Here is a 918,447-nt window from a genome sequence, read left to right as displayed (position 1 = left end):
AAAAATTCGCGATGACATTAACATACTTTTACAATGTCTAATCGAAACAATTTCTACTCTTCTCAAGACTGCACAAGAAAACACTAAAACAATAATGCCACTTTACACTCATCTTCAACAAGCTCAAGTTGGAGTATTTTCACACTATTTGCTTTCATATGCAGATTCGTTGTTACGTGATCTAGATAGATTCATGTCATTGTATGGACGAGTAAATCAAAGTCCATTAGGAGCAGGTCCTGTAGGTGGTACGAGCCTTCCTATTGATAGAGATAGTACTGCAAAATTACTTGGATTTGCATCTCTTGTAGAAAATTCTATTGATGCAACAAGTACGCGTGATTTTGTTGCAGAATATGTTGCCAATTCTGCAATTATGATGACAAATCTAAGTCGTTTGTCTGAAGATTTTATTATTTGGTCTTCAGCTGAATTTTCATTCATAGAACTTTCTGATGATTTCACATCTCCATCAAGTGTAATGCCACAAAAGAAAAATCCAGATATCTTAGAACTTACACGAGGAAAAACATCTCAAGTTATTGGTTATCTAACATCCATCTTAACTACCACTAAGGGACTTCCATCTGGATATGGAAGGGATTTGCAACAAATAAAATCTTCAATCTGGTCAACATCAAAAACATCAATCACTGCATTAATTATAATAAAATCAATGTTATCTGATCTTACAGTAAACCAAGAAAGAATGCAAAAAGCAACAGAAGAAGGATTTCTTGTTGCATTAGATCTTGCTGAAAATCTAGTTCTTGAAAAAATACCATTTCGTGCAGCACATAACATTGTTGGAAATCTTGTTCAATTGGCACATAATTCAAAAAAATTACTTTCTGAACTTGAATTAAGTGAGATTGAATCTCTTAGAATTAAAGACATTAAATCCACTAAACTTTTTGAATTAATTCAAAAAACAACAGTCTCTTCATCTCTAAAACAAAGAAAGTCAAAAGGATCTGCTGGAACCTCTGAACAGACAAGAATGATTGGGCAGAGAACCAGAAAACTTGTCACTCTTAAAAAATCTGTAAAGACTCAAAATGATAATGTGAAAAAATCACTGACCTTTTTAGAAAAACGTGTTAAAACACTTACAAAATAGATGCGGGTCTAGTGGGATTCGAACCCACGACAGCCGCCTTAAAAGGGCGGTGCGCTACCTGGCTGCGCTATAGACCCATGCGAGTTTTTCCATTACTACACAATTTAGTCTTTTACCAGTCTGAAATTAAAAATGGAAACTTTAAAACCAGCAGTTCTTTTTCTTGTAAATACTGCCCTTGTAGTATAGCCCGGTCTAGAATTCGGCCCTGTCACGGCTGAGACGCGGGTTCAAATCCCGCCGAGGGCGCCATTTCTTTTTCAAATTAAAAATTCTGATCGCTTGTTGTTTCATCACGCTTGTCACAATAATCTTAAAATCCGGGCAATTTTAGTGAAAAATTGATGTCTGACGACAAAAAAGATTCTGAAGTAAAAGATGCTCCAAAAGCAGATAAAGAATCCCAAAAACAAGATGCTAAAAAATCTCTCAAGGCATCTAAAGATGCAGAAAAAGCAGCAAAAGCTGCTGCAGATGCTGAAGCAGCTGCAGATGCAGCAATTGCAAAAGCCAAAGAATTGAAAGAGGCTGCAGCAAAAGCATCAGAAGAAGAGTTCAAAGCAATTGCAGACGAAATTAAAGAAGAAGCTCCAAAAGCACCTGATGTAACTAACAAAAGAAAAAATGAAATTATATTTAGAAGAGAAATGGGTGAACCGGAATTTTTCTTGGATAAAGTTGACAGATTCCCAAAACCTATCTTGTCTGAAGATGAAAAAGATGACATTACAAGAAAAGCTCTTAGTTATGAAGATACTACTCCTGAATACAACCCTCAAAATATTTTAGATGAACGTTTTGGTGGAACATCAAATTATGAAACCGGAATAACTGTTCTTGGTGATGAATTGCAAGCAAAACTAGATCGTCTCAAAAGTGATCCTGAATCATTACCTGAACAAATTGAACAAATTGAACAAAATCTTTCATATTTAGATTCACTACATGAAAATTATTATCTGGGAATGAATGTTTTTAGAACCGCTAAAGGTGGAAGAAAAAATTAAAAAATTTTGGTGATATGATATGAGTGATGTAAAATTTGATGTCTTAAACGCAAGAGTCACATTCAAAAACGTTCCTTTACATTCTCTCGCACGGTTTGCATTCAAAGATGTAGCTGCTGCAACAGATGCTTTTAAAAAAATACCTGGTGTTGAAGAATGTATTATCATACAAACATCAAGTAGAGTTGAAATTTTCACCGTTAGTAATCTTGAAACAGATGATTCAACAGATGCTCGAAGACCTGAAGGAAAAGGTTTGATAATTAATCAGATGAAAGAAACATGGCAAGAAAATTCTAACATTGAACAAATTGATATTGATCATTTTGATCAAACTCTTGAAGTTTTTAAAGACGATGATGTCTATCTCCATCTTTTAAGATTAGCTTGTGGATTAGATTCTATAGTTGTTGGAAAAGAAGAAGTTTTTGACGAAATTAAAAAATCAATAGAAAATGCTAAAAAATCTGGCGCATCTGGTAAAATTCTTAATAAATTATTTGACAGTATAATTCGACTTGCTAATTCTATTAGAGGTTCAACTGAAATAAGTAAAGAAGTTCTATCATTAGGTGATGTTGCATTAAACTTGATAGAAGAAAAAGTTGGCTTGGATGCAAAAAAGAAGGTTTTACTCATTGGAACCGGCGAATCTGCCGCTATGGTTGCAAAAACATTGGGGCAAAAAGAAATCTCATTTTCAGTTACTAGTAAAGACATGGAACGTGCTGCCAATTTCTCACAACTATTGTGTGGCACTCCACTAGAATTTGCTGATGTACTTACCGGATTTGATAAATTTGATATCATTATAGTTGCAACTACTGCTGATTACTTCTTGATTGATCTTGAAACAATCAAACTTGTTATGAAAGAAAAGAAAAAAGGAACTTTAATTTTAGATATCTCTGAGCCAAGAGCTGTAGAAGAAACAATTATGGAATTGCCTCGAATAAAATTACTATTCAGAGATCAAGTTGCAGAAATTTATGAAGAAAATGCAAGATTAAGAGCAGGAATTGTACCCGCTGTTGAGAAAATCATTGACAAAGAATTACCTGTTTTATCTGCTTCAATGAAAAGAGCATAATTTTTTTAAAATTAACCTTGTTGTCTTAAAATTACTTGAGTTAGTGCTTCAGGTGAATATTCAATGCCATGTTCTTCAGTACTATGTTTTCTATATTCATCGATCACGTTTTCTACTTCGCCTTCTATTTCATAATGACATTCAAATCCGTAGTCTCTGCATGTAATTTTTGCCATCTTACTAATTTTGGCTGGATAATTTTCTAAATATAAGTAATACTGTCAACTTTTGAAGAGAAATACATTTATCCAAATCAAGAAACTTCCTTCACATGGCTGATACAAAAGCAAAGATCATCTATACTGAATTATTAAAAGAAGATCTAGTTGTTATTCGTCTAGTACCGGAAAACGGTATGCCAAAATACAAAACTGGACAATTTCTAACTATTGGATTGCCAGTACGTGCAGAAAATAAAATTGTGAAACGTGCATATTCAATTGCATCACATGCTGAAAATAGAGATTATTTTGAATTTGTAATTCGATGGGTAAGAAAACCACTACCTGGTCGTGTAACCACTGAATTATTCTATCTTAGTGTTGGTGATGAAGTATTACTTGGTGATCCAACAGGTGACGACTTGATAATTGAAGACAAATATCGTAACGGAGAACCAGACAACAGAAGAGTTGTTTGTGTAGGTGGTGGAACTGGTCTTGCACCATTCATTGCTTTTGCACATCATTTTCGTGATACAAATGATAAAAGACAACTTGTAGTTTTACATGGTGCAAGTTATGTTGACGAACTAAGTTACAAACGTCTTCTTACTGACTTTGAAAATGAAAGTAAAGAGAGAGGAGTAGATAAATGGAACTTTTTGTACAGAGCTGCAATCAGTAGACCAAAAGAACAATACAATAGATCATGGAATGGTCAAGTAGGAAGAGTTGAATCATTTTTCAAAGAAAATGCACAAGGCGTCTCTCCACTAGATGAACTAGTTGGAGAAAAAGTAACTCCAGAAAACACTAGAATTTACATTTGTGGTTATCAAGGAACTATTGATGGTGTAATGGAATATGTTGCTGATAGAGGATTTGTCAATAGAGATAATCCACATGAAGATGGAACATTTGAAGTCAAATACGAATCATACGGATAAAATTATTCTTTTCTTGGAAGTATCTCATCTAAAATTTCTTGATTAGCAGCTGCGATAAAAGATACTCTTGTATCATAACTCAAATCTGCATCAAGAGAATTAAATTTTGAATCAAGAAGTAAACCTCCTGCTTCTTTGACAATGATGTAACCTGCTGCAATATCTTGAATTCTAATCTTATCTCTTAAATCAATAAAAACATCCATCAAACCTTGTGCAAACATTGCCATTTCCAAAGCATTTGCTCCAAAATGTCTAGTATGACTGTGATGCTCAAAAACAGGTTGCAACTTTTTCATTATTTCTTGTGATGCTCCTGAAGTATTTACTCCCACAATTTTGTATAATGGTACATCTTTGTGAACTGAAATTTGCTTATCATCAAGAAATGCACCATTTCCCTTTGTAGAATGATACATCTGGCCTGTTGAAAGATTTGTAATCACCCCATCTGTTATGGAACTGAGTCTATTTTCTGTTGCAAATGCTAATGATGAACAAAAAAATGGTACGCCTCTGACCGCATTTGCAGAGCCGTCAATTGCATCCATGATTATGAATCCTTTTGGATTATCTGACAGTTCTACGCGACCGCACTCTTCTCCTAGTACTACACATTCAAAATTAATCTCTTTTAGATAATCTAAAACCGTGTTTTCTGCAGTAATGTCGATATTTCTAGAAATATCCCCTCCTGCACCTCTTCCGAAATCCCCTGCAGCCTTTTCTGTACCTGCCATATCTTTTACAGCCTCAAAAATTCTTCTTGATGCTTCTTTGAGAATCTCGTTTGTTTCCATTATCGTATACAAATTTGTGTATAATTTAATTGAATAATATTTGGAAAACCTCTTTATTCATGCTTAAAATTAAACAATTATGACAGCAATAGAACTACAAGGTTCAGGTGGTTGGGTTAATGCCGAACTTACTGATGAAGAAGTTTCAAAATCAAAACTTGTACCTAACATAGACAAACATTTCTTAGCATCACTTGAAAAATTGGATCCTACAAAAATGTTGAAGCACTTCTGTAAAGCATGTAATTCTGAGTTTGATGGACCAACTGGTTTTCAGATAGAAGAAAAACCAAATGAAGAAGTTGCTAATGGATTAATCTTAATTGAGAGGGGTCAATACATATGCCAAAAATGTAACTCCACGATAGGTGAATATCGTGTTTTCTCACAACCACAATAGAAACCTAACACATACATTATTACTTTCGAATCATAGTGATATAATATGGAAGAAAATTACTCTTGGATCTATTTACTCATATTTCTAATAATACCACTTGCTAGAATAGTTCCTAGATTACTGAGACGTGCTGGACTTAAAGAAAACATATCTGCTCGTCCTGAAAGTCCTCGTGGAAATTTTTTCCAAGAATCATCATCTCCTGACACTTTTCGAGAATCTTCATCATCTGATAATTTCCAAGAATCTCCACGTAGAGAAGAGTTTTCAACAAAAAACTGGCCTAAAGAAAAAATTGTTCTTGGTTTATTGTTGACAAATATAACAAAATTTGAAGAAATTCAGAAAAAAGGAAATCTATCAACAAATAATCTAGATACAATTCTTCAGGATCTTGAGAAAAAAGGTCTCATGCAACCTGTTGAAAAAACTGGTCCTTTTGGAAAATCTATACAACTAAGAATAACAGAAAAAGGCGCTGCAGAGTTTAGACGAATGTAATTAGATCTTTGAAGGCATAAATAGCAATTTGTTAGTAATATTTTGTGAGTGGAAAAGACGAATCAATTTTTAGTAAAAGTGCTTTGATGGGAACTAAACCTGGAAAACAAATTATCAAACAAGGTTTATTCAAATCAAAAGGTTTCAAACAATTTAACCAGTATAAAGAAGAAGCAGAAAACACATTTCCGGAATTTGCTAAAAGATTTGCAAAAAATCTATTTGATCAAATTAATTCTGATGAATCTCCTAATACAACACAACAAAAATTTGCTGAAGAGGTTGGTTCAACAGAAATTATTCTCAATGCTTCTGAAATTGATCCTATCAAAGCAAAACTAGGAGACTTTGATACTTTGCATGACCGAGTTCTTAGAATCTTAAACTCAAATTTTGTCAAAATGACTTTTCCTGTTTTTAATGGTCTTTTTGATGCATCAACTGATTATTTTAAAGATGATCCAAGTACCAACATGCGAGAAGACATTGTAGATGGTCACATAATTGCCATAGATCTTAGTGAACCTATGGATAGAATTGTTGACAAAGATGAAGATTTGGAATATCTAGATGATTACAAACTAATGAATCCGTATATACTAAAACTTGCAAGAGAAAAAATTTCAAAAGGCGGAGAAGATGTTTTAAAAGAATTTGAAGAAGGATTCAAACAAGCAAGAATTGGCCAATACCTTGATACAAAATTAAAAGATAAACCCGCATCTATTACAGAAGAAGAGTTAATTGAAAGTTACAAAAAATATCGTTCTGTCATGGGCACAGCTGGTAGAAACATGGCATTAAACCGTGCACCTTTAGCTGAGATATTTTACACTGGAATGGCAAAAGCTGCAGAATCTGTTGGGTGTGGAAATGAAATTGAAGATAGTATTAGAGACAAAGCAGCAAAAATTCCATCGTGGCCACTTTTCTATTCTCTAAAAATGAATGACGTAAAAGATGGATTTGAAGAAACTATGAATCATAGTAAATCATATCTAAATGATGCACAAGCTGCTCTTGAAAAACTCCCAGATAGTTTCTCACATCGAAAATTCTTAGAATTTTTATTCTTGACCGTTGAACATTATAACTTATTTTGGTACAAAAAACTTCAAGAGGCAAATATCTGGTCAGATTTGACTCAAAACCTTCCTACTAAGTGATACAAATGATGTGGTCAGAAAAATATCGACCTCAAAATATTTTTGATATGGTTGGAAATGAGGATGTCAGAAAACAATTTGTTGAATGGTTTGGAAAATGGAAAAAGGGTACTAAACCATTATTGTTAGTTGGCCCTCCTGGAATTGGAAAAACAACATTATGTTTTCTTGCAGGAAAACAGTTTGGTTATGATATGATTAGTCTTAATGCCAGTGATGTTAGAAATAAAAAAAATATTCAAGAAATACTAACTCCAGTTCTTGGAAACCAAACTGTACTTGGTGAACCAATGATATTCATTGATGAAGTAGATGGAATTCATGGTCGTTCTGATTATGGTGGCGTTGAAGCATTAATCAACATCTTAAAAGAACCAACTGTCCCAATTGTACTTGCAGGAAATTATGATTCAACTGATAAAATGAAAAAGATCAAAAAAGTTGTTAAAACTTTGCAGCTTAGTCCTCTTTCACCTCGATTTCTAAAATTGTATCTTAATATGATCTTAGAAAAAGAAAATGCAAAGATCAATCCTGGTAGATTGATAAAATTAATCACCGATTCAAAAGGTGATATTCGTTCAATGATAAATTCTGCACAAGCACTAGTTACTGGATTTGAACCTAACACTGAAAAATCATTTGAATCTCTAAACATAGAAGATGGATTAAATGCATTTTTCAAATCTCAATCACTTGAAGAAGCAAGAATAGTTTTATTTTCTTTACGAATTGATCCTAGAGAAAAAATTAATGCATTTTACTCAAGTATTATTACAAGTAATTTATCATCAGAAAAAATGTCTAAAGCATTAGAAATAATTTCTGAAGCAGATATGCTTTATGGAAAGATAATGAAAACACAAAACTGGAGATTACTTAGATATCTTGATTCCATCTTACTTTCTCTTTATGAAAAAGATTCTTCAGCTAGATACACTCAATACAATTTATCCTGGCCATTATTGAATCGATTACGATGGGATGGTGCAAAGATTAAAGCAATTGCAACTACTCTTTCTAAAAAACTTCACATATCAAACAGTACATTTGCTACATTCTTTTTCCCAGTCATTTTAACATTAAAAGAAAATAATTCCATCGAATTAGAATTTGAAGATACGTATGAGGAATTACTTGAAAAGGAGATTGAATTGTTAAAATGAGCTGGAGAAAAATTGCAATGAAGTTTGAGGGTACTTGCATTGTATGCAATGAAAAAATCAATGTCAATGAAATTGGCTTATGGTCTAAGGGTCTTGGCGTAAAACATGAAAAATGCGTTGAAACTGAGGATCTCAAATGCATTATTTGTGATGATTCAGCAGGTTGTTCTCAATGTGAATTCCAAGATGACTGTGATCGTTCAGTTGTTTCTCAATTATGTATATGTAAAAAATGTGAAGAACTGGGAAATACTTATGAAACTTATCAAAAATCCTTAAAAAAGAAATTTTCTTTATTAAATCTAAAAAATTAGTAATTTTTGTTTTCTTGACTTAAATTAATATATGATATCTGATGCGGAAAATTCGGGCATGCATTCTGATAAAATTAATGAATATCTGAATAACAAAAAAACTTCTGTTCAAGGAGGTGGCCAAGATAGAATCAAGGCTCAGCACGACAAAGGCAAATTAACTGCTAGAGAGAGAATTGATCTACTTTGTGATGATGGATCTTTTGTTGAAATTGACGCTATGGTTACTCATCATTATCACGAATATGACATGCAAAAAAAGAAATTTTTCACTGATGGTGTTGTAGGTGGTTATGGAAACGTTAATGGAAGACAGGTCTATGTATTTGCTTACGACTTTACAGTTCTTGGCGGCACATTAAGCCAGATGGGAGCTAAAAAAATTACCAAACTTATGGATCATGCAGTAAGAAATGGATGTCCAATCATTGGAATTGCAGATTCTGGTGGTGCAAGAATTCAAGAAGGAATTCTAAGTTTAGATGGTTTTGCTGATATCTTTTATCATAACGAACTCGCATCTGGTGTAGTTCCACAAATTACTGCAAGTATTGGACCTTCTGCAGGTGGCGCTGTTTACTCTCCAGCAATGACTGATTTTGTTATCATGGTAGAAAAAGCAGGAACAATGTATGTTACTGGACCTGAAGTTGTAAAAACTGTTCTCGGTGAAGAAATTTCATTTGAAGATTTAGGCGGAGCAATGACGCATGGAACAAAAAGTGGAGTAGCACATTTTGTTGCACAAAATGAATACCAATGCATGGATTACATCAAATCTCTTCTATCTTATATCCCACAAAATAATTCTGAAGCACCTCCTTCAATAAAAACATCTGATGATCCAAATCGATTAGATAATAATTTGATAAACATTGTTCCAGAAGATTCACTAAAACCTTATGACATGAAAGAAATTATTTATTCAATTTTAGATGACAACAAATTTTTTGAAATTCATGAACTGTTTGCACAAAACGTAGTAGTTGGATTTGGAAGAATGAATGGAAAAACAGTAGGCATTGTTGCTAATCAACCAATGTTTTTGGCAGGCGCATTAGATATTGATTCATCAAACAAAGCAGCAAGATTCATTCGCTTCTGTGATTGTTATGGAATTCCAATTATTACTCTTGTTGACACTCCTGGTTACATGCCGGGTTCAAACCAAGAACATAATGGAATAATTAGACATGGAAGTAAACTACTATACGCATATTGTGAAGCAACCGTTCCAAAAATTACTATTGTAATTGGTAAAGCATATGGTGGTGCATACATTGCAATGGGAAGTAAAAATCTAAGAACTGATGTTAACTATGCATGGCCAACTGCACAAATTGCTGTACTTGGTTCAGAAGGTGCTGTCAAAATCATGAATAGAAAAGACTTGGCCAATGCTGATAATCCTGAAGAATTACTAAAGAAACTAAAAGATGAATTTACTGAAAAATTTGCAAATCCTTACGTTGCTGCATCAAATGGTACAGTTGATACCGTTATTGATCCAGCAGAGACACGTCCAATGCTGATTAAGGCTCTTGAGATGTTGAGTAACAAACGTGATAAACAACTTCCTAGAAAACATGGAAATATCAACCTGTGATTAAATATGATTGAGAAAGTACTAATTGCAAACAGAGGAGAAATTGCCCTTCGTGTAATGAAAACATGTAAGACTTTGGGAATTAAGACTGTAGCAGTATATTCAGATGAGGATGTAAACTCCCTTCATGTAAAAACTGCTGACGAGTCATATTACATAGGTGAGGCTGCACCTGCAAAGAGCTATCTTAATCAAGAAAAAATTCTCGAAGTAATGTTATCTTCTGGTACAGATGCCATACATCCTGGTTATGGATTCCTTTCAGAAAATGATGACTTTGCACGATTATGTGAAAAGAACAACATCAACTTTATTGGACCTTCTGCAGATTCAATGAATCTTTGTGGAGATAAAATGCGTTGTAAAGCAGCAATGCTAAAAGCTGACGTCCCAACTGTACCTGGAAGCCCGGGAATAGTAGATGATGCACAACAAGCAGAAAAAATTGCAAATGAAATTGGTTATCCTGTACTTTTGAAATCCGTTTATGGTGGAGGAGGTCGTGGAATTAGATTAGTTACTAATGATAAAGAATTACAAGATGGCTTTGATACAGTTACCTCTGAATCTATAGCTGCCGTTGGAAAATCTGCAATAATTGTTGAAAAGTTCTTAGAAAAAACAAGACACATTGAATATCAGATGTGTAGAGATAAGCATGGTAATGCAGTACATCTCTTTGAAAGAGAATGTTCTATTCAACGAAGAAACCAAAAACTAATTGAACAAACTCCTTCTCCTATAGTTGATCAAGCAAAAAGAGAGGAAATTGGCGAATTAGTTGTAAAAGCCGCAGAAGCAGTTGATTATACTAATTTGGGTACAGCAGAATTTTTGAGAGCAGATAATGGAGAATTTTATTTTATAGAAATTAATGCAAGATTACAGGTAGAACATCCAATTTCTGAAATGGTATCTGGATTAGACTTTGTAAAACTTCAACTAGATATTGCAAATGGAGAAACATTACCATTCAAACAAAGTGATCTAAAGATGAATGGATATGCTATTGAATGTAGAATTAACGCAGAAGATACTTTCTTAGACTTTGCACCATCAACTGGTCCCGTTCCATATGTTACAATACCTTCAGGACCAAATGTTAGATGTGACACATACTTGTATCCTGGTTGTACTGTATCTCCATTTTATGATTCTTTGATGGCAAAACTCTGTACTTGGGGACCAACATTTGATGAATCAAGAGTAAAAATGCTAAATGCTCTAAATGACTTTGACATTCAAGGTGTAGAAACTTCAATTCCATTATACAAAACTATTCTAAACTCTGAAGAATACAAGAACGGTCAACTATCAACTGATTTCTTAAAGAGATATGATATGATTGAAAAATTAGAAAAAGACCTAATTCAAGATAGAAAAGAAAAACAAATTCCTGCTATTGCATCGGCAATCATGCACTCTGAATTCTATAAAAGTAAAGTAAAATCTCAGAACTCTGGTGACACAGATGGAATCTCTACATGGGTAGAGAGAGGTATAATGTAAAAATGAAGTACAAAGTTCAAGATAGTGATGAAGTTGTAGATGGTGAAATCTTAGAGAAATTATCCAAAGATGAATACAAAATTAAGATTAAAGATAATGAATATGTAGTAAAAATTCTTCACACAGATTCAAATGTTATGGAATTTGTTTTAAACAATGAATTTCATTCAGTGAGATATGTTGATAGTCAAACTTCTGAGATGAATTTCATTGTAGATGGTTCATCGATGTCTGTAAACATGAACTCACATCTTGATGATATTGTTTTCAAAAACTCTGGTGGCAGTGATTCTAGTGCTGGTCAATCTACTCTACGTAGTCAAATTCCAGGAAAAGTTGTATCAATTGATGTTGAAGATGGTGCTGAAGTAAAGAAAGGTGATACAGTTTGTACCTTAGAATCAATGAAGATGCAAGTTGCTGTTAAAGCACAAAAAGATGGTATAGTCAAAGGTATCAAAATCAAAGAAGGTAACTCTGTTAACAAAAATGATGTAATTGCAGATATAGAATAATTAGTTTTACTTTAACACATTCATAATTTCATTGTAGTCTGGTTCTTTTAATGGATCCTCAGAAACCCATTTCCAAATTACTTTGTGTTCTTCATCTAAGATGAAGACAGAACGTTTTGCTGCATTGTAATCTTTTACGTGCAACAAATCTTTCAATAAAATATCATAATCCTTGATTGTTTGGCTTGTATAGTCCCCTAATACTGGGAAATTGTAATTATTTTTCTCTGCAAATGCCTTGTTTGCAAATGGTCCATCATTACTAATTGCAATTACTTGTGCTCCTAACTCTGATATGTCATTCAGTGAATCTCTGAATTTACAAAGTTCAACTTCACAAACAGGGGAACTTGCTGCAACAAAAAATGATAAGACTACTTTTTTGCCTTTAAACTCATCTAAGGATCTAAATTTTAGATCTCCATCCACAAGTTCAAATTTTGGTGCTTGATCTCCAACATTAACTGCCATAGAAATCCTCATTTTTTGTTGTATATCAATTTACAGGACTTGGCAAAAATCAAATTTTGATCGAAAAATTTCTCTATAGCTTTATATTTTGACCGAAGGGAGTCGGTTTAACTTGGTTGGCGAGAGTGTAGCATCATATAGTAATGTATTACTAATGTTTGGTTTTGCCTGTGCCGCAATGGCACCTGCTCTATTGGTATCAAGGATGCTTTCACCTGAAAACAAAAAACAACCAAATCCCGTCAAAACGCTTCCTATGGAATGTGGCCAAGTCCCATCCGGCGCTGGTCGTACTCATTTCATGATGCAGTATTATGCATATGTTCTAATGTTTGTCATTTTTGATGTTATGGCAATTTTCTTGTATGCTTGGGGTAGCTCTCTATTAGACCTTCCACGAACTGCGACTTTACCAATTATTGCCTTCTTAGGAATTATGTTTGCTGCAATGGCATTCGCATTATATCAATCAAAGAGGAAAGACATATGGTAATTCTATATACTAGTTACAACAATCAAGGTGAGGGACTAAGTTGTTAAAAGAACTCATAACACCACAAAATGCAAATGTGTTTGTTGGAAAACTTGGCGACATTCTATACAAAGCAGTTGATCAACCATTAGGAATGGCAATCAATTGGGGTCGAATGTGGTCTTTGTGGCCAGTACACATTGAAACAGCATGTTGTAGTGTTGAGTTTGGAGCAGCGTCAAGTCCAAGATACGACGTAGAAAGATTCGGTATCATCGAAGCTTTTGGATCATTACGACAGTGTGATCTTGTCGTAGTACAAGGAACAATCACAAGAAAAATGGCACCACGACTAAGATTAGTCTATGATCAAATGCCAGAACCAAAATATGTAATTGCCATGGGTGCATGTGCAATTACTGGCGGTCTGTACTTTGATTCATACAATGTGTTGCCTGGTATCGACGGAATTCTTCCAGTTGATGTTTATGTTCCTGGTTGCCCTCCTAGACCTGAAACCTTGATTCAAGGATGCATGTTGTTGCAAGAAAAAATCAAAAGGATGAAGGCTAGATAGGTAAAAAATTATGAGTACAACTGAAAAAGAAGAACCTCCAAAAGATACTAAAAAAGAAACAGCTCCTGAAAAAGTCGAAGATACAGTTCCTGCTTTTGAAAAATCTTATGTTGATCAAATTGCAAATCAATTTTCTGATGATGTCGAAGTAGAATACATTCAAGAAAATAGAACTCGATTGAATGTTAAAAAAGAAAAAATCATTGATGTTGCAAAATTTATCAAAGATAACACTCCTTTTGATCACGCAGAATCTGTTTCTGGTGTTGATTATCCTCAAGACAAAGAGATTGGCGTAACTTATCACTTAGGTTCCTACACAGATCCTGAATATTCAAAACAAGTTTTAGCACTTGCAACTAGAGCTCCACGCGAAGAAACACCAAATCCAGGAAGTGATTCTACAAAATTACCAAGTTTACGAGATATGTTTTACAGTGTTGAATTTCATGAGCGTGAAGTGTTTGAAATGCTTGGCGTATACTTTGAAGGCCATCCTGATAATCGACGTTTACTACTGCCTGAAGATTGGGCTGATTTACCTCCACTAAGAAAGGACTTTATGAATAAAGGAAGATAAAATGACTGAAGTAATACCAACAAAACAAATGCCGCCGGGTCTACAAGTTGACAAAGTAGACGACCGAATAATGACTCTCAATGTTGGTCCACAGCATCCTGGTTCTGGACATATGAGAATAATTGTAAAAATTGATGGTGATTACATTGTTGATGCAGATCCTGATCCTGGTTACGTTCATCGTGGCGAAGAAAAAATGGCTGAAGCAAGAAATTACATCACAAACATACCTCACTTAGAAAGACCAGTAATTCATGATTCTTGTAATATTTTGTATCCATACGTCTTAGGAGTTGAAGAATTGGTAGGAATTGAAGTTTCAGAACGAGCAAAATATGTTCGTGTTATTGCAGCAGAGCTAAACAGATGTATCTATATTCAATACTGGCTTGCAATCTATGGAATATTTCTTGGACACTCTACGATGTTCATGTGGCCTGCAGGAGATAGAGAACTCTTAATTGATTTAATGGAAAAAATTACAGGTGCAAGAGTTACACATGCATACTTTATTCCAGGTGGTGTCAGAAACGATGTACCTGCAAACTTTGAAGATGTATGCCTTCGTCAAGTAAACTACTTTGAAAAACGTATCAAAGAATATGCTGACATCTTTTATGATAACCCAATTCTAAAAGCAAGAACAGAAGACACCGGTGTATTGTCTAGAGAAGATGCAATTCGTTTAGGAACAACTGGTTCTGTTCTACGTGCAAGTGGTGTTGATTATGATGTTCGAGTCAAAGAACCATATGATGTCTATGATGAGCTTGATGTTCATACCAATGTACTAAAAGCAGGTGATTCATATGCACGCTCAAAAGTTCCATGGCTTGACATGTTGGAGAGCTGTAACATCATTAGACAAGCATTAGAGAAAATGCCAAAGTCTGGTTCAATTAGAACAAAACTCAAACCAAATCCAAAAGGAAAGTTAGGTGAAGTTTATCGTAGAGTTGAAAGCGGAAGAGGTGCAGCAGGTTGTTATATTATTTCAAAAGAAAAACCTGAACCATATCGTCTAAAACTTAGCGTTGGTTCTTTTAGAAATTTAATTGCATTACCATACTTGCTAAAGGGCGAAAAACTTGGAAACATGCCAGCAGTTTACTGGAGTCTAAACTATTGGCCTGTGGAGGCTGACCGATAAATGTCTGTTATTGCACCAAAATTCCGTCTTGGATATTTCCTTAAAGGAATTTTTGATAATGCATTTTGGATTTTAACAATTGTAACACTTGCAGGAATTCCTGCAATCCAAATTGTACTGTTCTACATGGACTTACCAGTAATTGACGGTGAGCTCCTAACTGCTTTCTTGGCATTTACATGGCTGTTTAACCCGACAATGCAGATTCCACTGATTAAAGCTCTCATTTACTCTGATTTATTTAGAATTGTAGCATTTCCTGGATTTGGTTTTGCAGCACTCATAGCGGCTGGAACTATTTTTGTTGAAAGAAAAATGTTGGCAAAACTCCAACTTCGTGTAGGTCCATTTTATTGTGGTAAAGTCGAAGGTATCTTGCAACTAGCAGGAGATGGCTTGAAACTTATCTCAAAAGAAATTATCATCCCTGCAAAAGCTGACAAACCATTATTCTGGGCAGCACCGGTATTGTTTGTTGGCACAGCTGCAGCATTTGTTGCATTAATTCCTGTTGCACCTGGTGGTTGGGTTGTTGCAGATTTGGATGTTGGTCTACTTGCAGTTTTTGCTGTAATTGGATTTTTCCCAATCATTACAATTCTTTCTGCATGGTCTGCTAACAGCAAGTTCCCGTTCATTGGTGGAATTCGTGCATTACATCAAATGGTATCATTTGAAATTCCTCTAATCTTATCTCTTCTTGGTGTTGTAATCTTAACTGGTACGTTAAACCTCAGTGAAATTGTTGAATCACAAAGTAGCTTCCCGTGGATTATATTCATGCCAATTGGCGCAATTGTTTTCTTTACTACAATGTTAGCTGAACTAGAAAGAATTCCATTTGATCTTCCAGAAGCAGAAAGTGAAATTGTTGCTGGATGGTTAACAGAATTTTCTGGAATGATGTATGGATTAGTTCAATTGGGTTCATATCTCAAATTATATGCATTTGCAGCATTATTTGTAATAATTTTCTTAGGTGGATGGACCGGTCCAGTATTCTGGCCTCCATTAGACACTGAATTAATTACGAAAGGAACACCAATTCCAAACTATGCTGGTGATCCTGTACTAACAGTTTTTGCTCCTGGTTTGCCTATTTTTGATGCAGATCCTAATGAATGGGTGAAGCAGCAGCAGGGTGAACTGCAGTATACAAGCGGGCAGCTATTAATCAGTGGAGTGTTCTGGTTTGTACTAAAAACGGTTGGAGTAATTTTCTTTATCTTACTACCAAGGGGTGTTTTCCCAAGAATTAGACTTGATATGTTGTTACACATTGGTTGGTACAAACTAATTGGTTTATCCTTCGTTAACATCTTTATTGCACTCGGATTGGTGTACGCTGGAGTACTTGGACCTGGAGGAATATTGTAATGGGAACAGCAACTGGAATTATCAAAGCATTAAACTCTGGAGTTAAACACTTAGCCGTAAAACGTTTCACTTTAAGATATCCTGAACAAAAATTGAAATTTGTTGGAGATGGATATCAGTTTGATCCTTCATCTGGTGTTGCTATTGCAGGACTAAAAGGAAGACATATGCTATTTCATGATCATTGTACTGGATGCCAACTATGTTCTATTGCATGTGAAGGCGTCGCTGAAGCAATTGGAATGGTCAAAGTTCCAGACAAGTGGGGACAAAATGCAAAATCAATCATGCCACAAATTGACTACGGAAAATGTGTCTTTTGTGGATTGTGTGTTGACGCATGTCCATTTTATGCATTATACATGTCAAATGACTACGAACTATCATCATTTACTAAGGAAGGCTTGATCTACACACCTGCACAACTACAAGTGAAACCACAAGTTCAGCAGGATTCAGAGCTCATTATCGATAAACGGGGCGCCAGACATGGCTGATGCTCTGTTCTTAGCTATTTCTGTATTAACAATCGGCTCTGCAATCGCAGCACTTGAAATGCGTTCACTTGTTTACGGTTCAATTGCTTTAATGGGAACCCTCGGCGGTGTTGCAGGTTTCTATGTAATGTTAGATTCTCCATTTGTTGCCATGTTCCAATTGGCAGTTTACGTTGGCTCAATTGCCGTTCTTATCTTATTTACTGTAATGCTCGTGAAACGAGAACTAATATTCAAAAAAATTGAAGACCCGAAAAGAAAATTTGCTGGAATTGGTTTAATGTTGATTACAATTCTTGCACTAGGTGCAATCATTATGGACTCTGGAATTAAAACAATAACTACTGACTCTGACCCTGTTGACTTTAGAGAAATTGGTGGTGACTTTCTCACATATTACTGGCCTGCATTAATCTTGATGGCTTTAATTTTAGCAGGCTCTGTCATGGGCGCATTAGTCTTAGCAAGAAGAGAGGATACAATAGAAAATGAGCAATGAGTTAATTGAATTTGTATTGGTATCCATTGCCTTATTGGGTATCGGAATTTACGGTTTAGCGGTAAAACGAAACGCAATTCGAATGTTATTTGCAGTTGAAATTATTGTTAATGCAGCAAATCTTAATCTTGTTGCATTTGCTAGATTTATGCCACACAGTGGTGGACAAACACTTGCATTATTCTCAATTGCAATTGCTGCAGCAGAAGTTGCAGTAGGACTTGCATTAATCATTGTAGCATATCGTATGTACAAAAATGTCGATATTGCAGACTTTAGGAGCTTGAAAGGATAATGGAATTTGTTCTTCTACAGGCGGTATTTTTACCACTGTTACTGTCTCCAGTTGCTTACATAATTGGAAGAAACTACGGTCCTAATCTTGCAACCTGGTTTACCTTCGGTTTACTTCTTTACTGCACTGTAATACTGATTAATGCATCACTTGGAGGAACATACGAAGAACATTATCCATGGACTACAATGTTTGGAGAATTTGGTTTCTTACTTGATGGACTTGCAACACCATTTGCAATCATCATCTACGTATTGTGTACAGTTCTTGCTTTGTATTCAAAACCATACATGGTTCACAAATTTGAAGAATTATTCAAAGAACACTATCATCAAAACACAACTACTGATGGTCAAACAACTGCAGTAGTTGATTCTGCCGCATTAAAGACATATGTCAACCGACAATCTGGTCTCTACTTTGCAATGTTTTTGGTATTTGCAATGGGAATGCTTGGAACCGTCTTATCTACAAACCTAATTGAATTTTACATATTTTTCGAAGTCATGCTTATACCATCATTTTTCTTAGTTGCCTTTTACGGAGACGGAAATAGACGCAGAATTGCTTTACAGTTCTTGTTTTGGACCCATGTTGGAGCCGTTGTTCTATTACTTGGTTTCTTGGCAATCGGTCTAAGTGTTGGAAGCTTTGACTTTGTAGATATTGTAGAAGCTGAAATTGACCCAGACATACTTGTGGTTTCAGCTGTTGCTATTATCCTAGGATTAGGTGTAAAACTTGCAGCATTTGTCTTCCACGTTTGGCTGCCTTATGCGCACGGTGCGGCACCAACGCCAATCAGTGCGTTACTTTCTCCTGCAATGATCGGAATTGGTGCATATGGATTATTCAGATTAATTGTAGAGTTCCTGCCGCAGACATACGGCGACATTTCCATCATGCTAAACATCTGGGGTGTTGTTACAATGTTCTATGGTGGCGCCATGGCGCTCATGCAAGACGATTTCAAACGAATGCTTGCATATTCTAGTATAAGTCAGATGGGTTATCTTCTATTTGCCATTGGTTCATTTTCAACATACGGTCTTGCCGGTGCTGAAATGATGTACATCTCTCACGGTTTAGGTAAAGGACTCTTGTTCATGACCGCAGGTGTAATTATCGTTCAAGTAGGAACAAGAAGTTTCAAGAAACTCGGTGGACTTGCAAGCAAAATGCCAATCACCGCAGTCTGTGCAGTAATTGGCGGTTTAACAATAATGGGAATTCCACCAACAAGTGGATTCATGGGAGAATGGATGGTCTTCTATGGTGCATTAGAAACAGCAGTTTCAGAAGGAAACGATATACGAAGTCTCATGTTTGCATTAGGATTAATTGCTACTGCATTAACAATGTCGTACATTCTATGGATGCTCAAACGAGTATTCTTTGGAAAATTACCTGAGAATTTACAAAATGTCAAAGAAGGAAGTTGGTACATGTTGGCACCGATGATGGTTCTTGCCGGCTTTACTATTGTTGTCGGAATTTATCCTGACGTGTTCCTTGGAAAGATTATGCCTTACATGCAGGGAGTAATGGGGGTTTAGACTATGGCATACGATTTCTTTGGAATTCCTGTAAGTGAATTAAACGTCTGGTTAATCTGGATACTTCCATTTGCAGCAGCCATGATAATTCCAGCAGTTGGTAAATTTTCAAAATTAACTACTGGTAGAGTTGCTGTTGCATTTGCAGCAATGAGTGCAATCTCTGCTGCAACATTATTCCCAATGGCACTTGGTGCACATGAGATTCATCACCAAATTATGTGGATTGATGCTATCGGTCTCAAAGCAGGTGTTCTTGCAGATCCTCTCTCAGTTATCATGTCAAATGTCGTAGGATGGATTTCCTTCCTTATCATGTGTTACAGTACAGGTTACATGAAAGGAGACAAAGATATTACAAGATTCTGGTTCTGGATGATGTTCTTCATCGGTTCCATGCAACTCATCATACTATCTGATAATCTATTACAGGTCTTCTTTGGATGGGAAGGAGTAGGTTTGGCGTCATATGCTCTGATCAGCTTTTGGTATCGTGATAAAAAGAAGGATCATGTTGGACAAGAAGGTCGTTCTGTGTTAGGAGTAATGGAATACTTTTCACCAACACATGCCGGAATGAAGGCTTTCATCATGACCAAAGTTGGTGATGTAATGATGCTTTCAGGAATGTTACTTCTCTTCATGTTTGCAGGAACCTTTGGCTTTAGAGAGCTAGTTGGTGATACTGCTTGGGCAGTTGAAATGTCTGCTCAGGGTCTGTTAGTACCTGCATTTGTTTTACTATTTGGTGGTGCAATGGGTAAATCTGCACAATTCCCACTTAACGAATGGCTCTTAGAGGCTATGACCGGTCCTACTGCTGTATCTGCATTAATTCATGCAGCAACAATGGTAAAGGCTGGTGTCTTCTTGGTTGCAAGAATTGGACCAATTGTATTTGCATTAGCAGCAGCAGGAATCTTGGCTGACCAATTCTTTGAAATTGTTGCCTGGGTTGGTGCAATCACTGCATTATTACTTGCAACTCAAGGAATGGTCAACCCCGAAATTAAGAAAGTTTTGGCATACTCAACTGGTTCACAAATTGGTTACATGATGTTAGCCCTTGGTGTTGCAGGTTTATCACATCAATATGTTGATGGCTATACAGCTGGATTCTTCCACTTAATATCTCACGCAATGTTCAAAGCATCTCTCTTCATGGCAGCAGGTTCTCTACTGCATGTTGTAGGTTCTAGATTCATGACAGACATGGGTGGACTGAAGAAACAGATGAAAAAGACGTATGCGTTCATGTGGGCTGCAGGACTTGGATTAATGGGCGCACCATTCATTACAACAGGATTCTGGAGTAAGGATGCAATCTTTGCTACCGTTTATGAATCTGGAAATGAATGGGCATTACCGTTATTCATCATCGCAGTTTTGACTGCAATCATTACAGCATTCTATACAACAAGAATGATTGGAATGGTTTTCTTTGGAAAGAACAGCAAACACATTGAAAAGATGGAAAGTGAAGGTCATCACATCCACGAAGCACCAAAATCAATGTGGATTCCATACGGAATTCTTGCTGTATTAACAATTGGAATTGGATTAATCGGATTATCTGCAGAAGAGGAATTGCACCATCTATTTGAGGAATATCTTGTACACTCATTTGGAATCGAATCATCTCACTATTACGGAGAAGAATCTGTATTACCTGGATTCCTTTCAGGACTTAACCCAGTTGCACTTGGAGCATCACTAGTTGCATTTGCTACGGGATTTGGACTTGGATATATCTTCTATATCGGAAGATGGGTAGATCCTGTCAAATTCGTAAACTCTAACATCTTCTTTTACTCAATGCATAAACTCTTCTTGAACAGATGGTATCTCAACGCATTTGTTTATTGGGGATTTGTAGTTGCACCACTTTGGGCCGCACGCGGAATCTGGAGATACTTTGAACAAACAGCAATCGATACTGGAATGAATATCGGATTTGAGAAGGCTGTAGGTTGGAGTGCTAGAGTTGTTCAAGGAACACAAACCGGTGTATCACAATCTTATCTTTACATATTTGGAGCTGGACTGCTTTTCGTAGTCTTGATATTGTTACTATAGGTGTTTATGATGATCGAACTAACTTCTACTCCAATTATTCTAATGGTTATACTAGGCGTTGCTGGCATGATTATTCCTGTCATTAACGTTCTAAGAAGAGAACGTGGAAGTTCTACATTCTATGGATTAATTGCATTTGGTGCATTACTCATATCTCTTGGTTATGTAATTTACCGATTCTATACAGACTCTGTTGCAGATGCAGCTATCTTCTCCAGCGATGTTTTAGTTGATGATGGATTTGGCTCATTCTTTGCAATTGCAATGCTCATTGTATCAATAATGGCAGTTGCCGGTTCTTTCAATTACATGAGAAATAAATCTAATCCGGCAATTTACTTCTCATTAATTTTACTTTCAAGTATTGGTATGGTCTTGATTGCATTTTCAACAGACCTGGTTATGTTATTTGTAGCATGGGAGTTGATGAGTATTCCAACATACATCCTTGCAGGATATAACAAGAAAGATCCATCATCAAACGAAGCAGCCATCAAGTACTTTTTGTTCGGAGCACTATCTTCTGGAATTATCATATACGGTATCTCACTTGCATACGGAATTACCGGTTCTACAAACATCGGTGATGTCATTTACGGATTTTCAAATCTATCTCCAGACATGCTTCCGATTGGCTTACTTGCAATTGGTATGTTCATTGCTGGATTTGGGTTCAAAATGGGACTTGTTCCATTCCACATGTGGTTACCAGATACATACGAAGGTGCACCAACACCAATCACCGCATTACTTGCTGCAGGAACTAAAAAAGCAGGATTTGCTGCTGCATTAAGAGTTGTAATTATGGGTGCTGCGGCACTAAATCTTGACTGGACATTAGCGCTAGGAGTAATTGCCATAATGACTATGACAATTGGTAACATTGCAGCAATCATGCAAAAGAATCTCACAAGAATGCTTGCATACTCCAGTATTGGTCATGCAGGTTACATCTTAATTGGTATATCACTTGCGCCGTTCACCGGATTAGGATTACAGGCATCATTATTCCACATTCTAAATCATGCTGTAATGAAAGGTGCAGCATTTATTGCAATAGCAGGAATTGTTACAACACTTGGAATTGTACATTTAGATAAAATCAAGGGACTTGGTAGAAAAATGCCAATCACCGCGTTTGGTCTTGTCATATCATTACTTGCATTAGCTGGTGTTCCACCACTTAACGGATTCTGGAGTAAGCTTATGTTGTTTGGTTCTGCTATTGATGCAACAAGTGTTGTATGGTGGGCTCCATGGCTTGCAATAGCTGGAGTATTGAACAGTGCATTATCTCTAGCATACTATGGTTGGATTATACGAAAGATGTACTTTGAAGGTGAAACAGAAAAACGTGTCAAAGAACCTGCATCAATTATAGGTGTAATGATATTCTCTGTAATCTTTATGGTAACAATTGGTGTTTATCCAGAACCAATCATACAATTTGCAGAAATGGTTACGCCTTCAATGACTGCAGTTATGCCTTAAAATCTGTGAAACTTACTAGTTCTTCCAAGTTGTGTTTTGAATCAGAATCTCTAATCTTTCTTAGACTTTCTGATGCTTTTTCTGCATAAGATTTCAACAACTCTTCCATCTTGTTGAAAACTACTCTAGGGTCTGAACTTTTCTTAACTAGTAAATTGAATAATTTGTCCTCATTTTTCCAATCCATCAAATCATCTTTAATCTGATATGCAATTCCAATGTTTTTTCCATATTCGGCTAATCCTGAAATCTCTTCTTCACTTCCTCCGCCAATAACTGCGCCTAATTTTGCTGCCATCTCAAAGGCAGTTGCAGTTTTGTAATCCATTACCTTGATGTAATCTTCAAATGTTACGTCTTCACTTTCTTCTAGTTTTCCTTCTAAAACTTCTCCTTCACTCATTAGCATTGCAGCTGTTGCCAAATCTTTTGTAACTCTTGCTTTGTCTAATCTGGATGAAATGTTTAGAATTAATCCCAAAACAAAGTCTCCTGTTAGAACACTTGTGTTGTATCCATATTTGATATGAAATGGATCCTTGTGTCTTCTCTGAGTTTCATTATCTATGATATCGTCATGAATGACTGATTCAGTGTGGAGTAGTTCAATTGCACATGCACCTGCATAGACGTTTTCATCAATCTGACCAACAGATTCGGCTGCCAGAAGTGTAATGATTGGTCTAATTCGTTTACCTCCCTCTAATGCATATTTTAGAGGTTCACAAAACTCTGATTCAGAGTATAGTTCCAACTCTTTGTCTAATGCAGAATCTATCTTCTCAATGTACTTGCTGTAAACTTCTAAAAGCGGATTAATTTCTATATTTTTTCGGTCCAAAAATTATCTAATCAAAATTTTCTGAAATAACATATTAAACTTTAGAATTGTATGCTCCCGTCGGGATTCGAACCCGAGTCTCAGGCGTGAAAGGCCTAAATGCTTGACCGGACTACACTACAGGAGCTTAAAATTCCGGCTCTTCTAATCCATAAAACTTTTTGTAATCACAAGCTTTTTTATCCTAATTTCAAGAACATCAATCATGGGTTCTTTAATCAAACGAATCGATCAAATCATTGAAGACAAAAGTTTACTCAAACATCCATTTTACGAGATGTGGTCTGATGGAAAACTGGAACTAGATTCACTCAAAGGTTATTCAAAAGAATATTATCAATTAGTGAAACAGGTCCCACAATTCATGGAACCAATGGTAAATGATGCATCTTCTGATATGAAAGACGAATTAGTTCAGAATATGAAAGAAGAATCAGAGCATATTCCTCTATGGGAGAAATTTGCAGGTTCTATGGGAATTTCTGAATCCGAACTACAAGGCTATGAAGGTCTTGAGAAAACCAATAGGGCAGTATCCAATTTAGGTTCACTAATGGACTCCTTTGATAATGGTGCATGTGCAATGTATGCATTTGAAAAAGAAATTCCTAAAGTAAGTCAAACTAAATTAGAAGGATTGAAAGAATTCTACGGTATCGATACAAAAGATGCAACAGAATACTTTGAAGAACACATGACTGCTGACATTAGACATGCAGCATCCTGGCAAAAAATTATCAATAATACTTCAATTGATGATTCAGTGATGTTAACAACGGCCGAAAAATCTGTTGCAGCACAAAATCTCTTGTTAGACAGTTGTTACGAGTCTTACTGCTAATCTAACACTTTTTACTAAGTTGAAATTATTTTTTCCTAGGGCCCGTAACTCAGCCTAGTAGAGTACTCGGCTCATAACCGAGGAGCCATGGGATCGAAGCCCATCGGGCCCACTAAAATTTTAATTCCAGCTATGATGTAGCTGTATTGGCTGCAATGAAGAATCAGAGTTATACCTGATTAATGATGTAAAGGCATTTGACTGAGCTGCCTCAATTTACTCTATCTTGAACCTGTTTTAGTACATCTTCTGAGATTAATTTTTGCTCAAACAAACTTTCAGCAATATCTTTGATTGTTAAAAGACTGTGAAGTTTTACGCCTTCTGCTTGTAATGCTTCAGTTGCTCCTTCCATTCTGTCAACTACTGCATACGCATCAGTCACAACCATCTTTTCTTCTTTGATTGATTTTATTGCGTTGATTACTGAACCGCCGCTTGTAACAACATCTTCAATCATTAACAGTTTCATGTCGTGACAAATTACACCTTCAACTGCTTTTCCTGTTCCATGTTCCTTTGCTTGTTTTCTAACATAGATGAGAGGTTTTAGAATTTCAGTTGCAAGTGATGCTGCAACTACTAGTCCTCCTGTTGGAACTGATACAAGTGAGTGAAAGTTTTCAAATCCAATGTCTTCGGCAATCAAGTTTTGTAATCCTTTAATCATTTTTCTATAGTAAATTGGAAAGCTTGGAACTAGTCTCAAATCAATGTAATATGGACTCTTTTTCCCGCTTGCAAGTGTGAAATCTCCAAATCTAATGATCTTTTTCTCATAAAGAAATGCTGAAAATTCTTTAGCAAATTCCATACTGAAGGTTAGATAATTGTATTCAATATATGTTAGCCAAATAGTGCAAACAACCAGTCAAAGAATCCCTTTTTCTCTTCTTTGACAGGCTCTAACTCTGCTGGTTCAGGCTCAAACGTTTCTTCTACTAATGGTAATGACTTTTGATCATCAGGAACTAACACAAATCCTGTTTGTACCATCTTTGGTTTAGGTTCTGATTGAATCTCTAGAACTATTTGATCAAATCTCTCTTGTGTAATTCCAATTCCCTCCCAGAACTTGTACTCTGAATAGTTTACATCAAACCATTCCTTGTATTCAGTTTCTGTGATGTATCGTTTTACGTAATGTTTTGCTGGCATGTTCTCATCAACAAATTCTAGAACAGTTTTCTGATCAGTTGCTGTTAACATTACTTCAGGTTCAGGTTCTTTTACTGGTGGCTCAGGTTCTGGTATTTCTTCAGGAATTACTTTAGGTTGTGACTCAGGAACCTCTTCAGGTACAACATCAGGTACTTCTTCAACCTCTACAATCTCTTTCGGTAAAATTTCCAAGGCATTTTCAAAGTATACCAAATCATAGTTTGTTATGTGGTCTATAGTCTGTATTCCAATATGAGATGACTCCATTGGCTTTGCAAAGATTATGGTAAATGTAATGTCCAACAATTCTAAAGCTCCATTATCTCCGTATGGATCTTCTACTTTTTCAGACGATGCACCTGTTAGTAGAAAAATATCGTCATCATCTTGATACATTACTTGATTTTTCGCTATGTGATATTCAATAAATGCAGTAGAATCTCTCCAATCTGGTTTTTCATCGTGCATTGCAAGATATGCGATTGCCAAAGTAATCTTATCAGTTCCCATGTTTTCCCATGCTCTGACCTTGATTGTTACCGGTTCTCCAACAGTTCCTTGTATGGTTGGATTCTTGTTGAATAGTTCTTGATTTTCTTCAAAAACATTATTGTTTATGGAAAATCCATCAGGAGTTTCTGATTCTCCATGGTTTGTAATTCTTGGTGGAGTACAATCTCTGTCAAAACCACATGCTCCACTTCGATCTTTTGCTGTATCTGGATCATCACAATTTTTTGTTGTTGAATTTTCCTCACAATTTAATGTCAGATATGTACTAGGACTGTTTTGTGTAGCATAGGATGCTGCTGCCCAATCTGCTGAACGAATACCATCTGAAATTCTAAATTCATCCATATCGCCTACTAACTCATTGTTTACACGCGTTGTACTATCAATTTCTGCACCTAACACAAAGTTACCATTTGCTCTTGGTCCTCTATTTCCACTAGTTCCGGACACTTCTTCAGCTAATTCACCATCTTGGTAAATCTTACTTGAACCTCCAGGATTATAGACTATCATCAAATGTGTCCAATCTGATGTTGCAGCATCAACCGATGAATCATGTATTGAATCATTTCTTACAAATTGATTAAGACTTTCAACTTTGAATAATGTGAATTCGTTATGCAGTCCACCTGCACGGTAACCAAAAACGTCCATCATGTCTACATCGTCATGATCACTGTCTACATTTATCCAAAATTCAACTGTGACATCATTATCACTTGTACCGCCATTATTTCCAGGCCAATTATTTACTGAATCTGTCCAAATAAAATCTCCAGTTCCTTCAAGTTTGCTATTTCTTTGTACTGGACCATCAAAGCTTTGCCCATATCCAATCTTTCCTTCTGCTCGTGTTGGTCGTCTGTCTTCATCTTGTGTTTTATCACCTTCTCCTCCACCTGTTCCGTCATTTGCGTTATCTGATACATCATAAAACTCGTTTTCAGTTCCTGTTGATGTTTGATTTAGATGGTAAACTAATCTGTAATTATCATCCCAAACACTAGATGCATCAATTTCTACTACTCCTTTGTAGTAAATGTAAATGTCAGTTCCTGTTGATGCTGAAAGTGTTGGTATCTTTACCCATGCAATTACTTCCCCAGTAGAAGTATTGTATCTCTCTATTTCATGTGCAAGTCTTGTTGTCCCATCATTTGCGGTAAATATGATGTCTGTTCCATCACTCTCTGTTGCTTTGATAAAATCTGAATCAATTACTGATACTAGTACTGGAAAATTAGATAAATCTGAACTAATTTCACTATTCAATGAAATCTCTATCTTTTTTCTATATTCCCATGAGGTACTATACCAATCAGCTGCAAATGCATCACTCATTCCAATTGGAACTATTAGAGTCAACACTAGAATAGCTAAAAGAAAACCCTGCAAGAGATCTGAAATATTCGCAAAGCTGTATTTATTTTAGTTCATTTTATTCATTAATCATGCCTGAAATCTGGTTGAACTATGGAAAAAATGAAGTTGTTCTAGATATTATGGCAGAAAATCTAGATGAACGAATAGAGTTTGAAAAACCAATAATTGATGACTCTGTGATAAATGAAAATTTAGAAGCATTAGATTTGTCAAAACCAACTGAAATTGTTATTCAAAATTATAGTATATCTATACAAAAAACTCTTGATAAAATTTATGAAAAATGTGAAATCAAATCTTTTTCAAAACCAAAATTATCAGTCGATAAACTAAATCTCCCACAAGTAAAAGCAAACAATCCTGACACTGTAAGTATTAACGAATTTGAGGAACAGGAATTGTCAAACTCAAATCTAGTATTTCTTGGAGAGATACAGTTTGATGGTTTGTTTGGATATGAAACAGTTGCAACTAGATTACTTCGTAAATTTGGTGCAGATAAAATGCTAGAAGCATTTTCACACCGCTCGGGAAATTTACCAACACCTGGTACAGATTCTCCCTCACTCGGTGATGCAAAAAAATTCACAGACGGATTTGAGGTCTCATGCATAGAACTTACAGCAAATAAAAAGGGAGTTTCAGGCTTGCAGGTTGGACATCCATCAAAAACATCATCCATATCGCAAACACTTCTAAAATCCACAGCAACCTTTGAAGAAAAGTTCCGTACGATGATAATTAGTACAGGAAGAGATGCAAGCAATCAAACATTGTCTTCTTCATTAAATTCTGTATGGAATTTTCATACATCGATAAAAAATCAAGGATTAATCATACTCGTTGCCGAATGTATGGCTGGATTAGGTTCAGAAACATTTCAAAAACTAATTGATGGACGTATTACTCCTGAGAAAATCAAAAACGCATCAAAATATGAGGATGGAATGGAAAATCTTCTTTATTTAACAGAAATTCAAAAAAATGCTCAAATCGCAATTACTTCAATCTTACCTGAACTATACATCAAGAAACTTGGCATGCTTCATGTAGATGGAATCAAAAAATCAATGGATTACATTTTGAAAAATCAAGGTCCAAGACAAAAGGTACAGGTGATTGAAGATGGTGCACGTACTTTACTACGGAAAGATTGATTGCGGCAGTGGTGCACACAAAATCGCTAAAACAATAACTCCAATGTAAACAATTTTTCTATTTTTTGATAATGGTGATATGTCATCTAGTGGTCTGGCGTCTTTACTTCTTGAACTTAAAATTAAAATGAAGATTGCCATCATCCAATAGTTCAACAACACTAAAACTCCCAAACTTCCATAAGTTGCAAACTTGTGCCATTTTTGTCCCAAAATGACTCTTGACATGTGACCTCCATCCAATTGCCATGCCGGCAGTAAATTCAAAAACGTAATTAAAAATCCAAGCCATGCTGCAAACATTATTGGAGACATTATCACTTCAACTTCTGTACCATCCTTGTCAAACAGTGCAAGTGCACCTTTCATTATCAAATTCTCATTCATTGGGAATAATGTTGAACCCATCATCAGATCTTCTGCTACCTGACTGTCAATTACCGGTGACGTCCATGCGCCAAAAATTACAACAACTACTGCAACTACTAATCCTGCTATTGGACCGGCTACTGCAATATCAAATAAAATGTCTCTATTTACGGTAAGACTTCTTGATTGAATGAATGCACCAAATGTTGGTATTCCTACAATTGGGATACCTGGAATAAAGTATGGCCATGTTGTCTTTATCTTATGCCATTTTGCAGCAAACAAGTGTCCTGCTTCATGAACTCCTAAAATTCCTAACAATGCCCAAGCATATACAACTGCAACTCCAAGCGGGTCGCCAATTGGTTGGATTAGCGGAAATGTGTTAAGCATTGCAGTTCTGTAGAAACCATCAATTAACACCATTGCAACAGTTGCAGCAAACATTATCCTTGGTGTCCAAGATTTTGACAACCACCTTCTCTTTTTTTGTTTAGGCATCTTTGATACGACTACCATGTGTCTGTATCCTTCTTTTTCAAGCGTACAAAGTAAATTGTTAGTTTCTAACTCTTGTGTTAAGCGAACAAATTTTTCCTTGAAATCTTGGTCCTCAAAATAAAATTGCATCTTTACTAGACCGATTTCCCTATCTGAAACATCAAAATGATTTTCTACAACCTTTGTTATGAATTCCTGAGTAGGCTCTATCATAAAGATCGTATATAACAAGAACATAATTGCTTTTCCAACTTAAAATTAAATACGCAAGATTTCATGTACTAGTATGCAGGTAATTCTAAGAGAACATAATGGCGCTATATTCAGACGTTGTGAACCTAGTGATCTAATCGGTGTAATGGAAATTAATATGAAAACATTACCTGAACATTATTCTGATTATTTCTATGAAAGTCTCTTGGCCGAAGCTCCAGAGGCATTTCTAGTTGCTGAAAAAGATAGTCAATATGTAGGATATATTATGTGCAAAACAGAATTTGGATTTTCAAATTTTAAAAAACTTGGATTTGTCAAAAAAGGTCACGTTGTATCCGTAGCTGTACTTGAAGAACAGCGAGGAAACGGATTTGGAAAAATTCTTGTGAATGAAGCATTCAAAGGTGTTAAAGAAAAACAGTGTGATGAAATGTATCTTGAGGTACGTTGTAGTAATACTGAGGCTGTAAAATTATATCAAGATCTGGGTATGGATATCAAACAAAGACTAAAGTCGTATTATCGTGATGGGGAAGATGCCTACATGATGGCAATTGAATTCAGTTAAATTACTGTTTTAGTTCGAATCGACATGTCAAGACGAAAATCAATGGGTGTTTTCATCTTTGTATCTTGTATAGCGGCATTTTTTGTCTATGCATACCTCTTGATGCTCTCTGAATGGAGCCCAATTGTTCTACAATTGACTATACTCATGGTTGTAGGTGGTGTTTTAGGAATAGTGTCTTGGATTGGATATCAAATGGCTACAACCGCTGCAAAACCTTCTTCATTAATTGAAGATGATTAGCTCTTTGAAATTTTAACATCTACTACAGTTTGATAAAATCTTGGTCCTACAGGCCTTACATTTCGCGAAGTTATGATTTCTGCATTTGTTTTATTCACACTCATAAAATGTTCTTCAGACAATTTTGGTGCATCTTGTTTTTTATCAGCATGCATGTGAGAATAATAATGAATTACTCCATTATTTTTTAATCCGTTTAATGCTGAATCTAAAAACTCATCAGATCGTTCAGGTAACAACATCAATATTCTGTCTGCCTTGCCAGTCAATTGTTCATTAATCACTTTGGTTGCGTCTCCGTTCAAAGAAATGACCTCGCCTTTGAGTTTGTTAATCTGAGCATTTTCTTTACATAATTGTGCTGCAACAGGATTTAGGTCGATGTTGTAAACTGTACATGAAGTATTTTTTGCTGCAAGTAACGAAAACATTCCTACGCCTCCAAACATGTTGATCATCACCTCTCCATCTTTGACTAATCCTGCAATTCTTTCTCTTTCTGTTGATAATCGTGGAGAGAAAAATGCTTTTTCCACATCAACGATAAATCTACATCCATTTTCTTTGTATTCTGTTTGAGTTTTATCTTCTCCTGCAATTACTTCGAGTTTTCTTGTTCTATAATCGCCTTCTACTGGAGATGATTGATAAAAAATTGAATTTGCGGTACTGACCTGCTCTAGTAACGTTTTTCCAATAATTTGTTTTTTTGAAACCAATGAATCGGGAATTCTTACTATGATTATGTCTCCAATTTGATCAAATGCAGAGATTAGCTGTTCATTTTCTTCTTCAGAGAGAACGTCCTGTAGGACTCTCTTTAACATCTTGGTCATTTTCTAAAGTAGTAATTACCTGATGATTTTTGTTCTTTATCCAATCTACTTGCTTCTTTGTTAACACGATGTCTACTTGTTTTCTCATCTTTTCTAAATGAAATGTCAAGTGATTCTAAAAATCTATTCATGGCATCTGTTTTTGGCATTGGGGATGTTGCAATTCCTTCTACACTTGATGTTCCTTCAAAAATCACCATTGAATCTGAGACTAGGTCCATCAATTGAAGATCGTGGTCTATGATAATTGCAGATTTACCAAATGAGCGTACAAATTTCTGTAAGAATTTGGCAACTGCAATTCTATCTTCCACATCTAAAAATGCTGATGGTTCGTCTAGCGCATACAAATCCACTTTTTGTAGTAGACATGATGCTATTGCAACTTTTTGCAGTTCTCCTCCTGACAAATTTTTTACTGATTTATTATACAATTTTTTTAATTTCAATGGGTCCAAAATCTGTTCTTCTTCAGCACTTCCTTCGATTGTAGAGCCATTTGCTTTTTCTAAAACAGAAATTACCTCTACATCAATATCATTTGAAAGATATTGTGGTTTGTATGAAATCTTGATTTTTTTATCAACTGAACCGTCTGTTGGTTTTTCAACACCTGCAATCATTTTCATCATTGTAGTTTTTCCTAATGCATTGGCACCCATAATTCCAAGTAATTCTCCTTTTCTTACAGTTCCTGGTTCAATTGAAACTGAAAATGAATCATATTTCTTTTCCAACTTTGGATATGTTATCACGGCATCCCCCTCTAATCCCTCATCACCTGATGTTGATGCATCAAAAGTGAATTTCTTATCTCTAAATCTTACATTTTCAGTTGGAAGATAACCATCAAGAAATACGTTGATACCAACTTTGGTTGATAATACATTTGAAACAATTCCATATGCTGCAGGCACACCATATAGCACCTCGATATAATCACTAAGAAAGTCCAGTAATGTTAGATCATGTTCTACTACCATCACGCTTTTTCCTTCTTCTGCAAGACCGTGAATTACTCTTGCAACTCCTGTTCTTTGAAATACATCATTGTAAGATGACGGTTCATCAAAAAAGTAAAAGTCTGATTCTCTTGATGCAGCAGTTGCAACTGATAATCTTTGGAGTTCGCCTCCACTGAGTTCTTTGAGATTTTGTTCTAAAGAATTTTCTAATCCTAATTGTTTAACTAATTCTCTAGAGGTTCCTCTTTGATCAAATTTATCTAAAAGTTCTTTTCCTGTTCCGTCAAATGCATCTGCAATTGTATGTACCTGTTGTGGTTTAATCGATGCTTTAATCTCACCATTTTTTATTTTTTCAAAATGTGCTTTTAGTTCTGTACCTTTGTAATATTTTAAAATCTCATCCCATTCTGGTGGTTGTTCATAATTTCCTAAATTAGGTTTCAAAATACCTGAAAGAATATTGACCACAGTACTTTTCCCCATACCATTTCTTCCAAGTAATCCGACCACTTCGCCTTTTTTTGGAGTTGGTAATTTGTATAGTCTAAATGAATTCATTCCATACTGATGAATTTTGTCTGTTTTTAGTTCACTAGCCAAATTCACGATTGTAATTGCATCAAATGGACAAACTTTGACACAAATTCCACAACCATTACAAATATCCTCATCTATGGTTGCCTTTTTGGTTTCTTCGTTGAGTACAATACAATCTGCCCCGGATTTATTGACCGGGCAATATTTGATACATTCTAACCCACATTTTTTGGGTTGGCATAACTCCTTATCCAATACAGCAACACGATGTGTCATAACGTTATTCGCTGTCGGTTTAATTTATACTTCTATGAATAATCATCTTCAAAAAATCTGTTCATGATTTAGTTAGCTTATTATGAAAGATAATTTGTTGTATGTTTAAGCCGGCCATAGCGTTTGGGTGCGACCCAATCCCATTCCGAACTTGGAAGTCAAACCAAATGTCGCTGCTGTGTTACTGACATGCGAGAGCCGTTGGGAAGCAACAGTGCTGGCATCTTTTTTAATCTAATTAACTTTAAGTTACTGTCACATTGTATCAAAACATGGTAAATTGTTCTGTTTGTGGTGAAAAATTTGATAGTGATATACGATTCTTAAACCATATGATGGAAAAACATGGCTTTAGAAATCCCAATATTGACAAGCCAGATCGTAATAGTCGTGGGTATTGACAACAATAAATCTATAAGTCGCTAAAATTGAGTTGTTCGTACAAGCAACATGATAAAAAAACAACTTGAAAAGACACTCAAAGATGCAATCAAAGAAGATGCATACATTCTTGGTACAAAACAAGTCTTAGGTAATATTTCAAAATCTAAACTTGTACTTCTTTCAAAATCTGTACCTAGTCATATCAGCGAAAAAATAGAAGATGACGCAAAAAAATCAAACGTTTCAACAATTTCATACGATGACACCTCTGTTAACCTTGGAAAACTCTGTGGATTACAATTTAGAGTTTCTGCAATCTCACTAACCAACATCGCTGATGCTGATATCAAAACACTACAAAAAGAAACAGATTCCCAATGATGTTGTTAAAAACTTATCTAAATTCCAAAACCAATCAAGGTTTAAATGAGACAGAAAAATTTTTTGAATAATTAGAATGACTATGACACAAGAAATCAAATTAACAACTGATCAAATGAAATTGATGTCATTATTCCAAAATGTTACTAAAGCAACCGCTCGTGATTGCATAGAAGATGAAAAACGTGATAGAATCATCTTTGTTGTAAATGAAGGAAAAATGGGGTTGGCAATTGGTAAAGGCGGTGCTCATATCAAATCACTTCAAAATAAAATTGATAGAAATGTTGAACTTGTAGAATACAACGAAGATCCAATCAAACTTTTGAAAAATATACTAAATGAAAAATACATTACTGACATTAAAATCTCTGAAAGACTAGATGGTTCTTTCCAAGCAAACGTTGAAGTCGATGGTGCAAAGAAAGGAGTTGTAGTAGGACGTGAAGGTCGTAATGCAGAGAAGGCAAGAATACTTGCACGTAGATATTTCAACATAACATATGTAATGATTAATAGCAAGGAACAAGCTTTCGAGTGGTAATAATGGCAAAATCACCTCTAGGACTATTTGCAGGACGAGATCTTCGAAACAAGAAGAAACAACAACGTTGGGCTATCTCAACTTACAAAAGAAGAGAATTAGGATTAGATAGAAAATCAAACCCATTTGCTGGCGCTCCTCAAGCAAAAGGAATAGTTTTAGAAAAAGTTGGTGTTGAAGCAAAACAGCCAAACTCTGCTGTAAGAAAATGTGTTAGAGTACAATTAATCAAAAATGGTAAATCAGTCACTGCATTCCTACCACGTGACGGTGCAATGAACTTCATTGACGAACACGATGAAGTACATGTAGAAGGAATGGGTGCAACTCAAGGTGGTGCAATGGGAGATATTCCTGGTGTACGTTTCAAAGTTTTCAAAGTTAACAATACATCATTACGTCAACTAGTAGAAGGAAAGAAGGAAAAACCAAGAAGATAGAAACATGGCTGAAAATAATTTACTTCTTTTTAGAAAATGGGATACCTCTGAAATAGAGATTAAAGATTTAGGTCTACAGACCCATGTTGTTGGTGACAAAACTCTCTCTGCAATTTCATTAAAACCATTAATCTATCCAATTGACTATGGTCGTTCAGCATTAAAGAGATTCAACAAGGGTGATGTTCACATTGTAGAAAGATTAGCAAACAAACTAATGCATTTTGGTAAAAAATATGCTAAAAACACTGGAAGACAAGGTGGTAAAAAACAACATTCACTAAATATCATTAAACTTGCATTTGATATAATCAATCTCAAAACTGGTCAAAACCCTGTAGAGGTACTAGTTCGTGCAGTTGAGAATTCTGCACCAAATGAAGATACAACTAGAATTGTTTATGGTGGAACTGTTTACCATGTTTCAGTTGATGTTGCTCCAATTCGTCGCGTAGACTTGGCATTGAGATTCATAGCAGATGCAATCAAAGAAGCAACCTTCTCAAATCCAAAACCAATTGAAGAATATATTGCAGAACATTTGATATTGGCAGCAAACAATGATCCTGCTGCACCTTCTGTAAAAAAGAAGAATGAGTTAGAAAGAGTAGCACAAGCTTCTAGATAGTAAAACATCTCAAAAATATTTCATTAAGACATCTTTTCTCAATTCAATAATAAAATACAGTAGCCCGGCCCGGACTCGAACCGAGGTCAAAGGCTCCAGGGGCCCCTATGCTTGCCGCTACACTACCGGGCTATATGAAAAATTATAGAATGTTCGAATATATTCATTTTTGTAAACTTTATCTTATCTTAATTTCATGTAAAGCAGTTCCATAATCAACATCTGCTTTTAATCGCATGTACGCAATTAATCTGTAATGAATAAAGTATGATTGATTATCTTTGTAAAGCAACCCTCTCTGAAGTAATGATGCTAATCCTCTTGATAGTGCATTTACTGAAATTCCATATTTTGTACATGTTTCATCACGTTTTTTCTGATATTGCATTAATGTAAACTCGGCACTATTGTGTTCTATTACTAGTGGCCAGACAATTTCTTTCCAGACAAATCTTCTGTTCTCTGTTGCTGATGCGTATTTACCTTTTTCACTCAACATTATAATATCAAACTTTATGGATATAAGAAATAATGTCTCAAAAAGAAATTCAAGAATCATTAGAGTTGCTTGAAAAAGACTGGGATGTTGATCCAATCCTTCATGATTTTGTTCTAGGAAAATATACTGATGTTACAGATTTCTCATTAATTGTAAAAGATGTTGTATTTCATATTCCATATTTACCAAAAGAAAAAAAATACATTTTATGGAAATGCTATTGGCCTGATTGTCACAATTGTTGTGATAGACAAGGACGTTTGCCACTAACTTCTGATGATCTAATTCAAATAGGTCAGGGAATGAAATACCAAAAAACATCTGAATTTGTAAAACAAGAAACTTTAGTTGCAACTCATGATGAGCCTACTCCTTCAGGTGGTTTTTCTGTAATGACAAATGTTAGCCTCAAAAGAAAAACCGACGAAACCGAAGCAGATGATGGAACTCATATCTCGTGTAGATTTTTGAATGGTGAAGGTGGATGTGGAATACATCCTACACGTCCTGGTGTTTGCTACTTGTATCCATTTTCAACATGGGCACAAAATGAAAAAGGACGTGCGCGTGTTCATGCAACATTCCAATTCACTGGGGATTGTCCAGGATTCTATCTTTCTGAATCACTTGATTCAATGAAAGAAGTCTTAGATGATTATTCAAAAACTATCTATGATTATAATATGAAATCTAGCAGAACTCTGAAAGATGGATTTGGTTCTCTTAGTATGTCTTAGGCTTTTGCAACTTTAAGCAAGTCACCAATTTTAATATGCATTCCAAATCTATCTTCATTCTTTTTCATATATCTGAAAATTGCAATAAAGTCCGGTAATGCTTTTAGGAAATTAAAGTCATTGTGTATTTTTGCTCTTACAAAATTAAACACCTTAGCATAAACACTGTAGTGTTTCTCAATTGCTTTTTCATATGCTTTGAAATCATGCATGTTTTCCATGAAAATATTTACACATTGCATTGATGGAATAATTCCTTCTCCTAATAATGCATAAACGGTTCCAATTGATTCTCCAACGCCAACTACTTTTCCAGAATAGTATGGCTTACATCTATCTGGCGTTGCTAATCTAATTGGACGTCCTTTGGTTGCAACAACCTTTCCTCCATGCTTTTTTAGAAATTCATCAGTTGCTTTGATATGATTTTTGTTGTAATCACCTGCTCCAATATGTGCATAATTTTCTCCTAATGGGAAATACCAAAAGTATCCTGACATTCCTGGGAATGGTTCAATGTAAAAATCATCATAAGGAACACCATTCTCATATTCAACTTTATACTCGTATGTTGGTAAATAGAAGTCCTGTTCCATTTTTGGGAGATAACTTCTGTTAAATCCTGTACAATCTACAATCATGTCATATTCTTTTTCAAGCTCCTCTAATCGTGGTGCTTTTCCGTAAATTACATTACAATCTTTTATGAAATCTTTTATCAATCCAAGTTTGTTGTATGTACAAAGTCCCTTCAAACCAATATCAAATTTCACATTATCATTCATTTTGACATGCATCTCTTTCCCATCATGAATTAAGAAATCATCAAAATTTCTACCCGTTTTTTTACAAAAATTAGTTAATTCTTCTTTAATTGTGCCCCATGCGCAAATTGAGTCATGTCTTTCTGTAGGCATTCTTTCATATCCAACTACTTCGTGTTCAGAATTTTTTAATCTAGCCATGAGATAACTTCCTGCAACTCCCATTCCCATGACTGCAATTTTCATTTGATCTAATTAGTTCATTAACCTAATAAATACAATTCCAGTTTTATTCAATCAATATAGCTGGTTTGTACGGTCTTGCATGTCTTGCTTTTCCTTTAGGATCATAAACATCGCTATCTGATTCAGAATACACTTCAATTTCTACTCCAAATTCTTTTTGTCCAATACTAGATAATTCTGACATAAGGAATTCTTTTTCATTAAATGATTCCGATTCAAGTTTCATCTTTTTGATTGATTCTGATTCTGAATGCAAGTCTTTGATTACTTTTTGAACATAGTCTGGCATTTTTTTAGCATCAATGGTTTCAGGATCTGCAATCAATTCTTTCATTACAATTCCCATGTTGTTCTGACCTCCTACCATTATGTTCAAAATTTTACGATAGATTTTTGATTTCACACTATCTGAATTAACATAAATTACAATTTTCTTTGGAGAAATTTTTGTAACTTTGAGAATATTTGAAATGTCTTCTATAGTTGACTTTAACAATTCTTCAGCTTGAATTACACTCACGTCAACTTTATCTGAAGAATATTCGGGCCAGGATGATTTTGATACTAGTTCGGAATTTCCTAACTTTTCCCACATCTCTTCTGCAACATGTGGTGCAAATGGAGAAAGCATTGCAACTCTAGCTGAATTTATCTGATGAAGAATTCCAGAAACATCATCTCTTTTTTTAGCCTGAACTCTTTTTTGATACCAGCTCAAATCACTCTCAAATGTAAATAAAATATCATGTAGAGCTTCTCGCAACCTCATTTTTTCTACAGCTTCTGTAACTTCAGAAATTTTACTTTGTGTTTTTGATAATATCCATTTATCTTCTGTTTGCAAATCACCAATTTCTCCTTTTTTTAGTGTGGAACACTCGTCCAACAGTGATTCTAACTTATTTTTAATACCTGAAACTGATTCCATGTTAAAGTCAGCATCTTGGAGTAGCTCAGCTGATGAAATAATAGCTAATCTAATTGGATCTGCACCATGATCCTGAATTGCAGTACGCAGTGGAATGATATTTCCCATACTCTTAGACATTTTAGCACCGTCCATCATGACACTGCCATTGACAACAATTTCCTTTGGCCACAATTTTTCCTCAAATATTGCAGCATGATTCAAAACAAAAAATGACAAGTGATTTTGTACCAAATCTCGTCCAGAATGTCTTGCGTCTACTGGATAGAAATATTGAAACTCTTTTTTCATTGTATTAATTACATCTTCTGAAAGATTTGCTGAACTTGCAACTGTTCCTAAATCTCCTTTATCTAAGAAAAGATAGTCAAAGAACTCTTTTGTAAGATTCTCAGGTTTTACTGTTTCATCATTTACAAATCGTGATATGGTATAGTATGCCATGTAAATCACACTATCTGATAATGATTCAACAATCCAGTCTTTATCCCATGGAAGTTTTGTTCCAAGTCCCTGTTGTCTTGCACATGCTCTCTCATGTAGCCAATTAATCACATCGTGAAATTCTGTTTTAATTTTGTTTGGAAGAATATTCATGCCATCAAGACAGTTTCTTGCCAACTTTTTCCATTCTTCATCTCCATAATTGAGAAACCATTGGTTGTTCAAGACTTTGACAACACATTCACATCCGCAGCGACATCTAATTGGAGCATTTTGCAAAGTTGGAAACGACTCTAGTTGATTTTTGTCCTTTAACCAATCTCTAACTTTGTTTCGTCCAAATTCTACCTTCTCATTAACAAAATCTCCACATTTTTCATTTAATTTTCCATTAACAAATTCCTTAAGATACAATTCTTCTGTTGCTTCTTCTAACTTTGCATCTACTTGATCAGTAACTCCTAATCTTTCACATACATCTTTTGCAGGAATATTTCCATATCCTTCTGTTACTATGATTGGTATTGGTTCAATTTTAGATGCTAATTCATGATTTTTTGATTTTAAATCCATCAATGCTTGATAATCTTTAGGTGCATGTGCTGGCACTGACATTACTAAACCAGTTCCCATTCCTGATTCAACAAACTCTGCTTCAAAAATTGGAATTTCTTGTTCTGTATGTGGTGTTTTTGCAAATTTACCTATAATTTCTGTTCCTTTGATGTCTCCTTCAATTGTAATTTCTTTTCCAAAGAATTTCAATTTTTCCGCACATTCTTGTGAAACAATCCATTTTTCGTCATCTGCCTTAATTTTTTTGTATATGGTATTTGGATTTACCCAGAGATTTGTAATACCAAAGAGTGTTTCAGGTCTTAATGTTGTAATTGGAAATACATATTCATCTAGTTTGAATTTGACAAGATAATTTTCATCATTAATCTTTGGTTCTACATCGCCCATTGTATCGTGTTGTGATACTGGATTTTGATCAACTGGACACCATCCGACTGGATGGGAACCTTGAATTATTCTATCATTGTCTCGTAAAGTCGAAATTTGCCATTCAATAAATTTCTGATAGCCTGGAACTATTGTTGTAAATTCTCGTCTCCAGTCAATGGAATAACCCATTTCGATCATTCCAGACTTTATCTCTTCATGGAAATAGTCTGCAATCTTAATTGGTTCAACAAATGTTTTGATTACATCTTCTGGAACATGGTAAATGTTTCGTAGTCCATCAAGAATTTCTTTTTCTCCTGCTTCAATTCTTTTTGCCATTCCAAGAACTGGTGTACCAGTATAATGAAATCCCATTGGAAATAATACATTGTACCCTTTCATTCTGTAAAATCTTGCATGGACATCAGCTAGTGTGTATGTTCGTCCATGCCCTATGTGTTGAGGTGAGTTTGGATATGGGTATGCAACTGTAATGAATTTTTTCGGTTTTTCATTAGGATTGGTTTCAAAGTCTTTGGCTTCGTGCCATTTGGTTCTCCATTTTACGTCTAGTTGATTCCAGTTTATTTCCATCTTGTTTACCTATTCGATAATCATGGACTTCGCATTTTTAATTGCATCTTCTTTCTTTGATTTATCGGTTCCTCCACCTTGAGCAAATTTGGCACTTCCTCCTCCTGCTCCACCTAAAATCTGTGAAATACTCTTTACAATATCTCCTGCACTCTTTTCTTTTGATATCTCATCTCCGGCATAAACTATAGCTCTAATTTTCTCTCCTTGCTCAAATAATCCACAATAAACCATTTTAGGATCAGATTTGCATAACACTTCTCCTAATCCAATATGAAAAACATCATCGTAATTATTACTGTCCGAATAACAAAAATTAGCTTTTCCAGATTCCGCTAACTCAATTGTAATTTCATCAATTGTTGTTGTTCCTTGTTTACATTCTAATAGCGATTTAGCTATGATCGGAATTCTTTCTTTAGCAATTTGTCTTTGTTCTAGTCTTTTTTCTTTTTCTTGTTCTTTTAGCTTTTCTTCTTTCTCCTTATTTTCTGAATCTTGTTCCCTCTTTTTCACAAATTCTTTTGCGCCATCTCCTGACACAAACTCAATTCTTACAACTCCATCTTGAATTCTTTTTGTTCTTGTAATCTTAATTTGTTCTACATCTGATGTATTTGCTACGTGTGTTCCTCCACAAGCTTCTATGTCTAAATCGCCTATTGACACGATTCTAACTGATTTGACAGGCACAACTCCTCCTTGATAAATTCTAAATCCATATTTTTGTTCTGCAGTTCCACGGTCAAAATTTTCTATTTTCACTGGTATGGCTTTTTCAATAATGGAATTAGCTGCATCTTCAATTTTTGTTACATCCTCATCAGTTAATGCTGAATGATGTGTGATGTCAAGTCTTGCATGGTCTTCTTCTTTGAATGCAGAGTGTTGCCATACCCACGAACCTAGAACACTTCTTGCTGAAGTATTGATGATGTGTGTACTTGTATGATTTTTTGTAATTCCATCACGTCTTTTTGCATCTACTACGCAAGAAACTATATCTCCTTCTTTTGGAATTTCTCCTTTAATTTCATGAACAACAATGTTTCCATGTTTTGTAATGTCTACTATTTCCTGACCAGAAATTTTACCATGATCTGGTTCTTGACCTCCTCCTCTTGCATAAAATGCTGTTTTATCTAAAACAACAAAATTTTCAAATGATTTCAAAACCTTTGCATCAAATTCTCTAGGATCTTCATTATAGAATAATAGTTCTGTATCTGGGATTCCTTCCAATGGTAAGTTTACTTGTTCCTTTTGTTTTTTTGATTGGTGTAAATCAGAAAGTTTAGAATAAAATGAAGATGGAATCTCTGATATTACCTTCATTTCTTTAAGATATTCTGGTGTAACCCCATCTGATTCGTAAAGTGTAATCAAATCCTCAACTTTTGGCTCTTTGTTTAGTTTACTAACAATTTTTTGCATTCTTTGCTTTGAACTGTCATATCTTCCTGTTTCAATTGATATTATTTCTTTTACATCCTCTCTAGTTTTTTCTAATTCAGGATAGGTATTTTTCAAATAATCTATTTGTATGTCGATTATTTCATTCAAATCGAATTTCAGCTTCAACCTGTCCATAGTTGAAACAATTCTTCTCAACATTATTCGAAGATTGTATCCGCCTCCAACATTACTAGGAAGTGCTCCATCTGAAATTGCAAAGATTAGCGTTCTGATGTGGTCGATTATCAGGTAAATTCCTTCTAGCGGGGTAATAATACGATTAATCTGTTCATCTGTCAATCCAGTTGTTTTGATGGCATTTTTCCTTACTTGTGTCAAGTCTTCGTATAATTCCAAATTCTTTGCTATTTCGGTGAAATATGGGGTAAGTACTGAGGAGTTTGTGTCTATTCCTGCTTGCTCAATTAATTTTTTTGTGATTGGTCCAAAGCAGCAATCGTATGCTGTAGGTGTTCCCATTGTTATCCATGCAAATCTTTCTAGACCTGCACCCATATCGATAATTCTCTGATCAAGTGTTTTGTAATCTGAAAGGTCACCCTGAAATTCTGTAAACACTGCATTACCAAGTTCTAAACCTCTTACAAAATATTCTAATGACGAACCAAAAGAACCTCCTCCTTCCCAAACGTCTTCAACAAATGTAATTTCTTTTTTATCAATTCCAAATTGTTGTGTTAGTAAATTAAAATCTAAATTAACACATTCATCTTTCCAATAACCATTATCATTTGGAATACTGTGTTGACCAATCATACAAAATGATGAAAAGTGTCTACCAGTTACTCCGACATTTTCTAAATCTTTGAATCTTAAACATGTTTGTGGAACAACAAGTGGGTTTGCTGGAAACTCAAATACAACTTTACTTCCCATGACTCTTTGAAAATCAACAATTGATGCAATTGTAAAATAAAGATCATCTCTCCATCTACAAACAACTGGATAACGATTTATTGATGTATGATTATTCTTGACAAAAAAAGATTCAACTTCTTTCCATGATTGTGTATAATCAAATCTCTTTGATGTTGGCGGATCCCCGATGAATGAATACATATCATCAGAACATTCTGGGCAATTACTTCTTTCTGAATCTAAAGTCCAGAAATATCTATTACATACAGTACATGATTTTCGTTCAAATCCCTGGTCCTCGAAGAGATTTACGTTGTAATACCTCTGTGGGTCTGCTGAAAATTTCTCAAGAATCTCTTTTTTATTCACTAAATTTTTGACCTAGTGCCGATATTAAGGACTGTCGATTCAACCGTTAAATATAGAAAAATGTAGAAACATTTTATGTTCGGAAGAAAAAAAGGCGAAGTAAAAGAAGGTGATTACGTATTTACTTCTAGAAAAGACGATGGTGATTATCATAATATTGTATTTGGAACTGTTACTGGGGTTGATGGAAACAAAATCGGTGTAAACGGTTTCTTTGTTAATCCTGTTGGATTAAAAAACAAGGTTTCTCAAGGAAAAGCCGGTCCAAGATCGAAAGAAATTCTCCTTTCCCCTACTTCTGAAAACTGCATTTTTGCATTAATCTATAGAATTGAATATGAAAATTTCACCGAAGTCATTGACATTAGCTCTGAAAAAGTTGAATTTATCTCAAAAAAGGTTTTCACCGTCTTTGATGGCTGGGTAAGAGAATCATTATCTGAATTAATCAATAATGTATTATCTCTTCCAGAAGGAACCGACAAAGATCACGCAAAAAGAATCCTAAAACAGAAAATGGAGAATCTTTATGATAAAGAATTGAAGAAAAACCTCTATTCTGTATGTAGAAGCCTAAAGATCCTGATCTAGAGACAATTTTTGATAGCTTTTTATTATGCCTAACGGCTTTTTCGTACATGGAATATGTTTACGCTGCTTTAATGTTGCACAAACTAGAGAAAGAAGTTAACGAAGCAAACGTTACTAGCGTAGTTAAAGCAACTGGCGCTGAAGTTAATGAAGCCCAAGTTAAAGCACTTGTAGCATCACTCGCTGATGTTAACATTGAAGATGCAATCAAAGCAGCACCTGTAGCAGTTGCCGCAGCAGCAGCACCGGCAGCAGATGCAGCAGCAGGTGGAGATGAAAAGAAAGAAAAGAAAGCAGAACCACCAAGTGAAAAACAGGAAGAAGCAGCAATGGAAGGTTTATCCTCTCTATTCGGCTAAACTAAGTCCAAAATCTTCTCAACGTTATTAATGACTATTTTTTATTCTAATTGTCTTGGCAGATTCAACTTTGTCAATTGAGTTTTTCATTTATGTTTTAGATCTATTTGGAACAATGGCATTTGCCGTAACTGGTGCTTTCAAGGCAATTGAGCACAAGGCAGACATTGTCGGAATAATAATTCTTGCAACAATTACTGGTGTTGCAGGGGGAACAATACGTGATGTAATTCTTGGAAAGTCTCTACCTAATTCCCTAATTGATCCTTCATATGTGATAATTACTGTAGTATCTGCCATCGTAATCTTCCTATTACACTCAAAAATGAAAAAACATTGGAACGTATTTCTAAAATTTGACGCAATTGGATTGGGAGTTTTTACTGTAATTGGGGCTACTTTTGCCTATAACATGTTTGGAATGAACTTCCTTGTAATTGTATTATCTGGAATGCTTACTGCAATTGGTGGAGGAATCCTTCGTGATGTGTTTGTTAGTCAAACCCCTATAGTATTTGTAAAAGAGTTGTATGCCTCGGCCAGTTTCTTAGGCGCCTCGGTATTCTTTTTGGTGATATATGTAACAAATGACGTTTACGCTGGAACAATTTCTGGATTGTTATTGGCTACAGGACTAAGAATGGTTGCAATGAAGTATAATTGGAATCTACCTAAAGTAAAAAGTAGTTAATTTATGCTGGTGTGTAGTCTTTTGCTTTTGAGGCTACGCCCTGTGCTTGACCATGGGCTTTTTGTAACACTTGTTCTTTGGTATCCTCTGTTAGATATCCTGCTTCAGTTGAAACAGAACGTGCAGATTGTGCTGCCTTTGCCAAGATTTGTTCAATATTGTCTGCAGTGATATATGCTGCTTCAATTGAAAGTGAGATTGCTTCTTGATGAGCTTGAGCCAAATCGTTTCTGAATTTCTCAACATCAATAACCATCTCTTCTTCTTGATAGACTAATCCTTCTTCTAATGCAGCGTTCAAAGCAATGCCTGCTTCTATCGCCTTAATGTCTAGTTTACTTAAAAGTCCGGCAAGTTTTTCAGAAATTACTTCTCCTTGTTTTACTGGAACAGTTTCCTTCATAATCCAGATTGTACCTTGATCAATCTTAGTAGCAATTCCGTTTTCTTTAAAGTCAGTTAGCATTGGTCCTGGTGCAATTCCTGTATTCTTTGGTGGAATTACAACATCCATGCTTGCAGTATCCCCTCCTCTTGCAAATAGCATAACTTTGTTCTTTCCTAATAGAACGTTAAGTTTGAATGGAGACATGTTTGTAAACATGAAAACACATTGACCTGTAATTTTTTCAGATAATTTATCTATACCAGTAATTCCTGCTTGTGCAAAAGCTAGTTTTGCTACTTTATCTTTGATACTAACAATTTCAACTTCACCTTGAAGTGTTTTTCTTAACGGTAGTAATTGTGAACCTCTGACCTTTTCCATTCTTACAAGTGCTAGTACTTTGTACTTTTTTGGAAGCTCTTGTAGTTGTTGATACATCTGTGCTTTCTTTTTTGGGTATGTTGTTCTATTCTCATGCATTTTATTTTGTCACCTTATGTTCTAGTTTTGCTGCTTTTCCCATTGTTGTTTTTATCATATATTTTCTAATGTTTTTATCTCCATTTGGAAATTTACCTCTCAGATTGTTAATCACTGCCATTGCATTTGCAGCAACGTGATGTTCATCCATTTCAGTATCTCCAACTTTACATGAAATTGAAAGTGAATTTTTTACTCTAACTCTAATTGATGTTTTGAATCTACTTAGGAATGCATCTATAGGTGCATTAAATGGAACAGGTGTTGGCATTTTACCTCTAGGTCCTAAGAGTTGTCCTAATGATTTACCTACTACAGGCATTAGTTTTGTATCTGCTAAAAAGAAATCATATTTGTTGATTAATTTTCTAGTTGCTCTTTTATCTTCTGCTAATTTATTTACGCCATCATTATCTAAAACCTCATCTGCTTTTGCATCCTTTGCTTTTAGACCCATGTCTCCTGATGCCATTACACAAACTGCAGCTGGCTTTGACATTTGATTTGGAAGTTGAATTACCTCATTAAATGCAAATCCTTTTTTCACATCTATGTCTTTTAGAGTGATGTAAAGTTCTAGTGATTCTTTGAACTTGCGTTCTTTTTCACTTTTCTTTGCTTCTTGAATTAAAGTAACTATTTCAGACTCGTTTACCATGTCAAAAACCTTAATCTCTCACTTATTATCGTTTAGAGTAATTATTCCCGATTACATCATTTTTCTAAAATTGACGTATCTTTTTCTAAATTTTAGTAAAATTCTGCTTTATTCCGGCAAAACTTACATTTACTACTAAAATTTACTTATTTTAAGAAATGGCTAAGGTAGATGATTTAGATCTCAAATTATTATCTGAACTAAAAAAAGATGGAAGTATTTCTATTCCGCTTTTAGCAAAAAAACTAAACATCAATGCATCTGTTTTGTATAGTCGAATAAAGCGACTGATAAAAAAGAAGATGATAAAGAAGTTCACTATAGATATTGATGAATCTCAGTTAGGTTTTGGAGTTAAAGCATATGTTGGAATTAACAGAGATCCTAAATTTAAAACAGAAATTCATGAAAATTTACTAGAAATTCCAGAAATTGATAGAATTATTGAGGTTACTGGAAGGTTTGACCTTATGGTTGGTGCATTGGCCGAAGACTTGGAACAATTACACAGTATTGTGGTGGATAAAATTGGAAAAATTGATGGAATTCAGAATACTGAAACATTTGTTGAATTAGAAAGAACTGAAAAGTCTCCGACGTATCTATCTAGTTAGTTAATTTTTCGTCCCATTTGCCGTCATTTACTTCAACGGTAATTTCTTTTGGTGTTTTACCTTCTACTTTGATTCCTAGGCATTGACATGTGCCGATTATTTGTTTTGCAACTGATTTTATTTCAGATGCATATGATGTTTCAAGTTTAACGTTTGCAACTTTAACTACTGCATCCATTCCAATGTCTGCAACCCATTCTGTACCAGCTGTACCTGTTCCTTTTGTAATGTTTGCTTCTTTTAGTATGAGTGCTGAAGCTGATGGAATTCCAACTTCGATATCCCATTCTTTTGTATCTGTATCAACGCTAACTGTTACTGGAACTTTCATTCCTTTGAAGTCACCTGTTTTCTCATTAATCTTGTTGATAACTTCCATGATGTTTACTCCTAGTGGACCAAGTGCTGGACCTAGTGGAGGACCTGCAGAAGCTTCTCCTCCTGTTACCTGTGCTGAAATTGATTGTTTGTCGCCCATTTAAAATTCGTCTCTTTTTTAATGATTTATTCCTTCCTATGATGCAACCGGTTTTAGATAGTTTGCATCTACTGTTACTGGTAATTGATATGGCGCATCCAACAAAATTACTGTAGCTTCTTCTTTATCGTGATCAACTCTTGTAATTGTAGCCTTCATTCCTTTGAATGGACCACCAATAACTTCAACTGTTCCATCGACTGCTAACTCTGAAACTGTAGATTTCTTTATGAGATAATTTTCAATTTCACTAAATTCTAGTTCTCCTCTTAATTGTCCTTTTACATGTCGTAATCCTTGTGTTGCCATGAACATGACTTGAGGATCATTTGCTTCAATCACAACATATCCTTTTAGATTATCAACAATCAGAACGGATTGAACATCTAATTCACCGCTTCTCATTTTTGCTTCTAGTTGTCTCAAAACGACCTTTTCTTGACCTCCGGTAGTTCTGAGTGCAAATAAGTGGGATTCAGTAACTTCAGACATTTTCTCTCTCTATTTGAATACCATTCCTGGTGAAATTGTTGCAAAGATGAATTGAATTCCAAATCCTAGTAATCCTACTGTGGCAAAGCCAAATAGGACCAATCTGAGGTGCTGTTTGTAGACCTCCTTATCGGATTTTTTCGTTAATTTTATAGTATTAACTATATTTTTGAAGTAAAGTTTAGGGTTCAAATTATAAAGAAAAATAATAAAGTGTCAATATATCTTTTATTCATGGATTTACTAGTTGCATTCAAAAATGACGCTGCTGGTCACAATATGGCTAAGCATATCTCTCAAAATATGGAAAAAGATGGTGATATGTATCGTGGCAAAAACTTTGATTTAATTGAAATTGACACTCCTGCTATTTCTGCAGATTGGTTAGATGAACAATATGATTATGATGGGTTTGTTTTCTTATCAAAACATGCAGCTGAATCTGGAACTCTTGCTCTGACGTGTCACAGTACTGGAAATTTCAATGAAGCTAAATTTGGTGGTAATGCAAAAGAATTGGCCATACCATATCCTAATCTGCAAAAAAAATACCTGAAAACACTATGGGAGAATCGTGAATCTTTTTCAGATTTTGAAATAACTATAGAAGCCACACATCATGGACCTACTCATCTAAAAAAACCGTCAATTTTTGTAGAAATCGGTACTACTGATCTACAATGGAATGATGAACAACTCTGTTCATCTGTAGCGCAACTTGTCCTAGAAACGCTTGAAAAACCATCGGATTCACATCCTTTTGCAATTTGTTTTGGAGGTACCCATTATTCTGAAAAATTCACAAAAGAATTACTTTTTGGAAAATATGCTTTAGGAACTGTTATGCCAAAACACGCATTGGAATTTCTCAATCCTGATCTTTTCGAACATATTATTACTCAAAATAATGGGGCAGAAGCTGCTTTACTTGATTGGAAAAGTCTAGGCAAACAAAAACAAACTTTGATTGATCTTCTTTCAACTACAAAATTAGAGGTTATAAAAATTTGAAAATAGAAGAAAAAATTTATCGCAAATTGTTAGAAGTTCCTTCAGGTCATGTAACTACATATGGTGATCTTGCAAAAGCGGTTAATCTAAAAAATGGGCAAAGAGTTGTAGGACAAATAATGAAAAAAAATCCATTTCCTGTTATAGTTCCATGCCATCGTGTTGTAAAATCTGATGGAACAATTGGTGGATATGCATATGGCTCTGAAAGAAAAAAACACATGTTGTCAAAAGAAGGATTAAAAATTAATAATGATAAAATATCTGATTTTAAAAAAAATCTATTTCGTTTCTAAGATTTTTGTGCAGTAATTTCTTCTGCAATAACGGTTCTCAAATGTGCTTTGTTTCTTATTGTGTTACCACCAATTTTTTTATAAATTGATTTGAATGATTCGTTTGTAATCTCCTTTCTATCTTTTGATATTTTGAGAAGATATCTCAAGGCACGAACTTTGTTAACATATACAGTCTTTTTACCAACTCGTGCACCTTTTCTTCCTTTTTTAGAACCTTGTTTTGTACCTCTTTTTGCTTTTTGAATTCTCTTTGCTTGAGCTCTTCCATGAGATGTACCTGTAAAGGATTTGATTGTAATTGTATTTGCAGTGATTAAACTTCTAATGTCATCTCTTGTAATTGCATCTGCAACATCATCCAAGTGATCATTATCTAATCTTATACGATTGACACCGACACCTACAATTCTTGAGGCAAGTCTCTTTTTTGATTTAAGATTAACTGGCATTTTGACTCACTCTTGCGTTAAACACTTTGAATTTCTTTTCTAATGCAATTTTCATAATTTCTCTTCTCTTTTTTGCCCCTACACTATGACCAAATCTAATTCCGTCTTCTTTTGGATTAAGATTTTCTAAATCATTTGCATTATGTACTAAATTATCTGTATAACCTGATGGGTGCAATCCGAGTGCAATTTTTGGTGTACCATATCCCACTTTAACTAGTCCCGGACGACCACGGCTTTTCTGTTTTCTTTGATGGTTATCCATTCCTTTTGGTTTTCTCCAACCACTTTCCAATCTGACGTATCTCCAGCTCTCCGGACGAATAAATTCCGGTCTACTAACTCTAGCTTCTTCTCTTGCTTGGAGTTTTTCTTTATTGATTGGCATAGAGTTAAACCTTGAAATTTAACATAAATACGTATCTAAGTTTCAGATTATTGGATCTGAGAAAGAGATAATAATATTCAATTTTTCCCAAAAAACCTTGACTAAACATAGTATTGAGGAGAATTTCTGATATGTCTAACACAAGCTCAAAAGTACATGATCAATTGACAGCATTTGGAATTACACCACACTCAATTCATCGAAATTTACCTGTTGAAAAACTAGTTGAGCAGTCTATTGAAACAAATGAAGGTATGTTGACCTCTACTGGCTCATTATCTGTAAAAACTGGAAAATATACTGGTCGTTCTCCTCAAGACCGTTACATAATCTATGATGATGAAACTCATGAAACTATTGATTGGGGTGATGTAAATAGACAATTCCCAACTGAAAAATTCAATTCTGTATTTGAAAAAATGAAAAAACATGCTGAAGGTAAAGATCTTTACATTTTTGATGGATTTGTAGGTGCTGACAAAGAAAATCGATTGGCGATTCGTGTAGTCAATGATCACGCATGGCAAAATCTCTTTTGCAGACAATTGTTTGTAAGACCATCAAATGAAGAGCTAGAATCTCACGACCCGGACTTTACAATTGTATGTTTGAACGATTTTGAAACAATTCCTGAAATTGATGGAACAAGAACAAATATTTTCATTTTGATTAATCTATCGAAAAAAATTGTATTGATTGGAGGAACCAATTATGCAGGTGAAATGAAAAAATCCATGTTTGCTGTAATGAATTATTTGATGCCAAAGAAAGATGTTTTTCCAATGCATTGTTCTGCAAATATTGGAAAAGAAGGTGATACCGCATTATTCTTTGGTCTATCTGGTACTGGAAAAACAAGTTTGTCTGCAGATCCTGAACGTATGTTAATTGGAGATGACGAACATGGTTGGTCTCAAAATGGTGTTTTTAATTTTGAAGGTGGTTGTTATGCAAAATGTATTAATCTTAACGAGGATGCTGAACCACAAATTTGGAATGCCATAAAATCTGGAGCAGTTCTTGAAAATGTTGTTGTAAACAAAGATACTTTGAAGCCAGACTTTGATGATGGAAGTTTAACTGAAAACACTCGTGCAGCTTATCCTTTGGATTACATTCCAGGAGCTGTAATTCCAAGTATTGGTGGTCATCCTAAAGTTATAATATTTTTAACAGCAGATGCATTAGGTGTACTTCCACCTGTTTCAAAATTAACAAAAGAAAGTGCAATGTTTCATTTCATGTCAGGTTACACAAGTAAACTTGCTGGTACCGAACGTGGAATTAAAGAACCAAAAGCAACATTCTCTGCATGTTTTGGCTCACCATTTATGCCTCGTCCTGCATCTGTATATGCAAAAATGTTAGGTGAAAAAATACTTGAACACAATACCGTTGTTTATCTAATTAACACTGGATGGTCTGGTGGTCCATACGGCGTTGGAAAAAGAATCAGCATAAAATACAGTCGTGCAATGGTAACTGCTGCCTTGACCGGAAAATTTGACTTGATAAAATTCAGACATGATGACACCTTCAATCTTGATGTTCCTACTGAATGTCCAGGTGTGCCTTCTGATGTTTTAGACCCAAAAAATACATGGATTGACAAGGATTCCTACGATTTGTCTGCAAAGAAATTAGCACAAATGTTTGGTGAAAACTTTACAAAATTCAAAGATGCTTCTCCAGAAATTAAAAATGCCGGACCTCAAATTCAGTAATTCTTTCTAAGTTTTAATCCAACAAGTACAACTATACTAAAAATAATTCCTAAAATTATCAATGCTCTTTCTGGTAATTCTGAATTTTCTAGAATTGGTTTTTCTTCACTCAAGTCCTTTTTGATTTCATAAAACTCATACACATCAAACGTATCCTCAGAGCTTTTCACATTTGCTTCAATCCAATATGTTCCTGGATCATAAAGTTTCAAACTTTCAATTTTGTTTGGTGTTATGGAAATACTACGTTCTTCAAATGTCTCACTATTGGTAACTGTTATTTTTGCATAATCCCAATCTAATGGTCGTTTCACTTGAAAAGATAATTCATTTTCAGATTCCGAAATAACTATTGATGCTTCACTAACTCGAACAATTATTGGAATCTGATACATTATGTCATTGTTTGTAATGAATGCTCTAGTTTCGAAATCACCTAACTCATTTTCAATTAATTTTGAAGTTATGTATAATGCTGAATCTCTTATCTCGTAATCAAACTCAACATTTTCTATATCTGAAAATTCTACTTTTTGAATATTGATATTTCCATATAATGAACTAATCTTAATTTCATTTTCTTCTAATGTCTTGTGCTCAGATAGATTAAAAATCAACTTTGGTGGTTCAAATATCAATTCTGAATTAAATGCTTTTTTCAAATCAATTCTTCCTGCTCCGCCGGCATCAAATTCAAATTCTTTTTTGTATTCGTCTGTGATGATATCTGAAGTTGTAACTAGTATGGATTTAATTTCATGAGGTGTGAAATTTGGATTCTTTTCTAATAACAATGCAATTGCTCCTGAAACATGTGGAGCGGCATAACTTGTTCCGCTTGTAATATTATAGAAATTCTTTAATGAAGTTGTATTTACAAAAACTCCTGGTGCAACTAGATCTGGTTTTAGATAAAATGGAGAAACTGGTCCTCTTGAACTAAATGTTGCAAGAAAATCTGGATGATTAAACACGTTAAGTGTTCCTGATGTTTCACTCTCAAGAATTTTTTTTAATTCCAATCCTTCTTCTCTCGTCATTGAAACTGTAGGTATTGTTGGATAGTAATCTTCACTTACATATTCATGAATTAATTCTCCAAAAAATATTCCAGGTTGATTATTGTATACGATTAATCCTTTTGCGCCATTATTTGATGCAAAAATTTCTTTATCTGAGAAAAAAACAATTTCATCTGGTGCTTCTCCACCTCTTTCTGCCAAAACTATCTTACCTCTAACATCTATTCCATCAAAATCATTTTCTCTACTATATTTTCCAAATACAATTTCAGCTGATATTGGATCTGAAATTGTATCTGTTCCTAACATTGGTAAAACTTGGAATTGTGTATCTTCAACCTCTAGTGTTGAAACCATGCTTGAATCACGGTTATTGTAAGTAGCTCCTACAGTGATTGCATTGGGATTTTTTGCTGGACTTCCAATAGTACTCTTGTCAGGACCGCTATTTCCTGCAGCAGCAACAACCACAATTCCTTGTTTAATTGCATTATTTACCGCCTCATCGATTTTGTTATGAGTCATGTTAACTCCTAAGCTGATGTTAATGATGTCCACTCTATCTTCAACTGCTTGGTTGATGGCTTTAATTATCAAATTTGACGGAACTGATTCCCCATCTGATGAAACTCTATATGAAAAAATTTCTGCCATAGGTGCGATTCCTTTTAGTTGTCCATCAGCTGCAATTATCCCTGTTACTTGTGTCCCATGTCCGTTTGTGTCTTGTGGAACTGTATCGTTATCTACAAAATCATATCCTTTCAAAAATCTAGATGTTTCATCTTGATTAAAAAAATCTGGATGACTTAGGTTAATCCCTGTATCAATGACTCCAATCTTTATGCCCTTTCCTGTAAAACCCAACTCTTTTGGAAATTCTGCACCTATGTATGGTCCGCTATTATCTAAAAATAATTCAGAATTCTCATCCAAAGTGATAAAATTTACAATTACAAAAGAAAAGAGACCACCTAACAGTAATGTAAAAAATAAAAAATTTCTCATATATGTTATAATTTTTGATTAGTAATAATTCCTTTAGAAAAGCAATAAATTACTTCCATATTATCCACCATTATGGGAAAATATACACTTCCTGAGATGCCATATGCATATGATGCACTAGAGCCTCATATTGATGCACAAACAATGGAAATTCATCATTCAAAACATCACCAAAAATATACTGATGGTATGAATGGTGCATTGGAAAAACTAAGTCCTGAATTACAAGACAAGGACATAGAAGAAATTTTGTCAAACATCAATCAAGTCCCTGACGATGTTAAGGGTGCCATTAACTTTAATGGTGGAGGATACGATAACCATAAACTGTTTTGGAACAGTATGAAACAAAACGGTGGTGGTGAACCAACTGGTGCAATTGCTGATGCCATAAACGATTCCTTTGGATCTTTTGCAGAGTTTAAAGAATTATTCTCTAGTAAAACAGCTCCAATTCAAGGAAGCGGATGGGGTTGGCTTGTATACAATCCAAATTCTGGCAAAGTCGAATACAAGGCAATGCCAAACCAAACTAGTCCAAGAACTGAAGGTTTAGTTCCGTTATTAGGACTAGATGTTTGGGAACATGCATACTATCTCAAGTATCAAAACAAAAGACCTGATTACATAGCTGCTTGGTGGAATGTCATCAATTGGGATGAAGTAAACGATCGATTCTCAAAAGCAAAGTAATTCTCTTTTCTTTTTTCTTTTATTTCTAAAAACTCTAATTTTTATACAGTGTACGTATCTCAAAGTCATGAGCGAAGAGCAAGCCCAACAGATGTTACAACAGATGCAAATGCTTGAAAATATGTATACAGAATTATCACAAAAAGAAAATTCTATAAAAAACATAATTCGTGATGCGGATTCTGCAATAAAATCAATTCAAGAAATTAAAGCAAATCCTGATTCTGAAAGTCTAGTTCCGGTTGGAATGGGTACTTTTATCAAAACAAAACACATTCCAAATGAAAAAATTGTAGTTAATGTCGGTGCAGGTGTTGCAATAGAAAAAGATCATGATTCTGCCCTTAGTTATTTAGAATCAAAGATTAAAGAATTAGAAGTTGCATTACAAGAAACAAACTCACAAAGACAACAAATTGCAGCAAATCTAGAACAAGGAAAACAACAGATGCAACAAATCATGCAACAATCACAACCTCAATCGTAACAATATGTTTGATAATCTAAAAAAAGCATTTTCTAATGCATCTACTGGATTTAGCGAAAAAGATCTTAATGAAAAAGACATTGAAGATGTTTTATTTGAATTGGAGATTAATCTACTTGAATCTGATGTGGCAACAGAAGTAATAGATTCCATTAAAGACAGTCTCAAAGAAAAAATAATCGGTTCTAGAGTTGAAAAGAAAAATATTCAAAATTTTGTCAAACAAAGTCTAATTGAATTCATTAGTGAAACTTTTGATAATGCAGGTCAAATTGACTTGAAAGATAGAATTAACGAAAAAAAATCATCAAATCAGCCATTTATCATAGTATTTGTTGGCATTAATGGTACTGGAAAAACAACATCATTAGCTAAAGTTGCAAATATGTTAAAAAATGAGAAATTTTCTGTTGTTATTGCAGCTGCTGACACATATCGTGCTGGTGCCATTGAACAACTTCGTGAACACACAAACAGACTAAATCTAAAAATTATTGCACAAAATTATGGTTCAGATCCTGCAGCTGTTGCAAAAGATGCTGTTCTTTATGCCCAATCTCATAAAGTAGATTGTGTTTTGGTTGACACTGCAGGACGAATGCAGACAAGTTCTAATCTGATGGAACAAATTGCAAAGATTACTAAAGTTGTAAATCCTGACATGAAAATATTTGTTGGTGATTCACTTGCAGGAAATGATACTGTCAATCAAGCACGTGAATTTCATAAACAAGTAAAATTTGATTGTTCAATTTTAACTAAAAGTGATGCTGATGCTAGAGGTGGTGCAGCATTATCAATTGTAAAAGTTACATCATCTCCAATTATCTACGTTGGTGTAGGACAAGAATATGATGATATTGTAAAATTCAGTAAGAAAACTTTTCTTGAAAATGTTTTTGAATCTACTGATATTGATGTTCCATCATTATCTGAAATTAAAAAACCGGAACCTGAACCAGTTGTTGAAGAACCCGAACCAGAACCAGAACCGGAACCAGAACCAGAACCTGAACCAGTTGTTGAAGAACCAGAACCAAAACCCGAACCAGTTGTTGAAGAACCAGAACCAGAACCAGAACCGGAACCAGAACCAGAACCAGAACCATTTGTTCCAGAACCAGAACCAGAACCAAAACCCGAACCAGTTGTTGAAGAACCCGAACCGGAACCGGAACCAGAACCTGAACCAGTTGTTGAAGAACCAGAATCAGAACCCGAACCAGAAGACGATGCGGATCCATTTGAGGGAATTGAAACTGATGACATCAACAACTATGCTGATTTGTATGATGTTCCTCCACCAGAAACTGATAATGAAGCAAAGAAATTAGCTAATCAAATTAGAAAATGGATTCAAGATGGAAGACCAAAACCATAGTTTACAAAACTATAAGAAACATATTCTATTCTGTAATCTATGACTAAAAAACCGCATAATGTCGATATACTCACATTAGATGAATTAGAGTCCAAGGAAATTAATAATATAATTGATTTAGCAATAGACTTGAAAAAAGAACTAAAAAAAGGAAAAGAAAAACCGCTTTTACAAAATAAAACTTTAGCAATGATATTTGAAAAACCTTCTACTCGAACACGTGTAAGTTTTGAAACAGGAATGTTCCAACTTGGAGGTCATGCACTTACATTATCTCCAAATGATCTTCAATTATCTCGTGGTGAATCTATTGCTGATACCGCAAGGACACTTTCTCGTTATGTGAATGTAGTAATGGCTCGTGTTTATGATCATAAATCTCTAGAAACTTTTGCAAGGAATTCTTCTATACCTGTAATTAATGGATTATCTGATTCATATCATCCATGTCAAATACTTGCAGATCTTATGACAATTAAAGAACATAAAAAAAATCTAAAGAAAATAAAAATTGCTTGGATAGGAGATGGAAATAATGTTTGTAACTCTTTGATATTAGGATGTGCAAAACTAAAGATACAACTCTCTGTTGCAATTCCTGATGGCTATGAACCTGAATTTGATGTTATTAAAATTGGTAAAGATGCAGAAATTCTAGAAGTTTCTGACAATCCTGCAGCAGCAGTACAAGATGCAGATGTTGTCATGACTGATACATTTGTTTCAATTCATAACACTAATTCTGATCGCGTCAAAAAATTCCTTCCAAAATTCCAGGTCAACCAAGCTTTAATGAATAAGGCCAAAAAGGATGCCATCTTCATGCATTGTCTCCCTGCAAAACGTGATCAAGAAGTAACCTCTGATGTCATTGATGGTTCTCAATCTGTTGTTTGGGATGAAGCTGAAAATCGTTTACATGTCCAAAAAGCATTGTTAGTTCACCTTCTTGGCGTCTAAGGTTTATAATACCAATCTCAAGTTTTTCCTCTATAGATGGCATATTCGAAGATATTGCAAAGAATTCGTAGTGAGAAAACTAACTATCGGAAACGAAAAATTATGCTTATGGGAAAGCGTGATTTCATTACAGTCAATGTTACAAATGAAAATACTCAAGTCCAAATTGTCAAGCCTGAAATTAAAGGGGACAAAGTTCTAGCATCTGCCCATTCTCGATTTCTCCTTAAAGATGGATGGAAAGGTTCTCGAAAAAATATTCCTGCATCATATTTGACCGGTTACATGGCTGGAAAAAAAGCATTATCAAATGGCGTAACTGACGCAATTTTGTATAGTGGTACTAGAAGATACACTGACAGAATGGCTGCAGCATTAAAAGGAGTAATCGATGCAGGTGTGAAAGTTCCAGCTGATGAAGAATCATTTCCAGCTGATGAAAGAATTAACGGTGAACATCTTAAAGTTAAAAATGATATTTCAAGTGTTAAATCAAAAATTGATAGTGAGGTCAAAGCATAATGAGTATTGAAAAAACTGTTAAAAAAACTCCACAACAGCAACAACAACAATCTAGACCTGGAGGACCTGGCGGTAGACCTGGTCAACAAGGTAGACCTGGAGGACCTGGAGGTAGAGGTGGTCGTCAAGGTGACCGACCAAGAAGACCAAGACGTGAACCTGTTGTAGAAGTTTGGGAACCAAAAACAATTCTAGGAAGAAAAGTTGCATCTGGTGAAATTACATCAATGGAAGAGATTTATGAAAAAGGTTATCGCATACTCGAATCTGGAATTGTTAAAAAATTATTACCTGATTTAAAAACTGAAGTTATTGATGTTGGATTAATTCAAAAGATGACTCCTAACGGTCAATCAACTAGATTCAAAGCTCTTGTTGCAGCAGGAAATCAAAATGGTTGGCTTGGAATTGGTCTTGGTAAATCAAAACAAATGAGAATTGCAATTGAAAAAGCAAACAACGCAGCATTTCTAAACGTAGTTCCAGTCAACCTTGGTTGTGGAAGTTGGGAATGCAGATGTGATCGAAAACATTCTGTACCATTCACTGTTAAAGGAAAATCTGGAAGTGTAACAATTGAAATTCTACCTGGTCCAAAAGGATTGGGATTAGTTGCTGGCGGAAAAATTCGTAATCTACTAAAACTTGCAGGTGTAAAAGATGCATGGACACATACAAGTGGCTCTACTGCAACAATGGCCTCAACATCAAAAGCATTACTTGCATGTCTAAAACAGACATGGAGTCAAGGGTGATTGTTGAATGTCTAAAGCATATCTTGTTGTAAGAATTAGTGGAACCGCTGATGTACCTTATTGGGCTACAACTACAATGAATTTATTAAAACTAGAAAAGAAACATCGTGCTGTAATTATTCCTGAAATAGATAACACTATTGGAATGTTAAGAAAAGTTCAACATTATGTGGCTTGGCAAGAACTTGATGTAGAAACTGCAAAAGAACTTTTAGATAAAAAAGCCCGAAAATCTGGCTATAAGAAAATCACACCTGAAGATATTACCGCATTAGGATACAAATCTGTAGATGAATTGGCTTCTGCTTTAGCAGAGGGCAAAACTTCTCTCACAAAATTAAAACCTCTAAAACCTTGGTTTGCATTGAATCCTCCAAGACATGGCTTCAAAAGAAGTTGTAAAAAACTCTATGGCCAAAAAGGTGTTTTAGGACACAACAAAGAACTTTTAGTTATTGTAAAGAGGATGATGTAAAATGGCAACAAGATTAAGAAAAACTAGAAGACTTAGAGGCGGACGACACATGGGATGGGGTCAAGTAGCACAACACAGATCATTTGGTCATAAAGGCGGTCTTGGACGTTCTGGACATCTCAAACATTTAGCAAGTACTGTAATTAAAGAAGATCAAGATCATTTTGGCCATGAAGGAACTCATTCCCCACATCCAAGCATTACAAAAGTTTGGATAAATATTAGAGACTTGAATGATCTATTTGCAAAGTCTGGTAAATCCGAAAATTCTAAAAATGTTTTAGATTTGGAATCACTTGAGATTGAAAAATTACTTGGTGGAGGACAAACTAATACTGCATATACAATAAAAGTAAAAAACGCAACACCTTCTGCAATTGAAAAAATAAAACAAGCAGGTGGTGAAGTAATTCTTCCTGTTCAAAAGACTGAAGAAAAAACTGAAGAAAAAACTGAAGATGTAGAAAACAACGATGGCTGAAGGAACACTAACTGAAACTATACGAAAAATTGTAGCCAAGGCTGAACCTTACATACCTCAGGTTCCAAAACCAAAAAAGAAAATTCCTTTACAACAGAAAATCCTATGGACTTCAGGTTGTTTAGTAATTTACCTTGTAATGGGTCAAACTCCTTTGTTTGGTGCAACTGCACCTGAATTTGATTTCTTAGCATTCGCTAGAGTCATTTTTGCATCTGCACAAGGTTCACTTGTTGAATTAGGAATTGGTCCGATTGTAACAGGTGGTCTGTTAATGCAATTGCTTCGTGGTTCTGATATCTTAAAGTTTGATTTCAAGAATCCTGCAGAACGTGGTGTATTTCAGACTGCTACAAAACTTGTAACCTACATTGTAATTGTAGCCGAATCAATTGTATATGCTATTGCTGTTTATGGACCCGGAATTACAGAGCCCACGGTGCTGTACATACTGATAGGGCAGTTAATGGGTGCGTCTGTAATTGTAATGTTCCTAGATGAGACTATCCAAAAAGGATGGGGTCTAGGTAGTGGAATTAGTATATTTATCATGGCAGGAGTTGCTCAACAAATTCTTTGGAGTCTGTTTAGTCCAATGCCTGCAGGTGATGGTGGCGCGGTTGGTGTATTTCCGTTCATTGGTCAGATGGCTGCGTATGGTGATGTGGCGGATGCGATATTCAGGTCTAATCAACTGCCGAGCATATTTGGCTTGTTCTTAACTGCAGGAATTTTAGCAATACTAGTGTATACTCAAGGAATGAAGGTGGAAATTCCAATTGTTTCTACAAAGTATAGAGGCTTTGCAGCAACTTATCCAATTAAAATGATGTATGTTTCAAACATCCCTGTAATTTTGGCTTCTGCGTTAACTGCCAATGCTGTTTTCATTGGGCAAATGTTTTGGTCACAATTTAACCCGCGGAACAATAATGTATTCCTGAATATTTTAGCAGAATTTGACCCGACTGCACCGTCTTCACCTACTGGTGGAATTGTTTACTTCATTACACCTCCGAGAGGTTTAGACATTGCAGCACAAGATCCGCTTCGTGCAGTTGGTTATGTCATATTTATGGTCGCAATTGTAATTGTTTTTGGAAGATTATGGGTCGAATTAGGTGGACTTTCTCCAAAGAAAGCAGCACAAAATCTTTTGGATGCAGATGTTCAAGTACCTGGATTTAGACGTTCAAACAAACCAATTGAAACATTACTTAACAGATACATCCCATCAGTTACAATAATCGGTTCTGCAATTCTTGGATTAATTGCAGGCGTTTCAGATGTATTAGGAGTATTTGGTACCGGAATTGGAATTTTGCTCTCTGTAGATATTCTAATTAATTACTATAACCAATTAGTAAAAGAACAGGTGGAAGTTGTTATGCCACGGTTAGGTGCTTTACTTGGTAGAACGTAAAAAAATAGTAATAGTTGGAATTCCAGGAGTTGGAAAAACTTCTCTAGTTACGCGTATTGTAGAATTAATTAATGCTCAAAAACACTGCGCTAGCGTACATAGTTATGGTACTGTAATGATGGATGAAGCTGCTAACAATCAAGTCTCTGATAGAGATAATCTACGACATTTACCTGTCTCACAACAAAAAGAACTACAAAAACAGGCTGCAAAAAAAATTGCTGAATTAACAGATGATGTTGTCTTTGTTGATACTCATGCATTCATCTCTACTGATGAAGGATTCTATCCAGGTCTTCCTTATCATGTAATTCAAATTCTTGAACCAACACATCTCATAGCAATATCTGCACGCCCAGAAGAGATCTATAATCGTAGGATGAAGGATGATAGTAGAAATCGTGACAAAATTTCAATCGAAGCAATAAAAAAGGAACTAGCTGTACAAGATGCAATGCTTGCAAGTTGTTCGGTCTTATCTGGATCTCCATTGAAAGTTATATTGAATAATGAAGGAAAAATTGAAGAAGCAGCACAAAATGTAATAGATGCAATAGGTGTGGGTGTTTAAATGGAATTTAATTTCATACTAAACTTTATTGACGCAGTATTCCTTCAGATGGATTTCTTTGGAATGAGAGAAGGTCCTCTTGGCAGTGACGATCCTATGATAAAAGGTGCAATTCTATCAATGTTAGCAGTTGCTGGATTTGGAATTGCATTAAATGTAATCAACTCCGGAATAAGAAAAAAAATGGTTGATCAGGTTAAGCAAAGAAGAATCACAAAAGAAGTTAGAGCATGGCAAAAAGAGAGAATGGCTGCATTTAGATCAAAAGATCAAGCAAGAATTGCTAATGCAAATAAAAAATCGGCTTACATGAATAAAATGAACATGGAAATGATGCAGATGAATATTCGACCTATGATGATTACAATTATTCCTTTAATGTTAATTTTCTATTTTGTACTTCCACAATTGTTCTCATACACTGTTGCATTATCTCCAATTCCACTAAATGTTATTCCAGGTGATTGGTTTGAACTAACATGTACTGCTATCAAAGTAGAAGAAGGTGCATATTGTCAAGATGAAAATGCATTATACTTGTGGGCTTGGTACTTCCTATCATCAATTGCATTTAGTGGGCTCATCATGAAACTAACTAAAACACAAATGGATTTAGGATAATTGTCAAAATCCATCGTAGTGTCTGGTCCTCCTGCTATCGGAAAGACAACTGTAGCCAAGGGACTTGCAAAAGAATTTAATCTTAATTATCTAAGCGGTGGAGATATTTTAAAAGAACTTGCGAGTGAACAAGGATTTTCTTCTAGCGGTGATGATTGGTGGGATACTGAAGATGGAATGAAATTTCTTAATCAAAGAAAAGAAAATTCAGAATTTGATAAAAAAGTTGATGAGAAATTAATCCAATTATTTGAAAAAGGTAATGTTGTCATTACCAGTTATACACTTCCTTGGTTAATTGACAGTGGAATAAAATTATGGCTAGATGGAACTGTAGAAAATAGTGCAAAACGCATGCAGAATCGTGATAATCTGGATGAATCCTCTGCACTAGCAGTTGTTAACAAAAGATTTAATGAAAATAAATTAATCTACAAAAATCTCTATAACTTTGAATTTGGAGATGATCTTTCAGTTTTTGACAAAATTATTCAAACTGATGGAATAAATGCAGAACAAGTATTAGAAATTGCTAAAACAACAGTGAGAGAATTACTTTGACTCTAAAACAACTTGAGAATCTTGTAAAAATAGATGATGATATGACTAATCCCGAAAATGGAACATATTACAACAAAAGAACAATTGAACAGCTTCTTGAATACGGCCTAATTTTGATTGATAAACCTCCTGGACCTACAAGTCATGAAGTTGTCGCTTGGGCAAAAAGAATTTTAGAAATTCCTAAAGCTGGTCATAGTGGAACCCTTGATCCACAAGTTTCAGGCGTTTTACCTCTTGGTTTGGGAGAAGGCACAAAGGCTCTTGGTGTATTATTGATGGGACCAAAAGAATATCATGCATTAGGTAGATTACATTCGTTACCATCTAAAGAAAAACTAGAACAAATTCTTGAATTATTTCGTGGTGAAATTTTTCAAAAACCTCCACAACGTTCTGCTGTGGTCAGACAAACTAGAAGCAGAACCATCTATGAGTTAGAACTTTTAGAACAAAAAGAACGCCTAGTTTTGTTAAGAATATTATGTGAAGCAGGAACATACATTCGAAAATTATACTACGATATGGGTGAACTACTTGGCCCAGGTGGTTCTATGATAGAACTACGTCGTTCACGTGTTCATCAATTTAATGAAAATAATCTTGTCACTATGCATCAATTAGCTGATGCATATGCAACATGGAAAGAAAATAAAGATGATTCAAAACTCTTGAAAATTATTCGACCTGTTGAAGAAACTCTTAGTGAAATAAAATCAGTAGTCATTCGTGATTCTGCAATAGATTCTATGTGTCATGGAGCACAATTGGCAATACCTGGCGTCTTACAAATATCTCAGTATCTGGAAAAAGGTGATCTAGTTGGAATTTATTCTCAAAAAGGTGAGATTGTTGCATTGGCAGAATCTTTACTATCTGAAAATGAAATTAAAGAACAAACGAAGGGATATGCATTTCAAACAAAAAGAATAATCATGAAACCAAACACTTACCCAAAAAATTGGCGTACAAGTTCACCTCCAAAAGAGTAAAAATTGTTTCCTAAAGGCTTACTTTTTGCGATAATTCTTGGTGTTGTTTCTGGACCAATTTTCGGAATTATTTTGTATGAATATGGTGTCGAGGATCAATTAGTCTATGTCGATGGAACCTCATTATCAATAGTTACAGAAAAAACTAACTTTACGTTAGGCGAACCCATCTCTATTACAATTGTTAATTCAGGAACAGATGAACTAAAATTTCCTGATGCTTCCTATGGGCTAATCATAAAACAGCTAGATAGCATTCCTATCTTTTCACCTACTGCAGCTCAAGTAATCTCAAATCTAGATTCACATGAAGATGTAACTTTTGTCTGGGATCAAATAAAAAATAATGGTGATCAAATATTGGAAGGCACATACAAAATCACATCAAAAGCAATTACACTTGATGGGAGTATCATAGAAAAAATTGTCATAATTCATGTTTTCAAATAAAATATAATGCATTTTTATAATCACTATCAAATTATTATTTAGCGAAAGCTAATGCCGAGGTCGCCTAGCCTGGTAGGGCGCGTGCCTGGAAATCTTTAACCATAAAGCACGTTCTCGCAAGGGATCGAGAGTTCAAATCTCTCTCTCGGCGCCATCTTTAATTTAAAATTGTAGGTCGTGTGAAATGATATATTGAAAAAATTTGATATTGCAATTTTAGGTGGAGGAATTTTAGGTACGACAATTTCGTATTGGATCTCAAATCTTTATGACTCTAGTGTATGTGTTATTGAAAAAGAATCTAATGTTGCTCAACATACTAGTGGAAGAAATACAGGCGTTGTTCATACTCCGTTTTATCTAAACCCTGAAAAGAAAAAAATTTTTGCAAAATCTGCGCAAAGCTCACATGAATTATGGAAAACGCTTGCTGAAAATACAATGTCGCCTTGGAATGAAATAGGAACAATTGAGGTTGCTTTAAATGAAACACAGCATAAAACATTAGAAAAATACCAAAAATGGGGAATTGAAAATGGTGTTTTAGAAGAAAATCTTGTATTACTTGACTCAAATGAAATAAAACAAAAAGAAAAAAATGTTGAATGTTTTTCTGGGTTACTTTGCAAAAGTGATGTATCTACTGATTATTCTAAACTTACACAGGAAATAAAGAAAATATCTGTACAAAATTCAACTGAATTCCTTTTTCAGAAAAGTGTAAAATCATTTATCAAAAATGATGACGCAATTCAAGTAAATTTTACAGATAATTCTTCAATTGAATGTAGTTATCTAATTAATTGCTCTGGTGGAAACTCGTTAGATATTGCAAAACAATTTGACTTGTTTGAATCATATTCTGATCTTCATTTTAGAGGAGAATACTGGATAGCTCATAACAGTTATGCTGATATTGTAAAAACAAACATCTATTCAGTTGCTAGACATCCTGAATTTCCATTCCTTGATCCTCATTGGATAAAACGTGCTAATGGGACTACTGAAATTGGTCCAAATGCTGTGCCTGTACCAACACCTGAAACATATGATGGTTTTGTAACTGATATTCCCTCTACTATATCAAAACTAGGAGAAATTCTCACTGGTGGCGCAAAAAAACTATTTCTTAATCCTGATTTCATATCGTTAATCAGTCATGAATTTAGAAGTTCCATTTCAAAAGATGCAATGGTTCAACGTGTCATGAATTTTATTCCATCCTTAAAACCTGATTATTTTACAAAAAAAGGTACTGCAGGAATACGTACTCCCGTTATTTCCCCAGATGGAAATTTTATTTCTGATGTAATGGAACGTGAAGGTCATAATTCATTTCATATTGTTAATTACAATTCTCCTGGTGCAACTGGTGCGCCTGCTTATTCTGCTTTAATTATTAAAAAATTACAGGACAAAGGAATCTTAAAAAAACCAAATTCTCAAAAAAACACGCTATGGAATTTTGATTCTATAATAGAACAGATTTAATATTCCTTCAAAAATGGTAATTTTATGTTCCCAGATAGATGTTCTGTTAAACAGAATGGACGTGATTGTGTTAATCCACCAGAATATGTAGTGGAAATTGTACATAATGATGATTCTTACATGGTTGGAATTACATGTGAAAAACACAAAGATGTTGTAACTGTAAAAATTGGTGAATTACAAAAAATAGGGAAAATCCCTGAAGGTACACTTGAATTTCAAAAACTAAAAGCTGTTGGAACTGATTGTGTTAAAGGCAATCCTGATGATGTTTTAATTCAATTAGACTAAACTGAATAAAGTAATTTTTTTCCTTCTAGTGCTAAAATCAAATTTCTTGCAGTAATATCTGACATTTTTTGTCTTGTTTCATTAGTTGAGCTTCCAACATGTGGTGCCAAAACAACATTTTCTAATTTTAATAATGGACTGTTTCTTTTAACAGGTTCTGATTCATAAACATCCATTCCTGCACCCTGAATTTCTTTTTTCATCAATGCATTAACTAATTGTTTTTCATTAACAATTTTACCTCTAGATGTATTTATCAAAAAAGAAGTTTTTTTCATTTTTTTAAAAATTTTTGAATTCATTAAATGGTGTGTATCGTTATTGTATGGAACATGCAGTGAAATTATATCACTATTTTTGTAGAGCATATTCTCTGAAACATATTTTGCTTTTAACATATTTTCAATTCTCTTTGATATCGGTTTTCTATTATGATAAATTATATTCATACCTAAACCATTTGCCTTTCTTGCAACTTCTCTTCCAATTCTTCCCATTCCTATAATTCCGATAGTCTTGCCTGATACTTCCGTACCTGTATAATCATATGCACCGAAGATCTGATTCCATTTTTTATTTCGAATAATTCTATCTCCTTCAGAAATCCTTCTCAGCACGTCTAGAATTAATCCAATTGTTAACTCGGCTGTGGCATTAGTTAAAACCTCAGGCGTATAGCCAATTTTGATTCCTTGTGATTTTGCAAAATTAACATCAATATGATCAAAACCTACGCTAAATGTACTGATTACTTTGAGATTTTTTGAATTTTTAATGACTTCTTTGTCTATTGTGTCATATGGATGACAAACCAAGCCATCCATATTCTTGATTTTATCAATTAGATTTTTTTTTGGAATTGGAATTTTACCTATATGCAGCGACACATTACATTTTCTTTTTAATTCGTCTAGTGCAGATGTGTGTAGGCGTCTTGTAACTAACACATTGAAACGTTTTTTCATTAATGTATGGTCAAACCATTTATAATATTTAATCATACTATGATTATTGTCTTCTTCTGATGATTTTCTAAATTGTTCTGAATGTACAAAAACAATAGAACAATGTATCTGTGTTTGCCCTTATTGTGGTGAACGTGATAAATGTGAATGTGCATTATTTGATGCAGCGACGGGGGCATGAATTGGTATCTGATTTTACATGGATGATTGGTGGACCACAAGGTAGTGGTGTTGAGACTGCCGCTAATATTTTCTCTCAAGTTTTCTCAAAAATGGGATATCAAATATTTGGAAAACGTGAGTACTATTCTAACATAAAAGGTGAACATAGTTATTTTGCAGTTAGAGTTTCTGACAAACAAATTCGTTCTAGTATCAAAGGTACAAACATGTTAATTGCATTTGATGCTGAAACTATATTTCGTCATGCTAATGATGTTCTAGAAAATGGAATCATAATCTACGATTCAACTTTAGAAAATATCAAAGTCTCAGATGTTATTACATTTGATAATGATTTTAAAGAACGAATGGAAGGTTTCTTAAAATCTAACAACAAAGAGAATACTATTAAAGGAATCTTGGAATTGGCATCTGAAAGAGGTGCATCAATACATTCTGTTTCTTTCCGTAGTCTTTTGTTTGAACTTTCTGAAAAAATAGAAAATCCTCGAATTAAAACTATGATTCGTATGTTCAATGTTTTGGGAGTCTCTCTTTCATTAGGATTGTTAATGATTCCTACAGAAAAATTAACAGAATCTATAAACTCAATTTTTTCAAAGAAAAAAGCAATCGCTGACATGAATGTATCTGCTGCAAATTTTGCTTACAATTATGCTGCAGCAAAGTTTGGAAGTACAGATTTAAAATTCAATATTAATGAGATTAAAGAAAATACACTTCTAGTTCAAGGGTACTATGGTACATCCATTGGGAAAATAATTGCAGGATGTAGATTTCAATCATATTATCCAATTACGCCTGCAACAGATGAAAGCAATTTTCTTGAAACCAACGAAATACTTGAGATTAATGAAGATCGTCCTGGTTCAACACTTGTTATTCAAACTGAAGATGAAATCTCTGCAATAGGTATGGCAATAGGTTCATCATTAACAGGCGTACGTTCTGCAACATGTACATCTGGACCTGGTTTTGTACTAATGATAGAATGTTTGAGTTGGGCAGGCATTAATGAAGTTCCTGTTGTGATTACATTTTATCAAAGAAGTGGACCTTCTACTGGTTTACCTACCCGTCATGGCCAAGATGATTTACTATGTGCCATTAATTCAGGTGTAGGTGAATTTCCTAGAATTGTTTATGCATCTGGTAATGTATCAGATAGCTTTTATGATACAGCTAATGTGTTTAACTACGCTGATGTTTTTCAAGTTCCTATTATACATATGATGGATAAATTCATTGCTAGTTCTGTCACTACCTGTCAACGATTTGATGAAACTAAAGTCAATATTGATAGAGGAAAACTACTAGATGAACCTCCTTCAAATGCTTACAAAAGATTTGACCATACCGCCGATGGATTATCACCAAGATCAAAAATAGGTTTAGAAAATGGAATATTTTGGAATACTGGAGATGAAAGTGATGTTGAAGGTCATATTTCTGAGGATCCAGTTAATCGTGTAGAAATGATGGATAAAAGACAGTCTCGTCTTGATTACATTCTTGAAAAAATTCCTGAGTCTGAACAAATTGTCAAACATTCTGATGGTGAATTTTGTGTTGTTTCTTGGGGTTCAACTCAAGGTCCAATTCTTGATGCAATTGATATGTTGAAAAATGAAGGAATTAACATTGGATTTGTTGAAATAAAACTTTTACATCCATTCCCAAAAGAACTTTTGAAAAAATCATTCTCTAATTCTAAAACAATTATTGATGTTGAGGCCAATTACACTGGTCAGCTTGGGTCAATAATTAAACAAAATTTAGAAAAAGATCCTGATTATTATATTCTAAAATACACAGGAAGACCAATGACATGTACTGAATTATACGATACATTAAAGAAAATTGTAAATAATAATGCTGAAAAAAGAGAGGTTTTAACATATGGCGCTTAAGGTAGGAGATTACAAAACAGATGTACATAATGACTGGTGTCCTGGATGTGGTGATTTTGGAATTGTAAATTCCATTCAAATGGCACTGGCAGAAATGGAAATTCCTCGTCATGAAACTGCAATATTTTCTGGTATTGGGTGTTCTGGAAAAACATCTCATTTCATCAATGTATTTGGTGTTCATACTTTGCATGGACGTGTTTTACCTTTTGCACAAGGCGCAAAAATATCAAACCCAAATTTGAAAATCATAGCCGTTGGTGGTGATGGAGATGGGCTTGGAATCGGTGCAGGTCATTTTGTTGCAGCTGGTAGACGTAACGTGGACATGACATACATCATATTTGATAATGCTGTATATGGATTGACTAAGGGGCAAGCATCACCTACTCTAAAATTAGGTGAAAAAACCAAGTCCTTACCTACTCCGAATACAAATTATAATGTTAATCCAATTGGACTTGCAATTGCTAGTGGTTTTACTTTTACAGCAAGAGCCTACTCTTATGATATACGTCATCTAAAAGATATAATCATTGCCGCAATTAATCACAAAGGTTTAGCATTTGTAGATGTTTTACAACCTTGTCCAACATATAATGACATCAATACAAGAGATTGGTTTAATGGTGCAGATAGAGTTGATGAAACTACCAACAAGCCAATGCCACGTATTTACAAATTAGAAGATACCGATTATGATCCTGTTGTACATTATAGTGATGAAACTGAATTAAATCAGAAAAAAACACAGGCAATTGTAAAATCACTTGAATGGGATACAAAAATACCAACTGGAATATTTTATAAAAATGAACTAATCACTCCATATACTAGAAGATTAATTGATAAAATTCCGAATTATATAGAAAATCCTTCGGCGTTACAAAATATTTCAAAAAATAATGCTCCTATAACCAAAATTAATCATATACTTGATTCATACAAAGTCTAGTCATATTGACAAATGATTATTAGACAGTTTTTTCTATTTTACAACTATTGAATATAACTGAGGTAAATAGAATATTTAGAAAATCAATTATTAATGAATTTTTTATTCCCGAATTGACAAAACTTGATTTTAAGAAATCAAATGTAAAACATCCTGAAATATCTACTGATGGTCTGATGCAATCTAATCTACTTCATATCTTCTTTGATGTCGAAACTGGTAATGATTATCCTGATGGTGATGAATGGTTTATCACTGAATTTCTTTTTCCATATCCAATGAAATTACCTGATAATCTGAAGGGAACTGATTATTTTACAACTATTTCTGTAGAAGAAGGAAAAAATTTTTGGCATCATCGTGAATTAGTTCGTTACAAATATGGAAAATCCAAGAAACTAGATGAATCGCTAGATTTCATTGAATCAAAATATAAAGAACTACATGGATTAGTTGAACCGCTTGAAAAAGAAATTAAGTAGATAATTTCCAACCATTTTTAGAATTTACAAATTTCTTCTCACTTGTAAATACTGTATTTAATCTCCATCTGGCAGCTTCTTGATCAAAATTATAAATTACACTTTTCACATCCTTTGGAATATTTTTTTCATCTAAATGATATGGTAATAATTCAACAACAAAATCTATTTTTTCAACTTCCATCTTAAACCACTGACTCTCATCTGATTCAATAACAAAATTAATGTCTGGTTGTCCTGAAAAATTTAGGTTAATTCTAATTGCTTTTCCATCTCCTCTCCTTCGTTTCATTTCTTTAAAAACTCCTTTTAGTCTATCCCATTCTTTATAATCAAACCATTTGAAAAATTCATCATTAAATGAATATGGAAACGATATTTCTAAGTGACTAACAAATTTTTCTTCATATGTATTTTCAATTTCTTCATCTTCTGTTTGAAATCTTTTATCCAAAATGCTTGTAATCACATTAATTTCCCATGGAGAGATACCATAATGTTTCATGAATAATGGTTTTATTTGATCTGACACGAACTGTATTCTTCTGATTAATAATTAAAGCTTCAAAGTGTATGCAAATATTTCCACAAATACATTGCGCCTACAGTTCCAATCATAAACAGCATTGGTTTCCATGCAAAAACTGGAATATCTGGAGTAACTAATTTTATCTTGTATTCATCCAAAACTTTGTTAACATATTTACTAATTCTTTTATTCAAAATATCATATTTTATTCCGTTTTTCTTTAAAATTGATTCAATCTCATAAATTACTGCAGTGCGTTGACTGAACAAATGTTGTAAATAATCTCTTGATATCTCTACTTCACCTTGAATTGAAATACTATTTTCTGTATTAGAAAATAATCTAACATGCATTTCCCATGGTTTTTTTAATTTCAATGATAATCCATCTCCAATTTGGAGTGGTTGTTTATGTTCAAATTTTACTGTAGTAAATCCTTCATCAAATAGAATTTTTCGCATTTTTTCTGCACTCTCTTTAACAATCAAATGCAATTCTTCTACTCCAGTCATTTTATCAACATGAATTTTGTCATCTTTATCGTCTTGGCACAAAACTGTTTTTGGATATCGGGTTTCATATTCCATTAAACCATCTTCAAAAAATCTCATATTTAATGCTAATCTGGATGATAAATACTCATTAAATCAATTACTTATCTAACTATGTGAAATCACATTCTGTTACAATTTCTAAAATTTTAAAAAATTATAATCTTTGTGAGTATTGTACGGGACGTTTAATCTCAAAGCTAGTTGGAAAACCTTCATCTAAATCACTTGGAAAAAAATATCTCATAAAATACAAAAAAACATCTACCACAAAATGCTACATATGTAAAAACCTCTTTGAAAATCTTGATCTTATGTTATCAAATATTTATGAAAAATCTGATGATGTTGATTTTAAAACATTCAATCTTGGGATAATTTTAAAAAATTCATTTCTTGAAAGAGATGATTTGATAAAATCAAAATTTAAACTCAAAGGAATTGAAAATATTAAATTTGGAGTTTCTGCTGAAATTATAAAAAAATTATCTCGACGAACAAAATCTAAAAGAATTGTAGATAATCCTGATTTATTCATACAAGCGAATTTCAAGGATGAATCTTGTACTATTCGAACAAAACCTCTTTTTGTTTATGGTAGATATAATAAAAAAATCAGAAAATTACCTCAAAAACAAGTTTTATGCAAAAGTTGTAATGGAATTGGTTGTCATAATTGTAATTTTGATGGATTGGAAACTTTAGAGAGTGTGGAAAGTAACATCTCTAATTTCTTAATAAAAAAATTTGATGGAAATCAGGTTAAAATTAATTGGATTGGTGGTGAGGATCAATCTAGTTTAGTTCTTGGTGATGGCAGGCCATTTTTTGCAAAAATACTAAATCCAAAAAGACGAAATAGGATATTACGTAAATCTTTGAAATTAGAAGATATTTCATTATCAGAATTAAAAAAAATTCCAATACCACCTAAAGGATCAATTGCGTTTAAATCTAAAGTTTCAATAATTATCGATACAAAAAAATCAATCTCCATAACTCAATTACAAAAATTGGATATTTTGAAAAACTCTGAAATCCATGATGCTGGGAAAAATAAAAAAAATACCCAAAAACGAATCTACAAAATAAGTTATAAAAAATTAGGAAAAACCTCATTCCGCTTAGATTTATTGTTAGATGGCGGAATACCAATCAAATCATTCATTCAAAACTCTGAGATTACACCCAATGTGTCTGAATTATTAGATAATCAATGTAGGTGTAAAAGCCTTGATTTCAAAAACATAATTCTCTAAACAAATCAAGCTTTTTTATACTAATTTTTTTAATTTAACTATGAATCCTTTAGAAAAAGTCTCAAAATCTTTTCAAAATGATATCATACCAAAAACAATGTATGAATTAATTCAAAAAAGATTTTCTCTTGTATCTGATGGAATTCAAAGAATTGAAAAAGCATCATCAGTAAAATTTCCTATTGCATACGTAGAGCCCTCGATAATTGTTTCTGGAAATACAACCTCTCTCGATATAGGAATTTTGTATGCTAGAACTATCCCATTAGTTGTAAAAAATTCAATTCATGTAGTAATACAGATATCTGCTCCCCTAGTTGCTTTTGGCCTAAAAGGAACTATTCATGCAATTCTAGCTCATGAATTTCTTCACTATCTCGAATTAATGACACGACTGTCAAATAATGAATTGATTTCTGATGAAATTTCAAGTAATTTATTTGAAAATGTTTATTCTGATAATACTAGACTACTTGAGCCTAGAAGTGTTTTCAATGATAATACCTTGATCTCACATATAACAAAAAGATTTCCTTCTGGATTTCGTGATTATAAGTTAGAAGATAAAGTAATCAAATTTTGGATTGAAGAAAAATTACCTGTATCTAAAATTTCATTAGACACTAACACTGTAAAATTGAATGCTACACAATTATCTAACATAAAACTAGATGAATTGTTACTACAACAACTTGAAATTATTAAAACGAAAAATTCTAAATTACGAAGAAAAAAACTTTATTGAATAAATTCTGTATCGCCACATTTGCCACAGGTTCTTCTATTCTTATGTTCTGACATAAAGACACCCTTTCCACATCTAACACATGTTTTTCTTTCTCTTGATACTTTGTCATTATCTACTTTGTAATACTGACTTACTTTAGGACTGAATCCTTTGTGACCTTTTTTCTCTACAGGCATTATTCTTTCTTCTCCTCTTCAGCAGGTGCTTCAGCTTTTGCTTCTTCAGCAGGTGCTTCAGCTTTTGCTTCTTCAGCAGGTGCTTCAGCTTTTGCTTCTTCAGCAGGTGCTTCAGCTTTTGCTTCTTCAGCAGGTGCTGCTTCAGCATCTTTCTTTGCTTGTCTTTCCAATCTTTCAAATATTGTTGGATTAACTTGTTTCTTTGCTAATTCTTCATTATCATAAACATAGAACATACCTGTGACATTTGGTCTACCTGTTTGATTTTTCATATTGATTGCAATTACTGTCTTATCTGATAAGTTGAATTCCTTTGTAATCATATCTACTGCTTCTTTTCTCTTTAGTTTCCCACCGAGACCTTGAAAATTACAAGTAATTTCTCTTCTTGAGAGGAATGAATTTTCAATATCACTCACTGTTTCAATCATTGACATATAGCAAAACCTCTGAATAGTTCTTATAAATCTTCAATGGATTAACAAGAAATTTAAGAAATTCTAATTTCTACTAGTCATGGAACGCTATATGCTTCATCTAAAAAATTCGTCAGATCTAAATAGAAAAATGGCAAAAGACATTTTACGAAAATCCAGGATTATTACGTCTGGAATGAATCTAACTTTGCGTGATTGCAGAGTATCAAAAAAATATGTTGAATTAGATACGACAATAGCTAAATCTGATTTAGACGAATTAATTGATAAATTATCATCAATTGGTCCATTAGATCATGCAAAACATGTAGTTGAAGAAATTGTTGAAAAAGAAAAAGCAATTTCTGAGGGAATAGATTATTTCAATAATGAACGATTTTGGGAATGCCATGAAATTCTTGAGGGTGTTTGGAAAAACTGTGACGGTAATGAAAAATTCTTGGTTCAAGGTCTAATTTTAGTTGCAGCAGGATTAGTTCACTATCAAAAAGATGAAGACTTAGTTTGTATTAGTATATTTAATCGTGCATTAGAAAAATTAGAAAATTCAAATGGTCAATACTATGATATTGACATTGATAAAATTAAACAAACTATTACTGAAATGATAACTTCGAAATCTGTGTCTAGTTTCCTGATTTAATAATCTCTATTGCTTTACTAACTACTTGAGCGCCTTCCAATAATCCGATTTCACCTTTTTTAGCAAATTCTTCAGTAAATCTTTCTGAACCATCATTTGTAATTCCATCTCCTGAAATTAGTACTGGAACTGGATCATCACTATGACCTTTGTTAATACATGGAGTTGCATGATCTGCTGAAATCATAACTGCTACTTTATTGGTATCAATATTTTTCAAAAGTGTACCAAAAAATCTTTCATCAATTTCTTCAATATTTTTCATTTTTCCAATTGCATCTCCATCATGGCCAAATTCATCTGGTCCTTTCAAATGAACATAAATTGCATTTTCTGTCTCCATTGACTTTGCAGCAACAGTTGCTTTTTCTTCATAATCTGTTAAGCCACCTGCACTGTATGCCTTCATTTCAAGAACATTTGATATGCCGATTTCAACTGGCATATCGACAATACATGAAAAATTCATAGAATATTTTTTATTAATTGTCTCAACTTTTGGATATTTGTTTCCTGCATCTCTCAATAAAATACTATTAAGTAATTTTTTTCCTTTTGAATTCCTCTTTTTGTTTGTTTCACTATCTTTTAGAATTTGCAATGATTTTTCTGTAAACTCATTGACTAAATCTGCAGATAATTTTGCAGTATCAGTTTCATCTAAAGGTAAACATCTTTCAATTTTTAGGAAATCCCCTACAGCTTTTGCCACGCCCATTCCATCTACCCTGGAATAAGCTGGATCAGTGTTTGTGATATTTGGAGATAATGGATGTTCATCTCTTATTCTAACAATAACTCTATGTCCTATAGTTGGTGTAACTGCAACTTTTGCAAGTGGATTTGAAAATTTTAATTTTTCTTCAATTTCTCTAGATACTGCTAAAGCATCTTCTCTTTCAATATGTCGCCCTGCTCTTCTGTCTATAATGACATCTCTTTCGTCTAAAGTTGAAAAATTTCCTCGTAAAGCTAAATCACCATCTTTGAAATCCATCCCTGTCCCAATTGCCTCAATAACTCCTCTTCCTGCATAATCTGCGTGATGAAATTTGTATCCTAACATATTGAAAACTGCAATATCTGACTCTGGAGCAATTCCTTTTCCTACCGAAATGACCTCGCCCATTTTACCATTTTTTGCTAACTTGTCCATGTTTGGAGTTTTTGCTGCTTGTAAAGGAGTCTTATTTTCTATATCTGGATGTGGTAAATCGCCTACACCATCTAATAGTACATACACTATTTTGATCTGAGAATTTTCACTCAACATTTTTGGACAAAGCGCCTTCATTTTAAATCTTCAAAATCTAGTATTTTTTGAATAGATCATTTCAACACTTTTTAATGATTTTTTTTTCCAGTATTGAGTGGGTAATTTAAGAAAAGATCATGTAGCTGAAAGATTTGTTATTGTAAACGAATCTAAAACTAAGCCATCTAAATCAAAGAAAAATCCTTTCAAACTTGGAAACGAATCTATGACTAATCCTTCTGTCTTATCTTTGGTTTTGAAGGATGGAATGCTTCAACGATTGCAAGATGATGAAGGTGATTCTGTAAAAAATTGGACAGTTCGTGTTGTTCCTGCAATTAATCCTGCAGTGGATATAGAAACTGAAAATACATACTCTGAACATCCTTTGTATAGTGAACCTGCATATGGCTATCATTACAACATAATTGCTTCTCCTGACGAAACTAAAACTTTGGCAACAATAGATGTTGAACAATGGGGGTATGTTTTATCTGTAGTTCAAGATCGACTTAGATGGCTTTATACTCAAAAAGGTGTTGCATATGTCGCAATCTATGCTGACAGTGGCAAAAACTCTGGAACAAAAGTTCAACACCCACATTTACACATGATGTCATTTTCAACAATACCTCCAAAAATTGAAGAAGAAGCAAATTCTTCTCATAGAATTTTAAATGAAAAAGGTGTTTATCCAATGAGTCAACTTGTGACCTCTGAATCAGGTGGACCACGTCAAATACTCCAGACTGAAGGATTTATTGCATTATCTCCTTGGGCACCATCTCATCCGTATGAATTTTGGATATGTCCAAAAAAACATGCAACTAGTTTCTCAAAAATTTCCCAAAAAGAGATTAATGATTTAGCCTTAATCCTTAGAGCTACGTTAGGAGGTCTATCAAATTCCATAAAGGATGTCTCATTTAATATTGCATTTCATCTATCTCCTGAAAAGAAAAATAGTAAACAGATTCATTGGCATGTTGAAGTATATCCTCAAACCATTCCTTGGTCTGGTTTGGAACTTGGATTTGGAATATTTCTAAATGAATTAACTCCTGAAAAGGCTGCTGAAGAACTAGGCGCAGCATGCAGAAAAGAACTTTCTGCACTAGTGGGAATTTTATAAAATTAAGTTATAGTTTATTACATCAAAAAAAAATTTGTTATTATGGCATTAGAAAAATACATGGCAATTGCAGGTTTAGTATTATCTATTTTCTTTGTTGCAGAAGTTTTAACTTTATTTAATTTTATGATAGATCCTTCGGATAATGATTCATTTGGTTTTGAAGCAGGTCCAAAATTATACCAATTTATTTCACTTAGTATCGCACCTGCTACAATAATGATGGGTGTTTCATTTCATTTGTCAAAACGATATGGTTCTAGATTGAATGGAATGTTAATAATTCTTAGTGGTGCAATCATATTGCTTGGAATGGCTTATGCATCTACTATGATTGAAGATCTAAAACCTAGTTTGGTAGATTCTTCTGTTGAGATGGTACCTCTTATTTCCATGGGTCTATCAATTCCAATTATAATCGTAGGTGCCAGACTTTTAAAAATTAGACCTAGAAAACCAAAAAAGAACTATCTTGAAGACGGCGATAATTTCTAAACGCTCATCTTTTTCTTATCTGAATTTTGACCTGCCATTAGATTTTGTTGCTGTCTGATTCTCTCAGCAATTAATCTGTAAAGTGATCTAAACTTATCTTTAGTTTTATCTGAAAGAAAATCTGCCTCTTCGATGGCAATTTTTTCACAAATATAACGTGCCACTTCTTCGCTATCAAATTCTTCCCAACCGTCCTCTCTATGCTCTTCCCAGATTGAGTTGAGGCTCTCAATAATTCCGCTCTTATTTCTGGATTGTATGTCCTGTTCTGTTAAATTGACATACCCTTCTTTTCTTAATTTAATTGCATAAGTTTGGTTTACTGCATAAAGGTAATCCTCTGTAATCATATAGTCTTCAATTGATTGGAGAGCTTTTGTTTTTTCTTCAAAGAAAATTGTTTGAGTTTTTGAAAATTCATTAGCAATAAGTTGAGCTGAAATTTCTTTTGATTCTTCAGTATTGTCTAATAGTACAAATGTATTGTATCCATGGTTTCTATAGAAAATTGATAATGGTAAAACTGAATTTTTATTGTATGCTGCTACTATATTCAGAGGATTCATCGAGATGTTTGGGTCTTCTAAAAATTTATCAAATGCATTAAGATACATTGTGTCTGCAATAGTTTCTACAACAATAATAGGTCTAGAATTATATCCTATTTGTCTATCTAAAATTGATTCTACCAGACCTCTTGACAAACCGTAAAGAATTGGTGTTAATGTGAGATCATCTGCATTCCAATAATCATAATAAATTCTACTCAAATGCTTCTTTTTGTCTAACTCAACTACCAAGAGATTACCTGGTGCATAATCAAAAATCATGTAAGGTGAATGTGTTGCATAGAGCACTTGGTTTGAACCTGCTAAACTTTTTAATAAATCTGAAATTCCTCGTTGCTGTGTAGGGTGTAAGTTTCTTGCTGGTTCGTCTAAAAGCAAAATCGCTTCTTTTAATTCTGCTCTTTGTGTCTCTGCAGCAAAATTTACGATAAATGAGAATGTCCACTTAAATCCTTCAGCTCGTCTATTTAGGAGTCCTGTATTTGTAACTGTTCCATCTTTATGTACATCTGATATGACGACACTCATCACATTATTTGGATTAAGTCTTAATTCAACATGTATTGGATCTCCTTTCCAAGCAGGATTTAATTTCTCAGTTAGTCTTTTACTACACGTATTAAGCAATTTTATTAATTGTGAAGGACTATTCTTTGCCTCTTCTAATTCTTCAACATCCAACTCTGCTAAATAAAACAAATTATCAACTGTATCTGCTTTATCAAATTCATCTTCTGAAAATTCTATGCTAGGACTCGTTCTTTCTTTTCTATATTCATTCAAATTTACATTTCCAATGATTTTTTTGTAATCTGAAAAATACACAAATCTTGGATGCAAATTAGAATCTATGAAATTCTCTAATGCCATTTTTTCTGTAGTTCCTACAAGTAAACTTTGGAAATTAGAATCATTTTCATCAGAAATTTTATTCCATTCCTCAATAACCTGTGGTTCATCTGCAGCTAATACCTGTAAATTATTTCCAAATTCAGCCATTTCATTTCTAAACATCTCTTCAGTTTCAGGTGCTTGACCCTGAAAAAATCCTGTATCTAGTTTAATCTGTACATGATTTGGTATAGTATCCAAAAAAGAAAGAAATTTTTCTCTAAAATTTTCCCATGAGTTAAGTCCACTATTTTCAGCTTCGCTAATTTCAACATCTCCAAAATCATACTGCGGTATTGGATTTTTGTTAGTTCTAAAAATCTTAATTTTTTTTATTTCTGGAATTGATGGAAATGTTTCTTTAATCAATCTAATTTCATTATGATTCAAATCAAATTCTCCCTCAGCTAACCTAACCTCTTGTTTCAAGTCTTCTGTCATTTCATCACACAAGTCAAGGTCTGAGACTGGTTGGTCTTTGTTAAGTAAAGTTAATGCTTGTAAAATTGTAGTTTTTCCACTCTCATTTCGGCCAACAAAAGCTGCAAGGTCTCCTACTCTAATTTCACCTGAATCGTGGATACAACGATAGGCACGAGCTCTAAACTTCCTTAATCGCACAAAAAAATTATCGTTCGCTAGAATTTAACTCAAATGACCAAATTATCTTAGACGTTTTGACGAATCCTTTTTGTCCACTTTTTTCTCTGTGTCATCTTCTACGCTTAAGTCTGGAATGTCAACTCTACATTCTCCATCTTTACATTCCTTTTTTGTCATAATATCTAAAAATTCACTCCTAAAATAAACATAATCGGCCCCAAAAAATATGACAAATTTGATATACGTGGGAATTGAACTTGTAACATCTTGGTTAAACCTTCTGCCCTTGTAGTCTATGTTCTACCTATCGTACTTTCTGTATCGTTAGGAACTGCAGTAATGGCTGAAACATTAAGCAGTCCTGATCGAGAATTAAACTTTTTACAATTTGGCGGCGATGGACATACATCCAGTTCAAAAAGTGAAATTACTTTAACCGGATTCAGTAATGAAATTGTACAAAATTCTAACATTGAATTTAGTATAAAACTCTCAAATCCAGATTTTAATTGTGGCGATCTATATATCACAATTTATGATACATCTTCCTCTGAAAAACAAGTTTTAACCCAAAGTGGATTCTTAAAACAATGCTTTATTCAAAATAATAACACTCTTCCAGTGGATGAAAATTATTCAGAATTAATTACTAAATCTGGAACTTATGAAATTCATGTTGAAATCTTTAATGAAAAATATACTGATAGTATAAGTATGGATGAAACATTACGTGTAAAATAATCTAATTGGTGAAAAATAAAATGTCGAAAAAAGAAATTGATCCTGAAACTGCAAGTCAAATAAAAAAAGAGCTAGCTGAATTACGTGCACAATTAGAAAATCAGAAAAAATCAAAAAAGAAAGCTGCCAAACCTAAAGCAGAAAAGAAAGCTGCCAAACCTAAAGCAGAAAAGAAAGCTGCCAAACCTAAAGCAGAAAAGAAAGCTGCCAAACCTAAAGCAGAAAAGAAAGCTGCCAAACCTAAAGCAGAAAAGAAATCTGCCAAACCTAAAGCAGAAAAACCAAAAAAATTAACGAAAGCTCAGATAGCACAAGCAAAAAAAGATGCAAAAGCTGCTAAAGAAAAAGAAGAAGCTGAAGCAAAAGCTGCAAAGGAAGCTGCAGAGAGAACTCCTGAAGATGATCTGGAAGAACAATTTTCTGATGAACAAATACGAAACTTCCAAATCGAAAAAATGGATATGGATAAACTCACAAACAAAGTTTGTGAAATAATTGCTGAATTTGAGGATAAAGGAGTACTACAAAGTGAATTATGGAAAAAATTAAAGCTAAATAGTAGGGATGGTTCAAGACTTGCACTTAGATTAGAAAGACGTGGTTTAATTTCTCGTGAAAAAATATTACAAAAAGGAAGATGGACTTACAAATTAATTATTGAACAAGCACCGATTAAATTGGAATCATTAATTGATTCTCCGTGCTTAACTTGTCCTGTAGAACAAAAATGTGACTTTGAAAATGCATATCCTGAACCTAGTCCTCTTCATTGTCAACTAATTGAAAACTGGGTTGCAGTTGAATTCAAGAAAAAGAAATGAAACTAATCGATGCTAAAAAAGATCATTATCGAAAACTTGCTCATGAACAAGGTTATCGAAGTCGGGCTTCTTACAAATTAAAAGAAATTAACAAATCATATCGCATTATCGGTCCCGGTTCTTATGTTTTAGATTTGGGATGTGCTCCTGGTGGATGGCTACAAGTCGCTCGTCAAATTTCAGGTAATCAGGGTAAAGTTTTAGGAATTGATTTATCATTTGTTGAAGATCTTCCAGGTGTTGAAATAATCCGTGGCAATATTGAAGATCCGGATATACTTGAAGAAATAATGTCATTTTTCAATAGAAAGATTGATTCAGTAATTTGTGATTTATCCCCAAATGTATCTGGAAATTGGTCTGTTGATCATGCTGTACAGATATCTCTGAATTATACGGCAGAAAAATTGATGGAAAAAACTCTATCTAACAAGGGAAATGCTTTGTTCAAGGTGTTTGATGGCGAATATTCAGCTGAATTTTATGAGTTCGTCAAGAAAAAATTCATCAAAACTAAATTGCTAAAACCAAAAGCAAGTAGAAAATCCAGTAGTGAATTATATTGTATTTGTATGGGATATCTTAATTCTGAAAAATCTGAGTAATTTTATCTATTTCACAATCTGTTCTAAATCCCCCAGGATTCAATGATGTCATTGATGCTTTGTATCCCTGTGCTCTTAACCTTTCAATTGCTTCATTCAATTTCAATGGCGCAGACTTGATCATTGATGCAATCTCATCTAACGTATAATATGTTGCTGGAAGTTCAGCCTCTTCTTCTGCTCTTTCAATAATTCTGTCACATTTTTTATTTACTATTAGATCATTTTTCACATTTTTCATTTTTTGTATAAACTCTTTTTCAAATAATTTTCCTATCCATAGAGGACCTGCTATTTCGGTTTCATGACCGCACTTTCTACATTTATCCTGCCTAGTGATTTCTGTATAACGGTCTTTACAACTTCTGCAAAAAATTATGTATCCAATTTTCTCTTCTTTTTCAGGAGTATTCAAAATTTTCATGTATGTTCTATAGTAATGCATGTCATGATCCACAAAAAGAGGTTGAAATGAAATATCTAGTCTTCCAGCAACAAAACTTACACATCCTAAAATTAGTCTAATTGCAATCTCGTTGCTAAATTCTGTTTTAACTGGTGTTCCATAGTATCTCCTTTTTGCAGCTTTATTGAATAATCCATGTAACACCTGAAGATCAGTAGCAGTAAGTGCTAACATTCCGCTATGCATAGTTGCTCTAATCGCACAATCAATGTATTTTGACGGTGATCCAAATGGATCTATATCTACAATTGATGCACGTTCATTCATTCTTGAATGAGAACTAAGAAACCTACATGTCTCATTTTCAGAAATCTCAAAATTTTCTAAATTATTTATCTTTGCTGATCTTAAAGCAATATCCAATGCATTAGGATTGACATCATTTACAATAACTTTCTCAACTTCACTAATCTCATTTGCAATTCTTAACCCTCTTGCACCTAATCCTGATAATCCATCAAAGAAAATTTTTGGAAATTTATAATCTTTCCAAAATGCCGAACATGCAATTATTGATAAATCTCTACTCAAACTTGCTCGAGGATTGAAAAAAGCAGGTTCTTTTGGTGGAACCTTCTCGGTCATAGATCCTTTTGGAACAAATAACTTTGTGCTGCCTTCTGTGATTTCAATAATCTCTTCATTCATTCTTGTCGTCTATGAAATTAAATCCCCTATATTCTAATACGTGTATACAAGTCAAAATTTGTGAAAATATGTGGTGTAGATGATGCTGGTAGAGGATCCATGATTGGACCTATGGTTATTGCTGGAATTAGTATTGAGAAAAAAAATATACCTAAACTTCGTAAACTCGGCGTTCGTGACTCCAAAAAACTTAGTCCTAAAAAGCGTGAATTATTGTATAAAGAAATTGTAAAACTTGTTGACGATTACCATGTAATTCGAATTCCTCCACGAACCATTGACAAGTATGTTTTTGAACATAACTTGAATCATTTAGAAGCAAAAAAAATGGCCGAAGTGATATCTAATCTTAATCCTGATCTATCATACGTTGATTCTTGCGATGTAAATGCTGCTAGATTTGGTCGTGAGATTTCTGACTTGTCTAAAAAATCCAAGGTGAAATCATATCATTATGCTGATTCTAGATTTGTTGTTGTCTCTGCTGCATCAATAATTGCCAAAGTTTCAAGAGATCGTTCTATCATGCGTTTAAACAAGACTGCAAATCTTGGAAGTGGATATCCTTCAGATAAAAAAAGTGTAAATTATGTCAAGAAAGTTGTTTCATCAAAAAAATCTCTTCCTACTTCAATTCGTAAAAGTTGGAAACCTGTTCAAAAAATACTTGGTCTAATCTAATGATCTGGCAATAATCATTGCATGATCTTTATCAAAAGGTTTCAAATCAATTCTTTGTAATATTTCAAAATCACTTTGCAATTTTTTAATTTCTTCATTAATAATTTGATTTGGTTCTTTTGTTACATCTATACTTCTTGATTTAATTACAAGAAATAGCATTCCTTTCTTTTTAAGATACATTTTACAATTTGCAATTGCAATTTTTGTTTGGTCTGGTTGTGCAATATCCACATAAACTACATCCACTTTACTAAATACTGAAAAATATTGATCAGGTTTTTTTGCATCTTGAATAATTGGAACAATATTTTTTCTATAAATTGCAACTCTATCAAGAAAATCTCTTGCCACTCTGCTGGAATGTTCCACGCCAAAAATAATTCCTTTTGGACCTACAATATCTGAAATATGACTTATTGTTGTTCCAGTAGATACACCCAAGTATAGAACACTTGATTTTTCCTCAAATGGAAATTCTTCTAATCCATTCATTATGCAGGCTGCTAATTTGCTTCGAAATGGTTCCCAATTTCGATATTCCACGCCTTTTTTATCTAATAATTTTTCCTTGTAAACTTGTTTTCCGGGAGAAAAATTTTCTGTAAAGAGTTTTCTTTCTCCATCCAGATTAAACCAGAAATAGTTTCTATCTTCTTCCAAAATTCTTTCGTTTTCTATTCTTGAATCTATCTCCTCTTCTCTTTTGTTTAGATTCTTTGCTCTTATGGAAATTTCCTCTTTGTTGTTCTTGTGGTTGAGGTCTTTTCACTGGTTTGGAATATTTTTCTTCAATTTCCTTGACTCTAATATTTAATTTTTCTAGTAGTGTTTTATTCAAACCTGAACCATGAACATCCACTCTTGATGCTATTGCTGCCTTTGCTGCTATGGCTCTTGCAATCTTACCTCTTTGCCATCTAGGAGCTGCATGTACTACTGCATGTTGGAATAGTATGCCATGTTTTGGTGGATTTGAACCGGTTTTTAATGCACGGAATAATGCCTTTTCTGCACCAAGAACTTGAATTGTACTTGCAGGCATAGTTGCCATTTTTTGAAGACTTCCTGCTTTGGCTAAAATTCTTGCACCCACTGTTGTTCCTAAAACTGCGGACAAGTTAGGAGCAACTTCATTCATCTGTTCATCAACTTGTTTTTCTAATTCATTTCTCAAATCAAATAATTCTAAAATATTTTTAGCTAAGTTTTGTACTATCTCGAGATTTTTTTCTGTAATGTCTCCTCCTCGACTCTTTTCTTTTACTAATGAAAGCATTTGAACTTTAGAATCAGGAAATCCTGCATTTACAAATACATCGTCTGTGATATTTTCTCTTTTTCCTGCAACTACAATTTGCGCATAACCGTTTATACTATCAATGATGTTATCCAGTTCTGGAAAATGTAGTCCATACCATTCTCTTAATCTTGAACTCATTCCATTGATAATTTTGTCAGTATCATCTAATGTATTGATACTTTGAATAATATGTAGATCTGGACTAGATGAAACCTCTGTAACTTTTGATGATGATAAACTAATTGCAAATTCTCTTAATTTTTGAATTGCATCGTCATGGTTTTCTGCTAATCCTGCATCAACCAAAATTTGTGGTTTTGTTAATTGAATATCTTCTAATTTAACTTCATTCATTAATTGTGATTCAATTGATTTTTTCTTGAGTAGATCTTGTAATCCTACATCGTTTACCAAAACATCAATATCTTTTTCGTGTAAAAATCTGGTTAAATCACTTAATCTAGATTTTGCTTTCTTTACAAAAACATAATCCTCTGCAGGTTCTGAAAAAGGAAATGTTTTGATACATTTCTGTTCCTCAAAAACAGCAATTCCTAATTCAGTAAGTATAACTGACAGCATAATATCATACCAATCTAATCCTCATTAAAAAATCTACATATCCTAAACCAACTGTTATAAGCCATTTCCAATAATCTTCTTCAGATGGACTCTAGTCTGGAAACCACTCTTGGTTCACTAACACTAAAACGCCCCACCGTCTTAGCATCTGGAATTCTTGGTATTTCTTTGGATGTTTTCAATAGATTACATGATGCAGGCGCTGGTGCAGTTGTAACAAAATCATTGAGTAAAGAGCCTTGGGAAGGATATCCGAACCCAACTATTTTCAGTGTGAAAGGTGGAGGGTGGATAAATGCAGTTGGATTATCAAATCCTGGTGCAGAAACTTTTGCAAAAATGATTGAATCAAATGATAATGTCCCAATAGTTGTGAGTCTTGTTGGCTCTGTTGAGGATGATTTTGAATATATGATAAAAAAATTTGAAAATTGTAAAGTTGCAGCATATGAACTAAATCTTTCATGCCCCCATGTTGCCAAAGTTGGACTAGAAGTCGGTGATGATATTGAACTTGTTTCAAAAATTATTAAAAAAGTCAAATCTATTACAAATTCACCTATTGTCGCCAAAGTAGGTCTAGGAAAATCTGATTATCTTGCAACTGTTGATGCTGCTGTATCTGCAGGTGTTGATGCAATTACTGCAATTAATACAGTTAGAGCAATGGCAATAGATGTTGAAACACAGATGCCAATTCTCAGCAATAAGATTGGTGGACTATCTGGCACTCCAATCAAACCAATTGCTCTAAGATGTGTTTATGAAATTGCATCAAAGTTTGACATTCCGATAATGGGATGTGGTGGAATCTCAAATTGGGAGGATGCAGTTGAATTTATTTTGGCAGGTTCTTCTGTGGTACAATTTGGAAGTGTTATGGGTGATCACTGGGTTGAAACATTTAGTGAAATTAATTCTGGCATTCAAAAATATATGGAAAGAAAGGGTTATGCAACAATAGGTGAAATGATTGGAAAAGCAAAGAGACAATAATCATCCGCACATTTGTGTCATCGAAAAAATTATTGATGAAACTCCTACCGTACGAACTTTGTATTTCAAAGATTCTCTACTTGCAAATGTTTTGCCTGGCCAATTTGCAATGATTTGGATTCCTGGTGTAAACGAACTTCCAATGAGTGTAATGGTATCTGCTGAAAATGATCAAGCTGCATTGACAGTTAGAAAACGTGGTGAATCTTCCACTGCATTATACAATCTTTCTGTGGGTCAACAAATTGGGGTGCGTGGCCCATACGGAAATGCCTTTGAAATTAAAAATGGAAAAATTCTCCTAATTGGGGGTGGAACTGGTTTAGTTCCTTTGATGAGATTAATCAAATTCTCAAATCCCTCAAATCACATCACTGTCTTGATGGGGTCACAAACTAAAAACGAAGTATTTTTTGAAGAAACTGCAAAAAAATTACTAGAACATAATTCTCATGAAATAATCCCTGTTACCGAAGATGGAAGCTATGGTGAAAAAGGCTATGTTACCGATATCCTGGAAAACCTCCTGGAAAAAAATTCTTATGATGCTATCTACACGTGTGGTCCTGAATTAATGATGTACAAAACTGTCCAAATGGCTAATAAAAAAGGAATTTTTGTTCAAGCAAGTCTGGAACGAATGATGAAATGTGGTGTCGGCATATGCGGAAGTTGTTGTGTAAATGATGATCTTGCATGTAGAGATGGAACTGTATTCGATGGAGATCATTTATCCCAAAAATCTGAATTTGGTCACTCTCATAGAACAAAATCTGGAATTTTAGAAGAAATATAACGATAGAACTCAAGCAAGGTTTAAAATAAATGATTTTTCAAGCCGTATAGGTAAAAAATGGCGACTCCAAAAGTAGTTCTCACTGCAGACAGAACTTTGATGTCTCCATATCGAGGTATTTCTCTCGCAACATTCTTTGGGTGTGCTCCTGCAATTGATCCTAATCGTGATAAAAACAGTTTCTGGTATAAAATTCTAAAAAATCAAGTTACTCCAAAAGTATTGTTTGATTTCATTTGTAATTGGTCTCCTGATGTTAATGGTGTTGCCAAATTTGCTCCATATGGATTACGAAAAGTTGAAGCTGGATTACTACGTGATGGATATGCTCGAAAAGATGTAGTTGTGGCTCATCCAAATCATATTGAAAAATTCATTGGTCCTGAAACCGAAGTTGTTGGAACATACGAAATGGATCCTCTTGGAATGGGACCTGTAACAATGACCTTTACCTTTGGACGAAAACAAACATCATATGATGAATTTTACAATGCAGATTTACATAGAAGAATTAATGCAGCAAAGAAAAAGAATGGAAGTCATGCTAAAGTTATTGCTGGTGCTTCTGGTACTTGGCAATACAACTATGCGCCTGAAAAAATTGAAGAATATGGTTTGTATGCAGTTCTTGAAGGTGAGATGGGCGGAATTGCACCTGAAATAGATGGACATGCTGGTAGATTTTTCGATTATTTGATTGATGGACAATTTGAAAACATGGATCCATTTAGAAAACGAAAAGACTTCAAAGTTGACATTAAAGAATTCAAGCGTGGTGACAAAACACACCATGGAAGATTTGTTAATTTCTGGGATAGACCAGAACTAGATGAGATTCCAGAAATTACAGAACCAAGTATGCATGGCATGGTTGAAGTAATGCGTGGTTGTGGTCGTGGATGTAAATTCTGTGATGTAACACTTCGTTCTTTAAGATATTATTCTCCTGAAAAAGTAAAAAAAGAGATTGAAGTTAACATCAAAAAAGGTGGAATGGATAGGGCATGGATTCATAGTGATGATATCTTTGTTTATGGAATGGATATACGAACTGCAAAAAATATGGAACCAAACAGAGATGCATTAGAAGATTTGTTCAAAGCAATAATGTCTACAGGTGTAAAGCATACTAATCCTACACATGGAACCCTTTCAGGAGCAATTGCCGATGAACGTCTTGTTCCAAGTCTTTCCAAAATTACAAGAGCTGGTCCTGATAATCTTACTGGAATTCAATGTGGATTTGAAACAGGCAGTACAAGATTAATTGAAAAATATGCTGATAGAAAACTTGCACCATATAGTCCTGATGAATGGCATTGGGTTGTAAAAGAAGGTGTAAAAACTCTAAATGAAAATTATTGGATTCCGGCATTTACTTTGATTATGGGTTTAGATAACGATGAACAACCTGAAGATGGCTGGGAGACTATCAGATTAATCAGTGAATTAGAAAGAGAACAACCAGAAGCAATGTTTACTGCTACTCCTTTAACATTTGTTCCAATTGGATTATTAGAAAAATCTGAATTTTATGATATGGGACAGGATAATGACCCAACACAATTAGGTGTCATGTACAAGACTTGGCAACACAATTTCAAGTATGGAATTCAAAAATTCATGACTAGGACTGGAAAACATGGTGCAGCAGGAAAACTCAAGGCTACTGCATTTAATGGACTTGCACGTTCCTTAGGCGGTGTTCCATTAGGCGCAATGGAAAGATATGCACGAAGAAAAGGTAGAGAACATGAGCGTGTAATTGAGAAAATCAAGGCTGAATATTGGTAATTCCCAAATACATAAATTCCTAAATTTTAGCATAAATCTATGGCAACACACGGTTCGCTTACCAAAGCAGGTAAAGTAAGAGGTCAAACTCCTAAAGTAGAAGGAAGAAAGATCGTTGGAACAAACTCAAAATTACGAAATAAAAGTAATTTTAGAAAAAGATTCGTGCTAGCAGAAATTGGTCTTGGTGGAAAAATGCCAGGTCAAAATAAAGCAAGTGCACAAAGAAGAAGACGTCGTTAGACCTTAGTTTATTGATTCAAAATCTAAATCTTATAAAACAAAATGGTTATAAAGTACTGGTACCGTACCTTACAGTATGACTGAAGAAATAACTTTGGAAAGTCTGGCTGGAGTTGGTCCAGTAACAACCCGAAAACTAAATGACGCTGGAATTCATAATATTATGGATCTAGTGGTTCGTGGTCCTGTAGAAATAGCCGAACTAACAAGTATGGATATTGATACTGCAGGCAAGCTTGTTGAAAAGGCAAGAGAAGGTTTAGTTGAAGGTGGATTAATTCAGAAGGATTTTGTTAGCGCAAACGAGTTATACAAAAAGAGACAGACCATTGGTAAAATTACCACTGCAACTGAAGCTCTAGATACACTATTTGCTGGTGGTATCGAAACTCAGGCACTAACTGAAGTCTATGGTGAATTTGGATGTGGTAAAACACAGTTCTGTCACACAATGTGTGTACAAGTCCAAAAATCCAAACAAGAAGGCGGTCTTGAAGGTGGTGTATTATACATCGATAGTGAAAATACCTTTAGACCTGAAAGAATAGTTTCAATTGCACAAGCAAATGGAATGGATCCTGAGAAAGTTCTTGACAACATTATTGTTGCAAGAGCATACAACAGTTCTCATCAAATTCTTATTCTTGAGGAAGCCAGTACTTTAATCAAAGAACACAACATACAACTAATAGTAGCAGATTCTGCAGTTGGTCTATTTAGATCTGAATACCTTGGAAGAGGTACTCTTGCAACACGTCAACAAAAACTAAACAAATTCGTTCATTTGTTAGTTAGATTGGCTGAAACCTATAACGTTGCTGCAATTGCAACAAACCAAGTAATGTCTTCTCCTGACCAGATGTTTGGTGACCCAACAAAACCTGTTGGAGGTAATGTAGTTGCACACACAAGCACATACCGTGTCTACTTGAAAAAATCAGGTAAAAAGAGAATTGCAAGAATGGTCGATAGTCCACATCATCCTGAAATGGATGTTATCTTTGCACTAGGCGAAGCCGGTGTAATAGACCCAGAAGATACAACAAAGAAAAAGAAGACTACAAAGAAATCTGAGCCTAAAGAAGCTCCAGAAACTCCTGAAGTTAGCGCAGAACCAGTAGATTCTGAGCCTAAAGAAGCTCCAGAAACTCCTGAAGTTAGCGCAGAACCAGTAGATTCTGACTCAACTGATTTGAAATAGTCTCATTTCCCCTCCTCTTTTCATTTCTTTAATACAAATTTCTGCCAAATTTCATACTAGTCTTAAAATAAGGGCAAACAAGTGATTTTTTTAATATGGCAACTAAAAAGACATCTGGTCGTTCACACGGATTTAAGCATAAATCTAGATCAGTAATGACAAAAAAAGGTCCTCGTGGAGTATCTTTCTTACTAAGAGAGTACAACGTTGGTGATAGGGCACTAGTCCAAATTGACTCATCACAACACAAAGGACTGCCACACAGACGTTATCACGGAAAAGTGGGACTTGTCACTGAAGTAGGTAGACGACATGTAGTTTTAGATGTAAAATTAGGTGAAAAATCAAAAACTTTAATCACTAGATTAGACCATATCAAACCATTCGGTGTATAAAATGGAAGAAGTAAAAAAGAAACAAGCAGTTTCACTATCTGAAGTAAAAGAATTGTTGAAGAATCAAGATCCTGAAAATATGGACCAAATTCAAAGATGGACTTTTGATTATGTTTCCAAAGTCTCAACATTGGAGGCAAGTTCAGCAAAAAAAATGAAACAACAATTAGTTAAAGATTGCAATATTACTGAAGAAGAAGCTGTTGAACTGATTAACATTTGTCCACAAACAATGTCTGAATTACGTTCTTTTACATTTGGATGGAAAAAATTAATTCTGACTGAAACTTTAGAAAAAATTCTTAAAATTATCAAGGACAATAGTTAGATAATTAGGTGATTTTTTTGGAAAGGGGAACTACCCAATCACGAAAATATGAAGAATATGCATATGTGTTAGATTTTTCAACACGAGGTAGGTCAAAAACTGTTAGAGGCCGAGAAGGTGTAATTGTAACAGCTCTAGGTGAAGAACGTTTAACATTACTTGAAGTTCTTGGTTTAGATGAATCAGAATTTGAAATAGGTGAAAAAATTTACATTGGAAAAGAAGGACGAACAAAAGTTCAATCTGTATTGGGTAAGTTAGATTATGAGCAAATATCTGATTCTGCCCAAACCGAATTAACTAATGTTGTATCTACAATTGTCACAAACAATGAAATCAGATTTGTAAATTATATCAATAATGCACAACCATTAACCCCACGCAAACACTCGCTTGAATTGATTCCTGGAATTGGTAAAACATATCTCAAAGTCATAATTGATGAAATTAACAAAAAAAAGTTTGAAAATTATGAGGATTTAGAATCTCGTGCAGGAATTAAAGAACCTGTTAATCATTTATCAAAAAGAATTATTGAAGAAATTTCTGGTGAAACTCAGTTTAGATTATTTGTCAAAAAATGAGTATTCGAAAAAAATTAGGACAAAATTTTCTTAATTCAAAATTAATTGCAAAATTCATTGTTGATTCGGCAAAGATATCAAAAAATAACATAGTTTATGAAATTGGAATTGGAAAAGGAATTCTTACTCCATTTCTTTGTGAAAAATCAAAAAATGTAATTTCTGTTGAAAAAGATGTTAAACTTTATGAGGAATCAAAAGTAAAATTTTCTAAAATCAAAAATCTCAAAATTATTCATGGTGACGGCTTTAAACAACACGAAAAATTTGATATTTTTGTCTCTAATTTGCCATATTCTGAAAGTAAAAATGCCATACAATGGATGCTCATGGAAAAATTTCAGCATGGAATAGTCATGGTCCAATATGATTTTGCAAAAAAACTACTAGCTGAAGGTAATGAAAGAAAGGCAATTTCTGTCTTGGCTCAGTCTGGATTTGAAATGAAAATTCTCAAAAAAATTGGAAAAGAAAATTTTACTCCAAAGCCAAAAATTGATTCTGCTATAATGTCATTTTCAAGAAAAAATACATTTTCAAAAGAATTAATCCAGTCTGTTAATCTCATGTTCTCATTTAGAAGGAAAAAACTTCAAAATATAGGAAAGAAATTGGGATTAGAAATAAAATCTGATCAGAGATTAGAAGAGATGAACAATAATGAAATTATCAAATTTGCAAAAAAAATTAAAAAAATCTGAACAATACCTTCCTGCTGAAGATACATTCTTTCTTGCAGATAGGCTAAAGGATCTTCGCGGTAAATCTGCATTAGACATAGGATGCGGTTCTGGCTATCTGACTGACATTCTAAACTCAAATTTCCAGTTAGTTGTTGGAACTGATATTAGTTTCAACACCCTTTGTACACAAAATTATAAAACTCAAAATGCCATATGTTGTCATTCTGCTGATGCATTGAATTTACAATTTGATCTCATCATTTGCAATCTTCCTTATCTCGCAACTGATGAAATTATTGATGTTGCAACTGATGGTGGAAAAGATGGATTGGAAATCCCATTGGAAATTATCTCTTCAGCATTGCCTCATTTAGACAAGAATGGAAAATTCCTGTTTGTAACGTCATCATTATCTGATTATATGGGATTAGTTAATTTTGTAAACTCCAAAGGTTTTCAAGCAAAAATAATTGATAAAAAAAAATTATTTTTTGAAGAACTGATTATTGTAGAAGTAAAACACTTACTTTCTTAAATTTGCTTTTGCAAGTTCTGAAATTTTTTCTGACATTTGTGTTGTAGTGGCTTCTCCGCCAATATCAAATGTTACATATTTTCCTTCATTAATTATTTGATCAGTTGCTGAAAAAATTGCATCTCTAATGTCTCTTTCACCTAAATAATCTGCCATCCATGCACCTGCAAGTACTGTCGCAGTTGGATTAACTTTATTTTGTCCCTTGAATGATGGTGCACTTCCGTGTGCAGCCTCAAACATGGCATAATCTTTTCCCATATTTGATGAATAGATGAGACCGATGGAACCTACAATTCCAGATGCAAGTTCTGAAATTATATCCATGAATAGGTTTGTACTGACTAAAACTGAATTGTTAAACTGTTCTGGATTTATGACTAATTGCTGAGCCATATTGTCTATGTAAATTTCTTGAAGCTCCATATTTGGAAAACTCTTTACTGATTTCTCTACTTCTTCAAAAAATAATCCATCAGTTTTTTTCAAAATATTTCGTTTTGTGATTGCCACAACTTTGTTTAACTCGTATTTTTTTGCCCAATCAAGTGCAGAATCCATAAATCTTGAACATCCTTTTCTTGAAATTTTTCTAATTGCAATTGCTGTATCCTCATTAAGTTGTGTCTCTACTCCCGTGTACAAGCCCTCAGTTGCTTCTCTAAAACATACAAAATCTACATTTCTGTTTGGTGTTAATCTCTTGAAAGTTTTAACAGGTCTAATATTTGCAAATAACTCAAATTTTTGTCTTAATGTTACCGCGACACTCCTTGGTGCTCCTGGCTTTGGAATTGTAGTTGTTGGTCCTTTAAAGCATGCATCAACTTCTTCAAGTGTGGTCATAGTTGATTCTGGGATGTATGATGCATCTTTGCTACCATTTTTTTCCCATTGTTCTGAACCTGCATCACAAAATACCATTTCTGATTGTAAATTGCATTCTTTCAGTATGCCTGTCATTGCATCAACAATTTCAGGCCCGATTCCGTCGCCTTTCATTATTGCAACTTTTTTTGTCATATGAAAATCATATTTTTCAATTATTTAATCCATTATAGAACAATCACGTACAATAGTGTGTGAATGAAATAAAAATACACACAATTCATCCTAAATATGGATGTGGCAAACTCATTAAAACTTCTTGATTCTGAATTTGAAAAATTTCAGAAGATAATAGACTCTATGCCAAAAAACTCCGAAAAAATGATTCCTGACATAGTGAGTCTCTATTTTCAGGCAACAATGGTTGAAACCTTGTCCAAAAAACTCACACAGGATATCTCGGAATCTAAACAACAAACACATCTCGAAAAAATTAACAAAATTCAAAAATATGTGTATGAAAATTTCTCAAAATCACTCCATCCAGTAATACTTTCTCAGTTGGTAAATTCAATTCAAAAATCCACTAATGATCTTAAACTACTTGGCCAAAATTCTGAAGCAAAAACTAAAGAAATTATTGAAAATGAGGCACGATTATACAAAGAATTACGTGAGTTAATGAGTACAAAAGAATTTGTTAAACAATATGATTCTGGAATCAAAGATGATTGAAAATATCTCAAAGAATCTTATCAGTCTAAAACAAGAATTCAGACGTGTTTATTGTGGAACTAGTCATGTTCAAGAAATAATGCCACTGGATGAATCAGATGATTTTCCTATTCCTCAAAACGATCTTGATTCTCTACATATCTTTTTACAAAATAATTCCATTTACTATGATAAATTTGAAACAAAAATTAATGATGTTAACTGCATGGTGTACGAGGGTGACATAAACAAATATTGGTTAAACAGTATTGGCCATGAATCTAGCACACAGCCATTTTCTCCAACTTGGATGCTAACTGCTTACATAATAACTTCAATGGCTAAAATGTTAAACTATAAGGAAATTCTAGACATTGGCTCTGGTGACGGTAGAATTGCATATTGTGGAAAAGTTTTAGGATTGAATGTATATGGAATTGAAATTGACGACATGTTAGTTGACTTGCAAAATAATATTTCAAAAAAGATAATGGCAAATTTTAATCCAATTTGTTCCGATGCAGTAAAATTTGATTATAATTCTCTGGGTCTGACTCAACCTGCATTTTTTATTGGCGGATTGCCACAAATGGGGGGCGATGTGTTGGCAAGCAAAATTATTTCAAACTTAGATAACAGCCTAAAAGAAAAATCATGCATGGTTTTGACTGGAAGTTATTCTGAAAAATATTCATTTAATGATACAAGAGATGGTGGTTGGAAAAAACTGATTGATGAGAGTGGTCTTGAAATAATTAAATCAAATTCCTTACCTACTGCATGGAGCTTTAATCAAACAACTGAAACTCCCTACATATTCACAAAATTTTCTTAGTACAAAAATACTGTAATGCCGGGGGTGGGTTTCGAACCCACGACCTCCAGATTATGAGTATTGCCTTCTATGGAAGAACCGTTAGAGTTTACCATTCGAACTGGCACTCTAACCAGGCTGAGCTACCCCGGCACGAATTTTCATCCAAGTATATGGCACTTAAATGTTAAAATCAATAATGTTTTGAGACGTTTTGCCACGATTCATTCTCTGATTTTACCCAGAGGAATTTTTTCTGCAGAGCCGCGGTGTAGAGTTTTTCCCAATCTGCTGTTACCTCATCAGTCCATGATTTGAAAATCCGTGGGTCGATGTAGTTTCGTAGAGATGTACCGAGGTTATAATCCCTAGTTTTCTCTGTAAGGTCTAATTGTAATCTTAATTTCTCAACCCTTTCTTTTTGTTTTGCCTTTGATTTTTTTATCATTCCTTTAATTTTTGTAATTCTCTCTTTTTTTTTCTTCTCTTGTGCATCGGTCTTAGTCTTTGTTGATTCAGCCTTTTTCAATACTTCCTCATTTTTCTTCCATGGTGTTGCTTTTTCTGCTGTTTTGAGTGTATCACGCTTTTTTTGAAGAGATTGTTCAAATGTCTTTGGAATGGTTCTCTTATGGTTACACATGATTGCAGCTTCAAGATTAGCCAGTTTTGCATGATATAGCTTTTCCATTTGTGAACCTTTTTTCACATCTCCATTTTCATTAAGATATTTTGAAACAACTGTTGAAGCACTGAATGTTCTAAAAACTTTAGCAGTTAATCCTTTTACTACCGTCTTGTAGTATTCATTTACATCTCTAGATGTTAAGTTTCCAAATATTTCATCAGTTGCTTTAATTTTTGCAGTTAACTCTTTAAGATTCTCATGAAACTGCTTATCATTTCCAATAGCTGGAACTGTTTCTTGCCATCGTACACTATCTTTTCCAAGAAAATCAAATTTTATTGCATCTGATGTTAATGTTACATGTTCTTTTCTTAGTGTGGTTGCACCTACTGTATCTGCTTCATCAGGATCTTTTTCATCTCCAACTCTCATTGCTGTTCGATAAATTAACCAGCATACTGTAGATATTCGTCTTACCTTAGGATCCTTACTCTGCATATCTTTTACAATTTTATTTTTTATAGTTTCAATTTCTTTTGCTAGCATCTTTGCCTTATCGTATTTTGCCTTATCTCTATCTTGTTTAATTCCTGCAGTATCTGCTAACCATACATATTTTCTTTTTTGTGTTAGAAAATCTGTCCAACTAGCCATCCACATTGATTCTTGATCATGAACAATTTTGCCCCAATTTCCAACTGGCACCTTTGCTTCTTTGCCTAAATTTAATGTGACATCCTTCGATGTGACTTTTGGTTTCCATTTTCCTCGTAAGGGGTGTTCCCCTCTTCCAATGAAAATTCCTGGTGGTTCAGCCATATAGTTTGCAATTTCAACTTCATTCCCATCCATTTTTCCTGTACCAAATTTCACTTTCATCTCTTCTCTCAATTCTTTACGCTTTGCAGCAAGTGCCTTTTTCTCTTCTTTTGTAAGGAGTTCCTTTGCATCTTTTTCTTTATCAACTAAATTGAACGCATTTTTAAAATCAATATCATCTAATTCTAATTTTTTATATTTTTTACCAAATGTTTTTGCAAAATCTGCAACAAAATTTTTCTGAAAAACTTTGTCTAGTGCATACGGTGTGTCTTTCTTTTTAGCCCATTGATAGATCATCTCTTCTTGATTTATGTCTAAATCAACACTTTCTCCTTTGATCTTAATCTTTATTTTTTTGGTTTCAAAATCTGGCGGAAAAAGTATTCCATTATGTTCTAGTTTTTTCCATTTCATTATAATTCACAATCCTTCGGACTTTGACAAAAATCGGTATCTGGCGTATATATTCTAACCTTGAATTATTCCCCGTATAGTTCCTTTTTCAGATAATTCTCAAACTCAATATCTGTTTTCATTTTTTTTGCCTCCAAGAACATTGCCGCATCATTACCTACAACGTATCTTGGTAAAGGATTTTCTTCTTTTATTGAATTAATTATGGCATTTGCAACTTCTTTTGGCGGAGTTCCCATCTCTGCCATCATTTCTACACCTGAAATTACTTTTGATGTGATATCTTTGTAAGTATCATCATTATCTGCTTTTTTTGCAGTTCTCATTGAATCAAAAAAGTTTGTTTTGATGACTCCTGGCTCTATTATTATCACATTGATTCCAAACGGTTGAAGTTCATACCTTAAAGATTCTGAAAAACCTTCTAAAGCAAATTTTGAACTGATATATGCAGTTGATACTGGAAAACCAATTCTTCCTGCTACTGAACTAATATTCACAATATCTCCTGAACCCTGTTTTCTCATTGTAGGCGCAACTTTCTGAATCAATCTTACAATTGAAAAAAAGTTCGTCTCAAACTGTTCCCTAAATTCCTCAATTGAAACATCTTCACCCGTTCCCCATATGCCCCATCCTGCATTATTGACTAGTACATCGATTCTACCTTTTTCCTGAATGATTGTATCTATTGCATTTCCGGCAGATTCGTCATTATCAACATCTAATTCTATTACTTTCAATGGAAGATTTTCTTCATCTGTAATTCTCTGTATATCGTCGGCCTTTTTTACATCTCTCATGGTTGCGTATGTGACATATCCTTCTCTTGCTAATGCTAGAGATGTTTCAAATCCAATTCCACTAGAACTACCTGTGACAACTGCAACCTTTTCCATGACCCTTGTTTGAAATCACTATGTAATAGTATTATTCTTTGGCACTATTCCATGAAAACAAAAAAGGTTAACTATAATGCGGCTGGATCTGGAGTATGGCAGGTTATACATCCGATGTGGCTAAAAGCCATAAAAAATTCACAAATGCTTTGAATCGTGCAAAAACTAGACAAGCATGTCTCAATGCATACTGGAAGCATAAAAAAGAACATGAAAATCTTCTTAAAAAACATCTAAAAGAAGAACTTACAGCAGTAAACAAGAAAAAAGCAAAAATCCCTTATCGTTAATTGTAGTGGAAAACATTACAATTTTTCTTTTTATGAAATTTTAAGTAATCATGAATAGAAAAATAATTAATGAAAAAAATTGATTTCAATAAAATCTATAACAAAAACTGTCTTGATGGAATGAAGTTAATTGATAAAAATAAAATCGATCTAATAATTACAGATCCTCCATTTGCTATTGATTTTAAAGCCAAAAAAGCAAATTACAATAGAAAAAGTTCTCGAGTAATTGAAGGATATAATGAAATCTTACCTGAAAATTATTCCCAGTTTAGTTATGATTGGATTTCTGAAGCAAATCGTATACTAAAAGAATCTGGAAGTATGTACATATTTTCTGGCTGGAATAATCTTAAAGATATTTTGATTGCAATCGATGATGTTGGTTTAACTGTAATCAATCACATAATTTGGAAATATCAGTTTGGTGTTGTAACAAAAAATAAATTTGTAACTTCACATTACCATTGTCTTTTTGTTTGTAAAAATCCTAAAAAAAGAAAATTTTACCCTTTTTCAAGATATGGAAAAAATGAAAAAAGTGAGGATGGTCACAGCCTACATTATCATGACAAAGAAGATGTTTGGGAAATTAAACGTGAATATTGGACTGGAGAGGATAAAACTCCTACAAAATTGCCTGCTGAAATCATCAAAAAAATTCTAATGTATTCTAGTAAAAAAAATGATATCGTATTTGATCCATTCCTTGGTTCTGGACAAGTTGCAGTAGTTGGAAAAATGTTAGATAGACGTTTTTGCGGATTTGAAATTGTTAAGGAATATTATAAATTTGCACAAAAAAGATTACGGAAAAATGTGTACCGATTAAATGAAAAATCTAATTCGTAAATTTATTCTCTGAACTATTTTCTTTGGGTCCAAACCTTGCATCAATAGCATTTTTTAATTCTATATCTGATTTATTCTCCGTGTTAATTCTCAATGTTTGTGCCATTCTTTCTAATTTTTGTCTCTCTGTTTGAACTGGCCCCTCAATTGTAGGGTTTTCCGGTTCAGCTTTTGTCATATCATTAATTTGATTTTGCATTTCTGTTTTTGCTTTGTTATATTCGCCTACCATTTTTCCAATCTTTTTTCCGGCTTCAGGAAGTTTGTTCGTTCCAAATAATAGAATTAATGCAACGAAAATGATTATCATCCATTCACTTCCCATAATATTTAGGAAATATTCCATGTCTCTCAATATTTTGTTTTAAAATTAAAGATTTGTATTTTTGTTAGGCTCAAGCATTCTTCTTTTTGATATGGAAAGTATTGCAACACCAATTCCTATTACAAAGAATACTAGGTACGGTGTTTCATTTCCAAAGAATTGTGATATTACTCCTGCAATTACTGGACCACTAGCCCATCCTATTCCAAACACTGTTTCATATGCTCCAATCATAGTACCGGAAATCTCTTTCCTTGTTTTACTCAAAACAATTTCTAATGTTAGTGGGAAGAAAATACTGAATCCAAATCCCAATAATGTTATTGCAATTGCAAATTCAACAATGCTTTCTACGAAGAATGATAGTCCTAGTCCTGCAGCTATAGAAAAAGTCGCCAGAATCAATGTGAGACTTGTATTTTTCGCCAACTTGCTTGCCATAATGAGAGTTATTATTCGCGATAAACCAAAAATGAAAAATAAAATTTCAATATTGACTGGAGTCATGGCCCTGTCGTTCAAAAAAGCAGGATAAATGCTCAAAATTATGCCAAATGATGCAGTACAATAAATGAGCATCATGATGACATGTGGAAATTTTATTATCTCTTTGATTGAAGAAAATGAGAATTTTTCACTTTTTACAATTGGTCTATTTCTAGATAGACCGATGGCTGAAACAATTGATGCTACTAATATGTAAGTTGCAATTTCAAAAATGAATCTATAATTTTCATCATAGTTTTCTAATATCACTGAGCCGATTAGTGGTCCAATCATAAATCCTGTTGTAAAAAATCCAGTAAACGTTGCAATGTTTCTTACCCGTGTTTTTCCTTTACTTACATTTGAAATAATTGCTTCACATGGTGGCCAAAAAAATGCATGCGCTACTCCTGTAAGTACTCTATAGCCCATAATTTCTGGAACTGATTGTGAAATTGAAAGTAAGTATACTGATATTGAATTTATTCCAATTCCTAACGAAAGCAAATGTGCATTGTTGAAACGGTTTAATAAAATTCCGACAAATAATGGAAAGAACATGTATGGAATAAAATTTGCAAATCCTATTGCTCCTAAATCTGCATATGATGCACCAATTACATTTTTTGCAAAAACTGGTAACAAAGGACCTTGAAGCCCATATGAGATTCCAATTAAAATGCCGGTTATGTAAACTAGAATTAATCTATTATTCATTTGTATGCAGCAACCATAATAGCTCCGCCCATAAGGTCTTTTTCAAATTCCACTCTTGAAAATTTCTCAAGTAACATGGATTCCAATTTCTTATTTTGTGGCCAAAGCTTGTATGTTCCGTACAATGTACCAAACTTTAATCCAAGTCTTCCTCCTGCTATCAGTGCTATTACCGGTAAAATCATTCTGAGATAAAATGTTACACCAAATCTAAAAAACGGTTCGTCTGGTTTTCCCAAATCAACTATGACCCACTTGCCGTCTTCTTTTAGAACTCTATGCATTTCAGAAATTGCAGTTTTCAAGCTAATTGCATCGCGTAATGAATATCCTGACAGTACTGCGTCAAATTCTTTATCTTGAAATGGAACATGTTCAAAAACACCACAAGCAGAGTCTATTTTTCTATCAAACAGTCTGTCTGTATTTTTTAACATTGGTACAAGTGGATCATAAAGAATTATTTTCAAATCATTATCAACAATCTTTGCTGCAGTTTTTGACATGTTCCCAAATCCAGAACCTGCATCTAGAATTTTATCTCCTTTCTTTACTCTACCTTTGATTGCTCTGTTTCTATGTTCAACATCTTTTCCTAGGGAAATGAATGAATTTACTTTGTCATAAACTGGTATGATTTCTCGAAGTACGTCTATTACTTCTCCCCAATAACTGCCTAAACCCATATCTAAATCAAAATCATTGCTCTAATAATTCAATTCTTAAGAATTTCGTTCTATTTGACAAATTTGCCTTTTGCAGCCTCGTCAAACTTCTTTAGGTCTTCAGTAGAAATTTTCTCTATCATTTTTCCTTCTGATAGTATCTTTGACATCTTTATGTGCTCTATGCCGGATTTTTCCTCGCTCTTGAGATTGATTGCAGCAATTGCTAATGATGCAGCCTCATCAATTGTTAATCCTTCTTTGTAGTTCTTCTCTAGGAATTCATTTACCTCGTCTGAACCAGTTCCAATTGCTATTGCAGAATAAGAGTTGTAGGTTCCGCTAGGATCAATAACGTAAACATTAACTCCTTTTCTATCTATTCCTGCAATAATTAACGCAACACCAAATGGTCTAACACCTGAATATTGTGTAAATTGATGATTTTGATCTGCTAAATGTTTTGCAACTGTTTCAATGTCTACTGGTTCATCATAAGTCAATTTGTTACTTTGAGAAAAATATCTTGCATTGTCAACCTGAACTCTTGCATCAGGAATGTAACCTGCGGCTGCAACTCCAATATGATCATCAACTTGGAAAATCTTTTGCGTAATTCCTTCAACTTGTAATGCTCTTGTTTTTTCTTCAACAGCTAAAACAATGCCTTCTTTTGTCATTATTCCTATGGCAAGTGTTCCACGTTTGACAGTCTCAAGTGCATATTCAACTTGGTAAATTCTTCCATCAGGTGAATACATGGTTGGAGTCATGTCATAACCACGATTTGGCATCATAATGAAAAACTTAGTTACTGAGTCAATTTAAGGGTTAGTTCTTTTAGATGTAGATACTATCTATGAATCAAGAATTGAGTTGATCCCTTCTTCATAGGAAGGATAAACAAAATTGTAAACTTCTGAAATTTTCTTATTTGAAATTTTCATTGGAGTTGTAAGTAACTTTACTAAATCTCCTCCTAACACTCCTTTTGCTAGAAACATTGGAACTCCACCTGCGTGTTTTGCTCCAATTTTATCTGCCGTATAATCTACAAATTCTTTAAAAGTTACAGAAGTTGAATCTGCACAAACATATGCTTGATCTCTTAGATTATTTTTTGCAATTGATATCAAAATTCCTACAGCATCATCAACGTGTATGAAGCATTTATCGTAATCACCTTTTCCAGGAGTCTTCATCATTCCACTCTTTAATTTTTTAACTACCATCTCTGTAAACCAACTTCCATCGCCATAGACATCGCCAAAATAACATACTGAAAAACCGATATTGTTCTCCTTACAAGAATTTTCAAGAAATTTTTGTGCATCTAATCTTATTTTTACAAAATCTGTATCTGGTTTGATTGGGCTTTGTTCGTCCACTGTACCATTTGGATTCCCAAATACACCTAAACCTGATGCATAAATTATGAATTCTGTTTTATCTTTAATTTTATTAAATAAATTTACAGTTCCATCATAATTGATTCTCTTTTGTTTTTTCTTATCTTTAACCAATGGAGTTGCAGCTGCCAAATGAAAAACCACATCAAACCTCACATCTGGAATCTCAAATTCATCATTTGTTAAATCTGCATTAATAATTTGCATCCCTTCAACTTGAGATGGCGAATCGTGAATTGTACCATAAACTTCATGTCCTTCTAAAATCAGTTTCTTTGCTAGTCTGGAGCCTATGAATCCACCTGCCCCTGTAACTAAAACTTTCATACATTATCTATTTTATTAGATGATAAAAAATTTGATATTGTGAAAGATACTTTTAAGTATAATTTGAAATTACACAATATTCATCTTGGTAAAACATGACCCTTTTGCTAATGCAACAAAACAAGTAAACGATGCTTGTGATGTTTTAAAAATTAAAGATAAAGGTATTCGAGAATATCTTGCAATGCCAAACAAAGTTCTCCGTGTTAAAATTCCTGTAAAGATGGATAATGGAAAAATACGTGTCTTCACCGGATTTAGATCACAACACAACAACGATCGTGGTCCATACAAAGGTGGAATTAGATACTTTGATCCAGAAGGCGGAGTTCAATACATGGAACGCGAAGTTATGGCATTATCGTCTTGGATGACATGGAAGTGTGCTGTAGTTGACGTTCCACTTGGCGGTGGTAAAGGTGCAATTTTTGTAAATCCGAAAAAAGACAAACTAAGTGAAGGAGAATTAGAAAGATTAACTCGAGGATTTGCATATAAAATCGGCGAAATCATTGGACCTCAAAAAGATATTCCTGCACCTGATGTTTACACAACTGGAAAAGAAATGACACAGATTATGGATACTTGGAGTAAGATGAACGGTAACAAATACTCTCCAGGAGTAATTACTGGAAAACCAATTCCTATGGGAGGTTCACTTGCAAGAAATGTTGCAACCGGATTGGGCACTGCTTATTGCGTAAGAGGTGCCGCCAAAATATTAAAAATTAACCTTAAAGGCGCAAAAGTTGTATTACAAGGATTTGGAAATGCATCCACTTTTGCTGGTGAATATCTTGAAAAAATGGGTGCTAAATGTATCGGTGCAAGTGATTCTAAAGGATCAATTATTGTTCCAAATGGATTCAAAGTTAGTAAATTAATTGAACACAAACAAAAGAAAGGTAGTGTTGTTGGATTCCCTGGTAGTAAGAAAGTTTCAACTGAACAATTACTCACAACAAAATGTGAGATCTTAATTCCTGGTGCACTTGAAAATCAAATTGATGCTAAACTTGCAAAGAAATTACAATGTAGAATTATTGGAGAAGCTGCAAATGGTCCAACATTACCTGAAGCAGACCCAATCATTTACAACAAAAAAATTATGGTCATTCCTGACATACTTGCAAACTCTGGTGGTGTTTGTATCTCATATCTTGAATGGGTACAAAATAACATGGGATATTACTGGAGCTTTGATGAAGTTGCAGGAAAAATGGAAGCAAATATTGTTAGAGGTCTAAAAGACACTCACGATATTTCGAAAAAATACAAAATTGACATGAGACGTGCAGCAATGGTTCTTGCAGTTCAAAGAGTCATGGAAGCATTTGAACATAAAGGCATTTGGCCATAATCAAAAATTTTGATCAAAGATTAATATAGCGAAAAATTTTTTCATCGATCGAATAATGTCTTTTGTAAAAAATACCTTTGAAGAAATAATCAATACAGATCATAAAGTCATAACTGAAGAATCATCAAAAACAATTCTAAAAAAATATGGTGTTAAAGTACCAGGTTTTGCTCTAGCAAAATCTGCAGATGAAGCTGCAAAACAAGCAAAAAAGTTAGGATTTCCATTAGTAATGAAAGTTGTATCTCCACAAATTTTACACAAGACTGATGTTGGTGGAGTTAAGGTTGGCATCGACAATGTTGCTGATGTTAAAAAAACATTCAATGACATGTATGGAAGATTATCTAAAAAGAAAGGTGTTGATGTAAAAGGAATTCTTTTGGAAAAAATGGTTCCAAAAGGAGGTGTTGAATTAATCGTAGGTATACAAAATGATCCACAATTTGGACCAATGATTATGGCTGGATTGGGTGGAGTCATGACTGAAGTATTCAAAGATGTTGCATTTAGAATGCTTCCAATTACAACATCTGATGCAAAATCTATGTTGAATGAACTAAAAGGTTCAAAACTTCTCAAAGGTTTCCGTGGAAGTGCACCAATTGATACAAACATGGTTGCAAAAGCATTAGTACAAATTGGAAAAATTGGTGTTGAAAATGCAAATTATATCAACAGTATTGACTTTAACCCTGTAATCGTATATCCAAAATCTTACTTTGTAGTAGATGCAAAAATCATTCTAAATAAAGAACTCAAAAAGAACTCTATCTCAAAAGCAAAACCAGTCATTGCCTCAATGGAGAAGTTCTTCACACCAAAATCTGTTGCACTAGTCGGCGCATCTGCAACTCCTGGTAAAATTGGAAACTCTGTGTTAGATGCACTTGGAAAACAAGATTACAAAGGTAAAGTTTTCCCAATTAATCCTAAACAAAAGAAAATTCTTGGAATCAAATGTTATCCTTCATTAGACGCAATAAAAGAAAAAGTTGATCTTGTTGTTGTTTGTGTTGATCTCTCTGCATGTGGACCAATAATGAAGACATGTGCAAAGAAAGGAATTCATAATGTAGTAATTGTTTCTGGTGGTGGAAAAGAGCTTGGTGGCGATAGAGCTGCAATGGAAGCTGAAGTTAAAGAATTATCATTAAAGCATAAAATTCGTGTAATCGGTCCTAACTGCATTGGAATGTTTAATGCAGCAAATAGACTTGATTGCGCATTCCAAGGACAGGCAAGAATGGTTCGTTCAAAACTAGGTAACGTTGCATTCTTCTCACAAAGCGGAACAATGGGAATTAGTATGTTAGAAAGTGCAGATTTGTTTGGTTTATCAAAAATGATTAGCTTTGGTAATCGTTCTGACGTTGATGAAGCAGATATGATATGGTATGCAGCAAATGATCCTCAAACCAAAGTAATTGGATTATATGTTGAAGGATTTGGTGATGGAAGAAAATTCATCAATACTGCAAAACGCGTAATGAAAGAAAAGAAAAAACCAGTAATTATTTGGAAGAGTGGAAGAACCGCAGCTGGTGCAAAACAAGCAGCATCTCACACGGGCTCTCTTGGAGGTTCAAATGCAATGATTATGGGTGCATTCAAGCAAGCAGGAATTATCTCAGTTGACAGTTATCAAGAATTAGTTGGTGTCTTAAAGGCAATGGCATGGCAACCACCAGCAAACGGTAATCGTGTTGCAATGACAAGTAACGGTGCAGGTCCTATGATTGGTGGAATTGATCATTTAGACCGCTTGGGACTCACAATTGGAAAATTAGATTCAAAAACTCGTACAAAAATTCAAAAACATTTCCCACCGACTGTTCCAATTCATAATGGAAATCCCGCTGATGTCGGAGGTGGCGCAACTGCAAGTGATTATAATTTTGTTCTTGAACAATTTTTGGCAGACAAAAATATTGACATTGCAATGCCTTGGTTTGTATTCCAAGATGATCCTCTTGAAGAAACTATTGTTGATTATTTAGCTGCTCTTTCAAAGAAAAAGAAAAAGCCAATCTTATGTGGTGGAAATGGCGGCCCATATACTGAAAAAATGATTAAATTGATTGAGAAAAATAATGTCCCAGTTTTCCAAGACCTCAGAACTTGGGTCGCAGCAGCATCTGCATTAGCCCAATGGGGCAAAGTACGTGGAAAATAGACAACATTTAATTTTACATTCAATTCGTTTCCTATCATGTCAATGATTACAACAAGCAAAGACGAAGGCGTTTGTGTCGTAAAGATTAATCGCCCAACAAAGCTTAACGCTATGAACATTGATGTCGCTCGAGAAATTATTTCTACATTTGAGCAACTCGATAAAGATGATAGCGTCAAAGTAATTGTTTTGACTGGCGAAGGCGATAAAGCATTCTCAGCAGGAGCAGACATTGAATACATGTCAAAAATATCTGCTGATGAATCTGAAGTATATGCAAAACTTGGGCAAGAAGTAACTGCAACCGTTGAAAATGTTTCAAAACCAACAATTGCTGCAGTTAATGGATTTGCATTAGGTGGTGGATGTGAAGTTGCAATGTCTTGTGACATTCGTATAGCATCTGAAAATGCAAGAATGGGCCAACCTGAAGTTACAATCGGAATTCCTCCTGGATGGGGTGGAACACAAAGATTGATGCGCATAGTTGGAATTGCAAAAGCAAAAGAGCTTGTTTATACTGGTAAAATGATCAAAGCAGCTGAAGCAAAAGAAATTGGTCTTGTCAATAATGTTGTTCCATTAGAATCTCTAATGGAAGAGGTTATGAGCATGGCAAAAACAATTGCATCAAATGCCACACTCGCAGTTCGCATGTCAAAAACAGCTATTAACAAAGGAAGAAATGCAGATCTAGATACCGGTCTAGGTGTCGAACTATTGGCTTGGAGAAACTGTTTCTCTGATCCTGATAGAGAAAAGCGTATGGTAGACTTTGTTAATAAATCCAAAAAATAGAATTCACTCTATTTTTCTTATTTTCTTTATTAATACCCTACAAAGGGGGAAAAGCTTCTTATAATTTGAGGATTGAAAATCTGTATGGCAACTGAACAAACTCACGATGCAGCTCATGAATCACATGGTGATCATGGGTGTGGATGTGGTCCAAATCACGAGGCTCAAACTGAAACAGTCGGTGATTCTTGCAGTACTCATACTGAGACTCCAAAACCACAACAAGCATCTGCTGAATTGGAACAACCAAAAGCACAATCAGGTAAAGTGGTAACAATCACTGCCCCAGCCGCTGAAAAAATCAAAGAATTCATGGCTGAGGAAGATGGAAACCCGCAATACCTAAGAATTTACGTTCAAGGTGGTGGTTGTTCTGGTCTATCATACGGAATGGGCTTTGAAAAAGAAGCTGAGGAAGATGATAGAGTAATTGAAGAAAATGGTGTCAAAGTACTAGTCGATAGTATGAGCATTGATCATTTGAACGGTGCAAACGTCGATTATATTGAAAGCCTAATGGGTTCTGGTTTCAAAATCAATAATCCAAATGTAACAAAATCTTGTTCATGTGGCTCTTCATTCAGTACCGAATAGACATTTTTCTTTTCTCTCTTTTTCATTTAATTTATTCAAATCGTTTATAAATCTCAAATTATATCTCTGAATATTGAATATTAAGGAGATGATAAATAATTGCCATATACCGGTATTGTCAAGTATCACGTTAAACTATCATTCGAAGTTGACGGACTTGTCGAACGAGCAGATATAATCGGAGCTATATTCGGACAAACTGAAGGTCTTTTGGGACCTGAAATGAATCTGAATGAGTTACAACGAGTATCTAAAGTCGGTCGAATTGAAGTAAATACATTCAGTACTGAAAATACTACTAAAGGTGACGCATTGTTACCAATGAGCACTGATATTGATACATGTTCATTAATCTCTGCAGCTATTGAAAGCATCGATAAAGTTGGTCCATTTGATAGTTCATTCAGATTAGATGATATAGAAGATGTTAGAGCAAACAAAAAACAGGATATCTTGCAACGTGCTAAAGAAATCAAGCAAAAATGGTCAACAAATTCAGTAAGTGAAGGACAAGAAATGCTTGAAGAAGTTCATGAAAATAATTCTGAAAAAATTACAACATACGGTCCAAAAAAACTCCATTGTAGTACTGGAATACATGATTCTAAATGGGTAATTCTTGTAGAAGGTCGTGCTGATATCATTAATCTTTTGAGAGCTGGTTATGACAATGCATTGGCCTTTGAAGGTGGACGTATAGATGAATCAATCAAAGAATTATGTGAACAAAAAGAAAAGGTTGTAGCATTCACTGATGGTGATAGAGCTGGTGGATTTATCTTAAAAGAATTAAAATCAGTTGTACATGTTGATGTTGAATTACGTGCAGATACTGGAATTGAAGTTGAAGAATTAACTCCAAAAAGAGTTGATGAGATTTTAGCACCTGTGAAAAAACAGATGGAAGAAGAGTTGTCTGCACCTGAAATTAAAAATGTCGATGATGGTCCTCTTGCAGAATTGTGTAAAAATAAATTCTCAGAATTAAATGAATCCCTAGAAGCAATTGCACTTGATTCAAATGATACTGAAGTCTTTAGAGTTGCAATTCCTGAATTAGTTGGAAAAATAACTGGTCAATCTGGAATAAAATATCTAATTTTAGATGGTATAATTACTCAAAGATTAGTAGACGCTGCAAAAACTGCAGGTGTTGAAAGTATAATTGGTCATAGAACTGCAAAATTATCTAACTCTGATGGTGTTTCATTAAAAACATTTAGAGAACTTGGTATAGCATCTAATTAATGACTGATCTAAAAACACAGCACCTTCTAACTTTAGCACATATCTTATCAAAAGGTGGAAAACACAATTTTGTTAATGTTACTACTACATCTCTTGGAAAGGAAATAGGTAAATCACAACAATCGGCATCCTTACATTTGAAAGAATTAGAGTCAGGTGGATTCATTGAAAGAATTCAATCTGGACGAAAACAATCAATAAAAATTACCCATAAGGGATTCGTGGAATTATCGACACTTCATAATCTTTTATCAAAATTAATCTCAAAGTCTTCAAACTCTCTGACATTTACTGGTACTATTACTTCTGGAATGGGTGAAGGAGCATATTACATGTCAATGAAAGGCTATACTAAACAATTCAAATCAAAATTGGGGTACGTCCCATATCCTGGAACCTTGAATGTCCAAATTAAAGAAAAAAAATTCTCTGAAGCTATTTCACAATTATCAAATTATGAGGGAATAAAGATTAATCCATTTTCTGATGGCAAGAGAACATTTGGATGGGTAAAATGCTTCAAATCAAAAATAAATAACAAAGTCGATTGTGAATTAATTTTATTGGAACGAACTCATCATGATACAACAATAGTTGAATTTATCTCAAAACATAATATTCGTAAAGCACTAAAAATTTCTGAAAAATCAAATGTTAAAGTAAAAATCTCAATTTTAGATAATTTTTCTTAGAGACCGTGAATGTCTTTACCGTATTCTTTTTGTATTGATGAACTTGAGGTTTCAGGTCTTGGTGATTCTAATCTGGCCACTTCTACATCTAAGTTAATTTTCTTGCATCCTTCTGTGATGAATTTTTCCTGATGAGTTTGATCATAACCTAAAGCAATTATTTGCGGTTTAACCAAATCCACTGTCTTGAAAATATCTTCTTCATCCCCAATAATGCATACATCAACCATGTTTAGTGATGAAACTAACTCTTGTCTTAACTGAGCATTGTGTAAAGGTTCACGTTTCTTCATCTTAACTGCTGTTTTATCTGTGGCTACAACCACCACTAAAATATCTCCAAGTTTTTTTGCGGCATTTAACGTATTGATATGACCTGGATGAATTATATCAAAAACTCCTCCTGCTAGAACAATCTTTGAAGAAGAATTTTGTATTTCTGAGAGTGTTTTCATACCATTTTGATTCATGATATGTCCAATTTCAACTCATCGTTATCACATTTTTGGGTCAAAACCTTTTGCAATACGTAATGCATCAACCAGACCATCTGCATACCCTATACTTAGTACTGCATATTCTTTTTTTCCTTCTTTAAGAAAATTCTCAGCATCATCAATGTACAATTTTGCATTTATCAAGACATCTTCATATTCTTTAAGATTTTCATAATGTGGTTTGATTTCTGCCAATGCTTCTCTTACCATTGGAACGTATTTTTCAATCATTTGTTCAGAAATACTCTTCACATCTGCTGAATTGTCAGTCGGTTCATCCAAACACTCTGTGACAGTTTTTACTGCATCTGATTCTGTAAAATGTAGTCTTCCAGGTATGATTATGCTATGCGGTGCTTCTCCAAAATCACTTTTAATTAGGTTTGAAATGTTCCCTGAAATTATTTTTTGACTATCCTTCCCAATTCTTGATGCAACAATTGCAAAAGTTTCTTCTGAAATAACTTTTCTATTTTGTGTTTTTTCGGTATTTAGTAATAATGATAAAGCATCTTTTGGATCTAAGAAAAATGACTTATCTTCATTATATTCCAATAAAATCACTGAATGTGTTTTTCCCAACAAATTTTCAAAAATTGTATTGTATGGAGTAATCATTGATTTTGGATCATTCATGATGGTCAGTACCTTTCCAACTTTGTAGTAGTGTAATCCCACTTCTCCAATTAATGATGAAACAATTGAAGATGAATGAATTGTTCTTGTCTCTATATCATCTCTAATTGCTCGTGTTTTCAGTTCTAGATGTGTTGTGGCAATGTATGGGTCACCATATGAAATTAACACCGTTTTTCTATTCTTTGCATTTTCTAATATTTCATTTCCATCCTCAACCAACCATCTTTTTGCAGTCTTGAACTCTCCACCTGAAATATCTTCTAGCTGTTTTTTTTCTGTATCTGAAATCGGACTGGTAAAAGATTCCAAGTATACAATTTCTGCATTTTTTATGACTTCTAGCGTACTATTTGATAATTCTGAAATACCTGAAATACCTAATCCAATAAACCACAGCATTATTTCGTTCTATCATGCAGTCTTTTTAAATGGTGTAGTGATTTTTTCAGAATTTCTATTCCTTTAACAAACTCTTCAATCGAAACTTTTTCATCAATTGTATGAGCTTCGTGAGGATCTCCTGGACCATATGTAATTACTGGAATCTTTAGTTGATTTCCAATTACATTCATGTCTCCTGTACCTGTTTTTCTAATCAACATTGGTCTTTTCTTTTCTACATCCAAAATTGATAATGTCAATGCTCTAACTAATGGTGAATTATGTGCAGCTTCAAATGGTTCTGTTTCATCTATCACTGAATACAAAACTTCAATTTCTCTCTTTATTGACATTTCATTAATTATTTTAGTTATTTTTTCCTCAATATCATTACAATTCATATCTACTGGGATTCTGATATCTAAGGTTGCAACACATTCTTTTGGTGTTACATTGTGACTAGTACCACCACGGATCTCTGTAAGGGTTGCAGTAAGCATCATTCCTTTAGTCTTATTTTCCTGGCCGCTTTCTAACTCATTTTTTAATTCTATTGCAACTGATGATATTTCCTCTATTGCATTTTTTGCTAACCATGGAGCACTTGCATGTGCACTATCCTTCACATTCACTCTTAGATTAATTGCTAATCGACCTTTGTATGCAATTGTAACTTTTTGAATACTACTTGGTTCTCCAAAAACTGCATAATCAACATCAGGTGTATTCTTCACTAAATTTTTTATTCCTGTTGCATTACCTTCCTCATCTACTGCGCCAACAAATGTTATTGTTCCCTCATTTTCTCCTATACTTGCAGCTGCAAACAACATTGCAATTAGTGGGGCTTTTGCATCTGAAGCGCCTCTGCCATGCAACATGTCACCTTCTATTCTTACCTTAATTTTTCCAGGAACGACATCCATATGTCCACATAGCATTATCTTTGGTTCGCCTGAACCTTTTGTTGCAATCAGATTTCCAACTTCATCTTGATGAATATCTCTGAATCCTAAATCGTCACATCTATCTGCAAGAAAATCAGCTAATGCCTTTTCGCTTAATGATGGAGTATAGATTCTTAATGCTTTTTCCAAAGTTTTAATCGCATATCTGGAAGTTTCTAAATGATCATCCATTATGCAAACCCCTTGACATGTTCTAACATTAATTTTGGAATATCTACGCCTGTAACTCTAACAACATTTCTAAATTCTGTAGTATTGTTTATTTCGTGTACTACCAATCCTTTCTCATTACTTTCCATTAGATCAATACCTACAATATCACCAAACACTGCATCTTTTGCCTTAATGCATATGTCTTCTAGTTCCTTAGTAATTTCACAGGTTTCTGCTGAACCTCCTAGGTGTGTGTTTGTTTTCCAATTCCCATCTCCTGAATTTCTGTATATTCCAGCTGCAACATTGTCTCCTATCACAATCACACGAATATCTCGTGGTGGACGTTGGACAAACTCTTCAAGAAAATGTATGTGGTGAATCGGATACATTGCTTCTCTTCCTTCTATAATTCCTTCAGCTGCATCCATGTCATTTAATTTAGAAACCATTCTTCCCCAACTCCCTACTGTTGGTTTAATAATTTTTGGAAATCCATGTTTTTCTAATGCTTCCAATGCAGAATCCTTTGAAAATGCAACTGTTGCATCTGGTGTTGGAACTCCTGCCTTTTGTAATAACATATGTGTAAATAATTTATTTCCCGCAAAAATTCCTGTATTCAAACAATTCACTACTTTGGCACCCTGACCTTCAAGAGCTGCAGTCGAATGTAAATTCCTGTAATAGCTAACACATCTTTGTAATACTGGTCCGTCCAAGCAATTTTTTTCATTCAAATCCAAAAACAATTTTTTACAATCTACCATGTCTATTGCGATATCATTTTTCTTTGCAGATTCGATTAGTAATTTTTCTTCAAGACGGATTGTATCGTAAAGGATTGAAATCTTGCTGGTCACTGTCCCCAATCCTCTCCGACTGTTTGAGCTGGTTTTAACTCAAAACCTTCGGATGCTTTAGCAAGTTCAAAACTTGCGCCGCATTCTGGACAGGTGACAATTTCGCCTTCTACTGCATCGTCAGGGATCTTCATATTTGCATCACATTCAGGGCAATTTGTCATTTTTATCTATTTTTCTCCTTTTTTTTCATCCTTAATTATTTTACGTTCAAGGCGATCCTCTAATGGGATTTCTAAAACATCTCCCATTCTAAGATTTTTTAGCCCGGCTGCAACACTTTTTGCAGTTTCAGGATCCTTGCTTATTCCTAATAATGACATAAGATAACTAGCACCTGTTTTGCCTGCCAATTCCCCAAATACTATCTTTCTTCTATTGCCGACTACTCTTGGTGGTATTGGTTCATAGGCTGCTGGATTATTGAGTATTGCCGCCAAGTGTGTTCCTGCCTTGTGCTTATAGGCTGATGATCCTACAATTGGTTTTGAATCATATGGCTTAATTGTAGTATATTGTTCTATGAGTCTTGAAAGATCTGCTAACATATCTAGTCTAAAATCATTTGGAGATTTGAAAAGATATGTCAAGGCTACTGCTACTTCAGCTAATGCTGGTATTCCTGTTCTTTCTCCGATACCGTCAATCGTTGTATGAATTTGATCAACTCCTGCATCACATGCTGAAAATGCGTTTGCCAATGCAAACCCAATATCATTGTGTACGTGGACATCAAGTGGTGTCTTAATTTCACTACGAATTTTTTTAACGAAATTATACATTCCAATTGGTCTCATTATTCCAACAGTGTCTGGCAGACTAATTCTATCCACTCCTGCTTCTTCAATTGCTCTGCATAACTTTAGCAAAAATTCTGGTTCTGCTCTACTACCATCTTCTACTGTAAATCTAATTTTTAATCCATGATCTTTTGCATAAGTTACTGTATCTACTGCACGTTCTAATGCTTCATCTTTTGTAATTCTTAATTTATCTTTTAGATGGATATCTGATATGCCTAGATACGCTGCTACCCATTTTGCATCACATGATAATGATGTATCAATATCTTCTCGTAATGCTCTTCCGTGCGAAACAATATCTGCTCTTAATCCCTGTTGGATTATTGTTTTTGTAGCTTCTCTATGATCAGGTGATACCACTGGTGAAATTTCAATTTGATCAACTCCAAAATAATCTAACATCCATGCTATCTGAATTCGTTGTTTGTTTGTGAATGAAACACCTGGGTGTTGTTCACCTTCCCGTAGTGTTGAATCCAATATATGAATTTTTTTTGGAGTCTTTTCATATGCGTTATACATGTCTGCATAGTGATTCGGATCAGTCATTACTAATTTCGTTGCAATAAATCATTAATATAAACATAATCGTACTAGCATCGCAGATATTCAACCATTTATGATCTAATTTAGTATGATTTTAAAAATTTGTATCGATTTTCGTTTATCTGATTGTTCTTAAAATAATTACAGTGTTTGTATCAATAACGCCTGGTATCTTTCTTAATTCATCTATTGCTGCATTAATTTCGGTGATACTTGGTGCTTTAATTATGACACTAATATCATACTGTCCTGTTATTTCATAAACTGTTTTGACGGCGTTCAATTTTGTTAATCTTGATGATACTTTTGATGTATCTGTAGTTGAATCGACAGATATCAAAACAATTGCACTTGTAGAATTCATTTCACCCATCTCGATAGTAAATCTTTCAATAACCTTACTGTCAACCAAATTCTTTACTCTTCTACGAACAGCAGATTCTGAAAGCTTTAATTTTTTACCAATTTCTACAAAAGATTCTCTTGAATCATTTCTTAAGTATTCTAGAATTTTTTCATCTATCTTATCCTTGAGCATTTTTTCTTTTCTCCTCATTAGTAAATAATTCATCTAGTATTTCTAAAGATTTTGTTACATCTGCCTCAGTTATTACTAGTGGAGGAAGTAATCTTAGAATATTTCTTCCTGAATATAGTAAGAGTAATCCTTTCTCAATACCTTCCATTAGTATATCTCTCACTTCGAATTTTAATTCTACACCTATCATGAGTCCTTTACCTCGAACCTCTCTAATCACTGGATGTTTTTCTTTCAATTTATCTAATCCTTGTCTAAATAATCTTCCCATATTTGCAGAATTTTCTACAAGCTTATCTTGTGTTAATGCCTGCATTGTTGCAAGACCTGCTGCGCATGACAATGGATTTCCTCCAAATGTGGATGAATGTTCTCCTTTTGAAATACAATCTAAAATCTCTGGCTTGACTAATGTTGCACCCATTGGAACTCCGCCTGCAATTCCTTTTGCCAAACATAGTATGTCTGGTGGTGTATCCCAATGTTCATGTGCCCACATTTTTCCAGTGCGTCCTAATCCTGCCTGAATTTCATCATAAATTAATAAAATTCCTTTTTCATCACATAATTTTCTGACATCTTGCAAAAATCCATCAGGAGCTACATGTATTCCACTCTCTCCTTGTATTGGTTCTAAGATTACAAATGATGTTTGATCATTTACTGTTTCACGAAGTTTTTCAATATCTCCAAATGGTGAAAATGATACTTTCTCGATAAGAGGCTTGAAAGATTTTCTGTACTTTGGATTAAATGTGATTGATAATGCGCCCATGGACTTTCCATGGTATGAACCATTCATGGCTACCATCTCAGTTTTACCTGTAAACTTGCGTGCAAATTTCATTGCTGCTTCAATTGCTTCTGCACCGCTGTTGTTTAGATGGACTTGTGATAGGTTCTTTGGTGCTACCTTGAAAAGATTTTCTAGAAACTCTTCTCGTGTTTTGTTATACAATGAACTATGAACTGTAATGATCTTTTCTAATTGTGATTTTAGTGCGTTTGTCACTCTTTCATTTTGATGTCCAAGTAATGCTACTCCATATCCTCCCATACAGTCAATGTATTCTTTGTTATTCGTGTCCCAAACATGTGCACCTATTCCTCTATCAACAGTTACAGGAAACCTTTGGTAGAGATTCCCAAGGAATTTATCTTCACTCATTTAGAAATCACCGTGCATTTGTTATGTTCTATTGCTGATGAAATTGGATTTTCTCTTTGTCCATTTGCAATTAGTGCTTCTGATACTCCCATCTCAAGTGCTTCTGTTGCAGCAAGTATTTTTTTCTCCATTCCAAATCCAATCTTTGGCATTATTTCTTTTGCCTTCTCAAGGGATAATTTTTCCACCAACTTGTCTTCCATGAGTAATCCGTCTACATTTGTAATAAATAACACCTTATCCGAATTCACATGGCCTGCAACATTTGCTGCTGCCCTATCTCCATCTACATTAAGAAATTCTGATTCTTCGCTAATCGCTATTGGAGAGATGACCGGCGTATAGCCTTTTTCCATGATTGTTTTGATCAATTCTGAGTTTACATTTGAAATCTTACCTGTATATCCTCCATCAATCATCTGTTTTCTTCCTTTTTCGTTCATAATCATCAGTTTCTTTTTCCGATTTGCTTCTATTGTTTTTCCATCCATTCCTGAAAGACCAACTGCATTTATTCCGTTTTTTTGTAGCATCTGAACAATGGTCTTGTTTATTCTTCCTGACATTACCATTGTAAAAATCTCTGAAGTTTCTTTATCGGTATATCGACTTTTTATTCCACTTGGAGACACAACAAATTTTGGTTCTTTACCTAACTGTTCTGTAACTTTGGTTACTTCTTTACCTCCTCCGTGAACCAGTATCACTCCCTCTTTTTGTGCAACTTTTTTGATATCAGCTATTGTTGATGGATGTAAGTTATCGACAACACTGCCGCCAATTTTTATTGTAATCATCTATTATACAGGTGTTAGAGGGGAATACATAATTCCTTCGAACTCATCAAATCCTGACATGACATTCATGTTTTGAATTGCAGAACCTGCTGCACCCTTCATTAGGTTGTCCGATGCCGATAATGCAATTAACCTATTGTTGTCTCTATCTAGGTCAAATCCAATATCACAGAAGTTTGAACCAACCAAAAACTTTGGGTCTGGGAATTTATGTAGACCTTCTTTATCTCTAATCAGTCTGATAAATCGTTCTTCACTATATTCTGATCTATAAATCTTCCAAAGTTCTTTTTCATCAATATCTTTCTTGAGGAATGTATGATTTGTACATAAAATTCCTCTTACCACATCCACTGCATGTGGACTCATTGCTACCTTAATCTTCTTACCAGCAGTTTGACTTAGTTCTTGTTCAATCTCTCCAGTGTGTCTGTGTTTTGCTGGTTTGTATGGTCGTATGACTCCTGCACGCATTGCATGTGATGTACCTGCACCTGCACCTGCACCAGACGAACCTATCTTTGAATCAACAATAATGTGATCAGTATCAATCAAATCATTTTTGATTAATGGATTTAATGCAAGCATTGATGTAACTGCCATACAACCTGGGCAAGAAACTAATTGTGATTTTTTAATCTCTTCTCTGTGTAATTCTGGAACGCCAAATGTAGATTTTTCCAAATAGTCTGGATGTGGATGTTCCCATCCGTACCATTTTCCGTAATCTTCTGGGTTGTGCAAACGATAGTCTGCACTCAAATCAATAATCTTCATTCCTCTGTCATACAATGCTTTGACAATATCAGTTGCAGTTCCGTGTGGCACTGCTGTGAAAACTAAGTCACAAGAGTCACTCATTTTTTCATAATCTAATTCTGAAAATTTCAAATCGGTAAAGCCTCTGAGGCTAGGTTGTGCCCTATGCAGAAATTTTCCTACGTGTTGTCTTGATGTAACCATTGAAACCTCAACTTTAGGGTGGCTAAGTAATAGTCTGAGAACTTCTCCTCCTACATAACCGGATGCACCGACAATTCCTACTTTCATAATATTTTCCTAACGAAGCATAATTTAACGGTACTTGATATTATCACTTGATATTACGAACCGCATAGTCGATCATCTCTTTTGGAATGTTTTTTTCTGAGACTTTGACTAACCCCTTAAACTCTACAGTATTGTTGACCTCGTGAACAACCAAGCCTTTTTCTTTGTCTTCCATCAAGTCGATTCCTAATATTCCTCCACCCACTGCCTTTGATGTCTTTTCACACAAATCCTCCATCTCTTTTGTTATTTGACAAAGCTCTGGGTCTGCTCCTAATGCTATGTTTGTTTTAAAACCTCCTGATGATTTTCTATACATTGCAGATACAGCCTGATCTCCAACTGTAATGACTCGTATATCTCGTGGTGGTCGGTCAATCATTTCTTGCAAATAATAAATTCTATCTTGTGGTCCATCGGTTACTTGTCTATTTTCAATTACAGCTTCGGCAGTATCTTTGTCTTTAATTGGCATTACACTTCTTCCCCAACTTCCAATTATTGGTTTTATTACAAGTGGGTATCCTATATTTTCAAAATTTTCTAATGCTGTTTCTGCTGAAAAAGAGAAATATGTTTTTGGTGTAGGAATATTATTTTTTTTTAATAACATGGATGTTATCATTTTATTTCCACATGTATTGGCAACATCAAATTTGTTAATTACTGGAATATCCAAAAATTCTAAACAAGCTGTAAAATGTAGTCCACGGTAATAACTCACACAACGTTCTAAAACAACATCACCAAAATCAAAATTTTCTGGTTTACTGTCTGTATCGAAACTTGTAATCTTTGCATCTATCATTGATGTTTCATAACCAAGCTCTTCTGCCTTTTTCTGCAGTAGTTTTTCCTCAGTTCTTAATCTATCAAATACTATGCAAATTTTTTGCAATTACTCTCCCCAGTCTTCGCCTACTGTTTCAGCTTCTTTTAACTCAATATCAGAACCTTCTTTCTTTGCGATCTCGTAGTCTGCACCACAATCTCCACAAGAAACTATTTCGCCTACAGCGGCATCCTCTGGGATATTCATATTTGCGTCACATTCTGGACAATTCATATTTTTTTTTGCACCAATCTCTAGAATTTATTAGCTTCTGTTGACTGCATTCCCCACAATTCAACGAAACCTTTGGCTAATTTCTGATCAAACGTGGAATCCTTTCCATAAGTGGCTATGTCGTGACTATACAGTGAATATTTTGATTCTCTTCCGACTACCCTGACATTTCCTTTGTGAAGTTTTAGCTTTACAGTACCAGTAACACGTTTTTGAGATTGTTCGATAAATTGATCTAATTCTTTTCTTAATGGGTCATCCCACAAACCCGAATAAACCATCCATGCCCATTCGTCATCAACTAATGTTTTGAACTTTGTTTCATGTTTTGTATGTACCATTTTTTCAAGATCGGAATGTGCTTCTATCAGACAAATTGCGGCTGGTGTTTCGTATACTTCACGTGATTTTATTCCGACCACCCTATCTTCAATATGATCAACAATTCCAACACCATTATTTCCTGCTTTTTTATTGATATATTCAATTAATTTTACAGGAGGTAATTTCTTACCATCAACTTCTGTCGGTACTCCTTTAACAAATTTAATTTTCAAATAGGAAGGTTTTTCAGGCAAATTTTTTGTTTTAATCCAAATGAATGCGTCATCTGGAGGTTCATTAAATGGATTTTCTAATACTCCTCCTTCAATTGCCCTCCCCCACAAATTTTGATCAATACTAAATTTTTTTGCAACAGTATCAATCTCTATTCCATGTTTATTTGCAAATTTTAATTCTGTTTCACGATCTAAATTCATATCTCGAATAGGTGCTATTATTGGTAAGTTTGAACCAGACCTTAATGTATTATCAAAACGGACTTGGTCATTACCTTTTCCAGAACAACCATGTGCTAATGATGAAACTTTTTCTTTTTTTGCAATCTCGAGTACTTTATGTGCAATTAATGGTCTTGCAAGTGCTGTTGCAAGACAATATTTCTTTTGATAAAGTGCATTAGCTTTTATTGCTGGGAAAATATACTCTGTAACAAATTCTTTCTTTGCATCAATGTTGTAATGTTTTTTCACTCCAAGTTTTTTTGCTTTTTTTGCAATTTTGTTATTATCGTCTCCTTGACCTACGTCAACTGTTACTGTAATTACATCCATATTGTGCATGTCTTGCATGTATTTGACAACGACTGATGTATCAAGTCCGCCAGAAAATGCAAGTATTGATTTTTGTTTCATAATGCAACTGTTTGAATGTATGTGGGCATTTATCTTTTATGATAAACAATTTTTGGGCTCGTTATATGATCTAAAAATGAATAGCTAGAGCTAAAATTCGATGGCTATTTAACTTTCAGACATAACGCTGTTTTATGAAAATTCCATATTTGGTTGGTATTGGAATTGTGATAATTGGACTCGTCGCAGTCATAGGGTTATCTCAATCTACTGTTGATGATTCTCAAAATAAAATCCGTGTTGCATTTTTCCCAAGTATTATTCATGCAGTTCCAATCGTAGGAATGGAAAATCAAACTTTTGCAGATAATCTTGACGATGACATGAATATTGAAGTGAAAATATTCGATAGTGGTCCTCAGGTTATTGAATCAATCTTCTCAAATTCTGTTGACCTTGCTTATGTCGGACCTGGTCCTGTAATCAATGGTTATTTGAAATCTGACGGAAAGGACTTGAAAATTCTTGCAAGTGCTGCTAATGGCGGTGCTAGTTTTATTATACAAAAAAATTCTGGTTTAGAATCAATTGAAAATTATTCTGGAAAAAGAGTTGCGGCACCACAAATTAGCAATACTCAGGATGTTTCTCTCAGACATTATCTTGCACAAAACGGTTTAACCCCTGCTGAAAAGGGTGGAGATGTTTTTGTTCTGAATATAGCAAATCCTGATATCTACACACTATTTGCTAAAGGTGACATCGATGGTGCATGGGTTCCAGAACCTTGGGCAACTATGTTAGTTGAAGAATTAGATGGAGTTCGTTTATTTGATGAAAATGAAATTTGGCCCGAAAACAAATTTTCGTCTGTATTACTAATTGGACGGTCTGATTATATTGAAAAAAATCCTGAAATAATTAAAAACTGGATTAATGCAAATAAGGAAACAGTACAGTGGATTAATAATAATCCTGATAAATCAAAAGAACTCTATAATCAATTCATGAAAGGATACATGGGTAAAACATTACCAGAAAAAATTGTTCAAGACTCATTTTCTAATATCATAATTACATCACAACCTGTAGAAAATTCAATCTATACATTTGCTGAACGCGCTGATGCTCTTGGGTATCTTGGACGTGATGGTTATACACTTGATGGACTTTTTTATCATGAAAACATATCTTTAACATCAAACGAGGAAAATCATAATGGGTAAGATAGAAGCTAAAAATATTATAAAATATTTTGAACATGATGGAAAACCTCTCAAGGCCATTGGTGGAGTAAATCTCACTGTTAATGATGGAGAGTTTGTATGTATTGTTGGTCCATCAGGATGTGGAAAATCAACTTTTCTTAGAATATTAGCTGGATTGGAAAAACCAGACGATGGTGAAATATTACTTGATGGAAAAAAACTTGTCAATACTGGACCTGATAGAATCATGGTGTTTCAAGAAGGAGCATTGTTCCCTTGGTTGACTGTGGAAGATAATGTTGAGTATGGTCTGAAGGTTGCAGGTATACCTGAAAAGGAGCGTCATGAGATATCGAAAAGATATCTTGACATGATGCAATTATCTCAATTTGCTAATTCATACACATACCAATTATCAACTGGAATGAAACAACGTGTTGCTATTGCTCGTGCTCTTGTGATGGATCCTGACGTATTATTGATGGATGAGCCATTTGCTGCACTTGATTCTCAAACTCGAGACTTGCTTCTAGTTGAAATGCAAATGATTTGGCAGAAAACAAAAAAGACCATAATTTTTGTTACGCATAATGTACCTGAAGCAGCTGTACTTGGTTCACGAGTTGCTGTATTCAGTCATCGACCTTCAGTAGTAAAGAAATCACTTGATATTGATTACAAACGACCTCGTGTTGCAGAAGATGAAAACTTGGGACAATTCGAAAAACAAATTCTTGCCGCATTAAGGCACCAGGGGCCAAAATAGGTGTAATTAGATGAAAGCAAATCTCTTTGGTAAAAAAATTGCATTCTATGTGCTAATCATAGTTGTTTGGCAAGGAATTGATTCCGCAGACATATGGCCCGATAACATATTTCCTTCTCCTATAGAAGTTGGAGAAGACTTACTGTATGGAATCTCTGATGGTAGTTTGTTTTATGGAATTGGAACTAGTATGTGGCGTTTGATTATTGGTCTAGCAATTGCAATTGGAGGTGGAATGATGCTTGGAATATTCATGGCTCGTGTTGAAACTGTTAATCAAACGATTGGTTCACTTGTACTTGGATTACAATCAATTCCTTCTGTGGCTTGGGTACCACTTGCAATTCTGTGGTTTGGTTTGACTGATTCGGGAATTATCTTTGTTACAGCGATTGGTGCAATATTTGCAGTTACTATCAATACATACACTGGAGTGAAAAATATTGATCCATCTTTCATTGAAGCAGCAAGAAATATGGGTGCTAAAGGTGGCCAATTAGTCACAACAATTCTCATACCTGCTGCATTTCCATACATGATCACAGGATTCAAACAGGGATGGGCATTTGCATGGAGAGGCGTAATTGGTGCAGAGCTTCTCTTTTCATTTTTAGGACTTGGATTCTTGTTAAATGTTGGAAGACAACTAAATGATGTATCTCAAGTTATTGCAATGATGTTGGTAATTATGGGAATTGGAATTTTAATTGATGGCTTTGTCTTTAAAAAAATAGAAGACAAAGTTATGACTAAATGGGGACTTCGTTAGGTTTTTCTGATTTCATCCTAGTTGAAATTATAAATGCTGAAAATGAAACTATAATTGCAAAAACCATAACTGCTGTATAGTCTGTATAGTATGCGATACTTCCTGCAATTACTGGACCAATTACTGTAGAAATTGCTAGTGTAGAACTAAAAATTGCAGTTGACGTTGATCTTGGATTATTTTCCATTAGGTGGAAGTTCCCTCCAATGAATAAAAATGCCCATGAACATCCAACTATTGCCATAAATGGCCATGCCATCCACCACTCTGTAATTAGTGCTAGTCCAACAAATACTATGACTGTCATTCCTATTCCAATCTTGAATTTTGTTATATTTTGAATCTGAATTCTCTTTGACATCAGATTCATAACAAGAAATGCGGTTAGCGTATTTGCAACGTATACCATTGAAACCTGATATAATTCTGCACCAAAGTATTCCATTAACATAATTGGCAGAACTGTCCATGCTGCAGCTGCTCCTACATGGCGAACCAATAATGATGAAAAAAGAAATTTGTTTTTCACAATAATCTTTTTGATAATTCCTTTCTCAACAATTTTCTCTGTCTGTATCTTAGGAAGCTTCAATGAAATGAGAAATCCTATAATGAAAAAACAACTACTCACCACGAAAATTAATTTTTCATCATTTGCTATTCCTGCAGCAACTATGCCTGCAAGCCATCCTAATGCATGAAATGATATTACTGATGCAACCTTGGACTTTCCTTTTCCTGCCTCATATGCATATGCTAACATTGGTGGAATCATTATTCCTGATGCTATTCCTGCACCCAATCTTGCTATGATTAAGTATGTGGTATTATCTGCAAAATAATGCAAACCAAATGTAATTGCACATAAAATAAAGCCCACTCTAATGAAAAGCAATCGTTTTGCCTTTCTGTCTGACATACGACCGAAATATGTTTCAGTTAAAATTTGTGCAAATGCAAATGATGCAACAATTATTCCAATTTCAAAAACAGATTTTGCGACAACACTTGCAATAATTGGCATAAAAACAAATGTAATTGCTATTCCAGAATGTTGGAAAAAGGTCGTACCTCTAACTAGATTATTTAGATTATCTCTTTGTAACACATATTTCTTATTTTTTTACCTAATTTGAAAGAAGAGGTACAATTTGTTCTTATTTTAATTTAGTTGTAATTTGCTTTAACATTCTAGCTGATGCTCCCCATATCAAATGATCTTCAAATGTAAACGTGTACATTTCTTGAATTGAATTATGCTCTGGATCTGAATCATTTGCGAGAGTTTCTAAAAATGTTATCAAAGGAATTTCCAAAAATTCATCCACTTCTGAATTCGGCATTAAATTTTCAATTTTATCTAAAATACAAACAAATGGTAAAATTGTAAATCCTGAATTTAATGTTGTAACAGGTTCCAACTGACCTATAATTTTTTCACGTTCAACAGTAATGCCCGTTTCTTCTTTAGTTTCTCTAAGTGCAGTATCTAGCAAATCATTATCTTCATCAGATATCTTTCCTCCTGGAAATGCTATTTCACCTCCATGATGGTTCATTGTAATTGGTTTTTTTATCATGAGAATTTTTGGTGATTCGGCAAAAATTATAATTAAAACTGATGCTAATTTAGTTTCATTATTGTTAACTAAATTCGGATTAATTTCAGATGTTAATGAATCTCTAATTTTTCCTAAATTCACATTTTTGTGTAAAACAAATTACTAAATGAGTTTGTCTTTCTTGAAATAATCACAATTCCAATAATTGTCACTGCTAAGACTATCATGACCATCTGACCAAATTCTGGTACAACATAACTGCCAAAAATCTCTATTTTTTCAGTACCTTTCTTGAATGGAATTGTAATTGTCAATCCCTTCTCAAATCCAAATTCATCTGTTATGTACAATGTTTCTGTTTCATCACTAAACAAACCTGGTTCAGAATGAATTTGTGCAATAAATTCCCCATTATCAAACGGCCTTACAAGAAAATCATTAATTTTCAATGATAATTCTCCATCATCGGTGGAATCCATGTTAATGACTAATGATGCTTTTTTTGGCATAGCAGTGATATCTAAAATCTCTCCTCCTTCAATTTCATAATAAATTAGAGTTGTCAAATCAATCTCATCAGGTACTGCTACTGTTCCATCATTTTCCATGAATCCAGAAATTTTTACATTTCCTTGAAATGCTTCTGGTACTTCAAAGTAAAGATGCCAATTTCCCATTTCATCTATACTTTGTAACGTTTCGACTGATTCTGTAAATTTAATTTTAGGATCTTTTGCACTTGCACCTTTAGCCATTTTCTCTCCATCTAAAATTACTTCATATTTTTCATTAATGGAATTTGTAGGAAATTCAAAACTTCCTACAACTGGGAGTTGAAATCCATTTGTTGAATACATGTTTAATTCTGTACCATCGTCAGTAAATTCTGCATCTTTGAACCATGCATTTGCAGTATATCTAAAGGTAAACGTTCCATCATTTTGTTTTGCTGTCAAAGGCATAATTGAATCATCTCCGAATGCAAAACAACTGTAGTAATCAACGTCTTGTGAAATATGCGGTGAAGCAAGCATTTTGAACTCAAAAACTTCTCCTGGTTTCATTGTCTGAAATATTTCTGATGATGAAACATCCAATATGTTGTCATCTTTATCTTTAATCAACGCATAAATTCTAAATTTTTCAAATGTTTCTTCTCCGCCGTTTCTAATCTTTCCAACAATACTTCCATCTTCTTGTATGTCTAAAGAATCGTAAAGCACGTATCCTCCAATGTATTGGTTTACTGTTTCTTCATATGTTATCGATGGTTCCTCTAAAACTGGTGACGGACCGGTGACACCAGGAAATTGTAATTTCAATGGAAGCATTTTGTCAGGTTCAATTGCAGCTAACTTGTGTGTTTGTTCAAATCTCTGATTACCATCCATAACAGAAAGTGTAATGGTTGGTTGTATTGTGAAATATTCCTTATTTTTAACACCTGCAAATACTGTGTACACACCGGCTTCATCATAAAATCCTACAAACTCGTGATCTGGGATGTATACTTCTCCGTACATCCCTGCATCGGCCAATCCTGGATAAAATACTGAAAACAATGCTAATGCTACTACTGTAAAAGCAAATTTTCTCATACGCTAAATCTGTGAAAATTAGATAAAAACCTAATCAGTAAATCACTAAACATAGAGAAGTTTTAATCAAGTGTTTAGTCATTTCACATATGACAATCCGATATGAGATTAATCCTCCAAAGGTGTCTGATCCTCCCTCACGAATTGAGTTACTAGATGAGAGAATTGAGCAAATCAGTAAATTTTGTGATGGAATTCATGTAACTGATTCTGTTTTAGGGATTGAAAGAATTTCTCCATTACTTATCGGTGCAGAAATCAAGCAAAAACATCCAAAACTGAATGTTACTATTAGCCTACGAGTAATTGATAAAACAATTTCAGAGATCACTGACATCGTTGATTCTGCCATTAATGCCAACATCGATGGAATTTTAATTTTGATGGGTGATCCATCTCCTGAAAATGATTACAAATCTGGAGTTATTCCAAGCTTTGCAGTAAAACATCTAATTCAAAATGGATTTAATGAAAAAATTAATCTCTTTTTATCGCTTCCAAGTAAGCCAAATTTTGAAAAAATTTCTAAAAAAGTGGAATCTAAACCAAATGGTTTTGTAACTCAGGTAGTTCATGATATTTCTCAAGTAAAAAGACTACATGATTATCTAAATCCAAAAAACTTTGAAATTATTCCCTGTTTGTTGTTCCCTTCACAAAAAAATTCACGCTCTGCACAATTTCTTAACCTTGATTGGTCAAACTATGAAGATAATTTCTCATCTTTCGTTCTTGAAATTGAGAGTATTACTGGTGATGTTTTACTAACCTCTCCAAATGATTTTAAAGGAGCATTAGACTTCTTAACTCGATTACAAAATTGAATAAAGAAACATTTGCAGAAGCATTAGAAAACAGAATTCTTCTTTTTGATGGAGCAATGGGAACTGAAATTCAAAGGTATCAACCAAACTCTGAAGATTTTCCAGATGGGAAAGATGGATTTAATGATGGATTATCTACGACAAAACCTGACTGGATAAAGGAAATTCATCGAAAATATCTTACTGCAGGTGCAGATTGCATTGAAACTAACACCTTTGGTTCAAACAAAATTAAATTAGATGAATATGGATTTGGTTCACAAACTGTTGAACTAAATCAAAAAAATGCAGAACTTGCAAGAAGTGTCTGTGATGAATTTACAGACAGACAGAGATTTGTTATTGGCTCTATGGGTCCTACTGGTTATTTACCTAGTTCTAATGATGCTGACCTTGGACAGATGCCTTTGTCTCAAATTAGAGATGCATTTGAGTTACAAGCCGAGGGACTAATCAAAGGAAACGCAGATGCTTTACTAATTGAAACTAGTCAAGATATACTAGAAGTGAAATTAGCAGTTGAAGCATCTCATATTGCAATGGAGAAAACTGGAAAAAAAGTAACATTGATTTCAAATGTTACTTTAGATCAATATGGAAAAATGTTACTTGGAACAAATGTTCAATCAGCATATACCACTGTTTCTGAAATGGGAATTGATGTATTTGGTCTGAATTGTTCTACGGGTCCAATTGAAATGGAGCCTAGCATACAATGGTTGAATGATCAAAAACACAAGCCATTGTTAGTAATTCCAAATGCTGGAATGCCTGAAAATGTTGGAGGTCAAGCAGTATACAAAATGACACCTGAAAAAATGGCATCTGCACTAAATTCATTCATAGAGGAATATCCACAAATTAACATAATTGGTGGTTGCTGTGGTACAGATCCTGAGCATATTCAACAATTAAGAAAAATTATTGACCAGCAAAAGAAAGATTGATGAGATAAGTATTTACAAAAATTTCATCCACAATTCTATATGTTAAAGGCTAGAGTAAGTTCTTCAATCAAATCCGTTGATTTGAAACAAGAGGTAGGTCCTCTAATAATTGGTGAGAGACTTAACACCCAGGGTTCTAAAAAAGCAAAAGAATTAGTTCTCAATGATGATTTTGATGGGTTGGTTGACTTGGCAAGAACTCAGGTTGAAGATGGAGCCCATTGTATTGATGTATGTGTTGCAACAACTGAACGTTCAGATGAAAAAGAGTTTATTCTAAAACTTGTAAAAAGTCTAAGTCTTGAAATTGATGCTCCTCTTGTTATTGATTCTACAGATCCTCAAGTTATTGAATCTGCAATTGAACAAATTCCTGGTAAACCAATCATAAATTCTATCAATCTAGAAGGTGATGGAAGTAGATACAAAGCATTAGCCCCATTGATGGCAAAATATGGAATTCCTGCAATCGCATTATGTATTGGTCCTGATGGAATGGCAAAAACTCCTGAACAAAAAGTTGCAACTGCTGAACTATTGTATAAATCTGGAAAAAAATATGGTTTACGTCCAGAACAATTCATCTTTGATGTCCTAACATTCACTCTTGCTACTGGTGAAGAAGAATTTCTTGATGCAGGAAAACATACTTTGGAAGGAATTAAACTTGTCAAAGAAAGATTTCCAACATCATTTACCACTCTTGGTTTAAGTAACATCAGCTTCGGTCTTGCCCCTCAAGCCAGACGCGTATTAAATTCAGTATTTTTGTATCATGCTGTACAAAATGGCCTTGACAGTGCAATTGTAAATGCACGTGAAATTACTCCGTATACTGAAATCGATGAAAAAGAAAAGAAGATAGTTGAAGATTTGATCTTCAATAAACATCCAAATGCGTTATCCGACTTAATTACTCATTTTGAAAATCAAACTCAGGATTCATCATCAAAAACCAAGAAAGTTGATGTTGATCCAACATGGCCTGCAGGACAGCGCTCAAATTTTAGAATTATTAACAGATTAAAAGATGGAATAGAAAATGATGTTGTATCTGCAATTGTAGAAAAACTATCTCAAAAGGATATTCTTGTGGATAATGATGGTGTTTTATCGATAAACGCCACAAAAGAAGTTACACACCAAGGAGCAATTCAAACATTAAATGATGATCTTTTACCTGCGATGAAAATTGTTGGTGACAAATTTGGTGCTGGAGAATTAATTCTTCCCTTCGTACTAAAATCTGCAGAATGCATGAAAGCTGCTGTTAAGGAATTAGAAAAATACCTACTAAAAGAAGAGGGTACCAGTAAGGGTATTTTGGTTCTAGGAACCGTGTATGGAGACGTTCACGATATTGGTAAAAACTTGGTAAAAACAATCTTTGAAAATAATGGATACACTGTTCATGATTTAGGAAAACAGGTACCTTTACAAAAATTTGTAGAAAAAATTAATGAGGTAAAACCTGATGCTGTAGGTCTTTCAGCACTATTAGTATCAACATCAAAACAAATGCAATTTTTTGTCGAACATGCAAGAAAAACTGATGTCAATATTCCAATACTATGTGGCGGTGCTGCAATAAACAGTAATTACATTAACCGAATTGCAAAACAAGATGGAATCTATGAACCTGGAATGTTTTACTGTGGCACCATGTTTGACGGTCTTAAAACAATGGATAAACTAGTTTCTGACGAAAAAGATGAATTTGTAAATAATTGGAAAGATAAATTATCAAACTGGAAGGAAACTAAAGTTCAGCAAGTTGACTCTGAGAATCTTCCTCATAGCGATATCAAACCTGTTTCTCCACCAACTCCGCCACAACTTAATGAAGTTATCAGATTAAGACCTGAAGATTTTGATCTAAATGAAATCTGGAATCATTTGAATAAAAAATCACTTTTCAAACTATCATGGGGAATTAGAGGAAACTCAAAAACTGATACAATTGATGATCCTGAAAAACTTCTCGCTGAATGGAAAAAACGTGTAATTGAAGATAATCTCTTTGAACCGCAAGCTGTTTACGGATATTTCTCATGTCATAATCGTGATGATAAATTAGTTGTAGATGGCTCAGACGGTCAAGACATAGTTTTTGATTTTCCTCGTTCATCAAAAACTAAACATCTGTGTTTAACAGATTATTTTGGAGAAAATGACATAGTGGCATTTCAGTCTGTAACTGTTGGTACAAAAGCTGCTGAATTGATTGAAAAATGGGATAAAGAAGACAAGTATACTGATGCATATTATCTACATGGTCTTGCTGTTGAAACAGCTGAAGCAATGGCAGAATGGATAAATGAAAAAATTAAAACCGAACTTGAATTATCTGATAAAGGTGGTTTGAGATATAGTTGGGGATATCCAAGTTGTCCTGATACAACTCAACAACATCTTGTATGGAAATTAATTCATGGAGAAAAATCTGGAATGGAGCTGACAGAATCTGGACAAATTATACCTGAACAGTCAACTGCAGCAATAGTTGTTCATCATCCTGAAGCAGAATACTTTGTTTTATAGTAAAAATCACGCTTGATTTAAAAAGAGGAAAATTTGTTCGAAACTTTATGGCAGCTAGAAAACACTCTGGTAGAAAAATCAGATTAATCAAGAAACAAAAACAAGCATCTGCCGTTCCAGCATGGGTTATTCTAAAGACCAAACGTTCAGTCAGAACAAATCCAAAGGCTAGAGCATGGCGTAGAACTGATGTGGAGGTTGGATAGTTGTCTCAAGAACTTGAACGTGTTTATACAATTCCTCTAGGAAAAGTACTTCTTTCTCAAAGTCAACATCGTGCAGTTAGAGCAATTAACATGATCCGTGAATTTGCCCGAAAGCATATGAAAACTCAGGAAATTAAAATTGATGAAGAAGTAGCTCATTTGATTTGGTCTAAAGGTGTTAGAAGCCCTCCACGTAAGATTCGTGTCAAAATGACAAAAACTGATGATGGTTACATTTTAGTTACTAATTATGAAGACGATGTAGAATCTGATGAAAAAGATTCCAAGAAATCTCCTGAGATCAAACAAAAAGTTGAACCACAAACTGATGATCCTGATGCAATTGAAGTTACAGAGGAAACCCTCAAAGAAGTAGCACCAAAAGAAGTAGCACCAAAAGAAGTAGCACCAAAAGAAGAAAAACCAAAGCCAAAAGCTAAAGAATCAAAACCAAAAGAAGAAAAACCAAAGCCAAAAGCTAAAGAATCAAAACCAAAAGAAGAAAAGCCAAAAGCTAAAGAATCAAAACCAAAAGAAGAAAAACCAAAGCCAAAAGCTAAAGAATCAAAGCCAAAATCTAAAGAATAAAAATTATTACTCTATTTGTGGTAAATCTAATTCACAGTTAAAACTAGTTTCTGGTTCATCCCAGTCTAATGTTTTATCTTTTGAAATAACTCCTAATGGATCATATTTGTCAAAGCGTGTTTCTCCTGCAATTGCACTTAACAAAACGACGTTTGTATTTCCAGATGTTGACATATCCACTTGAGAATTTTCTTCATCAAAAATACCTCCAAGTATATTTGAAATTGAATTAATTACTCCAACTGGAATTTTATCTGCTCCATAAACGTACAACATAGAACGTTTGATGCTATTTGGTGGTGCATCCTCGTATAACATTTTGATTGAATCTTTTACTGATTCTTCAATATTTTCTGTACTGCGTGATGTTGACATGATATTTGTGTCGTCTGTTAATGATGATGATTTGATTGATGTTGCAAGACATTTGATTGCATTATTTGTCACATCATAGCATTTTTCTGCAGTAAAGTCTGGGTTACTATCCAATATTGCATCATTATCAATGATTATTGTTGAATCTGAATTCATTCTCAATCTTTTCAATGATATTCCAGATTGGAAAATTCTATTTTTCTCAAATTTGAAAGGCATTATTGCAAATGATAGAACATTTTTGTTTTGTTCTTTACAGATTGATGATACTACTGGGGCTAATGCAGCACCTGATTTTCCTGCAAGATTTGCCATGATGATGACTGTTTCATATGTGCTCATATGTTCTTCAATTTTTTCACTTTGTTCCATAGCGCAACCTCGAATCAATTGAACTGATGGGTTTATGATGGATTTTGTAGAAATGTGAATTGAATTGTGTTCTGAAACGTCTTTCTTATCTTGACTAATTTTTAGTAAATCTGCATCTAAAACGTCTCTCATTTCTGAGGCTAATTTGATGCCTGCTCCGCCTAGCCCTACTACTAGTACTGGCTCTTTAATCTCGAAAGTCATGTACAGTATCGCGATTTCTGATAAAAAACTCTTTACTTAGTTTTGATTATAATTCCGATCTAAAATTCTTGAGTCCTTTACCTGATAATCTTCCCAATTAGGCTATGAACGGTGGCGTCAGTAATTTCTACTGTTCTGACATCCCCGATTTTTGGTTCTTCATTGACGAAAATTGGTTTGTATGCAAAATTTCTACCTCTTTTCTGATTCTCAAATTCCTCATCAAAAACTGCTTCACCCTTCCAACCAATCCATTTTTCATTATTCTCTTTTGAAATTTTACAGATTAATTCATAAGCCAACTTGCTTCTTCTCTTCATTTCTACCATGTCGATTTGTGGCATTTCTGCAGCGTCTGTTCCTGGTCTTGGACTATATCTTGATAAGTTGCCGATATCTGGTCTTGTTTCTTCTAACAACTGCATTGTCATCTGAAAGTCTTCTTCTGTTTCAGTTGGGAATCCAACTATGATATCTGTTGAAATAGTAAATTTACCAAACTTCTCTCTGAATTGTTGTGCAACATCTCTGAAAGTTTTTGCTGTATGTCCTCTTTTCATGTCATTTAGAACTTTGTCACTTCCACTTTGAACTGGCACATGTAAAAATTTGAAAACTTTGCTACTTTCAAATGATTTTAGCAATCCTTCACGTATTCTTGGCATATACATTGGATTCATCATTCCTACTCTCATGAAGAATTTTTCTGGAATTTGTGATACAGTATTTACTAATTCTGGTAAATCTGAATTAATATCAAAACCATAACATCCATTGTCTGTTGATGTTAGCCATACTTCACAACATCCATCTGCTAATTCGGTTTTAACCTGTCTTACAATGTCTCCTACTCTGTAACTTTGCAAATCTCCTTTTGATATTTTTGTCTGGCAAAATGTACATTCACTCATACATCCGCTTGCTATTTCAACAATTCCAACTGCTGGATTAAGACGAATCTTTGGTAATCCTACTTTTGATAAATCCGAATCCTCTAAGGCGATGGTTTTTTTCCCATCAAGTGTAGATTGAATAACTTGTAGTGTCTTACCAATTGAATTTGGACCCATTAGACTTGCATTTTCTGCAAATTTTTCCACTTTGGTTTTTTCTGCTTTTGGCAAACATCCTGCAACAACTAGTGGTTTTGAACTGGAATCCATGATTTTACGAATCATCTTATCTGCTGTGGCATCTTTTACTGAACAAGTAACTATGACGTTAAGATCTGAATCTTCTGAATTTTCTGCTAAGGTATGACCTCCATTAACAATCAAACCTGAAATCATTTCAGAGTCTGAATAACTAGCAGAGCAGCCATAAGCCTCTACCCAAATTTTTGCCATCTTAACCTAACAACGAGCTGACTTCTTTATTTGTCATTAATTTTTTCGAGACTACTAATTCTCTGATTGTTTTTCCTGTCTTGAGAGATTCTTTGAACAAGTCTGCAGATTTGAGATAACCAATTTTTGGTGTAAGCAGTGTTACAATTACAGGACTATTCTCAATATTCTCTCTAAGTTTTGCTTGATTAGCAGTTAACCCGTCAATTAGGTTTGCAGAAAATATTGGCAAAAAGTTTGTCAGCATATCTGTTGAATCTAAAACTGCCTTCAACATTCCTGGTAACATTACATTAAGTTCAAACTGGCCTGCTTGTGCTGCAAATGAAACTGTAGTATCATTTCCTATTACGCTAAAACAAATCATATTCATACATTCTGCTAAAGATGGATTGACTTTTCCTGGCATAATTGATGAACCGGCATGAACTGCTGGTATTCCTAGCTCTGATAAACCTGCAATTGGTCCTGATGCCATCAATCTAACATCATTTGAGACTTTACCTAATTCTATTGCAAAGTTTTTCAATGCAGATGATGCATTTGCAACCGGAAATTTACTTTGTAATGCATATTGCATATCTTTCTGTGGTTTAAGTGATAATTTTGATACTCTACTTAATTCGATAATTACAGCTTTCCTGTATCCTCTTGGTGTATTTGCACCTGTACCTACAGCTGTACCGCCTAATGCAACTTGTTCCAACTCTTTTTGTGATGCAATAATCTGATTTCTAGCATTTGTTAATGAGGTTACATAAGCTGCAAACTCACTTCCAAGTGTAACTGGCAATGCATCCATCAAATGAGTACGACCAAGTTTTTTGTATTTAGAAAATTGCTTTGCCTTTTTGTTAATTGATTTTATTAATTTGTCAATAACAGGAATCATTTCTTTGAATGAAAATAGTATTGCCATGTGCATTGCAGTAGGATATGTATCGTTACTTGATTGTGACATGTTTACATGATCATTTGGATGAAGAAATTCATACTGACCTTGTTTCTTACCTAATCCTTTCAGTGCTACGTTTGTAATTACTTCGTTAGTGTTCATGTTGAACGCTGTTCCGGCACCTGAGTTTACCATGTCTACGACAAATTGATCAATGTGTTTTCCTGAAAGAATCTTATCACAGGCTTTTACTATTATAGTTCCTTGTTTTTTGTTGATTGCTTTAGTTTTCATGTTAGCAACTGCTGCAGAGCGTTTTATCATAACAAATGACTTTATCAAATTATGATGAGATGGTCTACCTGTCACATTGTACTGTTTGATTGCTCTTCCCGTAAATGGACCATAATATGCATCGGCAGGAATTTTTACTGGTCCCAGAGAATCTTTGTCTGATCGGTATTTCACATCTACCCTAAAACATTCAGGAATAAAAATTGAATTTATTACCAAGTCCGATCCCTTTTTTTGAATTATTTTTCAAATTATTCCATATTCTAAGATCCGAAAACATCTAGTAGATTTCTCAAAAAAGTGTATGTTTTATATAATCTAGTTCAAGCATCGAAGAACATGAATAGACGTTATAGTACTATCATGACCGTAGCTGCAATTGCAGTTATGGGCGGCGCACTATTCGGAAGTTCTTTCACTGCTCCTCTAAATGCAGGTTCAACAATGGAAGTAGAGACATCTCCACTTGCAAAAGTTGCTGCTATGGGCGGTTTAGAACTAATGATGCCTGAAGCATATGCAGCAGGCCCATGTTCAGACCTATTAGACTCAGGTCGACCTGTAGTAAACTTTGACCTTACTGGTGTAAGTGTCGATCTTCCAACAATGACTGGAAGTACCTACAGTGCAATGACTTTTAGTGAACAAGTCCCAGGACCAACACTAAGAGTTACACAAGGTGACGTTGTTCACATGACATTGACAATTCCAGGTGATGAGGTAACTCAACACGGAAATGACATGCATGCATCACAAATGTCATCAAAACCTTACATGGGTGCAGTAAACATCGGTGAAACTGGTGAATACTGCTTTATTGCTGAAGTTCCAGGTGTTTTCAAATATCACTGCTCTGGTGTTAACATTGCAGCAATGGACCAACACGTACTTTCTGGTATGTATGGTATCACCATTGTTGACCCACTCGATGGTTACAAAAGACTAATGGTGGAAAAAACAGCACTACAAGGCGGTGAAGTTGTAAAGGACAAAAAATTCTATGATGCTGATGCTCTAGAGTTCCAATTGCAATACAACCAGTTGTACTTAACTGACGCTGGTACTTACGACATGGGAAAGATGATGAGTCACTCAACATCTCAAACTGTTGTTAACGGACAAGCATTTGGTTATGTTCCAAACGGAATCCATAACTTACTCATGTTCGGCGATGCAAACAAGAACATCTTCTTAGCACAACCATGGAATTCTATGGACTTAAAACAATATCAATCACAACTACTCTTCGTACCAACTGATGAACACGTTAGATTCTTTATCGAGAATCAAGGTAACGAACCAGTCTATTGGCACATTGTCGGTGAAATCCTCGACAGAGTAACACAAGCAAACAGAGTTCAAGCACAAGGTACTGAAACATGGCTACTCGGTGGCTCACAAAATATGATTGTAGATGTCGTATTTGATGAACCAGGCATTTATGCAGCAGTAAACCATGATTATGCAGCTATCTATAGTGGTGCAGCAACAATCTTCGTTGCAGGTCTTCCATTAGACCCAGTAAATGAAGCAGCAACCTCCCTTGGCGTAGTTCAAGGTGCAGTAGATGCTGGTTCATATGCAGGTGTCTTAGGTAACCCACACGATGCAGTTCCTCCAGCAGGAGCAAACACAATTGCACACCCAGCATTGAACGTCCACTGTTTATGTACAGATGATGTTGCAAACGCAGCTATTGAAAACGGCGCTTTACCTCTATGGGAAGTAATCCCTGCAGTAATTGCTGCAGCACAAGGATAAACCACCATACCCCTCTTTTCCTTTTATTCTCTGACTTTAGTGGATACTGGGTTCACTATATCAAAAATGTCTCTATCTGAACATAATCCAGATTCTGGTACCAACAAAAATTCCTACTGCTGCTATAATACACACAATTGGAATAATCTGAACAAAATCAAATTCCATGTTTGTTTAAAGTAAGCAGATAATTTTAGTAATTCTCAACTTTCAAAATCATTATATTAAATGAATTCAGGCTTGTTGCATGAGTATGAATCAATCTGTCCTGATATGTGATCAAGTAAATCCGGTCTTAAATGAAATTTTAGAGAAAAATGGATTACAAATTACATACGAGCCTGAAATTACTCCTGACCAAATTTTAGAAAAAATTGAAAATTTTGAAGTCATCATAGTTAGAAGTAGAACAAAAATTACCAAAGACATGATTGAAAAAGCAAACAAATGTCAAATTATAGCTAGAGTTGGTGTTGGTCTAGATAATATTGATCAAACAACTGCTAAAGAAAAAAACATTCGTGTAATTAATGCAGTTGAAGGTGCAATGAATGCTGTTGCAGAATTAGTTCTAGGTTTAATGTTATCCTTAGCAAGAGAAATTCCAAGAGCTGACAGGGAAGTAAGAAATGGAAATTGGATTAAAAAAGAATTGATGGGTACCGAGTTACGTGGAAAATATTTGGGAATTGTTGGATTAGGAAATATTGGAAAAAGACTTGGTCGTCTTGCCAGAGCATTAAACATGAATATTATTGGTTATGATGTAGTCCCAATTGATGAAGAATTTTCAAGTGAGGTTGGATTGATGAAAGCAGATCTCGGAACTCTACTTGCAAGTTCTGATTATGTCTCATTACATGTTCCATTATTGGACAGTACGAAACACTTGATTAATGCTGAAAAAATGAGCACAATGAAAAACACTTCTCGCATAATCAATACATCTCGTGGGGGTGTAATAGATGAGGAAGCATTATACGAATTTCTAAAGGATGGTAAACTGGGAGGGGCTGCATTGGATGTATTTGAGGTTGAACCTGCTACTTCAAACAAGCTGGCAAGCCTACCAAACTTCATTTCTACGCCTCATATGGGCGCTCAGACAAAAGAAGCTCAGTCTTTAGCTGCAAATGTTATAGCAGAAAAGATAATACAAATCCTTAGAGGCGTTACTTAGGATTGAAACCAAAGATTGCATACATTACTGTACTATTTTTCTCATTAGTCATTCCACCAGCATTTGCTGATACGGTTTCAACTGAAATTGATAATGCCAATTATGATATTGATTATAACGCAAATAATGTAGTTTTGAAATCTGTCACTGCTGATCTTGATTTCATATCTCTAATTTTTGAAACAGAAGTATCTGGCTCTGATGGTGATGTATCTATCACTTTTCAAAGAGACTTTTTTGATGCAAAACTTGGATACTCTGACGATGATTTCTTTATCTTATCTGACGGTGACGAAATTGAGTTTGAAGAAGTAAAAACTGATGAATATAGAACTTTGTCATTCTCACTTTCTGCAGGAACTGAAGAAATAGAAATTATTGGAACAATTCTTGCAAACAATTCATTTCTGATAGAACAAAAACAACAAGATGTTGATGCTGCAGCAAAAGCACAAGCAGAAGCTGACGCACAAGCAGAAGCTGAAGCCGCAGCAAAAGCACAAGCAGAATCTGACACAAAAGCAGAAGCTGAAGCCGCAGCAAAAGCACAAGCAGAAATTGACGTAAAAAATGCTGAAGAAGAAAAAATTGAAAATATGATGAATACTTGTGGTGATGGTACTGTCTATGAAAACGGAGAATGTGTTTTATCTCCTATGGAAAAAAATGCATCTGATTTTAGAACTGGACCTCTAATCTACTCTATCGTAATTGGAATGTCACTTGGAATTGTGATTATGATGATCTTATGGGGTATTGGTAAGAAAAGTCACAAAGTTTTATCTGATGATGATTCTTGATCAAATGATTTTTGATTAATTGGTATCTCAATCACTCTTTCATTAATTAAAAATTGTAATGCATCTCCATAAATTGTGTCTGGTATTTGATTATTTACCCACCATCCAGTTGTCATCTTAAACCAATCGGGTATCTGTAATTCTTTTCCTGGTTTAGCATTAAAAATAATATTTTCATCAATTAAAAATTGAATTGATTTTGCAAATTCATCATCATCTGTTTGACCGCTAACCCATATCTTTGATACATCTTTTATCCAATATGGTATACCAATTGTTCCATCATTTACAATTGTAAATGATGTTGTAGCTGTAGCCCCTGAATATTGTAATTCCAGTTCGTAGGTACCTTCATTCCATATTATGCTATCAAATGAAAATGGTGCAATTATTCTAGATTCTTCTTGTGATATTGGTATTGATAATAATTGACTTTTATTTCCAACAGTATTTGTAATAAAAATAACCGCATCTTCTCCTGTAACCTCTGAGATAATTATAGTATAATCTAATTTGTCTCCATAATTGTAACTTGGAGATGAAATCGCTATCTCAATATTTTGTACATCTTGAGCATAAGCGCTAGATGAGAAAATAATACTTGCTCCTATAATTAACAGTAAATATTGTCTCATACCTTTACCTAATTTCTACATAATATAATGAATTTTACATTTTTCTCTTCATAGGATTATTAAGGGGATTTTTTTCTATGAATCTAATGACAACTAACCAAGACACTGTATGGTACAAAATGTGGAAGGAAAATTCTATCGTATTGCGAGAGCGTGCAATTGTTTGGAGAAAAGAAGACGCCGCTACACGTATTGAGCGACCTAGTAGACTTTTACGCGCAAGACGACTTGGTTACAAAGCAAAACAAGGAATCGTTGTAATTAGAATGCGAGTTGGAACTGGAGGAATGAGACGTCAAAGACCACGAGGTGGAAGACGTCCAAAACATCTGGGTGTAACTAGAATCAAACAAGACGATAATATGAAAACTGTAGCAAACAGACGTGTACTTGAGAAATATCCAAATATGAAACTTTTAGGTTCTTATTTTCTGTACAAAGACGGCAAACATTACTGGTATGAGGTAATATTAGCAGACCCATCACATCCAAGTATTGTAAATGACAAAGAATTAAGAAAAAGAGTAATCAAAGTCGCTGCATGATAAAAAAATTATTAATTTTTCTAATAGTCTTATCAATAACTATTCCACTTGCTGATGCTGTACCACTTTCTGATAAAACTGGTCTTAAATTCACATTTCCTGTAAAAACTGACGGACATTCATTTGTAGTTGAAGTTACTGGAAATCTAGATGTAACCAATCTTGATTTTGATAAAGACAAAAAATCAATCACATTGTTTGTTCTAAGTTCCTTAGAAAATAATTCACTAGAAATTAGCTTTCGTAACCAATTGATTGGTGGTGATTATTCTATATTTATTGATGGTGACAAATTCATGCCAGACTTAAAGGCTGGAAGTAATACTACCTTTCTAACAATGGATTTTTCAGGAATGGGAAAACATAAAATTGAAATTTTTGGGACAACATATCTTGATACATTTAACATTAGGGATATAATTGATTATCGTATAACTGATGGTTATGTTGATAATATTGATGAAAATCAATCTACAAGTTCCTTAACTTTTACATTATTTGATCCAGGTGATAATGGCGTGTTATCATTTACATTATCTGATGATGTAATTACTCCTTTTGATGATGGTTCTTTTATTGTGATGATTGATGGCGTTGAGTCTGATTACACTATTGAAGACAATACTATGAACATTTCATTTAATTCTGATAATGAAAAAATTGAAATTATTGGAACATATGTAGTGCCTGAATTTTATGAAATTGCACCACTAGTTCTTGCAACTTCATTTATTGGTTTGATTGTTCTAAGAAAATACAAAAAATTATTCGCTTAATAATTTCTGTATCATTGATTCAAGATTTACAGTTTGACCAAATGACACGTCTCGTAAAACTCCCTTTCTATCTACTAAGATAGTTGAAGGCGTACCTTGCAGTGAGTACATTTCAAATGTCTCCGCAGAATATTCTTTTGATTTGAAATATCCTTTAACACGCTCAAAAATTTGTTGTTTGTAGTCTTCTGGTTGTGAATCAAAATCTGGAAGCTGATTCTTGATAAATGCAGTCATTTTTTCTTTTGTTGGTTCTCCTCCTTCTTTTACTAGGGAATCCATTGCTACTGGATATGGAATTTTGTATGGTAATTTCCCATCTTTGAGTTGACCATATTGTGATAATGCTTGTTTTGTATCGCCGACAACTTCTCCTGTTGTCAAAAGCATTTCTAAATTCTCCAATGTATTTTTGTCATAATCCTCAAATGCAGTAGCTACTCCCATCACCGTCAATCCGTCTCCTTTGAATTTTTGATAAATATTGATAATTTCTGGAATTGAATGCATAAAACAACCTGGACAGTTAACCTGAAACACCTCGACCAGTTTTACATTATCACCTTCTTTGTCAAAGTTTGTCTCCATTCCTTGAACCCATTTTCCTAATTTGAGATTCGGTGCTTTTTCTCCAATTGCTACCATAAATTTTCTGATCTACATTTCCATTAAAAAGATAACTGACATTTTAAAAAAAAGGAATTAAAAAGGACTGGAAAAGACGTCAAACATGGAAGTAGTACCACAATCTAGAATTGATCTATTTGCAGAAATGGAATCTCATTATGAAAAAGAAGATACCGATTATTTTGTGAAATTATTAGATCATGATGATTATGTTGTAAGATGCAGAGCAACTTGCATTCTTGTAGATTTAGGTGGTGAGGATAAGGTCCAATATATTGCCAAAGTTCTCAAAGATGACCCTAATGAACTAGTTAGACATGAAGCCGCATTTTCACTTGGTCAGATGTGCTTTAGTAGTGGAATTGCACCACTTGAAGATGCTACTGCAAATGATCCTAGCATGTTTGTTAGACATGAAGCAGCAGTAGCACTAGGAGTTGTTGGTTCTACAGGTGAACCTGAGGTTTTAGAAAAAGCACTAAATGATCCTGAAGAGTCTGTAAGACATTCTGCAGTAGTTGCATTATCTAACTTGGAATTTATGAAAACTTTGTGCAAAAGTGAAAAGTTTGGTAAATTAACTGGCGGCTAAAGTGGATTAACTAGCGTTCCATTAATTGCTGATTCAAAATTGTAAATATTCTCTACAGATGAATCTTCAAAAATTTCTGCGTCATGAGATATTATAATAAATTGCATTGAAGCCTCTTCACCTCTAATACTTGCTAATTGTGACAATACTCCTACAAGTGCTTTTCTTCGTTCGCTATCAAGATGTGTGGTAGGTTCATCCAATATCATGAAATTCAGATTTGAGGCACCTAACAAATGTGCCATTCCTAATCTTAATGACAAAGCAATACTTACTTGCTCTCCTCCACTAAGTGATTCTAATTCTAACATTGTTGATCTAGCATAGCATGTAATATTCACATCTCGTGTTTTTTGGGAAAGTGAAATTCTCTGAATCTTTGTGTTTAATCTCTCCAAATATTCTGATGCTTTTTCAGAAATTATATCTAATGCCCATGAACGTAGACTCTTTGCTACTGGCCCATCTATGCTGTAAACATTTTTTTGAATATTCTCTAATTCTATGACATATTTTCTTACATTGTGTAGTTCATCTAAAATTATTCTATTCCTTTCGAGTTGTTGTTCAGCATTTTCTATTCTGTTAGATGTTGCACCAAACTCTTGATCAATCTGACGTAATCTATCACGATTTTGAATCAAATCTTTCTTCTTTAAAAGAAACTCATCTTGATTAAATCCACTAGTAGTCTTTTCAATTTGTAAAATTTTTTCATATTTCATCTTTGCATGTGCATCAATTGATGATGCTTCTAAAAGCTGACCTGAGTTAATTGTAATTGGTATATCTTTAATTTTTTTTACTTTCTCTTTGATTGTTGCAGCAATTTGCTCTAATTCTGTCTCAGTTGAAATGTTATGTGTCTTTAATTTGATATCGGCATTTTCCGCCTCTCTTAGTTCATCATTTACTTTTTCAATTGAATCTTCTAACTCTACTTGTTTTTCTTTTGTTTGTGAAATTTTTCTGTCAAGTGTCTTAATTTCTTCTTCCAAATGCTCTTTTTGAAATAGTGGATTCAAATGATCAACCTTGGAATCACATACTGGACATTTTCCATCTTTTAACTCTAATCTATTTGCAAACTCCCCTTGTTCTTCAAAACGAATTTTCTTTTTCTCAGATTCAACTAATTCTTTTGTAATTGTTTGTAATTCTTCCTCGAGTTTGAATAATCTGCTTTCTATCTCTCCTCTCTTACTAACAATTGAAAAACATCCCTTACATTCGTTAACTTTTCTTTCTTCTTCCATTACATCTCTTTGAATTTTTTTAATTGTCTCTTTTGCGTATGATACTAATTCTTCTTTTTGATCCTCTAATTCTCTTAATTGAATCTCTTTAACACTATCTTTTTCAACTTCTTGTTCAATTTGTATTATTTTTGTTTCTCTAACCTGTTTTTCCTCTTCTAACTTCTTCATCATTGGTTTTGAATTAGTTATTTCATTTTGAAATTCATTCATTCTATTTTCTAATAGTTCAATTTGTGTATCATCAAAACCATGTTTTGTTTGAATATCTTTCCTAAATTCTTTCAAAACTTCTTTCATAGATTCCACTGCTACATCTAATCTATCAATTCCAATGATTGTATTCAATAATTCTTTGAATTCCTTTGGTTTTGCTTTTATGATTGAATTCAGTTCTCCTTGTTGAACTATTGAAGCAATTTTTAATTTTTCAAAATTTATTCCTAATACTTTTTCAACTTCTTCTGTCATGGATTCGCCAAATTGTTTTCTTTCTCCTTCTGCAATAGGGATAAAGTCTTCACCATTTTTTTCTAAAAATTGTGCAGTTAACGTTCCTTTGGCATCAATTTGTCTAACTGTTCTGTAATTTTTTCCGTTTGCAGAAAAATCTACTTTAACTAATGATTTGTTTGCCCCTCTTCTTATCAAACTCTTGTTGTTTTTTCTCGTGTGTGCTCCAAATAGTGAAAATGTTATTGCATCAATTATGCTTGATTTTCCTGCTCCATTTTGTCCAACGAATACTGTTGCATCGTTACTAAAGTCTAACTTTGTGTTATGATGTGCTAAGAAATCTATTAGTTCTATACTATGAATCATTTTCTTTCTCCGAAAAATTACTAAAATTTTCTATAACCACTTGTGTTGCACTATCTACTTGTCTTGTTGATAATAATGGTAATAATTCATTTATTGCAATATGGGCTAATTTTTCTGATTTCAAAGCATTTACTGCAAGTTTGAATAATTCTTGATCAATTTGTGCTGGTCTGTTTAAAAATACGGATGATTCATCCTCCTCTTTAGATAGTTCCCATGAAAAATGTAATGATTTTGAGGCTAATTCTGTAAATTTTCTTTCTATAACATCTCGTTCTAAATTGTCCCCTTTGATCTTTATTTTTATTATTGGTTTTTTTTCTAATTTTGAAATTTTTTCATTTAATTCTTGAATTCCTGAATCTATTTTTTCAAATTCTATTTTTTCTATAATTTGTAATCTTGTATCAAGTTTTTTCCATTCAGGTTTTGCATCAGTTTCTGAAATATCAACTTCAAAAAATCCTTTTTCTACATCTCCTTGATTTGATGTCATGTCTGTAGACCCTGGATACACAAGAGGTCCTTTCAGATGCTCATACTGTTTTAGAAATTTATCGTGTAGGTGACCCATTGCATAATATGTGAAATTTTTTGGAAGATCAGTAGAATTTATTTCTCCAGCAAATTTGTTTACTTCAGTAATACCCTGGTGTAAAACTAAAATTTTATGTCCATCATGTTTACTTGCTAGTGATTCTAATTTTGAAAATTTTTCTTCTAACCCCTCCATCTCATTCTTCCTAATCTTATCAAGGCCTATGATCATCACATTTTTGTAATATACTGGTTCCTCTCTCCCAATATATTTTGAAAATTCTAAATTATGATAGACATATGGAATTGGAGTAGTGCGAACTCTGCTAATATCATGCTCACCTAAGACAAAAAATGATTCAATTCCATTTTGTTTTAATCTCTTTAGTGCATTTGCCATTTGCAAAATTGCAGTACCGCTTGGCGTTGGTGTATGAAAAACATCTCCTGCAAAAATCACAAAATCAACTTTATCATTTATTGAAATATCAATTGCTTGATTAAATGAATTATAGATGTCTTGTTCCCTTTCTTCTAATCCATATTGGACTAATCCAAGATGTGTATCTGAAATATGAGAAAATTTCATTTTAATCTAATAACAAGTCTTTTTGTACTGTTCCTTGAGCTTGTGCCTTATTTTCATTTTCAAACTTTTTTGCAATAGTCCATTGGTCTACTGCATTTTGGTCTGAACCGATTATCTTACCTTTCATTTCATCAATGTGAATTATTGCTGGTAAGTTGACCCATTGACCTACCAATACGGCATCACCAACATTTAACGATGTTAATTGAGCAATCAAATCTCTACTAATTGATTCAGATGCAGATGCAATTTGATGTTGGTCATCTTCTTGAACCATTTTCATTACAGCTAAAGAGCCCATTTGACTGAGAATACTAGGCTCAATATTTCGTGGTCTTTGTGAAACTACGCACAATCCTAATCCAAACTTACGACCTTCTCTAGCAATTTTCGTTGCCCAATATTTTGCTCTGGCATCTTCTCCTTTAGGAATGAAAACATGAGCCTCCTCAATAATCACAAAGATTGGACTGTTGAACATATAATTTTTCTTTGATTTACTTTTTGCACTTTTTGCATTACTTGCGGCTTTTCTATCATTAAGTAATTCTTGAAGATAGTAACCTAGCGCAACATTTGCTTGCTTGTCACTAAATTCTGAAACATTTAGAATGTTTAATCTTCCTTCTTTGATTAATCCTACAGGATATACCATATCAGGATCTAAAATATCTGCAAATCTATTTCGTGCATCATCAATTTTATCTTGAACTCTATCTGCTGAATGTCTTTCTTCTTTTCTTTCTGGATCACTTCCAATATACTGGACTTGTTGATCAAGTGCCTCCCAAAAATTAGCAGATTCTTTTACTTCTGGCGTGAATGCTTTTCGTAAAATTCTTTGTTGAATGTCTGCACCTTCTCTAATCTCTAAAACTTCTGATAATGTCTCAGCATCCAATAATCTCGGATTGATTTTTGCATCAATCACATTAATTTTTGGTATGTCTAAATCTGCATAGTCATTATGATAATCAAAAATAATTACTGTTCCGCTCAATGCTGCAATTTTTGATGCAAGTAGTGAAACAAGGTTACTTTTTCCCATTCCAGTCATTGCTAAAATTCCTAGATGTCTCGAAACAATTTTGTTAAGATTAATCTTCGAGTCAATGTCTTGATTTCTTAAGAGGTTTCCAATTTTTAGCCATTCGTTTTTCTCAGGCGCAAAAATTTCTCCTAAATCTGTTTTTGTTGCTTTGATTACCTTGGTACCTGGTAATGGTGGAATTGCAGGAAGTATTGCTTTTCCTTTTCGTAACATCTCTAAGAATCCTAAAATCAAAATTTTCCCAGTATAGCTCTTATCACGTTTGTTTAATTCTGCAAGTTCTATACTCTCTTCTGCCTCATCATAATTTCTTACATCTGACAATGCTGCACTTGTGACAAATGATGTTTCTACTAATCCTACAATTTTTCCTTCCTCTACCTCGATTATGACATATTCTCCTATTGGAAGTGCTCTTGATGACTGAATTGTTACTACATTTGGCTTTGATTCTCCTACAACAAATCCTAAACTCATCCTAATACCTCCCTTGAACCAATTTCATTTGAAAGTCCATGTATACTAGCTAATTTTGCAAGATCTTTTCCTGAAATCTTACAATTGTTGTGGGCAAGTTTCAGAGAATATGGGTATCCACTAATACTATTTTTGTAAATCTTGTTTAATACTCGCTTGAAATCATCATTTGAATAACCTGTTCCAAATAATTCTACTTTAATCAATGGTAATGAATCAGCTAATCTTGCAAAAATTGATGTAATGATTTTATCTTTACCAAATTTTTCATCTTCAAATATTTTACTAAATCCTGGAGTTCTTGCAGCATGATTATAGTAAAAAATGTCTCCTGCAATAGCTCCTAAATCTTCAAACTGTTTTCTTGTATTTGATGTCTTTGAAACAAATACTACATTGTTTCTTTTTTTCATTGCATTAACCATGGATTCTGTTAATGATGCTTGTCTTGTCATAAATTGTGAATAAAGTGAACCATCCATCAAAACTAAGTCTGCATTATCAATTGACATGTTACATGCATCTATCTCCATTTTGCTTGCAAGTGATGCAAGTACTGGGTTTGTATCCAACCCAAAATCATGCAAGTCCGCAATTATTTCTCCATCTGATTTTATTGAGACTGCTGTTACAGCCCAAAGTTCAGCACCTTGAAATTTTGTACTGTTAAAACTACTATCTATTCCTGCAGAAACTACTTCTTGTTTTTTTGGCGTATAGTCAATCCAATTTTCTTTTGCTTTTTGTATGATTTTTTCATATTCTGGACCTTTTAGAATAGATAATGTTTTTTCACGGTTAATTATTGCGTCTTTGAATACGGTATTTAGCATAATAACTAATTCTGGTTTTCATGAATATGAACATTAGGGTAGAAAATGAGCTGGCTGTTTGTCAGAACTCAATATTATTTTTTATCTTTTGATTTATCTGGATCCACTTTGTCCCACATGTGCATATTTCCACGTAACAAAAATGAGCCTACAATTATTGTAACTAGTCCTACTACTACGAACATAAAACCTCTGCCTATTATTCCAAGTTTTGACATATTCTGATCTGGAATGCATTATTATTAAGACATATTTCTTGTGAGTATATGCCAAAGCGTAAAGATATTGCCATATGGATTGCAATTCTTGCAGGTGGGATAGGATTCTTCATATTTTATGGCATTGCAGCGGAAGTAATGAGATAATTTACGAATTTAATTACATGTAATCTAATCAATTTCATGATTGAATTTGATGATGAACTAAAAAAATTAGTAAATTTTCAAAAATTAGGGTACGTTGCAACTGTTTCTTCCGATGGGACTCCAAACCTTTCCCCAAAAGGAACAATTGCAATTCTTGATGATTCAAGATTAGTATTTGCAAATATTCGTTCTCCTAAAACAATTGAAAACCTCACCAATAATCCGTCAATTGAAATCAATGTAATTGATCCTTTCTCAAGAATGGGTTATAGATTCAAGGGATTGGCCAAAATTCTTTCTGACGGTGAAGATTTTGCAAGCATTCTTGATTACTTTAAACAAAAAGGCATCAAAAGTACTATTTCACACATAGTTGTGATAGATGTAAAATCTTTTTCTGAAATAACATCTCCGTCATATGATCTAGGTCTTAAAAGAGATGATTTAGTAAAAAAATGGAAACAGTACTACGACTAATTTTGTAACTTCTTTTTTGTTTCACTATGCGCTTTTCTTTCTTTATCTAATAATTGTCTAATAACCTCTAGCTCTTTCATAGTATCTTGTAATCTCTTGTTTGTTGTTGAAATTATTTGGCTAGCTGCTTCCACTACATTTTTTGAATCATCTTCACCTTTATTTTTTGAATTTATTTGTTTCATTTCTACTAATCTTTTTTTCATAATTTCCAATTCTTTTTTTCTTTGATTCAATTCCTCGTCAATTTTCTTTTTTTCATTTTCTGAATCTGAAACGGAAGGTGCATTTTTCTTAATTTTTTCCTCTAATTCATTATTGATTTTTGAATTTTTTGTAATTTCTTCTTGAATTTCTTTTAGTTTATTTTCTGAATTGCTTATTTCTTTTGAGATTTTTTCTATATTTTCATTATTTGGTTTTATCACGTCATTTGATTTTGATTCAGAACCTTCAAGTGAACGTAATTCCTTTTTGGATTGAATTATTTTGCCTATGATTTCATCATATTCTTTTCTTGATAATTCAATTTTTTCTATAATTGAATGTAGTCTTTCATTTTTTTCTTTAATCTTACTTTCTAAACCTTCAATCTCCTCTTCTATGTCATCTTTGATTTTTTGTAAATTTGTATTTGTATCCTGAGCAACCTCTGATTTCTTTTTACTAAATAATCCCATCCCAATTCTACCTATTCTTTGGTTTTTTAATGAATCTGGTATAGAATCCAACTGATCCGACTAAAATTCCGGAAATTAGACATACGACTCCTAATTCTGGATTATCTGTGTAAAGATTTGGTGCTAAAAACAATAGTAATGCTCCAAAAATTATAAGAAAAAATCCTCCACCTTTTTTCTGTCTGTTGTGTTCGTTATGAGCCATTTATTTCACGTACTTGCCAATTTTTTCTGCTACGTTTTTCTTTCCAATATCTAAAATGAATGGACCAATTTTTGGGCCTCTAGTAGTTGACAAAATAATTTGGTATAGTACTTTGAAAAAGTCTTTTGGTTCTATATCGTCGCCCTTTGCAATTTGATATATCTCATTTTGCAAATCTTCAATCTCTCCATCTTTTTCTAAAACGATAATTAGTTTACTTAGTGCACCTTTGATCTTTGAATCAATATCTATATCAATTTCATCTGATATGTCAAATTCATCTGCAAAGTTTCCTGCCATCTCAATTAATCTGTCAATTTCAGGTGATGTCTCTTTGATTGCACGGTAATCTACTAGTTTTTTATTTATTCTAGAAATTCTATCCTCTTTGAAAATTTTAGATAATTCTAAAAGAAGTCTATAACTTACTTGAGCTGGCATCTGTTTTGGAGGCGATAATAGATTGACATATTCGTACAATCCTTTTGATTTTACCAATTTTGCCTCATTATCAAGTTTAATTTTGCCAAAGAATATTTTTTCAAGTTCATTGTATTCATCCATAAGTGATGGTATATCCTCAAATCCTAATTCTCTTGCACCTGTGATTCTCTTGTATAGTAACAAAAGTATTGATTCTGGCGTTCCAAATTTCAACCATGTTTGAGATGTTACAACGTTGCCTAATGATTTTGATATTTTCTTTCCACCTTTATCCAAAAACATTTCATATTTTATGTGGTGTGGGTGTGGAAAATTCAAAACATCATCTGCAACCCAATCATTAACTTTGACTGAATCCATGATATCTTTTCCATATGCTTCAAATCTGATATCAAACGCGCTCCATCTTGCAGCAAATTCTACTTTCCATGCTAATTTCCCAAGATCTTTTTTAATATCTGCCTCTCCTTCATATCCACATCCTTTGATTTTCTTTCCACCAATTTCTGCATCACAACATTTGTAACGAACTTTTCTTTCATCTGGTAGATATTCTGTGGCTTCTGCAACATACAATCTGCTACATTGTGCACATACAGGGAAATATGGTAAGAATTTCTGATATTTTTCCTGTCCGACTAAATCTTCAATTTTTGCTCCAATTCTTTCACTTTGTGTTAAAATTGTATGAATTTGTTCTTGCAGTAAACCCTCTTTGTAGGTATCTCTTGCTCTTTTGAAGGTGTACTCAATTCCTAATTTTTCTAATCCATCCAAAAGCCTACTACTCATATTCATTCCATAGGATTCGTGTTCTCCTGTATGATCAGGTATTAGTGATACTGGTTTTCCAATATGTTCTTCAAGTGAATCTGGAAATCCTGCTGGAATTTTTCTTAATCCATCAAGGTCATCTGAATATGCAATTAATTCTGATTTGTATCCCATATTTTCTAAAGCAAGTTTTACTCCGTATGCTCTAACTGCATCTCCTAAACTCCCGATATGAGGAATACCTGATGCACCTAATCCACTTTCAACTCTGATTAGACTAGTGTCTCTACCTAGTTGTTTCTCTCTTTCAATTAATTCTGATGCAAGTTTGTCAATCCATGTTCCTTTTCCTATAACGTTCTGTTCAGACATATTTCATTACAACTCCTTTGCCATATATGGTCCATTAATTCTGTAATTCAATTTTTTATAATATTCTCTTGTACCAACTGCACTGATTACACATAGCTTATTTGATGATAGGTCAGTTGCAGCAATTTTTTCAGCTTCCATCATCAATTTTTTTCCTATTCCTTGATGCTGAAAACTAAATTCTTCTTGTTCACCAATACTGATTGCTTTTCCAAATACATGTAGTTCTCTTACAATTGACGTTTTATCTGTAATTTCTTCTCTATGTGCCTTTTCACTAGGTTTTCTTAGTCTCAAAAATCCATACGTCAAATCGTCTGCGTCATTAAATGACAAAAATACCTCTTTTCCACCACATGCATCATAATCAATTCTTTCCAATTTTAGTTCAGAAAATTCCTTTTTATTATTAAGACCCGCTTCTCTACATCTAATACATTTGCATGATGTTCCATGTTTTGCTAATTCTTCATGAACTTTTTGCCGTAAATTTCCCATTTTTGGCCCATCGACAATTTCATCCATTGTAATCTCTCTTTGCACCCTCATAATTCGAACCCATTTTGGTATAATTTTTTTAGATTCAGTTAAAACATTAATCATCTCTTCTGTAGAATATGGTTTGTAATTTCCTAATTTGTAATCCTCATAAAGTGGTGTATCTTTTAGTACTAATGCAGGATAAATCTTTAACATATCTGGTCTGAATTCTTCCATCTCAAATAATTTCTTAAAATCTGCAATATCTTCTTCTGGACTCATAGTTGGAAGTCCTGGCATCATATGTGCTACAATTTTGTATCCTGCATCTTTTGCAATCTGAAATGAGCTAATCACTTGTTGTAAATTATGTCCCCTGTTGACAATCTTATAAACTCGTTCAGTCAAACTCTGAACTCCAATTTCTACTCGAGTTGTTCCATAATCTAACATCATGTCAACATGTTTTTGTTGACAATAGTCTGGTTTTGTTTCTATTGTGAAACCAACGTTTCTCATTTTTGCTTTTTCATTATTTCTTTTTGCATCTTCCAAACTAACTGATTCAAATCCATTTATTGCGTCATAACATGATTTTATGAAATTGCGTTGATAGTCATCTGGCATAAACAGAAATGTTCCTCCAACAATTACCAGCTCTAATTTTGTAGGATCATGACCGAATGCAATTAACTGTTCAATTCTTCTTTTAATTTGGACTCCTGGTTCATAATTGTCTTCAATTGCACTGAGTGTGACAGGTTCTTTACCTGTATAGCTATTTGGTGTATTGATTTCTGTTCCTCCTGGGCAAAAAGTACACCTTCCGTGAGGACATGCAAAAGGTTTTGGCATTATTGCAATTACAGTAACCCCTGAAGCTGATTTTACTGGTTTTTTCAGTAAAACTTTTTGAAGAATAGGAAATTGTTCTTCAGTTGCAGCTGATAATATCTCTGAATTTCTAGGTAATCTTTCTAATGAATATTTTGAACATGTTTCTTTAATTTCATTTTTAATTTGATTTTTTTCTAGATTTTCAATTTCAGATAATCTTTCACATATTTCTCTACATGCATGTAAAAAATTCTCACTTAATTTCTGCATGATCTATGCAAATCATTGCAACATAAAATGGTTTAAATGAATTTTATCTTCGTTTAGGAGCTGCTTTCTTTTTAGTAGCCTTTCGTTTAGGAGCTGCTTTCTTTTTAGTAGCCTTTCGTTTAGGAGCTGCTTTCTTTTTAGTAGCCTTTCGTTTAGATGGTCTTTTAAGATCTTTTTTCAGAGATTCTAGTTCTTCAGTTAAAGTGGCCATTTCTTTCAGTAATTGTAATTCTTTTCTAATTTTTGCTACTTCATTATCAAATTCTTCTTTCTTTTTCTGTTCATCTTCTGATTGATTTTTTGCAGCTGATGAAGCTTGCACTTGTGCAGCAGCGTCGGCTTGTACTTTTTCAGCTTCTTCCACTGTCATTTCATTTCTAACTTCTTCACTTTTTTGAACATCGTCAGCTTTCAGTTTTCCCTCACTGGCTAATCTCTGCAGATATTCTTTCTCATATTCTAGAAGGAGTTCTTCTCTTGATTTTTCACTCATGGTTGTTTCTTGAATTGCTATGATTTAAATAATTTTTAAAAATTATTTGAGCTGCATTTCTTTATTCTACTTTTGCTACTTCTTTTCTATAATCCATCTTGAGCCAAATTGGTGTGATTATTGTGGTGACAGCTACCATGAGAACAATAGTTGTGTATACATCTCCTGTTAACACTCCTGATGATAATCCTACTCCTGCAACAATTAATCCTACTTCTCCTCTTGAGATCATTCCTATTCCTACTCTCATTCCTGCAGTTTTATTTTTCAAAAATAGAATTGATGGTAATCCACATCCAAGTAATTTAGTCGAAATTGCAATTGCAATAACTACTGCACTTAGCATTAATACGTCCAAGTTTACCGTTCTAAAGTCTACTTGCGCACCAATTATCGCAAAAAACAACGGCGCAAAAATTAATCCAATTCTACTAATGAAATTCTCTATTTTTTCAAACACTTTTGTTGCTGATAGTGCCATTCCTACTGCAAATGCTCCTACAATTGGGGATAATCCTAAAGTTCCTGCAATTGCAGCTGCTCCAAAGAATGATGCGGTTGCTATTCCTTCTACACTTCCAGTTGATTTCCATATTCTTGGTGTAATGACTTTTGGAAGTATGAAAATGGCTGCAATCAGAATTGCTGCAAAGAATCCTAATACCTTAAGAATTGTAAATGTAACGTCAAGTAAATCAATATTGTCTATTGCCTCTGCACTTCCTAATGATGTAACAACTGATAGTACTGCGATTGCCAAAATATCGTCTACAACTGCAGCTGCTATAATTAACCGAGCCTCTGGTGATTTAATTTTATTAAACTCCTTTAGTACCTGAATTGAAATTGCTATACTTGTTGCAGTAAGTGCTGTAGCAATCATCATTGCCTGTAATGCATCGTATCCAAATGCTTGAAATACTAAAAGTCCTGCAAAGAATGGAACTATAACTCCTAAGGTTCCTACTGTAAATGATGCCTTTCCACCTCGAAGAAATTCTTTTGGTGTCATTTCCAATCCTGCCATAAACAAAATTACAATTGCACCAATTTCTCCTAGGGTTCTAAGTTCTGGTCCAATTTTTAAAATTGATTCTCCTGTTTCTGGATGAAGCAAAAATGCACCTAATGCAAACGGTCCAATTATCATTCCGGCTAGTAATTCACCTAAAACAATTGGGAGTTTTATCCTACTGAATAATTCGCCCATTAGCTTTGCAGCTGCTAGTAAGATTCCTACTGCAATGATAACTTCAATGAAGCCTGCTTCTGCTGCCATTATCTAAGATTTTTAGGATTACGTCATATAAGCCAAATCTAGTAAATTTTTTTGTATTGATTTCTATGCAATTTTCAATTTATTAATAAAAACGCCCTTGTTTTTACTGATTCTGCCGATTTCATAAGATTTCGTCTTATGTTTTTTGAAAATTTTATGAATATTTTTGGTTTGATTCTCTGGAGCGATAATACAAAATCCTATTCCCATGTTGAATGTCTTGTACATCTCTTCATTTTTCACTCCTGAATCTTCAATTAATTGCATCAATGCTGGAGTTTTAGGCATACTGTCCAAGTTATATCCAATTTGTTTTAGTCTCAATAATTTTGTAAATGATCCTCCTGTAATGTGTGCCAGTCCGTGAATTTTACATTTTTTTACTGCTTCTAAAACTGGTTTGACGTAAATCTCTGTTGGACGTAAAAGTGCATTTCCTAAATTTCCAATTCCTTTGATATTGTCTTTAACTGAATATTTTGTTAAAAGTGCTTTACGTGCTAATGAGTATCCGTTAGAATGTAATCCTGAACTTTTAATTCCAATAATTACGTCATTTGGTTTTATTTTATCTCCCAATACCATGTCTTTTTTTGAAAGCATCCCTACTACCATCCCTGCAAGATCAAATCCAAAACCTTTGCCTGCAATTAAATCTGACATTATTGCAGTTTCTCCACCTACAATTGGCATTGAGGATTTTTTTGCACCTTTGACCAATCCTGATACTATTTGTTTGAAAATTTTTTGATCATTTTTGTTTGCAGCAATGTAATCTACAAATGAAATTGGCGTTGCACCAATACAAATAATGTCATTCACATTCATTGCAATACAATCTATTCCAATTGTATCATATTTTTTCATTAAATTTGCAATCATAACTTTGGTTCCTACTCCGTCAGTATGTGTTGCTAATAATTTTCCACCTGGAATTTCAACAATTCCTGCATAATGCCCAAATCCATGTGTCATCTTTGCCATTTTTTGTAAATTATGAGTTGAGCCAATCAGTTTACCGATTGCACGTTGACTTTTTTTTATCTCAGTTATGTCAACCCCTGCTTTCTTGTAACTTATTGTCATATCCAATCACCTACATGTACATATTTGAATCAATTTTTTTATGTTCCGAATATTTATCAGATAATTCTTTCAAATCTGTGCTCATCTGCTCTTTTTGTTTCTTTAAATTTTTTGTATTAATTTCTGTATCGTAAACTCTGTTAATTGCATCAATAATTGTGGCTGCTGCGACAGGATCTGGTGTTAATTCGTCCGCTTTTGCAAGCAATGTAATTCCACGAATTTTTCTAATTAGACATTCATTTAGTATTCCTCCTGAAATTCCAGTAATGAATCCTTGAGGGACCATTTGGATATCATTTTCCTCCATAACTCTACACAGGTCAACTTCTGCTGCAAAAAATGCATTTCCATCGTGTTTTTTGTCGGCAACACCATCCAACACTATAATTTCAGTTGAACCTTTTTTTTCAGCCCAATCTAGAATCGCCATGGCGATATTGTAAATCCCATCTTGACTGATTACTATTTCACAAATTATTGCACAGATACTTCCATCGCTGTTTGAATAAATCCGAAATGGATGTCTTAGTCTACCTTGCATGAATACTGTTGATGGTGGCAAATGTTTTGAGCGGAGAAAACCTACCTCTTTCATATCCAATTCGTTTATCATATGATCCACTGCTATAGTTCCAACTAATCCTGCTCCCACAAAACCAACAAAAATTGTAGGATTTTTCAACTTATTTTTTCCTACTTCGTAGATCTCTGCTTCAGGTATGTTTTGCTGCAACACTTTGTTGTCTATGTTTTGTTTAATTACTTGTTCGCTTCATCAGAAATATTGACTCGTATGTCTCGTAGTATGATCCGAATGCTAATTTTTGGAATTGGTTCAATTCTTTTTGTAATTTATCTATACATCTAGAATTTTCTGATCTAGTTTTTCTCATTTATTGTAAATAATTCTAACATTACTCTTCCTTTGTCTGTGATGGTATAGATCACATTTGATCCAACCCTTTCTTTTTCTATGAATTTGTATTCTACACAAAAATGTAGATAGTTTAGAAACGACTTTTTCATTCTAATCTTTGATTTTGAATACAGGTCTGAAAATGTCATTGGGTTTGAGTTTAGTTGATACAGTAATTTCAATAAAGATAGTGTGCTGAAATCTTTTGTTTTTGCTCTCACTGCATCTAATACTTGTTCGTCTCGTTGAATTATGAATCCTTCAAAACGTTCTGCAACTTCTAATGGCACATATGTCAATCTTGCTCTCATACAGTATAGTACCGTACTTTACCATATTAAGGTTAAGTCATGGTTTGTTGAGCTATTTGATCAGTTTTCCTAAACTTGGGTAAACATCATATCTATTTTCCTTGTTAGAATTGTGAAATATACGGAAGGAATGTGATTTAAACAAGATATCTTGGCATAGTTGTTGTGGACGTACTTCATATTGGAAGTGTACTCGCAGGATTAATCCTTCTATGTATTGGAGGCTATGCAATAGTTTCTGGTGGTGTTTCTCTTGCAAAGAAACTTCGAATTAGTAGTATGATCATTGGTTTAACAGTAGTGGCATATGGCACCTCTACCCCTGAACTAGCAGCTTCGTTACTCGCTGCTTTCAACTCTCACACTGAATTAATTCTTGGAAATATTGTTGGAAGTAATATCAGCAATGTTGGAATGGTGATTGGAATTTCTGCCATTTTTACACCTCTTCTAATTAGTAAAATTACTGTTAGTAGATGGATTCCGATAATGATTGGTGTATCGTTATTAGTTGTGGCTATGTCATATGATGGGGAAATCTCACAGGTTGATGGTGTCATATTGATTGCTGCACTCATTGGATTTACAGCTTATACTATCAAAACTGTCAAAAAACAAAAAATTCAACAAAATGAGACCATAGAAAATGAAGCGCTTGAAGGGGAATATTTCTTATCAAGATATAAAATTGAAACTTACCCTCAATCGATTGGTCTGATAGTAGCTGGAGTAATAGTGCTGTTTATTGGCGGCCATCTTACAGTTGATGGTGCTGTAAATATTGCTGAAACTTTAGGATTATCTCAACTAGTTATAGGAGTTGTAATTGTTGCAATTGGTACGTCACTTCCAGAATTAATCACATCTATTATCGCAATAGCAAAAAAACAAACCGATATTGGTGTAGGAAATATTGTTGGTAGTAACATTTACAATATTTTATTGATATTGGGGGTTTCTTCTGCTATAGTTGGAATACCTGTTGTACCTGATGTATTTTCTAATTATTACATAATGATTGCATTTAGTCTTGTTTTATTCATTGGATTTAGAAAATACATTCCAAGAGTTGTTGGAGTTGGTCTTGCAATAGCATTTGTGGTATATCTTGCAAGTCTTTTAGTTTAATTTTTTCTAGGATTTTGGTATTGATATTTTTTGATTTTAATTAATTCAAAATATGAGCCAAACTTCTTTGTATCCTCAACATTATCCAATCCTTCTGAATCTATAGGTTCTACTTGATATTCTCTGATTTTCTTATATGTTGTATCTCTTTCAGCAGGAATTCTTCCTATACTTCTGATCAAATGTCGTATTTCTTTTGGTCTTAACAGCTGACCAAATTCGGCACCTGCTGCAGTTGATATACTTTCGTTGACTAATGTTCCTCCGAAATCATTTGCGCCCCAATTGAGAAGTAATTGTGAAAACTTTGGTCCTTCTTTGACCCATGACATTTGGATATTATCTATTACATTGTTTAGCATTATTCGTGAGATTGCATGGACTAGAAGTGCATCATTTGAACTTGCACCTTTTCTGATACCCTCATGAAGTTGATGTTTATACATTGGTGCTTCTGAATATACAAAATTAAGCGGAACAAATTCTGTAAATCCTCCTGTTTCTTTTTGAATTTCACGAATTGTATCCAAATGATTGACTCGATGTTCATTTGTTTCTAAATGGCCAAACATCATCGTTGATGTGGATTTTATTCCCATCTTATGTGCAGTTTTTATTACGTTTGTCCAGTCTTTGACTGTAATTCTTCCTGGAGAAATTTTATCGCGTAGTTTTTGATTGAGTATTTCTGCTGCAGTTCCTGGAATCGTATCTACTCCTGCATCTTTTAATCTACTTAGATATTCTTTTGTTGAAATCTTAGATCTGGTTGCACCATAAAGAATTTCTTCTGGAGAAAATCCATGTATGTGTATATCTGGAACCTCAGTTTTAATTTCTCTACAAATATTCTCGTACAACCCTGCATCCATATCTGGTGGAAGTCCTGCTTGGACGCATACTTCTGTGGCTCCATAGGTGTATGCTTCTTTTGCTCTTCTTGTAATTTCTTCAATAGGTAGTGTATATCCTTCTTCTTCTCTAAAATCTCTACTAAATGCACAAAAGCCACATTGTTTTATGCATACATTTGTGAAATTGATATTTCTATTAACAACATACGTTACTGTATCTCCTACCTTCTCTTTTCGTAAATAATCTGCAACTCTACCTACAAGTTGAAAATCAATCCCTTTTGCATCAAATAGAACTAATGCTTCTCTTGAAGTAATATCTTTTCCAGAAATTGCTTTATTGAGAATAGCTGCAATTACTGGGTCTGCATACTGCAAAATTCCGTCTACATCTTTATTTTCTAAATTCATTTCCAGTAACTCTCTTCTACATAATTTTCTTCATCAGCAATTAAAGATATTCTTTGTTTCAATTCATTATTAACTAATGGAATAAATTCTGGATATGCTGGAAATCGTGCTTTGAAGGAAAAACCCAAGTCATTACATTTCTTTTCAACATTTTGAATATTTGGCCAAGAAAATTCTGGGTTTACATAATCTGATGTTATTGGGGAAATTCCTCCCCAATCGTTAATTCCTATGGTTAAAAATTCATGATAATTATTAGGTGATAAATTTGGCGGAATCTGAATATTTGCGCCTGGCATCAAAATTCTGCATAATGCGACAACTGTCTTGAAATAATCTTCTTTTGGTGTGTTGTGATTAGACATCAATGTTTCAGGTTTTGGATGGAAATTTTGTAAAATGATTTCTTGAATGTTGCCATATTTTTCATGAATTTGTTTAATATCTAAAATTGATTGAATACATTCTTCCATGCTTTCTCCAATCCCTACTAAAATTCCAGTTGTCATTGGAATTTTTAATTCTCCTGCATTTCTCAAAACATTTAATCTTACTTTGGGTTCTTTACTTGGTGCATCTTCATGAGGCATTCCTTTTTCTCTTAATCGTGTACTAGAATTTTCAAGCATTATTCCCATGCTTACATTACTTTTTTGAAGTTCTTTCATTTCACTTTTGGTAAGATTTCCTGCATTAGTATGTGGAAAAACACCTTCATTCAGTACAATCTCGGAACAATGAATCAAATATTCTGCTGTCGATGAAAAACCTTCATTCTTTAACCATCTTTTTGCTTCTGAATATTTTTGTTCAGGTCTTTCACCTGTAACAAATAACGCTTCAGTACAATTGTATTTCTTTGCAAGTTTTGATAATCCTTTCACTGTCTCTAAATTCATCATTGATAATTTTGCATCATTTGGTTCTGCCTTGTATGTGCAATATGAACACGTATCTCTGCATAGATTAATTATGTTGAAAAATGCCTTTTTTGAAAAGCTGATTCTTTTTCCTTTTCTCTCATTTCTCAAATTAGATGCAGTATCAAAAATAGTCTCTTTTGGAACTTCTTTTAATAATTGAAGAATTCCTTCTTTTTTGATCTCCTTTAATTCGTTAATTTTATGAATAATTTCAAAATCAAATTGTAATTCACTCATTGCTTAAAAATTCAGTATGGTCTATTTAATTTTGTAGAAATGCTATTGAGGTCTTTCCTCAAGAACCATGGTCAATTCTAAAATCTCCCCACCTCTATTGACAGAAAGAACCATTTCATCTCCTACAGATTTCTCTCTTTGTAAGTGAACCAATATGTCTGAGATCTTTCTTACGGTTTCTCCATCAATTGATAATATTATATCGCCATCTAGTGCAAATTCTCTTCCATCTGTCTCTTTTGTTTCTGTAACTCCTAGTAATCCTGCTGTCTCTGCAGGGCTGCCTTCAATTACTGATACAACTAAGAATCCTTTTGAACTATTCAATCCTCTTACTTCAGCGAGCTCTGGGTCGACATCTGTTCCTGAAATTCCCATCCATGGATGCTTAAACTCTCCATCTTGAATTAGAACTGGAACCACTTTCTTCACGGTATTTGATGGAACGGCAAATCCAATTCCTGAAAATTCCCCTGTTGCTGATTGTATGGCTGTATTAATTCCCACAACTTCTCCTTTCATATTGATTAAAGGTCCTCCTGAATTTCCAGGATTTATTGCGGCATCAGTTTGTATTACATCTGGAATTGAATATCCTGTTTCTTGTGGCAACAATCGTCCCATCTGACTTACAATCCCTGATGTCATAGAACCGGATAATCCAAATGGATTTCCTATGGCTGCAATTTTCTCACCAACTTTTAGTTCTGATGAATCTCCTATTTTGATTGGTTGTAGGTATGTATTGGTTGGTTCGACTTTAACAACTGCAATATCTAAATCTCTGTCAGTACCTATGACATTTCCAATGTATGCTTCTCCATCGAGAAATGTGATCATCACTCGCTTTGCATCTTGCACCACATGTTGATTAGTTATTACATATCCTTCATCTGAATATACAAATCCTGAACCCATTCCTCCATCAGATTCTCCTCTTAGAACACTTACTTGTACAATACTTTCCTCAGATTTTTCAAAAATATCAATTAGTGAATACTCATAGCTTCTTTCTATTCCTGTTACTTCTCCTACAGTTTCACCATAATTTCCATTTGTAACAATTAGTTCACCTGTGTCGTTATCTGCAATTGAATTGAATGATACAAAAACTGCAAATATTATTGCTGCAGTTGCAATTACTCCTCCAACAACAATTCCATTATTTGCCATAACAAAATTATGTGTGATTAAACTATAACCCTTACTGATTTTTGCTACAATATATCATACTTTGAGATAGTTTTGAGAAAATTCTTTGACTGAATATTTTCTTCCTCTCCATGATACTGCTGAAGATTTGTTTGCATGCAAGATACCTGAAAGAAAACCAAGTACTACAATTATTCCTCCAATAGGTGCACATGTTGAATTTATTATGCTTATGTTTAATCCCATTTTGGCTTCCATTATAGATGCTGAAAAAATTGTTATTGTTGAAATAATTGCAGAAATCAACAAAGTTGTGAATGATATGTTTGGTTCAAATGCAATTATTGAATATCCCAATAATGGAATCGGCATAAATAAAATGAATAATACGGCAAAAAACACTCCTACCGCTGTTGAAGAACTCTGATGATACAATGGAACCATTAGACGTTTCAATCCATTCCACATCTCTTTTGCACTTCGTGAATACAACGCTTCAATCAAGTGTTCGCCCCTGACCATCTTTAATGCATAACCTGACTCTTTTGTAATCTTGCCCAATGCACCATCTTCAATTATTTCTTGTTTAACTTTCTCATGGGTTCCGATCTCTTCGTACACCTTTCGTTTAATCACGAAAAAACTTCCAAAAAAATATCCTACCTTCTTTTTTGGATTGTTCACATTTAGGGCAGAATATCTTGAATGCAGAAATGTTGATAGCATTGGTAAGGTTATTTTTGTAATTGTATCAATACAACGAAGTCTTGGAATTACTGTTAATGCATCAAGGTTCTCTGATTGTAGGTGTGATACTGCTAATGTGATTACATTTTTTTTAAATTTTGTATCTGCATCTGTAAATAACAATATCTCTCCAGTAGCTTTTCTGAATCCTTCCATACATGCCCAATTTTTTCCCATCCATTTTTCAGGTTTTTCTTTTGCACTTACGTGAATGATCTTTGAATTTTCTTTTGAAAATTTCTCAATTATCTCTCCTGTTTTATCTTCTGAAGAATCATCAATTGCTATAATCTCAAAATTTTCATAATCTTGTGAACCTAGAGTTTCTAAACATTTTGAAATAAACTCCTCTTCATTTCTTGCTGGTAAAATAACTGATACCTTTGGGGTTGTTGTACTTTTATTTTCAAATATATCTAAAAATGGTGTTTTGGTAAATGATTGATACATAGAACTCAATAATGAAAGCCATGCCAAAAAAACTCCTACTAAAATTACTGTAAAAATAAAATTAAAAACATCTATGAAAATGTCTGCCATTAATTTTCAACTTCTTCTTTAATTGCTTGCAATGCTTGCTCAGTTCCACTTTTGATGTGTTTTTTTATTATGCCTGTGAACATTCCCATTTTTCCAGAAAGTTTTACATCCCATAATGCTTCTAATTCACATGAATTTTCCATATCTTTCAATGTTAGAATTTTTTCTCCTACTATGACCCCTTCTGTGAAAACTGCTTTAATTGTCTCTTTTGGAACAATTGTTACGTCTTGTAGGCATTTTTGATCACGAAATGCAATTGTAATCTCTCTTGATATTTGATTGCCATTTTTTGAAATGTTTCTAACTTCTTTCGTACCTTTCCAAAACTTTGGTTCATTATCGATATCTGATATTACATCCCAAACTTTTTCTTGAGTTGCATTAATTGTTACAGATGTTTTAATTTCTGCCATATTTCAACCCAATTACTCGAAAATATTAGGTTTATCAAATTTTTTCTGCCAATTATGGTTCATAAATTTAGAAATTAATTTTAAACCGTCAATATTTGATGCATTATGGATGATATCTCATACGATGATTTCTCAAAATTAGATCTACGTGTAGCAAAAATTGTATCTACCGAAAAAATTCCTGAAAAATCAAGAATTATCAAAGGCACAATTTCTTTGGGAGATGAAGAACGTGATGTAATAATTGGAGGCGCTCAATTTTATGACCCTGAAGATCTAATTGGGAAAACAGTAATTGTTGTTGCAAATCTAGAGCCTAAAAAAATGGCTGGTGTTGAATCAAATGCAATGTTATTAGCTGCTGATATTGACGATAAACCATTCTGGCTGACTGTTAGTGATGATGTTCCTGCAGGAACAAAAATCAAATAATTTCTTATTCGTAAACCATTAATTTTTTTTCTTCTAAAAGTGCGTGTAAATTATTAACTGAACGGTATACGTCCTCTTCTTTTTTTGCACCTGTACATACAAGCTTTCCTGAAGAAAATAACAAAATGACTGTTTTTGGATCAAGCATTCTGTGAATCAAACCTGGAAACTGTTCTGGCTCATACATGCTTCTTGGTAGTGTTCTAGCTGCTTGCTCAAGATGAATTCTTCCTCCTAAGTTTATTGAAGCAACAATATTCTGAATTGTTACCACTGCATTTTTTTTAACCTTGATTTTCCCTTTTCTTAATTTTTCAACAACTGTCTTTACAGCATTTTTTGACATTTGTTCTGATTTTGCACCGGTGCACACCATTTTTCCTGAAGTGAAGATTAGTGTAGCTGTCTTTGGACTTTTCAATCTGAAAACTAGTCCTGGAAACTGATCTGGATGATATTCTACATCTGGAAACTTTTTTGTAATATCGTTAAGATCCATTTTCTGGTCTACTGTAGCTGATGCCACTACATTTTCAATACTGATGATAGGCTTTGTCTGTGGCATATCACAATTTAAAAAATATCATTAATAAAAATACTCGTGAAATGACTCATTTTCACTCTTAATTACATGGATATGATTAAATTACAAAATCAAAGTAATTGATTATTGGAAATTTTAGGTTATAATTTTGATGAATTTTTGGCATGGGTTGGTGAAGACACTGACACGCTAATGATGCTCATATGGATTCTCCCTGTCATAATCTTTGTTTTTTATGGACAACGAATACAGCTTATGATTTCATCAAATGAAATTAAAAAAGACATTGGAAAACTAGACGAATACACTACATCTACAAAAAAGGACTTTCTAAATTATGTAAAAAATAATCTTACCTCAAAATCTGACCCTTCAAAAAAGTTGGACAGCTTTTTTGATTATTTCACAATTATGCCTGTAGATATGGATCCTAATGGAATTATTACAAAAATCAATCATCTGATTCGTTCAAGGGAAGACTTTATTCGATTACAAATTAATGGAATGTTCTCTAATTTGTCATCTGTGGAATTATCTAAACTCCAAAATTTATTGGAAATAGTTACTACATTACAATTATTCCATAAACATACTCGTCATCTTTACCTCACTGCAAAAAAACAAAAAAACTTCCCATTGATTTTGCCATTACAAATGATGATTCCATTTATCATGGAAGAAGCTCTTGCTTTGAAAGATGCAATGCCTGCAATCAAAAATGGCCAACCAATTGGTGATGGTATTGGACCAATGATTGTCGGACAAATGATGTTGGGTACTACTAAAGAATCAGCAGCATTTGAGACAGTCTGGTCAAAAACAACTTTTGAAGATAGAGAATTATTCTTAATGAAAGCTGAAGGTCCAAATGCAACTGTTGGCCGTCCAGGTGATGGACTTGAAAAAATAATCTCAATCAAAAAACCTGATCTTGTTATTATGATTGATGCATCATTAAAACTTGAAGGTGAAGATTCTGCATCTATCGCAAAAGGTTTCGGCGCTGCAATTGGTGGTATAGGAACTGAGAGATTCAAAATAGAAGAAATTGCCACCAGAAATAATATCCCAATTCTTGCTCTTGTTGTAAAACAATCAATTCATGAGGCAATCACTCTGATGACTGAAGATATTGCAAATAGTGCAAAAACAGTAAAAGATGAACTTCATCAAATGATTCGAGAAAATACTACTTCTGGTCAATCTATTCTTGTCATTGGTGTAGGAAATACTATTGGTGTCTCACAATGAGCAAATCGAAAAATAAAATTTCTACATGTTATACTTCTACGGAGTGTAATTCATGTAAAATCATTAAAAAAAGAAAATTTACTGATGGTGATGTTGTTTTCTCTACTGCTGAAAATTGTTCTGAATGTGATGGAAAAATGATTATCACAAAAATTTTTGGCGTAACTATGGATTAGTGGTTATTGTCACTCCATTCTCATTTGGAATGAATGTGTGTTCTGCTTGAGCGACTCTTTGACCGTTGCCCTCTACTAGTACTGGATATGCATGGACTGCTTTTTTCTTCACTAAAATTTCTAAAATTCGTTTGGCATCCTTTTCTTCCCATTTTTCAAGTAACCATCTTAATGCAAATGGTAACATATTGAAATTACTCCATATGTAATTTAACATCTCATCTGCCTCTTTATCTTTAGTTTTCTTTCTTGATGCTAGAGCGAAAATATTTTTCACTTTTCCTTCGTGAACAAATCCAAGCCCATCTCCTGTTGTCACAAATGGCTCGCACGCAAATGCTTGTTCACTTGGGAAATTAAAAGAACCAATTGACCAAATATTTGGAACTGATTTTCCTGCGTGAATTGTATACTGTTCTAAAGAATGTCCACTTAGATTTGCAATTGGAATTAATCCTAACTCTTTGATAGTTTTCTCAATTGTTCTTCCAACATCACTTGATTTAATTCCTGTTTTCATCATTGACATCGCATTTTTTAATGCAGATTCCGCACCTTGTACAAGCGTATCAAATTCTGGATTGTAACAAACTGTTACCGCAGTATCTGCAATGTATCCATCAATTTGTGCACCAAGATCAATTTTTACAAGATCATCTTCTGTAATTGTCATTTCATCATTTGGTTCTGCTGTATAATGTGCTGCTACTTCGTTAATACTTGTATTTACAGGAAATGCGCATTTGGCCCCTCGTTTTTTGATCTCTCCTTCTACATGTTCACAAATCTCATATACCGTTTTTCCAACCCAATCTGTTTTTCTAACATTCTCTCTAACTTCTCCTGCAATTTTTCCTGCTTTGATATAATCTTCAAGTCCCATACGCTATGTTTGATTTACTCAGTTAAGATTCTATTGTTTAAATTGGGCAATTGTTTTTGTTCGCTGGGAGCGTGGTCTAGCTTGGTATGATTCTGCGTTTGGGACGCAGAGGTCGCGCGTTCAAATCTCGCCGCTCCCATTTTACATATTTATACAAAGAATTATGATATTATTCGCTGAACGATGAAGAAGAGTTAGAGTATGGACAATTGAATGAAATAATCTATTGGCTCTGAGTTTGGCATTAACTTTTTATCAATATGTGAGATTGAAACATTACTTGGCTTTCAAAAGAAAAGATTTTCTATTAATTGTTGGAGTTCTTTTTTTTCTAATTGGGTTGATGGGGGTTGGACTTCCTCCAATTTATGCAATAATCATCTCATTAACCATATATTTTGGAATTCGTATTTTTGTTGGACGTAGGAAAAAGATGATTGAAGAATCTGTAGGTGAAGGAATATGTGTAAAATGCGGTTCAAAAATTGAAAATAAAAAATGTCCAATATGTGACAGAAAAAAATTCAAAAATGTATGATTTCTACGAGCGGTTTATACTGATTCATGCCTAATTTTTCATATTGACCTCAAAAAGATATAAGACTTTGACAAACGGATCAACTTTTTCTCAATTTGATTCTATTATTGTTAAAAAAAGGAATATGAGTAGTACATGCATTTGAAAAATCCTCTTTTATTTGGCCTAATGGCGATTTTATTACTAGCTGGTACTATCACCCCTGGAATGTCACAAAGCTCCTTTGATTCTCAAATTTTGATTAATGAAGTTGAAACTAATCCTCCTGGTTCTGACACATCTGAATTTGTAGAACTTTATAATCCGACATCAATAGATATTGATGTTAGTGGATGGACAATATCTCCTTCTGCAACTTGGAAGGCATATGAAATTCCTGATGGTACAATAATTAGTTCAAATTCATTTGCTGCTTTCACACATGTCAATTTTTGGTTTAAAGACTTTGGTGAAACTATTACACTTAGTGATACATCTGGTAATCTAATTGATGAGACTCCATTAATTGAAGATTTAGAAAATAATAATTTTTCATGGCAAAGAACTACTGATGGATTCGATACAGACTCTAATTCTGATTGGGAGTTGAAACGAATGACTCCAAAATCATCAAATGGGAAACTTGTTGAAACTGAAGAAAGTATATTTTCTCTATCTGCAACTCTTGGTGGCACTGAATACGTTTTTAATGAAACTGTAACAATTGCTGGATCTGTATCTGAAGAATTGTTTACTAGCTTATCTACCCCTGAGATGATAAAAATCAACATACAAGGCCCAAATTATTTCAAAAATCTTGCTCTATTTCCTGATCGAGATCTAGGTTTTTCAACAACATTGAATCTTCAAAAAGTTTTAGGTTTTAACCAGGGTAGTTATGATGTAAAAGTTTCTTATGGTGAATACACCTCCGAACTAAATTTCACTCTAAATAATGAAGATGATTCATCTATATCTGAATCTACAAAAAATAATTTAGAAATTTCTACCGATAAGGAATCTTATATTCCTGGCGAAACTGTAATATTATTTGCCGATACTAATTCTGAAATACAGTATGGTGGATTAGATTACACTGTAACCAATCCAAATCAAGAAATTATTTTTGAAGGAACAATCTTCCCAAATGAAAAATTCTCAAAAGTATTTCAGCATGGTGCAGGAGAGTTATTTGCATTTTCAACTCAATTATTTATGGAAACTGTAAATCCTGTTTATGGCACATATACAATTGAAGGTACTTACAAATCTCAAAATCCTCTTTATTATTCATCTGAAGATGTCATAAACACAAGTACTAGTTTTGTCTTATCTGAAGATGTTAAAGAAGATGTTTTAATTTCAATATCAACTGACAAAGAAATCTATGCTGTTGGTGATATCATAAAAGTCACTGGTAGGAGTAATGACATTTGGGTTGAAGATCTTGAATTACGTGTTATGCAAACCGGTATTTTGTCATCATCTGCTATAGGTTCAGATGCAAGATACCTCGCACCTGATCCATTTGATTTACAGGATAGAGTAAGATTGAATGGAGATGGAACTTTTGAATATGAATTTAAAATCGTTGAAAATAGTTCTGCTGATGAAAATTATGCAAGCTCATTTGGTGATTACAAAATAGTTGTTTCTGAATACTTTGGAGATGGAACCACATCTTTCAAAGTTGTTGAGGATCCTGAATCATTTGTTGATGTTAGAACTCCACTTGGGTTAAAAATGGATAAATCTAGCTATGTACTAGGCTCCAGTTTATCATTGACTGGAAAAATTTTGGATTATCACCAAGCCGAAATTGGTAACAGTATGCGTAATTCTGTAGAAATAACTTTCACTGATTCTTCTGGAACTACGGTAAATTATGTTTTTGACAAAAACAATGCAAGTAATGAAGCAGCAAAAGGAACTAATGGCAAAATAACAACGCCTATAGTATTCACTGCATATCCTGACTCTGTAGGAGGTTATGAAGTGGATGTTGTATTACATCCAATACAATTTGATTATGGAATTTATACTGCAAATGCTTTACATCAAATTTCTGGTACATCTGAATCCATTACATTTGAAATAAAATCTGCACAATCTGATATTATTCCTGAAGTTGAATCTCAAGAGCCACTTACTATGGAAATCTGTAAAAGTAATCGTGCACATGTTGATGAAATCCTAAAAGATTTGAAAAGTATAGGTAAAGGTGAAATTGCACCTTCCATGGAATCTGTTGTATGTGGTGAAAATCTAAAATTTAATGTTGGTGATAAATTAGTTGTAACTGGAAAAGTAATTCCAAAAGATGCAAGATCCTTGACATCTACATATGCCGATAGAGATTCAGATTCTCAAACTTCTACTGGTCATTCTTACAGTACTAATTATAATACCGCAATGATGAACTATGTTGAAGTTTCAATACCTTATCCTCGTTCAATGACTGTTTCTGGTGCTTCAAGTGTAACAACAGTGCCTGATGCAGATGAGAATTACACTGGCGGTGGTGGTACAGGCACTGGCGGTGCATATTATGAGGATGAAGATGGAAATATTATTCGTGGAGATGAAGACAAGAAAACATCTCGAACTGATGATGCAAAACGAACTGGATATGACGGTACTATCTTAATGAAACAACAAAAAATACTTCTAACTGATATGCGGTACAAGGCATATCCTGACGATAATGGAAATTATGCAACAGTATTTGAATTACGTGCAGGTGTCTTCAAAGATGGTATTTATGCAGTAAAAGCTGATTATTTTGGTCATCACGATGAGACCTCTGTGAAAATTATTGACACTTCATTAAAAGGTGGATTAGAACCATCAATATCTGTAAACTTGGAAAAGGATGAATTCACTTCTGGTGATACAGTTCGAATTTCTGGAAAAATAAATAATATCTATTATTATGATAGCGTATCTGTAAGAGTAGATCTACCTAATGTTTCAGAAATTAACTGCTTTGAAGGTCAACAATGTGGATTTGGAAATTCTGAAAAGAAAATAAGAGTCCAAGAAGGTGTTAGCGGTCCTGGATTTTTCTGGAATTATAAATTACCTAAAGATGCTCCTTTGGGATTATACACAATAGTTGTCGACACTCATTTCGGTGAATTTGAAAAATCATTCTTTGTAGTAGATGAATCAGAAGTTATTGGAACACCTGCACCAGAAGCAACTATTTCCAAAAAAATTATTGAAAAATTTAATAGAATTTCTGATGATAAAATTCCAATTGTGTTAACTGAAAAATCTACTGATGATTCAACTTTATCGCCTCGTGTAATCCAAGGTTCACTATTCACTTCTGCCAGAGGTGAAGAATCTGATGTAAATCTAAGAATCACTACTTCAAATGGTCAATGTGTAATTGGTCAAGGTTCTGACTGTTTAGTTACTGAATCAACTAGAAAACCAGGTGCAATTTACTCAATTGTTACAATTGATGATATCAATTATAAAATTAGATACAGTGGAGATGATGTTAGATTAGAAAAATTCTCAATTGTACCTGAAAATTCTTCTTCTAAAATTGATATTGATAACTGGAATGTAGAAATCATCAAAGATGAGCAACCATCTAGATTCTATTACAAAGTATCATACGTGGCATTAGAGTAAAACACAAAACCTTCTCTAAAATTCTCATAATATGAAAATTAATCTCTTAATGTTCTATCAAGATGACCCAAAAAAATGCACAGCTGCCAAATTAATAAAATTTGGATTGGCAAAAAAAATTACAAAATCTCAATCAAAAACCGCCCTTTTACATCCATTTGCTCAAAAAACACTATTCAATCATGAAAAGTCATCTTTCAACTCTATCACAGGAATTGATTGCTCATGGGCTCTGGCCGAAGACGTTTTCCAAAAAAATTTTGTTGGGGCAGCTAGAAAATTACCGCCTCTTTTAGCCGGAAATCCCGTAAATTATTCAAAAATCAACAAGTTGACTACCGTCGAAGCAATAGCAGGAGCTGCCTTCATCTTAGGTGAGGAAGAATTATCTCAAAAACTACTTGAAAAATTCAACTGGGGTCATACATTTTTGGAATTGAATGAAAATCTCTTACATGATTATCAAAAAGTGAAATCTGAAGATCAAGTAAATGAAATAATACGTGAATATGGCTATGCTATATAATTAAGAAAAAATTAAGTTATTCAATGGATAAAACCTCAAAATTATTTGATGTATGGGCAAAGACCGGTCGCTCCGAAGAAATGGAAAAAGGACATGGCACCACGGTAAATCAATTTTTAGACAAATTATCCTTGAAAGAAAAATTTAGATTTCTTGATATTGGTTGTGGTAATGGCTGGGTAGTAAGAAAAATGTCCCAAAAACCATCTTGTGTAAAAGCAATTGGAATTGATAAAAGTAAAATGATGATTAAAAATGCAAAATCAAAAATTTCCTCTACTAGAGAAAGTTTTTTTGTTACTGATCTTGAATCATGGAATACAAAAGAAAAGTTTGATGTAATTTTCTCTATGGAATCATTATACTATTCTGTCCCGATGGAGCCTGCATTGGAAAAGGTATTCAAACTACTTAAAAAAGGAGGAACTTTTTACTGTGGAACTGATTTTTACAGTGATAATACTCTGACTACTAGATGGGTAAAAGACATGAATATTCCAATGGATCTACGTTCTGAAAAAGAATGGAAAAAAATGTTCAGAGAGATTGGATTTACTACTCGCTCAAAACATGTCACAGATCCAAAAAATAAATCCAAATGGAAACGTGAATTTGGAACTCTATTTGTTATTGGCAGAAAGCCTTGATCTTCTAATTACTAAAACTGCAATTATACTAAAAATCGGAATAATCAATAATACATACCAATAATTCGTTTCTGATTTTTTTATCTCAATCATCATTTCCGTCTTTGGAACTTCTTTATCGTTTGAAACAATTATGAAACTTTTTGAATATTCATATGGTTTCAATACATTTTCTGATGCTGCAAAAATTTTGATTGTATGAACTCCTTCAATTATATCTGAACTTTTATCTAGATTGATACTTGCTTCCCCATTCACTATCTCTTTAATTCCATTTAGAATGATTTCCCCTTTAGAATCTACAATAAAGTAGTGAATTTCAGATGCATTTTCTGCCGAAACACGAATCTCTTCATCTGAATTTACTACATATGGCTCTGAAAATTCAACTGAATTAATTGATGGAAATTTGACATTTTCAAAGTCTTTCCATTTTCCTTGCTCAAAAACATAATTTCCATAATCAAATGATTTGATAACTATTGTTCTTGAATCTGGGGAATATCTATCTAGATAAAATGGGCCATTACTAATTACCGCGTGATTGTTTTCATCAATCCATTTTTTACTTGAATCGTATCTAATATTTTGAAAATCATTTTGCGGATTAAACTGTATTAGTGCATCAGGTGTATGTTCATTTTTCTCAAAAGTATCCAATTGCATTTTAACCTGATTTGCATCATTTGGAATTATCAATGAAAGCCAATTGATATTTTTTGTAATTGATTCTGTTCGTGAAAATGAACTTTTCCCATCCATTACAATTTTTTCCATTGATGCCATGATTTCCCAAGGCATACTACTCCAAACGCTTCCCCATGATGCAATCTCTCCTGAATCAAAATGCCAAAAATCAGTATACACCTCAATTGTATTTTCATCAATTACACGTATTCCTTTCAATGTGTTCAAAATTTGAGATGCTTGTGGGGAAAAATCCGCATCATATGTTCTGTCATCTTCTGTTCTTTCTGAACCCCATTCTGATAGGAAGTATACTGAATAGATTATGTCATTCATGTTCATCTCTGGACCATGATGCCATTGGTTGAACTTCAAATCATAAGTAATCTTACTTTTTGCAGAAATCTCATTTCCTACTTTATCCCACATTTTTGAATCAGGATTCCACATTATTGCATCATTTGGAACTTGTACCGATGAATTAATTCCATTTGTTTCTACCTTCCATGAGCTTCTAATTGGAATCATTTCCCCTGAAAATGGATGTCCTGTTAAAATTGGGTCAGAAATTGAAAGCCAAATTTGATTACTGTATGTATCTCCTAATCCTCCAATAGGATTCCATGCTGCTTGGTAAATCTGTTTTACACCGACATCTAGTGTACCTGAATCCGTCCTAACATTAATTGGTGTAAATCTACTTGGAACTCCTGCTCCCAATGCATTGATTATTCCATCTACATTTTCATTTACAACATATTGATCAATTTTACTTGCAAGAAATATCCGAACTGATTCGTTTACTCCTTCCTTCATTGCATCTTTGATAATACTTGTTCTTTCATCTTTATCATTAAACTCTCCAGAGTAAATTCTCTGAGTTAATTCATCTAATTTCTCATTTTCATAGTTCCAGTTTGCTGGGTTATTATTTCCAGGCATGCTTGAAAACCATGGAGAATACATCTGAGCAAGTGTTACTGAATCATATCTAGTAAAACCTGAGCTCCCCCATCCTTCTGTGTATAAACTCCATTTTTGTTCAGCAGGGTTTGAACCATAAACTACAACGTATGCCTTATTCAAATCTCCAAACTCTTTATTCACTTTAAAGCCAATCTCTTCTAACTCTGATGATAGAATTTCTCCTATTGCTTTTCTAACCGGATCATCACTTCTAATAAAAAATGTAATTTCAATTGGTTCACTTTCATAATTCCATATACCATCAATTTTTTCTGCTCCTCTTGCACTCAATTCATCTGAAATTATGTTTTCAGCAAACGATGGATTGTATCTAAATTGAAACGTCTCAATAACATCCAAGACTCTCAAGTATTCCGCAGAAAAACTTCCATAATTTGAAAACATTGGTGTTCCATAACCTCCTAACAACTCATTGACAATCAAATTTCTATCAACTAGAAAATTCACTGCATATCTTACCTCTTGAATTGAAAACGGATTGAAGGGTCCTTCATCTGTTGGATTCAATAAAATACTATAGTACCCTCCAGTTGACTCGTACACTTTCAACGTGTCTCTTGATTCAGAATCCTCTAATCTATCTGAAGAAATTCTATAATAGTACATATCCAGATTTCCATTTTTTACTTCTTCTAAGGCTGTATTCTCATCAAGATATTGAATAAATTTTATCTCATCCACATACGTTCCTTTTTGAGCAAATGCTGTTGGGATTATGGATATTAAACAAATAATGAGAATTATCTTGAAAATTTTCAACTGTTTCAACTAATGCATCACCTTGGATAAATTTTAGCATTTTAATACAATTGTAATTGATCTGAATCATACATGAATCCAAAATTGGCTGTAAAGGGAATCAATGGTATAATTGAAGGTGGAATAAGCGTAACAGATTTCGCAGTTGTTACGGAATTAGATGAAATTAGTGCAAAAGAGTTGTTGTACACGCTGGTCCAAAATGGAATTGGTGCATGGAATGATGATTTGGTAGATTTTGATATTCCTCACGATAGACTTCAAACCGCATTATTTGCAATCACTCTTGGTGCAACAATTGAAGATGTTTCTGAATATCTTACTTGGAGAGATTTTGAGGCAATCACCGGAATAATTCTTGAAGAAAATGGCTTTGACGTAACAAAAAATCTAGTCTTGACAAAACCTAGAATGGAAATTGATGTGATTGGGAAAAAAATGAATCTTGCATTATTGATAGATTGCAAACATTGGAAAACTATGAGCAAATCTGCATTAGATGAAATTGTGAAAAAACAGATTGAACGTGTCAAACGGTATGTTGCTGATGAAGACATCACAGCATTACCTGTAATAGTTACACTTCATCAAGAAGGAACTCAACTTGTTGAAAACGTACCAATCGTACCTATCATGAAATTGCCATCCTTTTTAGATGAATTTGTAGGAAATCTTGGTTCTCTAAAATCTATAGAAAAATAGACATTGCAAAAAGACCTGCATCTGCTAACAAACACCACTTTGTGATGCTCATTGTTTTATCCATTACCTTTGAATAATCTGAAAATATTGTTGGTCCCATCACTTTGACATTTGTTTGATGTTCTAATACCTCGAATGTTCCCTCTTTGATTTTTGATTCTGCATTTTTTGCTAATTCTAAATACCAGTTTGCTAGATCATTTGGTTTTGACACCATTCCTAATTGGAAATATCCATTTCTATTTCTGGCACCGCTTGCTGTATAGTGTGTATCTGATGTACAAATCTCAATCAACTCATATCCGTTATTTGCAAAGTGTGTCACAATCTGTTCTCTTACTCCATTTTCCATATTGTTGGCATCTGCCCATCCTAGGAAGTAGTTTTTATTGTTAATCTCTAAACATAAAGTTGCAATTCTTCCCTCAGCAATATCATTTTGATTCAAATTCATTTTTTCAGAATTTTCAAAACCAAACTTGAAGGAATGACTCTCTTTTGTCTTTAATGTATCAAGTGTAGATTTTGCTGCCAGAAGCAAATCTTCTGAATCTTCTTTTGAAATTTCTTTTCCCATTGCATTGTGTGTATCTACTATCAAAACCTGTTCAAAATTTCTGTTTTCAGCAAATTGTTCAATTTCACTTCTAACATTCGGTGGTAAATCTTCCATTCCGTGAGGTGATAATGACAAAAACAATAATGCAGTTCTATCAAAGAGCAGTCCTGAAGCACGTGCTTTGTTCATTGTTACTGATACAGGTTCAGTACACACTGCACCGTTCTGCTTAGATTTACTTTGTTGCAAACTCTGCAAATAATTTTGAACCTCTTTTTGTGTAGGTAAATTTAGATCATGATTTGAAATACTATGCATGACCATTGCAGTAGAATCCATTTCTTTGTAAATTAGTCCTGTAATGTTACTTCCTCCTATTGGATGAAATGGTCCTGGATGAATATCTGGCAGAACTATTCTAAAATCATTATCTTTGTCTGTTGATTGAAATTTCAATTGGGATGTTGACACTGTGGATTCTGTAGAACTTTTTTCAATAATTTCTTCTAATGGGGCAGGATCTTTTCTTGACATTGATGTTACATATGCTTGAATTAATTCATGTGTACTTTTCAATCCAGGTCGACCTGCTTTGTCAGTAAGATAAGACCAAGCTGTTGCTAATCCCAAAAATGCACCGCCAAATAATATAATCCATGGATTTGTAAGTGAACTAATCCACATGTCTGATGGAACTAAAACAAGATACATTGCCATTGGCTGAATAAATGCAACTGCCCATGCTTTTTTCAAACTTGCACCTAAGATTGTTGTAAAAATTCCAATTCTAAAACTAGCAAAAACTACCATTCCCATTGTTACATAAAATAAATCCAACCCATCTTTTTCAAATAATCCCATTGCGCCATAACCTATCAATGTGCTAACAAAGAACAATCCATTTCCAAACAACGAAACATGAAGTGACTTTGAATATTCTCTATGTTTTGCAAATAAAATATCTAAAAATTGAGTTCCAACTAATGCTGCAATTACTGCTAATGTTGGAAAGATTAATTCTGTTGAACCTAGATAAGTTGAAGCCGTAAATGCACCAATTAATCCTGCAATTGCAATTGATGCTGCTAATGAAATGTAATGTGATGATGGATTGATTAGTGATAATGTGTATTTGTCATGTATCTTACTGACGTCGTCTTTTTCAGGCATTTTTTGATCAAGGAATTAACAGTATATCTAGTAACCATGATACTATGATTAGACTAATTGGAACAGAGACCACAATTTTTGGATCTACTTTAACACCTTTAGTCTCATCCTCAAAAAATCTTAAAAGACCTGCACCGGATGCTGGAAGTGCTGCACTTGTTTTCTTATCTCCCATGACTCAAACCAAAAAATTACGCATAAAAAGTTTTTGACTACTTTTTCAACTTGGATATCGTATCAATCAGTAAATTAATTGATTTTAGGATATTTTGTTGCTTATCTGGATCTTTTTCCTTTGACAACTCATCAGTCATGATTTGTAATTTTTCTTCTAATTTTTTTACAGGTGACTCGTCTTGAGGTTTCTCGTTATTCTTCTCAAGTTCTTTATCTGGTGATTTTCCGCAACTAACACATAATGCATCGCCGTCTTTCATCACCCTCACTCCTTTGCAATATGGACATGGTTCGCTAAGTAATGTGGCTCCACTTAACAACATCTCAATTGCCTTTTTTCTAACCTCTTCTGACATGTTTATCCTTAGTATACGACCTAAAAAAATTGTATTTTTATCTACTAAGGCTTAATAATATGATAATTCAAAATATTTCGAACTAATGGCGGTAATTTGTAATACTTGTGGTCTTCCTGATGATTTATGCGCTTGTGGTGATTTAGACAAAGATAGTTCTCAAATAATTATTCGTTTAGAGACTAGAAGATTCAAGAAAAAAGGAACAATGATTGAAGGACTAGATCCTAAAATTAACAACTTGGAAAGTGTGGCAAAAGAGCTAAAAGGAAAATACGCTTGTGGTGGAACCGCAAAAGAAGGATACATTTTCTTACAAGGTGATCATCGAGACACAATCAAAGAGGCACTTGTTAAGTTAGGATTCTCTGAAGAAAAAATAGAACTTCATTAGAATTATCGTGTCTCTCTTACCAAATATTTTACATGGTTTTGGAATACCTTTTTCTGCTTTAATGTCTGTAATTTTTGGTTTGATGATTGTATCATTTCCATTGGGCGCTTATGCAATTTTTAATTCTGATATTGGAGATGACATTGATTACACTTACCCATTAGAAAAATTTGATATTTTTATTGCAGGTGTAAATCTTCAGATTCCGTTAGAGTATCAGATAGGTGATCTGTTCATAATTTTTTGGTCTATTTTTGTAATTTTATTTGTAATCTCATTTCTAGGTCCTAAAAAGAATTTTATGAAAATAATTGGAAACATTTTGTCAAATGAAAAAACTTCCTTTTCTGATAATTACATGCTTAACATTATCAAATGGTTTTCAATACTTGTCTTAGTTTCTGCAGTAATCACAATAATTCAAGAAAGCTTTGGAATTGTAACTGAACCTCCTGATACTGCAAATGATCTTATTTTATTCTTACAAATATCATTGGCTCCTATTACTGAAGAAATTGGTTTTCGCTTAATTCTAATTGGAATTCCACTATTCTTAATTTATTCACACAAATCTTCGATAAAGTTTTTCATAAAATCACTGTGGAGTCCATATTCAAACTTACATGTCTACGATAGCAAAAAAGCCATTGGACTAATTGTCATTGTTGGAATTTTCTTTGGTGTGGCACATGTTATCTCTGGTGAACCGTGGACAACTGGCAAAATTTTACAAGCATCTGTTGGCGGAATAATTCTTGGTTGGGTTTATTTCAGATATGGCTTGGCTGCAGCAATAATTTTACACTGGGCAACAAACTATTTCATCTATTCTTATCTATTTTTGATATCTGAACTTAATGGAATTTCTGTACAAAATGCATCTAATCATTCCATGATTGGCACATTTGAAGTAATTCTAATTGTATCTGGAATTGTTTCTCTTGCAATGTTGTTTCTTCAATACAAAAACTCTCTCAATTCTGCGATAGTTTCAGAGTAATTATTTCTCAATAATTTCTCTAATTTTCTTACAAAACTCTGGTTTGATATTTTGTTTTATAACAAATTCTAAATCTTCTGAATTGTCGATATCTAGCATCAGTCTGTATATCAAACCAATTGAAATTTTTACATCATTTTTTTGCGCTGATTCAATCTGAAAACTGTAACTTCCTTCATCATATCTGGGTGTCATGGAATTGATGGGGCTTCTAAGTAACGCATTAGTTCCATCAAAATGTCTTGATGGTACTACTATCACTGAATTGTCTACTGAAAATTTTAACAATTTTTCAAGATCTTCAGAATCAAAAAATGGGACATCTAAAGGCAATACAATGGAATGTGTAAATTCATTATCTATCAAATATTTTTCTGCTAGTTTGACAGCATCATTTACACTTGTTTCATGTTCATCCTGAATTTTTTGGCAATCATATTTTTCTATAATATCTGTAACTTGTTCCTCATTTGTAACGACAATTGTTTTATCAATTAACTTTGAATCATGGATGGTTTTGATTACTTCTTCTAATAGTAACCTGCATAGTGAATTTGTTTTTTCTTCAGATAAATGTAATCTTGTTTTAGATTTTTGAAATGTCTTAACGGGAATTATTACTGATGTTTTCAATTATAATTTCAATTGTTTTAAAATGAATCCTGCAAGTGCTTCTTCAGCTATTTTATTTTGCATTTTTATTTTTGTATCTAATACTCGTATATCTAATCCCTCAATTTTTGATTTTTGAGCTTTATCTTTTGTATCTATGATCATTTTTGAGCAAACATCTGCATAAAATTGTGCTAAACCAAATACTGAAACCTCAATACCTGCAGCTTCCATATACTTGTCTGCAGGTCCGCTAAATGATTTGTTTCCTATTAGTGGTGAAACTGCAACTACTTTCTTTTTATTTTTAGTTAATTCTTTTCTAACTCCTTTAATTCCCATCATTGGTCCAATACTTGTTAGTGGATTTCCTGGTGCAATTACTACCAGTTCCGCATCTTGAATTGCAGCAATTGCATCTGGATTTGGTCTTGCTTTGTCTGCTCCAACATATTGAATTCCTTCAATAGTTCCTCTACCTCTATGTTTTACCCAAAATTCTTGTAAATGCAAATCTTCGCCGTTTGCTGTAATTCTTGTTTCAACTGTATTGTCTGTAATTGGAATAATTTTGGATTCTATTGCAAATTTTTCACACATCCATTGTGTAATGTCTGAAAGATTTTTTCCATTCTTTAACATGTTAGTTCTTGTTAGATGTGTAGCTGCATCTCTATCCCCAACTCTAAACCATGTTTCTTCTCCGAAAACTTCCATTTGTCTTAGGAAATTGTTAGTATCTTTTTTTACGCCCCATCCTTTTTCTTCATCTAAAATTCCTGATAATCCATAAATTATTGTGTCAATATCTGGACACACATACATTCCATATAGCCAATAATTGTCTCCAACATTGCTAATTACTGTAACCTCTTGATCATGTGCTGCAAATCCTCTAACCATTTTGATAGAACCTGTGCCGCCAGCCAATATTGTAATCATAATTGTTTACGAAACTCCCAAAACAATGACTACATATTACTTCTTCCAAATGATCGCAAAAAACTATCCTCTAAGTTAGATTTATTATTAAGAGTAAAAAAATCGCTACGTGTCTCGTACAGGAATCTTAGTAGCATCTTTGGCAGTAATTATGCTAGCATCTACTGTAGGTCCTGCTTTTGCAGCACAAATGGAATTTAGAACATGGGTTGAACCAGGTGCAACTGATGAAGTTGAGATAAAATTCCAGAGAACTGTGATTATCAATTATGATCAGGGTGGAATGCTTGCAGATGAACTTAGAGGCCAAAAATTCGCAAAAACCTTCACTGTAACCTCTACTGATCCTGGAGTAAACGAGTTACGTGATAGAATTAATTACCAAATATCTCAATTAGGAAGTTCAGCTGCTATAACTGATGTTCAAATTGATTATGATACTAAATTAACCGGTCGTGGCTTAAACACCTCTATTGATTATAAAATCATTCTAACTATGTCAATTACAAATCACGTACTTCGTGAATCTTCTGGCGGAAACTCTGGTTTAGTTGATATGAACTGGAGAGGACTAGCCGTTCCTGATGAAGTTACTGTTAATGCAAAAGGAATTCCTCATGAAATTAACTTACCAATCTCATTTATTGCTGATGTTGCACCAGGATTACATTCTGCAATCTTGGGAAGTGAAGCTGAAACATTATTGAATGCTCCAATCATGGATGCAAGTGGAATTAAAGCACAACCATTAGGCAACTGGCACTTCTTATTTGACCCAACTGGAATCAATGTAGATGCTTCACAATACGGAATGTATGATGAATTAGCAGGAGTTGTTTGGTCATCTTACACAATGGGAGAGAGTAGTCTCAGAGAAGGAATTCAAACAGAAAAAGAATTTGCAGCATCATTTACTACTGATACAACTTATGATTTACGAACAATTGAATCTGCAGATGCAGCAAACATTTTCTTTGCAGGATTTTCAAACATTGACGTTTTAGATAATACTGAAGTTGTCGGTGTTTATCCTGAAGCACCTGAAGGCTTTGCAACAACATCTACTGGTCAATTCCCTGTCATGATCATTTACGGAATGGCTGGAATGGCAGGTATCGGTGGAATTGCAGTCTTTATTGTTAGTGAGAAGAAACGTAAAGGTGATATCAAAGCCGGAAATGTACAAACAGGTATTGATCCTTCACAATTAGTTGGTGCAGATACAAGTACAGGCTCTGGTGGTTACAAAACTAACAGAGGTGAAGCACATCTAAAATCTGATGATTACGAACATCACAGAAGTGTTTATGACGAAAATCCACAAGTTGAACAAAAAACTGAACCAGCACCAGCAGAAGAAACAAAAACTGAACCAGCACCAGCAGAAGAAACAAAAACTGAACCAGCACCAGCAGAAGAAACAAAATCTGATGATAGTGCATCTGACCGTGGCTCAATGCCAAAAGGTTGGTCTCCAGAATAATAGTGCGTGCTGGCCGTAACCCTCTTTCTGTTTTACACATTATTCCGCTTTGCAGCCTACCTGAACCAGATGCAGAATTCTATAGTTCTGTTTGGCTTTGCTCCTTGTGGGTCAGATTTCTCATTCTCTTTTTGGAAATCTCAGATTTTGTCCTCATCGTACACTCCAAGAGAGATTTTTTTCTGCTCTGTTGCCAACCATCTCTGATTGCCCATCTCCGGACCACAATTTCTGCAAGGAGAGAGGAGTTTCCTCTGTCGTAACAGCACTGTGCACCAGCTCGCACTTGTAATTTTCCTAAAAGTTAATCAGTTATTTCAAGATATCTAAAAAATTAGGCGTTAAAATAATCGTCATCATCACGTTCCTTGTGTGATTTTGCTCTCATGGTGTAAATTTTCTGCATGATATTGACGTAAATCTGATAGATGAATTTCACCTGGATGATTTTTGGCATAATGAAATTTGCAAAAGACCTTGCATGAACTTCTGAGAACCTATGATTTCTAACCACTATTGCAGATTTTCCGCTCTTATCTAAAATGCTCAAAGTCTTTGGGCTAAATGCGGTATCCGTTTGGTTACCAGCTCCTAAGATCAACAAGGCATTCTTTTCTTTTTTGAAATTCTTTAGTAGTTCTGTTATGATGTTTGAATCTGAATAAACTTTCTCAAACTGAATCTTCGGTAATTCCAATTCAAACATTTTTTCATTAATTCTGTTAACAATTTCTGTTTCCTGTTTTGGATCTTCAATAACTCCTCTAATAATACGAATTTTTGATTCCTCCATTTTTTGAAATGAGTTGGCAATTTCTAATCCCAAGTCACTATGCCTTCCTTTATCGTATGCAACAACAATATTTTTCATATCTTCATCAAATGTTTTTCTTAACCTAACTCCGATAATGTCACATGTTGTAAGTGAAAGCAATTTTCTATTATTTTTCAAAAAGTCAAAGTCAATCAATAGCGTATTGATATCTTGTTCTTCTGTAGTTTGTAAAATTGCTTCAGTTGGGTCATGTGCTAATCTTACTAGGTATCTATTTCTCAAAGAACCTGTAATTTCTCTCTTGAACTCTTCAATTGCCTTTAATCCCTTGTCTCCAAATCCATGTGTTAATGATAATGGTGTCTGTCGTGGAACATTTACTACATCTAAAACCGTAATTTCTCCATCCTTATCTTTTGCAATTGATCTTGCCATCTTGTACATTTTTGCTGCAGAACGTTTGTCAAAAACCATCAGTACTCTGTATTTTTTTCGTAACTTTGGTCCCTGCGTAAAAACTAACGGTGCATTATGCTCTAACTCTTTTTTTGATGTGTAAAATTTGTAAATAACAAAACCAATTGCTATCCAGATAATAGCTATTAACCAACTTTCTGGATGTGTAAACAGCAAGTAAATGGAAAGACCCATTGCTGTCACAATTCCTATTATCGGAATCAACGGAAAGAGAGGCGTCTTGAATCCATATTCTACAGTTGATGCGTACAATCTTCTAATTGTAATTGATGCCAAGTTCACTTGAGTAAATAAAAATAGGAACATCACACTTGCAGCAAATGCAATTGCTGTCAAATCCATAGATACTGCCAGAATTAGCATGATTATTCCTGAAACAATTGTTGCAACGAATGGTGTTCTATACTTTGGATGAATTTTACTAAATACAAATGGAAGATTATACTGCGTACCCATCGCAAAACTAACCCGACTTGCAGCAAATGTTGTGGCATTCAATGCAGAAAGTGTAGATACTAGGCCTCCTGCTAGAACAATTAATGCCCCAAATGGCATAAACTGATCTGCTGCTTCAATTATTCCTAATTCCCCAAAACTTCCAATAAACTCCCACGCGGGCATTCCAATTACTGATTCGTTTAATCCTCCGATGAAAACAAACGTAAACAAAATGTAAACTGAAACTACAATTCCAAGAGAAATTAAAATCGCCCGCGGAATATTCTTTTTTGGATTTCTTATCTCATCTCCTGCTTGTGAAATTATCTCATAGCCCTCAAATGCAATGAATGTTAATCCCATTGCCAATGCTAATCCTGCTACGCCGCTAGGAAGAAAATCTGTATAGTTATCAGACCAGTTTGGATTTGCAAACATCATTGCACCAATTGCTGCAACAATTAGTATTCCAATAATTGCTAACTGTGTAAATGTAATTGCGTTACCAACCTTTCCAGTATCTGATGAACCTCTGACATTAACAAATGTGAATATAATAATTGCAATCACTGCTAGAATTTTATCTACCGGAATTCCTGTATCATCACCAATTACTCCTGATGTTTTTAGAAGATGGGCAAAAAATGAACCAAATGCAACTGCATAAAGACTTCCTGCAATAGTATGTCCAAACCATGCCATCCATCCGCTAAGATATGCATTAGGCCTTGGTAATCCTTCTCTTACCCATTTGTAACCTCCTCCTGTTGCAGGAAATGCAGAACCCAACTCTGCATATGTCAAAGCTGTAAAAACTGTAATAATTCCATTAAGCAAAAATGCAATCATTAATGCAGCACCGGCTTGTGCCATACCTGGTCCAACTAGGACAAAAATGGCGCCTCCAATCATGGATGCCACTCCAATCATGATTGAATCTTTTAGCGATAAGCTACGAACTAATCCTGATTCAGATTTTTCAAATGTCATACAACTTCCGCAAAATGTAGATGAATAAAGCCTTGCCTCTATCTGATTATGACTATGTACCTTTGACCATATTGAATAGCTGTCTTACAATCATCTTTGGATGATGTGTTGCAAGCTTTACCATTTTTGATACTCCAAAATCTGCACGAATGAAATCTAGAAACTCATCTGCTGTTAACTCTTCAATTATGCTTAATTCCTTATCCCATTCATCATCTGTTAATCCTACCCATCTGTTCTGCACTTTTCCTGCAGAATTAATTTTTGATTCGATAGCTCTTTTCCATTCTTTTTCGTATGGGTTTAGCGATGCCTCTGTTGTATCTCCATTTTTTATTGCATCTGCTGTAACTTGACCTGCAACTTCTCCAAATCTAATTGCGTATCTTATTCCTTCTAACACTAGAGGATTTGCTTGACCTGCAGAATCTCCAACCAGAATTAAATTATCATAAACTGTTTTTCTCGATAGTCCATCATTTGGAATCAAACCATAATGGAATTCTATTTTTTCAATATTTCCTAAATCTTTGATAGGACCCAATTTCTTTTCTAACAACTCGTTTAATCTTACAGTTGGATCTACATCTGAATCAGGCTTTCCAATCCCTACTCCAATTCTTGCAGTATCTTTTGATGTTGGAAAAATCCATGCATATCCTGCTGGTGAATATTCTTGTCCTACCATTAGCCACCAATTATCATGTTCTAATTTTTCTGTCTTTACCTCAAACTCTGCACCTGCACCAAACTTTTTCCATTGAGTGACATAGCCTAGTTCTTTGGCAATAACTGAAACAAATCCGCTTGCATCTATTACCACTTTGGAATTAAACTGAATTTGTTTACCATCTGATTTTGCAATAACTCCCACACATTTTCCTGTATTATCTTTCAAAACTTCTGTAACGTTTGTGCTTGTAAATAATTCACTTCCTGATGTTTTTGCTCTATTTGCTAGGAATCTGTATGTTTTTCTTACATCTAATACTGCAGCCTTTGCAATCTCACCTGAAATTTTAACAGAATTTTTTGGTGAACAGAAAGAAAATTTCTTTATTGGATTGTAACATTCTTCGGGAATGCCAAATTTTTTAATATCTGAAATCCATGTTACGCCACTTGTTCTAACTGTCTGTGCTATTTCTTTTTCTTTTTCAATTAATGCAACTGTACAGCCACTTTTTGCAGCCATATGTGCTGCAGATGAACCTGCAGGACCTCCTCCAACTACCACTACATCAAAATTTAATTCTTCCAACTAAATTGATTATTTTTTTGAATATTATAATCTACACAATCAATTATTTTCTTAACATGTTTATCTTGGTGTAAATTAAGACTAATTATGGCAGATACAGATGTTATTCCTTTTGTTTTGTGGTCTGGATTAACTGCAGCATTAATGATTATAACAGGACTTGTCTACAAAGCCTACCAAAAACGAAAACCAAAACTCACATCTTCAAGTAGTGATTCAAACCTTTCATAAATTATTCAAATAAAATTTTCTTTTCTTTATAGAGATTTTTTGGATCCGGTTCTGAAACTGCAGCAATCAGTGCTTTTGTGTAAGAGTTTTCTGGATTTGATAACACTTTTTCAATTGTTCCAATTTCCATTACTTTTCCTGATTTTAAAATTAAGATGTTATCTGCAAAATGTTTTGCAGTAGCTAGATCATGTGTAATGTATATCATCGAAATATTGTTCTCTTTTTGAATCTCTTTCATTAACTCTAGAATTTCTGCACGAATTGAAACATCTAGCATTGATACTGGTTCGTCCGCAATGATAATTTCAGGCTCAACTACAATTGCTCTTGCAATTACGACTCTTTGTCTCTGGCCTCCTGACAACATATGTGGATGTTTTTTGGCAATCTCTTCGGCAGGTTCTAGTTTTACTTTTTGTAATGTCTCAATCACCCTTTGTTTTCTTTCATCTTTTGTACCTAAATTATGAATCTCTAATGGCTCACTAACTATATCTGAAATTGTCATTCTTGGATTTATCGAATCATACGGATCCTGGTAAATCATTTGACATTTCATTCTGAATTTTTTTAATTCATCTGAATTATCTTTAATCTCTTTTTCATTATGAAAAATTTTTCCTGAATCTGGTTTGATGGCTCTTAAAATTAATTTTGCAATAGTTGATTTTCCAGAACCTGACTGTCCTGCTATAGCTAAAATTTCTCCTTGTTTTAGAGAAAAATTTACCGCATCTGCTGCAATAACTTCATTTGAATCTGATGAAAAAAAGTTTTTTTTCTGAAATTTTTTGGTCAGATTTTCAATTTTTAGTATTTCTTCCATCATTGGTATTATATTCAACTGGGATAAGAAATTTATGCAAAACAAAAATCGTCAAAATATGATGAGTAAATCTAAACAGGAGCTATTGGGATATCAATCTCACCTAATTCAGGATAATTTAACATATTTCAAACCAACTAGAACTAGTACTACTGTAACCTTTGCTGAGGAAATTCGCAGTTCACTTCAAGAACCAAAAAAATCAATCAGTCCAAAGTTCTTCTATGATGAAAATGGTTCAAAACTTTTTGATGAAATATGCACTCTCCCAGAATATTATCCATACAATTCTGAAACTGAAATATTACAAAGTATTGAGAAAAAACTACTGCCATACCTCTCAAATGAATTTCATTTAGTGGAATTAGGAAGCGGTTCATCAGTAAAGACTCGACTCTTAATTGACGTTTTATTCAAATCTCAGAAACATCTTCAGTATTTCCCAATAGACATTTCAGAAATTTTAGATCAAAGTGCTAAAAGTCTCTGCATGGATTATGAGAATCTCAAAGTTACCGGTGTTGTTGACACTTATGAAAAAGGTCTTGACTTCATTGAACATTATGACGACAAACCTAACTTGATTACCTTTCTTGGCTCAAGCTTTGGTAATCTTGATCATAATGAGGGTATGAAGTTCCTTCAGAGAATTAACACCTTGATGAAATCTGATGATTTATTCCTAATTGGATTAGATCTCAAAAAAGATCATGAAGTACTACACAATGCATACAATGACTCTCAAAAAACAACTGCAAAATTCAATCTTAATGTTCTAAAAAGAATTAATGAAGAACTTGGTGCAGATTTCAATCTCGAAAATTTTGAACATCATGCAGTTTATGACGAGCAAAAAGGTCGGATTGAAATGTATCTTCGTTCACTATCTGAACAATCAATTACAATACCAAAATCTGATCTATCAATAACTCTCTCAAAAGATGAGCTAATTCATACTGAAAATTCACACAAATTCTCTATTTCTCAAATAGAATCATACCTAAAGGAATCAAATTTCGAAAAATTAGAAATGTGGTTTGATTCACGAAAGTACTTTGCTCTTGTCTTGGGAAAAAAAATCTAGATGTCTTTTACACATCTAAAGCCTGAAATCAACCATCTCTCATCCAGTCTGAAAAAGTTTCTGTAGGATCCTCTAATTGATCTTGATGGAGTTCCAAAAGATCCTCCGCGTAAAACTTTCTGATTTGTAAACCACTTGTCATTATATTCGTCAAATCCACTTTTGAAACCTGGGTATCCCATAAATTCTGATGATGTCCATTCCCAAACATCTCCTATCATTTGATAACATCCGTAACTACTTTTTCCATCTTCATATGCTCCCACATCACTGCAATTCCAAATGCTTGACTCTAACAGGTTTGCATGTAATTCTGTAGGTTTTTCATTTCCCCATGGAAAAATTGTCTTAACTTCCTTTTCATCATTCCAAAGTGCAGCCTTTTCCCATTCTGCCTCTGTTGGTAATCTTTTGTTTGCCCATTTGCAGTATGCTGCAGCCTCGTAGTAGCTTACATGGCAAACCGGCTCATCAGGATTAATTTTCCGTTTTCCTGCAAAATCTCTTGTAATCCAATCATCTCCTTCTTTTTCCCAATACATAGGAGCCTTCCATTCGTTTTTCTTTACTATATCCCAGCCGTCAGAAAGCCAAAATGAATAATCATCATATCCTCCGTCTTGAATAAATTCCAAGTATTCTGCATTACTTGTCAACAGATTGTCAATTTGGTAATCATTCAGGTATGTTTTGTGTTCTGGAAGTTCTATGTCATAACAATAATCTTTTCCAGAATATCCCAAATTGTATAATCCTCCGTTTATCTTGATACTTTTCTTTTCTTTGTTTGATGAAACTGGAGATTGATTAACTTTTGTCGGTTTGTATTGGTCTCCTAACAAATGTTGTAAATCATAAACTAAAAGCTCCTGATGCTGACATTCATGATGTATTGCCATTGTGAAAAGATATGCAGTTTCTTTTTCTAATGGTCTGCTAATTACTTCTCTAACTCTATTTGTTATCACATCGAAATATTCTAAGATTTCATCTACAGTTGGCCGTGACATTACTCCACGTTTTGATTTATCATGTGGCTTTCCAAATTGATTATAGTACGAATTTAGATATTCAGAAAGCTCATCTGAAAAAAACTGATAATTGTCTTGTGTTTTACTTAGAACTATTTCGTTTAACCAACTTACATGTCCAATATGCCATTTTGGAGGGCTCATGAAAACTGCGGTTTGTACTCCAAAATCGTCTCTTTCTAAATTTTTTACCAACTGCAATGTGGTATTTCTCGTTTCATTGAATGAATCTAGAAGGAAATTTGGAGATGGCTCTTCAAGTGTCATGTAATTGTTAAAATTTTTTGAATATATTTGGTTTTATGATTATTCTTTCATTACGCAACATGAAGCTTTGTTGATGTTACGCATTGCCCACCAGATTGAAAATGTCAATGCTCCTATTGATATGAATTTTAATTCCAATCCTTGCAATGGGAATATAGCTAATCCTCCAACTATTCCTAATACTGCAGTCAGTGATGTTGTACATGCAGGACATCCTGGTGTAAATGCTGTTAGTGCTCCACCAAATATCGCACCTGCGCCACTCTTTACGTTTTTGTCTCTTTGTGTTTTGATGTTGTACGCTACTAATGCAATGTTAATTCCTGCTAAAATTGCAACAACTGCTGTCAATGTTATAGATGCTGCCATGTACATAGGCAATAATTCAATTTCTGTTGCCATGTGTTCTAATCCCATTTCTAATGTTAAGAAATAATACAATGTTCCAAGACTTACTCCTGAAATAACTCCAATCATGCCAAACTTTCTTTGTCTCAAAATATCCTTGATTGTTAATTTCAACATCATATACTATTATCAGAATTTATGATTAAATAATATTGATATTGTTTTCTTTCATAAAATTGAATTTCCAAAATAGTACAACGATAGATCCATTGTGATCATTATTATATTCAAAACTCAGAATGAGAGTGAAACTTATGACTGTAGAATCATCATATCACTCTGCAAATCCTGAAATTCAAACACTAACTGAACAATCAAAAGTATACGCTAAACAAATAATGACAATTGTAGATGAAGTTCAGAAAGTTATTGTCGGTCAAGAAGAAGTAATTAAAAAATTAGTAATTGCAATGATGGCAGATGGACACGTTCTCTTAGAAGGTGTTCCTGGCTTGGCTAAAACCAAAATGGTTGACACGTTATCAAAAACTCTTGGTGCAAACTTTTGCAGAATACAGTTTACTCCCGATTTACTTCCTGCTGATATTACCGGAACAAAAATTTATGATAACAAAAATGAAAAATTTGTTACAGAAAAAGGACCTGTATTTAGTAATCTCATACTAGCTGATGAAATTAACCGTGCACCACCTAAAGTCCAATCTGCATTACTTGAAGCAATGCAAGAAAGACAAGTAAGTATTCACGGTGATACATTTGAAATTGAAAAACCATTTCTAGTTCTTGCAACACAAAACCCAATTGAAAGTGAAGGTACATACAGATTACCAGAAGCTCAAATTGATAGATTTGCATTAAAACTGATAATTAACTATCCATCAAAAGACCATGAAAAATTAATCATACAAAGAAATACTCAGGAAAACAAACCTACTGCTAAAAACATAGTATCAAAAGATGTGGTTCTTGAAATACAAAAATTTGTTCAAAAAATTTATGCTGATGAAAAAATTGAGGAATATGTATCTGCAATAGTTGATGCAACTAGAAATCCAAAAAATTATGACCTTGAGCTAGAAGATATGATAGAATTTGGCGCCTCCCCTCGTGCATCTATTTGGTTAATTCTTGCAGCAAAAGCACATGCATTACTTGCAGGACGGGGTTTTGTTATTCCTGATGACATTAAATCCATCGCACATGATGTTTTACGACATAGAATAATACTGACATTTGAAGCCGAAGCCGAAGGTAATACCTCTGATGCTATAATTGATAAAATATTAGAAAAAGTCCGAGCTCCGTAGAAATCAATTGTCTGAAATTAAAGATCTTCTAAAACGCATTCGGGAATTAGAAATCAAAACTAAGGGTTTGGTGGATGGTATGATGGCAGGTAGCTACAAATCAAAAATACGTGGACGAGGAATTGAATTCTCTGAGGTAAGAGAGTACGTTTTAGGCGATGATATTCGCCATATTGACTGGAATGTTACTGCACGTACTAACAAATTACATGTAAAAGAGTTCGTTGAAGAGCGTGATTTGCGTGTATACGTGATGTTTGATTATTCTGCAAGTAATGAATTTGGATTCATGAAAAGTAAAAAATCCATAGGTCATGAGGTTGCAGCATCAATTATTTTTTCTGCAATGAAAAACAATGATAATGTTGGACTGGGAATATTTACTAACAAACTTGAACACTTTGTTCCTGCTAGAAAAGGAAGAAAACACAGCTTATCATTGCTAAGAACTTTGCTTGCATACAAACCAAAAAGTGCACAAACTGATATCGAATCTTCACTTTTACAATTACATCACATTTTAGGTCAACATAGTGTAGTGTTCATAATATCTGATTACATATCTCCAAACTTTTTGCGACCGTTAAAATTTCTTAAAAATCGTCATGATGTTATTTTAGTAAATCTATCTGACATACGTGAATCCGAGCTTCCTGATATTGGATATACGATGTTAGAAGATATTGAATCTGGAGAACAATTGATGGTTAACACTTCTGATGAGTCATTTAGAAATGCATTTACAAAAAACTCTCTTGAAAGCCATGAAAAAATCAAAAATGATATTAAAAAATTAAAGGTAGAGATGGTAAATGTTTCAGAACAAATTCCTTTTGACACTGCATTAAGACAGTTTTTCAACCAACGTATGAGGCGCTAAATAATGGAATACGAATTTGGATATTGGTATGTTTTACTTGCACTTTTTATCTTGCCTGGATTTTATTTCCTGTATCGATTTTATACAAAAACAAAGAAATCAAACTCACTAAAGTTTAGCAACTTAGAACTTGTAAAAAAATCAGCTTCATCACAATCTCAATTTAGAAAACATCTTCCATTCATTTTGATACTGATAGCTGTAGGTTTGATAATAATTGGGCTTGCAGACCCCCGAATCCCTCTTGAAAACATCAAAGAAGGTGTCAATGTGGTCCTAGTTCTTGATGGCTCTGGAAGTATGGCTGCAACTGATTATCCTCCAACAAGACTGGAATCTGCAAAAGATGCTGCTGAGATATTGATAGAAAATCTTGAGCCAAATGATCATACTGGCATTATCTTGTTTGAATCTGGTGCCACAACAGTCTCATATCTCACTCCATTCAAAGACAAAACAATTGGTGATTTGAATGCAATAAAACAAAGAGATGGCGCAACTGCAATTGGAGATGGTCTTGTATTGGGCGTGGATATGGCAAATTCCATTCCTAACAAGAAAAAGGTTGTAATTCTGTTAAGCGATGGTGATCATAACGCAGGTGTTGTAACACCAAATGAGGCGGTTCAGTATGCAATTCAGAAAAAAATTCAAATCCATACAATTGGTATGGGCTCTGAAGAACCCGTCCTTTTAGGAACTAACATTTATGGAAATCCTTTGTATGCAGAATTAAACGAAAAGGAATTAATCGCTATAGCAACTGCGGCAAATGGAAAATACTACAAATCCGTTGATAACAATAGTTTAAATGAAATTTTTGAAGAAATTACTGACGATATTGACAGAGAACTTGAACAAGTAAGTATCAAAGACTGGTTCTTCATTGCAGCCGTAGTCGTATTAGCTGCTAATATTTACATTGTATACGGCAAATATAGAATAGTGATTTAACTGAAAACAACTTTTTTCATTCTATTATTTTTGGGTATAATTCCATTATTTGGAATCTCTGCATTTGGAGGTGGAGGGTTTGGTGCTCCTCAACCATCACAGATACTATCCATCAATTCTGGTTTTATTATTCAAGAGATGGATGAAAACGGAAATACAGTTTTCATGCAGCATATCCTGGCAAATGATTATGGAATTCCTATGGATATCACAGTATCCAGTTTCCAAAGTGCAGATTTTCAAAAAATTGATCAAGTATGTGAGCCACAAAAATTATTTACAAACCACATTCTTGTCATCCCATACCAACCTGTTCCTCTTTCAGAGTTAGGACGATATGTGATGCTTCCTGCATTGGCAGAATTTCAACACCCTGATACCTCTGAAGAATTAGAAATCTATCTGAAAAAATATAATCTCTTACTTGATGATGGTGTAAATGCCGGTTTCACACAATCAGTTGATTTCTCATGTGATGATGTTTACGTTACTATGAATCCTAGATATGAGCATGCATTTGATGATTCACTTGGAATGCAGAGTCAATCTGGCTCATCTTCTCAACAATCTGGTGGCCAGCAAGGCGGACAACAAGGAAGCCAGCAAGGCGGACAACAAGGAAGCCAGCAAGGTGCTCAACAAAATGGACAACAAGGAGGCCAGCAATCAGGCACAAATTTGACGCCACAAGAGCAAGAACTCTTACAACAAGCCGATGAATTACTTCGAGAATACCAAATGGCAGCTGAATTACAAAATGCTCCTCTAAATCCTGCTGAGCGTCCATATTTGGTAGAGCAAAACACTGAACAGTTTAGAGATGAAATTGCACAGCAAATGCAGCTTCAAGAACAGTTAATGCAACAATTACAGCAAAATCCTGAATTTCAAAACTTCGATGAACAATTATCTAATGAAGGTCTGATACAACAACCATCTTCTCTAGACGTATCTGATGATGAAACATCGTTATCTGTTCCATATGAAAACGAAGAGATGTCTGCAACAATATCTGCTAACTTTCAAAATGGCCAAATAACTAATGTATCTCTAGAGCGTCCATCTGGAGAAATGGAAACTACTCTGTTATGGGTAATTCCTTTAGTAATTGGAATCATTGCTGCTGCAATACTGATATCTAAAAGATTTACAACAAAGGAGAGAATTGTACAAACTCCAATTATAGTGAAAAATGATAGTTACACTATAAGCTATGTTGATTTGACACATGAAATGTTACGTGAAGCACAGCATTTGTATGATGAAGATCTCTTCAAAGATGCACACGAAAAACTATCACAAGCAATAAGATTCTATTATTCAAATCGCTTTTCTACAGGAGCAGAACTTACAAACATGGATGCATTACAATTGCTAAGAAAAGAAAACATTCCTGAATTTGACTCTATATTGGATTCTCTTGGAATGTGTGAAATGATTGAATTTGCAAAAAATCCTACAGAAAGGAAAAAATTCATTTCAGCAATAGAAAATTTCTCACAAATAATAAAATAATTTTAAAACTTGTGATTAGATTTCTTTTATGAGCGTCTTGATGTTTGCCACATTTTCAGGTGTAAGCTCGATTTCTTTGTGTTCTGCTTTTACATGTTCTTCAATTTTTACCATCAATTCATCTTCTGTTGGTGCGCTAGCAGACCATCCACAATCTTTTCCTGCATCGTGACAGCTGATACTTTTTGTCATATTTGCTGATTCTTAATAAGAAAGATAAAAATTTTAAGAAAAAGTTATTAACTTTTTACACATTTATTAATAATATTCTACGATCATAGAACATGACGACAATGATTCAAGTAAATCTTGAAACTGAAAATGTTAACAACGCAGAAGAATGGGTAAATGAAATTGCCAATGTCTATGCAGATATGGAAATATCTGACGTAAACGTATCTGGAAATAAGATTTCATTTAAGGCTGGTCTTTCTGGAATGGATGATACCACATCTGATGATATCAAACTAAAGATTGACGAGTATGCTACCATGTCTGATACACAACTCAAAAACATTTCATTCTGATAACACAAAATCTTTATTTTTTTTATTTGATATAGTGAATTTGTATTTTTAATGAAATCTAAAGAAACACATTGAATAATTTATCTGAATGTGCAAGCAGTAATGTAAATGCAACAACAGCAATGATTTGTTTTCCTACCATTTTAATTGCAAACATCCATGACATTTCACGAATAACGGTTAAGAATGTCACAATGCATGGAAGTAATGTTCCTGCTAGATAAACTCCTGTTAAAATTTGTATTGCTGAAAGAGAGCCTACTAAGTTAGGTTCAGCAAGAAGTAATAATCCGTCTTTTCTAATAGATCCAAATATTATTGCAAGTGATGCATCCTCCGGGAGATTGAAAAATTTCATTAGGAACCCAATCTCGACTGCAAAATAATCAATAATGCCTGTCCAGCTTATGATGGATGCAACAAATGTAATTCCCAAAAAGATTGGCAATGCCATCTTAAAGAACTGACTAATGTTTGACTTTGATTCTCTCCAAATTGCACTGGCTCTAGGCTTTTCAAAGAATACTTGTCCCTCGATTACTGGCATGTTTAACTTGATGCGATTTTTCTTTCTACTGACTATTCTGGTGTAAAGAATAGTTGTTGCTGTCAAAAAAAACAAAAATGGAATTACCAGCCAAGGCATGCCAGATGCTGAAAAAACAGCAATTGATGCACTAAATTGGTATGAACATGCAGAACCAAAACTTATTGCAGAAACGGTTGTTCCTCTTGTACAACTTGAACAGGATCTACTGCTAATGACAGCAGGAACGTTACATCCAAATCCCATTACTATTCGAGTTACATCTCTTCCGCTTACTCCGATTTTCTTTACTAGTGGATGAATCGCTAAAGATGTTCTATCCAATAATCCAGTTGATTTGTAAATGCCAAGCACTAATGCGTATATCACAACTACAGGAGTTGCCCAAACAAAAAGAAATGGGCCCATGGATAAGAATCCGTAATCTCCAACAACAATATCCATTAATGGCGATGGTAGCGTGCTAAGACTATCTATTGGTCCTTTCAAAAGTTCTGATATTATTGGATGAATTAATTCTCCAAAATAATTGGCTCCAATGACCGATAATATGGCCGGAGCAAGTAATAACACTAGCCCAATTAAGACTCCTGCATGTTTTTTCTCAAGAATTGTTGATTTTGGCTTGATTGAGATTCCCGTATGAACTGTTTTGTTCGAGAATACACGTGGATTATTCAATGTCTCAAAAATTCCACTTTTTTGAGATTCGGTAATTCTTCGTGCATCTAAGGCTGTAATGGGAATCTTAAGATCCTGTTGTAATTTTTCAAGCATGTCTTCATTTTTTGAATTAAATCTGTCCCAATTTGTTACTATTATCATTCCTTTCTTGTTTTTTATCAATGGGAGAAAATATTCAATATCGTCATCTATGTTTGCAGCACTAACAACAAGCAATATGGAATCGTTTCCATGTATAGATGAAATTGCAATCTTTGTTGTTTCGCTGTCGGAATCAAAAACAATTCCAGGTGTATCAACAAAAGAAAATTTATCGTTGTTGTAAGATTCCTTTGAAACAGTTGAACCTTTAAAATTACTACTCTCTGCATACTTTCCAGTAAGTGATGAGATTAATTGTGATTTCCCAACTCCTTCTTTACCGATTACAATAATTTTTGGAGTTGAAGAACTTTTTAGCATGGTAAACCCTCCCATCCGCACGATGGACAGAAACTTACTTCTTCTGGCCATGAATCTCCACATGCGCCACACATTTTCTTTGTTCCTTGAGACTCTTGTTTAAGATTAGATTGTAATGGTTCTAATGCTCCTGCATTATAGTCTTGTTCTGGTGGTTCAAAAGTTTGTAAAATTTTTGGAAATTTTTGAGACAGCTCAGACCATTTTTTATCTAAGCGAATAGGGGATGGCAAATACTGACTCTTTAATGATTTATCACGATATTTTTGTCCACATGTTTCTAAAACCCACCCTTCATATCTTTCTAACCACTTCATTGATTTAAGAAGTAATTTTAACATCAAACGTTTTTCATCATTTGTTTTTGGTATTGTACACTGTGGAATCTGATCAGGTTCCCATACCTGAGATGGAAGTGAATCAACATAAAGTAATTTTGGAATAAATTCATGACGCCACAAAAACACTGCATCATTTTTTGTAGCAAATATCATTCCAAAACCCCAAAGAATTATTTTGTCATCTTGTTCAGTTAATGAATATTGGCTAGTCCCTGGTCCGTCACCTGGTGGTTTCTGTTTGGTAAAACCGTATTCCAGTAAAAGATTTCTCTCGTAAAGTATGTCTTTGCCAAAGGCATAGATTTGTTTTGTAAAAAATCTCTGCCAGTCTTTTTGAATATATTTTGGAACATATTCTGAATAAATCTGGCTATTTTCTTCTTCTGTGGAATCTTGTTTAGGTGCTTTTAGTTTTTCAACAAATTTGCCTGTTATGCTATAAGGTCGGGGTTTCATATTTCGTAATCTATAGATCTTTTGAGGAATTTTTGTATATTAAGATTCTGCCTAATTATTAATAATAATTAGTATAAATACCTAAAAACTTTAATATTCTTAGGCGTGAAGTATGATATGTTAGAAGCAGTTGTTGTAGGAGCCGGACCATCAGGAATTGGTGTATCCATTATACTACAAAAGATGGGAGTCAAGTTTACAGTTTTAGACCGTAATAATGTGGGAAGTTCTTTTCTTAAATGGCCAAAGCAGATGAAATTGCTAACTCCTTCGTTTTTCAGCAACACATTCAAAATGATAGACCTTAATGCAATCACCTACGATACTTCCCCTGCATTGACATTACAGACAGAACATCCAAGTGGACAAGAATATGCTGCATACCTAAAAAAACTTGCAGAACATTTCAAGCTCCCAATTCAAGGCAACACCAATGTAGATTCAGTAACAAAAAATGGAGATGTATTTACCATAAAAACCAACAAAGGAGAAATAAAAACTAAATATGTGGTCTGGGCTGCAGGCGAATTCCAATATCCAAAAATCCATTCATTTCCAGGTTCCAAATACTGTACACACAACAGTTTGATTACCAATTGGGAAAATGTTGAAGGTGATGAGTTTTTCGTTGTTGGTGGTTATGAAAGCGGTATGGATACTGCAATTAATTTAGCAGCAAGAAAAAAACGAGTCCTAATAATTGACAAAGACAACTTGTTGAACAGTGAAGACATAGATCCTAGTAGAACAATATCTCCATACACAAAAGACAGATTGAGAAAAGTCAATACCGACAACCTAATAGAATTTCATACTGGAAAAGTGATTAGGGTAGAAAAAGAAAATGATGAATATGTAATTTTTACAGAAAAAAAGAAACTTCGTTCAAAAACAAAACCAATTCTTGCTACCGGTTTCAAAGGAAGTCTTTCATTAATTAAAGGACTGTTTGACTGGGAAGATGGAAAAGCACAATTAAACTCCTACGATGAATCTACAAAAACACCTGGACTCTATGTAACAGGTCCAATGCTACAATCTCATAATATGATTTTCTGTTTCATTTACAAATTCCAACAGAGATTTGCAGTTGTTGCAAATAATATCGGAATAAAACTAAGCAAAGATGTCACTGTGATTGAACAGTACAAAAAAGAAGGAATGTATCTTGACAATCTAGAAGATGCCAAAGACGAATGTGCATGTTAAAAAAATGAAAAGCTTAGAAGAAAATTTGCAAGAGTGTATAAACGAGGTAGTCTGGGCCGAAAACAAGGAAGATACTATCTATTGGTTAGGCAGAATACACGCATTCATGAAAATGGCTGATGAGCACGATTATGAATTATCTTTTTCAGTAAAGCTTGAAAAATGTACTATTGAAGAAAAGTAATTTTTCAGGATTTTGCTTCTCTTTCTCTTTGAGCCTTGAATTTTCCACGAAATGCAAATGCTGCAATTATAGTTCCTACAAATGGGGCTGTCCAATAAAGCCACAAATTTTCTACTACTCCTGATAATAATGCTGGAGCAAGTGCCCGGGCTGGATTCATTGATGCACCTGAAATAAATGCCAAAAACAAAATATCTAATCCTACAATTCCTCCAATGGCTACGCCGCTAAATCCTCTCAACCCTTTTGTGTACACAACATAAAAGATGACTCCCATGAGCATCGCAGATGCCAAAACTTCTACCGGAAATATCAAAAGCATGGAAAAATCAAAGTTTGGTACATTTGCACCCAGGTCTGCCTTATCTCCAATTATTGTTAAAACAAACAATGAACCTAGTATGGCGCCAATTATTTCTGCTGCAACATAATACAAAATTTGAATTTTTGATATATGCCCTGTGATATAATACCCGATTGTAACTGCTGGATTGAAGTGTGCAAGTGATACCTTTCCAAATGAATACACTCCAATTAGTAGTGCTACAAATGGTGCAACTGCATGAAACGGAATGCCTAATTCCCCGTTAAACATCTCTGCATCCAAAACAATTGAACCTGTGGCAAAAATTACCAAAATGAACGTTCCAACTAATTCAACTGTAAAAATTTGTAAATTTGAATATGCCATTATTTCTCATTATCTATTGAGTTAATAAAATTCAAAACTTCTGATTTAATTTGATCGCGAATCTCTCTTACCTGTTCTATTGTTTTTTCTTTAGGATCTGGTATGTTCCAATCTATAACATCTTTTACAAAAAGTGCTGGGCATGATTCTTTATCCATACATCCCATGTTAATTGTCTTAAACGAACTAGAAATCATTGATTGAGATAGTGTCTTTGGAGATTGATTTGTCATATCAATTCCAATCTCCTTCATTACTTCTACTACTACTGGATTCAGATTTCCTGATGGAACTGTACCTGCACTATTTACATTGAACTTGCCTTCTGTAAACTTTCTGAAAAAAGCTTCAGCCATTTGACTTCTACCGGCATTTTCCACGCACACAAATAGTATATCTTTACTCATAATTCTAGAATTTTTCTGTTCTGACTACGCCTACATCGCTGACATACAGTATAATTGCAAAATCTGGAAATAATGTTCTAGAAATATCCTCCACAACGCCTGATAGCTTTTCTTCTCTCATAACTACCTCTATTTTGACATTTTTTTCATTTTTGAACCCTTGACCACGCAAGCCTTTTGCACCATTTCCTTCTACTTCGTATGTGGTATATCCTGTAATGTCGTGATTTTTCAAAATTTCAATGACATTTTTCTGAGCCAAAATCTCGCATGTGACTGTGAGTAATTTCACATCATAGAGTTTCATATGAACACCTTTGATACATAATTGAATAAGTCTATTGCTTCTTCACCATGAACCCATGTTGATATTGTAAACATGATTGGAAGTAATACGATAATGTTGTATGGGAATGTAATTCCTAATGCAGATGTAATGTACAAACTTGGGTTCGCTTGTGGAATGGCATGACGTAGTACTGCAGGGGCTGCGATAAATGATGCACTAGCTAAAAGCAATCCAAACATGACTGCTCCGCCTAAACTTAACCCTAGTGCTGTTGAAACTAGCACTCCAATTATTCCATTTATGGTTGGTATTATTATAGAAAATGATGTCAGGAAGATTCCTACCTTTTTGATATCTTCCAATCTTTGTCCTGCAATTATTCCCATTTCAATCATGAAAATTACAATTGCACCTGTGAATAGTTCATCAAAGACTATGCTAATTGGCTCAAAGCCTTCTTTTCCTATGATGTATCCAATTACAATACTTCCAAGTAAAATTACTATTGCCTTTCCTGTAATTGATTCTTTTAAGACCTGAGAAAGTTTTGTTTTTGTCTGTTTCATTCCAATATCTAATTCCTCATCATCTGAAATGGACTGTTTTTTTGTACGGATTTGTTTTGATACTGCCATGTTTGTAAGAAATATTGCCAAGATGAATGCAACCGGCTCTAAAACTGCAAGAATTGCAGCAAGATATCCTTCTGATGAAACTCCTTGATTTTTGAGAAATGATAATCCTACAGAGAATGTTACCGCCCCTACTGCACCATAAGTTGATGCTAATGCGTATGAATCAAAGATGTTGAATTTTCCTAGTCTTCTTAGAATCTGATAATGATTTAGTGTAAATAACAATGAAAGACCTATTGCAACTAGCATTGGGACTAACATTTCCTCAAAACCGGTCTTTCTCATCTCTATTCCTCCATGAAGACCAATAGCGGCTAGAAGGTATATCGGCAAAAACTCTGAAATTGCCTCAGGCATCTTCAAGTCAGACTTTATTCGTGCTGCAATTATCCCAAACAGGAAGAAAAGGACTATTGGAGTTAACAGATTCGATTGGATTAATTCTAAAATATCCATTAGTTATGTTTGAAAAAATTTTTCGCGGAAATAAAAATCAAGAGGTCATTCTTGATGCCTAAATTGATATTATTTGATCTATGTTTTCTAAAACATTCTATATCACAATGTTATACTACGGCGTTTAACAAAACGGATCAGTCGTATATACTAGCATCACTTCTCAAAAACATGAATTCAATTGATTTAGGACACACAGAAAATGAATGGGGTTCTAAGAAAAAAAAGAGATCTGTAATTATTGCATATGATATTTTAGAAAAATAATTTTTTTACAATATCACAATGTTATACTACGGCGTTTAACAAAACGGATCAGTCGTATATACTAGTATTACATTTTTGGCTTATGGGCAAAAAGAATATTGAAATTGCTGGACCATCCGACGGTACAATTGAAATGCTAAAAAAAGCATATGCATTAGAAATGTCTGCATTTCATTACTGGTTTTACATTGACCAGTATGCAGAAGGATTGGGATTCTTGCACAGTGATTTTTATTCAGAAAGTGCTAACGACGAGTTAGAACATGCAAAAAAAGTTGCATTAAGATTGGATCAGTTGGGAGCAAAAGCAACTGACAATCCACAAGACTGGGCAGAAGTTTCTGGACTAGGAAACTTGGAACCTGGTAAACATGTTACATTGCGAAATGCATTAGAATATGCACTTGAATTCGAAAGAACTGCAATAGCACATTACAACGAACTTGCAAGCAGCACTCAAGGAAAAGACCACATAACATACCATCTCGCATTAGACTTGGTAAGTGACGAAGCAAAAGACGAACAAGACATTGAAGACATCCTAGACAAACTGGAAATTTCCTAATTTCCTTTTTTTTATAATTATTTGGATTTTGGTTTTTGTGATTCTTTTGGATGTTTTCTTGGTAAATCTAATCCTACTACACTCATCATAGATTCTCCAATTGGTTCATAAATCGATTTGAGTGATTCTTCATCATAATATTTTGCAATCTCATGTAACTTTGCTTCAATCTTTTTTTGTTCTATTCTAATCAAAATACTTCTTGCGATGAGTGCTTTTAATTCATCAATCTTATTTTCTGGTATTGTATTTTTTGTTTTCATGATTAAGGTGCATCTCGAACTTTCACTACAGAGCCATATGTGAGCTGAATCTCATTTAGTGAATATTTGATAGTCTCTAATGGGTCCAACATGTGTTCGTCAGCATCGCAAATGAAAATTGGAAGTTCTTCTTCTACTTCACTCTCAATTTCAGATATTTGTTTCATGTTCGTTTGAACTTCTTTTCTAACATAAATCAAATTGTTATTCTAAGATCTTGTTCTAAGATTATCAAATCAAACTCTTATGGGTGATTGATAAACAAAATCTTTTGATCGCGTGACATGTCTGCTATATAGTTGCCATATAGAATATACTGATCAGGGTTAACTCCAAAATTTCATTTCGTTTGTTATGGTACAATTCTTCTCTTGGGTAAAATCAAATGAGAAAGAGCTTTTAACTATTTTGGAAAATCTAGCAAAAAAAGCTGTTGAAGCATCAGATGCAGTTTTGGAATTAATGGATGATCCAACCAATAAAGATAAGATAGCACACATTTCAGAAATTGAAACTGAGGCAGACGTTCTAACACGAGATATCTTTTCAGAATTAAACAAAACATTCATCACTCCACTTGACAGAGAAGACATGCAAAGAGTTGCTTCAAAGATAGACGACATTATTGATTTCATGGATGGAATTGGCGCAAGATTTGCCAGCTATAAAATTACCAAATCACCTCCACACACAAAACAAATGGCCGAAGAGTTAGCCAAGGCAACAAGAGAGGTTGAATACATGGTAGGAAAATTAGGTAATGTAAAAAATCCTAAATTAATGATAGAACATTGTAGAAATACAAGTGTAATCGAACATGTCATTGATGATTTGTACAGATTAGCAATATCTGAACTCTTTGAAAGTAACGATCCAATAAAAATAATCAAACTAAAAGACATCTATGAAACTATGGAAACCGCATCAGACAGATGCGTAGATGTTGCAGATGTCGTAGAAGATATTGTTCTAAAATATACCTAGTGAAAAAATATGATAGAAATAGCGATTATTGGAATTATTATCGCTTTGGTATTTGATTTTGTTAATGGATTTAATGATTCAGCAAACTCTGTAGCCACCGTAATCGGTACACGTGTTTTAAAACCAATTCATGCTGTCACAATTTCAGCTGCTGCAAATTTTGCTGGACCGTTTGTTTTTGGAGTTGCAGTTGCAACAACAATAGCAAAAGGAATTGTCAGTCCTGATGATATTACAGTCTACATGATAATAGGAGGTTTGGCAGGTGCAATCACATGGAGTACTCTATGTACATACTTTGGATTACCAATCTCAAACAGCCATTCATTAATAGGAGGAATAATGGGTGCAGGAATTGCAGGATTAGGATTTGAAAAATTAGTATATGACGGATTAGCCAAAGTGTTTACCGGAATAATTGTTGCACCTATAGGAGGAATGATGTTTGGCATTGCAGCAACTGGACTAATTATCTACTTTTTCGCAAGAAAAAAACCTGCAATAGTGAATCGGACATTTGGACGATTACAAATAATTTCATCAGCTTGGTTTGCTTTAACACATGGTGCAAACGATGGACAAAAAACTATGGGAATTATTGTTTTGATTTTATTCTCCGTAGGATTGATTGAAGAACTTGAAATGCCTTTATGGGTAATATTTGCAGCAGCTGCGGCCATGGGATTAGGTACATTCTTTGGAGGATACAAAGTAATCAAAACCTTAGGCGTCAAAGTTACACGATTAAAACCGTATCAAGGATTTGCAGCTGAAACTAGTGGCGGATTAATGCTTGCAGTCTTTGCAACATTAGGAATTCCTGCAAGTACAACTCATGCAATCACTGGAACGATTATGGGTGCAGGTTCAGCGCGAAGAATACGTGCTGTAAGATGGAGGGTAAGTAGACAAATTATTTTTTCATGGGTCATAACAATTCCAGGCGCTGCAGGTTTAGGAATTGCATTTACATACATAATTCATTTGTTTTTGTAAAATTAATTTCAAATTACAGTCACTCGATAATTATTGGCACTATGTAGCTTATTCTATAACTCTGTTATTGTAACATGGAACTATGTTACTCCCTTATATCCACTATATTTTCAAGAAAAATTATGATGTCTACAAAGACCAAAAACATGGAACGTAGAAATATCCAGATCAGCGGAGGCTCTACATATGTAATTTCACTTCCAAAAAAATGGATTGAAAAACTAAATCTAAAAAACGGAGATTCCATGCAAATTGTAAACAATCCAAACAATTCCATCACACTTTCTGCTGATTCTATTCAAGAAGAATCAACAACATATCCTGAAATTAAAATTAAAAAAACAGACTCTGTAGAGTCAATAAAGCGAAAAATCATCTCATTATACATTTCTGGGCACAGTTTCATGGTGTTAAACTCCCCAAGAGCAAAAATTGAAACCGATGTACGCTCTATGGTCATGAAATTAATTCGAACTAAATTTGTAGGAACTGAAATTATAGAATCTGATTCAGAATCAATAACAATCAAGGTGCTTTCTACAATACCTGAGATGAAACTAGAGTTGGCATTCAACAGAATGTTCAAATCAACATCCAACATGTTTTCTGAGACAATGCATGCAATTGAAAAAGGCGATTCTGAGTATGCCCAAGAAATAGTTCACATGGACGATGAGATTAACCGTTTTTCATATTATCTTACCAGAAATCTGGTTATGGCCTTAGATGATGCCAACATCTTATCTGCATTAGGATTAGAAAAAACATCTCAAGCAATTGGATACAAACGAATTATTACATGCGTTGAAAGAATTGCAGACCACATTTCTACAATTGCAAAAGTAGTCGTTGACATGGAGAAAAACATCTCAAAAACCCCAAAAGACATCATCAATACATATCAAAAAACAATCGAACTTTTCGATAAAACCATGACTCTCATATCTGAGAGAAACTACTCACAGGCAGAAAAACATGCTGAAGAAATAGAGGCACTCATTGATGAGACAAACGCCTTGGTAAAATCAACTAAAACCAACTCTGAAGCATCCATTGTATATCAAAATCTGATATATCAAAACAGACGAATTTTAGATTACATCCTAGACATATCTGAAGTTGTCATGAATGATACAGTAGATTCTATTGTTTCTATGAAAACAATTGAGAATACTGAGGCTTAAGATCCTATAGAAATCTCTTAGACTAACTATTTCTCATAATTCTGAACTTGAATCTTAAGAATATTCTATAGTGAAGACATGATATCTGCAAGGTTGTCTGATGCAGATTCTACAATATCTGGGTGATATTCGGTAATTAGATTTGCAATTCTTTGTTTTTCTACTACAAAGTATCTCTTTTTCAAGTTAGATTTCTTGAAATCAACCATTCCGTCGTTTACTAATTTTGATAAATAAAATGATACTGTGGCGCTTGCCTTTCCAACACTTGATACAATTTCTTGAAACTCCATTGTGTCATTTTCTAATAATGATACGAGGATTGCTTTTGGTGTTGTTTGTCTTAGACGTGATGCTACTTTGGATTCTTCTTCTGTCATGTCATTAATGAAAAATCTTGAAACTCGTGTTGTTCTTTGAGTTTTGATTACTCCATTATTTTCTAATTTTCTGACATAGTAACTTAAAACGCCATTTGAGAGGTTTATTTTTTCCATGACTTCTCTAAATCTGATTCCAGGATTTCTTTTGATCTCTGAAACGATTAATTCCTCTCTAGATTCCATGTTTGCCAATTTCAATCCCTCCTAAATATAGCTAATGCTAGTAATCCAATCATTGCAAGCATCATTAGATGTGCTATTTCTGATGGTGATTCTAAAATATTGTAAACATGAGTTTTAGTTGCGTCTAAAAGTTGAACAATTTCTGCTGCTGTAAACACCATAAATGCAATTGTAGTTATGATCATCTTTTTTGTTCTCATCTTATAGTATGCATTTACACTGAGTATTGCAAGAAATACCGACAAAATAATTCCAGATGTGTGTAAAAGCAGATGCCAAATGTGTGCGCCATGGTAAATGTGAGGCATCAATACAGGAACTGATAATGCTCCGACAGTTGTCAAAATGACTGCGATGAGTAATTTTGGTTTGCTTTCAGCAAATTTCTGGTAACTGAACATATTTTCCATTTATCCCATTTCTAATTTAAAACGATATAGTACAACTATCGAAAATTTATGAATAGTAAATCATCTGATGTTAATCACACCTTCCATCCAGGGATGAAGCGTGCAATGGTATTGATATTCTCCCATTTCATAAAATTTGTAAACAAAGTATTCATTTTGTCTTATGACATCTGTTGGAAAATGCAGATAGTTCGGGTCTCCTCTAAGTCTAACGTTGTGTTCAAACTCGTCTTCATTTACAAACAATACAGTTTCTCCTGCATTGATTGTCTTTTCATATGGTAAAAAGCACAAATCATCTACTTCACATCCCGGTTTCCATGAATCTTTTGCTATTATGATCAAATGCTGTGCCTTTTCATCTGTATTTCCGCTGTATGGCGCCTCTGAAAAAATTTCTGTCTCAGAATAAATTGAATTTATCCGTTCAGCATCTGTTTCAAAATTCGTTACATCTGATATGACAATGTATGCAGTAAGAACTAACAAACCTGTGATTAACCCTATTGTGATTATTTTCATTTACTTTATTTGCACAATATCTGTTCGAAGCTGACCACATGCAGCAGATATCTCTGTGCCCTTTTCAATACGGATGGTACAGTTTACTCCTGCTTCATTTAAAATTCGTTTAAACTCAAACACTCTACTTTTTGATGGGCGTTTAAAGTCACCAGCAGTTGGATTTATCGGAATTACATTCACATGTGATCCGTTTCCTCGTAACAGTTCTGCCAATTCCTGTGCAGTATCTCGTGAATCATTTACCCCTTCCATTAACGCATACTCAAATGTCACCCGTCTGCCTGTTTTTTTGAAATAATAATGCCCTGCATCAATTATCTCTTTAACTGAATCTTTTGTAGCGGTAGGAACTAATTTTTTTCGTAATTCATTATTTGGTGCATGTAGAGATATTGCAAGACCAATCTGCAAATCTTCATCAGCTAATTTTTCAATTCCTTCTTTGATTCCGATTGTTGAAATTGTAATATGTCGTTGTCCTAATCCAAACCCTCTTGGGTCTGTTAAAATTTTCACAGCCCTAATCATTTCATCATAGTTTGCCATAGGTTCTCCCATTCCCATGAAAACTAAATTTGTAATGTGCTCCTTTTTTTGCTCAATTATCTCTTCAAAATGAACTACCTGTGCCACGATATGTTCTGCCTTTAGATTTGTCTCAAAGCCCATCTGCCCTGTTGCACAAAATGTACATCCCATTGCACAACCAATCTGAGTAGAAACACATACTGTTGATCTTGGAAGTCCGTTTTCTTTTTCAGACTCGTATTGCATGAGAACTGTTTCAACTGATTTATCATTAGTAAGGTTAAGCAATAATTTTGTAGTATCTCCATCTTCGCTTGTAACTCTGTGAATCTCTTTTGCAGAACCAATCGTATATCCTGCCTCGACCATCTCTGCAATCATTTTTTTTGGCAGCTGTTTGATATCTGCAATACTTTTGGGAAATTTGAAATAAAGAGGCATTAGAATTTGATCTGCCCTATATCTTTGATATCCCATGTCAATTACCATTTTTTCCATCTCTTCAGGAAGTAGCCTATACAGGTCAGTCATATCACATCTTTACCCTTGAATTGATATTATAATCTAACTTCTAATATCGTAAAATAATTGTGAAATTTTTTATAATCATCCAATCAGAATTTCATATATGATAACAGTTGACTGTCATGAAGTTGAATCAATTCAAAATGAATTGTTAATTTATGTCGCAGATAATGTTGCAGCTATACCAAATATCAAGTATCATGAGTTTGTATTATCTCCTATAGAAGAAGAAGGCACTATAGATACAAATGAAGTGGTTACATCAATCAAGGAATTTTTAGAATCAATTGGAGAACAACGTAACTTTGCTGTAATTTCCCGAGGTGAAATAATTTCAATAGAATCTATTGCTGGTAAAACAATCGAACGTGATTCAAAACAATCTGCAGAAGGATTATTTTCTTGCCCTCATTGTGGCCATATTACGCCATATGAGACGGTACATCAAACGCATATGAAAATTCATTATTTTTAAAGTAAAAAGCCAATAGAGAGATTTGAACTCTCGACCTATTGATTACAAATCAATTGCTCTAACCAGGCTGAGCTACATTGGCACTGTATTTTTTATGAAATTCCTGTTTTAAAATGTTAAGATATCCAATTATGATGATTTTGGTGGATCATGGTTTCCACATGGATGGATGTTGTTTCCTTCATCTTCACATGTTTCAATATGACATTTCATAATCCTGATCCTTTGAACTAATTAAAAAACAATTTCCTCTAATGATAAAATTTTAACTAATGACTAATCTATCAAAAACTGATGTTAAAGGAGATTCTTGCTGATATTATCAAAGTTGATGATGTACTAATGGTAGTCAAAAGTAACGGTGCCACAATAGAAATGAGAAGTAATTCGCTTTCCATAAGACAAAAGGAAAAATGGATAACTATTGGAGAAAATGATGGCCCTTGTCATATGCATGTCAATAATGAAATGATAAAAAATGCAGAATTTGTTATAGAGCAAAAACCTGAAAGAACTAGTTTCAGTGTAAGATTTTTTGATGAAAAAAATGAGCGTGTTCTTGGATGTTTTTTTACAAAAATGTATGATGAAAACAAAATGATAAAGTCAGAACGCAAAAAACTCTACGATGATCTGCATGTAAAATATGGGCAGAAAATCGAGTTCTAACCACACTCTCTCAGTTAATTATATGGAATCATTTGAGCCTTTAACAAAACTATACTCATAATTTAATAACTTCTAAACTCTGGTTTGTTTATTGAAACTCAAGTATGTCCAACCAAAGAAGCTCAAGGTTCTCATAGCTGTATTTACTGTGGTTGGTATTTGGGGTATTGGATTTGGTTTGTGGAGAGGTAGCCTTGATCCGGGTTCGATGAATAATTTCATGATTGTAGTTTTAGGTGTAGTTAATCTATTCTTGGGCGCATTCATGACATACTTGTATCTAACACAGGTAAGGAACATTGATCCAAGAAAAGACTCAAAGTACAAACGAAAGAAATAACATTCCTACAACCAGAATATTTGTTGCAAAATGCATTGCATACGAATGCTTTATTCCTTTTTTGTCATAAATGTACTTGAATACAAAACCAATTGGTATCAAGACTAGTGCCATGTGTATTTTTATTCCCATTCCGATATGGATTAATGCCCATACCAAAACCATTTTTTTTGACTTTCTGAAATAGAATTCTTCAAAATAGTTGATGTGTAAAAACATGTAAATCAACAATGGCACAAATGGAATGATTCCAAGCATTCCTTGCTCTGCAAATGGCCCAAATGCAATGTTGTAGCCAAGCCAACTCCAGTTTAGTATGGGTATCTGATCAACGTATTCAAATACAAACAAAACGTATACTGCTAAAATACCAAAAGCTATTGGTGCATACTTGATAGAACCTATACCTGCTTTCAGATCTAAAACGCGTTTTTTTGTATCCTTGATTAAAAGAAGACTTGCCCCTACCGTAAACACATAGTATCCAATTAGAAATGCATCTGAATCAAAAAATGAAATGTCCATTGTACACAATTGCACACTTTCATAAATAACCCATTCTAATACTATTCATGACTCTTCAACAAGGCGATACAGCAGAAGATTTTGAATTATTAGCACATGATGGAAAGCCTATCACACTCAGCTCATACAAAAACTCAAAAAATGTTGTATTGTGTTTTTACCCAAAAAACCATCTCTTTGCATGTCCTTCAAAAAAAGTCTTTGAGATGGCAAAAAGCGTAATCTCGGTTTATCCTGAAATTACTGCAACTGACACAGTTGTATTTGCCATATCTGTAGATTCTGTTGATTCTCAGGCTGATTTTGTTAAAGAATATGAAATTCCATATGTACATCTAAGTGATCAAAAGAAAACTGCTTGCAAGAAATATGCTGGAACCAACATTACCGGTCTTGCAAAACGAAGTACCTTTGTGATTGATAAAAATGGTATAATTCAAGATGTAATGAGAGATATCAATGTCGCATCTCATGGACAGGAAATTCTTGATTCATTAAAGAAAATCAAAGTATAAATCACACAATAAAATTATTCGAAGAATGCTTAATCTAGTAGCTAAGGAATTATTTCTCACTAGAGGAATTGGTGTCCATGAAGATAAGCTTACAAGTTTTGAATATGCATTAAGAGATGCAGGAATTGCTGGAACAAATATTGTTTTAATCTCCAGCATCTTTCCACCAAAAGCCAAACTAATTCCTAAAAAGGAAGGTCTGAAAAAAATTAAACCTGGACAAATTCTATTTACAATTTATTCTCGAAACCAGACAAACGAGCCTCACAGAATGATCTCTGCATCTGTTGGCTTGGCGTTACCAAAGGATCGTACTAGATATGGTTACTTGTCTGAATATGATGCATTTGGACAAAATGAAAAACAAGCAGGTGATTACGCTGAAGATATTGCAGCACAAATGCTTGCATCATCACTTGGTATACCTTTTGATATTGACAAGAGCTGGGATGAAAAAAGACAACAGTGGTCAATTTCTGGAAAAATTTACAAATCTCAAAACATTACAATGACTGCTAAAGGTGACAAGTCTGGAAAATGGACTACGGTTTTCTCTGCAGCGTGTTTAATTCTCTAACGTTTTGGTTTGTATCCTTTTAGGTAAAATATTGCAGCGCCAATGCCTATTACAATTATAATTGCAAGCACCGCATATTGTGATTCATCATCACTAGATTCTTTCTTTCCAAAGTCTTCTATTGATTGGTATTCTTCTTTCTCATTTTGTGGAATGTCTTCTACTGAATAAAATGACAGTTCGCTGTTTCCATCCCATGGTCCTATCTCTACTCTTAATTCATCTTGAGGAATAACTTTACTTTGACCAAATAGGAATTTTGCATCAATTGAATTTCCTGCAGGAGAACTAAAGAACCAACCTCTTTTTGAAATATTCTCTAATGTGGTTAAATCAGTTATTGCATGTGTTGCTATTGCATCTATTTTTGCAGGCTCACTTGGAATTACCACTAAATGAATGACTGAATTTAGCGGAACATTTTTTCCGTCAAACACATCTGAGCGTGAAATTTCATTTACTCCAAAGTTTTCTAGCACATTAATTCTTGAAATTTCATTTGCTACATCTTTTATCTCATTTGTGACCTTGAACATGAATAAATTTTCATCTCCTGTTTTGATAATACTAATGGAAATTATGGATCCATCATTTTTTGATAATTTTTTTGAAATATCATAGAAACCTTGTCCATCTCTAATATCTTTACTAACTAATTTCCCTGCCAAATCTGCAAACAAGAAATCAGTGGATTGTTTTGGCATTGTAAATGTGGCTGAAACTGCGCCTCTTCCAGAAATTACACCTGATGTTTCTAGTAATAGATTTGCATCATCTACTGTATGTATGAATGTGGAATGAAATTCACTATCTACTCCTAGTTCTTCATTTAATTGATCAATTAGTTCATTTCCCATCGCTCTTGCAGAATCTTGAACCATTCTAATTCCGCCGTCACCTTTCAGTTGTTGATAATCAAAATTAATCATTATGCATTGTTCTTCGCTTGTAACTCCTATCACACACTCTCCTGCATTTGTAAAAACTATCGCTCTAATCTTTTCATTATCATTAATTTTTTTGATTAGTTCATCTGTAAATTTTATTTCTTGGTTACTGATGGTTTCCAGTCCGATTGAAGTTACTACTGAATTTGAATACTGTTGATCATAAATCACAAGTGCACTTTCTTGAAATGTGGCTTTTTCAAAGAGTTGTCCGCTTGCAAATGGCATGATAAGTATAATTCCAAATATGACGCCAAGTGATAGTATTTCTTTTCTCATGTACCATGAATCCTGTATTATTTTATTTAGTTTACGGCTTTGTTCTATAACGTTTAAATCACTAGTATAATTTTGCATAATTGACATCGAATTCAAACCGTTGGGGAACACGCTGGCAGTCCGATGGCTCGGGCTGCCAGCCCCACATTTTAATTAATTATAATTTGGATAGATCGTCTACTTGCTTTTTGATATAATCAAATCCGCTCTGCCAGAACTTTGATTTGGAAATATCTAGTCCATGTTCTTTTAGTAACTTTTCTGGTTTTTGTGAACCACCTGCAGATAAAATATCTGTATATGTAGAGACAAAATCATCGCCTTCATTTTTGTATATTTGGAATAATGACACTGCAAGCAAATTTCCAAAAGAGTATGAATAACAGTAAAATGGAGAATGATAAAAATGCGGAATACAACTCCATTCTATTCCAAAGTCTTCTGAAATATCTATCGAATTTCCAAACTGCTCTTTCAAATTCTTTCTGTAAATGTTTGATATATCATCTACTGTGATAGAGTTTGCAATTTGCTTATGAGCCTCTATTTCAAATAATGTGAAAAATGACTGTCTTCCAATTGTTGCATAAAAGTCATCAATCTTATCTGAAAGCATAGATGCTTTTTCCCCATCTGAAATCTGACTTGAAATGTTATCATAAAGTAATAATTCTGAATATGTAGATGCAGTTTCTGCAAGAGGTAATGGTGCATCTGAAACTAAAATTGATTTCTCTGATGCAGCAACACTGTGAACAGCATGTCCAATTTCATGTGCAAGTGTAAAGACATCTCTTGATTTTCCAGTATAATTGATTAAAACAAATGGTGTAATGTATGGAAGTGGAGTACTACAAAATGCGCCATCTCTTTTTCCATGTCTTAATGAATAGTCTATATGATTTTCATTGAAAACACGTGATGCATATTCTGCAATTTTTGGACTGAATCGATTAAGAGAATCAAGAACTAGCTTTGTTCCCTGATCAAATGTATAGTTTCTTTCTGCAGCACTCTTCTTTGATGGTGCATACAAATCATATCTTCTAAGTTTCTTTACTCCTACACGTTTTGCTTTTTGCTGGAAGTATTTCTGAAATACTGGTGCATTTTTTTTACATACCTCTAACATTACATCTATAGTCTTATCATCTACATCGTTTGAAATGTTCTGAATTGAGATTGGGTCCTTAAAGCCTCTCATATCAATTCCTTCGTTTTTCCAGTTTAGTACAATATTTTGATAAATCTGACCGATTACTCCTTTGTTATCTTGATATTTTGTTAATAGCGATTTGTAGGCTGCTTCTCTAACTTTTGGATTCTTGTTTCTTACTAGTGTTGTAAGTTGTTCCCGTCCCATTGTCTTTTTTTTGCCATTTACATTAACGGTATATGTGAAAGCATTTGTTATTTTATCATAAATTTTTACAAGTGCAGAAATTCCTGTCACATCTAGTGTATTGATGATTTTCTCTTCAGGCTCTGTTAGTGCATATTTTGCAACTAATCTCTTGTATCGTAAATAATCTGATAATTCTCCTGCATCTTTGATCAATCTTCTTGCATTTTTTTCGTCTACCTGCTTTTTCCACCATAAATCAAAAAATAGCATTTTATTTTGTATAGTAGAGCCAAACTGCGAAATTCTATTCAGTAGTGCGGTAGCCTCATCTGATTGTGTATCTTCGGAGAATTTTAGCCCTGCATATCCGCCAATCTTGCTTGATTTTTCTGTAATATCTTCAATTTCATGTAGTAACTGTAAAAATTTCTTAGAGGACATGTTTGGTTTAAGTTGAGATTTATTTTTTGCAAATTTTTCAGACTGTTTTTGTATTTCCTTTATTTTTTTATCAAACGTTTGCCTAGTTGGATTCTTAACTAAATCATCAAGGTCCCATATGCCGTTTTTGTATTTCTGCACAGCATCTTTCAAACTGAACTGTTTCTATACCTTTTGAAATTCATTCAACGTCTAAATAATACACGATCAGAAATAATCTTGGATCCGTCGTCTAGCCTGGTTTGGATGCTGCACTCACACTGCAGAGGTCGCGAGTTCAAGTCTCGCCGGATCCATTGAATAATTTTAAAAAATTAGAATTAATGTCGATAGGATTTTATTATGAAATGAGCCGTATCTTAATAATGAAAACAGGTCTCTTCATAATCATTGTCCTAGTTTCAGGATGTTTTGCAGGTTTGATCCATGGTGGAATTAATCTTGCAATAGTCGAACCATATCTTGATCAAGCAATTGGAATTGAAAATCAAACTCTCTTTGCAACAGGTGAAGAAGAAGATACTTCTGAATTCTGGGTAGAATACAATTCATATCGTGTTTGGCAAAAAGGTGGTCAAGTGTTAGCAGGCGCAATTCTTGGAACATCTATTGCAGCGTTGGTTGGAATTGTATTTCTCTTTGCAAGAAAAGTATTGCCTCAAGGAAACAATGTCAAAAAAACACTTGTTTTATCTGGCTTGATGTGGTTTACAATCTTTGTAATTCCTTTCTTAAAGTATCCTGCAAATCCTCCTACTGTCGGAGAAACTGAAACTGTCGTATTACGTTCAATTCTTTTCCTATCGTTTATAGCAATTTCAGGATTGGGTGCTGTTGGATTTTATCAAGTTTACAAAAGATTACAAAACAAGAAAATTCTTGCATTTGTAGGATATGCCGCATTCATCAGCGCTGTATTTTTCATAATGCCTGAAAATCCTGACGAGATAACTGCACCTATGGAACTCGTTGACGGATTTAGAGGTGCATCATTTGTAGCAGTAACCGTTTACTGGCTAACATTGGGCTTGATTCTTGGTGGATTCATTGAAAAACTTCAAGAACGACTTAAGCTGAAGAGTTAGTATGGTAAACGATCTAAAAACTCCTGGTTTTTACATCATAGCAATACTTGGAACAATTGTTACAGCAGGGTTTTTCCTAGCATTTTTTCCAACTCTATTCAAAAAACGAATTGATTCAAAATCTATAATGTACACATTGGTAGTCTTTGACGTATATGGGAACAAAACTAGCCTTAGTGGAGTTAGAACAAGTTTCCAAAGCAAGGAAGTTGCATTATCCTTTGCAAAATTCTATAAAAAACAATTTCCTCTATATGATTTTGGCATAATTCATGAGATTAACGGTATTGAAAAATTAATGATTGCAAAACACATCTAGAATGGCATAAATTATCTAAATTACAATTAAGATTATGAAAGCAGTTTGGAATGACGCTGTTATTGCTGAAAGTGATGACACTGTAGTAGTTGAAGGTAACCACTATTTCCCTTCCAATTCAATAAAAAACGAATATTTTCACAAGACTGAAACAAGTACTTCTTGTCCTTGGAAAGGTGTGGCAAGTTACTATTCTGTTACGGTGAATGGAAAAACAAACACAGACTGTGCTTGGTATTATCCTGTACCAAGCAAGGAAGCAGAAAAGATCAAAGATAGAGTTGCCTTTTGGAATGGCGTTCAAGTAATCTAAATAGTAGTTTGTAATACGTTTCTTATGGTAGGTCCACAAGATGGCGGTTTTGGCTTTGACCAGTCTAAAAAATATACCAGCGTTGATAATTTAGAAAAAATTTGTGTTCAATGTCAGGCAGGCCAACACAAAAAATGTCTTTTCAAATCTAAAGAACAACCTGAATGTGATTGTGAACACTGTCTCATTTATGGCTAGAATTAGTTCCAGCTTAGAAAAATAACCTTTAACCATAACTATTTGTATAAAATTAAAATGGAAAAAACTCCTGATGATTCAAAAGCCGAAGTAATTATACGAATGTTTCCTTCAGATGCAAATCCGGCTGGAAACGTCTTTGGTGGTGCAATTTTAAAACACATTGATATGGTTGCAGGAATTGTCGCACAAAGGTTCAGTCAAACAAATGCAGTTACTGTCAGTATGGATAAGATTAGTTTCTTAAAGCCTGTTTTTGTTGGAAATGTTTTGTTTGTAAAGGCACGAGTAAACTATGTCCAAAAATCATCAATGGAGATTGAGGTAAATGTTGAAGCAGAAGATATTGCAAAGGGAACACGTGTTCATACAGGAAATGCATACGTTACTTTTGTCGCATTAGATGATAATGGTAAGCCTACTACGGTTCCAACATTGCGTATTGATAACCCTGAGGATCAAAAACGCTTTGATGAAGGTAAATTAAGAATGGAACGTAGGTTAAAAGAACGCAAAAAATAACTCATCCTTTAAGTAATTAATATCAAAATTTTAGTTATGTCTGATCTTCTGTATCGGTATCGGAAAACATTCGGTCCTGGAATTTTATTTGCATGTACAGCAATAGGGGTCTCACATCTTGTACAGTCCACACGAGCGGGTGCAGAATTTGGTTTCATGATTCTTGGTTTTGTTATACTTGCAAATGTTCTAAAATACCCCTTCTTTGAACATGGTTCACGTTATGCAAATGTAACTGGCACAAGTATAATTGATGGATATGAAAAACTTGGAAGAAAATTCCTGATTTTATATCTGGGAATTACTTTAGGCTCTATGTTTTTTGTTACAGCTGCTGTAGGTTTTGTTACAGCAGGATTTTTTGAAAATCTTTTTCAGATTGATTTTCTTGGAATATGGACTATGGTTCTACTGTTTGCAATATGTGGAGTCATTTTATGTATTGGAAAATTTGGAACTCTGGATGGAATTATCAAAGTAATTGGTTTTGTTCTGATAATTTCAACAGTTACTGCATTTGTTTTAGCTTTGATTAATGGACCGGTAGAGCCAAATGAGAATTTTCTTCCTCGTGATTTATGGAATGATTCTGGAATTTTCTTTTTAATTGCTTTAATGGGTTGGATGCCTACTGCCATAGATCTTTCAAGCTGGAATAGTTTATGGACAATTGCAAGAATTAAACAAACAGGGTTTAGACCAAAACTAAAAGAAACGCTTACTGAGTTTCGAATTGGTTACCTTGTTACCTCTCTAATGGCTATCTTCTTTTTGGGCTTGGGTACGTTGGTATTTTTTGGTTCAGGAGAATCGCTGCCCAATAACAATTCTATGTTTGCCCATAAAATAGTCACAATGTTTGCCGATACTATAGGTCAATGGAGCTATATCATAATCGCAGCATCTGCATTTAGTGTGATGTTTGGAACTATACTTGCAGTTTTTGATGGGTATTCCCGTTCATTTCAGAAAATCATACAATTATTACAAAAAAAGGAATCTGATGATTCGAGAAAATCATATGTTGCAATTGTTTGCATCCTTGCAATTGGTTCTATTCTAATCATTATGCAGTTTGGCGATAAGCTAAAGGAGTTAGTTGACTTTGCAACTACTTTGTCATTTCTTGTCGCACCGATAATTGCGGTATTGAATCATAAACTGGTAATTGGTAAGTTTCTTCCTAAAGACACTCAACCTTCTGTATGGATTAAGGGGCTCAGTATGTGTGGTATTGTATTTTTAACAGGTTTTGCACTATTTTTCATATATACAAAATTTTTCTAGAACCATCACACAACTTATAGATATTCTGCATACTCTGAATTATTATGGTAAAAAGTAATTATGAGATTTTAGGTATAACTGAGGGTGCATCAAGAAATGAAATTCGTAGTGCATTTAGAAATCTTGCACTAACTCATCATGCTGATAGAGGTGGTCAGGATGAAGAATTTATCATAATTAAACAGGCATTTGAGGATCTCAAAGTTGGAAAAAAGTTTCCTGACTCATTAGATGAAAAAAAGAAAAAGTCAAAATTTTTCTGGGGTACAGACGAAGAAGAGCGTCTTCGTCAAAATACGTTATTGTCCAATGATGTTGCAAGGGAAGTTAAAGTTGCACAAGAATGGATTGATGCACTAAACAGAACTGATACTACAGGAATCAGATTGTTTGGTTCAAATGAATTAGGGCAAATAGAAATTGAAAGAAAACCAACTGGTGCTCTATCAATAAAAGGAAAATTTTGGGCTGGAAAAATAACTCACCCAAATCATGTATTCATGTGGGGCAGTATGACAAGTCCGTACTTTTTAGAAGATGATGATTCTAAAACTTTGATTCATTTAACACAAGGAACCTTCAAACTAATGGAGCCATTAGAAAATGGCTATAATATTGAGAATGGCTCTCACATTATTGTAGATAATGGTGATATTGTATGTGGTCATGTCAAAGGAATACGACAGCAGGTGCCACATCCAACAGGTCGTGTTGGCATGTCAATAACAAAAGAACATTTTACAAAATTAGAGGCTCCAAAAGGAAAAATTATTGCAGGTGATGTTAGAGAAACTGTTTCTTTAGATGCTCAAGAGGTTTTAGCACTTAATCTAATTGATAATGTAATTGTAAAGGGTAAGAAAATTTCTGTTTTTGGTCCTAAGGTTAGTTATGATGTATTTTTTGAACTAAAGGAAGGTGGTATGATCCGCTTCTATGATAAAGGTTCAGGATTTGATATTAGTGATGATGCAATACTCAAACTTGAAAATGGGAAAGAATTCTTCTTAGATGATTTGAAAACTAGAAAGTTAATTGGATTTGGTGGAAGAGATATGACATATGAATTTCTAGATGGTTTAGAAGAGAGTAGTGGTGTAATCCCATCTAATTGGGCATCAAAACTGTCTGGATTGTTTAAGAAAAATTAACTACTTTTTAATTCCCAGTGCTCTATTTTTCAATCTTAGTTGAGTACTTCGACATTTTCTACATCTTGTAGCGCTCATATCTAATCTTGCACCACATGAAATACAGATTTTCATATGAAGTCTTGCTTTTTGTGCAATCTGTTTTTTTAGGGGATCTGCAACTGGCATAGTATATCGTCAAAAATCTGCTATTTATTCTATTAGCTATTCATTTTTCCGGCTAATAGTACTGCTACTTCGCCTGGTCTTTTTGCAACAGGAATGTTTGCCTTTGCAAACATGGATATTTTTGATTCGGCTGAGCCGTATGTTCCCATGACTATGGCGCCTGCATGTCCCATGCGTTTTTCTTTTGGTGCCTGTCGTCCTGCGATATATCCAACAATTGGTTTCTTAAATCCGATATCTATGATGTGCTGGGCTAAAATTTCTTCAGAATCTCCTCCGATTTCTCCTACCACTACCATTGCTTCCAATTCTGGGTCATCTTTTACCATATCAAAGGCATCAATCATACGTGTTCCATTAACTGGGTCTCCTCCAATGCCTATTGTGATATTCTGACCAAAACCTGCGCTAGTTAGATTATTTGAAATTTCATAAAGTAATGTACCACTTTTTGATAATACTGCAACTTTTCCTGATGAAAATGGGCTTGCAGGCATAATTCCTACTTTGATCAATCCTGGCACTATAACACCTGGAGTATTTGGTCCAATCATTATTGCATCTTTTTGTTTTGCTATCTCAATTACCTCCATTGCATCTCTAATAGGAACATGTTCTGGAATGGCAACTAGCAATTTTATTCCTGAATTTAATGCATCTTTGGCTGCATCTAAGAAGAATTTTGCTGGAACAAATACTATTGATATCTCTGCTCCTGTTGCATCAACTGCTTCTTTTACTGTATCATAAACTGGAATTTTATCTTCAAATTTTTGTCCTCCTTTTCCAGGTGTAACTCCTGCTACAATGTTTGTTCCATACTCTAACATTAGTTTGGCATGAGTTGAACCATACTTGCCTGTGATTCCTTGTACAATAACTGGTTTCTTTTCATAATTACCGTCAGCATCTTTTTTACCACGAAGAATTTCATAAATGTCTGTCATTTGTTTGTCTCCATTACTACTCCGTTTATTGCCTCTTCAATGGAATCAAACATTTTTGTTTTTGTATCTTTTAGCATTTCTTTTGCTTTGTCTGATTCTGTTCCCATTAATCTTGCAAAGACAGGAAGATCAATTAAATTATTATTGTATGCTTGAATGAAAGCTTCTGCAACTGTTGTTGTTTTTACAATTCCTCCGTAGAGATTAACTAGAATTCCTTTAACTCTACTCATCTTACTAATCAAAGTTAATGCTTCATACACTGATTCAGTTGTAGCTCCTCCTCCAACATCTAGAAATGTTGCAGGTTTTCCACCATTATCTGTAACAAGATCAAACGTTGACATTACTAATCCTGCACCGTTTCCTATAACTGCAATATTTCCATCTAGCTCTACAAGTGAAAATCCACTTTTCTCTGCCTGCTCTTCTAAAGCTGATTTTTCTTGATATTGTTGTAATTCTTCATGTCTAAAGTTTGAATTATCGTCAGTCATCACTTTTCCATCAAGTGCCATTAGTGTACCATCTTTTAGAATTGCAAGTGGATTGATTTCTGCCAACTCTGCTTCTTTTTCAATAGTTAATTTTGATAATTTTTGTAACATTTCTACAAATTGTTCTTCTTGTGAATCTTTTAGTCCAATTTCATTTGCAACTTCTTTTGCCGTTTGTGCATCAACATCTCCGAGTCCAACTTCGCGGATAGTTTGATTCTTTACTGATTCTATTTCTACTCCTCCTTCTGATGAGGCTATGATTGTGTAGCATCTTTTACTTCTATTCAAAAACAATGACAAGTACAGCTCTTTTTCAATATCTGCCATTTTTTCAAGTAGGATGGCACGAGTTTTCTCTCCTTTTATGGACATGTTTAGTAATTGAGGATATTTGAGTTCAAATTCGTCATCACTGCTACATTTCTGAATTCCGCCTGCTTTTCCTCTTCCTCCTACCGGAACCTGAACTTTTATGACAAATGGATATCCTAATTCTTTAGCATCTTTTCTTCCTTTTTCAATGTCTTTTGATGAAATACTAGGTGGAGTTCTTATCCCGAATTCCTTGAAAAGCTCTTTTGCTTGGTATTCTAAAAGACGCATAAATCCAGTCCAAAAATGGACTTTATATTCCTATTAGCTATTCAAACTGGTCTTCTAACAAGTCTACTACTTGTCCAAAAAGATCTTTACTCTTTTTCAAGAGTCTATCTGGAAATTCCTCAGTAGAAAATACCAGCTGCTGTTTAATCTCTGGAATGACCATTCCTCCTGAAACAATCACCTGTTCAATAACGTGATCTTGCGTTAATGTACAAACAATCTCTTCGAAGACATCTTCTTTTTCTTCCAGTGTTTCTCTGTACAAAACAATTGGTGTGTTTGTTTGACTAATGAAATTTGTAGCCTTTACCAGTAATTCTTGTAAATGGTGGACCGACCATGTGTCTAAACTAATCTGTTTCACCATGCCATACCATGGCAAATTTTCTATATAAGCCTCGTAGGTACCTGTTAACTCAACAATTGGTCAAGCTTTTGTAAATCTACTCGACTGCGATCCTTATTTTTAGCCCGTCAATATCGTCATCTTTGTAGTTTTTGCATGATTCTGTAAAATCTACATTTTTGACCCTAACTAAAAATGCAATATCTTCTGTCTTATCTTTAATCAAATTTAACGACTCTTCGTCTAATTCTAAAATTGATGCTCTTTCCAAAATATCTGTAGGATTGAATCCTTTCTCTTTTCTTAAGGTTTGAATTCTTCTTGCCAAATCTTTAATCAATCCTTTTGACATCATTTCGTTGTCTCTTTCTAATGAAATTATAACAATTAGATTCTGTCTTTTTGCAAACTGATATTTTTCATTAACTTCAAAATCTACAATGAAATCTTCTTTATCTAATACAACTGAATTTTCTCCAATTTGGAATGTGTATTTACCATTTGCATTTAATTCCTTGATTATTAATTCTGGATCTGTTTCTGAAAACATTTTCAATAATTTTCCCATGTCTTGTTTAGCTTTAGGTCCTATTGCGCTTCTCTCTAACTCTATTTTAGGCACAACTGGCAAGCCTTTTTCTTTTAATTCTAGATATTGTTCCATACCTTCAGAATTATCAATCTCAAAAATTTCATAATTTTGTATATTCATTTGTGACTTTACAAGTTCTGATAATGATTCTAAAACTTGTTTTTCTCCTTTGTTTAAACAAATCATAGCTTGGTTTAATGGCCATCTTCGTTTTAGCTTGCCTTTCATTCTTGCAGCAGATGTTACTGAAACTGTTTCTTTGAGTAAATCAAATGATGTTTCAACTTTTTCATCAATTAATGATGAATCCACCTTTGGCCATGATTCAAGTAAAATATTTTCTTTCTCGGAAAACATGGATTTGTACAGATATTGTGATGTAAATGGTGCAAATGGATGAATCAATATGTTGATTGTTTTCAAAGTTTTAGCAAGAATTGCATAGATTGTAAAGCGTCTATTCTTTTTTGAATCATCTTCATCCCACAATTCTGATTTAATTATTGGAATGTAAATTTGGCTTAGAGAATTTATCAAAAAGTCTTCAATTGATTTTGCAGATTCATGAAATCGACATGAGTCATTTGTTTCAGTAGTTCTTTCGATCATTCTTTGAAGTTTTGATAACAACCATACATCTGGAGGTGTTAGTGAATTCTCTTTCTTTGCCCATTCAATAGTTGATTCTTCTACATTGAATTTATCATACTCGCTGTTTTGTTTGTAAAATGTATGTAAATGATATAATGTACTTATGACTTGATAAGGTCTTGACATTAATTCTTTAGTGCTAAAGTTTAATGGTTCAATCGGACTTGCTTTCCACATAAAATAAAACCGAACAAGATCTACTGGATATTTTTCTAAAAGCTCTTTTGCCTCAAGTACATTTCCTTTACTCTTACTCATCTTGTTTCCGTTTTCATCTAATACATGTCCTTGAAACAGAAATGATTTGTATGGTGAAACTGATGCGTTATTGTAAATTACATTTTCAATCAAAAGTGTATATGCCCATCCTCTTGTTTGATCGATACCTTCTGTAAAGAACGGTGCTGGAATTTTTTCTTTGTATGTAGCTTCATCTAATGATGCTATTGGTGCAGCACCACTATTATGCCATGTATCAAGCACAAATTCTTCTCTTTGCATTAATCCGCTACACTCTTTGCATTTGACCTTGATTTTATCAATCCACGGTCTATGTAATTCAAAATTTTCTCCGTCTGGTAACTCAATTGCAGATTCAACAATTTCTTTTCTTGAGAATAATTGCTCTGTGTTTTCACAATCATTACATTTCCAAACTGGAATTGGACATCCCCAATATCTTTCTCGTGAAATACACCATGGATGTTTTTCTTTAATAATTTCTAAAAATCTATTTTTTGGTTGATCAAAAAAGTATTCTACATCTTCAGCTGCTTTGATTGCTTTATCGCCAAGTTTGTCAAGCATGTAAAAATATTCTCTACGTGCAAGCCATACTAAACCATGATTGCAACGCCAGCATAATGGATATTTGTGCTTAATTTTACCAATTTTTACTAGTGCATTTCTATCTTTTACCGATTGAACTAATTTTTCATCTGCATCTCTAACAAATAATCCTGCATATTTTCCTGCATCTTCTGTAAATTTTACTTCATCATCAATTGGACAGAAAACTGTAACTTTGCGTTTCATTGCAATATTATTGTCTTCTTCACCATTTGCCGGCGATAAATGAACTAGCCCACTACCTGCATTAACATCTACAAAATTTTCTGCAACCGTTACATGATAATTATCTTGTTTTGAAATTTCTGCAAGTTTTGGTATTTCATCTAATAATGGATGTATGTATTTTTTACCTTCCATTTCACTTCCCAAAAATGTTCTTTTAATTTCATATTCCTCAATTTTGACTTCTGTCATAAATTCTTCTAAGCGTGTTTTTCCTACAACCCATGTTTCATCTTCTACTAACACTTCAACATATTCCTCTTTTGGATTAACCCCTACCATTGCATCTGTTACAAGTGTAAATGGCATTGTAGTCCATACAATCAAAAATTTTTCTTCTTCGGCAAGTTTTACTTTATAATATAATGATGGATCTTTCACCATATCATATCCTTGATTAACTTCTGAATGACTTAATGATGTTTGACAGCTTGGACAGTATGCAACAACTCTAAAACCTTCAGTCATTATTCCATTCTCAAATGCTTTTTTCATTAATTGCCATTCTTTTTCAATAAATTCATCTTTGTACGTCCAGTATGCTTTATCTTGGTTAAATGACATTCCAATTAATTTGTCAACTTCTACCCATTTCGTATGGTATTTCTGAACTAAATTCTTACATTCTGCAACTAATTTTTCAATATCTTCTGTTGAACTAATATCGCTTTTTCCATTTTCCATACCTAATTCTTTTTCAGCTTGTAACTCAACAGGTAATCCTTGTGTATCCCATCCTGCATTAAAAATGACTTTGTTTCCTGATAGTACGTTGTATCTATACCATAAATCTTTGAAAACTCTTCCCCTTAGATGTCCTGCATGTGGAATTCCGTTCATTGTAGGTGGTCCTTCAATAAACATTATTTCATTTTTTTTGTTTTCATCTTCCTGAATTAATTTTGAAATATCTTTATCTTTCAAATCATTTTGAACATTTTTTTCAATTTGTTTGATATCAAATTTTTCTACGAGTTCCATCTATCGTTTGAAAAGGTATTTCATATAAAATCTCTTTGAGGAATATATACTGGAATCTTGTTCAATAATTATTGGTTAATGTCTTAGTTGTGGGCGCTGGAGGACGCGAACACGCACTGTCATGGAAATTATCAACTTCTGAAAAAATTGATCAAGTATATGCAGCTCCTGGAAATGGTGGCACACTTCAAAATGTTGAATTATCTGTTACTGATATTGAAGGATTAGCAAAATTTGCTCAAGAAAAAAATTGTTTTACTGTAGTTGGTCCTGAAGATCCACTTGCTACAGGCATAGTTGATGCTTTTGTTGAAAAAGGTCTTCCCATTTTTGGACCCACTAAAAATGCAGCAAAATTAGAATCAAGTAAAATTTGGGCAAAAGAATTCATGAAACGAAATTCAATCCCTACTGCAGATTTTGAAATATTCGATGATGCACAAAAAGCCAAAGATTTTGTAAAATCATATGAAAAACCTGTTGTAATAAAGGCCGACGGTCTTGCAGCAGGAAAAGGTGTTATTGTTTGTAAAAATAAAGATGAAGCTAATGACGCTATTGATACAATTTTAATAAAAAAATCATTTGGTGATGCAGGATCTAAAATTATAATTGAAGAAAGAATTGATGGCGTTGAAGCATCATACATTGCGTTATGTGATGGAAAAATAGGAATTCCTATGGCTACGAGTCAAGATCATAAGCGAGTTTTTGATAATGATGAAGGTCCGAACACTGGAGGCATGGGTGCATATTCTCCTACTCCTATAATTGATGAAAAGCTTGGAACTGAAATTCAAGAAAAAATTATTGATAAAACAATTCATGCAATGCGTGATGAAGGATTTGAGTTTAAGGGATTCTTGTATGCTGGAATAATGATTAAAGATGGCATTCCATATGTTCTTGAGTACAATGTACGCATGGGTGACCCTGAATGTCAACCAATACTAATGCGTCTTGATTCTGATTTGTATGATTATCTTCATGCATCGTATGAAGGAAAATTAAACGAGTTACCTGAAATTTCTTGGAAAAATCAATACTCTGTATGTGTTGTTCTTGCATCCAAAGGATATCCCTCATCATATCCTACTGGAGATGAAATTACTGGATTTGAAAATATTTCTTCTGACGCATTTGTTTTTCATGCTGGAACAAAAAAACAAGATGACAAAATAAAATCTAATGGTGGACGTGTTCTTGGAGTTACCGCATTAGGTTCTAGTCTTCAAGATGCAATAAACAATGCATACGATGCATGTAACCACATACATTGGACTAACAAATACCATAGAACCGATATCGGGAAAAAGGGTCTATCTAATTTATGATGTTTTTATAACATCTTTTTCTGTAATTATCCAATCCATTTTGACATCTCCATCTGAAATTGGAATTGTTTTAACAATTTGTTTTGAATATGAAAGTCCAATTTTAATTAAATTTTTCTTTTCAAGATATTTATCGTAAAACCCTGCTCCATAACCAATTCTATTTCCTTCATTATCTAATCCCACACATGGAACCAAAACCACATCGTGTTTCTCTTCTACTTGTGCATTATCTTTTGGTTCTGGTATGTCAAATTCTCCCTTTTCTAATTTTGTTAAATCTTCAATTTTTCTAAATGACATCATACCATTTGATATTCTAGGCAATGAAACAATCTTCTTTTCTTCTAATAGATGAGTGATTAATTCAACCGTTTGAACTTCGCTTCCTATCGAATAATAGCATCCAATAGATTTTGCTTCTGAAATCACCTTTGTTTTCATTAGCTTTGATATGATTTTTTGACTGTGAATTTCAATCAAATCAAATGATGTGGAATCTCTTTTTTCTAAAAGATGCTTACGTAAAGCAGCTTTTTCAGGACTAGATGTCAATTCCCTTAGATATTGCAGCTGCAGTTACAGTATTTTTCAAAAGCATGGCAACAGTCATTGGTCCAACTCCACCTGGTACTGGTGATGCATATGATGTTTTTTCAATAATTTCTGCATAATCAGCATCTCCGGCTAACTTTCCTTCATGTCTGGTAGTTGCAACATCAATAACTACTGCTCCCTCCTTTATCATGTCTGGTGTAAGTTTGAAAATTTCTCGATTTCCAACTCCTGTTATTATGATATCTGAATCTAAACAAATTTTCTTCAAATCTTTAGTTTTTGAATGACATGTAGTTACTGTTGCATTGTTTTGTAATAATAGATGGTAAAGTGGTTTTCCAACTAAATTACTTCTATTAATGATCACCACGTTTTTTCCTTCTAATTCAATATTGTAGTATTTACACATTTCAATAATGCCTGATGGTGTACATGCAACTAACATTGCCTTTCCAATTGATAACAATCCAACATTTGGTGGTGTTAAACCATCAACATCTTTTTCAGGTAAAATTTGTGTTGTTGTATTAAATTCATTTAGATGAGATGGAAGTGGCAGTTGTACCAAAATGCCATGAACAGTCTCATCTGCATTCAATTTTTCAATTAATTTGTTTAATTCATCTTGTGTAATGTCTGTTGGGGGCGTATGATCTTTTGTTAAAATTCCAACTTCTTCGCATGCTTTGTGTTTATTTCTAACATATGTTGCAGAAGCTGGATTATCTCCAACAAGTACTGTTGCAAGACACGGAGAAATTCCTTTTGATTTCAAATCATTTACAATCTCTGCTACTTTTACTTTGATGCTTTTTGCAACTTCAATTCCATCAATTTTAACTCCTGTCAATGATGGTTAATTCTCAAGGCTAATAATAAATCCTTGAAAATCACCGAAAAGAAATTATTTGGTTAACAAAAGTCGATGATATGTTCGTTGCAATTGTAGAAATTGTTCTCAAAGATGAGAAAAAAGATGATTTTAAGACTTGGATAACAGATTCAAATAAAACACTATCGAAATTTGACGGTTTTGTTTCTAGAAGATTATTAGAATCACGTGATGGCGGAAATCGAATAATGGTTGAATTCAAAGATATGGAGTCATTCCAAAAAATGCATTCTAGTCCAGAACATAGTAAATTTGCATCTGAAATTGGTCAATTTATGGCTCAACCACCACAGCGCAATTTCTTCCAAGTGGTTGCAGAATAAAATGAAGTTTGAATACAATACCGATGATTATATTCGAAAAATAAATAGTGGAAATTCATATTTCAATACATTTCTTGATAAGGATACACTTGCTGCAGGTGTATTGGTCTTAAAACCTGGTGAAGAAGATACTCAGCTTCCACACGAATCTGATGAAATGTATTACATTTTGGAAGGTGATGGATTTTTAAAAATAAAAAACAAAAAGTACAAACTAAAAAAAGGAAAAGCATTTTTTGTTCCAAAAGACACTGAGCATTATTTTTTTGGAAATAAAACTAAATTAAAAATTTTATACTTTTTTGGTGGACCCGACTCTTAATTTGAAATTTTTACTTTTCTTCCCTTAATTGAGATTCTCTTTTTAGCAAAAAGTTCAACGGCTTTTGGATAAATTTCATGTTCTTTTACAAGAATTTTTTTAGATAATGATTTTTCTGTATCATTATTATTTATCTTGACAATTTCTTGTATGATTATTGAACCTGTGTCTACTCCTTCATCTACAAAATGAACTGTACATCCTGAAAACTTTGATCCAAATTCTATTGCCTGCTTTTGTGCATCTAATCCAGGAAATGCAGGTAAGAGTGCAGGATGAATGTTTAAAATTTTATTTTTATATTCTTTGATAAAATACGGGCTTATAATTCTCATAAATCCTGCTAAACAAACCAGTCCATTTGAAGGAGTCACTTTGTATTTTTTTAATGTCGAAATAATTTCTTTATCATATTGAAGCCTCTTTCCTTTGTATTTTGAACTCTCTATGACCTCTGTTTGAATTCCCATTTTTTTTGCAATTGCCAATCCCTTTGCATTGGGTTTGTTTGAAATAACTACTGCAGGATTGATTGGAATCTTTTTCTTTTTAATTGCCTTGAGAATTGATTCCATGTTACTACCTCTGCCTGAAATCAAAATTCCCAGATTTTTCAATACCTACTTTTATTCATGGAATAAATTAAACGCTATGTTAACATTCGATCAAACTTGCAATTTATAATCAAAATCATCTGATTAGATATAGTGAGAAACGTTAGATTAACTAAAAATGGCATACAATGCACAAACTCTAGTTCTACTGTATACCTAGATCCAAAAAAAATTCAAAACGATGGTGTACATTTTGTCTCGCACGCACACATAGACCATCTTCCAAATGGCGGAACTGGCACGATTCTTTCTTCTCATGAAACTGATAAAATTGCAGAATTACGTGGTTTTACGCTCAAAAACGCTACTGATTCTATTGAAAATTTCACGCTTGTTGACAGTGGTCACATTTTTGGTTCGAAGGGTCTTCTCTTTGATGATATATTTTACACCGGTGATATATCCACTAGGGATCGTGGTTTCCTAAAAGGTGCACAAATTCCAAAATGTAAAACATTAATCACTGAATGTACATTTGGATTACCTGAATTTGTTCTACCACCTGTCACTGAAATTGTAAAACAAGTAAATGAAATAATTGCAAATCTTTATTCAAAAGGAAAACCAGTGCTTCTTCTTGGTTATGAACTAGGAAAAGCCCAAACACTGTCACAATTATTTGGTGATTGGGATCCAATCTATTATCATGATTCTGTAAAAAAAATGAATGATTTACATCGTTCAATGGGTGTACCTCTGAAAGATTCTATTGGTCATACTGAAGCTGAATCAAATGGATTATTAGATAAAAAACCATGGGTTATGGTAGCTCCTATGATGAGTGCAAAAAATAATTTCATTAAACATATGAAAACAAAATATGATGTAATTACAATAGGATTTAGTGGTTGGGCAAATTCAAAAAAATTTGGTTTTTCAAGAGGAACTGATTATTCAATTCCTCTAAGTGATCATTGTGACTACAATGAATTAATCGAGCTTGTAAAAAAATCTGAAGCAGAAAAAGTATACACAATTCATGGATTTGTTGATGAATTTGCTATGGATTTAAACAAACTCGGATTTTCTGCACAACCATTACGTGAAATATCTTTAGATAATTTTTGCTAATTAAATTTACGTAAACTTCGATTGTATGCTACACCAAATCGATGTGTCTCATCTCTGATATGTTGTAGAATTTTAATTGAATCCTTATTTTTTGCAATACGTATTGATTTTGTTCGTTTCGGAATAAACACTTCTTCATTTTCTTTTGCAAGTGATACACATGGAGTTTCAATTCCTACTTCCTTCAAAGCTGATAACGCTGCAGAAAGTTGACCTTTTCCTCCATCAATTACTATTAAATCTGGAAATTCACTTTTTTCTTTTCTTAATCTCCAATATCTTCTACCCACTATTTCGTTAATCATGGCAAAATCATCTCTACCTGATATTGTTTTTATCTTGAACTTTCTATATCCTGATTTGTCTGGTTTCCCATCCACAAATCTTGCCATGGAGCCTACTGCATATTCGTCCCCATGATTTGATATGTCAAAGCACTCTATTATGCGTGGAATTGAAGGTAGTTTGAGAATATCTCTTAATTCTACTAATCCTGGGGCGGCATTATTGTTTTGAATCAAATCTAGATTTCGAAGAATTAATTCTATCATTTCTTTTCTTTTTCCCTTTACCCCAACTATGATTTTGACTGAAAATCCAGCTCTATCTGTTAATGCGTCTGCAAGTGATTGCTTTTCTTCAATCTCTTCACTTGTAACTATAGTCTTAGGAATTTGATGTGTTGTGTAGTATTGATATAGAAAATTTGTGAAATTATTGTCTCCAATTAGATCAAAAGAAAATTTTTCACTATCTCTGATTACTCCATGTGTTTGTCTAAACGTCATAACTATGGCATCTTGTTTTCCATACCTTATTCCAAAATATTCTTCGTCTGATTTTTTAGCATCTTCCATTTTTTTGCCTGAATCTATGCTACCTAATCTTTGTAGTGTATCTCTAATTTCTATGGCTCTTTCAAATTGTTGTGAATCTGAAGCATCTTCCATTTGTTTTTGTAATTTTTTAGTAAATTCTTTCATCTGTTGTTTACTTTTTAGAATTGATTCTAAATCCGAAATATTTTTCACATATTCTTTTTGGGCTGATTTAAATTCACATGGGCCATCACAATTTCCTATATGATATTCTAAGCATACTTTTTTTGGTAGTGTATTGCAAATTCTTACTTTGAATGATTTTCTTAACGAACCTATTGTTAATAATTTTGAACTTCCTTTTGTAAATGGTCCAAATATTTTTCCTTTACCTAGAAAATCCCCATTCCGCGTTCTTCTTGCAACTAATAATCTGGGAAATTTCTCATTTGTAACTCTAAGGTATGTGTATCTTTGTTGATCCTTTAATTCAATGTTGTATGTTGGTCTATATCTTTTAATCATATTTGATTCAAGTAAAAATGCTTCACTTTCATTGTCTGTTAGAACGAATTCAATATCTTCAATCTTTGAAACTAACTTTTGAGTTTTATAATTTTGATTTTTTAAGAAATATGATTTTACTCTATTTTTCAAATTTTTTGCTTTTCCAATATAGATTATTTCTCCTTTGGAATCTTTCATTAAATAAATTCCCGGCTCTTTTGGTATGGAAATTTTAGATATTTCAAATGTCATCAGTTTATCACTTTTTTGAGATATTTTCCTGTATAACTTTTTGAAAAACTTGATACCTCTTTTGGCGTGCCTGCGATGACTAGATTTCCTCCTTCATCTCCTCCTTCTGGTCCTAAATCTATTATCCAATCTGAATTTTTTATAACATCCATGTTATGTTCAATAACAATTACTGTATTTCCTACATTTACCAATCTGTTTAAAACATCAAGTAATTTTTGAACATCTGCAAAATGTAATCCTGTTGTAGGCTCATCTAAGATGTAAAGCGTTTTCCCTGTTCCTCTTTTTGATAATTCTGATGCGAGCTTTACTCGTTGTGCCTCTCCTCCGGATAATGTAGTTGATGACTGACCAAGTTTTATGTATCCTAATCCTACGTCTAGCACAGTTTCTAATTTCTTTTTTATTGCAGGTATATTCTCAAAAAATTTTAGTGCTTCTTCAACTGTCATTTGTAAAATATCTGCAATATTTTTTCCCTTATACATGACACCTAATGTTTCAGAATTGTATCTTTTTCCATTACATTCGTCACATTTCACATAAACATCTGATAAAAACTGCATTTCAATTTTTTTCACTCCATCTCCTTCACACGCAAAACATCTTCCAACTGCAACATTAAATGAGAATTGTCCTGGTGTATACCCTCTTTCTTTTGATAGTTCAGTATTTGAAAATAATTCTCTAATTGGTGTGAACGCACCAATGTATGTTGCAGGATTTGATCTAGGCGTTCTCCCTATTGGTGATTGATCAATTGAAATTATTTTATCTATATTTTCTACTCCTGCAACATCCTTATGTTTTCCAGGTAATCCTGTAGTTTTGTAAAAGTAAGATGATAGTGCTTTGAGTAATATGTCGTTGATCAATGTCGATTTTCCTGAGCCTGAAACTCCCGTAACTGAAATTAGAAATCCTAACGGGAATTCAACGTTAATGTTTTTTAGATTATTTTCTTGTGCACCTTTTACAACAATTTTTCCTTTTTGTTCTCTTATCTTATCTTCAATCTTGATTAGATTATGATCTTTTAGATAATCCCCTGTTACTGATTTATGATTATTGAGAATTTGCTTCAATGTACCTTCAAAAACTACACTTCCTCCATGTACGCCTGCACCTGGCCCTAAATCTAAAATCCAATCTGAGTTTCTAATAATCTCTTCATCATGTTCTACTACTATGACTGTATTTCCTAAATCTCGTAATTTTGATAATGTCTTGATTAATCTTGCATTATCTCTTTGATGCAAACCTATTGTTGGTTCATCTAGTACGTACAAAACTCCTGTCAAATTCGAACCAATCTGTGTTGCTAGCCTAATTCTCTGTGATTCTCCTCCTGAAAGTGTTGCGCTTGAACGATTTAAAGAAAGATAGTTCAATCCAACATTTCTTAAAAATTCCAATCTTTCTTTAATTTCTTTTAAAATATCTCTTGCAATGAATTGTTCTGTATCAGTTAATTCTAATTTATTAAAAAATTCATAAGATGAATCAATTGATAAATCACAAACTTCCATTATGTTTTTTGAATTAATTTTCACTGCTAGTGCTTCTGGTTTTAGCTTTCTACCTTGACATGTTAAACATGGCGTGTCTCTCATGAATTGTTTTAACCATTCTCTTTTAGATTCTGAATCAGTTTCCATGAATTTTCGTTGCAGATTGTTTAACACTCCTTCAAACGCATCTGTATATTCCCAAATTGTATCACTAGTCTTTGCTTCGTATGAAAATTTCATTACATCTTCAGTACCATACAAAATTACTTTGATCTGCTTTGACTTCATTTGATTCATTGGCGTCATCAAATTGAATTTGTATTTCTTTCCAACCACTCTCAATTCCTGTTTTCTATATGATGAAAATCTCCCACTCCATGGAACAATTGCTCCATCTAAAATTGATTTTGTCTTATCAGGAATTACTAAATCTGGATCAAATTCCATCTTGACACCTAATCCGTTACATTGGTTACACATTCCAAATGGAGAATTGAAAGAAAATGTGCGTGGTTCTAATTCTCCTACAGTAATCCCACAATGTGGGCATGCATTATTCTGTGAAAAAATCTTTTCATTTTTTTCTGATGCTACTAGAACAGAACCCTTTGCGGCCTTTAATGCAGTTTGAATACCTTCAAAAATTCTACTTTTATCAGATTTTGATGCGATAATCCTGTCGACAACAATCTCAATGTTATGCCATTTCTGTCTGTCTAATTTTGGAAATTCATCTTCAAGTAAAATGATTTCTCCATTAACTCTTGCTCTTGAATATCCATCTTTTTTCATTTGCTCAAATAATTTTTCGTACGTTCCTTTTTTTCTTTGAATTAGTGGTGCTAAAACTAGAACTTTTTTCTGAGAAAATTCCTTTATGACTGAATCTGTAATTGATTCGATTGATTGTGTTGAAATCTTTCTTCCACAATTTGTACAATGTGGAATTCCAATTCTTGCAAATAACAGTCTCATATAGTCATAAATTTCTGTAGTAGTTCCTACTGTTGAACGTGGATTTTTACTAGTTGTTTTCTGTTGAATTGAAATTGCAGGTGATAGCCCATCTATTGAATCAACATCTGGTTTATCCATCATTTCTAAAAATTGTCTTGCATATGCAGAAAGTGATTCAACATAACGCCTTTGGCCTTCAGCATAAATTGTATCAAATGCAAGTGTTGATTTTCCTGAACCTGATAATCCGCTAATTACAACAATTTTATTTTTTGGTATATTCACATCAATATTTTTTAGATTATGGTGACGTGCACCTCTAACTTTTAATTCATTTTGATTCATCTTTTTGTAACTCCTTTTCAATTCTTTTTATTTTATCTCTACATTTTATTGCATTTTCAAAATCTAGATCTTCGGCAAATACTTTCATCTGTGTCTCAATTTCAATTTTTTGTTTACCTAAGTCAGTTTTTGATTTATTTTTAATATCATCTAATTCTGTTTCTTGTTCTGGTATTGATTTTATGATTGTTTTAGGTATGATTTTATTTTCATTATTATATTCTATTTGTTTTTCTCGTCTTCTTTCTGTTTCTGCAATTGCAGACTTCATTGATTTTGTAATATTGTCTGCATACATGATCACTTTGCCTTGGGAATTTCTTGCGGCTCTTCCAAAAGTTTGGATTAAGCTTGTGTTATTTCTCAAAAACCCTTCCTTGTCTGCATCTAAAATTGCTACTAGTGATACTTCTGGAATATCCAATCCTTCTCTTAGCAGATTTATGCCTACTAGTACATCGAATTCCCCTAATCTCAACTGCCTGATTAATTCTGTTCTTTGCAGTCCTTCTATTTCCGAATGCAGATATCTCACTCTTACTTCTTTTTTAGATAGATAATCTGCTAAATCTTCTGCCATTCTTTTGGTCAATGTTGTAACTAACGTTCGCTCATTTTTTTTGGCTCTGTTAGAAACTTCTTTAATCAGATCATCCATCTGTCCCTGAGATTTTCTTATTTCTACGATAGGATCAATTAATCCTGTAGGTCTCACTAATTGTTCTACAATTTGTTTTGATCTCTTTTTTTCATAATCTCCTGGTGTTGCCGAAACAAAAATTACATCCTTAAGTTTTTTTTCAAACTCTTCAAACTTTAATGGTCTGTTATCAAATGCACTTGGTAATCTAAATCCATAATCTATCAATGATTTTTTTCTAGAGAAATCTCCTTTGTACATTCCATGTAGCTGTGGGAGTGTTACATGTGATTCATCAATAACAAGTAAGAATTCTTTTCCGTAAAAGTCTAAGAGACAAAATGCGGGTTCTCCCTCATTTCTTCCATCAAAATGTCGTGAATAATTTTCAATTCCTGAACAATATCCTAACTCTTCTATCATCTCTAAATCATATTTTGTTCTCATCTCTAGTCTCTGTCTTTCTAATTCTGGTAATCTGCTTAACCTGTCTTTCAATTCTGTCTTGATTGATTTTACTGCATTATCTCGAATGTCTTTTGCAATGAGATAGTGTTTTGCAGGAAAAATTTTGAAAGATTCCAATTGTTTTTTTATATCTAATGAAACGTTATCTAGAATTGTTATTCTTTCAATTTCATCTCCAAATAATGAAATTCTAATAATGTCTTGGGAATATGCAGGTATTACATCAATTGTGTCTCCTTTAACTCTAAAATTTCCTGGGATTAACTCGACATCGTTTCTTTCATATCTTGCATTGATTAATTTTTTAATAATTTCATTTCGTGCAATTTCCTCATTTTTCTTTAATGTGATTGCCATATCTTCCCATTCTTTTGGTGAGCCTAGCGAGTAGATGCATGATACCGTTGATACTATGATAGTTGGTTCTCCAGATAGAAGCATTGCAGTGGCTTCTAATCTCATTTTTTCAATTTTTTCATTAATCTGTGTATCTTTTTCTATATACGTGTCTGTTTGTGGCATGTAACTTTCTGGTTGATAATAATCATAATAGCTAACAAAATAACCTACATTGTTTTTTGGAAAGAATTGTTTTAATTCTGAATAAAGCTGTGCTGCCAATGTTTTGTTATGTGATATGATTAATGCATTTTTTCCAGTGTTTGCAATAACATTTGCTACTGTGAATGTCTTGCCGCTACCTGTAACTCCTAATAATGTCTGGTTCATCTTTGTTTTGGAACCTTCTACAAGATCATCAATTGCTTGTGGCTGGTCTCCTGTCGGTAAAAACTCTGAATTTATCTCAAATTTTTGCAATACTTAGCGTTATCTGGAAGAAAAGATATAGCTAGCTATTGAAATTTAACAAACCGCTTCTCTAACTGTTTGACCTGGGAAGTTTCTATCAAACCAATCTTTGTAGGATGGCTCATTATCGTATCTATCTAGATAATGCTGCAAGTCTTTTTCAGGATCTGGAAATCCTGGAATGATTGTTTCTTTGTCTCCCACTTGTGGTACCAAAACTTCTTCTATTGTTTGACCTGGGAAGTTTCTATCAAACCAATCTTTGTAGGATGGCTCATTATCATAACGGTCCTGATAATATTTCAAATCTTTTCCTGGTGCTGGGAAATTAGGAATCTTTGTAGCTGATACAAGTAATATGTTATCTTGACACGTAATTCTTTCTTCAATTTCTGGTTCTGAAGAAAGTAAATCTGAACTACTTCCCATATATGCTGCACCCACACCAATTACAATTACGGCAATAATTCCTATGATGATCCCTACAACTTTTCCTTTATTTGATTTCTTTGTAGTGGAACGATCTTTTTCAACATGTTCAATAAATTTTTCTTCAATTGTTGGTTCCTTTGAGGCAAGTTCTTCTTTTTGAGGTTCCGATTTTTTAACTTCTGCAGTTGATTTGATATATGGATTTTCTGATGTTGTTTCTTCTGATTTTGTCTTTTCTGATGTTGCTTTAACTTCTGTAATCTTAAATGAAGATTCTGTTGTTTTTCTAATTCTTGGAAAATTAGTTTTTTGTCTCTCAGATGGTTTCATTTTACTTGTCATCTGTCTATGCCTTGGAGTTAGATATTGTTCGACTAGTGCATCTACATATTTTCTATCTTGCATAGAAATCATGCTTCTTTTTTGAAATGATTCAATTATCTGCTTTAATCTATCTGGATTACCTTTACCAATTTCTAATAACCTTAATGCATCATCTATGGTTGAATCTGACATGTAATATCCCTGTTTGAAATGTTTATAAAAATTAGTACGAACTTACCACTCTACATCTTCTTTCATGACCAATTCGTCATCCTGAATTACAAAACCCATGATAGCTAATGTCTCTCTAGATGTTTTAGAATTTCTATCCTTTATTTTATTAGCCAAATCAATTTTTTCTTCTTTACTCATGTTTTGGCCAATTTTGTATTTTCCATTCATCTCTTTTGGTATTATCTTGATTACTGCAGTTGCATCTAATACGTCCATATCCTTATCCATTGGCTTGTATCGCCCTTCAGGTTGATATTTTTTCATTAATCCATTCAATGCTAGAACCTTTTCCTCATTATTTTCCACTAGTAATGCTTCACCTTTGATTACAACACTAATGTATAATGTATCTGCAAGTGATGCATCTTCTGGATCTGAAAAATATGAAGGTAAAAATTCTAAATTTCTATCTACTTCAAATCCAACTTTAGAATTCCGCTTTATGTTTTCAATTTTCTCTCCTCTGATATGTGAATGCATATACACTGAATCATTTAAGAAAACAAAATTCATTGGAATAATTTGAGGAAATCCTTGTTCATCTATACTTGAAATTCTACCAGTATTTTCTTCGTTCAAAAATTTAATAATTTTAGTTTTAGATTTTATGATTAATTTTCCTAACAGTTGCATACGCTTAGAAATTTCTTGTTAGTTAAATTATTTATCTTGATCTTTGAAATATGGAATTACTTTATTTGCAAATTGATCAATGGAGCCAAAGTAATTTGAACCCCAGAATCTGATAACATAATGGTTTACGCCTGCTTTAAGGAATTTTTCAAAGACTTCGATTACATCATCTGGTGTACCAACTCCTACTGAAGATCTTGCAATCTTATCTGGAATTGTTGTTGCAGCTTCTCTCATTTTTACAATCCAATCTTGATTTGACATTGAATATTCTGTAAAGTATTTTTTAAAATCAAATCCTTCTATGTCTTTTAATCCATGAACTCTTAGAACTTCTGGTTTAAACAAACTAACTTTGATTGCTTCTTTCATCTTTGCCCATGATGTTTCTGCGTCATCTGAGAAGTACACGTCAATATCTAGCGCCATTTGGAAATCTTGCTTTTCTTCTTCTGTTCTTCCATTTTCATTCATTGAATCAACAATTTGATTTTTGTGATCTTCAAATAATTCTGGTGTGTAACCTATTGGTAACCATCCGTCTCCATACTTTCCTGTCATCTTTAGGGTTCGTGGTCCTCCAGATGCCATGTAAATTGGAACATGTGGCTGTCGTACTGATTTTGCTTGTAGACATGCTTCAGTTAATTGATAATATTTTCCTTCCCAGGTTTTTCTGTTATCTGGATCTGAATCATAAAGATGTTTGATAACTTGAAGTTGTTCTTCAAATTTTGATACTGGTTTATCAAATGGAATATTGAATTCTTTTAGATTCTGTGCTTCTCCTGCACCAATTCCTAATGTTCCTCTTCCTTTTGATAATCTATCTAGTGTAATTGATGCAAGTGCAATGTTTGATGGATGTCTTCTTAGTGCATCTGTTACACAAGTTCCTAATTCTACATTATTTGTTACAGCTGCAATTCCTGCAAGCATAACCCATGGGTCGTTAACAATTGCGTTACTCCACTGTGGCACATTTGAGTGGTCCATGTACCAGATTGAGTGATAACCTGTTTTGTCTGCTAAACTACATGCTGTTAAAATTTGATCTTCAGTTAATCCTAATCTTGCTACGTTTAATCCATTTTGAATTCCGAATTTGAGCATTTTACCTGTTGATACTCGAAAATTACCGTTAATAAAGCATAGCGGTTTGTTAAGGCACTAGTAAATAAAATATAAAAAAGAATTAGTGTTTAGAGATTTCCGGCTTTAATATCGTTGAGACATTTTACAACATCTTCTTTTGAAATTGGAATTGGGTTTGGATCTAAATGACCTTTGTCTGTCATCACAACATCTGCAGCTTGATTAACATCTGCTTTGAGGTCTAATTTATCAAATCCCATTTTTTCGATAATTTCTTTGAATCTATCATAAAATATCGATTTGTTATGTTTGTGGGCAACTGTAGTACATGATGAAAGTGAGTAACCATGTGGCACTCCTTCATTTGAAAAGACATACGATAATGCATGTCCTAACGTAGTTGAACAATTTCCGAAGCCCATACCCGATAACATGGAGCCATATGGATAATTCTCTGGTTTATCATTCATGATTGCGTCATACAATACATCGAATGCTTGTTTACACAATGTTTTGGTAAGGTCATTTCCAAGTTTACTGTCATAACCTTCTGTTGCTTGTGCACATGCATCACATACTGAACTTTTGATAACTTGTTCTGGTGTACCGTTCATAAAGTATGAATCAATTACTGCTCTATCTGCAAGGAATCTGTCCTCTCTAAGCAATTTCTTTTTTCCATCAAACTTTAGAACACAATATGTTGTCATTTCTGCACCAGTTCCAAATGTTGTAGGAATTAGAATTTTTTCTACACCCATTTCAGAAGCTGCATACTTGACAACATCCATTGAACTTCCTCCTCCTAATCCAATCATTGCACTAATGTTTTTGGATTTGTATTCGTCAATTACCTCTTTAACCATTTCAATTGATGGTTCTGGTTGAACTTTGTCGTACAAGATATAATCTTGTATACCCATTTTTCCTAACCATTTGTCAGATAATTCTGGAGGTACTGTTGTAACAACTAAAGCATTTTTTGGATATTCAGCTTGTGATAATGCATCTTCCCCAAATTGAATTACTTTGGGAACTCTTACTGTATCCATATTTGATGTAAGATAGTATTCTTACTTATACCTTCCAATCTCAAAAACTTAAGTTATTTTCATCCTAATCATAAGTAATTGATCAAAAATCCCTCAAAATTACCTCTCAATCATAATTCTCGTGACATTCTAAAAATATTGAATGAAGGGATAATTGCATCATCACCTTCTCAACATCTTAAAAAATACATCTCAAAAAATAAAATTCAATTTTCTACTTCTAAAATTGATCTCAAAAAATTTAATAATATTTTCTTAATTGCAGTTGGTAAATCTGCAGGCACTATGACTGAATATGTTTCTCAAAAAATAAAATTCAATCATGGAATAGTTGTTGTACCAAAAGAAGTAACTCCAAAATTAAATAAAAAAATTTTTGAAATAATTAATGCAGGTCACCCTCTCCCTAATCGAAATAGTCTCAAAGCAGGAAAGAATTTGGTTGAATTTCTGAATAAAACCCAAAAAAATGATTTTGTGTTATTTCTCATTTCAGGTGGTGGTTCTGCCCTGTCTGTATATCCTAACTTAATTTCATTGCGTGACAAAATTCTTGTAAATGAAGAATTGATCCGATCAGGAGCAAACATTAATGAAATTACGTGTGTTCGTAAGCACTTATCGCTAATCAAAGGAGGACGCTTAATCCAAAATATGAATTGCAAGGGAATATCGTTTGTTGTTTCTGATGTAATTGGGGATGACATAACTTCAATTTCATCTGGAATGACATCTTATGATAAATCCACTTTCACAGATGCATTAAAAATTCTCAAAAAATTTTCTCTTCAACATACATTACCAAATTCCACGTTATCTGTCTTGAAATCTGGTGTCAATGGAAATATTCCCGAAACTCCAAAAAAGACAGTAATAAAAAATACTATAATTCTAAATAATTTAACTTGTCTTTTAAAAATGAAAGACAAATCTAAAAAATTAGGTTACAAAGCTCAACTAATTTCAAATATTACTGGCAATCTTGATCAAGTCACTCAAATGATTGCATCTAAAGCAATTACGTCAAAAAATAATTGTATAATATTTGGCGGTGAACCCACAGTCAATGTAATCGGGAATGGAAAAGGTGGACGTAATCAAGAGCTTGTACTCCGTTTGTATGAAAAATTAAAACATAAAAAACCTGATTTCACATTTGCATCAATTGGAACCGATGGAATTGATGGAAATACTAAATTTGCTGGTTCTATATTTTCAACTAAGTATAATTATGATGGACGTTCATATCTAAAAAATAATGATTCGTCATCATTTTTTAAAAAATTTGGTGGTTTAATTAAAACAGGTATTACTCAAAACAATGTAAATGATATTGGTGTTATAATTAGACATAACCCTTAGAATCTCTTCCTGCAGTATCATCTTCGCCAAAAAGATGTTTTGTTGCAATATTTTCTTTAGACTCTATTAATTGATAATTAAGTTTCAATTTTCTTAAATTTGTTAATTGATTTATGAAGTAGACCTTGTCATTGATTATATCATTATCAATTTTTTCTGCTCCGGTCATAATTTCAAACATAATTTTTGAATCACACATTACATTAACGACATCATTATTTTTTATGATATTGACACCTAATCCCCAGTAAATTCCAACATGTAATGCAACAAATCTTGATTCTTCATTATTTTTTATGTCTAATTTTCCACCTGAACGAAAAGCTGGTGGGTGTTCTCTAATCTGGTCTGCAACTTTATCATTTGTTTTTATCGACCACGAATATTCTTTCACATTGCCATCAAAGAAAATATCATGTTCCATAAGTCAACCAAAAAGGTGTTTTTTGTCTATTTAATTTGTATTCTTGTCTTAATGATCCATATCGAAATTAATTTTCATGATGAAGTCACATAATTTCTTCAGAAAAATGGTTGACGAATTAGTAGAATTCTCTGCACATGATCCTGAATTAGCTGATGGAATAAAATGGCTAGATAGTCAGGCTCAAAAAAAGGGAATTACATTTTACGATATGGTTTTCGAAGTATTATACAGCCATGATGTAAACTCAAAAGCTCAAAATTGGTTGAAAACAAGAAATTAGTTTATTTTCGTTCTTCTATTGGTATGTAATTACATCCTTGTGGACCTTCGTATTTTCCAACATAGGTTGCTTTAGGTCTGTACAACATTGGTTTTGGTGCCGCCTCTGCAAATTTCTCTTCAATAACATGAGCTGCCCATCCTGAAACTCTTGATATTGCAAAAATTGGTGTGTTCAAATCCATGGGAATGTTTAGCATATAGTAAACTGATGCACTGTAAAGATCAACATTTGGAAAAATATCTCGTTCTTTTCTATTTTTCATAATCTCTGAAGTAGTTTCTTCAACTTTTTTTGTAATGTTATACCATGGTAATCCTGTTTTTTCTGATAATTTTTTTGATAATCCTTTTAGAACCATTGAACGAGGATCAACTGTTTTGTAAACTGCATGTCCCATGCCCATAATTCTGTCTCCTTTTTCAATTCTGGATTTAACCCAATTTGTGGCATTATTTTCATCTTTAATGTCTAGTAGCATTTTCATAACTTCATAATTTGCTCCTCCATGTAATTCTCCACTAAGTGCGCCTACTGCAGCACTTACTGCTGAATACATATGTGCACGAGTAGATGCAACTTCTCTTGCAGCAAAAGTTGATGCATTAAATGTATGGTCTGCATGCAAAATTAGGCAAACATCAAACACTCTTTCCATTTCTTTATCTGGTTTATTTCCTGTCAACATGTATAGAAAATTTGATGCGTGACTCAATTCTGGATCTGGTTGAATTGGCTCTTTGTCATTTCTAACTCTCTCCCAACTTGCAATAATGGTTGGAACTTTTGAAATTAGATTGATTGCTCTTTGTTGACTAATTTCTTTTTCTGAACCTTGTTCATCATAATATCCTGCAAGTGCTGCAACAAATGCTTGCAGTACATCCATAGGGTGAGCATTTTTCCTCCAGTTTTTCATATTTTTCTGCATTTGTTCAGGAATTGCTCTGGCTTCTTTCAGCTTCGTGGTAAATTCATTGAATTCTATCCTATTTGGTAAATGATCATGTAAAAGCAGGAAACAGCATTCCTCAAAATTTGAATTTTTTGTTAAATCTAAAACATCAAATCCTCGATAAATGAGCTTGCCTTTTTCTCCATCAATTAACGATATTTTTGTATCTGCAATTGGTATGTTTCTCAATCCAATATTCTTAGTTTCCATACATTACTCGTAATTTTTTGACTTTTAAATTTTCAACTAGTCTGCCATGTATTTCCTATATTACCAGTCAATAATTTTCGGTGTAGAAAGTCTAAAGAATCAAAGCTTGAGCATATTAGAACATATTTCATTAATTTACATGTCAACCTTATCTGAACGTGAAATGAGAAAAAGAATTGACGAAGAAATTCTTAACGCAACCCCTGAATTTCTTGAAAAAGTTCAAAAATTTGATCAAGAAAACCAATTGAACTATTCAACGATTTATGAGATTTATTCCACAATACTCAATTCGGAAAAAACGGTATCTCCAAAACCAAAGTCAAATCAAAAATAAGCATTTTTGGTTTAAATGAGGGTTAATCCAATTTTGATCATTAATGGCAGCTAAAATAAAAAAATCAAAAATTGTTTGTGTTTCTCATAGAGAAGATTGTGATGGCATAAGCTCTGCTGCATTAATCAAACAAGCATTCGGCGGAGAAACAATTCTCACAGATTATCCTGGAATGATGGATGATATGGAGCCTCTACGAAATGATGAATCTTTGAAAGAATTATACATCTGTGATCTTGGACTAAATAAAAAAAATGAATGTGATTTTGTTGAATTGTTAACACACCTTAGAAAACGTAGCGTAAAAATTTCATATCTTGATCATCATGATCTTGATAGGAAAATCATCAATCAACTAAAAAAAATCAAAGTTAATGTCGTACATGATACAAATGAGTGTGCTTCTGTTCAAGTTTATGACACATACAAAAAGAAACTAGATGATCATGCTGCGTTTATTGCTGCATGTGCTGCAATAACTGATTACATGGAAGATAGACCTCTTGGTTCAAAACTTCTTCAGATATTTGATAGACAATTTGCATTGATTAGTGCAACTGTAATGACATACAATATTGTTGGTCATCAAAAAGAACCTGATTATCTACTTTATCTTGTAGATGAACTTAGTGAATCTAAATATCCACATGAAATTCCAAACTCGTATGAATTTGCACAACTACAAGTTGAAAAACTTGCATCTGTTGTTGCAAAAGTCAAAAAGAATATGAAACTAAAAAAGAATTTAGGATATATGGAAATTACTGATTCTGGTGCAAGCGGTGCAGTTAATTTTGTTCTTGGTTTATCTGGTAAAGATGTAGGGGTTGCTTACAAAGAACGAGTTGACTATGGTGTCTATGCAGTTTCTGTAAGAGGATCAAAACAGTGTAAAATTCATCTTGGAAGATTGATAAACAAAATTACTACTGAAGTTGGTGGTTCTGGCGGTGGTCATGATAAAGCATGTGGTGCATCAATCCCAAAAAACAAAATTACAAAATTCCTAAATACCCTAAATTCTTCATTGGCAAAATAAAATGTCTACTCAATCATTAAGAAAGGATCATAAATTAATTGAAAAAGTATTACAAGCTTTAGATGCAACAATAAAACTTTTGAAAGATGGAAAACAAATTCCTGAAGAAATACTGTCACCCACACTTGATTTTACTCAAAACTTCACAGATGTTTGCCATCATGGAAAGGAGGAGGAAGCATTATTCCCTGCACTTGAAAAGGCTGGCATGCCTACAACCATGGGCCCAATACACATGATGCTACTTGATCACAAGCGAACTAAAGAAATTGCCGAACACATCAGTCTAGCATCAAAAAAATATCTTGAAAATGGTGATTCTGCTTATTTGATAGAGACTTTAGAGCTATACGTTCAACATGTAACTGAACATTTATGGAAAGAAAATAATCGCTTATTCATGATGGCTGATGCTAGATTGAATGATGCTACAAATGAAATTGATAAGAATATGGATGACATCGAAGAAAGAAAACTTTCAGAATTAGGAAAAACTCGCTCACATTACGAGTCTCTTGTAGATGAATTAGAAAAAAATGTCTCTGAAATTAATTAGAAAATTCAACAACCATGTCGATTTCTACGGTTGAATTTAATGGAAGACTAGCTACTCCTACTGCAATTCTAGAATGTTTTGCCATGTCTCCAAATATTTCCACTAGTAAATCTGATGCTGCATTGATTACTTTTGGTTGTTCTGTAAACTCTGGATTGGAATTAACAAATCCTGATATTCTTACAAATTTTGTAATCTTATCCAATGATCCAAGATTTGCTTTTAATTGTGCAAGACCATTAATTATACAAATTTTTGCTGCATCTCTTGCCTCATCTAATGATTGCTTATCTGGAACTTTTCCTTCAAACACAACTTTTCCTTCTTTCATTGGAATTTGCCCTGAAACAAATGCAAGATTTCCTGTAGTAACTACTGGAATGTAAGAACCTGCTGGACTTGGTGGTGTTGGCAACTCGATGGATAATTCTCTTAATTTATCTTCAATCATGAAATTTCTCTGAAATTTGTATATTTAGTCCTATGTTGAATTCTTGCAGGCATAAATCATAATTTCAGTTGAATTAATTTCACTAAAATTTCGATACCAGTTTACTCTGTGTAATACCTAGTCAAATCCAGATTGAATTCATTAGTGATTTGAGATGAGTATGGCCCCACAAGAATTAGAAAAAAGCGCTAGCAAGTATGCTGCAGCAGCTATAAGAGCAGATTCACAAGGGGCTGCTGGAATGGCCATAACTGACTATCAAAATGCATCTGAAACGCTATTGAAATTAATGAGACTTTATCCTACTAGCAGTCTAAACAAGATTTACCAGCAAAGCTATCAAAAATACCAGGAGCGTATCAAAGCATTACGTGAGACCCGTGGGGCTAATGTTGAACCTGTAGTGGACCCTAATGCATCTCCTGAGGAACAAAAAAAGGCTTTAGCAAGAGCTCAACCTCACAAAGATGAAGGTAATGACCTTGAAGAATTGGTCATGAAAGAAAAGCCTGATGTCAAATGGTCTGAGGTAATTGGATTAGATGATGCAAAAGGCGCATTACGTGAATCAATTGTTTATCCTAGTAAAAGACCTGATTTGTTTCCATTAGGTTGGCCACGTGGAATGTTATTGTATGGTCCTCCAGGAACTGGAAAAACAATGCTTGCTGCCGCAACTGCAAATGAACTCGATGGATATTTCATAAATGTGGATGCAGCATCTATGATGAGTAAATGGTTAGGTGAAGCAGAAAAAAACGTATCAAAATTATTCACAATGGCTAGAAAGTATAACGAACGAGAAGGAAAACCAGTAATATTATTCATTGACGAAGTTGATTCACTTCTTGGTGATCGTAATAGTGAAGTTGGTGGTGAAATTAGAGCCAAAAACCAATTCCTCTCTGAACTAGATGGTGTTAATGGAAAAGGTAAAGAAACTATGATGTATGTTATAGGTGCTACAAACAAACCATGGAGTTTGGATGAACCATTTTTGAGAAGATTCCAAAAAAGAATTTATGTTTCACTTCCCGCACAAGACGCACGTCATAAACTCTTTGAACAGTATACTAACCCTTTGAAAAAATCTACAAGATTCAATATTGCTAGTCTCGCAAAACAGTTTGATGGATACAGTGCAAGTGATATCAAAGATGTTTGTCAAGGTGCACAATTACTAGTTGTAAATGAATTATTCCGATCTGCTACTTATCATGAACCAGTTGATGGTGAAGCTCCTCAAGACCCACGTGAGCTAACTATGGCTGATTTCAAAGATATCAAAGCAAGAAGAAAACCAAGTGTCTCCACAGAAAATATCCGTGCATATCATAAATGGAGCGAATCTTTCGGTGCACTCTGATCGTTTTTAGTATCGATCAGCTAAAGAAGCTTTTAAATCCCGATTCAAAGAGACTTGTAGAGGGTCACAATAACTACAAAGAAATCCAAACACGCAAACAAGTTTGGGAAGCTGATCCTTTCTGATGGAACCGTTCTTGATGGAATGGGTTTTGGTTATTCTACTACTGTTTTTGGTGAAATTGTCTTTAATACAGGCATGGTGGGCTATACTGAGGCCTTAACTGATCCATCTTACAATGGTCAGATTCTTACCTTAACGTATCCTTTAGTCGGAAATTATGGCATTCCCGATTTAGATGCAGTAGATGAAGATGGAATATCAAAATTCTTTGAATCTGATACGATGCAGATCAGAGGACTAGTAGTTCATGAATTGTCTCAAACTGCAAGTCATTGGAATTTGAAAATGACCTTGGATGAATGGATGTATAATGAAAAAGTTCCAGGAATTTCTGGAATTGACACTCGTGCAATTACCAAGAAATTAACTACTAGTGGAGTTATGATGGCAGCCCTTGTTGTCTCTGATGAAGAGATTGATGTTGAAAAAGTCAAAAATGAACTTGCAAATATTACTACTTACAATTCTGAAAAATTCATGGATATTGTGTCTACCAAAGAAGAAAAAATCTATGGTGATGAAAATAATTCTGTGGTTGTTATTGATACCGGGGCAAAAAATGCAATTGTTAGAAATATACGAGAATTAGGTTACAAAGCAATTGTAGTTCCATGGAATACTCCGTTTGATAAAATAATGTCATACAAACCTAAAGGAGTTGTTTTGAGTAGTGGTCCAGGCGATCCACAAAACTGTCCTGATACCGTTGATACTGCAAAAAAACTAATTGAAAATAATATTCCTACACTAGGTATTTGCTTAGGTGCACAAATTATTGGTATTGCAGGAAATACGGAGACTTACAAATTGAAGTATGGTCATCGTGGACAAAACAAACCTTGTGTTAATTTAGAAACAAATCAAGTTTATGTTACAAGTCAGAATCATGGATATGGTATCAAACCCGAATCTCTAGAAAAATCCGATTTTAAATTATGGTTTGCAAATGCTGATGATGATACTGTTGAAGGCATAAAACATAAAACAAAAAATTGTATTGCTGTACAGTTTCACCCTGAAGCTGCACCTGGTCCTTTTGACTGCAAATATGTTTTTGACGAGTTAAAAAAATTAATGGAGAAATAAAATATGCCAAAAAATGAATCATTAAAGAAAATCCTAGTACTTGGAAGTGGTGCAATAAAAATTGGTGAAGCGGGAGAATTTGATTATTCTGGAAGTCAGTGTCTCAAGGCCATTCATGAGGATGGAATCAAAAGTGTTCTAATTAATCCCAACATTGCCACCATCCAAACAGATACACGATTTGCAGACCAAGTTTACCTCTTGCCTGTAACTCCAAATTATGTTGAATCAATTGTTGAAAAAGAAAGGCCTGATGGCATCATGTTGGCATATGGAGGACAAACTGCCCTAAATTGTGGTGTAAAGTTAGAGGAGGCGGGAATTCTCAAAAAATACGACGTCAAAGTTCTTGGTACTCAAGTAGATGGAATAAAAAACACTGAAGATAGGCAGCTTTTCAAAGATTCAATGAAAGAAGCAGGTGTCCCTGTACTCAAAAGTAAGACTGTTACAAATTTTGAGGATGCAAAAAAGGTCGCTGAAGAATTATCATATCCTGTAATAATTCGGGTGGCATACACCCTTGGTGGAAGAGGCGGCGGAATTGCTCATAATGAAATCGAACTCCATGAAATTGTAGAACGTGGCTGTAAGGCTAGTATGGTAGGTCAGGTTTTGGTTGAAGAATACATTGGACACTGGAAACAAATTGAATATGAGGTGATGCAAGATTATGATGGAAATAATGTAATCGTCTGTAATATGGAAAATGTTCTTTCTATGAAAGTCCACACCGGTGATAATATTGTAGTTGCTCCTTCTCAAACCATTAACAATCATGAATATCATATGTTACGCACCGCAGCGCTACGTGCTACAAAACATGTTGGAATTGTTGGTGAATGTAATATTCAGTATGCATTGGATGCTGATTCTGATAGATATGTTGCAATTGAAATCAATCCTCGTTTGTCTCGCTCTTCAGCTCTTGCTAGTAAAGCCACTGGTTACCCATTAGCATACATGTCTGCAAAGATTGGATTAGGTTACAATTTATCTGAACTTGTAAATCGAATCACAAAAAGTACAACTGCATGTTTTGAACCTTCACTTGATTATATTGTTTGCAAACATCCTCGATGGGACTTTTCCAAATTTGAACTCGTAAACCGTAAACTAGGTGTAACAATGAAATCTGTTGGTGAAGTAATGGCAGTTGGAAGAACCTTTGAAGAATCTTTACAAAAAGCAATACGAATGCTTGATATCGGAAATGATGGTCTTGTATTAAATCGCTCTAATGGTAAAACATACACTGAAGAAGAAATTGAATACAAGCTTTCACATCATGATGATCAAATTTTGTATAATGTTGCAATCGGACTAAAGATGGGCATTTCTGTTAACCGGATTTATGAACTATCTGCAATTGATCCTTGGTTTATTGAAAAAATTAAAAATATTGTAAATGTTGAATCAAACCTTAAAGAATCTGAATTAAATGAATCGGTTTTGAGAAATGCAAAAAAGATGGGATTTTCTGACAATCAGATTGCACGTGTAAAAGAAAAAACTCCTGATGAAGTTCGTAAAATTAGAAAAGACTTTGGAATAATTCCTGCTGTAAAACAAATTGATACTTTAGCTGCTGAATGGCCTGCTGTCACAAATTATCTTTATCTTACTTATGGTGGAAATTCCAATGATATTCAAGTATCTCCAGATGAGAAAGGAATAGTTGTAGTCGGCGCAGGTCCATACCGAATAGGAAGTAGTGTTGAATTTGACTGGGGAACCGTAAACATGGTGTGGGGCCTTCAAGAAAATGGTGAAAAAAATGTGTCAGTTGTAAACTGTAATCCTGAAACCGTGTCCACTGATTATGATATTTGTACTCGATTGTACTTTGAAGAATTAACTCAAGAACGTTTACTCGATATATCTGACTTTGAGAACCCTAAAGGTGTAATCACTTGTGTTGGTGGACAAACCGCAAATAATCTCACTCCTGGTCTTGCACAACGTGGAATCAATATTATGGGTACAAGTGCAATTGATGTAGATAGGGCTGAAGACCGTTCAAAGTTTAGCGCAGAACTTGATAAGCTTCACATACAACAACCAAAATGGCAAGCATTTTCAAATCTAAATGAAGCAAGAAACTTTGCACAAGATGTAGGTTTCCCTGTTATTGTTAGACCTTCTTATGTTCTGTCTGGCGCTGCAATGAAAGTTGTCTGGTCTCAAGATGAGCTAAAAACATATGTGAAAGAGGCAACTGATGTTTCCCCAGATCATCCGGTTGTAATTTCAAAATTCATGTTAGATTCACTTGAAGTAGATGTTGATGGAATTAGTAATGGAAAAGAAGTAGTCATAGGTGCAATAGTTGAACATATTGATTCTGCTGGAGTTCATTCGGGTGACGCAATGATGTGTATTCCTCCATGGCGTCTTAGTAATAAGACAATTGAAACCATAAATGATTATACAAAAAAGATTGCACTTACATTCAATGTTAAAGGTCCATTCAATTTACAATTTCTTATTCATGATGACCATGTCTATGTTATTGAGCTTAACATTAGGGCATCACGTTCAATGCCGTTTGTCTCAAAACTAGTGAAAACTAATCTTATTTCTCTAGCATCTAAAGCAATTTTGGATAAACCCTTACCAAAAGTTCCAGAAAATAAATGGCAAAAAATTCATAATTATGGAATCAAAGTACCTCAATTTTCATTCATGCAATTAGACGGTGCTGATATTGCATTAGGAGTAGAAATGCAATCTACTGGTGAAGCTGCATGCTTTGGAAATAGTTTCTATGATGCATTATCTAAAGGTCTAACATCTGTTGGTTACAATTTGCCTGATAAAGGAACTGCTTTAGTCACTGCTGGAGGTTCTCAGAATAAAGAAAAACTATTGCCATCAATTGCTAAACTTAAACAACTGGGATTCAAAATACTGGCAACAGAACACACTGCTGAATTCTTTGAAGAGAAAGTTGGAGATATAGAAATTGTACACAAAATCTCTGAACCAGAACGTAAACCAAACATTTCTGATTTACTTTATGAGAAAAAGATTGATTTCATTATTAACATACCAAGCACACTTTCTTTGGAAAAATATGTTGGAATGTTAGATGATGAATACCAGATTAGAAGAAAATCTCTTGAACTAGGAATTCCAGTACTTACTACAATTGAGTTGGCTGATTCTTTTGTTAAGACGCTCGAATGGCTGCAAAATAATGAAACAACAAGGGATCCAATTGAGCCATACGATATCCTTGAATAATTTCATACTTTACTCATAAAACTTGGTTGATTATTGATTCATTTCCAATTATTGTCCCATCCAATGTCAAAATTTTTGCCATTGTTGAATCTTTGATTTTCTCTACTATTGGCGAAATTGATTTTTTATAGTATCTCTTTTCAGTTGCGTAAAAATACGGATTAAATGAAGGAATGATTGTTATGTTTAGATTTCCTTTTGTTGATGGGAAAATTTTTGATTTATCTGTTTTAATTGAAATCCAAATTCTTTCTCCATTGAGTAATGAGTTTTGATCAAAATAAACTGGATGTATATGTCCCATGATGATGTTATTTACATTAGAATAATTTTTTGATGGCATTGTATGACCGTGTGTTAAAAGAATATCATCAATAATCATTCCTTTAGAACCAATTAATGTAACATCGTTTGGAATTAATCTATCAATGTTTGAATCATGATTTCCTGGAATTAATATAATGTCCAATGAATTTTTAATCTCTTCAAAAAAATATGGTACATCATTCCATTCTGTTTTTGTTATATTTTGAATACTTGATTTCACATCTCCTAAAAGAATTAATGTATCTGGATTTTCTTTTTTTATAATTTTTTTAATATTAGAAATAATATCCTTTATTGAAGAATTATTTTCAATTGTATTTTTATTTGATGAAAATTTATGCTCAAATCCAATATGGAGATCAGATATAACCAGATTTTTTCTCTCTTCTTCTACAATTAATGCAGGTTCTGAATCAATTATTCTTGTAGTTACCACCAAGATTATACGCTTGTCTTAGATTAATTCCTTATGTCTACAAAACAAGAAAAAATTAACTCCGTTGTAGACCAAAGACGTGTAAAGTTACATCGGTTTAATCCAAGTAAAAGAGAAATTTGGACTATTGTTGGCAAAGCAAAAGAACATTGGATTGATCCTGATTCAAAATTTTGTTCTTGTTCAGGCTATTACTTTGGCATGATAAAAAATAAAAGTCCTTGTTATCATTTGGATTCAATTTTAAAAGCAAAAAAAGAAAATAAATTTGAAATTATCGAATTCATGGATGATGAATACGAATCATTCATTTCTGGAATTGTTAGCGATTTGTAATCTATTCTAGCTTAATTTCAAAAAGATCCTCTTTTGAAACACCTTTCCAAACACCAATCATTCCTTCAGGTTCACATTCTTCAACTGCTGTGATTGTCTGAACTTTGATATTTTCTGGGTTTGGTCCTGGTGGCCATAATTGTACCATGTAGTCTCCGACTTGTCCTGCTTGTTTTGGATTGCCCATGACTGCATTTTCTTTTTGAAATCCATTACTTGCTAATGAATTCAACATTTTTTCATGTAAGTCCATTCTTCCATGAAGAAAGAGATAGAACTTTTTACTTGAATCTACGTCTGCCATACCCTGATTCAGTAAATTCCGCAAATAAATCTAGATCGGATCAAAGCATTAGATATTTAAAATACCTAAAAAAATGGCTGATATGACATCAGCAGATAAATTCGGTGTGATTTTCTCAATAGCCTTTGCAGCTGCAATGATTGCTATAATGGGTGGTCTATTGCAAGTTGATACAACACCTGCAACACCAAGTATGGCTGCTCCAACTCAAACATATTCCCCACCACCAGCTCCGGCAGCAGCACCTGTACAAACCCCTACACCTCAAGCCGCTCCACAAACATCATCTAGTGATAATTTGAAATATACAATTCGTGGTGGTATAGTTGATTCTATTTCTCAAGATGAACATCACAATGCAGTAAAAATTGAAATGGATTCAAGATTAGATGGACAAATTACAATTACAGTAAACAATAACTCAGTAAAACCATTTGATGATGGAACATATTTTGTAACAATTGATGGTGAAGAAGTTGAATTCACTCAAGTAGGAAAAAGATTAACAATTGACTTTATGGCAAACTCTCAAAAAATTATGATTTACGGTGAAGGCTACAAATCTGGCGGACACGATATGAGTTCTATGGGTCACTCTGAAGATTCAAAAGAACATGAAGCCATGATGGCAGCAGACAAAGCAGCCGCTGAAAAAGCAGCAGCAGACAAAGCAGCAGCAGCCGCAGCAGACAAAGCAGCCGCTGAAAAAGCAGCCGCTGAAAAAGCAGCCGCTGAAAAAGCAGCAGCAGACAAAGCAGCCGCTGAAAAAGCAGCAGCAGCCGCAGCAGCCGCCGCTAAAGCACCAATGGCTGTCACTGTTGAACCTGTAGCAGGTTCTGGTGCACCAGGATGTGAAACTACTGAATGCTATACTCCATCCACTGCAACAATTTCTGCAGGTGGAACTGTAACTTTCACAAATACTGATACTGCTCCACACACATCAACAAGTGGTAGTGCAGCAAACGGTCCTGACGGAGTATTTGATACTTCATTAATCATGATGAACGCAAGCTTTGATGTTACATTAGCTGACGCAGGAACTTACACATACTTCTGCATGGTTCATCCATGGATGGAAGGCACAATTATTGTTGAATAATTGTATAAAATTAAACAGTTATACTCGAATAATCTGAAACAAAATTAAATTGGTTAGAGTAGGTGGAATTATTGTCATTGGCGCAATCTTTGCAGTATTAGCTGTTTCTTTCTTCTTTTACTCTGATGAAGTTCTGACAGACGTCAAGGTCTCTTCCTTTGGTGAACCTGTTCAAGTAGGTGATGTGATGTTTGATGTGCAATATGTTACAAACTTTGATTTTCTCCAAAAAACTAAAGAATTCAAACTAGCTGAAAAAGCTGAAATTGATAGAGGGTTGATAGAAGCATCTAATGAAAAACCTACTCACACATATTTCCAAATACAAGTTACTGCTGAAAACAAAGGTAATGATATTGTGAGATTTACTGGAGGTCAATTGCACCTTTATGATGGCTCAAACAAACGATTCAGTCCAATTTTTGTTGGTTATGGTGATAATGAATTATCTTTGATAGATCTTGAACCTCAAAAAGCAGTTACCATGACAACACAATTTGATATTGAATATGATGAAGAAATGCAGTATCGTGTTGGTATTGTTCCAAATAGACATGGTATGGACGGAACACAAGAAATTGCATTCATTTGCATTAAAAATTGCAGCTAGCTTCTAGAACATCCACATTTAACATAAACAACTTTGAATTCTCCTTCTGTCTTTATGTTATGTGACATTGGTCTCTGGCAATACCTACATTCTGTAAATCCATGATATTCTTCTACTTTGACCAGTTTTGTTTTCCATGATTTACTCTCTTCATCCCAGTATACTGAGTCGATCTCTTCCGGATTATCCATATTCTTACTTGAATTAGTAATGTTTGAATTTATTGTTTGAAACGGTTAAATTGCATGTCTTAAAAATCAGATTTAATGAAGGTAGTAACTGTTGGAAGTCGTGTATTTGTCACAAGTTTCCAACTTGCCGGCGTTCAAGGAAAAATTGTCGATTCATCTGATAATGCTTTTGAAGAAATCAAAAAACTATATGATGATTCTGAAGTAGGTCTAGTTCTTGTAAGTGATGATTTAACTGAACAAATTAATGATAAATTAACAAAACTACGCGCAGAAAAATCTACTCCTCTTGTATTTGCTCTTCCTGCATCGGGAAGTGAAAAATCTGAGGTAGATTACAGAGTTATGCTCAAAAAAATCCTAGGCGTATAAATATACAATAAAATCATTATCAATCATGAAAGCAGCTGTTGTAAAAGGAAATTCAAAAGTCGAGATAGAAAATTTTACTATATCTGATGTTGCCCCAAATGAATTACTCATCAAAATGCAATCTTGTGGAATTTGTGGTTCTGATGTTGAAAAGGTATTTGGTAAATATGGTCAGCCTTCTATGCGATTAGGGCATGAACCTGCAGGAGAAGTAATAAAAATAGGCGATGCAATTTCTGATTTTAAAATAGGCGACCGTGTATTTACACATCATCATGTGGCATGTTACTCAAAGGATTGCCATGAATGTAGTCATGGAAATGAAACTATGTGTAAACAATACTACCAATCAAATCTCAATCCTTGTGGATTAGCTGACAATTATGTTGTACCTGAATGGAATGTACTTCATGGCGGTGTTCTAAAACTACCTGATAATGTTTCATATCAAGAAGCTGCGCTAATTGAACCTCTTGCATGTTGTGTACGCGCATGGTCTAAATTCAAATATCAGAAAAATGATACTGTTGCAATTTTAGGTGTTGGCCCAACTGGTATGATGCATGTTTTACTCGCAAAATATTTTGGATTCTCAAAAATATTTTGTATGGATTTAAATGATTTCAGATTAGATTTTGTAAAAAAATTCGATGTTATAACTATCCGTTCTGACGATCCAAATTTAGTACAAAAAGTTACTGATGATACTACTATTGGAGTTGATGTTGCAATTGTAGCTACAAGTAGCTTACATGCTTTTCAAGATGCAATAAAACTTGTAAGAAAAGGTGGAACTGTTGTAATGTTTGGTGTACCTAGTAAAGGTGCAACAACTGAAATTGACATGAGCGTGGTTTATTCTAAAGAAATTAGCATTGTCACTACATATGCTGCATCGGACATGGATACAAAAAAAGCATTAGAATTAATTTCCTCTGGAAATGTAGATGTAAAATCACTTGTCACACACAAATATTCACTTGATGACTCACAAAAGGCATTTGAGCATGCTAAAACCGGTGACAGCGCCATGAAGATAATTATTGAAAATTAGCAAAGGCTTAAGAAAGGTAATTTTTTTTCAAAAAAATAAGAAAATGGACTGGGGATTAAAAAATAGACTTGCAAAAATCATCTCGCCTGCTGATAATAGGGCATTAATGCTTGCAGTTGACCATGGTTACTTCCTAGGTCCTACTGAAAAACTAGAAGATTTGAAAAAAACAATTGCTCCATTGGCAAAACATTGTGATTCTTTAATGATTACGCGTGGAGCATTAAGAACTTCTGTTAATCCTGATTACCCTGTACCAGTTGTATTACGTGTTTCTGGTGGAACTAGCATAATTGGTGAGGATCTATCTCAAGAAGATATCACAGTTAGCATCAAAGATGCAATCAGATTAAATGTGTCTGCAGTTGCAATGTCAGTTTTTGTTGGTTCAAAATATGAATATCAAACCATTGTAAACCTTGGAAAACTTGTAAACGAAGCTGAAGAATATGGAATTCCTGTATTAGCTGTCACTGCAGTTGGAAAAGAAATTGGAACAAAAGATGCTCGTTATCTATCTCTTGCATGTAGAACTGCAGCTGAACAAGGTGCACATATTGTAAAGACATACTTTTGCGAAAACTTTGAAAAAGTTGTAAAATCTTGCCCTGTACCAATAATTATTGCAGGTGGTAAAAAAATTCCTGAAAAAGACGCTTTGAAATTAACATATGATGCACTAAAGGCTGGAGCCGTTGGTGTAGATATGGGACGTAACATTTGGCAATCTGATAATCCTGTTGCAATGATTAAAGCTGTTCATTCAATTGTGCATGGAAGTAATAATGCCGAACAAGCATTCACTTTGTATAAGCAATTATCTGGTAAACCTAACCCAAATCAAAATAACAAACCTAAAAACAAATCTAACCAAAATCAAAATAACAAACCTAAAAACAAATCTAACCAAAATCAAAATAACAAACCTAAAAAGAATTTTAATAAAAACTCAAAAAAACGTAATTAGTTTTCTGATTTAGATAAATGAATGTGGATAATTTTCCACGTAGGTTGTCTTATCAACACAAATGTTGCTCTTCCTCCAATTGTGATATGCTCACCTGTGAAGGCTTTATTGTCTACAAGCATTCCTTTTTGAACTAATTCTAGAGCTACTACTGCAGTTTCACCAAAAATACTTACTTTCACATTATTTATTTTGTAATCATAATCTGAAATACTAACAAATCGTAATTCTTCTAATGCAATTGTAGTGGCGTAATCTTTTAGATCATATGGTGGAACATCACTAAAACTAGAAAATGCAGAATCATTAATTTGAATATCTTTTAAAATTTCTAATTTCTTTGATTTTCCAATTTCAAAAAATGTTTCTATAATTTTTATAATTTCTTCTTGGTCAGACATATTACATAATTTCTCAAAAAGGAATCTTTATAGGTGCATCCCCTGTTTTTGAGTTTACATTGAAACATGAAGCAACAATTAGCACTTTTGGTATGTCACTGCTAGTTGACCTGCTGCTGTAAACAACAGCCAATTTACCGATTTAAATTAGGAATATTGATGATAATAATAAAATGAATGAAACTATGATCGGCGCTACTGCGCTAATGAAAGCATTGGAAAAAGAAGGAGTAAAGGAGGTCTTCGGTTTACCGGGAGGTGCGAACCTTCCAATGTATGACGAGTTAGGTAAAAGTAACATTCGTCATATTTTGGTAAGACATGAACAATCTGCTGCACATATGGCAGATGGTTTTGGTAGAGTTAGTCGAAAACCTGGCGTATGTTTTGCAACTTCTGGTCCTGGTGCAACAAATTTGTTAACTGGAATTGCAACTGCTCAAGCAGATTCTGCACCAATGGTTGCAGTTACTGGACAGGTACCTGTTGCAATGATTGGAAAAGACGCATTTCAAGAAAGTGATATAATCGGAATGGCAAATCCTGCTTTGAAATATTCATATCAACCTAGAACTCCTGAAGAAATTCCAACTATGGTTAAACAAGGATTTTACATTGCTGAAACAGGAAGACCTGGACCTGTTTTGTTAGATATTCCTAAAGATGTTCAACAAAATGAAGGTAACATTCCATTCCCAGATGAAGTTCGAGTTCCAGGATATCATCCATGGACTGATCCTGACATGCAAAATACTGGACGTGCAGTGGAATTACTATTGTCTGCAAAAAAACCAATAATTCTTGCTGGCGGTGGTGTTATCATCTCATCTGCATTTGCAGAATTACAATCAATCGCTGAATTACTAATGATTCCTGTGGTAACCACTTTCAAAGGTAAAGGTGCATTTCCTGAAAATCATCCTTTATCATTAGGTCCAATTGGAATGCATGGACATGCTGAGGCCAATAAATTAATGACCGAAGCTGACTGTGTGTTGGCAATTGGTACAAGATTCTCAGACCGTTCTGTAGGTACATTTGAGGAATTTGAAAAGAACTTAAAGATTATTCATATGGATGTTGATCCTGCAGAAATTGGAAAGAATCAAACAACATCTGTAGCTGTTGTAGGTGATGTTCGTACATCGTTGAGAATATTTGGAAAATTATTGATGGATAAAGCAGTTAGAGCTTCTGATGACAATCCTTGGTTAAAACATGTTAAAGAGACAAAACAATACTGGCGTGAAAATTTAAAAATACATCCTGGAGAAATGGGAGCAGCTAAAATTCTTAGAAAATTAAGAGAATTACTCCCAAAGGAATCTATCGTTACAACTGAAGTCGGACAACACCAAATGTGGGCATCATTATTTTTTGATGCAATACATCCTGGTACTTTCTTCAGTTCTACTGGTTTGGGTACTATGGGTTGGGGATTTCCTGCTGCTATTGGTGCAAAAACTGCACGTCCTGATGTACCTGTAGTTGACATTGCAGGTGATGGTAGCTTCAATATGACAGAACATTCACTTGCAACTGCAGTTTTAGAAGATTTACCTGTAATTGTCTTTTTGATAAATAATTATTCTTTAGGAATGGTTGCACAATGGCAGAGAACTTTCTATGACCGTCGAATGGTTGGTGTCGACCTTAAGAAATGTCCTGATTATGTTAAATTAGCTGAGTCATATGGCGCACAAGGAATTCGTGCACAATCTATGGATGAACTTGAAAAGGCAATCAAAGATGGATTAAACAGTGATGTTGCAACTGTAATTGATATTCCAATTGATCCTGAAGAAGACGTTTTACCATTTGTTGCACCTGGAACTGGATTAAAGGACATGATCTTACCTTCATAGTGATGCAAAATGGTTTGGGCAATTTTATCAATCAAAGTGGAAAATAAACCAGGAATCTTGTTTAAGGTTACACATCTTTTTAGATCACGTAACTTTAACATCGATAGTATTTCTGTAGGTGTCACTGAAGACAAAAAATATTCTCGAATGACAATTACTACAATTGGCGATGAGAAGCAAATTACCCAAATTGTCAAACAACTTGACAAAATGATTGACACAATTGAGGTTCGTAGGTTAGATGTTAATAATTCAGTATATAGAGAGTTGGTAATGTTTAAGATTAAAGTAAGCAAACCAGAAGATAGCATGGAAATTAACAAATTAGCTAGTGCATACTCTGCCAAAACTCATGATGCAAAAAAAGAATCAATTATTGTTGAGATGACTGCTACTCCTCACCAAATATCTGCCTTTGAAGAATTAGCAAAGAAATTTGGTATAAAAGAAATGGCACGAACAGGAATTACTGCATTGGAACGTGAAGAACATGAACATTAGAATTTTTGATACTACCTTACGTGACGGTGAACAATCTCCTGGTGTTTCATTATCTCCTGAAAAAAAATTAAACATTGCAAAAAAACTTGATCAGTTAGGTGTTGATGCAATTGAAACAGGTTTTCCTGTAATATCTGATGGAGAAAAAGAAGGTGTAAAATTAATTGTTGGAGAGGGATTAAAAGCAGAATTATGTGGATTAGCAAGAACTAACAAAAAAGACATTGATGCTGCAGTAGACTGTGGATTAAATTACATTCACACATTCATCGCAACATCTGATATTCATTTAGAACATAAATTAAAAATGACTCGTGATGAAGCATTAGAAAAAGCAATTGAGGCTGTTGAATATGGTAAATCACGTGGATTACAAGTAGAATTTTCTGCAGAAGATGCAACCAGAACTGATCGTGAATTCTTGAAAAAAGTTTTTGGTGCTGTTGCCAATGCAGGTGCTGACAGAATTGATATTCCTGATACCGTTGGTTATTCAACACCACAATACATTGGTGAAATAACAAAAGATGCAATTGAAGTATCAAAATTACCAATTAGTGTACATTGTCATAATGACTTTGGTTTAGCTGTTGCAAACGCAATATCTGGAGTACAAGCAGGTGCATCTTGCGCACATGTTACCATAAATGGAATTGGTGAACGTGCAGGTAATGCTTCTTTGGAAGAATTTGTTATGGCACTACATAGTTTAGAATTTGAAAACAAATGGGAAACAAACATCAATACAAAATTAATTTACGAAACCTCTAGGTACATCTCTAAATTAGCAGGAATGTCTGTACAACCAAACAAAGCAATTGTTGGTGAAAATGCATTTGGTCATGAATCTGGAATTCACACTCATGGTGTATTGAATAATCCTTTGACATACGAGCCAATTAGTCCTGAAATTGTAGGTAGAACCCGTTGGTTACAGGTAGGAAAACATGCAGGAATTCACGGTATGAATGCAATGCTCAAAGAGTATGGCATTGAGCCAAATGAAGACCAAACAAAGCAAATCTTGGATAAAGTAAAGGCATTAGGTGATCAAGGAAAACAGGTAACAGAAGTTGAATTATTATCTATGGCTAATGAAGTAATTGGTGAAAATAAATTAAAACGAATTGTTCAGTTAGCAGGATTTTCAGTATCTACCGGTGTTGGAACAATGCCATATGCATTTGTAAAATTGAATGTTGATGGTCAAGAATTCTCTGCAACTGATTACGGCGTCGGTCCTGTGGATGCTGCATTAAATGCAATTCAAAAAATTACAAGTCAAGTAACTGATGAAGTTCGATTAAAAGAATACAAGTTAGATTCCATATCTGGCGGTGCTAATGCATTATGTGAAGTAACTGTAAAAGTTGAAGATGCACGTGGTAATATTATTTCATCAAAATCTGTTGGAGAAGATATTGTCACAACAAGTGTTCAAGCAATGGTTGATGGAATTAACCGCATCATGTTGAAAACTCTTCTAAAGGAAAAGAAGATTTAATCATTACAAAATTTTAGGTGATTGTGTATGTATAATATTTCTCTAATTACTGGTGATGGAATTGGTCCTGAATTATCAGAATCTGTAAATACGATTTTGGATACAATCAGTGACAAATTTGACATTAAATTTAATGTCAATTCACTTGTAGCTGGAGATGCTGCACTCGAAAAAACTGGAAAAGCATTACCTGATGATGTCTTTGAATCGATCAAATCATCTGATGCATGTTTAAAAGCCCCTGTTGGAGAAAGTGCTAAGGATGTCATTGTTGCATTAAGACAAAAATTAGATTTGTACGCAAATATCCGTCCTGCAAAATCATACCCAAATACTCCTGCACTAAGAGATGATGTTGATTTAGTAATTGTTAGAGAAAATACAGAGGATCTATACACAGGTGAAGAATTTCAAGTAGATGATACTGCTGTCGCATTGAGAATAATTAGTGAAAAAGCTTCCAAGAGAATCGCAAAACATGCTTTTGAGACAGCAATGGATAGAAGTCAACAAAAACGGGTTACATGTGTTCATAAATCAAATGTCATGAAGATAACAGATGGTCTTTTTGCTCGTGTATGTGAGGATGTATCAAAAGACTATCCTGACGTTACCTTTGATCAGATGTACGTTGACGCCTGTGCTATGAATTTGATTCGTGCCCCTCATGAATTTGATGTAATTGTCACTACAAACTTGTTTGGTGATATACTATCTGATGAGTCTTCTCAAGTTGTGGGAGGATTAGGCATGGCTCCTGCTGCAAATTTGGGCGATAATTTTGGTTTATTTGAGCCTGTTCATGGCGCTGCATTTGATATTGCTGGAAAACAGATTGCAAATCCTTCTTCATTCATACTATCTACAAAAATGATGCTTGATTGGTTAGGTTCGAAACATAATGATTCTGAGTGCATCTCTGCTGGAAAGAAACTTGAAGATGTAGTATTGGATTTGATAAAATCTGGCATTACAACTAAGGATATTGGTGGAGAAAAATCCACGCATGAATTTACTAAAGAAATTACTAATAGATTATAGATATCTAATAATTACTTCTTCTAGTTTCCCAACCCTTTACTGATGCAATACTTCGTTTGAGAGCTTCAACATCATGATGAATCCAACCTAATCTTGCGGCTCTACTACGTTCAGCTGTTGTCATTATGATTTGTCAAAATACGATTTAGCTGATATCTAATTCTGTCATCTTTGTTTGTTTTTTTGATTTAATTTTTTCTATGGTTTGAGCCTGTCTGGATCTCTTGGATACAAAGTTACCTCTCTAACATTGTCAATTCCAATCAAAACTGTCATCAACCTATCTAATCCCATGCCCCAACCTGAATGTGGTGGCATTCCCCATCCGAAAGTTTTCAAATGTTCTTCAAAGCTTGCTGGATCCAAATTTTGTTCTTTTAGTCGAGATTTCAGCTGTTCTGGGTCATGTAATCGACGTCCTCCTGATGACAATTCAAGATATCCATACTGTAAATCAAAAGAACGTGAAAGTGTTGGGTCGTCATCTTTCTCATGGATATAGAATGGTTTTAGTTTCATAGGCCAATCTGTCAAAAAGAAAAATCCTGGGTGTTTGTCTCCTAAACTACGAAGATGTGAGTCTTGCAAATCTTCTCCAAACTCTAATTTGATATCCAAATTTCCTAATTCTTCCAATGCTTGAGTATATGATACTCTTTCAAACGGTGAATCTGGAATTTTGATTTCATGACCAATATCTTGTTGTTCTGTTTTAGAATTTTCAGCGGTATTCTTGAAAACATCTACCACGATTGATTCTAAAACATCCATGACGTCTGTATAATCCATCATTGCAGCTTCAATATCCACGCTTGTGAATTCACTCAGATGTCTTCCTGTATGTGATTTTTCTGCTCGGTAAAATGATGATATCTCAAATACTCTTTCAAGACCTATGGTCATCTGTTCTTTGTATAATTGTGGGCTTTGAGCCAAGTATGCCTGTTTTCCAAAATAATCGAGACTGAATAAATCAGCACCTCCTTCACTTGCACTTCCGATAATCTTTGGTGTGTTTATTTCAATGAATTTTCTTTTAATGAGCGTCTCTCTAATTGATGCCAAAACTTGACTTCTTAATTTGAAAATTGATGCTGTCTTTTGGTTTCTCATATCCAGCGCTCTTGAATTTAATCTATTATCGATGTCACTTTCTAATCTTCCAATTGGATCTATAGGTAATGGATATTCTGCTTTTGCAAGAACCTGAAGTTCTATGGCAGAAACCTCAAAATCAAAATCTTTTGCTTTACTAGCTTGCACTTTGCCTAAAATTCGAACAACACTTTGTCTGTTTAATCCTTCAAGTAAACTCATTGCATCTCCTTTTACTATAACTTGACACATTCCTGTAACATCTCTTACAGTCAAAAATGCCATCTTTCCAAGTTTTCGAAGATCAACAACCCATCCTCCAAAAAGAACGTCTTGACCTTCCATGGATGAATTTAGATCTTCAATAAGATGTGTTCTTGAAATATCCATGTAATGATGAAAATATACGCCCGTAAAAACTTAATCTAAGCTCTCATAACTAAAAATATGAGTTTTATTTCAATTGAAAATCTCACTACTCGTTATAACACCTCAAAAGGGCTAGTTCATGCATTAGAAGATGTAACCTTTGCAATCGATAAAGGAGAATCAATTGGAATTGCAGGTGAAAGTGCATGCGGAAAAAGTACTCTTGGGTTATCTATAATCCAGATGATTTCAAATGGAAAAATCTATTCTGGAAAAATTCAATTCGATGGGCAGTCATTGCTTGATATTCCTGATGATGAATTTGATAAAAAAATTAGATGGAAGGAAATTTCTATGGTATTTCAAGGCGCAATGAGTTCTCTTGATCCTGTATTTTCTATCCAAGAACAATTTGATGAAGTCTTAAAACAGCATAATTTTGAAGGTGATTCAAAACAATCTATTATTCAATCATTAAATTCTGTAAATCTTGATGAATCTGTTCTAAAGAAATTTCCACATGAATTGAGTGGAGGAATGAAACAAAGAGTAATTATTGCTATGGCATTGATTCTAAAACCAAAATTTGTAATTGCTGATGAACCTACGACTGCACTTGATGTCTTAATTCAAGCTCAAATTGTTAATTTGTTTAAAAAATTAAAAAAAGATGGCCAGTCCTTTATGATCATCTCCCATGATTTAGCTGTACTATCTGAGGTTGCAGAGAAAATTGGAATTATGTATGGAGGAAGAATGGTTGAATTTGGTGATTCTGAAGAAATTTTTCTTGAACCAAAACATCCTTACACGAAAGGTCTGTTAGAATCAATTCCAGTTTTATCTAAAGACACAAAACCAAAATTTATTCCTGGAATTCCTCCAAATCTGGTAAACCCTTCTGAAGGTTGCAAATTTTATGATAGATGCCCTGAAGCAATGGAGAAATGTAAAAAAGATCCGCCAAAAATTAAAACAAAAACCGGTTATGTTTCATGCTGGCTTTACGAGTAGATAATCACATTAGGCATTGTTATCATAGCCCACTGTCTTCATACCAAAGCAAGGTTTGTTGCCTTTAGTCCAACACTTACAAGAACAGGCCACAGCTTTTCCAGTTTCTAAATCTTTAACGACTTTATGAAATACTCCTTCTCTAACTTTTGATTCGATAGATATTGTTTCATAACGATCTTCATCTGTGTCGGCCATATTGTTAGACAATGTATCTATCTACAAATACATTTCCAAATGTATGTGTTGTATCATTAGTGGTTACCTCGATTGGGATTGGGTCTACATTCGATTGCAACATTGATTTTAATTCCTCTTTAGTGAACCACTGGCTGCGAAAACCAAGACCATTTTGAAAAACCTTATTCTTTACATCAAAAGAATTTTCATCTATCTGTTTAATCATGGGCATCATTGGATTATACAATCTTGGTGCTATGAAATCAAATTCATCACCATTAAACGCTGTAAGTATAGTTAATCCTTTTTCACCTGCAATACATCTCATATTATCGATGAATTGTTGTCGTTTTTCTGAGGGAATTACACCCAACGTGTTGTATAAACACATTACAATGTTTGTCTCACCTTTATTGAAATAATCAGATAAGTTCGGTTCTGTTAAATCATATTTGAGAAATTCAATTTTAGAAACTCCTTCATGATTTTGGTTTTTTTGTTTTGCATAATCTAGCATTGGTTCTGAAACCTCAACTCCATAAAATTTGGTAGTGCTTTCTTGTAGTCTTTCATCTAGCGCAAATATGACACGTCCTGTACCTGCCCCCATATCAATAATTGAAGAATTTTTGTTTTGATCATAAACTTTCTTACACAAATTTGTTAGGATATCAATTTCCTTCTTTAGATAATTAACAATAATTGGGTCTTGATTATTTTCTACGCTATTATCGTAATCAATAGCCATCCCATCCCAAATTTTATGGTCCATGGATGTGTTTTTTTTATAATAAATTAAAACCTAACACTGACAATTAGTTGTAAACTCTTGTTCCATGAGTTTAAGCTTTCTTTTCAAAACAATTTTTGTACGTATTTGGATTTGTTTTTAATTGTAATTCCATAATCCATTTTGAGAATTTATGAACCTTTAACATATGATCTGTAATATCATCACAGTCTGTTTTGCAACTTTTACACGTATACTTGACCATATTTTTCCTGATTTTTGGTAGTATAGATACTGATCTATTCTTAATATTCTACTTTGTGTATAAAAAACATGATGGATTTTCTAATCCTTGTTGATTAAGAATAACGTTTCACAATTGGAAGACATGAATCGATAATTCTAAGCATTTCTGAACGAATCACATTTTTGTCAATTGTAATCCAAATTCTTTTTGACGAGATTGCAAATGCAATTGTTTGAACTTTTGTTCTTTCTTCCCACACAAATTCTGTATCTCCCAATTGATCATCAAACTGTTCTTCAAGTTCTGTTTTAATGGCAATTTGTGCAAATTGGTATTGTGTCCTTTTTTGGTCTAATAGCGGAGCTAAATCCTCTCTTCTAAAATATGAAAGAAGTTCTCCAGTTTTGCTGATAACTCCAATAAATCTAATGTATGGGCTAATTTTTGAGATTAAATCTGCAATTTCATAGTCTTCATTTTCAGTCATCATCTAATTACTCATTTTCGAATATTTTAATGATTAACTAAATTCAATTTTTTTATATACGGTTGTAAATTTTGTAATCTATTGGATCTTTGGGACTTTATTCCATTCTTTTCCTCAGAAGTCGGCTATCTTGGCCTAGCGTTAGTTAGCTTTTTTGGTTCTTTAATCCCCTTTGTTCCGATTCCATCTTTTATCTTATTAGTTACAATGTCTGTTGGTAATCAATTTGATCTTCATATACTTGCAATAATTGCAGCAGTTACTGCTACTGTTGCAAAACAAATAATCTTCGTAATTAGTTATGGTGGAAGAAAAATTATGTCGGAAAAAACAAAACAACGTATGTTACCATTTCAAAGATTAGTTAAAAAATACGGTGCAGCAGCAGCATTTGTTGCCGCAGCTACCCCGATTCCAGATGATATCATATATGTTCCACTAGGTCTAGCAAAATACAATCCATTACGATTTTTTATCGCAACTTTGACAGGGAAACTTGTTTTATGTTACGCAATTGTTATACTGGCTCATTATTTGAGTGGTCCTGTAATTGATCCAATCTTTGAAATGTTTGGAATTACGGAACCTGAAGATTTGGATGATCCTACGCCAATAATTATTGGTATTGTAGTTTTTGGTGCTGTAATGACTGCCGTAGTTGTATTGATGTTAAGAATGGATTGGAGTCGTATACTTGGACGCTTTCTTCCTTGGACTCTAGAGGATGATGATAAAAATCAAAAATAATCTTTTGGGTTAATACTGAAATTCCATTTTTTCTCCATTGCTTTTGAAATTCCAATTCTTGGTGATTTCTTAATTTTTTTTATTGGTATTCCGTCACTAATGTAAATAATTGAATTTTTTGTTACGTCGATATTATTTTCTTTCATTGAAATATCCATGGCCATTGTTATTTTTGCTGGTCCATTAGTAATTTTACTCAAATCACTAATTCCCCTATTTCTAATCATAGTTTTAATGCCTTCCTGGGGAAAAATCCCTCTAATTAGTACCGCTCCTGCATTTTGTCTTTTGCTTTTTGCTACAACATTTAGCATAAAGTACATTCCATAAGTAAAATAGACGTAAGACATGCCAACTGGACCAAACATTACTTTATTCCTGTCTGTCATTTTTGTTGCTGCATGACTTGCAAGATCATCTTTTCCTCTATATGCTTCTGTTTCTGTAATAATTCCTGATAATTTTTTACCTTTGAATTTTCTAGTTAACGTTTTCCCAATGAGTTCTTTTGCTACTGTTACAGTTTCTCGTTCATAAAATTTTTTATCTAAAATCATTTTCTTTTAATTATTGTAAGAACATCCTCATCAATCAAAACATGCTTTAAGCCTACTCGTTGACCTCCGAATTTCACACTCTTGCCCCAAACTAAACCAAATCTAAAATCTTTTTTTAAATTCCTATGAAGTTTATTACAAACATCTGTTACGGTATTTCCCTTTCTCACTATCAACGGTTCTTTAAAATCAGTTTCCCCTCCTTTTGGTCTAAGATAAACTCGAATAAATTGTAATTCATTGTAAATTCTTTCTTTTAATTCATTGATATTTTTGTTTGAATCTGCAGATGTTGGTATAAAATCCGTTTTTAATTTTTTTGAAACATCTTTTACAAATTTATCATCTACCAGATCAATTTTATTTAAAATTGTAATTGCTTTTGCATATGTCTTATTACCATTTATGAAATCTACTAGTTGCTCTGATTCGATATCTTCTCTAATTACAACTCGTGCACTTGTATATCCATAAATATTGAGAATTTCTTTTAGTAATTTTTCAGACATTTTTTTTAACTTTACTTGTTGTGCTACTGCAATTCCTCCTGTAGTTGATTTTTCAATAACAATATTTGGCGGTGATTGATTCAATCTAATTCCTATATTCCCTAATTCAGTTATCAAAACATCTTCGTGGTAGGGTTGAAAAACATCTAAAACTAATAGCACTATATCTGCACTTCTTGCAACAGAAAGAATTCTTTTTCCTAAACCTTTTCCAGTTGAGGCTCCTTTGATAATTCCTGGTAAATCTAGAACCTGAATTCTTGCACCTCTGTAATTCATTACTCCTGGAACTACTGTTAATGTAGTAAACTGAAATGCACCTACTGCTGATTTTGAGCCTGTTAATCTATTCAATAATGTAGATTTGCCTACGCTCGGCAATCCAATAAAAACTACTGTAGCATCTCCCGTCCTTTTTACATCAAACCCATCTTGTTTTTTAGCACTTTTTTTAACCTGTTCTGCTTCTTGCTCTCTTTTCAATTTTGCAATTTTTGCTTTTAATAATCCGATGTGATGTTCCGTTGCTTTATTCAGCTGTGTTCTATGTATCTCATCTTGAATTGCTTTAATCTTCTCTGGGATTCCCATTGATATCAATTTATTAAAAAATTAACTCAATATCAAAGGTTTCTAACGCTTTACTCATTAATGGTATCTGAATTGAAAAAACATTGGCAAAAAAAGTTCTTGCAGTAGATATTGATGGAACAATTACGCTAAATGGATTTGGAAAAATTCATTTGCAAGCACTAGAAAAATTGAGAAATCTGAAAAATGATGGGCATCATGTAATTTTTGTTACAGGTCGTTCGTCTATTGAGGCATATTTTCTATCTATCTTTGGAGGATTAACATTACTTGGAGTGGGAGAAAATGGTGGTTGCATAACGCATGGTGAAATTATGACTCACAAGATGATTGGAGATAAAAATGAATGTCAAAATGCTTTCTCTTATCTAAAAAAATCACTAGATGAACCAATCAAAGAAAAACCTGTATTCCCTAGACTTACCGAAGTTGTATTAGACAGAACTTTTGATATTAAAAATGCACAAGCGATTTTAGACGAGGAAGGATTCAATGTAGGATTGTTTGATAGTGGATATGCTTATCACATTAATTCTCGTGGAGTTGACAAAGGTTCTGGCCTGATTAAAGCACTTGAAATGCTTAATGCCGATTTGGAAGATACTATTGCATTGGGTGACAGTGAAACTGACGTCCCTATGTTTAGAACTGTCAAAAACAATATTGCGGTAAACAATTCTATTCCTGAATTGAAGGAAATTGCTAAAATTGTAACTACAAAAAATTCAGGTGAAGGTCTATTGGAAGGCTTATCAATGATATCTGATCAATTTCTATAGTAAATGGTATTTCTAGAATTACTTGAAAATATACGAAAGGAGACGTCTGAAATTTTAGATTCTCAAAATTATGATCCTGTCACATTCTCAGTTGAATCTGCAAAACCTGGATTTGGTGACATAACGTGTAATGTTGCATTTTTACTCTCAAAACAGCTCAAAAAAAGCCCCCAAGAGATATCTAAAGAGCTGTCAAAATTATACAAATTTGATGATATCCCACAAATTAAAAATGTTGAATCACATGCCAGTGGGTATCTCAATTTCAATATTGATTACACACAATTCACTAATCTTGTAATCAATTCTTCTCTCCAAGAAAATTATGGTTCACTTGATATTGGACATAATGAAAAAATTGTTGTAGAACATACTTCTGTTAATCCAAACAAAGCTCTACACGTTGGGCATATTCGAAATGTAATCTTAGGTGATATTGTCTCTAAAATTCTAAGAAAAGGAAACTTTGATGTAAAGGTCTTAAATTATGTTGATGATTCTGGTTTACAAGTTGCTGACATCATAGTTGGTTTCACTGAACTTGGATTTTCACAAGAACCTCCTGAAAATGAAAAATTTGATCATTATTGTGGTGATACTGTATATGTTAAAACCACTGAAAAGTATGAAACCGATAAACAATTAGAAGAAAAACGGCATGAAATTCTGAAACAAATTGAAGACAGTTCAAGTACCATTTCAAAAATGGCACAAACAATTACTCGAAAAGTATTAGATGAACAACTAAAAACTGTGTGGAATTTAGGAGTCTTTTATGACTGTCTTAATTTTGAATCTCAAATCATACATTCAAAATTATGGGATAAAATATTTGAGAAATTAAAATCTGAAAACCAAATAAAATATGAAGAAACAGGCGATAATGCTGGATGTTGGGTGATTCCTGCAGAAGGCGAAGATGACAAGATACTAGTTCGTAGCAATGGTGTTGCAACGTATATTGCAAAAGATATTCCATATGCAGCTTGGAAACTAGGTCTTGTTGATGATCCATTTTCTTATAAAATTCACTCCACACAAAAAAATTCTCAAACACTTTATGAGACAACTTTGGATGAAATTTCTGATCATGATGACGATAAACTAAATTTGTCTGGTAACAAAGTGATTACTGTAATTGATAATAGGCAAATTCGTTTACAAAAAATAGTATCTGGTTTGATGGCAAAATTCAAAGAAGAAGGCGCATACACACACCTTGGCTATGAATCTGTCACTTTGAGTGCCGATACTGTAAAATCACTGGGATTATCAGTTGATGGTGAATCTGCACAAATGTCTGGTCGTAAAGGCCTGTATGTGAATGCCGATACAGTGCTTGAAACACTCACAAAACGTGTTTATGATGAATCAAAAAGCAGAAATGAGAATTTGTCTGAATCTGAACTTGAAAATATTGCAAATATTGTGGCAGTTGGAACAATCCGTTATGAAATGATAAAACCTGATTTAGACAAAATCATTACATTTGATTTGAAAAACTCTCTTCGTTTAGAAGGTGATACTTGTAGTTACATACAATATTCATACGCACGTGCATCTAGAATACTTGAAAAAACAGAAACTAAACCTAATTTTGATTCTGGATTTGAATTATTATCTTCTGAATATGAAAAAAATCTCATAAAAAAAATTGCAATGTTTGATGTACAGGTCAATGACTCTGTCAATAACTTTTCGCCTAAAGTGATTGCAAAATATTCCTATGATTTGGCAGTGACCTTTTCTTCATTTTATGAACATGTTAAAGTATTGAAATCTGAAACTCCTGAATTACTAAATGCTAGATTATGTCTTGTTGTGTCGTTCCAAAAAACTCTCAAATCTTCACTAAGTTTACTTGGTATTGATGCACCTGAAAGAATGTAGTTAGTTCTTTTTCTCAACGTTTTTGTATCTTTTAAGCAAAAATGCATGTTGTACTGAATACTTGTTTTCTTTTGCGTCTTTTTTTAGTAATTCTGCATCTTTTAATCTTACACCTTGTGCTGCTAGAAATGCATCATCTTCTCTTCCTAATTTTTTGAACGCTTTTGATTTTTCAATTGAGGCTCTAGAAAAATCGGGCATAATTTGTTGTACAGTATCATAATATGGAATTGATTCTTGATATCGTTCTAAATAACTCAAAGTTACTGCCATATTCATTAACGCATCTACATTTGTTTTATCCAACTCTAACGCTAAATCATACAATGTCAATGCATCCTCATGGTTTCCTGTTTTGTTTAATGCAATACCTTTTGTGACTAACGCATCTACATCTTTATCATTTTTTGATAATAGAATTTCACAACACTCTAAAACTTGATCATGTAATTCAAGCTTCTCTAATGCAAGCATTTTATTTTTCACTGCATGTTCTTCATTTGGGTCTTTTTCTAATGCCTTGTCAGAACATTTGATGGAATCTTCATATGCGCCTACAATATAGTATGCTGTGCTTAGATTTTGCAATGCAATAGGGTCATTTGGGTCTTTTTCAAGTAATTTTTGACAAAATTCTATAGCTGCATCAAATTTTTTTGCATCAAATAATTTCTTTAATTCTGTAACTGGATCAAGTAATGGTATATCCTTCATTGTAATCTCATTATACCTCGTGAATTTTTATACTATATCTTTTGATAAATTGTATGGACACTCGTATCAACATCGCTGTAATAGTTGGTGTTGTATTTGTTTTAGCCTTTGCTGTAACTTTAACCCAATATGAAAATCAAGCTGTATCTCAAGACGCTGAATTTGAAATAAGTGATGAGCTAATGACTCACTGGATAGAAAAATACGATCCTTCACAAAATACCATTTCAGTTTCAGGTAGTGCAACTGCTTCTTCAGAACCCGATACATTAATTGTTGTTCTTGGTGTTGACTCTGAAGCAAAAACTGCAAATGAATCTTTGTCTCAAAATTCTAACTCATTAAACGCAGTAATCTCATCATTAACTAATTCTGGAATATCTGAAGACGACATTCAAACATCGAATTTTAGAATCTATCCGTTATATGATTTTTCAGATTCAAAAGATAAACAAATTCTAATTGGTTATCGTGTATCCAACATGCTGTCCATTCAAACTGATAAGATTGATTCGGCTGGAAACGTAATTGATATTGCAGTGTCTTCTGGTGCAAACCGTGTTGATAATGTTTCATTTCAACTTTCAGATGAAAAATCCCAAAAAATTAGTGATGATTTAATTTCCAATGCTATACTTGATGCAACACAAAAAGCAGAAAAAGCACTTGTGCCATTGAAGCAACAAATTGTTGGAGTAAAGTCTGTAATTATCCACGACAATGCCATGCCATTTTATGACAGTCCTATGAGATCTTCATTTGCTGGAATGGCAATGGAGTCTTCAATGAAATCTGCACCAATTATGTCTGGTGATGAAGAAATTAGAACTGATGTAAGTGTAGTTTTCTACATTGCACAGAAATAATTATTCTCCTTGACCTTCAATCTTAGTTAGTGTCAAGGTAGAGCGAATTTTCTCAATTTTACGTATTTTCCATGTGATAGTTTCTCGAATTTTATCAACTGATTCTGATGACACTTTTGCTATTATGTCATATGCACCAAATGTCCCATGAACTTCTTCGATGTCATCAAATGTTTTCAATTCTGAAATAATGTGTTCTTCTGAACCTAATTCACAATTTATTAAAACAAATGCTTGAGCCATGGTACCAATACGTTCTCATTGCAGTTAAATTTTCTTTCCTAAATCTAATATACCTCATGATCTTCTGTCCTCCTTACAATGTATGAAAATTTATGGTTAATTCCATTGGGATTTGCAGCCGGCGTATTGGGTTCTATTGTAGGACTAGGCGGTGGAATAATTGCAGTACCTGCAATGACATTTGCTGGATTTCCTCCTGCATTGGCAGCAAGTAACAGTCTTTTTGCAGCATTTAGTAATTCTGTTGCCTCTACTGTATCTTATGCACGTCAAAAACGTGTTGAATTTGGAATTGGAATAAAACTTGGATTGATGTGTATTCCTGGCACGATTTTAGGTGCATTTGTCTCTGATATGATGACTCCTGTTACATTCCAAATTCTATTTGCATTTGTATTGATAGCATCTGCTGTTTACATATTCATCAAACGTGCAATCGATGAAAAACCATACAACAAAACTGCTTTAATGATGATTTTTTCTGCAGGTGCTAGCTTCTTTGCAGGAATTATTTCCAGTTTATTTGGTATTGGTGGTGGAATTATCTTTGTACCATTAATGGTTATTGGAATAGGAATTCCAATGAGAAGGGCTGCACCTACTGCCCAATTAATCTTGATGTTTGCATCTCTTAGTGGTCTTTTAGTTCATTCTGCATTAGGCCATCCTGATTACTTACAAGCCTTTTTCTTAGCAGTTGGTGCATTTGGTGGAGGTCTACTTGGCGCCAGATTATCATTAGAAATCAAAGAAAGAAAATTAAAAATTCTTGTAACAATAGTTCTTTTAGCAGCTGCTGTAAAACTAATTATCGATTCGATGGAGGCTCTTTTTTAATTCTATAGAGATTTTTCTTTGAGGTTAAAACTAATTCTCCATCTTCAAATGTAGCCTCAAAATCCACGCTAATCAAACCATATTCATCATCGATATCTCTTTTATCTGAAATTGTATACTTGAGTCGTAAGACTTGATCAGTATATACCGGTCGGACAAATCTGGTTTGTCTATTTTTCCATTCTTCATCTCCGTCAATTCCATACAACACAATATAATTTCCATAAATCTGTCTTAATCTTGTAAACTCTCCCTCCATTCGTGAAATAATTGCTCTTCCAGAAATTACTCGGTTCTCGTCTTTTCCTGAATCAATCTCAAACATTGCATTTTTTATTCTTGAAAAACCCAGATATTCATCTAATTCTTTTTTTGAAATACTTGTAGTCGAAACAAAGGAATTTCCTACCTTTATTGTTTTGAATTTTTCCATTTTTTATCTAGATTCATCAGGACAGAAAATTACTTCTGCACTAGATTTTGAATCATCAGATATTAGATAATTCACCGTGTCTGTAATTCTGGCATTGTTTGGCTCTTTACCGTCTACTGTTCCTGCTAATACTAGGAATGTTCTGACATTTGATTTCAAAACATCACTTAGTTCTTGGTTAATTGTCGTTGCAAATGGTCTTAGCGCTCCTCTGAAAACTTCTACTTTGGCTCTTTCTCCGCCTCCTATTTTCTTTCCATGTGGGAGGTCTGGACCAATTATTACGATACGTCCTTTTGCATCTTTGAAAAGTCTAGGATCCTCCGAACCATTAGGAACAAAAATTCCCATTGCGTTTTGACTAACAGTAGCTGGAATATTGATGAATTTGTCTGTTAACTCATCCCATTCACTTCTAGATAATTCTGTTAATTTTGAAATTGTTGGAACTTTGCCGGTAATGTGTATGAATACTTCAATGTCTCCTTTTGATTTAGCTGTGTTGAACCATCTTGTAATTTCTTCATTATTTGAAAAATCTATTACATGTGAATGGAATTTATTTCCAATTGAATCTTGAATCTCTTTTGAACACTTGTCTGAAATGAAACAAATTGCTTGACCTCCGTTAGCTTGTACGTTAGTTGCAATTTCTTCAGCTTTCTTTGCATCTTCTTCATCAGTTGCATCAATTGTTAGTACTGCAATTTTTGATGAATAATCATATTGTTTTACAGTCTCAGGTACTGATGTAATATGTGATCTTACTGGATAGAAAACTCTGTCTCCTGGAATAATTTTTCCATTTAGAATTTTTGCTTGTTGATCATCTGATAATGTTAGAACTGTTGTTGCAACTTGATCTTGTGATAGGAATTGTTGATCAGCAATCATTGTTGATGTATTTTTTTGAATTTTCTCAGCAATACTTTGTACTTTATTGAGTAAATTTGTAAATGTTGATTCTTGTTTTCCTAATTTTTCTGCTGCAGCTTTAATTCCATTCTTGATTGTATCCTCATCTTCACCAAGTAATCCTACAATCTCTTTATTTGCAGCCTCAACTTCTGCAGGTGTTAAATCTTCAAATCCGCTTACTCTGAGAAATTCAGATGCAGCTTTTGGATATACCGTTTTGTAAATTCTATCTGAATGCACTGGGCCTGGATTTGTTCCAATCGAAATAATTCCTTTTTCTGTTAATTCCCAAGACATTGCTTCAACTAATCTATTCTTTGCACCTTGTGATGCGGTATACGGGCCTCTGAATCTGTATGGTCTTTGCTCTAATGGTCTTTCTTCAGCAAAGAATGTTGAAATTGTAATAATCTTGCCGCCTTCTTTCATTACCTTTAATGCTTGTACGGAAGTCCAAAATGTTCCAGTTAGATGTATGTCGACTGTACTTCTAAAATCTTCTAATGGTGCATGTGGGAAACATGTGACTGGTCCTGAAACTCCTGCATTATTTACAATTACATCTATGTTGATACCTTCATTTTTTAAAGCATCAAACATCTCTGTAACTGATTTCTCATCACTGACATCTACTCCTGAAAATATCTTTACAAATCCTTTTGAGTTTTTTTCATTGATGATTTTTGTTAGCATTTCTGATGTACTATCAAGGGGTTCCTTTCTTCTGCCTAAAATGACGACGCTGGCTCCATTTTCTACGAATTTCTTTGCAACCGTCATTCCGATGCCGGTTCCACTGCCTGTGATTAAAACAACTTTATTTTCGAACTTCAATCTGACAAAAAATTTGTCAGAATTGCAATATTAATTGCTTGTCACTCAAGAATTATCTTTATTTGAGGGTAATCTTGAAGATAGCTAATGCATGATACAGAACCTGATACATTTGTTATTCAATCAATGCCTGAAAAATTTTCCGAGATGCTAAAAGAGATCGCAGTAGATTCAACTCCAAAAGAAATTGCAACTGATGATGTTGAAAATGATGATTATTACAGTAGAGTGTTTTCACAAACCACTCGAATGGTTACAAACAAGGGCTGTCTTGATGTCACTGGAACTAACATTGACGTCATTCAGATAATACAGAAGGGATAACTATGCAAGATCCAAATCCACTTCCTTGGGGTGCACAAGACCGTTTTCAGGCTCATTTTATTGTCAGAAAGCAAGCAGAAAAATCTGTAGACCTTACCGCCAGAACCATTCTAAAAACCTCCGGACATTTCGGTTCAAAAAAGGTCACCAAAGTTGAATGGCAAGGTGGAAAAATTGCTGATACTTTAAACGCCGATACCGTATTGAATGATCTTATTGCACAGCAATCTGTAGATGATGCAACAATTACTATTGATCCTACTTCAAAAGGCGTCAGAATCTATGGAAAATGGAAAAATAGTTTTGAATTTAATGTATCAAAGGTTCAATTCGAAATATTTGATAAAATCGCTGGTCACATCAAGAGCTTCTAAGCTTTCCACCAATCAAGTGCAACATAATCAACTTTATCCTTTCCAGATGGAATTGCTAAAATGAATTGTTTCTTAACACTTGATGCTAATCTTCCTGCTAAAACAATGTCTGTTGATGTCATATTCTCATTTCTGTTGTAAACTTGAACTAAAAATGGTGCGTGATCAATTCCTGGTCCTTTTTGATATACTGCAAAGTCACATCCAAATTTTATACCTGGATTTACAATATACCCTTTATCTCTAAAATCTTTGTACACTTGAAATTTTTTTTCAAAGTTGTGGTGTTGCTCTTGACAAATATCAAGCATTTTTTTAGTTGTAATTTTCTTTTTATTTTTATAGATTTGAATTTTCGATTTACTCATTAAATAATATCCTTCAATTAAATCTAAAATTAATGGAACATTAATTTCATCTAATTTTGGTTTTGGAATTCCAATAGGTTTCCCATAGTAACCTTGACCAAATAATTTTTTAGAATCATCTAAATTCCATACAATCAAACGATTTTCTAGTAATTCTGTTTTCAAAACTATAAACTCAATGCCAAAAGAATGAATGAATCTGATACTTCTTGGCATTTGTCTGCCATTTCTTCAATTCCTTCTATTGTATCTTTCATCAATAGCATTTCACTTGTAGTAGAAATTTCAAGTGCTTTCAATACCATCTTTCGATATTTGATATCAATTTCTCTTTCTAGTTTTTGTGTATCTTGTGCTAATTCAATTGATTTTGCAGAATCTGAATTTAGACTTCTAATAATTTCATTTAATTTGTAAATCTCATCTACTACTAATTCAATTAATTCTGTTAGGTCTCCATCAAGTTTTGATGATTTTAGTGTGCTTGCTTTGATATTTGATAATTTGAATGCAATTCCTGTGATATATCCTGCAATCTCATCCATGGTATAAGCCGTATTTAGCAAATTTTCACGATTTAAGATTAGACCGCCTACGTCTGCAACGTCTCTTGTAATTTTCCTTCTTAAACTCTCAACTTCTTCCTCTAATGATGTAATTTGCTCCATTGCATCTTTAATTCCAGCTTTGTCTTTTTTTACAATTAATTCTGGTAATTGTGAAAGGCTTCTTCCTGCATTTAATATCCTGTTTATCTCATCTTGTAAAACAGCAACTGCTTTTCGCTTTGCTTGTACTTCTAATTCCCCACTGTACATAACAAGTAGCATAACTTTCGTACTGAATATTAAGGCTTGGTTAAATGAATTTAAGTCACTCTTGATTTTCTGTCTTTTTTTGGACTTTGTATAATGCGATAACTTCTTCGTCTGTTGATGCATCTTCTGAATTTTTCTCAGTTCTAATTTTCCCTGTAAATTTTGGAAATCGTAATGCTAATCCTGTACCTTCTTTAATTTTATCCAACGCAGTTTTATGGATTGGGCTTTGTGTAATTTCTGATGCGACTATCTCTATAACTAATTCTGGTTCAAACCACACGTCTGCCTCCATTTCACTAACTATTCTTGGATTTTTTTTCAGAGTGACTTTAGGTGAAAGAATTTGGTATAATTGATCTAAACTTTCATCTGTAAATCCTGTTCCAACTTTACAAATACTTGGAAAAACATCTTCTTCATCATTGTAAGTAGATAGTAACAGTGTTCCATACTTGCCGGTTCTTCGACCTTTACCAAAAAATGCACCAACGACTACTAAATCAAGACTATCTCCTAATTCATTCTGATATTCTCTTTTAAGCTTCAACCAGTTACTTCCTCTAATTCCTGCTCGATACGTCGAATCCAGATGTTTCAACATTAATCCCTCACATCCTGAATTTATTGAATTTTCTAAAACTTCTAGAACTTGTTCTTTGCTTTCTATAATTGACATTGGAATTAGTCTGGCAAAATCATCTTGTTTGATAATTTTCTCCAACAACTCTCTTCTTTCTTCATATCTCATATCCATGCAATTTTTCCCCTCAGAAAATAACACATCAAAGAAATTAACCGTAATAGGATATTTTGTTACAGCCTCTTCAATTTCATATTTTCTTCTTCTATGCATTAATTCTTGAAATGGTAAAAAATCTCCTGAATTTGAATTCATTGCAACTACTTCTGCTTCCAAAATCACATCTTCTGAAATAATTAGTTTTGAAATTTTTTCAACTATGTCTGGATAATATGATGTAATTATTTCTAAACTCCTAGAAAAAATTTCTATCTTATCTTTTTGTTTATGTATCTGTGCCCTCTCTCCATCTAATTTGTATTCTGCAGCAAACTTTTCTTGAAATTTTTCAACTGTTTCTTCTCCGCTCTTTATTCTATCTGCTAGCATTGGTCTAATTGGACTGAATAATTTAATTTGAAATTTTTCAATCTCTTCAACTCCTCTAGTTGAAATAACTTCTGCAACTTTTCCTAAATCGCTTGAGACATTGTATGCATTTTCAATAATTTCTCTATTTTCTTTTTTTCCGGTAAATGCAATTGCTAATGCATCCATGACTGTATTTTCTGCAATACCTAGGCGTAGCGTTCCTAGTAAAATCTTCAAAATAAATTTTGATTCTTGAGGAGTTGCATCATTTAGCATACTTGAAACATACTTCATTTTCATTTCCTGCGAGCCCTTTCCCTCTAATTTTGAAATTTTGAATAGTGTATCGTAAACCTTCTCTAACGTTATCACTTCTGATGCAAATGTTGTTTGAATTTTTTGCTGTAAAATATTTTCTGCAGTTTGTCCTAAATCCCCACCTTTGTTATAATCGTCTTCAATTTTTTTTAATGGTATTCCTGATGATTTTGACATTGCTCTCATCACAAGTTTCTCTGCGATACCAAGTTCAACACCCTCAAAGTTTGGTCTCAGTTTTCCTTGTATCAAATAGATGGCTTTTGCAATTACATCTTCTGGAATTTCTTGTATTAGTTTGACAAGAATGTCGGTTAACTCGAGTCTTTTGGTAGTTGCTTCCATTTGTTGGAATGCATCTGAAATAATTGAAAATTTCATGTATTGTTTTAGTTTTGTTTGTTTATTTGATTAACTTTTGTTCTAGATGTATCGGAACATGACTTTTTTTCGATCCTTTTTTACGTCTGATACTAGCGCAAAATTGTTTAATGGATATGCCTCTTTGTACTGTTTCATGAAACTCCATGCCACATCGTGATTTCTAAATTCTGTTCGTATACCTGGCAAAACTGTTTCTTTTCCATCAATATCAAATACTACTATTGAGTAGTGTTTTGGTCTATTGTGTGGTCTTGCTTTTAGAAACCATGCGACAGCAAATGCAAATGCTGCAAATATGATAAATCCTGCTCCTATGTCTTTGAACACTGGCCAGAAAAGATCTGGAATTGTCTGTCCGAATAGTTGAACTACAATATGTGAAAATGTCAATATTGCTGCAACTGTCATTGCAATTTTTGTTACACTTTGAGATAAGAATGAAAATTGAAATTCATATTTTGAAATCATGGATTAACTACGACAACAATTGATTTAATCTTTGCTTAAAATATCTAAGATCTCTAGTCTGGATCTTCGTAATTTTCTTTTCTTTCACTAGTATCTGATTTTGAGTCCATTGGAACCATTTTTTCTTTTAGTCCTGTCATGACATCTTTGTATCCTTCTGCATATTCTAATTCATCTGGAACAAGTGTTGCTGGATGAATGAATCCTTGACTTCTTATTGCTAGTGCTTTGATTGTTGCTTGTTCTCTTACATAATCCCAGTCCGGTGTTGAGAATCCATCAAATGGACCTGTAAACTTTCCATCATGCATACTGAATACTAGTGATTGTACGATTGGAATACAGAAATTAATTGTTGCAGCAGAGTTTAGTTTAACAGGCATTAGAGGCATGTTGTGACTTCCTCTTGTGTTTCCTGCAACATAATGTGGATTGTTAAAAACACTTCCTGCTTCTTCTGTTGCTGGGAACATTTTTTGTGTTCTTACAATACAAACTGGATCATCTTTTCCAACATAAGTTCCTGCAATGTTGTGCAGTCTATCTGTCGATGCATCCATGATTGGTTCTCCATCTTTTGTAGTAATTGATGAAATAACATATCTTCCCGGATACATTAACGCAGCTTCTAAAACTGGTTTATCTTGCCATAATGATAATTTTGCAATGGTTGCCTCTTCTACATCCATTATGTGAAAGTCAACTCCTTTTGCAAGTGATTTGTTTACAATTAATCCTGTGTTACTTAATGCGTCTACAAATAATCTATACATTGGATAGTTGAAACATCCTGGCTCAGTTTTGTCTGCTGCAAAAACTGTAAATGCTTCGTTAGGTCTTTCTTCAAATTCTAATTCTGCTACTCCTGGTCCCATTCCTTTTACATTTCCTGAAAAAGAATCTTTTAACAAATCTTGACCTGCACCATATAGCCCTTCATTCTTTGCGACTGCAGTTCCTGCAACAAACGCGTCATATGCTAACTTGTGAATTTTTTCATTATCCACTCCATGTGTATGACTCATGACAATGTGTACGTCGTCTCCACAATATCCGATATAATGATCAATCAATAGATCTGATGATGCGTTAACAGTATCTCTAACTGCTTGAATCAAATTGTCGCTAGGTCTTGTATGTCCTCCAATACCTCCGACATCTGCTTTGATTACTGATACTGTAATTTTCATACTAACGATTTTTTCTTCTTTGATTTATAGTATATGTTAAGACCGCAAATTTCTGTGATCTAAAAATTTCAAAAAAAGATAGAAAAAAATGCAAAAAATCAAAATGATTATAAAGACCATATAATGAGAATTTCTCATGGCAGACAAACCACACCTGAACATGATTATCACAGGACACATTGATAATGGTAAGTCCACAACAATGGGTCACTTTTTGATGGATCTTGGTGTAGTTGACCAAAGAACAATTGATGCTCATGCTGCTGAATCTGAGAAAACTGGAAAGGGTGATACCTTCAAGTATGCTTGGGTTATGGATAACATCAAAGACGAAAGAGAAAGAGGTATTACTATTGACCTTGCTTTCCAAAAATTCGAAACCCCAAAATTCAATTATACATTAATCGACGCTCCTGGACACAGAGACTTTATCAAAAACATGATTACTGGTGCTTCAGAAGCTGATTGTGCAGTTCTTGTATTGTCTGCAAAACCTGGTGAAACTGATACCGCAATTGCACCTGGTGGACAAGCACGTGAACATGCTTTCTTACTAAAAACACTCGGTGTAGGTCAAATTATTGTTGCAATTAACAAAATGGATGATAGTAACTTTGCTGAAGATGCATACAAAGCAGCAGTAGAGAAAGGTAAAGGACTAATCAAATCATGTGGTTACAAACCAGATGAAGTACCATTCATCCCAGTATCTGGATGGAAAGGTGACAACCTAGTTAAAAAATCTGAAAACATGGGTTGGTATTCCGGTAAAACACTTTTAGAAGCATTTGATGATTTCACTGCTCCTGAAAAACCAACAGGTAAACCATTAAGACTTCCAATTCAAGATGTTTATTCAATCACTGGTGTAGGAACCGTTCCAGTAGGACGTGTCGAAACCGGATTGATGAAACCAGGACAAAAAATTGTAGTTATGCCATCTGGCGCACAAGGTGAGATTAAATCTATTGAATCCCATCATGCAGAACTTCCAAGTGCTGAAGCAGGTGATAACATTGGTTTCAACTTGAGAGGAATTGAAAAGAAAGATATCAAACGTGGAGATGTTTTGGGAACTCCTGACGCACCTCCAGCAGTAGCAAAAGAATTCAAAGCACAAATTATCGTTATTCATCATCCAACTGCAATCGCACCAGGTTACACACCTGTAATGCATGCTCACACAGCACAAGTTGCAGCAACAATCACCGAGTTCCTAGGAAAAATTAATCCACAGACTGGTGCAATGGATGAAGAAAATCCAAAATTCCTTAAAGTTGGTGATTCTGCAATTGTCAAAATTAGACCTGTAAGACCAACACCAATTGAAACTTTCCAAGAATTCCCTGAAATGGGCAGATTTGCATTAAGAGACATGGGTGCAACAATTGCAGCCGGTGTTGTAAAAGAAATTACAGAAGCACACACACCTTAGAGAAAGAGTCATTATGGCTCAAAATGCTCGCATTAAACTAACCAGTACAAGTCTTTTGAAGCTCGGTGGCGTATGTGATGAAATTATGGGCATTGGTAAAAAAACTGGTGTCAAAGTAAAAGGTCCAACTCCACTTCCTGTTAAACGTCTTAATGTTGTCACTAGAAAATCCCCATGTGGAAGCGGAACTGAAACATATGAAAAATGGGAAATGCGTATGCACAGACGAATTATTGATCTTAATGCTGACGATAAGGCAATAAGACAACTAATGCGTCTAAAAATCCCTGATGACGTCTACATCGAGTTATCTCTAAAATAACTTAGCCTTTTATTATGGAGTCTGTGATTAGCAACATGTCTGAAGAGAATTTTGAAGAATCATTTTCTCAAGAAAAATTTGATGTATTTTACAAATGTATGAGATGTGGTCATGAAACTGCTTTGGAAGAATTAGCAAGACTTCCTGAAATTAAGTGCATTTGTGGTTTCAGAGTATTTACTAAGAAAAGACCTGGCCTGGTCAGAAACGTAAACGCTATCTAAATTCTATCCTTTTTGTAACTATGTTTTCTTTGTAAATGAGTTCTCATATCTTCCATATTGGAAAAATTTTCTCCGCATTCCTTACAATCGTAAGGTAAATCTTTGAAATGTGTAATCTGAAGATGTTGCATTAATTCTTCTTGACTCTTAAATTTTAAATCACATTTCTCACATGGAATTTTTGCAAAAAATTTCATTTCAACTATTTTTTGCTTTTTGTTCGTCCCAGCATACCCTACATAGCTGGCCTTTGATTTTCCATTCTGGTTTTGGGTTATATCTGATAAATCCCATTTTTTTATTACATAAAACACAAAATTCTTTTTTTGTCTTAAAATCCGCCTCTTTATTATCAAAGCATGTCTTACAAAGTAATCCTTTCATGTCCCATTGCCATCTTGGTTCCCATAAATCAGTAATCTTACTTTGTTTTCCACAAACTACGCATTTTGCTTTGATGTTTGAATCATAAGATTCCTTCATCTTATCCATATAGCAATCTCCACAAAGTGGTGATTCTACATACCATTCTTTTTTTGCCTTGTGCTTGTGTTTGGTTTCCTTTTTACAAACTGTGCAAATGGCAGGTTTTTTGCTAAACAATCCCATACTGAATGATAAAATGGAGATCTAATTAAATTATAAAATGAGAAAAAGAGTTTCTTGGTTTAGAGTTCTGATAGTAATTTTTCCAAACCTTGACTAGAGTTTAGCATGCCTTTTTTCTTGGCAATTTCTTCGATCTTTTTGTATTGCTCGTTAGTAAAGCATACTGGCATTGAACGTTTATCCATATTCATTGAATTTTCCTTTTTGTTTTAAACCTTGCTTATTTTTTCAGTTATATTATGTACGTATGATATTATGGTATGGCAAAGATGCGTCAGATCTTAATTATTGGAAATAATGACAACGGCTGTACTCCTGAACTTGAAAAAACTGCGTATGATGCAGGAAAACATGTAGCAGAATCAAACTCTGTTTTGATCACTGGAGGATTAGGAGGTGTGATGAAGGCTGCATCTCACGGTGCAAAAGACGGTGGAGGCTTAACAATTGGAATTATTCCCCAAGATGATGCTTCTCTTGCAAATGAGTTCTGTGATATTGTAATTCCTTCTGGAATGGGATTATCTAGAGACTTTCTAAATGCATTATCTGCAGATGGTGTAATAGTTGTAGGTGGTGGCTCTGGTACTTTATCAGAAATTTGTGCCGCATACATGTACAAAAAACCAATTGCAACTATCAAAAATTCTGGTGGAATGGCCACCAAATACGCTGATCAATATTTAGATCATAGAGAAAATGTAAAAATCATTGGATTTGATTCTCCAAAAGATGCAGTTGATTATATTTTAGAACAAACTAAATCATAGATTCTAAAAGTGGGTCTGGTTTGTAAAATTCACCATGTTCTTCTGCTAATTTGTTTAATTCATCTACGATGTTTTTGATACCAATTTCTTTTGCAGTTTCAAATAATGGTTTTTTCAATCCCAATCCAAGTTTACATGCTTTTTCAATTTCTTCAATGTCACTTGCGCCATTTGTAATTAACCAAGCTGCATTGTTTAGAATATTGGCAACAAGTTGAATAGGATTACATTTCTCAGCTAATTCTTCAGATAATTCTACTCTTTCATATTTGTCATCTGAGTATTTGTAATAGCCCTCTCCTGATTTTTGACCTAATTTTTTCTCATCAAACATTTTTTCTACTGTTTTATGTGGATTGATTACTTTTTTATCTCGTAGATGCATCTCGACTGTTGCTTTATGGATTACATCCATTCCTGTAAAGTCTGCTAATTCAAAAATTCCCATTGGAAAACCTAACTTGAATTTCACTGCAGAATCTATCTCTTCTAAAGTTGCATTAGTTCTATCTTGTAGATAACACGCTTCGTGAACCATTGGAATGAATAATCTATTGATGATAAATCCTGGTACATCTTTTCTACATAACACGGCTTGTTTATTTACTGATTTTACAAATTCTTGTGTCAATTCTGTTATCTCTTGTGCTGTTTTTTCACCAGGAATAACTTCAACTAATTTCATTAATTGTGGTGGGTTGAAGAAATGAATCCCAATAAATTTCTCAGGTCTACTTGTTGTATTTGCAATTTCTGTGATTGGTAATGTGCTTGTATTTGATGCAAAGATTACTTCTGGTTTTGCAGCCTTGTCTAATTCTGCATAAACCTGTTTTTTCAGATCCATTATTTCTGGCACCACTTCTATTACCATTTCAGCATCCTTGACTGCTTCATTCAAATCTACTATTGGTGTAATTCTTGAATAAATTCCATCTGCCTCTTCTTTTGAAATTTTTTCCTTTGTGACCATTTTATCTAAACTCCATTTGATTTTCTCCATGGCTTTATCAAGAAATTCTTGTTTGATGTCTCGTAATACTACATTATATCCGGCTGTTGCTGAAACTTGGGCAATTCCATGTCCCATGACTCCTGAACCTAAAACTGTGATGTTTTTTACTGTCACGCACCCTCTTTGAAAAACCATTATATCAATCTAGTTTGAAATATCTACATGGGATTATTTGGTAAGAAAAAGAAAGATGATAAGAAAACCAATACCATCTGCAAAGTTTGTGACCTGGAATTACATCAACCTGAAAGATTAGAACGACACATGAAAAAAGCACATGGCAATGTCCCTGAGAAAAAACCTGAATTCAGCACCAAAGGTGGAGTTGAACAAGGCGGTATGTGGTAAAATTATTAATACAAAATTTCTGTGATTAAACATTGGAATTATCTGACGGTCAAAAATATGCAATAGTTTTCTTGGGATCTTTGGCAGTTGCGGGTATTATTCTTGGTACGCTTGTATTTCCATTTTGGAACTTTATTCGTGAAGATATTACTGAAGAAGTTGAAATTTTTCAGTCTGCTGATGGCAATTGTTATGTTGATACTATTGACGGAATCCCAAAAACCATTGAAAACTGTAATCTTAAACCTGGGACCCAGGTAACCATAATGTATGGTCATGGACTTCCTTGGGCAAAAATTGTAACTCCTGGTGAATAATATGGATTGTATTTTTTGCAAAATAGTTACAAAAGAAATTCCTACAAAAATTTTATACGAAGATGATGATACCATGTCATTTCTTGATGCATTTCCTGTTGCAAAAGGACACACCTTGGTAATTCCAAAAAAACACCATGCAAAAATCCAAGATTTACCTTCTGATGTAAATCAAAAATTGTTCAATACCGTACATAAAATGACTCCTAAAGTTGATTCACTCCAAGGTTCAACTCTTGTGGCCATTCATAATGGAAAAGATAGTGGTCAGGAAATTCCTCATGTTCATGTTCATTTGATACCTCGTAGCAATACTGATTCTGCTGGTCCTGTACATTCAATGTTTAAAGATAAAATTGATTTATCTGATTCTGAAATTGATTCGCTTTACAATCAGTTGAAGATTATCTAATATGGATAGATTCTTTGATTTTCATCTAGATTATCTACGATTATTGCTTTTGTAGGGCATGTTTCTGCAGCATTAATTATTTTTTGATTCTTTGCACCTTTTTTATTATAAACTCTAGATTTTGGATTTGATTTTGTATTTTTATCAATTGTAAAGACTCCTGGTGCAATCATCTCGCAACTACAACATCCGATACATAGACTTTGATCAACATCAACTTTTAATTCAAATTCTTTTCGTTTCTTTGGAAATCCTCTATCTTCTGGCTGTTTATCTGTCTGTTCGTTAACTGTTTTTTCATATTTATCCCAGAATTCACTTTCATATCTTTTCCACCATTCCTCATTTGCTTCAAAATCTTTTGTATATTTGCCCCAATCCGCTTCAGGTGTTTTACTCTCTCCATCTTTTCCCCATTTAGTTCTCTTGTAGAATTTTCTACTTGTTTGGGTATAATCTGATTCTTCTGTAGCTTTTTCTGGTTTTTGTCTTGAAGAATGTTTATTTTGATTTTTCAAAAAATGATATGCTTCTGTGATTATCTTAAATTTTTTTTCACTTTCTGAATTTTTGTTCTTATCTGGATGATGTTGAAGTGCTAATTTTCTGTATGCATATTTGACTTCTTCAAAATCTGAATTACTGTTAATTTCCAAAGTTTTGTAGGCTTGGCTTGAATTCATTGTTTTACATTACTTCCAATATGTTAAAAACATGCTCTATTCTGTGACTTCATCTTCTTGTTTCCACGCTGGATCTACTATACAAAGTGCAATCAGATCTCCCTCTCCATTGTTCTCTATGAATTGTTTAGACATTGGCGGAACAAAGATTGTTTCATTTTTCTTCACTACTTTTTGTTCTTCTTCAATATGCATAATCCCACTTCCTTGCAAAATATAGTAAATTTCACTTGTCTTCATTTTATGTGGTTTTGAACTATTGCCTGGGGCTATTGTACAGTGTGCCAAACTATATCGAGTTGTATTGGCTGTGTCTTCGGGAGAAAAAATTTGTCTAATCTGTGTCCCCTCATGTCCTGAGAATGCATCTATATTTTCAATTTCTTTAGTATTCATTTTATGGTAATTGTTCAGTTACGATTGTTTTAAAATCTGATTCATACCAAATTGTTTTTGGTTCTGATTTTTTCTTTGGAAATGAGTTTATTGCAACATGTGCAAAATCTTCACTTTTCTTTGTAGAACCATGTGTGTGTAATCTTTTTGCAGGAATATGTACACAATCACCTTTATTCAGATTCATACTTTCTAATTTTTTTATTTTAAAATTTTTTGTTCCTGTACCAATTTTTTTGTACATAACTAAGCTACCTTTACCTTTAGTAACTATCAGTGTCTGTCCTGCATCATGAAAATGGAGTTTTGTACGTGCTCCATTTTTGAATGTTACATGATAAATTTTCTCTGTACTTGGCTTAATTTTGGCTGAAATGTCTTTTGCAGCAATTTTTCCTGTAAAATAATTCACTTTAGCTTTTTTACTTGGTATGCCTGATTTTGTAAAGAGATTCTCTTTTTGCATATAATGAGTGATTTAGTGAGGTATAAGAGTCATAGTTTAACAGGATTTAAAAATAGACAAATCAATTGTATGTAGTTCATATGGCAAAAAATGATACAAAAATAAAAGTAATTTCATTGAAACCATTACTTGATTTGGATGCTGCTGAAGAAATGGTTGATTCAAGAAAAGTAAAAACATTTCAAACTTTACTTCACAAACCTAAAAAAAGTGATGTACATTTACATTCTCTTACATTACATTATGAATCAATTCTTCTTTTGTCTGGGAAATATTCTGTTGATTTTATTCGTGATGCAGATCATACCTTACATGTTGATAAGGATGTTCAAGAAATAATAATTTCTGATGAAGTTTTTCCTGTTAAAAAGAAACGCGGTGTTTTGAGTAAACTGGAACCGTCCTTCAAAAATAAAATTAAAATACAAATGCAGGAGCGTGTTATGCTTGAAAACGATGCTGATGTTTCATTTGATCATCATGGAAAAGCAATGAATCTTTCATATCGTGACACATTGAAATTATTGGATAAACATCCTAAAAAGACAATCAATGACGATAAAGATTCTATTCGTCGACCTGAAATCACTATTGAGGCTGCAAAGTTAAAACTCATTGCAAAATTAAAAAAACCTGCAGATGCCGGAATAAAATCTTCTGAAGAAACTTTTGAATTTCGGGATATTTTAGAAATCTATGTTCCTATCTATGAAGCACGATTGATCGGTCCTAAAAAAAGAGTCAAAATATTAAGAATTGATGCTGTTAGGAAAAAGATCCTCTAATCATTTTACCATTCTTTGAAATTCTGGGTCATCATAAAATTTCTGAAAAACTTTTTCTTTTCTTGCCCATAGCTTGATTGCCTTTGACTGTTTTATTGCGAGATTCAACAAATCAAACGCTTCATTCACTTCATTCATTGCAGCTTTGCTCCTAGCTTTGGCATAAACCACATTCACATTGCCCTTGTGTTTATCTAAAATTTTATCAAAAACCTCTATTGCTTTTTCATGTCTTTCTAATTCTGCTAATTCTATTCCTTTATGAAAAAATGAATCAAGGTGTTGCGGATTTGCTCTATGAACACTTTCAAAACAATTCAATGCAAGTTCATGCTTTCCCATTTTACCTAAAACAATTCCTTTGTAAAATCTTGGATTTGGTTTCTTTGGATCTTTCTCAATTGCCTCATCCAAAACTTTCAGCGATTCATCATGTTCAAGTTTCTTATCCAATAAAACTCCCTTATTGTAATATGCAGGAGCATAGCTTGAATCTGCTTTAATTGCTTTTTCATAATATTCCATTGCTCCTTCTGGGTCTCCAAGTTCTGCCATTGCAATGCCTCTATTATTCAGCGCAGCTGCATCATTTGGATTTCTTTGTGTTATCATATCAAAGCATGTTATTGCATCTGCATATTTTTTTAATTGATTTAATGCCAAACCCTGATTATACCATGCGTTAACATTTTCTGGATCAATTTTTGTTACTTTTTTGAATAATGAGACTGCTGCTTTTGGCTGATTTTTTTCTAAAAATGTCATTGCTTGATACATCAAGTCTTCCGGGTCTTCCTTTTTTCCAAACAATCCCATATTTTTTTAATATTATTCCTGCTTATAGCAATTACACTGTTTTGTCTTGTGGCGTATGCATCCCACCAGTCTATGATCTTTACATCCACAAATTATGCATTTTTTCATCTTTTCACCTGTAATTACGATTGACTACTAATCAATGAATCGCATAATGAATCTGTAATATCCCTCAATCCCCTGTTATAATTTTGAGAAAAATAACTGTAAAAGTAAATGAAAAAGATTATCTGGATTTTTTACTTGAAAGTAATGAACATGAAAATACTGTTGAAGAACAGATTACTGAAATTATACAATACTATGTTCTAATTAGACGAAGACGTGTAAAACTCAAACATATTTCCAACGAAACTATGGATTCTCACATGTGATCATTTACACTTCTTTTTGTGTTTTCTCAAGTCATCTGGGTCTCTAAACTCCGTCCCACAATTCCGACACTTGACGTCAACCCTTCTTCCATGTGCAATTTTTTCATGTCTTTTCAGTCTCTCTGCATCATGTAATTCTGATCCACATTTTTTGCATTTTGTTGAACTCTCTTCTGATTTGGTGAAAAGTTTCATCGTATCATATAGTGACTAGATCTTAAAATGATTTTCCTTTTTCATTCCTAATGATATTGTTTATTTTATCTATAAGATGAGAATAAATCATGGATTTGAGCAAAGTTGTAAAAATTGGCATAATTGCTGGAATTTCGATAATTGCAATAATTGCAACAACAAATATGCTATTTCCATCAAATGCAATAAATTTGCATGAGCAAGCATGCATGAGTCTTGCAAATCAAATGATTGAAAATATGGAAGAATCTAATTTTGACACTGAAAAATTTGCAAAAATGAATGATCTATTGTTTTCTCGTATGACTAACGAACAATGCACTGACACTGAAGGTTGGAAAAAAATTGTCAGCTATAGTCCTGAAGGCTAATTGGGCCTAAATCTTTCTGGCATCATTTCTAAAATTGCTTTATGGGATGGTTGTCTTTCTAACTTTTGACAAATTTTGTAAACACATTCTCCTACCATTGATGAATCTGCATTTTTAACTTGGAATTTCTGAAAAATTTCCTCTTCTGACATTTTTTCCATTTGTGAATCTATGTTAAATGCAATTTCAAGTGCCACAGGTTTTAATTTTGATTCATAATCACTCTGTAAGATTTCAATCTCTTTTTTTAGATTATTCAATTTTTCCTTGTCTTCTGTATTCTTTTTTTCTAGCTCTAATTCTCTTAATTTTTTAACAGTTTTTCCACTATGATAGTCAAAACTAATGATTAACTCGCGTATCACACTGATAAAATTGAGAGTTTAGGATATAAGGTATATGAAATACTAACTACCATGCAAGTAAATGAAATTTTTAAATCAATTCAGGGTGAAGGGCCAAACTTTGGGAAGCCTGCAATTTTTCTTAGAACCGCTCAGTGTAATCTAAAATGTACTTGGTGTGATACAAAATATACCTGGGATTGGAAAAATTATGATTTTCAAAAGGAGGTAAAAGAGATGACCATAGACGAAGTTAAAGATGCTATATTGGATCTTGAGATAAAACACCTTGTAATTACCGGAGGTGAGCCGTTACTTCAACAAGATGATCTAGCTGATTTACTGTCTTTCTTAAAACCTGATTTTTATGTGGAAGTTGAAACTAATTGTACAATTTTACCAAACAAAATGTTAACTGATTTAATTGATCAATGGAACGTATCTCCTAAAACCCAAAATTCTGGAAATCCATTGGAACTTTGTGAAAATAATGAATGTTATTACTTTTTTGCAAACCAAGAAAATTGTTTTTTCAAATATGTTGTAGAAAATGAAAGTGATATTCCTGAAATTAAAAAATTTGTCACAAAGTACAATATTCCTGAAAACCGAGTACAATTGATGACTCAGGCATCGACAAAAGAGGAGATTTCTATGAAAGAAAAGTCAATTTCTGAACTGGCCAAACTACATAATTTTTCATTTTCCCCAAGACTACATGTTGCAATGTGGGGCTCGCAACGTGGAAAATGATTATAACCAGAGAAAATTAGGATTTTGAACATGGCAAAAATAAAAGCAGGAGATCTTGTGTTATTTTTTTACAACGATTCAAAAAAATGGCTATTAAAAATTTCTAAAAAAGAACAATTTCATTCTCATATAGGAGTAATCAAACACTCTGATGCAATTGGAAAAGAATTTGGTAGTAGATTAATTACAAACAAGGACAAATACGTCTACTTGTTAAAACCTACACTTCATGACCATGTAATGAAAATGCAACACAGTACACAAATCGTTTATCCAAAAGACTTTGGTTACATAGCAGCTAGAATGGGTGTGCAATCTGGACAAAAAATAGTTGAAATAGGAACTGGTAGTGGATCATTAACCACTTTTCTTGCTAGTATTGTGAATCCTCGTGGACATGTGTACACTTTTGACGTTGAACCAAAATTTATGGAAGTTGCAGAAAAAAATATCAAAAAAGCAGGAATGTCAAAATATGTCACCATGCATGAAATGAATCTAAAAAAATCTAAAAAAATGCCTTTGAAAGATATGGATTTGGCTATAATTGATCTTGGAGATCCATGGGAAGTTTTACCACAGGTTAGAAAAATGTTGAAAAGTAGCGGAAGTGTAGCAGCAATTTGCCCTACAATGAATCAGCTTGAAAAACTATCTGTGGCATTTGTAGAAAATGAATTTACTGACATTGAATGTACTGAACATATTCTTCGTCGTATTGAAGCTAGAGACGGTAAAACTAGACATTCCTACCAGGGAATTGGCCATACAACTTATCTTGCAATAGCACGAAAAGTCCACTTTAATAAGAAAAGAACAAAGAAGAAGTGAACTAATTGACCGCCACTAAATTAACAAAAGAACACATCGAAAAACTCATTCCACCACGTAAGAATAATTCACGTAAAGGTGATAATGGTAAGGTTTTGGTTGTCGGAGGTAGTTACATCTATCATGGTGCCCCCGTGCTTTCCTCACTTGCTGCGTTACGTTCTGGCAGTGATCTTGTTTATACATGTGTTCCAAAAATCAATGCATTTTCCACTCGTTCGATTTCTCCAGATTTGATAGTAATTCCAATGGCTGACTCAAAACTCACACGTGGAACTGTCAATAAAATGCTAGGACAAATTCCAGTTGACATTGATTCAGCTGCTATTGGTATGGGACTTGCAATTCAGGATATTGAAGCAATAAAATTACTTGTTAAATCATTACTTGACCGAAATGTACGCGTATCATTAGATGCTAGTTCTCTAGTTAAAGAAATACTTCCTATCATTGAAGGACAAAATGTTGTTGTAACTCCTCATTCAGGAGAATTTAAAAGAATATTCGGCGAATCACCTGAAACTGAAATTAATTCAAGAATTTCTATATGTGAAAAGTTTGCAAAAAACCATTCAATTACAATATTACTCAAAGGTCAAGAAGATATCATTACAAATGGTGATTCAACTTATACAAATCCTACATCAACTCCATGCATGACTGTAGGAGGTACAGGTGATGTTTTATCTGGACTAACAGCTGGATTCTTATCTAGAAATAAAAATATGATTGAATCTACAAGCACTGCGACATTTGTCAATGGTGCTGCAGGAGAAATACTTCAAAAAGAATTTGGAAACCACATACTTGCAAGTGATTTGATTTCTGTATTGCCTAAAGTTCTAAACTCACTTAATAATTAAAAATGAACTCTGAAAAACCAATCAAATTTATTGATAAAAATAAAAATTCTCTTTTAAAAGATCTACAAACATTAATCCATCAACCAAGTATCTCTGCAAAAAATGAAGGAATCAAAGAATGCAGTGTTTTAGTATCAAAAATGCTAAAAAAATCAGGCATAAAATCAGAAATATTACGATTAGGAAAAAATGCGGCTCCTTTAGTATACGGTGAAGTAAAATCAAAAAATAATCCAAACACTACTTTGTTATTTTACAACCATTATGATGTTCAGCCTGTAGAACCTCTTGAATTATGGGATGATCCCCCTTTCAGCGGCAAAATAATTGGAAATAAAATTTTTGGTCGTGGGGCATCTGATGATAAAGGTGAACTAATCACTAGAATCAAAGCTGTCGAGTCTTATCTGAAAACATATGGCGATGTTCCATGTAATGTAAAATTTGTAATTGAAGGTGAAGAAGAAAATGGAAGTGAAAACATTGGAACGTATTTAAAAAAATACAAAAAGAAATTTTCATGTGATGGTGTTGTTTGGGAATTTGGTTATGTTGATCAAAAAAACCGTCCTATAATTGGACTGGGTATGAAAGGATTATTGTACGTGGAACTTACTGCAAAAGAATCTGTACGCGATGTACATTCTAGTTTTGCAGTAATTATCAAAAATCCTGCATGGCGATTAATTCAGGCACTAAATACGATGCGTGATGAAAATGGCAAAATTTTGATTAAAGGTTGGTATGACGATATCAAACCTCTTACTAAAAATGATATTAAATTAATTCAAAAAGAACCCTTTGACGCAGATGGTTTCAAAAAAGAATATGGGGTGAAAAATTTTGTTGGTAACAAAAATTCACTCGATGCAAAAAAAGCATTGGTGTCTGGTGTAACATGTAACATTGCAGGCATTGATTCTGGGTATACCGGTGATGGTGCAAAGACAGTTTTGCCTGGTAGCGCAAAAGTGAAAATTGACTTTAGATTGGTTCCAAACATGGATCCAAAAAAATTAATAAAATTACTAGAAAAACATCTTCGCGTTAATGGTTTTGGTGATATAACGATCAATGTTTTGAATGCAGAAGCTGCTGCAAGAACAAATCCAAATGAAAAAATTGTAAACACTGTTTGTGAAAGTACAAAAAAAATTTTTGGTGATTACGTTTTGAACATTTCTAACGCAGGAACCGGACCAATGCATGCATTTACAAATATTTTGTCAGTACCATGCATTTCTGTAGGTGCATCTTACATTTTTTGTAGAATGCATTCGCCTAATGAATTTGCAAAAATCGATCTGTTACACAAAACAACTAAGAACATTTGTGTACTCTTAGAAAAATTTTCACGATCATAATTTGCAAAATCTACTTGATTATTTTACACAATGTGTGTGAAAACATGTAACTTGTATAGTATAACACTGTTAAGATCTCGCAACAAGTTATGGCTATGTCTAAAGCTAAGAGAAGCGCAGCAGCTAAAAAAGCAGCACGCACTCGCAAAAGAAGAGCAGCAGCCGCAGCAGCAGCAGCTACAAAGAAGAGAGCTTCTGCAGCACGCAAACGTAAGAGAACCGCCGCAAAAGGTGGTGCAAAACGTAAGGCAGCTCCAAAACGTAAAGCAGCTCCAAAAAGAAAGGCAGCAAAAAGAAAAGCAGCCCCAAAAAGAAAAGCAGCAAAACGTAAGGCAGCTCCAAAACGTAAAGCAGCAAAACGTAAAGCAGCCCCAAAAAGAAAGGCAGCAAAACGTAAAGCAGCTCCAAAACGTAAGGCCGCAAAACGTAAAGCAGCTCCAAAAAGAAAGGCAGCAAAAAGAAAAGCAGCCCCAAAAAGAAAAGCAGCAAAACGTAAAGCTCCAAAACGACGTCGTCGTTAAACTGATCGAAAAATATGTCAGTAACGTTGACCGCGGTAACACGCTGATGCGTTCTCGGCAATTAACGATCTACCGTTTTTTAGATACCACCCTAACTAAGGGTATTCACAAATTTTTACTAATGCTTTTATTGTCTATTTTCAGAGTGTAATCATGAGTTACATGCCAGGCGCAACCGCTGTAGGTATCACCTTTGATGAAGGTGTGGTATTTGCAAGTGAGAAAAGAATTGCATATGGAAATTTTTTGGTTAGTAAATCAACAAAGAAAACTTTTCCAATAACTCCTAAAGTTGGTGCAACTTGTGCTGGTCTAGTAGCTGATATGCAATTACTATCATTACAAATTTCTGCTTTAGCAAAAATTAGAAAAATGGATTTGAAACGTGATGTTCCACCAAACACAATTGCAAAAATGATGTCAAACATGATGTATGAAAGAAGATACTTCCCATTGTTGACACAAGTAATTGTTGGAGGAATGACTGACAAACCTGTCATATACACACTTGATCCTCTTGGCTCAGTATTACCTGATGAATATGCTGCAGTCGGCACTGGTGCTGAAATGGCATTAGGTGTCTTAGACCCACAGTTTAAAGAAAACATGAATGAAAAAGAGGCTACAGATTTAGCTGTAAAAGCAGTACGTTCTGCAACAATGAGAGATTCATTCAGCGGTGATGGAATTGATGTTTTAGTAGTTAACAAAGATGGAATTACTGAATTTACTGAAGATGTTAAATAATCTATAGTGTTTTAGAAATTTCCCACGCCTTATCAGAAATATAGTGTAAATTTTTCAATACCTCTCCTTTATCCATATTGTCTAATTCTGAACTATCTACTATTGATTTTCCTACAGCCAAAAATTTGTTTTGTGATTCCTCTACTATGCAAACTATGTCGTCCTTAGAGAATTCTGAAAATTTTTTAATTCCTGGTCTCATGAGATTTGCTCCCTTACACATGAATTTTACCGCGCCCATGTCAACTTGAACATATGGAAATTTTTCCAATGTTGTAATTTCACTAAGAAATGGGAGATGTTCATCCTTAATTTTTAAAATTTTAATCTCATTACCCGTGATTAATTGAATCTCATCATCAATTTCATAGACCTTTAGATTTTTCACTTTAGGTAGATCAATTTTCCATTTTTCTGAGACAATTTTTAGCAATTGTGTTGTCTCACTCTTTGAAATTAGATTTGTTTTCAAGATTTTGTAATCTCTTTTCTAATATCTATCAGGTCTCTAAGTATAGAACTTGCAGTTTCTGTTCCTCCTGCCCCTCTACCAATTATGGTTTGAGTACCTGAATGTTCTGATGTAAATGATATTGCGTTTAATGTTCCATTCACGCACAGTGGGTCATTAATCTTGATTTCTACAGGAGATACTGTCAATTCTTTGTCACATGATGCAATTAATTTCACTGCAGACCCATTTTTTTCTGCATTTTTGATATCATTTGTGTTTACTTTACGGATACCTTTTTTGATAATGTCTGGCATGGTTACTTTCATACCCATTATCCAATTTGCTAAAATGACAAGTTTTGCAGCTGCGTCTAATCCATCTAGATCAAGTGCTTCATCTGCTTCAACATATCCTTTTGATTTTGCATCGTTTAATGCGTCTTCAAATGACATTCCTTCTGCCATGTTTGTCAGTATGTAGTTAGTTGTACCATTAAGAATTCCTTGAAATGATAATATTTTTTCTCCTCGTAAACTATTTTTTGCATAATCTAAAATTGGCGTTCCCCCACCAACAGTACCACTGAATCTTAACATAACTTGATTATAATTTGCTAATTCCATTAATGATGGAAATGCAAGTGCAAGCGGTCCTTTATTGACTGATATAACATGCATCTTTTTTTTCATTGCAGAAATAATGTGGCTCATTCCTGGTTCTGCATCTTTATAGTTACTTGCAGTAGTTTCAATTAATACATCTGCATCAAAATTTTCAATGATTTCTTTACCTGAAATTTGTTTTATTGACTTATCATAATTTCTTACTGTGCCTGATTGTTTTTTGATTTTATTTAATTTCTTTAAATCTAAACCGGTTTCATCATATGCGCATCCTTTACTATCAAATACTCCTACAATTCGTGGTCTTAATCCAAATTTAGAATACAGGTCATGTGTACGTGATTCTAAAAGCTCTGAAAAGCTTTGTGCAACTACTCCAAATCCGCATAGTATTATTCTCATAGTATCGTAAAATCAAGTCGATTATTTAATTTGACTTGTCTAATTTGAGCGATACTGAGTTAATACAGTATCTAAGTTTTGATGGCGCAGGACCGTCATCAAATACATGTCCCAAGTGTGATCCACATTTTTTACAATTAACTTCAACTCTCAACATGCCATAACTTCTGTCTTCTATGTATTCAATTTGTTCATCATCTTCAGGTTTGAAAAAACTTGGCCATCCAGTACCTGAATCAAATTTTGCATCAGATGAAAATAATTCTACTCCGCATGCTCTACATTTGTATACGCCATCATCTTTACAATCCCAATACATTCCAGTAAATGCTTGCTCGGTACCTTTCATTCTACAAACTTCATATTCTTCTGCAGTCAATTCTTTTTTCCATTCTTCATCGGTTTTGGTAATTTTTTCAGTCATTGTCTATTCCTTTTTTCTTCTGTTCTTTTTTCTGATTCAAATCTTTCTAATTCGTATTTATTCATATCCACAAATTTCATTATATTGCTTAGAATTGGATGTTTTTTATTTATTGCTTGATACATTTTTTGTGCTACAATTCTATAATCTTGATGTCCTTGAGGTACAGTTCTTAATTCAATCATGTGAACAGCTTCCCTCATATTCATTTTCATCATGTATGGATAATTATATCCAAAATTGACAACGTACTGTGCTTCTTCAGGATATTTCTTTTGAATTTTTTTGAAAACAGTGTCTGTATTGTTCATACATTCTTTGAATTCTTTTTGCATTCCAAGATCTTTTACTTCTTGAGGCATATCATACCCGTGATGTGTTGTTAGTAGTTGTCTTTCTAATGTTAATGCTCTATGTCTGTGAAAATCTCTAAACATTCCAAAATTTGTGACTAAATCAAAGGTATACTCTGCCATTTCAAATGCACGTGATGGTCTATGTCTTCTATTTTTTCGTAAATCTGCCATTTCTAAAATAATTTTCTTTTTTTTATTTGTTGGAATCTTTCTCACTTGTTGTAAAATTTTCTCAAATGATATTCCTGGAGATTGCTCATAAATTATTGCTGATATCACACTGTTGATTACCTTATTTTCATTCTCAAACTCTACTAATTTTGCTATTTTTCCTTTAGATGGTGTGCCTGAAATTGAAGTTTTTGCCACATTTTGTGCTGATTTTTTTACACTGTTCAGATATTTCTGTAGAACTTTTCCATATTTGTCATCAGATCTTCGAACAAATGATTTGATTGTAGTGTCTAATTCTTTTTTAATTTGTAATGCTAAATTATTTTCTTCTTTTAATTTTGATGCAAATAATATTGATAATAAATATTCAAACGCTCTGCCATTTCCTGTAACTCCTACATTTGTTAACGTTGATGCAGGAAGTAAGCTTCTTAATGCATCAAGTGCTTTTGCTTTTGTTGCAGCATTGTATATTCTCATTGATGATTTAAGAATTGAATCATCATTTATGGCACTAAATTTTTTTTCTTTACCGTCTTTATCTTTAAATTTATAATTGTTGATCGAATCTCTTTCTCGAATTAATTTTAACATAGGTTCTATATTTTTTGAATAAACTTCAAAATCTAAATTACATGCATCGATATATTCATCTGCAAATTTAGTTTTCATTATTGTCGGTTCATGCAGAAATTTGTATTTTCCTTTAATTTTTTTATCCCATGAAACATATCGTGAGGATTTTTCTAAATATGAAAAGCCAATCCTTCTATCTTCAATTTTTTTAACTGCTATATTTGTAAGTCCTTCAATTGCAATTTGTGCAATACCTAGTTCTGCAACTGAATCATCTCCGTATTCGAGTAAAACTCTATCGTAAAACTCCTCTCCACGATTTTTATTTTTTAAAAATTCATCTAAGAAAATTTTCCTCATACTTTTGTCAGTTCTACTATATCGTGACATCAATGCACCACGATCAACTTGCCTTGGTGTTATTACAGCAAAGACATTCTTATCTGAGTTTGAAAAATGTTTTTCTAAAATTCTTCTTTCATTTTTAGAAAATTCGGACAATAATATTATTTTTCGTAATTGGTTTTATCTTTATCTTCTGCCAATTTGAATTAGATCGGGTGATTTTGTTGGAAGATCAGTTGCTGTTTGTTGACCTTTAGCTTGCCAACGTGCTAAAACCTCGCGAAATGATTTTTCCATTTCTTCGTCTTCCAAATACATCAAAGTTGTAACCCATCTGCCTTTGGTTGTTTTATCATTTCCAACAGGACCTCCAAGTGATTTCATCCAAAATTTAGATGGTAAAATCTTTAGAGCATCGTTGTCAGGATCATTTTTCAATTTTTCCCAATATTCTGATACAAATTTCATAATCTGAGCTAATTCTTCTTTGTCAATCATGTTAATTTTTTGTTAAATTGTAATAATACAAATACGTTTAGTCATGAATTTTTAATTTAGTTAATTTCTTTGTACTAAAATTGTCAACCTTGTTAACACTTGGTCGGTTATACGGATCTGTCAATCTCCATTCATGAGCAACTGTGAAGTTGAGATTATTGGAAAACCCGTAAAAGACATGTACGGTGCACCAATGGGCAAAATTTTAGGTACCTCAACTGATGTTGATGGTTCTATACAGACAGTCGGCATCAATTGCGGGTCTGAAGGCCTAAAACAAATTGCTTTTGATCAACTCGTAGTTCAATCTGAAGTAGTAATTTTCATTCCAAAGTGGAGATTGGATTCACAACGTTTACTAAAACAAAAAGAACTTGTAATCCGACGTCTTAACGCATTGATGGAAATTGTCTCTGACAACGACAGCATGAAATCTGATGCAGAAATTATTCATGAAAAGTACAACACTAAATTAATGACACTCCAACGTACTGAATTTGAAATTAGTTCTGAATTAGATAATAGAGTCGTCGAAATTGAAGAACAGGAAAAATCTGTCAAAGTTCTTTTGTTTGACGCAAAAGTTCAACTCAAAAGTAACGAAATTTCTCAGGAGACCTTCGACCATGTTCAAAGCGAAACAGACGAAATGCTTCAGCACATGAAACATGAGAAAGATGAGATTTCTAAAGTTAAATCCAGACTAGCAAATCTCTCACTCGAAGATATGATTCCAGAGGTGTCACCATCAGCGATGCCAGGAACTTATCTACCACAACCTTCTGATGATGAGCCAATTGAGACTCGTTTGCCAGAACCTCCTAGCGTCGAGTCCTCATCACAAAAGTCTTCTGAGACTCAAGTAATGACAATTCCTGCACAAGAACAAATTCCGGCAGAACCTGAATCTGACTGGATTAAAAGAATGAATTCACAATAATAATTCAAAATTCTTAAAACATTCATTATTCAAATAATCTATAATTGCATTCTGAAGAATTTGATATTGGTTTGGGGAATAATGATTCCTCAATTAGGACTTCTGCAAAAAATGATTATGTCTCATTTTGGAATAATTGTGCAAAATCATTGTCATGGTTTGAGCCGTGGACTGAAACTTTACAGTGGAACCCACCTTTTGCGCGATGGTTTGTAGGTGGAAAAATCAATGCTTCTTACAATACCTTGGATATTCATCAAGATTCAAAATCTGAAAAACCAGCAATTTTGTGGGAAGGTGAAGATGGAACTGACCGAAAAATTACTTACAAAGAAATGTTTGTAGAAGTCAAAAAACTTGCAAATGTTCTAAAATCATTAGGTGTGAAAAAAGGTGACCGTGTTACAATTTATCTCCCAATGATACCTGAATTGCCCATATCCATGCTCGCCTGTGCCCGAATTGGCGCAATTCATACCGTCGTATTTTCTGGATTTAGCTCAAAGTCTCTTTCTGACAGAGTGGAAGATTCTCAATCAAAAATAATCATCACTGCTGATGGTGGATATAGGAAAGGTAAGATAATCAATCTCAAAGAAATTGTAGATGATTCTGCATCTTCAGTACAATTTGTGAAAAATGTCATTGTCTATCAAAGAACTGGCCAAAAAATACAATTGAATGAAAAAGATTTGCTTTGGCATGAGGTAATGCAAAACTCATCTGAAGAATGTGATGCAGAAATACTTGATAGTACTGATTCATTATACATCTTATACACTTCTGGTACTACTGGGAAACCTAAAGGAGTATTGCATGGGATTGGTGGTTATCTAACTCATCTTTATTCTACATACAAATGGGCATTTGACATAAAAGATACCGATGTTTATTTTTGTACTGCAGACATAGGATGGGTTACCGGTCATAGTTATGTGGTCTATGGTCCTTTGTTACACGGTGCAACACAGGTAATGTATGAAGGTGCACCTGATCATCCTGATTCATCTAGAATGTGGGACATAATCCAAAAATACGGTGTTACAATTTTTTACACAACACCAACTGCTCTTCGAATGTTAATGAAATTTGGAGATGATATTCCAAATTCATTTAATCTTTCAACTTTACGTTTACTTGGAACTGTTGGCGAACCGATTAATCCTGAAGTTTGGAAATGGTATTTCAATGTAATTGGAAAAAAGAAATGCCCAATAATTGATACATGGTGGCAAACTGAAACTGGTGGAATGCTAATCAGTCCTTTACCTGGTATTGAAACAATTCCGTTGAAACCTGGTTCTGCAACATTACCTATCCCTGGATTAGATATTGAAGTTGTTGACGAAACTGGTAATGAAGTAGAATCTGAAACAAAAGGTTCTCTAATAATTAAAACTCCTTGGCCAGGAATGTTATTAGGATTATGGAAGGATGCTGAAAAATACAAAGATGTCTATTGGTCAAAATTTGAATCACTTTATTATCCTGGAGATTACGCCATTAAGGATTCTGATGGTTATTTGTGGTTACTTGGTCGTTCAGATGATGTTCTAAAAGTCGCAGGTCATAGAATTGGAACTGCAGAATTAGAAAGTAGTATTGTTTCTCATAATGATGTTGCAGAATCTGCAGTATGTGGAATTCCTGATGAAGTAAAAGGTGAATCCATCATTGCATTTGTTATGTTAAAAGAAAATGTTAGTACTTCTGAGGAACAACTTCGTTCTGAACTACGTGAAACTATTCGAACACAAATTGGCCCCATTGCAACTCCTAGTCAATTTTACTTTGTAAACAAACTTCCAAAAACCCGAAGTGGAAAAATTATGCGTCGTTTACTAAAGGCAATTGCAAAAAATGAAACAATTGGTGATGTGAGTACTTTAGAAGATGGTGCAGCGGTAAATGAAATTCAATCTGCATTCCAAGAACTACAAAAAAATATTGAAAATCAGAAAAAATAACTAGTAATCATCTAACGTTGTCTCTTCGTCTTCATCATCATCCAATGCCACATTAGTCTGAAATGCTGCCCAAACTGTTGCCACAGCTTCAGAAGTCACCGGAATTCCTTGTTCTTTACAAAACTTGATGAAATTTCTACATTCACCATAAACATCTACGTCTTCTTCAAAACTCATATTTTTTTTTAATTTTTAGGTTAGTTAATCTTTTTCTTCTTCTGGTTTATCAGTTTCTTGATCTATTGATTCTGCATCTCTACTCATCTCTGGAATTATTTCTCGAAGATTTTCTATTGAACTTTTGATTTTTAAAACTGCAACTGATGCATCAACTTTTTCTTGATCATAATTATGGCAATACTTGTCGATTCTCTCTAAAATTCCCTCCAAGCGTTTGATATTCAGCATCAAATTATGCTTGATATCATCATTTTCTGTCATATCAGTACTGAATTCTTTGTTGATTTATACTTTAGAATTGGCCGTTCAGCAAGTCCATCAACACGAGACGGAATTGTTTGGTATTCAGTATATTCCCAAACTGACCAACTGTTCAATTCGGCATAATGTCTTAATTAAAAGAATTGATCTAAAGTCTGGCTTTTTTTCTCAAGACTTTTCTTCAATCTATTCATTGATGTTTCTACTCTATCTTTTGAAAAATCCCGTTCTTCGGATAGATATTTTACTATTCCTTCATAGTCTGTTTCTCCAAACTCAATTTTATCTATCTTGGCAACCTCTGGCTCTAGGAAAATTTTTCTTATTTGATCAAATGGTATCTGCTCTAATTGCTCTTGAATTTGTGGAATGTCTTCCAATCTCTTGTGTTGTTTAATCATCTTAATGGCAGTTTTTGGTCCTACTCTCTCAAATCCATCTGGATTGAAATCTGTTCCAATTAAAATTCCTGTATCTACTAATTCTTGTCTTGTTAATCCCATACTATCTAGATTTTTTTGAAATTCAATCATTTCGGGTAAAACTTCAATGTAGGAATTTCTATTTGGAAGTTTTCTTCTTCCACTATTTGTAAAATTTCTAACCAATCTTTTTGCACCAAATAAAATTGAATCAAAATCTTGACTTGCTGAAGCAAATGCTTGGCCTGTAATTGTAAGACTTGCAGCTGTCGCTTCTCCTTCTGATGGTGCTTGTATATGTGGTATTCCAAATAAATCTAATAATTTCTTTGAATCTTCAACCATTCCATCTCTCATTGATGTGGTTTGCTGTGCATATTTTCTTGCATCTTCCATATCTCCTGCAGAAATTGCTTTTTCATATTTTACTGTAGCCTCTTTTTTGATCTGTTTTCTCTTTTCAATTTCTGCTGATTTTAGTGAAGGTGGTTTTCCATCAAATACATAGACCGGTTTAATTCCCATTGTGAGAAAATTTATGTTTCTAAATAACAATCCTGTAATGTGACTTGTGACTCTTCCTTGTGAATCTGTTAAATGAAGTCCTTCAGGTCCTCTAATTATTGCTAGAAATTGATAGATTGCATTGTATGCATCAATTGCAACAACTTTGTTTGTAAATGATTCAAGCTGTGTCTTTTCTCTGACTAGCAATGGTTTTAGATCTAATCCCATAGTAACTTTCAGTATTTGCTGCTTTTTTTGTTTACTGATTCGATTTTATACTAGAAATTCTTACTTTGCATGTCGGGATAGCCAAGCTTGGTCCAAGGCGGACGCCTCGAAATCTCAAAACAGGATAGCGTCTGTGCTCTGCACACGGGGGTTCAAATCCCTCTCCCGGCGCCTTTTTTTCTAAAAACTGATATCATCCTTTTACTCTGAAAAATTATGAGCATAAAACAAGATGCCTTAGATGAATTAGTAACAGAGCAGGAATTATTGTTAATGGATATGCTCAAAAACTGGAATGATATCAGAACTCGTCTTGTAAACATTGAACCAAATAACCCTATGAATGAAATGTTTGATAAAATGATTCAAGACTTGGTAAAAATACAAAATCATACAAAGAATTATCGTACATTATTGGAAAAAATGAAACAAATCTATGATGAATTTAGCAAAGAATCCAAAGAATGGCATGAAAAATATGATAAATCTGCTGATTGATGGAATTACTGATTAATTTTCAGGTAATTATTCTTTAACGTCTCGTTTTTTAATACCTTTGAAATTAATTATTCTATGGCTACATCAGTTAACAAAATTTTGGTTCCACTTGATAATTCTAAAAACTCCTTTAGAGGTTTATCGTCTGCAATCTATCTTGCAAAAAATTGTGATGCTAAAATCATTGCACTTCATGCAGTTTATGCACCTCCAAAAGGTGACTTTGATACCTCTGGTAAATTCAACAAAAATCACAAAAAACAACTAGATTCTATGATGGACATTGCAGAAAATCAATGCGAAAAGGCTGGAGTTGCCTTTGATCAAAAGATTGTGTATGGAAATCCTGGTTATGAAATTGCTAAATTTGCAAATACTTCAAGAAATAAAATTGACATGGTTGTAATTGGTTCAAGGGGCAGAAGTTCTGCAAAAGAATTATTCTTTGGAAGTACTTCTCAATTTGTTTTGCACAAATCAAAACCTTCAGTATTAATCATAAAATAGTCCACTAGTGCAAAAGAGAGGAAAAAAAGGTCCGTCTCATTTTTGCCAAAAAACGGCATTTTCACTAATGGAATTAGACTACGTTAAAATGATTATTAAATATTATCCACAAATCATCTCATTGTTTTTCTGATTTGATTGCTTCTTTTTTCATCCATAATGTTTTATTTTTATGATCAATTAATGATATTCCTAATCCTGCAATTTGGTCTCTAATCTTATCTGCCTCTTCAAACTGCTTTTCTTCTCTTAGTGTTTCTCTCTTGTTAATTAATTCAAAAACAGATTCTATTTCTTCATCTGAAACTGTTTGAATCTCAATTCCTAATACTTCTAACATGTACTCTAATACAGGTAATGCTTGCACTGCAATTTTTTTAGAAATCTTCTCATCTGCTGCAAGACTGTTTATTGTTTTTATCATATTAAAAAATATAGATAATCCCAATGATGTGTTAAAATCATCATTTAGTGCTGCATCAAATTTTTCTCTTGATTCTTCAAGCAATGATGAAACATCTTCTGTTTCTTGTGATTCTTCGGCTAATCTTAATTCATAATAACATGTTTCAATCTGTCTCAATCTAATCAAATTTTCTTTTAATAGATCTTCTGTGTAATCAATTGGTTTTGAATAATGTCCTGAAATACAGAATAATCTTACTACATTTGGACCCCATGACTCCAAAACATGATTTATTGATTTTACATTTCCGACTGATTTTGACATTTTTTCACCGTTTATGGTAATCATTCCTGCATGCATCCAAATCTTTGCAAATTGTTCTGAAGTAAATGATTCTGATTGTGCAATTTCATTTTCATGATGAGGAAAAATCAAATCTCTTCCACCTCCGTGTATCTCAAAATTTTTACCAAGATATTTGATACTCATTGCAGAGCATTCGATATGCCATCCTGGTCTACCTTTACCCCATGGACTTTCCCAATTCGGTTGTTCATCTGAAAATTTCCACAGTGCAAAATCTAAAGGACTCTCTTTTGATTCGTCAACTTCTATTCTGGCACCGCTTTCAAGATCTTCTGTTTTCTTTTTTGATAATTTTCCATATTTTGAAAATTTTGAAACACGGAAATATACTCCATTTTTAGACACATATGCAGATTCTTTATCTACTAAATTTTGAATTAGATTTATCATATCATCGATATGTTCAGTTGCTTTTGGGTAATTTGTTGCTCTTCTAATGTTTAATCTATCCGAATCTTCAAAATACGTTTGAATGTATTTAGTTGATAATCCACTTGCTGATTCGCCCTGTTCTTTTGCACGATTAATTATTTTATCATCGACATCAGTAAAATTTTGAATTAATTCAACTTGAGTGCCATTTGCTTCAAGGAATCTTCTCAATGTGTCAAAAACTATTACTGTTCTAGCATGTCCAATGTGTGATTGATCATACACTGTTACACCACAAAGGTAGATTCTTACTTTATCAGAAAACTCTAATTCTTTTTTTTGATTTGTTAACGTATCTGAAATCTTCATTTGTTAATAACAGATTGACGTGTCATTTATCTTATTTGTGTGAAAATAATCTTTATTCAAAGTGCATTTGGATTGATTCGTTTATGCTCACTTTTCATATACATAGAATGGATCTTTTCAACCAATTTGATATCTATTTGTGATTCATTTGCTGTATCGTTTAATGATAATTTTCTATCTATAAAACAATGTAAAATGACGTCAATTTGCTCATATTCTACACCAATTTCATGTTCTGCTTCATGATTAGGCCACAAGTGAGGGCTGCTTTTCTTTGTAATTATACTTTCATCAATTCCTAAATGTCTAGCTAATTCTCTTACTTGAGTTTTGTATAATGAAACAATTGGCAATACATCTGCTGCACCATCTCCAAATTTTGTAAAATATCCTATGTTAAACTCACTTTTATCGCTAGACCCTAGTGTAACTAAATTTTTTAAATTTGCATAATAGTATAATATGTTCATTCTAATTCTTGCTCGTAAATTACCTAAAGCTCGATCTTCTGGCTCTAACACCATGTTAAACTCCTTATGTATTGAATTGATATCGAGTAATTTGTAATCTAATCCTAATTCATCTACAATCTTTATCGCATCACTGGTTTCTGATTCTGGTGAAATTTTTGAATCTGGCATTATTACTGCAAGTGTTTTTTCTTTTACAATATTGTTACACAAATATGCAATCACTGCGGAATCAATTCCGCCACTCAGACCAAAAATCACTCCTTTTGAATTAGTTTCTTCAATTTTTTGTTTTAACCCTTCTTGTATTCTTGTTGAAATACTATTGTAATCTTGATTTGTTATTTTCTGTAAAATCTCTTGGTTCACAGGTTTTTCTTAAACTAATCTCATAAAAAGTCTACCAGAATTATGCATCGACATAAATGCCATCATCTCTTACGTCCACATCATATTTTTTCAATTTGATGCCTTTTAGATAATCCATTAATTCTCCTGTCTTGATATTATAATGCCAGAAATGTAATGGGCATTCTACAATATCTCCTTCAATTTTTCCTTTAGGTGCAAGTGAACCATCTTGATGTTGACAAATTCCATCTAATGCATGAAAACCATCTTGGTTAAAAACTGCAATTTTTTTACCTTCCACTTCAAACTCTTTGCTTGAACCAGATTGAATGTCGCCTTTTTCTGCAACTTTTGTCCATGTCATCTAATTGCTTGTGAAATAATGTTCTTTATTTACTTATTCTTGTTACCAGCTTTCTGCATATTTCTTTTGTTCTTTTGTCAATTTGTCTATTTTGACATCCAATGCTTTCAACGCATCAACTGCAATTTGTCTATCAATTTCTTTAGGAACAATCATAGTTTTTTTGCCCATTTTTTTGTGATTTTTAAAAATATACAATAATGATAATATTTGATTTGAAAATGACTGGGCCATAACTTCTGGCGGATGTCCTTCTGCTGCAACTAAATTTGCTAATCTTCCTTTTCCAATTAGATAGATTTTTCGCCCATTTCTCAAAACACATTCATCAAGTGATGGTCTTACTTCTCTTACTGATTTTGATTTTTCTAATAAGAATTTAGTATCTATTTCAACATCAAAATGTCCTACATTTCCAACTACTGAACCGTCTTTCATAGAAAGAAGATGTTCTTTTCTAATCACACTAGTCATTCCTGTAGTTGTTATGAAAATCTGCCCAATCTTTGCAGCTTGAGACATTGGCATTACATCAAATCCATCCATATGTGCTTCAAGAGCTTTTACTGGGTCAATTTCTGTAACAATTACTTTGCCGCCCATTCCTCTTGATCTTTCTGCAACTCCTCTTCCTACCCAACCGTAGCCTACTACTACAATTTTCTTTGATGTGAATAATAATCCCATTGCTCTTAGATATCCGTCTATTGTACTCTGACCTGTACCATATCTATTATCAAACATATGTTTTGTATCTGCATCATTAACAATTACAACTGGATATTTCAATTTACCTTGTTTTTCCATTGCTTGTACTCTTGTTACTCCTGCAGTTGTTTCTTCTGTGGAGCCAAGAATTTTTAATGATTTGAATTTTTTATCGAAATGTACTTTAACATTCATGTCTGCACCATCGTCACAAATTAAACTTGGTTTATGGTTTAGTACTTGATCAAGACACCAATCATATTCTTTGTTAGTTTGTCCATTCCATGCATAAATGTGAATTCCTTGAGTTGCAAGAAATGCTGCAATATGGTCTTGTGTTGTTAATGGATTTCCGCCACAAACTGCAACATTTGCTCCTAATTCTTTTGCCCCCATCAACAAAACTGAGGTCTCTTTTGTAATGTGTAGGCAAAATGCAATTGTCACTCCTTTCAGTGGTTTTGATTTTTTTAATCGTGTTAACGTATTATCTAAAATGTCCATATGAGTACGAGCCCATTCGTATGAGATCTTTCCCTGTTTTGCTAGCTTTGGGTTTTTTACCTTACTCATACTTTACAACCTTCCCAATCTCTTTAAAAACCATAGCTTAAATGCAAATAAATCCAAATTATCACAAATGAATAAAAAAGCAATAATCACAAGTGCTCTGCCATATTCAAATGGTGAGATACATCTAGGTCATGTTGCATCTACATATCTCCCTGCTGATGTTACCACTCGTTTCTTAAAACAAAATGGTGTTGAAGCATATTATATATGCGCGTCTGACGATTATGGAACTCCAATTTTAATACAATCTGAAAAATTAAAACAGACTCCACAAGAATATGTCGCACATTGGAATAAACGTGATTATGAAGATTTTACCGCTTTTGATATAGGATTTGATTTTTTCTATAAAACAAGTTCTGAAGAAAATATCTCATTTGTTCAAGATGTTTTTAAAAAAATTGAAAAAAACGGACATATTTACGAAAAAGAAATCATCCAAGCTTTTTGTACTTCTTGTGACAAATTCCTTCCAGACCGATTTGTAAAGGGAACTTGCCCATTTTGTAATGCCGAAGATCAATATTCTGATTTATGTGAAAAATGTGGGCGTATTCCTGAAGAAATTGAAAATCCTCACTGTTCAATATGTGGTGAAACACCTGTACAAAAATCAACCAATCACTATTTCTTTAAACTGAAAAATTTCTCTGAACCCCTTTTGGAATATCTTGAAAATGCTCCATATCTTCAAAAAGATGTAAAAAAATACGTTGAAAATTGGATTAAAGAAGGTCTAGTTGATTGGGATATAACTCGAGATATTCCATGGGGAGTACCTATCCCAATTGATGGATTAAAAGATAAAGTATTCTATGGTTGGTTTGATAATCATCTTGCGTACATTTCTTCCACGTTAAAATTTCTAAATGATAAAAATATTGATGGTAAAAGTTTTTGGAATGATGCTGACATTTATCATTTCATTGGTAAAGATATTGTTTACCACCACTATCTGTTTTTACCTGCAATGAGGTTGGGAATTGAAAAAGAATTCAAATTGCCTGATTACATTCCAACTCGTGGCCACCTTACCCTTGAAGGTAAAAAAATATCAAAAAGTAGAAATTGGTACATTGGCCTAAAAGATTTCTTAGAAAAATTCCCTGCTGATTATTTGCGGTTTTATCTTATTTCAATAAATCCATATTCTCAAGATGATCTTAATTTTGATTGGGAACAATTTTCAACTAAGATTAACTCTGAATTAATTGGCAATCTGGGAAATTTGGTTAACCGTGCTCTTGGATTTACAAACAAAACTTTTGATGGTGTTGTTCCTGAGCCTGAAAAATTTGATGAGAAAGACTCTGAATCAGAGCAAAAAATAAAATCTCTTGCTGAAGATATTGGCAAACTAATGGAAGAAAATCATCTGGATCGTGCATTAAAACAACTAATGGAATTTTCTGCTCATTTTAACCAATATTTCCAACACAAGGAACCTTGGAAAAAAGGACCTGGAACTAATGCTTGCATATATCTATCTGTCAATGCCGTTCGTTCAATTGCAATATGTTTACAATCATTTTTACCAAAATCTTCACAAAAAATATGGTCTCAATTGGGACTGGATGGAAATGTTTCTGATGTAAATTGGAATGAAATGTCTAATTTAGAATTGAAATCTGGTCATAAAATTGGAGCCACTGAACCAATATTTTCAAAAATTGAACAATCCGTAATAGACGAAGAACAATCTAAACTAGGAAACTAAAATGATTGGAAAAATATTTCCGAAAATATCTACTAGAGGGTTCTATGATCTAAAAACTGGAAAAACTCTCAAAAACATCTCATATGATGCATATCCGAAGACAAGTTTTGAAAAAATCTCTCAAAAATCTGAAATTGTTATTATGATTCATGGTTTGAGAAATAACAAATCAGGGGCATTAGCCAAATATGTGATTGCAGAAAAACGCTTGAAAACTCTGAATTACAAACATGATGTTGTTGGATATAGCTACGATTCTAACACTGCAGGTGTACAATACAAATCAACTGCACTCTCTGCACTGAAAGTAGGAGTCACAATCGCAAAAAAGAATGGAAAAAATCTTTCAAAATTCATCAAAGATTTAAAATCAAAAAACCCTTCGATAAAAATTCGTTTAATGGGTCACTCATTGGGTGCACAAGTAATACTATCTACAATTGAATCACTTGCAAAAAACTCAGAAAATAATGGAATTATTGAATCTGTACATCTATTCGGTGCATCAATCCCTGCAAATTCATTATCACCAAAAATACACGGAAATAAATTCCAAAAAATTGTAAATAAAAAAATCATGAATTACTACAGTCCATATGATGATGTTCTCAAAGCTGCTCATGATGAAAAATGGGTTGATTCTCCCATTGGTTATCGTGGCGCATTAGGAACAACTTGTAAAAAATACCATCAAACACAGGTTCGGCCTCAAAACCATAGATTTGCAAGTTATGCAAAAACGATAAAATCGTTTCCTTAAATTAAAAAGAGAATATGCAATTTTAACACATTGCTTTTTCTTCGAGAATAAAGTATTTTGCGAGTTTAAGATATGTCTCACGTTCGAAGTCAGATATTTCCTCATCACTACTATAGATTCTCTCAAACCAAGAAATTATGTTCTCGATATCTTTTGTAGAAAAAACTGTCACTTCTGGCATAATGACCTCTAGGTTAACTGGTATTTCATAATTTTAGTAAAAAATTGTCTCGATCAGTGTTGCTAAAATTCCATTCTGTAAAGATCTTTAGTGGAGTAGAAGAGAGATGTTTCTCTAAATACTGAAGTCAAATGTACTCTCACTCCAATATGTATTACAAAATTTGTATTTAAGATCTAATTATCCTAGTCGTTTAATGATGTGATATCCAAATTGAGTTTTCACTGGTGCTGATACTTCACCAATTTCTAAATTGAATGCAACATCTTCAAATTCTTTTACCATCATTCCTTTTGTGAAATAGCCTAAATCCCCTTCTTTTTTTGAACTTGGACATGATGAAATTTCTTTAGCAGCTGCCCCAAATTTTTTTCCATTTTTTATTTCTTCAAGGATTTGTAAAGCTTGACTTTGTTTTTCAACTAAAATATGTGAACATTTTATTTTTTGAACCATTATTATCCAAAAATCCTCTCTCTAATTTGTGGTACACGTTTGTATGCCATGTCTCTTACTTGCATTTGGTCTTGTGGTGTAGGATTTCCTCCTTTCATCTGTGCAAGTGCTGCAACACCTAATCCTAAAATTTGACCCATGATTAATCCAAAAACAAACTCCTTTGGATTCTCAATTTTCAAAATTTCATTACTAGCTTCTATCTCTTTGTAATATGCTTCAACATTCATGAGTGCCATGTCGATAGTTTGATCTACCATTCCTTGTAATTGCTCTTCAGCGCTCATAATGTTCTCATAATTTATTGGATTATAAGTAATTGCATCAAGATATCTTTTAATTAAACAATTCAATCATCACGATATTGTTCAAATACTTTACAGTACAGACTGCAAATGAAGTTTTACCACTTGTCATACAAAAATATGATAATATTAAAAAACAAAAAATGGAAGTAATCAAAGCCGAACAAGAACTTCAAGTTACGCTATCTGATAATGATACATTTGAAAAATATGTTGTTTTAAAACAAAAATTAAATGAAGAATTATCTAAATTCTATAAAACTATTGAAGAATTAGAAGAAACTGGTGTTGTTATGAAAGGTTTAGATCAAGGTCTTCTAGATTTTCCTTCAAAAAGATTTGATGAAGAGGTTTGGCTTTGTTGGAAAGAAGGTGAAACAGAAATAAAATTCTGGCATGAAAAAGATTCTGGCTTTAATGGAAGAAAACCAATCAGTGTTGATGCTGAGTCATTAATCTAATGCTTTCTGTCTGGTTACGTGCAATAAGAGTAAAATTTCTCTTAGCGTCTGTCATTGCTGTCTCTCTTGGCTTATCTCTTGCATGGCATTCTGGTCACCCAATAGACATTATTCATGCATTTTTGACATTTGCAGGTGTAATTTCTCTACATGCTAGTGTGGATCTATTAAATGATTATTGGGATTTCAAACGTGGCATCGATACAAAAACAAAACGAACTAAGATGAGTGGCGGTACCGGTGTTTTACCTGAAGGGCTATTAAAGCCAAAATCAGTTTACATCGTTGGAATTGCATTTCTCATTTTAGGTGCAATAATTGGAATTTATTTTGTTATAATCTTTGGAATTACAATTGGATTAATTCTTGGATTTGCAATTCTTTCTGTAATTTTTTATTCTACAAAGATTGTGAATTGGGGATTAGCAGAAGTATTTGTAACAATTAAGGGAACTTTGATTATAATTGGAACATATTTCATTCAATCTCAAAGCATTGATGATTTCACAATACTTGCAGGAATTGTAGTGGGTGTTCTTTCTTCATTAGTACTATTTGTAACATCAATTCCTGATCATGATGTTGATAAAGAAAAAGGAAGACGAACCCTTATCATCATTTTTGGTAAAACAAATGCAGTTAAGACATTCTTAATTTTTCCAGTATTGGCGTATGGAATTATAATTTATGGTGTAGTATCGGGATTATTTCCAATCTACAGCTTGATTGTACTTCTAGCCAAACCATTTCTAATATTGGCAATATTACATTTGAAAGATTTAGAAAAATCTGAAAATATTTTACTTAGTTCTATGACCAACACACTTTATTTCAGTAGAATTGCCGGTGCATTATTCATTATATCATTTTTGATAGGATTTTAAGTAATGATGTGTGAAGTAATTTAGAATGATTTCTGGTTATGCTACATCTGAAGGAACAAAGTCTTTCTCTGAAAAATTCCTTACTGAAAATTATAATTTATTTCAAAATTTACATTTATCAAATATTGGAATTGGAACTTATCTTGGCGAACCGGATTCACAAACCGATGAGATAGTAAAAGACGCTGTAAAAAAATCAATTTTATCTGGAATAAATGTAATTGATACTGCAATAAATTATCGTGCTCAAAAATCTGAACGAAGCATTGGGACTGCATTATCTGAATTATTAGATGAAAATCTAATCAAAAGAGAAGAACTATTCATCTGTACAAAAAATGGTTATGTCACTAATGATGGTGACATCAAAGAGGATTTTATGCAATATATTATGCGTGAATTAGGTAAACCTGGAATTATCAAAGAAGGAGATATTTCCTCAGGTTATCATTGTATGACTATTCCATATCTTCAAGATCAACTTGAGCGTAGTTTGAAAAATCTAAATCTTGAATGTATTGATTTGATGTATCTTCATAATGCTGTTGAGGGTCATCCTGAAATGTCTAAATCCCAATTCTTAGAAAATCTGAAAAAAGTTTTTGAATTTTATGAAGAAAAACGTAAAGAAGGAAAAATTAGATTTTATGGTTTAGCAACATGGGAATGCTTTAGAGCCACTTTTGATAATGCAATGTTTCTTTCTTTGGAAGATGTAGTGAAACTTGCGCAAGACGTTGGCGGAAATGATCATGGGTTTAGATTCATACAACTTCCTTTCAATTTAAATTTCGATCAAGCGATGCTTTTGAAAAACCAAACTGTTGAAGGAATACAAAAATCAATTTTAGAATCAGCAGTTGAATTTGGAATTGGTGTTTTCACAAGTGTTCCATTGATGCAAGGACGACTCTTAGAATGGGCAAAATCAAAACCACTCTTTGCAAATTCATCTCCTTCTGTTGGTCTTTTACAATTCATTCGTTCAACTCCTGGAGTTCTTGCACCGTTAATTGGTCAAAAATCAAGTACACATGTAGAAGAAAATCTCCAAGTTATGAAAATCAATTCTATGAATCAATCTGAATACGACGAGTTTGTAAAAAAATTAGTTTCTTAATCATACGCAGGTTAGCATATTCTTTAATTTTTCAATCTGTATTGCATAGTCGCAATTTTTACAAACAATCCAGTTTTTGGTTTTCATTAACATTCCTAAACAGTTGTATTCAGTCATAAATAATTCCTGTTTCCCACACTCAGAACATGCACCAAAAAGTTTTTTCATGTATTAAATTCATTTTTTTCCATATAAGACATACTTATGATTAATGAGTTCTACGTGTTTAGATAAATAGAAATACGACCCTAATTGAAAAAAATTGTGAAAGTTACAGATCCTGTTTGTGGCCTTGAATTTGATGAGGATTTATCTGTGACTCATGAATACAAATCAAAAAAGTATCATTTTTGTTGTGATGGCTGCAAAAAAATCTTCATTAAAAAACCCAAAAAATGGTCAAAAAAATCTAATTAATTGGAAATTTTCCGCACATCCTACAAAACCTTGAGTTAGGTGCAATCTCATAATTACAATCTGGACATCTGTTATCGGAATCTGATTTTTTAACTGAATTTGTTTTTCTAAAACATTCGTAGTAGTGTAATGATTCTTTAGTTCTGATATATACTCCGTCTTCTTCTAAAATTCTTGTTTTTTTCTGCGTAAAAATATCATCTGTAATTATTGTATTGAATAATCCTGTTAGATTATTGGTACCCGATCCATCTTGCATAGGTGATTTCTCTCTCCATGTGATGTTGTTTGGCAGATATTTCTCAAATGTCTCTCTAAGTATCCACTTTCCAAATTTTCCCCCATCTTTGACATTAATCTTTTTTGAAATTTCTATATCATCTGAAAATTTTATTAGTTCTTCATTTAAAAATGGCGTTTCAACTTTCATGTTTAACGATGTGGCAATATCTTTTGATGGAAAATGCATAATTTTTTTTATTCGTTTTAATTCTTCACCAATTTCCTCATCTGATTTTTTTAAAAGAAAATTATATCCTGCAAAAACTTCATCTGCACCATCACCTGTTATTACAGAATCTACTCCTTTTTTCTTCAATGTGGTTAGGTAAATGTAAGGTACAATTGAATTGCGTATTTCTATGTCGTTGTAATTGCCTAGAATTTTGATTGTTTCATTAATTGAATCTAATACATCTTCCATACTTACTTGAATTAATGATAAATTCAATCCTAAATGTTTGGCAATAATCTGTGCAAAAGTAAGATCTGTACCTAGAAAATCTTTTGTGATTATAGTCATTGTTTGAGGTTTCTGATCTTTTCGTAAATGTGCCAATATACTACTATCTAATCCTCCTGACAGTGCAATCCAATCTGACTTGCATTCATTTACGGCATTAGTTAAAATCCGCATGCATTGTTCTTCTTCTGTTTCCATGATCTAATCATAATACTATTTTAAATAAAAATTTGTTAATTCATTAAGAGATAGTTTCACCTAATTTTAGCCGAACTTATAAGGTAATCCTGTTAATATGATTCATGTTACTTCCTGCAGAAATTGAATCAAAAACATTGATTCCCGCATTACGTGCAATTCTAGCTAAAGATTTATCTGAAAATCATAATGTTAGAGAAGAAATGATCTCAAAAATGTTAGGAGTTACACAAGCTGCAATCAGTAATTACATTCGCGGAACACGCGGTGATCCAGAATTAATAAAAAAACTCTCTGCTGAAAAACAAGTCTCTGAAATGATTCAAGAAATCTCACAAAACCTTGCATCTGATATGGCATATACACCTTCAACTCTCTCAAAATTCATAGGACTTTGTAATTACATCAAAACAAGTCTCTTAATTTGTGATATTCATCATGAATTAGAATCTGATATTGATGAGGCAATTTGCAATGAGTGCCAAACTATGTTAGAAAAAGGACCAGGCAGCGTTTACTAGTTTTTTGTCAAAATAATTTCTATATTTGAAATCATTTGTCCATCTTCCTCTGAAATTACACTGTCTAATTTAATATTCTCAATTTTTGAATTTCCTTTTAACATATTTTCTGTCACAATATTTGCAATTGCTACTGCATTTGGAATTAAATTACCTTTGGCCAGCAAAACAGCTCTTTTACTTGAATCCATTGCTGTTAAAACATCCAAGGCGCCAGTCATCACTGATTCATCTTTTACAAAATAACTATCTTTATCTACATTATTTTCTGATCGTTCAACTTCTTGTAATTCCATCTTAATTGTAATCTTTCTGAACTTCTTTTAAATTTTATAGACGAATCGTCTATTCTTTGAAATCAAATAATGGTATATTTTGATAGTCTCCATTAGGTAAAACACGTCTTATTGTAATTGGAATCACTCGTTCCTCAAGTTCTTTCATAGATATGTCTAATGAAGTTGCAGCACTTACAGGTATGTCTATGAATGGTGGTGCTCCTAATGATAATTGTAATGCACGTGCTCCCATAATTCTTGCTTTTTCAAATCTTGTTAATGTTGGAGGGCCCATCAATATTTTTCCGTCTGAGCTTAATTCAATTGCTTCATGTTGTTCATCAACATCAATAATCTCTCTTTGTCTAATTGCCTCACATTCTTTTTCTAAATCCTCAAGTTGTTTATCAGTTAATTCTTGTTTACCTTCTTTGATTTTTCTATAATTATCAATTGCTTTTTCCATTGTTGCATGAATACTAATTTCTGCATCTGGATCAATTTCTTCTGTTTCTGGCTGAATAATTTCTTCTAATTTTGCCTCTTCAACAAGTGGAGCTGGTTCCTCTTCTTTCTTTTCAGTTGTAATTGGTGTTTCTTCAGGCTCAGACAAGTAAACTAATTGAAAAATGCCAATATATAATCCAAAGCTTACAATTCATTATGGATAGTGGATCTGTATCAAAATCTCAAGTAATTTTGGAAATAAAAGGTAAAATCAAAATCAAATGTGAATTAAAACGTCATCTTTCTCCTTCTTTAGTTGGCACAATAATTCGTTCATTGCCTGTAACTGGAACTATCCACATACTTGGTACAAGCGGTGTCTATGTTGAATCACACATTGAATCTGGAGGTGAACGTACTAGAAATGAGTTCAAAAAAGGTGATATTGCTTTTCTATCGGTCGGTCATGCATTTTGTTTTTTTCACAAGGATACAAAGGTTGGAAAAGATCTAACTCCTATAGGAAAAATACTTGAAGGTGTTGATGAATTGCTAAATGCTAGTTCTGGTGATGAGGTGTCTATCTACTGTGATGCAGGCTGATAGATATAGTGTCCACTAAATCCGCCAACCTTCTTTACAGCACCTTCTGCTAATGCTTTTTTAAGAAATGCATTTGCAGTTGAAATTTTTACATTTGCTTGTCTTGCTAAATCTTGAATTGTAATTGCTTTAGATGATTTAATTATTTTATTTGCCTGTTCTTCATTGATAAATACGTCAACCTCTTTTTTATCACTGTGATCTTTCTTGTCTTTTTTTGCCTTGTCTTTACCGCCTTGTGATTTTTCACTAGATGAGACTGATTTGTTCTTACTACCCATGTTTCTCCATCTTTAATTCCTATTTATAAACGAACAAAAACTTTGTTCATTTCAACTTTATTAACAGTCGAATTGTTATTACCACATGGGTATCATTTCAAAAGGCGCAAAGTGTAATGTTGATGGCTGTGATGCTGATGCAGTACGTTCTCTAAATACAAAAAAAATTGAGGATGCAGGATTACGTCTTAACTCATCTGGAAAAAAATCTGGTTTATGTAAAGAACATTACAAAGAATGGAAAAAGGCAACAAAAGAAGACCGCTCTCTAGAACGTGCTAGATATGATAGAGGTTAATTTAAGGTCTACAATCCGTCAATGTGTATAATTTCTGTTTAATCTGCTCTAACTCATATTCATCATTAGTTTCCATTGCAGCCTCTTTTAGAGTTAGTAACATGTTTGTATTGAATGAATTTAGTGCAACAGAGCTTTGACCCGCAAGATTTTGTTCAATACATGACTCTATTTCTTGCATTACTGAATTATTATTCTGAACTTCCATTGTGATGGGACTTTCTATTGTAATGGTAGTTTGACTGAAAAAATATGCAGAAGATGAAAATCCAATGATTGCTACTGCAATAATTACAATTGGAAACATTTTTCCCATAATTCATTTGAAAAATAAGCACTTTTAATTTTTTACATGCACCGAATCATTTACATTGAAAAAGATTTTTTCCATTATTTATGGGTAGTAAAAGAAAAGACGGAAAACATGCACGATTTGCAGATCAAAAAGCCGCTCGAAGAAAGGCAAATAAAAAATCTTAATCCAGGTTAATATCCGATTTTTTCAAAATGTCGGCAAATTTGTCTGGGACTTTACTTGCTGAATCTTGTAGTGATTTGTAATATTTGTCCAAATTTTTGTAAATTCTTTTTTGTTCTCTTGATTCTTCATTTGATAATGCATAGAGTGCTAACAAAGGGAATGCGATTGTAGAGTCAGTATACACTGTAATCAAATCTTCATGAGAATCTTGCACCTTTCCCCAACTTTTTCCTTCTTGTAGTGTTGCACCAGATAATCCTCCCGTATCAGGTCGAGCATCTGTAATTTGAATAATGTAATCTTGTCCTCCATGATCTTTTCTTAAAATTTGATCTAGTAGTGGACCTGTCTGCTGCGCTGTATTTTTTGGCACTCCTCCGCCAAGTTCTAAAATACCTGATTTTTTTGAATTGTAAACAATAGCTGCTTGTTCAATAATCTCCCTAACGAAATCTAGATTGAATGGTTTGTTTTTCAATCTATGTACTGCTAAATTCATTGCAAGTGATGAATCTTTGAGTGTAGATACGTATACTGGAACATCCAACTCATATGCTGTTGTAAGAAAGCTTTTTTCAGGAAATTTTGATTTTTCTTTACTAATCTTTCCTAAAACATTACAAAATTCCGCAGTTGTAAATGATTTTTCTGAAAATTTGTCTTTAAACATATTCTGAATAATGTTATCTTCTAATTCCAATGTTTCATAAAATTTTACATATACATCTCTAATTCTTACAATTTCTTTCTCATACAATATGTTATCATCAACTTCAAAGTGACCTTGTTTCACTGGTAATCCCCAGGCAAAATGATCTTCATGGTAAACGTTTGCACCTGTTGTGACAATCCAGTCTACAAACCCCTTTTCTAAAAGTGTCTTGATAATTCCTCCAAATCCTACTGGTGTCATTGCACCTGCAACTGTTAAACAAATAGTTGCATTCTCATGTATCATTTTTTGATATAATTTTGCAGCCTCGCCTAATTGTCTTGCATTGAATCCTGAATTTGCATAAATTTCAATTAATTCTTTCACGGTAGTTTTAGAATCAAGTTTAATGTGCGGTATATCTTTTCCCTCAAAGTGATGATGATTCACATAAAAATTTACAATATAAGTAAAATAAGCTTTTAGGATCTGATGTTTCGTGAACCATCTTCATGATCTGATTCGCCAACGTGCTCTTTCACCATCTTTGTTACATCGTCAATTATGTCACAAAGATGTACATCTACTTCTGTACTGAACATAAGTAATCCATCTTTTCCACATGACATAGTAATTCTATTCACTTTCTCATATCTAGTCATGGCATATTCGGGTTCGCCTATTTCAGCTGAAAATTGTTTTCTTGTTTTCCATCGCATAATTGCTTGAGTCATGGATTTTTTTGTTTGATCCTTATCAAAATGTCTGGCTGTACCATTTTGCATTTTTTCATACACATCTCCACTAAAAGAATTGTAGACACCGACGTAACGGATCTTATCGTTTGAGTCTAATAATGCATTACAAAGTTTAGCATAGTCCATAACAAAAGAGTTTAACCAGTAAATGTGTTATAAGCTTTTCATTTCTTTTAATATGTTAATCTATAATTCAAAATATGAAATTTGTAGATGTGCCTGATTCAAAGAGAATTGAACGTGACCCAGATAATAGAAATGTTGTATTTTCTGATGGGAAAATAACACAGGATGATGTAGAAATTAAAAAAATTGAATTATTAGAATATAAAATCAACAAAGATCAAAATTTAGGTACATATTCAATTATCACTGCATTAGTTGATACAGACCAAGGTTTGATTGAAATTCTTTATGATGAGGGGTATAGGGGTGATGACGCACTGAATGATTCTGCAAATATGCTTATACAAAATTTAGGCTTGTCTGGATTAATACTCCGAAGTTTAATTTCATTAAAAAACAAATTAGGTAAAATTGAAGAGTAAAAACTATCATTACAAATTATCTGCTGATGATAAAAAACCAAAGTGTGCGTTATGTGACAATGACTGTTCATACTATTGTAACATGAATGATCTCTATTATTGCGAAAAACATGTAATAGGACACGATGAAAATGAATCTTGATTGTTTAATACATAGTGGTTTTATCTCTTACCGTTGGACGACAATTTTAGGAATGAGTGTATCGATAAGATTGCATCGAAGATATCTGATGAAAAGATCTCTGCAGATGAACCTTCGCCTGAAAACCTCGTATACTTGCAAAAATTTGCAATAACTTTGGGTGTAGATATCTCAAACACTGAAGAAATAGTTAATGAAGCATTTTTGTATATTGCAATGAAAAATGCAAAAGATATTGATCCTTTAACTAAAGGTGATGAATTTGGCGCAGGATTCAGTTAACTGTTTAATGATTTGAATTTTTTAATCGCTTCTTTTGCTATCTCTTCTGCACTTTTTTCATTAAACTTTGTGGGATCATCATTGGCAAAATGCTCATGATCCTTGTCTTTCTTTTCTTTATTTTCTTTCATGGTACAATAAGATGCTCTAAGTAAATTATAAGTTGTGGCAAACATTCCAGTCATTATGAGAATACTACAACTTCATTGTGATAATATCTCGTATGAAGCAACAAAAAAAGAGATAAAATCTGCTGAAGATATAGAGCCTAAACCTGTTTCAATTGATGAAGTTGTAGTCTGTTTTGTTGCCATAGAAAATGGCGATAACAATGATGTAGGCTTGGATGCAATCTCTCAAATTAAAGAATCAATGCAAAAAATTGGCTGTAAAAAATTATTGTTATATCCTTATGCTCATTTGAGTTCTGACTTGGCTGCTCCTTCTACTGCATTATCCATTTTGAAACTAATGGAATCTGAATCTCAAGATTTGGAAGTTAGCCGTGCACCATTTGGTTGGACTAAATCATATAATGTCAAAGTAAAAGGTCATCCACTAGCTGAAAGTTCCAAAGTTATTACAGCTGGTGATAAAAAAGAAAAAACTTCCACTGCATTAGAATCTGAATCAAAAATCAAATCTTATTGGTTTATTCTATCTCCAGACGGTTCTCTAACTGAATTTGACAAGTTTAATTTCTCCAAACATAAGAAATTAGAAAAACTTGCAAAATACGAATCTGATAAAAACCGAAATGTTGACGAACCTCCACCACATGTGGCATTAATGAAAAAACTTGCAATTGCTGATTACGAACCTGCATCTGATCATGGAAATATGAGATTTTTTCCAAATGGCCGTTTGATAAAATCTCTCTTAGAGCAGTATGTGACAAATAAGGTAAAAGACTATGGTGGCTATGAGGTAGAGACTCCAATCATGTATGACTCACACCATCCTAGCATGGAGAGTTATTTTAACAGATTTCCTGCAAGGCAATACAACATTGACGCAGATGGAAAACAATTATTCTTAAGATTTGCAGCCTGTTTTGGACAGTTTTTGATAGCACATGACATGCAAATATCTTACAAAAATTTACCATATCGGTTGTATGAAATGACTCGATATAGCTTTAGACGTGAACAGTCTGGAGAACTGGTAGGTCTTAGAAGACTGAGAGCATTTACAATGCCTGATTGTCATGCATTTTGTAAAGATATTCCACAGGCTATAGAGGAGTTCAGAACTCGTTTTGATTTGTCTAGAGATGTTTTGAAAAATGTTGGTATTGAAAATGATGATTATGAAATGGCTATACGATTTACAGAAGACTTCTACAATGAAAATAAAGAATTAATCACAGAGATTGTCAAAAAATTAGATAAACCTGTACTTGTTGAAATGTGGAAAGAGCGATTCTTTTACTTTGTTTTAAAATGGGAGTTCAACTATATTGATAATTTAGGAAAAGCCTCTGCATTATCCACTGATCAAATTGATGTTGAAAATGGTAATAGATATGGAATTGAATTCGTTGATGAAAATAATAAGACAATCAATCCTATCATTTTGCATAATTCTCCAAGTGGCGCAATTGAGCGTGTGATATATGCTCTACTTGAAAAATGTGCTAAAGATGCAAAGGAAGGTAGAAAACCAATGTTCCCTCTTTGGCTTGCACCAACACAAGTTCGTATAATTCCGTTGAAAGATGAGTTTATGGAATTTTCACAAAATCTATTTGATAAATTAACTGAAAAAAATATTCGTGTTGACATTGATGATAGAAATGAATCGATTGGAAAGAGAATACGTGAATCTGAAAAGGAATGGATTCGTTATGTTCTTGTAATTGGAGACAAAGAGGTTAATTCTGAAAACCTTAGTGTTCGTGATAGAACTCAAAGTGATGTACGGGATATTTCATTTGATGATTTTATTAATGAAATCCAGACCCAAAACCAAGGAAAACCAAATTCCACTCTAAACCTTCCTCCATTATTATCTAAAAGACCTATAATTCAGGTCTAATGAACAACTTATCTTTTCTTCTTGACGGTTAAATAGAAATTCTGTTAACTTGGTATATGCATGGAAAGTTACTAATCTGTACTGATTGTGGTGAATCTCATAAGCTTTGTTTATGTGATGACTCTTCATGCCAGACTGATTAATTGGGTATTACTTTATTTTAAAGTGAATTAAAATCTGTATGATGAGTTACGCAGATTTGTATTTGACAAGTTCTCCAAAAATTATATCTCCTTCAGATGATTCTGTTCCTGTAGCCAAATTATTTGGAATTCCCTTTGACTCAACTCATTCATACAAACCTGGATGTCGTTTTGGTCCTGATGCAATTCGTGATGCATTTAACAATATTGAAATTTTTATGCCAGAGTTTGGAGTAGATTTAGAACAAGTTAACATAAAGGATTTGGGCAATATGGAACACACAGTTGTTGCACAAAACATGATTGATATGGTTAGGAAAACTACTAGTGAATTAAAGGACACATCAAACCAATTAATTATTCTTGGAGGTGAACATTCACTTACCTATGGTAGTTACTTGAGTTATCCAAAAGATACTGGTTATGTTGTATTTGATGCACATTATGATCTACGAGATGAATATGCTGGCACTAAATTAAGTCATGCAGCATATTTGAGAAGAATTGTTGAAGAACGTGGACCTGAAAACATTATTCATGTTGGGGCTCGTGCATTTGTAAAAGAAGAGTTGGAATTTCTTACAGAAAATAACATTAAAACTATCTCTGACTCTGAAATTAGAGATGGAAATGGTCCAAAATTATTAGAACAACTGACTGAAAAATTTGAAAATCTTTACGTTAGTATTGATCTTGATGTTTTAGACCCTGCTTTTGCTCCTGGTGTTGGCAATCCTGAGGCAATTGGTATTACTTCTCGTGAATTACATGACATGATTGTTTCTTTGAAAGATAAAAAAATCAAAGCTGCTGATATTGTTGAATTAAATCCAATGTTTGATAATGGTTCTACTTCATCTCTAGCTGCCAGATTAATTTCAATTATAATCTCAATGAATCTAAAGTGAGGAAATGTATTGTTAAACAATTTACGTGATTCTTTAAAACCTGTCTTACAAAAAATTGGAAAATCTTTTGCAGCTACTGGATTATCCCCAAATGTTTTTACTGGCATCGGTCTTGCTTTAGCATTTGTTTCATCAATAATTTATGGAATTGGATTTGAATTTTCATTAATTTTAGGAGGTATTGCATTGTTAGCATCTGGATTTTTTGATATTGTCGACGGCCAAGTTGCTCGTTATGCAAATAAAATGTCAAAATCTGGAGGATTTTTAGATTCTATATTTGATAAAATTGCAGAAGTTGCAATATTCTTTGGAATTTTAATTGGAAATTACACCGAACCATATCTGGTATTTACTGCAATCACTCTTTCACTATTGGTTAGTTATGCCCGTGCGAAGGCTGATGCGGCAGGAATTAAAATGCAAGGAATTGGAATTGGTGAGCGTGCAGAAAGATTGCTTGTTATTGCCATAATAGGAATGATTGGTTTTATGGAAATTGCGGTAATAATTGTAATAATTATAGCTGGAATAACTTTAGCACAAAGAATTGCTGTCTTAATGAAAAATAGATAATTATCCGCGAAGTTTTGTATGTCTACGTCTTTGATCTGCTGAACGAATTTTTAGAACTTTGAAGTGTATTGCACATGAAATACAATACCATTTTGTAACTTTTGGTGCAGAAATGTATGCACCTTGTGCTCGTAATTCTTTTGCCAATTGATGTTCTACCAAACTCACTCTTGAGGTAACTTTTTTTGCTTTATCTTTTGGAACAGTTCCTCCACAGTTTACACATTGAACGGTTCCTGATGAGCCTTTACCGCCTTTTCGTCTACCTCTACTTGCACGTTTTAATGGCATGTTCTGGATTCAAATCTTGGATATATAAATGCGTTATACAGATTTAAAAAAACAATTTAAAGATCAATGATAATTACGAATATGAATGGTCTATGTGAGGAATGTCTCGCATCAAACATAGAAGTGAAGTTTATCAAAGGAAAAACAATTTGTGCTAAATGTGCAAATAAGGATTCAAATAAGTAGTATAAAAAACAATTTTTGCTAATTATGAAAGTTGGAATATTTTCTCATTGTACCATGGATACAATTGTTTATGAAAATGAACAATATGAGGCTCCTGGAGGTCCTGCTAGTTACTGTTCTATAGCTGCAAGAAAACAAAAACATGATGTAAATCTGTATACAAAATTTGGTTCGAATTATCCTCTAGAAGAATTCTTTAATGAAAATAAAATTATTACACATAATGCACTATCATCGAAAGACACTACAAAATTCAGAATAGAACTGAATGATTCAGACAGAAAGCTTTTCGTAGAAAACATGTGCGATAAGATTGATTTCATAGATAATGATGATGATGGAACAATAATTAGTCCCGTCTTTGATGAGATTTCTTTAGAAACTTACTCACAAATCAAAAATTCTGATAATTTCACTTTTTTGGATCCACAAGGATTTCTCAGAGAAAAAAATTCCAATAACGAAGTTTCTCTAAAAAATACTACACTTGATCTAACTAATGTCAATGCGATTAAAATGAACCCTGATGAATTGTTTGCGTTAACTGGTCTTACAGGACATGATGGAATAAAACAATTGCAAAAACTTGGTATAGAATATGTAATTTATACAAATAAAAAAGAAATCTCTCTTCTTGTTAAAGATAAATTGTATACAATTTTCTTGCCAAAAATGACTCTAACTGATACGACTGGAATTGGAGATATTTTCTGTTCAACTTTCACCTGTACTATGTTAAAAGAAAAAGACTTTCTTTGGGCATTATCTTTTGCAGGTGGCGCAGCTCAATCTGCCTTAGAATCCAAGGCATTTGGTCTTGAGAAAGTTCCAGAAAAAAATGCACTAGAAAGTAACGGTTCATATTTTTATAATATAGTAGAGTTCAAACAGATCTAACATATATTGTCCATAACAAAATAATCTATCTATGCATGTTGGAATATTTGGAACTGGGTTAACTGACTCATCTGAAAGAATCCTTAAAAAAATTCTAGATGAAAATCATATTTCATCATCAAAAATTGGAACAAAATCTAAGAATAAAAAATCTGATTGTGTATTTGTTCTTGGTGGAGATAAAGGAGTTAGAAATTATTTCCATAGAACTTTTGATGCATCAATTCCTGTACTTGGAATTAATGAATCTGAATCCGATGGATTCCTTTCACAACTTGATTTAAAACAACTTCCTTCACTAATTTCTCGGATTAAAAAAATGGATTTTGAAACTGAACAAGTAACTCGTCTGGGAGTAAAAATTGATGGAAAAAATGTTTATCCTGTGCTTAATGACGTTGCAGTTTTTTCTTCTAGAAGTGCCATGTTGATGGAACATACCTTGAGAGTTAATGGTGACGAGGTATGGCACGATAGTAGCGATGGAATAATAATTTCAACTCCAATTGGCTCTTCTGCATATTCAATGTCTGCGGGAGGTCCTGTAATTTTTCAAGATTCTGATGTCTTTGGAATAATTTCTGTAAATTCCATTGATATTACTAGACGTCCATTAGTTGTATCTAACGCTAGTGTAATTGAAGTTGATGAAATTTCATCAAGATTACATTGTGAAGTTGTATTAGATGGTTTAGATCGTTACAAAGTAAAAAATTCTGTAGAGGCCACAAATTATGAACCTTCTGCTAATATCATTCGTCTAAAAAAAGATACCACTGCCATTTCTGCAATTGCAAAAAAAGTAAAACTTGCTGAAGAATTATTTAATATGCCTCCAAGCTCAAAACTACTTCTTAAAATTTTAGAATATGAGGGTTCTATGAGTCAAAAAGAGTTGGTGAAAAAAACAATGCTGCCTGATCGAACTGTTCGCTTAGCTATGAGCCATTTATTGGAAAAAGGATATGTCAAAAAGAAAGTTTCCATTAGAGATTCACGTCAAAAAATTTATGAAATATCCAAACTGATTAATTCTGATTTGCAGCAGTAGTGAATGCTTTGAATACATGCTCTGGATAGCCCGGTCTGCTATTAAATTCTGGATGGAATTGAACTCCTACAAAGAATTTATGAGATGGTATCTCTAAAATTTCCATTCTTCGTCCTTCATCACTTTCTCCTGAGAAGATCATTCCTTTTTGTGCAAATTCCTCTAAATATTTTGTATTAAATTCATAGCGATGTCTATGCCTTTTTGAAATTTTATCTTGACCATAAATTTTGTTTGCTATTGTATCGGGTTTAACATTAATCTCATTTGCACCTAATCTCAACGATCCTCCCATATCTGTAATTCCATCCTGTTCTGGGAGTAAATCTATTATAGGATTATTGGTATTTTGTTCAATTTCTGTTGAATTTGCATCTGTATGACTACATACATTTCTTGCAAACGATACTGCGGCTAATTGAAATCCAAAACAAATTCCAAGATATGGAATATTTTGTTCTCTTGCAAAGTTTGCAGTTTTTATTATTCCTTCAGAGCCTCGTGTACCAAAACCTCCTGGCACCAATATGCCATTATATTTTGATAATGTATCCACATTCCCATTAATGTTTTCTGAATCAATCCAATCAATTGTAATTTTTTTCCCAATTGATGCAGCTGCATGTTTTAATGCATGATTTACACTGACATAACTATCTGCAAGTGTTACATATTTTCCAACCATTGCAATATTGATTGGGTCTCCTTCGTTATGTAATGAGTTGACTATCTTATTCCAGGTATCCCAGTTTTGTGATGCATTGACATATCCCATTTTATTGAATTTCTTGAAAATAACATCTACCAAACCTTGATCGTATAGAATTTCAGGTACTTGGAAAATCGAATCAACATCATGACATGAAAATACATCATTATTTGTCACATTTGTGAACATTGAAATTTTATTTCTTGTTTTATCTTGTAATGGCATAGAACATCTTACACATAGCAAATCTGGTTGTATACCAATTCTTCTTAGTTCTTGAACGCTATGCTGAGTAGGTTTTGTTTTCTGTTCACCTACAACATCTAATGATGGTGCTAATGTAACATGAACAAAAATTACATTTTCCGAACCTTCTTCAACTCTAATCTGCCTTAATGCTTCTAAAAATGGTAAACTTTCGATATCTCCTACTGTTCCTCCGCATTCAACTACCAGTATTTCTAATTCTTCATCTGCAGCAATTTTCTTAATTCTATTTTTTATTGCATCTGTTACATGTGGTATGATTTGAACACATGCTCCCAAATATTCTCCTTTTCTTTCGGATTCTATTACACTTGAATAGATTTGGGCTGTTGTAATATTATGTGATTTTGGTATATCTTGATTCAAAAATCTCTCATAATTTCCTATATCCATATCACATTCTCCTCCATCGTCTGTGACGAAGACTTCTCCATGGGCAATTGGATTCATTGTTCCTGCATCATAGTTAAGATACGGATCAATTTTGATACACGAAACTTTTTGATCTGATAACTGTAATAATTTACAGATAGATGATGAAACTACCCCTTTTCCTAAGCCGGACATGACTCCGCCTGTAACAAAAATGAACTTTGTCTGCATTTTTTTCTTAAACAGTTCTTATTTTTATTCCTTTATTCGATTATCTAGTTTTGTTTTTTAATTTTTTTGTAAATGTTGCAATTCTAGATTGGATTTTGCTTGCAGGCGTGTTTTCAATAATCTTTATGTTCGCACTACCTACTATTACCGCATCTGCTCCTGATGAAACGTATTTTTGGACATCTTTTTCTGTCGAAATCCCAAATCCTACCCCTACCGGAATCTTTCCTTTTGCGGCATTTTTTGTATTCTTAAGTGCATCAATGGTGTATTTGTGAATTTTAGTTTGAACTCCCGTAGTTCCAAAAACTGCAACCATGTAAAGGAACCCTGATGTGGATTTGATAATTTGTTTTAATCGATCTTTTTCAGTATTTGGAGAAACAAGAAATATTGTATCCATTCCTATTTTTTTAGCAGCTTTGACATATTCTTTTGATTCCTCTATTGCCATATCTGGTAAAATTAATCCGTCTATGCCTGCTTGTTTTGCACGTGAAATGAATTTTTGATATGTCTGATTATACAAGATGTTAGTGTATGTCATTAATACCAAAGGGATATCTGATTCTTTTCTAATTTTTTTTACAATTGCAAAGAAATTGTCAATCTTTGTTCCGTTATTCAATGATTCAGTACTCGCCATTTGGATTGTCGGTCCATCTGCAATTGGATCTGAAAATGGAAAACCTAGTTCAATAATGTCTGTACCTCCCTGAATTAATCCTCTAACCGCAGAAAGAGTAGCTCTTTCTGATGGATATCCTGCCATAATGTATGAGATTAATGCAGATTCTTTTCTTGATTTTAATTCCTTAAATTTTTCTTTTATTTTTGACATTTTTACTCAAATACTCCTTTACAATATCGATGTCTTTGTCTCCTCTACCTGATAAAGTGACTACAATTGATTCGTTCTTTTTCATTTTCTTAGAAATTTTAATTGCATGTGCTATTGCATGTGCTGATTCTAATGCTGGAATAATTCCTTCAGTTCGTGTTAAAATTAAAAATGCATCAATAACTTCATCATCTGTGACGGCTTTGTATTCAACTCGATTTTCATCTTTAAGATATGCATGCTCAGGTCCTACTCCTGGATAGTCTAATCCTGCAGAAATACTGTGGGTTTCACTAATCTGTCCATCTTTGTCTTGCATCAAATATGTCATCATACCATGCAATACACCTTTTTTTCCTGCCGTAAGAGGCGCTGAGTGTAATTTTGTCTTAACTCCTTTACCTCCTGCTTCTATTCCAATAATTTTTGCATTCGTATCTATCAATGGATAAAATGTTCCGATAGCATTAGAGCCTCCGCCTACACATGCTATCACTGCATTTGGAATTTTTTTCATTTGTTTTTTAATCTCTACTCCAATAACTGCTTGAAAATCTCTTACCATCAGTGGATATGGATGAGGTCCTACCGCTGAGCCTAACAAATAATATGTTGAATCAACATTTGTAATCCAATCTCTCATTGCTTCATTAATTGCATCTTTTAGTGTCTTTGAACCTGATTTTACTGCATGCACTTTGGCACCTAGTAATTCCATTCTGAAGACATTTTGTTTTTGACGAATTGTGTCTACATATCCCATGTAAATTTCTGCTTTCAACCCTAAACTTGCACATGCCATTGCAGTTGCAACTCCATGTTGTCCGGCCCCGGTCTCTGCAATGATTCTTTTTTTACCCATCCGTTTTGCAAGTAATGCTTGTCCCAAAGTGTTATTGATTTTATGAGCTCCTCCGTGCAACAAGTCTTCTCTTTTCAAATAGATCTTTGCTCCTCCTACTGTTTTTGTAAGATTTCTTGCAAAATAGATTGGAGTTGGTCTTCCTGCATAATCTATTAGTAGTCTTCCAAGTTCTTTTTTGAAATTTTTATCATTTCTAATTTTTAGGTAATTTTTTTCTAATTCTTCTATTGCAGGTGCTAGCGTCTCTGGAATATACTTGCCTCCAAAATCCCCAAATCGTCCATCTTTTGGTATTCCTATTTTCATATTGAATTCACTAATCCTCTAACTGTTTGTTCAATGTTTTCATTTTTCATTATTGCTGTTCCTACAAGATACCCCCTTGCTCCGCATTTATGAAGAAATCGAATATCTTCTTTAGACTCAATTCCGCTTTCTGAGATAATAATTTTAGAAGAATTTGATTTTTCTAGTATCTTTTTGGTTGTATTAAGATCTATTTTCAATGTGTCCAAGTTACGATTATTGATTCCTACAATATCTGCATTAGTTTTGCATGCATTTTCAAACTCTTCTGATGTGTGTGCTTCGACAATCACTTTTACTCCATTTTTGTGCCCATATTCAATTAATTCATCCATTTCCAAAACCATCTTTTTATCAAAAAGTGATTGAATTAGTAGGAAATAGTCAGCTCCAATTTTTTTAGCAGCGTCAATTTGAATTTTATCGATTGTAATGTCTTTCATCAACATCGGAATTTCAACCACTTTTCTAACTTTCATAAAAAATTCAGGAGACCCATCAAACAAAAATGGTTGAGTTAATACCGATAATGCAGAAGCTCCTCCGTTAACCATTTGAACTGCAATTTCTATTGGATCTGATATTTTTCTAATATTTCCTAATGCAGGAGATGAAAATTTCACTTCTGTGATTAACGGTGCATGTTGTGAGTTTATGATTACATCTCCTAAATCTACTCCCGAGTTTGGAAGTGTTTCATTAATCTCATAAACTCCTTCATCAATTGCTTTTCTAGAATTATTTACCAATTTTTCTAAAATGTTTTCCATATCAGTTAAACTCCTCTAATTTATCCAATGCATTATTTTCTTTTGCAAACTGTTTTAATTTTTCAAATGCTTTTCCGTTATTCACTGTCTGTTTAGCTAACTCTACACATTCTTCAAATTTATTACTAAATCCTCCTACCAATAATCCTCCTGCAGCATTTAGAATTGTAATTTCTTTCATTGTTTTGTTTGATGTATTATTCAATACTTTGACAAATGAATCTATGGCTTCTTTTTTTGTTGAAATCTGAATATCTGCTAAATTACCTTTTTCTAAATTATACTTACTAGGATCAATAATGAATTCTGTTATCTCTTCATTTTTTAATAGACATGCTTTATTTTTTGATGTTGTTGATAATTCATCCATTCCATCATCAGACCTTACTGTTAGTACAGTATCTGAAAAATTCTTTTGCATAATTTTAGCAATTCTTTCGATATAATTGTCTGCAAACACTCCTATCATTTGGTGTCTTACTTTGGCAGGATTGCATAATGGTCCTAATAGATTAAACGCAGTTCTTTTACCAATAATTTTTCTTGCTGGTGCCACATTTTTCATGGCAGGGTGAAACTTTGGTGCAAACATGAATCCTATTCCTATCTTCTCTATCATTTCTTCTACCATCCATGGTTCCGAGTTCAAATCAAATCCAAAATATTCAAAGATATCTGCGCTCCCAGATATCCCTGAGACTGACCGATTTCCATGTTTTGCAACATTTCCTCCTGCCCCTGCAATTACAAATGATGCTGCTGTAGAAATATTGAATGTCTGTAAGTTGTCTCCACCAGTTCCACACACATCAATTAAAGTTCCATGACAACGTGGATTGATATTCACTGAATACTCGTTCATTTTTGTAAACATTGCACGTAATTCTTCATTTGTTTCTCCTTTGTTTGACAAGTCTCTTAGAAATTCCGCAATCTCTTCATCATTATTTCTTCCATTTAGAATTTCACTCATGACCGATGACATTTCATCAAATGTTAAATCTCCGTTAATTTTTTTCATATTTTTCTACCTTTTTTATGAAATTTGAAAAGATCTTTGATCCTTCATCTGTTAATATTGATTCGGGATGGAATTGAACTCCTTCAATCAAATATTCTTTATGACTTACACCCATAACTTCTCCATCATCTTCTGCAACTGCGGTAATTTTTAATGAATTTGGTATGATTGTTTTTTGTCCTACAAGAGAATGGTATCTTGTTGCTCTAAATGGATTTTTTACTCCTTCAAACAACGATTCATCTGTATGCTTTACTTGACTTGTTTTTCCATGGCGTATGTTATCTGCATTCACTACCTTTCCTCCAAAGCATGAAATTATTCCTTGATGACCAAGGCAAACTCCCAAAATTGGTTTTTTTGGCCCAATCTCTGTAATCACTTTTTTACAAATTCCAAAATATCGTTCGTCATCAGGTGTTCCTGGTCCTGGAGAAATTATTATTGCATCATAATTTGAATTTTCAATATCGCTTATTGTAACTTTATCATTTCTAACTACATCTGATGTAACTCCTAATTCTCCTAACCTCTGAGCAATGTTGTATACAAAAGAGTCGTAATTATCAATGATTAAAAATTTCATTTTGATGCCTCCTTTAAGGCAGTAATCATTGCGTTTGCTTTATGTTCAGTTTCTTTCAATTCATTTTCTGCAATTGAATCAAATACAATGCCTGCACCTGCCTGTACAAATCCTCTTTCTTTATTGACAAAAATACTCCTAATTGCAATTGCAAAATCACAGCATCCGTTAAATGAAAAATAACCTACGGCTCCTGCATATGTTTCTCTTTGAGTTGGTTCTAGTTCTTGAATTATTTCCATTGCTCTTACTTTCGGTGCTCCTGAGACTGTTCCTGCAGGAAAAACTGCTTCAAATGCGTCATACATGTCATTTTTCTCATTCAATTTACCTACAACGTGTGTTACTATGTGTTGAACGTGGCTGAATCTCTTTATCTCCATTAGTTCTTTTACTTTAACAGTTCCATAATCGCATACCCTTCCAATATCATTTCTACCTAAATCTACCAACATCGTATGTTCTGCAAGTTCTTTTTCGTCATTTAACAATTCATTTTTTAATTTTTCGTTTTTCTCTTCATCTTCAGTAATTTTTCTTGTACCTGCTATTGGAAAAGTTTCTACATCTCTTCCAGTAACTCTCAATAACATTTCTGGACTTGATCCAATGATTACATTTTCATCCATTTTTAAATGAAACATATATGGTGACGGATTTAATTCTCGAAGTTTTTCATATACTCGCAAATAATCTCCTTTTGCTTCAAATGAAAATCTTCTAGATAAGACAACTTGAAATACATCTCCACTGTGAACATACTCTTTTGCTTTATTGACAATTTGTTCAAATTGTTCTTTGTTCAGATTTATCTTAATATCTGACATTTCAAATGTTCCTACGTCTTCATCTGTTTTTTTAATTTTGTCTTTTCTATCTTCATCATAATAAAAATAGAAAAATTGTTTCTTTTTATTATCGTAAAGTATGCCGTCGTTGTAAATTCCAAATTCCATTATTGGTTTTTGCAAATCTTTCTTACCTGGAATATTTTCAAATAACCTAATTGCATCATAATCAATATTTCCTACTGCACCTCCCAAATATCGGTAAGACATATCATCTGTTTTTTTAATCAATTTTTTGATTTCTTCTAGAGGTGTATCTGTTTGAATTGTCTCTGTTTGAATTGTCTCTGTTTTACCATCCCTGTTTTGAATTGTTATTTTATCAAAGTATCCTGTTACAATTAATTCTGGGTCGAATCCCATGATTGACGTCTCTGCTAACTCATCAGGTCCTTCTAGTGATTCAAACAAAAATGAATGTGTATAGTTTCTGGAAATTTTATTGTAAACGTCAAATGGTTGAGTTTCAGTGTACACTAGAGGAATCTTAGAAATGCTGTGTTTTCCAAAGGTGTTCACCCATATGCACGCTAATGAAATACGGTATTTAAACTCTAAATAGATATTACAGTAAAGTACGGTACCTTTATATCGAATGGGTTCCAATAGGGGATATGAGTCAGTTAGTATATTCTGGAAAATCATCTTTGATTCAGGATTTTATTCTAAAAACTGAACCTGTTTTTTTGACAAGCGATGCACATGAGATGAGCTGCTATGTATGCAAAAAAGGAATTCACGATGGAGTCTCATTAACTGCAAAAACTCTTGACTCAAAAAATGTAATGTTATGTGAAAAACACTTTGAATAATTAGTATTCTGCAGGTTTTGTAATTGCACCGTTTGCGGCAGATCCTACAAGTGATGCAAATTTTGCAAGTGCTCCTGTAGAATAATTTGGTGCTGGTCTTCTCCATTGTTCTTTTCTTTTAGATAATTCTTCTTCTGATACGTGTAGATTTAATGAATTGTCTTCTAATTTAATTGAGATTTTATCGCCATCTTTTACCAATGCTATAGGTCCTCCAACAAATGCCTCTGGTGCAACATGTCCAATCATAAATCCTCGAGTTCCTCCAGAAAATCTGCCGTCAGTTACCATTGCAACTTTTTTTCCTAGTCCTTGACCTACAAGTGCTGCAGTGGTAGACAACATCTCTCTCATTCCTGGACCACCTTTAGGTCCTTCATATCTGATAACTACAACATCTCCTTCATCTATCTCTCCTTTAGAAACTGCTTCAAATGCGTATTCTTCTCTATCAAAAACTTTTGCTGTTCCTGTAAATTCTGTCATTTCAACTCCTGCAGTTTTGATTACTCCTCCCTCTGGCGCCAATGTTCCTTTTAGAATTACAGCGGTTCCAACTTCGTGTATAGGTTGTTCAACTGGTTTGATTATTTGTTGATCTGGAACTTCTACTATTGCTAATTCTTCTAAATTCTCTTTGATGGTTTTACCAGTGACAGTTAATGAATCTCCATGAATCAGATTTTTATCTAATAGTTTTTTCATAACTAATGGAATTCCTCCGATTTTGTCTAAACTATTCATTACATAATTTCCTCCAGGTTTCATATCTGCAAGATGCGGAGTCTTTTTTCTAATTCTTTCAAAATCATCATATGTTAGATTAATTCCTGCTTCATTTGCCATTGCCAATAAATGTAAAATTCCATTTGTGGAACCTCCTACTGCATTTAGCATAGTAATTGAATTCTCAAATGCCTCGAATGTGACTATATCTAGCGGTTTTATGCCTAATTGTAGTAATTTTGCACATGCTTTTCCAGTTTCAAGCACCATCTTGTTTCTTCTATCATCTTCTGCAGGTGGGCTTGCACTTCCTGGTAAAGATAATCCTATTGCCTCAGATATTGATGCCATTGTATTTGCGGTAAACATGCCTCCACATGAACCGGCATTTGGACATGCTACATTTTCAATATTTTCTAACTCTTCTGCAGAAATTTTTCCTGCATCATATGAGCCAACAGCTTCATAAACATCTACCACTGTTAACTCTCTTCCATCTAACATTCCTGGCATTATAGTTCCACCATAAACAAATACTGACGGTATGTTGAGTCTAATCATTCCCATCATTGTTCCTGGAAGACTTTTGTCACATCCTGCTATTCCAACTAGTGCATCATATTGATGAGCTCTTACCATTAGTTCAATTGAATCTGCAATTACCTCTCTACTGATTAAAGATGATTTCATTCCTTCATGACCCATTGCAATTCCGTCACTAACTGCAATTGTACTAAACTCTCTTGGGGTTGCACCTCCCTCAGTAACTCCTTGTTTTGCTTGTTGTGCAAGATTTGGAAGATGGATGTTACAAGGTGTTGCTTCATTACCTGTATGACATACTCCAACAAATGATTTGCTTAAATCTTCATTTGTGAGTCCCATTGCTTTGTACATTGCACGATGTGGAGCTCGTGCGGTACCTTCAACAACATTTCTGCTTGAAATTTTCATCTTACTCACAATCTATTGATTGCTTGTGCATTTAACTCTGCTAGTTGTTTTTCAATGGCTAATTGGTCTTCACTTCCATATGAAATGAGAATTCTGTCACCTTCTTGAATTACATGTTGTCTTATGTCTTTAACAGGTTGGTCGTTGATATAGAATTTTATTGAATAATCCTCATTATTACAAAACTGTCTTCCATCTGGGAAAACAAAACAATTTTCGTCAACACCGACACTCATTGAATTGAATAAAAATTCAAGTTCCACTCCTGTAGAATGTCTGTGTATTGTATCGCCATCTTGATCTTCAAAATGAATCCACGGTGTTTTTACCTGATAATTTGGTGTTGAAAAGTCAAATTTATCGCCAAATATGCTGACTAATAGAGATGCATGGATATGCTCATCTCCCAATTTTCCAGCATTTTCTGGAGCTCCTGGTACATTGTTTGTTGAAGTAACAAACTCAAAACAGGCAAATGCAACAATAACTCCAATTGCAGATAAAATTCCTAATGCTTTTAGATTTCTAGTTCTATATTGGGCTGTTCTTTTAGCTGCAAATCCTTCACGCTCTTCTTCTCTCTTTTCACGTCTGTTTTTACCCATTGTTCATTCAAAATTTATCAGGCAAATAAATCCATATCGTTTATAGGATCTGTGAGTCTATTCCTCTATAATGACGATATTCACTGAGATAATTGAAGGAAAATTACCAGGTTTTATTATTTTTGAAGATGATCATCATGTTGCAATCTTGGACAAATATCCTATTGATACAGGTCATTCATTAGTTATTCCAAAAAAACCATATGAGAAGATTACAGATATGCCAAAAAATGAAGTTGCAGATCTATTTTCTCTTGTACCTCAGATTGCAAATGCAATTCTCAAAGCTACGGGAGCAGTTGCATTTAGTATTGCACAGAATAATGGTAAGGAGGCAAAACAAATTGTCCCTCATGTACATATTCATATCATTCCACGTTATGCTAACAAAGCAACAATGTGGACTAAAAGAGGAATTCCTAAAGATGATGAATTATCCCAACTACAACAAAAAATAAAAGACTCTTTCTAACCTCGATTTGGATTATATCTCAATATTGCAGCTATATTTCCTAAACTTCCAAGCATAACTCCATGTTCTGTTTTTCCTGATACTACTTCTACTTTGGTTCCTGTTTGAGATGCAATTAGTGCAATAAAGTCAATAAGATCTTGATCAGTCATTTCAAAATCCATTGCTTCACATTCTGAACATTTCTGACTCTTCATTTCTGTTTTTCTTGCAATTCTTTTACCTTGTTCAATAAGCTCTTCTTCTACATGTGAACATCTTTTACATTTTTTCTCGATTCGACTCATGTTTATGTTATCAGAAATAACCACCATTGCTGCAATATTGTTTCTTAACATTTCAATTACTTCTTTAAGACCATAACTTCCTAATCCTGAATTTGTATTGATTTCTTGAAAGAGTTTTTCAATTATCTTTTTTTCTTCGACCATTCTGAAGTTTGATAAGATGTCTGAGCATTTTGCAAATGCTTCTCTAATTCCTTCAGAACCTGAATATGATGCATCTATTGTGGCAATAATGTTATTTTGTAATCTATATTCCAAGTATTCATTCTTGATAAAATCCTCTTTAGTTGGGCCAGGTCCAGAAACAATCAATCCCTTTACTTTGTAAATATCAATGAAATATTCTCTGGTGATATGTGCAACTCTATTAAAGTAATATTGTAATTCCATTTCTCTTAATTTTTGAAATCTCTTGGCAGACTGTCCACCTTGTCTATGTTTACCTGCAACTCCAGAACCAGTTTCTTTTAGAACTTCCAATTTATCTCCATGTAATAATCCCCAACCCGCATCTTTTGCATCAATTGCTAACAATCCAATTATGTTATCGTCTTGTAACATATCTTTCAAAATATCTGTATGAAAATGATCATCACATCTGTATAGTGATGTGGTTAAATCTTTAGGAGGTTCAATCTCGTAAATTTTTACAACTTCGCTCCCTGGCGGACCTCCTCCTTCTCTTGGAAGTGCACCGCAGAATACCACTAATCCTTTTTCTGGTGTTTTTTTGTATAGTTTCAATCTTTGTTGTACTTTAGATAACGAATCTACTACATGGGTTCTGGTTAAATCTGATTTAATATTGTCTGCAGTTCCTTGTTCTTCTCTTAATTGTGTCATGACTTCATGTAGTTGTTGACCCTTTGGAATGTATACTGTAATTAGTTCGGTACCACGACCTGATTGTTGAGTTAACTCTTCTAATGTTTTTCTAATTTTATACATTTTTACAGAATCAACATTCTGAACTTCAAATTTTCCCATTTTTTTTATTCCTTAAATTAGCATATTAAGGTGATTGTATAACCTTCTCATTTTCATGAAGTTCCAAGTTCTTGTAATGCCTGTTCAAACTTTTCGAATGGTTGTGCGCCAATTATCCTGTACAATTCACTATCGTTAAAAATTAAAAATGACGGTGTGGCGTCAATACCTATTTCTCTAGCAAATTGTTCATTATCGAGAACTTTTTGCTTGAATTCAGAATTTTCTAAACATTGACTAAAACTATCTAAATCTAATCTGATATCGTTGGCAAATCCAATTAAAACATTCTTTGTAATCCATCCTGTATTTTCTCCTCCCCAATTATCATACAATGTATTGTGATATTCCCAAAACTTGTTTTGTTTTTGGGCGCAATATGATGCCTCAGAAGCCAAAATTGATTGTGGTCCATTTAATGGAAAATCTCTGTAGACGAAATTCACATTTTCGGTTTTGATATGTGCTTGATCAATCTTCTTCATTGTTTCATCATGAAATTTGTAACAAAATGTACATTGATAATCTCCAAATTCCACTATTGTGATTTTTGCATCAGGATTTCCTAGAATTGTTGTTCCTTGCATAAGATTTTCCTTATTCAGAATTGATGAATCGTTTGGTGCCGACTCCAGATTGAGTGTTAATCCAATCCCAATCACAACACCGATAATGATAGGAATTGCTAAAAAATAGATCTTCATACTATGAGACGCTTTTCAATTACTTTTAAATAGATAAGTTTCATCAAAAAATCTATGTCTCAAAAACAATCTACTATTACAGCATCTGGTACCTCTAAAATTGCAGTTGCTGCATTGGCACTTGTATTTGTATTCGGTTTATTCGTAGTAGGTTTTGATCAAGGGCACATTTTCAGTCTAGTTATGGGTGAACAAGCATTTGATGAAATGTTCATACATGAATTAACTCATGATATGAGACATGCAGCCGGCTTTCCTTGCCATTAATTCATTCTAGAGTATCATTCTAAATTCTAAGAATATGTATTGACTCTTAAATAATCATACTCGCTTGCATCATTATGGCAAAACGAGTAACTTTACCTCAGTTAAAAAAATATGATGTAACTCAGAAAGTTATTGAAATGTTGGCCGACGCAGAATCGCGTGCAATCATTTTCTCAATTATTCGAAAAGGAAAAACAGCTGCTGAATTATCTGAAAAGCATAAAATTCCTCTAAGTTCAGTTTATAAAAAAATCTCAGATTTGGAAGAACTAACATTGATTCATGTTGATAGTTGGCAAATTTCTGAAAAGGGCAGAAGATTCAAAGTTTACCGAAGTCGAATTAAGGATGCAGAGATAAGTATAAAAAAACCTGAAGCATCATTAACCTTGACTCCTAATGACAACAAATGAAGTGAAAAAAAGCCTAGTCCGTAAAGCCCTGCCTAAACCTAACATTTTACAATTAAGTGAATACGACATAACTCAAAAAATTATGGATTCCTTGACTAATGCATGTCACCGTTCGGTGTTATTTTCAATAATCGAGAATTCTAAAGATGCACCAAAAATCGCTGAAGAATTAAACATATCATTATCTGCGGTCTACAAAACTCTTGTAAAACTTGAAGAATTAACGTTAGTTGAAATTGACAAATTTAATTTTGTAGAAGGGAAAAAAGTTAAACTTTACAAAAGTCGAATTGGAAGGGCAGAAATTACCTTTGATAACAATGATGCAACTCTACATCTGTATCCTAATAACAAAGATAGTCAATAGTACTGCATGGTAGAAATTAATCTTTTAAAATTAAATTTTGATGATAAGGCGTTTTCTCATATCAGAGATATTCGCGAAACTGTTTTTACAAATGAATTGGGAATATCAAAGCAAGAACTATTTGATAAAAATGATGAAAATTGTGATCATTTCCTAATCTTTGATGGAAAAGAAATTACTGGATCTGTCAGAATTCTTTCTATGGAGAAAGTGGCAAAATTAGAACGTATGGCAATTCTCAAAGATTTCCGAACAAAGAATTATGGCAAAAATTGTATTTTTCAATTAAAAGAATATTATTCAGAACATGGTTTTTCTCATATTATATTGGATTCAATATATTCAGTGAGAGAATTTTATAAAAAATGTGGTTTTACTGAAGAAGGAGATGTATTTCAAAGAGTTGGAATTGATCATATTCGAATGTCATTGACGTTATAGTCTATTTAGAAAACACTTGATGAATTATTAACTCATAATTAATTCCAAAAAATATGAATGCAGAACTTTCGACAAGTAAACTTCCTGATATTGCCCATATGGGAATGCGTGCAACTATTGGTGTAATCTTCATAGTTCATGGATTTGGAAAATTTGGAAATCCTGGATTTGGTGGATGGATTTCCAGCATGGGTATTCCTGCAGAAATGCAAATTCCTATTGCATTAGCTGAGTTTGTACCGGGAATTCTACTCTTAATTGGAGTTCTAACAAGAATTTCGGGAGCATTACTATCGATAGTAATGCTCGGAGCAATATTCCTCGTAAAAGGTGCAACTAGTCTTACCGGCGACAAAGGTTATGAATTTGATTTAATTCTTCTTGCTGCAAGTCTAGTAGTAATTGTTAGTGGTCCAGGTAGAATATCAATCTCACATCTAATCAAAAAGATTCCTAGAGTATTACAGTAATCCTAGGTAACTATTTTTTCTATTTCATTTTTTTCTTCGGCAATCTTCACTTCTCTTGCAATTCTTTTTCCCATACTCATATTTTCATTGAATAATAATGAATAGTACGGTGAACCGTCCATGTAGATATTGGTTCCTGCAACAATTCTTGCTGAAAATTCAAACGATGTAAATTTAGCATTTTCATCATACACCCCTTCAATACAAAATGGGCCATTCATTCCTGGTGATACTATTCTTTTTGCTGCCTCAACAAAATTTTCTCCCATTGTATAGACTTCATCTAACAATGATTCTCTCAACACTAGTGGACTATTACCAATGACGTTGAAAGATGGGACTTTTTTTGATTTTAGTTGTTGTTCGGATGGAATTCTTCCAAGACCTTCAATATCGGATTCATGTCTTTGATCAACTCCAAAGAATTCTAATTCGCCAGTTAATGGTGAGTAAAAGAATTGTAAATAAGCTAAAACCCCTGCAGCATACTCTTGAATGTATAGAGTTTCATCTTTTGAAATTACTCCTTCAGAAATTAATTGATTCCTTTTTGTGTTATAGTCTTCTTCGTTAGCTGCCATGAAATATCCTTTACCTCCAGCGGCTCCTTGTCTTTTCACAATTACCAGTTTTTCAATATCTTTAGGCTCTGTTACCGGTTTTGGCATTGGAAGCGTTGCCTCTCTCATGAGTTTTTCTTTCATGGTTCTATCTGATTCCCATCGTAAAATCCATTTATTTCCAAAAATTGGTACTGTGATAGATTCAATTTCTTCAGAGCTCATTTGAGCAATTAATGTTCCATGAGGAATTAATATTGCATCTTGCTGTTTGAGTTTTTCTTGTATTTCTTGATTTAGTATTTCGGAAAATTTTTCTACAATTATTAATTCATCGATAAACTTGAATCGTCTGTATAATTTTTCACGTTTTTTTTCGCATACTAGTATTGTTTTAAATCCTTCATCTTTTGCGCCTTTCAAAACTTGTAAGGAACAGTGTGACCCTAAAGTGGCGATGCTTGTCAAGAGTAATTTTTCTTATCTAATTGGCTTTTTGAATCTATTCCCTAGATAATCTGGTTGACACATATTGGAAGATCTCATCAATTAACTCGATTTTTGCTTCAGATTCAAGATCATTTGGTATGGTTTTTGCTAAAAAATCATACATTGAGGCCTGATCTTCTAATTCACCTCTCTCTTTTCTAAGGGAATATGTGGCAATTGCTCCTGATATGTAGGCAATAGCTTGTTCTCGCGTATTCATGAATTGTTCATTCAATTCTAAAATAAAAATTGTAAACCAAATGTAAAATAAACCCAAAATTTGTTATAAATCTAAATGATTGGGACCGAACTAGGAGATCTTAGACGAACTCATTATTCAACTGAACTAAATTCTTTGAATGAAGGTACTGATGTGGTTGTAATGGGATGGGTTGTTACCGTTAGAGGTCATGGAAATATTGTATTTGCAACAATTCGTGATAAATTAGGAAATATTCAGGTTATAACAAAAAGTGGTGAATGTGATGATGATATACGTGAAAAATTATCACATTTGAAAGAACATTCTTCAATTGCAGTAGTTGGAAAAACTAGAAAAAATGAAAAATCCCCTACTGGAATAGAAGTAGTACCAAGTGAGATGCGAATTTTCTCAGAAGTTGAAAAAATTCCGCCATTTGAACCATATGCAAAAACTGTAAAAAATATTGATACTAGATTGGAAGTACGTGCAATTGATCTTAGAAGAAATGTTTTACAAAAAATATTTCTTGCAAGAAGTGTCACATTAAAAGCACTTAGAGATTATTTGGGAAAAGAAGATTTTGTTGAAGTTAATACTCCAAAAATGATTGCCACTGCAACTGAAGGTGGCGCTGCATTATTTCCAATATTCTACTACAACAAAGAAGCATTTTTGGCTCAGAGTCCGCAACTTTACAAAGAACAATTAACAATGAGTTTTGAAAAAGTTTTTGAAATTGCCCCAATATTTAGGGCAGAGCCTTCTAGAACAAATCGTCATTTGTCCGAAGCAATTTCAATAGATTTTGAGGAGGCATATGTTGACTACAATGACGTAATGGATAGAATTGAGGAACTTGTCAAAAACTGCATTTCGACAGTTCAAAATTTTGTAAAAGAACATCCTGATGTTGAGTTTTCTGTACCTGACGTACCTGATAAAATACCTCGTTACAAATATGCAGAATTAATTGAAAAGATGCAGGCTGCAGGGGTAAAGGCTCAATGGGGTGATGATTTGTATCCAAAAAATCTACAAAAAATAGGTTTAAGTGGTTTTTATTTTATTGTTGATTGGCCTATGGGTCCAAAACCATTCTATGTAAAAGTAAAGAAGGATGATCCAAAAATCTCAGAATCATTTGATTTGATGTGGGGAGATTTAGAATTATCATCTGGTAGTACCAGAATTGAAAAGAAATCTGAATTAGAGGATAGAATGAAGAATAAAGGTATGAAAACTGAAGCATTTGATTACCATCTCAACATATTTGATTTTGGTGTGCCTCCACATGCTGGTTGTGGTATTGGTCTTGAACGATTAATGATGGCTTTAACTGGAACTGAAAATATTAGAGATACAACATTTTATCCAAGAGATGTTGATAGACTAACTCCATAAAATCAATTACATATTTCATGATTGATACAACTCAAATTAGCACCCTCTAAATTAGCACCCTCTAAATTAGCACCCTCTAAATTCGTATTCACCATATAGGTATTTTTTAAATTAGCACCCTCTAAATTAGCACCCTCTAAATTAGCATTGGTGAAATCCACATATTCTAAATTAGCATTTTTAAATTGTGCATTTCTTAAATCTGCATCATGAAAATTATTATAAATTTTAGCGTTTACAATAACATCTGCATTAACTACTGAAATTTCAACGGGTGCTACAACTGGAAAACGTGAAAGTTTATCCTTTAATTCGAGTGGTCCAAGTTCTAAAATATCTAATCTGTTTTCAAATGTGTATGTTTTCATACGTGATGAAAAATCTGTATTTTCAAAATTCACATCTCTCATTTTGGCATTTCCAAAATACGCTCCAGATATAATTCGATCTGATAAATCAGATTCATTCATCTTTGCATAATTAAAATTAGTTTGATAGGAAGTTATAGGAAATTCAATATTAGATAAATTTGAATATGAAAATACAGCTTCAGTAAGATCTGTTCCTTTGAGACTTTTATTTTTTATTTCTGTTAAATCCACATTTATGAAAATAGATTTTGAAAGATTAGAGTTTTCTAAATTTGATTCATAAAAACTAGCCTCTTTAAAATTACTTTTTGACAAATTTTTATATGAAAAATCATTATAGTTCAAATTAGTTTCTTCAAAATCCCTCCCTTCAAAATTCATATCTCCCAATTTTGTATTTGAAAGGTCTGCACCAATCAGTATTGTTTCAGATAAATTTGTGTCAGAAAGATCTAATCCTGAAAGATTCGCGTAAGACAAATCCCTCCCTTCAAAATTCATATCTCCCAATTTTGTATTTGAAAGGTCTGCACCAATCAGTATTGTTTCAGATAAATTTGTGTCAGAAAGATCTAATCCTGAAAGATTCGCGTAAGACAAATCCCTCCCTTCAAAATTCATATCTCCCAATTTTGTATTTGAAAGGTCTGCACCAATCAGTATTGTTTCAGATAAATTTGTGTCAGAAAGATCTAATCCTGAAAGATTCGCGTAAGACAGATTTGAATTTGAAAGGTCTGCACCAATCAGATTAGCATTTTGGAAATTTACAGAGTATAAGCGTGAATTTGAGAGAATTACATTTGACAGGTTTACGGAAGTGAAATCAGACATATCAAAAATTGAATTTTTTATAATCATATTGCTGAAATTTTTATTTTTGAAATCTACATTAGGAGCAAATATTCCATTTTTACTTATTGATGCATATTCTAAATAATTTATTTCGTGTAATGAGTCTGAAATTTCATCTTTTATCAAAATATTTTGTAATAAATAAAATACATTATCTGCAATAATTTTATTGCCAAGCGATGATGTGTGACCTAAATCTACATAGACTGGTGAAAAAACATAATCAAAAATATTTTCAAAATTTACAGTTTTTGTACAATGCTTATCTAATTCTTTTAAATTAGATGAATATTTTTTCAACATATTCAAATTTTCTATGTTATTATCTTTAGAAGTATTCAAAAGATAAATTTCTTGATCAGTTAAAATTCTATTTCCACTTCCAAGAATTGGTTGAATAATAATAATTGTTTCAAAATTTTGTTTATTCCCTAATTTACAAACCGATTTCCAATTATCAAGTGATTGTTCTAAAGGAAGATTGTATGAATCATTCCATCCGTCATACATTATTATCATATCGGGGTCAAATTTCACAATTTTTTTAGAGATCATTTCAAATTCACGTTCAGTAGTTGCAGCCATTATTCCGGCATTAATAATCTGAATTTCAATTTCCAAATTTTTTTGATTGATAATTTGTTGTAAAAATGCAGGCCAGGTTTCATCATCATTTACTAAACTTGCTCCATGAGTTGTAGAGCCACCTACTGCAAAAATTCTATATATGTCAGATGATTTTTCTTCAAGAAATTCTGAGCCTCTAAATCCATGTTGATTAATAGAAACAGTACAGTTTTCGCATGTGTTGATCTTTTCTGTTAAATAAGATATATCAAAATTTTCAAAATTTGTGTTTGTGGAAGTTTTTGCTTTTAACCATGAAGAGTTATTTTTTAACCAATCTGGAATATTTTCAGAAATAATATCATTTTTGACATTAATTATTCCCGCATTTACCAAAAATTCAATTGCATTCACAAACTCTGTTTCAGAAATAGCATCTGTTGCCCACCATCCTGCAGTATTTTTCACCCAATCTGGAATGCCCTCTGTACTTGTTTTTCCATCATTTGATGTTGAAACATTGATTATTCCTGCATTTACCAAAAATTCAATTGCATTCACAAATTCTATCTCGGAAATAGCATCTGTTGCCCACCATCCTGCAGTATTTTTCACCCAATCTGGCGTATTGTCTGCATTTACATTAGATATAGATCCAGAAAAAATAACAATCAATAATAATAATAATAATTTCATGACTTTTTCAAAATATAGATAATACATTAAGAATTTAATATTTACAATATTTGAGACATATCTATGATTAATATTCAAAATTTGATGGTGAGGGTTTAGTGTCAGTTCAAGTTTCTTACAAAAAACAATCGGTTCTTTGGATCTCAGGATTATTGATTATATTTTTGGTAGTTGAATTAATTGCAAATGTATGGTGGATTACACAATTAAATTGTGAATTTGAAAATAATGAAATTTTTGAGCAAATGAGTGATGATAAAAAACACCAATTGTGTGTAGATCTTTATGAAGTTAAAACAATAGGAACTGAATTGATTCCAAATCAGAAAAGTCAATCAATTTCAATAAACAGTGTAGGATTTCGAGGCGAAGAACTTTCCTCTGAAACTCTTGAAAATGGATATAGAATTTTCATGCTAGGTGGTTCAACGATGTTTGGACATGGCGCAACTTCTGATCAAACTACTATTCCGGGATATTTAGAAAAAATATTTCTCACATCTGAAGAAAAATATCCTATAGAAATAATTAATGCAGGAGTTCAAGGAGCTGATTCATTTACTGAACTAAATTTACTTAAAACAAAAATAACAAATCTTTCGCCAAATATGGTTATTGTTTATGATGGATGGAATGATTTACGTGCTCAACATTCTGTAGAAACTATATCTAAAAACTGGGAATCTATATGTAAAATAGGATTACAGAATAATTTTGATGTAGTAATAATGTTACAACCTATTGCGGGGTTTGGAAACAAACCTCTAACAAATCAGGAATTAAAATATGTTGAAACTGGTACGAACTATAATGAATTCCCATTAATTAATTCATTAAATGAATATGAAAATTACGCTCAAAACCTCGTGCTTCTTTCTTCTTGCACGCATGTTTCTGATTTAAGAAATATTTTTGATACAAATTCCGATGCAATCTATTGGGATCAAGGGCATGTTTCTGATAAAGGAAACAATATTATTTCTAAAGCAATATATAATGAAATATCTCTTCTAACACCAAAAATTTTACAATCAAAAAATTATGAAAATTCTGAAAAAAACAATATTGTACTTGAAAACAATTTTCTTAATATTTTAGCTAATTACAAAACTCCTATAATGTTCAATAGCATTTTCATAATGGATTCTTCCTTTTATGCAGCTCCTGGCTCTTCTGATGAAATCTCTCTACAACAAAATATGCCAAAATCAAAAAAATTTACTTTTGAAACACAATCAAAAATTCACGATGGGGAAAAAATAATCATAAATATTGAAATACTAATTGAAAATGATTCAAAAAAGATATTAAAAATTAAAACATCAGATAGTAACACTGAATCTTTGATTCCGAACGTCACATATTTCTTAAAAATTTTAAATGACGATGAAATAATCTTAAGTGATTTCTTTTACAGTGAAGAGGATGTACTCGTTTTAGATATTTCTCCTAACGATTCTGATTCTATAACTATTCTTGGAGATAGACAGTATGATCATAATGCATTAATTGGAAGTGCAGATCCTCCTATCCTGATATCTGGTCCTGTGTTACAAAGTGATGAGGATTATCAATTTATGATTGGATTGAGAACTCTTTACGAAAAGTCGAATTGGATATTCTCATTAGATGATTTTTATGTTGAAATAACATCCTAAAAGTGAATAAAATTGGTTGATGAAGAAGAAATTATCAGAGTGGCAGAATTAATGAAAATCGATCTTGAAGATCATGGTGAGCATGTAAGCCGCGTAAAAAAAATGCTTGAATATTTTGATATTTTAGACCAAATTGACCTTTCTTCAGAAGAAATTATGTCTCAACAAAAATCATTGAATGAATTACGAAAAGATCAATTTATCCCTTATGATAAAAAACTAATCGAATCATTAAAGAACTTCCGTGAACATTATGTTCGTGCCCCAAAGATGAATTAGATGAATCTGAATACTTCTATTCTAAAATACATCGAAGATGTAAAATCGGGAACATTCACCGTTGAAGAATTCACTGCCGCGACTCTACAGAGAATAAAAGATGTAGATGAAGACGTACATGCATACCTTTCGTTAAATGATTCAGCCATAAATGATGCAAAATCTATTGATAAAAAAATCGCATCTGGAGAAAAAATTGGTAAATGTTATGGTTTTCCTATTTCAATAAAAGATAACATTTGCATTACTGGAACTAAAACAACATGTGCATCAAAAATATTGGAAAATTTTATAGCACCTTACACCGCCACGGTGGTAAATCATCTAAATGATGAAGATGCAGTAATTACTGGGAAAACAAATCTAGATGAATTTGCTATGGGGCTGACAACTGAATTTAGTGCATTTGGTCCAACAAAAAATCCGTGGAATCTTGATTGTGTTCCTGGAGGATCATCCGGAGGCAGTGCAGCATCTGTTGCCGCAAATGAATGTCTTGCATCATTAGGTTCGGATACAGGAGGGTCTGTACGAAATCCTGCAAGTTTTTGTTCTGTTGTTGGTCTAAAACCAACATATGGGTTAATCAGCAGATATGGGTTAATTTCTTATGCAAATAGTATTGAACAGATTGGCCCAATGACTAAAAATGTAAAAGATTCTGCATTTTTGTTAAACATAATTGCAGGTCAGGATGCTAATGACGATACGACAATCGACAACAATGATGTGAATTATTTGGAAAATATTGAGAATGGAATCGAAGGTAAGAAAATTGGAATTATAAAAGAAATGACTACTTCTGATGGTCTATCTTCAGAAGTTTCTACTGCCACAAAAGATGCAATAAATGATTTTGAGAGTTTAGGTGCTTCATGTGAAGAAGTTACACTTCCTACAATTCCTTATACTGTTGCAGCATATTATACGATAACTTCAACTGAAGCCGGTAGTAATCTGGCACGCTATGATAATATTCGTTATGGATATGAAATGGACTCTGAAGGATACGAATACAATTCATACATATCTAAATCTAGAACAAAATTTGGTCCAGAAGTTACAAGAAGAATAATTCTTGGGGGCTTTGTTCCTTCTGCAGGACATGCCGGCAAATATTTCTTAAAGGCATTAAAAGTAAAATCCAAATTAATTTCAGAAATTAACTCTGCCTTTGAAAAATTTGATTATCTTATTGCGCCTACCGCTCCTGTACAACCATTCCGATTTGGAGAAAAGATAGATGACCCTGTTACACTAATGCTCTTAGATTACAATACTGTAACCGCAAATCTTACAGGAAGGCCTGCCATTTCAGTTCCATACCGAATATCTAATGGATTACCAATAGGAATGCAAATCATGGCAAATAGTTTGCAAGAAAAATCATTATTCCAAGCCGCATATGCATTGGAAACAAAAACTAAACTTCCGGAGGTACCCTTATGACCAAAATTGGATTGGAAATTCATTGTCAATTAACAAAACTTGAAAGTAAATTATTTTGTCCTTGTAAAGCAAATTATCGAGAATTTGAACCAAATCATAACATTTGCCCCGTATGCATGGGACTTCCAGGCTCTCTTCCACGATTAAATCAAAAAGCTGTAGAATCTGCTACCAGTATTGCATTGGCATTGAATTGTCAAACTCCTGAAAAAATTGCATTCTTTAGAAAAAATTACTTTTATCCTGATCTACCAAAAAACTTTCAGATTACACAACTCAATGTTTATGGTGACATGAGTGTAGGTGGTGAAGGTTATGTTGACGTTGAAGGCAAAAAAATCAAAATTAGACGTATTCAGCTTGAAGAAGATCCTGGCAGATTAATTTACGAAGGTGCATCAGACCGAACAAAAATCACACTAGTTGATTACAATCGTGCCGGAACTCCTCTAGTCGAGATTGTAACTGATCCTGATTTTGAAAATCCTAGACAAGTAAGGATTTTCTTAAACATTCTTTCAGATTTATTAGAAAATTTGGGTGTTGCAGAACCTGGTCTAGAAGGTGCAATGCGTGCAGACGGAAACGTATCAATTGAAGGTGGAAATAAAGTCGAAATCAAAAATATTGGATCTTTTCATGACTTGGAAAAAGCATTGCATTTTGAACTTACACGACAACAAAGTTTGTCAGAACGAGATATTGATATTGTGATGGAAACTCGACACTGGGATGACAGAAGAAAAATTACTGTAAGCTCAAGAAGTAAAGAAGAAGATCAAGATTACAGATATTTCCTAGAAAATGACATACCCTGGGTAAAAATTGAACAAAGCACCCGAGATTCTTTAAAAGAAAATATGCCTGAAAGTATAAGTTCAAAAAAAGAAAGGTATGTAGAAAAATTTGACATTGCTCCACAAGTTGCTGAAATAATTGCTTCAGACCGATACTATTCCCAATTATTTGAAAATGCATATTCAGAACAAAATGCAAAAGATATTGCAAATTTGATTACAACTGATGTAATTGGTTTCATAGATACAAAAGAAAAACAACAAACATCAAAGATTACTTCCAAACATTTGTCTGATTTGATTGATGCAATTAATGCAAAAACAATTACAAGAAATTCTGCAAAAGTTGCACTTCAAGAGATTGTAAAATCCGGTAAGGATACTAAACTCATACTACAAGAAATGGATCTTGGACAGGTATCGGATTCATCTGAAATAGATGCAATAATTTCACAAATCTTTGAAGATGAAAAACAGGCAGTTATTGATGCAAAAGAACGTCCTGAAACGGTAAATTTCCTAGTGGGAAAGGTTATGCAGAAAACAAAAGGAAAAGCAGATCCTGTAAAAACACTTGAATTAATCAAATCTAAACTAAATCAATGAATCTCAAAATAATTGTTATACCCATTGCAGTATTAATTATTGGAATTGGAGCATTCTCTTTTATTTCATCTGATGAAAAACTGGAAATTTCTGATGATATTGGAATCATACAATCTGAAGAACCTGGAAAACTAATTCAAACAAATGTACCATCTTTGTTCAAAGTCATGGCATATGAGAATGATTTTGAAATTATTAATGGAGAAAAAATTTGGCGTGATGTGTACTATGAACTTGATGAATCTAATATGATGATTTATGATGAATTAAAAAATAATAAAAAATCAGCAGTAGTTTTTCCTATATTCACTGCAGCTGCATATTCTGAACCTGGATTTTATACATTTTATCGTGGAGAATGTGATCAGGAATTCCATGGTGTTTTATTTAGAGATGATGATTGTCTTACAGTAAAACTTGAAGAAGAATATAGTCCACTTTTTACATCGAGTGCTAACGGTGTACAAGTTCTAAATCTTTTAGACTATGAAATTATTACAGATATTACTATTCATCAGAATCCTGAAATTCTTTTCCAATATGAAAAAATTATTTTACTACACAATGAATATGTTACATACACACAATTTGATGCAATCATATCACACCCAAATGTAATCTATCTTTATCCTAATGCATTGTACGCTGAAATTAATTTTGATGAGGAACTATGGGAAATTTCTTTGATAAGAGGTCATAATTATCCTGATCCATTAATTAGAAATGGATTTGATTGGAAGTTTGATAACAGTCTTGAGGAATATGACGTGACTTGTGAAGATATGAAATTTTCAAAAATAGATAATGGTTGGATGCTAAATTGTTATCCTGAAAATATACTTCATAAAAGTAAAGAATTACTAAAACAGATTAGAGAATTTTAAGAATTCATCTCATTGTGAAAACAAGTATCTTCTCCAAGATGACATGCTGGTCCTGATGGTTCCACCAAGTAAATTATCGCATCGGAATCACAATCAACTAATATTTTTTTAACTTTCTGTGTATTTCCAGATTCTTCACCCTTCATCCATAGTTTATTTCTAGAGCGGCTCCAAAACCATGAATTTCCGGTTTTTTTAGTTAATTCTAATGATTCTTTGTTTGTATATGCAAGAGTAAGTACATCTTTTGATTCTGAATCCTGAACAATTACCGGAACAAGTCCATTCCCTTTTTCAAAATCAATATTATCAATTACTTTTAATGTCATTTCTTACCTCCTATCTGATTTGCAACCATTGGTAAGAATGCACCTACATCAGATACTATTCCTAATGCCTGCCATGTTCCTCTATCCATCAATTTTGTTACCGTAGGTTGGTTGATATCGATTACAATTACCTTGACATTTGCAGGTAGCATATTGCCTGTTGCAATAGAGTGTAACATTGTAGATACCATGATCACCATACTTGCATCCTTCAAAACCTTCTTGTATTCTCTTTGGGCTTCTGCAATATCTGTAATTACATCTGGCAGTGGCCCATCATCTCTTAATGATCCTGCCAAAACAAATGGAATATTCTTTTTAACACATTCATACATTATTCCACGTCTAAGCTTTTTCTGTTGAACCATTTTCTTCAAAGAACCTGCTTTGAAAACAGAATTGATAGCATCCATATGATTTCTGTGACCTCTGACAGCTAATGTGCCATCTTTAACTTTCATTCCTAATGATGTTCCTAGGGTGGCATATTCTACATCGTGTACTGCAAGTGCATTTCCAGCTAGAACTGCATTAATGTGTCCTGTTTTAATCATTTTTGCAACTGCATCAGCAGCTCCTGTATGAACAATTGCAGGACCCCCAACTAGTACAATTTTACCTCGTTTCTTTTTTGTATTTATGATGTCTTCAGCTACCTTTCGTGCAATATGTTGAGTTGGACGTTCACTAGAACTTCCACTTCCCATAAATTGAAATACATTCATTCCTTCTCTAGGACGTTCTGGAGTTGAAACTTTAATTCCTTCTTCACCAACAACAACTTTGTCACCTTTTTTTACTTCTCTAATTGGAACACATTTTGCATTATTTCCTTTAACAACAATACATTTGTCCATCATCATATTATCTACATCAACCCATTTGTTATTATGATAAATTGCCGTGTGGTTGTTTGTAGTGCTGTAAAAATTGTCTGGAAATACCATGTTTTTTAATGCAGATTTAGTTTTACAATTTTTTTGAGTCTTTGTAGTTGCACCTTCTCTATGTAAGGCAGTCATTATTTCACTCAAATGAGTTTTATTTTTTCCAATAACTCGTAATTTTGCATAACTTTCATCTGTTTTCAGTTTTCCAACTGAGATTTTCATAACCTCAAATTTACCATCCAGATCCATAACTCTATCAAAGATTTTTGTTAAAACCAATGAATCGATGAGGTGACCCTTGACTTCAATGATTTTTGAATATTTGTTCATCTTACTATGATATTTGATGGCATTAATAAAATCTACACAGGTAAAGCTACTTTGCCTTTGTACTCTACAATGTTATCTTTTTTCAGTAATTCTACAATGTTGTCCTTTTGTTCTTGATTGAGACTCTGAACCAATGATTTTGAGGTACCTTTTGCATCACATAACGCAATAATATATCCACTTGAGTCTGTTAAAACAAAACCTGATGACTCATCAATTACAGCATAGAGGTTTTCTTCTCCAACTGGCTCCCACACATTGGTTTTGTTATCTCGTAATGCTAAAGCTGGCATTGCTCTATCGTTTGATATAGAATTTAGATATGCTCTGGATGCTTCTACTCTTTTTTGTCCTTTTTTCAATGCTTGAAAATATTGCATGTAATAGAAATATTATAAATGCGATATAAATTAACAATTCTATGCCACTACTGAATTCAACAATAATGCGTTTAAATGAAATTACGACTTTAGTTGAGGATAAAACTCACTTAACATCTGAAAATGAATCTCTCATAAAACAAATTTTCAAAGAAATTAATGAAAAAGGGGAAAGGTATGATGTAGATGAAATTGAATCGTGGTTTGAAAATGAAGGTAGTTGGAATGTTAAAGATGTGAAAACACGTATTGTGAACATCTCACATTATGCACAATCCCGATTTGAACAAACAAACAAGTTTAGAATTGTAGATGATACTTGTGATGATGGGGATTCATGTAGTTGTGGGCATTAATTAGATTCAATTTGTTTTAATAATCTGGAAACAACATCTGCATTATCTTTACGTTCTTTAGTTATTTCATTTAATCTCAAATTTTCATTTTCTGTCCTACTATCTTTTCCAATTATTTTGAAATATTCTGTATCCAAATCATTATTTGATTGTAATCGTTTAATAATTTCAAATAAAATTCCAATTAGCTCATTTTGTGCTTTTATCAATTCATCTTGATTTTCTGACATGATCTAATACTAAAAAGTAAATTTATAATTATTTTAAGATGTCCATTAGAACCTTCTTCACATCAGGATCTATTATTTGTTCGACTGCAGAAATTATAAATGGTTTAACTTTTTCAGGATCAACATCTTTTTCATAAATTTTTGCTTGTAATGCCATTTCTAATTTATCCAATTCGTAAACTAGTTTAGATTCAGGTGTTTCTCTAGACAAAAACTCATCCCAAATATTTTGATAGTCATTCTGAATTTTTTGTGGAAGAGATTCTAGAATTTCACTCATGGCATAATTTTCTAATTCTGATTTTTTGTCATAACCAATTTGTTCAGGCATGAAATCCCCGATTTTTGATTCTGCCCAATCATGTAAGATGGCCATTTTGAGTACCTTTTCTGAATCAAGAGATTTCATATCCGACAATACCATTGACATCACAGACATCATGTAGGAATGTTCTGCAACTGATTCGGAATTTTCTAATCCGACTTTGATTTTCCAACCAGAACGTGGTAATTTTTTTAATTCAGCTATTTGAAAAAAGAATTCAGAAATCATATCTTCCTAATTCCATTCTTTTTAATAAATTCACTAGTAAGATACAATATTCATAAATCTCTCATCTCTAAAAAATTCCTCAAATTCTTTATTTTGTTTTGATTTATTTTTCAAATTAGGTAGTGCATTTACCGCTTTTTGCAGTAAATTGAAAAATTGTTCTTTATTTCCGAGTTTTAAAAAATTAGATGCCATTTCATATAACACCTCCCCATTTTCTGGATAAATATCAGCTAATTTCATACATATCGTATTAGATTCAGCAAATCGGTTTAATTTTTTTAAAATACGTAATTTGTGATATAGGGCAATAATTTCATCAGGATTATTTTTTAATAATTCATCACAAATACCCACTGCTTTGTGAAATTCTCCAGTTTTTCTAAATAACGATATTTTATTAATTAAAACTGTTTTATCGTTAGGATTTATTTGTAAAAATTTATCATAGCATACGAGTGCATCAGAATATTTTTTTAATTTGCTCAAGGAATAACCCTTATTGTTTAAAGCAATCAAATTATCAGGCTCCTTATCTAAAATTATATTGTATTTTTTTATTGCATCTTGAAATTTCTTTTCAAGAAATAATCTATTGCCCTCATTGATTTCTTCCATGATCAATATTGTTGGCACCATGTGAATTTTAACATACCCTTAATAGATATGCAGTAAGCGAATTTTTATGAAGATTTATACTAAAACAGGGGACGAAGGTAAAACATCATTATTTGACAATTCACGTGTATGGAAATCTGATGAAAGAATATTGTCATACGGTGCAGTCGATGAACTTAATTCCTCAATTGGAGTTGCTTTATCTCTTGAATTAGATCCTGAAATTAAAGATATTTTGATTAAAATTCAAAACGATTTATTTATTGTCGGTTCAGATCTTGCAAATCCAAAAATGTCCGATAAAAAAATCAGAACTTCTCCTGAAATGATTACTTTCTTAGAACAAAAAATGGATTTACTTGAGCCTCAATTAGAGCCGTTAACTAGCTTTATCTTACCTGGAGGAACATTACTTGCATCTATACTTCATCTATCCCGAACCATATCTAGAAGAGCAGAAACACATGTTGTGGCATTATCTAGAAATGAAGAAATCAATAAAGATGCAGCAATTTACTTGAATAGACTTTCTGATCTAATGTTCATTTTAGCACGTTCAATTAACAATAGGAAAGATAAGCCTGACATAGTTTGGAAACCCTGAAAGGATACGCTTTAATTTCAATCAATTCGCAAGTTTTTCATGCCGAGGTAGCTCAGCCTGGGAGAGCACCACGCTGAAGACGTGGCTGTCGGGAGTTCAAATCACCCCCTCGGCACTTAATTTTCCATAATGAAATATTTAATAAGATGATATTCTGATTTTCATCGAATAACTTGGCAGAAAAGAAAAAAACCACAAAAAAAGTTGCTAAAAAGACTACAAAAAAAGTTGCTAAAAAGACTACAAAAAAGACTACAAAAAAATCTACAAAAAATAAAGCAAATTCAGAACCATTAGATTCAGGCATAGTGATAGTTGATGACGATTTATCTGTCGATAAAGAAAGTGAGCTTGAAGAAAGACGTGCTTATTTGGAAGAGGCTCGTTCTCAAGAAGCAAGTTCTGATTAGAAATGCTTTTCACTTACTGAGTGATGTCTAATACATGAAAGCACTATGCATGATTACCGTCAAACCCGGAATGGTTGATAAAGTTGTTCAAATTTTGAGAAAAAAAAGAAAAATTTCTAAAGACATCATGATTGTCACAGGTAGAGCGGATATTTCTGTAATTCTTAATTCATCGATAGATGAAATTAACAATGTTGTTATTGATTTAAAAAATGTAAAAGAAATTGTTAACACTGAAACATTAATTGAAGTGGAGGTGGATTTGGGTTGGTAAGGGCAGTAATACTTGTAAAATCTCCAAAAAAGCTCATAGCTGCAAGATTAAGAAAAATAAGTAACATTACTGAATCATTTCCTGTTAGCGGTCAATTTGATGCAGTAGCAGTAATTGATGTCACAGAACTATCTGAAATTAAAAATATAACAACTGAAATACAGAAAATACCTGGTGTTGAACGAACTGAAACCATGGTCGAAGTAAATCCCTAAAATCTTATAACACATAATGCCGTTTACTGTGTATGAATATCAAACGAATTGGAAATATAATTTTAGAAGTTAAAGATTTGGAAAATTCTATAAAATTCTATCATGAAATCTTGGGAATGCCTATAAAAAATGAAAGGCGTAATTGGGTGGATTTGGGTCAACAATCTGGCGGAATATTGAGTTTACATCCTGCATCCATAACAACTTCTCATACAGGTCCATCAAAAGAAAATGGAATTTTAATTGGTTTGACGGTCGGAGATTTACATTCGGCCATGGAAGAATTATCTGCTGCAAAAATCGAAATATTTAGAGATATTCAAGAAAGGCAAGCAGGTAAAAATGCTATAATTTTAGATCCTGATGGATACTTGATTTCATTATTTGAACCTGATTTTTCAGATAACAAAGATAAACAAACATCAGGATATGTGGGATTTACCCCTGAGTAATTATTTTTTTTACTTTATTTATCGATGTAGAATTTAATTTGAGTTTTTTATTGAATGTGATATAGTATGTCATGCCATTTTTATAAAATAGTAAAATATTGATTTTCTTATGGGAAATTGAAATAAATTCTACAGAACCTAACCTCTTTGCTGATTTTTCTCTTAATCTCATCATAGATGCAATCGCAAAAAATTCTTGTCGTACTGTGTCTGGTGAAAAAATAGGTTTTATTCCTGGTCTTATTTTACCCGCGATTGTACGTCCAAATTCATTGAAAACTCCGGCATAACGTATATCCTTAGAAATTGCCATAATTTTTTCACATTTCTTTCTATTCTGTGTGACTGTTTTTACCCATGTTTGATTATTCATACTGTTTAGAATGATCTATAATTAATAAAGCACGTCTAATGTTGATTTTTAAAAATGATAATTAATCCTAAAGAAAAAATTGATGAAATTCTTCATTCAGATGCGTCAAACTATCTTGAAACATCAGAACGTCTTGCTCTCAAAAACATATTAGAAAAAGATACAATTTCAGAATTAGATAGTGATAATTTAGATAAAATCTTTCAAAAATACAAAAAATTCATCAAAAACTAGAGCCTGATGATTTTTTCTCAGATTTCTCTAGTTGCTTTTTTAGTTCAAGGTTCTCTTTGAGAAGTTTATCATTTGCTTCTTTTAGAAGTGAAAATGATTTTTCTCTGTTGTATAACGGATGGCCTGGAGGAAATATGGATTCGTTTGCATGTAATAAGCCATCTGCATATTGACGAAACATTTGGTTAAAATCTTCAAGATTTGGCATCAAGGATGCATTTCTTTTGTTAAATTTTTCACGAATTTCTTTAATTCCTGTCATTCCTGTAGGCGGGGTACTTGTAGGAGGATAGCGTATTGTATCTTCAGGTCCTTGATTGGTATCGTTTGAGTTAAACTGTGTTTTTCTATGATTAAAGAATCCCATATCCATACTATCATTGGTTTTTGAACAATATTTTAGCATTCGTATGGTGGGGTTGTGCTCAAATAGTTAACAAACGTCGATTTTTAGTCATATTCTTCTGATCGCAGATCCTTATAGCGATCATAAATTTGGATTGTTTCATGCAGCACAATAAAGTGAAACGTTGTTTGAAATGTGAAAAAATAATTCGTGATACCGAATTACACAAAATTGTGATGTATGTTGTGGATGAACAATTCACTGAACACCATTATGAACATGTAGAATGTCCAGACAAGTTTACCATTTAATTTGAATGATGATAGACAGGATACAATTCTCCATCTTCTCGACTATGATATTTCCATTCGTCGTCTGCCCATTCTTTTTTTGAAAATTCTTTTTGTAATGATGGATGAATTCTTGTATACACGTCTTCACCTATCAAAATCTCTTGAGGTTTTGCTTTTCCTTGAATTTTTGCTGCAATGTTCATTGCAGGTCCCAATAAATCAACGTGTGATTTTTCTGCATCGGAACCATATCTTACAATCATATTTGTACCAAAATCTATTCCAATTTTTACAAACAAATCAGGATAATCATATTGGTTTAAAATTGGATTGATACCTTCTTCAATGATTTTTATCATGGATTTTGCAGCACCTATTGCATTATCTGCAGCTATCAATGAGCTTTGATGTACAAAATAACCAATTACTGCATCCCCCACAAATTTCAAAACAAATCCCCCATGGTGTTTTACTGCATATGCCATTTCTTGGGCAAATGAACTAATTATAATTGCAACTTTTTCCTCAGGTAATGTTAATGTAATATCTGTAGAACCTACCAAATCCACATACATCACTACCATTGATTGTTTTTCATGTACATGTTTTCTAAGATATGCATCAGATCTATCTACAGTGGCATCATATTCTATTCCTTTTTTCAATGAACTCCAAATTCTTTTTTGAGTTTCTTGTATCATTTTTTCAGAATCTACAACTTTTTCATCATTTTTACCTAACATCATATCCACCACATTACTTTGAGAATCTTGTTCTAAATTATTAGAAGGTGAATCCGAATTTTGATTATTTTCCATGATCATATTAATGAAAAATTACTGTGTTTTATCCTTTTTTCGTGAAAACATATGGTGTTTCGAATTTTTGATCCATAGTCCAGTATGTAGGTAAAGATATCGTAGACATAACTTCCAATTCAAATTTTTTGATTGTTGTGCCCCATCCGGAATCTGTTCTATCCCTAGAGAATTTTCTATGAGAATGACTTCCAGTCAATACAAATGAGACATCAGGCATTTCTAAAACTTCAAGAACATTTTTGATTACTGATTCAGCTAAAACTTCTCCAATTTCAGGAACACCTCCAATAACAAAAATAGATTTTTTTGGCAGAATATCCTCAAAATTAAAAATTGTCGCATCGGCACATTTTGGATTAAATTCAACCCCTGTTTTTTTAGAAATATCTTCTTGTAGATTTACTAGGTTCTCATCAATTTCTATAGATATTGATTCTAATCCTGATGTTTTGCCACAGTAGGCTATCCTTCCATCTCCAGACCCTATGTCTACGATTTGCTCAAATCCTAAATTTTTTGCAGCTAGGGCCAATCCCCATGCAGATAATATCCAGGTAGGATAGAATGGAGCATAACTTGCATCGTGTTTAATACTATCAATCCAATAATTATTCAAATCACCTTCAAAAATTGTGTAATCTACTCCCGAAATTTTTTCAACTATATGATTAGAATAAATCGGATTCACATTAAGAAATTCATGTAACAATGAGAGTTGTTTTTCATTTATGACAAATGATTCCGCAGGCATATTTGGCAATATTTCCGTAGTATGACTATTACCTTTGTATGCATTTACAAACTCATATTTTAATTCGCATACATTCTTGGAATATATTTCCATAAATGATTACAATTTAAGGAAGTAATTAAAAGAAATCATATGAGAATAGGTAATCCTACAAATAATGAGTTCTTTTTAGAATTAAATAAAATTAACGAAGATATTCAAAATTCATTTCTAAAAAAAATCTCACATGAAACAAGAAGTGTATCATGTGATGTAATGTTAGGGGATAGTACAATCAAAAAAGTTGAAACATTTGATATAAAAAATATTGAAACTTTCTTAGGAAGATTTGAATCACATATTTCCGAATGGAATTCACAAGGAGTTACATATTCGTCAGATGAAGACTTGAGACGTATATTCATTAAATCAGAAATAAAACTTGGAAATTATATTTTATCATTACATATATCCCTACAATATCATGTTTTATTGTATTACAAACCAATTCAAAAAGTAATTGATTTACAGAAAAGATTAGCTGAATTAATTAATGCTGGTGGAAATTCTGAATCAAAATATGAAGAAGAAAGTGATCGTTTGATTATTGAAAAATTAAATGAATTAGGATTTAAAGACATGCCAAAACAAGAATTATTTGAATTATTTTATAATGATGATGAATTAGCTAAAAAAATTAAAAACATGATAGATGATTCTCAACCCGAAGTAATCGATATACAAGGACAGAAAAATCAATTATTCAAAGAATTAGATAATTTACTGATAGAAACATTCCATACGACGTCCGTAATTATTGATGAGCAAAAGCTTGTTAATGGCGAGGAAGGTTGTTTATGCAATATAGATTTAGAATATGTGGATGGCGGAACAAAGCAAGGATTGGTAGATGCAACTCTAATAGATGAACAAAATAAATTGCTAATCAAACAAAATATTACAAAAATATTGAATGTTGTTTTAGAATAAATTCTTAATCAAGGGTACAGAGGCTTAATGCCTTGGGGAGCTGTACCTCTTGACTAATAATTAACGTCTTGATCGCATGTATTTAGGGATTATGAAAAATATAGGCACAGATCTGAAAAAATGTTTCATTTCGAACAATTAATTATGTAAGTAATGTGCAACAATTCCATGACGATAACCTATGATGATGTGAAGAAAGCACAAGAAACACAAAGTAAGATAATTAGAAAAACAAATTTAGAATTTTCAGAAACATTTAGCAAAATTTGTGGAGCTAAAGTTTTTTTAAAAAATGAATATGAGCAAAAGACAGGTTCATTCAAAATTCGTGGCGCATATTACAAAATCAAATCGCTGACAGATGAACAGAAGAGCAAAGGAGTCGTTGCTGCATCTGCTGGAAACCATTCTCAAGGAGTTGCATTTGCATCAAGTATTGAAAATATACCCTGTACCATCGTAATGCCAAAAACTGCATCACCTGCAAAAGTAGCAGCGACTAAAGGATATGGTGCTAAAGTAGTATTGGAAGGATCCACGTATGACGAATCTTGGGAATATGCACAAAAAATATCCTCTGAGACAAATGCAACAATTATTCATGCATTTGATGATCCACATGTTATAGCGGGGCAAGGAGTTATTGGTTTAGAAATAATGGAGCAACTGCCCAATGTGGATGAAATCTACGTTCCAATTGGAGGTGGAGGACTTGTTGCAGGAATAATACTGGCAGTGAAAGAAAAAAATCCTAATGTACGCATAATTGGAGTTGAATCAAGCTCATATCCTTCTATGAAAGAATCGTTTGAAAAGAAATCACTGCAGACCGTAAAGGGTAATTCAACTATCGCTGATGGAATTTCAGTAAAAACACCTGGAAAAATTACTTTCGGAGTCGTAAGGCATCAAATTGATGAAATTGTCACAGTTGATGATAGTGATATCATTAATGCAATGTTTCTTTTAATGGAACGTTCAAAAGCAGTAGTTGAACCTGCAGGTGCCGTGGCATTGGCATATATTTTAAAACATAAACCCGAATCTGGTAAAACAGTAGTCCCAATTTTATGTGGAGGTAATATTGACATGTATCTTTTAGGGCAAATTGTATCCAAAGGACTTTCCGGAATGGGAAGAATGTTAAAAATTTCAGTTCTTTTAAAAGATAAACCAGGAGCATTGAAAGAATTAGTTGATGAAATATCATCAATTAATGTAAACATTGTAGAAGTAATTCATGACAGATTAAGTACCGATGTGAGTGCAGGTTCCGCAGGAGTTACAATAAGCTTGGAAACTGAAGATCAGAATCAATCAAATGAATTAATCAACCATCTTCAAGGAAAAGATATTAAATTTGAGATAATATCTTAACGAAATTTCTTTTTAACAAATTTTGTTAAACCTAATTTTTTTAGTTCTTCAGATTCTTTAAGAACAGAAGTATATTGGTCAAACTTATGTTTTTTTAATTTTGTTTTAATTTCTGGATAAGAATTTCCAAGAATTTTTAATGCATAAATTCCTGCATTTGAAGCCTTATTCACCCCTACAGCTACGACAGGAGAGCCTGTAGGCATCTCCGAAATTGATAAAAGAGAATCCAATCCGCCAAATGCAGAATATTTGTTTTTGTCAGTTTTTTTCATTTGCTTATCATTATACACCATTATGGGAACTCCGATTACAGGAATTGTAGTATGTGATGCAATCATTCCTGGAAGATGTGCAGCCCCTCCGGCACCTGCAATTATTACCTTGAATTTACTTTTTTCAGCATGTTTAGCATATTCGTTTAATCTTTCAGGAGTTCGATGTGCAGAAATTATTTGATCTTCATGAGGTATGGAGAAAGAATCCAATATCTCTGCAGCACCATGCATGATGCGGCTATCTGAACTAGAACCCATAATTATTCCAACGAGAGGCTTTTTTGTAACCAATATTTTTTCATGCTTTTGGCTATTTTTAAACAATTTCAATCAAAAAATTTCGCTAAACTATTAGTAATACAATATTTGTTGAACGTTATGAGTAAAACTCTAGGGATAATTGGTGGTGGACAGTTAGGAATGATGCTTACAGAAGCCGCACAAAATTTAGATGATATTTCAAAAATAATAGTTTTAGATCCTACTGAAAATTGCCCTGCTGCAAAAGTTGGCGCACAGCAAATCATTGCAGATTTCAAAGATGAAGATGCGATAAAAAAATTATCAGAATTATCAGACATTATAACATATGAAATTGAATCTGGAAATAGTGATGTATTAAAAAAATTAGAAGAAAATACAGAGATAAATCCTTCACCAGATACATTAAGAATTATTCAAGATAAATTACTTCAAAAACAATTCTTACAAAAAAATGGCATTGCAGTCGCAGAATTTGAAAAAATTGAAAATAAAGAAGAACTGAATCAAATGATAGATAAAATGGGCCTCCCATTGTTACTAAAAACTCGAAGAGATGCATACGATGGGCGAGGGAATTATAAAATTAATTCAAAATCTGAAATAGACGATGCTTTAGATTTGTTTTCAGGAAAAACTCTAATGGTAGAAAAATTTGTTAAATTTGAAAAAGAAGTTTCAGTCATAGCTGCAAGAAATACAAAGGGTGAAATTTCAACATATCCTGTAGTAGAAAATATTCATGAAAATAATATTTTAAGAACAACAATTGCGCCTGGAAGAGTTTCAGAGACGGTTAGAAAGGAAGCAGAAAAAATTGCTGAAAAAACAATGGAAGTGTTACATGGAGCAGGGGTTTTTGGAATAGAAATGTTTGTTACATCTGATGATGAGATTTTAATTAATGAAATTGCACCTCGAGTTCATAATTCAGGTCACCATACATTACAATCATGCAATACATCTCAATTTGAACAACATTTACGGGCAATTCTAGGAATGGAATTAGGAGATTCATCAATTAAAACTCCTACAATAATGTACAATATCTTAGGGCCAAAAACATTTCAAGGAGAATACAATGTGTTATTCAAAAAACAGGACAACATCCATCTGAAAATGTATGGCAAATTAGAATCAAAACCACAACGTAAAATTGGACATGTGAATATAGTTGATGTAGAAAATAGAGGCATGGAGGAATTGCTTAAACAAGTTGAAGATCTAAAGAAAAATTTGGTTATAGAACCAAAAGAATCCTAGTATTATTTCGAATATTTTTGAATAGTTTTATTAATACTTGATATCAGAAATCATCATGGCACTAAAAGCATCATTGATAATTACAGGAATCGCAATAGGACTCCTAGTACTTTACGGTGCAGACGTCGCTGCAAGTATGGGTGGCGAAGGAGGAAAAAGTGATGGATTTTTGCCATTAGATGACATGCAAAGAGGCATGGGATTAGGCGCTCCTGCACTACTTTTACCAATTATTGCATTTTTCATATCACTAAAAGAACCATCAAAAGGACTAGGTGGAATGATAATCATTGCAGGTGTTTTGATTCTAATTGGAGGCGTAGCAATGGTCGGAACTGCTGCACCTGAAGGAACTGATAGAGATCCTATGGCATCAGTAGCAATGTTATTCGCTCCAGGAATTTTCCAAATTGCATTAGGTGCAATAAAGATAAAGAAGTCATCAAACTAGATTTCGCATGCCTAAATGTGAAAAATGTGGACAAAATACTAGTAAAGGTTATGATTGCGAACATACCAAATTTGAAGAATATTGCAAAGAATGTTACACAGAATTGCATTACTACATAACTGAGAAAAAAGACAATGAGTGAATTACAAGCATTAGTTCAATGGATAGCAGATTTACTTTCTGAATATTTGTACACAGGTGTATTTCTTGCTGCATTACTTGAAACAATCATTCCTCCAATTCCCACTATGGCCGTATTTCCTACTGCAGGGTTCATTGCATCACAAAATGGATTAAGTGTTGCAGAAGCAGTGTTGTTAGGTATTGTTGGAGGATTGGGTGCATCAATTGGTTCAACAGTAATTTATCTAATCGCTCTAAAATTAGGACGAACCGCATTATTGAGATACCTAGGTAAGTTTAGAATTTCTGAAAAGAAATTAGAAAAGGTAGAAAGATGGTTTGAAAAATATGGGGACAAAGCAGTTTTGTTTGGTAGAATGGTTCCAGTATTTAGAGAAATGATTTCTGTTCCTGCAGGATTACTGAAAATGAGCGTAAAGAAATTTTTGGCATATACTATACTAGGTTCGTGTTCATGGGGTGTTACCATGGTATTGATAGGTTATTTCTTTGGATTAACCGCATTTGAGATGATCATATAGATTAGTATACGTTAAAAAATAGAAAAAATTAACAAACATTATGAAAGCAATAATTTTAGCAGGAGGAAGAGGAAAAAGATTACGTCCAATTACAGATAAAATTCCAAAACCATTGATTCCAATAAATAATAAACCACTCATAGAACGAACCATAAAATATCTTAAAAAATATGGAATCACCGAAATTATAATTTCTAGTGGTTACAAATCGGACCTTATAGAAAAATTTCTTAAAAAGAAAAAAAATTTTGGATGTGAGATATCATTTTCAATTGAAAAAACACCACTAGGTACTGGCGGGGCAGTAAAAAAAGCATTAAGATTTGTTGATGAAGAATCATTTGTGGTATTAAATGGAGATATCGTTACAAACATTGATCTAAAAAAAATTCTTAAAAAACCAAATACAATTGCAGCCAATGAACTGAAAACAAAATTTGGCACCATGGATATCCGAAATAATAAAATTTTAAAATTTAATGAAAAAAAAGATGTAACTGATGTTTGGATGAACCCTGGAATATATCATCTATCAATGAATATTGAAAAAATAATTCCTAGAAAAGGCAGTTTAGAAGGTATTGTTTTTCCAAAAATGGCAAAAAATAAGACACTTGAGACGATTAAATTCAAAAATGCACTATGGTTTTCAATTGATTCTCATAAAGACATAGAAGAATGTTCAAAAGAAATAAAATCAAAAAAATATTCTAAATATTTCAAATGAGACGATTATCTTACAGTTTAGGTTCATTGCTTTCCATCGAGGAGGTTTTAGAATGCTCACGTAAACTAAATGAAATAAAACCAGAAGTCGAATGGATTCCCGAAACATGGGGCATGGAAAATTTTTCTATGCTCGGACTAGCATCGAAAGAAAACACATTTTCAAAAATTGGTTCATCAATAATTAACATCTATTCCAGAAGTCCAAGTTTGATTGCAATGGGTGCATCAACTGTAGATACTATTTCTAACGGAAGATTGATACTGGGATTGGGTACAAGTAGTGTGCCAATTGTAGAAAATTTTCATGGAAATTCTTTTGATGCACCGGTTCAAAGAATGAAAGAGTATGTAGAGATTATACGTTTAGCATTACAAGGTGAAAAAATAAATTATTCTGGAAAAATATTCACTCTGAAAGATTTTTCATTATTAACAAAACCAATAAGAAAAGAAATTCCAATTTATCTTGCTGCTATTAATCAAAAAATGGTTGAAATGACATGGGATATTGCAGATGGAGTGATATTTTATTTAAGACCAAAAAATGAAATGAAAGAAACAATATCAAAAATGCAAAGAAAGAAAAAAATCGATACTGCATTACAGATAATTACATGCATTCATGAAGATGAAGAAAAATCTAGAAATCGTGCAAAGAAAACTCTTAGTTTTTACATTGCCGTAGGAAAAATTTATCGTGAATTTTTACAATCAACCGGATATTCTGATGAGGTAAAGATCATTAATGAAGAGTATAAGAAAAATGGGTTAGATGGTTTACAAGAATTGATACCAGAAAAAATGTTAGACGATTTATGTATTGCAGGTACTCCTGCCACGGCAGTAAAAAAATTAGATGCTTTTAGAGATGTGGGAATTGATTTACCCATCATTCAGTTCAATCCTATAGGCAATGTGAACGAATCATTTGAATTATTAACAAAAACTTTTTCAGGAGAATCAAATGAATGATGTGGCAATAGTAGGTACAGGACAAACAAAGTTTTCTAAAGATGATGGAGATGTTGAAAAATTACTTTTTGAATCAACTAAAAATTGTATTCAATCTGTAAGAAATTGTGAACCTAAAGATGTCGAAGGGGTTCTTGTATCCACAAACAATAATTCGAAATATCTAGGTGCAATTTTATCAGAAACGATGGGGATACAGCCAAAAATTTCACATTCAATAGAACATCTTTGCAGCTCTGGAACAAATGCACTCATCTCAGGATATGCATACATATTTTCAGGATTGGCAGATATAATTTTAATTTCAGGAGTAGAATCTGCAACTAATCCTGGTCAGATTTTAGAATGGGATAAATCACGAGGGAGTTTTGAACATCCAATTTATTGGGCATCTATGCTTACCAAATCTTATAAAAGAAAATTTCAAATCACTGAAGAAGAACTTGCAATAGTATCTGCCAAAAATCATAAACAAGCAATGGATAATCCATTTGCATATAGTAACGAACCTCGAACTATATCTGAAGTTATGAATTCAAAACAGATTACGGATGACCTAAGAATTTTAGATTGTTCACGTTCATGTTCTGGTAGTTCATCAATTTTATTGGCATCTGAAGAAAAAGCAAAAACAATTTCTGATCAACCAATTTGGATTAAAGGAATTGGGCAAAAAACTACATCTGCAAGTTTTACAAAAAACATTCTTGAAGAAATTGAAAGTACGCGAATTGCCGCAAAAACGGCATACAAAATGGCAAAAATTGGACCGAATGATGTCAATGTTGCAGAAGTACATGATGCATTTTCGGTTTGTGAATTAATGGCAATTTCTGAATTAGGAATTACGGCTAGTGACAAAAGTGGAGAATTTGTCAGAGATTTATTCAATACTGAAAATAGAATGATAAACCCTCGAGGGGGATTGATTGGGGCAGGACATCCGTTAGGAGCAACAGGAATATCACAAACAATAGAAATTGCAACTCAGCTTCAAGGCAAATCTGAAAAACGGCAAATTTCTAATTTGAAAACAGGATTAATTCATAATATGTCTGCAGCAGGAACTTCAAGCTCGGTCGTGGTATTAGAAAATTGACATTTTTTGAAGAACAATTGAAACAAGGTATTTTTCAAATATCTTACTGTGAAAAATGTGATGAAAAGATATGGCCCCCTAATGAAATCTGTCATGTATGTTTTAATGAAGTTGAATGGAAAAAATCAAAAAATCTTGGAAAAATCATTGAATTTTCAAAAAAAGATTCTACTTATTTTGGGCTAGTAGAAATTGATTACGGTATACGGATTATGGGCGAGATTTCATCCACATCAATACCAAAAACAGGACAAAGTGTTACAATGAATGTGTCATTTGATTCCAAACCTCATTATTCATTCATCGTTGAAAACAATTAGCAATAGGTCATTAGACAATAACCTGTATTACTATATTCAATAAGACAAACGTATTGGTATGAAATCAAATTTAAAAATTGTAAATAAGACAAAATCACTTAATTTTAAAAAAATAGCACAAACGCGGAGACAGCGAGGCTATAATTGGGAAGATACGCTAGTTAAACGATTCAATAAAATGGATGATTGGAAAGCATTTAGACTAGGATCTCCCAGCGTTGCATTACCCGACATCTTGTGTGTCAATAACATAGATAGCATAATATTCACAATAGAAGCAAAATCTGGGACCGGTACTACATTAACAGTTCCATTTGACCAGATTATTCGATGCCTAAGTTGGACCAATAATTTTACAGTATACAAAACTCGAAAAGTTATTTTAGCATTCAAATTTTTATCAAAGAAAAGAATAGGAGTAGGAAAGTACGAAAAAAGAGAATTAAGAGAATTTTACAAGATATGGAATGCAAAGAAAGATCCAATTGACATAGTATGCAAATATGACGGTACAACGTATGCATTAATTCAAGGTGAGAAGAAAAAATTGAATTTAAAAGACTATCCAATGCCTTTCAAATCCAAATACCAAAAAATAATTTCAAAATGATATTGGCACTATATTGAAGAGAATTTGTCTTTGTTTATTAATGACAAAATATTGAAAATAGTATGAGCTTCTCAGATTTCATAGACGAACGTATGCTTGTTAGTAAAAACGTTCTAGGCACAAAAGAGATGAAGATTAAGGTGGTCGAAGTATCAGATGAGACCGCACCATCACAATGGAAATTTGGGGATAGAGTCAAAGTGAATAAAATCCTAATCACAATAAAACATCTAGAATCACAGAAAGTTGAAGAAGGTGAACTAGATATCGAAGCAGTAGAGCAAAAGCTGATAGAAGATAGGCATTATACATCAACAAACAGATGGGTACCAACAAAAGAAATCAAGAACGGATATGTCATAAATTCGAGACATACCACGTTAGTAAGTGACGCCGCAGCTCTCGACATGATAGTGTTTTGAGAGTCAGAAACTTTAAGAACCTACTTTTTGAACAAATTTTATGATAACAAAAGATATCTTGGTAGATGGTTCGGAGTATAAGCTAACTTTAACAGATCAGGTATTAAATCAGGTTGATAATCTAAAAGCTCTATATGCAACAGCAGCAGAAGATCCTGAGAGTTTTGAACAAGTAAGTTCAGAAATTTCTGCAGCAATTAATAATATTTCAGAATCAGTATCCCCCGAAATTTCCGATGGACATCTAGATGGATTAATACAAGAAGTTTTCAAAGCAGTCGAAGATAAAAAATCAGAAGTTGAAAAACAGATAAAAGATAAAGATTCTAAAATTTCAAAAAAGAAAAAATAATTATTTCAAATCATTTGCAATGTCATAAATTCTAAAAATCATTTTTTCATCCTGAAGTGATTTAACTATAGAATTTCTGATATGTTTTACTCTCAATGGATCTTCGGAATAGATTTCTTTCATTTTTTCAAGTTCTTCAACAAAATAATAATTTTGAAAATAATTTTGAATTTTTTTCTTCAATTTCGAAAATTCACTATTTTTATCAGAAAATTCATCGGATTTTCTAAGTAACACTTTCAACAGTCCATTAATTTTAGACAATTCAACATCTAAAATTAGAAAATCTTCTTTAGAATCTTCTAGATTTTTAATTATATCATAGCTGTTTAGAATTTTCTTCATAAGATCATGAAAATATTCATCAACAATCACCATGATATATCTAATTAAAAATTAGTTCTAAATCTTTACTTGGTGAATTTTATGAAAATATGAGGTGAAGAATATCAATCCAGCCTTTAAATTAGTAGCAAATTATGGGTAGAATCATGCAACAAAAAGCCAAACTTGTATGTATTAATCCAAATTGTGGGAAAACATATTCCATAAAATCACTAGCCATAAAGTGTGATTCATGCAATTTCTTGCTTGATGTAAAATATGAAAATAAACCAAGTTCAAGCTTGAAAGAGGTATTTTACGAAAGAAGAAATCCACAAGGAAGTATTTACAATGAAAGTGGTGTGTGGCGATTTAGAGAATTATTAAATTTTTGTGAAATTGAAACAGAAGACATCGAACAGTGTTCAAAATATCTAGTATCACTAGACGGCGCAGAAGGAAGACAATCAAAACCATATCATATGAGCAAAGTTGCAGAATTTGTTGGTCTTGATAATGAAAACGTAGTATTTCAACCAGAAGGATACAATCCAAGTGGTTCGTTTAAAGATAATGGAATGTCTGCAGCAGTTACTCATGGAAAAATGATGGGTGCAAAAAAAATTATTTGTGCGTCTACAGGTAATACCTCTGCATCAGCAGGAATGTTTGCAGCAAATGAAAACATGGAATGTGATGTTTACATTCCAGATGGACAAATAGCCCCAGGAAAATTAAGCCAAGCATATCAATTTGGAACTCAGATGGTAAAAGTTAATGGAAACTTTGATGATGCATTTACAAAATCATTAGAAGCAGCAGAAGAACCTGGAAGTTATACAGTAAATTCAGTAAATCCATTTAGAATTGAAGGTCAAAAAACAATTCCATATAGAGCGCTTGAATATCTAAATTGGGAGGTACCGGATTGGTTGGTTTATCCAGGAGGTGCATTAGGGAATACATCAAGTTGTGGAAAAAGTTTAATGGAATTATATGAATGGGGATGGATTAAAAAAATTCCACGAATAGCCGTAATTAATGCAAGTGGAGCTAACACACTCTATCAATTATTTAACGGAATTTTTGATGAAGAAAAATTACGATGGAATGAGGGCGCACCTAATTTTGAATTAATACGAAGATTCTATGATGAAATGAGTAAAGATGAAAATCTTAAACCAAAGACTAAAGCAACTGCAATACAAATTGGTAAACCTTCAAACGTTGCAAAAGGACTACGTGCTTTAGAATTTACAAATGGAATTGTAGAAGAAGTTACCGATAAAGAAATGCTCGATGGAATGTCAGTAGTAGGATTAAACGGATTTGATTGTGAAATGGCGTCAGGAGCATCAGTTGCAGGCATAAAGAAATTACGTGATAAAGGTGTGATTAAAAAAGATGACAAAGTAGTAGGAATTTTAACAGGACGACAAAAAGAACCTTTACTTCCAATCGATTATCATAACGATCCTTCAAATAAATTTGCAAGACCACCAAAGATTTAGGCTCAGATTGGAGAAAATCAATTTTACTTAATCTCAAGGGTTTAATAGAAACCATATACAAATTAGATTAATCTGAAAATGTGGTGTAACTACAATATATGATATGCAGTGTTTATATCAATAAAACAAAATTATTAGAGGTTATCAAATGCAATTAGAATTTGAAATACCTTTGCTGGTAGTTTTGATTGGGCTTTCTGGCTTCTTTAGTGGATTAGAAGTAGCTTTGGTAGGAGTTAGATTATCAAAGATTGAACAGATGGTAAAAGACAAGGTAAAAGGTGCGTCATCACTTCTAAAATTAAAAACAAATCCTAGTCGCATGATGGCCAGTGTTAATCTAGGAAATAATTTAGTTAATGTTGCATCAACTGCAATAGCAACCGATATTGCATTAAAAATATTTGGAAACGATGGATTAGCCATAGTAATTGGAATTATGACATTTTTGATACTAGTTTTTGGAGAAATAACACCAAAGACATACTGTAATGCTAACGCAGCAAAGATTGCAACTAGGTATAGTCCAGTATTATTGGCATTCAGCTATGCATTTTATCCGATTGTTAGGATCTTAGAAGCAATAACCAAAGGAATTATTCGTCTAACAGGAAGTAGCGATAACCCTCCAGGATTAACGGAAGATGAGATTAAAGGAGTGATTGATCAAGGATTAAAAGATAAAGCAATAGAAAAACAAGAAAGTGAATTAGTACACGGTGCACTAAATTTTGATGACATAGTAATTCGTTCAGTTATGACACCGAGAACAAAAATGTTCACATTGAATTCTAAAAAGATGTTGTTTGAAGCATTGCCTGAAATTAATAACAGTGGCTTTTCTAGAATTCCAGTTTTTTCTGAGAATAGTGATAATATCACAGGAATTGTACATGTTAGAGATGTGCTAAAAACATTAGAAAATGATGAGAAAGTGATATCCCTTGAAGAAATTATGCGAGACCCAATTTTTGTATCTCAAGAAAAACGTGTTAGTGATTTACTAAAAGAGATGCAAGGCAGACAAACTCACATGGCAATTGTAGTAGATGAATTTGGTGGAGTAGAAGGATGTGTGACATTAGAAGATTTACTTGAAGAAATTGTAGGTGAAATTCATGATGAGAAAGATACGGTTCAACAAGTATTTCAGAATGAAGGAAACGATGTAATTTTAACAAATGGAGATATTGAAATTGATAAAATTAATGAGATTTTCAAAACAAATATTCCTGAAGGGGATGATTATTCACGATTAAATGGACTGCTACATGAAAAATTGCGAGACATTCCAAAAGAGGGAGATAAAATTGAGATTGAGTCATTAAGAATAATGATAGAAAAAGTTTCAAAAAATAAACCTGACAAAATCAGAATAGAGAAAATAAAATAATTATTCTTTGCTAAAATTAGATTCCAAAAGTCTTTTTTTCTCAGACATGTTGAACAGTTTTTCTGTATGTTTTACAGCATCCTCATGTGATTTTTCAAACAACATTGCTTGTAACAACATATGATTTTCAGGAATCACAATTCCGGTTTGATCGTCTGAATACATAATCTGAATTGTATCGTCAATTTTTTGTGTCATGTTAGCATGTATGTGAATCATGTTAGTATCTTTAAAACCAAAGTTTAATTTTTCTGCAAAATCTCTTATATCTTTAGTTCCTTTGGCATTCCATAATGTTGCAACACCATATTCATTTTTGAATATACCATGTATTTCATCTACAGATGGTGCAGTCTCTTTAAATCTTATATCCATTATGTGTAAATGCATTTGTCGTGTAGGAACTTTAATTGCACGAACAAACAACGGAGATTCTTTACCAAAATATGATTTTACATCGTCCCCGTGATGTGGACTCTGTGTTAGTTCAATCGTATCTGTAACTGATTCATCGGTTTGTTCAATATCTGCCCATCTTCTCACAAGCGTAACATCAAATCTTTTAATTGAATTTCCAAAATTTTTTCGCAATGGTTCTAAGATTCGACCCATACCGGTAACATTACAGCTACCTTGCATGACATGTTTTTTCCCAATTGCATCTGCATAGTTTACCTTTGAATTAAACAATAAATCAGAAACAGCGTTTTCTCCATCGATTGTTTCTCCACCCTGATAAATTGATAAAATATCTCTAGGCTCATAAAATAATTTTTTATTTTTAAAACCCACTCCGCCAGGAGATGCATCAATAACCAAATCTGATTCATCTAATGCAGCTTCGATGTTTCCAGTTATGGTAAAATCAGAGAATGCATTTTGATTTTTTTCAGGCACATATACTTTGAATCCTCGGTTTATGGCGTCAGTTACTTTTGAATCTGGAGAATATTTTCCTACTCCGACTAGTTCAATTTCAGGATCATCTTTGATAAATTGAATTATACGACTGCCAATTGAACCATAGCCATTGACAAAGACTTTCTTCATCAATAATTGCTAGAGAATCCAGTCTTTTATAATTAATGGAAGGATTAAATCACATGATTTAGTCATTTTTTTGTGGAAACAAAAGATTCCGATAAAGATTTTACATTTTCAATAGAGGGAAAAGATTATACAATTTCAGAAAAGAAAGATTCTCCAAAAAATAATAATAAACAAATGTTACATGTACCATCTTTAACAATTGGTGCAATTGTTTCAGGAATATGCATTGCTGTCGTGGTATTTGGAATTGGAGGTTTATCTGGGACACCAGAACCTTTGATAGAAAAACAATTGGTAGAAGAACAAATTGAACCTGTACAAATTACAATGGAGACATTTTTTGATAATAGTTCCCCAATACTTGGAAATCCAAATGCTGAAATCACATTAGTTGAATTTGGAGACTATCAATGTCATTTTTGTAATGTATACTTCCATAATACAGAACATAAGATTTTTGAAAACTATGTGATGGAAGGTAAAGTCAATGTCATTTTCAAAGATTACACAATAATTGGACCTGACTCCGTTGTTGCAGCACATGCAGCACATTGTGCAGGCGAACAAGGAAAATTCTGGGAGTATCATAATACATTGTATAACAATTGGGATGGAGAAGAGACTGGATGGGCCGGACAAGAGAATGTTGTTAGATTTGCACAAGAAAATAATTTGAATATGAATCAATTTATGGACTGTAATAATGAATTAAAATATCAAAATTTAATTGCAAATAGTAATTCTGATGCACAATCCCTAGGTCTTACTGGCACTCCTGCATTTTTTGTAATTTCAACTAACAGTCAACAGGTTCAAACAATTTCTGGCGCTCAACCATTCGAAGTGTTTGAAAGAATCTTTAATTCAATGCTAGATACTTAGAAAATTTCAAATACTATTAATAAGATCGCCAGAATTTTTATCAGTACGTAAATCATATTTACCCTAGAAATCTTATATACCCACATCATGAGGCATAGCTATTGGCAGCAGGAATAGATGATATCTCAATTTACATTCCACGATTATTCATGGATGCAGGAGATTTTGCAGAAGCAAGAGGTCTCGACCCTCAAAAATTAGTAAAAGGATTGGGTGTTTCAAAAATGGCAATTGTGGATTCTAATCAAGACCCAGCATGTTTAGCTGCAAATGCATGTTTGAAAATTATGCAGAAAAATAAATTATCACCAGAACAAATTGGACGATTGTATGTAGCAACAGAATCATCATTTGATGAATCAAAAGCCATGAATTCCTATGTTATTGGAATGTTAGAACAAGTCTACGGTGCAGGATCATTTCAACACTGTGGAGGAATTGAATGTAAATTTGCATGTGTTAGTGGCTCATATGCATTGTATGACAATACAAATTGGATACGTGCAGGCGAATCTGAAGAAAAATATGCCCTGGTAGTTGTATCAGATATTGCAAAATATGATTTAGGTTCTAGTGGAGAAATGACACAGGGCGGAGGAGCAGTTGCAATGTTATTAAACGATTCACCAAGACTTTTAGAATTTGATCCTAAAGTTACTTCTACATCAATTAAAAATGAATATGACTTTTACAGACCATTTGGAAAAGAAACCCCAATTGTACACGGACAATATTCCAATTTGTTGTATCTAATTCAAGTAAAAAATGCACTAAATGATTACAAGAGAAAGGCACTCAAAACTGGATTAATAGATATGAAAGAGGGTCAAAGCATGTTAGATCATATAGATTATTTCAATATGCATTTGCCATATAGTAACATGGGCAAGAAGGCATTAGCATATCTCGTAAGACATGAATTGAGAAATACACCAAAATGGAAAGAAGTAATTGCCGAAGTGGGTATGGAAGAACCAGTTCCTAAAGATCCTCGTGGAACAATTGAATCCATAATTGCAGATTCAGAATTTATGACAAAAGATAGTGAATTTACAAAAAGATTTGCAAAAACCAACACATATCAAGAAATTTATGAAAACAAGGTTGCAAGTTCACTCATAGCATCAAAGAGTATCGGAAATCTCTATACTGCATCATTATATCTTGGATTTAGAAGTTGTTTGGAATATGAATTTCAGAAAGGAGTGAATCTAGAAGGAAAACGCTTTGGATTTGCATCATATGGAAGCGGAAGTAGTGCAATGGTTTTCAGCGGCGTCATAAAACCAGAACATCTATCAATAGTAAAAGAAATGAACTTGGAAACTGAGATTGGTGAAAGACAAAAACTAAGCTTGGAAGACTATGAAGAGCTCCATGAAAATAAACTTGAACCAAACCAATCATTGCTTAGCGCAAGAAAAGAATTTGTTTTAGAACATGTAGAAAATATTTCCTCAGACAAAAGAGGAGAAAGAAGATACGCATTCATTGAATGATCAGATGAGTGAAAATTCTCCAATTAAAGATACATTATATGAAAATATAGCGAATGTAGGGGAAGAACAGATACATCAATTACTGCTAAATGGTGAGTTTTCAGAATTATTTGAAAAGATCTGTGAACCCGTCATACAAGATGTAAAATCAATTGAAGAATATGAAAAATATGGCACACTGGCAGAAAGTTTTACACATTATTTATTCACAGAAATGCTAATTCCTAGTCAAAGAAAAATTTCTTTTGAAAATATTGAGTTAGATATGATAATTCCAAATTTAGAAGAATTACGAAAAAATAATGATAATGCAATAGTGATATTTTTTGCTAAAACATCAGATAGTATGCAAATAAATGAAAGAATTCAAGAAATTAAAAAAATTCAAAAAAAGGATTCAAACATCTGGATAATTTCAAAAGAGATTATGAACATATCACAATCTGCATATGCCATAGAGAGAAATTCATTTGGCGAATTTGTTAAAGATGCTCAAAATTTTGTTAAATCAAGGAAGATTAACAAATTAAATATTTTCAAGACCTAATTTTGAGACGTCAACAAAATTAGGGAAAGTTGCAATGTATGGTTCTATACTAAATGGTTCAACATACGGAATTGCACCAAAAACTTTGTGCCCAGTTAAACCAAATATCTGATGTTTCATATTAGACAAATCATAACCATCAGCAACATTTTGGTTAATTATGAATCCCTTAAACTTCAAATTTTTCTGACGTGCATGCTCATACGTGAGCATTGAATGATTTACAGAACCAATCTTCGTACCCGTGACAATAATTGATTCTAAATTAAGATCAGAGATTAAATCAGAAACAAAATAATTTTTAGATATAGGAGTCATTATACCACCTATTCCTTCAACAATAACCATATCGTGAATGGAAGCAAGTTGTGTGTATGAATCAATTACCTTAGAGATGTCAATTTCAAGATTAAGTTGTTTACATGCATCATATGGCGAGGTAGGAATTTCAAAATAATATGGATTGACAAGATCAATAGAATCATGTGTTTGAGAATATTTCATTAAAATTTCAACATCTTCAGATACAGAATCAGCTGTTGCTTTGTAACCTGATGCAAATGGTTTCATAACTCCAACATCAATATTCTTTTCACGAAAATAATTTGCCATTGCCGCGCTAACACATGTTTTTCCAACATCAGTATCAGTTCCAGTAACAAAAATAGAATTCATCATAACTTCCTAGATAATGATTTGATTGTAGATATGGTGCCATCAATCAAGAAATTAAGATCTTTTTGAGAAATATCTAGTGGAGGAACAAGCATTATGATATTTCCTAACGTTCTGAAATAAATTTGATGTTTTCTACCTTCTTCAAATACCAGTTTGTTAATAGAAATATTGGAAGAAAGGGGCTTGTTTGAATTTTTATTTTGGACAAGTTCAATTCCCATAACCATTCCTTGATGACGAATTTCACCTACTAAATCTAAATTTGATATATCATCCAGTCTATCTTTGAAAATTTTAGATGTTTTTTGGATTTTTTCAATGAGATGATACTTTTTGTATAATTCAAGATTCTTTAACGATAAAGCCGCAGCCGTAGGATTTCCGGTATAGGTATGACCATGGAAGAGATGTTTGAATTGGGAGAATTCACCAAGAAATGAATCATTGATTTTTTTGGTTGTTAGAGTCGCAGCAAACGTTTGATATCCTCCTGTAAGCATTTTTCCAAAAGAAACAATATCAGGAGTAGAGTTTTGAGATTGGTATTCAATCATAGAACCTAATCTGCCAAATCCAGTTGCAATTTCATCCAGTACAAACAAGACATCATTTTTTTTACATATTTGTGAAATTCTTTTTTGGAAATTTTTTGGATAGATTATAACGCCTCCGGCCATCTGAGCTCCACTTTCCATTACAAATGCTGCAATCGAATTATCTTTTTCAAGTTTATCTTCAATTTTTGATAAACAGTATTCTGCGTATTCTTTAGAAGATTTTTTTGTATTACTTCCAATAATTACGGTTCGAGGGACTGGGAATTGTATTGTGGAGAATAATTTAGAACGGAATTTAGAGAAAAATTCAGGAACGTAACCTACAGACATTGCACCAAATGTATCACCATGATACCCATTTTCTAAGGTGGCAACATTTGTTTTTTTATTTTCTCCAACATTACGCCAGTATTGCAAAGCAATTTTTATTGCAATTTCCATAGCAGTGGAGCCATTATCTGAAAAGAAAACAGATTTCATTTTTGGATTAAGTTGTAATAGTTTTTTAGATAATTTTTCTGCAGATGGATGTGTGAGATTAAACAAAGGAGTGTGTTGAAGTATTTTTGTTTGTTTAATGATTTCAGATACTAATTCAGACTTTGAATGGCCCCAAACATTACACCACATACTTGCAACTCCATCAAGCATTTTTCCACCCTTTGAATCATACAACCACATGCCTTTTGCAGATACTATTTCAGGAAAAGAAGTCCATTCAGACATTTGTGTATTTGGATGCCATAAAGGACTAGGCGATTTCATATGAATCATAATTTTTACGAGTAATTAATGGTTAACCATTGAGAAAATACAAGTTAACGCTTATTTAGTGAATTTTTTAATTTTGAATATGCAAAATGAAACTGAATTGATCACAGAATGTAGAAACAAGGTACTTTCCAATCAGAAATTAACTGAAGAAATGACAACTCAATTATTCAATGTTGATGATAAAATTTTAAGTCAATTATCAGATGCTGCAAATGAAATTACGCGTACATTCCAAGGATCAAAAATTGATGTTGAGCAATTAGCAAATATTAAAAAAAATTATTGTAGTGAAGATTGTTCGTTCTGTAGTCAATCCGCATTTTTTGATACGGGAATTGACAAATATCAATTAATGTCAGCAGAGGAAGTAGTAAGACAAGCAACAGATGCAAAGAAAGCCGGTGCACACTCTTATTGTTTGGTTGCAGCATGGAGAGAACCATCGAACAAAGATTTTGAAAAGGTGTGTCACATAATTGAAGAAGTAAATGAAAAAGTTGGAATCTCAATTGAATGTAGTTTGGGATTTCTAACAATTGAGCAGGCAACAAAATTAAAAGAATTAGGAGTAATCAGATATAATCATAATTTAGAAACATCTGAATCAAAGTTTCCAGAAATTTGTACAACTCATACATATCAGGATAGAATTGATACATTGAACACTGCAAGAAAAGCAGGATTAGAGCTTTGTACAGGAGGCATAATTGGAATGGGAGAAACAAGAAAGCAGAGAGAAGAACTTGTTCAAGCAATATCTAAACTCAATCCAGAAGAAGTAACAGTGAATCTATTGGTAGCATTTCCAGGAACTCCTTTAGAACTACAAACTCCATTAAGCTTGGAAGAAATACTAAGAGTCTTTGCAGTTTTAAGATTTTTACTTCCAAAAAGTATCATAAAGATATCTGGAGGAAGAGAAGTAAATCTGGATGATGATGGAAAGGAGTTACTTCTTAGCGGTGCAAATGGAATTATCAGTTCAGGATATTTGACTTTAGATGGAAATTCTATGCAAAAAGATGTCAAAATGATAAAAGAGATTGATCTTGAAGCCTAAATTTGGCACACTTGAAAAGAAATTAAGTGGAATTAAAAAAAACAATCTATTACGAAATCTTCAAGACAGTCATGTAGAAAAACAGTTCATAAAGCAGGATGGAAGAAAATTATTAAATTTTTCATCAAATGATTATCTTGGAATAAAATCAGGTAAAATAAAACATACACAATTCCAGTCAAGTTCAAGACTTGTTTCAGGAAATGATGCTAGTTTTTCACTACTAGAAAAAAAACTTGCAAAACATAAATCACAAGAGCAAGCAATTATTTTTCCGACAGGATACATGGCAAATCTTGGAATGATTACTTCAATTGCAACCAAACATGATACGATATTTAGTGATGAATTAAACCATGCAAGTATTGTTGAAGCATGTAAATTATCAGGTTCAAAGATTAAAATTTTCAAACATAATAACATAGGAGATTTAGAGAGAAAAGTTCAAAAAACTAAAGGTAAAAAGATCCTAATCACTGAAGGAGTTTTCAGTATGGATGGGGATTGGTCAAAATTAAATGAGATTTGCCAAGTATCAGAAAAACATGGTATGATTACAGTTGTAGATGATGCGCATGGAGATTTTGTACTAGGAAAAGATGGTAAAGGAACAGCAAATTTTTTTGATGTTGAAAAGAAAATTGATCTCTACGTGAGTAGCCTTAGTAAAGGATTGGGAAGTTTTGGAGGATATGTTTGTGGCAGAAAAAAATTAATTGATTTATGCATAAACACGTCAAAGACATTCATTTACACATCTGCATTACCTTCATCAATAAACCAATATTCACTTAATAGATTTAATTCAAAACGAGAGATATACCGAGAGAAATTATGGAAAAAAATTAATCTTTTTCATAAAAGATTAGAAGAGATTGAGCTTCATACCACATCTACAAGTCAAATAATTCCGATAATTATCGGTAATGAAAAAAAAGCAATGGAGTTTTCAAAATTTTTAAGAATTAATGGGATTTTTGCACAGGCAATAAGATATCCAACTGTAAAAAAGGATCAAGCACGTATTAGAATTTCAATCACAGGGTGGTTATCAAATAAAGAAATAGAGTATTCCATACAAATTTTAGAAAAAGCTAAAAGAAAGTTTAACCTAAAATGATTAGCGCATCATATCAAATCCACCTATTGCCGGAGAACCAACAATAAATGCACCTACTACAATAGCACCCAATAGCCCAATAACGACATAAAATCTTGAGTTCATATGAAAAACTACGATTCCTAGGATAAAAACTCATTTGTGTTAATGATTTTATAAAATGAAATCAGACAAGTGGTGTGACGGAAATTTCAATAGTAATTGCATTTCTAGCAGGAATTGGTTCCTTTTTTGCACCATGTATTTTGCCTATGGTTCCAGCATTTTTGGCATATATTTCAGGAACGACATTATCAGAAGTTAAAACAAAGAATAATGTTATTTCTATTAACAAATCAAATGTATTTCTGAATTCAATATTTTTTGTACTTGGATTTTCAGTAGTTTTTTCTACATTAGGCGTAGCAATAAATTCAATTTTTTATGAAAATGCAAACCAGATTGTATCTGAATTTAATCAGATTGGAGGCATAATCATCATAGGATTCGGGGCATACATGATTCTAAGTCATAAAATTCGTATACTCAATATTGAGAAAAAGATTTTTCCAAAAAGTGCAGGTGCTAGATTCCCCGTATCATTTTTGTTTGGAATGGCTTTTGCAGCAGGCTGGACACCATGTGTCGGACCAATTTTAGGCACAATAATCACTCTTGCAGCAACATCCCCTGGAATAGCATTCAATTTACTTCTTGCATATTCTATAGGAATGGGAATTCCATTTATGATAATGGGAGCCTTAATTTCAAAATCAAGTAGAATAATTTCAAAGATTGGTAAACATTTGAAATACTACACAGTTTTGTTTGGAATGGTAATAATCGTATTAGGAATATTGGTATTTTTCAATCAGTTAGTTTTAATTGCAAACTTTCCACTTCTAAATGATTTACTGTTATTGAGTTAAAATGAAAAAAGAATACAAATACGCATCAATATTTTTTGCAATAATTGCAGTAGGGGTAATGTCTATCTCATATTTTTACGATGAAGTTGATCTTAAAAGAAATACAACAAATGATATAACAACATTAGATAAAACATTTCTAAGAACATCTCCAGAATTGAAAGGAATTTCAGGTTACATTAACACATCATCAGAAGAATTAGATCAAGATATTGAAGGTAAAGTTGTACTATATGATTTTTGGACATATAGTTGCATCAATTGTATTCGAACACTACCACATCTTACAGCATGGGATGAAAAATATTCAGAAGAAGGATTGGTAATTGTAGGAATACATACACCAGAATTTGAATTTGAAAAAGAATATGATAATGTTGTTTTCGCAACTGAAAAATTCGGTATAAAATATCCAGTAATACAAGACAATGATAAAGAAACGTGGAATGAATTTCAAAATAGATATTGGCCAAGAAAGTATATTGCAGATCATGAAGGGTACATTAGATTTGATCACATTGGAGAAGGGGCATATGCAGAAACAGAAAAAGTAATTCAATTACTTTTAGAAGAAAGATCAGTTGCACTTGGAAATACATTAGAAAAGAAAGAATTGGTAAATTTAGATGAATACAAACATGCAACATTTAGAACACCGGAATTATATTTTGGATTTAATTTTGCAGAAGGTAGAAATCAATTAGGCAATCAAGAAGGATTTTCAAAAAATCAAATAGTAACTTACCAATTACCTGAAAAAATGAAACAGCATTATTTCTACATGGAAGGAATGTGGAAGAATAACAATGATGGTATGAAATTAATTTCTGAATCAGGAAAGATTGTTTTGAATTTTAATGCAAAACAGGTGAACATTGTTGCATCTGAAAGTGCGACATTGTTTATAGAATATGACGGAAAAGAAATCCCAGAAGAGGTTAGGGGTAAAGATGTATCACCAGAAGGAACAGTCAAAATTTCAGAGCCAAGATTGTATAATTTGATAGATTCTCAACTAGAGGGACCACATGAAATAATTATTCAGGTTCAAAGCCCTGGTTTTGAGATATTCACATTTACTTTTGGATGAAATTACTAATGAAATTACGAGTTACTTAAGAAAAATTGATCCATTTAGATTAATTTTTTTTAGTCGTTCTATAAAATGCCAAATTTTTCAGTTTCATACATGGTTTCGTTTTCAGAAAAATGGAATGTATTGAAGAATAAGGAAACATTATCTCAAAAATTCATGGGTACTGTAAAACCAGATGCCCCACTAAAAAATAGATTAGACGTAGCACAAAAAAGGCTACAACAACAAATTGTGAAATTAGGAGAAACCGAACAAAAACTAAAACAAAAAGATTCAATGTTTATGGATAAAATCGTAGAAGCAACAAAAACAAACAATCAAGCTTATGCAAAAATGTATGCAACAGAATTAGCAGAGATTAGAAAAAATAACAAGACTGTAAGTAACGCAAAATTATCAATGGAACAAGTTCAGATTAGATTAAACACAGTTTCCGAGTTAGGAGATGTAGTAGTAACATTAAGCCCATGTATGTCATTAATCAAGGGATTAAGCACATCATTAGGAGGAATGATGCCAGAGGTTGCAGAATCAATGCAAGACCTATCAAGCATGTTAGGAGATATTGCAACAGGTACAACAATTACCAACGAAGGAACAATGGGAGAATTCACAACATCTAACAAAGAAGCACAAACAATACTAGACGAAGCACAAGCAATGGTTGAAGGTCAAACTAGACAAAGTATGCCAGAACCACCAGTTAGTGGAAATAGTGTTGAAGATATTCTAAGAGAAAGAGAAGCAATCTAATTTTTTTTCTTAATTTCTTGCAGTAATTTCTTAATTCTAGATATAGTTGGATAACTGTAACCACGTTTTCTATAATTCTTAATCATCAATTTCCAATTATTTAATCTCCAAGTAGCTTGTTCAGCAGTTATTGAATGAACTTCATTATTGATTATACTTTTTCTGCCAACTTTCAGAGTTCCAGCATCTTTTGCATCCCATCTATTTTTTGCAAATTTTAATCCAATTAATATTTCAGATACAGGCATGTCAGAAAAATAAGATTTTATTTTATTTATTTGATCTTCAGATAGTTCATCTTTGGATATAATTGAGATCTCTCGTACCATGAATTAAGAGATTATTACTAGAATATCACAAATTTGCTAAATTTGATTAAACAAGATAGTATTTTTTTCAACATCCAAGAAAGCTGAAGAATGCATGCTTACAAGCAGTCATGTATATGGCAGACCCAAAGATCCCAATTGCAACTAGAGCTAGAGGGATTACAACGATTTTTTCTTTGTACCCCATATGGCAAATTTGCGCAATTGTTATATTAACAATGACAAGGATATTGTTTATCATGATGCCATCACAACAAGGTTACGACCGTGCCATCACAGTATTTTCACCAGATGGAAGATTATACCAAGTAGAATATGCAATCGAGACGGTCAGAAGAGGAGCACTTGCAGTAGGAGTCAGAACAAAAAATGGAGTGATTATAGCAGTAGAAGAAAAATCAAGAAAATTACAAATCATCAATACCCCACAAAAGATATTTCAAATTGATTATCATATAGGAGCCGCAGCAGCAGGATATATTCCAGATGCACGTTCACAGATTGATACAGCAAGAACATTTTCTCAAAGTAACAAACTAGTATATGATGAACCGGTAGAAGTTGAAACAGTTGCAAAACATTTAGCTGATCAATGTCAACAATATACACAGTATGGTGGTGCAAGACCAATCGGAGTTTCATTAATCATAGGAGGAATTGATCCTGCAGGAACCAATTTGTATATGACAGACCCAAGTGGTTCATACATTTCATACAACGCAATATCAATCGGTGCAAATTCAGATGTAGTTAATGAATTCTTAGAAAAAAATTACAAAGAAGACATGTCACTAGATGATGCAGCATCATTGGCAATTGCAGCAATCTACATTTCAAGTGAAACAAAAGAAGGAATTGAACATATCAAAATGTCAAAAATATCCGGAGAGAAAGGAACTTTTGAATTCATTGAAAATGAAGAAATTACTAAGTTTGCTGCAAGTGCAAAATCAAAATATCCAGCTGATGGAAAATAAGCACTTTACATTACATATACTAGATTTAAAATGAAATTATCTATCGCAATACCTGATTCATCATTAAAAGATGAAAAGAAACATGAAAACAAAACTAGGAAAATTTTTCAAATAGCACGTGCAGCAGGAATATTTCAGGTAAATAATATTATAATTTACAAAGACGGAAGAGAATTTGAAAATGATTCAAAATTATTATCAACAATTTTAAGATTCCTTGAAACTCCTCAGAATTTTAGAAAGCGCTTGTATCCAAAATCAGGATTACTACAATTTGTAGGAGCATTATCACCAATTAAAATGCCAAATCAAACAGTCACATCAGATGCAAAACAGGTAAAAAAAGGAGATGTTAGAGAAGGAGTTATTTTTCCAAGAGATGGAAAAAAGTTTATCGACATAGGTATTGATCATTCAATTCCATATCACGGTAAGAAACAAATCGATAAACGAGCAATTGTAAAAATTAAAGATATACTTCCAGATTTTTCAGTTCATGATATAGAAAAAGATCAGTTGCCAAATTTCTGGAGCTATAATGTTAAACATGGAGGAAATTTATTTTCATTACTAACCGAATGGAAAGGACCAAAAATACTTACAAGTAGAAAATCAAAGAAAATTAAAAATGAAGATATGCAGAAAATTCTTTCTTCCAAAGAAGAGATTTTGGTAGTATTTGGTACAACTGACAAAGGAATTCATGAAATGCTTGATAAGAAGATCAGCAATATTCAGAATTTTAAAGCATGGAACTTTTTTCCACACCAAGGAACAGAAACAGTTCGTCTCGAAGAAGCGATTTTAGGGTGTTTAGCAATTATCAATGTCCATACATTCAACAAATAAATGATAAAAAAATTATAAATTTGATATGAATAATCAGAGAAAATTTTTGATATTGGCAGTATTAGTAGGAATTGCAGGAGTTGGAATTGGAGCTGCTACAATTTTTTCAATGGTGTCGGAATTATATTCGCCATAGAAAGAATTACAATAATCAACAGAGAAAATTGAGATTCTCACAGTATATAATGGGGTTAACGACTTTTTTCATTTATCCATGGGACATAGAAAACGTAGTCAACCAAGAAGAGGAAGTCTAGCATATTCACCTAGAATACGTGCAAAAAGTATGGAAGCACGAGTTCGAGCATGGCCAAAAGTAGCAGGTGATGAACCAAGATTACTTGCACATGCAGGATACAAGGCAGGATGTGTTCAAATAGTTAGCATAGATGACAGAGAACATACACCAAGTCATGGAAAACAACTAGTTACACTTGGAACTGTGATTGCTACACCACCAATTACCATAGTAGGAATTAGAGGATATTCTATAGATACCAACCATACAAGAAATGCAGAATTTGATTCATTTGCTAAAGATTTACCAAAAAATGTACAAAATAATTTAAAAATCAAAACAGAAGGAACACCACTTGATGAAGCAGAAAAACATCTGAAAAAAATTAAAGAGATTTTTGCAATAGTAACAACAACTCCTGTGGATGTCAATCTAGAAATGAAAAAGCCTTACATCTTCGAAGTCAAAGTAGAAGGAGGAGACATACCAAAACAATTTGCATTTACTAAAGATCTTTTAGGAAAAACAGTCAAGGTAGACCAAGTATTTGAAAGTGGAACATATGTGGATACTGCAGCAATCACAAAAGGAAAAGGATGGCAAGGAGTAATTTACAGATGGGGCGCAAAAAGAAAACAACACAAATCAAGAAAAACAGTTAGAGAAATTGGTTCACTAGGTCCAATCTCACCACAAAGTGTCATGTATACAGTTCCAAGAGCAGGACAAACAGGATTTCATCAAAGAGTCGAGTATGATAAAAGAATAATGATAATGAGTAACACTGAGAAAGAAGAATACAAAATAAATCCTGACGGAGGATTCAAACATTTTGGAAACGTTACAGGAGATTTCATAATTGTGAAAGGTTCAGTTCCAGGAACATATAGAAGATTAATCAAACTTAGAAAACAAATTAGAAACGAACCAAAGAAGGTAGTCAAGCCAAACGTACTGGAGGTTGTAATTTAATGAAAAGAGATGTTTTAACCATTAGCGGTAAAAAAGATGGAGACATTGAACTTCCAAATGTTTTTGAGACAGAAGTAAATCGTACACTAATTCACAAAGCATACATTAACTTAGAATCACATGGATTCCAAAAACATTCTACAAAACCTACAGCAGGTATGGAAGTAGTTGCCGACTCAAATGATCCACCAACTGGTAGAGGTGTTGCAAGAATTGCTAAGATCAAAGGAGGAGGAGGAGGACGTGCAGGACAAGCTGGAGAAGTAGCATCAACCAGAGGAGGACGTCAAGCACATCCACCAAAAGCTAACAAAGTAATTTATAAAAAATTGAATAAAAAAGAGAATAAACTTGCATTATGTTCAGCACTGGCTGCAACAACTTCAAAAGAATTGGTTGAAAATAGAGGCCACAAAGTAGAAGGAATAGAATCACTCCCACTAATCATTTCAGATGATATTGAGAAAATTTCAAAGACATCAGAATTGATCAAAATTATAGAAGATTTGAAAATTACACAAGATACAGACAGATTAAAGAATAGAAAAAGAAGAACCGGTAAAGTTGCATTAAGAGGAAGAGTTTCCAAAGTGGGAAAAAGTGCATTGTTTGTAGTATCAAAATCAGACAATATTTCAAAAGCAGCTGCATCAATTCCAGGAATTGATGTATGTGATGCAAAGAACCTAAGTGTTCTAAATTTAGCTCCAGGAGGAACTTTGATTAGATTAACAGTATTCACAAAGAAGGCAATTGAAGAGATTGCAGAAATTAAATCACGACATCTAGAATTAATGGTGACTTTGAAATGAATGTAGAAACAGCAACAAAAATTATCTTAAGACCATACATTACAGAAAAGACGTATGCACTAGTTGAAAATGAATCAAAAATCTGCTTTTTAGTTGAAAAAGAAGCAACAAAACCTCAGATTGCAGAGGCTGTCCAAACGCTGTATAATGAAGGCGTACTAAAAGTGGATACTGCAAGAACCGTTTATGGAAAAAAGGCATTTGTTAAATTAACATCTACAGACAAAGCAAGAGACTTGGCAAACAAGATAGGAATGATGTGATTAGTATAAATGACTCATGAAAACAGAATTTTGCAAGGAGACATGTAGAAATGGTCAAAGTAGTAAATAGCTTTAAAGGAAAAACAACAGAAGAGTTACAAAAACTTCCTAATGATGAATTGTTTGCATTGTTAAATTCAAGACAAAGAAGATCATTGAAGAGAGGACTTTCAGATAACAAAAAGAAATTGATTGCAGAAATTAAAGAAGCAAAAGAAGGAAAGAATAAAAATCCAATTAAAACACATCAAAGAGATCTAATAATTTTACCGTACATGATAGGAACAACAATCAACGTCTTTGACGGAAAAGAATTCAAACCAATAGGAATTGGCGCAGAGATGGTTGGACATTACATAGGAGAATACGCAATTACAAACAAGAGAGTGAATCATGGAGCCCCAGGAGTTGGAGCATCAAGATCTAGTTTGTATGTACCACTAAAGTGATTAAAATGGCAAGATACAGTTACGCGTTTCAAGGTTTTGATGCAACAAAGCATGTTAGAGCTTCAATTCGTGAAAAAAAGATTTCACATAAACATGCAAGGGAAACAGCAAAAGCAATCAAAGGATTAACACTTGAAAAAGCCAGAGATTACATGTTAAGCGTAATTGCAAAAGAAAGAGCCATACCATTTGCAAGATTTAAGAATCAAGTAGGACATAGAAGTGATCCTGGAATGATGTCTGGAAGATATCCAGAAAAAACAGCAGGTGAATTTTTGAAATTATTAGATAATCTAGAATCAAATGCAGAATACAAAGGAATGGATATGGATAGATTAAAAATAATCAATGCAACGTCACACAAAGGTGTTGCAATCAAGAGATTTATTCCAAGAGCACAAGGTCGTGCAACAGATAAGAATGACATCTTAACACATGTGGAATTGGTGGCACAGGAGTTTTAGAAATGTCTGCAGTAAAGAATGTCATCAAAGATAATTACAACATGGTATTGTTGAAAGATTACTTAAGATCAAAAATTAAAGATGCAGGATTTTCTAATGCAGAAGTTTCAAAAACACCTACCGGAACAAGAGTTGTCTTACATGTGACTAGACCAGGAATTGTAATTGGTAGAAAAGGAACAGGAATTAAAGATTTAACTGAAAAATTAGAATCAGACTTTGGACTAAAGAATCCACAGATTGCTGTTGAAGAGATTACAAAACCAGAATTATCTCCTGAAGTAATGTGTAACAGAATGGCATCACATCTTGAAAGAGGAACAGCATTTAGACGTGCCACCATGTGGACAATTCAACAGATTATGGAAGGAGGTGCAATGGGAGTAGAGATTACAATTTCAGGAAAATTAAGAGGCGATAGATCTGCATTTGAAAAACATTCACAAGGAATCTTGCCAAGAGCAGGACATCATGCAGATGTAATAGTATCTGAAGATATTGCACACGTAGAAACTCCTATGGGATTAATTGGAGTAAGAATTAGAATTGCTAAAAAAGAAAAATTGATTCCAGAATTTGAGATGAAAGGTAAAACACAGGCACAAAAAGATGAAGAAATTAGAATAAAGAAAGAAGCAGATGAAGCACTTGCAAAAGCACAATCAGAATCAGAAATAATTAAAATTGAAGAAGAAAAGATGAAAGAAATGCCAGATACACTAGAAGATGAAGAGGAGAAGATGAAATAATGGCCATGCTAAAAATGAAATCAATCAGAGAATTGAATGAAAAAGACTTGAGAGATAGGATAGTGCAAATGAAAACAGAATTATCAAAATTAAAGACTGAAGATGCAAAAGGAACACTCAGAAAAGAAACTGGGAAAATTAGAAAGGTCAAAAAAGAGGTTGCAAGACTAATGACAAGACTAAACGAGGTAAAGAAAGAATGAACCTAGTTACAAAATCTGAGTTTGATCTAATTGGACAAGAAGTAGTAATATCTGATTCAAAAAATAAAGAAATCGTTGGAATTAAAGGAAAAATTACTATGGAGACAAAAAATATGTTTGTGATTAATACAGAGAACGGAAAGAAAAATATTCCAAAGAACATATGCCAATTAAGCAATAATGATGGAATAATTGAAACTGATTCAACCAAATTAAACAAAAGACCATACGAAAGATTGGAGATGTTAGCATGACCAGAAATATTGGAATTAAAGTAAAAGCACCTAAAGAAGAACCAAAAGAAGGGGATAAGAAAAATCCATTTAACGGTACACTTCCTGTACGTGGAAAATTATTTGAAGGTAAAGTTGTAAAGTCAAGAGGAAAGGATACAGTTGTACTTCAAAAAGAAGCTAATGTTTACTTTAGTAAATTCAAGAGATATGGAAGAAGTACCAGTAGAATTCATGCACACGTGCCATCAAACTTACAAGTTAATGAAGGTGACACAGTTATTGCTGCAGAATGTAGACCAATAGCAAAATCTGTATCCTTTGTTGTAGTGGAGGTTAAAGAGTAATGGGCGGAGCACGTAGTAAAGGAAGTAAAGGAGTAGAAGACTTCAAGCCTTACATTACAAGATCAATACCAGTGGGTGCACGAATCGTTTGTGCAGATAATTCAGGTGCAAAGATTATTGAAATTGTTAACGTACATCAACATAAAACAAGAACATCAAGACTTCCTGCAGCTTCTGTAGGAGACTTTTGTAATGTTGTAGTTAAAAAAGGACCAGCAGAGTTAAGAAAACAAATTCATGGTGCAGTTATAATTAGACAAAAATATGCAGTACATAGACCAAACGGAGTTCGAGTTCAATTCGAGGATAACGCAGGAGTGTTAATCACACCTGAAGGAGAAATGAAAGGAACTGACATCAAAGGTCCAGTTGCATCAGAAGTTACAGAAAAATGGCCAAGAGTAGCAAATTTGGCAAAAATGGTGGTATAAAATGAATAGATCATCACTTCCAAGAAAAACAAGAAACCAGCAAATTTACTATGCAGCAATGCAAACCGCAAGTAAACAATTATCATGTGCACTTTCAAAAGATTTAAGAAAAAAATATGGTAAACGTAGTGCACGAATCAAAGAAGGCGATACTGCAAGTATCATTAGAGGCGAATTTGCCGGAGTTGATGGAAAAGTTACCAAAATATCCATTGCAGATAGAGGCGTGAATATCGAAGGTGTAAAAAAAGAGAAACTCAAAGGCGAGAAATTTGATGTTTATGTTCATACAACAAATATTGTTTTGACAGGATTGGATACAGGAGATAAATGGAGAATTAACAAACTAGAAGGAAAGAAGGCAACAGCTGCAAGAGCAGATGATAAACCAAAAACAGAAACAAAACAAGAAAAAGTAAAAGAAGAAAAGAAAGATACAAAAAAAGCAACAAAAGCCAAAACAAAGAAAGGAGATAATGAAGAATAATGGTACACATAGCTGGCAGTAAAAAACTCAAAAGACAAATGGCACCACTTTTCTGGGGGATTACCAGAAAGAACAAGAGATTTGTACTCACCGTTAAACCAGGTGCTCAATCAAAACACGCATCAATACCAATTGCAGTATTTCTAAGAGATACTATCAAAACCGTTACCAGTTTAAGAGAAGCAAAATCAGTCATTTATGCAGGTAAAATAAAAGTGGATGGAGTGATTAGAAAATCACTACATCACGGCGCAGGTTTAATGGATGTTGTTGAATTAGAAGGTTCAAACAAGACATATAGATTAGTACCACAAGATGGAACTTTACTAAAACCAATTGAAATTGAAGACTCAGAAAAAACAAAAAAATTCGCACTTGTAAAATCAAAAACTACAATTAAAAATGGAAAAACACAGATTGGCTTCCATGATGGAAAAACACTCATTGATGAAACACCAGTATCAGTTGGAGATACATGTGTACTACAAATACCAGACATCAAAATTTTATCAGTTATAAAATTAGAAAAAGGAATGAATTGTTTAATTACTAAAGGTGTTAACGCAGGAAAAATTGGTAAAATAGATGAAATAAAAGAAGGAACATTCAACATTCCAAAAAGTATAGACATTACATTTGATGATAGACAAATTGAAATTCCAGCAAGATTAGTAATGCCAATTGGAAAATCAGAACCGGAGATAAAGATTAGGTGATTTTATGGCACAAGAAGTTCAAAATGTAATGAAAGAAATAAGATTAGACAAAGTTGTTCTAAACATGGGACTTGGAAAATCAGGAGATGCCGTAGAGATTGCTAAAAAAGCACTTGGCGAAATATCTAATAAAAAAGTAAATGACAGACCAGCAAAAAAAGCAATCAGAGATTGGGGAATCAGAAAAGGAGAACCAATTGGCGCAGCAGTTACAGTGAGAGGTAATGATGCACAAGAATTGTTGAAAAGATTGTTAGAAGCAAAAGGAAATAGAATAAAGAGTCGTTCATTTGATAACATGGGCAATGTTTCTTTTGGAATTTTAGAACACATTGACATTCCAGGAATAAAATATGACCCAAAGATTGGAATTTTAGGATTAAACGTAACAGTTAGACTAGCAAGACCGGGATTTTCAGTAGCTACAAGAAGTAAACACAAAGCTAGTGTAGGAAAACATCATAAAATCACACCAGATGAAGCAAAAGCATATCTAACAAAAGAATTTGGGGCTAGTGTTGAATAATGGCAAAAAATAGATCATATGGCGATAGAGGAACCGGATATACTCCTAGAAAACAAAGTATTCCAGGCACATCAAATGAAAAGAGGTTTGGAAGAGGTGCACGATGGTGTAAAAGATGCGGTTGTTACGTAACAATCCAGAAATATGATTTAATGTTATGCAGACAATGTTTCAGAGAAGTAGCAACTTCCCTAGGATTCAAAAAATTAAGGTGATATGATATGCCAGCAATGAACGTACTAGCAAATTTGTTTGTGACAATTTACAACACAGAAGCCCGTAGAAAAGGAGAATGTGTAGTTCTTCCAACATCAAAAATTGGTACAAATGTTTTGGAGACATTGAAAAAAGATGGATACATCAAAGATTATGAAAGAACAGAGGATAATAGAGGCGGAAAATACAAAATCAATCTAATAGCAAAAATTACAAAATGTGGTGCAATTAGTCCAAGATTCAAAGTAAAAAAAGACGAATACCTAGAATGGGAAAAACAATATCTTCCTTCATTCAATAGAGGAATGCTAATTGTTACAACAAATCAAGGGGTAATGTCACATCACGAAGCAGCAAACAAAGGCTTAGGAGGATTTCTGGTAGGATATGTCTACTGAGTTAGTTGATAAATTAGCAACCGAATTAGAAATTCCAGAAGGAGTTACTGTGACATACAAAAAACCAATGATAACAGTTCAAGGACCGTTAGGTAAAACATGGAAGAGTTTTAAAAAAATCCCAGTTACAATTGAAGTTACAGATGGAAAAGTTCTCTTCAAAGCACAAGGTACAAGAGATAAAAATCGTGCAATAATGAATACATCAAGATCACTAATCAGAAATCTTTGTGAAGGAGTTGTAGAAGGTTACACAATTAAAATGAAAATTGTATTTTCACACTTTCCAATTACAGTAAAAGTTGATGGAAAAACAGTTCTAATTGAAAATTTCCAAGGAGAACGTGCTCCAAGAAAAACAAAGGTTTGGGGAGATACAAAAGTGGTTCCAAAAGGAGATGACGTTATAATTACAGGTCATGTTTTGACAGATGTTTCTCAAACAGCTGCAGAAATTGAAAATGGTTCAAGAGTAAAAAATAAAGATCATCGTGTATTTTTAGACGGAGTCTATAAATTCGAAAAGAAAAAAGGTATAGAGAATTAATTTTAAGATAATTGGCCTTAGATAACGAATTCAAAGAACAAACTGAAAAATTAGTTTCAGAAACACTAGAACTATACAAAAGTGCAGGTGCATCACCTAGAATTGGAGATGTTTGGAAATGTGAAAATACTGGAGATTTTCTGTGTGGTTTTTTTGTTGGAGAAATGGTAGGTTCAGCACTAAGTGCATTTCAAGTATATCATAAAAGAGAACCAAGTGCTGAAGAACATATGGAAATTGTAGGAATTGTGGAAAAACATTCTGATCAAATAGCTGCATTTTTTACAAAATTCAATCCAGATTAATTCGTCGGAAGGATTAAATCGCATTTTACTTGGAAAAAACTTATGCCGCGTTAGCTCAGCCTGGTAGAGCGTTCGACTGTTAATCGATTGGTCATCAGTTCAAATCTGATACACGGCGCCTTTTGATTTTAGAAATTTTTAGATCATTTTTTTGCACGTTGTTAGTTTAGATCGTTAGACAGGAGCGATCTAATATTGGATCTATTATAGTAAATATGCAGGAGTGTTACATTGGCCAGAACTAGAAGAGCCAACAGATATTGTGTCGATTGCGGTGCAAGACTGGTTTATTATCCAAGACTATCAAATCCAAAAGCACCTAATGAACATAGAGTTTTGGTATATGCATGTCCAGACTGTACTGAAGACTTTGAGAAACCAAAGATGTTTTCAATAAAACGAAATGTAACTGAAGATCCTTTAGAAACTGTAGAAATAGAGATTACACAAATTCAGAAAAAACTTGCAAAAAGTAAATAGGAGAAAAATTTTCCAGAAAACAACATGTATCCAGAAAGAATTCGCTCACGATGGTGGTATTTAGCTCCAATTTTTATCGGACTTATTGGAGGAATAATTGCATACTTTGCAATTAGAAGAGATGATCCTCAAAAAGCTAAAAGATGTTTAATGGTAGGCATCGGTTTGACGGCAGTCAACGTAATCTTAAATCTTGCAATATTATCTACAGGAAGTTTTGAACAAGAATTCAACGTAAATGTGTAAATGTTTCTAAACTCGAATTTAGAAATATTCTTAATTTGAACGTGTTAAACTAGTTATACCATGAATTGTTTAGTCTCACATGTCACGTCTTAGAGACAATGTGGAAAGATGGCTAATACATGAAAACTATGATTTCAAACAAGGAAAATCTGAAGATGCCACATTCAAAATTATAATAAGTAATTCTGACGGGTTAGGAAATGACACAGAAGTATTTGAACCAAAGGACCAGGAAAATATCCTAGTTGTTGGAATTAAAATTGATATGAAAACAAAACAATTGATTAGATTTAGAGAGTTAAATGAAACAGAACAAGAAAACTTTAAGAAAAAAGTAGATGACTTTTGTTATTCAGTCAAAGCAATTGGCAAATTTTTAGACGAAGATGGAAAGAAAAAGGTGGGAGTTTACATTGTTTTAGATAAACCAGAACAGCTAAATCAGCCATCTTTCTTCAAAGCTTTAGAAGAAATTATAGAAATGAGTGAAAAAACAAATCGATTTTTGATCAAGACGTTTTAATCAAAAAAATCAAATTTGTTCCTAAAAGCTAAACCCCCCATACATCATCTACATTTTATGAATAAATCATATTTTCAGAAATGCCAAAAAATAGGGGGGGTTGAACATTTACTCACAGATATACAAACCAAAGGTCAAAACACCACCATTACCCATTACAACATACTACATTAGTATGAGTTACTCACAAAAGCTAAACCCCCAAAATTACATCAAAAAATATGAAAAAATTACCCAAATCCCAATAATTCCAGCAGTTAACGGATACCAAAACTTTGGAATACTTTGTGGTTTTGAGTTTGAGAAAAAACCATTCCTATTTTCATTTGGTATCATGCCCGTAATACGTCAAAAGTAGGTTTAAGGCATGTCAAGGGCTACGGGTTTAGATAAGTAATGTTTCTAAATTCGAATTAAGAAATATTGTTTTTTGTTACTCGTCGTTCATTGTTAATTCAGGAAGAACAAAAATTTTCTCAGGTTCAATTTTGAGTATGATTCTTTTCTCACCAGGACGTTTGAAAGGGTATTTTTCTTTGCCCATGTATTGTTTTGTCAAAAAATCAGCGTGTTTGTAGTCATAATCAGGAATAATTTCAGTAACTTTTCCTCTAATCGAGGTCATATCAAGAGGATTTTTTGAATCAACAACAGAAACAGCAACTCTAGGATCACGAAGTATATTTTTGTGCTTCAAACGACCTTCTGCAGTATTAATCAAAATATGAGAATCTTCAAAATTTCCCCAAACAGGAGTAACTTGAGGAGCGCCATCAGGCATAGTAGTGGCTAGAAATACCAAATTTTTGCCATTTAGAAGAAGTTCAGCCTTAGAATCCATACTAAAATATCACAAATTGAATATTTATGTCTCAAAAATTCCAAAATATCATGAAATTAGTCATTCCATTCACAGGCCATAAAGAAGTATTATCGTTACACGAGAAAACTTTGGAAATTACCAAGGATGATAGTCTTACATCCCAAGGAGATTGCATTGTAGGCGTAAATTCAGGCATATCATGTATAGACTTGCCTGATAAAATGAAGAAGAAAATTCAAAATCCAGAGTCAAAAATCAGATTTACAATAAAGGCAGGGAAATTTTCATTTAAAATTCAAGGCCATGGTTCTCCAAAGCTAACGCTAAAGCATGTAAGCGACATAGTACTGCGTAAGAGCGCATTCACATGCTCCCGCACTATCGCTATCAATTGCGACAAGGCATCAAGTGACATACCTAGAGACTTTGTCCATCTCCTTCAAAACCCACAAACCAAGGGCAAGATGATCATAGAAGTATTGTAATCAGTGTCTTTTTTCAAAGACCGTTGTGACTGCACGATTTACAATCTCCATCATCAGGTACTGACTATATTCCTGTTTGTTTTGAGAGGTTTTAGCCTTACCAGTCTTTTTTGAAAGTGCGTCTAGAAGTTGTTCAATTTGCTTGGACGTTGACTTTATGACTGTCGAGTATTTTTTCTCAAAGTCTTTTGGGGTTTCATAGTCGAGTAACTTTGTCGATGTACCGTAGTATTTTATCATGGCACCACGCTTTTCTTCGATTTTCACAACCTCAATCAATTCGGCCTCTTTGAGAATCTCCAGATGATGTCTCGTAGTGGTCAAAGCCTTTTTGAATCCAGATTTTTTCAATTGTGCTGTGATTTGTTCTGCATTAAGATGTTTTCGATATAGCAGTTGCAGAACTTTTGCTCGTGCGGGGTCCTCGATAGCTTTTGCATGTTCCAGACTTGTTGCAAGCGTACGATTCACCGATATTGGTTTTTCGAGTATTGTTGACATGTAGTTTTTCCTATAGATCTTAGCTAAAAGTTATCTGTATCAGTATTTTTTGTCCAAATCCGTTATTTTTTTTATGCAACTAAAAATGTAGTAGCCGACTGTATCTTTTTAGTAATAGTTTCAATATTATTGTAGCATATACTATATTTCTCGTAGTGGTATCAAAGTAATTGATACGGTTACAAAAAAACCAGTAGAGGTAAGAAAATCAGGGATTTTTGGGAAAAAATCCTAGAAATAGGGAAAGAGAGTCAAAATAGGGGACAGTTAAGGAAAATATGGAATTTAGAAATCGAGTTAAAGCGACTGCCCAGTAGTACGTTCGTATGCTGCAACATACCTATCAGTCATTTTTTGAATTATTTCAGGAGGAATTGTAGGTGCAACAGGTTCTTGCCCGATTGTCCTTGAATTTTCAAACTGTTTTTGATATCCATGTTCAGTTAACCAGTCACGAAGAAGTTGTTTGTCATATGCCTCCTGAATTTTACCCGGACTGTAAGATGATTTTGGCCACAGACGGTATTCATCAGGACCAATAGAATCTCCTAAAGTGATTTTACCATTTAATCTGCCAAATTCAAGCTTCAAATCTGCTAGAATAAATCCAGCAGAGTCTGCAATCAGGGCCATTTTATTATAAATTTGAATAGTTTTTTCAGATAACCATTCATAATCTTCTAACGTGACAAGGTTTTGTGTAATTGCTTCATCTTTTGTTATAGGAATATCATGTTCAGATTTTGTGGTAGGATCAAATAATGGCTCAGGTAGTTTTGTTGCAAGTGTAGTATCTATATTTTCAGGTAAAGATGTGGTTCCAGAGTTGTATCTACTAACCAAACTCCCATAGAAATAACCACGAACTACACATTCAATTGGTAACATTTCCATTTTTTTAACAATTATTTCAGTATCCGAATGGGATTTTATAAAATGATTTTCAACATCTAATTGTTCAAACCAAAATTTTGCAAATTTACATAATACTTTGCCTTTTTGTGGAATTTCATCATTAAATTTAACATCATACGCAGATACACGATTGCTAAAATTGAAAAGTAATGTATCATCACCCATATCATAGACGTCTTTTACTTTACCAGAATTAAGAAATTTCATGATTATCTAAGACCCCATCATACCAGGCATTGCAATCGGTTCACGATAAACTTTGCTAACATAGACTCCTTCATTAGAAGTTACAATTACAAATTGTAATGAATTACCTTGAGGTGGAGAAATAATTTCTGATTGCCCAGGTTTTAAGGTTCCAAGATAGATTTTATCACCGTCACCAAAATTAAGTTCGACATTTGTTAGAGGTTTGCTACCAGTATTTTCTAAAGAAACACGTGCCATGATAAACAAACTTTGTTTTTCTTTTGTAGGATCAACAGATAATGAATATTCTTCTTGTGAAATTCCAGCAGGTGTAAAGAACAATACAAATACAGTGATTCCTGCAGCAGCTGCAATTCCTCCAAAAATTGGAATTTTACTTGCCATTAAAAAACATCAAAAAACTAGAATAATAGATTTTTCTTATTCTATTCGCATCATAGAGCCAAGAATACTGGTTTGCCAACTCAGATCAATGCTTTTTACGTTCTTGAGTTTTTGTTTTGTTAATACATCCATTACATTTGAGAGGTATGAATTTGTTCGACTGAATGATTTTTTGTGACAAGTGCAATTACATTTTTTTGCATCACAGCAAAAATTTGCACAAGTAGTACATCGTAATTTCATGGCATATTATTGCAAAAATAGTATTTAACCTCAAAAACCAAGATTGGGGTGATTGAGCCTACTTGCAGAAGGAACATCATCCCAATCTGGTTGTAAACTACTTGTAAAATTAGTATAAAAGAGCCAAAATCAGCTTTGTTTTTTCTTTTTTTCTTTTAATTCTTTTTGACGTTTTGCAAATTCCTTTGCATTATCATGTTCTTTGTCTAATTCTTCAAAAAATTTGTTTGAAAATCCTTTCTTATCAATAGAACGTGTTTCTTTACTCATTTCTCAAAATCCTGTTCGGGGATAATAGATAATGTAGTAGTGGCTGTAACATTTTCAATATTACGTATTTTTTTTGTGATTATGTCTTCAATTTCAGAAGAGCTTTCACCTTGAATTTTTGTAAAAATATCATAATAACCAAATGTGCCTTTTGCTTCTTTAACTAAATCAATTTCTAACAATGCCTTTAGCACTTCCATTTCATGTGCAATTTTACATTGGACTAGAACGTATGCAGTTTCCATCAGACACTTTTCATCTGTTTCATCTTATTAAAATTTGGGGTAATTCCTAGAGGAGCGTAGTTTCCAGTCGCACATGTGAAACACATGGAATCTTTTGGAATGCCAACAGCGTTTGCAAGATTTTCTGCATCATTGTAACCCAAAAAGTCTGCACCAATGTCATTACGAACTTTTTCAATCATTTCTTTTTCACTCAGATCTTTACCACCATCGAATGTTGCAAGTTCTTCTTGCGATGGAAAATCAATTCCAGCATAACATGGGAATTTTATTGGAGGATATGTGACCATCATGCTGATTTTTCTAGCTCCTGAACGACGTAATGCTTTGATGATTGCTTTAGAACTAGTTCCTCTAACTAGGCTATCATCAATGACTATGATGTGTTTGTCTTCAATAACTTCGCGAATTGGTATAATCCATCTATTAATTTCTATTCTGTCACTTTGATGGGGTTCAATGAAACTTCTTAACGGACCTTTCTTACTATAACGATCCTTCAACAATCCTTCGTCAAATTGTATTCCAAGTTCTTGAGCAAATCCTAATGCAGCAGGTCTTGCAGAATCAGGTACAGGAATTACAACATCAGCGTCATGTATAGGATACTTTTTTGCAAGGAATTGACCAATGCGTTTTCTTGCAAGATAGATGTTTGTTCCCTCCATCTTACTAGAAGGTTGAGCAAAATATGTGAATTCAAACGAACAATGCGCACGATTTGTATCATCAGAAAACATTTCAGTTTCAAAGCCACCTTCTTTACTAATTTTAATTAGTTCGCCCGGAACAACATCACGTACTAGTTTTGCACCAATTGCAGAAATTGCAGATGATTCAGAAGTAACAATGTGTACATTGCCCTGTTCCTTATGACCTAAAACCATAGGACGGAATCCTTTAGGATCTCTTGCTGCAAATACGGCATCATCATCAGAAAGAAATGTGAAACAGAATGAACCAACCATTTCATTTTTTAAAATAGATAACGCATTTCCAAGTTTTCCATTTTCAGTGATTAATGATACCAATCTTTGTGCTGCTACAAGGGTATCACTAGCATTTTGTGGAGTAAAGGTACATCCACCAACAAGATTTGAAAGTTCTTCAACATTAGAAATGGTTCCATTATGTGCAACACAAAGATCTTTTACTTTAAGTGGTTGCGCACTTTCAAGATCACTTTTTCCAACAGTGGAATACCTAACATGTCCAATTGCAGAGTGAGAAGCATATTCTTCGGATATTTTTTTGAATTCGCCAGAAGATGCAGAAACAAGTCCTAATCGTTTTAATGGAGCTTTGTTTGGAATTGCCAATCCCCAAGCTTCTTGACCACGATGTTGTAATGCACGTAATGCATCAATTACCATTGGAATAACATTGACATCGCCTTCACTGTAAATCCCAACTACACCACAGTTTTCTTTAACCATTTTGAATTATTTTCCCCAATGAGTTTAGATAATTATTTTCTGCTTTATCAACTCTTAGTTCCAGAATTGCTTCAGAGTTTGATTTGAAGCTTATTTGATCGCCAGAAAAGATTCCAAGTTCAGAGAATATACAATCATGTTCGGATAAGAGAGATTTTATTTCATCAAGATTATTTTTATCAACTACCAACAGATAACGAGAATGACTTTCAGAGAATAACATTTTTTCTGAAGAAAGAGAGGATGTCAAATTAACATCACATCCAAGTTTTCCAAATACACATAATTCAGAAATTGCAATGGCAAGACCTCCTTTAGAACAATCATGTGCACATTTTACCAGATTTTTTGAAATCAAAGATAGTACAGATTTCATATTTTTTTGTGATTCTGAAAAATCTACTTTTGGTGCAATGCCTCCAATGAAATTATGTATATATTCATAATATTCAGAGCCGCCAAGCTCATCCTTTGTTTCACCCACCAACAAAATTACATCATTATTTGAAGGGGTGGTTGGTACAAGAGGTGAATTTTCAATCAATCCAAGCACACCAATCAGTGGAGTTGGTTTTATTGGACCGTTAGAGGTTTCATTATAGAAACTAACTTTACCACCTACACATGGAACATTAAGAAATTTTGCAAAATCAGTAATTCCCTCTATAGATTCCATAAATGTCCAAAATATTTCAGGATCTTCAGGATTGCCAAATTGTAAATGATCAACCATGCCCATCGGAGTTGCACCGGTACAAACAACATTTCTACATGCTTCTTCAAAGCATCCAATTGCACCTTGTCGGGGATCAATGTAACAATGCTTTGGATTACCGTCAATTTTTACAGATAATGATTTTCCATTGTCTAGACGTAAGACAGAACTATCAAAACCAGGTTTTATGACGGTTCGAATTCCAACTTCATGATCATATTGACGAAAAACCCAATGTTTACTCGCAATATTTGGAGCAGAAAGTAGTTTGAGTAAAGTCTCAGATAATGGTAATTGATTTTCAGATGGAGGGGAAGATGGAAGTTGTGAAAGATATTCTGGTTTTGATTTTGGCCGGTCAATTAAAGGACCACGTGCGACAAAATCTGCAGGAAGTAATGCCAAGGTATCATTACCGTTTTTGACATGCATCATTTTATCCTCCTTAACTTTACCAATTACAGAACATTGAATTCTAAATTTATCACAAATTTTTTCAATTTTTGAGAGGTTGTCTGAAGAAGATATTACAAGCATTCTTTCTTGAGATTCAGAAATCATTATTTCATCAGGGGACAAGTCAGACTCACGTAAATGAACATTTTTTACGTCGAGTTCAATACCGATTCCTAAACTTTCCGCAGTTTCAGAAATTGCACAAGAAAGACCACCGCCACCTAAGTCTTTCATTGCATTAATACAATTTTCATCACGGCATTCTAAAATTGCTTCGATGATTAATTTTTCAATAAATGGATCAGGTATTTGTACAGCTGAACGATCTTCTCCTTCTAATGCGTCAGATGCAAATTGTGAACCGCCTACACCATCACGACCAGTTGAACCACCAATTAGTAAAACCAAATCATTAATGTTTGCGTGATTTTTAATTAATTTTGATTTTTTCCCAAATCCGACTGCTGCCACATCAACTAATGCATAATTTGTATAACATGTATCAAATTCCACTTCACCACCAATTGTTGGAATGCCAAGGCAATTTCCATAATCGGCAATTCCTGATACTGCATTTTTGAATAACCATCGTGCATGTGCATCATTTTCTATATCACCAAACCTTAATCCATCAAACAATGCAATAGGTCTTGTTCCAGCAGATAAGATATCACGAATTACACCGCCTACACCTGTTGCAGCACCACCAAACGGTTCAACTGCCGATGGATGATTATGACTTTCAATATGTACAGTTACAACATACCCATCACCAACATCTAAAACACCGGAATCATATCCTTTTTCAACAATTACATTTGAGCCAGTAGTAGGTAACATTCTCAAATGCATTTTTGAAGATTTGTAAGAACAGTGTTCAGACCATTCTGCAGCAAGTATTTGTAGTTCAGTAGAAGTTAACTCTCGTTTTACATTTTTTTCAATGTGTAATTTCTCATGTTCTTGAAAACTCAATTTTTCATACCTACCGTTTCTACTAGAGATTCAAAAATCAATGACGAAGGTTTGTGATCAATTTGATTAATTGCTTTTTCAGCAGCACGTTCTGGATGTGGCATCATTCCCACTACATTTCCATCAGAATTACAGACACCTGCAATTTGAGAAACAGAGCCATTGACCTTATTTTCATATGAAAAAACAATTTGGTTATTCTTTTTTAATTGACTTAATGTTTCATCATCAACAAAATATCTTCCTTCTCCATTAGCAATCGGAATTGGAATTTTTTGATTTAATTCTAATTTGTTTGTGAAAGGAGTTTTGTTATTATTTACAATGAGGTTTGTCCATTCACACATAAAGTTCAAAGATTCATTTTTTAGTAAAACTCCAGGGAGTAATCCTGATTCCACCAAGATTTGAAATCCATTACAGACACCTAAAATAGGGATTCCTTTTTCAGATAATTTTTTTACATCAGAAATTATAGGGCTATGTGCAGCTATTACTCCTGCGCGCAATCTATCACCATAGGAAAAACCTCCCGGAAGGACAACTGCATCAATATCAGATGGAAGATTTTTTTCATGCCAATAAAATTCAGCATTTAGGTTAAAGACATCAGTTAACACGTGATGCATGTCACGATCACAATTACTGCCAGGAAAAACAATAACCCCGACTTTCACAATTTATGATTGAATTCGTGGTATAAATTTGATTTCGTGATGACATGTTTTTATTTCGAGTATTCTACATTTCAGTTATGGGACAAATTCGAGACATTATGGAGAAGAATGTTATAACAATTGAGAATGATAAGACTGCGCAAGATGCAGCAAAAATAATTGCTGAAAAAGACATTAGTTTCCTAGTCATAATGAATGAAGGAAAACCTCAGGGAGTACTAAGCGAAAGCGACTTTGTTCGTAAAGTTGCAGCAGAGGACAAAAAAGCAAGTGAGATTAAGATTTCAGAAATTATGTCATACAAGTTTCGGTCAGTAGGACCCACCACTACAATAGAAGATGCAATTCAAAAAATGTTAAATAACAATATTCGTCGATTGTTAATTCTAGACAATGAAAATCTAGTAGGAGTAATTACCCAAACCGATCTAGCAAGTTATCTGAGAGACCAAATTTTAGTTGATGGTACAATAAAGAGTATCAGCAAAGATTAGATTTCATCTACAGTAGCTGTGACCTTACTTACCAATGGATTATAAATTCTCAATTCATCGCAAATTTTGATAATAGAATCTTTTGCGTTTTGTTCATTGGATTCTGTAATGGAAAATTTGAGAATAGTTCCTGAACGAATTTGTGTGATGTTGGTATTCTTATCTTTTAAAACAAGATCATTTAGTATAGTGTCACCTTCAGGATCACTTATTCCAGGTTTATTTTCAATTACAACGCTAACTTGAAAATTAGGCATACCGTTTAGTGTTTGTTAATTAATTTAAGTGCTCTATCCAAAGTTTGAAATTAAGAATGTTGATTTGACACTAGTGATGGTGTATGGAGGCTTATATCTTCTATAAGTGGCGTTATTACATGAACATAAAATCTAATTTTTACAGATCAATGTTATTTGCTTTGATTGTATCATTAGGAATAGTTCCGGCATTATCAAATTCAAGTCTAGCAGAAGAGCGTGAAATTCCAGAATCACTAAAACATCTTTTTGCATGTAATGAAACCATTACACTTGGCAAAGTTATTCACGAATATAATCAATTAGACGAATCGGAGAACGTTTTGATTTCAGGTAACGTAAACTTTGAAAATGGTAAGGCTGTCAATTTAGGAATACAGAAAGGTTATCCAGCAATAATGTGGGTGTATCAGGTTAGCCCATTTCCAACAGATTACAGAATGGCGATGTCAGACGGAGTACACATTGCAGATGATAATTCATTTGTTTTTTCAATACCTGAGAATAAATTAGAAGAAGGTAAATTCATTGCATACATCTTCTACGGTATACCAAAAGAAAGTATGCAAAATTCAATGCTTACAGGAAAAGCTGAATTTTACATAGGAATCAATAATGACGAGTTTGAAAAACAAGAATATGAAAATATGAGAAAATATCTAGGCGTGGATGATATCAAGAGATTACAACTAGAAAAAATTAAAGAATTAAACTCAGTAAATTCATATGATTTCTGCTCTAACTAGAATGTTTTAGAGTAGACATTGGATGCAAAAGTGAATCAAGGTTAATCTCAGTATTTGGGAAATACGATGCAAGTACTGATAATGAGCCGGTGAGTAGTAATCCACCAATTCCTATGAGCAATATTCCACTACCGCGTTCAATCCAACCAATCCAGCGTTTTATTTTGTTAAAGAATGTCATAAAACGATCAATTGCTAATGCAGATATGATAAATGGAATCGCAAGTCCTGCAGAATATGCTATGAGAAGAGATGTTCCTGCACCCCAACTAGAACTAGTAGCAGCCATCGTTAGAATTCCAGCAAGAATCGGACCAATGCAAGGAGTCCATCCTGCACCAAATGCCATTCCTACAAATAATGAACCAATATTTTTTGTAGAGCGATTTTGGAAGTTCATTGATTTTTGCATATTCAATTTGTTAAGCTTTAAAATTCCAATCAAATGAAGTCCAAATGTAATTAGTACGATTCCGCCAATTCTTTCAACCCACAATGTTGCTTCGTCAAACATTGTTCCTGCATAAGAAACAGCAGAACCCAATATGACAAAAATTATTGAAAATCCTAAAACAAACAAAAGTCCTTTTGACAATACCATTGTTTGTATTCTGAATTTTGATGCAGATTGGCCTATGACTTCCTCATGACCAGTTGTAGATTCAGTAATTTCATCTTGATTAAACTTTCCAGGTTTGCCAGAACTTTGTGCATTAGATAAATCTCTCAAACTCATTCCTGTGATAAATGAAGCATATGCTGGAATTAATGGTAAAACGCAAGGAGATAAGAAACTCAACAAACCTGCGGCAAATGCTACACCTATACTAAGTTGATCCATTTGAGATAATTCAAAGTTCTGTATTTGTTCTTGTGATTCTTCAATTCCTGTTAACCCTAATGCACTTTCAATTCGCATTTCAACATCGGTTCCTTCAAAAATTGGACCTTTCCATTCATGAATCAGTTCACCATTTCCGTTGATCAAAAGTGTGATAGGAGGACCCATCATTCTAAATTCACGAGTGGCATTATTTCGAGGATCATACCAAATTTCAGTGGTCATATCCATGTCATCAGCAAATTCTTTTACAATATCAGGAGATATGGTATCAATACTTACACTGAGTGTCTTAAGGCCGGATGGAGAATATTCTTTGTTAAGTTCATTAAGATATGGCATCTCTTCTAAACATTCGATACACCAAGTTGCCCAAACATTTAGCAATACAACTTGCCCTTCAAAGTCAGTAAGTCTTACAGTATTTCCATCATAATCATATGCACGATAATTTGGATATGTTTTTGGTTCATCTTGAGCATAAGCGACGCTTACGCTAGACGTGAATAAGAGAATAGAAAAAGTGAGAAATAGGATTTTCCTATAATCGGTCATCCCAGATTTTAACAAAGATTTCACCTTTAGTCTGTTTATCCTTGACGTTTCCACCAGAATATTGACCATCCTTCCAGTCTTCGAAAACACCATCTTCGTCGAGTTTGTCTTCATCTACCCAAACGCTTGAACTATTCCAAGTCATTGCGGTAACACCCCCTACAGAACTTATCCAAGCATTGTCACCAACACCAACTTTTTGTGCTTCAGTGAGTTTTCCATTATTTGGATTAACTGCTGCGGTGTAGACTGCACCACCATCAACTGTTCTATCAGACCATGCCATTCTTGGTACATCATCTGTGCCTACAGTAATTTTGATATGTGCAGGAGGGAAGAATGTTTCACCCCAGACTTTTAGTGGATAAGACCATGTTTCAGCATCATCTTTGCTTACTGCATAATAAAGACCAGGTCCTTCTGCATTAGAACGACCGCCTGTATACCATGCGGCATGCAAGTAGCCATTGCTATCAAGAGCCATTGAGGAAACTGTATGAGCACATCCATTGGTCTCATATCCGTCATCACCTACAAGTTCTGGTGGATTCCAAACTGCGCCGTGGTCATCAGATTTTGAGACAACAATATCACGATAATTTGGCTCACCGTAATTTCCAACTATATTTCTATATTGAACAAATGTTTCACCTGTAGTTTTTGAACAAATATCAGTTGCACAACATGGACAAACTTTGTTTTTGACTATAACAGATTTTGAAAATGATTCTCCATTAGTGTCAGAATATTGCATACGTACTTGTCCGGTTGTATACCCACCATTTTGTTGACCTCTAGAGTCTAGCCATGCAACGTAAACACGTCCATCATCACGAATAGAAAAGCTTTCAAATGTTTTTGAATGCATCATTCCATTTGCAGCATCATGATAGTGAGTATTAGGATCACCAATCAATGTGTGCATTGGCCATGTTTTTCCACCGTCATCAGAACGTGCAAGGATTGTGTAGGTATAACCGTGTCCAAATCCTTCATCCATGACTTTTTGGTTTTTGATAGAGTGACCATACAGTGCATAAATTTCACCATCTGGTCCTACTTGCAACATTGCACCACCGGCCATGTGAGGTCGGCTTGCTTTACCAGGTTCATTAACAATTGTTGGGTCGGTCCAAGTGTTTCCGCCATCATATGTTGATGTAAATAAAATATTGGTCTCTCCATTAACGGTATCAGCATAAGTAACATGTACTGCACTTCTGTCACCATCAATAACTACACCAGGATATGCCATTCCATCACCATGTTTTTTTGCAAACTTGTACTTGTCTTCATCGTAATAGTCCATTTCTCTTTCTTCAAAGTTTGTTCCTTCAGGAGACTTTGCAAGAGTTATTGTTTTTCCGATGGAGGTTGGCATCTTAATTTCATTTAATGCATCAACTTGTACAGAAATAATATTCTCAGCAACTAGAAACTCTACTGCTCTAACAAATTCAGCATCAGAGATTGCATCTTCTGCCCACCATCCTGCGGTATTTTTAATCCAGTCAGGTACAGTTTCAGATTTTTCACCAGAAACTTTTTGGACAGGGACCGAGATTATTCCTTGGTTCACCAGATATTCAATTCCTTGAATAAACGATTGTTGATCAATATCTCCACTTGCCCACCAACCTGCGTTAGTCTTAACCCAGTTTGGAACAGATTCTGCGTTTGCATAACCTGAACTTGGAACGTATAGGAGTATTGCTGCGAATAAACCTAGTATTACATACTTTCGTATTTGCATGAAATTTGTCAAAAAATCAGTTATTAAAAAGAGGCATATGTTTTGGTTTTCGAATTAGTACAAAGTTAGAACAAACTACTTAGATTTGTCCCAATTTATGACCGCACTACATTCGTAGAATGGCTCATTCAATTCTACATATCCATCAAATTTTCGTATTTCAAATGGTTCAATATCTAAAATTTCAGAATCGCCTTGGGCCAATTTTGTTCCATCATATGACTTGAGAATAATACTGAAAACTATTTTTTCAAAAAACTTTTCAGAATTTGTAAACTCACCATTAATCTCAATCATTCCAAAATCATCTTTTATACAAGTGAAATTTTGAATTCCTAATTTTGTACCAGATAATTCAGAATCATTTTGAGAGGGAGGATTATTTTGCTCTTGAGAAGATTCAGTTTTTGATTCAGGTTGAACTTCAAAACTATTTTGTTTCAGTATTTTATGTAATTTTGGAGATTCATTTCCATTATGAATTTTTTCAAACATAATATCTGCTATGTTAAACACTAATGAGGAATTAACATTTGGATAATCTTCATAAACCGTAATTAATAATGCAAGGTCTTCATAGATACAAATCACCATGTGTATTTCATCCATACTAGATTCAACAAAGTTTTTTTGGTTGTTGTACATACAATCTCCTGTAGAATCTGATGTTCCACTCATATCAGATTGATCAAAGAATGCATTGTAAACACGAGGATATTTATCAACAAATGATTTTGCATTTTCATTTGATTCATACTGATATAATTCCATCAGAATGTACGGAACTTGATTCTTGTTGTAGATTGGATCATATGGTCTAGAAATATCATACAATATTTTTCCTACAGAAGTTTGTATGGACATAGATTCTTGAGCTCTATACTGAAAAATACCTCGTGAATAATCTTCAAAATATTTCCAAGTGAATGGTTCGAATGCATTTTTTTCATCATCTGTAGGGAAATAGGTTAGAAGTATTTGTTTTTGAGTTAATGGCGGAATAGATTCTGGGACTATGAATTCAGATGGTTCAATATCAATGAATTTTTCTTTAATTAAAAAATCTAAAATATCCTTAAATTTTTGAATTGGTTTTTTATCAAGTGACCATTTTTTTGCATCATCCTTTATCCAAAAGGGTAATTTTGGAATTTCAGTTTCTAACAACAAAAATGATGGTGCAGAAAATTTTTCATTTGCAAAAATTATATCTACATCATAAATTCCAGGAACAAATTCATTTGTTATCTCGTATGATATTGAATCATCACTAGTTGCACTAAGACTAGTGACTTCATTAGAAGGATTTTTAATTAATATTTGAGGATTTGAGCCCTTTTTTGCAAGTTCTTCAGGCAAAACCCATCGGAGATTTATCAATTTGGTTTCTACACAATTAGTACATTCAGGTTCAGAAGGAAGTGTTATTGTCTGAGGTTTGTAAGTATCATCAAATAATTCATAATTTGAGAGAGGGATTGCAAGAATATCTTGCTTTATCAAATATTCAACTATCTGAAAGAATTGTTTATTGGACAATTTAGAATCAGACCATAAACCTGCAGGGAATTTTAACCATTCAGGAATAGATTCTCTTTTTAATTTTTCAAGTCTTTTATTTTCTTTATCAATATTTGATTGATTTTGTTTGTCAAATAATTCATTTAGTCTCTCTTCAAATGATTTTATTTCTTCAAGTTCTTTTTCGTCAAAGTTTTTTGTTACATATCGTTTGTTATTATAAAACTCAATATCATCAATAGTTCCTGTAATTACTCCATCAGAAGTATTTGTTTCAATTAATGGGAATAATCTAAAATATTTCAGATCATCAACATTAGCCCATCCTTCAGTATGTTGTTTTTCAACTAAGGTTTCTCTTTCAAATGAACTATCATCGAAAATACTTACTGTAAGAAAATTTTTCATTTTCCTATATTCAACCCAGTATGTTTTGTTCTCGCCAGGAAGTGATTTTTCATTTTCAAATGAACCTTTTTCAGGTTGTGAATGCCATTCTAAGTAAAATCCTAAGTCATACATGAGCATTGTACGTTTCATATCTACGCCTGTCATGAATGCAGTACCTAGTCCCCATTGTTTTGCATCACCATGCGTAATGTCAGATGCAGTTCCAGAGGTAGGTTTTGAAAATAATCCAATTAATAATTGAGACCATGAAGAATCACTACCCATTTTAAATTCATCAATAGTTAGTTTATACCTCAAAACCCAATCTTCTCCAATTCGTTCACCTAAAAGATTTTCAAGATCAATTGATGCAGACTCCAATTGTCTCTTTCCAGGTTCCAGTGTTCCTGGTTGAATGTTAAATTTTCCAACACCATCTTCTATTTTCCAATATGGCGTTTCACCAGATTTTAGACCATGCCAATTTTTGTCATTATTGAAATCAATTACTAAATCAGGAATTGCAATTTCGGGTTCAGATGATGTTTCATCAGCATATCCAAAATTAACAAATAATATTGAAAATAGCAGAATACAAACAGAAGATATTAGTAATTTATTCATAAATTATATCAAAAATATCTAGATTTTTTCTTTTCTTACAATTTTTGAAAATTCAGTGATAATTTGTTCAAATTTATTGTCTTTTTCAATATGTTTTGCAAATTCAATCATATCAGATAAACGAAGACTTTCTTCAACAAGAGACTTTTCATGACTGTCAAAACGTTTCATTAAAGGCAAAAGATCCGAAGTTATGATTTCTTTTTCTAATTCAAGCCTGTTAGAATAAAATAATCTTATTGACTGACTGAGTTTTTCATATGCATCTTTTATGTTATTTTGACGATACAAAGATGTTGCATGGGTTAGTAAAGATTCAACCTCTGTCAAATAATTATTTTTAGATTCAATTGTAATTGAAGGTAGATGAGTTTTTTGAGAGTTTCTATAATGACGAATTATCACTTGACATGTAATGAAAGAGCTTACAAACATACCAAATGATGTAATGATTTCAAATATTGGGAATTGAGAGTTTTCTTGAAGATCATAATTTGGTTCATACCCGGAATTAGCTATTAGATCTTTTATGTGAGAAGTTTCTTGAAAGAGTTTTTCTTCTTCAACTTGTTTTTTCTGTTCTTCTTGTTTTTGAGACTCGACCATACTCTGAGAAATATTTTGTTTTTCAATATTTTTCATATTGGAGTTTGTTTGAGCGGTAGATTCAGGTTCAAACCAAGATTCATCAACCATTAATCGAGGCATTAATGCTCCAACAACATCAAATGATGTGTTCTTTACAGATTCTCTAAACATTTGCATTTCTTGTTGTGGGGTAAAATCAAATGCATTTGGAGATACATCTCTAAGATCACGCACATGTTGCACATCCAAATTAGATGAGAGGGGGTTACTAATTTCCTTACTTACAGCTCTAGATAGATCATATTTTTTTGGTGTTACCATATGATTAGGTATATCTTGTAAATTATCAAGATCATATCCTCGTTCTTGAACAAAATATTCAAGATTTGAGTTTGTATTTTCAGAATATTTTTCGCCTTCAATGTGATAATTGTTTTCAGTGAAAGGATTTTGTAATGCATTGATTACACCAAAATTTCCCATGATTAATTGATCAGCTCTTGACCAAAAACTATCAGTATGCTCAACATTTTTTCTCTCAGTTTCAATCTGTTCAATTAAGAGATTATTCAGAGATAGACCTTCATCAGTGTTAATGTATATTGCATTACTGTTTAACGCATAATCATTTCCGGTGATAAATGCAGTAGGTGATTCACTTGGAGAATTTGGAGAGTTTTGAGGAGGTGGCTTTTGTTCGTCATCTTTTATGTCATTTTCCATAGTTAAGCCTGTAGGTGGTTGAACAAAAATTTCAACAGTTTTTAGTTCTGTTTCAGAAAATGATTCAGGAGCAAATCCCAATAATAAAATCATTGCAAGAGGTATGAAAGATAGTTTTAACATCAACTTTAAGATTTCCAAATTAACTCATCTTTAATTTTTTGCAGACTCTGGACCAGAGGCAAGATTAGTATTTGCAGGTTCAACGTAGATATTATTCACTATAGGATTTTTCAATACTGCTCCCATTGTAGTTGCATCCATTACATACAATTTCAATACATATTCACCAGATTGTTGAGGTGTCCAACTTAGTTCAAGCTCGACAGACTTTTTCTTTGTGATATTGGTTTTGTGTGACATTCCAACATAGTCTACCTCACCAGTTTCTACGTGTTCAGCTTGTGCAGCAAATACAAATTGATTTGGTGCATAACTAGTACTGACAAAAGTCCCTTCAATATGCACGTCTTCATTTTCAACAAATGTTTTTGGATTATTTGGTTGGGCATGTTCTGAAAGTCTCTTTTTTAATTCAGTGATTTCAGTATTCAATTCAGAGATTTTTGTTATCAACCCATCATATTTGAAAGAATGTGTACTCATATTTTCTTTAGTTACTTCGTATCCCATTTTTTCAATACGTTGTTCTTCAGTTAATACAAGTCTTTCATATGTAGCAATATCAGAATTTATTTCATTTACTTCATCAATGTCAGGTTTGGCATATGGAAGTATACTGACTTTAGCTAAAGCAACTTCAGATAACGGAGTAGCCTCATTTACTTTTGCAAAATTGTAAATATCCAAATGATCACATTTGAATGGTTCATCATCAATAGTCCAATCAGAAGAGGTCATAGTACAGCCATCTATTCCGTATGGTTTTGGTAAAGTGTAATCTTTGTAGTGTACATAGATATGGTCACCAGGTTGTGCGTGAAGTCGTGCACTACCTCGTTCATAACATTCGCCTTTGTAACAACGAATTCCGCCTTTTCCAGAAGTTTCTTGATCTAAAGATTCCTCATCAGGTGACAAGTAAAGAGTGCCATAGAAAGTTTGATCATCAGCCTGCATTACCCACCAGTCACGTTCATGTCTAAGTTCTAATTGAACTCCACCTTTATCAGAATCAGACCAAACGTGAACTTCTATTGGAGTTGAATCCCATGGACGACTTGATACATCTCTATCAGATAAAACGACTGAGACTTGTTGATCCATAGTAACAATATCATCACCGAACTTTACTTCACCTTCTTTCATTGTGTAATATGCAGTTTTGCTAACAAACTTGTCTTCAGAATATTCCCATGCAATTGTAAATGCACCGGTTCTATCAGTTTGAATACTACAAATTTTACTACCTATTGAAGTTGTACTTGAACGGTCGCTTCCAGATGTAAATTGTTTATTATAATCACTATTAATTACACCAAAAGAATATTTGTCAGGAAGAGCAATGAAACGTTTTATTCCGGATAGACTTACAGAGCCTGCAAACACACCGGTGTCAGAACCAATTTCTTTAATTCCTTTGACAGCTGCAAGACCAGCGTTGTCACCATTTGACCACCACTGCATGTATCCCGGATAAAAAGCACTATCCCAATGTTCTTTTGTAAATCCGCCTACGTTTTTGCTATAGAGGTTCTTATGTTCAGTTGTACCCCCGTTATCTGCAATCCATGATTGATAACCCCATGCAGCGCCTTCTCTTCCACCTTCATTACTCCACATACCAACTGTTGGACTTGCATCAGAGGTACAGAAAATTTCATTGTACTGTTTATTTCCAATATAATCTGTCTTTAATGGATCCTCATTAAATCCAGGAGCATAAATAACAACGTAAACAGTATCAGTAGTGTGCCAGTCAATGTATTTTTCAGCTTTCATACATTTTTGAATTACAGATTGACGTAATTCATTTTGATCAATTAATCCAGGTGCTGTTGCGTTGAAGGAATTTCTTCCATCAAACAAATAGCTGTATGCACCTGCACCTTGAGAGGTATTACCAAAAGGATTATTTCCGCAAAACCACATCTTGATTGATTCTGCTTCGGCAGCACCGTCGAATCCACCTTTGTAATTATCATATGGAGTTCGTGCATTTTCATTTTTTGCAGTTCCATAATAACTAGAATCCTTTGTAGCTTTTTTGATTTCATCTACAGGGTTTTTTCCAGGATTAATATCTTCAGAGTCTGAAGGGGTTGGAGGGTAATCTGGAGCACTCATTGCTGCAGGAGTAAGACTAACAGTAAAAACTAACAAAAATGTGAATACTATCAATAAAGATTTCATATGAAAAAAATTAAAATTTTTTGAATATATACTCAATAGGAAATTTAGGATTCAAACTAGTACAGTTTTCAAATGAACTATTGCCGAATATTAATACAAAATAAAAAATCATGTTATGAGAAAAGAGATTGTAATTGATTTAATTGAAAAAATGCCAGGAGTATCATATAATGAAATTGTACGTGAGACGAGGCTAAGTAATGGAGTAATTTCACATTACTTAATAAAATTAATGGAAAGTGGAGAAGTTGAGAAAGAGGGCATAAAACGTGGAAAATATTTTCTGAAAAATATTCCAAAAAAAGATAGAAAAATGATCACATTATTACGAAATAATACAAATAACGATATTTTCAAACTTCTCATAAAAAATTTTAACAATAATACAATTTCTACACAAAATGAAATTTCAAAAAGAGTAAACAAATCGGCCTCAACTATTTCTGTCAGTTTAAAGGACTTGCAAAGAAATAACATAATTGAGAGAGTGATAATGAACAAAAGTTCAAAAATTTCTAGTGATATAGGATTTAAAATTTTGAATGGAAAACTAAGTACGAATAATCTTGTAAAATATAATTTATGACAAAAATTTCAAGTCATAATTCTAAAAAATGAACTAAGATCTATGGAATTGATTTTATAATGGCAAAAATATCGAGTCATATGGCAAAATTTCGTTATTGGAAATTAACAATAGAGGAAATGGAAAAAGTAGACCATGATGAGGATAAAGTTCTCAATTGGGACATCAAATGTTCTAAAGAACCAGAAGAAGATGCCATATTTTTTGGAGTATTCCTTTACAAAGCAGGAACACCACACGACTATGAATCAAAACAAGGTATAACATACTATTACAATAATATCGAAAGAAATGATTTACCTCCTATTACAAAATCTCTTAAAAAGAAGTTTGGGGGTAATGAATATGAAAAAGGTGAAAGAATTTTCTTAGTGGATTCAAAAGAGATCTATGCTGCAAAAGATATTGCCAAATTGGCAAAAGAATTGCAGGAAGAGTTTACAATTAATCCAATAATAACAATCGAGCTACATGATACAACACAAGAAAAATTGAAAGAATGGGGATATCCAGAAGCAAAACTTCTCCCAATTCCTACCTAGGAAATTTGAAACATTTTTGTTGAAGACATGCCATTATGGAATTTAGATGTCAGAGATTAATGAGATAAATACACACATTGAGGAACTGAGAAAAAGAGTAATTCGTTCAATAATTTCTATTCTAGTTATTACAGTATTCATTCTAACATTTCATGCAACACCATTTGATGTCATGGGAGTAACATTGTATTATCCATACCCAGAACCGCTAAACAACATTGCAGCCCAGTTTACAAATGTAATGAAAGGAGAACTAGTTCCAGATGGAGTTCAGTTAATTCAAACCGCACCAGGACAAGCATTTTTCTCCCAAGTATACATTGCAGCACTAATCGGAATTGTTCTAAGCATACCAATCATTGTTAGAGAATTCATATCATTTTTGAAACCTGCATTGAGAGAAAGAGAGATTCATGTTGGGCGCTCAATAACACTTCCAGCAATAGGTTTGTTCATTACAGGATGTGCATTTTCATATGCAGCTGTAATTCCATTTATTTTAGATTTTCTTTACAGGTATGGAGAATCTGCAGGTTTGGTAACATTTTTGAACATTATGGATTTTGTTACATTTGTTTTACAGTTCTTGTTAGCATTTGGTATTTCATTCCAGTTGCCGCTCATAATGTATGCGGTCAGTCTTTCAGGTTTAGTAGATGCCAAATTTTGGAGAAGGAATTTGCGATATGCAATTATTGCCATAATTGTATTTGGTGCAGTAATTACGCCCGATGGTAGCGGAGTTACAATGTGGTTTGTATCATTACCAATGATTGCATTATATTTTGCAGGCATGGTAGTTGCAGAAAGACAAGAAAAGCAGACCATCAAGACTTAAATGAGAATTTATCACTAGATGAATCATGATTGAGAGCTTATTCAATTTCATTCCAGGAGGAAGCGAATGGATTATTGTAATCGTGGCCGCAGGTGTATTGCTATTTGGAGCAAAGAAAATACCAGAACTAGCAAAAACATTTGGTAAAGCTAAAGGCGAATACAAGAAAGGAGAAATTGAAGCAGATAAAGAACTAAAAGAGTTCAAAGAAAGTAAAGATTAAGATTTCTCAATTTCTGAGATCATTTTATCATATAATTTATTCAAAGAATCTTTGTATGAATTATTTTTTGAAAAACGAGATGATTTTACATCTAATTCCGCAATAACTTTGAGAGTAGTTTTTCCATCTTCAGAACTAAAAATTTCATTGATGCTGCTTCCTTTGATATCTCCACCCACAACGCGCATCTCATGTGTATGAGGACGTGAAAAGAAATGTTTGGACATAATGATAAATTCAGAATCATGAAGTTTTAGATGCTCTGCAACAAGAGAACTCTCATCTCTAACAGACTTTATCAAAATGGAAGGATAAAACTCGGGGAATAGTTTTTGAAAATTTTCAAAATTTGTAATTATATCAAAAGATTTTTCAATATCAGCATTAATTTTTCTTTCAAAAGATATCTTTAACATAAATTTTCAGATTAAAACTAGTGTAAAATATTTTGGGCTATTTGCTTCCCCATCTAGTAAACAAATCATGTTCAATATCAAATTGGTCAAGACATTTGCCTACAATATGATCAACCATAGCGTCAATTGATGTTGGATTTGTATAAAACTCAGTTACAGGAGGCATTATCACAACATCTAGTCGGGCAAGTTTTAGCATGTTTTCAAGATGAATGGCAGATAGAGGTGTTTCTCTTGCAACCAAGATTAATTTTCTAACTTCTTTTATGGTAACACCTGCAGCACGAGCAACCAAAGTTTCATCATAACCATTTGCAATACTTGAAAGTGTTTTCATTGTACAAGGAATTACAATCATTCCATCAGTTTTGTGACTTCCACTTGAGACGTTTGCAGCCATGTTGTTTTCATCAGTTACTTCAGTAGCAAGAGATTCAACATATGCAACATCATGTTTTGTCTCCATTGGAATACATTTTTTTGCCCATTCAGACATTACGAGATTTGTCTCAATTCCTTTTTCTTTTAGAACCTCTAGTAAGCGAATACCATAGATTACACCAGTACTTCCAGTGATTCCAATTACAAGTTTCATGTACGTGTTAAATCAAATTCCACAAAATATAACTGAATATGAAAAATCACGCTTGAGTTTCATCCAACTGCTCAGATTCCTTTCTTTTATTCAACCAGATTTTGACAGCAGCTGCTATCATTCCACCAAAAAGAATCATACCAACAAGAACCATTTCAACCTGCATAACATAACTAGAAAATTACCAGTAGAAAACTGTTCCAAAGAAGCATTTAATTTTACAAGACAAAACGATATCATATGATTAAAAGATCTGAGATGCAAAAGATTGCATCAGAGTATACAGATCCAAAAATTGGAGTTTTGGGAAGTCATTCAGCATTAGAAATTATGGATGGTGCAAAAGATGAAGACTTTGAAACAGTTGTTTATTGTCAGAAAGGAAGGGAAGTACCTTACCAGAGATTTAATCGAATTGCAGATGAAATAAAGATTGTAAAAAAATTCAAGGATATGGCAAGCCCAGCAAATCAAAAATTAATGAGAGAGAATAATACAATAATTGTTCCACACCGTTCACTTACAGCATATCTTGGCTACGACATATTAGAAAATAAGCTGAAAGTGCCAATATTTGGAAATAGGAAATTATTCCAGGCCGAGGAAAGAGAAAATAAGAGAAATCAGTATTATCTGCTAAAAAAAGCAGGTGTAAAATACCCAAAGATTTTTGAAAATCCAAAATCAATTAACAAACCTGCAATTGTCAAAGTGATGGAAAAAAACAGAAAATTAGAACGTGCATTTTTCACAGTTACATCATATGCAGATTACAAAGAAAAATCTGAAGAAAAGATCAAAAAAGGGATTATTGCTAGAAAGGATTTAGAAAAAGCAAGTATAGAGGAATTGGCAATTGGAACGTATCTAAATTTTAACTTCTTCCATACACCAATTTCTGATCAAGTAGACTTCATAGGAATAGAAAGGAGACTGCAAACCAACATACATGATTACAATGCACTTCCTGCAAAACAACAATTGGAAATGGACATTCCATTACAAAATATCGAAGTAGGACATACACCAGCTAGCATCAGAGAGTCATTGTTGGAAAAAGTTTTCAAAATGGGCGATAAATTTGTTAGAGCAGTAAAAAAAGAATATGCGCCAGGCATTATTGGTCCATTTTCACTTCAAAGTGTAATCACAAAAGATTTGGAGATGATTGTGTATGATGTATCACTCAGGGTTCCAGGAAATCCAATTGTTGCTACAACCAGCCCATATACGAAATATCAATACGGTACAACATTTGGTATTGGACGACGCATAGCCATGGAAATTAAACGAGCCGTAGAAGAAGATAAGATCAAAGATATTGTTACGTAGTCTCTTCTATAGGACTTTTGAGCATATTGCTTCGGACTAGAATTGGAATTTTATAATATACTGCAAGTGCTACGGCATCGGATGCACGGTAATTTCTTAAAACTAGGTCTTTTTTTCCGGTAAGGTAAAGATTTGCCCTTAATGCATCACCGCTTTCATAAATTTTGACTTTTACCAACAATAACTCATTTGCTTCACAGATATCCTCAAGCATTTTGTAAATTGTTGGAACCGTGTCATGATCATCATCCAAAAAGCTTGCAATATGTCGAGAGACTTCGCCAGAGAATGCACGCATATGAAATTCTCTTTTATCATCAGAGTGTAAAATTACTAGACCTTCATTTCCATATGGATCTACAAATCCCAAATTACTGATTGTGACTACTTCATAATCTGGATCTTGAACTTCATTAATTTCCATTATGGAATTTAGTTACAGAACATATGTTAAAAATATAATGAACTACGTAAAAGATCTCACATGAAAACAGAGACTACCAAAGGTGGTCAAAATGACAAGAAACTAATCATTTTAGGATTTGTCTCAATTGGAATTTTATTTTTGATCTATGCTAGATTTGAATATCAGGAAATAACTCCTGATGCGGTTCAATCTATTCAAAGATTAGGAACTGCATTTTACATATTATTTGCAATTTCAATAGGAATGATCGGAGTAGGACTACGTAAATTTCAAAAAAGAGTTGCAGCAACAGGAAATACAACTGCATTATCCATGATTTGTAGCAATACACTTGGAAGTAAAGCCAAAAAAACATTTGTGATCACATTCATAGTTTATGGAATATTTTTTTCAATGACATCAGGAATTTTGGTATATCAACCTGAAGTGATATTTTCATATCATTATGGTGCAGATGTACCATCAGCACATGTAACACCATGTTGTGGACCGCCAGGATATATGCCAAAATTTGTGGCATACTTGACAGAACATGTTGGAATTAATGTAGTTCCGATAAATCTTCTATTACAAATAATTGTCTCATACCTTGTTGCAACAAATACAGCTTTAGCAGTAAATGCAATTTCAATTACAAAAAAGACAGGAGGGCTTGGAAGTATAGGGGCGGCAACAGGATTATTCATAGCATGCCCAACCTGCGTTGGGTCATTTTTGTCACTATTCATTGGAGCAACAAGTGCGGTTGTATTTACAATTGCAATAACAGAATTGCAGACATTATTCATTGCAATCACGGTGCCAATATTGGTTTTAACGCCATTTATTATTTCTAGAAGAATATTAAAATCTCAAAACACATCAATCTAGATATTTCAATAGAAACTAATTAGAAATTTTTTAGTTTCTCAGTTACAATTTTGAAGATTTCATTATTGTCTAATAAAATACAAGGTAAACCATTTTCCTCGCACGCCTGACCACTTTCAGTATCACGAGTTATGAGAATCATATCATTTTCCTTCGCATAATTGATGACTGAATAATCAGTATGGAGTTTTTTGCCTTCAGTTCGGAGTTTTTTAACGCTGTATGCATCATATCCTAGCTGGATTAGACGTTCATCCATTCCATCATCCATCTCATCAACTAAAATTTTCATTTTAAATTAACAGTGAGTTTTTTGATTTGAGAGATGATCTTGGTTTTATCAGTAATGGATATTTCAGGCTCAACAGTGATAAACAAAGACTTTGTTTTTGCATACATTACAATTTGAGAGATATTCTCACGCTCGACATTTACAAATCGGACCTTACCTAAAGATTTGTCAAACTCTTCTCGCATCTTTCTACGGGCAGTTACATCTTGGCAGAACTTTTCTTCATTTTTTGTTTTAAGTAAAGATGGAACTTCATCTCTCATTTCAGATTTTAGTATTTTTCCATTTTTGTGGATGATTGCAATAAAACGGATTTTTTTGTTTAGTTTACCAATTTTCTTAATTAGAGGATCAAACTCATTTTTTGCAACCATGGGATTTTGGCAAAAATGATCAAATATAACGGTACTTGAATTTTGAAAATAAATAGAAAAAAGGGATTAATAAAAGGCAGCGTTTGCTGTACCAGATATTTTTTCCACAGTTTTGTGATCTGCGATTTCAGCAATAGTGTCGACGTTCATCATTCCGGTGACAACGAGAATATTCTTGTCCCATCTGTGAACTGCAGCCTGAACATGGTACTTTTCAGTAATCTCATATTTTGGCAATTCGACATCTGTGCCTTTGTTGAAGATTATCTCCAGGTGAACGTGTGGTCTCATATCTGGGAACTTTCTTTCCAAAGCCATCACATTGAGTAATAGATTTGAGTCGGTCTTTGGGAATAGTTGTGAAACTTGACCCATGAAGGTATTGTACATACCTTCAAGTTTTAGACCTCTTTCGTTGTTGTTACCAGAATCCGCCAATCCTTTTCACTCCTTTGTAGTCTTCATGCATTATGCAACCTCCAACGAATCCTGCGATTGCTCCATAGATTATGTGGAGAATCAAAGCATTGATGTAAATTTTGTCGCTTTCATACAACAGGGTTGCTAATGCCTTTTGTTGTTCCAAGTCAAATTTTGATACGTCGGTAATAATTAATTCTACCTCCATCATTGGAGTCATTACGAACATGTGAATCGGTAAAAATGCTAATGTGAAAACAATTAGCCCAGTCCAAACACCAGTGATTATTGCTTTTGGAACTGTTACCAATCTAAAGAATCTCCAAATGTTTGAAGCCAAAAAGTACATGGCCCCAATCAATGCTGCAACTCCCATGTGAGCTATAAAGCCCACTGCAATTGCTGAAGTTTCATCCACGCCCATTGTAACACCGATGGTTTTGTAGAATGTTCCTGCCGGAATATCTAACATTTGATCGATTGCAAAGAATGATGAAAATAATGCGAAGCCACCCATTAGGCCTGCCCCGATTCCACCTTTCATCAATGCGATCTTACTTGGAAGTGATTGTGTAGTGCTCATTAAACAGATTTTCCATTTATAGTATAAAACAGTTATGCACTAGGGTGCTTCTAGTGCCAATATTTACCACTATTTGTAATATGGTGATAACATTTAGGCACTAGACTCACCTTTGGTCACTAGCGTTTTATACTATGACGTAATTAGGATTTGTATGACAGAAGAACAAGAATGGGCAAGTCTCCTGGCAGAAGTTTTTGATAAACTAACTGCAAAGCATGCAGCCATTTCATACAAGTTCGACAAATTAGAACTTAGTGGAATGGTTGACCGCAATGGCAAGAAAGTTTCAACAGGAACAGTTGTACTAACAGGTGGCTTGACTATCACAACAAAAACCTAATCAGGAATGGATACGAAAATGAAAAGCGACCTTCCTGCCAATTTTTTACTTTACCTCCGTAGCGGAGACTTAACCATCAGTGATGGAGATGGTACCGCTATAGAATTTTCCTCAAAAGGAGATATTAGAAGATTAAACATCAAGCACCTTCCTACAAAAATTCCTGGAAAAATGAGCCTATTGAAACAATTAACTGAGGCCAAACATATAGGAAAAGTTCTAAAAAAAGAGAATGTGACACTTGAGATATTACATAAAAATAAACTAGTTCTTAAAATGGGTAAAAATGCCAAACCAAAATTATCATCTCTGGTAACTCTGAGCAAAGATATTGAGATTGTAGATCTTAAAGAACTTCGTAAACTAGACAAGGAGTAAAAATGAGTCAGAAAGCAAGTTCAAGTAATTTAGAGAAAATGGCAGCATTAAAAGAAAGTGCCAAAATCAATGATTATTCAATTCTAGTTACAGGCGCCACAGGATTCATTGGAAAAAAACTAACAGAGAGATTATCCAAAACAGGGTACAAAGTTACCGCGATGTCAAGAACACTACATCAAAATTCAGATAATGTAAAATTTGTAGCAGCAGATGCGTTAGAGTTGGACACATTATCTAATGCATTCAAGGGAGTAGAAACTGCATTTTACCTTCTACACTCTATGGAAGGTTCCAAAAAAGAATGGGAACAATTTGCAGATAGAGAAAAAGTTCAAGCACAAAATTTTCTAAAAGCTGCTGAAAACGCAGGAGTAAAAAGAATAATCTATCTTGGAGGATTGGTAAACGAAAGTTTAGAATTATCAAAACACATGAGAAGTAGGCACGAAGTTGGCAAAATTTTAGCATCAGGAACCATTCCAGTTACAGAATTGAGAGCATCAGTAATTGTGGGTGCAGAGGGTGGTTCATACGCAATGCTCCGATATCTTGTTGAAAGATTACCACTAATGGTTTGCCCAAGATGGGTAAAATCTACAACGCAGCCAATTGCAGTCGAAAATGTTGTAGATTATCTAGTGGGTGCTATGAAAAATCCATCAACTGCCGGAAAAATATTTGAGATTGGTGGACCTGATAAAATGACATACGAACAAATGATGAGACTGTATTCATCAATAATTAATAGAAATTTGAATATCATACAAATTCCATTTTTAACGCCAAGATTATCATCATACTGGATTGATTTGGTAACTCCGGTAAAGGCATCACTTGCAAGGCCACTAGTAGACAGTTTAGTTCACGACTCATACGTAAAAGACAAATCAGTAGAAGAATTTGTTCCAGTAAATCTCAAACATATGACTGAAGCAATCAAAGAGGCAAGAGAAGAACAAGTAGCTTTCAAACCAATTGAAAAAACACCTGAAGAAAAAACATCTTACAAGGTTAATCAAAAATTACTTTTGATTTCACTTTGTGCCATGGCAATAATTGGTTCCACATACTACTGGATGGATGATAGAACAGATGTATGGGAAATATCATGGTTATTTGGATCATTCATTTGGTATGTTGCAATTATTTTTGCAATTTTATTTGTAAGACAAAAAGCAAGGCTAGGCTATCTTATTGGAGGATTGCTATCATGGGTAACTTTGGCATTTTGGTTATTTGACAATTTTTACGTTGTATTCCAAATGTCAGTAATAGGTGCAGAACCAAGTATCGATGTGACATTAAGGAATTTCATAGGAGCTGGAATTGCCGGATTGGCAATATTTTCATCCCACAATGTATTTCACAAAGTCAGAGTTTACCAGGCAAGAGGAGAATCAGTCAAGGAATCTGCTGGTGCAGAAGTACCAAGCGGTGCTAGACCAGTTTACAATACAGATTACTCATAAATAATCAAATTTTTATTTTTAAAAAAATAGAAAAATTAAGAAAAGAAGTTTTGGCCAGATTCAGTTTCACCCATGGCGCTTTGAAGGATTTTTTGGACCTGGAGATGTTTTGAGAGGCATTCTCTGCTTTCAAAATTTGAGTGGTCGAACACCGATTTGTTGCAGAAAACACAATCGACTTTTGGATCTTTTAACATATTTGTTACCTAAACTAAGAAAAGCAAATTTTGCATATAACCAGTAGGAACCAAGAAACTCACCTAGGTGAGGGTTCTCTATATACTCTAAAAACCATCAATTAAGATGAGCTCGCAATCTGAGGACTTTCTTGAAAGTTTAGAGCGCACACATGTAGTGCTTTTTCACGATGGAAATGAAGAAAAAAAGCAAACAGAATATGGATTTATTAAAAAAGGACTAGACAAGGGTCAACACTGCTTCTATACAACACAAAATCGTCAAAAAATCCTAGATGAAATGAAGCAATTTGGAATTGAAGATGGAGAGAGTAATGAGCTTTTACACATAGTAGAGATTCCTGAAAAATTTGAAGATTATTCAGATATGATTTTAGACAAAGTGGAAGGATTACCTGAAGAAGCTAAAATTAGAGTTGTTTCAACACACTACTTTGATTTTGATTCTGAAGAAAAGACAGATAGAATGGCAGAAATTGAACAATGTGTTGATGATGGTTTTGAAAAAATTAATGGTAACTTTGTTTGTTCGTTTGAGGTCAAACAGATTAACGAAGAACTAAGAGATAGATTTTTGAATCAATTACTAGAATCTCACAAAGCTATAATATTTCAGACAAAAGAGAAAGGTACTGAATTATTTACTCTTCCGTAATCGTTTTACTAATTTCAGATATTAGATCGTTAATTTTTGAATAATCCGTATGAAATTTTTTTCCTTTATCGGTAACACCGATTGAGCCATTTCTTGCTATGATTTCACGTTTTTGCATTTCTTCCAGATATTTCATTAATTTATCATAGGAGGTATTACATTTGAACTGAATTCGTGTTGGCGAGATATCTTCTTCTTGGATTATTGCTGAAATTATATCAAAATACAATTGAATTCTTGTTCTTTTTTCGCGAGCCAACTAGTACAAACGGTAACAGTGTGTCTTTTAAGTTTCGTCATAGTGGTAATCTTTAAAATCCATAATATTCAGAATTTTTTGTGTTTTTAGGCACGAAATGTACTAGTTAGCACTAGATATACTTATTAGGCACTATTCAGTAATACGGCTAATGGTATATCTTCGAAAAAAGAAGGTAAAAGGAGTCGATTATCTATATTTAGTAAAAAGTACGTGGGATAAAGAAAGAAAGACATCCAGACAGGAAACCATCAAATATCTAGGTGAATCTACATCTGTGACCAGAGATGATATCCCTGCAGAATTTAGAGAGGATGCAAAAATTAACTCATTTTTACTACAAAATACACCAAAGGACAGAGAAAAACGTGAAAAATTAATTGAGCAATTAAGAACCAAATTATTTTCATCACTTACAGAAGGAAGTCTAAAAGATACAATGGAGATTTACACAGCATTTGTCTCAAGCAATACACTAGACCAGTTCTATGAAAGAATTATGACACCAGTTATGGCCGAAATTGGATATTTGTGGTCAGAAGGTAAGCTATCAATTGCAACAGAACACGTTGCCAGCAACATTGCTCATAGTCTTGTTAAGGTAATTGCAGATGAAAATAGAAAATCAAAGAAGGATAAAGGAAAAATTGTACTAACCACTCCAGTTGGAGAGGATCACAATTTAGGTTGTAACGTACTAGATTCATTTTTAGTCTCAAAGGGATTTACAACATTTAATCTATCACCATCAACCCCTGCAGAATCACTAATTGAATTTATAAAAACTGCAAAACCAGATGCTCTAATTGTATCAATAACGTTAGAGGACAATATCAGATCTGGTCAAAGAATGGTTAAAAAAATTCATGAAGCATATAAGAAACTTCCAATTTTCATAGGAGGTCTGGCATTTACGGAGAAAACGAATTTTAAATTTGATGGAAAACTCATCACTGATGCTCATGCCCTGGAACAAATTCCTCGAATTATAAAAAAGAAATAATTACCACTATAATACCTAGTTTCCACTAGCTTAAATATTCTATATGTTAACGTTAAACATGGGTTTAACGAACGACAGTTTGATTGATACAGTCTTTGAAAAGTTCCCAGAGAAAAAAGAAATTGCCGAACAGGGCGACGAAATTTTTGTGAACTGGAACTTTCAGGACTTTCAAGACGGTGGATATCTAAACTTCAAAGCAGACCGTTCAGATCTTTTTGCACTAAGCATAATGATTGAGAACTATGCATCAAAACACACATCCCCATTACTAGCGTCATTTGAGACTGACAAAAGGTACGAGTTTGTCAAGGACAGATATCTGAAATTGATGAAGAAACTCCCAAGAACGTGGGTAATTGGAAACTTCAATAATCCACACTTGGCTCAAGAGATGCCAGATAGTTGTGTGGTTATCAGCTGTGTTGGAACACCGCTTGCTTCAGTATGGGCAGTTGTAACACGTGGTCCAGATGGACCAATCGGTTTAATAGCAGAAGAGTTTGGAATTGGAAAATTCAGAGGATTCTTCTCAACTCAACCAGATGTGGTTCAGGCAGCAGTTGATGCAATGGGCGAAGTACTCGTAACGCAATTCGACTTTAACAAAAAAGAATATGAGTTTGTAAAAGGCGGATATTAGTGTAGAATGACTGAAAAATCTTCTTCTTTTTTTCCAAAAAATGTTTTTGGGGCATTTGGCATATTGTTTTTTATTAGCGGGGCAATAATACCATTACAAAATTTAGTAATCTGGGGACCGGAATTTGTTGCAAGATATTTTATATCATCAGACATAACTGCAGAAAAATTATCTCTAGTTGTAATTGGAATTGGATTTATCATGATAATTTATGGTAAGAAAAAACAAAATCAGATTTAAGAAGAAGCACGATCCCTAGGGTCCAATTCAAGAGATTTGTTATAACAGTAAGATGCCTCATCGTATCTACCTAGACTCCTTAATGCAATACCCTTGTTATTCCATAAATCAGGATCGTCAGGTTTTAGAAGTAATGCTTGTTCAAAAAAGCTCAAAGCATCTTCAAAATTACCATCTTCAAGATTTTTAACACCATTTTGAATTAATGTCTCTAGTTCGTTCACTAGACATCTATAGAGTTACTCTGAAATAATCCCATCGTTCAGGATTAAACTTTTTCACAAAAACAACATTTTTGTCATTTTCTTTTCTTTCATCAATCACATCACGCATTGCAAAACTAGTCATGAATTTGTAACCTTTTGATTGCACCTGCATCATGAATAACTGTCTTAACTCTCTGCCTCCATGAAAACCCCAATAGCCGTTTTTTATTGCGACAGGCTCAAGAAAGACGGTATTATTTTTCCCGCGATTTCGATCTTCAAACTCTAGATCAAAATTATATTTTTCTAATGGACCACCTTTTGCAAATCCAATAATTTGTCCGTTAGAATCTCCAATACGAAGCATGTTAAGAATTGTTTCAGGATCACGTATTGATTCAATGAAATCATCACGGGTAAATTGCAGTGGTTTTGGTAATTCCCGATAAATTGATAAAAGTTCATCCAAAACATCGTCAGAAAGTGTACTTTTCTGTATGCATGGAACTAATGGCAGACCATCATAAACAAATTGATTGTAAATTTGAATTTCTTCTTGACGAAGTTTCATAAATCCAACGATGTTATCTAAGAAATTTTTCCTCATATGTTTTGGAAGTCCGTTTAAAACTCGTTGACACATATCAGGTTCATTATTTAGCATATCTTCAAAAAAGACAACCGAACGCCTGACAATAAAGGCAGGATGCCAACTTGATGAATGTGCATTCATCTTTGCCATCTCCATTGCCTTTTGGAAATCACCTAGAGAATAACCACCAATTCGGTCAGAAATGGATAGAAAATGTCCAAGTTCTCTAAAGTGTTTTTGTGTTTCATTATCATCTTTTATTTCAGAGTTTGAAAAGTAATTTTGGATTAATTTTTCTGTGTTAGTGATTATATCTCCAGCCCAAGGATAGACGGTTCTAGATATTATTGCACAGATTAGATTTTGATCCAGGTTTGCATCAGCAAGGAGTTTTTGTATGGTTGCATCTTTGGAGATAAACTGTATGACATTTTTTTCATGAGGTTTGTCTATCGATTTATCAGGATCAAAATCATGCAAAAGTGCAGATGCAAAAAGATAATTCAAATCAGTTTTAGAGATATAATTTTCTTCAAGAGAATGTTTTCCAGCAACCAAAGTGACGTAAGTGACTTCAAGTTCATGATCAACATTATGGTATCCATAATAATCACTGAACAATCCATTGCTTTTGAATAACTGTATTGTGTAATCTAATAATTTTACATTTTCATCAGTTGCAAGTTCGACAGAAGAAAGTAGGTCAAATATTGCATTTCTTAGTGAAGGAGGATTTGCAAATTCTTGCATGTGTTAGACGACAGAATTGGGTTTTTAAGTTATTTGGCAAATGTACCAAAAATCTCAGATCTATTATAAAGTAAATAATGATAATTCGTGTATGGGCTTGAAACGGTATTTGGTCACAAGAGGACTTACTATGTTTGGAGTTTTAATGATAACACTATTGCTTACAATTTCTCTTGTTGGCTCAAATATGGACACAATTCTAAAACAGGGAGTCATCTATCAGGTAAGAGCTGAGATTACAGAAAATACAACCATAGCACAAGGATTCAACAATCCTGAAGAATTTGAAAAGTTTGTCCAACAAAAAATTGATGAACGGATTGAAACATTAGGTCTTGATACGCCATGGTATTCTCCACAAAGACTTGGGTATACAATGTATAAAATTTTGATTTTAGATTTTGGTAATGCAACATTCCTAACAAGTGATTCAGGATCATCAAATGTAGGCGAAATTATTTTTGAAAAAATGCCAAAAACAATTTTGTTGTTTACTACAGCCACAATAATCATATCAATTATAGGAATTGTTTTGGGTGCGGCGTCAAGTAACAAAATTGGTTCTAAAACTGACAGAATTACTTCTACATTTGCAGTAATTAGTAGTAGTTTTCCAGTTTGGTGGATTGGTATGTTGATGATATTTGTATTTGCATTTGTCTACCAGATTTTTCCTGCAAGAGCTACACCAAGTATAGAGCCAGATGACCCAGGGTATATTCTGGCATTATTGTATCACATGGCATTACCAGTGATAACAATTGTTTTAATTGGATTTGGAGCATGGGCATACCTTGTTAGAAATTTCATGGTAGGGATTATGCAAGAAGATTTCATATCTGCAAAAAAAACCATCGGGATTAGTAGAAAAAAAATAGTTTACAGTCATGCATTGAGAAATGCTGCACCACCAATTGTAACCATACTTGCACTTAGTTTATCAGGTTCGTTAGGAGGTGCGATAATTACAGAAGCTGTGTTTGATTGGCCAGGAATGGGAAGGTTGTATTTTGAGGCCATCAGTGTGATGGATTTGCCTGTAATCATTGGTTCAACATACATTTTGACGGTATTATTTTTGGTTAGCATATTTATCGCAGATTTATTGTATGGATATTTTGATCCACGGGTGAGGACATCAAGTTGAGTAGCGTTTCGACACAAGAAATTAAAGCGGAATTTCTAAAAAGCAAATTGGGCTTAACAGGAATTTTTATTCTATCAGGATTAATTTTAGTTTCAATAATAACCATCTCAGTGATTCCAGCATCAACATTTCAAGAATGGAACAATCCTGAAAAATGGATTTTATACCCAAAAACATCAGTGCCAAGCTGGGTGAATTTTTTATCCACAGATAAGATTCCAGAACATAAAATCTTAGAGCCGGAGATTTTTCAATCACAAGATAACGGAATTTTTCTTACTTCGCAACAATTTGGAGTATTCTTTGACTATGATGATTTTCCAAGTGATTTCATCATAGAAATGAAGACGAAATATTCAGATTCACACTTAGTTCAAATCAAAGTCATTCGTCCAGATGGAATTATCTTAGAATTATTATCTACGTCATTACCGTATTCAAATTCAGATACAATTCACAATCAGAGATATTTTTCAACAGACAGCATGATTAAAAAAAATCTTAACATGTACAAAAATGATTTTCAATTTGACTTTTTATCAGGTACAACAGAAATAATATTTTCAGAATTAAATAAAAATGAAATACAAAAAGGAAATTACATTTTTGTTATTGATACGTATGGGACAAAAGAACCAATCGAGGTGTTAGATTCAAAATTGATCCTAGGAGGTAAAGCTTATGGACTGATGGGTACAGATGAACTTCGTAGAGATTTAGCAATTGGGTTACTTTGGGGCACACCTTTAGCATTATTCATTGGAATTTCAGTGTCAATTGGCTCAGTTGTAGTAGGATTAGTTTATGGGGTTTATTCTGGATACCGAGGTAAGAAAACAGACGAGGTGATGATGCGATTCAATGATGTCATTTATGCACTACCTGCATTGCCATTTTTAATAATTCTAGCAGTCACCATTAGTAATAGTATATTTTTGATGATAGGTTTTCTTATGATTTTTAGCTGGGTTGGTATTGCAAAAGTTTCACGAAGTATGTCACTACAGATCAAAACTAGACAATATATCGAAGCGGCAAAAATAATGGGTCAAAAAGATTCAAAAATAATTTTTAGGCATATTCTACCTCAATTACTACCATACGCATTTGCAAGTATTGCTATCTCAGTGCCAGCAGCAATCACTACAGAAGCAGGATTAAGTTTTCTCGGATTAGGAGACCCTTCATTTCCAACATGGGGACAGATTTTACATGATGCAAATACTTACGGAGCAGCAGCACAAGGATTTTGGTGGTGGATTGTTCCTCCAGGAATTTTAATAGCAATTACAGGATTAGCGTTTGTGTTTATTGGAAATGCATTAGATGCAATTGTTAATCCAAAATTGAAACGTTAGATTATTCAGTAAGACTAAACTTTCGAATTAGAGCAATTGATGAATCATTTAATTTAATCGTATAAGTTGCAGCGTTTGGATTTGAATTTTTCTCTTCAGCTAATAATTCAGTAAATTTTGTTTTTTCTTCTTCAACTGCACCAGCTTCATGAGCACACAAGTTGAATGCTTTGAGTTGTAGATTATTCTTTAACAAATACGAAATAAATTTTTTGTAACTTTCGGTATTATTCCATTCAATATTTTTTTCCTCACAAGCAGAAATCCAGACGTCGACAGAGTTATGGAAAAAAACTTTTTTTCTAATAACATCTAAGGCAAGTTCGGTTTGAGACATTTTAAAATCCTAAAATATTGCACGTTTCATAGTGGAGCCACAACGTGGACATTCTCTAGCATTGTAAACTTTGTGACATACTAGGCATTCATACTTTATTCCAGGTTTATCGCTATTTTGACCAAATAAACCTCCGCCAAAACCACCAGAAGAACCAGAACCGCCTCCGCCAAAACCACCACGCATTCGACTCATCATTCGTCTACGTAATAACAATGGAAATGCGATGAATAGAGCTAGTGCTGCACCCAGTCCATATGGGAATGGTAGAATCATTTGTAATCCAATACTTACAGCAAGAGAAGCAAATAAGAAAATCAAATATGATTTGTAGTTAATCATGATAAGAAATTTATCCCAATTTCAAATATAAGGCTTATTGAGTAATTAGCAATTAATTATTCATCAAGTATTGGAATTGGATTTCCAGAGCTATCCCATGCAAAAATGTCTTCATCTTCATAAGGGGCTTTTACAATTACGGAAACTAATCCAAAAAAATTATGTAAATCCTCAGATGATGGTTCTGCAGTTCCCGCGGGATGAGAGTGAACCATTCCAATATAATCAGAATCAAACGGAAGTTGATTTGCAGGAAATCCTGCAAATGTAGGGGCAGCTTCCTGAAAAGGTGGAACCACTAAGCCTTCAACAAACATTTTGCCTTTTTTTGAATGACCCTTTAGAATTAAGATCATTTCGTCAGGATGGTTAATTTTACAGTATGAAACAATTCCATCACGGGTGTCATTAAGAAAAACAAGACTGCGTTCCAGTTTTTTTGTTTTAAAGATCATTGATCATCTAATGAAATTGTATATGATGTGGCGGTAACATCTTTGAGATTTGTTTCAATTTCATGTAAAATTGTAGGTAAAGCATGAGTGAGTTCAAGAGTTTCCTCTTCAAATACCTTCAATTTTGATGAAATGTCAGAGACATCAGATTCCTCATGTTTTAAGTTCTTTTCAGCAGTTTGAAGAGATTTGGAATCAAAGTTTTCAAGCTTTGAGGTAAATTCATGTTTTTTTGTTTCAAATTTTTCTTTTGTGGAGATTAGTGTAGGAATTATATTTTTAATTTCAACTATACTATCTTTTGATTTTGAGATATCTTTTACAGAAACAGAACCAGAATCAATACCAGTAGTTATAGAATCAAGTATATTTTTAATTCCAGGAATGTTTGCAGTGTCCAACACATCATAAGGAGAAGATGCTAATGTTGCAGTTAGATCCTTTAATTCTTTATCATGAGAGGAGATATGAACGAATTTTCCAAGAGGTCTCGAAATTTTGGTAAACTCATCATTGACATGATGACGAATTTTTACTTCTTCAGAATCACATTCAGATAATTGAGATTTTACATCGGTATATTCCTTGTAATTAGGAGAGTTTTCGATATCTTTTATTTCATTTTCAAATTTTGTAATATTGTCATTCTTCTCAGCAAGAGATGATTTTAATTCGTTAACACGTAACTCACGTTTAGATAATTTTTCTAATGTTTTTTCTCTAGAAGATAATAATTCGTTAATGGTTTGAACAGAATTTTCAGTGATATTGAAAATATCAATTAGTTCATCCACCTCTTTTAGATCATCAGAAAGTTCTTTTAGATCGTTTGTGAGTTTTTTAGAATATTTCGGTGCAAAATGGTGAATGACTTTAGAATGTTTTCCAAGCATATCGCCCACTTTGTTTATTCCAGCGGTAGATGCTTTTTTGAATCGCATGACATCATCGGCGTTATTAATATCAGGAAAAGGAGTTCCAAATTCTTTTTTTATTGCTGAAATAACCTCTTTTTTTCCACGATTAACCATTATCTGAAAATGAGGATCAAGTTTGTCAGGATCTAATTCGTCTTCAGATAATTCATTTGCAATTTTTAGTATGACTTCTCTTTGAGGATCAATTCTATTTCTATGAGATTTTATTTCAGATGCCAAAGTGCCTTTTCTAAGGATAACAATATCATTCAAAATTTTTGGAATTTCATCTAAATTGATATTTTGAGGAGAAGAGTTTACAGGTTCTGCTGGTTCTTCATACTCTACTTTCTTTTTTTTGCCCCAACCAAAAACCATAATCAGAAGATCAATAATTGAATTATATAAATTTGAGAAGTATTGTGTGACAATATGAATTCAGGTTCAGTTAAAAAATCGGTAATTATTCAAACGGATTTGGAAAAAGCATGGACAAAAATTAGTAAAATTGCAAAACTGGATTGGTTACAAGGTCAAAAATCAACAAAATTCTTAGGAGATAAAAAGACAGGAGTTGGGGCTAAACGTTTAATCTCATTTGAAGATGGCTCAAAGGTTGAAGAACATGTTGTAGGTTGGAAACCAAAAGAATATTTTTCATATATTGCAGTTTCGGGATTACCGTTAGAAGCATATCATGCTACAATATCTATTGAGAAAAATAAAACAAAGTCAGTCAAGGTCACATGGGAGTCATACTTTGCAGCAAAAACAACAAAAGGTGAGTTTGATGAATTTGTGGAATTTTTATCCAATTTTTATGCTCAATCGTTAAAGAATTTGAGAGAAGAATTCTAGAATTTTTGTATTAATCTTGTTTTAGCAGAGAATCCAATAACTGCAGTAATTGAAATTACTAGTACTAGTGATACAATTACACCAAACTCAGGAACTACTTGAAAAGTAGATGTCGTTCCAATAGGACCGTAAACTCCTAGTATTGATTCTTCAGTTAATGAACCAACAAAGTGACCAATTCCTTGAAATGTTACATCAATGTCAACAGGATGTTCTTTAGGATCAAATTCTAATTCATCAGTAGTGTGTACAGGATATTTGAACAAGTGACGGTGTGCACCATTGTCAGCAAGTATTATTTCACCATTTTGAGATACAGTTATGTCATAATTTACATGATTGATAACAAATCCATCTGATTCCATAAATTCGACTTCAATTGTTAGAGGAGAGCCTTTTGAAGCATCACTTGTAACGATGTTTGCAAATACTTCATTCACAGCTCCTGGATCTTTTTTAGATATTTCAGGTGTGGTATCACCATAAATCATTGATTCAGTTTGATCAACTGAGGTTCCATAGTTAGAAATTATGTCATTAGAGGTTTCTGAATCAGCAGCTAAGATTACCAGTTGTCCAGCCATCCACGGATGGACCATACAGAAATAATCAAAAGTTCCAGGGGTAGTTGCCATAAATACAAAATCTACTCCAGGTTGCTGTAATCCACTATCCCAGATACCATCAGGTCCACTTGTAGGATTACCGCTAGTTGAAGTATGTGGAGCATCATCTCCATTCAAAAATATTATTTTATCACCAACGTTTGCAGTTGCAATTGCAGGTACAAAACATAGGTTTGTTACCTCGCATCCCGGCTGGGATGAACCGCGACCATTTTCAATCTTAATTTCTTCAGCAAATGCATTATCAAATCCGATACCAGTCATTGCAAGAGATATTGAAAGTGCAAGTAATCCAATTCCTAATTTTTTCATAATCTTATGCCCTTAACGGAGTATAAAACTAATGCTAATTTCATAAACTGGTGCCAAAATTAGTCATTTTTCCCAAAAATCACAGTAGGTGAAATTTGATCTTCTTCATGAATTTCGGTTTTCATGTAAACCACAGATTCATCATAAGTAATTTCCAGGGTTACAGGTGTAGTCTTCCAGCCATATTTTGGAATATTATCAATAGGAACCAATTTTGAAAAATTAGAATCTGAAATCGTAAATTCTTCATGGAATGTTTTTTCCATACCTAAAATTTCCAGTATTGCAAAAGAAGATTTTTGGTTTGTATCATCAAAAGTGATCAATACAGAATTACTGTCTTTCAGATATACAGCGTCAAACGTGAAATTATCAAAATCTTCATTTTCATAATTAGAATTTAAGAGAATTACAACACTAACAGAAAGAGTAGCAATTAGGATCACTAAAAAATTTCTTGGGGCAATCAATTATGAAAATTCCTTTTTTATGGAATTTAGGAATTTAGAAGAAACACGTACTCGCTCCATAGTTTGTTCCAATGTCATTTCAGTTCCACGCAAAGGATTATCTTTGAAGAATTTACGAATTTCTTTTTCTTGTTTTGCTTCGATAACCTGACCAATACTTGCAACAACTCTATTTAATAATGGATTGCCAATTCCGGCCTTTTTGACAATTTTTTTCCAGTTCTTTTTTAGCCACACCCATAAGAATTCTTTACCATAAAGATTTGCTGCAATTCTCATAATCGGCATTTGGATGTTTTGTGAACGAACATCAGGACCTAAAGTAAACTCTAATGTTTTTAGTAAGAGATTTTTTTGTTGGAAATTACACATTGCGGCTAAAAATCTAAGTTTTTCCTCTTGTGATTTTGCCTTTTTGTATAAGGATGTGAATTTTTTGTATGTAGTTTCATTTCCACTCCATGCAACTAAAACAAAAACTGTTTCTTGAAGATCAGCTGATAAGCTATTTTGGTTTTTCAAAAATTTATCAAATCTTCTTTTTGATTCTTTTAATATTTCTTCATCACCAAGTTTTCCCAATCCAGAAATTGCAAAGCTTCTCAAAAGTGCATTGGTGTGAGGCTCATTCTTTTTTGCATCCCAGCCTAAACGATCAAAAATGGTTCTAAGGAAATTAAATGAATATTGCTTAATCTCATCTGAAAATTTTTCCTTATGAGTTAATGAATATAATGAATAGAGATGTTGAGCCAAATTTAGAGATGAAATGTAGTTATCCTCATCAAAATACGCATTTGTGAAATCTAGATAGTCCTGTACTTTCTTCTTTCCAGTCACACATTGTGAATAATAGTCATTTTGAATACTCCATCTATCCACATAATTTAGTATTTTTTCATCAATTAGAAGAGAGAGATTATCCAAGGTTTCAGAATCATAATCCATCCTATAAAATCCGGTTCGACCTGAATTGATTATGAAATTTCGTTCTTTATTTTTCAGTTTTATTGATTGAGATTTTTTATCCATTATATGAGAAGTGGATACATCACCTTCATCTACAATCAAAGGTATTTTCCAGATTCCTTTTTTACTGGTCTTTGTTTCTTCTAAAAGATAACGAGATTGTTTTAGAGAAAGTTGTGATCCCTTTCGAGTTACTGAAACAATAGGAAAACCAACTTGATCAATCCAAGTGCTCATTATTTTGTCAATTGGTTTTTTTGCTACCTCACCTATTGATTTCCATAAATCACGACCTTCTGCATTTGAGTATTCATATTTTTTGAGATATTTTTGTAGACCTTTTTGAAAGTTCTTATCAGTTACAAAATTTTCTAGCATTCGTAAAACACATCCTCCTTTATCATAAGAAATAGAATCGAAAATTTCCCTTATTTCAGAAGGATGATTTACTTTAACATCAATAGGATGAGAGGTTTTTAATGCATCAAGAGACATTGCAGTATTCATTGCATCCTCTAAGAATTGGTCCCACAAATCCCATTCAGGATAGAATTTATCTACAATTTTTGTTGCCATGAAGGTAGCAAAACTCTCATTTAGCCACAAATCATTCCACCATTTCATAGTAACTAGATTACCAAACCATTGATGTGCCAATTCATGTGATATGACTTCAGCAATGAATTGCTTGGTTTTAGTAGAAGATGTCTTTGGATCATACAGTAAAATAGTTTCACGGAAGGTAATTGCACCCCAATTCTCCATTGCGCCTGCAGCAAAATCAGGTATTGCAAGCATGTCAAGTTTAGGTAATGGGTATTTTATTCCAAAATATTTTTCATATTCACCAAGGAATTTTTTTGTTAATTCTAAAGATAGTTTTGCTTTATTCTTGTTACCTTTTGTTGTTAGGACACGAATTTGGATATTCCTTAATTTGGTTTCTACATATTCAAATTCACCAACTCCAAGATATAGAAGATAAGTAGACATTATCGGAGTACGCTCAAATTCATAAATGATTTTTGAGCCAAAGTTTTGTTTTTTTCTTACAGGCATATTTGAGATTGCCATGTAATTTTTCTCTACTAAAAGTGAAACATCAAAAGTAGCTTTTGTGGCAGGTTCATCCCAACATGGAAATGCTCTTCGTGCATCAGCTGCCTCAAATTGAGTGGTAGCCATGTATTTGGTTTTACCAGAAGGATCAGTGTATTTACTGCGATAAAATCCCAATAAACGATCATTTAGAATTCCAGTATATTCAATACAGAGTTTAATTTTTCCCGAAACTTTACTTTTAGAAACAATAGAAAGAGATTCCTTTTTTGCATCGAGTTTGAAATTAACATCAATTGTTTTATTTTTAGAGAGTATGTAGCATTTTTTTATTTTTATTTCAGCACAATTTAATACAAATTTGTTTGAAGGGGTTGTTTTAAACGATAAAATTTCCATTCCTTTGAAAGTGAAGTTGGAAAAAAGAGGTTCAAACTGTATATCATAATTTATTTCAGATATTCCCATTGTATACACTCAAAAAAATGGCTTATCTAAATATTAAGATTCAATTTCAGGTAGTGTACCTAAACGGTCACCATCTACTTTATTACTATCAGTTCGAATATGGGTTTCACCATTTAGAACATAAGCGTTAATTATTTCACCAGGTTCCCAATCAGTTTCATTTTTTTTATATATTGTGATGTATTTTTTCCCTTTTTTGATATGAGAGGCAAGGGTTTTCTTATCAATTATTTCTGGTTTTCCAAACTGGCCTTCAAAATCTTCATGGACTTGTACATGAGTTATGTTAGCAAGACCTGGACCCTTCTTTATTCCACTAACTACAAAATCAGCCCATTTACTCATAGTTCTTGAGATTTGAAATGAGTATATAATTTTTGACAGGTTTCAAACTAGTTTCTAGTGACCAGTGTTTGCTTTTGCATCTTTGATGAATCCTTTTGGTAATGTTGCACCTTTCTTAGCCATTTTAGCAGCATAATCTTCTTTTGCATCCTCAGGAGTTTTTTCATCTTCTTCGTCAGAATCTTCATCATCAACATTTTCAAGTTCTTTACGTAAATTGTCTAATTCAGCCTTGAGTTCAGAGGCAAGATCAGTGTTATCATTTTTAGATGATTCTTCTTCTTTCTCTAATCTTGCTTTTTCGGCTTTGGCTTCTTCAAGTTCTCTTTGGAGTTGTGCAGATTCGGCTTTTGCTTTTGCTTCTGCATCAGCCTGAGCTTTTGCTTCTGCCTCAGCTGCTGCTCTTTCTTCAGCCTCTTCTTTCTCTAATCTTGCTTTTTCGGCTTTGGCTTCTTCAAGTTCTCTTTGGAGTTGTGCAGATTCGGCTTTTGCTTTTGCTTCTGCATCAGCCTGAGCTTTTGCTTCTGCCTCAGCTGCTGCTCTTTCTTCAGCCTCTTCTTTCTCTAATCTTGCTTTTTCGGCTTTGGCTTCTTCAAGTTCTCTTTGGAGTTGTGCAGCTTCGGCTTTTGCTTTTGCTTCTGCATCAGCCTGAGCTTTTGCTTCTGCCTCAGCTGCTGCTCTTTCTTCAGCCTCTTCTCGTTCTAGCTGTTCTTTTTCGGCTTTGGCTTCTTCAAGTTCTCTTTGGAGTTGTGCAGATTCGGCTTTTGCTTTTGCTTCTGCATCAGCCTGAGCTTTTGCTTTTGCTTCTGCATCAGCCTGAGCTTTTGCTTCTGCTTCAGCCTGAGCTTTTGCTTCTGCTTCAGCCTGAGCTTTTGCTTCATCTGGGTTTTCATCATGAGCATGAGGACCGCCAGATGTTGATTTTTGACCGAATCCTTTTGGTAAAGTTTTGTTAGAACGAGTTGCCAATGCTTCTTTTGCAAGTTTTTCTCTTCTTTCTTCAGCTTCGGTTTGAGCTTTGGCTTCAGTATTTTGTTCGTTCTTAATTTTTTCCATATTTTCTTTTAGAAGTTTAATTTCTTCGACTTCTTTGCGTAATTGCTCTTGTGCAGCCTTTGCATCATCAATTTCTTTTTGTAATTTATCCCGAATTATCTGTGCCTCTTTTTCTGCCTGTTTTCGTGCATCTTCCATAATTTGGATCTTTATCTGCTCTAGTTCTTTTTCATGTTGTTCACGTTCACGCTTTATTGCCTCATCTTGTGCAGCCTTTGCATTAGCCAATTCTTTTTGAAGTTGTTCTTCTTTGGAATCATCTTTTGGTGTTGATTCTTTTTCATCTGGTTTTTCATCATGAGCATGAGGACCTGTAGAAGGAGGTTCTTGACCGAATCCTTTTGGTAAAGTTTTGTTAGAACGAGTTGCCAATGCTTCTTTTGCAAGTTTTTCTCTTCTTGCGTTTTCTTTTACAGCATCAGGATTTTCTTTAGGTTGTTTAGGTTTTGGTTTAGATTTTTCATCATGTCCATGCGGACCACCGCCACCTTCGGGTTTAGGTTCTGGGTTAGGTTCTGGTTCAGATTTTGTAGCAACCCGTTTTTTCCTAATGAAGTTTCTAGTATCATCTGCAATTTTGCTTGAAGTGCTTGCACTGGATTTTGCCCGTTTAAACACGCTAGAAATACGATTTTCTATTGAGGGTTTCTCCTCGTTTTCAATCTCTTTTTCTACAACCTTAGAAACAGGCTCAGATTCAGGTTCTTTTTCTGGCGTTGGTTTTTCAGATAATAATTTTTCATAATCTTTTCCAGATGCTTTTTCAAGTTCTATACGTCTAGAAATTCTAGCATCATGTTTTTCTTGTTCTGTTTTTTTCAATTTTTCTTTTAACTTATCACTTTTTGATTTGCCCTTTTCAAATTTTTCAAGATATTTCTGTTCATAATCTGAGAATTCTTTTTCTCGCGATATGTTTTGTTTGGATTTTTTCTTCATTTCCTTGATTTCATGACTAATGATTTCTTTTTCTGTAGGTTTTTCGCTCCAGCCCTTTGGCATAGATTTGTTTGAACGTGATTTTTCAGCTTCTTCTGCTAAAGATTTTCGTTTAGAATCTTCATATTCAAAATCACCATCATTTGGATTTATTTTTGGAGAAGGTGTTTCTACAACTGGTTCAGGTTCGGGTTCTGGAGGAGGTGTTGGTTTTGGAGTAGGAATTGGTTTTGGCTCTTCTTTTTTAATTTCTTTGAAAACTAAATCTAATTCATCTACCGTTGGCATATGACCAAGATTGTCACCGTCAACTTTGTTATCATCGGTTCGGATGTATGCTTCACCATCTTTAACATAAGTTCTAATGAGTTCTCCAACTGCCCACTCATTTTCATTTTTTTTATGAACTGTAACAAATGTGAGACCTTTTTGTATTTTTGAAGATAACTGATATTTGTCAATTAATTTAGGACTGCCAAAACCATGTTCCAAATCTTCATGAATTTGTACATGTGAGATGTTTGCAAGACCAGATCCTTTTTTGATTGCACTGACTACAAAATCTGCCCACTTCGTCATTTGTAGTAATACTCGTCAAGTGCAATATACGCTTTTTCTAGAAAATTATAGTGGAAATTACAAATTCCTTAAAATATTGTTTATGTTTAGATTTTACAATGAGTGACATACGTTTTGTTATGATCGGCGTAGGCGTATTATCAGTAGGATTTATTGTAATGGCAGTTTTTGGATCTCAGTATCAAGATATCACAGTTCAAACAAAAGAATTTTCAGAATGTTATGACTATACAGATGAAAATGTTGAAGTAAAAATTGATTGTGAAGAACAGCTGCAGAATAGGAATTTGATGTTTGCAGGAGTAATTGGTATTTTAGCCGCAGGAGGGCTTGCACTACTAAAAGGAATTAGAGGCACATGGGATAATGACGTGAAACCAGAAGAAATGCTAGGGCCAGGCGGAGATAAAAAAAGTCCAGACGATGATAAAAAGAGCGACCCTTAAAGAAAACTGTCCAAAGATTCTGTAGAAGACAAATCATTATTTTCAAGTTTTTTGGATAATTTATCACCCATCAGTTTTGCAGATTTGATTTTTCTTTGACCAATATGATAATACACTTGATCAATTGTATCCTTTGCAATTAATACAACTAAACGACCCTGCGCCTTTCTTCCGGTCCTACCTTTTCTTTGAACGAATCGAATAGAACTTGGCACATTATCATAAAATATTACTAAATTAACCTCAGAGATGTCCAATCCTTCTTCACCTACACGTGTTGCAACGAGAACTTTGGTCAATCCATCTCTAAACCTCTGAACAGTTTCAATTTGTTTTTGTTGTTTTAATCCAGTTTCACCTGCTTTTCCAATTAAAATTTCAGAGTTGATTCCCATTTTTTGTAATGTATCATTTATGACATTTACAGAATCTCTATAACTTGTGAAAATCAAAACCTTATCGTTCACTGAGGAAATGATTTTTTGTAATTCCGGTAGTTTTGAATGTTCTATTCCCTGAGTTTTTGCAAAATTAGCTAGTTCAATAGCACGCATGAAGTTAGGATCTTTTTCAAAAAGCTCTTTAATCCCTACACCTTTTTTTGCTTTAGTTCTATCACAAAATTTTAGAAAAGAGGTAATTCCATGTGCCTCAAAAATGTTTAATGCGTATGTAATTCTAATTGCAGTGAATAAGGGTTTAGCAGAAATACGATTTTGTGTTAGTACATATTGACGAATTCTAAGTAATGTTGACAGAGATTTATTCTGTCCAATCTGAATTCCATTTTTTCGTAAAGTTGTGTAACGGTCATCTAATGCAATCTGAAGACATTTTTGAATTGCTTTCATTTCAGGTGGAAGATCAACCATAATCCATTCAGTATTTGTTTTTTGAATGTATGGTTGAACGTCAGAACTTTCGTCACTTCTTTGTAGTATATTTTGAATTCCTAAAGAAACAATTATCTCAGTAGCTTTGACCTTTTCACTAGGAAGAGTAGCAGTCATTCCCAGTATGAGAGATTTTTCTTTGAAATGTCTTGCAATTCCAGTATATGCATAATCACCTACAGCCCTATGAGCCTCATCAAAGATTACAAGACTAAACTGATCAATGTCAATCATATTTCGCTCTAGATCATTTCGAGTGATTTCCGGAGTTGCGCATACCACACTGTTCATCCATGATTTTTTACGCTTGTTTATCAAATCCTCACCAGTTACAATTCCAATATCGTCTAAGAGAAGATTTTCTTTAAGGAAGTCAAAGTGTTGGTTAACAAGTACACGAGTTGGAGCCAAAAGTAAGACACCACCTTTGTTTTGAGATAAGACATGTGCCATAATCTGTAGAGCAATGGTTGTTTTTCCCAAACCAGTTGGTAAAACAACTAGAGAGTTTTCATTTTTTGCTTCATTTGCAAGATTAACCTGATAATCACGTAATTCTATAGAATTAGGTTTAATCAGTTTGTGCTCATAGTAACCTGACTCCATAAGTTGGGATCAGTTTTACATATCATATAGGGTTTACAATTGATTAAAAGTCACTTAGAGGTTATATGTTGGCAAATTAAATAATTTTCATGTCTGACAATTTTGAGAGACCGAGTTGGGATGAATATTTTATGCTTCAAGCAAAACTCGCATCATTAAGGTCAAACTGTATGACAAGAAGTGTAGGGGCAGTCATAGTTAGAGACCACAGACAACTAGCAACAGGATATAATGGAACCCCACCAGGAATTACGAATTGTTTTGAAGGAGGATGCCAAAGATGTAAAGACAGAATGGATGGAAAAACAAAATCAGGTGTTGGTTTAGACAGATGTTTGTGTAATCATGCAGAGGCTAATGCCATAATGCATTGTGCAATTTTAGGTATTGAGGCAGGAGTAAAAGGTGCAGTTTTGTATTCAACATACGTTCCATGTTTGGAATGCACAAAAATGGCAATTACAATAGGAATTAAAAAATTTGTGTGCTTAGATGAATACCCAGAAACTGATTATAATTTAATTAAAGAAGCCGGTGTTGAAATTGAGATTATTGATAAAACTAAGATTGAGAGATGGGCTAAAAATATGATTACCCCAAAAGAGTAGACATGGAAGCAGTTGAAGATTTTAAACAAGACGAAGTAGCAAATATACCAAATTCACTTTTAATTTCTGCAGCATATATCGGAAAAACTAAGAAAGTTAGCCTCAAATTTTACAATCCAGAGTCTGAAAAAATCTACATATGGGAAGATAAAACAGGTCATCGACCATACTGTTTTTCAAAAATGGCTCCCGAGGATTTAGATTTTTTATCAGAGCGAGATGACGTTATAGAAATTAAAACAGTTAAAAAAATTGATACGTTAAAAGACAAAGAAATTCCAGTTTCAAAGATTATTGTGACAGACCCATTAGCGATAGGAGGAACACAGACAACGCAAAGTATCAGAAATGTGGTAGAATCATGGGAATCAGATATCAAATATTATGAAAACTATCTTTACGATAATTCACTAATCATTGGAAAATACTATAAAATTGAAAATGATAAAATAATTCCACATGACTTTGAGATGTCTGATGAAACAAATCTTGCAATGAAAAGCATGCTTTTTGATAAATTAGGCAATACAGGAATGACAGATACAAAACAGTTTGAAGAAGAGGTATCAAACTGGGCAGAGCTTCTAAACCAACCTGTGCCAAAAATTCGAAGAATGAGTCTAGATATCGAAGTAGAAACAGATGGGAGGAGATTACCAGATGTGAAAATTGCAGATAAGAAAGTAACAGCTATAGGATTTGAAGCAAGTGATGGAATGAAAAGAGTTTTCGTCTTAAGAAGAGATGGAATTGAAGAAGGAGTAAACGACTTGGATAAAAACATCCAAGTGGTATTTTACGAAAAAGATCAAGAAAAAAAACTAATTGAAGATGCATTTGGATTGGTAAAAAAATATCCAGTATTAATCACATACAACGGAGATGGTTTTGATTTACCATACTTGTATAATCGTGCAAAAAGATTAGGAATTTCAGAAGATGTGAATCCATTATACATGATGAAAGATTCTGCAACATTGACAAAAGGAGTTCATTTGGATTTGTACAGAACATTTTCAAATAAAGCATTTCAAATTTACGTATTCTCTCAAAAATATTCTGATTTTTCTCTCAATAGTGTTTCAAAGGGAGTGTTAGGTGAACAGAAAATGGATTACGGGGTAGAAATTGACAATATGACATACTATCAAATTGCAAAATATTGTCAAAATGATGCATATCTGACATTCAAGCTAACTAGTTTTAATGAAGATTTACTCATGAATCTTCTAGTCGTAATTACAAGAATTGCAAGAATGCCAATTGATGATATTTCAAGAATGGGAGTTTCACAATGGATTCGTAGTTTACTATATTATGAACACAGAAAAAATAATTTCCTCATACCGAGACGAAATGAAATTGAAGGAAAATCAGCTGGGATGGCAAACGATGCAGTGATAAAAGATAAAAAATATCGTGGTGGCCTTGTGATAGAACCTGTTGAAGGAGTTCATTTTGATGTAACAGTGATGGATTTTGCAAGTCTATATCCGAGCATAATTAAAGTGAATAATTTATCATATGAAACTGTTAGATGCCCACACGAAGAATGTAAAAAAAATGCAATACCAGGAACGTCTCATTGGGGATGTACAAAAAAGAATGGGCTAACGTCATTAATTATTGGCTCATTGAGAGATTTGAGAGTTAATTATTACAAAAGTTTATCAAAAAAAGAAAACATTACAGACGAAGAGAGACAGTTGTATACAGTAGTAAGTCAAGCTTTGAAGGTCATACTCAATGCAAGCTATGGAGTTATGGGTGCAGAAATATTCCCATTGTATTTTCTTCCAGCGGCAGAGGCAACCACTGCATTAGGAAGATACATCATTATGGATACAATTGAAAAATGTAAAGGAATACAGTTAGAGGTTCTATATGGAGACACAGATTCACTTTTTGTAAAAAAACCAACTGTACAACAAATTGACGATGTCATAAAACTAGCAAAAAAAGATCATGGAGTAGAATTAGAGATTGACAAAGAATACAGATATGTGGTATTAAGTAATAGGAAAAAAAATTATTTCGGGGTTACAAAAAAGGGCAAAGTCGACGTAAAAGGCTTAACAGGAAAAAAATCACATACGCCACCGTTTATCAAGACATTATTTTATGAACTACTAGACATTCTTGCAGAGGTTGAAAATGAAGAACAATTTGGTAATGCAAAAAAGAAGGTTAGTGATAAAATTGCAGATTATGCAAAACGAGTTCAAGAAAAAAGTATTCCATTGAAAGAATTAACATTTAATGTCACACTCAGTAAAGCGCCTGCAGAATATGTCAAAACAATCCCACAACATATTCGAGCTGCAAAACAACTGGAAACAACTAGAGAGATAAAGAAAGGAGATATCATATCATATGTTAAAATACTCAACAAACCGGGTGTAAAACCAGTGGAATTGGCAAGACAGGATGAAATTGACTCTGGAAAATACATGGAGTTTATGGAAAGTACTTTGGAACAGATTACATCATCAATGGATCTAGATTTTGATACTATTCTTGGTAAACCAAAACAAACAGGATTGGACCAATTTTTCTGGAATTAGACATGTTAGACGAATTTACATTAGGAATAGTTGCAATAGCAGCAGGAGTTTTAATCCTCATAGGATGGGTTCCACAAATAATTCAAGGCTATAAAACAAAAAAGCTTGAAGATGTTTCAAAATATTTGGTTATTGCAATATTTTCGGGTGCTGCGTTATGGCTTGTTTATGGAATTGAAATTGATGATGTTTACATAATAGGTGTTAATGTAGCGGCCATGTTTTTGACAATGACAGTTCTCATAATGAAGCTAAAATATGAGAAAGCCTTCGAATCAATTAGGAAATAAAATGTTTATCATAAATTGTAAAAATTATGACGAAATAGCAGGAGATAAGATTATCAAGATTGCAAAAATCTCAGAGAAAATCTCAAAAAAGTATAAAGTGCCAATTGCAATTGCACCTCCACACCACCTCATTCCATTAATTACAAAATTTAAGATTACAGTTTTAGCGCAACACGTAGATGACAAGAAGGTTGGAAGTACAACAGGATTCATGGTTCCAGAAATTGTTAAAAAATCAAAAATTAATGGCTCCATAATTAATCATAGTGAGCATCGAATTTCTGAAAAAGAGATTATTTCTTTAGTAAAACGGTTAAAAAAATTAAAACTAAAGACAGTACTATGTGTAAAAAATGTCAATGAGGCAAAAAAATATGCAAAATTAAATCCAACATTCATTGCAATTGAACCTCCAGAATTAATTGGAACAGGAAGAGCAATTTCTACTGAAAAACCAGCATTGATTACAAATGCAGTGAAAGCAGTTAGTTCTGCTAAAAATTCTACAAAATTGTTATGCGGTGCAGGAATTGTTTCAGGTCAAGATGTTTCAAAAGCAAAAGAACTAGGATCAAGAGGAATTCTAGTTGCTAGTGGAATTGTCAAAGCAAAGAACTGGGAAAAAATTATCTCAGAATTTTGTAAGGGTTTAAAAAGCCAGTAAATCGACAAATTTTTCATGGTAAAAAATAAGCCAGTTTACGCCTTCGAAGAAGCAGATAGTAAAAAGAGAATGTTGTTAGGAGGAAAAGGTGCAGGATTGAGCGAAATGACACGCCTAAAATTACCAGTGCCACCAGGATTTACGATAACAACAGAAGTTTGTAACAAGTATTATGAAAATGGAAGAAAGCTTCCAAAAGACGTCATGCCAGCAGTGATGAAAAATATTCTAAAAATGGAAAAAAAGACTGGAAAGAAATGGAATTCAACTAAAAATCCACTATTGGTTTCTGTTCGTTCTGGAGCTGCAATTTCTATGCCAGGAATGATGGATACAATTTTGAATTTAGGATTAAATGAAAAAACTGTAGAAGGATTTGCGGTACAAACAAAAAATCCTAGATTCTCATGGGACTCGTATAGAAGATTCATCCAATTATTTGGAAAAGTCGTCTTTGGAGTAAATGATGAAAAATTTGATCATGTGTTAGATTCTGCAAAAAGCAAACAAGGAGTAACTGACGATAGTAAACTAAACGTAGAATCACTCAAAAAAATTGTTAAAGAGTATAAGAAAATTTGTGAAAATCATACAAAAAGAAAATTCCCAGATACGCCAAATGAACAATTAGGATTGGCAATAGAAGCAGTATTCAGAAGTTGGATGGGTGAAAGAGCTGTTGTATATAGAGAGAAAAATGGGATTACCAAAGATATTGCAAATGGCACTGCAGTAAATGTTGTTACAATGGTATTTGGAAATATGGGAGATGATAGTGCAACAGGAGTTGTTTTCACAAGAAATGGACATAATGGAAAACGAGAGATAGAAGGAGAATATCTTACCAACGCTCAAGGCGAAGATGTTGTCGCAGGTGTAAGAACTGGAAAAAATGTAGAATTATTAAAAAAAGAGATGCCAAAATCTCATAAAGAATTAAGCAATGCATGTGAAAAATTGGAAAAACATTTCAGAGAACCACAAGACATTGAATTTACAATAGAACAAGGGAAATTTTATCTCTTACAAACAAGAACTGCAAAAATGAGTGCAGGCGCACTTGTAAAAACTTCAGTAGACATGGTAAAAGAAAAATTAATCGATAAAAATAGATCATTGACTAGAATTCCAGCACAACAACTAGAAGCATTACTTCACAGAACAATGGATGAATCAAAGGTAAAGGATCATAAACAATTAGCTAAAGGTATTGCAGCCTCACCTGGAGCTGCAAGCGGAATCGCAATTTTTGATGTTAAAAAAGCAATTGAACTAGGAGAAGCAGGAAAAAAGGTCATTTTGATTAGAAAAGAAACAAAACCAGAAGACGTGCCAGCATTTTTCTCAGCAGAAGGAATTCTGACAAGCCTTGGCGGAAAATCATCACATGCTGCAATTGTGTCAAGAGGAATGGGTAAACCATGTATTGTAGGATGTGCAGAATTAAAAATCAATTATGAAAATAATACATGTACTGCAAATGGAATTACTGTAAAAGAAAATGAGATGGTTTCAATTGATGGTAGTGTAGGCACAGTATTCATCGGAGAAGTACCAACAGTTGAGCCAAAAGTTACTAAAGATTTTCAAACAATTCTTAGTTGGGCACAAAATACAAAACAATTAGGAATTCGTGCAAACGCAGATACTCCAGATGCAGCAAAATTAGCAAGACAGTATGGAGCACAAGGAATTGGATTGTGTAGAACAGAGAGAATGTTTAACGAGTCAGACAGAATCGGACTATTTGTTGAAATGATTATGGCAGAATCACAAGAAGAGAGAAACAAAGTACTCAAAAAATTGCAAGAATTGCAAAAAAGTGATTTCATTGGAATTCTAAAGGCAATGGAGGGATACAAAGTTACAATTAGATTGTTAGATCCACCATTACACGAATTTTTACCAAATCCTGAAGAATTGAAAGATAGGATGAATAAAGAAAACGACAAAAGCAAAAAAACTCAACGTGTTTTAGATAGAGCACGCGAATTAGCTGAAATCAATCCAATGATGGGACATAGAGGAGTAAGAGTTGCAATTACATATCCAGAGATATACAAAATGCAAATTACCGCTGTATTTGAAGCCGCAGCAGAGCTTACAAAGAAAAAGGTTAACGCAAAACCACAGATTATGATTCCACAAGTAGGAAGTTTAGCAGAATTAAACTATATCAAATCAATTTATGATGATGTAAAAAAAGAGATTGAACAAAAATATAAGAAAAAATTCAAGATAAACTTTGGAACCATGCTAGAAGTTGTTCGTGCATGTCTTACATCAGATGAATTAGCAGACACAGCAGAGTTTTTCAGCTTTGGAACAAATGACCTAACACAGGCAGTATTTAGTTTCAGTAGAGAGGATGCAGAAGGAAAATTCCTTCCAGAATATATGGAAAAAGAACTCCTAGAAACCAGTCCATTCCAATCAATCGATGTAAATGGAGTAGGACATCTTATGAAAATCGGAATTAGGCAAGGAAGAGATATCAAAAAAGATTTGGAAATTGGCATATGTGGAGAACATGGTGGAGATCCAAATTCAATCAAATTCTGTCATTCTGCAAACGTCTCCTATGTCAGTGCATCACCACATAGAATTCCTATTGCAATAGTTGCAGCAGCACAAGCAGCAATAGAACAGAAAAAAACTAAAAAATCAAAGAAATAGAATAATGTTCTAAGGAATTAGAATTAATTCACAGTATAATTACAATATTGTAAAAATGCATACATGAAATGGAAATTTTCATCTAAAAAAGAAGGTTCAGGCAATTCACGAAGAGAAACTCTTCAAAATTATGAACAAAAATATCTTGAAAAATTTGACAAGGTTAAAAATGAAATTCAAAAGATGAAGAAAAAACAGAAAGATGTAGAAGTGAAAGAGCTAAAAGAGAGAATTGCAAGAAGGTTAAAGTTAGAAAAAGAATCCGGTAAACAATATAAAAAATTAATTTCAAAAAAATTAAAACCAAAATCAGAGATTGAATCAGAAATTGAATCAAAGATTGAACATGTAAAAGAAGAAAATGATGTTAAAGAAGCAAAGGCTGAAATTTTAGCAGATGCTAAATCAACAATTCAGAAACGAATGTCAAATGTATTGAAAGGTTTTAGAGAAACTGAAAAGAAATCATCAAGTGTTGCCGAAGACACAAGAAATTTTGTTCGTAAACGTCGTACACAGAGAATAGAGCAAGTAGAAGAAAAAGAGGTTCAAAAAAATGATGAAACTGAATCAGTGAATAAACTAATCGAAAAAGAAGAAGAAAAAGAGAGAATCAAAGCTGAGAAATTTTTGAAGGAAGCAGAAGCAAAGGAAAAGGCAGAAGAAAAGGAAAAGGCAGAAGCTGAGCAAATGCTGAAAGAAGATTTGAAAAGGAAAAAAGATGATCAAAAAGAGGAAAATGAAAGACTGTTGAAAGAAGCTGAAGAAAATGAAAAAGAAGAAAAGAAGAGTAAAACTGAAGCCAAAAAAATGATGGAAAAAGAAAAAGAAGAGTATATTGAAAAAATGACAAAAAAAGGTGCAACATTGCCAAAAGGTTATGTGCAAAAGACATCTTCTGGAGGCCCACATGCAGAAGAGGAGAAACCTAAGAAAAAACGTGCCAAACCAAAGAAAGAAAAATTGAAAACTGAAAAAGAGATAGAATCAAAGATTGCAAAATTAGAAAAGAAATTAGAAAAAGAAGAAAAAGTATCATCTAATTTTGTAAAATCAACATTAGATACTGCTGTTACTGAAGGATGGACAAAAACTAAAACCGTAGAAGAATTAAGAAAATCAAAAGAGAAAATTACTATTAAAAAAGCAAAAGAATTAGTTAAAGACGCATTTGATGCAGAATCTAAAAAAAAATAATTTATCTAAAAATAACAGATTGTAATTGAGATACAAATAGAACTACCTGTTCAAAGGTATGAATGACAAAGTCTTGGCTTGTTAAGATCTCATGTGAGTGTGTATTCATCAATTCAAGTGATACATGCGGATGTGCATCAGCTGATGAAATTAGGCCTATAGAAAATACCCCTGCAAATAAAATTGCAAGTAATGCCAGATTTTTCACATCAAATTGTCCAAATACTACTACTTTAAATTTTTCAAAATTCGAGATCAGTTGATGGGTATAATATCTAAAGCAATGATACTTGGAGGTATTTTTGTTATTTTTTATGCAGTATTCACAATTTTAGAATAAATGTGAATTACCAAACATCATCTACTTCATCTAGTTCTTTGTAATCAAGTGAACGTTCTTTTTTTATGATCTTCAAACGAGAAATATCTCTTTTAAAGAATAAATCAAGAGTCCAATCTAACCATACACGGAATTTTTTATCAGAGCTTCTTATCTTAGACAGGTAAAGATTTCTCCATAACAAATATGCCAAAAATCCTGCAATATTGATTCCAAAAAAGGATGCAATGCCGGTCCTTTTCCCTATTATTGCACTTTGGCCTTTCCAAGAATAATCAAATTTTGATAATGTGCCGCCTTTTAGTAATTCCTTTAGATTAGATGCAGCAATTTTTGCATGTGCTTCTGCAATTTGAGCAGTTGGAGGGAATTTTTTCATTGTTAATTCAGGATCAAATGTAGAACAATCACCAATTGCAAAGACTTCAGGAAATTCCACAACTTGTAAAAACTCGTTTACCTTGATACGGCCTTTATGAGTATTGAATAATGATTCTTTAATTAGATCAGTTGGAGTTATGCCCGCTGTCCAAACTAAGGTTCGAGAAGAAATAGAATTAATTTCTACTAATTCAGCATGTCCTTTTTGTTGTGAGGAATCACTGAGAAGAACTTTTTCAGAGTTAGAATTACTTTTCAGTAATACCTCTTTTCCATTAAATGAAGTAACTCCAGCATCAAGAATTACATCGATTCCTCTTTCTACAAGTTTTTCTTTAGCAAAGCCAGCAAGCTTTTGTGGAAAACCATTTAAAATTTCAGTAGAAGCCTCAACTAATACCACTTTAACATCATGTTCATCAATGCTAGGATAATATTCAGACACATCTGTAATGAAGTCATTTAATTCGCCAGCAGTTTCAACTCCTGCAAAACCTCCACCTACAACTACAATTTTCAGTAATGCTTTTCTAAGAATAGGATCTGTTTCATTTTCTGCCTGTTCCATTAAATCAATAATTCGATTTCGCAGTATTATTGCATCATTAATTGTATTCATTTTGTATGAATTTTCTTCAACATCTTTCATACCAAAGAAATTGGTTTGACTGCCTAATGCAACTACAAGAAAATCATAATGAATTAACATTCCACGATTTTCATTTGTGCCATATAGTGTGACAGATTTTCCGTGAGGATCTATGTATTTTATTTTACCTTCATAGAATTTTGTTTTTTTAATCAATGTTCGAATAGGGGTAACAATATGTCTTGTTTCAATTGTTCCAGAGGCTACTTGCGGTAGCATGGGTGTAAAAAGAATGAAATTATCTTCACTAACAAGAGTGAGTTCGATTTCAGGATTGTTTTGGAAATAAGATTCAAGTTTCAAGCAGCATTCCAATCCTGCAAAACCACCACCTAAAATGAGAATTCTTTTCATGATACATAGAAGAACGTTTTAGAATTAATAACGTATTATAACAAAATGGATAGGAATATCTAGTCTGTTACTTATTTCAAAATATCATGATTACACCAGGACGTCCCGTGAAAGATGTAGATATAACAAATAATTCAGATGCAGACCACATATTCAAAGAACTTGCACAAGCAGGTGGATTTGAGGCAAGAAATGTTGCCGAAGGTGTAGACATCCTATACAATATGATTAGTGATGAGAAATGCACAAAATTTCTATCATTTATCGGAGCTATTGTTTCAACAGGATTCAGAGGAATCATACGAGATATGATCAAGAAAAAATGGTGTGATGTGGTAATTACAACATGTGGTGCATTAGACCACGATATTGCAAGACACTTTTCAGAATACAAAGAAGGATCATTTACAATGGATGATAGAGAATTAGCAGATCAAAATATCCACAGACTAGGAAATGTCCTAGTACCAATGGAAAGTTATGGTCCATTAATTGAAGAAAAGGTACAAGAGATTTTAGAAAAAGCATACAATGAAGGAAAAAAAGAAATGTCAACTGCAGACATTAACAGAGAAATAGGAAAAGCTATGGGCGAAGATTCATTTTTGTATTGGGCCTACAAAAATGACATTCCAGTAGTAGTTCCAGGAATTATGGATGGAGCAGTTGGAAGTCAAGTATGGATGTTTTCACAAAAACATTCAGATTTTAAATTAAACATAATCGAAGATGCAAATTTCCTTTCAGGATTAGTTTTCAAAGCTGAAAAATCAGGAGCGCTAATGCTTGGAGGAGGAGTTCCAAAACATCATACACTATGGTGGAATCAATATAGAGAAGGATTAGATTATGCAGTTTATGTTACAACAGCACAAGAATTTGATGGAAGCTTAAGCGGTGCATTGGTAAGAGAAGCAATATCATGGGGAAAGGTGACAAAAAATGCAACTGAAACTACGATTCATGCAGAAATTACAACAGTTTTTCCATTCATGTACAAAGCTCTATTAGAAAAACTAGAAAAGTAACAGGATTCAGAATTTAATATGCTGCCATCAATTGAGAGTATAAAACAACAAAGACTAAAAATCAATATGACACAAAAGGATCTTGCAAATTTGGTCGGGGTTAGTACATCCATGATTAATCAAATTGAATCAGGACGAAGTGCTCCAAGTTATAATACAGCAAAGCGAATTTTTGAGGTACTAGCAAGTAAAGAAAGTGAAGCATCAGCACACAATGCAGGAGAATTATGTAGTCAGAAAATTGTCAAATTAAAACCAACTAATACTCTTGGAGAAGCAATGGTAAAAATGGATAAAGAAAAGATTAGTCAGATCCCAATTTTTGATGGTAACGATGCAGTAGGAGTGATTACAGATTCAGGAATTATTGGGCATATGAGTGATGGCGTATCAAAAAAAATTAGAATTGAAGACATCATGGAACCTGCACCACCAATAGTAGAAAATGAAACACCTGCAAGCACATTAGCTCCTCTCATAAAATATTCAAAATGCATCCTAGTAAGAAAAGGAACAAAAATTATTGGAATTATTACCGGTGCAGACGTATTGAAGATGGTAGAATAGATTAGAGATATTCAGGTAAAATTTCTTTTCTAATAATTTTCAAAATTTCATAGATAGTTATTTTTTGATCCTCAGACGAATTTCCTAAAATTCTAATTGAAATTCCAGAATCATTAGGTAAAATACTAGAACCACCAGATATGTTTTGAGTATGAGAAAACAGTTCATTTATCATATCGTTAACTTTTGTAACATGTTTTTTTGTCAATATGTATACAGAAGTTAAAATTGTTTTATCATCAAACATTGCAAGAGATTGTATTTTTTGCATTTTTGGGGATAAGAGGGAAGAGTCTCTAAACTGAACACGGTCATTTATTTTTCCTTCAGTTTTAAGATAACACAAATCAAAGTCAAACATTTCACCCATTGCAATTCTTCCAGGCACAATTGTTTCAGAATAAACCACAGTGGATGAATCATCAATTTGTAAATTGGTTTTTTGATAGAATCTTGAATTTTTGTATGGGATAATTTGTTCAGGTATGAATTCCAAGTAGGAGTTATCCTTCAAGTTGAGAGTTACCATATGTGTTGCATAGTTTGATTCCATTTTGTATATCCTAGTTGCACCCTGAGTTGTAATATGAGATATTGCGTTATTTCTTAATTCAACATCCATTCTATATCGATCGCCTTGAAGTATTCCTCCAGAGGGAGATAAGATGAAGACGTGCGCCATAGAAGGATAATCCAAATCATAGTGCAATGCTTTTTGCACATATAGTGGAACTTGTGTCTGTTTTTTTTTATTTTGGGTGTGAACATAATTCAGCCAAAACGCCCTCTAAAGATTTTGGATGAATGAATGTAACTTTTGTTCCAGCGGAACCTGGACGGACCTTACCTAAGAATTGGACTCCACAGCCTTCCATACGTTCTACTTCGCCATCAATGTTATCAGTTTCCAAAGCCATGTGATGTAAACCTGGACCTTTTTTATCAAGAAATTTTTTGATTGGACTATCATCTTTTGTTGGTTGCATTAACTCAATTCTTCCATTTTCCATAGGGATGATAGCAACTTTTACTCCCTCACTTTCTACAGTTTCAAATTCAATTTCATCAATTCCAAGTGCTTTTTGATACACTTTTGCAGATGCTTCAACATCATTTACAGCAATTGCAATATGATCAATTTTCATTTAGAAAACCTCCTTTGGCCTATATTCGCCAAATACTTCCCGTAACGTATTGCTGATTTCACCAGTTGTAGCATATGTCTTAACAGAGTTTACAATGAATGGCATTAAGTTTTGGTCAGTATCAGCTGCTGCCTGTAATTTTGATAGAGCACTATCAGTTTTTTTGTTATCACGTGATTTTCTTAGTGCTTTGATTGCTTTTTCCTGTTTTCTTCCTAGAGAATCATCAATTCTGAGTAGTTTTTGTTTTGCCTCAACCTCATCAACAAATTTGTTGACACCGACTAAAACTCGAGATGAATCATCTACCTCTTTTTTGATACGATATGCATTTTGTCTTATCTCTGCTTGGAAAAATCCTTTTTCAATTGCTTTGAGTGAACCGCCCATTTTATCAATTTTTTTAAGATATGCCCAAGTTTGTTCTTCAATCTCATCACATAATTCTTCTAAATAATGAGAGCCTGCCATAGGGTCTACTGTTTTTGTAATGCCAGATTCAGATGCAACAATTTGTTGTGTTCTTAGTGCAATTTTTGCAGATTCTTCTGTTGGAAGTGCCAATGCCTCATCTCTTGAATTTGTATGAAGTGATTGTGTTCCACCTAAGACAGCAGCCATTGTTTGCATAGCAACACGAACAATGTTGTTATCAGGTTGTTGTGCAGTTAATGATTCACCGCTTGTTTGGGTATGGAATTTTAACTGTAATGATTTTTCGTTCTTTGCATGGAATCTTTCTTTTAGAATTTTTGCATAAACCTTTCTTGCAACTCTGAACTTTGCAATCTCTTCAAAGAATTCTATTGTACAACAGAAGAAAAATGATAATCTTGGAGCAAATTCATCAATCTTTAGTCCTTGGGCAAGACAGGTTTCAATGTATTGAATGGCATTAGCAATGGTAAATGCAATTTCTTGTACTGCATTTGAACCTGCTTCTCGAATGTGATAGCCCGAGATAGAAACAGGATACCATTGTGGAACTTCGGTAGCACAATATCCAATCATGTCACCAATGATTCTCATGGAAGGTTCTGGTGGATAGATGTAGGTATTTCTAGCGATGTATTCTTTGAGAATATCATTTTGTGTTGTTCCTCTCAATTGTTTACTTGAAAATCCTTGTGATTCTCCTACCGCAATATAGTAGGCAAGTAATGTAGATGCAGTTGCGTTAATTGTCATAGATGTAGAAACTTTTCCTAATTCAATTCCATTGAATACAGTTTGCATATCTTTAAGCGATGAGATAGATACGCCAACTTTTCCTACTTCACCTTCTGCTTGTGGTGCATCAGGATCATGACCGATTTGAGTTGGTAAATCAAATGCCATAGAAATTCCAGTTTGTCCTTTTTCTAACATGAACTTGTATCGTTTGTTACTTTGTGCAGCATCACCAAATCCTGCATACTGACGCATTGTCCAAAATCTATCACGATACATTCCTTGATGAATTCCTCTGGTAAATGGAAATTTTCCTGGTTCTTCTTTAGGTCTCTTTTTTGTAGATTTCTGATAAAAGGGTTTAATCGGAATGCTAGAATCTGTTACATATTCTTTTGGTGCAGTTTTTGTTTTCTTTTTTGTTGCCATTTTAATCACTTTATGAAATTTTTTGTCAGTTTATCTGCTGCCTCAAATGGATCTATTTTTTTCTCTTGAACTTTTTTGAGATAGGATGAAAATGACTTGCTTTTTCCAATCATTGTTGAAATTTCCTGTCTAACGTTATTTAAAATAATATCTTCCAATTCAGATTCTAGACGAGTTTTCTCTGAAGTTTTTTTGTCTTTACTTTTTTGCTTCATTAATTCTTTAAGTTTAGATGCTAATTCTTTGATTCCTTTGTTTTTCTTTGCAGATGTTTTTAGGATTACAGCCTCTTCTTCGTCAGTTCCGATGAAATCTTGTAAAGCTTGGAACAGCTGTGTCGCTCCATCTAAATCACTTTTGTTTACCAAATAGATATCACCAATTTCTGTAATTCCAGCTTTGATGGTTTGAATGCTATCTCCTGTATGCGGATTAAATGTAACAACTGTAATATCTGCAATTTTTGAAATGTCGACTTCTGTTTGTCCTGCACCAACACTTTCAATTATGATTGGATTAAATCCTGCATATTCCAAAACGCGTAAACTATTCCTTACCGAATGTGCGATGGCACCAGTTGCACCACGTGATGCTATACTTCGTATGTATGTACCAGTATCTGTTGACTCGGTCATTCTAACACGGTCTCCCAAAATTGCACCGCCAGTTACATGACTAGTAGGATCTACTGCCAATACAGCAGGTTTTAGTTTTAATTTTTTCAGCTCCATGGACAGTCTGTTGATTAAGGATGATTTTCCAGCTCCTGCAGGACCTGTTATTCCAATTACAACGGATTTACCAGAAAGTTTGTAGATTTTTTTTATTAATTTACGTGCCTCTTTTGGGTCATTTTCCATTATTGAGATGGCTTTTGCAATTGCGCCTCGCTTTCCCTTTTTTAAATCTGGAAGTAGTGCCATACAAAACCCTCTAATCCCTTGATTAAAAATTTAGATGTAAAGAAAGATTTTAAAGCCAAATTTTAAGAATTAAATCATGAAGCAAAAGGTACAGTCACGACGCGTCAAAATTCTAGTTGCAAAATTAGGCTTGGATGGTCATGATAGAGGTGCACTAGTTCTATGTAGAGCATTTAGAGATGCCGGAATGGAGGTAATCTATTCAGGGTTATTTGCCACACCAGATAGAATTGCACAGATTGTCGAAGACGAAGATGCTGATGCTGTTGCCCTAAGTTTGCTAAATGGAGCTCATGGAACATTATTTCCAAGAGTTGTAAAAGAATTGAAAAAGAAAAAGATCACAGACGTACTAGTTGTAGGTGGTGGTGTAATTCCTGAAGAAGACAAAAAGGCATTAGAAAAAGCAGGAGTTTCAGGAAACTTTGGTCCAGGAACATCATTAGACATAATCATAGACCACATAACAAAAGGCGTTTCAAAACTAAGAAAATTATAATTTTATTCAGTAGAGTCAGGCCACATCATTTTTCTCATCTGTTTTCCTACAGTTTCGATTTGATGACCATCCAAGTCTTTCATGTATTTATCAAATGCAGCCTTGCCTTCATTTTGATAATTATCAATCCATTCTTTGTTAAATGTTCCATCTTGAATCATTGTTAGAACTTTTTTCATGTTTTCTTTTGTATCAGATGTCATGACCATTGGACCTCTTGTAAGTCCACCATATCTTGCAGTTTCTGAAACACGTCTCCACATTCCATTGATTCCATATCTTTGAATCATGTCTACAATTAATTTTAATTCGTGTAATACCTCAAAGTATGCAATTTCTGGTTGATAGCCTGCTTCTACTAATGTCTCAAATGCGTTAACTACCATTGATGCAGAACCACCACACAAATCTGCTTGCTCCCCAAACCAATCAGTTTCAACTTCCTCTTTGAATGTAGTTTGGATTAATCCAGCACGAGCACTACCAATTGCCTTTGCAATTCCTAATGTTCTATCCCATGCGTTACCTGTCTTGTCTTGTTCTACTGCAACAATTGATGGAGTTCCAAAGTTTTGTAAGTATGTCTCTCTTACTTTAGAGCCAGGACCTTTTGGTGCAACCATAATTAGATCAACATTTTCTGGTGCGTCAATCCATTTCCAGTAAATTGCTGCTGCATGTGAAAATGATAATGCATTTCCTTCTGAAAGGTTTGGACCAATTTCTTCTTTGTACACTTTGGCTTGAACCATATCTGGAAGTAAAATGTGAACAATGTCTGCTTGTTTTGTGGCATCGGCAACTGACATAACTTGATGACCGTCTTCTTTTGCTTTATTCCAAGTTGGGCTACCTTCTCTTAAGCCAACAATAACTTTTAGACCTGAATCTTTCATGTTATTTGCCTGTGCATCTCCTTGGATACCATATCCAATTACTGCAATAGTTTGGTCTTTGATAGGGTCAAGACTAATGTCTGCATCTTTCCATGTCTTTGCCATACTCAAACTCAAAGTCAATTCTATATAATCTATGCAATAATCAAATTCATGATCACAGATAATCCAAAGTTTGTAAAATTATTAATAATTGTAATTTTTGCAATTGTGGTTCCTGTCAGCATTGTGGGAATTAACATGTTTGAGAAAAATGTTACAAATCCCCGGATCTGGGAAGGATGGACATGTAGTGAAATGGAGAAATTTGCACTAGAAGACAGAGATGACAATCTAAACGATTTTCAAGCAAGTAAATTTCATGAAGATTTGTCAGAGTGTTTATCTAAATAGTTATGATTTTTTTACAGCTTAAACATCGAACCTTTACACCGTCACCATCTAGTCTTTCAAATTTTTTAGAGCCACATTCAGGACAGATTGGACATGCTCTTGCAGAGTTCATTGAGGAGTACCACTTCCAATTATTCGAACACTGTTAGATTCAGGCTTTAGTAAAACACATACATCTTCAGGCATTATGATTACAGGTTTTTCAAATATTAATTTCATAGGAGATACAGATGCAAACTTTGCAGCCTTTATTTGAAGACCTATACTTACAAGACACATTTGATTTTCTGCCAAGTTTGCCTTGAAGAATTGATTTTGTTTGAAATCAATAGTAATTTCAGTGACAGTTTTGATTGAAGGGTCATTTGATAGCACATCACCACGTGTAATCTCATCATGTTTGATATTTTTAAGAGAAAGACCAACTCGGGCAGGTGAAACTGACTCTTTAACATCATCATCATGCATTTGAATTGATTTTACCATTGCTTCAATTTCAGAAGGATAATGGTTAATCTTATCATATTGTGTGATCTTTCCAGATAGAACCTTCCCTAATGCTACAGTTCCCACACCCTTTACATCAAAAGTGTGATCAATTACAATGCTTGTACTTCCATCTTTTTTTTCTACAGCGAAGTTTGCTAATTCTTCTTTAATTTTATCTTGTTCAATTTTTTTGTATCCTTCAAGAACAGTTCCTTTGATCATCAAATCTAATCGAGATTCATCAACATCATAAGAATGGGATAAAATTCCGTCCTTTTTTCCTAGTGCATCTAAAGCAAGAATTTGTTCGCCTGTAAACTTGTCTAATGTATTTACATGAAATATCACATATTCTGCCAATGCAATTGCCTGAAATAGAGGCTGAATCTTTTCAGGAAAACCATTCGGCGTTACAAATGTGTAAATTTTTTCAGATTCTTTTCTATCAAATAACGTTAAATCTGTAGATGTACCTTTTTTTCCAAAATCAGTTGCAATTTCTTGATCACCTAAAATAACAAAATTTACAGATTCCATTGATAATCACTGATTTTATCCAGTGGATTTCTTTGTTGCGCTTACTAAAGATATGACATCTCTATCTCGCAATTGGTAATGTGTTGGTAAACGAAGATTATACCTCAAGTCTTTAGCATGTAACAATCCTTTTGATAGATCTGTATGAATTTCATTTGCCAAATTCTTTACAGTAGCACCATCTTTTAGTAAGAATAGATCAGGAAGCACACGTCCTTTCTTATCAGACATGTTAGTTTCATCTGCAACAGGAAAAATTGCATTCATTTTTAGTAGTTTGAAAACGGTAACATTAATTGCAAATTGAACACCTGTACGCATGTATTCACCCATGATATCCTGTTTGATGAAGTTTAGTGCGTTTGTCTGTTTGTCGTTTAATTCTTCAGGTTTTACAACGTCAAATTGTTCAGAACCAGGTGAATATTTAATCAAATCCTGTTGTTCAGCACGTCTCAAGGTCAACTCACTGTCTGCACTTGCAGGAACAGTAATGACCTCATTATATCTTTCACGAAGGCGATTAAAATTTTTGTCTGCACCTGGGACATCAATTTTGTTTGCAACTATCAAGGTAGGTTTTGATATCTTACGTAGAATTTTTGCAAGTTCTTTGGTTTGACCCATTTCAAATTCATCAAATGGAGTGTCCTCAAGTCCAGTAGTTTTTAGTGCTTGAATTACATGGGATTTTTTAACTCCAATTCCTTGATATAGTTCAGTTAAAGCATCCACTTGATCTGTTCCATCGCGAATGTTTTTTGATAGTTTATCCCTATTACCTTCAAGAATTTTTTGATACCACATTACCAATTCTTCTTCAATGTCAGCAAAATCAGATACCGGATCACCTGAGCCAGGTTCAGTAATTTTTCCTGATGCATCAATACTTCCAGAACAATCAACTACGTGTAACAACGCATCAGACTGAGCAGCAATTGAGAGAAACTGATTTCCTAATCCTTTTCCTTTCCATGCATCTTTGATTAATCCAGGTAAATCAATTAATTCGATTGGAATGTAACGCCATCCATCAGCACATTTAGAATGATTTGGTTCACATTGTACTTTAAACTCCATATGTACACATAACGTGATTGCTTGTGCAGTTCCATTTTGTGGTTTTTTTGTTGTAAATGGATACGATGAAATTTCAGTTGATGCCAACGTAGCGGAATTGAAGAATGTGGTTTTACCAGTATTAGTTTTACCTATAATTCCAATCTTAATTACCATGAATGGTTTTTGGTATTGATTGTATTTATCTGATTATTTTTTGATTTTATTTTCTATATTTGAAATACTGTTTTGAATCTCTTTTAGATTCCATTTCATTTCTTCTAATTGTTCAGAGGTTACTTCATCTTTCCATTTTTCAAGAATAGTTTTTGTGATTTCTGTACAATTGTATAGTACAGCCCAGTAAGGATGATGTTCTGCAGTCGTATATGCCAATTCGGCAGCATCTTCAACTCCAAGCTTTGCACGAGTTACAGAATCCATCTTTTCACCAAAAATTTTTACAGAATCGTAATCAAGGTCAGATTCAACTTTTATTTGCATTTGTCTTTTTTCAAACTTTTCTACCAAAATTTTCAATTCTTCATAAAATGCTTGGAAGGTATTGTCAGACATTAGGATAACCTTCTATGTTCTGCCAACATGCATCGATTATACACAACATCAATTCCTGCATCTCGAGCGAGTTTTTCTGCTTCTTCGTTGTGTATTCCTTCTTGAAGCCAAATTACTTTGGGCTTTTTCTTAATTGCTTCTTTAATGATTGGCATTACCTGATCTGAGGGTCGGAATACATCTACAATGTCAACATCATCAGGAACGTCAGTTATTTCATCATAACATTGTTTTTTCAAAATAACATCTGCATTTGGATTTACAGGAGTGATATCATATCCATTATCATGTAGATATTTTGGGACGTAATGTGCAGCCTTATCAGGATTTTTTGACATTCCTACAACTGCAACTTTTTTCATCTTTAAAATTTCTAAAATTTCTTCATCAGAATGAGGATCATCTTCCATAGCAGAAAAATATCTTTAGAACTAATATGTTAATCTTCGTGTTTATGTTCGTGTTCTGACAGATGACAATCACAGTCGCATAATTCGGTGGTATGGTTGTTTTGACAATCAATACACTCAAAGTGTTTGTGGTTTTCACAGCTAGAGCAGATCATAACTAAGTATACAACTACATCTTATTTATTATATATCCAGAAAACTTTGGTTATTATTACGAGAAATATGCTTTAAGATTGTGGACATTTCTGTAGGACATACACCAGATTCTGATGATGCATTCATGTTTTATGCAATGTTTACTGATAAAGTAAAATCGGATGATTTCTCTGTCACACATGTCATAGAAGATATTGAAAATTTGAATAAAAAAGCAAAGAATCCAGAACTTGATGTTACTGCAGTTTCTGTTCATGCATGCGCATACATTCCAAATTATGTGATGCTAAGAAGTGGAGGAAGTTTTGGAATTAATTATGGACCGATTGTTACGGCAACAAAACCAATGACGATTGAGGAAATAAAAAAATCAAAGATTGCCATTCCAGGAGAGATGACATCAGCGTATTTACTTTTGCAGTTAATGATTGGAAAATTCGATTATGTTGAAATGAATTTTAGTGATATTCCAGAGGCGGTCAGAAGTGGAAAGGTAGATGTCGGGTTGGTAATTCATGAAACCCAGTTATCATTTGGCGAAGAAGGTATACAAAAAATTCTTGATGTAGGCGAATGGTGGCATGAAAAATCAGGAGGGTTACCTGTCCCGTTAGGGGTTAATGTGATGAGTGAGAAATTAGGTGAGGAGTTAATTTACAAATTTGATAAATATTTGCAAGAATCCATCAAATTTGCAAGAGATAACATACCAGATGCACTAGATTATGCAATGAAGTATAGTAGAGGTAAATCACGAGAATTAATTGAGAAATTTGTTCTAATGTATGTCAATGAAGTTACTGTAGATATGGGCGAGGCAGGAGAAAAGGCTGTCAGATTAATGTTTGAAATGGCAAAAGAAAAAGGGTTAGTTCTCGACTTTGAATTGAAGATTTCAAAACCACTCTAATTATTTCTTAGAATTTTTAAAAAAGGACATAATGAATGATGCCCCACCTGCTAGAAGGATAACAAGTCCAACTGAAAATTCAATTATTAATCGATTGTGAATTTCTTTTTGTTCAGATTCCAAAGTTGCATACATCTCTGAATCCATATTTTCAAAATATTGAATCTGAGGATAATCAAAAATGGTTACAAATGAACCTAAAATTAATAAAATTATTCCGATAAAAAACCATGTAGAATTTTGTATGTTTACCAAGTATTTTTTCAAAAAATGAATCAAAGATAAATTGTTCATACTGCTTATATTCAAAATTCACATACTCTATACATGAAAACAAACCAAAATAATGATTCAACATATGATTACTCTGGACTTTTCATCGATGACGAAGAATTCTAGTTCTGATGTTATCAAGTCAGGATCTAGTTAATATTATCCAGAGACGAAAATAGTTCATGAAGCTTTTCTTGGATTTCGAACCTTGTGTAGAATGCAAAGAAATGATGAACGAGTTGGCATCTGAAGAGATGCTTTTTGCAGACGATGAAACAAGAGCAGACATATCAGCAAAGTTCCTCAGACATTTGACATACAACCACAACGAGGTTGTAAAGGCAGTAATGTCAGAGGTAAAAAGTCAGAAAAGAAGTCCAGAATTTGACCTATACAAGTGATTAAACAGTCACTTTTTGCAAAAGCAATTCTTTTAGATCATCAGTGTTTGTTGCAGCACTAAGTCTATTGCGAAGTTGTCCACCACCAACAGTTCCTTTTGTAAATCGTATCGCCTGTTGTTTGATGTTTGCAAATCTAATATGATATTTTTCTGTAAGTTCAAGATACGTAACAAATGCTTCCAGTCTATCAGTCAGGGTGTATTTTTTGTATACTCCACTTTCAAGATAGTCATTAATTTGTTCAAAAATAAATGGATTACCCATCGCACCTCTACCAATCATGAGATAATCACATTCGGTGTAATCTAGAACCTTTTTTGCAATTTCAGGAGAAGTGATATCACCATTTCCAACAACAGGTACAGAAACATTTTGTTTCAACTTTTTAATCATATCCCAATCAGCATGACCAGAATATCCTTGAGATACAGTTCGAGGATGCAATGTCATCATTCCAATCCCTTCTTGTTCTGCAATTTTTGCAATGTCTAAAAAGAGTGAATTGTTTTCCTCAGTAACACCAATTCTCATTTTTAATGAAATTGGTTTTTTTACAGCATTAACAAGAGTGCGAAATATTTGACGTGTTAAATCTGCATTTTGTAATAATGCACCACCTGCCATTTGTTTTGTAATATGTGGGGCAGGACAACCCATGTTATAATCAATCATATCAAAATGAGGTTCAACGATTTTTGCTGCCTTTTCTAATGCCGCAATATCAGAGCCAAATAATTGAACAGATAGTGGACGTTCTTTTTCAGAAAATTCAATAAATTCAGTTATATTTTTTGATTGAGATTCTAGCTGTTCATGTTTTGCAACAATAGCATTAACGCTAGTAAGTTCAGTTACGACAAGACCTGCACCCATTTTTTTACACATTATACGTAACGCAGGATCACTAACTCCGGCCATAGGAGCCAAGAAAACCTTGCTTGTGAAGTTTGGAAGTTGGGCCATATGAGAATTCTGGCGAATTGTTAATTAAATCTAGATTTCCTAAATTATGTAATGTTAGTGGATAAGAAAATTTTAGCAGGAGGAGTTTCAATGATTGTAGTTGGAATGATACTTTCAGGTGTTCTAGCAGACATGACACCAATCGGTCGGGAGGGAATGACTGAAGAAGAGAAGTATGAGTTTATGGTGAATGAAAGAGAGAATGAAGATTTTAAAACACTTGCAGGGATTTTGGTCGGAGTCGGATTTTTACTAATTTTGATTAGTTTCGGAGCACGTAGGAAAAGAAAGGGCGGTGCAAAGAAAACTGAAAAAAAGCCTGCAACTAAGTAAAGGTTTGAAGAGTTTTAAAGAATGTATTTCGTTGAATAGGTTTTCGTCCAATCTCTTTAGCTAAAGTTGCCAATTCCAATAAAGAAGAATTTGTAGGCTTACCTGCTGCACGATAAATTTCCTCAGAAAATGCAGTGCCTACCAAATCATTTCCACCATGTGACAATGCAACTTGGGCAAGCTTTGTTCCATAAGCAACCCAATATACAGAAATGTTCTTGAGTGTTTGTGCAAGCATCAACCGTGACAATGCAATAATTTTCAGATCATAAATTGAGGAAGATTCGTGAGTAACTTTGTGTTCTTTTTCTAGTTCTGTGTTATCAAGACTGAATTTTAACGGAATCAAAGTAATGAATCCGTTAGTCTTTTTTTGTAACTCTCTTATCTTAATGAGATGATCAACAACATGTTCTGGTTTTTCTATGTGACCATAAAGCATTGTGACATTACTTTTTATTCCAAGATTATGCGCTACTTCAATTGTGTCAAGCCATTGTTGCCCAGTACACTTTCCTCGAATAATTTTTGATCTAACGTCAGGATGAAATAATTCAGCACCTCCACCAGGCATTGAATCAAGACCTGCAGCTTTTAGTCTGGATAAAATTTCAGGTATAGAATTTTTTGTTAGTTTTGAGAGAAAGAAAATTTCTGCAGCAGTAAATGCTTTGATAGTCATATCGGGATGTTTTTGTTTTATTGCAGACATCATCTGTTCATAATAATCAAGTTGTAAATCAGGATGAAACCCACCTACAATGTGAACTTCAGTTGCACCCAAATCTTTTGCAGCCGCAACTCGTTTTTCTATTTGATCAGGCGTTAACGTGTAAGCATCGTCTTCTCCACCTTTACGATAAAATGCACACATTTGACAACTTGCGGCACACAAGTTAGTGTAATTCATGTAATAAGAGGCTGCAAATGACACAGTATCTCCAACTAGTTTTTTTCTGACAATATCAGCTGCTGCCCCAACTACATGGAGATTATCATCGTTTAGTATTTCCATTCCGTCGTCAAATGTTAGTTCTTCACCCTTTATTGCACGCTCAATTGCAGTTGAACTTCCAACTAACTCTTCTAACATGAATAATTTAGTAACAGTGAAAATATAAAACAATGCAAACCAAATTTTAGTATGGTATTACCGTTAGTCGACGAAGATAAACCAAAGTGTTTTTTGTGTCACGATACATTTGATGACTACGAAGATCTACGAAAACATCAAGATACAGCACATAAGGACTATTTCGAGTACCATGAGAAGAAAAGAGGCCCAGCACCAGGCGATGTCTCTATTTTTTAGATTTTTGTGATTTTAGTAGTTCCAGAGCCTTTTGTTTACCCATATTTGCTAAATCATAGTCCTTGTCTATTGTGAGTGCCTTTTTGAAGCAAGATAAAGCAGATTTTAGTTGACCAATTTCACCAAGAGACATTCCTTTACATGCAAGCGCCATTGCAAAACGAGGTTTAATCTTCAAAGCAGAATCATAACACTCTATGGCTTCTGAAAATTTTGATTTTGCATGTAGTAAGGTTCCTTTTCCAATCAATGCATCCAAATTATTTGAATCCTCTTTTAAAATGGAATTATAAATTTGGAATGATTGAGAGTTTTTTCCCATTCTTTGTAATGTTGCAGCTTTGTCCAACAATGCAGGAATAAGTTTTGGATCAGAGTCTAGAATTTTATCATACAAAAGTATGGCCTCTTCATATTCCTGATCTTCAGCAAGATCGGATGCCTGTTCAAGCATTTTCTGAAATTTGTTTTCCACTAATTAGAGCAATGTGTCCTAGATAATATTCATTTTCGTTTAATTTTTCTGTATATGCCAAAACCAATTAATCCAAATATTCCTAATAAAATTCCCACCATTATGAACAGCTGTGAATAATCTTCAGAAAAATATCTCGATTCAAGCCATGCATTTGGTAATACAGTGACAAAGTCATTTCCAGAAAAATCTTCCACGTAGCCTATTGCGACTGCAAGTTTTCCTGTTGAGCCATTCTTGTCAAAAACAGCCATATAATATGTTCCGGGAGCTTCTATCTCTAGGTCAATTTCTTGTCTTTCCCAGTAGGTTACTTGTCCAAATGGTTCGTAGAATTCTTTTGAAGGAATAGGACCATTGTAATCAAAAACATAAGCATCATAACCATCCGGAATAGGATAATCAAAATTTTTGTCAACATCCATTACTTTAAGCTCATCTACCAAATCAAGGAACGTAGATGGCCCTATCAATACAAGTGAAGGAGTAAAATTTTCAAGATTATCTAATTTTGGTATTACAATGCTACTGAAAAGTCTGTCATCTTTTTTTGCATCAAATTTGTAAAATAATGCGTTATCTTCTAATTCCTCATACATTGCCCATGAAATTACAGGATCAGGAATATTTAGTGCAGATTCATAATCAATGTTAGTTCCATCTGTAGGAATCAGTTTATGCCCGAATGCAGATGCGGGTAACATTAACAAACAAAATATTACAATGACTACAATTTTCTTCATAATTATCTATGTACGTTTGAGGATTTAACGCATGGATACTCATATTGTATAGTGTCTTTTTCTAGGCACAAATACTAGTGCTAACAGTGAATTTTTTTGCGTTTGTTAAATAGGTAAATCTGCCCATATTTTTCATGGAACTAAAACTACCATTCAAGCTGAGAATAAAATATCTCAATGCAAATGAAGGAGGCTATCAAGGAAAAGCGATATTTCATGACATTGAATATACAATAAGCATTCATGCACAGGCCAACGAAAAAATCATCAAGGTTCCGTTTGCAGTTATGGGAGTTACTGACAATGAGATATTGGTTAGAGTTTCAGGACCATCAGGTGTTTACGTAGAAGATCATCTCAAATTCAATGGTGAGTCAAAATTAATAGAGATAGATTCTGACATACTATTTTCAGAGATTGCAAACAACCAAAACAAGTTTGATACTATGGAAATATTTGTAAAATAATCAAGACCAAGAGCAAAGATAATTTTTAGACAACTCTCCAAAGAAGAATCCAATAGATATACGAGATCTCGATCCAGATACAGATTCAATTTGATGGTAAAACTTTGGATTTAATAAAACCATATTTCCTTCAATAGGCGAAATTTTTGTTTTATGGACATCTTCGATCAAAGCAGAGGAATATCCAAAATCAGGTTCTCGCATACGCTCATCCTCTTTATTCCACAGCTTATGATAGATTGTTAATTCTCCACCTTGTTCCGGAGATTGAAGATACAAAATTGCAGATAATTGATTTTTAAGATTACTTACATTATAATCGCTCATCTCAAAATTAGAATTATCACGATGTAGATGTACAGAATCATCATTACCATGAATTCGAATTACCGCATCTGAGTAGGACATGCCATTTTCAATTGCGGTAGTAAGTTGCTTTTGGAATTTTTTTGAGATAGCATTTCGCATAGCAATTAGAGGGGAAATATTTTCTGCAAATAATTTTTTTAAAGAGTCATTTGACCGTTGGGCATTTGAAAAATATTTTGACTTTTCATAAATGTGAGAGCTAAGAGAGGTACCAAATCTTCTAGGATTTCCATTTGTTGTTTGATTATTTGTAATTCTATTACATAATGATGAACATTCAGTTTTTGATAAAATTTCAGGAACTATCAAGGCAGGAATTTTTCCAGTAATCAGGTCATCATACGAATCCGATTCAAACAGGGTTTGAGGAGTCCACATCAGTATCCTCCCGCTCCGGAATGAGAGACTACACAGACAAGTCTATTTTCAGAGTTTCTGCCTGAAATTTCACATTTTACAAATTTATCCTTAAGATTTTCCTTAATTTGTGAAATATTTCTAGAGTTTTCATCAACAGGAATACTTGGAATATCAATTTCCGTGAAATTAATTTCCTCCACATCTTGATAGCCATCTTGATTAGTGTCCTTTTGGTGTGAGACGTTCATCTCAAATGAATTAGTTGAGATTATTTTTGTTACAGTTCCCCAAATTATGTCAGACATTTTTCATCATAAGAAAAAGAGAGAGATGTTATGGAACAACTACAAGATTCAAAGGAAGATCTAGTTTTCCAAATGGCTCAGATATTCTCAAGTAGTAATCTTTACCCGAATCATATTCAAAGTTTTCATAACTTCCATAACCTATTGCAGGACCCCATAAGATATTTGCAAATTTAGCTTGACCTGGTTTTAGTACAATGTTACCAGATGTAAAGTCAGAGCCAGAGTTGACCCATTTTTTACCTCCATCCCATACAGAATAGTTACATATGGAAGGACTTGTACACATTAAAGTCTCATTTGAAGTTCCAGTGTTTTGAACCAGGATTTGTAAGTTTAAGAGAGGTTGTCCAGTTGCAGTGTATGCAATGTTATTGTATTGTTTTACACCTTTGCGAGTTTCCTCTTGCCAGTCTGAAACATAATAAATTGCTACATTACCAAGTTGGTATTTTTGACCGTCATTCATGTATGTTGTTAGTTTGTATTCATCTTTGATTGTTTTTTCACATTCACGAATTTCTCTTTTATTTTCTCCACCCTGACATTGTGCTAACATTTCGTCAAGATCTGCGTTACCAGATGATTGTTGTTTTGTGGTTTCTTTAGGAGCGGCTTGATACTGAGATTTTGCTGCACCGTCATCACTAACAGCGCTTGCGCTAACCTTCATGATTCCCATTTTAATCAAATATTGAAGTGCGTTTACAAATTCATTTTCAGTTAATGTACCATCAGCCCACCATCCTGCATTGTTCTTTACCCAACTTGGAATAGTGTCAGAGGTACCTGAACTTCTGGTAGTTGATGGAACATTGATTATTCCATTTTCAATCATGTATTGAACACCAGAAACAAATGCAGTATCATCAATTTGACCTTCAGCCCACCATCCTGCATTGTTCTTTACCCAGTCAGGGACATTGTTTGCATCTACACTACCAACCAATGAGGTTAATAGTAAAACACTAGCAATTCCCGCGAGTAGTACTTTCATTAAACAATCAACGTATTTACAATATATAAGCAAGTGCTAATTAGGCTTCTAGTGCCTAACAACGCAATTCTTTAAACTTTAATTCAATAAATTATCAAAAAACGTATGCCAAAATTTTCTTTTACAAAGTTAGTGGATATTGATAGAGACAAATTTTTTGCAATTAGTACAGATTATGAACGATTTACAGAGATATTGCCAGAATATTTTCTAGAGTTGAAGATTGTTGAGAGAGATGGAAATACAACAAAGATTTTTGAAACTTTGAGATTTCTCGGGAAAACAGTTAATGTTACTACAGAACATGTAATAGAAAAACCAGATAGACATATCGTAAAAATGCTAGATGGTCAAGCCAAAGGCACAACATTTGACGAAAAATATGAAAAAGTAGGAGATAAGACAAAGGTTACGATCGAAGTTGATTTTGTGTTATCAGGCGGATTAAAAATTTTAGGAATGTTTGCTAAAAGTAAAATTGAGAGTAGCATGAAAATGGTTTTAGATGAATTTGCTAATTATGCAAAAAACCAATCACAGTGAAGAAAGATGTTTTTGTATCAATGGATGTGCTAATACAGCACTGTGTGCTGCAGAATCAGTTCCGATTCCATAGCTTATTGTTGAATCGCCCACAAAAAACAGACCATCAACATTGGAAACAGAATGTGGCATTTTGTTTTTCCATACTAATCCTGGTTCTTTTACAACAGCCTCTACAAGTTTCCATGCCATGGGCCTATCCCAAAGTAACGAATCATCAAAATCTGGATAAATCTCAGACAATTCTTGCTTCATTTTAGATACAATTTCTTTGATCCGAGTGGGATTTTCAGTTTCCTCGGGTTTTACAGGAGTGCCAACGATTATGAGATGTTCCCCTTTTGGAGATACAGAAGGAGTGATGTTTGAGATGAAGAATATTCCTTTTGAAACATAGTTTTCACCTACGGGAAAAACAACTTGGCGTTCATCCAACTGCTTTGATAATGCAAAATGAACTTCTACGACAGACGTAGTTTTATTGAGACGATTTGTTTTTTTGATAAAATCATCATCAAAAATTCCAGAATCAAATAATTGGTTTATTGCATGATATGCAGGATACGAGATAATTACGCAGTCGCTTTCAACTATCTCTCCAGTAGATAATTCAACTCCAGTTACTTTTCTATCTTTTACAAGGACCTTTTTGATTGAATGCCCAAGATTTACTTGAGAGTTTTTCTCTTTGACGTAATTTGCCATTACCTCACTAATTCTGTCATATCCACCCATGTCAGGATATGCAAATTCGCTTGTTCCTCCTTTGAAGGGATTTGCACGAATTATGGTTCTTGCAAATTCACCGAGAGAGATATGATCAGGAGTGTCGGCAAATGCAAGCATACAGACTGCATCAAAAAATTGTTTAGAATGAAAATCAAGCTTGGATGTAACCTGAGTTAAAGGCACAGAATCTAGCTGTTCGGCTTTTTCCATACTGGTGAAAGCCATAGGCAATAGTATTTTCAATAAGGATATTCTACTTTTGAATGGTATGAGAGACATTTTGAGAATATCTGCAATGCCTTTTGGGTAAGTGTGAAATCCATCATCGTAAAATGCAATTTTATCAACAATTGCGAGTTTTAGTCTAGATTCTATCTTGACATCTTTTAGAATTTCATAGATTGCAGATTTTTTGTAAAACGGCATAATGTGAAATCCGTTATCTAAAATGTGGTTTTTAAATTTCATGGAGGCGGTTCGACCACCTACTCTGTCAGATTTTTCATAAACAGAAACAGGATGTCCGTCGTTAACCAAAAGTGTTGCAATGGATAAACCGCCGACCCCGGCGCCGATTATGACAGCCGGTTTTATCGACGAGTTTTTTGAAATCTCGTTAGTTTGATTATTGGAATTCATTTTACGCAGCAACAGTTGGAGTTGTTGGTTGTGCCATTGGTAAACTTTTCCGTTTCTTGTTTCTAGATTTTGTTCTCAAAATCATTTTGCAACAAGGACATCGAATCTCTTCGGTGTCAAGCCATACTTCGCACCAACTGCAACGTTTTAGTCCAAATTGATATTTCATTGAATTTGGAACCTTGGTTACTTTGTGCTGTGTGCATATTCCTTTACATGATGCGCCCATGAAGTAAATACCCGATTATGATATTTAATAGTTATGCACTAGCGTGAGTCTAGTGCTAATTTTTTACATTTTAGCATTGAATAGCCGATCAATCCTTTTTCAGATGCAGATTGCATTTTTTTCATGGATTCAAAAAGTATTTTTTCTACATATTTAGAATAACGGGAAAGAATTTTTTTCTGTAATTCATCACGATTGTTGAGATAATATTCAGCAAGTGGAGAATAGATATTTTTTCCAATTTCATTTGATTCTATGATTTCAAATCCATTTTTAGAAATTTCATTTACAATATTTTTTTGCGAGTAATGTTCAGATGACCAGGTGAATTTCAATATTCCAAGGTTACTCAAATTAGAATTTTCAGTAGCAGTTGGAATTGCTATGGCAAGAATTCCATCATCTTTTAAGACACGATTTGATTCGGAGAAAAAGTCTCCTATAGGTTTGAAATGTTGTGCAGATTCTAATGCAATTACACGATCTAAAGATGAGTTTGAAAAAGGAAGCATTCGTGCAGTGGAATTGAGTTTTGAGATATTGCTAGGCTCAACTGATGCCAATTGAGAGAAATTTACATTTACAGATGAGATTTGTAATGAAGGGTATTGTGAATTCCATATTTTTGCAGGACCTAAAATTCCACTTCCAACATCAGCAATTATTTCTGCCGAAGAAATTTGAGCCATATCACTCATCATTTCACATAAGCGTTTTTGAGCATCTACAGGATGAAGAGTGGTTTCATCCCAAAATCCAAAATTCAGCATATCCCCACCAGTCGATACCTCCATAATCGGAGATAATGCATCATACAGTTTTACAACATCATTTTCATTTCTTCTGAATGTCCACAGTAGAAGATCTACAGGATTAATCAGCATGCTAAAAATAAAAAAACCGTGGATATATGATTTAAGGTAAATCCACTAACTCTTCAACGCAATGTTTGTGAACCCAGACATCATCTGCATTTCGGGCAATTTCCTTTCCTTTGTGGATGTCTCCGCCGCAACTTTGACACTTTCCGTTAAATCTTGCTTTCATACAGTCAAGTATGCCCATATGCGTAAATGTGATTCTGTGTGGATTTGATTGACCTAAACTCAGCACAAAATCAATTTTGATGAGAAATGGATCAATTTTTTTGAGCATTTTTGTCAATCAGAAGAGGCAATTTGCGTATTATAGATCAAAATCTATTATTTGATATGCAAACTGAAGATTCTAACCTAAAACAAGATTTTTGGGAAAATGCAAACAAGTATTCTTGGTCAAATGGAGAATATGAATTTCTAAAAGAAATGTCATTTATCATGGTGAATCTTCATCATCAAAACAAAACTGAAGAATAATAGTGCTAAAGAAAAAAAATTAACACTAGAAGCCATTCCTAATAAGTTCAAAGCACTATTTACAAAGGGTGAACAAAGATTCTGAATCCAACGATCACATTTGTAACAACAGTAAGTGTAAAGATGTTCTCTTAGTAACTGACAGTACAACTGGAGAAGTGATGTGCTCATCATGTGGCCAAGTTGTATCACAAAATATGGCAGAGTTAGGTCCAGAGTCAGCCCAGTCTGGCGAAGATTATATGTCAAAATCAAGAACAGGAAGAAAATCCACACTTGCATTTAATGACATGGGATTATCCACAGTGATTCAGCAATCAGACAAAGATGCAACAGGTAAAAATCTTAGTGGAGAAATGAAGAGAACATTTTACCGACTACGAATGTGGGATAAGAACAGCAAGGCTATGCCAGGTCATAGAAATATGCAAAAAGCATTCACACTTTTGGAAGGACTCAAAGCAAAACTATCACTTTCAGATGCAGCAGTAGAACAGGCAGCATACATTTACAGAAAGACATTGGCAAAGAAAATTGGAAGAGGCAGAAGTATTCCCGTAATCTTAAGTGCATGTGTATACGCATCATGCCGATTCACAAACACACCAAGAACCATTCAAGATGTTGCCGAAGCAACAAATCTCCGAAGAACAAGCATACATAGAATTTACAGGATGTTAGTAAGAGATCTTGATTTAACACTTGAGACGTATAACCCAGTGAGCTTTATCACAAGAATTACTACAGAGGTAGGCGCTACAGAAAAAACCAAACGAGATGCAATAAAATTTCTGATTAAAGCAGAAGAATTGATGATAACAAGCGGTAAGAATCCGGTTGCAATGGCTGCAACGGTAGTATATCTTGCAGCAATAACAAATGGCGAAAAAGTTTCACAAACTCAAGTATCAAAGGCTGCAAATATCAGTAGCGTGACAATACGAAACCTCTGCAAAAAACTCAAAGATGCAAAGATTGCATCATTCTCAAATCCTAAATTAACCAAGGTAGTGAAAAATGATGAAACGTACAACGTTGCTACAAGATTAAAAGTAAAGAAAGATTAGCCGAGTTCTGTTTTTTTTATTCCACTAGTCTCAATTTCATAACGAAGTGGTGCTGGGAGTTCAAGATATTGCTTGTTTACCAATATCTTAATTTGATCATCAGGTACTTGGACACGTTTTAGTAATTTACCACGTTGGTGTGCATAAGATTTATTCCAAAAAGTATTCGCGTCAAATGTTTCGATTTTGACCATTAGTCTCTATCGATAAATTCAGTTGCAACAGGTGGATTTGGACTTAATCCCTTTCTCTTTCGTATATCTTCAGTTAGAGTTGCAGCAATTGATTTTGGAACTGGAGTCCATGCTTTGAAATGTGTATTCCACATTGCTTTACCAGCAGTTTGGCCACGCATTTTTTCAGAAATATCAAATGTTTCAACTGCAGGAACTTCACCGATAACAATACTTGTTGCACCTTTTTGTTGCATATCCAAAACTTTACCACGTTTTCCTTGTAATACTGATGAAACATTTCCAATTAGATCAGTTGGAACACGAACTTCAATTGCAAGCATTGGTTCTAATAATACAGGTTCTGCAGACAAAAATGCTGCAAGGCATGCACGTCTTGATGCAGGCCCAATTTGAGACAATCCCCTATGGGCGGTGTCTTCATGAGGAACAAAGTGTGTGAATGTGAATTTACAGTTTCTTACCTGTTCTTTTGTAAGACCACCTTCACTCATTACTTCATCAAATCCAGATAATAGTGAATCAGTAGATTCATCTACGAACTGAACACCTTTTGTTCCATTAATCATTACATTTCCACGAGAATCAAATCTCATTACCTTCTTTGCCACATCTGGTGACCAACCTTTATCACGTAATATTTGAGCAGTTTCTTTTTTATCCTTCATTTCACTGAGAGTTCCGTTTCTACACATTTCAGCGATTTCAGGTTCTAATGGTTCAACTTTCATGAAAATTTTATTATGACGATTTGGTGATTTTGCCATTACAGGTTCACAACCACCGTTAATTGTCTCTCTGTAATTGATTAATGGTTCAGAAGTTACAATTTCGACTTTAGCATCTTTGATTAAATTGACTGCTACATCAAGGTGTAGAACACCCATTCCAGCCATGATTGTTTCACCACTTTCTTCATCGATTTTAATTACAAGGTTTGGATCCTCAATAGTTAATTTTCTTAAAACTTCAACAAGTTTTGGTAAATCTTTTGGGTGCTTTGGTTCAATTGCCATTTGTACAACAGGTTCTGAAACATATTTTGATGCCTCAAATACCGGAATGTCCTTTACGGTTGAAATTGTTTGACCTGCACGAACATCAGTCAATCCAAGTAATGCAGGAATATTTCCTGCACCAAGCTCACCAACCTGTTCTCTTACATTAGACATGAAAAAGTTTACAGATTGAACACGTCCTTCACGCTTTGTATCAATAATGTTAATTGTTTGACCATCTTTGATTGTTCCAGAAAATAATCTTCCAATTGCTACAGGACCTGCAGCAGGATCAATTGTCATGTTTACACACATCATAATTGTAGGACCATTATCGTCACAAGCAAGAAGTGCTTTACCGGTATCAGATTCTAAATCACCCTTCCAGATTTTTGGAATTCTGTATTTCTGTGCTATATGTGGTGGCGGATGATGTTTTACTACCATTCCAAGTACACCTTCAGCTAATGGTGCCTTTTCTACTAAATCTTCAACTTTACCAGAATCAGAATAAGCCTCAATTACATCATTGAATGTGACACCTTTTTTCTTCATTATATCTACATTAATTGCCCATTTGTCTTTTGCAGAGCCAAATGTTACACTTCCATCTTGGATAGATACTTTCCATTTTTCTTTGTATTCATCTTCAGCATAAGTGTCAATTAATTCATTAAAGTTTGCAACAACACCAGCCAAGGTTTCTTGCATTTTTTCAGGAGTTAATCTTAGTTCTTTGATTAATCTATCAATTTTGTTGATATACAAAACAGGTCTTACTCGCTCTTCAAGAGACATTCTAGTTACTGTTTCAGTTTGAGTCATGATGCCTTCTACAGCATCACATACCACTACAGCACCATCAATTGCCCTAAGACTTCTAATTACACGACCAGAAAAGTCTACGTGACCAGGAGTGTCAATCATGTTAATGACATAGTCATCATCATCTTGTTGATAGTGTAATGTAACGTTAGCCTGAACAATTGTAATTCCTCTTTCTTGCTCTGCTTTCATAGAGTCCATTGCCAATGCACTTCCTGCAGTTGATGGAGAGATAATTCCAGAGTGTGCTAAAAGACTATCACTCATAGTAGTTTTACCATGGTCAACATGTGCAATAACACCAAAGTTACGGATCTTATCTTTGTCACTGATTATTTTCATGACTTCGGATGTGGACTTGTATTTAGTCATATGGCAATCATCCTAGATAATCGTGTATTAAACCTTATGAGAAATTATTGTTAACAAAGATCAAATTTTTAAAATTAAAGATCAATTTCACTTTGTTTCATCAATTGCTTTGTCATTTGTAGATATAATTCAGGATCCAGTTCTTTGGCAAATCCTTTGTCAGTATTTATCAGATAGACAGAGTGAATATGAGCATTCTGTATATCTTCTAAGTTAATTTTAGGATTTTTGTAAAAACGGTCACACAGTTTTTTGAGTTTTTTGACATCATCAAGATTTCGTGCGTTTGGAGGAAGTAGAAATATTTCTGACATTGGCAAAATATTCACTACAGGAGTTGCAAGTGAAAATTTTCCACAGTGTTTGCTATACCGTGCAATCTTACTGACAATTCTTGCAGCATAGTAATCTACAGTATCTAATGCGTGTTCAGGAGGCGTAAATCCAGTCTCAATTTCTATAATTGCAGTTCCATCACCCTTTTTTCCAAATAAATCACATACAAGAATTTCAGATATTGATTTTTCAACATCTACGGTGAAACCGTGAGAGATTAATTCTGCTGCACAGATTAACTCAAGGACCGAATGATTGATTTTTACTAAATTTTTCTTATAATATTCAATTAGATTTTGCCTGACAAAGTTCAATTTAGGAGTTAAATCAGGCGATAGATTCTTTGATAACAGTTCAGTTATAGCATATACATCATCTTGAAATTTTTCAACATCCAACTATACAATTGTAACAAAGATGGAGCTTATGAAGTTTATAGATTATCTAAATAAAAATAGAAAATAAGAAAAGTGGACAGTTTAGATTCTTGGTGTGAAACTAAGTCTGCCTTTTGCAGATAGTACTACGATTGAAGAAATTGCAACAACAAGTACTAGAGATGCAATTGTACCAAATTCTGGAACTACTGCACCATCAGCAATCTCTACTTCAACAGTTGATTTGTTGATTGAGGCAGAACCTTGTTGTGCGGTAATTGAATACACGCCGTCTTGTTTCCACATTGGACCACCAACACCGATTGTTGAAGTGAATGAACCATCAGAATCAGGGTTGATTTGATCAATAGAAACAACGTTTCCGTTTGGTGCAAGAACCATGATTGTTACAGGAGTGTTGCTAGATGTAGCATGTCCTGTGATGGTGATTGTTGTTGAACCCTCAACTGCATCTGCTGTAATTGTCAAACCATCAGATGCATGTCCGTCAGCAAATGCCATAGGCATTCCTGCAACTAGCATCAAGCTTGCCAATATTGTCAGTGTGTGTTTAGAGTTAATCACTGGTATAACAACCGAATATGTGTATATAAACAATCTGATTGATTGAAACAGTATTTTTTATTTATTTTCTTTTAAAAATATACGAATTGCCTCTAAATGTGAACAGTTTGCTTTCAAGCCTTTCCCATGATGAAATTTATAGAAATTTTTGAACCCAGGACATTCACAAGAATCAGAAGTTACAAAATAAGATTTTGACGGATCGCTTGAAGATTTTACTTGAAATAGATCATCTTCAATCTTTACGACCCCACTGTTTGCAACTAATTTTTCTGCTTTCTTGATTGTGTTAGAGCTCAAATTATTGTGTCCAGGCCATGTAGCCACCTTCAAGATTTATTGCAGAGAATCCAGCTTTTGCTAATTCATCAGCTGCAATATTTCCACGATAGCCAGAAGCACAGTATACACAAATTTTCTTGTCCTTCAAGTCATCAATTTGACCTTTCTTTGCATTTCGGATAACCAAGCCTAGAGGCATGTTCTGAGAGTTTTCAATTGCTCCATTTGCAACCTCGTCTGGTTCTCTAACATCAATAATAACAAATTGGTCTTGTTCTTGTTTTAGTTGATCTTTTGTTATAGATTCAGCCATACAGTATTACAATTGTATTGACATATATTTTTTAATTAAATCACATATTAGGTGGATGAAAAAGAATTACAAGAAATAGTAGAAAAACATAGTTCAGATTTTAAAATTTTTATTGAAAACCAATCGTTTTTGGTAGATAAAATCAAAATGTCACAGACAGACAATCCATTAACAGAACCTACTACAAGAGGCGGCGTATATTTTGCCGAAATGAAAGAATGGAAAATAGAGGCTACAATTTTTGATACAACAATTTCAAAACATCTTTCAAAGGCAATGCTTGGACCTAACAAAGATTTTCTTGACATAATTTTAGCTACAAATATTGAAAATAATCAAAAATTGTCACTTGTGACAAATCTTAAAAATAGTATGCAAAATGCAGAAAAAATAATTCTGTATTTGACACTAAAAGATGCAACTATGGAATCACAATAATTTACAGAATTTATCATATTCTGCTTTTAATTTTTTATCAGATAAAACCTCGTATGCCTTATTGATTTGGGCCATTTTTTCTTCAGACGAATCTTTGTTTCTATCAGGATGATACTGCTTTGCTAATTTTCTATATTGACTTTTAATTTCAGATTCAGAAGAATCGTTTGTCAATTCCAATATCAAATAGTAATTTGGTAATGAGTTCTCATTATACATTTCACGAAATTCTTTTGCATCAGTACTTATTTTACGGGAACCAAAAACTTCTTCTTCTGACCATTCAGAATGATATTTTTCATAATCACGATTTTTTTTAGAATCCAATTTTGCATAATCATAACTAGTTTTCTTTCTCAATATGATATGTCTTGCAAGATAAACAAATACACCTGCAATGATAATTATTGCAATTGCAAATGTGAGATATAGATCTTCAGGGCTGATATAATAATCCGATACAGCCGAAGGGGGATTCACTTGCGCACCAGAGTCATAGAAAAATTTTGCAGACAACGAGGAGTCACTTGATTCAGCTACAACCAAATAATTTCCACTTTTTTGCCATCCACCAATACCTGCAATTATCAATGTAGAGAATTTTTTTTCATCATCAGGATTAAGACTTTCATTCCAAACATTATTTCCGTCAGGATCTTTTATGGAAATAAAAACAGAATCATATGCAGTTGAGCCCCATACAGAAATAAAATCAGATTTTTCATAAAGTGCCTTGTCAATATTTAGAGTTAATTCATCCCCAAATGTATTCGATATAGGGAATATTAGGATCAAAAATAAGATTCCAAAATAGGCTTTTTTCATAAAAAATTAATCAGAGAATTAGATATAATGTAACCTGTTGAATTTATTCGTAAAATTTACTCCAGAAAATAACTAAAAGTGTTGAAAAAAATTAACAGGTTTTTGCTAATAAGAGATAGCAGTGTATATGACATGGTAATAGGTTACTGCGTAAAATGCAGAGACAAACGAGAAATGAACGGTACTCAAGCTGTAACCATGAAAAATGGTAAACCAGCAACAAAAGGTACATGCCCAACATGTGGCATATCGATGTTCAGAATTGGTAAAGCATAACTGAACATCAAATAATCTTTTTTGAAGAATTTTCCTATGGATAATTCCATTCGTCGGAAATTCCATTCCATAATGAACGATAATTTTTTGGAGATTGCTCAATTTCACCCTGAATTCGATTATCCACTGCAAAGAAGAAATTCTCCATTGCATCTACACCGCCATCATCAAAAAGCTCTTTTCCAATTTCTTTAAATCGAGATTTTTTTGATTCTAATTCATCGGACTCAGGATTTTGTAAACAAAATGTCAATAAATCAATCATTTCTTCTTCTAACATAAAATCCATGTTTTGCTTATAGATTTTTGATTAAAAAATATTGATGTTATAGTTTTGGACCAAGTTTATCATGTATTTGAGCAAGAATCATCTTTGCTTTTTCTTTATTTTCAAATGATTCTCCTTGTTTATCCAATATAGAATCTATTTCAAATTCTTTATCGGTAAGGATTTCAGCAACGTGTTCGTCAAGCGTTCCTTTTCCAACCAAATAATATGCAAATACGGTATTTTTCTGACCTATTCTGTGTAATCTATCTTCAGCTTGTCGATGAATGGCAGGACTCCAGTCAAGTTCAGCAAATATTACATATTTTGCGTTTGTAAGATTAATTCCCACATTTCCAGCTCTTAATCCTGCAATCATCAATTTTGTTTGGCCTTTTTGGAATCTATCAATTTCACGTTGTCTTACAACGTCAGTTTGACCACCAATAATTGATGCAGGAGTATATTGTGCCAAATTATTATGTAATAAACTATGAATTGCTTTATGATGACAAAATACTACAACACTTTCTTCAATCTCCATAATTTCAGTTACAAAGTCAACTACATGTTTTAATTTAGCAAGACCGGCAGCCTGTCTTTCACTTTCTATTGCTCTATGATATGATGCAGATTTATCAAATGCAGATTCTGCATATTTTTGTTCTTCTTCAAGTTTTTTCCAAATTTTACTCAATTCAGCCTTGTAGAATTTTTCATCTGCGTGAACAGGTGAAGAATAACGAACTTTATCTTTTAATTCCTTTAGAACATCAGATTTTTTTCTTCTCAACATGACATGTTTTGTTAGTTGATTACGTAATGTATCACGTTTATTTTCAAGTACTATTGCTTTTCCTTTTTCATTTACATAACAGAAATATTCACAAAATTCCTTAAAGCTTCCAAGGAGTCCAGGTTTCAAGATATCAACAATTGGCCATATTTCAGAACCTCGGTTGTAAATTGGAGTTCCCGACAAACCAACTCTATATTTTACACTCTCAAGTCCAGCCAATTCTTTTACTGCCGCATATTTTTGAGTAGTTTTTGATCTAAGATGTTGTACTTCATCACATACAACAGAACGTATTCCAACTTTCGTTAAATCAGGGAGTCGTTTATGTAACAATTCATAATTAATTATGTAAAAATCATATTCACCAAGATCTGCAAGTTTACCATTCCGAATCATTGTGCTTGAAGGAGTTTCATTTTCAATGACTTTTCCATTCTTGCCTTTTTTCTTTAGAAACTTTTCAATTTCTCGTTGCCAATTAGTTAGAGTAACTAAAGGAGCAACAATCAATGCAGGAAAAGAATTTTTTTCTTTTGATAGATATGCCAGGGTTTGGACTGTTTTTCCAAGTCCCATTTCATCAGCAAGTAATGCATTTCCACTTGATTTTATTAGAAAATCTAGACCTTCTCTTTGAAAATCCAACAAATTTCCTTTGAATTGTTTACTAGGAACAGCTTGTTGTAATTTTTCAATTTTTGGAACCTTTGCTTTTTTAATTGTAAGAGGTGCAATTTTTCTTTTCCATACAGATTTTGATAAAAGCTCAAATGTGTAACGTTCATCAATCATTTTTAATTTCTTAATATTTTCATCATTATCAGATACAATAACTTCATCCGGTTTATCACCATACCAGCCACGAGGGATTAATTTTGAGACCATGTTAACGGCTCTATTTCCAGAAATTTTCCAGCACCAAGTGCCAGAATAACGATCCAATACAAATTCTAAAGTTCCAAATTTTTCCATATTGTGTTTCCGAATTTTAGCTCATAGTTTTTCATTGCTTATGAACTTTAGGTTTGAAATTATTCGTAGTTTATATCAGATTCTAGTAGTTTGGTGCTTCTTTCTAGTAATTGTTCTAAATTTGTGCATTCCAGTATAGGTTGTAGATCTAAAGGAGTTTCAGATGCCAATGCACATAATGAATGAACGTATTCCATAGTAGGGGTTTCAGTTTTTAGATAGTATTGCTCTAAAACATGATCTAATTGGTATGAGGTTAATTCAGAATTTCCGGCACTTTTTTTAATTTTATTTTTCCATAAATCTACTAAGTTTTCCCAGTCTTCAAGAGAAATTGATTCATCTATTTCAGAAATCATTTCAATCTCAGCTTGGATGTACATTTTCTTGTCAATGCCATCATTTTCATGAAGTTGATCAACCATCTTCACTCCGTCTATAGTAAAAGGATCATAGTCATCTGTTTTTTTTAGAGATGGCGGAATTAGACGAATAATTCTAAATTTTCTACGACCTCTGACATTAACAAATAGATGACCGCTAGTTGAATCTACGTCTTTACAGTCAGATATCTTGGCAAGAGTTCCAATATCATAAGGTGCCTGCCAATTAGATAATGTGGCACTATCATGCCCAAGACAAATTCCGAATTCTTTTTCGCCAAGCATGCAATCATCAATCATCTGTTTATACCGAGGTTCAAATATTCTCAAAGGAAGATCTTGGTTTGGAAATAATACTAAATCCAGAGGGAATATTGGAATGATCCTAGTCTCACTCATAATCGGTGTTATGTCGTCATAATATAAAATTCAACTACATTTTTAGGTAATATTTTAAAAAGAAAATATAAGATAATCTAACATGGATGAAGAAAATAAGGAGACAGTTGTTTTAGGGGCAATTAGCCGAGGTGTAACAAAATTTGATAAGATCTCTCAAGAAACAAATGTTGAGCCAAAGGATTTAGAAGCAATTTTACAGAAATTAGAAAATTCTGGATTAATCAGAGTAGACGAAAAGAAGGGATGGCTTGGAACAAAAATTGAGATTAATCCAACAGAGGAAGGATATAGAGAATTTGAACGTCAACTAAAAATTTTACAAGAAAAATGGAATCAATTAGAAAATACATACAAGTCGGGTAACAAGCAAGAATTGGAACAGAAGTTAAAAGAAGATAAATCATTTTTGCCATCAATGATGATGTTTGGAATTGTGGATATGATGATGTTTTCAATGATGTTTAGTATGATTGGTGCGAGTATGGGAAGTTTCATTCCTGCAGATGATATGGGAGGAATGGGTCATGGAGCAGATGATATGGGAGGATCCGACATGGGAGATGATGGCGGATTTGATATCGACATAGGCTTCTAATGTCGTACACATCATTTGATAATGTTGGATTAGTTAAAGTACTATCATTTTTTCAAACACATGATTCAGAATATTTGTCAGGTCAAGATCTTAGTGATGTTTTAAAAATTAGCAGAGTTGCAGTTTGGAAACATATTAAAAAAATTCAAACATTAGGTTACAAAATTGAATCAAAACAAAAATTAGGATATAGATTGATTGACAATACAGAAAAACTGTTACCCTGGGAGATTACACGGGATCTCAAAACAAAATTAATAGGAAAAAGAGTTTATTATTTTGAAGAAATTGATTCAACACAAAATTTTGCACAGAATATTGCAGCAGATAAAAAAGAAAATGGCACCATAATTATTGCTGAAAAGCAAACATCCGGAAGAGGACGCTTAGATAGGAAGTGGACATCACCTAAGGGCGGTATTTGGTTTTCATTGATTATTCATCCAAAATTTGATGTCTCAAGTTCAACATTAATTCCAATTTTAAGTGCAGTTGCATTATCAAAATCAATAAAATCAGTTTTAGATATAGAGACAGAAGTGAAATGGCCAAATGACATAACGATGAATGGAAAAAAGGTTGCAGGCGTATTAGTTGATGCTTCATTTCAAACAAACAGTATTGATTATCTAATCCTAGGAATTGGAATAAATTTTGACATTGATGCAAAAAAACTTGAAAAGAGATTAACAAAAACTCCTAATTTTTACGGAATAGATTCACTTCGAGGAAAAGAGAATAAAACACCTCCAAAAACACTACTAAAAGAATTTCTCTTGCAATTTGAAAAAAATTTGTTCCAATTAGACAAAGGAGAAAAGTCTACGATTGTTAAGGAATGGACAAAAAGGGCAGCAGGAATTGGGAAAAAAATCACAATAAATACATCAAATGGAAAAATTTCAGGGATATCACAGGGAATTGACAATGATGGAGCGTTGAAAATAAAAACTAAAAATGAAACAAAGAAAATCTATGTAGGCGACGTAGTCTTATCTTAACCTAGATTAGAATAATCCATTTGTAGAATCATTTAATTTTGAAAAATAAATGCAAGAATATATGCAAAAAAATATGCTTGTAAGGTATTCATTAGTCGTATCAGCAACTCTTGTACTATTACTATCTACAAGTATTGGTGATACATATGGAGAAGGGATAAGAGATGTTCCAAATCTATATGAAAAAGCAAATGAACATTTTATGATTGGAGAATATCATGAAGCAATAGAACTGTATGATAAAATTTTAGAAATTTCACCTTCAAATGCAAAGACATCATTGATGAAAGGAATTGCATTAGACAATCTTGAAAGACATAAGGCATCAATTTTAGAATTTTACAAAGTTAATCAACAAGACCCAAAAAATATTACAGCATTAATTGGATTAGGGGTTGGATTTGGTAATTATGGAGAATACAAACAAGCGTTGACATATTTTGAACAAGCATATGAATTAGCTCCAGAAAATCATGTTGTAGAAAATTATTATGAATTTGCACTAAATACTGTAAAAAAATATCCTTACAACGAAGCTGAAAAACCAGAAATTTTTACATTGAATATTCCACAAACGGTGCCAGCCTGGATTAAAAATACTGCAGGATGGTGGGCTACAGATAAAATTCCAGATGAAGAGTTTGTTAAATCATTACAATTTCTTATAGAAAATGAAATCATATCTGTGGAATCTTCTAGTAAAGCAGAATCATCTTTGGGAGCAATTCCATCATGGATTAAAAATACTGCAGGATGGTGGGCTACAGATAAAATTCCAGATGAAGAGTTTCTGAAAGGAATTAATTTTTTGATTGATAATGGTTTGCTTGTTATTGACTTACCAGAAGTACAAGGATTATCTGAAGAAAAGAAGAAAATTAATGATAGAAACCAATGGGAGTTTTCTAGATATTTAGATAGAATTCAAAAGATTGTAGACAAAGACAAGAGATACATCGAATATCCAAATCCAAGTAATGATGTGATAAAGAAATTTTTGAGAGATTATGTAAAATGGAATTATGATCAACAAATCGAGGTCGGGAATCAAGGATTTCCAAACCCAGAATATGTACTAATAGATGATGTTTATCACTTGGAATACAAAATTTTTGTCAATGACCAACCTCCAGCATTACCATTAGACCATGTGAGTACATTGACGAACTCATTTAAGATGTGGGAAGATATGGAATTTAATGCAAATGATGGCAAAAAAGTTAAGATAAATTTTGTTACAACTAACACAAAAACTAATGCAAACCTTTGGGTGACATGGGTTGTCAGAGATTTAGGTGAAGGTGTGTTGGGTCATGCAAATCTTGGAAAAGGTATTGTGGAAGTAGCATTAGGCGGCTATGGCTGTGATGGTAATTTTCAATTATTTCATGTAAATACAGTAGAATACATAATGACACATGAATTAGGTCATGGGATAGGATTGAGACATAGTGAGGATCCAAATAGCATAATGTATCCATCAATGAAAAATACGCAATATGCATACTGTATGTTAGATGTTGATAAAAAAATTAACACAGGTTCAATAGTTTTGAAAAAAGACTAACCTAATGCTCTAGAGTGTTTTTGTGTATGAGGACGTTCTCCTGAGAATTTACGTCGCATATGTCCAGAAGGTCGTCCATATAGTAGTTCTAAGAACCAGCTTTCATGTTCAATTTCTTCCATGAGTATATCCTTTGCAATATCATACGTAGCTGGATCTTTTCCAAAAGTCATTTTACAGACCTTGTCCCAATTTACAATTGCACCTTGTTCAGCTTTTAGACATTTTTCTAAAATTGCTTTAATGTCTGTTGGATTTTTTGGAAGTTTTAGAAATTCACAGCCAGACATTTTGATAAATGCCTGTGCGTCATTTGGCAAACTACCACCCAATTGAAAGATTCTTTCAATACAAGATTCAAAGTGGCTTAGATCTTCAAGACGTGCATCTTCAATTATTCCTTTAATTCCTTCACCTTCCATGCCAGTTGCATGCATTCTTAGGTTTGTGAAATAATAGTATGCAGTAAACTCAACAGATGCGTTTGTGATCAGTTGTTTTACCAGTGCGTCAATATCTACACCATTTTTCTTGAGAACCTCAACACCGACAACCTTTGGTTTTTTTGTTGCAGATGATTTTTTTGCCGTCACCATATTGTTTTAAAGTTTTAGTATGAATAAAGAGTTTCGATATTTAGTCTAAAAATTTAGAATGAAATCATGAATAAAGACATACAATTAACCAGAAGATTAGTTGTGAAGCCATATTAACTGCAAAATAACATTAGAGTAGTTGAATTCGACTAACGAACAGAGATGCCCTTCTTGTAACAAAACTGCATTGATCACTGACGATAACTCAGGAGAAATTGTCTGTAAATCATGTGGGCTTGTATTATCAGAAGGAAGCGAAGCAGCAGGACCAGAATGGAGATCGTTTGCAAACGATGGAGTAGACAAGAGTAGAACTGGAACTGGAACATCAATTACAATGCACGATATGGGTTTGTCCACAGTTATCGGTGCAGTAAACAAAGATGCAACGGGTAAACCACTTTCATCTGCAATGAAACAGTCATTTGATAGAATTAGAACATGGGATAGTAGATCACAAGCTCATTCTTCTGTTGATAAAAATTTGAGACAAGCACTAAGTGAAATGGACAAATTGAAAGATAAATTATCATTAACTGATGCGGTTATTGAAAAAGCTGCATACATTTACCGAAAAGCCATTGAAAAAAAATTAGTTAAAGGACGTTCAATCCAAGGACTTGTTGCAGCATGTGTTTATGCTGCATGTCGAGATACAGAAACACCTAGAACTTTGGATAATGTTGCAGATGGGATAAACATTAGACGAAAAGATGTGGCTCGATGTTATAGGTTGGTCTTTAGAGAATTAGACCTTAAAGTTCCTGTTGCAGATCCAATTAACGGAATACCAAGAATAGCAAGTGTCGCAGGATTAGGTGAAAAAACTAAACGAAAAGCAGTTGAGATTTTAAGAAAAGCAAAGAAAATTGGCGTGGTTGCAGGAAAAGATCCTACAGGATTAGCAGCTGCTGCACTATACCTTGCATGTATTACTGAAGGTGGAAATAAAACACAAAAAGAAATTTCTGAAGCATCAGGTGTTACAGAAGTAACTATTCGTAATAGATGTGCAGGTCTAAAGACATTCTTGGAAAATTAGAATTATCCCATATCTTCTAAAGGATCTTTTTCACGTCGACGCATTATAGAAAATATTCCAAGAGTCATACCAAGTTGATACATAACATACAAAATTATTTGGAATGTACTTGGAACATAATCAGTAAATCTACCTAACATTGCAATAATGAAAACAATCACACTGATTGTAAAAATAAAATATCGAGAGATACTATTCAGTTCTGCAAATCTAAACAAGAGAATTAACGTGATGGAAATGAATATTCCAGTTACAGCTATAATTCCTGCATTTAATCCAAGTACATCAATTAGTAAAAGAAACGCAGCCTCCGATGTTTCAGGCATTACAAATTCGGTGAATTCAACTTTTGAGGGCTCGGCAAATTTTGATATATTTCCAGCAGCATTAATTGAAAATAGTATTAAAAGTATTATTGAAACACCTTTTGCATATTTTTTTAGTTTAGGAAACTTTCGTCTAATTCCACGAGCAAGGATTGCACCTTGTAAAAGACCAATTCCAAAAACAATAGCAAATGTATAGTAATAGTGCTCTTCAGCTAATTGCAATATATCCAATTCTATATTATTTTACTCACGACTATTTTAAAGTCAGAAGATTAGAATAAACAGACTAGGTACAAAAAATAGAATAGACTTTTCAACCCATAAAATAATGAATATTATGTCTAATGAATTCAAGATAGAAACACCGTATTTGCCAGGAGAGAAAGGGTGTAGAATCACATGGTTGTACACCGATGATGAAGAAAAAACACTTTATCTGAGACATGAAGATTTGATGGAAATGATTGAGATTTTAGAACATGGTACAACAGCTAAGATCGAAATGGAAGATGGTGCAAGTTCAATATTAGTAAATTCTGATTCTACTGATTTTTTTCTTGCAGGTCAAAAATCACAAAAGATTGAAACGGTTGCATTAAAAATTGCATTAAGAGAATTTATCAAAGAAAATCCAGATGCTTAATTCAATACTCAAAAATTCTCTGATTAGAAACTACGGTAAGTAGAAAACTTGTTGATAGCTAATGCAGTGAGATAAAATGATGTTGAAACATACTTTACAAAATCTTTGTACAGTTTTTTGATTGCGGATGATTTTTCTATTTTCATATTACATAATCTAACATCAGATTATTAAATTGTATTTTTTTTAGGTTTTCCTAAGTTTTTTTATAATAATTAGTTAGTTTTACCTAATTTATTGTAAATATTATTAGTCTAACCTAAGTAAAAAAACCAGATATAAATAGACAGTATATTACAAAAGGTCAAGATGGAAACAGGAACCGTAAAATGGTTTAACCAAACAAAAGGCTTCGGTTTTATCGAACGTGAAAATGAAGACAAAGACTTGTTTGTCCACAAGACAGAAGTTCAAGGTCAAATTAGAGACGGCGATAAAGTAGAGTTTGAAGTTGGCGAATCAGAAAAAGGCCCAGCCGCAAAAACAGTGAAAAAAGTAGACTAAGACTAATAATTTTAAATTAATTTTCTTAACAATCTATTATCGAGTAACTACTATCTTTTTTTTTATTTTATTTAATCAAAATGTATCTTGTGTAATTATTTTAAAAAAATTTGATAAACCTAGTTTACACTAGGGGAATCAAAAAATGAAACGCCATGCATGTGTCTTTCTATGTTTGTGGCCGTACCGATGTTTTGGTCTATTAGTAATGGCAGGCTCACCACTCGCCGAAGCTTGTGATCTACACCTCCATTCTATCAACGCAGTCTTCTGCTGCGAACCTTCAACTAACGTAACGCTGTCATGTCTCGGGATAGGCTTCGTGCTTAGATGCTTTCAGCACTTAACCTAAATCGCTTAGCTGCCCGGCCTGCCTTATCAGACAACCGGTACACCAGCGGCGACGATGCTCTGTTCCTCTCGTACTAAGAGCAACTTCCCCTCAGACAGCGACGCTTCCATCAGGCAGAGACCGACCTGTCTCACGACGGTCTAAACCCAGCTCATGTTCCCTTTTAATAGGCGAGCAGCCTCACCCTTGGCCCCTGCTGCAGGACCAGGATAGGAAAAGCCGACATCGAGGTACCAAACCGCGGGGTCGATAGGAGCTCTCGCCCGCGACGAGCCTGTTATCCCTGGGGTAATTTTTCTGTCACCTTCGGGCCCCAATAGTGGGCACACGAAGGATCGCTAAGCCAGACTTTCGTCTCAGAATTCCGTGCGTTTGGAAATCCTGTCAGTCTAGTTTTTGGCTTTGCCCTCTTCAACGGATTTCTGACCCGTTTGAACTAAACTTTGGGCCCCTCTGATATCTTTTCAGAGGGGTGCCGCCCCAGCCGAACTGCCTACCTGCACATGTCCCCGGTCTGCACCGGGTAAGTAGTACTGCAAAAATAATTTGGTGTTACATCGTCGCTTCACTCATTTCCCAAAGAAAATGAGGCATAGCTCCCAAATACACTATGTAATCTTTACTATACTACAAGCACAAGCTGCAGTAAAACTCCACGGGGTCTTCTCTCCCCGATGGAAGTTGATGGACTGTTCGTCCACCTTATGTGGCTTCACCGGGTTGTAGGTGGGGACAGTGGGGCTCTCGTTGTTCCATTCATGCGCGTCGGAACTTACCCGACAAGGCATTTGGCTACCTTAAGAGAGTCAGAGTTACTCCCGGCGTTAACGGGCCCTTAGCTCGGTTGAACCCAAGTTTTAGGTACCCGCACCGGCCAGGATTCAGCGACTATACAAATCCTTTCGGACTAGCAGTCGCCTGTGTTTTTATTAAACAGTCGAAACCCCCTTGTCATTGCAACCTGCTCACCCCATTCCTCATGAAGTGTGCAGGCATCCCTTATACCTAAGCTACAGGACTAATTTGCCGAATTCCCTCACCATACGGTATACCCGTAGCACCTTAGCTTTCTAAGCCAGCGCACCTGTGTCGGTTCTCGGTACGAACATGCAAGTCACTTTCTACACAAATTTTCAAGGTCCCCTGGACTCAAGAGAACTCTGCTAACGCAGAGCCATTAACGCCTCGAGATGATTCTCGTCATTACGACACTCCTCATCTCTCGAACGCTTAGACACAACGATGGTTATGCTCCCCCTATCCGGAAGCGGTTCATATAGATAATAACGCAACTTGCAAGGTACTGGAATATTAACCAGTTTCCCTTTCGAATTACTCTGTTGAGGTAATCCTTAGGATCGACTAACTCCAGGCTGATAACGCATTGCCTGGAAACCCTTGCGCTTGCGGTGGTAGAGGTTCTCACTCTACTATGCTGTTACTGCCGCCAAGATCTGCAATAGAAAATGGTCCACAGGACGTCACCGCCCTGCTTCGACCCAATCACTACGCCAACCTACCATGACATGCCCATTGGCATGTATCCAAAGTATCGGTACTTTTCTTTAGCCCCGTCCGTTTTTGTGGCGCCCACGCTCGGCAGGTAAGTTGTTACACACTTTTTAAAGGATAGCTGCTTCTGAGCTTACCTCCCTGCTGTCTTGGCGCGAACACACACTTTAGCTTGACACTTAGAAAAAATTTAGGGACCTTAACTTCGGTCTGGGTTAAACCCCTCTCGGTCGTGAACCTTACGTCACACGAACCCGTCTCCTAGCTTCTACAATGCATATCCCTTCGGAGTTTGAATGGGGAGCGAGGAATTTCTTCCCCATACTCCCTTATCAGTGCTCTACAGGAAACGCTATCTCCACTAAGGACGCCCTACGAGACGCTTCGGTTGGAACTAGCAATCGCCAGTCTAGATTGGTTTTTGACCCCTAATCCCAAATCACACAAACGATTTGCACGTCAGAACTGCTTCAGCCCTCCAGCGGGCTTTCGCCCGCCTTCAGCTTGTTCAGGATTAGATCGACTGGCTTCTAGCCTGGCCGCCATGACTCAACGCACTTTCACACGCTTCTCCTCGCTAATGCTGCGAGAACTCGGTTTCCCTTCGACTCCACCTTGTCTGGTTTAGTCTTGCCATGACAGTCAGCTCCTTGGCCCGTGTTTCGAGACGGAACGCATAACACTGACGATTTGAGCTCCAAATCTTTAGCTCTATTGCTAGAACCTCCAATTTAGAAAAATCACCTTTCATGCTATGCACGTCTGTAAGTAATAGATTTCATGCACTTTTCACCCCCCTTCCGGGGTACTTTTCAGCTTTCCCTCACGGTACTAGTGCACTATCGGTTTTGAGTTATATTTAGCCTTAGAAGCTACTTTCTCCTAATATTCGATGCCCACTACCAAGGACATCTACTCTGGTACTCAACTAATCCCATACCATTTCGTTTACGGGGGTATCACCCTCTATGCCAAAACGTTCCAGATTACTTCAACTATGTTCTGGGATCATTATATGAGTCCGTATACACCACATCTCTGTTAAGTTACCATAACAGATTCAGTTTGGGCTGTTACCTTTTCGTTCGCCACTACTTGGGTAATCTCTATTGATTTCTCTTCCACGTCGTACTAAGATGCTTCAATTCCGACGGTTCGACCTCCGCCACCTACGTAACGGAGTATGTTAAAACATAAGATTCTCATTCGGACATCCCGGGATCATAAGTCGCGTGCGCTTACCCCGGGCTTATCGCAGCTTGCCACGTCCTTCATCTCTACTCAAACCTAGCAATCCCTCTATTACCGTCTTTACACCGGCAATTACGGCCACAATTTACACAAGACACATGCATGACGATCATTGCCGAACTAGTGCGGTAGTCGGCTACATCCTTCTTACATCATTTTCATGATGTAATGCATCGATGGTGATGCAAAGATTATGTGCTTCCGTAATTCTTTCTAAGGAGGTGATCCGACCGCAGGTTCCCCTACGGTCACCTTGTTACGACTTTTCCCTTGTCACTTACCCCAAGTTCGATAATGCCAATTAGACATCACCTCGCTAAAGGCAAACTTCAATGAAACGACGGGCGGTGTGTGCAAGGAGCAGGGACGTATTCACTGCGCGATAATGACACGCGGTTACTAGGGATTCCATGTTCATGAGGGCGAGTTGCAGCCCTCAATCACAACTGTGGTAGCGTTTAGGGATTACCTCTATCTTTCGATTTTGGAACTCATTGTCGCTACCATTGCAGCCCGCGTGTGGCCCCAGAGTTTCGGGGCATACTGACCTGCCGTGGCCCCTTCCTTCCTCCGCATTAACTGCGGCGGTCCCCCTAATTCGCCCTACTACACCAGGGTGTAATAGTGGCAACTAGAGGCAGGGATCTCGCTCGTTACCTGACTTAACAGGACATCTCACGGCACGAGCTGGCGACGGCCATGCACCACCTCTCAGCTTGTCTGGTAAAGTCTTCAGCTTGACCTTCATTCTGCTGTCTCTCCGGGTAAGGTTTCAGGCGTTGACTCCAATTGAACCGCAGGCTTCACCCCTTGTGGTGCTCCCCCGCCAATTCCTTTAAGTTTCATACTTGCGTACGTACTTCCCAGGCGGCAAACTTAACGGCTTCCCTGCGACACTGCGCTAGCAACAAGCCAACGCATCATCGAGTTTGCATCGTTTACAGCTGGGACTACCCGGGTATCTAATCCGGTTTGCTCCCCCAGCTTTCATCCCTCACCGTCGAACGTGTTCTGGTAGACCGCCTTCGCCACAGGTGGTCATCAATAGATCAAAGGATTTTACCCCTTCCTACCGAGTACCGTCTACCTCTCCCACTCCCTAGTTCTGCAGTATTTTCGGCAGCCCATAAGTTGAGCTTATGGATTTAACCGAAAACTTACAGAACAGGCTACGGATGCTTTAGGCCCAATAATCATCCTGACCACTTGAGGTGCTGGTTTTACCGCGGCGGCTGACACCAGAACTTGCCCACCCCTTATTCATCAGTGGTTCTACGACTAACAAAAGGTTCCTTTAGCAGGAACCACTCAGATTAACCTTGTCGAGCTTTCGCGCATTGCAAAGTTTTCTCGCCTGCTGCGCCCCATAGGGCCTGGGTCCTTGTCTCAGTACCCATCTCCGGGCTACTCCTCTCAGAGCCCGTAGCTGTAATAGCCTTGGTGGGCCATTACCTCACCAACAAGCTGATAGCTCGCAGTCCCATCCTACGGCAATAAATTATTTGAGTCATAAACCATTCCAGGCATCATGACCTATCGGGTATTATTCTCAGTTTCCCGAGGTTATCCCCGTCCATAAGTTAGGTTGACTACGTGTTACTGAGCCGTCTGCCTTGTATTACTACAATAACTAACATGGCTTAGTATCAATCTGATAGCAGTCAGGTCCGTCAGGATCAAACGGATTCTATATTATTTTATTTTCAAAGTACATTTTTTGCACAACTAATTTCTATTATTGGAATTAACGGAATGCACATAATCTTCACATCTCAGATTTGATCTTTTGATCAGATCCTCATTTTGTATGCGTAACTGGAGGCCTCTAAATCACAAAATGGCATTTTGCCATACTTCATCAAAGGCGCCGCCAAAGCGTTACGTATGCGAAATTTTGAGTTCCTGAAGGCATTATAAACCATTCAAAATGCACGCCTAATTACTCGATTTTATCGATCAGTATTATAACGAGACAGAAGAAAGTAGGTAGGATATGCCCAGTGTACAAGAAATCTACAAGAAAAAAACTAGAAAATCATCCAAACTATTTGCAAAGGCAAAAAAGGTTCACATTAACGGAGTTCATCATAACATAAGATTTTTTGAACCATATCCATTTGTAACAAAATCAGCAGAGGGTAAATTTCTCAGAGATGTTGATTCTAACAAATATGTAGATTACTGGATGGGTCACTGGAGTCTAATTTTAGGACATGCTCAAAAACAGGTTCAGAAAAAGGCTGCAGGTCAACTGAAAAAAGGATGGATGCATGGAACATCAAATGAAAATGCAATTGCACTTTCTGAAAAAATTTCTAAAGCGGTTCCGGTAGCCGAAAAAATTCGTTATGCATCAACAGGTACAGAGGCTACAATGTATTCAGTAAGATTGGCGCGTGCAGTAACAGGGAAAAAAATTATTGCAAAAATTGATGGAGGTTGGCATGGGTATACAACAGATTTACTAAAAACTGTAAACTGGCCATTTGATGTTTCAGAAAGTCAAGGGTTGACAGATGAAGAGCATATTGTTTCACTGCCATTAAACAACTTGGAAGAATCATTAAGAATTTTGAAATCTGTGAAAAAAGATTTGGCAGGAGTTTTAATTGAACCGGTTTTAGGCGGAGGCGGAGCAATTCCAGCAACTCAAGAATATTTGCAAGGCATACAAGAAATGGCAAAGAGAAATAATTCACTATTCATGTTAGATGAAATTGTTACAGGATTTAGATTCAGATATGGATGTCTATATCCAAAAATGAAACTTGATCCGGACATTGTTACATTAGGAAAGATTGTCGGAGGAGGATTCCCAATTGGAGTAATTTGCGGAAAAGATGAAATTATGCAACATGCAAACACATCAATCAATTCTAAGAAAAATAGAACATACATTGGAGGAGGTACATTTTCTGCAAATCCATTATCAATGATGGCAGGAGAAACAACGCTTGGAATTTTAAAGAATAAGGAAAATACACTTTACAAAAAACTAGATGGGTTAGGAAATCAAACAACAAAAATGCTAAGAAAGATATTTTCAGATGAAGTAATTGTTACAGGAAAAGGCTCTTTGTTTATGACACATTTTCCAAGAAATGGAATGACTGAAATTAACAATGCTGCGGATGCTGCAAAATGTGATTCTACAAAACTATTCAAGTATCATTTTGAAATGATAGCAAAAAATGGCATATTCTTTTTGCCAGGAAAATTAGGAGCATTCTCAGATGCACATTCAATAGCAGATGTCAAAGAAATGAAAAAGGCCACAGAAAGCTATGTCACAGGTTTAAAGAGATAGGGAAATTATTTATCTTAATGATTAAAGAAGGATTATGGATAAGAAAATAGATCCTAAACGTACATGGCCAAAGGGGTATGAGCCAAAGGAAGGAGAAGACGAAGACATAACTCTTAGACTAGGATTAATGTCAAATATTCTAAATAAGAAAACTGAGAAAAAACTCAATACAGACATTTTCAAGGTTATGGCGACACGAAGATCAACTAGAAAATTTTCTACAAATCCCGTAGAAAGATGGAAAATTGACAAAATTCTAGCTGCAGCAGATTCTGCACCAACAGCAGGTAATTTTCAAGGATTTGAGATTTTCTATATCAGTGATAAGGATACAAAAGAAGAGCTTGTCAAAGCAGCAAACAAACAGCCCTATGTCAATACCCCACTAGTTCTGGTATTTTGCATGAATCCAGCTAGGGTGAAACTTGACTTTTCCCCAAAAGTCATAATGAAATTTTCAATTCAAGACGCCACACTTGCAGCCGCATACTCGCAATTAGCTGCATCAGCACTAGGATTAAGCAGCATATGGATAGGCATGTTTGATGAAGAGAAAGTAAAGGAGATTATCGGAACAGACCTTAGGCCTACATCATTACTGTGTGTAGGATATCCAATCAAAAAAAGACCGGCAAAACAAAGAAGACAGTTAAAAGAACTCATCCACGTTGTGGAGAAAAAAGACTAGTCGTCAGCAAGTGTTTTTGTGAATCCAGAAGAATCATCTGAGAAAATTTTTACAACATTTTGTGCAAGTTTTTCAATATCTAATCCTGGTTCGGCAGATATCAAAAGTATGTTTGTTGTAACAGGGAAAGGAAAACTGATTAGAATTACTTTATCACGTCTTGATGCAATGTAGTTTAGTGCACCAAGAGAGTTATTCAATTCATCAGTTCTTAATGAGACAGTTAATGCAAATTTGTAAAAGTCATGTAACTTTGTTTCATCACCTTCATACGGATTAACACCTTCTGTAAAACCACCGGCAATTTTTTCTCCAGCATGATTAATGATTGCTGCAAATCTAACACCATCATGATGTTGAATCTCTTTACATCTTGGATCATAAACTGAATCACTCATAACATAACTAGAATCATTAGAGTATAAGAATTATAGTGAGGACAGAATGGCATCTGCCGTTTACGCAGGAGTTAACGCGTATTGGATTTTAAGCAGAGGTGCCCCCCACTAAATTGAACAGATCATTTCTCTAATAAAAAGTAAATCATTACTGAATAGCAATCATTTTTTCTTTTTTGGCTTTGGCTTCTTTTCTCATTCTTGCAATAACGTTTGCCAACATCTGTTGTTGAACTGCTTCCAAGTCTTCACAAACGCTACTCATCTTCATCCTCATCCTCAAATCGCCAATTTTTGAGTAATTGTTTTCGCAAGGTTTCTATTTGTTTTTCATCTAAAACCTTACCTGTATTTTTATCAACTGGAACTACATTCATTCCAGAAAGTTTGTACTCTACATCATAAAGTGTTAATTTTGCTTTTTCTTGTAGAACTGGGTTACCGTCAGCATCAATTGCTCTGTCTACATCGTATACCTCTTCTTCATCCATATCCCGATGCATGTAACTGGATGTTACTTCACCTTTTTTTGGAACAAATTTTTTGGCTATTTCCTTTTCAATATCTAAGGTGGTTTCATTTTCATGATATAGACGTCTTCCAGTCTCTTCCTCAATAAATTCAGGCATAACTGACGTCCAACTCGTGTGTATTTAATTTTTGGCGTCTCTGAAAAAGAACCTGTAAAGCGCCTCTCGTCTGCCTTTTTTGCTCATATTTCTTGTGAGAACTCGATAAATTGTATATGCCAGGCCAAGCGACACCACGATCGTATATCCAATACATGAAGGATCTTCATAGCAAGGAGTTCCGACGATTTTATTTTTTATTGCAAACATAGAAGGAAGTAAAACTGCATCAATACCACAAAATTCCATGTCTCTCTATTGGTTTTATGACTAAAAAATCTGGTGTGTTTTATTAATTCTTGAAGCATATTGATTACGTCGTTGTGTAGAATGCGACCCTGATCGTATGGTGGCGGCAATGCCCCGCCGTTGCCATATGTGAATTATTTCGGAATTAAAATAAACGTCTTATGACTGAATTGTTTCAGAATTAAAAGAATCGTTTTTTGATTGCAACAATTGCTGCTGCTGGTGCTACAAAGTACATTCCGATGTTAAGTAGTATTAGACTGATACCGTAGCCTAACATTTCTTCTTCAGTGTCAACTTCGACATAGTTGAGTAATGTTAGTGAAGTCAACATTGGTGTTAATGTTACTTTGACTGCTTCTTTGAATACTGGGTTTTCTCTTTCTAAGTCAGCAACTGCTGGTGAGAAGGAGTAGTAGACTTGGTTAAAGCCGGTCATGAATGCTGTACCGGATTGTGTGTTCATTACAGTGTTATCTCTAATTTCTCTTAGGAATTGGACTTGTGGTGCCATTTCAGAACCGAATGCTGCAGTTGCAATTAGACAACCGCCACCTTCTTCAAGGCTTATTTGTTGTGTTTCTTGTGCTGCTGGTGCTGGGGCAGGGGTTGGTGCTGGGGTTGGGGCAGGTGCTGCTGCGGCTGCCTTTGGAGCAGGACCACTAGCAATTGCTGCTTGTGCTGTCTTTAAGTCGTTGTTAATCATTAGGATGTGAGATTCAACATCGTTGTAAGAAGAACCAGATGTAATCATGTTTCTCAAGTTCTCTCTCATATCATCTTCAATAGTTTTCATTAATTTATTGTCAACTTCACCAATTGGTGCTTCTAGGAATTCATAGTTGTCCAAGTATGCAGTTCCAACTAGTTCGTGTGCCAAGTCAGCATCACCGTTAGCATATGCTGCTTGTGCGGTAATCAATAATCTATCAATAGTCTCAAAGTAACCACCTAGGTTTGCTCCACCTTCACCTGCGTTTGCTTGTAGGTTCTTTACAGTTAAGGTTGCTTCGTCAGCCTGTTTTAGAACTGTTGAAATTTTTACAAAGTTATCTACATCAGATGCGATACTTGATAATTGTGATTGTAATTTCTCAAAGTCACTTGCTCCAAGTGCTTTCAATACCTCTGCGTTTTCATCAGCGATTTCAACTGCACCGTGTGCAAATGCTACAGTTTCAGCATATTCCATGTCATTAATGATTGCGCCTGTACCGTCAATTGCATCAACATATTCTACTTTGACTAAGTGTAATCTGTCAGAGATACCTGCTAGTGCAAGTGCTTCAGGAGTACCAGCAATTCCGTTGTGTTTCATGACAATTTTCTCTACTTCTTTCTTGGTGTCTTTCATTTGTACTTTCAAGTCTGCAATTGATACGCCGTCATTTGCAGAGTCAGAAATTGCCATTGCTTTTTCCATTAATCCGTATAGTTGGTCTGCTTTACCTTGACCAATTGAGTCTACGACATATGGGTCAAGTGTTCTGTAATAGTATAATCCCTCATAGGCATATTTCTTTGCGCCGTATGTGTCATCTTCGTTATATTTGATTAGTGCTTCTTCTAATTCTTCAACTGTTTTTAATTCAAAAATATCTAACATGTTGTCTCTAACTACACCAGAGTATAGTTTGAGTTTTGATGGGTCGTTTTCAATTGCAGTGAGTAATGCTAGTGAACCTGCGTCTTTGTCAGCGACTTTGAATTTTGTCTTAACAATGTCTACCCAGTCAATGTATGCTGCAGAGTTATTCTTTGATACTGCATCTTCCATCATTACCATACCAAGTGTGTAAATTGATTTTTCTTGGCATTGAATCCATAATTTTGCTTGTTTGTTATCGCCATCTTGATAATTTTGTTTTGCTTTGTCATAACATTCCATTATAACTTCATGTGTTGCTGGATCATGTGTTCTTGCTGCTCCTGCAAATTCACTCATATAGATTCCACGTGCATCTGCTAGAAGTTTTAGTGATTCCTCAGTTGTTTCTGCTTTGTATGCATTACCGAGTGTTTTCTTAATTGCTGCCCATTCATCACCAAGAGCTGCTTCAGCTTCAGATGCCATTGGCACTAAAAGAAGTGCCATCAATGGTGCTAACAAAATTAACTTATTCACAAAAACTTCGAAAACAATTTCGTATATAATACTAAACCTGAATGTATCTTCTTATTCTAGAGTCTTAGAATTTACAATTTGCTTAAGTGTGTCTATTTTTTGGCTTCTACAATTACGCACGCATTAGAAAGGTCTCCTAACTCTTTTTTGATTGCATCAATAATGTGAGACTTTGATGTAAGTCCCGAAAAATCTACCAACTTTAATTCATTTAGAAGATAGACCTGAGGAGAAACATGTGCATCAGAAGATAATGATTTGTTTAATCCAGATGTGATTTGGGAGATGTCACCGTCAATTAGTTTTGCATCACTAAGATTGAGTTTTTCTCGGCCATACTTATCGATGACAATTACAGGCTGTACAGTTTTTTTAATCATTAATTTTTTTGTTGTAATTTTTCCAGAAAAAACAAAGTAGTGATCAGTTTCAAATGCAAGATTAATCTTATCCTTAGGAATATTGGAAATTTCTAGTGCACGTTCTGTTGCATCATCTTTATCAAAAATATTTTTTGCAGTCATGCCGTTATCTAATTCAACATTTCCAAATGCAGTTACACGTAACAACGATTTTTCTGGAATGTAAACGCTATCTATAGAAATAGATTCAGGAGTTGATCCTTTTTCAATAAGTATGTCATGAATTTTTTTCTGAAGTTTTGATATTTGTTCAGGGTTTGGATTTACAACAGTTTCTTCAAGCTGTTCTTGCATCATTGATGACGCAACACCGATTGAAGAAATAACTTCAGCATAATCAGCTTTATCATATTGTAACTGTAATTGTTCTGCAACAAAAGGTGCAAGAACAGATGCACCTCCACCGCCACCAACAAGTTTCACTTTTGATTTTTCAAGTTCAAACTCTTTTATGATTTTAGTGATTTCATTTGTAATATCATATGATGCATTTTGAAGTATAGACAATGCAACTTGTGCACCTGAAACACCTAATTTTTTACCCAGAATTTCTAATGCAAACTTTGCGGTTGCAGGATCAGAGTATGAGTAATCACCCTCAGGTATTCTACCTAATGCATTTGCAGCACAAGTATTTGTTATTGCATATGTTTCATTTTTACATTTTATTGCAACGTACTCTTCAATATCATTTGGTTTTGGTTTAACAAAAATAATTTCACCCGTAGATAAATCATCCATTGATGCATAACATGAATATTTCAAACCAGCAATGTGTGCACTACGTGGTCCAACACCTACAACAGTGTTTGATTTTACTTGCACCATGCTTCCACCTGCAACTCCAAGTACACGAACATCCATTGACCTAATACAAGTAGGATGATTCTTTATTGTAACATAACGAATCTCAGGTTTACCATTTTTTATGATACAAATGTTGGTACTAGTTCCACCAACTTCAACAAATATTCCATTTGTAATTTTTAGATATAGTAATGCACCAGCTACGCTTGCGGCAGGACCAGAAAGAACAGTCAGAATTGGTTTTGTACGAAATGTATCCATGCTTGTAACACCACCATCACCTTTCATTATCATTAATGGAGCAGTTACACCGGTTTCACGGATTGCTTCTTCAACAAAGTTACCTACCTGAACAGTTTTTGGTAATACGCTAGCATTGATTGCTGCAGTTAAAGTTCTAATCTCCAAACCATAAATTCCAGAAATTTCATGGGATGCAGTAGAGGGGACTTCTTGTTTTGTAGCATGTTCCATGATAAATTGCTCGTTTGAGGGATCATCAACCCCAAATGCTTCAGTTGCAACTATCACTTTAGCACCATCATCTTTTAGCTCTTTAATTGCGGTTGACACCTCAGAATCAGTAATCAGATGTGATGTGTCAAGAAATCTATGTGAGGATTTAATATCGTTATCATGATTTATTTTTGCATCGCGTAAGTTTGTACGTTTAATGACATCACTTTTTTCTGGACCAACCCCCATTGCTACAATTCCAACTTTAGCAGTATCAGATTCTAACAATGCATTGATTGCTTGAGTAGTACTATGAGCTATAATTTCAATTTCATCTAATTTAATTTGAGATTCTTTTAACAAGTCGGATAAAACAGAAACGATACCTGCAGATACACCACGTTCAGCAGTATGTGTTGTTGGAATCGTAGAAGCAGATAAGATTTCACCAGAGACAATATCTAACGCTATAGCTTTTGTAAAAGTTCCACCTACATCAATACCAATTCTAATTCGTCTGTTGCTCATCTACTTGCGCTCTCGATTTTCTCATTGAAGCGAGGGCTTTTTGTCTCTTTGGTCTTAGAACAAGCACGTAAAGTGATGCTACAAGATAGACCGCTAGCAAGATGATTTGGCCTACAGTGGTCTCAAGTGTTGGATAGATTCCAGTCATTGTTGCAACGTTGATGTCTAATCTTGGAATAGTTCCAAGCATGCTAGTGTATGGGATGAAATCTAATACCTGGAACTCTCGTATTGCGTTTCCTAAGAATGCAATTGACAAGTATGCTCCAATACCCATTGTTAATCCAAATAGTGCACGTAGCGGTAAACGTTTTCCAAGTTTTCTAAATCCAAAGTATATTCCAAGTAATGAAACAATGCCGAGAATGAATCCTAATCCAACATAAAATTCCATGTACTTGGCAAACGAGAACATTGCTTGGTAGAATAAGACAGTTTCAAATCCTTCTCTGTATACTGTGAAAAATGACAGCATTATGAACACAGATGTACCTCCAGCTGCAGATGCCTGGAAAACTTTGGCTTTTACAAACTCCATCCATCGTTTGTGTTCAATCTTGTTAAGTATCCAGAAACTCACATAGAATAGAACCGCCGTCGCAGACAATGCCGCTATCGCCTCAATCAGTTCTCTGTTAGCGCCTGAAATTTCTATAATGTAAGATGCAATAACCCAAGTTACAGCTGTAGCACCAATTGCAAGTCCTATTCCATAATGCACATATTTTTTGAATTTATGATTTCTTGATGCTTCAAGATATGTGATTATAGCACCTAAAATCAAAACAGCTTCCAATCCTTCTCTAAAGATTATAGAAAAAGATGAGATGAATGCAATCATTGGTGCAATGGTTCCGGTTCCAGAAACAAGACGTTCAGACTCGTCTAGAGAACGTTCAAGGGAAATAATTGTAGTAGAAATGTCTTCGATTGGTGCACCATCATTAATTTGATTTCTTAATGTTGCAAACTGATATTCAACCTCAAAAGTGAAATCAGGTGCAATTGCTCTTAATGGAATTTCAACATATTCATAACTGTCCAGATATGCTGTTCGTGCACTTGCGTATGCTGCTTGCGTATCACCTAATTCATAGAAAATTTCAGTTGCCATTAATTGTTCTCGGATAAAGTCAATCTCATCTCGAACTTCAGCTTTTTGACCTTCAGATGCAGAGCCCATTGGTTTTGTTTCTTTATTTGCAAATACTTCTGCAATTACTACACCAGATGCTCTCAAGTCTGCAACTTTGGCTTCTGCTGTATCTAATCTAGGAATGATTGAATCAACCAAAAATGATTTGATTACATCAGGGTCTTCATAATTTTTGATCATGGTACGCAATTCTTCACGCATGTCCCATTCTAATTGATATAATAATTCAGCATCAGCAACTTCGATTTCAGGTTCTAGATATTCAAAGTTCTCAAGATATGCTTCTATTCCAAGTTGTTCTGCTTTTTTGTAGTCGCCATTATCTAATTCAATCATTAATTCAGCATATAGCTCTTTTATCACAATGTAGAAACTGCTACTATCTGTTCCAATAGTTCCAACAACATCAGTTCCAAGTAAATCCCGTTGAACCCAGATATTGGTAGAGGCAATTGATGCGTATGGATCTTTGTTCTTTACCATTTCAAACATGTCATTGAAAAATGATTGTAATTCTACTTTTTGACGTTCGTTATAATCAGTTCCAGAATAAAATATCTGATTTGCTCTTTCCATAAATCCTACTGCAATTTGATAAGAAAATTCACTACCTTCAGATTCAAAGATTGCATATTGTTCATCTACTATAATCAATAATGCAACTGTGACATTAGGATTGTATTCTTCATCTTCAGGAATTGCCTCAAAGATTTCAACAATTCTTGTTATTTCAGAAGATACAGTAGATAGATTTTCAGGGTTTAACTGTCTTGTTTGAAGATCGAGTAATGATATGTGAACCTCATCAGTTAGAGACGCATCAACATTTCTTAATTTTTCCAAATTCTTTGAAAAGTGTGTTGAGCCAAATTCTATGAAGTTTTTAGTAGATTCAAAGTCTTGATTTTCAAGACTTGTTAGAGCAAGATTGAGACTCGTTTCAGTAACTTCTATCACAGAATAATATCTCACCTTACTATTATCAATTGAATATGCGCTAGGGATTACAAACAATAACATTGCAATTGCAAATATAGCAAGACTAGATTTCTTCAACACTTGCTTTCTTTTGAAACCCTATTTTAGGAGAGGACTCATTCTATCATCATAGAATAAGATTTTCTAATAAGGTTTAAAACAAAAAAGCAAAATGAGAAAAGAAATTTCACAAATGGATATTTTGTTTTTTGATCTTAATCTCATAAGAATTACAAAAAAAAAATATCAAGAATGAATTGAAACAATTCAAAAATCAAGAACCGTTTGATTGCATATATTATAAAATCTGAGAGTGTATAATAGAAAAATTATATTCCAGAATTTGAGAATAACATTCTAAGTTCAAAACTAGTTTTAATTATTCAAACGAAGGAATTTGTTTATGCCGTTAGTGACACAGCATCGTATGCTTTGATCTTAAACCAGAATACATGTCGTCAACTACTGGAATGTTGCTAACGGCTTTTCTATATTATTAGAACAAGCTTTTGAAAAGTCCATCGAATTTTAATATCGTCCTAGTGACAACTTCGTAATGGCTGAAAAATCACCATATGTTTTAGTTAGTGTCTTTAAAGAAGACGCTAAAGCACAAGATGTAGCAGCAGCTGCAGGCACAATTGCTACAATCATTGACGACTGGAATGCAAAAGGAAATATGATTTGGAGCGGTTCATTTGATGATAATAAAACCGCAATGTCAGTAATTGAAGGAGATAAAGATACAGCACAAAGTTTCTTCAATTCATATAATGACGCATGCAAATCATTTCTTTCATCATACATGTATCAATGGGACGCAATGCCTCTTTTGTCACTTATAGGACAAAAACAAGCATCCTAGTTAGTGTGATAATTAATCACAGTATTTTTTTAAATTATAATTATTCCTTGCTTCAGTAAATAATCTACAGTTTTAAGAAATTCCTCATCAGATATTTTTTCATCAATCCACCAAGTGACTATGTCTACAAGCCAGTTTGGAATGTGTGGTGGAGAGAATTTTGAAAACTCATAATTTCCAATCAAACCCTTGTTTTGCATGTATTCAAATGCATCAAATAACAATTGATCAGTAGCCTGTCCATTTATCCACCATCCGGCATTTGATTTAATCCAACCGGGAAGTGGAATTGTAGAATCAGTGGCAATCATTTGGCCATCAGTCTGAATTAATGATTTTGAGGTTTTGAGATTTTGTTCAATGTTTGGATAGTTTGGATTTATTTCATATACCTGTTCAAAGTATGATAACGATTTTTCATAATTTTTCAATTGGATTAATGATAGACCAATTTTATTCAAGGCATTTAGATAAAGTGGCTCTTGAATCTTGTCTGCATTTTTCATGACTACTTTGTAGTTTTTGATAGCATCACCATACAGACCCATTTCAAAAAATCGTTCAGCATCATTATTGACCCGAATAATATTCAGATTTTCAGATTCAGGTGCAAGTGGAATATCAGTTTGTTCTACATCAAAAACTAGATTTTTACTTTGATCAATTTTATCAATATATGCAAATTCAATAGAATACTTTCCTGGAAGAGATTTGTAATTGAAATTCATGTACGTTTCAAAAAATCCATCTCTAGTAGGTTTAACTTTCAAAACTTGAACAGAAAGGTCTGGACTTGTAACTAAGATGAAAACAGGGTGACCGGACATGAACATGACATTATTTATCTCCCCAGAAATTGTTATCATAGTATCCTGATGTCGAAATAATTTTACATTATTTTTAGAAATTTCAGTAGATTCGAAAGGATATGTAGGATCTAATGGAGAAATTGGATTTTCAATAATAATTTCACTAGGTCTTTGTTCAGAAAATGCGTGGAACCCATAACTTCCATAAATTGAACGAACTAGCTGAACATCAATTTCAGTTATCTTTCGTACATCAGGGTTAATGTGTGCAGGGGCAAACATTATCGAAGGAGGGGATTGATCACGTGTTGCGATTTTTCTGTTATAATCATTATCGTCAGTGGTATAATGACCAAGACCAAAGGTGTGCCCCATTTCATGAATTATTGTTTTGAAAATTCCATCCATCCATTTGTCCCCATAAATTGATTGTTGATTTTCATAATAGACGTAAATTGAATTTCTCATGAATGCCCCAAGCGTCTTACTAAGCAGTGAGCCAGAAAACTCAGGATCATCTCTAAACAATATAGTAATCGTGCAATCATCAGTTACGGATTCATTTTTCCCAATTTTTTTGAACTTCATATCCCAAAATTCTTTATTTGCCAATTCAGATTCTTGCAACTTTTCTTTCCATGCCATAACTGCAAGTTCTGATTTAGCCATTATTTCATCCATCTCAGAGGATTCAATATCATCACTTATCGATTCAACTGCACAATATGTGGGAATTTCAGTTAGCCTTTGATTGATTGTTGGATAGGTGTACTCTAGCGCATACGCATAGCTGGAACCTATTGAAACAATGATTACAAGAGTTAGTAATAATGGGAAAAAAGTCATTTAATCTATTACGTATCTCTTTGCACGTTTTACATGCTCGTCGTCTAGATGTTTTGCCATCATAATTCCTAACATGTAAGAACGTGCTGCGGCATCATCAGGATTATTATCGAGGGCTTTTGCATTTATTTCAAAACCATCTGCTGCAATTTTTTTAAAATCAGTCATATTGTAAGAATTAATCAACTCGTTTTAAGATCTTTCGGTTTTTCATATACGTAATTAGTAAATAAATTCCACCTAAAATGAATCCAATACTTCCTATAACTACTATAATGGTGGTAGTAGTTTGGAAACTGGTTCCAGCATCATATCCTGAATATGCTCCAACAAACACAAAAAACATTCCTAGGACAAGATATGTTCTTTGATAAAAAAGATTCATCTAAATCGAGATTAATTCCAATTTTGAATTTTCATTTATGGAATGCTTGTCAACATAACCAGATGTCATTTCAAGAACATATTGCGCATTATCAGCAGAAACACCAACTGACTTGCAACTCATTACCTCCATAGGAGTAATACAGGGCGGAACATTCTTTTCAATTGCAATTACAGAACCGTTTTTGTCAAACCAAATAATATCAAGATGGAACTGCATGTTTTTCATCCACATAGATCTAGTTCCAGGTTCATCAAATACAAACAACATTCCTTTATCATCAGAAAGGAAACTTTCATTCTCCCACATCAAACCACGCATTCTACGTGGATCAGTATCTGCAAGATATACTTCTAGAAGATTATCATCCAATTGTACAGTTCCCATTAAAAAGTCAGAATTTGCCTCAAGTTGTACTTCAGATGGAAGAGATGCCATGCCGGCAACACCAACTATAACCGCTGCAATTCCAATTGGAATTAAAACCTGAAGACGTGTTGGCATACATTATCTCATATCAAATAAAATAAAAACTAAAGCAATTACAATGATGCTTTGAATTGATTAATTGAAGAAATTGTCTCATGAGTGCTAGAGCCAATATCTTTCAATGTGGATCCATTGTATTTTTTATCCAAATATCGGCCTGCCAATATCATCGGAGCCCCAACTGCAACAGTTACACCTGTTGGTTCAGGAATCCACAACATGAGAAATCCCAGTTTTTGCATTTTTTTGCCAGGAGCAGATGCACGGTTTAATGCTCCAAGTGACTGAGAGGTTTTTTTATCATCTAATTTTCCCATGTCAGCGTACAAGCCAGAACGTCTTGATGCAGATTCTCTCATTATTCGTAATTTTTCAATTTTTGCTCTAAGCGGATCAGTCATCTATTGGTGTTTTAGAAAATATAGTTAACAGTCAGTGATCAAAATCTGCTACATTCAAGTCAAGATTTTGTCACAATAATTTCCAATTTATATAAAAGCAAATTCATATCGCCATAATGAAAAAGAAGACATCACGTAGATTAGATTCAATCAAGGCAGCACATGAATCTGAAAAAACAATTTCCATATCAGATAGAGTTGAAGATTATTTGGAGGTAATTTCAGAATTAGTGGATATGAAAGGGTATGCTGCAACATTAGACATTTCAAGATACATGAATGTTAGCGCACCAAGTGTAACAAAGATGCTCAAAAAATTAGATGCAGAGGGATTTTTAGAATATGAAAAATATTATGGAATTAATTTAACTGAAAAAGGTCAACGAATTGCAGAAATGATTAAACAAAAACATGGAATTTTACTAGAGTTCTTCGAAATTTTAGGAATTGGGAAAGAAATAGCAAACCAAGATGCAGAAGGAATTGAACATCATCTTAATCCAAAAACAATTAGACAGATTAGAAAGTTTGTAACATTTTTCAAAGCAAACCCAAAACTAATGAGTAGTTTTAATGAATTTTAATTAACTGAAAATTTCTTCTATCTTTTTACGGCTACCCTTGAAGAAAAATAAGCCTCCAGCACCTAGTAATGCAAGTGGGGCAGCCAGATATAGTAAATCAAGCATTGGGTCTCCGCACATACTTTCTATGATATCAACTAGTATTTGAAATTTTTTAGAATTTTATTCAGGGCGGGTTCTAATCTCGTTTTAGAAATATTTCCAGATTATCATCATTATTGACAAATCTTGAAAAACGCTTTCCTTCTGATGAACGTTTTAAGACCTTGATTTTTCCTCTTTTTCCGATTCTAACTGAAAAAAGAAATTCATCGTTTACAACAAAGCTTGCCACATTTCCAGTAAACTGCCTATCCACTTCAAATATCAAGGCAGTTCCAGACTCTGAAAAGTCATAAGGTAAAGACTGAGATGGCAGTTCTCGTTGTGCCCCATGCTCTTCAACATCAATATGTAGACCAAGAGATTTTTCTAATTCTTGAATGGTTTTGCCTGCCTTCCCAATCAATGCAGGTATTGAATCACCTGAAACAAATACCTTGATTCGTCCAGGACCGAGAAATTCAACTTTAGGGTGAGAATCAAATCTATACAATCGGTCTAGTATTTTTTCTTCTGCTAAATGTTCTATTCCAGTTTTTTGTGAGCCATTTTCATCTACAGGAATTATGATGTTTTCCTCACCGAATGTATAAATTTCATATTCCAAAGTATTTGTTTCAAAATCAGAAATTTCAATTACGGGTCGCGCCAAATCTTGTTCAACCATTCCAGATGGAACTTTGACCTTTAGCTCTAAACGATAAACTTTGGATATGCCACCATCCTTTACATAAATTACAGTATCTAGGACATTTGGAATTATTCCAAGTTCAATTTTTCCAATGAATCTCTGAATTGCATCAATTGGGGTATTTGCATGAACAACTCCAACCATGCCAACTCCAGTTAACCTAAGATCACTGAAAATTCTAAAATCTTCTCTACGTCTAACTTCATCAAATATAGTATAATCAGGTCTAACAAGCAACAAGATATCGGCAGAATTTTCAAAACTTCCATCCAACCTAGTATACTGAGTTACTCCGGAATCAACTTGTAAATCACGTGGAGACTCGAATGTTTTAACAATTTTTCCAGAACGATTAAAGAAGTTTGCAATTCCCGATGCAAGTGTACTTTTCCCAGAACCAGGTGCACCAGAAATAAGAATTCCTTCTGCTTGAGTTTCTAATCTAGACATTAGTTTTTCAGAAAGTTGATAATCTTCTAATGACATTTGTTTAATTGGATGTACTATTGTAATTTCTAAAAGTTCAGAAAATGGAGGTCGAGTAATTGCAATTCTATAATCTCTATACTGAATTACCAAAGCGCCAGGTTTTGAAATTTCAGTATTTCCAAGAGTCTCATCGTCTATGGCAGATAAAATTTGATTTGTTATAATTTCAAGATAGTCACGGTGAAGTGTTTTCGTATCAAGTTCAACTAACTCAAAACTTCCAGGCATTCCTTTTTTGCCAAGAGGTTTTTGATTTTCTTTAAGATGAATACTCATTGTGGTTGGGTCAAAGAATTTTAGAAACTCCAAATCAGGGGTTTGTTGTTCACTAATGGAAAATTCTGATTCAGATTTTTGTAAATCACTCATAATTTCAGTTTAGGATTGGTTCTATTATGTATTCTTTTAATGCATAAAACAATCTACATTGTTTAACAAATTATTCTCACAAAGCCAAACAAAAGAACTGTTTTAGATCGGTATGTATGGCAGGTCAAAATAATACAAATTTACAATTTCATTCAGATTGTAGCAACTACTTTGAATCATTAAGAGAAAAAGGTGAGACCGATTTTGAGTTTGAAGATGAGTATTTCTTTACTTTACCTGCAATATCACAAATGAGTTTAGATTAATTCGTGATATATTACAAGTCTGATTAGCTTCTAGTTCTCTTTTTTATTGTAGCAATTTTCTTTGAGGATCTAGCTTCTTTTGCTTTTGAAGTTGATTTTGTAACTTTTCCTTCAGTTTTCATACTTTTTCCACTTCTTCGAGAAGCTCGAGATTGTTGTGCGCGTGTTTTTTGTTCTGCTTTTGCTTTTGCTTTGGCTTCATATCTTTCTCTGATCTGATTAGTCTTTGTTTTATTCGCTCTTGATGGATGTTTTTTTTTCTTTGCTTTGTATTCAGATCTTGATTGATTCCTTTTTTTCTTTGCTTTAGCTTCAACCATACAGAACGTAGAATTTTATCATAGATAAAGGAATTTTGATGTGGACATTTATTATCCGTAGAATGTACTTTTGCAAAATTAGTGAAATTGTCTTATCCGACGTGTTAGTATGGTATTAGATTAATTATTCAGTAGTTCCTCGAATTATAGATATGCATAAGCTGGAGTCAATTGCAGAAAATGTTAGAGAATGTCAGAAATGCGAATTGTGTGAAACTCGAATCAAGGCGGTTCCAGGTAAAGGGAATTTTGATGCAGATGTAATTTTTGTTGGAGAAGCACCAGGTAGAAATGAAGACATTCATGGAGAGCCATTTGTAGGAGCTGCTGGAAAAAGACTAGACATGATTTTAGAGGATACAGGAATAGATAGGAAAGACGTCTATATTACAAATATTGTAAAATGCAGACCTCCAAAAAACAGAGTTCCTTCAAAAAAAGAAGAAGAATCATGTAATGACTTTATCAAACAAGAAATTGAGATAATCAATCCAAAGATAATCTGCGTTATGGGAAATACAGCATATGGCACGCTGTTAGATGGAAAAGAGATTACAAAGAATCATGGTAAAATTGTAGAAAAAGATGGAAGAAAGTTTTTTGTTACATTCCATCCTGCTGCAACAATTTACAATCAAAAACTAGTCGAGGAATTGAAAGAAGATTTTAGAAAATTGGCAAAATTTCTAGAAACAAAAGATGAGCCAAAACAGTATGAAGAAAGACGATGCGATTATTGTATGGCTAAAACAAAGCACGAAGTAGTAGTTATGCCAAAAGTAGTTACAAGGAAAAGGCGATGGTTGTTCAAATGTACAGAATGTAATCATGAAAGATGGCTTCAACCTTACAGAACTGTTGCAGAAAGTTTGTACTAGAATCTAATACAAATGACTTTGTAATTCGATTTGTTCTTCTGCAGATATTATTCCTTTTCTAACTAAAATATCAAGCATATCTTTGAACAGTTGCTTTTGTTCTTCTGACATTCCACCGGTTGGACCTTTTTCTCCAGGAGGGCCAGGTGGACCGCGTGGACCTTTTTCTCCAACAGAACCTTGTGGACCCTGTGAGCCTTTGTCACCAGGAGGGCCTTGCAAACCTTGTTTTCCTTGTTCACCTTGTGGACCTTGAATTCCTTGTGGACCGCGTGGACCTTTTTCTCCAGTTAGACCAGGAGGGCCTTGTTCACCTTGTGGACCAATTGTTCCGCGGTCGCCTTGTGGACCAGGTACACCAGTTATTCCTTTGTCACCAGGAGGACCTTGTGGACCGCGTGGACCTTTTTCTCCAATAGGACCAGTAATTCCAATCTTACCTTTTTCTCCTTGTGGACCTTGTGGACCAGTAGGACCTTTTTCTCCCATTGGACCAGTGACACCTTTGTCACCTCTTTCACCAACAGAGCCAGGAACTCCTTTGTCGCCTTGAACACCAGGTGGACCAGTAGGACCTTTTTCTCCTTTGTCACCGCGTAAACCAGTTAATCCTTTATCGCCAGATGGACCTTGTGGACCAGTGCCCCCTTTGTCACCAATTAATCCACGACCACCTTGTTCTCCTTTGTCACCTTTGTCACCTGTTAGACCTTTTTCTCCTTTGTCTCCTTTGTCTCCTTTTAGACCAGGAGGACCTTTGTCACCTTTGTCACCTTTGTCTCCGGTAACTCCTTTTTGTCCTGTTGGACCTTTGTCTCCAGGAGCACCTTTGTCTCCTTTGTCTCCTTTGTCTCCTTCAGGACCAGGTTGACCAGGAGGACCTTTTACGCCAGCACTAGAAGAGCGTGGCACCTGTTTTGATTTTTTTTGTTCTGAATCAGGTTTTGGTGGAGGAGCCTGTCTCATTGTTTCAGGTACTTGAAATTCAAATGAAGAACCAACAGATGAGAATTGATCAACAACTATAATCCAAACGCTAGTGAATGCAGAAATTTTTTCAGGTAAGGGATTTGATTGAGAGCCTAATGTTACTTCAAATTCTCCATTTTTTATGTTGAGATGAGATTTTTCTCTCCATAGTGGAAGAAAGGATTTTTGAGCAATTTGTTCACTGGTAGGTTTGGCTTCAGTGATAGCAAATTCTACCTCAAAGACGCCGTTTTTTTGCTTGTATGGAGATTGACCTTTAACAGTAAAATGTTCAGATGACGGCATAATCGTTTCTTTCAATATCTAGTATTTAATTACATTTTCTAGACATTTCAGGCATGAAATTACCACTAGTAGCAGCTTAATATTTATCCGTTAAATGTAGAAATCTAATTCATGAAGGATAAGAAAAAAGATACATTTCTAGCAAAAAAAGATGAGAGAAGTCTAACAAATGTAAATTATCAAAGAGACAGACTTTTCAAAAAAGGTATCAATTTGATGGCAGACGAAAAGTTAGAAGAAGCCGTAGAAAATTTTGAGATGATATTGAGAGCAGACCCAAATGACGTCGAGGCAATGCTCAAACTCGGATATTCACGATTTCATTTGGATGATCATTCAGAGGCAATGAGAGTTTACGATAAAATTTTAGATATTGATGTAACAAATCCAGAAGCTTGGAATTTAAAATCATTAGTGAATTATGAAAAAAAGAATTATGCAAAAGCATTAGACTGTGTTGAAAAAGCAATAGATTCAGATCCAACATATGGCATGGCATGGTATAACAAAGGATGTTACCTTTCAATGCTGAATCAAGTTCCAGACTCTTTAGAAGCATTAAAACGCTCAATTGAGATTGATGTTAAAAATGCAAGAAAAGCTGTTAAAGACAAAGACTTTGTAAATGTAAGATCAGAAGAAGGTTTCAAACGAATTATTGAAGTTGTTTTAATTGAATCATTAAGACAAGGATATCATACAATTGGATCAATTGTATGGACTACATTCCTTGGAAAAGAAGATACAATCAAAGGATTAGATGAATTAATTTTGAAAGGCGTTGTTGTTAAAAATGAAAAGAGACAAGGATTCAATCAAATCATACCAATTTATGATTTAGTTCCAGATGTTGCAAGCAAACTCGGTGCAAAGAAACGTGGTTTACTTGGTCCAAAAACAATTGGAAAAGTTTCAACACCGGTCAAGAGTCTAAAAGAGGTTGGATTAGCTGTACAAACAACAATGGCCGCAATAGAAAATGAAGATTTAGAAAAGACAGTTGAAAGTTTTGATGCATATATCAATCCAGCAAAATGTGGACAACAAATGATTGATGAGTTTCTAGACGAACACCGTGAGATAAGATTATTCAAAATCAGATTGGATGATAAAGGTCAAGATTACTTAATTGACAATAAAAAGAAAATGTTAGAATTATTTGAAAACATGGAAATGACAGTTACAAAGAAATTAAGAGCTAACGTTCCTCAGAACTAAGTCATAGAATCTTTTTCTTTTTTGATAATTGGAATACCATCAATTATCGATACATCATCTTCTTCATAGACAGTATGCCAACGACCATTATGAGGAAGTAAATTGTTTAGTTCTTCTATTTTTTTATTTGTAGGTTTTTTGTTTAGTAATGCACCCCATTTCATATTTGGAACCTTTGGCATTACATCATTGATATCTTTCATTTTATATCACTCTGCTGAAAGATCCCAATAATTAGCATTTTCTTGTTTATCAATTGGTTTTTCAAGACTTTTCCATTCCTTAAAGGAGTGTACATACAATTTGACATTTGGAATGCCGATTGATTTTAGGGCATAATATGCCAAACCAGACAAAGTGCCTACACTTCCACAATATGTGATTATTTCAGCATCTTCAGGAATTCCTCTATTTTTTAGAAGAGTTTTCATGCCTTCTTTTGTTCGTAAAATTTTTCCATCAGTTGCAAGTGTTCGGTATGGTATGTTTATTGCACCAGGGATATGTTGTTCAAGGTAGTTTAGCCGTTCACGATTATCTATAATTACAACATTTTTGTTTTCTTTGACTTTTTCAAGATATTCTGCAGTGGCCATTATTTCAGGGTTAATTTTTACAGAGTGAGTTGCAGTTTCAATTTCAGGAACTTCAGTGGAAATTTCATATCCAAGATCTTTCCATTGAGAAAATGTTACATCTAACAATTTTACGTCTTTATGTCCAATGTATTGTAAAGCCCAAACTACTCTAGATGACAATGCACCAAATGTATCATCATAAATTACTACAGGAGTTTCATTAGAGATTCCTAAATCTTGTGCAATTTTTTGTATAGATTCAGGACTATCGTCATTGAGAAGTTTAGCCAATGGAAGATTTACTGCATTTGTTATATGACCTTGTTGGTATTCTTGATCTCGTCTCACATCAATAATTCTAATTGAATTTTCTTGGATTTTTTCACGAAGAATTTTTGAACTAATTATTGGGATATCAGAATCAATCATGCTGCACATTCACCCTTTCCAGTTACGGTATGATAGTTAGTATCACTTCCATAATCCATATAGAAATCAGGTTCATCTTCAATTTTTGGAGGTACTATTAATGGCGCAATTTCTTTTTTGATATCTTCAACGCCAGTAATTTTCGAGGATTCATTTCCTTTAACAACTCTATCAATCCATTTGGATAATGTATCATCAGGTTGTTTATTTTCTTTGAATAATTCAATAATTTTTAGAATTACAGGAATTATACGTTTTACAGGAACGCGAGCTGTGTGATGACCAAGCATGGAATCTTCATCAAATTTGCCACCTAACGACATGGTGTAATTTGGGAACATGTCAGTTCCGTGTCTACCACCACCTCCATAGAATCCAATTGTTGCAATTTGGTGTTGTCCACAGGAGTTAGGACAACCGCTAATCTTGATGGTAGAATCTCTCAAATCATCATCTTCATCAAAATTAAGTTCCAAGAATTTTCTTTGTACCTCTTTTGCCAATCTATGAGAGTTGGTTAAAGCCAGATTACAAGATGTGGTTCCAGAACACCCTACTGCAGATGCCATTGTTAATGAGCCAGTTTTTGCAAGACCATTTTCAATTAATCGTGAATAAATTGATTTCAAATCATCATCATGTACATATCGAATTACAATATTTTGGGAGAATCCATTTCTGCCAAAGCCTTCAGCAGAATAATCACGTATAATTTCTGCAACGCTTCGTAGCTGATTAGCTGTTATATCGCCAGCTTCTAAACCAATGAACACAGAGTTAAAACCAGATTGAGATTGTTTTTCAACATTAGTTTTTTCCCATCTTGCATATCCATCAGGAACAGAAGCAGACTCATCATTTACAGAAATTGGTCGTTGAATCTCATTTATGCTATCATCAATGTTTAGTTTAACAATTACAGATTGAGTAGCCTTAACAACAGCTCTTTCTTTTAAAACAAGATTTTGGAATTTTTCCCAACCCAAGTCATTTACTAAATAACGCATTCTGTTTCGTGATAGATTTTTTCTGTCACCCATTCTATCAAAGATTCGGATTACAGCCATCGAGGTATAAAGTAGATCTTCAACAGGAGTAAAATCTTCCAATTCATGTCCAACAAATGAACGATTTCCTAAGCCACCTCCTAAGAATATTTTGAAACCTTTCCTTTTTTCTCCATCAATTTCTTGAATTTGAGGTAAAAGACCAACATCAACAATTCGAATCATTCCATGTTTTTCACAGCATGTAAAATTGAATTTGAATTTACGTGGAAGACCTTGACAAATTGGATTTCTAAGCATGAATTTTGCAATTGCCATTGCATATGGAGTTGCATCAAAAATTTCATCTTTACAAACACCAGATAATGGACTACACATTACATTTCTAACAGTATTACCACATGCTTCACGTGATGTCATTCCAACATCAGAAAGAGATTGCATTATTTCAGAAACATCTTCAAGTATTACCCAGTGTAGTTGAATATTCTCACGAGTTGAAAAATGGGCACTGCCAATTGAGTACATCTCACTTAACTGAGCAATTTTTTCTAATTGATACGGATAGATTTGTCCTGCAGGAACTTTGATTCTGACCATCGCATAATCATCGGTCATACGTGTGCCGTATGCACCATGTTGTAAACGGAATCTACGGAACATATCAGGATCAATCTTGCCTTGTCGGAATAGCTTCACGGTTTCAGCAAAATTTTCTGCTTCTTGTCTTCGGGACCAATCAATCTTTGGCTGTTTATCAGCCGGTTTTGATGGTCTTAGCTGTTGTGCCATCTATTCTTTTTCGATCGCAGTATAGTTATAAGTTTTTGATATGGGTAAGTTATACACATCAACTAAACAAAGTACACATTTTTGCCGGTTTGTGTTAGTATTACCTAATTTTCAATAAAAATACCCAAAGCTATTAATGAGTTTGAGAATGAAAAAATCCATGCAAGAATCAGTAAATGAACAAAGACCAGATAAGATTTTTGCAGATGCAAAAGAAGTAGAAATTACAAGGGCAATTGCAAAAGAGTTTTACGATGTGCTACAAGATAGAGCAGAAAGTGATATTATAATTATAGGAGCTGGACCTGCAGGATTAACCGCATCTAGAGAATTATCATTGATGGGTTACAAAGTATTAGTCATTGAACAAAATAATTATCTAGGCGGAGGGTATTGGCTTGGAGGTTACATGATGAATCCAGTAACAGTACGTGCACCAGCACAAAAAATTTGGGATGAATTAGGTATCCCATACAAAAAAGTTGGCGAGGGATTATATCTTACACCAGGACCACATGCAGTTTCTAAATTAATTGGAGCAGCATGTGATGCAGGAGTAAAATTTTTGAATTTAACAAAGTTTGACGATTTAGTTATGAGACATGGAAGAGTTGCAGGAATCGTTGTTAACTGGATGCCAGTCTCAGCATTGCCAAGAAACATTACATGTGTAGATCCTGTTGCATTGGAAGCAAAAATGATCATTGATGCATCAGGCCACGACTCAGTTGCAGTAAAAAGATTAGTAGATAGACAACTAGTGGAATGGAAAGGAATGAATCCAATGTGGGTAGAAGATGGCGAAGAACACGTAGTACACAAGACAGGAGAGATATATCCAGGATTGGTTGCTGCAGGAATGTCAGTAACTGAGACACATGGATTAGCAAGAATGGGACCAACATTTGGTTCAATGTTATACTCTGGAAAAAGAGCAGCAGAGGTTACTGATCAAAAGATTAAAGAATTTGAGAATCAAATTCCAAAATAATCTATTTGAACTTAAAAAAAATCATATTATACAAAGAACCAGCAATTTCTGAAATTAATACAGAATTATTAACAGAGTTTTTAGAAGAAAAATTTCCAATCAAAGTTGAGATAAAAAATAATGTTTTCAAAGAATTCAGTCTTGAAGATATCAAAAAATTATCAAATATTCGTATCACAGATATTAAAAATCCATTTTCAGAGTATGGGGCAAGTGATGATGAAATTGAATTTGAAAAAAAGTTGTGCGGAGATTCTTCAGTAATGAATTCCACAACCAAGGTTGAAAATGCACAAGAGATTAGTGAAGTTTTCATGTATGATGGTTTTGAATTACAAAAAATTCTTAGATATCTCAATAAAGATAACGAAGTATTACACATCATTCTAACAAATAGATTGACATGTACATTTGATGAAAATGATAAAAGGTATCATGCCAGAGCGGTGATTTGTGCAAACCCTTCAATCATTTCTACCACCGGAATTATTGAAGCCCCGGCAAAGCCAAAAGAATACTATTTTGAAGTAATGAAGTTAAGAACACAAGGGTTAGACATCGAGTCTGCTAAAGAGAAATACAAAGACAAATTTTTAGAATATAACGATAAAAGATTGACCAAAGTTTTGGAAGGTTACATCTTACAAGTCATTTTTTACAATATAACAGGAGAATCATTTTGTGAAGATATTGAATGTAGATTAAATAACGCTCATTGGCAAAAGGATCTTTTATTCTCACAACTTGAAATAAACAAACTATGTAAAAAACACAATGAGATCTTAGCAAATCTAAATTGATTTAAATTATAATCATAAAGTAAATCATTATGATGTCAGGAGATGATAGTTCACTAGTTATGGAAGATAGAGGTTCAAATGATGAACCAAAGACTCCAGATTTTCCAAAAAAAACAAAGACATCGTATGATGTAATTATAATTGGTGCAGGACCTGCAGGATACACTGCAGGAATTTATTGTTCAAGAGCAAGACATGATACACTAATAATTTCAGGGCTTTTGCCGGGCGGTCAGTTAATGAATACAACAGATGTTGAAAATTATCCAGGATTTGATGAAGGAATTATGGGACCAGATTTAATGTTGACAATGAGAAAACAAGCAGAACGAATGAACACCACAATTATCGATGATGTGGTTGTGAATGTAGATTTCCGTGCAAAACCATTCAAGGTTTTAACAGGTTCAGAAGAATATGAAGCAAAAGCCGTAATAGTTTGTACAGGTGCCACACCAAGAAAAATTGGCATAGAAGGTGAGCAAACATTTAGCGGAAAAGGAGTTTCATATTGTGCAACATGTGATGGTGCATTTTTCAGAAATCAAGACATTGCAGTTGTCGGAGGAGGAGATACTTGTATGGAAGAAGCAACATTTCTTACAAAATTTGCATCAAAGGTTCACATCATTCACAGACGAGATGCATTTAGAGCAAGTAAAATCATGCAAGATCGTGCATTAAGCAACGAGAATATCGAAGTTCATTGGAACAGCGTTATTGAAGATATCAAAGGTGACCAAAAAGTTCAACAGATTATTCTAAAAGACACAAAAACTGGGGAAAATAAAACCCTGGAGATGGGAGGAGTTTTTGTAGCAATTGGTCATGAACCAAATACAGAATTATTCAAAAATCAATTGGAGATGGATGAAAATGGATACATCATTCAGAAACAAAATACAGAAACAAGTGTAAAAGGAGTTTTCACTGCAGGAGACGTTCATGATCACAGATACAGACAAGCAGTTACTGCAGCAGGATTTGGTTGTATGTCTGCAATTGATGTTGACAAATATCTATCAGAACAAAAATAAGATTATTTTATTTTTTTAATTGTAAATTCCAGATCACTACCGTTTTTATTCAATTGTACAAGTTCATGACCACGAGTTCTACATAAATCTGTGATGTCATCTTCAGCAGCAGGATCATCTGCTAATACAAGAAGTACTTGACCAACCTGCATTTTTGATAATTCAACTACAGTTTGCATTGCAGGAGAAGGACAGTATAATCCTCTTACATCTAATGTTTTTTCTGGTTCTGACATTTTATCTAATAAAAATATAGTATGTCTATATTAAAATCTAATTCTTTTCAGATTATCTAGAAATTAGATGACCATCTTAGTAATCGTCGGGATATCACGAGTTCTAAATGCATAAGGATCATAGCCTTCAAAATTAATTTTATAAGAAATTCTTCTTAATCCAAATAAGGCAAGTTTGAATGCAACATCCCAAACAAATGAGTTTTTAGTAAACATATAGAATTTGTACATGGAATTGAATAGGCGGAAGTATTTTGGATAAAATTCCTTAACATATTGATCTATGTATTCTTTAGAATTTTCAATTTTATACTGAAGATGTTCTAATACTTCACGACGCGTTACGTATTCCATTTTTTCAATTGAGATTTTACCTTTTTTCATTGCATATAGTATATCATCTAGGTTATTTTCAGAATTTATCAAATTGGTGCATCTTCCAATTGTAGATGCAACATGAGAATCACTTCCAGCTATAGTTAAGAGATTATGTTCTTTGGCAAAAACTTCTGCTTTTTTGTTTGAATAAATGTCAATATTGGCGCTATTGAAAATCTCAAACAAATCACATTTTAATGAATCATCGCGTAAGGCGTCAATCAAACTAAATGGATGTGGAGCAATTGTTACAGCATCCTGTGATTTTGCAGCATCAAGAATCTCATCAATACTTTGAGAGGATTTGATTTCTTCTTGTAAACCATAAACAAGTACATGTGCCTCTTTGTCAGTAGTTATTTCGACAGCAGGATATACTTTGACATTGGAGAACTTTTCATGGCTGTTTTTGTAATCAGTCATTTGTTTGAATCCATCCAGAGTGTTATGATTTGTAACAAATAGTACATCTAATTTTGAATCTAGTGCTTTTTGTAATTGTTCGTTGACAGTAACGTTGCAGTCAAAAGGTGGTTCCAAATCACCCACATGGCCATTTGAGAAAACATTGTGACAATGAAGTTCAGTTCTAAGCATTTCTAACATTTTGTATAAAAATTCACTTTTTATTAATTATCTGAATAGATCTTCCTCTTCTGAACGAAGTATACTCTTGATATTTCCAGTATTTTCTTTAAATTCAAAATTTTTGATTATTGCAGCAGGACATTTTTTGGTTTTACCCATTACAAGCTCTGCTGCAGAACAAAGTTCATCAACTATTGCAGTTGCAGTAACTCTTAAGATTTTGCCAAAGGTGTCTGGGGTTCCCTCATAATGTAAAATGGTATCAATTCCAGATACACCAATTGCATGATCAGTTTGCCCCATTCTGAAAGGGCGTCCAAAAGTGTCTGAAATTATTACAGCAACTTTTTTTCCAGTTTGTTGTAAAATTTTTAATCGTATATTATCAGCAGATTTATCAGAATCTTTTGGAAGTAATGTTGCATATCCATTTTCCACATTACTTTCATCAATTCCCGCATTTGCACAAATAAACCCATGATTAGTTTGAACAATAATTACTCCATGTTCCATTCTAACAATTCTTTGAGATTCAGATAAAATGGCTTGAACTAATTTTGGATCCTTATCATATGCCGAAGCAATACCAATGGATAATTCAGAGGGAATAATAGAATCTAAATTTACAACTCTACCCTCATGTTTTGATATGATTTTTTGCGATATTACCAAAACATCTCCATTTTCAAGAGATGTTTTAGAAGATGACAATAACAAATCAATTAGATCATCGGTAGGTTGAACGTCATTTTTAAAATGAATAGGAATTATTTGTAAGGTCAACAATTAATGAAAAAAATTGCTATAATTGAGTTTTTTCAATCTTATGAGGATACAGGGATGGGCAATTGCATAGAATAATGCTCATTAATTATAGGAATGATTTTTGCAAGATCCTTTTCCTCAAGGGTAGTAGTTGCAAGGTCTTTTACCAAATCTTGTGCACGATATGCAATTCCAAGATTAGAAATATCAAATAATTTTATGTCATTAGCACCATCAACAATAACTACAATTTCGTCTTTAGGAACATTCCATTCTTCGATTTTAACTCGAGCAGATTTTGCTTTATCTGAATCAACATTAATTTTTACACCATCAAGTTTTCCATCTTTGAATATCAATTCATTTGTATAGACATGATCAAGGTTTAGTTCTTCTTTTAGTCTATCTGTCATTATAGTAAATCCTCCAGAAACAGCCATTACTTTCCATCCCGCATTCTTGAGAGTTTGGCATGCTTCTCGTGCACCAGTCATTATAGGTAAAGAATCAGCAACTTGTTTACAAGTTTCAAAGTCAATACCCTTTAGAAGTTCAACTCTTTTGATTAGACCTTCTTCCCAATTTATTGAACCTTGAATACCTTTTTTTGTTATATCCCAAATCTCTTTTTCTTTGTTAACTTTTTCAGCTAGAATTGGCAGATATTCTGCGTCATACAATACTCCTTCAACATCAAAAATAGCTAGCATTATTTTCTATTTTGACAAAAAAAGTTCATCATATAAAAGTTGAAACAAGACAATCCGATCTGTAATAGCTAGTAATAAATCAGCCCTCATGGAGTTTTTGATATGGTTGACGAATTAGAACACAAATACGAAGTTAAAGTTCAAACAAGAGAAGGACGACAAAAACTTCCAGACGATGTAAAAGCAATCCTCAAAGAAGGAGGAATGATGGATGAAAAAGGAAAATTGAAGCTGAAAGGAGTTAGCCCAAAAATGCTAAAAAGAATGAAGCAAGAATTTGTTGAATGTCCAGTCTTAAAAGATGAGATTCATTTCATTCAATGTTTTGTTTGTTCAAACTTTCAAAGCAGAGTTATGGGAAATGTCTTGTGTAAAGGCGACTCACTCAAAGATTAGCTGCTATTCTCTTAATTTGAGAAACAATCTTCATTTTTCGTTGTATTGTTAGTTCAGGTTCCATTGTAAAGAAAATAGTTTTTCGACTAGTGTAAATAACAAATTGAGTTACCTTTTCACGTTCAACGTGAACATATCTTACCTTTCCAAGTGGACGGTCAAATTCTTTTCTCATTTTACGTCTTTGAGATACCTGTTTACAAAAATGTTCTTCCTGATGTTGAGATTCAAGTGAGTTTTTACCTGTTTTCATAATTCCTTCAACAATATTGCCTTTAAGATCAATTATAGATGCAAATCTCATTTGAGAATCTAGAGCAATAATTTTTTCAACTATACTAAGAAGATCCTGTTTTGCCATATTCTTCATAATTCAATATTTTCAATATAATTCTAGGTTTTAGTATGTAGAAACAAGACTAAATAATTACAAAATTCTTGTCTTTTCAAATGGGAAAAGAGATTGGAGTAACCGTAAAAAAATCAGAAGATTTTAGCGAATGGTATACACAAACTGTGATAAAATCAGAGTTGGCAGATTACGCTCCAGTTAAAGGACTGATTGTTCTAAGACCTGACGGATATTCAATTTGGGAATCACTGAAATCATCACTTGATAAAAAATTTGCAGATACAGGTCATAGAAATGGATTTTTACCAACTTTAATTCCAGAATCACTCTTAACAAAAGAAAAAGATCATTTTGCAGGATTTAATCCAGAAGTATTTTGGGTAACTAAATCAGGAGACGGAGAGCTTGGCGATAGATTAGCATTAAGACCAACATCAGAAACTTTAGCATACACATTATTTGCAAAATGGATTAGAAGTTGGAGAGATTTGCCTTTAAAAATTAATTTTTGGAATACAGCATTGAGAGCAGAAATTAAAGCAACAAAACCATTTTTGAGAACATCAGAATTTCTTTGGCAAGAAGGACATACGGTTCATGTTAATAGTGAAGAAGCTGAAAAAGAAGTTACAGACATTTTAGAATTATATAAAAAAACAGTTGAAGAAGAATTAGCAATTCCAGTAATTACTGGAAAAAAATCAGAGAAAGAAAAGTTTGTAGGTGCAGTTTATACTCTTACAATGGAATCATTGATGCCTGATGGCAAAGCACTACAAATGGGAACATCACATTTCCTTGGACAGAATTTTTCAAAACCATTTGAACTAAAATATGCTGATAAAGAAAATGTTGAAAGTTATGCATGGCAGACATCATGGGGAGTTTCATGGCGACTGATTGGTGGAATGATCATGGTTCATGGTGATGATAGAGGGTTAGTGTTGCCTCCAAGAGTTGCACCAATTCAAGTGATCATAATTCCAATTTATTATTCAGATGAGGATAAAGAAAAAATTGAAAAAATCTCAAAAGAAATTGAAGAGAAATTAAAAGATGCCAAAATTAGAGTGCAAGTGGACAATAGAGAACAACTTACACCAGGTTTCAAATTTAATGAATGGGAAATGAAAGGAATCCCATTACGAATTGAGATTGGTCCAAAAGATTTAGAAAAAAATCAGGTAACATTTGCTAGAAGACATAATCGTCAAAAAGATGATCAAGCAATCACAGGTCTTGTAGAAAGAGTAGTTTCAGAATTAGATAAAATTCATAATGATATGTTTTCAGATGCTAAGAAAATTCTAGAAGATAGAACCTCCGAAGTAAACACATATGATGAATTTAAGACTGAACTTGAAAAAGGACGACTGATTAAAGCACCAATTTGTGATAATCCAAAATGTGAAGAAGAAATTAAAGAAGAAACTAGCGCTGATGTGAGAGTAATAACAAATGATGCAAAAGATACAAGTTCAAAATGCATAAAATGTTCAGATCAGAGTACTATTAGACCACTATTTGCAAGAGGCTACTAGTAATTCATTTTAACATAAATCCAATTTTTCATACAGAGCAAATATCTATAACTGAAAATCTAGTTAAATTGAATGCAAGAAAAAAAGAAAAGTGGATTACCAATCATCGATTCCACAGAAATGCCTGAATCACTTGACTGCACAACCTGTTTGTTACCTATGCAATACCAGAAAAAAATTGAAGACAAATTTGTGTGGCAGTGTTTTAGATGTGGGAAAAAGTATTTTGTTCATACTGAAAATGAGAAAACCGTCATTGAAGAAACATGGGGACCTCCAAGATAACTTCATGTATAGTGAAATTAGTAGTAAAGCATGAGAGAATCAGAAACATTTGGTTCAGAAGAAGGCTCAGGTGAAGAGCTTGTACAATGGCTTAATGAAGAAGCTAAGAAAAAAAAGATGAAGTTTGAAGCAAGATTGTACGATTATGTGATAAAAACGGAAAATTTTGGTACATTTGAAATGTTTTCATGGATGGGAGATGTAAAAACTGCAAGAAGTTTAATTGTTAAAGCAAGTAAAAAATTTAGAGTCAAAGTTATAGAAGGCGGATACAAAGCCAAAGAAAAAATCTACAGTACAAAAAAAGCAGATTTTGCAATGGTTAGAAAAGGAGATAGGATAATAGGTCATTTGAAATTTACTGCACCTAGAATTGGCAAAGGAGATTGGGAATTAGTTGAGGAGGAAAGAAGATGATGAAAATTGGAATTGTTGGAACAGGAATGTTAGGTGAAGCAGTGGGGCTACACTTACTTGATGTAGGTTACAAAATAACAGTTTTTAATAGAAGTAAAGAAAAAACAGAAAAACTTGAAAATAAAGGAGCTTTAGTTGTAGATTCTCCAAAAAATGTTGCTGAAAATTCTGAGTTGGTAATAATGGTGGTAAAAGATGCAAATGCAGTGAAGGATGTAGTTTTTGGAGATTGTGGAATATTGGCAGGTAGACATGAGGGAATGTGTATAGCAGATATGAGTACAATAAATCCAAATTCAACAAGAGAAATTTCAAAAAAAGTTACAGAAGACGGCATAGACTATATGGAAATACCAGTCATGGGAGGCCCAAATGTTGCAATTAATGGCAAGTTAGTAATCATGGCATCAGGTAAAAAAGAAGTTTTTGAAAAATTCAAAACCATTTTTGAATCTATAGCAGACCAATCAATTTACTTGGGAGATACAGGAACTGCGCATTCAATAAAACTTGCAATGAACTTACAAATCGCAATGTTGGCATTATCACTTTCAGAAGGAATTACATTGACAAAAAAAGCAGGATTTGATCCAGAAATATTTCTCAAAGTATTGAATTCTACTTATTTCAAAACAGGAATGAGTGAAGGAAAGGCACACAAAATGATCAATGATAGTGTAAAACCAACGTTTACTCTCGCAAATCTCAAAAAAGACTTGGACACAATCAACGATGCAGCAGAATCCTTTGATGCAGAGTTGCCAATGGCAAAGATTGCAAGAAAGATTTACGCAGATGCTACTGATGCAGGATTTGGAGATATCGATTATACAGGAATAATTTCATACATTAGAAAATTATCAAAAGAATAACTATTGTTAAGTTTCTAGGGAAGACAGGAGTCTCTTGTCTTTGTATTTTATTACATGAGATACTCCATGTTTTGGAAATACACCATAAATTAGCCGTGCCTTTTCTACAACAGAATCTTTGAGTGAAACCATGATAAATTGACTACCTTCAGATCTTTCTTTGATTATGTTGGATAATTTTTCAGCATTTGGTGCATCAAGGTGAGCATCAACTTCATCAAACATGTAAAACGGTGAAGGGTTAAGTTTTTGGAGCGCAAGTACAAAGACAGTTGCAGCAAGAGTTTTTTCACCACCACTGATTGATGTTGATTCCCTTTTTGGTTTTCCAGGGAATTGAATTAGATAGTTTAATCCAGAATTAAATATATCATCCTCATTTTCAAGTTCTAACCAAGCACTTCCGCCAGTCATTTTTGAAAATGCGTCTTTAACTTGAGTGTCAACAGTATCAAATGCGTCAAGGAATGTCTGTCTCTTGTCTTTTTCCACGGATTCAATAAATGCAACAATTGTATTACGTTCTTTTTCAAGCATATTCTTTTTGGATGATGAGGATTTGTATCCATTTGAAATTTCGACATATTGTAATGGTGCACCTGCATTTAGAGAATTCTTTATACGATTTTGTTCAGATTCAAGGGATGTTATAGTGGATTCAACATCAAATACTTCGATACTAATATCGAACCCAAAGGTAGCAAGCAGTGAGGTGATTTTGGATTCTTTTTGACGTAGATCAGTAAGATCTCTATTTAGTGCATCAGTATTACGTTCACGTAAAGTAATTTCTTTTGTGGAATCACGTTCTTTTGAGTTCAGACTTTCAAGGCTATTATCAAATTCTGTCATTTGTTCTACAGAAGTGCCAGAGGTTGAGATAAGTTTTTGTTCATCGTCACGAAGTGTTACAAGTTCTGTTTCAGTTGTTTCTTTTTCTTTAGTTAAACGACGTATGTCAACTTCTAAATGATATTTTTCTTGATCCATAGAAGATACAGTATGTCGAAGATTTTTTCTCTCTCCAGTAATTTTTGTATCATGTGCCATAAGTTCAGCAAGATGTCTCTCTTTTTTCTTCAAATCATTTTGAATTGGTTCTAATTTTTTATCTTGTTCTAAGATTTGTTCATTTACAAGTTTTATCTCATTTGCAATTCTATCCATTTGAGGTTCGGCGTAATTATCTCTAACAAGTTTTATTTGAGATTCTAATGATTCTAAATGCGATTTACGATTAGTTAATTCTCGTGAAATTCTTTCCTGTGTTCTAGTTAATTGGTTGATTCTTGTTTCAAATGATTTTTTGTTGTTTGAAATTTGAGAAATTCGAGATTTTAGTTCAGAAAGACTGTTTGAGGTAGTATTCATTCCTACTTCAGACAAAGACAATCTTTTTTCATAATTGTTTACTAGTAAATCGAGTTTTTTGGCACGATTTTTCTTTTTTGTGACTGTTAGTCTAAGTGCAGAAATCATTTGCTGAAGACCTTCAACAGAATCACTCATGTTGATAATTTTGGTTAATTTTGAGATTTTTGAGTTATTGTCAATTACAACAGATGTTGTTTTTGCTTCAAAATATTCTCCAGATAGAGTAATTGTTTTGAAACCAGATTTTGATAAGTTGATTGCAATATTTCGTGATTCAACTAATACAACATTTCCAAAGAGGAAGTTTTTGAGTGATGAGAATTTATTTTCACATTTTACATAATCAGATAATATTCCCAAAACACCAGTTTGTTTTGGACATTCAATTTTCACTTGAGGTATAGATTCCAACGGTATGATTTTGAGTTTTGGCAATTTTTTATCTGTAACAAATTCTGCAAGAGAAATAAGAGATTCAAAGTCTTTTACAACTACAGCTTTAATCCAATTTGAGCAAACTGCAAGAGATGCACGCTCATATTTTTTATCCCAAGAGAGTATCTCATAAACTAAACCTTCTATTCCCAAGTCTTGTGTGCTATGTTTGAGTTTAGATATTGAATAATCTTCATGCATTATTCCTTTTGCAAATTTAATTTTAGTTTCATATTTGTTTGCACCTTTTGATGATGCATCAATTAATTCAGATAATTCATGTATGTCATGTTCAGATCTTTTTTTGTCATCAGTAAATTTTTTAATTCGTAAATTAATTTCAGAAATAGAATGTTTATGGTTTTCAATAATACGTTCTAGTTTTATTTTTTGTTGCTCTAAAGTATCAAGACTATTTACAAGAGAATTGAATTTTTCTTGATTAGAAGAAAGTTTTTCTTTTCCATTAGTTGATGCAGATTCAAATTCACCAACAGCCAATTTTGTTGCCGTTATTTTATCAGTCAATCTTTGAATTTTTTGATCAACATCACGTTTTTGTGTAATAACTTGTGATTGTTTTTTCATGGCTTCAGTTTTTTGAATTCTAAGATTTTTTGTTTTTTCATCAAATGATTTTTCAGTTTCACGAATATTATTTATTTCAGTTTTAAAGTAAGAAATTTGTGATTCAGAAAATGATTTTTGTATTTGTAAATTATCAAGATCTATTTTATGACTAGGTAAATTTGTATCAATTTCAGTTAAACGATTAGTACTTGTTTTGATTAAACTATCAGCCTCATCAAATTTTTGTCGATGCATACTTAATTTTGTCTCAATTTCAGATTTGGATTTATTGTATGCGTTTACTTCATCCATAAATTTAGTTTTTTGAGCCCGTATCTCAGAGGCATCTTTTCGTATGGATGCCCGTTCTTCTTCTAGATGTTTTATTTCAGAATTTAATGAATTTAGGGTCTTATCCTTTGACACTTTTTCAGATTGTATTGATTTCAAACTACTTGCAGCAGATATTGCACGATAACGGTTTAATTCACGCTCAAGTATATCATATCGAAGTTTTTTATTTCGTTCCTCCTCTAATTCATCAATTCGTTTCTTTACCTCACCCATCTTAGCCATCGCAATTTCGAGTTTATGATCAGCATCTGTCAGTTGTTTTTCTGCTTCCTTTTTCTTTTCATCAAATGCAGAAAGACCAATCAAATCTTCAATAACAATTCTTTTTTCCTCTGATGTCATTTCAGAAATTCGAGTAACAGTTCCTTGTTGGACATTGTTAATTTGATTTAGACCTGCATTTGCAATTTCCATCAGATCAAGAATTTTTGAACGTATTACCTTCTTCTTGTTCAGATAATAGATATTGTCGCCTTTATCATTCATTTCTCTTGTAATTGTAACAATATCAGAATCAACCGGAATCTTTCGATCTAAATTATCAAAATGTACACTGGTTCTTGCCATTTTAGGCCCACGTCTAGCTGCACCTTCAACATCATGCATGAGTCCACGTAAATTTGGAGCACGCATTACTTTAGGTCTATTTTCACCCAGTGCAAAAGTAATTGCATCTAAGATGTTACTTTTACCAGAACCGTTTGGACCAGAGATTGATACCAATCCAGGTTCAAAATCTACAATAGTATTTTTGAACCCAAATGATTTGAATCCAAAGATCTCAACTTTTTTTACATGAACCAATAAAGAATATGATGTTTAGACTTGCATAATTAATGTGAACAAGTAATGTTGACTTTGGAAACAAACTTTGTAATGCTACTAAGTAGATTGTAGAGGTTATTCGTCTTTCACAAAGGCTTCGATTTTACTTTTTGCTACAGGATCAGTCATTTGTTCTATCGGATGTTTCATGAGATATGCAGAAGCAGGAATAATTGGACCGCCCAAGCCTCGATCAAGAGCAATTTTTGCAAGACGAATAGCATCAATTACTATTCCAGCAGAATTTGCCTTATCATCTACTTCTAAACGAACCTCCATGTTGTACGGAATATTTGCCCATTGCCTGCCTTCAATTCTCATGAACATTAATTTTGTATTTCCTAAGAATGGAATAAAGTCTGAAGGACCCACATAGATATTATCATCATCTAATCTGTCTGTTAATTGACTTTGAACACTTTCAGTTTTTGAAATTTTTTTACTAATAAGACGTTCTTGCTCCTTCATGTTGAGAAAATCTGTATTTCCGCCTACGTTAATCTGGTAGGTTTTTTCTATTTTCGTTCCACGCTCATCACATAATCGTGCAAGTGTTCTATGAACAATAGTTGCTCCAACTTGACCCTTAATGTCATCACCAATGATTGGGATGTTTTTATCAGTGAATTTTTGTGCCCATTCTTTATCAGATGCAATGAATGCAGGCATGCAATTAACAAATGCAGTATTTGTATCCAAGCATACTTGAGCCCAGAATTGTGTTGCTTTTTCTGAGCCTACAGGTAGATATGATACTATGATTTCAGTTCCAGTTTCTTCTAAAACCTTGATAATTTCTTCTCGTAATTCAGATTCAGATTTTCCACTTTCGATTGGTTTAACCTTATTTTCAACCCATATGCCAACTCCATCAAGTGCAGGACTTTCATAGACATTTCCATTAGCTTTAGGCATGTCATTTTTGTCAATCCAATTTACCATATTTGGTGATTCATAGATGGCATCATTGATTGGTTTTCCAACTTTATTTGCTCCAACATCAAATCCAGCTACAAATTCAATATCATGAATAGTGTAATCACGTAAATTTTCATGGATTATTCCAGTAACCTTTTGAGAAGGATTTTTTGAATAATATTCAATTCCTTGAATTAGTCCAGAAAAACAGTTTCCTAAACCAACTAATGCGACTTTAATTTTTTCAGGCATTCGTCAAATTGTGAATTACTTACAGTTTAAAGTTTTCCTAGAATAACAAATTATTTTACATGCAATGTATGGAGTATAATATGACTAAAGACATAGAAATCAAGGAGATCGTACCGGTAGATTTGGAAGGAGGGACATTAGTTAATGGATTCCCATCATCTGGAATAACAAGTGCAATAGCTACAGAATCTTTGATTAATACGTCTAATTTTGAGTTACAAGCAAATATCGATTCAGAAAAATTTCCACCAATAAGTGTCATAAAAAATGGTATGCCAAATTATGCAACTAGAATATTTGTAAACAGAGATCTTAAAGTTGGAATATTTTCATCATTTCTTACACTTGATGTTACAATGCACCGAACTGCTGCAAGAATGATGTTAGATTGGGCAGAAGAGAAAAAATGTTCAACTATTGTAAGTAGTATCACAGTCAAAGGATCAAATGATGTAGAAGTATTTGGAGTTGCATCAACGGGAAATGCAAGAGGAAAACTTGTTGAAAATGGGATTACAATGGTAGATCATGCAACAATTCCAGGAATATCCGGAATATTGTTGAATGAGGGTGCGTCACGTGGTCAAGATGTCATAGTATTACTAGTTAGTTCAAATAAAGAAATTCCAGATTTCAAAGCAACTGCAAATTTGTGTGAAACATTTTCTAAAATTATCCCAGGCATATCTTGTAATATGACAAAATTAGAAAATGAATCAAAAATTATTGAAGAACAATTGCAACAAGCAACTCAAGATACAAAAAATTTAGGCGACCACATCTATCGTTAATATCTAGAGCATATTCAATTCAACATGCAAGAGATATTTGGTTTTTTAGGATTAGTCATAGTAATTTCTGCATCAGGTGTAATGTCACCAGGTCCATTATTTGCAGCAAATGTGATGTATGGATTACGTGAAGGAAAAATTTCTGGAATAAAAATGGCGGTAGGTCATACCATTGTAGAATTTCCATTGATATTGTTGTTAGGAATAGGATTTTTTTCCATAGAAAATGTTCCAGAAATTAGAACTGCAATTACAATATTAGGAGCAATAGGACTATTTGGATTTGCATTTTTACAAATAAGAGCAGTTACAAAACAAAAATTTAGCTTAGAAACAAAATCAGGTCAAGGACCGTTCGTGGCAGGAATTCTTCTCAGTGCATTAAATCCATTTTTTATTGTTTGGTGGTTAACAATTGGTTTAGTACTAATTTCAGAATCAATACAAATTTTTGGAATTCTTGGAATTGTTGTTCTATTTTTATTTCATATTTGGATGGATTATGCATGGTTATTTACAATTGCAGCCTTTTCATCAAGAGCCAAGAATTATCTTTCAAAAAGAAATTTCAAGTTCATCATAATTGGATTGAGTGTAGTTTTAGTCTATTTTGGAATAGAATTTCTATTAAAATTGTAAAAATTACTTTGATATGTCAATCTCTATAGTAGAAACATTACGTGTTTTTCCATCTCTAGATTCTAGTGCATCTGATGATATTCTTACATCAGATATTCGATAACCGATGGAATGCATACGTTTCATAATGAATTGAGATACATCTACAGCCTGAGTTATGCGTTGACCTCTTGCCTTTATCGTAACGGTAGGTAAGGTCGATAACTGAGTTAACGTTGAATTCACATATGTGACCAAAGGTTTCACACCAACCAAAATTAATTTTCTTGTAGGTTTTTCTTCAGGGACAAATGGTTTTTTTTCAGACTTAGTTTCAGGTTGTGCTTCAGGTTGTGCTTCAGGTTGTGCTTCAGGTTGTGCTTCAGGTTGTGCTTCAGGTTGTGCTTCAGGTTGTGCTTCAGGTTGTGCTTCAGGTTGTGCTTCAGGTTTTTTTGAATCTTCTAGTATTTCATCAAGAATGTCAGAAGCATCAGATTTTGAACTCATTAATACAGTAAGACAAGTTTATTGTTTTTTAAGCTTCTCTTTTTCAATATAAGATTCCAGTATAGAATGTACGTCTTCATCTTTTGAAGATTTAATTTGCTCAACTATCTCTTTTTCTTCTATTTCAAAACAGTTGAGAAATTCTTGATGATCTTTAAAGACTAGGATTACTTTTTCTTTGAAAACACAATGATAAAATTTTTCATTTTCCATGATTTCAGGATTAACCTTAACACCATCATCATTTACCTCAATTGGCGAATCCATTAAGATGTTTAATTGAGGTTAAGATATAAAATTACGTAATTGTAATAAGAATTGAATTCTAAAATATGGTATGGAAAAAAGAATTGTTTTTCATATAGATTTTGACTATTTTTATGCACAATGCGAAGAGATTAGAAATTCTAAGATTAAAGGGAAATGTGTTGCAGTGTGTATTTTTTCTGACAGAGGTGGGGATAGCGGTGCAATAGCTACTGCAAATTATAATGCAAGAAAATTTGGAGTGAAATCAGGAATACCAATAATGCTTGCAAAAAATAAATTGAAAGAGCAAGATGCAGTATTTTTGCCAGCAGATTTTGACTACTATTCTGATATGTCGTCCAAGGGAATGGAAATAATTGAGAAATATGCAGATGTGTTTGAATATGTTGGAAGAGATGAGGCATATCTTGACGTTACAAAAAAAACTGAAATGAGTTTTGATAATGCAGAACATCTAGCACAGCAATTAAAAAATGAAATAAGAAATAGTCTAAAACTTACATGTTCAATAGGCATTAGTCCAAACAAATTGCTTTCAAAAATTGCTTCAGATTTTAAGAAACCTGATGGACTAACAACAGTAAAACCTGAACAAGTAGAACAGTTCTTGTCACCATTAAAAATTAGAGAAATTCCAGGCATAGGTAAAAAAACAGAGGATGTATTTACGCAGATGGATATTCACATCATAGAAGAATTAAGAAAAATTGATGTTTTTGATTTGAATAAGATGTTTGGAAGGAAAACTGGAGGATATATTTTCAATTCTGCTAAGGGAATAGACACTGAAATAGTTAAAGAAAGACCTCCAACAATTCAATTTAGTAAGATTGTTACTTTGAAGAAAAATTCTAAAGAATTAGAATTTTTACAAGGAAATGTGAATGAATTATGTGCACAATTAAACAAATTGGCAATAAATGATAACAAAATGTATCGTTCAATTGGGATTCAGTTTGTAAATGAAGATTTGTCAACAAAAACTAAATCTAGAATGTTAAAAAATCCAGTAAATAGTGAAGAGGAATTAAAGAAAGTTGCAAACCAATTACTAGAAGAAGCATTAACCGAACAAGTAATGTTGGTGAGAAGAATTGGAGTTAGGATTTCAGAATTCTCAGACGTTGAAGGGCAAAGTAGTATTACGAATTATTTTTAGATTCATTTTCAGATTCTAATTTTTTGAGTCGTTTTGTTTCAACTGCAGTAACTACCAACAGAAATATGAATAACCAGGGTAGGAACATTATTTCTCCAGCTACAGAATGGAATTCTTCCCAAGCTTCAGGATCAGTAGTAACCTTCAATGCATAAACAGATAATGAAAATATTCTAATCATATTGACAAAGATTGTTCCGAGGATACCTATAACAAAGTAAATGATTTTACGATTACGAGGAATTCTCATTTTTATGAGAAATGCCATCATTACAAGTGAATAGATGATTATACTGTGTACTCCAGCAGATGGCCAGAATACCTGTAACGCAAAAGGACCAAAGTCACCGTTAAGAAACATTAGATTATCGCGTGCAGTAGCCACACCAAGATCAAGCACGGTAATTACCCAAACGTTGGCTTGTACAAAATATGGTACAATGTATTGTAATGGTCCAAGAGTATCATAAGGAAAGAATGAATCTAATGCCAAAATTATTGCATTGCCAGCTAGAAATATTGGTCCAGCAGGTCCTATTCTAATCCATTTTCTGCCAAATAATATTGCAAGAGATGCAGTAACAAATATCGCCATTACAGCGAAATCAAACAACCACTCCCAAGAATATTCCAAAACACCAAAAACATCAACTAGACTCATGATGTAATCTCTTACACCAAATTGAAGTGATACAAAATATGTGATAGTTAGTGCGATTAACGGTATACAATAAAAGAAGCGCTTTTTTGGAATTACAAATTTTAAACCAATTAATTCTGCGGCAATGAATGCTGCTGCAAAAAGAAATCCACCTCGACCTTGATTCCAGCTAAGACTAAAGCTATCAGGATATATCGCCATTGTGAATAGAATTGGAGATAAAACGAGCAAAATTGCTATCATGACACCTTTGTTTTCCATTGAGTGTTGGTTGTATACTCTCAATAAATATGCAAATATTAGAAAAAATCAGACATACTTGTTTGAGCTATGAGTTTGAGCATATCCCCGTGAGCAAGCCATTCATTTTTACTAATACTCATACGTTTTGTTGCAAGAGCGATTGCCTCATTTAATGAATTCACTTCTTGAGGATTATTTTTCATTGCTTCTCTAACTCCTTCACGTACTTGCCAAACACCAACAGGTACAGCATATTGAGGTTGAATTTCTCTAAATATCATAACACCAGATTGTTTTTTTATTTTTTGAAGATATTCTGTTACTGCTAATTTACCTGCAAAGTATGCACCTGCAATAGATGGAGGATGATCAATTCCTTTTGCAGTTTCATAATCACTTCCAAATCCTATAGAATTTTTATCATGCCATGCTTCTTGCATTTCAAAAATCCATCTATGAGGAAATAATATTACTGAAAATAAATTTCCGAGATGATCAAATCTAAAGACTTCATATCGATCAATTATATCAAATTCAAGTATATCATGCATTAAATCATTAGATATTATTTGATCTGTTGCAGTAATACTCCATTTTGTTGGAACTAATTTTCTATTTTTCCCAAACATTCCAATACTGAAACATTTTTGAATTTTGGATATTTCAATTCCAGAATTATATAGTTTCATTACTGCATCTTCAGCTTTTAAATCAGTATCATAGTATGCATTTTCTATTGATTTTATAGAAGAGTTTGGAGAAAATTTTGCAGTTTTAATTTCTCCAAGAGGACCAAAAGGTGCATTTTGACCATCGATTGATGGAATAGGTGTCGGATTTTTTATAAATTTAATTTCAGAATCAATAGAACCTGATGACATCGCAAGTTCATGAAGACTTTCTATGAAGCGACCTGTGGTTTCTTCAATTCCAGTTTTTTGTACTCCACGCACAAGATTTAATCGATAATTCACAATTTCCTCAAGACTTTTGCCAAGCCATTTTTCAGGCGTATCTAAAAGAGTGGTATCGCCATGAATTGGAGGTAACATGGGTCCAATCCCAACTTTTGGGTATCCATACGAGCCTACAAAAACAGATGGTGGGCTAGAGCCTTGTATTTCATTAGAAGAAAAGAGGTTAGCATATTTTGAAAGATATTCATGCCAATTTTGTTCAATTCCTTTTCTAATATCAGAACCAGTTCTAGACATGTATTTTTAAGAAAATTATGAATAATAAATAATTCATCTAGTCAAATATTGACACAAACTTAAAGAGAACTTTGATAACATAATTTCAAATGCAGAAGAAACGAATTATTTCATTTTTACCTAGTGCGACAGAGTTAATTTATGAATTAGGTGCTCAAGAAAAATTATTTGGAGTTACTCACGAGTGTAATTATCCTAGTGATGCTACAAATAAACCAAAAGTGATTGAGAGTGTTTTTGAACCAGAGAATATGTCAAGCTTAGAAATTGATAAAAAAATTTGTGATCTCTCAGAAAAAGGAGAGGACATTTACAAATTAGTTGCACAAAATGTTTCAAATGCAAGACCAGATCTAATTATTTCACAAGAGATTTGTGAGGTATGTTCAGCATATACAAATCAAGTAAAAAATGCAATTGAAATTCTAGATGAAAAACCAGAGATTTATTCAATGAGTCCTCATGATATTCAAGGAATTTTAAAATGTGTAGAGGATATTGCTGAAAAAATTGATGAAGTAAAACGAGGAAATGAAATTGTTAATTCACTGAATTCTAGAATTGAAGAAATAAGAAATGTAAAAATTTCAAGCAGACCCAAAGTTTTGGGAATAGAGTGGCTAAATCCATTTTTTACATCTGGACATTGGGTTCCAGAAATGGTTGAAATTTCAGGAGGCGTAAATATGATTACAAAAACCGGCGAACATTCAAGAAAAATGGAAATTGAAGAGATTGAAAAAGAGGATCCTGACATATTGATTCTGATGCCATGTGGTTTTGATGTTCAAAGAACAGTTTCAGAGTATGAAAAAAATTTAAAAAATGATCCAAGATGGAGTCAATTGAAAGCGGTCAAGGAAAGAAAGGTTTTTGCAGTTGATGCAAATTCTTTTTTTAGTAAACCAAGTATCAGAGTGATAACTGGTATAGAGATCTTGGCAAAAATTTTGCACCCAGAAATGTTTGAAGAGTTAGAGGTACCAAATAATTCATTTTTAAAAATATAGAAGAAACTTCTATTATTGATCGTCTGTCTCATCTAACTCGTCAGCATCATATGCTCGTTTTGCTGGTCGAGTTGGTACGAAGAATCGTGACATGCTAGGGTATTACGATTTTTAAAGTAATTTTAGTGGGTTGTAAAAAATTGTCTTTTTACATCAACAAAATTGAACTAAGTTAGGATTTCACTTTACACTCACGTGAAAGTGACTTTGTTGTTACAAAAATTACTATTACAAGAATTCCAATAGAAGTTAGTCGGATTGGAACTTCGTAAACTGTTAGAAATGAACTGGCAATACTTCCAGCTGTCCCAAAGGTGGTAATAATTGAAAATGCAATTGGTCCACATGAACATGCACCTGCAGATGCTCCAATTATAGTTCCAATAATACTAGAACCTATTTTTTTGGTTTCTTTGATTAGTTTAACTCGATAGATGTTCATCGATACCGCAAATGCAGAGAATAACGACAATGTTACGATCAGAGAAAAGCTTAACGTAGTTTCAGGATATATAGAAAATACAAGAAATGGTTCGAAGAATAAAAATTCTGAGATTATAATTAACGGTATGAAAAGTAGAAAAAATATTCCAATTAAAATTAAAATGTATGACGGATTTGAATAAATAATTCCAAAAGTGTTGTTCATTTAGAGCATTTGATCTAGTACACTTACAAATGTAGAGTATGGGTGTGCGCCAACAATTTTTTGGGCCTCACCAGTTGGACCGACTATTACAAATGTAGGAGTACTATTTGCACCAAATTCTTTTTTTGCCATTTGCATGTTAAAATTAACGTGAGCCCTATGATCATCAGTTATCATACATTTATCGAATTGTTCCATATCTAATCCCAGGTTTAATGCAAAAGCTTGTAATCTATTTGCGTTTGCCCAACCACCATCTATTTCATCTTCTTGATATGTGAAAAGCATTGAATGGTATTCCCAATATTTTCCTTGATCATCAGCACAATAAGTTGCTTCAGATGCAGGAGTAGAGTCACGTCCTAAGAAAGGCATGTCAATAAAAACAAGATTTGCTTTTCCAGTTTCAACATAATTTTTAATTATTTGTGGACGTGTTTCTTCAAACCAAAGCTTACACATATGACATTGATAATCACCGACTTCTACAATTGTTATAGTTGCATCTTTAGATCCTAATACAGGTGCATCTTTTAGATGAAGAGGTTTAGTTTCATCTTCGGTGTTTGGAGTTCTTGCAGTTTCAAAATCAGCCATGTATGAGGTAGCAAAAACTGCAACTAATGTAACCAACACTATAGCAGCGCCAGCAACTCCAATTTTCTTTGCATCAACCATTAATTTTTAGAGAGAAATTTAACTAAAAAACCTTGCATTGTCTCCAAGAGTGTGTTATTTACGCCTGAATAAACTCATGATTTTTTGAGCGACGGAATCAATAGGACAGGAACTACATGAGACATCTGCATTTTCAGCCTCAATTTGGTTATCCATGTCATTTTTCTTTTTTTCATCCATAGCATGTTTAACCAAAAATAGGTTATAAACAATTTGACAGGATTTTACAATTACACTATTCACCATAGGAATCAATTAATTATAAGCATGGGTTTATTAGACGACCGAATCGAGTGTGATTAGAAAATAATGACGGATTAGGTTCGCTTTTTCTGTCATTGCTTTAGACAGAAAAAAAAATGAAAACATTCGAAGAACTAGAAATAAATGAAGACATAATGAGATCCGTCAAAGAGCTCGGTTTTACCACACCTTTTCCAATTCAAGCAGAAGCCATACCAGTACTATTACGAGGAACTGATGTAATAGGTCAAGCACATACTGGAACAGGAAAAACAGCTACATTTGGAATACCAATGTTACAAAATATCTTACATGGAGGAGGAATTCAAGGACTAGTCATTGCACCTACAAGAGAATTAGCAATGCAGATTACAGAAGAAATAAAGAAAGTTGGAAAGTATACTAAAATCAAAGTGGTGACTGTTTACGGCGGACAAGGAATCGGAGTCCAATTAGATGCACTACGTAGAAAACCAGAGATAGTAGTTGCTACACCTGGAAGATTAATTGATCATTTGGATAATGGTTCAATCCGAACAGATGATATCAAACACGTAGTATTAGATGAAGCAGATGTCATGTTAGACATGGGTTTTATTGAAGACATAGAATATGTCTTACAAAAAGTTCCTGCAAATAGAATTACATCTTTATTTTCAGCAACAATGCCACCAGAAATTCTCAGACTTTCTGACAAGTATCTAAATAATCCAAAAAATATTCTAATTGATTCAGATGATTTGAGTGGAGAAGGGATTGATCAGTCATTTTTAGTAATCAAAGACAGAGAGAAACACAAGTACCTTACAGATTTTATTAATCAAAATAGAGGTCAAGTAATAGTATTTTGTTCAACAAAAATTAGAACAAGAAATGTTGCACGAGATTTACAAAAATCCAGATACAAAGTGGTTGCAATTGAAGGAGACATGTCACAAAATAAACGTGAATACTCTATGATGAAATTTAGAAAAAATCAGGCAGATGTATTAGTAGCAACAGATGTTGCAGCAAGAGGAATAGATGTTCCTAAAGTAGGATTAGTAGTAAATTATGATGTTCCAAACCAAGATATGGTCTATTTCCATAGAATTGGGCGTACGGCTAGAGCAGGAGCTAAAGGAAGAGCAATCACTTTAGTGTCATACTCATCAATTGCAGATTGGAAAATCATTAAAAAACAAATTAAATCAGATTTAACAGATTTGAATAAAAAAATGGGAATTGAGGTTCACATCCCAGATCCACTAAAACGAGATGTAGGACGACGTATTGCACAACCAATGCGTTCAGGTTATGGACGTAGACCAAGTTATGGTGGTAGAAGTAGACCAAGTTATGGTGGTAGAAGTAGACCAAGTTATGGTGGTGGTAGAAGTAGAGACGGTCCAGCTAGAGACCAATACAAAAGAAGAAGTAGTGCACGAGCATCATATGGAAGACAAGGTCGCGACAGTAAGAAGAAGTGGTAATTTAACACTTAAAGACAAGGATTAGTTAGAATAGTGTAAGAAAAAATGCATAGAGGATTTGTTTTATTAAATTGCGATTTGGGCGCAGAAGAATACATTTTAGAAGAATTACAACAAGTAGATGAAATAAAAAATGCATATGTTACATTTGGTGCATATGACATAATTGCAGAAATTCATGCCAAAACACAGGAAGAATTTGAAAAGACAGTTTCAATGAAGGTTAGACAATTATCAAGAGTCGTAAGTACAATGACATTAAATGTCATTAAAGGCGAATGACACTTATACGAAAAAAAAAGTGAAAGTGTGTTGCAGCAAATTGAATATTCTGGAACCGTATGGGCATTAAGTCACAATGACCCAGAACCATTAATCGAGCATAGTATTAAAAAACTAGGAGATTATGGAGTAAAAAAAGAGGATATCAAAATAGTTGACGCACCAGATAATCCAGAGGTAGGTCAAGTTGTTGTCGAAATATGGCCACATGAATTAGTTGTTGCAAGAATTCGAACGGTAAGAGGCGAATCATTTATCAGCGGAACAGAGCTCAACATAGAATTAAAATCAGATGAAACTGGAAAATATATCGACTAAGAATTGAAAAAACGAAAAGCAAAGAAATCCAAAAATAAATTTCCTATAGCAATAATTGGCGCAATCATAATAGGAGTAATTGTATTCTATTTCTACTCAGCAGATCAGGCAAAAATTCGTGGATTTGCCTTTGGAAACGAGATTCAAACACTGCAAGAAGAGATTCAAGATGAACAAGGAAAATTTATTTCAAGTATTGCAAAATGGAATGAAAAAACAATCTCAGATGACGAGATGATACGAATTGGAGAAAAACATCTTGAAACATTCAATGGATTATTAGACAAATATGATGAGTTACACCCACCAGATGCGTTCATAAAATCTGTAAAACTACTAAGACTGTCTTTAGAATATCAAATTGAGTCACATGAACATCGATTAGGATGGATAAAAAATGGGGATGAGTCAGAATTAATCAGATCCCAAGAATTAACCCAGTTATCATTTGAAGCAGAACAAGCAGGGTTAAAATCATTTAATGATGCAAAAGCAGGTATTCAGCAGTAAATCTTTAAGACTTTAGGGCAATAGTACTTTTATGAAAAAATTGATATTTTTGATTCCATTATTACTTTTGATGCAACCAGCTTTTGGAGAAATGATTGTAGAGAATGATCAAACCTACATTGGCAATGACGGAATTATGCATATTGTAGGCGAGATAAAAAATGAATCAAAATCTCCAGTAAATAAAATAAAGATCATAGCTACACTCACTGATGAAAACGGAAAAGTTGTAGATAAGATAGATGGAAAGATCATGTCCAATATTTTAATGCCGGGAATGAAAGGTAGTTTTGATATAATTACAAATGAAAAAAATCTTCAAGAGAATTTGAATTACGAGTTAGGTTTTGAGTACAAACTGGCAGCACCAAAAAATCAAGTAATTGAAATTGTTTCATCAGATATGAAAAGAGACCAATTAAATAATTTGATTATTTCTGGAACCATTGAAAATAATGGTGAAATTACTGCCAATATGATAAATATCGTTGCAACATTGTACGATAGAGATGGAAAAGTGTTAACTGTTTCAAAAGTTCAAACACAGCCAGATTTTTTGAGAGCCGGTGAAGAAAGTCACTTTGTAGTCCCAATTTATGAAAAGAATCAATCAATAGATGTTGTTGATTATAGTATAATTGCAGAATCAGATGAATATGCAGCTGTTCCAGAATTTCCATTAGGTTCAGGAGCATTGTTGATAATTTCAGTATCATCATACGTCATTTTTTCAAGAAATCCTGAAAAGATTACAAATGCATTAGACAAATGTTCAAAAATTCTAGTTCGACAATAATTCTTATACGCATATACAAGAAAGAAAACTAAATGGCAATTTCAGATGAAAATAAAAAATTTTTAGAGGATTTATTGCAATATTATATTGATCAGGCCGATTCCTATAATCAGTTTGCAAAGGAATACAATGAATTTTCAAACTCTAAAAGAGAAATAGCCTTTGGCGTGATAATAGGTACAGTATATTCTGCATTCCTACAGGCATATTCAAATCAACAATTAGAGGTTAAACTAGACGACATTCAAGAATTTCATGAACTCATGAGAGATAATATTGATAAAATCACCAAAGCATTAGATGAGAATAAGCTATAGGTAAGAATAAATCCAAACGTTAAGGAGAGTTGTCATGTCAGAAGTAATCGGATACAAAATTCAACAAATTGTAGATAACGGTCAAGCAATACAAATGTCACTTGTAGAAGATGTTCAAACAGAGCCAGTATCACAAAAACAATTGATTATGGAAAATGTTTCAAAAAAACTCGATCAAGATACAAAAGAACAAGTTATGCCATTACTTGAAGCAATGCTTCAAGCACAACCAACTATTAAAATGAAAAGTTATGCGCAAACAAATATTTCAATTACAATGCCAAAAATTAGATATGAAAAACTGGGAAGACCACAAGTTGGGCAAGTTTTAAGAGTAGATTTGCAAAAAATTTAGAGATTTTCTTCGATTTTAGATAACTCAGATAAGGGTAAAGAACAAGTGAAATTTTTACAAACAGTAACACTTGTTTTATCTGAAAATTCTTTTCCTTCAAAAAATGGATATTTAGATAATGATTTTAAATTCTCTTCATCCTTAATTTCAATTATAATTCCTTCAGGTATGAATTTTTTATAAAGAGAGTTTACAATTTCTGAATTCTCAGAATTAATTATTGTAATTTCTGTAGGATGGTTTAGGTATAGATTCATGACATTAAGTAGATATCCAAACGCAAATGGATTTTCTGCAGCAGAAGTACCATTTAGTTCCAAAATTTGTTTTGATATTTGAAGAAAGGTTTCATCATTCACAAGATGATGTAGTTTTAGTAATGCATTTGCTGCAACCGAATTTCCAGAAGGTACGGACAAATCATAGTAATTCTTTGGACGAACTATCAAGGATTCATGCGTATCAGCAGTGAAATAAAATGATTTTTCATTTTCATTCCAGAAATGTTCTATCATATAATGTGCAATTTTTTGAGCCATATCAAGAAAATATGAATCAGCAGTTATTTCAAAAACATCAATTAAGGAATTTACAAGATAGGAGTAATCATCTAGATAGCCATTAAGTTTTGGAGTGTCATTTTTGAATGTTCTGTGTATGAAACCATGTTTAGAGAACTGTTCTGAAAAATATTTGGCAGCATTTACAGAAGCATTGAGATATTTCTCATTGCCTGAAATTCTATAACCTTTTGCAAATGCGGAGATCATCATGGAATTCCATGATGTGATAACCTTATCATCAGTTCCAGGTTGATCTCTTTTACTTCTAACATCGAGTAATTTTTTTGATGAACGATTTAGAATTTCAGTGATTTCATCTTCAGTTTTATTGAACTTGAACGAAAGCGATGAGATGTTTATGTTATTAGCAAGAATGGTATTTCCTTCAAAGTTACCACCGTCGGTTACATCATAAAAAATACAAAATATGTCGGAATCACTTCCCAAAATGTTTTCAATTTCACGCTTTTTCCAAACAAATGTTTGTCCTTCTTCCCCATTTGTATCGGCATCTTGTGCAGAATAAAATAAGCCCAAAGTCGAGGTCATTTCACGCAGTACATAATCAAGAGTTTTTGTGACGACATCTAGGTAAAAAGGATCTTTTGTTATCTGATAAGCTTCTGCATATACAGGAGGCAATAATGCATTGTCATACAACATTTTTTCAAAATGTGGTACAAGCCATCTTGCGTCAGTGGAATATCTATGAAATCCACCACCAATTTGATCAAAGATTCCACCTTTAGCCATTTTTTTTAATGTTAATAATGCAAATTCTTGAAATTTTGTGATTCCTGAAAGTTTTGAATATCTAAACATGAAAGAAAGATTGGCAGCATTTGGAAATTTAGGTGCTTGACCAAACCCACCATAGTTAGTATCAGCAACTTGCAAAAGATTAACAGCTGCCTCATCTAAAATAGATTTTTCAATGTCTCCACCATCAGAAACTCTTTCTAATTTCGTAAGATTTGCCATAAATTGTTCTGCAGAAGTACCAACATCTTTTGGTTTTTCCTTCCATGCTTGTGCTAACTGTCTACACAAACTACCAAAACCAGGTCGTCCATAGGAATCAAGAACTGGAAAATATGTCCCAACGTAAAATGGTTTTTGATCAGGTGTTAAGAATACGCTAAGTGGCCATCCACCTTGACCGGTTGACATTTGACAGATTTTTTGGTAAATGTCATCTAAGTCTGGTCTTTCCTCTCTGTCAACTTTTATGTTAACAAAATTTTCATTCATGATTTTTGCCACATCGTCATTTTCAAAGGATTCATGAGCCATTACATGACACCAATGGCAAGAGCTGTATCCTACAGATAAGAAAATAGGTTTGTTTTCATCTTTTGCCTTTTTTAATGACTCATCATTCCAAGCAAACCATTCAACTGGATTATCCTTATGTTGTAAAAGATAAGGACTAGTTTCTTGAGATAGATTATTTGGCATGATGTTACTTCAGAGTTTGATTATTTGTATGTAATCTAGATTTTCCAGATTGCAGTATCATTACGTTTGTAAATTTCTATATTGATTTGTTTTAGAAGTTTCTTTTTTGATTTTTCTGCTTTTTCTTCATTACTGTAATCTTTCTTTTTTAACAACTCATCTAACAATATGAGTTGCTCAAGACTTAGGTTTCTCATTCCACCCTTTTTGGTTACTAGATTTAATAATTCTACACGTTTGAAATCATCTTTTTTTAGAATTTCAGCCATACTTGTTTCTAGATCACTCTACTAAAAATAAATGTGTGTGGTATTATGCTCAAATATGACAGAAGTTATGCGTGCCATGGTTCTTTCAGAATGTAAAAAGATTGAGGAAAAACCACTAAAACTAACAGATATTGAAAGACATTCAATAGACAATCCCGATGAAGTTTTAATCAAAATCGAAGCATGCGGGGTATGTCATTCTCAGCTACATGGAATAGAAGGAGATTGGCAAGAGATAGGAATTCCTCCATCATTTCCAACAGTACCTGGACATGAAGTAGTCGGAAAAATTATTGAAATTGGAGAAAAAGTTACAAAGTTTAAGATTGGTGACAGAGTTGGTATTACACCACTTTTGAAATCATGTATGAATTGTACATACTGTGATGAAGGAAAAGAATACCTTTGTGAAAATAGTGAAATAACAGGCGAAACATTACGCGGAGGATATACTGAATTTATTAATGCATCAGAAAATTTTTTGACAAAAGTTCCAGATAGTATGTCATCGGAATATGCAGCTCCATTATTTTGTCCTGGAATAACTGCATACAAGGCAATAAAAGCTGCAGAACCAGAAAAAAATAAAAAAATTGCGATTTATGGAATTGGAGGAGTAGGACATATGGCAATACAATTTGCTAAAGTAGAAGGATGTGAAGTAACAGGCATATCAAGAAAGAAAGAGCATCTTAATGTTGCAGAGAAATTGGGTGCAGAAAAAACATTCCAATTTACAGAGTCTCAAGAAGAATTTTTGACTAAAGTTAAAGATGATTATGGTTACTTTGATGCAGCTGTTGTCTTTGCACCATCAGACATGGTAACAGATACAGCAATAAAATCAGTGAAAAAAGGAGGAACCGTAATAATTGCCACAGTTGGTAAAATTCCAAATTTCTTAGCATTTGAGGAAAAGACAGTAAGAGGTACACTAATTGGTTCCATGAAAGATATGGAAAAAGTAATCGAGATTGCGCAAAAAAATAATTTTAAAGTTGTTACTGAATCATTTCCTTTAGAACAGGCAAACGAAGTACTTGAGAGATTAAAAAATTCAGATATTGAAGCACGTGCTGTTCTAATTCCTTAAATTACTAAGAATTTTGTTACAAATATGATTTGTAGGCGTTGTCATCATACAGATGAAATTCATAAATCAACTACATCATCAGAGTCCATGTTGAGAAGGGGAGCATGCCAAATCCCAGATTGTACCTGTAACCAATTTTTAGACGCTTTTGAAGAGATTGATGATGAACAACTCTAGTCATATATAGGAAAAAAGAATTTCAAAAACATGGATAAACATGCTCCAAAAGAAGAAATGATAAAAGATTTGGAAAATATCTTGGCAAAAATTAATGCTTTAGAGGTTACCGCTAAAGATGAAGAAGCAAAAGCTAATGTCAAAATTTTAAGAAAATTAACAGAAGGGCAGATTCATTCAATTAATGAATTTGATCATCTAAAGAAAGCAATCGATCTTCTCACAATGCAGTTATTTGATGTTAAAGATAAAATAAATTCAAAATAATCATTCAACTTGGCATAGTGGACGATATTTTGATATGATTTTGTCTACAATTCGTTTTCTTTCTGGTTCGTCAGATTCCCATAGAGGTAAAATTGCAAGAGAAAGATTCGCTTCGTTGCCCGCATGCTGGATCCAACATTTGAAATTATCATTTTGCGTGAAAAAGTCATTCTGATCAGTTTTTTCAGATTCATCAACATATAGTGGAACATAACCAGATTTGTTCTGATTGAATATTATGTAAACCACTTTTTCCATAGGAGGTCCCCATTCAGAGAGCTTGATAGGGCCAAGAAATTCATAATGGAGTATTTGTATTGTCACTATCAAAATTATGAAGGCTCAAGTTTTAAATTTGCCTAATTTTGCCTCAAAGTAAATGTCAGAAATGCAGAATCCTCATAACTATAGAAAAGTAGGTTGGTCAATGGTACTTGTTGCTGCATCATTAGCTGCAATAGGAGTAGTTCAAGTTTGGATCGGACCAGACGTACTATTTGCAGACGATATGCAAAGAGACAAAACTGCATTTTTTGAAATGTGTAAAGCAGGAAATTACATGCAAGAAGGATGTGACATGTTTATACAACCTGGAAACACACTATACGAAATTCCTAGAATGACATTAGATGATACAGAAGAATCAACAATGGCGATGGAAGAACCTGTTGCTGAAGTATCACAAGTTTCTGCAGAAATTGTTTCAATTCCAGAAGGTTCAGGTGCACCAGGATGTGAAGAAACAGATGAATGTTACATTCCTGCAACACTAAACATACCAGCTGGCACTACTGTTATTTGGGAAAATAATGACGCTGCTGCACATCTTGCAACAAGTGGAACTCCAGATGGCGGTCCAGATGGAGTTTTTGATTCAGGAATGATTATGGGTGGAGCCACATATGAATATGAATTTTCAGAGACAGGAGAATTTGTTTATTATTGTCTTGTTCATCCATGGATGGTTGGAACCGTCGTAGTTGAATAATTACTGTCCATTCATGTAATCTTCCCAAGTGTTAAGATTAGAAGTAAAACGATTCATTTGATACATTGCACCACCAATAATTCCAGCATGGTAACATGTGTATAGATAGATTTGTGAATTGGTAGGGTCACTCTGGGTTAAACTCATACTTATCATTGAAAAGAAGACAAAGGTTCCAGCAAATGTAATAATTTTTCCAAGCATTCCACCATTTAACCCAACAATTCTTCGTGTAGCTGCAGCCATAATTGTAATACTTGATACAATCAAAAATGTTGCACCCCCATTTGCAGTAATCATGTCAGTAGCCCAAGGAACTATTCCATCATCAACCAAAGATGAATCTGGAATCATTGCACCTCCATGTAATGCAAAATTTACAGAACTAAACAATCCACCTATAACTAAAAAGAAAAGAAATAATTTCATAATTTTTCTTTTAAATGCACTTCTAGTTTCAGATGGTTGTAACGCCCTTTCAGAAATTTTTAAACCATATAAGAATCCGATTCCAAATGCAGGTGCAAATAAAATATTCATAAGATATGGATGTTCAAGAAACAATTCACCATAATAGGTATTGAGTAAAAATGCAGTAAGTAATGCAATTCCAGCAGCAGCTCCAAAAACAATCAAATTTGAATATTTGAATATTTTTGGTACATTCTCATCAGAACTATTCCAACTATACACAGAAAATTCTTTTGAAATTTGGATTAAAAAACCGAGTAAAAATTGATTTACCCAATGAATCAATTCTTTTCAATTTGTTCCTAACAAATGATAATTTCTAAAGAACATCGCATTTTTATTTTAACTAAAATGACTTTACATTATGAGATCATTATCAATCATAATTCCGGGAGTAATTCTTGTAATATTTGGAATAATATTCAATTTTCAGGGACAAGGAATGGTTGGACCAGAAACATCATTTATGTATCAAAATCAAGATTGGATTGATAATGGAATAATTATCAGTATGATAGGAGTAATTTTGATATTAATTGGTTATTTTGTAGAAAAGAAAAAGTTAACTTAGTAATTTTTTTCAAAATATTTTTGATGATATTCTTCTGCACGGTAAAATTTTGAAGCAGGTTTTATTTCAGTAACAATGTCATTTCCAAATGTTTTATGAGCAGATGGATTTAATTCCTCTTTAACTTCTTTTGCAGTTTTTTCTTGTTCCTCATTATGACAGAAAATTGCTGAACGGTATTGAATGCCAACGTCAGGACCCTGTTTATTAGCAGTAGTTGGATTGTGATTTGCAAAGAACACCTTTACTAGATCAGAATATGAGATTTCATTTGGATCATACTCAACTTGTATGGCTTCGGCATGGCCTGTTCGGTCAGTACAAACATCTTCGTATGTAGGATTATCTGTATGACCGCCAGTATAACCTACTGCAGTCGATTTTACACCATCGGTTTTAGAAAATACTTCTTCAACATGCCAAAAACATCCAGCGGCAAAGGTTGCTTTCTCCATACACATAATCCCATTAAACAATAAAAAAAGCTTTCAAAATTTTAAAAACCACAGTCAAGAGGATTTGCAGGTTTTAGGATTTCTCTTAGAACTATAGTTGCGTATGAACCACGAGATAATTGAAATTTTACTAAGTCTTTGTCTATAGCAAAGTCAACATAATTAATTGATGCATTACGAAATCCTCCTTCAACAGACAATTCTTGAAAATCTTTAATGAAGAAATCTTTTGGTGTAAGTAATTCTTCTTCAAGAATTTTTTTAATATAATAATCAAATCGAGATTTTTTATAATATGAATGACCTACTAATGGAACTGCAAGTTTTTGTTCAGGAATATTTTCAAATTTACCCAGTACAGAGTTTTTATCAAAACAAACATCATCAATTTCAGGTTCAAATAGATTTTCTTCAAATTCATTTGCAAGGCTCAAGGTTTTATTGAATAGGAATGACTGATACGCTTGAATGTAAAATCTTCTTAATTGTAATGGAATTGAACGTATTGCATTTTTAGGATCATCATCCTTCGAGAGTTGTTGTAGAAGATTTCTTTCAATATCCATGGAATATGGCAATAATTCTATTACTTCAGTTTCAGATTTTCGTTCAGATATTAATTTCCGCATTTCATTATTTTTTTCTGAATCATATTTTGATGAAAAGTTTAGTAAATATTCTAGTGCTTCTTCATAATCACCTTTAATGATTGATTTTCCAACTAGATGCGTTATTGGTCGTTTTGAGCCAAATCTTTGATATCCAAAAAAGTTAAGGATTTTTTCACCACCAGTGAATGAGGGTAAAGCATTACTTAGTTCCGAGACTTTAATTTCAAAATAATTTCCCAACATGTCTTTTTTTGATATTGGTTTTTTTACAAATCCAAGTCTTTGTGCAGAATATTTTTTTCCAGTATATTCCGGCAAGGAATTAATTTTTTTGTAAGTAAAGACATACTGTTCTGTTTTTGCATTGGCATCTTTCAAACCAAGTGATTTTAAGACCAATCCATATCGTTTTTCAATATCAATCAATGCATGATTCGTATCAATTCCAGATTTTTTTAGTAAGTAAACCCCATGACCGTCTGGATTGTTAAATGAATCAATGGTCTTTTCAGATAAAATTTCTCGTACCAAAAAATCATTTTCATTTTGTTTGATTTTACCTGAGATAGAAGGAGATTTTGTGGTGTAAACAGAGATTCCTATCTCTTTGTCAATTTGTGGAATCACGGTTCAATGACTACATCTATGTATTTTGAGACGTTTATCTCAGAATTATAAACACCTAGAAGTAATTTGTAATCTCCAGATATTGCAATTTCGCTTGCAGTGACAGATACAATAATTTCATCAGAACTTGTGAAATCATGTGATACCAGAAGATCTGAAGATTTTGTTACAGCAGATGCAGTATGAGCAAAATTGAAATTAATTTTATCAGTATTTGATAAATTATTGATATTCAGAGAGATTGTTTGAGGTTCACCTTTCTTGAGAGTTATTGACTCAGTATCAGTAGACACGGTAAATGGAAGAGGTTTTCCAGTATCAACAACACCAATTTTGTTTTCTGCCCACTCTGTGAACCAAATTTTATCACCTATTGCATCAAAACCAAAGATTTGTGCAACACCACAATTGGAATTAGACTTGTCTTCACAATCAGCCCAGTTTGGATTTTTTGATGGAACCATATACTCTACAAGGCGTTCATTATCAATATCAAAAACTGCAAGTTGATTAGAGGTTTGTTCATTAAAGATTAGATTTCCATTCATGTCTGTTTCAGACCAGTATGGTCTAGAAATTGGAGATTTTATTATTCCAGTGGAGTTTCCATAAGCTGATTTTTGAGGTGTTGATGTGATGAATTTTGTAAATGTTTCTTCTTCAGGATCAAATTTGAAAAAGAAGCTACTTGAAGTGTCTACTATCCAAACATTATCATTTTCATCGACAGATAATCCATTTGCAGTAGTAAGATCAGTTGGAAAGTCATATACATCAAAATAACCTTCAAGTGGAATGTCCATTCCAGTACTTGCCAAATAGGAATCTTGTTTGTATTGTTCAATGTTAAATTTCAATAATAATCCAGTTGTATCTGGGACCCAATTTGTATACCATAAATTATTTTCAGAATCAATAGCAAAGTCACCTGTGAAGGAATTTGGAATTGGTGCTACAATACTAGAATATTCTATCTCATCAATATTGTGAGATAAATCAAAGAAAGTGATTTTACTTCCAGTAAAGTCATTTACTATGATATTTGAACCGTGTATAGCAAGTTGTTGAGGCAATGAACCTACTTCAGAAGGAGGAAATGCTATGGCATCATACGTTTCATTGATTGTGTCAAAACGCCAAATTGTATCAAAACTTCCATCAGTATACCACATTGTACCATCAGAGGAATAATCCATTCCCCAAGACATTGTACGTGCACCATCAGGCCACAATTCATTTTCAAATTCTGTAAATATTTCAGACATTGGATTAAATTTTGCAATTTGACCAACATTTGATTCTACAAACCATACATTACCATCTGGTGCGACCTTGATTGCAAGCGGTTGTGTACACAAAGTTGGAATTTGATATTCTTTCACAAAAGATGTGGATTTTGCATCACCACCAGCGCCACAAAAAGTTGCACGTTGTTCATCAGGAAAATTATCCATAGGCGTTCCAGTTTTTGTAATTTGTACATCATCATCAGTCATATCAATTGGGGGTGGCGGAGGGAGCGCAAACAATACTGTTGATGTTAATAGAATACCGCCTAAAAATGCGAATGCAAGGTATCCTTTTGTTTTTTGTTTCACAATTTTTCAAAATTAGAGCTTGTTATATCTGATTCTTAAAGTAATGATAAATCTCCAGTTACTTTATCAATTAGATTTTCAGGTGCAGGTCCTACAGATATGCAAGTTGTGGTTCCAGGTGCAATTTGTGTATGACCCGCATCAGTGATTTCAGACCACGGAAGCCCCAACTCAATTGCACCTCTTTTAACTTCATCTAATTCCTTTATTCCAGAAACTTTTACAACAACTTTTTCTTGTCCAGTCCACCAAGTTTGAAACCATTCAGGATGTGATTTTCTTACATGTTCTGCACCCATAACGCATGCATGACCTACTTGTGCGGCAATTTTTCCTTTGCCCATTCCAAGATCAGTTCTAACTGCAATTACTTGTTTGATATCAGCCATATGAAATAATTATACAAGTTGATGATAAACGTTACAATTCAAATACCAAATAAAATTACAGACCATACATGTATGATGCAGTAGTAGCTGGAGGAAGTATTTCAGGACTTTTAGCAGCAAGAGAAATTGCAAAAGATGGTCATTCCGTTTTAGTTTTAGAAGAAGGTTTTGAAGTAGGTAGTCCTGAACATTGTGGAGGATTAGTTAGCGAAAATGCCTTAAAAGAATTAGGTATAGACCCTTCACCAAAAACATTTGATAGTAAAATAGAATGCGCAAAAATTTTTTCTCCTAAAGGAAAAGAAATTACAATTAATTCAAAAAGACAAAAAATTATAGTAATTAACAGAAGAGAGTTAGATAAACAAGCAGCAAGACAGGCAAGAGATAACGGTGCAGAAATTTCTGTGAAGACTAGTTTCCAAGAAAAAATTCACAATACAATAAGAACATCAAACGGAAATATAGAATGTAAATTTTTTATAGATTGTAGAGGAGTTTCAAGATTAGCTAATAAAGACAGAGATGGGATTCTACTAACTGCACAATACGAGGTATATGCAGATTGGATTAAAGAAGGTCAAGTGGAGGTATATTTTGATCAAGAAAAATATCCAGAATTTTTTGCATGGATAATTCCATCAGGCAAAGGAGTAGGAAAAGTAGGAGTTTCAGGCAAAGGAATTAACACATTAGCGATAATTGATGAATTTCTAAAATCTAAAGGCAACTTTTCAACAATTAGAAAAATATTTGCGCCAATATGGATTAAAGGTCCAATCAAAAATTTTGTGGAAGAGGATACAGTGATAGTGGGAGATGCAGCAGGACAAGCAAAACCTACAACTGCTGGAGGTATTTTCTCATGTGGAATGGCAGGAATTTTGGCAGGTAGAGCGATTTCTGAAGCAATTAAAACAGGAAATTCTTCATCTTTAATGAATTATGAAAAACAATGGAGAGATAAATTTGGTAAAGAGTTTGAAAAACAAAATTTGGCTAGAAAAATACTTGCAAGACTAGATAATGATACAGTGAATAAACTGTTTAATTCAATTACTCCGGAAATTGAGGAAGATATTTCAAATAAAGAAGATTTTGATTTTCATACAAGTTCAATTCTCAGATTACTAGGAATGAAAGGTTCCTTCAATACAATGCAAGCATTGATTGGAGGAGAAATCAAGAGACTTGTTCAAAATAAAGCGTAAAATTTCAAGGAAGGTATAAATTCCTAACAGAGTGGATTTGATTATGTCTTCAAAGGGTATGTTAGATTTGGATGGAAACTCTCCAAAGATTTCATTGCCGGTATGCAATGGTTGTAATAGACACATCATGCCAGGCGACAATAATGTAAAATTCATCTGTCCAGAATGTCCAGATGAATTAATTTGGAGATGTGGAAGTTGTAGAGAAGCCGCAGCACCGTATAAATGCGAATCATGTGGCTTTTCGGGACCATAGAAAATGGCTAAATTACTTTTAATTGTAAAAATACTTCCTACAGGAACTGAAGTAGATTTGGAAAAATTGGTTGATGAAATAAAATCAAGTCTAAAAGACGACATAGAATTGCTCAGACATACAAAAGAGCCATTAGCTTTTGGATTAGAATTTATCAAAGCAGAATTCACATTAGAAGATGCAGAAGGTAAAATGGAATCATTAGAAAGTTCTGTTAAATCTGTAGAAGGTGTTAGTGAGTTCGAGGTGCTGAACATGAGCCGCATGTCAGTTGACATGAAGTAGGAGTTTAGTTGACTCGAAATGTCGACCCACTACAAATGAGAGTGGGAGAAGCAAAACAAAGAGATATTGGTAAAAAAAGAGCTCGAATCGGTCCTGATGCAATGGATTATCTTCAAGTCACACCAGGAGATGTAATTCAAATTAATGCAAAAAGATCAACGTGTGCAATAGTTTGGCCAACTGATGAGGATGAAAAATATCCAGATACAATACGAATTGATGGTCAAACAAGAAAAAATTTAGGAGTTGCACTTAGCGACGTAGTTGAAATTAATAAAGTAACAGCAAAACCGGCAAAATCAGTTACGTTAACACCAATTGCAGACCAAGTAACAGTTGACAAGGAATTTACTGATTTTGTGAAAAATAGATTGAAAGGATTGCCATTAAGTCAATCTGATGAAATTTCAGTGATGATTCTTGGTAATGCTATGGACTTTAAAATCGAAAAAATTTCACCTAAAGGAATAGTTCGTATTGAACGTACTACAAATCTAACAATTTTATCAGAAGTATCTGAGGATAAAAAATCACGTATAACATACGAACAAGTTGGAGGATTACAAGAAGAAATTAAGGTAATGCGAGAGATTGTTGAATTACCATTAAGACATCCAGAATTATTTGTAAGACTTGGAATTGAACCGCATAGCGGAATATTGTTATACGGACCACCAGGATGTGGAAAAACATTACTTGCAAAAGTTTTAGCAAGTGAGTCAGATGCAAGAATGTTTTCGATTAATGGTCCAGAGATTATGAACAAGTATTATGGTGAAACTGAAGCAAAGTTAAGAGATATTTTCAAAGAAGCAAAAGAAAACTCTCCAAGTATAATTTTCATTGATGAAATTGATGCAATTGCACCAAAAAGAGAAGAAGCATATGGAGATGTAGAGAAAAGAGTTGTTGCTCAATTACTTGCATTAATGGATGGATTAACAGATAGAGGTAATGTAGTCGTTCTTGGTGCAACAAATAGACCAGATAGCGTAGACCCTGCGTTAAGAAGACCAGGAAGATTCGATAGAGAGATGGAAATTTCTGTTCCAAACGCAGATGGAAGATTAGAGGTAATGCAAATTCACACAAGAGGTATGCCTATTGCAGATGACGTTAACTTGAAAAGTCTTGCAGCAGAATTACATGGATACACAGGTGCAGATATGAAATCATTATGTAGAGAAGCTGCAATAAGATCAATTCGAAGATATTTACCAGAAATTGATTTAGAAACAGAAAAAATTCCAACAAAGGTTCTACAATCAATGGAAGTAAAATTAATTGACTTTTATGATGCTATGCATGGCGTAATTCCTACAGCAATGAGAGAGTTCTATGTTGAACGCTCGAAAATTTTCTGGGAAGATGTAGGAGGATTAGAAGAATCAAAACACATTCTTCAAGATAATTTGATAGTTGCAATGAATGACCCTGAGAAATTTAGTAAAATGGGAATAAAACCTCCAAAAGGTGCATTGTTATACGGGCCACCTGGATGTGGGAAAACAATTTTGGCTAGAGCCTTAGCTACTGAAAGTGGAGGAAACATGATTCTCGTAAGAGGGCCAGAAATACTATCAAAATGGGTCGGTGAATCAGAAAAAGCCATTAGAGAGATTTTCCGTAAAGCAAAAGCATCATCACCATGTGTAATAATTTTTGACGAATTAGATTCATTGGCAAAGATGAAAAATGGAGAAGAAGGAGGCGGTATTGGAGAAAACATACTCAGTCAAATGCTAACAGAGATGGAGGAAGGAACAACATCAAGAGTAGTAATCATAGGAATTACAAACAGACCAGACTTGATTGATAGTTCAATGTTAAGAACAGGTAGACTAGATTTGAACGTCTTTGTAAATCCACCAGACGAAAAAGGACGTTTAGAAATTATCAAAATACTAACAGACGGTATGCCTATATCAAAAGATGTAGATTTGAACGAAATTTCAGTTGCCACACAGAGTTATTCAGGTGCAGACTTGGCATCTCTATGTAGAGAAGCTGCGGTTGAGGCAATGCAAAACAATTCTAAAGAAATTACAAGTAAAGACTTTGCTGCAGGATTAAAGAGAATTAGACCATCAATAACAAAAGAGGTTGAAACATGGTATGAGAAGATTAAAGAAGGCGCATCAAACATAATTCCACGAGAGGCTGACAAAACGTTTTACGGTTAGATTGATATGACAATTCCAATAAGAAATCACCTATTAGATTTAATCAAACAGAAAGAAAACTGGACTGATAAAGAATTACAAAAAGCACTTACAAAAGAAGAGACAGTTATGACTGAAGGTAAGTTTAACAAAGTTTTACTTGATTTAGAAATAATGGGACTGATTAACGTTTCATGGGTAACAAAAGAAAATAGAAGAATTGAAGCAGTTACAGAAAAAGTTGAAGAAGATGAATACGAAGAACAGATAAAAGAAACACAAGAAAAAGACTATGAAGCCAGTTTTCCTAACTCTTAAAATCTAAAATGAAATGCTGCATCTAATGCAACAGCCAAGAAAATTATTGTCAAGTATGGTGCAGTAACTTTGTATGCTTTCCATGCAAAGTCAGAAGTTGGTTCTTTTGTTAATTTGTAATGATATACAAGCATCAAGCCCCCAGAGGCAGCTGCAATTGCTGTATAAACAAGACCCATTCCAAATGCATAAAGCATTAATGAGTATGGGAGAAGAATCAAAGTATTAATCAAAATGTATTTTGATGTTTTTTGCATTCCAATTAAAACCGGAAGCATTGGAACTTTGGCTGCAGAATATTCATCTTTCATTTTCATTGCCAGACACCAAAAGTGAGAAGGTGTCCAAACGAATACAAGAAATCCGATTAGAAATCCCAGTATGTCCATAGAGCCTGTTGCTGCAGACCATCCAGCCATAGCAGCTGCACTTCCAGCAAAACCACCAATTACAATGTTAGAAGAATTTAGTCTCTTCAACCATGCGGTGTAAATTATGACATAGAAGAATATTCCAAGTGCAATGAAAAATGCTGAGACATAATTCAAAGCTAAAGCACCATATACAACAGAAATTACACTTACTGTCAAACCATAAATCAAAACAGAGTTTGGTTTTATTCTGCCAGATGGAATTGGTCGAGTGCTTGTTCTTTCCATTAATGGATCAATGTCTCTATCATAGTAGTGATTCAATGCACTTGAACCAGCAGATGCTAAACCACCTGCAATAATGATATGGATTAATCCCCAAGTGTCCAATTCAGGTCCGATTAGCTTACTTGCTGCATACATCGATGTGACAGCTGTAATTACAAGAAGAACGACAATTCTTGGTTTCGAAATCTCAATTATTTCTTTAATTCCCAATATACTCATATTTTTGACGTATCGAATTTATTCCCTTCTAATAGACGATCTTTTTTGTTACATAAGGATAAAATAATACTCTGAAAGCATCAAAGCAGAATTGAGTAATTGGGATCTAATCATGCCAGGAGGAGGGCTAACTGCAATTGGACTTGCAGGTCTTGTCACATCATATTCAGGAATTGCCCACACATTCATTGATGGAATGCACGCATTAACCGGATTACTTTTCATGTTCGGATTGATAATTTTAGCAGCAGGTCTTTTGGAAGGTGGTATTTCAACATCCAACCGTACCAAAGCAACCGTATTAACAATCGTCTCAATTTCTCTAGGATTCGGAACATTTGCAACAACGCTGACAGAGAATTCAACATTACCATTATTTGCAGGATTTCTAATCATGATTGCAATTCCAGCAATTGTAATCTCTTACTTTGCAATGAAAATACCAGTATATGCAAAACCTGTTGGAGTAATTTTCATCATAGCATTTGGAACAGGAATTGGACTTTACGTGGCATTTGGATTTGTAAGCCCAGATCAATACATGGTTGCAACAGAAGTTGAGCAAATTGAAGAAGTTATAGAAGAAGCAATTCCAGAAGGACCACTGTTTGTGATTTCAATGTTAGCAGGTTCAGATGTACAAGGTGCTCCAGACTATGATCCAGATGAAGCGTTAGTTCCACAAGGACACATCATAGAGTGGGTGAATGATGATGCAATGTCACATACTGCCACAAGTTCAGTAGACTTTGGAGAAACATTTGACACAGGCTTGTTAAATGCCGGTGAAACTTACAAACTTGATACTAACAAGTTAGACCTTGGAGAATACGAATACATGTGTATTGTACACCCATGGATGGTATCAACAATAATTATACAAGAGCCTTCACAATAACAATAGTGAATAAATCCATTATTTTATCAGAAAAGGATAAAGAAGAACTAGCTAAGTATGCAGAAGCTGAAAAGCCATACGAATCCTGTGCAATTCTAGTGGGAAACGAAACTGACGAGAATTGGACCGTGAAAGAAATAGTTCTGACTGAAAATACTACAAAGTCTGAAGTTATGTTTACAATTTCTCCAGATAAAGAATTTGAAGTAGATCAAAAGGCAAAGGAATCAAACATGGAAATAGTTTGTATCTTTCATTCACATCCAGAATCAGAAGCCCAACCTTCAGAGACAGATAAAAAGTTCATGAGAGTGAATCCTTTCCCATGGATAATTTATTCAGGTAAGACAAAAGAGATGAACTGCTTCATTTTACAAGACGAGAACGTAAAACAGATTTCAATAATATAGTGATAAATTAAATAGAACTAATCTTGGAACTTGAATATGGCAATGGATATACACGTCTACGACACTTATGTTAAAGCCAAAGATGGTCATACAATGCATTTCGATGTTATCACCGATAAGCAGGATCATGATCAAGCAATTGCATTTGCAAAAGAATGGCTAGCAACTGTTGGTGAAGAAGGTGCTACTGTAACAGGAGAGGAATGCCAATTCTGTCACACACAAGGTGCCCCAGAACCAGTAGAAAACGAGATTAAAGAAAAAGGTTATTTCATCCAAAAGATGGAAGGCTGTTAATTCTATAATCTTTTTTTATTTTATTTTATTTTTAGGATACTGTTAGTGAGAACGTTTCTTTGCTATCAGTTAATGCCGTAGGATCTGCAAAGTTATTCCATAGGAATTTCTCAACAGTATAGGTTCCTGCCTCACTTGGCATATATGATAAGACTTGGTCTAATGTTTGTCCAGCGCCCAGCATTCCAGTAACGTGTGATAGTGAAATTGTAGTGTTGTTAGAATCTTTAATCTGTACAATTAGTGCAAATGACTGTTGAACGTCTGAATCATTGGTAAAGTCCATTGTAATCTCTATCTTTTCATTAACAGATAATTCTGCAATTGCTTGTTGTGATGCTGCTTCTGCTGCGGCAGCTGCTGCTTCTGCTGCGGCAGCTGCTGCTTCTGCTGCTGCTATTCTTGCTGCGGCTTCAGCTTCTGCAATACGTGCTGCAGCCTCGGCTTCTGCTGCGGCAGCTGCTGCTTCTGCAGCTGCTATTCTTTCTGCTGCATCATCTTGTGCTTGTGAAGATTCAGCTTGTGATGAAGAGGTTGCTCCACCACCACTAACAATTATTGTTCCTTCCATCCATGGATGTACCATGCAAAAGTATGGAAACTCTTGTCCTGCATCAGAAATTTCAAAAATAACATCCATACCGTAACCAGGTGACATTAAACTACTGTCCCAATTTCCATCTGGACCATCTGCTGGAGTTCCTGATGTGGAAGTGTGACCTGCAGAATCATTATTGACAAATGTAACAATGTCACCAGGATCAACTATTAAAAAAGAAGGAATGAAACAATTTGGTTCACATCCCGGTGTTGAAGAACCTATTGCGTTTTCAATTACATGTGAGTTTATGGGACTATTTGACATGAGAAATTCTACAAACAATGTTTCAGGACCATCAGATACATCAAGTGAGTAAAAACCCTCTTGTCCCCATAATGTTCCTGTAGGATCAGTTGGAATTGTTGTTTCAAACGAACCATCGGAATTTACACCGGTCTGTGTAACAAGAACCATATCTCCATCAGGATCATTTACAAGTATCACTACACTAGATTCAGGAGAAGCACCACTACCTGTAACAATAATTGTATCTCCAGTTGTGTATGTTGTTTTGTCAATGTAAAAGCTCAGTGGACCAATAGATGGCGTAGATGTAACTGCATTATGATCATCAGTTACTATAACCAACCCTTCCATCCAAGGATGCACCATGCAAAAGTACGGATATTCACCTGCATCTAATGCTGGAGTTGTGTATGCTGCGCCCATCATAACTAATGAGCTGTCCCAGATACCATTTGGTCCATCAGCAGGAGTTCCAGATGTGGAAGTGTGAGCTGCAGAATCATTGTTAGCAAATGTAACCATTCCACCAACACCAATAGTAACTGTTGAAGGTAAGAAACAGTCTGGTTCACATCCCGGAGTTGAAGAACCCATTGCGTTCTCTACGGTAACATTCATGCTGTGTTCAGCAAATGCACCAGGTGCGGCATAAAGTCCAATAGCAAAAGTGAAGATTATTGATAAAATCAGTATATTTTTCGTATTCGTTATAGAAGTAATTTATTGATAAAAGTTTCTAAGATGTTTCAGACTGAACATTTTCTGCTTTATGAGCAAAGTGAAAGCATACTACAACTCCTACTACACCAACCACAATAAACGGAATGGACATGCTAAACGTTTCAGTGGTAAAACCGTAAAACATTATCAAATTACTTGGAAATATTCCTGCAACACTTCCAAATATGCAGCCAATGAACATGAAGATGGTTTTAGATAACACGATTACTATAATTCTCTAAAAGATATAGTATTTTACTATAATACAATAACTGCAAAGAATACGGGTACGAATACGATTGCAATTGTGTTTAAGAGTTTGATTACTGTGTTTAGTGCAGGACCTGCTGTGTCTTTGTAAGGATCACCAATGATATCACCGACTACTGCGACTTTGTGTTCTTCAGTACCCTTTTCACCTTTCATTTCAATGAGTTTCTTTGCGTTATCCCATGCACCACCAGTGTTTGCCAAGTGATATGCCAAGAATATTCCAGAAACAACTGCTCCCATTAAGAGACCTGCTACTGCAGATGGACCTAACAAAATACCAACAATGATTGGTGCTGCTACTGCGATTGATGCGGATTTCCATAATTCACCAATTGATGCAATTGTTGCCACATCTACACACTTTGCATAATCAGGTTTTGATTTACCGGTTAAAATTTCAGGATCTTCTTTGAACTGTCTTCTTACTTCATAGACCATTTTCTTTGCTGCACGTTCTACGCCGCTGATTAATTGGCCTGTGATGATAAATGGAATTAATCCACCGACTAAGAGACCTACAATTACAGATGGGTTTGATAGACCATAATCAATTACCATGTCTTGGAAATAGTGTGATGCTTCGAATTGGAATGCTTGAATCATTGCTAATGCTGCTAGTGCGGCACTTGCAATTGCAAAGCCTTTGGTTACAGCCTTTGTCGTATTTCCAACTGCGTCAATTTCATCAGTGATTTTACGATTCTCTTCACCCATTTCTGTCATTTCTACAATACCGCCTGCGTTGTCTGCAATTGGACCAAATGCGTCAATTGAAAGAACAATTCCTGCGAGACTTAGCATAGCCATTGCAGTTAGTGATGTTCCAAAGATTCCGTATAGTAGTGGGTCGGTACCTTCTGGTGCTGCTGCAGATGTAATTGCAAATGAAACGATAATTGCTGCAACTAGTGCAATCATGAATGGTCCGGTTGATTGTAATCCTTTGATAATTCCCATTAATGTTAATGATGCGTAACCCCACTTTGCAGATTCAGAGATTTCTACAACAGGTTTTGAGTTTGCGTTTGTGTAATAGTCTGTAATTTTTTGTATAACTGGAACCAGAATTACACCAATGACTGTAGCGCCAAATAGTGCGTAAGCAATTGGTGTGTCTCCTAGAATTATCTGAGTGAATACAAAGTTTAGTGCAATTGCTATTGCTGCTGAAACATAAAATGAAATATTCAGCGGCTTCATGACATCAGTAATCTTTCTAGAGCCAATTGTTGCTGTACCAATGATTGATGCTACGAGTCCAGATGCTCCAATTAAGATTGGATATGCAAAGTTTTCTGGTGAACCGATTAATGCTGCAATTAGTAATGATGCTAAAATTGTTACAATGTATGATTCGTATACGTCTGAACCCATGCCTGCTGCATCTCCTACGTTATCACCTACGTTATCTGCAATTGTAGCAGGATTTCGTGGGTCATCTTCAGGAATGTTTGCTTCTACTTTTCCTACCAAGTCTGCACCCATGTCTGCAGCCTTTGTGAAAATTCCACCACCGATTCTAATGAACAATGCAATTAGACTTGCACCAATTCCGATACCGGCAATAGTAATTGGGTTTGGATAAATCATATACAAAATTGCGGTTGCAGCTAATGCCATTGCAGGAACTGCAAGACCTACTGTTGCACCGCCTCTAAATGTAATAGCAAAAGTTTTTCCTAAACCAGAACCTGTTGCATGTGCTGCTCTTACTGCAGCCTTTACTGTAACTTTTAGTGAGATAAATCCTGCAACTGCAGAAAGTGTTGCACCTACTGCAAAAGCAATTCCGTTTGAATCACCAATGAAAAATCCAATGATGACAGATAATCCAATTGCTATTGGAATAATAATTCTCATTTCACGTCTCAAAAATGCTGCTGCACCAATTCTTACTGCTTCAGATATTTCCTGCATTTGTTTTGTGCCAGGATTTTGTTTAGCAACCCAACCAGTGTATATGCCTGCAACTGCAAATGATGCGATTGCGGCAATAATTGGTATAATTACCTCTATAGGCAAACCCAGAAAAGTTTCAGTAGCCATCGTATATTTGAAAAACGAATCTGTGAAGAATATAAATCAACAAGAGATTTCAGGAGAATTTCTTTTCCTGTATGGATCAAATGTCTTTCCACGTAAGCCTTGGCGGACTAATTTGTTGAATCTCTTGCCATGACTCAGATATGGAAACCTTTGGTGGATCAATTCATGTACAATTGTATTTTCCAAAGTCTTCTCATCAGGGATTTTTTTTACATTGATGAAGATTGTGTTTTTTTCCATGTATGATACACCATAATACTTGTAGGCCGTAGTTCTGCAACCTTCAGTGATTTCTTTTGGAGCAGCCATTACTTCCTTGTTTGTAAAAAATACTTGTGGCTCAGGAGTTGAGAATCTTTTTGAGTATATCCCTACTTTTTCCAATACTATCAAACGGAGCTCATCATCTAGCTTCATGATTAGATTATAAATTTCAGACTTTATTGGATTGTGTCAAATGATCTTGGCAAAGTGTAAAAGATGGTCAGAGTTTAGTGTTGTAATCACAAGTCATACAGCCACCGTCTCATCATCCCTTATTTCATTTGATTTACTATTTTTTGAACCTTCTCTCTGACTTCATCAGTGATTTCAGCAATTACTAATCCTTCATTTGGTTGACCATACATTACAACTGAATTTTCAGGGGCAAATAGACATACAGGTAAAACCAACAAATCTTCTTCACCATCAACTAGCAATCGTATAGGAGGTTTTTGATCAAAGATAGTTTTTAGAAGATTAAAACTCTCAGTACTAATTTCGCCAGGATTATTTTTTATAGTTAATTCTGTACTGATGGATTCAATTTCAGGAGGTGAACGTTTCTCACGTTTTTCTTGTCCGTCAACTATGTGTAATAATGGAATTAGGCCCATTTCTAAAAGTAATTCAGATGTTGCATCTCCAACAGTAATTACAACTTTCTCAGAGTAAATTTTTCGAATGTAGGATTCTTTTTCAGATGAATCGTTTGGAATTAATTTACCAAGAGGAATTTTTAACTCATCACGTAAGTTTGGTGGTAAAATCATGTACTAGTTTGTAGTAGCTTCTGCTTGTATTTCTTCTTGTAGTTTTGCTGCAACAATACTACATTGTGCTGCAACATTTTTTGCTGCAATTCTAAATGCATCTGCACTAGGTGATTCTGTATTTGTCATCATTACAGGTTTACCTAAATCAGAACCTTCCATAATTCCAGAGTTTAACGGAATTTCTCCTAAGAATGGAATTTCATGTTTTTCACTAATCTTTTTTGCGCCGCCGTTACCAAAGATGTAATGTTTCTTTGTGCAATCAGGACATGCAAAATAACTCATATTTTCTACAACGCCAAGTATTGGTACGTTTAGTTTGTCAAACATTCCAATTGCTTTGACTGCAACATTACTTGCAACATCTTGTGGAGTAGTTACAACTAAAATTCCAGTAATAGGAATTGTTTGTGCTAATGTTAATGGTATATCACCTGTACCAGGAGGAAGATCAACTATAAGATAATCAAGATCTGTCCAGTTTGTGTCAACTAAAAATTGTTTTAAAATTCCAGAAATAATTGGTCCACGATAAATTGCTGCTTGATGTTCTTGTTCTGCAAAGAATCCAAAAGAAACTACTTTGAGATCATTAAATGTTGCAGGTTGTAATTTGTTATCTTCTACTTCCATTGCACCATCTTTCATTCCCAACATCAATGGAATACTTGGTCCGTAGATATCTGCATCAAGTAAACCAACCTTTGCGCCTGTTTGAGATAATGCAAGTGCAAGATTCAATGATACGGTAGATTTTCCAACTCCACCTTTTCCGCTAGCAACACCAATTACATTTTTGACAGTTGCCATTGCTTCGTCGGCATCAAGTGAACGACCTTCCATAACTTTTGCAGTAACTTTCATATCAAAATTTTCAATGCCATCAATTTCGTCAATAGCTTTTCTTACATCTTCTTCAATTTCTTCATTGAATGGGCATGCAGGAGTAGTTAATTCCAAAGTAAATTTAAGATCACCTGAGTTTAGTTCCAGATCCTTTATCATTCCCATTGAAACAATATCTTTTTTCAAATCAGGATCAACGACTGTTGCCAGTTTTTCCAATACTTGATCTACGCCAACCATTGTGCAAATTACTAATTCTCTTCATTTAAAATATTCTTTACTTAGTCCAAACTAATTAGAGAATTATAGTGAATTGAGGCACAGACATGCCAAAAAAATTGGAATTTTTTGAAAAAATCTTGAAAAATACCCAAAGGTTCATAAATAAAAATTCCATCAAAAAATTGCAATTGTTTTCTGTTTCAACTCTAATAGATATTGTAAGAATTCCACCTAGTCTATTTGGTTCAACATTGAAAAAAGCCGCAGAAAGTATTTTGAAATCAAAATATGAAAGTATGATCAATCAAGAGTTAGGATATATCATTATGGTAATGGATGCCAAAGTGGAACCAATGGGAAAAATGATTCCTGGTGATGGAGGTACATTCCATAGAGTAGAATTTCAAGCATTAACATTTTATCCAAAATTACAAGAAATTGTTCAAGGTGAAATTGTAGACATTACCGACTTTGGTGCATTTGTAAGAATTGGACCAACTGATGCATTGTTACATTTGTCACAAGTTATGGATGATTATTTGAAAAGTGATGTTGCATCAGGAATGATAATTGCAAATCAAAGTGGAAGAACATTAAAAGTTGGTTCAATGTTAAGAACTAGAATTACCGCAGTGTCATTAGGTAAAGCAGCTACAATGGGAAAGATTGGAATTACTTGTAGACAGCCATTCCTAGGTACAGAAGAATGGATTAAAGAAGAAATTGCAAAGGCCAATGGTGAAGAAGTCGATGCAAAAGAAGTTGTAGTTGAGGAAAAATAATTGGCAAAAGAATTAGCTTGTAGAGAATGTAGATGTGTGACAACAGCAAAAGTTTGTCCAGTATGTAAATCAACAGACCTTTCACCTGATTGGAATGGAATAGTATTAGTTGTGAAACCAACTAACTCAAAAATTTCTAATACATTAGGAATTACTAAACCAGGTAAATACGCATTAAAGGTAACTTAAATTGAAATATTCTCCAAAAAGAGAATTAAAACGATTTTTAGATGAAGATGTTGCAAAAGGCGACATTACAAGTAAGTTATTAAAAAAACAAAAAATCGTTGCAAGAATCATAACTAGAGAAGAAACTGTTGTAGCAGGTACAAAGTATGCAAAAGAAATTTTTGCATTAAAGAAATGTAAGACAAAAATTCTCAAACAAGATGGAAAAACAGCAAAACCAAATCAAACTATTTTAGAATTAAGTGGAAATGCAGGAGACATTTTAACATGTGAGAGAACCGCACTAAATCTTCTCTCAAGAATGTGTGGGATTGCAACACAAACAAACAGTCTCAAAAAACTTGTGAAATCTACAGGCTCAAAGTCTAAAGTTTTTGCTACAAGAAAAACTGCCCCAGGTTTAAGATTTTTTGATAAAGAAGCAGTAAAAATTGGCGGCGGTGAGAAACACAGAATGAATCTCAACGAGATGATTATGATTAAAGACAATCATTTGGCAGTACAGAAATCAATTGAAGAGATTTTAAGAAAAGCAAAAAAGACGAGAGGTAAAATTGAGATAGAAGTTGAAACATCAAGTGATGCAATTTTGTGTGCAAAAATGGGCGCAGACATCATAATGTTAGATAATTTTTCTCCAACTCAAATTAAAAAAACTATGAAGAAATTAACCGAGCTCAAATTAAGAAATAAAGTAATTTTAGAAGCGTCAGGAAGAATAAATTCAAAAAACATTACAAAATATGCTGAAACAAATATCGACATGATATCTGTTGGAAGTATAACTAATTCAGTTGATGGCATAGATTTGAGTTTAGAGATTTCTTAACTTATTGCAAGCATTCTTTCAATTGCCAATCTGGCTTTATCAGCAGTTTCTTTTGGAACAGTAACTACGTTTGTTTCATTTAATAGAGAATTGTATACTTTTTCCAGTGTAATCATTTTCATATATTCACATTCTGCTTTTTCAGATGCAGGAATGAATTTTTTGTCCGGATTTTGCTTCTTCATTCGGTATAAGATTCCTGTTTCAGTAGCAACCACAAATTCGTTTGATTTTGAATTTTTTACGTGATTCATCATTCCCTCAGTAGATAAAATTTGTACTTGATTAGAACTATAGCTGCCATTTGCAACATCGTACATCATAGGAGTTGTACAACTACATTCAGGATGGATTAAAAATTCAGCATTAGCAAGTGAATTTAGTTTTTCTTTGACATGATCAGGTGTAATACCTGCATGTACATGACATTCTCCTGCCCAGATTAACATATTTTTTCTACCAGTCATCTTTGCAACGTAAGATCCTAAGAACATGTCAGGTAAGAATAGAATTTCTTTGTCATCTGGAATTGCTTTTACAACATTTACAGCATTTGATGACGTACAACAATAATCTAATTCGGATTTTATTTCAGCAGTAGTGTTAACATAACCAACTGCAATTGCGTTTGGATGTTCTGATTTCCATTTTTTAAGTTGTTCAAGGTTTATTGAATCAGATAATGAACAACCTGCATTAGTATCAGGTATGAGAACTTTTTTTTCAGGACTGATTATTGCTGCAGTTTCAGCCATGAAATGTACACCACAGAATAAAATTGTTTTATGAGGAGTTTTTGCAGCCTGTCGTGCCAGTCCTAATGAGTCACCAACAAAATCAGCTATGTCCTGAACTTCAGGAATTTCATAATTGTGTGCAAGAATTACTACATCCTTTTCTTTTTTCAATTCTTCAATCTTATCTTTTAACATCCGAAATCCTCCATCCGGAAATCATTTAAAGTATTATTATTTTACCAAAAAATTACATAAAATTTTTGTTTCAAGGTAATTCTTGCCGTCATTTCTCTATTGGAATTATAACGGATCCGAAGGGATTCGAACCCCCGACCTAATGCTCCGCAAGCACTCGCTCTATCCATGCTGAGCTACGAACCCATTAATTTACTTGGAAAAATTGTTAAAAACGTTTGGAAAAGAATTAGGCTTCTTTTTCTGCTGGTTTAACGTACAGATAGTTCATTACTACACCTCCAATGATACCACCAATGATTGGTCCTACCCAGTATAACCACTGTACTTCCCATAAACCTGCATCTCCAGATACAACTGCAGGGGAAAAGGAACGTGCAGGATTCATTGATGCGCCTGTTAAAGGTACACCAACTAAGTGAAGTAAGAAAACCATTCCACCAATTGCACCACCATAGATCTGCTTTGGTGCTTTTGTATGAACTGCCACCATATAGATTACAACAACTAAGAAGAATGTTAAGATAATTTCGACTACTAGTCCAGACATCATACTGTTACCAATTAATTCACTAGGACCCCCGTGAGCACCCCAGAATACTTTTTTACCAATTTCTGGAAATAGAGCCTGTAAGGTGAGGGTAGCGATAATTGCACCCATAATTTGGAACAAAATGTATCCAATTCCATTTTTAACATCAATTTGTTTTGTAATCATCATAGGTATTGTAACTGCAGGATTGATATGCGCTCCAGATATGTGTCCAAATGCATAAACCATGAAAACAATAATTCCACCGTGACCAAGAGATATGAAAATTATTGCTTCAGTTGATAATCCATCGCCATACCATGCAGCAGATAGAATTACAGATAATGGTCCAAAGAATACTAGAGCATATGTTGCAATTGCTTCTGCAAGCCATGCTCGTGGATTTACCATATTCGATGTCGAATTTGATGTCCATATAAAACATTCTAGTCAATTTTTACTCAAAGAATATTTAACTGGAAAAACTGTACGGGTGGTATGATCGAAGAAGGAAAAGCAGTACCTAAATTTCAATTAGAAGACGCAGATGGTAACTTGGTAAAATCATCACAATTGAAAGGACAAAAGTATGTTGTGTATTTTTATCCAAGAGATTTTACTCCAGGATGTACAACTGAAGCAGATGAATTTTCAAAAGATTATAAAAAATTCAAAAAAGCTGGAATAGAGATCGTAGGTATTAGTAAAGATGACGTAACATCACATAGAAAATTTTGTGATAAAATGAACATACCTTACATTTTACTTGCAGATGTAGAAACAGAGGTTTGTAAAAAATTTGGAGTGTGGGGATTAAAAAAATTCATGGGTCGAGAGTTTATGGGAATTAATCGTAGTACATTTTTAGTAAATGAGAAAGGAAAAATTTTCAAAGTATTTCCTAAAGTGAAACCAAAGGGACATGCAAAGGAAGTCCTAGAGGCATTTCAAAAATAAAATAAAAAGAAGAGTAAAGGCGTTTAGTGTCCAGTGTTTGCTTTAGCACCTTCAGGTCCAAAACCTTTTGGTAATGAGCCTCGATTAGATTGTACTTTAGCGGCTGCGGCTGCGGCTTCAGCTTTTGCGGCTTCAGCTACTGCTTTTGCATCATCGACTTTTTTCTGTTCTAGACGTGCCAAGTATTCTTTCTCATAGTCTTCAAGTTGTGCTTGCTTTGATTTTCCATCAGATGCACTTCCAGCACTTGCCTGAGGTTCAGGTTGTGGAGGTGGAGGTGGTGGAGGTGGAGCAGATTTTGCTTGTTCACCTGCAGGAGCATCATTAATCCAAGTACCGAATTTTTTGGCTTCTGGATGATATGCAAGTCTTTGTCTTGTTGCAAAGTACTTGTTTCCTGGTGCTGTGTAACCAGTAACTTTTGTTTTTTGATCATTCCAGTTGGATGGTGTAACACTAGTTTGTGCTACAAGAGCTCTACTACCAAAGTATCTGTTACCTGGTGCAGTGAAACCAGTGATTGCAACTTTTTGTGTGTTCCAGTTTCCGGTTGGAATTTCACGGAATCTTTCGTGAAGTGGAACAGAAGGTGCTTTCTCTACAGGCTTTGGTGGTGCCTTATCTGCAGGTTTTTCATCATGTGCATGTGGACCGCCACCGCCTTCTGGTTTTTTAGCTTCTGCTGGTTTTGGAGCTGGTTTAGGAGCTTCTTTTGGAGCTGGTTTAGGAGCTTCTTTTGGAGCTGGTTTAGGAGCTTCAGCAAGATTTGATAACCGCTTTTCTAATTGAGCAATTTTTGCTTCCAAATCAGCTTTTGTCGTTCTTGAAGATGTGGATTTGCGTTTTGTTGTAGTTTTACGTGTAGTTTTACGTGTAGTTGTACGCTTTTTAGATGTCGCCATTGGTGGAATAGGGAATTAGTTGCTTATGTGCATTTTGTAGTGACATAAAATTTTTCCAAAAAAATAAACAAAAATTTGTAAAAATTTGAAAAAAGGAGTTGTAATGAGGATGTAGATTTTTCTATATTCCCATTTCTTTTTTAAGCTGGGCACACCAGTTTTCTACTCGTTCTTGTGTTCTATCGTTTTCACTATCTTCATCGACAGGAAGTCCACAGAATTTTTCACCATCTTCTGGTGGTGTAATCTCATTGAGATGTGGAATCAAACATCTTGAACTAGTAAAGTTCTCATAGCCGTCAAGACTTACGTATCCGACCATTTTTGCGCCTGCTTTTTCGAAATATCTGTGTAGTTCTTCCATTGCATCGACATAATCTTGTCCATAACCAACAGAGTCACCCAAGCCAAATACTGCGACTGGTTTTCCTTTGAGATCTAATGCACCAATTTTTTCTAAAAGGTCATCCCAAGCTGTTCCAGATCTAAGTTCTTCAGCACCAGTATTCCATGTAGGAATGCCACAAATGAGACCATCAAGACCGGCAAAATCTGCCAAGTCACTTTCGGTAACATCTTTTGCATTTGCTACTGCATCGCCTAGTTGTTCTTTGATAATACCACAAACGGTTTCTGTTTTACCAGTTTGAGTACCAAAATAAAGTCCGATTGTCATTAAAAAAAACTCATGGTATTCATATTTAATTCATACTATAATCTAACCGATCTAAAAATAAAGAAAAAAGGAAATTTTGCACTAATGATTAGTGTCCTGTGTTTGCTTTAGCATCTTTGATGAATCCTTTTGGTAAAGTGGCTCCTTTTTTTGCCATTTTTGCTGAATATTCTTCTTTTTCTTTGTCAGCGTCGTCAACTTTAGCCTCTTTCTTAGGTTTTTCATCGTGTGCGTGTGGTCCACCCATGATTCGCAATGACGTTAGTTGTTTATTTATGTAATGATATGAAATTTTTTCAAAATATGATATGAATTTAGGAAAAAATTAAAGAAAATAAAAGAAAAAAGAAATTGTTTTACACTAATGATTAGTGACCTGTGTTTCCTGCTTTAGCATCTGGTACAAATTTTGCAGGAAGAGGACCTAATAGTGAAGCTCCTCTTTTGCCATCTTTAGCCATAGTGTTGTATTCTGCTACATATTCGTCTTTTGCCTCATCGGTTCTCCAAAAGTTTTCATCTCTTTTTGGTGCCGCTTTCTTTGGTTTTGCTTTTTTTGTAGCTTTTGGTTTGTCGTCATGTTCATGTGGACCAGCCATGACGAAGATCTGAAAAGATTGTATTTAATTCAGATGTTAATTCTAAAATTTAATTTCAAAAGATGAGAAAAAATATTTTGATGATGAAAATAAATTCAAGATATTTTTAAAAAGATAAAAGAAAAAAGAATGTTCTAGAATTACACTAATGATTAGTGTCCTGTGTTTGCTTTAGCATCTTTGATGAATCCTTTTGGTAAAGTGGCTCCTTTTTTTGCCATTCTTGCAGCATACTCATCTTTTGCTGTATCTGCGGAAGTGGTTTTAGCCTCTGTCTTTGGTTTTTCATCATGTCCGTGTGGACCACCGCCAGCTTCTGGTTTAGATTCTGCTTTTTTAGCTTCTGCCGGTTTTTCTGCTTTTGGTGCAGGAGCGTCATTAATCCAAGTACCAAATTTTTTGGCTTCTGGATGATATGCAAGTCTTTGTTTTGTTGCAAAGTACTTGTTACTTGGTGCTGTATAACCAGTAACTTTTGTTTTTTGATCATTCCAGTTGGATGGTGTAACACTAGTTTGTGCTACAAGAGCTCTACTACCAAAGTATCTGTTACCAGGTGCAGTGAAACCAGTGATTGCAACTTTTTGTGTGTTCCAGTTTCCGGTTGGAATTTCACGGAATCTTTCGTGAAGTTCTCCTGATGCTGGTGGTGCTTTCTCAGCTGGTTTTGGTGCAGTTTCTGCTGGTTTTGGTTCCGGTGCAGTTTCTGCTGGTTTTGGTTCCGGTGCAGTTTCTGCTGGTTTTGGTTCCGGTGCAGTTTCTGCTGGTTTTGGTTCCGGTGCAGTTTCTGCTGGTTTTGGTTCCGGTGCAGTTTCTGCTGGTTTTGGTGCAGTTTCTGCTGGTTTTGCATCTTGTGCAGCTGCTAATTTATTCAATTTTGCTTCTAAATCAGCAATTTTGGCTTCTAGATCTTTTTTTGTTGTAGACTTTCTTGTAGTCTTTTTTGCTGTAGCCATAATTTCTCGTCATTTGAGGTGTTTATTTAGCTTATGATGTTTCTATGAGGATATTATTGATCTAATTTTATTAATTATACACGTGTAGGAAATGGGTGGACGATTTCGAAAAAGAATATCCTGATTTTGATTGGAAAAATACACCAGCCTATAAGCATCCAGGGGGCAAAAATTGTCCATGCCCAAAACATGAATATATTCGAGAACAGGTTAATTTTGCAAAACAGGTCAATGACGCAGGATCTGATGCTGCACGAGTAACGCTAAAGTTTTGCCCAGAACATTATCAAGTTTACATCAAAGAGGTAATTCCTGCAATGCCACTAAAGTATAAAATTCTCACAAAAATCGCATTGAAAATTGGTGCGATACAGATCGAACACCTGACTCATATGCAATCAGATCTGTGTTTTTACTGCAAATTTGGTTCAGGTGGACATGGAAAGAAAAGCGAACTTCCGCCAATGCCTTAGTTAATTGGGCTTATTCTAATTTTTGGACGATGTGGAGTATCATGATGACATTTTTCTCCACAAATTGGACACATCTTTCTATCAAGGAATATGCATTGACAGATGTGTGATTTCATGTAACTCTCTGCTGCAGTAGAATTTTCACCAGTACCATTACAGAAAGGGCATTGAGAATCAATTAATTCGATTGTTCCAACACCTTTGCAAACACCACAAATGTCCGAATCAGTCACAAACCAATTAAATTAAAACAGAATTAAACTCTTGCTGAAAGCAGTTTTTGAGTACCGAGTTAGGCTTATACCTTCTTTTTGAAAAGAGGTAGCACATGCCAATTGAGGACATTCATGAGTTAGTCGAGGTTTTAGAAAAAGCCGGAGAATTAAAAAAAATTACAACAGAGGTAGATTCCGAGCTTGAGTTAGCAGAAATTTTACGTCGCACTATGTACGACAATGGTCCAGCATTACTTTTTGAAAATGTTAAAGGATATGATATGCCCGTTTTAGGAAATGCATTTGGTTCAATGAAGAGATTGGAATTATCACTTGAAACTTCAGATTTTACAGAAATTGGGCAAAGAATTGCAGATATGACAAAGATGGAAATTCCAAAGGGAATGTTGAATAAAATTAAGAAATTACCTGAGCTCTCAAAGATGAGTGAGTCATTTCCAAGTTTAGAAAAAAGTGGTCCTGTAACCGAAGTAATAAAAGAAAATCCAACTTTTGATGACATACCAATTCTGAAATCATTTCACAAAGATGCAGGAAAATTCATAACATTTGGTTTAACAGCGACAAAACATCCTGAAACAGGAATTAGAAATTTAGGGGTTTACAGAATTCAGATTGTAGATAGTACACATGCCCTGATGCATTGGCAAAAACACAAACGAGGCGCAGAGCATCATGCCATCACAAAATCAACTAAAACAGAGGTTGCAATTATTATTGGAGGCGAACCTGCAACCGTTTTTTCAGGAGTTGCACCAGTTCCAGAAGGATTAGACAAGTATCTCTTTGCAGGAATTACAAGAAAAAAAGGAATCAAAATGGTAAAATGCAAAACAATTGATGTGGAAGTTCCTGCAAATGCAGAAATTGTATTGGAAGGTTATGTTGATTCATCAGATATTAGAGATGAAGGACCGTTTGGAGATCATACAGGATATTATACACCAAAAGAACCATTCCCAACTTTTACATTGACTGGAGTGATGCAAAGAAAAAATCCAATTTACCTTACAACAGTTGTTGGAAAACCAATTTTAGAAGATGCGTACATTGGCAAAGTAATTGCAAGTTCATTTTTGCCAATGATCAGAATGTTCCATCCAGAAGTTGTTGATTTTGAAATGCCTGCAGCAGGATGGTTCCAGGGTTTGGCAATAATTTCTATAAAGAAACGATACCCCGGACAAGCAAAAAAAGTCATGATGGGTTTGTGGGGAATGGGACAACTGGCATTAACGAAGATGTTTGTAGTTGTAGATGAAGATGTGAATGTACACGACATGAATGATGTAATATGGGCAATTACAACTAGAACAGATGCGGCAAGAGACATTACAATAATAGATAGAGCCCCAACAGATACACTAGATCCTGCATCACCGTTAGTGAATCTAGGCTCAAAACTAGGAATTGATGCAACACAAAAAACAGCAGAAGAAGGATTTGAAAGAGAAATTCAAGAGAAAGTTCAGGTAGATGATGAGACTAAGAAATTAGTGGATTCCAGATGGTCCGAATATGGAATTTAACGCATAGATACTGTTTCGTAAAAGTTATCACGTTCTTCAGCAGAATAACCAATTTGTTTTATTGATTCAATGATTCTTTTATCAGTTAGTTCAGTGGAACGAGCACCTGTACAAGAAACAACTTCTTCTCCAATTAATGTACCACCGAAATCATCAGAACCATATTGTAATGCTAGTTGAGCCATACCAACACCGTTTGTTAGCCATGATGATTGAATATGATCAATTAATCCATCAAAGATTATTCTAGAAATTGCAATCATTTTTAGTAATTGTATTCCACCTGCACCGGTTGTAACAGTTCCTTCCTTTTGCATTAGAGTATTGTTTGGTTCGAAACTCCATGGAATAAATGCCATGAATCCATTAAGATCTTTTTGTAATTTGGCAATTTTATCATAATGTTCCACAATATCATTATCAGTTTCAACATGTCCATACATCATTGTTGCAGAAGCAGGAAGTCCAAGTTCAAATGATTCTTTCATAATTCTAATCCAATCATCACTATCAATTTTTTTTGGACTGATGATTTCTTTAACAGAATCAGTTAGAATTTCAGCACCTGCACCAGGAACAGATTGTAAACCTGCATCTTTCAATCTTGATAAAATTTCTTTTGTAGATGACTTTTCAACTGTAGCAATCATGTCAATTTCAGAAGTGGATAATCCATGCACACCTACATTTGGGAATTTTGAACGAATCATTTTAAATGAATCTTCATAATATTCAATTCCAAGTTTTGGGTTATGGCCACCTTGAATTAGGACCTGTCTAATTTTGAACATATCCCAACCTGTTTTTACTCTAGCTTCAATTTCATCTAAAGTTAAGGTGTAGGCTTCTTCATGATTAGGAGGTCTATAAAATGCACAGAACTTACAATCAGTGATACAGACATTAGTGTAATTCAAGATAATATTATTTACAAAAGATACTTTTTTCCCAAATTTCTTTCGGGTTATGTTTCCAGCAACAAGCCCCATTAGATATACATCGTCAGATTTCAATAATCTTAGATAATCTTCTTTTTTTGGTCGAATACCATTAAGTGAATTTTCTAAGATATCTCCTATTTCACTAGAGTGGATTTGTTGTGTTAATTGACTCAATCACAATCTATCGTTTGAGATTGATATTTAATTCTTAGATAAAAAACGAGCCTAAAATTACATTTTTGGCAATTTTTAAGTATGGTATACCAAAGATATCACTAATGGCAACAGGTACAGAAATTCGATTAAGTAAGATTATGAGAAAAGGCAAGATGCTTTGTATTCCAATGGATCATGGTATTTCAAATGGCCCTATTGAAGGATTAGAAAAACCTCATGATGTAATTTACAAATGTGAGAATCACGGTTTAACAAGCATCATAATTAACAAAGGAATTATCAAAACATTACCAAGGCCAACCAAGGTTGGAATTTTAGCCCACTTTTCATCTAGTACTGCATTATCATTGGCTCCAAATAGAAAAATGCTAACAGGCTCTGTAAAAGAGGCAATAAGATTAGGAGCAGACGGAGTTTCATTGCATATCAACATTGGAGGAAAAGAGGAACCAGAGATGGTTGAACAACTAGGAAAAATTTCAGAAGAATGTCATGAATGGAATGTTCCATTACTTGCAATGATGTATCCTAGAGGAGAGAATGTCAAGGATCCACATGATCCAGAAGTAGTTGCACATACTGCAAGAATTGGTGCAGAGTGTGGTGCAGATATTGTCAAGACATTATACACAGGAGATATTGATTCATTCAAAAAAGTTACAGAAAGTATTCCAGTTCCAGTAGTTATTGCAGGAGGTCCAAAATCAAAAACTGACTTGGATATTTTACAAATGACTGAAGATGCAATGGCAGCAGGTGCAAAAGGAGTTACATATGGAAGAAATATTTTTGCACATAAAACACCAGATAAAATGGTAGAAGCATTAGCAGGAATAATTTTCAAAAAAGAAACAGCAAAAGAAATGGCAAAGAAAATTGGCAACTGATAAACTTTTGATTGTCCAACCAAAAGTTGGAAAAAATCAATTAAATAAATTTGTAAAAAATTTAGAGGATGAAGGTGTAAAACACATCTACGCAGATCCTAAACTAATTACGAATAAAAAAAGTAAAATGAAAACTGTCTTTACAACATCTAATGCAGATTATGTGGTTCTAGGTAAAGATGGAAAAAAGGTAAAGGGTAAAAAAAATGGAAAACAGTTCAAGATCTTATCAAATAAAGATATTGATGGAGTTTATGAAACTGCAAAAAAAGGACTTGATTTTGTCATAATTGAGGTTAAAGATTGGAAGATAATTCCTCTAGAGAACATTATAGCAAAATTGCATAAAATTCACACAAAAATATTCACAATAGCAAAAAACCAAAAGGAAGTTAGAAAGATGTTTTCAATTTTAGATGTTGGAGTTGATGGCGTAATCTTCCAAACAGGTTCCATAGGCGAAGTGCAAGAAACTTTGGTAAATCTTGGAACAAAGAGTTTTGATTTGAAAACTGCAAAAATAACAGAAATCCAAGAGGTTGGAGATGGAGAACGAGTTTGTGTTGATACAGCATCAATGTTACACAAAGGAGAAGGAATGTTAATTGGAAGTAGAGCAAACTTCATGTTCTTAGTTCATAACGAATCAGTGGGTTCATCATTCACATCACCAAGACCATTTAGAGTTAATGCCGGGGCAGTTCACTGTTATACATTATCACCAGATGGAAATACAAAATATCTATCAGAATTAGAAACAGGCAGTGAAGTGCTAATTCTTAATTCTAAAGGAAAAGCAAGAAGAGCAGCTATTGGAAGATGTAAGATTGAAAAACGACCAATGCTTTTGATCAAAGCAAAAGTGGGAAACGAAATAGGTGGCATTATAGCACAAGATGCTGAAACTATACGATTTGTAAAGGCAAATGGACAATTAGTGTCAGTAACACATCTCAAAAAAGGTGATTCAGTTTTGGCATTTTCTAAAGAAGCAAGTGGAAGACACTTTGGAATGGAAGTAGCCGACGAATATATTCTCGAAAAATAATGAAGTATAAGACCTGCGTATCAATTGGCGAGAAGAATCCAAAGAAACTCAAAATAATTCTAAAAAAAGCACTTTCAAAATCAGATTTTGCTGAAATACGATTTGATTATTTGAAAAAATCAGATATTCCGATTGTTTTAGAAAGTTCTAAGAAAAATCTATCAAGATGCGTATGTACATTACGACCAAAATCCGAAGGAGGTTTATTTATTGGAAAAGAAGATGAAAGAAAATCAATTTTACGATTAATTGCAGAATATAATCCATTTTTACTTGATGTTGAATTTAATACAATTCAAAAAGACAAGAATCTAGCATCATATCTTAAAAAATCGAAATGTAAATTATTGATTTCATGGCATGATTTTAAGAAAACACCTAATGAATCACAATTAAAATCTAGATTCAAGAAGATGGAAAAATTCTCAAATATTGTAAAAATTGTAACTGTTGCAAAGAATGTATCTGATGCTTCGAGATTATTATCACTTTATTCAGTTAAATCAAAAAATAAGATGGTAGCATTTTGTATGGGAGATCAAGGCAAATTCTCAAGAATACTATGTTTGCATTTAGGAAGTCCATTTACGTATGTGTCATTGGGAAAAGCAATTGCCCCAGGACAATTTAGCGTTGATGAAATAAAATCTTTAGAGAGTTAACCTTTGTCGTAGTTTGAAATTCCATAGAATTGATGAATCTTTTCAGTAGTCTGACCATCTAGTGATACAGTAACATTAACGGTATACAAATTATTTATCATCCAAAGTGTACCATCCTGAGTGGTTTCACGTGCAAGTATCTGATATCTAAAAAATCCATCTTTGGTAGTTCCAGAAGAAGTATGAATTAATCCTTCTTCGTTGTATAATTCTATTTCTACATTTACTCCATCAACAGTATACGATGCATTTCTGTTGAATGTTGGAGAAGCCTGAGGATACATTTCAGCATCAAACACCAAAAGATCTAAGACAAATCTTTTTTCAGGTGTCACTGTAGCATATCCTTCAAGTAACAACATTAATGGCACTCCAGTTGTTTCTGGAGTTTCAGGAATTTCTTCTACAGTTTCTTTCTCTATTACTTCAGGACTTGATGCTTCAACTTCGATAAGTCCAATTTCAATCAAATACTTCATCGCATTGACAAATTCAGAATCTGGAATTTTACCTTCTGCCCACCATCCAGCAGTATTTCTAACCCAATCTGGAATAATTTTATCAGGTCCAGGAGGACCAGGTTCTGTTGGAGGAATGTAGATAATTCCTTCATTTATCAAAAATTCAAGACCATTTGTAAATTCAGTTTGAGAAATTTGTCTTTCAGACCACCAAGAAGCATTATTCTTCACCCATTCAGGAATGCCTTCAGAAAACGAGAAGGGGATAAGGGAAATTCCGATTAATAAAATAATCAAAAAAGGAATTTTATGCATATCCATTCTTCTATTTGCTAGAATTAATTTTTACTATGAAAATTTTTTTTACCAATGAATAGGTTATATCAATCTAAATTGAATTGAAGATATGTTGAAGACATATGCGGTGATTGGAGACCCAATTGAGCATTCATTATCCCCAACAATTCATAACGCAGCATACAGAGAATTACAGCTAGAATGCACATACATTGCATATAGAGTGGCTCAAGGAGATTTGGCCACAGGCATAGAATCCTTAAAAAAAATCAAAATTTCAGGATTTAATGTAACAATACCTCATAAAATTGAGATGATGAATTATTTAGATAATGTAGATGATAATTGTAAAAAAATTGGAGCAGTGAATACTGTTCTTAATGATGATGGAATACTAAGAGGATTTAATACAGATATGGATGGATTCCTAGAGCCAATAAAAAGAAAAGAACTTGAAATAAAAAATTCCAAAATTCTTTTGCTCGGTGCAGGAGGAGCATCAAGAGCAATTGTAGCAGGATTTCAAAAAGAAAATGCAAGAGAGATTACAATCGTCAATAGAACAAAAACCAATGGTGATGAATTAGCACAATTTTCAAATAAATTGGGATTAAATGCAACATCACAAACAATTGAAGATATGAATTCATTTGATTCAAATTTTGATTTTATAGTTAATGCATCATCGTTAGGATTAAAAAATGAAAATAATATAATACCTGAAAAATTATTTGATGAAAAAACAATAATTTATGATATAGTTTACAAACCAGTAAAAACAGACTTGATAAACAAAGCAAAGGAAAAGAATTGTAAAATAATTTTTGGTTATGAAATGTTACTTGGACAAGCAATACGTTCATTTGAAATTTGGTTAGATAGAAAAGCTCCATATGATGTAATGAAAAGATCTATTCTAGGAGGTTTCTAATGACACAGGTAGTAGCAAAGGTATACGGTGCAGTTTCCATAGTGAATGCAATTGCTGTAGGAAAAGGATCAACATTAGGAATTGATACATTTGTGGAAACAACATTGACAAAAAAAGAGGGCAAAGGAATTCACATTACATCAGAGAATAAGACAATTAGTTCACGCTTAATAAATAAATTAATTGAAAATATGATTCCAAAGAAAATTTTAGATAATACCAAACTAGAACTAGATTTTAAATCAAACATACCAACAGGGTATGGGTTGAAGAGCTCTAGTGCAATTTCATCAGCAGTCGTGCTATCATGTGCAAAAGCCTTTGGAAAAACTATGAGTGATGAAGAAATTTTGAAATTAGGTGCAAAAACGTCAATCCAGACAAAAGTTAGCATAACAGGGGCTTACGATGATGCATGTGCCTGTCATTTTGGAGGTTTTAATGTGACAGATAATCTAAAGATGAAATTATTACATAGAGAGTTAGCCCCAAAAGAATTACAGGCAATAATATTTTTACCAAAATCAAGAAAGAGAGGAAATTTAAGAAAATTAAAAGAGTTCAAAAATGCTTTTGAGCAATCATGGCAATTAGCAAGAAACTCAGATTATTGGAATGCCGCCGTATTAAACGGAATTGCGACAACATCAATTTTGAATTCAGAACCAAACCTGATCATGCGATTGATGGAAAAAGGTGCACTGTGTGCAACAATTTCAGGAAATGGCCCATCAATAATGGCAATTGCCGATAGAAAGAATAAATCTAGAGTTCAAAAAGAATTTTCAGGATTAGACGGAAAAATAATGATATCTAATATCAATAACAAAAAGGCATATGTTCATGAACTGTAAAATTCAAAAATCTAAATTAAATGGTAGAATAACATGTCCATCTAATAAGAGCTATACACATAGAGCAATATTTCTTGCTGCACTATCAGATGGAAAGAGTATAGTGAAAAAAATTTTACGTTCGAATGATACAATGTCTACAATTAATGCATGTAGAGGGTTTGGTGTAGAAGTAGAAGAGGTAGAAGATAAAGTAACAATTAACAATACAATTGATTCAACTGTAGAAAATTCAATGATAGATGCTGGAAATTCAGGAACAACAATTAGAATTGCAATTGCCATCGCAGGACTATCAGGAGGAAATACAAAACTTACAGGAGATGAGAGTTTAAGAAAAAGACCAATGCAGCCAATATTAGATTCCTTAGAAACAATGGGCGTAGAAACGGAATCAGATGACGGTAAACCACCAGTACATATCAATGGTAAAATTGAGGGAAATGAAATTAGCATTAAAGGAGATATTTCAAGTCAGTTCATTTCTGCATTAATGATAATTGGACCAAGGTTACCAGACGGATTAACAATAAATGTTGAAGGGGAACTAGTATCAAAACCATATGTCGATTTAACAATCGCAATTATGAAGAAATTTGGCGTAGATGTAAAAATTGAAGAAGAGTATAAAAAATATCTAATTAGACATCAGATTTACAAACCAACTACATTTTCAATTCCATCAGATTTTTCCAATTTGGCATTACTTTTGGCAGCAAATGTTTTGTTAGGAGATGGACTCACAATTGAGATAAATTTAGGCGATATGCCGCAAGGTGACGAAGCAATTGTAGATATTTTAGAGAAATTAGGAGTAAATGTAACACTTGAAGATGACATCATAACAACCGAATCTCCATCGTTATTAAAAGGCGGAAAATTTGATTTATCAGACACGCCAGATCTATTACCTGCCGTAGCAATTCTAGCATTAAAATCTGAAAAACCAATTGAGTTGTTTAATGTCAAACATGCAAGATACAAAGAAACAGATAGAATTGCAATATTATCAAGAGAACTTAAGAAAATTGGATTACACGTAGAAGAAAAAGAAGATGGAATGATTTTGAAGAAGCCTGAAGAAGTGCATTCTGCAGAACTTGATTCAGAAAGTGATCATAGATTATTCATGGCATTATCGATAGTAGGAATGTTTGTTGGGGATTGTACAGTTTCAGATCCAGATTCAGTAAAAGTTTCTTATCCAGAATTTATTTCAGATTTGAAAAGTGTTGGTGCAGATTTCAAATAAAATTATGTTCCAATTTTAATATCAGAAGTACAAATAGATCTAATTGTTTCAATGGCGGATAGAATTGCAAGTCTACTTGTACGAGGATTGTCGGAATCAGGTACATTTTCAATTTTTGTTGTAATTTGACCAAATTTACCACGAGCTGTAATCTCATGAGTGTTTTTTGTAGTATTTGGATCAGCTATAATTTTCACAATGGTTTCATGACTTCCTAATCCAGAGATACTAAGTAAAGCAGAAACATTGATGTTTTTTGGGAATAACCTTACAGCTTCACTGGCAGTTCCTTCAAAGATTGTTGAGGGTTCATTAATCTCATCAAGATTGATTTTAAAATCATCAAAAAATTTTGCACCCTTTAATGAATTAGGATGTTTTGTGGTAGTCAAAACAACGGAATCAAGTTCATTTTTGACAGATTTTATTGCATCGATTCCAGATATTGCCCCAGATGGAAGATAAACCGTTTTCTTTAATTCTTTACAAGCATCAGAAATTATTTCAAATACAGATTCATCTAGAAGAGCACCACTACTCATTATTACAAGATCCTTTCTATTTTGGAGAATACTCAATGCATTGTCACTAACTGCATCTTGGGATGCAGCTTCAACTACCAAATCAACAGGATTGGAAGATAAAAGATGGACATTTTCTACAATTTCAGGTTTGTTTTTTAATTTACTAGCAAGAGATACAGATTTTTCTTTATCCTCATCAAAAATATGAGTTAGTTTTGCGGGGATTATGCCAGTATCAATTGCAATTGCAATTTGTGTTCCAATAGAGCCACAACCAAGTAGACCAATACGTTTCATGATATTTTTTAATGAAATTTTGTAAATAAACTCTAAGTTTATGCGTAGAACGATTATAAGCATCATAGACGATCTTTGATTGTTGAGCGGTAATTCAATTGGTAGAAGACTAGTTCTGACTAGTTTTGGTGAAAGTCATGGCAAATGTATTGGAGCAGTTTTAGATGGTTGCCCTGCTGGGTTGGAATTAGAAGAAAAAGACATTCAAAAAATGTTAGATTTAAGAAAACCAGGACAATCTCTTGTATCCACACAGAGAAAGGAAGGAGATGTTGTAGAAATTCTCACAGGTACATTCAGAGGATACACAACAGGAGCTCCAATTACAATGGTGATTTGGAATAAAGATCAGAAATCAATAGCATATGAAAAATTAAGAACTGAAATGCGCCCAGGGCATTCAGATTATCCAGCATATATGAAATATAAAAAATTCAATGATCATAGAGGCGGCGGTAGATTTTCAGGTAGATTAACTGCAACGCACGTCATGGGCGGTGCAATTGCTAGAAAATTATTAAAAGATACAATTGGAGTTGAAACAAATTCATACACAACACAAATTGGAAAAATAAAAATGAAAAAAGCAGCAGCAAAGAAAGAATTCAGATCTATCTATACAAACGAGGTAAGATGTCCTGAAAAAAATACAGCACAAAAAATGAAGAGTGTTATACTAGATGCAAGAAAGAAGGGAGATTCATTAGGAGGAATAATAGAATCCATTACCACTAATTTACCTGTAGGTTTAGGTGAACCAATTTTTGGTTCATTAGAATCAGACATCAGTAAAGCAATTTTTTCAATTCCAGCAGTAAAAGGAATAGAGTTTGGTTCAGGTTTTGCAGGTTCTGAAAAATTTGGTTCAGAGAACAATGATGCATACGTAATGAAAGGAGGAAAAGTTTCAACAAAATCCAACAACTCAGGAGGGATTTTAGGAGGTATTTCTAATGGCATGCCAATTACAATCAGAATTGCATTCAAACCTGCATCGTCAATTTCTCAAATTCAACAGAGTGTGGATATAAAAAAGAAAAAATCAATAAAACTACAAGTAGGAGGAAGACATGATCCATGTGTAGTTCCACGTGCACCACCAGTAGTTGATTCGTTGGTTGCATTAACAATAGCTGATCACGCATTACTTAGTGGTACTATAAAACCAACATTGTGAAAATGACTGAAATAGAAGAATTAAGAAAAAAAATAGAAGTAATTACAATTGAAATGTTATCTCTATTAAAAACAAGAACAGAGATTGCACAAGAAATTGGCAAAATAAAAAATCAACAAGGCATGAGTGTTTCTAACGAATCAAGAGAAGATGAGCTCAGAGAATTAGTAAAAAAAACATGTCAGGAAATTAATTTTGATTCAAATACTGCATTAAAATTTTTAAATTTTTTACTAAATGAATCAATTAAGGTTCAATCTTCAACATCAAACACACATTTAGCAATTTTTCTTAAAGCAAAAGAGCTAGAACAACAGGGTAAGAAAATTATTCACTTAGAAGTAGGAGAACCAGATTTTCAACCTCCATTAAATGTGAAGAAATCATTATCAGAAGTGTATGATAAAGGATTTGGAAAATATGGTCCAGCAAAAGGATTACCCGAATTCAGAACAAAATTGGCAGAATTTGCAAATAATAATTTTGACGCAGGAGTGAATTTGGAAAATGTCATGGTTACACCAGGTGCCAGATTTGGTGTTTTTCTTGCAATTACAACATTGTTAGATCCAAGTGATGAAATTATAGTCATTGAGCCTGCATGGCCAGCATATAGACAATGTGCAATAAATTCAGGTATCAAAGTAAGAAGTATTAAAACAAAATTAGAAAACAAATGGGAACCAGATCTTGATGAAATTTCATCATGTATTAACGAAAATACAAAGATGATTGTTCTCAATTATCCAAATAATCCTACTGGAAAAATTTTACCTAAAACATTACAAGATCAGATTGTCAATATTGCTAAAGAAAATAATCTGTATATTCTAAGTGATGAGATTTACAGTAATTATTCGAATGGAGAATGGAGCAGTATTTTATCATATAATTATGAAAAATCAATTGTCACACAATCTTTTTCAAAATCACATTCCATGACAGGTTATAGAATTGGTTATCTGGTGTCTAGTAAAGATATTATCGAGAAATTAACAAAATTGCAAGCACTTTGTTTAACAAATGTTTCAGAGCCAATTCAGTATACAGCCATGAATTCATTAGGTGATGATGTAACAAAAAATACAGAAATTATGAATGAAAGATTAACAAAATTAGAAGAAATATGCAAAGAAATGGAATTAGAGTTTGTAAAACCTGATGGCGCAATGTACATTTTTGCACGTACTAAGAACCCAATCAATACATCAGATTTATCAGAAGAATTACTAAATCATGGGGTCGCCATAGCACCAGGAATAGGATTTGGAGATTATAATGAATTTTTTAGAATATCTGCATGTTTGGACATAAAAACACTAATTGAAGGCATGGATATAATAAAAACAAGGTTATAGATCTAGAATGGCTAAGACAATTGCAATAATTGGTGCGGGAGGAGCAATGGGTAAATGGTTCTCAGAGTATTTTTCAAAAAAAGGATTCGAGGTTACCGGTTTTGATAATACAAATCCAGTTGCAAAAAATATTAAAAAAGCACAATCACTCATTAGTGCAATTTTGAATGTTGATTATGTTTTATTATCAACACCAACTAAGAAAACACCAGAAATAATCAGATTAATTGCAAAAGAGATGAAAAGAGAATCATATCTCATAGACATTACTTCCCAAAAATCAAAAACAGCAACAGCATTAGGAAAAATTCCTGCAAAGGTTTCACCAATTTGCATACATCCAATGTTTGGTCCAGGTGCAAAAAATCTAAAAAATCATAATATCGTTTTAATACCAATTAAGGATGGAAAAAAGGAACTAAATGTTGCAAAAACTCTGTTCCCAGATGGTAATTTTGTCACAATAGACTCAACAGAACATGATAAAAAAATTGCAATGATTCTAGGATTAACTCATTTAATCAATATTGCATTTGCAAATATTTTAGCAAAAGATGATAAGATATCACTTACTGAAAAAATGGCTGGAACAACATTCAAAGCTCAGAAGATATTAGCAGAAAGTATAATGACAGAATCACCAGAATTAATTGAAACTATAATATCAAATCCAGAAATTAGAAAAGTTGCAGAAGAATTCTGGAAGGATGTAGGAAGATTGTTAGCATCTGCTCAAGAAGGAAAAGGTGAGGAGATTATTGATTACATCAATACGAATAAAGAAAAAATTTCTCAAAATGTTGACCTAGAAAAGTCCTACAAGAAATTAACAAAGATGGTCAATACAATTGATAAATAATGCATAAGACAAAAATTGTTACTACATTTTTAACAAATTCAGGAAAAATTTTACTCTTAAAGAGGAGTCAGAAAGTAAAAACTATGAAAAATCTTTGGGCAGGAATTAGTGGGATTATAGAAAATGATGAAAAACCACTCAACCGTGCAATAATTGAAATATTTGAAGAGGTTGGAATGAAAAAATCAGAGGTAAAATTGGTTAAGGAAGGAGACGTAATCATGATTGAATCCCCACAATATGAAAATCATCAATGGGAAGTTTATCCATTTCTATTTTCTTGTAATCATAAAGAGATTAAGTTGAATTGGGAAAATTCAGATGCACAATGGATTGATGTTGAAGCAATTAATGATTTTACAACAGTACCAAGTCTTGAGAAAGTGCTAACTAGATTGTTCTAATTTTTCAGGAGCTTTTTCATACTTTCTTTGTTGAGGCAACATTAGGTAAACACATGCGCCGCCACACATTGTGCAAGGCACATTGTTTCCAGGGTGTTGACCAGTTCTTCCATGAATTTTAGCAGCATTTTCAGGATCAATTGATAACGCTAATTGTTTTTCCCAATCCAAAGTTCTTCTAGCTTCAGTCATTTTCATATCCCATTTGATGGATTTTTCTCTAAGTTTTACTAAATCACCTGCATGAGCAGCTATACGATATGCAATTAGACCTGCTTTAACTTCCTCAGCATTAGGTAAAGCAAGATGTTCAGACGGAGTTAGATAACACAAAAGATCAACTCCCTCACTAGCAGAAACTGCAGCGCCAATAGCACTTGCGATGTGGTCATGTCCAGATGCAATATCAGTCACTAAAGGTCCCAAAACATAGTAAGGGACATCTCCAATCAGTGATTTTGCCAATCTTACATTTGCTGCAACTTCATTTAATGGAACATGTCCAGGACCTTCAATCATAACTTGAACATCTTTTTCATTTGCTCTTTTAGCTAATCTTGAAATGTTGATCATTTCTTGAACTTGTAGTTCATCGTGTGAATCAAGAATTGAACCAGGTCTTAATGCATCACCCAAACTAAAGGTTACATCATATTTTTGAGCTAATTCCATCATATAGTCATAATGAGTAATGTAAGGATTTTCTTTATCATATTTTAACATCCATGCAGCAGTAATTGTTCCACCTTTACTAACAACTCCCGCGTAACGTTCAACTTTTAGTATTCTTTTTGCAATTTCTTTTGTTATTCCAGAATGAATTGTTGTATAGTCAACACCGTCTTTAATGTTATTTTCAAATGCTTTAAGAAAGTCGTCTTCGGTTATATCTAACGGGTTTTTGTGTTTCTCAACTCCAAAATTGTATGCTTCATAAATTGGAACAGTTCCAAAAGTAATTGGTGCTGCTTCCAAAAGCTTTCTTCTAACAATTCCAACATCACCACCATCACTCAAATCCATAATTGTATCTGCATGATATTTTACTGCAACTTTGGCTTTTTCAATTTCTTCATCAATGTTGACATTCAAAGTGGAAGTACCAATATTCACATTGACTTTAGTTTTGGTACCTTTACCAATTGCAACATTATGGATTTTTTCTTTACGTACATTGTTACTTGGTATGATTATTGAGCCACTGGCAATTTTAGGAATTAACCAATCAAGCGTAACGTCTTCGTCTTTTGCTATCTGTTTCATTTCATCAGTAGCCACACCTCTACGTGCAGAAGTCATTTGAGTTGCCATATTTCAAATTGTCAAATGGTGGATTTAAACAATCGTATATTTTACGATCATCATGAATGTTCTTTCGATTGGAGGTTCAGACCCATCATCAGGAGCAGGAATTCAGAGTGATATCAAAACATTTGAAAATCATAATGTTTATGGATTTACAGTAATTACTGCAATCACCAGCCAAAATACAAAGAAAATTTCAGAAATTATGCCAATTTCTGCAAAAAACATCAAATCACAGTTAGAATCTATCTTAACAGATTTTCAAATTGACGCAATTAAAATTGGAATGGTGTATGATGCCTCAATTATCAAAACAATAAACACAGTAATCAAAAATCAAAAATGTCCAATTATTGTTGACCCGATAATTGAATCAACTACAAAAAAAATTTTACTAAAAAAATCTGCATTAAGTGATTATAAAAAAATGATAATACCGTTAGCTACTATAATTACACCTAACAAGAAAGAAGCTAAAATTCTTTCAGGATATAGTAAGATGGAAGATGCTGCCAAAGAAATACAAAGATTAGGTGCAAAAAATGTCATAATAACTGGATTTAGAGAATCTAAAAATGAGATCGAAGATTTTGTGATGGAAGCCGGTAACAATTACATTTTGAAGGGCAAAAAAATCAAAATAATAAATCATGGAAGCGGCTGTAATTATTCAGCATCAATAACTGCATCACTTGCTAGTAAAAAATCAATTTATGAAGCAACAATTATCGCAAAAGAGTATGTCTATCAGTCAATAAAAAAATCTAAAAATTTAGGAAAGGGTGTTAAGATAACTCATAAAGAAGTTCCACAGATTCAAAAAGAATTATCACATTCAATAATAGATTTTCAAAATATTAAGAATGTATCAAAATTAATTCCTGAATGTCAAACAAATTTTGTTTTTTCAAAAAATAAACCAAAAACTGTGAAAAATGTTTTAGGTATATCTGGAAGACTAGTTAAATCTGGAAATAATGTTGTTCAAGCAGGAGAATTAGTTTTTGGGGGTTCACAACATGTTGCAACAGCGGTAATCGAAGTATCAAAAAAATTTTCCAACATTCGTTCAGCTATTAACATAAAATATGAACCAAAAATAATTACTAACGCAAAAAAACACAAAATGTTAGTTTTGAGTTATAATAGAAAAGATGAATCTAAAAATTCAAAATTAAAAGAAAATTCTTCAATATCATGGGGGATTTCTAGTTGTTTGAAATCAGATACTCCAGATATAATTTATCATAAAGGTGATTTTGGTAAAGAACCAATGATCATAGTATTTGGTGCAACTCCTACAGAAGTTGTAAAGAAGATCAAGATGATACAATGAACAGTAAACATTGTGTAATTGGACATAAATAGAACTCAAAAGTGCATACAAACTCATGAAGGCAGTAATTTTAGCAGGAGGACTTGGTACTAGACTTAGACCGTACACAAAAACACTTCCAAAACCAATGCTTCCACTAGGTGGAAAACCAATTTTAGAATATGAAATAGAATGGCTGAAGAAAAATGGAATAAAAGAAATTGTAGTTTGTGTTAGTTACTTGCGAAAGAAAATTGAAAATTATTTTGGTGACGGAAGTAAATTTGGTATGAAAATTGAATATGCTATTTCAAGCAAACCACTTGCAACAGCAGGTCAGCTAAAAACTGCTGAAAAATTTATTGATGATACATTTGTTTGTCTGTATGGCGATTCAATCTATAATTTTAGTTTGAGAAATATGATATCATATCATAAAAAATCAAAATCGAATATTACTATGAGCCTGTATGATTACAAATTTAATTTGAAATATGGTGTAATTAATACAAAAAATAATGGTAAAGTGACTTCATGGGATGAAAAACCAGAATATTCAGCAAAAATTAACATTGGTTGTTATGTTATGGAACCAGAAGTATTCCAATTAATTCCAAAAAACAGACAATATGGGATGGATGATGTAATACGAAAAACACTTGCAAAGAAAAAGAAAGTAGGAAGTGTGATTTCCAAGAAAGGATTTATCGACATAGGAGATAAAGAAACCTATGAAAAAACAAATGAAGAATATAGTAAAAAGTAGAGTGATGTAAAAATGTCAGATATTAAAATTAGAGATATAATTGAATCCGATATTGAGAATGGCTTTCTAGAAAGTTTGGATAGTTTAAAACCTGCAAGTAATCTTGATAGAAAGACTGCTCTAGATATTCTGAAAAAAATTATTGGTAATCCTGATCACATAATACACATTGCAGAAATTGAGGGAAAAATTGTAGGTTCAACAACATTATTTGTTGAGCAAAAATTTATTCATGATGGTGGCAAGGTAGGTCATATTGAGGATGTAGTTGTTTCAAAGGAATTTGAAGGAAGAGGAATAGGTATGAAACTCGTTGTCTCATTATTAGAAAAAGCAGAAGCAATGAATTGTTATAAAACAATTTTAGATTGTAAAAAAGAATTAATTCCATTTTATGAAAGAATTGGTTTCAAACAAGAATCAAATCAGATGAGATATAATCACTAATTCTCTTCTTTTTTAAAATTAAATAATTTTGATGCTGCATTAATAACATCAGAATTTCCATGCTCAGTCTCTTTTCTAAGATTATTCATAGGAGTTGACATTATGTTTTCAGCAACAGATTTAGTTAATTCTTCAATTATTTTTTTCTGAGAGTCATTTAGTTCACCTAACATACTAAATGCCTTTTCAAGTTCCTTCACTCTAATCGCATCAGTACTTTTGAAAACATCTTTTACGATAGGTTCAGCTTCTAATCTTTTCATAGTGGCTTCTAGTACTGGCAATTCTTCTTTAATAATTTCTTCTGCAGAGTTTTTCTGACCAATTCTACTTCTCATATTCTTATCTACCATTTCGGCAATTTGATCAATATTCATTAGTTTTATTCCTCGAAGTTCAGCAACCTTTTCATCAACAGTCCTAGGATTAGAGAGATCCAATATCATCATGCCCGAATGTTTGGTTTCTAGAGCTTTTTGTATTCTTTCAAAAGTTACCAAAAAGTAAGGTGCAGTGGTGGCTACAAATACAATATCATAATTTTCAAATCCAGTTAAAATTGAATTGAAATCAACAGGTTCACCACCAACCGTTTTAGAAAATGAGGTTGAGCGCTCAACAGTTCTACTTGATATGAAAAATGGATATCCACGTTTTTTCAAAGATTTTGCGACAAGTGTTGCAGCTTCGCCAGTTCCAATTAAAAGAATTTTTTTAGATTTCATCTCATCCACGTTTTCTTCTGCAAGTTTAACTGCCATTGAGCCAACAGAAATACTTCCTTTACTTATGCCAGTAGAAGTTCTTACTCTAGTACCAACACGAATAGCTTTATCAAATAATGTGTTTAGAGATTCACCAGAAACTTTTAGTTTTTTGGCAGATTGGATTGAATCTTTTATTTGTGTCATAATTTGTTCTTCACCTACAACCATAGAATCTAAACCAGAAGTTAATTTCAATAAATGTTCATACACATCAGAATTTTGTGACCATTCTAAATTATCATTAAAGCTATTTTCTTCTAGACCAGATAAGGATGCCCAAGTTTTTTTAATTTCTTCTCTGTCAAAATTATTACCGGAACCAAATATTTCTACACGATTACATGTTTGTAATATTACACATTCAGATAAACCGGTGTGATCTTTGAAAGATTTGTAAGCATTTTCTGAATCTCCCAAAGAGAATCTTTCAAGTACATGGATCGGTGATTTTTTGAAAGTAACTCTTGCATTTATGATATTTTTTGTCATTTCCAATCTTTCACCATTTTTTTAATTGTCGTCTGTATTGCCTTGTATTTTCCATCTTTTAATAACTCTTTAACACGTTTATCGTTCATCAACTCATAAAGAAATTTTTTTCTTTCAGTTTGGGTCAAGATGTGTTTTTTCGATTCAGTCCGTGCAAATTTTTGAATTTTAATTAATTCAATATCCTGATCAGAAATATTTTTTTGTAGACATTTTTCTGTTTTTGATTTGATTTTTTTTGCCATGATAGGACTACTGCCACTAGTAGAAATTCCAACTTTGATTGTTTTTTTGATATCAATTAGAGAAAGATATGAGATATCACTTGAATCAGGAGAATCAGAAGCATATGAAAGAATTTTCATTTTTTTAGCAGTTTGAACTATTTTTTGATTCAAAGATGAGTCAGTTGTGGATGCAATTACCAAAAATGGTTTATATTTTTTTAAAAAAAGCATTGAAGTTATTTTAGTTTTTTTTAATGTAATTTTCTTTTTTTGAGAGAGTTTTGTTATTTCAGAATTTGGTTTTTCACCAATTACAATAATTTTACAGCCCTCAGATTCAAGTAATTTTATCCGTTTCAAGGCTTCATTACCAGCACCAATAATGATTACAGTTTTTTCATTTAGATGAAGATCAATTATCACGATCTGTCACTAGTAAAATGTAATTTATAGATTCAAGAATACACGTTACATTTTTTAATTGACATCATAGATTTTGATTATATGTCAAATATGGAAGAAATTGATAATGAGATATTAAATGAAATTCAATGGACTTTCCCGCTAGTACCAAGACCATTTGATGAAATTGCAAAAAAATTCAGTATTTCACCAGATGAAGTAAAAAGCAGATTAAAAAAGATGAAAGAAAAAGGCGTCTTAAGACAGCTTAGTGCAATATTTGATACAAGAAAATTAGGATATACGAGTTCACTTGTTGCCATGGAAATTGATAATTCCAAATTAGAACAAGTTGCATTGATTATCAATAAACATCCAGGTGTAAGTCATAACTATGAAAGAAAACATCAATTCAATCTGTGGTTTACATTGGCTGTTCCACCAGGTTCAGATTTAAAATATGAATTAGATAAATTTTCAAAATTAGATGGGATTAAAAAAGTTAGAATGCTACCAACTTTGCAATTATTTAAAATTGGAGTAAAATTGGATATGGTAGAAACAAAAAAGCATGATGTAAAACCTTCAGAAGTGAAAAAAGAAATTAAAAAAGTTGATTTTGTCGCAACAGAAGAAGATAAAGAATTCATTAGACAATTACAAAAAGATTTTGAAATTGTAGATAGACCATTTCTAAATGCTGCAAATGAATTAGGAATTACAGAAGAAGAGGTTTTTGAAAGATTAAGACACTACGAAAAGATTGGAGTCATGCGAAGATTTGCAGCTATTCTTCGACATAGAGAAGCAGGATTTACAGCAAATGGAATGATTGTATGGAAAGTTCCAGAAGATAGAATTAGTAAAGTAGGAGAAAAATTAGGTGCTTTTCCACAAGTTAGTCATTGTTATGAAAGACCAGTATATCCTGACTGGCCATACAATGTATTTTCTATGATACATTGTAAATCAATTTCTGAAGCAAACCAAGTAGCAAGCGATATTCAAGAACAAATCAACGTTGAAGAATACAAAATTCTATTCAGTTCAAGAGAATTCAAAAAGACAAGAGTCGAGTATTTTGTTGAGCATGAATTTAACATTGAAGAATCAATTCCGGCTTAAGAATATATTCAATTAGAGTACATAGTAGATATGGCAAATTTTCCTGAAACAAGATTACGAAGATTGAGAACAAATCAAAAAATGAGAGATTTAGTTCAAGAAGTCTCAATTTCACCAAAAGATTTGATCTGCCCAGTTTTTGTTGAAGAAGGAATTGAAGCAAAAAAACAAATCAACTCAATGCCGGCAATGGAAAGACTTCCATTATCAGAGGTAGTTAACGAAGTCAATACTATTTCAGAATTAGGGATTCCTGCAATCATGTTATTTGGAATTCCAAGTGAAAAAGATGATGAAGGAACATCAGCATTTGTAGAACATGGAATAGTTCAAAAAGCAATATCAGAGGTCCGTAAAAATTTTGGTGATAAAATTGTCATAATGGCAGATGTTTGTCTTTGTCAGTATACAACATCAGGACATTGTGGACATATTCATGACAATAAGATTGATAACGATTCTAGTCTAATTACATTAGGAAAAATTGCAGTAAGTCAAGCAAAAGCAGGAGTAGATGTCGTTTCACCTTCAGCAATGATGGATGGACAAGTAAAGGCAATTAGAAAAGCGCTAGATGATGAAGGATTTACAGATGTGGCAATTATGTCACACTCAGCAAAACATAGATCAAACTTCTACTCACCATTTAGAGATGCAGCAGAATGTGCACCACAATTTAGTGATAGACGTACATATCAAGTTCCATTTACAAATCCAAGAGAAGCAATGAGAGAAGTTGAAACAGATGTGAATGAAGGAGTAGATATTGTGATGATTAAACCTGCATTGACATATTTAGATTTGATTTCAGAGACTAGAAGACGATTCAATGTTCCAGTTGCAGCATACAGTGTTTCAGGTGAATATGCACTTGTCAAAGGTGCAGCAATGCAAGGATGGATAGATGAAGATGAAATGACAAAGGAAATATTGTATTCAATAAAGCGTGCAGGTGCTGATATGATTGTTACATATTTTGCAAAACATATAGCAGAAAAGTTGTAAGATCGTAAATGAGAGACGACGAAAAATTTGAAATTATAAGAGCGCTAGATCTATTACCACATATTTCAGGTGCAAGTTGGGCAATGTTATGGTTTCGAGTAAATGGAGTAAAGAATCCTTCAAAAGATGAGTTTAGAGAAAAAACCGTTGAATATTTTAGTAAAATTGTGCCACTACTAGAATCATTCGAAGGTAAAAAAGAATTTGAGGATATCAACCATTACATGAAAAATAGATTCGAGGAAGAGAAAAAATTAATCATGAGCGGGGACAATAGTGAAGTTGAAAAAAGATATCAACGTTACCTCGATTATGGTTAAATCTCATTTTTAAGTTCTTTAAGAAAATTTTTTAAAATTTTTGTACGTTTTTTTGCAAGATTTTTACCAGTCTTTGTGTTCATTTTTTTTTCTAATGTGAGCAATTTCTCATAAAAATGGTCTAAAGCCCATCTATTATCATTAAGAACTCTATTCTTTGAAAAAGGGTCATTTGGATCATAAAAAGGTCTATTATTTGACCCACTAAATGAAAAAACTCGTGCTAAACCGATAGCGCCAATAGCATCCAATCTATCAGAATCTTGTAGAATTTTTCCTTCAATCGTTGAGGGAATTTTACCTTTTGAAAAACTATGTTGTTTGATTGCGTTAGAGATTATTTTGATTTCATCATCATGAAAATTATTTTCTTTTAAAATTTTTTCAGAAAGTTTCGCACTTTTTAGAGCTGAATCCTTACAATTTTTTGTTTTTATTATATCATGAAGTAATACAGCAGATAAAATTAATTTCTTGTTTCCACTTTCAGTTTTACATATTTTTTCAGCATTTCGGTATACTCTCATTACATGTTCAAAATCATGTGCAGGATCATTTTTTGCAAGTTTGATTTTAGCTATTTTTTTTAAATTTTCAAGTTGATTCATAATTTCCATAGTTTTGGTCTTGTTAATTTGAATTTTCTTTTGGTCAATAATAGAGTCCAATTTATACATGTAAAGAGAACAATGACAGATATTCCAAGTGCATCAGCAATTAAAATTCCAATATATCGTTCTTCGAATAACTCTACAAAAGGTGTCAGAACAATATTACTAATTGAGATCATTAGATAATATGATGCGACACGGCCAGCCCAAAAGCCAACATACAAGCCAATACTTTTTGCCTTAAGAAGACCATATGTGACAAATAACATATTACTTGGTAGAGGAGTTGCAGCAAAAAGGAAAGAAGTGAGAATGTAACCAAATCTTTTCTTATTTAGAAAGTTTCCAATTGCATCAAGATTAGATTTTTGTTCTTTTTGAACAAATTTTCTAAATAATGTAGCGACTTTTTTTAGAATAAATCTTCCAATTGTTGCACCTGTTGCACCAACTAATGCCAAAACTAGGGGATCGTATGATGCATCTATGGCATAAAATGATGCAAGTACAATCCAAGTTGGTGGCATCAAAAGTGGAGCAGCATTTACAAGAATTAATAAGAAAAAAATTCCAATATAAGAAAATTCCAACACAGATTCAAAAATATCAACCATAAGTCCCATCGTATCTTAAAATATCTAAATCATTGGTTGTTAGCAATAAAATATGAATCAGTGATGCACGAAGTTTATATCAAAAAAGATACCATATGTTCCATGCCTAGTAAAACGATGAAATGTTTTAGATGCAATCTATATTTCAAGAATGAAGAACTTGCAAAAATTCACAAAGAACTAACTAGTCATGACATTACAGAAACAAAATCATTGATTGCATAATTTTGAAAAGATGTGGAGGGGGTGGGATTCGAACCCACGAACTCCTAAGAGAAAGGATATCTTATACGATGATCTTGAGTCCTTCTCGGTTGACCAGGCTTCGATACCCCTCCAACAAATGATATTATTGATTTTAACATATAACTTCTTCAATAGTGAATGTATTTTCATATGAAAAAATAATTTGAAAACAAAGTTTATAATCATTTTAAGGGTTTTCAAAACATGACAACAATTGATGAAGCCAAGAATATGAGATCAGGAATCAATGTTGAAGGTACAGTCGAACGTAAAGAAGAAATTAGAACTGTAAATACGAAAGCTGGTTCAACAGTTGATGTTGCAAACGCAATGCTTGTAGACAATGGAATGGAAATTAAAATTACATTGTGGGCAGAAGATGCAAACAATATTCAAAATGGCGACAAAATAAAAATTGAGAACGGATATACAAACGAGTTCAAAGGAGAAGTCCAACTCGGAAAAGGTAAATTCGGAAAGCTTGAGAAAATCTAGATTAAAATTTTAATATTTTAACTATCTTCGAGACTTTTTCTTTTTTATTTTTCTTGTTTTAGGTTTAGCTTTTATTTTTCTTGTTTTAGGTTTAGCTTTTATTTTTCTTGTTTTAGGTTTAGCTTTTATTTTTCTTGTTTTAGGTTTAGGTTTTGGGATTGCAGCCTTTACTTTAGAAAGTTGAGCAGTGACAGACGATTCACGTTTTTTTGCTGATTCGAATTTTTTGGATGCAGAATCTAATTTTTGTTGTGCAGTTTTTGCTAATTTTGCAAGTTCGGGTTTTGATTCTATATTTTTCTTGATAGTTTTACTTACAGAATTCTTCTTTTTCTCAATTTCATCTATCGCCTGAGAAAATTTTTTCTCCATGGAGGTTCGTTGTTTGATTTCATTCTTGATTTCTTCGATGGTAGAAATTATCGAGTCCAACCTATACTGAAGACTCTGTTTTTCCTCAGGAGTGTCAGAGAAATCAATCTCACTCTCAACTTGTTCCTTATTTTGAGTCTCTAGGGTTAACCTCTCTTGGGCAGCAGATTTGAGTCTTTGAATACTTTCCATCTGTGCAATTTTCTGACTAAGTATTTCGTTAACATCTTCAGCAGTTTGTTTGAATGTATCAATTCGCTTTTGAGTTGATTTGAGAGATGATGAGTATTTTCTAGATATAGATTTGACTTTTTTATATTCAGTTTCACCTTTTCGTCGGATCTTACTAATCTCAGATTTCTGTGATGTTAATTGTTTTAATTTATTTTTTAGTCCTGCCATGAAATAATCCAGAATTGTTATGGCTTAAGTTATTTAGAATGTGAGGTTTTGACTTATCTGTGAATAAAATTAACATAATTTAATTCAAAAAATTTTTTTAGGTATAAGATAACCTGAAATATGGAATTTCATCCCTCCAAGATCCCTATTTCCAAAACATTTGACGTAAAAGATGAAAAACAAGCAACAGAAGCTGCACATGAGATGGTTATGATCGGTTTTGAGAAAGAGGATAAAGGATTCAAGGTATTGATGTCAAAGGAAAATGAAAAAATTGCAAAACGGATCGGTTATACTGTAACTACAACTGTAACATATGCATTAAGAAAAACCAAGCAAGAAAGAGATGTTAGATATTGGACATTTCATGAAGACAAGGATAACTATGCAATAGTTTTTGTCAGCTCTAAAGTTTTAGAGAAATTAGATTTTTCGTGGTAGGAATATATCATAGAGTTTTAATCTTTTTGAGACATACCCAGCTAAAAGCACTCCTAAAACAAATCCACCAATTACATCCAAAGGATAGTGTTGTAAAACATAGATTCTACTAAATGACATTAGTATTGGATAGATCCAAATCAAATGGACACCTCTAGGGAATTTTTCAGATAATACATACACCATCACAAATGCAAACATTGCAGAACGTGCAGCATGACCTGAAGGGAATCCAGCAGTCCAACTTCTTCCTTCACAGAAAAGTGAAAAACTATCAGGTTCCACTTCAAAAGGAAGTTCACTTCCAAGCCAATCCAAAAACGGTCTATCCCTGTCTACACCACATTTGATATAGCCAGTTAGGAGTGAAGATAAAACAAGCAAAATGAGTAAAATCATTCCAATTTTTCGTGTTTTTCTAATAATCAAAAGTATGATGCTGAAGGGTAGCATCACAAAGACATTACCTGATTCAGTTAGAAGCCATACGCCGTAATCAATTGATGGATTTCCAGCAGATTCTTGAACACTAGTCATAAATTGTTTCTCTGAATCCATTGTTGATTGTGACATTGCAATGAAAGTACAAATGAGGAATATGGTCAAAAGTATGAAAAATGTTCGTGATCTAATCCCGAATAGAATATTTTGCAATTATTTCTCATTTTATCAATAACTGACGATAATATGTCATTTACCATCATTAATGACGTGATCGGATAAACGAATTTTAACCGGAATAATGAATTCTGTGTGTGGGCATACTAACATTAGACAATTTTGATGTTAAAGACAAAACAGTGTTACTTCGTGTTGACATGAATTGTCCTATTCATCCAGATACATGTGAAATTTTGGGTACAAAAAGAATCGAAGAGGTGGTAGAGACAATAAATGCATTAGATGGAGCAAAAATTGTTGTCATATCTCATCAAGGAAGAGTTGGTAGAGATGATTTTGTTGGAATGGAAGAACATGCAAAACAATTAGAAAAATTTTCAAATAAAAAAGTCCGATATGTTGCAGATGTGATTGGATCATTAGCTCAAAAAGAGATCAAGGAAATGAAAAATGATGAAATAATTTTACTTGATAATCTTAGATTATGTGCAGAGGAAAACTATGAGTTTTCTTTAGAGGAAAGTGCAAGAACAATTATGGTTCAACGATTGAAGGATTTATTTGATTTATTTATTTTAGATTCATTCCCAAGTGCACACAGAACACATCCATCCCTTGTAGGGTTTGCACAAGTATTACCAACATGTGCAGGACGCTTATTGGAAAAAGAAGTAAAACAATTAGACAATATACTAACTGTTGCAAAATCTCCTTTTACAGTTGTGTTAGGAGGATCAAAAGTTGATGATAGATTAAAAGCAATAAAATTATTAATTAAAAAAGAACGAGCTGATCACGTACTATTAACAGGAGTTATTGGTAATGTTTTCCTACGTGCTCAAGGTAGAATAAAATTTCCATTAAACATTAAAGATGAAGATGAGATGGTAGCAAGTGCTCATTCTTTAATCGGCGATCATCCAGATGTATTTTCAACACCAGTTGATATTGCAGTAAATAAAGATGGAAAGAGAGTCGAGATAGATGTTAGAGATTTAGCAAAAGATGATGAAATATTTGACATAGGTACGAAGACATTGGAACATTATTCAAAAATAATATCTAGTGCAGGAACAGTATTCATGAGCGGACCTGCAGGATTTTTTGAAAAAGAGAATTTTCAGTTTGGGACTAAATCTATGCTGGAATCAATAGCAGATTCCATGGCAACCTCAATAATTAGTGGAGGACATCTAACATCGGCCTTGAGACAATTCAATTTGACTGAGAAAGTCAGTCACATCAGTACTGCCGGAGGAGCATTGGTTAGATATCTTACAGGTCAGAAATTACCTATGATAAAATGCTTGGAAGATGCTGCAGAAAGACACGCTAAAGCGTAGCATTACAGTCTGAATTTGGACAAATTCTAGACTCTTCTTTTCCTAGATAGACATCAGAGTGGCAAGAAGTACAATTGATTTTTTCAACATCATCAAATATCTTAAACCACTGAGTGGTGAAATTTTGTGCGATGCAACGAACTAGCCCATCATCTTCAATTTTTTTAAAATCATTTACTAGATCATCAATGGTTTGTGATTTATCAAAGTCATCATTTTTGTTCAAAAATTCATAAATTTCATCATTGCTAAAACGTAAGTCAATTTCATTAAAGTTTTCGAAAATTATTTTTCTTATTTGAAGTACGTTAGAATTTGTCAACTAGTATAGATTAGCTGCCTCTTCTTTTAAGTTTCCTGCAGATTCAGAATCATTTAGCTTATCAGCAAAATATGAATATATTCCATATTTCAAGCTCTTAAGAGACAATAATGCACATTTTATTCGAACAGGACTTGTTTTGACGAGGTGTTCTAAACCAAGTTCAGATAGTAATTCGTCTTTATCAAACTTCTTAACGTCTTCAAGACTTTTTCCTTTAATCATTTCAGTAAGTACTGAAGAACATGCCATACAGATGGCACAACCGTGTCCATCAAATTTTACTTCACTAATCTTGTTGTCATCAATGTTAAGATATAGATCTATAGTATCTCCACATAATGGATTTGCATCATGTTGATGTATATGCGCATCAACTATTTTTCCAAAGTTAGAAGGATTGCGAGAATACTCGATAATCATTTCAGTATAGATTGGATCTCCACTCATAGTTTGAACACCTTTGCTACATTTTGTAATGATGCAATTAATACATCAACTTCTTCTTTTGTATTGTATATGTAGAAACTTGCACGATTTGTGGCCGCAACATTTAGTTTTTCCATTAAGACTTGTGCACAGTGATGACCAGAACGAATGGCAACACCTTCTTTGTCAATTAAAGTTCCAACATCGTGTGGATGTACACTATTAAAATTAAATGAAACTACACCACCTCTTTTTTCAGGTTCTTTTGTACCATACAATGTAATACCTGGAATCTTTTTCATTTCTTCAAGAGCATATTTTGTTAATTCTAATTCATGTTTTCGAATATTCTCCATTCCAATCTTTTCAAGATATTTGATTGCTTCAGCAAATCCAATTACATCAGCAATATTTGGAGTTCCGGCCTCAAATTTGTATGGCAAATCATTCCAAGTTGTTTCATATTTGTGAACTTCACGAATCATATCACCACCTCCAAGGAAAGGACTCATTTTTTCAAGAATTTCTTTTTTCGCCCATAAAACACCAACGCCTGTTGGACCTAACATCTTATGACCAGAAAATACAAAGAAATCACAGCCAATTTCATTTAGATTAACTTTCATGTGCGGAACAGATTGTGCAGCGTCAATCAAAACTTTCACTCCAGCATTTTTACATTTAGAGACAATTTCTTTTACAGGAGATATAGTTCCCAAAACATTTGACATGTGACTGAATGTTACTAATTTTACTTTTCCAGTTGAAAGATAATCATCCAATTGATCAAGCATCAATTCTCCATTGTCGTCAATGTCAATGTATTTGAGTTGTGCCTTTTTTTCTTGGGTAAGTAATTGCCATGGAACAATGTTAGAATGATGTTCATATTCAGTAGTAACAATAATGTCACCTTCATTTACATTATCACGACCCCATGCATATGCAACTAAATTGATACCTTCGGTTGTGCCTCTAACAAATATAATTTCTCTAGAATCTTCAATATTCAGAAATTTTGCTACTATATCTCTAGTATCTTCAAATGCCTCAGTAGACTCTTCAGCTAACGCATGTACAGCACGATGAATGTTTGAATTGTGGTTCTGATAATAATCGGAAATTGCATCTATAACCTGATTAGGCTTTTGAGTAGTTGCGGCATTATCAAAGTATACTAATTTTTTATCATCTCTTACGCGTCTGTTTAAGACAGGAAAATCTTTTCTTAGATCTTCAAAGGAATCAGTAGTGGATTGCATAATTACACCTCAATCAAGATATTATTATCTTGTATTTTTGTTCTGTAAGTTTGTAATGAGTTTTCAGCAGGAGGGTTTTGAGGTTTACCATCATCCATGTTAAACACAGATAGATGTAATGGGCAAGTTAGTCCATTTTCGGTTAAAAATCCAGTAGATAGATCAGCATCTGCATGAGTGCAAGTTCTATCAGTTGCAAATATTTTTCCATTCATATTTGTTAATAGTAATTTTTTCTCATTATGATCAAAACTGAACATTTCACCTTGACCTAAGTTGTCTGTACTACATGCCTTAATCCAATCAGTCATTGATTTCACCTATACTTGTAATGTTGTTCAATCTCAGCATTTTCATTATAGCGAGTTTCCTCAACTTCTACTAATGCTTTCAATTGTTCATCGTTGTTAATTGATAATTCCTTTCCTTCCCATTTTGATTCAATTAGATAGGCAATCCAGGCACGCACTTGGTAAGACATTGAACGAGACATTGGTTCCAAAAATCCTTCTACAATAATTCTCTCAGCTTCTGGTTTGCTTAGACAACGTGTTCCTAAATAGAAAAGTTGTTCTTCATCCATTTGTGCAACAGATGCAGAATGTGTTGCTTTTACATCATTTGTGAGAATCTCTAAGCCAGGGATTGCGTCAGATTTTGCATCTTTATCTAATAAGATGGAGCGCCCAGAGAGAAATGAGTTTGAATGTGCAGCATTTTCATTAATTTTGATCATTCCTTTAAACAAAGATTTTGATTTATTTTTTAGAATTGATTTTTCTACAACTTTGCCTTCAGTAGATTGTTCATTATGATTTACAATTGTATTTAGATCAAAGGATTGTTCATTATTTCCAAAAACAACTTCAGAATCAGTTGCAACAGCACCAGTTCCGTTAAGATGATAATCAATTCTATATCTAGACAACATTGCGCCAAAGAGTCCAAGATACCAGTTAATTTTTGAATCCTGTGCAAGATGTGAACTTCGAGTAGAGAAGTTAATTGATGATTGATCCATCATTTGCAGTGATGTGACATCAAGACTACTATTTGCGCCAATACTAGTATTCAATAATTCAAGATAGGCTTGTTGTTTTCCATTTTGTGGGGAGTATAATTCCTGAACTAGATTTGCTTTAGCATTATCTTCAACAATTATGATATTTCGAGATATTGTTGATAAACCATCATCAGACAAGCAAGAAAATAGATGAATTGGTTCATCTATGATTTGATTTTTTGGAATGTAAACAAATAATCCAGAATTAAATGCGGCATTGTTTAATGCAGTATACTTATCTTCATTAGAATTTGAAGATTTGATTGTTTTCTCTATTAGTTCTTGATGTTGTTGTAATGCATCATCAATAGATGAAATAACAACGCCCTTGGATTTTAATTCGTCAGACAAGTTAGTAGAAATAATATTAGTTCCTACTTGTATCAGACCATTTTCTTTTTTTACTTCTTCAACACGTTTTGAAAGGAAATCAGGTAATTTTGAATTGGAGTTTATAGATAATGAGACCATTTCTGGATCCATACGTTTTGCATCAGTATATTTTCCATAGAGTGGAGATACCTCAGCAGGCAATTCATTATAGATGCTAAGTGAATTTTTTCTATATTCTTTAAGCCATTGAGGTTCATTTTTTGAAGATGAAATTTCTTCAACTAAAGAAGATTGAATTGAGGATAGTGTTTGTTCCATGATTTACCACACGATAGATTAATTCTAACCGACTGAATTATCCATCTCTAATTTGATGAGTCGGTTTAATTCTACTGCATATTCCATTGGGAGTTCTTTTGTGAATGGTTCCATGAAACCATTAACAATTAGAGTTAATGCTTCTTCTTCAGAAAATCCACGAGTCATCAAGTAGAAAATCTGATCATCACCAATTTTTCCAACTGTTGCTTCATGAGTTATAGTTGCATCTTCTTGGTTAATTTCCATGTATGGATAAGTATCAGTTTTTGATGTTTCGTCTAGAAGTAATGCATCACATCTAACAGTAGATTTCACATTAGTTGCACCTTTTGCAACATTTAGTAATCCTCTGTAAGTTGAACGACCAGTAGAACGACTAACAGATTTTGAAGTAACTTTAGATGTTGTATTAGGTGCAAGATGAACCATCTTTGCACCCGTATCTTGGTGTTGACCTTTTCCTGCAAAAGCAATAGACAAAGTCTCACCATAGGCTTTTTGACCCATCAAATAGATTCCAGGATATTTCATTGTAATTTTACTTCCAATGTTACCATCAATCCATTCAACTGATGCTCCTTCATATGCATAAGCACGTTTAGTGACAAGATTGTATACATCGTTACTCCAGTTTTGAATTGTGGTATATCTTAATTTTGCATCTTTGTGTGCAACAAGTTCTACTACAGCAGAGTGTAATGACTCTGATGAATAGACTGGGGCAGTACAACCTTCAATATAATGAACTTCAGAACCCTCATCTGCAATGATAAGAGTTCTTTCAAATTGACCAATGTTTTCTGCGTTAATTCTAAAGTATGCTTGTAATGGCATGTCAACTTTAACTCCAGGAGGAATGTAGATGAATGAACCTCCACTCCATACTGCACTGTTTAATGCTGCAAATTTATTATCTTCAGGAGGAATCATTTTTCCAAAGTATTTTTTGAATATTTCTGGATGTTCCTTTAGAGCACTGTCAGTATCTAAAAATAAGACACCTTGTTTTGCTAAATCTTCTCTGAGATTATGGTAAACTACTTCTGATTCGTATTGTGCACCAACTCCTGCAAGGAATTTTTTTTCTGCTTCAGGAATACCTAGTTTATCAAATGTATTTTTGACATCTTCTGGAACATCATCCCAGTTTTTTTCAGTCTTCTCAGAAGCTTTTGCGTAATAGTAAATATTTTGAAAATCAATATGGCTAAGATCTGCACCCCAATTTGGCATTGGTCTTTTCATAAATGCCTCATATGATCTTAATCTAAAATCAAGCATCCATTGTGGCTCATCTTTCATTTTGCTTATTCCAATTACGGTGTCTTTTGAAAGACCTTTTTTACTCAAATGGACATACATTTCAGTAGAGTCTTTGAAATCATACTTGGAATAATCCATGTCAAAATTTTCAGTTGCCATACAGTAAATACAACGTTGTTATTATAAAAGTCCGAGGAAATTTAGGCTAGGCTAAATAGGTTAAGCTAATGAGAGTTCATTTACCATTACATCAACTGAACCAGCCACAGTGTGGACATCAGCAATAATGTTTTGAACGTCAAATTTTTTGAGTTCATCGGCGGTAAATGGACCTATAGCAATTACTTTGGTTTTTTGTAGATTTTCTAAAAGTTGAGAATGTTCAAAGTCTTTTGTCATTATTTCAAAAAACGCTCTAACAGATGATGCACTTGTAAAAATTATTCCATCAACAGAATTTTTTGAAAATAATGAACGAAATTCATTCCATTGTGTGGTATCTCGAAATGCACAAACATCATAAAGATATAATTCAATTATTTCAAGTCCAATTTTTTCAAGAAGTTCCTTTAAGAATGGAGTGGATGCACCGCTTCTAGGCACAATTACCTTTTTTCCAACAGCGTTCAATTTTGTAAATACTTCACCAACTCCAACAGAGGAATATCTAGTTGGCATGTGTGAGACTCTAATGTTTTCATTTTCTAATGCTTCTTTGGTTTTAGGACCAACTGCAATAACAATAGTATTAGTAATTGCCAATCTCAATTCTTCAAATTTTGAGATTTTTTTAGAACTTTCGATTAATAGTTTGACAGCCTTAGAACTCATGAATACAGAATAGTCAGGATTCTCAGTTTTAACAGATGTTAAAAAATCATCAACTATTTTTTCACCTTTACTAACAAGTTCAATAGTTGGAAGTGTTATAGGAGTTGCATTATGTTTAGTGATTAATTGTATAAACTCTTCAGAATCATCTTTTGAACGTGTTATAGCAATAGTTTTTTCTTGGCTCATTTTTTCCATCCAATAGTTTTATGCAGTTTAACAACCTCACCTATAATTATATTTGCAGGAGGAGCCATTTTTTCTTTTTTAATTTTACCAGCAATACTAGTTAAAGTGCCAACAATCATTTTTTGTTTTGGAGTTGTTCCATTTTGAATTACCGCAACAGGAGTTGATTTTTTCATTCCGCCAGCAATGAGTTGTTTTGATATTATTCCAATTCTTGAGAGTCCCATCATTATTACAATGGTATCAACTGATTTTGCAAGTTTTTTCCATTTGACAATTTCTTCATTCTTTTCTGGATCTTCATGACCAGTCACAAATACAGCAGAAGAAGCATATTTTCTATGTGTTAACGGAATTCCAGCATATGTTGCAGAACCAATTCCAGAAGTTATTCCAGGAACAATTTCATACTTTACTTTGAAAGATTTAAGAAATTCAGCTTCTTCTCCGCCTCGTCCAAAAATAATTGGATCACCACCTTTTAGTCGAACAACTTTTTTGTTTAATTTTGCATATTTGACCATTAATTCATTTGTTCCATCTTGATGTCTTGTATCATCACCAACAGCACGGCCAACATAGATAGCTTTTGTACGCTTTGGAATCATAGAAATTATTTTTTTGCTGACCAATCTATCATATAGCACCACATCAGCTTCTTTCAATAATTCAATTGCACGTAATGTGATTAATTTTGGATCTCCAGGTCCTGCTCCAACTAAGTATACTTTTCCAGTCATTGTTTATTCCACTCTTCCAGTTTTTCTCTCCAATTAGAAGCAATCTCTGATACACCTTGTGATTTTAATTCATTACCAATTTTTTTACCTAATTCAAATGGATTATCGATTGTCCCATTTTCTTCGATTAATATTGATTTTTTTCCATCCATAGAATAAACACCTACCTTTAGAATTAATGAATCTGACTTTACAGAAGCATATGCACCAACAGGAAATCTACAACCTGAATCAATATGTTCAGATAATGAACGTTCAGCTTCTACTTCAATTCTTGAGTTTTTATCTTCTATTTTTTTTAACATTTCAATTGTTTTTGAATCGTCGCTTCTACAGATAATGGCTAATGCTCCTTGACCTGGTGATGGAAGAAATTCATCTTTTGATAAAAGAGAATGTTTTGTATCTACACCTAGTCTAGAAATTCCAGCTTTTGCAAGAACAATACCATCAATTTTCTTTTCAGTGACTTTGTTAATTCTTGTTTCAATATTTCCTCGAATTGGTTTAACATTTAGATCAGGACGTTTTCTTGAAATTTGAACTGCACGTCGTAGACTACTACTTCCAACTGTTGAACCTGAGGGAATTGAATCAAGTGAAAAACCATCATTTGTAATTAAAACATCATTAACAGACTCACGTTTTGGAACACATGCAATAGTTAATGATGAATCTAAATCAGAAGGAACATCTTTCATGCTATGAACAGCAAAATCTACTTGTTTTTCAGATACTGCACGATCAATTTCTTTTTCGAATATTCCTTTTTGCTCCATTGCAAATAACGGTCGTGTGTCAGTGTCACCCTTAGTTGTAATTTTTTCGATTTCAAACGTCAAAGAAGGATTAGTATTTTTCAATTCATCTAATACCCAACTAGTTTGTGCCAAAGAGAGCGGACTTCCACGTGTTCCTAATTTTATACTCAATTTTTCACCGCTTTTAATGACAAGCCATAAGCTCCTAATGCTTTTGTAATATTTTGATCTGTGTGTGAATCAGATAAAAATACAGTTTCATATTGTGAAGGTGCAGTGAATATTCCATTTTTTAGTAAATTTGTAAATAATTTATGGAATTTTTTTGTACTTGATTTTTTTGATGTTTTATAATCAATAACTTTTTGATTTGTAAAGAAGATTTGGAACATGGATGCTATAGAATTGATTGTATGTGGTATTTTATAATCAGTTGCAAGATCATCTATTTCATCAACCATAATTTTACAATATCTCTCTAATTTAGGATATAGTTTATTTTTTATTTTGTTTATTGTTTTGATTGAGCTTATTGCAGCGGCAACAGATATCGGATTACCTGCATAAGTACTTGCTTGGTAAACTTTTCCATCAGGAGATAATAGATTCATGATTTCATTTTTACCTCCTACAGCAGATATGGTAAAACCATTTCCTAAGGCTTTACCTAAAGTTGTGATATCAGGCTTGATACCGAATTTTTGTTGTGCGCCACCTTCAGAAATTCTAAAACCGTTTACAACTTCATCAAATATCAATGGAATGTCAAATTGATTAGTAATTTTTCTTAGATCCTTAAGGAAGTTTTTTTCAGGTAAGACCAAACCCATGTTTGCTAGCACAGGTTCAACAATCAATCCAGCCACATCTTTATTTTTAGATAATGTTTTTTCAAGTTCATCAATATCGTTGTAAGGCACGACAAGAGTATTACGAGAAACTTCATCTAGACCACCATCAGAAATGGAAATTCCATTATGTGCAGAACCAGAACCTGCTTTAACTAAAACAGTATCATATGCACCATGATAACAACCTTCAAACTTGATAATTTTTTTCTTTTTTGTAAAACCTCTTGCAAGTCGAATTGCAGTCATTGTCGCTTCCGCACCAGTATTCATGGTTCTTACTTTTTTCATGGAAGGAAAATTGTTTATGATTAATTTTGATAATTCTATTTCCAATGCCGTAGGAGTAGTGTACAGTGTACCTTTTTTCATTTGATTTGATACTGCAGTAATGATTTCTTTTCTTGTATGACCTAACAATAATGCGCCATAACCATTACAGAAATCAACAAACTGATTTCCATCCTCATCCCATAGAGAAGAACCTTGTGAACGTTTTACAAAGAATGGATATGGTTCAAAATATCGTACAGGACTATTTACCCCAGAAGGAATTACTTTTTTTGCATCTGAGAATAATTTTTTAGAATTATTCAATATGATTTTGTATAGATTAGGGAATTATTAATCTAACAGAAATTTGGTTAATTTTCTGTGGAATTTGTTATTGGTTTAGAAGAAATTTCTGTTTTTTCAATATTTTGTGTGAATGAGTTCATTTCTTCTTGAGTTATAGAAAGATAATCAAAATATGCAGCTCTGGCATCACTTGTAGTTCCTCCATTTTTCAAAATATCTTGCATTATATTTTGAGCTTCACTAAAACGTAATTTTGTAGAGTTGAGTTGTAACTCAAAGAGTGTTCGCTTTTCATCATCAAGGTTTTGTAAAAATTTACCTAATTTTGTTGAATCGTCAAAAGCTCGAGTGATAAGTGGGCGTTCATCTATGGATTGCGTCAATTTTTCATGTATCATTTGTCTAGCATCACGAATTTTTTGTTGAGGAAGGTCCAACAATTTTTCTTCATATTTTGCTTGAGCTGCATTTTCTTGTAATTTCAAATAATGTTGATATAAGATTACCGATATCGGATCATTTGAATTTAGACGAAGTTTGGATAAGTCATTTGCCAATTCCATAGATTCCAATTGTCTTTCATATTTTGCAGATTTTTCTGTATGACCAGATACTTCCAAGGTTGTACGTGCCATACCCTTCTTTCCATTTTCATCAGTAGCAAAAACAAGTATAGAGTATGTACGAGGTTTGAGTTCACTCACATCAATTTGTTTACCAAACTCACCATTTCCGTCTGTTTTCAACATGTGAGACTCTCCTGCAATAGTTAGTTTTACGTCAATGTTTGATAATGGACGGTAGGCATGATCAACTACAGTACCAATTAGTATTGGATTTTTTCCTTCATTGATTGGGCTTTTTAGAAATTCAATATCAACTAAAAAATCCCATAACTTTGCTTCAGAATCAGGAAGTGAAGATGAGACAAGTACACTTGTTATTGCAAGTGTTGCAAGAATTATTAGAATTTTATTCATTTGACTCACACTTTATTACAATATCATAACTTTGTTCATCAATTACTTTACAGGTATCAATATCATCTCCACCATCAATAACGTCTAATCCTAGACCTCCAAAGACAAAGTCTTCACCTGATTGACCTTTAATGATGTCATTACCTCCTTGACCAGAAATATGATCATTACCTTGATTTCCAAAAATTATATCATCACCATCACCTGCAAGAATACAATCATTTCCTTTATCACCAGAAATAATATCATCTCCACCATTTGCAAAAATTAAGTCAGATAATGCAGTACCAATTAGTATATCATCTTCTTCAGAACCGACAATCAGATTGTATGATAAAGGATCATTCCCACATGTTTGGACAGAAATTGTTTGCAAGGATGAGGATGTGTTTCCAAATTTGTCAGTTGCAGTCCAAGTTACGATTGTTTCACCAAGTGGGAATACTGTAGGTGAATCGTTAGTAATAATTGGTCTATCATCAATAATATCATCTATAGTTGCCGATCCAATTTCAAGGAGAGTTTCAGTATTTACAGCATCTACAATGATGTTTTGAGGAGTAGTTATGACTGGGGCAGTTGTGTCAACTACGGTTATAGTTTGAGTTGCTGAGGCGGAGTTGCCTGAAGAGTCTGTTGCAGTCCAAGTTACGATTGTTTCACCAAATTCATAGTATGATGGAGCATTATTTGTGATTTGAACAGTACTGATAGAATCAATTACCGAAATTTGTTCTAGTTCTACAATATTATTTAATTTTGAAGTTGCATTTGATGTTATATTCTCAGGAGTAGTTATGACTGGGGCAGTTGTGTCAACTACGGTTATGGTTTGAGTTGCTGAAGCGGAGTTGCCTGAAGAGTCTGTTGCAGTCCAGATTATGATTGTTTCACCAAGTGGAAATACGGTAGGTGCATCGTTAGTGATTGTTGATATTTCAACCTGATCAGATGCTTCTGCGAATCCAAATTCAACAAGATTGTTTTCCATGGATGTTGCTTCAACTTCCACATCAACAGGAGATATGATTGTTGGTAGAGTTGTGTCGATTATGTCAATTTGTTGTTCTACAACAGATTGATTGCCAATAATATCAACAACAGACCAATTTATGATAGTGGTTCCAAATTCAAATAAAACAGGTGCATCGTTAGTGATTGATATAATTTCAGTATTATCAGATGCAGTAATCAAAGGTATTTCAACCAAATTAGCATTTTGAGCTGTTGCTTCAAATGTTAATGAATCAAAATTTTCTACTACCGGAGAAGTTGTGTCAACTACGGTTATAGTTTGAGTTGCTGAGGCGGAGTTGCCTGAAGAGTCTGTTGCAGTCCAAGTTACGATTGTTTCACCAAGTGGAAATACTTCTGGTGCATCGTTAGTGATTGATGTTATATCCATTATGTCAGTATATTCAGAAATTCCAATTCTTACAGGATTTGCTTCATGATTAATTGCTTCTTGTATTATTGATTCAGGTGCAATGAGAATTGGAGAAGTTGTGTCAACTACGGTTATAGTTTGAGTTGCTGAGGCGGAGTTGCCTGAAGAGTCTGTTGCAGTCCAAGTTACGATTGTTTCACCAAGTGGAAATACTGTAGGAGCATCGTTAGTGATTACAGGTTGAGAATCGATAACATCATCAGATGTAGGAATACCAGTATCAATTTCCACACCTAATTTATCATATATCTCAACTTGAATATCATTTGGAGCGATGATAGATGGAATGGTTGTATCTATAACTGAAATTTGTTGTGAATCTGAAGCTGAGTTGCCTGAAGAGTCTGTTGCAGTCCAAGTTACGATTGTTTCACCAAGTGGAAATACTGTAGGTGCATCGTTAGTGATGGATATAACTTCAACATCATCTGATGCTCTAACGCCAATTAGATCAATGACATTATTTTCAATATGACTAGCCTCAAGTTGGAAATCAGATGGTGCCATAATTACAGGTGAAATTGTATCTAAAACAGTGATTGATTGAGTATTTGATATTGAATTACCATAATCGTCTGTTGCAGTCCAAGTTACGATTGTTTCACCAAGTGGGAATACTTCTGGTGCATCGTTAGTGACTGTGGTTATTCCAGATATATCCTCAGCAACAAATTCACCAAGATTTTCAATTTGAGTTAGTGTACTCTCGGCTTCTATTGTGAGATTTTCAGGTGCAATGAGAATTGGAGAAGTTGTGTCAACTACGATTATAGTTTGAGTTGCTGAGGCGGAGTTGCCTGAAGAGTCTGTTGCAGTCCAAGTTACGATTGTTTCACCAAGTGGAAATACTGTAGGAGCATCGTTAGTTAATTCTGCATTTTGAATGTCAATAATTTCTGGAAATTCTAATGGTGTGTTTGTCCCACCAAAGATAGTTGCTTCAAATGTTTCGTCAGAGGTTAAAATTTCAGGAATAATTGTATCTACGAATGTAATTGTATAAGATTGTGATGAAGAATTGCCTGAAGAGTCTGTTGCAGTCCAAGTTACGATTGTTTCACCAAGTGGAAATACTGTAGGTGCATCGTTAGTTACTGATATGACCTCAACATCGTCCGATGTTTCGGGAATAACTAATTCAAGTATATTTTCTTCTAAACTAGATGCTTCAATAATTAAATCTTCAGAAAATGCAATACGAGGGGCAGTTGAATCTACCAAAATAATTGATTGGCTAAGATTTGAGATGTTTCCTATAACGTCAGTTGCAGTCCAAGTTACGATTGTTTCACCAAGTGGGAATACTTCTGGTGCATCGTTAGTGGTTGACATTACACCTACTTCATCATATATTTCAGGAATAGTCAATGTTACCAGATTTTGACTAGATGATTTTGCTTCTAGGGAAATATCATCTATGGCAGAAATTTTTGGTGGAGTGGAATCTTGGATTGTGACTGTTTGAGAAGCAATGGCCATATTTCCAGCACCATCAACAGCAGTCCAGATTATAGTGTTAATTCCTAGAGGAAATGAGGATGGAGCATTATTTGTTAGAGAATAAATTCCACTTTCATCAGTTGCCATTGCCTCGCCAATATCTATGGAGGTTAATGGTCCAGTTGCCTCCACCAAAATATCTTCAGGAACTAAAATTACAGGTTTTTGGAAATCATTTGGAATAGGGATTACAGGTTGTAATGGAGTCTTGACATCTTCAATTTTTTCAGATTCAGGAGTAATTTCTGTTTGCAGGTTTTGTTCTTCTTCAATTATTAGAGAATTCTGAACTAAAGGAGTGGAAAATTTTTGTATACGATGTCCTTGTGTGTCAGTGATGAAAAGATATCCATCATTTGATATAGCAACATCTTTTGGAAATTTGAAATGGCCGTTATCATTTCCCATTTGGCCAAATATAGATAATGAAACACCAAATTCATTGTAATGAATTATTCTATTATTCCTATAATCAACAATGTAAAAATTATCTTCTTCATCAAAAATTATTCCTTCAGGATAAATTGGTTTACCACCAATACTGTCATTGAATATATTCTCTAAATTACCTTCTAAATCAAAGACAATAATTTTATTTTGATTTGGATCAGTTACATAAATTTTATCAGAATTAATTGCAATATCTACAGGGCTAACAAAATTACCTCCACGTTTCCCACTTTGTCCAAAACCAGAAATGAATTCTCCGTCAAGAGTAAATTTTTGAATTCTTGCATTACCAGAATCTACAACATAAACAGATTCATAATCAGAAACAATTATTCCGCGTGGAGATTTAAAAAATCCATTATCTTTTCCGAATCCACCCCATTTTGAAATAAATTCTCCATCAAGAGTAAATTTTTGTATATTATGATTTTTGTTATCAACTACAAATACAAATTCATCAGAAACGGCAATTCCGGTAGGATGTCCAAATTCTCCATCACTACTTCCTCTATTTCCCCACTCGATAAGAAAATTTCCTGTAGAATCAAATTTCTGAACACGCGAGTTTCCAAGATCAGTTACATAGACATTATTTTCTGAATCAAATGCCAAATGTTGAGGGCTTAAGAAAAATCCAGATTTGAAAATTCCTGCTTGCCCCCATTGAGATTCAAAATTATGACCACTTGCAGCATTAACATTTTCAATATATGAAATACCAGCTAACGATACAGTCAATGCTAAGACTAGGAATATCTGTAGATGCATCAAGAAATGCTCTAAAAATGTCCTCAAGATCAACCGTGTGAGTATTTTTTACAATTCTTGTCAAAAATTGAGTGACTTTGCGGTGTTTAAGAGGGAATTTGCTTTGAAATTATACCTAAAAGGGCTTGTTGACGTCACGAGTGAATACATAACTTGCAAGACCAATCATTAAGATACTAAATATTCCTAAAACAGCGATACTAGTCATTGCAGACAGACTATCGACATAACCAGACATCATCTCTCTTACAAGAATTACAGTATAACTAACAGGATTAAAGGCTGCAACAGATGCAAGCCAATCTGGCATTAATTCAAGTGGGAATAATGCAGGACTAAGCAAGAATAATGGCATTCCTAAAAAATTAATTATTCCCCAGAATGTTTCTTGGGATTTTGCAGCAGCTGCAACCATAACAGAAATTCCTGAAAAACCAATTGAGAATAATATTACAATTCCCATAATTGGGGCAATCATCCAAAGATGAGGCATACTAACACCAAGTGCCAGCGCCATACCAAGAATCAAACTTGATTGAAATGCAGCAATCATAGATATTGCAAGCATTTTTCCTAATGCAATTGATGAGCGTGAGATTGGAGATGTTAGCGCTTTATTCATGAAACCATAACGTCTGTCCCATAAGGTGTTTACACCACCAAAAATACTAGTGAATATTGCAGTTAAAATCAAAACTCCTGGAGCCATGAATTCAATATATTCACCATCAAATCCAACTGATTGTATCAACGGTTGAGTTCCAGCAAAGATATTTCCCATAACTACAATCCATATTGCAGGTTGAATTAATCGAATTATTACACCACTCTTTGATTTTCTATAACGTTTCATTTCACGCCAAAAAATTGCATATGTATCATGAATAATCATAGTGCACGTCTCCTTGATTGATTGAATTCCTTTCTTTTGTTAAATTTACCAGTAGTGTCATCACGTAAATTATGTCCAGTATGTGAAATGAAAACATCATCTAACGTTGGTTTGTTCAATACGAATGAATCAATAGATATTCCAAATTCAGATGATGCTTGGAAGATTTTTGGTATCACTTGAGTTGAATTAGAAGATTGAACGACCATATTGTTTCCGTTAATCTCAACATTTTTTGTAAGTTCAAATGATTTAATTTTATTTATGAATTGTTCTTGTTTATTTTCATCAGGAATTATAGAAAATGTAATCATGTCAGTTTCTAGTTTATTTTTCATAGATTCAGGAGTATCAACTATCTGAATTTTCCCATAATCAATAATACCAACTCTGTCACACAAACTATCTGCTTCTTCCATATAGTGTGTTGAAACAAAAATTGTCATTCCAAACTCTTTGTGAATTTTTCGTATGTATTCCCAAATTTTCCTTCGTGTTTGAATATCCAACCCAACCGTAGGCTCATCCAAGAATAGGACTTTCGGTCTATGAATTAGACCACAAGCAATATCAAGTCTTTTTCTCATTCCGCCAGAAAATGTGATTGATTGTTCATCTTGTTTTTCAGTTAATTCAACTAAATCAATTACCTCTTCTATTCGTTTTTGGGTTTGTTCCTTAGGAATTTGACTTATCTTGCATTGAAATTGTAGATTTTCTCGAGCAGTGAGATATTCATCAATTCCAATTTCTTGTTGAACAAATCCAATATTCTTACGAACGTTTGAAGGATTTGTGATTACATCATGCCCATAAACAGATGCATTTCCAGATGTAGGTTTCAGTAATGTTGTTAAAATCATCATCGTAGTACTCTTCCCAGCACCATTTGGACCTAGAAATCCAAAAATTTCACCTTCTTCTACACTAAGAGAGATATTATCCACAGCCGTAGAATTTTTAAAATTTTTTGTTAAGGAATTAATCTCTATAGCGTTCATAACTAACTTTGAGAATGAGAATATAATTTACTTCCTAAAGAAAATGCTACATATTTTAAATAATCTATGATATAATTCAATTTATGCAAGGAAACAAAATCATGTATTTGGTGGGCGTTGGCGGTTCATGTGTTATTGCAATGTTTGGATTTGTTATGGCATTTAGGTAAAGATGAAAATTATTAACAATTTAACATTCAAAGCTATACTAAAAACTAAAGGTAGGAAATCAGGAAAAGAACACAAAGTGTGGGCAAAAGCTGTTACTTACAACGATATGATTTATTTTTCTAGGCGAAATCCAAATAGTGATTGGTTAAAAAATGCTATTGCACATCCGCAAGTAAAAGTGGAGTTTGACGGAAATGAATTTTCAGGTTTAGCTAGACTAGTTGAAGAAGATGAACTTGCGCAGAAGATTTCAAATTTGAAGTATACAGAAGAAAGTAGACAAAAAGAAGCAAGAATAGTACTAGAGATAAAATTATTGGATAATAGTTAGACAATATGGATTATAGTAGATAAGCCTCTACGGTCATATTCATTTCCATCTTTCATTTCACTGACTATAACGGTAAATGAAATAACATCTCTTTGAACACATTTACTAGCATTAAGTTTTAGATGTATATCCATTGTATCAAATTCATTTTTAGGAATATTTTCTTCATCAAAAAATACTTTTCCTGTAGATTCAATTCTAAATCTCTCATCCTGAGCATGAGAACCTAGCTTTACGTTTCTTCCATCTCTTCCCGAAGCTTTTACATGAATGTCAATTATTCCTGGTTTTGCCATTGTGTATTCAGATATTTTATTAATAAAAACTCCAATTTGGAATGGTTTTCCTGCAGTTGATTCGGCCATTTTTTGTATTCCGTCATTCATTACAACATCAACAGCTTTGATAGTCATAGGAACTTTTGCTAGCCAAGTGTTTGTTTTTTCTACTACAGCTGAAATTTCAGTTCTTCTTTTCTTATCTTCATTTTCATCAATTTGTTTATTCTTAGAATAGTAATCTATCCATTCAAAATAACTTCCGGATATGTCTTCAATAAAATCAATACATGTTCTTTTGTAATCAGTAACATTTGATGTTCTTTCGGCTCCTCCTTCATCAGGATCCATTTCATCATTATTCATGGGCATTGCCATGTTTATTCCAGATATTCTATTCTAAAAAAACTAATCTAAATATGGCATTATCCAAATATGGAATATGTTTAAAACAATTACAGAGGATTTACAAAAAACATTAAAATCAAATTTACCACAAATACGTTTTCTATTAAAAAAAAATCCAGGGATGGCTTACAAAGAAATTGGTGAAATAGGCAAGAAAGTTGGTAAAAAATACAATATTGAGTTATTAGTTAATTTTCCACATGAAGGAAAAATAGATAACTTTGAGATGTATGGAAAACAAGACCTTAGTCTAATTATAGATATGGAAAAAAAACGGTTTCCTATGGACAGAGAAATAATTAAAGAAAAGGCTTTAGAAATTTTAGGAGATATCAAAACAGAAGACGCATACATGTATGAGGACAAGGAAGGCGTAAGAATAATTTTTAATGGCAATATACAAGATAAAATCGATATCCTTCCACATTCACTACATATCTGGTATGAATTCACTCAACCAGTTATAGAATTTTGTGAATGGCTTTTGGAAAATGTGTATCTATTGAAAAATAGTCAGGATTGAGATTCTAGTTCGGTAATGAGATCGCGTACTTGAAAATTATCTGGCGTTTCATCTAGAATTTTTCTACAGCAATCAATAACAACATTAAGTTCATTTTGCTTTAATTCTTGATCTTCTTGGTTTTCAGCTCGGAATTGATAAACACGTAATTTTAAAGACAATGATTCAACATCATATGGATTCATTTCCAAAACCCTGTCAAGGTAATGTAGTGTCTTTTCTTCCTCATTTAGCATATAATACATACTTCCCATGATGAATAGAAAATCAGGATCCTTGGAAAATTTTGCTTCTAATTCCTGGCCGAATTCTTCAGCTTTTTCATATTCACCTTGAGTTATTAATTTTCGAAGTTTTCGTTTTGGATAACTAAATAGACCGGTCATATTTTCACATCAATTCCAATTTTAAGATATTCTCATAATTCCATTTGAAATTAACCACTGTATGCCGCTAACAAATGTATTATCGTCTATTTGACCTGCAGCCCACCATTCTGCATTACCTTTAATCCATTCTGGAATTCCATCAGAACCAGAACCGCTGCCTTGTGCAGTTTGAGGAATTTTCATTATTCCCTGATTAATCAAATATTGTATGCCGCTAACAAATGATGCATCATCAATTTGTCCGTCTGCCCACCATTCGGCATTATTTTTTACCCATTGTGGAATATCAGTGATTGATGCATTAGGAGGTGCAGAAAATGATGTGTCTCCACCTTTTACGACTTCAATTTCAAATGTCATTAATCCAGATGTGTCAGGATTACCACCTAGAATGTGTTCAGGACCAGTACCATAAACGACTATTGCATATGTGTATATTCCAGGAGGCTGATCTGCCAACACGAATCTATATGTTTGACCAGATGCGGTGTATAATTCAGCTCTTCCTTCTTCAGCAGAAACTGTTTTGATTGGAGGTTTTGATGTATCACCAAATACTACAATATCATAATGTACTTGGTCTACAAATTCAGTAGGATTTACCATTCGCTTGAAATCAATGAACATCTCAATATCACATCCTTGTTTTACAATTTTTGGACCAATGACACCTTTAACAATCATTGAAAATGTATTTGTAGATTCATTAAATTTTGTCTTTTGATACTCTGCAGGACATCCTGCAGCAGCTTGTTTTGCAGCTGTAGTTTCAACATTTACAAATGGATTGGAAGATACATTTTCTTTGTAATCTAATAGTTCAAAATCATATTCTACTGGAGGAATACCTTGGGAAACATGCATGAAAGTTTTAGCTTTGATTGGAAATGGAAATTCATCTACAATCCAAGCTTTACTTTGTTGACCACCTGTCTTCCAAGTAAGTAGAATTGAATCAAATTGACCAGCTCCAACTGAAATAGTTTGTTCAGCAGAAGGCAAGATTTGTTGACCACCAATATTTCCAATCTTTCCCCAAGAAGCTGCTCTAAATTCTCGTGGGCCTTTTCCAGTTAAGTATACTCCATCGTCTTCTATTTCTTTTGTTGCAAATGCAGAAAGCCAAGCAATAGAAGACTTGTAAACACTTCGATATGAAGAGATTTCTTCAGTTCCGCCAGTAGGTTCTGGTGCAACTTGACCAACATCCATTACTCCTTTAACAATTTTACTACCATCATAAACCAAAACTTGCATTCTAAATTTATCCTCAGTTCCAACACGAACTTCTTCTTGAACCCACAGTGCCATGTCAAAATCTGAACAATCTAAATAATCTACATGACATACGTTAAAGCTGAAATAGTCACCGACTTTGAGACCTTCACCAACATACCAAGACCCATCAACATTTACACCGCCTGCTTGAAATCCACCTGAATTAACTTGAGCAAATGAATTTTGAGATGCTAGTGGAATTATCAATAGTAGTGAAAATGTTGCAATAATGATTGGTAGTTTCACAAAATTCAGACTGTTGTGAGCATATTTAATGTTTGATAGGTTTTACAATGATAAAATAAAATAAAAAAGAAGAAAAAGTTGTATTTTTTCTATGGGTTTAGCTGAGATACTGCTTCTTTGCAGACATCCACGGTACATTTGCAATCATTAGCACAAAGGCAAGTTCCTTGCATTGCACAATCACATTCATAGTCTGGATCGCCTGTAGCTGCTTCGCATCCGCATGCTTGATCTGTCATGCTCTAATAGTTATGAACTTGGTTTTAAGGATTCTTTGATTTTTTATTAACATTGAAACTGATGCTTAATAATTTATCAATGATTTCATTCATTGAATCGATTGAGGAAGTTAATTCAGAAGGTGTGTGTGTAAGATCAAATGCAGTTTTCAAAACATGAATTTTATCTGAGTTTAGATTCAATGAATTTTTAATTTTGTAAAAGTTAATTTTGTTTTGAAAATTTAGATACAAGTAACAATCAGATAATAAAGAATTTTCAATTAGATAGTTAGCCTTTGTTTCAATAATAGTGGAATTTTGATTTTTTTCAATCATGTCAGAAAAACCACAAGTTGATTTTAACATTCTAGGCAATAATGAAGAAGTTGCTCTTTCAATTCCTGTTTCAGAGATGATTTTATCGACAAATTGACTTGTATCTTTTTGTTTCAAACTTCGTATAGAAGATAGCGCATGAACTGGATTTGGTAAAATATTATTTTGTAAAAGAATTGAATCTATAAGAGAAACTATGCCACATTTTATCCAGCATGAAACAAATGGATCCTCATTTTCTAGAGCATTTTTAGCCTTAGATAATGATAGTTGAGATTCAACAAGAGCAGTTTTTGAAGATGTGGAAAACAATTGGTTTTTCTTTTCTTGTATTTTAGATACTAACATCTTAAGTTCCCATTCCGGATCTTGGATGATTTCTAGATTATCATAATAAATTAAATTTTCAGTGCTAGTTTCTGATAGATTGCCGTGGGAAATCTTTAGAATTTTTGATTCATGATTGATAATTTCATCAGATGTTTCTTTTCCATCAAAGATAACTAAATTGTGGATGTTGCAATCAGTGTCAAAATCATCAGAATTGTATCCACCTATTGCAATTGGAGAGTTAGTCGGACCAATAATTTTAATAATTTCATCCAAGTTCATGATAAGTTTTCCTTCAACAAGTAATTATTCCCATTATTGAAAACTTTTTTCAATTATGTATAATCATTGAATTTTTTTAGATGAAGAAATAATGCGGATTCGTTTAATTATGACAAATTTCTTGTCAAAACAGCTCCTATAGTGTAGTCCGGCCAAGCATATTGCCCTCTCAAGGCAGTGACTCGGGTTCAAATCCCGATGGGAGCACCATTATAACAAGATTTTAACTCTCAACAATATTTAGTATATTATGGAACTTAGAAAATTAAAATTAAAAGAACAATACAGATCAGATGAAGATGATATAGTTTCAGATTTCTTAATTCCTTGTTTGAATAATTGTATCGAATATGATAGAGCAGTCGAATATGTGACATTAAGTGGTTTAACTACATTATCGCTAGGATTTCATAATTCAACGCCAAATGCAAGAATGAGACTGATATCAGGGCACCAATTTGGAATAAAAGATTTGAATATGATGACAAAATTATTTTCAAAAAACGGAAATAGTTGGAAGAATTTTAATCCAGAGTTAATCAGAGATGTAAAGTTAGAACAAATTAGAAGATTGGTTAATGATGGAAATCTTATGTTGAAGATTGGAATTCCAAGTTCAGAAGATATTGATGGTACATTTTCTGAGAAGGTGGGAATTTTCAGGGATGCAAATGGAGACTCAGTTGTTTTTTCAGGTACATCAAGCGTCATGTTAGCCAGAAGAGCAAAGAATTTTGAAACAATTGATGTGTTCACATCATGGAATGATAAATCAAGAGTTGAAACAAAAATTAAAGATTTTGAAAAATTATGGCTTGATGAAACATCATCTGTCAAGGTCTATGATTTTGAATTTGCTGAAAGAAATAGTTTATTGAAATATTCTTCAGAATGGGCTGTAAATCCTAATTAAAATTAAAATCCTTCATTTCAAGTTCAGATTGATTTTCTAAGAAATTCATTTTATTGATTTTATAATATATTATTTCTCCACGACGTTCAATTACTGCAATAATAGGCTCCTTACCCATTTGCGTAATTTCTTGAATGTTTTTATACAATTTTCCAATTTTTTGTTGAGTACCTTCATTGAATGCAAAAATAAGAAATTTAGCATCTTTTTTTCCATAATTCCCCTTTTCATATACTCTAAAATCAGAATCAAATCCAAAACCATCTTTCACAACATAACCTTTAGTTCGTAAGTCTCTATAAAGCAGAAATCTAGTTAGAGTATCATCATCCTTTTGGGTGTATTTTTGAATTAATTCATCAAAAATGATATTTTTATTTACTTTTTTTAATTCAAGTTTATTGTTATACAAGAGATATAATGTTTCAAATGAATCTAATACCAATGTATTATTTTGTAGTTCACCAAACCCTCGTTCTGTCAAAATATTCTGCATTTTTGGATTAAGTACAATGGTTTTTTCATCTATGAATTTTGCTGAGATCTTTGTTTCAAAATCAAATGACATACCTCGTTTAGAGGTGTTGCGATATAATAATTCTGCATAATATACTCAAAATTACTCGAGATCTCCATATGTTATGCTAATCGTTAAAATAGGGTTATTGAAGTTTCTTTGATATGCATGGTGCTTGTTATAGAAAGGGAAACGGACAACCTTATGCCAATACAAGGCATATCAAAGGAAAACCTCAAATTAAAATTGCAAAATTTAACAGTGGAAATAAAAAAAGACAGTTTGAGTATTGTGTACAATTAAAAATTAATGAAAAAGTCCAGATTAGACATATGGCTCTTGAATCAACCAGATTGGCTGCGAACAAGACACTAGAAAAGACTACAGGGGAAACTGGATATAATTCACGCTTGAGAGTTTACCCACATGTTAGATTAAGAGAGAATAAAACTATTGCAGCAGCAGGTGCAGACAGACTTTCAGAAGGCATGAGACGTGCATTTGGAAAAGCAAATAGTCTTGCAGTAAGAGCAAGACAAGGTCAAGTCATAATGGAAATGAATGTAGATGAAGAACATCTAGAAGCAGCAAAAAGTGCATTACGAAAAGCTTGTGTAAAGCTACCTGGAACCCCATCAATTAACTTTTTCAAAAATTAGAGAATTTACGTAAATTCTTTTTTTAGAAATTCAAGAAATTCAGTAAATTCAGTATCAGTAGGATCCCGTTTTAGAACCCTTCTATGTTGATAATAAAATGAATTTAATAAACGTCCAATTAGAATTCCTGAAGAAAATGAAATAGAATCAAAATTAGAGAATTTATCAACAATTTCCTTAGTTTTGTTATTTTCAGTTTTTGTCTCACTAATTTTTTTTTCAAGAATTTTTATGATTCTTTCATCCATGTATGGATAATACACTAGATGAATTAAAAAATTGATATTGAATCATTAGGCTTTAATATGCAACTTTTTCTTAAACGTTTGAGCAGTCATAGTATAGTTTGGTTATTATTCTAGCTTGCCAAGTTAGTGACCCGGGTTCAAATCCCGGTGACTGCATTTAAGATAGCATTAAATTAGTTTTTATTTTATTTTCAATATGGGAGAATTTGAAGAGTTTGCTGAAGCACTTTTAGATCAAATTTCAGTAGAGATTGATGAAGAAAAAGAGATTGCAAAATTATCAGAAAAAATTGATGAAGATAAAGAATTTCCTAAACAATTCATAGGATTAGAATCATTTTCTAAAGAAATATTCCCAGATATTTGTAAGAAAGTTGAAGAGTTTACAGGATTTCCAATAAAATCGGATCTTAGAATAGAATTTCCAGATTTGAAAGAATTTAAATTATTAAAAGGAAAAAAAGTGTTTGCAACAAAACAATCAAGAAATTTTGTAGATGAATTATTTTCAGCGGTGGCAGATTTAGATACCAAAAATATTGCAGAATTGATTCAAAAAGATACAGAAAAATTTTTAGTTTATTCTACTTATGCCAAATCATACATTTCAAAGATTTCAACTACATACGGAGATTATTTGGATTCTTGTGTGTATTTGAATAAATTCATTTTATCAAGTTATCCAAAAATTATTCTCTATAAACAAGGTCAGCCTTATGATTTACGAAAAGAACAGGTCGAATCAGGTTACAAAGGCGCTCTTAAAATGACAATGGTGGAAGAAATAGTTCATTCAACCCAAGATAATCTGCAAGAGGATAACAAAAATGCTGCAATTAATGTGAATTCTATTAATGAAGAATTGGCTAAAATAATTCTAAATTTAGATGAAGATTCTACAAAAAATCTTTATGAATATTTACAATTACAAACTGTTCCAGATAATTTCCCAATTGCCAAACATGCAAATTTATTTTTCATGTTGAATCCAGATAATTTTGTAGTGAATGAATTAGGACCAGACGTTATGACTTATTCACATGTAGAAATTGACCCAAAAATTTCAGAAATTGTTCCGGAATTATCAGAAATTTATCAGAGATGGCTATTGCCAATTCAATCACATCATGCCGCATTTTCTACTATGGAAGGAATAGCAGAATTTGCAGTACAGAACATATTACAAGATGACGATGATTTTCAAAATTATCTAACAACTTTCATGGGAACTGATTTCTCATCATACAAAGTTAGAAAGAATATGGGAAAAGAACTTACAGAAAAGGTATTTAATAAATTTGGAAAAGATGCATTTAGATTTTTGATTGAGAAACCACCAAGTACAAGAGAATTAAAAGAACCAGAACTATATCTGAAAAGGGATTTATCTACCGGTTCAAAACACATGTAATGAATGAGAGAGAAATCTCACTTGTTTCAGAATGGAACACTTTTGTCAGTAATGAAAATTTCAGTTTAATTGAAAAATGTCTAAAATTGGCACAAATTCTTGAATATCCAGAATTATCAATTTCAAAAGAATTAGAAAGAATTAAAGAAATAGGAATAAATTTTAGAAATAGAATTACAGAATCAAAAAACCCCACATATCTAATTTCACTTTTAAATGAATTTCTTTTTGATGTTGAAGAATTTCAAGGAGATTTAGATGATTACTATAATCCTAAGAATAATTTTCTAAATTATGTCTTAGAAAGAAGTTCGGGCATACCAATCACACTGTGTATTTTGTATACAGAAATTGCAAAATATGCAGATTTGGATTTAAAGATAGTAGGATTCCCAAGTCATGTAATTGTAAAATATGAGGAGGAGATGATTTTAGATCCGTTTAACAGAGGTCGTTTATTAGAATTAGAAGATTTACAAGAAATTTTGTATCAAAATTATGGAGATTCTGTAGAATTTCAAGCAGAGTATCTAAATCAGATTTCAGATGAAAAAATACTAATTCGAATGTTGAGAAATTTAAAAAATTCATACACAGATTCGTTTGCATATGAAATGGCAAGTATGTGTAATAGAATGATTTTAGAAATACTCCCTGAATCAGCAGATGAAATTCGAGACATGGGAATTTTAGAAGAAAAATTAAAGAATTATGATAATGCACTTGAATTTCTTAACAAATATTTGGAAATGGAACCAAATGCCGAAGATGTTGACTTTGTTTTAGAATTAATTAGAGAAATTAGAGAAAAGATTAATCAATAATTGATGAAACATCATGACCTTTTTTGATCATCTTAACTTCATGTCTTGCAAGTTCATTTCTAAAAGCATTTTTTATTACATCAATTTCGTTTCGTAAAGTTGCAATTTCATCTTCTAGTTTTTCGATTCTATCGTAAACTGTTCCCTCTCCTTCAGAACTCATAATCTGATATTGAAAAAATTCTTTAAAAAGGTATGGTTATGTCCAGTCTAGCTATAAATCAAATTCTTGATTACATGCAGGACATTTAGCTCTTTCTTCACCAACATTGCCTATAATGAAAATGCGACCAATTGTTTTGCATAAAGGGCACATTCCAGTTGTAACATTTTTTGGGCCTGTTTTTACTATTTTTTGACTTTTACGACGTCCCATCTTGATTCTAAATTATATCATGATTAAGTCAATATTAAAGCTGGCGCGGGGAGAGGGACTTGAACCCCCGAGTTCTTGCGAACATGGGATTAGCAATCCCACGCCATACCGGGCTAGGCGATCCCCGCTCAAACTGATTGAATTATGTTGGTTAATTAGTATAACTTGAGATATAATTAGAACGAAAATATGTGGAAAAAATTATTCATCTTCAAATCGAGCATAATTATTTGTGATATCTTGTAAGGGAGTTCTTTTTCCACCTACAACTTTAAGATCAACCTGGATTTTTTTATTTTCAACAGTGATTATGTTATAACTATTTTCAAAGAAACCTCTCACACGTTTAGATGATGTTGTTCCAGCATTAGCAATTAGTAAATTACTGAAATCCCACATCCAAGGTCTATGTTTGTGCCCACATAAAACCAGATTTACCTTTGCATCAAGTGTAGCACGCAGAACATCACCAGCATCAATAATGGTTAATCTATCAGAACCAGTATCAGGGATTCCTATCAAATGATGATGCATTGCAAGAATTGTTACTTTATTCTCAAATTTTTTCATAGTTCTTTCAAGCCACAATGTTTGTCTATATCCAACCTCACCTTCATCACGGTCAGGCCTAGCAGTACCAAGAGTAACAACCACTACATCATCATCTAGTTCATTAATTGTTTGAAATGGAAAATATTTCTTAAAATGAAGATACCCAGTATTTCTATAATCATGATTTCCACTTACAGCAATTACTTTTTTAACATTGATTTTTGAGATGAGTTCCTTGCATCCCTCATATTCTTCTTTAAGACCTTCATTGGTCAAATCACCAGTAATTATTACAGCATCAGGAGATAACTCGTTAACTTCATCAATTACTTGATTAAAAATATCATCTCGGAATTGGGTCCCAAAATGTACATCAGATAACTGAACTATCTTCATAAAATAAGGTATAGGTTAGTTGATTTAAGAATTTTCAATTTGTGATTTTGAATGATCGTTTGCTAATCCATTTTTTATTATTTCTAATGCTTCATAGGTTTTTTCAGGTTTTGGTAATTGAATCATGAAAATTTTTTCAGGATGGTTTACGGATGCTATGGCAAGCATAGTATTTTTTGCAAGTGATTCAAAAAATTCAAGATGTTCATTAGCATTAACTAAGATTTTTTCATTTATTCCCCCATGTGAAAATGTCAAAAGCATTTCAACAAAGACATGGCCTAAACCATCTTGTAATATATTCAGATTAGTATCTACAGAAAGTGGTTTTCCTGCAACCTTGTTTAACATGTCATCAAACTTTTGTCCTTCAAATCCAATACATGGAACTTGTTTTCCCTCAAAATCTTCTACAGACAGATCTTTATGAGAATTTTTCAAAAATTCATTTAATTCGTTATTTGACATGTTATTTCCTCGTTAATTTTGGAACCACGTAGTCACTTGCTTTTACCAAAAATGGCGTGATAAATGCAGTGATAATGGAAATTATACCTATCAAAGGGAACAAAAATGCGCTAACAACTCCAGCATCCACACCAACTTTGATTATAACAATAGAGAATTCACCTCTTGGAGCACCAAGGGTAAATGCTGAACGAAGCGATTTTCCTCGCGGTTGACGCATTAGTATATTTCCCAACATATTTCCTCCAAACTTCATTCCCATTGCAATTGCAATCAAAGCGAGAGCTATGAAAATATAATTTTCTAATTGACTTACATCCATCAGCGCACCGACAGATACGAAGAAGATTGCAACAAACATGTCTTTAATTGGACTAGATAATATTTTTGAAACTTCTGCAGATTTTGATTCAGCGACAAGAACACCTGCAAGAAATGCTCCAATTGCTACAGATAAGCCTACAACATTAGCAAGCAAAGCATAGCCAAAGCATACACCTAAAACACTAAGTAGTAAAATTTCTCGATTCTCAGCACTTGCAACTTTATCTACTAGTTTTGGCACCGTACGTATACCAACCGTAAATGTACCTACAATCAAAATAGTGGCAACTACTACTACGGTAACTGCACCCTCAATAGAGACAGTTCCTGCCAATGCAATTGATTCTAATGATGCAATTAGGATTACAGCTATAACATCCTCAACAATTAGTATGCCTAATACAAGAATGGAAGATTCTTTTTTGATTTTCCCCGCTTCTTCTAAAACTTTTACAATTATTGCAGTACTGCTAATAGACAAAGCAGCAGATATGAATAATGCATCCATAAATCCTAATCCAAGTAAAGTTGATGCATAGAATACAGCAATTAATGTTAAAAATAGACCCAAGCTTCCTACACCAATAGCTACTTTTCCAATAGAACGGATTTTTGCAAATGGAAATTCTATTCCTATTACAAACAATAGTAAAATAACACCAATCTCTGCAAAGACGTTTAGTGCAGCAATATCAGAGAGTATACCTACCGAAGTACCACCATGATCACCAGATCCACTTTCGGGAAGAAACGATGTCCAAATTGGAGATAGTGGTCCAATCAACATTCCTGCAAAAAGGTATCCAATGATTAGTGGTTGTCGTATCTTAAAGAATGCAAGGGTAACAATTCCTGCAAGAATCATTATCACTGCCAAATCAGTAACAAAGTTGTCATGAGGCATCTGTAATGGATTAATTTTATCAAGTAAAGTCCAGATACCTCCTTCTATTGCACTTTCGCTTTCTCCACTACCTAGCTGGAGGAAAATATTTTGCATCTATGTATATAGTGTATTGGTTAATTTAAAACGATTTTCAGGATACGGCTTTATTTTAAGGAATTTTTCACTATAATATCTGGGATGATGATCAGAGTGTCTGATTAATGAAGAAATAAGCTCTGGGGTATCTGACCAGAAATGGTTATTTTAATAGAACCTTCGGTATATATCGTACCGTACTATACGGTATACATGATACAATGCGAATATTGTGACAAAGGCTTTACTGAAAGCCAAAACGGATTGGCTGAGAAAACATTTCACCAGTTGTTACACGACCCAGAGATTATCAACAAATAATCCCCCTCGTTTTTCTTTTTTTATACCCCACTTTTTAAACTAGGAATGTAACTTTAGATTGCATGGTAGAAAGAAAAAAATCAAAAAAACAATCTGCCAAACCAAAAAGAGAACCAAATACGTCTCAACTATTCAATAAAGTAAACACAGTTTCAGAGTCAACAAAGGCGTTATCAAGAGAGATTAAAGGAATGGCTAAGATCTTCAAAGATAATCAGAAAGTTTTAGTCTCAATGAGTGATATGATGCAATCATTAAATTTAGCAATGTCTCAAATGCAAAAACAAGCAAAACAAATGGACATAATTGAAGAAGATACACAAAGATTGTTTGCAGGATTAAATCAGGTAAAAGTACATGAACAATTTATTTCAAAATTGAATAAACAGACAGAAGAATTTGATAAAAAAATTGCAAAAATAAATGAAAATCAGAAAACAGGTCCAAAAACAAATGAAATAATCAAGTCAATTGCAGAAAGCAAGGCATCAATTCAAAATAATTCAAAGATGATTATGAAGATTGCAAACAGAGTAGACGAAGTAAAAGAGAAGATGGATAAAGTTCCAACTAAAACAGAAGGAAATCTCACATCACAAATTGAGGAGCTTAGAGAAAATATCAAATCAATTACTAACAGAACAGGAGATATTGGAAAAGATATGTCTAATCTCAAAAATGAGATTGGAGGAATAGTTTCAAATCCAAAAATTTCTTCATTGATAGGAGATGGAATGAAGACATTCAAATCTGAAATTGAAGAGAAAATATCAAATATTTCAAATATGATTGACCGTTCAGACCAAATTGCCTCAGAATTTCATCGAAAAACAGACAAAGTTATGCAGGAAATACAAGGTGTAAAAGGAGTCACAAACAAGGCTTCAGATGACAGTTCAAAAGAAGTGATGGCAATTCTGAAACTTAATGAATATCAATCAAGTATCAGGATGCAAGCAGAATCAAAATATGGAGATATTAAAGATGTGGAAAAAATGGCATCTCAAACAACTGAACTAATTAATTTATTTGATAAACTCTCAATTGAGACAGATGACAAAATTCCATTACCACATGAAGTTAGACAATGGGCGGTAGGAAAAATACTTGATTGTGCAGATAAATGGGAATTACGATTTTCAGAAGTACTAAATGTAATGGCAGAAAACTTGGGAAAAGAATTACTAAAAGAATCAATAAGAATTCCTCAAGTTAGAGACATTTTTGGAATTCGTGCAGTTGATGAAATTAGGAATGAATTAGGTATTTCTTAGACATCTTGTGATACATCATATTCTTGCATTTTCTGTTTCTTTTTATTGAGAACAGCAAATATTCCCAAGATTGCTGCAATCCATATAGAACTGAATATAATATTTGAAAAACTAACGTACATGTAAGGAATGGCATCAGAAATATTTTCCTGAATAAGTACAGAACGACTGTTGATATCTAACATGCCAGTATGATATGCAGCACTGTCAGTTGGTACTGCAGCAATTTTTTCTGCACTAATCAACATTGTATCAAGATCAGCTTGTATTCTTACAAAATTAGTAGAGTCTGTTGGAAAGATCCAAACAGGATTACCTGTTTCAGGTAAGTTTGCTTTAATTGAATTAATATCAGCAATGATTGATTGAGGATCTGATGTTGCTACAATTCTATCTAAGAAACCTACAGATTGATCAAGAGGATATACATCGTTAGCATAACCAGTGAATGCCATGTAACCACCAATTATGATTATTGCGAATATTCCGCCGAGTGCAAGTTTATAGAAACGATTAGCCATTTTTTCTTCCTTTGTTAATTGATGCTTTGTGGATTGTGGTCTTTTATATCTTGTATGAGAGAAGCTTAGCCACGCAATGTAAAAGAATCCAAGAGCCTGTAAAGCAATTATAGGCACAAATATTGGATTATTAGAAAATATTGCTATGAATATTCCGAGCATACCGTATACGGCAAAGAACATTTCCAGTAAAGTGGTCTTTGAAAATGGTAAATTGTATGCTTTATCTCGCCAATCATCATCATTTTTAACAATTCCATATTTTGGAGTTCTAAGAAATTCATTCTTTTTTCCAAACACGCCATCAAATACTGCTACAGTGTTATTTACAGACATTCCAATTGAGTAAACAAGTAGATATGGTAATGCTTTGGCCTTTGCTTTCCAATCATTTTTGTACATTTTATGAATAACAAGAAGATATGCACCAGGTCCCATAGCAAGATATGTTGCAAGAGTTAATGCAGGTAAAAAGCTAACAATGTAAAGATTAACTTCAGATGCAAGAAGTATTGGAAGTGTAATGAATTGTATTAACATTAATGGGAAAACAATATGTCTAGTAAGTTGGATGAAAGCTTGAAGTTTAGTATCAAATGCTATTTTTCTTTTAACTAGAATATCTCCAAGTAGTTTTACGGCACATTGTATTGATCCTTTAGCCCAACGGAACTGTTGCCTTTTTGCACCATTCATTTGAACTGGAAGTTCAGCATCAACTACTATGTCAGGTAAAAATAGACATTTCCAACCTTTCATTTGTGCCCTATAACTAAGATCTAAATCTTCAACAAGGGTAGCAGTATGCCAACCACCAGCATCATCAATGCATTCTTTTCTCCAGATACCAGCAGTTCCATTAAAATTCATAAATAATTTAGAATTGCTTTTTGCTTTTTGCTCTACCAAAAAATGAAAGTCTAAATTTAATGCTTGAGCCTGTGTAAGAGCTGAATAATTTTCATTGATATGACCCCACCTACATTGAACGAGACCAATGTTTGATTTTGCAAAATGTGGCATTGCTTTTTTCAGATACCATGTTGGTGGAATAAAATCTGCATCAAAAATTGCAACAAATTCACTATCAGTAGATTTCATTGCATGTTTTAAAGCACCAGCCTTGTATCCAGTTCGCGTTCCTCTACGAACATGTTCAATATCAAATCCCAAACTTTGATATTTTTTTACAGTATTTGACATTGTTTCAACAGTATCATCGTCAGAATCATCTAAGACCATTATACGCATCTTATCTTTTGGATAATCCTGTTGGCAAACAGCATCAACTAATCTTGTTGCAACATATTTTTCATTGTAAATTGGAAGTTGAATTGTGATAGTTGGTTCACCCACCTCGATAACGGAATCATTCTCCTTTCTACGACTGGACAAAAAGGCCAAATAATAGAAGTTACAGGTATATCCAATAATCAAAATTGCGCAAAATATGAAAATTTGAAATACAAATTGAGTGAATGGATTACCTTCCAATGTCTATCACTTTGAAAATTGTATAGGTGCTATATATCTGAAATCAGAGATATTACTTTTGTTCAAAGATCTTAATGGCTTTTGGAGGACAAACGCCCTCACATGCTAGACAAAATATACAATCTGGTTCTTTTGACATTAATGGTTTCTTATCAGAAGCAGCATTTCCAGAGAATTCTACAAATTCATAAACAGCAACAGGACATGCATCGATGCATGCACCATCTGCAACACAAATATCAAAATCAACTGAAACAAACTCACCCCAAACACCCATAATTGCATTTTCAGTTCCAACTCGACCCCATGTTTTAATCTCATGACCGGTTTCAGCTTCGAATGATGGAGATTGTTTCATTTTTGATTTATAATCAACATCAATTGGTCCAGGTTTTGCACCATCTAGTGCTTCAACATTAGCATCATCAATTTCTTCAATTTCTTCTTCAGATGCAGCCTTTGGTTTTGGTTTTGCATTAAGAACAATCATTGCCAACGGTGTTAATTCTTCCAAACGTTTGATAGATTCTTTTTCAGAAATTTTTTCAGTTTTCATTAATGCAGCACGGAATTTTTCTTCAAGTATTGTATTACGTAAAATAGTATCAGTAACCATTTTTGCAAAGTGGTCAGCCTTTTTCCTATAATCTTTTAACCAATGTGGATCACCAAATTTGTCAATAGGCCAAATTTGATAAATTATATCGACAACATCACCTGTTACAATTTCAACTGTTACATTCAAGTCAACTTTTTCATAATCTTTTGCAAATTGGTCAGGCATGTTTTCTTCAGACCAATGATATGTTGCAAATATTCTATCTGCATAGATTTCCATTTCAAATGCTTTTTTCAATCCATCATGAATAGATTTGATTTCAAGTGGATCATCTAATTTGAAAGGCAAACGATATAGTCCCAGTTTAAATCCATGTAATGGATATACACCTCGTTTTGCAGTTTGAGATTCCATTGTGTAAACTCGATCTTTGAGTAACAGAGACATTTATGTTAATTCGAGTTCAATTCTTTAAAAACGTTATCGAATAATTGTGAAAAATATTCATGAAAAATGATGAATCATTCGTAAATAAGGCAATATCATTTTTAAATACGATATAAGGTGAAGAGACTGCTTGAAACTAAACAAAGTTGCAATAGTAAGTAAATTTGGATCAAAGATTTCTGAAGATGCCGCAGAGATGATTTCAAAGAAGCTAATTGCAAAAAAGATCAAAGTCTATACAATTGCTCCAGTCAGCGTATCAGGAGCAGAAAAAGTTGAATCACTTGAAGAGTTTTCAAAAATTAAATTAGATTTAGTGGTGACTTTAGGAGGAGATGGAACTACATTAAGAGCATTTAGAAATCTTCGAAATGAGACTCCAATTTTAACAATAAATGTTGGAGGAAATCGTGGAATACTTTCAGAGATAACACTAGATGATTTTGATGATGCAGTTACAGCAATTGGAAAAGATGACATTTGGTTGGATAAAAGAACAAGAGTTGTAGCATCATGCAATGGTGAAGAATTTTCACCTGCATTAAATGAAATTTATGTTAATCGCAAAAATCTAACAAAAACAGCAGAGTTTGAAATTAAATTCCAAAATGATACAGTAAAACAAAAAATGGATGGGGTGATAATTTCAACACCTAGTGGATCTACAGGACATTCTTTTTCAATTGGAGGTCCATTATTGCATGAGAGTTTAGATGTTCTGATAATAACACCAGTTGCTCCAGTACATAGATTACCGTCAATTGTAGTTCCAGATGAAAAAATTGAGATAAACTGTTCACATGATTGTAACATAGTAATGGATGCACAAATGATAAAATCATCTGAATTTGATCAAAAAATTACAATTAAGAAATTTAAAAAACAAGCAGTTTTTGTTAGGTTAAAGAAAAAAGGTCTAAGACAAATGAATAAACTTGGATTCTAAAATTTTAGATGCTACTGCATTTTATGCAGGAATACCATTTGTTTCTAATGATTCTTTTATGACAACTAGTATTGTATATGAAGAAATTCAACATATCAAAGCAAAACAAGGTGCACTTGAGATGTTACAACAAACAAACAGACTTCAGATTAGAGATCCAAGTGAAAAAAATATTGCCATTGTCAAAGATGCATCAATAAAAACAGGAGATAGCACAACAATTTCCAAACAGGATATGTCAATCATTGCATTAGCATTAGAAAATGATTGTGAACTGATTACAGATGATTTTGCAGTTACAAATGTTGCAAAACAGCTAAAAATTAAAACTTCTCCGTTAATGACTAAAGGAATTAAAACTGTTGGAAAATGGATAAGTTATTGCTCAATATGTGGAAAAGAATTTTCAAAAGAAAAAGAATGCCCAATATGTGGAAATAAATTAAATAGAAAATTAATTAAAAAATCAATTTAAGATTCATGTAATGTTTTTTGTCCTGATTTTTTAAAATTTTTATTCTTATTTTGTAACATTTTTTTAATTTTTTTTGCTTTTGCTTCACCTAATCCAGGAGTTTTTGCCAGTTCAGTTACAGGCGCACATAATACATCAAGAGGAGTTCCAAATTTTTCTAGTAAACGAATAGCAGATTTTTCAGCCACTCCAGGAAGACTGCACAAAACAGAAAGTTGTTGTTTTTCAATATTGTTTGATTTTTTAATTTTTTTAAGAAAAGGTCCTTTTGTCAACTCTTTTCTTGTAGAAAGAGACACCAAGAGTTTAGCAGTATGTGTTGCACTTGGAGTAGGAATTACTGGAATTTTAAATTCTAATGCGACAGTGGATAATGCACCATAAAATATCAAAGGATTATCTGTTAATTCTTCAATTTCATCCACATTTCCTTCAACCAACAAAATCGGATGTTGGTAATGTTCAGTTAATCTACTACATTGATCAAACAATCTACCATCAAATATGGAAGAAAGTAAATCAGCAATAGTTTTTCTTTCGACCACTGTTTCAGGAGCTACAATATAATCACCGATTACAAGTGTTTTAATCTCAGTTTTCACACCAATTGCAGCTAAAAGTTTTGGAATACCACTCTTTTTTTCTCGTTCGTCAACAATAATTCGTAATTTTTCTATCTCCACAATTATGTAACGTATTCTATGTTAAAATTTGTTAAGGTGTTATGATGAAGGTTTTTCGGCACTAGGTGGATTTGGATTCTTCAACATTTCTTGAATTTTTTGTTCTTGTTCTTGAAGACTTGTTTTAAGTCGTTCTTCTTGTTTTGCCAACACAGTAGATTTTGTTTTAGATAGCTCTTTTTTTTCTTCTAATTCATCTATCAAAGATTTTTTATCAGATTTAATTAGGATTGAACCAGCATATTTGAAAACTTGATCACCATCAGATGCTTTTTTTAATTCCTCTAGTGCTCTGTCAGATTCTGCATTTTCCATCTCAACTTGTTGTTTTTGCATTAGAATTGATTGTAAGTTTTGTTGAGATTGTTGCATTTTTCCAATTTGTTCTTGTAACCATGGTGGCATTTGTTGTCCTGCTGACATGATTTAGAATTTATTATTCTTCTATTATACCTTTACAGAGTTTATTGTATCGTATGATGCCTGCAATAAGCGTAATGTGGAATTTAGATTTGCGCGTAAATGAGGCAGATGGTGTGATTCTAGTTCGATTATAATTTCTTTATCAAGAGAAATTTTTGTTTTTGTAGGATTTTCAGGATAGAATTCATTATCAGTGTTTATTGATTGATAAATTGAAGAATTTTCTTTGTCTGAAGAGAATTGAATTTTGGCACTAAAGCTTAACGTCATATGCAGTGCCAGCTATTTTTAGTCCACATTTTTTACAAGCCCAAATTCCAACTGCTTCACGAATGACGGGACCTCCACATTCAGGGCATTTTCTTTTCTGCTTCATCAAATGATGAACTTGAGTGAATTGTTTACGAATCTTAATTCCATATCTTGGTCCAAGTCCTTTTAGTGTAGTTTGTTTTTTTGCCATATCTAATTACCACTTTATTTTGATTGTTTTATAATCTCTCGTATTTTGGAACCTACTTTGATTGACATTTCAGAACATTTGATCAGTTCTTCCTGAGTAAATCCATCTGAACCACCTTTTTGTAATGCAACAACATTACCATCAGAATTTGTTGTAATTGTAATTCGTGCATCCATTATAGCCCATTCTTCAATAGTAGGATCAACTATAATGAAATTATCAATTTTTGCCATTGTTACAGATACAGGTAATGTTGTAATAGGAGGTTCAGTAAATTCACCTTCAATTTTAACCGGAGCATCATCTTGCATTTCATATTTAGGAATCTTACACGCATTGATTGCAGCGGTAGATGCGTATGAGCATGCATCAAACAAATTACCATCATGATCAGTTACAGCATTATCACAAAATACACCAATTACTGATTTGTCTTTTTCTAAAACTAATTGTTTCATGTCTAACATTCCACTTTCTCTAATACCTCTATCAGTGACTCTTGCCAATTCAACAACAGGTGGTTGTGGAGGACCAGTTTCAGCAGAAGGATGTGCAATTGGTAAAATTTCTGCAGTACAAATTAGCATTCCTTTATCACCTGTATCTGGAAATGGACGCTCAGGTTGAACTTTTACACCGGCTACAACTTCAGTATCACCTAATCTTGCACGTGCAGACCCTTCAGCCTTTGGAATTACTCCGATATCTATAGTTAATTTACGTGGTTCATCAAATTGACGACCGTCAACACGTTTTCCTTCTTTAAGTAAATCAAGAATTTGATTCTTCTTTAATTGATCAATAATTAAGCCGTCACTCATTGTTTTTCACCACTTGCAAAGAATTTGTCTTGTAAAGCTTTTTTCTGTATTTCATAAACCTGATTACAGCCATCAATTCCAATTTCAATACATTGTTTATACTCTTCAGGAGTCAAAACGCCATCTAATTGTAATAATGTAATCTTTTTCAAATTTGGCATATAACCAATTGGAAGATCTGCTTGACCTGCTTGGTCTTCTTCATTGTTTACATCCAATATTACTGCATCAGCAGCTTTTCCTGCTGCACATCCAGCAACTAAATCACGCATAGGAATTCCAGCATCAGCTAATGCAACAGATGCACCAGTTAATGCAGCACATCTTGTACCACCATCTGCTTGTAAGACTTCCATGAAAACATCAACTGCAGTTCTAGGAAATTCTTTTAACATTACTGCAGGTTCCAATGCTTCTTTGATGACTTTACTAATTTCAACTTCTCTTCTTGATGGTGCAGGATTTTTTCTTTCACCAACAGAAAATGGAGCCATGTGGTATCTGCAACGTAAAATTCCCGTGTCAGTATCAGACATGTGTTTTGGATGTACATCTCTAGGACCATACACGCCCACAAGAATTTTGTTATCACCAAATTCAATGTATGCTGAACCATTAGCATTTTTTAAAACTCCAGCTTTAATGGTAACTTTTCGGGTTTCGTTGACTTTTCTTCCGTCACAACGAATTCCGTTTTCATCTAATAATACAATATCTGTGTCTCTTCCACCCATTTTTATTCACTTTTTGATTCCAACATTTCATTTACTTGATCAGTTAAATTTGCAACGTGTGCTTGTTCTTCGATCAATTCAATTGCTTGTATCGCCTTTAATAATCCATTTGAATCTTCAGATGAGACAACAAGTAATCCATTTTGACCAATAGTAACTTGACTGTTAGTTGATGACTCAATCAATTGTATCATTGAGCCTCGTTTGCCAATTAATCTAGGAACTTTATTTGGAGAAATTTTTACTAACTCACCTGAGTCAATTTTACCAAGTTCACGACCACTAATTGTGATAAGTGGATCACGAGTCATATCAGCATTGACAATTCTTGCAGCAATTAAATCACCTTTTGCTAATTTAGAATTCATATCATCAGAACTTGAAGAATAATCTCTACCGAAAACATCACTAGCTGGAAGCATTCCAACATAACAAGAATTAATGTCTGCAGTCCAAGATAACGAGGAATGAGATGCGATTTTTCCAATTACTAAATCATCATCTTTTGGAATGTAACCACCAGTAAGTGGAATTACTCTAACACTTCCATCATGTACATCAGATAAACCAACAATAGTTGATACGATTTTATCTCCGACCTGAATGGTGTTTTGTTCAGCTCTGTAAGGACCAGATGTGATTACTTCACCAGGAATTACATGACGTTTTCTTTCGTTACTCATTTTTGTACCTCAACGTTTGCAGTACCTTTTGTAATTGCACCTAGTCTGTCTATCACGTTTGGTCTTGCGGCAGCGGGTATTTCAAGTATTGCTTTTAATGAGCCATTTGGTTGCCAATCTTCTTTTTTTAGACTTCCAGTGGATTTTAGTACGGTGTAAGATTGTGCCACATACTGCGCTGGAACAGATATTTCAAGAGTTAGATTTTCAGTCTTCAATGGAATGATAGGTCTTAATTTTTCAACAATATCTTTGATTTGTTCATCAGGATTTTTGAAAGGATCTACAGATACACGACCATCAGTCATTGCTTGTTCAATTCTTAGTGGAGGATGTGGAAGATGTGTTCTAGGATCTACGTACGTTTTAGAAATGAAAGTTACAATTTGTTTACGCTTGTCTGAAGTCATTTTTTTTCTTTGTTCAGTAGTAAGATTCAGTTCTCCTTTTTGCATCATGATTTCAGCAATTTTTGTTGTGTCATCAGTTTTGAAGACTTTGAGAAGTAATTCATTAGATGCACGTGTCCCTTTTCCAGAGTTAGTGTAAATTTCGTCAGATACAAGTATTTTTGATATTTCAGAAATTTTGCCTAATTTGTAATCAAATGCAGGATCAGGTTTTACCAAGATTTCAAATTTTTCGGTTTCATAACTATATTTGACAACGGTGACTTTATCCATAATGTATGGATCAAAGCATATTCGTATTTATTTCTGGTGAAATAAGTCTACATTTTTATTAGTACAGCCTGTTTTTTGATTAAGATTTGTCTCTAGAAATTATTAATGAAAATGAAGAAAAAGTATCTGTAAAGATCAAAGGAGTGCCACTTCAATATGCCAATGCATTAAGAAGAATTTGTCTAAATGGAGTTCCAATTTATGCTGTTGAAAGTGTTGATATGTTAGAAAATTCATCGGTATTAGCAGATGAAGGTGTAGCTCATAGAGTTGGTTTAATTCCTTTGAAAACAGACTTGGAATCATCTAAGGCAGATAATGAAAATGACAAAATTATGCTTACATTAGATTCAGGAATTTCAGATGAGACAAGAACTATTCTTTCTGGAGATTTAAAGTCTCAAGATAGTAATGTAGTTCCTACATCAGATGATATACCTATAGTTACACTTGCACCAGGTCAATCAATAAAATTCGAAGCACATGCAAGATTAGGTAAAGGAACTGAGCATGCAAAATGGAATTCAGCAAATATTGTCACACTAACAGAATCTGACAAAGATGATGAAAGAATTCTAACAGTTGAATCTACAGGTGCGTTGAATCCAAAACACATCATTTTATCAAGTGTAGAACAATTAGCAAGTAAATTATCCGAGTTTAAGACCACAATATCGGAAATTAAGTAAGAGAACATATTCTATTATATTTGGGTAAATTGGCGAATTGACTTATGGTAACACAAGCTAAAGTAAATACGCTGAAGATCTTGAAAAAAGCATCTAAAGAAAATGATGCTCCAATTTGGGCCAAAGTTGCAGATTTTGTTCAAAAATCAAGATCTAACCAAAAAATAGTAAATCTGACAAGAATTAATCAGACAACAGAAGACGGAAATGCAGTAGTAATTACTGGTAAAATTCTGGGAACAGGCAATATTTCACACAAAGTTTCAGTTTCATCATTTTCAATTTCTAACGCTGCTGCAAAAAAAATCATAGAATCAGGTGGAGAAGTTTTAAAATTTTCAGAAATGATAGAAAAATTTCCAACAGGTAAAGGAGTTAAAATAATTGGCTAAATGGAATAACAGAAAGTCTCAACCTGAACAGCAACAAGTAGTTGACTTAAGTAAACCAATAGTAGTTGATGGTACACATTTGATTGCAGGCAGACTTGCATCAAATGTTGCAAAGTTATTGAGAAAAGGAAACAGAGTTACAATTGTTAATTGTGATAAAATTATGATGAGTGGTAAAAAATTCAGTATTATTGGAGAGTATGAAGAATTTTTAAAAATTAACAGTATTATCAATTACAAACATGGACCTAAACATCCTAGAAGACCAGATACAATAATTTCAAGAATGATTAGAGGAATGCTTCCATTTGAAGACAAACCATCAGGTAAGACTGATTTTGCTAGATTGAGAACTTACATTGGAGTTCCAAAAGAAGTAAAAGGTTTGGAAAAAATTCAATTTGAAAAAGCAAAAATAACAAAAGATTCATCACGATACACAACAATGGCAGAGATTAGTAGATACATTGGAGGAACCAACTTTTGATTCCTAAAACAGAGATTTACTATGCATCAAGAAAAACATCTAGTGCACATGTATTCATTACAAAAGGTGTAGGAAAAATTAGAATTAACAATATCCCACTAGAAATGATTGAACCTGAATCCTCAAGAGAAGTAATTCTGGCACCATTAGAAATCATTGGTGAAGAAATTAGAGATAAAGTTGACATTTCAATCAGAGTTAGAGGAGGAGGTTTCATGGGACAAGCATATGCATCTGCAACTGCAATGTCAAGAGCTTTAATTGGTTGGACAAAATCTAAAAAAGAACCAAAAGATCATCCATTTAACAAATCAACACGTCAGCAACTAAGAGAAAAAATTGCAGATTATGATAAATATTTGATCAGTGGAGATGCAAGAAGAAAAGAACCAAAGAAATTTGGCGGCCCTGGTGCAAGAAGAAGAAAACAGAAATCATACAGATAGTCTTTTCAGAAAATTTTTTGTATTTATTCAAAAATTGATATTCTAGAAGAATTTTTTTCGAAATTTTCTATTTTTCCATCTTCTTTGAGAGTAAGATCGATATCATCTAGACCTTCTAACAATCTAGTTTTTCTATGAGAATCAATTTGAAAATTTATCGATTCACTACCAAAATTGATTGTTTGAGACTGTAAATCAAGTTCAATTTTATCCTTGAATTTTAATAATTTTTTAATATTTTCAATATCTAAAATAATTGGTAAAACACCATTTTTGAAGCAATTACTATAGAAAATATCAGCAAACGAAGGAGATATGATTACATCAAAACCAAAATCTTTCAAAGCCCAAACTGCATGTTCTCTTGATGAACCACAACCAAAGTTTTCGTTTGTTACAAGTATTTGGGAATTCTGATAATGTAAATCATTTAAAATGAAATCGTCTTTTTCCTTTCCGTCATGATTGAATCGCCAATCATAAAAAAGAAATTTTCCAAATCCAGATTTTGTAATAAGTTTAAGAAATTGTTTTGGAATTATTTGATCTGTATCTACATTTGCTTTATCAAACGGAGTGATGATACTATTAATTTTAGAAAATGGTTTCAAGATTTAACACCATTCTCTCACATCAACAAAATGACCAGCGATAGCAGATGCAGCTGCCATGACAGGGCTAACAAGATGAGTTCGTCCACCAGAACCCTGTCTTCCTTCGAAATTTCTATTAGAGGTACTAGCACATCGTTCACCCGGTTTTAAGATATCAGGATTCATTCCAAGACACATACTACAACCAGATTCTCTCCATTCAAAATTTGCATCTTTGAATATTTTGTCTAATCCTAACTTCTCAGCCTCAAGTTTTACCATTTGTGAACCAGGAACAACCATTGCGTTGACATCTGAATTAACTGTTTTACCTTTTACAATTTCTGCAGCATCTTTCAAATCTTCTAAACGTGCGTTTGTACATGAACCAATGAAAACTCTGTCAATTGGAATTTCCACGATAGCAGTATCAGGTTTCAAATCCATGTAAGACAAAGCCTTTTTTGCACTTTCAATTTGTATTTCATTATTTTGACCAAAATCTTCAGGAGTAGGAATTTTTCCAGTTACATCAGATACCATTGCAGGATTTGTTCCCCAACTTACTTGTGGTTCAATTTGTTCTACATCAATTGTAAAACTTTTATCAAATTTTGAGTTAGGATCAGACATTAGATTGTTTTTCCATTCATCAACAAGTTCATCATAATTTTTTGGAGTGTATTCCCTATTATTGAGATAATCATATGTTTTTTCATCAGGTGCGATAAGACCTGCTCTTGAACCTGCTTCAATTGACATATTGCAAATAGTCATTCGTTGTTCCATGGATAAATCACTTATTGCATCTCCACGATATTCTAATACGTGACCAGTGCCTCCGTCAGTTCCAATCTGTTTGATTATACTTAGAATTATGTCCTTAGATGTCACTGCAAATGAGTTTTTACGTTTACCGGTAGCTAAAATTTCAAATGTTTTTGGTTTTTCTAACCAAAGTGTTTGGGTTGCAAGTGTATGTTCAACTTCACTTGTTCCAATTCCAAATGCAAATGCACCAAATGCACCTTGAGTGGAAGTATGACTATCACCACACACAATTGTACTTCCAGGTAAGGTAATTCCTAATTGTGGACCTATTACATGTACAATTCCTTGATTAGGATCATTAATTCCAAATAGCTTTATTCCAAAATCTTTACAATTTTTTTCCAAAGTTTTGATTTGTGTTGATGAAGTTTCGTCAATCATTGGTAAGCTCCTATCAGTAGTAGGAACATTGTGATCAATTGTAGCCACAGTCAAATCAGGGCGCCTTACCTTTCGGTTGTTAACTCTTAATCCATCAAAAGCCTGAGGAGATGTTACTTCATGGATAAGATGACGATCAATGTAAATTAATGAAGGTTCATTTTTTCTTTCAACTACAACATGAGAATTCCAAATTTTCTCAAATAATGTTTCAGTCATTTGATAATTTACCTTTTGTACTTGAAAAGACCACCAGCAGCAATAATTTTTGCAATTATTTCTGAAAAAGGTTTCATAGAATATGATTCATTTTTTGTGATATTTTTTATCTCATTTTTTTCAATGTTAATTTCTAGTTGATCAGAATTTGATATTTTTTTGTATGTTTCGTCATCTACTTCAATAGGTAACAAAAATGCCCCATCAACAGAGTTTCTATAAAATATCCTTGCAAAAGATGTAGCAATTACGGCTTTTATCCCACATGTTGAGAGTGCAATAGGTGCATGTTCTCTTGACGAACCACAACCGAAATTTTTTCCTGCAACAATGAAATCTCCGTCCTTAACCTTTGATGGAAATTCAGGATCTAATCCTTCCATTGCGTGTGTTGCTAATTCATTGTAATCATGGATTTTTAGATATGTTCCAGGGATTATGACATCAGTGTCAATATTATCCTGTTCATATTTTATTACATTTCCAATCAATTCAAATCCCTCGGATCAGTTAATTTTCCAGTTACAGCTGATGCAGCAGCAACTTGTGGAGAAGCGAGATATGTCTGAGATTCGACATGACCCATTCTACCAGGGAAATTTCTGTTTGTGGTACTAACACAAATTTCATCTTTTGCTAATACACCCATATGAGCACCACAACATGCACCACATGTAGGTGGACCTACAGTGACACCCGCATTTAGAAATATTTCAATCAAGCCATCTTTTACAGCTTTTTTGTATATTGAAATTGCCGCAGGCAATACTTCAGTTCGTATTTTTACTTGTCTTCCCTTGAGGATTTTAGCGGCTGCTAAAAGATCTTCATATTTTGCACCAGTACAAGAACCAATGTATGATTTATCTAATTCAGTAGAAGACAGTTCCCTAGCAACTGTAATGTTGTCAGGAGAAAATGGTTTTGAAACGGTAGGTTCTAATTCAGATGCTTCATACTCGAAAGTTTTAGAATACTCTGCATCAGAATCTCCGTGGAATTCTGAAACATTGGTTGCGCCTCTTTGAGTTAGATATTCAACTGTTTTTTGATCAGATTCAATAATTCCATTTTTTGCGCCTGCTTCAGTAGTCATATTACATAATGTCAATCTACTTTCTACAGACATTTCATCAATTCCTGTTCCACCAAATTGCATAGTGTTGTATGCTCCGCCATCATTTCCAATATCTCCAATAACGTTGAGTATGAAATCTTTAGCCATTACATGTGAAGGTAATTTTCCATTAAGTTTGAAATGATATGTTTCAGGTACTTTAAACCAAATTTCTCCATTCAATAATACATATGCAACATCAGTATGGCCTAATCCACAAGCAAATGCACCCAATGCACCAGTAGTGTTAGTATGAGAGTCACCGCCAACATAGACATCTCCAGGATTGACTAACGCCTCTTCATGAGATAATGTATGACATATTCCATATTGTCCCATTCCATACTTGAAATGTTTTTTGATATCATATTTTTTTGAGAAATTTGATAATTTTACAATATTTTCTGCAGAAATTTTTTCTGCAGATGGAACAAAATGATCTTCAGCAATCCAAACTTTTGATGGATCATGTAATTTTGATGTATCAATTCCTTGTTTTTGTAATTTATCAAAAACTTTCAAAACTCCAGGTCCAGAAACATCATGTACCATAACCTTATCGACCTTAGCAAATACAATATCATCCGGAGAAACGGTATTTTTCTCAGAAGCACGAGCTAGTATTTTTTCAGTTATGTTCATAAACGACAATGCCATCGATTGAGATTAAAAGCTTTTCAGAACAATAATTAGAGAATAAGATGTAAAATATCTATGAATTTGACAGTAATTCCATTAACATCAAGAAAAAAGACAGAAAAATTTTGCTTTTTTGATGAACTGAAGAATATAATCAAGAGCAGCAAAGTTGTAATCAAAGAAGGGGATATCTTAGTAATCTCAAGTAAATTTATCTCGAATTCACAGGGACGAATTTTAGAGATAGAAAAATCAAGGGTTTGTGAAGAAGCAAAAAAAATTGCAAAAAAATTCAATACTAACGAAAAATTTATGGAAATTGTTTATAGAGAATCAGATAAAATCTTAGGAGGAGTAGCAGGATTTGCCATGGCAACTACAAATGGAATATTGGCACCTAACGCTGGAATTGATAAATCAAATTCTAAAGGAACAAAAATTATCTTGTATCCTAATGAACCAGATAAATTTGCTGAAGAATTAAAAAGAAGAATTTTTCTTGAGTTAAAATTACATGTTGGAATAATCATAGTGGATAGTAGGTTAATGCCTGCAAGAATTGGTACAACAGGAGTTGCAATAGCATGTGCGGGAATAGAACCAACAAAAGATTTACGTGGAGAAAAAGATTTGGATGGAAACCCACTAAAAGTTACATTTCAAGCAACTGCGGATAATTTAGCATCTATTGCAAATCATAAGATGGGAGAAGGGGATGATTTACACCCAATAGCAATTGTTAGAGATTCAGGATGTGAATTGACAAATAGAAAAATTGTTTCAGATGAAATGATAATTCCTTATGAACAATGTGTATACATTAGAAGTTTTTCTAGTTAACCCATTCCAAGTTTACGAAGCATACCTTGCATTTGTCTTCCTTTAGATGCTTTCATCATTGATTTAGAATTTTTATAATTTTTTATTAATTCCTTAACTTCATGCTCAGGCCAACCAGAACCACGTGCAATTCTTTTGATTCTAGATGAATTAAGTAGATCAGGATCAGCTTTTTCTTTTGTATTCATACTCTGAATAATGTATCTCCATTTGTCCATTCTTTGTTCCATAACTTCAAGTTGATCTTCTTTTACCATTCCTGATAATCCAGGCATTGTTTCCATTAAACTTTGAAGTGAACCGACTTTGGTAACTTCCTCAAGTTGATAAAAGAAATCTTCCATGTTCATTTTACCACTTGATATTCTTTTCATACGAACTTCATCTGCTTCATCACCAAGTCTTTTTGCAAGGTCAAGCACAGCTTGAACATCACCCATTCCCAAAAGTCTGCCAACAAATCTAGTAGGTGAAAACTGTTCTAAATCATCAATTCTTTCACCGGTTCCAACATACATTACTTGTGCACCTGTTGCAGCAGATGCTGCTAGAGCACCACCACCTTTTGCAGAACTATCAAGTTTTGTAATGACTATGCCTCCAACAGGAACAATTTTGTTAAATGCTTCAGCTTGCGAGAAACATTGTTGGCCAATTGTACCGTCAATTACTAGTAATGCTAAATCAGGATTAGATACTTTGGAAATTTCAGTCATTTCATCAAGAAGATCTTTTTCTTCTTTATGACGACCTGCAGTATCAATCAATACTACATCAATATTCGAATTTTCAAAATGTTTTAAACCATTTTTCACAATTTCAGCAGAATCTTTGTTGTTTTCTTCGCCATAAACTTCAACATTAGATTTTTCACAATTTGTTCTTAATTGAACTAAGGCACCAGGTCTGTAGGTATCTGCACCAATAGCACCAACACGATATCCTTGTTTTGTAAGAAATTTTGCTAGTTTAGATGATACAGTAGTTTTACCACTTCCTTGAATACCAAGCATCAAAACTTTGTTAATTTTTCCGGATTTGAAATGAAACTCAGTATCATTTCCTAATAATTTTGATAATTCATCATAAAGAATTTTTACAATGTGATCTTTTCGTGACAGCCCAGGAGGAGGAGTTTCATTAATACATCGTTCTTGTAGGTTTTTTGTGATCTCAAGAACTAATTTTACATTTACATCAGATTGTAAAAGTGACCGTTGTACATCTTTTGCTAATTCTTTAATTAATTCTTCATCAATCCCAGAAGAGCTTACGATTTTTTTAATGGCGGTTCTTAAACCGTCTTTCAAATTATCAAGCATTATCTTTTAATTTCGCCTCCAATATTTCAAATCTTCCCCTATAACCATCCCATTCAGTTCTTGAATCTTGAATAAATAACGGTTTTTTAAATAATGGACAATTTGTTACAAATGTTTCAGCTTCACCACCTTCAAAATTTAGATTAAACCCGAATTTGTTTTGTAGATTTTCAAGAGTTTTTAATCTATTTTCATCAATTTTTTGTCCAAGCCATGAATCATCCAAACCATCACAGCTCACACTAGAAATAATATATTCAAAATTTTCTTCCAATAATTCTTTCATGTAAGATTCAGGATTTTTATTCCATAATGGAGATATAATTTCTAGATCATTTTGTTGGCAGATTAAAGAAAAATTATCTTTTTGGTATTTACTGAGTATTCCACCATGAACAATTCCTTCAATGGAATACTTTTCTTTTGCTAAAGTGATCAATTTTTCAAGTTTTTTAAATTCAGTTTCATTTTCAACAGATGGAATTTCTTCTATTAATTGGGGAATTCCCATAGATTCAGATTGTAATGTAGTGAATTTTATGTTTGGATGATGAAGTAAATGACTTTCATCAGAATGAGGATATAATGTTAATAATACATCAACAGAATGTGATAATTTTTTTGCAAGATGAATTGCGTATGTACTATCTTTTCCACCAGAAAATAAAGCAGCTAATTTCATTTTAAAATAAAAAATAGGATGCCTCAAAACTCATAATCTTCATCAGAAATCAGTTGGCTTTTCCAATCATCATTAGCATCCAATTTAGGATGTTTTAATTCGCATGATTTTAGTTCTTCCCATAACATTCCAATATTCAATATCCTGACCTTGTTCTAATTTTCCATCAACCTCTTCATCAACCATTTGAATGTCAACGGTCTCAAATGTTTCTCCATCCATAACTTGGATTTCAGAACCAGTCATTGAAATGATTTGTCCAACTCTTTTATCAATTAGTGGAACATGCACTTGCATACTTACAGGACCTACATGTGGGCGTTTTGCACCATCAAAAACACCTACTCCAACAATACGTGCCTTTGCAGCACCATGTTTTCCAGGTTTGCTTGTATCATATTCAGATATTCTACAAGGTTCACCGGTTGGTTGATCACCAACAGGTAGTAAAATGTAAGAACCAATTTTTAATGAACCCAAATCAGAAGGTTTGCTCATAACAAAATAATTTTTGAGGGGTATTTACCTTTTTTTATTTCATTGTTTCAAGAATTGAGAGACTAACTAGATTATTCATTACAATTCCTTTTCTGCAAATATCACGTCTAGTTTGTTCGCAATATTTGTTGTCACTTTGATGACTCTTGTCACTTGAAATCTCTAACATTACAATATGATCGCTGTATGGAAATTCAAATTTCGGCGATTCCTTCGATAATAACTTCATGTTTCCAAATCCAGCACGATATACTTTCTCTCTTCTAGCAACATGAGCAGATACATCTCTCAAATCGTATTTTGAATCCCCATATTCCAAATAGTAAATTGATACAAAGTTTGTTTTTTCAGTTAACGGTCTTTCAAAGATATTATCATCCACTTTGAATAAGAATGAAGGTTTATCGGTCTCTTGAGCGAGAATTTCTTTGGAAATTTTTTCAGAATCTTTGAATTTTGCTAATATGTAATGATTTGACGAAGTCAAAAAGTAAGGCTTACTGTCTTCAGAAAAGGTGGCGGTGACAAAATACAGAGATTCTATGTTTTTAGATGTAACCCAACTATCCTTTAATTCAATTGAGTCATGGTCATGGAGGTATGGAGCACAGACATATCCGCCGGTAGTTTTTGGATTATCGGTCATGAATCTCAAAATCGGCTAAAGTAATTAAATTTGTTCAAAAATGTACAAAACTAATAATTAATAAATAAAAAAAATATCAAAAAAGATGTCCCCACTTAGCTCAGCCTGGTAGAGCTTCCGACTGTAGTTGTCGGCTTAGGGCTGAATAACAGTAGTCTACTAGGCATACAGAAATCGGGTTGTCGAAGGCTCAAATCCTTCAGTGGGGACCATTTTTTAATTAAGGATTAATTACTGCGCGTCCCAAAATTTTTCTATTCTTTAGATCATCTAAAGCACCAGTTGCTTCATCTAAAGTATAATGTTTTGATACAATTGGATTGATAACACCTTGTTTTGCAAGTTCAATTAATTCAACCATATCTTTGTAGTTTCCAGTATATGCACCTTGAATTGTGATTGCCTTTAATGGTACAGATACTAAAGGCAAGTCTACAGAACCACCAAACAGGCCAACTAAGATGATATTTCCACGTTTTCTAATTACAGACAGATCAAGTTTTACAGTTGGAGGTGCATTTACAAAGTCAACTATACTATCAACACCTTTTTCATTACAAATAGACATTATTTTTTGTGATGCATCACTTTCTTTTGTGTTAATTACATCAGTTGCACCCAATTCTTTTGCAGTTTTTAATTTCTCATCATCAATATCTGCACAAATGATTTTACATTTTGCCATATGGCTTGCTAACTGAACACCCATTAAACCTAAACCACCTGCACCAACAATTAAAATTGATTCAGGATTATTTACTAATGCTTTTTTGATTGCAGTGTAAGCAGTTAATCCAGAGCATGCTAGTGAAGATGCTGAATCAGGATTTACATCACCAATATTTGCTAAAAATTTGTAATCAGGAATAATAATTTTTTCAGCATATCCTCCATCTTGAAAGACACCTAATGATTGTGGAGTTTCACACAAATTTGTATCTCCTTTTTTACAAGAAGTACATTCACAGTTTTTTGGTCCAATCCAAGGGTAAACTAAGACATTATCGCCAATTTTTACATCTTGTACAGAGTCACCGATTTTTTCAATAGTACCAACAACTTCATGACCAGGAGTGACAGGGAATTTTACGCCTCTATCTGTAACTTTCATGAATCCATCACCTGTGTCATATCCACCTTCCCAAAGATGAAGATCACTGTGACAAACGCCTGTTGAGATAACTTTGATTAATACTTCAGTTCCTGAAGGGTCAGAAATTTCAACTTGATTTAGTTCAAGTGGTTTATCAGGTTCGATTATTCGTGCCGCTTTCACAAAAGGCATTTTTTATTTTATAATATAAGAGTTGACTGATTATGAAAAGAAAATAGAGCCGATAGATATTATTCAATTAGAATGTGGGGAACTTGTGAGTCAGGAAGAAACAAAATCACTTATTTCCAAAGTTCCAATAAATGTATTATTTAATCCTGAAGGAATTCAAAAAAGGGATGTTTGGGATATAGATCTTATTCAGATTTTATCAATGTTATTAAAAATTCTTGAAAAGACTGATAAAAAAGATCTCAGAGTAGCAGGAATGGCGGCATTATCATCTTCATTAATTTACAAATTAAAAGTAGAGAGTATTTTTGCATTACAAAAAGCAGCAATGGAAAAAAAGCCTCTTCGACAGAGAACTGACGTAGACATAGATATTTTGGAATTTCCGTATAGACATGAATCAACTTATCCTGTTAGTTTAGATGAATTACTGGATTTACTTGAAAATCTAATTGGAACAATAGCAAATCCTAGAGAAAGAAAGGGTAACAAATTAAGATTTGAACCAATAGAACCACCAGATTTTAAGAAAATTTTCAATAATCTTGAGAATATTATAGGAGAGTATCAAGACTTAGTGTTAAGAAAGCTCCAGGCAAATGGCTCACTTCTACTTGAAAAGATTGTAGAAGAGTTGGATACAACAGATTCTATTAGATGTTTTTTTGCGATATTATTCTTGGCAAGAGATGAAAAAATAGATATTCTGCAAGAAGAAGGAGAAGAGGAAATTAGGGTCACCCTAATCAAATAATAATTTACAATTTGATCAACGATATGAAAAGGATGATTTTAAGTCAATTTCAAAGTGGAGATATTCATGGTTAAGGTTGATAATGAAAATGAGGCAACTGCACGAATAGAATCTGCACTATATTCAGCAGGAAGACCTCTAAGCGTAGAGGATCTTATCAGAGCATCAGGAACAGAATCAAGAAAAACAACATTAAATTTACTAACAAAACTTATCCAGAAGACAAAATCATCTTTCAAAGCAATCGAGATTACAAATTTGCCAGATGGCTCATATGTTTTTCAACTAAAACCAGAGTATAGTTCAACAATTGGAAGGAAGTATGCATCTAGACCGATGTTAGCAAAAGCAACACAAAAAACATTATCTTACATTGCATATGAACAACCAATTTCTAGTAAACAGCTAGTAGAAGTTAGAGGTACAGGAGTTTATTCACATTTGAAAGATTTAACCCAACTTGATTTTATAGAACATCAGACGGTTGGAAGATACAAAATTTATACTACAACAGAGAAGTTTAGAAAATATTTTGGTATTCAAGGAGATGATGATACATTGAGACAAAAATTATTCAAAAAGGTACGTACTAGAAATACAGCCCCTAGTACAGTGAATTATAATTAATACACGTAAAAATTCACAAATCTTGCGTTTTGTATAAATTAGAGTAATTCAAAAACATTCCATGAAGAAATCTGTAGAGAATCTAAAAACAAGTAAGATTACTGGTGGTCTTAGACATCCATTAAAGACTAGACAGAAATTTGAAACTGACAGATACCCAAATGAAGCAGAAATGGGAGAAGAACAGCAAACCATTACAAGAAAGACAAGAGGAAATAATAGAAAAACTGGATTAAAGATTGCAAGCTTTGTAAATTTAGTTATGGCCGATTCCAAAGTAAAAAGATCAAAGATTATCAAAGTTTTAGAAAATCAAACAAACAATGATTATCAAAGACGTGGAATCATTACAAAAGGTGCAATTGTTGAAACAGAAGACGGAAAGTGTAGAATTGTATCAAGACCAGGTCAAAGCGGAACAGTTAGCGGAATTTTAGTAAAGTAGAGATATGAAAGATTACGAACACGTCGTAATCTGGCTTGATTATTTTAACAAGACATTACCACGTAACAAAGGTAGAAGATTATCAAAAGAAAAATGTGTTTTTGATCCATCGTTAAAAGAATTAATTGATGCATCAAACTCTGCAGGACTACAACCAAAAGAAACAGAAGAACAAGTGAGATATCCAAAAAGACCATATGTCAGATCTGGATACATTGTTCTACCAAAAACAGAAAAAAAGACAACAATGCTTGAAAAAATTTCTCAAAAATTAGTATCTAAAAGGGCAAAACAATCAAAACAGTAACGAAAATAGCTACGAACTAAAGTTTTGTTGACAGAACTTAATGAAAACTATCAAAACTTCTGAATTGTAATTGCAGGAGGTAGGTGAAGTTATGCACTTAGCCAATAGTGGCAGAGTCATTGTACGACTCAACTCAGAGGTACCTGAAGGTCAAATTCTTTGTGATAGCAATAGTCAAAAAATTGCAAAAGTTACAGAGCTAATTGGACCAGTATCAAGTCCCTTTGCGTCAGCCATACCATTAACAAATAACTTGAGAAAGATTAATGGGAAAAAAGTTTTTGCGCTTGATCAAGCTCCTGCAAAGAAAAAAAGCAGGAGAAGACATAGATGAGTACAATAGAAATACAATCTTGCTGTACTGAATGTAAATCTCCAGTAATAGATGACATTCACAATGGTGAGAGAATTTGTTCCGGATGCGGCATTGTCGTTGATGAACAAATGGCTGATATGGGTCCAGAAACAAAAACATCAAATCTCGAAGATAAAATGAGATTAGCAAGAGCATCTGGACAAACAACACTTGCACAACATGATATGGGAATTGCTACAGACATCTCAATTTCATCCACAGATTTTAGTGGCAAAAAAATTCCAAGCACAGTTTCCAATCAAATGCAAAATCTAAGAAAATGGCAACAAAGAGTTCGCGTAACATCTCCACGTGAAAGAAGATTAACTAATGTTTTAGGAAAGATTTCTGAAACCTGTGTTAGTTGTAGTCTTCCAAAAAATGTGGTAGAAACAGCATCCATGATTTATCGTAGCCTAGATGGAAAAAACATCGAGGTCAAGGGCAAATCAGTCGTAAGCATTACCATAGCAGTAGTGTATATGGCATGCAAACAATGCGGAATTGTTAGATCATTAGATGAGATTTGCAAAAATGTTTGTGCACCAAAAGATGTAAAGGCAAAAACAAAGTTAGCTGCAAAATACTACAGAAATCTTGTTTTAGAGATAGGAAATGTTGTAACCCCAGTAGTTACCATGGACAAATATATCTCAAAGATCGCAAATCTAACTAAAACAGATGTAAGAGTTGAGCGACTTGCTTTAGAAATTGCCGCAAAAACAGAAACCAAAAACATTACAGATGGAAAGGCTCCAAATGGAATAGCCTCAGCTTATCTGTATGTATCATCAGTTTTGTTAGGGCAAAATGTTCTACAAAGAGATGTATCAACAGTTTCTGGCATCACAGAAGTCACAATCAGAAATAGAGTCAAGGAGATTCTTTCAACACATAAGATGACTTTGACATTAAGACCTATTTTAGCCAAAAAATAATCCCCCCCTTTCTTCTTTATTTTAGATTAGGATTAGCTAAAATTCGTCGAGATTATATACGAAGATCAGAGGATAAATCCATGGCAGAACTTGAGATAAAGGATTTACATGTAACAAGAGAAGGTAAAGAAATTCTCAAAGGTGTGAATTTGAAAACTGGCCCAGGTGAGGTTCATGCAATTATGGGACCTAATGGTTCTGGAAAAAGTACATTATCATATACACTATTAGCACATCCAAAGTACGAAGTAACTCAAGGAGACATACTACTTGATGGAGAGAGTATTTTAGAATTAACAGCGGATGAGAGAGCAAAAAAAGGATTGTTTTTGGGATTTCAATATCCAACAGAAGTTTCGGGAGTAGGTTTTTCACATTTTCTTAGAACATCTTACAATGCACTTAGTAAAGCAATGAAAGGTGAAGAACGTGAAGTGTTCATCACTGTAAGAGAATTTCAAAATTATCTAAAAGAAAATATCAATTCCGTTGGATTAAGAGAAGACTTTCTTTCAAGATATTTGAATGAAGGGTTTTCTGGAGGAGAGAAGAAACGTGCAGAAGTATTACAAATGGCAGTACTAAAACCAAAAATTTCTATTTTAGATGAACCAGATTCAGGATTAGATATTGATGCAGTACAATCAGTTGCAAAAGCAATTAGTCAGGTATCAGATAAAGATTCAACAACAATTGTAATTACACATTATGCACGAATTCTTAATTTCTTAGACAAGTTAGATCATGTTCATGTTTTTGCGGATGGTAAAATTTTGAAAAGCGGAGATGCAAGTCTTGCACAAGAACTTGAAAAACGTGGTTATGATTGGGTTCTTGAAGAAGCAAAGCAGTAAGAAATTAAAATTATTTTAAATATTAGACAACAAATGAATGATCATGTCTGAAGAAAATAAAAGATACTATTTCAATTTCTCATTTTTTAAAATAGATCCAAAATGGAGATGGATGGCGGATTTGGCAAAAGAGGAATCAGCAAAAGAGTTAGAAAATATTTTAGAAAATGCTCCAGTACAATCTAGAACATATTCAACACTAGGATTAAGAAATGATGCAGATTTTTTAATTTGGTTCATGTCTGAATCAATTGAAGATATTCAAGAAACAATTTCAAAAATATACTTGACAGTAGTTGGGAAATATATCATGCCATCCATAGTTTATTTTTCATCAACACGACCATCAATATATGCACAAAAAGACAGAATCCATTCATTTGTTGGAGGATTAGAGGCAAAAAAATACACAGTTGTTTACCCTTTTATCAAAACAAGAGAATGGTATCTCTTACCTCTTGAACAACGCAAAGCAATGATGGATGAGCATATCAAAGTTAGTCAAAAATATCCACAAGTAGAACTAAACACAACATACTCCTTTGGTATTCACGACCAAGATTTCATGTTAGCATTCGAATCAGATGATCTAAATGTATTTCAAGATATGATTATGGAACTTAGAGGTACCAAAGTTTCAGCATATGTCAAAGAAGATACACCGATGATAGTCTGTGTGAAAAAAGATATAGTCCCTATAATTACGAGTCTTGGATAATGGAAGGACTAAAAGAGTGGGCTACGGTAGTAAAAGCTCTAGAACAAGGAAAACAAACCGTGATTTTAAGAAAAGGTGGTATTTTAGAAACTGCATCAGGATTTAATATTGAATCTAAAAAATTTTTTTTGTTTCCGACATGGGAACACCAAGAAACAAAACATGTTAAACCAGAATTCCATGATTTCCTAAATGAAGTTTTAGACAAAAAACCAAAAGCAGGATTTAATAAAATTTCTTCATATGCAGAAATTTTATTTGAAAAGGATATTGAATCCAATGAAATAATCAATCAATTATCATCATTTCATATTTGGAGTGATTCATACATTCAAGAAAGAAGAAATTGGAAGCCTGAAAAACCAATGAAAGCAGTATTCTTAAAAATAATGAAAGTTCCAGAGTTTGATTTACCACTAAAATCAGAGTTTTCAGGATGTAAATCTTGGATAGAATTAAATTCAAATTTTCAAGATACAGAATGGATGGTTAGACGTAGAAGAAGAGAATCAGCTTTGGAAGATAATGAGATTGAGAAAAAACTAGAAGAGTTCAAGGAGATAGTTAAATGAAATATAAAAAATTAGGAAAAAGTGGAATTAAGGTTTCCGAAATTGGTTTTGGAGCATGGACTATTGCATTAAACTGGTGGGGAAAAGAAATTGATGAAGACGAAGCTAAAAGAATGTTGAAAAAAGCTTATGATTGTGGAATAAACTTCTTTGAAACTGGGGACATGTATGGAAAGGGCAAAAGTGAACGATTGATTGGAGAAGCTTTCAAAGACATGAGAAATGAAGTTATAATTTCAACTAAATATGGTTATGATTTTGAGCAAGTTAAACAAGTTGGACATACAGAATTACCACAACAATTTGATGAGAAATTCACCCGAAAAGCATTAACCAATAGTTTGGATAGATTGAAGACAGATTATGTCGACATGTATGGTTTGCATAATCCAAAAATGCATCATATTAAAGATGATTCTATTTTCAATACATTAGATAGTTTGATTGAAGAGGAAAAAATTAAAACGTATCAAATTGCTTTAGGGCCAGCAATAGGATGGACAGAAGAGGGATTAGAATCCATGAAAAGAAAAAATGTGACTGCAGTTCAAACTGTTTTTAATATTTTAGAACAAACACCAGGAAATGAATTGTTAAACTCAGGTATAGAAAATAACGTAGGAATTCTAGTTAGAGTTCCTGACGCATCAGGAATTTTGACAGGTAAAGTAAATGCAGATACAAAAATCGATGAAAAAGATCATCGTTCAGTAAGAAAAGGTGAATGGATAAAAGCTTCATTGAAAAAAGTTGAAGAGTTAAAACCAATCGCTGACAGAAATGGATTAAGCATTAAAGAATTGGCTATTAAATTCATCTTATCAAAAGAAGGGATTTCTTCAGTTTTTCCAACGGTAATCAGTGAAGAAGAAATTCAAACATTTTCAGATATGTCAAATGGAGGATATCTAAATAATTCAGATATGAAAGAAATTGACCAGCTATACACAAAATGGTGGTCAGAAAATCCATATGAATTGAAAGCTACTCAGGTTGCATAGAATTAGATATTTCACGAATTAATTCTCATTAAGATTTAATTGTAGATAATAGAACATTTCTATGATGGGCTCACATTCAGTTTTAGTTTTTTCATTATTATTAATTTCATCAGTCATTTTTGTATCAAGTTTTGATACTAGTTTTGCTGATAAAGTCATCGGTGTAAGTACAGGTTTTGAGGATTCAACTATACTTGAATTAAAAAACAATAGAGGAAATACTGCGAGTATAGATACGGTAAGAATCTGGTTGAGTGGAGAAAATGAATTCAAGTCTTTTAAAACTGAAAATGGATGGATGGGTAAAAATACGCCACAAGGAGTAATTGTGTTTACATCACAAACGGAAATAGACCCAGGTCAATCTGTAAAATTTGGAATTAAGACTATAGAAAATAATCCAGTGATAAATTGGAAAGCATTAGATTCAAAGGGAGAAATAATTAGTTCAGCAAGTACAACTGTAACAAAATCAGAAATATCAGAAAATAAACCAGAATTAAATCAGCCTAAAATTGTTACAATAAAAGAGAGTTCAAACTTCAGATTTATTCCAGAAAAACCTGCATCAAATTCTTATTTTAGAGTAGTTGGAGAAGACTTTGTTCCAAACCAATCACTTGATTTCTACATTGCAAATGAACTAAAAGAATCAGTGAAAGTTGATTCAGACGGAAAGATACTGTTTACGTCTAAATTACCAGCCATTCTTAATGATGAAAGAACTGAATTTGTTTTACGAGATTCAGGAGGAAATGAAAAAACGCTCAGTATAAGAATTCCACAATTAGAAAATAGAGAGATTGCAGATGTGATAAAATTGTCACTTGGAAACACACCACAAGAAGCTAAGCGTGGAGATGTAATTACACTTGATGGAATGGCAACGCCAAATACAACATTAACTATTACATCAAAAGATAACAACGGAAATATTCTTGCCATAGATACAATTCAAGTAAGATTTGATGGTAAATGGACGTATGATAATTTGATTTCTCCAGAGTTGGATTTAGGAATGATTTCCATTGAAATTGATGATGGAAAAGGCAAGGCATTAAGAAATGTGGAAGTGATAAGTGCAAAATTAATCAATATTTCAGGTACAGAAACAAGTATTGAAGCAGGCGAGTCTATTACATTTGAGGGCACTGCAATCCCAAATCAAGAGATGTCAATAATTATTGAAGACGCCATTAATACAGAGATATTCTCTAGAACTGTTTCAGTTGGAGAATCAGGATTAGTCAACTTCAATGTAGAAATACCAAGAGGTTCAGTCGAAGGAACTTACATTTTATCAGCATTTCAAGGAAATGAATCTGGAATTACAACTTTTGGCGTGGGGCAGGAACCTGAACCAATATTAATTGTGAGACCAACAAAATTAAATTTTGCAAGTGATGAAATGATTAACGTTGAAATTCAGGGTCCAGTTAACTCACAAGTTGCAATTATTTTGATTGACTCTGCAGATAGAGAAAAACTTTCAGATACATTGAATCTGGGACCAGATGGTAAAGAGGTATATAAAATTAAATCAAATGATTTGCCAAATGGATCGTTCACTTTGAATGCAAAGAGAGGTGAAAGTTCTGGTTCAGCAGTGTTTACAATTGGATTGACAACAGGTTCTGGCGCAATTTCAATTCAAACAACTAGAGATGATTACAAGCAAGGAGAACAGATTTTAATTCTTGGAAGTACAGGTGCAATCAATGTGCTATTAGATATCACAATTAGTGATTCTAATGGAAAGATTATAAAGAAAATTGAAACATTTTCTGATAGATTTGGAGTATTCAAAGTAGATAATTTTAGAATCCCATTAGATGCAACGGTAGGAAAGTGGAATGTTAATGCAAAAAGTGGTGGAAATTTTAAAGATGTGGAATTTTCAGTTTCTGGAGAAAACAACGAATTACAAATATTCACAGATAAGAGTAATTATAATACAAATGAATTATTGAATATATCAGGTTCAGGTGCGAGATTATCAGCAACGGTAACAATCAAAATATTTGATTCAGAAGGGATTAAAATTGATGAATTAAATATTACTGCTAAGAGTAATGGGGAATATCTTACAATGTGGCAGATTCCAGCAGATTTAGAAAGTGGAGAATATGAGATGACTGCAGATGACGGTGCATCAAACACATCTACAAAATTCACGATTAGTTGATCAACTAACGGTTTTTATTTCTCAATTTTTCGTCTAAACTTATGAATCTAAAAGATAAGATTGCAGATTATCCAAATTTCCCTAAAAAAGGAATTTTGTTTAGAGATTTCTCACCAATCTTAGGTGATCCATCAGCACTATCATTTATGATAGAAGAATTTTCAAAGAAATTCCATCCTAACGACGTGGATGTTTTTGCTGGAATTGAATCTAGAGGATTCATCATAGCATGTGCATTAGCACTGAAATACAACAAAGGAATGATTCTTGTACGAAAGGCAGGAAAATTGCCTGGCAAAGTTGTTAAGACATCATATACTCTAGAATATGGTAAGGCAACATTAGAAGTTCAGAAAGACGTCATTCAAGAAGGACAACGTGTTTTGATTTGTGATGATTTGTTAGCAACTGGAGGTACAGCAAAAGCTGCAGCAAAATTAATTGAAAAAATTAATGGAACCATAGTGGGATTCGCATTCATTATAGAATTACTTGAATTAAACGGTCGAGAAAAGATTAAAGATTACAGATCAGAATCATTGGTGGAATACTAATGGAAGAAACTGCAGAAATTGGAATTTTTGGCGGTACAGGAATTTATGATTCAGGGTTATTAAAAGAACCAAAAGAAATTGCTATAGATACACCGTACGGAAAACCTTCTGATACCATAACAATTGGCGAATTCAACGGAAGAAAAATTGCATTTTTACCAAGACATGGAAAAAAACATACAATTCCACCACATATGATAAATTACAGAGCAAACATTTGGGCATTCAAAGAATTAGGAGTAAAAAGAATAATTGCTCCATCAGCAGTTGGAAGTTTAAAAGAAGAATTTGCACCACGAGACTTTGCATTACCAACACAATTTTTAGATTTTACAAAATCACGTAAAGGTTCATTTTCTGAAGATGGACGAGTCATACACATTTCAGTTGCAGATCCATTTTGCCCAGAATTACAAAAAGCAATTTTAGATGTAACAGACAAACAAGAATTAAAAATTCATAAAGAAGCAACATATGTCTGCATTGAAGGACCTAGATTTTCAACTAAAGCAGAATCAAAATTTTACAAAAGTACGGGTGCAGAGATAATTGGTATGACACTAGTGCCAGAGTGTCAATTAGCAAGAGAGGCACAAATTTGCTATGCATCAATTTCAACAGTTACAGATTATGACGTATGGGCAGAAAAACCAGTCACAGCAAAAGAGGTTATTGAAACATTATCAAAAAATGTTGAATTAACTAAGAAACTCCTTACAGAATTAATTGATAAAATTCCTGTTTCAAAATCATGTTCTTGTGAAAAGGCATTAGAAGAAGCAGAATTTTAATCATCAGCGAATGATTCTTTTTGTAATCCTTCAGGTAAAGTAAGATCACCTTGGATAAGATTTTTTTGTAGAGTGTCAATTACAACATCAAGATCATAACCTAAATCTTTGATATTTTTTTCAACATCATCAGTAAGTTTTACGCCTATATTCTGACCACCTATTCTTCCAAAAGCAATTCCTGTAAAAGGAAATGAATATTCATCAACTACAAAATTACCAACTATTTTTGCAGCCATTTGAGTGCCGGTAATCTCTTGAATGTTAACAGTTAGTTTCAAGATTAAATTTCAACTGCATGATGTATATGATCCAAGACAAGAAAGCTTGAATGAAAATCATCCACGATTTTATAATCCTGGATTTTTAAATCAATAAGTTTTTCATCAGCAGTTTCAAATTTTATCATTCCAGTTTCTTTTAATTTAACTAATTTCCATTTGTCTTTTCCTTTTTGCAATTTACTTACAATAACTGCCCATTTTTCGTCATCTTCAATTCGTGGCATTCCAACAATATCAGAAATAGAATCAATTCCTAATGTTTTTTCTTCACAAAATTCTTTCATGCATGCAGCACATCTCCAGACATCAACTGAACCAATAGTTCGTTCATCAATGTTGATGTTTACAGGAGCAAGATATGTTATCTGAGGATTACTACAACATTTGTAAATTTCAGGAGCTTTTGGTTTGTCATCAGAGTCACCTAGAGTTTTTCTAGTATAGCTTTGAGGCTTGCCAGAAGGTGCATCAGATTCAGTCATATTTTTTCATTTTATTTGTTATATTTAGTCCTTGCATCATCGTAAGATACTTCTAACGCAACTCCAATATTGTCAACGTTAAGATTTTTCTTGAACTCTTTTTGTTCTCTTTCACACATTTTTCGATACATATTGACTGCTGTAAATCTAGGATGCATTGCCTCAAACTCATCATTAGGCATATCAATAAAGCCACCCAACTCTACTAATTTTTTTGAATTTTGAGTTGCATCATCTAAAGAAATTTTCAGATCATTAGAAATTTTAGAAGTATTCATTTTACCATTAATTACAACATGTAGGAAAATTTTCGCCTGGACTTCTGTTAATTTAATTTCAGAAACAAGAGTTTTGATTATTTGAGAGAGATTCATTTTACAAATTATAATTCAAAGTTATCTTTTGGTTTTTTAACAAATTTCTTGCTTACTATTTTAAATGCAATACCTAAGGCAATAAAATTAGTTATCAATCCTCCAACGCCTCCAAAGATAAGATCATCAGTTATTGTCCATATACCAAAAAATACTACCAAAGTAGGTACAGAGATTATTATTGCAATTAAGGAGCCTTTGGCAACAATATCCTTTGTTGTAATTTTTTTTGAAGAGCTTTCAGTCAATGGTTTGAGATGGGATTATACCTATAAAAATCAAAGATGCTTTATATTTGGTAAAACTAATTTTGTGTGTATTGAGTAAATATGCAAACGCTACACAACCAACCGAAAAATCACTAAATTATGTTGTACCTATAATTTTATTGATTTTCTTTGGATTAGTATATGCAATGTCATTACGAGCAGATAATGGATTTGTTAGTTTCATATTAATTGGAATTGCCTTAGTGACTATAGTTTATTGGACCAGAGTCATTAAGAAAATGGTTGTTACTCAAAAACCAAAATTTACTGCAAGAGAACAGGAATCAAAGAATTGGGTATACGATTTAATCAAAGGAGACAATGAAACAGTTTTCGTTGCAGAAGTTCCAGGACCAGAAGATAAAATTGCTGTCAGATTAATTGATGGAATTTTATACATTAGAGGTTCACAAGGATTTTCAAAGGAAGTTCAAATTGAAGGACCAAAAGAAATGGAAATTGGTGATTTCAAGTATAGAAATGGTGTCTTAACATTAAGAATTAGAACATCAGAAGCTCTTTGATTCTTCTAATTTTTTAGGTAAATATTTTTCAGTAATATTTGTCAAACCATATTTTGAAAATGCTTCCAGTTCTGCTTTTCTCTTAATTTTTATGAATACTTCTAGTTCTCGTTTCCACAATCCTTCTTCGTATCTAGGATCTTTTAGTAAATCATAACAACGCTTGATATCAGATTCAGTCATTGGAATTGTAGGTAGTTTGAATTTATCAATGTCTGTGGCCCAGACACCCATCCATTTTGCATCAGGTACTGTTAATTCTCTTAGATGAGCTGCATTTGCAGAACCAGATTTTATTACCATTGCAATATGTTCTCCATACACATCACCGTCTGTCAGTATGACAACAGGTAATCCCAATTCATCATGTAAACGCTTTAGCAATGTTCGAGTGGAACGAGGAGCTTGACCGCCAGTATTAATGATAATAGATTTGAATTTTTTATCAACTTGTTCCTCTACAAACCTAGTAAACAAACCACCTTTCTCTATTGCAATTACCATTTCTGCACTGGTATCAGTTAATTGAGCAGAAGTCATACTAGGACCAATTGCATATCCGTCAGGATGACTAGAAAGATTTTGTGTTTTTCCTTCATAACCTGGAATTGTATATTCAATTGTCAAGTCACCAAAAATACTACTTCGCTCTTCAGGAAATACAAAGAAATCTTCACGAGGTTGAGATAAGACGGCTTCTAGATCAACTATAATATTATCAGATTCTTGTTGGTCTTCAAAATCTACTGCAAATGCTTGAGATGAATAATAAACATCTCGAAGAGTAGATGATTTTTTCTCATGTGTTAATTTATTTGCAAAAAATGCAAGCCATAGCAATTGAGTAAATGAACGTAATTGAGAACTATTTCTTGCACTTCTTAGAGAAGCGTTAGTTCCAAGTACGTATTGTCTTAGTTTTTTATCATAGATGATATTACTAATGGAACGATTCGGAATTGAAAACTTTGGAAATTCACCATTTTCAAGATCCTCATATATTTGAGCACCATGGTTTTTGAGAGCTTGGATAAGTTTTTTTGATTTATCAATTTTTTCTTTTTTTGTTTCTTTTTTTGTTACTTTTTTTGTTACTTTTTTAGCCATTCTTTTCTACCTCTTTATTTTCATCTGTATTGTTTATTGCAGTTTCTTCTTTAATCATTTTTTCATAATTTGGCTCTTTCTTTTTTCCAGACAATTCTGTACAAAATTGTGCTACAAGTGGCAAATATTTTGAATATAGGTTAGCACGTTTCTTTGCAGCCTCTGCTTGGCCTTTTTTAGACATATATCCAGAAAGTTTTCTTGAAAGGAATTGAAGCGCCAATCTAAGTTCTTTTTCAATTTCTGGCCTATCAGCCACATTTTCTTTTCCTACTGTTTTGTATGGAACTCTTGTTGAACAAATATGTGAAACTATGATAAATGGTGCAGAATCACTTTTCACTTTGTAACGATTCCAGTCAGCATCTTTAACAACTTTTAGTACAACGTCACTACCTTCATCATATAACAATGGAATTCTATTTGCAAATCTATACACAGTAGTACCACGTGTTTCAATTTTACCTCCATATGCAATTCCCATTTCTACAACAAATGGAAATCCAGAATATGCAGAGGCAGTTCTTTGAACCACAGCCATGAAATCAGGCTCGAATCTACGTTGAATTCCTTTTTCAAGAGGTTCTGCACCAAGAGGTGCTAAACATGTAGGGTCAGGAGATCTAAATCCTTCGTATGTTTGCAATGCGTCACTTAATTTTACTAATTCTTGGTCTGTCATATTACCAACTCTAGTTTCAGGTTTGAATTTTGCAAATTTACAAAATTCAAGTGCAGCTGTTGGACCCACTCTCTGAAATCTTTTTGTTAAAAAGTGAGTAAGAGACTCACCTTGAACCGTATTTGCTAATTGTTTGTAGTAAGGGCTTTCGACATCCATATCTGCTGCGAGAGTTTGAGATGTACTATAATCCCAGTAGATTAGTTTATTATTTCTAAGATCAACATCTTCAATTCTGATTCGCTGTAATTTTTCAAAATCAGCTTCTAAAAATGACATCAAAGCTATTACAACACGAACAGGTCGAGTGAGTGATTTCCATTTTTTTTCAGTCTTTTTCATTATTTCATTATAGGTAAATTTCTGTTTTGACATTCCAAGTTCTTTTCTAACTTTTTCAATCATTTTATCATCAACATTTGGAATTTGATAATGTGTGTCAACAAGCATCCGACGAATTGTCTCAACATCAATTCCGTATGGATGAGGTGCAATCACTGTCGGAGCAGGAGGCATTGAGCGAATAATTGATTTATGATGAAATTTCTCACCTTTTGGATCATCAAAGGAAATTGTTGCATACGGAGTGATTAATGATGTTTGGTAAACATAATCACGGATTTTTGTTCCTGCTTTTGCATAATCACCATCTAAAACAATACTAACGCTTAATCCTTGTTCAGTACTTGGTGTTTCCTGTTTTTTCATTATTACTGGTTTATTTTTTTGAATATCGAGTTTCATCTCAAAATCAAAACGAGTTTTTCCATCTGCATTACTTTTTACTTTAACTGGTTTGTTTGTTGTAATTTGTCCATAAAGTATTGCCATAGTAGCTCCAAGACCAAACATTCCACGAGCTTGTTTCAACCCAAATTTTGAGCCATACAAAACAGTACCAAATGCAAGAGGTACATGTTTTGAAGGAATTCCAGGACCATTATCTTTTACAGTCAAGATATATTGTTTAGGATCAGGTTTTTCAGGATCTACAGCCTTGATTGTCATGTGAATATTAGGCAATATTCCACTGTGATCACAAGCATCAAGAGAGTTTTCTACAAATTCACGCACAGCAGTATACAATGAACGCGTAGGATTACTAAATCCCGCAAGATCACGATTACGATAAAAAAACTCACTAGGAGATATCTGATTAAAATTTTCGTTAGAAGACATCTTGGTTTTCCCACAATAATGCCTTATCTGCTTTTTCTTTTCTTCTTGCAGCTTCTAGTTTACTGTAAACCGGACCATGCATACTGCCACTACAAAGTGAAGATATTGCATCAACTGCCATACGTAATTGATTTGGTTCTCCAATTATTCCGACAGTTCTACCATAAACAGAAATTTTTGCACCGGTTAGATTTTCCATGTTTAATCTTGCAGTTCCATTTTCACCAATAATTCTTCCCTTAATTCTTTCAATTTGATCAGGAGACTTTCCACCAAATTCCCGTAAATCAATTACGTGTAAACTATTTTCTCCACGTAAAAGACGCAGTGAGTTTTCTGGTGAAAAACCTCTACCCATAGCTGAAACAATTTCAACAGCTTTGAACGGACTAATATTTCCGTCAATTTTATCACTAGTGATTATTACTTCGCCAGTTTCACTATCAATATTCAAATCAACATGACATTTTTTTTCAATTTGATGTTTTGTTTTTCCAGATTTTCCGATAATTACACCAATTCTATCTACTGGAATTCTAATTAATTTTTCAAAGCTCATTTTGTTATCCTTTCAAGAATATCAGCAGGGTTTTCTACCGTCAATCCTCGTTTTACAAAGAAGTTGGTTATGTTATTAATGTCTCTTTTCAAAAAATTCATTGTATTAGGATGTGTTCTATCAACTGCAGATCCCAAATCAAACAATTTTAGACCATTTTTGGTTTTAAAGATGTTATATTCTGAAAAATCTCCGTGAACCAATTTTGCCTTTTTGAATAAATCAGAAATTAATTCAATTGATTGATGATAGTCATTTTCATCAATTTCGGATTCTAGTAAAGTATTTTCAGGTTTGCCATCTTTTCCTTCAAAATCCATTATCAGTATATTTTTTGAAACATGTCTAGGCTTTACAACAGGAATGCCGCAATCATAACATTTAGAAATATTTTGAAATTCTTTTCTAGCCCAGAGATAAACTATGTTTTTTGTTCCTTTTTTGACACTAGTAAATCTAGGATCACCAGTAAGATATTGGCTTCTTTTTTTAAAGTTAGATGTAGTGACTAAGTATATTTTTAATGCGATATCATTTTCTTCAGGATCTTTTGCCCAAAATACAACAGATTCTTTTCCTGCCTTTACAACACCATTTACATAAGAAATTATTTTAGAATTTATCAAATCATAAAGTTGCAATATAGTAATTTTATCTAAAACTTCATTCACTACTTTATTTTTTTTAAAACCATCATCAAGAGTTTTCTTTTTTTTCTTTTGTTCAAGTTTAGATTTTATCTTTAATTCAATTTTTTTTTCAGAATTATCAGACATATCTATACTACATCTACAAATAGAAAATCATTTCTAAAATCAAAAGTCTTTAGGAATATGATCGTTATCTTTTAACCAATCAACTTGAGGTAAAGTAAATCTCCATACGATATCTCCACGTTCAGTTTCTTTAAAATCCCAAGGTGCAATAACCACAACGTCATTATCTCTAATCCAAATTCTTCTTTTTAATTTTCCTCGTATTCTTCCTCTTCTAGTAATGTCATCAGTACATTTTACAAGAACTTGATCACTTCCTAAAAGCTTGATCACTCTACCATACATTTCACCTTCTTCAGCTAGTCTGATTTCTTTTAGTGCACTTTCATTGAGTACTTTGCGTTTTCCCACGAAAAAGATATGTGAATTTTGTATATAATTGTGGTGTTACATCTTGAATACTATCAAGAATGGTACACCTTCAATTCGTCTAATACTTTTTTCAGAACCAATTCCAAGACCAATAGCAAGAGAAACTGTTTTTTCTCCAACCATGTTTATGGAGTTACATTGTGTGAGTAATGTTTTTGCCTCATGCTCATCAACATTACGTTCAGCGTAATAATTTGGATTAATTTTGATTTTTGTATCTCCATCATGAAGAGTTTTATCTACTAATTCAGGGTCGCAGATATTTAGCATTAAATTTCCACTTGCACTGACAACTTTTGTAGAAAAAAGCATTATGCGTATTTACCTTTAATTGTAGATTTTGCTCCACATGCTTCACATATTAAAAAAGAAATTCTATTTTCTTTTTCCACTTTTGTGTCAGGGCTTTGACATGTTGGGCATTCAACATAATCTTTCAGATAAATACCAAATAGTCTGGAGAAATCATCCGGATCACGTTTACCGACAAAGATTGCTTTATCACCTACACGATCAGCAGGTACAGCAAATTCTTTTGAGAGATATTGTAAGATGGTATTTGGATCTCTCCTTAACGCTTTTGGAAAATCTGCAAAATTTCTAAGAATTGTTTTTTTTCCTTCCCAAGTAATGTCAATTGGAGGCAACTCGAAACGTTTTCCAGATGAGGAGGTATTTGAAATATTTTTTTCAATTCGTTTTAGTAAATTCTCATAATCAGATTTCGTCATAACTATAAGTTGTTAAAATCCCCTATATGGGTTTAGTTAGAAAAAGGAAAAGGTTTCTAAGGTTTACCTATTCGGAAAACTTTAGTTCCACATTCTCCACAGACACCTTTTACGGCTGGACGACCATTTTTTAATTTAGTCTCTTCCGCGTCTTGGATTTCTACTTTTTTTCTGCATTTTACACAATATGCTTCGGTCATACAACAAATCCAAAGCAATCTTGTATTTGAAAAGAGAATGTGAACATTATTTTACTTCAGACTAGATGTAAAGGGCTTTTTTTATAAACTAGTTAGAAAATTTTCCAAAATTGATCAAAATTATGAAAAATACTCATTATTCAAATTAAATAGATTAGTATTATAATGATCAAAGATTTGATAGGGACATGGGTTCGAAAAAAGGAGTAGTAATTACGGTAGTAGTTTTGATTGCCATCACCATTGCAAGTTTCATGGTATGGTTTGATAATCCATCAAATAATGAAATGACTATAGTTGTAACTGATTTTGAGAATCATGATGCAGGAATTTATGAAAGACATAAGATAGTTGCAAATGCAGTAGAAGAGTCATTTTCAGAGTTCCTTAATGAGAAGATATCTCTAGACGAATATGTTAGAATTGCAGAAACTTCTTCATCACAAAATAACGCATTATTAATGGAATTAGCATATAGTGATGCACCACAAGAGTGGCAAGAAACGTACATCAATCGAATTGCATCACTAAAATCATTTGAATCATATATCATAGAAACAATGGTTATTGCAAATCTAATCAATAGTGACGGAGAACAAGAACAAATTGCTGAGATTATGAAAAATATAGAGAAATTGAAAGAGGAATCAGTTCAATATGCAGAGATGGCAAACTCTTCAAAACCATGAGTAAATACAAAAAATACTATATTCATTAGTTGGAAATCATTAAAAGGTAATTTTGTAATTACTAGTATACATGTCAACAAATAAGAGATTAGAGAGAGATATCGAGTCCACTGCAGCATCGAAACTACTTGTAATTTGTGTAGATAGAGATGATGATGTTGGTAGAAAAGCAGGAATTGCAACCCCAGTAGTTGGCAGAGATTCTTGCATTAATGCAGCACAAAGACTTGCCTTAGAAGATCCTGAAGATGCAGATTCAAATTCCATATTTTATGCAGTAAAAACCTATGAAGATTTGGTCAGTAAAGGATACAATGTGGAAGTTGCAGTAGTTACAGGAGTAGAAAAAAGAGGAGTTCAAGCTGATGAAAAAATTGTTAGCGAGATAAGATCAATTTTAGAAAAATTTTCGGCAAATGGTGCAGTAATTGTTTCCGATGGAGAGGATGATGAGATGGTAATTCCAGTTATTCAAAATGTGGTACCTGTTGTTTCGGTTCAAAGAGTTGTAATGCAAGTTAGTAGAACAATTGAACATTCCTATGCAGTATTTGGAAAATTCTTGAAGATGGTAGTTTATGATAAAACATATTCAAAATTCTTTCTGGGAGTTCCAGGAATTTTATTATTAATAGGAGGTATTGGCACGGTAGTAGGATATACTGCAGAAATTTTTGCAGTATTGGTAAGTATTTTGGGAGGTGCATTTCTTATTCGTGCATTTGACATAGACAAATCATGGTCTAATTGGACAAAGGCAACTCCGACAGGATTCATTAGAATATTTGCACTTGTAACAGGAATTATTTTGATCCTCGCATCAGTTCCCGCAGGTATTGCAAATATTGATTCCCAGTTATTTGAAAACGGATTGGACTTTTCACAATCATTATCAAATCAAATAGTAGTGGGGCAATTCCTTCAAGGTTTGTTTCCATTTTTGTGGATGGGACTTGGAACAATTTCAGCTGGAATTTTAATTAGTAATTGGTTAAACAGAAAATTAAAGCACATCAGCGATGTCTTGCGAATAATTGTACTAGCAGCAATTTATCCAACAGCTGCACAATTTACAAACATACTAACTACAAATGATAGTTCATTTACATTAATTCCACCATTGTTAGCAGGTGCAGCAATAACACTGATATCAGCCACACTACTTTTCCGTAGATACAGGAAACGAGGTGGCAAATTATTAACGGAATAAAAGACGCAGCACTATATCTTTCAGGATTTTATTCAATCTATTCCAAGAGACTAGAAAGTGAAATACTTGAAGGTGATATGCCTAATCATATCGCAATAATTCTAGATGGTAATAGAAGATGGGCTAAAAGAAATTTAACAATTCAAGAAAAGGGTCATTTCAAAGGTGCAGACGCAGTAGAAAATCTGTTAGACTGGTGTGAAGAGTTTGATATCAAAATTATCACATTATACGTGTTATCAGCTGAGAATTTAGATAGGAAAAATGAGGAACTAGATTATCTTTATGATTTGATTTACAAAAGATTAGAAAAATTGTATAACGATCCTAGAATACACAAAAACAAAATGAGGGTAAAAGCAATTGGAACCATAGAACTGCTACCAGAATCAATCAAGGAAGTTCTTGGAAGATTAGATGAAGTTACTAAAAATTATAACAAACATTTTCTAAATATTGCAATTGCATACGGAGGACAAAATGAATTAGTAGATGCTGTAAAAAAAATTGGAATGAAAATTAAAAATGGTGAATTAGATGCAAAAGAGATCAATAAAGAAGTAATAGAATCTAATTTGTATACATCTCATTTACCACAATCATCCCCAGATATGATTTTACGAACTTCAGGTGAAAAACGGATGAGTGGATTTCTATTATGGCAAAGTGCGTATAGTGAATTAGTATTTCTAGATATTTTTTGGCCAGAATTTAGAAAAATTGATTTAATGAGAGCAATTAGGACATTCCAAAAAAGAAAAAGAAGAATAGGGAAATAGAATGAAAGAAGAAGTTTCAGCAGGAATAATTTTATTTAATGACAATGAAGACAGAAAATTTTTGTTATTAAATTATCCATCAAAACATTGGGATTTTGTTAAAGGTAAGATGGAAAAAGATGAAACACCTCATGAGACGGCACTTAGAGAAACCAAAGAAGAAACGGGAATTTCAGATGTAGAATTTCTTGAGGGATTTGAAGAAGAAATTGAATATTATTTCTATGCAGATAATCAAGAAATTCATAAAAAAGTAATATTTTTTCTTGGGAAGACAAAAACTAAAGATATCATATTATCACATGAACATTTGGATTACATTTGGTTAGAATTTGATAATGCGCTAAACAAAACAACTTATGAAAATGCAAAAAATCTTTTACTCAAATCTAAAGAATTTTTAGATAAGTGAATCACTAACTAGATCTTTTGTAGTTTTAAGTGGGTTTTTAGAATTAAGAATTGTTCTTCCCACAATAAGATAATCTGAACCAAGTTTCTTGGCTTTTGATGGACTTCCACCTTGTGTTCCTATTCCAGGTGAGAATAGAGAAAGTTTTCCACGCACAGATTTTTTACAATATGAGATAATTTTTGGATATGTAGCACCGACAATTATTCCATCTACATGAGTAGATAATGCCCAATCTAGAAATAATTGGTAAAGTTGTTGATTCTTTGAACGATTTTTAATTTCTAATTCATATGATAGTTTTGCTTCTGGAGCGCTCATATGACATAACGAAATTACTCCTTTGTTTTTTTTATGTGAAAGTTCAACCAAATTTTTCAAACTTTTTTTTCCCATAATTGGATTAACAATTACTGCATCAAATCCCATATTCCATAGATTTTCTGTAGTTATGATGTTTGTATTTCCTATATCATTTAATTTTATGTCAGCAATACATTGTAAACCGGAATCGTGTGCAACTTTATTAATTTTTGATATTTGTTTTTTGTCCAATTGTAGTAAAAGATGAAAATTAATTTTTATTCCACACAGATAGTCACTTAGAAGTTTCATATTCTTTAATGTCTTTGATTCAATGTTTGGTGTTTTTGGATCGTAGTCATTTGCTAAAATGATCGGAGATGTTTTTGCTGATTTTTTTATTCTATCACTGAATTTGGTCATAATCGACCAATGGGTGTGAGTCTTTTAACTTTATTATTTTGATGTAAGAATAACCATGTTCACCAGTATGATTAACAAATTCAGGTTCAGTATTTTTTGATGTGGTGTATTTCAGGAATGGTTTTGTTGGTTCTTCGTCCAAACTAACGTGACAGAAATATGATGGTCCATCTTCATTGAAGTTCAGAAAAACCCCCATGAACCATTTATCCTTCTGTTTGAATGCAAATAACGGAAATGGTGCTTCTTCATAACCAAAACTTAGTTTAGCCAAACTAGAAAGATCTTCCAATTCAATAGGATTGTATTTTTCTTTCGACGCTTCAATATCAGGTTTTAAGGATGCAGGAAGAGATTTGATTTTAATTATTGGAGAATAAAGTTTTGAATTATCAAGAGTGGTGTCGACTAACTCAAGTTTTTCCTGACCAGAATTAAAGCCATAACAGAGATAATGACCTATATTTTCAATTGGTGTAAAGTAAATTACAGGTTTTTCTTTGAGTAAATCCATCTGTACAGACAATACTTTTTTGCCGTTATGTTCATGAAGAAAGGATACACGAGGAGAGCGTTCTAGTGCACATACTAACCGTGTGAATTCTAAAGGTGAATCTAATTGGACATAATTTGGTAGAGTTGCCATAAATTACTTTTTTAGAATTTGTAAATTAAAGCTTACTGAAAAAAATTACGTGCGTAAATCAATTATATCATTCACGCCTGCGCCAGTTCCAATTAATGTGACTTTCACACCTAACTTGTCTTCAATATTTTTTATGAATGATTTTGCATCTGCACCTAACTCATCTAATGATTGTGCACCTGCACAATCAGGAAATCTTACATCTAATTTTGTTATTGATATTTGATTCGCGCTACTAAGCATGATTGCACGACTAGCTAATTCAAAATCAAATTCAGCTGCACGTCTTAGTCTACCCGTGACTGTCCCAAATTCTTCCCAACCCTTTTGAGATGTTTCTTCAGCACTAAGTTCACCCGCCATAGGACCAGTACCTACCCTAGTTAGGTAGGATTTGAACACAACAATCACATCATCTATTCTTTTTGGACCTATTCCTACATCAGCACATATGCCCGATGCAGTAACATCTTTTGTAGTTACAAATGGATATGTTCCATGCCAGAGAGATAGATGTGTTCCTTGAGTTCCTTCTATCAGAATATTTTCATTTCTATCTAGAGCATTATTGATTTCTAACGGAACATCAATAATGTATTTTTGTAATGAATCAATTTCTTTGGCCATCTTCAAAGTTCTCATTGCGCGTTCAGCATTTGCCGGACCGGTTCCAGAACCAGTACTTCCAATTTTTTCTTTTAATCTGCCTTTGGAATCATCTTCAAGATGATGCTTTTCAATTATTCCACAATTATTGTCAAGAAATGATCTACCATCAGTTCCAAAATCATTTATTTCTTTTAAAAAAACATCGGGATTAACAACTACACCAGGACCAATCATTACTCTAGAATTTTTATTTAGAAATCCGCTTGGAAGCATTCTAACCTTGAAGGTTTTATCGCCATCTTTGATGGTATGACCTGCATTAGGACCAGCTCCACCTCTAACAACTATAGTAGGATCATCTTTCTGAGCCAAATATGAAATGATTTTCCCTTTTCCTTCATCTCCAAAAAAACCACCAATTACAATAGTAGCACCCATAACACAAATTTTCAAATCATGTATTTAAGCTAAAGTGCATTAGGGTTAATATCAAGTCTTAAAAGATCTCAATATGTCAGAACCTAATTTTGCAGGAAACATTATTGTGAATCTTGCTAGTTTACCAGATTTTCTAAGAACACCAATTCTCAAAAAAAGAATGACAGAGTTTTTTTCCAAAAATGATGAAGAAAAAGCAGAGATTATAGTAAATGCACTTAATGCAGGTCCAACCATTCCATTTCCAAATTTCTCAAAATTATTCAAAACATGGTTAGAAGTACTTGCAACTATTGATGCGAGAAATAGAGAAGATATGTTTTCAAATTATTTCAAACAAATACTGATATCCCCAGATAAGATCATCCTTTTTAATTTAGATGCAATATTTGAAATATTTCTACAGGTTGATAATCAAAAGAAACAAGTGTTGATAGCATCAATAAAAGCAGTTTTTGATAGACTCGATGAAGAATCAAAAAGAAAGATGAATTTGTTATCTCCGGATTCGGCAAAAAAGCTATTTAATTTCTAGGCTGATTTCTCTTCAGGATTTCTGTTATCTTCATTTGTAAAGTCAACATAATCACCCTCAGGAGTCATAACACCTGCAAATATTTTCTCATGTTTTCGGAGTACTTTTCGATGATCTGATAGAGATAGGTCAAGATGCATCTCATTAATCACCATGATTTTCATCTCTTTCCATTCATTCCAACATTTCGTACAAAGTGGATATTTTTCTGCTTGAGATTCTAATTGTTCATTTTCAGGAATCTCTTCTTTGCATTTTGTGCATATTATACTCAATAAGATAGAGAAATTTTATTTCAATTTATCTCTTATTGATAAAAGCAATAATACCCTAGAAACAAAAATAGGATGTGAAGATCAAGTGTCCAAAATGTAAGGAAGATGCAGAGTTAGCTCCAGATTTTTCCTATGTTGAATGTAAAAAATGTGGTTTGGATATGAGTTATGGAGAATATGTAAGATACGTTGCACATAGTGAAGCTCAATATTCAGATATTTTAGGTGATTACACCGGAGCTACAGAGGGCGAAACAGCGGGCACATTGGACGAATGGGAAGACTGAATGAAATTAATCATTTTATGAATCAATTTTCTACAAGACTTAATTAATTTAGCAATAGGAAAATAATTAAATGGAATTTTTACTAGAAAACATTCTAAATCTAATAGGATTTATTATTGGAATAATTATCGGTGTTTTTGCATATGTTGGATACAAAAATACTGGCAGTCCAGTTTTATTTAGATTAACAATTGCATTTATAGCAATTGGGATTGGTTTTGGGATAATTTGGATGGGATACGTGGTAGATGATGTTTATCTTCAAGAAGGAAAAATTAATCGAGGTTTGCAAGCATTAGGTTTAGGAATACAAACAATAGGATATTTTTTCATTGCATTTTCACATACAATAAAATCATTTTTCCCAAAATCAAGATATTTCAGATCAGTGGGAATTTTGCCACTGTTTGCATTATCTGCAATGAATATTGAACACATCATTAGATCATTTTCATTTATTTTACTTGTTTATGGCGCGATTGAAACATTTGTTTCATTTTTGGAAGGAAAACAAAAAGGTGCACTTGCAGTAGGTACCGGACTTGCATTATTAGCATTTGGAGAATTTATTGCATGGTATTCATTAGTTTTCCCAGAATCAATTCTATATTCAGTGTCAATTTTACTGAAAATTTCTGGATTAATTTCATTATTCTTACCAATCTCAAGATTACCATTAAGAAAAATAAAATTTGATGATTTAGATGATGAGGAGGATGATATGAAATTTGATGATTTAGATGATGAAAAGTTTGGAAGATAGGCATGAAATTTTACAGAGTCAAAAAAGTTTACTCTCTTTGTTGATTCAATAGATTGAATAAGATCATAGCAAGATCAAACAGAAATGTGTTAAATGGGCGCATATCGAAAACAGATTGAAATTGTAGGCGATATTTTGTATGCAGCAGAAGAACTAACTATTGATCAAGAAGGTGCATCAATAACAAAATTAATTCAAAAAGCAAATATTTCCCATAGTAGAATTTCAAAAATTTTAACGAATTTGGTTTCACAAGGATTATTGGAACAAGTTGATTCAAAACGAGCGTGTAAATATAAAATTAGCATGACAGGAAAAGATTTCCTAAAAGAATACAAGACATTTTCTGAATTTACAGATAATTTTGGTTTGACAATTTAGAAAAATCAAATAACATAATTATTCGTGAATCTTGGATTTATCATGAATGTAGTACCGTGTGATGAGAAGGGAATTAATGAAATTATGAGATCTTATGAAAATGGGGAAATTATTGGATTTCCTACAGACACGGTTTATGGAATAGGATGTGATCCATTCAAAAAAGATAGTATAACAAGAATTTTTGAATTAAAAAAAAGAGATGGTGAAAAAAAATTTCCAATTTTAGGAATATCAAAAGACGAATTAGAAAAAATTGTAGAGTTCAATTCAGATGCAGAAAAGATTTCAGAAAAATTTTGGCCAGGGCAAGTGACACTATTGCTTCCAATTAGAAAAGAAATATCTGAAAAGATAGAAAATAATGGAAAGTTGGCTGTAAGAGTACCAGGAAATAAATGCATTTTATCAATTTTAAAACAATGTAAATTAATTATTGGAACAAGTGCAAATATTTCAGGTGAGAAATCAATTTTAGATTCAAATGAATTTAAAATAAAATTACCAGAAGTCAATACATTGGTAGATGGTGGAACAATTGTTAGTGAAGGAGAATCAACTATTATTGATTTTATCAATGGAGAATTAAAAATAATTAGAGAAGGATCTATTTCAAAAGAAGAGATTGAGAACATACTATGAACTTGATTATCACCTGTCAAAGGAATCTTGAAGATCCAGCTATGTTAGAAGCTCAAAACATGCTAGAGCGGTTTGGCGATAAAGAAGCATTAATTGAGAAAACACCATTTTCAGGTATAATTCTGGTCAAAACATCTCTGGACAATATCAAAGTTTTAGATAATTTTAGAGAAATAATTGAAGATGAACCATGGCTAATCAAATATTGTTCAAGAATAATTCCTATTCAGAAAGAATGTGAAACAAAATTAGAGGAGATCAGAGATGTGGCAGTTGAATTGTCAAATGTAATGAAACAAAATGAAACTTATAGAATTACCGTAGAAAAACGACATTCATCATTACATACTAAGGATATTATTTCCAATATTGCAGATTCGTTATCAAATAAAGTGTCATTAGAAAATTCAGATTGGGAAATTATTGTTCAGATATTAAGAAACAAGACAGGAGTTAGTGTTATTCCGCCAGATACAATTCTAAGTGTCGATAGGGAAAAACGAGTAGAATTAGATTAGTATTGATGCCTTTTCAACAAGTAAATCAACGAGAGGGGTTTTAGATTCTATTGAGTTTAAGGTTTGATTTGAAATTTGGAAATGTTTCTTAAGGAAATTTTGATTATTTTTCTTAAAAATTATATCTAAATCATCACGAATTGATTCAAATAATTTAATTTGATGAGATTTGTTTCCTAGTGCTATTAGAATGAAATTTTGATTTGGGGATAATCCAACATTCTTTATCGCTTCATTAATTTGAGTAGTATTTCCAAATCTTAGTAAAAGATCAGTTTCAATTTTATCAGACAATAAATGATTATTTGATTTTTGAATTATAGAGATAGTGATAATTTTTTTTGCGTGTTCTTTATCAAGTATGAATTTTGATGAAATTGCTTGTAGTTGTAATTTAGGGAATTTTTTTCGTAATGATAAGAGATACTCTTTATTTGAATTAGATTTATTGATCTCAAATAATCGAATCGAATTATTTTTTATTGTTAATGATACATTGGTTTTTGCAGTAGACCCACCATGAATGATTGGAATGATGTTTACAACATCATTTTGTTTTAGTTTGGTATCAATTCCAGCAAGGGCTGAAGAATCAACTCCGTTTACAGCTATCAATAGATTTTTTCCATCAAAGTCGGGGGTATTTTCAGGTTTTTTTGAAATAAGGTGGGAAAGTAATTCAGAGATATCATCTATACTTTGAGTTATTTCTAAAGAATCAGTTTGAAAAGATTTTCGAGCACCGCCTACAAGATTAACAGTAACCATAAGGATTCATTATTTTTGGTAAATTAATTGATTTTGTTATTCAGATTTTGATTCATCAACGATTTCTTCAGCAATTGATTTTTCTTCAGACACTTCAGTCTCAGAACTTGGTTCTTCAGTGACATGTCTAACTCCTTCATCTGTATGAGGATCTTCTACACCATCAACAATTTCAATAGATGCTGCATCTTCTTCTGATTCAACTTCAGGTTTTTTAGATCTTGATTGTTTACGTTCTTGAGATTTCTTCTCATTATCAATAATCATTTGTTTACGTTCTTCGAATTTTGCTTGTCTTTGAAGTATTTTGGTGATGTAACCGGCAATTTTGTTTTTGAGTCCTTTTGAACGGACAATTGAGATTTCGTTCAATGATTGTTTGTTGGTTACAAAATCAGTTCCAAAACGCTCAGAATATTCATTCATGAGTTCATTTGAAATTCGTTTTATTCTATCCACTAGCAGTTTGGTTTTTTGGTTTTTTATATATGTACCATCAAATTCCTAAAAATTTCTTCGAATTATCTTCAATTTGTGTGAGTAAATTTTCATATGATGTATGAAGAATTTTTGAAGCACAAAATAGCACACTTGGCACAAACATGATTTCAGTAGTTTTGTATTCAAAACAACGAGAGAATCTTACAGGACCGTCAGTTTCGATCAAAAGCCTAGATGGATCTGTTTTTGAAAGCAGTACTTGTTTATCATTTGCATAAACCAACAGAGGACCATATGATACAAAATATTCATTTTCCATAGCGGTTTTCAATTGAGATTTGTTTCCATCAAACCAATGGAGTAAAATTCCAGGTATTTTGTATGAAGGTAATATTTCAAAAATATCAGATAATGTCTTTCTTGAATGAATTGATACAGGTTTGTTAAATTTCTCTGCTAATGATAGTTGTTTTGAAAAAACATCTTTTTGGATTTTCCATTCATCTTCAGAATTGATATAGGTTCTATCTAATCCAATTTCACCAATTCCAGAAATAATTTCATTATTTTTTTCAATCAGTTCATAAACAGGTTCAGAACTTTTTTGAGCCATTTCTGGATGAGTCCCAATGAAAGGTAAAACATTTTTTGATTTTTCATAAAGAGCCATTGTTTCGTTGGAGGTTTCAATATCCATTGAAACGCAACATGCTTTGATTTTTAACAAATCCATGTAATTTAGAATCATGTCAATATCAGATTTGTATTCAGGATCTGAGAGATGAATGTGTGCATCGTAAATCCAGCTCATGTCATGTGTTAGATTTTTTCACTAAAAGTATTTTATCGCCAATTTTACTCATAATAGTATGAAAACATCTGATTTGGGAGTTTCAGCCATGTATAGAATTTTGAAAAAGGCTGGTGCCGACAGAGTTAGTGATGAATCAGCTGAAGAATTGAGAAGAGTTCTTGAAGATATTGGCATAGAGATTGCCAAAAATGCCGTAGATATGGGCAAACATGCAGGTAGGAAAACAGTCAAAGCTGAAGATGTTAAATTAGCTGCAAAATCATCAGGAAAGATTTGAAGTAAAGAGTTTAATTGCAAATATTCATTTTTTTCATTGGTGATGTGGCAGAGCGGTTATGCGTGAGCCTGCAAAGCTTATCTAAAGGGGTTCGACTCCCCTCGTCACCTTTCTACTTTGATATTTCCTGCCATCCAAGGATGTAAGGTACAATAGTAAGGATGCATTCCAGTCTCTTCAAATTTGTATGAAAATGTTCCATAAGGATCCATATGACCACTATCAAACAGTCCATCAGGTTCTCCATAACTTCCACTAGTTACACTATGAAATGCAGAATCCTCGTTTAACCAAACTACAGGCTCATCGAGTTTGGTAACATAGTATGATGGGATATAACATTCAGGGTGTGGTCCACATGCAGGTCTTGCAGCTTTTACAGGAATTGTGATCATGGCTTCAACTTCTTCAACTGTTTCAATTTCAACAGTTTGTGTTTCAGTAGATTCTTCTAGACCCATTTGAGAAACTGCTCCAATTATGGCAATAATTACTATGATAGGGATTATGGCGATTTTCTTATTCATATCTGATTTATTCGCTTTAGGAATTTAGAGCTAACCAATTGTAACTCTAGAATTAAAACTGACCCTATATTCATATTCAATTATTTTCTACAGTATGAATGACTCTAAGGTTATCTCGTAATCACCCTATTCTTCTTAAGGATAAACAAAACAAAATAACAAAAATGCCACCTAAAGGAGCAAATCTCTTAGAATATAGTGAACAAGGACGTGATATTCTTTCAAAATTTTCCAGTGCACCATTAGAAGGATTTGCCACTCATTCAGTTGATGTTAGTATTACTGAGTTCATGAAGGATTCAAACACAACAGTTGAGAAAGGTCGGGATTATCTCTTGTGGCATTTGATTAACGTTGAAGATGTATTACAAGATATTGCAGAAAATGCAATTATTGATGGCGGTTATGATGAAGGAATTGACGCCTACCTAGTAGATTCTGACGAAAAGAGAATTAGATTATTTCAATCAAAGTATGGTTCTGCTCATTCCATAGGAGCAATAGACCAATTTGTTCAAGATGTAGCTCGACTAAAAGAAAAAGAACAATCGAAACTAAAAAGAGATGAATTACAGATTCTCTGGAAAATTCTTAATGATAAGAAAATGAAGGTGGATTTAGTCTACATAACAGACCAATGTGTAGATGATTATCAAAATGACAAAGTCAGAGTTATGGGGAGACAGCAGGTATACCAAACATTATGGGAACGAATCAAGAAACCCGCTAAAGGTCAAAACGCAAGTTTAAGGATTCTCAAACAACCACTAGAGCACAAAAATTGTAAAGTTTGTGTGGTATCTGCTTTTGATTTAGCAGAATTAGTTGAGAAAAATGAACATTATATTTTTGAATCAAATATCAGAAAACATCTGGGCGGAAAAGGCTCAATAAATAAAAAAATCTCAACCACACTTGAAGATGATCCACATCAATTCTTTGAGTGGAATAATGGAATTACCATTACAGTGGATGATGTTTCAATTAAAAATAATGAGTTATACCTCAAGGGTGCTCAGATTGTTAATGGTGCACAGACATCAAAGAGTATTCTCGATAAGAAGAAAAAAGCAAATAATGTGGATGCCGAAGTCTTAGTCACAGTAATTAAAACAAAAGACGAAGAACATCAGAGAAAAATTACAAAGTATCGTAATTCACAAAATGCAGTAAAAGGTAAAGATTACGTATCATTACAAGATTACTTTGTATCAATTCATCATATGCTAGCAACAAGATTGGATTATTGTTTTGAGCATCAACAAGGATTATGGCTAAATCTTTCTACAGCTGAAAAGGCAAAATTTCAAGGAGATGAAATGTATAACAAGTATTTGCCGGATGCAAAGGATAGATGTAGAATAAAAGATGATTCAGCTATTGCATCATTTGTATCATATTTTGTTCAAAAACCAAACGAGGTCTACGGAGGAATTGCAAAGTATCTTCCAAATGGAGCAAAGTATGAGAATGTTTTCAATGATGAATTAGAATGTGATTATAGATATTTCCTATTTCCACATTTGATTCGAGAATTTGCTAAAAATCAATTAGGTTATGACAGAAAAAATACTCAAAATAAGAATAAGAGATATGCGCAAAGTTTGTTTGTTGCAGTTACAGCGAGAATAATTCACAAGAATATTTTGGCAAAACATGACGATTTCAAAATGGATATTTTAGAATTAGAAAAGATAATGAAAAACTTTGGATTATGTGAGAAGGTTTTACATGTTGCAGATAAAGTAGTCACAAAATTCTTAGAAGATTCAGCAGTAGAAACAAAGATTGAGGAATCAAATACTGCTCATAACTTCTTTTCAAATCAAGTCTATGGTAATGACATGTTGAAGATTATAGATAGAAAGATTGGACAAGAAACAGAAGAGATTTCATTTATCAAGAAAACTATTTTTGGAATTTAGAAAAAGGTAACAATCCGGCCAGTGTAAAATCTTGCAGGAGGTTACATTGACCAGACTATTACCGATCATAGTATACAATAGTAGTATTTACGTCATTTTTTCCGGCAAATGATTTTATAGCCAAATTTGTTCGTTGAAATTGTATGACTAAATGTACACAATGTGATGAAGATGTTGGAGCAACACCTTACAACCCAATGCCAGAATGGAAAATAAAGGGACCACTATGTAGCAAGTGTTATTCAAAAAATATTTCAGAACATTATCCAGGAGAACATGTTAGACTAAATCTGATGGATGATGATGAGAAAAAGAAGAATTTAAGATAAGATTAATCATTTTTAGAATACTTATTTCTGTTAAGACAATTCCATGCTAATGCATCGTCTTTTACATCATCTTCAGATAAGAATTTGATATTGGTTACAACCTTTTTCTTTTTTAGTATGTTCAATTGAAAAGTGTCAAAGTTTGTACAATCACAGACCTCGTAGAGACAAGAATGTGAATCTACATCATGATCGTCTTTTCGATGACCACAATCACATAATGCATCATTTTTTACCTCATCAACTGTTTTTCTGGAATAGATACCAAATCTCATGTATGCGCTTCCTTGGTGACCTTTCTTGAAGCGTTCATAATTTGCAGATTTTTCTAGAATTTTGTAAAAGTACTTGTTAGTATCTGGACGTCTAGAATCAGCACCCATTACAAACCAGTAATCATCTCCTGTTTCAATAAATCTTATCTTTATTGTATGATCGTTCCACCAATGCATAGTTTCATACCACAGATCACGAGTGGGTTTGCTTTCATTAAACATTAAAACTACATTCATTCTAATGTCAAAATAGCGATATGCAACACCTAGAAAATCATCATACCAAGAGATCGAGGGGTTTTCAGACACGATTAACAAACAATTTTTGCCTATTTATCTCATCAGAGATTGAGTAATACTCTTATATCTCATTAAGGGATTTGATGTATAATGACCTATAGAACCAGTATGCAAATTGTAGCAGATGTACTAACAGTTACAGAACAAACTGGTCAAGAAGGCATCAAAACTACATCACTTCTTACAAAGGCTAATCTTTCACATTCAAGATTAGAGAAATTTGTTAAAAATTTGACTGGTGCAGGATTGATAAACAAGATCGAGTTCGATGGAAGACACACATTTGTCATTACTGAAAAAGGTAGACAGTATCTAGAATCTTATCAAAAGTTCTCAGATCTTGCAGGTACTTTTGGTTTAGATTTATAATTTTATTTTCTGAATTTCTTTCTTCTTTCACGTCTAAGTCTTTGTTGTTCTTTACGTGTCTGCATAGAACTGTAGAGTACAATGATTATGAGACCAGCAATTGATACATAGAATAGACCAATGATAGGTTCTTCACGCAGACCACCTTCAGTTGGATTAACAAATGCAATAGGAATTCCTATCAACATACAACAAAAAATTACCATTAGATATTTGTTCATAGAAATACCAAATCATTAAATCATTTATCTGTTTTATCATATTAGATGTCTAAGATATTAGATTTAGTAGGATTGGGATTGATTGGAGGAACAATTGTTTCTTTCATTCCAGGATTAATACCAAATCTTGAAGGAGGACTCAATCCAGTTTTTTGGGGATGCGCGTTAGGTGCACTTGCAATAATCATTTATCGAAAGAAACAAAGAAAGAAACAAGATCAAAATTTATCGAAATAGATCAATAGCTCAATCAAAACTATACCGGCAGATCTATAAAGGACCAGAGAGACAAATTTCTGGGGAGCATGGCAGATAAGATCGAATGGTGGAAAGGACTTGGAGAAGAGCTTCAAGTAGACATTGAAACCACAATTGATGACAATTAGATCTTAAGTTTTATAATAAATTTCAACTATCAATAATTGATGAAGATTAACAATCTATCTTTTGTAATTCTTGGAATTATTCTAGTAGTGTTTGCATTTTGGAGTGCATCTGATACCTCATTTTCAAGTTTGAAAGGAATAGAACATCAAGAAACATTGAAAAAAATTAATCAATGTGAAAACTCCAAAACAGACAAATCATTTGAAACGTATATGACAATTTCATCACAATTTGATATAGACTGGTCTGATTGTGATCTAACAGGAGTAGTACTAAGACATGTTTCGTTAGCAGGTGCGGATTTGAGTGGTGCGGATTTGAGTGGTGCGGATTTAACAGGAGTTAATTTAGTGGGTGCGGATTTAAGTAATGCAAAATTATTTGGTGTTGATTTAAGACAAGCAGATTTGTATCAAGCTAATTTGGAAGATGCAGTTTTGGATGGAGTGGATTTAAGAGATACTATAATGGAAGATGTTAATCTAAATAATGCATCATTAAAACACGCATACATCTACAAAACAATTCTTGCAGATACAGAATTTACAAATGTGGATGCATCTTATTCAAATTTTTGTGGTCAAGATTTAACTAAAAAAATTTTTCATAATACAAATCTAAGTGGTGCAAATTTAGCACATACAAAAATGCAATATACATACTTAGGAAATGCAATCTTGTATGAAACTAATTTTGAAGAATCATATTTAGTTGGGTCAGATTTTTCAGGAAATTCACTAAAAAAAGTAAATTTTAAGGGAAGCAACCTATATTCAGTTAATTTAAAAAATTCTGACTTAACTGAAGCTGATTTACAAAATGCTGATTTTACAAATGCTGATTTGGAGAATGCAAATTTGACAGATGCTAAAATTTTTGGAGTAGATTTTACTTCGGCAAAAATTAATGGTGCAAACATGAATAACGTAGATAAAACAAAGACGGATAGTTTTTATGAAAAATCAGATACAGAAATGTTACAAAAATATTCGAATTTATCAGAAAAAGATTTTTCAAATTCTAAGATCAATAATATGGACATTTCAGAGTCAAAATTCCATAAAATAGATTTTTCAAAATCAGATATGTCTAATAACAAAATGGCACATGTTGACTTTGAAGGATCAGATTTATCATATACAAATTTGGTAAATGCAGAATTAATAGGTGCAAATTTATCTGGCATTAATTTAGTAGGTGCAGATTTATCCGGTGCAAATCTATCTAATTCAAATTTATCTGGTGCAAATCTCAAAGATGCAATTTTAGATAATTCTAAATTGTATGGAGTGGACTTGACAGGAGCTTATTTAGAAAATACTAGTTTCAAAAAGGTAGATATCAACGGTGCAAAATTTAATGGGGCATACATGATGGGAGTTAGTTTTGAAAATACGGATTTACGAAATGCTAATTTGCAAGGAATTCACATGCCAGGACAAAATTTCAAAGGATTAGATTTAACAGGAGTTAATTTTCAGAATGCAGTTTTAAAAGATTCTAATTTTGAGAATTCGAATTTAACAGATGCTAATTTAGATTCAGCATACCTAAATTCTGCAAATTTTAAAAATGTAGATATGACTAATGTAAGTTTGAGTAATACAGATTTGGGCGGAGCAGATTTAACAAATGCTAATTTAAACAGCGCAAAGATACAAAATTCTTTTTTTAAAAATGCAAAGATTGAAAATGTGACTATTGATGAAGCAACAACAGACAGTTGCTTTGAACAAGATTTGATTAATAGAATAATTTGTAAAATAAAATTAGAATTAAATCCAGACAGTCCACCCTATGAAACAAATTATGAGTTTAGGGACAATTACTCATTAAGAAATTAAAGCCTCGAGTGGGATCCGAACCCACGACCTTTTCATTACGAGTGAAATGCTCTACCAGGCTGAGCTATCGAGGCACGAACGATTTCTTCTCAGAGTTTATAAAAAGCGTTTCTGGTTTAAAGAAGTGAAAATTTCAATATCAGGAATAAGAGGAGTGTATGGAAAAGATTTCTTTCCAGAAGATGTGATAAAATTCTGCAATGGTTTTTCTAAATTAATTAAAACTGGGAAATGTGCAATAGGTATGGATACACGAGAAACAGGAGAGATGATACAAAAATTAGTTTCTGCAACCATGTTAGAAAGAGGAATTGATGTCTATAATCTAGGAATTATTCCAACGCCAGTTGTATTCAGAAAAGCGAAAGAGATTGGTGCAGGAATAGTCATAACATCATCACATAATCCGCTAGAATGGAATGGATTAAAATTCATTATTGACGGAAGAGGAATCACCTTAAACGAATTAGAAATTGTCAAAAATGAAAAGAATTTAGATAAAAATGAGATAGGTAAAGAAATTATTTCAGAATCAAATTATATTTCGGATGCAGTAAAAATCATTGGAAAACTAAACAAGACACAGCAAGTTACGGTCGATATTGGCGGAGGAGCTGCAAAAACTATCGCTCCAAAACTATTACAAGAAATTGGATGTCAAGTTGAGACAATAAATGATGAGTTAGATGGATGTTCAAGAGGTCCAGATCCAACCTCAAATGAATTAACTGAGCTGGTCAGTAAAACAAAAGATCTTGGTTTTGCTTTTGACTTAGACTCTGATAGAGTAATTTTAGTGATGAATGGTGAAAAAAAATCTTCAGATATTACACTAGGGTTAGGAGTTGTAAAAGCAATAAAGTTAGGAATAAAAAAATTTGTTCTAAGTATAGACAGCAGTTTAGCTGTTGAGAAATATATCATACAACATGGAGGGAAAGTTTCGAGATCCAAAGTGGGAGAAGCAAATGTAATTCAAATGATGATTGAAAATGATGCAGAAGCAGGAGGTGAAGGAAGTAGTGGGGGATTTATTTTAAAAGATTTCAACATGTGTAGAGATGGATTATTGACAAGTGGACTAATAGCATCTATGATTGATGATGAATCTATTCAAAAAGATATAGAATTTTTTGAAAGTTTTTCACAGATAAGAGATAAAGTGTCAATTGAGTCTAGTTTGCATGATAAAATAATAACAGAAATAGTAAAAAAAATAGAAGGAAAATACAAAATTAGTCAATTGGATGGAATAAAAATTAGTATAGATGATAATACATGGTCATTAATTAGGAAATCAAATACAGAAGATATTATTAGAATTTCAACTGAATCAAATGATAGAGAATTGTTAGTAAAGATACAAAAAGAGATGATAAAGATGGTAGAGAATTGTTATGAAGAAATTAAATGAAAAAGAAATTATTAAAATAATCAATAGTAAACATGTTAGTTCAGAAGATGTTGAAATTTTTAATCTAGCAAATAAACAATGCGCAGTGTGTGTTGACACATTAGTAGAGAGTACCGATATTCCAAAAGGCTCAAAATTATCAGATATTTCAAGGAAAAGCATAGTTTCTAGTGTAAGTGACTTTGCTGCAAAAGGAATAATACCAAAATTTTGTATTATATCTGTAACATTACCAAAAACAATATCAAAAAAACAGGTACAAGAATTATCAAAAGGTTTTTCAAAAGCATGTAAAGAATTCAAAATTCAATTATTAGGGGGAGATACAAATCAAGGTACTGAAATTTCAATACATGTAGTATTATTTGGAAATGTAAAAAAATATACAAAAAGGAAAGGTGCAAAAATAGGAGATGTAATATGCACAACAGGTGCATTTGGATACACTGCTGCGGCATTGGATATAATATTGAAAAAGAAAAAATCTAGTAAAGCATTTTCAGCAAAATCAAAAAATCTTTTTTTTAGACCAAAAGCACGATTAGAATTTGGTCATAAATTAACTAATTATACATCTTCATCCATTGATTCAAGTGACGGACTATCATCATGTTTGAATGAATTGTCTAACCAAAATAAGAAAAAATTTCTAATTACAAAAATACCCACAAATAAGGATGTCATAGAATTTTCAAACAAAAATAACACTAGTCTAAACAGATTAGTTTTTGACGGTGGTGAAGAATTTGAGTTAGTGTTTACAGTCATGCCTGAAAATTTAAAAAAAATTCATGCACTAGCAAAAAAGAACAAAATTAGTATTTTTGAGATTGGTTATGTGTATAAAGGAAAAGGTGTGTTTTTTGATGATGGAAATAGTTCATTTAAGATTGAAGATAATGGATGGCAGCATTTTAGATAATTCTAGGGCATTCTTTTATAAAGCCAAAAAAATCTGCAAAATCTATGTCAGAAACTGTTGAAGAAAAACCAGAAACAGTTGTAGAAGCAACTGAAGAGGTTGTAGAAGCAACTGAAGAGGTTGTAGAAGCAAAACCGCAACAGCCTACAAAAGCAAAAGTAGTAGACAAATGGGGTATTGCACATATCTTTAGTAGTTACAACAATACTATCATCCACATTACTGACTTGACAGGTGCAGAGACAGTTTCAATTAGTTCTGGAGGTCACCATGTTAATGCAGATAGATATGAGTCATCACCATTTGCAGCAATGAAAGCTGCAAACGTGGTAACAGAATCTGCAAAAACAAAAGGATTCACAGGATTACACATTAGAGTTCGTGCTGTAGGAGGAGTTGGTTCTAGAGTTCCAGGACCAGGAGCACAAGCTGCAATTCGCGCCCTTGCAAGAGGCGGATTTAAGATTGGTAAAATCGACGATGTTACACCAATTCCACATGATACTACAAGAAAGAAAGGTGGAAAACGTGGAAGAAGAGTCTAGTTAGATTGCATTAATTTTAATTTAATTTTACAACCATTATTTTCCAAATAGTTTGAAAAAAAGGTTACAAATTTTTCTTCAGGTTTTGATCCTTTAGATTTCTTAATTTGATCAATAAATTCTTGCTCTAGTGACATATGAAAATCACCTTTTAAAATCATATCAATAAATGTCCAACCAAATTTTGATACAGGCTCATTAAGGATATAGCCACTTTGAACATCACATAATTTTTCTAACGTGTTTAAAGTATCTTCGAAAAGAACTCTATCTTTAGGCCAGTCAGTTGTACTAATTTGAATATAATATGTCATAATTCATCGTCATTTGTTGTTTTTTTAAATTTATCTGTAATTGAAATGAATTTTCCATCTTTCTCAACATTGATTTTATTTTCCATTCTGATACTAATTCCAACAGATCTGAATAAAACCAATAGTTTTCCTCCATCTAATGTTTCATTAATATCACCTGTGGAAATCAATTCTCCTAATTTTTCTATAATAATTTTTGATTCGTTTGGAAATTGATATTCTGCATTTTGTAATACTTCCATTCCTCTATGACCTAAACTATTCACTACATAATCACGTAGTGTTGGTTTTGGTTTTTCAGGTTCATTATTTGTATTATCATTTAATTGATCCTGTTCAGAAAAATTTTTCTGCATTTCAGCTAATCTTTTAGCCTTTAGCATTTCTAATTCTTTATCTTCTTCACTCATCCCTTGATCACTCCAATTGGAACTAATTTAGCTACCTTTGTTGCTATGCCAAGATTATGAGATACATTAACTACAGAATCAACATCTTTGTAGGCTTGAGGTGTTTCTTCAACCACACCATCCCTTGTCAGAGATTTTATAAAAATGCCTTTATCATTAAGGGATTTTTTTACTTCGGATTCTGTAAAATTTCGTCTTGCTTTAGAACGAGACATCATTCTTCCAGCTCCATGAGCTGTTGAACCAAAACTTGCAGACATTGAATTTTCATTTCCCAAAAGAATCCAACTTCCAGTACCCATAGAACCAGGAACTAAAACAGGTTGACCAAGATCTCTATATTTACTAGGAACTTCATCCATGTTAGCAGGAAAAGCACGAGTAGCACCCTTTCTATGTACAACAACCTTCTTTTGTTTTCCATCAATCCTGTGTTTTTCAACTTTGGCAATATTATGTGCCACATCATAAACTAATTTCATATCTAAATCGGATTCAGACTGAGAAAATACTCTTTCAAAAGATTTTCGTGTCCAATGAGTAATCATTTGTCTATTACTCCATGCAAAATTTAATGCTGCAAACATTGCTTTTCTGTAAGATTCTCCCTCTTCAGAAGTATTTGGAACACATGCAAGTTCTCTATCTGCTAAATTGATATCATATTTTTCTTGAACTTGTTCAGAGATTCGTAAATAATCACTACAAACCTGATGACCAAAACCTCGAGAACCACAATGAATCAATACGGTGATTGTTCCTTCTTCTATTCCCATTCTTTTTGCAGCTTCTTCGTCATGAATTTCTTGTACACGTTGGACTTCAAGAAAATGATTTCCAGAACCTAAACTTCCTAGTTGTGGTAATCCGCGCTTTCGTGCTTTATCAGATACTTTGTTTGGATCTGCATTCGCCATTTGTCCATTTTCCTCACATACATTTGCATCATCATTTGTGCCATATCCATTGTCAATTGCCCATGATACACCTTTCACCAATACTTCATCCAATTCAGATTGTGTCAAACGAACAGCTCCTTTTGAACCAACTCCAGACGGAATAGATTTGAAAAGATCATTAACAAGGTCGTTAAGTTTTGGTCTAACTTGTTCTTCAGTAAGATTTGTTCTTAACAGTCTTACACCACAATTAATGTCATAACCAACACCACCAGGACTAATCATTCCTTCTTCAGCATCCATTGCAGCAACTCCACCTACAGGAAATCCATATCCTTCATGACCATCGGGTAAAACTATCGAATGTTCTTGAATTCCAGGCAGTGTTGATACATTTACTGCTTGTTTGATTGTTCTATCAGTCATCATTTTTTCTAATAATACATCATTAGCATAAATTGTTACAGGTACTTTCATTCCTAGTGATGAATCAGCATCAATCTGATACTGATTTTCACCTATTTTTTTTGGTTTCAAATCAGTCATTATCTATAGTAAAAACTGCATATGGCAATTTAAATGAAATTCAATTATTTGAATAAATTAAAATGAAATAACAATTTCCAATACATAATGAAAAAAGCAATTGTTTTAGGTGCCAGCAGAGGTATTGGTAAATCAATTTCAGATTCATTGAAAAAACTGGATTTGGATGTATTTTCATTATCAAGTAATGACATAGATACATCAAATTTGGATAGTGTAAACAAATTTGCTAATGAAAATAATTCAACTGACATATTGGTGCTAAACACAGGTGGTCCACCAATTATTGAATTTGAAAAAATAAGTAAAGAAGACTGGGAAAAATATCATAATCAGTTATTTGTTGGATTTTGTACATTACTACAAAAAATCAAAATTAATGATGGTGGGTATGTTTTTGCAATAACATCTAATGTTATCAAAGAACCAAATTCAAAATTAATTATTTCCAGTGCTTATAGAGCAGCATTTTCAAGTGTTTTTAAAATTCTAAGTAAAGAATTTGCTGAAAGAGATGTTAGTCTAATCAACATTGCACCAGGACCAATCAATACAGATCGAACAAAAGAATTAGTAGATAATGTGGAAGAATATGCAGATAGTTTACCTATGAAAAGATTAGGAAAACCAGAAGAGATAGGCGATTTTGTAAGTTCCATAGTGGAAAAAGAGATAAAATATCTTTCAGGAGTGGTAATCAATTTTGACGGTTCAAATTCAAATTATATTTTTTAATAGACATAAGTTTATTTTTGTAAAAAATCCATACTAATTAGTGGCAATTTTACCTATAGACAGTGGACGTTATGGCACAAAAGAGATGCTTGAAATTTTTGGCGAGCAGAAAAAGGTTGATTATCAATTAGAAATTGAAGCTGCTGCGGCATTATCCCAAGGCGAAATTAATCTAATTCCGAAATCAATTGCAAAAGATATTGCAAGGGCCGCACGTTCAGGAAAGATTACAGCTAAACGAATTAAACAGTTAGAGGCAAAAAGTGATCATGACACTGCTGCATTAGTTGAATCATTAGCTGAAAGATGTAAAAAAGAATCAAGACCCTGGATACATTACGGATTAACAAGTAATGATCTTGTAGATACAAGTAATTCAATGCAAATGAGAGATGCAATTCGTATTATTCAACCAAAGGTTGGGAAACTTGCATTGGTATTAACAAAAAATGCAATGAAATACAAAACACTTCCAGCAGTAGGTAGAACACACGGTCAACATGCAAGCATCATTTCATTTGGTCTAAAATTTGCAAATTGGGCAGCTGAAATGTCAACACATCTTGAACGTCTTGATGAAATAAAAAAACGAATTCTTATCTGTAAAACACTAGGAGTTGTAGGTACAGGTTCTTTGATGGGTAAAAATGCAGTTAAAGTTCAAGATAGAGTAGCAAAAAAATTATCATTATTCCCTGCAAAAGTGACAACACAAATTATTCCACGTGAAAGATATGCAGAATATATTTTTCAGTTATCACTTCTTGGTGCAACATTAGAAAAAATTTCAATTGAAATAAGAAATCTACAAAGAACAGAAATTGGGGAAGTTGCCGAACACTTCAAAAAAGGTCAGATGGGAAGTAGTGCAGTTCCTGTAAAAAGAAATCCAATCAAGAGTGAAAGAATTTCTTCATTGTCTAAATTATTACGTAGTCAGATCAATACGTCATTTGAAAATATTCCATTATGGCATGAAAGAGATTTATCAAATTCAGCCAATGAAAGATTCACAATACCAATGGCATCAATTCTACTTGATGAAATGATTGAAACAATGATTAGAATAATTAGTAATTTGCAAATTAATGACAAACGAGTTAGAGAAAATCTTTACATAACTAAAGGTCAAATTTTTGCAGAATTTGTATTAGAAGCATTAATCAAAAAAGGAATTCCAAGATTTGTAGCATATAGAGATGTACAAAGAGTTGCATTTGAGGCTCATGAAAAGAAAATGAATTACATGGATGCGTTAATTGGAGATAAAAATATCTTAAAATCATTAACAGAAAAAGAAATTAAAGATATTTTTGTACCTGAAAAACATCTTGGAGCATCACAAATTATCATAAACAATGTAGATAAACACGTTAAAGTTAATGCAAAAAAATTATCGTAATTTTAAGAGCTGTTTGTGTATTTTAGACCCATATTGTAATGCTTTTTTTTGTTTGTAAGCAGATATTTCAGGTACACCACAAGATGCTGCAAGTTTTCTTATAGCATGCTTACGTTGTAAATCATTTTCATCAATTATCTTTTCAGAGATTGGGATAGTTTTTGCATATGAAATAAAATTTTCATCCAGTAAAGGTTGTAATATTCTTACATCAAATAATGATGTAACATTGTTAACAGCAATCATCATTTTTTTCTCATTATCCAACTTTTGATTCATGACATTCATTACTTCATCAACTCCAATTCCGATAGCCTCACGATATGCATTATAACCACAAAATAATTCATCAATTCCATTTGCAGTGACAACTGTGGAAATTCCCAATTTTTTAGCTAATTTTGAAACATAATAAAACGCAATTGAATTTTCATTCCAGGAAAGATTATCAGTTTTTATAATATCATTTACCTTTTCGCTAGTTTCTTGAAAAGATTCTAGTTCAATTTCTAAAATATTATGTTTAAATTTTAGAATTTCATTTACCTCTTTTGCAAAATTAATGTCATGTGAATCAGGAAAACCAATAGTTAGAAGATGTATATCATAACCATTGTCATCCAACAGTTTTGCAATTAATGTACTATCCACACCGCCTGAAAAAGCAACACCAACAGAATTATCTAATACAGTAGTTTTGATGGAATTAAGAATTTCGTCTAATAGTTGATTCATGATTTTGTGAATTAAATTGTATAATTTATTATTGTTCATATTTTCTATCATAACATGGGATTGTCAAAACTTTCAGATAATGAGATTCAAGAGGGTCTAAGAGAGTTGAATGGATGGAGTGTTCAAAATGGTAAATTACACAAAGAAATCGAATTTTCTGACTTTGATGTAGCATGGAATTTTATGACTATAGCAGTTGTTGAAATTCAAAAAATGAATCATCATCCAGAGTGGTTTAATGTTTACAATAAACTTGTGATTGATCTTATGACACATGATGTAGGAGGAATTTCTCAAAATGACATCAATCTTGCAAAATATCTAGATAAGATACCAGTGATTCCATCACTCTAGAGATTTATAGACAAAGATCAATGTTTTAGATATGGATCCAAAGATTACAGAAAAAGCATGGGAGCCAAAACTAGAGGATGCGATTTTAAAAAAATGGGATGATGAGAAGCTTCATGATTTTAAATTACAAGATGAAAATTATACAATAGACACACCACCACCATATCCATCAGGAAGACCATGGCATATTGGTGCAGCATCACATTATGCACAAATCGATATGATTGCAAGAACAGCAAGAATGAATGGAAAAAATGTTTACTTTCCAATAGGCATTGATAGAAACGGATTACCGGTAGAACTCTACACAGAAAAAAAACACGGTATTAGAATGCGAGAAACAGAGAGAGGAGAGTTTTTGAATTTATGTAAAAATGCACTAGATGATTTAGAAGCCGAGATGATACAGATAATGAAAAGTCTTGGATTGAGTGGGGATTTTAAGAATTATTATAGAACAGATTCAGAAGAATATAGAAAATTTACTCAAGAAACATTTATTGATCTTTGGAAAAAAGGTGTCATTTATCTTGCAACAAGACCAAATAACTACGATTGGGTTTCAGGTACAACAATTGCAGATGCAGAAATAGTATACGATGATCTTCCAACAAAACTCGTCTACATGAAATTCATAGTAAAAGATGAAGAAAAAGAAATAATCATTGCAAGTACAAGGCCAGAATTATTATGTGCATGTAAGACTGTCATTGTAAATCCTGATGATGAGAGATATTCAAATTTAATTGGGAAGAACTTGGTAGTTCCATTAACAAACAAAGAAGTTGAGATTACACCACATCATTCTGCAAAAATTGAGTTTGGTTCAGGTGCAGTAATGGTTTGTAGTTATGGTGATCAAAATGATGTTGCATTATTTAGAGAATTACAATTAGAGGAAGTGATTGCAATAGGTTTGGACGGACGAATGACAGAAGCTGCAGGAAACTATCAAGGACTAAAACCAAAGCAGGCAAGAACAAAAATTATCGAGGATTTAGAAAATGCAAATCTAGTAGAGAAAATTGAAGAAATTTCCCATAGAACACCTTTGTCAGAGCGAAGTAAAATTCCAATTGAAATTGTACCGATGGAAGAATACTATCTGAAACAGAAGGATTCAATTGAAAAAATGAAAAAGTTAGGCTCAGAAATTGAGTTTTATCCAAATATGCATAAGCAAATTTTGATGAATTGGTTAGAATCAATATCTATTGATTGGCCAATTTCTAGAAGAAGATTCTATGGAACAGAGATACCAATATGGTATTGTAACGAATGTTCAGAACCATTTGTTCCAGAACCTGGAAAATATTATAGACCTTGGAAAGATTCCTGTCCTGCACAAAAATGTGAAAAATGTGGTAATACAGAATTTACTGGAGAAGATAGAACATTTGACACATGGATGGATTCTAGTGTTTCACCTTTGTTTGTTACAAAATTTAACAGAGATGATGAATTTTTCAAAAAAACGTATCCTACTGGAATAAGACCTCAAGCAAAAGATATTGTTCGAACATGGTTGTACTATACATTACTTAGATGTGAGAAACTAACTGGACAAAAACCATGGTCTGAAGCATGGGTTATGGGTTATGGGTTAGATGAAAAAGGAATGAAGATGAGTAAAAGTAAGGGCAATGCAATTGATCCATTACCGGTAATTCAAAAATCAGGCGCTGATACTTTTAGATTTTGGAGTGCAAGTGAAATTAATCAAGGATACGATTTTAGATGTTCAGAACAAAAGATAGAATCAACAAAGAAATTCTTGAGTAAATTATGGAATGTTTCAAGATTCCTTTCAAGTTTTCCTATAATTGAATCAGGAAAATTAACAGATTCAGATAAATGGATATTATCTGAACTTGATAAATTAATTTCAGTATGTAATGAAGGGTATTCAAAATATAATTTCTTCATACCAGCAACAGCATTAAGAGAATTTACATGGAATATTTTTGCAGCACAATACATTGAAATGGCAAAAGCTAGAGCATACGGAATTGGATTTGATGATGATGAAAGAGATGGTGCCATTTTTACATTACACAAAGTACTTTCAACAATATTGAAACTATTAGCTCCAATTACACCATTCATTACAGAACATCTATGGCAAACACTTTACTCAAAAAATAGCATACATAAAGAACAGTTACCAAAAATAGAGAACATAGAAGATATGACAAATATGACTCAAGTAATTGTGGAGTTTAACTCTAAGGTTTGGAATGAGAAAAAACAGAATAATTTATCCCTAAAAGATTCTATCAAAATAGATATTCCAGAAAACCTAAATCAATTCAAGAAAGATTTAATCGCAATGCATAATTTAGAAATTAGTTAAGACTGATTATCAACTAATTTTACAAATGATTTGTGCAGAGACGTATCTTTTGTAAGTTCAGGGTGAAATGCAGTTGCAATTACATTTCCTTGTTTTACTGCAACAATTTTTTCATTGAATTTTGCCAATACTTCCACACCAGAACCAGTTTCAGAAACAGATGGTGCTCGAATAAAAACACCATGAAAAGAGGAAATTCCAATTGGTTCCATCGAAATTTTTGCTTCAAAAGAATCTTTTTGTCTTCCAAACGAATTTCTTTCAATTTTTACATCTAAAATATCTAAAAGAGGTTGATCAACATTTCCTACAATTCGGTCCTGAGAGTTTTTTGATAAAAATACCATTCCTGCACATATTCCAAATACAGGCATTCCAGATTCGATTTTTTCTTTAATTTTTTTTATTGCACCATTAACAAGAGACATTTGGCCAATTACAGTACTTTCTCCTCCAGGAATTATTAATCCATCAAGTGTGGAAATTTGTTCTACAGTTTTTACCTGAATTACCGAACCATCAATACCTAATTCACTCATAGAAGCCATGGTCGCTAGAAAATTTTCAGTGACATCTCCTTGTACTGCAAGTATACCTATCTTGATTTTACTCAAACTGTACTACCTCTATCCTGCATTTTTAATTCTAAGTTCTTTACATCTAATCCAAGAAGAGATTGTCTTTCATCAATCATTTTTTGAGCATCTTTCACTTTGTCTGGTTCTTCCCAAAATGTTGTTGCAAGAACAACTGCACGAGCACGTTCTTGTGCATCTTCAGCTTTGAATATTCCAGAACCAACAAAGATTCCATCACAACCAAGAGACATAAGATATGCAGCATCTGCAGGAGTAGCAATTCCACCGGCTGCAAAATTTACAACAGGGAGTCTTCCTATCTTAGCAGTTTCTTCAACTAAATCATAAGATACTTTGAAGTCTCTAGCCATTTTTACAAGATCTTGTTTATCATCGGAATCATAGATACTCTTGATTGCACGTAATTCTTCATTCACTTTTTTAATGTGATAGATTGCCTCGGCAACATTGCCAGTTCCAGGTTCTCCTTTAGTACGTATCATAGCAGCGCCTTCTTCAACTCTTCTTAATGCTTCGGCTAAAGAGCGTGCACCGTTTACAAATGGAGTAGTGTAATCCCATTTCCAGATGTGATGATATTCATCAGCAGGCGTTAAAACTTCAGATTCATCTATCATGTCAACATTAGTTTCATCAAGAACTTTTGCTTCATACATATGACCAATTCTACATTTTGCCATAACAGGAATTGTTACATGATCCATAATTTCTTCTATAATTCTAATACTTGCAGTTCGTGCTACACCACCAGCTTTTCTTACATCAGAAGGTAGTTTATCTAAAACCATAACAGATACTGCTCCGGCTTCTTCAGCAATTTGGGCTTGTTCAACAGTTGTTACATCCATCACTACACCATTTTTTAGCATGTGTGCAAAACCTCGTTTCAAAGTTGATGTTCCACGAACAATTGAATTGGAATCAATTTTTTCACATACTGAACCTTTTGCACTTGGGATATCGCCAGAAAGTGGAATCATATACTATCTTTGCCTCATCGATATTTATTCCCTTATAATCTCCATTATAGATTCAAGCTCCTCTTGAACCATTGTAATTATAGGAGGAATCATTTTTTCGGTTGCGTCTGCTTCAGGCCAGTATAGCTGATTAGTATCATCATTAAGAGTTATCTTAAGACCATATTTCTGATAAGTTTCAGTTCCTTCTTTTATTGAAAATGATTCAAATGGTAATGCTAGAAAACCAGTTTCTTTAATCATAGCAACAAGTTTAATTCTTTGAGCATTTTCAATTTTGACAGTTTTTGGAAGACTAACTTCTCCATCTTTAGTGATCGAGTAAGTTACTGTACCATCATTTTTTATAACAATAATTTCTGTTTGATCAGCAGTAATTCTATCTGTTATACCTGGTGAAACATTTCTAAGATGATGTGTTGTAAATTCTATTTCAGATTTATCAGAAGGATCTATTGCAGTGCTTGGTATTTCGGGGGTAGTTACTAGAGGAATAACAATTATTATTGCAAAGATTACAGGAATTGCACCAGCAACAAGAAGAACAGGTTTAACCATTTTACTGCAAATAATGATAATTTGCAAATAAACCTTGGTAATGGTTAAAATTCCCGCTCAATATTTTAATTCTTGTGGGTTCGTAGCCTAGCCTGGTAGGGCGACGGTCTCCAAAACCGTCGATCGTCGGTTCAAATCCGATCGGGCCCACTTACGATGTTTTATTTTTTAAAACATTCAAAGCAGAACCAGCTTTGAACCACTCAATTTGTGATAAATTGTAAGAGTGATTTAACATAATTTTTTCAGTACTACCATCAGAGTGTTCTAATTTACATTCAAAAGATTTGTCAGGAGCAAAATCACTTAACCCTGAAATACTAATTTTATCATCTTCTTTGATCTTTTCATAATCATCAGAGTTTTCAAAGGTTAATGCAAGTATACCTTGTTTTTTGAGATTTGTTTCATGTATTCTTGCAAAAGATTTTGCAATAACAACAGCACAACCCAAAAATCTAGGAGTCATTGCAGCATGTTCACGACTACTGCCTTCACCATAATTATTATCTCCAACTATTATCCAATGCATATTTTTTTCTTTGTAGTTTCTTGCAATCTGCGAACAATTTTCAATACTATTTGTAAGAATATTTTTTGCCTTACCCACTTCATCGTTAAATGCATTTACAGCGCCCAAGAGTAAATTGTCACTAAGATTATCCAGATGACCACGAAGTCTAAGCCAAGGACCTGCTGGAGAAATATGATCAGTAGTACATTTTCCCTTTGCTTTAAGAATTAAATTTAATCCAACAAAATCATTCCCATCCCAAGAGGAAAATGGTTCAAGTTTTTGTAATCTCTCACTATTAGGATCTATCAAAACTTCAACATTTTCAGGATTTTCAGACGGAGAAAGATAGATTCCTTCGGTATTTACAAATCCGTTTGCAGGAACTTCAGGAGCAATTTCAGGAGGAGATAGTTTAATTTTTTTACCATCTTTTCCCTCAAGTGAATCTTCAAGAGGATTGAATGATAAACTTCCTCCTAGTGCAAGTGCAGTTACAATTTCAGGACTTGCTATAAAGTTCATAGTATCACGTTTTCCATCATTACGTCCAGGGAAATTTCGATTAAACGATGTAACAATGGAATTTTTTTCTCCATCTTTTAATTCTGGTCTTTGCCATTGACCAATACAAGGACCACATGCATTAGCAAGAACAGTTGCGCCAATTGATCTCAAAGTATCAATTTGTCCATCTCTTTCAATGGTAGATCGAATTTGTTCAGAACCAGGAGTGACTAATAATGGGATTTTTGCCTTAATTCCATGTGTTTCAGCCTGTTTTGCAACACTAGATGATCTAGACATGTCCTCATAAGATGAGTTTGTACAACTTCCAATTAGTGCAACAGAAATTTTATCGATATAATCATTTGAGTCTATTTCATTAGATAATTCCGAAATTGGTCTTGCAAGATCAGGCGTATGAGGTCCAACTACATGAGGTTCAAGAGTTGAAAGATCAATTTCGATAATCTTATCAAAGAATTTTTCAGGATTTTGTTCTACTTCTGGATCAGCTTGAAGTAAACTTGTGTGATCATTTGCAAGAGATGCAATTTCTTTTCTATCTGTTGAATTCAGATATGTTTCCATTCTTTTGTCATAAGGAAATATTGAACATGTTGCACCAATTTCAGCGCCCATATTGGTAATTGTTGCTTTACCAGTACAACTAATTGATTCTACACCAGGACCAAAATATTCGATAATAGAGTTTGTTCCTCCAGATACTGAAAGTTTTCCTGCAACGTATAGTATAACATCTTTAGGTGCAGTCCATCCGCTCATTTTTCCTTTAAGATGAACACCAATTCTTTTTGGGTAAAGTAATTCCCATGGCATACCAGCCATTGTTTCAGCTGCATCAAGACCACCAACACCTACAGCTATCATTCCTAATCCACCTGCATTTGGAGTATGAGAATCAGTTCCAATCATCAGACCACCAGGAAATGCATAATTTTCTAAAACTACTTGATGAATAATTCCTGCACCTGGATTCCAGAATCCAGCACCGTACTTGCTAGATGCAGTTTCAAGAAATTTGTAAACTTCATTATTTTCATACATTGCTAATTTAGTATCAGATTTTCCTTCAGTTCTTGCTTGTATTAGATGATCACAGTGAACAGTTGTAGGTAAGGTGACAGATTTCAAGCCTGCTTGCATAAACTGTAACATAACCATTTGACCAGTGACATCTTGTAGAGCAACACGGTCAGGTCTAAGAAATACATAATTCTTTTTTTCATCTAATAGTTTATCTAAAAATTCATCTTCAAGATGTCCTGCAAGAATTTTTTCAGTAAGGGTAAGAGGTCTTTTTAGTGTGTTACGGAATTTTGAAATGTTTTTTTCAGATTTTTCATATACTTTTTTTACAAATTCTGGTGTAGTTTCTATTGATATTTTGGACAATATTTAACAATAGAATTTTTGGTTTATAAACGGTCAGTGATAAAAATTTTGGAATTTTAACATACAGTTATAAGAGAAAATGGATTATTTGCTTTGTGTTTTTAGCATTAAGATACAAAATAACTAGGAGATGTGACATCCATGGTTAAGAAAGGTTTTCCTAAATTTGGCATGTCACAAGCAGGTGCCTATGTTACAGCATTAAAAAATTACAATTTACCAGACTTTATTCTAAAATTAGTTGCTAAAGATACAGATTCAGAGCTTCTAGAAAGAGGAAGAATTGATGACAGGTTACAGAGCATGAATGATGATGCATTGGAGCTATTAAACAGAATTTTTGTCGACTGTGAAGAAGACAAAAAAGGGAAATATGCACAGTATAGATTTTTTGCATATGTTTCTAGCATGTATCATAAATGTGAAGTTTTGATTAACGAAAGTATTCCAGGAAAATCTGGAAAGGAACACAAAGTTCCAATTGCAATTAAAAGTAATGGAATGTACATGGCAATTGCATTTAACAAAGCAACAGGAAATGCAATTAATAAAAAAGATGTCGAAAAATTTTATCAAATTGCTGACGACGTAAAAAGTGGAGAACATGGAACACAGCTAATTGATGCAATCTATGGTTCATCTGTTGGTTTCAAAGGAGATGCATTAATTGGATTAGAAGAGTTGAGCAAGTCAAGAAAAGATGATGCAGAAAATAAATTAGAATTTAAAACTGCAAATTTTGAAAACAGAATTTATTCTGTTGTAAAGTGTTAGAAATCTATTTTAGATATATCCATTGAAAGGAATTTTGGTTTATTTTCAGTAATTTCATAATTTTCATCATATTGAATGAAAGGTAAATCATTGAACAGATGTTGGGTTTGTAAATCATGAACATCTTCAATGTAGCGTTTATGTTTTTTCTGTCTTAGCATTTCATGTAAAATTTCATGACATACAGTAGTACAATTCTTTTCTGCAAGAAATAGTTCATCATAACCATTTTTTGGTTTTTGCCACAGTGCCATACCAAAGTTTTCTGCATGAAAACCTTCACATGTACAATCAGTCCATAGAGGTCTAAAATGTGTTAAATAGAAATGGTAAATTTCCTGTCCACGTTGACGATGATCATCTAACAAAGTATGAGAATCAAGTTTTTGAAGAATACTACGAGGTTCTGTAATCATCTCATCACATTGAATTTCATATGATATTGAAAAATTTTCTTTTATCCATTTTTGAAAAAATTTTGCCATAGATTTAACATATTCAAATTCATCTTTACGATGCGGCAGATCTTCTTCTTTAATTACAAAAATAAAATGTAAGAGCATTTTAACAAAAAGGGTAGTGATTAGGTTTGACCTTCTATGCCCATTAGGGTTAGGGTTGATCTAATCTTTTCTATTTTTCTAATCTTCCAGGTAATTGTTTCACGTAATGCTTCGACTGTTGACGATTCAATTTTTGCCAAGATGTCATAAGCACCGAATGTACCGTGAACTTCTATTACTCCTTCTAGATTTTTCAACTGAGAGATGATAGCTTCCTCAGAACCAAGCTCACAGTTAATGAGTACATATGCTGTTGCCATGGAAAAACTACAACGTTCATGTATATCAATTATCCTATTGGGAAAATTATTTATCAGATAATTTTAAAATGGTTTTCCAAATATTTGGGGGTACAGGCATGAAAGATAATCTCATTATTCTCAATAGTTCCCAGTTTTTGAAACTTTTTTGAAGTTTCATCTCGTCAAGCGTTACAGGAGTTTTAAACAATTTTTTGAATTTTACATCTACAACAATGAATCTTTTGTTGTCTTCTTTTGGATTAGGGTATGGATTTGATGTAATAGTCATTATACCAACTGCTTGTCTTTCAGTACCAGTATGATAGTAAATGATTTCATCACCTTTTTTTGCATCTCGCATAAACTTTAGTGCTTGATTGTTATGAATACCATCCCATACAGTTGTCTTATCTTTTTTTAGATCAAGAATGTGATAACCTCTAGGTCCACTTGGTTCTTGTTTTGCAAGCCAATAATTTACCATTTCAATCAAAATTGATTTTAGAAATGGACATTTAAAATTTTAAAAAATGTTCCCCGGTCCTGACTCGCAAAAAATCATTGGTTTTAGCCAAATCCTCATTTCAGATCTGAAACCGGGGTTGCCCACAATGTCGCAAACCTGGGTGAATTAGAAATCATTGTAATCATTACGATCTCGTCATCCTAATCCGTCTGAATGCGTGCTCTTTGGGCATTACCTAATTTCAGCTAGTCAAATATTAATCCAGATAATTTTATCTCAAAACCTACTACAGAAGTTCTAATTCTGAAATTTTCTAATATATTAGAATCAATTTCTCCAATTTCACCAATTTTATTATTATTAACGAAAATATCTGCATGTCTTCCTTTTGTGAATAATTCATTATTTTGAGAAGTTTTTGTTTCTGAAATAATTTTGAAATTAGTTTTGAGAAGTGATTGCATTATTGCTTTAATTTCAGAATAATTTGTATCCTTGTATGCAATTACGGCTGCAAGATTAATTGATTCATCAATAGGTTTCCTTTTAGAAAACACAACTCCAGTTTCAAATAATTTTTGAGGGTATGATTCATGAATATTTTTTGAAAGATTATCTAACATACTAGGTAAAAGAGAATCACGAAGAATTGTATGTTCTTGACTTTTTGAGTCTAATACAGAAATTATTTCTGATGAATTCCTTTTTGTCATTTCATATAGAACTTTTTTACTTGTAAGACTTGAGTTCATTGCCTCAAGAAATCCAAGACCAACTGCAGTTTGACTAAGTAATTTTGTTTTAATTGTTACATCATTTTTTTGACCAATTGTTGTTGATGCAGATAATTTTGGTTCAATTTTTGCAATTCCGTATCCAAGAGCAATTTCTTCTGTCAAATCCATTGGACTAAAGATGTCAAATCGATATCTAGGAATAGTACATGTAATTTTTTTACCTTTTACTGATGCATCTAATCTACATTTTTTTAAACATGCAACCATATTTGATGGATTCATGTCTATACCAATTATCTCAGAAGTAAATTTTGGATCATAGACCATAATTTTCTCTTTTAATTGAGGTGTGGAGTTTTTGTTTCCAGAAATTTTTAATTCATTAAATTCAAATCCAGCAGTTTGTAGAATTGATACTACAACAGAAAGCATGTCTTCAGCTGCTTCTTTATCAATACTAGTTACTTCAATGAGAATGTTTTTTGTGTTTGGTGTAACAGTAGTTAATGCAGAATTGATAATGGGTGGAAAAGATATGGTTTTTTGTTCTGAATCAAATATTATAGGTACATTTTTGGCACTTTCAATTACAGAACCATAATTTTGACCAACCTCAGTATTAGTTAAAATTTCATCAATTGATTGTTCAGTGTTACCGTTTAATGGGATAAATTTATGATCTCGTGATACAGTTGTGTATGTTAGAGGAAAAGATATCTTATCTGCATCATGTAATCCAATAGAAGATTTCTTTCGTTTTCTTCCTATTCCAAAGTGAAGATCCTCTTGCATGTTCATCAATTGTTTGATTGCAACATCATCCAATTTTCCATTTGTTGCAACAATTCCCGTTACATATGGTCGAATTTTTGTTACAGAAGATTCTACTTTAATTGCAAAATTACCTTTTTTCTTAATACTAGTTTTTTGAATTCCTTTTTTTATTCCAAGTAGACCTTGTAAACCAGTCGCAATTCCATAATCAGTCGAGTAATCAGGTCTATTTGGACTGTATTCAATTCGAATTTCATCACCAACTTCAGACTCAATATCCAAACCGAGAAACGGCAACACATCAAGAATTTGTTTTCTTGTTACATTTCCAGAAACTAATTTTTTAATTCGATTGATGTTTAATTCAACAACAGGCAATTATACACTCCTCAACCAACTTAGATTGTTATTATAAAATTCCCTAACATCATCTAGTTCATACTTTAACATTGCAATTCTCTCAATTCCTCCTCCCCAAGCTAAAACAGGTTTGTCGATTCCCAGAGGTTTTGTTACCTCAGGTCTAAAAATTCCCATACCAAATAGTTCAATCCATTTTCCTAATTTTTCATTATACACCATTGTTTGTAAAGATGGTTCAGTGTATGGGAAAAATGTTGGCCAAAATTTAATTTTTGTTAATCCTAACTTTTTATAAAATTCTTTTTGGATTCCCATTAAATCACGTAGAGTTGTATTATTTCCAATTACAATTCCTTCAATCTGATTAAATTCAACTAGATGTTTGTAACTAACTTTTTCATTTCTAAATACTCTGCCTACTGAAAAAATTCTTGCGTTTTCAGGTTTTTGTTCTGCAAGATGTTTTATGGTTACACATGTAGTATGTGTTCGTAAAACCATTTTTTGTGATTCAGATAATTTCCAATCATATTTCCAATTTTTTTTATGAGATGAAGATACGTTTTTTATTTGAGAAGAAGATGCGGGATTTTTTGATTCTAAATTTTCTAAATAGAATGTATCTTGAAGTTCTCTTGCAGGATGATCTTGAGGAGTGAAAAGGGCATCAAAATTCCAAAAACTGGATTGAGTCATGTTTCCTAGAATTTCAGAAAAGCCAAGATTGACAAATATTTCACGTATTTCATCAATAGTGTCTTGTAATGGATGAGTTCTAGCTGCAAATATGGAAGGCACGTCTGCTTCAACATCAATTGCACCACTGGAGGAAATACTTGTGTCAAGAGAAAGTGCAGCATCAGTTAAGGATATGATTTTTGATTTCTCTGAATTTTGTACAATGTAATTTGGTCTAGAGAGTAGGATTTTCATTGCCAGAGGATTTGTAATTTCCTCTTGTGAGATAGTTTTTTCACCTATGAATGAAAGAAGTTTTTCTTCAGGTGTTTCTATTGGTTTTTCTTTTATTGATACTAATGAATCAGAATTATTTTTTTCGATTTTTATCCAGCCATTTTTTTTAGCATTTGCTATTGCAACGTTGAATCCGGCGCCAGATAATACAGAACGTATTTGTTCAAAGGTTTTTGGTTCTTCTTTTAGCATATTGATGAGTTTTCTTTCAGGTAATCCATTTTTGAAAGAATCAAGACCGTTAGGACCTAATGAAAAAGTTATTTTTTCTGATTCATTTACTAAGGCTAGATCCTTTAGGCGCAACCATTCAATTCCTCTACGGATTTGATCAATTGAAAGTTCAGTATTTTTTGATAATTGTTCAGGACTTTGATTAGGAGTTTTTTGTAATGTCTCTAAAATTTTTTTTTCTATATCATGAAAAACTTGTGACACAGTACAACGTCCCAAAAAGACTTTTTAAAGCTTAACCTAAGTCAAACTTGAATGTCATCAGATGAATTTGTCGTAACGCCATGGAATGTTGAAGGCGACATAGATTATGACAAATTAACCAAACAATTTGGCACTCAGAAGATTTCACCTGAAATTCTATCAAAAATAAAGAAAATCACAGGAGAAGATCATTTCATGTTAAGAAGAGGAATTTTCTTTTCTCATAGAGATCTAAATGTAATTTTAGATAATTTTGAAAAAGGTAAGAAATTCTTCTTGTATACAGGACGAGGTCCTTCAGGTAATACACACATAGGTCACTTAGTTCCATGGGTTTTTGCAAAATGGTTACAAGAAAAATTTGATGTGAATATCTATTTTCAGTTAACAGATGATGAAAAATTTTATACAAAATCTGACCTGACGCTTGAAGACACAAGTAAATTTGCGTTAGAAAATGCGCTTGACTTTATTGCACTTGGATTCAATCCGGAAAAAACAAAAATTATAATCAATACTCGAAATATAAGGAGACTGTACCCTATTGCAGCTCAAGTTGCAAAAAAAATTAATTTCTCAAATACAAAAGCTGTGTTTGGTTTTACAAACGATACGAATGTTGGAATGATTTTCTATACATCTTTACAATCAGCACCATGTTTCATTGAAGACTTACCAGTGTTAATTCCACTCGGAGTAGACCAAGATCCTCATTTCAGAATTACACGTGATGTTGCGCCAAAAATAAACAAACCAAAACCAGCATTGATACACAACATCATGATTCCAGCATTGACAGGACCTGGTGGAAAAATGTCTGCTTCTGATGAAAAATCAACCATTTACACGACAGATTCTCCACAAGTGGTAAAAAAGAAGATTAACAAATATGGATTTTCAGGTGGACAGGTTGATATTGAAAAACACAGAGAACTTGGAGGAAACCCAGACATTGATGTCTCTTTTCAATACTTGAGAATATTTTTTGAACAAGATGATGATAAATTAAAGAAAATTTATGAAGATTACAAATCAGGCAAAATGTTAACTGGAGAATTAAAAGCAATCTTAATTGAAAAGATTAATTCATTTTTGAAAATACATCAACAAAAGCGGGAAGAGGCAAAAAAGAATTTATCAAAATTCTTACTATCAGATGAATAAAGTTGAGATTGTCACTGATGACAAGTATGAAGCACAAAAGTTAGCTAGTTTAATTTTTGTAAAAGAAGGAAATGAAACCTTCATTACTGAAATAATTGATGTTTTTGAAACTGAAATTGTAATTTCTATAAAAGACAAATCTGTACATAGCATAGTGTTAAAAGATAAAGAACAGGTGACTAAATTTACAGATTTCATGCAATCAATTATTGAAAAGAAAGCAAAAATAATTGGTACTTCAACAAATGAAGGACTGGTTGAAATTTTTAAAGAAGAACTAAACTAATGATTTATCCATTTCAAAACCCAGTATTTCTTGAACCTTCAAAAAATATAGTTGAGTAGAATAAGGCATTTGTGACAAATTATTTTCAACTGCAATGATAAAGTATCGAACTGCTCTTTTTGAAATATCAAGATTAAACTTCATTGGTAAAATTGGATCTTGTTTTACATTGATTTTATCTTGAAGCCAAGGAGGAGCCATCTCTTTTGTGTCAGAAATGATTTTTTGGTACCAGAAAGATAAATGGTCTGGTTGTAGTCCTTTTTGTAGTTCTTGAACGTCATTTTGTAATTTTTGTAATAATGGATGAATTATTGACATTGCCAAATATTGGAATTTTTTGTTTTATCGGGATTACTCAATTTATGAACAGTGATTAGTCAACTAAGATATTTCCTGAACTATCAATTTCGGAATTTCGTATTCGTGTAGATGAAATTCGTTTACCATCAGATGCTAATTTCATAGGAATGGTGATGATTTCAACAGGAGTCAAATTACGTTCTTTACGGGAGGCATTCAAAATATCACCTTTTTTGCGTGTTTCTTCGCTAACCACCAATGCATCAACATTCCCCTCAATTACTGCAGGCCCAAAATCATCATCTAATTTTGCTATTTCAAATGAGCAATTAGGAAAATTTTCATGAATCATTTTTTCCAAATTCTCAAATCGCTGTTCGAAATTATTGTTTATTTTTTTTCCATGTTTTGAGATAAACTCATCAGATGTTAAACCAATTATTATTTTTTCAGAAATAGATACCGCTTTTTCAATTAATCCGACATGACCGACATGGATTATATCAAACGTACCACCTAGTGCAGTTAATCTAAACATCACGTATAGGGATGGTATTGTTTAACATAAACTCTCGGATTTTACAGATGAACATGAAATATCTAATAATATTGAATTAGAGAAAAATAAAATAAGTAAAAGAGTTTGATAGAAGATTATCTTCTTTTTCGCATTCCAGTAATTGCGAACCAGTAAACTAGTCCCGGTGCTAAACCAACAATTAGTGGAATCCAAACTGCTATTGAGGCTTCATAACCTGCCATAGTAATTTTCCCATATCAATGATATTTAAATCCACCTTCATTTTCGAATATCGAACATGATCGGTTAATAAAAAATGGTGGACTCGAGGGGATTTGAACCCCTGACCCCTCGCGTGCAAGGCGAGTATTCTACCAGTCTAAACTACAAGCCCAATAACTGCTTGAATAATTATGAGAGTTTAATTGTTGTCTTTTGGAATATCTGTAATCCTTTTATTTGTTATAGAAATTGATTTTTTTATGGCAAAAATGGAATCAGTTATCTCATTAAAAACTGGAGATAATGCACCAGAATTTAATCTAAAAGGCATTGATGATCAGATGCACTCTCTAAATGATTATTCAAAAAAAGGCTTATTGGTAATTTTCATGTGCAATCACTGTCCATTTGTAAAGGCAAAGATAGAGGCAATTAAAGAACTTCATGATAAATTCAAAGATGACATTTCAATAGTAGGTATCAACAGCAATGACTCTGTAAAATATCCAGATGATGATTTTGATAGCATGAAGGCTGTTGCCAAAGAGAAAGGTCTAGAAATCGATTATTTGGTTGATGAAACTCAAGAAATTGCAAAAAAATATGGGGCTGTTTGTACACCAGATCCATTCCTATTTGATTCAGAAAAAAAATTAATTTTTCATGGAAGAATAGATGATGCAATGAATCCAGAAGCAGAAGTAAGTGAGAAAGTGATGATAAACAATATTCAAAAATTCTTAGAAGGGCAGAAAATTGAAAAAGATTTTGACCCTTCAATTGGATGCTCAATTAAGTGGAAAGAACAGCAAACTTAAATGACCAAATCCTCGAAAATTTTCGAGGGCTCGTAGCTCAGCTTGGCTAGAGCGTTCGACTGATAATCGAAAGGCCATGAGTTCGAATCTCATCGGGCCCATTAATTTTCTATGAATTTTCGTATTTTGTATTAGACCATTGAAGAATGTCTTCAAGTTTAGAGACTGATAAATCGCCTTTAATTTTGACTTTTTTTCCAGTTTTTCCAGACAATACAATGAAGAGATTATTCTCAGACTTTTCTTTTACAGAATAAAATGAATCAGAGATAAACTTCAATCCTTCTTCAGTTTGGGAAAATACAAGAACTATCATAACACCTTCTTTTGATTTCCAGGTTTTTGAGAGTAATTTTCTAAGTTCAAGATCAAACAAAACATCAATTGATGAGGAAATATCACCAATTGAAAATACATTCCAATTTTGAGAACGAAATGCAGCGGCTGCAGATTCAGACGATAATATAGACTCAGAATCAGCAGACAATATTATGATATTTTTTCCAGAATCAGAGTGACCAGAGTGGTAGGTAATCATTTGAAGGGAATTGGATATTATTCCAGTCATCAACTGTTCTTCAGATTTTCCAATTTTTCCATCATCAAATAATTTTTGGATATGAGGTATTGTTGGGATGATTATCTCAGTAATGATTTTGTCCATTTTTGCTTTAGAGTTAATGCAGTTTTTTATCAAATTGTTAACGTGTCGTTCGTTGCAATCAATCACATGCGAAAGAAATTTTTCTTGAACAAGAAAATAATCATCGGGGAAGTTTAATTGTTCAATATCCTCATCGACAAACCACAAGTTCAGATTTCCAATATTTTTCTGTGTTATGGTACCCTCTGCTGCAAATTTATTCAGATATTTCGACATGGTTACACGATTGATTCCTAGTTTTTCAGAAATCTCAACTCCTGATATTCCAGATTTTGATGAATGAAGTAATTTGATCAAACGAAATTTTACTTCAGTTTCATCATAACCACGAGCCATATGAAAATATTAGACATCTATGGTATAAAGTCTAATTATAATTGAAAATGATTTACTCATAAGGTAACAAATTTCACTGAAAAAACATTATATACATGGTACTTGAAAGTACGGTAAGAGAAGGTAAAATGCCAAAACCAGGATTCAAATCAATTACAATTTCAGAACAAGTTTATGAAAAGTTCTATGATGTTTACGAAAAAAATAAAGAAAAACTAACAATGAAAGGCGTGAATAGTTTCGCCGGCTATATCACATACATGTTAGAAGATTCAATGTTAAAAGATAAGACATTTGCAAAATATGCTCCAAAATTAGAATTAATGTCAATTGAGGATGACAGAGTCATCTTGAAGAATAATATTCAAAACAGAATTGCAGAAGTTGTTTTCCAGAGAGGAGAGCTATATTGTCAATTATGTGAGGCAAAAGATTGTCACTGTATTGGTTATGTCTGGTCAATACCAGAAATTTATGAGAAATTAAATTCCAAAGGTCTCCGAAATCATAGATAAAGTGGAGGGGGAGGGATTCGAACCCTCGAACTCCTGAGAGACGGGATCACCCATTATTATGATCTTAAGTCCCGCGTGTCCAAAAGCATGATGCTTTCTTTGGCCAGGCTTGACTACCCCTCCACTAGAAAAACAACAATTTGCGAGAAATTTAACAGTTGATGTTGAGAAAAAAGTAATGAAGAATTATAAGGATTCTAGATATTGAAAAATTTATGCTTCGATAGCTCAGCCTGGTAGAGCGTTACATTGGTAATGTAAAGGTCGTGGGTTCAGATCCCGCTCGAAGCTTTAATAATTTTTTATTATGATTTCTTTGTGTCCAGTTCTCTTTTGAGCATTAGAGTTGATTGCTCGATTTGCATTTATTGAAGAAATTTTCCAATGCTTTTCCGAAAAAATATCCTTAACAACTTTGGAATTTGAATTTGAGAGTAATACATGACAGCCTTTGGAATTGAGTTGATTTGCCAAAGTGGCTAATCTCTCAAGGTCATCTTCAGTGAAATCTCTATGAGTGTAGCTAGTAAAATTTGCAGTACTGCTAATTGGCTGATATGGAGGATCAAAATATATCAAATCACCCTTTTTGGTATCGTCTAAAACTGCCTCAAAACCTCTGCATGAAATTTTGATTTTTTCAGATTGTAGAATTTTACTAACAGAAGTTAGATTTTCTTTATTTACAATATTTGGATTTGTGTATCTGCCAAGAGGTACGTTGAATTGACCTTTTTTGTTTACACGGTATAATCCATTAAAACAGGTCCTGTTGAGGAAAATTAATCTAGATACTTTTTCAATCTGTAGTTTTGGCTCTTGTTTTCTTACTTCATAATAGTATTCTGTAGAATCATCGTGGTAATTCTTTGAGTGGTTTTCTAAAGATTCTATGAGTTTTCCAAGTTTATCACGAATTGTAATATATGCCAATATCAAATCAGAGTTAAAATCAGATACATTGCATGACAATTTTGGTTCTTTTGATAACAAATTGAACATTACAGCACCTCCACCTAAGAATGGCTCATGATATGTTCCAAATTGTTTTGGAAAATTATTTTCCAATTCTTGCATGAGTTGCCTTTTTCCTCCAACCCATTTTACAAATGGTTTTGGCTCCGATATTGCAATTTGTCTATATTCTTGTGCCAAGGCTACTTTCTTTCATAATCAGGTTTTGTCTAGCCAAGTGAATCTAAGATCACCAAGTGTGAAGAATTAATTGATTTACGGGCAATAGGTTAAATACAAATTTCGTTTTTGGATAATTTCATCGATTAAGGCGCTGCCTAACTAGTATTCAATAAAATGAAAAGAGGAAATGGGTTTTTCTAATCCCACTTTGACCAAGCGGCCATCCATCTGTATGTCCATGTTGTAAGTTTACAACCTAAAGCCGCAAATGTACAGGCTAATACTGCTCCAGCACCGGCACCAAGTGCAACAGGGCTGTTGTAGAATTTACCTACCTGCGGTTCTATCGGGGTCATATATGGTGGTAACGTTGGTCTTGGATACTTGAATGCAGTCTCTAGTGGGTCAGCCACAGTGATCAAATTGACCATGTTGAATAGTGGCAATGACATTCCAACTAAGACTCCGCCGAACAGTATCAGAGAGTGCTTATTCTTCTTTGTTGCCCAGTACGCTAAGTCCAACAGCATTGCTGATGGTAGCCAAACTGGTGTAACGATGAAGTCATATGGGTAACCTAATGCGAACCATGCACCTTTTGCAATCCATGTGTAGACTGTCATGATTAATGCATAGTACGTTGCGGTTCCTGGAACTCCAGTGAAGGTGAGATAGTAACACGCACCTACAGTGAGCATAAGTGTTTGAGATATTGAGAATACTACAAACGATGTCCAGGCCCAATCAGTATAGAAGATGTAGTCCCCTGCGTTGATTGTTAGCAAAGTTGAGTTGACTGCGACTACTACTATGAATAAGTAGTGAGTACATCGTCTAAGCCAGACCATGAAAATATTCCTGTCGGTTAGTATATAAAAATTTGGGAAAATACCGAGATCGTGCGCACGTAACCGTGACTAGAATAGATAAAAAGGAAAGTCCTTTAGGACTGAGTTTGATTATTTTCCTACGAACATAACGATTGCGATTGTACCAATGGTGACTCCACCTAATACTCCGCCAACTATACCGTTACTTTTCTTAGTTGTTCCTTCTTCCATAACTTTGACACAGAAGAGGTAACCAATTGCTTCTATAATGGTCAGGACGATAAATGCATAATGTCCGCTTGGTGTAGGATATGCCCAAGGATATACAAAATATCCTGCTGCAGTACCACCAAATGTTGCTAGCCATGCTGCGATAAATGATGCAGTGATCATTCCAGTCATGTTTTCAACACGACGGCCAATCATTTTCTCGACGTCAGCAGAACCTGCTCCGCCTCCGCCACCTGAACCAAATCCTTTTGGAAGTGTCATATAGAATTATCAGTCGACAGAATCTATTAAAGTCTTTCCTAGATTCTGGGCACCAACCGATCTACCATTAGGTAGGAGCATAAAAAAAACAAAGTACGAATTTGTACTTGATTATGGTATGGATCTGCTGTACAATTTACCCTCAAGGGCCATTTTGTACATTTCTGCAACATATGGGTTTTCACCAGGTGTTTCTGCACCTAATTCGACGAGTCTTGCATAGACTCTAACTACGTAAGCTAGAGCACCCATGAAGGCTACGACGACACCCATGTTGAACATCCAGTGGTTTGGAACTGCGAAGATTTCTTCGACGAACCAAAAGTGCCACATCTCGTTAACACCAATAGTAAACATGGTTGCAAGATAACCTAAGATTGTCATCTTTAGACCTGTGTTCATAGAGTTGTTTGGTCCTCTCAATACTGGGACTTTTCTATCATAGATTGCTGCGAATCCCCATCCAAGTGGTAGTGCTACAAAGTGAGAGTATAACCACCAGTGTGCTGGAGTGAATGCTGAATCTCTAATAGAAGTCTGATGGAGTGAACCATCGACAAAGTTGTCGACTTCTACGGATGCGGCTGTTGATCCCATAGCGATGACTACTAACCAGATTTTTTTCAATCTCTGGATTTCGACTTCTTTTGGGAGTAATGCCGGCATTTGTGCCATAGTATCTATACGTGCTTTTTGGAATATAAGCCACGAGGTTGGAATTTAGAGATTTTTATTCAAAAAATTCATTTTTTGATGGGAAAATTTCATAAATTTTTCAATTATAAATTTAAAAAATACAATTTTTTTATTAATTTTTTTCATCATTTTAATGATTAACATTAATGATTAACATTGGAATGTTTTATGAGGAAAATAACGTGGATCGACACGATAGTTAAAACTTAAATTCCTCATTTCTGTCGTTTACAATTAAGGGATAACAATGGTAGATAGAAAAGTAATGGCATTTGCACTTGCAACCGTAATGGTAGTTGGAGTCTTTGGACCTAATGTAGCAACAATGATTCAAACTGCTGAAGGCCACGGTGTACAAGCACAATTGCAAAGTCGTTTCATTCGAATTGAGGATGAAACATTCAACAGACAATCCCTCCAAACCGGTGAAGTTCTAACTTTGAGCGGTGCATTCGTAAGTTTGATTGATTCAGACATGCGTGCATGGTCATCAATTTTCTCAGAGTCAACTAACGCAGGTAACAGATGGGAGATTCTAGCAAGAGATCCACCAGGTAATGTCTTTGACATTCCAGGTAACGATGTTGTCGATTATGAAATCTCAGCACGTGCTCTTGAACCAGGAGTTTATCACGTCCACACTCAATTGAACATTGAGCACGTAGGACCTGGACTTGGACCAGGACAAACCGTAGTTGTAGAAGGAGAACCAATTCTCAAACCTATTCCATATACCAACATCGCATATCAATCAATTATCATTGCAGTTGGTTATGTAATCACATTTGCAACACGACCTTGGCAAGTAATCTAAACTCACTCTTTTTTCCTTTTATTGAATTACAAATCTAAGTGCATACACAAAGTTTCATCTACTTAATTTTTTTAACAAATAATTAAGTATAGATTAATATTTACTCACGATTAAAAATGACAATTTACTTTTATCTTCGGATAGGTTAAACCAATCATGGTTCACGTATTCAAAATTGATCATCTGAATATTCACGAAAGCTACTTCAAAGGCAAAGTAGAATTCCGAGGCGACGATTATACAATAAACATACAAGATGAAAGAAGAGGCAAAGTCCTAAAACTACCATTCAAATTAAAAAAAAAGCAAAAAGTACTAGTTAGATTTTCAGGTCCTAACAATCTGGCAGTTGAAGACTTTCTGCCTTTCGAAGGAGAGTCAGAATGGGTCGAAGTGGATTCGACACCAATTACATTTTTCATAGCAGACCACCAAGACCAATTTGATACTTTAGAGATTATCGATGATTTAGCAGAGGCTTAGAAAAGACTTTATTCCAAACTAATCCAGTTTTGCTATGAAATATCCAGGGTTAGGAGATCCAGCAAAGAGAAAAAAGACTCTAAGATTTTTAGCAATTACCGCAATAATTGCAATTACAGTAGGAGTTGGAAGTAGCCTAATTCAAGGTCAGATTAGTAAAGACGATCCTCTCAAAGTCTGCATAAATGAGCGAGATACTCAATTTGTCATTTCAGCCCAATTGGAATTATACATAGACAAGAACAGAGCAGATATTCCAGCAAACATAGGATTTGAAGACGGATGCCAGAGATCGCTTTACACCCTAACAGACGATGGAACCATCTATGCAGAGTGGACTGAGGAATATCCATTTGAGATAGGCCATTTCTTATGGTCATGGGATTTCCCTATCAGAGATATGGAACTAAGCAAATCCAAGATTATCGTCAACGGTAAAGAATCACCACATTTCATCAACGAGTTAATAGAAGATGGATATACGTACAGAGCAGAATTTACCTCAAAAGACTACGACACATCAAAGGATGCAGATTTCTTACCTCCAGACCTTTAGAAGAATCTAGCAAGATAACACCAAGTCAATTATGAATATCAGGTTAAAGATTTTTGAACAAAGTTTTCACTAGGGACGCGTATAAAATAGAAAAGAAAGAGATTGAATTTACCAGTATTTTCCGTTATCAGGAATTAAACCGATGCCCTCATTCTCAAAGTGTTTGTCAAGTTCATCGACCCATCTTTCACGATTATCTTTGTATCCCCATCCATGAATACGTACCCAGTACGCAATCAGTGCGAGTAGGAATATTGTGAACATGATAGTTCCAAAGATGTATACCATAACATCGTAGAATAGTGGGTCATAGTTTGGACCGAGTTGTCCGGTCAGACTAGACAATATACTCAAGATTGTTCCGAATACAGGAATCATCAATATTTTGAATTCAGAGGTCGATATAAAGATTTTTTTTAATTATTAGACGCCGAGATCAGCCAATGCTAAGGTTTAGGAATAAAATAAGAAGTAAGGAAGGAGATTATCCTGTTCCTGGTTTGGCGTATTTTCCGGTTCTTCCTCTTAAGAAGAAAGCACCTGCGATACCACCAAAGATTGCGGCTGCGATAGCTGATGCACCTAATACACCTCCAGCATCCATGTATGGAGTACCGGAACCTGCACCTGGATTATCTGCTGCATAGTCAACTTTTCTCTTTGCGAGTTCTAATTGAGCTTCCAAAGACATTGATGGATGTCCACCGTCTTGAGCACCTTCGCCACCACTGCCCATGTATTGAGCAAATGCTGGACCAGCCAACATTAGTGGCAATGAGAAAACACCTACGAGAAGTGTGCCTAATACTATTGATCTGTTCATTTGTATCTGCATTTTCTGACTATCGTTATTATTTAACTTTTTTGAACAATCTCGCTAGATACATTTAATTCCGTACGTAATTTAGGCAGAAAAATGGGAAGACTGCATACACATAACCATGGGAAGTCACATTCAATCAGACCTATCGATCCAAAAAAACCAGAATGGGTCAAACAAACTAATGAAGAAATTGAAGGATTGATTACCAAATATGCAAAAGAAGGTATGACATCTAGTCAAATCGGTTTAAAATTGAGAGATCAACATGCAATCCCTTTGGTTAAACCAATCATTAACAAAAGCATCACAGATGTGCTAAAAGCAAACAAACTGATGCCAGATATTCCTGAAGATTTGAATAATATTGTAATGAAAGCAGTTAATCTTCAAAAACATATCAAAGACAACAAATCAGATAGCAGAAATGTAAGAGCTCTGGAATTAGTTGAAGCCAAAGTTCACAGACTATCAACTCACTACAAAAAAACTGGCGACATAGATCAAAAATGGAAATATAAGTCTGTAGTGGCCCAGTTAGAGTAATGGGGAAAGTTTTAGAAGAATCATTATCTAATTTTTCAGATCGTATTTCTGATGCAATAAAATCAAGAAAAAATATCTTAGTTACCACGCATATCGATTGTGATGGAATCACATCAGGTGCAATAATTTCAAAAGCATTAATCCGACAAGGTGCGAAATGCACAGTCAGAACAACTAATGAATTTAGTGAAAAATTGGTAGACAAAATGCAAAAAGAGACAAGAGATTTGCATGTAATTACCGACTTAGGAGGAGGCTTTGGAAAACTGCTTGACGAGAAATTATCAGATAATTGGCTCATGCTAGATCACCACGAGATTTCAGATGAAGAGAAAGACAATGAGCGAGTAATCAATGCCTGGAAATTTGGAATGGATGGAGGGGTGGAGATTTGTGCCGGAGGAATGGCATATCTAGCATCAAATGCGCTGAACAATGAAAATGAGGATTTATCAAGAGTTGCAGTAGTGTCGGCATTAGGAGACAGACAAGATCAAGGTGAGAGAAAAGCATTCACTGGGAAAAATTTAGAGATTGTAGAAACTGCAAAGAAACTAGGATTGGTAAACGTAGATTTAGACTTACTTTTAGTAGGCAGAGAGACAAGACCACTCCCAGATGCAATTGCATTTACATCTCAACCATTTATTGAGGGATTGACATGGAATCGAGATGCCTGCATTGCGATGTTAACCAATGCGAAAATTCAACTTAAAGATGGAGCAAGATGGAGAGTTCCAGCCGATTTATCACAAGAAGAAAAACAAAGCATTATCGAATCAATAAGTAAATTTGTTCAAGGAGAAAATGCCACCCAAGTAATGGAAGAATTGATTGGATATACGTACACATTTCCAAATGAAGAAAAAAGGAGTTTTTTGAGAGATGGAAGAGAATTCTCTACCATGTTGAATTCTTGTGGTCGCATTAACAAATCAGGAGTAGGCATCGCAATTTGCATGGGAGATAGAAATGTGATGTTACAGGAAGGTGAGAAAATTTTATCAGAATATAGAAGTATGATTAGAGAATACATGAACGTTCTATCAAATGAGAGATGGAGAACTAACAATATGGAAAACTGTGTGATGGTGAATGCACAAGGATTAGTACCAGAAACAATGACAGGGACAATATCATCATTAATTGCAGGATCTCCAAAAAATTCAGGAAAAATAGTAATTTTGAGAACAGATGGTTCAGAGGGCACGATTAAATTTTCATCTCGTAAATCTGCAAGCTGTAAAAATTCTATTAATCTAAGTCAGCTTATGAGAGGAGGTGCAGAGCAATTTGATGGAATTGGAGGAGGCCATGAAGCGGCTGCAGGAGCAAAAATAACTAAAGACAAATTAGATGGATTTCTAGACTATCTTGAAAGCAATGTCACCAAAATGCCAGATAGAGATAGCAATCAATAATATTTCTAGAGAAAAGGCCAAAGTTATAGAAAAGGCCTTAGAGCCAGATAATGTTAATTTTCCTAAAGGATTGAGTTTGACAATTAATGAAAAGAAAAACCAGCTTGTGTTTTGTTTTTCAAATGAAGGAGACTTACGGAAATTAATTTCAACCGTTGATGAGGTATTGGAACACGTAAATCTTTCCATGGAGGTAATAAAATAATGTTAGATCCAAAAATAATCAGAGATAAACCTGAATTGATAAAACAGATGTTAAAAGATAGGGCAGTAGAATTTGATTTTGAAAAAATGTTAGAATTGAATAACACACGAAAAGAGATGATGATGCAATCTGATGAATTAAAACAAAAAAGAAATCAAATGTCAGTGAAGATTGGAAGTGAGAAAAAAGCAGGAAATGATGCTTCAGAATTATTAAGAGAGATGGGAGATATATCAAAGAAGTTAGATGAATTAGAGAATTTACGAAAGACAGTTGATGAAAATTATCATAATTTGTCTTTTTCAATACCAAATTTAGTACATGATTCAGTTCCAAAGGGAGCAGATGAATCATTTAACAAACAAGTTAGAACATGGGGAGAAATTCCGAAGTTTGATTTTGAAGTAAAAGATCATATCGATTTGGGACTGGAGTTAGATATTGTAGATATTGAAAGAGCATCAAAAACTGCTGGAGCACGATTTTATTATCTAAAAGATGGACTCGTAAAACTGGGACAATCTTTAACTGCATTTGCACTAGATTTCGTTTCGAGTAAAAATTACAACTTGATTCAACCCCCATACATGATAAACAGGCAATCTATGGAGGGTGCTGTGATTGCAGACGATTTTGAGGATGTGATCTACAAAGTACAAGATGAAGATTTGTTTTTAATTGGGACATCAGAACATGCAATTGCATCAATGTATTATGATGAAATTTTAGAAGGTTCAAAGATTCCGTTAAGATATGCATCAATTAGTCCATGTTTTAGAAGAGAGGCAGGAGCACATGGAAAAGATCAAAAAGGAATTTTTAGAGTTCATCAATTTGAAAAAATTGAACAATTTATTTTTTGTAGACCAGAAGAATCATGGGAAGAACATGAAAAAATGATTAAAAACACAGAAGAATTTTATCAGCAATTAGAAATCCCATATAGATTGATGTTGTTATCAAGTGGCGATATGGGCAAAGTATCAGCTAAAACATATGATATTGAAGCATGGATGGCAGGTCAAAATGCGTATAGAGAGATCGTATCATGTTCCAATTGCATTGATTATCAATCAAGAAGGTTGAAGATCAGATTTAGAGAAAAGAGTAATGAAGATACAAAGTACATACACACTTTGAACAGTACACTAGTAGCAATAGAAAGAACTATGGTTGCAATTTTAGAGAATAATCAAACTAAAGATGGACATGTAGAAATTCCAAAAGTTTTACAAAAATATTTTGGGGACAATATGATATAATCTAGAACAGTTTATATTCAGAAAATAGTCGTCGAAGATAATTGGCAAGAAAAGCACGTAAGATTAAGGACAAGTGGAAAGAAAAGAAATGGGTTAATGTTGTAGCTCCAGACTCTTTCAATAATGTCAATATTGGATATGTACCAATTACAGATGATGAAAATGCCAAAGGTAGAATATTAGAGGTTACATTATGGGACATACTCAAAGGCGATCCATCACAACATCAATACAAAATAATTTTCCAGATTGACGAAGTTAATGATACAAAAGCAAAAACAGTTTTCAAGAGATATGAATATTCAAAAGAATTTCTAAGAAGTTTGATTAGAAGAGGTTCTTCTAAAGTTAATTTCAATATCGATATACAAACAAAAGATAACTACATTTTTAGAATCAAGATGATTGCTCTAACACACAGACAATTAAACACATCCAGACAACGTCAATTACGCCTAATAGCAAAAGATGTAATTGAAAAAACAGTGCCAACTATGGATATTGATGGATTTGTACAAGCAACATGCTATGGTAAAATTAACTCAGATATCATGGCCGCTGCAAAAAAAGTCATAAAATTAAGACATGTTGGTTTAGAAAAGGTGAAATTAATCAAGACAGCATCAGCACAAACAGTCTTGCTTGAAGCAAAAACTAAAAAACCAAAAACAGACTAAACTAATGTTCTCAAAATGCAATTAGAAGTTAAAATTAATTTAATTCTGCATGCTACAGAGAATGAAAAGAAAGTTTTTGAAGAATTAGAGAACAATTTTCAGATTGAACAGAGTGAGTTTCAAGTTGAAGAAGTTTCAGGTCATTTTAACAACCCCATACTATTAATTTCATCAAAATTGAAAAGAAAAACAGCTCAAAATTTTATAAGTTTATTTTTTTCAAAAATGAAAAAAGAGGAGTTTGATGATGTTTTTAATTATGTTGAAGATTATGTAACATCTTCAGGTCTAAACTTACGAATCAGTAAACAAAAGCTAATGTCAGGAATTTTAGCATTATCAAGAGAAGATACAATCAAGATTAACATTAGTACGCCAGTTTATGTCAAAAATGAGACAAAGAAAATTTATCAGGAATTGATGAGAAAATGATCCATAGATCATTTAATAATATTTATGAGTAATTCAAGGAGGGAATGAGGAAATAAAAGCCGCTCCAGTCTGAGCGCCAAGCGCTGATGACGCCGCGACGAACCGACCCAATTTTGCTATTATGATGTTTTAAATATTCATGATATAGACAATGTTTTGTTGGAAACAGATTATGACGTAATTGTTGCAGGTGGAGGATTAACAGGTACAATTGCAGCACAAGCAATTTCATATTATTCAAAACAAAATTTGAGAATTCTTTCAGTAGACAGAAATCCAGAAACCTTACCAGGTAGAAAAGGTGGAGCAGGTTGGACATGTGGAGATGCATGTTCAAAAGAAGCAGTAGATTTCATGACTGAGAGAATCAAGATTCCTTGGACACGACCAGAGATTGAACATGATGTAAAAGGAGTTATGGCATTTTCACCAGATAAAGAAACAGCCATCCCATTTGATGGAGCAGGATATATGCTAAATAGACAAAAACTTCCAGAAATTCAAAATGAAAGAACAAAGAAGATGGGAGTTGAATTTAACTTTGAAGTTGCTCTTTCAGGATTAATTTATGATGGACAACAAGTCGTTGGTGTACAGGGAACCGATAATAAAACAAAACAGCCATACAAAAAAACTGCAAAACTAGTAGTTGACGCAATGGGAATTACATCAAAGCTAAGAAATGGATTACAAAATTCTACAAAGGTCGAGAAAGAGATAGACAGAACAGATGTAGAAACAACTGGAAGACACATAATGTATTTCGAACCAGGAAAAGAAGATTTATCAGAATTTGACCCAGATTATTGTATAATTCATTTAGATCAAGACATTGCACCGGGAGGATATGGATGGGTTTTTCCAAAAGCTGACAATAAAGTTAACATCGGATTAGGTGTTGAAAAAACACACTTAGATAAACGAAACGAGAGATTAGGAAAAAAAGATAATGTCGGTTCATTGATGAAAGAGTACCTAGAAAGAAACCCAGTTCTTAGAAATCCAAAACTTTCAGAAGATGAAATGGATCAACATAACAATTCAGGAATTTCTTCAGTTTCAGTACGAAGACAAAATGATTGTATGGTTTCAGGAGGTTACATGTTAGTCGGAGATTCGGCATGGATGCCTAAACCAATTGATGCAGGTGGAATTGGACCAGCTCTTATTGCAGGTACAATAATTGGAAACAATGTAGCACAATCAATTGAAGCTAATGATGTTTCAGAAGCAAGTTTATGGCAGTATAACATAGATTTCATTAAAGAATATGGTTACAAAACAGCCGGCTTAGAATTATTCAGAAGATTAGTTCAAACAATGACAAATGAACAAATTAGTTATGGTATGAAACATTTTCTGGGTAACTTAGACGTTGAAGCAATAAGTAAAGGAGAGCATCCTGACTTTTCAGGTCTTGGTAAACTAGGAATGATAATTAGAGGTGCAATGAACAAAACAGTTGCAAGCGGTCTCAAATATACATCAGGTCAAAATCAATGGCTTGTTGAACATTACAATAATTATCCAAAAGATCCATCTGGATTTGACGATTGGAACAAAAAATTACACAAAACATTAGATGAATCCTTTGTTAAGATAGCATCATACGCACCATAGATCTAGTCTTAAATAAAGTAGAAAATCAAACAATTATACTTTGATGGAAGATAGTATTCCAGAATATCTAGACTGGAGTAATGCGTTTGAGATATTGGAGAAAGCGCACGAACAAGGAATTTTTGTTTTAGTGATAGGTCCAAAAGGTACAGGAAAAACTACACTGGTTAGAGAATTTGCAAAAAAACAATCAATGAAACTGGAATCAATTAACTTTAGTTTGAGAACTAGAGAGAGTCATCTTGTAGGTTCAAAGAGCCTTTCCGAAGGAAATATCCAATTTGATGAAGGAATTTTGATAAAATCAATGAAAGAGGGTAACATGTTGTACCTAGATGAAATTAATGCCGCAGAAGCCGATGTTTTGTTAAGATTAGATGAAGCTTTAGATGATAGACGGCAAGTAGTTTTGAAAGAATCTGGGGGAGAAATTGTGACAGCTAACAAATCATGGTTTGTAATAGCAACAATTAATCCATTAAATCATGTCGGAACAAAAGAACTACCTCCACAACTTTTGAGTAGATTTCCTATTAGACTAAGAATGGACTATCCACCTGAGGAAAAAGAACTAGAGATTGTCAAGGAACACGTTCCAGAAGCAAGTAATGAGACATTACAAAGAGGAATTAAACTTGCAAATACATTGAGACAAGCTGCATCAGTTGAAGAATTATACTATTCGCCATCATTAAGAGAAACTATAGCATATGCAAAATTAATTGATAAAGATATGTCTCCAAAAAAAGCAGCTGAAATAGTTTTTGGAAATGTATATGCACAATGGGGAAATATAGAATTACAAAAAGTTAATGACATTATTGCATCCATGTATGAAGGATAATGTCATCAGTTGCTTTAAGAAATGATACACTAATTGAAATTTCTACATTTTTAATCAGACGATGGTCTGAGAATGACAAGATAATTGTGACAATGTCACCAAAAAAAGTTAATGAAACAAGAATGAATGAAAATAAAGTAATTCTCACTCCAGTTATGGATTACATTGGAGATGAATTTTCAAGATATAGACAATTCAGAACTGCCGCATGGTATGAAAGTATGAAAATAAAAAATTGTGAATATGTAAAATCAAATGATCATGCATCAGGATTTTTGTTAAATTCAATTGAAAGACGAAGGGTTGAATTAGTTGGAAGAAAAATTTGGCAAGGAATGGATGAAGAGTTAATTTTTAATTATTCATGGCAATGGATTTACAGACCAAATCTAGGTGATCTTTTAGGAAAATCAAAAATTGTAGAAGCATTTTATCAGTATTTTTTATTTGGCGATGTAAAAGGAGAGATGCAACCAAGTCATTTTGAACGTGTTGTAAAAGCAACCAATTTTGCTAAAGAGAAATTAGATGAGGCACTAAAAAATAATCATGGTACAGAATGGCTGGATGAACACATTCCAAACATTGTAAAAATTTTAGATATTGATGCAATGATGACAATTCCATTATCAGTTCCTCTAAAAGGTCCAGGAATGGTTGTTACACCACAAGATTTTGAAAAAGCAGTACAGAAAATTACTAAGAATCTTGAATCAGAATTAGGAAAAATAGATCCTAACAAGGCTATGGCAGGATTAGAAATTGCTAAAGAATTTGACTTGATTAAAGATGAAACTAAAAAGAATGAAAATAAGGGATTAATACCAGAAACCATTGGAATTCAAATTCCAAACCCAACAAATGTAGATGAAACAAAGATTTATGATCAAGATTTGATTAGTAGTTTAAAAAATAGATTTCGTGAATGGAAGACAGGATGGAAAGAGGAACATGTTATTTCAGGTGAAGATTTTGATGAAGAATCATATCTCGAGGGATTTCATAAGCCATTTGTTACAGATATTAAAAAATCAATAAAATCACGTATTGTTATCTTACTTGATCATTCATCCAGTGTATCAGATCAGCAAATAGAATACAAAAAAGCAACAATTGGACTTTGTGAAGTACTTGCATTCTTGAAAATTGATTTTTCAGTGTATGCATTCAATACAGTAGATAGACAGGTAGTTTGCTGGTTAGTAAAACCAGCAGAAATGAAATGGAATAATTCAGCTGCTAAGAGATTAGCACAAATTTCAGCAAATGGAGGAACACCATTAGCAGAAGTATATGACAGAATGCTTCCAGTTTTGACATCAAAAAAACCTGATATTTTCCTGACATTGTCTGATGGAGAGCCAGCAGATGCAAATGCAGTCAAATTAATTCTAAAATCATATAGATCACTAGGAATTAAGATGACAGCGATTGGAGTTGGAAGAGATACATTTAGTGCCACAGCAATTGCAAATAATTTGAAATATCTCGGTTATGACAAAGTTTTGGCAGTAAGTAGATTGCCAGACATACCTAATAGAGTGTTAAGCATACTATCAGAAAACTAATGAACAAAAAATGTGCCGAGTGTGGAGACAATTTTTCATGTGAAAATGATATATCATGTTGGTGTGGAGATTTTCCAAAATTGTCAAAAAACGAGATAGATGATAAGGACTGTCTTTGTAGAAGTTGTCTATTAGTCAGATATAGAAAAAGAATTTTAGGTGTATGAAATGAACTTAAGACCGGAAACGTTAGTACTCCGGTGACAGTTCTATTTAGCGAACTTAAGGCCGGAAACGTTAGTACTCCGGTGACAGTTCGCAGGTGATGAACCTTCGGACGATTGTAACTATACACTTAGTTCGTGTTAATGATATTTAACTAGTGCTATAATTTCAAAATAGTGCTAACAATTTGATTTCTAGTACCAAACATGTTTTAAACAACAAATTTCACAAAGTGGTATGCATTTTGAAGATATTCGAAAACCTGATGTAAACAAACCATTAATCATAGCAGCAATGCAGGATATGGGAAATGTTGGAAGTATTGTTGTAAATCACATCAACAAAAGTTTGGGTACTGCATCATTTAGACATGCAACGTCATCTAGACCACCATACGTATATGATAAAGGCGGATACATCGAAATTCCTGAAGAAAAATGGGAATATAGATTTGGTAAAGACATCATTGTATTTGGTGGAGGTAGAGGTCAGCCTCAAGAAAATGAGGAATTGAATGAGTTATGTCAAGATGTGATAAATGTTGCAAAAAGATATGACGCAAAATTCATTTACACTGTAGGAGGATATCATACATCAAGATCCTTTGGAAAAAGTCCTACAACATATGTTACAACTACATCACAAGATATATTGAAATTAGTTAGAAAATTGGGAATAGAAACTACACCAACTGAATCAGTGATCACAGGATTTAATGGATTAATACTAGGATATGCAAAATTAAATGGAATAAATGGAATTGGACTTTATGGAGAATTACTAGAACCTAGAATTCCACAATATAGAGCAGCAAGAACAATAATAGAAACATTGGAAAAATTGACATACCAAAAACTTGGCGATACCAAAGAATTATCCGTGAAAGCGGAGGCTGTTGAATCAAGATTTAGCTCTGAAGACGATATTCCAAAAGGATGAAAAATAATGGTGTCCCTTTTATCCTATGAAGAGTAACGTAAGGTATGGAAGAATATGCGTGTCCCTACTGTGAATCAAAATTCAAGGACAAAGATGAACTTTCTAGTCATATAGACAAACTACACATAGGTCCCGGATTATTAGAAGGCGACTCAAGGAAATTCTAAAAAAATAAAACATATTCACGAATTTTTCAGTTAGTTTTTAATTGAATTAGATCTTACGTATAGTATGTTACTATGGGTTGCTGCCGCAGCAATTGGCATTTTAGTCACTTTCATTTTAATTTTCAAATATACAAAAACTGGCAAAAATGATGTAATAGGATACTCATCAAAATGTAAAAAATGCGGTGAAGAGACTAACGGACTTAAATGTCCTAAATGTGAATCTGTTAAGAAGGACTGGCGATAAACCATGATGGCAAAACCAGATTCAGATATGGAAGGAACAATTTGCAAGAATTGTGAACGGCCAATTAATGATCATCTTCCAGAAGAGCTTGAGGAGTGTTTAAGAATTTTAGAGCTTAAAAAACTCAAAGATGGAGACTTGACTTAAGACATATCATCAATGATATTTCTTCCAGTTTCATGAAAGTACCTATGCTCTATTTGCTTTAATTTATTAGTCACATTATGTTTTTTTGATTTGATTTTTAGTAATGAATAATCAGAGATTAATTTTCTTAATTCAGATTTTTTCAATATGAAATCTGTTGTCGTATAAATAATATTAAAACATAGCAGATGTATGCTAAAACAAATTTTTTTAATATTATTTTTAGTGCCAATAGCACAATTCGCGTTTGCTGAAGAAATTCCAGACTATGACAAACCATATGCGCCTATCTTTTTTAATAAACCAGTTTACAGTTGGACTGAAAAAGTGGAAATCACAATTATTGCTCCGAGCTGGAACACAGGAATGAATCTAATTGATAGTATTGGAGGTGATCCAAATTATTCAGTTGATGTTTACACAAAGGATCATAGATTAGAAGAGTACAAACTATACGAAACAGATCCAACGAGCGGAATTTTTACAGGAGAAATTATTCTAACAGGATTTCTTCATGATGTCGATGGAGATGGCGTGAATGATACAAATCCAAGAACATTAGGAGGAGGACCAAACGGGGGATATCTTCAAAATGATGAAGATTCAGGAATAACAGTTTCATTTGAGTTTGCAGATGGAGTAATTCTATCTGAATCTGCAAAAATAGAATGGAATGAAGGAGATTTACGGATAACAGATGTAACTGAAAAATTTGCAAAAATTAAATTATTTGAAAGGGATATGAACTTGAATCCCGAAAGTATCGATACAGTAAACATTGAAGTATTTTCTGAAGATGATAGTGCAGGGATTAATTTAGAAATTTCTGAAACAACAGAAGATTCAGGAATTTTTGAAGGAATTATCTCATTTACAAAAGATGATCAATCTAGTGGAAGTCGTCTATATGCACTTCCAGATTCACAAATTACTGCAAAGTATGTAGATAGGACATTACCAAAACCTTACAATACAAATGATGAATTAGATGTTTTAGCTCAAGAAAAAATCATTTCAAATCTCCCTTCAACAGAAAGATTATCCTTGTCTGAATCAGAGATTTTATCACAAGATGGAAAATTAATTGAAGAATTAGATATAGGAAAAACAGGGATGATTTTTTCTAAAATTAGGAATACTCTAGATTATACCCAAGAATTTACATATATTGTGCAAATAAAAAATGAAAACAATAATGTCATATCTTTATCATGGGTAACTGGTCAAGTTATTCCATCTCAAGAACTTGGTATGTCTGTTTCATGGACAGTTCAAGAAACTGGAAAATATACAGTTGATAGATTTGTATGGAATTCAATTAAAGGAGCAATTCCATTAACAGAGACAGTTTCTACAGAAATTTTAATTAAATAATTCTAGTCAGATGTAATTTCACAATACTTGTTTGTTCCTTCAAAGAATTTTACAGAATGTAATGGAACTTTGTCTTTTAGATTGTCAAAAATCCATTCGGTAATATTTTCGGATGTTGGAAAATCAAAGAGTTCATTTAGATTTCTATGATCTAATTGTTCAATTGTTTCCCAACATAATTTTTTCATTTTATCAAATTCTATAACCATGTTTTCCTCATATGACCCACCTTTCTTTACATCACCTTGAACTTCAACAATTATTCTAGATGTATGGCCATGAGGTTTTCCACATTTTGGATGACCTCTTAGTGTATGAGCAAAATCAATCTCAAATGAACAGCCTAATCGTGTTTTCATAAAATATCATAAATTAGTGATAATTAATACCTAAAGAAATTAGTCATAATAATCAACGGTTTGTTGTATATTTTTTGTATCATCATCGATTGGAGAGATTTCTCCATTTTCAATATTAACAAACCAGTTGTAAATTATTGGTTGATTACCCTCTGTATTGAACGTGAAAATTACCTGGTGAGTAAACTCATTCTTTGCCTCTAGAAATGGTGGGATGTATTCAACGAAAAATGTTGCAGTTGTATTTTCATCATCAAATATTTTGATACCTTCATATTTTTCATTAATTTTTTCTTCAATTACTTCAAAAGTTGTTATGCCAGTATTATTTGGTCCAGAATAAAACTTTACCATATCTACAGCAATTCTTTCATTTCCTTGAAATGAATCATCAAGTATTGAATTAAGATTGTTTTCAGTTAGTGCAGGGTATGCAAATATGAAGAATAGACCAAGTAATCCAAGATATATTGGTGCTCTCTTCTTTAGAAACGCTCCAAAACTTTTTGGGTCTTGTGGTTTTTTGTAATTAGGATCTTTCTTAACCAATATTTTTCAAAAGTTTACTATGATTAAAAGTCTTAGTGACTTTCAGGTAGAACTGAGGAATGATGTGATAGAATTTTCCAGTCGCCATCAGTTTTTATGAAAACGAATGAAAATCTTGCATTTACAGTTTTTCCATCTACAATGAAATTGTATAGACCAGAATTTGCTATTAGAGATTCAGTTTCATGCTTGTGTTGTGTAACAATTTCAACATCAACTTTTGCTTTCAGTAAATTTTCAAAGTATTCCAAAATTAGATCATATCCTTTTCTTTCTATATCAGAAAATGTTCCTAATAGTAATCCATCAGCATGATATAATGATGCTACTTGTTTTGGATCGTTAGTTTTAATTTTTTCAACCCATGTTTCTAACATGATTTTATTGAAAATTATAGCTTAATATTTTTTAGGATTTGTCAGAACCACGTTTCTTTGCAACTTGCATGTACAAATCAACAGTTCCACTACCAATTGGAATTTGGCTTCCAACAATAACATTTTCTGTTATTCCTCTTAGTTGTTCAGTTTCACCGGTTCTTGCAGCTCCTGCAATTGTTGGCACGGTGATTTCAAATGCAGCACGTGCCAATACACTGTCTTTAGTACCTGCAATTCCATGACGTCCAATTTGTTGCATATATCCACGATGACACATTAAATCAGATACCAACATTAGATATCTTTGGTCAACTTCCAGACCTTGATCCTCTAGTGTATTACTTAATTCATTAATCAAAGCATTTCTTGCAGCCTCTATTCCAAGTGTTTCAGCAATTTCAGAAACGTTGTTTGTTCTAACATTATTTTTATCAATTCCTTCAACTTCCAATACTTTAGAAAGATTAGAACCGGTTGTTTGAATAACATATTCATCATTCTTTTTGACAATTGTAACACGTGCAATGTCAGGAACACCCTTTACGGTTGTTTTTAGCACCTTGTTTCTTACTACAATGACAGCAGGAGCGTCAGCTTCCTCATCAACTAAGTTAAGAACAACTGAATTAATTCCATTATCTTCCATTTTGAATTTTTTATTAGATTCTAGTGCTGCTTTGACATCATCTAAAGTACAACCACGGTCAGTTAGTTTTCTTTCATTTAGGTTGAGTGTGATTTTTGTTTTATAATCAGTATCAGCATCAAGGATTAGATCATTAACAGTGGTTTGTAGAATATTTCGAGCAACTTCGACAGTTTTTGCTTGATCGGTTTTTGCATCACCAGACAAGTAAATATCCATTGTTGGAGTGACAGGTTTCTTTCTTGCATCTACCAATTCAATTAATCTTGGAAGACCTAAGGTAACGTTTCTCTCTGCAATTCCTGCAAAGTGGAATGTTCTCAAAGTCATCTGAGTTCCAGGTTCACCAATAGACTGAGCAGTTACAATTCCTACAGCTTGACCAGGTTCTGCCTTTGCGTTATTGTATAAAGATAATCCTTTCTTAGCTACTTTCTCAACACCTTGTTTACTTAATTTTGAATTTTCTAATGAATTACTTACAGCGTTTGTTAAACGAGGATTAAATTCACTAGTGTATTTTTTGATAATTGGTGCAATTTCGTCCTTTGTTGCGGCTTTTCCAGAATCAACAATACTTTCAGATTCAATTAATCTATCAACGTTAAATGCTTCACCATGATCACTTTTTGCTACATCAATTCCATCTTCACCATACAAGAATTGAATGATGTGACCGTGTGGATCTCTAACGGTTCCGTCATATTCAAGTTTAATATGTTCTAAAGCATTGATCAGTCTTCTTTGCATGTATCCACTTTGCTGTGTTCTTACAGCAGTATCTACAAGACCTTCTCTACCACCCATAGCGTGGAAGAAAAATTCTAGAGTCGATAAACCATCACGATAATTTGATTTTACAAATCCATGAGCGTCAGGATCATTTTCATGCTCTTCGAAATGAGTTAAAACTCGATTATTGTAGCCTTTGTTAAGACGGTTACCTCTTCTTGCTTGTTGACCCAAGGCGCCAGCCATTTGTCCTACGTTTAATGATGAACCTCTAGCGCCAGTAGTTGCCATAATTTTACCCGCATTATCATCATCAAGTGAGAGATTTGCAGCAGTGGCAGCTCTGTCCCTTAGTTTACCCAAATTATTTACAATGTATGCTTCAAGAGTTTCTTGAGTAGTCATTCCTCTTGTTGCCTTTAGTGTTCCTTTCTTTTCTTGACTAATCAAATCTAAAACTTCATCATATGTTTGATTTATGTCAGAACTGATTCCTTCACGATCTTTTTCAGGAACTTCCAAGTCACCATATCCATAACTAAATCCATAATGAGTGATGAATTGTTTGATAACAATTAATTCAGAGTTTAAGAAAATTTTTGCTTTTTCATTACCATAATCTTTTGCAATTCTATGTAGTACACTTTCTGGTTCTTCAGCACCAATTGATGATTTATCAATTACACCACTGATTAGTTGGCCATTTTTGATTACAACATCTTTTTCTTTTCCTTTAGTACCTTTAGACCACTTTGATGTCATTACATAATTGAAATCTTCAGGAAGGAATATTGAGAATAATTGTTTTCCAGTATAGAGATTTTCTTTCTTGTTTTCAGGTTCTGGTAGTTGTCCTGTAAATCCTCCAAGCATTGCAAGATTTGCAAACTCTTGACTAGATAGAGTTGTTCCGTCTTTTGTCATGAGGTATGCACCAGTGATAAAGTCACGAAGACCACCAATAATTGGACCTCCAAATCTTGGAGAAATTAATTGATCTTGAACTCTCATTAGTAAAATTGCTTCAGAACGTGCTTCTTCACTTTGTGGAACATGAAGATTCATTTCATCACCATCAAAGTCAGCATTGTAAGGAGGACAAACAGATGGATGTAGTCTGAAAGTTTTTCCAGGTAATACTCTAACATAATGTGCCATGATAGACATTTGGTGAAGTGATGGTTGTCTGTTGAACAATACAATATCACCATCCATTAGATGTCTTTCAACCAAGAATCCAATTTCTAGGGAATCAGCAATTAATGAACGGTCTTCAACAAAGTCAAGTCTAATTTTTACACCATCAGGACGTGTAATGTAATTCACACCAGGGAAAGTAGATGGACCGTTGATTACCAATTTTTTTAATTTTTCAATATTCCAATCAGTTACAATTTCAGGAATGGTTAATTTTTTGGCTACAGTTTCAGGAACGCCAACTTCAGATAAATCTAAGTTTGGATCTGGAGAGATAACAGTTCTACTTGAAAAGTCAACACGTTTTCCAGATAATGAACCTCTAAATCGTCCTTCTTTTCCTTTTAATCTTTGAGTTAATGTTTTGAGTGGACGTCCAGAACGATGATGGGCTTGTGGAATTCCACTAACTTCATTATCAAAATAGGTTGTAACGTGATATTGTAAAAGATCAACCAAGTCCTGTACAATTAGTGGAGGAGTTCCAGCTTCTTTACTTTCCTTTAGTCTTTGATTAACACGAATAATGTCAACTAATTTGTGAGTAAGATCATCTTCAGAGCGAATTCCAGTTTCTAGAATAATTGAAGGTCTAACAGTTACAGGAGGTACAGGTAATGCTTGTAAAACAAACCATTCTGGACGTGCAGTCTTAGGATCATATCCCAATAATGCAAGATCTTCATCAGGAATTATTGATAATCTTTCTCTAATTGTAATAGGTAGTAATCTGTTTTCACCAATCTCTGTTTTTTCTACAAATGTTGTTGGTTTTGTGAAAATTAATTCGTATTGAGATTTTCCACAGTGAGGACAATCCTTTTGTTTTTTAGCCTTTTCTTGAATTTGATCTGGAATTCTTTTTTGAGACAAAACAGTGTATGATGCTTGACGTTCTTTAATTTTAGAAAATTCTTTGATATCTTCAGGAGACATCTTGATTCTTCCACAAGTACGACATGTTGATTGTAGTAATTTGTAGATATTGTCAACAAATGCAATGTGTAAAACAGGCTCTGCTAATTCAATGTGACCGAAATGTCCAGGGCTTCTAGCAGCAGTATTACCGTCAGTAAGACATTTTTGTCCAGGTTCTAAAACTCCTAATCTACCATCCATTAGACCTCCTTGTACAGCCATACCATCTTCGTCATATGTTTCAGGCTGTGTAATTTCAACAACAGAATATTTTCTAATTTCCTGAGGAGACCAGACTGCAAATGTTATTCCTTCAATTGATTTTGTAGATGTAACAGACATTATACTCTCTCCTTTAGTTTCAATCTCGGTGCGATGTTAAGACTTAGAATTTCTTGTAAAAGTAGTTTGAAAGCATATGCAACGGATACAGATGATATAGGTGCATTCTCACCACATTGTGCACAGACAAATTTTCTTTTTCTTGCATCATGATAACCGGTTAATCCACATTTTTCACATAGTAAAATGTCAGTTTTATCAGATTCATCCAACAATCTATCTTTTAGAAGCATTGATGCACCATATGCAATTAAACAGTCACGTTCCATTTCACCAAATCTTAAACCACCACCACGAGCACGACCTTCAGTTGGTTGTTTAGTAAGCATCTGGACTTGACCTCTTGCTCTAGCATGGATTTTATCTGAAACCATATGATGAAGTTTTTGATAATATACAACTCCAATGAAAGTATCAACTTCAAATGCTTTACCGGTTCTACCGTCATACATTTTTTCTTTACCAGAATACTTGAAACCTTGTTTATCAAGAATTTCTTTTACAATATCCATTTTTTCTCCAACAAATGCAGAACCATCAAATTGTTTTCCTCTAAGTGCGGCAGCTTTTCCACAAACAGATTCCATCATCATTCCAACAGTCATTCTAGATGGGAATGCATGTGGATTAATCAAAACATCAGGTTGAATTCCTTGTTCAGTGTATGGTAGATCTTCTTGTTTTGCTAAAATTCCAAGCACACCTTTTTGCCCATGTCTTGATGCAAATTTATCACCGATTTCTGGAATTCTCATATCACGTACACGGATTTTGTACATTTTTCCACCTTCATTAGATTGAGTCATTACAACAGTATCAACAACACCATGTTCAGAAGGTCTTACACCAACAGATGTATCACGTCTGTATGGACCACTTGTTTCAAATTCTTTATACTCTTCCATAAATCTCGGAGGACTAGTTTTTCCAATTAAAATATCACCACCGTCAACTCCAGATTCAGTTGCTACAATTCCATCATCTTCTAACATTCTGTATGCTTTTTCTCCTTTGTAACCACGGACATTATCGTCTGCGTTTGGAACCTCAAAGTTGTCTCTCATTCCACCAGGATATTGTTTGGCTTCAGTATCATAAATTCTGTAAAAGAAAGTTCGGAATAAACCTCTGTCTACAGATGAACGATTCAATACAATTGCATCTTCAATGTTATAACCATCAAACGGTAATACTGCAACAGTACAATTTACTCCTGCAGGTCTTTCTTCCATTCCAAGTAAATTCATTGCACGTGTAGAAACAATTGGTGTTTGTGGGTATAGCATGAAATGTTGTCTAACGTAAGTACTAGTATTCATCATAGGAGTTGAAAATCCAAGACTTTGTTTTGCCATGGCTGATTCGTAAGTATTTCTTGGAGATTGATTATGTTCAGGATAAGGAATGATTGATGCACCAGCACCAAGAATTGCAGATGGGAAAATTTCCATATGAGTGAATTTTTTTGTATTTTTATCATCAAATGTTACATAACAATTTTCTTCTTCATTTGCATCTAGTAATTCAATTACTCCCATTCGAACAAGATCATTCCAAGAGATTAGTTTCTTGGATATTTTCTCAAGAATGTCATTTGAAAGTAGAGTTTTACCGTCTTTAATTATTACAAGTGGTCTTAGTACACGACCAGCATTACAATTTACGTATAATCTTTGAGTAGCACCTTCTTCTTCAGGCTTGTGTATAGATATTCCAACATGTGGATGTATTTTTGAAGTTCTTCTAAACTCACGCATTTGATCTACTAGATTTTGTCCGTCTTTGTGGAATCCAATTAATTTTCCATCAACGAATACTCTGGTACCATCTTTCTTAACATCATTAGATGTAGATACTAAATCAGATACACCAATATCAAATAATTTCTCGACAATTTCTTCAGATGGAACATTTTGAGATATAATTGCAGATAATGCCAAGTTCTTTACCAAACCACAGTTTGAGCCTTCAGGAGTTTCACTTGGACAGATTCTACCAAAGTGTGTGGAATGTAGATCTCTTGCTTCAAAGTTTGGTTGAGTTCTACTTAGAGGAGATTGTACTCGTCTCAAATGACTGATAGTTGAGAGATAATTAGTTCTGTCAAGTAATTGTGTAACTCCTACACGTCCTCGTCCCCAGTTTCCAGTGGCAATTGCATTGTTTAGTTTATCTGAAACAATTCCAGGTCGTATGGCTGCAGCAACTGCATTTATTCCACGTTTTTGACCAGAGCGTTCTAGTTGATACTTCATGTCTCTAACTAAATTACGGAATGCAGTTCTAAACAAATCAGCAAGCATTTGACCTGCGAACTTGATAACTTTGTTTCCATAATGATCTTTGTCATCTGGATCAATCCATCCTAGCTTTAGTTCTAATAATTTACATGCTGCTTCACCCATAAAGTGAGCTTTTTCTTTTCTATTTTCTGGATGTTTGCCCAAGTGAGGTAACAAACCCCAATCAAGAAGTGTTTCAGCTCTTTTAATTTGAAATTCTTCTAACATTCCTGGTGCAATTCTTTTACTGATGTAAACAATTGCGTCTTTTGAAGTTGGGACATCACCTGCTTTTTCAAATGAGCCTTCCAAATGATCTTGTATTTCATCAACAAGTGATACTGCACCTGCAATGTCTTTGTCAGATTCCAATCCGAGTGCACGCATTAAAGTTACAACTGGAATGTCTACAGGAGAACCAGGAATTTTTGCAACAATCATTCCATCATCTTTCATAATTAATTCTAATTTTGCACGGTAACCAATAATTGAAGAATAAACTTTAGCTTTGTGAACTATTTTTCCTCCAACTTTTTCTGCATCAACAATAATTTTATTGTAAGAAAGATCTTCTAATCCAACCACAACTCTTTCAGAACCATTAATGATGAAATATCCACCAGGGTCACGAGGATCTTCTTGATGATCAATTAATTTTTGATCAGTGAATGTATTTAGAATACATGCATGTGACTTTACCATTACTGGCATGTCACCAATGTGAACAAAACGAGTTTCTAGAGTTTTACCATCTTCAACAACACTTGCTTCCATCATGATTGGTGCAACATATGAAATGTTTCTTAGTCTTGCCTCAGCAGGAGTTACATGAGTAATAGAACCGTCTAATTCCATCATTCTTGGTTGTTGAAGTTTTATTTTTCCAAGTTGGATTTTGTAAGGATATTCTGCATTTTCAATTTCAATTTGTCCTACTTCTTGAATAATACTTTGTAATCCATTATCTAAAAATTCATCAAAAGAAGTAAGATGTTGTCGTGCAATTCCTTCTCTTCGAAGTATGTCTTGAATGACAGGCCAACGTTGATTATAATTTTCTGCCATTAAGTTTCCACCACGTATCGATAATAGGTACTTTCACCTGCAGTTCCACTTTTTCTTGTAATTCTTATCATGTCACCTGGTTTTACTCCAAGTCCAAGAATTGCAGGATCGGTTACAAAGATTAATGGTAATTCTGTTGGTTTACAATTAAATTCGTCTAAAACTTTTTGAGCATCTTTTTTTGTCATGATTTCATGTTTTGGGACATAAACGTGATCTGGTACTAAAATTGGGTTTTTCTTGGTTGCCATCTAATTCAATCCCCCATGCATAACACTAGTTACTGAAAAGAAGAATTGATACAAACTGAACAAATTCTCTATGAGCGCAATATATATTTAATTAGAAATTTTTCAGAAATTTCAAAAATTTTCTATTCTAATTGGTTTTTTTTACACAAACTGGTTAAATATGATCCAAAGAGTCTAGAATTGTGAAATCAAAAGAGGTTTCTATTCTAGTAATTGCTAGTTTGATATTATTACCATTTCTTGGAGGAGAATCAATTGCTCAATCAAACCAAGTCTTGACAGTTACAACTGAAAAAGAATCCTATGCAGCCGGAGAACCAATTGAAGTTTTTGGACTTGTAGATATTAGATTAGAAGGAGTTGAGGCATTGATTCGAGTTGTAAGTCCAGTTGGAAATATGGTTAATGTAGATCAAATTACGGTTGATACTGATGGAAGTTTTTCTAAAACTATTTCAACATCAATAGGTGGACTTTGGAAAGAAACTGGAACTTATACAATAATGGTAAATTATGGTGAGAACTCAACACAAGTTCAATTTGAATACGGAGGTATGATGTCTGCAGGTGTACAAGCTACACCTGAATTTGCAATGGAAGAAAATGAAAAGATGTCACAAACAATCATGATAGAAGATCATTCTTTAGATTATGAATTAACTTGTGCAGAAATTCAAAGTATGACACCAGATACTGAAATGAAATCAATGATCATAGCAATCAAAACAGATTGTGATGGAGAACTAACAATTACACTTCCAAAAGATGTCATAGATACTGATGAAAATGGATTCTTTGTTCTAGTTGACGGAGATGAAACAAATCATAAAGCATCATCAGTTGGTGATTTTTGGACTTTAACAATTCCATTCTCATATGGTTCTGAAGAGATTGAGATCATTGGTACATTTGTAATTCCAGAATTTGGAACTGTTGCAGGATTGGTTTTGATATTAGCAATTACGTCAATTATCATTATTTCAGCAAAGAATAAGCAAATTTTCATTCCAAAAATGTAGTTCATAGATAAAAGTTCGAATATACATAAATAATCAGCATAAAAAACAATTTGCAAGATGAACGTTCAATCTATCGTACTTTTGATGGCCGTAATGGCAGTAGGAAGTATGGGAGCCGCATCACAGGCTTTTGCAGCCGATACACCAATACCTCTTCAAATAGAGTCTAATGGTGTAAACTTTGATCATAACTCTACAATTGAGATTAATGGTCAAGTTGGAAACATGAGAGATGGAACACCTGTAACAGTAATTGTAACAGGAGCCACAGGAGTTGTAACAATCGAACAAATTACACCTTCTTCAGACGGAAGTTTCTCATTGAGTGTCAACACTGCAAGTCCTTTGATGAAATATGACGGCGAATACAAAATTAAAGCAACATACGGTGATGCAGGCATCAACGATGTAATTGTTGTAACCTTAGAAGGTGGACTTGTAAAACAAGCACCAAGCCACAGTGGTCATGAAGAAGGACATCATGAAGCAGCTGACTTAACCAAACAACTCGACTACAACATTAGTGGAGGAATGGTTGAAAGTATTACTGCAACAGGTGATGATTCTTTACTAGTCTCAATCCACATGGCTGAAGATGATGGTGAATTAACCATTACACTTTCAGAAGATATCATCACGCCATTTAACGATGGTTCATTCTTCGTTCTAGTTAACGGTGAAGAAAGTGATGATGCACACCAAATGGGAAACAAACTAATGATTCCATTTGATGCAACAACAACCGATATCGAAATTGTAGGTACACATGTTGTTCCAGAATTCGGCACAATAGCCATGATTGTCTTAGCAGTAGCAATTGTTTCAATAATTGCAGTATCTGCAAAGTCAAGACTAAGCATTATGCCAAGAGTTTAATTTTCAAGAATTACATTCAGGCTTCCTGAAACATATCCATTAGGATTAATTTCAACTTTAGAAAAACCAATCATTTTTAGTTTCGAAAAAATTTCATTTTTAGTTTTTACATCATCCAATAAAGTTAGTTTATCCAATTCAACTTCAATTCTTGCTAATCCGTTAATGTCCCTTACACGAACTTGTTGAACTCCAATTTTTTGTTTAATTATTTTTTCAGATAATTCAATTCTTGCTAATTTTTCAGCAGTTACTCTTTGTCCCCAAGGAATTCTTGAAGCAAGACACGAATTAGATGGTTTGTCATATATTGAAAGACCTACATTTTTTGCAATTTTTCTGACATTTTCTTTTGTGAATTTCACTTCCAATAAAGGACTACGAATTCCATTTCTGTGTAATGCATCAATTCCAGGTCTATAATCTCCCATATCATCACTTTGAGTTCCATCCACAATTGTATTAATTTTAAGAGAATCTGAAAGTTTAATCAGTTCAGTAGATAATTCATCACGACAGTAAAAACATCTCTTATTATCATTTTTGACAAAATTTTCATTTTCTAGTTCACTATACTCAATGATAGAATGAGTGATACCAATCTCATGAGCAACTGACTTTGCAGAATCTAGTTCTTCAGATGATAAAGTTTTGTAATCAGCAGTCACAGCAATTGCATTTTTACCTAATTTTTTATTTGCAGCGTATGCTACAAGTGCACTATCTACACCACCAGATAATGATACAAGTACCTTATCTTTATCATCAAACCAATTTAGTAATTCAATAAGACTAGTCATTTTTTTTCTTTATCTGTTCCTTTAGTAATTCTTCAGTTTTATTAAATGAAATATTTAATGCATTTGATATAGATTTTACATCCTCGAATTCTAGTTTGAAATGATCTGAGTCAGAGATTTTGTAATGTATGGTAAATTTCTGATTTTCAAGCGTTACATCTGATTCAAGAATTTTTCTTGGAACAATATAACGTTCTGAAGTTCTAATTCTAACGCCTAAAGTTCTTGTTTCACTAATTAGAATATTTAGTAAAGAATTAGTATTTTGTGAACTACATATTACAGAAATTAATTGAGTTGGTCTTCCTTTTTTCGTAATTGCTTGTGTTACAGTAACATCTTTTGCACCATTTTCCATCAATTTCTCTATTGTATTTGCAATCACCTCACCAGAAACATCATCAAGATTTGTTTCTAGTATTTTTACCGAATCTCTTTCAAGAGTTTCATTTGACTTTCCTTGAATTATTTTTAATACGTTTGCAAAACCATCAAAGTCTTTTGTTCCAGCACCATATCCAACTGAATCTATACTCATATCAACAAAGAATTCTTTACATGAGGAAGCTAAATTTACCAAAATACTTGCTCCAGTAGGAGTTGTAAGCTCCTCAGTTACAGGACCTCCTGTAACAACTATGTTAGAATTTTTAAAAATTTCAGTTATTGCATATGCAGGATTAGAAGTTACTCCATGAGAAAATGATACAGTTCCTCCTCCAATTGCTACATGTGAACAAGAGATTTCTTCATCAAATAGGTTTAGATCATCTAATGCTATTGCGGTTCCAACTATGTCAACAACAGTATCAATACTTGATGCTTCATGAAAATGTACAGAGGATTCATTTTCTCCGTGAACATTAGATTCTGCATTTATGAGAGTGTTAATTGAATTTTCTGCAAATTCTTTTGCTGAATCAGATAATTCAAGTTTTTCACAAGATAATTGAATGCAATTTTTAATTTCAGTTCCTTTTCGTTCATGTATATTTTCGTCAAGTTCTAAAACTAATTGAGTGGCAGACTTGCCTTTTTTCTGCACTTTAGTAAAATCTAATTTTTTGATTGTTGAACCTTCTAAGAAATTTGCAGATTCTTTGATACCATCAATTATCTTAGATTTATTGGCTCCAATATCGACTAATGATGACAATATCATATCACCAGAAATTCCAGCAATTTGGCAATCTATGAAAAGTACCATGTCGATAAAATGATAAAAATGCATAAAAATCTGTTTGCAAAATTACATTCAACATAGATTTAATTATTGAATATTTTGGAATTTATTCATGATTACGATTATTGGTGCAGGCAAAGTTGGCGGAGATGCAGCACTATTTTCAGCATTAAGAAGATTGGATGATGAAATTTTACTATTAGATATCGCAGAAGGACTACCGCAAGGTGAAGCAATGGATCTAAATCACATGTTATCAGAGCAGGGGATTGACGTTAATGTAAAAGGTTCAAACAATTATGAGGACATGAAAGGTTCCAAGATTGTCGTGGTAGTTGCAGGTGCAGGAAGAAAACCTGGAATGACAAGAATGGATTTGTTAAAGATTAACGCAGGAGTTGTAAAAGATGTTGTTGGTAACATAAAGAAATTTGCAGACGATGCAATGATTATTCCGGTTACAAATCCATTAGACCCAATGGCACAAATTGCATACAAAACTTCAGGATTTGATAGAAGCAGAGTTTTTGGAATGGGCGGAATGTTAGACTTATCAAGATTCAAACAATTCATACACGAAGCAACAGGATATTCCCGTGAATCAACAAAAGCATTAGTGATTGGAGAACATGGTGAAAACATGTTACCGTTAACAAGATTTGCAACAGTATCAGGAATTCCATTACCTACGTTACTTCCGAAAGAAAAACTTGATGAGATTTTCACAGCAACAAAAGGTGTAGCTGCAGAAGTTATCAAACTAAAAGGAGCAACAGTACATGCACCAGGAAACGCAATTTCAGCCATGATAGAATCAGTAGTTCAGGACAAAAAACAGGTAATTCCAGTTTCAACTAACTTAGATGGCGAATATGGACAAAAGGATGTTTCAATTGGAGTTCCAGCAGTAGTTGGAAAGAAGGGAGTTGAGAAAATACTCGAGTTAGAACTAAACGATGAAGAAAAAGAATGGTTCAACAAAGGGGTTGACAGTGTCAAAAATGCATTGTCAGGTGTTGAATTTTAAATAATTTTTTTAAAGCTGAGTTATTTTAGATTACCATGAATATTTCAGATATTTTAGAATCAGTGAAAAATGGAAAATTATCAACGGATGAAGCAAAAAAACAGTTATCACTATACACAATTGAAGAGATTGAAAATTTTGCAAAAATTGATCTTGGTAGAGAAGCAAGAAAAGGAATTCCAGAGGTAATATTTGCTGAAAGAAAGGAAAATTCAGAGGTAAAAAAGATAATTAAAAAAGTACTGGAAAAAACAAATGCAATAGTAGTTTCAAGAATTCCAAAAAAGAATTATCAAGATATTTGTAATTTTTGTAAAAAAAATAATCTAAAAATTAGTACAGGACAAAATTGTACTACAATTCTGGTTTATAACAAACCTGTAAAGAAAACTAAAGGAAAAATTGGAATAATTACTGCAGGAACATCAGATATCGGAATTGCAGAAGAATCAAGATTGATGTGTGAATCAATGAACTGTAGTTGTATCACTAGTTACGATGTTGGAATTGCAGGATTACACAGGATATTTCCAGTTTTGAAAAAATTTGTCAAATCAGGAGTTGACGCAATTATAGTAGTAGCTGGAATGGAAGGCGCGTTAGCATCAGTAGTTTCTTCATCAGTGAATGTTCCAATAATAGGAGTTCCAACTTCAATTGGTTACGGGTATGGAGAAAAAGGGGTAGCAGCACTTGCTGCAATGTTACAAAGTTGTTCATTAGGATTAACAGTAGTGAATATTGATAATGGAATTGGAGCGGGTGCAGCTGCAGCAAAAATTGTCAATCAAATTAATAAAAGATAGATAATTTAGTCTTAGAGAATCTCGTAAACGATATATATCATAGGTAGAGGAAAGTGTTAGAGTTGTCTGGCAAAAGAATCGTATTAACAGCAGATAGAAGTTTAATGACAAATTATAGAGGTAATTTTCTTTATGGTTTCATAGCATGTGGTCCATATGAGGTTCTTCCAGAATGGGTTTTCGATAAAGTATTTTGTCCAGCAGTTGAAACCGATCCAGTTACAGGTGAAGCAAAAGTTGCTCAAGTTGGATTAAGAAGAGTTGAAAGTGCATTACATCAAGGCTATGATAAAAAAGATGTTTTCGTTGCAAATCCAGAACACTTAGCAAAATCAATAGGTCCAGATACCAAAGTTGTCGGAATTAATGTAATGGATCCTTTAGGAATGGCTCCAGTAACAACAACCATGGCTCCAGAAAAATTATCATATGTTGCAATGAAGTTCAAAAAAATGTGTGCAGAGATTATTCAATTGAAAAAGAAATATGATTTCAAAGTTGCAGTTGGAGGAAATGGTGCATGGGAATTAGCAAAATCAGATAGAATGAAAGTTCATGGCATAGATACAGTAGTTGTCGGAGAAGCAGATGAACTTGCATTAGACTTGTTCCATGATTTAGAGAAAGGTGATGCACCAGAATTGATGCATTGCTTTGTTAAAAATATTCAAAATATTCCAGAAATTACAAAACCAACCGTTAATTCTCTTATTGAGGCAATGAGAGGTTGTGGAAGAGGCTGTGACTTTTGTGATGTCAACAAACGTTCTAAAAAAGACCTATCAATAGAACGATTACAAAGAGAGGCAAAAATTAACTTAGACTATGGATTTGATTCAGTTTGGCTTCATTCTGATGAAATGTTACTTTATGGATGTGATAATAGGGATTTCATTCCAAATAGAGATGCAATCACAGATTTATGGAAAGGACTCAAAGGTATGGGTGCAAACTTTATTGGTACAACACACATGACATTTTCAGCAGTTGCTGCAGATCCTCAATTAATGAGAAATATTGCTGATGTTAATAGACAACATGAAACCGGCAGATGGCTTGCAACTAATCTAGGTATTGAAACAGTTTCACCACCAATGGTGAAAAAACATCTAGGTGTAAAGACAAGACCGTTTGCTACTGAAGAATGGGGAAGTGTTGTTAGAGAAGGTGCAAAAATTCTAAACGAGAATCATTGGTTCCCAGCTGCAACAATAATTATTGGATGGCCTGATGAAACACCAGAAGATAGTCAAGCCACAATTGATATGATGAATGACTTTAGAACAATGAACTTTAGAGGATTAGTTGCTCCACTTCTTTACCAAGACTTTAGTGAGAAAAATTCAATGCACTTTGGAAACTTGAATGAAGCACAATTCACATTGTTTTGGAGATGTTGGGAGAACAATCTACGCGTAATTAACGATATTATTCCTATTATCTTGAGAAATAAGACATACGGTCCACCAATGAAGATTTTCATGTATGGAATCCTAAAGGCAGGAACATGGGCAATCATGCGATATCTAAGAGGATTGTGTAAAGATCTATTCAATGGAAGAACCCCAGATGAGATAATTGAAAAATATTCTAGAAGTAGATCAGTCTCTTCACAAAAAATGATAACAAAGAAGCTCTAGAAGTTTTCTCATGGAATTAGATAAAGCAAATTTACTTGTAATAATTATTTCATTTATTTTTGGATCGGCGTTATTTGTAATTACAATAATTGCAGGATTTATCATGGGACACTATTTGTTTGGAATAGTTGGAATAATAATTAGTATTTTATGTATCTTAATTGGATTTATCAAATTAGGAAAATTCAATAAAAAAATTCAAAAGTAATTTACATATTTTCAATTGCTTTGTCTGCAATTGTATTTCTTTTAGGTATCATTACAATGAAGTAAGTTTTGTCTGCACGTTCAATTCCTTCAACTTTGGTAACTGAACGAGTTTTAACATCAAATTCATAGATTCCTGTTTCAAGTTCTCCTTTTGCATATAACATCAGAAATAGATCTCCACCAGATTGACTTAATGGAATGAAAGAGCAAACAAATCCTTTGTAAGAATTAATTGGCATGAAATTTTTCATTGGTGGTGCAACAGATGAGAGATACAATAACAGATCTTCTGTATTTTCAAACTCCTCGTATTCAATGTTCATAAGAATACACTATCTTTTGAATATATAACTTAATTGCGATTTAGTCTGTTCTTTATTGAAATAATTGCTGCTGCTGGTGCTACAAAGTACATTCCAATGTTCAATAAGATAATTCCAATACCATAACCTAACATTTCTTCTTCAGTGTCAACTTGTACATAGTTGAGTAATGTTAGTGAAGTCAACATTGGTGTTAATGTTACTTTGACTGCTTCTTTGAAGACTGGGTTTTCTCTTTCATAGTCTGCTACATATGGTGAAAATGAATAGTAAAATTGATTGAATCCTGTCATGAATGTTGTACCGGATTGTGTGTTCATTACCGTATTATCTCTAATCTCTCTCAAGAATTGAACTTGTGGTGCCATTTCAGAACCAAATGCTGCTGTTGCAATTAGACAACCGCCACCCTCCTTTTGTTCTGCCACACATTTACCATCTTTCATTACGGTTCCTTCACCACATAGTGCTTGTGGTTCTGGTTCTGGTTCTGGTTCTGGTTCAACAATTGCTATTGGTTCTGGTTCTTCAATAACTGGCACAGGTTCTTCAATAACTGGTTCTGGTACAGGTGTTGGTTCAGGTGGTGGAGGTGGTGCAGTAATTGAACCACTACCACCTGCATAATTGAAACTAGTTTCTGCTTTCTGAGCACCATAATTTACTTTTACAGTGTAATCACCACCAGCTTTCCAAAGTGGACCGCCGGCAACTAATGTTGTAGAGAATTCATTATTTGAATTAAGATTTAATTGATCAATTTTAACAATATTTCCATCTGGAGATACAATCATCAATGTAACAGGGGTAGTATATTCAGATAAAGAAGATTCTTTGACTTGGCCAGAAATTATTATTTCGCCATTTTCAGCATATCCAGGATAATCGGTAGAAACAGTTAGTGGAAATTCAGTAGATTGTGCATTTGCTAAAGTAGGCATTCCAAATGATACAATTGAGATCATTAACAACAAAACAGCACCAGAGGCAACAATCTTCATTTAAAATTTCTGCCTCAGAGTGGTATTTATTAATTATTGATAAAAAATTTGACAAAAACTAGATAATTTTTTTGCTTAAATTATTACACTAGTTAAATACATGACAATTAATCCTACAGAAACTCCTGCAAATAACGATGTATTTGATAATATATCAGATTTTTCTTTCATATATTGAAAAATGGATAATACGACTTGGAAAATTGCTCCTGCTCCGATTGCGAGAAAAATTAAAGTGAATAATGGTGAAAATGAGAAACCGCCAATCCAACAACCAAAAATTGCAGGAACCCCGGCAATTAATCCAAGACCAATCATTTTGAATATTTTGGCTTTTGATTTAGTTAATGGAGCAGCAATTGCTAATCCTTCAGTTGTATTATGAGTAGCAAATCCAATAATCAAAAATGTGCTCAAAGCAACTTCTCCAAGTGCAATAGCGGCACCTACAGCCAATCCCTCACCTAAATTATGAAATCCAATGCCAATAGCAATCATTAGAGACATTGCTAATCCTTGAGATAATTTTGAAAACTCTGTTTTTTTGGTTAATTGTTTACCTATTCCATACAAAGCCAAAAATGATAAAATGACTACGGTTGCAATTAGAAGTTCGCCATTAAAAATTGATGAAAGATGGTTTTCGGATATTTCAGTAGCCTCAATAACTGCATCAATTCCGAGAAATACTAGCAGCCCCATAGTGAATGCCAAAAAGAAGTTAAACGTGCTTTTTCCTAATTTCTTGATAAATGGATACCACAAAAGACCAATCATTATTGGAACAACGCCTATCAAAAATCCAATCATTCCTAAAAATACAAACAAGCCCATGTTTGGTTCAAGTGCATGAAACGCTGCATCAATTCCCTTAGCAAATCTTGTTCCATCACTAATTGTGACACCAACTTCATAAGGTTGACCTTCATTCCAATCAAAAGGAATTCTTACCAGTGCAGTTTCAAACCGTTTTAATGAAGTATCAGGTTCTATCGCTGCAGGTTGAATTCGGTCATTTACATCTGCTAATACAACATCTACATCAATTGGACCAGTGTTTCTTACAGTGGCTTGTATTTCATTTTCAATAAATTCAATTTTTTCAATCGATACTTCAGGAAGTACAACACCAAATTGTAAAAATGTTGATGCAGGACCTAAGAGAAATACAATCATTATTGCTAACAATACAATTGGTGCAATAGCACTAATTGCAAGTACAGGTTTAGATGATGTCATCATACTCTACTTGTGTACCATAATCATCAGTATTCTCTTTTACAAGAAATGAACTGACCCAACCTTTTTCTGAAAATTCTGTGTTATGTGCATGGAACATATACAATCCAGGATATTTGTAATTAAATTCTAGAATTTGTCTATCACCTTGAGACATTGTAAGCATGTCATTGTAACCAGAAGGAACAGTGTCTGTACCAGCAGGATAATGATGGAATAATGTGCCATGAAGATGGAAATTATTTACTGCATCAAACTCTAAAATATTTACAACGTATGCACGTATGTTTTGATTTGTGTTAATTTCTATTGGATGATGTTGGTAATAAAATGGAATTGTATTTGCTGCATAGAAATTATTTTCAGCATCAAAGTCAGTATCAAAACCGTTTAAAATGAACACAAATTCATCAGCAGGCTCACGAGGTTCTTTTGGATCTACAATATAGGCACCATAAAGGCCATGAGCAATGTGTTCTTCAACGGGATGAACATGACAATGATAAAGATGTAAACCAACAGGTTCTGCATAAAATTCATAGGTGAATTTTCCACCAGTTCCTATACTTTCAAAGACACCATCCATTTCGGCTTTGTGAATTCCATGAAAATGTAAACTATGAGGTTTTGAACCTTCATTTGTAAAATGAATTCTTACCAAATCTCCTTCAGTCGCACGAATCGTTGGGCCCGGTACTGAATCATTAAATGTCCAAACATTGTAAAACACACCAGGAGATATTTCCATGATTTGATCATCTCTTGCAGTAATGTAGAATTCACGTAAAATGGTTCCATCCTCTAGAACTGAGACTTCACCATAATCAAATTCTTTCATAAATTTATCAGGATCAAAATCTAACGCTTCACCATCATATCCAATTGGATCAATTACCTCGCCTGTTGTCTTGATTACCAACCCAGTATGAGTAAGAAATGTTTGAGGAGTTTCTTCAGCAATGATTACACCAGGTACCACAAAATACAAACTAGAAACAGATGCTATAGCTAAAAGAATATAGAACATTTTAGTGGATTGAATAGTACTTTGCATATTTGCTCTACAATTTAGTATATATATAAAATTTAGCCTAGGCTAACTTTTTTAGCCACAACTAAATTTAATGATACACGAACAAATACAGATTTATCCATGAAAAGTAAAAATCATTCATGTCAAATTTGACAAAATATTTGGTGATCGTTGGAATTATGATAGCAGTTGGAGCAATGTTGCTAATTTATGGTTCTCAAACAATTACAGGAGATTTAGTGATAGAAGAAGGCAAAGTAAATTCATTAACACAATTAGAAATTAAAGCAGACTTGGACCCAGAAATAAATACAGAAGGAGTTTACGCGGTTCAAACTATAGAAGGAAAAGAATATGATATTTCAGCTGTTGTGATAGATTCATCAGAAATTAAGATTAGAGATGTATCAATTAATAGAAATTCATTTGAAGATAATTTTGAAATTGAACAAGCTGGAACTTATACATTAATTATCACCACATCAGAATCAGAAGAGATACCGCTAGTCGGAGGAATTGGTCATGTACCAGATTCAACAGGAGTTACAATTTCAATTGTAGGATTTTTTATCATAATATCAGGAATGATTGGAGTTGCAGCAATTGGATTTATGATAATTAGACAAAAAAAGAATAAGTCTAGTTAAGATATCCATCCATTTTTGCTAAACCTGCATCAACATTTTCAAAATTGTGTGCGGTTTCCATCAATTTTGCAAGTTTTTCAGAATCTACAGAATATTCAGCTTGCGAGTCAGAACCAGTTTTTCCAACAAATTCATGTTGCATTAAAAAAGATAGTTTTTCATCCAAGTCATTAGGAGTAATTTCAAACTTTTCAGTCAAAAATTCACACTTTTTTGGAGAATTTTCCATTTCAGCTAAGATCTCAGATATGTTTTCATCAAAAACAGCATCTAGAATTTTTTGAGTGTGTTCATCAGACTCGTTCATATCCAAATTTATCATTTTGAGTTATAATACTATTCGATTAAAATTATTCAAGAATAGGCACAAATCAGAGCATGGTTTTTAATGGGGCTATAGAAAATCTTGCTACTTGAGCGAACAATACGAAAATCTGGTAAGAATATTGGGAAATGATATTCATGGTGAATTGAATATGCTGATTGGTCTAAGCCAGATTAAAGGAATCGGATACATGTTCGCAAATTCAATGCTTCAAGTCTTAAAAATTTCTCCTCACCAAAAAATTGGTAATCTTACTACTGAACAAATATCTTCAATTGAAAAAATTATAGAAAATCCAAAAGGATCAGATTTTCCAACATGGTTTTTGAACAGAAGACAAGATATGCTAACAGGAGAAGATATGCATTTGGTAACATCAGATATTGCATTTAACATTAGAAATGACGTGGAAAGAGAAAAGACACTTTTCAGTTGGAGAGGTTACAGACACATGTATGGATTAAAAGTTAGAGGTCAACGTACAAGATGTACAGGTCGTAAAGGCGGTGCAGTTGGAGTTGCAAAAGGTGGTAAAGTTTTACCTAAAGGAGGAGCAGGAGCACCAGCAGGTGGCGGAGCTGCAGTAGCAGACGCACCAGCAGATGGCGCAGCACCAGCAGATGGCGCAGCACCAGCAGCCGATGCAAAACCAGCAGCCGATGCAAAACCAGCAGCTGCAGAGAAAAAGGAGTAGATGAAAGATGGGAGATACCAAAAATTTTAGAAGAGTTTGGAAAAAACCAAAGAGACCATTTAATTTTGAACTGAAAATGGATGAATTAAAAACAGTTGGTACTTTTGGTTTAAAAACAAAAAGAGAACTTTGGAAATCAAGAACAGAGTTATCAAGATTAAGACATCAAGCACGTTCTTTACTTGCTGTAAGACAAGAAGTCAGAGAAAAAGAAGAACCGATACTAATGCATTCATTATCACGTATTGGACTTGTAGAAAAGACCGCAACATTAGATGACGTGCTAAACTTAGAAATTGAAAATTTGTTGGCAAGAAGATTCCAAACAATTGTTTTCAAGAAATTTTTCTTTAAAACACCATACCAAGCAAGACAAGCAATATCACACGGACATGTTTTGATTGGAGATAGAGTTATCAATAGACCATCATATGTAGTAAAGATTGATGAAGAAGATAGTATCAGATTAACACCTGAATCAATTTTTAACAAAATTTTATCAGAACCAGAAACAAAATCAGATTTGGGAAGTCCTGAAACAGAAAACATTGAAGTTCCAACCGAACCTGTTGTTGAAGCAAAAGAAGAACCTGTTGTTGAAGCAAAGCCTGAAGAGAAACCTGCTGAATAATCAGTTAAGCTTATCTGCGTAATAGAAATCAAATTGAGTTAGTAAGATGTGTTCAATTATAGGCTATTCTGGAAGTGAAATTGCAGCTCCAATTATTGTAAAAGGATTGAAAAGAATGGAGTATAGAGGATATGACAGTGTAGGAGTTGCAACAGAATCAGAAAATCAAATTGAGTTAAAAAAAGGAACTGGTAAAGTAACTGAAGTAAATTCAAAATTTCAACTAGATACACTACCAGGCAAAATAGGCATTGGTCATACTAGATGGGCAACTCATGGAAAGGTGACAGATCTTAATGCACACCCACATCCGAGTAATTCAGGAAAAATTGCAATAGTACATAATGGAATAATAGAAAATTTTGAAGAACTCAAAAAGCAACTAGAGAACGATGGATATAGTTTCAAAAGCGAGACAGATAGTGAGATAATTGCAAACTTGCTTCAAAAAAATTACGAGTCTACAAAAAATGTTAAAGACACAATCATGAAAACAGTTTCTGCGATAAAAGGCCATTATGCATTTGTGGCAATGTTTGAAAATGGTCAACTTGCAGCAGCCAGATTTCATGAACCGCTGATAATTGGAGTTGGACAAGAAAATATTTTCTTATCAAGTGACGTATTGGGATTCATCGAATATACTGATAATGCGATATATATGAAAAGTGGAAATTTTGTAATTTTAGAAAATAAAGAATTTGAAATATTAGATTTTAATGGAGAAAAGGTTAAACACGAAATAACAAAAGTTTCAAAAGAATTTGGTGATGCATACAAAGGCGATTATGCACATTTCACATTAAAAGAAATTTATGAACAACCAGATTTGATCTTAAAAGCAGAAGAAAGAACAATTGAAGGTTTAGAAGAAGCAATAGAGTACATAAGAAGTGCAAAAAATATCTACATTACAGGAAGTGGAACAAGCTACAATTCAGCATTAATTGCAAAACAAATCTTATCAAAATATGTGAAAATTAAATCAGAACCAATTATAGCAAGTGAGCTTCAATTTGCACCAGAAACAATTGAAGAAGATTCAGTTTTAATTGCAATATCTCAAAGTGGAGAAAGTGCAGATGTTTTAGAAGCGGTAAGAATTGCAAAAAAAAGTAATTGTAAAATTATTTCTATTGTTAATTTACTCACATCATCACTTACACGTAAAGGAGATGTTGTGTTAGGAATGAATTGTGGACCAGAAATTGGAGTTGCTGCAACAAAGAGCTTTACTGCACAACTAATAGTATTATACAAAATTGTACAGAAATTAAATGAAGATATTACAATTAATTTTGAAGGATTTTCAAAATCAATTTCGGAAATTCTAGAAAATCCAGTTAAAATTCAAGAAATTGCAAAAGAATTGAAAGATGTATCAGACATTTACATTTTGGGTAGAGGAATTAACTATCCAATCGCAATAGAATCAGCATTAAAATTAAAAGAATTGACATACATTCATGCAGAAGGAATACCAGGTGGAGAATTAAAACATGGACCTCTTGCATTAATGGATACAGATGTTTTTGTAATTGTCATCAATCCAAATGATTCAACATATACTGACACATTAACAAGTGCACGAGAAATTAAAGCTCGTGGAGCAAAGATTATTGGAGTCTCAGATATTGAAAGTGACGTTTATGATTATTGGATAAAAATTCCGAAAATTAATGAAATTCTATATCCAATTTCAGAGATCATTCCAATACAATTACTAACATACTATTCTGCTTTGGAAAAAGATGCAGATCCTGACTATCCTAGAAATTTAGCAAAATCAGTTACTGTCAAGTAGAGATTCTTTTGTATTCTTGCTCAAACAAAGTAAACAGGTTCTCTACAGAATTTTCTGTTTTGAGTAAAGATGCAATTATAGCACCACCAGCTCCTGCTCCTTCTTTAACAAAACCATCTGCGTAAGAACGAAATCCAAAGTGTTGGGAATTATGTAAACACGGGTCACATGATAGTACAGCAAGGTTGTCAATTTGTTCTAAAGTTTCAAGAAATTTTGCTTGAGAGTCATCAATTATGTAAGAAGTACACCCAATTGCAGAATTTTCTGCGTTATAACCAATCTGTTTTGCAAGTTGCAACACAGCAAGCATTTGTGTGCCACCTGCCAATATTACGTGACAATTTTTTGATGCAGATGATAACATACCTGCACATACAGGCATCATTGGATCACCAAAATTTGCAATTATTTCCAAAGCGTCATCGGATTTTTTTCGTTTTAATGCATCTGACACAATTTTATTTTTTAAATCCAAAGGATTGTTCTGCATACTAGAACTTACATTACACTCCAATCCAAATGCTCTCAAAACTGTTAGCGCCGTAGTAGTTCCACCAGGAATACACTCACCAATTACAAGACAATCCGTATTCTGCGACATGATTTTACCCAAATTTTTTCCATATTCAATTCCAGATTTCACCTGTTCAATAGACATTGCAGGAGATTCAGAAATATTTTTTCCAGGAAGTATATCAGCATCAAAGTAGCACAGGGATGGTGCAACTTTACTTCCAGCGTTTACAACAAAATGTGGAATTTTTGCAGCATTTAATGAGACTCGAGTTAGTAATGCAGGCGTAGGTTTTCCATCAGGAGAAATTGGAATTCCAGGTATACAAACACATTTCCCATATTCAATATATTCAGAATCTGCAGGTGCGGTAAACTTTAGAAATTCTTTGTCAGCACCTGCAATAGTAATTCCAGGAATTTCACAGGTTTCACTATATGATGCTACTAAACCAAATGTAAATCGTTTTTTTGAAAGATCATGTAGGAATTTTTTTGCATTTACTACATCTCCGTGGCAGATGATTGACACATTATCCACCCATTCTATCTACAAAAGAATCTTCAGTGATCTTTTGCATTACAGGATTTGTAGTCTTTTCATTTCCAATGGTTGATGTTGCAGCCATACCATAATCATGTCCAGGATACATTACAAGATTATCATCTAAACTATGCAATACATCAAATAAGCTATGATAGAGTTCACTTGCACTACCTCCAGGTAAATCAATTCGACCACAATTTCCAACAAAAAGAGTATCTCCTGAAAAGATTTTTCCGTCACCTACAAGACAAATGCTATCTTTGGAATGTCCAGGTGTATGATATACAACAAGTTCGGAACATCCGAATTTTATTGAATCGCCATTTTTTACAGTCATATCATTTTGTAATGTGGATGCTTCGTGTTGTACAATTTTTACACTCAACATTTTTGCTAATTCCTCATTTCCTCGTGTATGATCATCATGCCAATGTGTATTTACAATATATTTTGGTTGAAGATTTTGTTCATCAATTATAGAAATAATTTTGTCTAAATCCCAAGACGGATCAATCACAATTGCTTCATGCGTGGATTCATCCTCAACAATGTAAGAAAAATTTTGCATTGGGCCAACAGGAATTTGATGAACAATCACAAAACATCTATCTCCGCTTCAGGCGGAATTCCTATCTTTTCAGCAAATAATTCCCCGGTCAAATCTTTTCTCTTTGGAATTCCTTGTTTCATTTTATGAAAAGTTACAGTCATGTCACATTTTGTAAAAAGTGAGGCAGTTTCTCCTGTCTGAGGATCCATTCCAGATGGAACATCAACAGCAAACTTGTAACAGTTAGTTTGATTAATGAAATTGATTGCAGATGCATATGGCTCTCTTATATCACCATTAATTCCAGTACCCAGAATTCCGTCAATAATAATATCTGGTTTAAAATCAAAGTCAGTTGAATTACCTGTAACTAATTTAACAGAAGGCATTTTTTCAAGTAATGACCAATTCCAACTACTTTCTTCAGTTTTAATTTTATCAGGAGTTCCAAGTAAAACAACAGTTACATTTGCATTATGACCTGCAAGATGTCTTGCCATAACTTGACCATCTCCACCATTATTTCCCATTCCAATAAATATTACAACATTTTTTGAATCTACACTTCCAAATTTCTCAACTAGCCTTCTTACAGCAACGGCTCCTGCGTTTTCCATCATGAATTTTTTTAAAAATCCCATATCATGACCTTTGTTTTCAATCTGATACATTTGATCTACAGTTATTTCCACAGAACATCTCAGATATGATTTCAATAAAGAGGTTTTGCAAACGCCTTTAACTAAGAAAAACAGTTTCTGATTCTATGGGATTAAAAAATGTAAAAATTTCACTTCCAAAAATTTCTAAAGAATTAGAAAAAATTAACTCTTCTAGAGAATTTTTAATAAAAAATAATCGCGAAGTCATAATTAATTGTAGTCAGGCAATTATTGCAATTCACAAAAATGATTTACCTTCAGCAAAATTAAAAATTAAAAAAGCAAAATCTCTTCTTGCAAAATTAAAACAAAAAGCAAATGGAGATCTCAAAAGATACGTTTTGACACCTGAGCAAGAACTAGTCGAAGCAGTAGCATTGTTATCAATCATCGAAGGTAAACAGATTCCATCATACAAATCAATCAAGGTTTCAGGAGAATCATACATACTTGGCTTACTTGATTGTATTGGAGAATTAAAAAGACAGGTGATTGATCAGATTAGAATAGGTAATTCAAAAAATGCAGAGAGATATTTTGGAATTATGGAAGAACTTTATCTAATTTTGTATCCATTTGCCACATACGATAAGATCGTAAAAGAATCAAGACGAAAATTAGATGTCAATAGAATGTTGGTTGAAGATACAAGACTAGTACTTACTGAAGAAATCAGAAGACAGGAATTTATTAGAAATATCCAAAAGAACTCAAAAAAATAATCAATGCGGGTAGTGGGATTCGAACCCACGAACTCCTAAGAGACTAACCCCTCAAGCTAGCGCCTTTGACCAGGCTGGGCGATACCCGCATAGAAAAATCCTTGTAGGGTTTTTATAATCCTTGATTGATTTTTTCAAGTGTGTTAGTACCTGTAAGATGTTTTACATGCGGAAAATTAATCGCCGATAAATATTCAGATTATCAGAATCGAATTAAGACCGGAGAAGATCCAAAGAAAGTTCTTGATGATTTAGGTATGGAGAGATATTGTTGCAGACGTATGCTATTAACCACAGTTGAAACAATTCAACAAGTTATTCCATTTTATGAAGCAATGCATAAGAGAAATCAAGAAGTGCAAAGCGAACTAGAATAAATTGTCAAAAATTACCGCAATTTCTGGTAGAGTTCTGTATAACAGCAGAGGTAGTAAAACCATAGAAGTTGATGTTACAACTGATGGAAAATATCAAGGAAGAGTTTGTGCACCCTCTGGTGCAAGTGTAGGTAAATTTGAAGCAGTTAGTTTTCCTAACAATAGTCCAGAAGAAAGTTTATCACTTCTAAACCAAAATTCAGATAAATTTATTGGAATTGATTCAAGTGATCTAAAACAAGTACATGATGTCATTCATTCTATAGATGAGACTGATAATTATGCAAAGATTGGAGGAGCATGTGCATTTGCAATAACAATTGCGGCAACAGAATCAGCAGCAAAAGTTGAAAATAAACAATTTTTCCAGATGATTAGTGGAAAATCTGATTTAAAATTTCCATTTCCATTAGGAAATATACTAGGTGGAGGCGCACACGCAGGACCTGGTACTCCAGATATTCAGGAGATTTTAGTTGCATCAATAGGTGCAAAGACAGTTCGAGAATCAATAGATACCAATCTTCAAGTGCATAAAGAATTAAAAAAATTAATTCTAAAGAATGATCCAACTTTTACAAATGGACGTGGAGATGAAGGAGGATGGGCTCCAAAATTCAACAACGAAGAAGCATTAGACATTTCAGTTAAAGCAATAGAAAATTTAGGATTTACATTAGGAAAAGAAGTTGGTTTAGGAGTTGATTTTGCTTCATCAACACAATGGAATGAAGAAAAGAAAAAATATGTTTATGATCGTGCAGGTTTTGAAAATGATTCAGGTGAACAAATTGAATTTGCATCAAAGATTATAGAAAATTATAAACTGATTTATGCAGAAGATGCTGTTCACGAAGAAGCATTTGATGACATGGCAGAGATAACAAAAAAATTCCCTAATTCAATGATTACAGGAGATGATCTAACTGTTACAAATAATAAAATTCTCACAAAAGCAGTCGAGGCAAAATCTTGTAACGCTGCAATTCTAAAGGTAAATCAAGCAGGAAGTCTTTATGATGCACTAGAATTTGCCAAGGTTGCCAATCAAAATAATATTAAATTAATCACATCACATCGTTCAGGCGAATCAAGTGATTCACATATTTCACACATAGGAATTGGAACCGGCTCTAAACTACTAAAAGTTGGAATTGTCGGCGGAGAAAGAGTGGAAAAAGTGAATGAATTGATTCGTATTTCAGAGCATGATTTAATACATGGCATGATTGACTTTTAAAAATCGCAATGAGCCAACAAACAGAAACTACTGATCTAAAGAAGAAAGTTTTAGCAACAGGTATCCGTGTTGGAACCGATATGAAGACAAAATCAATGCGTCCATTTATCACATCAGCTAGTCCTGAAGGACTTTACATGTTAGATATCGATATTACATTAGCAAAAATCAAGAGTGCAGCAAAATGGGCATCAGGATTCGATATGAAAAAAGTTATTGTTTGTTCTGGAAAAGAATATGCAACAACCCCAATTGAAAAATTTGTTGAACTAACAGGAGCATCACCAATGCTTAGAAGATTTATGCCAGGAACACTAACAAATCCATCATTACCATATTTCATAGAGCCTCAACTAATCATAATTTCTGATCCAGAAGTAGATGGACAGGCAATTATTGAGGCAACAAATGCTGGAATTCCAGTTATCGGAATTTCAAACACAAACAATGTCACCTCAAATTTGGATTTGATAATTCCTGCAAATAACAGAGGTCGTAAAGCATTAGCAACAATTTACTGGCTATTAGCAAGAGAAATTCTAATTCAAAAAGGTGAACTCAAAGAAGATCAAGACATGAAGTATGAGATTGATGACTTTGAGACAAAAATAGAAGAAGAATTATAGAAGTTTTCTTCAAAATAACTATTTGACTTCAATATCTAAAGCACCTGGAAAAATAATCCTTTTTGGGGAACATTTTGTCGTTCATGGAAATAGAGCAATACTAGGCGCCATCGACAAGTATGCAACTGTAACTTCAGAAAAAACAAATACAAACAATATTCTAATCTCTTCATCGTTAGGACAAGCATCGATAGAAAAAGATGAGAATGTCTCAAATATAGAAAAAAAATTTAGACCATTTTTTTATATTGCAAAAGAAATAATTTCAAAAAATAATTTTGAAAATGGAATTAGTATTAAGATTGAATCAGATATTCCAATAGGTGCAGGACTAGGTTCCTCATCTGCATGTTGTGTTGCAGCAGCAGCATCAGTTTCGAATTTATTTAACAATACAAATGAAAAAGAAGTTTTAGAGTTATCTATACAAGCAGAAAAAACAATATTTCCAAATTCATCAGGAGCAGACTGTACAGTTTCAGTTCATGGAGGAATAATTGAATATCAAAAAGAAAAAGGCTTTTTAAAAATTGAAACAGAAAATGAATTTAATTTTTTGATAATTGATTCAGAACAGGTTCATGCAACAGACAAAGTAGTAGAGCAAGTAAAAAAATTTAAAGATGAAAATAGTGATATATTTTCAGAATTATGTTCAGAAGAAGAACGTTTAGTAACAAAAGCACTAGAAAGTATGAAAAGTAATGATTTAGAAACTATGGGAAAGTGTATGGCACAGAATCAAATTTACTTAGAACAAATTGGTGTTTCTAATGACATATTATTATCAATTACAAAAGAGATTGAACAAATTACATTTGGTGCAAAAATCACAGGAGCAGGAGGTGGTGGATGTATCATAGCATTGACACAAAAGAATAATGATCTTTCAGAATTTATGAACACAACAAAGTATCAAACTCACAACGTATCTATACAAAAAACAGGTATGCAGGTTTTTAATAGATAGGATGATGATACAGGTATGATTCTAATAAAACTTGGAGGCTCAATTATTACAAATAAAGAAAAGCCATTATCACCTAGAAGAAAGACTATTAATAATATTTTAAAAGAAATTGGAAAGATCAAAGAACCAGTAATTCTTGTACATGGCGGAGGCTCATACGGACATTATTGGTCTGTAAAATACGATATGCATACGAAACCTGCAAAAACCAGTCCAAAAGGTGTCGCAGTTGTTAAAAATTCTATGGTTGAATTAAACAAAATAATCCTAGATAGTGCAGTAAAAAATAAGGTTAATTCGTATTGTTTGCCACCTACAGATTTTATGAAAGGAAACAAATCAATCAGGAGTAAAATTTTAACAATTAATGAAATTGCAAAATCAGGATTGACACCAATAACATTTGGCGATGCATTATGGTTTGGGCAGAAAAAATCATACATTTTATCTGGAGACGTAATAATGACTACAATTGCAAAAGTTTTGAAACCAAGACTTTCACTATTTGTTTTGAATGTAGATGGTGTTTATTCAGATTTGAAAACAAAGAAATTGATTCATGATTTCAAAAAGGAAACCCCTAAGATTCAAGAAAATGTAATGGATGTTACCGGCGGCATGACAAGAAAAATTACTGAAGCAAACAAAATGGCAAAAGCTGGATTGAAGGTATTTTTTGTAAATGGCAACAAACCAAAGAGGATTAGCGATGCAATTTTAGGAAAGAAATTTGAAGGAACATTATTCAGGAAATAATCATGGAAGAATTTGTAATTTTAGTTGATGGAAATGATAATCCAATAGGAAAAGAAGAGAAGGTAAAATGTCATTTACCAAATGGAAAGCTTCACAGAGCATTTACTGCGTTAATTTTTAACAAAGAAGGTAAGTTACTCCTAACAAGAAGAAGTGACTCGAAAATGCTTTGGCCTGGAGAGTGGGATGGTACAGTTGCAAGTCATCCTAGAGAAGGCGAGACATATGTCTCATCTGCAGAACGTAGAATGCCTGAGGAGATTGGAATTACATGTCAAATGAATTATGTTAACAAATTTGAATATCATGTTCCTTACAAGGACATTGGTTCTGAAAATGAAGTTTGTGGAACATTAGTTGGTGTAGTAGATGATTTTGATGAATCATCACTAATCAAAGATGAAATTTCAGCAATAAAATGGATTTCACCTAATGAATTGAAAACAGAGTTAGAAAATAATCTAGACATCTATTGTCCATGGATGGTTATTGCTCTATACTATCTTGATGATTGTGAATCTGAAACAAAAACTAAATTTTCCTCCTTAATTTCAGAATGGACAAAGGAGGATCTCAAACAAAGATATGAAAAAGCAATTAAACATTACATACCTGAGAACAATTGGAGATTGGTAAATTGAAATCATCTGAATCAATAAAGAAAAATGCCACATTTGTAAACAAATTTTTGAGAAAAGAGCTAAGGGGAGAACCAAAACAGCTGTATGATGCAGCAGCTCATCTCATAATACATGGTGGAAAAAGACTAAGACCATACCTTGTCTTGAAAAGTTGTAAGGTCTTAGGTGGTAAACAGTCAGATGCAATAGCTGCTGCAAGTTCTGTAGAGATGATTCATAATTTTACGCTAGTGCATGACGACATTATGGATAATGATGAAATGCGTCATGGTGTTCCAACGACTCATAATAAATTCGACATGCCATTGGCAATTTTAGCAGGAGATGTGCTATACTCCAAAGCATACCATACAATCTCATCAAAGTCAAAACTTTCTCCAAATCACACTACACAATTAGTTACAAAATTATCAAAAGCATGTGTAGAAATTTGTGAAGGGCAAGTAGACGATGTAAAACTTGCAGAAAACAAGAGAATCCCAACTGAACGGGAATATATCAAAATGATTGAAAAGAAAACTGCGGTTCTTTTTGAGGTATCATGTGCAATGGGTGCAATTTGTGCAAAGAGAAAAGAAAAAGATGTTAGAAATTTGTCATCATTTGGACGTAATCTAGGAATAGCATTTCAGATAACAGATGATTTGATTGGAATTATGGGCGATAGTAAAGTAACAAAAAAACCGGTAGGAAATGATATTCGTGAAGGTAAAAAATCACTTCCAATTCTATTAGCAATTAGAAAAGCAAGAGGAAGTGACAAGAAGAAAATTCTCAAAGTTTTTGGAAAATCAAAAGCTGCAAAAAAAGATGTACAAACTGCAGTTAATACAATTCGTTCTTTAGGAATTGAAGAAGAAGTTCGTAAAAAAGCGCTCCAATATGCAACAAAGGCAACAAAATCACTTGATAGTTATTCAGGTAGTGACAAAAATGAGATGGTCAGTCTTTTAGATTTCGTAGTAAAAAGAAGTCTTTAGAAAATTTTAGATTTCTAAACTTTCAACATCAAGTATGAATCGATTCACACATTCATTTACTTGAGAAGGATTATGATCTAACATCTTTTTTTCACATTCGGGACATGTTCTAGAGTTTATACGAGCAAATGCAACTGGATTTCTTGCTTCTCTGACAAATGTCCATAGACATTTTTCAATTTGACTTTTGGTGTGTTCAACCATTTGCTTGTCGCATAATGGACATGTAGTCTTTATCATACCCTTTTTGGTAAGAAATCATATGTTTTAACAATTCCAGTAAACTCGATTAAGAAATGGAAGAAACACCAATAGTTTTAGTTATTTTTTAGTAGGAATAAGAAATTAGCATTTTTTCTCATTTTCTTAAAGTCAGAATCTTTTTGAATTTTTTCTATAAACTTCATATGGTCATGTTCGTGGTCATGTTCGTGGTCATGTTCGTGGTCATGTTCGTGGTCATGTGATGCATCAAATTTCAATAATTTGGAAACTAGATTACATGTTTGCTTTTCATCATTTTGTTTTGCAGTAGATTTTGATTTGTAGTATACTGCATTCATTTCTTGTGGATCTTGTTTTAAGACTTTATCGTAACAAAGTATAGCACGCCCATATTTTTCCATAAGATGTAATGAATATCCTTTGTTGATTAGTACATCAACGTTATTTCTATCACGACGTAGTAATTTGTTAAAATTGATTAATGCTCTTTCAGGCATTTTCAAATTATTACATGTAATTGCTAGTCGAAAAGTTGCATCAAAGTCGTTTGGATCAAGTTTTACTGCTTGTTGAAAATATTTGTATGCCGACTTGTTATTTTCAATCTCTAAAAGTGAATTACCAAGATTACACAGTGTATCAATGTCACCTTTTTGCATGTCAAGTGCAGATTCAAAAAATTTTATTGCCTTTTTATGCTTTTTTTGTCCTGCATATACAATTCCAATATTATTTAGAATTTCAACATCTCGTGGTTCTGCCTGTAAAGCACGATTATACACACGTATTGCATCGTCATGTCTTCCCAATGCAACAAGAACATTTGCCTTATTACAAAGTGCTTGAGAGTTTTTTGGATCTATTTTCAATGCAGTGTCAAATGTATCTAATGCCTCTTCATGTTGATCCATATCATACAATGTTGTTCCTTTATTGTATAATGCAACAAAATCATTTGGATTCTTCTTTAGAAAAATTTCTAGCTGTTCTATTGCCTCATTGTATTTTCCAAGTTCTGCAAGACATGATGTTTTGTTAATTATTGCTTCAGGATTATCCGGATCTGATTTTAGAATTTTTTCAAATAGTTTTATTGCTTTTTGAAAATTTTCATTCTCAAAATTTTGAATTCCTTGTTCTAGTAATGAAGCCATCAAACCACTCCATCCTAACTGTTATGAGATATTTTTGATGGTGTCTTAATGTCAACTTTTTGTAATAGGCCTGTGGATTTTAAAATAAGAGTACCTACTAAGATTCCAACTGCTATCACAACTATAGTTCCTGATGGCGCAACGTTGAAGGAATAAGACACAAGTATGCCACTAACTACAGAAATAACTGCAATACCCATTGATATGAAAACTGTTTTTTTAAATCCCTTACCGAACATCATTGCGGTAATATTTGGAACCACAATAAGTGCAGAGATTAACAATATTCCAACCAACCTCATTGAGGTTACAACAGTAATGGATGCAAGAACAACAAAAGCATAATTTAACAAAGTTGTTCTTAATCCTCCAAGTTTAGCTTGCTCTTCGTTGAATGTTAGATGAAGAAATTGTTTTTGCAAGAGGGTTAGTGTGGCAATAATACCTGCACTAATAGCAAGAATCATTATAGTATCTTCATTACTTATCAAGAGAATACTTCCAAACAAAAAGCTAAAGAGATCTACTGAAAATCCACCAGATGAACTTACCAGAATTACGCCAACTGCCAATCCTGAAACTAAAACTACAGCAACGGCTGAATCACCAGATATTTTGGTACTTTGTCTTAATTTTTGTAGTCCTAGTCCACCAAATATTGAGACAATAAATGCAGTCCATAATGGAAAAACTCCTAAGAATAAACCAACTGAGATTCCACCAAATGCTACATGTGCAATTCCGTCACCGAATAGGGAATAACGTCGAAGTACCAGAAAGGTTCCCATAAATGAACAAATGATACCAACTGCAATTCCTGCAACTAGTGCTTTTTGCATAAATGTGTAAGAGAGAGCTTCCAGGATCATTTTTTCATCCTATTCATTAATGCATATCATGATTATGATCATGCATGTGCATTTGCATTGATGATTCAGTATAAGTTTTAAGAAGTTCTTTGTCTGAAAAGAATTTTTCTTTTTCTCCATGGAAAAAGAGTTTTTTATTCATACATGCAACTCTGTTAGCATACTTTGAAATTGCATCAAGATCATGTGAAGACCAGATTATTGTTATCTTATTTTGTTCATTGATTGTTTTAATTACATTATAGAATTTTGTTTGTGATTCAACGTCAACACTAGCAACAGGTTCATCGAGAATAAGCAATAAAGGATCCTTTACCAAGGCTTTTGCAATGAAGACACGTTGTAGTTCTCCTCCTGAAAGTTCACCTATTCTTCTATTCCTAAGAGATTCTAATCCTACTGTATGAAGAGCTTGAGTTACTTTGTCCTCGTTCTTTTTTATTGATTGGTATACTCTGTTCCAACAGCAACCACATTCTTGAATTAATTTTGCACCCTGAACTATACGTTTTTCAGAAATAATTCCCATTGAAACAACATCATAAACAGTTGCAGGAAAATTTGGTTCAAATGTTACTTTTTGTGGGACATAACCAATTAGTGGAATAATTGAACTGTACTTTGGATTTTCATATCCAAATAACTTCATATTGCCAGAAAATGATTGTAATCCTAAGATTGCTCGAAATAACGTGGTCTTACCAGCACCGTTTGGTCCAACAATTCCTAAACAATCACCTTCTTGTACATCAAAACTGATGTTATCTACTGCAGGAAAATTATCATAATTTATTGTAAGATCTTTTACACTAAGTACGGGAGTTACCGACATTCAAGAGCCACCATTATAGTACCAACCATTACTATCATGTTAATCATTAGTTATTTAATCCCGTTCAGACGCTAGTCAGACACCTTGCCATGACTTTTCTTTATGTTCTTTAATCCATTGTTTTGCGAGAGGAAGTAATGCATCAACATCTACATTTTTTGATTTCAGTGTTATTGCAAAATTATTGTTATGACTTGAAGATGAATCATTTATTTCAATTACAATCTCATTTACACTTGCGTCACTGCTTTCTTTAGCATTTGCAGTGGCATCAGAACAGTCTTTCATTGGCATTCAAGAGCCACCTTTAGAGAATCGAGATTATCTTCCATCTTATCTATGTAAGATACATTTGTGCCTGTTTCGTCTTTACTCAATGCTTCAAGTGGACTAAATAATAGAACTTGAGCATTTGCTTCTTCTGCAATTACCTCTGCAAGTCTTGGATCAACTAATTCTTCTGAAAATATTACCTTGATGTCATTATCTTTAACAAAGTCTACAAATTCAGCAATTTCTGCAGCAGAGGCTTCTGCATCAGGTGCCATTCCACCAAGAGCCATAATGTGTATGTCATATCTTTCTCCAAGATAGGTAAATGCATTATGATATGGAACAATTGTGTCTTTTTGACATGATGATAAGGCAGAACCTATTTTCATATCTAATGCATCCATTTTGTCATTGTAAATACGAGCATTTTCTTCGTAGTGTTCTTTGTTATCAGGATCTACTTGTATCAATCCATCTCTTATGACGTTAACTTGTTGTTTTACTAAAATTGGATCTAACCAAATGTGAGGATCAAATTCATAATCATGATCATGTCCGTCGTGTCCTCCTTCTTCATGTTCATCGTGATCATCATGATCATCTTCTTTTGCATGTTCGTCGTGATCATCGTGGTCATCATGATCATCATGTTTAGCGTGGTCATCATGATCATCTTCAAATTTTAATAATTCAACACCTTCAGATGCTTTAAGAAATACAACATTATCAAATTCTCCTGATTCAATAATATTTTCAATATAAGATTCCATTCCTAATCCATTGTATACAAAAACGTCTGCATCTTTCAAAGACTGAATCTCTTGGGCTCGTGGTTCCCAATCATGAGCTTCTACTCCACTTGGCATAAACTGTTTGACATTAGCAAAGTCACCAGCTACATTTTTTGTAAATTCATGATACGGATAAAATGATGTTAGGATTGTTATTTTTTCTGCTTGTGGTACAAGGTTGGCTTGTTCAGGTGATTCCATAGGTGTAGAATCATTTGAAGTTCCACTAAATGCTAAAACAGATGCAATCACTGCTATTGCAATTGCAATCCCGGCTACGATAGCAATTGATGAGTTCTTATTCATTCATAATCACTCCGAATGAAAATATGGCAAGTGGAAGTGTATGAACGAAGCATGCGGTTGGTATCGTGCAGACTCGGCTTTCCAGACTTGCCATACAGATTGTGAAAAATTATTATTAATAAATGTGTAAAATGTTAATAACATTTTCTCAAAATATTTATGGTTCTTAATAACAATGAGCATATGCCAATTGTTTCAATCTCATTAAATGATGAAATTCTCAAACAAATCGATTCGTTACAGAAGAATCTTGGATTTTCAGGTAGGTCAGATGCAATAAGAGCGGGAATACGAAGTTTTGTTTCTGAGGAGAAACAAAAAGAAGATCTCTCAGGAAGTGTTAATGCGATTTTGCTAGTGGTACATAATGATGAATATGACAATCAGGTAACTGATATCAAACATTCCTATGAAGACCTCATTACGATGCATTTACACAGTAAAATTGAAGGAGACAAATGTATGGAACTTTTTATCTTAAAAGGAGAATCAGAACCAGTTGGCGAAATAACAAAAAAATTTCAGATTAATAAAAAAATGGACACAGTAAAGTTAGTTGCATTATAGAATGAATGACGAAGAAATAAAAAGTGAGATTAGAAAATTTGCACTACAAAATGCAGTAGAACATGAAGGTCAAACAAGAGATAAAACAATTCTAGCAAAGATTATGGGAAATGTTCCAGAGTTAAGACAAAAAGCAAAAGAGATAGGTCCAATAATTACTGAAGTTGTTTCAGAAATAAATCAAATTTCATTAGAGGAGCAACAAAAAGAGATTGAAGAAAAATTTCCAGAACTATTAGAAGTAAAAAAAGAGAAACCACAAAAGGAAAGTTTACTTCCAGCACTAAAAAATATTGAAGGAAAAGAAATAATCACAAGATTTCCTCCTGCACCAAATGGCTATCCACATATTGGTCATGCAAAAGCTGCCGTAATCAGTGAAGAATATGCAAAGATGCATGGTGGAAAACTAATTTTACGATTTGAGGATACAAATCCTGGAACTGAACGATTAGAGTATTATGCTGCAATTAAAGTTGGAATGGATTGGCTTGGAATAAAGTATGATAGTGTCGAACACGTCTCAGATAATTTAGATATTCTTTACAAAAAAGCAGACCAGATTATAAAATCAAATGATGCGTATGTTTGTACATGTAGCCAAGACAGTATTAGTAAAGACAGAAGAGAAATGATTGAATGCAAGTGTACAAAACAAAGTATAGAAGAAAATGAAAAACTATGGCATAAGATGCATGATGAAAAAGGCTTCAAAGAAGGACAAGCATTATTACGATTTAGGGGAAATATGCAATCTGGAAATACAACAATGAGAGACCCTGCGCTATTCAGAATTAATACAAAAAGACATGCAAGACAAGAACAAAAATACAAAGTTTGGCCAACATACGATTTTGCAGGCATAATTTTTGACAGTATTAGCAAGGTTTCACATGCTATGAGATCAAAGGAGTTTGAACTAAGAAAGGAATTGCATCATACAATTTTAGATAAATTGGGAATGGAGAAATCAGAGTTCATCTTTTTTGGCAGATTGGACTTGGAAGGAATGCCGGTATCAAAAAGTGCTCTAAAACCATTAATTGAAAATGGCAAAGTTCCATGGTATGATGACCCAAGACTACCTACGTTAGAAGGACTTCGTAGAAGAGGAATCAGACCAGAAGCGGTAAAGAAATTTGTTCTTTCCTTGGGATTAACAAAAAATGATACGGTTTCACCATTTGCCTCACTTGAGGCATTCAACAAGAAAATAATTGATTCTGAAAGTATCAGACTTCACATGGTTCGTAAACCAAAGGAGATGAAGGTGACAAATCTTCCATCAAATGAATTGGAATTACCAAATCACCCTACTATTGACCTAGGAAAACGAACAGTTACGGTAAATGATTCTGTAATGATTGACGGCGAGGATGCTAATGAGTTGAAAAAAGGTGAATCTATCAGATTACTTGGAATTGGAATTTTCAAGATTGTAGAAGATGGTTCAAACCTTACAGCTGAATTTATTTCAGAAAATGCTGAAAATATTGAAAAAAAGATACAATGGGTCGCAGGAGAACCAATAAAACTCAAAATTATTGTTCCTGATCAGTTATTTTTTGGAGAGACATTCAACGAAGACAGTCTTAAAGAAATTGAAGGATATGTTGAACAAGCATACTTAGAATTAAAAGACGGTGACGAAATCCAATTCATAAGATTTGGATATTGTAGAAAAGAATCTACACACCAAGTCATATTTACACACAAGTGAGAAAATATGAAAATTGCAAGAGTAGTAAAATCAGACAGGGAAACTTTTGGTTTAGTCAAAGATGGTAAAATTGCCACAAAAGATGACATAACACAATCTACAGGAATTCCAATTCCAATGAATATCAGAGATTTCCTATTTGATGGATGGTTTGAAGAAATTTTACCAAAAATTGATGAGATTGAGTTCAAGCATGATTTATCAGATTTTGATGTTTTAGCACCAATTCCTAATCCTAACAAGATAATCTGTTTAGCATTCAACTACAAAGATCATGCTGAAGAACAAAAATTAACACCTCCAAAAGAGCCAGCAATTGTAAACAAACCAAGAACTGCTCTAAATGGAACTAATGCAGAAATTATTTGTCCAAATTTCGTCAAAGAGTTAGATTATGAAATAGAACTTGCATTGATAATTGGTAAAAAGTGTAAGAATATTTCAGAAGAAGAGGCGATGGATGTAATTTTTGGATATATGATACTCAATGATGTATCGGCAAGAGACATTCAAGCCATGGATAAACAGTTTACACGTGCAAAGTCATTTGATGGATTTGCGCCATGTGGGCCATGGATTACAACCAAAGATGAGATTGATGATCCTCAAAACCTCAAACTTACAACAAAAATTAATGGTCAAATTAGACAGGATTCTACAACATCAAATATGTTCATAAAAATTCCATCAATCATTTCAATACTTAGTAAATCAATAACATTGGAACCAGGAGACATTATTTCAACCGGAACTGCAGCCGGTGTTGCACTGAATAATCCAAACATACCTTACCTAAAAGATGGCGACCACATAGAAATGGAAATCGAAAAGATAGGAACCATTCAAAATAAAGTAAGATTTGTAGATTAGAGTTTTTTTTCCATTAGATAAAATGGGAATTTATTTTCCAGATTATTAATTGAAGGTAAGGATTCAAGTTCAGTCAGTATTCTAATTTTTGAATAATTTTTTTGATGTGCAAGATTTTGTGTAAACTTTATCATTTTTTCAGAGTTAGTTCCAGAAATAAGTTCTAGAATTATCGTATTTTCAAAAGATTCTGACTCGGTAATTATGCCCAGAGTGTTTGTTTTTTCATTATCTTTTTGACAAAAGATTTTCTTTTCAGAATTTAATTTTTTTAATCTTTCATCAGTCAGTGGTATCCATCTCCAAGACTCAATAAAATGAGAATTTTTCTCATTAAGATTATCAATAGAATCAATACAAGAATCAGATGTGATGTTAGTTTCTTCATGAATTGATTTTGATTCTAGAGAAAAATAGTTCCATTTTGAAATTATTGTATAACCTAATTTTTTTGCCAGAGATAAGGATGGCTTGTTTTCAGAAGCAATAAGCATTCGAGAAATTTCACATTTTTTTGATTTTGCAGTTTCTTCAAGATAAGAAATCATTTTTTGAGCAACGCCATTTTTTCTAAAATTTTTTTCTACACGTATTCCTTCAATCCAAATCATTTTTTCATCAGGATAAAAGGCTGCATGTGTCATCGAAATAGGAACTTGGTTATTTTCAATTACAATTAGATTTCCTTCATCAATCCAATTATCCCAGACCTCATGTATGTAATCACCCCACGAAAATGTATTTTGGCAAAAATTCAAAACAACTTTTTTGTCAGAATCTTGTGCTAGTCGAGGATAATTCTCCATAAAATAAGAAAAATTATTAAGAATATAAAATGGATTTAGTTCGTGGGACGAATTATTGCATGTAAATCATCAGAATTGGAAGCAGGAAAAATGAAAAAGGTTTCTGTAGACAGTAAGGAGATTCTAGTTGCAAATGTTAACGGAAATTATTTTGCATGTGATGATACATGTACACATGCTGGAGCAAGTTTATCAGAAGGAAGTTTAGAAAATTCAACAGTCACATGCGGATGGCATGCAGCACAATTTAGTTGTGAGACAGGAAAAATGGAGAAATTTCCGGCTAAAATTAACGATTTAAAGTCATATACAGTGGTAGTAGAATCAGAAGATGTATTCATAGAGATTTAAAAAATGAGCGAAGAAAATAACCAAGCAATGGAAAGTGCACTTCAGACACTTAATCAACTAGCAACTAGTCATTCCACACCAAAGAATTTCAAAAAAACAATCTCAGATTTGATCATAGAATTACAATCTGATGAATATTCAATGTCAGTAAGAGCCGCTAATGCAATTAGTAGTTTAGACGATATTACACAAGACCCAAACGTACCTTCATTTGTTAGAACCACATTATGGCAAGCAGTATCAGTTTTAGAGAGCATAAGAGAATAAATTTCCCTTAATATTTTATCAGTACATTGAAAATCGAAGAATATCTATCCACACTGCCCCAATCCATTCTATCAGGGGAAGAAATTCAGATTCCTCCAGATACAATTAGAGAAATTTGTAAATTTGCAGATTTAGGTCAAAATGATACATTCTATCATTTGGGAAGTGGGAATGGAACTAGTTTGAAAATTGCAAGACAAGAATTTAATGTAAAAAATGCAATTGGCATAGATAATTCAGAAAAAATGATTAGTCTTGCAAAAAAAATGATTAATGAAGAAAATATTTCCAACATTAAAGTCATTGAACAAGATGTTCGTAAAGCAGAGTTTAAGGATGCAGATGTAATTTTATGTTGGTTCATGGATGCAGAAGTTTTAGAAAGTTTAGTTGAAAAATTTCAAAAATTAAAAAATGGTGTTAGAATTATAACAATTTGGGGACCACTACCAGGATGTTTACCAGAAAAGGTTGATTTCCCATATATTTTGAATAAAACACCATTTAATCAGACAGACGATTTAAAAAAACAATTGTTAGCTGTGTTTGAAACAGAATGTATTGGTTTTGTAACAGCATGGGAGTATGCTGAGAGATATACAAAATCAATAGGTCGAGATAATCCAGAAAATGATAGATTTCTTGTTATTATTCAAGCATTGACAATTTGGATAAATGCAAAGAATCTTGGCGTTGCATGTGGAGAAGAAATTCCAGATTCAATCAGATCATACATTGCAATTCTAAGAGAGTATTTTGGAATTGAAGTTGAGCACTTGTTGAAATAATCTAGTCAACCTTTTATTTCCAAAAATTAAGTATCTGTATGGAAGAGAGAATAAACATCAATGTTTCAGCAACAGAATATGACAAAACAAGCAAAGAGCTTGGAAAAGTGCTAGGAAACATGGAAGAAACGGTCCATGGACAAGATGATTTCGTTATTACAGACTCAGAATTTGCATTCGGATGGCATTTCTTTGTCGCATCTGTAAATAGAGAGATGGTCACTAAACTTGCAGACATGATGGGAGAACAATTTAACAACTACAAAGGAAAAGGACTGGATAAAAAATTTGTTTCTTTATTATCTGAAAGAATGGAAGGAAAAGATTTGAAAATAAAATTTGCTTTAAAAGAAGAAATGGAATCAAGCAAATTTGGAATTTTTTAAAAGTTAAGAGGCCTCTGGGGGGAATCGAACACCCATCCGGGGATCCACAATCCCCTATCCTAGCCATTGGACGACAGAGGCCACAAAGAAACTAAATTTTTTTGTTGTATTAATCTTATAGCTACGCTTGCTAGTTGAGACTATTTTTTGAATTTGCCCTTTATTCGTTTCAACCTAGATGAACCAAATGGTAAGATTCTATATTGTTTTGTCCATCTAAATGTAATAATTATTGATAAAGCTGTAGCAAATATCAACACAGGAATTACCCACACGTATGAAAATTCAAGTCCAGGAATACCAAAGATTGTTGCAAGTGTGTTAGGTACAAGAACTGCAGTAGCGGCTACGGTTAACCAAACTATCAATTTTGTTAATTGATTTGTAGATTCTGTTTGTATGACAGTAATACCTGTGGATATAACCTCCATTACATTTTCTGCCATCTGAATTTGTCTGTCTAGAGTTGCAAGAATGACTTCGAATTTTTCTAATATGTCATCATCATCAGTCAACATATCAGGATCACCATACTTTAGATTTCTTACAGTATCATGAGTAGCCCATACAGCATTAAGAAATGATAACAGTGATCTTTTCATGTTAGATAGTTCAGTGGATAGATCTCTGTGTATTTGACGGGAACCTGCAAGATCAATTTCAATCTGTTCTGCACGTTCAACAATCGTTCTAAGAGCAGAGAAGTTTGTTTCACTGACTTCGTCAAGCAATCTAAAGAGTAACATTGTCTGTCTTTCTGCCCAATTCTCTGGAGTTTGTGGAAGTTTTCGCATAAGAGAGTTTGAATAATTATATAATTTTGTAATTTTTCCACCATAGTCATCATGTATTGTGACAATTAGATCCTTCTTTACAAAAATCAAGCATGGTGAAGTTTGTGTTCTATTTTCACCTGTGAAAATAAAAGGAACCATGATTCCAAGAGTATCACCAACGTCTTCGTATTCTGTAAGATAACCAGAAAGTAATGTGCTAGAATCCATATTGATATTTAATTTTTCAAGAATTTTTGGTGTTTCACTAACTATATCATCAACTACACATTCTATCCAAGTTAAATTACCAAGAGAGACATGTTGTGTTGCTTCATCTAAGCTAGTACTTTCTCTTTTGAATGGAACTCCTTGTTCCTCAATTCCTGCAATACTTACTGTCTTTAACATGGCAGAAGCACTTTTTTCATCTATATACACTTTTTTTTTGGAATTATTCAGTTGAGGATTCTTTCTTTTTGTTTTGCGAACGACGAATGATTAAAGATAGTATTGTACCTGCTGGAATGCCAACTATAGTACCTATACTGACATATGGAGCAATAAAGAAATCTCCAATCCAAATTCCACCGTCATTTGTTAATTCCATGAAAGTTTTTGGTCTTAATAACAGAGGCATTGATTGTGTTGAAGTATTTGTTTCTCCTAGATCATCAGTGTATGTCAATATCACTTTTACAGGAATTGTATATTCTGTTGTAACATTCTCAACAGGAGTAATTAATTCTGCAGAGATTGTATAAGGAGTTTGTTTTTCAAGTGATGATAATTTGTAAAATGTATCTCCTCTAAATTCAATATCAGGTGCAATTATTTCTAAAGTAATATCTTCAAGATCAATATCGTTTGAGGTTATGGTAGCTTGAATTGAAAATTCAGATTTGGCAAATATGGATTCAGGAGTTATAGTTTCAATGACTATTTGAGGTCTGTTTAGTACCTCAATTGGTATTGCAATATTCATTTGTGTTTGAGGCATAGGATCAACATTGTTACTTAACAAAATTTGAGAGTAATCGATATTGATGAAGTGTGTTCCTTCTGTAGCATCTTTATGAACAACATAATCAAGTGTAGTGCCAAAAGAGCTAGATGATGTTAGTTCTTCAATTCTAATCTTTTCTTCAGCAACTGGCGTAAATGCATCATCAGGGTTTGTTAATTTCAAAATTATATTCTGTTTACTTTCCCAACCATTATTCTGTATCAAAAAAGATATTGAAAACGTTCTTTCATTCAAAACAGAATCAGGATGGACGATTTCAATTTCCATTCCACCGTCTTGTGACAGTTTTACAGTTTCAGAATAAGCATGACCTGAACTTGCGAAGAATAAAAGAGGAAATAATGAAAATATCAATAGGTTTTTTTTCATGATATTATAAAACACAAATCAAAATTAAAGTTTCATTAATGAATTATCTATTAAAAACATGTTATGATTTAAGTAAAACAGTTAGAAAATAGTCATATGAGTTGTTCGGGGGAAATTGTAGAAAAGAATGAGCAACTAATACAAATTAAATCAAATATTTCTCAACAATTAAAAAAAGCAAAATATGGTGTTGCGGATCATTCAACAGTAGAAATATGTCACTGGACAAAAAAATCTTTTAGAAATGAGGGGAGTTGTTACAAGCACAAATTTTATGGAATTAGCACTCATCAATGCATGGAATTTTCTCCAGCAGGAATGCATTGCGAAAATAGATGCGTCTATTGTTGGAGACCAATGGAATTTTATGATTCATTAGAAATGGATGAGCAAAAAGTTGCAGAACCAAAAGACATTATGTCAAAATTAATGGAAGAACGAAGAAAACTAATCGTAGGACATTTCGGAGACCCTAGTCAAGATAAACAAAAAATTGAAGAATCGCTTACTCCAAGCCATTATGCAATATCATTATCTGGAGAGCCAACCATGTATCCAAAATTACCTGATTTGATAAAGTATCTAAAATCATTAGAAGCCACAAAATCAATTTTCTTAGTAACTAATGGTCAAGAACCAGACATGATTCAAAGATTAGCAGACGAAAATGCATTACCAACTCAACTTTATCTTTCAACAAATGCATCTGATTATGATTCATTTCTAAAAATTAATAGACCAAAATATGATGATTCATGGCAACGATGGAACAAAACTTTAGAGATGTTAGCAGATTTAGATACAAGAACCGTATTACGAGTTACGCTAATCAAAGATTGGAATGATTCAGAAGAAATGATATCCGGTTTTAAATCGATATTTGAAAAATCAAATGCGCATTTTATAGAATTGAAATCCTACATGCATATTGGACGTTCAACAAATCGTTTAGAGTATGAAAATATGGTTGAAATGAACGATGTTAGAAAGTTTTCAGAAAAAATAGTAGAGAAATCAGATAGATTTGAAGTGATGGATGAAAGTGAGGTATCAAGAATAGTAGTTTTACAAAATAAGAAAAGATTTACAGAAAGATATCTTACTGCTTATGCATAAACCAATCTGAAAATTTTTTCAATGATGCAGCTCTATGAGAAAATTTATCTTTATCAGAAACATTTGCATATGTTTTTGACTCTCCATCAGGAATGAATATTGGATCATATCCCCAACCGCCTTCTTCAATAGACAATGAAATTTTTCCGGGAATGCTAGATTCAAATAATTTTACATTATCAGTCCCATTACAATAAGCAATCATTGCTACAAACCTTGCATTTCTCAATTCAATGTTTTCTAATAAACGCATAATTCCTTTGTTTCCAATTGTATCATAAACATAAGATGAGTAAGGACCAGGAAATCCACCAAGTGAATCAATGAAAAGGCCATCATCTTCAATAATTACAGGTTTTTCAAGTTTAGAAAAAGCATCTAATGCTTTTCGTTTTGCAATTTCACCAATAGAATTCGATTGGATTTCCTCTAATGTAGTTTTAAATAAATTAATTTCAAGCCCTAGATTTGATAGTATTCTTTTAGCCTCTTCGAATTTATGCGTATTAGATGATACAAAAAATAATTCACACGACTGTTGCATATCTACCTCGACTCTCAATTACTGCAACTAATTCAAGAATTTTTGAACATTGTTTTTTCCCAACAGAACTTTGATATCCAGAAACAAAATTTTTCCAAGATTTTTCCATAACATTAGCATGAGCACTATTCAAGATTTCTTTGAACAAACGTAGATCAACTGCATGATCATCAGGTTTTTCAGTTCTATTTGCCAATCCAAAATCAATAAGAAATAGATTTTTTTGAGTTAGTATGAAATTGGAAGTAGTAAGATCACCATGCATAATTCCGTTTTTGTGAAGGTTGCCAACAATTTTCCCTATTTGTAAGCAGACTTTTGGAATAGATTTGTCATCCATATCACGAATTAATTTTCCATTTACGTATTGCATGTATATTGAAAATTTTTTGTAATCTACAAAATGAATTAGTGGTGTTGAAATACCAAATGATTTTACATCAGATATTAGCTGTGCTTCTCTAATTGTTCTTTGTTTTCTAATTCTTTCATCAAGTCTTGGATTTCTGTACTTTTTCTCTTTTCTGATTTTTAGTACCGATTTTTTTCCATTCCATGAGGAAAGATAGACGTCTGCCTCTGCGCCTTTTTTAAGGATCTTCATTAAGATTATAACCAATTCTTGTAATTAATAGATATAATGATGTTAAATTACGACGCTCCACTTTACAGACCTCCATCAGAAGCAAATTCATTAATTTTTCAGGTTACACTTGGTTGTTCTTTTAATCAATGCTCATTTTGTGATATGTACAGATCAAAAGAATATTCTGAAAGAACATGGGATGAAGTAAAAGGAGAAATTGACATGATGGCAAAAATTATGCCAGATACACAAAGAATTTTTCTAGCAGATGGAGATGCAATTAATTTATCAACAGAGTATATGGTAAAAATTCTCGAATATATTCGAGAAAAATTTTCTTCAATTGAAAGGATTTCATGTTATGCAATGCCTATGAATCTATTGAGAAAAACTCCTGAAGACTTACAAAAATTACATAATGCAGGTTTGAATATGTTATACCTCGGAATAGAAAGTGGTTCAGACATAGTTCTAAGGAAGGTTACAAAGGGTGCAACATCAAAAACTATCATCAAAGCATGTAACAAAGCAAAAGATGTGGGATTCAAGCTTTCATGTATGGTGATTTTAGGATTAGGTGGTAAAAAATACTCAAAAGAAAATGCAATAGAAACAGGAAAAGTAATCAGTGCATCAAAACCAGATTTTGTTGGAGCATTAACTTTGTATTTAGAAAATGGAATTAAAGATGAATTCATTACAAAATGGGGAGGCGAGTTTGTCAGAATAGATGATAATGAATCGTTAGAAGAATTAGAATTACTTGTATCAAACATTAATGCAGAAAATCAAATAGTTTTTCGTGCAAATCATGGTTCAAATGCATATAACATTGCAGGAACATTCCCTCAAGATAAAAAAGAAATGCTTGAAAAAATAGGATGGTTAACAAAACATCCTGAAAATGCAAGACCTGAAGGATTAAGAGGATTTTAGATCAAATTTTTTCTAGTAACTCTTTGACATTATCTGGCAATTCAGGTAACTCAGTATGACTAGTATTATTTTGAATTATTTCAGGACCAATTCTTCTAACTTTCTGAGTTCCTATCAAAGTATCCAAGCTTCTTTGAATATCTTTTTCTGGTAAGACCGAAGAGAGTTTTGATAAGAGTTCTTCCTCATTTTCGTATTTTTCAATAGCATACTGAACAAGAGTCATTTTATCATTCATGGAAAGTTCTGACATGTATTTTCTTGAGTTTCGTCGAATTAAAAAATATTCGGTAGTGGGCCCGCGGTGATTTGAACACCGGATCTTCGCCGTGTAAGGGCGACGTCATAACCGAGCTAGACTACGAGCCCGCCAAAAAGTTCTTCGTTAAAATCCATTTAAATCTTTGAAAAGAAAAAATAATCACAATATGACAAAAATTCTATTTTTTTCTAGTCCCATAGGATTGGGACATGCAACAAGAGATCTAGCAATAATTAATCAAATGGAACTAGAATCTTGCAAGGTTTTTTCAGGTAGTTCAGCAATACAATTTTTTCAAAGAAATGATATTGAAGCGAATGATGTTTACTCACCACCAAAATTTGAAGTACAAAATGGAAAATTAGAAAAATCTTTGAAATGGTTGTGGAGTTACTACAAATATTATAAAAATTGTAAAGAAATATCTAATGATATTATTAGAAAAGAAGAACCAGAATTGATAATTAGTGATGAAGATTTTGCATCAATTGCAGTAGCACAAGAGCAAGGAATTCCAAATATAGTAATCACAGATATCCTTGAAACAAAATTTACTAGTGGATTTGGAGCAATTGTTGAAAAAAAAATGAATAAAACAATGCAGGAAATGTTGCAAAAAGCAAATAGAGTCATAATTCCAGAATCAGGAACGAATCAAGATAACATAATTCGAACAGGTCCAATTGTAAGAAAAATACAAAAAAGACGTGAGGAGATTAGAAAAGACTTAGATTTTAAAAAGAAAACAGTTGTTCTTTGTGCAGGCGGTACAGAAGCAGGAAAATTTCTAATTAAAAAAACAATTAATGCAATAAAAAAAGTTGAAGCAGATATTGATTTAGTTTTGGTTACAGGTCCAGAGATAAAAGAAGAATTTGGAAATGAAATAAGAAATTTAGGATTTGTGGAAAATCTTCATGAGGTTATTTTTGCTGCAGATTTAGTAATTTCTCTTGCAGGAAAATCTACAATTGATGAATCAGTTGTTTATGGAACACCTGGAATTTTCATACCAATAAAAAATCATTTTGAACAAGAAGATAATGCAAAAGATATGGGATTTAATTTTGAAGATATTTTTAATTTAGAAAATCTCATAGAGGAGAGAATCAATAAAGATAGAAATGAACAAAGACAAAATGGGGTAGATTTAGCAGGCATGGAAATTAGAAATATTCTTTTTAAAAAAAATAACGATTAATACAGTAATAATATTTTGAATTAATCATGAGTAAGCTAACGATAGCAAAATTTGGTGGAAGTGCTATAGGAATTGATGGTAAAGGAATACCTGAAATTGTTAAGAGAATAAAGGAAATTCAAGAAAATAGCAAACTAGTCGTGGTTTGTTCTGCACCACTGACTATGGTGGAGGGTAAAAAGAGATCATTGACAGATGTCATATTAGGAATAGGAAATGATGCAGCTAATGGTAATAATTTTGATTTTTCAATTGTAGAAAAACCATACATGAAAATTTTAGAATATGTTAGTGACGAACTTAGAAACTCATGTAAAGAGGTTATTGATGAGTTTTTGAAAAATTCAAAAGAGGCAATTGAACTAGCGACGTCTAAAAAAGAGTTTTTGGATGAGATTCGTTCAAAGGCTTTGGCATTTTCTGGAGAAGTCTTAATGTCTCATGTTCTGAATCTAATTTTAAGAAGTAATGGAATAAAATCAGATACAATTTCACTTGATGATTGGCCAATAATTACAGATAACAATATTGAATCAACGAATTTTCTATTCTCAGAATCAATTTCAAGAATGGATAAGATAGAACAGATTCTTGAGAAAAATGATGTCATATCTATTGGGGGATTTATTGGAAAAACAAAAGATGGAATTATTACAACATATGAAAGAGGTGGTTCAGATAGAACTGCAGCTGATTTAGGTATTTTATTCCATAAAAAATATGATACCGTCATAGATCTTGAGAAAGATAGTTCAGTTGTATCTGCAGATCCAAAAATTGTAAAAAATGAACTAGAAGAAGTTAATGAGTTATCATACAATGAAGCAAGATTAGCTGGAATGTTTGGTATGAAAATTGTAGATCCTATTGCAATTAAAGAAATTCTTGAAAATGGAGTGGAAATACCACTTACAATTACAAATATGAATTCACCAAACATGATTACAAGAATTCAAAGAAAACCAGATGATAAGAGCGGACACCCATTGAAAATTGTTACAGGTAAGAGAAACTGTGCAATATTACGAATAGAATCAGAAATGATTAGAGATTTGCTAGTATCATTAGATAAAGACAAAAGATACAGTGAATTCATTGTCTTATCACCATTTACAAAAGATGGAATAGAATTTAGTCGAGTTTTATTTTTAGACGGAGATTATGTAAAAAGAAATGAGAAATATATTCTAAGTTTCGATGCACTGGCAACAGTCGCCTATGATAGGGGCGTAGTTACATTAATCGGAGACGAAATGTGGAGAGTTCAACAAATTGCATCAAAGGCAAGTTCAAAAATAGGTGATGCAGGATTGAACATTCTAAACATGGATGCACAAGAAGAGACATCAAGAATAATCATTGTCATAGAAGATACAGAAGATAGTGTTTCAAAAGCAATTGAATCAATACACTCTGAAAGATCAAAAATTAAATTTATTTAAAACCAGTTTGGCGCTAAAGGTCTTGTGACCAGTAGTGCCAAGGTGGGTTTGTTCTTGGACCATCGTCTAGAATCAGTCCGGCGTTACCCAAAACACGCTTAATCATAGTACTCATGAAGATTATTTAATATGATCTATGTATAGTACAGGGATTCAGGCGTGATTGTTTAAATTACGAGATGAGTTTTGCCCGATATGAAAGAAACAGGTAAGATTTGGATGAATGGGAAATTAGTACCTTTCAAGAATGCCAAAGTACATGTTTTAACACATGCATTACATTATTCAACCTCAATATTTGAAGGAATAAGATGTTATGACACTCCAGAAGGTTCAGCAATTTTTAGACTGCCAGAACATATTGACAGATTTTTCAATTCTGCAAAAATGTATTCAATGAAAATGCCATATTCAAAAAAGAAGATTAGTGACGGAATAGTAAGCACTGTTAATGCAAGTAAATTAAAACAATGTTACATTAGACCATTAGCGTACTATGGGTATGGAACAATGGGACTTACACCAACCAACAACAAAGTTGATGTTTCTATTTCATGTTGGGAATGGAAAATGGGAGAGTCAAAAGCAGGAAAATTTTCTGGTGCAAAATGTAAAATTTCAAAATGGGTAAGAATTGATTCAAAATCACAGCCAATGCAAGCAAAATCTGCAGCAAATTATTCAAATGCCGCATTAGCAAGAATGGAGGCACTAAATGCAGGATATGATGAAGCAATAATGCTCAATAACAAAGGTCATGTTGCAGAAGGAAGTGCTGAAAATATTTTTGTTGTGAAAAATGGAAGAATCACGACACCGCCATTGGATGCAGACATACTTGATGGAATAACAAGAGATTCAGCAATTAAGCTTTTAAAATCAAATAAAATCAAAGTCATAGAAAAGAATCTTAGAATTAATGATCTCTTAAAAGCTGATGAAATTTTTATGACGGGAACTGCAGCAGAAGTAAAATCTGTCACTCGTGTGAATAAGATAAAAATCGGAGATGGAAAAATTGGTGAAGTTACAAAAGAATTACAAGAGCTATTCATGGACACAGTTATGGGCAAAAATAAGAAATTCCGTTCATGGTTAAAATTCATCTAAAATTAGATATATCTTAGAAATTCAAGTATACATTATGGAAGATTGTTCTGTATCAGATGAGATATCAGAAATTTGCTGGTTTTGTAAAAAAGGCAGGCATGAAGAATGTATGAAAGAAATACCAGTAAATGCAAAATCTGAAGGACCACATGAATGTACATTTGATACGAAATTCATTGCATGCAAATGTGGTCATGGGGAGTGAGAGAAAATGAAATATGATGAAGAATTTTGGAACAAATATGCCGATGAAAATGAATCTCGTGACAATGAAGGATTTACAAAATTTTTAACAGATCTTGCAAGCTCATTACATTGTACAAGTATTTTGGAAATTGGTTGTGGAACAGGAATTGATTTAAGAAAATTTAATGATTCATTTGAGATACATGGGGTTGACTTGAATGATCATGCATTAGAATTAGCCAAAAAAAATATCCCTAATGGTAAATTTTACAAAGAAAATATCACAAAATTACCTTTTGAAGATTCATCTGTAGATTTTGTTTTTACACACAAGTTACTAAACTATCTTGATGATGATACATTAGATAATGGAGTTAGTGAGATGTTTCGAGTAGCAAAAAAGTATATTGTGAATTGTGAATTGTTTGGAGAATCTGAAGAGATGATTAATGATGAAATGAAGTTTAGAAATATGCAAAAAAGATGGTTGAATTACAAAGTCAAAATTGTAAGTAATGTGAACATGCATGAAGAGATAGAACCTGAACAAGTGAGATTTACCTTATTGAGAAAAGTGCAATAGCGGGTCTAGTGGGATTCGAACCCACGACAACCGGATTAAGAGTCCGGTGCGCTACCTGGCTGCGCTATAGACCCACACAAAGATATGAAAAAATGATGTTATTATTTAAACTTGGGATATGATTAGTTTTTGATTTCTGGTTCTTGTTCAAACTTCTCGAGAATTGCAGTTAATACAGTTGAAACTGGAACATTGTTCATCTTTTTCTTTTCTGCAAGAAGTTTTTGGTATGCATCTAATGTGATGTAAACTGGAATTGAACCATTTCCTTCTAAGAGTCCTCTTACTTTGAAAAGTGCTGTTTCAAGTCCATTTTCAGCAGATTTTGCAAACTTTACTTTGTCTAAAATATTGCCTAGTGGACCTAATGGCATTTCATAGTCAACAGTCATGCTAACATTTGTAAGATTATCAGAGAGTTCTTTGAATTCTGTGGTAATTTCCCATTTCTTGAATTTACCTTTGATTTGTTTAGCAGAGATTTTTTCGCCTCTAACAAACTCAGTTGTCTCACAATCCCACTCTAGTCGTTTTCCACTAAAGTCACCAATTACTCTGAATGTTGTTCCTACACCCATACCTGCTTTAATATCCATAGGAATGACAGTCATGCCAACTCCTTTGTCAGACATTTGATCAGAAACATGTTCTGGTCTTGCAAAATAGGTAAACACAGTGTCTACTGGTGCTTTGATGTCGATTGATTTCTTAACTACAGTCAACATTTGTGACTCTTTTCAGAGAGCATTTAAAGCTTTACACGATTTTCAAGCCAGTTTTTGATTTACAATATATTGATCGGAGAACAAGTAACGGTATGAATGGAACTTTAAGAATCTTTTTCATTTTACCATTACTTTTTGTATCGATCAGTGCAACAACTGATGCGTACGGACATTCATTGTTTAATTCATCTGAACAAACATTAGGAGATTATAGAGTACAGATCGCAACTCAACCTGAGTTCCCACAGATTGGCGAGAGATCACAGGTTTTGATTAGGGTTACAGATCAAGATGGCAAAGAGGTTGACAGATTCATGATGGGAAATAGAATTTTTTACAATGAAGAACAGATAATCACATGGAGACCAGAGTCTTATGACGGAGGACATATGGAAAAAGACTTTATTTTTGAAGAGTCAGGAAATCACATATTTCGTGTAGATTTGTATGACGCTGCATCAGATGGCGGAGTTTTGACGTTTTCTTTCAACATAAGTACACAATCACCATTTGGTTATGTTTTCATAGGAGCAATTGCAGCAGGAGGAATAATTTTTGGTGGAGTTATTGGAATTGTTTATGTTCCTAGAATACTAAAAAAACGAACTAAACCTTAGATTCTATTACTTGCTTGCCCAGTCTAAATGCAAATAATACTGTAAGTAGAGTCATTGCAAATAGCAGTATTCCTATACCAAGATGAACCGCAACTAGAACAGCATGTAGTTGGGTATCTATTACCAATGCACCAAGAGTAATCTGGGTGACTACAAGAGCGCTTGCAAATGCACTTGTAAATTTGATTTTCCTGCCTGCATCTCTGTTTATCCAGGCACCAATAGTGGTTGCTAGAATAAGAACACCTGTTGTTGCTGCAACTAGTCTATGAACCCATTCAATGAAATATTCCTCATTAGGCATTATGCCGTTAGGACATAATGGCCATTCAGGACAGGTTAAACCTAATCCAGCTGCAGAGATGTATCCACCAACAAACATCAGTGAATATAGTATTACAAGAGATGCTAATGCGAGATATTTTAGAATCAAATTACTCTACAATGAATGTGCCCTGCATACCTTGCAATGCATGTCCAGGAACTGTACAGATGTAGTAGTATGTACCAGGAGCACCGGCTAAGAATGTTACAGAGCCAGATTCACCAGGTTTTAATGGATTTGTTGCTGCAGCGATTTCAGAATCAAAAACAACACTTGTAAAGTCATCAGGGTTTGATACAACACCAAATGCGTGGAAAGATTTTCCTGCGTTAACAGTAGTAACTGTAATTTCATCACCAGAGTTTACACGGATTTCAGGGTTTGCTCCATCTTCGCCAGGTAATTTGTCAAATCCTAAAGTTCTAAAATCATCACTTTCTACAAAGTCAAAAGTAAAGTCGTGTGATACACCAGTTGGTGGTGCTGCAGCTGCCGGTGCACCTGCACCAGTTACAACAATTTCGCCAACCATTCCTTGCATTCTGTGACCTGGAACTGTACAAATGTAGTAGTATGTACCAGGTTCGGTTGGGATAAATTCAGAAACTCCGCTTTCACCAGGTTTTAGTGGTTCATTCATAGATGCAACCTCAGAACCTGGTATAAGATTTGAAAAGCCTTCAGTGTCTTTTGTAACACCAAATGCGTGGAATGATTTTCCATCATTAACTACATCAAAGATAATTTTATCGCCAACGTTTGCGTTGATAGTTGGGTTTGCACCTTCTTCTCCAGGCAGTGCATTAAACGCCAGAACTCTAAAGTCACTACTTTCAATAAATGATAATGCTGAATTGATTTCTACTCCTGTTAAAGTAACTGCACCTGAGCCTTTATCAGAACCACCATGATCATCACCGCCAACATCTCCAGTTAAGAGACCTGCTGGTGGAGGCATAGAAATCCAATAATCCCACATTCCAAAGAAAATTCCGCCACCTGCAATACAGATTCCCAACATGATAACCATCATCTTGGTTGTACGTTCAGGGGTTGTTCTGTAAATCGGATCGTTTATTTCTACTTGTGCCATTTTATTCTCCTAATGTGATGGGTTCTTTGCCTGATATGGGAAGTAATATTTTCCGCCTAAGCCGAATGGATCGTCCATATCTGCTGGTTTTCCTTTTGCTGCACTCCAAACTAAGTTACCAAGGAAGATTGCCATACCGATACCGATGATGAATGCGCCAATTGAAATTATAATATTCATTTGGACCCATTCCGGAATTGCTGGATAATCATAAATTCTTCTTGGCATTCCAAAGAGTCCCAAGATATGTTGTGTAAAGAATACTAGAACAGTTCCTACGAAAGATAAGATAAAGTGGATTTTACCCATTGCCTCGTTGTACATTCTGCCGGTTACGTATGGGAAGAAGTAGTATACGAATCCGACTGTACCGAAGAGAATTGTACCCATGACAAATAGATGGAAGTGTCCGACTACCCAGTAAGAGTCGTGAGTGATAAAGTCTAATGGCATTGCGCTGTTTACGACACCACCTGCTCCAGCAGAGAAGAATAGTGCTATTCCACCTACAGCCCACATGATTGGTGTTGCAAACTTGATTCTTCCGCCCCACATGGTTGCAAGGAAGTTGAATGTGTGCATTGCAGATGCTGGAACTGCTGCTAGAGTTCCGACCATGAATACTGTCTTTTCTGTAAATGACATTCCGGTTGCATACATGTGATGTGCCCAAGATGCAAATCCGACAATAGTTAGCAAAGTAAATGCGGCTACTCCAGAGCTATGACTAAAGATTGGTTTTCTTGAGAAACGTGGGAATATTTCATACATGAAACCAATAGCAGGAATTACCAAGATGTATACTTCAGGATGGAAAGTAAACCAGAACAAATGCTGATACGCAATCGGGTCTCCGCCCATTGCAGGATTGAAAAATCCAGATGCTCCTAATCTATCAGTTAACAACATTAACAGCGCTGCAGCAAATGTTGGAACTGCAACTAGAGTGATTAATGATGATGTAAGATATGCCCAAGCTAATAGCGGCATTTTACTTAATGGTAAATCAGGATGTTTACACTTCATAATTGTAACTACGAAATTAATTGAACCAAGTATTGATGACACACCTAAAATTTTCAGTCCAAATATCCACATGTCTGCAGCAGGACCCGGTGCACTAACTACAGAATATGTTGGGTATGCATACCAAGTAAAGTCTGCAAATCCTAACCAGATGAGTGCACCTGCTGGGGGAATCATCCAGAATGCTACTGCATTTAATTTTGGATATGCCATGTCTTTGAATCTGACCATAATTGGAACAAGATAATTTCCAAATGCAGATGCAGATGGCAAAATGAATAAGAAGATCAGAGTAGTACCGTGAACTGTAAAGATTCTGTTGTATGTCATTGAATCAGCAATTATTTGAACACCTGGGCTGAACAGTTCGACTCTCAAGAGCAGTGCAAGTGCTCCACCCATGAACATGAATGCTAAAGATGTAATCAGGTATAGCAGACCAACATCGGTGTGATGTGTTGAAAACATAATTTGCCAAATTGGTCTTGGTTTTTGTAATTCTAATACCATATCAAATCAGGCTCCTTTTTCCTCCACAATAAGTGTTCCACGCATGTTGTAATGAATCAGTCCACAATACTCTCTGCATTGAATATCAAATTCACCAGCTTCTGTTGGTGAGAACCAAACCGTATTAACTCGTCCAGGTACTGCATCCAACAAAACAACATAATCATGAATGTTAAATGAATGAATAACGTCTTTTGATGTTATCTCAAACTTGTACGCTTTTCCTCTTTCAACATGTAGTTCACCTATCTCTTTAGTTCCATCTTCATGTTCAAATGTCCAAATCCATTGTTGTCCAGTAACTTTGATAATTTCTGCATCTTCTGGAACATGTTCAACTATTCTTTCAATGTTCCAAGCTTCTGCACCTACATAACATAACAATGCAATTACAACACCAACGTAAACCCATTCTGGCCAAGTAGAGTGTCCGCTCATTTTACCACGATCCTGCAGCCTCGTAAGATGTTGGTTTTGCTTTTGGATTTGATTCTCTAAATCTTAGAACCAACCAAACAATCAATCCAGAAACTACAGTTCCTACTGTAAATGCGACAATCATTAATCTATAGAATAATCCCCAAATTGCGGCTTTTCTATCTAAATATTCTCCAACTTCAGATCCTGCAGCGAATACTTGTTCTGCAGCAGGTAGGACGAATAAAAGTCCCAATATTGCGCCTAAGCCAATTATTACTTTCATATTTTACCGGTTAATTACGCGTGGTCGAAAATTTCTATTTAAAAGTTTGGAGGATTTTTGTTAAAAAGTCTCATGAAAACGTGAAGAGTTCATAGAGTTGATCGAACTTAGATAATAATTTTGATCGTCGTATTTGAAGATATTGAGCGAGGCATTTGCAACTATTAATTGAAATAAGATCTCAGGTTTTAAAGAAAGAACCTTTCCGATCATTGCTTTGATTGGATCCATGTGAGTTACCAAAACTACATTTTCATCTTTGTGTTCATTTTTTACAAAGTCCACAATATCAAAAACTCGTTTTTGGACTTCTGAAAAGGATTCAACGCCATTATGACTGATTTCAAGACTACCTTCGTAGAATTTTAGGAATACATTTCCGTGTTTTTCAAATATTTCATTGTAAGGGACCATCGTAAATTTTCCCATATCAAGTTCGATTAGTCGATCATCAGAGATTGGCTTTAGATTGCAATGTTTTCCAACAATTTCTGCAGTTTGCATTGCTCTATCAATTGGACTAGAGTAAATTGCAGAGATGTTAAGCGATTTAATCATCTCACCAGCCTGTTCAGCTTGTTCCCTTCCTTGTTCAGTCAGGTTAATTCCAGGAGTTCTACCTGCTAGAATTTTTTTGGTGTTGTTTTCAGCCTGTCCATGTCTAAGAAAAATTATCATGTTCTATTACGAATTTGTCTTCAATAGAGATAATAATAACATTGGCAGAGCGCATTCATGAAAGTTGGTATCATTGGTGGAACTGGTGGAATGGGAAAAGGTTTTGCCGTTAGATGGTGCAAAGATCATAATGTTTTGATCGGTTCAAGAGATGCTGAACGTGCAAATGCATCAGCTCAAGAATATTCAGAATTAGTAAAAGAGGCATATGGTTCTATTAATGGAAATATCACAGGTACAGATAACACAACAGTTGCTAAAGAATCAGATATTCTAGTCTTATCAATTCCGTATGAAAATATTGATGCAATTTGCTCAGAGTTATTACCACAGATTAATGATAACTGTGTTGTTGTATCACCAATTGTTCCTATGACAAAAACAGACACTGGTTTTGAATGCGTTGCAATAAAAGAAAATAAACCATTTTCACATCAAACAGTAGAGAAACATATGAAAGATAAAACAAAACTTGTTTCAGCATTTCATGTAATTTCTGAAAAAAAACTCGTTAATCCAACTTTAAAATTAGATTATGACATATTTGTTGCAGGAGATAGTAAAGAGTCAGTGGAAGTAGTAAATGGATTAATTAATGAAATTGAAGGTTTAAGACCAATTTATCTTGGACCAGGTGCATTAGCATATCTTGTTGAAATGTCAACTCCATTGCTTCTTAATGCAATGATAAGAAATAAGATGAAAAATCCTGGAATTAAAATAATTTAAAACGATTAAGAACAATGTTTTATCATGAGTAGTGAATATTCACGTAGAGGGAGAAACTGGTTCTCTGCAATGGGAGTTTTGTTTATCATAATGGCAGGAATTGTTTTAATTAGAAATATGATTTTATGGAGTCCAGAGTTTGCACTTGATTTTTTATTAGGACCAGACATAACTAATGAAAAAATTTCAGTTGGAATGATTGCTTTTGGATTAATTTTAATTGGCTGGGGGTACAGAAAACCAAATGTCAAAACAAACTGAATTTTTGAAAAAAGAAAAAATTCTTCATCTGGCAACTATTGACGAGAAGAATTCACCACATATTGTTCCTGTTTGGTACATGTATAGTGCAAAAAAGATCTATGTTGGAACAAATACTAAAACTCAGAAAGCAAAGAATATCAAAAAACATAGAAAAGTTAGTTTTTGTATTGATGTAGGTGTTAACGCGCCAAATATTTTTGGCGTGATGGGAAAAGGAACTGCAAAATTATTAAAAGAAAAGAAAACAGTGAACAGAATTGCAAAAAAAATTCTCTTACGATATTTCAAATCATTAGACAATAAATCTGCCAAAGAGTTATTGGACGATACAGACTGCATAATTGAGATTTTGCCTAAAGAATTTTCAAACTGGAAATATTAACGAACAAAATCTTCTATTTTATTCATAGCTGATTCTAATATTTCCATTTTTGGCAAATAGACAATTCTGAAATGCCCACTTCCATATTGTTCACCAAATCCAGAACCATGAACGGTGAGTACTCCTTTTTGCTTCAATAATTCTAAAACAAATTCCTTATCAGAATTGAATTTATTTTGTTCAATTTTTGGAAATGCATAAAATGCACCTTTTGGGTTTGAACATGAAATACCATTCATTTCATTTAGTCTTTTTATTACAAAGTCTCTATGTACTTTTAATTCTGAGACAAATTTTGGAATATAATCTTGAGGACCAGTTAGAGATTCCAAAGCAGCATATTGAACAGGTAAATTTGTTGAAATTCTTACTCTAGCAAGTTTTGGAAGATTTTCTCGAATGTTATCAAGTTGTGGTGAGTTGTTAAATGCAATATATCCAATTCTCCATCCAGACATTAGATGTACTTTAGAAAAACCATTGAGAATTATGACAGGAGAATCTCCAGCAACTTTTCCAATTCCAGTAAATTTTTCATCAAAAACTATTTGATCATAAATTTCATCACAGATGATGTATAGATTGTGTTCATTTGCTACATCAACAATTTGTCTTAAAGCATTTTCATTGAATACCAAACCAGTTGGATTATTTGGGCTGATTAAACAAATTGCAACAGTTTTTGAAGTAATTTTACTTTTAATGTCATCAATGTCTGGAGATGATGAGTTCAAATCAACTGAAAACTCAATTGGAATTCCTCCATGCAATCTAACGTATGAAGCGTATGGAGGATAATATGGTCCTGGAAGTAAAACTTCATCACCTTCTTCAACTATAGAAGAGATAACCATGTCCAAACCTTCAGAAACGCCATTTGTTACAAGTATATTTTCAGATGGTATTGACAAACCCTTTGCATTTTCTTTTTTTGCAATTGCTTCAGTTAATTCAGTTAATCCTTCAGAACGAGTATAGAAATTATTACCATTGTTTATTGCATCAATCATAGCCTGTTTGACATTTTGTGGTGGTTGAAATCCAGATTGTACAGGATCACCGATGTTGAGATAATCAACAGTTGTTCCTTGTAATTCTATTTCACGTGCTGCAGAAACAATATCTCTAATTGCATATTCCACACCTGCAACTTTTTTTGATATTTTCATAACTCAGACAGATATTTACACCAGTTAAATGCTTATTTTTTTGGACCCGTAGCTCAGCCTGGATAGAGCGGGTGGCTTCGGACCACCAGGCCGTGGGTTCGAATCCCATCGGGCCCTTTTTTTATATAATAAGTATATTAGACATTATTTTCAAGTAATGTTATGAGTCCTGGCATTGGATTAATGGATAGAAGACTGAAGACAGAAAAAGATGCAATATCACTTGCAACATCTGGAATTTTAAAAGAATACAAAACAGATTCCAAAGAAATCAAGACACTTGAAACAAAATATGATGATGATGCAGGTGATTGGTATGTAGCATTAGGATGGGAAGATAAACGTGCCATAGTTAAAATGGATTCAGTGTTAGCAAAAATAACAGAAATTAAAGAAATTTAATTAGATTTTTTAAATTCAACATTTGGAGCGTCATTTTGGTTTGGAATTACTAGTAATCCACCCTCATGAAGTTGTTTCAATAATTGCATAACTTCTTTTTCAACTTGGGTTCTTTGTAATCCAGTTTGCTGAGCAAACATATCTACTAGTTCTGTAACCTTTCTCTGTCCATTACAAGATTTCCAAAAGTCAATGATTGCTTGATTTACCATAAATCCTTGTTCGTGTTCATTTGCTAGAACCAAAGAGCCATCTTCTTGTTTCACTAAATTTCCAACACCTTGTGGTACAGCAGTTTCATAGTTAATAGGAGCAGGAGTATTTTGAGAACCCATTGTTTTCATCATAGCTTTTGCTTCATCAGACATTTTATCCATGGTCCAAGGAGGATCCCAAACAATTTCTACATCAACATTATTTACACCAGAAACTTTTTTTGCATATCTTTTGACATCGTCAACCATTGTCTCATGCAAAGGACAGCCTTTAGTTGTCATTGTCATTTTGATATTTACATCATTATTTTCAGTTACATCAATTCCATAAATTAGTCCCATATCTACAATACTCAATGGCACTTCTGGATCCATACACTTCTTGAGTGAATCACGTACGTTTTCTACATTGACTGTACTCATTAAAAAAAAGTAGCATGAAATGAATAAAAACTTGATGTTAATTAGCTTGGAATAATTTTTTTATGGATTCTTCAAATGGTGCTTTTGCAACACCTTTCTCTGTAATTATTCCAGCAATTAATTCAGGAGGAGTCATATCAAATGCAGGGTTAATTACATTAATTCCATCAGGTGCAGTTTTTTTATCACCAATTCCAGTAACTTCAGATCCTTTTCGTTGTTCAATTATTACATCTTCAGGATTACTCTTCATATCAAATGTAGAGAGCGGCGCTGCAACATAAAATGGGATTTCATGTTGATTTGCCATAGTTGCTACCTGATATGTTCCAATTTTGTTGTAAACATGACCTGTTCGTAAGATTCTATCTGCACCAACAATAATTTTGTCTACTAGACCATTTGCCATTGAATAACCCACTGCAGTATCTGGAATTAGACTAACATCAATTCCATCATGTTTTAATTCAAAAGCAGTCAATCTGGAACCTTGTTGAATAGGACGCGTTTCAGTAGCTATTACTTTGATATTTTTTCCACTATCTTTGGTAGCACGAATAACTCCCAATGCAGTTCCATACCCAACAGTTGCTAATGCACCTGCATTACAGTGAGTCATAATAGTATCATTGTCATTAAATAATTGAGAACCATTTTTTCCCATAGTCATATTAATTTGAATATCTTCTTCCGCCATTTTTTTAGCATGTGCAACAACATTTTTTTTTATTTCTTCAACAGAAGATGCCTCGTTAGCAACTTCCATGATTTTATCTAATCCCCAAGCAAGGTTCACAGCAGTAGGTCTTGTTTCAAACAGGATTTTTTTTGCATTTTCCATGTAAGAGATTAAATCATTTTTTTCAGTTGCATCACTTTGTAATGATGCAAGTGCAAGCCCAAATGCACCAGATACTCCAATTGCAGGGGCACCCCTTACCACAAGAGTACGGATTGCTTCAGCTACTTGATTATAGTCCGTATAAGTTACGTATTCCAAGATATTTGGTAATTTAGTTTGATCAATCATTATGACTGAATTATCTTTCCATTCAACAGTTTTTAGGCTCATATATGAAAAATTAATTAGGCATATATTATTTTTTTACATTTAATTTTGTAGTTAACTATTTTACAAGAGATTATAAGGAAAATTAGAGAATGGATATCAAAGATTTAGAGCGAATTGATACACAAAAAATGCATAAAGTTTATGATGATTGGCCAAACATATCAAAAAACAGTTTAGAAAGTGATCAAGAGAAATTAGATATCAAAGGAATAAACCATGTAGTTTTCTCAGGCATGGGAGGTTCGGGTTCAATAGGGGACGTTATCAGTTCTATTTTATCAAAAGAAAATATTCATGTTACCACCGTTAAAGGATATCATATTCCTAATAATTTAGATAAAAATTCATTAGTTGTAACTACAAGTATTTCGGGAAATACAAGAGAAACATTAGCAATCCTGGAAAATGCAAAAAAAACAGATGCGCATATAGCTGCTTTTTCTTCTGGTGGGGATATAGAGAATTTTTGTTCAAAAAATGACATATTTTATCAAAAAATTCCAATGATTCATTCACCTAGGGCATCATTTACAAAATTTCTATTTACAATGCTAAAAAGTCTTGAACAATCAATACCGATCAAATCAATTAATCTTTTAGAAGCAGTAAATGAATTAGAAAAAACAAAAAAAACGATTTTTTCTGGAAATTTGAAAGAAGATAATACTTCATTAGAACTTGCTAAATGGATTAATGATATTCCATTGATTTATTATCCATGGGGATTACAATCAGCAGCAATACGCTTTAAAAATTCCTTACAAGAAAACTCAAAAATGCACGTTATAACAGAAGATGTGATAGAAGCCTGTCATAATGGAATTGTTGCATGGGAAAAAAAATCAAAAATAAAACCAATTTTGATTAGAGGAAAAGATGATTTTATTAAAACAAAAGAAAGATGGCAAGTATTAATTGAATTTTTTGACAAAGAGAATATTGAATTTTTTGAGATCAATTCAATTTCAGGAAATATTTTATCAAAAATTGTGAATCTAATATTTCTGTTCGATTATTGTAGCATATATCATGGAGTTTTAAATAATATTGATCCATCACCAGTTAGATCAATAGATTATATCAAAAATAAATTATAAATTTTTTTCAACAAAATCACAGATTATATGATAAATAATTCGATGCATTTCCTGAATTTTTGCAGTATCCGTAGAGTTTATGACGATAGGTATATCGACAAGTTCTCTAACCATTCCACCATTATTACCTAACAATCCTATAACTAATGCACCATTTTGTTTTGATGCATTAATTCCTAATTCAATATTTTTGGAATTACCACTTGTAGATATTGCAATTACAACATCTCCAGAATTAACTAAACTTTCACATTGACGACTAAAAATATTATCAAAAGAATAATCGTTAGAAATAGAAGTTATTATCGAAGTATCAGTTGTTAATGAAATTGCCGGTAAAGAATTCCGTTCTTTTTTGAATCTACCAATAAATTCAGCGGCGATGTGTTGAGCATCTGCTGCACTACCTCCATTTCCAAAAAGAATAATTTTTTTCTGATTTTTTAAACATTCTATAATTTTTTGGATAGATTCTTCAATTTCATTTGAAAGAGAAGTAGAATTATGAATTATATCTATACGAGACAGAATTGATTCTTCAATTAAATTTTTCATTTTATAATATCAAGTAAGAATCTCTCTTAATTTCTTTTTAGCAGGTAATTCTGATTCCCAAATACGTTTTTTTCCATTACCCAGCATTTGATCAACAATTCTGATATCTCTAACTAATCTATGTAACCCATCAGGTTCAAGAGAAGCTGCTTGATCACTTCCATACATTGAACGATCAAGTGTAATATGCCGTTCAATAGATGTTGCTCCTAGTAATACAGCAGAAAGACTTACGATATATGATGAACTTTCATGACCACTATACCCTACATTACATTTGAATTGTTTTTTTAAAGTTTGAATTATTTTCAAATTCGCTTCAGATACCGGCATCGGATATGCACTATGTGAATGCATTAATTCAAAGGGACATTTGAATTTTTTAAAGATCTTTACTGCAGTTTCAATTTCTTTCATTGAGCTCATTCCAGTTGAAATGAAAGTATATTTTTTTTCTTTTGCAATTGTTTCCAAAAGTTTTGTATGAATTAACATTGCAGAAGCAACTTTGTTATATTTTGTTTTGAATTTTCTCATAGATGTTTGACTATCAATATCCCAGCATGATACGTACCATGGAATTTTTCTAGATTTACAGTATCTATCAATTATCTTATATTGTGATATTGAAAATTCTAATCCATTTTTTTGTGCTCGTTGGGTTTTTCCCCATGGGCTATCACGCGGAGAATCTAAGAGTTTTTTTGAATAAACTTTTTCAACCGAGCGTTTCTGAAATTTTACCGCATCACAACCAGCTGAAACTGCAACATCAATTAATTTTTTAGCAGTATCAATACTTCCATTATGATTAATGCCAATTTCAGCAACAATAAAGACCATTATTACTTTTAAAAAATTGCTAATTAATATAACTTAATACCAATTTGTTTTCTTAGGAAATTTTGATTGAAGAATTAAGTCAGCTAATTCTCTAAATGCACCATTTCCTCCAGAATTTTTGCATACGTAGTCTACCATTTTTTTTACTTGAGATATTCCATCAGATGGTGATGCAGATATTCCGACTTTTTTTAGTAAATTAATATCATTTACATCATCACCAATAAATGCCATTTCTATTGGGGTTGTATCAAAAAAATCACAGATACTTTTTAATTTTTCTTCTTTAATTTTTGCACCAGAATATACTTTTGTTATATTCATTGATTTTGCCCATGACTTTGTGATTTTGGATGTTTCTTTTGTTAAGATTATTGTTTTAATATTATTTCTCAATAATAAATTGACAGCCATACCATCACGTACATGAAATTTTTTTAATAATTCACCAGTACTAGAGAAATAACGACCACCATCAGTTAGAACACCGTCAACATCAGTTACAACTAATTTAATTTTTTTACATTTTATTTTTAGTGAATTCTTCATTTTAAACAAATTCACCAGGTGATTGATTTATTCCCACATCTTTTTCAAGAATTTCAATTTCTTTTACCATCTTTTCTTTTTTACTTTGTTCATATGCAATATTTTCAAATTCAACATTTCTCAATAGCATTGACCCTAGTGTTCTTGATAAAATTTTGCCAATACCGTCAACATCAGAACCTCTTTCAGCAATTTGTTCCTTAATCATTAATTTTTTTTCATCATTTGTAAAGAATCTAACCTTAACTGATTTTTCTAATTTTTGTGGCAAAATTTCAAAATCTTTTTCCATCAAAGTCTTAAAATCATAATTAAATTCAGATTCATATTGTTTTTCGTAATCAAATACATTTCTTTTTCTTAATTTACTAAATTCTTTTAGTTCGTTCAGATAATCTTTATACTGTAAATATGCCTGATTATTCTTAATTTTTAACATTTCTTCAATAATTTTGAATACTTCATCATGAATACTGTCGGATAATTCTAAGGCTGCAATTGCTCTATGTCTAAATAAAACATTTTTTCCTAATTCACCTTTATAGTATCTATCAATTACGGTTCTGTCTGATTTTATGAATTCCCTTAATTCATCTTTAGAATCCCAAAGTTCAGTTCTTGTATCATTATAAAAAGAAGAATACAATGCTAATAGTTTTTCTGAGAACTTTTCTTTGTTTTTATGCAATTGCCTTAGTACATCTGAAGCCTTGATTCCAAAATTTTCTAAAAATCTATACATTTCAACTAAAACCCTATCCTGATAAAATAATCCTTCAGTTAATGCAAACAATCGGCATTCGTAATAATCTTCAATCGGCAAACTCTCAGTTGTAACACAAATTTCCTCAATTTCTGCACATAGAATTTCTTTTCCATCAAAATTGTATACACCGTAACATTTTGGAAGAACTCTAAATTTTGTTCCCATTTTCCATTGATCTCTTGAAGATTTTGAACCCATTTCAGAACCTTCTAAAATCATACATTGATACATTGAGATTAAATTCATGTCAGAATCAGCTAATTTCAAAACAGTATCCATATGTTTTTCCTTCGAATCACCAGGTAAAGCTAAAATTACTTCAGAATATGTATTTGCACTCATTTTATTTCCTGCTTTTGTCATATCAAGTAATTGATCCTCCTGAATGTTTTTTCGTTTAATTTTTGTCAAAACCTCTTTATCAAGTGATTGAACTGATGCAGCTAAACTCATACTTCCTTTCAAAATTTCCGCACATTTTAGAACCTTAGGTTTGTTATTCTTTCCTGTAGAAACTTGAATATAATATGGATAATTGAATTTCTCTTTTATGTTCGCTATTGCATTTGAAATTTCTATGTCTTGATTATACATACCAAAATTTAGATCTGCTAATGTCAGAACTTTACCTTCATAATGTGTTGCAATATACTCTAGTTCTTTTTCAAATCTAGAGACTTCTTTATAATAAACACGTGAACGATCTTTAATACCATCAACACAGAATGTGCAAGTAAATGGACAACCTCTATTTGATTCAAGTAACGGTGAAAGTTTTGAATCAGACAAGAATTCATCAAGATATCCTTCCAGATATGGTGAAGGAATTGAGTCTAATTTTGGGATGCGAGGACTGAATTCACTAGATTTGAATAATTTATCATTAACAATTGCAAAACATCCTATGACATCAGTTGTTTTAATTGTGTTTAGATCATGTGTTTTGTGCCATATGTCAATAATTTTGGTAAATGATTCTTCTGCTTCTCCAATAATGTATAGATCCACTTCAGTATGTTGTTTCAACCATTTTTCTCTACTTGGATCATCTAAAGGGAAATTAGGACCACCAAATATTATCAATGTGTCCGGGTCTTTAGATTTTATTTCACGTGCCAATTCACATGATAATTCCTTATTCCAAACATAGTTAGAAAATCCAACAATTTTTGGTTTATTAGATAAATACCATTCAATGAATTTTTTAGGATCCTTGAAAATTTTCACTTCAAAATCATCTTTGTTTTCAGAGAAATGCATTAAGTAAGATTTGATTGAGGCTATAGGATATGGCATTAAGTTTGTGGCATACGAACCAGTAGCAGTATGTGTTAAGTCACAAATTCCAATCAAATCTTTAGACATAATAAAAAAAAGCAATTTTGCTATTTAGTACTTGCGATGGTTTAGAATGAATAAATGTTCAATATTTTATAGAATTATTTTCTTTTAGATAATACATAGATTCCAATGGCTCCACCTTCTTCTGATAATTGGGTTATTGGCACTACTCTCTGATTTATCCATTTTAAGAATAGATCAATTTTTTGCTGTTTAACATTCATTTTCATATCTTTGAAAACTTTTGGTAATCTCTGTTTTAGATCAGCAATTAGTTTATCACCACCACCCCATGAATGTTCAATAGTTTTCCAATTAAGTTTCAATTCTAATTGTTCTGCCCATTTAATAAAATCAACAGGTGTCAAATAATGAAGATCCGCCAATGTTATTGGAGCATCAAATAATGCCCATAATGTCATTAAAATAAAACCACGAGGATTTGCCCAATTTGGACTGGTGAGAATTATTTTTCCTCGTGGCTTCAAATGGCTTTTAAATTTTTTCAACATTGTATAAGGTTGATCCATATGTTCTAAAGTTCCAATTGAAATTATTACATCATATTTCCCAGAAATTTTTTTAGAAACATCAACTTTTTCGTATGATAAATTTGGATGACTATACTTTGATAATGCGGTTTCAATTGCAGTGGTAGAATAATCAATTCCTTTTACTTTACCACCTTTTTTTGCTATCATGTAAGCTAATTTTCCTGTTCCACAGCCCACATCAAGAATAGTTTTACCGGTCCATTGATCTATTTTTAAAACTTCTTTAAATTCATCAGTTTCCCGAACTCTATTCTTTTTTTTAAAAGTCTTGTCATAAATTTTTTTTAATTTTATATTTTGATTCATTTTCATTTTGATGATAATTTTTTAAATTGTTCAATCTTTTTAATATGTTCATTTGTCACTTTAAGTATGATTTCTTGATTCTCATCTATGAATGATTTCATATCTTTAGCATTAATTTCAGCATCAAGAAGATTTCCATTATAGTAAAAACTTCCACAATATTTTGATACAAATTGCATATAATCAAATTCAAATGAGTTCTTTTGGTATAATTGAACAAATTTATCTAAATCATCTGCAACAACTTTTTTCTGAAGACTTTGTTTAATTTTTTCAGGAAGATCTTGTATATTATTTACAAATTCAGTAGATGGAAGAACTGAGTAATCCATTTCACTTAGAATGATTGATGGTATTTGATAGAAATTTGCTTCTAAACCACTTGTACCTCCAATTGTAATAACTAATGAAGATTTTTTCAAAATCTCATTTGATGAAACTTCGGGATGCATCAAAAATACATTTGGTATATCCATTATTTCTTCATATTCTGATATATTTCTCCACTCTCTAGTTTCTTGTGCAGGATGTTCTTTTACAATTAATTTATACTCTATAGGTAATGATTGTACAATATTTCTGATCAACTCAATTTGATTTATATAAAATGGTGCAGCTATCAGTAAATTTCTTTCTTGTTCAATATGTAAAGGATAATAAACTAATTTGTAATTTTTAGGAATTTTCTTTAATAATTTTTTATCAATGAATGATTTTCGATTACGCACAAGATTATTTTTTTTTATTTCATTTAATACAACTTTAGAGCGTTTTCTACCGTAGTATGTATAATGTGTTTTATTAGTAGAATAATTATAAAATAAGAAATTACTTACTGCTTGTATTTTAGTTAGTTTAGAACCACCAAAACTTTTTTTATAATCATCAATTTGTTTTGAAATATTAAATGATTGAAAATTATCTAATAGTTCATTAAAATTTCTACCCATACTTTCAAAGCTATTTAATTGTGGTTCAAAATCTAATTTGTTTACTTCTTGAGATATTACACATCTATGACCAAATTTAGACATGTAAATCACTAAAGTTTTGATATCTTTTTTTCTACACATCTCATAAAATAATTGATGATGATGAAATGCAGTTAATGGAGTTAGAAAGAAATCAGGTTTCGCTTTATCAATTATTTCTTCAAATAATCTACATTCGTATTCTAAAATATTCAAAATTTCATCTGATGAGAAATTATAAAAATCATTGAATCTATAAAATATTCTTTCATTTATTGCTAATTGCTGAAGGTTTATGTCATATTCTTTTTCAAATTTTTTTAGGTAATCTAAATTTGGTTTCTTAGATAAATCTTTCAAATGTTCATGAAAATACCAAACATTTTGGAAATCAACAAATTTTTGATTCTGAAAAAAAATTTTTGGTTTATTTGGGACATCAATAATTGCATTAATATCATATCCAAATTTTTTATTTAAAAAATGGCTCATGCAAAAATGTAATACATCTCCACTAAGCCATACAAGTAATTTATCTTTCATTTTAATTCTTTAATGTCATTTTGTTAAAAATTACCTTTAAAACTTTCACGAATCATTTCTTTTAATTTGATCCTAGAATTAAATAGATAGAAGTAAAATTATTCTTCATGATTGGGTGTATTATTCAGGCTAGAATGGGCTCTTCTAGATTACCAGGTAAAGCTATGAAAAAGCTCAATAATGAAATTCCTATGTTAAAATTCCAACTTGAACAATTAAAATTTTCAAGATATATTAATAAAATAATAATTGCAACAACCACACTAGAAAATGATAATTTCATTATTGATTTTTGTGAACAAAATAATTTAGAATATTTTAGAGGAAGTTCAGAAGATGTACTTGATAGATATTATAATTGTGCAAAAAAATTTGAATTTCCAATAATAGTTCGTATTACATCGGATAATCCATTGATTGATCCAGAAATTGTTGATAAAGTAATTAACGAATTTCTCAATTCAAAATGTGATTATATGACTACTGAATATCCAAAAACATTTCCTTTAGGATTTGCAGTAGAAATTTTTAATTTTAAGTCGTTAGAAAAAGCTTGGAAAGATTCAAGATTACCTTCTGAAAGAGAACATGTAACTCCATATTTAATTAAAAATAAAGACCTCTTTGAACATAAAAATTATTCTTATCATCAGAATATTTCACATTTACGCTGCACGGTGGATACTGATGATGATTTTAAATTAATTGAGAAAATTATAAAAAAGATTGAAACAAGACCTATTCATCTCATCAATGTTGTGGAATTATTTCAAAATGAACCAAGATTAATTGAAATGAATAATCATATTAAACATGATGGATATGAAAGATCATTAAAAGATGATGAGGAATTTTTAAAAAATACTAGCCATGAAAAAAATAATTAAATTATTTAATCCCGTAACTGATCTATCTGAAAGAAGAGTACTTCTAAAAACATTGGATAGTAAATTTTGGGCTTCTGGTTCAGGCTCCGGAAATGTACAAAAATTTGAAAGTAAATTTAAGAAATATGTATCTGCAGATTCCTGTGTAGCTGTAAACAGTGGAACCGCAGCATTGAATCTGGCATTATCATTATTCAATATTAGAAATAAAGAAGTGATTTTGCCATCTATGAGTTTTGTTTCAACTGCACATGCAATTGTAGAAAATGGAGGAAAACCTATCTTTGTTGATATTGAACCCAAATCACTTTGTATTGATCCTGAGAAAATTAAAGATAAAATTTCAAAAAATACTATTGCAATAATGCCAGTTCATTTTGGTGGGATGCCATGTAATTTAGATAAAATTTTAAAAATTGCAAAGAAAAATGGATTACATGTTATTGAAGATGCAGCACATGCGGTAGGAACAAAATTTGGCAAGAAAAAAATTGGTTCACATGGAACTGCTGTTTGCTTTAGCTTTCATCCTGTAAAAAATCTTGCAATGCCTACGGGAGGATTAATTGCAATAAATCATAAAGATAGTACTAAATTTCAAAAATTATTATTTTCAAGAAGATGGTGTGGAATAACAGATAGAAACGACACAGATTATGATGTAAAGGAATTAGGTTGGAATTACTACATGAATGAGTTTTCAGCCGGAATTGGTTTAGAACAATTAAAGAAATTAGATAAATTCAATGAAATAAGAAAAAAGATTGCAAAACAATATTTCAACAAAATAAATATTGAATCAAAAATGTCATTTAATGAAAAATGTTCTTATCATTTATACTGGATTTTGGTTAAAAATCGTCAGAGATTTAGAGAAAAATTGTACAAAAATGGAATTGAAACTGGAACACATTACAAACCAATACATCTAATGAGTATGTATAAAAAAAATATTTCCTTACCTGAAACTGAATCTGTAGGAAAAAAAATTGTAACAATACCAATACATCCTAATCTTAAAAAATCCGAAATTAAGAAAATTATAGACACTATTAATAAATCACTTTAGAAATTTGAGAGTATGAAACCCATCTATAAAAAAATTAGAAATCCATCCGAAGTTTTCATAATTGCTGAAGCAGGTTCAAATTGGAAATGTGGAACTAAGAAACAAGATCTAGCCCAAGCTAGAAAATTAATTAAAACTGCTTCTGTTTGTGGTGCAGATGCAATAAAATTTCAGACCTATGATTCGAGTGTATATGTAGAAAATGCGGGGATGAGTAATTATTTGTCTAAAAAAGGAATAACAAAAAGTGTCAATGAAATTTTTGATGAATTTTCTATGTCATACAAGATGTTACCTTTACTGAAAAAAATATGTCAAGAATATAGTATTGAGTTTATGTCTACACCTTTTTCAATAAAAGATATTCATGCAATAGATAAATTTGTGAATATTCACAAACTTGCATCTTATGAAATTAATCATATTCCTATGTTAGAGGCATTAGCAAAAACAAAAAAACCGGTAATAATTTCAACTGGTGCGTCTACACTTGAAGAGATTAATTTTGCAATAAAAACTATGAAAAAATTTGATAATAATCAATTATGTTTACTTCAATGTACATCAAAATATCCTGCAAAAATTAACTCATTAAATTTATCAGTAATATCTAATTTTAAAACTAAGTATAAGATTCCGGTAGGATTATCAGATCATAGTACTGATCCTCTAATTGCGCCTATTACTGCTGTAGGACTTGGTGCAACGATTATTGAAAAACATTTTACATTAGATAAATCATTAGAAGGACCTGATCATTATTTTGCATTAGACCCAATTGAATTAAAAACAATGGTTACTGCACTAAGAAATTGTGTTATTTCTATTGGAAATCCAGTTAAAAAAATACATGATGATGAGAAAGAGCTTAGAATTTTTGCACACAGAGCAATACAAACAACGAAAAAAATCGAGATTGGTGAAAAATTTATTCTTGGAAAGAATATAGAGATTCTTAGGCCTGGAAATAGAAAAAGAGGAATAGATCCTAGATTCTTAAAAAAAATTATTAATAAAAAATCACGTAAACAGATTAAATCTGGTGATGGGGTTACACTAAATGATATTTAATTTTTTAAATTAATTATTGAATATGTTAATACCTTCCACCATTTTCCATCTCTCCACAGATAATCTCTCATCTCTACTTCTTTTTTGAAATTTAATTTTTCAAAAAGTTTTAAAGAAATTTCATTATATTCAAATATTTCTGCTCCAATTCGGTGTAGTCCCATTTTTTTAAATCCATAATCTACTAACAATTGTAATGCTTTTGTGCCAAGACCTTTCCCATGCAACTTAGACTCACCTAAAATTATTGCGATATCTGCATTTTTATTTTTATTATCGATATGTATCAAACCACCTACTCCCACAATTTTATTTTTATATTTGAAAACAAACATTTTACTTTTTGATTCTTTTTGATTTATTTCATCAAACCATTTTTTTTGATGTTCCATATTCAACAAAAAATATTGAGTATTAAATTTCAGAATATCATGATTGTTTCTCCATTTAACGATAACCGATAAATCGGCTTTTTTAATTCCACTTAGTTCAATTTTTTCATTCATTTTAAAAATTCTATGAAATTATTTTGATTTTTTAATTAGTGAATAAATAAATGAATCATACCATCTTGAATTTCTCCACAACTTATCATGTAATGTGCCTTCTTTTTTGAATTTCATTTTTTCAAATAATTTTATATTTTCAGGAATAGTTTCAAATATCTCAACCCACAATCTATGCAAATTTAATTCATCAAATCCATATTTTATGAGGGTATCCAATGTATCTTTAGCCTCTTTTGTTTTTTGCCAATTATTTATAGAAATAATATTTGAGATTTCTGCATGTCTATTTTTCCAATCAATGTATGTCAAACCACAGACTCCAATTAATTTTTGCTTTTTAGTTTCAATCCCAAACATTATTGCACTAGGTGGATTTTGTTTATGAATAGACTCAAACCAATTTTTTTGATTAATCATATTTAGTAATCTAAATTCTCTGGTATGAATTCTAGTTTTTTTATCATTTCTCCATTTCTTTAATAATTCTAAATCTTCTTTTTCTAAAGCACGTAAATTAACAATTTTTCCTTCTATCATTACATTATTTTTTTACATACCTACAAAAATCTTATCATTGAATTATCACCATAGGATAATTGAGTAAGTCTAAAAAATAGGATAAATTCAAATTAATTATGAAATATGTTATTTGTGCTTATCGTGATTATGGAATCAAGCTTTTTGAAAATCTAAGAAAACAATTTGATTTTACTCTAATAAAATCAAAAAAACAATTAACATACAATTCAATAAAGAGAATCAATCCTTCAATTATTTTCTTCCCCGATTGGTCATGGAAGGTACCTGAAGAAATTGTTAGAAATTTCAAATGTGTGTGTTTCCATGAAGCACCATTACCTAAATTTCGTGGTGGAAGCCCAATACAAAATCAAATTTTGAGAGGAAAGACAAAGACAAAGACAACTGCATTTATAATGAATGAAAAAATTGATGCAGGAAACATAATTTTACAAAAAGATCTTTCTTTACAAGGTTCATTACAAGAAATTTTTTCACGTATGTACAAAAATGATTATTCAATGATACTAAAAATTATTAACGGAAAATATAAAGAACGAAAACAAATTGGTACACCTACAACGTATAAAAGACGTAAACCAGAAGATAGTGAATTAAAAAATCTTAATCATACAAAAAAATATCTTTATGATTTTATTCGAATGTTAGAAGATCCATATCCTAATGCATATATGAAAATTGGGAAAAAGAGACTTATCTTTAAGAAAGCTTTCTATAATAATAATAAACTTTCAATACAAGGTGAAATTGAATGAAAGTTTTGATAATTGTTGCTCATCCAGATGACGAAGTATTAGGTATGGGAGGCACAATAAAAAAATTAACGAAAAATAAAAATCAAGTTAAAATCGTTATTATGGCAACAGGAGTCGCTGCACGTAGATCAATTAATTTTAAAAATTCTTCTAATTATGATATTACCGAAAACCAGCAAAAAATTATTAAAAAACAGATTGAAACAATAAAAAAACATGCTCAAAAAGCGGCTAAAATTTTGGGTGTTTCAGATATTGAATTTCTAGGCTATCCCGATAATGAAATGGATACTGTATCAAATTTAGAATTAACAAAATCTGTAGAAAAAATTATTCAAAATTATAAACCAGAAATAGTTTATACTCATACTCCATTTGATGTGAATGTTGATCATGTTTCATGTTATAATGCAGTTTTAACAGCAACACGTCCCAAAAAAAATACGATTGTGAAAAAAGTAATTTCATTTGAAGTTCCCTCATCAACAGAATGGAATTTCACATCTGTTTTTGTACCAAATACATTTGTAGATATTTCCCGTGAATTATCAAGTAAAATAAAGGCACTTGAATGTTATAAAACCGAAATAGAGAATTATCCTCATCCAAGATCTCCTAAGGCATTGCAGAGCATAGGTAATAGATGGGGAACAGTATCAGGTTTTTCTGTGGCAGAAGCATTTTCTTTAATACGTTCACTGGAGAATTAATTAAATTCTAATTCACTAATCTTCTTTTTTAATTCTTCTTTTGAAATTTTTTGTGCAACGTCAGAACTATAAGATTCCATTTCATTGATTTTTTCAATTCCATTATAATTTTCTAGAATATTTTTTTGATTAAATAATTCATAATGTGGATTTGCTAACATATACATCTGATTTATTTTCCATCCATATAGAATTTCATCATGATTGATTAATGTTTCATGTAATTTTTCTCCAGGTCTAATTCCTACAATTTCTTGTTTTGCTTCACCATACAACTCACTTAATGATTCAATCAAAGTTGACATATCATAAGATTTCAATTCAGGAATGAATATTTCAGAACCTTTTCCGACTTGTGTTGCATTTAGAATGAATTCTAATGCTTCATTCATAGTAATTGTGAATCTTGTCATTTTAAGATCAGTAATTGTAATAGGTTTATTTTTTTTAATTAGATCGATGAATTTTGGGATTACCGAACCACTACTACCCATAACATTCCCATAACGAACAGCAACAAATTTTGTTTTATGTTTTTCTGGATTGACATAATTATTTGCACTAACAAATAATTTTTCCATTAATAATTTTGTTGCGCCATAAGTATTCAATGGTGAAACAGCTTTATCAGTACCAACACAAATTACCTTCTCGACATTTTGTCGTAAACTATTATCAATTACATTTTGAGAACCAATAACATTTGTTTTAATGGATTCAAATGGATTATACTCAATTTTTGGAACATGTTTTAGTGCGGCCGCATGAAAAACAATATCCACATCTTCTAATGCATAATACAGTCTTTCAGAATCTCTTACATCTCCCATAAAAAATCTTAATCTTGGATTATCAAATTCTGATTCCATTTCAATTTGTTTACTTTCATTTCTACTAAAAATTCTAATAGCTTCAGGTTCATAACTTAACAGCTTTTTGGTTAATGCTTGACCTAGGGAACCTGTTCCTCCAGTAATTAGAATTTTTTTTCCTTTAAACATAGAAAAACATCCTTGATGTGTATTAAAAAACTTGCTTAGGATTGATATTTCTAAAATAGATTATTTAATATCAGTTTTATGATTATTTTTTGAATAAAACACATCACTAACAAATTTTAAAAAGATGAAGCCAACCATAACACTTACCCATAATGTAAAAATTCTAATAATTATTGATAGTGACAACGCAATCGAAATATCATTGATAAATAAATTTAGAAATCCTGCTAAACTTCCTTCTGTAACTCCCAATCCACCCGGAATAAAAGAAACTGCACCAACCACTACAGATGATAAATATATTGGAATTATTTCCAATATTCCAATATTTGTAATATCATATGCCAATAAAATGAAATATACAGAAATTGAAATTACTATCCAATGAGAAATGGATAAAAAGATTGAGATTAAGGAAATTTTTCCGCGTGTGGATTGATGTATAACATCGTACGAATCTAATAATGGCTCAAAAAATTTTGAAATGAATTTAATTTTTTTCAGTTTATTGATAATTTTTTTAAAAATATTTTTTGAAGAAAAAATTACAAATGCTGTAATAATAAAAATTGATAATACTGCCATAATATACAATGCTGGTTCAAAAAATGAAATACATGCACTTGCTACTATTACTGCACCCAAAATATCATAAAATCTTTCTACAATCACCAAAGGAGCAGTTTTTGTTCTAGGTAAATCATGACGGTTTTTTAGAATTTCTGATCTAAATAGATCCCCAGCCCTAACAGGAGTCATTCCTAATGCTAAAGTAGAAAGAAATGTAACTAAATTACTTTTTATCGGTAAATTAAATCCTAAATTCTTCAAAAGTAAATGCCATCTTAGGAATACTAGTAACATTCCTGAAAAAATTAATGATAGTATTATTGGTAAATATTCAATTTTAAAATTTAATAATTGCTCTTGTATTTTTGAAAAATCTGTTACAAAGATTATGAAGGAATAGAAAATAATACTACATACAATTCCTATGAGAATTAGTCTGATATTTTTGTTCATTATATATTACAAAAATCTAGTTCTGAAGTTCTTTAATAAAGATATTAAATGAATAATAATAGAATTATACCATATCAACAAGTTAGTCTATGAGAAAATTTTTAAAAAAATGTTAATTATTTATTTTATATACCGTTATTCCATGTTCCTTTGAAAAATAAATATTTTCAAAATTTGATGGAATATTTTCATCATATGGATCATTTAGAATTTTTATAAATTCATGCTGTTTCTTACCAAAATCTCTATCAATATGAACAATATATTTTGGGATTGGATTATTCTCATCTAATCTATCAGCAGGAATACTATGGATGTTTGAATGGAATTTTTCTGTAAACTTCCAATTTTCTCTAGTTATGTAATTTTCTATAGTATCATCACTTGGACCTTCATTAAAATGTGCAAATAACAACTTAGATTGCCCATATGGAACAAAATATAGCTGTGGAGCCATAATGTAGCTATTTTCAATATTATTTTCTTGTTCTAGTTTTTTCCAAATGTCATTTAGTACATCACCTCTTTTTTGCACTAATTCTGGATGAAATACATATTCAATTTCTGTTGAGATGTTTTCAAATGCTTGAAAAGAAGTTGTTGCTCTGTACATTACATAAGAATAACCAAAATTAGATATGAGTATCAAAATGATTATCGAACAAATTAATAATTTCTTTTTGTTATCTATATTCAAATTTTTTATCTGACTAGTTTTTCTATTTTTCAAGATTTTTTCAGGAAGTGTTTCAGAAAAGAATACTGCCGAAAATAGAGCGAATGAAATTCCTATTACCAAAAACTGTTCTCCTGCAGAGAGATTTACCAAGGATGTTAATAACCAGAAAACTAATGGAAGTAATAATAAAGGAAGTATATTCTTTGAGTGATTATTTTTATAATTTTTAATAATATGTATAGCTCCACCGATAATTGGGATTGCACCTATAATTGGGATTATTGGTATGGGTGAAATATTGATCTTATCAAAAATATTAAAAAATTTACTTGGAGAATTGTTAAAAAGATTGTAAAGATAATTTTTTACAAATAAATCAAAATCAGTGAAAATTGCTTCTAGTGTACCATCACCATTAACTGCAATTTCAGTAACTCGTTCTTTCCATTCAATTGTTTGATACTTACTTGCAAATTGTAAATAAAATGATAAATCATGATCAAAATAAACTCCATGTGTATCATAATTATAATAAATCAGTGGACCAAGTGAGATAAATAATACTGATAAAAAAATTATTAAAAATTTAATATTTTTTCTATAATCGTTCTTGAAAAATATCATTAAAGTGATTACTATTGTAAAAATCACAACTATAGTTTGCGTTCTTACCATGAATGAAATTGCAATGAATACAGCCGACAAAAGTATATCAAATTTACTTAATTCACTTTTTGTAATAAAATACAAAGACAGCATGATGAAAAATATTGGAAACATGTCTATCTCGGCTTGTATAGAAAAAAATCCAACCCAAGGAGAAAATGCAAAGAATAATTGTCCTAGAAACGCAGTTCTTGATCTAACAACATTTCGTAAAATATAGTATGAAAGAAATACCGAACCGCTGCCAGAAATTATTGATATCATTTTCATTACTGTAAAACCATCGTCAAAAAATGAATTTACTAAGGCAAAAAATATAGCACCACCATAAGGCGCATCAAAAAATTTTACATTTTTACCATTTCCTGCTAAAATTGATTCTCCACCATGTAGATATCCAATACCATCCTGATCAACAATCCAAGAAGTATGTTCAAAAAATGCTACGTAAGAAGTTACAATCAAAAATATTAATGTTAGAACTATTGAAAATTTTTTGTAAGAATATTCATTAAACTGTTTAGACATCATGATATTGTTAACCAATCCAACATGAAATTTTAATTTCTCTAAAACTAATAAACTATTTTACTAATTCATTTCTAAATAAATAAATTTTTAAAAAGAATATTTCTTAAAAGTTTAGTCTACGCCATAATCTTAATGCTGGAATAAGAAATTCAGAAACCCATTTAAATTTTATATCAGACATATTTTCTGTCCATTTTACAGGAAATTCTTTTACAGAATATCCTTTACGTTGTGCGATAACAATAATTTCTACATTACCAAAACCAGTATTACTATCAACAAAATTTAGAAGCTCGAGTCCAACATTTTTTTTTATTATACGAAATCCACAGTTATTGTCTTTTATTTTTGATTTTAAAAGGAAATTTATTAATAATGAATTGAATGCTTTGCTTAAAAATAATCTTCCAAATGTTCTTTTAGCAGAACTTAAATCAAGATACCTTGAACCAGTAACAAAATCATAGTTTTTTGCATGTGATAATAATTCTTTAAAATGTGACATATCTGTTGAAAGATCCACATCCAAATGTGCAACAAGTTCACCTTTAGCAAGCTTAAATCCATTTCTTATAGCATTTTCAAATCCTGGTTCTTCAAGATGCACAACGGAAATAAAATTAAAATTTTTAGATATTTGTTGAGCAATTTTGTATGTATTATCTGTAGAACCATTTTCAACAATAATAATTTCGTATGAAATATTTTCAGAATTAACAGTTTTGATTGTTTCATTAACACATTTTTCTAATCCATTTTCTTCATTATAAGCTGGAAGAATAATAGAAAGATAGCACGATTTTTCTGTTGACACAAGAACTTGATGTTAATCTATAATATTAATCGAATACAGTTTAGAAAGTGATATTTTGATAAATAATTATAAATAACATCGGGAGGATTTTAGATTGATGAATGTGGTTAAGGTTAGCTCTAGCCAATACAACTACATCTATGGAAAACAAATTCAACTTCCTTATAGTATTGCCATGTTATACACATATGTAAAATCACAAAAAGAATTAGGTGATAAATTTAATTTTGAAAAAACATTTGTTTTTAGAGATAAAGTGAATCAAAATATCGAAGAATGTGATGAATCAGATATTTTGTTATGTTCATGTTACGTATGGAATTGGGAAATAACTACTCATTTGGCTAAAGAAGTAAAAAAACGAAATCCCAAATGTTTGATAGTTTTTGGTGGACCGCAAGTTCCAGATTTTACAGATGGCTTTTTTGAGAAATACCCATTTGTAGATATACTAGTACATGGTGAAGGAGAAATTATTCTTAAGAATTTATTGAGTACTTACTTAGATGACAAAGATTGGTCAAAAGTAAAAGGCATCTCTACAAAAACAATGAGAACTATGCCGGAAGAACGTATTAGTGATTTAGATCAATTACCATCACCTTATCTAACAAATCGAATTTGGGATATTGCAGATAAAGAAAGTGAATATCAATGGGATTGTTGTTGGGAAACCAATAGAGGATGTCCATATCAGTGTACATTTTGTGATTGGGGAATGGCTACATTTAGCAGGACACGAAAATATCTTGAAGAAAGATTGTTTAAAGAAATTGAATGGTTTGCAGATAATAAAATGAGGTATATACATGGATGCGATGCTAATTTTGGAATTTTCCGAGAGAGAGATTTACGAATAGCCAGAAAATTAAAAGAAGTTTGTTTGGAGAAACATTATCCAACAAAATTCTTTGTTGCATGGGCAAAGAATACGACTGATCAGATTCTTCCAATTGCACGTGAATTACGGGATGGAGGAGTTTTAGGTGGTGTTACATTAGCAGTTCAGTCCCTCGATCCAGAGACTTTAAAAATTATTAAACGGGCTAACATAAAATTTTCAAAGTTTTCAGATTTGACATCAACATTTAGAGAAAATGAAATTCCAACGTATACAGAGATAATTATTGGACTGCCAGGAGAGACACTTGATAGTTTCAAACATGGATTAGAGATTATAGCTCAAACAAAACTTGATACAGTTTTAATACATAATTGTAGTGTTTTGCCAAATGCACCAATGAATTTACCAGATTATAGAGAAAAATACAAAATAAAAGTGATTAATTCTCCTATGTACTTAGGACATTCTTCAATACACAAAGATGAGATATTAGAAAATGAAGAAATTGTTGTAGGTGCAAGTTCCTATACTTTTGAGGATTTAATTGAGATGCGAGTATATGGATGGGTTTTTACTACATTCCAAAACCTAGGAGTTTTTCAAGAAATTAAAAATTATTATGAACAAACACATGGATTATCAATTGTATCATTTTTTGAAACAATTTTAGAATATTGTAGGACAAGAGATTCTATACTTGCAGATGAACTGAAAATTGTTGAGAAACATATTCGAGACGGATTTTCAGGTCATGGATGGGATCATCATGTACCAGAGTTTGGAGATATAACATGGCCGATAGAAGAAGCAAGTTGGTTACGTTTAGTTCCAAATAAAATGAAATTTGTGGAAGAGGCAACTAAATTTGTTAATTTCTTAGAAGAAAAGCATGGTTATGGAACTTCTAAAGATATTACAAATGATCTTGTAAAACTTGAAGCTTTTCTACTTACAACAAAAGATGACGATATGGAGATAAAAACAGAAGAATTCAAGTTTGATTGGAAGGAATTCTTTGTCAATACTAGTAATGAATTAAAGCAATCTGAAAAAAAGTATTATTATAGAAATTTGGTTATTGAAAATGATCCTATAACATGGTGTTATAGAACATTATTTTGGGGAAGGAAACAGAGAAGATACAAATTTAATCCAGAAAATCTTAAAGAAAATGAATCAGAAGTAGGAATTGACGCAAATCGTCTAATAAGAGAAGTGAAACCAATAAAGGCATAATTTAGAATTAAATTAATCTTTAGAATTTTCTCTAAACCAGTCAAGTGTTTCTTTTAATTCTTCATTAATAGTTTTTTTAGAATTAAAATTAAACAATTCATGAATTTTTTGTAAGTTTGGTTTAAAATATTTGGTTTCAGAATCACGTGGTTCAAGTTTAAGAATATCAATTTTTTCATTAAATAGATTAGTTAATTTTCTAGCAAGATCAATAATTGTAATATTTTCATTTGAACCAATATTCAAAATTTTATTTTTTGTTAGTTCAGGAGAGCAGATTATTTTATCAATAATATCAATAACATAATCTATGTAAACAAGATTTAATGTTTGTTTTCCTCCATAAACAATAATTTTTTTTTCTTTTAAAGCATGTGTTAACATTAAACCTACAACAGAAGATGGAGAATGGGGACCAAAAACATTTGATAGTCTAAGAATTGTATAATCAAATTTTGAAATATCGGAGTTAGATATTATGAGATTTTCTGATAGAATTTTTGTTTTTCCTAATACATTATTAGGATTTAATTCATCAGTTTCAGAACTTGTTTCTCGAATAGTTTCACCGTATACTTCTCTTGATGATGTAAAAATTATTTTTGAATTAATTTTTTGGCAAATTTGTAGAATATTACGTAGCCCAACAACATTTGTTTGATATGTTTTTTCAGGGTTATTTTCACAATCTCTAAGATAACCAAAATTCGCTAGATGTAATACCACATCAGGATTATACGAAACAATTTTTTCAATTATTGAATTATCTAAAATATCATTAGATTCAATAATTATATTTTTTATGCCTGAAAAATTTTTTAATGAATTATTATTATGAGTTAATGCAATTATGTCATAATTATTATGAAATTTTTTTATAAAATTAGTTCCGATGAACCCATTTGCGCCAGTAATTAGTAATTTTAGTTGAGTAGATTTTTCATTATTCATATCAATATTTGGCGGACAGTCTTTTAGAATTTACTATCTAAGAATTTAATCCAACCATACATTGATTCTGCAACTTTTTCAAAGAATTTTAATGAATTATTATTTTTGCTTGTTTTACCTAACCAATCGGCAATTTCTAAAAAGCAGGAAGTATAATCATTGGTTTCTAATGTTAAATCAGATAGATTATTCCAAAGGAATGAGTTCATAGTATCACCTTTATCTTCAAATTTAACATCAATATTTACATCACGTGTTCCTTTTTCATGAGAAACAATTGGAAAACCAGCACTCATCCTTTTGTCTAATTTATCTAGAATTTTTTTAATGAAGAGACCGGACCAAATATCGTCATATCTTGCAACACCAAAACCATCTGGTTCTTGGTAAGTATATGGAAATGCAGGAATTACTTCTTTTAAAAAAGATGTATTCATACCACAAACTGTTGTAAATTGGTTTTTTGGTATAACAAAATCTTGAAGGACTTTGCTTTGATTACATAAGGGTTCAGGTATTTTTCCATCTTTACTTGATAGAATATTACTAATTGTTCTTGCAGGTAGATCTAAATCACATTCCCATAATCCTTGATTAACAACAACCTGAGATTTTTTGGTTATACTGGTTGGATGACCACGTGCTCCGTGGAAAAATACATCAGAAGGGATATTGGAATATGCATTCAAAATATTAAAGTAATCATGTGATGATGATTTTAATCGTTCAATATGATCAGTGAAATAGGTATTAGATTTTGGAAAACAATCATCATCAAGATTCACAACTGCATCATAATTTTGTTGTAAGGCATATGCAAAACCAAAATTCCGTTTTGTATGTCTATTAAAGATCCAGGATTTTTCAAAAACCTCTTTATCGTTAAATTCTACAGTCCTTTCATATTTCTTTTCTAATTTTTTTTCTGAAATAATAATAAAATCAACATTTTCAGGAGCAATTTCTAGAAAACTCTCAAGACATTTTGGACCTCTCATAGATGGAATTACAACAGCAGTTTTCATACACTGATTTTAATAAAAGATAATATAAATTAGTTAAACACTTGAATTTTTTAATTTAATTATTTCTTGTGCGGCATACATTAGATTATGACTATCATTTACAAGAAAGCTATTACAATTAGCCAAATTTGCAGCCTCAATATCGGTTTGACTATCACCAATAAACCAACTTTCTTCTAAATTAATATCAAATTCTTTTGTTGCTTTTAAGATCAAACCTGGTTGAGGTTTTCTACAATCACAATTTTCATCAGGTTTATGAGGACAAAAATAAATTGCATCAATAGAAGTATTATGTTCATTTAAAAAATTTTGAAGTTTTTTATGAATAGCATTTAGTGTATCAAGTGTGACTATTTTTCGATTTATTATAGATTGATTTGTGATCAAAATTATCAAAAAATTATTCTTTTTTAAAAGATTTATTGCATTTGGAACATATTCAAATATCTCTAATTCAGAGATATTTTTTACATAATCATCTCTTTTTTGGTTAATTACCCCATCTCTATCTAAGAAGATAGCAGCTCTTGACATTAGTACGAAAAAGCTGGATTGCCTTTTTTTCTAAGTAATGTAGTAAGAAGATGACATATTAACAGATGCATTGTTTCTATTGTCAACATATCTGAATTAGGAATATTTAGATTTATTTTTGATATTTTTGATAGCATTCCGCCATCTTTACCTGTTAATGAAATGGTTTTTGCACCCATTTTATTTGCTAATTCAACGGCTTTGACAACATTTGGAGAATTACCACTACCACTGATAGCAAGAACTACATCATCACTATCTAAGAAATTTTCTAACTGACTAGAAAAAATATCTTCATAGGAAGTATCGTTTGCCCAAGCAGTAAGAACAGGAATATTATCAGTAAGGCATATTGCACGAAATCTATTTGCATTATCAACTATACTTGTTTTTTGTAAATCAGATGCAAAATGTGAAGAGGTTGAAGCACTTCCACCATTACCAAAAAGTATTATTTTTTGATTAGTTTTTCTTGCAGTTTCTAAAACTTCAAGTATTTTTTCAATTATATCCAATTGTTCAGATTTAATTTTTGATATGCAATTAATTTGCTCATCCAAATTTTTTATTATGTCATCATTATCAGTCATATTACATCAATTTTCAAATGTCACCAACATCAACAACTTTTGCTCCATCTTTTGTAAATGTAAAATCAATGTTTTGTATACCAATTTTTGACATATTTCTTATAATTCGTTTATGTTTAGACTTTTCGGCATACATGTACAGGTGTCCTCCACCACCAGCACCAGTAACCTTCATTGCACCAGCACCTAATGAAAATCCTTTTTTTATGATTGCATCAATTTTAGGATTTGTTATTCCAGATGCATATTTTTTCTTTTCAATCCAAGATTGTTTCAGTATATCTTGAAATAAATTAAGATCATTTTTTCTTAGTGCAGTATACATTTCCAAGGTTAATTCTTTGACTTTATGTAATGCATTAATTGTTTCTGATTTATTTTTATTAATATTTTTCAATTGTTCAGAAAGTATATCGTAAGATGGTTTTCTATTTCCAATAAAAAATAGTAAAGAGTTTTTTTCAATTTCATTTCTTGTTGATTTATTTAATTTTACGGGTGTAACTGTGACTTTATTTTTTGTATATTTATAGAGATTTATTCCTCCAAACGCAGATGCAAACTCATCCTGTTTTCCAATATTCCATTTTAAATTAGAGGTACTAATTTTATATGCCAACATTGCAATTTTATTTTTAGACCATTTTTTATTTTTCATTGTACTAATTACATTAACAATATTTGTTGCCAAAGATGATGAAGACCCAAGACCAGAGCCTGCAGATACATCAGTGCAGATGAATATATCTAATCCTTCTTTAAATTTTAATTCTTTTAAACAGGCTAGAGGTATTTCATGTCCCCATAATGGTTTCACTTTTTTGTATGAACTTGGTGAAAGATGAGATGCAAAATCTGGTGAGAATCCTTGCAGTAAATTATCATTACGTTTTTTTGCAATAACATACGTGTACAAGTTAATTGAAGTGCATATCGAATATCCTGTATGAGAATTGTGATAATCCTCAAAATCTGTTCCACCTCCAGAAAAACTAATTCTTAATGGTGCTCTACCAATTAACACAATTGTTTCTGAATATGGTTTTATTTATTTTATTGATTTATAAGATATAATCAAGATTTCATCATATTGAGTAATACGGATTTTAAAGGATTGAATGTTCTTGTTACTGGTGCTGATGGGTTTATTCCAAGTTTTGTTTGTGATAGGCTAGTCGAATTAGGAGCCAATGTAACTGCATTAGTTAGAAGAAATTCTAGTAATGTAATAAAATCAATTCCTCATCTAAAGACACATCTAAAAATCAGATGGGGTGAAATTTCTGATTTATCACTACTGGTTCAAGAAACTAAAGATACCGATATAATTTATCATCTGGGTGCTCAAAGTCATGTTCAGTATTCCTTACATAATCCTCTGGAGACTTATGTGACAAATACAGTTGGAACAGCAAATGTTCTAGAAGCAGCACGAATTAATGATGTTAGAAAAATTGTTCATGCAGGTAGTGCAGAAGTTTATGGAAAGCCAAACAAAGTTCCCATAACAGAAGATAATGAATTAGTACCACGTAGTCCTTATGCTGCAGGAAAAGTTGCATCTGATCGTTTAATGTTCTCATATTTTTGTACATATGACATGCCAGTTGTAATGTCAAGATTCTTTGGAATATATGGTCCAAGACAAAGTATTGAGAAAGCAATTCCAAAATTTATATTAAAAATTCTTAATAATGAACCTCCAGTTGTTTATGGCGATGGTAAACAAAGTAGAGATTACATGTATGTTACTGATGCAGCTGATGCATATGCAAAACTTGGAGTAGCTAATGATGTGGATGGACAAGTTATCAATATTGGAACCGGTACGGAACTTACAATCGCAGATTTAGCCCAAAAAATTCTGGATTTAATGAATAGTGATCTTAAACCTATATTTTCCGGAAAAATTAATCCTGGTGAAGCAGGAAGACTTTTCACGGATCCTACTAATTGTATGAAAAAATTAGACTGGTCACCAAAAATTGGATTAGAAGAAGGATTAAAAAACACCATTGATTATTTTACAGAAAATAAAGAATTGTACAAACATCTCGATGTTGTAGTATAATTAATGAAAAAAATTTTAAAAAATATGTTTTAGATTTTATTTAGAAATTTCATTTTTCAAAAATATGGATAAATGATTATAGATTTCTGATGCAACAATTTTGTTACCAAAATCACTAATATGGCCAGCATCATAATAGACAGTCTGTTCATATGGATCAAAAACATCTCTTAGATCAATTGTTTTATTACATGAATTTATCAGATCATTAAGATTTTCAGCATATGATTCATAATATTTTATCATAGTTTTGGAATCATAGTGTTCATGATAATGCATTTCTTCTTCAGATAATATTTTATTTCCAGTACCAAGTAATGGTTGCAGGATAATTACTGTTTTCAAATTTTGTACTTCACTATTTTTACAGGTTTCTTCTAAGTTGTTTTTCCATAAATTTACCTTTTCTGATATATATGATGAATCAAAATCCATAATATCAGTAGATGTTCTTTGGTAATTGAAATATTGTTGAATAAGAACTTTAGGTGTTAGGTAATCACTTCTATTTATCATTCTAATTAATTCATCAGTTGGAGAACTATCAATTGATTCAAATTGTTTGTAAGAGTGATTGAGATCATTCCATCCATCATAAATTACAATCAAGTCTGGATTATAATTTACCAATGAATTTTTTATAAATTCTGCTTCAGTAGAAGAATAAGCTTTTGGAATACCAGCGTTAATTATTTCAATATCTTCATCTGGAAATTGTTTATCAAAAAATTGTTGAATATAACCAGGAATAGTATGATTATCTGATGTTGCACCTACACCAAAGACTGTGGAACCACCAACAATAAAGATTCTATATTTAGAATTTTCTTGAAGTTCTGGTCCTCTAAACCCATCAGAATTAACATTTAGAGTCTCAAAGTTTTGATTAGGTTCTAAACGCAGAGGCATAATTGACCATTTCAATTTACTATTATCATGACAAATTGTTCGTTTAAGATTATCATCCATTTCAAGAAAAACATCGCTATCAAAAAAACTACATGATGGATAATAATGATCATAAATACGAATTCCAGATTCAATTGTAACTATTAATATTAAAAATAATAAGAGATATAGAAAAAATTGTTTCTTATATCCGACCTGTACTGACACTATTTTTTCACCAAATAATTTCCCATTACCAAATAATCCATATCTGTTTTCACTATCATTTGATATGCCTGTTCAGGAGTGTGAACAATTGGTTCACCCATAACATTCATCGAAGTGTTAATCACTACAGGAACACCAGTAATTTTGTAAAACTCTTTAATTAAATCATAATAAAGAGGATTTGCTTCTCGATGTACTGTTTGTAAACGACCAGTACCATCAACATGAGTAACTGCAGGAATTTTTTCTGGTTTCTTTACAGGTACTACCATCAACATGTATGGACTAATACGATCAATATCAAAATATTCTGAAACATATTCTTCTAGGATTGATGGCGCAAATGGTCTGAATGATTCTCTATGTTTAATTTTTTCATTAAGAATATCTTTCATTTCTGCTTTTCTTGGATCTGCAAGTATACTTCTACAACCAAGTGCACGTGGACCCCATTCCATTTTATCTTGATACCAACCGACTATATTTCCATCAGAGATTAGTTTAGCCGTTCTAGATAATAATTCATCACCTTCTATTTTTTCAAATGATATTTTTTCAGAATTTAGATATTCAAAAATTTCTTCGTTTGAAAATGATGGTCCAACGTATACATTTTCAGTAATTTGATGGGAAGGATTTTTATGAATAATTCTTTGATTATTGTGATAATTATAATAGATGTATTGTGCACAACCAACTGCACTTCCTGCATCTCCTGGTGATGGAGGTACATGGATATTATCAAAATGACCTTCTTTTAATATTCTATAATTTGCAACACCGTTTAGTGCAACTCCTCCACCAATACATAGATTCTTCGAATTAGAATTTTCATAGACATGGTTTACCATTTTTAATAGGATATCTTCTAAAACTTTTTGTGCACTTGCACCAATATCAAAATGAATTTGTTCAGCTTTCTCATTTTTCTTTCGTGGTTCAATACCAAATAATTTAGAAAATTTTTCATTTGTCATTACTTTGTCATATGTAAATGCAAAATAACTCATATCAAGATGTATACTTCCATCATCTTTGATATCGACAAGATTGTGTATGATTTCATCATAATATTTTGGTTTACCATAAGATGCAAGTCCCATTAGCTTGTACTCACCTTCATTCACTCTAAATCCCAAAAAATACGTGAATGCAGAATAAAATAATCCAAGAGAATGAGGCCAACGTATATCGTGAGTTAAATTAATGGTGTTATTTTTTGCATGTCCAAACGATGTAGTGCTCCACTCACCTACTCCATCAACAGTAAGTATTGCAGATTCTTCAAACTGAGAGGTATAGAATGCATGTGCTGCATGCGACATATGATGTTCAGGAAATAGAATTTCTCCAGTAAATCCCTTAAGTGATTTTTTAATTTCACTTTTTGTCCAGAGCCTACTGTGTAACCATTTTGGCATAGTATTCAAAAAACTGTATAAACCTCTAGGTGCCACGGCAATATAATTATCAAGCAATCTTTCAAATTTGAGAACAGGTTTATCGTAAAATGCTACTGATTTTATATCAGAAGGTGAAATTCCTGCTTCTTTCAAACACCATTCAATTGCCATTCGTGGATAATCATCATCAAATTTCTTTCTAGAGAATCTCTCCTCTTCAACTGCTGCAACAACAACACCATCTTTGAGTAATGCAGCAGCCGAATCATGATAATAACATGAAATTCCAAGAGTATACACTAGAACATCTTCCTCACATCATTTGAGGATTCAATCTCAAGCCAATAGGATTGATTTTGTTTTTTTAAACGTAATAAATCAATTCGTAGGAGTTTGAACAGAATACCATAAATGGATATAACGAAAATGTAAAGACTGCCTAAGAAAACTTTTGTGTTTATTATAGCAAAAATATCCAATCCTTTTGAAATTTTTTTCGCAAATACTTGAGTAATAGTTAAAACAATTCCAACGAAGAGAGCAAAATAGAGGATAGAAAAAGAACCAGTTCCGGACGTAATAATAAAGAACCAGAAAGATAATCCTGCAGTCACTGCAAGTGATTTGAATCTAGGTGATGATGTCTGCATATTATATCGGATAGATAAAGGCTACAAGTCCTGATTGTGCTAAAGCTGTGACTCCAACAAGTGCCAAGAGTAATATGAAAATTGGGAACATGTAAAACTTTTTTTTATTAATATAAAGTTGAAAAATTTCTTTGATAGTTTGCAAACGTGACATGATATAAAAAAAATTATCACATATATAACAATAATTACAAATTAGATAGAAAGTACAATACTGATTTTGCAGAATTACCTTGACAAGAGAGGTAATCCTTCAAGAATGAGTTTATTTTAGGATTTTGTTTGTAAGTTATGTTATTAGATAATATTTTTTTGAGTTCTTCTGGAAAATTTACAATTGATGTAGTGGTACAAGTATCTCTTTTGAAAATTTCTGATTTCCCAAATCCATAGTCCTTGAGAGATATACTCAACACAGGTTTTTTGAGTATTTGAGATTCAAGAATTGTCGTTGATAGATCAAAAGTAATTAGTAATTCACATTTTTTTATTAAAGGAATAATATCTCCATTTTTTATAATTTCAACATTCTCAAAATGTTTAAAATTTTCTAGATTTTTATCTTCTAATGAGGGATGAGGTTTTATTATTACTTTCTTATTCAATTTAGTAAGAAAATCACAGATCTCATTTAGTATGGAATAATAATTTATTTGAACATTAACCGTATTATCTATTACAAAATCTTTCATAGGAGGAGAAGTTGCAATTAAGATAAATTCATTTGAGGTATTATCGTTATGATCAAATAATTGATCAAAAACAGGATTACCTAAGTCTTGTATCTTATCTTTAGATATTCTAAAGTTTTCTACATATTTACTAATAATTTTTCCCCATGAAATAAAAAAATCAGAATCATTAGGAAAAAATCCTAATAAATTATTTCTACTAATTGCATTTGGAGTATCATATGGTACTCCATGTTGTAATAGTACAACAGGAATTTTATTTTGTTTTGCAAGTTGAAGTGTGATTTGTTCTTGTACACCAGCTTCAGATAAAATTAATATTGAATCAAAATGCTTTTTTTGAAATAATTTTTTTGTGGATTCAATGTACTCTATAAAAGATAAAAATTTTGAATTAATTTCAGGAATAAATTGTTTTGAAAAAATTTCCCAGAAAGATAAACCGTTAAAACTAAAAAAAGTGGAAAAATAATCATCATTTGACCACATTAAATTTAATTGATTTTTTAACTCAGAGGTACCTGAAAAAATTTTGTTTTTAGATTCAGAATCAAATAAAGAATTAATATTAACTATTTTTGATCTAGATTTTTTTATAATTTTCCATGAATCATAATTCCAAACAGCAGGTTTTCGATTATTAAATAAGGTTATTCTACAATCATAATTTTCAGAATTAATGAATAAATTTTTGTATTTGATAGGATCAATCTCAATAAAAAGTAGATTTTTAGATTTTTTATTTTTTGAACCCTCAAAAGGAGATTGTAGGAACAAATCAACAGTATTTTTAATTTTTTTAAATTGGTTTTCTGAAAGATTAACAGTGAAATTGAATTTTCCAAATTTATATTCATAACTTATTTTTTTATTTTGAATATTAGATTTGGAAGAAAAATGTTTTACATTTTTTGAAAAATATTGTACTAATTCGTATAATGAAGATGTGCAAGAGATATTTGGACAAATTTTTGTAATGTTATTAATTTGTGTAAATTTTGTTAGAAAAGGTACAACCATATCCATGAATTGTATATTGAATAGTTTTCCAAGATTGATGTTTTCATAAATAATGTATTTGAATAGATTTTCATTTAAATACCATTTTGAAAAGGAAAAACTTTCTGATTGAATTTTTTCAATAGTTGATTTATCAATATACTCATCAGCTAAAATATGATCAATTTGATTTTCTTCTAAAATTAAATGAGAATTAAGATCAAAACAAACAATTTTTTCAAAATTTTCTTTTGTTTTTATTAATAGATCTAAATCAAATTCAGAATCTAAGAGTAAATAATTTTTCATGATTAATTTTTAATGCTTTTTTGTAAGTACCTAAGATGTTTTAGTTTTTGAATCATTTAAGATTAATTTTTTCCTTCTCGTACTACAGAAACTAATGAATAAAGTAAGATGGCACACAGCAATAGGACTACACCAACTATTACACAACCTATTGCAATAATTGCAATATTTGTAATTATTTCACCACTAATTGCATATTCTTGTATTGTCCATATAGTAAAAGATAAACCAATTATAAGAAAAAATACTGAAGGAATGCCATAAAATTTTAATGGATTTTCAATTGAAGTGAATTTTATAGTACTAAGTAAAACTGACGAACCGTGTGAAATAGGATTATGTGTTGATGTATTTCCACCATACATAATTTTTATTGGCACTTCAGTTATTCTAAATTCTTGACTACTTGCTTTAATCAATATTTCTGTAGAAATTCCCATTCCTAATTCCGAGGGATTCAATTCAGATAAAACTTGTTTAGAATAAGCTCTGAATCCACTTTGAGAATCAGTTAATTCTTTTTTAATTGACATATTGGTAATTTTTGTAATTACTTTAATTCCAACTTTTCTATAGTTTGGAACTTCTTTTTCCCCATCATCTAAAAATCTAGAACCAATTACAATATCTGATTTCTTTTCAATAATTGGTTGTATTACTTTGCTAATATCCTGAATTCTATGTTGACCATCAGCGTCAAATGTTACTAATGCATCACAATCCAAATCTTTTGCTTTTAAGAATATACTTCTAATAGCTGCCCCATAACCTAAATTTTTTTCATGTTTTATCACAATAGCACCTAAATCTTCAGAAATTTTAGATGTAAGATCTCTGGACCCGTCATCACAAACAATAATTTTATCAGTAATTTCCTTTAATTGCGTAATAATTACAGCAATATTTTTTTCTTCATTATAAGCAGGAATTCCAATTGCGAGACTCATTTTAATCCTTTAATGATTCTTGGATTTTTACCTATAAAACATACTACTCAAAGTTTTTCCATTAATCTCAATCTTTAATGATACTTTACATGAATTAGAGTAGAAAATATAATTAGACTACATGTTCAGAGTTTCCTATGATAATTGATGAAATTAAAGTGATATTGGAAAATAATGAATATGAATTAGATTCTGACACAATTTCAAGAATTCAAACTATGCTTGAATCCATAAGAGATGACAATCAAATAAACAAACTGGATTATGTCATTGAATGGTTTAACAAAAAACGTGAAGAATCAGATATGATTGTAGAAGAAATTGGCGTTAATGATTTGGACAAATGGAACGTAGACTCAAACACGGGTAATGTAAAACATGAATCTGGTGGATTTTTTCAAGTAATCGGTGTTAAAGCGTCTAATACATTTGATCGTGAAGTTGGAAAAAAAGGTTGGACACAGCCAATGATTGCAAAAAACCCAGGTGGTATTTTGGGAATTTTAATGAAAAGAATTAATGGTATACCACATTATCTTTTGCAGGCAAAAGCAGAGCCAGGCAATATTGGAAAATTACAATTATCACCAACACTTCAAGCAACAACAAGTAATTTGTTAAAAGCACATGGAGGTTCAAAGCCATTATTTGCTGAATATTTTAATGAAGAAAATAATCTAAACATCATCTATGCAAAATGGCAATCAGAAGATGGCGGTAGATTTTATTTAAAATCAAATTACAATATGATCGTAGAAGTTACTGAAGACAAAGACTTGGAAATTCCAGATTCATTCATTTGGGTTACATTATATCAAATCAAGCAATTAATGAAGATTGAAAACTTTGTTGGACCACATGTTAGAGGAATTATTTCCTATCTATGAGAAAAATGGAGCCTCTAAAATTTGGTGTCATTGGTTGTTCACGTATTGCAAAGCGTTCTGTGATTCCTGCCATATTAAAATCAGAATTTACAGAACTTGAAATAATTGGTAGTGCGTCTGATGGCAAAGTAAAAGAATTTGCCAAAGAGTTCAAGTGTAAAAAATTTGGCAGTTATGAAGATGTATTTTCAGATGATTCAATTGATGCAGTGTACATTTCAACTCCAATTGGGACACATGCAGAATTATCCAACAGGGCAACAGCTGCAGGAAAACATGTTTATGTTGAAAAATCTGCTACATATTCTCTAACTAATGCAAGAGAAATGGTTGAATCTGCAAAGCAAAACAATGTTCGACTAATGGAGGGTTTTATGTTCCGATTCCATCCACAGCATCAAAAAGTAAAAGAATTGATTAGTGAAAATAAAATTGGTCAACTTGTAGCATTCAATGGTAGTTTTGGATTTCCAGCATTTCCAGAGGGCGATATTAGATACAATGATCTTAAAGGTGGTGGATTCTTGAATGATTCTGGATGTTATCCAATTTGTGCAAGTAGAATGATCTTTGATGAAGAACCTATTTCTGTAGGATGTACATTACGATATAATCAAGCAGATAACCCAGTGGATGTTAAAGGTACTTCTGTTTTGATATATGAAAATAACAAGAACGCATCAATTTCATTTGGAAATGGAAACTATTATCAAGCAAAATATGAAGTCTGGGGAACAGATGGTGTGATATCCACAGATAGAGCTTACTCTGTTCCTCCTGATTTTACAACTAAGATTAATTTACAATATAATACAGAAAATAATTGGGAAGGTAGAAAAAATGATACCTTCAAAATTCAACCAAAAGATCATTTTCTAGAAATACTTGATACTTTTTGTATGGAAATTACTGGGACAAAAAATTCATCATATAATTTTGAAGACGAATTGTTAAAACAAGCAAAAGTCATGGAAGCCCATAGACATTCTTCAAATACAGAAAAACAAGTATTTCTTAGCGAATTATAATACAGATTTAATTACTTTAATTACTGCATCCTGATGTTTTTTAGAAATATTTGGAAATAATGGAAGTGCTAAAATCTCATCATAGATTTTCGTTGTATTGACAACATTAGATTTCTTTGTAAATTTACGGTATGCTGCATATTCATGAATTGGCATCCAATACACCGTTGTTCTAATTCCATTTTCTTTTAGTTTCTTATACAATTGATTTCTTGATAATTTGAAAGGTTTAGTCACACGAATTGTGTATAAGTGATAAGAGTGACTTCTATCACGCACCATATCTGGCAGGATTATTCCAGGAATATTTTTTAAATTTCTATGATAATAGAAAGATGCTTTTTTACGAAGTTCATTTATTTTTTTAATTCTCTTTAGTTGTGTTATTCCTAACGCGGATCTTATTTCATCCAATCTATAATTGTATCCTGGTTCAACAATATCAAAAACCCAAGGATATTCACTGGAATAACGACTTTTTAGAGATTTTGTCATCCCATGACTTCGCAGTTGTCTAACTTTTTCAGCAATATTTTTTGAATTTGTTGTCACCATTCCTCCTTCAGCAGTTGTAATGTTTTTGGTTGGGTAAAATGAAAAGCACCCAGTATGACCAATTGTTCCTACATGTTTTGATTTATGAAATGTTCCAACAGCGTGTGCACAATCTTCTATAACTTTTAGATTGTTATCTTTTGCCATATCTAAAATCTCTTCAATATTACAAACTTGGCCATAAATATGAACTGGAATTATTGCTTTGGTTCTTTTTGTAATATTTTTTTTTACATTTGAAATAGATAAAAAGAAATTTTCTTTGTTTATATCGACAGCTATCGGTTTTGCATTACAAGCAAGCACTGCATTAGCGTCAGCAACAAAAGTTAGATCAGGTATAATGACTTCATCATTTTCTTTAATTCCTAATGCTTTTAGTGATAAATGTAATGCAGCAGTACAATTTGATACTGCTACTGCATATTTTGCCTTCGAGTATTTACAAAAATCAGCCTCAAACTTTTCTAATTGAGGACCAAGTGTTAACATACTTTGTTTGAGTGTTTTACTGATAATTTTTTCATCTTCTTTTGATATCCATGGTTCATATGCAGGAAATTTAATTTTAGAATCTTTAAAAAAATCTTTTTTCATATTTTCAACCTCAAATACCTCTATTTATTATCATTATTTTCTAACACCTGCTCATATAATTTCAAAGAATTCTTTGCCATAGAAACACAATTACATTCTTCATGTACAAAATTATATCCAGATAGACCCATTCTTATTCTTAAATTATCATCTAGAAGTAATTTTTCTATTGCATCTGCTAGTTGTGGTGGATTGTCGGGTTCTACAAGAATTCCATTTTTGTTATCTTGTACTGTAAATGGAATTCCATGTGAATTAGTAGAAATTACTGGTTTTTTAAAAGCAAAAGACTCCAATGGAACAAGAGGTGATAATTCCCAATGAGATGGAAGAACTAAAAATTCACTTTCACCATATGCAGATATTACATCTTTTCGTGGAGGATTTTTAATTACCATTATTCTTTTCGAGAGATTAAATTTTTTAATTAATTCTTCCATATCTTTTTCATATCCAAAATCAACACCCATTATTACAAGAATTGTATCAGAAAATTTTTGGTCAGTTTGGATTATGTTTAATGCATGAATTAATGTTTCAATACCCTTACTTTTTGAGAATCTTCCAACAAATAGAATGAATTTTGATGTTATTTGATATTTTTCTTTGAAATTGATCTCACTGACTAGATTTTCTAAATTAACACCATTTCTTATAATTTGAACATTAGAATTTTTATTTATGTCTAAAAAAATATTTTTTTCATATTCATTTGCGGCACTAACTATAGTTGCATGATTAATAATTTGTTTTACAAAGTAATTTTGTATTTTATATAAAATTCTTAGAAATATACTGGAATGTTTTAGAAATGGATGAGTTGTTAATCCACCTTGATCAGATACAATTAAGGGAATTTTTAATTTTTTAGAGATTTTTAATGCAGTTAATGATTGGTAACTTCTTAATCCTATTGTGTGTATAATATCAGGTTTATCTTTTTGAATTTGTTTAAACATGGATGTATTAATAAAAAATAATTTTAATGAAAACCAAACATGTGTTCTGTTAATTACAAATTTTTCAACTTTTTCATTTCGAGGTAAATTCTTGTTGAATTTATTTGGACCATTACTAAAATCTAGATCAGTTGTATAGATAGTAACATCATGACCTATGTTAGAGATCTCACGAGCAAGATCAACAGCCAAAAACACAATTCCTCCAAATTGAGTTGCAGGTAAAGATGCAGGACATACTAAAGCAATTTTCATAAATTTAAGAATTTTAACCACTTTTTAGAGGATTCTATTAAATTAAATCAGCTCATTTGGAGAAATTTTCGAAAGATGTGAATTCAAACTCATCTAATAAAGAATCCATTTTATCAAAAGCCTTACCAAGATTATGATAAGTTATAAAATCATCCTTTTTTGACATTTTAATTTTTGGCATAAATTCTGGGGTTAACTCCCAGGAATGAATATAGAATGTTGAAGGTATGTTTTTTTTCTCATAGTTTTTTATTGCATTTGTAATAATTTTCATAGGTAATGTTCTAAGATAAAAACCTCCTCCGGCAGGAATTGTTTTTCCTAAAAATTTTGTGACTAATATTGGGAATTCAGTTATCTTTCCATTTGAATTTTTTTCTAGTGAATTACTAGTAATCGTATATGGTTTTATTTCTGCATCAGGCATACCATAAAGAGAGGTTTTTGCAGGGACAATACTACTATCATAAGTATAATTATTATTTTCTAATACATCTATTAACCATGAACTTTTTTGGTTTAATGAAAAACTTGGAGCACGAAATCCTCTAGACTTTCCATTTGTTAATGAATGAAATTTTCTTATTTCAGTTTCAAAAATATTTTGGAAATTTAAAGAATCAATTCTATCATGTTTCATTGTGTGAAAAGCAATTTCATGTCCATTTTCTAATATAATATCAAATAATTCTGGTTTAAATTCAAGTAATTCACCAACAACAAAAAATGTAGCATTAGATTCTTTTTTTCGTAAAAGTTCTAGAATTTTTTCAATACCATTAATAATTTTTGGCTCATGATTTTCTTTTGAAATATATTTCTGAACTAATTCTGGATGAAACCAGTCTTCAAAATCAATTCCCAATAAATTTTTGTTCATATTAATGATCTATTTTTTTTATAATTCTAGCAGGATTGCCAACCACAACACAATAATCAGGAATATCTTGAGTTACAACACAGCCAGAAGAAATAATTGAATTTTTTCCAATAGTTACACCTAATGTAATTATTGCACCGGGATTAATCACTGCACCGGATTTTATATTAATCTCTCCAGTCTTTCTTGGATAGTCGCCTAATTTTAAAAATGAATTTGCAGTAGGATTATTGTGTGCAAATAACATAGAAAATGAACCCAATGTTACATTATCTCCAATAGTAATTAATTCAGGATACATTAGATCTATGAGTACGTAAGGGTTAAAGTGACAATGTTTTCCAATATTTACTCCTCTCAATCTTTGCATCTTCACAGCAAATCCTGAATGAGTAGAATGAAATGCCAGACTATGGTGTAACCATGATCTCAAATAATTAATTCTCAGTCTTAATCTTCCACTTACCCCAGAATAGCCATGATATTCCATCAATTCCTGTTCATTAATTTTAAAAGTATCTTTAGATAATTCTTCGAAATTACTCACACGGGAGAGAATTTCTTAATCTATCTAAATATTTCTAACAAAATGAATGAGTAACTTTGTGTGATAAATTCTAAATTCAAGAGAATTATTGTTTATTTAACATGAAAAATGAAGAGAATTTGGCTTATTTTTTGAATGAAGCAAAAACTATCAAACCTAGAGAATTAGGAGGAAAATTACGCATTGCATTTTTAGCTAGTTCGACCATTAATGGATTTGAAGAAACAATGCGTGTGAAGTGTTTTCAAAAAGGAATAGATTGTATAACATATGTTGCAGATTATAATCAATATAATCAAGAGATTTTAAATCAAGATTCAGGATTATACAAATTCAAACCTGACATAACATTTCTGATTCTAGATACACGACATATTTTAGGTGACTATTTTTTCTCATGGTATTCAGTTCACGATGATGACAAATCAAAAGTAATATCTACAAAAATAAGCGAAATAGAAAATATTTGCAACATATTTACAAGAATTTCTGATTCAAAGTTAGTTGTAACAAGTCTACAAATCCCAAATTATTCACCATATGGTATTGATGATGACCATGCAGTTAAATCTCTAAAACAAGCAATTCTTGAGATTAATAATGAACTATTTCAATGGAGCAAGCAACACATGTTATTGACATATGATTTTAATCAATTTATACAAAAATATGGTGAAAATAATATTTTTAATTATAAACAATTTTTTTCAGGTGATATTAAAATTTCAATAGAGTATATACCAAAATTTATTGATGAACTAATGAGATATGTACATGCAGTTACGGGAATGACAAAAAAATGTATTGTACTAGATCTAGATAATACATTATGGGGCGGAGTAATTGGTGAAGATGGATTTGATAATATTAAATTAGGAGATAATCCTGTAGGTCGTACATTTGTTGAATTTCAAAAAAGATTACTTGCTCTAAATCAAAGAGGGATACTTTTAGCGATAAATAGTAAAAATAATTTTAATGATGCTGTTGAAGTAATTCAAAAACATCCAAGTATGGTTTTAAGAGAAGATGATTTTGCATGCATGAAAATTAATTGGGACAATAAAGTTGTAAATCTTGAGAAAATTGCAGAAGAATTGAATATTGGTTTAGACAGTATAGTATTTTTTGATGATGATCCAATTAATCAGGAATATGTAAGGGAATCATTACCTGAGGTATTAGTTATGGATTTACCAAGAGATTCTTCACAATATGCCAAGATATTAACAGAGATGATAGAATTTGATGCCTTGAAAATAACTGAAGAAGATACTAAGAGAAGTAGTATGTATTTGGGTCAAAAGAAAAGAAAAGAATTAGAGACTAAGATTGGGAATTTTAATGAATTTTTGAAACAAATGAATATTGAAGTTGAGGTGAAAAAGGCAGATAGTTTTTCAATTCCAAGGATTTCTCAATTAACATTAAAAACAAATCAATTCAATTTAACAACCAGACGTTATCAAGAGGAAGATATTTCAAAATTTTCATCATCTGATGATAGAATTGTTGAATGTGTACAAGTAAATGATAAGTTTGGAGACAATGGAATAACAGGTACATACATTATTGAAAAAAAGAATGACGAGGAATGGATTATAGATACATTTCTTCTTAGTTGTAGAATAATTGGCAGAGGGGTAGAAGAAATTATGATAAGTCAGATTATTGAAAATGCAAAATCATCAGGAGTAAAGAGAATAATGGGACAATTCATTCCAACTGCAAAAAATAAACCAGCTGAAAATTTTTATGAGAAATTAGGTTTTAAGAAAGAAAATGACTTTTGGGTTTTTAATACGGATGATATAATGAAAAAACCAGAACATATCAAAGTGAAAAAAAATGAGTGAGAAATTATATAAAATAATATCCAGAGTGTTTAATGTTGATTATAATAAGATTAATGATGAAACAAGTCCTGAAAATTTAGAAGAGTGGGACTCTTTCAATTTTTATGTATTACTGGATGAAATTGAAAATGAATTCAATATAAAATTCGATCTTGATGAAACTTTAGATATAAAAAAAATAGGAGATTTGAAAAATATACTTACAAAACGTGGAGGTAAAATAGAGTAATGAAATTACATCATATCGGAATTGTGGTAAATAATATTAAAGAATCATTTGGCGAATTAACTAATTTTCTAGATTTTACAGAAACATCAATACCGGTTGAAGTAAAATCACAAAAAGTAAATGTCTGTTTTCTAAAAACGTCTGATGTATATATTGAATTAATTGAGCCCATTGAAGATAATTCACCTGTGAAAACATTCTCAGAATCAGGAGGAGGATTTCATCACTTGTGTTTTGAAGTGGAAGATATTTTCAAAGAAGTAGAAAAAATGGTCAATAATGGTGGAAGGGTTATTGTAGAACCAACAAAAGGTTTTGAAGACAGATTAATTGCGTTTGTTTTGCTTAATATGAAAAATACAAATTGTAATTTAATAGAATTTGCAGAGAAAAAATGATAAAATTGATTGAGGAAAAAGAGATTGGAATAGATATTGTAGAAATAGAAAGATTTCGAAAGAAAAAGTTCATAGAAAATGAAAGCTTTTACAAGAAAATTTTTACTGATTTAGAAATACAATACTGCAGAAAATTTTCTGACCCATATCCACATTTTGCAGGAAAATTCGCTTTAAAAGAGGCAGTCCAGAAATCAATTGCACATAATACACTATTCAACAAAATTGAAACATTCCATACAAATTCAAGACCTAAAATTAAAATTAAAAATCAAGAAAAAAAATATGATTTTATTACTTCAATTTCTCATGAAAAAAAATATGCTATTGCAATTGCAATATCAAAAAAATTAGATAGCCATTCTAGATAATTTTGATAAGACTCTAAGTATAGAATTAAATGGAATTTTATTTTTTATATTAGTTCCTTTAGGTAGAATTACTTCATTTTTAAAATTAAATATTATTTCTTTATCATTAACAGTTCTTGTTTTTTGAATTTTATTATATCTTGATTGTATAGTTCCTAGATTTTTTATAATACTGAATGAAGCTTTGATTTTTTCATAAAATAGTCCATTCTTTAGATAAAAAAAGCTAACAGCAAAATCTACTAATATTAATGAAGGAAATAATTTTAAAATTGTACTACGAGAATAATGAGTGAATAAACAGTATAATCTATTCCTTTCTAATAAAAAAAATTTAAAATTACTCCATTTGAAACTAAATCCTTCTGAAGGATGAAATACGATTGAAGTGGGTACGTAATAAGACTGAATTCCTTGCATGCTAGCTCTCCAACAAAGATCTAAATCATCATGATATGCGAAAAGAAATGAATCAAAAAATTCTAATTTTTCAAATATTTTTTTAGATGTGAATAAACAAGTTCCAGATGCATAATTTACAGTCTCCATATTATTGAATTGTTGTTCATCTTTATCGCCCTTATTTCTAGAATATCCAAAACCAAACAGCTGTATCATATTACCAGTACTTTGTATGATTGATTCATTGTCAATAGTTAGAAATTTTGGTTGATATATTCCATCACCAAATTTTTGGTGGCCAAGAAGTAATTCATTCATCCAATTCGGATCAACTATTGTATCAGGATTGAGAATTATTACAAACTTTCCCTTAGATTTTCTAATCCCAATATTATTTCCTTCACAATAACCATAATTTTTTTTATTCTCTATCAGATCAATTAACGGGAATTTTTCCTTACATTCTATGTGACTACTATCTGTTGAATTATTGTCAACAATAATGATTTCATAATTTTTATAATTACTATGATAAATGGAATCTACGCATTCTTCAAGTAATTTACCAGCATTGTAATTCAGGATAATTATACTAATTAGTGGATTTTCATCATTTGATTCCAATTTGATAAATCTCTAGAAAGGTGTAATATATTGAAGACGAATAAAACATACTAGTAATAATGTTAAATTATTAATTAATTTCCATGTAATTATGACAGATAAAACAAGAAAAATCGTATATAATTCAAAAAGTATAGGAGGCATTTTGAGTAAAATCGCGACAAGTTTTCAGTTCAGGTTACTATCATTTTACAAAGATAAAGAAACCGTGGAATTAATAAAAAAAATCAGAAAAGAAGTAGATTTTGCATTTTATCCATATGAAGCATATATGATCCATTCAATTGTGAGAACACAAATAGCACTTGATGGAGATATGGCAGAAGTAGGAGTGTACCAGGGTGGTTCAGCTAAATTAATTTGTGAAGCAAAGAAAGAAAAAGAATTGTATCTTTTTGATACATTCACAGGACTCCCAAAATTATCAGATGACGATACACATTTTGGTGAAAAACATTGGTATGAAAATCAATTTAATAATACAAGTATAGAATCTATTAAAAAACTTCTAAGCAAATACAAAAATGTTCACATAATAAAAGGTGAATTTCCTAGTTCAGGTGAAAAGATAATAAATAAAAAATTTTGTTTTGTACACTTAGATGTAGATCTGTATAAGAGTACGATTGACTCTTTAAGATTTTTCTTTCCAAAAATGATTCGAGGAGGAATAATTTTAATACATGATTATCATTCAGATGGAATTCAAAAAGCATTTAAAGAATTTATGGATGAAAATTATTTGCAAGTAATTGAATTAACTGGTTCACAAGCTATTATAATAAAAAATTAGATCAAAGATAAATTCTAGTTCCTTCACCGAGTAGAAATATTTTCTCATCAGTTGGTTTATCGGGTTGAATAATTTTTGAATTATTTGAGATTATACTATCTCTAATTTTTCCTGAAGAATTTATTTCACAATTTTCCATGATAATTGAATTTTCAATATTTCCTTGATTAATTATTGAATTATTACCTATACTAGTATTAGGACCAATAATAACACCAGAATTTATTTGGCAATTTTCTCCAATGATCACAGGACCAGTAATGATCACATTTTTTTCTATAATAGAATTTTTTCCAGTTAACACTTTTCCAACAAGTTTCATATTTTCTGATTTTTTTCCATAAAAATAATCAGGTAAATTTTTGATAACTTCGCCATTGGCATGTATAATATCCTGAGGAGTTCCGGTATCTTTCCAATAATCAGTAATTATTTCAAAACTTAGATTATTATTTTTATTTAATAATATGTCTAGTGCATCAGTGATTTCTAATTCATTTCTCCATGATGGTTTTAGATTTTCTATAATTTCAAATATTTTAGGCGTCAATAAGTAAATTCCAGTCACTGCAAGATTTGATAGAGGGTTTTTAGGTTTTTCAACAATTTTTATAATTTTTTTATTTTTAATTTCTGCGATACCAAATCTAGATGGATTATCAACCTCACATAGTAACAATGTTGCATCAAAATTGGATTTATCAAAATTTTTTACAAAATCCGATATTGAACGTTGTATTATATTATCACCAAGAAAAACAAGGAATTTTTCATTATTGATAAAATCTTTACACAAATTTATTGCATGAGCAATTCCTCTGGGTTCATCCTGTTCAACATATGTTATTTTAACACCAAAGTTCTCACCATTTCCATAATATTCTTTAACTTTTTTAGAGCCTAAACCACCAATGATTATTGCAATATCGGTAATACCAGTTTCTTTGATTGAGTTTAAACAGTATTCAGACATTGGTTTATTAGCAATTGGAAGAAGTTGTTTAGGACCAGTATGAGTTAATGGCCTTAAACGAGTTCCGTGCCCTCCATGTAAAATAATTCCTTTCATTTATTTTTCCTCATTATTTTAATTAGAAATTTTCCACGGAGTAGAATTCAATATTGTAGAAGATGAGTTGTTCATTATTTCAGGATTATCTATATACCATTGAATAGTTTTCTCTAAACCATCTTTAAAATTTAATTTTGTCTTCCATTTTAGTTCAGTAGAAATTTTTTGAGAATCCATACTATATCTGAAATCATGACCAGGTCTATCTTCAACAAATTCAATTAAATCTTCAGATTTATCCATAATATCAAGGATTTTTTTGACTATTGTAATATTATTGATTTCATTATATGCAGATACATTATAAGATTCACCTTTTTTTCCGTTAAAGAGTGCTAGAGATACAGCATCACAATGATCATCTACATAAATCCAATCTCGAACATTTTTGCCATTGCCATAAATAGGAATTTTTTTATTTTGATATGCTAGCATAATTGTTTTTGGAATTAATTTTTCAGCAAATTGTCTAGGACCATAATTATTTGTACATCTTGTTATAATTACATCTGAATCAAATGTTGTGCTATAAGAATTAATGATTAATTCTGCAGCAGCTTTTGTAGCAGCATATGGACTTGAAGGATTGAATTTTGTTTGTTCAGTTGCAGTTCCAGTAGATAAACTCCCAAATACTTCATCTGTGGAAATTTGGATCATTCTCTTTTTTTGTTTTGTAATTATATCCAGTATTGTAAAAGCACCACGTATGTTTGATACTAAAAAGGGATTTGCATCATTTATGCTTCGATCAACAAAAGATTCAGCTGCAAAATTTACCACAGCATCACATTTTGTAATCTGTTCTTCCATGAGTTTTTTATTTGAGATATTACCTTTGAAAAATTCATAATTATTGGAATTTTCTAGATTTTGCAGATTTTTTCTATTTGAACCATCTAACTCAGCATCTACATTTGTTATATGAACATCATTATTTTCATTCAAAATTTTAAGAATGAAATTACTACCAATGAATCCCAAACCCCCAGTTACAAGTAGCCTCATATAGCCACAATTCTTTGAGACCTAATAAAATATTGTATGATTTACTTAGTACCTTTAAATCCAAACTTTTATTGGCAAAAATCACAGATTTTTTTTATGAATAATGATGAATTTTTTGTTCATGATTTAGAAAAACATGATACGAAAGATGTTATAGATTCTCATATTAATGGAGAATTGACAGTTATTTGGAGAGACTGGGACAACATAATTGAAGATCATCCAAAAATGGTATATGTTAATTCTGTAAATCCAAAGGAGGTAAAAGGACCACATCTTCATAAAAATAGAACAACATATTTTGCATGCATAGAAGGCGAAATTATTTTAGTGATAAAAGATAGTGATGGAAAATTTCATGAGATTACTGTAAATCCAAAAAAACCATCACTGGTATGTGTAAAAAATGGAATTGCAGCTGCGATAATAAATCCCACAGAAAAAATTTCAAAAGTTTTGGTATTAGCTGATATAGCATGGAAACCAAATGATAATGAAATGGAAAATGTAGATTTTGTAAATTATGATTTCAATAAATGGATGCAGAAATAAAATCATTAGATGAAAATTAATTTTATTGAAAAAAAATGGTATTTTTAGAAAAAATTAAGGATGTAGGAAAAATTGGGACAGGAGATGTTATAGGAACTGCTTTAGGAGCAATTTTTTGGTTTTATTTGGCATCACAGATTGAACCTTCAGAATATGGAGAAATACAATGGCTTATTGGAATTGCAAGTGCAATTAGTTACATTGCATTATTTGGAAGTCAAAATACAATAATCGTTTTTGCTGCAAAAAACTTAAAAATTCAATCAACACTTTATTTTATTTCTATAATTTCAAGTGTTGTTTTATCGACAATAGTAATTATAGTCATTCCATCATTTTATGAGATTGATATAGGAATACTTCTTTTTGCATATGTTATCAATGCACTAGCAATTGGTGATCTTTTAGGTAAAAAACTCTATTCAACATATTCAAAATATGTCATTTTACAAAAAATTTTAACTATATGTCTTGGAATTTCATTTTTACACTTTTTCGGTTTTGAAAGTATAATTTTTGCATTAGGATTTTCATATTTATTTTATTTAAAAAGAATAATTAGAAATTTCCAGGAAATGAAAATAGATTTTTCATTATTAAGATCAAAATTAGGTTTTATTACTAATAATTACATTTTATTATTAAGTTCAGGTTTACATGGACAAATTGATAAAGTATTAGTTGCTCCGTTACTTGGATTTACTGTTTTAGGTAATTTCAGTTTAGGTATGCAATTCATTGTAGTTATGTCAATTATTTCAGGAATAATTTTCAAATATTTACTAGCACAAGATGCAACTAATGTTGAAAATAATCGTTTAAAAATTCTTAGTGTTATTTGTTCAATAATTATTTCTATATTGGGAATGATTTTCTTGCCAACCATTATTGAGATATTTTTTCCAAAATTCATTATGATTTCTGATGCAATACAAATTATGTGTATTCACATAATACCAACTTCAATAGCAGTCATTTTTGAATCAAAATTATTAGGGCAATTAAATTCAAAATATGTTCTTGCAGGAAGGTTATCAGGGTTAGGCGTGATGGTTATTGGTATGATTATTCTAGGAAGTGTATATGATATTATAGGAATTGCAATTAGTCTAGTTTTGAGTTCAATAGTATTATGTGTGATTTTTGCAATCGGGGTACAAAGATTAACAATTTTAGAGAAATGAAATATAATAAAGATTACACATGTTTTTCAAAATCTAAATAATTAATTTTTAAAACTATTATTTTATTTTCAAAGTTATGATTTTCAGAATCAAAAACTTTTTCAAGATATGAATATTCCTGATAATTTTTTAGGAGTTTATCAAGAAACAATGAACGATTATTTTCTGTTAAAACAATATGAGTTAGTCCCAATTCTTTTGAATTCAAAATGTACTCTTCCAAAGAATCATAATCTCCAGAAGGAATTTTTTTAATAAAAAATGTAGCTTCAAAATTATCTGAAGCTGATGCAATAGGTAAAGATTCTGGCCAATTTTTTTCAAGTGTAGCAATTTTAACATATGAATTTCCAGGATAATCATTTATACCATTGTCATTTTGAACTAAATTTTTTGTTACTTGTAATATTTCATTAGAATAAATATAATTTGGTTGTTCATAAATTAATAAAATTATTGATGACAATATTATTACAGTGATAATTAAAACTACGAATTTTGTTTTTTGGAATTTTTTAATAGAATTTAATCCATAAACAGATATTGCACAAAAAATTGGGAATAATACAAACAAATATCTAACATCTTGAATTTCTCTTCCAAAAGCATACATTGCAGGAATAATTAAAAAAATACCAAAAATTAGAAGATAAAAAAGATCTTTATTTCTTAATTTTATCAGATTATAGATACCAGTAGGGATGAAAAAAATGAAAAGAGGAATTAAAACAAATCCTAAAAATTTTAGTGTATTAAAGAGAGATGTACCCATGAAACTAATTAATAATTCATTGGAAATCCAAGTGGAAGGTTTCTGTACACAATCATATGAACATTCACCAATTTTTTCAGGCTCAGATATAGAAGTGAATGAGTTAGGGTTTAACATATTTTGATTAGCAAAAGTGTGACTTACCAAACCATCTATTCCGTTTGATTCAATTCTAAATGATGAAATAGGTAATAGAATTAAAATAAAAATAAAAATAAAAAGTGAAAATTTTAGATAAGAAATTTTTTGTTTACGAAATTTAATAAAAAATATAATAGTTAATGGAATTAGAAAAATTAGAGATTCATATCTTACAATAGCAGATAAACTAAGAAAAATAAACGAAAAAATAAAATAAGTTGAATTTTTAGATAATGAATATAATAATACAAATGAAATTAAAAAAAGAAAAAGTGATTCTGATAAACCCAGTATAGAATTATCCATTAATCTATAACTAAAACCAAATAAACTTGCACCAATTAGAGCATATTTTGATGAAACAAATTTTTTGCAAAGGAAAAATATTGGAATAATTGTCAGTGAAGAGATTACAACACTTGTTATCCTTTGCGCATTAATTAGGTTCATCATATCAGATTGACCAATAATTGTAAAGATAGGAGATAGTAGAATAGGCCAACCATCATTAGTTTGTAATATTCCAAATGGAAATTTCTGATTTTTAGAAACTTCAAATGCAAAGGAGAAGTAATCTATAGCATCAGTTTTGAAAGGAACCTCAAATGGTAAAAAATACAATCGTATAGAAATAGTAGTTATGATCAATAGCGAAAGAAATGTAATAGTTTTCCTTTGAGAATAAATTTTTTCAGTTTTTGTGATCATTTCTGTCTATGAATATTTTTTTTATCAAAGGTATATAGGATTCACTAGGATTTCATCATCAATGAAGTGAAAATATTTACAAAAATATCACAATTTTAAGTATAAAAATATGGTATGACTAATTAAGAAATAATTTTTCATTAATGCAATGAATAGGCCAATTAGATTAGCGTTTGTTTATAAAAAATCCTATAATTATTTTCAACCAGGACATTTCGATAGAACATCAGCGGATTTTTTTCTTAAAGCCTTTGAAAGAAATAAAGAATTAGATGTTACATATCATCCATGTGAATCTAATTTTGATGTCGAGAAGTTAAGTGGGAAATGTGATGTAATTTTATTACCAATGAATCGTAGCGATGGTGCTCCTAATAAATTAGAAAATGTTAAGAAAGTAGGAATACCAGTCATTTCACGTACAGGTGATCCTCACTCAGCAGAGAAATATGGAGATGTGGAATTTATTGAGAAAAATAAAATTGATTTAGTATTTAGTTCTCATCCAGATAGCTACATTTACAAATTCTATCCAAAACGTGTTAATCATAAGACGGTAATTTATGGATTAGAAAAAAATCTATATGAAAACATTATTCCATTTAAGGAAAGAAATAAAAATAAAATCTTATGTACGGGAGCAATTGGAAAAACAAGTGTAAAATCTAGAATTGGAAATGCAATTCTAAATCCAAAAAGATCAGGCTGGTATTTTTACAAATTAAGAACATTATCAACAAAATTATCATATGTTGATTATTCAGGGATAAAAGATGGTAAGTATCCAAATGATGATTATGTAACATATCTTACAAGATATAGAGCAACTATTGCAGCATCGACATTTTATCCTACATTGAAATATTGGGAAAATGCAGCTGCTGGATGTTTAACATTTATGGAAATAACAAACAAAAATGATGGTTATTTCATTGGTTTTGAAAATGAAAAATCTGCGATTTTTATTAATGAAAGAAACTATCAGGAAAAATTTCAAGAATTTCTATCAGACCCTGATAATCCCAAGTGGGAAGAAATTGCAAATGCTGGAAGAAAATTTGCTATGGATGAATTGAATAATGATAAAGCCGTACAGAAAATTGTCGAGTATGTTAAAGAATTAGTTAGATAATAGAGTAACAATCATGAAAGATTACATAAAAAGAAAATTGGAAAATTATCCAAATTTCTATGCAGGACGATTAAGTAAAAGAAATGTTTTTAGATCTTTAACATCAAATCAGAGAATTTTACCAAATTTTATAATTATTGGAGAAGCAAAATGTGGTACTACGTCACTTTATAATTATTTGATACAACATCCAAATATAGAATCTTCATTAACAAAAGAGATTAATTTTTTTAATTGGTCATATGATAAACCAAAAAATTGGTATAGAGCACATTTTCCAACATCTCTTAAAAAAAAAATGCTGAAAAGATTTTCAAACAAACAGATTATCACAGGTGAAGCCACACCATTATATCTATTTCATTCATTAGTTCCAAAACGTATTTTTCAGATGTTACCAGAAGTAAAACTAATCATTTGTTTGAGAAATCCCATAGAAAGAGCTTATTCACATTATCATGATTTAGGAATTAGATTAGGCGAAGAACAAAGAACATTTGATGAAGCAATTGAAACAGAAATTCAATCCTTAAAACAAAAAAATTATAATATTTTGGATAGTGATTATGGATTTTCTTCTAGATTATACCAATATGTATCACGAGGAGTGTATTTACCACACATAAAATTATGGATGAATCTATTCAGTAGAGATCAAATTTTGTTTGTAAAAACTGAGGAATTGAATAATAATACATCAGAATCTGTTAATAGAGTTTTTGAGTTTTTAGATACAAAAAAATTCAATGGTATAGATGTCAAAGAAAGATTCAATGTTAGTAAGTACAAACCTATGAATAATTCAACAAGAGAAATATTGAAGGAATTTTATTCACCATATAATAAAGAACTTGAAGAATATCTTGATGAAGATTTTAATTGGAATTAGGTAAATTGGAATAATTTTTTAAAAAGTTAATTACAGATTGTGGGTCTACAGTATGGCCAGAATTTATTTTTTGATCATGTACAATTCCAACAATATTTTTTTCAGAGTTTAATAAGCGATAAGCATTCTTAACTAAAGTAAATGTATGTAATGATTGTGCTTCATAACGTTGTGGTGGATTTTCATTTTGTCCCCAAGCAAGATACAATGGTTTGGGAGCTAAAGTAATGACAAGATCAGGATTATCAAAATATTTTAAAAATCCATGATTATAGCCATTACCAAAAGTACCAAAATTTTCCGTACTGAACAAACTGCTTGATAATAATAATCCTTTAAGCTCAGGAAGAAATAATGAAGAACGTAATGCGATTTTTCCTCCATGTGTAATTCCCAAAAGAAATAGATTATTGAAAGTGATTTTTTTATTACTCTCTAGTGACTTGATAGTTTGTAGTGTATCAATTATTTGTAAATTAATTAAATCAAAACCCAAATTTTTTATCTGTCTTTCTAAAAATTCACCTGAGCAGAATATATCAGATTGATCACAAATACTTCCAACATCAATTTTTCTTTCTCCCCATCCTCTATTTTCTATCACATAAACAATATATCCTTCATTAACAATTTGTTCTGCAATTCCTTGTTGGTAATAATTGTCTGAAATTTCACTATTCATATTTATTACATCTTTTGCACCTTGATTTCCGCTACCAGGTACAATAAATACAGCAGAAGTATTTTTATTTATTTTTTTAGGGATTAATTCGTATAAAATGATAGTATCTCCATCTTGTGCAATAGTTGAAAGTTTTGTAACATTATAATTTAATTTTTTTTCAGAATTAATGATATTCAAAGAATTTACTTGTAAATCTTGAAAATTTGGAAGATCATGCAATTCTTGAAATTTTGTAATTAACTTATTTTTCCATGGTAAAAAACTATTTTTATTTTGAACATTATTTTTAAAACTTAATTGTAAACTATTTTTTGTATAGATTTCAGGGATTAGAAATTTTTTATATATATTAGAATGAGAGTTTTTTGTTGAGAGATTTTTTGCTAAGTGATTAATTCCTCGTTTTTTGATATAAACTGAAAATACTGCCACATTGATGCTAATTGAGAGTATCAAGAAAGAAATTATGATGTATAAAATTTCCATTTTAGATTCTCATCTCTATGAATGCAATACCAATTTTATTGATTTAATAATTCTATTTACATCAGCGTCAGTTAGATTAGTTGTGGATGGAAGCCAAATGCCACGGGAGTATAAATTATTAGAATTTTTAAAATCTTTTTTTGAAGGAAAATTTTTCCTAAAATAAGGTTGTTTGTGAAGTGGTTTATAGAAACGTCTTCCTTGTATTCCAAGATTTTTGAGACGTTCTAAAAAAACATCTGGTTTTTTCACAAGCATGTCAATATACCATGTAGGTTCTTCTTCAAAAAATTCAACATTTTCATTTTTTAATTCTTCAGAAATTGTTTTATACATTTTTTTTAATCGTTTCAATCTACTAGGTAATTTTTTAAGTTGTGCTAATCCAAAAGCTGCCTGTACTTCTGTAAATTTAGAGTTAAATCCCCAAAACTCAAAATTATCACTCATAGGTTTTAGTTTTTGTCTATCATTTCGACCTAGATCCTTTAAACGACTCAATATATCAAATGTCTCTTTATCATCACAGCATACAGCTCCACCTTGACCACCAGTAGTAATATGTTTAGTACTTGCAAATGAATAACAACTAATACTATTTTTAGTGTGATGAGATATTGCTTGCGCACAATCTTCAATGTTTGATTTGCTCCCCAATCTACCATTTGAATGAACTGTAAAATTTAATTTATTATTATTGCTTATACTACCATTTTTTCCAACATCAACAAGTATTGGCTTGACATTTGTTTGAATCGTAGCATAAGCTGAAAAAATTCCAGCATAATCGGGAATATTTATTGACTTAAAATTATTTTTTTCAGTTAAGGATTTTAGTCCCAGATATAATGCAGTAGTTCCACTAGTGCAAGTGATACAATATCTGGCCCCAACAAATTCAGAAAATTTTCTTTCAAATTCCCTTACAGTTTTATGTTCATTTAGATAATCAGCATTTAAAATTTTATTTACTTGTTTTTTTTCATATTCATCCCAATATGGAATAAATTGTGGAATGAATTTTTCTTTCATCTTTATACATTTGATTGGTTTAAATCAAAAGTTCCTTCTTCAAGAATGTTTACCATTTCTTCAATTCCATCTTCAGCAAGAAATTTTGTAGAGAAATTTAATTCATTTTTTATTCTATCAAAATTTACAATATAGTCTCGTTTATCTTCTTTTTCCACAATGTTTAGAGGAACATTAAGTCTACTACTAACTTTTTCTGCAATTTCTCTTTTTGTATAATTTTGATTTGAGGAACCAACATTATAAACACGAGAAAGATCGCCATGATGATCAATACATAACGAAATAGCAGTAGAGATATCACTTACATGGACAATTGGCCTGTGTACTTCGGGCATGAAAACATTGATTTGTTTTTCTAACCATGCTTCTTTGATAAAATCACTTACTAACAAATCAAATCTCATTCTACCTACGGATAATCCATATGCAGTAGCACAACGTAATATTGTAGCATTAGGAATATTTTTAATCAAAAATTTCTCCAGATTTACCTTCGTTTCAGCATATAATGAGGTAGGAAATAATTCGCCATCTTCATCAACCATTTCTTTTGCTTGTCCATAATTTGAACAGGTTGATAATTGAATGAATTTTTTAATATTTTTCTCTTTACAGAGTATTGCAAGATTTTTTGCTGCTTCAAAGTTTACATCTACTGCTTCTTCTGGTTTGATTTTACATAGAGGTTCACCTACAAGAGCTGCAAGATTAACAACATAATCATTCGATTCAATTATTGAATTCATAAAATCAAGATTTCGGATATCTTCTTTATGAAAACTAACTCGATTATTGGAATATGTATTTTTTTTAAAATTTTCATCTAGTTTGAAATCTAATCTATCTACAATTACAATTGTATGATCAGTGTTTTCTAGTAAATGTTCAGTTAATTTTGTACCAATATATCCAGCACCACCAGATAAAATAATTTTTGCCATTTGACTAGTCACGCTAGATTAGATAAATAGATTTCTACAAAGTTATTTTTTTAAAATTACATAATTGTATAATTAGTTCTATTTACAAAATTTTTAGTATCAGATATTGCAAGAAGATCACCTTTTGTTGGAATAGAATTTGAATCTAAGTGAAATAAATTCTTTTTATTGTTGTACTCAAAAATTTCAAAGTCATGTTTGCGAAGAATTTGAAGAATTTCTTCATATTCATACCCATACGTTTGGAAAAATTTTGGATATGAACCGGAGATTGGAAGTTGAATACACCTAGTTTTTTCTAGAATATTTTTAGAACCCAAAAGAACAAATTTTTCAAATCCTATTGAATCTATTTTTAACAGATCGATGATATCTTCCTGAATATCTAGATCGTCTAATTTCTTTAGTGGTACAGTTAAGTTTGTATTTGAAAAAGTAACTTGATTTTGATCATCAGATTTTTTATCAGAAAAACCTATTGTAGAATTTTTATCACCAATAGCAAGATTGAATGATACAACATTATTGGTGTTGTTAAATTTTAAATTTTCTTGTAAATAATTGAAAGTTTTTGGATGAGGTTCTATAGAATATACTGTTCCAGAATTTCCAATTAATGCAGAAGCTAATAGTGTTACAGTTCCTATATTTGCACCAACATCAATAATCTTATCGCCATTTTTAATATAATGTTGAAGAAATGGATCATCGGCAGCATGAACATAATTTTGATTAATCCATTTATTTTGTGAAAGAGCAGTGGGAAAGAATTTCAGAGTATAGTGGCTTTGGCGAATAGTAAAAAATCTACATAAATTAGTTTTTATGAGTATTTTAGCAGTAAGGAATTTCAGAGGTTTTTCATGAGATAATATCGAAGTAAAATAATTCATAAATTTTTAATGTGATTTGTCTTTAAACATTTTTTGATTTTTATTAACTTATAATAGGTTCAAGAATTTTTGATTACATGAATTGGAATGAGTGTCCTGTTCTAGTTACAGGTGGAGCGAGTTTTATCAGTAGTCATTTAGTTGATAATTTAGTTAATCAAGGAGCCACAGTTACGGTTGTGGATGACCTAAGTAATGGAAAAAAAGAAAATCTGAGTAAATCATGGGATTCTATTAAATTTGTTCAACAAGATTTAGAATATGTTTCAAAAAATGAAATGAAAAAACTTTTTGATGGAAATGAAATAGTATTTCATTTTGCTGCAGATCATGGAGGTAGAGGATACATAGATACACATCCTGCAGATGTATGTTCAAATTTTGCTATTGATCATCATGTATTTGATGCATGTAACAACTCAAGTGTTGAAAAAATTATTTTTTCTAGTTCTGCATGTGTATATCCAACAGAATTACAAAATGAAATTGGTTCAGATTATAAGTTAAAAGAAGAGGATTCGGATTGCGATAAACTAAATGGATTTCTTAGTGCAGATGTGGAATACGGATGGGCAAAATTAATGAGTGAAGTACAAATGAAATCATTTAACAAACAATATGGATTAAAAGGATGTCCTGTAAGATTTGTAACAGCATATGGTCCAAGAGAAGATGTTACACATGCAATTATAGCATTAATTTACAAGGCAGTTGAAAAAATGGATCCATATCAAATATGGGGAAATGGACAACAAGAAAGAGACTTTACATATGTAGAAGATATTGTTACAGGTTCAATTCTTGCAGCAGAAAAAATTTCAGATATGACACCGATTAACCTTGGAACAGGAGTTAGATACAAGATGATTGATGTTGTTAAAATGATATGTGAAGTTTTGGGTTGGGAACCAAAGGAATTTGATTTTGATACATCAAAACCAACAGGTGCATTATCCCGTTCATTGGATAATTCACGTGCCAAACAATTATTGGGCTGGGAACCAAAATTTAGTCTTAAACAAGGATTGGAAAAGACAGTTGAATGGTTTGTTGAGAATCATAAGATAGAAGGTAAGGTAAACGAAGCATCATTACTCGATCATACTAACTAATTATCAAAAAAATTCATTAGGGTTGAGTGTACAAGTAATTTGTGGAAGAACCTAACATATTATTTTTGATTATTGATTCTTTCAGATCAGATAAATTTTTTCATAAAGAAAAAACTTCTGTAACACCAAATATTGATAAATTGATTCAACGTGGAGTATATTTTTCACAAACAATTAGCTCTGCTTCATCATCACTTCCAGCAATATCTAGCCTTTTAACAGGTAATTACCCATTTGATTCATTTAAACAAAATGAAAAAAAATCTGAAATTGTAGAAAGTTCAATGTTTTTTTTAAAAGAATTAAAAAAAAGGAATTACGAAATGTATGGATTTATTCCAAAAATTTTAACTAATCTTTCTCTAGAAAAAATATTTGGGGATAATTTAGATTCTTATGATGATAATTCTACACTTTACGATGGAATCGGTGATGAATTAATTGCCAAAATGAAAGAAAAGAAAGAAAAGAGTAAATGGTTTTGGTACATTCACTTAAATGATATTCATGGACCAGCGATTTTTCATAAAGATTTTCAACATGAAGACTTTGAAGATGTTAATCTTGGAAAAAATCAATATGAACGAATGGTATCTTTAATGGATAAATGGTTAGGTAAGATTTTTGAAGAGATAGATTTTGAGAAAACATTAGTTGTTATTTCTGCAGATCATGGTTCAGATGTAGGAGTATTTGATAAAGAGATGGATCGTTTAAATTTACAGATTCGAAATAAAAAGAAAATTCCAAAAGGAAAAGCATTTGATGTTAGTCATAAAATTATTTCAAGATCACCAGGATTTTTAAAACCAATGAGAAAGATTCTTTCAAAAAGTTATACAAAGAGAAGAGAGAATATTATTGAAAATAGTCTTGAACCGGATTTAAAAAAACTTGAAAGTTTACAGTTATCACCATATAAAAAAAGAATAATGGAAAACATTATTCTAGGTAAGAGTCAGGTTTTTGATGAAAGATTTGTTATTCCTTTATTATTTACAGGATACGGAGTAAATGAGAATAAGATAATCGATAAACAAGTAAGAAGTGTAGATATTTTTCCAACAGTTTTCAGTTTAGTTGGTTTTTCTTTTTATGAAAAAATACATGGTAGAACACTTTTTCCTTATTTTAATAATGAGGATCTAGATGAATTACCTGCATATTTACAGAGTACAGAAAATTTTTCCGACGAAAAAACAGATACTAAAGTTATTGGAATTAGAACATCAGACTACAAGTATTTTCGAGATAGAGATGATTGTATGAAAAATGTTCATCTTTATGATCTACATTCAGACCCATTAGAAGAAGAAAATATTTCAGAAAATAATAAGAATAAAGTTAATGAAATGGAGAGATTACTTGCTGAAATTTCATTAGAGAATTAAATTACCACTTTCTATCAATATTTTTAAAAAATTGAAGATCCTTTTCATTTCTAAATTTTCTTTGACTTGAAAACTCTTTGAGTTCATCTTGTAATTTTGTTAATTCATCCAATAATTCTTTTGGAATACTATCATCATTTGAATTTTTAATTATTTCAGCTAATTTTAGAGTCAAAATTAAAACTAGATCAGTGTTCACTAGTGTTCTCATAATGTACGGATTGGTTTCTACAAGAATATCAACTTCAGCTTTTCTTGCTTTTGTTCTTTTGTAATGTGCATAACCTATTGTAACAAGTAAAGGAATTCCAATTAAGACCGTTATAATTACATAAATTTCAAAAGTTGGAAAGACTGATTTGAGAACAGGGTAATTTTCTATTGCTAAATAAAATGTTACAGTTAGAGTGTTTATTGCTGCAAAAATAAATGCAAAGTATGTTGACCATCCCATACGAAAATAAAACCAAGCACGAAACAAAGGATTTTTTTTAAATAATTCTTTATTTTTCATGTATTATCAACTCATCAACCTATGATCAGAATTTTTAGATTTTGGAAAGGTATCAATATGTTCTATAAATTTTGTATCATGTTTACTTAATAACTTTCTATCTTTGACAAATGATTGAATCTGGTTTAAAATCTCCAAATAATTATTTTTTTCTTGTTCGGTTATGTTGCCATCATAACGATGAAGGAATATGGAATAATATTTTAGATATAAGTTTAGAATCATATCTGAATTAACTAGAGTTCGGAGTCTGTAAGGATCTGTTTCAAGTTCAATATCAACTTCGGCCTTTCTTGCTTTTGTTCGCTTGAAATGTCCATATCCTATTGCAATAATTAGAGGAAATCCAATGGCAGAAAATACTGTAAGATATACTTCAAAAGTTGGAAAGACTGATTTGAGAACAGGGTAATCATCTATTATTAGATAAAATGTTACAGTTAGAGTGGTTAATGCTGCAAAAATAAATGATAAGTATGTTGACCATCCAATACGAAAATAGTACCAAGATCTACTGAGTAAATCATCTTTTGATTTCTTAATTTCATTCATGAATCTATCCTATGAATCAATTATATCAATATCACTATAAACATCTCAAAGAAGTAGAAGAATTTATTTGGTAAAAACCAGAACAAGTAGAATGAAAATAGGGATTATTTCAGATACACATGATGATATACTCAATACGAACAAGGCAATCGACATTTTTTCTCAGAATAATGTATCAATTGTAATCCATGTAGGAGATTTTGTAGCACCGCCAGTAGTGACAGAATTTAAGAGATTATCTAAAGATGGTGTGAAAATTATTGGGGTACTAGGAAATAATGATGGAGAAGAGCAAGGACTAAAAGAAGAATTTGAAGGAATTAATGGAGAATTGTTTAAGGAAATTGGAAAAATAAAGATTGACAATTTAAAATTTGGAATTTATCATGGAACAGATGCCAAAAAAAGACAAAAAATGATCGATTCAAAAAAATTCGATGTTTGTATCTTTGGACATACACACCAAAAAGAAAATTATGTTGACGAGAAAACAGTAATTGTATTAAATCCTGGTACTGCACACTATCCAGTGAAAATGAACTATACTCATGATAGATACTTTGGTGAATCAACAATAATGATCTTTGACACTAATGATAAGACGTGCCTAATTTATGATTTATAGGTAAAATTAATAAGAATAATTTTTTTATTGAAAATAATGATAATCCTATCACAAAATATAACAAATTATGACATTTCAACCTCCGAAGACAGTGTTTTACGAATTAATATGGCATGGTGTAATAGTATTTCAGAATTAGAGGAAAAATTAACAAAAAATAGTAATTCCAATTTTTTTATTGATCTTCCAATTGGAAGAATAAAACCACCAAATAACAGATATACTTTGGATGAAATGATTCCAATTTTGGAAAATAAGGAAAATGTAAAATTTTTTGCTGTATCAAATGTGGAATCAGCTGATGATCTCAAAGAATTTTTGGAAAAAGTCCCAGATAGAATAAGTATTGTTCCTAAAATTGAAAGTCCTAACGGTGTTCTAAATATTGACGAGATATGTACTGCTCTAAAATCAAAGGAAAAGGTTGTTATGCTAGATCACGATGATCTGTTTTCAAATATTCTTAAAAAGAAAGAGGACCCAGAATCATTTCAAGGTTATGTCAAAAAATTAATTGAGTATTGTGAAAAAAATAATGTTTCATTATTACGTACAGTAGGTGTAGTTTTTAGTGATGATGAGAAACGTACTACACAGTATATTAAATAATTATTATACCAATAATATTTAGAAAAATGAATCTACATAATACGATTAGAAAATGTTATCATTTATTTGTAAAGAGACATATTTTTGGTGTTACTTCTTCATCTAGAGTTTTACCAGATTTCATAATAATAGGCGCAAAACGATGTGGCACTACATCATTGTTTTCTTATCTTCCAGAACACCCTTCAATTGCAAGATCACATCATGATAATATGGGCTTTTTTAATGATAATTTTCATTTAGGTATTAATTGGTACAAATCTTTTTTCCCAACTATCTCACAAAAGAGAAAAATTGAAAAACAATATGGAAAATTTTTGGCATTTGATGTAACAACTAGATATATGGAAACTAAGATCACTGCAGAGAATATAAAAAAAACTCAACCTGATGTAAAAATTATAGTTATGTTACGAAATCCTATTGACAGAGCTTATTCACAATATAATATAACAGTGAAAGAAAAAACTGAAAAACTTGATTTTGATGAAGCAATAATTGAAGAAATGAAGAGATTAGAAACAGAAATTTCAGAAAAATACAGAGATAGGTCACTTGAATTTCCAAAAGAACACAGACATTATATTAAAAAAAGTTTGTATGCTTTACAATTAAAACCATGGTTCGATATTTTTTCAAAAGAGAAAATTCTTGTATTATCTACAGAAGAATTTAGAGATAATGAAGAGAATATTTACAGAAAAATATTTCAATTTTTAGATATAGCTGAAATTCAAATAAAAAATAAAGTGCATATGGAAAAAGGTGAATATTCACCTATGAATGGAAAAACACGCGATAAATTAAGAGAATTTTTCAAAATACATAATGAAGAACTTTTTGAACTAATTGGGAAAAAATTTGATTGGGAGAATTAAGTAATTTTCTTTATAATAATATCAGATATAGAATTAGATATTTTATGTTGTTTATGAGTATCATCTATTAAAATATCAAAATTGCCAGAGTCAAATTTAGAAAAATATTTTTTCATAGAATCATCAAATAGATCTAAAGAGTTTACTGCAAAACAACATGTATCATATTTGTTAAAAATTTGAAAATGTTCTCTGCCATTTCCAGATGAACTCATTATGTAAAGTTCTAGGTAATTTGCTATAGAATAGAATTCTGGATGAAATTGTTCGTAATCACCTACATCATCTACTACAATTCTTAATGAGAGAGGTAATGAACCTGCTACGGAAAAGGATTTTGTGATTCGAGTATCTAATGCAGGATAAACGGTAGTTGTCCAACCTCCACCAGATATTCCAATCATGTGAAAATCATCAAATGAAAAATTTTCTGACAAGTAATTTAATGTGATGGAAATTGGTGTAAAGAAATAACTCAAACTGGAAAAGTTTTCTGATTCAAGAAGTACAAATTGATTATGTTTGAATAATTTAACTGAGCCAAGATTTTCAATCTCGATTACAGGTTGATTATTTAATCCAATTAAAGGCATGGAAAAAGCAGCTACTGTGAAACCACTATCAAGAAATTTTTCAATAGTTGATTTTCCATTTACAAAACCACCAGAATGACCTTGATGATAGATCATTACATTTCCATTACTTTTTTCAGGTAGGAAAACATAAACAATTGACGATAATTCATGTTCCATTTTTATTGTTAAACGATCAATTTGTTTGAGATTAGAAAGATCACTAAATCTTTTATCAATAATATTTCTGTCAATAGTATTTGGTAACTCTTGTGGTAAAGAATTTGTTTTCCAAATAAATTTGATTAGTTCTTTTCTTTTTTGTTCTATATCATTTGAGTTTTGAAGAGAAATTAAATTATTGATCTCAACCGGGTAAGAATTATAATCTAAATTATAAGATCGTAATTCTAGTTCATCTTTTAAATTATTCAACTCAGAAAAAGGAAAAATTTTGTATAATCCAACATACAATCCTAAAAAGAAAATTATTACAAAAGAAACTAACAAGAAAATTATTAATATTCGATTCATAGGAGAACTTTATTTCTATACATTTAAGCTATGCTGTGATATTTTCAGTATGGAAAAAAGAAAAATTTCTTATCAATTTAAATTAGTTATATTATAAAATAGAGTATTGAGAGTTTTAATTGCATCAGGTGCTGGAGGAGGTACTTCTAAGAAAAGCATTGGGAAATATTTCCATTTAAAAGAATTTGGTGAAGCATTAAAAAAAATAGGACATGATTACAAATTAGTTAGAGAAGTCGATTATGCCAAAGGGTTTCCAAGTAGAAATCTTGGCGATTGGTTTTCTAAAAAAAAATTTAATGATTTAATTAATGATTATGATCCTGATGTAGTTTTTGTGGATAGGCAATCTCATTTTGGTTTAGAAACTATTAAAAAAAATATTCCTCTATTTGTTTATCTTAGAGGTCATTTCTGGATGGAACAAGAATGGGCAAAAAAAACAATATACAAAGGTCTACTAATGCGTACTGTTTTAAATTTACGACAAAAAAATGCTGAAAAAGTTTTTCGTGAATGTCAAGGAATTTTTATGACAGCAGACTATTTGGAAGATGTCATTAAGGAACATATTCCTAATGCAAAAACATTTCATTTTCTTGAAGGATTAGATGCTTCAAGATGGTACCCTGCAAGAGGAATGACGTTGGAACATCCATGTGTAGGAATGTCTCATGATGCAAATTGGTGGGGTAAGACAAAGGAGATGTTGACATTGGATGAAGTTGTGAAAAAATTACCAGATGTGCATTTCTATTGGGTGGGAGATGGACAATATAAAAAACAGATTTTAGATAAACTTGAAAAATACAAAAATTTTCATTATTTAGGTTTTCTTTCCTATCCAGAAAAGATAAGAGAATATTTGACAGAAATTGATGTTTACGCATTACCTACTGGCATGGATACAACACCTCTATCATGTAGAGAAGCTATGGCTATGGAAAAACCAATCATAGCATCTAATGTTGGCGGTATTCCTGAAATGATTTATCATGAAAAAACTGGTCTACTTGTTAACGAAGGAGATCATGAAACATGGATTAATTCGATAAAATATTTAATTGAAAATAAAGATGTTGCAACTAAACTAGGAAAACAATCTAGAGAATTACTTTCTGAGAAATTTAATTGGGATATAGTTGCAAGAAAATTTATTGCTGTTGCAGAAAAATATGTTAAAAAATAGTACTAAGTTTTCAGATATTTTTTATAGATTGATTTTGTGTTTTTGATTTTTTTACTATAAGAGGTATTCATTTCTTTAATTAGATTCAATGTTTGGTTATTAATTAGTTCTAAATTTGGAATTACACAATGCCCTCCAATATAACCAGGATACATTTTGGGTCTATTTCCTAAACGTTTATGAATTTCATCTGAAAAAGTCCACATTTCATCGTAATTAACGTCAAAGTTTTTTGCTATAACATTAGTAATTTGTGAATAATTAATTAACCATCCAAGATATGATGTGTCACATAGAATTTTAGCTAATTCCAAGGTTTCAGGTTTTGTCATTTGTTTAGTCCTTATTCCAGAATTTTTCATTTTTTTGGAGAAAGTTTTGATTGCCCATTGTTTTTTTGGAGCAGAATTAGAGATTGCAAAGAATTTTGTATAATGTTTAAGATCTTTTAACATTCTTTTATGAACACCTCTAGTCGCACTAAAAATTATTGGGGAATTAATTTTTCTTTGAAGTCTCTCTGTTGTTCCAGGAGGAATTGTACTGTGAATTACAATACAATCAGGTTTGAATTTCTTGTTTAATTGAATTAAACTAGAGTCAAATTTTATAGTTACCGGAATTGCTACATGAAGGAAAGATGTTGGTAATTCACTAAGTTTTTGAAATTTATTTTTATTCATTAATTTTTCATTTAGATCATAACCCACAATATTTTCTTTTTTAGATAGGATTTTTAAAATTGGAAGACCGATTTCGCCTAATCCAGCAACAATATCTTTTTTCATTATTATTTTCATTTTTGTATACTAAATTAATCTAATGTAGTATTACTACTCATTTCTTTGGTAATGAATAATCTATACCAAATTTCAAAAGCTAAAATGCCTAAAAATTTGTTAACATATTTCACATCTAACTCCGGAGAATCAATGTGTTTTTGAATCCATTCATTGTTTATCCAACCATCTTTAACTACTCTTGAATCAGAAAGAAATTCTTTACATAATGAATGACCATGAGATTTCCAAAGATTAATTGTGTTAACATTAAATCCTAATTTTTCTGAAGAAACTAAAGAATCATGACCATTCTTTTTTAAGATAGAACGTAATGGTATTTTTCCAATATTTGTAATCTCATCATATTTGTATTCAATTGGAATATGTGGAGCAGACAAAATCAAATCATCATTAAGAATAGGAGTAAGTAAATTCATTTCAAGAGAATTAATTATTCTCGAATTTACAGGATTAAAATTGTACAATAATTTTCCATTGTAATCCGCTAAGAATATTTGTTCTAAATTAGATAAACTGTTATCAAAATAAGGAATAAGTTGTTCATGAATTAAATTCCATGAAAAATTAGATTTTTTTGTAAAAATATCTTCTTGATCAGAAACACGATCTCTCTCATGACATTCTAAATATGCTTTTGTTTTTTCTAATGGACTTGAAGTTTCATTTGTTAATGAAAGAAATTTTTTGTATCTAAAGGTGTAACCACCAAAAAGTTCATCACCACCATCACCTGAAACAAGAAATTTTGAAATAGGTTGTGATGCTTTTGCAACATAATACCAATGTAGATCCCAAAAAGGAAGTTTTATCATGCTAATTGCTTTAGGTAATTCAGATAGATAATTTTCAAGATTAATTATAGTATGATTTGCATCAAATGTATCAGCTATTTTAGATGCATTTTTAGTTTCATCTACACTATTTGCAAATTTTATAGATAAAGCTTCTATTTCAATATCAGGTTTAATTTTTCGTAATAATGATAATACTAATGTGGAATCAACTCCACCACTCAATGCAATACAAATTTTTTGTTTGTCAAATGTCTGTAATTTTTGCTCAATATTTTTACAAATTGATTTTTCAATTTTATCAACATTAGGTTGTTCGTGTATAGATTCAAAATGTTGAAAGTTTTTTGTAGGAAGGTTAGGGATTATAGACGGATCATATCGCAAAGTTAGAATGTTTACAAGAGATAAAGGATTAATTGATTGTGAATTATTATCCACGTCCAAGTCCTCTAAAAATTAAATTTTCATTTTTTGCTGAATTTGGTTCAATTATTCCTCTTGTATCAATTAATATCTTATTTTTCATTTGACTAAATTTTGAGAGTTCTAATTTTTTAAATTCATCATGGCCTGTTACAATAATTGCAGCATCAACATTGGGGATTATATCATCAAGATTTTTTTCAGATTTAATTCCAAAAACATCAACATCTTTAAAATATGGATCATAAATGCACACAGTTACTCCTAACTCTTGTAGTTTTTTAATAATAATTTCTGCAGGAGTTAATTGAATATCTTTGACATTTGGTTTATACGATATTCCAAGAATCAAAATTGTAGCTTCTTTGATATTTTGGTTACATTCTTGGAATCCATCTAAAGTTAAGTTGATTACATGTTCAGGCATTTTTTCATTGATTTTTCTACCTGATTCAATTATACTTAGATTAGAATTTGTTCTTCTTGCAGTATTAAGAAGTTGATATGAGTTGATTGGAAGACAAGGTCCACCTACACCAGAACCAGGATAATGAACTTGAAAATTATATTTCTTTTTTGCTGCTTCTAAGACAATGTTTGTATCTATTCCTAATTTTTCAAACATTAATGCAAGTTCACTAATATATGCAATGTTAATATCACGAAAAACATTTGTTGTCAGTTTTACAGCATTTGCAGTTTTACAATTTGGCATTTCAACTAATTCAACATTAAATACAAAATTGTATATAGATTTGATTATTTGTGTAATATTTTGGTTAATACCTCCAACTAATCTAGGTAAATTTGTAAAATCATGTAATATTTCTCCTGGATTTGCATTTTCAGGACAAACACCAATAAAGAAATTGTCATTTATTTTCAATCTATCAGATTTTGAAATTAATGACACCATTTCATCTTCAATAAATCCAGGTTCAATTGTACTTTCAACAATTACTAAAGAATTAGGGGATAACACTTCAGATAATTTCATACCTACAGTTCGTAATGCAGAATAATCTGGTACATTATTTTCATCCATTGGAGTAGGTAATGATAGAAGCACTAGATCAGAGTTTGGTACAGCTTTTTCAATATTAGTAGTTGCAGAAAATTTTTTATTTTTTATAACGTCATCAAAAATTTTATCATATCCCGGTTCGTCTTTTAATGGAAATTTTCCGGAATTGATATTTTGTACTAAACTTTCATTGATATCTACACCAATTGTTTCTAATCCAGATTTTGCAAAGGATAAAGCAGTTGGAAGACCAATTCTGCCTATTCCAATCACACAAACTTTTAATGATTTTGAGGTTAGTGAATTGGATACAGCCTCAACATTATTCATATTAATTCTTGAATTTGACATGATATCACAGATGCCTGTATTTTCAACCTATTTTTACCTATTATAATTTTGGAATGATAGCTTTTATTCCAAAATTATAAAAGCTTGATGATGAGACAAATAATGAATTTCTGTGACTAAAGTAGTTATTACTGCAGCTGGAAAGGGTACAAGACTATTACCATTTACAAAAGAAATGCCAAAAGAGATGGTACCAGTTTTTTCAAAAGTATCTGTAAATAAAAAAGTGGTAATGCCGTTATTACAATATATTTATGAACAGATGTATTCTATGAATTTTAGAGATTATTGTTTTGTTGTAGGTCGTGAAAAGAGATCAATAGAGGATCATTTCACTCCACATGATGCTTATTTGAAAGAAATATCTGGAGATTATAGAAAATATATGAATAGTTTTTATAAAAAATTAGAAAATTCGCATTTAGTTTGGATTAATCAAAACAAGCCATTAGGTTTTGGAGACGCTGTAAAACGTACAGAAAGATATGTTGGTACAGAAGATTTTATTGTTCATGCAGGAGATGTTGCCATTCTCAGTAAAGTAAAACATCCCATTAAAAGATTAATTGAAGTTGCAAAAAAAAATCCAGAAGCAAAAGCAATTCTACTTTGTAAAGAAATTATAGATCCTAAACGATATGGGGTTCCAACAATAGAAAAAATATCAAATAATTTATTTTCAGTTAAAGAAGTAATAGAAAAACCTGAAAAACCAAAATCAAATTTTGGAATTTTAGCATTATATTATTTTCGATCAGATATTTTTTCAAGCTTGAGAAAAATCAAACCAGGAAAAGGTAAAGAATTTCAACTAACAGATGCAATACAAAATTTAATTAAAGAAAAAAAACAAGTTCTCGCAATTCCATTAAATAAAAATGAAGATGAAATAGACGTAGGCAATGTTGAATCATATAAAAATTCACAAAATATTACATTTAGGAAAGCATAATTTATTGGAAGAGTGATTTAAAAATATGAAAATTGCAATTATTGGATTAGGTTTTGTTGGATTATCATTAACTAGTGTTTTAGCCGCGAAAGGATACGAAACTATTGGAATAGATATTGACATAAAGAAATGTAAAGAAATTTCAGCAGGAAATCCACCATTTTTTGAACCCAAATTAGAAAAAACACTTAGAGAGGGATTAAAAAAGAAATTAACAATAAGTAATGATTTTTCTCTTGTTAGAAATTGCGATTTTATTTTTGTAGCTGTGGGAACACCTCAAAAATCAAATGGTGCAATTGATCTTTCTATGATAAGAAAATCGATTACCAAAATTAGTAAAAGTATGTACAAAAATAAAAAAGATCAGATAATTTTTATCAAAAGTACTGTAACACCAGGAACTATGAAAAATGTAATTTTACCAATATTAGAAAAAAATTCGAAGAAAAAAGCTGGTAAAGAATTTGGATTAATATCAAACCCAGAATTTTTACAAGAGACTAGTGCAATAAAAGATACAAAATTTCCACATGCAGTAGTTCTAGGTGGTTACAATACAAAATATATGAAAAAGGCCAAACACTTTTTTTCTAAATTACACCCAAATACAGCAATAATAATTACAAACCATCAAACTGCAGAAATGGTCAAATATGCAAATAATTCATTTCTTGCAACAAAAATTAGCTTTATCAATCAATTAAGTAATATTTGTCAGAATATTCCTGAAGCAAATATTGATGATATTTCAAAAACAATTGGGTTAGATCAACGTATTGGAAAATTATTTCTTAATGCAGGACCAGGATATGGAGGTTCATGTCTTCCAAAAGATATGAAAGCACTCATAAATTTTGCAAATGATATTGGAGTAAAGCCATCACTTCTTAATGCTGTAGAAGAAATCAATACAAAACAACTAGAACAAATTATAAAATTAGTTGAAAAGAAACTGAAAGGTATTTCTTCAAAAAGAATCACAATTATGGGTACTGCATTTAAACCAAACACAGATGATGTGAGAGATTCCATATCAATTGAATTAATAAAAAAACTTTTGAAAATGAAAGCAAATATAACAATTTATGATCCTAAGGCAATAGATAATACTAAAAAAATATTTGATAAAAAAATTACATACGAGGATTCTATGATTCGTGCTTTAGAAAATAGTCAATGTGCAATATTTATGACATATTGGAAAGAATTTGAAAAAATAAACAATAAATCAATAAGACTAATGAAAAGAAAATTAATTATTGATTGCAGAAGAATATTTTCTAAAAAAAATATGAATGCAGAATATTTTGCATTAGGAATAGGAAAATAAATTGAAATATGTAGTGACAGGAGGTGCAGGTTTTGTAGGAAGCTATCTAGTTAAATTATTAGTTAGAAAGGGGCATCAAGTTATAGTTATTGACAATTTACATAAAGGAAAAAAAGATAATTTAGAATCAGTTCTATCAAAAATACAATTTGAAGAGATTGACATTAGAGATTATGCAAGTTTAGAGAAAATTCTTTCGAATATTGACGGTGTTTTTCATCAAGCAGCATTAACAGTTGTACAAGATTCCTTTGACAGGCCAGAAGAATATCATGATGTAAATGTTATAGGGACTGAAAATATATTCAGATTAGCGAAAAAAAATAATTTCAAAGTAGTATATGCAAGTAGTTCAAGTGTTTATGGACATAAAGAAACTATGCCTATCAATGAAGATTCAGAAAGAAATCCAATTAATCCATACGGTCAGACAAAATTAGATGACGAATTTTTATTTGAAAAATATTCAAAAATGGGAGCTAAAATTATTGGTTTAAGATATTTCAATATTTTTGGAAAAGGTCAAACACTTGAATATGCAGGTGTTATCACAAAATTCATTGATAGAATAAATCAAAAACAACCTCCAATAATTTTTGGTGATGGGACTCAAATACGCGATTTTATTTACGTGGAAGATGTTGTTATGATGAATTTATTATGCATGGAAAGTCACAAAACAGAATTATTAGTAAATGTGGGAACAGGAGATGCAATTTCAATATTAGAATTAGCAAAAATGATGATAGATGTTTCAGGATTAGAAATGCAACCGATTTTTGATGCTCCACTCGAAGGAGATATAAAAATGAGTCAAGCAGATAATAAATTAGCAGTAAAATCTTTCAATTGGAAACCAAAAAAAGATCTTCGTAAGTGGTTAACGGAGATATTATAAAATGAGATTATTGATTGGCGGATCAAGTTCAAAGCTTTTTCATTTAAAGGAATTTGCAAAGAATTTAGAAGAAAAAGGAATAACGTGTAAAGTTATTTTGGATTCTGATTACGCAGATGGATTTCCAAGTAGAAAAGTAAAAAATTGGTTTAATTCAAATAAAAAATTTAAAAATTTAATTGAAGAATTTAAGCCAGATATTATTTTTGTAGACAGAACAAGACACTTTGCATTAGAAGCATCAAAAACTAACATTCCATTGGTAATTCATTTGAGAGGTGATCACTGGGCAGAAATGATTATGGCAAAAGAAACATTATACAAATCTGCAGGAAAGAAAATAGCCATAAATAAATGGGATGAAATAGGAGAAATTTGTTTTAATGATTCAAAAATGATATTTCCAATTTGTAATTATCTTTCAGAAGTTACTAAAAAAAGATATAAAAAAAAATCTATAGAAACAATGTACCAAGGAATTAATTCAGATAATTGGTTCCAAAAAAAAGGAATGGAATTAAAACATCCATGTGTAGGAATTTTACAAAGTGCAACAATTTGGGAAAAAACAAAAGAACTAATGATTCTACCAGAAATTTTAGAGAAAATGCCTAATGTGGAGTTCTATTGGGCAGGAGATGGGGTTTATAGAGATAAAATTCTTCCATTGTTAGAAAAATATGAAAATTTTCACTGGCTTGGCTCATTAGAATATCCAGATAAAGTGAGAGAATTTTTAACAGAAATTGATGTTTACACATTAATCAGTGGAATAGATATGTCACCACTTACTCTACAGGAAGCTCAATTAATGGAAAAACCTGTTATTGCAACTAATGTTGGAGGAATTCCCGAATTGATGAAAGATGGAGAGACAGGATTCTTAATTGAAAAAAATAGTTCAAAGGAATTATTTGAAAAACTTTCAACATTATTAAACAATTTAGAGGATGCAAATAAAATGGGTAAGAAAGGTAAAGAATTTGTAGAAAATAATTTCAATTGGGATAAAATTTGTAATGATTTTTTAAATCACTTAAAAAAACATAATATAGGATATAATTAGTATGAAAATTCCATTTTTTATTCAAGAGTTTACAGTCGAAATGGAAGAAGCTGCAATTCATGCATTACGAAATGAATCATTTGTAGGTGGAGAAAGTGTCTCAAAGTTTGAAGAAGAGTTTGCAAAATATACAGGTACAAAATATGCAGCATCTGTTAGTTCTGGAAATGGTGCATTACAAATTTCATTGATGGCATTAGGAATAGGAGAATCACATAAGGTCATTACTCCAACAAATTCATTCATCGCTTCAGCAAATTGTATCAGAATGACAAATGCAAAACCAATTCTTACAGATATTGACATGGATGATGGAGGTATAGATCTATCAAATAATGAAAATAATGTAAATGCAATTATTCCTGTTCATATTTATGGTAATCCTTGTGATTTTGATTCGGTCAAATCGTTTGCAGAAGAACAAAAAATTCCAATTATAGAAGATGCATGTCAAGCACATGGTGCAGAATACAAAGGAAAAAAGGTCGGTAGTCTTGGTGATATAGGTTGTTTTTCATTTTATCCAACAAAAAACATGACAGTTGGTGGAGATGGAGGAATGACTACCACGGATGATGAAGAGATTGTATTAAAAATTAAATCAATTCGTGATAATGGTAGAAAAACAAAGAATGAGTTTGATAAACTAGGATTTACAATGCGTCTTAACACAGTAAATGCTGCAATCGGGAGAGTACAACTAAAACATCTTGATGAAAAAACTGCACGAAGGAGAGAAATTGTATCTATTTACAGAAAAAATTTGGTGCAAGATTGTATTTTGCCTGAAAATAAAGATGGAAAATCAGTTTATCATCAAATTGTAATAAAACATGAAAAAAGAGATGAAATACGTAAAGAGTTAGCAGATAATCAAATAGGTTCTGCTATTTATTATGAAACACCAATACACAAGCAGCTAATTTATCAAGAATTTGGATATGAATTACCAAATAGTGAAAAATTCTCAAAAAAGATATTGTCTCTTCCTTCATATCCACAACTCACAGATGACCAAGCTTTAGAAATTTGTGAACATGTGAACAAGATTATCAGTTAATCCTTTAACAAATCTTCATAGAATTGAACATATTTTGGTAATATAACATCCCAAGTCATATTATTTTTTACAAATGTATTTCCATTAGTAGCAAGTTTTTCTGATTTTTCTCTGTCAGATAATAATTCATTAATTGCTTGTGCTAGTTCAGATGGATTTTCAGGTGGAACTATAATTCCGGTTTCATTATTTTTTATCAATTCTGGAATTCCTCCAACATTAGTTCCTATTACTGGAACGTTAAGATAAAATGCCTCCTTAACGGTTGTAGGTAAACTTTCCATTCTAGATGGAACCACAACTATACTTGATGATTTTATAATATGCATTGCTTCTTCCCATGAACGATCAGTACAATATACAACATTTCCATTAATTTCTGATTCAGCCTCTTTTAGAATATCAATTCCTTTTTCACGACTATCACGTCCAACATATGCTATTTGATTTTTAATTTTTTTAACAGAGCCAATTTTATTAAACATGGTTGTATCCAAAGGTGACGGTAAATACTCAAATTCAATATCAAATTTTTCTTTGTATAGTTTTTGCGTTGCTTTTGAGTCTGTAGTTAATTTATCAGGCCATTGTAAAACCTGTGATTGTGCATTTTTTGCAATAGATGAAACTGATTTTGAATGTAATGTATCAACCTGATCACTAAATACCCCATGAACTGATAGAACTTTCTTTTTTCCTTTTGCATATTTCATTGCATATGCTGATGGAATGTTAAATCCATGAACTATGTCGTAGAATTCCCTATCAAACATACTCTTCAAGCTACTTAAAACAGCAAAGCTTGGGTTTTTCATATTCTTTATCGGAATATGAGTAGTTTCCATTTTTTTGACTTCATGACCATTTTTAGTTAATTGCTCAGCTAACATTGCAGCATGACCACCAATTCCACCAGAGAATCTAGGTGAGATGAATAAGAATTTCATTTTGAAATTTCTTAACAAGTGAGTTTTTAAGCTCTTGTATACATTTCATATGATTAATTTTAATATCTAAAATTTTAATTAAAAAAAGTGAAGATAACATATCTAAATTCTGCATCTGTCTTAATTGAGGACAAAAATGTCAAAATTTTATGTGATCCTTGGTTAGATGGAGAAGAATATTTCGGCTCATGGGGAATTTATCCTCCATATGATTTTAGACCAGAAATATTTGATGATGTGGATTTTATTCATATTAGTCACATCCATCCAGATCATTGTAGTTCATCTACATTATCGAAGTTAAATAAGAAAATTCCAATTATCATTCACAAGTTTCCTGAAAAATTTCTTAAATCATTTCTCGAAAATCTTGGATTCGATGTAATAGAATTAGAACATAATAAAAGAACGAAATTAAAAGAAAATGTTCACATCAATGTTTTAGCAGCAGATGATTGTAATCCAGAAATTTGTGGAAAATTGATGGGATGTAATGTTTTAGAAAAGAATTACGGAACAACACAGATAGATACACTATCAATAATTGATAACGGTAACGAAGTAATTGTAAACACAAATGATTGCCCATTTCCAATTGCAGAGAAAACATCGTTGAAAGTTAAACAAATGTATACAAAGATTGATTTTCTTTTGGTGGGATATGTGAAAGCATCATCATATCCTCAATGTTTTGATTTAGATAAATCAGAAAAAATGAATGAGGCCATCATTAAACAAGAAAAAAAATTGCAAACAACACTACAATATGTAAATTTATTCAAACCTAGACATTTTATGCCCTTTGCAGGACGTTATACACTAACAGGAAAGAATGTAGATCTTAACAAATATCGTGGAGAACCAGAATTAGAACAAGCATACGAATATCTTGTAAAAAATATTCCAGAAAATGAATCAAAGTGCGTTGTGTTAAATCATGAATGTAATTTTGATATTTCAACAGGGAAACAATCACAGGAATTCATTCCTGTCGATTTTGATGAGAAATCTAATTTTGTTTCTTCTGTATTTTCAAAACAGAGATATGAATATGAAGATGAACCCATTCCATCTGAACAAGATTTAATTAAATTATTGCCAATTTGTTATGAAAACTTTGAGAAGACAAGAAAAAGTATCAATTGGATATCTGAAACTAAAATAATTCTAAAAATTAATGATAATTCATTTGCTATAATTTCTTGTAATGGAAATGGTTATGAGATATGTACTGCAAAAGAAATTCAAAAATTTAATCAATTTTTGATGATGACTCTCGATAATAGATTATTAAGATGGATTTTACAAGGACCTCGAAAAGCACATTGGAGTATTGCAGACATAGGTTGCCACATTACATACAAAAGAGTTCCAAATACATACGAACGAGGGCTATACTATTGTTGGAATAATTTCTATTCAAATAACTATAGTTAGAATGTTTTTTTGAAAATTAATTATTGAGCGCCCATTGCTTGTTCTGCTTGGTGGAACATCTCACTCTTTGCACATCCTGCTGCAAGTTCGTCACCTGCACCTCTTCTCATAAGACCTCTGTAAAGACCGTCTTCAAGTTTTACACCTTCACGTTGTTCCCATTCCTCAACAGTGATAGAATATTTCTTTTGGATTCTGTCTCTGTACCATTCTGGAATTACATTGAATGCACAGAATGGAATAATTCTAAGGTCTGGAGTAACATAGTGAATATCACATCTTTGTAATCTTTCTAAATCTTCATTGTATTTGTCTTGGAAGTGCATCATTCCTAAGAATAGGCCTTTGACGTGCCATGAACCTACTGCTTCAAATGATCTCTTCATCAAGATATTTCCAAACATCTTTGCCAAGTCTAATCCGGCTGGTTGGTTTTCTTTATTGATGAATCCTTTGAGTTTTCTTACAACTTCAAGCATTGTAAAGTACTTGTTTGCACCAGAACGAATTTGTTCTGCTTTATCTTCAAACAATTCTAACATACCTTGAATATCACAGAATCTTGTCATTGGGACAAGTTTCTTGGTGTCTGCATCTTGGAACACATAAGCTCCTGCTCCACATGCAAAGTGAATAGATAATTCGTATTTTGGTTTACTTGAAAATGCTTCAATTACGTTTGTCAATGGCATACAACTTGGTACTGGATACCAATCATCAACAGTAACTTGACCTTCAGTTTGTTCTTCGATTCTTTGTATACAATCAGGTACTGTGATTCTATATTTTTCACGTTCTGATTTTCCCATTCTTCCAGTTAGTGATACTGGTTGGAAGTTTACTGCATGAACAACGTCCAAGTTCTTTTGTGCATATCTGATAATTCCTCCTAATTCATGATCATTAATTGATTTGATAACAGTTGGAACAAATACAACAGTTGTTCCGGTTTTTCTACAAGTGTCTAGTGCATATGGAATTTCCCAGTGGTTCTTTGGATTTGTTCTTGCAGTTACACCGTCAAAGCTAAGATACAAGTTGTTACAGCCTGCCATTCTTACTTCACGTCCTGCTTCTGGATCCATTGCGTGTCGAATTCCATTTGTATTCATTTGAATATGTTCAACACCTTCTTCTTTCATAATTTTGATTAAATCTGCAATATCTTCTCTAAGCATTGGTTCACCACCAGTAATTTGCATAGAGTTTCCTGGGATTGGTCTTTCTGATCTTAATGTTTTCATCATTCCTCTTACTTGATCATGATTTGGTTCATACATGTAAGCACCTTCTAGTCCTTTCTTGACATAGAAGAAACAATACCAGCAAGTAAGGTCACATCTATTTGTAACAATCATGTTTGCCAATCCACTGTGTGACAAGTGATTTGAACATAATCCACAGTTGTTTGGACAAGAACACTTGTCTTCCATAATTACATTTGGAGCATGTGCACCTTTTCCGTCAACCCAGTATGTACTGAATTTTTTATACATATCATAAGAACCGAAATAGAGTTCCTCAGTTTCACCATGTGTTGGACAAACTTTGGACATGAAGACTTTGCCTTCTCTTTCAAAAACTTCAGCATCTAAAATCATGTTACAATCAGGGCAAATACTTTGGGTGAATCTAATAGTGGATTTCTTACCCTGAGTTTTTGATGACTGATTGGATATCTGAATTAGAGCCATTAACTAATTCTTGGAAAGTTAGTATATAATCCCACTCCTACTAACCACCGGATGAATTAGGGAACGATCATAGTCAACTTAAATAGAGAATTCAGTAATTCTGTTCGTGAGTATTTCTGATAAAACAAAGAAATCATTAGAGAAGATTGGGTTAACTAGCTACGAAATTCGAGCTTATACAACATTAATCAAAGATGGAGAAAGTAATGCCTCAGAAATTAGTCAAAATTCAGGAGTTCCTTATTCAAAAATTTATGAGATTTTAGGTACATTGGAGGAAAAGGGATGGATTGGTTCTGATGATTCAAGACCTACAAAATATTTTGCAAAAGCCCCATCAAATGCATTAGAAACAACAAAACAGAACGCAGATACTATTTTTTCAGAAAACAAAAATGTCATTTTATCAGAATTAATTCCACTTTATGAAAAAACCGGTACTAGTGAAAAACCAGATATCTGGTTTATTTCCGGTGCAATGAACATTGTTTCAAAAATTATGGAAATGGTCGAACACTGTAGAGAAGAAGTAATGATTGCAGTTCCCCAAGCAGGAGAATTGATTGTCAAACAAGCACTTCCAAAACTTAGACAATTACACGATAAAGGAATTAAAATTACAATTCTCATCTCAGATGAATTTGATAAAGACTCTATCAAAGCAATTTCTCGAGTTGCAGATGTTAAAGTAAAAGGGGGATTGTTTGGAGGAGGCATAATTTCAGATAAAAGATATGTTGTGATTTTACTAGGTCCTGAAATTAGTAGCTCTACTTCATCAGAAATAGTGGCAATTTGGGCAGATCATGCAGGATTAGCAGGATTTGCAAGAGAATATTTTGATTTCTTATTAAAAGATGCTAAAAAAGCATAATTTCAATTGTTTAGAAATGTTGAAAATTTATTAGCTTTGAGAAAATAGATTATGCATGGATGCAATAGATGAAGAAGTCCTGTTTGTAGGAACTGCAGAAGCAGAACATACAGAAATGTATCTTAAAGCAGTGTGGCATATTAGGGAAAAAGGCGACGATGTTAAGATTAGTACCATTGCAAAAAGACTGAATGTTCGTCAACCAAGCGTTGTACAAATGTTAAAAAAATTAGCAGAAAGAGATTTGGTTACATACAACAAGGCTGGAGTCACACTAAAAGACAGTGGTGAAAAAGTTGCATCCTCAATGATCAGAAATAGTCGCTTACTTGAAGTGTTGATGGATAGTGCATTAAAGATAGATATTGATGAAGAGATGGTTTGTGGAATAGAACATCATATGAATAAACAATTTACAGATGCATTGTGTATTATGTTAAAATGTCCTAGTAAAAGTCCTCGAGGTAGAGATATTCCAATGGGAGAATGTTGCAAAACTACAAGAGGAGCAGAATAGAAAAAGAAGATATACTAAGTGGATTTGATAAGATTATGGCATGTTTCTGTGGATGTGAAGAATTTGTGAAAAACCCTAATGGAAAGATTATGGGTTGTGTGAAATGTAATCACGGTAGACAAAATCATGATAATGAATGGCGTGCAGCTGCAAGATCAAACACAGAAGGATCACAGAAACGTGATACCGACTTTGGTTAATCATTCACCAATAATTTTTACTAGCACTCTTTTGTTTCTTCTACCATCAAATTCACCATAAAAGATAGTTTCCCAAGGTCCAAAGTCTAATTGGCCATTAGTTATAGCAACCACAACCTCTCTTCCCATCACCTGTCTTTTTAGATGCGCATCGGCATTATCCTCTCCAGTATCATTATGACGATAATGATCAATTGGTTCGTGAGGTGCCAATTCTTCTAACCATTTTTCATAATCATGATGTAGACCACTTTCGTTATCATTTATGAAAACACTAGCAGTGATATGCATTGCATTAACTAGACAAAGTCCCTCTTTGATTCCACTTTTGACAACTAATTTTTCTACATCTGGTGTAATGTTAACAAATTCTCTTCTTGATTTTGTTTTGAATGTCAAATATTCAGTTAATGATTTCATAGATAATTCAGAAAATCATATCATAAAAATTCTAAGTTGCAGACTCAGAACTCAAGATCCTAATCATCTAGTCATAGGATAGCGTACATCACAGTCTACAGTAAAAATTTAGAATAATCATACTTGAATCTTTCAACAAGCTTGATAAGTGAGATAGATTTATTGAAAAAAAATGGTAGAGATAGACGCACCTTCATCACTTGAAAGCTTTCGAAGATTCATCATAGCTAGCACATGTAGTTCATTTGCTCCAAGAAGTTATCTTGAAGATCCAGAGGTTTTTGCAGAAAGAGAAGATAGTTTAGGTTCCATTTACGTAGAAGCCGCAGACAAAGTTACATTGAAAAAAATTAGAGAAATAACATTTGTTAATGCTAAAGATGTCTTAGGAGTTATTTATTCATCAAAAAGCGGAAACACCAGTCTAAAATGGAGACAAACTAGAAAGAATACCGGCAAAGTAACAGGTGAAGCATCTTCAAATTCATTAGTTAATTTGGCAGAAGGCGGAGTCATAACTCTTGAGTGGGTTGAAAAATACGTACAACAAAAACAAGAAGAATCAAACTAGTTATCTTTTAGAGAATTTATAAAAAAATATGATTACAAAAACTCTTGATGAAAATACAATTTCATTAATGCCTGAAGATTCTGATGATTTACTGACTATCAGAAGAATTTTAAAAATTGATGACAAGATTATTGGTGAAACAACTAGAGTAATTAAACAAGACAAGGAATATGCACGACCAGATAAAGGAGAAAGAGTTCATGTACGACTTGCAATCAAGGTAGAAAAAATTTCTCTTGATAATGTTCTAGACAGAATTAGAGTTGGAGGTACAATTTTGGAATCAAATAATGAATCAGTTCCACATGGAACGCATCATTCTTTTACAATAAAGATTGATGAAGGATTCAATCTGGTAAAGAAAAAATGGAGCGGTGTTGAAAAGAAACTTGCAAAATCAAAGGGAAAGAAAACAAAGTTCATTCTAATTGCAATAGATACAGGAGATTGTGGAATTGGACGATTGAAGGGAACACATTTGCATCTATTACCAAATATGTATTCGGGTTCAAGCGGAAAGAGATACAAATCTAGCTTTAAAATTGAAAAATTCTTTGACGATGTGGTTGGAGCGATAAGTTCAGTAGTTGAAAAAGATAATTTTGTAATAGTTTTTGGTCCTGGTGAGACAAAAAAGAAGTTTTACAATTATGTGTCAAAAAAGCCAATTGCAGACAAATGTAAATTCAAAGTAATAGAGGGAATTGATTCTGGAGGAGAAGATGGAATTCATGTTTTTACTAAATCAGATGCAATGAAAGAAGTGATGGCAGATACTAAACTTGCTAAGGTTTCACAAATAATTGATGAAGTAATGTTTTTGGCAAACAAACAAAGCAAGAAATTTTCAATGGGTATTGAGGAGACAAAAAAAGCAAATGAAGCAGGTGCGATAGAATCTCTAGTGTTTTCAGAAAAAGCTATTCAAGATTCAGATGAACAGGAGATTATTGATTTCTTAAATGATGTTGAATCTAAAGGAGGAGAAATTTTCAGTGTAGACAGTACTATTGACGCAGGATTAAGAGTTTCAGGCTTGGGTGGAATTATTTCATTGTTGAGATTTCCACTAGAGTATTAGATAGTGGAATCGATCAACCAATCAAGATATGGCTTATTCATAGAATTTACATTGATTTCAGCAATTTCTGGAACATCATAGGGATGTAATTTTTTAATTTCATTTTTGAGAGTTTTTTCATTTTTCTTTGTAGTTTTAAAAATTGCCAAATATTCTGAATCATTTTGAATTTTACCTTTCCATGAATATACAGAATCAATTTTTGTAATATTTACGCACGCAGCAAGTTTCTTTTTGACTAGTGCATTTGCAATCTTTTTTGTTACAGTCTTGTTAGGAAATGTAGAGACAATTATCACTGGTTTCATAGGAAACGATAAATTGCCGAGACTAAAAAATTTTCTTTAACTTGGAACTAAATTTCTTAACAGATAATGCAATTATTTACGTACTCATAGCTTGGGTTGCTATTTTTGCAGTAGCCAAAGGTCTCAGATTAGAAAGATACGGATTCTCAATAAAACCATATAGTCTAACCTACAAAAATTACAAGGTTCAAGATGCACTAGTCAGATTACTAGGAAGAACAAGAAGAGGGGTTCGTGTATTTGCAGATGTTAGTGTCATTGCAGGATTTATCATGATGGGATATGTTTTCTTCTTTTTGTTTTTGAATATTTCAAATTACTTTGTAGAACCAGATGAATTTGCAGAATTGACTGTTCTATTACCAGGTGTCACAATGACATCTGCTTCAGCTATAATGTACTTTTTACTATCAATTCCAATTGTGTTAGTAATTCATGAAGGTGCGCACGGAATTGTTGGGGTTTTGGAAAAGATCAATATCAAAACAGGTGGATTTGCAATTTTTATAGCAATGTTTGCAGGATTTGTAGAACCAGATGAAGAGCAGTTTAGTAAAGCAAAAAAGATTTCACGACTCCGTTTGATTGGTGCAGGCCCAACTTCAAACGTAATTTTTGCTTTCATTTTAGGAGCAATTTTACTAACAAACCCATTATTTGCAATGGGATTAGGAGGAGTACCAGGTGCAGAGCCACTTGTAGATGTATTTTATGAATCAGCTGCAGCAGGAGTTTTAGTACTTTCAGTAATTGACGGCGGAGGTGCACAACAAGCAGGTATTCAACAAAATGACATGATCATTAAAATTGATGACGTGAATATTGCGTCAGCTACGGATTTACAAGCGAATCCAGTTGAACCAGGCGATACAGTCAATGTAACTGTACTAAGAGATGGAAGCGAGATTGTTTTTCCTGTAACAATAATGGCATCGCCTGATGATCCTGAAAGAGGATTAATCGGCATCATGCGAAATGATATGGGTCAACTTCCAGAACCAATTTTCAACTTTATTGACTGGAACTTAGACACCTCATTTGGTTGGCAATTTTCCTGGTTCTTGTTGTGGTTATGGATGATTTCATTTTTTATTGGAATAATCAACATGTTACCATTACCAATTCTAGATGGTGGAAAATTCATTCATACCATAATTGAAGGAAGAATTTCAGAAAAAACAGTAAATGGAATAATGATGGCAGTTTATGCAATCTCATTCATAGTGTTTGGTCTCAATATCGGACTATCATATGTCAAGTCAGGTTGGTTCACAATCTAAAGAATCAGATATTAAACTCAAACATATTCTCCAAATTATGCAATGCCAAAAATGTGAAAATACTGCAGTTTATACCAGAAAATATTCTGGAGAAAGTCTCTGCTCTGAATGCTTTTCAAACTCTATTTTGAGAAAGGCTGCAAAAACAATCTCCAAGTACAAGATGATTAAAAATGATGAACTAGTTGTTGTTGGTGTTTCAGGTGGAAAAGATTCGTTAGTATTACTTAGCATATTAAAAAAAATGTCAGAGACCCATAACTTTAGAATCATTGCTGTAACAATTGATGAGGGAATTCCAGGATATAGAGATGAAGCACTAGAAATAGTCAAGAGTTTCTGCTCAAAATTGGATGTAGAGTTTAGAACTTATTCATACAAAGAACTGTATGATGTAACATTATCAGAATCACTAGAATTAAGGGATGAAGAAAAAACTACGTCTTGTTCAATTTGTGGTATTTTTAGAAGAAGAGCCTTAGATCATGCTGCAGAAGAACTAGGAGCAAATGTAATTGCTACAGGTCACAACTTGGATGATTCATTACAGACATTTTTGATTAACACATTATCTGGGGATTCTAACAAAATTGGTTGGATGAGTCCAGGAAGCGATTCAAAACAAATTAGAAAAATAAAACCACTTGCAGAAATTTATGAATCTGAAATTGTATTTTATGCATTTACAAATAATTTGCCATTTCAAACAGAACCATGTCCTCACATGAATGAAGGTATTCGAACTGAGATTCGAGAATTTCTAAATTCCATAGAAGACAAACATAGTGGAATAAAGAACAACATGTATCGCTCAATTATCAAAATCTCAGAAGTTATGAAAGATTCAAGTTTCAAAGAAAAACGAATTTGTACAAATTGTGGAAATCAATGCACAGGAAAGATTTGTGCTGTGTGTAATATGATTACAGATTTGAAAAAAGAACGATCCTAATTCAAATATGAGATTCTATTCTATCTTAACGTAGTAGGGAGGATCAGGGTGCCAGCCGTGCCCTATTCTGAAACCGGCTATATGCAGAGATCAGCAACTGCTGGGTAAATCTCTAGGAAGGTAACTCCCGCTTGGTGTGCGGAAATGAATTCACGCCGAGGCGGGTGGTTGCAGGACAAGGATAATCCGAAGGGATTTTTCCTAAGACCGAACTATCGAAAGGGATGAGGTCCGGGAGGGAGCAATCCTAAGGTGGAGCATCCACGCTTCCTCGTCTACGTGGGGGATCTTGTACGCCTTGAAATGGGACTATCATCCTAGACTGGAGCCAGCAGAACTACTACATTAAATTATGAATTTAGGGATGGTATGTATGGAAGGTCTAATTGGAACTGGAAGAACCTATGATGATTTTCAGAGACAAATTCCTGAACCTGTAAAACCATTGTTTGATAAATTACGAACATACTGTTTGTCACTTGATGAGAAAGTGATAGAAGATGTAAGAATGCATAGAATAGTTTTTTGTAAAACCATGAGTTTTAGATGGTTTGCAGATTTGGAACCAACTCAATCATCAATAATAATTAAAATTCAAAAAGAGCGTAAACTAGAACCAAAAATTTTAGAGATCACTCCAGAGCAGGAATTATCAGAGATAGAATCTACACTAAAAGATGCATTTACAACAATTCGCTAATATCTAACTTCAAAGTTTTCAAATTCATCAGTAACATTTTCTTCAGATAATTCAAATTCATCAACTCTAGAATTTGCAGGTCCAGTTTTACACCATTGTGTTAAATTCTCAATATCTTGAATTTCACCTTCTCCAACAATCTCAACACGACCATCATCAAGATTTCGAACCCAACCTTTTACATTATTTTTAATAGCCATCACCTTGGTTGATTGTCTAAAAAATACACCTTGCACTCGACCGGTGACAAAAATATGAATTCGTTTTTGAACCATTCTAAAAGATAGATTCTAAGACTATTATTTGATAGATTGTTTTCTTTCCTTAATTCTTGCTCTACCAGTTTTCTTTGCAGCAATACTTCCAACTTTAGCGCCTGGAGGTGCATCACGAGATACTGTAGATGATTGTCCAACGTGTTGGTGACGTCCACCACCATGAGGATGTACATATGCTGCTTGAGCAACACCTCTGACTATTGGATATTTCTGACCTTTTGATTTGAAACGCATCATTTTAACTCCAGCACGCATAAATGGTCTGTCTTCTACACCACCACCAGCTAGAGTTCCAATCATTGCTCTATTTTTTGGATTAAGTTTTTTGAATTTTCCAGATGCTAGTTTCAGAATTACTCCATCATCTGCATGAGAGAATACTGTTGCATCAGCACCTGCTGTTTTAATGAAAGAACCACCGTCTCCAAATTGTTTTTCAACGTTACAAACAATTGTTCCGTCAGGGATATTTTGTATACTAATTACATTACCATCGATAATTTCAGAATTTAGACCAAAACTGATTCTTTGACCAACTTTAGTTCCTAAAGGTGCAGGAATAAATGAGATCGCTCCATCTTCAAATCTTACTTTTGATAGAGGTACATCACGACCAGATTCATGGACTAGATCAATAATTTCTCCTTTACGCTCTTCATCTAGTGAAAAACTTGGATATTTGGCAGGTTTTAGCTTTTGAGTAGCAGCAGCTCTGAATTGCATGCCTCCACGGCCACGTCTACGAACACCTGGTCTTTTACCCATAGTAAACGATTGTGCCTAGAATCATGATTTTAAGCTTGTGATCAGTTTTGAGTAGATCAATAGAATAATACGCTAAATATATAAAAAAAGAAAGAAGAGTGTATAGATATGAGTGAAAATGGATTGTCTCTAAAAGTTCTAGAAGCATATACTAGAGATGTTGGAAGAGGGGTAGCAAGGATCGATTATGATTCTATGGATACTCTAAATGCATCAACTGGTGATGTTATTGAACTAAAAGGAAAGAGACGTACAGTTGCAAAATGTTTACCTTTGTACCCTTCAGATGAAGGTAAAGGAATTATCCGAATTGATGGATTAGGAAGAAACAATTCAGGAATTGCAATTGGAGATACAATTACTGTAAAAAAGATTAAAGCTGTTCCAGCAGAAAAAGTGGTAGTCGCACCATTAGAGGCAATACCACCAATTGATGAGAGATATTTAGCAGATGCATTAGAAAGTGTACCTTTGATTAAAGGAGACAATGTTATGGTTCCATACTTTGGAGGAAGATTAACCTTCCAAGTAATCGGAGTTACACCAGCAGCAGATGCAGTTCTAGTTACACAAAAAACAACATTCCACATTGCAGAAAAAGGTGAGACACTAAGAGGTGTACCTCAAGTTACATACGAAGACATTGGTGGAATTAGAGATGAGATAAAGAAAGTTCGTGAAATGATTGAATTGCCATTAAGACACCCAGAGATATTTGAAAAATTAGGAATTGAAGCTCCAAAAGGTGTTTTACTTTATGGTCCTCCTGGAACTGGAAAGACACTATTGGCAAAAGCTGTTGCTAACGAGAGTAATGCACACTTCATTAGTATTTCTGGACCAGAAATTATGAGCAAGTTTTATGGAGAAAGTGAAGCTCGTCTAAGAGAAATTTTTAAAGAGGCAAGAGAAAAAGCACCATCAATTATTTTCGTAGATGAAATTGATTCAATTGCACCAAAGAGAGAAGAAGTAACTGGAGAAGTAGAAAGAAGAGTTGTATCTCAAATGTTATCATTAATGGATGGATTAGAAGCAAGAGGAAAAGTAATTGTAATTTCTGCAACTAACAGACCAAATGCAATTGATCCTGCATTGAGAAGACCAGGAAGATTTGACAGAGAAATTGAAATCAAAGTTCCAGATAAAAAAGGTAGGCAAGAAATTTTGCAGATTCACACACGTAACATGCCATTAGCTGATGAGGAACAGCAATTGCCAGTAAAGATTGAGAAGATTGCAGCAGTAAGTCATGGCTATGTTGGTGCAGATTTAGAATATTTGTGTAAAGAAGCAGCAATGAAATGTCTTAGAAGATTGCTTCCAGAATTGAATTTAGAAGAAGAAAAAATTCCACCAGAAACATTAGACAAATTAATTGTAAACGCAGATGATTTCAAGAAAGCACTTGTTGAAGTAACACCTTCAGGAATGAGAGAAGTATTCATTGAGAATCCTGATGTATCATGGGAAGAAATAGGCGGTCTTGGAGAAGTGAAAAAAGAATTGATGGAAGCAGTAGAATGGCCAATGAAATATCCAGGTCTTTATGATAAATTAGGACATAAAATGCCAAGAGGAATTTTGTTACATGGACCAAGCGGTACAGGTAAAACATTGATGGCAAAGGCAGTTGCAACAGAAAGTGAAGCAAACTTTGTTTCAGTAAGAGGACCAGAGCTTCTATCAAAATGGGTCGGAGAATCAGAAAGAGGAATTAGAGAGATCTTCAAAAGAGCAAGACAATCAGCACCTTGTGTAATCTTCTTTGATGAAATTGATTCAATTGCACCAATTAGAGGAGCAGGTGGAGAAACTGCAGTTACTGAAAGAGTTGTCAGTCAATTACTTACAGAATTAGATGGCATGGAGAATATGCACGGTGTAGTAGTCCTTGCTGCAACTAACAGAGCAGACATGATTGATCCAGCACTATTAAGACCAGGCAGATTTGATAAAATCATCCAGATTCCATTACCAGATAAAGATGGTAGAAAGATGGTAATAGAAATTCATTCAAAAGACATACCACTTGCAGATAATAATAGTCCTGATAAGATTGACTTTGATAAGATTGCTGAATTAACAGATGGATTGAGCAGTGCCGATGTTGCATCAATTGCAAACACAGCAGTTTCACTTGTAGTTCATGAACACTTGGATAATGCAATTCCAGACAAGGATCTAAGTGATGAAGAAACAAAGAAGTTTGTAGATGAAATTGAAAAGAAAGCAACAGACGCCAAGGTTACAATGAAACACTTTGAAGAGGCAGTTAGAAAAGTTAGAGAACAGAAAGATCTCAAGATGAATGAGAAACTAGTTGCATCCTACTACAGGTAGTTTTAATAAAATACCTGTCCACTAATTTTCATAAATGTCAGAACATAAAGGGTACAAAGGCAAAATTCATGATTTCTTAATTTCGAATAAAATTAAGGTTGGAGATTTAGTAAAGGTTACATCGGAATTAACGTATTCTGGAATTTTGATGCCTAGATATGAAAGCGGTGATGAAAATCATATTGTTCTAAAATTGAAAAGTGGATACAATATAGGAATAGAAGTTGAAAAGATTGAGAAAATAGAAAAAATCGGAGAAGGGCAATCAAAGATTGAGAGTTCAGAAACTATTGAAAAAGATGAGAAATTACCAAAAATTTTACTATTATCGACTGGAGGAACTATTGCAAGTAAAGTAGATTATAGAACAGGTGCAGTTACTCCGGCACTATCAGCATCAGAACTATACGAAGCAGTTCCAGAAATTGCAAAGATTGCTAATGTTGATGCAGAAGTATTATTTTCAGAATATTCAGAGAATTTACAACCACAGCATTGGCTAGAAATTGCAAAAAAGCTTGACAGTATGGCTGAATCAGATTATACAGGAATAATCATAGCACATGGCACAGATACAATGCATTATACTTCATCATTTCTATCATTTGCATTATCAGGATTTCCTATTCCAATTGCACTGGTTGGTTCACAAAGATCATCAGACAGACCATCATCAGATGCAGCATTAAATTTAATCACAGCAACAAAATTTCTTACTGAATCTAAGACAAAAGGAATCTATGTTATAATGCATAATGACTCGAATGATGATGCAATAGCATGCCATAAAGGAACACGTGTAAGAAAAAATCATACAAGTAAACGAGGAGCATTTGAAACTGTCGGAGGGAATCCAGCATTCATAATTTCCGATGATAAAATTTTGAAAAATATGAATGAAGAATTTTTCAAAAGTGACAAATATGAACCAAAATTAGATTTAGATTCTAAAGTTGCTCTAGTAAAATATCATCCAGGATATGATCCAAGACAAATAAAAGATCTTGCTGATTTGGGATTTGGTGCAATAATTTTTGAAGGAACTGGTTTGGGTCATGTTGGAAACACGATGTATGAAGTTATCAAAAATGCAAAAGAGCAAGGATTGTTTCTAGGAATGACATCACAATGTATCGACGGACGTGTAAGTATGACAGTTTATGATAGTGGTAGAGATCTTCTAGAATTAGGAATTGTTCCACTTGAAAATATGATTCCAGAGACAGCGTTAGTCAAAGCAATGTGGGCGTATGGAAATTCAAGTAATGCAGACGAGATCAAAGAATTAATGTTGAGAAATATTGCTTCGGAGTTTAGTTTTGAGTGAAGTTGATATCAAAAATATTGGATTGAAGGTTGGACTTGAAATTCATCAACAGTTAGATACAAAAAAAAAGTTATTTTGTGACTGTACGCCAATAGAAGAAGAAGAATTTTCTAGAAAATTTTCAAGAAAACTTAGAGCAGCAAAAAGTGAACTAGGTAAAATTGATCCTGCAGCCCTTTTTGAAAGTACAAAATCAAAGACAATAGTTTACTATGCAAACCCAAGAAGTAGTTGTTTAGTATGCGAAGATGAAGAACCACCACATTCATTAGACATTAGTGCAAAAAAAATTGCACTTTTAATTAGTTCGGCATTAGAATCAAAAATTTTTTCAGAAATACATGTAATGAGAAAAACAGTCATTGATGGATCAAACACAACTGGATTTCAAAGAACAATGCTTGTTTCACAAGGTGGACACATTGAGGTTAATGGAGAAAAAGTGGGTGTTCAATCAATTTGTCTTGAAGAAGATGCAGGAAAATTGGTAAAAGATGAAGGAAATCACAGATTCTTTAGTTTAGATAGATTGGGAGTTCCTTTAGTCGAGATTGCGTTAGATCCTGTTGAAGGAGATCCAAAATTTGTAAAAGATATTGCGTTGACTTTAGGTAGATTACTACGAGTTACAAAAAAAGTAATGCGTGGAATTGGAACGATCAGACAGGATGTAAACATCTCTGTTGAAGGAGGAGGCGTTATTGAAGTAAAAGGAGTTCAGCAGCTTGATCAATTAGAAAAAATTATTGAATTTGAAGCAAAAAGACAGCATGGATTAAAATTAATTTCTGATAAAATTAATCAAATTGGATTTACAGAAATTAGTAGAAAGGAAGATGTTTTTGATATAACAGACATAATGCAAGAATGTAATTCAAAAATTATTAAAAAATCAATTAAAAAACAAGAAAAAATTTTTGGAATAAAAATTAAAAAATTAAAAGGAATTTTTGGTTTTGAACCATATTCAGACATCAGATTGGGAAAGGAAATAGGTCAATTAGTGAGATTTTTTGGTATCGGTGGCGTTTTTCACTCCGATGAATTACCAAATTATGGAATTGAAGAGACAGATATCAAACGAGTGATTGAAAAATTAGATGTTCAAAATGATGATGCATTTTTAATAATTGCAGGTGAAAAAATATCAGTTGGTTTTGCAATTGACTCTATAATTAATAGAATAGAGCTTGCAAAAGAGGGACCACCTGCAGAAACCAGAGCTGCAACTCAAAATGGAGATACTATTTTTCTAAGACCAAGACCAGGTGCATCAAGAATGTACCCAGAAACAGATATCCCTACAGTCAAAGTTTCTGAAAAAGAATTATCAGAGGCAGTATCTAATATTCCGAAATCATGGGAAGCATCAATTAAAGAATTAGAAAGTAAATATGAGATAAATAATCAGTTAGCAGAGCAAATTTTTGATTCAGAATATTTTGAAATTTTTGAACAAATATGTTCAAAGAAACAAAGTTCACCAAATTTTGTTGTATCTATATTATGTTCAACTATAACAAATTTGGAGAGAAGTGGTTTAGATTCAAGCTTACTTAATGACGAACAAATAATGAAAACATTTGAATTGTTAGGAGAAGAAAAAATAAACAAAGAATCAATTGAAATAATTTTTGAACAAATAATGTCTAAAAAAGCAGATAATGTTTTACAAGCACTAGAAAAGGCATCTATTACTCAATTAACTGATGAAGAGTTAGATAAGATTCTAGACGATATAATTCAAAAGAATATGAATAAAGTGAAAGAGGAACAGTCACGTGCATTAAGTGGTTTAATGGGAATCGCAATGAAAGAAGTTAGAGGTAAAGCATCAGGCAAGATTATCAATGAAAAACTGAAAGCAAAAATTCAGAATTTTCTAAATTAAAAAAATACCAGTAGATGAATAAAAGAGAATAAGTTAAGGGGATTAACTTTTTGTCTTTCTACTACCAGTACCTCTACCAGTTGAGCGTGTTCTGCCTTTAGTAGATACTTTCTTTGTTGCTGGAGTTGATGATAATTTTCGTTTTCCGGTACCACGACCAGTTCCAACACTACGATTACCAGCTGCTTTCTTTTTGGCTTCCTGATATTCTTTATAAGAATCTCCAGAGAATGTTGATTTCTTACTAGTGTCAGTCTTTCTACGAGTTGTACCTCTACCACCAACACGGGTTACTTTTGCCATGGAAAATAGGCAAACTACAGTGTTTTAAAGTTGTTCATAATGATATGAAATTATTTATGCGGAAAGTGGGATTTGAACCCACGAACTCCTAAGAGATAAGGATCTGAACCTTACGCCGTTGACCAGGCTGGGCGACTCCCGCATGAAAAATTAAGATTCCCAAAAAAAGTTCGTTATTCACAAAATGTTGAAATGAGAGAGAAAATTATCCAAATTCATGCCATATTGGGAAGTAATTTTGGATAAGGATAAAGAAGTTCTAGGTAGGTATAATCAAGAGTATTTTACTGAACAAAAGATTGGAGAGATTGTTAAAAAACTGTATGAACAGGAAATAAAACAAGGACATGATCTGTCAATCAGATTATCAAAAAACGATTAGTCTGAATTTTGGAATTCATCTAACAACGATTTTTGTTGTTTTGATAATTTTTTTGGGATTTCTATTACAACGTGAACAAAAAGATCTCCACGTCTGTTAGAATTTTGGCTAGGTAATCCTTGAGATTTAATTTTTAGAATTGAGTTTGGCTGAGTTCCAGATTCAATTTTTAATTTTTGTGTTTTTTCAAGTGTTTTTACATCAATTTCAGTACCCAAAGTTGCATCAACCATTGAAATTCGTGCATCACAATATAGATCAACGCCATCACGTCTATACAGTTTATGAGGTTCAACTCGTACACGTACTATAAGATCACCATTATCACCATCTGGAATTGATTCCCCTTCACCTTGAATTACATAATCACCATTGTCAATTCCTGATGGAAGATTGAATGACAAGTGTTTTGTTCCTTTTACTTTTCCTCTCTGACATTTTTTACATGGATCATCAAAGATTTCTCCACTTCCCTGACATTTTCCACAAGGTTGAGCAGATTCTAATATCATTCCACCCATATTTCTTCGGACTCGAACTTGGCCATAACCACCACAATCTTTGCAGGTTGATTTTGAGCTACCAGGTTTGCATCCAGTACCATTACAATCAGGACAATCTACAAATTTTTTGAGATCAAGTTCGATTTGTTTTCCATGTAATACATCTTCCAAGGTGATATAGCATTCATGCAAAAGATCATTTCCACGTGAACGACTGAATCTGCCGCCTCCACCAAATAGATTTTCAAAAACAGATCCAAATCCACCGCCTCCACGTCCTCCCTGGCCACCGAATAAATTATCAAAAATATCATTGAAATTACCGCCTGCACCTCTAAAGAGATCTTCTTGAGAGTATCTTCCATCTACACCTTCGTGTCCATGTTTATCATACAAATCACGTTTACCAGAATCTGAAAGAACAGCGTATGCTTCAGAAATTTCCTTAAAATGCTCTTGTGCATCAGGAGATTTGTTCCTATCAGGATGAAATTTTAGAGCTAATTTCCTGTATTGAGATTTAACTTCATCAGGAGATGATGATTTGTTAACTCCTAAAACTTCATAATAATCACGTTTTGCACTCATAGTTAATCACCTAAATCAAGGATTAATTAACTAATTTGATTTATTTTCTGATTTCTGTTCAGAATCAGATTTTTGTTCTTCAGATTGTTGTTCATTAGCGTAAGATTGTTGTTCTCCAGATTGTTGTTCTCCAGATTGTTGTTCTCCAGATTGTTGTTCTCCAGGTGGAGGTGATGCATTTTTGTACAATTCAGTTGTTACTTCATTTACAATTGTCTTTAGTGCTTCAAGTTTTTGTTTGATTTGTTCAGTATCTTGTGTTAATGAATCTTTTAATTCCTTTATTGCATCTGTAATTTGAATTCCTTTTTCTTGTGGAATTTTGTCTTTAAGATCTTGACTGACTAGTTTTTCAGTAGTATAGATGAAACTTTCAGCTTCATTTTTAATATCAACTGCTTCTTTCTTCTTTTTATCTTCTTCAGCATGACCTTCTGCATCTTCTTGCATTTTTTTAATTTCATCATCTGACATTTTTGTTGTAGATTGAATAGTAATTTTAGCATCTTTGCCCGTACCCATATCTTTTGCAGTTACATTTAGGATGCCATTTGCATCAATGTCAAATTTTACATTAATTTGAGGTACACCTCTTGGTGCAGGTGGAATATCAGTTAGATTGAAACTGCCTAATGATACATTATCAGCAACCATTGGTCGTTCACCTTGGACAACATTGATAGTTACTGCAGTTTGACTATCTGCAGCAGTTGTGAATGTTTTATCTTTAGAAGTTGGAATAGTTGTATTTCTTTCAATAATTGGTTCTCTAACACCACCCAATGTTTCAATTCCTAGAGTCAAAGGAGTAACATCAAGTAGAACAATATCACTAGTTACATCTCCTGCAATGATTCCTGCTTGAACTGCAGCACCAAATGCTACAGCCTCCATTGGATCAACTCCGGATTCAGCCTCTTTTCCAACAGTATCACTAACAAATTTTTTGACGATTGGCATTCTTGTTGGGCCACCAATCAAAACAATCTTTGTAATATCAGATGCAGAAAGTTTTGCATCTTCTAATGCTTTGTCTATAGATGATTTACATCGTTGAACAATTGGATTAACTAGATCTTCTAGTTTTGCTCTTGTAATTTTTACTTCAAGATTTTTTGCACCAGATGGGTCTTGTGCAATAAATGGAAGATTTACTTCAGTTTCCATTACAGTTGATAATTCAATTTTTGCTTTTTCTGCACCTTCTTTAATTCTAGTAACTGCCGTGCTATCACTAGATAGATCAATTCCTTCCTTTTTTCTGAATTCATCAATAACATAATCAATTAGAGCTTGATCCATATCTGCACCACCTAATTTAGTATCACCAGATGTACTCATTACCTCAAATACACCACCTCCCATCTCCATGATTGTAACATCAAGAGTACCTCCACCAAAATCAAAGACCAATATTTTCATATCTTCTTTAGATTTGTCTATTCCAAATGCTAATGAAGCAGCAGTTGGTTCATTGATAATTCTTACAACTTCTAATCCAGCAATTGTTCCAGCATCTTTTGTAGCCTGTCTTTGATTGTCATTGAAATAAGCAGGTACAGTAATTACTGCTTTGTTGATTGTGTCGCCGGTAAATGCTTCAGCGTCACGTTTAATTTTTTGGAGTATGAATGCAGAGATTTGTTGAGGTTTGTACTCTTTTCCTTGTATTTTATACAGGAAGTCCTCACCCATCTTTCGTTTTGCCTCACGTATAGTATTATCAGGATTTGTTACTGCTTGTCTTCGTGCAGGTTCACCAACTAAAAGCTCACCATCTTTTGAAAATGCTACAACAGATGGAAATGCTTTGCCAGCTACCGTTGTACCCTCTGCTGCAGGAATCAATGTTGGTTTTCCACCCTGCATTACAGAAGCAGCGGAGTTACTTGTTCCTAAATCAATACCAATAATTTTTTCAGCCATATTTTCACATTCTTTAATTTTATTTCTTTGATACAATAACCTTAGATGGTTTTAAAATAGCTTTGCCAGAAATGTACCCTTTTGATACCTCTTGAGTGATTGTTCCTTCATCAAGAGTATCATCTACAACCATAGAAACAGCCTCATGTAATTGTGGATCAAAGATTTCACCAATGGCATCTATTGGTTTAATGTTATTTTCAGCTAAAAGATTTTCCATATTTTTTATCACAGCAATTATTCCAGAAGTATCAATTTTTTCTTTAGACAAAGAATTTTCAGCACGAACAAAATCTTCATAGATGTTAATAAAATTTAGAAGAAGATCGTTAGTTTTACTAGAAACTCTTTGAGATATTTCAACTTGTGTCCGTCTTTCTAAATTTTGATAGTCTGCTAATGCACGTTGCCACTTGTCTTTTAAATCAGAATTTTCTTCTTCTAATTTCTTTGTTTGATCATCTGTTTTCCCAGGATTATCGATCAATTCATTATTTTCTTCATTGGTTGGGTCTTCATTTTCTGACATATAGTTCACTTAATTTTTGAACATATTATTTTTGTGATATTAATTGACATAATGGGTTAGCTTTCAGTATAATTAGTTCATCATCCTTATTATTTTTCATAATATAATCAAAATCACGTTTTGAACAAACAACAATAATTGTAGTTTTATCATTTTGGAAAATATCTACGGGTTGACTGATTGATTCAACATCACCGATGTAATCTTTTAGTTTAGTTTCTAATTCCAAGAGCTTTTCAATTTTTTCTCCCTTCATTTCATGTTGATCTAAAGTCCATAAGAGTAAAATTTTTGTTCTGCTTGCTTTTAATTCATTTTTCTTTAGGATTAATCTGGTTTCATCAATTAATCTTTTGATATAACCATCCAATCCTTTCATACTACCATTAATTAGATACATTAAGCTACTTGCACCTTCAAATGAACTGCTTAAAGATCTTAAATCAAACAAACCATCAATAAAATCATCAAGATAGAGTTCTCCTAATTTTTCTGAGTTTAAGTCGGATTTAGTTACAGAATCCTTTGCAAATTTACAAACTTCAAGTATGCTTGTTTGACTAGAAAATTGTTTTAAGATATCTATAGCATGAAAATATTCTGCTGAATTTAATGATAAGAAATTGAATTTTTTTTCATTAGTTAATAATTTTTTTAAAGTTTCATTTTCTTTTGAATTTGATGAACCAATGTACGGTTTTATTGTGGATTCTTTTGATAAAGGATAATAGTAATATGAAATATTTTTTCCTACCTTCAACCCAGTGACATGCTCTAATAATGAAATATTTTCAGAATTTCCACCAAAGCCAGTGCCTAATCCATAAACAACATTACAGCCTTTTTTTATATTTGAAACAGCATCTTTGAATTTTGAATTTATCTCAATTTTGATATCTTGACCAGTTTTCCTAATTCGTGGTGCAAAGACTAGTACTTGTGCTTTAGATATTGCTGCATCAATTGAAGTCATAGCAAGTAACGGTTCATCGTCTTTTAATGCTTGAACAGAAGGATATGATTTTGCAATATCTTGTTTTATAGATATTGCTGATGGAGTAGATTCATCAATGATTTGAACATCACCACCATTTAGAGCAATTTGACATGCAAGAGAATAACCTTCAGTACTTAATCCATAAATTACAACTTTTGTTGCCATTAAGGACTATAATATCAAGACTAAGAAATACTTATTGCAGTTATCCATTAAGTGGTAATACTTGAAGATCTGGTTTGACATTCTAACACCAAAACAATACTTGTTTTTTGAATATTTTATACAAAAACTTAGAAAACAACACAAAATTGTTTCAACTTCTAGGAAATATGATCAAGTAAATGGAATCAGAAAATTTGGTTCAATAAATCCAATTATCATTGGAAAACATGGAGGGAAAGATAGCGTAGACAAATTACTTGCAAGTTTGAAACGAACTGAATTATTGACGAAGAAAATTGAGACAAATAGACCAGATTTACTCATTAGTTTTTGTTCTCCAGAAGCATCCAGGATTGCATTTGGTTTGGGAATTCCACATATTGCATTTTCTGATTCACCGCAAGCCAAAGCAGTAATGAAATTATCACTTCCTTATGTAACGAAATTATTAACACCATGGATAATTCCAAAGAAAGATTTTAAAGAATTTGGAATAAACTCAAGAAACATCATACAGTATAGAGCAATCGATGCAGGTGTAATAATAAAAAATTATAGAAAAACAAGGAAAAGAAAATCAAATGTTAAAAAAACTATCTTAATTCGTCCTGAAGAATCTGAGGCTGCATACATTAAGAAAGAAAGTAAAACCATAAAAATTATTGAGAAAATTATTGAAAAGTTTCCTGATGAGAAAAAAATTGTTTTATCAAGATACAAAGAACAGAGTAATGAAGTAAAGAGAGTTTTTGGAAAAGATGTCTTTATTTTTTCAAAACCAGTTAGTGGAAAGGGTTTGTTGGACAGTGTAAATTGCTTTGTCGGGTCAGGAGGTACAATGACTGCAGAAGCAGGATTATTAGGAATTCCAACTATTTCAATGAATTCAGTGCCAAATAGAATTGAAGAATTTCTAGTAAAAAATAAAATAATTATTCGAAGTGAAAGTCCAAATAGGATCTCAAAAGAAGTTTTTCAATCATTAAATAATATCAATATTATTAATAAAAGAAAGCAGAATGCTAGAAAACTAGTTGCATCATTTGAAGACCCATATCAAGTTCTTTTAAAAACAATAAGGACATTATAAAATAATATTATAGGGGTAAATTATTTTTTATTTAGAAGCCCAGTAGTGTAGCGGCAAGCATAGGGGCCCTTGGAGCCTTTGACCTCGGTTCGAGTCCGGGCTGGGCTATACTATTTTTAAAAATCTAATTTTGTCAATAATTTCGTTGCAATGACAAACAAGACTGAGGCTAAGACGATCAGAAATATCATTTCCATAATTACGAAATCAGTAATTTGTCCAAATATTCCAGCTCGTACGATATCTACAAGATAAGAAAGTGGATTAATGTAAAATGCAGTTGCAAGCGGTTGTGGTGCACCTTGTGCAGGATAAAATGCGGTACTTGCAAATGCAAAAAATAGAAAGACTGTGTTAATGATTACATTAAATCCTTCACTTGAACGTAATCTTGTTGAGATTATAGATGCAATTGATCCAAATAAAATTGCACCAACCACTGATGCAAATATTAGCAGAGGAATGGTAACGATAGAAAAGTCAACTGATTCAAAAAATACAGGATACCCAACAGCTGTGATTAAACCAGCACTGACTAAGCCAATGATTCCAATTGTAACAATATTACTTAGTATGTAATCAGAACGTGTGTATGGACCAGACATAATTTGTTCAAACATACCATGTCTTCTATCATTCCAGATAATTATCCCAGAAATCAATGTACTATTCATTATGTTGAATCCTATCATACCAGATGCTAGAAATGCAGGATAACTAAGATCTTTATTTCCAAATGGAACATTTTCTATTAAGGAGGTATATGCAAATCCGGCAACAAATATGTAGATTAACGGAAATAGAATTTGCCAAATTATAAAACCAGGATTAATAGAAATTGTTAGATTTCTATAAACGAGTCTAATTATTGGGTTCATTAGAATCACTCACAACTTTAAGAAATATTTCTTCCAAATTCGTAGGAATTGCAGAAAGATCATTAATTGTTATATTATTTTGATTTAGAATTTTCAAAACGTTCATCAGTACAACTTCTGAATTTGATGAATTGATGGTTATAGTTGGTTCAGGTTCAAGTTCAATTTTACAATCAGGTATGCCTGAAAGTAAATCAGTTATCGAATTAGAGGTTTTTGTGAGATTAATTTTAATAGTTTTTTCACGTCCAAATCTATTTTTTAATTCATTTGGTGAATCAACAGCTAAGATTTTTCCTTTGTTTATGATTGCAATATTATCACAAAGATATTCTGCTTCAGAAAGTACATGTGTTGTATAAAATATGGTTAAACCAGTTTTTTGAACTTGTTTTTTGAGAAAATCAAGTAGATCTCTTCTTGCGCTAGGGTCTAAACCAACAGTTGGTTCATCTAAGAATAATAATTCCATATCATGCATAAATTCTCTGGCTACCTGAACTCTTCTTCGTTGACCAATTGATAGATCATCATTTTTCTTTTTTCTGATATCTTGTAGACCAAATGAAGTTAGTAATTCCTCAGTTCGTTGTTTTCTTGTTTTTTTGTCAACATCCCACATCATTCCATACTTGTCTAGTGAATTTTCAACAGATAATGTCATTTCATAGCTAGGTTGTTGCAAAACAACACCAATTTTTCTTCGTATTTCTAATGGAGATTTTGCTGCATCTATTCCTAAAACAGATAATTTTCCCTTAGTTGGAGGCATAAGAGTAGTTAGAAGTTTGATAACTGTAGATTTTCCTGCACCGTTTGGACCTAAAAATCCAAAAACTTGACCGGATTTAATTTCAAGACTTATTCCATCAACTGCCAATGATGAACCATATTTTTTTGTTAGATTGCTAGTTTCAATACAGAGCACAGTAGATCTTTAAACGAACTACTAATGTATTTAATGATAATTTTATTAACAATCTCTTTGTGATGATTGTAATTGTCTGAATTTGAAGAATTAATATCAAAATTATTGGAAAAAGTTCCTGAATTATCAAGATCGGTAATTGAAGAGAGAATTAACGAGAAGAAAGAAAAAGTGGGCGCAGGATACCTAACAGACCAAGGAGCGATTTTCCTAGTTGCAGCAGATTTAGGCGTATCACTAGAACAAACACAAAATGCAGAAGTAGCTATAAAGGACCTCTACATTGGGGCAAAAGAAGTAACTTTAGAAAGTCGTGTATTGAATATTTCTCCTACAAAACAGTTTACAAAAAAAGATGGTTCTTCATTTTCTTTAAGGACAATTACGGTTTATGATAATAACTCAACTGCAAGTGTAAAGCTTTGGGATGAAAAAGCAAATCTCCCTGGATTAGAAGAATTGAAACCAGGAGATTTAATTAAAATCATCAAGGCATATGTAAAATCTGATTTAACCGGAGCACCTACAATAAACATTGGTTCAGGTGCATCAATAGAAACATCACAATCAGAAAGTGATATTGTCTCAATTGATTCAAAAATTACAGATGTAAGCGAGATTAAGGATGATCAAAGAGACTTGATTGTTTCAGGAACATTAGGTAGTGCAATGAGTTTACTTGAGTTTACAAATTCAAAAGGTCAACCTTCAAAAGCCTTGAAGTTTAGATTGAAAGGAGAAAATAAGAATTTGGTCAATGTAGTTCTCTGGGGAAAAGATGAATCAATTCTTCCAAAAGTGATAGGTCAAGATGCCAAAGTCAAGTTGTTTGGAGTAAGAACAAAAACTGGAATGCAAGGTTTAGAAATTCATGGAAATGATGCAACAATAATCAATGTAGAAGGAGATACAGAGATTCAACCAACAATAGTAAGATTGTTAGCAATTGAAAAGGATCAAGCTGGAAACACAACAGGTTTAGCCATAGACAAATCAAAGAAATTGGTTAGAATTACAGATGTTGCAAATACAATAGGCAGTTTTGCTAAAGACGATATTTTAGAATGTATGCCGTCAAAGATTTTTGGAAACACGATACAAATTGATCAAGATTCATTTGTTAGAAAAATTGATGATGAAACTGTTCCAACTGTTGCAGAGATTAGAACAAAAATTACAGAGGTTAGTGAAGGTAATGATTATTCAGTCGAAGCAATTGTTCTAAAAGCACCTGAACGAAAAGACATTCAAACCAAAAGTGGAGAAAATATACAATTGTCTGAAATGTTTGTTGAAGATGATAGTGGGCAAGTTTGGATTAAAGGATGGAGGCAACAAGCAGACTTGATGGATAGTTACACACTGGGAGATATAATTACAATTTTAGGTGTTAATGCACGACCAGGGTTAGAAGGTAAATTAGATTTAGTGTTAACACCTTATTCAAAGATAATAAAGAAAAACTAGTCTTTCCAAAATCCTCTTGTCAATGTGTAGGTTTTCTCTGCAATGATTATTTGTTTTATTAAATAATCATCATCACCTTCTACCCTATTTTTTAAAATTCGGGCTCCAGTATCAGGACCAACACCATAAGCAGCCATAACTATCAAAGCTGTCTTTCCAAAACTAGATAATAATGATGAAACCTTCCATGCTTTTTGAAAATTTTTGTTTTCGTCAGGAGTTAATTTTTTTCCTTGATGTTTTTTTTGTATTATTTTTACAAGTTCATGGTCGTATTCGTAAGTACATGTGATTTGTTGGCCTTTACAGTATTTACATCTGAGCGGATGTGTTTGATTTGGGGTCATAACTTGTTGCCATAACCCACATCGAACACAAATTAGTCGTTGTTTTGTTTGCATAAGACGTGTTTTTACCTTCAATAACATTTCTTTGTCTATATTTGCAGGATTTGTATATGACATTACGGTTTGGTCTAATACCGGTTCTGCTAGTTTTGAAAATTTATCAACATCAACCCATTCAACCTGTATTTTATTTTCTTTAATTAGGTCAATAATTCTTTGAGTACCTTCTAGATCAAATTTTTCATGAAATAATTCCCTAAATGCCTCTTTTACAAGAGGTGTGTCAATATTTCGTTCAAAATCATATCGAATTTCATTTTTTACATAAACATCACTTCTATCGTAAAAACCAAATTTCTTCCCAACACAGAATGTTTTCCAAGTTACATCATTTTTTCCCTTTAATGCAACAGACATTATTTCATTAATATCAAAATCAGAAAGAAAAACATCAGTAATGTGTTTTTTTGTAAATCTTGATTCAACTGATAAAAGAATTCTATAAGCATCAGAGCTAGATTTAACTCTAGAAGCTAATGAGGCATCTAACAATGTTTCTAAAATAACTTTTAATGTTGAATTTATTTTTGTACCAAAGCAGGAATGTAAAATTAATACACTTTTTTGTGGAAGGCGGTGTGATTCTATTACAATTGTTTTTTCATCAGGTACTTTGGGAAAATCTAGATTTGAAATAATATTGTTCATCATTTTTAATGAACCATTTTGAACTTTGGTTCTAAAAGCTCCAACTTTGTTAGCAGTTTTAAAATCAACAGGTATGTTTACTCCTTCCCATTTGGGAACTGGAATTTCTTGAGAAGATCTAATAGGTAAAACATTGATTTTGAATGATTTTTCATCTATGTTTAAAACTCTCCATTGAGAACCACGTAAAACAAAAATTTGGTCCTTATCAAGATCACCTACAAATCTCTGGTCTAGTGTACCAATGAATTTATTTTCAATAGTATCAACAACTTTGAATTTTAAAATATCTGGGATGGTGGACAGGTTTTGAAAATGGTATTTTGTCGCAAAGAATGCAGTATTTTTCTTGTATTCAGTTTTATCATCATTAAAAATTATTAAATCACGTAATGCAAGAATCTCTAAAACATCAAAAAATTCCTCAAGTGATATATCTCGAAATGGATATGCAAGTTTTGTTAATTTCAGTGCAGCTTCAATAGGAACATTTCCAACTTGCATGGACAATCCAACTAAATGGTGAGCAAGAACATCCAAAGATCCATGATGTATCTTTTGTTCTTCAATTGATCCTTCCTTAATTCGTTCAATTATTGCTTGAATTTCAAACTCATCATCAGCATTTTCAGTAATGATTAATCCTCTAGCAGAGTCTCCTCGATCATGTTTACTTCTTCCAATTCTTTGCATGAATTTTGAAACTTGCCGTGGTGATCCATAATGAATAACTAATTCCACAGAACCAATATCAAGTCCTAATTCTAATGATGATGTACAAACAACAATACCAGATTTTCCATCTCGAAGCATGTCTTCTGTTTCTTCTCTAACTTGTCTTGAAAGAGAACCATGATGTAATTCAACATTGATTGATGTTTTTTGTTTCAAAATAGAAGATAATCTCTCAGATTCGCCTCGTGAATTTGTAAATAATAAAACAGGTGAAGTAATTTGTTCTTTTTTGATATATTCAATAATTTTAACTGCTACATCATCCATTATACCGTCAACAAATACAACATCTACATCATAATTTCTTAGAGATGTATCATGTATTAATTGAAATTTTCTGTCTGTACCAACTAAAAAACGTCCAGCCTCTTCAGGATTACCAACTGTTGCAGATAATCCTATTCTATGAATTTGATTTTTTGATTTGATTTGTAAACGTTCAAGACTAAGGCATAATTGAGAACCTCTTTCACTTGCAAGTAATTCATGTACTTCATCAATAATTACCCATTCTAAATCAGATAATGCATCTAGATGTTTTTTCTGTGAAAGTAAATTTACAAGTGTTTCAGGTGTTGTAATCAAAATATCCGGGGGATTATCTGCAATTCGTTTTCTATTTGCTTGAGAAGTATCACCATGTCTAATTTCAATTTTTAAATTTTCATTCTCAGCATAATTGATTATTCTTTTGAAAACATCTCGATTTAATGCTCGTAATGGGGTTATGTAAAGTGCTTTTATTTTTTTTGAAACTTTTCTAGTTTTTAATTTAGAAAATATTGGTATCGTTGCACATTCAGTTTTACCAGATCCAGTAGGTGCAATAATCAGGCAATTTTTTTCTTCTAAAATTTCAGGAATTGCTTCTTTTTGAATTTCAGTTAGTTCTTCAAATCCAATAGACTTGAATTTTTTTGAAATTGTAGGATCAAGTATCTTGTTGTTTTTCTTGTCTAATTCTAGTTCGTTCATAAATCATCACACCAGCAATACCTAATGCTAACAAAATTACAGTAATGGTTGAAATAGAATCAAAGATATCTGCCATATGGTAATTTATTCAATCGATGTTAAATAGATTCAGTTTCTTCTATTCCAGAATCTGTCATTTTATAATTAAATTTTGTATTTTGAATAAATGGTGATGAAATCGTGCAGGTGTTTTTATTATTGATTTTTTCAAGATAGATTTTTTGATGTATGTAATTTTCAAGTTGAGCATGCATTCGCTGATAATTTATTTCATCATGCGAAAAGATTTGATTTGTGATTATGATTGGGATATCTTCTGATTGAGTTATTTGAGAAAGATTAATCATATAATTACCAAAATTAGTATTTTTTTCAATTAGATGTTCTTTTTTTGAATACTCAAATGCAAATAAATCAGTTATGTTATCTATAATTAGTAACGAAAAATAATTTTTGTCTAGAGTTTTTAGAATTTCAATTTGTTTATGAGTATCAGTAACCCGTGAAACATGTAAATTTTCAAGTAATGATGCAGGAAGATTTCGAGATTGTAACATTTGAAGAAATCTTTCAGGTCTGAATTCGACAGTGGTATCAATGAATAAAATTTTTTTATTATTGCTTAATGGTTCAATTGCAAATTGTAATGCAAGTTGAGTTTTTCCAGTTCCTCGTAAACCAGAGATTTCGGTAATTATTCCATTTTGTAGTCCTCCTGAAAAAATTTTATCTAATGAACCGATCTGTGAAGATATCATATAGAAAGTAATAAAAATAAAAATAAAAAGTTCTTCATAATCTAAGCAAGACTTTATATTCTCTATAAAATCGATTCATCACAAGAGAAAATTTATGTCACAAACTACAGCTGCTAAAAGACCACTTACAACTTTACAAAAGAATGTAAAGAAAACTGTGATAGTCAGACTAAAAAATGAAGTAGAGTATAAAGGTAAAATGAAAAATGTTGATTCTTACATGAATTTGATTATGACCGAGGCTGAAGAATTAGTTGATGGTAAAACAGTAGGCAAATTTGCCAGAGCAATTCTAAGAGGCAATAACGTACTATTCATAAAATTAGAAGACGAAATCTAATTTTAAAAAATGACAAAAAATTATCTATTTACATCTGAATCTGTTACTGAAGGTCATCCAGACAAAGTATGTGATATGATATCAGATTCAATTTTAGATGAGTATCTAAAAGGTGATCCAAATTCAAGAGTTGCAGTAGAGACTATGACAACAACTGATTTTGTAGGTGTTGCAGGAGAAGTTACATCAAAAGCAAGTTTTGATATTGAAAGTGTTATCCGAAAAACAATTACAGAAATTGGTTATGATAATCCAGACTTGAAATTTGATTCACACTCTTGCGAAGTAATGGTAAAATTAGATCCGCAAAGCCCACATATTTCTCAAGGAGTCACCGGAACTGATGAAAAAGAACAAGGTGCAGGAGATCAAGGCTTAATGTTTGGATATGCAAGTAATGAAACAGAAGAGCTAATGCCATTACCAATCCTTTTGGCTCATAAATTAACAAAAAAATTAACAGATGTTAGAAAAAATAATCAATTGCCATGGGCAAGACCTGATGGAAAATCCCAGGTATCAATCAGATATGAAGATGATAAACCGAAAGCAATTGAAGCAATTGTTCTTTCTACACAACATTCCCCAGAAATAACAAACGAAGAGATTTCATCACAATTAATTGAACATGTTATCAAACCAGTCTGTGGAGATCTTTGGAATGAGAACATTAAGATTCATGTAAACCCAACCGGTAAATTTGAGATTGGTGGACCACATGGCGATGCTGGTTTAACTGGAAGAAAAATTATTGTTGATAGTTATGGAGGAATGGGTCGACATGGTGGCGGAGCATTTTCAGGAAAAGATCCATCAAAAGTAGATAGATCAGCATGTTACATGTGCAGATATGTTGCAAAAAATATTGTTGCTGCAGGTTTAGCCGACAGATGTGAAGTACAAGTTGCATATGCAATCGGAGTTGCAGAACCAGTTTCTTTAATGGTAAATACATTTGGTACAAATAAAATTTCAGAGGATAAAATCGAAGAGTTGGTGAATAATAATTTCGATATGAGACCAGCAGGAATTGTAGAACAGCTGGATTTGAAAAGGCCAATTTACAAAAAAACTGCAGCATACGGTCATTTTGGTAGAAATGAGCCAGAATTTAACTGGGAAAAAACAGATAAGGCTCAGAAATTAAAAGAAGAATCAGGCATTTAATGATTCAATTTTTTGAAATTTGAAATTACATAAATTTTGTAATTTTTTATGATTTCCAACATAATTACCAACTAGTATGTTAAGATCCTCAACGCCGTATGCAAAACTAATATCATTTAGTGCACTTTTATATGCTGATTCAAGATTTATTTTTTTAATTTTTATTTTAGAAGATACAGATTTCGTGACTAATTTTTGAAAGGTTATTTTTCGCGGTCCTACCAAATCAATTATTTTATTTGAAAATTTTGATGAATGTAATCCTACTGTTATACACTTACAAACATCATCAATAGAAATTGGTTGGAGAAGAAATTTTCCAGAACCAGGTATGAGAATTTGTTTTTTCAGTATTTGTTTTGAGATGTTTTTTGTAAGATAATCATCACTGCCAAGAATATAAGAAGGTCGAAATATTGTATATCTAAGACCAGATTTTTTAATTAATTGTTCAGCATTAAATTTAGAAATAAAATAAGATGAACGTGAGTTTTTAGAAACACCAAGACCGCTAAAATAAAAAATGTTTTTGATATTATTCTTTTTACAGAGACTTATCACAGTTTTAGTTAATTCAACATTGACTTTTACAAATGAGTCCTGATCAACTGATTCAGAACCAACTCCTGCAAGATGAATAAAATGAGATGCTTTTTTTAATGATGGAAATTTACTGTTTTTAAAATTTTGACGAGAAATTGGAATAGTATGTATATTGTTTTTAGCAAGAAATTTTTTTAGATTTTTCCCCACAAAACCTCGAGCACCAGATATAACCACATGATCGGTAAGTTGTTTATTCATACTAAAATGATAAAATATTTTATTTTAAAGATATCCAGAGAATATACATGACAACAAAGATCCATGTCAAGTTCAGTAAAAATGCGGAAGAATGCAGGGAAATTTTAGGAGTGACCAAAGATTCTAGTCATAAAGAGATTAAGCAAGCGTATAGAAAATTATCATTAAAGTATCATCCAGATAAAAACCCAGAAAGTAATTCTGGAAAAAAATTCAAAGAAATAACAGAAGCATATCAATATCTAAAATCTCATAGAAAAAATCAATCAAACAAGGATGAACAAGTTTCAGGAGAAGATTATCAAAATTTTTGGAAAGCGCAAGGAGAAAAAATGGGAGATGAAATGAGATTTAGTTTTGAGGAATTGAGACGGGAAAATCAACAATTTGGAGGAGATTTTAATCAAGAGACACATAATAGAGAAAAACCGATATCACAAAAAACAACGCATTTGTTACTTTATGGGGGATTAGGTGTTGTTACATTATGGATTATTCTCAATGAAATTCTCCATTTTTAACAAAAGTTATTACATAAAAAATTAAAAATTTTCCGTGGATACAAATACTGAAAATAAAAAAAAATTACGTACAGGATTTACAACGGGAAGTTGTGCTACAGCATCGTCAAAGGCAGGAGTTTTATCAATAATTAATCAAAAGGAAATTGAAAAAATAGATATCATATTGCCAAAACGTACAAGATTAGATATTCAAATTAACTCATGCCAATTTACAAAAAATTCAGCAAAATGTTCTGTAATAAAAGATGGTGGAGATGATCCGGATGTTACACATGGTGCAGAAATTTTTGTAGATGTAGAATTAACAGATAAAATTGGTGAGATAGAAATTGATGGAGGAGAGGGTGTCGGACGAGTTACCAAACCAGGATTAGGATTGGAAATAGGTAGTGCTGCAATAAATCCTACGCCAAAAAAAATGATTTTAGAAAATGTAAAAGAAGTTGGTAATGAACTACTTGAAAAAAATGGAATTAAGGTTACAGTTTCAGTACCTAAAGGAAAAGAACTTGGAACAAAAACTGATAATCCAAGAATTGGAATAATGGGGGGAATTTCTATTCTAGGAACAAGTGGAATTGTAATTCCATATTCAACTGCATCGTTTGCCGCTGCAATACGACAACAGATTGCGGTTGTAAGTTCTATGAATGATGACTATGTTGTTTTAACAACTGGAGGAAGAAGTGAAGACTTTGCAAGAGAGATTATAGAATTACCAGATCATTCATTTATTCAAATGGGAGATTTTTCAGGTTATACAATTAAACAATGTGCAAGAAAAGAATTGAAAAAAGCATATGTTGCAGGATTTATTGGTAAATTAGCAAAAATGGCAGCAGGTGTGAAACAGACTCACGTAAAAGGTGGTAAAGTAGACATGAGATTTCTTTCTGAACTTGCAAAAAGATGTAATGCAAAATCAGAGACTATTAGTAAAATTCTAGGTGCAAATACTGCTAGGAATGTTCAAGAGATCATTATGGAAGACAAAGTAGATGGATTTTTTGATCAAATTACAAATGAAACATGTAAACAAATGATGCAACATTCAGAAGGAAAGATTCCAGTTGAAGTAATATTATTTGATTTTGATGGTAAAGTGTTATCCAGAACAAAAATGGATATAGAGACACTTTAGAAATATAGTAAGGCATTTAATTAATTCAGAATTTTTAATATTATGAAGAAAATAGCTGTTTTAGCAATCACAAAAAATGGAATAGAAATAGGTTTAAAATTAAAAGGATATTTTTCAGATTTTGAGATATTTGCACCAATAAAATTTTCAGATAATAATGAAAAAATTCAATGGTATGATGAATCAACTACCCAAAAAATTGTCAATTTGTTCAAAGAAAATGATGGAATAATTTGTTTATTTTCTTTAGGCGCAGTAATCAGATTACTTGCACCCCATATCAAAGATAAGAAAACAGATCCTGCAGTAATTGTAATTGATGATAATGCAAATTTTGTCATCAGTGTGTTGTCAGGACATTTAGGAGGTGCAAATGAGCTTTCAAATGAGATTGCTGAAAAAATGGGAGCTACTTCGGTAATAACAACAGCAGCAGATGTTAACAAAACTATAGCTGTTGACCTTGTTGGAAAAGAATTTGGTTGGAAGATTCATGATGATAGTAATGTAACTAGAATTAGTGCATTTATGGTCAATAAAGAACAGATTGGAGTTTTTCAAAATGCAGGGCAAAAAGAATGGTGGAAAGGAAAGATGCCAGAAAACATTACATTTTTTTCAAATGTACTAGATTTGAAGAATTCAGATTCAAAAGGATATTTGATCATTACAAACGATGAAATAAAAGATGAAGACGTGTTAAAAAATTCTGTCGTGTATAGAGTTCCAGATTTAGTAATAGGAATAGGATTGCATTGGGATACACCTAAAGAAACTATTTTGAATGGAGTAAATGAAACATTGGAAAAATATGGATTAAAACAAAATAAAATAGCTAGGTTTGTATCTATTAAAAAAGACAAAGATGTCATAGGATTAATTGAATTGGGAAAAGAGATGAACATACCAGTAGAATACATAGATAGAGAAGAATTAGCAACAATTAGTGCACCAAATCCTTCAAAAACAGTTCAAGCATTTGAAGGAACAGCAAGTGTGTCTGAAGCTGCTGCAATAAAATCATCACAAGGTGAATTGATAGTTGAAAAACAAAAATTCCCTCCTAATCTTACAGTAGCCATAGCGAGGATAATAAAATGAAAAGAGGATTAATGATAATCGATAGAGGAAGTAGAGAAAGAGAAGCTGGAGAAGAGCTCGAAATGATTTGTGAAAAAGTAAAAGAAAAAGGAAATTATGATTTTACAGAATTTTGCTTTTTAGAAGTTGTTCCTCCATTCATTGAAGATGGAATGGATACGTGTTTAAAAAAAGACGTGGAACAAATGACAATTGTTCCATATTTCCTGTATCCAGGAAGAAAAGTGAAAATTGCAGTAGCAGATGCAATGAAATATCAAAAAGATACAAAGATCAAATTTCTAGTTACAAAACCAATGACTATGCATAAAAAATTAGTAGAATTAGTCGATAATAGAGTAACTACCACATTAAAAGAGAATTCAATTGACACACCAAAAGAAAACGTGGATGTTCTAATTATTGGACATGGAAGTAAAGATCCAAATTCAGGAATATCAATTGATTATGTCGTAGATGAGCTAAAGCCATCTTATAGAAATGTGAGTAGGTGTTATTTGGAAATTGAAGGACCTACAATAGAAGAAGGAATACAAGCATGTAAAAAAAATAATCCAGAAGTTTTGATTATTGTTTTTTACTTTTTACACGAAGGTGCCCATGTGAAAATAGATGTTAACAATGATCTTTTACCAGCTTTAGATAATGCAAATTTAAACAAAGTATTTGTTACTAAACACTTGGGTACAGATGAGAAGATGATTGATTTAATTTTAGAAAGAGCAAGAGAGGTAGAAAATGCAAACTAGGAAAGGACAAGAGATAGAAGATGAAAGTATGCAGATCATTGAAAGTGAAATTGGTTCACATACATTTAACGAGATGGAATGGCCAATTGTTAGAAGAATAATTCATTCAACTGCAGATTTTGATTTTGCCCGAGAAAATAAATTACTATTTCATAAGGATGCAATTTCAAATGGAATTAATGCACTGAAAAATGGATGCAGTATTGTTACAGATGTAAATGGAGTTATCGGATTAATGAATAAACAAAATCCAAAAGATTTTGGAAATAACTTGATTTGTAATATTTCAGATCCATCCTTAATGGAATCTGCAAAAAAAGCAGGAAAAACAAGAGCACAAATGTCTATGAGAGTAGCTGAAAAAGAAATTGATGGAGGAGTTGTTGTTGTAGGTAATGCGCCAACTGCACTTTTAGAAGTAATGGAAATGGTTAGAGAAGGATTAGTAAAACCAGCACTAGTAGTAGGCATACCAGTAGGTTTTGTTTCTGCAGTTGAATCAAAAGATGAATTATCCAAAACTGATATTCCATTTATTACAAATATTGGTCGTAAAGGAGGCAGTCCTTGTGCATCTGCAATAATTAATGCATTATACAAATTGTTAAGACAAGGAATTAACTAAATCTCAAAAGTATTTTTAATTAAATTTGAAGCAAATTTTGCACTATCAAAATAAAGATGACAGTATGATGCCACAGTATTATATTCAGTTAATGCATCCTTATGTGAAGATATACCCTCACCAATTTTTAGATCATAAAGAAATTTTGAGTCTTTTGGTACATTAATTATTTTTGAGTAATGAAATTCATGCGCACGAAAGTTACGGGGTTTAGATATTAAACAATTTGAATTAATTTTTCCTTCAGTATAATTCAATGTCATTTTTTTTGTCATCATAGTATCTACATCAAACAATCCCACCATTTTTGATTTTTTATGTCCATACGTAATAGAATTTGTTAGATACATGAGACCTCCACATTCAGCATAAATTGGCGTTCCATCTTCAGCATTATTTTTGATAGATTTCTTCATCGATGAGTTCTTTTCTAAAGATGATGCTAAAATTTCAGGAAACCCGCCTCCAAGATAAATCAAATCACAATTTGGTATTTTCTTATCACTAATTGGACTGAAAAATTTTATTTTTGCACCTTCACGTCTTAAGGCTTCAATATTATCATGATAATAGAAATTAAATGAGTTATCAAGAGCAATAGCAATAGAAATTTTTGGTTTTTTTGGTTTAACAGGTTTAATTTTTTCTAAAGAAGATGTTGCTTTACAAATTTTTTCAATTAGATCAAAGTCAAGATAATCAGAAATTTCTTTTGAAAGTTGTTTAATTTTATTATGAAGTTGTTTTTGTTCTCTTACAGGAATTAACCCTAAATGTCTTGATTCCAAATTAACTGATGGATTTTTTGGTATGACACCAATTATTGGGATTTTTAGACTAGCAAGTGCACTTCGACACAAATTTTCGTGCTTTTTACTTCCAATTTTATTTAAAATAATTCCTGAAATTCTTGAATTTTTATGAAATTTAGTAAATCCTAATGCAGTTGCGGCAATTGAACGAGATGTTTTACTTGCATCAAGAATTAAGATTACAGGAGATTTCAATAATGTTGCAACATGATGAGTACTTGCAAGATTTGAGTTTCCACCAAAACCATCGTAATAACCCATTACACCTTCAATAATTGAAATATCAGAGCTAGAATTTCTTGTAAAGCTTTGAATTAATTCTTGTTGTCCCATTAACCAGACATCCAAATTTTTAGTTTCAGTTTTTGAAATAGAACTCAAGTAACTTGGATCAATGTAATCTGGACCAACTTTGAATGGTTGTACTGAAAAACCTCTTTTTTTTAAACCGTAAATGATTGCACTTGTAATCGATGTTTTCCCAACACCACTAGTGGAACCTGCAATTACTAATCTTGGAACTCTCAATTTCTTTTGTTAATCTTGTTTTTTATTTAAATGGATTTAATTGAATATTTACAATGTTTTTACTAGATGATTTCTTTGTGTAGATATGAGTGAAAAAGGATTAGTAATTGTTTACACAGGAAATGGAAAAGGCAAAACTACCGCAGCATTAGGTATGGCATTAAGAGCAATTGGGTATGACCACAAAGTATGCATGTTACAATTCATCAAAGGATCTTGGCATTATGGAGAAATGGATTCTTCAAAGAAATTAGAACCAAATTTTGAATTAATTGCAGTAGGAAAAGGATTCGTTGGAATATTAGATGATAATAGTCCGAGAGAAGAACATGAAAAATATGCTGCAGAAGCAGTAAGAATTTGTAGAGAAAAAATTTTTTCAGAGAAATATGATGTGATTATACTTGATGAGGTAAATTATGCAATAACTTTGGGCTTGATAGATGTACAAGAAATAATTAAAATAATTAAAGAGAAACCTTCTGATCTTGATCTTGTATTAACAGGAAGAGACGTGAAAGAAGAAATTGTTGAGTTAGCAGATTTAGTTACAGAGATGAAGGAGATTAAACATCCATTCAAATCAGGAATAAAGGCAAAGAAAGGAATTGATTTTTAACCTTAGTAGATGGAGAAAAAATAGAAATGGTATCAGACACACAAGAATTACCAGAAACTGGTGAGATTGTAATTGCAACAGTAACAAAAATTAGTGATCATGGTGCATATGTTACACTAGATGAATATAACAAAATTCAGGGATTTCTACATGTTTCAGAAATTGCTCCAGGATGGGTACGTAAAGTAAACAAGTATGTCAGAGAAGGAGAGAAGAAAGTATTACTAGTAAAAAAAGTTGAACGCGGTAGAAAAGAAATTGATTTATCATTAAAACAAATTTCAAAGGATCAAAGAAAAAAGAAACTTCTGGATGTTAAGAGATTTGAAAAAGAACAAGGAATTTTAAAGAACATTCAAGAAAAATCAAAACTTACTACAAAACAGATAGAAGATTTAGAGGATAAATTTTTGTCAAAATATGATTCAGTTTATGATGCAATGTTGAATATCGCCATAAAAGGAAGTGGTGAGATAGAAGATTTGAAATTACAAAAGAAGGTCATAACAACTATTGAAGATATTTGTTCAAAAATGAAACTTCCATCAGTTGAATTAAGAGGTATTTTAGAAATTTCAAATAATCAATCCAACGGAGTTGAACTAATACAAAAAACACTAAAAGATGCAGAAAATACTGAAGATGCAAAAATAGAGATAACATATTTGGGTGCACCAAAATATAGACTAAGTTTAGTTTCTCAAGATTTTAAAACTGCTGAGAAATCTCTAAAACCAATTTTAGAGAAAATTGAAAAGAATGTGAAAAAACAAAGTGGAGTTTATAATTTTACAAGAGAAGAATCAATAAAAACTGGTGAAGGATAATGCGTTTTCAATTAAGAAAATGTACTGAATGTGGAGAATATACATTAAAAGAAACTTGTAAAAAATGTGATAAATCTACAAAAAGTGTACATCCTGCAAAATTTTCTCCAGATGATAGATATCTAAGATACAGAATTGCAGAAAAAGAATAATAATTATCTATATTCTCCACCACAATCACCAATTGATTCAAAAAGATCATTTGCCTTTGATGTGACAGACTTTATCTTTTCATAGTCATCATTTTGTAATTGTAGTGAAAATGTTTTAGAATTTTGTTCAATATGATCAGATAACCCTAATCTAGAACCAATTATTGTGCCTGCAACTGCAGGTCTATCTAAAACAAAACGTGTTGCAACATTAGGAATTTGTACATTATGCTTTTTTGCAATCTCGTCTAAGACAACAAGTAATTCTTGGAATAATCCCCAACCTCCCCATGCATCAATCATGTTCATATACTTTTGAAGACTGTACGTATCAAGATCTGTCTGTGTTGGTTTTGGACCCCCAAGATATTTTTCAGTAAGTAATCCACCAAGCAAAGTTCCATATGCTAAAATTTTCATATTATGATTTTTACAAAATGATGCCATTTTGACATTAGGACGTTGATCAATTATTGAATATTGAACCTGATTTGAGATTAATTGTATTCCATTGTCAACCATTATCTGTATTCTTTCTGTATCAAAATTAGTTAATGCAAGATGGGAAATCTTACCATCATCACGAAGTTTTGTTAATTGATGTAATGCATCAATATAGTTTGCATCATTATAATCCCACCAATGAAATTGAATTACATCAATTACATCTACATTCATTTTTCTCATTGATTGATCTATGTAATGTTCAACGATTGATCGAGTCATAGGTCCAGGGTTAGGAACAAATTTTGTAAAGCCTTGAATTTTTTCTAGTTCATTTTTTCCTTTCTTATTTTCTATTTCATTTCTAAAATCTCCGTAAAATGATTCAGCTGGTCCATAGATGTCTGCCATGTCCCAAGTGTTGAATCCATTTTCATTATATTCTAACATTTGTGATATAGCTGAATCATGATCAATTTCCCCATGTCCGCCAGCTACCTGCCACATTCCATTTAAAATTCTGCATATTGAAAAATCTGGTGCCAGTTGAATTGTTTCTATTTCAGACATATGATAATTTAGAATTAAGATAATTTAGTATAATCGTTTAATCTAAAAAAATATAATATTATTTTAATCCAGTTTTAATTGCATTTTGCAATGCATCTCTGTGCTCTTCAATTATACCTCTAATTTCAAAAGTATCCACATAACCACCAGCGGATGCACGAGTAGATTTTAATAAATAATGTAGTGTAGCCTCTTCAATTTTACCTACATAATACCCATAAAGAAAATCAAGCTCATTTTCACACTTCCAGACCTTTTTAGTTTCTAAAAATGTCTCTTTGATCTCTAATGGAACTTCTTGAATCCTACGTGATATGTAATCATTTAATGATTTTAGAGTAGAAGCATCTGTAATCATAGTCAGTATTATTTACAAACGGTTAATCAAGATAGCTGAAATAGATTTAACTTTAGTAGTTTAGAAATTTTTTTATAAAATGTCATCTCAAAGTACAATTCTTAAATCATTTCCAAAGGAGTTTACTCCAAGACCACTACAAGAAAAGCTCATAGAAGAGATTCAAGAAAAGATCAATTCTGGTGCAAAAGTCGTGTTGCTTTCAGCACCAACAGGTATTGGGAAATCATTAATCGCTGCAAGTGTTGCCGGATACTTTGGAAGCTCATTTGTTGTAACTGCATCAAAACATCTTCAGGATCAATATACCAAAGACATGCCATGGTTCAAACCAAACAAAGGAATGCCAAATTTTGCATGTCATAAGATGATGGAAAAACATGGAATTGATTTAACAGAGAAAGATTTTGCTGTTCAAAATAAATGGACATGTGATATGGGAACATGTTTTGATAAAAAAACAAAAAAAGAATGTAACTATAAACCAAAACTTTCTGATGTTGCAGAAGGAAAAATAAAGCAAGATGATTGCTTATACTATTTACAAAAGTATCAGAGTCTAGTCTCATCTCATTCAATATGGAATTATGCTTCATATTTTCAAATGATGAAATATCAAAAAGAGAAATATGCTGAATATCTGAACAAAAAAGTTGCAATTTTTGATGAAGCACATAGAATTGAAGATCAGATAATTCAGTTTGTAGGAATTGATATTTTTGAAAGGAATCTCAATGAATGTAAAATTGATGTAGAAAATTATGATTTACAAGATATTGACGATGTTATGAAATTATCTGATGGGTTATCCGAATCATATGCAAGACAAATTAGTGAATTAGAAGATAGTAGTGCATTTGCACAAAATCCTGACTACGAAGTAGTTCAAACATTAGAAAATAAATACAAAAAGTATGCCGAAGCACGTTCTGAGATTTATTCAAACAAAGAAAACTTCATCTTAAACAAACCATATTATGATGAAGGAGGAAAGTTCAGATCACTATCAGTAAAACCATTAGACATTTCAAAATATGTTAGTACATTTTTTGATCACCCAATTCAAATTTTCATGTCTGCTACTATAGACAAAGAAAGTTTTTGTGAAAATACAGGATTTAATCCTGAAATGGTAGAGATTGTCGACACACAAGTATCCCCATTTCCAATTGAAAATAGAAAAGTAGAGTTTACAGATGTCAAACGTCTTAGCTATAATTCAACTAGAGATGATGAACAACTAGTTATAAAAAAAATTGATGAGATAATGACAAAATATAGTGATAAGAAAGGGTTAATCTTAACATCATCAAAATCAAGATGTTTTGAAATTTTAGAAAATCTTTCTGCAGAAAATAAAAAGAGAATTCGTATTTGTCATAGCTTTAATGCAAATGGGAAAACACAAGATCAGGTTGTACAGGAACATGCAGAGAGTGCAAATGGAGTTTTACTGTCATCATCACTTTGGGAAGGTGTTGATCTAAAAGAAGACATGTCAAGATTTCAGATTGTAGCTAAAGCACCGTATCCAATGTTATCTGAAACTAGAACTAAAATAAAGATGCAAAAATATCCGCTGTGGTATAAAGCACAAGCAATAATGAAGTTGTTACAAGGATTTGGAAGATCAATTAGAGATTATGGTGACTGGGCCGACACATATGTTCTTGATTCGGCAGCACATGAATTGCTCTTAATGAATAGAAAAATGGTTCCACATGCATATCATGATATTATTTTTCCAAGTTCATTCAAAGAATTTTTAGGATAATTATTCACAGCCGTACTTTAAGGCCCAATCTAATCCACCAAATTCACTTCTATCACAAAATCGTGGATCAAGTTCACCGTGATTATTTTCTACAAGTAATTCATTAAGTGATGTTTCACTACAAAATACAAGACCAACTTCTCTTCCAAAGGAGGGTTTTTGTCCTCTATCTAAAATGAAAACAGATTCACTTCCTGCAGAACATTGTGATTCTACAAATAATTTTGATTCATCACCACCAGGCTCTGTGAGTTCTGGTGCATTTACAAGTGCAAGTCTAATTCTAATTTCTTGACCTTCGTCTGAGAGGAATTTTACAGTATCACCATCAACTACCTGAGCAATAATTCCGGTGGTACAGATTTGTTCTTCACAATCTACTGAGGTATCAGGAGGAGTGATAGAGATGGAGTATGCAACAATACCAATACCGATTACAGAGATAAGCATCATCGACATTGCCTTTAACAGATTACCCATGAATTATAAATTCAGTAATACAATATAGATGATTTTTTAACATGATAAAGTAAAATAAGATTGTGTCAAATATCGCCAATGCAAGAAGTTTTGCCAAGAGAAAACATGCAGGCCAATTAAGAAAAAATGGTAAAACAACAACATTTTCTCATCTCAAAGATGTAGTAAAAAATTTGAAAAAGATGAAAGTAACAAATGTAGATATTATTTGTGCTGGATGGTTACATGATACAATAGAAGACACCGATACAGATTTTGATGCTATAAAAGACAGATTTGGTAAAAATGTGGCAGAGATTGTAGTATCAGTTACAAAAGATAATCGTTTACCAAAAAAACAAAGAGAAATAAAATATGCAAAGGATTTGAAATCATCTAATTCTAAAGCAAAGCTTGTAAAAATTGCAGATATTTTAGCAAATGTGAATGATGCACCAAATGCTGGAAAAAATGCAAGATGGGAAAAACAACAGTTTGTAAAAAAATCAAAGTATTGGAGTTATGTTTCAAAAGTTAAGTCAGGTAAACTTGCAGAATTAACGTGGGCAAAAAATGAATGGAAAAGATTACAAAAAAAATATTCAAACTAATTTACATTAAGAAAATTTCATACGTTATTGTAGTAATTTTTTATTCCGGATCTTCTGGATGACCTCTGCCTCTTAGTGCAAAGCATACTACAGCCATTGCAATTGCTACACCTATTGCTGCTCCATAAGCAGCAGCGCTTGCCTCTGCCATGTGCCATTATACACTTTGTTGCATAAATCAATTGCTAATGGAATTAAACTGATTTTTCGTATATGTTTACAGTAGTTTTTACAAGTGAACGACTAATATCATCAGGTATGATAATCATTATTCCACTATCTTTAGAGACATTAGAACACGTTCCTGAATGACTGATTAGATTTTTAGCAAAACATCCAGATTCAGTATAATAAAAGAAGGTTCCAGTTTCTTTATAGCTATTAAATTCAGATATTGAAGGTACAAAATAGAGATTGGCGCCAATTGTTTTATCATCAATTCTAATACTGTAATCAAAATTAGAAATATCATTAATCATACATATTGGAATGAAATGGGCAAATGCAGTAGGTAATTTTGATTCTTGATCAGAATCAGAATATGAAGTATTTTTTACATTTGGAAATTGAATATTGTAGGGATCATTTGTTAATTGTAAACCCATTGCAACTTCAATATTTTGTCTAATCACATCTACAGTTGAACGATAATGATGAGGTTGGAAATTATATTGACATTGATTATTTTGGTGTGATAAACGAACAAATGATTTGTCATGCATTGTATCTAATTCATTTTTTCCATAATTTTCAGGAATAGTTTCATCAAATGGAACATATTTTTGTGATTCATCCATAGTAGCGTTTGATTTATTCCATGTGGATGTTACATCAAAAACAATATTTGATGGGTAACTTGCCCAAACTGGATCTAGATGTACGTATAGAGAATGTCTATTTACAGACATATCATCAAATTCCATTGGCATGTAAAATTCCACCACATCTAATGCTGCAAGAATTGCTGCAATACCGACTACTGCTAAGAGTATTTTCATGTTTTTTAATTTAGAAAATGAAGATTTTTGTGACAATACAGACAATTTGTAATTATCAAATAATTAGCTTACCAGTTTGAGATCTGGTTAGAACAATATAATTTTAGAAATGGTTACTAGCACATACCTAAGTTCTCGTACCTTTTATTTTGTAATTAACAAAATGGGTTAATGAGTATAAAAAGAATCCTTGTTCCGTTAGATGGATCAAAAAATTCAGAAAGAGGAATTGAAATGGCAGTTGATCTAGCAAATGATGCAAAAAGAACAATTGTTGGTTTGTATGTAAAACCTACATCTGTTAATTCTATAAAGTATGGTGAATTGTTTAATGCTGAACAAAATAGATTGATGGAAATTACTTTTCATTCTGCCAAGACAAAATGTGAGAAATATGATGTAAAATTCATAGAGGAAACTATTGTTGGTGATGCAAAATCAAGTATAGTCAAATATGCAAATGATAATTCAAGAAAAATTGATCTAATAATAATGGGAGCAAGAGGTAGAGGTTCTGTAAAGGCTGCGTTCATGGGAAGTGTTTCTAATCATGTTCTGAATAAGAGTAAGATTCCAGTTCTAGTAGTAAAATGACTGAGAATTTATGTGTAATTCTTGCTGATCAGTTATCAAAAGACATCTCATCTTTGAAAAATTTCAGAAAAGACAAAGACAAAATTCTCATGATGGAAGTTGCAAATGAAGCCAGATATGTAAATCATCATAAAAAAAAATTAGTTTTAGTTTTCAGTGCAATGAGACATTTTGCAAAAGATATGAAAAGTAAAGGTTATTCTATAATATATTCAAAAATTGGTGAATCTCAAGATAATTTTACACAAGAGCTTGCACATCAGTGTAAAAAAATAAAGCCAAAAAAAATTGTAATTACACATCCTGGAGAATATCGTGTATTACAAGAGATAAAAAAATGGGAGAAGATGCTGAATATATCAGTAGAAATATCTGAAGATGACAGATTTTTTTGTACTATTACTGAATTCAAAAAATGGACAGAAGGAAAAAAAGAACTTCGAATGGAGTCATTCTACCATATGATGAGAAAAAAATATAATATTTTGATAGATAAAGATGGAAAACCAAAAGGAGGAAAATGGAATTACGATATAAAAAATAGAAAAAGTTTACCAAAGAATCATCCAGATATACCAAAACCATTACAACACAAACCTGATGATATAACAACGCAAGTGATTGCAGAAATAAAAAAAAGATTCTCTAAACATTTTGGGGATTTGGAACCTTTTTGGTTTGCCGTTACACATGAACAAGCAAAGAAGAGTTTGGATGACTTCATAAAGAATCGATTAGATATGTTTGGTCCATACGAAGATGCGATGGATCAAGAAGAAAGTTTTCTCTATCATTCTGTTTTATCCATGTATTTGAACATAGGATTGTTACAACCAAAACAAGTACTTGGCAGGGTCTTAGAAAAAAAGAAGATAAAAGTTGAATCTATAGAAGGTTTCATAAGACAAATTTTAGGATGGAGAGAGTACATAAGAGGAATTTACTGGCACACCATGCCAAAATATTCAGAAACAAATTATTTTAATGCAAAAAATAAACTTCCAGGATTTTACTGGACAGGAAATACAGAAATGAATTGTATGAAAAATTCTATTGGACAAACAGTCAAAGAAGCATATGCACATCACATACAACGACTAATGATTACAGGAAATTTTGCATTAATTGCAGGAATAAAACCAAAAGAAGTTTGTGAATGGTACTTGTCAGTATATGCCGATGCATACGAATGGGTAGAGCTTCCAAACACTCACGGTATGACACTATATGCAGACGGAGGAATATTAGGTTCAAAACCATATGCAGCAAGTGGAAACTACATCAACAAAATGTCAAATTATTGTAAAGACTGTCAGTATGATGTAAAAAAGAAAGAAGGAGAAGATGCTTGTCCATTTAATTATCTTTATTGGAACTTTTTTTTGAAGAATCAAAAAAAATTGGAGAAAAATCCTAGACTATGGACTGTATTTTCAAATTTAAAAAAAATGTCAAAAGAAAGGAAAAAAGAAATTGAAAATGATTCTAAGAATTTTTTAATTCAAATTAAAAGAATGTAATTATTGTTTTTTCACAAATTCTGAACACGGACAGGTGACAATCATACATTGTCGCTTATCTCCAAGATGTTTTGATTTTAAATGTCTGCAAGATATATTTTGACAGGTATTTTTCTCAATTTCTTTTTTCACAACTGCTGCAGCAATTTTGTTAGCGTCTTCTTTTGACATTTTCTTTTTATCAACATAATAATGAACAACTTGCGACCACAATTTGTCCATTTGAAATGGAGTTACATTTTCCCACATCATGGCGTATAGTGTACATCCATAATACATAAGATTGATCTACAGTAATTAACAGAAGTCACAACGGAGAATGTTGACTTCTCAGAATGTGTTATCAAGATCACTTTTCCTTTGTATATACGGCATCATAGAATAAAAGTTTGTAGAGAAATTCTTCATAAAAAAATTCATAAATTATTTATTGAAAAAATTTTGAGGAAAAACTGAATGAAACTAACATTATTCAAAATTAGTTTATTATTGATAGTTATTGGTGCTTCAGGAACAGGAATAGTTTTTTCAGAAGCAGAAAGATCATTTCAGATTATGTCACTAAAACAGACTGAATCAGATGAAATAGGCATGTATTTTGAGATAGATGATATAGGATATCACAAAATTTCTATTCCAGAATATGATGGTGAAGGTGTTTTTTACAGAATTGTGGATGATGACTATAACACAGTAGATAAAGGAATAGCAGAGACAAAAATGTCAATTAGATATTTTGATGTCAAAGAAACAGGAGTTTATACTATAATTTTAACAAGTCTTGCACAAGAAAACATGAATTATGAAGTTGAGTTAGGAAGTACAAATGCGCTAATCATTAGCATCCCAGCTGGAGTTATGTTTGTTGGAGGCCTCTTACTATTATTCACATCATATATGAAACTAAAAAATTATAGAATTGCACAACCTGATGAAAAAATCAAATGAATTGGCATACATTGTATGTAATGACCAAAGTATAATGCAAAATTAAACGCAAGCCAAGCAGTCATTAGAAGAAAAGTTACAATGGCAAACGGCAAAAATATCTCAAGATTGGAGTTTTGACGTGATTTTACAATCAGAAATCCACCTAATGCAGATAGAACAATTCCAATTTCAAGCGGTTGATGTGTTAACGATAACAAACCATCAATTCCAAACATATCATGTGAAATAGAATCTCCAAAACCAGAAACAAATTGGATTATGGAACCAATTATCACTAGTTGTAGTCCTCTTTTCAAAATTCCTTGAATAGAATTTTTTATCAAAAGATTAACAGAAAATAACGCTGCAACACCGACTAATGTCACCCCAGCATATACTACAATATGAGGATCTGACCAAAAGAATTCTGGCTCATTTTGTATGTGATTTATCGCATCCCAAATTCCCGCTATGAGAATTATGACAGGTCCAGTTACCGCTAAAATTGAAATTATTGATAATTGTGTGTTTGACTTTAAACATAGGCGATCTGAAACTTTTTCAATCAAAGTTGTAAGCATGATTTAGCGTCAATTTGTTTTATTAAAAAACCAATCTCGTGAAATCTAATAATAGAATTAGTTAAAAAATGAGAAGTTTAAGAAAGGAAACTGCATGTTCATCTGCCACACACGTTAGTAACCAATGACAACTTCTCTGAATTTTTTAGATTCGAAGTTAATTAAAACAAGTATTTGATTGTCAACACTAAGATCATGATTTGAGATTAAATTTTTAGAATTTATGCCTACAAAGAGATTTAATGAAAGGCAAAAACAGGGATGCATGGCAGTATGGATAGGAGGAATATTTCTCAAAGATGAAGGAGGATATGAGATAGTTTTGAGATCGCTTGCTCATTATAAAAAACGATTAAGAACAATAAGTGAAAGTCCAGAATTAAAAGAAGCAGCCGCTATGTTTGCACCAATTTTGGTATCACAAGCACAAAAAAGATATCCGATGGTCATAGAAGCACAAAAAAAAATTGAACAAGTGTTACAAAATTCAATACCGGCTCAATCATTAGAACAAGATTTGGATACTTTACAAAAAGCATTAGAATGTCGCCAATCAGATATTGTAAAGGCACAAGATACAGGCAGGGAATATTTTATGAAATTATTGGGAGATTTACAAGAGGCACAAAAAGATTTAGAGCCAATTAAAAATGCGCTTGTAAAGATAAAACAATATTCAGATTAGTTCTTCAAAGATTTTACATAATCTTCAAGTTTTTGTTTCTTTTCCTCAGGAGATAGTGGCAAGAACTCTTTCCATTGCTCTTTCATTTCTTGTTTCTTTAACTCTTTTTCGTCATCAGACATTGTGTCCCATTGCATTTTCATCTGCATGAAATGAATAATCATAGTAGCTCTGTCTTGAAGTGAAATAGATTTCCAGGCATCTCCCATTTCTTTGAATTGCTGTTTCTTTTCAGCAACTTGTTCAGGAGTCATTCCTTTGAAGTAATCCTTCATCTTTTTGTTGTGTTTTTTATCATAACTTCTTTTATTTTTGTAAGAGTCTTTTGAAACAACATCAGACACGTAAAGTTGTTCACCGGTTCCAGCATCAACTAAAACTTTGTTATGACCTCTATTGTCATCCATCATAACAACTTTGTATACAAGATAACCGTTAATCACAGTAAGTTTTCCGTAAATTGCTTTACTATCAGGAACTGCTTCTTCTGCAGTAGACATTGCATCAACTAGAGAAATGTTACTTAGTTGTTTAAAGTCTTGACCATCTTCAATAGGAATTGTTCCTTGAATTGCAGGATATTTTGTTTTATCCCAGTCAGCAAAAGCAGGTGTAGCTGCAACAGATGTAACTAACACAGTAATTAGCATTAAAGCTGCAAGTTGTCCTACAATTTGTTTCATAAAAAATCGAGTGAAAATTACTATAAAAAAGGATCCTACAATTCATTCATAGTATAATTTGCATATTGGACATTTTATGACAGAAATTGGGAGATTAGCAACCCTTTTTGCTTGTGATGTGTATTACAGGATATGACAGACCCTGTTTGTAACCTATGTGAAAGAAAACTTTCAGAACATACGTACGAAGAATCAATAAAATGTGCAATGGAGTTAATCAAACAAGGCCATAAAAAAATTGGAATGGGGCAGCATCGCATGCGACAATCTATGTCAAATGATAATTCTACGTGAAGCTCTAAGTGCTATTACAGTTCCAATTATACTTGAAACAGCGCCGCATGCGACAAGAATAGGAAATATTACAACAATAAACTCTGAGTAGATTAATGGAATCATACTTGGCCACACAAGTCTATCGAACATTACTTCGTTGTATGTGTACGTAATAAGAGGGAAGTATGAAAAGATAAAGCTGGACCCAATTATAGCTCCTGCAATATAATGTGATTTTTTTATTTTCGATTTATTTATTATAATATCTGCTAATACAAATGGAATTAGATTCATCAGATAAAATGGAATGGTATCAACCAAAACTGGATTTGGTAACAAAGCAGATAAGATCATGATTAGTATGTAGAATGCCCCAGTCGTACTGAGGTAACCAAATTTTCCAGAGTTTACTTTTGCGGAAGTAATTAGAATAAATGCCATTACAATTGGATAAACTATCGTTGCAAATACTGCTGCAAATGTTGGTTCAGGATTAAAATCAACATAATCAGTTTTTGAAAAAGGAAGAGAAAATGAATGTGCAAATCCGGTTAGTGAAAACCATGCTCCTGAAAAGACTAACCCCTGTAAAATAACTCCAGTTTTTCGTTCAGATTTATTTTCAATTCTAATAATTCCTACAATTGATCCAATGCTTGTGAATAACATGCCTGCCATCAATATCAAATGTGTTGGGCTCAATAATCCGTCAAGACCATACATGTCATGCCACCAAAAATCTAGTGGCCCAGCAATAATTAGTAAAAAGATTCCAAGTCCAGACAAACGTTTTGGAAATTTTAGATTGAATAAATTTTTGTTTTGTATGGGTAATAATGTACCAATAAAGCCACCAATTGAAACTGCCACACCACCATACAAAATTAGATGTGGTTCTGCAAAAAAGGACTCAGGTTTGTTTAGAATATGATTAGTGATATCCCAAGAGCCACCACCAGTTACAAGAACAACACCCATTCCTAAAACAATGTATGGAATTACAATTTTCCAAAAGAATCGTTTTTGTTTTATTCCTAAGGTTTGATCACTCAACAATAACCACCTTTTTTTCTACAAATTCATTATCTTCATCTACATTACCACCTTTTGGAAAGATTGAATCTTCAGTAAATGGAGCAGATTTTGCTTTAGTAAAAATTCTATATTCACCTAAATTTTCAGGAGTAATCTCTAATTGTAAAATTGGTTTTTTATTAATTGGATTTGGCATATTAAATATGTGCAATAAAGGATACTCGGCAATTTTATAATCACTTGGATAATAGGTCTTTATTTCATCACCAACTTCAAAAAATTTTGGAGATTGTGTAAAGTCACTTGATTTAATTTGTATTCCATCAAAAGATTTTGCATCGGGAAAACCAATTATTAAAATTAGCATATCAGAATCTCCACCAGTTATTCCTGTGTCAATAATAAAGTCAAATGATTCATTACTTGAAATTGATTTTTTTTCTTGAGATGTAACGAAGAAGGGAGATGTTTCTCTTTTTTCGGTAAAAGACAATGCATCGGGAAATACAACTCCCATTACTAGAAAATATACAGCCATTATGCCTATTGAGGCAAGAATAATTCGGTTCATGTAAAAAATTGTACTGAAGAATATTTGAGACTTGACATTAAACTACTTTGAACATTAGTTTGGAACGAGCTGATTCCTCTTTGTGTATTACCATAGGTCGCGGATAATCAATTGAAGAATCCAAGGGTGTGGTTTCAATGTCATGGATCTGTTTTGTTGTGAGATTTACTAATTCCGGTATCCATTTTTTTATGTAAACACATTCAGGATCGAATTTTTTTTGTTGTAACCAAGGATTGAAGACTCTAAAGTAAGGTTGGGCATCGCAACCAGTAGATGCTGACCACTGCCAGCTTCCTGCGTTAACACATGGATCATAGTCAATCAAATATTTTGCAAAATGTCTTTCGCCAAGCCTCCAATCACACTGCAAATCCTTTGTTAGAAATGATGCTACAATCATTCTACATCTGTTATGCATGAAACCAGTTTGTTTTAGTTCACGCATACCAGCATCTACAATAGGAAATCCAGTTAATCCATTAACCCATTTTTCAAACTTTTTTTTATCATGGGACCATTTTAGACCTTGATATTTTTCTTGGAATT

Annotated in this window: 1089 protein-coding genes, 33 tRNA genes, 3 rRNA genes, 2 other RNA genes and 1 pseudogene (2 of these 1128 running past the window's edge); 571 read left to right on the top strand and 557 right to left on the bottom strand. The window is 33.0% G+C overall.

Going from position 1 to position 918,447, the window contains the following annotated elements:
• Nucleotides 1–1,120, top strand: partial view of an argininosuccinate lyase gene (gene argH / locus T478_RS05830; protein WP_048107015.1) — the 3' portion only. It extends 341 nt beyond the left edge of the window; only the last 1,120 of its 1,461 coding nucleotides appear in the window; its start codon lies beyond the left edge, outside the window; the stop codon is at nt 1,118–1,120.
• 3 nt (nt 1,121–1,123) lie between these two features.
• Here the strand turns inward: argH and T478_RS05825 are convergent.
• Nucleotides 1,124–1,197: transfer RNA gene (locus tag T478_RS05825), tRNA-Lys, on the bottom strand.
• 97 nt (nt 1,198–1,294) lie between these two features.
• Between T478_RS05825 and T478_RS05820 the strand changes: the two genes are divergently transcribed.
• The 3 genes from T478_RS05820 to T478_RS05810 all read left to right on the top strand — a co-directional run bounded on the left by T478_RS05820 (nt 1,295) and on the right by T478_RS05810 (nt 3,217).
• Nucleotides 1,295–1,372: transfer RNA gene (locus tag T478_RS05820), tRNA-Asp, on the top strand.
• A 92-nt stretch (nt 1,373–1,464) separates the two neighbouring features.
• Nucleotides 1,465–2,127, top strand: a complete 663-nt coding sequence (locus T478_RS05815; RefSeq protein WP_048105949.1) for a hypothetical protein — start codon at nt 1,465–1,467, stop codon at nt 2,125–2,127.
• 19 nt (nt 2,128–2,146) lie between these two features.
• Nucleotides 2,147–3,217: a glutamyl-tRNA reductase gene (locus tag T478_RS05810; RefSeq protein ID WP_048105947.1), complete on the top strand. Its 1,071-nt coding sequence runs from the start codon at nt 2,147–2,149 to the stop codon at nt 3,215–3,217.
• 11 nt (nt 3,218–3,228) lie between these two features.
• Here T478_RS05810 and T478_RS07505 read toward each other — a convergent pair whose 3' ends face one another.
• Nucleotides 3,229–3,393 (bottom strand): DUF1059 domain-containing protein, encoded by a 165-nt coding sequence (locus T478_RS07505; protein WP_082008740.1) that lies wholly within the window; start codon nt 3,391–3,393, stop codon nt 3,229–3,231.
• A 95-nt stretch (nt 3,394–3,488) separates the two neighbouring features.
• On the opposite strand from T478_RS07505, the gene T478_RS05805 reads away from it, so the two are divergent.
• On the top strand, nt 3,489–4,325 hold the full coding sequence (locus T478_RS05805) for an FAD-binding oxidoreductase (protein WP_048105943.1): 837 nt from the start codon (nt 3,489–3,491) through the stop codon (nt 4,323–4,325).
• A 2-nt stretch (nt 4,326–4,327) separates the two neighbouring features.
• On the opposite strand, the gene T478_RS05800 is transcribed toward T478_RS05805, so the two are convergent.
• Nucleotides 4,328–5,125, bottom strand: coding sequence for an inositol monophosphatase family protein (locus T478_RS05800; protein ID WP_048105941.1), 798 nt, complete (start codon nt 5,123–5,125; stop codon nt 4,328–4,330).
• A 79-nt stretch (nt 5,126–5,204) separates the two neighbouring features.
• Between T478_RS05800 and T478_RS05795 the strand changes: the two genes are divergently transcribed.
• Genes T478_RS05795 through T478_RS05760 form a run of 8 tightly spaced genes read left to right on the top strand, consistent with a single transcriptional unit; the run spans nt 5,205 to nt 12,302 of the window.
• Nucleotides 5,205–5,525 (top strand): hypothetical protein, encoded by a 321-nt coding sequence (locus T478_RS05795; protein WP_048105939.1) that lies wholly within the window; start codon nt 5,205–5,207, stop codon nt 5,523–5,525.
• Nucleotides 5,526–5,570: 45 nt separating this feature from the next.
• Entirely contained in the window at nt 5,571–6,026 is a 456-nt protein-coding gene (locus tag T478_RS05790; protein WP_048105937.1) for a hypothetical protein, read from the top strand.
• Nucleotides 6,027–6,070: 44 nt separating this feature from the next.
• A complete protein-coding gene (locus T478_RS05785; protein ID WP_048105935.1) occupies nt 6,071–7,192 on the top strand; it encodes a hypothetical protein in 1,122 nt (373 codons plus the stop codon).
• 8 nt (nt 7,193–7,200) lie between these two features.
• Nucleotides 7,201–8,358: an AAA family ATPase gene (locus tag T478_RS05780; protein ID WP_048107013.1), complete on the top strand. Its 1,158-nt coding sequence runs from the start codon at nt 7,201–7,203 to the stop codon at nt 8,356–8,358.
• The gene (locus T478_RS05775) at nt 8,355–8,672 is read left to right on the top strand and encodes a hypothetical protein (protein WP_048105933.1); all 318 of its coding nucleotides are present in this window, start codon (nt 8,355–8,357) and stop codon (nt 8,670–8,672) included. Before T478_RS05780 ends, T478_RS05775 begins: the two co-directional genes overlap by 4 nt.
• Before the next feature lie 58 nt (nt 8,673–8,730).
• A complete protein-coding gene (locus T478_RS05770) occupies nt 8,731–10,278 on the top strand; it encodes an acyl-CoA carboxylase subunit beta (RefSeq protein WP_048107011.1) in 1,548 nt (515 codons plus the stop codon).
• A gap of 6 nt (nt 10,279–10,284) precedes the next feature.
• Nucleotides 10,285–11,787, top strand: a complete 1,503-nt coding sequence (locus T478_RS05765; protein WP_048105931.1) for an acetyl-CoA carboxylase biotin carboxylase subunit — start codon at nt 10,285–10,287, stop codon at nt 11,785–11,787.
• A 2-nt stretch (nt 11,788–11,789) separates the two neighbouring features.
• Nucleotides 11,790–12,302: an acyl-CoA carboxylase biotin carboxyl carrier protein subunit gene (locus T478_RS05760; protein WP_048105929.1), complete on the top strand. Its 513-nt coding sequence runs from the start codon at nt 11,790–11,792 to the stop codon at nt 12,300–12,302.
• 6 nt (nt 12,303–12,308) lie between these two features.
• On the opposite strand, the gene T478_RS05755 is transcribed toward T478_RS05760, so the two are convergent.
• Nucleotides 12,309–12,773, bottom strand: a complete 465-nt coding sequence (locus T478_RS05755) for a redoxin domain-containing protein (protein WP_048105927.1) — start codon at nt 12,771–12,773, stop codon at nt 12,309–12,311.
• A gap of 154 nt (nt 12,774–12,927) precedes the next feature.
• On the opposite strand from T478_RS05755, the gene T478_RS05750 reads away from it, so the two are divergent.
• Genes T478_RS05750 through T478_RS05700 form a run of 11 tightly spaced genes read left to right on the top strand, consistent with a single transcriptional unit; the run spans nt 12,928 to nt 23,343 of the window.
• A complete protein-coding gene (locus T478_RS05750) occupies nt 12,928–13,266 on the top strand; it encodes an NADH-quinone oxidoreductase subunit A (RefSeq protein WP_048107010.1) in 339 nt (112 codons plus the stop codon).
• Nucleotides 13,267–13,306: 40 nt separating this feature from the next.
• Nucleotides 13,307–13,822 carry an NADH-quinone oxidoreductase subunit B gene (locus tag T478_RS05745; protein ID WP_048105925.1) on the top strand — a complete coding sequence of 172 codons (516 nt, stop codon included), beginning with the start codon at nt 13,307–13,309 and terminating at the stop codon, nt 13,820–13,822.
• A gap of 10 nt (nt 13,823–13,832) precedes the next feature.
• Nucleotides 13,833–14,402, top strand: coding sequence for an NADH-quinone oxidoreductase subunit C (locus T478_RS05740; protein ID WP_048105923.1), 570 nt, complete (start codon nt 13,833–13,835; stop codon nt 14,400–14,402).
• A 1-nt stretch (nt 14,403) separates the two neighbouring features.
• Nucleotides 14,404–15,552 carry an NADH-quinone oxidoreductase subunit D gene (locus T478_RS05735; RefSeq protein ID WP_048105918.1) on the top strand — a complete coding sequence of 383 codons (1,149 nt, stop codon included), beginning with the start codon at nt 14,404–14,406 and terminating at the stop codon, nt 15,550–15,552.
• The gene (locus tag T478_RS05730; protein WP_048105916.1) at nt 15,553–16,929 is read left to right on the top strand and encodes a complex I subunit 1/NuoH family protein; all 1,377 of its coding nucleotides are present in this window, start codon (nt 15,553–15,555) and stop codon (nt 16,927–16,929) included.
• A complete protein-coding gene (locus T478_RS05725; RefSeq protein ID WP_048105914.1) occupies nt 16,929–17,426 on the top strand; it encodes a 4Fe-4S binding protein in 498 nt (165 codons plus the stop codon). The genes T478_RS05730 and T478_RS05725 overlap by 1 nt, the downstream gene beginning before the upstream one ends.
• The gene (locus tag T478_RS05720) at nt 17,419–17,925 is read left to right on the top strand and encodes an NADH-quinone oxidoreductase subunit J family protein (RefSeq protein ID WP_048105910.1); all 507 of its coding nucleotides are present in this window, start codon (nt 17,419–17,421) and stop codon (nt 17,923–17,925) included. Before T478_RS05725 ends, T478_RS05720 begins: the two co-directional genes overlap by 8 nt.
• The gene (nuoK, locus tag T478_RS05715; protein WP_048105907.1) at nt 17,915–18,220 is read left to right on the top strand and encodes an NADH-quinone oxidoreductase subunit NuoK; all 306 of its coding nucleotides are present in this window, start codon (nt 17,915–17,917) and stop codon (nt 18,218–18,220) included. Before T478_RS05720 ends, nuoK begins: the two co-directional genes overlap by 11 nt.
• Complete coding sequence (locus tag T478_RS05710) at nt 18,220–19,776, top strand: complex I subunit 4 family protein (protein WP_048105905.1); 1,557 nt, start codon at nt 18,220–18,222, stop codon at nt 19,774–19,776. The genes nuoK and T478_RS05710 overlap by 1 nt, the downstream gene beginning before the upstream one ends.
• A gap of 3 nt (nt 19,777–19,779) precedes the next feature.
• Nucleotides 19,780–21,852 (top strand): NADH-quinone oxidoreductase subunit 5 family protein, encoded by a 2,073-nt coding sequence (locus T478_RS05705; RefSeq protein ID WP_048105903.1) that lies wholly within the window; start codon nt 19,780–19,782, stop codon nt 21,850–21,852.
• 9 nt (nt 21,853–21,861) lie between these two features.
• A complete protein-coding gene (locus T478_RS05700; protein WP_048107008.1) occupies nt 21,862–23,343 on the top strand; it encodes an NADH-quinone oxidoreductase subunit N in 1,482 nt (493 codons plus the stop codon).
• Here the strand turns inward: T478_RS05700 and T478_RS05695 are convergent.
• Together T478_RS05695 and T478_RS05690 are read right to left on the bottom strand one after the other, a co-directional pair.
• Nucleotides 23,333–24,184 (bottom strand): polyprenyl synthetase family protein, encoded by an 852-nt coding sequence (locus T478_RS05695; RefSeq protein WP_048105901.1) that lies wholly within the window; start codon nt 24,182–24,184, stop codon nt 23,333–23,335. The two genes, T478_RS05700 and T478_RS05695, sit on opposite strands and share 11 nt — an antisense overlap.
• A gap of 52 nt (nt 24,185–24,236) precedes the next feature.
• Nucleotides 24,237–24,311, bottom strand: a tRNA-Glu gene (locus T478_RS05690).
• 78 nt (nt 24,312–24,389) lie between these two features.
• Between T478_RS05690 and T478_RS05685 the strand changes: the two genes are divergently transcribed.
• Both T478_RS05685 and T478_RS05680 read left to right on the top strand, forming a co-directional pair.
• Complete coding sequence (locus T478_RS05685) at nt 24,390–25,025, top strand: iron-containing redox enzyme family protein (protein WP_048105898.1); 636 nt, start codon at nt 24,390–24,392, stop codon at nt 25,023–25,025.
• A 38-nt stretch (nt 25,026–25,063) separates the two neighbouring features.
• Nucleotides 25,064–25,137 (top strand) — tRNA-Ile (locus T478_RS05680).
• A gap of 99 nt (nt 25,138–25,236) precedes the next feature.
• Here T478_RS05680 and pyrE read toward each other — a convergent pair.
• Both pyrE and T478_RS07910 read right to left on the bottom strand, forming a co-directional pair.
• Nucleotides 25,237–25,839 carry an orotate phosphoribosyltransferase gene (pyrE, locus tag T478_RS05675; RefSeq protein ID WP_048105896.1) on the bottom strand — a complete coding sequence of 201 codons (603 nt, stop codon included), beginning with the start codon at nt 25,837–25,839 and terminating at the stop codon, nt 25,237–25,239.
• A gap of 32 nt (nt 25,840–25,871) precedes the next feature.
• Entirely contained in the window at nt 25,872–28,067 is a 2,196-nt protein-coding gene (locus T478_RS07910) for a DUF2341 domain-containing protein (protein ID WP_146150873.1), read from the bottom strand.
• An 83-nt stretch (nt 28,068–28,150) separates the two neighbouring features.
• Here T478_RS07910 and T478_RS05665 point away from each other — a divergent pair, with 83 nt between their 5' ends.
• Nucleotides 28,151–29,239, top strand: coding sequence for a nickel-dependent lactate racemase family protein (locus tag T478_RS05665; protein ID WP_048105892.1), 1,089 nt, complete (start codon nt 28,151–28,153; stop codon nt 29,237–29,239).
• Here T478_RS05665 and T478_RS05660 read toward each other — a convergent pair.
• Nucleotides 29,225–30,322: a site-2 protease family protein gene (locus T478_RS05660; RefSeq protein ID WP_048105890.1), complete on the bottom strand. Its 1,098-nt coding sequence runs from the start codon at nt 30,320–30,322 to the stop codon at nt 29,225–29,227. The genes T478_RS05665 and T478_RS05660 overlap by 15 nt on opposite strands.
• Nucleotides 30,323–30,395: 73 nt before the next feature.
• Here T478_RS05660 and rimI point away from each other — a divergent pair, with 73 nt between their 5' ends.
• Nucleotides 30,396–30,893 carry a ribosomal protein S18-alanine N-acetyltransferase gene (gene rimI / locus T478_RS05655; protein ID WP_048105888.1) on the top strand — a complete coding sequence of 166 codons (498 nt, stop codon included), beginning with the start codon at nt 30,396–30,398 and terminating at the stop codon, nt 30,891–30,893.
• 24 nt (nt 30,894–30,917) lie between these two features.
• Entirely contained in the window at nt 30,918–31,136 is a 219-nt protein-coding gene (locus tag T478_RS05650; RefSeq protein ID WP_048105882.1) for a hypothetical protein, read from the top strand.
• Here the strand turns inward: T478_RS05650 and T478_RS05645 are convergent.
• Both T478_RS05645 and T478_RS05640 read right to left on the bottom strand, forming a co-directional pair.
• Entirely contained in the window at nt 31,133–31,972 is an 840-nt protein-coding gene (locus T478_RS05645) for a class I SAM-dependent methyltransferase (RefSeq protein WP_238573570.1), read from the bottom strand. The two genes, T478_RS05650 and T478_RS05645, sit on opposite strands and share 4 nt — an antisense overlap.
• On the bottom strand, nt 31,969–33,753 hold the full coding sequence (locus T478_RS05640; protein WP_048105873.1) for a ribosome biogenesis/translation initiation ATPase RLI: 1,785 nt from the start codon (nt 33,751–33,753) through the stop codon (nt 31,969–31,971). Before T478_RS05640 ends, T478_RS05645 begins: the two co-directional genes overlap by 4 nt.
• 106 nt (nt 33,754–33,859) lie before the next feature.
• Between T478_RS05640 and rrf the strand changes: the two genes are divergently transcribed.
• From rrf to T478_RS05615, 5 genes are all read left to right on the top strand, one after another.
• Nucleotides 33,860–33,979 (top strand): 5S ribosomal RNA (rrf, locus tag T478_RS05635).
• A 224-nt stretch (nt 33,980–34,203) separates the two neighbouring features.
• A complete protein-coding gene (locus tag T478_RS05630) occupies nt 34,204–34,518 on the top strand; it encodes a ribosomal L7Ae/L30e/S12e/Gadd45 family protein (protein ID WP_238573568.1) in 315 nt (104 codons plus the stop codon).
• Nucleotides 34,519–34,600: 82 nt separating this feature from the next.
• Complete coding sequence (locus T478_RS05625; protein ID WP_048107001.1) at nt 34,601–35,062, top strand: NusA-like transcription termination signal-binding factor; 462 nt, start codon at nt 34,601–34,603, stop codon at nt 35,060–35,062.
• A gap of 2 nt (nt 35,063–35,064) precedes the next feature.
• A complete protein-coding gene (locus T478_RS05620; RefSeq protein WP_048105872.1) occupies nt 35,065–35,502 on the top strand; it encodes a 30S ribosomal protein S12 in 438 nt (145 codons plus the stop codon).
• Nucleotides 35,503–35,506: 4 nt separating this feature from the next.
• Nucleotides 35,507–36,130, top strand: a complete 624-nt coding sequence (locus T478_RS05615; RefSeq protein ID WP_048105870.1) for a 30S ribosomal protein S7 — start codon at nt 35,507–35,509, stop codon at nt 36,128–36,130.
• Nucleotides 36,131–36,190: 60 nt separating this feature from the next.
• Here the strand turns inward: T478_RS05615 and T478_RS05610 are convergent.
• Both T478_RS05610 and T478_RS05605 read right to left on the bottom strand, forming a co-directional pair.
• Nucleotides 36,191–36,262: transfer RNA gene (locus tag T478_RS05610), tRNA-Gln, on the bottom strand.
• 46 nt (nt 36,263–36,308) lie between these two features.
• Nucleotides 36,309–36,629, bottom strand: coding sequence for a hypothetical protein (locus tag T478_RS05605; RefSeq protein ID WP_048106998.1), 321 nt, complete (start codon nt 36,627–36,629; stop codon nt 36,309–36,311).
• Nucleotides 36,630–36,661: 32 nt separating this feature from the next.
• On the opposite strand from T478_RS05605, the gene T478_RS05600 reads away from it, so the two are divergent.
• Nucleotides 36,662–37,366, top strand: coding sequence for a YkgJ family cysteine cluster protein (locus T478_RS05600; protein ID WP_048105868.1), 705 nt, complete (start codon nt 36,662–36,664; stop codon nt 37,364–37,366).
• Here the strand turns inward: T478_RS05600 and T478_RS05595 are convergent.
• The 3 genes from T478_RS05595 to alaS are packed head-to-tail and all read right to left on the bottom strand — an operon-like array spanning nt 37,363 to nt 43,993.
• A complete protein-coding gene (locus T478_RS05595) occupies nt 37,363–38,376 on the bottom strand; it encodes an NAD(P)/FAD-dependent oxidoreductase (RefSeq protein ID WP_048105866.1) in 1,014 nt (337 codons plus the stop codon). The two genes, T478_RS05600 and T478_RS05595, sit on opposite strands and share 4 nt — an antisense overlap.
• Nucleotides 38,377–38,419: 43 nt before the next feature.
• Nucleotides 38,420–41,290 carry a leucine--tRNA ligase gene (gene leuS / locus T478_RS05590; protein WP_048105864.1) on the bottom strand — a complete coding sequence of 957 codons (2,871 nt, stop codon included), beginning with the start codon at nt 41,288–41,290 and terminating at the stop codon, nt 38,420–38,422.
• A 9-nt stretch (nt 41,291–41,299) separates the two neighbouring features.
• Nucleotides 41,300–43,993, bottom strand: a complete 2,694-nt coding sequence (alaS, locus tag T478_RS05585; RefSeq protein ID WP_048105862.1) for an alanine--tRNA ligase — start codon at nt 43,991–43,993, stop codon at nt 41,300–41,302.
• A gap of 75 nt (nt 43,994–44,068) precedes the next feature.
• On the opposite strand from alaS, the gene T478_RS05580 reads away from it, so the two are divergent.
• From T478_RS05580 to T478_RS05570, 3 genes are read left to right on the top strand one after another with little or no spacing between them, the layout of a single operon-like run.
• Nucleotides 44,069–44,584: a hypothetical protein gene (locus tag T478_RS05580; RefSeq protein ID WP_048105860.1), complete on the top strand. Its 516-nt coding sequence runs from the start codon at nt 44,069–44,071 to the stop codon at nt 44,582–44,584.
• Nucleotides 44,585–44,631: 47 nt separating this feature from the next.
• A complete protein-coding gene (gene rpl12p / locus T478_RS05575; RefSeq protein ID WP_048105858.1) occupies nt 44,632–44,943 on the top strand; it encodes a 50S ribosomal protein P1 in 312 nt (103 codons plus the stop codon).
• A gap of 55 nt (nt 44,944–44,998) precedes the next feature.
• Nucleotides 44,999–45,634, top strand: coding sequence for a trimeric intracellular cation channel family protein (locus T478_RS05570; RefSeq protein WP_048105856.1), 636 nt, complete (start codon nt 44,999–45,001; stop codon nt 45,632–45,634).
• Between the two features lies 1 nt (nt 45,635).
• On the opposite strand, the gene T478_RS05565 is transcribed toward T478_RS05570, so the two are convergent.
• Together T478_RS05565 and T478_RS05560 are read right to left on the bottom strand one after the other, a co-directional pair.
• Nucleotides 45,636–46,502 (bottom strand): 50S ribosomal protein L10, encoded by an 867-nt coding sequence (locus tag T478_RS05565; RefSeq protein WP_048105854.1) that lies wholly within the window; start codon nt 46,500–46,502, stop codon nt 45,636–45,638.
• Between the two features lies 1 nt (nt 46,503).
• Entirely contained in the window at nt 46,504–47,160 is a 657-nt protein-coding gene (locus T478_RS05560) for a 50S ribosomal protein L1 (RefSeq protein WP_048105852.1), read from the bottom strand.
• Between the two features lie 158 nt (nt 47,161–47,318).
• Between T478_RS05560 and T478_RS05555 the strand changes: the two genes are divergently transcribed.
• Entirely contained in the window at nt 47,319–47,774 is a 456-nt protein-coding gene (locus T478_RS05555) for an Lrp/AsnC family transcriptional regulator (RefSeq protein WP_048105850.1), read from the top strand.
• On the opposite strand, the gene T478_RS05550 is transcribed toward T478_RS05555, so the two are convergent.
• Together T478_RS05550 and T478_RS05545 are read right to left on the bottom strand one after the other, a co-directional pair.
• Nucleotides 47,767–48,252 (bottom strand): 50S ribosomal protein L11, encoded by a 486-nt coding sequence (locus T478_RS05550; protein ID WP_048105848.1) that lies wholly within the window; start codon nt 48,250–48,252, stop codon nt 47,767–47,769. The genes T478_RS05555 and T478_RS05550 overlap by 8 nt on opposite strands.
• A gap of 36 nt (nt 48,253–48,288) precedes the next feature.
• On the bottom strand, nt 48,289–48,744 hold the full coding sequence (locus tag T478_RS05545; RefSeq protein WP_048105846.1) for a transcription elongation factor Spt5: 456 nt from the start codon (nt 48,742–48,744) through the stop codon (nt 48,289–48,291).
• Nucleotides 48,745–48,978: 234 nt separating this feature from the next.
• On the opposite strand from T478_RS05545, the gene T478_RS05540 reads away from it, so the two are divergent.
• Entirely contained in the window at nt 48,979–49,755 is a 777-nt protein-coding gene (locus tag T478_RS05540; RefSeq protein ID WP_048105844.1) for a D-aminoacyl-tRNA deacylase, read from the top strand.
• Nucleotides 49,752–50,051, top strand: coding sequence for an MGMT family protein (locus T478_RS05535; protein ID WP_048105842.1), 300 nt, complete (start codon nt 49,752–49,754; stop codon nt 50,049–50,051). The genes T478_RS05540 and T478_RS05535 overlap by 4 nt, the downstream gene beginning before the upstream one ends.
• Here the strand turns inward: T478_RS05535 and T478_RS05530 are convergent.
• Together T478_RS05530 and T478_RS05525 are read right to left on the bottom strand one after the other, a co-directional pair.
• Complete coding sequence (locus tag T478_RS05530) at nt 50,048–50,503, bottom strand: 50S ribosomal protein L19e (RefSeq protein ID WP_048105837.1); 456 nt, start codon at nt 50,501–50,503, stop codon at nt 50,048–50,050. The two genes, T478_RS05535 and T478_RS05530, sit on opposite strands and share 4 nt — an antisense overlap.
• On the bottom strand, nt 50,493–50,891 hold the full coding sequence (locus T478_RS05525) for a 50S ribosomal protein L32e (RefSeq protein ID WP_048105835.1): 399 nt from the start codon (nt 50,889–50,891) through the stop codon (nt 50,493–50,495). Before T478_RS05525 ends, T478_RS05530 begins: the two co-directional genes overlap by 11 nt.
• A gap of 131 nt (nt 50,892–51,022) precedes the next feature.
• Here T478_RS05525 and pckA point away from each other — a divergent pair, with 131 nt between their 5' ends.
• Entirely contained in the window at nt 51,023–52,615 is a 1,593-nt protein-coding gene (pckA, locus tag T478_RS05520; protein WP_082008738.1) for a phosphoenolpyruvate carboxykinase (ATP), read from the top strand.
• Here pckA and T478_RS05515 read toward each other — a convergent pair.
• Nucleotides 52,609–54,645: a S8 family serine peptidase gene (locus T478_RS05515; RefSeq protein ID WP_107734653.1), complete on the bottom strand. Its 2,037-nt coding sequence runs from the start codon at nt 54,643–54,645 to the stop codon at nt 52,609–52,611. The two genes, pckA and T478_RS05515, sit on opposite strands and share 7 nt — an antisense overlap.
• Nucleotides 54,646–54,717: 72 nt before the next feature.
• On the opposite strand from T478_RS05515, the gene T478_RS05510 reads away from it, so the two are divergent.
• The 17 genes from T478_RS05510 to T478_RS05430 all read left to right on the top strand — a co-directional run bounded on the left by T478_RS05510 (nt 54,718) and on the right by T478_RS05430 (nt 66,799).
• Complete coding sequence (locus T478_RS05510) at nt 54,718–55,338, top strand: superoxide dismutase (RefSeq protein ID WP_048105831.1); 621 nt, start codon at nt 54,718–54,720, stop codon at nt 55,336–55,338.
• A gap of 67 nt (nt 55,339–55,405) precedes the next feature.
• On the top strand, nt 55,406–55,825 hold the full coding sequence (pfdA, locus tag T478_RS05505) for a prefoldin subunit alpha (RefSeq protein WP_048105829.1): 420 nt from the start codon (nt 55,406–55,408) through the stop codon (nt 55,823–55,825).
• Nucleotides 55,826–55,829: 4 nt separating this feature from the next.
• Nucleotides 55,830–57,206, top strand: coding sequence for a signal recognition particle-docking protein FtsY (ftsY, locus tag T478_RS05500; protein WP_082008737.1), 1,377 nt, complete (start codon nt 55,830–55,832; stop codon nt 57,204–57,206).
• A 39-nt stretch (nt 57,207–57,245) separates the two neighbouring features.
• Nucleotides 57,246–58,166: an ornithine carbamoyltransferase gene (argF, locus tag T478_RS05495; protein ID WP_048105827.1), complete on the top strand. Its 921-nt coding sequence runs from the start codon at nt 57,246–57,248 to the stop codon at nt 58,164–58,166.
• Between the two features lie 36 nt (nt 58,167–58,202).
• Nucleotides 58,203–58,688: a 50S ribosomal protein L18 gene (locus T478_RS05490; protein ID WP_048105823.1), complete on the top strand. Its 486-nt coding sequence runs from the start codon at nt 58,203–58,205 to the stop codon at nt 58,686–58,688.
• Nucleotides 58,688–59,443 (top strand): 30S ribosomal protein S5, encoded by a 756-nt coding sequence (locus tag T478_RS05485; protein ID WP_052433903.1) that lies wholly within the window; start codon nt 58,688–58,690, stop codon nt 59,441–59,443. Before T478_RS05490 ends, T478_RS05485 begins: the two co-directional genes overlap by 1 nt.
• Nucleotides 59,444–59,450: 7 nt before the next feature.
• On the top strand, nt 59,451–59,918 hold the full coding sequence (locus T478_RS05480) for a 50S ribosomal protein L30 (RefSeq protein ID WP_048105819.1): 468 nt from the start codon (nt 59,451–59,453) through the stop codon (nt 59,916–59,918).
• 1 nt (nt 59,919) lies between these two features.
• Nucleotides 59,920–60,399 (top strand): uL15m family ribosomal protein, encoded by a 480-nt coding sequence (locus T478_RS05475; protein WP_048105813.1) that lies wholly within the window; start codon nt 59,920–59,922, stop codon nt 60,397–60,399.
• The gene (secY, locus tag T478_RS05470; RefSeq protein ID WP_048105811.1) at nt 60,392–61,822 is read left to right on the top strand and encodes a preprotein translocase subunit SecY; all 1,431 of its coding nucleotides are present in this window, start codon (nt 60,392–60,394) and stop codon (nt 61,820–61,822) included. The genes T478_RS05475 and secY overlap by 8 nt, the downstream gene beginning before the upstream one ends.
• Nucleotides 61,800–62,393 carry an adenylate kinase gene (locus T478_RS05465; protein ID WP_342352446.1) on the top strand — a complete coding sequence of 198 codons (594 nt, stop codon included), beginning with the start codon at nt 61,800–61,802 and terminating at the stop codon, nt 62,391–62,393. The genes secY and T478_RS05465 overlap by 23 nt, the downstream gene beginning before the upstream one ends.
• On the top strand, nt 62,394–63,014 hold the full coding sequence (locus tag T478_RS07750; protein ID WP_048105807.1) for an EMC3/TMCO1 family protein: 621 nt from the start codon (nt 62,394–62,396) through the stop codon (nt 63,012–63,014).
• Nucleotides 63,015–63,575 (top strand): cytidylate kinase-like family protein, encoded by a 561-nt coding sequence (locus T478_RS07745; RefSeq protein ID WP_048105805.1) that lies wholly within the window; start codon nt 63,015–63,017, stop codon nt 63,573–63,575.
• Entirely contained in the window at nt 63,572–64,567 is a 996-nt protein-coding gene (locus T478_RS05450; protein WP_048105803.1) for an RNA-guided pseudouridylation complex pseudouridine synthase subunit Cbf5, read from the top strand. Before T478_RS07745 ends, T478_RS05450 begins: the two co-directional genes overlap by 4 nt.
• A gap of 3 nt (nt 64,568–64,570) precedes the next feature.
• Entirely contained in the window at nt 64,571–65,017 is a 447-nt protein-coding gene (locus T478_RS05445) for a hypothetical protein (RefSeq protein ID WP_048105801.1), read from the top strand.
• Between the two features lie 53 nt (nt 65,018–65,070).
• Nucleotides 65,071–65,171: transfer RNA gene (locus T478_RS05440), tRNA-Ser, on the top strand.
• Between the two features lie 38 nt (nt 65,172–65,209).
• Complete coding sequence (locus T478_RS05435) at nt 65,210–66,508, top strand: NAD(P)/FAD-dependent oxidoreductase (protein WP_048105797.1); 1,299 nt, start codon at nt 65,210–65,212, stop codon at nt 66,506–66,508.
• A gap of 24 nt (nt 66,509–66,532) precedes the next feature.
• A complete protein-coding gene (locus T478_RS05430; protein ID WP_048105790.1) occupies nt 66,533–66,799 on the top strand; it encodes a hypothetical protein in 267 nt (88 codons plus the stop codon).
• Here the strand turns inward: T478_RS05430 and T478_RS05425 are convergent.
• Nucleotides 66,796–67,764 carry a 2-hydroxyacid dehydrogenase gene (locus tag T478_RS05425; protein WP_048106990.1) on the bottom strand — a complete coding sequence of 323 codons (969 nt, stop codon included), beginning with the start codon at nt 67,762–67,764 and terminating at the stop codon, nt 66,796–66,798. The genes T478_RS05430 and T478_RS05425 overlap by 4 nt on opposite strands.
• Before the next feature lie 161 nt (nt 67,765–67,925).
• Between T478_RS05425 and T478_RS05420 the strand changes: the two genes are divergently transcribed.
• Genes T478_RS05420 through T478_RS05410 form a run of 3 tightly spaced genes read left to right on the top strand, consistent with a single transcriptional unit; the run spans nt 67,926 to nt 71,294 of the window.
• Nucleotides 67,926–69,857, top strand: a complete 1,932-nt coding sequence (locus T478_RS05420; protein WP_082008736.1) for a 2-oxoacid:ferredoxin oxidoreductase subunit alpha — start codon at nt 67,926–67,928, stop codon at nt 69,855–69,857.
• A complete protein-coding gene (locus T478_RS05415) occupies nt 69,847–70,812 on the top strand; it encodes a 2-oxoacid:ferredoxin oxidoreductase subunit beta (RefSeq protein WP_048105785.1) in 966 nt (321 codons plus the stop codon). The genes T478_RS05420 and T478_RS05415 overlap by 11 nt, the downstream gene beginning before the upstream one ends.
• A 47-nt stretch (nt 70,813–70,859) precedes the next feature.
• Complete coding sequence (locus tag T478_RS05410; RefSeq protein ID WP_048105782.1) at nt 70,860–71,294, top strand: hypothetical protein; 435 nt, start codon at nt 70,860–70,862, stop codon at nt 71,292–71,294.
• Here the strand turns inward: T478_RS05410 and T478_RS05405 are convergent.
• Entirely contained in the window at nt 71,287–71,826 is a 540-nt protein-coding gene (locus T478_RS05405; RefSeq protein ID WP_048105780.1) for a hypothetical protein, read from the bottom strand. The two genes, T478_RS05410 and T478_RS05405, sit on opposite strands and share 8 nt — an antisense overlap.
• Nucleotides 71,827–71,858: 32 nt before the next feature.
• Nucleotides 71,859–72,410, bottom strand: coding sequence for a hypothetical protein (locus T478_RS05400; RefSeq protein ID WP_048106984.1), 552 nt, complete (start codon nt 72,408–72,410; stop codon nt 71,859–71,861).
• Between the two features lie 80 nt (nt 72,411–72,490).
• On the opposite strand from T478_RS05400, the gene T478_RS05395 reads away from it, so the two are divergent.
• Both T478_RS05395 and T478_RS05390 read left to right on the top strand, forming a co-directional pair.
• Nucleotides 72,491–73,633 (top strand): tRNA pseudouridine(54/55) synthase Pus10, encoded by a 1,143-nt coding sequence (locus tag T478_RS05395; protein WP_052433901.1) that lies wholly within the window; start codon nt 72,491–72,493, stop codon nt 73,631–73,633.
• Between the two features lie 40 nt (nt 73,634–73,673).
• Nucleotides 73,674–74,378 (top strand): hypothetical protein, encoded by a 705-nt coding sequence (locus T478_RS05390; protein ID WP_048105776.1) that lies wholly within the window; start codon nt 73,674–73,676, stop codon nt 74,376–74,378.
• Here the strand turns inward: T478_RS05390 and T478_RS05385 are convergent.
• Nucleotides 74,372–74,557 (bottom strand): 30S ribosomal protein S27ae, encoded by a 186-nt coding sequence (locus T478_RS05385; protein ID WP_048105775.1) that lies wholly within the window; start codon nt 74,555–74,557, stop codon nt 74,372–74,374. The two genes, T478_RS05390 and T478_RS05385, sit on opposite strands and share 7 nt — an antisense overlap.
• Nucleotides 74,557–74,994 (bottom strand): 30S ribosomal protein S24e, encoded by a 438-nt coding sequence (locus tag T478_RS05380; RefSeq protein ID WP_048105771.1) that lies wholly within the window; start codon nt 74,992–74,994, stop codon nt 74,557–74,559. Before T478_RS05380 ends, T478_RS05385 begins: the two co-directional genes overlap by 1 nt.
• Nucleotides 74,995–75,073: 79 nt before the next feature.
• Between T478_RS05380 and T478_RS05375 the strand changes: the two genes are divergently transcribed.
• Nucleotides 75,074–75,637 (top strand): DUF309 domain-containing protein, encoded by a 564-nt coding sequence (locus tag T478_RS05375; RefSeq protein WP_048105769.1) that lies wholly within the window; start codon nt 75,074–75,076, stop codon nt 75,635–75,637.
• Here T478_RS05375 and T478_RS05370 read toward each other — a convergent pair.
• The gene (locus tag T478_RS05370) at nt 75,621–76,907 is read right to left on the bottom strand and encodes a BPG-independent phosphoglycerate mutase family protein (protein ID WP_238573562.1); all 1,287 of its coding nucleotides are present in this window, start codon (nt 76,905–76,907) and stop codon (nt 75,621–75,623) included. The genes T478_RS05375 and T478_RS05370 overlap by 17 nt on opposite strands.
• 100 nt (nt 76,908–77,007) lie before the next feature.
• Between T478_RS05370 and T478_RS05365 the strand changes: the two genes are divergently transcribed.
• Both T478_RS05365 and T478_RS05360 read left to right on the top strand, forming a co-directional pair.
• A complete protein-coding gene (locus T478_RS05365) occupies nt 77,008–78,024 on the top strand; it encodes a galactose-1-phosphate uridylyltransferase (protein WP_048105767.1) in 1,017 nt (338 codons plus the stop codon).
• Nucleotides 78,025–78,066: 42 nt separating this feature from the next.
• Nucleotides 78,067–78,519 (top strand): hypothetical protein, encoded by a 453-nt coding sequence (locus T478_RS05360; protein WP_048105762.1) that lies wholly within the window; start codon nt 78,067–78,069, stop codon nt 78,517–78,519.
• Here T478_RS05360 and T478_RS05355 read toward each other — a convergent pair.
• Nucleotides 78,516–80,600 carry an AAA family ATPase gene (locus T478_RS05355; protein ID WP_048105760.1) on the bottom strand — a complete coding sequence of 695 codons (2,085 nt, stop codon included), beginning with the start codon at nt 80,598–80,600 and terminating at the stop codon, nt 78,516–78,518. The genes T478_RS05360 and T478_RS05355 overlap by 4 nt on opposite strands.
• A 249-nt stretch (nt 80,601–80,849) precedes the next feature.
• On the opposite strand from T478_RS05355, the gene T478_RS05350 reads away from it, so the two are divergent.
• From T478_RS05350 to T478_RS05335, 3 genes are read left to right on the top strand one after another with little or no spacing between them, the layout of a single operon-like run.
• Nucleotides 80,850–81,323: a hypothetical protein gene (locus tag T478_RS05350; RefSeq protein ID WP_048105758.1), complete on the top strand. Its 474-nt coding sequence runs from the start codon at nt 80,850–80,852 to the stop codon at nt 81,321–81,323.
• 20 nt (nt 81,324–81,343) lie between these two features.
• Entirely contained in the window at nt 81,344–82,144 is an 801-nt protein-coding gene (locus tag T478_RS07740) for a hypothetical protein (RefSeq protein WP_052433899.1), read from the top strand.
• Nucleotides 82,141–82,749: an RlmE family RNA methyltransferase gene (locus tag T478_RS05335; protein WP_048105756.1), complete on the top strand. Its 609-nt coding sequence runs from the start codon at nt 82,141–82,143 to the stop codon at nt 82,747–82,749. The genes T478_RS07740 and T478_RS05335 overlap by 4 nt, the downstream gene beginning before the upstream one ends.
• Here the strand turns inward: T478_RS05335 and T478_RS05330 are convergent.
• Nucleotides 82,727–83,863: a tRNA (guanine-N1)-methyltransferase gene (locus tag T478_RS05330; RefSeq protein ID WP_048105755.1), complete on the bottom strand. Its 1,137-nt coding sequence runs from the start codon at nt 83,861–83,863 to the stop codon at nt 82,727–82,729. The two genes, T478_RS05335 and T478_RS05330, sit on opposite strands and share 23 nt — an antisense overlap.
• Nucleotides 83,864–83,923: 60 nt before the next feature.
• Between T478_RS05330 and rnhB the strand changes: the two genes are divergently transcribed.
• Nucleotides 83,924–84,544, top strand: a complete 621-nt coding sequence (gene rnhB, locus T478_RS05325; RefSeq protein ID WP_048105752.1) for a ribonuclease HII — start codon at nt 83,924–83,926, stop codon at nt 84,542–84,544.
• Here rnhB and T478_RS05320 read toward each other — a convergent pair.
• Entirely contained in the window at nt 84,536–85,207 is a 672-nt protein-coding gene (locus T478_RS05320; protein WP_425320015.1) for a fibrillarin-like rRNA/tRNA 2'-O-methyltransferase, read from the bottom strand. The two genes, rnhB and T478_RS05320, sit on opposite strands and share 9 nt — an antisense overlap.
• Nucleotides 85,194–86,429 carry an NOP5/NOP56 family protein gene (locus T478_RS05315; RefSeq protein ID WP_048105747.1) on the bottom strand — a complete coding sequence of 412 codons (1,236 nt, stop codon included), beginning with the start codon at nt 86,427–86,429 and terminating at the stop codon, nt 85,194–85,196. The genes T478_RS05320 and T478_RS05315 overlap by 14 nt, the downstream gene beginning before the upstream one ends.
• Before the next feature lie 84 nt (nt 86,430–86,513).
• On the opposite strand from T478_RS05315, the gene T478_RS05310 reads away from it, so the two are divergent.
• The 10 genes from T478_RS05310 (at nt 86,514) to T478_RS05265 (ending at nt 93,984) form a co-directional block, all read left to right on the top strand.
• Nucleotides 86,514–87,425 carry a dihydroorotate dehydrogenase gene (locus tag T478_RS05310; RefSeq protein ID WP_048105745.1) on the top strand — a complete coding sequence of 304 codons (912 nt, stop codon included), beginning with the start codon at nt 86,514–86,516 and terminating at the stop codon, nt 87,423–87,425.
• On the top strand, nt 87,403–88,221 hold the full coding sequence (locus T478_RS05305; RefSeq protein WP_048105743.1) for a dihydroorotate dehydrogenase electron transfer subunit: 819 nt from the start codon (nt 87,403–87,405) through the stop codon (nt 88,219–88,221). Before T478_RS05310 ends, T478_RS05305 begins: the two co-directional genes overlap by 23 nt.
• A 57-nt stretch (nt 88,222–88,278) precedes the next feature.
• Nucleotides 88,279–90,015 (top strand): B12-binding domain-containing radical SAM protein, encoded by a 1,737-nt coding sequence (locus T478_RS05300; protein ID WP_048105741.1) that lies wholly within the window; start codon nt 88,279–88,281, stop codon nt 90,013–90,015.
• Nucleotides 90,016–90,054: 39 nt separating this feature from the next.
• Nucleotides 90,055–90,258 (top strand): 30S ribosomal protein S30e, encoded by a 204-nt coding sequence (locus T478_RS05295; RefSeq protein WP_048105739.1) that lies wholly within the window; start codon nt 90,055–90,057, stop codon nt 90,256–90,258.
• 76 nt (nt 90,259–90,334) lie between these two features.
• Nucleotides 90,335–91,459: a DNA repair and recombination protein RadA gene (gene radA, locus T478_RS05290; RefSeq protein ID WP_048105737.1), complete on the top strand. Its 1,125-nt coding sequence runs from the start codon at nt 90,335–90,337 to the stop codon at nt 91,457–91,459.
• Between the two features lie 95 nt (nt 91,460–91,554).
• The gene (locus tag T478_RS05285; protein ID WP_048105734.1) at nt 91,555–91,854 is read left to right on the top strand and encodes a 50S ribosomal protein L21; all 300 of its coding nucleotides are present in this window, start codon (nt 91,555–91,557) and stop codon (nt 91,852–91,854) included.
• A gap of 1 nt (nt 91,855) precedes the next feature.
• On the top strand, nt 91,856–92,182 hold the full coding sequence (locus tag T478_RS05280) for an RNA polymerase Rpb4 (RefSeq protein WP_048105725.1): 327 nt from the start codon (nt 91,856–91,858) through the stop codon (nt 92,180–92,182).
• Nucleotides 92,183–92,199: 17 nt separating this feature from the next.
• The gene (locus T478_RS05275; RefSeq protein WP_048106972.1) at nt 92,200–92,766 is read left to right on the top strand and encodes a DUF655 domain-containing protein; all 567 of its coding nucleotides are present in this window, start codon (nt 92,200–92,202) and stop codon (nt 92,764–92,766) included.
• Nucleotides 92,763–93,467 carry a ribosomal RNA small subunit methyltransferase A gene (locus tag T478_RS05270; RefSeq protein ID WP_048105723.1) on the top strand — a complete coding sequence of 235 codons (705 nt, stop codon included), beginning with the start codon at nt 92,763–92,765 and terminating at the stop codon, nt 93,465–93,467. Before T478_RS05275 ends, T478_RS05270 begins: the two co-directional genes overlap by 4 nt.
• Nucleotides 93,427–93,984 (top strand): HemK2/MTQ2 family protein methyltransferase, encoded by a 558-nt coding sequence (locus T478_RS05265; RefSeq protein ID WP_048105721.1) that lies wholly within the window; start codon nt 93,427–93,429, stop codon nt 93,982–93,984. The genes T478_RS05270 and T478_RS05265 overlap by 41 nt, the downstream gene beginning before the upstream one ends.
• Here the strand turns inward: T478_RS05265 and T478_RS05260 are convergent.
• Complete coding sequence (locus T478_RS05260) at nt 93,973–95,007, bottom strand: isocitrate/isopropylmalate dehydrogenase family protein (RefSeq protein ID WP_048105720.1); 1,035 nt, start codon at nt 95,005–95,007, stop codon at nt 93,973–93,975. The two genes, T478_RS05265 and T478_RS05260, sit on opposite strands and share 12 nt — an antisense overlap.
• Nucleotides 95,008–95,103: 96 nt before the next feature.
• On the opposite strand from T478_RS05260, the gene T478_RS05255 reads away from it, so the two are divergent.
• Together T478_RS05255 and T478_RS05250 are read left to right on the top strand one after the other, a co-directional pair.
• Nucleotides 95,104–95,547: a hypothetical protein gene (locus T478_RS05255; RefSeq protein ID WP_048105718.1), complete on the top strand. Its 444-nt coding sequence runs from the start codon at nt 95,104–95,106 to the stop codon at nt 95,545–95,547.
• Nucleotides 95,540–96,361: a hypothetical protein gene (locus T478_RS05250; RefSeq protein ID WP_048105716.1), complete on the top strand. Its 822-nt coding sequence runs from the start codon at nt 95,540–95,542 to the stop codon at nt 96,359–96,361. Before T478_RS05255 ends, T478_RS05250 begins: the two co-directional genes overlap by 8 nt.
• 16 nt (nt 96,362–96,377) lie before the next feature.
• Here the strand turns inward: T478_RS05250 and T478_RS07575 are convergent.
• The 3 genes from T478_RS07575 to T478_RS05235 all read right to left on the bottom strand — a co-directional run bounded on the left by T478_RS07575 (nt 96,378) and on the right by T478_RS05235 (nt 99,103).
• A tRNA-Met gene (locus tag T478_RS07575) sits at nt 96,378–96,493 on the bottom strand.
• 40 nt (nt 96,494–96,533) lie between these two features.
• The gene (locus tag T478_RS05240; protein WP_048105714.1) at nt 96,534–98,204 is read right to left on the bottom strand and encodes a DNA topoisomerase I; all 1,671 of its coding nucleotides are present in this window, start codon (nt 98,202–98,204) and stop codon (nt 96,534–96,536) included.
• Between the two features lie 65 nt (nt 98,205–98,269).
• Nucleotides 98,270–99,103: an SDR family oxidoreductase gene (locus T478_RS05235; protein ID WP_048105712.1), complete on the bottom strand. Its 834-nt coding sequence runs from the start codon at nt 99,101–99,103 to the stop codon at nt 98,270–98,272.
• Between the two features lie 95 nt (nt 99,104–99,198).
• On the opposite strand from T478_RS05235, the gene T478_RS05230 reads away from it, so the two are divergent.
• Together T478_RS05230 and T478_RS05225 are read left to right on the top strand one after the other, a co-directional pair.
• Nucleotides 99,199–99,393 (top strand): hypothetical protein, encoded by a 195-nt coding sequence (locus tag T478_RS05230; RefSeq protein ID WP_048105710.1) that lies wholly within the window; start codon nt 99,199–99,201, stop codon nt 99,391–99,393.
• Between the two features lie 69 nt (nt 99,394–99,462).
• Nucleotides 99,463–100,245 (top strand): DNA-methyltransferase, encoded by a 783-nt coding sequence (locus T478_RS05225; RefSeq protein WP_048105708.1) that lies wholly within the window; start codon nt 99,463–99,465, stop codon nt 100,243–100,245.
• Here the strand turns inward: T478_RS05225 and T478_RS05220 are convergent.
• The 5 genes from T478_RS05220 to T478_RS05200 are packed head-to-tail and all read right to left on the bottom strand — an operon-like array spanning nt 100,235 to nt 104,174.
• Complete coding sequence (locus T478_RS05220) at nt 100,235–100,591, bottom strand: Sec-independent protein translocase subunit TatA/TatB (protein WP_048105706.1); 357 nt, start codon at nt 100,589–100,591, stop codon at nt 100,235–100,237. The genes T478_RS05225 and T478_RS05220 overlap by 11 nt on opposite strands.
• Before the next feature lie 24 nt (nt 100,592–100,615).
• Complete coding sequence (locus tag T478_RS05215) at nt 100,616–101,773, bottom strand: MFS transporter (RefSeq protein ID WP_048105704.1); 1,158 nt, start codon at nt 101,771–101,773, stop codon at nt 100,616–100,618.
• Nucleotides 101,770–102,459, bottom strand: a complete 690-nt coding sequence (locus tag T478_RS05210; RefSeq protein ID WP_048105702.1) for a class I SAM-dependent methyltransferase — start codon at nt 102,457–102,459, stop codon at nt 101,770–101,772. The genes T478_RS05215 and T478_RS05210 overlap by 4 nt, the downstream gene beginning before the upstream one ends.
• A 50-nt stretch (nt 102,460–102,509) precedes the next feature.
• The gene (locus T478_RS05205; protein ID WP_048105700.1) at nt 102,510–103,235 is read right to left on the bottom strand and encodes an archaeal proteasome endopeptidase complex subunit alpha; all 726 of its coding nucleotides are present in this window, start codon (nt 103,233–103,235) and stop codon (nt 102,510–102,512) included.
• A 60-nt stretch (nt 103,236–103,295) separates the two neighbouring features.
• Nucleotides 103,296–104,174 (bottom strand): NAD-dependent epimerase/dehydratase family protein, encoded by an 879-nt coding sequence (locus T478_RS05200; protein ID WP_048105698.1) that lies wholly within the window; start codon nt 104,172–104,174, stop codon nt 103,296–103,298.
• 85 nt (nt 104,175–104,259) lie between these two features.
• Here T478_RS05200 and T478_RS05195 point away from each other — a divergent pair, with 85 nt between their 5' ends.
• From T478_RS05195 to T478_RS05170, 6 genes are all read left to right on the top strand, one after another.
• Complete coding sequence (locus tag T478_RS05195; protein ID WP_048105696.1) at nt 104,260–105,534, top strand: Glu/Leu/Phe/Val family dehydrogenase; 1,275 nt, start codon at nt 104,260–104,262, stop codon at nt 105,532–105,534.
• Nucleotides 105,535–105,589: 55 nt separating this feature from the next.
• Nucleotides 105,590–107,710, top strand: a complete 2,121-nt coding sequence (locus T478_RS05190; RefSeq protein ID WP_048105693.1) for a 3-hydroxypropionate--CoA ligase — start codon at nt 105,590–105,592, stop codon at nt 107,708–107,710.
• A gap of 36 nt (nt 107,711–107,746) precedes the next feature.
• On the top strand, nt 107,747–108,508 hold the full coding sequence (locus tag T478_RS05185; RefSeq protein ID WP_048105691.1) for an enoyl-CoA hydratase/isomerase family protein: 762 nt from the start codon (nt 107,747–107,749) through the stop codon (nt 108,506–108,508).
• A 237-nt stretch (nt 108,509–108,745) separates the two neighbouring features.
• Nucleotides 108,746–109,102 carry an iron-sulfur cluster insertion protein ErpA gene (gene erpA / locus T478_RS07835; RefSeq protein ID WP_048106970.1) on the top strand — a complete coding sequence of 119 codons (357 nt, stop codon included), beginning with the start codon at nt 108,746–108,748 and terminating at the stop codon, nt 109,100–109,102.
• Nucleotides 109,103–109,201: 99 nt separating this feature from the next.
• Nucleotides 109,202–110,350, top strand: a complete 1,149-nt coding sequence (gene dnaG, locus T478_RS05175; RefSeq protein WP_048105689.1) for a DNA primase DnaG — start codon at nt 109,202–109,204, stop codon at nt 110,348–110,350.
• On the top strand, nt 110,350–111,042 hold the full coding sequence (locus T478_RS05170; RefSeq protein ID WP_048105687.1) for a DUF120 domain-containing protein: 693 nt from the start codon (nt 110,350–110,352) through the stop codon (nt 111,040–111,042). Before dnaG ends, T478_RS05170 begins: the two co-directional genes overlap by 1 nt.
• On the opposite strand, the pseudogene T478_RS05165 reads toward T478_RS05170, so the two are convergent.
• The 13 genes and pseudogenes from T478_RS05165 to T478_RS05105 all read right to left on the bottom strand — a co-directional run.
• Nucleotides 111,039–111,470, bottom strand: a pseudogene (locus T478_RS05165) (FAD synthase family protein); the annotation flags it as partial. The gene T478_RS05170 and the pseudogene T478_RS05165 sit on opposite strands and share 4 nt — an antisense overlap.
• Before the next feature lie 69 nt (nt 111,471–111,539).
• Nucleotides 111,540–112,577: a diphthine synthase gene (dph5, locus tag T478_RS05160; protein ID WP_048105682.1), complete on the bottom strand. Its 1,038-nt coding sequence runs from the start codon at nt 112,575–112,577 to the stop codon at nt 111,540–111,542.
• Nucleotides 112,577–113,698, bottom strand: a complete 1,122-nt coding sequence (locus tag T478_RS05155) for a M20/M25/M40 family metallo-hydrolase (RefSeq protein WP_048105680.1) — start codon at nt 113,696–113,698, stop codon at nt 112,577–112,579. The genes dph5 and T478_RS05155 overlap by 1 nt, the downstream gene beginning before the upstream one ends.
• Nucleotides 113,698–114,543 (bottom strand): lysine biosynthesis protein LysX, encoded by an 846-nt coding sequence (gene lysX, locus T478_RS05150; protein ID WP_048105678.1) that lies wholly within the window; start codon nt 114,541–114,543, stop codon nt 113,698–113,700. Before lysX (T478_RS05150) ends, T478_RS05155 begins: the two co-directional genes overlap by 1 nt.
• Nucleotides 114,540–114,707, bottom strand: a complete 168-nt coding sequence (lysW/argW, locus tag T478_RS05145) for an alpha-aminoadipate/glutamate carrier protein LysW (protein ID WP_048105676.1) — start codon at nt 114,705–114,707, stop codon at nt 114,540–114,542. Before lysW/argW (T478_RS05145) ends, lysX (T478_RS05150) begins: the two co-directional genes overlap by 4 nt.
• A gap of 6 nt (nt 114,708–114,713) precedes the next feature.
• Nucleotides 114,714–115,895 carry a LeuA family protein gene (locus T478_RS05140; RefSeq protein ID WP_048105674.1) on the bottom strand — a complete coding sequence of 394 codons (1,182 nt, stop codon included), beginning with the start codon at nt 115,893–115,895 and terminating at the stop codon, nt 114,714–114,716.
• Between the two features lie 115 nt (nt 115,896–116,010).
• Complete coding sequence (gene lysM / locus T478_RS05135; protein WP_048106967.1) at nt 116,011–116,430, bottom strand: HTH-type transcriptional regulator LysM; 420 nt, start codon at nt 116,428–116,430, stop codon at nt 116,011–116,013.
• Entirely contained in the window at nt 116,417–117,598 is a 1,182-nt protein-coding gene (locus T478_RS05130) for an aspartate aminotransferase family protein (protein ID WP_048105672.1), read from the bottom strand. Before T478_RS05130 ends, lysM begins: the two co-directional genes overlap by 14 nt.
• Nucleotides 117,595–118,395, bottom strand: a complete 801-nt coding sequence (locus T478_RS05125) for a [LysW]-aminoadipate/[LysW]-glutamate kinase (protein WP_048105670.1) — start codon at nt 118,393–118,395, stop codon at nt 117,595–117,597. The genes T478_RS05130 and T478_RS05125 overlap by 4 nt, the downstream gene beginning before the upstream one ends.
• Nucleotides 118,396–118,398: 3 nt before the next feature.
• Nucleotides 118,399–119,445 carry an N-acetyl-gamma-glutamyl-phosphate reductase gene (gene argC, locus T478_RS05120; protein ID WP_048105668.1) on the bottom strand — a complete coding sequence of 349 codons (1,047 nt, stop codon included), beginning with the start codon at nt 119,443–119,445 and terminating at the stop codon, nt 118,399–118,401.
• Between the two features lie 43 nt (nt 119,446–119,488).
• Nucleotides 119,489–120,343, bottom strand: a complete 855-nt coding sequence (gene lysX / locus T478_RS05115) for a lysine biosynthesis protein LysX (protein ID WP_048105666.1) — start codon at nt 120,341–120,343, stop codon at nt 119,489–119,491.
• Complete coding sequence (gene lysW/argW, locus T478_RS05110; RefSeq protein ID WP_048105664.1) at nt 120,344–120,511, bottom strand: alpha-aminoadipate/glutamate carrier protein LysW; 168 nt, start codon at nt 120,509–120,511, stop codon at nt 120,344–120,346. It abuts the gene before it with no gap.
• Between the two features lie 20 nt (nt 120,512–120,531).
• Entirely contained in the window at nt 120,532–121,707 is a 1,176-nt protein-coding gene (locus T478_RS05105) for an argininosuccinate synthase (protein ID WP_048105661.1), read from the bottom strand.
• 134 nt (nt 121,708–121,841) lie between these two features.
• On the opposite strand from T478_RS05105, the gene T478_RS05100 reads away from it, so the two are divergent.
• Genes T478_RS05100 through T478_RS05090 form a run of 3 tightly spaced genes read left to right on the top strand, consistent with a single transcriptional unit; the run spans nt 121,842 to nt 124,390 of the window.
• Entirely contained in the window at nt 121,842–122,873 is a 1,032-nt protein-coding gene (locus T478_RS05100) for an ABC transporter substrate-binding protein (protein ID WP_048105658.1), read from the top strand.
• Nucleotides 122,866–123,621: an ABC transporter ATP-binding protein gene (locus T478_RS05095; RefSeq protein WP_048105656.1), complete on the top strand. Its 756-nt coding sequence runs from the start codon at nt 122,866–122,868 to the stop codon at nt 123,619–123,621. The genes T478_RS05100 and T478_RS05095 overlap by 8 nt, the downstream gene beginning before the upstream one ends.
• A gap of 10 nt (nt 123,622–123,631) precedes the next feature.
• Entirely contained in the window at nt 123,632–124,390 is a 759-nt protein-coding gene (locus T478_RS05090; protein ID WP_048105654.1) for an ABC transporter permease, read from the top strand.
• Here the strand turns inward: T478_RS05090 and T478_RS05085 are convergent.
• The 3 genes from T478_RS05085 to T478_RS05075 are packed head-to-tail and all read right to left on the bottom strand — an operon-like array spanning nt 124,371 to nt 127,550.
• Nucleotides 124,371–125,498, bottom strand: a complete 1,128-nt coding sequence (locus tag T478_RS05085) for an MFS transporter (RefSeq protein ID WP_048105651.1) — start codon at nt 125,496–125,498, stop codon at nt 124,371–124,373. The two genes, T478_RS05090 and T478_RS05085, sit on opposite strands and share 20 nt — an antisense overlap.
• Nucleotides 125,499–125,547: 49 nt before the next feature.
• On the bottom strand, nt 125,548–126,093 hold the full coding sequence (locus T478_RS05080; protein ID WP_048105649.1) for an NUDIX hydrolase: 546 nt from the start codon (nt 126,091–126,093) through the stop codon (nt 125,548–125,550).
• Complete coding sequence (locus T478_RS05075) at nt 126,090–127,550, bottom strand: PEFG-CTERM sorting domain-containing protein (protein WP_052433897.1); 1,461 nt, start codon at nt 127,548–127,550, stop codon at nt 126,090–126,092. The genes T478_RS05080 and T478_RS05075 overlap by 4 nt, the downstream gene beginning before the upstream one ends.
• 89 nt (nt 127,551–127,639) lie before the next feature.
• Here T478_RS05075 and T478_RS05070 point away from each other — a divergent pair, with 89 nt between their 5' ends.
• From T478_RS05070 to T478_RS05050, 5 genes are read left to right on the top strand one after another with little or no spacing between them, the layout of a single operon-like run.
• Nucleotides 127,640–128,374, top strand: a complete 735-nt coding sequence (locus tag T478_RS05070; protein WP_048105647.1) for a methylenetetrahydrofolate reductase — start codon at nt 127,640–127,642, stop codon at nt 128,372–128,374.
• Nucleotides 128,371–129,321, top strand: a complete 951-nt coding sequence (locus tag T478_RS05065; RefSeq protein ID WP_048105645.1) for a homocysteine S-methyltransferase family protein — start codon at nt 128,371–128,373, stop codon at nt 129,319–129,321. The genes T478_RS05070 and T478_RS05065 overlap by 4 nt, the downstream gene beginning before the upstream one ends.
• Before the next feature lie 39 nt (nt 129,322–129,360).
• Nucleotides 129,361–131,862 carry a methionine synthase gene (locus T478_RS05060; protein WP_048105639.1) on the top strand — a complete coding sequence of 834 codons (2,502 nt, stop codon included), beginning with the start codon at nt 129,361–129,363 and terminating at the stop codon, nt 131,860–131,862.
• 47 nt (nt 131,863–131,909) lie between these two features.
• The gene (locus T478_RS05055; RefSeq protein WP_048105634.1) at nt 131,910–132,068 is read left to right on the top strand and encodes a 50S ribosomal protein L39e; all 159 of its coding nucleotides are present in this window, start codon (nt 131,910–131,912) and stop codon (nt 132,066–132,068) included.
• Nucleotides 132,069–132,656 carry a 50S ribosomal protein L31e gene (locus T478_RS05050; protein ID WP_048105633.1) on the top strand — a complete coding sequence of 196 codons (588 nt, stop codon included), beginning with the start codon at nt 132,069–132,071 and terminating at the stop codon, nt 132,654–132,656.
• A 6-nt stretch (nt 132,657–132,662) separates the two neighbouring features.
• On the opposite strand, the gene T478_RS05045 is transcribed toward T478_RS05050, so the two are convergent.
• The 3 genes from T478_RS05045 to T478_RS05035 all read right to left on the bottom strand — a co-directional run bounded on the left by T478_RS05045 (nt 132,663) and on the right by T478_RS05035 (nt 136,316).
• On the bottom strand, nt 132,663–133,607 hold the full coding sequence (locus T478_RS05045; RefSeq protein ID WP_048105632.1) for an FtsZ/tubulin family protein: 945 nt from the start codon (nt 133,605–133,607) through the stop codon (nt 132,663–132,665).
• A gap of 77 nt (nt 133,608–133,684) precedes the next feature.
• A complete protein-coding gene (locus T478_RS05040; protein WP_048105631.1) occupies nt 133,685–134,953 on the bottom strand; it encodes a tRNA (N(6)-L-threonylcarbamoyladenosine(37)-C(2))-methylthiotransferase in 1,269 nt (422 codons plus the stop codon).
• Nucleotide 134,954: 1 nt separating this feature from the next.
• On the bottom strand, nt 134,955–136,316 hold the full coding sequence (locus tag T478_RS05035) for an aspartate ammonia-lyase (protein ID WP_048106963.1): 1,362 nt from the start codon (nt 136,314–136,316) through the stop codon (nt 134,955–134,957).
• Between the two features lie 165 nt (nt 136,317–136,481).
• Between T478_RS05035 and T478_RS05030 the strand changes: the two genes are divergently transcribed.
• The 3 genes from T478_RS05030 (at nt 136,482) to T478_RS07735 (ending at nt 139,883) form a co-directional block, all read left to right on the top strand.
• The gene (locus tag T478_RS05030; RefSeq protein WP_048105630.1) at nt 136,482–137,903 is read left to right on the top strand and encodes a multicopper oxidase domain-containing protein; all 1,422 of its coding nucleotides are present in this window, start codon (nt 136,482–136,484) and stop codon (nt 137,901–137,903) included.
• 247 nt (nt 137,904–138,150) lie between these two features.
• Complete coding sequence (locus T478_RS05025; RefSeq protein WP_048105628.1) at nt 138,151–139,083, top strand: D-2-hydroxyacid dehydrogenase; 933 nt, start codon at nt 138,151–138,153, stop codon at nt 139,081–139,083.
• A gap of 2 nt (nt 139,084–139,085) precedes the next feature.
• The gene (locus T478_RS07735) at nt 139,086–139,883 is read left to right on the top strand and encodes a hypothetical protein (RefSeq protein WP_052433895.1); all 798 of its coding nucleotides are present in this window, start codon (nt 139,086–139,088) and stop codon (nt 139,881–139,883) included.
• On the opposite strand, the gene T478_RS05015 is transcribed toward T478_RS07735, so the two are convergent.
• Nucleotides 139,853–140,518: a hypothetical protein gene (locus tag T478_RS05015; protein ID WP_048105626.1), complete on the bottom strand. Its 666-nt coding sequence runs from the start codon at nt 140,516–140,518 to the stop codon at nt 139,853–139,855. The two genes, T478_RS07735 and T478_RS05015, sit on opposite strands and share 31 nt — an antisense overlap.
• An 86-nt stretch (nt 140,519–140,604) precedes the next feature.
• On the opposite strand from T478_RS05015, the gene T478_RS05010 reads away from it, so the two are divergent.
• Nucleotides 140,605–141,063, top strand: coding sequence for a 50S ribosomal protein L15e (locus tag T478_RS05010; protein ID WP_048105620.1), 459 nt, complete (start codon nt 140,605–140,607; stop codon nt 141,061–141,063).
• The gene (locus tag T478_RS07385) at nt 141,060–141,839 is read left to right on the top strand and encodes a hypothetical protein (RefSeq protein ID WP_052433893.1); all 780 of its coding nucleotides are present in this window, start codon (nt 141,060–141,062) and stop codon (nt 141,837–141,839) included. The genes T478_RS05010 and T478_RS07385 overlap by 4 nt, the downstream gene beginning before the upstream one ends.
• Here T478_RS07385 and T478_RS05000 read toward each other — a convergent pair.
• Entirely contained in the window at nt 141,828–142,484 is a 657-nt protein-coding gene (locus T478_RS05000; RefSeq protein WP_048105618.1) for a TlpA family protein disulfide reductase, read from the bottom strand. The two genes, T478_RS07385 and T478_RS05000, sit on opposite strands and share 12 nt — an antisense overlap.
• A gap of 85 nt (nt 142,485–142,569) precedes the next feature.
• Here T478_RS05000 and T478_RS04995 point away from each other — a divergent pair, with 85 nt between their 5' ends.
• Nucleotides 142,570–143,058, top strand: coding sequence for a HEAT repeat domain-containing protein (locus tag T478_RS04995; protein ID WP_048105617.1), 489 nt, complete (start codon nt 142,570–142,572; stop codon nt 143,056–143,058).
• On the opposite strand, the gene T478_RS04990 is transcribed toward T478_RS04995, so the two are convergent.
• From T478_RS04990 to T478_RS07730, 5 genes are all read right to left on the bottom strand, one after another.
• On the bottom strand, nt 143,055–145,136 hold the full coding sequence (locus T478_RS04990; RefSeq protein ID WP_048105615.1) for an AAA family ATPase: 2,082 nt from the start codon (nt 145,134–145,136) through the stop codon (nt 143,055–143,057). The two genes, T478_RS04995 and T478_RS04990, sit on opposite strands and share 4 nt — an antisense overlap.
• Complete coding sequence (locus T478_RS04985) at nt 145,126–146,262, bottom strand: metallophosphoesterase family protein (protein ID WP_048105613.1); 1,137 nt, start codon at nt 146,260–146,262, stop codon at nt 145,126–145,128. The genes T478_RS04990 and T478_RS04985 overlap by 11 nt, the downstream gene beginning before the upstream one ends.
• A gap of 1 nt (nt 146,263) precedes the next feature.
• On the bottom strand, nt 146,264–147,790 hold the full coding sequence (locus tag T478_RS04980) for an ATP-binding protein (protein ID WP_048105612.1): 1,527 nt from the start codon (nt 147,788–147,790) through the stop codon (nt 146,264–146,266).
• On the bottom strand, nt 147,787–148,623 hold the full coding sequence (locus tag T478_RS04975) for a DNA double-strand break repair nuclease NurA (protein ID WP_048105605.1): 837 nt from the start codon (nt 148,621–148,623) through the stop codon (nt 147,787–147,789). The genes T478_RS04980 and T478_RS04975 overlap by 4 nt, the downstream gene beginning before the upstream one ends.
• A gap of 74 nt (nt 148,624–148,697) precedes the next feature.
• Complete coding sequence (locus T478_RS07730) at nt 148,698–148,841, bottom strand: hypothetical protein (RefSeq protein WP_177313240.1); 144 nt, start codon at nt 148,839–148,841, stop codon at nt 148,698–148,700.
• Nucleotides 148,842–149,024: 183 nt separating this feature from the next.
• Between T478_RS07730 and T478_RS04970 the strand changes: the two genes are divergently transcribed.
• Entirely contained in the window at nt 149,025–149,465 is a 441-nt protein-coding gene (locus tag T478_RS04970; protein WP_048105603.1) for a pyridoxamine 5'-phosphate oxidase family protein, read from the top strand.
• Here the strand turns inward: T478_RS04970 and T478_RS04965 are convergent.
• The 9 genes from T478_RS04965 to T478_RS04925 form a co-directional block, all read right to left on the bottom strand.
• Nucleotides 149,462–150,145 (bottom strand): hypothetical protein, encoded by a 684-nt coding sequence (locus T478_RS04965; RefSeq protein ID WP_146150872.1) that lies wholly within the window; start codon nt 150,143–150,145, stop codon nt 149,462–149,464. The genes T478_RS04970 and T478_RS04965 overlap by 4 nt on opposite strands.
• 7 nt (nt 150,146–150,152) lie before the next feature.
• The gene (locus tag T478_RS04960) at nt 150,153–150,350 is read right to left on the bottom strand and encodes a hypothetical protein (RefSeq protein WP_048105599.1); all 198 of its coding nucleotides are present in this window, start codon (nt 150,348–150,350) and stop codon (nt 150,153–150,155) included.
• On the bottom strand, nt 150,351–151,940 hold the full coding sequence (gene lysS / locus T478_RS04955) for a lysine--tRNA ligase (RefSeq protein ID WP_048105594.1): 1,590 nt from the start codon (nt 151,938–151,940) through the stop codon (nt 150,351–150,353). It abuts the gene before it with no gap.
• Between the two features lie 6 nt (nt 151,941–151,946).
• Entirely contained in the window at nt 151,947–153,527 is a 1,581-nt protein-coding gene (locus T478_RS04950) for a tRNA uridine(34) 5-carboxymethylaminomethyl modification radical SAM/GNAT enzyme Elp3 (protein WP_048105592.1), read from the bottom strand.
• A 43-nt stretch (nt 153,528–153,570) separates the two neighbouring features.
• Entirely contained in the window at nt 153,571–154,020 is a 450-nt protein-coding gene (locus tag T478_RS07725; protein WP_048105590.1) for a hypothetical protein, read from the bottom strand.
• Between the two features lie 61 nt (nt 154,021–154,081).
• Nucleotides 154,082–155,299, bottom strand: a complete 1,218-nt coding sequence (locus tag T478_RS04940) for a cation:proton antiporter (RefSeq protein ID WP_048105588.1) — start codon at nt 155,297–155,299, stop codon at nt 154,082–154,084.
• Nucleotides 155,300–155,362: 63 nt separating this feature from the next.
• Complete coding sequence (purM, locus tag T478_RS04935; protein WP_048106957.1) at nt 155,363–156,385, bottom strand: phosphoribosylformylglycinamidine cyclo-ligase; 1,023 nt, start codon at nt 156,383–156,385, stop codon at nt 155,363–155,365.
• A gap of 10 nt (nt 156,386–156,395) precedes the next feature.
• Nucleotides 156,396–157,124 carry a proteasome assembly chaperone family protein gene (locus T478_RS04930; protein ID WP_342352443.1) on the bottom strand — a complete coding sequence of 243 codons (729 nt, stop codon included), beginning with the start codon at nt 157,122–157,124 and terminating at the stop codon, nt 156,396–156,398.
• Nucleotides 157,125–157,267: 143 nt separating this feature from the next.
• The gene (locus T478_RS04925; RefSeq protein WP_048105586.1) at nt 157,268–157,615 is read right to left on the bottom strand and encodes a helix-turn-helix domain-containing protein; all 348 of its coding nucleotides are present in this window, start codon (nt 157,613–157,615) and stop codon (nt 157,268–157,270) included.
• A 165-nt stretch (nt 157,616–157,780) separates the two neighbouring features.
• Between T478_RS04925 and T478_RS04920 the strand changes: the two genes are divergently transcribed.
• Nucleotides 157,781–158,743: a calcium/sodium antiporter gene (locus tag T478_RS04920; RefSeq protein WP_048105583.1), complete on the top strand. Its 963-nt coding sequence runs from the start codon at nt 157,781–157,783 to the stop codon at nt 158,741–158,743.
• Here the strand turns inward: T478_RS04920 and cofH are convergent.
• Genes cofH through T478_RS04895 form a run of 5 tightly spaced genes read right to left on the bottom strand, consistent with a single transcriptional unit; the run spans nt 158,740 to nt 164,023 of the window.
• Nucleotides 158,740–160,008, bottom strand: a complete 1,269-nt coding sequence (cofH, locus tag T478_RS04915) for a 5-amino-6-(D-ribitylamino)uracil--L-tyrosine 4-hydroxyphenyl transferase CofH (RefSeq protein WP_048105581.1) — start codon at nt 160,006–160,008, stop codon at nt 158,740–158,742. The two genes, T478_RS04920 and cofH, sit on opposite strands and share 4 nt — an antisense overlap.
• Complete coding sequence (gene cofG / locus T478_RS04910; protein ID WP_048105574.1) at nt 160,005–161,168, bottom strand: 7,8-didemethyl-8-hydroxy-5-deazariboflavin synthase subunit CofG; 1,164 nt, start codon at nt 161,166–161,168, stop codon at nt 160,005–160,007. The genes cofH and cofG overlap by 4 nt, the downstream gene beginning before the upstream one ends.
• Before the next feature lie 42 nt (nt 161,169–161,210).
• Nucleotides 161,211–162,341, bottom strand: coding sequence for a S1C family serine protease (locus T478_RS04905; RefSeq protein WP_048105573.1), 1,131 nt, complete (start codon nt 162,339–162,341; stop codon nt 161,211–161,213).
• A gap of 54 nt (nt 162,342–162,395) precedes the next feature.
• Entirely contained in the window at nt 162,396–163,607 is a 1,212-nt protein-coding gene (locus T478_RS04900; RefSeq protein WP_048105572.1) for a glycosyltransferase family 2 protein, read from the bottom strand.
• Entirely contained in the window at nt 163,607–164,023 is a 417-nt protein-coding gene (locus T478_RS04895) for a type II toxin-antitoxin system RatA family toxin (RefSeq protein ID WP_048105570.1), read from the bottom strand. Before T478_RS04895 ends, T478_RS04900 begins: the two co-directional genes overlap by 1 nt.
• A gap of 105 nt (nt 164,024–164,128) precedes the next feature.
• On the opposite strand from T478_RS04895, the gene T478_RS04890 reads away from it, so the two are divergent.
• Nucleotides 164,129–164,455 carry a tRNA-binding protein gene (locus T478_RS04890; RefSeq protein WP_048105568.1) on the top strand — a complete coding sequence of 109 codons (327 nt, stop codon included), beginning with the start codon at nt 164,129–164,131 and terminating at the stop codon, nt 164,453–164,455.
• 4 nt (nt 164,456–164,459) lie between these two features.
• Here the strand turns inward: T478_RS04890 and T478_RS04885 are convergent, their stop codons facing one another.
• Nucleotides 164,460–165,020 carry a TATA-box-binding protein gene (locus tag T478_RS04885; protein ID WP_048105566.1) on the bottom strand — a complete coding sequence of 187 codons (561 nt, stop codon included), beginning with the start codon at nt 165,018–165,020 and terminating at the stop codon, nt 164,460–164,462.
• Between the two features lie 105 nt (nt 165,021–165,125).
• On the opposite strand from T478_RS04885, the gene T478_RS04880 reads away from it, so the two are divergent.
• Nucleotides 165,126–166,250 (top strand): DUF1512 domain-containing protein, encoded by a 1,125-nt coding sequence (locus tag T478_RS04880; RefSeq protein WP_048105564.1) that lies wholly within the window; start codon nt 165,126–165,128, stop codon nt 166,248–166,250.
• Nucleotides 166,247–166,426, top strand: coding sequence for a hypothetical protein (locus tag T478_RS04875; protein WP_048105563.1), 180 nt, complete (start codon nt 166,247–166,249; stop codon nt 166,424–166,426). The genes T478_RS04880 and T478_RS04875 overlap by 4 nt, the downstream gene beginning before the upstream one ends.
• On the opposite strand, the gene map is transcribed toward T478_RS04875, so the two are convergent.
• Nucleotides 166,416–167,309, bottom strand: a complete 894-nt coding sequence (gene map / locus T478_RS04870; RefSeq protein ID WP_048105561.1) for a type II methionyl aminopeptidase — start codon at nt 167,307–167,309, stop codon at nt 166,416–166,418. The two genes, T478_RS04875 and map, sit on opposite strands and share 11 nt — an antisense overlap.
• 65 nt (nt 167,310–167,374) lie before the next feature.
• On the opposite strand from map, the gene T478_RS04865 reads away from it, so the two are divergent.
• From T478_RS04865 to T478_RS04845, 5 genes are all read left to right on the top strand, one after another.
• Nucleotides 167,375–167,448: transfer RNA gene (locus tag T478_RS04865), tRNA-Pro, on the top strand.
• Between the two features lie 141 nt (nt 167,449–167,589).
• Complete coding sequence (locus T478_RS04860; protein ID WP_052433891.1) at nt 167,590–167,847, top strand: hypothetical protein; 258 nt, start codon at nt 167,590–167,592, stop codon at nt 167,845–167,847.
• 168 nt (nt 167,848–168,015) lie between these two features.
• Nucleotides 168,016–171,471: a lamin tail domain-containing protein gene (locus T478_RS04855; RefSeq protein ID WP_160271576.1), complete on the top strand. Its 3,456-nt coding sequence runs from the start codon at nt 168,016–168,018 to the stop codon at nt 171,469–171,471.
• Between the two features lie 31 nt (nt 171,472–171,502).
• Nucleotides 171,503–171,997: a DUF367 family protein gene (locus T478_RS04850; RefSeq protein WP_048105559.1), complete on the top strand. Its 495-nt coding sequence runs from the start codon at nt 171,503–171,505 to the stop codon at nt 171,995–171,997.
• A gap of 23 nt (nt 171,998–172,020) precedes the next feature.
• Nucleotides 172,021–172,644, top strand: coding sequence for a class I SAM-dependent methyltransferase (locus tag T478_RS04845; RefSeq protein ID WP_048105558.1), 624 nt, complete (start codon nt 172,021–172,023; stop codon nt 172,642–172,644).
• Here the strand turns inward: T478_RS04845 and T478_RS04840 are convergent.
• Entirely contained in the window at nt 172,618–175,086 is a 2,469-nt protein-coding gene (locus tag T478_RS04840) for an ABC transporter substrate-binding protein (RefSeq protein ID WP_048105557.1), read from the bottom strand. The two genes, T478_RS04845 and T478_RS04840, sit on opposite strands and share 27 nt — an antisense overlap.
• A 63-nt stretch (nt 175,087–175,149) precedes the next feature.
• Here T478_RS04840 and T478_RS04835 point away from each other — a divergent pair, with 63 nt between their 5' ends.
• Nucleotides 175,150–175,779 (top strand): restriction endonuclease, encoded by a 630-nt coding sequence (locus T478_RS04835; RefSeq protein WP_048105556.1) that lies wholly within the window; start codon nt 175,150–175,152, stop codon nt 175,777–175,779.
• Here T478_RS04835 and T478_RS04830 read toward each other — a convergent pair.
• The 3 genes from T478_RS04830 to T478_RS04825 are packed head-to-tail and all read right to left on the bottom strand — an operon-like array spanning nt 175,766 to nt 178,041.
• The gene (locus T478_RS04830) at nt 175,766–177,508 is read right to left on the bottom strand and encodes a DUF2070 family protein (protein ID WP_048105555.1); all 1,743 of its coding nucleotides are present in this window, start codon (nt 177,506–177,508) and stop codon (nt 175,766–175,768) included. The genes T478_RS04835 and T478_RS04830 overlap by 14 nt on opposite strands.
• Nucleotides 177,509–177,515: 7 nt before the next feature.
• Nucleotides 177,516–177,683 (bottom strand): preprotein translocase subunit Sec61beta, encoded by a 168-nt coding sequence (locus tag T478_RS07490; RefSeq protein ID WP_082008732.1) that lies wholly within the window; start codon nt 177,681–177,683, stop codon nt 177,516–177,518.
• Nucleotides 177,684–177,720: 37 nt separating this feature from the next.
• The gene (locus T478_RS04825) at nt 177,721–178,041 is read right to left on the bottom strand and encodes an Sjogren's syndrome/scleroderma autoantigen 1 family protein (RefSeq protein WP_048105554.1); all 321 of its coding nucleotides are present in this window, start codon (nt 178,039–178,041) and stop codon (nt 177,721–177,723) included.
• A gap of 85 nt (nt 178,042–178,126) precedes the next feature.
• Between T478_RS04825 and yciH the strand changes: the two genes are divergently transcribed.
• Both yciH and T478_RS04815 read left to right on the top strand, forming a co-directional pair.
• Nucleotides 178,127–178,435: a stress response translation initiation inhibitor YciH gene (gene yciH, locus T478_RS04820; protein ID WP_048105553.1), complete on the top strand. Its 309-nt coding sequence runs from the start codon at nt 178,127–178,129 to the stop codon at nt 178,433–178,435.
• A gap of 7 nt (nt 178,436–178,442) precedes the next feature.
• Entirely contained in the window at nt 178,443–179,435 is a 993-nt protein-coding gene (locus tag T478_RS04815; protein ID WP_238573560.1) for a CPBP family intramembrane glutamic endopeptidase, read from the top strand.
• Here T478_RS04815 and cofC read toward each other — a convergent pair whose 3' ends face one another.
• Both cofC and cofD read right to left on the bottom strand, forming a co-directional pair.
• On the bottom strand, nt 179,436–180,068 hold the full coding sequence (cofC, locus tag T478_RS04810) for a 2-phospho-L-lactate guanylyltransferase (protein WP_048105551.1): 633 nt from the start codon (nt 180,066–180,068) through the stop codon (nt 179,436–179,438). It abuts the gene before it with no gap.
• Nucleotides 180,069–180,989, bottom strand: a complete 921-nt coding sequence (gene cofD / locus T478_RS04805; RefSeq protein WP_048105550.1) for a 2-phospho-L-lactate transferase — start codon at nt 180,987–180,989, stop codon at nt 180,069–180,071.
• A gap of 109 nt (nt 180,990–181,098) precedes the next feature.
• On the opposite strand from cofD, the gene T478_RS04800 reads away from it, so the two are divergent.
• A complete protein-coding gene (locus T478_RS04800) occupies nt 181,099–182,472 on the top strand; it encodes a hypothetical protein (RefSeq protein WP_052433889.1) in 1,374 nt (457 codons plus the stop codon).
• A gap of 4 nt (nt 182,473–182,476) precedes the next feature.
• On the opposite strand, the gene rnpB is transcribed toward T478_RS04800, so the two are convergent.
• The 3 genes from rnpB to T478_RS04790 form a co-directional block, all read right to left on the bottom strand.
• Nucleotides 182,477–182,756, bottom strand: an RNA gene (gene rnpB / locus T478_RS07415) — RNase P RNA component.
• 50 nt (nt 182,757–182,806) lie between these two features.
• Nucleotides 182,807–185,152, bottom strand: coding sequence for an amino acid permease (locus T478_RS04795; RefSeq protein ID WP_052433887.1), 2,346 nt, complete (start codon nt 185,150–185,152; stop codon nt 182,807–182,809).
• A 52-nt stretch (nt 185,153–185,204) separates the two neighbouring features.
• Nucleotides 185,205–186,413, bottom strand: a complete 1,209-nt coding sequence (locus T478_RS04790; RefSeq protein WP_048105549.1) for an NAD(P)/FAD-dependent oxidoreductase — start codon at nt 186,411–186,413, stop codon at nt 185,205–185,207.
• An 87-nt stretch (nt 186,414–186,500) separates the two neighbouring features.
• Between T478_RS04790 and T478_RS07660 the strand changes: the two genes are divergently transcribed.
• Complete coding sequence (locus tag T478_RS07660) at nt 186,501–186,644, top strand: hypothetical protein (RefSeq protein ID WP_160271575.1); 144 nt, start codon at nt 186,501–186,503, stop codon at nt 186,642–186,644.
• A gap of 1 nt (nt 186,645) precedes the next feature.
• Here the strand turns inward: T478_RS07660 and T478_RS04785 are convergent, their stop codons facing one another.
• Nucleotides 186,646–187,473 carry an ABC transporter ATP-binding protein gene (locus T478_RS04785; protein WP_048105548.1) on the bottom strand — a complete coding sequence of 276 codons (828 nt, stop codon included), beginning with the start codon at nt 187,471–187,473 and terminating at the stop codon, nt 186,646–186,648.
• A 58-nt stretch (nt 187,474–187,531) separates the two neighbouring features.
• Here T478_RS04785 and egtD point away from each other — a divergent pair, with 58 nt between their 5' ends.
• Nucleotides 187,532–188,557, top strand: a complete 1,026-nt coding sequence (gene egtD / locus T478_RS04780; RefSeq protein ID WP_238573558.1) for an L-histidine N(alpha)-methyltransferase — start codon at nt 187,532–187,534, stop codon at nt 188,555–188,557.
• On the opposite strand, the gene egtB is transcribed toward egtD, so the two are convergent.
• Nucleotides 188,554–189,855 (bottom strand): ergothioneine biosynthesis protein EgtB, encoded by a 1,302-nt coding sequence (egtB, locus tag T478_RS04775; protein ID WP_048105547.1) that lies wholly within the window; start codon nt 189,853–189,855, stop codon nt 188,554–188,556. The genes egtD and egtB overlap by 4 nt on opposite strands.
• A 39-nt stretch (nt 189,856–189,894) precedes the next feature.
• The gene (locus tag T478_RS04770; RefSeq protein ID WP_048105546.1) at nt 189,895–190,383 is read right to left on the bottom strand and encodes a hypothetical protein; all 489 of its coding nucleotides are present in this window, start codon (nt 190,381–190,383) and stop codon (nt 189,895–189,897) included.
• Nucleotides 190,384–190,517: 134 nt separating this feature from the next.
• Here T478_RS04770 and T478_RS04765 point away from each other — a divergent pair, with 134 nt between their 5' ends.
• Genes T478_RS04765 through T478_RS04750 form a run of 4 tightly spaced genes read left to right on the top strand, consistent with a single transcriptional unit; the run spans nt 190,518 to nt 194,880 of the window.
• Nucleotides 190,518–191,531 carry an AAA family ATPase gene (locus T478_RS04765; RefSeq protein ID WP_048105545.1) on the top strand — a complete coding sequence of 338 codons (1,014 nt, stop codon included), beginning with the start codon at nt 190,518–190,520 and terminating at the stop codon, nt 191,529–191,531.
• Between the two features lie 7 nt (nt 191,532–191,538).
• Complete coding sequence (locus T478_RS04760) at nt 191,539–192,411, top strand: DUF58 domain-containing protein (protein ID WP_048105544.1); 873 nt, start codon at nt 191,539–191,541, stop codon at nt 192,409–192,411.
• A 3-nt stretch (nt 192,412–192,414) separates the two neighbouring features.
• Nucleotides 192,415–193,365, top strand: a complete 951-nt coding sequence (locus T478_RS04755; protein ID WP_048105543.1) for a vWA domain-containing protein — start codon at nt 192,415–192,417, stop codon at nt 193,363–193,365.
• A gap of 30 nt (nt 193,366–193,395) precedes the next feature.
• The gene (locus T478_RS04750) at nt 193,396–194,880 is read left to right on the top strand and encodes a hypothetical protein (RefSeq protein ID WP_048105542.1); all 1,485 of its coding nucleotides are present in this window, start codon (nt 193,396–193,398) and stop codon (nt 194,878–194,880) included.
• A 15-nt stretch (nt 194,881–194,895) separates the two neighbouring features.
• Here the strand turns inward: T478_RS04750 and T478_RS07485 are convergent, their stop codons facing one another.
• Nucleotides 194,896–195,072, bottom strand: coding sequence for a DUF1059 domain-containing protein (locus tag T478_RS07485; RefSeq protein ID WP_082008731.1), 177 nt, complete (start codon nt 195,070–195,072; stop codon nt 194,896–194,898).
• A gap of 92 nt (nt 195,073–195,164) precedes the next feature.
• Here T478_RS07485 and T478_RS04745 point away from each other — a divergent pair, with 92 nt between their 5' ends.
• Nucleotides 195,165–195,407, top strand: coding sequence for a hypothetical protein (locus tag T478_RS04745; protein WP_048105541.1), 243 nt, complete (start codon nt 195,165–195,167; stop codon nt 195,405–195,407).
• Between the two features lie 58 nt (nt 195,408–195,465).
• Here T478_RS04745 and T478_RS04740 read toward each other — a convergent pair whose 3' ends face one another.
• Together T478_RS04740 and T478_RS04735 are read right to left on the bottom strand one after the other, a co-directional pair.
• The gene (locus tag T478_RS04740) at nt 195,466–197,100 is read right to left on the bottom strand and encodes a FeoB small GTPase domain-containing protein (protein ID WP_238573556.1); all 1,635 of its coding nucleotides are present in this window, start codon (nt 197,098–197,100) and stop codon (nt 195,466–195,468) included.
• The gene (locus T478_RS04735; RefSeq protein WP_048105539.1) at nt 197,094–197,897 is read right to left on the bottom strand and encodes a hypothetical protein; all 804 of its coding nucleotides are present in this window, start codon (nt 197,895–197,897) and stop codon (nt 197,094–197,096) included. The genes T478_RS04740 and T478_RS04735 overlap by 7 nt, the downstream gene beginning before the upstream one ends.
• Nucleotides 197,898–198,014: 117 nt before the next feature.
• On the opposite strand from T478_RS04735, the gene T478_RS04730 reads away from it, so the two are divergent.
• A complete protein-coding gene (locus T478_RS04730) occupies nt 198,015–199,106 on the top strand; it encodes an NAD(P)/FAD-dependent oxidoreductase (protein WP_048105538.1) in 1,092 nt (363 codons plus the stop codon).
• 25 nt (nt 199,107–199,131) lie between these two features.
• Entirely contained in the window at nt 199,132–199,290 is a 159-nt protein-coding gene (locus tag T478_RS07655; RefSeq protein WP_160271574.1) for a hypothetical protein, read from the top strand.
• A gap of 4 nt (nt 199,291–199,294) precedes the next feature.
• On the opposite strand, the gene T478_RS04720 is transcribed toward T478_RS07655, so the two are convergent.
• Genes T478_RS04720 through T478_RS04705 form a run of 4 tightly spaced genes read right to left on the bottom strand, consistent with a single transcriptional unit; the run spans nt 199,295 to nt 201,768 of the window.
• Entirely contained in the window at nt 199,295–199,981 is a 687-nt protein-coding gene (locus T478_RS04720; protein WP_048105536.1) for an MIP/aquaporin family protein, read from the bottom strand.
• Nucleotides 199,981–200,388 carry an arsenate reductase ArsC gene (locus T478_RS04715; RefSeq protein ID WP_082008730.1) on the bottom strand — a complete coding sequence of 136 codons (408 nt, stop codon included), beginning with the start codon at nt 200,386–200,388 and terminating at the stop codon, nt 199,981–199,983. Before T478_RS04715 ends, T478_RS04720 begins: the two co-directional genes overlap by 1 nt.
• Nucleotides 200,389–200,392: 4 nt before the next feature.
• Nucleotides 200,393–200,695, bottom strand: a complete 303-nt coding sequence (locus tag T478_RS04710) for a P-II family nitrogen regulator (protein ID WP_048105535.1) — start codon at nt 200,693–200,695, stop codon at nt 200,393–200,395.
• Nucleotides 200,692–201,768: a sodium-dependent bicarbonate transport family permease gene (locus tag T478_RS04705; protein ID WP_048105534.1), complete on the bottom strand. Its 1,077-nt coding sequence runs from the start codon at nt 201,766–201,768 to the stop codon at nt 200,692–200,694. The genes T478_RS04710 and T478_RS04705 overlap by 4 nt, the downstream gene beginning before the upstream one ends.
• Nucleotides 201,769–202,117: 349 nt before the next feature.
• Here T478_RS04705 and T478_RS04700 point away from each other — a divergent pair, with 349 nt between their 5' ends.
• Nucleotides 202,118–202,600, top strand: a complete 483-nt coding sequence (locus tag T478_RS04700) for a ferritin-like domain-containing protein (protein WP_048105533.1) — start codon at nt 202,118–202,120, stop codon at nt 202,598–202,600.
• Between the two features lie 17 nt (nt 202,601–202,617).
• On the opposite strand, the gene T478_RS04695 is transcribed toward T478_RS04700, so the two are convergent.
• Nucleotides 202,618–202,863 carry a hypothetical protein gene (locus tag T478_RS04695; RefSeq protein WP_048105532.1) on the bottom strand — a complete coding sequence of 82 codons (246 nt, stop codon included), beginning with the start codon at nt 202,861–202,863 and terminating at the stop codon, nt 202,618–202,620.
• A gap of 2 nt (nt 202,864–202,865) precedes the next feature.
• Nucleotides 202,866–203,030 (bottom strand): hypothetical protein, encoded by a 165-nt coding sequence (locus T478_RS07650; RefSeq protein WP_160271573.1) that lies wholly within the window; start codon nt 203,028–203,030, stop codon nt 202,866–202,868.
• A gap of 187 nt (nt 203,031–203,217) precedes the next feature.
• On the opposite strand from T478_RS07650, the gene T478_RS04690 reads away from it, so the two are divergent.
• The 3 genes from T478_RS04690 to T478_RS04680 all read left to right on the top strand — a co-directional run bounded on the left by T478_RS04690 (nt 203,218) and on the right by T478_RS04680 (nt 206,027).
• On the top strand, nt 203,218–203,847 hold the full coding sequence (locus T478_RS04690; protein ID WP_048105531.1) for a DUF47 domain-containing protein: 630 nt from the start codon (nt 203,218–203,220) through the stop codon (nt 203,845–203,847).
• A 9-nt stretch (nt 203,848–203,856) separates the two neighbouring features.
• Nucleotides 203,857–204,843 (top strand): inorganic phosphate transporter, encoded by a 987-nt coding sequence (locus tag T478_RS04685; protein ID WP_048105530.1) that lies wholly within the window; start codon nt 203,857–203,859, stop codon nt 204,841–204,843.
• 122 nt (nt 204,844–204,965) lie between these two features.
• On the top strand, nt 204,966–206,027 hold the full coding sequence (locus T478_RS04680; protein WP_160271572.1) for a phosphate signaling complex PhoU family protein: 1,062 nt from the start codon (nt 204,966–204,968) through the stop codon (nt 206,025–206,027).
• 65 nt (nt 206,028–206,092) lie between these two features.
• Here the strand turns inward: T478_RS04680 and T478_RS04675 are convergent, their stop codons facing one another.
• The 4 genes from T478_RS04675 to rlmN are packed head-to-tail and all read right to left on the bottom strand — an operon-like array spanning nt 206,093 to nt 208,587.
• Complete coding sequence (locus T478_RS04675) at nt 206,093–206,593, bottom strand: winged helix-turn-helix transcriptional regulator (protein ID WP_048106941.1); 501 nt, start codon at nt 206,591–206,593, stop codon at nt 206,093–206,095.
• Nucleotides 206,594–206,604: 11 nt separating this feature from the next.
• Nucleotides 206,605–207,003: a hypothetical protein gene (locus T478_RS04670; RefSeq protein ID WP_048105528.1), complete on the bottom strand. Its 399-nt coding sequence runs from the start codon at nt 207,001–207,003 to the stop codon at nt 206,605–206,607.
• A gap of 60 nt (nt 207,004–207,063) precedes the next feature.
• A complete protein-coding gene (locus T478_RS04665; protein WP_048105527.1) occupies nt 207,064–207,525 on the bottom strand; it encodes a cupredoxin domain-containing protein in 462 nt (153 codons plus the stop codon).
• Nucleotides 207,526–208,587, bottom strand: a complete 1,062-nt coding sequence (rlmN, locus tag T478_RS04660; protein ID WP_048105526.1) for a dual-specificity RNA methyltransferase RlmN — start codon at nt 208,585–208,587, stop codon at nt 207,526–207,528.
• Nucleotides 208,588–208,684: 97 nt separating this feature from the next.
• Here rlmN and T478_RS04655 point away from each other — a divergent pair, with 97 nt between their 5' ends.
• Nucleotides 208,685–209,056 carry a hypothetical protein gene (locus tag T478_RS04655; RefSeq protein ID WP_048105525.1) on the top strand — a complete coding sequence of 124 codons (372 nt, stop codon included), beginning with the start codon at nt 208,685–208,687 and terminating at the stop codon, nt 209,054–209,056.
• A 7-nt stretch (nt 209,057–209,063) separates the two neighbouring features.
• Here T478_RS04655 and T478_RS04650 read toward each other — a convergent pair.
• Nucleotides 209,064–209,138: transfer RNA gene (locus T478_RS04650), tRNA-Thr, on the bottom strand.
• A 212-nt stretch (nt 209,139–209,350) separates the two neighbouring features.
• Between T478_RS04650 and T478_RS04645 the strand changes: the two genes are divergently transcribed.
• Both T478_RS04645 and T478_RS04640 read left to right on the top strand, forming a co-directional pair.
• Complete coding sequence (locus tag T478_RS04645) at nt 209,351–209,725, top strand: ChuX/HutX family heme-like substrate-binding protein (protein ID WP_048105524.1); 375 nt, start codon at nt 209,351–209,353, stop codon at nt 209,723–209,725.
• A gap of 91 nt (nt 209,726–209,816) precedes the next feature.
• Nucleotides 209,817–210,065 (top strand): hypothetical protein, encoded by a 249-nt coding sequence (locus tag T478_RS04640; protein WP_048105523.1) that lies wholly within the window; start codon nt 209,817–209,819, stop codon nt 210,063–210,065.
• On the opposite strand, the gene T478_RS04635 is transcribed toward T478_RS04640, so the two are convergent.
• Nucleotides 210,042–210,590, bottom strand: a complete 549-nt coding sequence (locus T478_RS04635) for a hypothetical protein (RefSeq protein WP_048105522.1) — start codon at nt 210,588–210,590, stop codon at nt 210,042–210,044. The genes T478_RS04640 and T478_RS04635 overlap by 24 nt on opposite strands.
• A gap of 47 nt (nt 210,591–210,637) precedes the next feature.
• On the opposite strand from T478_RS04635, the gene T478_RS04630 reads away from it, so the two are divergent.
• A complete protein-coding gene (locus T478_RS04630) occupies nt 210,638–211,105 on the top strand; it encodes a peroxiredoxin family protein (RefSeq protein ID WP_048105521.1) in 468 nt (155 codons plus the stop codon).
• 25 nt (nt 211,106–211,130) lie between these two features.
• Nucleotides 211,131–211,682: a pyruvoyl-dependent arginine decarboxylase gene (locus T478_RS04625; RefSeq protein ID WP_048105520.1), complete on the top strand. Its 552-nt coding sequence runs from the start codon at nt 211,131–211,133 to the stop codon at nt 211,680–211,682.
• On the opposite strand, the gene T478_RS04620 is transcribed toward T478_RS04625, so the two are convergent.
• Together T478_RS04620 and T478_RS04615 are read right to left on the bottom strand one after the other, a co-directional pair.
• Nucleotides 211,679–212,908: a hypothetical protein gene (locus T478_RS04620; protein ID WP_146150869.1), complete on the bottom strand. Its 1,230-nt coding sequence runs from the start codon at nt 212,906–212,908 to the stop codon at nt 211,679–211,681. The genes T478_RS04625 and T478_RS04620 overlap by 4 nt on opposite strands.
• A gap of 157 nt (nt 212,909–213,065) precedes the next feature.
• A complete protein-coding gene (locus T478_RS04615; protein ID WP_048106939.1) occupies nt 213,066–214,835 on the bottom strand; it encodes a M3 family oligoendopeptidase in 1,770 nt (589 codons plus the stop codon).
• 80 nt (nt 214,836–214,915) lie between these two features.
• Between T478_RS04615 and T478_RS04610 the strand changes: the two genes are divergently transcribed.
• From T478_RS04610 to T478_RS04580, 7 genes are all read left to right on the top strand, one after another.
• Nucleotides 214,916–214,990 (top strand) — tRNA-Val (locus T478_RS04610).
• A gap of 69 nt (nt 214,991–215,059) precedes the next feature.
• A complete protein-coding gene (locus T478_RS04605; protein WP_048106935.1) occupies nt 215,060–215,779 on the top strand; it encodes a CbtA family protein in 720 nt (239 codons plus the stop codon).
• A gap of 1 nt (nt 215,780) precedes the next feature.
• Nucleotides 215,781–216,098 (top strand): hypothetical protein, encoded by a 318-nt coding sequence (locus T478_RS07380; protein WP_052433883.1) that lies wholly within the window; start codon nt 215,781–215,783, stop codon nt 216,096–216,098.
• 34 nt (nt 216,099–216,132) lie between these two features.
• Nucleotides 216,133–216,411, top strand: coding sequence for a DUF427 domain-containing protein (locus tag T478_RS04595; RefSeq protein WP_048105518.1), 279 nt, complete (start codon nt 216,133–216,135; stop codon nt 216,409–216,411).
• A 255-nt stretch (nt 216,412–216,666) separates the two neighbouring features.
• Nucleotides 216,667–217,131 carry an acyl-CoA thioesterase gene (locus T478_RS04590; RefSeq protein ID WP_048105517.1) on the top strand — a complete coding sequence of 155 codons (465 nt, stop codon included), beginning with the start codon at nt 216,667–216,669 and terminating at the stop codon, nt 217,129–217,131.
• Nucleotides 217,132–217,167: 36 nt separating this feature from the next.
• Nucleotides 217,168–218,418: an NRAMP family divalent metal transporter gene (locus tag T478_RS04585; protein WP_048105516.1), complete on the top strand. Its 1,251-nt coding sequence runs from the start codon at nt 217,168–217,170 to the stop codon at nt 218,416–218,418.
• 44 nt (nt 218,419–218,462) lie between these two features.
• A complete protein-coding gene (locus T478_RS04580) occupies nt 218,463–219,569 on the top strand; it encodes a J domain-containing protein (RefSeq protein ID WP_048105515.1) in 1,107 nt (368 codons plus the stop codon).
• On the opposite strand, the gene T478_RS04575 is transcribed toward T478_RS04580, so the two are convergent.
• From T478_RS04575 to ileS, 5 genes are all read right to left on the bottom strand, one after another.
• Nucleotides 219,570–219,737, bottom strand: a complete 168-nt coding sequence (locus T478_RS04575; RefSeq protein WP_048105514.1) for a 50S ribosomal protein L40e — start codon at nt 219,735–219,737, stop codon at nt 219,570–219,572.
• A gap of 32 nt (nt 219,738–219,769) precedes the next feature.
• Nucleotides 219,770–220,684 (bottom strand): succinate--CoA ligase subunit alpha, encoded by a 915-nt coding sequence (gene sucD, locus T478_RS04570; RefSeq protein ID WP_048105513.1) that lies wholly within the window; start codon nt 220,682–220,684, stop codon nt 219,770–219,772.
• Entirely contained in the window at nt 220,681–221,787 is a 1,107-nt protein-coding gene (locus tag T478_RS04565) for a succinate--CoA ligase subunit beta (RefSeq protein ID WP_048105512.1), read from the bottom strand. The genes sucD and T478_RS04565 overlap by 4 nt, the downstream gene beginning before the upstream one ends.
• A gap of 37 nt (nt 221,788–221,824) precedes the next feature.
• Nucleotides 221,825–222,154: a hypothetical protein gene (locus T478_RS04560; RefSeq protein ID WP_048106930.1), complete on the bottom strand. Its 330-nt coding sequence runs from the start codon at nt 222,152–222,154 to the stop codon at nt 221,825–221,827.
• 76 nt (nt 222,155–222,230) lie between these two features.
• A complete protein-coding gene (gene ileS, locus T478_RS04555) occupies nt 222,231–225,431 on the bottom strand; it encodes an isoleucine--tRNA ligase (RefSeq protein WP_048105511.1) in 3,201 nt (1,066 codons plus the stop codon).
• 71 nt (nt 225,432–225,502) lie between these two features.
• Here ileS and purD point away from each other — a divergent pair, with 71 nt between their 5' ends.
• A complete protein-coding gene (gene purD / locus T478_RS04550; RefSeq protein WP_048105510.1) occupies nt 225,503–226,765 on the top strand; it encodes a phosphoribosylamine--glycine ligase in 1,263 nt (420 codons plus the stop codon).
• Here purD and T478_RS04545 read toward each other — a convergent pair.
• A complete protein-coding gene (locus tag T478_RS04545) occupies nt 226,760–227,320 on the bottom strand; it encodes a 5-formyltetrahydrofolate cyclo-ligase (RefSeq protein WP_048105509.1) in 561 nt (186 codons plus the stop codon). The genes purD and T478_RS04545 overlap by 6 nt on opposite strands.
• The gene (locus T478_RS04540) at nt 227,310–228,173 is read right to left on the bottom strand and encodes a bifunctional 5,10-methylenetetrahydrofolate dehydrogenase/5,10-methenyltetrahydrofolate cyclohydrolase (protein WP_048105508.1); all 864 of its coding nucleotides are present in this window, start codon (nt 228,171–228,173) and stop codon (nt 227,310–227,312) included. Before T478_RS04540 ends, T478_RS04545 begins: the two co-directional genes overlap by 11 nt.
• An 80-nt stretch (nt 228,174–228,253) precedes the next feature.
• Here T478_RS04540 and T478_RS04535 point away from each other — a divergent pair, with 80 nt between their 5' ends.
• Nucleotides 228,254–228,538: an antibiotic biosynthesis monooxygenase family protein gene (locus T478_RS04535; protein ID WP_048105507.1), complete on the top strand. Its 285-nt coding sequence runs from the start codon at nt 228,254–228,256 to the stop codon at nt 228,536–228,538.
• A gap of 1 nt (nt 228,539) precedes the next feature.
• Nucleotides 228,540–228,860 (top strand): cupin domain-containing protein, encoded by a 321-nt coding sequence (locus tag T478_RS04530; RefSeq protein WP_048105506.1) that lies wholly within the window; start codon nt 228,540–228,542, stop codon nt 228,858–228,860.
• Here the strand turns inward: T478_RS04530 and purN are convergent.
• Nucleotides 228,857–229,477 (bottom strand): phosphoribosylglycinamide formyltransferase, encoded by a 621-nt coding sequence (gene purN, locus T478_RS04525; RefSeq protein ID WP_048105505.1) that lies wholly within the window; start codon nt 229,475–229,477, stop codon nt 228,857–228,859. The two genes, T478_RS04530 and purN, sit on opposite strands and share 4 nt — an antisense overlap.
• 87 nt (nt 229,478–229,564) lie before the next feature.
• Between purN and T478_RS04520 the strand changes: the two genes are divergently transcribed.
• Entirely contained in the window at nt 229,565–230,545 is a 981-nt protein-coding gene (locus tag T478_RS04520) for an MBL fold metallo-hydrolase RNA specificity domain-containing protein (RefSeq protein WP_048105504.1), read from the top strand.
• Here the strand turns inward: T478_RS04520 and uvrC are convergent.
• From uvrC to T478_RS04485, 7 genes are all read right to left on the bottom strand, one after another.
• Entirely contained in the window at nt 230,542–232,122 is a 1,581-nt protein-coding gene (gene uvrC, locus T478_RS04515; protein WP_048105503.1) for an excinuclease ABC subunit UvrC, read from the bottom strand. The two genes, T478_RS04520 and uvrC, sit on opposite strands and share 4 nt — an antisense overlap.
• Nucleotides 232,122–234,938, bottom strand: a complete 2,817-nt coding sequence (gene uvrA / locus T478_RS04510) for an excinuclease ABC subunit UvrA (protein ID WP_048105502.1) — start codon at nt 234,936–234,938, stop codon at nt 232,122–232,124. The genes uvrC and uvrA overlap by 1 nt, the downstream gene beginning before the upstream one ends.
• Nucleotides 234,925–236,865 carry an excinuclease ABC subunit UvrB gene (gene uvrB / locus T478_RS04505; RefSeq protein WP_048105501.1) on the bottom strand — a complete coding sequence of 647 codons (1,941 nt, stop codon included), beginning with the start codon at nt 236,863–236,865 and terminating at the stop codon, nt 234,925–234,927. The genes uvrA and uvrB overlap by 14 nt, the downstream gene beginning before the upstream one ends.
• 45 nt (nt 236,866–236,910) lie before the next feature.
• A complete protein-coding gene (locus tag T478_RS04500) occupies nt 236,911–237,804 on the bottom strand; it encodes a hypothetical protein (RefSeq protein ID WP_048105500.1) in 894 nt (297 codons plus the stop codon).
• A 42-nt stretch (nt 237,805–237,846) separates the two neighbouring features.
• Nucleotides 237,847–238,479, bottom strand: a complete 633-nt coding sequence (locus T478_RS04495; RefSeq protein WP_048105499.1) for a pyridoxamine 5'-phosphate oxidase family protein — start codon at nt 238,477–238,479, stop codon at nt 237,847–237,849.
• Nucleotides 238,480–238,506: 27 nt separating this feature from the next.
• Nucleotides 238,507–239,592, bottom strand: a complete 1,086-nt coding sequence (locus T478_RS04490; RefSeq protein ID WP_048105498.1) for an LLM class flavin-dependent oxidoreductase — start codon at nt 239,590–239,592, stop codon at nt 238,507–238,509.
• Nucleotides 239,593–239,681: 89 nt separating this feature from the next.
• Entirely contained in the window at nt 239,682–240,626 is a 945-nt protein-coding gene (locus T478_RS04485; RefSeq protein WP_048105497.1) for an iron-containing alcohol dehydrogenase, read from the bottom strand.
• Between the two features lie 78 nt (nt 240,627–240,704).
• On the opposite strand from T478_RS04485, the gene T478_RS04480 reads away from it, so the two are divergent.
• The gene (locus tag T478_RS04480; protein ID WP_048105496.1) at nt 240,705–241,988 is read left to right on the top strand and encodes a glycerate kinase type-2 family protein; all 1,284 of its coding nucleotides are present in this window, start codon (nt 240,705–240,707) and stop codon (nt 241,986–241,988) included.
• Here the strand turns inward: T478_RS04480 and T478_RS04475 are convergent.
• Nucleotides 241,972–242,412 (bottom strand): hypothetical protein, encoded by a 441-nt coding sequence (locus T478_RS04475; RefSeq protein ID WP_048105495.1) that lies wholly within the window; start codon nt 242,410–242,412, stop codon nt 241,972–241,974. The two genes, T478_RS04480 and T478_RS04475, sit on opposite strands and share 17 nt — an antisense overlap.
• A 76-nt stretch (nt 242,413–242,488) precedes the next feature.
• Here T478_RS04475 and T478_RS04470 point away from each other — a divergent pair, with 76 nt between their 5' ends.
• Complete coding sequence (locus T478_RS04470) at nt 242,489–242,695, top strand: hypothetical protein (protein ID WP_048105494.1); 207 nt, start codon at nt 242,489–242,491, stop codon at nt 242,693–242,695.
• A gap of 1 nt (nt 242,696) precedes the next feature.
• Here the strand turns inward: T478_RS04470 and T478_RS04465 are convergent, their stop codons facing one another.
• A complete protein-coding gene (locus tag T478_RS04465) occupies nt 242,697–243,860 on the bottom strand; it encodes a citrate synthase (RefSeq protein ID WP_048105493.1) in 1,164 nt (387 codons plus the stop codon).
• A 106-nt stretch (nt 243,861–243,966) separates the two neighbouring features.
• Between T478_RS04465 and T478_RS04460 the strand changes: the two genes are divergently transcribed.
• Genes T478_RS04460 through T478_RS04450 form a run of 3 tightly spaced genes read left to right on the top strand, consistent with a single transcriptional unit; the run spans nt 243,967 to nt 245,792 of the window.
• Nucleotides 243,967–244,197 (top strand): hypothetical protein, encoded by a 231-nt coding sequence (locus tag T478_RS04460; protein WP_146150868.1) that lies wholly within the window; start codon nt 243,967–243,969, stop codon nt 244,195–244,197.
• Between the two features lie 43 nt (nt 244,198–244,240).
• A complete protein-coding gene (locus tag T478_RS04455) occupies nt 244,241–245,236 on the top strand; it encodes a DHHA1 domain-containing protein (protein ID WP_048105491.1) in 996 nt (331 codons plus the stop codon).
• A 1-nt stretch (nt 245,237) separates the two neighbouring features.
• Nucleotides 245,238–245,792 (top strand): hemerythrin domain-containing protein, encoded by a 555-nt coding sequence (locus T478_RS04450; protein WP_048105490.1) that lies wholly within the window; start codon nt 245,238–245,240, stop codon nt 245,790–245,792.
• Here T478_RS04450 and T478_RS04445 read toward each other — a convergent pair.
• A complete protein-coding gene (locus T478_RS04445; RefSeq protein WP_048105489.1) occupies nt 245,785–246,243 on the bottom strand; it encodes a RidA family protein in 459 nt (152 codons plus the stop codon). The two genes, T478_RS04450 and T478_RS04445, sit on opposite strands and share 8 nt — an antisense overlap.
• Nucleotides 246,244–246,397: 154 nt before the next feature.
• Between T478_RS04445 and T478_RS04440 the strand changes: the two genes are divergently transcribed.
• The 3 genes from T478_RS04440 to carB all read left to right on the top strand — a co-directional run bounded on the left by T478_RS04440 (nt 246,398) and on the right by carB (nt 252,064).
• The gene (locus T478_RS04440; RefSeq protein ID WP_048105488.1) at nt 246,398–247,609 is read left to right on the top strand and encodes an AAA family ATPase; all 1,212 of its coding nucleotides are present in this window, start codon (nt 246,398–246,400) and stop codon (nt 247,607–247,609) included.
• 111 nt (nt 247,610–247,720) lie between these two features.
• A complete protein-coding gene (gene carA / locus T478_RS04435) occupies nt 247,721–248,818 on the top strand; it encodes a glutamine-hydrolyzing carbamoyl-phosphate synthase small subunit (RefSeq protein ID WP_256378807.1) in 1,098 nt (365 codons plus the stop codon).
• 3 nt (nt 248,819–248,821) lie between these two features.
• Nucleotides 248,822–252,064: a carbamoyl-phosphate synthase (glutamine-hydrolyzing) large subunit gene (carB, locus tag T478_RS04430; RefSeq protein WP_048105486.1), complete on the top strand. Its 3,243-nt coding sequence runs from the start codon at nt 248,822–248,824 to the stop codon at nt 252,062–252,064.
• Between the two features lie 13 nt (nt 252,065–252,077).
• Here the strand turns inward: carB and T478_RS04425 are convergent, their stop codons facing one another.
• Nucleotides 252,078–252,827: a metallophosphoesterase gene (locus tag T478_RS04425; protein WP_048105485.1), complete on the bottom strand. Its 750-nt coding sequence runs from the start codon at nt 252,825–252,827 to the stop codon at nt 252,078–252,080.
• Nucleotides 252,828–252,860: 33 nt separating this feature from the next.
• Here T478_RS04425 and T478_RS04420 point away from each other — a divergent pair, with 33 nt between their 5' ends.
• The gene (locus T478_RS04420; RefSeq protein WP_048105484.1) at nt 252,861–253,163 is read left to right on the top strand and encodes a hypothetical protein; all 303 of its coding nucleotides are present in this window, start codon (nt 252,861–252,863) and stop codon (nt 253,161–253,163) included.
• Nucleotide 253,164: 1 nt separating this feature from the next.
• Here T478_RS04420 and T478_RS04415 read toward each other — a convergent pair whose 3' ends face one another.
• Nucleotides 253,165–253,467 carry a hypothetical protein gene (locus tag T478_RS04415; protein WP_048105483.1) on the bottom strand — a complete coding sequence of 101 codons (303 nt, stop codon included), beginning with the start codon at nt 253,465–253,467 and terminating at the stop codon, nt 253,165–253,167.
• 82 nt (nt 253,468–253,549) lie between these two features.
• Between T478_RS04415 and T478_RS07830 the strand changes: the two genes are divergently transcribed.
• Together T478_RS07830 and T478_RS04405 are read left to right on the top strand one after the other, a co-directional pair.
• Entirely contained in the window at nt 253,550–254,569 is a 1,020-nt protein-coding gene (locus T478_RS07830) for a cupredoxin domain-containing protein (RefSeq protein WP_238573549.1), read from the top strand.
• 49 nt (nt 254,570–254,618) lie between these two features.
• Nucleotides 254,619–255,179 (top strand): DUF4352 domain-containing protein, encoded by a 561-nt coding sequence (locus T478_RS04405; protein ID WP_048105482.1) that lies wholly within the window; start codon nt 254,619–254,621, stop codon nt 255,177–255,179.
• On the opposite strand, the gene T478_RS04400 is transcribed toward T478_RS04405, so the two are convergent.
• The gene (locus T478_RS04400; RefSeq protein WP_048105481.1) at nt 255,176–255,370 is read right to left on the bottom strand and encodes a hypothetical protein; all 195 of its coding nucleotides are present in this window, start codon (nt 255,368–255,370) and stop codon (nt 255,176–255,178) included. The genes T478_RS04405 and T478_RS04400 overlap by 4 nt on opposite strands.
• Before the next feature lie 75 nt (nt 255,371–255,445).
• On the opposite strand from T478_RS04400, the gene T478_RS04395 reads away from it, so the two are divergent.
• The 3 genes from T478_RS04395 to lsrF are packed head-to-tail and all read left to right on the top strand — an operon-like array spanning nt 255,446 to nt 257,763.
• Entirely contained in the window at nt 255,446–255,742 is a 297-nt protein-coding gene (locus T478_RS04395; protein WP_048105480.1) for a V-type ATP synthase subunit F, read from the top strand.
• Nucleotides 255,743–255,767: 25 nt separating this feature from the next.
• Nucleotides 255,768–256,796: a zinc-dependent dehydrogenase gene (locus tag T478_RS04390; protein ID WP_048105479.1), complete on the top strand. Its 1,029-nt coding sequence runs from the start codon at nt 255,768–255,770 to the stop codon at nt 256,794–256,796.
• A complete protein-coding gene (lsrF, locus tag T478_RS04385; RefSeq protein WP_483398669.1) occupies nt 256,786–257,763 on the top strand; it encodes a 3-hydroxy-5-phosphonooxypentane-2,4-dione thiolase in 978 nt (325 codons plus the stop codon). Before T478_RS04390 ends, lsrF begins: the two co-directional genes overlap by 11 nt.
• Here lsrF and T478_RS04380 read toward each other — a convergent pair.
• On the bottom strand, nt 257,760–258,164 hold the full coding sequence (locus tag T478_RS04380; RefSeq protein ID WP_048105478.1) for a nuclear transport factor 2 family protein: 405 nt from the start codon (nt 258,162–258,164) through the stop codon (nt 257,760–257,762). The two genes, lsrF and T478_RS04380, sit on opposite strands and share 4 nt — an antisense overlap.
• Nucleotides 258,165–258,337: 173 nt before the next feature.
• On the opposite strand from T478_RS04380, the gene ilvB reads away from it, so the two are divergent.
• Genes ilvB through T478_RS04360 form a run of 4 tightly spaced genes read left to right on the top strand, consistent with a single transcriptional unit; the run spans nt 258,338 to nt 263,075 of the window.
• Nucleotides 258,338–260,029, top strand: coding sequence for a biosynthetic-type acetolactate synthase large subunit (ilvB, locus tag T478_RS04375; RefSeq protein ID WP_048105477.1), 1,692 nt, complete (start codon nt 258,338–258,340; stop codon nt 260,027–260,029).
• Between the two features lie 9 nt (nt 260,030–260,038).
• The gene (gene ilvN, locus T478_RS04370) at nt 260,039–260,530 is read left to right on the top strand and encodes an acetolactate synthase small subunit (RefSeq protein ID WP_048105476.1); all 492 of its coding nucleotides are present in this window, start codon (nt 260,039–260,041) and stop codon (nt 260,528–260,530) included.
• The gene (locus T478_RS04365) at nt 260,520–262,034 is read left to right on the top strand and encodes a 2-isopropylmalate synthase (RefSeq protein WP_048105475.1); all 1,515 of its coding nucleotides are present in this window, start codon (nt 260,520–260,522) and stop codon (nt 262,032–262,034) included. Before ilvN ends, T478_RS04365 begins: the two co-directional genes overlap by 11 nt.
• Nucleotides 262,035–262,061: 27 nt before the next feature.
• Entirely contained in the window at nt 262,062–263,075 is a 1,014-nt protein-coding gene (locus T478_RS04360; RefSeq protein WP_048105474.1) for an isocitrate/isopropylmalate dehydrogenase family protein, read from the top strand.
• A 198-nt stretch (nt 263,076–263,273) separates the two neighbouring features.
• Here T478_RS04360 and aspS (T478_RS04355) read toward each other — a convergent pair whose 3' ends face one another.
• Nucleotides 263,274–264,560 carry an aspartate--tRNA(Asn) ligase gene (gene aspS, locus T478_RS04355; RefSeq protein ID WP_048105473.1) on the bottom strand — a complete coding sequence of 429 codons (1,287 nt, stop codon included), beginning with the start codon at nt 264,558–264,560 and terminating at the stop codon, nt 263,274–263,276.
• 57 nt (nt 264,561–264,617) lie between these two features.
• Here aspS (T478_RS04355) and T478_RS04350 point away from each other — a divergent pair, with 57 nt between their 5' ends.
• Nucleotides 264,618–265,553: an ABC transporter ATP-binding protein gene (locus T478_RS04350; RefSeq protein WP_048105472.1), complete on the top strand. Its 936-nt coding sequence runs from the start codon at nt 264,618–264,620 to the stop codon at nt 265,551–265,553.
• A 9-nt stretch (nt 265,554–265,562) separates the two neighbouring features.
• On the opposite strand, the gene T478_RS04345 is transcribed toward T478_RS04350, so the two are convergent.
• The 3 genes from T478_RS04345 to T478_RS04335 all read right to left on the bottom strand — a co-directional run bounded on the left by T478_RS04345 (nt 265,563) and on the right by T478_RS04335 (nt 267,197).
• The gene (locus tag T478_RS04345; RefSeq protein ID WP_048105471.1) at nt 265,563–265,751 is read right to left on the bottom strand and encodes a hypothetical protein; all 189 of its coding nucleotides are present in this window, start codon (nt 265,749–265,751) and stop codon (nt 265,563–265,565) included.
• A gap of 4 nt (nt 265,752–265,755) precedes the next feature.
• Nucleotides 265,756–266,505, bottom strand: coding sequence for a class I SAM-dependent methyltransferase (locus tag T478_RS04340; RefSeq protein ID WP_048105470.1), 750 nt, complete (start codon nt 266,503–266,505; stop codon nt 265,756–265,758).
• 317 nt (nt 266,506–266,822) lie between these two features.
• Nucleotides 266,823–267,197 (bottom strand): hypothetical protein, encoded by a 375-nt coding sequence (locus T478_RS04335; RefSeq protein ID WP_048105469.1) that lies wholly within the window; start codon nt 267,195–267,197, stop codon nt 266,823–266,825.
• An 81-nt stretch (nt 267,198–267,278) separates the two neighbouring features.
• On the opposite strand from T478_RS04335, the gene T478_RS04330 reads away from it, so the two are divergent.
• Nucleotides 267,279–267,944, top strand: coding sequence for a YqaA family protein (locus T478_RS04330; protein ID WP_048105468.1), 666 nt, complete (start codon nt 267,279–267,281; stop codon nt 267,942–267,944).
• Here the strand turns inward: T478_RS04330 and T478_RS04325 are convergent.
• Entirely contained in the window at nt 267,935–268,501 is a 567-nt protein-coding gene (locus tag T478_RS04325) for a DNA-3-methyladenine glycosylase (protein WP_048105467.1), read from the bottom strand. The two genes, T478_RS04330 and T478_RS04325, sit on opposite strands and share 10 nt — an antisense overlap.
• Nucleotides 268,498–269,601 carry an OBG GTPase family GTP-binding protein gene (locus T478_RS04320; protein WP_048105466.1) on the bottom strand — a complete coding sequence of 368 codons (1,104 nt, stop codon included), beginning with the start codon at nt 269,599–269,601 and terminating at the stop codon, nt 268,498–268,500. The genes T478_RS04325 and T478_RS04320 overlap by 4 nt, the downstream gene beginning before the upstream one ends.
• A gap of 83 nt (nt 269,602–269,684) precedes the next feature.
• Here T478_RS04320 and T478_RS04315 point away from each other — a divergent pair, with 83 nt between their 5' ends.
• Both T478_RS04315 and T478_RS04310 read left to right on the top strand, forming a co-directional pair.
• Nucleotides 269,685–270,380 (top strand): phosphoglycolate phosphatase, encoded by a 696-nt coding sequence (locus tag T478_RS04315; RefSeq protein WP_082008728.1) that lies wholly within the window; start codon nt 269,685–269,687, stop codon nt 270,378–270,380.
• Between the two features lie 3 nt (nt 270,381–270,383).
• Complete coding sequence (locus T478_RS04310; protein WP_048105464.1) at nt 270,384–272,270, top strand: arginine--tRNA ligase; 1,887 nt, start codon at nt 270,384–270,386, stop codon at nt 272,268–272,270.
• Here T478_RS04310 and T478_RS04305 read toward each other — a convergent pair whose 3' ends face one another.
• Complete coding sequence (locus T478_RS04305; protein WP_048105463.1) at nt 272,271–272,984, bottom strand: tetratricopeptide repeat protein; 714 nt, start codon at nt 272,982–272,984, stop codon at nt 272,271–272,273.
• A gap of 53 nt (nt 272,985–273,037) precedes the next feature.
• Here T478_RS04305 and T478_RS04300 point away from each other — a divergent pair, with 53 nt between their 5' ends.
• Nucleotides 273,038–273,850 (top strand): SIMPL domain-containing protein, encoded by an 813-nt coding sequence (locus T478_RS04300; RefSeq protein WP_052433879.1) that lies wholly within the window; start codon nt 273,038–273,040, stop codon nt 273,848–273,850.
• On the opposite strand, the gene T478_RS04295 is transcribed toward T478_RS04300, so the two are convergent.
• Nucleotides 273,851–274,093, bottom strand: coding sequence for an Lrp/AsnC ligand binding domain-containing protein (locus tag T478_RS04295; protein ID WP_048105462.1), 243 nt, complete (start codon nt 274,091–274,093; stop codon nt 273,851–273,853). It abuts the gene before it with no gap.
• Between the two features lie 78 nt (nt 274,094–274,171).
• Between T478_RS04295 and T478_RS04290 the strand changes: the two genes are divergently transcribed.
• Nucleotides 274,172–274,930, top strand: a complete 759-nt coding sequence (locus T478_RS04290) for a sulfite exporter TauE/SafE family protein (RefSeq protein ID WP_048105461.1) — start codon at nt 274,172–274,174, stop codon at nt 274,928–274,930.
• On the opposite strand, the gene T478_RS04285 is transcribed toward T478_RS04290, so the two are convergent.
• Nucleotides 274,902–275,363, bottom strand: coding sequence for a hotdog family protein (locus T478_RS04285; protein ID WP_048105460.1), 462 nt, complete (start codon nt 275,361–275,363; stop codon nt 274,902–274,904). The two genes, T478_RS04290 and T478_RS04285, sit on opposite strands and share 29 nt — an antisense overlap.
• A 3-nt stretch (nt 275,364–275,366) precedes the next feature.
• Nucleotides 275,367–277,061, bottom strand: coding sequence for an SDR family oxidoreductase (locus T478_RS04280; protein WP_048106919.1), 1,695 nt, complete (start codon nt 277,059–277,061; stop codon nt 275,367–275,369).
• 141 nt (nt 277,062–277,202) lie between these two features.
• Between T478_RS04280 and T478_RS04275 the strand changes: the two genes are divergently transcribed.
• Together T478_RS04275 and T478_RS04270 are read left to right on the top strand one after the other, a co-directional pair.
• Nucleotides 277,203–277,439, top strand: coding sequence for a hypothetical protein (locus T478_RS04275; protein WP_048105459.1), 237 nt, complete (start codon nt 277,203–277,205; stop codon nt 277,437–277,439).
• A gap of 2 nt (nt 277,440–277,441) precedes the next feature.
• Nucleotides 277,442–277,813, top strand: coding sequence for a hypothetical protein (locus tag T478_RS04270; RefSeq protein WP_048105458.1), 372 nt, complete (start codon nt 277,442–277,444; stop codon nt 277,811–277,813).
• Here T478_RS04270 and endA (T478_RS04265) read toward each other — a convergent pair.
• The 5 genes from endA (T478_RS04265) to T478_RS04245 are packed head-to-tail and all read right to left on the bottom strand — an operon-like array spanning nt 277,810 to nt 282,473.
• Nucleotides 277,810–278,346, bottom strand: coding sequence for a tRNA-intron lyase (gene endA / locus T478_RS04265; RefSeq protein WP_048105457.1), 537 nt, complete (start codon nt 278,344–278,346; stop codon nt 277,810–277,812). The two genes, T478_RS04270 and endA (T478_RS04265), sit on opposite strands and share 4 nt — an antisense overlap.
• A 2-nt stretch (nt 278,347–278,348) precedes the next feature.
• Nucleotides 278,349–278,999, bottom strand: a complete 651-nt coding sequence (locus T478_RS04260; RefSeq protein WP_048105456.1) for a DUF47 domain-containing protein — start codon at nt 278,997–278,999, stop codon at nt 278,349–278,351.
• 55 nt (nt 279,000–279,054) lie between these two features.
• Nucleotides 279,055–280,812: an ATP-dependent DNA ligase gene (locus T478_RS04255; RefSeq protein WP_048105455.1), complete on the bottom strand. Its 1,758-nt coding sequence runs from the start codon at nt 280,810–280,812 to the stop codon at nt 279,055–279,057.
• 42 nt (nt 280,813–280,854) lie between these two features.
• Entirely contained in the window at nt 280,855–281,283 is a 429-nt protein-coding gene (locus tag T478_RS04250) for a hypothetical protein (protein WP_238573542.1), read from the bottom strand.
• Nucleotides 281,284–281,336: 53 nt separating this feature from the next.
• Nucleotides 281,337–282,473, bottom strand: coding sequence for a fructose-1,6-bisphosphatase (locus T478_RS04245; protein WP_048105454.1), 1,137 nt, complete (start codon nt 282,471–282,473; stop codon nt 281,337–281,339).
• Nucleotides 282,474–282,609: 136 nt separating this feature from the next.
• Here T478_RS04245 and tuf point away from each other — a divergent pair, with 136 nt between their 5' ends.
• From tuf to T478_RS04230, 3 genes are read left to right on the top strand one after another with little or no spacing between them, the layout of a single operon-like run.
• Complete coding sequence (gene tuf, locus T478_RS04240) at nt 282,610–283,908, top strand: translation elongation factor EF-1 subunit alpha (protein ID WP_048105453.1); 1,299 nt, start codon at nt 282,610–282,612, stop codon at nt 283,906–283,908.
• A gap of 13 nt (nt 283,909–283,921) precedes the next feature.
• Nucleotides 283,922–284,230: a 30S ribosomal protein S10 gene (gene rpsJ / locus T478_RS04235; protein WP_048105452.1), complete on the top strand. Its 309-nt coding sequence runs from the start codon at nt 283,922–283,924 to the stop codon at nt 284,228–284,230.
• A 35-nt stretch (nt 284,231–284,265) separates the two neighbouring features.
• Nucleotides 284,266–284,454, top strand: a complete 189-nt coding sequence (locus tag T478_RS04230) for a TFIIB-type zinc ribbon-containing protein (RefSeq protein ID WP_048105451.1) — start codon at nt 284,266–284,268, stop codon at nt 284,452–284,454.
• Here T478_RS04230 and T478_RS04225 read toward each other — a convergent pair.
• From T478_RS04225 to T478_RS07875, 3 genes are read right to left on the bottom strand one after another with little or no spacing between them, the layout of a single operon-like run.
• Nucleotides 284,451–284,651, bottom strand: a complete 201-nt coding sequence (locus T478_RS04225) for a C2H2-type zinc finger protein (RefSeq protein ID WP_048105450.1) — start codon at nt 284,649–284,651, stop codon at nt 284,451–284,453. The genes T478_RS04230 and T478_RS04225 overlap by 4 nt on opposite strands.
• A 1-nt stretch (nt 284,652) precedes the next feature.
• Entirely contained in the window at nt 284,653–285,063 is a 411-nt protein-coding gene (locus tag T478_RS04220; protein ID WP_048105449.1) for a hypothetical protein, read from the bottom strand.
• A gap of 59 nt (nt 285,064–285,122) precedes the next feature.
• Nucleotides 285,123–285,248 (bottom strand): hypothetical protein, encoded by a 126-nt coding sequence (locus T478_RS07875; protein WP_256378787.1) that lies wholly within the window; start codon nt 285,246–285,248, stop codon nt 285,123–285,125.
• 75 nt (nt 285,249–285,323) lie between these two features.
• On the opposite strand from T478_RS07875, the gene T478_RS04215 reads away from it, so the two are divergent.
• Complete coding sequence (locus T478_RS04215) at nt 285,324–285,833, top strand: TIGR00725 family protein (RefSeq protein ID WP_048105448.1); 510 nt, start codon at nt 285,324–285,326, stop codon at nt 285,831–285,833.
• On the opposite strand, the gene T478_RS04210 is transcribed toward T478_RS04215, so the two are convergent.
• A complete protein-coding gene (locus T478_RS04210) occupies nt 285,823–286,962 on the bottom strand; it encodes a 3-hydroxyacyl-CoA dehydrogenase (protein WP_048106914.1) in 1,140 nt (379 codons plus the stop codon). The two genes, T478_RS04215 and T478_RS04210, sit on opposite strands and share 11 nt — an antisense overlap.
• 48 nt (nt 286,963–287,010) lie before the next feature.
• Here T478_RS04210 and T478_RS04205 point away from each other — a divergent pair, with 48 nt between their 5' ends.
• From T478_RS04205 to T478_RS04195, 3 genes are read left to right on the top strand one after another with little or no spacing between them, the layout of a single operon-like run.
• Nucleotides 287,011–287,196, top strand: a complete 186-nt coding sequence (locus tag T478_RS04205) for a hypothetical protein (RefSeq protein ID WP_048105447.1) — start codon at nt 287,011–287,013, stop codon at nt 287,194–287,196.
• Between the two features lie 32 nt (nt 287,197–287,228).
• Nucleotides 287,229–287,513 (top strand): hypothetical protein, encoded by a 285-nt coding sequence (locus tag T478_RS04200; protein ID WP_048105446.1) that lies wholly within the window; start codon nt 287,229–287,231, stop codon nt 287,511–287,513.
• A 1-nt stretch (nt 287,514) separates the two neighbouring features.
• The gene (locus T478_RS04195; RefSeq protein ID WP_048105445.1) at nt 287,515–287,925 is read left to right on the top strand and encodes an HIT family protein; all 411 of its coding nucleotides are present in this window, start codon (nt 287,515–287,517) and stop codon (nt 287,923–287,925) included.
• Here T478_RS04195 and T478_RS04190 read toward each other — a convergent pair.
• From T478_RS04190 to T478_RS04180, 3 genes are read right to left on the bottom strand one after another with little or no spacing between them, the layout of a single operon-like run.
• Nucleotides 287,922–288,608 carry a DnaJ domain-containing protein gene (locus tag T478_RS04190; protein WP_048105444.1) on the bottom strand — a complete coding sequence of 229 codons (687 nt, stop codon included), beginning with the start codon at nt 288,606–288,608 and terminating at the stop codon, nt 287,922–287,924. The two genes, T478_RS04195 and T478_RS04190, sit on opposite strands and share 4 nt — an antisense overlap.
• 36 nt (nt 288,609–288,644) lie before the next feature.
• Entirely contained in the window at nt 288,645–289,004 is a 360-nt protein-coding gene (locus T478_RS04185) for a cupin domain-containing protein (RefSeq protein WP_048105443.1), read from the bottom strand.
• 1 nt (nt 289,005) lies between these two features.
• Entirely contained in the window at nt 289,006–289,470 is a 465-nt protein-coding gene (locus T478_RS04180) for a cupin domain-containing protein (RefSeq protein ID WP_048105442.1), read from the bottom strand.
• A gap of 80 nt (nt 289,471–289,550) precedes the next feature.
• Between T478_RS04180 and T478_RS04175 the strand changes: the two genes are divergently transcribed.
• On the top strand, nt 289,551–290,255 hold the full coding sequence (locus tag T478_RS04175) for a hypothetical protein (protein ID WP_048105441.1): 705 nt from the start codon (nt 289,551–289,553) through the stop codon (nt 290,253–290,255).
• On the opposite strand, the gene T478_RS04170 is transcribed toward T478_RS04175, so the two are convergent.
• Entirely contained in the window at nt 290,256–291,071 is an 816-nt protein-coding gene (locus tag T478_RS04170; RefSeq protein WP_048105440.1) for a tetratricopeptide repeat protein, read from the bottom strand.
• A 191-nt stretch (nt 291,072–291,262) separates the two neighbouring features.
• On the opposite strand from T478_RS04170, the gene T478_RS04165 reads away from it, so the two are divergent.
• Nucleotides 291,263–291,445: a hypothetical protein gene (locus tag T478_RS04165; RefSeq protein ID WP_048105439.1), complete on the top strand. Its 183-nt coding sequence runs from the start codon at nt 291,263–291,265 to the stop codon at nt 291,443–291,445.
• On the opposite strand, the gene T478_RS04160 is transcribed toward T478_RS04165, so the two are convergent.
• Nucleotides 291,446–291,640, bottom strand: a complete 195-nt coding sequence (locus tag T478_RS04160) for a C2H2-type zinc finger protein (protein WP_048105438.1) — start codon at nt 291,638–291,640, stop codon at nt 291,446–291,448.
• 89 nt (nt 291,641–291,729) lie between these two features.
• Between T478_RS04160 and T478_RS04155 the strand changes: the two genes are divergently transcribed.
• Nucleotides 291,730–292,011 (top strand): hypothetical protein, encoded by a 282-nt coding sequence (locus T478_RS04155; RefSeq protein ID WP_048105437.1) that lies wholly within the window; start codon nt 291,730–291,732, stop codon nt 292,009–292,011.
• On the opposite strand, the gene T478_RS04150 is transcribed toward T478_RS04155, so the two are convergent.
• Nucleotides 292,008–292,376 carry a hypothetical protein gene (locus T478_RS04150; protein ID WP_048105436.1) on the bottom strand — a complete coding sequence of 123 codons (369 nt, stop codon included), beginning with the start codon at nt 292,374–292,376 and terminating at the stop codon, nt 292,008–292,010. The genes T478_RS04155 and T478_RS04150 overlap by 4 nt on opposite strands.
• A 51-nt stretch (nt 292,377–292,427) precedes the next feature.
• On the opposite strand from T478_RS04150, the gene T478_RS04145 reads away from it, so the two are divergent.
• The 6 genes from T478_RS04145 (at nt 292,428) to T478_RS04120 (ending at nt 297,434) form a co-directional block, all read left to right on the top strand.
• On the top strand, nt 292,428–293,108 hold the full coding sequence (locus tag T478_RS04145; RefSeq protein ID WP_048105435.1) for a 7-carboxy-7-deazaguanine synthase QueE: 681 nt from the start codon (nt 292,428–292,430) through the stop codon (nt 293,106–293,108).
• Nucleotides 293,109–293,138: 30 nt separating this feature from the next.
• Nucleotides 293,139–293,939: a tRNA (adenine-N1)-methyltransferase gene (locus T478_RS04140; RefSeq protein WP_048105434.1), complete on the top strand. Its 801-nt coding sequence runs from the start codon at nt 293,139–293,141 to the stop codon at nt 293,937–293,939.
• 5 nt (nt 293,940–293,944) lie between these two features.
• Nucleotides 293,945–294,802 carry an NAD(P)H-hydrate dehydratase gene (locus T478_RS04135; RefSeq protein WP_048105433.1) on the top strand — a complete coding sequence of 286 codons (858 nt, stop codon included), beginning with the start codon at nt 293,945–293,947 and terminating at the stop codon, nt 294,800–294,802.
• 2 nt (nt 294,803–294,804) lie between these two features.
• Nucleotides 294,805–296,166, top strand: coding sequence for a M20/M25/M40 family metallo-hydrolase (locus tag T478_RS04130; protein WP_048105432.1), 1,362 nt, complete (start codon nt 294,805–294,807; stop codon nt 296,164–296,166).
• A gap of 95 nt (nt 296,167–296,261) precedes the next feature.
• Nucleotides 296,262–296,687: a hypothetical protein gene (locus tag T478_RS04125; protein ID WP_177313239.1), complete on the top strand. Its 426-nt coding sequence runs from the start codon at nt 296,262–296,264 to the stop codon at nt 296,685–296,687.
• Nucleotides 296,688–296,849: 162 nt separating this feature from the next.
• Entirely contained in the window at nt 296,850–297,434 is a 585-nt protein-coding gene (locus T478_RS04120) for an Ntn hydrolase family protein (protein ID WP_048105430.1), read from the top strand.
• Nucleotide 297,435: 1 nt separating this feature from the next.
• Here T478_RS04120 and T478_RS04115 read toward each other — a convergent pair whose 3' ends face one another.
• From T478_RS04115 to T478_RS04095, 5 genes are read right to left on the bottom strand one after another with little or no spacing between them, the layout of a single operon-like run.
• Nucleotides 297,436–297,906, bottom strand: a complete 471-nt coding sequence (locus tag T478_RS04115) for a PUA domain-containing protein (protein ID WP_048105429.1) — start codon at nt 297,904–297,906, stop codon at nt 297,436–297,438.
• The gene (locus T478_RS04110) at nt 297,903–298,913 is read right to left on the bottom strand and encodes a homoserine dehydrogenase (protein ID WP_048105428.1); all 1,011 of its coding nucleotides are present in this window, start codon (nt 298,911–298,913) and stop codon (nt 297,903–297,905) included. The genes T478_RS04115 and T478_RS04110 overlap by 4 nt, the downstream gene beginning before the upstream one ends.
• A gap of 25 nt (nt 298,914–298,938) precedes the next feature.
• Nucleotides 298,939–299,337 (bottom strand): peptide-methionine (R)-S-oxide reductase MsrB, encoded by a 399-nt coding sequence (gene msrB / locus T478_RS04105; RefSeq protein ID WP_048105427.1) that lies wholly within the window; start codon nt 299,335–299,337, stop codon nt 298,939–298,941.
• Nucleotides 299,334–300,944, bottom strand: coding sequence for an FAD-dependent thymidylate synthase (locus tag T478_RS04100; RefSeq protein ID WP_048105426.1), 1,611 nt, complete (start codon nt 300,942–300,944; stop codon nt 299,334–299,336). Before T478_RS04100 ends, msrB begins: the two co-directional genes overlap by 4 nt.
• A gap of 30 nt (nt 300,945–300,974) precedes the next feature.
• Nucleotides 300,975–301,286 carry a hypothetical protein gene (locus tag T478_RS04095; protein WP_048105425.1) on the bottom strand — a complete coding sequence of 104 codons (312 nt, stop codon included), beginning with the start codon at nt 301,284–301,286 and terminating at the stop codon, nt 300,975–300,977.
• A 133-nt stretch (nt 301,287–301,419) separates the two neighbouring features.
• On the opposite strand from T478_RS04095, the gene T478_RS04090 reads away from it, so the two are divergent.
• Together T478_RS04090 and acs are read left to right on the top strand one after the other, a co-directional pair.
• Nucleotides 301,420–302,226, top strand: coding sequence for a CdvA-like protein (locus T478_RS04090; RefSeq protein WP_048105424.1), 807 nt, complete (start codon nt 301,420–301,422; stop codon nt 302,224–302,226).
• A gap of 44 nt (nt 302,227–302,270) precedes the next feature.
• On the top strand, nt 302,271–304,193 hold the full coding sequence (gene acs / locus T478_RS04085) for an acetate--CoA ligase (RefSeq protein WP_048105423.1): 1,923 nt from the start codon (nt 302,271–302,273) through the stop codon (nt 304,191–304,193).
• On the opposite strand, the gene T478_RS07645 is transcribed toward acs, so the two are convergent.
• The 3 genes from T478_RS07645 to fen all read right to left on the bottom strand — a co-directional run bounded on the left by T478_RS07645 (nt 304,194) and on the right by fen (nt 305,791).
• Entirely contained in the window at nt 304,194–304,370 is a 177-nt protein-coding gene (locus tag T478_RS07645; RefSeq protein ID WP_160271571.1) for a hypothetical protein, read from the bottom strand.
• Nucleotides 304,371–304,394: 24 nt separating this feature from the next.
• The gene (locus T478_RS04080) at nt 304,395–304,634 is read right to left on the bottom strand and encodes a hypothetical protein (RefSeq protein WP_048105422.1); all 240 of its coding nucleotides are present in this window, start codon (nt 304,632–304,634) and stop codon (nt 304,395–304,397) included.
• A gap of 134 nt (nt 304,635–304,768) precedes the next feature.
• Nucleotides 304,769–305,791, bottom strand: coding sequence for a flap endonuclease-1 (fen, locus tag T478_RS04075; RefSeq protein WP_048105421.1), 1,023 nt, complete (start codon nt 305,789–305,791; stop codon nt 304,769–304,771).
• 71 nt (nt 305,792–305,862) lie between these two features.
• Here fen and T478_RS04070 point away from each other — a divergent pair.
• The 3 genes from T478_RS04070 to T478_RS04060 all read left to right on the top strand — a co-directional run bounded on the left by T478_RS04070 (nt 305,863) and on the right by T478_RS04060 (nt 306,796).
• A tRNA-Ser gene (locus T478_RS04070) sits at nt 305,863–305,962 on the top strand.
• 45 nt (nt 305,963–306,007) lie between these two features.
• Complete coding sequence (locus tag T478_RS04065) at nt 306,008–306,289, top strand: hypothetical protein (protein WP_048105420.1); 282 nt, start codon at nt 306,008–306,010, stop codon at nt 306,287–306,289.
• Nucleotides 306,290–306,364: 75 nt separating this feature from the next.
• On the top strand, nt 306,365–306,796 hold the full coding sequence (locus T478_RS04060) for a universal stress protein (protein WP_048105419.1): 432 nt from the start codon (nt 306,365–306,367) through the stop codon (nt 306,794–306,796).
• 118 nt (nt 306,797–306,914) lie between these two features.
• On the opposite strand, the gene cysS is transcribed toward T478_RS04060, so the two are convergent.
• Genes cysS through T478_RS04040 form a run of 4 tightly spaced genes read right to left on the bottom strand, consistent with a single transcriptional unit; the run spans nt 306,915 to nt 310,775 of the window.
• A complete protein-coding gene (gene cysS / locus T478_RS04055; protein WP_048105418.1) occupies nt 306,915–308,309 on the bottom strand; it encodes a cysteine--tRNA ligase in 1,395 nt (464 codons plus the stop codon).
• Between the two features lie 56 nt (nt 308,310–308,365).
• Nucleotides 308,366–309,148, bottom strand: coding sequence for an NAD+ synthase (locus tag T478_RS04050; protein WP_048105417.1), 783 nt, complete (start codon nt 309,146–309,148; stop codon nt 308,366–308,368).
• Nucleotides 309,149–309,188: 40 nt separating this feature from the next.
• On the bottom strand, nt 309,189–309,494 hold the full coding sequence (locus T478_RS04045; RefSeq protein ID WP_048105416.1) for a Rieske (2Fe-2S) protein: 306 nt from the start codon (nt 309,492–309,494) through the stop codon (nt 309,189–309,191).
• Between the two features lie 42 nt (nt 309,495–309,536).
• On the bottom strand, nt 309,537–310,775 hold the full coding sequence (locus tag T478_RS04040) for an adenosylhomocysteinase (protein ID WP_048105415.1): 1,239 nt from the start codon (nt 310,773–310,775) through the stop codon (nt 309,537–309,539).
• 67 nt (nt 310,776–310,842) lie between these two features.
• Here T478_RS04040 and metG point away from each other — a divergent pair, with 67 nt between their 5' ends.
• Both metG and T478_RS04030 read left to right on the top strand, forming a co-directional pair.
• A complete protein-coding gene (metG, locus tag T478_RS04035; RefSeq protein ID WP_048105414.1) occupies nt 310,843–312,492 on the top strand; it encodes a methionine--tRNA ligase in 1,650 nt (549 codons plus the stop codon).
• A 1-nt stretch (nt 312,493) separates the two neighbouring features.
• Nucleotides 312,494–313,252 carry a DUF726 domain-containing protein gene (locus T478_RS04030; RefSeq protein WP_048105413.1) on the top strand — a complete coding sequence of 253 codons (759 nt, stop codon included), beginning with the start codon at nt 312,494–312,496 and terminating at the stop codon, nt 313,250–313,252.
• A gap of 22 nt (nt 313,253–313,274) precedes the next feature.
• Here T478_RS04030 and T478_RS07640 read toward each other — a convergent pair whose 3' ends face one another.
• The 3 genes from T478_RS07640 to T478_RS04020 all read right to left on the bottom strand — a co-directional run bounded on the left by T478_RS07640 (nt 313,275) and on the right by T478_RS04020 (nt 314,176).
• Entirely contained in the window at nt 313,275–313,433 is a 159-nt protein-coding gene (locus T478_RS07640; protein ID WP_160271570.1) for a hypothetical protein, read from the bottom strand.
• 180 nt (nt 313,434–313,613) lie between these two features.
• On the bottom strand, nt 313,614–313,889 hold the full coding sequence (locus T478_RS04025) for a peptidylprolyl isomerase (RefSeq protein ID WP_048105412.1): 276 nt from the start codon (nt 313,887–313,889) through the stop codon (nt 313,614–313,616).
• 2 nt (nt 313,890–313,891) lie between these two features.
• Nucleotides 313,892–314,176 carry a hypothetical protein gene (locus tag T478_RS04020; RefSeq protein ID WP_048105411.1) on the bottom strand — a complete coding sequence of 95 codons (285 nt, stop codon included), beginning with the start codon at nt 314,174–314,176 and terminating at the stop codon, nt 313,892–313,894.
• A 77-nt stretch (nt 314,177–314,253) separates the two neighbouring features.
• Between T478_RS04020 and T478_RS04015 the strand changes: the two genes are divergently transcribed.
• Genes T478_RS04015 through T478_RS04005 form a run of 3 tightly spaced genes read left to right on the top strand, consistent with a single transcriptional unit; the run spans nt 314,254 to nt 316,659 of the window.
• Nucleotides 314,254–314,655, top strand: coding sequence for a DUF2203 domain-containing protein (locus tag T478_RS04015; protein WP_048105410.1), 402 nt, complete (start codon nt 314,254–314,256; stop codon nt 314,653–314,655).
• A complete protein-coding gene (locus T478_RS04010) occupies nt 314,655–315,539 on the top strand; it encodes a prenyltransferase (protein ID WP_048105409.1) in 885 nt (294 codons plus the stop codon). Before T478_RS04015 ends, T478_RS04010 begins: the two co-directional genes overlap by 1 nt.
• 25 nt (nt 315,540–315,564) lie before the next feature.
• The gene (locus tag T478_RS04005) at nt 315,565–316,659 is read left to right on the top strand and encodes an aldo/keto reductase (protein ID WP_048105408.1); all 1,095 of its coding nucleotides are present in this window, start codon (nt 315,565–315,567) and stop codon (nt 316,657–316,659) included.
• Here T478_RS04005 and T478_RS07635 read toward each other — a convergent pair whose 3' ends face one another.
• Nucleotides 316,660–316,827 (bottom strand): hypothetical protein, encoded by a 168-nt coding sequence (locus tag T478_RS07635; RefSeq protein WP_160271569.1) that lies wholly within the window; start codon nt 316,825–316,827, stop codon nt 316,660–316,662. It lies immediately after the preceding gene.
• 96 nt (nt 316,828–316,923) lie between these two features.
• Between T478_RS07635 and T478_RS07825 the strand changes: the two genes are divergently transcribed.
• Nucleotides 316,924–317,076 carry a YHS domain-containing protein gene (locus T478_RS07825; RefSeq protein WP_048106913.1) on the top strand — a complete coding sequence of 51 codons (153 nt, stop codon included), beginning with the start codon at nt 316,924–316,926 and terminating at the stop codon, nt 317,074–317,076.
• Here the strand turns inward: T478_RS07825 and T478_RS03995 are convergent.
• On the bottom strand, nt 317,069–318,016 hold the full coding sequence (locus tag T478_RS03995; RefSeq protein ID WP_048105407.1) for an asparagine synthase-related protein: 948 nt from the start codon (nt 318,014–318,016) through the stop codon (nt 317,069–317,071). The genes T478_RS07825 and T478_RS03995 overlap by 8 nt on opposite strands.
• A 104-nt stretch (nt 318,017–318,120) precedes the next feature.
• On the opposite strand from T478_RS03995, the gene T478_RS03990 reads away from it, so the two are divergent.
• A complete protein-coding gene (locus T478_RS03990) occupies nt 318,121–318,537 on the top strand; it encodes a transcriptional regulator (RefSeq protein WP_048105406.1) in 417 nt (138 codons plus the stop codon).
• Here the strand turns inward: T478_RS03990 and T478_RS03985 are convergent.
• Nucleotides 318,534–318,833: an AlbA family DNA/RNA-binding protein gene (locus T478_RS03985; protein WP_048105405.1), complete on the bottom strand. Its 300-nt coding sequence runs from the start codon at nt 318,831–318,833 to the stop codon at nt 318,534–318,536. The genes T478_RS03990 and T478_RS03985 overlap by 4 nt on opposite strands.
• A gap of 49 nt (nt 318,834–318,882) precedes the next feature.
• A complete protein-coding gene (locus tag T478_RS03980; RefSeq protein WP_238573539.1) occupies nt 318,883–319,428 on the bottom strand; it encodes a DNA-directed RNA polymerase subunit K in 546 nt (181 codons plus the stop codon).
• Nucleotides 319,429–319,478: 50 nt separating this feature from the next.
• Between T478_RS03980 and T478_RS03975 the strand changes: the two genes are divergently transcribed.
• Entirely contained in the window at nt 319,479–319,865 is a 387-nt protein-coding gene (locus T478_RS03975; RefSeq protein ID WP_048105404.1) for a cyclophilin-like fold protein, read from the top strand.
• Here T478_RS03975 and T478_RS03970 read toward each other — a convergent pair.
• The gene (locus T478_RS03970) at nt 319,847–320,146 is read right to left on the bottom strand and encodes a 30S ribosomal protein S25 (protein ID WP_048105403.1); all 300 of its coding nucleotides are present in this window, start codon (nt 320,144–320,146) and stop codon (nt 319,847–319,849) included. The genes T478_RS03975 and T478_RS03970 overlap by 19 nt on opposite strands.
• 85 nt (nt 320,147–320,231) lie before the next feature.
• On the opposite strand from T478_RS03970, the gene T478_RS03965 reads away from it, so the two are divergent.
• Nucleotides 320,232–320,444 (top strand): hypothetical protein, encoded by a 213-nt coding sequence (locus tag T478_RS03965; protein WP_048105402.1) that lies wholly within the window; start codon nt 320,232–320,234, stop codon nt 320,442–320,444.
• 1 nt (nt 320,445) lies between these two features.
• Here T478_RS03965 and T478_RS03960 read toward each other — a convergent pair whose 3' ends face one another.
• From T478_RS03960 to T478_RS03950, 3 genes are all read right to left on the bottom strand, one after another.
• Nucleotides 320,446–320,760 carry a hypothetical protein gene (locus T478_RS03960; protein WP_048105401.1) on the bottom strand — a complete coding sequence of 105 codons (315 nt, stop codon included), beginning with the start codon at nt 320,758–320,760 and terminating at the stop codon, nt 320,446–320,448.
• 160 nt (nt 320,761–320,920) lie between these two features.
• Nucleotides 320,921–322,027 (bottom strand): homospermidine biosynthesis protein, encoded by a 1,107-nt coding sequence (locus T478_RS03955; protein WP_048105400.1) that lies wholly within the window; start codon nt 322,025–322,027, stop codon nt 320,921–320,923.
• A 32-nt stretch (nt 322,028–322,059) separates the two neighbouring features.
• Nucleotides 322,060–322,461 carry a hypothetical protein gene (locus tag T478_RS03950; RefSeq protein WP_048105399.1) on the bottom strand — a complete coding sequence of 134 codons (402 nt, stop codon included), beginning with the start codon at nt 322,459–322,461 and terminating at the stop codon, nt 322,060–322,062.
• A gap of 74 nt (nt 322,462–322,535) precedes the next feature.
• On the opposite strand from T478_RS03950, the gene T478_RS03945 reads away from it, so the two are divergent.
• Nucleotides 322,536–322,883 carry a hypothetical protein gene (locus tag T478_RS03945; RefSeq protein WP_048105398.1) on the top strand — a complete coding sequence of 116 codons (348 nt, stop codon included), beginning with the start codon at nt 322,536–322,538 and terminating at the stop codon, nt 322,881–322,883.
• 175 nt (nt 322,884–323,058) lie between these two features.
• The gene (locus tag T478_RS07560; RefSeq protein ID WP_048105397.1) at nt 323,059–323,307 is read left to right on the top strand and encodes a hypothetical protein; all 249 of its coding nucleotides are present in this window, start codon (nt 323,059–323,061) and stop codon (nt 323,305–323,307) included.
• Here the strand turns inward: T478_RS07560 and T478_RS03935 are convergent.
• Nucleotides 323,304–323,492 carry a hypothetical protein gene (locus T478_RS03935; protein ID WP_048105396.1) on the bottom strand — a complete coding sequence of 63 codons (189 nt, stop codon included), beginning with the start codon at nt 323,490–323,492 and terminating at the stop codon, nt 323,304–323,306. The two genes, T478_RS07560 and T478_RS03935, sit on opposite strands and share 4 nt — an antisense overlap.
• 1 nt (nt 323,493) lies before the next feature.
• On the opposite strand from T478_RS03935, the gene T478_RS03930 reads away from it, so the two are divergent.
• From T478_RS03930 to T478_RS03920, 3 genes are all read left to right on the top strand, one after another.
• On the top strand, nt 323,494–325,344 hold the full coding sequence (locus tag T478_RS03930; protein ID WP_048105395.1) for a threonine--tRNA ligase: 1,851 nt from the start codon (nt 323,494–323,496) through the stop codon (nt 325,342–325,344).
• A 184-nt stretch (nt 325,345–325,528) separates the two neighbouring features.
• Nucleotides 325,529–326,395: an agmatinase gene (gene speB, locus T478_RS03925; protein WP_048106906.1), complete on the top strand. Its 867-nt coding sequence runs from the start codon at nt 325,529–325,531 to the stop codon at nt 326,393–326,395.
• 9 nt (nt 326,396–326,404) lie between these two features.
• Nucleotides 326,405–326,971: a CDP-alcohol phosphatidyltransferase family protein gene (locus T478_RS03920; protein WP_048105394.1), complete on the top strand. Its 567-nt coding sequence runs from the start codon at nt 326,405–326,407 to the stop codon at nt 326,969–326,971.
• Here T478_RS03920 and T478_RS03915 read toward each other — a convergent pair whose 3' ends face one another.
• Complete coding sequence (locus tag T478_RS03915) at nt 326,972–327,262, bottom strand: 30S ribosomal protein S26e (RefSeq protein WP_048105393.1); 291 nt, start codon at nt 327,260–327,262, stop codon at nt 326,972–326,974.
• A 210-nt stretch (nt 327,263–327,472) separates the two neighbouring features.
• On the opposite strand from T478_RS03915, the gene T478_RS03910 reads away from it, so the two are divergent.
• On the top strand, nt 327,473–328,345 hold the full coding sequence (locus T478_RS03910) for a PfkB family carbohydrate kinase (protein ID WP_048105392.1): 873 nt from the start codon (nt 327,473–327,475) through the stop codon (nt 328,343–328,345).
• 31 nt (nt 328,346–328,376) lie between these two features.
• Nucleotides 328,377–329,396, top strand: coding sequence for an NAD(+)/NADH kinase (locus T478_RS03905; RefSeq protein WP_048105391.1), 1,020 nt, complete (start codon nt 328,377–328,379; stop codon nt 329,394–329,396).
• Here the strand turns inward: T478_RS03905 and pyrG are convergent.
• Genes pyrG through T478_RS03870 form a run of 7 tightly spaced genes read right to left on the bottom strand, consistent with a single transcriptional unit; the run spans nt 329,374 to nt 336,731 of the window.
• Nucleotides 329,374–330,975, bottom strand: coding sequence for a glutamine hydrolyzing CTP synthase (pyrG, locus tag T478_RS03900; protein ID WP_048105390.1), 1,602 nt, complete (start codon nt 330,973–330,975; stop codon nt 329,374–329,376). The genes T478_RS03905 and pyrG overlap by 23 nt on opposite strands.
• Nucleotides 330,976–331,015: 40 nt before the next feature.
• Nucleotides 331,016–331,816 carry a tryptophan synthase subunit alpha gene (gene trpA, locus T478_RS03895; protein ID WP_048105389.1) on the bottom strand — a complete coding sequence of 267 codons (801 nt, stop codon included), beginning with the start codon at nt 331,814–331,816 and terminating at the stop codon, nt 331,016–331,018.
• On the bottom strand, nt 331,791–332,987 hold the full coding sequence (gene trpB, locus T478_RS03890) for a tryptophan synthase subunit beta (protein ID WP_048105388.1): 1,197 nt from the start codon (nt 332,985–332,987) through the stop codon (nt 331,791–331,793). The genes trpA and trpB overlap by 26 nt, the downstream gene beginning before the upstream one ends.
• Nucleotides 332,984–333,757 carry an indole-3-glycerol phosphate synthase TrpC gene (locus tag T478_RS07475; RefSeq protein ID WP_082008726.1) on the bottom strand — a complete coding sequence of 258 codons (774 nt, stop codon included), beginning with the start codon at nt 333,755–333,757 and terminating at the stop codon, nt 332,984–332,986. The genes trpB and T478_RS07475 overlap by 4 nt, the downstream gene beginning before the upstream one ends.
• 1 nt (nt 333,758) lies before the next feature.
• On the bottom strand, nt 333,759–334,778 hold the full coding sequence (gene trpD / locus T478_RS03880) for an anthranilate phosphoribosyltransferase (protein ID WP_048105387.1): 1,020 nt from the start codon (nt 334,776–334,778) through the stop codon (nt 333,759–333,761).
• Nucleotides 334,765–335,364 carry an anthranilate synthase component II gene (locus T478_RS03875; RefSeq protein ID WP_048105386.1) on the bottom strand — a complete coding sequence of 200 codons (600 nt, stop codon included), beginning with the start codon at nt 335,362–335,364 and terminating at the stop codon, nt 334,765–334,767. The genes trpD and T478_RS03875 overlap by 14 nt, the downstream gene beginning before the upstream one ends.
• On the bottom strand, nt 335,361–336,731 hold the full coding sequence (locus T478_RS03870; protein ID WP_048105385.1) for an anthranilate synthase component I family protein: 1,371 nt from the start codon (nt 336,729–336,731) through the stop codon (nt 335,361–335,363). The genes T478_RS03875 and T478_RS03870 overlap by 4 nt, the downstream gene beginning before the upstream one ends.
• A 95-nt stretch (nt 336,732–336,826) precedes the next feature.
• Here T478_RS03870 and T478_RS03865 point away from each other — a divergent pair, with 95 nt between their 5' ends.
• Nucleotides 336,827–337,024 (top strand): hypothetical protein, encoded by a 198-nt coding sequence (locus tag T478_RS03865; RefSeq protein ID WP_048105384.1) that lies wholly within the window; start codon nt 336,827–336,829, stop codon nt 337,022–337,024.
• On the opposite strand, the gene ilvD is transcribed toward T478_RS03865, so the two are convergent.
• Both ilvD and T478_RS03855 read right to left on the bottom strand, forming a co-directional pair.
• Nucleotides 337,025–338,704 carry a dihydroxy-acid dehydratase gene (gene ilvD, locus T478_RS03860; protein WP_048105383.1) on the bottom strand — a complete coding sequence of 560 codons (1,680 nt, stop codon included), beginning with the start codon at nt 338,702–338,704 and terminating at the stop codon, nt 337,025–337,027. It lies immediately after the preceding gene.
• 5 nt (nt 338,705–338,709) lie between these two features.
• Nucleotides 338,710–339,309: a hypothetical protein gene (locus T478_RS03855; protein ID WP_048105382.1), complete on the bottom strand. Its 600-nt coding sequence runs from the start codon at nt 339,307–339,309 to the stop codon at nt 338,710–338,712.
• Nucleotides 339,310–339,379: 70 nt separating this feature from the next.
• On the opposite strand from T478_RS03855, the gene T478_RS03850 reads away from it, so the two are divergent.
• Complete coding sequence (locus T478_RS03850; RefSeq protein ID WP_048105381.1) at nt 339,380–339,781, top strand: HIT family protein; 402 nt, start codon at nt 339,380–339,382, stop codon at nt 339,779–339,781.
• Here T478_RS03850 and prf1 read toward each other — a convergent pair.
• Nucleotides 339,778–341,055: a peptide chain release factor aRF-1 gene (gene prf1, locus T478_RS03845; RefSeq protein WP_048105380.1), complete on the bottom strand. Its 1,278-nt coding sequence runs from the start codon at nt 341,053–341,055 to the stop codon at nt 339,778–339,780. The genes T478_RS03850 and prf1 overlap by 4 nt on opposite strands.
• Before the next feature lie 53 nt (nt 341,056–341,108).
• Nucleotides 341,109–341,759 carry a DsbA family protein gene (locus tag T478_RS03840; RefSeq protein ID WP_048105379.1) on the bottom strand — a complete coding sequence of 217 codons (651 nt, stop codon included), beginning with the start codon at nt 341,757–341,759 and terminating at the stop codon, nt 341,109–341,111.
• Between the two features lie 54 nt (nt 341,760–341,813).
• On the opposite strand from T478_RS03840, the gene T478_RS03835 reads away from it, so the two are divergent.
• From T478_RS03835 to T478_RS03815, 5 genes are all read left to right on the top strand, one after another.
• A complete protein-coding gene (locus T478_RS03835) occupies nt 341,814–342,026 on the top strand; it encodes a CbtB domain-containing protein (protein ID WP_048105378.1) in 213 nt (70 codons plus the stop codon).
• Nucleotides 342,027–342,100: 74 nt separating this feature from the next.
• Nucleotides 342,101–342,439: a helix-turn-helix domain-containing protein gene (locus T478_RS03830; protein ID WP_048105377.1), complete on the top strand. Its 339-nt coding sequence runs from the start codon at nt 342,101–342,103 to the stop codon at nt 342,437–342,439.
• Nucleotides 342,426–342,806, top strand: coding sequence for an ArsR/SmtB family transcription factor (locus T478_RS03825; RefSeq protein ID WP_048105376.1), 381 nt, complete (start codon nt 342,426–342,428; stop codon nt 342,804–342,806). The genes T478_RS03830 and T478_RS03825 overlap by 14 nt, the downstream gene beginning before the upstream one ends.
• A gap of 6 nt (nt 342,807–342,812) precedes the next feature.
• Entirely contained in the window at nt 342,813–343,247 is a 435-nt protein-coding gene (locus T478_RS03820; protein ID WP_048105375.1) for a GNAT family N-acetyltransferase, read from the top strand.
• Between the two features lie 53 nt (nt 343,248–343,300).
• A complete protein-coding gene (locus T478_RS03815; protein ID WP_048105374.1) occupies nt 343,301–343,717 on the top strand; it encodes a DoxX family protein in 417 nt (138 codons plus the stop codon).
• A 2-nt stretch (nt 343,718–343,719) separates the two neighbouring features.
• Here the strand turns inward: T478_RS03815 and T478_RS03810 are convergent, their stop codons facing one another.
• Complete coding sequence (locus tag T478_RS03810) at nt 343,720–344,745, bottom strand: formate--phosphoribosylaminoimidazolecarboxamide ligase (RefSeq protein WP_048105373.1); 1,026 nt, start codon at nt 344,743–344,745, stop codon at nt 343,720–343,722.
• 34 nt (nt 344,746–344,779) lie between these two features.
• Nucleotides 344,780–344,986, bottom strand: coding sequence for a hypothetical protein (locus T478_RS03805; protein WP_048106900.1), 207 nt, complete (start codon nt 344,984–344,986; stop codon nt 344,780–344,782).
• 75 nt (nt 344,987–345,061) lie between these two features.
• Between T478_RS03805 and aspS (T478_RS03800) the strand changes: the two genes are divergently transcribed.
• A complete protein-coding gene (gene aspS, locus T478_RS03800) occupies nt 345,062–346,372 on the top strand; it encodes an aspartate--tRNA(Asn) ligase (RefSeq protein ID WP_048105372.1) in 1,311 nt (436 codons plus the stop codon).
• A gap of 2 nt (nt 346,373–346,374) precedes the next feature.
• Here the strand turns inward: aspS (T478_RS03800) and T478_RS03795 are convergent, their stop codons facing one another.
• Nucleotides 346,375–348,861: a pentapeptide repeat-containing protein gene (locus T478_RS03795; RefSeq protein WP_048105371.1), complete on the bottom strand. Its 2,487-nt coding sequence runs from the start codon at nt 348,859–348,861 to the stop codon at nt 346,375–346,377.
• A 98-nt stretch (nt 348,862–348,959) separates the two neighbouring features.
• Between T478_RS03795 and T478_RS03790 the strand changes: the two genes are divergently transcribed.
• The 5 genes from T478_RS03790 to T478_RS03770 are packed head-to-tail and all read left to right on the top strand — an operon-like array spanning nt 348,960 to nt 354,534.
• Complete coding sequence (locus tag T478_RS03790) at nt 348,960–350,519, top strand: SGNH/GDSL hydrolase family protein (protein ID WP_048105370.1); 1,560 nt, start codon at nt 348,960–348,962, stop codon at nt 350,517–350,519.
• A 12-nt stretch (nt 350,520–350,531) separates the two neighbouring features.
• Entirely contained in the window at nt 350,532–350,798 is a 267-nt protein-coding gene (locus T478_RS03785) for an Asp-tRNA(Asn)/Glu-tRNA(Gln) amidotransferase subunit GatC (RefSeq protein WP_048105369.1), read from the top strand.
• The gene (gatA, locus tag T478_RS03780) at nt 350,799–352,247 is read left to right on the top strand and encodes an Asp-tRNA(Asn)/Glu-tRNA(Gln) amidotransferase subunit GatA (RefSeq protein ID WP_048105368.1); all 1,449 of its coding nucleotides are present in this window, start codon (nt 350,799–350,801) and stop codon (nt 352,245–352,247) included.
• Nucleotides 352,244–353,650, top strand: a complete 1,407-nt coding sequence (gene gatB, locus T478_RS03775; RefSeq protein ID WP_048105367.1) for an Asp-tRNA(Asn)/Glu-tRNA(Gln) amidotransferase subunit GatB — start codon at nt 352,244–352,246, stop codon at nt 353,648–353,650. Before gatA ends, gatB begins: the two co-directional genes overlap by 4 nt.
• Nucleotides 353,647–354,534, top strand: a complete 888-nt coding sequence (locus tag T478_RS03770) for a hypothetical protein (protein WP_048105366.1) — start codon at nt 353,647–353,649, stop codon at nt 354,532–354,534. The genes gatB and T478_RS03770 overlap by 4 nt, the downstream gene beginning before the upstream one ends.
• On the opposite strand, the gene hisI is transcribed toward T478_RS03770, so the two are convergent.
• The 3 genes from hisI to T478_RS03755 are packed head-to-tail and all read right to left on the bottom strand — an operon-like array spanning nt 354,531 to nt 356,463.
• Nucleotides 354,531–354,863 (bottom strand): phosphoribosyl-AMP cyclohydrolase, encoded by a 333-nt coding sequence (gene hisI, locus T478_RS03765; protein WP_048105365.1) that lies wholly within the window; start codon nt 354,861–354,863, stop codon nt 354,531–354,533. The two genes, T478_RS03770 and hisI, sit on opposite strands and share 4 nt — an antisense overlap.
• Nucleotides 354,860–356,083, bottom strand: a complete 1,224-nt coding sequence (locus T478_RS03760; RefSeq protein ID WP_048105364.1) for an ornithine cyclodeaminase, nickel-pincer nucleotide-dependent — start codon at nt 356,081–356,083, stop codon at nt 354,860–354,862. Before T478_RS03760 ends, hisI begins: the two co-directional genes overlap by 4 nt.
• A gap of 32 nt (nt 356,084–356,115) precedes the next feature.
• Nucleotides 356,116–356,463, bottom strand: coding sequence for a hypothetical protein (locus T478_RS03755; protein ID WP_048105363.1), 348 nt, complete (start codon nt 356,461–356,463; stop codon nt 356,116–356,118).
• Nucleotides 356,464–356,504: 41 nt separating this feature from the next.
• On the opposite strand from T478_RS03755, the gene T478_RS03750 reads away from it, so the two are divergent.
• Nucleotides 356,505–356,819, top strand: a complete 315-nt coding sequence (locus T478_RS03750) for a hypothetical protein (RefSeq protein ID WP_048105362.1) — start codon at nt 356,505–356,507, stop codon at nt 356,817–356,819.
• On the opposite strand, the gene T478_RS03745 is transcribed toward T478_RS03750, so the two are convergent.
• The 3 genes from T478_RS03745 to T478_RS03735 are packed head-to-tail and all read right to left on the bottom strand — an operon-like array spanning nt 356,816 to nt 358,220.
• Nucleotides 356,816–357,049 carry a hypothetical protein gene (locus tag T478_RS03745; RefSeq protein ID WP_048105361.1) on the bottom strand — a complete coding sequence of 78 codons (234 nt, stop codon included), beginning with the start codon at nt 357,047–357,049 and terminating at the stop codon, nt 356,816–356,818. The two genes, T478_RS03750 and T478_RS03745, sit on opposite strands and share 4 nt — an antisense overlap.
• A gap of 28 nt (nt 357,050–357,077) precedes the next feature.
• Nucleotides 357,078–357,602, bottom strand: a complete 525-nt coding sequence (locus T478_RS03740; RefSeq protein WP_048105360.1) for an HD domain-containing protein — start codon at nt 357,600–357,602, stop codon at nt 357,078–357,080.
• A gap of 33 nt (nt 357,603–357,635) precedes the next feature.
• Entirely contained in the window at nt 357,636–358,220 is a 585-nt protein-coding gene (locus T478_RS03735; RefSeq protein WP_048105359.1) for a tetratricopeptide repeat protein, read from the bottom strand.
• Nucleotides 358,221–358,287: 67 nt separating this feature from the next.
• Between T478_RS03735 and T478_RS03730 the strand changes: the two genes are divergently transcribed.
• The 6 genes from T478_RS03730 (at nt 358,288) to T478_RS03705 (ending at nt 360,175) form a co-directional block, all read left to right on the top strand.
• Nucleotides 358,288–358,824 (top strand): cob(I)yrinic acid a,c-diamide adenosyltransferase, encoded by a 537-nt coding sequence (locus tag T478_RS03730; protein ID WP_048105358.1) that lies wholly within the window; start codon nt 358,288–358,290, stop codon nt 358,822–358,824.
• Between the two features lie 41 nt (nt 358,825–358,865).
• Nucleotides 358,866–358,939: transfer RNA gene (locus T478_RS03725), tRNA-Phe, on the top strand.
• A 58-nt stretch (nt 358,940–358,997) separates the two neighbouring features.
• Entirely contained in the window at nt 358,998–359,234 is a 237-nt protein-coding gene (locus T478_RS03720) for a hypothetical protein (protein WP_048105357.1), read from the top strand.
• Nucleotides 359,235–359,268: 34 nt separating this feature from the next.
• Nucleotides 359,269–359,508, top strand: coding sequence for a hypothetical protein (locus T478_RS03715; protein WP_048105356.1), 240 nt, complete (start codon nt 359,269–359,271; stop codon nt 359,506–359,508).
• The gene (locus tag T478_RS03710) at nt 359,502–359,723 is read left to right on the top strand and encodes an Lrp/AsnC ligand binding domain-containing protein (protein ID WP_048105355.1); all 222 of its coding nucleotides are present in this window, start codon (nt 359,502–359,504) and stop codon (nt 359,721–359,723) included. Before T478_RS03715 ends, T478_RS03710 begins: the two co-directional genes overlap by 7 nt.
• A 32-nt stretch (nt 359,724–359,755) precedes the next feature.
• Complete coding sequence (locus tag T478_RS03705; protein ID WP_048105354.1) at nt 359,756–360,175, top strand: VOC family protein; 420 nt, start codon at nt 359,756–359,758, stop codon at nt 360,173–360,175.
• On the opposite strand, the gene T478_RS03700 is transcribed toward T478_RS03705, so the two are convergent.
• Nucleotides 360,162–360,548: a hypothetical protein gene (locus tag T478_RS03700; RefSeq protein ID WP_048105353.1), complete on the bottom strand. Its 387-nt coding sequence runs from the start codon at nt 360,546–360,548 to the stop codon at nt 360,162–360,164. The genes T478_RS03705 and T478_RS03700 overlap by 14 nt on opposite strands.
• 54 nt (nt 360,549–360,602) lie before the next feature.
• Between T478_RS03700 and T478_RS03695 the strand changes: the two genes are divergently transcribed.
• The gene (locus T478_RS03695) at nt 360,603–360,782 is read left to right on the top strand and encodes a hypothetical protein (protein ID WP_048105352.1); all 180 of its coding nucleotides are present in this window, start codon (nt 360,603–360,605) and stop codon (nt 360,780–360,782) included.
• On the opposite strand, the gene T478_RS03690 is transcribed toward T478_RS03695, so the two are convergent.
• Nucleotides 360,772–361,155: a hypothetical protein gene (locus T478_RS03690; protein ID WP_052433877.1), complete on the bottom strand. Its 384-nt coding sequence runs from the start codon at nt 361,153–361,155 to the stop codon at nt 360,772–360,774. The two genes, T478_RS03695 and T478_RS03690, sit on opposite strands and share 11 nt — an antisense overlap.
• 161 nt (nt 361,156–361,316) lie before the next feature.
• Here T478_RS03690 and T478_RS07870 point away from each other — a divergent pair, with 161 nt between their 5' ends.
• Nucleotides 361,317–361,439 (top strand): hypothetical protein, encoded by a 123-nt coding sequence (locus T478_RS07870; RefSeq protein ID WP_256378805.1) that lies wholly within the window; start codon nt 361,317–361,319, stop codon nt 361,437–361,439.
• On the opposite strand, the gene T478_RS03685 is transcribed toward T478_RS07870, so the two are convergent.
• Nucleotides 361,436–362,239, bottom strand: coding sequence for an adenylate/guanylate cyclase domain-containing protein (locus tag T478_RS03685; RefSeq protein WP_238573665.1), 804 nt, complete (start codon nt 362,237–362,239; stop codon nt 361,436–361,438). The genes T478_RS07870 and T478_RS03685 overlap by 4 nt on opposite strands.
• Before the next feature lie 28 nt (nt 362,240–362,267).
• A complete protein-coding gene (locus tag T478_RS03680; RefSeq protein WP_048105350.1) occupies nt 362,268–363,086 on the bottom strand; it encodes an SAM-dependent methyltransferase in 819 nt (272 codons plus the stop codon).
• A 39-nt stretch (nt 363,087–363,125) separates the two neighbouring features.
• Here T478_RS03680 and T478_RS03675 point away from each other — a divergent pair, with 39 nt between their 5' ends.
• Both T478_RS03675 and ilvA read left to right on the top strand, forming a co-directional pair.
• A complete protein-coding gene (locus tag T478_RS03675; RefSeq protein WP_048105349.1) occupies nt 363,126–363,962 on the top strand; it encodes a hypothetical protein in 837 nt (278 codons plus the stop codon).
• Between the two features lie 168 nt (nt 363,963–364,130).
• Nucleotides 364,131–365,339: a threonine ammonia-lyase gene (gene ilvA / locus T478_RS03670; RefSeq protein WP_048105348.1), complete on the top strand. Its 1,209-nt coding sequence runs from the start codon at nt 364,131–364,133 to the stop codon at nt 365,337–365,339.
• On the opposite strand, the gene purE is transcribed toward ilvA, so the two are convergent.
• A complete protein-coding gene (gene purE / locus T478_RS03665; RefSeq protein WP_107734661.1) occupies nt 365,336–365,911 on the bottom strand; it encodes a 5-(carboxyamino)imidazole ribonucleotide mutase in 576 nt (191 codons plus the stop codon). The genes ilvA and purE overlap by 4 nt on opposite strands.
• Before the next feature lie 84 nt (nt 365,912–365,995).
• Between purE and purK the strand changes: the two genes are divergently transcribed.
• The 10 genes from purK to T478_RS03615 all read left to right on the top strand — a co-directional run bounded on the left by purK (nt 365,996) and on the right by T478_RS03615 (nt 372,761).
• Entirely contained in the window at nt 365,996–367,141 is a 1,146-nt protein-coding gene (gene purK, locus T478_RS03660; protein WP_048106890.1) for a 5-(carboxyamino)imidazole ribonucleotide synthase, read from the top strand.
• A gap of 55 nt (nt 367,142–367,196) precedes the next feature.
• Nucleotides 367,197–367,592 (top strand): hypothetical protein, encoded by a 396-nt coding sequence (locus T478_RS03655; protein WP_048105347.1) that lies wholly within the window; start codon nt 367,197–367,199, stop codon nt 367,590–367,592.
• A 134-nt stretch (nt 367,593–367,726) separates the two neighbouring features.
• On the top strand, nt 367,727–368,257 hold the full coding sequence (locus T478_RS03650; RefSeq protein ID WP_048105346.1) for a DedA family protein: 531 nt from the start codon (nt 367,727–367,729) through the stop codon (nt 368,255–368,257).
• 40 nt (nt 368,258–368,297) lie between these two features.
• Nucleotides 368,298–368,984: a nucleotidyltransferase family protein gene (locus tag T478_RS03645; RefSeq protein WP_048105345.1), complete on the top strand. Its 687-nt coding sequence runs from the start codon at nt 368,298–368,300 to the stop codon at nt 368,982–368,984.
• Nucleotides 368,981–369,958, top strand: coding sequence for an LLM class flavin-dependent oxidoreductase (locus T478_RS03640; RefSeq protein WP_048105344.1), 978 nt, complete (start codon nt 368,981–368,983; stop codon nt 369,956–369,958). The genes T478_RS03645 and T478_RS03640 overlap by 4 nt, the downstream gene beginning before the upstream one ends.
• Nucleotides 369,951–371,057: a thiolase C-terminal domain-containing protein gene (locus tag T478_RS03635; RefSeq protein WP_048105340.1), complete on the top strand. Its 1,107-nt coding sequence runs from the start codon at nt 369,951–369,953 to the stop codon at nt 371,055–371,057. Before T478_RS03640 ends, T478_RS03635 begins: the two co-directional genes overlap by 8 nt.
• A complete protein-coding gene (locus T478_RS03630; RefSeq protein WP_048105335.1) occupies nt 371,054–371,377 on the top strand; it encodes a Zn-ribbon domain-containing OB-fold protein in 324 nt (107 codons plus the stop codon). Before T478_RS03635 ends, T478_RS03630 begins: the two co-directional genes overlap by 4 nt.
• A gap of 58 nt (nt 371,378–371,435) precedes the next feature.
• Nucleotides 371,436–371,987 carry a resolvase gene (locus T478_RS03625; RefSeq protein WP_048105333.1) on the top strand — a complete coding sequence of 184 codons (552 nt, stop codon included), beginning with the start codon at nt 371,436–371,438 and terminating at the stop codon, nt 371,985–371,987.
• Between the two features lie 62 nt (nt 371,988–372,049).
• Complete coding sequence (locus T478_RS03620; RefSeq protein WP_048105329.1) at nt 372,050–372,409, top strand: hypothetical protein; 360 nt, start codon at nt 372,050–372,052, stop codon at nt 372,407–372,409.
• A gap of 40 nt (nt 372,410–372,449) precedes the next feature.
• The gene (locus T478_RS03615) at nt 372,450–372,761 is read left to right on the top strand and encodes a hypothetical protein (protein WP_048105328.1); all 312 of its coding nucleotides are present in this window, start codon (nt 372,450–372,452) and stop codon (nt 372,759–372,761) included.
• Here T478_RS03615 and T478_RS03610 read toward each other — a convergent pair whose 3' ends face one another.
• On the bottom strand, nt 372,762–373,139 hold the full coding sequence (locus T478_RS03610) for a hypothetical protein (protein ID WP_048105327.1): 378 nt from the start codon (nt 373,137–373,139) through the stop codon (nt 372,762–372,764).
• A gap of 113 nt (nt 373,140–373,252) precedes the next feature.
• On the opposite strand from T478_RS03610, the gene thrC reads away from it, so the two are divergent.
• Nucleotides 373,253–374,596, top strand: a complete 1,344-nt coding sequence (gene thrC / locus T478_RS03605; RefSeq protein WP_048106889.1) for a threonine synthase — start codon at nt 373,253–373,255, stop codon at nt 374,594–374,596.
• A gap of 148 nt (nt 374,597–374,744) precedes the next feature.
• A complete protein-coding gene (locus tag T478_RS03600) occupies nt 374,745–375,989 on the top strand; it encodes a hemolysin family protein (protein ID WP_048105326.1) in 1,245 nt (414 codons plus the stop codon).
• Here the strand turns inward: T478_RS03600 and T478_RS03595 are convergent, their stop codons facing one another.
• Nucleotides 375,990–377,039 (bottom strand): type II glyceraldehyde-3-phosphate dehydrogenase, encoded by a 1,050-nt coding sequence (locus T478_RS03595; protein WP_048105325.1) that lies wholly within the window; start codon nt 377,037–377,039, stop codon nt 375,990–375,992.
• Nucleotides 377,040–377,213: 174 nt separating this feature from the next.
• On the opposite strand from T478_RS03595, the gene T478_RS03590 reads away from it, so the two are divergent.
• From T478_RS03590 to T478_RS03580, 3 genes are all read left to right on the top strand, one after another.
• A complete protein-coding gene (locus T478_RS03590; RefSeq protein ID WP_048106888.1) occupies nt 377,214–377,921 on the top strand; it encodes a DsbA family protein in 708 nt (235 codons plus the stop codon).
• A gap of 101 nt (nt 377,922–378,022) precedes the next feature.
• Nucleotides 378,023–379,420 carry a hydroxymethylglutaryl-CoA synthase family protein gene (locus T478_RS03585; protein ID WP_048105324.1) on the top strand — a complete coding sequence of 466 codons (1,398 nt, stop codon included), beginning with the start codon at nt 378,023–378,025 and terminating at the stop codon, nt 379,418–379,420.
• Between the two features lie 4 nt (nt 379,421–379,424).
• Nucleotides 379,425–379,967: a hypothetical protein gene (locus T478_RS03580; protein WP_048106887.1), complete on the top strand. Its 543-nt coding sequence runs from the start codon at nt 379,425–379,427 to the stop codon at nt 379,965–379,967.
• On the opposite strand, the gene bioD is transcribed toward T478_RS03580, so the two are convergent.
• Together bioD and bioA are read right to left on the bottom strand one after the other, a co-directional pair.
• Nucleotides 379,947–380,645, bottom strand: a complete 699-nt coding sequence (bioD, locus tag T478_RS03575; RefSeq protein ID WP_048105323.1) for a dethiobiotin synthase — start codon at nt 380,643–380,645, stop codon at nt 379,947–379,949. The genes T478_RS03580 and bioD overlap by 21 nt on opposite strands.
• Nucleotides 380,642–381,967 carry an adenosylmethionine--8-amino-7-oxononanoate transaminase gene (gene bioA, locus T478_RS03570; RefSeq protein WP_082008761.1) on the bottom strand — a complete coding sequence of 442 codons (1,326 nt, stop codon included), beginning with the start codon at nt 381,965–381,967 and terminating at the stop codon, nt 380,642–380,644. Before bioA ends, bioD begins: the two co-directional genes overlap by 4 nt.
• A gap of 88 nt (nt 381,968–382,055) precedes the next feature.
• On the opposite strand from bioA, the gene bioB reads away from it, so the two are divergent.
• The 5 genes from bioB (at nt 382,056) to T478_RS03545 (ending at nt 386,913) form a co-directional block, all read left to right on the top strand.
• Nucleotides 382,056–383,036: a biotin synthase BioB gene (gene bioB, locus T478_RS03565; RefSeq protein ID WP_048105320.1), complete on the top strand. Its 981-nt coding sequence runs from the start codon at nt 382,056–382,058 to the stop codon at nt 383,034–383,036.
• The gene (locus tag T478_RS03560; protein WP_048105318.1) at nt 383,026–384,156 is read left to right on the top strand and encodes an aminotransferase class I/II-fold pyridoxal phosphate-dependent enzyme; all 1,131 of its coding nucleotides are present in this window, start codon (nt 383,026–383,028) and stop codon (nt 384,154–384,156) included. Before bioB ends, T478_RS03560 begins: the two co-directional genes overlap by 11 nt.
• Nucleotides 384,157–384,335: 179 nt before the next feature.
• Nucleotides 384,336–385,064 (top strand): cytochrome c biogenesis CcdA family protein, encoded by a 729-nt coding sequence (locus T478_RS03555; RefSeq protein WP_048105315.1) that lies wholly within the window; start codon nt 384,336–384,338, stop codon nt 385,062–385,064.
• A 1-nt stretch (nt 385,065) separates the two neighbouring features.
• The gene (locus T478_RS03550) at nt 385,066–386,154 is read left to right on the top strand and encodes a thioredoxin-like domain-containing protein (protein WP_048105313.1); all 1,089 of its coding nucleotides are present in this window, start codon (nt 385,066–385,068) and stop codon (nt 386,152–386,154) included.
• Between the two features lie 99 nt (nt 386,155–386,253).
• On the top strand, nt 386,254–386,913 hold the full coding sequence (locus T478_RS03545; protein ID WP_048106880.1) for a Snf7 family protein: 660 nt from the start codon (nt 386,254–386,256) through the stop codon (nt 386,911–386,913).
• On the opposite strand, the gene T478_RS03540 is transcribed toward T478_RS03545, so the two are convergent.
• Nucleotides 386,910–387,242 carry a hypothetical protein gene (locus T478_RS03540; RefSeq protein ID WP_048105310.1) on the bottom strand — a complete coding sequence of 111 codons (333 nt, stop codon included), beginning with the start codon at nt 387,240–387,242 and terminating at the stop codon, nt 386,910–386,912. The two genes, T478_RS03545 and T478_RS03540, sit on opposite strands and share 4 nt — an antisense overlap.
• 239 nt (nt 387,243–387,481) lie before the next feature.
• On the opposite strand from T478_RS03540, the gene T478_RS03535 reads away from it, so the two are divergent.
• The 24 genes from T478_RS03535 to T478_RS03420 all read left to right on the top strand — a co-directional run bounded on the left by T478_RS03535 (nt 387,482) and on the right by T478_RS03420 (nt 399,031).
• Nucleotides 387,482–388,219: an archaeal proteasome endopeptidase complex subunit alpha gene (locus T478_RS03535; protein WP_048105303.1), complete on the top strand. Its 738-nt coding sequence runs from the start codon at nt 387,482–387,484 to the stop codon at nt 388,217–388,219.
• A gap of 30 nt (nt 388,220–388,249) precedes the next feature.
• Entirely contained in the window at nt 388,250–389,068 is an 819-nt protein-coding gene (locus T478_RS03530; protein WP_048105301.1) for a putative RNA uridine N3 methyltransferase, read from the top strand.
• A 214-nt stretch (nt 389,069–389,282) separates the two neighbouring features.
• Nucleotides 389,283–390,278: a 50S ribosomal protein L3 gene (locus tag T478_RS03525; protein WP_048105298.1), complete on the top strand. Its 996-nt coding sequence runs from the start codon at nt 389,283–389,285 to the stop codon at nt 390,276–390,278.
• Nucleotides 390,278–391,090: a 50S ribosomal protein L4 gene (gene rplD, locus T478_RS03520; RefSeq protein ID WP_048105296.1), complete on the top strand. Its 813-nt coding sequence runs from the start codon at nt 390,278–390,280 to the stop codon at nt 391,088–391,090. Before T478_RS03525 ends, rplD begins: the two co-directional genes overlap by 1 nt.
• Nucleotides 391,087–391,353, top strand: coding sequence for a 50S ribosomal protein L23 (locus T478_RS03515; RefSeq protein WP_048105294.1), 267 nt, complete (start codon nt 391,087–391,089; stop codon nt 391,351–391,353). The genes rplD and T478_RS03515 overlap by 4 nt, the downstream gene beginning before the upstream one ends.
• A gap of 50 nt (nt 391,354–391,403) precedes the next feature.
• Nucleotides 391,404–391,802: a 30S ribosomal protein S19 gene (locus T478_RS03510; RefSeq protein ID WP_048105292.1), complete on the top strand. Its 399-nt coding sequence runs from the start codon at nt 391,404–391,406 to the stop codon at nt 391,800–391,802.
• Between the two features lie 5 nt (nt 391,803–391,807).
• The gene (locus T478_RS03505) at nt 391,808–392,266 is read left to right on the top strand and encodes a 50S ribosomal protein L22 (protein ID WP_048105291.1); all 459 of its coding nucleotides are present in this window, start codon (nt 391,808–391,810) and stop codon (nt 392,264–392,266) included.
• Between the two features lie 2 nt (nt 392,267–392,268).
• Nucleotides 392,269–393,015: a 30S ribosomal protein S3 gene (locus T478_RS03500; protein ID WP_048105289.1), complete on the top strand. Its 747-nt coding sequence runs from the start codon at nt 392,269–392,271 to the stop codon at nt 393,013–393,015.
• Nucleotides 393,015–393,218 (top strand): 50S ribosomal protein L29, encoded by a 204-nt coding sequence (gene rpmC / locus T478_RS03495; protein ID WP_048105287.1) that lies wholly within the window; start codon nt 393,015–393,017, stop codon nt 393,216–393,218. Before T478_RS03500 ends, rpmC begins: the two co-directional genes overlap by 1 nt.
• Complete coding sequence (locus tag T478_RS03490; protein ID WP_048105285.1) at nt 393,215–393,472, top strand: ribonuclease P protein component 1; 258 nt, start codon at nt 393,215–393,217, stop codon at nt 393,470–393,472. The genes rpmC and T478_RS03490 overlap by 4 nt, the downstream gene beginning before the upstream one ends.
• Nucleotides 393,469–393,798, top strand: coding sequence for a 30S ribosomal protein S17 (locus T478_RS03485; RefSeq protein WP_048105283.1), 330 nt, complete (start codon nt 393,469–393,471; stop codon nt 393,796–393,798). The genes T478_RS03490 and T478_RS03485 overlap by 4 nt, the downstream gene beginning before the upstream one ends.
• Nucleotides 393,798–394,229, top strand: coding sequence for a 50S ribosomal protein L14 (locus tag T478_RS03480; protein ID WP_048105281.1), 432 nt, complete (start codon nt 393,798–393,800; stop codon nt 394,227–394,229). The genes T478_RS03485 and T478_RS03480 overlap by 1 nt, the downstream gene beginning before the upstream one ends.
• Before the next feature lies 1 nt (nt 394,230).
• A complete protein-coding gene (gene rplX, locus T478_RS03475) occupies nt 394,231–394,716 on the top strand; it encodes a 50S ribosomal protein L24 (RefSeq protein WP_048105280.1) in 486 nt (161 codons plus the stop codon).
• Nucleotides 394,716–395,432 carry a 30S ribosomal protein S4e gene (locus T478_RS03470; protein ID WP_048105278.1) on the top strand — a complete coding sequence of 239 codons (717 nt, stop codon included), beginning with the start codon at nt 394,716–394,718 and terminating at the stop codon, nt 395,430–395,432. The genes rplX and T478_RS03470 overlap by 1 nt, the downstream gene beginning before the upstream one ends.
• A gap of 4 nt (nt 395,433–395,436) precedes the next feature.
• The gene (locus T478_RS03465; protein ID WP_048105276.1) at nt 395,437–395,958 is read left to right on the top strand and encodes a 50S ribosomal protein L5; all 522 of its coding nucleotides are present in this window, start codon (nt 395,437–395,439) and stop codon (nt 395,956–395,958) included.
• A gap of 59 nt (nt 395,959–396,017) precedes the next feature.
• Entirely contained in the window at nt 396,018–396,173 is a 156-nt protein-coding gene (locus tag T478_RS03460) for a 30S ribosomal protein S14 (protein WP_238573675.1), read from the top strand.
• A 6-nt stretch (nt 396,174–396,179) separates the two neighbouring features.
• Nucleotides 396,180–396,572, top strand: coding sequence for a 30S ribosomal protein S8 (locus T478_RS03455; RefSeq protein ID WP_048105271.1), 393 nt, complete (start codon nt 396,180–396,182; stop codon nt 396,570–396,572).
• Nucleotides 396,562–397,119, top strand: coding sequence for a 50S ribosomal protein L6 (locus tag T478_RS03450; protein ID WP_048105268.1), 558 nt, complete (start codon nt 396,562–396,564; stop codon nt 397,117–397,119). The genes T478_RS03455 and T478_RS03450 overlap by 11 nt, the downstream gene beginning before the upstream one ends.
• Nucleotides 397,120–397,130: 11 nt before the next feature.
• Nucleotides 397,131–397,424: a hypothetical protein gene (locus T478_RS03445; protein ID WP_048105265.1), complete on the top strand. Its 294-nt coding sequence runs from the start codon at nt 397,131–397,133 to the stop codon at nt 397,422–397,424.
• 44 nt (nt 397,425–397,468) lie between these two features.
• Nucleotides 397,469–397,542, top strand: a tRNA-Asn gene (locus T478_RS03440).
• A gap of 113 nt (nt 397,543–397,655) precedes the next feature.
• Nucleotides 397,656–397,904 (top strand): hypothetical protein, encoded by a 249-nt coding sequence (locus T478_RS03435; protein WP_048105261.1) that lies wholly within the window; start codon nt 397,656–397,658, stop codon nt 397,902–397,904.
• 24 nt (nt 397,905–397,928) lie between these two features.
• On the top strand, nt 397,929–398,150 hold the full coding sequence (locus T478_RS03430) for a hypothetical protein (RefSeq protein ID WP_048105259.1): 222 nt from the start codon (nt 397,929–397,931) through the stop codon (nt 398,148–398,150).
• A gap of 79 nt (nt 398,151–398,229) precedes the next feature.
• Nucleotides 398,230–398,673, top strand: coding sequence for a DUF2299 family protein (locus T478_RS03425; RefSeq protein ID WP_048105257.1), 444 nt, complete (start codon nt 398,230–398,232; stop codon nt 398,671–398,673).
• Nucleotides 398,674–398,773: 100 nt separating this feature from the next.
• Nucleotides 398,774–399,031 carry a hypothetical protein gene (locus tag T478_RS03420; RefSeq protein WP_048105255.1) on the top strand — a complete coding sequence of 86 codons (258 nt, stop codon included), beginning with the start codon at nt 398,774–398,776 and terminating at the stop codon, nt 399,029–399,031.
• Nucleotides 399,032–399,106: 75 nt separating this feature from the next.
• On the opposite strand, the gene T478_RS03415 is transcribed toward T478_RS03420, so the two are convergent.
• On the bottom strand, nt 399,107–399,514 hold the full coding sequence (locus T478_RS03415; RefSeq protein WP_048105254.1) for a PPOX class F420-dependent oxidoreductase: 408 nt from the start codon (nt 399,512–399,514) through the stop codon (nt 399,107–399,109).
• Nucleotides 399,515–399,540: 26 nt separating this feature from the next.
• Here T478_RS03415 and T478_RS03410 point away from each other — a divergent pair, with 26 nt between their 5' ends.
• Nucleotides 399,541–399,981: a DUF371 domain-containing protein gene (locus T478_RS03410; protein ID WP_425320014.1), complete on the top strand. Its 441-nt coding sequence runs from the start codon at nt 399,541–399,543 to the stop codon at nt 399,979–399,981.
• On the opposite strand, the gene T478_RS03405 is transcribed toward T478_RS03410, so the two are convergent.
• The 8 genes from T478_RS03405 to purQ all read right to left on the bottom strand — a co-directional run bounded on the left by T478_RS03405 (nt 399,982) and on the right by purQ (nt 407,008).
• Nucleotides 399,982–400,482, bottom strand: coding sequence for a helix-turn-helix domain-containing protein (locus T478_RS03405; protein ID WP_048105252.1), 501 nt, complete (start codon nt 400,480–400,482; stop codon nt 399,982–399,984).
• A 297-nt stretch (nt 400,483–400,779) separates the two neighbouring features.
• Nucleotides 400,780–401,604, bottom strand: coding sequence for a phosphoribosylaminoimidazolesuccinocarboxamide synthase (purC, locus tag T478_RS03400; protein WP_048105250.1), 825 nt, complete (start codon nt 401,602–401,604; stop codon nt 400,780–400,782).
• A 6-nt stretch (nt 401,605–401,610) separates the two neighbouring features.
• Nucleotides 401,611–401,991, bottom strand: coding sequence for a hypothetical protein (locus tag T478_RS03395; protein WP_238573663.1), 381 nt, complete (start codon nt 401,989–401,991; stop codon nt 401,611–401,613).
• Between the two features lie 372 nt (nt 401,992–402,363).
• Complete coding sequence (locus T478_RS07630) at nt 402,364–402,504, bottom strand: hypothetical protein (protein ID WP_160271568.1); 141 nt, start codon at nt 402,502–402,504, stop codon at nt 402,364–402,366.
• A complete protein-coding gene (locus T478_RS03390; protein ID WP_048105248.1) occupies nt 402,501–402,749 on the bottom strand; it encodes an Lrp/AsnC ligand binding domain-containing protein in 249 nt (82 codons plus the stop codon). Before T478_RS03390 ends, T478_RS07630 begins: the two co-directional genes overlap by 4 nt.
• Nucleotides 402,749–404,185: an amidophosphoribosyltransferase gene (locus T478_RS03385; RefSeq protein ID WP_048105246.1), complete on the bottom strand. Its 1,437-nt coding sequence runs from the start codon at nt 404,183–404,185 to the stop codon at nt 402,749–402,751. Before T478_RS03385 ends, T478_RS03390 begins: the two co-directional genes overlap by 1 nt.
• On the bottom strand, nt 404,178–406,331 hold the full coding sequence (purL, locus tag T478_RS03380; RefSeq protein ID WP_048105243.1) for a phosphoribosylformylglycinamidine synthase subunit PurL: 2,154 nt from the start codon (nt 406,329–406,331) through the stop codon (nt 404,178–404,180). Before purL ends, T478_RS03385 begins: the two co-directional genes overlap by 8 nt.
• A complete protein-coding gene (gene purQ, locus T478_RS03375; protein ID WP_048105241.1) occupies nt 406,328–407,008 on the bottom strand; it encodes a phosphoribosylformylglycinamidine synthase subunit PurQ in 681 nt (226 codons plus the stop codon). Before purQ ends, purL begins: the two co-directional genes overlap by 4 nt.
• A gap of 77 nt (nt 407,009–407,085) precedes the next feature.
• Here purQ and T478_RS03370 point away from each other — a divergent pair, with 77 nt between their 5' ends.
• The gene (locus T478_RS03370; RefSeq protein ID WP_048105239.1) at nt 407,086–407,502 is read left to right on the top strand and encodes a CBS domain-containing protein; all 417 of its coding nucleotides are present in this window, start codon (nt 407,086–407,088) and stop codon (nt 407,500–407,502) included.
• Here T478_RS03370 and T478_RS03365 read toward each other — a convergent pair.
• Complete coding sequence (locus tag T478_RS03365; protein ID WP_048105231.1) at nt 407,499–407,759, bottom strand: phosphoribosylformylglycinamidine synthase subunit PurS; 261 nt, start codon at nt 407,757–407,759, stop codon at nt 407,499–407,501. The genes T478_RS03370 and T478_RS03365 overlap by 4 nt on opposite strands.
• A gap of 119 nt (nt 407,760–407,878) precedes the next feature.
• Between T478_RS03365 and T478_RS03360 the strand changes: the two genes are divergently transcribed.
• Nucleotides 407,879–408,505: a hypothetical protein gene (locus tag T478_RS03360; protein ID WP_048105229.1), complete on the top strand. Its 627-nt coding sequence runs from the start codon at nt 407,879–407,881 to the stop codon at nt 408,503–408,505.
• On the opposite strand, the gene T478_RS07905 is transcribed toward T478_RS03360, so the two are convergent.
• The 5 genes from T478_RS07905 to T478_RS03335 form a co-directional block, all read right to left on the bottom strand.
• Nucleotides 408,498–409,916 carry a redoxin domain-containing protein gene (locus T478_RS07905; protein WP_160271567.1) on the bottom strand — a complete coding sequence of 473 codons (1,419 nt, stop codon included), beginning with the start codon at nt 409,914–409,916 and terminating at the stop codon, nt 408,498–408,500. The two genes, T478_RS03360 and T478_RS07905, sit on opposite strands and share 8 nt — an antisense overlap.
• Entirely contained in the window at nt 409,888–411,654 is a 1,767-nt protein-coding gene (locus T478_RS07365; RefSeq protein WP_052433872.1) for a sialidase family protein, read from the bottom strand. Before T478_RS07365 ends, T478_RS07905 begins: the two co-directional genes overlap by 29 nt.
• A gap of 75 nt (nt 411,655–411,729) precedes the next feature.
• Complete coding sequence (locus T478_RS03345) at nt 411,730–414,189, bottom strand: hypothetical protein (protein WP_048105227.1); 2,460 nt, start codon at nt 414,187–414,189, stop codon at nt 411,730–411,732.
• 18 nt (nt 414,190–414,207) lie between these two features.
• Nucleotides 414,208–415,623, bottom strand: a complete 1,416-nt coding sequence (locus T478_RS03340; RefSeq protein ID WP_048105225.1) for a hypothetical protein — start codon at nt 415,621–415,623, stop codon at nt 414,208–414,210.
• Nucleotides 415,624–415,653: 30 nt separating this feature from the next.
• A complete protein-coding gene (locus T478_RS03335) occupies nt 415,654–417,801 on the bottom strand; it encodes a hypothetical protein (protein WP_048105223.1) in 2,148 nt (715 codons plus the stop codon).
• 127 nt (nt 417,802–417,928) lie between these two features.
• On the opposite strand from T478_RS03335, the gene T478_RS03330 reads away from it, so the two are divergent.
• The 4 genes from T478_RS03330 to T478_RS03315 all read left to right on the top strand — a co-directional run bounded on the left by T478_RS03330 (nt 417,929) and on the right by T478_RS03315 (nt 420,002).
• Entirely contained in the window at nt 417,929–418,399 is a 471-nt protein-coding gene (locus tag T478_RS03330; protein ID WP_048105220.1) for a winged helix-turn-helix transcriptional regulator, read from the top strand.
• Nucleotides 418,400–418,479: 80 nt separating this feature from the next.
• A complete protein-coding gene (locus tag T478_RS03325) occupies nt 418,480–418,941 on the top strand; it encodes a hypothetical protein (RefSeq protein WP_048105212.1) in 462 nt (153 codons plus the stop codon).
• A gap of 46 nt (nt 418,942–418,987) precedes the next feature.
• On the top strand, nt 418,988–419,779 hold the full coding sequence (gene tatC / locus T478_RS03320; protein ID WP_048105210.1) for a twin-arginine translocase subunit TatC: 792 nt from the start codon (nt 418,988–418,990) through the stop codon (nt 419,777–419,779).
• A gap of 25 nt (nt 419,780–419,804) precedes the next feature.
• Nucleotides 419,805–420,002: a Sec-independent protein translocase subunit TatA/TatB gene (locus tag T478_RS03315; RefSeq protein WP_177313238.1), complete on the top strand. Its 198-nt coding sequence runs from the start codon at nt 419,805–419,807 to the stop codon at nt 420,000–420,002.
• On the opposite strand, the gene T478_RS03310 is transcribed toward T478_RS03315, so the two are convergent.
• Both T478_RS03310 and T478_RS03305 read right to left on the bottom strand, forming a co-directional pair.
• The gene (locus T478_RS03310; RefSeq protein WP_048105209.1) at nt 419,999–420,418 is read right to left on the bottom strand and encodes a hypothetical protein; all 420 of its coding nucleotides are present in this window, start codon (nt 420,416–420,418) and stop codon (nt 419,999–420,001) included. The genes T478_RS03315 and T478_RS03310 overlap by 4 nt on opposite strands.
• A 37-nt stretch (nt 420,419–420,455) precedes the next feature.
• Nucleotides 420,456–421,013 (bottom strand): UbiX family flavin prenyltransferase, encoded by a 558-nt coding sequence (locus T478_RS03305; protein WP_048105207.1) that lies wholly within the window; start codon nt 421,011–421,013, stop codon nt 420,456–420,458.
• A 240-nt stretch (nt 421,014–421,253) separates the two neighbouring features.
• On the opposite strand from T478_RS03305, the gene T478_RS03300 reads away from it, so the two are divergent.
• Nucleotides 421,254–422,345: a formate--phosphoribosylaminoimidazolecarboxamide ligase family protein gene (locus T478_RS03300; RefSeq protein WP_048105202.1), complete on the top strand. Its 1,092-nt coding sequence runs from the start codon at nt 421,254–421,256 to the stop codon at nt 422,343–422,345.
• On the opposite strand, the gene T478_RS03295 is transcribed toward T478_RS03300, so the two are convergent.
• Nucleotides 422,338–422,769 carry a bifunctional nuclease family protein gene (locus T478_RS03295; RefSeq protein WP_048105201.1) on the bottom strand — a complete coding sequence of 144 codons (432 nt, stop codon included), beginning with the start codon at nt 422,767–422,769 and terminating at the stop codon, nt 422,338–422,340. The genes T478_RS03300 and T478_RS03295 overlap by 8 nt on opposite strands.
• 60 nt (nt 422,770–422,829) lie before the next feature.
• Between T478_RS03295 and T478_RS03290 the strand changes: the two genes are divergently transcribed.
• Nucleotides 422,830–423,642: a hypothetical protein gene (locus tag T478_RS03290; protein WP_048105198.1), complete on the top strand. Its 813-nt coding sequence runs from the start codon at nt 422,830–422,832 to the stop codon at nt 423,640–423,642.
• Nucleotides 423,643–423,661: 19 nt separating this feature from the next.
• Here T478_RS03290 and T478_RS03285 read toward each other — a convergent pair whose 3' ends face one another.
• The 4 genes from T478_RS03285 to T478_RS03270 all read right to left on the bottom strand — a co-directional run bounded on the left by T478_RS03285 (nt 423,662) and on the right by T478_RS03270 (nt 425,311).
• Nucleotides 423,662–423,934, bottom strand: coding sequence for a DUF5615 family PIN-like protein (locus T478_RS03285; protein ID WP_048105196.1), 273 nt, complete (start codon nt 423,932–423,934; stop codon nt 423,662–423,664).
• On the bottom strand, nt 423,931–424,308 hold the full coding sequence (locus T478_RS03280; RefSeq protein ID WP_048105193.1) for a DUF6659 family protein: 378 nt from the start codon (nt 424,306–424,308) through the stop codon (nt 423,931–423,933). Before T478_RS03280 ends, T478_RS03285 begins: the two co-directional genes overlap by 4 nt.
• A 66-nt stretch (nt 424,309–424,374) precedes the next feature.
• Nucleotides 424,375–424,746, bottom strand: a complete 372-nt coding sequence (locus tag T478_RS03275) for a hypothetical protein (protein WP_048105190.1) — start codon at nt 424,744–424,746, stop codon at nt 424,375–424,377.
• Nucleotides 424,730–425,311 carry a hypothetical protein gene (locus T478_RS03270; RefSeq protein ID WP_048105188.1) on the bottom strand — a complete coding sequence of 194 codons (582 nt, stop codon included), beginning with the start codon at nt 425,309–425,311 and terminating at the stop codon, nt 424,730–424,732. Before T478_RS03270 ends, T478_RS03275 begins: the two co-directional genes overlap by 17 nt.
• A 154-nt stretch (nt 425,312–425,465) precedes the next feature.
• On the opposite strand from T478_RS03270, the gene T478_RS03265 reads away from it, so the two are divergent.
• From T478_RS03265 to T478_RS03250, 4 genes are all read left to right on the top strand, one after another.
• Nucleotides 425,466–425,654, top strand: coding sequence for a hypothetical protein (locus T478_RS03265; RefSeq protein ID WP_048105186.1), 189 nt, complete (start codon nt 425,466–425,468; stop codon nt 425,652–425,654).
• Nucleotides 425,655–425,672: 18 nt separating this feature from the next.
• Nucleotides 425,673–426,032 (top strand): hypothetical protein, encoded by a 360-nt coding sequence (locus T478_RS03260; RefSeq protein ID WP_146150867.1) that lies wholly within the window; start codon nt 425,673–425,675, stop codon nt 426,030–426,032.
• Nucleotides 426,033–426,034: 2 nt separating this feature from the next.
• On the top strand, nt 426,035–427,504 hold the full coding sequence (locus T478_RS03255) for an NmrA family NAD(P)-binding protein (protein ID WP_238573658.1): 1,470 nt from the start codon (nt 426,035–426,037) through the stop codon (nt 427,502–427,504).
• Between the two features lie 303 nt (nt 427,505–427,807).
• Nucleotides 427,808–428,356, top strand: coding sequence for an MEDS domain-containing protein (locus T478_RS03250; protein WP_048105181.1), 549 nt, complete (start codon nt 427,808–427,810; stop codon nt 428,354–428,356).
• Here the strand turns inward: T478_RS03250 and T478_RS03245 are convergent.
• A complete protein-coding gene (locus T478_RS03245; RefSeq protein ID WP_048105179.1) occupies nt 428,343–428,615 on the bottom strand; it encodes a winged helix-turn-helix domain-containing protein in 273 nt (90 codons plus the stop codon). The two genes, T478_RS03250 and T478_RS03245, sit on opposite strands and share 14 nt — an antisense overlap.
• Before the next feature lie 151 nt (nt 428,616–428,766).
• Between T478_RS03245 and T478_RS03240 the strand changes: the two genes are divergently transcribed.
• Genes T478_RS03240 through T478_RS03230 form a run of 3 tightly spaced genes read left to right on the top strand, consistent with a single transcriptional unit; the run spans nt 428,767 to nt 430,501 of the window.
• The gene (locus tag T478_RS03240) at nt 428,767–429,618 is read left to right on the top strand and encodes a cobalamin B12-binding domain-containing protein (RefSeq protein ID WP_048105177.1); all 852 of its coding nucleotides are present in this window, start codon (nt 428,767–428,769) and stop codon (nt 429,616–429,618) included.
• Nucleotides 429,619–429,676: 58 nt separating this feature from the next.
• Nucleotides 429,677–430,261 (top strand): hypothetical protein, encoded by a 585-nt coding sequence (locus tag T478_RS03235; protein WP_048105175.1) that lies wholly within the window; start codon nt 429,677–429,679, stop codon nt 430,259–430,261.
• Between the two features lie 6 nt (nt 430,262–430,267).
• The gene (locus T478_RS03230; RefSeq protein WP_048105173.1) at nt 430,268–430,501 is read left to right on the top strand and encodes a hypothetical protein; all 234 of its coding nucleotides are present in this window, start codon (nt 430,268–430,270) and stop codon (nt 430,499–430,501) included.
• On the opposite strand, the gene T478_RS03225 is transcribed toward T478_RS03230, so the two are convergent.
• Nucleotides 430,498–430,725 (bottom strand): tetratricopeptide repeat protein, encoded by a 228-nt coding sequence (locus T478_RS03225; RefSeq protein WP_048105171.1) that lies wholly within the window; start codon nt 430,723–430,725, stop codon nt 430,498–430,500. The two genes, T478_RS03230 and T478_RS03225, sit on opposite strands and share 4 nt — an antisense overlap.
• 7 nt (nt 430,726–430,732) lie before the next feature.
• Nucleotides 430,733–432,049 carry a hypothetical protein gene (locus tag T478_RS03220; RefSeq protein WP_048105166.1) on the bottom strand — a complete coding sequence of 439 codons (1,317 nt, stop codon included), beginning with the start codon at nt 432,047–432,049 and terminating at the stop codon, nt 430,733–430,735.
• A gap of 97 nt (nt 432,050–432,146) precedes the next feature.
• Between T478_RS03220 and T478_RS03215 the strand changes: the two genes are divergently transcribed.
• Together T478_RS03215 and T478_RS03210 are read left to right on the top strand one after the other, a co-directional pair.
• Entirely contained in the window at nt 432,147–433,196 is a 1,050-nt protein-coding gene (locus tag T478_RS03215; RefSeq protein ID WP_048106870.1) for an ABC transporter permease, read from the top strand.
• Nucleotides 433,193–434,554 carry an ABC transporter permease gene (locus tag T478_RS03210; RefSeq protein ID WP_048105163.1) on the top strand — a complete coding sequence of 454 codons (1,362 nt, stop codon included), beginning with the start codon at nt 433,193–433,195 and terminating at the stop codon, nt 434,552–434,554. The genes T478_RS03215 and T478_RS03210 overlap by 4 nt, the downstream gene beginning before the upstream one ends.
• Before the next feature lies 1 nt (nt 434,555).
• Here T478_RS03210 and T478_RS03205 read toward each other — a convergent pair whose 3' ends face one another.
• The 4 genes from T478_RS03205 to T478_RS03190 are packed head-to-tail and all read right to left on the bottom strand — an operon-like array spanning nt 434,556 to nt 436,983.
• The gene (locus T478_RS03205; RefSeq protein ID WP_048105162.1) at nt 434,556–434,891 is read right to left on the bottom strand and encodes a hypothetical protein; all 336 of its coding nucleotides are present in this window, start codon (nt 434,889–434,891) and stop codon (nt 434,556–434,558) included.
• A 9-nt stretch (nt 434,892–434,900) separates the two neighbouring features.
• Nucleotides 434,901–435,233: a hypothetical protein gene (locus T478_RS03200; RefSeq protein ID WP_048105159.1), complete on the bottom strand. Its 333-nt coding sequence runs from the start codon at nt 435,231–435,233 to the stop codon at nt 434,901–434,903.
• A 56-nt stretch (nt 435,234–435,289) separates the two neighbouring features.
• Nucleotides 435,290–435,688, bottom strand: a complete 399-nt coding sequence (locus tag T478_RS03195) for a Mov34/MPN/PAD-1 family protein (RefSeq protein WP_048105158.1) — start codon at nt 435,686–435,688, stop codon at nt 435,290–435,292.
• Nucleotides 435,685–436,983: a hypothetical protein gene (locus T478_RS03190; RefSeq protein WP_048105156.1), complete on the bottom strand. Its 1,299-nt coding sequence runs from the start codon at nt 436,981–436,983 to the stop codon at nt 435,685–435,687. The genes T478_RS03195 and T478_RS03190 overlap by 4 nt, the downstream gene beginning before the upstream one ends.
• A 54-nt stretch (nt 436,984–437,037) precedes the next feature.
• Between T478_RS03190 and T478_RS03185 the strand changes: the two genes are divergently transcribed.
• Entirely contained in the window at nt 437,038–437,463 is a 426-nt protein-coding gene (locus T478_RS03185) for an SRPBCC family protein (RefSeq protein WP_048105154.1), read from the top strand.
• Here T478_RS03185 and T478_RS07360 read toward each other — a convergent pair.
• From T478_RS07360 to T478_RS07555, 5 genes are read right to left on the bottom strand one after another with little or no spacing between them, the layout of a single operon-like run.
• On the bottom strand, nt 437,460–438,401 hold the full coding sequence (locus T478_RS07360) for a PEFG-CTERM sorting domain-containing protein (protein WP_052433868.1): 942 nt from the start codon (nt 438,399–438,401) through the stop codon (nt 437,460–437,462). The genes T478_RS03185 and T478_RS07360 overlap by 4 nt on opposite strands.
• 59 nt (nt 438,402–438,460) lie before the next feature.
• A complete protein-coding gene (locus tag T478_RS03175) occupies nt 438,461–438,847 on the bottom strand; it encodes a hypothetical protein (RefSeq protein WP_146150866.1) in 387 nt (128 codons plus the stop codon).
• Nucleotides 438,848–438,871: 24 nt separating this feature from the next.
• On the bottom strand, nt 438,872–441,367 hold the full coding sequence (locus T478_RS03170; RefSeq protein WP_048105150.1) for a M1 family metallopeptidase: 2,496 nt from the start codon (nt 441,365–441,367) through the stop codon (nt 438,872–438,874).
• A gap of 33 nt (nt 441,368–441,400) precedes the next feature.
• Complete coding sequence (locus T478_RS03165) at nt 441,401–441,712, bottom strand: DUF3892 domain-containing protein (RefSeq protein WP_048105148.1); 312 nt, start codon at nt 441,710–441,712, stop codon at nt 441,401–441,403.
• Between the two features lie 54 nt (nt 441,713–441,766).
• The gene (locus tag T478_RS07555; RefSeq protein WP_052433865.1) at nt 441,767–444,286 is read right to left on the bottom strand and encodes a coiled-coil domain-containing protein; all 2,520 of its coding nucleotides are present in this window, start codon (nt 444,284–444,286) and stop codon (nt 441,767–441,769) included.
• Between the two features lie 98 nt (nt 444,287–444,384).
• Here T478_RS07555 and T478_RS03155 point away from each other — a divergent pair, with 98 nt between their 5' ends.
• Nucleotides 444,385–444,732, top strand: coding sequence for a hypothetical protein (locus T478_RS03155; RefSeq protein WP_107734632.1), 348 nt, complete (start codon nt 444,385–444,387; stop codon nt 444,730–444,732).
• Here the strand turns inward: T478_RS03155 and T478_RS03150 are convergent.
• A complete protein-coding gene (locus T478_RS03150) occupies nt 444,729–446,231 on the bottom strand; it encodes a DEAD/DEAH box helicase (RefSeq protein WP_048105146.1) in 1,503 nt (500 codons plus the stop codon). The genes T478_RS03155 and T478_RS03150 overlap by 4 nt on opposite strands.
• An 89-nt stretch (nt 446,232–446,320) precedes the next feature.
• On the opposite strand from T478_RS03150, the gene T478_RS03145 reads away from it, so the two are divergent.
• From T478_RS03145 to T478_RS07550, 6 genes are all read left to right on the top strand, one after another.
• Entirely contained in the window at nt 446,321–446,839 is a 519-nt protein-coding gene (locus T478_RS03145; RefSeq protein WP_048105144.1) for a deoxycytidylate deaminase, read from the top strand.
• A gap of 2 nt (nt 446,840–446,841) precedes the next feature.
• The gene (locus T478_RS03140) at nt 446,842–449,403 is read left to right on the top strand and encodes a DNA-directed DNA polymerase I (protein WP_048105143.1); all 2,562 of its coding nucleotides are present in this window, start codon (nt 446,842–446,844) and stop codon (nt 449,401–449,403) included.
• 2 nt (nt 449,404–449,405) lie between these two features.
• Nucleotides 449,406–449,693 (top strand): SemiSWEET family sugar transporter, encoded by a 288-nt coding sequence (locus tag T478_RS03135; RefSeq protein ID WP_048105141.1) that lies wholly within the window; start codon nt 449,406–449,408, stop codon nt 449,691–449,693.
• 1 nt (nt 449,694) lies between these two features.
• Entirely contained in the window at nt 449,695–450,357 is a 663-nt protein-coding gene (tpiA, locus tag T478_RS03130; RefSeq protein WP_048105140.1) for a triose-phosphate isomerase, read from the top strand.
• A 15-nt stretch (nt 450,358–450,372) separates the two neighbouring features.
• On the top strand, nt 450,373–453,033 hold the full coding sequence (gene ppdK, locus T478_RS03125) for a pyruvate, phosphate dikinase (RefSeq protein WP_048105138.1): 2,661 nt from the start codon (nt 450,373–450,375) through the stop codon (nt 453,031–453,033).
• 63 nt (nt 453,034–453,096) lie between these two features.
• Nucleotides 453,097–454,230, top strand: a complete 1,134-nt coding sequence (locus tag T478_RS07550; RefSeq protein ID WP_048105137.1) for a hypothetical protein — start codon at nt 453,097–453,099, stop codon at nt 454,228–454,230.
• 1 nt (nt 454,231) lies between these two features.
• Here the strand turns inward: T478_RS07550 and T478_RS03115 are convergent, their stop codons facing one another.
• The gene (locus tag T478_RS03115) at nt 454,232–454,438 is read right to left on the bottom strand and encodes a hypothetical protein (protein ID WP_048105136.1); all 207 of its coding nucleotides are present in this window, start codon (nt 454,436–454,438) and stop codon (nt 454,232–454,234) included.
• Between the two features lie 139 nt (nt 454,439–454,577).
• Entirely contained in the window at nt 454,578–455,954 is a 1,377-nt protein-coding gene (locus T478_RS03110; RefSeq protein ID WP_048105132.1) for an NAD(P)/FAD-dependent oxidoreductase, read from the bottom strand.
• Between the two features lie 86 nt (nt 455,955–456,040).
• Here T478_RS03110 and T478_RS03105 point away from each other — a divergent pair, with 86 nt between their 5' ends.
• Entirely contained in the window at nt 456,041–456,982 is a 942-nt protein-coding gene (locus T478_RS03105) for a deoxyhypusine synthase (protein WP_048105130.1), read from the top strand.
• Between the two features lie 18 nt (nt 456,983–457,000).
• Nucleotides 457,001–457,549 carry a CBS domain-containing protein gene (locus tag T478_RS03100; RefSeq protein WP_048105129.1) on the top strand — a complete coding sequence of 183 codons (549 nt, stop codon included), beginning with the start codon at nt 457,001–457,003 and terminating at the stop codon, nt 457,547–457,549.
• Nucleotide 457,550: 1 nt separating this feature from the next.
• Here the strand turns inward: T478_RS03100 and T478_RS03095 are convergent, their stop codons facing one another.
• Genes T478_RS03095 through meaB form a run of 4 tightly spaced genes read right to left on the bottom strand, consistent with a single transcriptional unit; the run spans nt 457,551 to nt 461,216 of the window.
• Nucleotides 457,551–458,270 carry an urease accessory protein UreD gene (locus tag T478_RS03095; RefSeq protein WP_148307813.1) on the bottom strand — a complete coding sequence of 240 codons (720 nt, stop codon included), beginning with the start codon at nt 458,268–458,270 and terminating at the stop codon, nt 457,551–457,553.
• 28 nt (nt 458,271–458,298) lie between these two features.
• Nucleotides 458,299–458,694, bottom strand: a complete 396-nt coding sequence (gene mce / locus T478_RS03090; RefSeq protein WP_048105127.1) for a methylmalonyl-CoA epimerase — start codon at nt 458,692–458,694, stop codon at nt 458,299–458,301.
• The gene (locus T478_RS03085; protein ID WP_048106859.1) at nt 458,695–460,293 is read right to left on the bottom strand and encodes an acyl-CoA mutase large subunit family protein; all 1,599 of its coding nucleotides are present in this window, start codon (nt 460,291–460,293) and stop codon (nt 458,695–458,697) included.
• Between the two features lie 5 nt (nt 460,294–460,298).
• The gene (gene meaB, locus T478_RS03080) at nt 460,299–461,216 is read right to left on the bottom strand and encodes a methylmalonyl Co-A mutase-associated GTPase MeaB (protein ID WP_048105123.1); all 918 of its coding nucleotides are present in this window, start codon (nt 461,214–461,216) and stop codon (nt 460,299–460,301) included.
• 76 nt (nt 461,217–461,292) lie between these two features.
• On the opposite strand from meaB, the gene T478_RS03075 reads away from it, so the two are divergent.
• The gene (locus tag T478_RS03075; RefSeq protein ID WP_048105121.1) at nt 461,293–461,715 is read left to right on the top strand and encodes a cobalamin B12-binding domain-containing protein; all 423 of its coding nucleotides are present in this window, start codon (nt 461,293–461,295) and stop codon (nt 461,713–461,715) included.
• A 2-nt stretch (nt 461,716–461,717) separates the two neighbouring features.
• Here T478_RS03075 and ilvC read toward each other — a convergent pair whose 3' ends face one another.
• Nucleotides 461,718–462,716 carry a ketol-acid reductoisomerase gene (gene ilvC, locus T478_RS03070; RefSeq protein ID WP_048105120.1) on the bottom strand — a complete coding sequence of 333 codons (999 nt, stop codon included), beginning with the start codon at nt 462,714–462,716 and terminating at the stop codon, nt 461,718–461,720.
• Nucleotides 462,717–462,764: 48 nt separating this feature from the next.
• Here ilvC and T478_RS03065 point away from each other — a divergent pair, with 48 nt between their 5' ends.
• Nucleotides 462,765–463,004, top strand: coding sequence for a hypothetical protein (locus tag T478_RS03065; RefSeq protein WP_048105117.1), 240 nt, complete (start codon nt 462,765–462,767; stop codon nt 463,002–463,004).
• Here T478_RS03065 and T478_RS07810 read toward each other — a convergent pair.
• The 5 genes from T478_RS07810 to T478_RS03045 are packed head-to-tail and all read right to left on the bottom strand — an operon-like array spanning nt 462,997 to nt 466,075.
• Nucleotides 462,997–463,116: a scaffold protein involved in DNA repair gene (locus T478_RS07810; RefSeq protein WP_218276824.1), complete on the bottom strand. Its 120-nt coding sequence runs from the start codon at nt 463,114–463,116 to the stop codon at nt 462,997–462,999. The genes T478_RS03065 and T478_RS07810 overlap by 8 nt on opposite strands.
• Entirely contained in the window at nt 463,113–464,030 is a 918-nt protein-coding gene (locus tag T478_RS03060) for an EF-Tu/IF-2/RF-3 family GTPase (RefSeq protein ID WP_048105115.1), read from the bottom strand. The genes T478_RS07810 and T478_RS03060 overlap by 4 nt, the downstream gene beginning before the upstream one ends.
• 15 nt (nt 464,031–464,045) lie before the next feature.
• Nucleotides 464,046–465,266, bottom strand: a complete 1,221-nt coding sequence (locus T478_RS03055; protein ID WP_048105113.1) for a redox-regulated ATPase YchF — start codon at nt 465,264–465,266, stop codon at nt 464,046–464,048.
• 33 nt (nt 465,267–465,299) lie between these two features.
• On the bottom strand, nt 465,300–465,665 hold the full coding sequence (locus tag T478_RS07545; protein ID WP_048105111.1) for a hypothetical protein: 366 nt from the start codon (nt 465,663–465,665) through the stop codon (nt 465,300–465,302).
• Nucleotides 465,665–466,075: a CoA-binding protein gene (locus tag T478_RS03045; protein ID WP_048105109.1), complete on the bottom strand. Its 411-nt coding sequence runs from the start codon at nt 466,073–466,075 to the stop codon at nt 465,665–465,667. Before T478_RS03045 ends, T478_RS07545 begins: the two co-directional genes overlap by 1 nt.
• A gap of 235 nt (nt 466,076–466,310) precedes the next feature.
• On the opposite strand from T478_RS03045, the gene T478_RS03040 reads away from it, so the two are divergent.
• A complete protein-coding gene (locus T478_RS03040; protein WP_048105105.1) occupies nt 466,311–467,141 on the top strand; it encodes a menaquinone biosynthesis family protein in 831 nt (276 codons plus the stop codon).
• On the opposite strand, the gene T478_RS03035 is transcribed toward T478_RS03040, so the two are convergent.
• Nucleotides 467,142–467,396, bottom strand: a complete 255-nt coding sequence (locus T478_RS03035) for a hypothetical protein (RefSeq protein ID WP_238573657.1) — start codon at nt 467,394–467,396, stop codon at nt 467,142–467,144. It lies immediately after the preceding gene.
• Between the two features lie 200 nt (nt 467,397–467,596).
• Between T478_RS03035 and T478_RS03030 the strand changes: the two genes are divergently transcribed.
• Nucleotides 467,597–467,815 carry a hypothetical protein gene (locus tag T478_RS03030; protein ID WP_048105098.1) on the top strand — a complete coding sequence of 73 codons (219 nt, stop codon included), beginning with the start codon at nt 467,597–467,599 and terminating at the stop codon, nt 467,813–467,815.
• Here the strand turns inward: T478_RS03030 and dusB are convergent, their stop codons facing one another.
• The gene (gene dusB / locus T478_RS03025) at nt 467,816–468,781 is read right to left on the bottom strand and encodes a tRNA dihydrouridine synthase DusB (RefSeq protein WP_048105095.1); all 966 of its coding nucleotides are present in this window, start codon (nt 468,779–468,781) and stop codon (nt 467,816–467,818) included.
• 51 nt (nt 468,782–468,832) lie between these two features.
• On the opposite strand from dusB, the gene T478_RS03020 reads away from it, so the two are divergent.
• Entirely contained in the window at nt 468,833–469,114 is a 282-nt protein-coding gene (locus T478_RS03020; protein ID WP_048105094.1) for a hypothetical protein, read from the top strand.
• Here the strand turns inward: T478_RS03020 and T478_RS03015 are convergent.
• The 3 genes from T478_RS03015 to T478_RS03005 all read right to left on the bottom strand — a co-directional run bounded on the left by T478_RS03015 (nt 469,107) and on the right by T478_RS03005 (nt 471,644).
• Nucleotides 469,107–470,207 (bottom strand): radical SAM protein, encoded by a 1,101-nt coding sequence (locus T478_RS03015; protein ID WP_048105091.1) that lies wholly within the window; start codon nt 470,205–470,207, stop codon nt 469,107–469,109. The genes T478_RS03020 and T478_RS03015 overlap by 8 nt on opposite strands.
• Before the next feature lie 208 nt (nt 470,208–470,415).
• On the bottom strand, nt 470,416–470,901 hold the full coding sequence (locus tag T478_RS03010; RefSeq protein WP_048105089.1) for a tetratricopeptide repeat protein: 486 nt from the start codon (nt 470,899–470,901) through the stop codon (nt 470,416–470,418).
• A gap of 29 nt (nt 470,902–470,930) precedes the next feature.
• Nucleotides 470,931–471,644, bottom strand: coding sequence for a hypothetical protein (locus T478_RS03005; protein WP_048105087.1), 714 nt, complete (start codon nt 471,642–471,644; stop codon nt 470,931–470,933).
• A 134-nt stretch (nt 471,645–471,778) separates the two neighbouring features.
• On the opposite strand from T478_RS03005, the gene T478_RS03000 reads away from it, so the two are divergent.
• Nucleotides 471,779–472,111: a hypothetical protein gene (locus T478_RS03000; protein WP_048105085.1), complete on the top strand. Its 333-nt coding sequence runs from the start codon at nt 471,779–471,781 to the stop codon at nt 472,109–472,111.
• On the opposite strand, the gene T478_RS02995 is transcribed toward T478_RS03000, so the two are convergent.
• Genes T478_RS02995 through T478_RS02985 form a run of 3 tightly spaced genes read right to left on the bottom strand, consistent with a single transcriptional unit; the run spans nt 472,112 to nt 474,142 of the window.
• The gene (locus T478_RS02995; RefSeq protein ID WP_048105083.1) at nt 472,112–472,858 is read right to left on the bottom strand and encodes a 2OG-Fe(II)-dependent halogenase WelO5 family protein; all 747 of its coding nucleotides are present in this window, start codon (nt 472,856–472,858) and stop codon (nt 472,112–472,114) included. It abuts the gene before it with no gap.
• On the bottom strand, nt 472,858–473,145 hold the full coding sequence (locus T478_RS02990; RefSeq protein ID WP_048105082.1) for a hypothetical protein: 288 nt from the start codon (nt 473,143–473,145) through the stop codon (nt 472,858–472,860). Before T478_RS02990 ends, T478_RS02995 begins: the two co-directional genes overlap by 1 nt.
• A 28-nt stretch (nt 473,146–473,173) precedes the next feature.
• Complete coding sequence (locus T478_RS02985; protein WP_048105078.1) at nt 473,174–474,142, bottom strand: hypothetical protein; 969 nt, start codon at nt 474,140–474,142, stop codon at nt 473,174–473,176.
• Nucleotides 474,143–474,247: 105 nt separating this feature from the next.
• On the opposite strand from T478_RS02985, the gene T478_RS02980 reads away from it, so the two are divergent.
• On the top strand, nt 474,248–474,685 hold the full coding sequence (locus T478_RS02980; protein WP_048105076.1) for a type II toxin-antitoxin system RatA family toxin: 438 nt from the start codon (nt 474,248–474,250) through the stop codon (nt 474,683–474,685).
• Here T478_RS02980 and T478_RS02975 read toward each other — a convergent pair.
• Genes T478_RS02975 through T478_RS02960 form a run of 4 tightly spaced genes read right to left on the bottom strand, consistent with a single transcriptional unit; the run spans nt 474,677 to nt 477,437 of the window.
• Nucleotides 474,677–476,053, bottom strand: coding sequence for a phytoene desaturase family protein (locus T478_RS02975; RefSeq protein WP_048105074.1), 1,377 nt, complete (start codon nt 476,051–476,053; stop codon nt 474,677–474,679). The genes T478_RS02980 and T478_RS02975 overlap by 9 nt on opposite strands.
• A 1-nt stretch (nt 476,054) precedes the next feature.
• A complete protein-coding gene (locus tag T478_RS02970; RefSeq protein WP_048105072.1) occupies nt 476,055–476,282 on the bottom strand; it encodes a hypothetical protein in 228 nt (75 codons plus the stop codon).
• 38 nt (nt 476,283–476,320) lie between these two features.
• Nucleotides 476,321–477,166 carry a methyltransferase domain-containing protein gene (locus tag T478_RS02965; RefSeq protein WP_048105068.1) on the bottom strand — a complete coding sequence of 282 codons (846 nt, stop codon included), beginning with the start codon at nt 477,164–477,166 and terminating at the stop codon, nt 476,321–476,323.
• A gap of 31 nt (nt 477,167–477,197) precedes the next feature.
• A complete protein-coding gene (locus T478_RS02960) occupies nt 477,198–477,437 on the bottom strand; it encodes a hypothetical protein (RefSeq protein WP_048105066.1) in 240 nt (79 codons plus the stop codon).
• Between the two features lie 56 nt (nt 477,438–477,493).
• On the opposite strand from T478_RS02960, the gene T478_RS07625 reads away from it, so the two are divergent.
• Together T478_RS07625 and T478_RS02950 are read left to right on the top strand one after the other, a co-directional pair.
• Entirely contained in the window at nt 477,494–477,637 is a 144-nt protein-coding gene (locus T478_RS07625; protein ID WP_160271566.1) for a hypothetical protein, read from the top strand.
• A 68-nt stretch (nt 477,638–477,705) separates the two neighbouring features.
• Nucleotides 477,706–478,704: a transcription initiation factor IIB gene (locus tag T478_RS02950; RefSeq protein ID WP_238573655.1), complete on the top strand. Its 999-nt coding sequence runs from the start codon at nt 477,706–477,708 to the stop codon at nt 478,702–478,704.
• Here T478_RS02950 and T478_RS02945 read toward each other — a convergent pair.
• From T478_RS02945 to T478_RS02920, 6 genes are all read right to left on the bottom strand, one after another.
• The gene (locus tag T478_RS02945) at nt 478,701–478,898 is read right to left on the bottom strand and encodes a hypothetical protein (protein WP_048105060.1); all 198 of its coding nucleotides are present in this window, start codon (nt 478,896–478,898) and stop codon (nt 478,701–478,703) included. The two genes, T478_RS02950 and T478_RS02945, sit on opposite strands and share 4 nt — an antisense overlap.
• The gene (locus tag T478_RS02940) at nt 478,898–481,093 is read right to left on the bottom strand and encodes an elongation factor EF-2 (protein WP_048105057.1); all 2,196 of its coding nucleotides are present in this window, start codon (nt 481,091–481,093) and stop codon (nt 478,898–478,900) included. Before T478_RS02940 ends, T478_RS02945 begins: the two co-directional genes overlap by 1 nt.
• Nucleotides 481,094–481,167: 74 nt before the next feature.
• Entirely contained in the window at nt 481,168–481,827 is a 660-nt protein-coding gene (locus T478_RS02935; protein ID WP_048105055.1) for a hypothetical protein, read from the bottom strand.
• 81 nt (nt 481,828–481,908) lie between these two features.
• Entirely contained in the window at nt 481,909–482,391 is a 483-nt protein-coding gene (locus T478_RS02930) for a PEFG-CTERM sorting domain-containing protein (protein WP_146150864.1), read from the bottom strand.
• Between the two features lie 57 nt (nt 482,392–482,448).
• Entirely contained in the window at nt 482,449–482,691 is a 243-nt protein-coding gene (locus T478_RS02925; RefSeq protein WP_048105054.1) for a hypothetical protein, read from the bottom strand.
• Nucleotide 482,692: 1 nt separating this feature from the next.
• Entirely contained in the window at nt 482,693–482,986 is a 294-nt protein-coding gene (locus T478_RS02920) for a rhodanese-like domain-containing protein (RefSeq protein ID WP_048105052.1), read from the bottom strand.
• A 51-nt stretch (nt 482,987–483,037) separates the two neighbouring features.
• Between T478_RS02920 and T478_RS02915 the strand changes: the two genes are divergently transcribed.
• Complete coding sequence (locus tag T478_RS02915) at nt 483,038–483,424, top strand: hypothetical protein (RefSeq protein WP_052433856.1); 387 nt, start codon at nt 483,038–483,040, stop codon at nt 483,422–483,424.
• Here T478_RS02915 and T478_RS07805 read toward each other — a convergent pair.
• Nucleotides 483,416–484,249, bottom strand: a complete 834-nt coding sequence (locus T478_RS07805; RefSeq protein ID WP_052433854.1) for a DnaJ domain-containing protein — start codon at nt 484,247–484,249, stop codon at nt 483,416–483,418. The two genes, T478_RS02915 and T478_RS07805, sit on opposite strands and share 9 nt — an antisense overlap.
• Nucleotides 484,250–484,381: 132 nt before the next feature.
• Here T478_RS07805 and T478_RS07720 point away from each other — a divergent pair, with 132 nt between their 5' ends.
• Nucleotides 484,382–484,525 carry a DUF5679 domain-containing protein gene (locus T478_RS07720; protein ID WP_177313237.1) on the top strand — a complete coding sequence of 48 codons (144 nt, stop codon included), beginning with the start codon at nt 484,382–484,384 and terminating at the stop codon, nt 484,523–484,525.
• 34 nt (nt 484,526–484,559) lie between these two features.
• Here the strand turns inward: T478_RS07720 and T478_RS02905 are convergent, their stop codons facing one another.
• Genes T478_RS02905 through T478_RS02895 form a run of 3 tightly spaced genes read right to left on the bottom strand, consistent with a single transcriptional unit; the run spans nt 484,560 to nt 487,346 of the window.
• Nucleotides 484,560–484,814, bottom strand: a complete 255-nt coding sequence (locus T478_RS02905) for a hypothetical protein (protein ID WP_048105051.1) — start codon at nt 484,812–484,814, stop codon at nt 484,560–484,562.
• A 37-nt stretch (nt 484,815–484,851) separates the two neighbouring features.
• A complete protein-coding gene (locus T478_RS02900) occupies nt 484,852–486,564 on the bottom strand; it encodes a DEAD/DEAH box helicase (protein WP_048105049.1) in 1,713 nt (570 codons plus the stop codon).
• 59 nt (nt 486,565–486,623) lie between these two features.
• Nucleotides 486,624–487,346 carry an LON peptidase substrate-binding domain-containing protein gene (locus tag T478_RS02895; RefSeq protein WP_048105047.1) on the bottom strand — a complete coding sequence of 241 codons (723 nt, stop codon included), beginning with the start codon at nt 487,344–487,346 and terminating at the stop codon, nt 486,624–486,626.
• An 82-nt stretch (nt 487,347–487,428) separates the two neighbouring features.
• Between T478_RS02895 and T478_RS02890 the strand changes: the two genes are divergently transcribed.
• From T478_RS02890 to T478_RS02880, 3 genes are all read left to right on the top strand, one after another.
• Nucleotides 487,429–487,944: a hypothetical protein gene (locus tag T478_RS02890; protein ID WP_048105045.1), complete on the top strand. Its 516-nt coding sequence runs from the start codon at nt 487,429–487,431 to the stop codon at nt 487,942–487,944.
• Nucleotides 487,944–488,945 carry a biotin--[acetyl-CoA-carboxylase] ligase gene (locus tag T478_RS02885; protein WP_048105044.1) on the top strand — a complete coding sequence of 334 codons (1,002 nt, stop codon included), beginning with the start codon at nt 487,944–487,946 and terminating at the stop codon, nt 488,943–488,945. The genes T478_RS02890 and T478_RS02885 overlap by 1 nt, the downstream gene beginning before the upstream one ends.
• A gap of 61 nt (nt 488,946–489,006) precedes the next feature.
• Nucleotides 489,007–490,512 (top strand): M57 family metalloprotease, encoded by a 1,506-nt coding sequence (locus T478_RS02880; RefSeq protein ID WP_238573650.1) that lies wholly within the window; start codon nt 489,007–489,009, stop codon nt 490,510–490,512.
• Here T478_RS02880 and dps read toward each other — a convergent pair.
• The gene (gene dps / locus T478_RS02875) at nt 490,509–491,108 is read right to left on the bottom strand and encodes a DNA protection during starvation protein (RefSeq protein ID WP_048105042.1); all 600 of its coding nucleotides are present in this window, start codon (nt 491,106–491,108) and stop codon (nt 490,509–490,511) included. The two genes, T478_RS02880 and dps, sit on opposite strands and share 4 nt — an antisense overlap.
• Nucleotides 491,109–491,247: 139 nt before the next feature.
• Here dps and T478_RS02870 point away from each other — a divergent pair, with 139 nt between their 5' ends.
• Entirely contained in the window at nt 491,248–492,150 is a 903-nt protein-coding gene (locus T478_RS02870; RefSeq protein ID WP_048105040.1) for a transcription initiation factor IIB, read from the top strand.
• A gap of 2 nt (nt 492,151–492,152) precedes the next feature.
• Here T478_RS02870 and T478_RS02865 read toward each other — a convergent pair whose 3' ends face one another.
• A complete protein-coding gene (locus tag T478_RS02865; protein ID WP_160271565.1) occupies nt 492,153–492,710 on the bottom strand; it encodes a hypothetical protein in 558 nt (185 codons plus the stop codon).
• 106 nt (nt 492,711–492,816) lie between these two features.
• Here T478_RS02865 and T478_RS02860 point away from each other — a divergent pair, with 106 nt between their 5' ends.
• Together T478_RS02860 and T478_RS02855 are read left to right on the top strand one after the other, a co-directional pair.
• Nucleotides 492,817–493,122 carry a hypothetical protein gene (locus T478_RS02860; protein ID WP_048105037.1) on the top strand — a complete coding sequence of 102 codons (306 nt, stop codon included), beginning with the start codon at nt 492,817–492,819 and terminating at the stop codon, nt 493,120–493,122.
• A 309-nt stretch (nt 493,123–493,431) separates the two neighbouring features.
• On the top strand, nt 493,432–493,626 hold the full coding sequence (locus tag T478_RS02855; protein ID WP_048105035.1) for a cold-shock protein: 195 nt from the start codon (nt 493,432–493,434) through the stop codon (nt 493,624–493,626).
• A 182-nt stretch (nt 493,627–493,808) separates the two neighbouring features.
• Here the strand turns inward: T478_RS02855 and T478_RS02850 are convergent.
• Together T478_RS02850 and T478_RS02845 are read right to left on the bottom strand one after the other, a co-directional pair.
• Nucleotides 493,809–496,814, bottom strand: a 23S ribosomal RNA gene (locus T478_RS02850).
• A 143-nt stretch (nt 496,815–496,957) separates the two neighbouring features.
• A 16S ribosomal RNA gene (locus T478_RS02845) occupies nt 496,958–498,428 on the bottom strand.
• Between the two features lie 306 nt (nt 498,429–498,734).
• On the opposite strand from T478_RS02845, the gene T478_RS02840 reads away from it, so the two are divergent.
• Both T478_RS02840 and T478_RS02835 read left to right on the top strand, forming a co-directional pair.
• Nucleotides 498,735–500,048: an aspartate aminotransferase family protein gene (locus tag T478_RS02840; RefSeq protein ID WP_048105032.1), complete on the top strand. Its 1,314-nt coding sequence runs from the start codon at nt 498,735–498,737 to the stop codon at nt 500,046–500,048.
• Between the two features lie 34 nt (nt 500,049–500,082).
• Entirely contained in the window at nt 500,083–500,736 is a 654-nt protein-coding gene (locus T478_RS02835; RefSeq protein ID WP_048105031.1) for a nitroreductase family protein, read from the top strand.
• Here the strand turns inward: T478_RS02835 and T478_RS02830 are convergent.
• From T478_RS02830 to T478_RS02805, 5 genes are all read right to left on the bottom strand, one after another.
• Nucleotides 500,733–501,134, bottom strand: a complete 402-nt coding sequence (locus tag T478_RS02830; RefSeq protein WP_048105029.1) for a DUF6659 family protein — start codon at nt 501,132–501,134, stop codon at nt 500,733–500,735. The genes T478_RS02835 and T478_RS02830 overlap by 4 nt on opposite strands.
• 257 nt (nt 501,135–501,391) lie before the next feature.
• A complete protein-coding gene (locus tag T478_RS07800) occupies nt 501,392–501,763 on the bottom strand; it encodes a hypothetical protein (RefSeq protein ID WP_238573648.1) in 372 nt (123 codons plus the stop codon).
• Nucleotides 501,764–502,193: 430 nt separating this feature from the next.
• Nucleotides 502,194–504,137: a CFI-box-CTERM domain-containing protein gene (locus tag T478_RS07795; protein WP_238573646.1), complete on the bottom strand. Its 1,944-nt coding sequence runs from the start codon at nt 504,135–504,137 to the stop codon at nt 502,194–502,196.
• 92 nt (nt 504,138–504,229) lie between these two features.
• Nucleotides 504,230–506,350 (bottom strand): hydantoinase/oxoprolinase family protein, encoded by a 2,121-nt coding sequence (locus tag T478_RS02810; protein ID WP_048105028.1) that lies wholly within the window; start codon nt 506,348–506,350, stop codon nt 504,230–504,232.
• A complete protein-coding gene (locus T478_RS02805) occupies nt 506,331–508,565 on the bottom strand; it encodes an FTR1 family iron permease (protein ID WP_238573643.1) in 2,235 nt (744 codons plus the stop codon). The genes T478_RS02810 and T478_RS02805 overlap by 20 nt, the downstream gene beginning before the upstream one ends.
• 475 nt (nt 508,566–509,040) lie before the next feature.
• Here T478_RS02805 and T478_RS02800 point away from each other — a divergent pair, with 475 nt between their 5' ends.
• Nucleotides 509,041–509,349 carry a hypothetical protein gene (locus T478_RS02800; RefSeq protein WP_048105026.1) on the top strand — a complete coding sequence of 103 codons (309 nt, stop codon included), beginning with the start codon at nt 509,041–509,043 and terminating at the stop codon, nt 509,347–509,349.
• Between the two features lie 29 nt (nt 509,350–509,378).
• Here the strand turns inward: T478_RS02800 and T478_RS02795 are convergent, their stop codons facing one another.
• The 5 genes from T478_RS02795 to T478_RS02780 are packed head-to-tail and all read right to left on the bottom strand — an operon-like array spanning nt 509,379 to nt 512,279.
• Nucleotides 509,379–511,004 carry a tetratricopeptide repeat protein gene (locus T478_RS02795; protein ID WP_048105024.1) on the bottom strand — a complete coding sequence of 542 codons (1,626 nt, stop codon included), beginning with the start codon at nt 511,002–511,004 and terminating at the stop codon, nt 509,379–509,381.
• Nucleotides 511,005–511,172, bottom strand: a complete 168-nt coding sequence (locus T478_RS07620) for a hypothetical protein (RefSeq protein WP_160271564.1) — start codon at nt 511,170–511,172, stop codon at nt 511,005–511,007. It lies immediately after the preceding gene.
• 10 nt (nt 511,173–511,182) lie between these two features.
• Nucleotides 511,183–511,389 carry a hypothetical protein gene (locus T478_RS02790; RefSeq protein WP_048105021.1) on the bottom strand — a complete coding sequence of 69 codons (207 nt, stop codon included), beginning with the start codon at nt 511,387–511,389 and terminating at the stop codon, nt 511,183–511,185.
• Nucleotides 511,390–511,893, bottom strand: coding sequence for a DUF192 domain-containing protein (locus T478_RS02785; protein ID WP_048105017.1), 504 nt, complete (start codon nt 511,891–511,893; stop codon nt 511,390–511,392).
• Nucleotides 511,894–511,931: 38 nt separating this feature from the next.
• Nucleotides 511,932–512,279 carry a hypothetical protein gene (locus T478_RS02780; protein ID WP_048105015.1) on the bottom strand — a complete coding sequence of 116 codons (348 nt, stop codon included), beginning with the start codon at nt 512,277–512,279 and terminating at the stop codon, nt 511,932–511,934.
• 116 nt (nt 512,280–512,395) lie between these two features.
• Here T478_RS02780 and T478_RS02775 point away from each other — a divergent pair, with 116 nt between their 5' ends.
• Nucleotides 512,396–512,863 carry a metal-dependent transcriptional regulator gene (locus T478_RS02775; protein ID WP_048105013.1) on the top strand — a complete coding sequence of 156 codons (468 nt, stop codon included), beginning with the start codon at nt 512,396–512,398 and terminating at the stop codon, nt 512,861–512,863.
• A 178-nt stretch (nt 512,864–513,041) separates the two neighbouring features.
• Here T478_RS02775 and T478_RS02770 read toward each other — a convergent pair whose 3' ends face one another.
• A complete protein-coding gene (locus T478_RS02770) occupies nt 513,042–514,514 on the bottom strand; it encodes an ATPase, T2SS/T4P/T4SS family (protein ID WP_052433852.1) in 1,473 nt (490 codons plus the stop codon).
• 116 nt (nt 514,515–514,630) lie between these two features.
• Between T478_RS02770 and T478_RS07715 the strand changes: the two genes are divergently transcribed.
• On the top strand, nt 514,631–514,780 hold the full coding sequence (locus T478_RS07715) for a hypothetical protein (RefSeq protein WP_177313236.1): 150 nt from the start codon (nt 514,631–514,633) through the stop codon (nt 514,778–514,780).
• 23 nt (nt 514,781–514,803) lie between these two features.
• Here T478_RS07715 and T478_RS07790 read toward each other — a convergent pair whose 3' ends face one another.
• Nucleotides 514,804–515,100, bottom strand: a complete 297-nt coding sequence (locus tag T478_RS07790; RefSeq protein ID WP_238573642.1) for a hypothetical protein — start codon at nt 515,098–515,100, stop codon at nt 514,804–514,806.
• Nucleotides 515,101–515,252: 152 nt separating this feature from the next.
• Here T478_RS07790 and T478_RS02760 point away from each other — a divergent pair, with 152 nt between their 5' ends.
• Nucleotides 515,253–515,978 carry a uracil-DNA glycosylase gene (locus T478_RS02760; protein ID WP_082008721.1) on the top strand — a complete coding sequence of 242 codons (726 nt, stop codon included), beginning with the start codon at nt 515,253–515,255 and terminating at the stop codon, nt 515,976–515,978.
• Nucleotides 515,979–515,981: 3 nt separating this feature from the next.
• Here the strand turns inward: T478_RS02760 and T478_RS02755 are convergent, their stop codons facing one another.
• Nucleotides 515,982–517,268, bottom strand: a complete 1,287-nt coding sequence (locus T478_RS02755) for a collagen-like domain-containing protein (protein ID WP_342352442.1) — start codon at nt 517,266–517,268, stop codon at nt 515,982–515,984.
• Between the two features lie 96 nt (nt 517,269–517,364).
• Here T478_RS02755 and T478_RS02750 point away from each other — a divergent pair, with 96 nt between their 5' ends.
• The gene (locus tag T478_RS02750; RefSeq protein WP_048105010.1) at nt 517,365–518,471 is read left to right on the top strand and encodes a tetratricopeptide repeat protein; all 1,107 of its coding nucleotides are present in this window, start codon (nt 517,365–517,367) and stop codon (nt 518,469–518,471) included.
• Here the strand turns inward: T478_RS02750 and T478_RS02745 are convergent.
• Genes T478_RS02745 through T478_RS02735 form a run of 3 tightly spaced genes read right to left on the bottom strand, consistent with a single transcriptional unit; the run spans nt 518,468 to nt 521,277 of the window.
• A complete protein-coding gene (locus tag T478_RS02745; protein ID WP_048105008.1) occupies nt 518,468–518,674 on the bottom strand; it encodes a hypothetical protein in 207 nt (68 codons plus the stop codon). The two genes, T478_RS02750 and T478_RS02745, sit on opposite strands and share 4 nt — an antisense overlap.
• Before the next feature lie 6 nt (nt 518,675–518,680).
• Nucleotides 518,681–519,478, bottom strand: coding sequence for a sulfurtransferase (locus T478_RS02740; RefSeq protein WP_048105006.1), 798 nt, complete (start codon nt 519,476–519,478; stop codon nt 518,681–518,683).
• Nucleotides 519,475–521,277, bottom strand: a complete 1,803-nt coding sequence (locus T478_RS02735; RefSeq protein WP_048105005.1) for a nitrite/sulfite reductase — start codon at nt 521,275–521,277, stop codon at nt 519,475–519,477. Before T478_RS02735 ends, T478_RS02740 begins: the two co-directional genes overlap by 4 nt.
• Nucleotides 521,278–521,437: 160 nt before the next feature.
• Between T478_RS02735 and T478_RS02730 the strand changes: the two genes are divergently transcribed.
• From T478_RS02730 to trxB, 3 genes are read left to right on the top strand one after another with little or no spacing between them, the layout of a single operon-like run.
• Entirely contained in the window at nt 521,438–522,268 is an 831-nt protein-coding gene (locus T478_RS02730) for a sulfide-dependent adenosine diphosphate thiazole synthase (protein WP_048106821.1), read from the top strand.
• 5 nt (nt 522,269–522,273) lie between these two features.
• Entirely contained in the window at nt 522,274–523,068 is a 795-nt protein-coding gene (locus tag T478_RS02725; RefSeq protein ID WP_048105003.1) for a DUF6775 family putative metallopeptidase, read from the top strand.
• A gap of 29 nt (nt 523,069–523,097) precedes the next feature.
• Nucleotides 523,098–524,105, top strand: coding sequence for a thioredoxin-disulfide reductase (gene trxB, locus T478_RS02720; protein ID WP_048105002.1), 1,008 nt, complete (start codon nt 523,098–523,100; stop codon nt 524,103–524,105).
• Nucleotides 524,106–524,107: 2 nt separating this feature from the next.
• On the opposite strand, the gene T478_RS02715 is transcribed toward trxB, so the two are convergent.
• From T478_RS02715 to serB, 4 genes are all read right to left on the bottom strand, one after another.
• Nucleotides 524,108–524,341: a sulfurtransferase TusA family protein gene (locus T478_RS02715; protein WP_048104997.1), complete on the bottom strand. Its 234-nt coding sequence runs from the start codon at nt 524,339–524,341 to the stop codon at nt 524,108–524,110.
• 63 nt (nt 524,342–524,404) lie between these two features.
• The gene (locus T478_RS02710) at nt 524,405–525,325 is read right to left on the bottom strand and encodes a PHP-associated domain-containing protein (RefSeq protein WP_177313235.1); all 921 of its coding nucleotides are present in this window, start codon (nt 525,323–525,325) and stop codon (nt 524,405–524,407) included.
• 27 nt (nt 525,326–525,352) lie between these two features.
• Nucleotides 525,353–526,090, bottom strand: coding sequence for a coenzyme F420-0:L-glutamate ligase (gene cofE / locus T478_RS02705; protein ID WP_048104994.1), 738 nt, complete (start codon nt 526,088–526,090; stop codon nt 525,353–525,355).
• A 41-nt stretch (nt 526,091–526,131) separates the two neighbouring features.
• Nucleotides 526,132–526,782: a phosphoserine phosphatase SerB gene (gene serB, locus T478_RS02700; protein WP_048104992.1), complete on the bottom strand. Its 651-nt coding sequence runs from the start codon at nt 526,780–526,782 to the stop codon at nt 526,132–526,134.
• Nucleotides 526,783–526,884: 102 nt separating this feature from the next.
• Between serB and T478_RS02695 the strand changes: the two genes are divergently transcribed.
• Complete coding sequence (locus T478_RS02695) at nt 526,885–527,178, top strand: hypothetical protein (RefSeq protein ID WP_048104990.1); 294 nt, start codon at nt 526,885–526,887, stop codon at nt 527,176–527,178.
• Here T478_RS02695 and T478_RS02690 read toward each other — a convergent pair.
• On the bottom strand, nt 527,168–527,548 hold the full coding sequence (locus T478_RS02690; RefSeq protein WP_425320013.1) for a DUF6659 family protein: 381 nt from the start codon (nt 527,546–527,548) through the stop codon (nt 527,168–527,170). The two genes, T478_RS02695 and T478_RS02690, sit on opposite strands and share 11 nt — an antisense overlap.
• Before the next feature lie 80 nt (nt 527,549–527,628).
• Between T478_RS02690 and proS the strand changes: the two genes are divergently transcribed.
• From proS to T478_RS02670, 4 genes are all read left to right on the top strand, one after another.
• Entirely contained in the window at nt 527,629–529,071 is a 1,443-nt protein-coding gene (gene proS / locus T478_RS02685; RefSeq protein ID WP_048104988.1) for a proline--tRNA ligase, read from the top strand.
• Between the two features lie 72 nt (nt 529,072–529,143).
• The gene (locus tag T478_RS02680) at nt 529,144–529,356 is read left to right on the top strand and encodes a hypothetical protein (RefSeq protein ID WP_048104986.1); all 213 of its coding nucleotides are present in this window, start codon (nt 529,144–529,146) and stop codon (nt 529,354–529,356) included.
• A gap of 30 nt (nt 529,357–529,386) precedes the next feature.
• On the top strand, nt 529,387–529,773 hold the full coding sequence (locus tag T478_RS02675; protein ID WP_048104984.1) for a hypothetical protein: 387 nt from the start codon (nt 529,387–529,389) through the stop codon (nt 529,771–529,773).
• Complete coding sequence (locus T478_RS02670; RefSeq protein WP_048104982.1) at nt 529,770–530,645, top strand: NAD(P)-dependent oxidoreductase; 876 nt, start codon at nt 529,770–529,772, stop codon at nt 530,643–530,645. Before T478_RS02675 ends, T478_RS02670 begins: the two co-directional genes overlap by 4 nt.
• 6 nt (nt 530,646–530,651) lie before the next feature.
• Here T478_RS02670 and T478_RS02665 read toward each other — a convergent pair whose 3' ends face one another.
• Complete coding sequence (locus T478_RS02665) at nt 530,652–534,182, bottom strand: chromosome segregation SMC family protein (RefSeq protein WP_048104980.1); 3,531 nt, start codon at nt 534,180–534,182, stop codon at nt 530,652–530,654.
• 96 nt (nt 534,183–534,278) lie between these two features.
• Nucleotides 534,279–535,373, bottom strand: a complete 1,095-nt coding sequence (locus T478_RS02660) for an inositol-3-phosphate synthase (protein ID WP_048104978.1) — start codon at nt 535,371–535,373, stop codon at nt 534,279–534,281.
• Nucleotides 535,374–535,453: 80 nt separating this feature from the next.
• Between T478_RS02660 and T478_RS02655 the strand changes: the two genes are divergently transcribed.
• Nucleotides 535,454–536,164 (top strand): proteasome assembly chaperone family protein, encoded by a 711-nt coding sequence (locus T478_RS02655; protein WP_048104976.1) that lies wholly within the window; start codon nt 535,454–535,456, stop codon nt 536,162–536,164.
• A gap of 24 nt (nt 536,165–536,188) precedes the next feature.
• On the top strand, nt 536,189–536,803 hold the full coding sequence (locus T478_RS02650; RefSeq protein ID WP_048104974.1) for a LysE family transporter: 615 nt from the start codon (nt 536,189–536,191) through the stop codon (nt 536,801–536,803).
• Nucleotides 536,804–536,806: 3 nt separating this feature from the next.
• Here the strand turns inward: T478_RS02650 and T478_RS07435 are convergent, their stop codons facing one another.
• Together T478_RS07435 and T478_RS02640 are read right to left on the bottom strand one after the other, a co-directional pair.
• Entirely contained in the window at nt 536,807–537,289 is a 483-nt protein-coding gene (locus T478_RS07435; RefSeq protein WP_048104973.1) for a hypothetical protein, read from the bottom strand.
• Between the two features lie 18 nt (nt 537,290–537,307).
• Entirely contained in the window at nt 537,308–537,556 is a 249-nt protein-coding gene (locus tag T478_RS02640; RefSeq protein ID WP_048104971.1) for a hypothetical protein, read from the bottom strand.
• A gap of 70 nt (nt 537,557–537,626) precedes the next feature.
• On the opposite strand from T478_RS02640, the gene dinB reads away from it, so the two are divergent.
• Complete coding sequence (dinB, locus tag T478_RS02635) at nt 537,627–538,718, top strand: DNA polymerase IV (RefSeq protein ID WP_048104969.1); 1,092 nt, start codon at nt 537,627–537,629, stop codon at nt 538,716–538,718.
• Here the strand turns inward: dinB and artG are convergent.
• Both artG and T478_RS02625 read right to left on the bottom strand, forming a co-directional pair.
• A complete protein-coding gene (gene artG, locus T478_RS02630; protein ID WP_048104967.1) occupies nt 538,702–539,640 on the bottom strand; it encodes a thaumarchaeosortase in 939 nt (312 codons plus the stop codon). The two genes, dinB and artG, sit on opposite strands and share 17 nt — an antisense overlap.
• A gap of 38 nt (nt 539,641–539,678) precedes the next feature.
• The gene (locus tag T478_RS02625; protein ID WP_048104965.1) at nt 539,679–540,836 is read right to left on the bottom strand and encodes an Nre family DNA repair protein; all 1,158 of its coding nucleotides are present in this window, start codon (nt 540,834–540,836) and stop codon (nt 539,679–539,681) included.
• Between the two features lie 89 nt (nt 540,837–540,925).
• On the opposite strand from T478_RS02625, the gene T478_RS02620 reads away from it, so the two are divergent.
• Nucleotides 540,926–541,846, top strand: a complete 921-nt coding sequence (locus T478_RS02620; protein WP_048104963.1) for a BtuF-related (seleno)protein — start codon at nt 540,926–540,928, stop codon at nt 541,844–541,846.
• 172 nt (nt 541,847–542,018) lie between these two features.
• Here T478_RS02620 and T478_RS07345 read toward each other — a convergent pair whose 3' ends face one another.
• The gene (locus T478_RS07345) at nt 542,019–542,288 is read right to left on the bottom strand and encodes a hypothetical protein (protein WP_052433849.1); all 270 of its coding nucleotides are present in this window, start codon (nt 542,286–542,288) and stop codon (nt 542,019–542,021) included.
• On the opposite strand from T478_RS07345, the gene T478_RS07340 reads away from it, so the two are divergent.
• Entirely contained in the window at nt 542,281–542,472 is a 192-nt protein-coding gene (locus T478_RS07340; RefSeq protein WP_052433848.1) for a hypothetical protein, read from the top strand. The genes T478_RS07345 and T478_RS07340 overlap by 8 nt on opposite strands.
• 23 nt (nt 542,473–542,495) lie before the next feature.
• Here T478_RS07340 and T478_RS02610 read toward each other — a convergent pair whose 3' ends face one another.
• Together T478_RS02610 and T478_RS07865 are read right to left on the bottom strand one after the other, a co-directional pair.
• Nucleotides 542,496–543,173 (bottom strand): DsbA family protein, encoded by a 678-nt coding sequence (locus T478_RS02610; protein ID WP_048104960.1) that lies wholly within the window; start codon nt 543,171–543,173, stop codon nt 542,496–542,498.
• Between the two features lie 54 nt (nt 543,174–543,227).
• Nucleotides 543,228–543,353 (bottom strand): hypothetical protein, encoded by a 126-nt coding sequence (locus tag T478_RS07865; protein ID WP_256378803.1) that lies wholly within the window; start codon nt 543,351–543,353, stop codon nt 543,228–543,230.
• A gap of 179 nt (nt 543,354–543,532) precedes the next feature.
• On the opposite strand from T478_RS07865, the gene T478_RS02600 reads away from it, so the two are divergent.
• Genes T478_RS02600 through T478_RS02570 form a run of 7 tightly spaced genes read left to right on the top strand, consistent with a single transcriptional unit; the run spans nt 543,533 to nt 547,466 of the window.
• A complete protein-coding gene (locus T478_RS02600) occupies nt 543,533–544,888 on the top strand; it encodes a DEAD/DEAH box helicase (RefSeq protein WP_048104956.1) in 1,356 nt (451 codons plus the stop codon).
• A 45-nt stretch (nt 544,889–544,933) separates the two neighbouring features.
• Nucleotides 544,934–545,170, top strand: a complete 237-nt coding sequence (locus T478_RS02595; protein WP_048104955.1) for an Lrp/AsnC ligand binding domain-containing protein — start codon at nt 544,934–544,936, stop codon at nt 545,168–545,170.
• 27 nt (nt 545,171–545,197) lie between these two features.
• Complete coding sequence (locus T478_RS02590) at nt 545,198–545,488, top strand: hypothetical protein (protein ID WP_238573640.1); 291 nt, start codon at nt 545,198–545,200, stop codon at nt 545,486–545,488.
• A gap of 3 nt (nt 545,489–545,491) precedes the next feature.
• A complete protein-coding gene (locus tag T478_RS02585) occupies nt 545,492–545,998 on the top strand; it encodes a hypothetical protein (RefSeq protein ID WP_048104952.1) in 507 nt (168 codons plus the stop codon).
• A gap of 31 nt (nt 545,999–546,029) precedes the next feature.
• Entirely contained in the window at nt 546,030–546,794 is a 765-nt protein-coding gene (locus T478_RS02580; RefSeq protein WP_048104951.1) for a DUF3426 domain-containing protein, read from the top strand.
• A 32-nt stretch (nt 546,795–546,826) separates the two neighbouring features.
• Complete coding sequence (locus T478_RS02575) at nt 546,827–547,111, top strand: hypothetical protein (protein WP_048104947.1); 285 nt, start codon at nt 546,827–546,829, stop codon at nt 547,109–547,111.
• Nucleotides 547,112–547,145: 34 nt separating this feature from the next.
• Nucleotides 547,146–547,466 (top strand): hypothetical protein, encoded by a 321-nt coding sequence (locus T478_RS02570; protein ID WP_048104945.1) that lies wholly within the window; start codon nt 547,146–547,148, stop codon nt 547,464–547,466.
• Here the strand turns inward: T478_RS02570 and T478_RS02565 are convergent.
• On the bottom strand, nt 547,463–549,490 hold the full coding sequence (locus tag T478_RS02565; RefSeq protein ID WP_048104941.1) for a thioredoxin domain-containing protein: 2,028 nt from the start codon (nt 549,488–549,490) through the stop codon (nt 547,463–547,465). The two genes, T478_RS02570 and T478_RS02565, sit on opposite strands and share 4 nt — an antisense overlap.
• A gap of 32 nt (nt 549,491–549,522) precedes the next feature.
• Nucleotides 549,523–549,756, bottom strand: a complete 234-nt coding sequence (locus tag T478_RS02560; RefSeq protein WP_048104938.1) for a hypothetical protein — start codon at nt 549,754–549,756, stop codon at nt 549,523–549,525.
• A 55-nt stretch (nt 549,757–549,811) separates the two neighbouring features.
• Here T478_RS02560 and T478_RS02555 point away from each other — a divergent pair, with 55 nt between their 5' ends.
• Genes T478_RS02555 through T478_RS02550 form a run of 3 tightly spaced genes read left to right on the top strand, consistent with a single transcriptional unit; the run spans nt 549,812 to nt 551,293 of the window.
• On the top strand, nt 549,812–550,849 hold the full coding sequence (locus T478_RS02555) for an alcohol dehydrogenase catalytic domain-containing protein (RefSeq protein WP_048104936.1): 1,038 nt from the start codon (nt 549,812–549,814) through the stop codon (nt 550,847–550,849).
• Nucleotides 550,850–550,873: 24 nt separating this feature from the next.
• On the top strand, nt 550,874–551,026 hold the full coding sequence (locus T478_RS07710; RefSeq protein WP_177313234.1) for a hypothetical protein: 153 nt from the start codon (nt 550,874–550,876) through the stop codon (nt 551,024–551,026).
• Nucleotides 551,027–551,056: 30 nt separating this feature from the next.
• On the top strand, nt 551,057–551,293 hold the full coding sequence (locus T478_RS02550; protein ID WP_048104934.1) for a hypothetical protein: 237 nt from the start codon (nt 551,057–551,059) through the stop codon (nt 551,291–551,293).
• On the opposite strand, the gene T478_RS02545 is transcribed toward T478_RS02550, so the two are convergent.
• Nucleotides 551,294–551,617, bottom strand: coding sequence for a hypothetical protein (locus T478_RS02545; RefSeq protein ID WP_052433846.1), 324 nt, complete (start codon nt 551,615–551,617; stop codon nt 551,294–551,296).
• 55 nt (nt 551,618–551,672) lie between these two features.
• On the opposite strand from T478_RS02545, the gene T478_RS07335 reads away from it, so the two are divergent.
• Nucleotides 551,673–552,281 (top strand): cupredoxin domain-containing protein, encoded by a 609-nt coding sequence (locus T478_RS07335; protein WP_052433845.1) that lies wholly within the window; start codon nt 551,673–551,675, stop codon nt 552,279–552,281.
• Here the strand turns inward: T478_RS07335 and T478_RS02535 are convergent, their stop codons facing one another.
• A complete protein-coding gene (locus T478_RS02535; RefSeq protein ID WP_238573636.1) occupies nt 552,282–553,037 on the bottom strand; it encodes a hypothetical protein in 756 nt (251 codons plus the stop codon).
• 79 nt (nt 553,038–553,116) lie between these two features.
• Here T478_RS02535 and T478_RS02530 point away from each other — a divergent pair, with 79 nt between their 5' ends.
• Entirely contained in the window at nt 553,117–553,323 is a 207-nt protein-coding gene (locus T478_RS02530) for a hypothetical protein (protein ID WP_048104932.1), read from the top strand.
• Here the strand turns inward: T478_RS02530 and msrA are convergent.
• Genes msrA through pth2 form a run of 4 tightly spaced genes read right to left on the bottom strand, consistent with a single transcriptional unit; the run spans nt 553,320 to nt 557,003 of the window.
• Nucleotides 553,320–553,778 (bottom strand): peptide-methionine (S)-S-oxide reductase MsrA, encoded by a 459-nt coding sequence (gene msrA / locus T478_RS02525; protein ID WP_048104930.1) that lies wholly within the window; start codon nt 553,776–553,778, stop codon nt 553,320–553,322. The genes T478_RS02530 and msrA overlap by 4 nt on opposite strands.
• Before the next feature lie 41 nt (nt 553,779–553,819).
• Entirely contained in the window at nt 553,820–555,016 is a 1,197-nt protein-coding gene (truD, locus tag T478_RS02520) for a tRNA pseudouridine(13) synthase TruD (protein ID WP_048104927.1), read from the bottom strand.
• Nucleotides 555,013–556,614, bottom strand: coding sequence for a Vgb family protein (locus T478_RS02515; protein WP_048104924.1), 1,602 nt, complete (start codon nt 556,612–556,614; stop codon nt 555,013–555,015). Before T478_RS02515 ends, truD begins: the two co-directional genes overlap by 4 nt.
• 35 nt (nt 556,615–556,649) lie before the next feature.
• A complete protein-coding gene (gene pth2 / locus T478_RS02510) occupies nt 556,650–557,003 on the bottom strand; it encodes a peptidyl-tRNA hydrolase Pth2 (protein WP_048104923.1) in 354 nt (117 codons plus the stop codon).
• 68 nt (nt 557,004–557,071) lie between these two features.
• Between pth2 and T478_RS02505 the strand changes: the two genes are divergently transcribed.
• From T478_RS02505 to T478_RS02485, 5 genes are read left to right on the top strand one after another with little or no spacing between them, the layout of a single operon-like run.
• Entirely contained in the window at nt 557,072–558,214 is a 1,143-nt protein-coding gene (locus tag T478_RS02505; protein ID WP_048104920.1) for an NAD(P)/FAD-dependent oxidoreductase, read from the top strand.
• A 43-nt stretch (nt 558,215–558,257) separates the two neighbouring features.
• Nucleotides 558,258–558,470, top strand: coding sequence for a zinc finger domain-containing protein (locus T478_RS02500; RefSeq protein WP_238573634.1), 213 nt, complete (start codon nt 558,258–558,260; stop codon nt 558,468–558,470).
• A gap of 3 nt (nt 558,471–558,473) precedes the next feature.
• Nucleotides 558,474–558,755 carry an elongation factor 1-beta gene (locus tag T478_RS02495; RefSeq protein WP_048104918.1) on the top strand — a complete coding sequence of 94 codons (282 nt, stop codon included), beginning with the start codon at nt 558,474–558,476 and terminating at the stop codon, nt 558,753–558,755.
• Nucleotides 558,756–558,790: 35 nt separating this feature from the next.
• Nucleotides 558,791–560,938, top strand: coding sequence for a CDC48 family AAA ATPase (locus T478_RS02490; protein ID WP_425320016.1), 2,148 nt, complete (start codon nt 558,791–558,793; stop codon nt 560,936–560,938).
• Nucleotides 560,939–560,944: 6 nt separating this feature from the next.
• Nucleotides 560,945–561,235 carry a hypothetical protein gene (locus T478_RS02485; RefSeq protein ID WP_048104915.1) on the top strand — a complete coding sequence of 97 codons (291 nt, stop codon included), beginning with the start codon at nt 560,945–560,947 and terminating at the stop codon, nt 561,233–561,235.
• Here the strand turns inward: T478_RS02485 and T478_RS02480 are convergent.
• A complete protein-coding gene (locus T478_RS02480) occupies nt 561,232–562,104 on the bottom strand; it encodes a heme o synthase (protein ID WP_048104913.1) in 873 nt (290 codons plus the stop codon). The two genes, T478_RS02485 and T478_RS02480, sit on opposite strands and share 4 nt — an antisense overlap.
• A 100-nt stretch (nt 562,105–562,204) precedes the next feature.
• Between T478_RS02480 and T478_RS02475 the strand changes: the two genes are divergently transcribed.
• From T478_RS02475 to T478_RS02465, 3 genes are read left to right on the top strand one after another with little or no spacing between them, the layout of a single operon-like run.
• Nucleotides 562,205–563,011 (top strand): cupredoxin domain-containing protein, encoded by an 807-nt coding sequence (locus T478_RS02475; RefSeq protein WP_048104911.1) that lies wholly within the window; start codon nt 562,205–562,207, stop codon nt 563,009–563,011.
• 5 nt (nt 563,012–563,016) lie between these two features.
• The gene (locus T478_RS02470; protein WP_238573631.1) at nt 563,017–563,421 is read left to right on the top strand and encodes a M67 family metallopeptidase; all 405 of its coding nucleotides are present in this window, start codon (nt 563,017–563,019) and stop codon (nt 563,419–563,421) included.
• Nucleotides 563,422–563,463: 42 nt separating this feature from the next.
• Nucleotides 563,464–563,718, top strand: coding sequence for a DUF2024 family protein (locus T478_RS02465; protein ID WP_048106801.1), 255 nt, complete (start codon nt 563,464–563,466; stop codon nt 563,716–563,718).
• A 31-nt stretch (nt 563,719–563,749) separates the two neighbouring features.
• Here T478_RS02465 and T478_RS07330 read toward each other — a convergent pair whose 3' ends face one another.
• From T478_RS07330 to T478_RS02430, 6 genes are all read right to left on the bottom strand, one after another.
• Nucleotides 563,750–565,183, bottom strand: coding sequence for a cupredoxin domain-containing protein (locus T478_RS07330; protein ID WP_052433843.1), 1,434 nt, complete (start codon nt 565,181–565,183; stop codon nt 563,750–563,752).
• A gap of 118 nt (nt 565,184–565,301) precedes the next feature.
• Nucleotides 565,302–565,487 (bottom strand): hypothetical protein, encoded by a 186-nt coding sequence (locus T478_RS02450; protein WP_048104907.1) that lies wholly within the window; start codon nt 565,485–565,487, stop codon nt 565,302–565,304.
• A 56-nt stretch (nt 565,488–565,543) separates the two neighbouring features.
• Entirely contained in the window at nt 565,544–567,604 is a 2,061-nt protein-coding gene (locus tag T478_RS02445) for a sodium-translocating pyrophosphatase (RefSeq protein WP_238573630.1), read from the bottom strand.
• A 36-nt stretch (nt 567,605–567,640) separates the two neighbouring features.
• Entirely contained in the window at nt 567,641–568,021 is a 381-nt protein-coding gene (locus T478_RS02440; RefSeq protein ID WP_048104905.1) for a M48 family metallopeptidase, read from the bottom strand.
• 119 nt (nt 568,022–568,140) lie between these two features.
• Nucleotides 568,141–568,638: a GTP-dependent dephospho-CoA kinase family protein gene (locus T478_RS02435; protein ID WP_048104902.1), complete on the bottom strand. Its 498-nt coding sequence runs from the start codon at nt 568,636–568,638 to the stop codon at nt 568,141–568,143.
• Nucleotides 568,639–568,641: 3 nt separating this feature from the next.
• Entirely contained in the window at nt 568,642–569,727 is a 1,086-nt protein-coding gene (locus tag T478_RS02430; RefSeq protein WP_048104900.1) for an Mrp/NBP35 family ATP-binding protein, read from the bottom strand.
• Nucleotides 569,728–569,897: 170 nt separating this feature from the next.
• Between T478_RS02430 and T478_RS02425 the strand changes: the two genes are divergently transcribed.
• From T478_RS02425 to nadC, 3 genes are read left to right on the top strand one after another with little or no spacing between them, the layout of a single operon-like run.
• Nucleotides 569,898–570,491, top strand: a complete 594-nt coding sequence (locus tag T478_RS02425; RefSeq protein WP_048106792.1) for a DNA-directed RNA polymerase — start codon at nt 569,898–569,900, stop codon at nt 570,489–570,491.
• Complete coding sequence (gene spt4, locus T478_RS02420; RefSeq protein WP_048104898.1) at nt 570,492–570,680, top strand: transcription elongation factor subunit Spt4; 189 nt, start codon at nt 570,492–570,494, stop codon at nt 570,678–570,680.
• A 1-nt stretch (nt 570,681) separates the two neighbouring features.
• Nucleotides 570,682–571,509 (top strand): carboxylating nicotinate-nucleotide diphosphorylase, encoded by an 828-nt coding sequence (gene nadC / locus T478_RS02415; protein WP_048104894.1) that lies wholly within the window; start codon nt 570,682–570,684, stop codon nt 571,507–571,509.
• On the opposite strand, the gene nadA is transcribed toward nadC, so the two are convergent.
• The 3 genes from nadA to T478_RS02400 form a co-directional block, all read right to left on the bottom strand.
• Nucleotides 571,506–572,441 (bottom strand): quinolinate synthase NadA, encoded by a 936-nt coding sequence (gene nadA, locus T478_RS02410; RefSeq protein WP_048104892.1) that lies wholly within the window; start codon nt 572,439–572,441, stop codon nt 571,506–571,508. The genes nadC and nadA overlap by 4 nt on opposite strands.
• Nucleotides 572,442–572,552: 111 nt before the next feature.
• Nucleotides 572,553–572,627, bottom strand: a tRNA-Arg gene (locus T478_RS02405).
• A 43-nt stretch (nt 572,628–572,670) separates the two neighbouring features.
• Nucleotides 572,671–573,384 carry an MIP/aquaporin family protein gene (locus T478_RS02400; RefSeq protein WP_048104890.1) on the bottom strand — a complete coding sequence of 238 codons (714 nt, stop codon included), beginning with the start codon at nt 573,382–573,384 and terminating at the stop codon, nt 572,671–572,673.
• An 87-nt stretch (nt 573,385–573,471) separates the two neighbouring features.
• On the opposite strand from T478_RS02400, the gene bcp reads away from it, so the two are divergent.
• A complete protein-coding gene (gene bcp / locus T478_RS02395; protein ID WP_048104889.1) occupies nt 573,472–573,930 on the top strand; it encodes a thioredoxin-dependent thiol peroxidase in 459 nt (152 codons plus the stop codon).
• 23 nt (nt 573,931–573,953) lie between these two features.
• Here the strand turns inward: bcp and T478_RS07705 are convergent, their stop codons facing one another.
• From T478_RS07705 to T478_RS02375, 5 genes are all read right to left on the bottom strand, one after another.
• Complete coding sequence (locus T478_RS07705; protein ID WP_052433841.1) at nt 573,954–574,832, bottom strand: hypothetical protein; 879 nt, start codon at nt 574,830–574,832, stop codon at nt 573,954–573,956.
• 121 nt (nt 574,833–574,953) lie between these two features.
• The gene (gene fldA, locus T478_RS02385; protein WP_048104887.1) at nt 574,954–575,508 is read right to left on the bottom strand and encodes a flavodoxin FldA; all 555 of its coding nucleotides are present in this window, start codon (nt 575,506–575,508) and stop codon (nt 574,954–574,956) included.
• Nucleotides 575,509–575,596: 88 nt separating this feature from the next.
• Nucleotides 575,597–575,755 carry a hypothetical protein gene (locus T478_RS07615; protein ID WP_160271563.1) on the bottom strand — a complete coding sequence of 53 codons (159 nt, stop codon included), beginning with the start codon at nt 575,753–575,755 and terminating at the stop codon, nt 575,597–575,599.
• Nucleotides 575,756–575,876: 121 nt separating this feature from the next.
• Nucleotides 575,877–576,107: a hypothetical protein gene (locus tag T478_RS02380; protein ID WP_048104886.1), complete on the bottom strand. Its 231-nt coding sequence runs from the start codon at nt 576,105–576,107 to the stop codon at nt 575,877–575,879.
• Between the two features lie 152 nt (nt 576,108–576,259).
• Nucleotides 576,260–577,063 carry a hypothetical protein gene (locus T478_RS02375; RefSeq protein WP_052433838.1) on the bottom strand — a complete coding sequence of 268 codons (804 nt, stop codon included), beginning with the start codon at nt 577,061–577,063 and terminating at the stop codon, nt 576,260–576,262.
• A gap of 95 nt (nt 577,064–577,158) precedes the next feature.
• On the opposite strand from T478_RS02375, the gene T478_RS02370 reads away from it, so the two are divergent.
• A complete protein-coding gene (locus tag T478_RS02370; RefSeq protein WP_048104884.1) occupies nt 577,159–577,536 on the top strand; it encodes a hypothetical protein in 378 nt (125 codons plus the stop codon).
• On the opposite strand, the gene T478_RS02365 is transcribed toward T478_RS02370, so the two are convergent.
• Nucleotides 577,533–577,769: a hypothetical protein gene (locus tag T478_RS02365; protein WP_048104882.1), complete on the bottom strand. Its 237-nt coding sequence runs from the start codon at nt 577,767–577,769 to the stop codon at nt 577,533–577,535. The two genes, T478_RS02370 and T478_RS02365, sit on opposite strands and share 4 nt — an antisense overlap.
• A gap of 95 nt (nt 577,770–577,864) precedes the next feature.
• Between T478_RS02365 and T478_RS02360 the strand changes: the two genes are divergently transcribed.
• A complete protein-coding gene (locus T478_RS02360; protein ID WP_048104879.1) occupies nt 577,865–579,301 on the top strand; it encodes a menaquinone biosynthesis decarboxylase in 1,437 nt (478 codons plus the stop codon).
• On the opposite strand, the gene T478_RS02355 is transcribed toward T478_RS02360, so the two are convergent.
• The gene (locus T478_RS02355; RefSeq protein WP_048104877.1) at nt 579,298–580,416 is read right to left on the bottom strand and encodes a CofH family radical SAM protein; all 1,119 of its coding nucleotides are present in this window, start codon (nt 580,414–580,416) and stop codon (nt 579,298–579,300) included. The two genes, T478_RS02360 and T478_RS02355, sit on opposite strands and share 4 nt — an antisense overlap.
• A 104-nt stretch (nt 580,417–580,520) precedes the next feature.
• On the opposite strand from T478_RS02355, the gene T478_RS02350 reads away from it, so the two are divergent.
• Genes T478_RS02350 through aroD form a run of 3 tightly spaced genes read left to right on the top strand, consistent with a single transcriptional unit; the run spans nt 580,521 to nt 583,016 of the window.
• Nucleotides 580,521–581,306: a 2-amino-3,7-dideoxy-D-threo-hept-6-ulosonate synthase gene (locus T478_RS02350; protein WP_048104875.1), complete on the top strand. Its 786-nt coding sequence runs from the start codon at nt 580,521–580,523 to the stop codon at nt 581,304–581,306.
• Nucleotides 581,296–582,354, top strand: coding sequence for a 3-dehydroquinate synthase II domain-containing protein (locus T478_RS02345; RefSeq protein WP_048104873.1), 1,059 nt, complete (start codon nt 581,296–581,298; stop codon nt 582,352–582,354). Before T478_RS02350 ends, T478_RS02345 begins: the two co-directional genes overlap by 11 nt.
• Entirely contained in the window at nt 582,354–583,016 is a 663-nt protein-coding gene (gene aroD / locus T478_RS02340; RefSeq protein WP_048104872.1) for a type I 3-dehydroquinate dehydratase, read from the top strand. Before T478_RS02345 ends, aroD begins: the two co-directional genes overlap by 1 nt.
• Here aroD and T478_RS07325 read toward each other — a convergent pair.
• Nucleotides 583,013–583,792 carry a hypothetical protein gene (locus tag T478_RS07325; RefSeq protein ID WP_146150863.1) on the bottom strand — a complete coding sequence of 260 codons (780 nt, stop codon included), beginning with the start codon at nt 583,790–583,792 and terminating at the stop codon, nt 583,013–583,015. The two genes, aroD and T478_RS07325, sit on opposite strands and share 4 nt — an antisense overlap.
• Before the next feature lie 91 nt (nt 583,793–583,883).
• Between T478_RS07325 and aroE the strand changes: the two genes are divergently transcribed.
• Genes aroE through aroA form a run of 3 tightly spaced genes read left to right on the top strand, consistent with a single transcriptional unit; the run spans nt 583,884 to nt 586,811 of the window.
• Entirely contained in the window at nt 583,884–584,705 is an 822-nt protein-coding gene (gene aroE, locus T478_RS02330; RefSeq protein ID WP_048104871.1) for a shikimate dehydrogenase, read from the top strand.
• Nucleotides 584,705–585,559 (top strand): shikimate kinase, encoded by an 855-nt coding sequence (locus tag T478_RS02325; protein ID WP_048104870.1) that lies wholly within the window; start codon nt 584,705–584,707, stop codon nt 585,557–585,559. Before aroE ends, T478_RS02325 begins: the two co-directional genes overlap by 1 nt.
• Entirely contained in the window at nt 585,549–586,811 is a 1,263-nt protein-coding gene (gene aroA, locus T478_RS02320; RefSeq protein WP_048104869.1) for a 3-phosphoshikimate 1-carboxyvinyltransferase, read from the top strand. Before T478_RS02325 ends, aroA begins: the two co-directional genes overlap by 11 nt.
• Before the next feature lie 2 nt (nt 586,812–586,813).
• Here the strand turns inward: aroA and T478_RS02315 are convergent, their stop codons facing one another.
• Nucleotides 586,814–587,632 carry an aspartate dehydrogenase gene (locus T478_RS02315; protein ID WP_048104866.1) on the bottom strand — a complete coding sequence of 273 codons (819 nt, stop codon included), beginning with the start codon at nt 587,630–587,632 and terminating at the stop codon, nt 586,814–586,816.
• A 79-nt stretch (nt 587,633–587,711) separates the two neighbouring features.
• On the opposite strand from T478_RS02315, the gene aroC reads away from it, so the two are divergent.
• Genes aroC through T478_RS02295 form a run of 4 tightly spaced genes read left to right on the top strand, consistent with a single transcriptional unit; the run spans nt 587,712 to nt 591,430 of the window.
• Complete coding sequence (gene aroC, locus T478_RS02310) at nt 587,712–588,809, top strand: chorismate synthase (RefSeq protein WP_048104863.1); 1,098 nt, start codon at nt 587,712–587,714, stop codon at nt 588,807–588,809.
• Nucleotides 588,810–588,811: 2 nt separating this feature from the next.
• Nucleotides 588,812–590,167 (top strand): aminotransferase class I/II-fold pyridoxal phosphate-dependent enzyme, encoded by a 1,356-nt coding sequence (locus T478_RS02305; protein ID WP_177313232.1) that lies wholly within the window; start codon nt 588,812–588,814, stop codon nt 590,165–590,167.
• Between the two features lie 7 nt (nt 590,168–590,174).
• On the top strand, nt 590,175–591,026 hold the full coding sequence (locus T478_RS02300; protein ID WP_048104862.1) for a prephenate dehydrogenase: 852 nt from the start codon (nt 590,175–590,177) through the stop codon (nt 591,024–591,026).
• Nucleotides 591,026–591,430 (top strand): NUDIX domain-containing protein, encoded by a 405-nt coding sequence (locus T478_RS02295; RefSeq protein WP_048104861.1) that lies wholly within the window; start codon nt 591,026–591,028, stop codon nt 591,428–591,430. Before T478_RS02300 ends, T478_RS02295 begins: the two co-directional genes overlap by 1 nt.
• Here the strand turns inward: T478_RS02295 and thiC are convergent.
• Complete coding sequence (gene thiC / locus T478_RS02290) at nt 591,413–592,741, bottom strand: phosphomethylpyrimidine synthase ThiC (RefSeq protein ID WP_048104859.1); 1,329 nt, start codon at nt 592,739–592,741, stop codon at nt 591,413–591,415. The genes T478_RS02295 and thiC overlap by 18 nt on opposite strands.
• 52 nt (nt 592,742–592,793) lie before the next feature.
• Here thiC and thiD point away from each other — a divergent pair, with 52 nt between their 5' ends.
• Genes thiD through T478_RS02275 form a run of 3 tightly spaced genes read left to right on the top strand, consistent with a single transcriptional unit; the run spans nt 592,794 to nt 595,263 of the window.
• Nucleotides 592,794–594,071, top strand: a complete 1,278-nt coding sequence (gene thiD / locus T478_RS02285; protein ID WP_048104857.1) for a bifunctional hydroxymethylpyrimidine kinase/phosphomethylpyrimidine kinase — start codon at nt 592,794–592,796, stop codon at nt 594,069–594,071.
• Between the two features lie 55 nt (nt 594,072–594,126).
• Nucleotides 594,127–594,816 (top strand): nucleotidyltransferase family protein, encoded by a 690-nt coding sequence (locus tag T478_RS02280; protein WP_048104854.1) that lies wholly within the window; start codon nt 594,127–594,129, stop codon nt 594,814–594,816.
• Nucleotides 594,817–594,828: 12 nt separating this feature from the next.
• Nucleotides 594,829–595,263 (top strand): GNAT family N-acetyltransferase, encoded by a 435-nt coding sequence (locus tag T478_RS02275; RefSeq protein ID WP_048104852.1) that lies wholly within the window; start codon nt 594,829–594,831, stop codon nt 595,261–595,263.
• Here T478_RS02275 and hemA read toward each other — a convergent pair.
• Nucleotides 595,260–596,519 carry a glutamyl-tRNA reductase gene (gene hemA, locus T478_RS02270; protein ID WP_048106764.1) on the bottom strand — a complete coding sequence of 420 codons (1,260 nt, stop codon included), beginning with the start codon at nt 596,517–596,519 and terminating at the stop codon, nt 595,260–595,262. The two genes, T478_RS02275 and hemA, sit on opposite strands and share 4 nt — an antisense overlap.
• On the bottom strand, nt 596,516–597,169 hold the full coding sequence (locus T478_RS02265; protein WP_048104850.1) for a precorrin-2 dehydrogenase/sirohydrochlorin ferrochelatase family protein: 654 nt from the start codon (nt 597,167–597,169) through the stop codon (nt 596,516–596,518). Before T478_RS02265 ends, hemA begins: the two co-directional genes overlap by 4 nt.
• Before the next feature lie 90 nt (nt 597,170–597,259).
• On the opposite strand from T478_RS02265, the gene ahbA reads away from it, so the two are divergent.
• The 3 genes from ahbA to T478_RS02250 are packed head-to-tail and all read left to right on the top strand — an operon-like array spanning nt 597,260 to nt 599,598.
• On the top strand, nt 597,260–598,273 hold the full coding sequence (ahbA, locus tag T478_RS02260) for a siroheme decarboxylase subunit alpha (RefSeq protein WP_048106762.1): 1,014 nt from the start codon (nt 597,260–597,262) through the stop codon (nt 598,271–598,273).
• Nucleotides 598,274–598,303: 30 nt separating this feature from the next.
• Entirely contained in the window at nt 598,304–599,278 is a 975-nt protein-coding gene (gene hemB / locus T478_RS02255) for a porphobilinogen synthase (protein ID WP_048104848.1), read from the top strand.
• Between the two features lie 8 nt (nt 599,279–599,286).
• On the top strand, nt 599,287–599,598 hold the full coding sequence (locus tag T478_RS02250) for a hypothetical protein (RefSeq protein ID WP_048104847.1): 312 nt from the start codon (nt 599,287–599,289) through the stop codon (nt 599,596–599,598).
• On the opposite strand, the gene T478_RS02245 is transcribed toward T478_RS02250, so the two are convergent.
• Nucleotides 599,595–600,206: an HD domain-containing protein gene (locus tag T478_RS02245; protein WP_048106760.1), complete on the bottom strand. Its 612-nt coding sequence runs from the start codon at nt 600,204–600,206 to the stop codon at nt 599,595–599,597. The two genes, T478_RS02250 and T478_RS02245, sit on opposite strands and share 4 nt — an antisense overlap.
• On the bottom strand, nt 600,203–600,823 hold the full coding sequence (locus tag T478_RS02240) for a hypothetical protein (protein WP_048106757.1): 621 nt from the start codon (nt 600,821–600,823) through the stop codon (nt 600,203–600,205). Before T478_RS02240 ends, T478_RS02245 begins: the two co-directional genes overlap by 4 nt.
• A 102-nt stretch (nt 600,824–600,925) precedes the next feature.
• Here T478_RS02240 and T478_RS07860 point away from each other — a divergent pair, with 102 nt between their 5' ends.
• Nucleotides 600,926–601,048, top strand: a complete 123-nt coding sequence (locus tag T478_RS07860; RefSeq protein ID WP_256378802.1) for a hypothetical protein — start codon at nt 600,926–600,928, stop codon at nt 601,046–601,048.
• A 13-nt stretch (nt 601,049–601,061) separates the two neighbouring features.
• Here the strand turns inward: T478_RS07860 and T478_RS02235 are convergent.
• Nucleotides 601,062–601,161 (bottom strand) — tRNA-Leu (locus T478_RS02235).
• Nucleotides 601,162–601,273: 112 nt separating this feature from the next.
• Here T478_RS02235 and T478_RS02230 point away from each other — a divergent pair.
• A complete protein-coding gene (locus tag T478_RS02230; RefSeq protein WP_048104846.1) occupies nt 601,274–601,564 on the top strand; it encodes a single stranded DNA-binding domain-containing protein in 291 nt (96 codons plus the stop codon).
• A gap of 21 nt (nt 601,565–601,585) precedes the next feature.
• Here T478_RS02230 and T478_RS02225 read toward each other — a convergent pair whose 3' ends face one another.
• Nucleotides 601,586–602,338 (bottom strand): hypothetical protein, encoded by a 753-nt coding sequence (locus T478_RS02225; protein ID WP_048104843.1) that lies wholly within the window; start codon nt 602,336–602,338, stop codon nt 601,586–601,588.
• Between the two features lie 120 nt (nt 602,339–602,458).
• Between T478_RS02225 and T478_RS02220 the strand changes: the two genes are divergently transcribed.
• Nucleotides 602,459–602,779, top strand: coding sequence for a hypothetical protein (locus tag T478_RS02220; RefSeq protein ID WP_048104838.1), 321 nt, complete (start codon nt 602,459–602,461; stop codon nt 602,777–602,779).
• Here T478_RS02220 and T478_RS02215 read toward each other — a convergent pair.
• Entirely contained in the window at nt 602,762–603,352 is a 591-nt protein-coding gene (locus T478_RS02215) for a phosphatase PAP2 family protein (RefSeq protein ID WP_238573629.1), read from the bottom strand. The genes T478_RS02220 and T478_RS02215 overlap by 18 nt on opposite strands.
• 182 nt (nt 603,353–603,534) lie before the next feature.
• Between T478_RS02215 and T478_RS02210 the strand changes: the two genes are divergently transcribed.
• Nucleotides 603,535–604,743, top strand: a complete 1,209-nt coding sequence (locus tag T478_RS02210; protein WP_048104833.1) for a phosphoglycerate kinase — start codon at nt 603,535–603,537, stop codon at nt 604,741–604,743.
• On the opposite strand, the gene T478_RS02205 is transcribed toward T478_RS02210, so the two are convergent.
• The 14 genes from T478_RS02205 to T478_RS02140 form a co-directional block, all read right to left on the bottom strand.
• The gene (locus tag T478_RS02205; protein WP_048104831.1) at nt 604,733–605,065 is read right to left on the bottom strand and encodes a hypothetical protein; all 333 of its coding nucleotides are present in this window, start codon (nt 605,063–605,065) and stop codon (nt 604,733–604,735) included. The genes T478_RS02210 and T478_RS02205 overlap by 11 nt on opposite strands.
• Nucleotides 605,066–605,515 (bottom strand): Fe-S cluster assembly sulfur transfer protein SufU, encoded by a 450-nt coding sequence (gene sufU, locus T478_RS02200; RefSeq protein WP_048104829.1) that lies wholly within the window; start codon nt 605,513–605,515, stop codon nt 605,066–605,068. It lies immediately after the preceding gene.
• Nucleotides 605,512–606,756, bottom strand: coding sequence for an aminotransferase class V-fold PLP-dependent enzyme (locus T478_RS02195; protein WP_048104827.1), 1,245 nt, complete (start codon nt 606,754–606,756; stop codon nt 605,512–605,514). The genes sufU and T478_RS02195 overlap by 4 nt, the downstream gene beginning before the upstream one ends.
• Before the next feature lie 2 nt (nt 606,757–606,758).
• Nucleotides 606,759–607,067 (bottom strand): Rieske (2Fe-2S) protein, encoded by a 309-nt coding sequence (locus T478_RS02190; protein WP_048106755.1) that lies wholly within the window; start codon nt 607,065–607,067, stop codon nt 606,759–606,761.
• 5 nt (nt 607,068–607,072) lie between these two features.
• A complete protein-coding gene (gene sufD, locus T478_RS02185; RefSeq protein ID WP_048104826.1) occupies nt 607,073–608,470 on the bottom strand; it encodes a Fe-S cluster assembly protein SufD in 1,398 nt (465 codons plus the stop codon).
• Between the two features lie 24 nt (nt 608,471–608,494).
• Nucleotides 608,495–609,895, bottom strand: coding sequence for a Fe-S cluster assembly protein SufB (gene sufB / locus T478_RS02180; protein WP_048104825.1), 1,401 nt, complete (start codon nt 609,893–609,895; stop codon nt 608,495–608,497).
• 60 nt (nt 609,896–609,955) lie between these two features.
• Nucleotides 609,956–610,756, bottom strand: a complete 801-nt coding sequence (locus T478_RS02175; RefSeq protein WP_048106753.1) for a uroporphyrinogen-III synthase — start codon at nt 610,754–610,756, stop codon at nt 609,956–609,958.
• Nucleotides 610,753–611,496, bottom strand: coding sequence for a uroporphyrinogen-III C-methyltransferase (cobA, locus tag T478_RS02170; RefSeq protein WP_048104823.1), 744 nt, complete (start codon nt 611,494–611,496; stop codon nt 610,753–610,755). Before cobA ends, T478_RS02175 begins: the two co-directional genes overlap by 4 nt.
• Nucleotides 611,493–612,428 carry a hydroxymethylbilane synthase gene (gene hemC, locus T478_RS02165; RefSeq protein ID WP_048104822.1) on the bottom strand — a complete coding sequence of 312 codons (936 nt, stop codon included), beginning with the start codon at nt 612,426–612,428 and terminating at the stop codon, nt 611,493–611,495. Before hemC ends, cobA begins: the two co-directional genes overlap by 4 nt.
• Nucleotides 612,425–613,705 carry a glutamate-1-semialdehyde 2,1-aminomutase gene (gene hemL / locus T478_RS02160; RefSeq protein ID WP_048104820.1) on the bottom strand — a complete coding sequence of 427 codons (1,281 nt, stop codon included), beginning with the start codon at nt 613,703–613,705 and terminating at the stop codon, nt 612,425–612,427. Before hemL ends, hemC begins: the two co-directional genes overlap by 4 nt.
• Nucleotides 613,706–613,749: 44 nt before the next feature.
• Entirely contained in the window at nt 613,750–614,664 is a 915-nt protein-coding gene (locus T478_RS02155; RefSeq protein ID WP_048104819.1) for a hypothetical protein, read from the bottom strand.
• Nucleotides 614,657–618,829 carry an HYR domain-containing protein gene (locus tag T478_RS02150; protein WP_052433834.1) on the bottom strand — a complete coding sequence of 1,391 codons (4,173 nt, stop codon included), beginning with the start codon at nt 618,827–618,829 and terminating at the stop codon, nt 614,657–614,659. Before T478_RS02150 ends, T478_RS02155 begins: the two co-directional genes overlap by 8 nt.
• 115 nt (nt 618,830–618,944) lie before the next feature.
• Entirely contained in the window at nt 618,945–619,721 is a 777-nt protein-coding gene (locus T478_RS02145; protein WP_048104817.1) for an ABC transporter permease, read from the bottom strand.
• Nucleotides 619,718–620,722, bottom strand: coding sequence for an ABC transporter ATP-binding protein (locus T478_RS02140; protein WP_048104816.1), 1,005 nt, complete (start codon nt 620,720–620,722; stop codon nt 619,718–619,720). Before T478_RS02140 ends, T478_RS02145 begins: the two co-directional genes overlap by 4 nt.
• Before the next feature lie 172 nt (nt 620,723–620,894).
• Here T478_RS02140 and T478_RS02135 point away from each other — a divergent pair, with 172 nt between their 5' ends.
• Nucleotides 620,895–621,224 carry a nitroreductase/quinone reductase family protein gene (locus T478_RS02135; RefSeq protein ID WP_048104814.1) on the top strand — a complete coding sequence of 110 codons (330 nt, stop codon included), beginning with the start codon at nt 620,895–620,897 and terminating at the stop codon, nt 621,222–621,224.
• On the opposite strand, the gene T478_RS02130 is transcribed toward T478_RS02135, so the two are convergent.
• Nucleotides 621,221–621,880, bottom strand: a complete 660-nt coding sequence (locus T478_RS02130; RefSeq protein ID WP_048104811.1) for a hypothetical protein — start codon at nt 621,878–621,880, stop codon at nt 621,221–621,223. The two genes, T478_RS02135 and T478_RS02130, sit on opposite strands and share 4 nt — an antisense overlap.
• 64 nt (nt 621,881–621,944) lie before the next feature.
• Between T478_RS02130 and T478_RS02125 the strand changes: the two genes are divergently transcribed.
• Nucleotides 621,945–622,433 (top strand): hypothetical protein, encoded by a 489-nt coding sequence (locus tag T478_RS02125; protein WP_048104809.1) that lies wholly within the window; start codon nt 621,945–621,947, stop codon nt 622,431–622,433.
• On the opposite strand, the gene T478_RS02120 is transcribed toward T478_RS02125, so the two are convergent.
• The 4 genes from T478_RS02120 to T478_RS02110 all read right to left on the bottom strand — a co-directional run bounded on the left by T478_RS02120 (nt 622,424) and on the right by T478_RS02110 (nt 625,515).
• Nucleotides 622,424–622,819, bottom strand: coding sequence for a tetratricopeptide repeat protein (locus T478_RS02120; protein ID WP_048104808.1), 396 nt, complete (start codon nt 622,817–622,819; stop codon nt 622,424–622,426). The genes T478_RS02125 and T478_RS02120 overlap by 10 nt on opposite strands.
• 21 nt (nt 622,820–622,840) lie before the next feature.
• Nucleotides 622,841–624,346 carry a hypothetical protein gene (locus tag T478_RS02115; protein WP_048104806.1) on the bottom strand — a complete coding sequence of 502 codons (1,506 nt, stop codon included), beginning with the start codon at nt 624,344–624,346 and terminating at the stop codon, nt 622,841–622,843.
• A gap of 89 nt (nt 624,347–624,435) precedes the next feature.
• Nucleotides 624,436–624,585, bottom strand: coding sequence for a hypothetical protein (locus tag T478_RS07700; protein ID WP_177313230.1), 150 nt, complete (start codon nt 624,583–624,585; stop codon nt 624,436–624,438).
• A gap of 24 nt (nt 624,586–624,609) precedes the next feature.
• The gene (locus T478_RS02110; RefSeq protein ID WP_048104805.1) at nt 624,610–625,515 is read right to left on the bottom strand and encodes a hypothetical protein; all 906 of its coding nucleotides are present in this window, start codon (nt 625,513–625,515) and stop codon (nt 624,610–624,612) included.
• Between the two features lie 132 nt (nt 625,516–625,647).
• Between T478_RS02110 and T478_RS02105 the strand changes: the two genes are divergently transcribed.
• A tRNA-Glu gene (locus tag T478_RS02105) sits at nt 625,648–625,725 on the top strand.
• Between the two features lie 40 nt (nt 625,726–625,765).
• Entirely contained in the window at nt 625,766–626,428 is a 663-nt protein-coding gene (locus T478_RS02100) for a phospholipase D-like domain-containing protein (RefSeq protein ID WP_048104804.1), read from the top strand.
• Here the strand turns inward: T478_RS02100 and endA (T478_RS02095) are convergent.
• Nucleotides 626,421–626,996: a tRNA-intron lyase gene (gene endA / locus T478_RS02095; RefSeq protein WP_048104802.1), complete on the bottom strand. Its 576-nt coding sequence runs from the start codon at nt 626,994–626,996 to the stop codon at nt 626,421–626,423. The two genes, T478_RS02100 and endA (T478_RS02095), sit on opposite strands and share 8 nt — an antisense overlap.
• Before the next feature lie 113 nt (nt 626,997–627,109).
• Between endA (T478_RS02095) and T478_RS02090 the strand changes: the two genes are divergently transcribed.
• Nucleotides 627,110–627,604 (top strand): 50S ribosomal protein L16, encoded by a 495-nt coding sequence (locus T478_RS02090; protein WP_048104800.1) that lies wholly within the window; start codon nt 627,110–627,112, stop codon nt 627,602–627,604.
• Between the two features lie 5 nt (nt 627,605–627,609).
• Here T478_RS02090 and T478_RS02085 read toward each other — a convergent pair whose 3' ends face one another.
• On the bottom strand, nt 627,610–627,852 hold the full coding sequence (locus T478_RS02085; protein ID WP_048104798.1) for a hypothetical protein: 243 nt from the start codon (nt 627,850–627,852) through the stop codon (nt 627,610–627,612).
• 82 nt (nt 627,853–627,934) lie between these two features.
• Here T478_RS02085 and T478_RS02080 point away from each other — a divergent pair.
• The 3 genes from T478_RS02080 to T478_RS02070 all read left to right on the top strand — a co-directional run bounded on the left by T478_RS02080 (nt 627,935) and on the right by T478_RS02070 (nt 630,087).
• Nucleotides 627,935–628,008 (top strand) — tRNA-Gly (locus T478_RS02080).
• 40 nt (nt 628,009–628,048) lie between these two features.
• Nucleotides 628,049–629,263, top strand: a complete 1,215-nt coding sequence (locus T478_RS02075; protein ID WP_048104797.1) for a hypothetical protein — start codon at nt 628,049–628,051, stop codon at nt 629,261–629,263.
• The gene (locus T478_RS02070; protein ID WP_048104795.1) at nt 629,263–630,087 is read left to right on the top strand and encodes a SirB1 family protein; all 825 of its coding nucleotides are present in this window, start codon (nt 629,263–629,265) and stop codon (nt 630,085–630,087) included. Before T478_RS02075 ends, T478_RS02070 begins: the two co-directional genes overlap by 1 nt.
• Here the strand turns inward: T478_RS02070 and T478_RS07695 are convergent.
• From T478_RS07695 to T478_RS02050, 6 genes are all read right to left on the bottom strand, one after another.
• Nucleotides 630,077–630,250: a hypothetical protein gene (locus T478_RS07695; protein WP_177313229.1), complete on the bottom strand. Its 174-nt coding sequence runs from the start codon at nt 630,248–630,250 to the stop codon at nt 630,077–630,079. The genes T478_RS02070 and T478_RS07695 overlap by 11 nt on opposite strands.
• 51 nt (nt 630,251–630,301) lie before the next feature.
• Entirely contained in the window at nt 630,302–630,463 is a 162-nt protein-coding gene (locus T478_RS07690; protein ID WP_177313228.1) for a hypothetical protein, read from the bottom strand.
• Nucleotides 630,464–630,504: 41 nt separating this feature from the next.
• Nucleotides 630,505–630,591: transfer RNA gene (locus T478_RS02065), tRNA-Ser, on the bottom strand.
• Nucleotides 630,592–630,664: 73 nt separating this feature from the next.
• Nucleotides 630,665–631,411: a metallophosphoesterase family protein gene (locus T478_RS02060; RefSeq protein ID WP_048104794.1), complete on the bottom strand. Its 747-nt coding sequence runs from the start codon at nt 631,409–631,411 to the stop codon at nt 630,665–630,667.
• Between the two features lie 24 nt (nt 631,412–631,435).
• The gene (locus T478_RS02055; RefSeq protein ID WP_048104792.1) at nt 631,436–631,879 is read right to left on the bottom strand and encodes a hypothetical protein; all 444 of its coding nucleotides are present in this window, start codon (nt 631,877–631,879) and stop codon (nt 631,436–631,438) included.
• A gap of 1 nt (nt 631,880) precedes the next feature.
• The gene (locus T478_RS02050) at nt 631,881–633,203 is read right to left on the bottom strand and encodes a cation:proton antiporter domain-containing protein (protein WP_048104791.1); all 1,323 of its coding nucleotides are present in this window, start codon (nt 633,201–633,203) and stop codon (nt 631,881–631,883) included.
• 365 nt (nt 633,204–633,568) lie between these two features.
• Between T478_RS02050 and T478_RS02045 the strand changes: the two genes are divergently transcribed.
• The gene (locus T478_RS02045) at nt 633,569–634,780 is read left to right on the top strand and encodes a hypothetical protein (protein WP_048104789.1); all 1,212 of its coding nucleotides are present in this window, start codon (nt 633,569–633,571) and stop codon (nt 634,778–634,780) included.
• Here the strand turns inward: T478_RS02045 and T478_RS02040 are convergent.
• Together T478_RS02040 and T478_RS02035 are read right to left on the bottom strand one after the other, a co-directional pair.
• Nucleotides 634,777–636,795, bottom strand: coding sequence for a cellulose synthase family protein (locus tag T478_RS02040; protein ID WP_048104787.1), 2,019 nt, complete (start codon nt 636,793–636,795; stop codon nt 634,777–634,779). The two genes, T478_RS02045 and T478_RS02040, sit on opposite strands and share 4 nt — an antisense overlap.
• Before the next feature lie 52 nt (nt 636,796–636,847).
• Nucleotides 636,848–637,801: a 4Fe-4S dicluster domain-containing protein gene (locus T478_RS02035; RefSeq protein ID WP_048104786.1), complete on the bottom strand. Its 954-nt coding sequence runs from the start codon at nt 637,799–637,801 to the stop codon at nt 636,848–636,850.
• A 130-nt stretch (nt 637,802–637,931) separates the two neighbouring features.
• Here T478_RS02035 and T478_RS02030 point away from each other — a divergent pair, with 130 nt between their 5' ends.
• Both T478_RS02030 and T478_RS02025 read left to right on the top strand, forming a co-directional pair.
• A complete protein-coding gene (locus tag T478_RS02030; RefSeq protein WP_048104784.1) occupies nt 637,932–638,747 on the top strand; it encodes an NAD(+)/NADH kinase in 816 nt (271 codons plus the stop codon).
• Complete coding sequence (locus tag T478_RS02025) at nt 638,737–639,222, top strand: NOB1 family endonuclease (protein ID WP_048104783.1); 486 nt, start codon at nt 638,737–638,739, stop codon at nt 639,220–639,222. Before T478_RS02030 ends, T478_RS02025 begins: the two co-directional genes overlap by 11 nt.
• On the opposite strand, the gene T478_RS02020 is transcribed toward T478_RS02025, so the two are convergent.
• The 8 genes from T478_RS02020 to T478_RS01985 are packed head-to-tail and all read right to left on the bottom strand — an operon-like array spanning nt 639,219 to nt 643,712.
• A complete protein-coding gene (locus T478_RS02020) occupies nt 639,219–639,905 on the bottom strand; it encodes an ERCC4 domain-containing protein (RefSeq protein WP_082008719.1) in 687 nt (228 codons plus the stop codon). The two genes, T478_RS02025 and T478_RS02020, sit on opposite strands and share 4 nt — an antisense overlap.
• Before the next feature lie 39 nt (nt 639,906–639,944).
• Nucleotides 639,945–640,328, bottom strand: coding sequence for a prefoldin subunit beta (locus T478_RS02015; RefSeq protein WP_048104778.1), 384 nt, complete (start codon nt 640,326–640,328; stop codon nt 639,945–639,947).
• Between the two features lie 24 nt (nt 640,329–640,352).
• Entirely contained in the window at nt 640,353–640,598 is a 246-nt protein-coding gene (locus T478_RS02010) for a KEOPS complex subunit Pcc1 (protein WP_048104776.1), read from the bottom strand.
• Complete coding sequence (locus tag T478_RS02005; protein WP_048104775.1) at nt 640,582–640,791, bottom strand: eL43 family ribosomal protein; 210 nt, start codon at nt 640,789–640,791, stop codon at nt 640,582–640,584. Before T478_RS02005 ends, T478_RS02010 begins: the two co-directional genes overlap by 17 nt.
• A gap of 14 nt (nt 640,792–640,805) precedes the next feature.
• Nucleotides 640,806–641,612, bottom strand: coding sequence for an exosome complex protein Rrp42 (gene rrp42 / locus T478_RS02000; RefSeq protein ID WP_048104771.1), 807 nt, complete (start codon nt 641,610–641,612; stop codon nt 640,806–640,808).
• Nucleotides 641,609–642,346, bottom strand: coding sequence for an exosome complex exonuclease Rrp41 (rrp41, locus tag T478_RS01995; RefSeq protein WP_048104769.1), 738 nt, complete (start codon nt 642,344–642,346; stop codon nt 641,609–641,611). The genes rrp42 and rrp41 overlap by 4 nt, the downstream gene beginning before the upstream one ends.
• A gap of 2 nt (nt 642,347–642,348) precedes the next feature.
• Complete coding sequence (gene rrp4, locus T478_RS01990; protein ID WP_048104768.1) at nt 642,349–643,029, bottom strand: exosome complex RNA-binding protein Rrp4; 681 nt, start codon at nt 643,027–643,029, stop codon at nt 642,349–642,351.
• The gene (locus T478_RS01985; RefSeq protein ID WP_048104767.1) at nt 643,026–643,712 is read right to left on the bottom strand and encodes a ribosome assembly factor SBDS; all 687 of its coding nucleotides are present in this window, start codon (nt 643,710–643,712) and stop codon (nt 643,026–643,028) included. Before T478_RS01985 ends, rrp4 begins: the two co-directional genes overlap by 4 nt.
• A gap of 86 nt (nt 643,713–643,798) precedes the next feature.
• On the opposite strand from T478_RS01985, the gene T478_RS01980 reads away from it, so the two are divergent.
• From T478_RS01980 to rpsI, 4 genes are read left to right on the top strand one after another with little or no spacing between them, the layout of a single operon-like run.
• Nucleotides 643,799–644,401: a DNA-directed RNA polymerase subunit D gene (locus tag T478_RS01980; protein WP_048104766.1), complete on the top strand. Its 603-nt coding sequence runs from the start codon at nt 643,799–643,801 to the stop codon at nt 644,399–644,401.
• A 44-nt stretch (nt 644,402–644,445) separates the two neighbouring features.
• The gene (locus T478_RS01975) at nt 644,446–644,793 is read left to right on the top strand and encodes a 50S ribosomal protein L18e (protein WP_048104764.1); all 348 of its coding nucleotides are present in this window, start codon (nt 644,446–644,448) and stop codon (nt 644,791–644,793) included.
• On the top strand, nt 644,786–645,280 hold the full coding sequence (gene rplM, locus T478_RS01970) for a 50S ribosomal protein L13 (RefSeq protein WP_052433833.1): 495 nt from the start codon (nt 644,786–644,788) through the stop codon (nt 645,278–645,280). The genes T478_RS01975 and rplM overlap by 8 nt, the downstream gene beginning before the upstream one ends.
• A complete protein-coding gene (rpsI, locus tag T478_RS01965; RefSeq protein ID WP_052433832.1) occupies nt 645,277–645,726 on the top strand; it encodes a 30S ribosomal protein S9 in 450 nt (149 codons plus the stop codon). The genes rplM and rpsI overlap by 4 nt, the downstream gene beginning before the upstream one ends.
• 23 nt (nt 645,727–645,749) lie before the next feature.
• Here rpsI and leuD read toward each other — a convergent pair whose 3' ends face one another.
• Genes leuD through T478_RS01945 form a run of 4 tightly spaced genes read right to left on the bottom strand, consistent with a single transcriptional unit; the run spans nt 645,750 to nt 649,509 of the window.
• Nucleotides 645,750–646,337, bottom strand: a complete 588-nt coding sequence (gene leuD / locus T478_RS01960) for a 3-isopropylmalate dehydratase small subunit (protein WP_048104762.1) — start codon at nt 646,335–646,337, stop codon at nt 645,750–645,752.
• A gap of 3 nt (nt 646,338–646,340) precedes the next feature.
• Nucleotides 646,341–647,750 (bottom strand): 3-isopropylmalate dehydratase large subunit, encoded by a 1,410-nt coding sequence (gene leuC / locus T478_RS01955; RefSeq protein WP_048104760.1) that lies wholly within the window; start codon nt 647,748–647,750, stop codon nt 646,341–646,343.
• An 8-nt stretch (nt 647,751–647,758) separates the two neighbouring features.
• A complete protein-coding gene (locus T478_RS01950) occupies nt 647,759–648,241 on the bottom strand; it encodes a LeuD/DmdB family oxidoreductase small subunit (RefSeq protein ID WP_048104757.1) in 483 nt (160 codons plus the stop codon).
• Nucleotides 648,238–649,509, bottom strand: coding sequence for a 3-isopropylmalate dehydratase large subunit (locus T478_RS01945; RefSeq protein WP_048104756.1), 1,272 nt, complete (start codon nt 649,507–649,509; stop codon nt 648,238–648,240). Before T478_RS01945 ends, T478_RS01950 begins: the two co-directional genes overlap by 4 nt.
• Nucleotides 649,510–649,581: 72 nt before the next feature.
• Between T478_RS01945 and T478_RS01940 the strand changes: the two genes are divergently transcribed.
• A complete protein-coding gene (locus T478_RS01940) occupies nt 649,582–650,346 on the top strand; it encodes a coenzyme F420-0:L-glutamate ligase (protein WP_048104755.1) in 765 nt (254 codons plus the stop codon).
• Here the strand turns inward: T478_RS01940 and T478_RS01935 are convergent.
• The 4 genes from T478_RS01935 to T478_RS01920 form a co-directional block, all read right to left on the bottom strand.
• Nucleotides 650,343–651,668, bottom strand: a complete 1,326-nt coding sequence (locus T478_RS01935) for a signal recognition particle receptor subunit alpha (RefSeq protein ID WP_048104754.1) — start codon at nt 651,666–651,668, stop codon at nt 650,343–650,345. The genes T478_RS01940 and T478_RS01935 overlap by 4 nt on opposite strands.
• Nucleotides 651,661–652,350 carry a diphthine--ammonia ligase gene (locus tag T478_RS01930; RefSeq protein ID WP_048104752.1) on the bottom strand — a complete coding sequence of 230 codons (690 nt, stop codon included), beginning with the start codon at nt 652,348–652,350 and terminating at the stop codon, nt 651,661–651,663. Before T478_RS01930 ends, T478_RS01935 begins: the two co-directional genes overlap by 8 nt.
• A gap of 84 nt (nt 652,351–652,434) precedes the next feature.
• Nucleotides 652,435–652,848 (bottom strand): translation initiation factor IF-5A, encoded by a 414-nt coding sequence (locus T478_RS01925; RefSeq protein WP_048104750.1) that lies wholly within the window; start codon nt 652,846–652,848, stop codon nt 652,435–652,437.
• Nucleotides 652,849–652,882: 34 nt separating this feature from the next.
• Complete coding sequence (locus tag T478_RS01920; RefSeq protein ID WP_048104748.1) at nt 652,883–653,494, bottom strand: hypothetical protein; 612 nt, start codon at nt 653,492–653,494, stop codon at nt 652,883–652,885.
• 89 nt (nt 653,495–653,583) lie between these two features.
• On the opposite strand from T478_RS01920, the gene T478_RS01915 reads away from it, so the two are divergent.
• Nucleotides 653,584–653,706, top strand: a tRNA-Tyr gene (locus tag T478_RS01915).
• An 8-nt stretch (nt 653,707–653,714) separates the two neighbouring features.
• Here the strand turns inward: T478_RS01915 and T478_RS01910 are convergent.
• The gene (locus tag T478_RS01910; RefSeq protein WP_048106738.1) at nt 653,715–654,770 is read right to left on the bottom strand and encodes an alcohol dehydrogenase; all 1,056 of its coding nucleotides are present in this window, start codon (nt 654,768–654,770) and stop codon (nt 653,715–653,717) included.
• 94 nt (nt 654,771–654,864) lie between these two features.
• Between T478_RS01910 and T478_RS01905 the strand changes: the two genes are divergently transcribed.
• The 13 genes from T478_RS01905 (at nt 654,865) to T478_RS01845 (ending at nt 664,880) form a co-directional block, all read left to right on the top strand.
• Nucleotides 654,865–655,533 (top strand): chromosome segregation protein ScpA, encoded by a 669-nt coding sequence (locus T478_RS01905; RefSeq protein ID WP_048106735.1) that lies wholly within the window; start codon nt 654,865–654,867, stop codon nt 655,531–655,533.
• 66 nt (nt 655,534–655,599) lie between these two features.
• Nucleotides 655,600–656,160, top strand: coding sequence for an SMC-Scp complex subunit ScpB (gene scpB, locus T478_RS01900; protein ID WP_048104747.1), 561 nt, complete (start codon nt 655,600–655,602; stop codon nt 656,158–656,160).
• A gap of 61 nt (nt 656,161–656,221) precedes the next feature.
• Entirely contained in the window at nt 656,222–656,605 is a 384-nt protein-coding gene (locus tag T478_RS01895) for a 30S ribosomal protein S8e (protein WP_048104745.1), read from the top strand.
• Nucleotides 656,606–656,609: 4 nt separating this feature from the next.
• Nucleotides 656,610–656,912, top strand: a complete 303-nt coding sequence (locus T478_RS01890; protein WP_048104743.1) for a signal recognition particle subunit SRP19/SEC65 family protein — start codon at nt 656,610–656,612, stop codon at nt 656,910–656,912.
• Nucleotides 656,913–656,982: 70 nt separating this feature from the next.
• Nucleotides 656,983–657,246 carry an H/ACA ribonucleoprotein complex subunit GAR1 gene (locus T478_RS01885; protein WP_082008718.1) on the top strand — a complete coding sequence of 88 codons (264 nt, stop codon included), beginning with the start codon at nt 656,983–656,985 and terminating at the stop codon, nt 657,244–657,246.
• Nucleotides 657,243–658,205, top strand: coding sequence for a transcription initiation factor IIB (locus tag T478_RS01880; protein ID WP_048104741.1), 963 nt, complete (start codon nt 657,243–657,245; stop codon nt 658,203–658,205). The genes T478_RS01885 and T478_RS01880 overlap by 4 nt, the downstream gene beginning before the upstream one ends.
• An 80-nt stretch (nt 658,206–658,285) precedes the next feature.
• The gene (sufC, locus tag T478_RS01875) at nt 658,286–659,059 is read left to right on the top strand and encodes a Fe-S cluster assembly ATPase SufC (RefSeq protein ID WP_048104740.1); all 774 of its coding nucleotides are present in this window, start codon (nt 658,286–658,288) and stop codon (nt 659,057–659,059) included.
• A 43-nt stretch (nt 659,060–659,102) separates the two neighbouring features.
• Nucleotides 659,103–659,777 carry a chlorite dismutase family protein gene (locus T478_RS01870; protein ID WP_048106731.1) on the top strand — a complete coding sequence of 225 codons (675 nt, stop codon included), beginning with the start codon at nt 659,103–659,105 and terminating at the stop codon, nt 659,775–659,777.
• The gene (locus T478_RS01865) at nt 659,777–660,349 is read left to right on the top strand and encodes a DUF1802 family protein (protein ID WP_048104739.1); all 573 of its coding nucleotides are present in this window, start codon (nt 659,777–659,779) and stop codon (nt 660,347–660,349) included. Before T478_RS01870 ends, T478_RS01865 begins: the two co-directional genes overlap by 1 nt.
• The gene (locus tag T478_RS01860; protein ID WP_048104738.1) at nt 660,346–661,350 is read left to right on the top strand and encodes an aldo/keto reductase; all 1,005 of its coding nucleotides are present in this window, start codon (nt 660,346–660,348) and stop codon (nt 661,348–661,350) included. Before T478_RS01865 ends, T478_RS01860 begins: the two co-directional genes overlap by 4 nt.
• A gap of 64 nt (nt 661,351–661,414) precedes the next feature.
• Nucleotides 661,415–663,535 carry a hypothetical protein gene (locus tag T478_RS01855; RefSeq protein WP_048104737.1) on the top strand — a complete coding sequence of 707 codons (2,121 nt, stop codon included), beginning with the start codon at nt 661,415–661,417 and terminating at the stop codon, nt 663,533–663,535.
• Nucleotides 663,536–663,576: 41 nt separating this feature from the next.
• Nucleotides 663,577–664,089 carry an adenine phosphoribosyltransferase gene (locus T478_RS01850; protein ID WP_048104735.1) on the top strand — a complete coding sequence of 171 codons (513 nt, stop codon included), beginning with the start codon at nt 663,577–663,579 and terminating at the stop codon, nt 664,087–664,089.
• Nucleotides 664,089–664,880 (top strand): S-methyl-5'-thioadenosine phosphorylase, encoded by a 792-nt coding sequence (locus T478_RS01845; RefSeq protein ID WP_048104733.1) that lies wholly within the window; start codon nt 664,089–664,091, stop codon nt 664,878–664,880. Before T478_RS01850 ends, T478_RS01845 begins: the two co-directional genes overlap by 1 nt.
• Here T478_RS01845 and T478_RS01840 read toward each other — a convergent pair.
• Genes T478_RS01840 through T478_RS01825 form a run of 4 tightly spaced genes read right to left on the bottom strand, consistent with a single transcriptional unit; the run spans nt 664,877 to nt 666,268 of the window.
• The gene (locus T478_RS01840; protein ID WP_048104732.1) at nt 664,877–665,161 is read right to left on the bottom strand and encodes a hypothetical protein; all 285 of its coding nucleotides are present in this window, start codon (nt 665,159–665,161) and stop codon (nt 664,877–664,879) included. The genes T478_RS01845 and T478_RS01840 overlap by 4 nt on opposite strands.
• Before the next feature lie 2 nt (nt 665,162–665,163).
• A complete protein-coding gene (locus T478_RS01835; RefSeq protein WP_238573625.1) occupies nt 665,164–665,646 on the bottom strand; it encodes a hypothetical protein in 483 nt (160 codons plus the stop codon).
• Between the two features lie 11 nt (nt 665,647–665,657).
• Complete coding sequence (locus T478_RS01830; protein WP_048104731.1) at nt 665,658–666,020, bottom strand: hypothetical protein; 363 nt, start codon at nt 666,018–666,020, stop codon at nt 665,658–665,660.
• An 8-nt stretch (nt 666,021–666,028) separates the two neighbouring features.
• On the bottom strand, nt 666,029–666,268 hold the full coding sequence (locus T478_RS01825; RefSeq protein WP_048104729.1) for a hypothetical protein: 240 nt from the start codon (nt 666,266–666,268) through the stop codon (nt 666,029–666,031).
• A gap of 71 nt (nt 666,269–666,339) precedes the next feature.
• Here T478_RS01825 and T478_RS01820 point away from each other — a divergent pair, with 71 nt between their 5' ends.
• Entirely contained in the window at nt 666,340–666,813 is a 474-nt protein-coding gene (locus T478_RS01820; protein ID WP_082008755.1) for an Hsp20/alpha crystallin family protein, read from the top strand.
• Here the strand turns inward: T478_RS01820 and T478_RS01815 are convergent.
• The 8 genes from T478_RS01815 to T478_RS07685 are packed head-to-tail and all read right to left on the bottom strand — an operon-like array spanning nt 666,799 to nt 672,419.
• Entirely contained in the window at nt 666,799–667,920 is a 1,122-nt protein-coding gene (locus T478_RS01815) for a DNA topoisomerase IV subunit A (RefSeq protein ID WP_048104727.1), read from the bottom strand. The two genes, T478_RS01820 and T478_RS01815, sit on opposite strands and share 15 nt — an antisense overlap.
• Entirely contained in the window at nt 667,913–669,781 is a 1,869-nt protein-coding gene (locus T478_RS01810; RefSeq protein WP_048104726.1) for a DNA topoisomerase VI subunit B, read from the bottom strand. The genes T478_RS01815 and T478_RS01810 overlap by 8 nt, the downstream gene beginning before the upstream one ends.
• Nucleotides 669,771–670,340: a KH domain-containing protein gene (locus tag T478_RS01805; protein WP_048104724.1), complete on the bottom strand. Its 570-nt coding sequence runs from the start codon at nt 670,338–670,340 to the stop codon at nt 669,771–669,773. The genes T478_RS01810 and T478_RS01805 overlap by 11 nt, the downstream gene beginning before the upstream one ends.
• Nucleotides 670,337–671,116 carry a serine protein kinase RIO gene (locus T478_RS01800; RefSeq protein WP_048104723.1) on the bottom strand — a complete coding sequence of 260 codons (780 nt, stop codon included), beginning with the start codon at nt 671,114–671,116 and terminating at the stop codon, nt 670,337–670,339. The genes T478_RS01805 and T478_RS01800 overlap by 4 nt, the downstream gene beginning before the upstream one ends.
• A 39-nt stretch (nt 671,117–671,155) precedes the next feature.
• Nucleotides 671,156–671,467: a translation initiation factor eIF-1A gene (locus tag T478_RS01795; protein ID WP_048104722.1), complete on the bottom strand. Its 312-nt coding sequence runs from the start codon at nt 671,465–671,467 to the stop codon at nt 671,156–671,158.
• Between the two features lie 36 nt (nt 671,468–671,503).
• A complete protein-coding gene (locus T478_RS01790) occupies nt 671,504–671,758 on the bottom strand; it encodes a DUF424 domain-containing protein (RefSeq protein ID WP_238573623.1) in 255 nt (84 codons plus the stop codon).
• Between the two features lie 41 nt (nt 671,759–671,799).
• Nucleotides 671,800–672,219: a translation initiation factor IF-2 subunit beta gene (locus T478_RS01785; protein WP_048104719.1), complete on the bottom strand. Its 420-nt coding sequence runs from the start codon at nt 672,217–672,219 to the stop codon at nt 671,800–671,802.
• A gap of 56 nt (nt 672,220–672,275) precedes the next feature.
• The gene (locus tag T478_RS07685) at nt 672,276–672,419 is read right to left on the bottom strand and encodes a DUF5679 domain-containing protein (RefSeq protein ID WP_048104717.1); all 144 of its coding nucleotides are present in this window, start codon (nt 672,417–672,419) and stop codon (nt 672,276–672,278) included.
• Between the two features lie 188 nt (nt 672,420–672,607).
• Between T478_RS07685 and T478_RS01775 the strand changes: the two genes are divergently transcribed.
• From T478_RS01775 to T478_RS01760, 4 genes are all read left to right on the top strand, one after another.
• The gene (locus tag T478_RS01775) at nt 672,608–673,108 is read left to right on the top strand and encodes a hypothetical protein (RefSeq protein WP_048104716.1); all 501 of its coding nucleotides are present in this window, start codon (nt 672,608–672,610) and stop codon (nt 673,106–673,108) included.
• Between the two features lie 70 nt (nt 673,109–673,178).
• A complete protein-coding gene (locus T478_RS01770; protein WP_048104715.1) occupies nt 673,179–674,318 on the top strand; it encodes a DUF373 family protein in 1,140 nt (379 codons plus the stop codon).
• A gap of 77 nt (nt 674,319–674,395) precedes the next feature.
• Entirely contained in the window at nt 674,396–675,097 is a 702-nt protein-coding gene (gene uppS / locus T478_RS01765; protein ID WP_048104714.1) for a polyprenyl diphosphate synthase, read from the top strand.
• Between the two features lies 1 nt (nt 675,098).
• A complete protein-coding gene (locus T478_RS01760) occupies nt 675,099–675,509 on the top strand; it encodes a bis(5'-nucleosyl)-tetraphosphatase (protein ID WP_048104712.1) in 411 nt (136 codons plus the stop codon).
• Here T478_RS01760 and T478_RS01755 read toward each other — a convergent pair.
• From T478_RS01755 to T478_RS01745, 3 genes are read right to left on the bottom strand one after another with little or no spacing between them, the layout of a single operon-like run.
• Entirely contained in the window at nt 675,498–676,235 is a 738-nt protein-coding gene (locus T478_RS01755) for an orotidine 5'-phosphate decarboxylase (protein WP_048104711.1), read from the bottom strand. The two genes, T478_RS01760 and T478_RS01755, sit on opposite strands and share 12 nt — an antisense overlap.
• Nucleotides 676,219–676,881 carry a hypothetical protein gene (locus tag T478_RS01750; RefSeq protein ID WP_048104710.1) on the bottom strand — a complete coding sequence of 221 codons (663 nt, stop codon included), beginning with the start codon at nt 676,879–676,881 and terminating at the stop codon, nt 676,219–676,221. Before T478_RS01750 ends, T478_RS01755 begins: the two co-directional genes overlap by 17 nt.
• 45 nt (nt 676,882–676,926) lie before the next feature.
• Nucleotides 676,927–677,928 (bottom strand): adenylosuccinate synthetase, encoded by a 1,002-nt coding sequence (locus T478_RS01745; RefSeq protein ID WP_048104708.1) that lies wholly within the window; start codon nt 677,926–677,928, stop codon nt 676,927–676,929.
• Nucleotides 677,929–678,001: 73 nt separating this feature from the next.
• On the opposite strand from T478_RS01745, the gene T478_RS01740 reads away from it, so the two are divergent.
• Complete coding sequence (locus T478_RS01740) at nt 678,002–678,463, top strand: hypothetical protein (protein ID WP_048104706.1); 462 nt, start codon at nt 678,002–678,004, stop codon at nt 678,461–678,463.
• On the opposite strand, the gene T478_RS01735 is transcribed toward T478_RS01740, so the two are convergent.
• On the bottom strand, nt 678,460–678,738 hold the full coding sequence (locus tag T478_RS01735) for a Fe(2+)-trafficking protein (RefSeq protein ID WP_048104705.1): 279 nt from the start codon (nt 678,736–678,738) through the stop codon (nt 678,460–678,462). The two genes, T478_RS01740 and T478_RS01735, sit on opposite strands and share 4 nt — an antisense overlap.
• A 74-nt stretch (nt 678,739–678,812) precedes the next feature.
• On the opposite strand from T478_RS01735, the gene T478_RS01730 reads away from it, so the two are divergent.
• The 5 genes from T478_RS01730 to T478_RS01710 all read left to right on the top strand — a co-directional run bounded on the left by T478_RS01730 (nt 678,813) and on the right by T478_RS01710 (nt 681,329).
• A complete protein-coding gene (locus T478_RS01730) occupies nt 678,813–679,025 on the top strand; it encodes a zinc ribbon domain-containing protein (RefSeq protein WP_048104703.1) in 213 nt (70 codons plus the stop codon).
• 70 nt (nt 679,026–679,095) lie between these two features.
• The gene (locus tag T478_RS01725) at nt 679,096–679,788 is read left to right on the top strand and encodes a hypothetical protein (protein ID WP_048104701.1); all 693 of its coding nucleotides are present in this window, start codon (nt 679,096–679,098) and stop codon (nt 679,786–679,788) included.
• Nucleotides 679,789–679,881: 93 nt separating this feature from the next.
• A complete protein-coding gene (locus T478_RS01720; RefSeq protein WP_048104700.1) occupies nt 679,882–680,169 on the top strand; it encodes a winged helix-turn-helix domain-containing protein in 288 nt (95 codons plus the stop codon).
• Between the two features lie 42 nt (nt 680,170–680,211).
• Nucleotides 680,212–680,811 (top strand): L-threonylcarbamoyladenylate synthase, encoded by a 600-nt coding sequence (locus tag T478_RS01715; RefSeq protein ID WP_048104698.1) that lies wholly within the window; start codon nt 680,212–680,214, stop codon nt 680,809–680,811.
• Nucleotides 680,808–681,329, top strand: a complete 522-nt coding sequence (locus T478_RS01710) for a THUMP domain-containing protein (protein ID WP_048104697.1) — start codon at nt 680,808–680,810, stop codon at nt 681,327–681,329. Before T478_RS01715 ends, T478_RS01710 begins: the two co-directional genes overlap by 4 nt.
• Here T478_RS01710 and cgi121 read toward each other — a convergent pair.
• Genes cgi121 through T478_RS01695 form a run of 3 tightly spaced genes read right to left on the bottom strand, consistent with a single transcriptional unit; the run spans nt 681,321 to nt 683,349 of the window.
• Nucleotides 681,321–682,097, bottom strand: coding sequence for a KEOPS complex subunit Cgi121 (cgi121, locus tag T478_RS01705; RefSeq protein ID WP_048104696.1), 777 nt, complete (start codon nt 682,095–682,097; stop codon nt 681,321–681,323). The two genes, T478_RS01710 and cgi121, sit on opposite strands and share 9 nt — an antisense overlap.
• 36 nt (nt 682,098–682,133) lie before the next feature.
• Nucleotides 682,134–682,556, bottom strand: a complete 423-nt coding sequence (locus T478_RS01700) for a hypothetical protein (protein ID WP_048104694.1) — start codon at nt 682,554–682,556, stop codon at nt 682,134–682,136.
• 37 nt (nt 682,557–682,593) lie between these two features.
• Complete coding sequence (locus T478_RS01695; protein WP_048104691.1) at nt 682,594–683,349, bottom strand: TatD family hydrolase; 756 nt, start codon at nt 683,347–683,349, stop codon at nt 682,594–682,596.
• Nucleotides 683,350–683,407: 58 nt separating this feature from the next.
• Between T478_RS01695 and T478_RS01690 the strand changes: the two genes are divergently transcribed.
• Nucleotides 683,408–683,629, top strand: coding sequence for a histone family protein (locus tag T478_RS01690; protein WP_048104690.1), 222 nt, complete (start codon nt 683,408–683,410; stop codon nt 683,627–683,629).
• Nucleotides 683,630–683,667: 38 nt separating this feature from the next.
• Nucleotides 683,668–683,739, top strand: a tRNA-Cys gene (locus tag T478_RS07535).
• On the opposite strand, the gene T478_RS01685 is transcribed toward T478_RS07535, so the two are convergent.
• Nucleotides 683,734–684,156 (bottom strand): cupredoxin domain-containing protein, encoded by a 423-nt coding sequence (locus T478_RS01685; RefSeq protein ID WP_048104688.1) that lies wholly within the window; start codon nt 684,154–684,156, stop codon nt 683,734–683,736. The two genes, T478_RS07535 and T478_RS01685, sit on opposite strands and share 6 nt — an antisense overlap.
• A 164-nt stretch (nt 684,157–684,320) precedes the next feature.
• On the opposite strand from T478_RS01685, the gene T478_RS01680 reads away from it, so the two are divergent.
• Nucleotides 684,321–686,081 carry an AIPR family protein gene (locus tag T478_RS01680; protein ID WP_048104687.1) on the top strand — a complete coding sequence of 587 codons (1,761 nt, stop codon included), beginning with the start codon at nt 684,321–684,323 and terminating at the stop codon, nt 686,079–686,081.
• A gap of 143 nt (nt 686,082–686,224) precedes the next feature.
• Nucleotides 686,225–686,410, top strand: a complete 186-nt coding sequence (locus T478_RS01675) for a hypothetical protein (RefSeq protein ID WP_048104685.1) — start codon at nt 686,225–686,227, stop codon at nt 686,408–686,410.
• Between the two features lie 2 nt (nt 686,411–686,412).
• On the opposite strand, the gene T478_RS01670 is transcribed toward T478_RS01675, so the two are convergent.
• Entirely contained in the window at nt 686,413–686,994 is a 582-nt protein-coding gene (locus T478_RS01670) for a hypothetical protein (protein WP_048104684.1), read from the bottom strand.
• Between the two features lie 99 nt (nt 686,995–687,093).
• Here T478_RS01670 and T478_RS01665 point away from each other — a divergent pair, with 99 nt between their 5' ends.
• Entirely contained in the window at nt 687,094–687,354 is a 261-nt protein-coding gene (locus tag T478_RS01665; protein WP_048104681.1) for a winged helix-turn-helix domain-containing protein, read from the top strand.
• A 2-nt stretch (nt 687,355–687,356) separates the two neighbouring features.
• Here the strand turns inward: T478_RS01665 and T478_RS01660 are convergent, their stop codons facing one another.
• Entirely contained in the window at nt 687,357–687,575 is a 219-nt protein-coding gene (locus T478_RS01660; RefSeq protein WP_048104680.1) for a hypothetical protein, read from the bottom strand.
• 45 nt (nt 687,576–687,620) lie between these two features.
• Between T478_RS01660 and T478_RS01655 the strand changes: the two genes are divergently transcribed.
• Nucleotides 687,621–687,812, top strand: a complete 192-nt coding sequence (locus tag T478_RS01655; RefSeq protein WP_048104679.1) for a hypothetical protein — start codon at nt 687,621–687,623, stop codon at nt 687,810–687,812.
• 188 nt (nt 687,813–688,000) lie between these two features.
• On the top strand, nt 688,001–689,806 hold the full coding sequence (locus T478_RS01650) for a pentapeptide repeat-containing protein (protein WP_048104678.1): 1,806 nt from the start codon (nt 688,001–688,003) through the stop codon (nt 689,804–689,806).
• Here T478_RS01650 and T478_RS01645 read toward each other — a convergent pair.
• Nucleotides 689,807–689,880 (bottom strand) — tRNA-Thr (locus T478_RS01645). It abuts the gene before it with no gap.
• Nucleotides 689,881–689,930: 50 nt separating this feature from the next.
• Here T478_RS01645 and T478_RS01640 point away from each other — a divergent pair.
• From T478_RS01640 to T478_RS01630, 3 genes are read left to right on the top strand one after another with little or no spacing between them, the layout of a single operon-like run.
• Complete coding sequence (locus T478_RS01640; protein WP_048104677.1) at nt 689,931–691,220, top strand: phosphomannomutase; 1,290 nt, start codon at nt 689,931–689,933, stop codon at nt 691,218–691,220.
• On the top strand, nt 691,204–692,142 hold the full coding sequence (gene thiL, locus T478_RS01635; protein WP_048104675.1) for a thiamine-phosphate kinase: 939 nt from the start codon (nt 691,204–691,206) through the stop codon (nt 692,140–692,142). The genes T478_RS01640 and thiL overlap by 17 nt, the downstream gene beginning before the upstream one ends.
• A 44-nt stretch (nt 692,143–692,186) precedes the next feature.
• Complete coding sequence (locus T478_RS01630; RefSeq protein WP_082008716.1) at nt 692,187–692,687, top strand: 30S ribosomal protein S11; 501 nt, start codon at nt 692,187–692,189, stop codon at nt 692,685–692,687.
• Here the strand turns inward: T478_RS01630 and T478_RS01625 are convergent.
• The 3 genes from T478_RS01625 to T478_RS01615 are packed head-to-tail and all read right to left on the bottom strand — an operon-like array spanning nt 692,684 to nt 694,856.
• A complete protein-coding gene (locus T478_RS01625; protein WP_048104674.1) occupies nt 692,684–693,001 on the bottom strand; it encodes a hypothetical protein in 318 nt (105 codons plus the stop codon). The two genes, T478_RS01630 and T478_RS01625, sit on opposite strands and share 4 nt — an antisense overlap.
• Nucleotides 692,998–693,411, bottom strand: a complete 414-nt coding sequence (locus tag T478_RS01620) for a DNA-binding protein (protein ID WP_048104670.1) — start codon at nt 693,409–693,411, stop codon at nt 692,998–693,000. The genes T478_RS01625 and T478_RS01620 overlap by 4 nt, the downstream gene beginning before the upstream one ends.
• A complete protein-coding gene (locus tag T478_RS01615; protein ID WP_048104668.1) occupies nt 693,408–694,856 on the bottom strand; it encodes an RtcB family protein in 1,449 nt (482 codons plus the stop codon). Before T478_RS01615 ends, T478_RS01620 begins: the two co-directional genes overlap by 4 nt.
• Nucleotides 694,857–694,943: 87 nt before the next feature.
• Between T478_RS01615 and T478_RS01610 the strand changes: the two genes are divergently transcribed.
• The gene (locus T478_RS01610) at nt 694,944–695,591 is read left to right on the top strand and encodes an SDR family oxidoreductase (protein ID WP_048104666.1); all 648 of its coding nucleotides are present in this window, start codon (nt 694,944–694,946) and stop codon (nt 695,589–695,591) included.
• Nucleotides 695,592–695,631: 40 nt separating this feature from the next.
• On the top strand, nt 695,632–696,993 hold the full coding sequence (gene purB / locus T478_RS01605; protein WP_048104664.1) for an adenylosuccinate lyase: 1,362 nt from the start codon (nt 695,632–695,634) through the stop codon (nt 696,991–696,993).
• Here purB and T478_RS01600 read toward each other — a convergent pair.
• Nucleotides 696,985–697,728, bottom strand: coding sequence for an asparagine synthase C-terminal domain-containing protein (locus T478_RS01600; RefSeq protein ID WP_238573620.1), 744 nt, complete (start codon nt 697,726–697,728; stop codon nt 696,985–696,987). The genes purB and T478_RS01600 overlap by 9 nt on opposite strands.
• Nucleotides 697,729–697,782: 54 nt before the next feature.
• Here T478_RS01600 and T478_RS01595 point away from each other — a divergent pair, with 54 nt between their 5' ends.
• Complete coding sequence (locus T478_RS01595; RefSeq protein ID WP_177313227.1) at nt 697,783–698,082, top strand: 4a-hydroxytetrahydrobiopterin dehydratase; 300 nt, start codon at nt 697,783–697,785, stop codon at nt 698,080–698,082.
• 31 nt (nt 698,083–698,113) lie between these two features.
• Entirely contained in the window at nt 698,114–700,435 is a 2,322-nt protein-coding gene (locus T478_RS01590; protein WP_048104659.1) for a valine--tRNA ligase, read from the top strand.
• On the opposite strand, the gene pdxT is transcribed toward T478_RS01590, so the two are convergent.
• From pdxT to T478_RS01575, 3 genes are read right to left on the bottom strand one after another with little or no spacing between them, the layout of a single operon-like run.
• Complete coding sequence (pdxT, locus tag T478_RS01585; RefSeq protein ID WP_082008715.1) at nt 700,432–701,049, bottom strand: pyridoxal 5'-phosphate synthase glutaminase subunit PdxT; 618 nt, start codon at nt 701,047–701,049, stop codon at nt 700,432–700,434. The genes T478_RS01590 and pdxT overlap by 4 nt on opposite strands.
• Entirely contained in the window at nt 701,046–702,014 is a 969-nt protein-coding gene (gene pdxS, locus T478_RS01580; protein WP_048104657.1) for a pyridoxal 5'-phosphate synthase lyase subunit PdxS, read from the bottom strand. Before pdxS ends, pdxT begins: the two co-directional genes overlap by 4 nt.
• Nucleotides 702,015–702,038: 24 nt before the next feature.
• A complete protein-coding gene (locus tag T478_RS01575; RefSeq protein WP_048104655.1) occupies nt 702,039–702,572 on the bottom strand; it encodes a hypothetical protein in 534 nt (177 codons plus the stop codon).
• A 76-nt stretch (nt 702,573–702,648) separates the two neighbouring features.
• On the opposite strand from T478_RS01575, the gene T478_RS01570 reads away from it, so the two are divergent.
• Nucleotides 702,649–702,722 (top strand) — tRNA-Trp (locus T478_RS01570).
• Between the two features lies 1 nt (nt 702,723).
• Here the strand turns inward: T478_RS01570 and T478_RS01565 are convergent.
• On the bottom strand, nt 702,724–704,997 hold the full coding sequence (locus tag T478_RS01565; RefSeq protein WP_048106717.1) for an aconitate hydratase: 2,274 nt from the start codon (nt 704,995–704,997) through the stop codon (nt 702,724–702,726).
• A gap of 150 nt (nt 704,998–705,147) precedes the next feature.
• Here T478_RS01565 and T478_RS01560 point away from each other — a divergent pair, with 150 nt between their 5' ends.
• Nucleotides 705,148–705,780, top strand: coding sequence for a hypothetical protein (locus T478_RS01560; protein ID WP_048104653.1), 633 nt, complete (start codon nt 705,148–705,150; stop codon nt 705,778–705,780).
• Here T478_RS01560 and T478_RS01555 read toward each other — a convergent pair.
• The 5 genes from T478_RS01555 to pheS all read right to left on the bottom strand — a co-directional run bounded on the left by T478_RS01555 (nt 705,777) and on the right by pheS (nt 710,338).
• Nucleotides 705,777–706,343 carry a hypothetical protein gene (locus T478_RS01555; RefSeq protein WP_048104650.1) on the bottom strand — a complete coding sequence of 189 codons (567 nt, stop codon included), beginning with the start codon at nt 706,341–706,343 and terminating at the stop codon, nt 705,777–705,779. The two genes, T478_RS01560 and T478_RS01555, sit on opposite strands and share 4 nt — an antisense overlap.
• A gap of 20 nt (nt 706,344–706,363) precedes the next feature.
• The gene (locus T478_RS01550) at nt 706,364–706,603 is read right to left on the bottom strand and encodes an Lrp/AsnC family transcriptional regulator (protein WP_048104647.1); all 240 of its coding nucleotides are present in this window, start codon (nt 706,601–706,603) and stop codon (nt 706,364–706,366) included.
• Nucleotides 706,604–706,649: 46 nt separating this feature from the next.
• Nucleotides 706,650–707,069 (bottom strand): EVE domain-containing protein, encoded by a 420-nt coding sequence (locus T478_RS01545; protein ID WP_048106715.1) that lies wholly within the window; start codon nt 707,067–707,069, stop codon nt 706,650–706,652.
• Nucleotides 707,070–707,296: 227 nt separating this feature from the next.
• Nucleotides 707,297–708,940, bottom strand: a complete 1,644-nt coding sequence (gene pheT / locus T478_RS01540) for a phenylalanine--tRNA ligase subunit beta (RefSeq protein ID WP_048104645.1) — start codon at nt 708,938–708,940, stop codon at nt 707,297–707,299.
• Complete coding sequence (gene pheS, locus T478_RS01535; RefSeq protein ID WP_048106713.1) at nt 708,941–710,338, bottom strand: phenylalanine--tRNA ligase subunit alpha; 1,398 nt, start codon at nt 710,336–710,338, stop codon at nt 708,941–708,943.
• Between the two features lie 51 nt (nt 710,339–710,389).
• On the opposite strand from pheS, the gene T478_RS01530 reads away from it, so the two are divergent.
• Nucleotides 710,390–711,502 (top strand): tryptophan--tRNA ligase, encoded by a 1,113-nt coding sequence (locus T478_RS01530; RefSeq protein ID WP_048104644.1) that lies wholly within the window; start codon nt 710,390–710,392, stop codon nt 711,500–711,502.
• Nucleotides 711,495–711,788 carry a hypothetical protein gene (locus T478_RS01525; RefSeq protein ID WP_048104642.1) on the top strand — a complete coding sequence of 98 codons (294 nt, stop codon included), beginning with the start codon at nt 711,495–711,497 and terminating at the stop codon, nt 711,786–711,788. Before T478_RS01530 ends, T478_RS01525 begins: the two co-directional genes overlap by 8 nt.
• Here T478_RS01525 and T478_RS01520 read toward each other — a convergent pair.
• The 3 genes from T478_RS01520 to T478_RS01510 form a co-directional block, all read right to left on the bottom strand.
• Nucleotides 711,780–712,109, bottom strand: coding sequence for a hypothetical protein (locus T478_RS01520; RefSeq protein WP_048106710.1), 330 nt, complete (start codon nt 712,107–712,109; stop codon nt 711,780–711,782). The genes T478_RS01525 and T478_RS01520 overlap by 9 nt on opposite strands.
• 55 nt (nt 712,110–712,164) lie before the next feature.
• A complete protein-coding gene (locus T478_RS01515; RefSeq protein WP_048104641.1) occupies nt 712,165–712,629 on the bottom strand; it encodes a phosphopantetheine adenylyltransferase in 465 nt (154 codons plus the stop codon).
• 299 nt (nt 712,630–712,928) lie between these two features.
• A tRNA-Ala gene (locus T478_RS01510) sits at nt 712,929–713,005 on the bottom strand.
• Between the two features lie 88 nt (nt 713,006–713,093).
• On the opposite strand from T478_RS01510, the gene T478_RS01505 reads away from it, so the two are divergent.
• Together T478_RS01505 and T478_RS01500 are read left to right on the top strand one after the other, a co-directional pair.
• On the top strand, nt 713,094–713,651 hold the full coding sequence (locus T478_RS01505; protein ID WP_048106708.1) for a thioredoxin family protein: 558 nt from the start codon (nt 713,094–713,096) through the stop codon (nt 713,649–713,651).
• 26 nt (nt 713,652–713,677) lie between these two features.
• Nucleotides 713,678–713,752: transfer RNA gene (locus T478_RS01500), tRNA-Ile, on the top strand.
• An 8-nt stretch (nt 713,753–713,760) separates the two neighbouring features.
• Here T478_RS01500 and T478_RS01495 read toward each other — a convergent pair.
• Nucleotides 713,761–714,651 carry a B12-binding domain-containing protein gene (locus tag T478_RS01495; protein WP_048104639.1) on the bottom strand — a complete coding sequence of 297 codons (891 nt, stop codon included), beginning with the start codon at nt 714,649–714,651 and terminating at the stop codon, nt 713,761–713,763.
• Nucleotides 714,652–714,779: 128 nt separating this feature from the next.
• Here T478_RS01495 and T478_RS01490 point away from each other — a divergent pair, with 128 nt between their 5' ends.
• Nucleotides 714,780–715,166 (top strand): hypothetical protein, encoded by a 387-nt coding sequence (locus tag T478_RS01490; protein WP_048106706.1) that lies wholly within the window; start codon nt 714,780–714,782, stop codon nt 715,164–715,166.
• Between the two features lie 2 nt (nt 715,167–715,168).
• Here T478_RS01490 and T478_RS07530 read toward each other — a convergent pair.
• A tRNA-Leu gene (locus tag T478_RS07530) sits at nt 715,169–715,289 on the bottom strand.
• Between the two features lie 94 nt (nt 715,290–715,383).
• Between T478_RS07530 and T478_RS01480 the strand changes: the two genes are divergently transcribed.
• A tRNA-Thr gene (locus tag T478_RS01480) sits at nt 715,384–715,457 on the top strand.
• On the opposite strand, the gene T478_RS01475 is transcribed toward T478_RS01480, so the two are convergent.
• The 4 genes from T478_RS01475 to T478_RS01460 all read right to left on the bottom strand — a co-directional run bounded on the left by T478_RS01475 (nt 715,458) and on the right by T478_RS01460 (nt 718,309).
• Complete coding sequence (locus T478_RS01475) at nt 715,458–716,321, bottom strand: DNA adenine methylase (protein ID WP_048104636.1); 864 nt, start codon at nt 716,319–716,321, stop codon at nt 715,458–715,460.
• A 179-nt stretch (nt 716,322–716,500) separates the two neighbouring features.
• Nucleotides 716,501–717,151 carry an ammonia monooxygenase family protein gene (locus T478_RS01470; protein ID WP_048104634.1) on the bottom strand — a complete coding sequence of 217 codons (651 nt, stop codon included), beginning with the start codon at nt 717,149–717,151 and terminating at the stop codon, nt 716,501–716,503.
• A gap of 111 nt (nt 717,152–717,262) precedes the next feature.
• Complete coding sequence (locus tag T478_RS01465) at nt 717,263–717,625, bottom strand: hypothetical protein (RefSeq protein WP_048104632.1); 363 nt, start codon at nt 717,623–717,625, stop codon at nt 717,263–717,265.
• 111 nt (nt 717,626–717,736) lie between these two features.
• Nucleotides 717,737–718,309, bottom strand: a complete 573-nt coding sequence (locus T478_RS01460) for a methane monooxygenase/ammonia monooxygenase subunit C (RefSeq protein ID WP_425320018.1) — start codon at nt 718,307–718,309, stop codon at nt 717,737–717,739.
• A gap of 259 nt (nt 718,310–718,568) precedes the next feature.
• On the opposite strand from T478_RS01460, the gene T478_RS01455 reads away from it, so the two are divergent.
• The 3 genes from T478_RS01455 to T478_RS01445 all read left to right on the top strand — a co-directional run bounded on the left by T478_RS01455 (nt 718,569) and on the right by T478_RS01445 (nt 720,174).
• Nucleotides 718,569–719,135, top strand: a complete 567-nt coding sequence (locus tag T478_RS01455; RefSeq protein WP_048104626.1) for a methane monooxygenase/ammonia monooxygenase subunit B — start codon at nt 718,569–718,571, stop codon at nt 719,133–719,135.
• Between the two features lie 156 nt (nt 719,136–719,291).
• Entirely contained in the window at nt 719,292–719,618 is a 327-nt protein-coding gene (locus tag T478_RS01450) for a hypothetical protein (RefSeq protein ID WP_048104625.1), read from the top strand.
• Between the two features lie 34 nt (nt 719,619–719,652).
• Entirely contained in the window at nt 719,653–720,174 is a 522-nt protein-coding gene (locus T478_RS01445; RefSeq protein ID WP_048104622.1) for a hypothetical protein, read from the top strand.
• Nucleotides 720,175–720,282: 108 nt separating this feature from the next.
• Here the strand turns inward: T478_RS01445 and T478_RS01440 are convergent, their stop codons facing one another.
• Nucleotides 720,283–720,552, bottom strand: a complete 270-nt coding sequence (locus T478_RS01440; protein ID WP_048104617.1) for a hypothetical protein — start codon at nt 720,550–720,552, stop codon at nt 720,283–720,285.
• A gap of 106 nt (nt 720,553–720,658) precedes the next feature.
• Nucleotides 720,659–720,997 (bottom strand): hypothetical protein, encoded by a 339-nt coding sequence (locus T478_RS01435; protein WP_048106704.1) that lies wholly within the window; start codon nt 720,995–720,997, stop codon nt 720,659–720,661.
• A gap of 93 nt (nt 720,998–721,090) precedes the next feature.
• On the opposite strand from T478_RS01435, the gene T478_RS01430 reads away from it, so the two are divergent.
• The 13 genes from T478_RS01430 to T478_RS01375 all read left to right on the top strand — a co-directional run bounded on the left by T478_RS01430 (nt 721,091) and on the right by T478_RS01375 (nt 732,608).
• A complete protein-coding gene (locus tag T478_RS01430; RefSeq protein ID WP_048104615.1) occupies nt 721,091–721,540 on the top strand; it encodes a 30S ribosomal protein S15 in 450 nt (149 codons plus the stop codon).
• A complete protein-coding gene (gene recJ / locus T478_RS01425) occupies nt 721,540–722,961 on the top strand; it encodes a RecJ family nuclease (RefSeq protein ID WP_048104612.1) in 1,422 nt (473 codons plus the stop codon). The genes T478_RS01430 and recJ overlap by 1 nt, the downstream gene beginning before the upstream one ends.
• Entirely contained in the window at nt 722,924–723,166 is a 243-nt protein-coding gene (locus T478_RS01420; RefSeq protein ID WP_048104610.1) for a KEOPS complex subunit Pcc1, read from the top strand. The genes recJ and T478_RS01420 overlap by 38 nt, the downstream gene beginning before the upstream one ends.
• The gene (gene serS / locus T478_RS01415; RefSeq protein ID WP_048104608.1) at nt 723,166–724,428 is read left to right on the top strand and encodes a serine--tRNA ligase; all 1,263 of its coding nucleotides are present in this window, start codon (nt 723,166–723,168) and stop codon (nt 724,426–724,428) included. The genes T478_RS01420 and serS overlap by 1 nt, the downstream gene beginning before the upstream one ends.
• Nucleotides 724,429–724,469: 41 nt before the next feature.
• Entirely contained in the window at nt 724,470–725,105 is a 636-nt protein-coding gene (locus tag T478_RS01410) for a 30S ribosomal protein S3ae (protein ID WP_048104606.1), read from the top strand.
• Between the two features lie 15 nt (nt 725,106–725,120).
• Nucleotides 725,121–725,537: an RNA-binding domain-containing protein gene (locus T478_RS01405; protein ID WP_048104604.1), complete on the top strand. Its 417-nt coding sequence runs from the start codon at nt 725,121–725,123 to the stop codon at nt 725,535–725,537.
• 159 nt (nt 725,538–725,696) lie between these two features.
• On the top strand, nt 725,697–727,157 hold the full coding sequence (locus tag T478_RS01400) for an NAD(P)/FAD-dependent oxidoreductase (RefSeq protein WP_048104602.1): 1,461 nt from the start codon (nt 725,697–725,699) through the stop codon (nt 727,155–727,157).
• Nucleotides 727,158–727,200: 43 nt separating this feature from the next.
• Nucleotides 727,201–728,001, top strand: a complete 801-nt coding sequence (locus T478_RS01395; RefSeq protein WP_048104598.1) for an AAA family ATPase — start codon at nt 727,201–727,203, stop codon at nt 727,999–728,001.
• On the top strand, nt 728,001–729,569 hold the full coding sequence (locus T478_RS01390; RefSeq protein ID WP_048104596.1) for a vWA domain-containing protein: 1,569 nt from the start codon (nt 728,001–728,003) through the stop codon (nt 729,567–729,569). Before T478_RS01395 ends, T478_RS01390 begins: the two co-directional genes overlap by 1 nt.
• Before the next feature lie 402 nt (nt 729,570–729,971).
• On the top strand, nt 729,972–730,673 hold the full coding sequence (locus T478_RS01385; RefSeq protein ID WP_048104594.1) for a PAC2 family protein: 702 nt from the start codon (nt 729,972–729,974) through the stop codon (nt 730,671–730,673).
• A gap of 231 nt (nt 730,674–730,904) precedes the next feature.
• A complete protein-coding gene (locus T478_RS01380; RefSeq protein WP_048104592.1) occupies nt 730,905–731,087 on the top strand; it encodes a membrane protein in 183 nt (60 codons plus the stop codon).
• 6 nt (nt 731,088–731,093) lie between these two features.
• Complete coding sequence (locus tag T478_RS07610) at nt 731,094–731,234, top strand: hypothetical protein (RefSeq protein WP_160271562.1); 141 nt, start codon at nt 731,094–731,096, stop codon at nt 731,232–731,234.
• A gap of 225 nt (nt 731,235–731,459) precedes the next feature.
• A complete protein-coding gene (locus tag T478_RS01375; protein ID WP_238573618.1) occupies nt 731,460–732,608 on the top strand; it encodes a hypothetical protein in 1,149 nt (382 codons plus the stop codon).
• Between the two features lie 2 nt (nt 732,609–732,610).
• Here the strand turns inward: T478_RS01375 and T478_RS01370 are convergent, their stop codons facing one another.
• The 6 genes from T478_RS01370 to T478_RS01345 are packed head-to-tail and all read right to left on the bottom strand — an operon-like array spanning nt 732,611 to nt 741,329.
• Complete coding sequence (locus tag T478_RS01370) at nt 732,611–732,967, bottom strand: 6-pyruvoyl trahydropterin synthase family protein (RefSeq protein WP_048104585.1); 357 nt, start codon at nt 732,965–732,967, stop codon at nt 732,611–732,613.
• A 39-nt stretch (nt 732,968–733,006) separates the two neighbouring features.
• A complete protein-coding gene (locus T478_RS07320) occupies nt 733,007–733,516 on the bottom strand; it encodes a hypothetical protein (RefSeq protein ID WP_052433829.1) in 510 nt (169 codons plus the stop codon).
• A gap of 32 nt (nt 733,517–733,548) precedes the next feature.
• A complete protein-coding gene (locus T478_RS01360; RefSeq protein WP_048104582.1) occupies nt 733,549–733,893 on the bottom strand; it encodes an SgcJ/EcaC family oxidoreductase in 345 nt (114 codons plus the stop codon).
• Between the two features lie 31 nt (nt 733,894–733,924).
• Entirely contained in the window at nt 733,925–737,731 is a 3,807-nt protein-coding gene (locus tag T478_RS01355; protein ID WP_048104579.1) for a DNA-directed RNA polymerase subunit A', read from the bottom strand.
• Nucleotides 737,731–741,078: a DNA-directed RNA polymerase subunit B gene (locus T478_RS01350; protein ID WP_048104578.1), complete on the bottom strand. Its 3,348-nt coding sequence runs from the start codon at nt 741,076–741,078 to the stop codon at nt 737,731–737,733. Before T478_RS01350 ends, T478_RS01355 begins: the two co-directional genes overlap by 1 nt.
• Nucleotides 741,078–741,329, bottom strand: coding sequence for a DNA-directed RNA polymerase subunit H (locus tag T478_RS01345; RefSeq protein ID WP_048104576.1), 252 nt, complete (start codon nt 741,327–741,329; stop codon nt 741,078–741,080). The genes T478_RS01350 and T478_RS01345 overlap by 1 nt, the downstream gene beginning before the upstream one ends.
• A 182-nt stretch (nt 741,330–741,511) precedes the next feature.
• Here T478_RS01345 and T478_RS01340 point away from each other — a divergent pair, with 182 nt between their 5' ends.
• Nucleotides 741,512–742,348 carry a PEFG-CTERM sorting domain-containing protein gene (locus T478_RS01340; protein WP_052433827.1) on the top strand — a complete coding sequence of 279 codons (837 nt, stop codon included), beginning with the start codon at nt 741,512–741,514 and terminating at the stop codon, nt 742,346–742,348.
• A 57-nt stretch (nt 742,349–742,405) separates the two neighbouring features.
• Entirely contained in the window at nt 742,406–743,224 is an 819-nt protein-coding gene (locus T478_RS01335) for a PEFG-CTERM sorting domain-containing protein (RefSeq protein ID WP_082008714.1), read from the top strand.
• Here the strand turns inward: T478_RS01335 and larE are convergent.
• Nucleotides 743,221–744,024 carry an ATP-dependent sacrificial sulfur transferase LarE gene (gene larE / locus T478_RS01330; protein WP_048104573.1) on the bottom strand — a complete coding sequence of 268 codons (804 nt, stop codon included), beginning with the start codon at nt 744,022–744,024 and terminating at the stop codon, nt 743,221–743,223. The two genes, T478_RS01335 and larE, sit on opposite strands and share 4 nt — an antisense overlap.
• The gene (gene larC / locus T478_RS01325) at nt 744,017–745,231 is read right to left on the bottom strand and encodes a nickel pincer cofactor biosynthesis protein LarC (RefSeq protein ID WP_048104571.1); all 1,215 of its coding nucleotides are present in this window, start codon (nt 745,229–745,231) and stop codon (nt 744,017–744,019) included. The genes larE and larC overlap by 8 nt, the downstream gene beginning before the upstream one ends.
• Nucleotides 745,232–745,319: 88 nt before the next feature.
• Between larC and T478_RS01320 the strand changes: the two genes are divergently transcribed.
• The 4 genes from T478_RS01320 (at nt 745,320) to T478_RS01305 (ending at nt 748,888) form a co-directional block, all read left to right on the top strand.
• Nucleotides 745,320–746,234, top strand: coding sequence for a malate dehydrogenase (locus T478_RS01320; RefSeq protein ID WP_048104570.1), 915 nt, complete (start codon nt 745,320–745,322; stop codon nt 746,232–746,234).
• 35 nt (nt 746,235–746,269) lie between these two features.
• A complete protein-coding gene (larB, locus tag T478_RS01315) occupies nt 746,270–747,040 on the top strand; it encodes a nickel pincer cofactor biosynthesis protein LarB (protein WP_048104569.1) in 771 nt (256 codons plus the stop codon).
• A gap of 104 nt (nt 747,041–747,144) precedes the next feature.
• The gene (locus tag T478_RS01310) at nt 747,145–748,680 is read left to right on the top strand and encodes a B12-binding domain-containing radical SAM protein (RefSeq protein ID WP_048106691.1); all 1,536 of its coding nucleotides are present in this window, start codon (nt 747,145–747,147) and stop codon (nt 748,678–748,680) included.
• Nucleotides 748,681–748,690: 10 nt separating this feature from the next.
• Entirely contained in the window at nt 748,691–748,888 is a 198-nt protein-coding gene (locus tag T478_RS01305) for a hypothetical protein (protein ID WP_048104567.1), read from the top strand.
• A gap of 1 nt (nt 748,889) precedes the next feature.
• Here the strand turns inward: T478_RS01305 and T478_RS01300 are convergent, their stop codons facing one another.
• From T478_RS01300 to T478_RS01285, 4 genes are all read right to left on the bottom strand, one after another.
• Nucleotides 748,890–749,213, bottom strand: coding sequence for a hypothetical protein (locus T478_RS01300; RefSeq protein ID WP_048104563.1), 324 nt, complete (start codon nt 749,211–749,213; stop codon nt 748,890–748,892).
• Nucleotides 749,214–749,242: 29 nt separating this feature from the next.
• A complete protein-coding gene (locus T478_RS01295; RefSeq protein WP_048104561.1) occupies nt 749,243–750,214 on the bottom strand; it encodes a CFI-box-CTERM domain-containing protein in 972 nt (323 codons plus the stop codon).
• Nucleotides 750,215–750,289: 75 nt separating this feature from the next.
• Complete coding sequence (locus tag T478_RS01290) at nt 750,290–751,456, bottom strand: ZIP family metal transporter (protein WP_048104560.1); 1,167 nt, start codon at nt 751,454–751,456, stop codon at nt 750,290–750,292.
• Nucleotides 751,440–752,507 (bottom strand): multicopper oxidase domain-containing protein, encoded by a 1,068-nt coding sequence (locus tag T478_RS01285; RefSeq protein ID WP_238573616.1) that lies wholly within the window; start codon nt 752,505–752,507, stop codon nt 751,440–751,442. Before T478_RS01285 ends, T478_RS01290 begins: the two co-directional genes overlap by 17 nt.
• A gap of 119 nt (nt 752,508–752,626) precedes the next feature.
• On the opposite strand from T478_RS01285, the gene T478_RS01280 reads away from it, so the two are divergent.
• Nucleotides 752,627–753,133 (top strand): hypothetical protein, encoded by a 507-nt coding sequence (locus tag T478_RS01280; RefSeq protein ID WP_048104557.1) that lies wholly within the window; start codon nt 752,627–752,629, stop codon nt 753,131–753,133.
• On the opposite strand, the gene T478_RS01275 is transcribed toward T478_RS01280, so the two are convergent.
• Entirely contained in the window at nt 753,126–753,455 is a 330-nt protein-coding gene (locus T478_RS01275) for a hypothetical protein (protein WP_052433822.1), read from the bottom strand. The two genes, T478_RS01280 and T478_RS01275, sit on opposite strands and share 8 nt — an antisense overlap.
• A gap of 91 nt (nt 753,456–753,546) precedes the next feature.
• On the opposite strand from T478_RS01275, the gene T478_RS01270 reads away from it, so the two are divergent.
• Genes T478_RS01270 through glmS form a run of 3 tightly spaced genes read left to right on the top strand, consistent with a single transcriptional unit; the run spans nt 753,547 to nt 756,587 of the window.
• On the top strand, nt 753,547–754,152 hold the full coding sequence (locus T478_RS01270; protein ID WP_048104555.1) for a 30S ribosomal protein S13: 606 nt from the start codon (nt 753,547–753,549) through the stop codon (nt 754,150–754,152).
• Nucleotides 754,153–754,159: 7 nt separating this feature from the next.
• Nucleotides 754,160–754,783, top strand: coding sequence for a 30S ribosomal protein S4 (locus T478_RS01265; protein WP_048104554.1), 624 nt, complete (start codon nt 754,160–754,162; stop codon nt 754,781–754,783).
• A gap of 46 nt (nt 754,784–754,829) precedes the next feature.
• The gene (gene glmS / locus T478_RS01260; protein ID WP_048104552.1) at nt 754,830–756,587 is read left to right on the top strand and encodes a glutamine--fructose-6-phosphate transaminase (isomerizing); all 1,758 of its coding nucleotides are present in this window, start codon (nt 754,830–754,832) and stop codon (nt 756,585–756,587) included.
• On the opposite strand, the gene cobT is transcribed toward glmS, so the two are convergent.
• Genes cobT through T478_RS01245 form a run of 3 tightly spaced genes read right to left on the bottom strand, consistent with a single transcriptional unit; the run spans nt 756,580 to nt 758,892 of the window.
• Nucleotides 756,580–757,635, bottom strand: a complete 1,056-nt coding sequence (gene cobT / locus T478_RS01255) for a nicotinate mononucleotide-dependent phosphoribosyltransferase CobT (protein WP_238573614.1) — start codon at nt 757,633–757,635, stop codon at nt 756,580–756,582. The two genes, glmS and cobT, sit on opposite strands and share 8 nt — an antisense overlap.
• 1 nt (nt 757,636) lies before the next feature.
• A complete protein-coding gene (locus tag T478_RS01250; RefSeq protein WP_048104549.1) occupies nt 757,637–758,248 on the bottom strand; it encodes a hydroxyacylglutathione hydrolase family protein in 612 nt (203 codons plus the stop codon).
• On the bottom strand, nt 758,245–758,892 hold the full coding sequence (locus tag T478_RS01245; protein ID WP_048104548.1) for an NAD(P)H-hydrate epimerase: 648 nt from the start codon (nt 758,890–758,892) through the stop codon (nt 758,245–758,247). The genes T478_RS01250 and T478_RS01245 overlap by 4 nt, the downstream gene beginning before the upstream one ends.
• A gap of 74 nt (nt 758,893–758,966) precedes the next feature.
• Between T478_RS01245 and T478_RS01240 the strand changes: the two genes are divergently transcribed.
• Nucleotides 758,967–759,584 (top strand): translin family protein, encoded by a 618-nt coding sequence (locus T478_RS01240; RefSeq protein ID WP_048104547.1) that lies wholly within the window; start codon nt 758,967–758,969, stop codon nt 759,582–759,584.
• 4 nt (nt 759,585–759,588) lie between these two features.
• Here the strand turns inward: T478_RS01240 and T478_RS01235 are convergent.
• Nucleotides 759,589–759,673: transfer RNA gene (locus T478_RS01235), tRNA-Leu, on the bottom strand.
• A gap of 51 nt (nt 759,674–759,724) precedes the next feature.
• Here T478_RS01235 and T478_RS01230 point away from each other — a divergent pair.
• From T478_RS01230 to T478_RS01200, 7 genes are read left to right on the top strand one after another with little or no spacing between them, the layout of a single operon-like run.
• Nucleotides 759,725–759,961 carry a DNA-directed RNA polymerase subunit N gene (locus T478_RS01230; protein WP_048106686.1) on the top strand — a complete coding sequence of 79 codons (237 nt, stop codon included), beginning with the start codon at nt 759,725–759,727 and terminating at the stop codon, nt 759,959–759,961.
• Nucleotide 759,962: 1 nt separating this feature from the next.
• Entirely contained in the window at nt 759,963–761,201 is a 1,239-nt protein-coding gene (gene eno, locus T478_RS01225; protein WP_048104543.1) for a phosphopyruvate hydratase, read from the top strand.
• A gap of 8 nt (nt 761,202–761,209) precedes the next feature.
• Nucleotides 761,210–761,827: a 30S ribosomal protein S2 gene (locus T478_RS01220; protein WP_048104541.1), complete on the top strand. Its 618-nt coding sequence runs from the start codon at nt 761,210–761,212 to the stop codon at nt 761,825–761,827.
• 22 nt (nt 761,828–761,849) lie between these two features.
• Nucleotides 761,850–762,797: a mevalonate kinase gene (gene mvk, locus T478_RS01215; protein ID WP_048104540.1), complete on the top strand. Its 948-nt coding sequence runs from the start codon at nt 761,850–761,852 to the stop codon at nt 762,795–762,797.
• A gap of 15 nt (nt 762,798–762,812) precedes the next feature.
• Nucleotides 762,813–763,553, top strand: a complete 741-nt coding sequence (locus T478_RS01210) for an isopentenyl phosphate kinase (protein WP_048104538.1) — start codon at nt 762,813–762,815, stop codon at nt 763,551–763,553.
• A 2-nt stretch (nt 763,554–763,555) separates the two neighbouring features.
• The gene (idi, locus tag T478_RS01205; RefSeq protein ID WP_048104537.1) at nt 763,556–764,194 is read left to right on the top strand and encodes an isopentenyl-diphosphate Delta-isomerase; all 639 of its coding nucleotides are present in this window, start codon (nt 763,556–763,558) and stop codon (nt 764,192–764,194) included.
• The gene (locus tag T478_RS01200) at nt 764,191–765,174 is read left to right on the top strand and encodes a polyprenyl synthetase family protein (RefSeq protein WP_048106684.1); all 984 of its coding nucleotides are present in this window, start codon (nt 764,191–764,193) and stop codon (nt 765,172–765,174) included. Before idi ends, T478_RS01200 begins: the two co-directional genes overlap by 4 nt.
• A 6-nt stretch (nt 765,175–765,180) precedes the next feature.
• Here T478_RS01200 and T478_RS01195 read toward each other — a convergent pair whose 3' ends face one another.
• The 6 genes from T478_RS01195 to T478_RS01170 all read right to left on the bottom strand — a co-directional run bounded on the left by T478_RS01195 (nt 765,181) and on the right by T478_RS01170 (nt 769,624).
• Nucleotides 765,181–765,414 carry a hypothetical protein gene (locus T478_RS01195; protein ID WP_048104536.1) on the bottom strand — a complete coding sequence of 78 codons (234 nt, stop codon included), beginning with the start codon at nt 765,412–765,414 and terminating at the stop codon, nt 765,181–765,183.
• A gap of 77 nt (nt 765,415–765,491) precedes the next feature.
• Complete coding sequence (locus T478_RS01190) at nt 765,492–766,553, bottom strand: tetratricopeptide repeat protein (protein ID WP_048104534.1); 1,062 nt, start codon at nt 766,551–766,553, stop codon at nt 765,492–765,494.
• 14 nt (nt 766,554–766,567) lie between these two features.
• Nucleotides 766,568–767,422 carry a metal ABC transporter permease gene (locus T478_RS01185; RefSeq protein ID WP_238573612.1) on the bottom strand — a complete coding sequence of 285 codons (855 nt, stop codon included), beginning with the start codon at nt 767,420–767,422 and terminating at the stop codon, nt 766,568–766,570.
• Between the two features lie 16 nt (nt 767,423–767,438).
• On the bottom strand, nt 767,439–768,254 hold the full coding sequence (locus T478_RS01180) for a metal ABC transporter ATP-binding protein (RefSeq protein WP_048104532.1): 816 nt from the start codon (nt 768,252–768,254) through the stop codon (nt 767,439–767,441).
• 75 nt (nt 768,255–768,329) lie between these two features.
• Nucleotides 768,330–768,542: a hypothetical protein gene (locus T478_RS01175; protein ID WP_107734692.1), complete on the bottom strand. Its 213-nt coding sequence runs from the start codon at nt 768,540–768,542 to the stop codon at nt 768,330–768,332.
• Nucleotides 768,539–769,624 (bottom strand): metal ABC transporter solute-binding protein, Zn/Mn family, encoded by a 1,086-nt coding sequence (locus T478_RS01170; protein ID WP_052433817.1) that lies wholly within the window; start codon nt 769,622–769,624, stop codon nt 768,539–768,541. Before T478_RS01170 ends, T478_RS01175 begins: the two co-directional genes overlap by 4 nt.
• A 183-nt stretch (nt 769,625–769,807) precedes the next feature.
• Between T478_RS01170 and T478_RS01165 the strand changes: the two genes are divergently transcribed.
• The 3 genes from T478_RS01165 to T478_RS01155 are packed head-to-tail and all read left to right on the top strand — an operon-like array spanning nt 769,808 to nt 772,781.
• Entirely contained in the window at nt 769,808–770,191 is a 384-nt protein-coding gene (locus T478_RS01165; protein ID WP_048104529.1) for a CopG family ribbon-helix-helix protein, read from the top strand.
• Between the two features lies 1 nt (nt 770,192).
• A complete protein-coding gene (gltX, locus tag T478_RS01160; RefSeq protein WP_048104528.1) occupies nt 770,193–771,911 on the top strand; it encodes a glutamate--tRNA ligase in 1,719 nt (572 codons plus the stop codon).
• Between the two features lie 6 nt (nt 771,912–771,917).
• Entirely contained in the window at nt 771,918–772,781 is an 864-nt protein-coding gene (locus tag T478_RS01155) for a fumarylacetoacetate hydrolase family protein (protein ID WP_048104526.1), read from the top strand.
• On the opposite strand, the gene T478_RS01150 is transcribed toward T478_RS01155, so the two are convergent.
• Nucleotides 772,778–773,587, bottom strand: coding sequence for a GNAT family N-acetyltransferase (locus T478_RS01150; RefSeq protein WP_048104524.1), 810 nt, complete (start codon nt 773,585–773,587; stop codon nt 772,778–772,780). The genes T478_RS01155 and T478_RS01150 overlap by 4 nt on opposite strands.
• Nucleotides 773,588–773,629: 42 nt before the next feature.
• On the opposite strand from T478_RS01150, the gene T478_RS01145 reads away from it, so the two are divergent.
• From T478_RS01145 to T478_RS01130, 4 genes are read left to right on the top strand one after another with little or no spacing between them, the layout of a single operon-like run.
• Complete coding sequence (locus tag T478_RS01145; RefSeq protein ID WP_048104523.1) at nt 773,630–773,938, top strand: Rieske (2Fe-2S) protein; 309 nt, start codon at nt 773,630–773,632, stop codon at nt 773,936–773,938.
• A gap of 3 nt (nt 773,939–773,941) precedes the next feature.
• On the top strand, nt 773,942–774,205 hold the full coding sequence (locus T478_RS01140) for a stationary phase-response protein (protein ID WP_048104521.1): 264 nt from the start codon (nt 773,942–773,944) through the stop codon (nt 774,203–774,205).
• Between the two features lie 26 nt (nt 774,206–774,231).
• Nucleotides 774,232–774,993: a class I SAM-dependent methyltransferase gene (locus T478_RS01135; RefSeq protein WP_048104519.1), complete on the top strand. Its 762-nt coding sequence runs from the start codon at nt 774,232–774,234 to the stop codon at nt 774,991–774,993.
• A 38-nt stretch (nt 774,994–775,031) separates the two neighbouring features.
• Entirely contained in the window at nt 775,032–775,379 is a 348-nt protein-coding gene (locus T478_RS01130) for a hypothetical protein (protein ID WP_048104518.1), read from the top strand.
• A gap of 9 nt (nt 775,380–775,388) precedes the next feature.
• Here the strand turns inward: T478_RS01130 and T478_RS01125 are convergent.
• From T478_RS01125 to T478_RS01115, 3 genes are all read right to left on the bottom strand, one after another.
• Nucleotides 775,389–775,460 (bottom strand) — tRNA-His (locus T478_RS01125).
• 59 nt (nt 775,461–775,519) lie between these two features.
• A complete protein-coding gene (locus tag T478_RS01120; RefSeq protein WP_048106680.1) occupies nt 775,520–776,563 on the bottom strand; it encodes a CorA family divalent cation transporter in 1,044 nt (347 codons plus the stop codon).
• Between the two features lie 43 nt (nt 776,564–776,606).
• A complete protein-coding gene (locus tag T478_RS01115) occupies nt 776,607–777,548 on the bottom strand; it encodes a COG1361 family protein (RefSeq protein WP_048104516.1) in 942 nt (313 codons plus the stop codon).
• A 96-nt stretch (nt 777,549–777,644) separates the two neighbouring features.
• Here T478_RS01115 and twy1 point away from each other — a divergent pair, with 96 nt between their 5' ends.
• The gene (gene twy1 / locus T478_RS01110; RefSeq protein ID WP_048104515.1) at nt 777,645–778,664 is read left to right on the top strand and encodes a 4-demethylwyosine synthase TYW1; all 1,020 of its coding nucleotides are present in this window, start codon (nt 777,645–777,647) and stop codon (nt 778,662–778,664) included.
• Here twy1 and rdgB read toward each other — a convergent pair.
• Together rdgB and T478_RS01100 are read right to left on the bottom strand one after the other, a co-directional pair.
• On the bottom strand, nt 778,648–779,208 hold the full coding sequence (gene rdgB, locus T478_RS01105) for an RdgB/HAM1 family non-canonical purine NTP pyrophosphatase (RefSeq protein WP_048104513.1): 561 nt from the start codon (nt 779,206–779,208) through the stop codon (nt 778,648–778,650). The two genes, twy1 and rdgB, sit on opposite strands and share 17 nt — an antisense overlap.
• Entirely contained in the window at nt 779,192–779,812 is a 621-nt protein-coding gene (locus tag T478_RS01100; protein ID WP_048104512.1) for a KEOPS complex kinase/ATPase Bud32, read from the bottom strand. The genes rdgB and T478_RS01100 overlap by 17 nt, the downstream gene beginning before the upstream one ends.
• A gap of 36 nt (nt 779,813–779,848) precedes the next feature.
• Here T478_RS01100 and T478_RS01095 point away from each other — a divergent pair, with 36 nt between their 5' ends.
• Nucleotides 779,849–780,730 carry a radical SAM protein gene (locus tag T478_RS01095; protein WP_048104510.1) on the top strand — a complete coding sequence of 294 codons (882 nt, stop codon included), beginning with the start codon at nt 779,849–779,851 and terminating at the stop codon, nt 780,728–780,730.
• Between the two features lies 1 nt (nt 780,731).
• Here the strand turns inward: T478_RS01095 and T478_RS01090 are convergent, their stop codons facing one another.
• Nucleotides 780,732–780,983 carry a hypothetical protein gene (locus tag T478_RS01090; protein ID WP_048104509.1) on the bottom strand — a complete coding sequence of 84 codons (252 nt, stop codon included), beginning with the start codon at nt 780,981–780,983 and terminating at the stop codon, nt 780,732–780,734.
• A gap of 41 nt (nt 780,984–781,024) precedes the next feature.
• Nucleotides 781,025–781,099: transfer RNA gene (locus T478_RS01085), tRNA-Val, on the bottom strand.
• A 59-nt stretch (nt 781,100–781,158) separates the two neighbouring features.
• Between T478_RS01085 and T478_RS01080 the strand changes: the two genes are divergently transcribed.
• The 5 genes from T478_RS01080 to T478_RS01065 all read left to right on the top strand — a co-directional run bounded on the left by T478_RS01080 (nt 781,159) and on the right by T478_RS01065 (nt 785,514).
• The gene (locus tag T478_RS01080; RefSeq protein ID WP_048104507.1) at nt 781,159–782,193 is read left to right on the top strand and encodes a glycosyltransferase; all 1,035 of its coding nucleotides are present in this window, start codon (nt 781,159–781,161) and stop codon (nt 782,191–782,193) included.
• Between the two features lie 26 nt (nt 782,194–782,219).
• Entirely contained in the window at nt 782,220–783,635 is a 1,416-nt protein-coding gene (locus T478_RS01075) for an amino acid kinase family protein (RefSeq protein ID WP_048104505.1), read from the top strand.
• A gap of 195 nt (nt 783,636–783,830) precedes the next feature.
• A complete protein-coding gene (locus T478_RS01070) occupies nt 783,831–784,745 on the top strand; it encodes a branched-chain amino acid transaminase (RefSeq protein ID WP_048104504.1) in 915 nt (304 codons plus the stop codon).
• 34 nt (nt 784,746–784,779) lie between these two features.
• Nucleotides 784,780–784,950, top strand: a complete 171-nt coding sequence (locus T478_RS07680; RefSeq protein WP_177313226.1) for a hypothetical protein — start codon at nt 784,780–784,782, stop codon at nt 784,948–784,950.
• A gap of 6 nt (nt 784,951–784,956) precedes the next feature.
• Nucleotides 784,957–785,514, top strand: a complete 558-nt coding sequence (locus T478_RS01065) for a class I SAM-dependent methyltransferase (protein ID WP_048104503.1) — start codon at nt 784,957–784,959, stop codon at nt 785,512–785,514.
• Here the strand turns inward: T478_RS01065 and T478_RS01060 are convergent.
• Together T478_RS01060 and T478_RS01055 are read right to left on the bottom strand one after the other, a co-directional pair.
• Nucleotides 785,515–785,588 (bottom strand) — tRNA-Lys (locus tag T478_RS01060).
• 48 nt (nt 785,589–785,636) lie between these two features.
• Nucleotides 785,637–786,236 carry an SRPBCC family protein gene (locus tag T478_RS01055; RefSeq protein ID WP_048106678.1) on the bottom strand — a complete coding sequence of 200 codons (600 nt, stop codon included), beginning with the start codon at nt 786,234–786,236 and terminating at the stop codon, nt 785,637–785,639.
• 95 nt (nt 786,237–786,331) lie between these two features.
• Between T478_RS01055 and T478_RS01050 the strand changes: the two genes are divergently transcribed.
• Nucleotides 786,332–786,856, top strand: a complete 525-nt coding sequence (locus T478_RS01050; protein ID WP_052433816.1) for a hypothetical protein — start codon at nt 786,332–786,334, stop codon at nt 786,854–786,856.
• Here the strand turns inward: T478_RS01050 and T478_RS01045 are convergent.
• The 6 genes from T478_RS01045 to T478_RS01020 are packed head-to-tail and all read right to left on the bottom strand — an operon-like array spanning nt 786,846 to nt 791,191.
• On the bottom strand, nt 786,846–787,289 hold the full coding sequence (locus T478_RS01045) for a COX15/CtaA family protein (RefSeq protein ID WP_048104502.1): 444 nt from the start codon (nt 787,287–787,289) through the stop codon (nt 786,846–786,848). The genes T478_RS01050 and T478_RS01045 overlap by 11 nt on opposite strands.
• 1 nt (nt 787,290) lies before the next feature.
• Nucleotides 787,291–788,274, bottom strand: coding sequence for a plastocyanin/azurin family copper-binding protein (locus tag T478_RS01040; RefSeq protein WP_048104500.1), 984 nt, complete (start codon nt 788,272–788,274; stop codon nt 787,291–787,293).
• A 9-nt stretch (nt 788,275–788,283) separates the two neighbouring features.
• The gene (locus tag T478_RS01035) at nt 788,284–789,810 is read right to left on the bottom strand and encodes a cytochrome c oxidase subunit I (protein ID WP_048104498.1); all 1,527 of its coding nucleotides are present in this window, start codon (nt 789,808–789,810) and stop codon (nt 788,284–788,286) included.
• Nucleotides 789,811–789,816: 6 nt separating this feature from the next.
• Nucleotides 789,817–790,248 carry a cupredoxin domain-containing protein gene (locus T478_RS01030; protein WP_048104497.1) on the bottom strand — a complete coding sequence of 144 codons (432 nt, stop codon included), beginning with the start codon at nt 790,246–790,248 and terminating at the stop codon, nt 789,817–789,819.
• 1 nt (nt 790,249) lies between these two features.
• The gene (locus tag T478_RS01025; protein WP_048104495.1) at nt 790,250–790,513 is read right to left on the bottom strand and encodes a cytochrome c oxidase subunit II; all 264 of its coding nucleotides are present in this window, start codon (nt 790,511–790,513) and stop codon (nt 790,250–790,252) included.
• Nucleotides 790,514–790,573: 60 nt separating this feature from the next.
• Nucleotides 790,574–791,191: a histidine phosphatase family protein gene (locus T478_RS01020; protein WP_048104492.1), complete on the bottom strand. Its 618-nt coding sequence runs from the start codon at nt 791,189–791,191 to the stop codon at nt 790,574–790,576.
• Between the two features lie 57 nt (nt 791,192–791,248).
• On the opposite strand from T478_RS01020, the gene npdG reads away from it, so the two are divergent.
• The 3 genes from npdG to T478_RS01005 are packed head-to-tail and all read left to right on the top strand — an operon-like array spanning nt 791,249 to nt 792,566.
• Nucleotides 791,249–791,920, top strand: coding sequence for an NADPH-dependent F420 reductase (gene npdG / locus T478_RS01015; protein ID WP_048104491.1), 672 nt, complete (start codon nt 791,249–791,251; stop codon nt 791,918–791,920).
• 24 nt (nt 791,921–791,944) lie between these two features.
• Nucleotides 791,945–792,181, top strand: a complete 237-nt coding sequence (locus tag T478_RS01010; protein WP_048104490.1) for a hypothetical protein — start codon at nt 791,945–791,947, stop codon at nt 792,179–792,181.
• Complete coding sequence (locus tag T478_RS01005; RefSeq protein ID WP_048104489.1) at nt 792,165–792,566, top strand: pyridoxamine 5'-phosphate oxidase family protein; 402 nt, start codon at nt 792,165–792,167, stop codon at nt 792,564–792,566. The genes T478_RS01010 and T478_RS01005 overlap by 17 nt, the downstream gene beginning before the upstream one ends.
• On the opposite strand, the gene T478_RS01000 is transcribed toward T478_RS01005, so the two are convergent.
• On the bottom strand, nt 792,563–793,735 hold the full coding sequence (locus tag T478_RS01000) for an aminotransferase class I/II-fold pyridoxal phosphate-dependent enzyme (RefSeq protein WP_048104488.1): 1,173 nt from the start codon (nt 793,733–793,735) through the stop codon (nt 792,563–792,565). The genes T478_RS01005 and T478_RS01000 overlap by 4 nt on opposite strands.
• Before the next feature lie 42 nt (nt 793,736–793,777).
• Between T478_RS01000 and T478_RS00995 the strand changes: the two genes are divergently transcribed.
• Together T478_RS00995 and T478_RS00990 are read left to right on the top strand one after the other, a co-directional pair.
• Nucleotides 793,778–793,852 (top strand) — tRNA-Arg (locus tag T478_RS00995).
• 45 nt (nt 793,853–793,897) lie between these two features.
• Nucleotides 793,898–794,137, top strand: a complete 240-nt coding sequence (locus T478_RS00990; RefSeq protein WP_048104487.1) for a hypothetical protein — start codon at nt 793,898–793,900, stop codon at nt 794,135–794,137.
• Here the strand turns inward: T478_RS00990 and T478_RS00985 are convergent.
• Together T478_RS00985 and mtnA are read right to left on the bottom strand one after the other, a co-directional pair.
• Nucleotides 794,134–794,775 (bottom strand): PqqD family peptide modification chaperone, encoded by a 642-nt coding sequence (locus T478_RS00985; protein WP_048104485.1) that lies wholly within the window; start codon nt 794,773–794,775, stop codon nt 794,134–794,136. The two genes, T478_RS00990 and T478_RS00985, sit on opposite strands and share 4 nt — an antisense overlap.
• 37 nt (nt 794,776–794,812) lie before the next feature.
• Nucleotides 794,813–795,847, bottom strand: coding sequence for an S-methyl-5-thioribose-1-phosphate isomerase (mtnA, locus tag T478_RS00980; RefSeq protein WP_048104481.1), 1,035 nt, complete (start codon nt 795,845–795,847; stop codon nt 794,813–794,815).
• A gap of 89 nt (nt 795,848–795,936) precedes the next feature.
• Here mtnA and T478_RS00975 point away from each other — a divergent pair, with 89 nt between their 5' ends.
• Nucleotides 795,937–796,944, top strand: coding sequence for an SIS domain-containing protein (locus tag T478_RS00975; protein WP_048104480.1), 1,008 nt, complete (start codon nt 795,937–795,939; stop codon nt 796,942–796,944).
• On the opposite strand, the gene T478_RS00970 is transcribed toward T478_RS00975, so the two are convergent.
• The 6 genes from T478_RS00970 to T478_RS00945 all read right to left on the bottom strand — a co-directional run bounded on the left by T478_RS00970 (nt 796,939) and on the right by T478_RS00945 (nt 803,372).
• Nucleotides 796,939–797,499: a D-sedoheptulose-7-phosphate isomerase gene (locus tag T478_RS00970; protein ID WP_048104477.1), complete on the bottom strand. Its 561-nt coding sequence runs from the start codon at nt 797,497–797,499 to the stop codon at nt 796,939–796,941. The two genes, T478_RS00975 and T478_RS00970, sit on opposite strands and share 6 nt — an antisense overlap.
• 9 nt (nt 797,500–797,508) lie before the next feature.
• Entirely contained in the window at nt 797,509–798,342 is an 834-nt protein-coding gene (locus tag T478_RS00965) for an N-acetylneuraminate synthase family protein (protein WP_082008713.1), read from the bottom strand.
• 33 nt (nt 798,343–798,375) lie between these two features.
• A complete protein-coding gene (locus T478_RS00960; protein ID WP_048106672.1) occupies nt 798,376–798,891 on the bottom strand; it encodes a KdsC family phosphatase in 516 nt (171 codons plus the stop codon).
• A 1-nt stretch (nt 798,892) separates the two neighbouring features.
• Nucleotides 798,893–801,022: a B12-binding domain-containing radical SAM protein gene (locus tag T478_RS00955; RefSeq protein ID WP_048104475.1), complete on the bottom strand. Its 2,130-nt coding sequence runs from the start codon at nt 801,020–801,022 to the stop codon at nt 798,893–798,895.
• A 74-nt stretch (nt 801,023–801,096) separates the two neighbouring features.
• Nucleotides 801,097–801,858, bottom strand: a complete 762-nt coding sequence (locus T478_RS00950) for a class I SAM-dependent methyltransferase (protein WP_160271561.1) — start codon at nt 801,856–801,858, stop codon at nt 801,097–801,099.
• Nucleotides 801,859–801,860: 2 nt separating this feature from the next.
• A complete protein-coding gene (locus T478_RS00945; protein ID WP_048104472.1) occupies nt 801,861–803,372 on the bottom strand; it encodes a capsular polysaccharide export protein, LipB/KpsS family in 1,512 nt (503 codons plus the stop codon).
• Nucleotides 803,373–803,479: 107 nt separating this feature from the next.
• Here T478_RS00945 and T478_RS00940 point away from each other — a divergent pair, with 107 nt between their 5' ends.
• The 3 genes from T478_RS00940 to T478_RS00930 are packed head-to-tail and all read left to right on the top strand — an operon-like array spanning nt 803,480 to nt 806,399.
• Entirely contained in the window at nt 803,480–804,259 is a 780-nt protein-coding gene (locus T478_RS00940; protein ID WP_048104471.1) for a cytidylyltransferase domain-containing protein, read from the top strand.
• Nucleotides 804,243–805,328 carry a DegT/DnrJ/EryC1/StrS family aminotransferase gene (locus tag T478_RS00935; RefSeq protein ID WP_048104470.1) on the top strand — a complete coding sequence of 362 codons (1,086 nt, stop codon included), beginning with the start codon at nt 804,243–804,245 and terminating at the stop codon, nt 805,326–805,328. Before T478_RS00940 ends, T478_RS00935 begins: the two co-directional genes overlap by 17 nt.
• A 12-nt stretch (nt 805,329–805,340) precedes the next feature.
• Nucleotides 805,341–806,399: an N-acetylneuraminate synthase family protein gene (locus tag T478_RS00930; protein ID WP_048104469.1), complete on the top strand. Its 1,059-nt coding sequence runs from the start codon at nt 805,341–805,343 to the stop codon at nt 806,397–806,399.
• Here the strand turns inward: T478_RS00930 and T478_RS00925 are convergent.
• Both T478_RS00925 and T478_RS00920 read right to left on the bottom strand, forming a co-directional pair.
• Nucleotides 806,396–806,905: a GNAT family N-acetyltransferase gene (locus T478_RS00925; protein WP_048104468.1), complete on the bottom strand. Its 510-nt coding sequence runs from the start codon at nt 806,903–806,905 to the stop codon at nt 806,396–806,398. The two genes, T478_RS00930 and T478_RS00925, sit on opposite strands and share 4 nt — an antisense overlap.
• A gap of 18 nt (nt 806,906–806,923) precedes the next feature.
• Nucleotides 806,924–807,445 (bottom strand): GNAT family N-acetyltransferase, encoded by a 522-nt coding sequence (locus tag T478_RS00920; protein ID WP_048104466.1) that lies wholly within the window; start codon nt 807,443–807,445, stop codon nt 806,924–806,926.
• Between the two features lie 98 nt (nt 807,446–807,543).
• On the opposite strand from T478_RS00920, the gene T478_RS00915 reads away from it, so the two are divergent.
• Together T478_RS00915 and T478_RS00910 are read left to right on the top strand one after the other, a co-directional pair.
• Entirely contained in the window at nt 807,544–808,203 is a 660-nt protein-coding gene (locus tag T478_RS00915; RefSeq protein ID WP_048104465.1) for a formyltransferase family protein, read from the top strand.
• Nucleotides 808,200–808,913, top strand: coding sequence for a PIG-L deacetylase family protein (locus tag T478_RS00910; protein ID WP_048104464.1), 714 nt, complete (start codon nt 808,200–808,202; stop codon nt 808,911–808,913). Before T478_RS00915 ends, T478_RS00910 begins: the two co-directional genes overlap by 4 nt.
• Here the strand turns inward: T478_RS00910 and T478_RS00905 are convergent.
• From T478_RS00905 to T478_RS00890, 4 genes are all read right to left on the bottom strand, one after another.
• The gene (locus T478_RS00905) at nt 808,910–809,914 is read right to left on the bottom strand and encodes a polysaccharide biosynthesis protein (protein WP_048104462.1); all 1,005 of its coding nucleotides are present in this window, start codon (nt 809,912–809,914) and stop codon (nt 808,910–808,912) included. The two genes, T478_RS00910 and T478_RS00905, sit on opposite strands and share 4 nt — an antisense overlap.
• 60 nt (nt 809,915–809,974) lie before the next feature.
• The gene (locus tag T478_RS00900; RefSeq protein WP_048104458.1) at nt 809,975–810,937 is read right to left on the bottom strand and encodes a lysylphosphatidylglycerol synthase transmembrane domain-containing protein; all 963 of its coding nucleotides are present in this window, start codon (nt 810,935–810,937) and stop codon (nt 809,975–809,977) included.
• Nucleotides 810,938–811,049: 112 nt separating this feature from the next.
• The gene (locus T478_RS00895) at nt 811,050–812,810 is read right to left on the bottom strand and encodes an ArnT family glycosyltransferase (protein WP_160271560.1); all 1,761 of its coding nucleotides are present in this window, start codon (nt 812,808–812,810) and stop codon (nt 811,050–811,052) included.
• A gap of 106 nt (nt 812,811–812,916) precedes the next feature.
• On the bottom strand, nt 812,917–813,627 hold the full coding sequence (locus T478_RS00890; protein WP_052433813.1) for a glycosyltransferase: 711 nt from the start codon (nt 813,625–813,627) through the stop codon (nt 812,917–812,919).
• A 97-nt stretch (nt 813,628–813,724) separates the two neighbouring features.
• Here T478_RS00890 and T478_RS00885 point away from each other — a divergent pair, with 97 nt between their 5' ends.
• A complete protein-coding gene (locus T478_RS00885; protein ID WP_082008712.1) occupies nt 813,725–815,707 on the top strand; it encodes a B12-binding domain-containing radical SAM protein in 1,983 nt (660 codons plus the stop codon).
• Nucleotides 815,708–815,719: 12 nt separating this feature from the next.
• Here the strand turns inward: T478_RS00885 and T478_RS00880 are convergent, their stop codons facing one another.
• Genes T478_RS00880 through T478_RS00860 form a run of 5 tightly spaced genes read right to left on the bottom strand, consistent with a single transcriptional unit; the run spans nt 815,720 to nt 819,834 of the window.
• Nucleotides 815,720–816,658, bottom strand: a complete 939-nt coding sequence (locus T478_RS00880) for an NAD-dependent epimerase/dehydratase family protein (protein WP_048104454.1) — start codon at nt 816,656–816,658, stop codon at nt 815,720–815,722.
• Between the two features lie 23 nt (nt 816,659–816,681).
• Nucleotides 816,682–817,683 (bottom strand): hypothetical protein, encoded by a 1,002-nt coding sequence (locus tag T478_RS00875; RefSeq protein ID WP_048104452.1) that lies wholly within the window; start codon nt 817,681–817,683, stop codon nt 816,682–816,684.
• A 33-nt stretch (nt 817,684–817,716) separates the two neighbouring features.
• The gene (locus T478_RS00870) at nt 817,717–818,220 is read right to left on the bottom strand and encodes a D-glycero-alpha-D-manno-heptose-1,7-bisphosphate 7-phosphatase (protein ID WP_048104451.1); all 504 of its coding nucleotides are present in this window, start codon (nt 818,218–818,220) and stop codon (nt 817,717–817,719) included.
• Nucleotides 818,220–818,810, bottom strand: a complete 591-nt coding sequence (locus T478_RS00865; RefSeq protein ID WP_048104447.1) for a D-sedoheptulose-7-phosphate isomerase — start codon at nt 818,808–818,810, stop codon at nt 818,220–818,222. Before T478_RS00865 ends, T478_RS00870 begins: the two co-directional genes overlap by 1 nt.
• A gap of 13 nt (nt 818,811–818,823) precedes the next feature.
• Complete coding sequence (locus T478_RS00860; protein ID WP_048104446.1) at nt 818,824–819,834, bottom strand: GHMP family kinase ATP-binding protein; 1,011 nt, start codon at nt 819,832–819,834, stop codon at nt 818,824–818,826.
• A 66-nt stretch (nt 819,835–819,900) separates the two neighbouring features.
• Between T478_RS00860 and T478_RS00855 the strand changes: the two genes are divergently transcribed.
• Nucleotides 819,901–820,881, top strand: coding sequence for a dTDP-glucose 4,6-dehydratase (locus T478_RS00855; protein ID WP_160271559.1), 981 nt, complete (start codon nt 819,901–819,903; stop codon nt 820,879–820,881).
• 36 nt (nt 820,882–820,917) lie between these two features.
• On the opposite strand, the gene T478_RS00850 is transcribed toward T478_RS00855, so the two are convergent.
• From T478_RS00850 to T478_RS00830, 6 genes are all read right to left on the bottom strand, one after another.
• Nucleotides 820,918–821,997 (bottom strand): SGNH/GDSL hydrolase family protein, encoded by a 1,080-nt coding sequence (locus tag T478_RS00850; RefSeq protein ID WP_048104438.1) that lies wholly within the window; start codon nt 821,995–821,997, stop codon nt 820,918–820,920.
• Nucleotides 821,997–823,700, bottom strand: a complete 1,704-nt coding sequence (locus tag T478_RS00845) for a carbamoyltransferase family protein (RefSeq protein WP_048104437.1) — start codon at nt 823,698–823,700, stop codon at nt 821,997–821,999. The genes T478_RS00850 and T478_RS00845 overlap by 1 nt, the downstream gene beginning before the upstream one ends.
• A complete protein-coding gene (locus T478_RS00840; protein WP_048104436.1) occupies nt 823,700–824,050 on the bottom strand; it encodes a hypothetical protein in 351 nt (116 codons plus the stop codon). Before T478_RS00840 ends, T478_RS00845 begins: the two co-directional genes overlap by 1 nt.
• Before the next feature lies 1 nt (nt 824,051).
• Entirely contained in the window at nt 824,052–824,204 is a 153-nt protein-coding gene (locus tag T478_RS07920; protein ID WP_369677417.1) for a DUF5989 family protein, read from the bottom strand.
• Between the two features lie 34 nt (nt 824,205–824,238).
• Nucleotides 824,239–826,050 (bottom strand): glycosyltransferase family protein, encoded by a 1,812-nt coding sequence (locus tag T478_RS00835; RefSeq protein WP_048104434.1) that lies wholly within the window; start codon nt 826,048–826,050, stop codon nt 824,239–824,241.
• A gap of 62 nt (nt 826,051–826,112) precedes the next feature.
• Nucleotides 826,113–826,997: a glycosyltransferase family 2 protein gene (locus T478_RS00830; protein ID WP_048104433.1), complete on the bottom strand. Its 885-nt coding sequence runs from the start codon at nt 826,995–826,997 to the stop codon at nt 826,113–826,115.
• A gap of 137 nt (nt 826,998–827,134) precedes the next feature.
• Here T478_RS00830 and T478_RS00825 point away from each other — a divergent pair, with 137 nt between their 5' ends.
• The gene (locus T478_RS00825; protein ID WP_048104429.1) at nt 827,135–827,884 is read left to right on the top strand and encodes an NDP-hexose 2,3-dehydratase family protein; all 750 of its coding nucleotides are present in this window, start codon (nt 827,135–827,137) and stop codon (nt 827,882–827,884) included.
• Nucleotides 827,881–828,912: a Gfo/Idh/MocA family protein gene (locus T478_RS00820; RefSeq protein ID WP_238573609.1), complete on the top strand. Its 1,032-nt coding sequence runs from the start codon at nt 827,881–827,883 to the stop codon at nt 828,910–828,912. Before T478_RS00825 ends, T478_RS00820 begins: the two co-directional genes overlap by 4 nt.
• On the opposite strand, the gene T478_RS00815 is transcribed toward T478_RS00820, so the two are convergent.
• Genes T478_RS00815 through T478_RS00800 form a run of 4 tightly spaced genes read right to left on the bottom strand, consistent with a single transcriptional unit; the run spans nt 828,907 to nt 832,705 of the window.
• The gene (locus tag T478_RS00815) at nt 828,907–830,064 is read right to left on the bottom strand and encodes a DegT/DnrJ/EryC1/StrS family aminotransferase (protein ID WP_048104428.1); all 1,158 of its coding nucleotides are present in this window, start codon (nt 830,062–830,064) and stop codon (nt 828,907–828,909) included. The genes T478_RS00820 and T478_RS00815 overlap by 6 nt on opposite strands.
• Nucleotides 830,065–830,084: 20 nt before the next feature.
• Nucleotides 830,085–831,278, bottom strand: coding sequence for a glycosyltransferase family 4 protein (locus tag T478_RS00810; RefSeq protein WP_048104426.1), 1,194 nt, complete (start codon nt 831,276–831,278; stop codon nt 830,085–830,087).
• A gap of 52 nt (nt 831,279–831,330) precedes the next feature.
• A complete protein-coding gene (locus T478_RS00805) occupies nt 831,331–832,158 on the bottom strand; it encodes a polysaccharide deacetylase family protein (RefSeq protein WP_048104425.1) in 828 nt (275 codons plus the stop codon).
• A gap of 1 nt (nt 832,159) precedes the next feature.
• Nucleotides 832,160–832,705: an acyltransferase gene (locus T478_RS00800; RefSeq protein WP_238573607.1), complete on the bottom strand. Its 546-nt coding sequence runs from the start codon at nt 832,703–832,705 to the stop codon at nt 832,160–832,162.
• A gap of 101 nt (nt 832,706–832,806) precedes the next feature.
• Here T478_RS00800 and T478_RS00795 point away from each other — a divergent pair, with 101 nt between their 5' ends.
• The 4 genes from T478_RS00795 to T478_RS00780 are packed head-to-tail and all read left to right on the top strand — an operon-like array spanning nt 832,807 to nt 835,559.
• A complete protein-coding gene (locus T478_RS00795) occupies nt 832,807–834,561 on the top strand; it encodes an HAD-IIIC family phosphatase (protein ID WP_052433810.1) in 1,755 nt (584 codons plus the stop codon).
• Nucleotides 834,554–834,790, top strand: coding sequence for an acyl carrier protein (locus tag T478_RS00790; protein ID WP_048104424.1), 237 nt, complete (start codon nt 834,554–834,556; stop codon nt 834,788–834,790). Before T478_RS00795 ends, T478_RS00790 begins: the two co-directional genes overlap by 8 nt.
• A complete protein-coding gene (locus T478_RS00785; protein WP_048104421.1) occupies nt 834,790–835,188 on the top strand; it encodes a VOC family protein in 399 nt (132 codons plus the stop codon). Before T478_RS00790 ends, T478_RS00785 begins: the two co-directional genes overlap by 1 nt.
• Nucleotides 835,185–835,559: a holo-ACP synthase gene (locus tag T478_RS00780; protein WP_048104420.1), complete on the top strand. Its 375-nt coding sequence runs from the start codon at nt 835,185–835,187 to the stop codon at nt 835,557–835,559. The genes T478_RS00785 and T478_RS00780 overlap by 4 nt, the downstream gene beginning before the upstream one ends.
• Here the strand turns inward: T478_RS00780 and T478_RS00775 are convergent.
• Entirely contained in the window at nt 835,539–836,585 is a 1,047-nt protein-coding gene (locus T478_RS00775) for a glycosyltransferase family 2 protein (RefSeq protein ID WP_048104418.1), read from the bottom strand. The two genes, T478_RS00780 and T478_RS00775, sit on opposite strands and share 21 nt — an antisense overlap.
• A gap of 91 nt (nt 836,586–836,676) precedes the next feature.
• On the opposite strand from T478_RS00775, the gene T478_RS00770 reads away from it, so the two are divergent.
• A complete protein-coding gene (locus T478_RS00770; RefSeq protein WP_052433808.1) occupies nt 836,677–837,378 on the top strand; it encodes a TylF/MycF/NovP-related O-methyltransferase in 702 nt (233 codons plus the stop codon).
• Nucleotide 837,379: 1 nt separating this feature from the next.
• On the opposite strand, the gene T478_RS00765 is transcribed toward T478_RS00770, so the two are convergent.
• Together T478_RS00765 and rfbB are read right to left on the bottom strand one after the other, a co-directional pair.
• Nucleotides 837,380–838,447, bottom strand: coding sequence for a glucose-1-phosphate thymidylyltransferase (locus T478_RS00765; RefSeq protein WP_048104417.1), 1,068 nt, complete (start codon nt 838,445–838,447; stop codon nt 837,380–837,382).
• 18 nt (nt 838,448–838,465) lie between these two features.
• Complete coding sequence (gene rfbB, locus T478_RS00760) at nt 838,466–839,458, bottom strand: dTDP-glucose 4,6-dehydratase (RefSeq protein WP_048104415.1); 993 nt, start codon at nt 839,456–839,458, stop codon at nt 838,466–838,468.
• A gap of 96 nt (nt 839,459–839,554) precedes the next feature.
• Between rfbB and T478_RS00755 the strand changes: the two genes are divergently transcribed.
• Complete coding sequence (locus T478_RS00755; protein WP_048106655.1) at nt 839,555–840,010, top strand: WxcM-like domain-containing protein; 456 nt, start codon at nt 839,555–839,557, stop codon at nt 840,008–840,010.
• 35 nt (nt 840,011–840,045) lie between these two features.
• Nucleotides 840,046–841,194: a lipopolysaccharide biosynthesis protein gene (locus T478_RS00750; protein WP_048104414.1), complete on the top strand. Its 1,149-nt coding sequence runs from the start codon at nt 840,046–840,048 to the stop codon at nt 841,192–841,194.
• 13 nt (nt 841,195–841,207) lie between these two features.
• Here the strand turns inward: T478_RS00750 and T478_RS00745 are convergent, their stop codons facing one another.
• Nucleotides 841,208–842,815 (bottom strand): glycosyltransferase family protein, encoded by a 1,608-nt coding sequence (locus T478_RS00745; RefSeq protein WP_048104413.1) that lies wholly within the window; start codon nt 842,813–842,815, stop codon nt 841,208–841,210.
• A 148-nt stretch (nt 842,816–842,963) separates the two neighbouring features.
• On the opposite strand from T478_RS00745, the gene T478_RS00740 reads away from it, so the two are divergent.
• Both T478_RS00740 and T478_RS00735 read left to right on the top strand, forming a co-directional pair.
• A complete protein-coding gene (locus tag T478_RS00740; protein WP_048104411.1) occupies nt 842,964–843,947 on the top strand; it encodes a glycosyltransferase in 984 nt (327 codons plus the stop codon).
• Between the two features lie 13 nt (nt 843,948–843,960).
• Nucleotides 843,961–844,836: a sulfotransferase domain-containing protein gene (locus T478_RS00735; protein ID WP_048104410.1), complete on the top strand. Its 876-nt coding sequence runs from the start codon at nt 843,961–843,963 to the stop codon at nt 844,834–844,836.
• Here the strand turns inward: T478_RS00735 and T478_RS00730 are convergent.
• The 4 genes from T478_RS00730 to T478_RS00715 are packed head-to-tail and all read right to left on the bottom strand — an operon-like array spanning nt 844,823 to nt 848,876.
• On the bottom strand, nt 844,823–846,007 hold the full coding sequence (locus T478_RS00730; RefSeq protein WP_048104407.1) for an alpha/beta hydrolase family protein: 1,185 nt from the start codon (nt 846,005–846,007) through the stop codon (nt 844,823–844,825). The two genes, T478_RS00735 and T478_RS00730, sit on opposite strands and share 14 nt — an antisense overlap.
• A gap of 15 nt (nt 846,008–846,022) precedes the next feature.
• Nucleotides 846,023–847,039 carry a DegT/DnrJ/EryC1/StrS family aminotransferase gene (locus T478_RS00725; protein WP_048104406.1) on the bottom strand — a complete coding sequence of 339 codons (1,017 nt, stop codon included), beginning with the start codon at nt 847,037–847,039 and terminating at the stop codon, nt 846,023–846,025.
• 2 nt (nt 847,040–847,041) lie between these two features.
• Nucleotides 847,042–847,983 (bottom strand): NAD-dependent epimerase/dehydratase family protein, encoded by a 942-nt coding sequence (locus tag T478_RS00720; protein WP_048104404.1) that lies wholly within the window; start codon nt 847,981–847,983, stop codon nt 847,042–847,044.
• A gap of 56 nt (nt 847,984–848,039) precedes the next feature.
• On the bottom strand, nt 848,040–848,876 hold the full coding sequence (locus T478_RS00715; RefSeq protein WP_048104403.1) for an FkbM family methyltransferase: 837 nt from the start codon (nt 848,874–848,876) through the stop codon (nt 848,040–848,042).
• 77 nt (nt 848,877–848,953) lie between these two features.
• Between T478_RS00715 and T478_RS00710 the strand changes: the two genes are divergently transcribed.
• The gene (locus tag T478_RS00710) at nt 848,954–849,988 is read left to right on the top strand and encodes an NAD-dependent epimerase/dehydratase family protein (RefSeq protein ID WP_048104402.1); all 1,035 of its coding nucleotides are present in this window, start codon (nt 848,954–848,956) and stop codon (nt 849,986–849,988) included.
• A 41-nt stretch (nt 849,989–850,029) separates the two neighbouring features.
• Complete coding sequence (locus T478_RS00705) at nt 850,030–851,379, top strand: sulfatase family protein (RefSeq protein WP_048104400.1); 1,350 nt, start codon at nt 850,030–850,032, stop codon at nt 851,377–851,379.
• Nucleotide 851,380: 1 nt separating this feature from the next.
• Here the strand turns inward: T478_RS00705 and T478_RS00700 are convergent, their stop codons facing one another.
• The gene (locus T478_RS00700) at nt 851,381–851,893 is read right to left on the bottom strand and encodes a hypothetical protein (protein ID WP_048104399.1); all 513 of its coding nucleotides are present in this window, start codon (nt 851,891–851,893) and stop codon (nt 851,381–851,383) included.
• 6 nt (nt 851,894–851,899) lie between these two features.
• Nucleotides 851,900–852,445, bottom strand: a complete 546-nt coding sequence (locus T478_RS00695; RefSeq protein WP_052433806.1) for a hypothetical protein — start codon at nt 852,443–852,445, stop codon at nt 851,900–851,902.
• 91 nt (nt 852,446–852,536) lie between these two features.
• On the opposite strand from T478_RS00695, the gene T478_RS00690 reads away from it, so the two are divergent.
• Genes T478_RS00690 through T478_RS00680 form a run of 3 tightly spaced genes read left to right on the top strand, consistent with a single transcriptional unit; the run spans nt 852,537 to nt 854,557 of the window.
• Entirely contained in the window at nt 852,537–853,070 is a 534-nt protein-coding gene (locus T478_RS00690; protein WP_052433801.1) for a YfcE family phosphodiesterase, read from the top strand.
• 36 nt (nt 853,071–853,106) lie between these two features.
• Nucleotides 853,107–853,679, top strand: coding sequence for a pyruvate kinase (locus T478_RS00685; RefSeq protein ID WP_107734688.1), 573 nt, complete (start codon nt 853,107–853,109; stop codon nt 853,677–853,679).
• Between the two features lie 26 nt (nt 853,680–853,705).
• The gene (locus T478_RS00680) at nt 853,706–854,557 is read left to right on the top strand and encodes a sulfotransferase domain-containing protein (RefSeq protein WP_048104395.1); all 852 of its coding nucleotides are present in this window, start codon (nt 853,706–853,708) and stop codon (nt 854,555–854,557) included.
• Here the strand turns inward: T478_RS00680 and T478_RS00675 are convergent.
• Complete coding sequence (locus tag T478_RS00675; protein WP_146150881.1) at nt 854,554–855,663, bottom strand: hypothetical protein; 1,110 nt, start codon at nt 855,661–855,663, stop codon at nt 854,554–854,556. The two genes, T478_RS00680 and T478_RS00675, sit on opposite strands and share 4 nt — an antisense overlap.
• A 106-nt stretch (nt 855,664–855,769) precedes the next feature.
• Here T478_RS00675 and T478_RS00670 point away from each other — a divergent pair, with 106 nt between their 5' ends.
• Nucleotides 855,770–856,852: a glycosyltransferase family 4 protein gene (locus tag T478_RS00670; protein ID WP_048104392.1), complete on the top strand. Its 1,083-nt coding sequence runs from the start codon at nt 855,770–855,772 to the stop codon at nt 856,850–856,852.
• A 2-nt stretch (nt 856,853–856,854) separates the two neighbouring features.
• Here T478_RS00670 and T478_RS00665 read toward each other — a convergent pair whose 3' ends face one another.
• Genes T478_RS00665 through T478_RS00655 form a run of 3 tightly spaced genes read right to left on the bottom strand, consistent with a single transcriptional unit; the run spans nt 856,855 to nt 860,247 of the window.
• Nucleotides 856,855–857,640, bottom strand: coding sequence for a hypothetical protein (locus T478_RS00665; protein WP_048104390.1), 786 nt, complete (start codon nt 857,638–857,640; stop codon nt 856,855–856,857).
• 26 nt (nt 857,641–857,666) lie between these two features.
• Nucleotides 857,667–858,887 (bottom strand): asparagine synthase C-terminal domain-containing protein, encoded by a 1,221-nt coding sequence (locus tag T478_RS00660; RefSeq protein WP_048104389.1) that lies wholly within the window; start codon nt 858,885–858,887, stop codon nt 857,667–857,669.
• Entirely contained in the window at nt 858,880–860,247 is a 1,368-nt protein-coding gene (locus tag T478_RS00655) for a nucleotide sugar dehydrogenase (RefSeq protein ID WP_238573605.1), read from the bottom strand. Before T478_RS00655 ends, T478_RS00660 begins: the two co-directional genes overlap by 8 nt.
• Before the next feature lie 112 nt (nt 860,248–860,359).
• On the opposite strand from T478_RS00655, the gene T478_RS00650 reads away from it, so the two are divergent.
• Genes T478_RS00650 through T478_RS00630 form a run of 5 tightly spaced genes read left to right on the top strand, consistent with a single transcriptional unit; the run spans nt 860,360 to nt 865,556 of the window.
• Entirely contained in the window at nt 860,360–861,199 is an 840-nt protein-coding gene (locus tag T478_RS00650) for a sugar phosphate nucleotidyltransferase (protein WP_052433800.1), read from the top strand.
• 25 nt (nt 861,200–861,224) lie between these two features.
• A complete protein-coding gene (locus tag T478_RS00645; RefSeq protein ID WP_048104387.1) occupies nt 861,225–862,532 on the top strand; it encodes a UDP-glucose dehydrogenase family protein in 1,308 nt (435 codons plus the stop codon).
• A gap of 1 nt (nt 862,533) precedes the next feature.
• Nucleotides 862,534–863,430 carry an NAD-dependent epimerase/dehydratase family protein gene (locus T478_RS00640; protein WP_048104385.1) on the top strand — a complete coding sequence of 299 codons (897 nt, stop codon included), beginning with the start codon at nt 862,534–862,536 and terminating at the stop codon, nt 863,428–863,430.
• 1 nt (nt 863,431) lies between these two features.
• Nucleotides 863,432–864,496, top strand: a complete 1,065-nt coding sequence (locus T478_RS00635) for a glycosyltransferase family 4 protein (protein ID WP_048104383.1) — start codon at nt 863,432–863,434, stop codon at nt 864,494–864,496.
• 1 nt (nt 864,497) lies between these two features.
• A complete protein-coding gene (locus T478_RS00630; protein WP_052433799.1) occupies nt 864,498–865,556 on the top strand; it encodes a DegT/DnrJ/EryC1/StrS family aminotransferase in 1,059 nt (352 codons plus the stop codon).
• Here T478_RS00630 and T478_RS00625 read toward each other — a convergent pair.
• The gene (locus tag T478_RS00625; protein WP_048104381.1) at nt 865,553–866,503 is read right to left on the bottom strand and encodes a glycosyltransferase family 4 protein; all 951 of its coding nucleotides are present in this window, start codon (nt 866,501–866,503) and stop codon (nt 865,553–865,555) included. The genes T478_RS00630 and T478_RS00625 overlap by 4 nt on opposite strands.
• 87 nt (nt 866,504–866,590) lie before the next feature.
• On the opposite strand from T478_RS00625, the gene T478_RS00620 reads away from it, so the two are divergent.
• Nucleotides 866,591–867,940, top strand: a complete 1,350-nt coding sequence (locus T478_RS00620) for an MBL fold metallo-hydrolase (protein ID WP_048104379.1) — start codon at nt 866,591–866,593, stop codon at nt 867,938–867,940.
• A gap of 20 nt (nt 867,941–867,960) precedes the next feature.
• Here the strand turns inward: T478_RS00620 and tes are convergent, their stop codons facing one another.
• Nucleotides 867,961–869,634 carry a tetraether lipid synthase Tes gene (gene tes, locus T478_RS00615; RefSeq protein WP_177313225.1) on the bottom strand — a complete coding sequence of 558 codons (1,674 nt, stop codon included), beginning with the start codon at nt 869,632–869,634 and terminating at the stop codon, nt 867,961–867,963.
• A 106-nt stretch (nt 869,635–869,740) separates the two neighbouring features.
• On the opposite strand from tes, the gene T478_RS00610 reads away from it, so the two are divergent.
• Genes T478_RS00610 through T478_RS07525 form a run of 3 tightly spaced genes read left to right on the top strand, consistent with a single transcriptional unit; the run spans nt 869,741 to nt 871,225 of the window.
• Complete coding sequence (locus T478_RS00610) at nt 869,741–870,508, top strand: TrmB family transcriptional regulator (RefSeq protein WP_048104378.1); 768 nt, start codon at nt 869,741–869,743, stop codon at nt 870,506–870,508.
• 55 nt (nt 870,509–870,563) lie between these two features.
• The gene (locus tag T478_RS00605; RefSeq protein ID WP_048104376.1) at nt 870,564–871,025 is read left to right on the top strand and encodes a metal-dependent transcriptional regulator; all 462 of its coding nucleotides are present in this window, start codon (nt 870,564–870,566) and stop codon (nt 871,023–871,025) included.
• Nucleotides 870,995–871,225: a hypothetical protein gene (locus T478_RS07525; RefSeq protein ID WP_146150880.1), complete on the top strand. Its 231-nt coding sequence runs from the start codon at nt 870,995–870,997 to the stop codon at nt 871,223–871,225. The genes T478_RS00605 and T478_RS07525 overlap by 31 nt, the downstream gene beginning before the upstream one ends.
• Here the strand turns inward: T478_RS07525 and T478_RS00600 are convergent, their stop codons facing one another.
• The gene (locus tag T478_RS00600; RefSeq protein ID WP_048104372.1) at nt 871,226–871,645 is read right to left on the bottom strand and encodes a secondary thiamine-phosphate synthase enzyme YjbQ; all 420 of its coding nucleotides are present in this window, start codon (nt 871,643–871,645) and stop codon (nt 871,226–871,228) included.
• Between the two features lie 172 nt (nt 871,646–871,817).
• Between T478_RS00600 and T478_RS00595 the strand changes: the two genes are divergently transcribed.
• Both T478_RS00595 and T478_RS00590 read left to right on the top strand, forming a co-directional pair.
• Nucleotides 871,818–872,216 carry a hypothetical protein gene (locus T478_RS00595; RefSeq protein WP_048104370.1) on the top strand — a complete coding sequence of 133 codons (399 nt, stop codon included), beginning with the start codon at nt 871,818–871,820 and terminating at the stop codon, nt 872,214–872,216.
• Nucleotides 872,217–872,244: 28 nt separating this feature from the next.
• A complete protein-coding gene (locus T478_RS00590) occupies nt 872,245–873,297 on the top strand; it encodes an mRNA surveillance protein pelota (RefSeq protein WP_048104369.1) in 1,053 nt (350 codons plus the stop codon).
• Here the strand turns inward: T478_RS00590 and cutA are convergent.
• Complete coding sequence (cutA, locus tag T478_RS00585; RefSeq protein ID WP_048104368.1) at nt 873,294–873,605, bottom strand: divalent-cation tolerance protein CutA; 312 nt, start codon at nt 873,603–873,605, stop codon at nt 873,294–873,296. The two genes, T478_RS00590 and cutA, sit on opposite strands and share 4 nt — an antisense overlap.
• Before the next feature lie 41 nt (nt 873,606–873,646).
• Here cutA and T478_RS00580 point away from each other — a divergent pair, with 41 nt between their 5' ends.
• The 4 genes from T478_RS00580 (at nt 873,647) to T478_RS00570 (ending at nt 876,537) form a co-directional block, all read left to right on the top strand.
• A complete protein-coding gene (locus tag T478_RS00580) occupies nt 873,647–874,885 on the top strand; it encodes a site-2 protease family protein (RefSeq protein ID WP_238573603.1) in 1,239 nt (412 codons plus the stop codon).
• Nucleotides 874,886–874,922: 37 nt separating this feature from the next.
• Nucleotides 874,923–875,837 carry a TIGR00269 family protein gene (locus tag T478_RS00575; RefSeq protein WP_048106635.1) on the top strand — a complete coding sequence of 305 codons (915 nt, stop codon included), beginning with the start codon at nt 874,923–874,925 and terminating at the stop codon, nt 875,835–875,837.
• 31 nt (nt 875,838–875,868) lie between these two features.
• Nucleotides 875,869–876,180, top strand: an RNA gene (gene ffs / locus T478_RS07430) — signal recognition particle sRNA.
• Between the two features lie 30 nt (nt 876,181–876,210).
• Nucleotides 876,211–876,537 carry a hypothetical protein gene (locus T478_RS00570; protein ID WP_048104366.1) on the top strand — a complete coding sequence of 109 codons (327 nt, stop codon included), beginning with the start codon at nt 876,211–876,213 and terminating at the stop codon, nt 876,535–876,537.
• Here the strand turns inward: T478_RS00570 and T478_RS00565 are convergent.
• A complete protein-coding gene (locus T478_RS00565) occupies nt 876,534–876,812 on the bottom strand; it encodes an acylphosphatase (RefSeq protein WP_048104365.1) in 279 nt (92 codons plus the stop codon). The two genes, T478_RS00570 and T478_RS00565, sit on opposite strands and share 4 nt — an antisense overlap.
• Before the next feature lie 24 nt (nt 876,813–876,836).
• On the bottom strand, nt 876,837–877,580 hold the full coding sequence (locus tag T478_RS00560; RefSeq protein ID WP_048104363.1) for a 50S ribosomal protein L2: 744 nt from the start codon (nt 877,578–877,580) through the stop codon (nt 876,837–876,839).
• Nucleotides 877,581–877,688: 108 nt separating this feature from the next.
• On the opposite strand from T478_RS00560, the gene T478_RS00555 reads away from it, so the two are divergent.
• The 3 genes from T478_RS00555 to gatE are packed head-to-tail and all read left to right on the top strand — an operon-like array spanning nt 877,689 to nt 883,141.
• Nucleotides 877,689–879,923 (top strand): CDC48 family AAA ATPase, encoded by a 2,235-nt coding sequence (locus tag T478_RS00555; RefSeq protein ID WP_048104357.1) that lies wholly within the window; start codon nt 877,689–877,691, stop codon nt 879,921–879,923.
• A 34-nt stretch (nt 879,924–879,957) separates the two neighbouring features.
• A complete protein-coding gene (gene gatD / locus T478_RS00550) occupies nt 879,958–881,250 on the top strand; it encodes a Glu-tRNA(Gln) amidotransferase subunit GatD (RefSeq protein WP_048104355.1) in 1,293 nt (430 codons plus the stop codon).
• Entirely contained in the window at nt 881,243–883,141 is a 1,899-nt protein-coding gene (gatE, locus tag T478_RS00545) for a Glu-tRNA(Gln) amidotransferase subunit GatE (protein WP_048104353.1), read from the top strand. The genes gatD and gatE overlap by 8 nt, the downstream gene beginning before the upstream one ends.
• Before the next feature lie 42 nt (nt 883,142–883,183).
• Here gatE and T478_RS00540 read toward each other — a convergent pair whose 3' ends face one another.
• Nucleotides 883,184–883,444 carry a hypothetical protein gene (locus tag T478_RS00540; protein ID WP_048104351.1) on the bottom strand — a complete coding sequence of 87 codons (261 nt, stop codon included), beginning with the start codon at nt 883,442–883,444 and terminating at the stop codon, nt 883,184–883,186.
• 57 nt (nt 883,445–883,501) lie between these two features.
• Nucleotides 883,502–883,586: transfer RNA gene (locus tag T478_RS00535), tRNA-Leu, on the bottom strand.
• A 75-nt stretch (nt 883,587–883,661) separates the two neighbouring features.
• On the opposite strand from T478_RS00535, the gene T478_RS07605 reads away from it, so the two are divergent.
• Nucleotides 883,662–883,826, top strand: a complete 165-nt coding sequence (locus T478_RS07605) for a hypothetical protein (RefSeq protein WP_160271558.1) — start codon at nt 883,662–883,664, stop codon at nt 883,824–883,826.
• On the opposite strand, the gene dnaJ is transcribed toward T478_RS07605, so the two are convergent.
• Genes dnaJ through T478_RS00515 form a run of 4 tightly spaced genes read right to left on the bottom strand, consistent with a single transcriptional unit; the run spans nt 883,823 to nt 888,534 of the window.
• Nucleotides 883,823–884,917 carry a molecular chaperone DnaJ gene (gene dnaJ / locus T478_RS00530; protein ID WP_048104350.1) on the bottom strand — a complete coding sequence of 365 codons (1,095 nt, stop codon included), beginning with the start codon at nt 884,915–884,917 and terminating at the stop codon, nt 883,823–883,825. The genes T478_RS07605 and dnaJ overlap by 4 nt on opposite strands.
• A gap of 30 nt (nt 884,918–884,947) precedes the next feature.
• Nucleotides 884,948–886,843, bottom strand: a complete 1,896-nt coding sequence (gene dnaK / locus T478_RS00525) for a molecular chaperone DnaK (protein WP_048106633.1) — start codon at nt 886,841–886,843, stop codon at nt 884,948–884,950.
• 19 nt (nt 886,844–886,862) lie between these two features.
• Nucleotides 886,863–887,372 carry a nucleotide exchange factor GrpE gene (locus tag T478_RS00520; protein WP_048104348.1) on the bottom strand — a complete coding sequence of 170 codons (510 nt, stop codon included), beginning with the start codon at nt 887,370–887,372 and terminating at the stop codon, nt 886,863–886,865.
• Nucleotides 887,373–887,397: 25 nt separating this feature from the next.
• On the bottom strand, nt 887,398–888,534 hold the full coding sequence (locus T478_RS00515) for a hypothetical protein (RefSeq protein ID WP_048104346.1): 1,137 nt from the start codon (nt 888,532–888,534) through the stop codon (nt 887,398–887,400).
• Between the two features lie 61 nt (nt 888,535–888,595).
• Between T478_RS00515 and T478_RS00510 the strand changes: the two genes are divergently transcribed.
• Entirely contained in the window at nt 888,596–889,624 is a 1,029-nt protein-coding gene (locus tag T478_RS00510) for a DUF354 domain-containing protein (RefSeq protein ID WP_048104344.1), read from the top strand.
• A 36-nt stretch (nt 889,625–889,660) separates the two neighbouring features.
• Nucleotides 889,661–889,732: transfer RNA gene (locus tag T478_RS00505), tRNA-Gln, on the top strand.
• Between the two features lie 8 nt (nt 889,733–889,740).
• On the opposite strand, the gene T478_RS00500 is transcribed toward T478_RS00505, so the two are convergent.
• Both T478_RS00500 and T478_RS00495 read right to left on the bottom strand, forming a co-directional pair.
• On the bottom strand, nt 889,741–890,502 hold the full coding sequence (locus tag T478_RS00500) for an ABC transporter permease (protein WP_048104342.1): 762 nt from the start codon (nt 890,500–890,502) through the stop codon (nt 889,741–889,743).
• Nucleotides 890,486–891,430, bottom strand: coding sequence for an ABC transporter ATP-binding protein (locus T478_RS00495; protein WP_048104340.1), 945 nt, complete (start codon nt 891,428–891,430; stop codon nt 890,486–890,488). Before T478_RS00495 ends, T478_RS00500 begins: the two co-directional genes overlap by 17 nt.
• A gap of 72 nt (nt 891,431–891,502) precedes the next feature.
• Here T478_RS00495 and T478_RS00490 point away from each other — a divergent pair, with 72 nt between their 5' ends.
• Nucleotides 891,503–892,897, top strand: a complete 1,395-nt coding sequence (locus tag T478_RS00490) for a single-stranded DNA-binding protein (RefSeq protein WP_048104338.1) — start codon at nt 891,503–891,505, stop codon at nt 892,895–892,897.
• Here the strand turns inward: T478_RS00490 and T478_RS00485 are convergent.
• Nucleotides 892,894–895,662 carry a DEAD/DEAH box helicase gene (locus T478_RS00485; protein ID WP_107734685.1) on the bottom strand — a complete coding sequence of 923 codons (2,769 nt, stop codon included), beginning with the start codon at nt 895,660–895,662 and terminating at the stop codon, nt 892,894–892,896. The genes T478_RS00490 and T478_RS00485 overlap by 4 nt on opposite strands.
• A 98-nt stretch (nt 895,663–895,760) precedes the next feature.
• Nucleotides 895,761–896,420 carry an ATPase domain-containing protein gene (locus T478_RS00480; RefSeq protein WP_048104337.1) on the bottom strand — a complete coding sequence of 220 codons (660 nt, stop codon included), beginning with the start codon at nt 896,418–896,420 and terminating at the stop codon, nt 895,761–895,763.
• A 94-nt stretch (nt 896,421–896,514) separates the two neighbouring features.
• Between T478_RS00480 and T478_RS00475 the strand changes: the two genes are divergently transcribed.
• Both T478_RS00475 and metK read left to right on the top strand, forming a co-directional pair.
• On the top strand, nt 896,515–896,760 hold the full coding sequence (locus T478_RS00475; RefSeq protein WP_048104336.1) for a U6 snRNA-associated Sm-like protein LSm6: 246 nt from the start codon (nt 896,515–896,517) through the stop codon (nt 896,758–896,760).
• 9 nt (nt 896,761–896,769) lie between these two features.
• Nucleotides 896,770–897,927, top strand: a complete 1,158-nt coding sequence (gene metK / locus T478_RS00470; protein WP_048104335.1) for a methionine adenosyltransferase — start codon at nt 896,770–896,772, stop codon at nt 897,925–897,927.
• Here the strand turns inward: metK and T478_RS00465 are convergent.
• Nucleotides 897,916–898,731 carry an SDR family oxidoreductase gene (locus tag T478_RS00465; protein WP_048104334.1) on the bottom strand — a complete coding sequence of 272 codons (816 nt, stop codon included), beginning with the start codon at nt 898,729–898,731 and terminating at the stop codon, nt 897,916–897,918. The two genes, metK and T478_RS00465, sit on opposite strands and share 12 nt — an antisense overlap.
• Nucleotides 898,732–898,778: 47 nt before the next feature.
• On the opposite strand from T478_RS00465, the gene T478_RS07425 reads away from it, so the two are divergent.
• From T478_RS07425 to T478_RS00440, 5 genes are read left to right on the top strand one after another with little or no spacing between them, the layout of a single operon-like run.
• Complete coding sequence (locus tag T478_RS07425; RefSeq protein ID WP_082008710.1) at nt 898,779–899,252, top strand: DnaJ domain-containing protein; 474 nt, start codon at nt 898,779–898,781, stop codon at nt 899,250–899,252.
• Nucleotides 899,253–899,286: 34 nt separating this feature from the next.
• Nucleotides 899,287–900,396: a cobalt-precorrin-5B (C(1))-methyltransferase gene (locus T478_RS00455; RefSeq protein WP_048104333.1), complete on the top strand. Its 1,110-nt coding sequence runs from the start codon at nt 899,287–899,289 to the stop codon at nt 900,394–900,396.
• A gap of 42 nt (nt 900,397–900,438) precedes the next feature.
• Nucleotides 900,439–901,497, top strand: coding sequence for a cobalt-precorrin 5A hydrolase (locus tag T478_RS00450; protein WP_048104332.1), 1,059 nt, complete (start codon nt 900,439–900,441; stop codon nt 901,495–901,497).
• Nucleotides 901,494–902,246, top strand: coding sequence for a sirohydrochlorin chelatase (locus tag T478_RS00445; protein WP_048104331.1), 753 nt, complete (start codon nt 901,494–901,496; stop codon nt 902,244–902,246). Before T478_RS00450 ends, T478_RS00445 begins: the two co-directional genes overlap by 4 nt.
• Nucleotides 902,236–902,871, top strand: coding sequence for a precorrin-8X methylmutase (locus tag T478_RS00440; RefSeq protein WP_048104330.1), 636 nt, complete (start codon nt 902,236–902,238; stop codon nt 902,869–902,871). The genes T478_RS00445 and T478_RS00440 overlap by 11 nt, the downstream gene beginning before the upstream one ends.
• On the opposite strand, the gene T478_RS00435 is transcribed toward T478_RS00440, so the two are convergent.
• Nucleotides 902,868–904,211 carry a cobyrinic acid a,c-diamide synthase CobB gene (locus T478_RS00435; RefSeq protein ID WP_048104329.1) on the bottom strand — a complete coding sequence of 448 codons (1,344 nt, stop codon included), beginning with the start codon at nt 904,209–904,211 and terminating at the stop codon, nt 902,868–902,870. The genes T478_RS00440 and T478_RS00435 overlap by 4 nt on opposite strands.
• Nucleotides 904,212–904,296: 85 nt before the next feature.
• Between T478_RS00435 and cobO the strand changes: the two genes are divergently transcribed.
• From cobO to T478_RS00420, 3 genes are read left to right on the top strand one after another with little or no spacing between them, the layout of a single operon-like run.
• Nucleotides 904,297–904,830 carry a cob(I)yrinic acid a,c-diamide adenosyltransferase gene (gene cobO / locus T478_RS00430; protein WP_048104328.1) on the top strand — a complete coding sequence of 178 codons (534 nt, stop codon included), beginning with the start codon at nt 904,297–904,299 and terminating at the stop codon, nt 904,828–904,830.
• Nucleotides 904,831–904,856: 26 nt separating this feature from the next.
• On the top strand, nt 904,857–905,657 hold the full coding sequence (locus T478_RS00425; RefSeq protein WP_048104327.1) for a translation initiation factor IF-2 subunit alpha: 801 nt from the start codon (nt 904,857–904,859) through the stop codon (nt 905,655–905,657).
• Nucleotides 905,657–905,809 (top strand): RNA-protein complex protein Nop10, encoded by a 153-nt coding sequence (locus tag T478_RS00420; RefSeq protein ID WP_048104326.1) that lies wholly within the window; start codon nt 905,657–905,659, stop codon nt 905,807–905,809. Before T478_RS00425 ends, T478_RS00420 begins: the two co-directional genes overlap by 1 nt.
• A gap of 3 nt (nt 905,810–905,812) precedes the next feature.
• On the opposite strand, the gene T478_RS00415 is transcribed toward T478_RS00420, so the two are convergent.
• Nucleotides 905,813–906,823 (bottom strand): aldo/keto reductase, encoded by a 1,011-nt coding sequence (locus T478_RS00415; RefSeq protein ID WP_048104325.1) that lies wholly within the window; start codon nt 906,821–906,823, stop codon nt 905,813–905,815.
• Nucleotides 906,824–906,881: 58 nt separating this feature from the next.
• Nucleotides 906,882–907,181 (bottom strand): hypothetical protein, encoded by a 300-nt coding sequence (locus T478_RS00410; protein WP_048104324.1) that lies wholly within the window; start codon nt 907,179–907,181, stop codon nt 906,882–906,884.
• 79 nt (nt 907,182–907,260) lie between these two features.
• On the opposite strand from T478_RS00410, the gene T478_RS00405 reads away from it, so the two are divergent.
• Nucleotides 907,261–908,955, top strand: a complete 1,695-nt coding sequence (locus T478_RS00405; RefSeq protein WP_082008709.1) for a helicase C-terminal domain-containing protein — start codon at nt 907,261–907,263, stop codon at nt 908,953–908,955.
• Here T478_RS00405 and T478_RS00400 read toward each other — a convergent pair whose 3' ends face one another.
• Complete coding sequence (locus T478_RS00400; RefSeq protein WP_082008708.1) at nt 908,956–909,435, bottom strand: thermonuclease family protein; 480 nt, start codon at nt 909,433–909,435, stop codon at nt 908,956–908,958. It lies immediately after the preceding gene.
• Between the two features lie 62 nt (nt 909,436–909,497).
• On the opposite strand from T478_RS00400, the gene T478_RS00395 reads away from it, so the two are divergent.
• Nucleotides 909,498–910,025: an HD domain-containing protein gene (locus T478_RS00395; protein WP_052433797.1), complete on the top strand. Its 528-nt coding sequence runs from the start codon at nt 909,498–909,500 to the stop codon at nt 910,023–910,025.
• A 194-nt stretch (nt 910,026–910,219) separates the two neighbouring features.
• Here T478_RS00395 and T478_RS00390 read toward each other — a convergent pair whose 3' ends face one another.
• The gene (locus T478_RS00390) at nt 910,220–911,059 is read right to left on the bottom strand and encodes a hypothetical protein (RefSeq protein ID WP_052433796.1); all 840 of its coding nucleotides are present in this window, start codon (nt 911,057–911,059) and stop codon (nt 910,220–910,222) included.
• Nucleotides 911,060–911,194: 135 nt separating this feature from the next.
• Between T478_RS00390 and T478_RS00385 the strand changes: the two genes are divergently transcribed.
• Nucleotides 911,195–911,617, top strand: coding sequence for a universal stress protein (locus T478_RS00385; protein WP_048104323.1), 423 nt, complete (start codon nt 911,195–911,197; stop codon nt 911,615–911,617).
• A complete protein-coding gene (locus tag T478_RS00380) occupies nt 911,614–913,137 on the top strand; it encodes a cryptochrome/photolyase family protein (RefSeq protein WP_048104322.1) in 1,524 nt (507 codons plus the stop codon). Before T478_RS00385 ends, T478_RS00380 begins: the two co-directional genes overlap by 4 nt.
• Here T478_RS00380 and T478_RS00375 read toward each other — a convergent pair whose 3' ends face one another.
• Nucleotides 913,138–913,416 carry a hypothetical protein gene (locus T478_RS00375; RefSeq protein WP_146150879.1) on the bottom strand — a complete coding sequence of 93 codons (279 nt, stop codon included), beginning with the start codon at nt 913,414–913,416 and terminating at the stop codon, nt 913,138–913,140. It abuts the gene before it with no gap.
• Nucleotides 913,417–913,593: 177 nt separating this feature from the next.
• On the opposite strand from T478_RS00375, the gene T478_RS00370 reads away from it, so the two are divergent.
• Entirely contained in the window at nt 913,594–914,085 is a 492-nt protein-coding gene (locus T478_RS00370) for a hypothetical protein (protein WP_048104320.1), read from the top strand.
• On the opposite strand, the gene T478_RS00365 is transcribed toward T478_RS00370, so the two are convergent.
• On the bottom strand, nt 914,049–914,648 hold the full coding sequence (locus T478_RS00365) for a hypothetical protein (protein ID WP_048104319.1): 600 nt from the start codon (nt 914,646–914,648) through the stop codon (nt 914,049–914,051). The genes T478_RS00370 and T478_RS00365 overlap by 37 nt on opposite strands.
• 265 nt (nt 914,649–914,913) lie before the next feature.
• Here T478_RS00365 and T478_RS00360 point away from each other — a divergent pair, with 265 nt between their 5' ends.
• Nucleotides 914,914–915,333 (top strand): hypothetical protein, encoded by a 420-nt coding sequence (locus T478_RS00360; RefSeq protein ID WP_048106619.1) that lies wholly within the window; start codon nt 914,914–914,916, stop codon nt 915,331–915,333.
• Here the strand turns inward: T478_RS00360 and T478_RS00355 are convergent.
• Nucleotides 915,330–916,016: a PepSY domain-containing protein gene (locus T478_RS00355; RefSeq protein ID WP_048104318.1), complete on the bottom strand. Its 687-nt coding sequence runs from the start codon at nt 916,014–916,016 to the stop codon at nt 915,330–915,332. The genes T478_RS00360 and T478_RS00355 overlap by 4 nt on opposite strands.
• A 132-nt stretch (nt 916,017–916,148) precedes the next feature.
• Here T478_RS00355 and T478_RS07600 point away from each other — a divergent pair, with 132 nt between their 5' ends.
• A complete protein-coding gene (locus T478_RS07600) occupies nt 916,149–916,310 on the top strand; it encodes a hypothetical protein (RefSeq protein ID WP_160271557.1) in 162 nt (53 codons plus the stop codon).
• Here T478_RS07600 and T478_RS00350 read toward each other — a convergent pair.
• The 3 genes in view from T478_RS00350 to T478_RS00340 are tightly spaced (at most 37 nt apart) and all read right to left on the bottom strand, a layout consistent with a single transcriptional unit that may run on beyond the window.
• Complete coding sequence (locus T478_RS00350) at nt 916,290–917,345, bottom strand: hypothetical protein (RefSeq protein ID WP_052433795.1); 1,056 nt, start codon at nt 917,343–917,345, stop codon at nt 916,290–916,292. The genes T478_RS07600 and T478_RS00350 overlap by 21 nt on opposite strands.
• Nucleotides 917,338–917,898 (bottom strand): hypothetical protein, encoded by a 561-nt coding sequence (locus T478_RS00345; protein WP_146150878.1) that lies wholly within the window; start codon nt 917,896–917,898, stop codon nt 917,338–917,340. Before T478_RS00345 ends, T478_RS00350 begins: the two co-directional genes overlap by 8 nt.
• Nucleotides 917,899–917,935: 37 nt before the next feature.
• Nucleotides 917,936–918,447, bottom strand: partial view of a cryptochrome/photolyase family protein gene (locus tag T478_RS00340; RefSeq protein ID WP_052433794.1) — the 3' portion only. It continues 853 nt past the right edge of the window; the window shows 512 of its 1,365 coding nt (coding positions 854–1,365); its start codon lies beyond the right edge, outside the window — the gene reads right to left on this strand; its stop codon occupies nt 917,936–917,938.

The organism is Candidatus Nitrosopelagicus brevis (assembly GCF_000812185.1).
Classification (GTDB): domain Archaea; phylum Thermoproteota; class Nitrososphaeria; order Nitrososphaerales; family Nitrosopumilaceae; genus Nitrosopelagicus; species Nitrosopelagicus brevis.
This window is presented reverse-complemented; position numbering and strand designations above follow the sequence as displayed.

Bases quoted from the DNA above. Each gene is read 5' to 3' on its own strand.
- T478_RS01175 (WP_107734692.1), bottom strand. From the start codon at position 768,542: ATGAAAGACTGTTCTGATGCCACTGCAAATGCTAAAGAAAGCAGTGAC.
- T478_RS07650 (WP_160271573.1), bottom strand. From the start codon at position 203,030: ATGAAACAAATATCTGAAATTGAGAGTGAAGTAGAAGAAGAACTTCCA.
- T478_RS00485 (WP_107734685.1), bottom strand. From the start codon at position 895,662: ATGAACGAACTAGAATTAGACAAGAAAAACAACAAGATACTTGATCCT.
- T478_RS01505 (WP_048106708.1), top strand. From the start codon at position 713,094: ATGGCAAAAATGGAATCAGTTATCTCATTAAAAACTGGAGATAATGCA.
- T478_RS04130 (WP_048105432.1), top strand. From the start codon at position 294,805: ATGAACTCTGAAAAACCAATCAAATTTATTGATAAAAATAAAAATTCT.
- T478_RS05705 (WP_048105903.1), top strand. From the start codon at position 19,780: ATGGCATACGATTTCTTTGGAATTCCTGTAAGTGAATTAAACGTCTGG.
- T478_RS01525 (WP_048104642.1), top strand. From the start codon at position 711,495: ATGAATAAAGTTGAGATTGTCACTGATGACAAGTATGAAGCACAAAAG.
- T478_RS03170 (WP_048105150.1), bottom strand. From the start codon at position 441,367: ATGGGAATATCTGAAATAAATTATGATATACAGTTTGAACCTCTTTTT.
- T478_RS07920 (WP_369677417.1), bottom strand. From the start codon at position 824,204: ATGTCACGTTTGCAAACTATCAAAGAAATTTTTCAACTTTATATTAAT.
- T478_RS04830 (WP_048105555.1), bottom strand. From the start codon at position 177,508: ATGCCTGAAAAAGACGACGTCAGTAAGATACATGACAAATACACATTA.
- T478_RS03185 (WP_048105154.1), top strand. From the start codon at position 437,038: ATGAATTCAGGTTCAGTTAAAAAATCGGTAATTATTCAAACGGATTTG.
- T478_RS03690 (WP_052433877.1), bottom strand. From the start codon at position 361,155: ATGGATATGGGATTCTTTAATCATAGAAAAACACAGTTTAACTCAAAC.
- T478_RS05685 (WP_048105898.1), top strand. From the start codon at position 24,390: ATGGGTTCTTTAATCAAACGAATCGATCAAATCATTGAAGACAAAAGT.
- T478_RS07325 (WP_146150863.1), bottom strand. From the start codon at position 583,792: ATGCATAAAATTCCTTTTTTGATTATTTTATTAATCGGAATTTCCCTT.
- T478_RS01745 (WP_048104708.1), bottom strand. From the start codon at position 677,928: ATGGGTGCTACTATTGTAATTGGTGGTTTTTTTGGAGATGAAGGAAAA.
- T478_RS02895 (WP_048105047.1), bottom strand. From the start codon at position 487,346: ATGAGTGAGACTAGGATCATTCCAATATTCCCTCTGGATTTAGTATTA.
- T478_RS00785 (WP_048104421.1), top strand. From the start codon at position 834,790: ATGAAATTACATCATATCGGAATTGTGGTAAATAATATTAAAGAATCA.
- tatC (WP_048105210.1), top strand. From the start codon at position 418,988: ATGTCAGAGATTAATGAGATAAATACACACATTGAGGAACTGAGAAAA.
- T478_RS03325 (WP_048105212.1), top strand. From the start codon at position 418,480: ATGGCAAAATTTCGTTATTGGAAATTAACAATAGAGGAAATGGAAAAA.
- T478_RS07680 (WP_177313226.1), top strand. From the start codon at position 784,780: ATGGAAGATTGTTCTGTATCAGATGAGATATCAGAAATTTGCTGGTTT.
- T478_RS01005 (WP_048104489.1), top strand. From the start codon at position 792,165: ATGTCAAAACAAACTGAATTTTTGAAAAAAGAAAAAATTCTTCATCTG.
- cobA (WP_048104823.1), bottom strand. From the start codon at position 611,496: ATGACTGGAAAAGTATACTTAGTTGGAGCAGGACCTGGAGATCCAAAA.
- yciH (WP_048105553.1), top strand. From the start codon at position 178,127: ATGGCGGTAATTTGTAATACTTGTGGTCTTCCTGATGATTTATGCGCT.
- T478_RS03500 (WP_048105289.1), top strand. From the start codon at position 392,269: ATGTCTGCAGTAAAGAATGTCATCAAAGATAATTACAACATGGTATTG.
- T478_RS04965 (WP_146150872.1), bottom strand. From the start codon at position 150,145: ATGGGATTATTTAGTAAAAAGAAATCAGAGGTTGCTCAGGATACAAAT.
- trpA (WP_048105389.1), bottom strand. From the start codon at position 331,816: ATGTCAAAAATAAAAGAAAAATTTAAGGAATTAAAATCAAGAAAAGAA.
- leuC (WP_048104760.1), bottom strand. From the start codon at position 647,750: ATGACTGAAACATTATTTGAGAAAATTTGGAATTCTCATGTTGTAGTT.
- T478_RS01000 (WP_048104488.1), bottom strand. From the start codon at position 793,735: ATGAAAATATCAAAAAAAGTTGCAGGTGTGGAATATGCAATTAGAGAT.
- T478_RS01190 (WP_048104534.1), bottom strand. From the start codon at position 766,553: ATGGCTTCATTACTAGAACAAGGAATTCAAAATTTTGAGAATGAAAAT.
- T478_RS07710 (WP_177313234.1), top strand. From the start codon at position 550,874: ATGATTTGTAGGCGTTGTCATCATACAGATGAAATTCATAAATCAACT.
- T478_RS05425 (WP_048106990.1), bottom strand. From the start codon at position 67,764: ATGAAAAAACGTTTCAATGTGTTAGTTACAAGACGCCTACACACATCT.
- T478_RS02940 (WP_048105057.1), bottom strand. From the start codon at position 481,093: ATGACTAAATACAAGTCCACATCCGAAGTCATGAAAATAATCAGTGAC.
- T478_RS01320 (WP_048104570.1), top strand. From the start codon at position 745,320: ATGATTACGATTATTGGTGCAGGCAAAGTTGGCGGAGATGCAGCACTA.
- T478_RS05545 (WP_048105846.1), bottom strand. From the start codon at position 48,744: ATGTCTGAAGTTACTGAATCCCACTTATTTGCACTCAGAACTACCGGA.
- T478_RS00830 (WP_048104433.1), bottom strand. From the start codon at position 826,997: ATGAGTCTCGCAATTGGAATTCCTGCTTATAATGAAGAAAAAAATATT.
- T478_RS05105 (WP_048105661.1), bottom strand. From the start codon at position 121,707: ATGAAACAAAAATCAATACTTGCATTTTCTGGCGGACTTGATACATCA.
- T478_RS04415 (WP_048105483.1), bottom strand. From the start codon at position 253,467: ATGGCAGACGTAGATTCAAGTAAAAAGTTCTATCTCTTTCTTCATGGA.
- T478_RS01120 (WP_048106680.1), bottom strand. From the start codon at position 776,563: ATGTTAAAGACAGTAAGTATTGCAGGAATTGAGGAACAAGGAGTTCCA.
- T478_RS01180 (WP_048104532.1), bottom strand. From the start codon at position 768,254: ATGTCGGTAACTCCCGTACTTAGTGTAAAAGATCTTACAATAAATTAT.
- T478_RS02055 (WP_048104792.1), bottom strand. From the start codon at position 631,879: ATGTCAAATAACGAATTAAATGAATTTTTGAAAAATTCTCATAAAGAT.
- T478_RS04700 (WP_048105533.1), top strand. From the start codon at position 202,118: ATGGGCAAAAAGAATATTGAAATTGCTGGACCATCCGACGGTACAATT.
- T478_RS07830 (WP_238573549.1), top strand. From the start codon at position 253,550: ATGACATCAGCAGATAAATTCGGTGTGATTTTCTCAATAGCCTTTGCA.
- bcp (WP_048104889.1), top strand. From the start codon at position 573,472: ATGATCGAAGAAGGAAAAGCAGTACCTAAATTTCAATTAGAAGACGCA.
- T478_RS03385 (WP_048105246.1), bottom strand. From the start codon at position 404,185: ATGGTTAAAGAAAACTGTGGTGTAGTTGGGATTTACAGTGAAGGCGAT.
- T478_RS01095 (WP_048104510.1), top strand. From the start codon at position 779,849: ATGATGTTAAATTACGACGCTCCACTTTACAGACCTCCATCAGAAGCA.
- T478_RS05270 (WP_048105723.1), top strand. From the start codon at position 92,763: ATGAGTATTCGAAAAAAATTAGGACAAAATTTTCTTAATTCAAAATTA.
- map (WP_048105561.1), bottom strand. From the start codon at position 167,309: ATGGGACTTGAAGATTATATCAAAGCAGGAAAAATTGCAGGAGAAGTT.
- T478_RS03235 (WP_048105175.1), top strand. From the start codon at position 429,677: ATGGGTTTAACGAACGACAGTTTGATTGATACAGTCTTTGAAAAGTTC.
- T478_RS03930 (WP_048105395.1), top strand. From the start codon at position 323,494: ATGAGAATACTACAACTTCATTGTGATAATATCTCGTATGAAGCAACA.
- T478_RS04190 (WP_048105444.1), bottom strand. From the start codon at position 288,608: ATGAATTCAAGCCAAGCCTACAAAACTTTGGAAATTAACAGTAATTCA.
- T478_RS03360 (WP_048105229.1), top strand. From the start codon at position 407,879: ATGAACATAAAATCTAATTTTTACAGATCAATGTTATTTGCTTTGATT.
- T478_RS01295 (WP_048104561.1), bottom strand. From the start codon at position 750,214: ATGAAGATTGTTGCCTCTGGTGCTGTTTTGTTGTTAATGATCTCAATT.
- T478_RS02110 (WP_048104805.1), bottom strand. From the start codon at position 625,515: ATGAACTTGGATGAAATTATTAAAATTATTGGTCCGACTAACTCTCCA.
- T478_RS01665 (WP_048104681.1), top strand. From the start codon at position 687,094: ATGCAAATTGTAGCAGATGTACTAACAGTTACAGAACAAACTGGTCAA.
- T478_RS05030 (WP_048105630.1), top strand. From the start codon at position 136,482: ATGAATAGACGTTATAGTACTATCATGACCGTAGCTGCAATTGCAGTT.
- T478_RS04710 (WP_048105535.1), bottom strand. From the start codon at position 200,695: ATGAAACTCTATGATGTGAAATTACTCACAGTCACATGCGAGATTTTG.
- T478_RS01595 (WP_177313227.1), top strand. From the start codon at position 697,783: ATGGGATTGTCAAAACTTTCAGATAATGAGATTCAAGAGGGTCTAAGA.
- T478_RS04010 (WP_048105409.1), top strand. From the start codon at position 314,655: ATGCTTTCTGTCTGGTTACGTGCAATAAGAGTAAAATTTCTCTTAGCG.
- dusB (WP_048105095.1), bottom strand. From the start codon at position 468,781: ATGGCCCAACTTCCAAACTTCACAAGCAAGGTTTTCTTGGCTCCTATG.
- T478_RS03650 (WP_048105346.1), top strand. From the start codon at position 367,727: ATGAGTGAATTACAAGCATTAGTTCAATGGATAGCAGATTTACTTTCT.
- T478_RS03740 (WP_048105360.1), bottom strand. From the start codon at position 357,602: ATGATTTCTGAATTCTTTTTTCAAATAGCTGAATTAAAAAAATTACCA.
- T478_RS04795 (WP_052433887.1), bottom strand. From the start codon at position 185,152: ATGACATTTGAAAAATCTGAATCAGGATTAGTTCGTAGCTTATCGCTA.
- T478_RS03960 (WP_048105401.1), bottom strand. From the start codon at position 320,760: ATGGGAAAAATGTTTCCAATTGTAATTATTGCAGTAGCAATCATTGGA.
- T478_RS02280 (WP_048104854.1), top strand. From the start codon at position 594,127: ATGAAGGCAGTAATTTTAGCAGGAGGACTTGGTACTAGACTTAGACCG.
- T478_RS03230 (WP_048105173.1), top strand. From the start codon at position 430,268: ATGACTGAAAAATCTTCTTCTTTTTTTCCAAAAAATGTTTTTGGGGCA.
- T478_RS07625 (WP_160271566.1), top strand. From the start codon at position 477,494: ATGCAAACTGAAGATTCTAACCTAAAACAAGATTTTTGGGAAAATGCA.
- T478_RS05040 (WP_048105631.1), bottom strand. From the start codon at position 134,953: ATGGCAAAAATTTGGGTAGAGGCTTATGGCTGCTCTGCTAGTTATTCA.
- T478_RS04770 (WP_048105546.1), bottom strand. From the start codon at position 190,383: ATGATGTTGAAATTAACAATCAAGGATATTTTGAGACAAAGAAAGTTT.
- T478_RS01845 (WP_048104733.1), top strand. From the start codon at position 664,089: ATGGAAGAAACTGCAGAAATTGGAATTTTTGGCGGTACAGGAATTTAT.
- T478_RS03595 (WP_048105325.1), bottom strand. From the start codon at position 377,039: ATGAAGAAAGTCTTTGTCAATGGCTATGGTTCAATTGGCAGTCGTATA.
- T478_RS02695 (WP_048104990.1), top strand. From the start codon at position 526,885: ATGGTTGACGAATTAGAACACAAATACGAAGTTAAAGTTCAAACAAGA.
- dps (WP_048105042.1), bottom strand. From the start codon at position 491,108: ATGGTGACGGCAAAAAAATCATCTGCAACAAAAAAACCAAAGGTTGTC.
- T478_RS04530 (WP_048105506.1), top strand. From the start codon at position 228,540: ATGAAGTTTGAATACAATACCGATGATTATATTCGAAAAATAAATAGT.
- T478_RS00555 (WP_048104357.1), top strand. From the start codon at position 877,689: ATGAGTGAAAATGGATTGTCTCTAAAAGTTCTAGAAGCATATACTAGA.
- T478_RS02730 (WP_048106821.1), top strand. From the start codon at position 521,438: ATGCAAGAATCAGTAAATGAACAAAGACCAGATAAGATTTTTGCAGAT.
- T478_RS00735 (WP_048104410.1), top strand. From the start codon at position 843,961: ATGAAAGATTACATAAAAAGAAAATTGGAAAATTATCCAAATTTCTAT.
- T478_RS01710 (WP_048104697.1), top strand. From the start codon at position 680,808: ATGAACTTGATTATCACCTGTCAAAGGAATCTTGAAGATCCAGCTATG.
- T478_RS02965 (WP_048105068.1), bottom strand. From the start codon at position 477,166: ATGCTGATTAATCCTGTAGATCTTCTACTGTGGACATTCAGAAGAAAT.
- T478_RS03540 (WP_048105310.1), bottom strand. From the start codon at position 387,242: ATGGTACGAGAGATCTCAATTATATCCAAAGATGAACTATCTGAAGAT.
- T478_RS04260 (WP_048105456.1), bottom strand. From the start codon at position 278,999: ATGTACAGTGGGGAATTAGAAGTACAAGCAAAGCGAAAAGCAGTTGCT.
- T478_RS03580 (WP_048106887.1), top strand. From the start codon at position 379,425: ATGAGTGAAAATTCTCCAATTAAAGATACATTATATGAAAATATAGCG.
- thiC (WP_048104859.1), bottom strand. From the start codon at position 592,741: ATGGCAACTCAAATGACTTCTGCACGTAGAGGTGTGGCTACTGATGAA.
- T478_RS04420 (WP_048105484.1), top strand. From the start codon at position 252,861: ATGTCTACAAAACAAGAAAAAATTAACTCCGTTGTAGACCAAAGACGT.
- T478_RS01895 (WP_048104745.1), top strand. From the start codon at position 656,222: ATGAAGAAATCTGTAGAGAATCTAAAAACAAGTAAGATTACTGGTGGT.
- T478_RS01220 (WP_048104541.1), top strand. From the start codon at position 761,210: ATGAGCCAACAAACAGAAACTACTGATCTAAAGAAGAAAGTTTTAGCA.
- T478_RS04250 (WP_238573542.1), bottom strand. From the start codon at position 281,283: ATGATTTCAAAATATGAATTTCAATTTTCATTCTTATCTCAAAGTGTA.
- T478_RS03550 (WP_048105313.1), top strand. From the start codon at position 385,066: ATGAAAAAAGAATACAAATACGCATCAATATTTTTTGCAATAATTGCA.
- rimI (WP_048105888.1), top strand. From the start codon at position 30,396: ATGCAGGTAATTCTAAGAGAACATAATGGCGCTATATTCAGACGTTGT.
- T478_RS01600 (WP_238573620.1), bottom strand. From the start codon at position 697,728: ATGAATCAACTATTAGACGAAATTCTTAATTCCATCAAAACTACTGTA.
- T478_RS02400 (WP_048104890.1), bottom strand. From the start codon at position 573,384: ATGGTAAATCCACGAGCATGGCTTGCAGAAGCAATTGCAACATATGCT.
- T478_RS04185 (WP_048105443.1), bottom strand. From the start codon at position 289,004: ATGAATACTAAAGAAATTGAAAATATAGATGCATTCTCAGGACATGAG.
- T478_RS04625 (WP_048105520.1), top strand. From the start codon at position 211,131: ATGCTTAATCTAGTAGCTAAGGAATTATTTCTCACTAGAGGAATTGGT.
- T478_RS02135 (WP_048104814.1), top strand. From the start codon at position 620,895: ATGAAAATTATTAACAATTTAACATTCAAAGCTATACTAAAAACTAAA.
- T478_RS03865 (WP_048105384.1), top strand. From the start codon at position 336,827: ATGAGTCAGTTAGTATATTCTGGAAAATCATCTTTGATTCAGGATTTT.
- sufB (WP_048104825.1), bottom strand. From the start codon at position 609,895: ATGGCAACTGAAAATTTTGACATGGATTATTCCAAGTATGATTTCAAA.
- T478_RS02905 (WP_048105051.1), bottom strand. From the start codon at position 484,814: ATGGATTTTATGTTAGAAGAAGAAATGATTGATTTATTGACATTTTGT.
- T478_RS05335 (WP_048105756.1), top strand. From the start codon at position 82,141: ATGAAACTAATCGATGCTAAAAAAGATCATTATCGAAAACTTGCTCAT.
- T478_RS07730 (WP_177313240.1), bottom strand. From the start codon at position 148,841: ATGTCAAAACTTGGAATAATAGGCAGAGGTTTTATGTTCGTAGTAGTA.
- T478_RS00450 (WP_048104332.1), top strand. From the start codon at position 900,439: ATGAAGAAAATAGCTGTTTTAGCAATCACAAAAAATGGAATAGAAATA.
- T478_RS00635 (WP_048104383.1), top strand. From the start codon at position 863,432: ATGAGATTATTGATTGGCGGATCAAGTTCAAAGCTTTTTCATTTAAAG.
- T478_RS01835 (WP_238573625.1), bottom strand. From the start codon at position 665,646: ATGACTGAATCTGATGCACCTTCTGGCAAGCCTCAAAGCTATACTAGA.
- T478_RS01065 (WP_048104503.1), top strand. From the start codon at position 784,957: ATGAAATATGATGAAGAATTTTGGAACAAATATGCCGATGAAAATGAA.
- dnaJ (WP_048104350.1), bottom strand. From the start codon at position 884,917: ATGAGTGCAAAACGTGATTATTATGAAGTTTTAGGAGTTAACAAATCA.
- T478_RS01075 (WP_048104505.1), top strand. From the start codon at position 782,220: ATGAGTAAGCTAACGATAGCAAAATTTGGTGGAAGTGCTATAGGAATT.
- T478_RS05190 (WP_048105693.1), top strand. From the start codon at position 105,590: ATGTCTTTTGTAAAAAATACCTTTGAAGAAATAATCAATACAGATCAT.
- T478_RS03535 (WP_048105303.1), top strand. From the start codon at position 387,482: ATGATGCCATCACAACAAGGTTACGACCGTGCCATCACAGTATTTTCA.
- T478_RS00625 (WP_048104381.1), bottom strand. From the start codon at position 866,503: ATGAAATTCTTATTCATCTCACCTAGATTCTCTGGTGGAATTGGTGGT.
- T478_RS04335 (WP_048105469.1), bottom strand. From the start codon at position 267,197: ATGACTGAAAATGAAGACTATGAAATTGCAGATTTAATCTCAAAAATT.
- rfbB (WP_048104415.1), bottom strand. From the start codon at position 839,458: ATGAGGCTACTTGTAACTGGGGGTTTGGGATTCATTGGTAGTAATTTC.
- T478_RS00700 (WP_048104399.1), bottom strand. From the start codon at position 851,893: ATGAAAAATAAAGAATTATTTAAAAAAAATCCTTTGTTTCGTGCTTGG.
- T478_RS04850 (WP_048105559.1), top strand. From the start codon at position 171,503: ATGAAAATTAATCTCTTAATGTTCTATCAAGATGACCCAAAAAAATGC.
- T478_RS03150 (WP_048105146.1), bottom strand. From the start codon at position 446,231: ATGGAGTCAGGTTACTATGAGCACAAACTGATTAAACCTAATTCTATA.
- T478_RS04705 (WP_048105534.1), bottom strand. From the start codon at position 201,768: ATGGATATTTTAGAATTAATCCAATCGAATCTGTTAACTCCAATAGTC.
- T478_RS03985 (WP_048105405.1), bottom strand. From the start codon at position 318,833: ATGGAATTACAAGAAGTTGAACGATCAGAAAATAATGTAGATAAAGAT.
- T478_RS05605 (WP_048106998.1), bottom strand. From the start codon at position 36,629: ATGTTGAGTGAAAAAGGTAAATACGCATCAGCAACAGAGAACAGAAGA.
- T478_RS05015 (WP_048105626.1), bottom strand. From the start codon at position 140,518: ATGAGACAATATTTACTGTTAATTATAGGAGCAAGTATTATTTTCTCA.
- T478_RS04215 (WP_048105448.1), top strand. From the start codon at position 285,324: ATGGCAAAGATGCGTCAGATCTTAATTATTGGAAATAATGACAACGGC.
- T478_RS00880 (WP_048104454.1), bottom strand. From the start codon at position 816,658: ATGAATAATGAAAAATCTACTCAACTAAAATTACTAATTACTGGCGCA.
- T478_RS03295 (WP_048105201.1), bottom strand. From the start codon at position 422,769: ATGGAAATTAATGAAGTTCAAGATCCAGATTATGAAGTAGTCACAATC.
- T478_RS01445 (WP_048104622.1), top strand. From the start codon at position 719,653: ATGAAATATCCAGGGTTAGGAGATCCAGCAAAGAGAAAAAAGACTCTA.
- T478_RS01655 (WP_048104679.1), top strand. From the start codon at position 687,621: ATGTCTAAGATATTAGATTTAGTAGGATTGGGATTGATTGGAGGAACA.
- T478_RS04145 (WP_048105435.1), top strand. From the start codon at position 292,428: ATGCAAGTAAATGAAATTTTTAAATCAATTCAGGGTGAAGGGCCAAAC.
- T478_RS04175 (WP_048105441.1), top strand. From the start codon at position 289,551: ATGGCAAAAAATGATACAAAAATAAAAGTAATTTCATTGAAACCATTA.
- T478_RS01555 (WP_048104650.1), bottom strand. From the start codon at position 706,343: ATGCTCTTACATTTTATTTTTGTAATTAAAGAAGAAGATCTGCCGCAT.
- T478_RS01865 (WP_048104739.1), top strand. From the start codon at position 659,777: ATGGAAGGACTAAAAGAGTGGGCTACGGTAGTAAAAGCTCTAGAACAA.
- serB (WP_048104992.1), bottom strand. From the start codon at position 526,782: ATGCTAGCTATTTTTGATGTTGAAGGAGTATTGTATGACGCAGAATAT.
- T478_RS03260 (WP_146150867.1), top strand. From the start codon at position 425,673: ATGAAAAGCGACCTTCCTGCCAATTTTTTACTTTACCTCCGTAGCGGA.
- T478_RS00515 (WP_048104346.1), bottom strand. From the start codon at position 888,534: ATGGCAACAAAAGTTGTAATTTATGGATTAAGTACTGAAGGTTATTCT.
- T478_RS05800 (WP_048105941.1), bottom strand. From the start codon at position 5,125: ATGGAAACAAACGAGATTCTCAAAGAAGCATCAAGAAGAATTTTTGAG.
- glmS (WP_048104552.1), top strand. From the start codon at position 754,830: ATGTGTTCAATTATAGGCTATTCTGGAAGTGAAATTGCAGCTCCAATT.
- T478_RS00665 (WP_048104390.1), bottom strand. From the start codon at position 857,640: ATGAAAAAAGATATTGTTGCTGGATTAGGCGAAATCGGTCTTCCAATT.
- T478_RS05580 (WP_048105860.1), top strand. From the start codon at position 44,069: ATGTTCGGAAGAAAAAAAGGCGAAGTAAAAGAAGGTGATTACGTATTT.
- T478_RS02995 (WP_048105083.1), bottom strand. From the start codon at position 472,858: ATGTGGACTCCTCAAACCCTGTTTGAATCGGATTCGTATGATGACCTG.
- T478_RS05215 (WP_048105704.1), bottom strand. From the start codon at position 101,773: ATGAATAATAGATTAATTCTAGTTTACATAACCGGCATTTTAATTGGA.
- T478_RS04125 (WP_177313239.1), top strand. From the start codon at position 296,262: ATGTCTAAAGCTAAGAGAAGCGCAGCAGCTAAAAAAGCAGCACGCACT.
- T478_RS03410 (WP_425320014.1), top strand. From the start codon at position 399,541: ATGTCTCAAAAATTCCAAAATATCATGAAATTAGTCATTCCATTCACA.
- purM (WP_048106957.1), bottom strand. From the start codon at position 156,385: ATGACAATAAGTTACAAGAAAGCAGGGGTTGACATAACTGAGATAAAA.
- T478_RS05775 (WP_048105933.1), top strand. From the start codon at position 8,355: ATGAGCTGGAGAAAAATTGCAATGAAGTTTGAGGGTACTTGCATTGTA.
- T478_RS05720 (WP_048105910.1), top strand. From the start codon at position 17,419: ATGGCTGATGCTCTGTTCTTAGCTATTTCTGTATTAACAATCGGCTCT.
- T478_RS04065 (WP_048105420.1), top strand. From the start codon at position 306,008: ATGAGCATAAAACAAGATGCCTTAGATGAATTAGTAACAGAGCAGGAA.
- T478_RS05100 (WP_048105658.1), top strand. From the start codon at position 121,842: ATGAAAATTCCATATTTGGTTGGTATTGGAATTGTGATAATTGGACTC.
- T478_RS01345 (WP_048104576.1), bottom strand. From the start codon at position 741,329: ATGGCAACCAAGAAAAACCCAATTTTAGTACCAGATCACGTTTATGTC.
- T478_RS02050 (WP_048104791.1), bottom strand. From the start codon at position 633,203: ATGCAAAATATTTTCCTCCAGCTAGGTAGTGGAGAAAGCGAAAGTGCA.
- T478_RS07800 (WP_238573648.1), bottom strand. From the start codon at position 501,763: ATGCCTGAATTTATTGAGGAAGAGACTGGAAGACGTCTATATCATGAA.
- T478_RS02975 (WP_048105074.1), bottom strand. From the start codon at position 476,053: ATGAATTCCAATAATCAAACTAACGAGATTTCAAAAAACTCGTCGATA.
- pth2 (WP_048104923.1), bottom strand. From the start codon at position 557,003: ATGGCTGATATCAAACAAGTAATTGCAGTTAGAACTGATCTTGGAATG.
- T478_RS02090 (WP_048104800.1), top strand. From the start codon at position 627,110: ATGCATGGTGCTTGTTATAGAAAGGGAAACGGACAACCTTATGCCAAT.
- T478_RS01805 (WP_048104724.1), bottom strand. From the start codon at position 670,340: ATGAGCTTTGAAAAATTAATTAGAATTCCAGTAGATAGAATTGGTGTA.
- T478_RS03190 (WP_048105156.1), bottom strand. From the start codon at position 436,983: ATGGTTTTTGGTTGGGGCAAAAAAAAGAAAGTAGAGTATGAAGAACCA.
- T478_RS03750 (WP_048105362.1), top strand. From the start codon at position 356,505: ATGCCACTACTGAATTCAACAATAATGCGTTTAAATGAAATTACGACT.
- T478_RS04045 (WP_048105416.1), bottom strand. From the start codon at position 309,494: ATGACATGGACAAAAGTTGCAGAAAAAGGCGACATTCAATCTGGTTCA.
- T478_RS02150 (WP_052433834.1), bottom strand. From the start codon at position 618,829: ATGCATCTACAGATATTCCTAGTCTTAGCATTGACTGTATCGTTAGCT.
- T478_RS03855 (WP_048105382.1), bottom strand. From the start codon at position 339,309: ATGGGTAAAAACAGACGTGAAAAGAGAGAAGAAGAGCGTGAAGGATTT.
- T478_RS04465 (WP_048105493.1), bottom strand. From the start codon at position 243,860: ATGGAAACTAAGAATATTGGATTGAGAAACATACCAATTGCAGATACA.
- T478_RS04170 (WP_048105440.1), bottom strand. From the start codon at position 291,071: ATGGGATTGTTTGGAAAAAAGGAAGACCCGGAAGACTTGATGTATCAA.
- egtB (WP_048105547.1), bottom strand. From the start codon at position 189,855: ATGACACTTGAAGAGCCATCTCCAAATTTCCTTCTAGATTCATTCAAT.
- T478_RS02350 (WP_048104875.1), top strand. From the start codon at position 580,521: ATGGCAACAGGTACAGAAATTCGATTAAGTAAGATTATGAGAAAAGGC.
- T478_RS02500 (WP_238573634.1), top strand. From the start codon at position 558,258: ATGTCTTCAAAGGGTATGTTAGATTTGGATGGAAACTCTCCAAAGATT.
- T478_RS01195 (WP_048104536.1), bottom strand. From the start codon at position 765,414: ATGATAAAGACTACATGTCCATTATGCGACAAGCAAATGGTTGAACAC.
- T478_RS03615 (WP_048105328.1), top strand. From the start codon at position 372,450: ATGATAACAAAAGATATCTTGGTAGATGGTTCGGAGTATAAGCTAACT.
- T478_RS04690 (WP_048105531.1), top strand. From the start codon at position 203,218: ATGGTACAATTCTTCTCTTGGGTAAAATCAAATGAGAAAGAGCTTTTA.
- T478_RS02035 (WP_048104786.1), bottom strand. From the start codon at position 637,801: ATGTCTCTGTTACTCAAAGATCGAGTTTACACAATGGAATCTCAAACT.
- purC (WP_048105250.1), bottom strand. From the start codon at position 401,604: ATGAAATTTCTTAATTCTGGTAAAGTAAAAGACGTCTATGATATGGGT.
- artG (WP_048104967.1), bottom strand. From the start codon at position 539,640: ATGGAAAACAAAGGTGTCATGATAGCAATTTTGCTCGTTTTATCTCCA.
- T478_RS03200 (WP_048105159.1), bottom strand. From the start codon at position 435,233: ATGATTAACTACAAATCATATTTGATTTTCTTATTTGCTTCTCTTGCT.
- T478_RS01290 (WP_048104560.1), bottom strand. From the start codon at position 751,456: ATGATGACATCATCTAAACCTGTACTTGCAATTAGTGCTATTGCACCA.
- T478_RS03270 (WP_048105188.1), bottom strand. From the start codon at position 425,311: ATGAGCACTACACAATCACTTCCAAGTAAGATCGCATTGATGAAAGGT.
- T478_RS04490 (WP_048105498.1), bottom strand. From the start codon at position 239,592: ATGCTCAAATTCGGAATTCAAAATGGATTAAACGTAGCAAGATTAGGA.
- T478_RS02375 (WP_052433838.1), bottom strand. From the start codon at position 577,063: ATGGCTACAGCAAAAAAGACTACAAGAAAGTCTACAACAAAAAAAGAT.
- T478_RS00685 (WP_107734688.1), top strand. From the start codon at position 853,107: ATGATAATCCTATCACAAAATATAACAAATTATGACATTTCAACCTCC.
- T478_RS07385 (WP_052433893.1), top strand. From the start codon at position 141,060: ATGATAAAAAAATTATTAATTTTTCTAATAGTCTTATCAATAACTATT.
- T478_RS03730 (WP_048105358.1), top strand. From the start codon at position 358,288: ATGAAGATTTATACTAAAACAGGGGACGAAGGTAAAACATCATTATTT.
- T478_RS01380 (WP_048104592.1), top strand. From the start codon at position 730,905: ATGTTACTATGGGTTGCTGCCGCAGCAATTGGCATTTTAGTCACTTTC.
- T478_RS01675 (WP_048104685.1), top strand. From the start codon at position 686,225: ATGACTAAATGTACACAATGTGATGAAGATGTTGGAGCAACACCTTAC.
- T478_RS05530 (WP_048105837.1), bottom strand. From the start codon at position 50,503: ATGCCAGTTAATCTTAAATCAAAAAAGAGACTTGCCTCAAGAATTGTA.
- gatA (WP_048105368.1), top strand. From the start codon at position 350,799: ATGAATCTGAATACTTCTATTCTAAAATACATCGAAGATGTAAAATCG.
- T478_RS00690 (WP_052433801.1), top strand. From the start codon at position 852,537: ATGAAAATAGGGATTATTTCAGATACACATGATGATATACTCAATACG.
- T478_RS04160 (WP_048105438.1), bottom strand. From the start codon at position 291,640: ATGAAACTTTTCACCAAATCAGAAGAGAGTTCAACAAAATGCAAAAAA.
- bioB (WP_048105320.1), top strand. From the start codon at position 382,056: ATGCAAAATGAAACTGAATTGATCACAGAATGTAGAAACAAGGTACTT.
- tpiA (WP_048105140.1), top strand. From the start codon at position 449,695: ATGTTTATCATAAATTGTAAAAATTATGACGAAATAGCAGGAGATAAG.
- T478_RS01130 (WP_048104518.1), top strand. From the start codon at position 775,032: ATGGAAGAGAGAATAAACATCAATGTTTCAGCAACAGAATATGACAAA.
- T478_RS04230 (WP_048105451.1), top strand. From the start codon at position 284,266: ATGTCTGAAGAGAATTTTGAAGAATCATTTTCTCAAGAAAAATTTGAT.
- T478_RS04740 (WP_238573556.1), bottom strand. From the start codon at position 197,100: ATGCTAAAAAGTTCTTCAACTCCAAAAATTATTGTAATCGGTAAAGAA.
- T478_RS01165 (WP_048104529.1), top strand. From the start codon at position 769,808: ATGCCAATTGTTTCAATCTCATTAAATGATGAAATTCTCAAACAAATC.
- T478_RS07695 (WP_177313229.1), bottom strand. From the start codon at position 630,250: ATGAGTTCTGAAGGAGAGGGAACAGTTTACGATAGAATCGAAAAACTA.
- T478_RS07705 (WP_052433841.1), bottom strand. From the start codon at position 574,832: ATGGCGACATCTAAAAAGCGTACAACTACACGTAAAACTACACGTAAA.
- gatB (WP_048105367.1), top strand. From the start codon at position 352,244: ATGACCAAAATTGGATTGGAAATTCATTGTCAATTAACAAAACTTGAA.
- T478_RS03135 (WP_048105141.1), top strand. From the start codon at position 449,406: ATGTTAGACGAATTTACATTAGGAATAGTTGCAATAGCAGCAGGAGTT.
- T478_RS02990 (WP_048105082.1), bottom strand. From the start codon at position 473,145: ATGTCTGACATAATTTGGGGAACTGTAACAAAAATAATCTCAACTAAT.
- T478_RS05240 (WP_048105714.1), bottom strand. From the start codon at position 98,204: ATGAAATGGAAAAAACTAGAACATAATGGAATACTTTTTCCGCCAGAT.
- T478_RS04270 (WP_048105458.1), top strand. From the start codon at position 277,442: ATGCAAGATCCAAATCCACTTCCTTGGGGTGCACAAGACCGTTTTCAG.
- T478_RS05255 (WP_048105718.1), top strand. From the start codon at position 95,104: ATGGATGTGGCAAACTCATTAAAACTTCTTGATTCTGAATTTGAAAAA.
- larB (WP_048104569.1), top strand. From the start codon at position 746,270: ATGAATATTTCAGATATTTTAGAATCAGTGAAAAATGGAAAATTATCA.
- T478_RS04755 (WP_048105543.1), top strand. From the start codon at position 192,415: ATGGAATACGAATTTGGATATTGGTATGTTTTACTTGCACTTTTTATC.
- T478_RS04835 (WP_048105556.1), top strand. From the start codon at position 175,150: ATGAATCCAAAATTGGCTGTAAAGGGAATCAATGGTATAATTGAAGGT.
- T478_RS04905 (WP_048105573.1), bottom strand. From the start codon at position 162,341: ATGGCAAATAATGGAATTGTTGTTGGAGGAGTAATTGCAACTGCAGCA.
- T478_RS01610 (WP_048104666.1), top strand. From the start codon at position 694,944: ATGAAAAAAGCAATTGTTTTAGGTGCCAGCAGAGGTATTGGTAAATCA.
- T478_RS04580 (WP_048105515.1), top strand. From the start codon at position 218,463: ATGGTAAAAAGTAATTATGAGATTTTAGGTATAACTGAGGGTGCATCA.
- T478_RS04110 (WP_048105428.1), bottom strand. From the start codon at position 298,913: ATGAGAATAATACTATGCGGATTTGGAGTAGTTGCACAAAGCTTTTCA.
- carB (WP_048105486.1), top strand. From the start codon at position 248,822: ATGCCAAAAAATGAATCATTAAAGAAAATCCTAGTACTTGGAAGTGGT.
- T478_RS05360 (WP_048105762.1), top strand. From the start codon at position 78,067: ATGGCATTAGAAAAATACATGGCAATTGCAGGTTTAGTATTATCTATT.
- T478_RS00900 (WP_048104458.1), bottom strand. From the start codon at position 810,937: ATGAACAAAAATATCAGACTAATTCTCATAGGAATTGTATGTAGTATT.
- T478_RS02880 (WP_238573650.1), top strand. From the start codon at position 489,007: ATGCAAAAAAATATGCTTGTAAGGTATTCATTAGTCGTATCAGCAACT.
- lysW/argW (WP_048105664.1), bottom strand. From the start codon at position 120,511: ATGAATTGTCCAGAATGTGACGCAAATATGAATATCCCAGAGGATGCC.
- aspS (WP_048105473.1), bottom strand. From the start codon at position 264,560: ATGGATATTTCAAGAACACATCTTATTGAAGATCTAAATTCATCCATG.
- T478_RS00710 (WP_048104402.1), top strand. From the start codon at position 848,954: ATGAATTGGAATGAGTGTCCTGTTCTAGTTACAGGTGGAGCGAGTTTT.
- T478_RS01370 (WP_048104585.1), bottom strand. From the start codon at position 732,967: ATGAAAACACGATTAGGCTGTTCATTTGAGATTGATTTTGCTCATACA.
- thrC (WP_048106889.1), top strand. From the start codon at position 373,253: ATGCAACAAAAAGCCAAACTTGTATGTATTAATCCAAATTGTGGGAAA.
- T478_RS02625 (WP_048104965.1), bottom strand. From the start codon at position 540,836: ATGTCTAGAACTGGTTCTGATATTAGAAAAGGAATTGAACAAAATTGG.
- T478_RS03015 (WP_048105091.1), bottom strand. From the start codon at position 470,207: ATGTTAGAAGAGTTAGTTGGAAGTTCAACTGCAATTGAGCGTGCAATA.
- T478_RS00970 (WP_048104477.1), bottom strand. From the start codon at position 797,499: ATGAAAAATTTAATTGAAGAATCAATTCTGTCTCGTATAGATATAATT.
- T478_RS02780 (WP_048105015.1), bottom strand. From the start codon at position 512,279: ATGACTGATCCGCTTAGAGCAAAAATTGAAAAATTACGAATAATGAGA.
- T478_RS05595 (WP_048105866.1), bottom strand. From the start codon at position 38,376: ATGAAAATTGCAGTCATGGGAATGGGAGTTGCAGGAAGTTATCTCATG.
- ileS (WP_048105511.1), bottom strand. From the start codon at position 225,431: ATGGAACTCGTAGAAAAATTTGATATCAAACAAATTGAAAAAAATGTT.
- T478_RS02885 (WP_048105044.1), top strand. From the start codon at position 487,944: ATGTCGTACACATCATTTGATAATGTTGGATTAGTTAAAGTACTATCA.
- T478_RS01575 (WP_048104655.1), bottom strand. From the start codon at position 702,572: ATGGTTAAACCTGTTCTTCTTGTTGCTGGTGCAATTCCTGTAATCTTT.
- T478_RS02130 (WP_048104811.1), bottom strand. From the start codon at position 621,880: ATGGCAATGCCCATGAATAATGATGAAATGGATCCTGATGAAGGAGGA.
- sucD (WP_048105513.1), bottom strand. From the start codon at position 220,684: ATGACAGACATTTATGAAATTCTTCGTGGTAAAAAAGATGCTGACGGT.
- T478_RS04560 (WP_048106930.1), bottom strand. From the start codon at position 222,154: ATGGTGAAACAGATTAGTTTAGACACATGGTCGGTCCACCATTTACAA.
- T478_RS00780 (WP_048104420.1), top strand. From the start codon at position 835,185: ATGATAAAATTGATTGAGGAAAAAGAGATTGGAATAGATATTGTAGAA.
- cofG (WP_048105574.1), bottom strand. From the start codon at position 161,168: ATGAGTGAATTACAATTTGATTTTGAAATTATTCATAAAATTAACGAA.
- T478_RS03285 (WP_048105196.1), bottom strand. From the start codon at position 423,934: ATGAAAATTTTAGTTGATGAGATGGATGATGGAATGGATGAACGTCTA.
- T478_RS03945 (WP_048105398.1), top strand. From the start codon at position 322,536: ATGAAATTTGTAGATGTGCCTGATTCAAAGAGAATTGAACGTGACCCA.
- T478_RS02485 (WP_048104915.1), top strand. From the start codon at position 560,945: ATGACAATTCCAATAAGAAATCACCTATTAGATTTAATCAAACAGAAA.
- T478_RS02465 (WP_048106801.1), top strand. From the start codon at position 563,464: ATGGATATACACGTCTACGACACTTATGTTAAAGCCAAAGATGGTCAT.
- T478_RS07360 (WP_052433868.1), bottom strand. From the start codon at position 438,401: ATGAAAAAATTAGGAATTGGATTACTTGCACTTTCAATATCTCTTGCA.
- T478_RS04500 (WP_048105500.1), bottom strand. From the start codon at position 237,804: ATGTCAGATTCAACCATAGATGATGCATTAAGGTTATTAGAAATTGGT.
- T478_RS02440 (WP_048104905.1), bottom strand. From the start codon at position 568,021: ATGAAGCTAGATGATGAGCTCCGTTTGATAGTATTGGAAAAAGTAGGG.
- T478_RS02085 (WP_048104798.1), bottom strand. From the start codon at position 627,852: ATGGATGAAAGAATCATAAAAATTCTTGAAAAAAAAATTAGTGAGACA.
- T478_RS02010 (WP_048104776.1), bottom strand. From the start codon at position 640,598: ATGACGTTAAGCTTTAGTGCCAAAATTCAATTCTCTTCAGACAAAGAA.
- T478_RS02450 (WP_048104907.1), bottom strand. From the start codon at position 565,487: ATGTTCATTGGCTGCATATTTGGAAGTGTTGCAGGAATATTTCCAAGT.
- T478_RS02980 (WP_048105076.1), top strand. From the start codon at position 474,248: ATGCCAAAATTTTCTTTTACAAAGTTAGTGGATATTGATAGAGACAAA.
- T478_RS01720 (WP_048104700.1), top strand. From the start codon at position 679,882: ATGGGCGCATATCGAAAACAGATTGAAATTGTAGGCGATATTTTGTAT.
- T478_RS04985 (WP_048105613.1), bottom strand. From the start codon at position 146,262: ATGAAATTTTCTCATATTTCAGATACACATCTTGGATTAGTCCAATAT.
- T478_RS05000 (WP_048105618.1), bottom strand. From the start codon at position 142,484: ATGGTAGCAATTGGAGAAAAAGCACCGAATCTCAAATTAGGAAAATGG.
- T478_RS05025 (WP_048105628.1), top strand. From the start codon at position 138,151: ATGAGTATGAATCAATCTGTCCTGATATGTGATCAAGTAAATCCGGTC.
- T478_RS02100 (WP_048104804.1), top strand. From the start codon at position 625,766: ATGGAACTTAGAAAATTAAAATTAAAAGAACAATACAGATCAGATGAA.
- T478_RS02215 (WP_238573629.1), bottom strand. From the start codon at position 603,352: ATGTCACAATCAACAATGGATTCAGAGAAACAATTTATGACTAGTGTT.
- T478_RS05750 (WP_048107010.1), top strand. From the start codon at position 12,928: ATGTTTGGTTTTGCCTGTGCCGCAATGGCACCTGCTCTATTGGTATCA.
- T478_RS01140 (WP_048104521.1), top strand. From the start codon at position 773,942: ATGAGCGAAGAAAATAACCAAGCAATGGAAAGTGCACTTCAGACACTT.
- T478_RS04630 (WP_048105521.1), top strand. From the start codon at position 210,638: ATGACTCTTCAACAAGGCGATACAGCAGAAGATTTTGAATTATTAGCA.
- T478_RS03345 (WP_048105227.1), bottom strand. From the start codon at position 414,189: ATGAATAAATTACTAATATCTTCTGTTTGTATTCTGCTATTTTCAATA.
- ftsY (WP_082008737.1), top strand. From the start codon at position 55,830: ATGTTTGATAATCTAAAAAAAGCATTTTCTAATGCATCTACTGGATTT.
- T478_RS03205 (WP_048105162.1), bottom strand. From the start codon at position 434,891: ATGTCTCAAACCGAACTTGCCTTAGATGTTATTAGAAAAAAAGTTTTT.
- T478_RS03625 (WP_048105333.1), top strand. From the start codon at position 371,436: ATGAAATCAAATTTAAAAATTGTAAATAAGACAAAATCACTTAATTTT.
- endA (WP_048104802.1), bottom strand. From the start codon at position 626,996: ATGTCATTTGATTTTGAAACAAAGATCTCAGCAAAATTCATAGATGAA.
- purK (WP_048106890.1), top strand. From the start codon at position 365,996: ATGAGTAAAACTCTAGGGATAATTGGTGGTGGACAGTTAGGAATGATG.
- T478_RS04990 (WP_048105615.1), bottom strand. From the start codon at position 145,136: ATGATTCATAGTATAGAACTAATAGATTTCTTAGCACATCATAACACA.
- T478_RS00405 (WP_082008709.1), top strand. From the start codon at position 907,261: ATGTCATCTCAAAGTACAATTCTTAAATCATTTCCAAAGGAGTTTACT.
- T478_RS02785 (WP_048105017.1), bottom strand. From the start codon at position 511,893: ATGCCAACACGTCTTCAGGTTTTAATTCCAATTGGAATTGCAGCGGTT.
- T478_RS03950 (WP_048105399.1), bottom strand. From the start codon at position 322,461: ATGGACTATGCTAAACTTTGTAATGCATTATTAGACTCAAACGATAAG.
- T478_RS07610 (WP_160271562.1), top strand. From the start codon at position 731,094: ATGGCAAAACCAGATTCAGATATGGAAGGAACAATTTGCAAGAATTGT.
- T478_RS01465 (WP_048104632.1), bottom strand. From the start codon at position 717,625: ATGACACTTCCAAAAGGATTTGGTTCAGGTGGCGGAGGCGGAGCAGGT.
- T478_RS02075 (WP_048104797.1), top strand. From the start codon at position 628,049: ATGGGAGAATTTGAAGAGTTTGCTGAAGCACTTTTAGATCAAATTTCA.
- T478_RS03455 (WP_048105271.1), top strand. From the start codon at position 396,180: ATGCCAGCAATGAACGTACTAGCAAATTTGTTTGTGACAATTTACAAC.
- T478_RS00905 (WP_048104462.1), bottom strand. From the start codon at position 809,914: ATGTTTAAAGGAAAAAAAATTCTAATTACTGGAGGAACAGGTTCCCTA.
- T478_RS02555 (WP_048104936.1), top strand. From the start codon at position 549,812: ATGACAGAAGTTATGCGTGCCATGGTTCTTTCAGAATGTAAAAAGATT.
- T478_RS02445 (WP_238573630.1), bottom strand. From the start codon at position 567,604: ATGGCTACTGAAACTTTTCTGGGTTTGCCTATAGAGGTAATTATACCA.
- T478_RS03165 (WP_048105148.1), bottom strand. From the start codon at position 441,712: ATGAGTAAATGGGCTGATTTTGTAGTTAGTGGAATAAAGAAGGGTCCA.
- T478_RS01560 (WP_048104653.1), top strand. From the start codon at position 705,148: ATGGTTAAGAAAGGTTTTCCTAAATTTGGCATGTCACAAGCAGGTGCC.
- T478_RS03915 (WP_048105393.1), bottom strand. From the start codon at position 327,262: ATGCCATTAAAACGTGCAAGTAGAGGTAGACGAAAAGGCGGTAAAGGC.
- T478_RS05295 (WP_048105739.1), top strand. From the start codon at position 90,055: ATGGCAACACACGGTTCGCTTACCAAAGCAGGTAAAGTAAGAGGTCAA.
- T478_RS01520 (WP_048106710.1), bottom strand. From the start codon at position 712,109: ATGTCAATAATTCATCCATTATTACAAAAATTACAAAATGACGTTCAA.
- T478_RS01940 (WP_048104755.1), top strand. From the start codon at position 649,582: ATGAATTTGACAGTAATTCCATTAACATCAAGAAAAAAGACAGAAAAA.
- T478_RS05700 (WP_048107008.1), top strand. From the start codon at position 21,862: ATGATCGAACTAACTTCTACTCCAATTATTCTAATGGTTATACTAGGC.
- T478_RS03685 (WP_238573665.1), bottom strand. From the start codon at position 362,239: ATGGAAAATAATCAAAATTCGGATTCACCTTCTAATAATTTAGAACAA.
- tes (WP_177313225.1), bottom strand. From the start codon at position 869,634: ATGGCTCTAATTCAGATATCCAATCAGTCATCAAAAACTCAGGGTAAG.
- T478_RS01650 (WP_048104678.1), top strand. From the start codon at position 688,001: ATGAAGATTAACAATCTATCTTTTGTAATTCTTGGAATTATTCTAGTA.
- T478_RS05660 (WP_048105890.1), bottom strand. From the start codon at position 30,322: ATGATAGAGCCTACTCAGGAATTCATAACAAAGGTTGTAGAAAATCAT.
- prf1 (WP_048105380.1), bottom strand. From the start codon at position 341,055: ATGGGAAAATTTGAAGTTCAGAATGTTGATTCTGTAAAAATGTATAAA.
- T478_RS05725 (WP_048105914.1), top strand. From the start codon at position 16,929: ATGGGAACAGCAACTGGAATTATCAAAGCATTAAACTCTGGAGTTAAA.
- T478_RS02960 (WP_048105066.1), bottom strand. From the start codon at position 477,437: ATGCTCAAAAAAATTGATCCATTTCTCATCAAAATTGATTTTGTGCTG.
- T478_RS03905 (WP_048105391.1), top strand. From the start codon at position 328,377: ATGCATGTTGGAATATTTGGAACTGGGTTAACTGACTCATCTGAAAGA.
- T478_RS05625 (WP_048107001.1), top strand. From the start codon at position 34,601: ATGACACAAGAAATCAAATTAACAACTGATCAAATGAAATTGATGTCA.
- msrA (WP_048104930.1), bottom strand. From the start codon at position 553,778: ATGGAGAAAGCAACCTTTGCCGCTGGATGTTTTTGGCATGTTGAAGAA.
- T478_RS05010 (WP_048105620.1), top strand. From the start codon at position 140,605: ATGACAACTAACCAAGACACTGTATGGTACAAAATGTGGAAGGAAAAT.
- T478_RS02250 (WP_048104847.1), top strand. From the start codon at position 599,287: ATGAGAGACGACGAAAAATTTGAAATTATAAGAGCGCTAGATCTATTA.
- T478_RS02655 (WP_048104976.1), top strand. From the start codon at position 535,454: ATGACTAAAGACATAGAAATCAAGGAGATCGTACCGGTAGATTTGGAA.
- T478_RS01890 (WP_048104743.1), top strand. From the start codon at position 656,610: ATGAAAGATTACGAACACGTCGTAATCTGGCTTGATTATTTTAACAAG.
- T478_RS04900 (WP_048105572.1), bottom strand. From the start codon at position 163,607: ATGGCAGACATTTTCATAGATGTTTTTAATTTTATTTTTACAGTAATT.
- rlmN (WP_048105526.1), bottom strand. From the start codon at position 208,587: ATGACTGACCTGTATAGGCTACTTCCTGAAGAGATGGAAAAAATGGTA.
- T478_RS07485 (WP_082008731.1), bottom strand. From the start codon at position 195,072: ATGACAAAAAGTATCAGCTGTCACGATGCAGGAAAAGATTGTGGATGG.
- T478_RS04695 (WP_048105532.1), bottom strand. From the start codon at position 202,863: ATGAAAACAAAAAATACAATACCAGAAAATAAGATTGATGAATTAAAA.
- T478_RS02750 (WP_048105010.1), top strand. From the start codon at position 517,365: ATGAAGGATAAGAAAAAAGATACATTTCTAGCAAAAAAAGATGAGAGA.
- T478_RS02670 (WP_048104982.1), top strand. From the start codon at position 529,770: ATGATGAAAATTGGAATTGTTGGAACAGGAATGTTAGGTGAAGCAGTG.
- T478_RS00400 (WP_082008708.1), bottom strand. From the start codon at position 909,435: ATGGGTAATCTGTTAAAGGCAATGTCGATGATGCTTATCTCTGTAATC.
- T478_RS04020 (WP_048105411.1), bottom strand. From the start codon at position 314,176: ATGAGCGCTGAAGAGCAATTACAAGGAATGGTAGATCAAACTATCGAC.
- T478_RS04275 (WP_048105459.1), top strand. From the start codon at position 277,203: ATGCATGATACAGAACCTGATACATTTGTTATTCAATCAATGCCTGAA.
- T478_RS00770 (WP_052433808.1), top strand. From the start codon at position 836,677: ATGACAGATAAAACAAGAAAAATCGTATATAATTCAAAAAGTATAGGA.
- T478_RS00520 (WP_048104348.1), bottom strand. From the start codon at position 887,372: ATGTCAGAAAATGAAGACCCAACCAATGAAGAAAATAATGAATTGATC.
- T478_RS01800 (WP_048104723.1), bottom strand. From the start codon at position 671,116: ATGTCTGATAATTCTGAAAAAAAAATTGAATTAAAGATAAAATCTAAA.
- T478_RS00865 (WP_048104447.1), bottom strand. From the start codon at position 818,810: ATGACTGATAATGATGACATAATAAAAAATTTGGATGAGCAAATTAAT.
- T478_RS00380 (WP_048104322.1), top strand. From the start codon at position 911,614: ATGACTGAGAATTTATGTGTAATTCTTGCTGATCAGTTATCAAAAGAC.
- leuS (WP_048105864.1), bottom strand. From the start codon at position 41,290: ATGGAAATAAACTGGAATCAACTAGACGTAAAATGGAGAACCAAATGG.
- T478_RS04120 (WP_048105430.1), top strand. From the start codon at position 296,850: ATGCCAGGCGCAACCGCTGTAGGTATCACCTTTGATGAAGGTGTGGTA.
- T478_RS05265 (WP_048105721.1), top strand. From the start codon at position 93,427: ATGAAATTATCAAATTTGCAAAAAAAATTAAAAAAATCTGAACAATAC.
- lysW/argW (WP_048105676.1), bottom strand. From the start codon at position 114,707: ATGACAAATTGCCCTGAATGTGATGCAAATATGAAGATCCCTGACGAT.
- T478_RS00385 (WP_048104323.1), top strand. From the start codon at position 911,195: ATGAGTATAAAAAGAATCCTTGTTCCGTTAGATGGATCAAAAAATTCA.
- proS (WP_048104988.1), top strand. From the start codon at position 527,629: ATGGGAAAAGAGATTGGAGTAACCGTAAAAAAATCAGAAGATTTTAGC.
- T478_RS01815 (WP_048104727.1), bottom strand. From the start codon at position 667,920: ATGGCTAAAAAAGTAACAAAAAAAGTAACAAAAAAAGAAACAAAAAAA.
- T478_RS07715 (WP_177313236.1), top strand. From the start codon at position 514,631: ATGGCAGGTCAAAATAATACAAATTTACAATTTCATTCAGATTGTAGC.
- T478_RS03000 (WP_048105085.1), top strand. From the start codon at position 471,779: ATGGAACTAAAACTACCATTCAAGCTGAGAATAAAATATCTCAATGCA.
- T478_RS03425 (WP_048105257.1), top strand. From the start codon at position 398,230: ATGTCACGTCTTAGAGACAATGTGGAAAGATGGCTAATACATGAAAAC.
- T478_RS00600 (WP_048104372.1), bottom strand. From the start codon at position 871,645: ATGAAATCATTAACTGAATATTTGACATTCAAAACAAAATCAAGAAGA.
- radA (WP_048105737.1), top strand. From the start codon at position 90,335: ATGACTGAAGAAATAACTTTGGAAAGTCTGGCTGGAGTTGGTCCAGTA.
- pfdA (WP_048105829.1), top strand. From the start codon at position 55,406: ATGAGCGAAGAGCAAGCCCAACAGATGTTACAACAGATGCAAATGCTT.
- T478_RS00910 (WP_048104464.1), top strand. From the start codon at position 808,200: ATGAAAGTTTTGATAATTGTTGCTCATCCAGATGACGAAGTATTAGGT.
- T478_RS02715 (WP_048104997.1), bottom strand. From the start codon at position 524,341: ATGTCAGAACCAGAAAAAACATTAGATGTAAGAGGATTATACTGTCCT.
- T478_RS01455 (WP_048104626.1), top strand. From the start codon at position 718,569: ATGGTAGATAGAAAAGTAATGGCATTTGCACTTGCAACCGTAATGGTA.
- T478_RS03280 (WP_048105193.1), bottom strand. From the start codon at position 424,308: ATGGTTGCAAAAAATGAGTTTGATCCTCTAATTAAGAAAATTGGTAAA.
- T478_RS03485 (WP_048105283.1), top strand. From the start codon at position 393,469: ATGACCAGAAATATTGGAATTAAAGTAAAAGCACCTAAAGAAGAACCA.
- fen (WP_048105421.1), bottom strand. From the start codon at position 305,791: ATGGGATTAGATCTAAAACCATTGCTAGTCAGAGAAAAGACACAGCTT.
- T478_RS02860 (WP_048105037.1), top strand. From the start codon at position 492,817: ATGTCTAATGAATTCAAGATAGAAACACCGTATTTGCCAGGAGAGAAA.
- T478_RS03675 (WP_048105349.1), top strand. From the start codon at position 363,126: ATGAGAATAGGTAATCCTACAAATAATGAGTTCTTTTTAGAATTAAAT.
- T478_RS01615 (WP_048104668.1), bottom strand. From the start codon at position 694,856: ATGACTGATTTGAAACCAAAAAAAATAGGTGAAAATCAGTATCAGATT.
- T478_RS01740 (WP_048104706.1), top strand. From the start codon at position 678,002: ATGTCAGAACCTAATTTTGCAGGAAACATTATTGTGAATCTTGCTAGT.
- T478_RS05475 (WP_048105813.1), top strand. From the start codon at position 59,920: ATGGCAACAAGATTAAGAAAAACTAGAAGACTTAGAGGCGGACGACAC.
- T478_RS04245 (WP_048105454.1), bottom strand. From the start codon at position 282,473: ATGAAAATTACAGTATCAGTAATCAAAGCAGATGTCGGAGGTATTGGA.
- T478_RS01855 (WP_048104737.1), top strand. From the start codon at position 661,415: ATGGGCTCACATTCAGTTTTAGTTTTTTCATTATTATTAATTTCATCA.
- T478_RS00825 (WP_048104429.1), top strand. From the start codon at position 827,135: ATGATAATTGATGAAATTAAAGTGATATTGGAAAATAATGAATATGAA.
- T478_RS02570 (WP_048104945.1), top strand. From the start codon at position 547,146: ATGTCAGAAGTAATCGGATACAAAATTCAACAAATTGTAGATAACGGT.
- T478_RS02830 (WP_048105029.1), bottom strand. From the start codon at position 501,134: ATGAGTGATTCAGTTTATGATCCAAGATGTAAAGAGATTCAACATCAT.
- cofD (WP_048105550.1), bottom strand. From the start codon at position 180,989: ATGATTACAATATTGGCTGGCGGCACAGGTTCTATCAAAATGGTTAGA.
- T478_RS01850 (WP_048104735.1), top strand. From the start codon at position 663,577: ATGAATCTAAAAGATAAGATTGCAGATTATCCAAATTTCCCTAAAAAA.
- T478_RS05765 (WP_048105931.1), top strand. From the start codon at position 10,285: ATGATTGAGAAAGTACTAATTGCAAACAGAGGAGAAATTGCCCTTCGT.
- T478_RS00965 (WP_082008713.1), bottom strand. From the start codon at position 798,342: ATGGTCTTTATTGTTGCTGAAATTGGCATTAATCATAATGGAAGTATT.
- T478_RS04535 (WP_048105507.1), top strand. From the start codon at position 228,254: ATGTTCGTTGCAATTGTAGAAATTGTTCTCAAAGATGAGAAAAAAGAT.
- dnaK (WP_048106633.1), bottom strand. From the start codon at position 886,843: ATGGCTGAAAAAATTATTGGTATTGATTTAGGAACAAGTAACTCCGCT.
- T478_RS05170 (WP_048105687.1), top strand. From the start codon at position 110,350: ATGACTGATCTAAAAACACAGCACCTTCTAACTTTAGCACATATCTTA.
- T478_RS04680 (WP_160271572.1), top strand. From the start codon at position 204,966: ATGATGTCTACAAAGACCAAAAACATGGAACGTAGAAATATCCAGATC.
- gltX (WP_048104528.1), top strand. From the start codon at position 770,193: ATGAATGACGAAGAAATAAAAAGTGAGATTAGAAAATTTGCACTACAA.
- T478_RS05645 (WP_238573570.1), bottom strand. From the start codon at position 31,972: ATGACCAAGATGTTAAAGAGAGTCCTACAGGACGTTCTCTCTGAAGAA.
- T478_RS02505 (WP_048104920.1), top strand. From the start codon at position 557,072: ATGTATGATGCAGTAGTAGCTGGAGGAAGTATTTCAGGACTTTTAGCA.
- T478_RS04080 (WP_048105422.1), bottom strand. From the start codon at position 304,634: ATGACAGAAAATGATGATATCAAGCATAATTTGATGCTGAATATCAAA.
- nadA (WP_048104892.1), bottom strand. From the start codon at position 572,441: ATGTTAAAAGATAAGATTGAAGAATTGAAAAAAGAAAAGGATGTAGTA.
- T478_RS07345 (WP_052433849.1), bottom strand. From the start codon at position 542,288: ATGAACATCTATCGAGTTAAACTAATCAAAGAAACCAAAAAAATAGGT.
- T478_RS05600 (WP_048105868.1), top strand. From the start codon at position 36,662: ATGTCTCAAAAAGAAATTCAAGAATCATTAGAGTTGCTTGAAAAAGAC.
- recJ (WP_048104612.1), top strand. From the start codon at position 721,540: ATGGGGAAAGTTTTAGAAGAATCATTATCTAATTTTTCAGATCGTATT.
- T478_RS03290 (WP_048105198.1), top strand. From the start codon at position 422,830: ATGAAAACAGAGACTACCAAAGGTGGTCAAAATGACAAGAAACTAATC.
- T478_RS04320 (WP_048105466.1), bottom strand. From the start codon at position 269,601: ATGGGAATCCCAGAGAAGATTAAAGCAATTCAAGATGAGATACATAGA.
- T478_RS04720 (WP_048105536.1), bottom strand. From the start codon at position 199,981: ATGGCATATTCAAATTTACAAATTTTTACAGTTGAATTAGTTGGAACG.
- T478_RS01495 (WP_048104639.1), bottom strand. From the start codon at position 714,651: ATGGCTCGTGGTTATGATGAAACTGAAGTAAAATTTCGTTTGATCAAA.
- T478_RS03700 (WP_048105353.1), bottom strand. From the start codon at position 360,548: ATGAATAATCAAACATGGGTAAAAACAGTCACACAGAATAGAAAGAAA.
- T478_RS04655 (WP_048105525.1), top strand. From the start codon at position 208,685: ATGATAACAGTTGACTGTCATGAAGTTGAATCAATTCAAAATGAATTG.
- T478_RS02015 (WP_048104778.1), bottom strand. From the start codon at position 640,328: ATGTCAGCAGGACAACAAATGCCACCATGGTTACAAGAACAAATTGGA.
- T478_RS03085 (WP_048106859.1), bottom strand. From the start codon at position 460,293: ATGGCAACAAAAAAGAAAACAAAAACTGCACCAAAAGAATATGTAACA.
- T478_RS05540 (WP_048105844.1), top strand. From the start codon at position 48,979: ATGGATTTACTAGTTGCATTCAAAAATGACGCTGCTGGTCACAATATG.
- T478_RS01440 (WP_048104617.1), bottom strand. From the start codon at position 720,552: ATGATTCCTGTATTCGGAACAATCTTGAGTATATTGTCTAGTCTGACC.
- T478_RS03975 (WP_048105404.1), top strand. From the start codon at position 319,479: ATGGATAGTGGATCTGTATCAAAATCTCAAGTAATTTTGGAAATAAAA.
- T478_RS04735 (WP_048105539.1), bottom strand. From the start codon at position 197,897: ATGAAACCCCGACCTTATAGCATAACAGGCAAATTTGTTGAAAAACTA.
- T478_RS00920 (WP_048104466.1), bottom strand. From the start codon at position 807,445: ATGATAGAAGGAAAAATTGTTAATTTACGTGCTTTAGAAAAAGAAGAT.
- T478_RS01090 (WP_048104509.1), bottom strand. From the start codon at position 780,983: ATGTCAGAACTTTCCATGAATGATAAAATGACTCTTGTTCAGTATGCT.
- ilvB (WP_048105477.1), top strand. From the start codon at position 258,338: ATGAATGAAACTATGATCGGCGCTACTGCGCTAATGAAAGCATTGGAA.
- T478_RS05640 (WP_048105873.1), bottom strand. From the start codon at position 33,753: ATGACACATCGTGTTGCTGTATTGGATAAGGAGTTATGCCAACCCAAA.
- T478_RS00915 (WP_048104465.1), top strand. From the start codon at position 807,544: ATGAAATATGTTATTTGTGCTTATCGTGATTATGGAATCAAGCTTTTT.
- T478_RS02790 (WP_048105021.1), bottom strand. From the start codon at position 511,389: ATGAATCTTTTTTATCAAAGAACATATCTTGTCCTAGGAATGTTTTTT.
- T478_RS02640 (WP_048104971.1), bottom strand. From the start codon at position 537,556: ATGGATTCGCCAATTGAGGTAAATGATGATGGTGTTAAGGTTAATCCT.
- T478_RS05485 (WP_052433903.1), top strand. From the start codon at position 58,688: ATGAGTATTGAAAAAACTGTTAAAAAAACTCCACAACAGCAACAACAA.
- T478_RS02435 (WP_048104902.1), bottom strand. From the start codon at position 568,638: ATGATTTTACCACCAAACTTACGTGATGAGTTAAAAATTCCTCTTGGT.
- T478_RS01515 (WP_048104641.1), bottom strand. From the start codon at position 712,629: ATGTTTAGATTAACTGCACTAGGTGGTACGTTTGATATAATCCATGTC.
- T478_RS05055 (WP_048105634.1), top strand. From the start codon at position 131,910: ATGGCAGCTAGAAAACACTCTGGTAGAAAAATCAGATTAATCAAGAAA.
- T478_RS04995 (WP_048105617.1), top strand. From the start codon at position 142,570: ATGGAAGTAGTACCACAATCTAGAATTGATCTATTTGCAGAAATGGAA.
- T478_RS03430 (WP_048105259.1), top strand. From the start codon at position 397,929: ATGTATCCAGAAAGAATTCGCTCACGATGGTGGTATTTAGCTCCAATT.
- T478_RS07490 (WP_082008732.1), bottom strand. From the start codon at position 177,683: ATGGGAGATAAGAAAACAAGTGCAGCACTTCCAGCATCCGGTGCAGGT.
- T478_RS04895 (WP_048105570.1), bottom strand. From the start codon at position 164,023: ATGGCAGAAATTAAAACATCTGTAACAATTAATGCAACTCAAGAAAAA.
- T478_RS05560 (WP_048105852.1), bottom strand. From the start codon at position 47,160: ATGGTAAACGAGTCTGAAATAGTTACTTTAATTCAAGAAGCAAAGAAA.
- T478_RS03635 (WP_048105340.1), top strand. From the start codon at position 369,951: ATGAATGATGTGGCAATAGTAGGTACAGGACAAACAAAGTTTTCTAAA.
- rrp42 (WP_048104771.1), bottom strand. From the start codon at position 641,612: ATGAGTGACGGCTTAATTATTGATCAATTAAAGAAGAATCAAATTCTT.
- T478_RS01080 (WP_048104507.1), top strand. From the start codon at position 781,159: ATGACAAAAATTCTATTTTTTTCTAGTCCCATAGGATTGGGACATGCA.
- T478_RS00420 (WP_048104326.1), top strand. From the start codon at position 905,657: ATGCGTTTTCAATTAAGAAAATGTACTGAATGTGGAGAATATACATTA.
- T478_RS02580 (WP_048104951.1), top strand. From the start codon at position 546,030: ATGAAAAAATTGATATTTTTGATTCCATTATTACTTTTGATGCAACCA.
- T478_RS03840 (WP_048105379.1), bottom strand. From the start codon at position 341,759: ATGAAGATCTATTTTTTAGCAATTCCTATCATTATCGGTGTTGTGATT.
- sufC (WP_048104740.1), top strand. From the start codon at position 658,286: ATGGCAGAACTTGAGATAAAGGATTTACATGTAACAAGAGAAGGTAAA.
- T478_RS05250 (WP_048105716.1), top strand. From the start codon at position 95,540: ATGATTGAAAATATCTCAAAGAATCTTATCAGTCTAAAACAAGAATTC.
- T478_RS03640 (WP_048105344.1), top strand. From the start codon at position 368,981: ATGAGACGATTATCTTACAGTTTAGGTTCATTGCTTTCCATCGAGGAG.
- T478_RS02970 (WP_048105072.1), bottom strand. From the start codon at position 476,282: ATGGGCGCATCATGTAAAGGAATATGCACACAGCACAAAGTAACCAAG.
- T478_RS00370 (WP_048104320.1), top strand. From the start codon at position 913,594: ATGAAACTAACATTATTCAAAATTAGTTTATTATTGATAGTTATTGGT.
- T478_RS02125 (WP_048104809.1), top strand. From the start codon at position 621,945: ATGTTTAAAACAATTACAGAGGATTTACAAAAAACATTAAAATCAAAT.
- uvrA (WP_048105502.1), bottom strand. From the start codon at position 234,938: ATGAATCAAAATGAATTAAAAGTTAGAGGTGCACGTCACCATAATCTA.
- T478_RS03255 (WP_238573658.1), top strand. From the start codon at position 426,035: ATGAGTCAGAAAGCAAGTTCAAGTAATTTAGAGAAAATGGCAGCATTA.
- T478_RS07600 (WP_160271557.1), top strand. From the start codon at position 916,149: ATGACAGACCCTGTTTGTAACCTATGTGAAAGAAAACTTTCAGAACAT.
- T478_RS02380 (WP_048104886.1), bottom strand. From the start codon at position 576,107: ATGGCTGGTCCACATGAACATGACGACAAACCAAAAGCTACAAAAAAA.
- T478_RS02920 (WP_048105052.1), bottom strand. From the start codon at position 482,986: ATGGCTGAATCTATAACAAAAGATCAACTAAAACAAGAACAAGACCAA.
- T478_RS04885 (WP_048105566.1), bottom strand. From the start codon at position 165,020: ATGCCACAGACAAAGCCTATCATCAGTATTGAAAATGTAGTGGCATCA.
- T478_RS04975 (WP_048105605.1), bottom strand. From the start codon at position 148,623: ATGCTAAATACCGTATTCAAAGACGCAATAATTAACCGTGAAAAAACA.
- T478_RS04090 (WP_048105424.1), top strand. From the start codon at position 301,420: ATGAGCAACTGTGAAGTTGAGATTATTGGAAAACCCGTAAAAGACATG.
- T478_RS00570 (WP_048104366.1), top strand. From the start codon at position 876,211: ATGGAAGGTCTAATTGGAACTGGAAGAACCTATGATGATTTTCAGAGA.
- T478_RS01755 (WP_048104711.1), bottom strand. From the start codon at position 676,235: ATGACCAAATTCAGTGATAGAATAAAAAAATCAGCAAAAACATCTCCG.
- T478_RS01170 (WP_052433817.1), bottom strand. From the start codon at position 769,624: ATGAATAAGAACTCATCAATTGCTATCGTAGCCGGGATTGCAATTGCA.
- T478_RS00960 (WP_048106672.1), bottom strand. From the start codon at position 798,891: ATGAAGAATTCACTAAAAATAAAATGTAAAAAAATTAAATTAGTTGTA.
- T478_RS01450 (WP_048104625.1), top strand. From the start codon at position 719,292: ATGGTTCACGTATTCAAAATTGATCATCTGAATATTCACGAAAGCTAC.
- T478_RS04605 (WP_048106935.1), top strand. From the start codon at position 215,060: ATGAAAACAGGTCTCTTCATAATCATTGTCCTAGTTTCAGGATGTTTT.
- T478_RS03300 (WP_048105202.1), top strand. From the start codon at position 421,254: ATGATTAAAAGATCTGAGATGCAAAAGATTGCATCAGAGTATACAGAT.
- T478_RS07875 (WP_256378787.1), bottom strand. From the start codon at position 285,248: ATGGATAAACGTTCAATGCCAGTATGCTTTACTAACGAGCAATACAAA.
- T478_RS03340 (WP_048105225.1), bottom strand. From the start codon at position 415,623: ATGTTAAAACTATCTTTCATACCTCTTGCAATGATTTTATTATTGGGA.
- T478_RS07340 (WP_052433848.1), top strand. From the start codon at position 542,281: ATGTTCATCGATACCGCAAATGCAGAGAATAACGACAATGTTACGATC.
- T478_RS03305 (WP_048105207.1), bottom strand. From the start codon at position 421,013: ATGAAACTTGTAATTGGAATCACTGGAAGTACTGGTGTAATCTATGGT.
- T478_RS02070 (WP_048104795.1), top strand. From the start codon at position 629,263: ATGAATGAGAGAGAAATCTCACTTGTTTCAGAATGGAACACTTTTGTC.
- T478_RS00720 (WP_048104404.1), bottom strand. From the start codon at position 847,983: ATGGCAAAAATTATTTTATCTGGTGGTGCTGGATATATTGGTACAAAA.
- T478_RS02120 (WP_048104808.1), bottom strand. From the start codon at position 622,819: ATGACCGGTCTATTTAGTTATCCAAAACGAAAACTTCGAAAATTAATA.
- ilvC (WP_048105120.1), bottom strand. From the start codon at position 462,716: ATGGCAAAGACATGGAAAGATGCAGACATTAGTCTTGACCCTATCAAA.
- T478_RS03395 (WP_238573663.1), bottom strand. From the start codon at position 401,991: ATGGCAAGTAAAATTCCAATTTTTGGAGGAATTGCAGCTGCTGCAGGA.
- T478_RS03755 (WP_048105363.1), bottom strand. From the start codon at position 356,463: ATGCAATATTTTCAAGCATTGAAAAAAGGACAAAAAAGAGTAGAAGCA.
- aroA (WP_048104869.1), top strand. From the start codon at position 585,549: ATGAACTGTAAAATTCAAAAATCTAAATTAAATGGTAGAATAACATGT.
- T478_RS01620 (WP_048104670.1), bottom strand. From the start codon at position 693,411: ATGAGTGAAGAAGATAAAGAATTAGAAATGCTAAAGGCTAAAAGATTA.
- T478_RS02735 (WP_048105005.1), bottom strand. From the start codon at position 521,277: ATGGCACAACAGCTAAGACCATCAAAACCGGCTGATAAACAGCCAAAG.
- T478_RS03695 (WP_048105352.1), top strand. From the start codon at position 360,603: ATGATAATTAATCCTAAAGAAAAAATTGATGAAATTCTTCATTCAGAT.
- T478_RS00885 (WP_082008712.1), top strand. From the start codon at position 813,725: ATGAATGTGGTTAAGGTTAGCTCTAGCCAATACAACTACATCTATGGA.
- T478_RS05220 (WP_048105706.1), bottom strand. From the start codon at position 100,591: ATGGAATATTTCCTAAATATTATGGGAAGTGAATGGATGATAATCATT.
- rrp4 (WP_048104768.1), bottom strand. From the start codon at position 643,029: ATGAGTAACGAAAGAAAACGTCATGTAATTCCTGGTGAAGTAATCACA.
- T478_RS01405 (WP_048104604.1), top strand. From the start codon at position 725,121: ATGCAATTAGAAGTTAAAATTAATTTAATTCTGCATGCTACAGAGAAT.
- T478_RS04310 (WP_048105464.1), top strand. From the start codon at position 270,384: ATGGTATTTCTAGAATTACTTGAAAATATACGAAAGGAGACGTCTGAA.
- T478_RS04730 (WP_048105538.1), top strand. From the start codon at position 198,015: ATGTTAGAAGCAGTTGTTGTAGGAGCCGGACCATCAGGAATTGGTGTA.
- T478_RS05735 (WP_048105918.1), top strand. From the start codon at position 14,404: ATGACTGAAGTAATACCAACAAAACAAATGCCGCCGGGTCTACAAGTT.
- T478_RS00595 (WP_048104370.1), top strand. From the start codon at position 871,818: ATGGTAGAGATAGACGCACCTTCATCACTTGAAAGCTTTCGAAGATTC.
- T478_RS01690 (WP_048104690.1), top strand. From the start codon at position 683,408: ATGAAAACATCTGATTTGGGAGTTTCAGCCATGTATAGAATTTTGAAA.
- T478_RS07725 (WP_048105590.1), bottom strand. From the start codon at position 154,020: ATGAGTGAAAAATCAAGAGAAGAACTCCTTCTAGAATATGAGAAAGAA.
- T478_RS03470 (WP_048105278.1), top strand. From the start codon at position 394,716: ATGGTACACATAGCTGGCAGTAAAAAACTCAAAAGACAAATGGCACCA.
- T478_RS02560 (WP_048104938.1), bottom strand. From the start codon at position 549,756: ATGGCTGAAATTCTAAAAAAAGATGATTTCAAACGTGTAGAATTATTA.
- T478_RS03145 (WP_048105144.1), top strand. From the start codon at position 446,321: ATGTCTGACAATTTTGAGAGACCGAGTTGGGATGAATATTTTATGCTT.
- T478_RS00755 (WP_048106655.1), top strand. From the start codon at position 839,555: ATGAATAATGATGAATTTTTTGTTCATGATTTAGAAAAACATGATACG.
- T478_RS07720 (WP_177313237.1), top strand. From the start codon at position 484,382: ATGGTAATAGGTTACTGCGTAAAATGCAGAGACAAACGAGAAATGAAC.
- T478_RS04925 (WP_048105586.1), bottom strand. From the start codon at position 157,615: ATGAGAGCAAGATTGACATATGTGCCATTAGAAGTTGCAGAACGTTTT.
- tuf (WP_048105453.1), top strand. From the start codon at position 282,610: ATGGCAGACAAACCACACCTGAACATGATTATCACAGGACACATTGAT.
- T478_RS05210 (WP_048105702.1), bottom strand. From the start codon at position 102,459: ATGGGTTTAGGCAGTTATTGGGGAGAAGTAATAGACGTACTTCGAGAA.
- T478_RS00410 (WP_048104324.1), bottom strand. From the start codon at position 907,181: ATGATTACAGATGCTTCTACTCTAAAATCATTAAATGATTACATATCA.
- T478_RS05815 (WP_048105949.1), top strand. From the start codon at position 1,465: ATGTCTGACGACAAAAAAGATTCTGAAGTAAAAGATGCTCCAAAAGCA.
- T478_RS01050 (WP_052433816.1), top strand. From the start codon at position 786,332: ATGAATGGAACTTTAAGAATCTTTTTCATTTTACCATTACTTTTTGTA.
- dph5 (WP_048105682.1), bottom strand. From the start codon at position 112,577: ATGCTGTGGTTTATTGGATTAGGTATTTCAGGTATTTCAGAATTATCA.
- T478_RS01715 (WP_048104698.1), top strand. From the start codon at position 680,212: ATGAATGTAGTACCGTGTGATGAGAAGGGAATTAATGAAATTATGAGA.
- T478_RS00815 (WP_048104428.1), bottom strand. From the start codon at position 830,064: ATGAAAAAAGATTTTTTTAAAGATTCTAAAATTAAATTTCCTGCATAT.
- msrB (WP_048105427.1), bottom strand. From the start codon at position 299,337: ATGACTGAAAAAATTACCAAAACCGATGAAGAATGGAAAAAAGAATTG.
- T478_RS01490 (WP_048106706.1), top strand. From the start codon at position 714,780: ATGCCAAAACCAGGATTCAAATCAATTACAATTTCAGAACAAGTTTAT.
- T478_RS04940 (WP_048105588.1), bottom strand. From the start codon at position 155,299: ATGGCAGCAGAAGCAGGCTTCATTGAAGTTATCATTGCAGTAGGAATC.
- T478_RS00790 (WP_048104424.1), top strand. From the start codon at position 834,554: ATGAGTGAGAAATTATATAAAATAATATCCAGAGTGTTTAATGTTGAT.
- T478_RS04585 (WP_048105516.1), top strand. From the start codon at position 217,168: ATGTCTGATCTTCTGTATCGGTATCGGAAAACATTCGGTCCTGGAATT.
- T478_RS03825 (WP_048105376.1), top strand. From the start codon at position 342,426: ATGACAACAAATGAAGTGAAAAAAAGCCTAGTCCGTAAAGCCCTGCCT.
- T478_RS02740 (WP_048105006.1), bottom strand. From the start codon at position 519,478: ATGATTGATTCTGATATCCCAATAATTAGTTCAAAAATTCTTCGTGAA.
- T478_RS04635 (WP_048105522.1), bottom strand. From the start codon at position 210,590: ATGGACATTTCATTTTTTGATTCAGATGCATTTCTAATTGGATACTAT.
- T478_RS01930 (WP_048104752.1), bottom strand. From the start codon at position 652,350: ATGAAATTAGCTGCTTTATTTTCTGGTGGAAAAGATAGTACATACGCA.
- T478_RS05380 (WP_048105771.1), bottom strand. From the start codon at position 74,994: ATGTCAATGATTGAAACAGTGAGTGATATTGAAAATTCATTCCTCTCA.
- T478_RS01770 (WP_048104715.1), top strand. From the start codon at position 673,179: ATGTCAACAAATAAGAGATTAGAGAGAGATATCGAGTCCACTGCAGCA.
- T478_RS05790 (WP_048105937.1), top strand. From the start codon at position 5,571: ATGGAAGAAAATTACTCTTGGATCTATTTACTCATATTTCTAATAATA.
- T478_RS05315 (WP_048105747.1), bottom strand. From the start codon at position 86,429: ATGCTGTCAGTTATACTTACTGAATTAGGAATTGCTGTTTTTGAGGAA.
- T478_RS05280 (WP_048105725.1), top strand. From the start codon at position 91,856: ATGGAAGAAGTAAAAAAGAAACAAGCAGTTTCACTATCTGAAGTAAAA.
- T478_RS01785 (WP_048104719.1), bottom strand. From the start codon at position 672,219: ATGACGAAATCTGATTATGAGAATTTACTAAAACGAATTGAAAAAAAT.
- T478_RS03490 (WP_048105285.1), top strand. From the start codon at position 393,215: ATGAACCTAGTTACAAAATCTGAGTTTGATCTAATTGGACAAGAAGTA.
- T478_RS02225 (WP_048104843.1), bottom strand. From the start codon at position 602,338: ATGGCAGGACTAAAAAATAAATTAAAACAATTAACATCACAGAAATCT.
- rpmC (WP_048105287.1), top strand. From the start codon at position 393,015: ATGGCCATGCTAAAAATGAAATCAATCAGAGAATTGAATGAAAAAGAC.
- T478_RS07525 (WP_146150880.1), top strand. From the start codon at position 870,995: ATGTTGCAAAACTACAAGAGGAGCAGAATAGAAAAAGAAGATATACTA.
- cgi121 (WP_048104696.1), bottom strand. From the start codon at position 682,097: ATGGTTACTGTTAATCTTGTAGGCGGTGCTCGAAAATCTTTTCAAACT.
- T478_RS01530 (WP_048104644.1), top strand. From the start codon at position 710,390: ATGTCATCAGATGAATTTGTCGTAACGCCATGGAATGTTGAAGGCGAC.
- T478_RS03590 (WP_048106888.1), top strand. From the start codon at position 377,214: ATGTTACATGTACCATCTTTAACAATTGGTGCAATTGTTTCAGGAATA.
- T478_RS05615 (WP_048105870.1), top strand. From the start codon at position 35,507: ATGGCTGAAAATAATTTACTTCTTTTTAGAAAATGGGATACCTCTGAA.
- T478_RS05375 (WP_048105769.1), top strand. From the start codon at position 75,074: ATGGAACGCTATATGCTTCATCTAAAAAATTCGTCAGATCTAAATAGA.
- mce (WP_048105127.1), bottom strand. From the start codon at position 458,694: ATGAAAATTGATCATATTGCAATTGCTGTAAATGATGTTGAAGCATCT.
- T478_RS00425 (WP_048104327.1), top strand. From the start codon at position 904,857: ATGGTATCAGACACACAAGAATTACCAGAAACTGGTGAGATTGTAATT.
- T478_RS03250 (WP_048105181.1), top strand. From the start codon at position 427,808: ATGAGCTCGCAATCTGAGGACTTTCTTGAAAGTTTAGAGCGCACACAT.
- T478_RS00805 (WP_048104425.1), bottom strand. From the start codon at position 832,158: ATGAACAAAAATTTATTGGGAATTGATTTTGAAGACTGGTTTCATCCA.
- T478_RS00590 (WP_048104369.1), top strand. From the start codon at position 872,245: ATGATTACAAAAACTCTTGATGAAAATACAATTTCATTAATGCCTGAA.
- T478_RS04665 (WP_048105527.1), bottom strand. From the start codon at position 207,525: ATGAAAATAATCACAATAGGGTTAATCACAGGTTTGTTAGTTCTTACT.
- T478_RS01430 (WP_048104615.1), top strand. From the start codon at position 721,091: ATGGGAAGACTGCATACACATAACCATGGGAAGTCACATTCAATCAGA.
- T478_RS04475 (WP_048105495.1), bottom strand. From the start codon at position 242,412: ATGGAACATGATATTTTCTTTGATGGCAATGTGAAAGAATATTCGTGG.
- T478_RS05780 (WP_048107013.1), top strand. From the start codon at position 7,201: ATGTGGTCAGAAAAATATCGACCTCAAAATATTTTTGATATGGTTGGA.
- pyrG (WP_048105390.1), bottom strand. From the start codon at position 330,975: ATGCAGACAAAGTTCATTTTTGTTACAGGCGGAGTCATGTCCGGCTTA.
- pyrE (WP_048105896.1), bottom strand. From the start codon at position 25,839: ATGGAATTTGCTAAAGAATTTTCAGCATTTCTTTATGAGAAAAAGATC.
- T478_RS04220 (WP_048105449.1), bottom strand. From the start codon at position 285,063: ATGGGATTGTTTAGCAAAAAACCTGCCATTTGCACAGTTTGTAAAAAG.
- T478_RS02855 (WP_048105035.1), top strand. From the start codon at position 493,432: ATGGAAACAGGAACCGTAAAATGGTTTAACCAAACAAAAGGCTTCGGT.
- pdxS (WP_048104657.1), bottom strand. From the start codon at position 702,014: ATGATTCCACTTTCTGGCGATATCCCAAGTGCAAAAGGTTCAGTATGT.
- rpsJ (WP_048105452.1), top strand. From the start codon at position 283,922: ATGGCTCAAAATGCTCGCATTAAACTAACCAGTACAAGTCTTTTGAAG.
- T478_RS01810 (WP_048104726.1), bottom strand. From the start codon at position 669,781: ATGTCTTCTAACGAAAATTTTAATCAGATATCTCCTAGTGAGTTTTTT.
- T478_RS00360 (WP_048106619.1), top strand. From the start codon at position 914,914: ATGGCAGTATGGATAGGAGGAATATTTCTCAAAGATGAAGGAGGATAT.
- T478_RS01310 (WP_048106691.1), top strand. From the start codon at position 747,145: ATGACAAATTATAGAGGTAATTTTCTTTATGGTTTCATAGCATGTGGT.
- T478_RS04295 (WP_048105462.1), bottom strand. From the start codon at position 274,093: ATGGCTCAAGCATTTGTTTTAATAAATTGTGAATTAGGTTCAGAAGAA.
- T478_RS05235 (WP_048105712.1), bottom strand. From the start codon at position 99,103: ATGGAAAAGGTTGCAGTTGTCACAGGTAGTTCTAGTGGAATTGGATTT.
- meaB (WP_048105123.1), bottom strand. From the start codon at position 461,216: ATGGCACTACTTCCAGATTTAAAAAAGGGAAAGCGAGGCGCAATTGCA.
- T478_RS04400 (WP_048105481.1), bottom strand. From the start codon at position 255,370: ATGGATAATCCGGAAGAGATCGACTCAGTATACTGGGATGAAGAGAGT.
- T478_RS03545 (WP_048106880.1), top strand. From the start codon at position 386,254: ATGGTTTCGTTTTCAGAAAAATGGAATGTATTGAAGAATAAGGAAACA.
- T478_RS05710 (WP_048105905.1), top strand. From the start codon at position 18,220: ATGGAATTTGTTCTTCTACAGGCGGTATTTTTACCACTGTTACTGTCT.
- T478_RS04205 (WP_048105447.1), top strand. From the start codon at position 287,011: ATGGGATTATTTGGTAAGAAAAAGAAAGATGATAAGAAAACCAATACC.
- T478_RS05060 (WP_048105639.1), top strand. From the start codon at position 129,361: ATGTTAAAGGCTAGAGTAAGTTCTTCAATCAAATCCGTTGATTTGAAA.
- T478_RS01920 (WP_048104748.1), bottom strand. From the start codon at position 653,494: ATGACCGATAATCCAAAAACTACCGGCGGATATGTCTGTGCTCCATAC.
- rpl12p (WP_048105858.1), top strand. From the start codon at position 44,632: ATGGAATATGTTTACGCTGCTTTAATGTTGCACAAACTAGAGAAAGAA.
- T478_RS05155 (WP_048105680.1), bottom strand. From the start codon at position 113,698: ATGGATGATCATTTAGAAACTTCCAGATATGCGATTAAAACTTTGGAA.
- T478_RS01335 (WP_082008714.1), top strand. From the start codon at position 742,406: ATGAACGTTCAATCTATCGTACTTTTGATGGCCGTAATGGCAGTAGGA.
- T478_RS07690 (WP_177313228.1), bottom strand. From the start codon at position 630,463: ATGGGACGTCGTAAAAGTCAAAAAATAGTAAAAACAGGCCCAAAAAAT.
- T478_RS04440 (WP_048105488.1), top strand. From the start codon at position 246,398: ATGAGTATGGCCCCACAAGAATTAGAAAAAAGCGCTAGCAAGTATGCT.
- T478_RS05555 (WP_048105850.1), top strand. From the start codon at position 47,319: ATGGCTAAGGTAGATGATTTAGATCTCAAATTATTATCTGAACTAAAA.
- T478_RS01115 (WP_048104516.1), bottom strand. From the start codon at position 777,548: ATGAAAAAAAACCTATTGATATTTTCATTATTTCCTCTTTTATTCTTC.
- T478_RS00365 (WP_048104319.1), bottom strand. From the start codon at position 914,648: ATGCTTACAACTTTGATTGAAAAAGTTTCAGATCGCCTATGTTTAAAG.
- T478_RS00715 (WP_048104403.1), bottom strand. From the start codon at position 848,876: ATGAATTATTTTACTTCGATATTATCTCATGAAAAACCTCTGAAATTC.
- T478_RS05090 (WP_048105654.1), top strand. From the start codon at position 123,632: ATGAAAGCAAATCTCTTTGGTAAAAAAATTGCATTCTATGTGCTAATC.
- T478_RS00630 (WP_052433799.1), top strand. From the start codon at position 864,498: ATGAAAATTCCATTTTTTATTCAAGAGTTTACAGTCGAAATGGAAGAA.
- T478_RS00445 (WP_048104331.1), top strand. From the start codon at position 901,494: ATGAAAAGAGGATTAATGATAATCGATAGAGGAAGTAGAGAAAGAGAA.
- T478_RS00415 (WP_048104325.1), bottom strand. From the start codon at position 906,823: ATGTCTGAAATAGAAACAATTCAACTGGCACCAGATTTTTCAATATGC.
- T478_RS04960 (WP_048105599.1), bottom strand. From the start codon at position 150,350: ATGGCTCATAACGAACACAACAGACAGAAAAAAGGTGGAGGATTTTTT.
- T478_RS00605 (WP_048104376.1), top strand. From the start codon at position 870,564: ATGGATGCAATAGATGAAGAAGTCCTGTTTGTAGGAACTGCAGAAGCA.
- T478_RS02770 (WP_052433852.1), bottom strand. From the start codon at position 514,514: ATGAGTGATTTACAAAAATCTGAATCAGAATTTTCCATTAGTGAACAA.
- T478_RS03045 (WP_048105109.1), bottom strand. From the start codon at position 466,075: ATGGAAGATGATCCTCATTCTGATGAAGAAATTTTAGAAATTTTAAAG.
- T478_RS02430 (WP_048104900.1), bottom strand. From the start codon at position 569,727: ATGGTTGGCGTAGATCAAGTATTGGAAAAACTGGCAACAGTCGTTGAT.
- T478_RS04095 (WP_048105425.1), bottom strand. From the start codon at position 301,286: ATGATTGACAAAGAAGAATTAGCTCAGATTATGAAATTTGTATCAGAA.
- T478_RS04745 (WP_048105541.1), top strand. From the start codon at position 195,165: ATGACGACAATGATTCAAGTAAATCTTGAAACTGAAAATGTTAACAAC.
- T478_RS03835 (WP_048105378.1), top strand. From the start codon at position 341,814: ATGTCTCAAAAACAATCTACTATTACAGCATCTGGTACCTCTAAAATT.
- T478_RS07435 (WP_048104973.1), bottom strand. From the start codon at position 537,289: ATGAGTTCAAAATCTGATGCTTCTGACATTCTTGATGAAATACTAGAA.
- T478_RS05420 (WP_082008736.1), top strand. From the start codon at position 67,926: ATGCAGCGACGGGGGCATGAATTGGTATCTGATTTTACATGGATGATT.
- T478_RS03655 (WP_048105347.1), top strand. From the start codon at position 367,197: ATGGCACTAAAAGCATCATTGATAATTACAGGAATCGCAATAGGACTC.
- T478_RS05330 (WP_048105755.1), bottom strand. From the start codon at position 83,863: ATGAATGAAGAGATTATTGAAATCACAGAAGGCAGCACAAAGTTATTT.
- T478_RS07505 (WP_082008740.1), bottom strand. From the start codon at position 3,393: ATGGCAAAAATTACATGCAGAGACTACGGATTTGAATGTCATTATGAA.
- T478_RS03020 (WP_048105094.1), top strand. From the start codon at position 468,833: ATGTTAGTGGATAAGAAAATTTTAGCAGGAGGAGTTTCAATGATTGTA.
- T478_RS02245 (WP_048106760.1), bottom strand. From the start codon at position 600,206: ATGAATCAACTTGAAAATTTAAAAAAAATAGCTAAAATCAAACTTGCA.
- T478_RS01725 (WP_048104701.1), top strand. From the start codon at position 679,096: ATGGAATTTTTACTAGAAAACATTCTAAATCTAATAGGATTTATTATT.
- T478_RS02315 (WP_048104866.1), bottom strand. From the start codon at position 587,632: ATGAAACGTATTGGTCTACTTGGTTGTGGCTCTATTGGAACACAAATT.
- T478_RS07740 (WP_052433899.1), top strand. From the start codon at position 81,344: ATGTCGAAAAAAGAAATTGATCCTGAAACTGCAAGTCAAATAAAAAAA.
- T478_RS04390 (WP_048105479.1), top strand. From the start codon at position 255,768: ATGAAAGCAGCTGTTGTAAAAGGAAATTCAAAAGTCGAGATAGAAAAT.
- T478_RS05300 (WP_048105741.1), top strand. From the start codon at position 88,279: ATGGCGACTCCAAAAGTAGTTCTCACTGCAGACAGAACTTTGATGTCT.
- T478_RS04290 (WP_048105461.1), top strand. From the start codon at position 274,172: ATGTATGAAAATTTATGGTTAATTCCATTGGGATTTGCAGCCGGCGTA.
- T478_RS04445 (WP_048105489.1), bottom strand. From the start codon at position 246,243: ATGATTGAAGATAAATTAAGAGAATTATCCATCGAGTTGCCAACACCA.
- T478_RS03510 (WP_048105292.1), top strand. From the start codon at position 391,404: ATGGTCAAAGTAGTAAATAGCTTTAAAGGAAAAACAACAGAAGAGTTA.
- T478_RS03110 (WP_048105132.1), bottom strand. From the start codon at position 455,954: ATGAAAAGAATTCTCATTTTAGGTGGTGGTTTTGCAGGATTGGAATGC.
- T478_RS05480 (WP_048105819.1), top strand. From the start codon at position 59,451: ATGTCTAAAGCATATCTTGTTGTAAGAATTAGTGGAACCGCTGATGTA.
- T478_RS02495 (WP_048104918.1), top strand. From the start codon at position 558,474: ATGGCTAAATTACTTTTAATTGTAAAAATACTTCCTACAGGAACTGAA.
- T478_RS04645 (WP_048105524.1), top strand. From the start codon at position 209,351: ATGTTAAAGGAGATTCTTGCTGATATTATCAAAGTTGATGATGTACTA.
- T478_RS03830 (WP_048105377.1), top strand. From the start codon at position 342,101: ATGGCAAAACGAGTAACTTTACCTCAGTTAAAAAAATATGATGTAACT.
- secY (WP_048105811.1), top strand. From the start codon at position 60,392: ATGGCTGAAGGAACACTAACTGAAACTATACGAAAAATTGTAGCCAAG.
- T478_RS07630 (WP_160271568.1), bottom strand. From the start codon at position 402,504: ATGAGTAAAGAAACACGTTCTATTGATAAGAAAGGATTTTCAAACAAA.
- T478_RS07335 (WP_052433845.1), top strand. From the start codon at position 551,673: ATGTCAGAAATGCAGAATCCTCATAACTATAGAAAAGTAGGTTGGTCA.
- T478_RS02620 (WP_048104963.1), top strand. From the start codon at position 540,926: ATGCAGAAGAAACGAATTATTTCATTTTTACCTAGTGCGACAGAGTTA.
- rdgB (WP_048104513.1), bottom strand. From the start codon at position 779,208: ATGCAACAGTCGTGTGAATTATTTTTTGTATCATCTAATACGCATAAA.
- T478_RS03505 (WP_048105291.1), top strand. From the start codon at position 391,808: ATGGCAAGATACAGTTACGCGTTTCAAGGTTTTGATGCAACAAAGCAT.
- T478_RS00950 (WP_160271561.1), bottom strand. From the start codon at position 801,858: ATGAATCAAAATATAAAATTAAAAAAAATTTATGACAAGACTTTTAAA.
- T478_RS04060 (WP_048105419.1), top strand. From the start codon at position 306,365: ATGGCTACATCAGTTAACAAAATTTTGGTTCCACTTGATAATTCTAAA.
- T478_RS01625 (WP_048104674.1), bottom strand. From the start codon at position 693,001: ATGACATATTATATTCAAATTAGTACAACTGACTGGCCTAAAGATAGA.
- T478_RS03240 (WP_048105177.1), top strand. From the start codon at position 428,767: ATGGTATATCTTCGAAAAAAGAAGGTAAAAGGAGTCGATTATCTATAT.
- speB (WP_048106906.1), top strand. From the start codon at position 325,529: ATGAGTTACGCAGATTTGTATTTGACAAGTTCTCCAAAAATTATATCT.
- T478_RS02945 (WP_048105060.1), bottom strand. From the start codon at position 478,898: ATGGTCAAAATCGAAACATTTGACGCGAATACTTTTTGGAATAAATCT.
- T478_RS02140 (WP_048104816.1), bottom strand. From the start codon at position 620,722: ATGAACGCTATAGAGATTAATTCCTTAACAAAAAATTTTAAAAATTCT.
- T478_RS03530 (WP_048105301.1), top strand. From the start codon at position 388,250: ATGAAATTATCTATCGCAATACCTGATTCATCATTAAAAGATGAAAAG.
- T478_RS01925 (WP_048104750.1), bottom strand. From the start codon at position 652,848: ATGAGCAAACCTTCTGATTTGGGTTCATTAAAAATTGGTTCTTACATT.
- T478_RS02710 (WP_177313235.1), bottom strand. From the start codon at position 525,325: ATGTTAGAAATGCTTAGAACTGAACTTCATTGTCACAATGTTTTCTCA.
- T478_RS03610 (WP_048105327.1), bottom strand. From the start codon at position 373,139: ATGGTGATTGTTGATGAATATTTTCATGATCTTATGAAGAAAATTCTA.
- T478_RS03645 (WP_048105345.1), top strand. From the start codon at position 368,298: ATGAAAGCAATAATTTTAGCAGGAGGAAGAGGAAAAAGATTACGTCCA.
- T478_RS03820 (WP_048105375.1), top strand. From the start codon at position 342,813: ATGGTAGAAATTAATCTTTTAAAATTAAATTTTGATGATAAGGCGTTT.
- T478_RS04140 (WP_048105434.1), top strand. From the start codon at position 293,139: ATGGCAAAAATAAAAGCAGGAGATCTTGTGTTATTTTTTTACAACGAT.
- T478_RS03600 (WP_048105326.1), top strand. From the start codon at position 374,745: ATGCAATTAGAATTTGAAATACCTTTGCTGGTAGTTTTGATTGGGCTT.
- T478_RS01545 (WP_048106715.1), bottom strand. From the start codon at position 707,069: ATGGTAAATTATTGGCTTGCAAAACAAGAACCAAGTGGACCTAGAGGT.
- T478_RS00935 (WP_048104470.1), top strand. From the start codon at position 804,243: ATGAAAAAAATAATTAAATTATTTAATCCCGTAACTGATCTATCTGAA.
- T478_RS02550 (WP_048104934.1), top strand. From the start codon at position 551,057: ATGGATAAACATGCTCCAAAAGAAGAAATGATAAAAGATTTGGAAAAT.
- T478_RS01010 (WP_048104490.1), top strand. From the start codon at position 791,945: ATGAGTAGTGAATATTCACGTAGAGGGAGAAACTGGTTCTCTGCAATG.
- T478_RS07660 (WP_160271575.1), top strand. From the start codon at position 186,501: ATGGCAGATACAGATGTTATTCCTTTTGTTTTGTGGTCTGGATTAACT.
- T478_RS07810 (WP_218276824.1), bottom strand. From the start codon at position 463,116: ATGAACTCTGCAAGAGCATGTCCAATCTGTCCTGAATGTGGCTCTAAA.
- T478_RS02800 (WP_048105026.1), top strand. From the start codon at position 509,041: ATGGCTGAAAAATCACCATATGTTTTAGTTAGTGTCTTTAAAGAAGAC.
- T478_RS02490 (WP_425320016.1), top strand. From the start codon at position 558,791: ATGAGAGTGGGAGAAGCAAAACAAAGAGATATTGGTAAAAAAAGAGCT.
- T478_RS07365 (WP_052433872.1), bottom strand. From the start codon at position 411,654: ATGCAAATACGAAAGTATGTAATACTAGGTTTATTCGCAGCAATACTC.
- T478_RS04025 (WP_048105412.1), bottom strand. From the start codon at position 313,889: ATGGTTCAAAAAATAAAATGTTCACATATTTTAGTTGAAAAACAAAGT.
- T478_RS00655 (WP_238573605.1), bottom strand. From the start codon at position 860,247: ATGTCAAATTCAAGAATTAATATGAATAATGTTGAGGCTGTATCCAAT.
- T478_RS04620 (WP_146150869.1), bottom strand. From the start codon at position 212,908: ATGAGAAAAGAAATACTATCACTTGGCGTCATATTTGGAATTATACTT.
- T478_RS04565 (WP_048105512.1), bottom strand. From the start codon at position 221,787: ATGCGTCTTTTAGAATACCAAGCAAAAGAGCTTTTCAAGGAATTCGGG.
- T478_RS03005 (WP_048105087.1), bottom strand. From the start codon at position 471,644: ATGAAGAAAATTGTAGTCATTGTAATATTTTGTTTGTTAATGTTACCC.
- T478_RS01550 (WP_048104647.1), bottom strand. From the start codon at position 706,603: ATGGCAACAGCATATGTACTCATTAACTGTGAGCTTGGTTCTGAGGAA.
- T478_RS00975 (WP_048104480.1), top strand. From the start codon at position 795,937: ATGGATATCAAAGATTTAGAGCGAATTGATACACAAAAAATGCATAAA.
- T478_RS05125 (WP_048105670.1), bottom strand. From the start codon at position 118,395: ATGATTACAATAAAAATTGGCGGCAGTGTTGTCGATAACTTACATCCA.
- npdG (WP_048104491.1), top strand. From the start codon at position 791,249: ATGAAAGTTGGTATCATTGGTGGAACTGGTGGAATGGGAAAAGGTTTT.
- aroD (WP_048104872.1), top strand. From the start codon at position 582,354: ATGAAGTATAAGACCTGCGTATCAATTGGCGAGAAGAATCCAAAGAAA.
- T478_RS01975 (WP_048104764.1), top strand. From the start codon at position 644,446: ATGGTAACACAAGCTAAAGTAAATACGCTGAAGATCTTGAAAAAAGCA.
- metK (WP_048104335.1), top strand. From the start codon at position 896,770: ATGACAAAAAATTATCTATTTACATCTGAATCTGTTACTGAAGGTCAT.
- aspS (WP_048105372.1), top strand. From the start codon at position 345,062: ATGATTGGGACCGAACTAGGAGATCTTAGACGAACTCATTATTCAACT.
- T478_RS07330 (WP_052433843.1), bottom strand. From the start codon at position 565,183: ATGAATGTTACCGTAGAGAACGCAATGGGTTCTTCAACTCCGGGATGT.
- bioA (WP_082008761.1), bottom strand. From the start codon at position 381,967: ATGAAATCGCCTAGTCCTTTATGGCATCCAAATACACAAATGTCTGAA.
- T478_RS01040 (WP_048104500.1), bottom strand. From the start codon at position 788,274: ATGGCACAAGTAGAAATAAACGATCCGATTTACAGAACAACCCCTGAA.
- T478_RS01025 (WP_048104495.1), bottom strand. From the start codon at position 790,513: ATGAAAGTAATAATTGGCTTAGGCGCAATATTGGGACTTTTATTCGTC.
- T478_RS04980 (WP_048105612.1), bottom strand. From the start codon at position 147,790: ATGAGTTTAGGATTTGTTGTAGGAGAATCAAAGCCAAATGTAGTAACA.
- T478_RS01695 (WP_048104691.1), bottom strand. From the start codon at position 683,349: ATGAGCTGGATTTACGATGCACACATTCATCTCTCAGATCCTGAATAC.
- T478_RS02795 (WP_048105024.1), bottom strand. From the start codon at position 511,004: ATGACTTTTTTCCCATTATTACTAACTCTTGTAATCATTGTTTCAATA.
- T478_RS04360 (WP_048105474.1), top strand. From the start codon at position 262,062: ATGTATAATATTTCTCTAATTACTGGTGATGGAATTGGTCCTGAATTA.
- T478_RS04345 (WP_048105471.1), bottom strand. From the start codon at position 265,751: ATGGCCGACACAGATGAAGATCGTTATGAAACAATATCTATCGAATCA.
- trpD (WP_048105387.1), bottom strand. From the start codon at position 334,778: ATGAAAAAAATTAACGGAGATTTAACATTTGATGAAATGTCATCGGTC.
- T478_RS05185 (WP_048105691.1), top strand. From the start codon at position 107,747: ATGTCAATGATTACAACAAGCAAAGACGAAGGCGTTTGTGTCGTAAAG.
- T478_RS05310 (WP_048105745.1), top strand. From the start codon at position 86,514: ATGGACTCTAGTCTGGAAACCACTCTTGGTTCACTAACACTAAAACGC.
- ilvN (WP_048105476.1), top strand. From the start codon at position 260,039: ATGGTTTGGGCAATTTTATCAATCAAAGTGGAAAATAAACCAGGAATC.
- T478_RS04495 (WP_048105499.1), bottom strand. From the start codon at position 238,479: ATGCAACTGTTAGGAAAATTAATCATAAAATCTAAAACTAAAATTATT.
- T478_RS04030 (WP_048105413.1), top strand. From the start codon at position 312,494: ATGATTGGAAAAATATTTCCGAAAATATCTACTAGAGGGTTCTATGAT.
- trxB (WP_048105002.1), top strand. From the start codon at position 523,098: ATGATGTCAGGAGATGATAGTTCACTAGTTATGGAAGATAGAGGTTCA.
- bioD (WP_048105323.1), bottom strand. From the start codon at position 380,645: ATGATGAATTCTATTTTTGTTACTGGAACTGATACTGATGTTGGAAAA.
- T478_RS02775 (WP_048105013.1), top strand. From the start codon at position 512,396: ATGAAAAAGAAGACATCACGTAGATTAGATTCAATCAAGGCAGCACAT.
- T478_RS01265 (WP_048104554.1), top strand. From the start codon at position 754,160: ATGGGAGATACCAAAAATTTTAGAAGAGTTTGGAAAAAACCAAAGAGA.
- T478_RS02060 (WP_048104794.1), bottom strand. From the start codon at position 631,411: ATGAAGATAGTTCAGTTATCTGATGTACATTTTGGGACCCAATTCCGA.
- T478_RS03705 (WP_048105354.1), top strand. From the start codon at position 359,756: ATGAATATCAAACGAATTGGAAATATAATTTTAGAAGTTAAAGATTTG.
- T478_RS00680 (WP_048104395.1), top strand. From the start codon at position 853,706: ATGAATCTACATAATACGATTAGAAAATGTTATCATTTATTTGTAAAG.
- T478_RS03465 (WP_048105276.1), top strand. From the start codon at position 395,437: ATGGCACAAGAAGTTCAAAATGTAATGAAAGAAATAAGATTAGACAAA.
- T478_RS04180 (WP_048105442.1), bottom strand. From the start codon at position 289,470: ATGCAAAAAGAGAATCTCTTTACAAAATCAGGCATACCAAGTAAAAAA.
- T478_RS02190 (WP_048106755.1), bottom strand. From the start codon at position 607,067: ATGACTGATTGGATTAAGGCATGTAGTACAGACAACTTAGGTCAAGGT.
- T478_RS01285 (WP_238573616.1), bottom strand. From the start codon at position 752,507: ATGCAAAGTACTATTCAATCCACTAAAATGTTCTATATTCTTTTAGCT.
- T478_RS00930 (WP_048104469.1), top strand. From the start codon at position 805,341: ATGAAACCCATCTATAAAAAAATTAGAAATCCATCCGAAGTTTTCATA.
- sufD (WP_048104826.1), bottom strand. From the start codon at position 608,470: ATGGAACAAACACTATCCTCAATTCAATCTTCTTTAGTTGAAGAAATT.
- T478_RS05430 (WP_048105790.1), top strand. From the start codon at position 66,533: ATGTTCCCAGATAGATGTTCTGTTAAACAGAATGGACGTGATTGTGTT.
- T478_RS04285 (WP_048105460.1), bottom strand. From the start codon at position 275,363: ATGGAAAAATTCAAAACAATAAAGGTAGGAAATTCCTTTGTTTCGACT.
- rplX (WP_048105280.1), top strand. From the start codon at position 394,231: ATGAATAGATCATCACTTCCAAGAAAAACAAGAAACCAGCAAATTTAC.
- T478_RS04305 (WP_048105463.1), bottom strand. From the start codon at position 272,984: ATGAAGGATATACCATTACTTGATCCAGTTACAGAATTAAAGAAATTA.
- T478_RS04300 (WP_052433879.1), top strand. From the start codon at position 273,038: ATGGACACTCGTATCAACATCGCTGTAATAGTTGGTGTTGTATTTGTT.
- T478_RS01630 (WP_082008716.1), top strand. From the start codon at position 692,187: ATGTCAGAAACTGTTGAAGAAAAACCAGAAACAGTTGTAGAAGCAACT.
- T478_RS02985 (WP_048105078.1), bottom strand. From the start codon at position 474,142: ATGAAAGTACTACTCGCGGGAATTGCTAGTGTTTTACTATTAACCTCA.
- T478_RS04340 (WP_048105470.1), bottom strand. From the start codon at position 266,505: ATGGACCATAAAATTTGGGATGGGATGGCTATTGATTACGATAATAGC.
- T478_RS04255 (WP_048105455.1), bottom strand. From the start codon at position 280,812: ATGAAATTTTCAATTATTTCAGATGCATTCCAACAAATGGAAGCAACT.
- T478_RS00375 (WP_146150879.1), bottom strand. From the start codon at position 913,416: ATGTATTATGGATGTACACTATACGCCATGATGTGGGAAAATGTAACT.
- T478_RS04765 (WP_048105545.1), top strand. From the start codon at position 190,518: ATGACTGTAGAATCATCATATCACTCTGCAAATCCTGAAATTCAAACA.
- T478_RS01420 (WP_048104610.1), top strand. From the start codon at position 722,924: ATGTCACCAAAATGCCAGATAGAGATAGCAATCAATAATATTTCTAGA.
- T478_RS01880 (WP_048104741.1), top strand. From the start codon at position 657,243: ATGAGTACAATAGAAATACAATCTTGCTGTACTGAATGTAAATCTCCA.
- ahbA (WP_048106762.1), top strand. From the start codon at position 597,260: ATGGAAGAAATTGATAATGAGATATTAAATGAAATTCAATGGACTTTC.
- T478_RS04365 (WP_048105475.1), top strand. From the start codon at position 260,520: ATGAACATTAGAATTTTTGATACTACCTTACGTGACGGTGAACAATCT.
- T478_RS04595 (WP_048105518.1), top strand. From the start codon at position 216,133: ATGAAAGCAGTTTGGAATGACGCTGTTATTGCTGAAAGTGATGACACT.
- T478_RS05205 (WP_048105700.1), bottom strand. From the start codon at position 103,235: ATGATGCCAAATCGTGGTTATGACATGACTCCAACCATGTATTCACCT.
- T478_RS02610 (WP_048104960.1), bottom strand. From the start codon at position 543,173: ATGGTTGATGCAAAGAAAATTGGAGTTGCTGGCGCTGCTATAGTGTTG.
- T478_RS02575 (WP_048104947.1), top strand. From the start codon at position 546,827: ATGGCAATTTCAGATGAAAATAAAAAATTTTTAGAGGATTTATTGCAA.
- T478_RS04485 (WP_048105497.1), bottom strand. From the start codon at position 240,626: ATGGATACAGTAAGAGTTCCCAAAGTAATTCAATTTGGGGAAGATGCA.
- T478_RS00810 (WP_048104426.1), bottom strand. From the start codon at position 831,278: ATGAAAATTGCTTTAGTATGTCCTGCATCTTTACCTGCAACTCAATTT.
- T478_RS04890 (WP_048105568.1), top strand. From the start codon at position 164,129: ATGGATGATATCTCATACGATGATTTCTCAAAATTAGATCTACGTGTA.
- T478_RS01985 (WP_048104767.1), bottom strand. From the start codon at position 643,712: ATGGATAAAGTCACCGTTGTCAAATATAGTTATGAAACCGAAAAATTT.
- T478_RS03935 (WP_048105396.1), bottom strand. From the start codon at position 323,492: ATGACTGGAATGTTTGCCACAACTTATAATTTACTTAGAGCATCTTAT.
- T478_RS00675 (WP_146150881.1), bottom strand. From the start codon at position 855,663: ATGAATCGAATATTAATAATTTTCTTGTTAGTTTCTTTTGTAATAATT.
- T478_RS00955 (WP_048104475.1), bottom strand. From the start codon at position 801,022: ATGTCTAAAGATTTGATTGGAATTTGTGACTTAACACATACTGCTACT.
- T478_RS00440 (WP_048104330.1), top strand. From the start codon at position 902,236: ATGCAAACTAGGAAAGGACAAGAGATAGAAGATGAAAGTATGCAGATC.
- T478_RS01860 (WP_048104738.1), top strand. From the start codon at position 660,346: ATGAAATATAAAAAATTAGGAAAAAGTGGAATTAAGGTTTCCGAAATT.
- T478_RS00895 (WP_160271560.1), bottom strand. From the start codon at position 812,810: ATGTCTAAACAGTTTAATGAATATTCTTACAAAAAATTTTCAATAGTT.
- T478_RS03310 (WP_048105209.1), bottom strand. From the start codon at position 420,418: ATGTTAAAGATATCTTTTGAAAGAAAAATTAATGCTGATATTGAAAAA.
- T478_RS00875 (WP_048104452.1), bottom strand. From the start codon at position 817,683: ATGAAAACTGCTGTTGTAATTCCATCTATGAGAGGTCCAAAATGTCTT.
- T478_RS04325 (WP_048105467.1), bottom strand. From the start codon at position 268,501: ATGATTTTAGATAAAAAATTTTATGAACGAGAAACTGTAACAGTAGCA.
- T478_RS05230 (WP_048105710.1), top strand. From the start codon at position 99,199: ATGGCAGGTTATACATCCGATGTGGCTAAAAGCCATAAAAAATTCACA.
- T478_RS03220 (WP_048105166.1), bottom strand. From the start codon at position 432,049: ATGCAAGAATTTGCAAATCCTCCTTCACTAAGAAATGCAATATTTGAC.
- T478_RS03390 (WP_048105248.1), bottom strand. From the start codon at position 402,749: ATGGAAACTGCATACGTTCTAGTCCAATGTAAAATTGCACATGAAATG.
- T478_RS02810 (WP_048105028.1), bottom strand. From the start codon at position 506,350: ATGAGCAACAGACGAATTAGAATTGGTATTGATGTAGGTGGAACTTTT.
- T478_RS04785 (WP_048105548.1), bottom strand. From the start codon at position 187,473: ATGGAAGAAATACTAAAAATTGAAAATCTGACCAAAAAATTTCAGAAA.
- T478_RS02600 (WP_048104956.1), top strand. From the start codon at position 543,533: ATGAAAACATTCGAAGAACTAGAAATAAATGAAGACATAATGAGATCC.
- T478_RS00985 (WP_048104485.1), bottom strand. From the start codon at position 794,775: ATGAGTACAGTCAATGTAGAAAACGTACGTGATTCACTCAAGAAGTGT.
- rrp41 (WP_048104769.1), bottom strand. From the start codon at position 642,346: ATGGGTGGAAGAGACACAGATATTGTATTATTAGATGAAAACGGAATT.
- T478_RS00540 (WP_048104351.1), bottom strand. From the start codon at position 883,444: ATGGCAAAAGTAACCCGTGTTGGTGGTAGAGGTACAACTCGTAGAAAG.
- T478_RS00795 (WP_052433810.1), top strand. From the start codon at position 832,807: ATGAAAAATGAAGAGAATTTGGCTTATTTTTTGAATGAAGCAAAAACT.
- T478_RS02690 (WP_425320013.1), bottom strand. From the start codon at position 527,548: ATGAAGAATATGGCAAAACAGGATCTTCTTAGTATAGTTGAAAAAATT.
- T478_RS07685 (WP_048104717.1), bottom strand. From the start codon at position 672,419: ATGACCGAAGCATATTGTGTAAAATGCAGAAAAAAAGTAGAAATCCAA.
- T478_RS05400 (WP_048106984.1), bottom strand. From the start codon at position 72,410: ATGGAATATGAAACCCGATATCCAAAAACAGTTTTGTGCCAAGACGAT.
- T478_RS05045 (WP_048105632.1), bottom strand. From the start codon at position 133,607: ATGACTTTCGAGATTAAAGAGCCAGTACTAGTAGTAGGGCTAGGCGGA.
- T478_RS05730 (WP_048105916.1), top strand. From the start codon at position 15,553: ATGTCTGTTATTGCACCAAAATTCCGTCTTGGATATTTCCTTAAAGGA.
- T478_RS07635 (WP_160271569.1), bottom strand. From the start codon at position 316,827: ATGAAAAAACTTTTTGGTGCATGTTCTGAGTGTGGGAAACAGGAATTA.
- T478_RS00870 (WP_048104451.1), bottom strand. From the start codon at position 818,220: ATGTCAAGAGCTGCTATCTTCTTAGATAGAGATGGGGTAATTAACCAA.
- T478_RS01210 (WP_048104538.1), top strand. From the start codon at position 762,813: ATGATTCTAATAAAACTTGGAGGCTCAATTATTACAAATAAAGAAAAG.
- trpB (WP_048105388.1), bottom strand. From the start codon at position 332,987: ATGAAAATAGGAATACCAAAAGATGGACGATTTGGGGATTTTGGAGGC.
- T478_RS00940 (WP_048104471.1), top strand. From the start codon at position 803,480: ATGATTGGGTGTATTATTCAGGCTAGAATGGGCTCTTCTAGATTACCA.
- T478_RS04575 (WP_048105514.1), bottom strand. From the start codon at position 219,737: ATGCCAGTTGCAGATCCCCTAAAAAAACAGATTGCACAAAAAGCAAGA.
- hisI (WP_048105365.1), bottom strand. From the start codon at position 354,863: ATGACATTAAAAGTAATTGATAATATTGATTTTGAAAAAGGGAATGGA.
- T478_RS05070 (WP_048105647.1), top strand. From the start codon at position 127,640: ATGACAATCCGATATGAGATTAATCCTCCAAAGGTGTCTGATCCTCCC.
- T478_RS04380 (WP_048105478.1), bottom strand. From the start codon at position 258,164: ATGTCTGACCAAGAAGAAATTATAAAAATTATAGAAACATTTTTTGAA.
- T478_RS03815 (WP_048105374.1), top strand. From the start codon at position 343,301: ATGAATGCAGAACTTTCGACAAGTAAACTTCCTGATATTGCCCATATG.
- T478_RS04450 (WP_048105490.1), top strand. From the start codon at position 245,238: ATGTCTACTCAATCATTAAGAAAGGATCATAAATTAATTGAAAAAGTA.
- T478_RS04350 (WP_048105472.1), top strand. From the start codon at position 264,618: ATGAGTTTTATTTCAATTGAAAATCTCACTACTCGTTATAACACCTCA.
- T478_RS03055 (WP_048105113.1), bottom strand. From the start codon at position 465,266: ATGGTAATTAAGATTGGAATTATAGGTAAAACTAATACTGGTAAAACC.
- T478_RS00695 (WP_052433806.1), bottom strand. From the start codon at position 852,445: ATGAATGAAATTAAGAAATCAAAAGATGATTTACTCAGTAGATCTTGG.
- cofH (WP_048105581.1), bottom strand. From the start codon at position 160,008: ATGAATTTAGAAAATAAAGATGTAGACGGAATTTTGCAGTATGCAGAC.
- T478_RS01035 (WP_048104498.1), bottom strand. From the start codon at position 789,810: ATGGTATTAGAATTACAAAAACCAAGACCAATTTGGCAAATTATGTTT.
- T478_RS03365 (WP_048105231.1), bottom strand. From the start codon at position 407,759: ATGCCTAATTTTCAAGTTAGCGTTGTAATTGAAAATAAACCTGGAATA.
- uppS (WP_048104714.1), top strand. From the start codon at position 674,396: ATGCCTAATCATATCGCAATAATTCTAGATGGTAATAGAAGATGGGCT.
- T478_RS05650 (WP_048105882.1), top strand. From the start codon at position 30,918: ATGTCAAGACGAAAATCAATGGGTGTTTTCATCTTTGTATCTTGTATA.
- T478_RS01350 (WP_048104578.1), bottom strand. From the start codon at position 741,078: ATGGCAGAAAATTATAATCAACGTTGGCCTGTCATTCAAGACATACTT.
- larC (WP_048104571.1), bottom strand. From the start codon at position 745,231: ATGGTACTTTTCATAGATTGCCAAATTGCTGGAATTTCTGGTGATATG.
- T478_RS03065 (WP_048105117.1), top strand. From the start codon at position 462,765: ATGATCACAGATAATCCAAAGTTTGTAAAATTATTAATAATTGTAATT.
- T478_RS03805 (WP_048106900.1), bottom strand. From the start codon at position 344,986: ATGAATACGCGAGAACAAGCTATTGCCTACATATCAGGAGCAATTGCC.
- T478_RS01275 (WP_052433822.1), bottom strand. From the start codon at position 753,455: ATGATAAATTTGGATATGAACGAGTCTGATGAACACACTCAAAAAATT.
- T478_RS07790 (WP_238573642.1), bottom strand. From the start codon at position 515,100: ATGGTTGAAGCTAAAGCAAAGAAAAAAAGGAATCAATCAAGATCTGAA.
- T478_RS01030 (WP_048104497.1), bottom strand. From the start codon at position 790,248: ATGAGCGGACACTCTACTTGGCCAGAATGGGTTTACGTTGGTGTTGTA.
- T478_RS02220 (WP_048104838.1), top strand. From the start codon at position 602,459: ATGGAATTTCATCCCTCCAAGATCCCTATTTCCAAAACATTTGACGTA.
- ppdK (WP_048105138.1), top strand. From the start codon at position 450,373: ATGGTAAAAAATAAGCCAGTTTACGCCTTCGAAGAAGCAGATAGTAAA.
- T478_RS02680 (WP_048104986.1), top strand. From the start codon at position 529,144: ATGCAAGAAAAAAAGAAAAGTGGATTACCAATCATCGATTCCACAGAA.
- T478_RS00745 (WP_048104413.1), bottom strand. From the start codon at position 842,815: ATGATCACAAAAACTGAAAAAATTTATTCTCAAAGGAAAACTATTACA.
- T478_RS04855 (WP_160271576.1), top strand. From the start codon at position 168,016: ATGGCGATTTTATTACTAGCTGGTACTATCACCCCTGGAATGTCACAA.
- T478_RS03030 (WP_048105098.1), top strand. From the start codon at position 467,597: ATGAAGCTTTTCTTGGATTTCGAACCTTGTGTAGAATGCAAAGAAATG.
- T478_RS00465 (WP_048104334.1), bottom strand. From the start codon at position 898,731: ATGAATAAACAACTTACCGATCATGTGGTTATATCTGGTGCTCGAGGT.
- T478_RS03850 (WP_048105381.1), top strand. From the start codon at position 339,380: ATGACGATATTCACTGAGATAATTGAAGGAAAATTACCAGGTTTTATT.
- T478_RS02650 (WP_048104974.1), top strand. From the start codon at position 536,189: ATGCAAGAGATATTTGGTTTTTTAGGATTAGTCATAGTAATTTCTGCA.
- T478_RS01385 (WP_048104594.1), top strand. From the start codon at position 729,972: ATGCATTTTGAAGATATTCGAAAACCTGATGTAAACAAACCATTAATC.
- T478_RS01240 (WP_048104547.1), top strand. From the start codon at position 758,967: ATGGGATTAAAAAATGTAAAAATTTCACTTCCAAAAATTTCTAAAGAA.
- T478_RS00565 (WP_048104365.1), bottom strand. From the start codon at position 876,812: ATGGTTCAAAAACGAATTCATATTTTTGTCACCGGTCGAGTGCAAGGT.
- T478_RS02300 (WP_048104862.1), top strand. From the start codon at position 590,175: ATGGCTAAGACAATTGCAATAATTGGTGCGGGAGGAGCAATGGGTAAA.
- T478_RS00990 (WP_048104487.1), top strand. From the start codon at position 793,898: ATGAGTCCTGGCATTGGATTAATGGATAGAAGACTGAAGACAGAAAAA.
- T478_RS03795 (WP_048105371.1), bottom strand. From the start codon at position 348,861: ATGAAATTATTATTATTATTATTGATTGTTATTTTTTCTGGATCTATA.
- uvrC (WP_048105503.1), bottom strand. From the start codon at position 232,122: ATGACATTTGAAATATCTAAAATTTCCATACCAAAAGAGCCGGGAATT.
- T478_RS00750 (WP_048104414.1), top strand. From the start codon at position 840,046: ATGGTATTTTTAGAAAAAATTAAGGATGTAGGAAAAATTGGGACAGGA.
- egtD (WP_238573558.1), top strand. From the start codon at position 187,532: ATGATGAGTAAATCTAAACAGGAGCTATTGGGATATCAATCTCACCTA.
- T478_RS03480 (WP_048105281.1), top strand. From the start codon at position 393,798: ATGGGCGGAGCACGTAGTAAAGGAAGTAAAGGAGTAGAAGACTTCAAG.
- T478_RS00345 (WP_146150878.1), bottom strand. From the start codon at position 917,898: ATGAACCGAATTATTCTTGCCTCAATAGGCATAATGGCTGTATATTTT.
- T478_RS03875 (WP_048105386.1), bottom strand. From the start codon at position 335,364: ATGAAATTTTTAATCATTGATAATTACGACTCTTTTGTATACAACATT.
- hemA (WP_048106764.1), bottom strand. From the start codon at position 596,519: ATGACAAAAAATATCATAAATGCAAGAGTTACTTTCAAAAAATCACCG.
- T478_RS04470 (WP_048105494.1), top strand. From the start codon at position 242,489: ATGATGAAGTCACATAATTTCTTCAGAAAAATGGTTGACGAATTAGTA.
- T478_RS07805 (WP_052433854.1), bottom strand. From the start codon at position 484,249: ATGAAAAAAGCCTATTTTGGAATCTTATTTTTGATCCTAATATTCCCT.
- T478_RS02760 (WP_082008721.1), top strand. From the start codon at position 515,253: ATGCATAAGCTGGAGTCAATTGCAGAAAATGTTAGAGAATGTCAGAAA.
- T478_RS02900 (WP_048105049.1), bottom strand. From the start codon at position 486,564: ATGGAAAAATTTGGAACTTTAGAATTTGTATTGGATCGTTATTCTGGC.
- T478_RS02195 (WP_048104827.1), bottom strand. From the start codon at position 606,756: ATGCAATCCACTACTGATTCCTTTGAAGATCTAAGAAAAGATTTTCCT.
- T478_RS01790 (WP_238573623.1), bottom strand. From the start codon at position 671,758: ATGCTAAATATCTGCGACCCTGAATTAGTAGATAAAACTCTTCATGAT.
- T478_RS05620 (WP_048105872.1), top strand. From the start codon at position 35,065: ATGGCAAAATCACCTCTAGGACTATTTGCAGGACGAGATCTTCGAAAC.
- T478_RS00835 (WP_048104434.1), bottom strand. From the start codon at position 826,050: ATGAAAAATTATTTACTCTTAGATTCTGAATTTGATTTAGATCTATTA.
- T478_RS03315 (WP_177313238.1), top strand. From the start codon at position 419,805: ATGATTGAGAGCTTATTCAATTTCATTCCAGGAGGAAGCGAATGGATT.
- T478_RS04195 (WP_048105445.1), top strand. From the start codon at position 287,515: ATGGATTGTATTTTTTGCAAAATAGTTACAAAAGAAATTCCTACAAAA.
- T478_RS07750 (WP_048105807.1), top strand. From the start codon at position 62,394: ATGGAATTTAATTTCATACTAAACTTTATTGACGCAGTATTCCTTCAG.
- T478_RS02240 (WP_048106757.1), bottom strand. From the start codon at position 600,823: ATGGTTGATATTTTTGAATCTGTGTTGGAATTTTCTTATATTGGAATT.
- T478_RS07380 (WP_052433883.1), top strand. From the start codon at position 215,781: ATGGTAAACGATCTAAAAACTCCTGGTTTTTACATCATAGCAATACTT.
- T478_RS05810 (WP_048105947.1), top strand. From the start codon at position 2,147: ATGAGTGATGTAAAATTTGATGTCTTAAACGCAAGAGTCACATTCAAA.
- T478_RS01685 (WP_048104688.1), bottom strand. From the start codon at position 684,156: ATGAATAAGAAAATCGCCATAATCCCTATCATAGTAATTATTGCCATA.
- T478_RS05760 (WP_048105929.1), top strand. From the start codon at position 11,790: ATGAAGTACAAAGTTCAAGATAGTGATGAAGTTGTAGATGGTGAAATC.
- T478_RS05075 (WP_052433897.1), bottom strand. From the start codon at position 127,550: ATGAGAAAATTTGCTTTTACAGTAGTAGCATTAGCATTGTTTTCAGTA.
- T478_RS04670 (WP_048105528.1), bottom strand. From the start codon at position 207,003: ATGGAAAATATGTTCAGTTACCAGAAATTTGCTGAAAGCAAACCAAAA.
- T478_RS02230 (WP_048104846.1), top strand. From the start codon at position 601,274: ATGACAACAATTGATGAAGCCAAGAATATGAGATCAGGAATCAATGTT.
- T478_RS07475 (WP_082008726.1), bottom strand. From the start codon at position 333,757: ATGGAAAACATTTTAGAAAAATTGGTAAATAATTCTAGAAAAGCAATT.
- T478_RS01360 (WP_048104582.1), bottom strand. From the start codon at position 733,893: ATGTTAGAAACATGGGTTGAAAAAATTAAAACTAACGATCCAAAACAA.
- T478_RS05565 (WP_048105854.1), bottom strand. From the start codon at position 46,502: ATGCATGAGAATAGAACAACATACCCAAAAAAGAAAGCACAGATGTAT.
- T478_RS01870 (WP_048106731.1), top strand. From the start codon at position 659,103: ATGTCTGAAGAAAATAAAAGATACTATTTCAATTTCTCATTTTTTAAA.
- T478_RS03770 (WP_048105366.1), top strand. From the start codon at position 353,647: ATGAATCTCAAAATAATTGTTATACCCATTGCAGTATTAATTATTGGA.
- T478_RS07550 (WP_048105137.1), top strand. From the start codon at position 453,097: ATGAAATGGAAATTTTCATCTAAAAAAGAAGGTTCAGGCAATTCACGA.
- T478_RS04040 (WP_048105415.1), bottom strand. From the start codon at position 310,775: ATGAGTAAGGTAAAAAACCCAAAGCTAGCAAAACAGGGAAAGATCTCA.
- T478_RS03100 (WP_048105129.1), top strand. From the start codon at position 457,001: ATGCTGCCATCAATTGAGAGTATAAAACAACAAAGACTAAAAATCAAT.
- T478_RS01355 (WP_048104579.1), bottom strand. From the start codon at position 737,731: ATGTCTGTTACATCTACAAAATCAATTGAAGGAATAACATTTGCAGTC.
- T478_RS03760 (WP_048105364.1), bottom strand. From the start codon at position 356,083: ATGAACAAATATTCAAAAATCATTGAAGTCAAGGGTCACCTCATCGAT.
- T478_RS03330 (WP_048105220.1), top strand. From the start codon at position 417,929: ATGAGAAAAGAGATTGTAATTGATTTAATTGAAAAAATGCCAGGAGTA.
- T478_RS04280 (WP_048106919.1), bottom strand. From the start codon at position 277,061: ATGACGGTTGCAAAGAAATTCGTAGAAAATGGAGCCAGCGTCGTCATT.
- T478_RS01395 (WP_048104598.1), top strand. From the start codon at position 727,201: ATGGAAGATAGTATTCCAGAATATCTAGACTGGAGTAATGCGTTTGAG.
- T478_RS01830 (WP_048104731.1), bottom strand. From the start codon at position 666,020: ATGAATCTCTCTCAAATAATCAAAACTCTTGTTTCTGAAATTAAATTA.
- T478_RS05630 (WP_238573568.1), top strand. From the start codon at position 34,204: ATGATAAAAAAACAACTTGAAAAGACACTCAAAGATGCAATCAAAGAA.
- T478_RS04825 (WP_048105554.1), bottom strand. From the start codon at position 178,041: ATGTCAGAAGAGGTTAGAAAAAAGGCAATTGAGATGTTGTTAAGTGGA.
- T478_RS03075 (WP_048105121.1), top strand. From the start codon at position 461,293: ATGAAGCAAAAGGTACAGTCACGACGCGTCAAAATTCTAGTTGCAAAA.
- T478_RS01760 (WP_048104712.1), top strand. From the start codon at position 675,099: ATGAAAGAAGAAGTTTCAGCAGGAATAATTTTATTTAATGACAATGAA.
- T478_RS00560 (WP_048104363.1), bottom strand. From the start codon at position 877,580: ATGGGTAAAAGACCAGGTGTTCGTAGACGTGGCCGTGGAGGCATGCAA.
- T478_RS07640 (WP_160271570.1), bottom strand. From the start codon at position 313,433: ATGCCAGAAGTGACAGTTTTTTCTACAAAAGATATCGAGAACATAATT.
- T478_RS02660 (WP_048104978.1), bottom strand. From the start codon at position 535,373: ATGCCTGAAAAAATTAAAGTCGCATTAGTTGGTTTAGGAAACTGTTTT.
- thiL (WP_048104675.1), top strand. From the start codon at position 691,204: ATGAAGAAATTAAATGAAAAAGAAATTATTAAAATAATCAATAGTAAA.
- T478_RS02745 (WP_048105008.1), bottom strand. From the start codon at position 518,674: ATGAAAGATATCAATGATGTAATGCCAAAGGTTCCAAATATGAAATGG.
- T478_RS04455 (WP_048105491.1), top strand. From the start codon at position 244,241: ATGGCAGCTAAAATAAAAAAATCAAAAATTGTTTGTGTTTCTCATAGA.
- cobO (WP_048104328.1), top strand. From the start codon at position 904,297: ATGAGTGAAAAAGGATTAGTAATTGTTTACACAGGAAATGGAAAAGGC.
- T478_RS02835 (WP_048105031.1), top strand. From the start codon at position 500,083: ATGGATAAGAAAATAGATCCTAAACGTACATGGCCAAAGGGGTATGAG.
- T478_RS03450 (WP_048105268.1), top strand. From the start codon at position 396,562: ATGTCTACTGAGTTAGTTGATAAATTAGCAACCGAATTAGAAATTCCA.
- T478_RS05515 (WP_107734653.1), bottom strand. From the start codon at position 54,645: ATGAGAAATTTTTTATTTTTTACATTACTGTTAGGTGGTCTCTTTTCT.
- T478_RS00645 (WP_048104387.1), top strand. From the start codon at position 861,225: ATGAAAATTGCAATTATTGGATTAGGTTTTGTTGGATTATCATTAACT.
- T478_RS02890 (WP_048105045.1), top strand. From the start codon at position 487,429: ATGGATGAAGAAAATAAGGAGACAGTTGTTTTAGGGGCAATTAGCCGA.
- T478_RS00945 (WP_048104472.1), bottom strand. From the start codon at position 803,372: ATGAAAGATAAATTACTTGTATGGCTTAGTGGAGATGTATTACATTTT.
- T478_RS01775 (WP_048104716.1), top strand. From the start codon at position 672,608: ATGGGTTCGAAAAAAGGAGTAGTAATTACGGTAGTAGTTTTGATTGCC.
- T478_RS01750 (WP_048104710.1), bottom strand. From the start codon at position 676,881: ATGGCAACTCTACCAAATTATGTCCAATTAGATTCACCTTTAGAATTC.
- T478_RS05755 (WP_048105927.1), bottom strand. From the start codon at position 12,773: ATGGCAGTTAATGTTGGAGATCAAGCACCAAAATTTGAACTTGTGGAT.
- T478_RS07645 (WP_160271571.1), bottom strand. From the start codon at position 304,370: ATGAGTTTTGAAGAAGACGTAGATGTTTATGGTGAATGTAGAAATTTC.
- T478_RS00925 (WP_048104468.1), bottom strand. From the start codon at position 806,905: ATGAATGAAAAAATTGAACTAAGTGGAATTAAAAAAGCCGATTTATCG.
- T478_RS07605 (WP_160271558.1), top strand. From the start codon at position 883,662: ATGCCATATTGGGAAGTAATTTTGGATAAGGATAAAGAAGTTCTAGGT.
- T478_RS01150 (WP_048104524.1), bottom strand. From the start codon at position 773,587: ATGGAGAATTATCCTCGACTAGCACAAGATTCTGACAAAAAAGTTGTT.
- mtnA (WP_048104481.1), bottom strand. From the start codon at position 795,847: ATGAGCCTAAAAACTGTTGAATGGAAAGATAATTCAGTCATAATGATT.
- hemB (WP_048104848.1), top strand. From the start codon at position 598,304: ATGGCAAATTTTCCTGAAACAAGATTACGAAGATTGAGAACAAATCAA.
- cysS (WP_048105418.1), bottom strand. From the start codon at position 308,309: ATGAAGATTTCAGATACGTTAACAAATCAAAAAAAAGAATTAGAGTTT.
- T478_RS05200 (WP_048105698.1), bottom strand. From the start codon at position 104,174: ATGAAAGTTTTAGTTACAGGGGCAGGTGGATTCATAGGCTCCAGACTA.
- T478_RS05805 (WP_048105943.1), top strand. From the start codon at position 3,489: ATGGCTGATACAAAAGCAAAGATCATCTATACTGAATTATTAAAAGAA.
- T478_RS00740 (WP_048104411.1), top strand. From the start codon at position 842,964: ATGAATAGGCCAATTAGATTAGCGTTTGTTTATAAAAAATCCTATAAT.
- nuoK (WP_048105907.1), top strand. From the start codon at position 17,915: ATGAGCAATGAGTTAATTGAATTTGTATTGGTATCCATTGCCTTATTG.
- T478_RS01945 (WP_048104756.1), bottom strand. From the start codon at position 649,509: ATGAACATAACTGAAAAAATACTAGCTCGTGCTTCTGAGAAAAATACC.
- T478_RS02305 (WP_177313232.1), top strand. From the start codon at position 588,812: ATGACTGAAATAGAAGAATTAAGAAAAAAAATAGAAGTAATTACAATT.
- T478_RS05225 (WP_048105708.1), top strand. From the start codon at position 99,463: ATGAAAAAAATTGATTTCAATAAAATCTATAACAAAAACTGTCTTGAT.
- T478_RS05140 (WP_048105674.1), bottom strand. From the start codon at position 115,895: ATGACTGATCCGAATCACTATGCAGACATGTATAACGCATATGAAAAG.
- dinB (WP_048104969.1), top strand. From the start codon at position 537,627: ATGGAAAAAAGAATTGTTTTTCATATAGATTTTGACTATTTTTATGCA.
- T478_RS02175 (WP_048106753.1), bottom strand. From the start codon at position 610,756: ATGAGCCAAGAAAAAACTATTGCTATAACACGTTCAAAAGATGATTCT.
- T478_RS03265 (WP_048105186.1), top strand. From the start codon at position 425,466: ATGACAGAAGAACAAGAATGGGCAAGTCTCCTGGCAGAAGTTTTTGAT.
- T478_RS01660 (WP_048104680.1), bottom strand. From the start codon at position 687,575: ATGAACAAATATCTAATGGTAATTTTTTGTTGTATGTTGATAGGAATT.
- aroE (WP_048104871.1), top strand. From the start codon at position 583,884: ATGTTGAAGACATATGCGGTGATTGGAGACCCAATTGAGCATTCATTA.
- T478_RS03745 (WP_048105361.1), bottom strand. From the start codon at position 357,049: ATGTCAGAAAATCAAGATGAATTGATAAAAGCACAAAATGAGCTAATT.
- T478_RS04590 (WP_048105517.1), top strand. From the start codon at position 216,667: ATGGAAAAAACTCCTGATGATTCAAAAGCCGAAGTAATTATACGAATG.
- T478_RS03990 (WP_048105406.1), top strand. From the start codon at position 318,121: ATGTTACTTCCTGCAGAAATTGAATCAAAAACATTGATTCCCGCATTA.
- T478_RS07425 (WP_082008710.1), top strand. From the start codon at position 898,779: ATGACAACAAAGATCCATGTCAAGTTCAGTAAAAATGCGGAAGAATGC.
- T478_RS05390 (WP_048105776.1), top strand. From the start codon at position 73,674: ATGAATCCTTTAGAAAAAGTCTCAAAATCTTTTCAAAATGATATCATA.
- T478_RS00480 (WP_048104337.1), bottom strand. From the start codon at position 896,420: ATGATATCTTCACAGATCGGTTCATTAGATAAAATTTTTTCAGGAGGA.
- T478_RS07620 (WP_160271564.1), bottom strand. From the start codon at position 511,172: ATGACTGATTTTAAAAAAATTGCAGCAGATGGTTTTGAAATAAATGCA.
- gatD (WP_048104355.1), top strand. From the start codon at position 879,958: ATGTCAGAACATAAAGGGTACAAAGGCAAAATTCATGATTTCTTAATT.
- argF (WP_048105827.1), top strand. From the start codon at position 57,246: ATGACTAAAAAACCGCATAATGTCGATATACTCACATTAGATGAATTA.
- T478_RS05285 (WP_048105734.1), top strand. From the start codon at position 91,555: ATGGCAACTAAAAAGACATCTGGTCGTTCACACGGATTTAAGCATAAA.
- T478_RS05510 (WP_048105831.1), top strand. From the start codon at position 54,718: ATGGGAAAATATACACTTCCTGAGATGCCATATGCATATGATGCACTA.
- T478_RS03515 (WP_048105294.1), top strand. From the start codon at position 391,087: ATGAATGTAGAAACAGCAACAAAAATTATCTTAAGACCATACATTACA.
- T478_RS07545 (WP_048105111.1), bottom strand. From the start codon at position 465,665: ATGTCTGACAATACCTTCCAAGCATTTTATGAAGAATTGAAAATTTTG.
- T478_RS00820 (WP_238573609.1), top strand. From the start codon at position 827,881: ATGAGAAAAATGGAGCCTCTAAAATTTGGTGTCATTGGTTGTTCACGT.
- T478_RS04715 (WP_082008730.1), bottom strand. From the start codon at position 200,388: ATGAGTAAAGATATACTATTTGTGTGCGTGGAAAATGCCGGTAGAAGT.
- pckA (WP_082008738.1), top strand. From the start codon at position 51,023: ATGTCTAACACAAGCTCAAAAGTACATGATCAATTGACAGCATTTGGA.
- T478_RS03415 (WP_048105254.1), bottom strand. From the start codon at position 399,514: ATGGATTCTAAGGCTGAACTTCTTCTAAATGGCAAAAATTTGGTATTT.
- T478_RS01390 (WP_048104596.1), top strand. From the start codon at position 728,001: ATGTCATCAGTTGCTTTAAGAAATGATACACTAATTGAAATTTCTACA.
- T478_RS05770 (WP_048107011.1), top strand. From the start codon at position 8,731: ATGCATTCTGATAAAATTAATGAATATCTGAATAACAAAAAAACTTCT.
- thiD (WP_048104857.1), top strand. From the start codon at position 592,794: ATGAATGTTCTTTCGATTGGAGGTTCAGACCCATCATCAGGAGCAGGA.
- T478_RS05385 (WP_048105775.1), bottom strand. From the start codon at position 74,557: ATGCCTGTAGAGAAAAAAGGTCACAAAGGATTCAGTCCTAAAGTAAGT.
- ilvD (WP_048105383.1), bottom strand. From the start codon at position 338,704: ATGAAAATTTCAAGCAGAAATGTTGTTGAAGGTACCGCACGAGCTCCA.
- T478_RS01305 (WP_048104567.1), top strand. From the start codon at position 748,691: ATGGAATTAGATAAAGCAAATTTACTTGTAATAATTATTTCATTTATT.
- T478_RS05130 (WP_048105672.1), bottom strand. From the start codon at position 117,598: ATGAGTGAAGATAAATTCCTTGGGAATCTCTACCAAAGGTTTCCTGTA.
- T478_RS04395 (WP_048105480.1), top strand. From the start codon at position 255,446: ATGAAGGTAGTAACTGTTGGAAGTCGTGTATTTGTCACAAGTTTCCAA.
- T478_RS03370 (WP_048105239.1), top strand. From the start codon at position 407,086: ATGGGACAAATTCGAGACATTATGGAGAAGAATGTTATAACAATTGAG.
- T478_RS02295 (WP_048104861.1), top strand. From the start codon at position 591,026: ATGCATAAGACAAAAATTGTTACTACATTTTTAACAAATTCAGGAAAA.
- T478_RS02840 (WP_048105032.1), top strand. From the start codon at position 498,735: ATGCCCAGTGTACAAGAAATCTACAAGAAAAAAACTAGAAAATCATCC.
- T478_RS00765 (WP_048104417.1), bottom strand. From the start codon at position 838,447: ATGAAAGGAATTATTTTACATGGAGGGCACGGAACTCGTTTAAGGCCA.
- T478_RS04225 (WP_048105450.1), bottom strand. From the start codon at position 284,651: ATGAAATTTTTTGCAAAAATTCCATGTGAGAAATGTGATTTAAAATTT.
- rplD (WP_048105296.1), top strand. From the start codon at position 390,278: ATGAAAAGAGATGTTTTAACCATTAGCGGTAAAAAAGATGGAGACATT.
- T478_RS05550 (WP_048105848.1), bottom strand. From the start codon at position 48,252: ATGGGCGACAAACAATCAATTTCAGCACAGGTAACAGGAGGAGAAGCT.
- T478_RS00730 (WP_048104407.1), bottom strand. From the start codon at position 846,007: ATGGAAATTTTATACATCATAATTTCTTTCTTGATACTCTCAATTAGC.
- T478_RS00475 (WP_048104336.1), top strand. From the start codon at position 896,515: ATGTCACAAACTACAGCTGCTAAAAGACCACTTACAACTTTACAAAAG.
- T478_RS03155 (WP_107734632.1), top strand. From the start codon at position 444,385: ATGAGTGACATACGTTTTGTTATGATCGGCGTAGGCGTATTATCAGTA.
- serS (WP_048104608.1), top strand. From the start codon at position 723,166: ATGTTAGATCCAAAAATAATCAGAGATAAACCTGAATTGATAAAACAG.
- T478_RS04950 (WP_048105592.1), bottom strand. From the start codon at position 153,527: ATGCAGAAATTAAGTGAGAATTTTTTACATGCATGTAGAGAAATATGT.
- T478_RS02325 (WP_048104870.1), top strand. From the start codon at position 584,705: ATGACACAGGTAGTAGCAAAGGTATACGGTGCAGTTTCCATAGTGAAT.
- T478_RS01590 (WP_048104659.1), top strand. From the start codon at position 698,114: ATGGATCCAAAGATTACAGAAAAAGCATGGGAGCCAAAACTAGAGGAT.
- T478_RS05665 (WP_048105892.1), top strand. From the start codon at position 28,151: ATGCCTGAAATCTGGTTGAACTATGGAAAAAATGAAGTTGTTCTAGAT.
- T478_RS02045 (WP_048104789.1), top strand. From the start codon at position 633,569: ATGGTAGAAAGAAAAAAATCAAAAAAACAATCTGCCAAACCAAAAAGA.
- twy1 (WP_048104515.1), top strand. From the start codon at position 777,645: ATGAGTTGTTCGGGGGAAATTGTAGAAAAGAATGAGCAACTAATACAA.
- T478_RS01155 (WP_048104526.1), top strand. From the start codon at position 771,918: ATGAAAATTGCAAGAGTAGTAAAATCAGACAGGGAAACTTTTGGTTTA.
- T478_RS02595 (WP_048104955.1), top strand. From the start codon at position 544,934: ATGCATAGAGGATTTGTTTTATTAAATTGCGATTTGGGCGCAGAAGAA.
- T478_RS01280 (WP_048104557.1), top strand. From the start codon at position 752,627: ATGTCAAATTTGACAAAATATTTGGTGATCGTTGGAATTATGATAGCA.
- T478_RS00355 (WP_048104318.1), bottom strand. From the start codon at position 916,016: ATGAAACAAATTGTAGGACAACTTGCAGCTTTAATGCTAATTACTGTG.
- T478_RS01100 (WP_048104512.1), bottom strand. From the start codon at position 779,812: ATGAAGATCCTTAAAAAAGGCGCAGAGGCAGACGTCTATCTTTCCTCA.
- argC (WP_048105668.1), bottom strand. From the start codon at position 119,445: ATGAAAGTAGGAATTGTCGGTGCATCCGGTTATGTAGGAGGAGAAGTT.
- T478_RS01470 (WP_048104634.1), bottom strand. From the start codon at position 717,151: ATGGTCTGGCTTAGACGATGTACTCACTACTTATTCATAGTAGTAGTC.
- T478_RS01300 (WP_048104563.1), bottom strand. From the start codon at position 749,213: ATGAACATTGAATACGAGGAGTTTGAAAATACAGAAGATCTGTTATTG.
- T478_RS02155 (WP_048104819.1), bottom strand. From the start codon at position 614,664: ATGAATAAAATTCTAATAATTCTTGCAACACTTGCAATAACAAGTGTA.
- T478_RS07860 (WP_256378802.1), top strand. From the start codon at position 600,926: ATGCCTAGTAAAACGATGAAATGTTTTAGATGCAATCTATATTTCAAG.
- T478_RS01680 (WP_048104687.1), top strand. From the start codon at position 684,321: ATGCCACCTAAAGGAGCAAATCTCTTAGAATATAGTGAACAAGGACGT.
- T478_RS02360 (WP_048104879.1), top strand. From the start codon at position 577,865: ATGCCAATTGAGGACATTCATGAGTTAGTCGAGGTTTTAGAAAAAGCC.
- T478_RS03620 (WP_048105329.1), top strand. From the start codon at position 372,050: ATGAGCTTCTCAGATTTCATAGACGAACGTATGCTTGTTAGTAAAAAC.
- T478_RS07865 (WP_256378803.1), bottom strand. From the start codon at position 543,353: ATGGATGAAAAAAAGAAAAATGACATGGATAACCAAATTGAGGCTGAA.
- T478_RS03715 (WP_048105356.1), top strand. From the start codon at position 359,269: ATGAAAGCACTATGCATGATTACCGTCAAACCCGGAATGGTTGATAAA.
- T478_RS03995 (WP_048105407.1), bottom strand. From the start codon at position 318,016: ATGGAAACAGAAGAAGAACAATGCATGCGGATTTTAACTAATGCCGTA.
- T478_RS03970 (WP_048105403.1), bottom strand. From the start codon at position 320,146: ATGGGTAGTAAGAACAAATCAGTCTCATCTAGTGAAAAATCACAAGGC.
- T478_RS05525 (WP_048105835.1), bottom strand. From the start codon at position 50,891: ATGCCAATCAATAAAGAAAAACTCCAAGCAAGAGAAGAAGCTAGAGTT.
- T478_RS00575 (WP_048106635.1), top strand. From the start codon at position 874,923: ATGCAATGCCAAAAATGTGAAAATACTGCAGTTTATACCAGAAAATAT.
- T478_RS02675 (WP_048104984.1), top strand. From the start codon at position 529,387: ATGAGAGAATCAGAAACATTTGGTTCAGAAGAAGGCTCAGGTGAAGAG.
- lysM (WP_048106967.1), bottom strand. From the start codon at position 116,430: ATGCTCAAGGATAAGATAGATGAAAAAATTCTAGAATACTTAAGAAAT.
- T478_RS00725 (WP_048104406.1), bottom strand. From the start codon at position 847,039: ATGAAAGAAAAATTCATTCCACAATTTATTCCATATTGGGATGAATAT.
- larE (WP_048104573.1), bottom strand. From the start codon at position 744,024: ATGACTAGTCTTATTGAATTACTAAATTGGTTTGATGATAAAGATAAG.
- T478_RS05490 (WP_048105823.1), top strand. From the start codon at position 58,203: ATGGCATATTCGAAGATATTGCAAAGAATTCGTAGTGAGAAAACTAAC.
- metG (WP_048105414.1), top strand. From the start codon at position 310,843: ATGAATAAAAAAGCAATAATCACAAGTGCTCTGCCATATTCAAATGGT.
- T478_RS02005 (WP_048104775.1), bottom strand. From the start codon at position 640,791: ATGGCAAAAAAACAAACTACACTAAAAGGACTTGGACCAAGATATGGA.
- T478_RS02145 (WP_048104817.1), bottom strand. From the start codon at position 619,721: ATGATTATTCATGATACATATGCAATTTTTTGGCGTGAAATGAAACGT.
- T478_RS04155 (WP_048105437.1), top strand. From the start codon at position 291,730: ATGGATTTGAGCAAAGTTGTAAAAATTGGCATAATTGCTGGAATTTCG.
- T478_RS03525 (WP_048105298.1), top strand. From the start codon at position 389,283: ATGGGACATAGAAAACGTAGTCAACCAAGAAGAGGAAGTCTAGCATAT.
- T478_RS03680 (WP_048105350.1), bottom strand. From the start codon at position 363,086: ATGGAAATATATTCCAAGAATGTATGCGAATTAAAATATGAGTTTGTA.
- T478_RS04685 (WP_048105530.1), top strand. From the start codon at position 203,857: ATGATAGAAATAGCGATTATTGGAATTATTATCGCTTTGGTATTTGAT.
- sufU (WP_048104829.1), bottom strand. From the start codon at position 605,515: ATGAGTGGAGATCCAATCTATACTGAAATGATTATCGAGTATTCTCGC.
- T478_RS04845 (WP_048105558.1), top strand. From the start codon at position 172,021: ATGGATAAAACCTCAAAATTATTTGATGTATGGGCAAAGACCGGTCGC.
- T478_RS00840 (WP_048104436.1), bottom strand. From the start codon at position 824,050: ATGCAGACATCATCACCTAGATTCAAATCACTTGCAGTGACTGCAGGA.
- T478_RS05740 (WP_048105923.1), top strand. From the start codon at position 13,833: ATGAGTACAACTGAAAAAGAAGAACCTCCAAAAGATACTAAAAAAGAA.
- T478_RS04970 (WP_048105603.1), top strand. From the start codon at position 149,025: ATGATTGAATTTGATGATGAACTAAAAAAATTAGTAAATTTTCAAAAA.
- cutA (WP_048104368.1), bottom strand. From the start codon at position 873,605: ATGAAACCAGTGATAATTGTCTCTACATTTCCTAACAAGACTGTAACA.
- lysS (WP_048105594.1), bottom strand. From the start codon at position 151,940: ATGTCTGAACAGAACGTTATAGGAAAAGGAACATGGATTGACAAACTT.
- T478_RS03105 (WP_048105130.1), top strand. From the start codon at position 456,041: ATGATTACACCAGGACGTCCCGTGAAAGATGTAGATATAACAAATAAT.
- idi (WP_048104537.1), top strand. From the start codon at position 763,556: ATGGAAGAATTTGTAATTTTAGTTGATGGAAATGATAATCCAATAGGA.
- T478_RS03910 (WP_048105392.1), top strand. From the start codon at position 327,473: ATGAAAGTTGGAATATTTTCTCATTGTACCATGGATACAATTGTTTAT.
- T478_RS03195 (WP_048105158.1), bottom strand. From the start codon at position 435,688: ATGATCTTTAAAACAAAAAAACTGGAACGCAGTCTTGTTTTTCTTAAT.
- T478_RS03405 (WP_048105252.1), bottom strand. From the start codon at position 400,482: ATGTCAACAATACTCGAAAAACCAATATCGGTGAATCGTACGCTTGCA.
- T478_RS05795 (WP_048105939.1), top strand. From the start codon at position 5,205: ATGACAGCAATAGAACTACAAGGTTCAGGTGGTTGGGTTAATGCCGAA.
- T478_RS03965 (WP_048105402.1), top strand. From the start codon at position 320,232: ATGGGTATCATTTCAAAAGGCGCAAAGTGTAATGTTGATGGCTGTGAT.
- T478_RS05095 (WP_048105656.1), top strand. From the start codon at position 122,866: ATGGGTAAGATAGAAGCTAAAAATATTATAAAATATTTTGAACATGAT.
- T478_RS01185 (WP_238573612.1), bottom strand. From the start codon at position 767,422: ATGATCCTGGAAGCTCTCTCTTACACATTTATGCAAAAAGCACTAGTT.
- T478_RS05415 (WP_048105785.1), top strand. From the start codon at position 69,847: ATGGCGCTTAAGGTAGGAGATTACAAAACAGATGTACATAATGACTGG.
- T478_RS01935 (WP_048104754.1), bottom strand. From the start codon at position 651,668: ATGCTTGATAATTTGAAAGACGGTTTAAGAACCGCCATTAAAAAAATC.
- scpB (WP_048104747.1), top strand. From the start codon at position 655,600: ATGGTTAAGGTTGATAATGAAAATGAGGCAACTGCACGAATAGAATCT.
- T478_RS07555 (WP_052433865.1), bottom strand. From the start codon at position 444,286: ATGACGAAGTGGGCAGATTTTGTAGTCAGTGCAATCAAAAAAGGATCT.
- T478_RS05260 (WP_048105720.1), bottom strand. From the start codon at position 95,007: ATGACAAAAAAAGTTGCAATAATGAAAGGCGACGGAATCGGGCCTGAA.
- T478_RS03060 (WP_048105115.1), bottom strand. From the start codon at position 464,030: ATGGAATCTGTAAATTTTGTTATTTTAGGTGATCAAGAAATTGCAACT.
- T478_RS07700 (WP_177313230.1), bottom strand. From the start codon at position 624,585: ATGACAGATCAAGCATGCGGATGCGAAGCAGCTACAGGCGATCCAGAC.
- T478_RS03140 (WP_048105143.1), top strand. From the start codon at position 446,842: ATGGAAGCAGTTGAAGATTTTAAACAAGACGAAGTAGCAAATATACCA.
- T478_RS04875 (WP_048105563.1), top strand. From the start codon at position 166,247: ATGAGCAAATCGAAAAATAAAATTTCTACATGTTATACTTCTACGGAG.
- T478_RS04675 (WP_048106941.1), bottom strand. From the start codon at position 206,593: ATGGAATCTAGAGAGGAATTAATCGTTTCAGAGATCAAAAGAAATCCT.
- ilvA (WP_048105348.1), top strand. From the start codon at position 364,131: ATGACGATAACCTATGATGATGTGAAGAAAGCACAAGAAACACAAAGT.
- T478_RS01070 (WP_048104504.1), top strand. From the start codon at position 783,831: ATGAAAGAAACAGGTAAGATTTGGATGAATGGGAAATTAGTACCTTTC.
- T478_RS02530 (WP_048104932.1), top strand. From the start codon at position 553,117: ATGAGATCATTATCAATCATAATTCCGGGAGTAATTCTTGTAATATTT.
- T478_RS02275 (WP_048104852.1), top strand. From the start codon at position 594,829: ATGTCAGATATTAAAATTAGAGATATAATTGAATCCGATATTGAGAAT.
- fldA (WP_048104887.1), bottom strand. From the start codon at position 575,508: ATGACAATCGGACTTTATTTTGGTACTCAAACTGGTAAAACAGAAACC.
- T478_RS01020 (WP_048104492.1), bottom strand. From the start codon at position 791,191: ATGATAATTTTTCTTAGACATGGACAGGCTGAAAACAACACCAAAAAA.
- T478_RS00500 (WP_048104342.1), bottom strand. From the start codon at position 890,502: ATGAACCCAATAATTAGACTCGTTTATAGAAATCTAACAATTTCTATT.
- T478_RS01435 (WP_048106704.1), bottom strand. From the start codon at position 720,997: ATGAACAGATCAATAGTATTAGGCACACTTCTCGTAGGTGTTTTCTCA.
- T478_RS04005 (WP_048105408.1), top strand. From the start codon at position 315,565: ATGATTTCTGGTTATGCTACATCTGAAGGAACAAAGTCTTTCTCTGAA.
- T478_RS07615 (WP_160271563.1), bottom strand. From the start codon at position 575,755: ATGGGTGGACCACACGCACACGATGAAAAACCTAAGAAAGAGGCTAAA.
- T478_RS03735 (WP_048105359.1), bottom strand. From the start codon at position 358,220: ATGGAAGAAATCAATGAGGGCAATAGATTATTTCTTGAAAAGAAATTT.